Source organism: Providencia sp. PROV188 (assembly GCF_027595165.1).
Taxonomy (GTDB): domain Bacteria; phylum Pseudomonadota; class Gammaproteobacteria; order Enterobacterales; family Enterobacteriaceae; genus Providencia; species Providencia lanzhouensis.
Genome location: NZ_CP097291.1, coordinates 1,845,487 through 2,768,232, shown reverse-complemented (window position 1 = coordinate 2,768,232; position 922,746 = coordinate 1,845,487). Strand labels below are relative to the sequence as shown.

Sequence of the window (922,746 nt, the reverse complement as noted above, 5' to 3'; positions counted from 1 at the left end):
TATAACATTTTTTAGTGCCAATTTCGAAAAAACATTAATATATAAAGTATATAAAGATATTTTTGAAGAGGTTAAAGTTAAAGACTTAATGGTTAGGAAGACTCCTCTTAAAGATAGAATTAAGGTTTATTATTTTTCAAAAAATATAAAATTATCAAAAAGTTGGAAGGAAAATAACCCTGAAAAACTACAAAGAATATATAATCACTTGAATGATGAACTTATAGGTAATGAATATTATTGGACACAAAATAATAATGATATTCAAAAGCTCGATGCAGGTATAAAAATAAGTCCTGATGCAAGAGGTTTTAATCAGTATAGTAATATTAAAACCTGTGTATGGCTTGCTAGTATGAGACCATCAGATGTAGAAGCAAAACAATGTGAATTATTTTTTGGTTTATCTAGGGAAGATATTCATCATGCTAGAGAATATGAAAGTTTGCATCAATTTGTACTTAGAGGGATATCAAGAAATTATAATAGTGATGAGATACAGACTGTTTATGTTTTCGATAAATCTCAGGCAAGCTATCTTACTGATAATATTGAGTATATAGATCTTGGTCTCGATAATGATGAATGCGTACCAAGAGGAAGACCAAAGGGTTCTACAAATAATGAAAAACGCTTTACTCTTTGTAATACAAAAGCTGCTCGCTTCAGTCGCTGGAAAAAAAAGAATCCAGAGCTTGATCTTAAGGAGTTTAAGAAATTTCTTTCAAACGAAATCAACAAAGATCTCAGTACTGAGGAAATAAATGAAATGCACAATAAGTACAATAAAGCAGTTAAAAAGAAAAAGAAGTAATCTTGTTCTTTGTCAAAAACACCATCTGATATTAAAGTTTGTCATAAAAATAATGCCTTTAATGATATAAGGGAATAAATTTGTGACATATAAAATACAAAAAGAAGGAAAGCCTTAAAACAGAGAAGCTACTTTAGTAGCGAACTGTTTTAGGGTTTTCCTGATTGTACCCTCTATCAAGAGGGTACTTCACATCATATAATCAATTCGTTCTACTTATTAAGAACTGAGTTACTATCCCTGCGTGATAGAACTCGCTCAAATTGATTCCTTTTATTCGGCTTTGTGAAGCCTCAAAAAGAAAATCAATTTGCTTTTTTAAGTACTGAAAGACAGATCATCATTGATTTAGTCAGTAGACAATACCCATTGTACTTATCCACTAAGAACTGAGTTACCATCCCTGCGTGATAGAACTCGCTCAAATTGATTCCTTTTATTCGGCTTTGTGAAGCCTCAAAAAGAAAATCAATTTGCTTTTTTAAGTACTGAAAGACAGATCATCATTGATTTAGTCAGTAGACAATACCCATTGTACTTATCCACTAAGAAATGAGTTACCATCCCTGCGTGATAGAACTCGCTCAAATTGATTCCTTTTATTCGGCTTTGTGAAGCCTCAAAAAGAAAATCAATTTGCTTTTTTAAGTACTGAAAGACAGATCATCATTGATTTAGTCAGTAGACAATACCCATTGTACTTATCCACTAAGAACTGAGTTACCATCCCTGCGTGATAGAACTCGCTCAAATTGATTCCTTTTATTCGGCTTTGTGAAGCCTCAAAAAGAAAATCAATTTGCTTTTTTAAGTACTGAAAGACAGATCATCATTGATTTAGTCAGTAGACAATACCCATTGTACTTATCCACTAAGAACTGAGTTACCATCCCTGCGTGATAGAACTCGCTCAAATTGATTCCTTTTATTCGGCTTTGTGAAGCCTCAAAAAGAAAATCAATTTGCTTTTTTAAGTACTGAAAAACAGATCATCATTGATTTAGTCAGTAGACAATACCCATTGTACTTATCCACTAAGAACTGAGTTACTATCCCTGCGTGATAGAACTCGCTCAAATTGTTTTTTCATAATAATCGTATCCCTTCACATAAAATTTTTTATTTTTCATTGATTCAAGATTAATTTAACTATTTGAATTTAATGAATTAAATGTCATATCAAAAAAGATTACTAAAATAATTGATTGATCGATATTACCTATTGATGAGCTTGATATTGATAGCGTTAATAGATAATAACGATCAATATTATAAAATCGATCGTTATTATCGATCGATTGGTTAAGGTGTGGTATGATAGACAGCATAAAATGATAAAGTTTAATCAAAGGAGAATTAGGTGCTTCAATTAATCGTCGTTACATCATAAATTTTTAAATGCCTATTTATTTGAATTATTGATTCAACTTCGTGAAATGATTGGGCTTTGGCAATACAATTATAAATTGAATCGAACTCATAAAAGTTTAAGTAATCTTCCACCGGAGATATATCGAAAACGGTTAGGAAATTCTAATTTAACGTATCTCAATTATTAGGATGTGACAGCCCAATCGATATGTTAAATAGACAAAATTAAAGGGGGTATTAAATATGGTTGGAGTTATACTGATTATAGCACTTTTTATAGCAGTTTTTTGTTTAATAAAAACATACAAATGGTGCGAGTTTAACAATATAAAAGGATTTTCAAAATTTATGGCATTATTGCTATCTAGCTTTGTTTCCTTTGTGATTGTTTTTTTTATAGGGATGTTTTGGTATGGATATAGTCAAGGAAAATTCAAACATCAAGAAAAGAAATTTAGCTGTGACATATTTATGTATGAGGGAGTTGCTTCAAAGTTAGATGGATCTACTAAAAAAATTGGGAAAAGTCTTCCTATTGGTGGTGGTAGTTTAATATTAAAAAATGATTATTTTATTATTAAAGCTAATTCAAGTAGTGATGAATATAAATCTCCGCCATTAAATTCTAATGAAAATCTAGATGAAGGAGTACTTAGTGCTAGTACACATAATAATTCCACTCAAGGCTCAATATACTATATGTTAAATAAAGATATTAAAAAACCAGATGCTAGAATGATAGTAACTATTCCATTAAATAATAGTGAAGATAAAGTAATGGCGATGTCAGCAGTTAACTGTAGAAGTAATAACTAAGTTTATTCTATAGATCATTAGGATTCATTTAAGAGTAATAGCCACCTAAATTAAGGTGGCTATATTCATTCATAAACTGATAATGATTTTTTTACTCTAAAAACGGTAGCCCGCCCACAATCGCATAATTTAGCTATTTCATCCGCAGTGTATTTTTCAGTCTCTAGCATTTCAGTAATTTTACTATGAAGTACTGCATTCTTTTGTTTCCCCTTGTATTTTCCAGCCTTTTTAGCTATAGCAATACCTTCATCTCTTCTAGATGCAATAATACCTCGTTCAAACTCTGCCACTGCTCCCATCATAGTTAAAATTAATCTTGAAGCGGGAGAATTATCAAAACTCATATTATTGTCTAAAAATTTAACAGTGATCCCTTTTTCTACTAATTCATCCACTAGCGACAAAAGCTCTTTAGTATTACGGGCTAATCTATCAATAGATTTTGTAATTAGGGTATCATCTTGTCTTAAGTGTGATAAGAGCAATAGCAGTTCTGGTCTGTCATTAATATTTTTCCCAGATACTTTTTCTTGTATTACTTTATCGCAAATAGGTTCCAGTACTGTAAGCTGCCTTTCTAAATTTTGATCTTTGGAAGAAACTCGAGCGTAACCAAATATCATAAATCCGCCGTATATCATTTAACATACCCAAATGATACTGGATCGTATAGATGGGATCAAGTGCTAAATGATACTGATTTAGTTGGCTTAAGCAGGTATCATTAGGGAGTAGCTTAATGATTGAGATTAACGTTAGTAATCGTGAATGATAATCTTTATAAATTAGTAGAACATATCAGCGAAAATTTGATTGGTATCGCAATTTATTAAGTAAATTTATATATTTGAGGTTCAACATACATTTATTATGACTGCCATGCTATTATGCTAAAAATAGTTGACTTCAGTCATGTATGACTAATATTGATAATTGGGGTTTATTTTGTCTTCAATACAAGTTTTAAACGCTATAGCAGTTCAAATTTCACCGCCAGAAGAAGAAAATCAAAAAGACTGGTCATATAATATTGGTGCTCTTTGGCCCTGTGATCAAGCTGAAGTTATTGCTTTCACATCTAAAGTTGATGCTAAATTTCATAAGAGTAGTAAATCACACGCTAAATTTCAAAAACCATATTCAGTAAATTCATTTCCGTTTAAACTCGAAGGTCACTTAAATGGAAATTATACATTTGAAGATTTTGTTACTGATTTTATCAAAAATAAATTGATCACATCAGCAAAACAGTCAAGAGCGAGTAATGGTGCAATCATAGTCTTCACTCACTATCAATTATTGAATGAAAAAGAAGACGATAGAACTAAAATATTTGAAAGAATCTTAATTTTAATGTTAAAAAATACAGACGCATTAAGATTTAAAGAAAACTTACAGCTGAATCCTGTTGATGTGATTGATTTAGATAAATTTTTGCAAGGTGCTCGAGTTGATCTAATGCGTTTTATGTCAGAAGATGAAGATGAATTAGATAAGAATAATTTGTGTTTTATTAGAGGCTCTGGTGATGTTCGTAAATACTTTACATCATCAATTGGTGCGGATGGTGTAATATCTAATAAAACAAGTAGTGAGCAATGTATTAAAGCTTTAGAGTTATTTACCCAACAACAAGATTTTAGTAGATCTTTAAGAGAAAAAATTGAATCTAAAGTTCAAGAGCTATTCAATAATTGTAAAAAAGGAGAGTCAATTACATTAGAAAAAATTCAAATACAAATTGATTCAATAATCCCAGTAGAATTAGCTCAATATAAAAATACTTTCGTTGATTTTGTTAATGAAAATAATTTTGAAGTTAATGAAGAGTTTGAAGTATTAGCTTCAGATAAAAAACAGTTAGAATGGATTGATTTTGAGACTAGCATAGCTAAATTAAGCATAAAAAAACACCATGTTGGACTTCCTGGTTCTCAAAGAGATATTATTTTTGACTCAGAGACAAATCAAGTAACATTAGTTCAAACTATTGTTGACCCAATTGTTATAGAACGATTGAAAGAGCTTACTAATGAGTAATGAGGAGATTCTTTCTCTTTTATTAAAAATAAAAGAGAAAGCTACTGACTTTAAAAATGATGGCACCTATGACACATGGTGCTTTGAACCTTCATATTTTAAATTAGTAGAAAAAGATATTGAGATTTTAAAAAATATTGGCTCTTTAAGTTTAGAGATAGATTCTAAATTAGAAAATCTTATTAAAGTGTCTATGTTATTGACTAATGATATAGGCTGGTATCGTTCTAGTGATGAATATTTTAAGATATTAAGAGGTAACATTAGAAATAATAAAATTATAAATTATTCATTTTTTATTGAAGGACTAAGTTCAAGTGATATCGAAGAAATAAAATTTTCAAGTAAAGCATATGTACAATGGTGTGATATTTTCTCTAAAATTTCAGATCATGTTGAATATGATAATTCAAACATGTGGCCTAGTTATATTTTTGTTATGGAAGGAGGCAAGACTAAAAAGATAACAAAATATAAGATCCCTTTAAAATGTCTAGAAAATGATTTTCTTAAAGCAGTAAAAATTAGTCCATGTGACATCTCTACATTGACAAATGTAGATCTTCATTCTTATGAGCGTAAATTAGTATTAAGAACATCTTTAATAGAATTGTATAACGAATTTGAAAATGAAAATAAAAATCTTTTGCTTATTAATATTTTAAAATCTCCAAATATTCTTTGGGATTTATTTTATATAAATTATGAGATTTATATAAATAAATACTCAATTAATAAAGTTATCCATGAAATTGAAATACAAAAATTAGATTTTTTATCAAAGTTAAATTCTCTAGTACAAGAGCACCAAACAAAATCTTTATCTATTCCTGCGGTGCTAGTAAGTACTGCAATTATAAAGGGATGGTCTCTGTCTGGATTATTACTTATTTTCATTGCAATGTTACTAACCTGCTTTGTAGTTATTCTAGGTATATCAAATGCAAAAAAATCATTATTTGATATCATGGAATCTTCAAGTAAAACAATGACTTACTTTGCTAAAGAAAATTCAGATATCGATGATTTAAAATTAACCACAAAAATAAATAAAATAACAAAAGATGCTATTTTCAAACTAGAAAATAAAAAAACAGATGCTGAAAAAACATTGAATAAACTTGAATTTATGATTTTTTCAAGCGTGGCCGTATGGTCGTTATTTGTATTATTTCAATTTAAAGATATAATAAGATCTTTTATCCTTACTTTTTTTTCATAACACCTATAGTCTCAATAAAAATATATAAAAACCTAAGACTTATAATGATATTTGAAAATAAGTTAATTGTGATTTTTCTTAGAGCAATTAGCTAATTTTGACATTATATAATTCACCCCTGGTGACTTAAACTCTGAGTCTGAATTGGGAGTTGTTGAACATGGCATATCAAGATATTCAATCATATTCATATTTATATTTTTACTTTTTAGTATATCTATAGCACTTTCAGTTATAGCGATAGGTATTTCCTGCATACCACACTTTTTCATCCAATATACTCTATGTCTTCCATCATTTATTCGAAGTTCACCATTAAAACTGAGGTGTAAAAGTGGTACATTAAACCTAGGTAAATTCAGCCCCTCACTTATCCAGTTGATTTTCGGTAAATAACCGCATTTACTTTCTATCCATCGTATTTCACTTTCTTGATGATATTGTTCTAAAATATCTTCAATTATTTTAATTTCTAATAAAAATATACCTTCGTGGACTTCATGATTATTATAAAGTTGATAATTCATTTTATATTTCCTTTTTTTTAATTTAGTAATGTATTTATTGAAATTTTAATGGCTTCATCCTTTAATTCCAATTACCATAATAAGTACTGAATTTTCATTACATACATTACATACATTACATACATTACATACATTACATACATTACATACATTACATACATTACCTACTTAACTTTTTATCTCTTTCATATAAAAAAAGAACTATTTTTTACTTCAGTAAGGGATTACTTTAAGTATTCATAAAACAGTATATTACCCCTGATTCATAATAATTCGAGTACTAAAGACTGGTAACTTTGCCGCGAGTTCATATTGACACTCATTTTATACTAATAACAATACTACCCTATCAGTACTAATATATTTCATATACAACATAATTAATTATGATATGAGTACAAAATCTAATTAACAATAATGATAGGTTTTATCGGGTTAGGGTTCAGTACTAATGGAGCTAATTGATAAACTCAATAGTGATATTGATTTAATGATCAATAATCCCGATAGGTGATCATTAGTCAGTATAAAATGTCCAATGGTAATAATGTATCTCTTAATACCTCTGTTGACCCATTGGACACTTTTTCATAAAAACCACCTGCTTACCCTATCTCAAAAAACTTCAAGTACTAAAGGGCAGTAACTTTGCTGAGAGTTCATATCGTTCTCTATAAGATGGTAGCTATGTTCCAGTACTAGACCCTGATATAATCGAGTAAAACTCATGTACAACAAAGCTAGAATATACGCCTATAAGCTTTATAACCTATTGTAAGTACTAGTTAATTTACCTTTCTATGAACAGTATTCAGTACTGTTTAGTATTAGAAGATGAATGATTAAGGAACAGTGATGATTAATAGCACATTAGGAAATCAGGTTGATAATTCACTGGTTTCAAACGCATTTGGTTTTTTACGTTTTCCGTTAAATTTCCAACCATACAGCTCTGATGCTGATTGGGTGATCACGGGTGTTCCATTTGATATGGCAACCTCAGGACGTGCGGGTAGCCGTCATGGACCTGCTGCTATTCGTCAGGTTTCCACGAACCTTGCGTGGGAAAGCCACCGTTGGCCGTGGGATTTTAAATTAAAAAACAAACTCAACGTGGTTGACTGCGGTGATGTGGTGTTTGCATTTGGTGACGCGCAAGATATGTGCGATAAACTGCAAGCTCACACTGAAAAGCTGTTGGAATCCGGTAAACGTTGCTTAACGTTTGGTGGCGATCACTTTGTGACATTGCCATTACTGCGCGCCCACGCGAAGCATTTCGGTAAAATGGCGTTAGTGCATTTTGATGCGCACACTGACACATACGGTAATGGCAGTCTGTATGACCACGGCACCATGTTCTATCATGCGCCAAAAGAAGGTCTGATCGATCCAAATCATTCTGTGCAGATTGGTATTCGTACTGAACATGATACTGACAACGGTTTCACGGTATTGGATGCCGCTCAAGCGAATGACCGTGGTGTTGATGACATGGTTGCTCAAATCAAACAGATCGTGGGTGATATGCCCGTTTATCTGACGTTTGATATTGACTGTCTGGATCCTGCCTTTGCACCAGGAACCGGTACGCCAGTGATTGGTGGGTTAACATCTGATAAAGCGTTAAAACTACTGCGTGGCATTAAGTCACTGAATATTGTTGGGATGGATGTGGTGGAAGTCGCACCAGCCTATGACCAATCAGAAATTACGGCATTAGCCGCAGCAACGATTGCATTGGAACTGTTATATATCCAAGCGTCTAAGAAATAAGTTTTAATCCGTTATTTAAGGTGCCTAATCTTTCATTGGGCACCTTTTTTTATACCTAAAAGCGATGTTTCATACTTAAAAACGGTGTTCTTTCAATTGGGCAAGAATGGAATAGGCTTGTGTCCACAGAACTGAGCCGCCTTCATGAGAGAACAAAAAGTGTTCGCTATCAGGAAAGCGTTGAGCCAGTGTTTTGCCAAAATCAGGGGAATGCACAGAACTCACATCTTGCTCACCATACCACAGCGCGACAGGGCAGCGGATATCTTCAGGATTGAACTGCCAAGACTGTAGGGCGATTAAGAGATCTTGAACATAGCCTTGGTTACCTTGCATAAATGCACGTTCCATACAGTCACTGTAGGCGGCTAAGAAGCTCTCTTCGCTATAAACCTGCTGGTCTACCTCTGCGCTACAGTTAAGAATAAACGCCAGTAGCCATTGTGAAGTCACATTGCGCATCAACCATTCTGATAAAGCCTCGGGGGTATGAATGGCTTGTTCCTGCATATTAATGACATCTTGCTTTAATTGTGCTCGGATTGCTGGAAACTCAAATTGGTCTTGCCCTGACACAAGTGATAATGAAACAGGGGAAGCGTAGCGGGCGAGTGCCATGGCGAAAACGGCACCTTGAGAGAAACCGATAACGGAAAATGACGGCAATTTTTGAGCATTCAGAAGTTCTTGAATATCTTGAGCAAAGCGTTGTAGGGATTTATGCTCATCAAAGGTGGATTGACCCAGCCCGGCACGTTCAGGGGTGATTAAGCGAATATTTAGCTCATCAAGACGGTCAATACCAAAGCCCAGTGTACCGCTCATCCCTGCGCCAGTACAAAAAATCACGGGGAACCCCTGTTCAGGGCCAGATTCATACCAACACAAAAGGCGCCCATCAGATAATGTCATCGACATATGGCGAGTATTGGATATTTTGTTGCTATACATAATAAATACCTACAAGATAGAATTTTTAGTGCGACATGTTAGTTTCTATCGCGAGTCGTCAATGACTTTACCGTTGTTATTTCCTATTTGCTAAAACAGATATATAGGGCAGGTAACTCAACCTGTTATAGACCGCTCAGAATTTTAGATTAAGAAATAGGTTAATTACAAAATATACGCTCAATTACGGCTGTTTTACAGCCAAAAGGATGATTTATGCCATTTTCAGACTCAGAAAAGCAAATTCTATTAGCAGTGAAGGGTGTTGGATCAACGGTCATTAGCCGATTAGAACAAATGGGGTTTTCGTCTTTAGCGCAGTTAAGTGAAGCTTCTTATGATGAAATTTTAATTTCGGGTGCTGCACTAACGGGGTCAAGTTGTTGGAAAAACAGCCCTCAAGCTAAAAAAGCGGTGGAAGGCGCTATTGCAGCAGCAAAGGACGCCTTACGTTAACTTGGCTATGACTATTTATTTTTCATTTATTGCTTGTTTTTCATTTTCCACTTTTTGCTGCGCAGAATATTAAGCATTTGCACTGACATGGAGAAGAACATAGCAAAATAGATATAGCCTTTTGATACATGTACCTGAACACTTTCAAGTAACAAAGTGAAGCCCACAAGGATCAAGAAAGAGAGTGCGAGGATTTTGACGGAAGGATAGCGCTCCACAAAATCACCAATAGGTTTCGCGGCGAACATCATGATCATGACCGCCATAATCACTGCTGCCATCATAATAAACAGATGGTCAGATAGTCCCACGGCAGTGATCACCGAATCTAAACTGAAGATAATATCTAAAATTGCGATTTGCATAATGGCTCCCCAGAATGAAGTGACTTTTTTCTGGGCTATCCCCTCATCGTCTTCCCCTTCAATGGTATCGAAAATCTCCTGACTCGATTTCCAAATGAGGAATAAGCCACCGGCACACAAAATTAAATCGCGGGCGGAAACGGTATGTTCAGCTAATGTGAAGAGTGGCGTGGTGAGGCGAGCTAGCCAAGCAATAGATGCTAGTAGTGCCAAACGCATTCCCATTGCAGCGATCAACCCAATACGTCTGGCGCTATTTTGTTGATGGGCGGGCAATTTGCTGACGACAATACTTAAGAAAATTATATTGTCGATACCCAGTACGACTTCCAAAATTGTTAATGTTGCCAATGCCATCCAAGCATGGGGATCTAAGAACCACTCAAACATCTTATTGCCTTAAAAATGGAATAAAAAATCGTCTGTTTGGCACAGGCGATGCCTTGATCAATTAACCGAGGTTAAAGTGCCGCGCTAATAATGGACCCGTAAAATCTTTTTTTAAATAGAAACCTCTCGGTAATGTCATTATAGGCTGTCCAAATTCTCCTATACCTTCGGTTAGTGCTCTATTATTCGCCGCTTTGGGGCGAATCTGTAAAACTTGTCCGTGACGAGCCGTGATGGTTTCGACTTTTCCCAGCACAATTAAATCCATTAACTCTTCCCAATCTTGGCGTAAAAGTTGTTCTTCAAGCGCAGAAGGGCTCCAAATCAGAGGGTTGGCAATACGTCGCTGGGCAAGTGGTATTTGACGCTCACCTTCAATCGGAAACCACAAAATGCGAGATAATTTGCGGCGTACATGGCTATTTTCCCATGTTAGACCGCTATTGCCCGTGAGTGGTGCGACAGAGACAAATGTCGTTTCTAATGGTGCGCCATGGCGATCGATTGGGATTGTTTTAAGCTCCACGCCAATATCTGCAAAATCCTGTTCGGCTTTACTGCCTGCGGTCGCACCTAAAAAAAACTCTAACAATGTCCCGACCCAGCCTTTATCTCGTTTAAGATCGGGGGGAATTGGGATACCTGCAATAGTTGCTAGCTCACCAAGCGTATAGCCAGCAAGGGCTTGGGCTCGCGCTAATAAGACGGTTTCATTTTCTGGTGGTGAAGGCGGTATAAAAGACATAGTCGACTGAACTTCATTGTGTTTAAAAAATAACCAAGAAAATGGTCACAAGATAGGGTGAGTATAACACTTTTTAGTCACCGTATTTAACTTCATGATATATATATGGATATTAGATAATAATCACAGACGGGATTATGAATATTTAAGGTTATTCAACTTCATCCCAAGATAATCACAGGATCATGCACTAGGTTATCCACAGGATTTCTGGATAACTGTGAAAAACTGCGATTACTGTGTGCATTTACAGCCTTGACTAATGTCATTTATTGAAGCTCGTCACAAAAAGCGAGTAAGTTAAGTACATTCCTTGTGGATAAAACATGCATTGATTGATCTTTGCTCAGTTGAACTCCTAACAAAAAAACACGGAAAAACTCACAGTGGATATCTGGTGTGAAATTCATTTATTACTATGATTTATAATGTTTTATTTTTTAGTGTGATTTTTTGTTAGAAATGAACAGTTGGGATATACCCTGATTACTATCTGGTTGTTCACATGGATATCCACAGAAAAAGTGAATAAAATCCATTTTGCTCACTCTAACTGTTTATAACTATCATCAATTCTGTGCATTATCCTCAGTTGGCTTAAACCAAGCTGATTTAAAGTCAAACCAGCCAAAAGTATTCATACGAACCCCCCGCATCGTTCTTTGCCCTTGTAGCTCTAACCAGTGATGAAAAATTGGGTGGAAGATTTGGGAATCAATCAAGCCCTCACACCAAGATTCCACATCCAATTTTTGCTGGCGCCAAAGTTGTAACTCTTCATCGAGGTTTTTCCCCAAACATTGACGCAATAGCGGCATCTCGTACAACGTAGCGAAGATAGAAAATTCAAGAGGCTTATAAAAGTTGGCGGTGGAGAGCCAGATATCGCTTTTAGCATCTCCATTAAACCAATCATCATAATCAACGATATTAATTTTAAGCGTCACGCCCTGAGTTTCTAATACTCGCTTCATGATTTGGCTAATGGCATAGAATTCATGATGATGGCGATAAAAAGTGACAGTTAGTTCAGTTAAATCTTCAGGTTTGGTTCGCTGGGAAAGCATTTTACTGTGATGCCAATGAAGCAATAACCCGTAAGCAGGCGCCCAGTGGCGCTGATAGAAGGATTCACAGTGCGCCAGTAGGTTGACGGGAGTTAAAAAGCTGCACAGCCATTTACGCACATCTTCCCGTTGAGAAATGTCGGAGCGTTGGTCGAATAACAGAAAATAGCAACCTTCCTCCATGCGGCTTTCAAGGGAGTCATTGTGGCGCTTATCTCCATCCATTTTTAATGTGGTACATACCATCTGCTCAGAAAGTTCGGGAACCACCCAAATGGTCACTTCATCTAACAATGCGCGATAACCAAAATAGCGGTCAAAAGCGCTGATGGTGAGTTTCTGCGGGATATTGGTTTCGACTTCATAAGGACCCGTACCAATAGGGCGCTGACTAAAGCCGCTGATGGTTTCCCACTCTTTTGGGAGAATGGCGGCATGTGGGCTACCGAGTAACCAAGGAAATTGCGTATCAGGATGGCTCAGATGGACGTCAATCACATAAGGCTGCGAAGAAGTGACCGAGTGAATATGTGAGAATAACGGCCAGCATTGCTTTAATCGTAATAACGAGTGGATAATATCCTCGACTTGCATTTCACGTCCATGATGGAAATAGATAGCTGGACGTAAATAAAAGCGCCAATGTTGTTCGTTAATGGCTTGCCAGTGGTGAGCAATACCATCTTCCACTTCCCCTTTTTCCTCATTTAAGTGAGTTAATCCATTAAATATCTGGCTCATTAAGTGGATTTCAGAGCGGCGCATTGGGGTGCCAGGAAGTAAGTTAGGAAAATCACGGTAATAAATGATGCGCAGTAAGTTTTTACCTTGTCGATAACTTCGCTCAAGCTCAGATAAGACCATTTGGCGGATAGTCTCTTTATCGCCAACGAGCGCCACGAGTTTTTCAATACTTTCTTCTTTTAAAAGCTGCTCAGCCTGTGCTTGTTGTAGCTCTAATCCATTGATATGAAAAATTAATGTGGAGCGTTTTCCTCGTCCTGATTCTGCTTGCCAACTGAGCCAGCCATGGGACTGCATATTATTGAGCAGGGTGCGAACATGACGGCGAGAGCAAAACAAAATATCGGCAATATCTTGCAATGTGGTTTCACTGTTTTTTCCCTGAAAATGCTGCCACAAGCGTACAAATTGCGTTTGTAATCGAGAATTAGACATAAAAGAGGAACTCCAGAATAAATTGCATCAATTTTAATATCCTATATTCCGTAGATAATAGGGGGCAGTAAGTAGCTCTATTGACCTGTCTGTTGCAGGTTTACTCCCCCTTTTATTGAGTAATGGTATTTTTACCAGCCGGTATGTGAATGCATATCGGCTTTTTTTCTTTTTTCTTCATATTTCACGCTGTGACTGCGTTGGCTTCACTCGGCTACTCAGGTCACATACTAAAGTATGCTCCCCAAGATATCCTCATTTTGCCGCCTTGCCACAACGCGAACTATTTTGAAAAATATAAAAAGGCAATTAATTGAATAATTGCATATTAGGAATTAATGGGGAAGGATTTATTGGTTGGTACGGTTTATTGGAGTTGAGTTCTACTTTTATGAATACAAATAGGCAAGAAAAAGCCCACCGAAGTGGGCTGGGGATTAATTCATAAAGGCAGGGAGCTTTTGCTCGTAATCCTTGATTTGGTCAACGTGCTGTAACGTCAAGCCGATGCTGTCTAAGCCATTCATCATGCAATGACGGCGGAAGCTGTCAATCTCGAAAGTATACACTTTCTCGCCGGCGGTGACGGTTTGCGCTTCTAAATCGACAGTAAACTGGCAACCTTCGTGGCTGTTCACATAGCTGAACATCTCATCCACTTGCTGTTCGCTTAATTTGATTGGCAACAGCTGATTGTTAAACGAGTTACCGTAAAAAATATCGGCGAAACTTGGTGCAATAACCACTTGGATACCGAAATCGGTTAATGCCCACGGCGCGTGTTCGCGAGATGAACCACAACCAAAGTTTTCACGGGCTAACAGAATGCTAGCGCCTTTAAATACCGGTTTGTTCAAGACAAAATCAGGGTTAGGTTGCTGACCTTTATCATCTAAAAAACGCCAGTCATTAAATAAATGCTGACCAAAGCCTGTGCGTGTCACTTTTTGCAAAAATTGTTTTGGAATAATGGCATCGGTGTCGACGTTTGCGGCATCTAAAGGGGCGACAATCCCAACATGCTTAATAAACTTATCCATGGTTTTCTCCTTTAGATTTGAATGTCACGAACATCAGCAAAATGACCGTTAATCGCTGCGGCAGCAGCCATTGCAGGGCTGACTAAGTGGGTTCGACCCGCTCGACCTTGGCGACCTTCAAAGTTACGGTTGCTGGTGGATGCGCAGCGTTCACCCGGATTCAAGCGATCGTTGTTCATCGCTAAGCACATTGAACAGCCCGGTAAGCGCCATTCGAAGCCCGCATCGATAAAGATTTTATCCAAGCCTTCCTGTTCCGCTTGGGCTTTGACGGGGCCTGAACCCGGTACCACAATGGCTTGTACGCCAGATGCGACTTTTTTACCTTTAGCAATGGCAGCCGCAGCGCGTAAATCTTCAATACGTGAGTTAGTGCAAGAGCCAATAAAAACTTTATCAATCTTCACGTCGGATAACTTAATACCTGATTCCAATCCCATGTACGCCAAGGCTTTTTCCGCAGAAGCGCGTTCGACGGGGTCGGCAAACGATTCTGGAGCAGGGATCGGTTGGTTAATAGCGATCACTTGCCCTGGGTTGGTACCCCAAGTGACTTGCGGGGCAATCGTCTCGGCTTGGATGGTGATCACTTTGTCAAATTTCGCATCATCATCGGTTTTTAACGTTTTCCAATACGCGACAGCATCATCCCAATCTTGGCCTTTCGGTGCAAATTGGCGACCTTTCATATAATTAAAGGTGGTTTCATCGGGAGCGATAATGCCGGCTTTAGCGCCTAATTCAATCGCCATATTACAGACGGTCATGCGACCTTCCATGCTCAAATCTTCAATCGCGTCACCGCAGAATTCGACAATGTAGCCTGTTCCACCTGCGCTACCTGTTGTACCAATGATAGCTAAGACGATATCTTTTGCCGTGATCCCAGCAGGCGCTTTACCCACCACTTCAATTTTCATGGTTTTGGCACGCGCTTGCTTCAAAGTTTGAGTCGCCATGACGTGTTCAACTTCGGATGTTCCAATCCCAAAAGCTAATGCGCCGAATGCGCCGTGAGTGGCAGTATGAGAGTCACCACACACGATGGTTGTACCCGGTAAAGTGATACCTTGCTCTGGTCCCATAACATGGACAATACCTTGATATGGATGGTTTAAATCGTATAAAGTTACGCCGAACTCTTCGCAGTTTTTCATCAACTCTTGCATTTGAATTCGCGCCATATCGCCGCAGGCATTGATGTCTTTAGTCTGCGTTGACACGTTATGATCCATGGTTGCAAATGTTTTGCTTGGTTGATGTAACGGGCGGTTTTTGGTTCTTAAACCATCAAACGCTTGCGGTGAAGTCACTTCATGTACCAGATGGCGATCGATATAAATTAAAGGGATTTCGTTTTCAACTTCACGGACAACGTGAGCGTCATATAATTTTTGGTATAAAGTCTTCGACATGTTAAACCCCTTCTTCAATATAACGGGCGATAATGTCACCCATCTCACTGGTACTGATTGATTGACCATTGCCTGCTAAATCCGCAGTGCGATAGCCATTTTCTAATGCTTTATTCACGGCTCTTTCGATAGCATCTGCCGCTTCCGTTTGGTTCAAACTGAAGCGTAATAACATGGATGCTGATAAAATTTGTGCGATTGGGTTGGCAATATTTTTGCCTGCGATATCTGGCGCTGAACCGCCAGCAGGCTCGTACAAGCCAAAGCCATCAGCATTTAAGCTGGCGGAAGGCAGCATACCCATTGATCCTGTGATCATGGCGCACTCATCGGAAATAATGTCACCGAATAAGTTCGAGCACAGCACCACATCAAACTGAGAAGGGGCTTTGATCATTTGCATCGCCGCGTTATCGATATACATATGGTTCACTTCAACGTCTGGGTACTCTTTGGCAATTTGGTTAACCACTTCGCGCCATAATACGGAGCTTTGTAAAACGTTAGCTTTATCAATAGATGTCACTTTATGGCTACGTTTACGCGCAGATTCAAAGGCAATACGGGCAATGCGTTCAATTTCATAGCGGTGATAAACTTCGGTATCGAAAGCATATTCTTCAGCGCCTTCACCTTTACGTCCTTTTGGCTGACCAAAATAGATCCCGCCAGTTAATTCACGGACACATAAAATATCAAACCCTTGAGCGGCAATATCGGCGCGTAATGGGCAAAATGCTTCTAATGCTTGATATAAACGAGCAGGGCGTAAATTACTGAATAATTTAAAATGTTTACGCAATGGTAATAATGCACCACGTTCAGGCTGGCTGTCCGGTGGCAAATGTTCCCATTTTGGACCACCGACTGAGCCGAATAACACGGCATCAGCTTCTTCACAACCTTTGACTGTTGCTTGCGGTAATGGCTCGCCGTGATTATCAATGGCGGCGCCACCCACATCATAGGCTTTGGTTGAAATTGTGATAGCAAAGCGCTTGCTAATTGAGTTCAAGACTTTATGAGCTTGAGCCATCACTTCGGGGCCGATTCCATCGCCCGCTAATACCGCAATATTAAAATTCGTAGACATGTTTACACCGCTTCCTTTGTATTAATTTGTAATTCTTGGTCAGAGATTTTTTGTTTTTCTTTTTCGACTTGTTCTGCACGCCAAATACTATTTAATACGTGCACCATGGCTTTTGCGGATGATTCAACGATATCCGTAGCTAATCCCATACCGTGGAAACGACGACCAAAGCATTCAGCGACGATATCCACTTGTCCTAAGGCATTTTCACCCTGACCTTTTGCGGACAATTGGTAAGAAACCAATTTCATTGGGTAGTTTGTGATTTTGCTAATCGCTTGATAGATAGCATCAACAGGACCATTTCCGGTTGCCGCCTCTGATTTTTCTGTTTCACCACACTGCATTTTGACGGTCGCAGTGGCAACAATGCTTGAACCTGACTGTGTACTAAAGTAATCCATGACAAAGTGGTCAGTTTCGTCTTGCTGTTTCGCGAAAAAGGCTAAAGCTTCTAAATCATAATCAAATACTTGCCCTTTTTTATCCGCTAAGTTCAAGAATGCGGTATACAGCTCATCTAAATTAAAATCTTTACCTTCGCTATAGCCCATCTCTTCCATACGGTGTTTAACGGCGGCGCGACCTGAACGGGACGTTAAGTTTAATTGTTGCTCTTTTAAGCCGATGGATTCAGGGGTCATAATCTCGTAAGTTTCGCGATTCTTTAACACGCCATCTTGGTGGATCCCTGATGAATGCGCGAATGCATTGCTGCCCACAACCGCTTTATTAGCAGGGATTGGGGTATTGCATAATTGGCTAACTAACTGGCTGGTACGGTAAATTTCTTTGTGATTGATATTGGTGTGCACACCTAACATCTGTTCACGTAATTTAATCGCCATGATCACTTCTTCTAATGCGGTATTTCCTGCGCGTTCGCCTAATCCATTAATGGTACCTTCCACTTGTCGAGCTCCAGCTTGAACGGCGCTGATGGAGTTAGCGACTGACATGCCTAAGTCATCATGGCAATGAACGGAGATGATGGCTTTATCAATGTTAGGTACGCGCTCATATAAAGAAGAGATAATGCCACCGAATTGATATGGGGTAGTGTAGCCGACAGTGTCTGGGATATTAATGGTGGTTGCGCCTGCGCCGATGGCAGCTTCGACAATGCGACATAAGTTATCAATATCTGTACGACCCGCGTCTTCACATGAAAATTCCACATCATCAGTGTAGCGGCGCGCTCGTTTAATAGAGTTAATCGCCATGTCCATCACGCCATCAAACGTTTTGTTTAACTTTTTCTGCATATGCAAATTGGATGTCGCTAAGAAAACATGAATACGGAATGCTTCAGCCACTTTCAACGATTCTGCTGCCACATCAATATCATTCTCAACACAGCGTGCTAATGCACAGATACGGCTATTTTTAATTTCACGGGCGATAGTTTGAACAGACTCAAAATCACCCGGGGATGAGACAGGGAACCCAGCTTCAATAACATCGACACCTAAGCGCTCTAATGCAAAAGCAATTTGTAATTTTTCTTTAACTGATAAGCTGGCCTGCAAGGCTTGTTCGCCATCACGTAAGGTTGTGTCGAAGATGATAACTTGGTTGCTCATAATGCGTTCCTCATAGACTAAATTTTGTTGTTTTTAATTCTGTTTGTTGGATTCCCATCTAGCCGCAGGCATAAAAAAACCCGCTGGTTGCGCGGGCTTCTTTATGTTTGTGGACAGTATTTGTTTTACTTTCCATCCATAAGCATACCGCGCAAATTGGCTGCGAGTAGTAGTAGGCTTAGTAGGCGGATAGAAGATGTCATGGTTAACTGTCTCTCTTTTAATTTCAAATAATCTGTATTTATTGATACGCGATTCCAATAATAATGTCAAACTTAATTTTTTGAGCGTTAAATGCTTGGAAGTGCGTTGCTACTGATTATTGGAATTTACGTCTGATATTTATAATTTTCATGATGTTTTTGCCTATATAAGGGAGTAAAAATCAGGCTAAAATTTCACCTAAAAATTAGTGGCATAACTATATTTCTATAACGTAATGATTTTTATTATGTTTATGTAATGAAAGTATGCAGAGGTTAGATATCAGACTTCATTGGTATTGATCGTGGCTATGCTTCAAATAAGGTTAATTATCTAATAAATAAATAATTAAAAATTAATCTGATAATGAGATTCAAACGCGTTTATAGAAGAGATTTATTATGATTTATTCTTGAAATTGTTTTATTATTTTTATCGGAATGATGCTGACTTTAATAAGTTACATGTACCCATTACACTGATGAATATTTGCATTTTATGATGATATCTATACCTCGATTCTAATTTATGGGCAAAAAGAATAGAAGCGTCGTTTTAATAAATGCAGGGAAAGCGAAATAACTTATCATGTATAAGTTGTTTTAAAAATAATATTTAATGATTTTATATTTTTCGTCAATATTGCTTTGATGGATCATGTTCATTAATTAAAAATGATAAATATATTTAGTGGAGTTAAAAATGACTGATTTTGATACGATCTCAACAGCAAAAAAAGAAAGTAGCGATATTCATCTGCGCAATGTTGATTTGAACTTATTAACTGTTTTTGATGTTGTGATGCAAATGCAAAATGTCACTCGTGCAGCGCAAGTTCTCGGTATGTCTCAGCCTGCAGTAAGTAACGCCGTATCCCGCTTGAAATCCATGTTCAATGACGAATTATTTGTTCGCTATGGGCGTGGAATTCAACCGACTTCGCGCGCAAAACAATTATTTGGACCAGTAAGGCAAGCTCTTCAATTGGTGCATAATGAATTACCGGGGGCAGGGTTTGATCCTAAGCAAAGCGAAAGAGCATTTAGCTTATCTATTTGCTCTCCATTAGATATTCGCTTAGCGGCAATAATTGTTGATAAATTTAAAATTGCGTCGCCAAATGTTCAAGTTTTTATTCATTCTTTTTTAGGAAATAATATAGCGCATCAATTAAAATACCAAGAGATAGATTTTTTCTTGGGATATAATCAATTCGAAAAACCCGAGTATCAACATCAGGTTTTATTTAATGATGAATTGGTTTTAGTTGTCGCTAATCAACATCCAAGAATTGAAGATACTATTAATCAAGAAATGTTAGTGAGTGAAAGACACGCTATTATGGCAATGGATAATATTGGGTCATTTAGCAAACTATATTACCATAATACGGAACTTTCCCACACTGTCAGTTATCAAGGAACTGACTTAAACAGTGTATTGAACATTGTGGCACAAACAGATTTAGTGGCTATTGCACCCAAATGGTTAGTGGAACATCATGCAAGTCAGCTGCAACTGCGTACCTTATCATTGCCTTGGGAAGAGAGTTCTCGCCCATGTTATTTAACGTGGCATGAATCGACGGCGCGAGATAAAGGCCATCAATGGATGAAAGCGCAGTTTTGCCAAATGATAGAACAGCTGTAAGCTAAATTGGCTCAATTCATTCTAAGGCAACCTTAGCATATTCCCCTAAATACTAACTCGCCATGATGAAAAAAATGGCGAGTTTTGTTGTGTCTGTAGCATTTGCAAAAAATTTACACTTTATTCCTTTCCTCGTTTATCTTTCCGCTATACACTCAAAATATTCAGCTAACAGATGTAAGCTGAAATAATAAAAAGTATTAATATTAGGTTGTTTGTGAGTTTGCCGAATGACTTAAAATTCTAATGACCTATAGGGAATACACTTTGATTACTGAAAATCTATATCCATATCATATTGTTAACCGCATACGTTCCAGAATGGACGCGAGCGAGTCAGCGGATCGGATAGCTTTCAGTCAATGGGACAACGGACATCAATCAGAATTGACTTGGGCGGAAGTAGACACTAAAACCACCGCGATTGCCCGTCAGCTTTTGGCGATGAACGTTGCCCCGCAAGAGAATATTGGGCTTTTTGCTCATAATAGTATGAATTGGTCTTTGGTCGATATCGCGGCACTACAAATCAAAGCCGTGACGGTACCTCTCTATGCCACAAGCAGCATTGATCAAGCCGCCTATATCATTAATGACGCCAACATTAAGATCCTCTTTGTTGGTGCTCAAGAACAATACCAAGTTGCTTGCCAATTACTCACACATTGCCCACAGCTCTCCGCTATCATTGCATTAGACGATAATGTTGCATTAGATGGGCAAGTGGCTAACAGCATGCACTTATCGACATTTATGTCCCTCGCTCAGCCTCAATATCAAGCTGAATTAGATGCGCGAATTGCGGCTCAAAATTTAAGTGATTTATTCACCATTATTTATACCTCGGGCACCACGGGTGAACCGAAAGGGGTGATGCTGGATTACTACAATATGGCAGCCCAGCTTTATCTTCATGACAACCGTTTAGAACTGTCCGAAGACGATGTTTCATTATGTTTCCTACCACTTTCCCACGTTTTTGAACGTGCATGGAGTTTTTATGTCATGCACAGCGGCGCGCGCAATGTCTATTTAACCAATACTAATTTGGTGAAAGAGGCTCTTACTGATGTTAAACCAACGGTGATGTGTGCCGTACCGCGTTTCTATGAGAAAGTTTACAGTGCAGTACAAAGTAAAGTATCGCAATCGCCTTTCATGCGTCGTGCAATTTTCAAATGGGCGATTGCGATAGGGAAACAAAAAGTGAAGGCGATGGCAAAAGGTAAATCACTTTCATTTATCAACAACCGCTTATATGCATTGGCAGATAAGCTGGTTCTGAGCAAAATTCGCCAAGGGCTCGGTGGTCGTATTCGTTTTATGCCAGCGGCGGGCGCGCGTCTCGATGATGATGTGATTGCATTTTTCTTATCTGCGGGTGTGGATATTAAATATGGCTATGGGATGAGTGAAACCTGCGCGACAGTTTCGTGTTGGGAAGCGAATAAATACCCATTAGGCTCTATTGGTACGCCGCTTTCTGCCATTTCTGTGCGTATTGGAGCAAATGACGAGATCCAAGTTAAAGGCCCTGTCGTTATGAAAGGCTACTATAATCGCCCACAAGAAACGATAGATACATTCACGGCTGATGGCTGGTTACGTACAGGGGATGCCGGAAAAATCGATGAGCAGGGCAACTTATATATTACGGATAGACTAAAAGATTTAATGAAAACGTCTAACGGGAAATATATTGCGCCACAGGTTATCGAAGGTGTTTTAGGTCAAGATCGTTTTATTGAGCACATTGCCGTCATTGCCGATGCACGTAAATTTGTCTCTGCGCTGATTGTGCCTTGCTATGACAGCCTTGAAGAGTATGCAAATTCAATTAACTTAAAATACCGTGATCGTTTGGAACTGTTAAAAGATTCTAAAATTGTCGCGTTGTTTGAAGGTCGCCTCAAAGAGCTGCAAAAAAATCTGGAAAACTTCCATCAAGTGAAGCGTTTTACACTGTTACCAAGCAACTTCTCAATGGAGAAAGGGGAATTAACGCCTACACTGAAATTACGCCGTAAAATTATTTCAGAGCGCTACCGATTAGAAATTGAATCCATGTATCAAGAGTAATTTGATATTTAATCATATTTTCCAAGCCCTTCAGGAGTTATCCCTGAAGGGCTTTGTTTTACCTGCTATTTATGTAAAATCGCGTTGCCACTATTTTTGCTTACCTTTTAGTTATTTCCGCTCTATTTTGATTGAAAACTAGTCAATGAATCTGCCGAATTTTCATGTTCAAGACAAAATGAAATCTTCCTTAATTTCTCTGTGAAATCAAATTTGCGTCCCACAAATGGTAGGGATATGTTAATAGCTGAATTTATGACTAACTTAATAAAAATTAAAGAGGGTCGTACGGCTCTCTGTTAACTTGCAAATAGTCTGAGGGCAAACTCATGGAGATGTTGTCGGGAGCAGAAATGGTCGTCAAATCATTGATTGACCAAGGAGTTAAGCACGTATTTGGCTATCCGGGGGGCGCAGTTCTCGATATTTATGATGCACTGCATACCGTGGGTGGCGTAGAGCATATTTTAGTGCGTCACGAACAAGCTGCGGTGCATATGGCAGATGGCTATGCGCGCTCAACAGGGGATGTCGGCGTGGTGTTGGTAACGTCAGGACCTGGCGCAACCAACGCGATAACGGGTATTGCTACCGCATATATGGACTCCGTACCCATGGTGGTTTTATCGGGGCAGGTTGCCAGCTCATTGATTGGGAACGATGCATTCCAAGAGTGCGATATGGTGGGTATTTCGCGCCCAATCGTGAAGCATAGTTTTCTCATTAAACACGCGAAAGAGATCCCTGAAACCATCAAAAAAGCGTTTTATATTGCGGCGAGTGGGCGCCCAGGACCTGTGGTGATCGACTTTCCAAAGGATACGGTGAATCCTGCCGCTAAATTCCCTTATCGCTATCCTGAATCCGTCTCACTGCGCTCATACAATCCGACCTTACAGGGGCACAAAGGTCAAATTAAGAAAGCGCTGACCAAATTAGTCGCAGCGAAGAAGCCCGTGATGTATATCGGTGGCGGTACGATCAATGCCAATTGCTCTGCGGAGCTAATGACATTAGCTGAAAAACTTCAGTTACCCGTGGTATCAACATTGATGGGGCTAGGCGCATTCCCTGAAACTCACCAACAATCTGTGGGTATGCTCGGCATGCATGGTACCTACGAAGCTAATAAAGTGATGCATCATTCTGATGTGATTTTTGCTGTTGGTGTTCGCTTTGACGACCGTACAACCAATAACTTAGAAAAATATTGTCCGAATGCCACTGTGATTCAAATTGATGTGGATCCAACCTCAATTTCGAAAACAGTCAAAGCGGATATTCCTATTGTTGGTGATGCAAAACTCACGTTAGAACAGATGATTGCTCAACTAGACCATGCAGCTGCCGAGCAAGATACTGCGGCACTACAAGCATGGTGGAAGGAAATCGGTATTTGGCGCGAAAAACAGTGTCTAAAATATGCATTAAATCCAAACAAAGTGAAGCCACAACAAGCCATTGAGGCTATTTACCGCTTAACCAACGGTGAAGCCTATGTGACGTCAGATGTGGGGCAACACCAAATGTTCGCTGCGCTTTATTATCCGTTTGATAAACCGCGTCATTGGATTAACTCAGGGGGCTTAGGCACCATGGGCTTTGGTTTACCTGCAGCCTTGGGGGTGAAACTGGCTCACCCGAAATCCACCGTGGTATGCGTGACTGGCGACGGCAGTATTCAGATGAACATCCAAGAGCTTTCGACCGCGCTGCAATATGGTTTGCCGGTGTTGATTTTGAACCTGAATAACGGTTTCCTTGGCATGGTAAAACAGTGGCAGGACATGATTTATCAAGGTCGTCACTCGCAATCCTATATGCAGTCATTGCCAAATTTCACAAAATTAGCTGAGGCTTACGGGCATGTGGGTATTTCAGTCGCATCCCCAGATGAACTTGAAGATAAGCTGAAACAAGCGCTAGTTGAAGTGAATGAAAACCAGCGTCTGGTGTTTGTAGATATTAATATTGATGAAACTGAGCATGTTTACCCAATGCAAATCCGTGGTGGAGCAATGGATGAAATGTGGTTAAGTAAAACGGAGAGGACTTGATCATGCGTCGTATCTTATCAGTGTTATTAGAGAATGAATCAGGGGCGCTATCTCGCGTGATTGGGCTTTTTTCACAGCGCGGTTATAACATCGAAAGCTTGACCGTAGCACCGACCGACGATCCGACATTGTCACGGATGACCATCCAGACAAAAGGGGATGCCAAGGTGCTAGAGCAGATTGAAAAACAGCTACATAAACTGGTGGATGTGCTGCGAGTGAGCGAGCTGACTGCGTCAGCCCATATCGAGCGTGAAATCATGCTAGTGAAGCTGCAAGCCTCCGGTTATGGACGTGATGAAATTAAGCGAAGTGCCGATATTTTCCGTGGGCAAATTGTGGATGTGACACCAACGCTGTACACCGTTCAGCTCGCGGGAACAAGCGATAAACTAGATGCATTTCTTGAAGCTGTGCGTGGTGTTGCTGAAATTGTTGAAGTTGCACGCTCAGGGATCGTTGGCGTTTCTCGTGGCGATAAAATTATGCGATGAAAAATTTATCCGCCGCAGGTAGAATAGAGCGGATTAAAGCCCCGAATGACTCGGGGCTGTTTCCCAAATTGCAAAGAGGTTAACGTGAAACTGGATGAGATAGCCCGTCTAGCGGGTGTTTCCCGCACAACGGCTAGTTATGTGATCAACGGCAAGGCCAAGCAGTATCGAGTCAGCGATAAAACTGTAGAAAAAGTGATGGCAGTCGTCAGAGAGCACAATTACCATCCAAACGCAGTCGCTGCAGGGTTACGCGCAGGTCGCACTCGCTCTATCGGGTTGGTGATCCCTGATCTTGAAAATACGAGCTATACCCGTATAGCCAATTATCTGGAGAGACAGGCTCGTCAGCGCGGATATCAGCTTTTAATTGCGTGTTCAGAAGACCAACCTGACAACGAAATTCGTTGCGTGGAACATTTGCTTCAGCGCCAAGTTGACGCGATTATTGTGTCTACCGCGTTACCTCCTGAACATCCGTTTTATCAGCGTTGGGCAAACCGTTCACTACCTATCATCGCGCTGGATAGAGCATTAGAAAAAGAGCATTTCATTAGCGTGGTCGGTGATGACCAAGAAGATGCGCTGATGATCTCTAAAGAATTACGAAAATTCTCAGCTGAATCGGTCTTGTATCTCGGGGCATTACCTGAACTTTCTGTTAGCTATTTACGTGAGCAAGGTTTCCGTAAGGCATGGGAAGGGGACTCTCGTGAAGTCAATTATCTCTACGCCAATAGTTATGAGCGCGATGCTGCAGCAGATGTTTTCTCTCATTGGCTAGATAGCGGTAACGCGATGCCGGATGCGTTATTTACAACGTCATTTTCTTTGCTGCAAGGCGTGTTGGATGTGGCATTGAAACGCAATGGTCGGTTACCCGAAAATATGGTTATCAGTACTTTTGGTGATAACGAATTGCTGGATTTCCTCGGTTGCCCTGTGCTGTCTCTTGCTCAGCGTCACCGCGATATCGCAGAGCGTATTTTAGAATTGGTATTAGCCAGCCTAGATGAGAAGCAGAAGCCAGAAACTGGAATTCGTCGAATTCGCAGGGACTTATGTCGCCGTGGTAGTTTAGGTCGCAAACAGTAGTGGATAAACCTTACCCAATGGTGAAAAAACCAGTTTAATAGTTAGTGATGTTAACCAAGATTCTTAGTAATATATCCGCCCCTATCTATTAGGGGCTTTTTTTTGGTGAAATTTATGGGTGATTGCGATTTTTTTTATTGCGTTATCCTGTAAATATTTCACTTTAGGAGTTTTCCTAATACTTTTTTTGATTATTTTGCATCGATTGTTTTTTTGACAAATTAATTTTTTATTTACCCATAAAAAAACCGATAAATACAATGAGCAAATTATTGTCAGCAAAATAACACTGTGAATTAAAACAGTTATTTAATGTGTTGAAATATAATGATTTTATATTGAAATACGTATTATTTGGTAGTTTTGTTTAAATAATCATCAATAAATGATGATCAAAAGGTAAAAAATAGACACGAAATAAACTGATTAAAAATGAGACGTATATATCATTTACTCAAATTTGTATGATTTTGCAGCAATGAAATAGATTTAAATATGTTTTACCTGCGTTTTATAAATAAGTGAATTATATCAACTCGTTATTTCTCTTTTTCTTTCCAAGTAAGATTTTTTCCCACTTTTTCTTTTCTAAAACGTTCTGTAAATAAAGCTAAAGCTACGTGCGGCTGGCTTGACAACGTTTTCATACCATTCGTAAACTTTATAAGTGGAGAATTGTGGGGTAAAGTGGGGCAGTTGGAAATAAAGGGGAAAAATCAGGTATGTTTCGTGGGGCTACACTGGTTAATCTCGACAGCAAAGGGCGGCTAACCGTGCCTACTCGTTATCGAGGAATGCTGAGCGAGGAATCGAAAGGGCAAATGGTATGTACCATTGACCTTCACCAGCCATGCCTGCTGCTTTATACCTTACCCGAATGGGAAATCATTGAGGAAAAACTATCTAAGTTATCCACCATGAATCCCGCAGAACGTCGAGTACAGCGCCTTTTACTTGGTCATGCCAGTGAATGTCAGATAGACAATGCAGGACGTCTTTTGCTAGCTAGCACGCTGCGTCAACACGCAGGGCTAACAAAAGAGGTCATGTTGGTGGGCCAAATAAATAAATTTGAAATTTGGGATGAACAGATGTGGTACCAGCAAGTGGAAAATGACATCGCTGCTGAGCGTCTAGCCGACGAACCGCTGTCCGCCCGTCTACAGGATTTGTCACTATAACAATGACACAGCAGCAATTTAAACATGTAACAGTACTGCTCGATGAAGCAGTGAACGGCTTAAATCTTAAACCAAATGGTATCTATATTGATGGCACATTTGGTCGCGGTGGACACTCTCGCTTAATTTTAAGCCAACTGGGAGAGCAAGGTCGCTTGATTGCCATTGACCGTGACCCAGAGGCGATTAAAGCCGCTCAAGGAATTGATGACCCACGTTTTATGATTAAGCATGGCCCATTTTCAGCAATTGTAGATTATGTGGAAGAAGAAGGCTTAGTGGGCAAGATTGATGGTGTGTTGCTGGATCTCGGTGTCTCTTCGCCGCAGTTAGATGACCCAGAGCGTGGATTCTCATTTATGCGTGATGGACCACTGGATATGCGAATGGACCCAACGCGTGGTCAATCAGCGCAGCAATGGCTGATGACGGCAGAAGCTGACGACATCGCATGGGTATTAAAAACATTTGGTGAAGAGCGTTTTGCAAAGCGCATCGCAAGAGCCATCGTTGAGCGTAACCATAATCCAGAAGAAGAGCCGCTAACGCGTACGCGTCATTTGGCCGAGCTGATTGCCAAAGTCAGTCCGATTAAAGACCGACATAAGCACCCAGCAACCCGCAGCTTCCAAGCGATTCGTATTTATATCAATAGCGAGCTGGAAGAGATTGAGAAAGCATTAAATGGTGCGATGTCTGTTTTAGCACCTGAAGGGCGTTTATCCGTGATCAGTTTCCATTCATTGGAAGACAGATTAGTAAAACGCTTTATTCGTCAAAACAGTACCGGACCTTCTGTTCCTGCGGGGATCCCGCTGACAGAAGCGCAAATCAAAGAGCTAGGTGCCGCTAAATTACGCGCATTAGGCAAAATGAAGCCTTCCGAGATTGAAGTTGACGAAAACCCACGAGCACGTAGCTCGGTGTTACGTTTTGCAGAGAGAGCGGTAGAGTAATGACACCAGAAAGACACAGTTTAGCCAGAGTCATCGGTCGTGATTTATTTCGTTACGGAATTATTCCGATGATTTTGCTAGCCGCGATAGTGATTAGCGCTGTGTTTGTGGTGACCACCGCTCATGAAACACGACTGCTGACCGCCGCCAAAGATAAGTTGTACGAAGAAAAAGATTTTCTCGATATCGAATGGCGAAACTTGATTCTTGAAGAGAATGCGTTAGCCAGTCACAGCCGTGTTGAGCGTTTATCTGTTGAGAAATTACAAATGGTTCATGTGGAGCCATCCCAAGAAAACATTATTGTTTCCAAGCAATAACGAAGGTTAAGAATGAAAGCAACCAAACCCGCTAAGAACAAGAAAACAGAAGAAGTCACCAGCTTTGTTCGCTGGCGTTTTGTTTTGTTGTGTGGATGTATTGGGTTGGCACTAGCAGGGTTGTTGACTCGCGTTGCGTACCTACAAATTATTGCCCCTGAAAAACTGGTTAAAGAGGGAGATATGCGCTCCCTTCGCGTTCAAGAAGTATCAACGGCTCGAGGAATGATCAGTGACCGTGAAGGTCGCCAATTAGCAGTCAGTGTTCCGGTTAACGCTATCTGGGCTGATCCTAAAGAAGTCTTTGAAAAAGGCGGCGTAAGTAACGATGAACACTGGAAAGCGCTCGCCGATGCATTAGATATTCCTCTTGAACAAATCACCACCAAAATTTCTGCTAACCCGAAAGGGCGCTTTGTTTACCTCGCTCGTCAAGTTAACCCCTCCATCGGTGAATATGTCCGCAAACTAAAAGTTCCGGGGATCTATTTACGTAAAGAATCTCGCCGATATTACCCATCAGGTCCGGTTACAGCCCACTTATTAGGCGTAACAAATATCGATGGTGAAGGCATTGAAGGGGTAGAAAAAAGCTTTAACCGTTGGTTAAAAGGCTCTCCGGGTGAACGTACGGTACGTAAAGATCGTAATGGACGCGTGATTGAGACCGTCTCTTCCGTCGATAGCCAAGCAGCACATAATTTGATGCTCAGTATTGATGAGCGTATTCAATCTATTGTGTATCGCGAGCTGACGAAAGGCGTTCAAGAGAACAAAGCTGAGTCCGGTGTGGCAATCCTGGTGGATGTGAATACTGGGGAAATTTTAGCGATGGCAAACAGTCCATCCTATAACCCAAATAATCTCGCGGGTACGCCGATGGATTTCATGCGTAACCGTGCTATCACGGATATTTTTGAACCGGGTTCAACCGTGAAGCCACTTGTCGTCATGAGTGCGCTACAAAACAAAATTATAAAAGAAAATACCGTACTAAATACCTATCCGTACCGCGTTAATGGTCATGAAATCAAAGACGTTGCGCGTTACGCAGAGTTATCCATTACGGGTATTTTACAGAAGTCGAGTAACGTTGGTGTTTCAAAATTAGCGTTAGCGATGCCTGCTACAGAGCTGGTGGACGTGTATAGCCGCTTTGGGTTTGGCAAGCCGACTAATCTGGGGTTAGTCGGGGAAAGTAGTGGCATCTTTCCAAGTAAAAAAACACGGTGGTCAGATTTAGAAAGGGCCACCTTTTCTTTCGGGTACGGGCAGATGGTGACTCCATTACAACTTGCGCGTGCCTATGCAACGATCGGTAGTTTTGGGATATATCGCCCGTTATCGATTACTAAAGTCGACCCGCCTGTTCCGGGGACGCGAGTGTTTCCTGAGCCAATAATGCGCACCGTTGTGCATATGATGGAAAGTGTTGCTCTGCCAGGTGGCGGGGGAACACGTGCCGCAATTAAAGGCTATCGTATTGCAATTAAAACAGGTACCGCGAAAAAAGTCGGACCTGAAGGGCGCTATATCAATGAATATATCGCTTATACCGCAGGGGTTGCTCCCGCAAGCAACCCGCGCTATGCCCTCGTTGTGTTAATCAACGATCCAAAAGCCGGTAAGTACTACGGAGGTGCAGTATCTGCACCTATCTTTGGTTCTATCATGGGCGGGGTTTTACGTCTCATGAACGTCGAGCCTGATGCATTGCAAACAGACGATAAAAGTGAAATCGTGAACAGTCAAAAAGAGGTTAAAAGTGGCAGATCGTAATCTTTGTGAACTCCTCGCCCCATTTGGTGTGAGTACAACAAATATCTCTTTACGAGAGATGACGCTAGACAGTCGAAAGGCTGCCGCGGGCGATCTGTTTATTGCTATAAAAGGCCATCAGTCAGATGGTAGACACTATATTCCTCAAGCTATCGCACAAGGGGTTTCTGCGGTTATCGCAGAAGCACAAGGCGAAGCAGAAGAAGGCGAAATTCGCTTTATTCATGGTGTGCCTGTCATTTATCTTAACGACCTAAACAATCGTTTATCCGCATTAGCGGGTGAGTTTTACCATCAACCTTCATCCCAAATGAAATTAGTGGGTGTGACGGGGACCAACGGTAAGACCACCACCACGCAATTAATTGCGCAATGGGCAAAAGGATTAGGCGAAACATCAGCAGTAATGGGAACGGTAGGTAATGGGCTACTGGGGCAAGTTTCTCCAAGCGAGAACACCACAGGCTCCGCTGTTGATATCCAATTAGAACTGACTCAATTACTGAATAAAAAAGCGACGTTGACGGCGATGGAAGTTTCTTCTCATGGCTTGGTGCAAGGTCGTGTTGCTGCGCTGCAATTTGATGCGGCAGTGTTCACTAACTTAAGCCGTGATCATCTTGATTATCATGGTGATATGGCTAACTATGAAGCCGCTAAATGGTTACTGTTTTCTACTCATCAAACCAAAACTCAAATTATTAATGCTGATGATGAAGTCGGGCTGAAGTGGTTGCAGCGTTTGCCGCAAGCTTGTGCGGTGACGATGGAGAATCGTATTCCAGCTAACTGGCAAGGTCCATGGTTAAAAGCCACCGACGTGGATTATCACGATAAAGGCGCAACTATTCATTTCATGTCAAGTTGGGGTGAAGGTTCGTTTGAAAGCCCATTAATGGGGGCGTTTAACGTAAGCAACTTATTGCTGGCGATGGCGACGCTATTGATGATGGATTATCCATTAGAGAAGCTTTTAGCGACAACCGGCGCATTAATGCCAGTCTGTGGCCGTATGGAAGTTTTCAGCGTTGCAGGCAAACCAACTGTGGTTGTGGATTATGCTCATACCCCTGACGCATTAGAAAAAGCGTTAGCGGCTGCGCGTTTACATTGTAAAGGCAAGCTGTGGTGTGTCTTTGGTTGTGGCGGTGATAGAGATAAAGGCAAACGCCCTCTGATGGGTGCTTCTGCTGAACAATACGCTGATAAAGTCGTGATCACCGACGATAACCCTCGCAGCGAAGATCCGCTGGATATTATCAACGACATCATGGCGGGTATTTTGGATTCTAGCCGCGTATTTGCGATCCCAGGGCGCCCAGAAGCCGTTACCAACACTATCTTACAAGCACAACCTGATGATGTGATTTTAGTGGCGGGTAAAGGTCATGAAGATTATCAAATTATTGGTTCTCGCCGTTTAGATTATTCAGACCGCTTGACTGTCGCAAGATTGTTGGGGGTGATGGCATGATCCCGATGACCTTAACCCAGCTGGCACAAATCACTCACGGTCGTATTGAAAAAGCGAGCAATAACGAATTAGCGTTATTAAACGTGAGTACCGATAGCCGTAAAATCGACGCTAGCTGCCTGTTTATTGCCTTAAAAGGCGAGCGTTTTGATGCCCATGATTTTGCCGCTCAAGTGGTGGATGCGGGTGCCGCAGCACTGTTAGTTGACCATCAACTGGAAGTGAGCTGCCCACAAGTGATTGTTGAAGATACGCGTATCGCGATGGGGCAAATCGCCGCTTGGGTTCGCCAACAATCTAAAGCGAGAGTGGTTGGGTTGACTGGCTCTTCCGGCAAAACATCCGTGAAAGAGATGACTGCCTCGATTCTGGCGCAACGCGGTAAAACCTTATATACCGCAGGTAACTTGAATAATGATATTGGTGTTCCACTGACGCTGTTCCGTTTAACGGATGAATACCAATTTGCCGTGATCGAAATGGGGGCTAATCACCCACATGAAATTGAATACACAACCAATATCGTTAAGCCAGAAACTGCATTAGTGAATAACTTATTTGGTGCGCATCTTGCTGGTTTTGGTTCCCCAGAAGGCGTTGCTAAAGCCAAAGGTGAAATCTACCAAGGTCTGCCAGATGAAGGCACGGCGATTGTGAACTTAGATAGCTACTCGGATAAGTGGCAATTTAACCCTCGTCAAACCATTTGGTATTACTCGCTGACTGAAAAAGCGGATTTCTATCCTTCAGATATTCAAATCAAACAGCTGACAACTGATTTTACGCTACATACGCCGGTAGGGCAGGTTGAGATCACATTGCCATTACCGGGTGTACATAACATTGCCAATGTTTTAGCGGCAAGTGCATTAGCCATTTCTGTGGGAGCAACCTTAGAAGATATCAAACAAGGTATAGCTACCACGAAAGCGGTACCTGGGCGTTTATTCCCAGTGAGTTTAAGTGAGACGAAAGTCGTACTGGACGATACCTATAATGCCAATGATGGTTCGATGATTGCAGCGATTAATGTGCTGGCGAAAATGCCGGGCTATCGCATTTTGGTTGTCGGTGACATGGGGGAGCTTGGTGATTATGCCCATGAGTGCCACGAACGTGTTGGTTTAGCCGCGAAGCAAGCGGGTTTGGATAAAGTTCTTAGTGTTGGACAGTTAAGCGAAATCATTAGCCAATCTAGCGAACGTGGTGAGCATTTTACCGCGAAACAAGATTTATTAACCCGACTAATTCCGCTAGCACAGCAGAATGATGTTGTTTCTATTTTAGTTAAAGGTTCACGCAGCTCCGCGATGGAAGATGTCGTGAATGCATTGAAGGAGTGCTTCGAATGTTAGTCTGGTTAGCCGAATTATTGGTTCATAAATTTTCTGCTTTTAACGTCTTCTCCTATTTGACGTTCAGAGCCATTGTCGGTTTGCTGACAGCATTAGTTATTGCTCTGTGGATGGGGCCGCACCTGATAGCTTATTTGCAAAAAATGCAAATTGGGCAAGTGGTACGTAACGAGGGCCCTGAATCTCACTTTAGTAAACGTGGCACGCCAACGATGGGTGGGATTTTAATCCTATTTTCTATCTGCATGTCAGTGCTGTTATGGGCGCGTTTGGATAATCCATACGTCTGGTGTGTGCTGCTGGTTTTAGTGGGCTACGGTATTGTTGGTTTTGTTGATGATTACCGCAAAGTCGTTCGAAAAGACACCCGTGGTTTGATTGCACGTTGGAAATACTTCTGGCAATCAGTATTGGCGCTCGTTGTTGCATTCTCTATGTATGCGATTGGTAAAGATACACCAGCAACTCAGTTAGTGGTTCCATTCTTTAAAGATGTGATGCCGCAATTAGGTGTGCTGTACATTTTACTGGCTTACTTCGTTATCGTTGGAACCAGTAACGCCGTTAACTTAACCGATGGGTTAGACGGTTTAGCGATTATGCCAACCGTGTTTGTTGCCGCAGGTTTTGCGTTAGTCGCATGGGCAACGGGTAACGTTAACTTTGCTAACTATTTACACATTCCATTCTTACCGCACGCGGGGGAATTAGTGATTGTGTGTACGGCGATTGTTGGGGCAGGTTTAGGCTTCTTATGGTTCAACACCTACCCAGCACAAGTATTTATGGGTGATGTAGGCTCTTTGGCATTAGGTGGAGCATTAGGAACTATCGCTGTTTTACTGCGCCAAGAATTCTTATTAGTGATCATGGGCGGTGTGTTTGTGGTTGAAACACTGTCGGTGATTTTACAAGTTGGCTCCTTCAAATTACGTGGTCAACGAATTTTCCGTATGGCACCAATTCACCATCACTATGAATTGAAAGGTTGGCCGGAACCACGCGTTATCGTGCGTTTCTGGATTATCTCTCTCATGTTAGTTCTGATTGGACTAGCAACATTGAAGGTGCGTTAAGATGATTGGTTCACAGGCTCAGCAGTATCAGGGTAAAAACGTAGTGATTATCGGCTTAGGTTTAACCGGGCTTTCCTGCGTTGACTTTTTCCTTGCTCGTGGGGTTGTTCCTCGCGTGATGGATACCCGCGCTGTGCCACCTGGTGTTGATAAACTGCCTGAGAATGTTGTTTGTCATAGTGGCAGCTTAAATAATGAATGGCTGCAACAAGCGGATCTGATTGTTGCCAGCCCAGGCATTGCGTTAGCAACGCCACAGTTACAGGAAGCTGCAAGCAACGGTATTGAAATTGTGGGAGATATTGAGCTGTTCTGCCGTGAGGCGGATGCGCCGATTGTCGCAATCACAGGTTCTAATGGTAAAAGCACGGTAACTTCCCTTGTGGGAGAAATGGCGAAAGCAGCTGGAATTTCCGTTGGTGTGGGCGGGAATATTGGTATTCCTGCAGTTTCTTTGCTCAATCAAGGGCATAGCCTGTTTGTGTTGGAACTGTCTAGCTTCCAATTGGAAACTACGTCTAGCCTACGTGCAGCAGCTGCTACCGTGTTGAATGTGACTGAAGATCATATGGATCGCTATCCATTGGGGCTTGAGCAATATCGCGCAGCAAAATTACGTATTTATGATAATGCGCAACACTGTATTGTGAACGCGCAAGACCCGCTAACGCTCCCACATGACCAGAGTGTTAGCCAATACACCAGTTTTGGTTTAAATAGCGGTGATTACTACTTTGATACGCAAAAACGTGTCTTAGTTGCTCAAGGTGAAGAGGTGTTGGATGTGGCGCAAATGCATCTGACTGGGCAGCATAACTATATGAATGCACTGGCTGCATTAGCCTTAGCTGATACCGTGGCAATCCCGCGTGATGCGAGCCTTAAAGTCTTAAAAGAGTATGCCGGTTTAGTTCATCGCTTCCAGCTGGTCTTTTTCAATCGCGGTGTGCGTTGGATCAACGACTCGAAGGCGACCAATGTGGGCAGTACAGAAGCTGCACTCAATGGGTTACATGTGGATGGTAACATTTACTTATTGTTGGGTGGTGATGGCAAGTCAGCTGATTTTTCTCCGCTCAAAGAATACATTTCGGCAGATAACTACCGTTTATATTGTTTTGGTCGTGACGGTCAGCAATTAGCAGAACTCGCACCAGAAAAATCTGTGCTGACAGATACGATGGAACAGAGTATGCGCCAAATTGCGCCGTTGTTAAAATCGGGCGACATGGTGCTGTTATCCCCTGCATGTGCCAGCTTAGATCAGTTCAAAAGTTTTGAGCAGCGAGGTGATGTTTTTGCTCAACTCGCTAAGGAGTTAGGTTAATGACCATACCGGGTGCTTTGCGTTTAAAAAACTGGATCATCGGTGAAAAGAATGGCGTGATTTCAGGCACGACGCTCTACGACCGTACATTGGTTTGGTTAGCATTCGGTCTGGCGGCAATCGGCTTCATTATGGTGACCTCCGCATCGATGCCTGTAGGACAACGATTAACGGATGACCCATTCTATTTTGCTAAGCGTGACGTGGTGTATTTGGTCGTCGCATTTCTTCTGGTTTTAGGGGTAATGCGGGTCTCGATGGCAACATGGGAAAAATACAGTTTTATTTTGCTGATGGGCGCATTGGGCATGCTGGCAGTGGTGCTGGTGGCTGGTAGTTCCGTCAACGGGGCATCACGTTGGATTGACATCGGTATTGTGAAAATTCAGCCCGCAGAAATTTCGAAATTCGCGTTGTTTTGTTACGTTTCCAGCTATTTAGTTCGTAAGTCAGATGAAGTGCGCACCAAGTTTTTCGGCTTCGTAAAACCGATGTGTATTTTGATCATGATGGCGTTATTGCTGCTGTTGCAGCCAGACTTAGGAACGGTAGTTGTACTGGTTGTGACTACGTTAGGGTTGCTGTTTTTAGCCGGTGCGCGTTTAGCGCCGTTTATCATCGGTATCGCGGCTTGTGGTGTAGGCGTACTGGCTTTGATTGTCTTTGAACCGTATCGTTTGCGCCGCGTAACATCCTTCTTAAACCCGTGGGATGACCCGTTTGGTAGTGGCTATCAGTTAACACAATCTTTGATGGCGTTTGGTCGAGGCGAGCTACTTGGTCAAGGTCTGGGCAACTCAGTACAGAAATTAGAATATTTACCGGAAGCACACACTGACTTTATTTTCTCCGTACTAGCTGAAGAGCTGGGTTATGTAGGTGTGGTTCTGGTGTTACTGATGGTATTCATGCTGGCGTTTAGAGCGATGATGGTAGGACGTAGAGCGCTACTGACAAAGCAATTATTTGGTGGATATCTCGCGTGTGCCATCGGTATTTGGTTTACCTTCCAAGCATTGGTTAACGTGGGAGCTGCGGCAGGCATGTTGCCAACGAAAGGTTTAACACTCCCGTTAATCAGTTACGGGGGGTCGAGTTTATTAGTGATGTCAGCGGCGATCGCTGTGTTACTTAGAATTGATTATGAAACACGACTTGAGAAAGCTCAGGCGTTTGTAAGGAGTTCCAAATGAGTCAGGCAAAAAAATTACTCGTTATGGCAGGCGGAACTGGGGGACACGTTTTTCCCGGCTTAGCTGTGGCGCATTATTTGCAGGCTCAAGGTTGGGAAATTCGCTGGTTAGGTACTGCGGATCGCATGGAAGCCACCTTAGTACCGAAACACGGTATTGATATTGAGTTTATTCAGATCTCGGGTTTAAGAGGCAAAGGCATTGGTGCATTAATTGGTGCACCTTGGCGTATCTATAAAGCCATTCGCCAAGCGAAAGCGATTATTCAGCGCTATCAACCTGATGCCGTTCTTGGTATGGGCGGCTATGTATCTGGCCCCGGCGGTATCGCGGCTTGGCAATGTGGCGTCCCTGTTGTTCTCCATGAACAAAATGGGATCGCGGGATTAACCAATAAATGGTTATCAAAAATCGCTAAACGTGTTTTACAAGCTTTCCCTGGCGCATTCCCTGAGGCACCCGTTGTAGGTAACCCTGTGCGTGAAGATGTATTGGCATTGCCAGCGCCACAAGAGCGCTTAGCTGGTCGTGAAGGCGCGATACGCGTATTAGTTGTAGGTGGTAGCCAAGGGGCACGAATTTTAAATCAAGTCATGCCTGTAGTCGCTGGAAATGTGAGCAAACAGTTAAATATCTGGCATCAGGCTGGAAAAGGCAGTAAGGAATCGACAGAAGCACTGTATAATGATTGCTTGCAAAATTCAGGCAATTCTGAGTTTAAAGTGACTGAATTTATTGATGATATGGCGCAAGCTTACGCATGGGCTGATATTGTGGTTTGTCGTTCAGGTGCATTAACTGTCAGTGAGATAGCTGCGGCAGGTTTACCTGCGATTTTTGTTCCTTTCCAGCATAAAGACCGCCAACAATATTGGAATGCACTGCCTTTAGAACAAGCAGGGGCTGCGAAGATTATTGAACAACCGCAATTTACACCCGAAGCTGTTGTTGAGTTACTCAACAAGTGGGATAGAGCCGAATTATTGTCGATGGCAGATAAAGCCTATAGCTGTGCCATCACGGATGCAACCGAACGTGTTGCGGCGGTTATTTGCGATGTTGCGAAATAGCCTGACCATACAAAATAGAATGTAGACAGAATTTATAGAGAAGCGAAATACAGTGAATACACAACAGTTAGCGAAATTAAGAACATCGGTGCCAGAAATGCGTAGAGTACGGCACATTCATTTTGTCGGCATCGGTGGTGCTGGCATGGGTGGTATCGCTGAAGTGTTGGCTAACGAAGGTTATGAAATTAGTGGTTCAGATTTAGCACCTAATGCAGTGACTCAGCAACTGACTGAGTTAGGCGCCACTATCTATTTTAACCATCGTCCTGAAAACGTTGAAAATGCAAGTGTGGTAGTCGTTTCTACGGCTATTTCTGCAGAGAACCCTGAAATTCAAGCTGCAAAAGAGCTGCGTATCCCAGTGATTCGCCGTGCTGAAATGCTGGCTGAATTAATGCGTTACCGTCATGGTATCGCAGTGGCGGGAACTCACGGTAAAACAACGACAACGGCAATGATTTCTGGGATCTACGCTCAAGCGGGCTTAGACCCAACATTTGTGAATGGCGGATTAGTGAAATCAGCGGGAACCCATGCTCGCTTAGGTAGCAGCCGTTATTTAATCGCTGAAGCGGACGAAAGTGATGCATCATTTTTGCATTTACAGCCACTTGTTGCAGTTGTGACAAATATTGAAGCTGATCACATGGATACCTATCAGGGCAATTTTGAAAACCTGACAGATACCTTCATCAACTTCCTGCATAACTTGCCATTCTATGGCCGTGCAGTGATGTGTATCGATGACCCAGTGATCCGCTCATTATTACCAAAAATCGGTCGTTACATTACCACTTACGGCTTTAGTGACGATGCGGATGTTCGTATCACCAAGTACGAGCAAAAAGGGAATCAAGGCTTTTTCACGATTGCTCGTGAAGGCATGCCAGAATTAACTGTTGTGCTAAATGCACCTGGTCGCCACAATGCGCTCAATGCAACGGCAGCGGTTGCGGTAGCAACCGAAGAAGGTATCGACGATTTACACATTCTGTCCGCACTCGTGGAATTCCAAGGAACAGGTCGTCGTTTCGATTTCCTAGGTAACTACGCGCTGCGTAATGTGAATGGTAAAGAAGGCGAAGTGATGCTGGTGGATGACTATGGTCACCATCCAACAGAAGTGGATGCCACGATTAAAGCCGCTCGCGCAGGCTGGCCAGATAAACGTATCGTTATGGTTTTCCAGCCTCATCGTTATACGCGTACTCGTGACTTATACGATGATTTCGCAAACGTGCTAGGGCAGGTAGATGTCTTGCTAATGCTGGAAGTTTATTCTGCGGGTGAGAAGCCAGTTCCAGGAGCTGATAGCCGCTCATTATGTCGTACAATCCGCGGTCGTGGGCAGGTTGACCCTATTTTTGTGGCAGAACCTGAACAAGTTTCACATATGCTGGCACAAGTTCTTGATGATAACGACTTAATTTTAGTTCAAGGCGCAGGAAATATTGGTAAAATAGCCAAAAACCTAGCAGAAACGAAATTACAGCCACCGATGGTTGAGGAATAAGCATGACAGAAAAAATCGCGGTTCTCTTTGGCGGCACATCTGCTGAACGTGAAGTGTCACTTCAGTCTGGCAATGCTGTATTGGCGGGATTACGCCAAGCGGGCGTTGATGCACATCCAATTGATACCCAAGATTTTCCTGTTGTGACATTAAAAGAAGCTGGGTTTGATAAAGCGTTTATCGCCTTACATGGTCGTGGCGGGGAAGACGGTACGATCCAAGGAATGCTTGAGTTTCTCGGGCTTCCATACACCGGCAGTGGCGTAATGGCATCTGCACTGAGTATGGATAAACTACGCACCAAACAACTTTGGCAAGGTGCTGGACTAAGTGTTTCTCCATATATTTCACTTAACAAGCAGAAATATACTAATATTAAAAAAGAGCAGTTAGCTCAGCAAGTTAAGCACTTAGGACTGCCACTTATCGTTAAACCGAGTTTGGAAGGTTCCAGTGTTGGAATGAGCAAAGTTGATGCTCTGGATGCACTGCCAGAAGCCATTGAGCTTGCTTTCCAATTTGACGATACATTGTTGATTGAAAAGTGGTTAAGTGGTCCTGAGTATACGGTAGCGGTACTGGGGGACGAAGTTTTGCCTTCGATTCGTATTCAGCCACCGGGTATTTTCTATGATTATGAAGCAAAATATTTGTCCGATGAGACTCAATATTTCTGCCCAAGTGGTTTAACAAGCGACTTTGAAGCGAAACTGGCAGATATCGCAATGCAAGCTTATCAAGCGGTAGGCTGTCGTGGCTGGGGACGGGTTGATGTGATGCAAGATAGTGACGGGGAATTCTATTTGCTCGAAGTAAATACTTCGCCAGGAATGACCAGTCACAGTTTAGTTCCAATGGCTGCGCGTCAAGCAGGTTTGGATTTTTCGCAGTTAGTGGTACGTATTTTGGAATTGGCTAGTTGATATGTCACAGGCAGCGTTAAACGTAAGGCATCATAACCACAATAGCGGTCAGCAAGATGAAGATCCGCGCTCAAGACCAAGTAATGGGGCTTTTCTGGGCGGATTGATTTTCTTCCTGATGGTTGTCGGCACCATTGTGTGGAGCGGCTGGACTGTGATGAACTGGATGAAGGATGCCGATAGGCTGCCAATGTCCAAACTGATATTAACGGGAGAGCGTAACTACACCACCAATGACGATGTGCGAAAGGCAATTTTGTCATTAGGTCAGCCGGGAACCTTTATGACGGTGGATGTGAATGCGATTCAAAACCAAATCAGTATGATGCCGTGGATACGCCAAGTGACAGTGCGTAAACAGTGGCCGGATGAATTAAAAATCCATATTGCGGAGTACAAACCCTACGCAAGATGGAATGACCAAAACATGGTCGACCAAGAAGGGCGCGTATTTACCCTTCCACCAAGTCAAAATGGTAAAGGCGATTATGTGTTGCTGTATGGTCCGCAAGGAAGCCAAACAGAGGTTTTGAAAGAATTTGCTGTGCTAAGTGGTATTTTGGCGAAAAATAACTTGAAACTAAAATCCGTTTCTATGACAGCGCGCCATGCATGGCAGATTATTTTAGATAATGATGTAAGAGTCGAACTTGGGAAAAAAGATGTGTTAGAGCGGTTAAACCGTTTTCTCGAGCTTTATCCGCTCTTACAGCAAACGACTGATAAACGCGTCGACTATGTTGATTTGCGTTATACCAGTGGGGCAGCGGTGGGGTGGGCTCCTCTATTAGTTGACGCACCGCAAGGCTTCCAATAAGACAAATTGCTAATAACTCAAATTAGGCAGATAGGCAGAAGCAAATGATTAAAGCAACGGACAGAAAATTAGTGGTAGGCCTTGAAATTGGAACTTCCAAGGTGTCAGCCCTTGTAGGAGAAATTCTGCCCGATGGTATGGTTAATATTATTGGGGTGGGAAGCTGTCCATCTCGCGGAATGGACAAAGGTGGCGTTAACGATCTTGAGTCGGTTGTTAAATGCGTCCAAAGAGCGATTGACCAAGCTGAATTAATGGCAGATTGCCAAATTTCTTCTGTTTACCTTGCATTATCAGGTAAACATGTGAGCTGCCAAAATGAAATTGGTATGGTGCCAATTTCAGAAGAAGAAGTGACACAAGAAGACGTAGACAGCGTCGTTCATACGGCGAAATCTGTCCGAGTTAAAGACGAACACCGAATTTTGCATGTTATCCCGCAAGAATTCGCGATTGACTACCAAGAAGGCATTAAAAATCCAGTCGGTCTTTCTGGTGTTCGTATGCAAGCTAAAGTTCATCTGATCACTTGCCATAACGATATGGCAAAGAACATTGTGAAAGCTGTTGAGCGTTGCGGGTTAAAAGTTGATCAGCTTATTTTTGCCGGTCTTGCTGCAAGCTACAGTGTGTTGACTGAAGATGAGCGCGAATTAGGTGTCTGTGTTGTTGATGTCGGTGGCGGCACAATGGACATGGCAGTATATACGGGTGGTGCTTTGCGTCATACCAAAGTGATCCCATATGCAGGTAATGTGGTGACAAGTGATATCGCTTACGCATTTGGTACGCCGCCAACAGATGCCGAAGCGATTAAAGTGCGTCACGGTTGTGCAGTCGGTTCGATTGTGAGTAAAGATGAAACGGTGGAAGTACCGAGTGTTGGCGGTCGTCCACCGAGAAGTTTACAGCGTCAAACCTTAGCGGAAGTGATTGAGCCACGGTATACTGAGCTGTTAAATTTAGTGAATGAAGAAATTTTAAATTTACAGGAACAGTTACGCCAGCAAGGTGTCAAACACCACTTAGCGGCAGGGATAGTTTTGACGGGTGGGGCAGCACAGATTGACGGGCTAGTTGAATGCGCTCAAAAAGTGTTCCATACACAGGTCAGAATCGGTACCCCACTTAATATAACAGGATTAACGGATTATGCTCAGGAGCCGTACTACTCCACAGCGGTAGGGCTTCTGCATTACGGTAAAGAAAGCCACCTTGGCGATGATACCGAGACGGAAAAACGTGCTTCAGTTAGCGGGTGGTTTAGTAAGCTCACCAGCTGGCTGAGAAAAGAATTTTAATTTTTATTTAGAAGCATATTATTAGCTTCAATAGTAAGCACAAAACGGAGAGACATTATGTTTGAACCAATGGAGCTAACCAACGATGCGGTGATTAAAGTCATCGGCGTTGGCGGCGGCGGCGGAAATGCCGTTGAACACATGGTACGCGAGCGCATCGAGGGTGTTGAATTCTTCGCAGTCAACACCGACGCACAAGCCCTGCGTAAAACCGCAGTCGGACAAACCATTCAGATCGGTACCGGTATTACTAAAGGTCTGGGTGCGGGTGCAAACCCAGAAGTCGGCCGTAATGCGGCAGAAGAAGACCGTGAAGCACTGCGCAATGCTCTTGATGGCGCAGATATGGTGTTCATCGCTGCAGGCATGGGCGGTGGTACTGGTACAGGTGCAGCGCCAGTCGTTGCTGAAGTGGCTAAAGAATTAGGTATCCTAACCGTTGCTGTCGTGACTAAGCCATTCAATTTCGAAGGCAAAAAGCGTATGGCATTCGCGGAAGCGGGTATCACTGAGCTGTCTAAGCACGTTGACTCGCTGATCACTATCCCTAACGACAAGTTACTGAAAGTACTTGGTCGTGGTATCTCTTTACTGGATGCTTTTGGTGCGGCTAACGACGTATTAAAAGGTGCAGTTCAAGGTATCGCTGAGCTGATCACTCGCCCAGGCTTAATGAACGTGGACTTTGCTGACGTACGTACTGTGATGTCAGAAATGGGCTACGCGATGATGGGTTCAGGTGTCGCTCGTGGCGAAGATAGAGCGGAAGAAGCTGCTGAAATGGCAATTTCTAGCCCACTTCTGGAAGATATCGACCTGTCTGGTGCGCGCGGTGTTCTGGTCAACATCACTGCTGGTTTTGACCTGCGCTTGGATGAGTTTGAAACAGTGGGTAATACCATTCGTGCATTCGCATCAGATAATGCGACTGTCGTAATCGGTACCTCTTTAGACCCAGAAATGCATGAAGAATTGCGCGTGACTGTTGTTGCTACTGGTATTGGTATGGACAAACGTCCAGAAATTACTTTAGTGAGCAATAAAATGTCTCAACAAGCTTCTATGGAGCAACGCTATCAGCAAATGCAAAATAGCATGTCTTCATTAAATGATGAAAAACCAGCTGCAAAAGCCGTTAACGACCAAAATACACAAGTAAATAAAGAGCCGGATTACTTAGATATCCCAGCTTTCTTGCGTAAACAGGCCGATTAATTTTTAATTAGATTGGTTTTTCCGCTTTTTGTGCTAAAATTTTCTACTGGTTATCAATTAAGATAGCCAGTAGGACTTATAACATTGCGAGAAAATACGATGATCAAACAACGGACACTTAAACGTATTATTAAAGCGACTGGTGTTGGTTTACATACCGGCAAGAAAGTTACGCTTACTTTACGTCCGGCACCGGCCAATACCGGGGTCATCTACCGTCGTACTGACCTTAATCCACCGGTAGATTTTCCGGCAGATGCGAAATCAGTTCGCGATACGATGTTATGTACTTGCTTAGTCAACGAAGATAACGTACGTATTTCGACGGTTGAACATTTGAATGCTGCTTTAGCAGGATTAGGCATCGATAACATTGTTATTGAAGTCAATGCGCCTGAAATCCCGATTATGGATGGCAGTGCTGCACCGTTTGTTTTCTTACTGCTAGATGGCGGTATTGAAGAATTAAATTGTGCGAAGAAATTCTTACGCATTAAAGAAACTGTACGTGTTGAAGATGGTGATAAGTGGGCAGAAATGTCTCCATACAATGGCTTTAGCCTTGATTTCACTATTGATTTTCAACACCCTGCAATTGATAGCAGCACGCAACGCTATGCAATGGATTTCTCTGCGGAATCTTTTGTAAACCAAATTAGCCGCGCGCGCACTTTCGGTTTCATGCGTGACATTGAATATCTGCAATCGAAAGGCCTATGCTTAGGCGGTAGTTTTGACTGTGCTATCGTCGTTGATGACTATAAAGTACTCAACGAAGATGGTTTACGCTTTGAAGATGAATTCGTTCGTCACAAAATGCTCGATGCAATTGGTGACTTATTCATGTGTGGACATAATATTATTGGTGCATTCACTGCATTCAAATCGGGCCACGCACTGAATAACAAATTGCTGCAAGCGGTTCTGGCTAAAGAATCTGCTTGGGATCTGGTCACCTTTGAAGATGAAGCTGAATTACCTCTGGCATTCAAAGCGCCTTCGACTGTATTCGCATAATAGTTTCTATTATGCGGCTATCTCTGCCAGTCAGAGTTAGTCTTTTCTGTTGGTTGCATTAGTACTCTCTCCGGCTAATGCAGCCAGCCGCTCAAACTTCTCTTTTAATCCCTTCGGACTCTTTTTCGCTAATCTTAATAACTGCTCAGCGGTTTGCGTACTAATCTTTCTTTGATTACGATTTTCTTTATGATTCACTGATTGCTTATTCAATGAGCTATTTTGCTTAGATTTTCGTATAAGATCGGGGTTGATTCTGATGTCGATGGAAGATAAAGATGGTAGAATAGACGACCTTAATGCAGAAAGAAGGTTTATTTTTTCATAGTTAAGGCGGGTCATCCAACTGGCATTAGCCACTTCGATAACCATAATGTTATTACGGTAGTTTGCCACCCGACACATGGGTTTAATTTCCGCTGGCAGCAAACTTTTTACAACACGATTCAATTTTAGAATAGCTTTTGCATTTCGCTGAATAGTTTGTAAAGTGTTTGATGTTTTTGCCAGAGACTCTTCGAGAACATCGAAAAGTGCTTGTGGATGACTATCTCTCATTGTGAACTCTCATTTTACGCGATTGCTAAAGATGTCAGAACATAATTGGGAATCATACTTTAATCTATAAATTATATAAGAGTTTGATGGGCATTTTAAATTTTTGGCGACATTTAGGTAGACGATACTTTTGGTCCCACCTGTTATTAGGTGTTGTGGCTACGGGTGTTGGCTTGCCTACAATTTTAAATGCCTTATCAGAATCTCAGCAGGCTCAAGTTAATTCTGCGCCAGCCAATCGACAAAGCCAAGCTGTAAATGCTTTCGATAACTTATTTGCTCAGCAGAATTCTCAACGCTCTTCATCCTCATCTTCTTACTCCGTCAATTACTGGCAGCAGCATGCGGTACGTAATGTTATCCGCCAACTGACTTTTGCCTTTTCAGCGACAGAAGATGAAGATACCGATAAAAGTAAGCTACAAAAAGAGACGCTATTTGCCCCTCAATTAATGTTAGATACGCTGTACGCAATGTTAGCGCAGCGATCTTTACAATGGGATGTGGCAACGACTCAAGCTAGCGAACATATCTACCCTCTCTTTACTGTTTATCAGCCCGCGATTTGGGTTGCTCAGGTACACGGCATTCGGGCTGGACCCTTTTTTGCTTAAATCCATTTAACGATGTTAAGCCTACCATTGGGTCGTTTCTCATCGTGTCAAAAATCATCGATTCAAATAATTAATTGATTTACCTGAGAAAAAATATGTTAACTAAATTATTAACCAAAGTATTTGGTAGCCGTAATGACCGTACTCTGCGCCGTCTGCGTAAAGAAGTGGAAAAAATTAACAAGCTAGAGCCTGAGTTTGAGAAATTATCGGATGACGAGCTGAAAGCCAAAACCGTAGAATTTCGTGAGCGTTTAAAACAAGGCGAAAGTATTGAAAATATGATCCCTGAAGCGTTTGCGACAGTGCGTGAAGCAAGTAAACGTGTCTTTGGTATGCGTCACTTCGACGTTCAGTTAATCGGTGGTATGGTACTGAACGAGCGCTGCATCGCAGAAATGCGTACAGGTGAAGGTAAAACACTAACTGCAACGCTACCAGCATACATTAACGCATTATCAGGCAAAGGGGTTCACGTTGTTACGGTGAACGACTACCTAGCAAAACGAGATGCGGAAAATAACCGTCCATTATTCGAGTTTTTAGGCTTAACCGTTGGTATTAACTTATCGGGTATGGCTCCACCTGCTAAGCGCCAAGCTTATGCGGAAGATATTACTTACGGTACCAACAATGAGTTTGGTTTCGACTATCTACGTGACAACATGGCATTTAGCCCTGAAGATCGCGTTCAACGTAAATTGCATTACGCATTAGTGGATGAGGTGGACTCCATTCTTATCGATGAAGCGCGTACGCCACTGATCATTTCTGGTCCTGCGGAAGATAGCTCAGACCTGTATATTAAAGTGGATAAACTGATCCCGAAATTAGTTCGCCAAGAAAAAGAAGACTCGGACACTTTCCAAGGCGAAGGTCACTTCTCGGTTGATGAAAAATCTCGTCAGGTAACAATCACAGAGCGCGGTCTAGTTCTCGTTGAAGAATTACTAGCAAAAGCAGGTTTAATGGATGAAGGCGAATCGCTTTATTCACCATCAAACATCATGCTGATGCACCACGTCATGGCCGGTTTACGTGCCCACGCGCTGTTTACTCGTGATGTTGATTATATTGTTAAAGATAACCAAGTTATCATTGTCGACGAGCATACTGGCCGTACAATGGAAGGGCGTCGTTGGTCTGATGGTCTGCACCAAGCTGTTGAAGCAAAAGAAGGTGTTGAGATCCATAATGAAAACCAAACATTAGCATCGATTACTTTCCAGAACTATTTCCGCCTATACGAAAAACTAGCGGGTATGACCGGTACTGCGGATACCGAAGCATTCGAATTTAGCTCAATCTATAAGCTGGATACGATTGTTATCCCAACTAACCGTCCAATGGTTCGTAAAGACATGCCTGACTTAGTCTATATGACTGAAGCAGACAAATTTGAAGCAATTATTGAAGATATCCGTGATAAAACCGCCAAAGGTCAGCCAGTTCTGGTTGGTACTATTTCGATTGAAAAATCTGAATTAATTTCTCATGCGCTGACTAAAGCAAAAATTGCTCATAACGTATTGAATGCGAAATTCCACGCAATGGAAGCTGACATTATTGCTAACGCGGGGCAAAAAAGCGCTGTAACCATCGCAACTAACATGGCGGGTCGTGGTACCGATATCATGTTAGGGGGAAGCTGGCAGTCAGAAGTGGCTGCGTTAGAGAACCCAACGCAAGAACAAATTGATGAAATCAAAGCGAACTGGAAAATTCGTCACGATGAAGTGTTAGCAGCTGGTGGTTTACATATCATCGGCACAGAACGCCATGAATCTCGCCGTATCGATAACCAGTTACGTGGTCGTGCGGGACGTCAAGGTGATGCTGGTTCATCACGTTTCTATCTGTCAATGGAAGATGCTTTAATGCGTATCTTCGCATCAGACCGTGTAACGGGGATGATGAAAAAACTGGGTATGAAACCGGGCGAAGCTATCGAACACCCTTGGGTCACAAAAGCAATTGCTAACGCCCAGCGTAAAGTTGAAAGCCGTAACTTTGATATTCGTAAACAATTACTTGAGTATGATGATGTGGCAAGTGACCAACGTCGCGCTATCTATACTCAGCGTAATGAATTGCTGGATGGCGGCGATATTAAAGAAACCGTAGACAGTATTCGTGAGGATGTCTTTACCACTATTATTGATGCGTATATTCCGCCTCAATCACTGGAAGAAATGTGGGACATTGATGGTCTGCAAAAACGTTTAGTGAACGATTTTGACCTCGACTTACCAATTCAAGAGTGGTTAGACAAAGAGCCTGAACTTCACGAAGAAACTTTGCGCGAACGTATCATGGAAAAAGCGATTGAAATTTACCAGCGTAAAGAAGAGATCGTTAGCTCTGAAGCAATGCGTAATTTTGAAAAAGGCGTTATGTTGCAAACGCTGGATACATTATGGAAAGAGCATTTGGCTTCCATGGACTATTTACGTCAAGGTATCCATTTACGTGGCTATGCACAAAAAGATCCAAAACAAGAATACAAACGTGAATCCTTCAGTATGTTTGCCAATATGTTGGAAGCATTGAAATATGAAGTGATCAGTACCTTGTCAAAAGTACAAGTACGTTTACCGGAAGAAGTTGAAGCGTTAGAGCAACAACGTCGTGAAGAAGCTGAACGTCTGGCGAAGAAACAGCATTTAAGCCATGAAGCTGAAGCTGAATCTTTAATGACAGAAGCAGAAGCGAAGATTGCAACCCAAGGTAATAAAATTGGTCGTAATGATCCATGCCCTTGTGGTTCCGGTAAAAAATACAAGCAGTGCCACGGCCGCTTAAACTAATTTAGAATTCAATAAATAATCAATAAAGGCGGGGAAACCCGCCTTTTTAGTGAAGAAATTATGGAAAAAAAACATCTGCATATTGCCGCTGGGATCATTCGTAATGCTCAGAAACATATTTTTATTACTCAGCGACCTGAAGGCACACACATGGCCGGGTTTTGGGAATTTCCTGGTGGGAAGCTAGAAAAAGGGGAAGACCCCAAGGACGCACTGATCCGAGAATTGGAAGAAGAAGTGGGTATTGCGGTGATTGACTGTGATTTATTCCATCAAGTTGATCATGAATTTGACGATAGATTTATTACGCTCTACTTCTTTATGGTTTCAGGCTGGGATAATGATCCCTATGGAAAAGAAGGGCAAAAATCACGTTGGATTGAGCAGCAAAGCTTAATCGCTGATGAGTTTCCACCAGCTAATCGCGTGATTGTTGATATGCTGACCAAGGATGCATAACAGCAAGTCGTCAGTAATGAAGATGAAAATAGCCTAATGCAGCGATTTGGCTATTTTCATTATCAACACAGATAAAGTGAAATTAGTGCTCAGGTGTTTCACTCCAATTATCGCTATCGGAGATATCACCTTGGCTTTCAATGCGTTTTTCTTCTGCGGCCCACTCGCCTAAATCAATCAGTTGACATCTCTTACTGCAAAATGGGCGGAAAGGGCTGGATTCATTCCAAGTCACGACTTTTTGGCAAGTCGGACAATTGACTTCAATAATTTCATTCATACATGGACTCTCAAACTAACAACAGGCTAACTGAAAACGAATTACGTCTGGGAGTATACCATTCTCGCTATCGATATGAAGAAAACGTAAGGCAAAGCGCGTTTTATGTCCTGAAATTTGAGGGTATATCAAATGCTCTGGCGATAACCTAATACGTAAAAGCTCTTTTCCTTCGACATTACCTTGAAAGAAACCATTGTGAGATTCGGCAGATTCAAAACTTCCATTTTGACGGATTAGTGATAACACGGTTTGTAAGGCATCATGCAGTGGATCTAAACTATTTAGCCAGTTTTTGATTTCATTATCTCTATCTGATTGGGGAATATTTAGCCACAGTTGAAGGGTGGGCAAATCAAAGCTACAGCATCCACCGGGAATACTGAGGCGTTGGCGAACCATACTAATAATTTTATCGTTACGTAGCTGATGACCAAATCGAGGTGCGGACATTAAACTGCTTATTTTCGGCGTTAGGTCATTTAAAAGAGAGGTGATTAATGTTTTATCAACATTTGGGGCATCGGCCCAACTGAGTAGCCTACTTTTTTGTTTTTCGAGTTCTTTGATAAGATCAGAGCGAACTTCACCTCTATCTAAAATTTCAATCAGTTCAGAAACAGAACGGAAAAAGGCGATTCCAGAAGAGTAGGAAGTTATATGGCTCTGTTCATAGATTTGCATTAATAATGTTTCAAGCCGTAGCCAAGAACGAATTTTTTCATTCATTGGATATTCATAAGTAACCAAAGTCGTTTCGATTTTTTCGCTCATGCTCATTCCTATTCTTTTTGTGCTGCAAGTGCTAGGTATTGTTTGTGTAGTTCTGCAACTCTATTTGGCAGCTCAGTATTATTTGTATGATTAGTGATGATGTCGTCAGCATACGACAACCTTTCTTCTCGAGATGCTTGAGCATTTAATATATTAATAACATGCTCTAGGTTAGTATCATCGCGTTTGATGGTTCTCTCTATTTGCTCTTCTCTTGTTACATCTACGACAAGAACACGATCTGCTAAATGCGAAATTTTATTTTCAATAAGCAGGGGGACTACCCATAAAACATAAGGATAGTTAACCTGCTGAAGTTGTTTCTGTGTTTCTTGTTGTATCAAAGGATGAAGCAGTGCATTTAGCCACGCTTTTTCTTTTGGTTCGGAAAAAACAACTGATCGTAAAAAACCTCTATTTAAGGTGCCATCATGGTTTAACATGTTTTGACCAAAGTGCTGCTGAATGCTGATCAATGCAGGGGTATTAGGTTCAACCACTTGGCGTGCGATGATATCAGCATCAACAAGGGGTACCCCAAGTTTAGCAAATTCGTTGGCAACGGTTGTTTTACCACTTCCTATCCCCCCTGTGAGGGCAACTATATAAGACATAAATGATTCATTAGTTCACGGGAAATAAGTCAGGTTACACTGAAAGTTTTAATTTGTCTGTATACAATTGAGTCAAGTTATCATGTTATGGATATATGTGTGATTCCAATCTATTTTTACTATCCAAATTAAACTACTTTCTTTAGGAAATAAGTTACATTCCAGAGATGACTGAGCCTAATTTAAATATTGGTAAATACATTGCAAACATTATTAGGCAGATAATGATAGCTATAAATAAGAGCAATATAGGTTCAAGGTTCTTAAGGCGATGCTCTGTAATAGTCTTATATTGCTGTGAGTAATACTTAAATAAATATAATGTAAAATATTCTAGCTTACCAGATTCCTCTGCCAAAGAAATTAACTGAGTTGCTAATTTTGGAAAAAACTGAGTATTTCTCATTGCATCAGATAATGAAGCTCCTCTAAGGATAGCGTGATATATTTCATGGCATTCTTTCTTGTATTTATGATGCACTATCGTTTTAGTTGAGCAATCAAGGCATTCCAAGAGAGGCAGTCCTGATTTTAATGTTGAAGATAATGTTAAAAAGTAGATGTTCAAATTTTTGGCTTTGATGATGTTATTGATATAAGGAAAATATTGCATTAACTGACTCAGTTTTTTGGATGCAAAGGATTTATATTTAATAAATAAAAATATGGTTGAGGACAGTGTTAACAGTATCCATTGAATATTCTCAATCAAAGTATTCGATATTATAATGACTACCTTTGTTATAGAGGGTAATTCCTGTTGAAAGCTTTCGTAAATTTCAACGAACTGAGGGATGACAAAAACTAGCATAATGATAAGTAATAGGCTTGAAAACCCTACGAGGGTAATTGGATAACGTAGGGCTTTTTTTATTAAAACTGATGTTTTTTGGTTATTTTCAAGCATATTTTTGATAATTAAAAAGCTTTCATCATATTTTCCTGTTTTTTCGGCGATTACAATCAAGCTAATTATTGTACTATTAAAAATATGCGGATGTTTTTCTAGGTTTTTAATAAAATCAATACCTTTTTCTAGATCATCGATTGCCTGATTAATGAGGTTTTTCCAAAAAGGTAAATGACAATTAATTTTAAGTAATTGAAAGCATTTTAATAAACTAATTCCTGAGGAAGATAGTATATGTAGCTGATGGAAGAAATGAATTCTGTAGTTTAAATTTTCCATATCCAATATAAATATAGATTTTAATTTTATTGATATTGGTGTTTGACCTCGTTTGATTATCACTAAGAAAGCTTGTTTCTTGTTTTTTGCTACTAAGCTATCAGTTATATACGAATTATTTTCAAGTGAAGTGTAATGATATACAAACATTAATTTACTCTCCTTGCCCTATAACAGAATAAATTTCTTGTAATGTTGTTTCGCCAGCTTCGACTCGCTCAAGGCTTGCTTGAAATAGATTTTTAAAATTATCAGTTAATTTACCATTGTCTTTTAATAGAAAGTTGAGTTGTGTTTTATCAAGGTGTTCATAAATTGCGGTACGCCCCATAAATCCTGAAAAACAGTGTTCGCACCCAGTAGAGTGGTATTCGCTAATATTCTGCATTGGGTTTATCGGAGTAATACGTGCAGTTTCTTGTTTGCAGTATGTGCAAAGTTTTCTAACTAAGCGCTGAGCGATAACCATTTTTAAACAAGATTGAAGTTGGTTTCTGTCAACGCCTAGCTGTTCCATGCGTGTAATGGCACTGACTGTACAATTAGTATGGAGCGTTGATAGAACAAGGTGGCCTGTTTGCGCAGCTCGAGCAGCTATTTGTGCCGTTTCTTCGTCTCTAATTTCACCAATCATAATCACGTCAGGATCTTGTCGAAGGAGTGCACGAAGAATAAAAGCAAAAGTAAGTGAGTATTTTTCGTTTACTTGCGTTTGGTTGATCCCCCCAAGGGGGATCTCAATAGGGTCTTCAATGGTAGATATATTTCTTGATGTTTGATTAAGGTATTCCAGTGCACTATAAAGTGTGACAGTTTTACCGCTACCCGTGGGGCCTGTCACGAGAATCAATCCTTGCGGTTTTTGTAATGTGCTTTTTAGTAGGGGTAATAAAGTCGGGCACATTCCAATTTGTTCGAGAGAGTATTTCAGCTGTGTATTTAATAATCTCAGAACTAATTTTTCACCATGAAGTGTAGGCATGCTGGAAAGACGGATGCTAAAGTTTTTACGCTCAAAGCTCCAGTTCATTTGCCCATCCTGAGGGATTCTTTTTTCCGCAATATTCATTTTTGACAATATTTTTATTCGAGCAATAACCTCATTGCTTATTTCATGTGGTGGTGAAGGAATAACGTAGAGTTTCCCATCCACTCTAAGGCGAATTTTTAGGCTATGCTTGGTTGGTTCAAGGTGAATATCAGATGCTCGCTTTCTTACCGCCATCTTTAATAAATCATCGACAAAATCAACGGCAGGAGATGGCACGTTGATAGGTTCAATAGTGTTAGTCGGATAAGCATTTTCATCTTCATTGATTTCTAAAGTATGGCGATTGAAATAATGATCAATTTTTTCTTTAGCCCATATTTCATAACAAACAGGTACGCTGGCAATAAAACGTAATGTGGATAATAAATTATCATTGGGTTTTTCTATCGTAGCTATGGATAATCTTTTTTCGTTGTGATCGATAATCACAATATAGTTTTTGTCACAAAGTACTTTGAGTTCTTTGAAAATATAATGGCTTTCCCTAGATGTGCGCATGTTAATCCCTTAATTAGAAGCTCAGTGTTTTTTCACAAAGTTTTTTTAGATCCGCATTAGTATCAGCTTGGCAACTGATACTCCATGAAAATGGCGATGTGGCTGTTGAGCTGGTAGGTGTCAATATACCCGTAAGGCCTGTTAAGGTTTTGTCTCCAACAAAGGTAATGACACCAGCTTTTGCATCAATCTGTTTTAGATACTTTCCTTTTATATTGCTCGGTATATCTTCTTTTCCTGAATTACATTTGTCTAAAAGACCTTGGTTAAAGCTGCACAGCTCTACGCTGTTTTTATAAGGCAAGATAGTTTGTAGTACATCGGTCATGGCTGCTTTTTGCATATAGCTTTGATAGCCCGGTATAGCAACGGCACTGAGTATTGAAATTATTGCGATAACAACCATTATTTCGATTAAGGAAAATCCTTTCTGATCCATAAGTAAAACCTCTCTGATAGTGTGAGGTTCCATCATAAAAGACATTTTTAGTGAAAATACGAATTGAAAATTCAGGTTACGAGTGGCTTTGTAAAGTGATCTTGCAAATGGTGGGTTGTCTCATTTTATTTCGAGCGCTCTCGCAAAAATATATCAAGAATATTTTTTCTAATAAAAATGAGTTTGTCAGATTGATATAAATAGAGGCACATCAGAAAGAGAGGCTAATGGGGTGGTTACCCTCATTAGCTAAGATAATAGATGGATAATTCATAAAATTATCAATTGGCAAAGCTTAGAGTGCGTTTTTATAGTGCTGCCAATCAAAGTAAGGACCTGGGTCAGTTTTTCGATGGGGAGCAATATCGCTATGACCTGTAATATTCTGTTTGATCTGAGGGAATTCAGTTATCAGTAACTTAGTGAGCTTGGCCAACGTTATATATTGAGCTTCGGTGAAAGCTTGATAATCCGTACCTTCAAGTTCAATACCAATAGAAAAGTCGTTACATTTTTCTCTCCCTTGATAATTAGATTGCCCTGCATGCCATGCGCGCTTGTTGAAAGGAACATATTGAATAATCTCTCCATCACGACGGATGAGGCAATGGGCTGAAACACGTAGATGTTTAATTTCTTCAAAAAAAGGGTGTTCTTCGGGATTTAAAGTACCGGTAAATAGTTGGTTAATATATGGACCACCAAACTGCCCTGGTGGAAGGCTGATATTATGAATGACGAGAAGTGAAGGTTCTTCGTCCTCTGGGCGGTCATCATGATGTGGGGAAGGGATATGAGTCACATTATTTAGCCAACCATCATGTATTTTCATATCAGTATCCATAGTATGCTCTTTTCTTTTTTGTAAGTACCCGTAATTAAGAAAGATTAGCATAGTTGAGATCCATACGGGTGCATATTTTGGAGTAAATAATGACTACACGACGCTATGATGAACAAGAAAGACGCAAACTGTTAATGGCAAGATTGATTACCGATATTCCTTTTATGGTCAGTGTTGCTTTAAAAGAAGATCTCGGTCAGATCGTTGATTATAAAAGGGATGTTACAGGGCAGCTATTAAATGAAGATTCCCAAGCTACAGCTCGAATTATTACTCGTGAAGAGGGGGTTTTTTGCGGGCAAAAATGGCTAGAAGAAGTTTTTTACCAACTCGGTAATAAAGTTAAGGTGAATTGGAAGGTTCAAGATGGCGATAAGGTTTCACCAAACCAAGTATTATGCGAGATGCGAGGACCTTCTCAAATTCTACTCACTGGTGAAAGAACAGCGTTGAATTTTGTACAAACTCTATCTTCGGTTTCCACTGTGACTGCAAAGTATGTGGCTTTTCTTGAAGGTACTCGAACTAAGTTATTAGATACTCGCAAAACTATCCCTGGTTTGCGGAGCGCATTAAAGTATGCAGTGCTCATGGGGGGCGGATATAATCACCGATTAGGTTTGTCTGATGCTTATCTAATCAAAGAAAATCATATTATTTCGGCAGGTTCTGTTTCCCAAGCAGTATCGCTTGCTCGCCAAGCACACCCAGATGTTCCTATCGAAGTAGAGGTCGAAAATCTAGAAGAGCTGCTACAAGCTCTCAAAGCTCAAGCGGATATTATTATGCTTGATAACTTTACGACTGACATGATGAAAGATGCCGTTGTTCTCACGGATGGCAAGGCTGCTTTAGAAGTATCAGGAAATGTGACAGATAAAACGATTAGAGAGTTTGCATTGACAGGTATTGATTTCATCTCAGTAGGCGCATTGACGAAACACATTCAGGCATTAGATCTCTCAATGCGATTCATTGAACCTGAAAGCTAGTCTGAGCTAATTTAGGCTGCTAGACCGAGAGGCTACAAAGATAAGGGGGATAGATTATACATCTCCCCCCTAAAAATGAATGACTATATAGATAGCGATTATATTTTGAACACTCTTTCATGATTATTGAATTGCACTGAATATTTACGGAATACTTTTTTACCATTGGTATGAAGTTTTCATTTGATTGATTGCGTAAGTGTATTTTTGTTAATTATGAATTTAACAAATTATTAACCATGTTCAGGGCATTTTTTTGTAAAAATGTACGCAATGTTTACTTTTTGGGTGGTTATTCAATTATTGTGATTTTTTATTCTAAAATTGGTAAGCTGTAACGGTTCAGTTTTGGTTTCATTGGCATAAAAAGTCATATTTTTTGTTAAATTTGTGTGTTGTTTAATCAAGGCTTGGTTATTAATTAATGCTTTTTTTAAAATAAACCGTTAAAACTTGCAGGATTTTATGATTTAGCTCAAGGTCTTTATGGACAGATAGTGAATACTTTGTTACTTTATTAAGCCATAAAATAATTGGTATGACCAATTAACACTGGGTACTAGATAATCAATAATTACTCACTATAAAAATGGCAGATTATGACTTACGGTAAAATTCGCCAACCAAAGTTATCAGATGTAATCGAGCAGCGGCTTGAGCATCTCATATTCGAGGGGACTTTACGCCCCGGCGAAAAGCTGCCTCCTGAACGTGAACTTGCTAAGCAATTTGATGTCTCAAGACCATCAGTGCGTGAAGCTATTCAAACCTTAGAGGCCAAAGGTCTTCTATCTCGTCGTCAAGGTGGTGGCACATTTGTACAAAAACAGATGTGGCAAAGTTTTAGTGACCCATTGACCGAATTACTTGCTGGTAACCCAGAATCTCAATTAGATCTTCTTGAAACGCGCCATGCATTAGAAGGCATTGCTGCTTACTATGCGGCATTACGTGGTACGGAAGAAGATTTAGAGCGTATTCGCCAAAGCTATGAATTGATTAAATCAGCTCAGAAAAGTGGTGATCTTAACGCGGAATCAGATGCGGTATTACAGTATCAACTGATTGTAACGGAAGCTGCTCATAATGTAGTGCTGTTACATTTGCTACGCTGCATGATCCCTATGTTAGAGCAAAATATCCGCCAGAATTTTGAGTTCCTATATACCCGAAAAGAGATGTACAACGCAGTAAGCGAGCATAGAGAACAGATTTTTTCTGCTATTGTCGCAAGGGAACCGGAAAAAGCGAGAGAAGCGTCTCATCGACATCTTGCTTTTATTGAAGATTTGCTGCTGGACATTGGCCGTGAGCAAACTCGCCGAGAGCGTTCATTACGTCGCTTACAGCAACATCCAGATCTAGATCAGCTTCAAAGCTAGACCAGATTTAAAATTGGTAGTGTAGATCCTGACTGCTGCGTCTACATTACTGTGAGTACTCTTAATTAGAGATAAAGCGGCAACTACATTAGGGCCTATCTTCCTGCTGTTTTCATTAACATGAAGAAAATGGCAGGAAGATAGGCTCCACATAACCATATAAAATAGATAACAGATAAGGAATACACCATGTCAGATATGTTAAAAAATGACGTGGATCCGATTGAAACTCGCGACTGGCTACAGGCGATTGAATCGGTCATCCGTGAAGAAGGTGTTGATCGTGCACAGTTTATTATCGAACAGGTATTAAGCGAAGCACGTAAAGGCGGTGTTAACATTGCCGCTGGTGCATCTGGTAGTTCTGATTATATCAACACAATTGCTGTTGAAGATGAACCTGCATACCCTGGTAACATGGATTTAGAACGCCGTATCCGTTCTGCAATTCGCTGGAACGCTGTAATGACCGTTCTGCGTGCATCTAAAAAGGATTTAGAACTGGGTGGTCATATGGCATCATTCCAGTCTTCCGCAACTTTATATGAAGTTTGCTTCAACCACTTCTTCCGTGCTCATAACAATAATGACGGTGGTGATTTAGTCTTCTTCCAAGGTCATATCTCCCCTGGTATCTATGCGCGTGCATTCTTAGAAGGCCGCTTAACTGAAGAACAGATGAATAACTTCCGTCAAGAAATTGGTGGGAATGGTCTGTCTTCTTATCCGCACCCTAAATTAATGCCTGACTTCTGGCAGTTCCCAACCGTATCGATGGGTCTGGGGCCAATCAATGCTATCTACCAAGCTAAATTCTTAAAATATTTGGATAACCGCGGTCTGAAAGATACTTCAGCACAGCGTGTTTATGCGTTCTTAGGTGATGGTGAGATGGATGAGCCAGAATCTAAAGGTGCAATTACTATCGCAACTCGCGATAAGTTAGATAACTTAGTCTTCGTTATTAACTGTAACCTGCAACGTCTTGATGGCCCAGTAACAGGTAACGGTAAAATCGTTAACGAATTAGAAGGCATCTTCAGTGGTGCTGGCTGGCAAGTTATCAAAGTTATGTGGGGCGACCGTTGGGATGAACTGCTGCGTAAAGATACAACCGGCAAACTGGTTCAATTGATGAACGAAACCCTTGACGGTGACTATCAAACATTTAAATCACGCGATGGTGCATACGTACGTGAACACTTCTTCAACCGTTATCCAGAAACGGCTGCATTAGTGAAAGATATGACTGATGACGAAATTTGGGCGCTGAACCGTGGTGGTCACGATCCGAAGAAAGTATATGCAGCATTTAAAAAAGCACAAGAAACCAAGGGCAAACCAACTGTTATTTTAGCTCAAACCATCAAAGGCTATGGTATGGGTGAAACAGCAGAAGGTAAAAACATTGCTCACCAAGTTAAGAAAATGAACATGGACGGCGTTCGCCACTTCCGTGATCAGTTCAATGTGCCAGTTGCTGATGATCAAATCGAAAAACTGCCATTAATCACTTTCGATAAAGATTCTGAAGAATACAAATATCTGCACGAACGTCGCCAAGCTCTGGGTGGTTACTTACCAGCTCGTCGCGCTAAATTTGATGAAAAACTGGAAATTCCAGCTCTGTCAGATTTTAGTCAATTACTGGAAGAACAATCTAAAGAGATTTCAACAACAATTGCATTCGTTCGCGCACTGAATGTCATGTTGAAAAACAACTCAATCAAAGAGCGTTTAGTACCAATTATTGCTGACGAAGCACGTACTTTCGGTATGGAAGGTCTATTCCGTCAAATTGGTATCTATAGCCCGAAAGGTCAGCAATATACACCGCAAGATTGTGAGCAAGTTGCTTACTATAAAGAAGACTCTAAAGGTCAGATCCTGCAAGAAGGTATCAACGAACTGGGCGCAGGTTCTTCATGGTTAGCGGCTGCAACATCATACAGCACTAACAACCTGCCTATGATCCCATTCTATATCTACTACTCTATGTTTGGTTTCCAACGTATTGGTGACTTAATGTGGGCAGCAGGTGACCAACAAGCTCGTGGCTTCCTGATTGGTGGTACTTCTGGTCGTACAACACTAAACGGTGAAGGCTTACAGCACGAAGATGGTCATAGCCATATTCAATCACTGACTATCCCTAACTGTATTTCTTATGACCCAGCTTACGCTTACGAAGTTGCGGTTATCATGCAAGACGGTTTAGAGCGTATGTATGGTGAGAAACAAGAGAACGTGTACTATTACATCACGACTCTGAACGAAAACTATCACATGCACGCAATGCCGGAAGGCGTTGAAGAAGGTATCCGTAAAGGTATCTATAAACTGGCTTCAGTTGAAGGCAGCAAAGGTAAAGTGCAGTTATTAGGTTCTGGTTCTATGATGCGCCACGTTCGTGAAGCTGCCGATATCTTGGCTGCGGAATACGGAATTGGTTCTGACGTATACAGCGTAACCTCATTCACTGAATTGGCGCGTGATGGTCAAGACTGTGAGCGTTGGAACATGCTGCACCCATCAGCAACGCCACGTGTACCTTATGTAGCGCAAGTTATGAATGATGCACCAGCTGTTGCATCGACTGACTACATGAAACTGTTTGCTGAGCAAATCCGTACTTATGTTCCAGCCAGTGAGTACCGTGTATTAGGTACTGACGGTTTCGGTCGTTCTGATAGCCGTGAGAACCTACGTCACCACTTCGAAGTGGATACAACGTATGTCATCGTTGCAGCGTTAGGTGAATTGGCTAAACGTGGTGAGATTGATGTTAAAGTCGTTGAAGAAGCGATTAAAAAATACAACATCAACCCAGATAAAGTTAACCCACGTTTGGCATAAGAGGTAATAATCAATGTCTATTGAAATCCAAGTGCCAGATATCGGTGCTGATGAAGTTGAAGTCACCGAAGTAATGGTAAAAGTTGGTGATAAAGTAGAAGCAGAGCAATCGCTCATCACTGTTGAAGGTGATAAAGCTTCTATGGAAGTCCCATCTCCACAAGCGGGTGTGGTTAAAGAGATTAAAATTGCAGTGGGTGACAAAGTTACTACTGGTAAATTAATCATGATTTTTGATTCAGCAGAAGGTGCATCTGCACCAGCAGCAGCGCCTGCGGCTCCAGTGGCGGCACCAGCTGCTCCTGCTACTGCAGCACTGAAAGAAGTTGCTGTACCAGACATCGGTGGTGATGAAGTTGAAGTCACTGAGATCATGGTTAAAGTAGGTGATGCAATCACGGCTGAACAATCTCTGATTACCGTTGAAGGCGATAAAGCGTCAATGGAAGTACCGGCACCATTCGCAGGTACAGTTAAAGAGATTAAGATTGCGACTGGCGATAAGGTGAAAACTGGCTCGCTGATCATGGTATTCGAAGTTGCAGGTGCAGCGCCTGCGGCAGCGGTTTCTGCTCCAGCAGCATCCGCTGAGGCACCAGCAGCAGCGGCAATCAAAGACGTTAACGTACCAGATATCGGTGGTGATGAAGTTGAAGTTACCGAAGTAATGGTAAAAGTTGGCGACACCGTAACTGCTGAACAATCTTTAATCACCGTTGAAGGCGACAAAGCATCAATGGAAGTACCGGCACCATTCGCAGGTACAGTTAAAGAGATTAAGATTGCGACTGGCGATAAAGTCAAAACTGGCTCCCTGATTATGACTTTTGAAGTTGCGGGTGCAGCTCCTGCACCTACAGCAGCTCCTGCACCTACAGCAGCTCCTGCTTCTGCACCAGTTGCAGCTCCAGCAGCCGCGCCAGTAGCCTCTGCGCCAGCTAAAGCAGCTGATAGCAAAAATGAATTTGTTGAGAACGATGCGTATATTCACGCAACACCAGTAATTCGTCGTTTAGCTCGCGAATTTGGCGTGAACTTAGCGAAAGTGAAAGGTACAGGCCGTAAAGGTCGTATCTTACGTGAAGACGTTCAAGCTTACGTTAAAGATGCAATTAAACGTGCAGAAGCACCAGCAGCAGCTGGCGGTGGTTTACCGGGTATGCTTCCATGGCCGAAAATTGATTACAGCAAATTTGGTGAAGTTGAAGAAGTTGAGCTGGGTCGCATCCAGAAAATTTCTGGCGCTAACCTGAGCCGTAACTGGGTCATGATCCCGCACGTAACTCTGATGGAAGAAGTGGATACCACTGAAGTTGAAGAGTTCCGTAAACAGCAGAACAAAGAAGCTGAGAAGAAAAAACTGGATGTGAAAATCACGCCACTGGTCTTCGTGATGAAAGCAGTTGCTCGTGCTTTGGAAGAAATGCCACGCTTCAACAGCTCTATTTCAGAAGATGCACAGCGTCTGTTCCTGAAAAAATATATCAACATCGGTATCGCTGTAGATACACCAAATGGCTTAGTTGTTCCTGTTTTCAAAGATGTGAACAAAAAAGGCATTATGGAGTTATCTCGTGAGCTGGGTGAAGTGTCTAAGAAAGCACGTGCAGGCAAACTGACCGCCGCTGACATGCAAGGTGGTTGCTTCACTATTTCTAGCTTAGGTGGTATCGGAACTACCGGTTTTGCACCGATTGTGAATGCACCAGAAGTGGCAATTATGGGTCTATCTCGCTCTTCTATCAAACCAGTTTGGAATGGTAGCGAGTTTGTTCCACGCCTAATGCTGCCTATGTCTCTGTCATTTGACCACCGTGTGATTGATGGTGCTGATGGTGCGCGCTTCATCACTTTAGTTGGACAACTGATGAGCGATATTCGCCGTCTGGTAATGTAACTAATAAGACCGGTCAATTGACCGGTCTGTTTTATTTAGGCTGGGGCAGAGTTTTTCGCTGTTGCAACGAAAGGTTGGGAGTTACGTCACGTATTCAGCCTTTTCAGGATGTTAACAATTCTGTAAACTGCTTGCGGTGTGTACTTTACCAGTGGAAAATTCGTTTATTCGGCGGCCCCGCTGGACAAAACAAAAAGAGGTCATGATGAGTACTGAAATTAAAGCCCAAGTCGTTGTGCTTGGTGCAGGCCCAGCAGGTTATTCTGCGGCATTCCGTTGCGCTGACTTAGGTTTAGAAACTGTTTTGGTAGAACGTTACTCAACTCTTGGTGGAGTTTGTTTAAACGTTGGTTGTATCCCTTCTAAAGCATTACTGCACGTTGCTAAAGTTATCGAAGAAGCTAAAGCATTAGCTGAACATGGTATCGTATTTGGCGAGCCAAAAACTGACATTTCCAAAGTTCGTCTGTGGAAAGAAAAAGTGATTACTCAATTGACTGGCGGCTTAGCGGGTATGGCGAAAGGCCGTAAAGTTAACGTAGTTAACGGTCTGGGTAAATTTACTGGTGCGAATACACTGGTTGTTGAAGGCGAAAACGGCAGCACCACTATCAACTTTGATAATGCGATCATTGCTGCGGGTTCACGTCCAATTCAGTTACCATTTATTCCTCATGAAGATCCACGTATTTGGGATTCAACAGATGCATTAGAACTGCAAGAAGTTCCAGAGCGTCTACTGGTAATGGGTGGTGGTATCATCGGTCTTGAGATGGGTACTGTATACCATGCACTGGGTTCACAAATTGATGTGGTTGAAATGTTTGACCAAGTTATCCCAGCTGCGGATAAAGACGTGGTTAAAGTATTCACTAAGCAAATTAGCAAGAAATTCAACTTACTGTTAGAAACTAAAGTGACTGCTGTTGAAGCGAAAGAGGATGGTATCTACGTTTCAATGGAAGGTAAAAAAGCACCGGCTGAACCACAACGTTATGACGCTGTGTTAGTTGCTATCGGTCGCGTACCTAACGGTAAGAACTTAGACGCAGGTAAAGCTGGCGTTGAAGTTGATGATCGTGGTTTCATCCATGTTGATAAACAAATGCGTACAAACGTACCGCACATCTTTGCTATCGGTGACATCGTTGGTCAACCAATGCTGGCTCACAAAGGTGTTCACGAAGGTCACGTTGCAGCAGAAGTTATCTCTGGTCTGAAACACTACTTCGATCCTAAAGTGATTCCATCAATCGCTTATACTGAGCCAGAAGTTGCTTGGGTTGGTTTAACTGAGAAAGAAGCGAAAGAGAAAAACATCAGCTACGAAACAGCAACATTCCCATGGGCTGCATCAGGTCGTGCAATCGCATCTGACTGCTCTGAAGGTATGACTAAGCTGATTTTTGACAAGCAATCTAACCGTATTATCGGTGGTGCGGTTGTTGGTGTTAACGGTGGTGAATTACTGGGCGAAATCGGTCTGGCAATCGAAATGGGCTGTGATGCTGAAGATTTAGCATTAACCATCCATGCTCACCCGACACTGTATGAATCAATTGGTATGGCGGCAGAGATCTACGAAGGTAGCATTACTGACTTACCAAACGCTAAAGCGAAAAAGAAAAAATAATTTTCTTTTTTAGCAAAAAATAAGCGAATTGAAGACCAAAGCAGAAATGTTTTGGTCTTTTTTATTTCAATGAAGAAAACGATATCAATTTATATTTTCCTTAATTATCTTATCCTAAACCTGCATTGCTCCAACGCCAATAAACCCCATAAAATCCGTTAAAAAATTTTAAACCAATCGCAATGATTTGCCTTATCAATTAGTCAGATAAGTAAAAATGAGTTATTAAATATAATTTGTGATAAGGGATGAAAAAAGGCACTAATTAGAGTGCTTTCAGCCATGAAATGGATTATAAAAAGTAGGGTCTTAATGGATGTTTATAATGGATTATGATGTTTCAAGCTTAAAAATTGCCCTATAAAGTTTGTTAATGGGTTAAGTTAGCAGAAGAATGTTACTTTCTTGTGAATGAATTAACATTACGTTTAAATTCTGCTATGCTGATTGCCCGAAGCTGGACATAATTTTATCGCCATTGAGATTATGTGAGCAAATTCCTCTGACCTGGCACCGGATGATAATTTTTTTCAGGATGGTGCAGACAGCCGGGTATATAAATAACAAAGAAGCGAGGAGAACGTCGTGCTAGAAGAATACCGTAAGCACGTAGCCGAGCGTGCCGCTCAAGGGATTGTCCCTAAGCCATTAGATGCGTCACAAGTAGCTGCACTAGTCGAGTTACTGAAAAACCCACCCAAAGGTGAAGAAGATTTCTTGTTAGACCTGCTGACCAACCGTGTTCCACCGGGCGTCGATGAAGCAGCGTACGTTAAAGCTGGATTTTTAGCCGCGATCGCAAAAGGCGAAACATCCTCCCCTCTGATCTCCCCTGAAAAAGCTATTGAACTGCTTGGTACCATGCAGGGCGGATACAATATTCACGCACTAATCGAAGCTCTTGATGATGCCAAATTGGCAGCCATCGCAGCGAAAGCACTTTCCCATACTTTACTCATGTTCGATAACTTCTACGATGTCGAAGAAAAAGCGAAAGCGGGAAATGCACATGCTAAGCAAGTGATTGAATCATGGGCGAATGCCGATTGGTTCAACGAACGTCCTGAATTAGCTGAAAAAATGACAGTGACTGTATTTAAAGTGACTGGCGAAACAAACACCGATGATTTATCTCCTGCACCAGATGCATGGTCGCGCCCAGATATCCCTCTGCATGCTTTAGCAATGCTGAAAAACGCGCGTGATGGTATCGTTCCTGATGAAGCAGGTAGCGTAGGTCCAATTAAACAGATCGAAGAACTGAATAAAAAAGGTTTCCCGCTGGCTTATGTGGGTGACGTTGTCGGTACGGGTTCTTCTCGTAAATCAGCAACAAACTCTGTTTTATGGTTTATGGGCGATGATATTCCATTCGTGCCTAACAAACGTGGCGGCGGCGTGGTGCTGGGCGGTAAAATTGCCCCTATCTTCTTTAACACAATGGAAGATGCGGGTGCACTGCCAATTGAAGTGGATGTATCAAAGCTGAATATGGGCGATGTGATTGATATCTATCCATATAAAGGTGAAGTTCGTAATCACGAAACTAACGAATTGTTAGAAACATTCGAATTAAAAACGGATGTGTTAATCGACGAAGTTCGTGCTGGTGGTCGTATTCCTCTGATTATCGGTCGTGGCTTAACCACAAAAGCACGCGAAGCATTAGGTTTAGGTGCAACGGATATGTTCCGTCTTGCAAAACCTGTTGCACAAAGCAATCGTGGTTACTCACTAGCACAAAAAATGGTCGGTCGTGCATGCGGTCGCCAAGGTATTCGCCCAGGCGAATACTGTGAACCTAAAATGACGTCTGTCGGTTCTCAAGATACTACGGGTCCAATGACGCGTGATGAGCTGAAAGACTTAGCGTGTTTAGGATTCTCTGCAGATTTAGTCATGCAGTCATTCTGTCACACGGCAGCTTATCCAAAACCTGTCGATGTTACCACGCACCATACGCTGCCTGATTTTATTATGAATCGTGGTGGGGTTTCTCTACGTCCGGGCGACGGTATCATTCACTCTTGGTTAAACCGTATGCTATTGCCAGATACTGTTGGTACTGGTGGTGACTCACATACCCGTTTCCCAATTGGTATCTCATTCCCAGCAGGTTCTGGTTTAGTGGCTTTTGCCGCAGCAACCGGTGTTATGCCTCTAGATATGCCAGAATCTGTATTAGTTCGCTTCAAAGGACAAATGCAGCCGGGTATCACATTACGTGACCTTGTTCATGCTATTCCACTGTATGCGATTAAAGATGGCTTACTGACTGTTGAGAAAAAAGGTAAGAAAAACATTTTCTCTGGTCGTATTCTGGAAATTGAAGGCCTTCCTGAGCTGAAAGTTGAGCAAGCATTTGAATTAGCGGATGCATCAGCCGAGCGTTCTGCAGCGGGCTGTACTATCAAACTGGACAAAGCGCCAATCATCGAATACCTGCAATCTAACATCGTCCTATTGAAATGGATGATCGCAGAAGGTTACGGCGACCGTCGTACCATTGAGCGTCGTATCAAAGGTATGGAAAACTGGTTAGCGAACCCTGAGTTACTTGAAGGCGATGCCGATGCAGAATATGCCGCAGTGATTGAAATTGATCTTAATGAGATCAAGGAACCAATTCTGTGTGCACCAAATGACCCAGATGATGCGCGCTTACTGTCTGATGTTCAGAATGAAAAAATCGATGAAGTATTCATTGGTTCTTGCATGACTAACATTGGTCATTTCCGTGCGGCAGGTAAGCTGCTGGATTCCCATAAAGGTCAATTACCAACTCGCCTGTGGGTTGCGCCACCAACCAAGATGGATGCAGCGCAATTAACTGAAGAAGGTTATTACAGCGTATTTGGTAAGAGCGGAGCGCGTATCGAAGTCCCAGGTTGTTCACTGTGTATGGGTAACCAAGCACGCGTGGCTGATGGTGCGACAGTCGTTTCTACATCGACTCGTAACTTCCCTAACCGTTTAGGTACAGGGGCGAATGTGTATCTGGCATCCGCAGAGTTAGCCGCAGTTGCTTCTCTGTTAGGTCGCTTACCAACGCCAGCTGAGTACCAACAGTTTATGAATAAAGTCGACGAGACTGCGGAAGATACATACCGCTATCTAAACTTTGACCGACTGGATCAGTACACTGAAAAAGCCGATGGTGTGATTTTCCAAACTGCTGTTTAATCAGCAGTAGATAGAATCATACTGACTTAACCCCAAGAATTGAGAATTCAATTTTTGGGGTTTTTTCTATCTTGCTTTTAGCAAAGAATACGAATATAGCTAGGTGAGCGTTAAAGATATTGTGAAATTTCAATCAAATTCAAATCAGGATCTCTGATATACAAAGAGATAATCTTACCGATAGCACCAGTTCGTTGTACTGGCCCCTCTATAATTTTCACACCTTGCTGCTCAATGTGCTTTTGAACTGCTATTAGTGGCATATCACTGATAAAGCAGAGATCTAACGATCCTGGAACAGGCAAATGTGCCTTAGGTTCAAACTCTTTCCCATATTGGTGAATGTTTATCTTTTGCTGACCAAATTGCAGGGCAAAACGTTGTTCACCGAAGGTGATCACAGACATCTTTAAAATACGTTGGTAAAAATCAAGGCAGGCATCAAGATCTGTGGTGGTTAAGACTAAATGGTCTAATCGATTAATCATTAACGTTCCTATTACCGAGTTGGGGAGTGTGTATCAATCTTAATCGAATAAATATATTTATGCAGCGTAATAGTCACGACCATTAATTTTTTCTGACAGCCCGTAATAGCGCTAAGCAAACCCGCTTGACTCGCGTTATACTTAATTCAAAGACGCAAAGTGTGAGGTATTGCATATGGACTACCAATTCTTAAAGGATATTACAGGAAGTATTACCGCTAAATTTTCAATGGATCATGAAGCTATCGGTTACTGGTTAAATGAGGAAATTAAAAATGATCTCAGTTTACTGGATACCATCGCAGAAAATTATGAACTGATTAAAGGCAGTGAAAAGCAATGGGAGTTTATTGGTCACGAATACACACTTATTCTTGATGATGAGGAAGTGATGATCCGTGCGAACCAATTAGCTTTTGAGACGGATGGGTTAGAAGAAGGCATGAGTTACTATGATAATGAAAGTATTGCCTTTTGCGGTGTAAATGACTTTTTCGACATGTTGGATGACTACCGTGAGTTTGTTATCGAAAATCGATAAATAGCATTTTATTTATCGATTAATTTTATATTTTGATAATTTATAGCTATTATTTTAAGCGTGTTATTCAATTATTTACTAATAGTTTCCAAGGTTATTAATTGAATTGAGCGAGTTTTCCTAGTCTAAATTTGATCGAAAAGGATATACATATGAATACTGATGATGTTACAGGCGCATTGAATGATGCAACAAATTGGTTTGTGGCAAATCAGGATCTGCTAGTCCAGTATGTCGTCAATATCGTTTCCGCACTTGTTATTTTAATTGTGGGTTTGATGATTGCTAAATGGGTTAGCCGTGGTTTGAATCGCGTGATGACAATGAGAGGAATTGACTCCACTGTTAGCGAATTCTTATCTGCTATTGCTCGCTATACCATTGTGGCATTTACCCTAATTGCTGTGCTGGGCAAAATTGGCGTACAAACTGCCTCTGTCATCGCGGTAATGGGTGCCGCCGGTTTAGCGGTTGGTTTAGCATTACAAAATTCATTAGGTAACTTTGCTGCGGGCGTTCTGCTGGTGGTATTCAGACCATTAAAAGCGGGTGAGTTTGTTAAGATTGGTGCGATTGACGGTACAGTACAAAGCGTGCAAATTTTCTCAACTACATTGAGAACGGCAGATGACCGTATTGTGGTGATCCCAAACGGTAAAATTATTGGTGACAGCATCATTAACGTGACTCGTGAGCCGCTTCGTCGCCAAGATATTATGGTCGGTGTTGCTTACAATTCTGATATTGATGTGGTTAAAAAAGTATTGGGTGATATCGTTGCTGCTGACTCGCGCATTCTGCACGATAAAGGCGTGACTATCCGTTTAAATGAAATGGCACCATCTTCATTAAACTATTTAGTGCGTTTTTGGACAACGAATGGCGATACTTGGCCGGTTTATTGGGATTTAATGGAAAACTTTAAGCGTGCTCTTGATAAGCACAATATTGGTATTCCATTCCCGCAAATGGATGTTCATCTTCACCAAGTTAATACCAGCGCAAAAAATATTTCTGCTGAATAAGTATTAACGTATTTATCTTTAAAAATGGCGTGATCTAAAAGTTGCGCCATTTTTATTTGCACTTTGTCCTTAACTTCATCCTGACTTTTCATCATTTCGTTATTGCCAATCCTGATTAGCTCTACTTATGGTCCATTAGAGTTAATCGTTTTCACTAATAATTTTTTCTGGATATCATTCTTTGCAGATAATCTGAATAATTATTAGGAAAAATTGCATGTTTACGATTTATTTTCAGGGGGCTCTGCTTGGGGCTGCAATGATATTGCCCTTGGGGCCACAAAATGCGTTTGTGTTGCAACAAGGTAGTCGCAAACAGTTTCATTTAATGAGTGCATTATTATGCGCGCTAAGTGACACGATTTTAATTATTGCTGGTGTATTTGGCGGTAGTGCGCTATTAAGCCAGTCTGAGTTATTGATGGCGTTAATTACATGGGCTGGGGTCGCTTTCCTAGCGTGGTATGGCTATGGTGCGTTTCGTACCGCCATGACCCCAGATGATGAGGTCTTACAGCTAGAAAGTAAAACGATGACACGCTGGAAAGTGATTGTGACTTTATTTGCGGTCACTTGGCTTAACCCTCATGTGTATTTAGATACGTTTGTGGTGTTAGGTAGTGTGGGTGGGCAATTAGAAAGCCAATTACGCCCATGGTTTACAGCAGGGGCCTTAACGGCTTCATTCGTGTGGTTTTTCTTATTAGCCATGTTAGCCGCTTGGTTTTCTCCTATACTGAATAAACCACGCTCTCAGCGTTTTATTAACCTGTTTGTCGGTTGTGTCATGTGGTTTATTGCATTTAAACTCGCGATGCATGGTCTGGGTTATTAATTAGCATTATTCTGAATCGCAGTTTGCGCTGAATATGATAATGTGAACCTTAATCAAAGGAAGTTTGTGATGAACTTCCTTTTTCTTGTAGAGAAAAATACCATTGGGAGGTTCTGTGAAATTGAAATCTATCGTTGTTGCTGCCCTGCTGGCAGGTCTTGCGGTACCAACCATGTCATTGGCAAGCGCCGCACCAGAGGGGCCGCATATTTCGACATCAGCAAGTGGTGCTGTGAAAGTGGCGCCAGATATGGCCACGCTGAGCATTAATGTGCAAGTAACCAATAAAGATGCCGCTGCTGCGAAAACCGCCGTTGATAAGCGTGTTGCTGAATACTATGAATTTCTAAAGAAAAATGGCATTGAAAAGCAAGATATTGAAGCTGCCAATGTGCGTACGCAACCAAATTATGATTATAGTTCGTCTGCGAAAGCATCCTTAAAAGGCTATACCGCGACAAGAACTGTTGAAGTGAAAGTGAGAAAACTGGATCAACTGAATGTTCTACTCGATGGTGCATTAGCGGCAGGATTGAATGAAATTAATTCAGTCCAATTTGGCGTGAATGATCCGCAGAAATATCGTAATGCTGCGCGTGACCAAGCAATGAAGAATGCTCAACAGCAGGCTGAAGCGTTGGCGAAAGGGTTTAATGCCCAGTTAGGACCGATTTACAGCATTAATTACAATGCTCCATCAGATGTGCCATACCCCATGGCGATGCGTAGCCGTGGCGGTTCATTGAAAGCCGCTGCTCAAGATCTCAATGTTGATGAGACCTATGAGCAACAAAGTATTGATTTTAATGACCAAGTCGATGTGGTTTTTGAAATTAAGCGTTAATTTCAGCCGCAATTTCATCATCTTGTTTTAGCATCTGGCGTCCTGTTTTTAGCAGGGCGTCAGTCACTTTCTTCATTGTGCGGCTTTCTGGCGCAAAACGATGCCAATAAAGCATACGGCGCTGGCACAACCCCGGTGTTAAATCGATTAGTTCACCATTTTCTAATTCGCTGGCAATCTGCAAGTGTGGGATCATACAGCATGTTGAGCCCTGTTTTGCTAGCTGCACAAACGCTTCCGATGAGTTAACGATATGGCAAGGGACGCTACCTGGCGATAGACCAAAGTTTTGTTGTACAAAGGCTTGGTGCATATCATCTAAGTGGTCAAAAGCCACGGCAGGCGCTTTTAGTAGCGATGCGCGAGTTACACCTTCAGGGAAATATTTAGCCGCAAAGCCAGGAGATGCCACGAAAATATAGTCCAGAGCACCCAGTTTATCGACTAAACAGCCCGGTAGCGCTTGTGGCTGAATACTGATAGCACCGACTACTTCACCGCGTCTTAAACGTTCCTGGGTACGAGTTTCATCTTCCACTTGAATATTCAAGCGAATAGGGGTGTTGCCCAGAACTGGATTCAATGCAGGTAAGAACCAGGTTGCCAAGCTATCGGCGTTGACCGCTAAGGAGAGCAATAATGGGGTAGAGCCGCTGTTTTCATCTCCAAGCCACTGTTCTTCGAGTAATTCTACTTGATGAAGCAGCGCTAGCAGTTTTTGACCTTGTTCAGTCGGATGTGGCGGAACGGTGCGCACGAGTAAAGGCTGACCAAAAAGGTTTTCTAACTGTTTGATTCGTTGAGAAACCGCAGATTGGGTGATACACAATTTTTGTGCTGCTCGTTCAAATCCGCGTTCACGAATGACGGCATCCAGTGCTTGCAAGGCGCGATAATCAGGGCGCTTCATCAAAAACTCTCCTTCTTGTTATTCTGCCAATCACTATGCCATATTTTTAGGGATAACACTTGCAAATATTCCTAAAGGGTATTTTTCATAAGAAGTAGTGCACAATCCCTAATAACAATACTGCAACTTGCTGGGTGTCCGGTATATACTATTGAGCATCTACTTAATGACTCATTATTTCAGTATAAGGCTCTCGCATGACTCAGGATGAATTAAAAAAAGCAGTAGGTTGGGCAGCATTAGAATATGTTAGACCAGGCACCATTGTTGGTGTTGGTACGGGGTCTACTGCCTCTCATTTTATTGATGCATTAGCAACAATGAAGGGGCAAATCGAAGGCGCAGTCTCTAGCTCTGAAGCATCAACGCAAAAATTAAAATCCTTGGGTATTCCCGTTTTTGACTGTAATAGCGTGGATTCATTAGATGTTTATGTTGATGGTGCTGACGAAGTTGACGGTAATATGAACATGATCAAAGGCGGTGGTGCAGCGTTAACCCGTGAAAAAATCGTGTCTGCCATTGCTAAAACATTCGTGTGTATCGTAGACCAATCTAAGCTGGTGGGCGTACTGGGCAAATTCCCTCTACCAGTGGAAGTGATCCCAATGGCGCGTAGCTATGTGGCTCGTGAGCTAGTCAAACTGGGTGGTCAGCCGGTTTACCGTGAAAACGTGGTGACGGATAACGGCAACGTTATTTTAGATGTTCACAATTTAGAAATTCTCGACCCAGTCGCATTAGAAAATAAAATCAATGGCATTGCTGGTGTCGTAACAGTCGGGTTATTTGCTAACCGTGGTGCGGATGTTGTGCTGATGGGAACGGCTGATGGCGTAAAAACCATTAAGTTGTAATTAATCAGAATGTAATGATAAGCCAGTGGCTTTTTGAGTTCACTGGCTTATTTTGTTTTTGATTAGCGTGTTTTTAACTAAATAGTTTGATGGTTAATGACTTTTGTAAATATCATCAACATGAAAATTATTTAAATTTTTTTTACCTTCCGTTATTTTGGTGATATATCTCACACAAATGCCCATTGGGTGGGCAAAATGCTTATTTTGTGTTACCGCTCTAGATTTTCCACCACATAACTTCTTTTTCATCACACTTTTTAGCAGAGTCTAAGCAATCGTTTGTATTGCTACTGCGCTGAATTTTGCTATGTTGGTATTCTCGTTTTATTTCAAGGTGCATGTGAGGGGGCTGGAGTGCCTTAATTTCATGGCGTGCATCTCGAATTATTTTGAGTTCATACGAAATTCATCGGTCAAAAATTAAGTACGATAGGGTAGGGTAAATGGTCAAGGTATCTTTGCAGAAAGACAAAATTAAATTTTTACTGCTTGAAGGTGTTCACCAAAGTGCTGTGGATAACCTCAAAGCAGCGGGTTACACCAATATCGAATATCACAAAAGTGCGCTGTCGGACGAAGAATTAAAAGAAGCGATTAAAGATGCACGTTTTGTGGGGATCCGCTCCCGTACTCATTTGACGGAAGAGATCTTTGCCGCAGCAGAAAAATTGGTGGCTGTGGGATGTTTCTGTATTGGAACCAACCAAGTTGATCTCGATGCTGCAGCGAAGCGCGGTATTCCTGTCTTTAATGCACCATTCTCCAACACCCGTTCCGTGGCGGAAATGGTATTAGGTCAGTTATTACTTCTGTTACGTCGTATTCCTGAAGCGAATATGCAAGCACACCGCGGGATCTGGGAAAAACAAGCGAAAGGCTGCTTTGAAGCTCGTGGCAAACGCTTAGGTATTGTCGGTTATGGTCATATCGGTACACAGTTAGGGATCTTAGCTGAAGGTATCGGTATGGATGTTTACTTCTATGATATCGAAAACAAATTGCCATTAGGTAACGCAACTCAAGTTCGTTCATTACCAGAATTATTAAAAATGAGCGATGTGGTGAGCTTACATGTGCCTGAAACGGCCAGCACGAAAAACATGTTTGGCGAAGTGCAGTTTGAGCAAATGAAGCAAGGTGCGATTTTCATCAACGCATCACGCGGTACTGTTGTTGATATTCCTGCATTAAGTTCAGCGTTAGAAAGCAAGAAATTATCAGGTGCAGCGGTTGACGTTTTCCCAACGGAACCAGCAGCAAACAACGATCCTAATGACCCATTCATTTCTGAGTTGATTAAATTCGATAACGTTATTCTGACTCCACATATCGGTGGTTCAACGGAAGAAGCGCAAGAAAATATTGGCTTAGAAGTGGCAAGTAAACTGGCAAAATACTCAGATAACGGTTCAACATTATCTGCGGTTAACTTCCCTGAAGTTTCGCTGCCAGTGCATATGGATGATACTAACCGTTTACTGCACATTCATGAAAACCGCCCTGGTATCATGAACAGTATCAACCAAGTGTTTACTGAAAATAACATTAACGTGGTTGGGCAATACTTGCGAACCTCGGGGAATGTGGGCTATGTGGTTATTGATGTGTTGACGCAGTCACCAAGCCAAGCGGATGAAGTATTACTGAAATTAAAATCTCTACCAGGCACCATCCGTGCTCGTCTGCTGTTCTAATCAGTCGATGCATTAAAAACATTTCATTAAAAGCACAGTGGCGTTGGTATCTACCAGCGCCATATTTTTTTCGGGGTAATAATTTCTGGTAATGGAATATCCCAGTGCGCGACAGGTAAATCTTCAACTAACTGACAATCATGGGCGAGTCCAATAGGATAAGAGCCAGTTTGTTGCCAATTTGCCAATGTTCTATCATAAAATCCGCCTCCCATTCCTAACCGTTGCCCTTGGCTATCAAAAGCTACCAGCGGGATCATCATAATATCCAGCCGCTCGATAGGTAATACATCTAATACATTCAATTGTGGCTCTTCAATATTAAATTTATTTTTTACTAAGGTAGTCTTCGGCGTGTAGTGCAAAAATAATAGGTGGTGAGGATCAAAAGGGTGAATAACGGGAAGATAAACTTGTTTACCGTGATCCCAAAGGGCTTGGATTAATGGACGTGTATTAATTTCACCATCGAACGAAAGAAATAGGGCGATAGTTTTAGCCTGTGCGACTTTTGGGTGATTAAGTGTGTGGGCGATAATGCGTTGTGCCGCATCATCTTGAACTTCAGGCGTCAGTTCCCGTCTGGTAGCTCGAATAGATTTACGGATTTGCTGACGTAGTGAAGATAGCGTATCTGACATAACCATTTCCATAAATCATATTCCTAATATCAAGTTGATAACTCGTGGAAAAATTTACAAAACAGTATATCGCAAGGAATAGGAATACGTAATTTTTAGTGTGGGTTTGAGATTTTGTGCAAAGAATACAGCGCAGACTAAATAGAAGGGAGGTCTCCAAGATGCCGTTGTAGGCTGTAACCCTTGAACCCTTGGTTCAAGGTGAACGCAGTTTAGCAACCTTTAGGCTTCCTGAGCGAATCAGGCATGCTCACCAGCGCAATAACCACATTCTGTTTGGTATGAAATATCGGCTCAGGGGACTTACCCACTGACGCGCATCTCAGAGAAATTTGTTTTGAGAACTTTCGTTACTCAGTGATTTCATTGTACGAAATTAGAGTGTAAATGCAACCTAATTTTTCGTTTTATTATTTTACTAGTGATTGATTAATAAGCATATTTACTCTAGGGGCAATACCTGCCTCTCAGTGATTTTCACCTGATCGTGCAACGCTTGTTCAATCGTCTGCTGCAATACTTTTATTTTCTCTTCCATATTATAAGCATAATCGCGCGTTTTTGTCTTTTCTTGTGCTAATTCGTGACAGACGTTCAATGCGACAATGAAAATAAGTTGTTCAGTGTTAGTGACACCGCTTCGGTCTTTTAACGTTTTTAAGCGTTCTTCTAATTCTTTTGCTGACTCTAAGAGCGCTTCTTTTTGTTCTATTGGGCAATTAACGCGCATAGAGCGCCCAAAAATCTGAATATCAACGGGTTGTGCGGACATGATACCTCCATACTAAAATCTTTTTCGCCAATAAAAGTAGGACATTTGGCGTAAATGTTGTTAATTTTTGCATAGCTTATGCTTAGATAGGCATTGGCGATATATTACTAGTTTAGAATAAAAATAAGCTAATAATAACTCAGACAAAAAAAGCAGACTGGTCTAGCGGCTATCCTTGGTGGTAGCATATCACGAATCCCAAGCTAACATGACGAATTCAGATGTCTATACAAAAATCTTTACCTAACTATGAATCGTTGGACAACTTACTCCAACAGCACTCAATCGCACTCACTGCCGCCGAGATCCATGGTTTAATAACCGGACTGATTTGTGGAGGAAGCCGTGACCTCGGTTGGCAAACCCTTGTTCATGATCTAGCAAATGACGGACTTGCGTTTCCGCAAACCGTTTCACAACCGCTGCGTGAACTGTATGACCTCACATTTGAAGCATTAGATGACACCGAATTTGCATTCAATATGCTATTTCCGGATGAAGACGCTTCTGTGTTTGACCATGCGGATGCACTAGCTGGCTGGGTTAACCACTTCTTACTTGGCATTGGTGTTGCTCAACCTAAACTGACTGATAAAAAAGAGATTAGTGAAGTAATTACCGATCTACGTAACATCGGTATGCTTGGTTATGATGAAGAAGAAGACCAAGAAGAGTTAGAGCAAGCATTAGAAGAAGTTGTTGAATATGTGAGAGTTGCCGTTCAACTGTGTTATATCGCATTGGCTGAGCCGAAAAAAGGCCCAACCGCTGTTGAGAATATCAAGCCCGTTCTTCACTAATCTATAATATTAGGTAGCGACCCACTAACTGTAGGCTTTCTGCATTGTCAGTCACCTACGGTTAAGGAACGGATTTACCTAATTTGAACTGATTGCCGTTTGATTTTTAGCTAATTATCAAACAAGCAACCAATCTAAAACCCAAATAATAAGGCAATAACGGTATGAATAAGCAGGAATTTATTTCTCGTCGTAATGCATTATTGGCTCAAATGGCGCCAGCAAGTGCTGCTATTATTTTTTCAGCACCTGAAGCACAACGTAATGCGGATTGCGAATATCCGTATCGCCAGCACAGTGATTTTCTATATCTGACTGGATTTAGTGAGCCAGAAGCGGTTTTAGTTTTAATAAAAAGTGACGAGAAACATAGCCACACCGTGCTATTCAACCGTGTTCGCGATCTTACCGCAGAAATTTGGTTTGGGCGTCGCTTAGGACAAGATGCTGCACCAGAAAAATTAGGTATTGATAAAGCGCTGCCATTCGATGAAATCGTTGACCAGCTTTATCAATTACTCAATGGTCTCGATGTGGTTTATCACGCTCAAGGTGAATTTGATTACGCGGATAAACTGGTTTTCGGTGCATTGGATGTTCTGCGTCGAGGAAGCCGTCGCAACTTAAAAGCCCCTCGCACGCTCATTGACTGGCGTCCAATGGTGCACGAAATGCGCCTATTTAAGTCGGATGCAGAAATGGCCGTCATGCGCAAAGCGGGTGAAATTTCGGCATTAGCCCATATTCGTGCAATGGAAACTTGCCGCCCGAATATGTATGAATACCAACTCTGTGGTGAGATTGAGTATGAATTTACTCGCCATGGTGCGCGTTTCCCATCTTATAACACCATCGTCGGTAGTGGCGAAAACGCCTGCATTTTGCACTACACAGAAAATGAATGTGCGATGAAAGATGGGGACTTAGTCCTAATTGATGCCGGTGCAGAGTTAGAAGGTTACGCAGGGGATATCACCCGAACTTTCCCTGTGAACGGAAAATTCACCAAAGAACAGCGTGAAATTTACGATATCGTGCTTCAATCTATTAACACCGCATTAGAACTTTACCGCCCAGGCACCAGTATCCACGAAGTGACTCGTCAAATTGTTCGCATTAAAACAGAAGGCTTAGTGAAATTAGGCATTTTGCAGGGTGACGTCGAACAATTGATCGAAAACAAAGCGTATCATCCATTTTTTATGCATGGTTTAAGCCATTGGCTGGGCTTAGATGTTCATGATGTCGGTTTTTACGGTGTAGAAAGAGACCGCATTTTAGAGCCGGGCATGGTGCTAACCATTGAACCAGGATTATATATTGCGCCAGATGCTGACGTACCGCCTCAATACCGTGGTATTGGCGTACGTATCGAAGACGACATTCTTATCACTGAAGATGGGAATGAAAACTTAACGGCGATGGTCGTTAAAGATCCTGATGAAATTGAAGCGTTAATGGCGGCGGCTAAAAAACGCTTAGGTTAAGCAGTAAAAAGTAATAATAGAAGGTAATTAACAACCTATGAATGTGATTATTGTTGGGGGAGGAATGGCTGGCGCGACATTGGCACTGGCAATTTCATCACTCAGTCGAGGACGTGTTTCGGTATCACTAATCGAAGCATCTCAACCGGATAACCAGCATCCGGGCTTTGATGCACGAGCGATTGCGTTAGCGCACGGCACTTGCCAGTACCTATCGTCGATTGGTGTTTGGTCTGCATTTGCTGATTGCGTTACCCCCATTAATCACGTTCATGTGTCCGATAGAGGGCATGCAGGGTTTGTTAATATTCATGCTGAAGATCACCAAATCACTGAATTGGGTAATGTGATCGAATTGCATGAAGCAGGTGCTCGTTTATTTTCACTGTTACGTAAAGCACCCGGCGTTACACTTTATTGTCCTGCTAAAGTGGAGCATGTTGAGCGTACAGTGGACAACGTGACTGTCACGTTAGACAGCGGTGAGCAAATCACGGGCAGTTTATTAGTGGCGGCGGATGGTAGCCGTTCTGCGATTGGTCAAGCTTGCAATATGCAATGGCAGCAAGATGATTATGGACAAGTGGCAATTATTGCCAATGTGAAAACATCGATTGACCCCGCAGGGCGTGCCTTCGAACGCTTTACTGAATTTGGTCCTTTGGCATTATTACCTATGTCTGAAGGGCGTAGCTCGTTAGTTTGGTGTCATCGCCAAGAACATGCTGACGATATTAATGCGTGGGATGATGAAACCTTTATTCGCAAATTACAGCAAGCATTTGGCTGGCGTTTAGGGGAAATAACCCAAGCTGGTAAACGTAATTGTTACCCATTAGTGTTAAGAAAAGCGGTGAATCCTGTTAGTCACCGTGTTGCGTTGGTGGGAAATGCAGCGCAAACATTACACCCAATTGCAGGGCAAGGTTTCAACCTTGGGATCCGTGATGTCATGCAATTAGCTGAGTTAGTCGTCAATGCTCATGATAATCAGCAAGATATTGGCAGTTATTCATTGCTAAGTCAGTACCAACAAACCCGATTAGCCGATCGAGAAAAAACAGTCACCATGACCGATGGTCTGGTGCGCTTATTTGCTAATCGTTGCTTCCCATTAATTGTGGGGCGTAATTTAGGCCTGATGGCGATGGAGATGTTGCCGCCTGTTCGTGATGTTTTAGCCCGCCAAACCCTTGGCTGGGTCGCACATAAATAACCACAAAACTAAGAGGAATAAAAATATGCAATCGTTTGATGTGGTTATCGCCGGTGGTGGTATGGTTGGACTCGCACTGGCATGTGGACTCGAAGGCAGTGGTTTACGTGTGGCGGTCGTTGAAAACCATCCACCTAAAACGCCATTCTCTGCTAACGATCCCCATGCGCTACGCGTGTCGGCAATCAATGCCGCCAGTGAAAAATTATTGACTCATTTAGATGTATGGTCAGCAATCAAAGGGATGCGTGCTGCCGCCTATAGCGGGATGGAAGTGTGGGATAACCACAGTTTCGGTCGTATTGCTTTTTCTGCTAAAGACCAAAATCTCTCGCATTTAGGTCATATCGTTGAAAACAATGTGGTGCGCGATGCCTTATGGCAAAAAGCCAGCCAATTGCGTGATGTAACTTTACTGGCCCCTGCAACCATCAAGAAGGTGGTATGGGGAGAAAATGACGTTTTCATCACGTTAGATGATGAAAATATGCTGACGGCTCGCTTGATAGTCGGGGCTGACGGCGCAAATTCATGGCTGCGTAGTCATGCAGATATTCCGCTCACTTTCTGGGATTATGAACATACCGCACTGGTAGCAACTATTCGAACCGAACGTTCCCATGAAGGTATTGCTCGCCAGGCTTTTAATGGGGAAGGCATCCTCGCGTTCTTACCGCTAAGCGACCCGCACTTATGTTCGATTGTTTGGTCTCAGCCAAACTTAGCCGCTGCGCGTCGTCAAGATTTAGATAAGTTAGAATTTGAGAAAGAATTGACCGTCGCATTTGATGTTAATTTAGGTTTTTGCCAATTAGAAAGCGACCGTTTAACTATCCCATTAACCGGACGTTATGCGCGTCAGTTTGCGGCGCAGCGTTTAGCGCTACTCGGGGATGCGGCTCACACCATTCATCCTTTGGCGGGCCAAGGGGTGAATCTTGGTTTTATGGACGTCGCTATGCTGATTGGTGAAATCAGAAGGCTACATCGTGAAGGCAAAGATTTTGGTCAATATTTCTATTTGCGTGATTATGAACGTAGCCGCAAGCACAGCGCAGCGGTGATGTTAGCGGGAATGCAAGGTTTCCGTGAACTGTTTGATGGCAACAACCCTGCGAAGAAATTGCTGCGAGATATTGGTCTTGTTTTAGCGGACAGTTTACCGGGTGTTAAGCCTCAACTACTAAACCACGCGATGGGCTTATCGGATATGCCAAAATGGCTAAAGCAACTACCGACTAATAACGCTTAATTCCGTCTGAATTTTCTCTTCCAAATAACCTGAGTGTTTAATTTTAAATACTCAGGTTTTTTATTTCTCTTTCCATTTTGTTCGCAACCAGTCTTGCCTAGCAATAGCTGAGAAAAACTAATTTACCCATGATTTCGGATTAGTTTTTCTAATTTATGTGTTTTTCTGAATTTGTCCACATTTTTGGGTTAAGTCTCAATTACGATGATTTTTTGCGCACTAATAAGCCAAATATGAAGGGATTGAGTGATCGTTCTCAATTATTTAACAAAAACCACTGGTAATGTGAGGGCGCAATCAGTAATACAGAGAGTACATCACCCTATTTTTATTTATAGCATCCAATTTTGAATGTTAGCGGTTTTGAATCAAATCCGATGATTTGCGTTTTGATGAAACGGGGTTCACAGAAAAAAATTTATGCCGTTCATTACGCAATCACCCCATCAGACACAGTAATGTAAAGAGGGTATTCATGGTAAAGCAAACGACTCTATATGATGAGCATATAGCCTGCGGCGCAAAAATGGTGGATTTTCATGGCTGGATGATGCCACTGCACTATGGTTCACAAATCAACGAACATAATATTGTTCGAACCGATGCAGGAATGTTTGATGTTTCCCACATGACGATTGTTGACCTACATGGCGAAGGTTGCCGCGATTTTCTTCGTTATCTTCTCGCCAATGATATTGCTAAGCTCACCATCAAAGGTCGCGCACTGTATACAGGTATGCTGAATGCATCAGGTGGTGTGATTGATGACCTGATTGTTTATTACCTTGAAGATGATTTCTACCGCCTTGTGGTTAACTCTGCGACGCGAGACAAAGACATAGCATGGATTGAGCAGCACGCGAAAGATTATGCGGTCGCGATTACTGTACGTGATGATTTGGCATTAGTTGCCGTTCAAGGTCCGAAATCTCAAGAAAAAGTTCACACGTTGCTGACTGAAGAACAACGTGCTGCCATCAAAGATATGAAGCCTTTTTATGGTGTTCAAACTGGCGATCTGTTTATTGCGACCACGGGCTACACCGGTGAAAAAGGGTATGAAATTGCGATGCCGAAACAGCATATCGTGGATTTCTGGCATAAATTACTGAAGGCAGGCGTTCATCCAGCAGGTTTAGGCGCTCGTGATACTCTGCGTCTTGAAGCGGGTATGAATCTCTATGGGCAAGATATGGATGAGTCTATTTCTCCATTAGCGGCCAATATGGGGTGGACAATTGCTTGGGAGCCGCAAGACAGAAACTTTATTGGCCGTGAAGCGTTGGAAAAACAGCGAGCGAAAGGTACCGATAAGCTGGTGGGTATCGTGATGCGCGAAAAAGGCATTTTACGTGCTGAACAGGTTGTGCGCTTTACGGATGAATCAGGTAAATTGCATGAGGGAGTGATCACTAGTGGTTCATTCTCTCCAACGTTAGGTTTCAGTATCGCGCTAGCGCGTGTACCGGGTGACATTAAAAATCACGCCATCGTTGAAATTCGTCAGCGGGAAATGCCGGTTGAAGTGGTAAAACCAGGATTTGTCCGTGAAGGTAAGGCATTAGTGTAATTAGATATTTTCTAATACAAATTGATTTTAAAACGTTTTCTCAAAAACTTTTTCTCAAGAACATATGGTCAGAATCAAAAGAGAGGCTAGAAATGAGCAATGCACCTAAAGAATTAAGATATACCCGCGAACACGAATGGCTGCGTGATGAAGGAAACGGTGAGTTCACTGTGGGTATTACTGAACATGCGCAAGAAACTTTAGGCGATATGGTGTTTGTTGATTTACCCGATGTGGGTGATGTAGTGAGCGCAGGGGACGACTGTGCTGTCGTTGAATCTGTGAAAGCAGCATCCGATATTTATGCACCGATTAGTGGTGAAATTATTGCAGTTAACAGTGCACTCAGCGACTCTCCAGAGCTGGTGAACGAATCGCCATATCAAGAAGGCTGGATTTTCCGTATTAAGATGAGCGATGACTCTCAGTTAGCTGACCTTATCGATGCTCAAGGTTATCTGAGCATGATCGCTGCGGAAGAGTAATCCACAGCATCATGTTTCGCACTGTAGTGTGATCGCTTGCTACAGTGCGAAATATCAAGAACATAATGAATATTTTTAACCAAGGTTAGTTTGAACTAGTCTACTTATCTCGCAGTTTATCAATAGGTTTTATCATCGCTAGAGTCTTATAACCTACGCTACGCATAGCAAAAAGGATGGGAACACAGATATGTCGATGTCACTGAGTCAACTAGAAAACCGTTCAGAATTTATCTCGCGCCATATAGGGTCATCAGAACAACAAATAAAAACCATGTTAGGTACTGTTGGCGCGACTTCCCTCGATAATTTAATGGACAAAATTGTCCCGAAAGCCATTTTACTGCCTGAGCCACCAAGAGTCGGCGGTGGTGCAACCGAGCAAGAAGCGCTCGCAGAATTAAAAGGGATTGCTTCCCTAAATAAACGTTATAAAAGTTATATCGGCATGGGCTATGCCCCAGTGATCCTTCCTCCTGTTATCTTACGTAATTTGCTCGAAAACCCAGGCTGGTATACGGCTTATACCCCTTATCAGCCCGAAGTTTCCCAAGGTCGTCTTGAGTCACTGCTGAATTTCCAGCAATTAACGATTGATTTAACGGGCTTAGATTTAGCATCAGCTTCTTTGCTGGATGAAGCGACAGCGGCAGCAGAAGCCATGGCGATGGCAAAACGCATCAGTAAATTGAAAAATGCAGAACGCTTTTTCGTTGCGGATGACGTCCATCCTCAAACCCTTGATGTTGTGCGGACTCGTGCAGGCACATTTGGCTTTGAAGTGATTGTCGACAGTGCGGAAAAAGTGCTGGAACATGAAGGTGTGTTTGGTGCATTACTGCAACAAGTTGGCACCACAGGGAATATTCATGATTACAGCGAGTTATTTACCAAACTAAAAGCGAAGAATATTGTCAGCTGTGTGGCTGCCGATATGATGGCATTAGTGTTATTGACAGCACCTGCAAAACAAGGGGCTGACATTGTTTTCGGCTCAGCGCAGCGTTTTGGTGTACCAATGGGTTATGGTGGCCCTCATGCTGCATTCTTTGCGTGTAAAGATGAATTCAAACGTGCGATGCCGGGACGCATTATCGGGGTCTCTCGTGATGCTGCAGGTCATACTGCGCTACGTATGGCGATGCAAACTCGTGAACAGCATATCCGCCGTGAAAAAGCGAACTCCAACATTTGTACTTCCCAAGTTTTACTGGCCAATATTGCCGCGATGTATGCGGTGTATCATGGGCCTGAAGGCTTGAAAATGATTGCTCAGCGCATTCATCGCTTTAGCTCAATTTTTGCGAAAGCGCTTACAGAGTCAGGCATCGCTCTGCGCCATAAAACGTGGTTCGATACTCTGGCTATCGAAGTAGCAGACAAAGCGGCGGTCTTAGCGCGCGCTGAAAAAGCAAAAATAAACTTACGGACAGATATTCACGGTGCAGTGGGTGTTACGTTCAGTGAAATTACCACTCGCCAAGATCTCAACGAACTGTTCTTTGTGATCACGGGTACTGACCAAAAACTGGATTTCGAAAAATTAGATAAGCAAGTTTCGGAAAGTGAAAGTGCAATTCCAGCAGCCATGTTGCGTGATGACGTGATTTTATCCCATCCAAATTTCCATCGTTATCATAGCGAAACGGAAATGATGCGCTACATGCACAGCTTAGAGCGTAAGGATTTAGCGTTGAACCAAGCGATGATCCCATTAGGTTCTTGCACTATGAAACTTAACGCTGCTGCGGAAATGCTGCCAATTACGTGGCCTGAATTTGGTGAGTTACACCCGTTCTGTCCACCGGAGCAGGCGCAAGGTTATCATCAAATGATTGAGCAGCTTTCCCACTGGCTAGTGCAATTGACGGGATATGATGCTGTCTGTATGCAACCTAACTCAGGGGCTCAAGGGGAATATGCGGGTCTGTTAGCAATCCGTCGTTACCATGAAAGCCGCAATGAAGGCGCACGTAATATTTGTTTGATCCCAGCCTCTGCTCACGGAACTAACCCAGCCTCTGCTCACATGGCGGGTATGGAAGTGGTGGTGGTACGCTGTGATGATGAAGGTAACATTGACCTTGCTGACCTGCGAGAAAAAGCGCAGGAGCACAGTGCAGCGCTCTCATGCGTGATGGTGACTTACCCGTCAACTCACGGTGTGTATGAAGAGAGCATTCGCGAAGTGTGTGAAATTATCCACCAATATGGCGGGCAAGTTTACTTAGATGGCGCGAATATGAACGCACAAGTGGGGCTGACAACACCGGGCTTTATCGGCGCGGATGTGTCTCACTTGAACTTACATAAAACCTTCTGTATTCCTCATGGCGGTGGCGGCCCAGGTATGGGACCTATCGGTGTGAAGAAACATTTAGCACCGTTTGTACCAGGGCACTCTGTCGTCACTCAAGAAATGCTAACCGAACAAGGTGCGGTTTCTGCTGCGCCATTTGGTAGCGCTTCTATTCTGCCAATTAGCTGGATGTATATCCGAATGATGGGCTCTCATGGGCTGAGAAAAGCCAGCCAAGTGGCAATCTTGAACGCTAACTATATTGCGAAGCGTTTAGCGAGTCGCTATGAGATCCTCTATACCGGACAAGAAGGTTATGTGGCTCATGAATGTATCGTGGATCTACGTCCAATCAAGAAAGATACAGGCATCAGTGAGCTGGATATTGCTAAGCGCTTGATTGACTATGGTTTCCATGCGCCAACCATGTCATTCCCAGTTGCAGGTACGTTGATGATCGAACCTACTGAGTCAGAAAGTATTGTGGAAATCGATCGCTTTATCGATGCAATGCTGGCTATCCGCGATGAGATTGATCAAGTGGTTCAAGGTAAATGGACGCTGGAAGATAACCCGTTAGTCAATGCGCCACACGTTCAAACTGAGTTGGCAGAAGAGTGGGGTCATAGCTATAGCCGTGAATTGGCGGTATTCCCATCTCATGCAACACGAGTGAACAAGTACTGGCCAGCGGTAAAACGCCTTGATGATGTTTATGGCGACCGCCATTTACATTGCTCTTGTGTGCCTATTGATGAGTATATGTAATTAATTTTTTAGCTTTTTAATATGAAAACGCCAGATATTTATCTGGCGTTTTTTGTTTTATTTTTTTAATTACAGCAGCCAGCCTTTTTGGTGGGCTTGCTCTAATTGCTGTTTAAGCTGCAACCAAAATTCAGGGAGGATCTCCTGAATATAGTCACATTTACTAACGACCTGCTCATGACGAATATGGTTTTCAACCCAGCTTTGACCCTGATTATGCAAGTTCAATAACATCGGCATGGCTCTATCAATGGCATTGGCATATTTCGATTCCAATGTCTCGACGGCATCATACTCATTCCATAATGCTAAGAATTCAGCATTTTGCGGGCTTGGCAGTAGATTAAACAGGCGGTTAGCTGCTTTGACTTCGTCATCATGAATGGCTTCACGAGCGGCATTATCAAACACCAAAACGTCACCTGCATCAATTTCGACGATATCATGAACGAGCGCAAGTTTAATGGCGCGTTCAAGATTAACGCCCGGCACATAAGGGGCAAAAGCCATAGCAGCAACAGCAAACTGCCAGCTATGTTCGGCTGTGTTTTCGTGTCTTTCGCGGTTTAATAATTTATTCTTGCGATAAACGCTTTTCAGTTTATCGAGCTCCATCAAAAATTGTACGACTTCAGTAAAAGCCCCAAAATTCAAAACGTCGAGTGGCTTATTACTTATTGCAGATGACATAAAAACCCCAATTATTTATCTTCTTCTAATGAATAAGGCAGTGGTGCAATGGTCAGGCAACTTTGCTCGTCACCCATAACGCGAAACACGCTATCAGCTTCCATATCGTTGTTCATGATGATTTGGATGCTAAGTTCTCCATTCCCTAAACGTACGGCGGCGAGTACTGTTCCGGTACGGCGCCAGTTTTCACCGAGTTGCCACTCAACACCATCACCAATAGTTGGAAGTGAGGAGCCAGTGCCCGTTAGCCAGTACATCGCGCGTTTATTGGCACCACGGAACTTGGCGCGTGCAACCATTTCTTGGCCGGTATAGCAGCCTTTTTTAAAGCTAATTCCGTGAGGGATGGCTTGTAAGTTTGCAGCTTGAGGCAGATGTTGGGCACTATTTTCTTGGTCGATAACGGCAAAGCCCGCCGCAATTTCTAATGCTAACCATTGTTGGTCAGAAACCAATGTCGCATTTAAGGTCTCGGTGATGTTTTGAGCAGTCGTTTCGTCTGTAATAATTAAAAATCGCTCTGCGGGAAGGTCAAAATGTAGAAGGGTACTGTTGCCTTCTGCGATGACTTGGTTTTGGGTATCGGGTAGTGTGGCGAACACGGATGAAAGCGCTTCTCGTGCGCCTTGGCCTGCCACACCCAGTAATTTCAGTTCAGGTTTCTTTTCAAAAGTGACTTTAGAGAAAACAGCGTATTTTTTTAACTCTGCGAGTTGGGCATCAGCAACACTGCGTCTTTCAATATAAGAATAACCGGCTAAGTGATGGAATAAACGTAGGTCACTCCACATTTTTCCTTTTGGATCGCAATGAGCGGTTAGTGTATGTGCATGCTCAAGTGTGCTGATATCGGCGGTGACTTGTCCTTGCAGATATTTTTCTGCATCAGCGCCGTGTAGGTGGATAAGTTCCCAGTTTTCCAGTGAAATCAAAACAAGGGGTAAAGACTGAGAATCGAGGGGAAACTGTTGTGCGTTGTCTACATGGGAAGTCATGATTTCACCTGTTGTTCTTTATTTGATAATGGTGCTTAATGGTAAAATAGCTAGGTCACATTGCAAGCCTCAAACCGAACTAAAGTGCCATTAACCTATTATTCAGCATAAGAGGGTAAATAGTTTGTAGAAAAACGGTATTTTACAACCTAAAATGTGAACTATGTAGAGTGTGACATGTTTTATTGACAGATTATCTGATAGAGTATTTAAAATAATCAATCTTATCAGTCAACTGCAACAAAAGGTCGTAGTGAAATGGATAATGGAATGCCTAGCGGGCAAAGTCAAATCGATATCAATAACAAGGCGCGAATTCATTGGGCGTGCAGGAGAGGCATGCGTGAGCTTGATATTTCTATCATGCCATTTTTTGAATATGAATATGACGAGCTAACAGACCACGATAAGCGTGTTTTTGTGCGCCTGCTCGAATGTCCAGACCCAGATTTGTTCAATTGGTTGATGAATCACGGGCGTCCGGAGGACGAAGAACTGTTCTCTATGATTAAACTCATTCAAGAAAGAAATAAAAATCGTGGTCCTGTGGAAATCTAATCTTTCCATTTCATGGAAAACTCAGCTTTTTTCCACCTGTCTTCATGGGGTAACGGGCATTATTTTGCTTGTTGCACCATGGGCTCCAGGTAATTCAATGATTTGGCTGCCATTATTAGTGGTGTTGGTAGCTAGTTGGGCAAAAAGCCAAAAAAATATCGCTAAAGTCAAAGGTGTGGCTGTATTGGTGAATGGCAACAAGCTTCAATGGAAAAAGAATGAGTGGGAAATTATCAAAGCGCCATGGTGTAGCCGTTTTGGTATTTTATTAACGCTTAATGCGTTGCAAGGTAAGCCTCAGAAGCTTCGCTTGTGGATTGCAAAGGATTCTGTTTCCGAAGAGAATTGGCGCAATCTCAATCAATTACTACTGCAATACCCTGATATTTGATATTGCAGTTAGTTGTCTTTGGCGCTTAAAGAGCAGCTTCAATTTCTTGTAGGATCTGCTCACACCATTGTGCGACTCGCTCATCGGTTTGTTCAAACTGGTTCACATCATCTAATGCAAGACCCACAAACATCTCACCATCTTCCGTGAGCGGTTTCGGGCTTTCAAATTCATAACCTTCAGTCGGCCAAAAGCCAATAAACTGTGCGCCAGTCGGTTTAAGCTGGTGATAGAGCATGCCAAGTGCATCTAAAAACCATTCGCTATAGTCAACTTGGTCACCCATGCCATACATTGCGACCATTTTATCCGCAAGGTTAAGTTTGGGAAGCGCTTCCCAAATTTCTAGCCAATCTTCCTGAATTTCACCGAAATCCCACGTAGGGATACCCAAAATAAGAGCATCGTACTGTTCCATTAATTCTGGCGGTGTATCTTTGACGTTATGGAGGGTAATGAAATCATCACCAAGAATGTCACGTATTTTTTCTGCGACCATTTCGGTGTAGCAGGTACTTGAACCGTAAAAAAGACCTATTTTCATATATATTATTACTATATCCAGCGCTGGTTTTTATCACGAGGGACGTATTGTAACAGATGGTGCTACAATCAGGCATAATAGATTGCACTGTAATAATAAAGAGGCATAGGATCTGGCGTGGAAAGTAAACAACTGAATCCGTTAATTGAACAGTTTCTTGATACAATTTGGTTGGAGCAAGATCTTGCTGAAAACACTTTGGCATCTTATCGTAATGACCTCCAATCGTTAGATAGATGGCTGGATGCACAGCAATTGCATTTGGAAAGTGTTCAGTCGATTGATTTACAATCTTTTCTCGCGGAACGTATTGATGGCGGATACAAAGCTGCAAGTTCTGCGCGTTTATTAAGTTCGATTCGCCGGTTATTTCAATATTTTTATCGCGAAAAGATAAGAGCGGATGATCCTTCCGCGGTAATCGCAGCACCAAAAATTCCGCAGCGATTACCCAAAGATCTCAGTGAAAAACAAGTTGAAGATTTGCTTAATGCACCTGCGACTGAAGACTCGCTCGAGTTACGGGACAAAGCCATGTTGGAAGTATTGTATGCTTGTGGCTTACGGGTTTCCGAGCTGACAGGGCTGACATTTTCGGATATCAGCTTGCGTCAAGGCGTCGTTCGGGTCGTTGGTAAAGGTGATAAAGAGCGTTTGATCCCTCTGGGAGAAGAGGCGATTTACTGGCTGGAAAAATATATAGCGCAAGGGCGCCCAGATTTACTGAATGGGAAAACTAGCGATGTTTTATTTCCAAGCAAACGTGGTACAAAGATGACCCGCCAGACATTTTGGCACCGAATAAAATATTATGCCGTACTTGCTAATATTGATGGGGATGCGTTATCTCCTCACGTATTAAGGCATGCATTTGCAACCCATTTATTGAATCACGGCGCGGACTTACGCGTTGTACAAATGTTGTTAGGTCATAGCGACCTATCCACAACCCAAATTTACACACATGTCGCTACTGAGCGGCTACGTGCTTTACATGAGCAGCATCATCCGAGAGGGTGATGGGTGAAAGGATAAATATGAAACGCAAACTACTTGTTTTAGCCGCCTGTATCGCGTCATTAACGGCATCGGTTTATGGCGCAACGGAAGAAAAACTGATTATCGAAAAACTGGCACATTATAATATGCAAGTGGAATCCATTAAGCCTTCCCCAATTGTTGGATTAAATACGGTGGAAACGGATAACGGCGTAATTTATGTGACGGACGATGGTAAATACCTGTTACAAGGCCCAATTTATGATCTCAGCGGAAAAGTTCCGGTGAACATCAGTAACCAGCCTTTGTTGAAGAAGATGGAAGCGTTGAAAAACGAGATGATCATCTTCAAAGCACCCAATGAAAAATATGCGATAACGGTCTTTACTGATATTAGCTGTGGTTACTGTAAGAAATTACACGAAACAGTGGGTGAGTTAAACAGCAAAGGGGTGACTGTGCGCTACTTAGCCTTCCCGCGTCAAGGGATGAAGAGCGACACAGCAAAACAGATGGCATCAATCTGGTGTAATGCATTACCAAAAGATGCGTTGACTAAAGCGTTCAAAGGTGACGAAGTTGCCATGATTGATGACTGTAAAATCGATTTAGGCAATCATTTGAAATTAGGTCAATTATTTAAAGTTACAGGAACGCCTGCCATTATTTTACCAAGCGGACAAGTACTCCCTGGCTTTTTAAAACCTGACGAATTACTCCAAATACTTGAACAGAAATAATCATCATTGTGAATGTCGAAACTTTTTTACGTCAACGAGAATTAACAGGTAATGCCGCGGCATTGCCTAATGTTCCTGAACTTTTGCAGCGCATTTATGCCTCTAGAGGGATAACTTCTCTCGCTCAATTGGAGCGTAAAGCGTCTAATTTGCTTGATTACCGTTCGCTATCAGGGGTTGAAAATGCACTAACGCTGCTCTATTTGGCGCTGGTGGAGCACCAAAAAATCACTATTGTTGGGGATTTTGATGCTGATGGTGCAACGAGTACAGCATTAGCTATCCGTGCGCTTAAAGCGATGGGGTATAGGAATTTAAACTATATCGTTCCAAACCGTTTTGAAAATGGCTACGGTTTAACGCCATTGGTGGTGGACGAAGCCTATAAGCAGGGAACGGATCTGATTATTACGGTAGATAACGGTATCTCTTCTCATGATGGCGTGGTGACTGCTCACGAGTATGGGATGAAGGTAATTATTACCGACCACCATTTACCGGGAGAAACGCTACCGACGGCGGATGCTATCATCAATCCGAATCTTAATGATTGCCAATTTGCATCGAAATCACTGGCTGGTGTTGGGGTAACGTTTTATTTAATGTCAGCGTTAAGAGCCCATTTACGTCAACAGCAGTGGTTTGAAAAGCAAGGGATCAGCGAGCCTAATTTAGCGGAATACCTTGATTTAGTCGCGCTGGGTACCGTAGCAGACGTGGTGCCATTGGATACGAACAACCGCATTCTGGTGCATCAAGGGTTGAATCGAGTGAGAGCAGGGCGCTGCTGTGCTGGGATCAAAGCGTTAATTGAGGTATCTAAGCGAGATGCCTCTCGTCTGGTCGCGAATGATTTTGGCTTTGCGCTGGGACCAAGACTTAATGCGGCTGGTCGGCTGGATGATATGTCTGTCAGTATTGAATTACTGTTGACGGATGATATGGCACATGCACGCCAGCTAGCCAATGAGTTAGATGGTTTAAATCAGACCCGCCGTGAAATTGAAGCGGGTATGCAGCAAGAAGCATTGGTGCTATTTAACAAAATCGAATACAGCGAAAATCAGTTACCGAACGGTTTAGCGCTATATCATCCCGAATGGCATCAAGGGGTGGTTGGGATTTTAGCTTCACGAATTAAAGAGCAATTCCATCGCCCCGTTATTGCGTTCGCGCCTGCCGGAGATGGGTTATTAAAAGGCTCTGGTCGTTCAGTGCAGGGCGTTCATATGCGCGATGCATTAGAGCGATTAAATACGCTGCAACCGGGGTTAATGCAAAAGTTTGGTGGACACGCCATGGCTGCGGGTCTGTCGCTTGAAGAGAGCAAATTTGACGCATTCAAATACCATTTCGAAATGCTGATGGGAGAACTTATTCAACCTGAGCAATTATCGGGCGTTATTTGGAGTGACGGCGAATTATTGCGTAATCAACTGTCATTAGAGACGGCGGAATTACTTCGCGAAAGCGGTCCGTGGGGGCAGTCTTTTCCTGAACCTGTATTTGATGGGCATTTCCAGTTATTGCAACAAAAGTTGGTGGGCGAGAAACATTTAAAATTGATGTTAGAACCCGTGAATGGAGGGCCGATGTTGGATGGCATTATGTTCAATATTGATGTCCGTAGATGGCCAGATAATAGCGTCAAAAAAGCGAAAATCGCGTTTAAGTTAGATGTGAACGAGTTTCGCGGAAATAAAAATGTGCAATTGATGATTGAACACATTTGGCCCGATTAAAACCACGGTAAAAGTTCGTTCAGAAATAGAGGATTGATGCCCTATAAACCTGACAGGAATTCCGTTATACTAAACGGTTCGTGAATGAAAATATTTATCTTTATTGATCAACTATAAGATAGTGAAAATGACGTTTGAAATAAACCCAGTAAAAAGCAAAATTCAGGACCTGTCTGAACGGACAACGGTTCTGAGGGGGTATCTTTGACTATGATGCCAAGAAAGAACGCTTAGAAGAAGTGAATGCAGAACTTGAGCAGCCGGATGTCTGGAATGAACCAGAACGCGCTCAAGCACTTGGCAAAGAACGCTCTTCCCTTGAGGCGATTGTTGAGACAATTGACCAACTGACCCAAGGTATTGAAGACGTAGAAGGTTTATTGGAATTGGCGGTAGAAGCTGATGATGAAGAAACGTTCAACGAAGCGGGCGCTGAGTTAGAAGCACTGCAAGGCAAGTTAGAGCAACTTGAATTCCGCCGAATGTTCTCCGGTGAATATGACAGCGCTGACTGCTATATCGACTTACAAGCAGGTTCTGGCGGTACAGAAGCGCAAGATTGGGCAAGTATGCTCATGCGTATGTATCTGCGTTGGGCTGAGTCAAAAGGCTTCAAAACAGAAATTATCGAAGAGTCAGATGGTGATGTGGCGGGTTTAAAATCTGCAACAATTAAAATCATCGGTGATTATGCCTATGGCTGGTTAAGAACAGAAACGGGTGTTCACCGTTTAGTGCGCAAAAGCCCATTTGACTCCGGCGGTCGTCGTCATACTTCATTTAGTTCAGCGTTTATCTATCCTGAAGTTGATGATGATATTGATATCGAAATTAACCCTGCTGATTTACGTATCGACGTATACCGAGCCTCGGGTGCCGGTGGTCAGCACGTTAACAAAACTGAGTCTGCGGTGCGTATCACCCATATACCGACCAACATTGTGACTCAGTGCCAGAACGACCGTTCACAGCATAAAAACAAAGATCAAGCCATGCGCCAGTTAAAAGCGAAATTATACGAACTGGAAATGCAGAAGAAGAACGCAGATAAGCAAGCGATGGAAGAGAATAAATCGGACATTGGCTGGGGAAGCCAAATTCGTTCTTACGTCCTTGATGATGCACGCATTAAAGACTTACGTACTGGTGTGGAAACGCGTAACACGCAAGCCGTGCTGGATGGTGATTTGGATAAATTCATTGAAGCTAGTTTAAAAGCTGGCCTGTGAGGAAAAAATGTCTCAAGAGCAACAGGGTGCAGAACAAGCTCCCGATTTAAATAACGAACTCAAAGCCCGTAAAGAAAAACTGGTTGCGCTGCGCGAACAGGGTATTCCATTCCCAAATGATTTTCGTCGTGAAAATGTCTCTGATAAGCTTCACGCTGAATTTGGTGAAAAATCTGCAGAAGAGCTGGAAGACCTGAACATTGAAGTGACTATTGCGGGTCGTATGATGACTCGTCGTATCATGGGTAAAGCGTCATTTGCAACATTACAAGATGTTGGTGGCCGTATTCAGATCTACGTCTCACGCGATGATCTGCCAGAAGGTATCTACAACGAACAGTTCAAAAAATGGGACTTAGGTGACATTTTAGGTGCTAAAGGTCGTTTATTTAAAACTAAAACTGGCGAATTGACCGTTCACTGTCATGAAGTTCGTTTGCTGACTAAAGCTCTGCGTCCATTACCAGATAAATTCCACGGTTTATCAGACCAAGAAACACGTTACCGTCAACGTTACCTTGACCTGATTGCTAACGATGAATCTCGTAACACTTTCATCATTCGTTCTAAGATCTTAGCGGAAGTTCGTAACTTCATGGTCGAACATGGATTTATGGAAGTAGAAACTCCGATGATGCAAGTTATTCCGGGTGGTGCTTCTGCACGTCCATTTGTGACTCACCATAATGCATTAGATATTGATATGTATCTGCGTATTGCGCCGGAACTGTATCTGAAGCGTTTAGTTGTCGGTGGTTTTGAACGCGTATTCGAAATCAACCGTAACTTCCGTAACGAAGGTTTATCTCCTCGTCATAACCCAGAATTCACGATGATGGAACTGTATATGGCGTATGCCGATTACCGTGACCTGATTGTGCTGACTGAAGACTTATTCCGTATTTTAACGCAGAAAGTATTAGGCAATACCGTTGTTAAATATGGTGAACAAGAGTTCGATTTTGGTAAACCATTTACCAAAATGACGATGAAAGAAGCTATCTGCAAATACCGTCCAGAAACTAACGTTGCTGACCTGGATGATATGGATAAAGCGGTTGCGATCGCGCAGTCTATCGGAATCAAGATTGAGAAGAGCTGGGGTTTAGGTCGTGTTCAGTGCGAAATCTTTGAAGAAGTTGCTGAAAGCCACTTAATTCAACCAACCTTTATTACAGAATATCCGGCTGAAGTTTCTCCATTAGCGCGCCGTAATGATGATAATCCATTCATTACTGATCGTTTCGAATTCTTTATCGGTGGTCGTGAAATCGGTAACGGTTTCTCTGAGTTAAATGACGCAGAAGATCAAGCAGAACGTTTTGCTGAGCAAGTTCGTCAGAAAGACGAAGGTGATGATGAAGCGATGTTCTACGACGAAGATTACGTGACCGCATTAGAGCACGGGTTACCACCAACAGCAGGTTTAGGTATTGGTATTGACCGTATGGTCATGCTATTTACTAATAGCCATACTATTCGTGATGTAATCCTATTCCCTGCATTACGTCCTAGCAAAGCTTAAGTTTTGTTTTTCATGCCCAGTTAATAACTGGGCATGAATCTTCTCAATTAATCATGGTATTTTTATTTAATTCTCTCATTCAAACCCACAATTAATTTGTTGTACCTTTCCAGTATTAAAATAAAAATCTGCGTTACATCACGTTATGCGTTAATTTAAGATCAATATCTTTTTAAGATAACTGCTATTCATTGGCTGCTTTAATAAGTGTAGAATTTTATTTTACTCAATACCTAGCTTTGTTATCGAAGTGATCTTTATCATTTCATTGAGATATCTCAAAATGTGAGTATTTTCAATTTTTGACTGAGTAAATGTACCTGCTTGTAATATCATGATTTTAATTAATTAGACTAAGTTTATAAAAACCTGAGAGATAGGATGAGCGAGCAACGCTTATTTGATTTATTACTAATAAAATGTGTTTTTGATGTTAATTAATGTGCAAGAATAATCAATATACACAAGTATGCGATATCTTATTTAGAGAGATATGAGTATTAATGTACTAAAATAACAATTCTGTGGTTGTAAAACTAAATTGGCACAAAATAAAAATGCATAAGATTTATGAGAAGTCTCTATTTCTCTATTCGGCTATATAGAAAATAGCGAGTTTTTAGCTTACACTAGGTTTCTAGGACATCATAATAATAGCGAAGAAAAGTACTGGTAAGGTAAATATATGTTTTTAAAAAATAAATTTTATGTCGCGTCTTTGCTTGCGGTAAGCACGGCTTTACTTTCTGGCTGTGTCACTGGTCCAAATGCGCAAAAGACGGCATTAGCTGATTCTCAAACCACCACAGCAGCAACGAATAATTCACAGCAAAATAGTAAGGCTGATGATTCTTACCCTGAATCTCAGAACGTTTTAAATAATGCTTTAGATCGTTCACCAAATGCTGTTGAGCAGCAGGGTGTTGCGCCACTAAATACTTGTATTAAAGAACTCAGTTCATTGAAAACGCTATCACCAGAAAGTTATAACCGTCTGGTAGGCTCATTTAAAGAAGTGAGTGAAATTAATCAGCTATACAAACAAATCGAAGCAACTGCTAGCCCAGATACCATTGAGCTATTGCAAATGGCTATTGAATCTAAAACAAAAGTTCTTTGTGCTAAGGTGCGTTACAACGCAGTGCTATCAACGGAATCAACTTTGCAGAAAATTAATGGATTATGAGACTTAACCTAAGGCTTTGTGTCTCTCTGGCACTTTTTTCGACATGTTTTTCAACAGCTTCCTACGCGGAGCGTTTTAACAATGTCATCGATGACTTTGATACTTACCTTCAATCTGAAAATGAAGGTCAAAAACCAAAGCCTCGACCTGTCGAAGTACCACTGAGTGTTAAATCACAAGCCCAAGGTTATGATGTCTTATCCTCTCTTTCGCCAGTTCCTGTGCCGAAAGAAAACCGTCAAGTTACGGCGGGTAAAGTAAAGAATACTAAAGAGAAAAAGGTGGCTCAGCGATCATCGAATGCGGTGACGTCATCTGAATCTCAAAATACAAAAGCATCGGCATCAACACCTATTGAGCCTAAAACACCTGTTCAAGTAGCAGAACCAGCTCAAGTAGCAGACACAGATATCAAACCTGCTATCGACGTCTGTTTGTTGCCTTCTGAGTCTCAATCTTACCAGCCTGCATCTTCCTATTTGCTACAAGGTAATCAATGGAATCCTAAGTATTTGGCGAAGGATTTTGCCAAATACCAAGTCATTATTGATCCTCTTGGCTTATATTCTTCGAATTTCACGAAGAAAGCAGGGACTGAAAACTCAGTCAATCTGGCTCAGTTGGCAAAGCTCATTGAGCAACAGCAATTAAAAAATCTGTATCGCTTTGGCGTTGCTCAAGGTGTTGGTGAGCTGATTTCGTACAATAAGCTGCTAACTGATGGTCAGTTAGTCACTAAGCTGACTAACTACAATAAAGACATTGCTGAATTAAATCGCATCATTACTGAAAAGCAAACGACGATAGCTAAACTCAGTGGCGACATTGCAGCAAGTAAGTTGCAAATTGAGCAATTACAAAGTGTTGTAAAATCTGTTGATAATAAAGCTGTTATCGATGGGCTGAATAGTGAATTAGCTAAATCGCAGAAAGTGATTGCTGAAAAACAAGCTAATCTGGATAACCTTACCAAACAAAATAGCCAGTCATTAGACACTATCAAACAGTTGGAAAAACAGCTGAGTGATGGTGTGATTGAAGCGACAAATGCGAAAAAACAACTTGCCGACAAAGACAAGCAAGTCACGGATGCTCATCAGCGCATCGAGCAATTAACCTCCGAGATTGTCAAACTACAATCTGACGCGAAGCAGCAATTGCAGTCATCCGGCAATACGGATGAACAGCTGAAGTCTGTGAGTACCAACTTAGTACAGCAAGAAGCCTTACTGAAACAGCGTGAAGATGAGCTAAAGCAGGCTCAAGCGCAAAAAAATGATGTCCAATTAGCACTCAAGCAACAGCAAGATGCGGTTAAGCTGCTTGAACAACAGAATCAGCAACTGACCGCGCAAATGAAGCAGCAGTTGGCTGACAAAGACAAACAAGTCACGGATGCTCATCAGCACATCGAGCAATTAACCTCCGAGATTACCAAATTGCAATCTGACGCGAAGCAGCAATTGCAGTCATCTGGTAATACTGATGAACAGCTGAAGTCTGTAAGTGCCAACTTAGTACAGCAACAAGCCTTACTGAAACAGCGTGAAGATGAGCTAAAGCAGGCTCAAGCGCAAAAAAATGATGTCCAATTAGCACTGAAACAACAGCAAGACGCGGTTAAGCAGCTTGAACAACAAAATCAGCAACTGGCAGATAAAGTAAAACAAAAATCTGTGGTAGAAGCTGAATTAGCTACATCTAAGCAGCTGCTAGCTAAGGCTAGTACAGACTTGCAAAACGTGAAGCAAGAGCTGGAAAATAAAGCCGCGTTGATGGCTCAAGCTAGCGACAAACAAGTTAAAGCTTTATCTGAGCAAAACCAGAAGCTTTTGACTCAACTCGCTGAAAAATCACAGCAGAACGATAAAATTCAAGCAACATTAGTTGAGCAAACCGCTAAGTTAGTGCAAAAAAATGCACTGGATGTTGAGTTAGCAGAAGCGAAGAAACAACAGGTTACTCAGCAAAATGCCCATGAAAAAATAGCTAAGCAACTGGCGGATAGCCAAAATCAGTACGCACAGTTACAAGCGCAGCTAACATCGAATGAGCAAAGCTATGCGGATGCGAAAAAACAGTTAGCACAAGCAAATACTGAAGTGCAAAAACTGCGTGCTGAATTAGAAAAACAGACTGAACTTGCAGGCAAAGATACTGACCTACAAGTCAAAGAATTAACTGCGGAATTGAATAAGCAAATTAGCTTACTCAAAGGCCGAGAAGAAGCTTTAACAAAGTTAGATCAAGAGAATAAAGGCATTCAAGATTCGTTAAAAGCGCAACTGTCTGATAAACAGCAGCTAGAGTCTCAAAATACTCAATTGATGTCACAAGCCAAAGAAAAAGAAGCATTGATTGCTAAGCTTGAAGGTGACATTGCCAATCGCAACAAACAGCAAGCAGACATCGAGCAAAAGCTGCTAGATGCGAACAAACAATTGAATGCGTTAAAGTTAGATGCTGAAAAATTTAATGCCGAGAATCTCTCGAAAAAAGATCAGGAATTGCTTCAACTCAAGAAGCAGCTCGATGAAAAAACAGCGGCGGATAACAAATCTAAGCTGGAGCTTGCTAGTGTTCAAGATAGTTTGAAGAAAGCAAAAGATGAGTTGGCATCCTTGAAATCATTTTCAACAGATGAGGGACTGAAAGCGCAAATTAGGGATCTTAATCAGCGCGTGACTCAGTTACGTGAAGAGAATGATGCATTAAGAACGAGCAAAAAGTCACCTACAGGTAAAGCGCCGACCATTATCCAAATCCCATCTGCGGATAATACGACTATTGCCAAAGAGAATGAAAAGCGGAATCAGAAGATCCTGCAGGGTATAAAACAGCAGAAATACAGTAAGTTAGATAATTATACTTATTATAAGGTTTTACAAAAAGGTACACCAATTACAAATGTGAAAGACAAAAAAATCACATTGATCATGCGAGAACAACTTACCGATGGCAAGGTGACCGTTATGCATACAGAAAAAAATCCAATGGTGTTACCTTATGATCAACTTCCACCACCCATGAACTCGTTCGTAGAGAAAGTGGGTGTTGGCGGAATGGTCAAAATTTATATTGAGCCTGAAGGTGGTTATGGCCCAGAAGGTATTCCTGGTGAAGTGCCGCCAAACTCAATGTCAATTATTGATTTGAAAGTGATTCAAGCGAACTGATTAATAAGGTTCTAAATAAAAAGAAGGGGCTTACTTAAATAGTAGGCTCTTTTTTTATTTTCAACGATAGCGGGGTTGCCTTTCTGTCAGTGTAGCTAAGACATTAATCCTATACTGACAGGGCATATAACGTGAGGAAGGTACTAGGCGGCTTTACGCGACCTACTGGGGGTATAACCAAAGCGCTTATGATAGCTTTGAGTAAAGTAAGACTGACTTGAAAAGCCGGCTTCCATAGAAACTTCTACAATACTCATCGACGTATTTATCAATAATTGGTGTGCATACATGATGCGCTTCTCACTGATCCAAGAACGAGGTGATGTTGCATAAACAGTATGAAATAGCTCTTTGAATGTTGTTAAGCCCATGCCAAACGTTCTGGCAAACTCATTTAACTTCCACTCTTTTAAATAATTATTTTCCATGAATGTCTGCAAACGCTCAGCTTGACGATTACTGAGTTGTCGTAAATTGGACAACAGAGTTGCACCTTGCTCACTATAAGATAATAACAAGAGTAGCTCATTAATCCTTAATTTAAGGATCATTTCAGGATATTGAGTTTGAATAAATGATTCTAAGCTATTTTTTAACTCATTAATCAATGGGCTTGTTGTAAACTTGATGATGTCATTAGCGACATTGTCAGCTCGCTCAATCTCACTTAATTGTGATCCGTAATGAGATAAATACTCACGTAAAAACTTATCATCCAATGAGATCCATAAGAATTCACCATCTAGTGTATTGTTCTCTGTTTTAAACGAATATGACCCCTGTTTATGGTAGAGAATATCACCTTCATGTAGGCTCTCATTTGCGGCTGGAGTTTCCAGCAATATTGACCCTTTTTCTATTATGATAAGACCCTTAGAGGTTAAATCGAGTATCGCATGTGGGTTACTTTTATCTATGCGTACTTTTTTTATCACCTGATGACTTAATTGACTGTTCATAGTAGCACCTTTATTAAAATTAGCTCTTTAAGTAATAGTCGAAATCAAATATCAAGTTTTTAAATTCTATTGATATAAAAAATCACTATAACCTTGATGATTGAAATTATATGAGCTGTTTTTTTATATGTCATATCGTAAATTAAAGTATTAATAAATGTTTCGAAATATGCTTTTTACGATGCTTATAGGAAAACTAATCGGTTTTTCCGAGCAACCTATTTGGTGTTCTATTCACTTATTCTACAAGTTACCGGTAACTGTGGTTTTAAATTCCAGTTTTTCGATATTTTTTAGATTTTAATATTTTGTGTTTTTTTACGCTTTTTCATTGTTTTTTTATCTTTTAAAGGTAAGTAGTCATTATTTGTGTCTTATCATAAATAATAGTGATGCAAATTATTTAGGGTATATTCGTTAAAAGTATCAATAATAAATTTATCTAATGTATAAAATTGTTAATGACATTATTGATAAAATTATTGAATCATATTGATTTTTGTTTTTTATCAAAACATGCGTTTTAAGCTAAATATTGAGATGTACATCTCATTTTTAGTATTAATTGAGCAGTGTTATCATTTTTGTATTTTTCATAAGCATGGGTTTTGATTATTAATTATGTTCGGTTACTAATTTTTATATGAACGTCATTTCTGGAAATAGAAACATGATAGAGAGCTAAAGTCATTTTATCGAGATTCGATGAAAATTGAGAAGATAACGTGAGTGAGTTTAAAAACTGATAAAAAACCAATAAGATAGTGAAAAAAAACACACGAGGCTAACGAACAAGTTGTCGTTAAATATATTTAACATTTACACCGATAAATTTGTTTTTCTCAGTGATGTAATTCCGAATTGGTGTGGTGAAATATTCTGTTGATAAGATCATTTTTTCAGGTTGGATGTAGTACGTTCCCGACTAGGTAGCTCCGGGACAGGTTTTTTATCATCAATGAGATGACGAATTGCTAAAATAGGATGGTGATATAGCATTTTAGGGCCGGCCCAACGCATAATGATTTTCATTTGTTCACGTTGCTTTGGTTGGTAGCAATGTATAGGGCATTGTTTACAGGCTGGTTTTTCTTCACCATAACGGCATTTATTTAGGCGTTTTACGGCATAGGAAAAAAGTATTTGGTAATGTTCTGGGTTGTCTTCAGGAGCAGGATGTGCCTTTTCATAGATTTTTATCATTTTTTCTATCGTTACGATTTCCCTCGATATTCTTTTACCCACCATCATCGCTTCTCCTCAAATAAAGATATATTTAATATATATCTTTATAGCAACTATTTATAGGCGCTTAAATCAATATAAAAGCATTTTCCCCCCATTAATAGCAAAAATGGCATAAGAGAAATTTCTTATGCCATTAACACTGTATTATCGCCAATTGTGTTGTAGCTAACTTATTGGAGCCTAATGCATTGAAGCTAAGACCCCAATGTATTTGATAAAGTAAGATTAGCTGCAGTTTAAAGGCACCTTATCGACTGGTTTGCATTATTCTCTGCATTTCATCTTTTAGATGCAATTTTTCTTTTTTAAGTTTGGCAACCTGTTCGTTATAGCCGGCACCTGAAGGTCCTTCAAGCTTGCTAATTTCTTTATCTAATTGGTGATGCTTCTCATAGAGAGATTGAAAGCGGGGGTGTGTGGAGATTAATTGTGAAACTAAATCTTGATCAGCAGATAACATACTACCTCCTCATAATGAATTAAGCCTCACTTTCAGTATAACCATTGATTGTTTTATGTACATATTGATGGGGCGGATTTACATAATTTTTATTAATTTTATGATCCTTATACTAATATTAAGTATTATCACTAAAGGATTAATGAGTTATCTATATTTTTGTAATTAAGAATCATCTATAGTGATTAAAGTGGTTGAATTGACCTACTATGTATCAAACCCTAGTTTTTAATGTTGTTATTTTTTTACCAATAGGAATTTTATGATGAAAAAAGCGATTTTGTCTGTAATGGCTGCGGTAGCAGTGTCTTCTTGTGCAATGGCGACTGAAGATTTAGGAAAGATCGCGCCTTACCCGAAAGCAGAATCTGGTATGACTCGTCATGTGATCCAGCTTGATACTCAGCAAAATGAATATGACTACATGGTTGAGCTGGTTATCGGAAAAACCATTAAAGCAGATTGTAATCGCCAATGGTTTATGGGTGACTTAGAAGAAAAAACCTTAGAGGGTTGGGGATATAACTACTACAAATTAGACGAAGTCAAAGGACCTGCCTCAACAATGATGGCTTGTAGCGAACCTGCAAAAGACCGCTTTATTACCACTCAATTAGGTGATGAAGCATTTGTTCGTTATAACAGCAAACTCCCAATTGTTGTTTATGCGCCAAAAGATATGGAAGTGAAATACCGCATTTGGTCGACAGACGATAAATTAATGAACTCTGTTAAGAAATAATGCATTAAAATGCCGCGTCAGTTTTCTATGATGCGGCATTTTTATTTTGTAAGCTTTAGATTAACGAACGACAAACACTGATGTTTGCGCATGACGCACAATGGCGGATGCAGTCGAACCTAATAAATAAGTGGATGTGCTTGGATGATGAGAACCGACGACAATTAGGTCGGCATTAATGGTTTTTGAGTAATCTAAAATTTCGTCTTTTGCTGAACCAATACTCACTTGACATGTAATTTGAGAACTTGGAATTTTAGTATCTTTGATCACTTCTTCTAATGCCCGCATTGCGAGTGTTGCACGCTCAGCCGAGTTTTTATGGCTTTCAGGTAAGATAGCGACTTCAATACCAAAAAATAGTTCTACACTTGGGATCACCGAGAAAAAGTGAATCTCAGGCTTCCCCAACGTTGCCAAATCTTCCACATGTTTGATGATGTTTGAATTTAAATCATCTTCTAACAGATCAATAGGAACCAATATTTTCTTATACATAGCCACCTCTTCATTTGTTATTTTAATTTGATTATATACCTATCATTTTATAAGTCATATTACACTTATGATTTTGTGATATTGAATTCACAGTAACATGGCTATCTAATAAAGATGAACCTACACTCTATCTATAATAGAGGATAGGTTAGTTATGAATATCTTCCTTTATAGCTTTTATCTGATTATGGCTTTTTATCTTATCAAGGATAGAAAAATAAAGAATAACCATTCTCAATCAATATAATCAATTATTTACAATTTATTATGAGACATTTAACAAACAATATGAGAATATCATTGAGCTTGATTAAGTCATTGAAAATAAACTATATTTAAATGATAATTGTTTTGTTTTTCATTAAGAAAATAAACTATGCATAAACATGAAATCCCAGCTTCCGGGAAAAATGAATTCGAATTGCAACAAGAGAAATTTAAAGCCGCAAAAAAAAGCACTTTGATCAGTGTGGCGGTGAATACTCTATTGTCTATTTGGCAAATTATTGTTGGGATATTTTCCCACTCTTCAGGCTTAATTGCTGATGGTATTCATACACTTTCGGATTTAGTTGCAGACTTTGTTGTCCTTATTGCGAATAAAAAAAGCCATAAGAAGCCAGATGCTGATCACCCATATGGTCATTTCCGTTATGAAAATGGTGCATCCCTTATTTTAGGGATTATTTTGTTGATCGTGGGTGTGGGAATGGGGTGGTCTGCGGTCGAAAAAATGATTAACCCAGATTTAATCCCAGAAGTTCATACGATTGCATTAGTTGCTGCATTAACGGCTTTGGTTGCGAAAGAAGGCTTATTCCGCTACATGCTGCATGTAGCAAATAAAGTTAATTCTAGCATGTTAGTGGCGAATGCTTGGCATGCGCGTTCTGATGCAGCCTCTTCATTAGTCGTCGCTATCGGGATTATTGGTAGTTTATGCGGTATCCGCATTCTTGACCCTATTGCTGCTTTAATTGTGGGGACATTTGTCTTCCGAATGGGATTCAAATTCACTTATCAATCTATGCAAGACTTAATGGATAAAGGGGCTGATGAAGAAACGCTTGAACAATTGAGCGATGTTCTTCGAGGTATTCCGGGAGTTAAAGGATTCCACGATTTGAAGACACGCAAATCTGGCGACTTTTTCCTTGTGGATGTTCATTTAGAGTTAGATGGTCAAATGACAATTCTAGAAGGGCATGATATAGCGGTAAACGTAAGGAAACAATTAATGAAAAACCCACAAGTACTGGATGTTATGACCCACTTAGACCCTTATGATAAAGATTGTTTGCATTAATTCTTATTTAATCATTAAGCACTTTTGAAAAAGCTGACGTATTATGCGCTCAGCTTTTTTCTTTTTACGTCATCGAGAATTCGTTTTATTATTGTTAAATTATGTTGGTTACACGATAAGTGGAAATATAAGGGATATTAGGGAAAAATGCAGTTTACCAAGCAACAACGTCACACTCTGCGCACACCGAAGGTCGTAGCACTCACAAATAAACAGGGAATGAAAATTATTTTGAGTAGTTTAGGCGCCAGCTGGGTGAGTTGTATATTACCGTTGGCGAGTGGTAAACGCGATATCATTTTAGGATCGCCTAATATGGCCGCTCAAATGGAGCAGCGAGTCTATTTTGGCGCAACGGTAGGACGAGTCGCAAATCGTATTGCAAATTCCACTTTTGATCTTGAAGGTCGTAAGTATCAACTTGCACATAATCAAGGTGCACATTGTTTGCATGGTGGGCGTGATAACTTTAGTTATCGAGTGTGGTCAATCGCTCAACCTGACCAACAGCAAGCGATTTTTACCCTTGTATCTTCTGATGGTGACCAAGGTTTTCCGGGGGAATTAAAAGTTGAAGTACATTATGAGCTCACTGATGATAACCAAGTAGTCATTAACTACCGATATCAATGTAACCAAGATTGCCCGGTTAACCTGACTAATTACACCTATTTTAATCTTGCGGGTGAACAATCAGATCGTACTGCATTTGAGCATGATCTCCAAATGCAGGCTGCGTATTTCTTGCCACAAGATAATGAAGGGCTTCCAACGGGAGAGTGGCGTGAAGTTACTGACACTTATTTCGACTTTAGGCAAAAGAAACGCATTGGTTGTGACTTTTTACAAGACGAAGAGCAACAAGCGGTAGGTGGATACGATCATACTTTTGTGTTTGATGAGCCAGTAGTCGACGGGCAACAAATTGTGGCGACACTGGGTTCTCCCAATGGTGATGTACAAATGAATATGATGAGTACATCACCTGCAATCCATCTGTATACGGGGAACCATTTAGTCTCCGTTTTAGGTAAAAGTAAAACCTATACGCCATTTTCTGGAATAGTGTTGGCTCCGCAATACCCATTTGATGGTTTAGGGCATGCTGAATCAGATGGTGCAAACCCTATCATAGCCAAAGCTAATCATATTTATACCAGTCAAACTCGCTATCAATTTATTTTTTAGTATCATGTACGAGGGGCTATGATCCCTCGTGATGATCTCTTTTATTTTATTCGGAATGTTAACTGTGACTTCATTTGCTGAACTAAATGCGCTTCCTGCGGAGCAGCTCTCCAATCTCAATGAATTGGGTTTTCTAACCATGACCCCAATTCAAGAAGCGGCATTACCCGCTATCCTTGCTGGCAAAGATGTGCGAGCTCAAGCTAAGACGGGGAGTGGAAAAACAGCTGCTTTTGGTCTAGGGCTATTACAACGTATTGATGCAAAAAACTTTAATACCCAATCCCTCATTTTATGCCCAACAAGAGAATTAGCGGATCAAGTCGCGAATGAATTACGCCGTTTAGCGCGTTATATTCCTAATCTCAAAATTTTAACTTTATGTGGCGGTGTACCTTTTAGTGTTCAGCGTGATTCTTTAGTGCATGCAGCACATATTTTGGTGGCAACACCAGGGCGTTTGCTTGACCACTTACATAAAGAAACGGTGCGGTTAGATCATTTACAGACACTGGTACTTGATGAAGCCGACCGAATGTTAGATATGGGGTTTGCGGATGATATTGACGCAGTAATCTCTTTCGCGCCAGAAGATAGACAAACACTTTTATTCTCAGCAACATGGCCGGATAGCATTGCAGCAATTAGCCGACGTATCCAAAATAATCCACAAACCATTGAAATTAATTCGGTTAACGAATTACCTGACGTGGAGCAGCAGTTTTATGAAGTGTCTCGACATGACAAAATTGACTTACTGCAAAAGCTGTTAAGCCGTGAACAGCCAGCTTCTTGTGTCGTGTTCTGTAACACGAAAAAGGATTGCCAGGCGGTTTATGATGCTTTAATGGATAGCCGTCAAAGTGTCCTAGTCTTGCATGGTGATATGGAACAGCGCGATCGCGACCAAACCTTAGTCCAATTTGCAAATGGTAGTAGCCGAGTCTTGGTCGCGACGGATGTGGCGTCTCGAGGTTTAGACATTAAAGCACTGGAAATGGTGATTAACTTTGAATTGTCTTGGGATCCTGAAGTGCATGTTCATCGCATTGGTCGTACAGCTCGTGCAGGACAAAGCGGCTTAGCAATAAGCCTATGCTCACCTGAAGAAGCTCAACGCGCAAACGTGCTCGAAGAGATGCTTAACATGAAGCTGAATTGGCTGCCAGAGCCAACAGGATTGCGCATTACACCATTAGAAGCCCAATGGGCAACCTTATGCCTAGATGGCGGTAAAAAAGCCAAAATACGTCCTGGGGATATTCTGGGCGCATTAACTGGAGAGGTTGGTCTAGAAGGGGATGATATTGGTAAAATTGCGATTCACCCCATGCATGCCTATGTCGCTATTAAAAAATCAGTGGCGAACAAAGCGTGGAAGCAATTACAGCAAGGTAAAATCAAAGGTAAATCAGTGAGAGCGAGATTGCTAAAGTAAATTCCTAGACTGACATTTTTGAAGCCCTAGTTGAGTAAACTGGGGCTTTTTTGTTTCTATCATAATCAAAATAAGCAAATAAAACTTAATAATTTACTTTGATATTATTTCGCCTGTTTTATTCTTGCCGCGATTTCTGCGAAGCGCATTCCATTCATTTTATCGAGTTTCTTTTTTTATTTAATCTACTTAATTTTTTCGTTATAACAGCAATACCCCGTATTTAATCGGTTATTTGATTTCTGTTTTTTTAGAAAATGAGTTTTTCTTAATAACCAGAGAGTTGAATTTTTTTCTCAAAGTAAGGAGGTTTAATTTGTTGACATGGACGATAAGAACGAGGATTTTGTTTGACGATTGGTTAGAGATTCAAAACTATCAAGTAAAAAAGAAAGTACTTTCGATGCTTTTGATTCTTTCTGAATATGGACCTCATTTAGGGCGCCCTTATGCAGATAGATTAAAACTTTCTAAATTTATTCATATGAAAGAACTCAGGATCCAAGTTTCGGGGGTACCCATTCGAGTTTGTTTTGCGTTTGATCCAAGAAGTTGTGGAATTGTGTTATGTGCAGGTAATAAAAAGGGTTGTGACGAGAGTCAATTTTATATCAAGTTGATTAAATCAGCAGATGCGGAATATGCATCTCACTTAGTGAAACCGGAGGGATTATGGGTACGTTAAGCGAGTTACTAGAAAAATGTTCACCAGAAATGCGTCAAGAAATTGATGAAGAGGTAGAAAAGTTAAGGGAAGAAGTGATGGCGTCATTAGGACCAGCGGAAAATATTGCCACGGGACAAGATGATACTTCTACACTTGTGCCACAAATGCCATAAACCGGGGTATTTGTGATGAGCAGACAGTCAACGGTATTCGATGGAGCGGAGCCTTTGACTGTCTGTAAATCAAAAAAATAACAAAACTAAATCACCCATAAATCGAGAAATTCATTAACAGGCATATTCTCAAACAATGGCTTGTCCAATGATGCAGATAAAATTCTCAGTTGTTGAGCTTCTGGGAATTGACGCGCTAAGTTGGTTCTGAACTTTTTAAGTAATAGAGGCATACCTTCTGGACGACGGCGTTTGTGACCAACAGGGTATTCGATAACGACTTCACTCAAGGTTTGCCCATCTTTTAATGTGATAGTCAGACCGTTGGTGATAGAGCGCTTGTCAGGATCATGATAATCCTGTGTAAACTCAGGGTCTTCATGACAATGCATTTTGGCACGCAGCGTATCAATTCGGCTATCTTGAGCGATACTATCCTCATAGTCAGATGCGGTAAGGCGACCAAAAATAAGCGGAATTGCTACCATATATTGAATGCAATGATCGCGGTCTGCCGGGTTCTGTAATGGTCCTTGTTTATCAATAATGCGCACACAAGCTTCATGGGTACGAATTGATATAGACTCGATATCGTCAGCGGTTTTTCCCATTGAACTAAGTTGTTCATGCAATTGTAAAGCGGCTTCAACTGCGGTTTGAGCGTGAAATTCTGCCGGAAAAGAAATTTTGAACAATACATTTTCCATTACATAAGAGCCATAAGGTCGCTGGAATTTAAACGGCTGACCACGGAACAGAGAGTCATAAAAGCCCCATGTTTTGGCAGTTAATGCAGTTGGATAGCCCATTTCTCCTTTTTGCGCCATGAGTGCCAAGCGAACTGCGCGCGAGGTGGCATCACCTGCTGCCCATGACTTGCGGGAGCCTGTGTTTGGAGTGTGTCGATAGGTACGTAAGCTATGACCATCAACCCATGCAAGGGAAACAGCATTGAGAATTTGCTCACGGGAGAGTCCTAGCATTTGAGCCACGACGGCGGTTGATGCCACTTTGACCAGAATGACATGGTCAAGACCGACTTTATTAAACGCGTTTTCGAGAGCGATACAGCCTTGAATTTCATGAGCTTTGATCATGGCTGTGAGGACGTCTCGGATCACTAACGGCTTTTTGCCTCTAGCGAGATTTTCACGAGAAAGCCAATCCGCGGTGGCTAAAATACCACCTAGGTTATCGGAAGGATGTCCCCATTCCGCGGCTAGCCAAGTGTCGTTGAAGTCTAACCAGCGGCATAAGGTTCCAATATTAAATGCAGCTTGAACAGGGTCTAATTGAAATTGTGTTCCGGGAATTTTTGTGCCATTTGGGACGTGTGTACCAGGGACGATAGGGCCTAATAACTTTTTGCAAGCCGGATATTCAAGTGATTCCATTCCACAGCCTAGTGTGTCCAGTAAACAGTAATAGGCGGTATCGTAAGCTAACGTTGAAGTGATAGGAAAATCAATAACATAATCGACAATATCCGTCATCACTTTATCAAATTGAACATGTGGGGTCATTTGAGTTTGCGTGGTCATTATTTTTACCTTAATTAGCGCTGTTCAATGGGAACAAAGAGTTTATTTTCTGGGCCAGTGTAGTTTGCTGAAGGACGAATAATTTTATTATCTTGGCGTTGTTCAATCACATGAGCTGACCATCCCGCAATCCGTGCGATGGCAAACAATGGGGTGTACATCGCCGTAGGAACGCCCATTAAGTGATAAACCACCGCAGAGAACCAATCTAGATTAGGAAACATGTTTTTTTCACGTTTCATAACGGATTCAATATGATCTGCAATGGTGTACAAATGCCGATTCATACTTTGTTCTGAAAGCTGTAAGGCGACGGATTTGATGATTGGATGGCGGGGATCAGCCAAGGTATAAACGGGGTGACCAAAGCCAATAATAACTTCTGAGTTTTTAATTCGAGCCACGATGTCTTGTTCCGCCTCCTCAATAGAGGCATAGCGTTGCTGAATTTCTAATGAAACTTCATTGGCGCCACCATGCTTCGGTCCCCTTAACGCCGCAATGGCACCTGTAATTGCTGAGTAAAAATCGGTGCCCGTTCCAGCAATCACACGAGCTGCAAATGTTGAGGCGTTAAACTCATGTTCTGCATATAAAATAGAGGCAATATGCATGAATTTTTCCCACTGAGGAGATGGTTTTTTACCGTGTAACAGATGCAAAAAATGGGCGCCAATGGAGTCATCATCAGTCATGGTTTCAATACGGCGACCATGGTGGCTAAAGTGGTACCAATACAGCAAAATGGAACCCAGAGATGCAAGTAATCGGTCGGCAATATCTTTAGCGCCAGCGACTGTATGCACATCTTTTTCTGGTAATACACAGCCCATCATCGAAACGCCAGTGCGAATGACATCCATCGGATGCGTATTGGCAGGGATGGACTCTAATGTTTGCTTTACATTTGTCGGCAAACCCCTTAGAGGTTTAAGTTTTTCTTTGTACGCTGACAATTCAGTGCGGTTAGGGAGTTTATCGTGGATAAGTAAATAGGCGACTTCTTCATATTCACACTGAGTGGCTAAATCGTGGATATCATAGCCCCGATAGTGGAGGTCATTACCATTTCGACCTACGGTACAAAGTGCCGTATTGCCAGCGGTTACGCCTGATAAGGCGACTGATTTTTTGGGTTTGAAACCAGTACTTTTAAGTTGCTCATTCATCATTGATTCCTTGTAGGGGGCAGAAGAGATTACAACTTGCTCGATTCACGGTTTATGTGCTGCAAGAAAAGAAATTAGCGTTTTTTATTTTGTGAAAATAACGCATCCAGTTTTTCTTCATACTGATAGTAATTAATGGATTTATAGAGCTCTTCACGAGTCTGCATAAGTGACACGACATTTTTCTGGGTGCCTTGCTGGCGTAAGGTGTTATATACCTGCTCAGCGGCTTTATTCATGGCACGAAAAGCGGAAAGTGGATACAAGGCGATGGCAATGCCGACACTTCGTAACTCATCTAAAGTAAACAGCGGAGTTTGACCAAATTCAGTTAAGTTAGCTAATACAGGCACTTGCGTATGTTGAGTAAATTGCTGATACATGCCTAACTCAGTAATCGCTTCGGGAAACAGCATATCGGCACCCGCCTCGATGTAAGCACTTGCTCGCTCTAAAGCTGCCTCAAGCCCTTCAACGGCCAGCGCATCAGTGCGTGCCATGATGACAAAATTTTCATCTGTTCTTGCATCGACAGCAGCTTTGATTCGGTCAACCATTTCTTGAGTGGACACAATTTCTTTATTAGGGCGATGACCACAACGCTTCGCGCCAACTTGGTCTTCCAAGTGCAGCCCAGCAGCACCCGCTTTCGCCATCGACTTGACGGTACGGGCTACGTTAAATGCGGAAGGACCAAAACCAATATCCGCATCCACCATTAACGGTAAATCACAGACATCAGTAATGCGACGAATATCAATCAGCACATCATCCAGTGTAGAAATGCCTAAATCTGGGATCCCTAATGAACCAGCCGCCACGCCGCCGCCAGACAAATAAATGGCTTTATACCCAGCTTGTTGAGCAAGGAGTGCATGGTTTGCATTGATAGTACCGACCAATTGAAGAGGGGATTCGCTGTTAACGGCATCTCGAAATTTTTGACCTGCGGAACGGCTAGACATAAACACCTCGGAGTTGGTTAATCATGTGTAAATGACTTTTACTAACGATATGACTTTTACTAACTATAGTTAGGTAGCAATTGATGTGCCAGTTCAGAAGGAAAGCGTGAGGTTATTATTAAGTTTTAAATATCAATAAGATAAAAGCTTTTATTTTTATGTGACAAGAAAGCCATTTTTTAACCAATTGGTTAGCATGTTTCATTGAGTCGATATATTGTTTCATGAAACAAAAGTGAAACATCACAGCGCGAAGCAAACCCCGCGTAGAAGTAAACCCAGTGGAGGAGAACAATGGATAAACCCATTATTTGGACGGTGTCAGTATCTCGTCTTTACACGCTATTTCGTGATATTAGCCCTGAATTTAGTGCACAAGCTGACATCACTCCACTGAATATCGGTTTTGAGCAAGCCGCGGAAGAAGTTCGACGCCGTTTAAAGAAGGGGCATTGTGACGCGATTATCAGCGCAGGCTCTAATGGGGCATATTTAAAAAGTCATGTTTCGGTTCCCGTTATTATTGTGAATATTAATGGCTTTGATGTGATGCAAGCATTAGCGAAGGCTCGGGAAATTAGCGATAAAGTTGGCATTATTAGTTATCAAAAAATTATCCCTGCATTAGAGCAGTTTCAACATAATTTTGGATTACAGATTGAACAGCGCAGCTATGTCACTGCCGAAGATGCTCGAGCACAACTAAAAGCACTAAAAGCCATGGGGGTAAAAGTCATTGTGGGAGCGGGATTAATTACAGATCTTGCTGAAGAAATGGGTATGACAGGGATTTTTATCTACTCGACACAGACCATTCGACAAGCCTTTTCTGATGCGATTGAGCTCAGCAGAATGTCCCATCGCCATGTGACTGAGCAATCACGTTATCCTCAACTGAATACAGCAAAAGTTAGACACACGATTAATGACCTGATTGGTTTGTCGCCTGCAATGGAGCGAGTTCGTCAAACCATTATGTTGTATGCCCGTTCAGATGCCACGGTGTTAATACAAGGTGAAAGTGGCACGGGGAAAGAGATGGTGGCCCAAGCTATTCATCACGAATACAGTTTGTTTAATCAGCAAAAACGCAGTAAACAGCAAATGCCATTTGTGGCCGTCAACTGTGGTGCCATTCCTGAAACATTACTGGAAGCGGAACTGTTTGGTTACGAAGAAGGCGCATTTACTGGCTCGCGTAGAGGCGGTCGAGCAGGGTTGTTTGAACTAGCGAATGGGGGAACCCTTTTTCTTGATGAAATCGGCGAGATGCCAATAGCGTTACAAACTCGGTTATTGCGGGTGTTAGAAGAGCGTTCCGTGGTACGAGTAGGAGGGTATCGACCGCTACAGGTTAACGTTCGTGTTATCTGTGCGACCCACTGCGACCTTGATGAATGGGTAGCGCAAGGCAAATTCCGTGGCGATCTTTTCTATCGCCTAGGTGTTCTTCGCATGAAAGTTCCCGCATTATCAGAGCGTAATGAGGATATTTTCACGCTTGCAGAACGATTATTGAAACTTGCTTTTGCCGGATTACAACTGCCTCTTCCAGCCTTTAGAGTTAAGCAACTTCTCAGTTGTCGAGACTTTTTTCTCTCCTATTCATGGCCAGGCAATGTACGAGAATTACGTAACTTAATGGAGCGTGTCGCGCTCTATTGTAGTGCCTATGCGGATAAAAGCATCAATCCAGACATGCTCAAGATGCTATCGCCAGAAAGGAAAACAAAGGTAAATCCGGCAAAGACGCAGGAAGGAACCGAGACGCTAGAGGAAGTGATGGCAAGGTTTAATGGGGATCGTAAGGCGGTGGCGGAGTTTCTCGGTATCAGTCGGACAACTTTATGGCGACGCTTGTCTTCGTCCTAGTTTTCACTGTGGCTGTGTTGGTTTCGCATAAGTTACCTGAGTCACATACTTATGTATGCTCCCCAGGCTAACTGATGCTTACCGCCTTGCCACAGCAAAAACTAGTTAGAAGGCAACTCGAAGTTAGAAGACAGTTAGAAGACAACCAGAAGTTAGAAGATGATTATTAAAAAAAGATAATAATTTATAAAGAATGGGCGTTTGAGTAATAAATACCACTAATTAAGTATATTGATAAGCCTGAGGCTAATTAATTAGCAAAAATAGTTTTGAATAGATTTCTTTTTAAGAAAAGTGATAAATATATTTTGAAAGAGAGGATGGAAGTAGGAAGTTTTGTTTCAAAAAGTAACGATAGGGATTTTTCGGTTTTCTTTTTATAATATTGATATTAAATGAATTATTTGTTTTTATGACGATTTTCTAGGGGGTTTTACTGCATAAAAAAACGTGATTTTTCTCACATAAATAAATTTACTAGTCATCATTAGTTTTTCTCATTGTCATTCCGGTCTTGAAAGATCTATATTGCGCTCAAATTAGCCTCATCTATTTAATTTCATCACTGCACCAGTCGCTAAAATATATTCATTTTTATGAATGATTTTGCCGTGATTATCGACGTCTGCAGCGCACAATATTTATCTTATTTTTGGAGAGTAGGACGTGAAAATGTCCACCATGTTAATGCGTAAAGGCGACAATACCTTTGTACCTGTTGCAGGCTTAACACTATTTGCTATTGCTTCAGGTTACTTGATGAGCTTGATCCCGTTATCAATGGGTAGCTTTGACATTGATACGCAATATGCAGGCTGGTTAGCGAGTGCCTACTATATTGGTTTATTAATTGGCTCAATGATGATTGAGCCTGTGATCGCAAAAATTGGTCACCGTCTCTCCTTTATTAGTTTCTTATTAATGTTGGCAGCAACGGTTGTTTTACTGCCATGGACACCGACAATTGAAGCTTGGCTACCAAATCGTTTAATTGCGGGTATTGCGGTAGCAGGAATTTTTGTCGTGGTGGAATCTTGGTTACTGATTGGTGATAATCCAAAAGAGCGAGCAAAACGACTGAGTTTCTATATGACCTCGTTATATGGGGGAACAACACTTGGGCAGCTTGCTATTGGTGTGATTGGTACTCAGGGCGTTGTTCCTTTTATTGTGGTACTCGGTTTACTGCTAGTGGCAGTTTTACCGCCTTTATTGGTACGTCAAGGGCAACCAGCAAGTGGCTTGCATCAAAAATTATCATTTAAGCAGATCACTCGTTTAAGTAAGCCAGCTATTATGGGGTGTATGGTATCCGGTATTGTGATGGGAACCATTTATGGGCTAATGCCGCTATCACTGAAAAAAGATAATTTTACGACGGATCAAGTTGGTGTTTTGATGGCATCCATTATTTTGGGTGGCATGTTAATTCAGCCAGTGATCAGTAAATTGTCAGTAATGATGAGCAAAACCTTATTATTAGCCATGGTTTCATTATTAGGTGTTTTTGCGATGGGTATGATTTACATCTCATCAGATTATGTGGTGATGATTGTGGCGCTAGCCCTGCTAGGAATGTCATCATTTGCCTTGTATCCGATAGCGATCACTTTAGCGTGTGATAATTTGGACTCGTCATTTATTGTGGCAGCGACCCAAGTGATGTTATTTAGTTATAGTGTGGGCTCTGCGATGGGACCTATCGCAGCGGGAACAATGTTAGAACAACATAGCGGGTTAACGAATTTCTTCTTTATTGTGCTGTTAGTGACGGCAATTTATATGCTGATTGCAAGTTTACGTCGTAAGGCAAGTGTATTGGCAAACTGACCGTGCTTGATAAATTGCTCGCCACTAGTAATGAAAAAAAACGCGCTATCTTGAATGAGTAGCGCGTTTTTTTATGGCTATTTTTTCTTATTGAGGTTGGCGAGTACGAGCTCAGGTTTGCGTGAATGAAGCATGTTTGGCGTTGTGATTTTCTGCTCCCATAACTCTCCAAGTTTAAAGTCCCAAGAGAGTGGGCTGATCACGGTACGTCCCGCATTGGGTGCGAAGGTAAGTTCACTAAAATAGAGTTTGTTTTCTGCCATTAAAAAGTCAGCTCGGCAATAATCGAATGGCGTCACTAAAATTTCAGCTAATCTTAGCATCTCTCTAAATTGTGTTGGTTCACTGACCGGTTCTAGCATTTGAGGATAACCAAAACTGACCGGCTGCAATTGCCATTCCGTATCATAAAGGTTGATAAACTCGGTGCCATCTTCGTCGGTATAATCGATTTCTGCGTAAACGGGTTTACCCGAGAAACAATGAATGCGGCAGGTTTCGGGTACTAGCTTTCTCTTTTTCTGCTCAAACAAATCGATATATTCCTCGCAAATAATCTGCGCAGGAATATTTTTATAATGGCGTTCACGAGTAATGTAATAGAGATTTTTGAGTAAATGGAATGACAGCTTGTCTTTGGCTTTTTGTAAATCAAACTGTGATTTATCGGTGCAAATAATACTGCTGCCGCTGTCGTGGGTGCATTTCAATACAAAGCGCTGGGGCAGTTTCGTAATATCAATTTCATCCACATGTTGATAAGTGGCGAGAATAGGAACGATATGTTCTTGCCCGATAGTCTGCGTAACATAGTCACGCACCGCGAGTTTATCGGCGAATTGACTATGCAGTGGATTTCGGTCATGGATCATACGGAAATTCACTTTTTCATTAAAGCTTTTCGGCGCATTAAAGTTAGGGTAATACCCTAATTTTTTAATAAATTTATTCGTGAGATAACTTTTGTCACTCATGATTAGCGCACGGAATTTTTTTAGAAAATATTCTGTTTTTTTCATAAACAAACAACCATTCTTAATAAATTAAAATTTTATTAATTTTTTTATAATTGGAATTATATTAATCATTTTTTAAATGATGATTAAATGATAACGGTAATATTGCCGCTAATATTAAGAGTTCCTTAAGAATTTAACTTAATACAATGCTAGCTATTTGATATTTAATCAAAATATAACCAAAAATTAATCAATTGATTATATTTGCGTGCTGTATATAAATTGTTTAATTTACTTGGTTATTAATTTTAAATTAAATAAGCATTTCAAATGCTAGTATTGCCTAGGTTAAATTAATTATAAATTAATCTGAGTCAATACCTGAAATCTTAAAAAATGAAAAATAATAAATAGATGATAGAATAGATAAACAATTAAATAGTTTATTACTAAACTATTTAGCTTAAGGTGAGTAAATTGATGAGATCATCAAAATATGGATTGCCAAAATAATTTATGTGATAATCATCACACATAACTATCCTTTCAATTACTATTAATTTATGGTCATTCGCCCGCATCAACACTGGTTCTTTAGGTTGTTCGACTGGCACGGTTCCGTGCTGTCTAAAATCACCTTTAGATTATCGCTTAATATTATGATGTCCATTGTCGCTATTTTAATCTATCAATGGTACGAGCAATTAGGGATCCATCTGACAATAGCCCCATTTAGCTTATTAGGGATAGCAATAGCTATCTTTTTGGGGTTCCGTAATAACGCCTGCTACAGCCGCTTAGTTGAAGCAAGAACGCTTTGGGGCGCAATATTAACCAACCAACGTAATATTTTAAGAAACATAAAAGGATTATTGCCGAATGATCCTGAAGCGCATCGCACATTTGCTAATTTGTTGATTGCGTTTAGTTGGAGCTTAAATCACGAACTTAGACGTACTAACCCAAATATAGATTTGTATCGTTTATTGCCGCGAGATGTTTTTTTAGATGTTATTAGAAGCCCTTTTCCCACCAGCCGAATTCTTATGCATATTGGTTTGAGTGTCGGGGCATTGCGAGATAACAATCTGATCAGCGATGTGCTGTTTCAGTCTATCAATAAAGATGTGAACGGGTTATCTGAAGTTTTAGGCGGCTGTGAACGTATTTCGAATACGCCGATCCCCTTCGCTTATACATTGATCCTGCAACGTACGGTCTATTTATTTTGTACATTATTACCGTTTGCGTTGGTGGGGGATTTACATTACATGACGCCTTTGGTTTCAGTATTTGTTTCCTATACGTTCTTGGCGTGGGATGCATTAGCGGAACAATTGGAAGACCCATTCGATGTGCTGGATAACAGCTTGCCACTGAATGCGTTATGTAACGGGCTTGAACGCAATGCTCTTGATATGATTGATGCTAAGCAGTTACCGCCACCACCGAAGCCAAATAAATACTTCAATTTATTATGATGTTAAGTCGCGGTCTTCATTATGTGATAGAGCATGATGAAAGCCGCGGCTGTTTATTAATGGCGCAGATACACATGAGGGGTTGCCGTTTCTGGATGCGGCTGTACCCCTAAATCCGCTTGATACCACTGGGTTAAATTCTCGGTAGTTAACACTTCTTGTGGTGTTCCAGCCACAACTAATTTCCCTTGATGAATAAGATACACTTTATCGGCATAGAGTGCGGTGAGGTTCAAATCATGCAACACACAACAAACGCCTAGCGGCCTTTCACGGGTAAGCTGATGCAATAGCCGCAAACTGTGCTGTTGATGGTATAAATCAAGGGCAGAAGTAGGCTCATCAAGGAATAAACAGGCTGGTGTTGGTTCCGGTTGCCATAATTGAGCTAACACTCGCGCAAGCTGAACACGCTGCTGTTCACCACCGGATAATTGGCGATAATCGTGATGGCGTAGTGGGGTGCAGTGGGTTTGCTCCATAGCAATATCAATGGCGCGTTGCTTATGTTCAGAACCATAAGGAGTTCTTCCCATCGCCACAACATCCTCAACACTGAACGCAAACTGTAAATGGCTATGCTGTTTCATCACGGCACGTTTTTTAGCGAGGCTTTGAGGCTCCCATTCAGGTAATGGGCGACCTTCTAGCTGGCACTCACCTTGAGAGGGGGAGGTGTAGCCTGTGAGCAATTTCAATAAACTGGATTTTCCCGCACCATTAGGACCAATAATCACCACCATTTGATTTTGCTGTATAGACAAACTGATATCATCGATTAATGTTCGATTATTAATACGATAACTGAGGTTTTTAGCATCGAGTAAATTGGGCATCGGTTAGATCCTTCCGGCAGGTTGGCGCAGTATTAGCCATAAAAAGTAAGGTCCGCCAATCAAACCCGTTAATAAGCCCACGGGGATTTCTGCGGGAACGGCTAAAGTGCGAGCAAGGGTATCGGCAACTAAGAGTAAGCAAGCACCCACAATGGCAGAACCAGGAATAAGCCAACGATGATCGGGTCCCAATGTCATACGTATTAAGTGAGGAACAACGAGCCCGATAAAGCCAATCACACCACTCATAGCAACGGCGCAGCCAATTAATAGGGCGCTTAGGAATAATAAAACAAACTTACTGCGTTCAACATTTATCCCTAAATAGTGTGCATCTTCATCCCCTAATTGCAGAATATTCAATGTATTGCCTTGCCAAAAGCAGAGTAAGCAAGTGGGGATAATCACACTGGCGGCAATCGCTAGCGATGTCCAATTCACATTGCCTAATGACCCCATCATCCACAAGCTAAATGTGCGTAACTGTTGGTCATTACTCATATAGCTCAGTACCCCAATTAGTGACATACATAGGGCATTGATGGCAATTCCTGCTAATAGCAGCCGTGCCAAATTGCCATTAGACATACGATTGAGGCTAAAAATGATCAGTGAAACCGCTAAGCTGCCAACGAATGCTGCGCCAAGATGGCCGTAATTGAGCATTAATGTGGGTAAGGAGAACGGTAAAATGATGAATGCTGCCACACACAATGCGGCACCACTGCTTACCCCTAATAAACTAGGGTCAGCGAGAGGGTTGCGAAATAACCCTTGCATCATCCCACCGGAAACCGCTAAAGCCAATCCCACTAAAATGGCGAGTAACACTCTTGGTAGACGAATGGTGAGCCAAATTTGCCAGTCAGGATCGGTGGATGGTGCAAACCAAAGCACTTTTAACGGTAAGTTAATTGCACCAGCGGTAGAGGCAGCCAAAGTGACTGCCCCCAGTAACACCAATAACATCAAAATTTTAAATAAAGGGTGCTTAAAACGGCTCATTCGCTTTTTTCTAACGCCTCTCTTAACTGCTGCATGACTTTGGGGGTGCTTAAGCTGAAGCTCAACATACCAGTATCATCCACGACTAAAAGAGCACGATTTTTTCCTGCAGGAGTGAGTGCTAACCCCGGTAATTCCCAAACTTTGTCAACGCCACCTAAGGATTTTACACCTTGCTCAGAGATCACGACGAGGTCTGGCTGGCTGTAAATAAGACCTTCTTGAGATAGCGGACGATAGCTAGAGAAGTTTTGCATGGCATTTTGTGCACCAACGGCCTTGATCATGCTATCGGCTGCCGTTTTTTGCCCAGCTGCCATCGGTTGTATTCCACCATGGCTCATTAAGAAAACCACTTTTTTATTCAGAGGGCTAGTGGGGATGGCGAGTAGCTCGGCATTAAATTGTTCGACTAACTTTTTTCCGTTCTCGGGTAATCCCACCGCATTGGCGATGGTGGTGATTTTTTCAGGAATGGCTTCTAATTTCGGTTTTCCTGTCACTTTAATCACTTTAACGCCGCTTTTTTCAATTTGGGTTAATGAAATTGAAGGTTGGGAAAGCTCACTGGCGAGCACCAACGTTGGACGCAAAGAGAGCACGCCTTCTGGGTTTAGTGTTCGCATATAGCCGACATCGGGCAACTTAGTTGCTTGCTCGGGATGTAAACTGCTACTGTCGCGCCCAACCAGACTATCTTGTGCGCCGAGCGCATAGACAATTTCAGTTACATCGCCACCGAGTGTCACTAAACGGTCAGCGCCATGGGCAACCAATGAGGTTGCCAGTGTGATTACCATTAGAAGCCATTGTTTCATCGTCAAATACCTGTGTTAGATTCTTGGCAGGGACATGACTTGCTGGCGCCAGTGTTCTTGCTCTGGCGTCCCTTCAGTGCGTTGTCCGTACATTTGTGCGATTTGATTGCCTTGGTCATCAAACACTTCCAGGCTTGTCACAAAACCATCTTCCGTTGGTTTACGAGTGACCCAACACTCTGCAACACCATTTTCAATCATATGCAGCGTGAAATCAGGGTTGAAAATATTCAGCCATTTGATGTCAGAACCTTCAGTTTGGTGTGGCATCAAGCGTTTGATTTTGCCTGTGAAAATTTGCACACATCCACGGTTACCTACGAAAATCATAATTTCGTTTTGATCAGCGAAAGCTGTATTAACCAGCTGATTGAATGAATCATTTGGCACCTGCCAAGCTAAATCATCACTGACAGCGCGGAACACTTGTTGACGGCTTAAGTTATTTTTCTTCAATAAGATGAAAAATTGGTGAACATCCGTCATATTGCGCCACTCTTGGTCAAGCTGTTGTTTTAGCTCATCGCTAATTGGCTGAGCGTGGTGTGGCTGCACTTTTTCAACGGATAATAGTGGGTTTTCGGTGGTTACGTATTTTTCGATAAGCGCATTCCATGCATCCATATCGGTTTCATCGGTGGTATACACTTTGTGCAGTGCATCGCCATGTTTATCAAAGAATTGGATACTATGACGTTCACCTCGTTTAGCCTCTTCAGAGAGCGTAAAAATGCTGTCCCAATGAGAGAAAAACATACGCAAATCCAGTGCGCGTGGATTAAGAATTAAACCGCCGTGAGGGCTAAATTTAGCATTCTCATAGCGCCCGACTTGCTCATGGACCACATACTCATTACGGGTAATAGCCTTGACTGGACCGACAGCCTCCAAAGCAGTTAATAACGTTGGCGCATCAATGCTCAGGCGTTTAGCCTTATCGCGCCCAACGCGGCTATGCAGTAATTCCCCTTCAGAAACATTCAGATAAGCAGCGAGGTCTCTCGCATACCTAGCTTTATTATCTGCTTTGGCTTGTTGATAACGTTCGAAAAGTGCTGAATTCACAGGTTTCTCCTTTATGTAGTGTGAATTACCAATATAGTGTGAATTACCATTGGAAGCTGACGAGCAGCTTAGCATTACGACCATCTTGGGGAATCCCCTGAGAGGAGTAATACTCTTTGTCAAAAGCATTTCCTAAAACAACACTGGTATCTAACCCTTTAAGACTTCCATCTCCTTGATAATTTAGATAGAAATCATGAACGGCGTAGCCTGGTTGTTGCTTCAATTTGGATGTTTTATCGAAATCGGTATGAGTCGTAAACTCACCTAACCAGCCCACAGAGAAACCGCTGTCTGCAACTGGAATAGAGAGATTACTGGTGAGTGAATCCGGTTTAATGGATTCAATGGCTTTGCCTGTATATTCATTGACGCCGACGGTGTGGTTATAGGCGAGACCCCACGCAAAGTAGTCGGTGGTGTAATCCAATGACACATCCGTTCCCCAAATTTTAGCGCGCTTGGTATTAATGGATGTGGTGTAGTTGTTATTCCAGTTAACACGGTCTGTATTGACGTAGGTGTTAATGTAATCTTTAGCTTTTGTATCGAAATAGCTGGCTTTGAAGCGCAGGTTATCGCGAGCCATGAGTAAGTCATCAAAGCGTAAACCAAAACCATATTCCGCAGTTCGTGTGGATTCAGGCTTTAAGTCTGGGTTAGGGCGCCAATAGTTGGAAATAGGACCACCTTTGAAGTGAAGGGAATCGTTGTACATTTCCATCATTGTTGGAGCACGGAAAGCTTCAGAGTATGACGCAAACAGCATTGACCACTCGGTTGGTGTGATGCTCACCGCCGCTTTTGATGACCATTGATCTTCTTTGACATCTTTATTGCCCTTGGCGGTGGACTTGTAGTTGTCATAGCGAGTTCCCAAAATGAAGGAAACAGGCAAATCTTTTAAGGTAATCTCATCCTGAATAAAGCCAGCCGCAAAGGTGATCTCTGCATCAGGGAACTGAGTGGTTCCAGCGTAAGGGGTCTGTTTTTGACGATACGCTTCAGTACCGTAGGTAAAGTTGTGTGCAGCGAGTGGTAACTCATAGATATCGGAGCGGTTATCCAGTTTGATACCATACGTTTTTTGGCTGCGTCCTTCGTAGTTAGATTCTTTCCCTTTGGAGGTGATATTTACATCAGAGTAATACGGAGTCGCTTTTAAATTGAGCCATGAATTATCGTCTGGATTTAACTGATAGGTTGCTTGCAAGTCACGCTGACGCGTTGTGCGGTTAACCTTCTTATTATCGTTGCTGGTGGCGAGCTGTTGCGGATCTTTTGGCTCATAAGCATCATTATTGTAATAACGAATTTGTCCCGACAGGGTTTGCGCATCATCCAGTTGCCATGTGCCTTTACCGAGCATATTGGCAATGGTTTCTTTGTTATCCATTTTCTCGCCGCCGCCAAGACGAACATCACCGCTTTCTTTCGTCACAAAGCTGAATAGCCCGTCAAAGTCATCGGTTTTACCAAAAGCGGAGCCGCCAAAGCCAAAGCTGTGATCCCCGGTAGCGCCTTGAGTGAAAACGCGGAAACCTTGGCTTTGACCTTCACGCAGTAAATCTTTCGCATTCACGGTTTCCCAAGCAATCACGCCACCCATCGCGCCGCTGCCATATAAAAGCGCTGATGGACCGCGAATGATTTCCACTTGTTTGATAAGCGCGGGATCAAGAAATGTTCCGTTAATGTGCCCAGTATCCGTACCTTGGCGAACGCCATCGACTAACGTCAAAATTCCACGACGGTCAAATCCGCGCATGCTGATATCTTGACCGTTAGTACGGCTAGTTCCTGTCAGTGCAATGCCCGGCACTTTCCGCAAAATATCGTTAGCATTATTGGCTGTTTTGGTTTCTGGTGAATCATTTTTAATGACGGTAACCATCATCGGCGTATTAAAGCTATCTCGCTCATTACCCGTGGCATACACCGTCATCACATCGTGGTGACTGTTAGTTAAATGGTTATTGTTAGTTGGAGATTTTTCAGTCTGTGCGGTTGCCATTAGAGGCAGCAAGGCACTCGCCAGCACAGATAAGCGTAATACTTGAGACATACAGGTGATACTCCCTAAAAATTGTTAACTCTTTGATGAGTGCGATGCACCGTTAAAAACTGACTTATCATCAGAGCGTTATGGCGTGTTTATAGGGTGTTGAGACAAAGACGCTTTCAACGGAATAGGGGAAAAGGGGTATTTGAACCCAACAAGCGATGATAGGGTTCGAAAGTTCGCCTTGAGGTTATCCAGATTTACAGCAGCAAAGCCCGTAATAAACACCATAAGAAACTGTGTCCTGATGTATAGAGTTAAGCTGGCTGCCTAGCATGACGACTTAGGTGGCTTGCGAGATATATTGTGTTTTTAAAGCTAATTGTGTTTTTAAAACAAACAGTATTTTTAAAGCAAACTGCGTTGTGAAGACTAAAAACTATTTGGTCAGAATTAATTTACCTGTGCGAGTTTGGCGCAATTGATAAATTTCACCGCGGTGTTCAATGGCAATTTTGCCTGATGCACCTAATAATTTTTGGCTTTCAATAAGCCCATTTTTAGCAGCAAAATCAGTCAGTGAGGTTGATTTTGTGGTTTCTTCAATAATGTCAGAAAGTGGCTTGGTCATGTTGTTCACCACAGAAATTTTGTTGTCAATAAGAATGATATTGATAATTATTATCTTTAAAAGCATTGGCAATATCAAGTGATTTTCACAATTGATCAACAAACACTGTTTACCAACAAAAGAGCCGTATCGCGGATACGGGCTACCTTTATGATGTAAATGGGGATTTACCTAACTTTTGGAGGGGGATTGAGCCGATCCTGAAATTACTGAAATTTGTTAGTACATATTTATTTTTAAAAGCTCGATACACTCTTGGGCACCGCGTTTGAGTACTTGACCTTTTAAACAGACCACATGGACAGGAAGCACTAAGCCATTCGGGGTGTTTTTAAATTCTAAACGCTTGAGTAAACCTGCCTCTAAATCAGTTTTGATTAATGAAGCCGGTAAATTTCCCCAACCCATCCCTTTTTTAACTAATTCTAACGCCATCGTGAAGCTATCCGTACGCCAATAATGGCTAGAAACAATAGAGCGGAAATCACTGATAGGGTGGTGAGGGCTAGCGACAATAATCTGGCGTGTTTGAACAAGATCTTCGATATACAGCGCATTATTCGGTTTATTAGAGGGATAATCGGCGCTGATGGTCGCTGTTAATGATTCATAACCAATACATTCGAATTGTTCCTGAGCATTGACATATAACCCACCAAAAGCGATAGCCAATTGAACGCGCTCACTGTGCAATAGTGGCAAAATATCATCTTGAGGAGCGGTGATCAGCTCCACATGCATCAACGGATAACGTTGGCTCAGGGCGTGCAATGTATCAACTAACACATTGGGATTAACCCCTTCAGCGACCCCGATTGTGAGTGTACTCTCCACCCCCTGAGTGAGTTCTCGTGAGAAAACATTCAACTGACGTAAGTTATCCACAATATTTCGTGCATAGGGGGCGAGGGAAAGCGCTTGTTCCGTAGGTTTGGGTTCTCGCGTATGGCGCTCAAACAGCGAAAAACCAAGCTCTGCTTCAAGGTTGGCAATTGCCATGCTAATCGCGGAAGGGACTCGATGAAGTGCTCTTGCCGCTGCGGAAAAAGAGCCTTTATCGAGCACAGTTAAGAAAATCATCAGGTTTTCACTATTAAATGGCATCTTAGACCTTTCAGTTTTGTTGATAGTAGCTGACTTTTATTATCATTAATATTGATTTAATTTACCAGCCTTCGGCAAACAGAATATGAGATAAAAAATGCAAGGTATTAAACGTAAAGTGGTTTTTATTACGAGCTACGAAGTTATTGGCTGGATGATTTCATCGTTGGCACTGGCTTTTCTTTCGGGGAATTCCGCGGGAACCACAGGACCTTTAGCACTGGTGATCACCACGATTGCGGTGACATGGAATTTTATTTTCAATGTGGTATTTGAATATTGGGAATCAAAGCAGAAATCAAGAATTAGAACGTTTAGACGTCGTTTTGCTCATGCGGTGTTATTCCAGCTAACGCTGGTGGTATTTTTGATCCCATTGATTGCATGGTGGTTATCAATATCGCTCTGGCAGGCACTTATTTTAGATTTTGCCCTGATTATCTTTATCCCGATTTATACTTTTTTCTTTAACTGGGCATTTGACAAAATTTTTGGGTTACCAAAATCTGCATTGGCGCAAGAAAAAACCACTGCGTAGCGTGAAGGAGATGGCAATGAGGCCATCTCCTTGGTAACTAAGCTTATTTCACGCTAAAAATCTGGTGATACTTTTTAGGATTTAAACGCAAAAATAGCAGTAATGTCATCATAACTAGGACACAATGCAGCAACCAAACAGGGGTAAAACTGTGACTAAATTGCTGTAATGCTGCCGCAACCAAAGGTCCAAAAGCGGCGATGATAAAACCGCCTGCTTGCATTAAGGCAGTCAGGATCCCTGCGCTAGCAGGATGAGGGATATGATCTAAAGAGGTAATAATGGTTAAGGCGAAGCAGCCACCCAGTCCGCAGCCCAGCAGACCTACCCACAGCAACGGTAGTGTATTAGGAAACAGGATTAACCCGGCAAATCCCAATGCTTGGCTCACCAGCGTGACAGTGAGCCAAAAGCGACGGTCAATATTATGGGATGCTAATACCGGGATCATCAGTGCCGCAGCAGCTTGAAAAACGGTTAAAATCGCCACCAGAGAACCGCTTTCTGTAGCACTAAATCCTTGTTGTTGAAAGAAAGGTGCCAGCCATGTCACGGCAGTTGCATAACCCGCATTCACTAAACCAAATCCCGCCATTAATAGCCATGCTCTGGGCAGCTTAAGATAAGTTAATACACTCAGCTGAGCTGGCGTATTTTTCGTGTTCGAAGAGCGAATATTCATGAAGACGGCAATCAGGGCGATCAGTGCTGGAAATGCAAGCCATGCTAGCCCACTTTGCCAATTCCCTGAAAGGTGGGTAATTAGCGGTGTTAATTGCGCTCCCAGCGCGCCACCGACCATTAAGGTAGCTGAATATAATCCCGTCATGGCGGCCATTTTTTGTGGAAACGAAAATTTTATCAAACCGGGGAAAACCGCTTGAATATAAGCCGCTCCCATTCCACACAAAAATGCGGTCATTAACAGTGCGTTCGCATCAGAAACAAATAATCGGCAGAAAGAGCCTATCAGCAGCAGTAGCATCGCGAGGCTGATACCCCACTTATCACCTAATTTTTGATTTAATGCGGGGACGACCAAAGCTCCAAAACCCATGAGTAACATGGGGATCAGCGTTAACAGTGAAACGCTCTGGTAGCTCATTCCGGTGGTTTGAATGATATTTTCGATGACTGGCCCAGGTCCTGTCATAAAGGGGCGTAAATTAATACCGACAAGGGCAATCGTCAGAATCAGGCCAAAAGAGGCAGAAAGTGGTTTTTTCATGTTTACGCGTGATGCTGTTGCCACCAAGTTTGATACAGCATGGATTGCGTCTCATCCTTCGGTTTTAATTGGATAAATTGCAAACCACTTTGTTGGTCAGGAGAGGCTCTTAATGCTTCAGCTATCGCCTCTGTTGATAATCCAAAAGGTTCAGCATCTTGGTTCGAATAGGCATAAACAACACGTTTAATGCCAGACATGCGGATCGCAGCAAGGCACATAGGGCAAGGCTGACCGCTAGCATAAACGGTGCAATCATCGAGTCTGACGCTATTTAGCACCTCTCCTGCTTGGCGTAATGCGAGTAATTCAGCGTGTGCGGTAGGGTCGTGTCGCTCCAACATTTGATTCACGCCAGTGGCAATAATTTGCTCATTTTTGACGACCACTGCACCAAATGGACGCCCACCTGCGGCAACATTGTCAGCGGCGAGGGTGATTGCATGTTGTAAAAATTGTTTATCGAGCATGGTTTGTGCTCCTGATTTATCGAGTATTCTAATAAGATTACTGATGAGTTGACATGGTGTCATTTCAGTAATGTCCATCAAATGCGTTGTTCCCTTCAATCTAATCAAAAACTGTGATATTTAAAAATTAAATAATTAAATCTCAGGTATTAAAAAAATGAATTCGTTGCTTAATTTTGTATTATTGAAAACATTCGTTACCGTCGCAGAAACGGGAAATTTTACGGTGGCTTCACAACAATTAAATTCAACGCAATCGACGTTAAGTCAGCAAGTTCAGCGATTAGAAAGTCTTATTGGACAGCCGTTGTTTGTAAGGGGGCATCGGATGTTAACCCTGACAGAAACAGGGGAAGTGTTGCTGGGATACGCGAAAAATATTCTGGCACTTAACGATACGTTTTTTATGAAAATAACAGGCAATGCGATTATTCAAACTCTGCGATTAGGGTTTCCTGAAGATTTGACGTCGGGATTAGTGACACCAACATTGGCGGCATTTATGCAAGCGCATCCTAATGTCCGATTAGAGGTGACTAGCGGGTTGAGTCGCCAACTACAGCAACGCTATCAACATGGTGAGTTGGATTTGATCATTGTGAAACAACGAAAAGGGGAGTTTCATAGTGATTATCATTGGTCAGAGCCTCTTTGCTGGCTAGCGAGTCGCCAGCAACATGTTTTTCCCTCGGATTCTGTTCCTCTGATTGTTTTTCCAGAGAATGGGCTGTACCGGAATGATATGTTTAGGTTGCTAGATAATGAACAACGCCCTTGGCACATTACATACACTTGCACTAGCCTAGCGGGTATCCAAAGTGCGATTACCGACGGATTAGGCGTTAGCCTGTTACCCGTACGCGCGAAATTACCCCAGCATCGGATCTTGACAGCAGAAGAGGGGTTTCCTCCAGCCCAAGAGATGGAACTGGCGATGCATTTCCACAAAGAGTCATCGGAGATGGTTTCAGTATTGGCGGAGCAGTTAGCTCATCAATTAGAACCGCGTTAATTGGCGATGGGCTTGAGCAAATCACTGTAAAGTTCCGTTAAGACCCCATTTGCCATAAACTCTTTTCTGATCCATTGGGTGACTAGCCCTGTCGCAGAGTGTTGAGTGGCTAATAGCATGTGAGAATCCTGCCTTGGGTTTTGTATTTGCTTCGTGACTAACACACCGGTTTTTACATGTTCTTTAACCATATAGTCGGGTAGGAATCCGATCCCTTCACCTAAAATTTGGCACTGGCATTTGGTGTTGAAATCAGGCACTTGAATCGCCTCTTGCCCGTGCAGTAGCCACCCAACGCGTTTATTGATGGTATGCGCCGTATCTTCCACCATAATATTTGGGTAGAGGCGAAGCTGGCTTTCGGCAATTGGCTCAGGCATTAAGGCTAAAGGGTGGCTAGATGCTATGGCAAACTGCCAGTGTATGGCACCAATTTCTGTGTAATCAATCCCGCCGCCATCCATGAGTGTACCCGGCGCCCCAATCGCAATATCCGCATGGTTATTGATAATGGCATCCCAAACACCGTTATACACTTCTGTGGTCACAGTGATCTGGCAGGTACCAAATTGCTTTTTCAAGATTTGTAGCAACTTCGCCGTATGGTAAGGGGTGTAGATCAACTGATTGATACAGATGCGAACACGGGCTTCAATCCCTTGTTCAATGGAGTCGATACTTTTTTTGATGAGATGAAAATTATTCAGAAGGTCGGTGGCTTTGCGATAAAAATAGTATCCCGCTTCGGTCAGTTCAATATTACGGGTATCGCGGATAAACAGTGCGACATCTAAATAAGTTTCGATACGTTTTATAGTGTAGCTCACCGCGGAGGTGGTAATCCCAAGTTCTTCGGCCGCTTTACTGAAACTGGCAAATTTAGCCGCGGTGGTATAGGTCAATAAATTTTCTTCAGTAAAAATAGAGTTCATGTGTCGTGTCCCAAAGTGCGTGAAAATTAGCCGAAATAACGTTTTCTGTGAATACAATTCAATAGCTTAAAAAACAGGCTTTTTATCGATTGTTTTTAATAGCCCTCAGCGGGGATATTTATCTATTCTGTACAATAAATAGTATTTAATTTATGTCACCCTAAAAAGCAACTAATGAAACGCATGTTTACATTCAAACTAATTAATATTATTGAATTTAATAAAAAATTAGTCATTAGGAAATATCGGGTTAATAAACAAAAAAATCACAATATTAACAATTCTAAAACCTTTGATTTGATGGCTGTCACAAAATTGAAGAAAGAAAAAATGGGCAAACAGATTAACAAAATTATTTGGTCAAATCGCATAGAAAATAGACAAAAAAACATCAGAAAAGGTCAGTGAAGGATGCTTTCACGCACAAAAATGCTCGATTGTTGAATTTAAATCAATAATAAGGTGGCAGATTGATGAATTAAATTTAAATGGATTCTATTTATTAATGGCAATTGTTATGCTCTAACCATGCTAAATAATCTTTAATTCATATTTAATTTGGCTATCAGAAAATTGAAATAGCTAAATGTGGAGAGCGTTATGACAGAAAACACACTCGTTCAAGATTTTCTTAAAGCAGCAGAACAAGGTCAATTAGCTATTTTAAAAAATTGCCTTGAAAAAGGTGTTGATATTAATAGTACCAATCGCCAAGGTCGCACTGCAATTGTGAATGCCAGTTTAAATCAGCACTATGAGTGCGTTGATTTTCTTATTCATGCGGGTGCTGATATTAATAAACAAGACCAAACGTGTTTTAACCCATTTTTATTAAGTTGCCTAAATAATGATTTAACATTATTACGTTTAGTATTACCTGCTAATCCTAATTTAGATTTACTAACCCGTTTTGGTGGTGTTGGGATCACGCCAGCGAGTGAAAAAGGGCATGTGGAAATTGTGCGTGAATTACTGGAAAACACGGATATTAATGTTAACCACACCAACTTTGTCGGTTGGACTCCATTACTAGAAGCGATTGTGCTGAATGATGGTGGAGTAAAACAGCAGCAAATCGTAAAAATGCTGTTAGATCATGGTGCCAACCCACATATGACAGATAAATACGGTAAAAAGCCGTTAGAGCTGGCACAGGAAAAAGGCTATCACGAAATTGCTGAGTTACTGATTGCAGCGGGTGCGTAACCACCCATAAGGGGGATTGTGAACAGACACCAATCTCAGCGGCAAAGCATTTATGGGTTAACGGCTGATGCACATTTCTTGCATCTTTTGCATCAGCCATCATTAACAGGGAATATAGAGCAGGTTTTTAATAAAGCCATTAATTTTTCAATTGATAATCAACTTTATACCTTGCTTGGCTCGCAAACGGATAATGCTCCTAATAGCTGCCGAATTATTAATAAGGATTTTTCACCATTAAATATTACTGCGGGGGATTCTGTTTATATTTTAAATAATGAAATCCATATTGGTGAGAAATATACTATTTCATTTTTATTATGTAAGAAATGGAACCCACCAACGGTTTATTTTATTAATGAAAAATTAACAGAAGAAAAGTACCGTTATTTTCTTCAGTCTAAAATTAACGAAATTGATTCTATTTTAAATGATAAAACACACTCTCTGTTTAACTACCAAGGGGATAATTGTTTTTATCTTGAATCATCAAAAAAATTAAATGAATTACGCTCTAGCTTAATTAATTTATTAATCAATAAACGGTACCAAGCATTAACTCATATTGTGAGCCAGTTTGTTGGGTTAGGAATTGGGTTAACGCCTTCGGGAGATGATTATTTAGTGGGACTAATGGCTTTTTTGTTGTTGAAACATCACCCTGCGAATTCCTGCTATCCGAGCTTTTATCAAGGGATTTCGCAAAGCAAGGCGAATACAACACCCATCAGTGCCATCACGTTAGAAAAAGCATTAAACCAAGAGTATCGCGAAAATATGCATCAACTGATCCAATGTTTAGTTGATGGGCGAGAAACAAATATTTATCCACAAATTTTAGAGATTTTAAATATCGGGTCTAGTTCAGGTTGCGACATGCTATTTGGCATTCGCGATGCGCTGTTTCTGACTCATTATTTCGGAGAAACACATGTCGACTAAAGTGGTCATAAAAAAGAATACCTATTTTGATTCAGTGTCATTGATGTCTATTTCCACCAAAGCCAATCAACTTGAAAATGTTGAGCAAGCCTTTGTGGCAATGGCAACAGAAATGAATAAAGGCGTATTAAGAAACTTAGGTTTATTAACACCAGAATTAGAAGAAGCCAAAAACGGCGATTTAATGATAGTGATTAAAGGACCTAGCGATGAAGCCAATGATGCGACATTGATTGCTATCGAAGACCTGTTTAATAAGAAAAATCAAGGCGGTGGGCAGCATGAAGCCAAATATGCCACAATCAACTCTGCAAAAACGCACATTCCTGATGCCAACTTAGCGGTTATTTCGGTTAATGGGCAATTTGCGGCTCGTGAAGCGCGTATTGCACTGGAAAATGATCTCAACGTGATGCTGTTCTCCGATAACGTCTCGATAGACGATGAGCTGGCACTGAAACAGTTGGCGAGCCAAAAAGGGTTGTTGATGATGGGACCAGACTGCGGGACAGCGATCATCAATGGGACAGCCTTGTGTTTTGGTAACAATGTTCGTCGCGGTAGCATCGGAATTATTGGGGCATCCGGTACGGGGAGCCAAGAACTGAGCGTGCGAATCCATGAATTTGGTGCTGGAGTTTCTCAGCTAATCGGTACGGGTGGTCGTGACCTAAGTGAAAAAATTGGCGGCATCATGATGATTGATGCACTCAAAATGCTGGATGCGGATGATGAAACCCAAGTCATTGCACTCATTTCTAAGCCACCAGCACCAATGGTTGCCAAAAAAGTGTTAGAACAAGCTGAAAAATGCCATAAGCCAGTGGTGGTTTGTTTCTTAGGAAGTCAACCGTTACCGGATGATAAACCAGGCTTAACCTTTGCCCAAGGCACCAAAGAAGCTGCTCTGAAAGCGGTTTTACTGACAGGTATTCGTAAAGAAGATTTAGACCTTCATCCTCTCAACTTACCTTTAATTGATGAAGTTAGAGCGTTACTTAAACCGGAACAAAAATACATTCGTGGTCTTTTCTGTGGCGGGACATTGTGTGATGAAGCCATGTTTGCAGCGCTGGAAAAATACGATGACGTCTACAGCAATATTCAACCTAACCCTGACTACCGTCTGAAAGATATCAATAAAAGTGTCGCCCATACCTTCCTTGACTTTGGTGATGATGATTTTACCAATGGTAAGCCACACCCAATGATTGATCCAACAAACCGAATAGAGCGTTTACTGCAAGAAGCTCGTGACCCGGAAGTTGGTGTGATCATGATGGATTTCGTGCTTGGCTTTGGCTCTCATGAAGATCCGGTCGGCGTGATGATTGACGCTATCAAAACAGCAAAAGCGATAGCGAAACAAGAAGGACGTGAACTGGTGATCCTTGGCTATGTGCTGGGTACTGACCAAGATACGCCATCGATGGATGCACAGGTCAAGATGCTCACCGACGCAGGTGTGATTTGGGCGAGTAGCAGTACCAATACAGGTTTATTAGGACGTGAGTTTGTCTGGAAAGGGGAGAAAGCGTAATGACTTCATTATTTAAACAACCATTGAACGTTATCAATATCGGCATTGAGATGTTCAGTGATGATCTGAAAAAACAGCACGTTCCGGTGACTCAGCTGAATTGGACGCCGCCGGGGCAAGGTAACGTTGCTGTGATCCGCGCGCTTGACCAAATTGAAGGCAACGCGGCGTTACAAGAAAAAATTGCAGTGGCGAACGCACAAGCGCTTGAGCGTATTATTCAGTCCCAGCCTGTGCTCGTGGGTTATGACCAAGCCATTAATGTGGTACCGGGCATGACGAAAAACACCATTCTACATGCCGGTCCACCAGTGGCATGGAAAGATATGTGTGGCGCGATGAAAGGCGCGGTGACAGGTGCTTTAGTTTTTGAAGGATTGGCGAAAGACTTAGCGGATGCGGAACGTGTTGCAGCTTCGGGTGAAATTATCTTTTCCCCATGTCATGAACATGATTGCGTAGGGTCAATGGCGGGCGTGACATCGGCATCGATGTTTATGCACATTGTTGAAAACAAAACTTACGGTAACCGCGCATTCACTAACTTGAGTGAGCAGATGGCAAAAATCTTACGCATGGGTGCCAATGACCAAAGCGTTATTGACCGCTTGAATTGGATGCGTGATGTACTGGGTCCAATGCTGCGTGACGCCATGAAAATCGTCGGTGAAATCGACCTGCGCTTAATGTTGGCACAAGCGTTACATATGGGTGATGAATGCCATAACCGTAACAATGCGGGAACAACATTGCTGATCCAAGCGCTGACCACGGGAATTATTCAAACCAATTTTACGGTTGCACAGCAAAAAGAAGTGTTTGATTTCGTGGCAAGTAGTGACTATTTCTCGGGTCCTACATGGATGGCAATGTGTAAAGCCTCAATGGATGCGGCGCACGGCATTGAATACAGTACTGTCGTGACTACCATGGCACGTAATGGTTATGAGTTTGGTTTACGCATTAGCGGGTTACCGGGGCAGTGGTTTACAGGTCCTTCTCAGCAAGTTATTGGTCCAATGTTCGCGGGTTATAAACCGGAAGATTCAGGTTTAGATATTGGTGACTCGGCTATCACAGAAACTTACGGGATTGGTGGATTTGCGATGGCAACAGCACCGGCTATCGTGGCGCTCGTTGGGGGAACCGTTGAAGAAGCGGTGGATTTTTCTCGCCAAATGCGTGAAATCACCCTTGGTGAGAACCCGAACGTCACCATTCCATTGCTAGGTTTCATGGGAATTCCGACAGCGATTGATATCACGAAAGTTGCAGCTAGTGGCATTCTTCCGGTGATTAACACGGCGATTGCGCATAAAGATGCAGGTATTGGAATGATTGGGGCAGGGATTGTACATCCTCCGTTTGATTGCTTCGAAAAAGCGATGCTTTCTTACGCGAAACACTATGCATAGTGGTATTGAGCCCAAAACTCACTAAGCAAAAAATAATGCCCGGCTTCGGCCGGGCGATAAAAATAAAGCAACGCATTCCCTGAATTGTTCAGTGGCATAAGAGATAGACCGTCAACAACGTGCTGCTAAGGTGTGAGGGGAATGGGAGTAAGAATATGAGTCTATTAAATATTAAATGGAAACGTGGTGATTTGGCGGCCTATTTTGGTTTGATGACCAATAACCTCACGAACCTACTCACCATGATGGGCTTACTGATTTTTGTTGTCGGCATCCCAGCGGAAATTGTTTATGGTCGTATCGCGCCAGCGTTTGGTTTTGCTGTATTGCTTGCCAGTGTAAGTTACGCTTACTTTGGTCAGCAGATGATCAAGCAAACAGGACGAAATGACGTTACGGCACTACCATCAGGTCCAAGTGCGCCTTCTATCTTCACCGTGACCTTCTTAGTGATCATGCCGGTTTACCAAACCACCAAAGATCCTGAATTTGCTCTGCAAATTGCGTTGGTCTGGTGTTTTGTGGAATCAATGATTTTAGTGGGGGGCTCTTTCCTTGGTGAAACCATCCGTAAGATGATCCCGCGTACCGTATTATTATCGTGTTTATCGGGTCTCGGATTATTGTTACTGGCAATGAACCCGATGCTGCAAGCATTTGAAGCACCAACGGTATCGTTTATTGTCCTACTGTTAATTTTCATCAACTGGTTTGGTAAAAAGCCTATCTTTGCACGTATTCCTACAGGGTTGCTGCTGCTTATCGCGGGTTCTGCCTTAGCATGGATTTCGGGTTTACAAAGCCCAGAAGCGATTACGGCATCCATGGCGTCATTTGGTTTTAACCCGCCAAGCATCCATGTGGATAGCTTCTTCCAAGGTTTACCTCATGCACTGCCGTACTTAGCCTCAGCGGTACCTTTAGGTTTAGCGAACTACATCTTTGACCTTGAAAATATTGAAAGCGCTCACGCAGCGGGTGATGAATACAACACACGTAAAGTGATGCTGGCAAACGGTTTATCTTCAACCGTGGGTGTTGTGCTGGGTAATCCATTCCCTGTGACAGTGTATGTGGGTCATGCGGGTTGGAAAGCGATGGGCGCGAGTGTGGGTTATACCTTAGCATCCGGTATCACCATGTTTATCGTCCCGTTATTTGGTATTGGCGCATTTATGCTCGCAGTGATCCCAATGACGGCCATTGTCCCTATCTTAGTGTTTATCGGTGTAGTGACCGCTAACCAAGTGGTGCGAGAAACACCGAAAGTCGAAGTACCTGTGATTTTCATCTGTCTATTCCCATGGATTGCGAACTGGGCATTGACGATGGTTAACAGTGTCATGGGAGCGGCAGGTACGTCTGCAAGCGCGATTGGTACGGAAGTTCTGTTACATAAAGGCGTTTACTATCAAGGTCTGGTTCACTTAGGTAACGGTGCACCGTTGGCAAGTATGTTATGGGGCTGTATCGCTATCTTCGCTATCTTAAACAAGCCGTTACGTGGCGCGATTGCGGCGGCAGTGGGTGCAGTATTGGTCTTCTTTGGCATCATCCATTCTCCGGCTGTGGGTATTGCAACAGGTTCGGCATTGATGTTTGTCTACGCATACCTCATGATGGCGGCTTTGTTTGTTATCAAACACTTTTTAGATGGTCGCCAATCAGTGGAGCAGCAACAAGCTGAAAAAGCTGAAAAGCTTAGTAAATCAGCGTAATAAGCCAATCTTTATAGTGGGTGTACGCGATACACCCACTATCTGCTAAATATTCGGTATCAGGATCCTTAATCATGAAAGAACTCGTGGTTGTTGCCATCGGGGGCAACAGTATTATTAAAGATAACAGCAGCCAATCCATTGAAGCTCAAGAAAAAGCGGTTCAGGAAGTGGCTCAGCACATCAGCGATATGCTTAAAGGTAATTACAATATTGTGCTGACTCACGGCAATGGACCGCAGGTGGGGTTGGATTTACGTCGCGCTGAAATTGCTCATGTGACGGAAGGATTACCACTGACACCGCTGGCTAACTGTGTGGCGGATACTCAAGGGGGGATTGGCTATTTAGTCCAGCAAGCACTTACTAACGTATTAGCGAAACAGCAACATCGCCAAGCAGTAACGGTAGTGACCCAAGTGGAAGTTGATAAAAATGACCCGAACTTTGCGGCTCCGACTAAGCCGATTGGCGCATTTTTCAGTAAAGAACAAGCTGATGTATTGCAGCAGGAAAACCCTGATTGGCACTTTGTTGAAGATTCAGGACGCGGATATCGCCGCGTGGTGGCATCCCCTGAACCTAAACGAGTCATTGAGTCAGCAGCAATTCGTACATTGACCGAACATGATTATGTGGTTGTTGCGGCTGGCGGCGGTGGGATCCCTGTTGTGAATAATGGGCAGGGCGGTTATCAAAGTGTGGATGCTGTTATTGATAAAGATTTATCGACTACGCTACTGGCTAAAGAGCTCAATGCGGACATTTTAATCATCACCACGGGCGTTGAAAAGGTGTGTATTCACTTTGGCAAACCGGAACAAAAAGCCCTTGGTGAAACCTCAACGACGGATATGAAACGCTATATGGCAGAGGGGCACTTCCCAGCAGGAAGCATGCTACCGAAAATCGAAGCCAGTTTATCGTTTATCGCTAATGGCGGTAAGCGCGTGATTATCACGACGCCTGAAGCTCTGCCAGCAGCATTACGTGGCGAGACGGGAACCCATATTATTCAAGGCTAAGCCTCACTCGTTCGGCCTTATACGATAAGGTCGAACTCCCGATGATAAGGAGTTGCTATGAATACAGAACAGTTGTCTGGTCGCAGAGAGTTTCTGACGACAAGCGCAAAAGTGGTGGCGGCTTGTACATTATTAGGTTCAGTATCTGCGGGGGCGGCGGTGCAAAGCGTACCGCAGTCTGGTGTTTCTCGTATCACAGATAAACATTATTATCTTGATGATGCGTTACTCGAAACAGGTTTTAATTTCCGTGATAGTACGGTAATGGGGACACAAACTGAGCTAAAAACTATCGAAATTAATGATGGTAAAATCGTGGCGGTGTTACCCAATAAACAGCATCCAAATACCGTTCTGAATGCGTACAGTGCGCAAGGCAAATTGATGCTTCCTGCATTTCGAGATATGCATATTCATCTGGATAAAACCTTTTACGGAGGAGCATGGCAAGCGCCACAGTCCCGTGAAGGTAAAACCATTATGGATATGATAGCCCTTGAACAGAAAATGTTGCCTGAATTGCAGCCTTTCACGCAAGAAAGAGCGCATGCGCTGATTGATTTGATTCAATCTCACGGGTCGACTATCGCGCGCAGCCATTGCAATATTGAGCCTGTTTCTGGATTAAAAAACCTTGAAGCACTGCAAAAAGTGTTGGATAAACGTCAGCAAGATCTCACGTGTGAAATTGTGGCATTCCCTCAACATGGCTTGTTGCTGTCAAAATCAGTCCCTTTGATGCGAGAAGCGATGCAAGCGGGTGCACACTATGTGGGAGGGTTAGATCCGACCAATGTGGATGGCGCGATGGAAAAATCCCTTGATGCGATGTTCCAGATTGCGCTGGATTACAACAAAGGGGTTGATATCCATCTGCATGAGACAAGCCCGGCAGGACTTGCTGCTATCAACTATATGATAAAAACGGTGGATGAAAACCGCAGCTTGCGTGGCAAGGTGACGATTAGCCATGCATTTGCGTTAGCTATGTTAAATCCTGAAGATGCCGATGTGATGGCAAAACGGTTGGCTGAGCAGCAGATTACGATAGCGTCGACAGTGCCTATCGGTACATTACATATGCCATTAAAAACGCTGAATAAAAATGGTGTGTTTGTGATGACAGGGACTGACAGTGTGATTGATCACTGGTCGCCATTTGGTCTCGGGGACATGTTAGAAAAAGCCAATCTATATGCGCAGTTGTACACGCGCCCTGATGAGTTGGCATTATCTCGCTCCCTTGCTATCGCCACGGGCAATGTATTGCCACTGGATGAAAAGGGCAAGCAAGTGTGGCCAGCAAAAGGGGATGATGCCAGTTTTGTACTGGTGGATGCCTCTTGCTCAGCAGAGGCGGTTGCGCGTATCTCTCCAAGGCAAGCTGCGTTCCATAAAGGGTATTTGGCCAGTGGCGCAGTTGAAAAGTCATTAGGCTGAAAGCTGTTGTCTATATAGGCATGGTTTATAGAGACGAGCTTATAGAGATATCGTTTATAAAGCCCACATTGGTGGGCTTTTGTATTTTTATGGTGTAGCAAATTTAAATACTAGGAACTTAATCGTTTTTATAAATCGCGACTTGCGGTTTACCATCATTACCTATTGTTCCGCGGTACATCCCTTCTGAATTAAACTCCATCGCGTAGTTACCGGTTTTATCCAACACAATCACACCGCCACTTCCGTTTAGCTCTTTGACTTCATCCAGTGCATTACGGGCGGCTTGGTCGATAGGCGTTTTGTTGTATTTGACTTGAGCAGCGATATTGTGGGCGGTTGCGGTACGGATGAACATTTCGCCAGAGCCTGTGGCTGAAACGGCGACGGTATTGTTGTCAGCGTAGTTCCCTGCACCAATGATAGGGGAGTCACCGACGCGACCGAAGCGTTTGTTGGTCATGCCACCTGTGGATGTCCCTGCGGCGATATTACCGTTTTTATCGAGAGCGACCGCGCCAACAGTGCCATATTTGTAGTCATACATCATTGGATCAATAAAGAGAGCGGCAGTTTTACCGTCATGGTCGAGTACCACTTTCTCTTTTTCTTTGGCTTTTTGAAGTTGCTGCCAACGGAAGTCAGTGCGGAAATAGGATGGGTCAACGATTTCAAGACCTTGTTCTGCGGCGAATTGCTCAGCACCTTTAGAAACCATCATGACATGAGGGCTTTTGGTCATGACGGCATAAGCGGCATTAATCGGGTTTTTAATGTTGGTGACACCTGCCACAGCCCCTGCTTTACGGTTGCTGCCATCCATAATCGACGCATCCATTTCATTTTTGCCTTCGTGGGTAAAAACGGCGCCTTTTCCTGCGTTAAATAGCGGGGAATCTTCCATCACATTAATAGAGGCTTGTACCGCATCAAGGCTACTACCGCCTTTATTGAGTACCGCATAGCCTGCTTCTAAGGCTTCGGTCAGTTTTTCTTGATACTCTTTTTCTTGTGCTGGAGTAATGGTGTCTTTGGTAATAGTACCGGCTCCCCCGTGGATCACTAATCGGATTGGTGGCTCGCTTGCGGCATAAGCGTGCAAAGAAAATGAAGCTGCCAATAAACATCCTAGTAGAGATAATTTCATGATTATTTCCTTCCAGTTATTTTGTTATTAGTCACTTTTTGAGCAAAAAAAGTATAGGAGGGAAAATGTCTAGACAGCAACATTGATAGAGGGTTTCTGTGATAATGGCTGAAAGAATTTCAGAGATTTTCAGTAAATACGAATAAAGGGTGTGAGTGGCGATGAAGGGTTTAAAAATGATGAGATTTGGCGATGGATGAGATCGCCAAATCTGGGGTAATTTATTTTGCGCCAAGTTCTTTTCGGATGATCTCTGCGCCTGCGCTTAACGCGTTGAGTTTCCCTCTGGCAACATCGCGAGATAATGGCGCCATGCCACAGTTAGTTGATGGGTAAAGTTTGTCTGCATCAACAAATTGTAGGGCTTTTCGCAATGTATTGGCGACTTCTTCCGGAGTTTCGACAGTGTTGGTTGCCACGTCAATTGCACCGACCATCACTTTTTTACCACGGATAAGCTCAATCAAGTCCATCGGGACATTGGAGTTGTGGCATTCCAGTGAAACGATATCGATATTTGAGCTTTGCAGTTTCGGGAAAGCTTCTTCGTATTGTCGCCACTCAGAACCTAATGTTTTCTTCCAATCGGTGTTGGCTTTAATGCCATAACCATAACAGATATGTACTGCAGTTTCGCATTTCAGTCCTTCAATGGCTCTTTCGAGGGCAGCGATCCCCCAGTCATTGACTTCATCAAAAAATACGTTAAATGCGGGTTCATCAAATTGGATAATATCGACACCTGCGGCTTCTAACTCTCTGGCTTCTTGGTTAAGAATTTTAGCAAACTCCCACGCCAATTTTTCACGGCTTTTATAGTGGTTATCATAGAGCGTGTCGATCATGGTCATTGGACCCGGTAATGCCCATTTAATCGGTTTGTCAGTGAGTTGACGAAGATACTTAGCATCATCCACAAATACTGGCTTTTGGCGAGCAACAGCGCCCACAACGGTTGGTACGCTGGCATCGTAACGGTCACGAATTTTTACCACTTGGCGCTTTTCAAAATCCACACCACTCAAGTGTTCAATAAAGGTGGTCACAAAGTGTTGGCGAGTTTGTTCGCCATCGCTCACGATGTCGATACCCGCACGTAATTGATCGTCCAGTGATAAACGCAGGGCATCTTGTTTGCCGGTGATAAGTTCTTCGTTGTTCAGTTTCCATGGGGACCAAAGCTTTTCTGGTTCAGCTAACCAAGATGGTTTCGGTAAGCTACCGGCTGTGGAAGTAGGTAATAATATTTTCATTGCAGGTGACCTTTTATTTTATTTTTTATAAATACGCGATTTTATTAAATTGACCGATTTTTATTAAACGGAATAGCTTGCAGACCATTTTTCAAGGATCGTTTGGTAAGGCTTAATGAAGTGTTCTTCAGTAAATTTACCTTGTTCAATGGCAAGTTGGCTGCGCTCTTCACGGTCATAAACAATTTTGGTTAATGAGTAATCCTGCTGATTTAAGCTCGGTTGATAACATTCACCCGCTACCGTGTTGGCATTATAAATTTCAGGACGATAAATTTTTTGGAACGTTTCCATGGTGCTAATAGTGCTGATTAACTCAAGGTTGCTGTAGTCGCTCAGCAAGTCTCCCGTAAAATAAAAGGCCAAAGGGGCAACGCTATTTTTCGGCATAAAGTAACGAACCTGTAAGCCCATTTTTGCGAAGTATTGCTCCGTTAAAGAAGCGTTACTTGGCTGATATTCAATACCTAATATAGGGTGTTGATTCCCAGTGCGATGGTAGGTATCTCTATTTGAGACACTTAAACAGATCACCGGTGATTTATTAAAGTTCGCTTTGTACTCTTTGGAATTAATAAACGATTTAAAAATATTGCCATGCAGGCAGCCAAATTTAGTAGGAATACTAAACTCTGCTTGGTCTTTGTTATGTTCCAAAAGTAAAACGCTAAAATCATAGTCCCGCACGTAGGAAGAAAAATTATTCCCTACAATCCCTTCAATACGTTGCTGCGTTTTTTTATCGATGATGCTGGTTTTTAATATTTCAATGACAGGGAAGGCGCTATCTTTTTCTTCGATATTCATCTCGACAGAGATAATTTCCAACTCAACAGCATAGCGATCGTTTTTAGGGTTATCCCAATACGCCAATGAATTGAAGCGGTTGTTGATCATCGACAATGCGTTACGCAGATTTTCTTGGCGGCTTTTGCCTCTGGCTAAATTTGCAAAGTTGGTAGTAATCCGCGTGTTTTCCGATGGGTTGTAATTTTCATCAAAAATGCTGCGCGTAATATTAAAGGTAAATTCTGTATTCATGATTTTTGCATCCTAGCTCTAATAGGAAAACGGCGTTTATTTCTTGATTACAGAGATGTTGCACGTTTTCTCATTCATCAATTTTATGTAGCCAGTAAGTTAATATGTTTAATTTATGCCAGAGCGAGACAGGGAGTTAAAGCGACTTAATTTCACTTCGAACATGAAGAAATTTCATGATGAGGGGAGGTAAATAGATGGGTTTCACTTTGACTCGATGTGCTTGTTGACGATTTAATGCAATTCATTTTTTGAGCTGATCAGATGGCAAAAATATTAGTTTTATATTTAAATAATATTGAATTCTTAATGTTCTAGTCTGCTACTTTGAATATTTTACTAGTAAAATATGATTGTAATATGAAGTTTTTTATTTTGATAATTAATTAAGCTATTGTATTTACTATGGTACGAAAATAGTGAAGGAATCTTTCGCACTTTTTGTCAAAATGGTTTTTTTACCTAGCTATGTTTTTATGGTGTGATATGTAAATTTTATTTATTAAATTCATATAAAAGTCTTTTTTGGAACACCATCAGCTTTATCTCTTGATTTAGTTTATATTTTAATGCTTAAAGCTATACCGGTGTATTTTTAGTCTAAAGTTCAGCGTTGTAAGCGTAAGAATAATACTTATCATCACTCTTTATTGGTGTTTGGTTGAGTGACTTATTTTATTTATGTATATAAAAGTGATTTTTTATATACAAGCAAGCAGGGTTTTTAATTAAAAAAAACAGAATATTATTTTTTATGATATGTTGTTGTACTTAACGAATATTTAAATAAAATATAGTGTTGTATGAAAGATTGAAACTTTTCATTAATATTCGCCTTACGTATTTACTATACTTTATAAGTAAAGGGTGAACTGTGCTTTTGTAATGATATTGTTTAATTGATTAATATAAAATTCTTAGTTTTCAATTCATTATCTTTGTCGACCATCAAATAAGGAATACCTTATATTATCGGGATTCTAACCTAGTATAATTTGGCGCTAGGCAGTAGATTTAATTTATGACATTAAGGTTGTTATCTATCATGAAAAAAGAAAAACTATATTATATCAGTCAACTGGTAGGAAAGTGTATGCAAAAGTATCGCATTGAAAAAGGTATTAGTGGGGAATGTGTTGCAAAAAAGTTAGGTATTAGTCAACAACAATTATCAAGATATGAGCGTGGTGAAAATGCGCTTACAGTTGATGTTTTATTCAAATATCTATTAATTATTGAAGTTAATTTTCCTGAGTTTTATAATAGGTTATTCTATATAATTGGGCGTCATCCTAAATTATCTATGTATATTTCAGGTTTAAATGGTTTTGGTTGGGAACTAGATGACTTAAAAGATTATTATACATCTGCAATTGTATAAATATTAAAGTAAAAACTTTTCTGTTTACTTGGCTTATTTTATATTATGATAGATATATTGGATTGTCCCTATCATAGCAGAGAATAGTACGATGCCAAATAAATCACCAACTGCTTTTTCTCGTATAACGCGCAGTTCTGGGCGTACTAATAGTATATTAACAGTTACTCTGCCTCTTTTATTTGTATTAATCACAACATTATTTTGGAGTGCTGATAGGATTGTTCAGCAAGAAACCAGGCGTTTAGAAGTTGAATTCAAATCTTTTATTGGTTATTTGATTGAACAAGAAACTTTTTTAAAAGCACTAAATAAACAGAATCAAGATTTATCTGAACTGCTTGAAAGTCGAACTTACTCCATCAATGATCAATTTTTACCGAAAGAATGGCCATTAAGACTATTAGAAGGTAAAGAGTCTATCGTTGCTATGCCATTCACTTTAGCTTGTGGAACCAATTTAGAGTGCTCCAGAGTTCCGAGTATTTTATTTTCATTAGGGGCTTATTTAGCAGATTTTTACTCCACATTTTGGGGGCGCTCATACTATCCAGCCGCTGCTGTATTTTTTGTTAACGAGCATGACTATATTAGCATTAGCGTTCCATCGGTTGGTACTTTAATGGGGGGAGAGGCTATTTCGCCTGAATTATTTCGCTCAGTAACCGATAGTGTTAGAAAAAATTTATCATTAATAAATAAGCAGTTTGCTGATATAAAACAAGACGAGCAAGAACCCCCAGTTATTTGGCTAAAAGCAGAAAATTTTAAAAATAATTTAATGGGCATTGTTCCAGCAGGCTTCAATGCTGATTTGTGGCAAAGTGCTCATCTTTCACCAAAAGATATTTATGCAGTTTCTCTGTTAAGTAAAGATCATCTTAGTATGCTAGAGAAAATGTTAAACCCAACATTGAGGCATGAATTCTGGCTTTTGCATGAAGATTTTGGCCTATTATTGGGAGAGTCAGCTGTTCCTGTTGAGCCATTAGAAGGTATTTTTTATACACAAAATGGCTTGGTGATGAAATTAAGTTTTGAAAATACAGATTGGGTGGGCTATTACCGAATTAGTTATGCCGCATTTTTTGAAGATAACTTATGGTTGCCAATTAGCCTTGTTATATCTCTTCTGTTTAGTATTTTCTGCGGCTGGGGTTATAAACATTGGTACCATAAAAAAATATTACAGCCTGCGGTACATTCACAACAAGTTATTTTAGAAAGTGAAGAGTTCAATCAAACATTGATTGCAACCACACCGATAGGGCTTTGTGTTATTGATAAAGAAACACTAGGACTTCGTTTTGCTAATGAACTAGCTCAGCACTGGTTAAAAATTCCAGATACTTCTCATCCTTATGATTCTATTGAATATAATGAATTACTTCGCCGTGTTATTTCTGATCAGAAGCAGGTTACGACTGTTTTAAAATCAGGGAAGCACGCTATCTATATTGTTAGCACTGCAACCCATTATCAGCAACGCCCAGTTATTTTATGTGCATTTACTGATATCACTATACAAGCAGAAACAGAAGCACAGCTTAATCATGCTAAGCGTTTAGCTGAAGAAGCTAACCAAGCTAAATCAACCTTTTTAGCCACGATGAGCCATGAAATACGAACTCCGCTTTATGGTATTATTGGGACATTAGAATTATTAGAAAATACAGCATTAACTCCTAAGCAAAAACATTTTCTTGATAGAATGTCTACAACATCGCATTTATTAATGCATCTTATCGGGGATATTCTTGATATCAGTAAAATAGAAGCCAATCAAATTCATATTCAACACCAGTCATTTGACCTACTCGATTTAATACAGCAAACCGTTCAGTTATATCAAGGCCTAGCTCAACAGAAGAAACTTCAGTTATTTGCCATTATTGATCCTAATATCTATGCCATTAGAATTGGTGACTCAGCACGATTACAACAAATATTTGGTAACCTAGTCAGTAACGCTATTAAGTTTACACATCATGGTAAAGTGACGATTGAATTAAAAAATGGTGACAATAACAATATCATATTGTTTGTAAACGATACTGGCGTTGGAATTAGTAAAGAAGAACAAGAAAAGTTATTTGAACCTTTCTATCAAGCACACTCTGGAGACCATACCTACGGAGGAACAGGCTTAGGTTTATTTATCTGCTCAAAATTAGTCAAGCTGATGGGGGGCGAAATCAGCGTAGCAAGCGAGCTGATGCATGGTAGCTCTTTTAAAGTGACATTGCCGTTAGAACTAGATCACAACAATATACATTGGAAGAGTTTAACGGGTTCACATATTTGGCTGCGGACAATAGATCCTCTACTAACCAACAATGTGTATGATTGGCTAACTCGTTGGGGAGCAAAAGTCTATTTCACAGAGGCTGAGTTGCCTGAAGACTCATCATTGGTCATTGCCGTAAGTATTTTAATCGAGAACTTTTCATTACCTAAAAATTGGCAAGGGAAAATATGGATAAGTGATGAAGCAAGCTTCCGTTTATCTGAATTAAATCAACAGCTTTTTTTACTGCAAAATGATGAAAATTCAATATTGCCTTTAAGCTGTCCAATTCAACAGACACCATCTTATGCGAATGAATACTCATTGCGTGTTTTAGTTGCAGAAGATAACCCAATAAATCAGGTTATACTGCAAGAGCAGTTAGAATTACTTGGTTGCGAAGTCTTTATGGCTAGCGATGGCGAAGAGGCCTTAGTTATTTGGGATAATGAAGTCATTGATATTGTTTTAACTGACGTCAATATGCCTTACCGTAATGGGTATGAGTTAACTAAACAGCTGCGGAGTGAAGGTGAAACTTGCCCGATTGTTGGTGTTACGGCAAATGGTTTGAAGGATGAAGAAGAACGCTGTTTAGCCGCAGGGATGGATACCTGGTTAGTTAAGCCAATTGAACTAGATACTTTAGCGCAATTATTCAACCGTTTCTTCCCTACCTATTCTTCTACGCTTCTCTCTGATTCTGCCACTATGGTATTTATTAACCCACTTGATAGCAATGACCGAGATAATATTATTCAACATTTTACTGTTGATATTCATGATCTTTGCGAAGCGGTGAAAAATAATAACATAGAGGCAGTAAAACAGCTGTCACATCGTATTCGGGGCGCATTAGTGAGCGTGGAACAGCGTGAACTTGCTAGTAGACTTCACGTGCTTGAAGAGTTGTTGAATATGGAAAAACCAAACTTAAACATAGCCGATACCTATAAAGTGATTTGCGATGAATTAACGTTTTGGCTAAATAAGCTTAGTCAAACAAATGGTGTGTAATGCAATAACTGATTAGAGCTTGGTTATTTTCAACACCTAATTTACGCATGGCTGCATTTTTTTGCAGACTAATGGTTTTATCACTTCTATTGAGCAATTTGGCGATTTCAACAATCGGTTTTCCCTGAACAAATAAGCGCAATACTTCTAACTCTCGAGGCGAGAGTGTTTTCACTCTTTCATCAAGGGTCGAAGCTTTACGGCTTTTTATTGTTGTCGTTAAATCTGCAATAGGTTGACGGTATTGTTTTCCTTGACCCGCTAAGGTAATGGCTTTGATTAGCTCTGGTAGTGGCGCTTCCTTCGAGACAACCGCATTGACATTGTTATCGTATAACGTTTGAATAATCATGGGGTTAGATATCATCGTTAATACCACTAACGCTGTATTTGGGTATTTACGCTGTAGAAATTGGATATAATTTTGCCCATCACTTGATTGCGTGTTATTGGGCATCATATAGTCAGTAACAATGACATCAACAGTATGGTGATTTAAAAAAGAAAACAACTCAGCATCGCTGGTAAATGCACCTTCGATGGATAAGTTGTGTGATTGGGATAGTGTTTCTTTTAAGCCTGATAAGACAATCGGGTGGTCATCAACTAAGGCTAAGGTTAACTTTTTCATCTAAGTTACTCCTTATTATGTGTACTTGTACTTAGTACAGCAACACCCAAAAAATGTCAAATAACGATCGTCTATTTAGGGCTATTTTTAAAGAAAGGCATTAATGATAAAAACGCAGTTATCACAGATGCCTCGAATTACTAATAAGAAACTACGACACGTATTGTTTTAGAAAATGGACCAGACGTAATTGAGCGCCCGCTAATTTGACTTAAGGTTGCAGTGTATGGCACATTTACAGGTGATTGCGGTTTAATTTCGCCAATAGCATAATTTTGGTTAAATTCGAGTTCGGTTGAATTACTTTTAATTACGGTCTGTAATCCATTTCCCATATCAAGGTATTTATTTCCCAATATAGAATTATTATTTGGTTCAAATCGAACAGATACATTTAACCCTGTTTCACAATTTTGTGGAACTGACATGCCTATATTAAATGTACGGCTGACAACTTCCCCAGCATTCATTTGTTTTGGCGAAATAGTACCAAAGCCAACAGTTCCTCCATTTGATGTAGTCACACTGACTTCAGGAGTAGGGCAGAGTAACGTTAAATTACCAATGATATGTGCATATACAGGAGCACCAATATATTTACCTTGATAATCTTCATGATAACCTAATAAAAAATTACCTGTATCAAATGGTTTTAATGCATTACTACCTTTTAGGACGGCAAAATTATACATGATACCAATATTTACAGCAGTGCCTACTGAAGGTTGGCTCCAATATCCTAAGTCAATATTAGGTACGCTGGCGTTGGTAATTGTTGCAATTGTACCCCCACCAATTGCGCTTTGCTGAGTAACGGTAACGCCGCTATTTATTAATAGTGTTTTAGTTTGTTGAGGAACAACATTTTTAAAATAAACGTGATTAGGTGTAGCTACGCTTCCTGTAAAATCACATTGTAAAGACATAAAAGAAGATAATGCAGTCGCTAATTGTGTTCCGGTTGTTATAGCGCTACTATTGCTTGTAATATCAAATTTAATATCTTGTTGTATCGATGTTCCACCAGCCGCGGGTTTGCAGTTTGCTACGGCTCCAAGTGCATTAAAGCTTAAAAACGAAAGCGAAATTATAATAATTGATACTACTTTATTAAAATAGGGTGTCATGATCTCTTCCTATTTTTCATTAACTAATGAACATGTTGCACTTTGGCAGGTATAATTTAATAGTTTTGGTGTTCCATAATCATCAATATACGTTAATACCATGTTGGATGACTTTATTTTTTTATCATTCAAGGAGTAGCTGGCATTACTATTTGGTTTAATAACTATTTCTTGGAAATTTTCAACTTTACTCGCATTATCATTAATGTTAATAATCACAACATGGTAAGGAGTTGGATTTGTTAACTTTAATGAATTACCACTTTTTTCAATTTTTAATTCTTTTTGCCAGTTATTATCAGGGTATTTTTTCAATCCTGTTGGTCGATAAAAAAGTTTAAATCTAGATTGAATAACAATTTCAACCGCATTCTCTAGTTCACTTTTTGGCGGTATTCCTAGTACATTAAAATAGAATAATGATTCTTTATCACTTGGAGCTTTCAAATTATTTTTCGTAGTGCTGATCCTGACTTGCTTCTTTTGATTGGGCTCAATACGCTGCAATAATGGCAATGCTATTAATGGATCAGAAATTTTATGGCTATTTTCATCTTCAATCCAAGATTGAACTAAAAAAGGGTCTTTACTGTCAGTATTTTCTACAACAATGCTAACGCCTTTGCTGGCTTCATTATAAATGACTCGTGTACGGTCTGCTGAAATTGATGCATGTGTATATGCACTAACTAGTAATAAGCTACTGATAATTAATTTAAATTTTTTCATAATATTTTATTCTTTATTACAAATCACATTATTGATGTTTTGAATGATCTGGCTATCCGTCACTAATTGACATGATTGCCCACCATTCCATTTAACGATTAATTTTTGGTTCGGTTGAATTCCGGTTAAATAAACTTGACCATTCTCAGCAACCATACCTAATACGGTATCTTTTGCTGAGTCATAAACTAAAGCTCCAAACGGTGGTGTTTTTCCATCAGGAAACTTGATGGTAATTAATGCTTTTTCGCCAATAATCGTATTGAGTTTTGCATAACCGACGGCACCATCAGTTAAAGTTGATTCAATGACGCTATCATCCACACTGACATTTTCAGGTATATTATTCAGATCAACATATTGAGTTGATTTGTAATATGTCGGCACATTACTAATTGCCGCTAAGCCAAATCTATTTGTAATTGACTCGTTTTGATTGATTGAAACATCTTTAGCATTATCGGTATCAATCACCATTCTTGCTTGATTGTCATAGACTCTTCTATGTAAAACAGGACCTTGGCTTGTAATTGTTAATGAGCCATCTAGCGTTCCGCTTAATGTACGATAATCATCACCAAATGAACCCGTTATCTGTGCTGTCCCATATTGGGTATCACGAGATGCAGATGCGTTTATCGTTGTATTTTCAAAAAAGTCTCTTGTCGAAAGTCCCAGGCTTAAATTATTGCTATCGATTTTTGTATGGTAATTAACATTATTACTGTATTTTTTATCTTGGTCATTGTATGAACTAAAATATTGTAATCGCGAATTCTTTTCGCCAACAAAAGGAATACTTAATGAAAGATAAGCCTGCTTAGATTTACTTCCTCTCACATAACTACTTTCACTGACTGATAATGATAAAAGCGCATTATCAAAAAAGTCATTTTTAATTGTTTTATTAAACGATACACTTAAAGTATCGTTGTTTTTAGGTTCATTCCAATAACTTTCTCTTGAATAACTTAAGCTTACATCAGCATTGAAATCAGGTATTTGCTGAGTAAATGATGTTGTAAAAACATTTTTCTGGCGAAAATGATGGTTCGATGGATTACCTTTCGTATAAATAAAATTATTAACGGACATGAATCCTTCATTTGAGAACTGATATCCAGTTAAATCGAGTCGACTGGAGTTAGAGAATCGTTTTGCATAATTGATTCTATAGCTTTCACCTGTACTTGAATTTGTAGTATGTAAGCGATTTTTAGACTGTGTAATATCAAATGATATTGCACCTAAGCGCTCCATGTTTATACCTAGACCCGCATTATAAGCAATATATTCACTATCTGATGTTGAAAATAAACCACCAAAAACGGATAAGTTATTAAATAATCCCCAAGAAAATTCGGTTGAAATAAAATCATTATCAACATTATTTTCACCCATTGGTGCTAATCGACCGGCATTTAATTTATATTGAAACATACCTGGTCGAGTTAAAAATGGAATGTTAGTTGATGATATTTGGTACTCTCTAACAGAACCATCTTCTTCCGTAATTTTGACGTCTAAGGTACCCGATAAAGCAGAACTCAAGTTATCAATAGAAAAAGGTCCTGGAGCAACCTTTACTTGGCTTAATATACGTCCATTCTGAGAAATAACGACAGTCGCGTTACTGGTTGCTGTACCGGTTATATTTGGTGCATAACCTCTTAGAATTGATGGCAGCATATTGTCGTCAGTGAAAACACTTACGCCATTAAAGCGTACAGAATCAAAAATCTGGCTAGCTGTATAATATTTTCCTACAAAGAACTTAGCTGATAAGTCAGGTAAATCAGTAAAAAGATAGGTTTGAACCCATTTAAAACTATCGTTGTTACTATTATTAAAATCTTTTTGGAATTGATAGTTACTACGGAATCTCCAACGTCCCATATTTGTACCAATGGCACCAAATGAGCTTAAGTTATTTGTATCTTGAGCATTCTTATATTTTATGTAGTTTTCTACTATATTATAGTCAAATACTAGTGCATTAATGCCTACTTCACGTTGCATAGGCGGCACCCAGTTTTCATCTGAGTATAGGAAATAAGCTTGCGGTATTGATAATGAAAGTTCTTGCTTTTCATCATCAAAGAGTGATGAAATATTATCGTCCTGTGCTGATAAATCATAGCACTGGCCATCTGACCATGTTGGTATTTTATTGATGAACTCTTCTTTTAAGCCAATAACGTCTATTATTTTTTGTGAAATGCAGGGTTGTATAGATCCTTCTTTATTAAAGAAGTCAATTTTATCAAAAAAGTTTGTCCTTCTACCGTTAATTGATACGTTAGAAAAATAAGCGCCTTCCTGTGAGTGATTTTTTTCAAATGAACTCAAGTCAATATTTGTATCGCCAGAAATAGATAAAGCATCCTGATTAAATTGAACAGAGTCTGCATTTACATAGTTTGAATATAAAAATAAGCTAGATATTAAACTCGTCACTATGTTTTGTTTAAATTTGTTCATTTTAATTGACCGGAATATTATATAAAAAGTATTATTGTTATAGGTTTTTATTTAAATAATAACTGGATATGCTATGAATTTTAGGCGTAGCATATCCAGTAAATTAATTACTAATTAAAGTTTATTACAATGAATAGTAATATTAAAAATTATTGATAATCTAAAACGTATGCAACAGTTGATTTAACAGAACCTGAAGTTGCTTGACCTAATGCTTGCATGCGTGCAGATAAGTGAATTGTATTTGCACCTGCGTTCAGATTTTGAGTAATAGTGTCGCCAGTTTTGATGCTTTGACCAGCATCATTTTGGAATAAGACACCTACGTTTTGTGCCGTACCTGTACTCGCCCATAAGTTACCAGCGGTATCCATTTGGCCAGTAAAGCTTACTTTAACTTTAGAATAATCTGTCTCACTTTCAGTTGGATCTAATACGCAGTCAGATAATTCTAATGTGAAGTCAACGTTTGGACCTTGTGCTCCGGCTGTTTTCAATGATGCTACTGGTACAGAACCTAATTGAACTTCTTTATTTACTGAAGAAGGTGCAATAGTACAAGCACCGGTATTCACTGTGCCATTAAATTCAATTGTGCCGCTTCCTACATCAGCTGCAAATGCAGTCGACGCCGCACCTAAAGTTAATGCGATAATTGAAGTGGTTAATAATGTCTTTTTCATTTTTAAATCCTTTATGTAATACTAATTTTAATAGGCTAAGACTGTGCCTTAGCAGGTTAATAACGTGATATCAATATATTGATACCACAGTAATTTAATGGATGCGTAATGTTCATTAACTCTAATGAATTATAGTGCCCGAAAATGTGAGCATAGATTATTCGTTAAATGATAGGATAAATATAAGGAGATCCTTAAAATTTAGAGCGTAACTTCGAATGCAGGTATTCATTATTAATATATTTCTGCTTGCACTGCTCTGTTATTTACTTGTGCGATGGAGATGTCTTCAAAGAAGTAATGTATACTTATTTTGAAGAAGTCAGCTATTATAACGAGCGAATCTATATCAATTCTATTGATACCACGCTCATAACGAGAATACTGTTGTTGACTCACATTGAGATACGCTGCTACTTCTGTTCCTGTTAATCCGTATTCTTTTCTAAGTTTCTTTATTCTGCTCCCCACTATTTTGGCAATAGGATATTTTCCTGTCATTTTCATTTCCTTCATGACATATAAGTTTGAGTAGTGCTTAACATCAATAGGCAAAAATTCTAATTAAATAAGTATAAAACCTCAAATGCGTAGACGAGTAAGATATAAAAATAATCATTAGTTTTTTTTATTAAAATTGTTTAGTTCAGACTAAATTAGGTTATTTCTTTATTCTTATATTAAATTTAATGAAACAATCATAGAGCAGGGCGTCATTTTTCAGGTAAACGATACGATAAAATACGGATGTTTATCCTTACCAATTCAAAAATACAGTTGTTTTATCTAAATAGTAACTTAATAGTAGTTATGTCGGATTAAATATTGTCAAGTTGGAGCCCTTGATGAGAAATATATAGTTAACATGATGTTTTGAAGGGTGAATTTTCTATGGGTAGGGCGATAGCGGAGTATTAATTGTTATCAAAATCGAGAGTTTAGAATTGCTTCTACCTTAATTCTCTTCTTATAAAAATGAATTGCTATTGATCATTAAACGCTTTCATTACTCATCATTGACTGCAATTTTTACCATCAACTTTGGATTTGTTTCATCGTCCTCGTTTGGCTTTCCGATCGTACTGTTTGGTATTTTTAATCATCAGCCAACAATAAACTGAATAAACCATATAAATATTAAGGCTAAAAAAGAGTAGTCAACGATGAAAAAAAATATTATTGTTATATTATAACATAACAATTGGAGGGGCTATGAAGCCGAATATTCATCCGGATTATCGGACAGTGATTTTTCACGATACCGCTGCTGATGTGTATTTCAAAGTTGGGTCGACGATAAAAACAGAGAGAACTGTTGAGTTTGAAGGGCAAAGTTATCCATATGTTCTTCTCGATGTGTCCTCTCATTCACACCCGTTTTATACAGGGAAACAGAAAACCCATTCACAGGAAGGGAATGTTGCTCGCTTTAATAAGCGTTTTGGGAATTTTGTTCAAACGAGAGAAGAAAAATGATGGTAAAAAATATTCTTTCATTGCTTGTGCTTACTAGTTTATTCAGTTACACAGCGATGGCGCATGAACATCATCATGATAAGCCGCAAACGGAAGCACAACGCAATGCTGCAAAAGGTATTTTTGATAATAGTGATGTTAAAGACCGTCAATTGAGTGATTGGGACGGTGTTTGGCAATCTGTGGAGCCTTATCTTGCTAATGGAACGTTAGATCCCGTAATGCAGAATAAGGCTGCAAAGAATAAGGATAAAACAGCGCAAGAATATCGAGATTATTATGCCAAAGGGTATAAAACTGATGTGGATATGATTGGCATTGAGAATAATATTATTGAATTTCACCGAGGGGATAAAGTCTCTCAGTGCCAATATGATTACGCGGGTTACCGAGTTTTAAATTATTCTTCAGGTAAGAAGGGCGTCCGTTATTTATTTGAGTGTAAGGATAAAGATAGCCAAGCCCCTAAGTTTATTCAATTTAGTGATCATATTATTGCGCCAGAAAAAGCTGGGCATTTTCATCTCTATATGGGAAATGAATCTCAAGAGGCTTTATTGACTCAATTAGATAATTGGCCAACGTATTATCCATATTCTATGAGCGGTAAGGATATTGTGCATGAAATGATGCATCATTGATGGGTTGTTGGAGGCAGTCTAAAGTGGTTGTGGTAGTTAGGTTATATTAGGCTGCGTAGGATATAAAAAAAGCCCGCTCATGATGAATTGGCGGGCTGGCGGGAGTTGAATCTGCATCCGGAATTTTTCAATTGTTTGAATATTAAAGGGTATTTTTACTAAGCTTCCATCATGTGCACTAGGCGTGCACATGGAGGGCGTGATGTAGTCATATTAAAACCATGTTTATGTTTTTAATCTATAAGGGAATGAGATTGCTTAAAAATAATTAAATCTTAGTTAAGATGAGTAAATAATATAATTCTGTGTAAATACTACTTGCTTGAAGTCATTTTTTAATCAGTTAGAATATAGAGAAAAATTCAACTAGAATGTTAATTATGATAAATGCTTGTAATGAAGTTTTATGTTTGGTTAATCTTGATCCTAATAGCCCTAAAATTTTTGGTTTTTCTGAGTTTTTAGCTGGTTTAGCATTGATGGTATTAGCATGGACTATAGCAGATACTCGTTATCGTTTTAGGGTTAAAACTGCCCCAGTACCTCTGGAGAAAATCACTTTTTGGGTTGTTTTATTCGTAGGGATTTTATCTTTGATGACAGATCTATGGAGGGCTAATGGTTTTCCTGTGATCAAGGGAAATCTTATTTCCTCAGTTACTTGGCAAGCATTGTTAGCTGGGGTTTACTTTCTAACATTTATTTCTTGGGTATGGTTCGCATTTATTAGACCTTCAAAATTTAGTAAGATGACATATAGAAGGTATATTGAAACTGTTTATAATTATATTTTGAAGGGATCCAAAAGTGAGCTTGCAATTGTCTCTGATGAATTGTCAAGATCCACAGATAAGATTATTTTATATGCAACTAGTTTACCATTAAAATTTAGAGATAGAAGAGATATAAAAGATATTCCGATGATTGAACGTGCTGCTAATGAGATCTTAGGTCTTATTTCAGATAAACGTTTTTGTCAAGCAGTTATAGAATCATCACAAACATTTGTATTATATCTGTTTTTAGATATAGAGAGTAAAAACAAATACAATGTGAATATACGCATATTTTCTAAAAATATAACAACTGAAGCATTGAGGTATAATGATTCATTTTTATATCATGAATCAAGTCATTATGAATCGGGCATCATAGGGAAAATTAAGCCATTGAGTAGCGCTATATTTGGAAAGTTTGATCTTGTTGAAAATATAGGTACTGCTTTTGATATTGACTATGAATTAGAGCAAACATGGTCAGATAAAGAGTTAAAAGCATATGTGGGAGCTTTCTCATTATTCGTTGAGGATTATTTTGGTAAAAAGAATTACTCTCACTCATATGTTTTTTCAAGAACGATAGACCGGATAGTTCAGCATTCAAGTCAGCTTTATACATTGAATGGTCTTGATAATATTTGGCAGTCAGACTCAGCGCGAAAGTTGAAAGTGATAACTAAATTTTTTGAGACTGCGATTCAGAAGTTAAATGCAAGAGACACCCAATTCAATTATAATTTACGTATTAGAGGTGACGATTTAGGTTTTTCTAGTTGTATTTACGATTCTTTATCAAATGCAATGTTTGACGTGATTCATAATGCATCTTATATATCAAAACCTTTGTATAGTATGTGGTCAATTCATCACAACTCAGTTTTTAATTCATTTTTTCTTAGTCCTAAAGAAACAGGGGAAGCTAGTAAAATTATTCAGCATAAGTTACGTCGATTAATTTACAATGAAATAATTAGATTGAATACAAGTCCTAACTTCAAAGGAGCTCGTATTTTAGGGTTTTGTTTATCGACATTAGGATTGAAGCCTAGTGAAAAAAGAACTAGTAGAAATACATACGCCTTGCATAAGGCTGTACTTAGTTGGGTTCGTAGAAACTATAATTCATTACAAAAAATAAATAGCAATGTTAGTGACGCTTGTTTGTTCGATTCTATATCTTATGATAAATCAAATAATCGTTTGGTTAAAGTATATGAGGCAAATGGTATTACTCAAGTTAATAAATATATATACCTTGACCTTGATTAGTAATGAACAATGAATTTAATTAAAATTTATACTAAGGATTTTTTAATTTTTCATTACTATAATAAGATTTAGGTTATCTCTCATTGCCTGAAGTTAGCATAATTCGGGTAATTGAGTTTTATTATGATCGAGATGAATAACCTATATATCAAATTAATTTTGATCTATGAATATTATTCACCGTACTTCCGTCATACTCCTTAAGATATCCCCCATAGTGCCTAAACAACATTTCAGGCCCTTTATGCCCCATTTGCCCAGCTAGCCAAAACAGGTTAGCGCCTTGGCTAATATGTCTCGTGGCAAATGTATGCCTTGTTTGATATGGATTGCGATATCGAATGCCCGCTTTTTTCAGCGTTGGCACCCATGCTTTCTTTCTGATTGCATCAGCGCCTGCCCAAGCTTTATTTGTTTTTGGGTCTTCAAAAATCACACCATCTTTCATAAACGTGAATTGCTTCTGGTCATTCAAGGCGTTCATTGCTTCACTGTTCAATTCTACCTTTCTGGTACCGGCTTTAGTTTTGGTTTTCTTAATAACGCCAACGACACTTGCGGACTGCACATGTGCGGTATTTTCTATGAAATCTATATCACTCCATCTCAATGCACATAATTCGGAGCTTCTTAATCCAGTATTAATGGCAAACTGGAATAAGTTTTTCCATTGCTCGTATTTTGCTGCAGCGAGTAGGGCGGATACTTCTTGTGGTGATAATGGGTCAACAATATAGTTACTTTCAGAACCACTATTTTTTGATTGATATCTTGATGCTGATACTAGGCTGACTGGATTAATTGATATAATCCCATCAGTAATGGCTTCATCTAGCGAGCTACGCAAGAAAGAGAGCTGATTACGGATGGTTTTTAATACTGTCGTTTGCTTTTGTATCCAGTTTTTTAGGATTGCAGGTGTGAGTGATGAAACATGTAATTGGTGCAAATCTGATAGGGAACTTTTGCATTTTTCATAGCCTTTGATAGTCGATGGTGACAGATTTCTAGTTTCACAAATCACAAGATACTCCTCCAAATAATCAATAACTCTTTTTTCACGATTATTATCACCGAAGAAATTTGATTTTTTAGAGTTAGGGAAATACTTGTGGTAATTAAATGTACCTTTTTCTATATGATTCTGAATTTCGGCGAGTAGCCTTTCTGCATATTTAATATTTTTATTATCTACGGTTAGCCGGGATAGGGGTTCCCTACACAGAACCCCTTTATAAGTGAATGTAATAACCAAAGTATTTTTGGTTTTATTTTGACGGATGGTTACGCCTCTTGGTAGTAGGTATCCTGCTTGTTTTTTCTGACCCATTTGTTGACTTCCTTTATATCAATCCAACGCTCTTTTGCACCATCGACCTTTAATACATGCACTCCCTCTTGCCAGAAGCGCCTTTGAACTCGTTTATTGATTGCATCAGTGCTCTCACCAAACAATTCACAGTATTTAGATATTGGTAAGCACTCAACAGAAAGGTTTGTATTCATAATAGTCTCCATATTTTGCTATAGATGGATTTAATTATTGATTCTCTCTTAAAAGCCTCACTACAGCTCTCGCATTAGTCTGTATGTATATTTGCTCAGATGCAGGTACAGCAGAACCCTGCATTACAAGCAGTAATACATATCCGATTATTTGCATGAATTGTTACTTTGAATTTTAGTTATAAAAAACCCTGCTAGTGCAGGGTGTCGGTTATAATTTTATTCTTTTTATGTTGATTTTTAGTAATTTTATGTTTTCAGATATCTCTTTAAGTGAATATTCAATTTCATTTATCATATTCATTGTTATTTCTTGATTCTTCTCTATTTCAATTTTGTTTCTTTTCTCTATTTCTGTTTTTCTTTTTTTTCTCCTGAATTGAAAGGAAATATTAATTAAATATACTACCATTAAAGATATGGTGATCTCGAAATAATATAGCCTAAAGAAATTGCTTATTGGGTTGTCAGAACCTTTGTAAATCAAAATACCTGAGATAGTCAGTAATGTAATGGTTGTTGCATTCAATAAAACCTTTGAGGTATTGTCCGTTCTCCATATAGATAAGTAATAGACTATAAATGAAGTAAGAAAAACACCTAGATTAATAATATCAACTTCTTTCGAATACATACTTAACACGATCAAAACAAGTAGTGATAAAGATATCATTGTATCTATCACACAACTAAATGTTATGAATGATTCATCTTTATTTTCAGACATATGTGACCCTGCATTTTATTAAAAGTAAGGGTTATTATAATAAATATAAGGCTAGTTTCATTAAAAAATTTTAATTCACCTTCTTAAACTCAATAACCCATACCCAAGGGTTAACATTCCAGCTTTCTTCTCCGTATATATCCATCCATACTTGAGCGAACCATGAACGTGAAAAATCAGGTAGGCAAAGCTCACGCGATACAACATCAATCGATGGATGGCTTGGTGGCGCGCCTTCTTTCATAGCGTCTTGCTGCGATATCTCCTGAGCTTTCTGAATCCAAACATCAGTAATTTCAATTTTCCCTTTAATATTACCGTCTTTGTCCGCAACGTTAATGATGTCGCCAACCTCACCATACGGGCAATCAACATCAATAAAGCCATGCCGCCATGCTACACATACCTGCTCTGACAGTGAGTAACCTTCTTGCCATGCACCAAGTTTGCGTAACTCATCCTCGGTTACCTTTGGTTGTGGATCAATCGGTCTACGTGCCTGCGTTTTTGTGCCATCCATGACAGCGGCTAACATGGCATCGTTAAACTTGATTCTGTCTTTCATATCTATCTCCTGTTTGCATCCTTGCAAATATATCCCTTGGTTAAATCACATAAATAGTGTGGCGTGGGTAGGGGAGTCCGATAGGAGCAAAGGGAATTTCGTCATCCCAACCCATAGGCGGGTCATTCTGCGGAGCTTGTTGCTGTGGCTGTTGAGGTTGTAGCGCTGGCTGTTGGCTTCCTGCCTGATTATTGCCAAACTCAATTTTATCAACAATGATTACTGGCGCTGATTTTTTCTCCCCATTTTGGGTAGTCCATTCTTCCATGACGAACTCACCAGTGACCGTAACTTTTGTTCCTTTTGTTAAGTATTGAGGAAGTTTTTCAGCTTTAACTCCAAACATCTTACAGATAACCCATGATGTTTTTTCATGCTCACCGTAGCCCTGCTTTACAGGGAGACTGAATAATGCAATTGCTTTTCTATTTGGAGTCCATCGTTGCTCACAGTCTTTCCCTAAGTGAGCCGTAACGATGAATAGGTTAATTGCCATTGTTTTCTACCTCTTCAAATTCAGCTTCAAAAATTGCAGAGTGCTCTTGTTCGATATGTGCCTCTGCTTTTTCGTCAAGCATGATGGCTTTTTGCATCTCGATGGAAACAGGTAAGTATTTAAAAAGTCGGCGAATGACTGTTTTCTTTGCCATCTCCTCCCAGTGGGTAACCCATGGTCCATTTTTACCCGCTTTACTTAAATTACGAACTTTTTCTATTTGGTTATAGGTCATAACCTCGAATTGAACACCTCCATCTTTTAACCTAGCAACAGCATAAACATGGGTAATTGGTGAATCTTCATTTCCTTCGGGTATATGAGTTAAGTTTTCATTTAACCCATATTCAAAATGAAAGTTATCGCCTTGGCGCACTGTTCTGGCGGATATACTGATGATTTGACCTGAGCGCCTTGCTAAATCAATCATGCCTCGGTAGCCAATGATGAGTTGAACATTTTGTTGACCGTTATTTGACTTACCATTACCGAAAGGCAGAAGGTAGGCATGACCTAATGCATTACCCGGCTCTAATCCTAGTTGTGAGCATTGAACGACAGCACCAATAAAACTTTGAATATCACAATTTGCAAGAGAAGGGGTTTTACGAATCTCGGTACTGACAATTCTAATCATGCGGTCAGATGTGATATGTTTAGGTAACGCAGCTGCTAATTGGGCTTTCATTCCGGGCTGATTAATAAACTCTACAAGTTTTTGTTCATTAGTTTTTATTTTTACTTCTGTTCCTTGGGTTTTGTGTAAATCAGCTTTAGCTAGTGGTGGTGTGCTCATGTTTTAATTCCTTAGCCCAGCTAGGCAGAGATAGCGTGCGAATGCCTGCCCATTCGTCAGTTTTAAGGCATTCTGCATATGTGATTAAGTTTTGTTTATAAGTGATGCGACCAACAGACTTGGCTTGTTCATCTAATACGAACACTCTGACTGGATAACGCCCGCAATTAATGGTTGTGCTTACGGCAAGAAAAACAAAAACAGGCATTTCACCCGTTAGTGACTTATATCCATCCGAATAGAAAGAGTCCTGTACGTGATATCGGTACTCATACATAGAGCGTTCAAACTTCTGTATGTCGGCAGTGCTTTTTACATCAACTAGCCAGTGATGATCTTCGATTAACTTGTCCGGTCTACAACGACAAAGAATGTTCGTATCCTTGTCTTTCCAATAGATGCTGCTTTCAGCGATTCCTTTCGCCTCCAAGCACCATCGAGCTATTGGGTGAGCCATCGCGCTATCTTTCATGAGTGATAACTTCCTGTTATCTTCATTGGTAATTGGTGTGATATTTTCCTTTTCACACATTTCAAGAAATTCCTTTTCTTGTTCTTTCCCAGCATTGGTTCTACGATTTACTTCTGGTGCAATCCTAAATCTTTTTTGAAATTTATCAGGCTCTAGCAATAAACAATGCAAAGCCGTGCCAAAATCTAGAGCTTTTATTTTTTCGTTATCTACTGGCGCGTCCCTATGCCATATAAAATCAGCTGGAGATTCATCTATCAGGTCAAGTTGTGACTTACTAATACCTAATCCATGGTGATAGTCTTCATTTGAAATGTTGTAATAAATACCTTCGTTCATTGAATAAGCCTCTCTTCCAATACATCCTGTATTTTCTTTAGAATTCTATCCTTGGTTGATTCCGATAGTTGCCGAAGTTCCTCTCCGTCAATTTCGTTATAAATATCAATAGCTATTTCTCCAATATCAAACTTAGGGTCAGGGCTATATATTTGAATTCTCATGGCTCATCCTTACGTGAATGCGTATGACCCACGAGAGTTAACTTGCCGTAGGATTCGATTTGTCTTTTCGCATTGCTGTTTAAATTTCCAGTCAGCGACTAATTCGTCTATTTGCTTATCAGTCATGTCAGATTCGCGCAGTAAGGCGAATATTTGCTGTTTTATGTATTTCTGTTTTGCATTCATGCTTGACTCCATATGCTGTCTTTAATGTTTCATTTGCTTCGCTCCATCCGTTCTCATCCTTGAGATAGCGTGCAATTCCAGCTTGTGATTGAGCTAAACAAAGTTTGTATTTATCTATATTCATGCTTATCTCCGGATGTGCGAAATCCTCACTTATCTTGCGATAGCGATAGAAAGTCCCCTGATGTTGGTGATATTTATTCGATTAAATATGAAAGAGGTAAGTTGTTTTTAATGAATAATGTCTCTGACTAGTGTTCTTAATGCGGCTTTTTTGAGTGCAGTTTTCACCGCGGTATTCCCGATTAGATTTTTCACAAACTCATCCAATAGCATTTGAATATTTGGCTCATTTTCAGGTACAGATATTTCAGCCATACCTTTTACTTTGGGTTGCATTTCATCAGACAGAATGAGTTTCAAATTAATATCTACTGATGCTTTAGCGTGTGGCATTTTGCCTCCTTATTAATCTTTCAGTGGGGTATTGTTGAGCGTGAACTTTTGTAATTGCAGTGCAAGTTAAGCTGCTTTTTTAAATTTCTGTATTCATGCTATTATTTCCCTTAGTACCAACTACTAAGGGATATAAAGCATGAAAGATCATCACATATCTGAGTGGGCGAAAGTCCGTGAAACTTCAATTGAGATTGCTCAAGCTATATTTGAGCTAGCTAAAAATGATGAAGTTTTAGCTGAGAAAATTTGGGAAGAAGGTTCTGATGAAGTGCTCCCTCTAGCTTTTTCTAAAACAACAGACGATAAGTTGTTTTGGGGTGAGCAGACAATCGAACGTAAAAACGTTTAGTCATTCAAAGCCCTTAATAGGGCTTTATCATATTTCTAATTCTTATCTATCACCCGCTCACCTAATGAGCTTTAAGCTCTCGCTGTCACTTCGCCTGACTCTAATAAAGTTCCTGACGTCCTATATTTAGTTGAATAAATACTAGCGTTGGGTAAGCAGGTATTATCTACTGAGTCATAAACTTTAGTACTGCGAATTGATATTGCTTTTTCAACTCGGCTAATTGGTTTGCGCGTTAATGATAAGGTCGGGGGCTTTTTTTGTTTTTCTGATTTGCCATGTATTGCGGTTTTTAAGCTTTCGGTTAGTTCGTATGATTCTAGCAATGCCTTCCTGCGTTGCATTCTGCGTGATCTTGCATTGTTGTAGCCGTGAAAGTTACACATAGTTTCTCCTTGCAGTTTGCTTTGGTGATTGGTTATTGATTATTGATGGCATGTGCTAACTGCTAACACATCAGCCTGCTTATAAACCAATCCCAAAATCTACTACTGTTGGTTTGCGCTTTTTCAGCGCGAGTTGTTAAAGAGCTAACATTCTATTCATCTAAGGCTCCTTGCCTTTGGTGTAAATAATAATATGTATTTTACGCAAATGCGTCAAGCGCATATTTTGGTTTGATATCTACATTTATGTGATTCATACGCATCTTTATGATTTTTTTACTAAATTAATTTTATTTATTTTCTAGGTGAGAAATGAAAATCACACAGGTAGGGAATTATGGGCAAAAAAGCCCATTAGGGCTTTTATGTTTATTTGTGATCTCTTCTGTACAAAGACCACTCTTCAATTTTTTCACCGGAGGGGAGGGTACAATATCCGACTTGTCCATCATTGGTGTTAACTATATCTAGTTTTCCGCCTATTTTCGCGCAATAAACAGAAGCAGGGTTAGCCATTCCTACTTGTGCAGGGGAGTTGTCATTTTTTCCTGAAGAGCAGGCAGTTAACGAAATTAAAGCTGATAAAATCATGATTTTTTTCATGTGGTTATCCGTTTAAGTGGCTGTAGGTTCTATATACAAAAAAGCCCTCGCGGGGAGGGCCTGGGCAGTGAAAGTTATGCGGCTAGCTTAGATATCCATTTATCTCTTTTGGCAAAAGGTAATACATGGCTTATTTCATTAAATAAAAGAGATAGTTGTTGCATTTGAGCACCAATTGATTCGCTATCAACAACAACATATCGATTATTTAATGTGGCGTTTGCATTTTTTAGATCAATTAGCTTACCAAGTAGAGAGTATGCACTATTCCAGCTTCCACCTTGTTTTACGCTAGATGTAAAAAGATACTTTGGTACTTCTGTATTAACTGTCACTGGAATGACTATGTTATGCCCGCTCATTCCTAATACATTAGACTTCAATGAAATATTATCTTTTAAGCTGGAGTGATATAAATAATCTATAACTTCACTTTCAAATTTTTCAACTCTGACCGATTGATGCCAATCAATAGATAAGGTGGAGGCCAATATACCAGCTCTGATTACATTAGATGTAGCTGACCCAACTGTCTCTTCTGTTGCCCAACTAACAATTTCACCTCTGTCGTTAAGTTCTGCGCCTTGATGGCTTATAAAGCTACGTATTTCATCAATTCTTTTTTTTGTAAGTGAAATGCCCCGTGCTTCCATATTCATTAGTGCGTCGCATCGGTCACTTACAAGATATTTACCATTAATTTCTTTTACGAAGGCGCCAACATGCTCCCCATCATCACAGAAAGTGAATGGGCTAATGATTCTTAGTAATTCAGCACCTATAGGGTGACATTCAAAACCAAGATTAGATATGACTGTTGAGCACATCATAATGGTAATCCTATTTGTCCAGATATATCTTCTAAAGGTATAGGGAGTTCACCTATGCATTTTATATTTAAATGTTTGCAAAAAAACTGCCAAAACCCTCTGATATCATCTGATTTTATAGCTTCTTTAATTGGGAATCCTACGTCACTATAGCGCCCAGCTTCTTCATAGTAAACATGGTAGTGGGCACCTAAAATATAATTTACAAAGTCAGGATGATCTACTTTATATCTATTTGTATGTCCATCAAATGGATAGCTATCAACTGCAAATATTCGTTTCTTGTTATAAAGTGCTACAATATTAATCTTTGGAAATATTTCATCGCCATCTTGCTTTGGCTCATGATCAGGTTTCCATTGGATTAAAATAGTTAAGCCTTGCAATGGTATTCCATCGCTGTCTAATGGCAAAATATTCATTTGAAGCCATAAAAGTGGTCTGTTTGGAGGCGGTTTTTCCGTCCAGCTAACACCAGAGAAGTCAACGAACTTTTCACAGTATAGGATATTGTCAACTTCTACTTGGCTAGGTTGATAATCAGTACACTTTGCCACTATTAGTCATCCATTAATATTTAACAAATGCACACACTAAAGTGTGTCGTCAGCCGAAAAAGTAACCTTGTAAATCATCTTCTACAAGCTTAATAGCATCTGAAAAACTACCTAACATTTTTTCATCGTAATGATGCCAGTTACTGTCTTTATCCATCCATAGTAGTGACCAAGAGCCTGTGATTTTGTTATGTATTATTTTTGCTACAGGTTCTTCTACTCTTGAGTCACTCCATGTTAGCTGTCTAACCTCGAATATAACGACCGAGTCATCTTCAATACGATACTGTAAATCGAGCTCATCTCTGAGATGTTCTGCTGGGCGGCGTTTTTCTAAGAAAAATTCCAAGCACTTTTCAATATTTGCTAGTTCAATATCATTGAATGCCATGCTTTCTCCTCAAAAGGTCACCTAATTTTATACTATTCGATGTAGTGGATTAATATTGTCACACTTATCAATGTATTTAGTTGGTTTCACTATAGCTGCAACATAATGGATAGTATCTACTTGATTTGGCATTAACGTAATAGGTTTGTGTGCGTTATTGACACTAGTAAATTGATAGTCCCCATCTCTGGTTTTGTTGAATATCTTGATCATATTGTGACCTTCGATAGTTCTAACGAATACTTCATCACCAGCTCTAATACTTGTATTGGGTTCAACAACTACATACTCGCCAGATTGAATTCTTGGCCACATACTGTCGCCTTTGACCTTTAATCCGTAAGCATCTTTGTCATCACTATAAATCTTTAACCAGCCGTTATGCTCTTCCATCATATCAACAGCGCCATCTACACCAAGAACTGCTTCTCCTCGAACTGGCACTAGCCCGGATGGTAATTCACCAATGTATTCAATTTCGTCGAGTCGTACAGGGTTTTCAGTAAATAAATCTGCAACAGTGACGCCTAGTGCTGATGCTATTTTTACCAGTGTATTTTCTGAATAGCCTTGTTTATTAGTTTCTAGGCGAGAGATATTACCCACATCGCTACCAATAGCAGTGGCTAATTCAAGGATTGTCATCCCTTTACTTTTTCGTATTTCACGAATTCTAGTTCCTATTTTCATACCTTAATTCAACTTTATTTATGCGTACTACACAAGGCGTATTGCGCATATTTATTTGTGTGGTAGTATGCGTAATACGCATTTAAAAGGAGTGAAATATGCAAACACCGTTAAGGAAAATTCGCCTAGAAAAGAAACTAACAATTTCAGAAGTTGCCAACGCTATCAATTGCGATGTTGGCAATTTGAGCAGATTAGAGCGAGGAACTCAGGCTGCTTCACTAGAGTTAGCTGAGAGATTAGCTAGATTCTACGGCGATAAAATTACAGAAATGCAAATTTTGTATCCACAAAGATATATGTAATCAAAATAGCTCTTTAACATGTCTGCGCTGAAAAAGCGCACTTTTAGATACACCCATAGGATCGTGGGTAACGGATTAACTGTATATGAAGGAATATAAATTATGGAAAACGCAAATTCACGCAAATCGTTTAACCGATTTGTATCCAATCACTTGGTAGCAACCGCTTATCAAGTTATCAGAACAACATCTCAAACAGTCATCGCTAAATCATTAGGCGTTCATGACTCAACTATCACTCGTAGAACCGAAAAGATACCTGAGCTATGCGAGACATTAGCAGCGGCAGGGGTAATTGATTTTGTTTTGCCGGGTGAAAAGAAAATTAGTGAAGAGGAATACAGATTTTTGTGGAAGCAAATTGGCGAGCTTTCACGCTTGCTTACTCGAGAAAACGCCCCAGTTGTTGGAGCAACTGAGGCGCATTAATTATTTAATTTCACAAGGTAATTATAAATGAAAATGAGTTACATCACAAATCGATATGGAGGTCGCTATGAATACAGCGGAGGTATTTAAATTTCCCGTTAAGCCGGAGAAACCAAGAATGGCAGAGTTGGACAGTGGCTATACAAAGTTTGCCAACGAGTTACTTGAATCGCTGATGTGCTGCGACCTAACCGCAAGGCAATTTAGAGTCATGCTTGCGTTAATTCGTAAAACTTATGGTTTTGGAAAGAAAAGCGATCGAATATCTGACTCTCAATTAGCTGAGATGACCAAACTATCAAGGCAGAACGTTAATAAGGCAAAGAATGAATTACTTTCAATGAATTATATCATTCTTGATGGTAAAAAAATTGGTGTCAACAAAGAGGTTTCAGCATGGAAAAATCAATCTAGAGACAGTGTCTCTAACTTGAAGACAAAAAACGTCTCTAACTTAGAGACAAATGATGTCTCTAATCTGGAGACACACAAAAGAAATACTTTAAAGAAAAAAGAAATAAATAATATATCGTCAGAGAATTCTATCGAATCCCCTGACCAACCATCCGAAAAAATTTCAGTGGTTGATCCCAATGCTGTTGTTTGTTCCCCCAAAGGTAACAAGTGGGGAAATGCTGACGACTTGAAGGCCGCTCAATGGATTTACTCGCAAGTGTTGATAATCAGCCCTGCAACCAAAGAGCCAAACTGGTCATCATGGGCTAATGATATTCGCTTGATGCGCCAACTAGATGGGTATTCACACAAAGATATTTGCCGATTATTCCAATGGGCTAACCGCGATTCCTTCTGGTGTAGCGTCGTGTTATCTCCTGCAAAACTTCGCAAAAAATGGGCGACTTTAGTCATTCAAAGTCAGCAACCAAACCGAAACAAACGAGTTGTAGAGCAAGAGCCAACACAAAGCTGGAATACTCGTGAAGCATGGGAGAATGAATTTATATGAAATCTCATTTGGCAACTGCAATTGCTAATCGTGATGCAGGCGTACTGACTAAAATTGCTCAAGACAGTACGCCGCAAAAAATAGTAAGCCCACAAGCTGAGCAACTCGTTGATGTGCTATTCCGAAACCTGAAACAAATCTTTCCTGCGGCAGTAAATACCATATTCAAAAATGAAAGCGACGAACTCGCAGCTAAACGCCAGTGGATTGCCGCTTTTGCTGAAAATGGAATTACTACCCGCGAGCAACTTCAAAACGGAATGAGACACGCGAGGGCTAGTGATTCGCCTTTTTTCCCTGCTGTCGGTCAATTCATCAAGTGGTGCAAACAGGAAGATTTTACTCAGCTCGGATTGCCCACAGAAACTGAACTATACGACATGTTCAAGAAGTATTGCTCTGAGCGAGGTTGGCGTAGATTTAATTGGCAGTCGAACGCTTGTTACTGGATGGTCACTAAAATTTACTCAGAAATGCGAAGTCGAAACTTATCGGATTCAGAGGTTATAAAGCTTTGCGCGTCTGAGCTTAAGACTATGGCTAATCGTATTAAATCTGGTGAGAAAATACCTGATCCAGTTTTGCAACTTGAAAGCGCAGTGATACCCACTAAGCGTGACAAAGCGTTATCAATCATTGCTGAGTGGAAAAGCAAATATGGATTCAAGTAACACATGGAATCATAAGGGGTTTTAAGATGAATGATGAAGCGGTATACAACATTACCGGTACATGGAATGGAAAGCCATTTGAAAAGCTAATGTTAGCGGAGTGTGCGTTGGATGCTGAGGCAACGATTGTCTTTTGGGCTAATTTAGGTAACGCTAGCCTTGATGACTTGAATGTTGAATATCACAGTGCTGTCGGCTAAGAGATTACAAAATGAGTATTTTATTTCATAAAGACCATAAGCTAGATGAAAAAAACAATTGTTATATCAATAGTAAGTTACTGTCATTAAAGAAAGGACATAAGCTCAATGGGATGAACTACTTAAATATTCAAAGTAAATTGAATCAAAAATTATTGAGATGCTTCCCTCGTGGAACAGCTTATATCAAGGTTTGGCAAAATGAGTTGATAGCTAAACTTAGCAATGGAGTTGAGAGTTAGTTGGGATAAAACGATTGGAGCGGCCAGTGGGAATCGAACCCACATCATCAGCTTGGAAGGCTGAGGTAATAGCCATTATACGATGGCCGCTAGGTAAAAACTGATTAATTAACGAGTTAACGTTGTTAGGCTACGCCTCAAAACTAATTTTCGCAAGGGTAAAATAGGAGGCTAATTGACAGATGATATCTGTCTCCACAAATCTAATCTCAAAGTCATTTTCAAAACCCTCTCAGAAGTAACAGAAACCGGTAAGCGGTACCGAATCAGAATCACCGAATGGCGTGACCTCAGAACAATACCAATGAACAGAACATGGCGCATGTGGATAGAAACTACAGGCGATTGGCTACGTGCGCGTGGTGTTGTCATTGATATTAAAAATGGAGCTGGTGAAGTCGTTCTATCAAAGCCAATCACTAATGAAGAAACGCATGAATATTTTGTCGGTCACTGGTTAGGTCGCGATGAAAATGGAGAGCGTGAGAAAACTAGCAAGATGGATAAAGTACGGATGCTCTACATGATGGAGAAACATGAGCAATGGTGTATTGAGAAAGGCATCCCAATCATCATCCCCAATAACTCTGAGTATATGAAACTTAAGGAGCAACAAGAGAGATGAGAAATGAGGCTGAAGTGTTTATGAGCGCACTTACTACCCTTAAATTATGCTGGGCTATACATAAATCCAATGATGCGGTCAGGAAGTGTGCTGGAGTATTAAAGCGCAAATTTATATTACCGCATGCAGTAGATGCTATGAGGACGATAGAGTTAAGCGAAAACCCGATGGTTGTGATTGTAGTCGCTGAGTGGGGTATTCAGGAGAAATAAATGGCATTAAAACGCGACAAGCACGATATTCTGTTTTCGCAGTTGGTCCGGGAAAGAGCAAATTATGAATGCGACTACTGCGGAAGACAATTTAGACACGAACCTTCAAAACTCCACTGTTCACATTTCAAATCACGACGACACAAATCAACCCGATACCATCCCTTTAATGCTTTCGCTCACTGCGTAGGTTGCCATCGAAAACTCGGCGAAGACCCACACGAATTCAATGCTCACGCTGTTATCACTTACAGCGAAATGACGATTGACCGCGTAGCTCGTTTAGCAGGTACTTCAGTGAAGTTGAAACCGTGGCAAATGGATGAGTTATATCAGCACATGAAGATTGAGCTTAAAAGAATTCAGGCGCTACGGGCTAGCGGTGTAATAGGTCGAATTGAGTTCACGTTACCTGATTGGTACCAGCAAGGGATCACTTATCAGATGGGGGATTTATGAAAGCTGAAATCACGACTATTCCAGAGTTGCTTATTAAGACATATGGAAATATGGCTGAGGTTTCTCGGTACCTAGGATGTTATCGCGCGACAGTAAAAAAATATTCTACCGATGTTAAGGCTGAAAATCATGCTGTGATAAATGGGCGATTAATGACTATGTACAAGACAAGAGAAAGAGGCACCTCAAATCTCGCCAAAGAATCAGATAGTGCCATTTCTATAGCTAAACGTATTAACGCTGAATTCGACGGCAAAAGCTTGCAAATTCATACGAGGTAACGGATGCGTAATATTCAACAAGTACTAGAAATGTGGGGCGCATGGGCTGCGGATAACATCGAGTCAGTTCAATGGTATTCGACAGCGGCAGGATTTAGCCGCTTAATACCTAGTAAGGTGAAATCTCGACCTCAATGTTGTGAAGATGACGCCATGATTATCTCTAGCTGTATGGCTCAATTAAGTATAAAGAATAAAGAGATGCATGACCTGCTACTGGATTATTATTTATTTGGGAAAACATTCATGCAGCTAGCTAGAGAACATAAATGCTCAGATACCCATATAGGGAAAAAACTTCAAAAAGCGGAGGGGGTCATTGACGGAATGTTGATTATGTTAGACATAAAATTAGAACTAGATAGGTATGTAGAGAAGATTTAATAAAATACTTTACGATCGTAAAATAGCTGATATTGTGATAAGAATGACTACAACGTCAGCAGCTTATGAGCCTCACTTCAGTGGGGCTTTGTTTTCTGCAAAATTTGAGTGAATTGTATGAGATTGAGTAGTTTATTCCCTGTATTTTTATTAATTGCCCCAACCGCATTTGCTATAGACACTTTGGACCCTAAGATTGAATATTATTCAGATGTGACTTTAGCTAATTTTAGTTCGGGACAAATAGAAGGGGGACGCTATTTTTGTGTGAAAGCAGTGAATCATGGTGGCGATGTTGTCGCCTGTGCCGTTTCTAATAAATCAGAATGGGCATCATCTTATGATCAGTTTTTTCAGCAAGCTTATTACTATTATACAACTGGAAATAAAGTAAGGTTGTATGTCCAGCCAAATGTATGGACTCACCCAAAATTTAGTCACACCTTCTCTAATAAAGCGATAGCTGGATTTGCTAGTTGTAATAATGGGTTTTGCATGGGACCAACAAGATAAATGTGTTAAATGATGATGAGTGATGGCATACAACATGTAATATTAACGTATTGATAATATGTGTTTTTATATGTTTTATTGAATGATTAAAACTGATGGCGGGTATTTACACTTAATTTTTCTTAAGTTAAGTGGTATTCATCATGAAAAAATCTGTCTTGTTAGTCACTCTATCATCCTTATTCCTTATCTCTTGTGCGACCAAACAATATCCACAAGCAGCAGTATTAACCGCTGAAGAGTCATCTATCATGACTTGTAATGACCTTAAGATAGAAATAGCTAAAACCCGCGGTATTCAGAACGAAATCGAAAGTACAGGGGAGTTTGATGGGAAAACAGTTCTTGGCTTCTTAGGTGATTTTGGTATTGGAAATGGTATGGCAAAGGGTGATGCTAGAAAAAAAGTACAATCTCGCCTTACTCAGCTAGAAAGCCTTAAATCCATTAAATGTAATTAATGTTATTTTAGAGTCATCACATTTTATTAATACAAGGCTACGTCTTACGTGGCTTTTATTAAATGGTATTTGATGCATGGGTTGTTAGAACATTAAATGGTTATTTATCATTGGGTTATTTCTCTATTCTTGTATTGAATATATCGTTAAATCCATATTGATTATTAAAATAATCGTAGTATCTATGAAAAAAACCTTGCTATACGTAAGGATGTATGAGTAAATATACTCATCGGTTTGGAAGTACAGACCTATTTATGAAAGCAAGTTTTGAAAAGTTCCCCCGTCTAGCGTTATCCCATAGATACCCATTCGTAGTGAATTCCTTCTAATTAGTTCCATAAGTATCAAGAAAAATCAAACCTATACGCCATGTGGCAACAATTAAAAATTCAAAGGAATTCAATATGTCTAATACAATGACTGGTTTAGTAAAATGGTTTAACGAATCTAAAGGCTTTGGCTTTATTTCTCCTGAAGATGGAAGCAAAGATGTGTTTGTTCACTTTTCTGCAATCCAAAGTGATAGCTTCAAAACCCTTAATGAAGGGCAAAAAGTCAGCTTCTCAGTAGAAAATGGCGCAAAAGGTCCAGCTGCTGTAAATGTAGTGGCACTTTAAGATCGACCTCTTTATGAGATGCCCTTAAGATAAAGGCACTCTATATAGACTCTATCATTTTGAAGCAACCAAAAGTAATCATCCCGGTGCTAAATGTATTTTGTAAGTCAGCGATGTAAGCTGCTTAGTATAATACTCAAAATTTCAAAACCCAGCCAATGAGCTGGGTTTTTTGCTTTCTAAAACAAGTAAAGCTTGAAACTGAGAAGTTTGTAATATGAAACAATAGTAAATACTAAGCCCCACTTCAGCGGTGCTCTTCTATGTGAGGGTAAAAGAGCCCACATATAGTAAGTGCACAAAGAACATGATTGATAATATCAATATCATGCTCAGTAGCAGAATAACTGAATGTTTTAGAAAACTGATATGTTTTGGATTTTTTAGTAGAAATATCAAAATCGTTGGAATAATCATGCCTAGAATTGATGCATATGTTAAATATTTATCCAAGTCTCGAAACATAGTAAATTCCATTTAAGTTAATTTCTTAACGTTGTAGCATGCATTAATTCAAATTCCAACTATTCGGAATTTCCGGATAGTTCATGTGGTAGATGTAAAGCATCCAAGATAAGGTGAGATGAAATTCAACTCGGTAGCTATGGTATGAGTAAGAAAAAGACACTGAATGGGAAAAATTTGCTCCCAGCAATTCTCTTTTATATTGGGATTATTGGATATCTTTGTTTTGCTATTTTTAATTTTGGGTCATCAAGTGGTGGATTGTTTGGTGATTCTTTCGCTCATACATTTTATTATGCCAAATTATCATTTTGGTACGCCTTATATTCTTTTGTATGTATTTCTTTTTGTTCTCAGGCATCGGAGAAGGAAAATAAAGAATCACCTACAAGGTTGCATACTGACATGGCAAAATTGCAGAGTGGATTAGCTATAATCCTAGCAATTGCAGCGTTTACATAAAATACTCCACATTTCTATAGGTCGCTTGATGCGGCCTTTTTCCTTATATAGCCACCGCAAATCACACACAACATGTTTAATTACTGCAATTTTGCGGTCGGCTTTTTATTAACTCAATCTCAGGCACTCCGTAGGGGTGAAATCATGCGTATGGATAAATATAGCAACGCAGCCTACGGCAGTGCTGGGCTAACAGCATTTTTCGCAAGCTTATCACTTTATGAGTGGGGCTTTATTATTGGGATGGCGTTCAGCATCATTCTTGGTCTCGCTACTTTTTTCATGAATAGACGGGAGCAACGAAAGCGAACTCGTTTATTCGAAGAACTGGTTCATAAAATCGATCCTCAAAACCCTTCAGCAAAATCTAAAGTTGTCGCCAGTCTGATGGCGAAAGCTCCTAAGGATATCTAATGTCACTCAAACAAAAACTAACTGTGCTTGTTAGCGCAGGGGCTACGGCTATCGCTTTAACGGTGATTGCGCATTTTGAAGGTGTTAGATATGAGCCCTATGAAGATGTGGGCGGGGTATTAACGGTCTGTTATGGCCATACGGGAAAAGACATTGTCACCAATAAAATTTACTCAGAAGAAGAATGCTACGAATTGCTTGAGGCTGACTTTCAGCGAACAAAGCTGCAGGTCGATAAATTGGTTAAGGTGCCAATTGACGAGTACACCAAAGCTGCACTGTATTCATTCGCATTCAATGTTGGTACCGGCGCATTTGCTAAGTCGACGATGCTTAAAAAGCTAAACGCCGGTGACAAATATGGTGCTTGTGAAGAGCTAAAAAAATGGGTTTACGCTGGCGGTAAGGTATGGCGTGGTCTAGTTAATCGTAGAGAAGCGGAGGCGGCTATATGCCATGGAAGTATGTAGTCGCAGTGATTGGATTAATTATCTATATAGCAGCATTTCTGGTGAGTGGATTTTATTTACTCACAGATAACACATGTGGCATTGATAAGACCAGTTTAGAAAAGCGCTGCCAGAAAGCCATCGACCATTACAAAGGTCGGTAAATTAATTTTTAATCATCTATATGGTAACTACCATGAATACAGTTAGAGCATTACTATTTATCGCTGCATGGGTAGCCATATGGGGAATGTGGAAACAGCACGAGAGAATAGGTGAATTAAACTCTAAGAATGCTGAATTGTTCGTTGAGCTGACAGAACAAGTCAAAATCAATAAAGATTACCAAGAACGTGTTCAAGCCCTTCATGAACTCGATATTAGACATACTCAGGAGCTAGCTAATGCAAAGATTGAAATTGATGAGTTGCGTATTGCTTCTGAGCGTAATCCTGAGCGGGTGTACATCCGAGCCAGCTGTAAAAAAGCCGAAAGCACTACCACCTCCGGCTTGGATGATGCAATCACCGCCAGACCTACTGACTCCGCTATCGGAAATTATTGGCTACTCAGGCAGCGAATCGCAGAGTCCAAGCAAATGATACTTGGCTTGCAAGATTACATTAGAACGGAGTGTTTAAACCAATAGTAGTTGAGCTTATAGTTTGTCTTATGTCACATTATATAAATTAAGACGATCTGGTTTTCCAGTCAGCAAAAATAGGTATAGCAATAATTTATTATGAGCAAACTATATCAACTTATTATAAGCGAACGAGGAAAAGATAACTGGTATTCGAAGTTGTCAAATGACGCAATATCTCGTATCGCCGCAAAGTGTGGTCGAGATGAAATAGCAGAAGCACACATTAAACTCAAATATTTTAAATCTGAACTAATGGTCGTGCCTGACTGGGACGGAGATACTCAAGATGACATCTGGAGAGCGATTGAGTTATTTAGGGCAATACTAGCTGAATGCAATAAATAAGATTAGAGTGATACGGTATAGATGTAGCTTGTTTTGCCTTTATGCATCAGCAGGTGTAGAACAATAATTTTTTGTAAGGAAAAAATAAAAATGCCCCAGATATCGGGGCGAAGTAGAGAATAATAGTTCATGAATGTAACGTCACTATACGTTAATCGTGAATGACCACAACATTAAAAAGGTAGTAATCTCAAGCGGATATTACGAATCCGAGCCTCGCAAAATAGCGAAGTTTTTAATAGAAAGTATAGTTATACGAAAAATTGAACAGCAAAGAGTCTCGGTAGGTTAGCCTAGATTGTAATCGCGATAGCGGCAGAGAAATTTACAAAAGTAAATAACACAAATTAATTTCTCGTTGGCGACCATTTGCTGGGAGATGATTACGTTTTATTAAGTTGGTAATGAGAAAGGAAAGGGCTTTGTGGCAAGCCCTTTTGGGGCAAATTATTTTTTTGTATAAATAATTTTTTGTGTTTCATTAGAACAGTTACCTACAACAGTACCTTGTTGTGAAGCAGCTTCTTCATTTGAAACGACAGTAATGGTAAAGCTCTCTGCAGGTACGCCATTGTTAATAATCTTCTGCGTAATTTCTTCAACAACGCTTTCGCATGAAGCACTTGCAATGGCTGGAATAAATAATGTCATTAAAGTAGCAATAATTATTCTTCTTTTCATATGCAATATTCCTTATAAGCTAGAGTCAGTTAATAGAAATTCTTTCAAAAAAGCTTAATGAGTATACTTAAGTGAAATATTTAAAGCTATCCGTTGATAGCAGTAAAACACTAGAAGATATCTTCATCTTTAACCCGCTAGTGTTTTATTAATCGGTTAAATGTAGGTTTTACTCGGCTACTCTCTGTATTGCTTTGCCTCCAGCCTCTATGTCTTCACCAACACCTTTAGTGGTGTTACAGGCAGTTAATGTGAAAACAACAGCTAATGAGCAGATGAGGAAACTGATTTTTTTCAACATATTTTCTTCCTTTTAGGTGTGAAGTTATAAGTCACAAAACATCATAGTTTAACTATAGCAGAACAATTTGATTGATATTTTCATTTGCATAGAGCTGTCATATTAATATTAACCTCTAGCATAGATGTTAAATCAGAAGATCAGTGATATCTGACAAATAAAAATTAGCTGCTATATTTTAAGTGTTAATACTTATTATGTGATCAATCAACATTAGCAATGAAGGGTACATTCTATGATATTAGAAGAGATATTTATCCGTATGCTTAATGTATTCCAATACTTATTAATTGGCTTCCTTCTATTTTTATTATCGATAGCTTTACCTATTTGGCTAGGATAATCTTACAGTCTCTGTGTTTCGTAAGTATCTTGAGAATGAATCAGGGGGGCTGTAATGGATGGTTGTCAAAGGGACGAAACTAAGTATTTTCCCTGGACTGGTGCGGCATTAAAAGTTGCATTAGTAATGACAGTAGAAACTATGATGTTGACGCCAGAAGAAGCGGAGAGCCAAAATATTACTGTTGTAGTTGGTCCATTTGCTAGACCATATAAGGAAATATTGGCCATTGCAGAAGAGTATGGTGAAAAGGTGATCCCTAAATCAATGGGTGATATCTAGCCAGATATAAAATGATAAGAATTCTCGTAGACCCGCTTAGTGCGGGTTTTTTATTATCAAATTAACTATGATTTTTATATTTTGAAGTGCTCATATGTTGTTATTTCATACTTATTTTCGTATGGGTCGGTGAAATAGATGGATATAGACACATCATGGTCAACGATAGAAAATTGAATGTTGTTGATTCTCAGGTGTTCTATGGATTCCATCAGTGTAGTCTTATCTGTACCAAAAGCGATTGTGTTACCGATGCTTTGTGATGTCCTTTTAAATAAGGAAAGGTGGACATCATTATTGTTTATGACTAATGGACCACCCTGGTCAAACCAAAACTTGTATTTGGGTGTAACGGTAAAGAATAAAATATCTTTATACCATTTTACGGCTTCATTGAGGTCATCGACATATACATGCACATGGTCTATTGAAGTTAGTTTCATTTGACTCTCCTTTAAATATTTAAAATAACATACCTTCAATGTAAATATTTTCGCTAAAAATGGTTTTAATTTGTTATGAGAAACTCTTTAAGAAATGTTAATAGTTAAAGCATAAGTGTTTTCTTGCTGAAGGTTTTAGATTTTTGGTGAAACCAATCGACAGAAGAATTGCTGGCTAAGATGTAAAGATAAGAGTTTGTAGATAAAAAACCCCTTATTGCAATGAACACAATAAGGGGGATTGCAGCAATACTAAATATTGCATTTAGCAATGAAATTAACAATGAAAAACTAAAATACAACAATTTAATTGTTATTGTTCTGATTTAAATCAAATTAAAGATTTTTGTGAAAGATGCAGATCTTGTTTTTGTATTGGCTTTTTGATTTATCATGAGGGTGAATAATGTTCAAAAGACCAGATTGGGAGGCTATTGAGTCTGCTTACCGAGCTGGCGTAATGTCTATAAGAGAAATAGCCTCTCAATATGAGATAACCCATCAAGCGATAAGTAAACGCGCAAAGAAAGAAGGATGGGAACGAGATTTAAAGGCAAAGGTTAAGGCTAGAGCTGAAAACTTGGTTGCCAAAAGAGAGGTTGCCACTCTGGTTGCCGCTGAGAAGGCTATTTCTGAGCGGCTACTTATCGAAGCTAATGCTGAAGTCATTGCTAATGTTCGTATGGAACATAGGGGTGATATTCGCAGGGCTAGGGAGTTAACCAACAGTTTATTTAATGAGCTATCTGCTGAATGTACGGATGTACCTGCTTTAAGGAAGCTAGGTGAATTAATGTTTGAGCCTGATAGCAATGGGCGAGACAAACTCAATGAACTCTACAATTCAATCATCTCTCTCCCCGAACGTGTTAAATCTGCTAAAGCATTAAGCGAGACACTTAAAAACCTAATTGGACTTGAGCGCCAGGCGTACGGGCTGGATGACACGCAGCAGAATAAAGTATCCGACTCTATATCGTCACTGATGGACGACCTATCGAAGGAATAAGTATGAAGCCAGAATATCTTGCATTATTAAGAGATAAGCTCTGGCGATTGAATCACTTGTACTGGATCACCAACAAAGAAGGTAAGCCAGTTCGATTTAAAATGACGCCTGAGCAGCTTGAATACTTTGAAGGGATGCATACGCGAAACATTATCTTAAAGGCTCGTCAGCTGGGTTTCACGACTGAGGTTTGCATTATCCAATTAGATGCAGCGTTATTTGAGGCGGCTAAATGTGCATTGATTGCTCATACACTTAACGATGCTAAAAGGCTATTTAGAGAAAAGATAAAGTATGCCTATGAAAAGCTACCCGAAGAAATTAAAGCTGCAAATCCGGCGAGTAATGATGCGGCTGGTGAATTGGTTTTTAGCAAAGGCGGGTCACTTTATATCAGCACGTCATTTCGTGGTGGCACTCTTCGATACTTGCATGTATCTGAGTTCGGAAAGATATGTGCAAAGTACCCTGAAAAAGCTCGTGAGATAGTTACTGGTGCGTTTGAAGCTGTATCAAGTGACTGTTTTACGACAATTGAAAGCACTGCTGAGGGGCGAGCTGGTTATTTCTATGATTATTGTCAGTCGGCCGAAAAAGCGCAAATTCAGTGTAAAACGCTATCTAACTTAGATTGGAAATTCTTTTTCTTTTCATGGTGGAAGAACCCTGAGTATGCGATTGATCCTGTTGAGCAATTACCTCAGCGATTAATTGATTACTTTGATGAGACATCCCGCAAGCATGGCATTCACCTCAACGAGCGTCAGAAAGCATGGTACTACGCCAAAGAGAAAACGCTTGGTGAAGACATGAAGCGGGAGTACCCGTCAATACCGTCTGAGGCATTCCAGCAATCCGTTGAAGGTGCTTATTACGCTAAGCAATTCCGCTTTCTGTACGAAAATAAACGCATTAGCACACTCCCTGATAATTCCCACTTACCTGTGCATACGTATTGGGATATTGGCGTTGGTGACTCAACCTCAATTTGGTTTATTCGTGAAGTAGGTGATGAATTCCATGTGATAGACCATTACTCAAACAGTGGTGAAGGCCTAAGACATTATATGAAAGTGCTGAAAGATAAAGGCTACACATACGCGAGTCATAATGGACCACATGATATTGATAACCGCGAGTTTGGTTCAGATGCGAAATCACGTAGAGAACTAGCTCGAGAAGGGTATGAAATTGATGGGCAAGTTTACTCAATTCGATTTGACGTAGTGCCAAAGCTTTCGATTGATGAAGGTATTGAGGCTGTACGTGAAATTCTCCCTCGTTGTGTTTTTGATGAACATAAATGTGCTGAAGGCATTGCTCATCTTGAAGCGTATCGCAAAGAGTGGGATGACAAACGAGGTTGCTGGAAAGATAAACCACTTCACGACTACACATCACATGATGCTGATGGATTTAGATATTTTGCTGTAAGTAGGCGAAATGTTAAACGTCCAGCATTTGAAATCAACTTAGGAACAACCTTCTGATGAGTATAAATAATGTAGATTTTACTCGACCGGAGTATAAAACGGCTGCTCCTCAGTGGGCTTTAGTGCGTTCTGTTTGCCGAGGTGGTGAAGATATAAAAAGTTATCTTCCTGAGCTTGAAGAGCAAGACAATAAGCGCAAAAAGAAACGTAATAAGGACTATCAAGACCGTGCGGTGTTTTACCCAATAACAGGTAACACTCGTAACGGTATGATAGGGATGGCATTCAAGAAAGACCCACTAGTTGCGGTCACTGAAAAACTGTCTTGTTTAAAAGATGATGCTGATGGTGCGGGTTCAAGCATTTATCAATTAGCTCAATCTTCTCTTGAATCGATATTGGAAGTGGGACGGCATGGGTTATATGTTGATTACAACAGCGACTCTAAGCTCCCGTACATATTTCAATATCAAGCTGAGGATATCATTAACTGGCGAGCAGACCGTATCAACGGTCGAACCATTTTAACGCTGGTGGTTCTTCGCGAAATGGTTGAGGAAGAGGATGGTTTTGGATTTAAAGATACTATTCAATACCGAGTATTAGCGATAGAAAATGGCAAGTTTATCTGCAGAGTATATCGTAAGCCTGCTGGCAGCAGCGTGTATCAAATCCACTCTGAATATATTCCTGAACGTGCAGGTAATGGTGCTTGGGATGAAATTCCATTTACGTTTATTGGCGCTCAGAATAACGATCACACTATTGATGAAGCTCCATTGTTAGGGCTAGCAAAAATCAATTTAGGGCATTATCGAAATTCTGCAGACTACGAAGATTCCGTGTTTTTCTGTGGGCAAGTACAGCCTTACATTGGTGGATTAAATGAGCAGTGGCGCGACTGGCTGCAAGAAAAAGGTGTCATGGTTGGCTCTCGTTCACCAATCTTATTGCCTGATAAAGGTTCTTATGGATACGTTCAAGCTCAGCCAAATATGTTGGCTAAAGAAGCTATGGACAGTAAGCGCGATTACATGGTGGCTTTAGGTGCTCAGTTAGTTTCTTCAGATAGTAAAGTCAAAACGATTATTCAATCTGTGGGGGAGCAAAGTGCTCAAACCTCTATTCTCAGTATTTGTTGCTCAAATGTCTCAGATGCGTTTAGCAAAGCGTTAATGTGGTGCGCTGAATACTTAGGTTTAGATACTAAAGACACTTCTTTTGAAATTAACAAAGACCTCGTTAATCACATTGCTGACAGTTCGATGATCCGTGAAATTGTTGCTGCGTGGCAATCTGGAGCAACGCGTAAATCTGATTTGGTGAGAAGTTTACAAAAATATGATGTTATCGACCCCGCTGATGATGTTGATATGGTGGTTGATGAGCTTAACAACCAAGAGCCGACAATAGTAGGTGAAACATGAAATCAGTGAATGAGCGATTAAGGGATGAATTGATTGCTCACTCTTTGTTTTCTGGTCGTTATTCTACGGGTGTTGCAAGGCGCATGATAAATGCACTCAATGAATTTGACGCTGAATTAACAGCTTCGCTTATTGTTGCTTTAGATGATGCCACTATTGACGTTAATAGCTTTACTTCAAGGCGATTAGAGTCATTACTATCGAGCGTGAAAGCTATTAATACGCGTGCAATTGATAGCGCTTTTACGTTGTTAATAGGCGAAATGAGAGAGTATGCATTGCATGAAGCTGGTTATTACTCCTCATTACTTGATGCTTTATTGCCTGATGCTGTTCTACGCCAATACCCGCTTATGGGTATTACAGAGGAGATGTTATTTTCTTCAGTAATGTCTCGCCCATTTCAAGGGAAATTACTCACTGAATGGGCTAATGGTTTAGAAGCAGATCGCATGAAAAGAATAGGCAATGCTGTTCGTAGTGGTTATTTAAATGGAGATAGCGCTGTAGAGATTGGTCGCAAGATCCGCGGGCATGCAAGCCAAGGTTACAAAGATGGCGTATTACAGCTAAGCCGAGCTAACGCAACAGCAATAGCAAAGACAGCAATTAATCATTTGCAAGCCACAGCACGAGAGCAATTTGCGGAGGCGAATAAAGACATTTTTGATTGCAAGCAATGGTTATCAACCCTTGATAATAAAACCTCTCATGTCTGTGTTGTGCGGGATAGGTTGAAGTATACATTGGAAGGTAAACCAATAGGACACAAAATCCCCTATCTACAAGGTCCCGGTAAAATCCATTTTAATTGTCGCTCAACGGAAACTCTCGTCACTAAGTCATGGCGTGAATTAGGTATTGATGTGAATGAGATGGACGCAGGAACGAGAGCATCAATGGATGGGCAAGTTCCAGCTGAGACCAATTTTCTTGATTGGGTGCAGCGACAACCAGAATGGCGACAACGGCAAGTGTTCGGTGAAACACGATTTAGATTAATGAAAGAGGGCGGTATGCATCCTTCTGAATTTTATACAGATAAGGGAGAATTTATTTCGTTAGAGCAACTCAAGAAGCTAGACGAAAAAGCATTTAAAGATGCGGGTTATAGCTAATCAATTAACGATTTAACAAGGTCACTTCGGTGACCTTTTTTATTGTCTAAATTCGGCCAAGGGCTGGTTTTATTTTAACGCGCTAGGCGCAATGAATCCCAAGGGGAACAACATGTTATTTATGAATATCGAACGCAAATATTACTCACAGGCTGATGATGGCGCTGGTGGTGGAAGTGGTGGAACTGCATCAGTAATCACACCGGAAATTCAAGCCATTATCGATAAAGCAGTCGGTGAGCAAGTAGCTGGGCTGAAGGCTAAACGTGATGAGTTATTGGGTAAGCTCAAAGAGCAAAACGATAATCTCAAGCGTTTTGATGGTATTGATCCCGATGCTGTACGTGGAATTCTCAAGCGTTTTGAAAATGATGAAGAGGCCAAGTTAATCGCTGACGGCAAAATTGATGAGGTCATTAATAAACGTACTGAGCGCTTACGCAATGACGTTGATAAACAGCTGAAAGAAGCCAATAGCCGAGTGGAAAGGGCTGAGGCTTTTGCTAATAAATTTCGCCAACGTGTATTGGGAGATGAAGTACGCTCTGCTGCTGGTAAAGCCGGCGCATTAGCTAGCGCACAAGAAGACTTAATTTTACGTGCCAAAGGCATTTTTCAAATCAACGATGAAGGTCAGGCCGTAGCCGTTGATGATGATGGTAATCCAATTATGGGGAAAGATGGTCGAACACCGTTATCACCTGTTGAATGGGTCGAATCATTAAAAGAAAGCGCGCCTCATTTGTTCCCTGCTGCTTCAGGGACGGATGCAGGAAAACATAAACAAGGTGGTGCACACCTTAAACGCTCTCAAATGTCTGCGAGTGAGAAAGCTGATTATATTCGCCGATATGGACGTGACACATTTTTAAAACTACCTAAAGAGTAAAGGAAGATAAGTAATGGCTACGACGACTAATAGCGATTTAGTAATTTACAACGACTTGGCGCAAACAGCGTTTTTAGAGCGTCGCCAAGATAATTTAGCCGTATTTAATCAGGCATCGAATGGTGCCATTGTGCTTGATAACATTTTTATTGAAGGTGATTTTCGTAAACGTGCTTTCTATCAAATTGGAGGATCGATTGAGCATCGTGATGTTGATTCAACAGGAACAGTAGAGAGTAAAAAAATTGGTGCGGGCGAATCTGTTGAAGTGAAAGCTCCATGGAAATATGGTCCATATGCAACAACGGAAGAGGCATTTAAACGTCGAGGACGAGATGTATCTGAATTTTCTGAGCTAGTTGGTATTGATGCTGCTGATGCATCTCTAGAAGGTTACATTAAATATTCCTTAGCCGCATTGGGGGCAGCTATCGGAAGTAATGCTGATATGGTCGTGACAGCAGACATTGCTACAGATGGGAAAAAAACACTCACCAAGGGGCTGCGTCGATATGGGGACAAGTTTAACCGTGTAAATCTCTTCGTCATGCACTCTACTACGTATTTCGATATTGTTGACCAAGCGATTGATAACAAAGTATACGAAGAGGCTGGTGTGGTTATCTATGGTGGGCAGCCGGGAACGTTAGGTAAGCCCGTCTTGGTAACAGACAGTGCGCCAGTTGATGCTATTTTTGGTCTTGTTCCTGGAGCTGTGACTATCATCGAGTCTCAAGAACCAACCTTCCGCTCATTTGAGATCAATGATAAGGAAAACTTAGAAATTGGGTATCGTGGTGAAGGCGTTGTTAACGTCGGTGTGCTTGGGTATAGCTGGGATGAATCAAAAGGTAAAAACCCAGATCTAACCAAGTTAGGTACTGCGGGTAACTGGAAAAAACATTTTACAAGCAACAAACTGACAGCAGGTGTGATGATTAAATTAACTGCTCAGGGCAAAAATGCAGTAAAGCAATAGAGCCAGAAGTAGCTAAAAGGAAAAAAACTACTGATGGCTAGTGAAGATAGGGGCGTAATGCCCCTTTTTATTTTGAGGTGGTCATGATTGATGCCGATAAAAACTCACCTACGTTTAATAGTTATGCTGGCATTGAAGATTTAAAAGCATATGCGAAAGTCAGGAATTTAACCCTATCAGACAGTAAATCACTCGAATCATTACTCATCGTTGCTATGGACTTCTTAGAATCCCAAAAATGGCAGGGTAAGCGTTCAGACAGTACGCAACCTTTATCTTTTCCTCGTACTGGATTGTTTCGTGATGGGGTTGAAATTGCTAGTGATGCGATTCCTCATCAGGTTATACAGGCTCAGTGTCGCCTTGCACTTGAAGCACAAGAGAATGAATTGCAGCCAACATTAGGTGCAGAAATAATTTCTGAACGTATTGAGGGAGCAATTGATTTGAAGTATGCAGACGGCACCAATACTGGTGCGCCTAATTTCGCTTGGCTGAAAGGTTTGCTATGTGGCTTGATTGATAGCTCAGAAGGCTTGGCTATTAACACATTTGCAGTGAGGTAGTGATGAATATTTATCAACGAGGTTGTCACACAGCATTGCGAATACTGAAAAAATACGGCGCTTCATATCAAATGAAACGCTCTGGTAAGCATTGGGTTGATGATAATGGCGTTGAGCATCATGAGCCTGAGTCTCTATTTTCAATCATTGGTGTAAAGGTTTTGTACAAACCATATGAAATTGATGGAACTTTAATTCTCTCTACGGATATTAAAATGGTTCTTTCCCCAGAGGTTGATATTCGAAAAGGAGATTCTGTTCTTGTTGATGGTATATGGCTACGTGTGCATGAGCCTAACCCGGTTAAACCTGCTGATGTTGTTATTTGCTACAAACCTCAGTTGAGGGCTTGATATGACTGATTCATTCATGAAGTCCGTTAATCTATTTGTAGAAAAATCTCAATCAAATATGGAGGCGGTGGTAAAAAAAACAGGTGTTAGGATTTTGGCTCAACTTGTTCAAATGTCTCCAGTGGGTAATCCCGACTTATGGAAAGTTAACCAAACGGCTGTAGGTTATAACCAAGCGGTATTTGAGCACAATGAAGCACTGAGAAAAGACCCTAATAATTTGACACTGAAAAATCGTCAATTAAAAAAACGTGCTCGAGTTAATGACTCTATGGATATCAAAGCACCCCCAGGTTATACGGGGGGACGATTCCGTGGAAATTGGCAAGTCACTTTTGATGTACCTGCTGATGGTGAAACTGGGCGAGTTGATAAATCAGGCAATATGACTAAGGCGGTTGGTAACTATGTGCTTGAGCAGTTCAAAGTGGGTATGAATGCTATCTATTTTACTAACAATGTTCCTTATGCCTACAGGTTGGAAATGGGGCATTCAAAACAAGCTCCTAATGGCATGATTGCAATTACCGCTGAAAACGTGAGTAAGTTCTTTAGATACGCTATCGCAGAGATGAAGTAAATGAAACAATCTGAGATCAATCAGTCTATTCGTGCGCTGGTGGCAAAAATTGCTAAGCAAGAAGGGGTGAAGGTGGCTTGGTCAAATATTGAGTTTGACGATATTAGCACTCCATATTTGCAATTACATATAATGCCAGCCATAACCGAAAATCTAGGTCTAGCGTTAGACATGCCAGTTCAAAAAGGTGTTATTCAACTTAATGTTGTTGAAAAGATTGGTAATGGTGATTCGGCGGTTATTGGCTTGGTTGATACCGTCAAAGAGCAGCTCGAAAATGGTTTAACACTCACGGAGTCACTGTATCTAGACGGTGAACCAAATCAGCTACCGCCACTTACCAGTGATATCAACTACATCATTCCAATACGTACATCCTATCGATGTCATCCAATCCGATAAACGACCGCCTAAATGGCGGTTTTTTTATGCATAAAAATGAGGTTAATAATGGCTTATAACATTCCTAATGGCTCGCGCGTTTATGTGGCGAGTAAATACGGAAAAGATGTTGAGTTTACGGCGGCAAGTAATGCCTCTGAAGCTGTACTTACTGTCACAGCGTCAAGTGGCATTAAAGCCGGAGATGTTGTTCTCATTACATCTGGGTGGAAACAAATGTCCGGTGTCTTTCGTGTGAAATCAGCAGAAAACACAAGTATCACGCTTGACGGTGTTGATACGACAGATACGGAACGTTTTCCGATTGGCGGCGGCAAAGGAACACTAAAGTCAGTTCAAGAATGGGAGGTTATGCCCCAAGTCATGACCTTATCAACAGAAGGTGGTGAGCAGCAAACGCAAGAAATTCAATTCTTAGAAGATGAGCAAGCAGAAACGGTTGATACCTATAAATCGGGTATCGTGCAGGTTTATACATTTGCTCATGATGCGAAATTACCTATTCGAGGGTTATTAATGTCCTTGGATGATACAAAGCAGTTAACAGCGATTCGTTTTTATAATAAACGGGCTGGTGAAGACCGTTACTACTCAGCCAGTGTGTCATTCCAACGTGTTCCTAATACTGCAATTAACGAGGTTGAAAACGTATCTGCACGTTTCTCTCTTAAATCAGATATGCAAATTTACACTACCGCATAATAACAGCCCCATTGGGGGCTTTTAAGGAAACCTAATGGCGAAATTCACTCTGAATCCCAATCCAATATTTAAGGCTGATGTAAAAATCCGTGTGGCTGGCAAAAGCGAGCCGGAGGTTGTGACATTTACGTTCAATCACTTACCAATGAGTAAATTGGAAGAGTTGAAAAATGAGTCAGTAAACAAATTCTTTACTCAAATTATTGCTGATTGGGCAATTGAAGAGCCTTATAACGAAGATAATTTGAAGTTGTTATTTGACAACTATCCATCAGCCGCAGGGGCTATTACAACAATGTATTACAATGAATTGTTAGGTAATCGTGAAAAAAACTAATATCGGTCGCTGAAGCAATGTATGGGGGAATGACAAAGCAAGAGGCTAAAAATTTTGAGCGAGCTTTTGGCTTTCCTCCTGATCTTGATGATGTTGAAGTTGTTCCTGATGTCTGGGAGTCATATCTGGTATTTTCTGCGATGAGTACTCAGTGGCGAATAGGAATGAATGGTGCTACGGGACTTGACTATAGCGTGATTCCCAATGTTTTAGATCTACTTAACATCAAAAGCAAAGCGACCATATTTGATGACTTAAGGGTTATGGAGCTAAAGGCTCTTGAGTTGATAAACAAGTAGTCAGGGGCTGTAATGCCTCCAGTATTAACTTTAAATTAATAGAGCCGGTTAAAGTCATTGTCGTCTCTATCGAGAAAGCAATCAGTACGTTTAGATTGATTTTCTATACGATTGCATTTTCTAGATATTTTGGCACTTTTATCATGAGCAGCTCTGACTTCAGCTTTTTCTGCTGGAGTTAATTCTGAATAACTCCTCCCTTGACATCCAACCATTAGAATTGATGTTAGTAACAATAATGTATATTTCATATTTTCGGCAATGCAGTTAATAGTTATAAGCCATAAGTTTACTTTATAAAAAGTAAATGAAGGAAGAATAACGACACTGTAGGTCTGATTTTCTAGGAGGGGATTGCATATTTCTAGCCTTTTGATACTTGAAAATGATCTTTACAACTAAAATGCTTACAATATACTGTATATAAATACAGTAATTTGGTGCATTATGAAGCTAGAGCCTATCGATTCCGAATCAATTCTCAATATTCCATTATTCTTAGATAGAGTGGCTGCGGGGTTTCCATCTCCTGCGGCTGACTACATGGAGGAAAGAATAAACCTTAACAGCACATTGATTAAGCACCCAGATAGTACGTATATGTTGCGTGTAGAAGGTAATTCTATGATTGACGCTAACATTAACGATGGTGATGTTGTGATTGTCGATAGCGCATTGGTAGCAAAAGATGGGGATATTGTTATCGCCAGTGTTGATGGTGAGTTTACTGTTAAGAGATTAAAGTCTTATCCACCGATGTTGATGCCAATGAATCCTGATTTTCAACCAATACATATTGGTGATGCGCAGGATTTACAGATATTTGGCGTTGTCACATTCATTATTCATAAGGCTCAGTAATGTTTGCCTTAGTTGATGTAAATTCGTTTTATGCGAGCTGTGAGAAAGTATTCAGGCCTGACTTAGCAGGAAAGCCAGTAATTGTTCTGAGTAATAATGATGGCTGTGTAATTGCTCGTTCCGCCGAAGCAAAAAAGCTCGGTGTAAAAATGGGAGAGCTTTACTATGAGAGAAGAAACTATTACCTGCAAAATCATATTAACATTTTTAGCTCGAACTATGCGTTATACGCTGACATGAGCAACAGAGTGATGTCTCTACTATCAATGTATGCTCCGCGTTTGGAAGTGTATTCAATAGATGAGGCATTTCTTGATTTCACTGGCTTGGTTCATACCTTTAATTTAGAAGATTATGGGCGAGAAATTCAATCAACGATATTGCAGCGAACTCACTTGCCAGTAAGTGTTGGCATCGGTCCGACTAAAACGCTGGCTAAAATTGCGAATCATGCCGCTAAAACGTGGAAGAAGACTGGTGGTGTGGTTGAGCTATCTGATAGAAGTCGGCAAAGAAAATTACTGTCATTTATTCCGATTGAAGACGTGTGGGGAATAGGACGAAGGATTTCAGTCAAGTTAAGAGCGATGGGTGTTTATACCGCTTTAGACTTGGCAAATGCACCAGTGTCTACAATACGTAAAACGTTTGGTGTGACGCTAGAAAGAACTCTCCGAGAGCTTAATGGCGAATCGTGCATTGAGCTTGAAGAAGTCAGGAAGGTTAAGCAGCAAATACTATACTCTCGCTCGTTCGGTAAGAAAGTTTTAGATTTCGAAACCATGCGCAAGGCTATTTGTGACTATGCAGAACGAGCAGCAGAGAAGCTACGCGAAGAAAAGCAGCGATGTCGAATTATTAGCCTGTTTATTCAAACCAGCAGCCATGCATCAGGTGAAGATTATGCTAACAGTGCCAGCATTAAGCTTGAATACCCTAGCAGCGATACGCGAGACATCATTAATGCTGTTATGCGTGGTTTAGATTCTATATGGCGAGATGGTTACCGCTACTATAAAGCCGGGATAATGTTATCTGACTTCACAGATTCAGATGTTACTCAGTTTGATATGTTTTCTACTCAAAAACCATTTAAGAATGGCGATGAACTTATGAAAACATTAGACACAATAAATAATAGTGGCTTAGGTAAAGTCTGGTTTGCCGTGAAAGGGGGGGATAGTGGATATCAGATGAAGCGCGAAATGTTATCACCGGCGTACACGACAAATTTTAATGAACTGCCTGTAGCTAAAATCTAGCATATCAAGGATTGCAAGACTTTAAATTCAGTAAGCTAGCTTTAAAGTCTGAAGGTCGAATTTAATTAGGTAGGTACATAAAGATTAATATTTAATTTTGTTTTTTTAGTTAATTTATTTAATGTGTTGAATTTTGATGTAGATCAATGAATGATGTCATTAAGCACATAATTAAAATAATCAGCACATATTGAAAAGCAATGTTGGCTAAATAGTTTCATAACCAGTTAAGGGATATATAGAAAGAACATTAGTGTAATAATTTGTTTCAACATCTTTAATATCAAAACAGATGTGACTATCTTTAGGAGTTAATTATGAGTAAAGCTAAAGAACTACAAATTCGCCCACTTAAAACGCCAACAGATTTATCTCCAAAAGCAACAAAAGATATCAGTGGAGCAATGAATGCAATCTTGGCTGATATTTTTGCTATTTATTTAAAAACTAAAAACTTCCATTGGCACATGAGTGGCCCACATTTCCGCGATTATCATTTATTACTTGATGAACAAAGTGAGCAACTATACTCCATGACAGACCCTATAGCTGAAAGAGTTCGTAAAATAGGTGGTGTGACTATACGTTCTATAGGGCAAATATCAAAAATGCAAAGGATTAGCGATAACAATGCGGAATACGTAGAACCTTTAGATATGCTTGCTGAGCTTTGTGAAGATAATAAAATGTTGGCTTCAGAATTTCGAAAAGCACATGAAGTATGTGCAGAACATGGAGATTATTCCACTACAAGCCTAATAGAAAACTGGATTGATGAAACAGAACGCCGTGTCTGGTTTTTATTCGAGGCTTGTCGTGAAGCTAAAACGTCCGGTCATTAATGTAAAATTTATGTAGTTAAGCGAGTTTAATATTAGAGGGCTTCTAAATCAGAAGCCCTCTTTGTGATTAAGAATATGGTTAGAAGTGTCAGCAAATAAAATTGGTCGTATTGCAAACAAGAACGGATTGAAAACTGACGAATTCGGTAAGTTCTTTTTGGACAAGTCAGCTCACTCATCAAAGCAGGTTGAAGCGTTCCGTTATAATGAGAACGGTATTAGCGCGTTACGCCATATTATTCACGGGAAGGAAGTTGCCTAACCTACACATAACCCAAGGATGGGCTTGCATTCTAGATCACATAATTATTTTTAACTAAAGAGTTCGATTATGTGTAGTAAAGCTATTCAGGTATATTCAGGGGGCTAATTTATTAATGAGGTTAATGAGGTTAATGATGGTTAAGTATATTTGCGCCCTGTTTATTTTATTTTCTGGATATACCCTGTCTGCTAATAACGAGAATGACATGGGGTTATATCGAGATAATAACTATAATATTTTGGCTTTGGCGGGAAAGTATAACTGTGGAGTTTATTCCATACCTGATGACCTTAGTGATAGCAATAGATATAACGGAGTGCAAATCGGGACTGTTAAGTTGGAAGTAACTCCGCATGCAGATTATAACAATGCAATGATAAATATAACCTTTGATACAGGGGTAGTTATAACATCACCAAAGCTTGAGTTGCTTTCAACTGATGCTAAAGCTACTGTGTATTTTAGTGAAAATTCAGGGGTTACATTTGCTTATATGATATACGACAGAATGGGTGTTAAAGTTATTTTGCACAATAGCAACAAAGGTCAAGAAATTAGTGTCGGTCTAGCTGATTGCAAGTACGAAAACAGTTGACTCCTCTATAGATAATAGCTTTATTTAAAAAAAACCATGAATAGATGAGAGTGACATCAAAAATTTGAAGGAATGGAACCCAATGAATACCAGAGATCTCTAGAGTCTCTAGAAGTCACACAAGAAGAGATTGCTAATATTCGTAATTTTTAATGTACATGTGCTCAATTATAAATAGTGTTAATAACCCACTCCGGTGGGTTTTTTATTGCCTGAACTCTGCATTGAGGGTACATTTCAATCATTTGATTTAACGAGTGGTAATTTGGCGTGCATGCTAAAATTTTGCGAGTTCTGTGTATTTTGCTGTTGATATTATTAGCTTTTGTTGTAGGGCTCTCAGTTGGCATAAGTAAAAAACCGACAATTATTGACGGAGCTAAGCAAATTGTGATTGATTTTATGCACCAGCCACAAGCTGCTGATATGAGAAATGTTAATTTTTACCCTGCAGGTGTAAGTATGAGTCGCAAGGTTGTTGGTGACGTTTGCGGAGAAGTATTTACATTTAAAGATGAATTACCTTATAAGTATAAGAGATTTATTGTTGTAGTCTCCTCTAGCAATGATGGTGAGCGCATGTTTTCAAACCCATTATTTGATTTTGAAGGTGAATCTATATCTGAAGAAGATTTCCAGAAGATATGGTATGAGAAATGTAAATAATTGATGAAAGCTGCTCCGGCAGGTTTTTTATTGGTTGAAGTTTGTGTAATTGAACTGGCATCCTTAACCGATACCAGTTCATTATGTTAGATTTAATTACTTATAATTGAAATCATTAGGGTGATTATCGAGGCTGCCCGTAAGTGCTGCAAATAAAACCGTTTTCCCATCGATTGATAAATCATCGGTGATATTAAACCAGAGTAAATCCTCAGTATTGTTCTTTTCATTATTTGAAGAGAATACACCAGCCATAACATTCTTTTCTTTAGAGTACATAATCGCAATTCGCTCTGCTGGGCAATTGTGAGGTTTGCACGCTGTTGCTACTTGGTATTCATTACCGTTTAAAGTCACAGTATTTGATGGGGATTCAGTACCACCAGTTAAGACCCATGATGGGAGGTCGTTATTTTTTACAACTTGAAGGAATGCTGTTTTAGTATTTGCATCACTAGCTAACTTACTAATATTTAACTCGTTGCCAGCATGAGCATTGGCTGCGATGAAAAGGGTTGCGATGAGTGTCAATTTTCTAAGCATGTTAATAATCCTTTGTGTGTTTAAAGGTTATCTGGTTAGTGACGAATGTTGGAAAACGAAATTCTAGAATAATATGGCATTAATTTAAATAAAAGTTACATAGAAGCTAATCTAACCACCGATGGGTGGTTTTTTTATATCTGGAGAAAGGTAAATGGCAGATATAGCAACCATCTCGCTTAAAGCTGATACGTCTGATTTAGAGCGTGGGACTCAAAAATTAAAGGAGTTTGGCAGCACAGCGGAAAAGGTAAATGGCTCAGCCCAAGACCTGAATGAGCAATTTAAACGCGGTGTAGATAATCAGAAAAAAGCAGCTCAAGCAGCTGAAAAACAGCGCAAAGAGCTTCATGAGTTACTTAATCAGCTGAACCCTACAAATAAAGCTTTTGAACGATTAGATGACTGGCAGACAAAGCTAGTAGCAGCAAGCAAAAAAGGGTTACTTCCCAAAGATCAATTCAAAGATTATACCAGCATATTAGACCAAACTAGAGACAAGCTGCAAAGAATGCATATGTCTCTGACTGCGGAAGGGCAAGCATTATTAGCTCAGGAAGCTGCAACGAATAAAGCAAAGCAAGCCGCAGATGAATTCTTACAATCTCTTAAAAATCAGACGGATTTTATAGGAAAAACCAAAACTGAAATTTTAGAATTGAAAGCAGCGCAAATGGGTATTTCTCAGCAGGCTGCGCCTATGATTTCCAAGCTGAAAGAGCAAGAGAAAGCATTTTTAAACGGTTCAATCACGATTGGTCAATATCGAAATGCTATGCGGCAATTACCCGCTCAAATGACGGATATTGTCACATCATTAGCATCAGGAATGCCTGTATGGATGGTGATGATACAGCAAGGTGGTCAGATAAAAGATTCCTTCGGTGGTCTAGGGAACTCATTGAAGGCGTTAGCATCACTAATTACCCCAGCAAGAGTTGCTATGTTTGGATTTGTTGGTGCCGCTTCTGCTGTCGCTCTTGCTGCATATCAAGGCTCTAAAGAGTTTAGTGAATATAACAAACAACTTATTCTTACTGGAGGGTATGCAGGAAAAACTGCGGCACAATTAGATGCTCTTGCTAGGAAAATCTCAGGAAATGGTATTACTCAGCATGGTATGGCTGGTGCTATATCAAAAGTCGTTGGCTCGGGAGAGTTTTCTGGTGATGTTGTTGAGATGGTTTCTAAAACAGCTGCGGCAATGGAAAACGCTGTTGGTCAGTCAGTTGATAAAACAATTAAGCAATTTCAGCGTTTACAAGAGGAGCCGGTTAAAGCTGTTACTGAACTAGATAAATCCCTTCACTTTTTAACAGCTACTCAGTTAGAACAAATAATGACACTGCAAGAGCAGGGGAAGGAGCATGAGGCTGCAAAGATAGCGATGGAGTCTTATGCCAATGCAATGCAGGAGCGTAGTCAGCAAATTGAAAACAACTTAGGTTTTTTAGAGTCAGCTTGGAAAGGCGTTAAGGATATGGCAAGCGATGCATGGGATGCAATGCTTAATATAGGGCGAGAAAGAACGCTAGACCAAAAGATTAAAGAATATGAAGAGAAACTTCTTGAGTTTCAGTTAAATCCTGCAGCTAAAGGACTACATCATTATAAAACAGGCCAGACACCTGAAGATTTAAGGCGAGAACTGGATTTACTAAACGAAGAGAAATATCAGAGGGATATTGAGAATGCGAGAAATGAGGCGGCAAGAAAACAGGAAGAGGCTAAAAAGTTTCAGCTTTTAGCTGATGAAGCATTAAGGCGAGAATATGAGACAGCGGAGGAGAAACACCAACGAAAATTAAGTGAAATAAAAAATAAAGAGCATGCATCTCAGGCTATCAAGGATGAAGCAATTCGTCGTGAAAAAGAACGGTATGAGAAAGAAAAACTGAGAGGGCAAAAGAAACCTAAAGCATATCGACCTGACTATGGCACTCGTGCGGATGAGTCAGCCAATGAAGCTCTCGTTTCTCTACAGGCTCAACTTAAAGTATTAAAAGAGCATAAAACTATTGCTGATGTGATTAGCTCAGAGCGTAAAAAGCTTTGGGATATGGAAGCCAAAATAGCTGTATTAGAAGAAGCAAAAGCGACACGTAAGCTTACCAATGATGAGCAATCGTTATTGGCTAAAAAAGAATATGTATTAGCTTCTCAACGCGCATTAGCAGTAGTTGGCGATGAAGTAGAGCGTCAAAAACAACATAATAGAGAGCTAGATAGGCAACTAAAACGAGTTGAAGAAATAAAAGCTAAGAGTCGAGCGCTGGATATGGGCATCGGTAAATCTGACCGTATGTACCAACGTGACATCGCACTTGAGCAAGCTAAATCACCAGCAGAGAAGCAGGCATTAGAGGATTATTACAGTAAAGAAGATTCGTTACGTACCAATTGGGAGGCGGGAGTTAAAAGGGGATTTGCAGAATTTCAAGACCAAGCCTCCAATGTTTATGGTAACGTATCTCAAATTAGCCAATCAGTATTTCAAGGTATGAGTAATAGCGTTGCAGATTTTGTTTTAAAAAGCAGAGCTAGCTTTAGTGACTTTACTCGCTCATTTTTAGAAATGACGACTAAAATGCTTATGCAAATGGCGATGCTGAATGCTATGAAAGCAGCTTTTGGTGGAACAGCCATAGGTGGCTTTCTTGGTTTTTCTGGCGGCGGATACACTGGGGATGGTGGCAAATATGAGCCTGCTGGGGTTGTTCACAAGGGTGAGTTTGTATTTGACAAAGAGAGTACGGCTAAATTAGGTAAAGCTAATCTATATCGGTTAATGGATGCAGGAAAGAGAGGTTATGCATCTGGTGGATATGTAGGTGGTTCTCAGCCAATGTCAGTGAGTCAGCCTCGAGTGCAAGTTTACGGCACTCATCCTGCTGGTGGGATTAACGTCAATCTTAATTTTGGTGGCATCAGCGTTGTAAGTGGTGCTCAACAGCAAGGTTCTATGCAGAATGTTGATATCCGAGCTGCGGAGCAATCCTTAAATAATAAGCTTAAGCGCTTCATGGCAATAGAGGGGCGTGAAGGTGGTGATTTGTACAAAATAATCAAAGCTGTTTCTGTTGGAAGATAAGAACAGTATTAAAAAATTAATGAGAGGTAGTAATGGAATTAAAACTTGGAACTGTAATCATTAACCCAGAAGATGAGCAAATCAGCATTCCTGTCGATGTTTATAAAGGTGATGAGTATAGTGTTGATTTCGTATTGGCAAATATAGTCTACCAAACAAACTTGAACTCTAGTAAACCGCTAGCCGAATACTTTGACGAAGCTAAAGATCACGCACGAAAAACTATCAAATTATTAAATCAGTAAAGATTATCTAGATTGATCCTCACATAGCCACCTTCGGGTGGCTTTTTTATTTAGGGGTAATAATGATTGAAGAGTTTAAGTGGCGAACTCAAATCCAAGACTCGCCAACTGGCGAATTTAAGCATCGAATAAAAGAAGTGGCATTTGGTGATGGCTATAAGCAAGTTTCAGGCGATGGTCTCAATACTGAATCTCAATCATGGGGATTTACCTATACGGGGCATAAGTCAGAGGTAATGCCTATTTTTTCCTTTATTCGTTCACATACAGCAAAATCATTTCTATGGGTGCCACCTTTGGGAGATAAAGGACTATATCGAGTGAAAGCTGATTCCATTACATTAAAGCCAATTGGCGGTAGCTCTATCACTATAACTGCAACCTTTGAACAGGCGTTTAGTGCATGAATATAATATCTGACATTCAAAAATTAGAGCCGGGAAGTAGGGTTCAATTAATTGAAGTGGACGGCAGTGAGTTTGATGGACCAACTCTTCGATTCCATGCCTACAACTTGCCGCATACACCCGAAGAAATTGACGTTGCAGAGGGGGGTATCAAGCCAAAATCCATTTGGTGGCAAGGAAATGAATATGGCGCATGGGCTTATGAAATCGAGGGCATAGCTAAAAATAGTGATGGTAGTCCAGCCAGACCCTTATTAAGAGTGGCGAATGTCGATGGTTTGATATCCTCGTTGTGCTTGCAATTCGATGATATGGCACTGGCGAAAGTGACTATTTATGAAACCTTCGCGCACTATCTAGATGCTAAGAATTTTCCAGAGGGAAATCCTACCGCTAACCCTGAAGAATTTTTCAAACAGGTTTATTTCATCGACAGAAAAATGAGCGAAGTCGCGGGAGAAGCAGTTGAATTTGAGTTGTCGAGTCCGTTCGACTTGCAAGGGGTTATGATCCCCGGTCGCCAAATCCACAACCTCTGTTTCTGGTGTATGAAAGGCGATTATCGAAGCGGGCGAGGTTGCAATTATACGGACAATAAATATTTCGATGAGCGTGGTGAACCGGTTGATGATCCGGCATTAGATAAGTGCGGTGGACTCATTAGCGATTGTAAAAAACGATTTGGCGAAAATGAACCTTTGGATTTTGGAGGATTCCCTACCGCGGGGTTAGTACGATGATCACGAAGAAATTAACAGAGGTAATATTTCAGTATGTCAAAGCGGAATACCCTAAAGAAGCGTGTGGCGTGATTTGCCAAAAAAGTCGAGTCAAAAAATATTTTCCCTGCCGAAATCTTTCCGATAATCCAACTGATCATTTCGAACTTTCACCAGAAGACTATGCCGCAGCCGAAGATTGGGGCAATCCAATAGCGATTGTTCATAGCCATTGCGGGGATGGAGTGACGTCTCAACCGAGCGAAATAGACAAATTGCAATGTGATGCTTCGGGACTACCGTGGGTGATAGCTTCCTATCCGGAAGGTGATATCCGCATAATCCAGCCTAGAATTGAGCGTGAGTTAGAAGGTCGTCCGTTTGTGCTTGGTCACGCAGATTGTTGGTCGCTCATTATGGATTATTACCGACAGATGCACGGGATTGAGCTGCATAATTACAGCGTTGAGAGACACTGGTGGGAAGAGGGTGAAAACTTGTATATGGATAACTGGCAGCAAGAAGGGTTTGTTGAGTTTTCTGGTTACATAAAAGACGGTGATATGGTCATTATGCAAGTGCAAGCAAATGTCCCTAATCATGCCGGTGTGATAGTGAATGGCATGCTTCTACATCATCTTTACGGGCAGCTAAGTCGCATTGTTCCTTACAGCGACTATTGGCGCGATAGAACGGTCAAGATAGTACGACGTAAGGAGCTGGCATGAGTTTAAAAACAATACGGCTCTATGGTGTTTTGGGTACCCAATTTGGTCGAGAACATCGGCTTGCTATCGATTCTCCGCGTGAAGCGATTAAAGCGTTATCGGTACTCTATGATGGATTCGAGCAATTCCTTGCCAATGCGCATCTGAGAGGGCTGGAATTTGCTGTTTTCAAAGGTCAGCGCAATATTACTGAAGATGAATTGCATCTTGATACCAGTGAAGAAATTCGCATTGCTCCGGTAATTAAAGGGAGTAAGCGGGGTGGTTTCTTCCAAACTATTTTAGGGGTTGCACTAATTGGTGCTGCCGCATTTTTATCGGGAGGTCTCTCTGTCGCATTTACCGCTGCAGGGACATGGGGAGGGGCATTGGCGTTGAGTGGTGCTGCTATGGCAATCGGTGGTTTGGTGCAAATGCTCTCACCTCAGCCTCAAGGCTTATCCATGCGACAAGATGCGGATAATAAGCCATCCTATGCATTTGGTGGTGCTGTAAATACCACGGCGCAGGGCAATCCTGTGCCGCTGTTATATGGACTAGACCGCCGTGAAGTCGGAGGTGCGATTATCTCCGCGGGTATCTATACCGAAGACCAAAAATAACAAAATTAATCTTTATCATATACGGAAACGGCTTGAGTGCCGTTTTTTTATGGGTGAAATATGGAAACGATATACGGCGCTAAAGGTGGCGGCGGGGGCGGTCATTCGCCCGTAGAAGCCAAAGATAATTTGCTTTCAGAATCGACTGCAAAAATTCTGTTAGCCATTTCTGAGGGGGAAATTGCGGGGGGCTTGGATGATACGCGTATTTTTTTAGATGAGACGCCAATTGGTAATGCGGATGGAACGAAAAACTTCGAAGGGGTAACATGGGAGTTTCGCCCCGGTAGCGAGCAACAAGAGTATATCAAAGGGATACCGTCGGTTGATAATGACATCGCCGTGGGGGTAGAGCTGCGAGACGATCAGCCGTATATCCGAATGATTAATAATACGCAGTTATCCGCTATTCGCCTTCGCTTTTCAGTGCCTCAGTTAATGCGTCAACACGATAATGGTGATACAACGGGATATCGCATTGTCTATACGATTGATTTATCTACAGATGGTGCTGGGTATCAAGAACTCGTTAAGTCTGCATTTGATGGTAAAACGACCAGTGAATATCAGCGCACCCATCGTATCGATTTACCCTCAGCCACGACAGGTTGGCAATTGCGCGTTCGGCGACTCACCAAAAATCAGAATACCGCTCGTATTGCCGATAAAGTCTCGATTGCTGCGGTCACCGAGGTGATTGACGCCAAGTTACGTTACCCCAATACGGCGCTTCTCTTTGTGACATTTAATGCCCGTCAATTTAACAACCGTATCCCTAAAATTAGTGTTCGCCCGAAAGGGGGATTGTTAGTTAAAGTGCCGACAAATTATGATCCTGTGAATCGAACGTACGCGGGTGTTTGGGATGGAACGTTTAAGCTGGCGGCAACCAATAACCCCGCCTGGGTGTTTTATGATTTAGTCCTGAACAATCGTTATGGCAGTGGTGACAGAATCAAAGCCCATCAGATTGAAAAGTGGGATTTGTACAAAATCGCACAGTATTGTGATGAATGGGTGCCTGATGGACGAGGAGGAGAGGGAAAAGAGCCTCGTTTTTTATGTGATGTGTATATTCAATCACAAGAGGCAGCGTATACCGTATTACGGGATATTGCGGCTATTTTTCGAGGAATGACCTTCTGGGCGGACAATAAAGTCAATGCGGTTGCCGATATGCCAGCCAGTATTTTTCGTACATTTACCAATGCCAATATCGTTGGGGGAAAACCGTCTTACTCGGGGGGCAGTATCCAAAATCGCTACACCCAAGCCTTGGTTTCATTTACGGATACGGATAACCACAGCAAAGATGATATCGAGGCGGTCGCAGATTTAAAACTTCAGCATCGTTATGGCGTGCGTAAAGTAGAACTCTCTGCAATTGGGTGTACCCGTCGAAGTGAAGCGAATCGACGTGGTCGCTGGGCATTACTGACTAACGCAAATGACCGCATGATCACATTTGCCACGGGGTTAGAAGGGGCAATTCCCTCACCGGGTCATATTATCGCGGTAGCTGATTCAAATTTAGCTGGGCGTGATAACGGTGGGCGTATCTCTTCCGCGAAAGGAAGGAGTATTACTCTTGATAGAGAGACATCAATTAAAGCGGGTGATCGCCTGATCATCAACTTACCAGACGGAAAATCAGAAGGGAGAACCGTTACTTCAGTAAATAAAAAAGTGGTTACAGTTTCTGTTGAATATTCCCAAATACCACAGAAAGAGACCGTGTGGGTGGTGGATTCTGATGACTTAGCGGTCCAGCTATATCGAGTGATTAATATCAGCGATAACGGCGATAACACTTACACCATTAGCGGTGCTATCCATAATCCTGACCATTATGACCATATCGATTCAGGTGCTCGCATTGACGAACGTCCCGTAACGGTTATTCCGCCTCGCGTTCAGCCTGCACCGAAAAAGGTCGAAATTACGTCTTACTCAAGAGTTGACCAAGGCATGGCGTTGACTACGCTCAGTGTCAGTTGGGACGTGGCTGAAAATGCTATTGCTTATGAAGCGCAATGGCGTCGTGATAACGGGAACTGGGTCAATGCACCAAGGACATCATCACTGGGGTTTGATATTGAGGGCGTTTATTCTGGTCGATATCAAGTGCGAGTTCGAGCGGTTAATGCGTCTGAAATTTCTAGTGCTTGGACAAATGCTCCCGAAACTAGCCTGACAGGAAAAGTGGGTAATCCACCGAATCCTGTCAATTTTAAAGCCTCGCCAAGGGTGTTTGGCATTAAGTTGGATTGGGGGTTTGATGAAAATACCAGTGACACATTGAAAACGGAAATTCAGTACAGTAAGACCCCTAATGGTGAAGATTTGATGCTGTTATCTGATGTCCCTTATCCGTCAAGAAACTATGAGATGGCAGGTTTAGCCGCTGGCGTCGTATTTTACTTCAGGGCAAGACTTGTTGATAAATCGGGTAATGAATCCGAGTGGACTCAATGGGTACGAGGAGAGTCAGAGTTTGATGTGAATACCATCTTGCCGGATTTGAACGAGCATTTTATGTCGACAGACGCTGGGAAACAGCTCTCTCAAGAATTTGATTGGTTAAATGAGTCGGTATTAGTCAATAGTGCAGCAATTAAAGAAGTTAAGAGAGAGGTTACGGTAAACTATGAGCAGTCACAATCTCAACATAAAACGTTAGAGCGTGCGTTTGCGGATGAACGAAAATCGTGGGCAGAAAAATATGCACAAGTGACCGCATCAATTAATGGGGTAAACGCAGGCGTTGTTCGGCTTGATAAAGCGGTGACGAATTTAGACAGGTCTTTCAGTGAATCACAGAAGCAAGTTCAGGCGAAATTGGATAATCAAGGTGCGCTGATTAACTCCAAGATGCAGGCGGAATTTAAACAAAATGTCGGGTACGCGATGCACAATACAAACATCACAATCATGGTGGATGGGAAAAAATATAGTGCCGCGAGTATGGTTATTAGTGCTGAAGTGAAGGCGGGGAAAATTGAATCGTTCATTGGGTTTAATGCAAATAATTTTGCTTTTTTTAATCCAACACGAGGAAAGATGGAACCCTTGATGTTCATGAAAAATGGGCAGATTTACATGCGCGAGTCATTCATCGCGGATGCATCGATTAGTAACGCTAAGATAGGAAATGTTATTCAGTCGAATAACTTCGTTTCGGGTAAATCAGGATGGCAAATTAATAAAAATGGTAATGCTGAATTTAATGCGGTGACATTCCGAGGACGAATTGATGGGGCTGATGGTCACTTCAGAGGAACTGTGGATGCGAAAAAAGTTTTGGGAGATGTGTATTTTGCAACAAATAAAAAGATATTAGGAACGCCATTGAACAAAACCTTTCCGAAAGGAGCACTTGAAACAGGTTGGGTTAAAGCAATTGAAATCAGTTCTGATAACTTTGAGCGTGTATTTGATGCCGGTTTGTCTTGTACTTTTGAAACATCTAGAGCATCTCCCGGGGTTAATTATTCAACATATGCATTTTTAGTGGGGGTTGATGATGGTAAAGGTGGAATAAAGACACTTTCAAGCAGTCAGGCTAAAGAAGATATCAATAAAGGATTGAAGATGACATTAACTGTGAATGATATCCCTATTCCAGCATTAGGGCGTGGGAAAAGTATCTTTGTATATATGCGTGCGCATACGGTTACTGTATCAAGTAATACGAATAGATATGTAAAATTTACTTTCTCGAATACAAAAAGAGCTGAAATATATAAAGAAGGCTCAACACTAATTAAGCCTATAAGTCAGTAGGGATAATTATTAAACATATTTTTTGATAATTAAAACATACAAAAATACCATTTCACTTTAAATATCTACTTAGATACATTGCGTAAATAAAACAAAATAACATAATATTATTTATTAGATTTTATTATGTTGTCGGCACAAAACCTAATCCTTGGTACATAGATATACCCCCATGAAAATCTTTGGGGTATATCTATTGGCGTTAAAATAACACAATGATATTTAAGGGTTAATTTTTTAAGTTTTCACAATAAAAGCTATAAAGATTACTAGATGTGAATAGGTAGCCACCATCAGTTTGAGGGTAAATAAAAACGTCCATTTTATTTCCTTTCTTTATATATGCCAAAGGTAAGAATTTTGATAATAAAGAATCAGGAGAATTATCATCGTTGGATTTTACTATTGAATTCACGGTTAATACAAAAACACAGCAGTTTCTACTGCTGGTAAAATATAACTTTCTATTTATTGTGTATGATTTGTTCTCGTTAGTTACTTCACCTTTTAACTTTAACCACCCATTGTCTCCATCAAGAGAGAATACATAATACCCATGAGCCACTATATTATTTCTCTGGTCATCAAGATAAATATTAGAGTCACAGCTTATTTTTTCATTAGAGTGATTCTCAGGAGAAAAAATAAATATTAGAATAGAAAAAATTAGGGTTATTAGAATATATGTAAGAACCAATCTGGTTAATTTTTCATTATTTTTCGATAGCATAATATGAAATACAATTGTTTGGGGTTAAATTAATTATCATAAACTCAGATTTACAGTTTAAAAATGAGTATCCTACTTCATTGTGAATGTTTTTTCTAAAGTAGATGTAATTGTATTTTGACTTTGATTTTTTTATTTTATCAATAATATTCCTAAATTGATTATCATTAATTATACTGTTTTTTTCACAAAAAAAGTTAACTCCTTCATTTTTTCCGCAATAATCATAACTATACAAATCATTATTACTTCCAGCGCTTTTGTAAAAATAAAAAGGGGATATAATTAGAATTGTTATTAATATTAAAAAATCAAGTCTAATTTTCTTTGTTCCTTTAATATTTTTCTCAGCAGTCTCAGCAATCTCAGCAGTTTCGATTGTTTCAGCTGTTTCGATAATACTAATGGAATCGGAAGGGGCTGTGATTATTTCAATAATAACATTTTTATCTAATGAATAGCCTTTTTTGGGGAAATTTATAATTAACTTATTTTTTTGATTCAAGATTTCAAATGCTTTCCTAAGTAGTGAAATATTCTGATAGAAAGCATTGTTTGTTACATATTCTAATTTATCTTCCCAGCCGATCTGAAAAAGAGTGCTTTGAGTAATTACGCACCCATTATTTTCAATGAGATATTTTAATATTCTTGAAGATGGAGATAGTAAAGATTGTTCTAGGTTTAATTTCCTAGAATATAGAACATTTCTTTCATAAATGAATTCAATGTCATTATTGATAAGGTATACCATAATTTTCCAGTTTTATAAGGTGAAATACTAATTTTGAACACTATACCTAATTGATTTTATAAGCTTGTTTCAACATTTTCACACAGAGATACTCCATTATAGTGTAGCCTATTTTAGATTATTGTATAAGGTTGAGGTAATTATTATGAAGTTAGGTTATCTAAGGACTAGATGGTAAAGTCAGAATTTGAGAATAAATAAACAAGCCCGCCAGGGTGAGCTTGTTTATTCTTATAGTGTACGTGTATTTCACGTGCATTTCGAAGTCCATTCTGGGTAATGTTACGGTCTGCTCAGTTTGCTAATTTATTGTTTTTAATATGTTATTACATCACGACAGTTAAAATTTGGTAGAGCTGGTGGGATCTGTGTCCTGAGTGTTCCTTTCTACTCGTGTTGACGTTATCTTCAATGACATTAAATACTCGCCTCAAACTACGATAATTGTGGTAGAAAGAACTCGAAGGCTAATTTTTCTCTGTATGTCACACTCAGAGTTGAAGTTAAAGATGTGAAGGTGACAATTAGATATATCGCGTACCATAAAAATGGTTGCAAGACTACAATTCATCCCGCGATGATTATCGCTTGTAAACATAATTCTTCTTCATTTATTTCCATATGGCTTATTAATGAGCAATGACATTCCCATTTCAACTACAGGATTTAGAGGCGGGATATTTGTATCTTTGCGTGCATATGCAGTCGTTGTATCGAGTACTAAAAATACAAAGCGAGCTGAAATATTCAAAGAAGAGACGGGCGTGCATTAAAGCAATAAATAGATCAATCTCAGTTAATATTGAGTGATTCTATTTAACTCATTGAAGCCGTGAAGTTTATAAAACTGTCACTGTATTGGTATCAAGGATGGGGGAGGAGCAAATAGAATTGCTGTGAGTAATCTAAATAGCCGCAGAGATTAAACTGCGGCTATTACCAGTTAAAAAATTTTATTTTTTGCTAGCAAGGTAATCTTTTAAAGTTCCTTCAGGTTTTTTCTTGCAAAACTCAAGGATTAAAGGAGCTTCCGCAACGCTCTGTTCAGATAATGCCACCCAGTCTCCACTTTTAAACTGAGTATCTTGTGATGTTACCCATAAGGCAACTGGAGCCCAGCTTTTAGGGTTTAAGTCCACATACTCTTTACATGTCATATTTTCGGGAGTTGAGGTTATTTTGTCTGCGGCTAATGCATTAAAGGACAGAGCACTTGATGCAATCATACAAGCAGAAATTAGAAACTTATTCATAAATATTCCTCTTCATTTTTTAGTGGTAATGCCTATTGAAATAAGTCTATTACCTATAAATAATAAGAAACATTAGCAAAGTCAATAAAGTTATTAGGGGATTTTAAATTTTTCAAATTACAATTATCATTTATTGATGGTCTATAAGGGATTTTGACGTTGGGAAAGTGAATAATCCAGAGGTTTAAGAAAGCAATAAATTATTTCAAATTATAAAAATGGAGTTTCGAGGCATGAATTCTGTTGGCTTAGTATCAACATTGATTGGATTTAAGATTAAAATTCTGAGACGTGAGGCTGGATATACTGCTGTTGAATTTGCTCAATTGATAGGATGTAAAAGTGTACAGCAATTATATCGTTATGAAAGAGGAATAAATAAAATTGATATAGATACATTAGCATCAGCTCTGAAGGTTTTACATGTTGATGTTAAAAAATTTTTTGACGAGGTGATGAGTGAGATTCAGCAAGGTTGATTATTAACTAATTTAGTTATTCTTCCTTTATTATTAAGGGCTATTTCGGTATGCCTACTATTAAATAGGCATACCTTTTAAAGATATTAGCTTGCGTGCTGATTTATATAAATATTTTTCGATAAGCTCGATAGTGAGTTCTTTATTTCGATTTGGCGAATCACAGTAAACGGATAAATTAATGAACATTTCCATGAATTCATCTATAGAAATCAATCCAGCAATGCTTTTTCTATAAAATACATAAACCATGGATTGCTCAGTATGTGATAGTTTCCGATTATCATTGATACAATTTAAAGCTAATAAAAATAATTGAGTGATATTCATAAAACCTCCAATATTATGAAGTTTAAATTATAGGTTAAATGACTTTTATAGAATATCAAATTTAGACAGTAATTTTTTAGGATTATATCGTGAAATTAACGACCACAACTAATATTACAATTTTTTATGGTAAGAATTTGAATATATAAGTACCAGTTTGCTTTATTCAGTACTTAAATGAATAGGCTTGAGAGTGTAAGCAAAATGTTCTTTTAGAAGGAGTAGCTAGAAATGGAACAGTTTTGTCATATATGAAATCAAGTGTATAAGATAATGTATAAGAATTGTGTTTAAATAATCACCTGTTCAAGATAACTTGTTGTGTTTAAATAATGACCTGTTCAAGATAACTTGTTGTTTTTAAATCATTAAATTTATTTCATCGATATTGCATTGTTGAATGTAATTCAATACAAGCCTTTCTCATTAGATTTATCTCTTAGTACGATAGAGAATAAAAAAGCCCACCGAAGTGAGCTTTTCTATTTTTCTAGTGCGCGTGCATTTCACGTGCATTTCGAAGTCCATTCTGGGTAATGTTACTGTCTGCTCAACTTTACTAACCTACTGTTTTTAAAGTTGTTGTCACATCACTGACAGTTAAAATTTGGTGGGCTGGCGGAGTCTGAATTCGTCGCTTAACTAAATGATTTTATAGTGCGAATGTTCAATTCAACTTTTCAAAAGTGCCTAATAAGGTGCCTAAAAATTTTTTGAATCCCAGCATAATTTTGTGTTCTAGATAGTAATTCAGAATATTATAGTTAGTCAGAGCATAACTCAGCCTCTAAGTCTCGGTATGAAACATTACTAATTAGTTTTTTTCTGAATTAAAAAGAGCAAAATATTTAGTGTTTCTTACTGTCTGTCATAAACCTTTTTAAGGCTTTTTCTTATCGTGAGTTGTCATTTAATTTTTATATTCATGATATCGGCTCAGAGTTAAATAAGATACCTGTGAATCAATGTTAAAAAACTCATAAATGAGCAGTACATTTTGATTAACTAACACACAGTAAAGATAAGTTAATCGAATTTAGTTTTACGTAACTCATTAATTAATTTTTCCATATGTTTTCTATTAGATTTATCTAACCTATTTAGGTCATCTTTCATTTTTATAAGGTATTCATCACCATCATATGATTTGATAATTTGTTTTAAAAACTGAAGCTCATCGCCACAACGGCATGCTGTTAAGGCAAGATCTCCAGCTTTCCATATTGATGATTGCATAAATGCTCTGACTAATTCTTTGCGTACAGTCAGACAGCGATCCCAATCAAAAAAAGAGAAAAGAAAACGTAAAGAGTAGGGGGTTTCATCTGTAGTTGCTAATTTTTTGTAGGCAATAGGGAAAAGTACAGCAACAATAGATGAGACTGGCAACCTACGAGAATTAAATAAAGAGGGGATGAGTATCTCAGAGGCTCTACTTACAGCTTGTGGGAAGGATTCTTCAGCATCAAGTAAAAGCCTTGAATAGGAATTATTTGCTTGCTCCGTTAGATCGAGCGATCCTCTATTTTTTAAAGTATTCGCTATTTTATCAATATTACTAATAATATTATTACGAACAGAAATAGGGGCCTTCTCAAAGGTAATAAGATTTCGACTTGCGATATTAGGACTAAGTGCTTGTCCTAGGCTCTTACTAACAAGTGTAGGATAGTCTATTTTTCCATCTATCATTCCTAATAACGATGAAAGAGTTTTAATCTCATTTATATGCTCATCAAATCTGATTTTTAAACATTCCTCTGTTAACAGAATCGCTATGTCTATTATTTGATTTGTTTCAATTTTATCGATAATAGAGCGTAAAACTTTAACTTTGAGTTCAACTGGGAGCTCATTTTTAGTTGCTATTTTAAATAGTAAATCACTTTCTTTATATGTCAGGATTGATATAATTCTCTCAGTAATTTGGATATTTGAAAATAATGAACTAAACTGTTTTTCATCAGCGTTCGTTAAAATATTTGTTAATAATTCTAACGAATCTGAATTGGAAAGGTAGCTACTATCTAAAATCCATAACAGGTCGTCTTTTACAGGATTTAATGTCTGCAAAAGTAAATGCTTTATTTTTTTAGATGACTCAAATGAAGCTAAGGTATCACGAACCTTGTATGTACCACCAATGCTATTAGACTGCTGTATAAGAGCCGTGCTGATTTTTTCTGATTTAAAATTATTAACTTTTTTTAGCCAATGTAATTCTGAAATTATTTTTTGAATATCGAAAGATTTAATAATAGGTAAGGCTACTGGTAGCTGATAGTCTTCCACTAAGTAAGGAAGTAATGTTATACCAACTGCCTGTGCATCTATTTGGTTATTTGTTTCAAGAATATTTTTTAATATAGGTATAAAATTGACATCTTCTGCAATTTCTTTTGTAAGTTTACTATTTTGAAAAATTAATTGTATGATAATTTCTGTTGGCATGTTGAGGAGTGGTTCTTTAACTAAGTACCAATCACAACGAGAAAGGCCATTTGTAATACTTTGTATTAAACTGCTAGTGATTCCTTTGGAATCCGGCTGTAGTAATATTTTTAAAGCACCACGAGGATCGTTCATAGAAAGGCGTGATGTAAGGTCTTTAATTTCATTAATACCCTTTGATATGTTGTATATTTTCATTTTACTAGCTATGGCGATTGTGAAATTCCATGCATCATCATAAGACATAGTATTTTCAACTGTACTAATTGCTTTAACTAGCTTTGGTTCTATTAATGAAATTGCTTCATTTTTTGTAACAATTCCTGAGTTAGCTATATCAAGAAGCCCAAGTGCTACAGTAGGATTCTGTGGTAATTTTTCAAGTAACTCATTCCATAATAGAGCTACTCTTAGTCCACCTAACGTATTGATTTTATTTTCATTAAATAAAATCAAATCATTCTCTGTTAATAAGTATGGAGTTGGTTCTTCAAATATATTGCGAGCAATTAATTTAGTCCATTTGTGGCGCTCGCTCTGTGGTACTTTCCCATCTAAGCGCCTACCGGCCCAATCAGAAAATCGTGATTTTACATTCATAGGTGAAAAAATAAGATCAAATTCTCGGCCGTTAATTTTTCTAGGAGAAAGGGCAAATGTAGAAAGGGTATATTTTTTGCGAATACTCGGCCACATTGCTTCTAGTATTCGCATAGCAATATGTTCTGGATTTGGTGCATCAAATACAACAATTGGTTTTGATTCTTCGAGAAAAATAGCCTCAACTAACTCGTTTGAATTAAATCCTGAGATAGGAGGTACACTAGATTCAAAATGTTCGTTAATTTCGAAGTTTAATTCATTACATTCATCAGGAAAATTAATCGGATTTAGAAACTCTAGCATTGGTGTCAGTGGAATTTTTTTTGACCAAATGATGCTGTCTATTATTAAGCTTTTAGTTCTAACACAGCCAGCTCTTGGTACACTTAAATCTTGCCATGTTCTAGCAAAAACATAATACTTTCCACTTGGCAAAGGATATGCTGTTAGATATGGTTCAAATTGTTCTTTTGGTCGTAAAGGACCTGCAACATCAGATAGTCGGTCAATGACGAATTGATCTTCTTTTGACAAATTTATAGATGAAGCAAGTAGTTGATGGCCTTTTTTATAGCCATGAATCTGTACACCAATTGAAATCACTATTTATAGCCCCACAGCCCATTCAATAGGAAGAGTAATATCGTAAATCTTCACCCATTCTTGTCCATCATAGACAGAAACCCACCCTCGTCCATCAGGGCCCGTTTCTAAAAAATCTTCTCGGTAAATTTTATCATTTTTTAGGTCTCCGCCCACAGAGCTTAGGCCGAATACTTTAATATCTAGTGTTTCTATATCGGTAATTCTCCCTGCAACCAGTGGAAATTCACGCTGTAAATATTTTAAGGGACCTTGCGAGAATAAATCTGGGCTTACTCTATCCCAAGCAGAGACTACAATAGATAAGCGTGGGAGATTACCATCTTCGCGCTTATCAAGGGTCTTTTCAAGAAAATGAATCAACTCGCATAACACTACTTGTGTTGGAAGACCTTGTTCTTCTACATTTCCGATTTTTTCAATAAGCTTACGAGATGTCACCCAATCAAGAGGACGAACATCTTGATCAGAATCAACTCTTATAAAAAGCAATGCTGCATCTGCTCGTTTTAATTCATTCATCCAATCAGCAGATATTTCATTATCAATTACAGCATTACGCCATAATTCACCTGAAATATCTGGAACAATAACTTTAGAGGTTGGACCCCCTTTCGTTTTAGCGACTGTAACCTCAAAATCACGGCGTGCATCGCTATGCTCTGTTCTAGGAGCAAAGCTCCCTTGAAGTATGTGCTCCGCAACTTCTAAAACAAAATTGATATCTTTTGGTTGTTCTGCCGAATGTAGGGCGCCCTGGCCAAAATCAAGCTCACGCCACAATGGTCCAATGTAGTTAGTTTTTCCAGAGTCAGGACCTCCAAGTAAGATTATTGAACGACTCATCGGTTACTCCTGTAATTAAGATAGCTGCGTTTATTATCGTCAGGAGGCTCTGCTCTCCAAAATGGGGGGCGCTCATTTTGTGAGCAAATGGAAATATTCATTAATTTATCTAACCCAAACCCAGCGGGAACTTTTTCTTGGTTCTCAGAGAAAGGAGAAACTTCAACAATTTCAGCACTTACATTATAGCGTTTAAGTTCGCCAAGTAATCGCGTGGATACATTTCCGTCAAGGGTATAAGAGTCATGATGAGTTACAACAATTATTAAGCGAGGGATTTGACTATTGAACATTGTATTAAGTCGACCAGCTAGCTGTCCAATCCGAATAATAAGGCTGCCTCGTTGCTCTTTGTTAGCAAGAATTCGACCATCAAGTACAATCCAAATTACTTCAGCTGATTTTAAAAACTCAAGCCTATCGTATCGTGAACTAGTAATTAGGGTTTGAGTCCACTCACCAGGTATATCAGGAAGAGCTATATCTACCTTTCTTCCATCTAAAAGCCTATTAAGTCTAAGGTGTAAAAACCCTGGATTATGGTCATCTGCTAGTTCGGTATGTACTGTCATTTGTTCAGGTATTTTGCCATTATTCCAATCTCTAGCACCACGGGCTATATCTTCAAAGGCAATGAGGCTCAAACTATCGGCGAAAGACCATCCATTTAACTTTGCATGTGATACAAGTAGGTACAAACTTGCAAGGCATGCAGTTTTACCAGACTCGGGATCTCCAAGAATACCGATAACATTGACATACTTTTTCTTCATTATTGCATCTAATTCATCTAATCCAAGGGAGCGATTTGAACCAAATGTATGTGAATTAGTGGGTTCAGACAAAACAGGGGAAGTTATTTGGTCTGATAAATCATCGTATTCTGGAATATCATTAGATGTAACTTCATTATCAGTATGTTGAACGGAGCGGTTTGGGCACTCACCAGGGGAATGATCTAAGGCACAAATTCCTGTTTCATCAAAAGAGCACCCATCAAATTGGCATGAACCACTCATAATTTTCCGACCCCATGAGACATCATTGTAGCGAATGTTGCCTCAAGTAAAGCTCTTTCCCCCCATTCAGAAAGAGGGCGTTTTATACTAGCTCCAGCATTTATGGAGGCACCCGTGCTCAATGCGTGGAGGAGGGGGAAAACTGTAGGATGAGCATTAACATTTTCGATTAAAAATGCCTTATTAAGTTCAGATCTATCACTCTCGATAGCTAAAAGTAACTCATTTAAATCAAGTATAGGATTATCACTTAATGTGCGTAGAATAATCTCACGATTGACTTCACAAGGAAGGTGACGTAGTAATTTTGCGCCTTCAATTCCTGCCGAAATAATGCGAACAGGTTCTTCAACTTCCGATAATCGTCTTTTTAATACGCGGCTACTTCCCGATTGAGCCCACCATAAAAAATCTAATTCTTCGCGGTCTAAGGCAGCATTATAGCGTAATGTATTAATAGAATTACTAATTGCTTCTTTAAAATTGTTAGCGATAGTATTATCTTCACCCATAGTAATATTTAAGCAACTAGGATCGGGAACTTCAAGGCGCACTCTAGCACTTTCAGCTAAATTTATGCTCCATTTAGCTGCTAGCTCAAGAAGCTCACGACGGAGTTTTTCACGTCGATCATCTTCGAGAATCGGTTGAAATGATAGTATCAACCAAAATGCAGTAGCATAGATATCCTTATTTATCCAGACACTATTGGTGTTATGGGGGCCATCTAAGAGTGAAACCATGGCCATAGCAGAACAAATACCAACATCAAGCGCACGTTCTTCATATAAGAAAGATGGGGATTTTTTTTGAATTTCATTTTGAACTTGTTCCCCTAAATCTACTGATGGGGTTCCATCCCCACTAAGTGAGTCAGAAATCATTGCAGCAGTAGAAACGATGGAACTAGATTTTTTCTCTTTTCCCCACATAATCGCCAGTGTTTTTATGGCTTCTTTTCGGGACTCTACATCACTATCTGTTATTTGAATACCACTGATTCGCATATGACTGGCTAAATTTTTCATTACTTTATTTTATCCTTCCTATCACTAATGATTTCATCGACCATACTTTTCAGCTGATTTATATTCCCATCTTTAACAATCATCTCTAGCAACTTACGTTCAAGGCCTTGGTTCATCTGCTCATCAAAGTTATCAGGCAAAGCCCCTAACTCAACTAAAATTCGAAGGCGTTCACCTTCGTAAAGGTCTCGAAAAAAATGGAACTTAGTTATTTCATAATCATGATTATTAGGTTCTTTTTTTTGTATTTCATGATTTTTAGACACTATAGCTTCTTTTTCGGCTAGAGTTTTTTCTGGTATGGGATCAGATTCAATAACAATAGGTGAGATTTCGTTTTCTATTAACGAAGAAATCCCTTTCTCAGTGGAGGCTGCTCGAAAAAAAGGTGATTGTAAACTAAAGGTTGGAGCCTTACCACCTAAACGGTTATTATCACTTTCAAAGCAAGTTCGTTTAGGATTCCAAGCCCTAGGATGAATGGTAACTAATAGTCTATCCATTTCTTCATCCCAATCAAACTCTAATATATTGTAAGTGAATGTATATACATCATTTGATTGATAAGGAACAGTAGCTCCAGCTGCTAGCATTAATAAGTCACTACCATCTTCGACATTATCTATAGTTACTTTTGGGTTATGTTCATGACCAGATATAAATACACGGGCACGACTGCGTATATAATTTTTAACTTGCTCTTCATCCTTATACCAGCTTAAGGGATGATGAACCAAGATTATATTTTCGACTCCAGAATCTCGAGGAATTGTAAACTGTCTAGCTCCAATCATTAATTCTGGTTGCTCATTATGTTCTTTACCATGGCAAAGTAAGGATGAGTTAAACCTAATAAAGCGAATACTTCGTTCTGGAGCGAGTGAAACAATCATTTCAGAAGCATAGCTTCCATCGCTATTTAGGGGACAATTATAAGCATTACTAAAGCGGCTATAGTCTTCAAACCGTGCATATAGTGCTGCACTATCACCTCTATTCTGAAGGACTGCTTCATATTCTTCTGAACCACCATCTCGAATATGATCTAATAACAGTTTACCAGAAATAGAGAGCTTCGAACGGTCAAGGTCATGGTTTCCTGGAACCATTTGGACACGGTTTTTTTCTATCCCTATTTTTTCTGTAAGTGCGTCTAACCACTTACCTGCCTCTTCATATTCTTTGCGAGTTCCAGAGTGTGCTATATCTCCTGATACTAAGATTCCTTCGACGCTCCTATTAGGGATGCTAGAAATTACGTTATAGGCGTCAGTAATTAGCTGTTGTTTAACATCGTAATGAATGTGGATACGGTCATCTTTTTCTTGACCAAAATGAATGTCAGAGACATGAACAAAAACAGCTGGCATTACAACCCCTATATTTCTAATCAATGAGTTATTTGTTTTGAAACTATGTTGTTTTGTCAAAGAAAATATCTGTTCTAAGCTCACCATGGTTGAAGATAATAGTCAAGATAGAAGGTGATTTTTAGGTTAAAAAAATAATTACTCATAAATTTAAATTACAGTCTCTTAAAAAATAAATTTTTAGAGTTTCATGTGTTGGAATCTACTTCATAAAACTTTATGAAATGAATTCGATTTAGCATTACTGAGAAAATTTTCTCAGTAATGCTATGTTTAGAAGAATAATATTGGTAAATGAAATGAGTATTTTTGCATTTAATATCCTTCGGATAGACTATTTAAGTTTTTTCTCAAATTGTAAGTGTCAGTTATTTTTAAAACACTCATATATCTTTTCAGTCATCACCCACAGTGCCTTATTCAGTTTAATATCCCCATCAATACCATTCACTGAACGCGTGCGAGCGCGCTTGCCTTTGGCATTTCTGCCCGATAGTCCCCCTTTAATTAAATTCTCCTGCAAGCGTTGGTATACAGTCCAAAGATCATCTTTCTTATCTTCCCAGCGACGATGTTGTAATACTTGCTCCTCAGTAATAGGCTGATGTTCCTCACCAAAACGATAGGTCAGAGCTGCTTGTGCCAAGGCTTGTTGTGCTGGTGGTGGTAACAATAGTGACTGCATCTGTTCACGCTTTTCAGCGACCGAATCAAAGGTTTCCAGTACCTCATAGGCCCCTTCAATCACCTTGCCAACAACATCACCTTTATGGGGTACACGCACTTCACCAAACGAATCTCCACAAACTAAACCGTTGGAGCATACTGCTCTAAAGAGTCCCGGCAACATCTGATAGCTACTCGAACCATCATGGCTATTTAAAAGAATAATTTCAGGGACTTGTATACCCGTAATTTGGTCATGGCGTCGAAGTCGTAACATGTGCTTAGTATGCTCTCGACGGCTGGTATCACGTACACGAGTTTGACAAGCAAAGAACGGATAAAAGCCTTCTTTTTGTAGGCTGTCGAGTAAGGTAATGGTTGGAATATAAGTGTATCGGTCACTTCTAGATTCGTGTTTTTCTTCAGAGAAAACACTCGGTACAGTACGGAATAATTCTTCGGCAGTTAACGGGCGGTCACGACGAATACTATTCGCCGCACCAAAGCGGGATGCTAAGCGAGTCATAGTTAATTTCCTTGAATATAAATAAGATAGGTAAAACTGAAAGATTGAATTAAGAGGGAATTAATCGATAAGATGGAAAATGGCTGAACTTTCAGGATGTTGAATGGCGTAATCACGAAGCTGATAGAAACGCTCGACTAGCAATTCACTTTCTGTTCTAAATGACCACTGGCTATACAGCATCAAGCAGACGGCGACACCTGCCGCTTCAGGGCTTAGTTCTGCTTCGTTGCCATTATGCATATTGAATAGAGTGAGTTTTTCAGGGGCCAAATCAGGATAAACAAATGCACCGCCGTTGGGTAATGTGCAGTATTCCCAATAGCCGCCAGTATACTCATCACAAAACTGGCCCATAATAGTGAAAATTACTACTTCAAATATGGCGAAGCCTTTAACGGTGCCAAAGTGGGTTTGCCAGAAACGTGTGCGTTGGTGGTTTGGGACGGGTGTTGCAGAGATTGAATCGAGTGTCATAAGAAAACCTTATTATTGATATTGAGAAATAAAAAAGCGCCAATCCCGTTAAAGATTAGCGCTGGGTGTGATAAATAATGAATTAACGTAAGCGGTTAAAAGAACAGGCTCCACAGAGAGTTAGCAACGGATACAAGGCTGTTTTTAGCAGTGCTGATCGTATGTTTTATCAATGGGGGTAATGGAATGATATTGATTATGGTATCAGCGATATCACTGACTCATTGCCAAAATCATTAAGCACGAGTGTTTCTACAAAGGGGGTTATATAAGTTGAGTGTAGTTGCCTAGCGATGCCACTACAGATTTATACGGGTAATATCTGTATAAATTCAGTAGGTTATAGCCTTCCGTTGCAGGCGCGACTATCACAGGATGATGTGGCTTAAATGTGGTATTCACTGCTTGTATTTTTATATCAAGTTAGTAACTTGTTTAGGGATAGCTGGTGGTACTCCTTATCTCGGTCAAATATCCCGAGAACCTCATCAGTGGCTTCAATGACTTTCAGGGGATAGGAGCAGCGATTCAGATCGTCTGCTGTAATAGTACTCAATGGCATCAGAACCTGTCAAGGATCCGCAGAATACGGGTCATCAAAGCCGTTATCAACTCAGTGAAAAATACCGCAACCGCTTCTCTGGCTATATTGATATGATCGTCATCATAGCCAGCGTGGCGAAAGTGAGTTTCAATAAACTGCTGTGCCTGACGGGCTCCGTACCCGTTAAGAGCCTTGCCTAAGGCAGTGATAAGCATTTTCAAAAAGGACATAGTGAAACCTCAGAGCTACCAGTAGTAGCCTATAATAAAAAACGTAGGGGAATGTGAGCACATCCGTTTCAGACAAAACGGATGTTGTGAGGCGCTGATATTAATCCGCAGTGAGGTTTGTGCAAACTGACATATCAGCGAGTACCTTATGAATATTGCTGGCGGAGGGTGTGAAACGGGCTACTTTTTTGTTGTTAATCCAGACTTCAAACGATGTTGCTTTTCTAACAGCATCAATGAATGATATCCATGCATTATCCCCATTACGCCAGCCTAAAGACGGGGGAACACCATACTGTTCATCGCTGGTAACCAGCGTGATCTGGGTATTTTCGTCATGTGAACTCAGTATTCTTCCATCCGGTAATGTGACCAGTACACTGTGTTGTAATACCTGAGTATCATCGGGATTACTGGTACAGCTAATATTCAACTCAGTGTCCTGTGAATCGGTGATGATATACTCAAACACACCCATGCCGTAGCCGGAACCCCAGATATTGGGTACGGCATAAGCGGTGGGGACAGCACTCAGCAGCGCAGCTGTGAGTGTAAGATATGATAATATTTTCATGGTCTCTCCTTAATTATTACCGATAATTTAAATAGTTAATGATAGTATTTATATTCAGAGCCTTACCCCTGATTTATCGTGCGCGAAACATAGACAGAATATCGATAGAATAAAAATTATTTAATGATAACTCTCCCCGCTGAGCTGCATACACTCTTGCTATAGGGCGTAATAATTTATCTCCAATATGATTAATGACTCGGCTCACCTCTGGCGTATTACTGACTTCAGTCACCACCTGTCCCTTTGACTGATAGAGAGTATATTCTACCGTACCCGTGACTTGCCTAGTTTTTGCCATATCAATAGCGGTTTTATTCACATTCGCGATAAAACTTTTATTATTCTCGTAGCTGGGTTCTTTCATCGCCCTTTGGTTAATGTCATCAATCCGCTGTTTTAAATTGTTATTTTCATCATCGGATAGCATGGCTGTGAGATGCACTTTGCAAGTTAACGATTTAACATTCGGATTGCTATCAATAGCGATAGGGTTATCCCAAGTTATCTTCACCACATGACTCGTTAAACCAGACTGACTGTATGGGCGGAATGTTCTGAAGTCGACTTTATTTAAAGCGTTACTGACAATAACCTCGTTAACTGATTTTAGTACCTCTTCGTTTTCACACGAAAAATTATCTCCGCATCCCGTAAGGGTAGAGACGATGAGAAGAAATATCGCTGATTTAAACATTTTCATTTAATAATCCTTGATCCGAATAAATTGATTTTTTGGGGGGTAGGGTTGACCAGATATTTCATTTCTTCTTTTTTAAGAGATTTTGAATATACCTGCAGAGTGACAATTAACTTATTTATGAATAATCCCGCTGATGTAATCAAAATGAGGAAGAGCACGCATAAATCTCGGATCCTGCAGGATACGATCAATATGCCTGTTCCGTGCAAAACTGCTGGTGGTCATCACCACATCGGTAATTGCTGAGAGGGTAAAAACCTGAATACGATCCTTTGATACTGCCGCCAGATACCACTCTCCGTCGTGGCAAATGAGCCTGTAAGGTGCGATTGATGACTGCAGATGTTCACGATGAAGAAAACGTATGAGACGGTTACGGATGATGGACTGAACAATGACCTGAAAACCGTCAAATAATGCAGGAGCCTGCCGTGGCGGATCATTCCAGACAATACAGGGAGGGTCCTGACGGTTATCAAGTAGTACTGAAAGCAGTTTAGGATCCAGAACTGGAAAATAATGCGCCACGCTGGTTATCTGAGCAAAGCGCAGAATATCACTGTTAGTTCGGAAAGGTCCTCGTGCATCACGGAGACTAACGTGACCGTCGATATATTCAGTGTCGAGATAACGTAGACGCTCACGCAGGTCGCGCTGTACCGTACGACCAGAAACGCCAAACTCTTGTGCCAGTTGACTAATGTTGAGTGATTCGCCCATAAAGAGACGGCTGACAAGTATAGCGAGACGTATGGCTAACCTGTCATAGCGGTGTTCCTGTTTAGGCATGATAAATGCTCCCTGCAGAAAATAGCCGGACCAGCCAGCGGTCGGCAAAAAGTGGATTAACGGGAAATATGTCGCTGATAGAGTCAGGTCACGATAATGCAGACCGGTATGGTGATTTGGTATGGCGTGCCAGAAATGTTGAAAATCATTTATGCTGAACTGAGTGCAATGGCAAAGAGATCGGCGATAGCAAACCTGATCCGTGATGCAACAACTACTGTGCCCCAGATAGCGATGCCACCCGACATTTGTGGACTGCATGGTAGAAAGTTCCAGTGCTGCTAGAAAAGAGGTTCGTAACGCTGTTTGTATTACCATGATGATAAGATGAGGTGTTGGGTTGGTTAGATCAAGTTGTATATTGCGGGAAAAGGTAGCCAGTTTTTCTTGTGTCATCTGGTCCAAGCTCTTCTCCAGTAGCTTCATTAACAGAGTGAGTTCAATGGCTTCGGTGGAACTTTTTGCGTTGTAGTTCACATCGATCTTTTCGCATACATCTTCGAGGATATTCCAGTAAGCCACTCCTTGCCGCAGAAGGGCCAAACTCATCAAGGTATTCACGCCATAGTGTTGAATCTCAGCAGCGATCTGTTGCCAGTAACACTGATAATTTGGTGCCAGCAAACGGCGCTCAGTGTTGCCAGTTATGCGGGTATGATCGCCACAGGAGGCGTGACGGTAAACAGCCATTGCTTGTCCTCAGTCAGTATGGTGGAAAGACCATACTGTAAGGGAGAGTGATGCACAGATATGTCGTTGAAAATGGCTAATATATGTTCTGTCCTCAGGCTCATGGACAAGGTGTGTCTGAGAATATAAAAGAATTAGCGGATAATTTTTAGCGTATATGGATGTTAAAAATATAATTCATGAGTTATTTTATTTATCAGTTAGTACTTATTCACAGTGGTAATATATATTTCAAATTTTCATGGTTATATATAGGATTATAATTATTTGATTATTAGTAATGACTAATTTTTAGCGTATTGTTATTCGACTGATTTTAGTGTTACTCCATATCTTGCGATGTTGATTTTTATTAATTTAAGATTGTTCTGTATTTGAGTTGGCAAGAAAGATGGCATTGCAATATGCTCTGCCATCTCTTTAATTTTTTAAATCCAGACCTTTTTGAGTTAACATAAAGTCGGATTTTTCCATTTTGCAGTTTAAATAAAGCCGGTAAAGTTGAATGTAAGTTATCAATAGCAAAGTATTACTTGTAGATATTTTCTTAAAGCCCTTCTTGCTATGGGGTGACTAAAACACCATACTTGTTAAGTGGCGGCACTGAAAAAAAAGAGTTATAAAATATATTACATGCTTCCTGATCATGTAAATCCAGATTGAAATAATTGGACATATATTGATCTAGTATGTTTTGATAATAATCGTAATTTAAACTCCTTTTATATTTTGTCTGAAACATAATGTTTTCTCGTAGGCCGGAAAATGTATAAATAAAATGATCTTTATCTCCATTTAACATAGCGTGAAAAGAGGCAACAGCAAATAGCTCCTTTGCAGGACCAGCAGATATATATGCATTATTTTCAATATGATTAATTGAGTCTCTTAGCTGTTCAAGACCTAGGCGCGATGTTTCTTCCTTTAATAGCTTTAACAATGGTGGATTAGTATATATATTGGTACCAAATAAACTATGCGATACCTCGGCGGAAGCAAACGTTACCTGTTTAGCCGGAAATAGAGCTTCTTGTACTTCAATCTGTCCGTATTGCTCTATAAGTGCCTTTAAAAGCGTGGATTTGACGGGAGTAGATGGTCTTACCCCCTTAATACCACTAAGCTTTTTACTAAAATTGTCAGTAGGTACAGAGTCTTTCATCTTCCTGTTAATCAACGCTGGGGCAATAATTATATTTTCTACGGTATTACTCCCTCCTTTTGAATTAGGATAAATATGGCATAGTTCTAACTCAAGCCAAGGAATAAGACGTTTTATCGAGTCAGTAACTCTGCGCCCATTTATTGTGTTATATGCCTTCTGGTGAGTTGCTTTACGCTGGTATAGCCGAATAAGGTTAGTAATATCATCCGGACTGTTGATACTCCCCAATCCAAGGGGATTATTTTTGAGTATAGACTCTACATTAAGCCAGTAAGAATGTTTGACTAGATTAACAATGCCATTATCATCAATCAATCGTCTAGCTTTATTACGATGCTCATTACAGCAGTAGCGATGATTACGGGTATTAGATAGACTTTTACCACAAGGTGGATATTGACATGTTAATCCTCGCTTAATGGCTCGCCTATCTGCATTGAATAATCTAAGTTGGTAATGGTCAGAGCATAAACGTAATTTACGCTCATCAGGCAGTTGACCTATTAAGGATTCACAGTTATTTCGTTTACAAATAGCCATACTGAACTCTTATTAAAATAGTTTATATTGGCTGATGAAGTAAGTATATTTTATAAGTATTAATTTAGAATCAATATACTAATTAGTAGGCTAGCGCTACCCACTTCAATTAATAAGACATACCTGTCTCAAATGAAGTAGAAACACACTAGCAAACCAATAATTAATTCCAGGAAATTAATTTGCTTATTCATCAAATTTTATTTGCTAAATCGGAGGCATGCAATTCGATATTTACGTCAGTTCCTCAATAGCAGATGCTGATACCAAATGGCGTTTCAACAACCATTCATCCAGTTCAGACTCAAGCCAACCGACAGACTGTATACCCAGACGATATTGTTTGGGAAATGTACAGTCATAGCGTGGTGACTTTGGATTGAGCCAGTCATAGATGGTTGAACGGGCGATACCAAGTTTGTCCGCGACCGCATTCATACGTAAGATTTTTATGGTTTGTGTCGTCATATGCGTTTGTTCCTGTTAGGTCCTGTATGGATAGGACTACAAAGTTACAGGGAGAACTCGTAAGGTGAAATATGTGAAGGTATGTATTAAAATACATTTACTATATGTATATTCACTTTCCAATAAAACTATTAGGTAACAATATGATGAATAAAATCTTTGAAAGGATAAAAAGTGAATTTGATTTATTTATTACTAGATTAGATACAAGTGGAATTCGCACGATAGAGATACTTGATGAAAAGGTAGTCCAGGAAATGGAGCGGATACGTCTAAATTATGATGATCTAAACCAGGCCAGAGAATACGTGAAAGATAAATATAGTGATATTTATCATTGCGTTAATATACGTAGAAACTACGATATAAACGGCTATTTGTATTGGGCACGGCTTAACTTTTACTGGGGAGAACATGAGTGGAAGCAAGGAGACCAGACTGAGGGAGTATGGTTTATGGTACAGGCTACAAAAGCTCTTGCTTTATGGCAGGGGTATCTTGATGGATTGGATCGTCGTGAGCATGAGGAGTCGATACAGCAACGGCGGAAAAGTAGTGGATCTAAAGGTGGTTTTAATCGTGCGGGACGTTATCAGCCCGTGAAAGAGGAACTTATCAGGTTGCTCAAAGACGAAAAGCCTGAAACTGGTTGGAAAACAAAGCGCGACGCTGTTGATGCTATAGAACCTAAGCTGTGGCGTTTTATTGATGGCCCTTATAGAAAAGCATTTAACAAAGAAAATATACAGCGCCGTAAGGCCTTTGAACTAGAAAGAAAGCCTTTCAGCATGGTCAGAGAAAGTTTAGATCGTACTATGCTGGACTGGTCAAGGAATGATGAAGCAATCAAAAATGCATTTCAACAGGTTGTTTGTAGGGAAAGTAAATAGGCTTATGAGGTGGGTGACGTTAGTGTTGTGTGATAAGAGTCATTTTAAATTTATTTTCTGATGGGAACCTAAAATAAGACAGCTATAATTAGATGGCCAAGTATGAGTGAGGAATGGAAGTTAGCACGATGGTAGCGCGTTAACCAGTAAAGGCTTCCTCAAGAAGTGGCCGACAGAATTTAGACGGATGTAACTACAGTGCTAAGTATTATGGTGATGATATATTTACTATTTTGATACTACGCTTGCGAATACAGGCGTCTAAGTTAAGTCTTTTGTCTGGCTATTTATTTGTTTTTAAATGGTATTAACATGAGTAAAGATGACTATATTCTTCGGGCACTATCAAAAATCTCTCATAAGCGCTGGGAACACTACATTATCAATCGCATTTTTCACAGGTTGAATGACCCTGACCTTGAGTTCGTTTGCCAGCAGTGTATTCGAAAGGAAGGGCGTTCCGGAAAAATTTATCTTGCAGACCTGCTTTTTCCACAGCTGAAGTTGTATCTTGAAATAGACGAGGCGCACCATGATGGCGATGAAGCTAAAGTGGCTGACGGAATCCGCCGTTTGGACATCATGGAAGCGACGGGATTTATTGAAAAACGAATTCCAGCTAATAACACGACACTGGACAAGATTAATCATCTTGTTGACGAATTCATCCTTCTTGTTAGGGATAGAAAAGCCCAACAGGAAGCGCAAGGAGTGTTCCATCCTTGGGACTATGGCATCCGTTATACCGCTAAAAAGCATATTGACGAAGGCGTTATTGAAGTGGGTCCTCACGCAGTATTCCGATATCACAAGGATGCTTTACAGTGCTTTAGTTATGGAGATAAAGGACACCACCAATCAGGTAGCTGGCGGGTACCTGAGACTGTTGTAAAGGCGATTGGTTTGGGCGGAGATGTGATGGTTTGGTTTCCGCGGTTGTATAAGGCAGGGGAGTGGGACAATTCACTTTCCACTGATGGTGATCTGATAACGGAAAAAAGTCTTAATCCAACACGCAACTATAGGGAAACGTGGCGTTATCGTATCGTAATGGCTCACTCTCGTGATGAGCTGAACCGGACACTATATCGATTTCTTGGTGTTTTCACTCAAGATGAGCAACTATCATCTGAAGGTGTTAACGTTTTCAAGCGGGTAGATACACGCATCAAGGTTTATACAACACAAAAGTAGCTCTGCATTTTGTCGCTTAGCCATAATTAAATCTCTTGTGGCGTTGAGATTTAATTATGACTGTTAAAATACTTGAATTACTCGACTAAAAAGCTCGTGCTGAATTTCTATTCGTGAACATTCGCTACAAGCATTAGTCCAAGTTTGGAGCGGTAATTAAAAGTTGGGATTGATACGTGCTGATACTCCAGCATGCTCTTTTAGGAGGTAAAGAAGCCCGCCGCCATCAATCAGTTCGATTGGTTTATCTTCGCAGAAACGATATGCATCTTTACCGTATTGACTTGTACACACCAAAATTCCTTTGTTAGCCCCTTCATTCATCATTGTCCCATAAAGATCTCTAACAGAGCTGACGCCAACGGTGTCTTTATATCTTTTAGCCTGAATCACCACTTTGCCTCCGAGGATCGGACGAGTGTCAAATGCCACTGCATCAACGCCCCCATCTTTTGTACCTCTAGTGAGTTTGGTGTCCAGTCCCATTTGAGTGAAAAGATTTGATACTAATACCTCAAATTCTGATGGTGAAAGTTCCATAAGGTTTGGTCGTGTTTCGAGGGCAGATAAAGCGTCGCCTTGTTCAATAAAGCGTTTATCAACCATGTTGAACTCAATAATAGGTTTTACTGCTTGAAGCTCATCTGGCCGCCCTGAAACTTGTGCGCCTAAACTTCTAAGGCATGCACTCTTTTCGACCCTTCCCAGTTTTATTTGCATGAAATCGTCCTTGTGAGCACGGGCAGATACTAATGTGACTTTGGTGTCATGTCCGCTTGTAGGATCGATAGTTTCGATTACACCGTTAAATAAAACTGATGTTAAAGCAGATGCCTTGTCAGCTTCGAAAAGCTCATGCATTGTACGGAGTGTGATCGCGGCGATTATGTTCTGATAGAGTTCTTTGATCTCGCTAATCTTTCGCGCCTTAGCATCAATAGCATCTCTTGATTTGATATATCGGTATTCTAACTCGCGTGGAACTACTGCAATTTCAGGTAAGTTGTATTCAACTACCAACTCTTTGCTATCAGGTAAATAGGCCAACCTAAAGGTTTGAGGAAAGCCCTTCTCAGGATATTCCGACCGTGTTAATACCATTTCACAATAAGTCAACACGCTGTCAGGATCGCAGTTGAGATAGTCTTGCTCAAATTGGTCAATTTCGTCGTGTTGACTTTTTATTTCTTCAAGATAAGCAGTTTTTCGGGTCTGATACTCAGCAACTAAAGCGTCAAGCTCAACTTTCTGATTTAAGAGTTTAACTGAATAATCTTCCTTATTTTTATTGAAAGATTCTTCTGCACTCTGTAACTCTCGATAATATTTGTTCTTTACCCATGGGAAAATAGTCATCCATAGGGCTGGAGCGTTCACGACTTTCATCTCAGGTTCAGGGTCTGGTAAGAGATGTTTGGGTGTTTTGAAGTCTTCGAATTTTGGGCGTTTTTTTAATACCGAAAAATCAATTGAATCGTCAAATTCGAGAGTATGTTCCAGAAGTGTAGAAAGCGCAGTGATATTCTCGGTCAGCTCAGCGTTTAGATCGGAAACTTCATCTTGACGTTCTTCCAGATACATATTTTTTGCTAACTTATCAGCCTCTTTTTGCTCGCGAAGTCTCTGAGCATTATCACGTTTTATTTCGCGTTCTATACGGCGAGCTTCGGCCAAATAATGACGTTCTGCTCTCTTACGCTCACGCTCTGCTGCTGCAACGGCTCTGCCTGTAGCTCGTATAAAACCTTCAAATCCTGATCTCCGTCCCATTCTAACTCCCACAGCCTCCAACCGAAAGTTCAATCTGTAATAAGTGAAATTGCCTCAAGCAACCGTCCATTTAATTAAGCGCACTTAATTTATGCTATATTAGTATCAAGCCAATCTATAATATTTAAGAAAAGCAATCTATAGCATTTAAGAAAACTAATCAGTTTATATCTCAAAACATGCAGATTTGTTGCCTTCTGACTCCATTGGTCACTGCAAACCATTTTAGCTACTTTCGCTCCTAGTATAAAACTACCCATCTGAAGCGTCGGCTGGTCTGCTGTGAGCGAATAGCGGACATTTGATTAGTGTCATTAATTACATTTTCTTACTCCATCTAACCCTTATGAAGTATGTAAAAAGCAAGGTGAAAAGCTCCGCTTGCGGTAAATCGTACTCGGTTAAAGCCTCCGCTGCTGGAATTTTACCGAAAGGAAAGAAAAAACATCAGGGGCGGTCAGGTCGTGAAATGTGAACAACGTCCCTCTGTACAATAAGCAGATGCTGCTAAAATCACAAAATGTCAGTTGGGCAGGAACACAGAAATTGCAACCCGCCCGATTTTTGATATATTAAAGAAGGTTTATGGGCAGATTTTGGTTCGCGTTTCGCGAACAGTGAAAAAAATGTCCGGTAGGATTGCCCTTTCAGGAACTTATTATCCTGGCGCTTCTTAGATTCTTGTCAAGTTTGCGTAAGAGTGCCCATAAACCTTTTTAAAGGTGACGTATAGTGAATAGACTTTTATTATTAAAATCGGCAAAGACAAAGCCTGATTTAGCAAGGATTTTAGGTGTAAAACCTTCTGCATTAACGCATTGCTTATATGTCATTAAACCTGAAAATCAATATGTACAATTCGAGATCCCCAAGAGAAACGGGGGTAAAAGAATTATCAGCGCTCCCTCAGGAATGCTAAAAAACCTGCAATCCTCCCTTTCAGATTTATTACTTGACTGCCTGGATGAAATTATCTTTCTAAAGTTCCCCGATTCAGAGATAACGAGGCAAAAAGCAAAAAACTCTCTTTTTTTAAAAGTGAAGTGCTCTGGTTCAGAAACAAAACAGCCCTCGCTTTCGCATGGATTTGAAAGAAAACGTTCAATTATTACCAACGCAATGATGCACTTAGGGAAAAAGCACGTCTTCAATATTGATTTAGAAAACTTCTTCGGTAGTTTTAATTTCGGAAGAGTGAGAGGTTTTTTTATTAAAAACAGAAACTTTTTGCTTGAACCAGAAATAGCCACGGTGATTGCAAAAATAGCCTGTTATAATAACGAACTGCCTCAGGGCAGTCCGTGCTCACCCGTCATTTCTAATTTAATCACTCATGCTTTAGATATTAAATTAGCGGCGGTCGCCGCAAAACATTCATGTACGTATACGAGATATGCAGACGATATAACTTTTTCAACTAGAAAGGAAAATTTACCCTCTTCTGTAGCGAAATCAGATAATCACACTTTTGTTGCAGGTAAGGTCATCAGAAGAGAGATTGCCCGTTCAGGATTTTCGATTAATGAATCTAAAACGAGGGATCAATACAAAGACTCCAGGCAGGAAGTTACGGGGTTAGTTGTAAATAAAAAACCAAATACTAAAAAAGAATACTGGCGGCTTGTGCGTGCTCAGTGCAATCATCTGTTTAACACGGGTGAGTTTAAAGAGACGATAAATGGCGCTGAGGTGACTGGCAATATTCACAGACTCGAAGGGAAACTGACTTTTATTGACCAGGTGGATCATTATAACCGGCTTCGTCAGGGCGAAAAGTTAAATCCTAAATATTCTTTAAAAAAAGACGCTATTAAAAAGCCAACAAGGCGTTATTTACATACGTCCAGAGAGACAACATTTAGTAAGTTTCTTTTTTATCGCTGGTTCTATGGTAACACCAAACCTACGATTCTTACTGAAGGTCAGACTGATAATATTTATTTAAAGTCAGCAATATGGCGGCTCGCAGTCCAATTCCCTAAACTGGCAACTGGGAGAAGTGCCACAGAGCCTTATAAGGCTTTGACTCAGTTTTTCAAATATAATGAGCGAACCCGATACTTATTAGAGCTTTTTGGTGGTGGTGATTATCTGAGGGATTTTGTAGACAGTTACAAAAAATTGTTTAATGCTTATAAAGCACCGAAACCATCGCACCCAGTAATTATATTCGTAGATAATGACACCGGGCCTAATAACCTGATTAATAACGTTAAAAGAGTTAAGGGTATTGATATTTTCCCGGCGGCTGTAGATGTGGACAACATCCGTCAGTCTGAATTTGTTCATATTTTTTGTAATCTTTATCTGGTGTTCACACCTCAGGGGGCGGGAGGCTCTGATACTGATATTGAGTATTTCTTTAGTGATGCTGATAGGCTCAGGGAACATAAAGGAAAGTGTTTTAATACGGTCGCCGCCCGAGACAAAGTTAATGACCTCAGTAAAGAAGCATTTGCGACGCATATTGTTAAGACGCAGAAAAGTATTATTGATTTTTCACGGTTTACTCATCTTTTAGAACGCATAGAAAAAGTGATAGATCACTATAATTCAATAAAGTGATCTCGCTTATAGCAGATAGATATCAAATCCAGATACTGGTAATGTTTTGATTTCTGGTAAATTGCGGGTTTTACCGAATGCGGTCGAATAGGAAAATATCAGCCCGATTTTGGCACTAAACTAATCATAAATAGAACTGAAGGGGCTGGTTTGAGTACAAGCAGAAATTAACACAACTGCTAAACTGGCCAACTTTGGCTATCTACTCTCCCAAAATTACCTCCTTAAAATATTTTCTCTACTTAAGGTGAGCAAAAATAACGCAATAATAAAGCTGTTCTGAGTAGCGGCTCTATGGCCTAAATCACAGTCGACATACTGAATGACTTTAACTATTTTTTAAAAATTCAGGATCTTTCCCCCCCCTTAACTTTACGCCAAAATATTATGGTGTAATATTCTCTAAAGCAATTTCATTGATAACACTAATCACTTGGATGATATAATCTAGGCAGTAGCATTTTCTTTTGCTCTGACAGCTCCAAAAGTCTCTAATAACTTCTAATATTTTCAAGAAAAGGTTATTTGTTTATGCACAGCATTAATTTTTATTCTTTCAGAATTCTCACTCATAAAGGTAGCAGGCAAAGTAAGCAACTTGGAGCACTGGGGCTGAGCAATAAAAAAACAGCTTATGAAATACTTAAAGAATATTTAACATCACATAAAGATACCCCAATAGAATACGGGGTGTCTAAAACAAAAATATCTTTGGAACGTCATAAAAAACTAACATTTAATGATACTAAAGGCTTAATTCATGGCTATATAAAAGTCGGCAAATATGGCGAGAGTAGTGAAATAAAGGACATCAAACTAAAAACCACTCAGTATACGACTAAAGTCGATGACGTCACTTTAAGAGAACGCTATGTTCTTATTTATCTACCTGATTCTTTAGAAGAAGGCATTATAGCTTTCCATTCTTCAGATAACGTTAGCGCTAAAGGAACGATATCAGATGCCTTAGTCGAGTACTTTAAGAAAAAATATCAACTTGAAGCGAGAATAAATCCTCTTTGCCATAAGAAAATCCCGCAGTACATTCTTGACTCTGAAGTAAAACAAATCAGAGCTCTTGGATATGAAGCTCCAAGCGATATAGCTGACTCCTTTGGTACCAATAAAACCAATGTTAAAACTGATTTAGTCATAAAATATAACCAAGGATATATGGGGAGTTTTAGAGACTTACAAAGTAAAAAAATATCTAATGTAATTGAAGTTATTGAAGATAAATGTGAAGAAATAAAGGTTACTCTACAATTAGGTAACAGAACCGTTGTTTTCAAATATGACACTATTATCAAAAAGGGAATTTCTATTGAATTGGATGATAGTACACTCAAAATTAATGCTTCTACTGGTATCCCTGAATTAAAAGCACTTCATGGCGTGGCACACTCATTGACTAATGATATACTGTTAGAGATCCATAACGGAAACAAAGGGGTTTGCATATGAACAAAATAAATATATGGCAGGTACTCCTAAAACATTACAGAACCATGACGGATCAAAGAGGAGTGACATTACGGCAAGATATATTTATTCACTTTTTCCTACCAGGGATAATATCCGTTTTCATTTGTATACTTTATGGGACAATGAAGCCATCAATTGCAGCAGTTTTTGTAAATTTTGGAGCTATCACGACAGCCTTGCTCATGAGTGCCGTTATCATGATATATGACCAAAAGCAAAAAACCATTTTTAAAATATCGGACATTATAGAAAACAAAAAACCAACAACTAACCTACCAGCGTTGGAGACTAATAAAAAAGTATATGAGCAATTATGCCATAATGTAGCATACGCAATATTAACATCTGTGATATTAGTTATCGCATCTGTTATCATTTCTTTTTTCCCTGAGAAAAAAGAAACCCTCGCGTTACTATATTTCTCAATTCCCGCCTTCATGCTCAGTTTCATAGCTTACGCGGCTTTTTTCATTACCGTGATAACTTTTTTAATGGTTATAAAACGATTCAGCTTTATACTTGATAACTAAATATTTATCGTTTCAGAATCATTAACCTACTAAATCAGTAGGTCACAATCATTGAGTGAAGCAACTGTAGCATAGAGGACGTGCGCAAATGTCAGTATGTCCGTTTTTGGCACAGAACCGACATCTAGATGATATACAGCTAAGTGCAGTTATAGTACCAGCTCAGATTAGAGCTGGTACACATGTTACCCAACTAGCGATATCCCTCTAATCCCGCCTTCAATAATACTCCCCCTATCTGCCTCCTCAATAAAATCAGCCCACCATTGCATCATAGGGCGTCTTTGCTCTAGATAATCACTACGGTTATAGGCACGTCTAACTTCATTTTTATCTACGTGGGCTAGGGCGGCTTCAATCACATCGGGTGGAAAGCCTTGCTCATTGAGTGCTGTGCTGGCAATTGAGCGTAGGCCGTGAGAAACCAATACACCACCGAATCCGGCACGTTTTAATGCCGCATTGACGGTTTGGCTATTCATTGGCTGGGTGGGCTTAATACGGCTAGGAAAGATAAACTCACGATTACCATTTAATGGTTTCATTAGTTCTAAAATAGCTAAAGCAGCGTCAGATAACGGAACTGTATGTTCGCGGTTCATCTTCATTCTAGCAGCGGGTATCTTCCATTCCTTGGTTTCAAAGTTGATTTCATCCCAACGGGCTTCAGCGGCTTCGACAGGGCGGGATATCGTGAGGAGCTGCCACATAAACAAGCATCGGGTAGATAGGCTAATACTAGCGGTTCGCATTGTCTGCATGAGCTTTGGTAGCTGATCAGGGGGAATACTTGGCATATTCTTTTTCTTGGGCTTTTCAAAAGCTTTGCCAATATTGATACTAGGTACAGCATCAATTAAGCCAGTATTTTGAGCATAGATCATCACTTCGTTGATACGCTGACATAGGCGACGAACCGTTTCTAGCGCACCTCTAGCTTGAACCGGTTGTATTGCTTGGACCAATATATGCGCTTTGATATCGGTTACGCTGATATCGCCAATAGCGGGAAATACATCTCGTTCAAGTGAACGCCAGATATCATTACCATAATCTTCGGTTACAGTGGACTTCTTCACTTCCCACCAACGTTCAGCGACAAGTTGAAAGGTATTGGCCTTAGCTTCTAAGGTGTTACGGACTTGCTCTTTATGGTGATCTTGTGGGTCTATCTGCTTAGCGAGTAGTGTTCTTGCTTCAAGGCGGTAACTCCGTGCATCAGCAAGACTGACGGCAGGGTAAGAACCAAGGCTCTTTTTAGCTCGTTTCTTAGTGAGAGGGCGAATGTAGCGAAATGACCACAACTTGCTGCCATTGGATTTAACCAATAGCTCTAGCCCATCGCCATCATAGAGAACATAATCACTCTGTTTTGGCTTTGCTGCATCGATCTCTTTTGCGGATAAGGGTTTGGTTTGTCTTGCCATTTTTGATGTTCCATTGTTTTTAGGCACCTCAAAAACTATAAAGGTTAACGAGGTGCCTATCAAGGTGCCTAAGATGATTGGATTTAATTAGGTGACATCAGACTGCGCAGGACATAAAAAAGCCCGCAACTCATTGAGTTAGCGGGCTTTTCAGTCTTCTTTGGACGTCCTTAGAAGATAATTTGGTGGAGCTGGCGGGAGTTGAACCCGCGTCCGAAATTTCTACATCCTCGGTACTACATGCTTAGTCTAGTCTTTAATTTCATTTGCCAGCTGCGGACAGACACGCCACCAACAAACTATCCTGATTAAGTTTAACGCTTCAACCCCAGGCAAGGTATCCACGCGATCTCTTTTGGGTTTGACTTCTCTTGATCCCCGTCCTAAGAGCGGAGGCTAGGGAGAGAAGGCTCTAAGCAGGTTATTAAGCTGCTAGTGCGTAGTTTTCGTCGTTTGCGACTATTTTTTTGCGGCTTTTTACGAGGCCAACCGCCCCTCGGCATGCACCTTGGGTTTCGCAAATCCCGTCGAATCCAGAATCAGCCCCAAGTTGTGAGTGCAGTATAACAGAAAATAACTCTATAAAGCTAGGACTTAGCGATTAGAATGTTTCATTATACGTGCTTTATCTAATTGCCACTCTCTATCTTTGATATCAGAACGCTTGTCGTGGGCTTTTTTACCTTTGGCGACGCCAATTTTTACTTTGCACCACGCGTTTTTCCAATATAAGGAAAGAGCGATGACAGTATAGCCTTCGCGGTTAACTTTACCGTAAAGGGTATCTAATTCACGTTGATTAAGAAGTAGTTTTCTACTGCGGGTTGGGTCGCAGACAACATGGGATGATGCGACTGTCAGTGGTGTAAAGTTGGCACCAAACAGATAGGCTTCACCATCGCGCAGTAAAACGTAGCTATCGCCAATGTTGGCTTTGCCCGCACGTAATGATTTAACTTCCCAACCCTGTAGGGATAAACCCGCCTCGAACTCCTCTTCGATAGAATATTCGTGGCGAGCACGTTTGTTCATAGCAATTGTTGCTGAACCGGGTTTATATGGTTTTTTCTTTGTCATAGTTCATTCATTATACGTTAAGATGCGTTGAATGAAATCGTTCAACACTGATATTTTTGCGATTGTGCATTTCTTGCCCTGCACGGGTTTTGTTTTTTGAGTAACCCATCAATGGTGCTATTATATGCGCAGTTTTTGGGGATAGGAATTGATATGCCACAGATTAGTCGCTCTGCGTTAGTCCCTTTTAGCGCAGAACAAATGTATAAACTTGTGAATGATGTGATTTCATATCCAAGTTTTTTACCAGGATGCGTTGGAAGCCGAATCATTAGCCAAAATTCAGAAGAAATGACGGCATCAGTTGAGGTTTCAAAGGCGGGAATTAGCAAAACCTTCATTACTAAAAATGCGCTGGAAGATAATAAACGTATCCAAATGCAGTTAGTTGAAGGTCCTTTTAGAACTCTATCTGGGGGATGGCAGTTTATTCCTTTGAGTGCTGACGCCTGTAAAATTGAGTTTCATCTTGATTTTGAATTTACGAATAAGCTGATTGAGTTGGCATTCGGTAAAATATTCAAAGAGCTGGCCAACAATATGGTTCAAGCATTTACATCTCGTGCTAAGGTCGTTTACCGTGTCTGACATCAATATTGAAGTGACTTACGCATTACCTGAAAAGCAATTTTTGCTTCCTGTAAAAGTTGCAGAAGGAACCACGATTGAAGATGCAATTATTGCATCGGGTATTTTAACGTTGCGTTCAGATATCGATTTAAAGAAAAATAAAGTGGGCATTTATAGTCGGCCTGCGAAATTGGGTGATGTCGTTCAAGAAGGGGATAGAATCGAAATTTATCGCCCATTGATTGCCGACCCGAAAGAGTTACGCCGCAAGCGAGCTGAAAAATCGAAAGAGAATAATAAATAAGATATTGCGTAGTGAACGTATCTATATGATATGAAGCCGAGTGAAAGCTCGGTTTTTTTGTTTCAAATATATAGGTTTTTTCTTTGCGGGTGCGATGGATGCGTCGATTGATAGGCTAGAACGTAGAGGAGTATTGGCGAGAAGCTATAAAGGGATAAATAAAAGCACTAAAGTAACTACCTGTTTGTTATCCCATCATATAATTGGGCAGGTAGTTACTTATATACTCAAGTTATACACGCTCAAGCATTACGCTATATAGGGTGTTATTCCGCTGCTTTTGGTTCTGATGCTTTAACTTCACCAGCTTCCATGGCTTGTTGTGCTTCAAGGTTTTTTTCGTTTTTGATATCTGTCAGGATACCGTTGCGATCAAACGTCAGCGTCAATGTTTCTTGCTTCACTGGGTCATGCCCCAGCTCTTGGCGGAAAACATAAAACCAAGTCTGAGAACCAAACGGGTCAGTCATCATTGGCGTGCCTAAAGCATAAGCAACCTGTTGCTGTGTCATTCCTTTTTTAATCTTCGCAACATCTTTCGCCGTTAGGTAGTTACCTTGGTTAATATCCGGATGATAGACAAGACGTTCCATCATTGAACAGCCCGTGGACATTAATGCGAATGATAGTGCTGCAGCAGTTAACAATTTATAACGCATGGATATCTCATTCCTTTTGGAGTCAGAACATCAATGATAATCGACATTGATACAATTTAAAACCTTCCAGATCGACTCTAAGACAACAGGAGATAAAAAAAGTTGTCGAAATTTAAGCTGCGAGCAACTCTTTTGCATTAGCCAATGTATTTTTTGTTACCTCTGAACCAGCGAGTAACCGTGCAAGTTCTTGTAATCTAGATTTTTTATCCAGTAACTGCATATGAGTCTCGGTTTCCACACCGTTCGTTTCTTTACTAACATAAAAATGGTGATGACCGCAGCCTGCAACTTGAGGCAAGTGAGTTACACACATAACTTGGGTGGACTCACCAAGTTCACGGAGTAATTTCCCGACGATAGCGGCGGTTGGACCACTGATCCCCACGTCCACTTCATCAAAAATTAAAGCTGGAGTATCCATTTTTTTCGCGGTGATCACTTGAATGGCTAAAGCGATGCGAGATAACTCACCACCTGATGCGACTTTCGCTAATGCTTGATGTGGCTGTCCTGGGTTAGTGGTGACATTGAATTCGACTTTGCAGGCACCATCAATTTGTAAATGTTCAGGAACAAATTTTACATCAATCGTGAAGAGGCCATGAGGCATTGAAAGTTGGTGCATACTGCTGGTAATTAGCTGGCTGAGCTCTTGTGCATAATGCAGACGTACATGATGTAAACGTTCTGCACATTCTAACGCTTTTTGGTGGTCAGCAATGACCTGCGCATTTAAAGCTTCACAATCTTCATTTTGGTTAGCTATCTGATTTTGTTCTTCAACTAATTGTTGAAAAAGTTCAGGTAGGGCTTCAGGTGTGACGTGATGCTTACGTGCCAAACTAATTTGTTTGGAAATTCGCTGCTCTAATTCGAATAAACGATTTGGGTCTAATTCATATTGATCGCAGTAATGTTTAATTTCATCACTGACTTCACTAACTTGGATGGCCGCTTCTTCCAGCATATCCAATAACCCTGAAAATTTAGGGTTCAAAGTGACTAAATCTGAAAGCTCATTTTTTGCCATATTGAGAAGGCTGATAACGTTTGCATCGTCACTTTCTGTCAGAATTTGTGCTGTTGTTTGCCCAATAGTTAAAAATTGCCCGTGATTAGCAAGTTGTTTATATTCTTGATCAATTTCCTCAAACTCCCCTTGAACGGGTAGGAACTCATTTAACTCTTTTAAATGATAATCCAGCAATTGCTGGCGAGATTCACGCTCTTGCATTTGTTTTTGAAAAACAGCTAATTGCTGACAGGACTCATGCCACTTTTGCCACGTTTGCTTCATTTGAGCGAGTAATTCTTGCTGATTGGCATAGGCATCAAGTAGGGATTGTTGATGGTTATTATCCAATAATAGCTGGTGAGCATGTTGACCATGAATTTGGATCAGTAATGCGCCAAGTTCACGTAATTGTGATAGGGGAACGGAGACACCGTTAATAAAGCCTCGAGAGCGCCCATCGGTTGCGATGGTGCGGCGCAGTAAGCATTCATTTTGATTATCAAGTTGATGCTCAATGAGCCAATTTGCTGCCATTTGAGCATCAGACAGTGAAAAGCGAGCACATAAGTCGGCACGTTGAGCACCAGGGCGAACCATGTTGGCTTCACCTCGGTTACCTAAACATAAACCAAGAGCATCGATAGCAATGGATTTACCCGCACCGGTTTCACCTGTAATTGTCGTCATACCGCTACGAAAATCGATTTCTAACTCACGAACGATAGCAAAATTATTGATGGTTAGTTGGGTTAGCATCTGCGCTCTCCTGTTTAAATACACACCTGTGTTTTCGTACAGTTTAACCTGTTTTTTTATACAGTAAAGAGGCAGTGCAAAAAATTTAAAAAGTTTTTTTAGACCAACCGAGTTTTGAACTTAATGTATTGAAATAATTGTAATCTTTTGGGTGAACTAAATTCAGACTCTTCGAGCTGCGCTTTATAATCACCTCTTCGCCATCCTGTATAGGTAGCATAATTTGACTGTCACAACTGACTTCATAATCAATATTGGTTCGTAAAAATTTTAAGCGGATACTGCTGTCGCTGCTGATAACTAATGGGCGAGACGATAGGGTGTGTGGGAACATCGGCACGAGTACAATAGCGTCTAGATTTGGTGTAAGGATAGGTCCCCCAGCGGATAAAGAGTAGGCTGTTGAGCCTGTCGGGGTCGCAATAATTAAGCCGTCTGAGCGTTGTGAAAACGCAAATTTTTCATCAATGTAAACTTCAAACTCAATCATATGAGCGACTTTACCTGGGTGCAGAACCACTTCGTTGATGGCGCTACTTTTACGGGCTTTTTGATTTGCCTTGATTACTTGAGCTTCTAATAAAAAGCGCTGCTCTTCATGATATTCCCCATCAAGAACACAGGACAGTTGTTGAAGGGCATTGTCGGGGTCTAGGTCGGTTAAAAAACCCAAGTTACCGCGGTTTACGCCAATAACTTTATTGTTATAGCGGGATAAAATTCGCGCGGCCCCAAGCATGTTGCCATCGCCGCCAACCACAACGACTAAATCGGCTTGTTGACCGATTTCTGTTAAAGTTCCTGTATTGGCATCTTTTAATTTCAAATCCTTAGCCACTTGTTTATCAATTATTGCGTGGTAATTTTTTGAAATCAGCCAATGATAGATAAGTTCATGGGTCGCCAGTGCTTCAGGGTGCCTTGGGTGTCCGACAATACCGATAGTTTTAAATTGTGAAGATGGTGTCATCTTAGCCTTTTGCATACTTTTTTAACTCCTCGTTGTATGACTTCCCTTGAATCCCTGTATTAGATCCCCATAATACTCCCATAGATAGAATTATTGCTAAATACGCGGAGATATTCATGAGTAGTAAAGAACAAAACATGCATGATGAGCAAGCTTCTGAGCAAAATGAAACACAAAAAGTTCAAGCAGAGCAAGAAGTTGATACTCAACAAGCTGATTTACAAGCCGAAGAACAAGCGTTAGCAGCGCGTATTGCTGAGCTTGAACAGCAACTTGAAGCTTCCCGTAAAACTGAACGCGAAGCGATGTTACGTGCTCACGCTGAAATCGAAAACATTCGTCGTCGTACAGAACAAGATATTGAAAAAGCCCACAAGTTTGCGCTTGAGAAGTTTTCCAATGAATTGTTGCCTGTTATTGATAACTTAGAGCGTGCAATTGAGGCAGCTGATCGTGACAACGAAGAGTCCAAAGCGATGCTAGAAGGCCTAGATCTTACGTTGAAAACGTTCTTAGATGCCGTTTCTAAGTTTGGTATTGAGCCTGTTGATGCGGCAAATGTGCCATTCAACCCGGAAGTTCACCAAGCAATGACCATGATTGAATCCCCAGATCATAGTGCAGGTCAAGTGATTAACGTGATGCAAAAGGGTTATACCTTGAATAACCGTCTGTTGCGCCCTGCAATGGTCATTGTTTCTAAATAAGTTTAGAGCATAAATAGTTTTAGGGTATATAACGAGAATGGGATGCTGAGCATCCCATTTTTCTATTGCGAACTTCTACGAACTTTATCACCAATGCATTTTATCGCTATAGAATGCATCTATTCAGGAATAACCGGATACCAATCAATAGGTGCGCGGTCTTGCTGTTCAAGCAATTGATTAGCTTTCGAGAAATGACCACATCCTAAGAAGCCTCGATGCGCAGAAAGTGGTGATGGGTGAGGTGCTTTAAGCACATGGTGGCGTTTAGTATCGATAATGCGACCTTTCTTCTGTGCATGAGAGCCCCATAAAAGAAAAATCACGCCCTCAGTATGGTCATTAATCGCCTGAATCACTTTATCTGTAAACGTTTCCCAGCCTAGATGTGCATGTGAGTGCGCATTGCCTTGTTCTACAGTTAATACTGTATTGAGGAGTAAAACCCCTTGTTGCGCCCAGCTAAGCAAGTACCCATGTCCCGGGCGGACGAACCCAGGAATATCTTTTTCAAGCTCTTTATACATATTGACGAGTGAAGGCGGTGCTTTAATTCCCGGACGTACAGAAAAGGATAATCCGTGTGCTTGTCCTGGTCCATGATAAGGGTCTTGCCCCAAGATCACGACTTTGATGTCCGCTAATTCGGTATAGCGAAACGCATTGAAAACATCTTCTTGTGGTGGGTAGATTACTTTTCCACTTTCTCTTTCTTTTGCGACAAACGCGAGAGTCTCTTTGAAATAGGTTTGTGATTTTTCCGCACCAATTACGTCGTGCCAAGTCATCGTATTTGACATGAATGATCCCATAGTGATGTATTTTATAGTTCGTAGCTTACTGGTTCATGACGCATAGATAAAGTGTTGTTCCGCGCTAACTCCCTAAAAGCAATTCAAATTAATTTGAAAATTTACAAAAAATAATTAAAAAGTCTAAATATGAATATTGATTTAAATCATAAAGATGCACCGCTCTGGTTAATTACCATACGAAACATTTGATAAATATCAAAGAATCCGGGGGTTCTAGCTGGTATATATTAGATAAACAGGTTGGTTAGACCAATTATCCAATCAACAGCGATTAAAAACAGTTAGCAAAGATTGATCAAAATCTGATTCGAACGTGGAGGTCGAGATGATTACTGGTATTCAAATTACTAAAAGTGACAATGCAGCACTGCTGAACTCTTTCTGGTTAATCGATAGCGAGACAAATGAAGCTCGTTGCGTGTGTGCGAAAGCAGATTATAGCGAAGGTCAGGTTGTTCCTAAAGATGAATTGGGAGCTTTTGAGAGCCGCGAAGTTCCTTTGGAAATGAAACCAACTGTTCGCGTAGAAGGTGGCCAGCACTTAAATGTTAACGTATTAAGCCGTGAAACATTAGAAGATGCAGTTAAAAACCCAGAGAAATATCCGCAATTAACTATCCGTGTTTCTGGTTATGCAGTGCGTTTTAATTCATTAACACCTGAACAACAGCGTGACGTTATTACTCGTACTTTCACTGAAAGCCTGTAATAAACATTAAGGGGTCAATAGATCTCTTATCTTAATAAATTCTAAAAGCCATTGTTCTCAATGGCTTTTTTATTTGCCCCTAACAAAGTTGATTATTTCCCCCCTTGGTTATTTATATTTCAATATTCTTCCAGCATACAGCATTTGTTAGGGAGAATTTATGCCATTCAGTACAGCAATACAGCAGACAGTAAGTAAGGACGAACTTTCTTTTGTTGAAGAAGGTTTAAATTTATATCAACAAAATACATTTTCGGATTCATTATGTAGCCCTCGTGATAAATGGTCTAAAAATGTTACGAGAGAGGAGTTTCTAGGAAGAGATGCACAGAATAAAGATTATCTTTTAGCGTTACTATCACAAGGTGCTTATCATAGTAATTGGCGTGATATTCAAGGAGTAGAAAAACTCAGCACGTCAAAAATTAATGAATTAGGCATAGATGCAGAACTTTTAAATAATGAATTTACAGGTTTTCAATCGAATATTTGTTGTTTTAATGGTCTGTATATTATTTGCTTTGCGGGAACGAATGATATTGTCGATTTTTATGCCAATATTCGGCAAGGGCTAGGATATTACGAACCTCAATTCTTTCAGGCGGTAGGGTTAACTAATATTCTATATCGAGCCGTGAAAGGTAATATTATCTGTACAGGGCACTCTCTAGGGGGCGGTCTTGCATCAATAGCCGCATTGGCGAGTCAATCACCTTGTATTTCATTTAGTCCTTCAGGGCTTGCACAAAATACAGTACATAAAATTGGAATGGATTATAACATTGCTAAGCAACAAGCAGATGAAGGTTTGATACGCTTTTATACTGTTCAATATGATTGGCTTGATGCACTTCAAAACACGTTACCAATCCCTTCTGCGTTGGGAAACCGTATCAAAATGGCTTACAGCGAACATAATTCTTGGAAAGACTGGTTACCACACCGTTTGTTGACCAGGAGCTTTATTGCACATTCAATGGTCAAGATTATTAGGATGATGTGCAAACATAAACCATGGAATAATTGGAATGCGATTACAGGTGAATTTGATAAAACAGCGGATTCTATGTTGAATGAATTTCCTAACGTAGAGCAAAAAAAAAGTTTTAATTGGCAAGAAAGTTGTAAAAATTCAATTAAGAAAGAAAATATTAGTGAATTTAAAGTGCTACTTTCAATGAAAAATAAGCACTGCGATATTGATAAACTGGCAATGCAATCTGTTCGTGCAGGTAATAGCCAATTTATAAAAGTATTATTGGAATCTCCATACGGGCAGGGAATTAAAAAAATGCAGCTAGCTCAGCAAAAAACAGTTTTACATTTAGCAGCTCAAAGCGGGAGAGTGGCTCAATCAGAAATTTTGCTGAGTAATGGTTTAATGGTCAACGTGAGAGATAATTTGGGAAATACCCCGTTGCATGACGCTTTAAATAGCCACTCTTTAGATGTTGCTGAATTATTATTATCAAATGGCGCAGATTGGCGAATGGAAAATAATCAGGGTTATAACTGCCGAGATATTTTAGATAATCATATGATAAAAGCAGAAGCGTTAACCAATGAAAGTCGGGTTATGAGAGAGAAGGTCTATAAGTTAATGAACTTAAGTTAATAAATGAAAAACGGGCCGAAGCCCGCTTTTGTCAGTATCACTCGATTGAGTTTTACTTGGTTTTATTGCTATCTGCAGTTGCAGATGGCGTAGTTGTAGAGGATGTAGCTGGAGTGCGACGTTTACCGATATTTTTCTTATCGCGATGGCGTACTTTTTCTTTTTTCTTGCTTTGCTCTTCTTTTTTCTTCTCTTTACGCTTAGCCAGCACTTTCTTAGAGGGTTTTGGCTTATTCAGCATTGCTTCAGAAGGCGCTTTGGTTGTTGGGCGTAATGAATCTACCACTCGCATCTTAATTGGGTCTTCGATGTAGCGAGTGATTTTACCCAGTAGAGGGAAATCGTGTGCTTCAACTAAAGACAGAGCAGTTCCTTTGCGTCCAGCACGACCGGTACGACCGATACGGTGCAAATAGACATCCGCGGTGCGCGGTAAGTCAAAGTTAAAAACATGGCTGACGTTTTCAATGTCTAATCCACGAGAAGCCACGTCTGTTGCAACGAGGACTTTAACTTGTCCAGTCACTAAGCGGCGAACAGCTTCGTTACGCTTCGCTTGCACCATTTCACCTTCGATATAGCAAGGTTCAATCCCTGCCTCACGCAGCCATTGGACAACTTCACGCACGCGTTCACGCTTACGCACAAAGACTATCGATTTGGTGACGTCTTCTTGCTTGATAAGGTGACACAGCAGCGCAGTTTTATGCTCTAACGTGTCAGCGCGATAGTAAAATTGTTGGATTTTCTTGCGTTCACGGCGTGAAGGATCTGCTTCAATTTCGATAGGATCTTCGAGTAGACGCTCAGCAAAATCACGAATTGCTTCACCTTCAAGAGTGGCAGAGAACAACATGGTTTGCTTGCGCCAGCGGGTTTCGCCTGCGATAGTTTCTATATCGTGCGCAAAGCCCATATCCAGCATACGGTCAGCTTCATCGAGGATCAAAATTTCTACGGCGCGGCAATCGAAGTTTTCTTCTTTAATGTATTGCAGCAAACGTCCGGTGGTTGCTACGACGATATCTTGGTTTTCGCTGAAAACCTCAGCGTGGTTCATATACGCAACGCCGCCTGTAATGGTGGCAACGTCTAAATGATTATGTGCACACAACTCTTTAGCTTGATCAGCGACTTGCATAGCGAGTTCGCGAGTTGGTGTTAAAATCAGAACGCGAGGCGGACCTGATTTTTTTCTTGGGAAATCAAGTAAATGTTGAATGGCTGGCAATAAGAACGCCGCAGTTTTACCTGTTCCGGTTGGGGCTGAACCTAAAACGTCGCGTCCATCCATTGCAGGAGGGATAGCCGCTTCTTGGATGGCCGTCGGGCGCTCGTAACCTTTATTGGTCAGCGCGGTGATCAGGCTCTCATCAAGCTCAAGTTCAGAAAAAGTGGATGCAGTCATGATATACCTCTATTTGGGGCGCTGATTATAAACAGGTTAGCAAAATTGTTCACCACAAAAATCAGCTTTGTGCAGAGTTTACCTGTTTTTGTCGGCGGGGGGTATACAAGGAAGTGGCTTACTGATAATGCTCCCTCTTACCAAACTCTGTCGTATGGTTGGTAAGAGGGATAAAGTGGAATTAGCTGAGCATGTTAATTAACCAAGTGTGGTAAGGAATTCCCACGAGGTCGATAAGTACAGCACCGCTTAATGGCACAATCATAAACGCTTTCATAGAAACTTGTTTGTAGCGCTCACAGACTGATGACATGTTTGCCATTGCGTTCGGTGTCGCCCCTAAACCATGTCCCATCATGCCTGAACACATTACTGCAGCATCGTAGTTTTTGCCTAACAGCCTGAAGACGACGAAAACAACGAACAGGATGATGGCAATAGTTTGCGCCAGTAAGATGATGAATAATGGCAGGGCGATGACTTTCAATTCCCAAATCTTAAGCGACATCATCGCCATGGTTAAGAATAAGCCCAGTGAAACATCTGAAATTAGGTTGATGGATTTTTGGTTAATACGAACAATTTCAACTTGGTCGTTAATGTTACGCACAATAATCGCGATAATCATTGCACCGACATAGCTTGGTAAAGAGAATCCCGTGGCTTTAGTAAATTGCGCAGAAGCAAATTGACCGACAACCATTACACCTAAAATAAGCGCTAACATTTTTAAGAATGCATGGGCATCGATAGAATCGATTTTGCCAGCCAATTTCTCTTCAACTTTCACGCTTTCAATGTGTTCTTCGGTTTGAATAGTGACTTTGTGTTTTTTAATTAAATAGCTCGCGATAGGGCCACCTAATAAGCTTCCTGAAATCAGACCAAACGTTGCTGCTGCAATAGCCGCAACAGTTGCAGACTGTACGCCAAGACCTTCAGCCATACCACCAAAGGCAGCCGCACCACCGTGTCCACCTGTTAAGGAAACACCGCCAGCCATGATCCCGATAACCGGGTCGATACCTAATAAATGCGCCAGACCAGCACCAAAGGTGTCTTGGAAAATAACCAATGTCCAGCAAATTAATAGGTAAGTAATGAGTAAGCGTCCACCGCTTTTTAATACGCGGAAGCTGCCATCAATACCAACAGTTGTAAAGAATGCCACCATTAAGAATGACTGTAAGCTGGTATCGAAAGTAATTTCAGCTAAATCGAAAGACTTTAATCCCCAAATAAGCAAGCTGACTAAAAAACCACCAATGACCGGTGAAGGAATACAGAAACGTTGCAGCCATTCAATGCGTTTTTTGAGGTGAACACCCATCAGTAGGCAAACTACAGTCAGGAAGAGGGTGGTGAGTGTGTCGATTTGGAATGTCATATTTTTCCCTTTATTTATACCTTGTCTTTTTTATACTTTGTCTTTCGTGCTACAGCGTTGTTGGCCGCGTTCGGCTACCCTAGTCACATACTTATGTATGCTCCTCGGGATATCCTCTCTAGCCGCCTAGCTGTAACTCGAAATCCAAGGGTATAAATGTCTTTATAATGAAAGAGATAAATACGCCTAATTTTCAAGTTACAGTGTTGTGGGCTATTTTGAACCTCAGTGCTGTTTATTTTTAACTAGTTGCTTAGTTGACTAAGCTTTTATTTATATTTTGAAAGACAAGGTAAAGTTGTTTATCAGTCGTTTTATTGTGTTTGTTGTTTTTAGAATAAATATTGGTAAACCAAGTAAGCTGCTAGTTTTGATGTGTGGTTATCAATATCAAATTCAGGATTGCACTCAGCGATATCAAACAGTGCAATCTTGCCGCTAGATTTGATGACACTAAATAATTCATCAAATGTTTCAGTAGAAATCCCTCGAGCGGCTGGCGCGCTGACTCCCGGTGCGATACCTGCAGAGAACACATCCAAATCCACAGTGACATACAGGTAATCCACTGAATTTATAAATTGTTTAATCTGTTCAATTGCTTGGGGTAATAAGCTTGCGGTTAAAGCTTTATCGCGAATATAGTGGCAACCTAAGCGATCCGCTGTATCAAATAACACCTTGGTATTACCGTGATCTGCGATGCCTAAACATAGGTAATTGAAAGGGCGCTGGTGCTTAGCGCACAGTTGTGACGATTGTAAAAATGGCGTACCAGATGTGGCTTCTGGGGCTTCGCGTAAATCAAAGTGCGCATCAAAATTGATGATCCCAATGGTTTTTTCTGGTTGATGTTTTTGAACAAAATCGAAAACACCTTGGAAGCTCGCAAAGCCAACTTCGTGCCCACCGCCTAAAACAATGGGTTTTTGGCGCAGTTCTAACACTGAGATTATCTCATCGGATAGGCGGCGTTGAGCCGCTTCCAGATCACCATCATCACAACTTACTGTTCCCACATCACGAATAGCCAGTGGCTGGTGGATAGGCAGGCCAGCAAGTTGACGACGGATAGTATCAGGACCAGATTTAGCGCCTTGGCGGCCTTTATTGCGGCGAACACCTTCGTCCGAAGCGAAGCCGATAATGGCAAACTCCGCAGGTGAATGTTGGTTGATGACTTGGTGAATGCGTAAATGTTCCTGTGTTTCACCATCAGTACGACCCTGCCATTGAAAAGGTTGTGTCATAGTTACTCCAAGTTAATCAGTTTTGTTATATTTTGGGCCGTTTGGCATGTGGCTTTAATCAGCTCATCGACACGGTTGACGGCACGAAATTCGGGTGCCATGACAGAGACGACAGCTAAAATATCATTGCCTTTAAAAACAGGTGCCGATGCGCCAAAAACACCAGCATCAATTTCACCAACAGAAATGCCATAGCCCTGTTGACGGATTTGGATCAGATCCTGTTTTAATTTCTGTAAATAGTTATCTTTGTGTAGCTGCTTGGCGTGAGTTTCGAAGACCAATTCTTGGTATTGTTCATCACGGTAAGCTAAGAGGGTTTTTGCACTAGCGCCGCGGATCACGGTATTGCCATGTCCCACAATAAAAGAGCAGCGTACGGCTTGTTCACTATCAATTTTATCGACACAGATGGTTTCCCGTAGGTTGGCGGTGATAATTGCCGCAGTTTCTTGGGTCTTTTTCGCTAATGCATGAAGCTCTGATTTTGACGAGGTCATCAACAAACTGTGGTGATAGTATTTTTCTTGAGTTTTGATACTCTGCGCACCAACGGTATAAGTGCCATATTGCTTAGAGTAAGTTATAAATTCCCAGTTTATGAGAATAGTTAAAAGCCGATAAACCGTTGAGAGAGGAATATCTAACTCTTTGGAAATGGTTTGCGGTGTGATTGGAGACGCGCAAGTCGTGACAAACGATAAGATATCTAGTGTTCTATTAATACTGTTCATGGCATCTCCTTTTTCTCGAACTTAGCAGTAAAAAAAATCACTAACAAATCACATTCTCATTATGCGAGAATAATATTATTAGAATTAGATTAAATTTGCAGATTTGTGGGTTGAAATTGAGAATATTCACGTAAATCCTATTTAAACCAGAGTGGCAGTATGAGCGAACAAAAAAAGAGTTATCGAAAAGGCGGGTTTACCTTCAAGCAATTTTTTGTTGCTCATGATCGTTGCGCGATGAAGGTCGGTACTGACGGGGTATTACTCGGTGCGTGGGCGCCTCTTAATGCAACAAAATATGCGCTGGACATAGGCAGTGGGAGCGGATTAATAGCCTTAATGCTAGCTCAGCGTAGTGAGCAAGTGCAGGTTGATGCGGTTGAACTTGATGACGCTGCGGCGTTACAAGCACAGGAAAATTTTGATGAATCTCCATGGTCTGAACGGCTGCGAGTGTTCCATCAGGACATTATTACGTTTAGCGAACAGCCTAACCATCAGTATGAATTAATCGTGAGTAATCCTCCTTATTTTGAGCCCGCGGTAGCGTGTCGGGATGAAAAACGCGATCAAGCTCGCTATACCGGAACACTTACTCACCAAGTATTACTAGATAGCGCGAAACGATGCTTGGCACCAGACGGGATTTTTTGTTTGGTATTGCCTTATGATGTAGGGCAGAAAGTCGAAGCGATGGCAATGGCGAGTGGTTGGTATTTAGCCTATCGCGCGCAAGTTCAGGATAAAGCCCATACACCATATCATCGGATGCTATTAGGGTTGGCGATTAAGATGATGGAACCGGTTATTTCGTCTTTAACATTGAAACAACCAGATGATAGCTATACGGATGAGTTTATCTCGTTGATCCAGCCATTTTATCTTAAGTATTAAAAGCCTATCTGCGGCTAATGCACAGATAGGCGGTGAATATTAGCGGGTTAAAACGGTTGGACCAGAATCGGGTAAAAGTTCAGGGTAGTCTAAGGTATAGTGCAAACCGCGACTCTCTTTACGTTCTAAGGCGCAGCGCACCATTAGTTCTGCAACTTGGACTAAGTTGCGTAGTTCCAGTAAGTTATTGGAGATGCGGAAATTAGCATAGTAATCATTAATTTCTTGTTGAAGTAAATGAATACGACGCAAAGCGCGTTCAAGGCGTTTTGTGGTTCTTACTATCCCCATGTAATCCCACATAAATAAGCGTAACTCATGCCAGTTATGCTGGATGACAACTTGTTCGTCAGAGTTATGGACTCGGCTTTCATCCCATTCAGGGAGTTCAGAAACCTCAGGGATCTGGTTGATCGTTTTGATGATATTTTCTGCGGCAGCCCACCCATAAACTAGACATTCAAGTAATGAGTTGGACGCCATGCGATTGGCACCATGTAGCCCGGTATAACTCACTTCACCAATAGCATAAAGATTCGGCACATCTGTCATGCCTGTCGGGTCAACAACAACGCCGCCGCAGGTATAGTGTGCTGCGGGAACTATCGGGATCGGCTCTTGGGTTAAATCTAAACCTAAGGTGAGTAATTTGGCATAAATGGTGGGGAAGTGGTGCTGAATAAACTCAGGGGATTTGTGGCTGATGTCCAGATACATGCAGTCTGCCCCGAGGCGTTTCATTTCATGGTCGATAGCTCTGGCGACAATATCCCGCGGTGCTAATTCACAACGCGCGTCATAATCTGGCATGAATCGGCTACCATCAGGGCGTTTTAAGTGAGCGCCTTCACCTCGTAAAGCTTCGGTGAGTAGGAAATTACGTGCTTGAGGGTGGAATAAACAGGTTGGATGAAACTGGTTAAATTCCAAATTAGCTACGCGGCAGCCTGCCCGCCATGCCATGGCAATACCATCACCGGATGAGATATCAGGGTTGGTGGTGTATTGATAAACCTTCGCAGCGCCACCTGTGGCTAAGACGATAGTTTTTGCTCGTATAGTTTCGACTTGCTCTTTTTGGCGATTCCAAACATAGGCACCGACAATACGGGAGCGGGTATTTTGTTGGGTTTTATCTTCGAGGATCAGATCAACCGCATTGTAGCGTTCTTTGATCTGGATATTCGGGTGTTCGAAAGCAAGATTAACAAGGGTGGTTTCAACCTCTTTTCCGGTGGCATCTGCATGATGCAAAATACGGCGATGACTGTGTCCGCCTTCTCGGGTGAGGTGATACTGAGTTTCCCCTGTTTCGTTGACTTCGGTATCAAATAAAACCCCTTGGTCAATCAGCCATTGAACACAATGTTTGGCGTTTGATGCAATAAACTCTACGGCGCTCTTTTCGCAGATCCCCGCGCCAGCCACAAGCGTGTCATTAACATGGGATTCTATGCTGTCGGTGTCATCGAAAACGGCGGCTATTCCGCCCTGAGCGTAATAAGATGCACCATCACTGAGGGTGCTTTTGCTGAGAATAGTAACTTGATGAAAGGGTGCAAGCCGGAGTGCGGCTGATAATCCTGCGACACCACTTCCAATGATTAAAATATCAGTGTCATGCTGTGTGGATGCGTTCATAAGTGTTTGTGTGTTGTGTTTCTATAGAGAATTTTATGTTAGCCTATCGAGCTGCTTGTGACTATGTATTAATCGCATTTTGAGTTCTTAAAGAACTATATTATTTAGCTACACTTTAGTTTATTTGGAAAATCATCATTTATTTTGGAAAAAACTATTGGCTAAATGAAAAGTGCCAATGTGAATGAATAAATTCCACGTAATCATGCCGTAGATATGCCTGTTTTGTGTATACTATTAGGTAGTGCTCACAAGGATCAATGAGATCGATTAAGAAACATCGATCCCATTTTTTGAAATTATTTTCGATTATTTTTGGAATAAATTGAACTTCATCAGTTTTTATTACTCGAAGTTAGGCTTGCTTAAGGAAGGGAGAAGATGAACAAGTTAAGTCATTATCAATCTGTGTTCAGGAGATGGTTCCTGGAATGAGCGAGCAGCTGACAGACCAAATATTGGTTGAGAAAGTACAAAAAGGCGATCAACAAGCTTTCAATTTACTGGTGATTAAATACCAGCATAAGGTTGCAAGTCTCGTTTCTCGTTATGTACCGCAAGCGGATGTACCTGATGTTGCACAAGAGTCGTTTATTAAGGCTTATCGTGCAATCGGCTCGTTCCGTGGCGACAGTGCCTTTTATACTTGGCTTTATCGAATTGCTGTCAACACGGCAAAGAACTACTTAGTCGCGCAAGATAGACGTCCTCCCGCGTCAGATCTAGAAGCAAGCGACGCAGAAAACTTCGAATCAGCCGGCGCATTAAAAGAAATTTCGAACCCAGAGAACTTAATGTTGTCTGATGAATTAAAGCGAGTTGTTTTCCGTACCATTGAGTCACTGCCAGAAGATCTCCGAATGGCAATCACGCTACGTGAACTTGATGGCTTAAGCTACGAAGAGATAGCCGAAGTGATGGATTGCCCTGTGGGTACCGTTCGATCACGGATCTTTAGAGCAAGGGAAGCAATTGATGAAAAAGTTCAGCCGTTGATCCAACAACATTAATTGGTTGGGTCGCGAGTTACCATTTAACTGTGAGCAATTAACTGAAGGTAATTGGGCATGCAAAGAGAGAAACTTTCCGCAATGATGGATGGTGAAGCTCTAGATTTAGAACTTATTAACACCATTTCATGTGATTCAACGTTAAAGCAACGTTGGGAGAGCTATCATCTTGTTCGTGATACTCTGCGTAATGATACAGGCGATGTCATTCATTTTGATATTGCAAGTAAAGTTGCGGCAGCGCTGGAAAATGAACCGGTGCGAATTAATCCTCAAGCAGTTGTTGAATCACAACCAGAACCTGCAAGCTGGAGTGGTTTCCCGTTTTGGAACAAAATTCGTCCATGGGCTAGCCAAATTACGCAAATCGGTGTGGCTGCATGTGTATCACTCGCTGTAATTGTGGGTGTTCAACAATACAATCAAAGCAATAGCGTCGATTCTACTGTGGATGATCCTGTATTTAATACTGTTCCTGTCGGACGTGGTGCGCCAGTTAGCTTAAATATTTCAGATAGCCAATTGTTTGGCACTGAGCAACAGTCTCAGCAAATCGAACAACAGAATCAACGTATCAATGCCATGCTGCAACAGTATGAAATTGAAAGACGTTCGATGCTGAATCAGCCACATCAAGACAGTGATAAAAATACCGCATCAGCAGGGGTTAAACTGCAATAATGAATAAATGGTTATCCGTCCTCTGCCTGACGGGCAGCCTGATTATATCTAATCAAGCGTCGGCATCATCTACGGATGCCGATGTTCTTTTCAAAGAAATGGGAACGGCTGCCCAGAACCTGTCATATGAAATGTCGTTTATGACATTCAATCCGCAAAATATCGTTCCAGTGCGCTATCGCCATGCGATTATCAATGGTGTTCCTATTTCTCAAATGATCCAAATGGATTCATCTCGCCGAGAAATAGTACAAAATGGCAACCGAATTAGTTATTTTGAACCGGGATTCGATGCGTTTAGCCTGAATGGCGAACATATCATTGATAACTTACCTACGGTACTTTTTGCTGATTACCAAAAAATTCAGCCTTATTATAATTTTATTGATGCTGGCCGTACGCATATTGGTGATAGACCCGCATTAGTCATCCGTATTATTTCAAAAGATAATTCTCGATTTAATTATGTGTTACTAATCGATGAAGAAACTAAATTGCCACTGCGTGTTGATTTGCTCGACAACAATAATCAAACACTGGAACAGTTCCGGGTAATTTCGACTGTTTTAGATAGCAAAAATGTACAAGATTCATTGAAATCCCTCAGTAATGTGAATTTACCACCATTATTGGTATCGCCAAAAAATGAAAACCCATCATTTAAATGGCGGGTGGGAATGCTGCCTCCAGGCTTTGAGGAAGTGTCTCGCTCTACGCGAAAATTGAGTGATGATGACATCATTGAAACAGCGATGTTCAGCGATGGGTTATTCACCTTTTCGGTTAATGTGACAAAAACATCGAAAGGTCCTTTACTGGATCAGCCGCTACAAAATGGTCGCCGCACAATTTACACCATGACTCAAAAGCAAAATGTGATTACGATAATAGGGGAGCTACCGCTATCAACATCCCAGTTAATTGCGAGTAGCATTCAGTTTCGGGAGTAAATCATGGTAAAAGAATGGGCAACGGTAGTTAGGTGGCAGAAAGGACGAGCGTTATTGCGTTATGGCTCTTCAGCCGGATGTGGAAGTTGCAGCGCTCGTGCGGCTTGCGGTTCATATGCTTTAAACAAAATAGGACCTAACACAGAGCACGAATTGGAAATTGAAGTTGAACAGCCTTTGGTTGTTGGACAAAAAATTGAAGTAGGTATTCCTGAAGGAAGCTTGCTACGTTCTGCTATGTTAGTCTATTTAACGCCATTGGTTGGATTGTTTATATTTGCCGCATTGGCTCAATTAGCTGAATTTGAGCAGGTATGGGTTGCATTAGCAGGCATTTTCGGTGGGTTTGCTGGCTTTTTCACTGCGAGAGAAATGGCTTCACGTTGGCGCAATAAAATCGATTTTCAGCCTATCGTTTTACAAATAGGGCTGCCCCCCGGCGAAATCAGCGTTCAAACACATGGTTGAATGCCATTGTCTCACATCATCGCCTGTAGCTAAGCTTTCACGACATAAGCTTTTTACTACAGGCGATTTTGTTTTTGGTCGTTCAAAAATGAAGAAAAATGAAATAAGTAACTCATTCAACTTTGGCTAGTTTACAGTTGTTTTACATTGAATCTTTGTGTTAGTGGGTTCTTGTATGTAAAATGCTGCTAATTAGCAATCTTGTGATAATCATAGCATTTTAGTTTTGTGGCAAAATTTGCTCAAAACTGATTTTGTAAGGCAATTTAAAAGAAGATATTACCTTGAAAATCAAAAACATTAGAAACTTTTCGATCATTGCACATATCGACCACGGAAAATCCACGTTGTCAGATCGTATTATTCAAATCTGTGGTGGCTTAACTGACCGTGAAATGGCGGCTCAGGTTTTAGACTCTATGGATCTGGAACGTGAACGTGGTATCACCATTAAAGCACAAAGCGTAACGCTCGATTATAAAGCAGCGGATGGTGAAACTTACCAACTGAACTTTATCGACACTCCAGGACACGTGGACTTCTCCTATGAAGTTTCTCGTTCATTGGCGGCGTGTGAAGGCGCATTATTAGTTGTGGATGCAGGGCAAGGTGTTGAAGCTCAAACCTTGGCGAACTGCTATACCGCAATTGAAATGGACTTGGAAGTCGTTCCAGTCCTTAACAAGATTGATTTACCAGCCGCTGATCCTGAGCGTGTTGCTGATGAGATTGAAGACATTGTGGGTCTTGATGCCCATGATGCTGTTCGTTGTTCTGCGAAAACCGGTATCGGTGTCCAAGATGTTATCGAACGTTTAGTAAAAGAAATCCCACCGCCAGAAGGTGATGGCGATGCACCGTTACAAGCGCTAATTATCGACTCTTGGTTCGATAACTATTTAGGCGTTGTTTCTCTGATCCGTATTAAAAGCGGAACATTGAAAAAAGGTGACAAAGTTAAAGTGATGAGTACGGGCAACGTGTATAACGCGGATCGCCTCGGTATTTTCACACCAAAACAAATTGACCGTGATGTGCTTAACTGCGGTGAAGTAGGCTGGTTAGTGTGTGCGATTAAAGACATCACTGGCGCACCTGTCGGGGATACTTTAACTGGTGCTCGTAACCCAGCAGATAAAGCATTACCAGGCTTCAAAAAAGTTAAACCTCAAGTCTATGCGGGTTTGTTCCCTGTTAGCTCTGATGACTATGAAGCCTTCCGCGATGCATTGGGTAAATTAAGCCTGAACGATGCTTCTTTGTTCTATGAACCAGAAACGTCAACAGCATTAGGATTCGGTTTCCGTTGTGGTTTCCTTGGCTTACTGCACATGGAAATCATTCAAGAGCGTTTAGAACGCGAATACGATCTTGATCTGATCACCACGGCACCAACGGTAGTTTATGAAGTTCAGCAAACTAACGGCGAGATTGTTTATGTGGATAGTCCGTCGAAATTACCACCGCTGAATAACATCGAAGAGTTAAGAGAGCCTATCGCTGAGTGCCATATGCTGATGCCTAAAGAGTATTTAGGTAACGTTATCACTCTGTGTATTGAAAAACGTGGCGTACAAACCAACATGGTTTACCACGGGAATCAGGTTTCTCTAACCTACGAAATTCCGATGTCAGAAGTGGTTCTGGATTTCTTTGACCGTTTAAAATCAACCTCTCGTGGTTATGCTTCTTTAGATTATTCATTCAAGCGTTTCCAAACGTCAGACATGGTGCGTGTGGATGTGTTAATCAACAACGAACGTGTCGACGCTTTAGCGCTGATCACTCACCGTGGCAACTCGCAGTACCGCGGACGTGAGTTAGTGGAAAAAATGAAAGAGCTTATTCCACGTCAACAGTTTGATATTGCTATCCAAGCAGCAATTGGTAACCACATTATTGCTCGTTCTACAGTGAAACAGCTGCGCAAAAACGTTCTTGCCAAATGTTATGGCGGTGACGTTAGCCGTAAGAAGAAACTGTTACAGAAGCAAAAGGACGGTAAGAAACGTATGAAGCAAGTGGGTAACGTTGAACTCCCACAAGAAGCGTTCCTTGCTATATTGCACGTTGGTAAAGACAGCTAAGTTTACAAGGAGTCTTAATGGCTAACACATTTGCCCTGATCCTCACACTAGCAACACTGGTGACAGGGATTATTTGGTGCTTAGATAAATTTAAGTTTGCGCCAGCACGTAAAGCGAAGCTTAAAAAATTGCGGGAAGTAACAAACGGCTCAATGAACGAAGATGAACTTGCGAAAGCGGTTCGTCGTCCGTCGTGGCTGGAAACGGGAACCTCAATTTTTCCTGTGTTAGCCATTGTTTTGATTGTTCGTTCGTTTATTTATGAGCCGTTCCAAATCCCATCAGGTTCGATGATGCCAACGCTCTTAGTTGGTGATTTTATGCTGGTTGAGAAGTTTTCTTATGGATTGAAAGATCCTATTACTCAAACCACATTAATCGAAACGGGTAAGCCTAATCGTGGAGATATTGCGGTATTTAAATATCCGAAAGAGCCAAATGTAGACTTCGTGAAACGCGTTATTGGTTTGCCGGGGGATAAAATCATTTATAACCCAGAAGCGAAAGAGCTGACCATTTACCCTAACTGCGCAGACAATAAATGCACAGAAAAATTGCCGGTCACTTATGGTCCATTAGAACCAAGTGAATGGACAATGGTATTTGAAAATAGCTCTGTGGTTGATAATCAATATGGTAATTATCAAATCCCAGTAGACCAAGCGTTACCAAATAACTCACTGCGCCAATATGGTCGAAGTGAGAAATTAGATACCGTTACGCACCAAATTTTGACGATTAATAACTACATTACTCAATCAAAATATGTACAACCAGGTTTACCGCTTAATGAGTGGATTGTGCCTGAGAAACACTATTTCATGATGGGGGATAATAGAGACAACAGCTCTGATAGCCGTATGTGGGGCTTTGTTCCTGAGCAAAATTTAGTGGGGCGTGCAGTGTTTATTTGGTTAAGTTTAGATAAACAAGAGAACGAATGGCCTACAGGTATTCGCTTTAGCCGAATTGGTCCTCTATAATTCATTTCAGACAATGCGGGTTTTCATTAGAAAACTCGCATTATCATAAGCATTATTATTTTACCCAGTGTACAATAATGTTGTTTTAAACATTATTGACTTCCTAATTATTAACTATCCTCGTTAAATTCCGATAATTCATAAAAGTTATTTTTCGAATATCAATTGCTTACGAGTGATGGTCGACGGAAGTCAGTGCAAACGCAACAGTTTTGTAAAATAGCTGATTTTACAGGTCTGTTGCGTGTGCTTTTTTATTAAACGTAGAATGGTTGGGCGCACATGAACCCCTCTTTGTTAGAAAAATTACAGCGTAAGCTGGGATATACATTCCAGCAAAATGATTTATTAATTCAGGCATTAACTCATAGAAGTGCTAGCAGCAAACATAATGAAAGACTGGAATTTTTGGGTGATTCAATTCTCAGTTTTGTGATTGCTAACGATCTCTATCATCGTTTTCCTAAGGTGGATGAAGGTGATATGAGCCGTATGCGCGCAACGTTAGTGCGTGGAAATACACTGGCTGAAATTGCCCGTGAATTTGAACTCGGTGAATGTTTACGTTTAGGCCCGGGTGAATTAAAAAGTGGCGGTTTCCGCCGAGAATCAATCTTAGCTGATACCGTTGAAGCCTTAATTGGTGGGATTTTCCTCGACAGTAATATTCAAACTATCGAAGAGATCATTCTGGCATGGTACAAAGTAAGATTGGATGAAATTAGTCCGGGTGATAAACAAAAAGACCCGAAAACGCGGCTACAAGAATATCTGCAAGGACGTCATCTTCCACTGCCGAACTATTTAGTGGTACATGTGAAAGGTGAAGCTCATGATCAAGAATTTACGATCCATTGCCAAGTGAGCGGCATTGAAGAGCCGATTAACGGCATAGGTTCAAGCCGTCGTAAAGCGGAGCAAGCCGCAGCAGAACAAGCATTGAAAATCTTGGAGATTGAATGAGTGAATTACAATCCCACTGTGGTTTTGTTGCCATAGTTGGACGACCAAATGTTGGGAAATCAACACTGTTAAACCAGTTACTGGGGCAAAAAGTCTCGATCACATCGAGAAAGCCTCAGACAACTCGCCACCGTATTATGGGGATCCACACAGAAGATAATTACCAAATTATCTATGTCGATACCCCTGGTCTTCACATCGAAGAAAAAAGAGCGATTAACCGTTTGATGAACCGCGCAGCATCTAGCTCTATTGGCGATGTTGAATTGGTTATTTTTGTGGTTGAAGGTACCCACTGGACACCAGATGATGAAATGGTGCTGAACAAGCTATCTAGCTTACGTTGCCCAGTTATTTTGGCGATCAACAAAATTGATAATGTGGTGGATAAAACCAGCTTACTGCCACACATCGGTATGATCAGCCAAAAAATGAATTTCTTGGATGTCGTACCAATCAGTGCAGAAAAAGGCACTGGTGTTGATACCATCGCGAAGATTGTGAAACAGCATATCCCTGAAGCTATTCACCACTTCCCTGAAGACTATATTACAGACCGCTCTCAGCGTTTTATGGCTTCTGAAATTATCCGTGAAAAACTGATGCGTTTCTTAGGTGATGAGTTACCGTACTCTGTGACTGTTGAAATTGAACAGTTTAAAGAGATGGATAAAGGCGGCTACCATATCAACGGTCTGATTTTAGTTGAGCGTGAAGGCCAGAAAAAAATGGTTATCGGTAATAAAGGTAGCAAGCTGAAAACCATTGGTACAGAAGCTCGTATTGATATGGAACGCCTGTTTGAAACGAAAGTTCACTTAGAGCTTTGGGTTAAAGTTAAATCCGGTTGGGCAGATGACGAAAGAGCACTGCGCAGTCTGGGCTATGTTGACGATTTAAAATAATCGGTGACACCGTGAGTGGTTGGCAACGCGCGTTTGTGCTCCATTCCCGTCCTTACAGTGAAACAAGTCTATTAATTGACTTTTTCACGGAAGGGGAAGGTAAAATTCGTTTGCTAGCAAAGGGTGCGAGACGCAACCGCTCACCATTAAGAGGCTGTTTACAGCCTTTTACACCTTTGTTGATCCGTTGGAGTGGCAAAGGTGAAATCAAAACTCTTATCAATGCTGACCCTGTCTCTCTTGCTCTCCCTCTCAGTGGCACTGTTTTATATAGCGGTTTATACCTTAATGAACTTACCGCTCGGGTTATTGAGTTCGGTACACCTTATTCATCTCTATTTTTTGATTACCTCAATTGTTTGCAAGTTTTAGCAGGGAGTGAACGCACGCCTGAATCTGCGTTACGCCAGTTCGAGCTCGCTTTGCTGTCTTATCTCGGTTATGACGTAGATTTTTTACATTGTGCGGGCAGTGGTGAGCCAGTTTCAGACACCATGACCTACCGTTACCGTGAAGAAAAAGGGTTTATCGGCAGCCTAGTTGTTGACCAACTCACGTTCACGGGTAAGCAATTAAGAGCGTTAGCCGACCGAGAATTCCCAGATGCCGACACCTTAAAAGCTGCTAAACGGTTTACCCGCATGGCACTAAAACCTTACCTAGGTGGTAAACCTCTTAAAAGCCGTGAACTTTTCAGGCAATTTACTACCCCTTCTCAGAACATGACTAAGTCATAGAAATTATTCGATTTTGTTTTATGGCGCTATTTTTATCTGTTGTAATTGCAAATGGCTGTCATCCAAACTGTTGTAACCATAAAACGGAAGGTGAGCGAGACAAATTTTTTTGCGCTATTTACTTTCTTCGAGGCGCTTCCCAAAAAATGAATGTAATTGATGAAATATTATTATTAGTTTGGAATCAGTAAGGAAGAAAGAGATATTTTTTCCCCCAATTCCATAAATTGCAGTAGGATATGGCAGACAAGAAATAAGTGACTGTTTATTCATAGGGAGTTAAACATGGCTGAGCTGTTATTGGGCGTTAACATTGACCACATTGCAACTGTTAGAAATGCAAGAGGAACACAATATCCTGACCCTGTTCAAGCGGCATTTGTTGCTGAGCAAGCTGGAGCCGACGGGATCACTATCCACTTACGTGAAGATCGCCGTCATATTACCGATAGAGACGTTGAACTGCTCAACCAAACCATTCAAACGCGTATGAACCTTGAAATGGCAGTCACAAATGAGATGATTGACATTGCTTGTCGTATTAAGCCGACTTATTGCTGTTTGGTTCCTGAAAAGCGCGAGGAAGTGACCACTGAAGGCGGACTTGATGTCGCAGGGCAAAAACAAAAAGTCGCATCCGCAGTAAAACGGCTGGCCGAAGCAGGTATTTTAGTTTCTTTATTTATCGATGCGGATCATGAACAAATTGATGCTGCTCAAGAGTGTGGAGCGCCATTTATTGAAATTCACACAGGCGCATATGCGGATGCCAAAACTGAACAAGAGCAAGAGCTTGAGTTCCGCCGTATTCGTGATGGCGTAAGTTATGCTGCAGGTAAAGGTATTAAAGTGAATGCGGGGCATGGACTGACTTACCATAATGTTCAACGTATCGCAGCGCTGCCTGAAATTTATGAGCTGAATATCGGTCACGCGATTATTGGGCGTGCACTGTTTAGCGGTTTAGCTCAAGCAGTGTCTGACATGAAAAACTTACTCACAGAAGCACGTAAATAATGGCTATTGTAGGTTTAGGTACAGATATTGTTGAGATTACGCGTATTGAATCTGTTATCGAGCGCTCCGCAGATAGCTTAGCGAAGCGTATTTTAACAGAGCATGAATATGCGCAATACCAGCAACAAACTAAGCCTGCGCGTTTTCTTGCTAAGCGATTTGCAGTGAAAGAAGCGGCGGCTAAGGCATTAGGTACGGGGATCCGTAATGGTTTGGCTTTCAATCAGTTTGAAGTCACAAACGATGAGCTAGGCAAGCCATTACTGTCACTGAGCGGTGAAGCGTTAAAATTAGCCAATAGCTTAAAAGCCACGCATTTTCATGTTTCAATTACTGATGAACGACACTATGCGGCTGCAACGGTGATTATTGAAAGTCTGTAGTCATTATTCATTGCCGGCTTATCTGCAGTCGGCAATGTTTCAATGAAATAGTAGCTCAATGAAAAAGTCTTTTAATGAAAGAGCACTTCAACGGATGGGTTTTTAGTAAAACAAAGCTAAATAACGCAGAGTTCAACCATCGTCGTTTCAACAAGTCTGTTCAGCATCTTTATGAAATTAGATTTTATCGGCGTGATGGATCATGACAAATTTATCCCAAAGCTGTTCCTGGGATTCAATATGTTCAGGATCTGTAATAATTGTATTAGTGATAGGGCAAACTGATTGGCAAGTGGGTTTATCATAGTGCCCAACGCATTCAGTACACAGGTTTGAATCTATTTCATAGATTTCCGCCCCCATGAAGATCGCATCATTTGGACATTCAGGTTCACACATATCGCAGTTAATGCATTTTTTAGTAATTAATAGTGCCATTTCAATTAGTTATATCAGATTTAAACCAGTAGTATACGTCTTCGAACGTCATTTTACACTGAAGTAAATCAATTAGACACTGAATTATGTGCGAGTGAACGGAGATGACCAACTAAAAAACAGTGATAAACAAGCAGAATAATTGAAAGTTCTAAGTATTATTTAAAGTGGGTAGTTTGCAAATAAAGTCGAATTAATAATATAAAAAGGCTCTATTTATAAAAATAGAATAAGAGCTTAAATTAAGCTCTTATGGAAGAAAGCAATTAATAGCAAATATTAAATTAATAATTAATTAAGTTATAGATATACCAGCTCTTAGTTTTATCAGATTGCGTATAGAAGCACAGTACACCATTAATGATGAAGAAGGTCGCTGATTTTATAGAGTCTTCAACGTTGAACTCCTCAGAATACATTAGCACGATGCTGGCATTATCAGCGATTTGATAAACATCGATAACTTTCTCATCGAGATTATAACCGTACAGATACTGTTTGTTCTGTGTTGGATCGTAGAAAGCTTGAATATTTTGCAGATAGGTTTTTAATTTACCTTTTTGTACGACAACGGTAGGTTCAATTTTGCCGGCATCTGTCATGTTATAGATCATGTAGGATTTATCTTTTGAATGCCCTAAGAAGTAATTTTTCTTAGCAGCGCTGAATGCAAGCGTTGTTGGGTAAAACTCTTCAAAGATACTTGATTGCACGGTTCTTCTAATAAAAGCCATGTTTATTCCTCTTATTTAAACTATGAAAACTTAAGTGCGGGTTAATCATATTTAATGAGAGAGATTTTAAAAATAATGTTAATTATTAGTTCGTTTTATATATTCAAATGATTTAAAAATTAATAAAAGTAGAATATTCACAATGGATCGCAACTGTGATAGTAATAAGAAAAAACAATTAGGAAGTAGTCATGTTTGAAAATCTAGGGGTATTGAATTTTTGGACTTACTTAGCGGGATTGGTGCTTATCATCATTGTTCCTGGTCCGAACTCACTGTATGTATTAAAATCAAGTACTTCACATGGGACTAAAGCGGGATATCGCGCTGCAATCGGTGTTTTCACTGGCGATGCAATACTGATTTTTCTTTCATTCATTGGTGTTGCCTCGGTGATCAAAGCCTCTCCAACGCTGTTTACCATCGTAAGATACTTAGGGGCAGCTTATCTTTTGTACTTAGGGGGCAAAATCTTATATGCAACTTTTTGGCAGAAAAAATCGTTATCAGCAGGGGTTGAGCAGATTGAAGTAAGAAAAGAAAATTACTTCACTCGCGCGTTGGTACTTAGCTTAACGAATCCGAAAGCAATTTTGTTCTATATCTCGTTCTTTATTCAATTTATCGACTTCAATTATAGCCATGCTTGGGTGCCGTACATGGTATTAGCGGTTATCTTAGAGACGGTTAGCTTCTTGTATCTAAGCTTATTGATATTCAGTGGCTACTTGATAGCGCGCTTTTTACGGGAAAAGCAGATTTTGGCGAAATTGGGAAATTGCACTGTCGGTGCATTCTTTATGGGGTTCGCAGCAAAACTTGCCATTTTTAGTAATTAGTTGTTGATTAATATCAGATTCAATTTGCAGTCACTTTAACATTTCGTAATAATCAACTTTTCGAGTGTGGATGAATGAGAGGCTAGAGTGACGCAATTAGAAATCGACGAGTATTGGATGGCTCAAGCTCTTGAGCTAGCAAAAAAAGCTCAAGATGCAGGGGAAATTCCTGTCGGTGCGTTACTGGTCAAAGATAACCAACTAGTAGCAGAAGGCTGGAACCACTCCATTGAAAATCACGACCCTACCGCCCATGCCGAAATTATTACCTTACAAAAAGCGGGCACCGCACTACAGAATTACCGTTTATTAGACACAACGCTGTATGTCACTTTAGAACCTTGCATTATGTGTGCAGGGGCGATGATCCATAGCCGCATCGGTCGAGTGGTGTACGGCGCGAACGATTTTAAAACGGGGGCATGTGGCTCCTTCATTAATATCATGTCGCAGCCAGGTTTAAACCACTATGTTGAAGTGACGAGTGGTGTGCTTGAAGAAACTTGCTCATCCATGCTCAGCGATTTTTTTAGAATGCGCAGAGCACAAATTAAAGAGCAGAGACGTCAAGAAAAGCAGGCTCAAAATCCCGAAAGCTAGTCTTCAATTGATGTTTCCTTTTGTAGGGCTACGTTATTATCGGTGGAACTCGAACGTGTTGGTTTTGCCAAAATATATTTCCCTAGAGAGTCGTTTGGTGCACGAGTATTTTCCTTGGCATTAAACACACCGAGATTTGCTGACGCTTTGGGCGTGATATCCACTTTTGCTGACACCACATCAGGCATCACATAAGAGGAAAGCGGCGAGTTCTCATTTGGCACTACAACGTAAACGTGAGATTTCTTGGCAATTTCGAGTGTTTTCTGCTTTTTCTCCTGACTTTGCAAATAACCCACTAAGCTTTGATGATAGCGACGAATATTTTCTACATAGCGATAAGCTTCGTGTCCTCGGGCATAACCATAAGTGAGTTGGGAATAATATTTTTGCTGAGTTAGCAAGGGTAAATTTGCTTTAACATCAAGCCAGCGGTCAGGATTACCGCCAAGTCTTTGCGTTAGTTTTCGCACATCCAGCATATGCCCATAACCCATATTATAGGCAGCAAGGGTAAACCAAATGCGATCATCTTCAGCGATAGAATCGGGTAAGCGTTTCATAATATAGGCTAAATACGCAGCCCCACCTTTAATGCTCCCCTCTGGATCTAACCTGTCTTCAATTCCCATAGTTGCAGCCGTTGGTTTGGTGAGCATCATGATCCCACGAACGCCAGTCGGTGAGGTTGCAAGAGGATTCCAGTGAGATTCTTGCCAAGCTATTGCAGCAAGTAATTTCCAATCGATGCTCTCAACGGTCTCAGCATATTTCTCAAAGAGAGGTTGATAATCCGGCAGTTTATTATTTATGGCGCTAATAAACGTTATGGTATCGAAATAATCGAAGGATTCCACATGGCTGAAATGCTTTTCAATCAAGCGAGCAAGAAGATCGTTCTGATTGCTGAGATTAAAAAAATCGAGCAGGGCGGCATCTAGGCTGTTGTCATGTTGGCGGCTTAAATACCATGTAATGGCATGGTCATCGCGCAAATCAAATGCCACGGCGACTTTAGGATGAATACGTTGCTGCAAAGAGACCGCAATAGAATCTTCAAGGGTGTAATCAATTTCACCTTCGGCCACCATTTCTAATAATTGACTTGGTGTATAGTTGCTGCTTTCTTCCCACTTAAGATTAGGATATTGCGCTGAAAGTGCTTTTAACGTGCTTGCATGAGTGCTCCCCGCGATAACCATTAATTTCCCTTTCAGGTCATTAAAGGTTTTTGGGCGCGTAGTACCTTTACGGTAAACCAATTGCTGAGTAACACTCAAATAGCTTGGACCCGTTTTCATGGTTTCCAAACGGTCTTTATTATACAGCAGTCCCGCCACAGCGATGTCGGCATCGTCGTTATCAAGATCTTCGAAAATCTGTTCAATAGTCGGACGAATAATAATTTTGAGTTTAATACCTAGGTACGTGGCAAAGCCTTGAGCAAGCTCGTAGTCAAAGCCACGTAGCTGACGCTGCTCATCAATATAAATGAGTGGTGAACTTACTGCGCTAATACGTAACTCACCCCGAGAGATAATTTTGTCGACTTGGGTGTTTTGCGTATTAGACCATCGGACATTGAAGCCAATGATCATGGTGGCAAGTAAAGCGATGACCACGATAATAAAATAGTTAACTTTTAGGTTATTCAAATAATTATTTCTCGTGCAGGAACTGGTGTTGTGCGCTTAATAAAAACTGTTTAATCATGGTTATAAATCCAGTGGTTTCGTATTTTGCTCTAACAATGATGATCGGTGCAACTAATATTATCGTATTTAGCACATATTAATATTTAACTAATCGCTCTATTTTTAGTCACGCAAACGGTTTCGTATTGATGAACATTGCTCTATAATGGACTCCGGTTTCCCTGCTTTCGTGATCAGGGCTGGCGTTTAAAAGAGAGAATTTAAGACTATGGAAATTTTGCGTGGCTCACCGGCACTATCAGCATTTCGTATTACCCGCCTTTTGGCGCTGTTTGCTGAAAAACAGCTCCCAGTAACGGATATCTATGCTGAATATATGCATTTTGCTGAGCTATCAGCCCCATTAAGTGGCAGTGAGCAAGGTAAACTGAGTAGTTTATTAAAATATGGTCCTTCTCTGGCAGAGCATGAGCCATTTGGAAAACTGATTTTAGTCACCCCACGCCCAGGAACTATCTCTCCTTGGTCTTCTAAAGCAACGGATATCGCACATAACTGTGGCCTAACACAGGTTAAACGTATTGAACGCGGCGTTGCCTACTATATTCAAGCCGATTCACTGACAAGCGAGCAGTGGGATTTGGTTATCAGCCTGTTACATGACCGAATGATGGAAACGGTCTTTGCCTCTTTTGAACAAGCTGAGGCACTATTTATTCAGCAACAGCCTGCCCCAATGAAAGTGATTGATATCATCGCTGGCGGACGCCAAGCACTAGACACAGCTAACAAAGAGATGGGCTTAGCGTTAGCTGACGATGAAATTGATTATCTATTAGAGGCATTCACAGGGTTAAAACGTAACCCAACGGATGTTGAGCTATATATGTTTGCGCAAGCAAACTCAGAACATTGCCGCCATAAAATTTTCAATGCGGATTGGATTATTGACGGGGAAACACAGCCAAAATCCCTGTTTAAAATGATCAAAAACACCTTTGAAAAAACGCCAGATCACGTCTTGTCTGCTTATAAAGATAATGCGGCAGTAATGGAAGGTTCCTCAGTAGGTCGTTTCTTCCCTGAGCCAGATGGACGTACTTATCGTTATCATCAAGAAGATGCACATATTTTGATGAAAGTGGAAACCCACAACCACCCAACGGCAATCTCTCCATGGCCGGGGGCTGCAACTGGTTCTGGTGGTGAAATTCGTGATGAAGGCGCAACAGGTCGCGGTGCAAAACCAAAAGCAGGTTTAGTGGGCTTCTCCGTTTCAAACTTACGTATTCCGGGTTTTGAACAACCTTGGGAAGAAGATTTCGGCAAGCCTGAACGTATTGTGACTGCACTCGATATTATGACGGAAGGTCCTTTAGGCGGGGCGGCATTTAACAACGAATTTGGGCGTCCCGCATTATTAGGTTATTTCCGTACCTATGAAGAGAAAGTGAATAGCCACAATGGTGAAGAATTACGTGGTTACCATAAGCCAATTATGTTAGCGGGTGGTATTGGTAACATCCGTGCGGATCACGTTCAAAAAGGTGAAATTACCGTTGGCGCTAAGCTCATCGTTTTGGGTGGCCCTTCGATGAATATCGGTCTAGGAGGCGGAGCTGCATCATCCATGACATCCGGTCAATCTGCGGCGGATCTTGATTTTGCTTCTGTTCAACGTGATAACGCCGAAATGGAGCGTCGTTGCCAAGAAGTGATCGACAAATGCTGGCAGCTAGGTGATAAAAACCCAATTCTGTTTATCCATGATGTTGGTGCGGGGGGATTATCCAACGCAATGCCTGAACTGGTGAGCGATGGCGGTCGTGGTGGTCGTTTTGAACTGCGTAAAATTCTTAATGATGAACCAGGAATGAGCCCACTGGAAGTGTGGTGTAACGAATCCCAAGAGCGCTATGTGATGGCGGTTGCTCCAGAACAACTGGCATTATTCACTGAAATTTGTCAGCGTGAACGCGCGCCGTTTGCTGTGATCGGTGAAGCAACGGAAGAGCGTCATTTAACCCTTAATGATGAGCATTTTGATAACCAACCAATTGACATGCCACTGGATGTATTGTTGGGCAAAACGCCGAAAATGTTGCGTGATGTGACAACACTGAAAGCCGAGCCTGAATCGCTGGATAGAACCGCCATCGATTTAACTGAAGCTGTTAAGCGTGTTCTGCATTTACCGGCTGTGGCAGAAAAAACCTTCTTAATCACTATTGGTGACCGCACTGTGACGGGAATGGTTGCTCGTGACCAAATGGTTGGTCCATGGCAAATCCCAGTCGCTGACTGCGCGGTGACAACCGCAAGTTTGGATAGCTATTATGGTGAATCAATGTCTATTGGCGAAAGAACGCCTGTGGCATTATTGGATTTTGCCGCTTCTGCGCGTATGGCAGTGGGTGAAGCACTAACCAACTTAGCATGCTCTTATGTACAAGACCTTAAGCGCGTGAAGCTATCTGCTAACTGGATGTCTGCGGCGGGTCACCCAGGGGAAGACGCAGGTCTGTACGAAGCAGTTAAAGCAGTCGGTGAAGAATTGTGTCCGGCATTAGGTCTGACAATCCCAGTGGGTAAAGACTCAATGTCAATGAAGACTCGCTGGCAGCAAAATGGTGAAGAGCGTGAAATGACGTCGCCATTATCGTTGATTATTAGTGCATTTGGTCGTGTTGAAGATGTTCGTTTAACGGTGACGCCAGAGCTGAAAACTACGGTAGATAACGGCTTGTTATTAATCGACCTTGGTCAAGGTCACAATGCGCTTGGTGGCTCTGCATTGGCGCAAGTTTACCGTCAATTAGGTAATAAAGCGCCAGATGTTCGTGACCCAGCGCTGTTGTTAGGCTTCTTTAATACCATCCAAAAACTGTTATCTGAGCAAAAACTACTGGCTTACCATGACCGTTCTGATGGCGGGCTGTTTGTCACGTTAGTGGAAATGGCATTTGCGGGTCATTGCGGTATTAACGTGGATATCAGTTCATTTGATGAAGACACCTTAGCGGCACTGTTTAATGAAGAGCTGGGCGCAGTGATCCAAATCCAAGGCGCCGATCGCCAATATGTAGAGCAGTGTTTTGCCGATGCTGGCTTGGCAGGCTGTGTTCACTATCTTGGTTCTGCAACTCATGACGATGCGGTGATTATTAATAGCCGTGATACTGTCGTTTACAATGGTTCTCGTAGTGCTCTACGTGAGTGCTGGGCTGAAACTACATGGCAGATGCAGCGCTTACGTGATAACGAAGAGTGCGCAGATCAAGAGCATGACGCGAAGAAAGACAATCAAGACCCAGGTCTGAATGTGAAGCTGACTTACGATATCGCAGAGGATATTGCTGCTCCGTATATCGCATCGGGTGTTCGTCCTAAAGTGGCAGTGCTGCGCGAGCAAGGGGTTAACTCCCACGTTGAAATGGCAGCGGCATGGGATCGTGCAGGCTTTGATGCTATCGACGTCCACATGAGTGATTTACTGGCGGGCAACTTGTCTCTGGAGCAGTTCCAAGCACTAGTGGCATGCGGTGGTTTCTCATACGGTGACGTATTAGGCGCTGGTGAAGGTTGGGCGAAGTCCATTCTGTTCAATAACCGTGTTCGTGATGAGTTTGCTACCTTCTTCAATCGTCCAGACACCTTATCATTAGGTGTATGTAATGGTTGCCAGATGATGTCTAACTTGCATGACTTGATCCCTGGCGCTGAATATTGGCCACGTTTTGTACGTAACCGTTCAGAGCGTTTTGAAGCACGCTTCAGCTTAGTTGAAATTGCAAATAGCCCATCATTACTGCTGCAAGATATGGCGGGATCACGTATGCCGATTGCGGTTTCTCACGGTGAAGGCCAAGTAGAAACTCGTGCGCCAACTCATTTAACGCAGTTAGAAAATAACGCGCTGGTGGCAATGCGTTTTGTGAACAATTACGGTCAAGTGACTGAGCAATACCCAGCGAACCCGAATGGTTCTGTGAATGGGATTACGGCAGTGACATCAACGGATGGTCGCGCGACGATTATGATGCCGCACCCTGAGCGTGTCTTCCGTACGGTAAGCAACTCTTGGCACCCAGAAAACTGGGGTGAAGATAGCCCATGGATGCGCATTTTCCGTAATGCACGTAAGCAATTAGGCTGAGATTAAAACGTCTGTTTTAATTTAGCGCTAAAAACTAAACACCCTATAGATCTCCTGATTTATAGGGTGTTTTTTTTATCTGTTATCCATAAAAAAAACCGCCCAATCGGGCGGTTAAGATGCATCTAAAACAGAGAATATTATTCTAAAATAAACATCCCGTATGGGTGGATTTGCAGGTAAAGATCTTCACCCACAGACGGTTGCAATTGAGTCGCATTGATCTGTAATAGCATTGATTGGCCGTGCCAATCTACCGTGACCTCATATTGCGGTCCCATATAAGCCACATGAGTGATGGTACAGCGTTGGCTATCTTCGCCTTGTTTACTTAATGTGATGGCTTCAGGGCGAACACCGACAGTGACTTGAGTTTTATCTGTTGAAAACAGCGCAGGGCGCGGTAAACGGTAATTAAAGATATCCACGGAATCGCTGCTGAGTGTAGCAGGGAAAATGTTCGCATCACCCATAAAGCTCGCCATAAACTTGGAAGCAGGTTGGCGGTACAGTTCTTGAGGTGAACCTAACTGCATGATTTTACCTTTGTTCATTACCAGAACCATATCCGAAACCGCAAAAGCTTCGCTCTGGTCGTGGGTCACGTACAGTGAGGTAATATTAAATTGCTGTTGCAGTTCACGGATTTTTTCACGCATGCTACGGCGTAAGTTAGCATCCAAGTTACTTAATGGCTCATCAAATAACAGTACCTTTGGTTTTAAAATCAAGGCACGTGCTAGTGCAACACGCTGCTGCTGTCCACCGGAAATTTGGTCAACGAAACGGTCTGCAAAGCCCGCTAAGTCCACCAGTTCCAGCGCTTCTTCTACACGTTTTTTTATTTCAGCCTTTGGCAAGCCAAGCATTTTCAATCCATATCCCACGTTATCCCCTAACGACATATGCGGGAAGAGGGCATAGGATTGGAATACCATACAAATATCGCGCTGTTGAATAGAGCGGTCGGTGACATCTTCGCCATCGATAAACATACGCCCTTCAGTAGGTTTTTCTAAACCAGCGACTAAGCGCAGTACGGTGGTTTTACCGCAGCCAGATGGCCCTAATAGGGTGACCATACTCCCTTGTGGGATGGAAAGGCTTAAATCGTCAATGACCGTATTGTCGCCAAAGCGCTTAGTTATATTTTTTAATTCAACGAAACTTTTCTGTGTCATGTCAGTGACTCCATGATTACTGTGCATTTTTGGCTTTGGAACGTGAAACACGGGCTTCGCCAATTAAATAGTCAAATAAGAAGATAATCGCGAGCATGACCACGATCAGAATAGAACCGTAAGCAATCGCCACACCGTATTCACCATCTTCAACACGGTTCAAGATATACGCTGTCGCAACGCGGGTGTCTGGTGTTACCAAGAATACAATGGCGCTTACGGTGGTGATCGCACGGACAAAGCTGTAGATCAGCGCAGATAAAATCGCAGGGCGTAATAATGGCAGCAGGATATGGAAAATTGTCCGCATTGAACCTGCACGTAAGCTGAGGGAAGCCTCATCTAACGATTTGTCAATTTGCCCCAATCCTGCGATACCCGCACGAATACCGACTGGTACGTTACGCATGGTCATGGAGATAATCACAATCGCTGCAGTACCCGTTAAATAGAACGGTGTATCGTTAAAGGCGAGGATGTAAGAAACCCCAGCCACAGTACCCGGTACGGCAAAGCACAACATGGTGGAAAATTCGATGGTTTTCTTTCCACGGAAATCTTGGCGAACCACTATATACGCGATAAGCAGACCTAAAATCGCGGTGATTGGCGCAGCGATACCCGCATATAACAGGGTGTCTAACAGTGACGGCCATGCACCATCATCAAAACCTTGACCAAACAGTTTGATAAAGTTGTCCAGTGTTAAGGTGTAGTCCACACCCCAGTTCACCGTGAAGCTTCCGTAGAAGATGCTGCCGTACAGTAAGACGTTAAACGCGACCCAAATACCGAGAATTGTTGTCACCGTTGCAACAAGAGAAACTGGCAGCGGTTGAACATCGCCACGGTATGACTTACCGGAAACGGTGACGTAGGAACGTTTACCAATCCACATGTATTGCACACAGAAAACCAGCAATGAGAAGACAAGTAAGGAAGCGCCTAACGTACTGGCCGCTTGGTAATCAAGCTGGGAACCGGTGATATAGAAATAGATTTGTGTCGCCAGAACGTCGAAGTTACCCCCTAATACTAATGGGTTACTGAAGTCGGCAAGGGATTGTACAATCACGATTAAAAAGGCGTTCGCCAGTGCCGGTTTCAACAGTGGCATAAACACGTTGAAGAATGTCTGGTAGCGGTTAGCGCGCAAGGTGTATGACGCTTCTTCCAGTGATGGATGGATAGTTTTAATCGCACCATCAAGGATCATAAAGGACATCGGGGTGAACGCGAGAACTTGTGCTAACCAAATACCGGTAAAGCCGTATAACCAGTTAGTATTTTCTAGCCCCATATAGGTAGCTAAAAACTCAGTAATATAGCCTGAGCGACCCATCATTAAGGTGACGCCTAAACCGACAACAAACGGCGGGGTCACAATCGGTAAAATCGAGAATACGCGACCAATAATAGCGGAGCGCTTAGCAATTCGAGTAGTGTAAATCGCCAGGATTAAACCAAAGAAGGTACACCCAACACCGACTGCTAGTGAGAGGAATATGGAGTTGATGATGACCTGAACAATATGCGACTGGGTTAAAATAGCCACAAATGCAAATGGTGCAAAATCTCCGTTCCCGTCAGTAAACATTGGAATAAAAATTGCCACACTGGGAAAGATGATAAATAGTGTAATCAGTGCGACGACGGTGATAAGGGAGCCAATAACAAATTGGTCGCCACCCAGCCACTCTAAACGAGTCAAGGCGTGGGTCATTATCATACCAAGGGCGATAAATAAGGTGATGGCGGAATAGCCTAATCCCTTACCCTCTAAATAAGCAGTAATAATCACGAGAATTGCCGTGATGGCGGCAACCGCGATATCAAGATAGTGACGGGTTTTTTGATTACGATCGGCTGGCGTGATTGGTCTTAACAGTAAAATAGAAGGCAATAAATACCATAGCCAACTAATATTGACACTGCTCCAGCCATAGGCAGCTAAGATCTCATCTTGCGTTGAGTCGAATAAGCCGTAGTCGAGGCTCCATGAGGGTAGCAGAGCGAAGCCCAGCCAAGCTATCAGAATCCAAAGGAAGATACTGTCCTTTTTCTTCGAGGCTGTTAGGGTTAAGGTCTGAGGCATTGTTTTTCCCCTAAGTTTATTATTATTGAGTTAATTAACCATTGGTTTAATCTTATGATTTATAACGAAAATAATTTTAAACTTAATTAATATTATCGTTCTAATGAGTGAGCCAGGCTGGAGCCGTCTGCGTAGCGCAGACACTCTTTTATTTGGCATCATTTTTTATAGTAAGTAGCTAATACACTAAATCGCGAAGTTCGCGAGTCATACGTGAGTCAATCAGGTAAAGTGCGGCGACAGGCGCCGCACCCAACATCTTATTTACTCATTTTAACTTCAGTAACCCACTTGTTGATCAGATTCTTACGGACTTCAGCGTCACCGTATTTATCCATATCGTAGTTGATTAAGTTTAAGTCTTTGAGTTTCAGAGACAGTGGAGAAGACTCTGCGGTGGTGTTGGTCAGGATTTGGTAAGACTGACCTTGTTTCCAGCTCAGCTCTTGGGCTTCTTTAGACAGAACGAAATCCACGAATAGTTTTGCGTTGTCCATGTTACGTGCGTTTTTCAGAATACTGATCCCGCCGATTTCATAGCCTGTCCCTTCACATGGCGCGATTAACTCCAATGGTGCACCATTTTCAACTTCCAAAGAGTAGTCATGCAGGAAGCCGATACCGATAGCAGATTCGCCGCGAGCCGCGTTACGTGCTGGGGCAATACCTGATTTGGTGTATTGGGAGATGTTAGAGTTCAGTTTTTTCAGGTAATCAAAAGCTTGCTCGTTACCCCAAAGTTGGTCAAAGGTTGCCAACGCAGTGTAAGCAGTGCCTGAACTTTGTGGATCTGCGATTTGAATTTCGCCTTTATATTCAGGCTTAGTCAGATCTTTCCAGCAAGTAGGAATTGGTAATCCTTTCTCTTTTAAACGATCTTTATTCACACCAAAACCTAAGATACCGATATAAACCGCAGAAGAGTAGTTACCTTTGCGTTTAGCTGGATCTTGGAATTGCGGCATGATTTGAGACAGGTTAGGGGATTTGTACGGCTCTAGCAGATCCATTTCACCGGCTTGTGAATGTGGATCTAAGGTTCCGCCATACCAAACGTCTGCTTGTGGGTTACGTTTTTCAGCTTCGATTTTTGCTAAAGTACTGCCTGAACCGTTGCGAACGAACGTGGTTTTAACGTCGTATTTCTTGGCGAATGCTTGCGTTTCCGCTTCACACATCGCGTTGGTGGCACTACAGTAAACCACTAAACGGCCAGCTGCGTTTGCAGTGGTCGTAATAGCGGCAAGGGATAAACCTGCTGCAACAAGTGTAGAGAGAGTCTTAAGTTTCATTGTCAGTCCTTTATTCACGTTTTCGGATTAACTATTATTATGTGTCGGTGAAACTGCACCGGCTAAATGCTCTCTTTTACTGACATTGGCAATTAAAAGAGGCATCAGTAGTAGCCCCATCAAAGCAGCTGCACTGGCGAGTAAGGTAAACATCCCTGACCAACCATAATTGGCAATCACTTGAGAGAGCGGCCATCCTGCGATTGCAGCCCCTAGATAAGCGTACAATCCAAGATAACCCGTTACCGTTCCAGCTGCCTTTTTATGACAATATTCTGTAGCAGCTAGACCGACTAACATCTGTGGTCCAAATACAAAGAAACCGTTGGCTAAGAAGCATGCAGCTAATAGCCCGTAGTGATGAATTGGAATTAACCATAGGGCATTCACAGAAACGAATAGACCTAAGGAAAACAGCAAAATCATCGGTGCGCGTTGTCCTCGAAACAGGAGGTCGGAACCCCAACCTGCGCACAATGCACCTAATAAGCCACCTAATTCAAACAGCGCTAACGTGGCATTAGCGCTTAATAAATTGCTTCCGTGTGTTTCGGTTAGCCATAAATTTCCCCAATCGTTTATCCCAATACGGATGAGATAAACCAAAATGTAGGTGAAACCGAGCAGCCAAATCATTGGGTTAAACACAATAGTTTGTTTTAAAATCACCCACATGGATTGCGGGGGAGAAAGCTGCTCTTGGCGTAACTCTAATGCATCATGTCGCCACTGCCCCACGGTGGGTAAATGTTCTTCTTTGGGCGTACCCCGAAGCTGGCGACATAGCCATAATCCTAAAATAACCCCAATAATTCCCGGAACGATCAGCGCTATTTGCCAACTGTAATGGGTCGCCAACAGCGCCGTTAACAGCGGTAGCGCCATTCCCCCGAGATTGATGGAGATATTCCACAGTCCCCACCAAAAGCCCCGCTCGTTCCGTGAGTACCAATGAGTGAGAATACGCGCACAGGGCGGCCAACCCCAGCCTTGGAAAAATCCGTTTAACGTCCAAACGATTAACAGTGCAGGGAACGATAAACAGTAGGCAAAAATGATATTGAGGATCCCTGTCATCACGAGGCCAACACCCATAAACCAACGGTAGCCTGTAATGTCATGGAAAATGCCGGATATAAACTTGGATAGACCATACGCAAGGTAAAATGCTGAGGCGATCCAACCAATATCACTTTTGTCTAAAAACAGTTCTGCCTGCATAACGGGCATCACAAAATTAAAGCTTTTACGGGTAAGGTAAAAAGCGGCATAACCGATGATCATGGAAAACATCAGGCGGCGACGCCAGAAACGGTAATTGTTATCCAGATCCAGTTTGCTTGTACCCGTCATGATTGTGTTTCTCCCGTTTGGCAGAATGTAATGAAGTTTTTAAATAAAAGGATGAGATAAGGTATTAGGAGGCTAAGAATTATTCCTAGTTTTTCACTATTTCATTTCAAAATGTGGGCAAGTTAACAATTATTTTGGTACCACTTTGGGTTGTTAGCGTCCAGTCGCCACCTAAGGCTCTGACTCGCTCCTCAATTCCACGCAAACCAAAGCCTGATGTGCGTTTGCTAAAAGGAATGCCCACACCATTATCATCAACAATTAGCTGTATCGAGTCACCTTGTTGATTTAGCGAGATGTGGATTTTTGTGGCTTTGGCGTGCTTACTGATATTGTTCAGTAGCTCTTGAACCAAACGGTAAAGGGTGAATAACACCGTTTCATTGGCTGGAGTTTCAGTTAATCCGTAATGAAAGTCACATTGAATATTATTTTCCTTGAAAGCAAATTCACCGATTAAATGGGTGAGTGCGTTTTCGAGGGACATTTCATCGAGCACGGGCGGACGTAATTGGCGCAATAGATGGCGGGTGGCTTGGTGGATCTGTAGTGCCAATTCGTTGATTTGGCTAGCGGCGTTATAGCTTAAATCGTTAGCCGCGGTTTTCTTCACCAGCATCGATTGGATTTGGATCGCGGTAATATTTTGTCCAATCTCATCATGAAGTTCACGGGCGATATCTTTCTTCACATCTTCTTCGGTGTGCACTAATTGGCGCATTAAGTCTCGGCGGGCGTGAAGCTCTTCTTCTAATCGCTGGCGGTAGCGTTGTAAGTTACTTGAGAGTTGCTTTTGGCGGCTGATAGCGATACCTAATCCAATACCAATCAGGGCTTGAGAGCTTAAAAAGAGCTGTAGCTCTTGGAGATCATCAAAGGCACCTTGGAACTGTCTTGCGAAGGTGATGATTAAGCTTCCTAGTAATGCGGATAACACGCCGCCTTGCCAGCCATAACGGTATGCCATGAAGATGTTGGGAATAAAAACTAATAAAACAATCAGTTGCTCAATTTCTGGGGCAAAGAAAATTTGGGCACTTAAGCCGACGAGGCAGAAGAGAAAACACCAAATAATCAATGAAGTACGTAATTGCTTATCTGTGGTTCCGTAGTCGAGCAGCATATGATAGTGCTGTTCGTGTAAGTATTCATAGATAAGATAAACAAAGGGGGAGAGGAGTATTCCGCCCGTAAATGTCGTTAAGAATAATTGGCTAATGGAATATTGAGATAACAGCCCAAACAGCAAGGCATTGAGTATGCTGTTGGCGGCGACGCCTGCCAATAACAAAATAAGTCGTTGCCAATAAAGTGTATATCGCCACCAAATATTTTGGATAACCATCGCAACCAGCAGGCTCAATATTGGGGATAACAGCAAAATAGGTTGAGTGAGTAATTGTTCTTGCGCAAGCCAGTAAGTCAGCAGGCCTTCAGCGAGTAAAACAGTTGGCCAGTAGCGTCGCCATAATAAGATCATCAAGGTGAGGCGTAAGGCTTGTGGTAGAAATAGGGTGGCTTGGAAGCTATTTTGGCTAAGGTAAAAGCCGATGATCCATAATCCCACCCAAATCAGTGAGTAGGTAAATAATAGGAATAGAGACTGTAATCCTAAACGAGCCGCTTTGTTCATTACTATTTACCTTGTGAGCGCGTTACCTTGCAGGAACGTTACCTTACTGGAAAGAAAGCCTGTTTATCGAGAAATGATGTTGTGTTCTAAGGCGTAGTGCACTAAATCAATGGTGTTTTCGCATTGCAATTTCCCGAGAACATTCGCGCGATGTACATGCACTGTTTTATGGCTGAGGTTTAATTGTTCCGCAATGACTTTCACACTGAGACCTGCGACCAGTAAATCAAAGACTTCGCGCTCACGGTTAGTCAGCTCTTGAACGCCTTGTTTTTGCTGCGGCGTTTGGCGTAAGGCTCGCATTGCATCAGCACACAGGTAGCATCCACCTTGGTAAACAGAACGTACCGCCTGGACTAATTCTTCAGGTCCGCAGCATTTGGTGAGATAGGCGCTGGCGCCTGCATCGAGCGCACTTTGTACGAAAGCAGGGGTGTCATAGATGCTTAAAATAATAGTACGAAAGTCGGGCTTCTTTTTACGTAAACGGGTTAGCAGTTGTAAACCGCTCTCATCTGGCATTGAAATATCCATAATTGCCACGTCAATATCGAGGCTAATTAGGTGTGGCCATGCTTCTTGCGCACTCGCATATTGCCCCACAATACTAATGTCAGGTTCTAACGTTAGTAATTGAGCAAAACCGGAGCGAACAACAATATGGTCATCAATAAGGGCTATTTTTATCATTGTAGTTTTGAAACGATAGTGTCAAGAGTAAGTAGGAGACCATTTGCCAGTCTTATATCAATATAGGGATGGATAAGCTAGCGGAATAACATAAAATTCTGACGTACATCAGAAATGAAACGCGCAGGATCATAGCGATAATAAATAGGATGGCAATATTTTATTTGGGCTCCAAGAATCGATATATACCGTCCATTCAACGCTAAATAGATAGGTTTAAAGAGAATATAAATAATAGAAGATAGGTAAATTTTCTGGAGTGTCTACTATTCGCGACAAATAGGGTTTGCTAGTGTCTCCAAAAGGAGACATTTATCTTATTGATAAACAAGTGATTTAAAAATGATGGAATTCACTGTCTTAAATTGGAGACAGATTCATGGTGAGTTAGTGGTATTTTTCATCACTCATAACAATTCAAAAATGATATGAACAAGTAAGAAAATAAATTTATATGAAAATCAGTTAGATAAAAATTTCATTGAAAAGTTGGCACGGGTTGTGCATAATATCCATCAGTTGCTCATTCAATTGCTTATGTAGGTCCAAGCTTGGGGAAACCCAGCAAATGGGAACATACCACATAAAACCCGAATGATGCCAAAGTAAGGTGCCTACCGTCCAAATCATCGATATTCGCTTTCGAGCTTTATCAAACACAGGGCGACACGTGGAGTGAGGCACCACCTATATGATTATCTTTAATGAAAGACATAGTCATATGAAAAAAATCGACATTCAAGCGTAATGCCGAGTATCGCTGGCGGAGGTGAGAAGCAATTCTTCCCTCCGCCTTCCCATTTCTGGGGCATCAATATTCCTTTCTATCAAGTTTATTCTTTCTATCGAATTAATCCTTCCATTCAATCATAGTATTATATTTAATCTATTTATCTGAAATCATTCACGTTTAGCTCACTTTCTTGGCATGTTCATTGCTATCTATCTGTCTATTGGTTTATCTATCATCAATGTAAACAGCACTTTTCGCATTAACGGGAGTTCTGCTACCATTGAATTACATATAAATAGGTAAGAGATGAATGCGTTGAGTAAATTGCGCCTTTTTCCGCGCTCATTGCGGCAGCTAGTGGTCATGGCTTTTTGGTTAGTCCTTTTGCCATTACTGGTACTGGCTTATCAGGCTTATCAAAGTCTAGAACAATTGAGCAACCAAGCGGCAGATATCAATAAAACTACGCTGCTTGATGCTCGGCGCAGTGAAGCGATGAGTAGCCTCGCACTGGAAATGGAGCGCAGTTATCGCCAGTATTGTGTATTGCAAGACAAAGCCTTACAGACGCAGTATCAAAAGCAGTTTGCTGATTATGAACAGATGCTGGAACGTCAAAAAACTATTTTGCCAGAGACTCCTGAAGTGCTGGGGCTTTTTACTGGGCTGCAAAAGCTAAAAGCGATTAGTTGTGAAAATAATGAGCCGATGGAAGCCACGACCAAAGTGTTAGAGCAATTCTCCGCGCAAAATACGGCTGTCGTTCAGCAAACTCGAGAGGTGATTTTTAGCCGCGGTGAACAGCTTCAAAAAGCCATTGCCAATAAAGGACAATTATTTGGTTGGCAAACACTGATCCTCTTCTTGCTGAGCGCGCTGTTGGTGACCTTATTTACTCGTATGATTATCGGTCCGGTTAAAATCATTGAGCGTATGATTAACCGTTTAGGGACGGGGCTGACTCTGGAAAATGATACTGATCGCTTTAAAGGCCCGAGAGAGCTGAGGATCATTGCTCAGCGAATTATATGGTTAAGTGAGCGGTTGGCTTGGTTAGAATCCCAGCGCCATGAGTTTTTACGTCATATTTCCCATGAGTTGAAAACGCCATTAGCCAGTATGCGAGAAGGAACGGAATTATTGGCAGATGAGGTTGCAGGCCCGTTAACTAGCTCGCAAAAAGAGGTGGTTGATATTCTTGATCAGAGTAGTAAGCATCTTCAGCAACTTATTGAACAGCTTCTTGACTATAATCGGAAATTAGTCGATGAGCCGCCCGTTGCCCAGCAAGTCGATTTGAAAAAGCTTATTGAAGATATTGTTAATGCACATAATTTACCCGCAAGAGCGAAAGATATTACCACTGATATTCGCTTAAAAGTGGACAGTTGCCTTGCAGAACCGACCTTACTCGGAAGGGTTATTGATAATATCTACTCCAATGCGGTGCACTATGGTGGCGAATCAGGTAATATTTGGATCTCAAGTCGCAGAACAGGGAATAAATTACTCATTGAGGTTGCCAATACGGGCACGCCTATCCCTGAGTCTGAGCAAAATATGATTTTTGAACCTTTCTATCAAGGCAGCCTCCAAAGAAAAGGCGCCGTCAAAGGAAGTGGGTTAGGGCTTAGCATCGCGCAAGATTGTATTAAGCAGATGGGTGGTGAATTATCATTAGTGCCACATAAATCAGCGGATGTTTGCTTCCGAATTGAACTGCCTTTAACCGCAGAGAACGAATAATAATGCAAAACAGGTCTACAGATTTCTTGGTGGTATTGTGTAATGCAGTACTGTCGAAGACAAAAACAATCTCAATTCGCCGTGGGGCAGGTATTAAGTCTTCCCGCGTTGGTACTCCTTTGGGAATAATTCTATTCTCGCTCATTTTAACAGGATGTGTGGCGAAGAACGGTCAATCACCATTAGAAACTCTAGCCAAAGTTGTTATCCCAGAAGTGAAAACCACGGATTACCGTTACGCTTCTTGCGAATCAATTTGGGAAAATCAAGAACCTGTCTCACAGGAAAATGCCCTCTATTGGTTACGCATGATGGGCTGTGTGGACAGAATGGATGCTGACAAAGCGCGTGCTGAAGCGAAAAAGATTGAAGTGAATGATTGGTCTACTTCATTTACTAAAAACATTCTATTAGGTTCAGCGGAGCCTACAATCGCTGAACGTCGCCAAATGCTCGATAGCATCAACACCTATAGTTTGAGCTTCCCAACGCCAATTCGCCCATTATTGCAATTGTGGCGCGAACAGCAGGTTCAAGCGATCAACCTTGCAGATGCGAATGCACGTTATAAACGTATGCAGCAAGAGATGGATGCAAAGCTTGACCGCCTAAAAGAAGATAATGCCAAGTTGCGTTTTGAGCTTAATAATACTTCCCGCAAGTTAGAAAACTTAACGGATATTGAGCGACAGCTCTCTTCTCGCAAGAAAAATGCGAATGAAGTTGAAAAAGAAGATGAAGCCGCTGTTGCTGCGCCAACAGAAACGAGGCCAGCTTCAGCCGAACAGAATTCCTCGGAGAATAAAGCACAATGACCGGTCGTAAGTCAGCTAACTTACTTTTGGTGGATGATGACCCTAGCCTGCTAAAACTGCTTGGTATGCGTTTGAGTAGTGAAGGTTTTAAAGTCTCTACAGCGGAAAGTGGACCTGAAGCACTAAAATTACTCCAGAAAGAAAAAGTCGATCTCGTGATTAGTGATTTACGAATGGATGAAATGGATGGCATGGCGCTGTTTGATGAAGTGCAAAAAGCCCATCCTAATCTTCCGGTGATTATTCTCACTGCTCATGGTTCGATTCCTGATGCGGTTGCGGCAACGCAGCGCGGGGTATTTAGTTTCTTAACCAAACCCGTTGATAAAGACGCGCTTTATAAAGCCATTGATGAAGCATTAGCATTATCTTCCACACCGATTAGTGATGAAGAGTGGAGCGCTGGCATTGTCACGCGTAGCCCGCTAATGATCCGTTTGCTTGAACAGGCTCATATGGTGGCACAATCGGATGTGAGCGTGCTGATTAATGGGCAAAGTGGTACGGGTAAAGAAGTATTAGCGCAAGCGATTCATAAAGTGAGCCCACGTGCTCATAAACCGTTTATCGCAATTAACTGTGGCGCATTACCTGAACAATTACTTGAGTCTGAACTGTTTGGGCATGCTAAAGGTGCGTTTACCGGTGCAGTCAGTAGCCGTGAAGGGCTATTTTTTGCTGCCAGCGGTGGAACGCTCTTTTTAGACGAAATTGGTGATATGCCAATGCCGCTGCAAGTCAAATTACTGCGTGTTTTGCAAGAACGTAAGGTTCGCCCGCTAGGTAGCAACCGCGATTTAGATATTGATGTCCGCATTATTTCTGCGACCCACCGTAACCTACCGAAAGCGATGGAAAAAAACGAGTTCCGTGAGGATCTCTATTATCGCTTGAATGTAGTGAACCTGCGGATCCCTGCATTGAATGAACGCGCGGAAGATATTCCATTATTAGCTAATCATTTATTACGTGAAGCTGCGAGCCGCCATAAACCATTTGTTCGTAGTTTTTCGAGTGATGCGATGAAGTGCTTGATGACCGCAAGCTGGCCCGGAAACGTGCGCCAGTTAGTGAACGTGATTGAGCAGTGTGTCGCATTGACGACCTCTCCAGTGATCAGCGAAGCTCTCGTTAGCCAAGCGCTGGAAGGAGAAAATACGGCGCTACCGACTTTTGTTGAGGCGCGTAACCAATTCGAATTAAATTATCTGCGTAAGCTATTGCAGATGACCAAAGGCAACGTGACCCAAGCTGCGCGCATGGCGGGACGCAACCGTACCGAGTTTTATAAATTACTTGGGCGTCACGATTTAGAAGCGAATGATTTTAAAGAATAAAACCTTTATAGCCTAAAGGATTAAGGGAGAACAAACACGTTATGAGCCGTAAGCTTAATATCTCACTGGCACAACTTAACTGGCTGGTTGGCGACATCGAAGGCAACTGCGATCGTATGTTGCAAACTGTTGAAGAACAGGCTGAACATACTGATATCGTCATGTTTTCTGAGTTGGCTCTAACAGGGTACTCCCCTGAAGATTTACTCTTCCGCCACGATTTTGAAGAGCGATGCACCACACAATTAAAACGTTTACAACAAGCTAGCGGCCAATGCGGGATTATCGTGGGTCATCCGTGGTACGAAGAGAATGAAATTTATAACGCATTATCATTTTTCTACCAAGGCAAGCTATTAGCCCGTTACTTTAAGCAAGAACTACCTAATTACGGTGTTTTTGATGAGCCTCGTTATTTCACTGCGGCGGAAAAAACCTGCGTGGTGGAATTCAAAGGTTATCAGCTCGGTTTACTGATTTGCGAAGATATTTGGTATGACGAGCCGATTGATGCGGTGAAAGGGGCGGGGGCTGAATTGGTGCTTACCATCAATGCCTCACCATATGATTTAAATAAAGAACACATTCGCAGTGACTTGCTGGTGGAACATGCTCAGCGTACCGGTTTGCCGATTGTTTATCTTAACCAAGTGGGTGGACAGGACGAGCTCGTGTTTGATGGCGGCTCGAAAGTGCTGGCAAATAAAGGCAAGCAAGTCTACCAAATGGCTGAATTTGCAGAGCAAGTGGCAACAGTTACATTTGAAGATGTAAAACTAGTGACTGAGCAGCCGAAGCAACCTGAAGCGTCTCAAATCGCGCAGGTGTATCAAGCATTAGTTCTAGCAACCCGCGATTACATCAACAAAAATGGCTTTAATGGCGCGATTTTAGGATTATCTGGCGGGATAGATTCAGGATTAACTGTGGCGATTGCGGCGGATGCTATCGGTAAAGATCGCGTTCAAGCGGTCATGATGCCGTTCCGTTACACTTCTGAAATGAGCATTCATGATGCTAAAGAGCAGGCGGAATTACTGGGTGTTGAGTTTGATATCGTTTCCATCGAACCGATGTTTGATGCCTTTATGGCACAATTGCAGCCGATGTTTGAAGGGACTCAACCGGATACCACGGAAGAGAATTTACAAGCCCGTTGTCGCGCCGTGATCTTAATGGCGATGTCCAATAAGCGCCGCCGTTTAGTGCTGACGACTAGCAATAAAAGTGAATCTGCAGTTGGGTATTCAACGTTGTATGGCGATATGGCAGGGGGCTTTGATGTCCTGAAAGATGTGCCAAAAACGCTGGTCTTTGAACTGGCTAAATATCGTAATACAATATCGCCAGCAATTCCGCAGCGCGTGATTGATAGACCACCTTCAGCGGAGCTGGCTCCAGGGCAATTAGACCAAGATAGTTTACCGCCATACGATGTGTTAGATGCCATCTTAGACGGTTATGTAGAAAAAGATTTATCTGTGGCTGACCTTATCAAGCTCGGATTTGATAGAGAAATTGTTCGCAAAGTTGTGCGTCTTGTCGATATTAACGAATATAAACGCCGTCAGGCTCCTGTTGGACCGCGGATCACAATGCGTAATTTCGGTAAAGATCGTCGTTATCCGATTACCTCAGGTTTTGGCCGCAAAAACTGGTCATAACAGGAACTGAAAATGAAAAAAATTGATGCAATTATAAAGCCATTCAAACTTGATGATGTGCGCGAAGCGTTAGCCGAAGTGGGGATCACCGGTATGACGGTGACTGAAGTTAAAGGTTTTGGTCGCCAAAAAGGTCACACTGAACTGTATCGCGGTGCAGAATATATGGTGGATTTTTTACCAAAGGTAAAAATTGAAATCGTTGTGCCGGACGATATTGTAGAAAGCTGTGTAGAAACCATTATGCAAACGGCGCAAACCGGCAAAATCGGTGATGGAAAAATCTTTGTGTATGATGTTGCTCGCGTCATTCGTATTCGTACAGGTGAGCAGGACGAAGAAGCGATTTAATTTTGTTCTAGTTGGCGGTTAGTTTTTGGGCTAGCAAGTTAACTAGAATGAAAAATGCGGTAACGGGATAAATATATCTTACATGGGATGATAATATATTTATATGCGAATCCGTTACCGCAAAAATTAAAAATTTATATAAACTAAATCTTTAAAAACAATTCACTATAATGAATAACTGCGATTAATTTAATGGTAATACTTTATGAGGACCAAAACACTCATAATGAATATTATCGGCAGTGACACCCATTTCAATTAGCTGTTTTCCAACATGCTGCATAAAGCCAACTGGTCCACAGAAATAGAATTGCATATTTGGCTGAAGCACTTTCTCTTTGACTTGCGTTAAATCCAGTAATCCACGGTATTGGTAATCTTTACCCTGTTGATCTTGTGGGGCTGGTTGATTAAACCAGACCGCTGAATGACCTTGGGTATGCTGTGACATCAACTGGCTAACTTCTTGATTAAAAGCGTGTACATCCCCATTTTCAGCGGCGTGCAACCAATTCACAGGTGCTTGATGTTGGTGCATAGTGAGGTGGTTAAGCATGCTGAGCATTGGTGTTAAACCGACGCCAGCAGAGATTAAAGTCACTGGCGTTTTCGGTTCTACATCAAGGTAAAAGTCACCGCAAGGTGGCGCTAAACGAACAATATCACCCTCATTGAGATTTTGATGTAAGAAGCCTGAAACGATGCCTTGCTCTTCACGTTTCACCGCAATACGGTAGGTTTTCCCATTTGGCGCAGTAGTGAGTGAATACTGGCGAATCTCTTGATTTTCAAAACTATTTTCATTCAGATACACAGTAATATATTGCCCTGGACGATAATCCGCCACCGCTTTACCATCTATTGGAGTGAGTTCAAAACTGGTGATAACGGCACTTTGAGGCTGTTTTTTAGTGACTTTAAATTCACGTAAACCTTCCCATCCGCCAGATTTTTCCGCATTTTCATGGTAAATCGCGCTTTCACGGTTAATGAAAATATCCGCCAGTACGCCATAAGCTCTTCCCCATGCGTCCAATACTTCCTGACCCGGGCTCAGTAGCTCATCAATCGCAGCAAGCAGGTTTTCCCCGACAATTGGATAATGTTCTGGTTTGATATTTAAGCTGGCGTGTTTTTGCGCAATTTTCTCCACTGCACCAATTAATGCTTCAGGGGTTTCAATATGGATAGCATAGGCACAAATAGCGTTGAATAGGGCTTCACGCTGATCGCCATTCGTTTGATTTCTCATATTGAAAATATCTTTTAGCTCAGGATGTTGTTTGAACATTCTGTCATAAAAGTGAGCGGTTAATTTAGGGCCAGTTGCTGCGATGGCAGGGATGGTGGATTTAATTGTGGCGATAGTTTGTTGATCAAGCATACAGGTACTCCTGAATTATTTTCATAATATTATAAAGTTATAAACATGTATTTTGCATGCAACTTATAGTATTTAGCGGGAAATGTAAATAATTAACGCATCAAAAAGTGGGGGAATTCACCGCAAAATTAGAAGTAGCTAGCAAAGTTAGATATTCGTCTCGGTATTATTGAAATGTGCGCTATTATATTTTGTGTTGTTTAAAGGTATCTGAAAGCAAAAAAATTAATGCAATCGTTTGCGTATATTTTTTCTTAGGGGCTATCTCAACGACGAAAAAGAGTTTACACTGTCAGTCATTAAGTTGAATTGATTGTTACCTTATTGAATTGCTGAGGCAGGAGAAGCGAATGTTAAAGCGTGAAATGAATATTGCAGATTACGACCCACAACTGTGGGAAGCAATGGAAAAAGAAGTACAACGTCAAGAAGAACACATTGAATTAATTGCTTCTGAAAACTATACCAGCCCACGAGTTATGCAGGCTCAAGGCTCTCAGCTGACCAATAAGTATGCGGAAGGTTATCCAACTAAACGTTATTATGGTGGTTGTGAATTCGTTGATGTGGTTGAACAATTAGCTATCGACCGCGCAAAAGAGTTATTTGGTGCTGACTACGCAAACGTACAGCCACACTCAGGTTCACAAGCTAACGCTGCCGTCTATATGGCGCTGCTGCAACCAGGTGACACAGTATTAGGTATGAACCTTGCACACGGCGGTCACTTAACTCACGGTTCCCCAGTAAACTTCTCCGGTAAACTGTATAACATCGTTCCTTACGGTATCGATGAAAGCGGTAAAATCGATTACGACGATATCGCGGCTCAAGCGAAAAAACATCAACCTAAAATGATCATCGGCGGCTTCTCCGCATATTCTGGTGTGGTTGATTGGGCTAAAATGCGTGAAATCGCAGACAGCATCGGTGCTTACCTGTTCGTTGATATGGCTCACGTTGCGGGTCTAGTAGCAGCGGGTGTTTATCCTAACCCAGTTCCACATGCTCACGTAGTTACTACAACTACGCATAAAACATTAGCGGGGCCACGTGGTGGTCTGATTTTAGCTAAGGGCGGCGACGAAGACCTGTACAAGCGTTTGAACTCTGCGGTATTCCCAGGTTCGCAAGGTGGTCCTCTGATGCACGTTATCGCAGGTAAAGCGGTAGCACTGAAAGAAGCGATGGAACCTGCGTTCAAAACTTACCAGCAGCAAGTCGCTAAAAATGCGAAAGCAATGGTGGAAGTTTTCCAAAAACGTGGCTTTAAAGTGGTATCTGGCGGTACTGAAAACCACCTGTTCTTGGTTGACTTAGTTGACAAAGATATCACAGGTAAAGACGCTGACGCTGCACTGGGTCGCGCAAATATTACTGTAAACAAAAACAGCGTACCTAATGATCCGAAGAGCCCATTTGTGACTTCTGGTGTACGTATCGGTTCTCCTGCAATTACACGTCGTGGCTTCAATGAAGCAGATGCACGCGAGCTAGCGGGCTGGATGTGTGATATTCTGGATAACCTCAATGACGAAGCGACCATTGAAGCTGTTAAACAGAAAGTATTAGCTATCTGCAAAAAATACCCAGTTTATGCATAATGGCGATATGCCCATAAAGTAAGCTGAATTAGCACGATAAACCCGCTTCTACACTTTGTAAAAGCGGGTTTTTTTGTTGTCAGTTGTAAACCCCTTCATCGAGAGGGGGATATGAAAATAAGGGAGGAGTGATGGTTATTCCATCAACGCGTTGGCTAGCGATTGATTATTTTACCTACTTTTTTGCCTACAGTATTTTCTTACCATTTTGGTCAGTGTGGCTACAAGGTGAGGGAATAGATGCAGAAATGATAGGGCTGTTGTTAGGTATCGGGCTTGCGGCGCGTTTTCTCGGTGCTATGTTTATCACCCCCCAAGTCAAAGAGCCTTCCAAGCTGATTAATGCATTACGATTACTGGCGGCGCTTTCCCTGATTTTCTCCATTGGATTTTCGTTCGGCTCCCATTGGGCGTGGCTGATGTTTGTCATGATAGGGTTTAACCTCTTTTTTGCGCCTATGGTGCCATTAGGGGATTCACTGGCAGGAACATGGCAAAAACAGTTTACTTTTGATTATGGCAAAATCCGTGTTTGGGGCTCCATCGCCTTTATTATTGGCTCATCGTCGATGGGCTATTTCGCTGGCGTGTGGGGACATACCTCTATCATGGTAGCGTTGGTGGTAAGCTGCGCCGCTTTATTACTGGGGGCGATGCTAAAACCGGCAATTATGCCCGCAGGTGTGGCAAAAATAGATGGCGCAAATAAGGTCTCCTTCAAACAGCTGATTGCCGATAAAAACGTGCTGTTTTTTTTAATTTGTGTAACGTTATTGCAAGGTGCTCATGCTGCGTATTATGGATTTGCTTCACTGTTCTGGAAAGAAGCGGGTTATTCCGATTTAGTGATCGGTAATTTATGGTCACTGGGTGTGGTGGCAGAAGTGATTGTCTTTATGCTGAGCCATCGATTATTCCGACGTTGGAGCGCACGTAATTTACTCTTATTATCCGCTGTTTGTGGGATTGTCCGCTGGGGAATGATGGGGGCATTTACCGCATTACCAGTTTTAATTATTGTTCAAATCTTACATAGCGGAACCTTCACCGTTTGCCACTTAGCGGCAATGCGCTTTATTAGTGCGCGTAAAGAAAATGAAATCATTCCGCTACAAGGCGCTTATTCTGCATTAGCGACTGGGGGAGGGCTTGCGGTGATCACGATTATGGTCGGTTATATTTATGAACGTATGCCTGAACAACATGGCGTTGTGTTCTATTTGATGGCGCTCTTGGCTGTGCCTGCGCTGTTTATTCGACCAAAAGTGACGGCTCAGTCTTAGGTTGAAGTTGTCGCAACGCAATAATAAAAAGGGCGCTTAGTTTTCACTAGCGCCCTTTTTAGCAAATTTAACGAGGGTTAAATTAACGTTTTAATGCTTCAGATAATTCATCTTTCATTGCAGCCAGAATATCGCGAACAACGCGTGGGCTGCCTGCGACTAAGTTACCCGATGCTAAATAGTTATGACCACCTACGAAGTCAGTCATGATCCCGCCAGCTTCACGCATGATCAGTTCACCGCCTAAGAAATCCCATGGTTTTAAACCGATTTCAAAGTATGCATCTACACGACCTGCCGCCACGTAACATAAATCCAGAGCTGCTGAACCTGTGCGACGGAAATCTGCACATTGGTCAAACATTTTGCCCATGATGTTCATGTAGATAGAAGCGTGTTGCTTATGTTTGAATGGGAAGCCTGTTGCGACAACTGCGCCTTCAAGGTCGCGCTTCTCAGCCATACGTAAACGGTAGCCGTTCATTTGAGCGCCTTGTCCACGTACTGCAGTAAATAATTCGTTACGCATTGGGTCATAGACAGCAGCAACCTCTGTACGACCTTTTACGCGCACAGCGATAGAAACTGAGAAGTGAGGGAAACGTTTTGTGAAGTTGGTGGTGCCATCCAGTGGATCAATTACCCATTGAATATCATCATCTTTACCTAATAACTCACCACTTTCTTCAGTGATGATAGTGTGGTCTGGGTAAGATTTACGAATAATATCAACGATGATTTGTTCAGCGTCACGGTCAACGTTAGTGACGAAATCGTTAGCACCCTTTTGGGTTACTGTTACGTTCTGAGGATCTTCATAGTTTTTAGCTATGTAATTACCAGCCTTACGTGCAGCACGTATGGCGATGTTAAGCATCGGATGCATGGGTATTTTCCACTGGGATGTTAAAGAACGAAAATCAAGAGACGCAAAGTATATAGATGTTCGTCACAATAAGCAATTTTGTGTTAGACTCTTGCGATTAATTTTTCATGACAACGTATAAACCATGCTAGAAAATATTCGTATCGTTCTTGTTGAAACCTCACACACTGGCAATATGGGCTCAACCGCTCGAGCAATGAAAACTATGGGGCTTTCAAATCTCTATTTAGTTAATCCACTCGTCGAACCTGATTCCCATGCTATTGCGTTATCCGCGGGAGCAAGTGATGTCATTGGTAATGCAAAAATCGTAAAATCTCTCGATGAAGCATTAGAAGGGTGCAAATTAGTCATTGGTACCAGCGCACGTTCTCGTACACTTTCTTGGCCAATGGTCGAGCCTCGTGAATGTGGCGTGAAATCTGTTGAACAGTCAAAAGAGTCACCCGTCGCGATTGTTTTTGGTCGTGAGCGCGTCGGTTTAACCAACGAAGAATTGCAAAAATGTAATTACCATTTGTATATTCCGACCAATCCAGAATATGGTTCGTTGAATTTGGCAATGGCGGTTCAATTAGTTAGCTACGAGATCCGCATGGCGTATTTGGCAATTGCTGAAAAAAATACGCAAACATCGACCGATGATGAGGTAGAATACCCACCGGCTGAAGATTTAGAACGTTTCTATGTTCATCTTGAAAGCGTATTGAATGAATCGGGCTTTATTCGCAAGGCGCATCCAGGGTTAATTATGAATAAACTGCGACGTTTATTTACCCGTGCCCATGTTGAAACCCAAGAGTTGCACATTCTTCGCGGCATTTTGACATCAATGGAAAAATGGGCGAAAAAATGAGGTTAATGCCGTGGTAAAGTGAGCATAATACTTGAGTAAATTAGTCAGGTAAATAGTTGACCAAATTACTCGGGTATGTCACAATTGCTGCATATTTTACCACGGAGTATTTATGTTATGAGACTCACTTCCAAAGGGCGTTACGCAGTAACTGCGATGCTAGATGTCGCGTTACACTCTCAGACAGGTCCAGTACCTTTAGCTGACATTTCTGAACGTCAGGGAATTTCCCTCTCTTATCTTGAGCAACTCTTCTCTCGTTTACGTAAAAACGATTTAGTTTCTAGTGTTCGCGGTCCTGGTGGCGGTTATCTGCTTGGGCGTGATGCTGACCAAATCTTTGTTGCTGAAGTAATTGCTGCGGTTGATGAATCCGTAGATGCAACCCGTTGTCAGGGTAATAAAGAAGGTTGTCAAAATGGCGACCGCTGCTTAACTCACGCATTATGGCGTGACCTAAGTGATAGAATCACCAGTTTTCTCAGCAGCATCAGCCTAGATGAGCTGGTTAAGAATCAAGAAGTTCTGGATGTTGCTGATAGGCAAGATAATGAAAAGCGTAAAACAATGCCGAACGGCATTACGCCAGAATCCATTATCAATGTTCGTGCCTAATATAAAATAGATTATAAATTGCAGTCGATCACCAAATGGTGAAAAAGCCCAACCTATAGCGGCTTGCACCATTGGGATCATTAAAAAATTAAAGGCAAAGTTGTCTTGTCCTTTGGAGTATGTGAGCAATGAAATTACCGATTTATCTAGATTATTCAGCAACTACGCCTGTCGATCCGCGCGTTGCTGAAAAAATGATGCAATGTCTAACAATGGATGGGAATTTTGGTAACCCAGCATCTCGTTCACACCGTTTCGGCTGGCAAGCTGAAGAGGCGGTAGATATTGCTCGTAATCAAATCGCTGAATTAGTGAATGCTGATCCTCGTGAAATCGTCTTCACATCAGGTGCAACAGAATCTGATAACTTAGCTATCAAAGGCGCTGCCCAGTTCTATCAGAAAAAAGGCAAGCACGTCATTACTTGTAAGACAGAACATAAAGCAGTTCTGGATACATGCCGTCAATTAGAGCGTGAAGGTTTTGAAGTGACTTACTTAGCACCTCAAAGCAACGGTTTAATTGACCTGAAAGAGTTAGAAGCGGCAATGCGCGAAGACACCATTTTAGTGTCAATCATGCACGTGAATAACGAAATCGGTATTGTTCAGGACATCGCTACAATCGGCGAATTATGCCGTAGCCGTGGTATCGTATTCCACGTTGATGCCACTCAAAGTGTTGGTAAATTACCTATCGACCTGTCAACGTTAAAAGTTGACCTGATGTCATTCTCTGCACACAAACTGTACGGACCAATGGGTATTGGCGCACTGTATGTTCGTCGTAAACCACGCATTCGTTTGGAAGCACAGCAGCACGGTGGTGGTCATGAACGTGGTATGCGTTCAGGGACTTTACCTGTTCACCAAATCGTGGGCATGGGCGAAGCTTACCGTATCGCTAAAGAAGAAATGGCTCAAGAATCTGAACGTCTGCGTGGTTTACGCTTACGTTTATGGAACGGTATTAAAGATATCGAAGAAGTTTACCTGAACGGTGACTTAGAAAATGGTGCGCCGCACATTCTGAACGTCAGCTTCAACTATGTTGAAGGTGAGTCATTAATGATGTCGCTGAAAGATTTAGCAGTTTCCTCTGGTTCAGCATGTACTTCTGCAAGCTTAGAACCTTCATACGTGCTGCGTGCTTTAGGTATGAATGACGAACTGGCTCATAGCTCAATTCGCTTCTCTTTCGGTCGCTTTACGACTGAAGAAGAAATTGACTATGCAATTAAACAAATTCATGGTGCGATCGGTCACTTACGTGAGCTGTCTCCTTTATGGGATATGTTTAAAGCAGGCGTAGATCTCAACAGCATCGAATGGTCTCACCATTAATCAGACAGTTTCAGGAGTTTAAAAATGGCTTACAGCGAAAAAGTTATCGATCATTATGAAAATCCACGTAACGTCGGTTCATTTGATAACAATGATCCAAGCGTGGGTAGCGGTATGGTAGGTGCACCTGCTTGTGGTGACGTTATGAAGTTACAAATCAAAGTAAATGATGACGGTATCATCGAAGATGCACGCTTTAAAACCTATGGTTGCGGCTCTGCAATTGCATCAAGTTCACTGGTAACTGAGTGGATGAAAGGCAAAAGCTTAGACGAAGCTGAGTCAATCAAAAATACAGCGATCGCAGAAGAGTTAGAATTACCGCCAGTGAAAATTCACTGCTCAATTCTGGCTGAAGATGCAATTAAAGCTGCTATTGCTGATTACAAAAGCAAACGCCAAGGCAAATAATAGATAAATATCAGTTAGTAAGGGCTGTACCTTAGAGCATATAAACAACAAAAATAGACAGCCCACGACTGATAGTTAAACTCAAATTAATTAAAGATGTATTTATTATGCAACTTTAAATATAATGAGTTGTACCGATGATTTGAAGGCGGATGCTAATAATTTCTAGCATCTGCCTTGTTTGTTTCTAAAGTGAGGTTTGCAATGTCGATTTCTCTTACTGAAAGTGCAGCGCAACGAATTCAATCTTTTTTGAATAATCGTGGTAAAGGCGAAGGCTTGCGTTTGGGTGTAAGAACTTCAGGTTGCTCGGGAATGGCATACGTGCTTGAATTCGCTGATGTAATTAATGAAGAAGACACCGTTTTTGAAGACAAAGGTGTTAAAGTCATCGTCGATGGCAAAAGCATGGTTTATTTAGACGGCACTGAGCTGGATTTCGTAAAAGAAGGCTTAAACGAAGGGTTTAAATTTAATAACCCTAACGTTAACAGTGAATGCGGATGCGGTGAAAGTTTTCACGTATAATGTCTTCAAATGAGCATGACTTTGACCAATGTAACTAACGTGGCGTTAATGACCACATGATCTTTAGCTAAGCTTAGCTACATTGGTACCCGGTTCGAGAAACTGAGCACTTATGGATTACTTTACTCTTTTTGGGCTAACCCCTAATTACGCGATTGATAGTGAGCAACTCACACATCGCTTTCAAGAATTACAGCGACAATATCATCCCGATCGCTTTGCAACCTGTTCAGAACAGGAAAAAATGCAAGCACTCCAACATGCTGCAACTATCAATGCGGCATATCAATCCCTTCGTCATCCGCTGAAACGTGCGGAATATATGCTGTTACTACATGGTTTTGATATAAATAACGAACAACATACCATGCATGACACCGCATTTCTGATGGAGCAACTCGAATTACGCGAAGAGTTAGATAACATCGAAAATAGCCCGCAAGCCCTTGAACGGGTGTCTGCCTTTATGAAAAATGTCAAACAAATGCAGCAGACGCGCAGCGCCTTGATGGTTTCAGAACTCGATGCGATGCAGTGGGAAAAAGCCGCTGATACCGTCCGAAAATTGCGTTTTCTCGATAAGTTACAGCAACAAGCTGAGCAACTCGAAGAACGGTTACTAGACGACTTTTAAGAGAAAACGATTATGTCTTTATTGCAAATTAGCGAACCAGGAATGACCGCCGCGCCACACCAACGCAAGTTGGCTGCAGGGATCGATCTTGGTACAACACACTCTCTGATTGCCACTGTTCGTAGTGGTGAAGCTGCTGCATTGCCCGATGAAAAAGGGCGCTATTTGCTTCCTTCTGTAGTCAATTATCAAGCAGATAACCGCATTGTGGGTTGGGAAGCGAAACAGTTATCCGAACAAGATCCTGTCAACACCGTGATTTCGGTGAAACGCATGATGGGGCGTTCATTAGCAGATATTCAAAAACGTTACCCGGATTTACCTTATCAGCTAACTGCTAGCGAAAATGGTTTACCATTTATTCAAACGGCAGCAGGGCAAGTGGATCCAATCCAAGTTTCTGCTGACATTTTAAAAACGTTGGCAAAACGCGCAGAGCAAACTCTTGGCGGTGAAATGGATGGCGTGGTGATCACGGTTCCAGCTTACTTCGACGATGCCCAGCGTCAAGGCACCAAAGATGCAGCTCGTTTGGCGGGCTTGCATGTTTTGCGTTTACTGAATGAACCTACTGCCGCCGCGATTGCTTATGGCTTAGATTCCGGTCAAGAAGGGGTTATCGCCGTTTATGATTTAGGTGGCGGCACATTTGACGTGTCGATTTTACGCCTGAGCCGCGGTGTCTTTGAAGTGTTGGCTACAGGTGGTGACACGGCGTTGGGTGGCGATGATTTTGACCACGTATTAGCGCAGTGGATTGCACAGCAAGCGGGGCTTTCCATTCAGGGTGATCACCATTTAACGCGCCAATTATTGAACATTGCCACCGAAACAAAAATCGCATTAAGTGACGCTGATTCCGCGACAATCACTTTGCCAAATTGGCAGGGTACAGTGAGCCGTGAAACGTTTGAATCGCTGATTGAAACCCATATTAAACGCACATTAATGGCATGTCGCCGTGCCTTAAAAGATGCTGGCGTAGAAAATGATGACGTCTTAAATGTGGTGATGGTCGGTGGTTCGACTCGCGTACCATTAGTTCGTGAAAAAGTGGGTGAGTTTTTTGGTCGTACACCATTAACCTCCATCGACCCAGATAAAGTCGTGGCTATCGGCGCTGCAATTCAAGCAGATATTTTAGTGGGTAATAAGCCAGACAGCGACATGCTGCTATTGGATGTTATCCCGCTATCATTAGGTTTGGAAACCATGGGCGGTTTGGTGGAAAAAGTGATCCCACGAAATACCACCATCCCTGTCGCTCGTGCGCAAGAGTTCACAACATTTAAAGATGGACAAACCGCCATGAGCGTTCACGTTGTACAAGGTGAGCGTGAAATGGTTTCGGATTGCCGTTCATTAGCGCGCTTTACGCTGCGTGACATTCCGCCAATGGCGGCAGGTGGCGCACATATTCGTGTCACATTCCAAGTGGATGCAGATGGTTTACTCAGTGTGAGTGCCATGGAAAAATCCACGGGTGTTGCCGCATCGATTCAAGTTAAGCCATCCTACGGTTTAACTGACACCGAAATTTCAACCATGATTAAAGATTCAATGACTAACGCGCAAGATGATTTAAATGCGCGCCGCCTAGCGGAGCAAAAAGTTGAAGCGGCAAGAGTGCTTGAAAGTTTAACGAGCGCATTAGAGCAAGATGCACATTTACTGACTCCAACCGAAGAGTCAGAAATTGATAATGCGGTCAATGAGTTAATCCAAGCAGTAGAAGGTACAGACCCTACTGTTATTGAAAATGCAATTAAACAACTGGATAAGAAATCCCAAGAATTTGCCGCTCGCCGAATGGATGCATCTATTCGTCAGGCGCTGTCAGGCCATTCTGTGGATGAGATATAATTATGCCTAAAATCGTTTTTTTACCTCATAGTACGTTATGTCCGGAAGGTGCTGTAGTCGAAGCGCAAGAGGGCGAATCTATTTTAGACGTAGCACTGCGCAATGGAATTGAAATCGACCATGCCTGCGAAAAATCCTGTGCATGTACAACCTGTCACTGCATCGTTCGTGAAGGCTTTGACTCTCTCGAAGAAAGCAGCGAACTCGAAGATGACATGCTAGACAAAGCCTGGGGCCTAGAGCCAGAAAGCCGTTTAAGCTGTCAAGCACGTGTTGCGGATGAAGACCTCGTTGTGGATATTCCGAAGTATACGATTAACCACGCTCGCGAGCACTGATGCTCGTCATATTTCGCACTGTAGCGTTGTTAGCTGCATTCGTTAACCCTAGTCACATACTTGTGTATGTTTCTAGGGATTAACTCCTTTGTCGCCTAGGCCCGTCATAGTTCGCACTGTAGCGTGTTGGCTGCATTCGTTAACCCTAGTCACATACTTGTGTATGCTCCTAGGGATTAACTATTTTGCCGCCTAGCTACAGCACGAACTATTTAGAGCGGTATAATCCCAAAAACTGACTTTGTATAATTTGGAAAAAATATGAGCCTAAAATGGACAAACAGTCGTGAAATCGGTGAAGCGCTCTATGATGCTTACCCGGATACAGACCCAAAAACCGTGCGTTTCACGGATATGCATCAATGGATCTGCGACTTAGAAGATTTTGAGGATGACCCGCAAAAATCTAACGAAAAAATCCTCGAAGCTATTCTATTAGTCTGGCTGGACGAGTACGAATAAGTTTCGTGGATAAAAAACCGGATAGCGCTGAATAGGTTGCATCCGGTTTTTTTTCGTCTGTAACAGACTGCATAAGAAATTAAAATGATTCAAAAGAACCTATTAGTCTGATAGAAACTAAACTCAATAACGTTGCCATTTTTAGGGTATAGTTGGCGAATTAGCAAAGATTGATAGCAGAAAGTGATAAGCTAAATTCAAGATCCCGCAATAATCAACTTAGTGGATAAAGTGAGAAGAATAATGACCAAACAAATTATGCCAGTCATGATTACATGCGAACCTGCGGCACCATGCTGGGGTGAAGGCGCTCTATTAAGTTCAAACGATAAAGGCATGACTATCCACCTTAAGCATCCGGGTAAGCTGTGTGCTGTACAAAGTGCTGGTCGTAAGTTAGATAGCCAAGGCATTCGCAATGTTTCATTAACAGGCGAAGGTTGGGACTTAGAAAAAAGTTGGGCATTTTGGCAAGGTTTCCGCGCACCAAAAGGGGCGAGAACTATCGAATGGCCAGCATTGCAAGAAGCGGATCGCAAAGAATTAGAACAGCGCATCAATACCATTGATTGGGTTCGCGATATTATCAATGCGCCAGCAGAAGAATTAGGTCCAGAGCAACTGGCTCAACGTTCAATCGATTTACTGTGCAAAGTAGGCGCTCAAGATATCAGCTACCGCATTGTCAAAGGCGATGACCTATTAGAGCAAGGTTATGCAGGTATTCATACTGTGGGTCGTGGGTCTAGCCGTCCTCCAGTATTGCTGGCATTGGATTACAACCCAGGTAAAGATGAGAAAGCGCCTGTATTCGCCTGTTTAGTCGGTAAAGGCATTACCTTCGATTCAGGGGGTTATAGCATTAAGCCATCTGCTTCAATGAACTCAATGAAAGCAGATATGGGCGGCGCAGCAACATTAGTGGGTTCTTTAGCGCTGGCGATCACGCGTGGTTTAAACAAACGCGTAAAATTATTCCTGTGTATCGCGGACAACATGGTTAGCGGCAATGCCTTTAAATTAGGGGATATTATCCGTTATCGTAATGGCAAATCTGTTGAAATCATGAACACAGATGCTGAAGGGCGTTTAGTCTTAGCGGATGGTTTAATTGATGCAAGCAAAGAGAAACCAACGTTATTAATCGATGCGGCAACCTTAACTGGGGCTGCGAAAACAGCTGTGGGTAATGACTACCACTCGGTACTGAGCTTTGATGACAAATTAGTGGCAGAATTAATGTCAGCATCAGATGAAGAGTTCGAGTTATTCTGGCGCTTACCATTAGCTGAATTCCATCGTCAACAACTGCCTTCTGGTTTTGCTGACCTGAACAATATTGCAGCGCCTTCGCATACTGCGGGTGCAAGCACTGCGGCAGCCTTCTTGTCTCACTTTGTTGAAAATTATCGTCAAAACTGGGTACATATCGATTGTTCAGCAACTTACCGTAAATCGCCAGTGAGCTTATGGGCTGAAGGGGCAACCGGTATTGGTGTGAGAACATTAGCTAACTTACTTCTCAAAAAATCAAAATAATTCGCGTTATAATGAAATCGCAGTGGTGCAGTCAATGCAGCCTGCGATTTTTTCTTTAACATGAATGGTTTTTGAATTTAGACGATATTATTTTTGGTTGTAGAGGATATTGAATGACGCAACAATCCCAAAACCTAACAACAGACTCGCAATCCGATGTTCAGTTTACTGAACTCACGGTGCCAGAAGGCTCTTCATTAAAATTAAGCGTTCTCGAACAAGAACCTGAAGAATTGACAGCGGCGCTCAGTGAATTTTTTAAACAACATAAAGTCGTACGACGCGCGTTTATTGTTTCGGTCCAAGAAGCAGAAGATGAACAGTTTGATGATATTTTGATGATAGCGTTGGAATTTGTTCCAGGCGCAGAAAATATCGATGAAATTATTCAAGAAGCTGGCGCAACCGCATGCGAATATATCGATGAGGATGAATCCATTGATTTTTGCATCGTTAACGAAGACGAAAAAGGGTTAAGCCACTTTATTACCCAGCACGTTGCGCCATTTTATCAACGCCGCTTAGGCAGCTTTTTGCGCGACAGTATTCCCATCAAAAATACCTAATTCTCTCCTTACTCAAAATAAAGACCGGACTTCTCCGCGTCTTTATTTTTTCATGCTGTTTTTTCCGTTTTGTCTGATAGGTGTTGGTGTTACATTCTGTTAAATTATGTATTCAATTAATGCGCATACTTATTATTGCGGATTACACACTAAGCTCAATCATCGCAACGTATTTAAGTTCAAGGATTTTCTTGGGCTTCATGAACATAATAAATTAACTTAATAAGGGATGGGGCGGTAATGAAACAACAATCAAGTTGGACTTCATTGGCGGGTCTAAAAACGAAAAAGCGTTATGTAGCATTAGCCTTAGCGTCCGTTATGGCATTAGCGGGCTGCGATAATACTGACGATACCACGAAAAAAGAGGGTAATGTCTCAACCTCAGCGGCAGAAACGAGTACCAAAACGGCGCCCGTTGCAGAACAAAAACAGGCTGCGCCTAAGCTTTCCAATGACGAGTTAGCGAAGAAATATGCCGGGAAAGATCTGGAAATTTTGGATGCCTCGGAATTGCAGCTAGATGGTGCAAGCGCCATGGTCGTGACATTCTCGGTGCCTTTACAACCAAATCAAAACTTTGGTCAATATTTGAATCTGGTGGATGTGAAATCAGGCAAGCTGGATGGAGATTGGGAGTTATCTGATAACCAGATGGAATTACGCTTCCGCCATTTACCGCCATCGAAAGAATTAAACCTTTCGGTTAATCCGGGAGTGAAAGCGGTCAACGAACGTACCATCAACAACAGCTTTGAGAAGAAATTCCAAACGGCGCAAATTATTCCAACCGTTGGGTTCGCAAGTAAAGGCTCTTTACTGCCAAGCAAAGTTGCCCAAGGCTTGCCTGTCATCGCGCTGAACGTGGATAAAATCGACGTAAATTTCTTCCGTGTCGATGAAAAACAATTACCGCAATTCCTCGCGATGTGGCAATACCGCAGTAACTATGAATATTGGTATTCCGATGAATTCCTCGACAAAGTCGAATTAGCCTATACCGGGCGTTTCGATTTAAACCCAGATAAAAACACCCGCCAATCCATTCTGTTGCCATTAAAAGATATCAAAGAGTTGCAACAAGATGGCGTTTATTTAGCGATCATGCAAAAAGCGGGTAGCTACAGTTATCAATTCCCTGCGACAGTCTTTACGCTTAGTGATATCGGCGTGTCATTACATAGCTACCATGATCGTGTGGATATTTTCACCCAATCATTAGCCAAAGGTTCGGCGATTAAAGGCGTCGAGCTGCGGATTTTGGATGAAAAAGGTCAATTAGTGACCAAAGGCACGACTGATGGTGACGGTCATGCTCAGTTAGACAAACTGGCTGGCGGCAAATTATTACTGGCAACCCACGAAGGGCAAACCAGTATGATTGACTTGACTCAACCCGCATTAGACCTGTCTGAGTTTGATATTTCAGGTCCTTCAGGCTATGCAAAACAGTTCTTTGTGTTCGGTCCTCGTGATTTATATCGTCCGGGCGAATTACTGCTAGTGAATGGTTTACTGCGTGATGGTGATGGTCAGCCAGTGAAATCTCAGCCAGTCAAAGTGGATGTCTTAAAGACGGATGGTCAGGTCTACAAGAGCTTTGTATGGCAAGGGGATGAAAAACAAGATGGTTTGTATCAGTATCAGCTAGAGATCCCGAAAAATGCTGAAACGGGTGGTTGGTCGCTGCGTTTTGATTTAGGTGATGGTTCACCACTGCGTTATTACAAATTCAATGTTGAAGATTTTATGCCAGAGCGTATGGCGCTGGATATTACAGGTAGTGAAAAGCCAGTATTAAGTTCGCAGCCCGTTGACTTTGACATTAAAGGTCGTTACCTCTACGGCGCCCCAGCAGCGGATAATCAGTTGCAAGGTCAAGTGTTGCTGAAAGCTAATCGTGAAGCGGTTGCGAAATTGCCAGGCTTTGAATTCGGTGCGACGAATGAAGAAGGCTTACCGCGTAAGCTGGATGAGTTTGACTTAACCTTAGATGGTAGCGGTGAAACCGTGATCTCCTTACCGCAAAGCAACTGGGAATCAACGCGCTCTCCAATTACAGCAGTTCTGCAAGCTAGCTTATTAGAAGCAGGCGGTCGTCCTGTGACTCGCCGTGCTGAGCAAGCGATTTGGCCAGCGAAAAAATTAGTGGGTATTCGTCCTCTCTTTGAGAAAAAAGAGATCTACGATTACCGTACAGACCGCTACGCGAAGCGTTATAACGTCGATGAAAATTCATTAGCTGAGTTTGAAATTGTCATGTCAGATATGGCAGGGCACAAACTGGCAGCGGAAAACCTGACTGCGCGTTTAGTGTATGAGCGTCGCGATTACTACTGGAGCTGGTCAGAAAGCGGTGGTTGGGTTTCTAACTACGATCAGAAAGATCTCGTGGTGGCGAATGAAAATATTTCTATCGCCAAAGATGGCACCGCGAAGATCTCATTCCCAGTGGATTGGGGCTCATTCCGTTTAGAAATTACCAACCCTGAAAATGAGTTAGTCAGCAGCATTCAATTCTGGGCAGGCTTCTCTTGGCAAGATAATACCGGAGGCAGCGGTTCCGTTCGCCCTGACCAAGTGAAATTAAGCTTGAACAAGCCAGCATACTTACCGGGTGAAAAAGCCAAAGTCCGTATCGAAGCGCCAAAAGCAGGTAAAGGTTACATTCTGCTTGAATCGAGCAGCGCGCCATTATGGTGGCAGGAAATTGATGTTCCAGCGGGCGGGTTAGATGTGGAAGTGCCGGTGAATAAAGAGTGGGCGCGCCATGATTTATATATCTCTGCGGTGGTTGTTCGCCCAGGAGATGACTCCAAAGAGGCGACCGTTAAACGCGCTGTTGGGGTATTGCATCTGCCGCTAGCTGATGAAAATCGTAAGATTTCACTGGCGCTGAACGCACCGACAAAAATGCGTCCAAATGAAGATCTGAAAGTGAAGATCAAAGCTACTGCTCAAGATGGCAAGCCACTGCCTGAAAAAGTGAACGTGTTGCTGTCTGCGGTGGATACGGGCGTCCTGAATATCACCGATTTCAAAACACCAGACCCATACGATGCTTTCTTTGGGCGTAAACGCTACAGCGTTGACCAATATGATGTGTATGGTCACTTAATTGAAGGTCAAGGTAAGTTAGCCAACCTGCGCTTTGGTGGTGATGGTGAAGATGCAGCGCTGGAGCGTGGTGGCATGAAGCCTCTGACAGAGGTACAAATCATTGCGGAACAAGCGCAACCTGTCATCTTAGACAAAAATGGCGAAGGCGAAATTACGCTGGCAATTCCTGATTTTAATGGCGAATTGCGTTTAATGGCACAAGCATGGAACCAAAAAGATTTTGGTCATGCAGACAGTAAGGTCGTTGTTGCGGCACCATTAGTGACGCAAATGTCGATGCCTCGATTTATGGCGGGTGGCGATAAATCTTACTTCGCGTTAGATCTTACCAATATGACCGACAACACGCAGAATGTGACCGTCACATTTAAAGCATCGGGCATGGTGAAATTAGACGGTGCACCAACTCGTGATATTGAACTGACCAAAGGCAAACGTACCACAGTGACATTGCCAGTCAGTGCTGATTATGGCTTTGGTGAAGGCGAAGTCTCCATGACTATCAACGGCGTAAAAGTCGAAGGGGAAGCGGAGAAAGAGTACAAAAACAGTTGGAAAGTTGGCGTGCGTCCAGCACAACCAGCCGAAACCGTGGCATTTGCTACCGCGATCGAACCGGGTGAAATTTGGTCATTACCAACCAACGATTTTGCTTATTTACAGCAAGATACGCTGGAAGGGCAAGTGCTGTTAACGAGCCGTCCGCCGCTGCAAATTGCACGCTATATTCGTGAGCTGTTTGCGTATCCATACGGCTGTTTAGAACAAACAGTGAGCGGGCTGTATCCGTCACTGTTCTCGACACAAGCTGAACTGCAAAAACTGGGTATTAATTCACAAACTGACGCAGATCGCCATAAAGCGATTGAGTTAGGCATCCCGCACTTACTGAGCATGCAGCGTGATGACGGTAGCTTCTCTCTATGGGATAAAATGGGGCGTGAAGAGTATTGGTTAACTGCGTATGCGACGGATTTCTTAAACAAAGCGAACCAACGTGGTTTCTCCGTACCGCAAAGTGCATTGAATAACGCTAACGCACGCCTGTTAAGTTACCTGCAAGATGGTAGTCAAGTGAGTTATCCGTACACGGATCAGCCAGACGCATCCCGTTTTGCGATCCAAGCCTATGCGGGCTTAGTGCTAGCAACTCAGCAAAAAGCACCATTAGGGGCACTGCGTCAAATCTATGGTCAAGCTAACAATGCGACCAGCGGTTTAGCGTTAGTTCAACTGGGTGTTGCATTAAACCTGATGGGTGATAAAGCGCGTGGTGAAAGTGCCATTATTGATGGTATGAAGAAACAAAGTGCACGTTACAGCAGTATTGGTGATTACGGCTCAGCTATCCGTGATGATGCGATGATCGTGGCATTACTGAATGAATATAACTTAATGCCAAAATCTCGTGACCAAAAATTGCAAACGCTGTCTAACAATCTGACTTCGCAGAAGTATTTCTCGACTCAAGAGAGCAATGCCCTGTACTTAGCGGGTCGTTTCTATGCCAATGAGACAGAAACACCATGGAAAGCGCTAGTGAATGGTCAAGAGCCTCCATTGGTTTCAGATAAACCAGTGAGTGAGTTCTTAACTAAACAACAGCTAGTGAATGGTTATAGTGTTGAAAACAGCGGTACCAGCACACTGTATACTCGTTTGAATGTTGTCGGCTATCCGATGCGTTCACCGAAGCCATATTCAAATGTGCTGGATATCAAACGCAGTTACTACGATATGAAAGGCAACCGTATTTCAATCGATAGATTAAGAAGCGGCGAAATGGTAGTGGTGAAGTTGGAAGTGAATGCCAACCAAACTGTCCCTGATGCATTGGTGGTGGATTTATTACCTGCGGGCTTAGAGTTGGAAAACCAAAACTTAGCCAATAGCAGCGCTAACCTCAGTGAATCAGCGCCAAATCTGCAAGAGATGATTGATGATATGCAGCAATCGCAAATTCGTCACATGGAATACCGTGATGACCGTTTTGTGGCGGCAGTGGAAGTTCAGCAATATCGTCCAACCACACTGGTTTACTTAGCTCGCGCGGTTACGCCGGGTGTGTATAACAAACCAGTGCCACAGGTGGAATCCATGTATGTGCCAGAATGGCGTGCAACGGGTTACTCCGATGGTCAGTTGGAAGTGGTTCGTTAATTAATATTAAATTAGAGAATCATTGAATTAGATGAAGATAAAGAGGGAAGCGTGTGTTTCCCTCTTTTTTTAGTATCATAAAAACAAATAATAACTCTCGGTATATTGACGAATGAAGAGATGGCTACGTCGCATTGGGTGGACGCTACTGGTTTTGGTCGTGGTATTGCCACTGGCCTTTTTAGCAGCAGATAAAATTTGGCCTTTGCCAATCAAGCAGATTGAAATGGCACGCACGGTCGTCGCGGGGGATGGGACTCCGTTATGGCGTTTTGCCGATAAAGAAGGTATTTGGCGTTTCCCTGTTAAGTTGGACGAGGTTTCGCCGGAATATATTGACGCGTTATTAACCTATGAAGATCGCCATTTTTACCAGCATCCGGGGGTTAACCCATTTTCGTTAATGCGGGCGGCAGGGCAGTTAGTGAGCTCAGGACGCATTGTCTCTGGGGGCAGTACCATCTCAATGCAGGTGGCAAGGCTGATTGACCCACATGAGCGCACGTTTGGTGGCAAACTCAAACAGTTATGGCGTACTGCACAGCTGGAATATCACTATTCTAAAGATGAAATCCTCGAAATGTATCTTAACCGAGCACCTTATGGGGGGACGATTGAGGGCATAGGTGCTGCCAGCTGGGTCTATTTGAATAAATCCCCTGCAAAATTGACCGCAAGTGAAGCGGCATTGTTTGCGGTTTTACCACAAGCGCCAAGCCGTTTAAGACCTGACAGATACCCAGAACGGGCGCAAGCAGCACGAGATAAAGTACTCGACAGACTGGCTGAATACCAAGTTTGGAGCACTGAAAAAGTCAATGAAATCAAGCAAGAGCAAATCTGGCTTGCCCCACGTAAAAATCCGCATTTAGCACCATTACTGGCGCGTCGGATGGTCAAAGATTCCCAAGAATCCATCGTGGAAACTACCATTGATGCTAGCCTGCAAAAGCAGCTTGAAGATATGGCGATGAACTGGAAAAACCAATTACCTAAGCAAACTTCCTTAGGATTGCTGGTGGTTGATCACACGGATATGAGCGTGAAAGCGTATATCGGGTCGATTGATTTTCAGGATGATAGTCGCTTTGGTCATGTGGATATGATCAGTGCGTGGCGCTCACCGGGCTCAACACTCAAGCCATTTTTATATGCGCTGGCAATGGATGATGGTTTGATCCACGCCGAATCACTGTTGCAGGATGTTCCTCGTCGATTTAATGATTATCGTCCCGGTAACTTTGATAGCGGCTTTAATGGCCCTGTCAGTGTGAGTGATGCGTTAGTGCGCTCATTAAACTTGCCCGTTGTGCAACTGCTGGATGTCTATGGCAGTAAGCGTTTTGCGGCGCAATTACGTAATGTGGGCACAGAACTGCGTTTTCCAGTTGGCGGAGAACCTAACTTGTCGTTGATCCTCGGGGGAACGGCGGCACGAATGGAAGACTTAGTGTCAGCTTACAGTGCATTTGCTCGCCAAGGAGAAGTTTCTCCACTGCGTTATCGACCGACAGATGTTATCCGCGACCGCAAGTTAATGTCTCCGGGGGCCGCGTGGATTGTTCGCCGGATTATGGCAGGAGAAGCCCGCCCAGTCCCTGATGCTAATTTATCGGGACAGCCAAATCTTGCATGGAAAACAGGGACTAGTTACGGATACCGCGATGCTTGGGCTATTGGTGTGAACCCACGTTATACGATTGGTGTTTGGGTTGGGCGTCCTGATGCAACGCCAGTTGCAGGGCAGCTTGGCTATGCCACAGCAATTCCAATTATGAACCAAGTAAATAACATGCTGCTGACGCGAATTTATCAATCTCGAGAAGTGCTTCCGAAAGATTCAAGACCCGCGAGCGTTAGCCAAGCCGTGATCTGCTGGCCAGGGGGAACCTCATTACTGAAAGAAGATAGTAATTGTCGCCAGCGCCGTTTGAGCTGGATTTTAGATAATACGATTCCACCAACGCTAATGGCACGGGATCAAGAATCCTCTCTTGGACTCAGACAAAAAGTGTGGGTGAATGAGCAGGGGCTACAAGTTGCGCCAGATTGCCCAAATGCCCAAGAAAAAGAGATCCATTTATGGCCGATTACCGTAGAGTCGTGGTTGCCTGTAAGTGAAAAACGAATAAATCGACTGCCTAAGCCGGATGCCGTTTGTCCGCCGTTAAATCTTGAAATGCCACCATTATTAATTTCAGGTATCCGCGAAGGGGAGGTTCTCCAACGTTTACCCGGAAAAACCAGTTTAGACCTGCGTTTACTCACTCAAGGTGGACAAGGGCAAAAATGGTGGTTTTTAAACGGCGAGCAAGTGAACAATACCGAGCAAAATGGGGCAATTTTGCTGACGCTCGAAAAAAGTGGAAACTACCAAATATCTGTCTTAGATATGAGCGGACAGGTCACCGCTATCAACTTTAAGGTGAAGTAATAGCATAAAACGACGACTTAATTAAAAATCTAGCATTTTTTGCTATGAAAAGATTAACAAAATGTTGATGTGACTGTAGGAAATTGTAATCCAAGCCCCTATAATCAACGCCCTATTTTTCTGCTTCCTAACATCAGGAATAGAAACAATATAAAAAACTACAACAGGCACATATTCTTGGTTCTTCATATGCCCCTCTTGAAATTCTAGTGGAAACATTGGGTTAAATAAGAGAAACAAAGCAGAGAATAAAGAGTAAAAGTCAAGTCAATCGCTAAGAGGTTATTTATGGCTGTTCAACGTACATTTTCTATCATCAAACCAAACGCAGTTAAGAAAAACGTCATCGGTGCAATTTACAACCGTTTTGAAAGCGCAGGCTTCAAAATCGTTGCTGCTAAAATGATGCACCTGACTCGTGAACAAGCTGAAGGCTTCTACGCTGAGCACAAAGGTCGTCCTTTCTTTGATGGTCTGGTTGAATTCATGACTTCTGGTCCAATCATGTTACAAGTGTTAGAAGGCGAAAACGCAATCCAACGTCACCGTGACCTGATGGGCGCAACTAACCCAGACAACGCATTAGCAGGTACTTTACGTGCTGACTACGCGGACAGCTTCACTGAAAACGCAACTCACGGTTCAGATTCAGAAGAGTCTGCTGCACGTGAAATCGCATATTTCTTCACTGCTGACGAAATCTGCCCACGCTAAGGCGTTCTCAATAATGCATTAGCATTATTGTTATAATATTTGTACAATATGTCGCCCTGTTAATCATCGCGTTAACAGGGTGATTTATTTTTTAGTCGTCCCGACTAATCGCAATCTCAATTTACGTCGTGCTTTTCGCACTGCCGAAAGTGTAATAACGAGGCAAACTCAATGTCTGATATGACTACCAATGCACAATGTGCAACTCCTTCTGCTGTATCTGCTATGCCAGAAAAAAATGGGCAGCCAGAAAAAAGCGGTCAAAAAATTAACCTGCTCGATTTAAACCGCAAGCAGATGCGCGAATTTTTTGCTGAGCTCGGCGAAAAACCGTTCCGTGCAGACCAAGTTATGAAGTGGATTTACCACTATTGCTACGATGATTTCGAGCTAATGACCGATATCAACAAGGTGCTACGCGCGAAATTAACCGAAGTCGCTGAGATCCGAGCACCTGAAGTGGCTGATGAACAACGTTCATCCGATGGCACGATTAAGTGGGCTATTAAAGTCGGTGATCAACTGGTTGAAACGGTGTATATCCCTGAAGCTGATCGCGCAACACTGTGTGTTTCTTCTCAAGTTGGCTGTGCACTGGAATGTAAATTCTGTTCTACCGCGCAGCAAGGTTTTAACCGTAACTTACGCGTTTCTGAAATCATCGGGCAGGTTTGGCGTGCGGCTAAAATCATCGGTTCGTTGAAGTCTAGCGGCCGCCGTCCTATCACCAACGTGGTGATGATGGGGATGGGGGAGCCGTTATTGAATTTAAATAACGTGGTTCCTGCGATGGAAATCATGTTAGATGATTTTGGTTTCGGTCTATCAAAACGCCGCGTAACAATTTCCACCTCAGGCGTGGTTCCTGCACTGGATAAGTTAGGCGATATGATTGATGTTGCGCTGGCTATTTCTCTGCATGCACCAACGGACGATGTGCGTGATGACATCGTACCAATCAATAAGAAATATAATATCGAAACATTCTTAGCTAGTGTGAATCGTTATTTAACGAAATCCAATGCGAATGCGGGACGTGTCACGGTTGAATATGTGATGCTTGATCATATTAACGATAGCGTTGAACAAGCCCACCAACTCGCGGAATGTTTGAAAAACACACCAAGCAAAATCAACTTGATCCCATGGAACCCGTTCCCAGGAGCGCCATATGGTCGCAGCTCCAACAGCCGAATTGATAGATTCTCTAAGGTATTGATGGAATACGGTTTTACGACTATAGTTCGCAAGACTCGTGGTGATGATATTGATGCTGCATGTGGGCAACTGGCAGGGGATGTTATTGATAGGACGAAACGTACCTTGAAAAAACGCCTTGCTGGGGAACCTATCCAGGTAAAATCAGTCTGATATATAGATAATATCTAATCAGTGAGTTAGGTTATAATTCGGGGCGTTTTATGGTTAGGCAAAACGCCCTGGTTCGCCTACAATAATTAAAGCGGCATATCTTCTCTACTGTTGTTGGAAACTATGACGTAATCAGACGGGTAAAGTAGCGTAAAATCTGCTTTATATTTATTAAACTTGGAAATAGTGTTGCCAGCTAATGACTATCGAAAATAATACCGAACAAACTTCTATCACTGTAGGGCAATTATTATCCCGCGCTCGCGAGCGTATGGGACTAACGCAAGAAACAGTTGCGGAGCGACTGTGTCTTAAAGTGAGTACGGTAAAGGAAATAGAACAAGATATTCATCCTGCGGGCGTAGAGCCTACGTTTTTACGTGGTTACATTCGTTTGTATGCACGAATGGTTGGTATCCCTGAAAATGAAATTACGTCTCTGTTAAAAAGTGATGTTCCCGCACAGTCCCCGAATGTTTCCCCAATGCAAAGCTACTCATTAGGCAAAAAGCGTAAAAAACGCGAAGGTTGGCTAATGAAATTGACGTGGCTGATCGTGATTGTTTTAATTGCGATGATTGGCGTTTGGTGGTGGCAAGATCATAATGCTCAACAGAAAGATTTGTTGTCGATGGCTAACCAAAATGAAGCCTTGGTTCAACAAGATACTAGTGAACCCGTAAACAATATTGCGGTTGATATGCCACTTGCGACTGACAATAGCACTGTACAAACCGACCCACTGGTCGATCCTGCACCAGTATTGACGGACACCCAAACAGCAACGAATACCCAAACAGCAACGAATACAGATGCAGAAGGGGTGAGAACGATCCCGCTGCCAAATGCGCCGCAAACAACACCTTCTGTTGACAGAGCCCAAGCAGATGCTTCTCAAACAACGGATATGCCAGCCGCAACAGGTAATGGTTTAACGTTAAGTTTCTCTGGTCAATGTTGGTTAGAAATTCGTGACGCAAACAATAAAGTTTTATTTAGCGGCATGAAAAATAACGGCGACAAATTAGAACTTGATGGCGCACAACCTTACCGTTTAAATATCGGTGCGCCAGCCAATGTGACGGTGCAATTCCAAGGTAAAAACGTTGATTTAAGCCGCTTTATCAAAGCGAAACGTTCCGCGAAATTTAAGTTGCCAGAAGCATAAAAATATTACGAAATTAAAGAAGCAAACTATATCCTAAAACACTCTTTGTGATAGTTTATAGTTTGCTTTCTTGTGTATAGTGGGGCGCGTTAAAGCAATGACCATACACTATGCCATGATATTAAAGAGCGCCATGGTATTAAAATGAGCACATGGATGTTCGGAGAATTAAACAAAAATGCATAACGAATCACCAATCAAAAGACGCAAATCCACCCGTATTTATGTCGGTAATGTTCCTGTTGGCGACGGCGCACCTATCGCTGTTCAATCAATGACCAATACCCGTACAACCGATGTCGAAGCCACTGTTCGCCAAATTAAAGCCCTTGAACGTGTTGGGGTAGATATTGTGCGCGTATCAGTACCCACGATGGATGCCGCAGAAGCCTTTAAATTAATCAAACAGCAAGTTGATGTCCCTCTGGTCGCTGATATTCACTTTGACTACCGTATTGCCTTAAAAGTGGCAGAATATGGTGTTGATTGCTTGCGTATCAACCCGGGAAATATCGGTAGTGAAGAGCGAATTCGCCAAGTGGTTGACTGCGCTCGTCATTACAATATTCCTATTCGAATTGGGGTGAATGGCGGCTCGCTGGAAAAAGATATTCAAGAAAAATACGGTGAACCGACACCAGAAGCGTTGGTTGAATCAGCCATGCGCCATGTGGATATTTTGGATAGATTGAACTTTGATCAATTTAAAGTCAGTGTGAAAGCCTCTGATGTATTCCTTGCTGTGGGCTCATATCGTCTGCTTGCTCAAAAAATTGACCAACCACTTCATCTAGGTATTACTGAAGCGGGCGGTGCGCGCTCAGGTTCTGTGAAGTCAGCTATCGGTTTAGGTATGCTGCTCTCTGAAGGTATCGGGGATACACTGCGTATTTCGCTTGCTGCCGATCCTGTTGAAGAAGTGAAAGTAGGCTTTGATATTCTGAAGTCACTGCGTATTCGTTCCCGTGGTATCAACTTTATTGCTTGCCCAACATGTTCACGCCAAGAGTTTGACGTGATTGGCACGGTGAACGCGTTAGAGCAGCGACTTGAAGACATTATCACGCCAATGGATGTGTCTATCATCGGTTGTGTAGTGAATGGTCCTGGTGAAGCTGAAGTGTCCACATTGGGTGTCGCGGGTGCGAAAACCAAGAGTGGATTCTACGAAGATGGTATTCGTCAAAAAGAGCGTTTTGATAATGACAACATTATTGATCAGCTAGAAGCTAAAATTCGAGCCAAAGCGGCAATGCTAGACGAGAGCATGCGAATAAATGTTAATCAGATAGATAAATAATATTTAGAAACTGGCTCATCATGAGTCAGTTTTTTATTTATCACCGTGATTAGCAGTGTTAATCACGGTCATTTTTTCTTAAAATTACGCCATAGCGACCAAAATCAACAGATAATTCCCGATTCCACGGTGGTTTTGCAGTTTGTTGATTGAACCTGATGACATTTCGCTCTTATAATCGACCTTATGTAATTCTGAAAATAGAGAAATAAAGTGGGAAAAAATATCCAAGCCATCCGAGGCATGAATGACTACTTGCCAGCAGATACTCGAGTGTGGCAAAAAATCGAAGCAACATTGAAGAATATTTTACAGGGTTATGGTTTTAGCGAAATTCGTACCCCGATTGTAGAGCAGACCCCGTTATTTAAACGGGCGATTGGTGAAGTGACTGACGTTGTTGAAAAAGAGATGTATACCTTCAACGACCGTAACGAAGAGAGCCTCACACTGCGCCCAGAAAATACCGCAGGTTGTGTCCGTGCCGGTATTGAGCATGGTTTGCTGTACAATCAGGAACAGCGCTTATGGTATTTAGGGCCAATGTTCCGTTATGAGCGTCCACAGAAAGGCCGCTATCGCCAATTCCATCAGCTAGGTGCTGAGGTGTTTGGTCTGGCAGGTCCTGATATTGATGCGGAAGTGATCTTAATGACTGCCCGCTGGTGGCGTGCACTTGGGATCAGCGAGCATGTTACGCTGGAACTCAACTCAATCGGTTCATTAGAAGCTCGCGCAAACTACCGTGATGCGTTAGTCGCTTTCCTGGAACAGCACAAAGATAAGCTGGATGAAGATTGCAAACGTCGTATGTATAGCAATCCTCTGCGTGTGCTGGATTCTAAAAATCAAGACGTTCAAGCATTATTAAATGATGCGCCAGCGCTGTTTGATTATCTGGATGCGGAATCTCGCGAGCATTTTGATGGACTGTGCAAATTATTAGATAACGCGGGTATTAAATACCGTGTTAACCAACGCTTGGTGCGTGGTTTAGACTACTATAACCGCACTGTGTTTGAGTGGGTGACAACTGCGCTAGGTTCCCAAGGTACGGTCTGTGCGGGTGGACGTTATGATGGTCTAGTAGAACAACTGGGCGGTCGTGCAACACCTGCAGTTGGCTTTGCAATGGGTATGGAGCGTATGGTTCTGCTGGTTCAAGAAGTGAACCCAGAGTTCATCGCAGATACATCCGTTGCCGATGTGTATCTGGCTTCTTTTGGTGAAAATAGCCAACAAGCTGCATTGTTAGTTGCAGAAAAAGTGCGTGATGAACTGCCAACTCTGCGTTTAATGACTAACCACGGTGGCGGTAACTTTAAGAAGCAGCTCGCGCGTGCCGATAAGCAAGGGGCAAAAATTGCTCTGATCTTAGGTGAAGACGAAATCAATAATAGCCAAGTGACGTTGAAAGATTTACGTACTGGTGAGCAAGAAACTATTTCACAGCAACTAATGGCATCGCGTATCGCCACGCTGTTAGGTTAAGGAGAGACAAGTGGAAGTCTATACAAACGAACAAGATCAAGTTGAGGCGATCAAACGTTTTTTCGCTAACAACGGCGTTGCTTTAGTGGTTGGACTGGTTATTGGTGTCGGTGGTGTATTTGGTTGGAACTATTGGCAATCACACAAGTCGAATGTGTTGCAAGAAAGTGCAGCAAAATACGAGGCCGTCAATACTCAGTTACGTTCAGGTTCAGCGGAAGGTATTCAAGCTGCACAAAAATTTGCAGCAGAAACTAACGACGTTTACAGTTCAATGACTGGGCTGGAACTGGCGCAAGTTTTTGCTGATAAAGGCGATTTAGCAGGTGCTGAGAAAGCATTGACTGACGCATTAGCGAAAGCAAAAACCGCTGATTTGCAAGATGTGATTAACCTGCGTTTAGCGCGTATCCAACTTGCACTCGGTAATGCGGATGCGGCTATCGCCTCTGTTGCTAAGATCCAAGGTAAGTCATGGCAAGCTACGGCACAGGATGTCCGTGGGGATGCTTTACTCCATAAGGGTGATAAATCCGGCGCTAAAGCGGCATACACTCAGGGGTTAGAAAGTGAAGGTTCTCAATCACTCAGAGGTATTTTGACTCTGAAATTGAACAACGTATCTAATTCATAAGAAGAAAGGAAACGACACACTATGCAGTTGCGCAAAACTCTTTTGGTAGGCCTGGTTGCTTCAGCTTTACTTGCCGGTTGTTCCAGCGAAACTGATTCTATTGTGATGGCGCCATTACCACAGGTTGAGAATCAATTTACACCTTCTATTGTTTGGGATAAATCCGTCGGTAATGGTGTTGAGCAGTTCTATTCTGAACTTTCTCCTGTTTGGGATGGTTCAGCAATTTACGCTGCGGATCGTAAAGGCTTAGTTAAAGCGCTAGAACTTGATAGCGGTAAAGAACTGTGGTCTGTCGATTTATCAAAACGTACTGGTTTTCTTTCTGCCAATTTATCTGCGTTACTGTCTGGTGGCTTGACCATTTCTGATGACAAAATTTTCATCGGTACTGAGCGTGGTACAGTTATCGCGCTAAATAAAGAAAATGGTGAAGTGTTGTGGGATGTGGAAGTGGCAGGCGAAGCCTTGTCCAAGCCTGTCGTGAGTGGCGACATGGTGGTCATCCACACGAGCAATGGTCAATTACAAGCGCTGGATACAGCGACAGGCGCGATTAAGTGGACAGTGAATATGGATACCCCATCACTGTCATTACGCGGTGAGTCTGCGCCTGCGATTGCATTTGGTGCGGCTATCGTTGGTGGTGATAATGGTCGAGTGAGTGCCGTCCTGCTGTCTCAAGGTCAATTAATTTGGCAACAACGCATCTCTTTAGTCACCAGTTCAACAGAAATTGGTCGTCTGAACGATGTAGATATGACGCCTGTGATTGATGATGGCAAAGTGTACGCGATTGCTTATAACGGCACATTGGCGGCACTGGACATGCGTTCAGGTCAAATGTTATGGAAGCGTGATTTAGGCTCCATCAATGACATGGTGTTATCGGGTGATAACCTGTATTTAGTTGACCAAACTGACCGCGTGCTGGCTGTTCGTAAGAGCGACGGCGTGACATTATGGACTCAAGATCAGTTACTAAACCGTGGATTATCTGCGCCAGAAGTCTATAACGGCTATATTGTTGTGGGTGACAAAGAAGGTTATCTGCACTGGTTAGATACCAGCACAGGTGGCTTTGTGGCTCAAAATAAACTGAACAGTTCAGGGATCCACAGCCGCCCAGTCATTGCGAGTGATAAACTGATGGTTCAGACAAGAAACGGAACAGTTTACCTGTTAACACGTTAATTTTCTGACAAGCAGACAATTTATCGATAAAATAAACGGTTCCTGAATACAGGGGCCGTTTCGTTTTTTGTTTTCTGAGTTTAGCCTCAGAATTCTATTAGTTAATTAAAGTTGTGAGGCACTGAAGAATGATACCCGTCGTAGCGCTGGTTGGGCGTCCAAACGTAGGAAAATCCACGTTATTTAACCGATTAACCCGTACCCGTGACGCACTTGTAGCGGACTTTCCCGGTCTGACCCGTGATCGTAAATATGGTCGTGCAGAAGTTGAAGGGCACGAATTTATTATTATCGACACTGGTGGTATCGATGGTACTGAAGAGGGCGTAGAAACCCATATGGCGGCTCAGTCGCTTCAAGCGATTGAAGAAGCTGACGTTGTTCTTTTCATGGTAGATGCAAGAGCAGGCTTAATGCCAGCGGATGAAGGCATCGCTAAGCACTTACGCAGCCGCAAGAAAAAAACGTATTTAGTTGCCAACAAAACTGATGGTATTGATGCCAATATCGTTGTTGGTGATTTCTATTCACTGGGTCTTGGGGAAATTTACCCTATTGCTGCCTCTCATGGTCGTGGTGTCACTCAGTTAATTGAACACTCTTTAAAACCTTTTATTGAGGTTGAAGACGAAGAAATCGAACTTACTGACGAAGAAGCGAATGCTGCGTATTGGGCTGAGCTGGAAGCAGAAGGTGAATTCTCCGAAGACGAAGAAGATGATTTTGACCCGAGTACATTGCCAATAAAGCTGGCTATCGTAGGGCGCCCAAATGTGGGCAAATCGACCCTAACTAACCGTATTCTCGGTGAAGACCGTGTGGTCGTCTTTGATATGCCGGGTACCACCCGTGACAGTATTTATATCCCAATGGAGCGTGATGAGCGTGAATATATTCTCATCGATACCGCTGGGGTACGTAAGCGCGGTAAAGTGACTGAAACTGTAGAGAAATTCTCAGTGATCAAAACGCTGCAAGCGATTGAAGATGCTAACGTGGTCTTGCTGGTTATCGATGCTCGTGAAGGTATCTCTGACCAAGATTTATCGTTACTAGGATTCATTTTGAACGCAGGCCGTTCATTAGTGATTGCAGTGAATAAATGGGATGGCATGAAGCCTGAAGATCGCGAGCATGTCAAAGATATGCTGGAACTTCGTCTTGGCTTTGTAGATTTTGCCCGTATTCACTTTATCTCTGCGCTACATGGTAGCGGCGTGGGTAACTTGTTTGAATCTGTGCAAGAAGCGTATGAATCAGCGACTCGCCGGGTTGGTACTGCACTGTTAACACGTATTATGAAAATGGCGGAAGATGAACATCAGCCACCATTGATCCGTGGTCGCCGCGTGAAGATGAAATACGCGCATGCTGGTGGTCATAACCCACCAATCGTTGTGATCCACGGTAACCAAGTTTCTGATTTACCAGATAGCTATAAACGTTATTTAATGAACTATTTCCGTCGTTCATTAAATGTAATGGGAACGCCAATTCGTATTCTGTTTAAAGAGGGTGAAAACCCATATGCAGATAAGAAAAATAAACTGACACCAACCCAGTTACGTAAACGTAAGCGTCTGATGCAGCACTTGAAAAAACGCTAATCGCCAACTGTTAGCGCGATAAACAGACTAAAGCCGTAACCCAATTAGGTTGTTACGGCTTTTTACTATTATTTATTAGCTCGCCACAGCCCTAAAATTTAAGTTGTTTTAATGACTGAGGAAAACCATGGAAATCAATTCAACCACACGCCTGAATAAATATATTAGCGAGAGCGGTATCTGCTCTAGACGTGAGGCTGATCGTTATATCGAGCAAGGCAATGTGTTCATTAACGGTAAACGCGCAGGCATTGGCGACCAAGTTTCCGCGGGAGACGTGGTCAAGGTCAATGGTCAGTTAATTGAACCGCGCAATGAAGAAGATTTAGTCTTGATCGCGTTGAATAAGCCTGTTGGGATTGTCAGTACCACCGAAAGTGGCGAAAAAGATAATATTGTGGACTATGTGAATCACAGTACCCGTATTTTCCCTATTGGTCGTTTAGATAAAGATTCCCAAGGATTGATCTTCCTGACGAACCATGGCGACTTAGTGAATAAAATCTTACGTGCAGGTAATGATCACGAGAAAGAGTACATTGTCACCGTGAACAAGCCTGTGACCGATGAATTTATTCGTGGCATGGGCGCGGGGGTACCAATTCTCGGTACCATGACGAAGAAATGTAAAGTCAAAAAAGAGGCTCCGTTTGTTTTCCGTATTACGCTGGTTCAGGGGTTAAACCGCCAAATTCGTCGTATGACCGAACATTTTGGCTACGAAGTTACGAAGTTAGAACGCGTGCGGATTATGAATGTGAGGCTCACGGGCATTCCTGTGGGGGAGTGGCGCGACTTAACCGATGATGAGCTTATCGAGTTGTTTAATTTGATTGAAAAATCAGAGTCCGATGTTAAACCTAAAAAAGCGGCAAAATCTCAAGCGCGTAGCAGTAGCGGGAAAGCAGTAGGAAAGCAAGGTGTGGGTAGCCAAAAGCCGAAAGCTAATGCAGAACCACCGAAAAAGAAATTTACCCAGCCAGGACGTAAAAAGAAAAAACGTTAATTGGGCAAGAATGAAGCAAAAGATATTGAAGTGAGAAAAGGCTGAGGATGAGTGACCTAAAACTCATGTGTACTTGGCCTTTTTATTATGATTTTCGATCAAAGTCTTAGATAAAAGTCAGCCTCTTTGTGGGCCGACAAGGGCGTAATAATTACTTATTACACTTCATTTTTATTGAACACGTAACCCAACATCTAGCCAGCATTGGCGAGTTGCCAATTCAATTTGATCACCAAACAGATTTTTTGCTGAGCGAATTGTTGCCTGAGCAAATTCAATAAACGTCGCCGTATTCGAGACGCTCGGATCTGACACCGCTGCAACCCAGATTTTCCCAGCTATTTCCCAAGAATAACCACCTATTTTTGTTGCCAGTAAATAGAAGGCTTTGTTTGGAATGCCTGAGTTAATATGCACACCGCCATTATCGACATAGCGAGGTAAATCGCGATATTGATCCATATGTCCCACTTGAGGGTCATTATTTGATTTAGTGAAATAGTATGCTGTACCCGGATTTTTCATTGAACGTAATGCAGGTCCCTTTCTCTTATCAATAAATAAGTTTTCGCCCAGTAACCAGCTGGACTGTGTCGCAGTTTGCTTTTGAACATATTGCTTCACCATGATGCCTAATACGTCAGCAACAGATTCATTTAATGCACCAGATTGATCGACATAGTCAAAATCAGCTTGTGAGCCAATGTATCCATGAGCGAGTTCGTGAGCGATTATGTCAATATCGTTGTAGAACGGGCCAAAAATAGTTCCATCACCATCCCCAAAGAAAATAGCTTGAGAATTCCAAAATGCATTGGAATAGTTTTTGTCATAATGGATAACCGCATTGATATCAGCATCACAACCAAACATCTGATCAATATTGAGTTTCTCCTTAAGGAATGAGCGGATCAATCCAATAGCAGCGAACACGCGATGTGCTGGTTCAGTCGGTGCCACTTTATCTTCTTCTCGCATAATAACGGCGAAATCGTTATGCGCCATATGCTCATCAACTGGCATTTCTTCGCGGCGACAAATCGGTAGGCTAGAGTGGTTGTGAGTGTAATTTTCTACACGTTGTTGGGCATCACGGATCACTCGGTTGTAGGTGCCGCCGGCGATGCTACAAGTGCTAGCCAGTAATTGACGTTGATAGTTCGCATCTTCTTCTGTGTAAGTGCGGCTCATGATGTCATTGATATGAAATAAGGTTGATTTTAAATCATTGCATTGGCTTTCTTGATAGAAGTGAGAGATTAAGCTAGGTGATAATAGTGAACGACCAAGTATCTGATTCATTTATAACTCCATTTTGTTTGACGAAATGGAATCATAAACGGTTGTGATTTTATTGTAACTACATGATAATTAAGTAATTAAATCAATATCTGCTAATTTTTATTATCAAAACTAGCAGATAGAAATCTGATTAATTACAGAAGTTTGTACTATTTATTGTGTGTGAGCCAATCTTTACCAGTGATCAAAAAGTCGGTATACAGCTTAGCTTCTGGGCTACCGGCTTCTGGATGGTAGTCATATTCCCAACGTACTAATGGCGGCATAGACATCAAAATGGACTCTGTGCGCCCGCCACTTTGCAAGCCAAAGAGTGTGCCTCTATCCCAAACAAGGTTAAATTCTACATAGCGTCCGCGACGATAAAGTTGGAATTGGCGTTCACGCTCACCCCATGGGATTTCTCGACGTTTTTCGACAATGGGTACATAAGCTTGTAAAAAGCCATTGCCGACATCTTGCGTGAATGCAAAACAAGACTCAAAGTCCCATTGGTTAAGGTCATCGTAAAATAATCCGCCGATGCCACGAGGCTCATTGCGATGTTTTAAGAAGAAATAGTCATCACACCACTGCTTGTATTTAGGGTAAACCTCCGTTCCGTAAGGCGTACAAAGTTCATTAGCGACGGTATGCCAATGGACAGCATCCTCTTCAAATCCATAATAGGGGGTCAAATCGAAACCACCACCAAACCACCACACGGGGTCGGCACCTTCTTTTTCAGCAATGAAAAAGCGCACATTGGCATGTGTGGTCGGTACATAAGGGTTGAGAGGGTGGATAACTAATGAAACGCCCATGGCTTGGTAGCTACGTCCTGCTAACTCCGGGCGATGTGCTGTCGCTGAAGCAGGCATTTTTTCACCTTTGATATGTGAGAAATTCACGCCAGCTTGTTCAAAAAGTGCGCCGTGGGTTAAAACTCGGCTGCGTCCACCACCGCCTTCAGCACGTTCCCAAGTTTGTTCAAGGAAGGTTTCTTTGCCATCTAATTCTGTGATTTTTTGGCAGATGGTATCTTGCAAGCTTTGCAAATAGGCTTTTATGCGTTCAATATCTGGGTAATTCATTGTTTTTTAATAGAACCGTCGGGAGAAATAAATTGGGTAAAGTATACCCCGTTGAGGTAAAAAAGGCATATTGATTATTGATTGTGTATCAAAAGCAGTGATAATGGCAGACAGTTTAGCTCAAACGGACAAGATGATGGAAATACGCATATTTCGCCAAAATGATTATGAAGAGGTGCTTACGCTGTGGGAACGCTGTCAATTGAATGAAATTTCAGGTGATCCTGAATTAGATATTGAGCGTAAACTACAGTGCGGTGCCGATCTTTTCCTTGTCGCCGAGGTATCGGGTGAAGTGGTCGGAACCATTATGGGGGGCTACGATGGAATTCGTGGTACCGCTGTGTATTTAGCTGTACATCCTGAATTTCGCGGGCGCGGTATTGCTAATGCGTTAGTGAGTCGTTTAGAGAAAAAATTGATTGCCCGTGGTTGTGGCAGAATCGAATTGTTGGTCAACGAAGAGTCTGATTCGGCAATCTGCATGTTTGAAAAAATGTTGTATGAAGAAGAGCAAGCTGAGCGTTTGATCTATTCAAAAAGATTGACTCACGAAGTGGATTTCTAAACTGCTGGTGATTATTTTCTTGAAGGTTTGGCTAAACAGCGTGAATCTTTTATGAAATGGACGGTCTCAGTATGCATTATATGACCCGCTAAAGAGGATGATATGTCCCAAAACGTATTCGTAACCCTATTTAAAGTTTCTCTACTTGGTGGCGCGGTGATGCTATCGGGTTGTGCTGGTAAAAGCCTATTTTCACCATCCACATGGTTTCATAGCCCTCTAATGATTTCAGAAGCGGGCGTGGGGGCAATCACAAGTCTGACGCCAATGGAACGTGATGTGATTAATAATCAACTTGATGACCGCTATGCCATACGTGGTGGCATGCAGCTTGAAAATGGAGAAATGGTTTCGGTGTTTCAAGCTATGAAAGATTTAGACGTTGAAGTCGAAGTCTTTGGTCCTGAAAAAGGCACCGTATCTAGTATTGTCGTGAATGATCCTGATATGCTCACTGAATGGGATACCCAAATTGGTACTGAGTTTAGCGACATTTACCAGAAGGCCTACGGATCATGTTCCTTAGGGGAAGCGGTTGATAATGTACCGACAGTACTGTGTGTTGCACCGCAAAGTAGCAAAGTGGTTTATAAATTCAGCGGAAAATGGCAAGGTCCTGAGAATTTAATGCCGGCCGATGAAGTGTTGAAAACATGGAAAGTGTCGCAAATTATTTGGCATAAATAAGTTACTTAGCTAAAATTTTGGACAAAAGGCCGTAAGTTATTCGATTTAATAGGCAATAACTTACGGTTATAATCTACTGATAATATTGCTATTTATTCTTTTCTCTCGTCAGACCCTTCTAATATTTCCTAGACTGGCCAACTCTTGCGTTAAAACAAGGTGAAAATCATTATTAATGCGATAAACTAATTTAAAGTATAGGTTTGTGTAATTTATTCATTCTAAGGGGTTTATGCATGTCTCATTCCCAAAGTGGTATTTTGAAGGAACATAGTCGTTTTGGTATTTTTATTGAAGCCATGGTGACCGGGTCGCTCGAAGAGGTGAAATCAGGGTGCAAGATTTTTGTTGATGAATTAACCAAACTACAAGCAAAATTCCCTGATGATCGTCTTGGTGCTGTGATTGCATTTGGTTCAGATGTTTGGAAGCAGCTCGGACACTCAGCTGTTTCACCAGAATTAAAGCCATTTCGCACGCTCGGCAAAGGACTAGCGCCTGCGACTCAGCGCGATATGTTTATTCATATTCAATCATTACGTCATGATATTAACTTTTCTCTGGCGCAAGCCGCGCTAAAAGCATTTGGTTCATCCATTGAAGTGGTTGAAGAAATTCATGGTTTCCGTTGGGTTGAAGATAGAGATTTAAGCGGTTTCATTGATGGTACAGAAAACCCTCAAGGCGAAGAAATTGCTGAAGTGACGTTGATTAATCAAGGCGATGACATTGGTGGTAGCTATGTCATGGTACAACGCTATGAGCATGACCTGAAAAAATGGTCTCGTTTCTCTGAGCATGAACAAGAGAAAATGATTGGTCGTACTAAACACGATAGCGTTGAATTAGACGAAGATGCGCGTAATAAAACATCTCACGTTTCTCGCGTAGTGATTGAAGAAGAGGGCGAAGAGCTCTCCGTTATGCGCCATAGCCTGCCATACGGCACAGCAAGCGGTAAACACGGTTTATTCTTTATTGCCTACTGCGCAACCATCCATAATATTGAACAACAATTACTGAGCATGTTTGGTGAAACTGATGGTAAATATGATGATCTGCTGCGTATGACGAAAGCCGTTTCTGGTAGCTATTATTACGCGCCATCAATTGAAAGATTATTATCCCTATAATCTTATCGAGACAATTCAAGCTGTCGCAGATAGCGGCAGCTTGAAAGTGTTTACTGATCGGTTTTTTGGAGTTCTTTACGTGCTGCGGCAGCAATGAATCCACTACGGCTTCCATACTCGGGATTGGCTTTAACTAGCGTATCAATACGATGCAGTAAGCGATGAGGTAGCGTAATATTAATCCTTTCTGCACGTCCATCATATTTATCCATGTCGATATCAACGAATAACCAAAGACCATTTTGATATTCATCTTTTGTACGATTTAGATGCTCTTGCTGAGATTTTGGCTCAGGAATTTCAAACCCTTTTTCACTTAATAATTCAAAGTGGGCATCGAGTGCTGATTTTGCATCAGTGTAAGCATTTTCAATATTGTCGCCAGCAAAAGTACAACCTTCAATATCTGGAAACCAACCACTCGCACTACCATCATGATCAATTTCAATAAAGGCTGGGTATAGCATGTTTTGTCTCCATAAAGATAGCGCTCGGAGCGTGTTAAAAGAGCGCGTCTTTAATTAATGTTTCAGTTTAGCCGCTTTAAGGATTTGATTAAGTGTACCTATCTTTAAATCCTTTCGAGGATGCGGGACTGTGATAACAATTGAAAAGTCTGGATGAGAAAATTGGTGATGACTCCCTTTAACTCGCTCTAATTTCCATCCATTATTTTCTAACATATTTATCAGCTCCGAACTTTTCAAGATCCCTCCATCTCGCCAACTGACATACACACGATACACACTATAATTAGGTTTGGCAAGTATGCATGTTTATTCTTAACGTTTTATTCTAGGCTTAAATGAACCTTCCTCATTACATTAACATCTTAAATTTCCTCTGAATTTTATGGCTTATTGCTATAACCTCTTTGTTATTCCAACTTGATATATCAAAAGATGATTGATAACTACAAAGTTATAACCAAAACATATACATTGTTTTTTAGATTATGTTTGGGTTTAGTCACGAGTAGGGATCATATGAAAAAATCAATTTTTAAAAATACAGGCTTAGCGAGTTTGGCGATGTTTTCGTTAATGAGTAGCGCATCCCTGACGGCGGCTGAATTACTGAATAGTTCCTATGATATTTCAAGAGAGCTATTTGCGGCGTTAAACCCTGAATTTGAAAAGCAGTGGGCGCAGGAAAACCCTAATGATCCACTGACAATCAAGCAGTCTCACGCGGGCTCATCGAAGCAAGCGTTGGCCATTTTGCAAGGGCTAAAAGCGGATGTGGTGACGTTTAACCAAGTGACTGATGTGCAAATTCTCCACGATAAAGGGCAATTAATCCCGGCAGATTGGCAAGCGCGTTTACCGAATAATAGCTCCCCTTATTATTCGACAATGGCATTTTTAGTTCGTAAGGGCAATCCGAAAGGCATTAAAACGTGGGACGACCTTGCACGCAGTGACGTGAAACTGGTATTTCCAAACCCCAAAACGTCGGGAAATGGTCGCTATACCTACCTTGCAGCATGGGGAGCATTTAACCAAGAAAATGGTAAAGATAGCCCTAAAACACGCGAAAAAATGCAGCAATTCCTGAAAAACGTTGAAGTGTTTGATACGGGCGGTCGTGGTGCAACAACCTCATTTATCGAGCGAGGGTTAGGGGATGTTTTAATTAGCTTTGAGTCTGAAGTGAATAACATTCGTAGCCAATATGGCGAATCCGACTACGAAGTGATTGTGCCTCCGGTCGATATTTTGGCGGAATTCCCAGTCGCGTGGATTGACAAAAATGTGCAAAAAAATGGCACAGAAAAAGCGGCAAAAGCCTACTTAAATTACCTCTACACCCCCGAGGCACAAAATATTATTACTCGCTTTAATTACCGCGTGAATGACAAACAGGTGATGGAAGCGAATAAAAGCAAATTCCCGTCAACTCAGCTGTTTACGGTGGAATCACAATTTGGCAATTGGAACAATGTGATGAATGACCACTTTTCGACGGGAGGGGAATTTGATCAACTTATGGAACAAGGTCGTCGTTAATGCGTAAATCAGGAAAGCGGTTTTTACCCGGTTTCGGACTGACGTTAGGTAGTAGCTTGTTTTTCGTCTGTTTGATTTTGTTATTGCCTTTAAGCGCTCTCGTGGTGCAGCTTTCCGATATGACATGGCAGCAGTATTGGGCTGTGATCAGTTACCCTCAAGTGGTTGCTGCTTATAAAGTAACTTTATTGGCGGCTCTGGTCGCAAGCCTATTTAATGCGGTTTTTGGCATGTTGCTGGCATGGATTTTAACGCGTTATCGCTTTCCTGGTCGCTTGTTCCTAGATGGATTGGTGGATTTACCTTTCGCGCTTCCTACGGCGGTCGCTGGGCTGACTCTTGCGACCTTATTTGCCACATCGGGCTGGTATGGACAGTATCTGCATCAGTTCGATATCAAAGTGGTAAATACTTGGTTAGGTATCGCCGTCGCGATGGCTTTTACCAGCATTCCTTTTGTGGTCAGAACGGTTCAGCCTGTACTGGAAGAGTTAGGGCCTGAATACGAAGAAGCTGCACAAACGCTAGGTGCAACACGCTGGCAAACGTTCCGCCGTGTTGTATTACCTGAAGTTTCTCCTGCACTAATAGCGGGAACCGTTTTATCTTTTACACGCAGCCTTGGTGAATTTGGGGCGATTATTTTTATCGCCGGAAACATTGCGTGGCAAACGGAGGTGGTCTCCTTAATGATTTTCAGCCAATTGCAGCAGTTTGATTACCCTGCCGCTAGTGCGATTGCCTCGGTAATTTTAGCGGTATCACTGCTTCTTTTATTCACGGTGAATGTAATCCAAAGCCGCTTTGGTAAACGCTTAGGGGGGCATTAATGGGACAAGTCACACCATTTCCAGTCACTCAACGCAGAAATATCAACTGGGGAAAATGGGCACTCATTGGAATTGGGCTATTTTTCTCGGTATTGCTGCTGGTGGTGCCAATTATCTGGATTTTTATCACGGCATTTGAGAAGGGATTAGGTGAAGTACTCGTCAACTTAAGCAACCCAGACATGCTCCATGCCATCGGGTTAACGATTCTTATCGCGTTGATCACAGTGCCTGTTAACTTGGTTTTTGGCGTGATGTTGGCGTGGTTGGTGACGCGTTTTCAGTTTCCAGGGCGCCAGTTGTTATTGACCTTAGTTGATATTCCTTTTGCGGTTTCGCCGGTCGTGGCAGGGCTACTCTATTTACTCTTTTACGGTTCGAATAGTTGGTTTGGTGGCTGGTTAGAAGGCTTTGATATTCAGGTGATGTTTTCATGGCCGGGAATGGCGTTAGTGACTATTTTTGTGACATGCCCATTTGTCGTCAGGGAGCTAGTGCCATTGATGCTAAGTCAGGGAAGCCAAGAGGACGAAGCAGCAACATTATTGGGTGCGTCAGGTTGGAAAATGTTTTGGCGAGTCACTCTGCCAAATATTCGCTGGGCGCTGCTTTATGGCGTGGTATTAACCAATGCGCGTGCCATTGGCGAATTTGGTGCGGTGTCTGTGGTATCGGGCGCTATTCGTGGTGAAACTTACACATTGCCTCTGCAAGTTGAGTTGCTTCATCAAGATTACAATACGGTAGGTGCGTTCACGGCTGCGGCTATTTTAGCGTTATTAGCGATTATTACCTTGATTGTGAAAAGTGCTTTGCAATGGCATTTAAGCCGGCAGCAAACTGAGTCAGGAGTCCATTAATTATGAGTATTGAAATTAATCATGTTGGTAAATTGTTTGGTAAAACATCAGTGCTGAACAATATCTCATTGGATATCGGCTCAGGGGAAATGGTGGCATTGTTGGGGCCATCTGGCTCTGGGAAAACCACCTTGTTGCGGATTATTGCGGGGCTAGAGCAACAAAGCCACGGTTCGTTACGTTTCCATGGTCAAGATGTAAGCCAAGTCCATGCGAAAGATAGGCATGTCGGTTTCGTTTTCCAGCATTATGCGCTATTTCGCCATATGACGGTATTCGAGAATGTGGCGTTTGGTTTGACGGTATTACCTCGAAAACAGCGACCCTCAAAAGCAGCGATTAAGCAAAAAGCAATGGCGCTGCTTGAGATGGTGCAATTAGCCCATTTGGCTGAGCGTTTTCCTTCTCAGCTTTCTGGTGGACAAAAACAGCGGGTAGCATTGGCAAGAGCATTAGCGGTAGAGCCGCAAATTTTGCTGTTAGACGAACCGTTTGGTGCACTAGACGCGCAAGTGCGTATTGAATTACGTCGTTGGTTGCGTCAGCTTCATGAAGAGTTGAAATTCACGAGTGTATTCGTGACTCATGACCAAGAGGAAGCGATGGAAGTTGCAGATCGCATAGTCGTGATGAGCCAAGGGCATATTGAACAAGTCGGTACTCCAAATGAAATTTGGCAATCACCGGAAACGCGTTTTGTGCTTGAATTCATGGGGGAGGTTAACAAAATCCCTGGACAGATCCGCGGTTCACAGTTGCAGATAGCGAACTTTACTTTCCCACTCGCGCAGGTTAGTGCTCAGCAAGGGGAGGTCGATGTATTTATTCGCCCTTGGGATATTCGTTTGCAGAAAGAAAGGGATGAACAACACCAATTGCCAGTAAGGATCATTGAATCAGGCCCTCGCGGCCATTTTTGGCAATTAACGGTGCAACCTTTAGGTTGGAGTGAGGAAACCTTGTCCGTGGTATGGCAGGATGCGCGTACTGTTCCTACAAGGGGCGAAAATTACTACCTCGGCAGCCAACAAACACAAATTTATCAGGGTAAAGAGCCATTATTTTTCCCCTCTCTAGCTAAAAGCGCGTAGATTAATAAGGGATGATTGATTTTAGAATTAATTGTTAATTATATTATCAATCAATAAAAAATTATTATAAGGAAAAACACAGTGTCAACGTTGGAACAGTTTATTGGTCATACGCCGTTGGTTCGCTTGCAACGTCTAACGGAAGGTTTGGATGCTGAAATCTGGGTAAAGCTTGAAGGAAATAACCCTGCCGGTTCAGTAAAAGATAGAGCGGCATTTTCGATGATCAACGAAGCCGAAAAACGCGGGGAGATCAAACCGGGAGATACGCTTATTGAAGCCACCAGTGGCAATACAGGGATCGCTTTAGCGATGATTGCTGCGGTGAAAGGTTACAAACTGAAGCTGTTAATGCCAGATAACATGAGCCAAGAGCGTAAAGCGTCTATGCAAGCTTATGGTGCAGAACTTATTTTAGTGAGTACGACAGTAGGAATGGAAGGGGCGAGGGACTTAGCTCAAGAGATGGCAAAGCGAGGCGAAGGGAAGGTTTTAGACCAATTTAATAACCCTGATAACCCTTTAGCCCATTTTAAAACTACAGGACCCGAGATCTGGCAACAAACAGCAGGGCGAATTACCCATTTTGTGTCTAGTATGGGGACAACAGGCACCATCACTGGCGTGAGTCGTTACTTAAAAAGCCAATCACAAGATGTGGAAATTGTGGGCTTACAACCCGCTGAAAAGAGCCAAATCCCAGGGATTCGCCGTTGGTCTCCAGAATATTTACCGGGGATTTTTGACAGCGAATTAGTGGATACTGTACTCGATATTAATCAGCAAGAAGCTGAAGACACGATGCGCGCTTTAGCAAAACGTGAAGGTATTTTTTGTGGCGTAAGTTCAGGTGGTGCGGTAGCGGGTGCGTTACGAGTAGCAAAAGAGAATCCTCATGCCGTGATTGTGGCGATTATTTGTGATCGTGGTGACCGCTATTTGTCGACAGGTGTTTTTGATAAATAAACGTTTGTTGATAGAACGTCTAGAAAATAGAACCCAACAAAAAACCACCAGGGCAAAAATGTCGCTGGTGGTTTGTTATTAAGCTGCTTTTTAAGGTTTAGCGCAATTATTTCTTAATACGCATAATGACTGTTTCACCCACAGTCACGGTACCGCTTAATTTATTCAGCTCTTTGATCTCGTCCATATTTGAAATAACAACTGGAGTCAGAACTGATTTTGCTTTTTCTTCTAACAGGGCTAAGTCAAACTCAATGACAACGTCGCCTTTTTTCACAGATTGACCTTCTTCTGCGATACGTTTAAAGCCTTCGCCTTTGAGTTCAACAGTATCAATACCGAAGTGAACAAACAGTTCGATACCATCATCAGATTCAATAGAAAACGCATGGTTAGTTTCAAAGATTTTACCGATTGTACCATCAACCGGAGCCACAATTTTGTTGCCAGAAGGCTTGATAGCAATACCGTCACCAACAATTTTTTCTGCGAACACAACGTCTGGTACATCTTCAATATTGACTATCTCGCCTGATAATGGCGCGATGATTTCAATATTGCCACTGCTACTCTTGTCTTCCGAAACTAGTGATTTCAGTTTGTCAAACAGACCCATGGACCTTCTCCTAATCGTTTTATATGGGACCGAACTAATGTGCTGCTGTTAGCATAACGTTTTTTCTTGGATAAAGGTATCGACAAGTTTCATCAATTCATCGGCTGTTGGTTGAGCAAGTGCTTGTTCCGCTAGCGCTTGAGTATCTGCAAAATTCGCATTACGAATAAGCTTTTTGATACGAGGAATTGAGATTGCGCTCATACTAAATTCGTCCAGACCCATGCCTAACAGCAATAAGGTCGCACGTTCATCACCTGCTAATTCACCACACATACCCGTCCATTTACCTTCCGCGTGAGAAGCGTCAATCACTTGTTTAATCAAGTTCAAGACGGCTGGAGACATCGGATTATAAAGGTGTGAAATCAGCTCATTACCACGGTCAACCGCTAAAGTGTATTGAGTGAGATCATTCGTCCCAATACTAAAGAAATCAACTTCCTTCGCCAAATGATGTGCAATGACTGCCGCAGCTGGCGTTTCCACCATAATACCGACTTCAATCGCTTCATCAAAGGCTTTGCCTTCTTCTCGTAGCTGCTCTTTAAGCATCTCAAGTTCTGCTTTCAGTTCTCGAACTTCTTCGACAGAAATAACCATCGGGAACATGATACGCAGTTTACCAAATTTAGACGCCCTTAAAATAGCTCTTAATTGAGAGTGTAGAATTTCTTTGCGGTCAAGACAAATACGAATTGCACGCCAGCCAAGGAATGGGTTCTCTTCCTTCGGTAAGTTCATGTAAGGTAAGTCTTTATCACCACCAATATCCATTGTACGTACAATCACTGCTTGGCTGCCCATGGCTTCTGCTACAGCTTTATACGCTTGGAATTGCTCTTCTTCTGTTGGCAGAGCGTCTCTGTCCATGAATAAGAATTCAGTGCGGTATAGACCCACACCTTCTGCGCCATTACGCTCAGCACCTGCGACATCACGCACAGTACCGATGTTTGCACAGACTTCAACTTGATGACCGTCTAAGGTCATTGCTGGTAAATCTTTTAATTTCGCCAGCTCTTCTTTTTCTTGTAGGTATTCATTTCTGAAGGCTTTCAGCTTATCAATTTCGCTTTCAGATGGATTGAGGTAAATGGTGTTGTTCACGCCATCTAATACAATAAAATCACCGCTTTTCACTTTGCTGGTCGCATCGGTGGTACCGACAATCGCAGGAATTTCCAGTGAACGAGCCATGATAGAGGTATGGGAAGTACGACCACCGAGGTCAGTGATAAAACCTAATACTTTGTCTAAGTTTAACTGAGCAGTTTCGGATGGAGTCAAATCAGGGGCAACTAAAATAACTTCTTCGGTGATTGCGCTTAAATCGACAATCGGCATATTAAGAATATTTCTGAGCAGGCGTTTACCAATGTCACGTACGTCAGCGGCACGCTCTTTCAGATATTCGTCATCTAATGCTTCTAATGCTTGAGCTTGGTCTTCAATGACTGAGTAAACCGCCGCATCCGCGGTTTTTTTATCGCCTTTGATGAGAGAAATAATTTCTTGCTCTAATTCTTCATCTTCCAGCAGCATGATATGACCTTCAAAAATCTCAGCTTTTTCCGCACCAAGATTTTTTTCTGCTTTATCTTTGATAAGGCTAAGCTGCTCAGCTGATTTGTTACGTCCATCAATGAAGTTTTGGATCTCTTTATCAATTTGCTCGTCAGTGATTTTACGGGTGCTGACAACAATAGGATCTTCTTTGAGGATGAGAGCCTGACCAAAAGCAAAACCTGGGGATACTAAAATTCCTGAAATCATAATATTACCTTACTACTGATAGGAGATTTGATGTTGCAGAGACAACAGTAGATATAAGTGATTAAGCAGGTGTCCCCGAATAAATTATTCAGGGACAGGGAATTATTACGTTAAAACAAGATGGCAAAGTGAAACGTTATTCTAATTCGCCCATCAGTTTAACTAAAAATTCAACTGCTTGTTGCTCATCTTCACCTTCAGCAGAAATGGTGACTACGGTGCCTTGGGTTAAACCTAATGTTTGTAGTTTGAACAGGCTTTTTGCGCTAGCTGACTTGCCGCCTGAACTCAGAGTAATGTCTGAAGTGAACGCTTTTGCTTCTTTAACGAATTGAGCCGCAGGACGAGTATGTAAACCGTTAGGTGCTGTAATAGTAACTTCTTGCTGGAACATAATATTTCCTCAGTGATTTTAAGATTTTTATGATGACACAGCCTATTGTAGATGAAATATGCTGAGCATGCGTATAATTTAGATTATCAACGATTCATTTGGTTTTCTACTTTGTTTGGTATCAACCAAATTATCATTTATTTAGCTTAAATTTCACACAACGCTTTTAGTGGGTATTTTGCCATTCAATAGATGAGTGACTAAAAAATGATTAATTTCGAGGTGTGAAATAATTACTATGTTTAATACTAAATGCCGGATAATAAATCATCCCAATCCGTGCTAATCTATGATCTCACCCACAAAAAAAGCACCTAATTGGTGCTTTTTTAACGTAATGTTAACCTAACAATCATTATTCGGCATTAATATCTGCAAACAGTGCGGTGGATAAGTAACGCTCTCCTGAAGACGGAAGAATGACCACAATATTTTTGTCTTTATATTCTGGTAGTGCAGCAAGTTTAGCGGCTGCCGCAATCGCAGCACCCGAAGAAATACCCGCCAGAATACCTTCTTTTTCCATTAACTCACGAGCGGTTGAAATTGCTTCGTCATCAGTAACTTGCAGGACTTTATCAATAATAGAAAGGTCTAAGTTGCCAGGGATAAAGCCAGCACCGATTCCTTGGATTTTATGGGGGCCCGGCTTAATTTCTTCACCCGCAAGAGCTTGAGTGATTACTGGGGAAGTTGCGGGTTCAACGGCAACCATCACCACATCTTTTTTCCCTTTTGTCTGCTTTAAATAGCGTCCAATACCTGTGATAGTCCCGCCAGTTCCAACACCAGAAACAACGACATCCACGTTGCCATCAGTATCATTCCATATTTCAGGCCCGGTCGTTTTCTCGTGAATGGCTGGGTTGGCTGGGTTACTAAATTGCTGTAATAGCAGATACTTACTTGGGTTGCTGTTGACGATTTCTTCCGCTTTCGCAATAGCGCCTTTCATACCTTTGGCGCCTTCAGTCAGGATTAAATTAGCGCCAAGGGCTTTTAGAAGTTTACGGCGTTCTACGCTCATGGTTTCTGGCATGGTCAGCGTTAGTTTATAACCACGAGCCGCGGCCACGTAAGCGAGGGCAATCCCCGTATTTCCGCTTGTTGGCTCAACCAGTTCTTTATCTTTTGTCAGGATGCCTTTTTTCTCTGCATCCCAAATCATGTTCGCGCCCACACGGCATTTCACGCTGAAGCTTGGGTTACGAGATTCCACTTTTGCCAAAATATTACCGTTGCCAAAATGCTGTAAACGCACTAATGGAGTATTTCCAATGGTCAACGAATTATCTTCATAAATTTTGCTCATGGGACATCCTTAAAATTAACGGTTAGCCAAGAATTAGGTGTGTTTTCAAAATTGAATATGAATTCAACATACTCGAACATCTGATTATTGCAAATATGATTTAACGCTAGAATATAACCATGGGTTATTTAAAATTGCATTATTATAACTAAGATGGAATGTTTGATATCGGGCGAATTTGAGAGTAGGAGCAGTGGAGAAGGATATGCAGATAGGTACCTGCATATCCCTAGAAAGCGTTAGTTTTGATGAGGGCTAATAGCGAGCATAACGAGCGCGATAACGGTCAACCCACATTAAGGTTGCGCCACAAACTGCAACCGGCATGATGACTAAATTCAAAATTGGGATCATCATTAATAAGCTGACGGCACCACCAAATTGAACATTATTCACTCGGTCTTTTGAGAGTGCTTGCTTCATGTCGTTAAACCCAACTCGATGGTTATCAAATGGGTAATCGCAATATTGAATAGACATCATCCAAGCGCCGAACAGGAACCATAAAACGGGTGCAACAGTTTGTCCAATACCGGGAATAAAGAACAGCACCAATAACACGATGGCTCGTGGCAAATAGTAAGCAATTCGCACAAATTCGCGTTTAATCATGCGCGGTACATCTTTTAGCAATTCTGCCATTCCCGTATCAGGTGCAGGCTTACCAGTCAATTCAGCTTCTAAATGCTCTGATAGCCAGCCGTTAAACGGAGCCGCGATGATGTTGGCAATCGTGCTAAAGAAATAGCTGAAAATCAGTAAGATAGAAATGACGGCAACAGGCCAAATCAGATAGTCAAGCCATTGTAGCCAGCTAGGGATGTAGCTCATAACCTGCTCAATCCATCCGCCAAGCTTGCTGTATAACCACCAAAAAGCGCCACCAAGCAGCAGAATGTTTGCTAATAGGGGTAAAATAACAAAACGCTTAATGCCAGGACGAGTGATTAGTCGCCACCCTTGTGAAAAGTAATAAAAACCAGAGTGATTTTTTTGTGGCGAAAATGTCGATTGGGTCATACTTCTTATTATCTCCTTTGCGGGTGAGCATGTATCATATAGGTATGAAATTACACTGACTAGTGATAATTTTGTTTAAAAAAGCAGCAAACGAAGGCGGAATATTCTCTTTCTTGTAAGAAAATCGTTCTGAGGGTTGCACTTAGAGCAATTGAGAAATAATCTTAAGGTAGTTTCCGCCGTGATGGCATCATTATTCATCAACTAGAGATAGCAGCGATGCAGGATTTGCGTCTAATATTAGTGGTCGTAGGTGCGATAGCCATTGTCGCTTTATTACTGCATGGTTTATGGACCAGCCGTAAAGAGCGCTCTAAGTTATTTCGCGACAGACCTGTAAAACGTAGAAAGAATGACACGCAGGAAAGTTCATCAGAATATGATGATTCTGCTCTGTTTACTGAAAATCAACCGGTACAAAAAGCCGCTGTTGAAGATCAGCCTATCTATATGGTGAAAGAGGAGCCGCGTGCTGAGCCTGTCTCTCAACCCCATACAATTCAACGTGACGCTGAGCCTGAGTTTAATTTAACTGCGGAGCACTCACCACAGCCTGCTTCAAAGCCAGTTAAACCAACAGCTTCTGAGCCTGTGTTTGCTCCACATGTTGATAATCGCCATGCCCCTGAGCAATTGACGATTAATATGGCAGATGAAGCTGATTTACAAGAGCATGTTTCAGAACCTGTACGCATTCATACAGAGCCGAAAATCCATGTTTCTGCACAGCCAGAGTCTGTACCACAAGTCTCTGCTCATCAAGAAGCGGTACAACCTGTGGCTCAACCTCATAGTGAAGTAGAGCATGAAGCACCAAGTGCATCAGTAGAAAAAGCGGCAGTTGCAAGTGAAAAAGAAATTGTTCTGGTACTGCATGTTGCAGCGCATCACGGGCAGGTTCTTGAAGGTGAAGCATTGCTGCAAAGTATTCTTCAAGCGGGCTTCCAGTTCGGTGCCATGAATATCTTCCACCGTCACGTTCATCCAGCGGGATCGGGTCCAGTATTATTTAGTCTGGCAAACATGGTGAAACCAGGATCATTTGACCCAGAAGCTATGTCTGATTTCACCACACCGGGCGTCTCTATCTTTATGATGGTGCCGTCTTATGGTGAAGCTAGCCAGAACTTTAAATTAATGCTCCAAGCGGCACAACGTATTGCATCAGATGCAGGTGGTGTTGTGTTGGATGATGAACGAAAAATACTGACACCTCAAAAAATAGAGGTGTATCATGCAAGAATTCGAAATACATTAAGTTAATTAAAACCCCCGATTCAGGGGGTTTTTTATATCTATTGGTGAAACATGACGACGAAACAAACCCCAGACGCACTCACGCAAAAAATAGACGCGCTAAAACAACAATTGCGCCATCACGAATACCTCTATCATGTTATGGATGCGCCAGAAATTCCTGATGTGGAATATGACAAACTGATGCAGGAACTTAAAAGCCTGGAAGCGCAGCATCCAGAACTGATCACCACAGATTCCCCAACCCAGCGTGTGGGTGCAGCACCATTAGCTGCATTCGATACAGTTCGCCATGAAATTCCCATGCTCTCTTTAGATAACGTGTTTGATGAAGAAAGCTATCTCGCATTTGATAAACGCGTGAAAGACCGACTGCATAACCACACTGAATTAACATTTTGCTGCGAACTCAAATTAGATGGTTTAGCCGTCAGCTTGCTGTATGAAAATGGTGAGTTAGTTCAAGCCGCTACCCGTGGTGATGGTACTGTTGGTGAAAATATCACGGCTAACGTACGCACGATCAAAGCGATTCCGCTGCGTTTACGGGGGGATAATATTCCTGCCCGTGTTGAAATTCGTGGTGAAGTTTTTATGCCTCAAAAAGGCTTTGAGGCCATGAACGAAGAAGCGCGTAAAACGGATGGTAAGATTTTTGCTAACCCACGCAATGCGGCGGCGGGTTCCCTTCGCCAGTTAGACCCGCGTATTACCGCTAAACGCCCATTAACCTTCTACTGCTATGGTGTAGGGCTGGTGGAAGGCAAAACATTGCCAGATACCCATTACGAGCGCTTGATGCAATTTAAAGCGTGGGGGCTGCCAGTGAGTGAGCATGTACAGCTACGTGTTGGTTGCCAGCAAGTGCTCGATTTCTATCACCATGTTGAAAAAATTCGCCCGACGCTCGGTTTTGATATCGATGGTGTCGTGATTAAAGTGAATGATATTGCCACTCAAGAAGAATTAGGTTTTGTTTCCCGGGCACCACGCTGGGCAACGGCGTTTAAATTCCCAGCTCAAGAGCAAATCACATTACTAAAAGATGTCGAGTTCCAAGTGGGGCGCACAGGGGCGATTACGCCCGTGGCTCGATTAGAGCCAGTGCAAGTTGCGGGTGTTGTGGTGAGTAATGCCACACTCCATAACGCGGATGAAATTGACCGTTTGGGTGTTCGCATTGGGGATACTGTCGTGATCCGCCGAGCAGGGGATGTTATTCCTCAAATCGTGAGTGTCGTGCTGGATAAACGCCCTGCGGATAGTCGTGAAATTCTGTTCCCAACCCATTGCCCAGTCTGTAATTCAGATATTGAGCGTATCGAAGGGGAAGCGGTGGCTCGCTGTACAGGTGGGTTAACCTGTGGCGCTCAATTAAAAGAATCACTGAAACACTTTGTTTCTCGCCGTGCGATGGATGTCGATGGGATGGGGGATAAAATTATTGAGCAGCTGGTCGACGCGGAATATGTGAAAAATGCGGCGCAGCTCTATCAATTATCAGCGGGTAAATTAACCGGCCTAGAACGAATGGGACCGAAATCTGCACAAAAACTCATTGATGCGCTCGAAAAATCCAAACAAACGACACTGGCTCGCTTTATCTATGCATTAGGGATCCGTGAAGTGGGTGAGGCGACAGCGGCGAACCTCGCAGCACATTATGCATCATTAGATGCGGTGATGGCGGCGGATGAAGAATCACTGAAAACCGTTCAAGATATTGGTGAAGTGGTGGCAAAACATGTGGTGCATTTCTTCCGCGAAGAGCACAATCGCCAAGTTATTCATGATTTACTGACCATCGCGAACATCCACTGGCCTGAAGTGAAAGTGATTAACAGTGCTGACATCGATAGCCCATTTGCTGGAAAAACAATCGTACTTACTGGATCGATGTCAACGCTTTCTCGCGATGAAGCTAAGGATAGATTGATTGCCTTAGGCGCGAAAGTCGCGGGTAGTGTATCGAAAAAAACTGACTTGGTGATTGCCGGTGAAGCGGCGGGTTCAAAGTTAGCGAAAGCGACAGAATTGGGGATAAAAGTCATTGATGAAGAAGAATTAATTCGTTTGCTGAATATCTAATCGTGACCTATATTTAATGCGCAATGCCATTATCGTCCGTCGTGATAATGGCATTTCTTATTTTCTGGCTAACATTTTTACAGTTGTTATTAATGTGTTACTCATGAAACGTGATCTGGTCGTGACTTTTGAAAGATAGGCTGAGTCAGTTTTCATATTAATGTGACGTTAATCTCATTTAAATGTTGTCTATTACATAGAATATGCGCATAGACTGATTCGTAACTTTGTTGGAGTCAAATATGACCTCGATCCTGCACTTTATTTTATCCATCGTCATCATCGGCGCTCTCGCTATTTTAGCGAGTAGTAACCGTAGAGGGATCCGCCCTCGCTATGTTATTCAATTACTTGTGATCCAAATTGCACTCGCTTACCTGTTCTTAAAATCAGGTATCGGTGAGTCTTTCGTTCTTGGTGTTGCTGGCGTATTTACCCATTTATTGGGTTATGCGGCAGAAGGGACCAAATTTATCTTTGGCGGAATGATTGAAGGCAACTTAGCATTCTTCTTCCTACAAGTATTGTGTCCAATTATCTTTATCTCTGCACTGATTGGTATTTTACAGCACATTAAAGTCCTGCCTTTCGTTATCCGCATCATCGGTACGGTGCTGTCGAAAGTAAACGGCATGGGTAAACTTGAGTCATTCAACGCAGTAAGTTCATTACTGTTGGGTCAGTCAGAAAACTTTATTGCCTATAAAGACCAATTAGGCAGCATGTCAGAAAGAAGAATGTACACCATGGCGGCAACGGCGATGTCTACCGTTTCAATGTCCATCGTGGGTGCATACATGACCATGTTAGATCCAAAATATGTGGTTGCCGCTTTGGTCTTAAACATGTTTGGTACATTCGTGGTGTTATCGCTGATCAACCCGTACCCACCAGAAGGGGAAAAAGAGATCCAAATGCGCAGCCTGCATGAAGGTCAAAGCTTCTTCGAAATGCTGGGTGAATATATTCTTGCTGGGTTTAAAGTTGCGATTATCGTTTCTGCGATGCTGATTGGTTTTATCGCCCTGATTGCGATGGTTAACGGAATCTGCTCTGCTATTTTCAATGTTAGCTTCCAAACTATGCTGGGCTATGTGTTCTATCCATTTGCTTGGATGTTAGGTATCCCTGCGAATGAAGCGTTACAAGTTGGCGGTATCATGGCAGTGAAAATGGTGACCAACGAATTCGTGGCAATGGATGGCTTAAAAGCCGTAGCATCGGGTTTATCTGACCGCTCTGTGGGTATCTTATCTGTATTCTTAGTGTCATTCGCTAACTTCTCTTCCATCGGTATTATTGCTGGTGCTATTAAAGGGTTAGATGAAAAACAAGGTAATACCGTTGCACGTTTTGGTCTGAAATTACTGTACGGTTCAACGCTGGTAAGCTTCTTATCTGCTGCGGTGGTTGGATTAATCCTGTAGTTATTACGATAAAAAGTGTTACAGTGAGAAACGGCATTCAGTGAATGCCGTTTTTTTTATATCTAAAACAAGAGCGGATAAATGGAAAAACAAGACTTACTCGATATAGCCAATACATCGATGCCATTTGGTAAATATAAAGGTTGTGTCCTGATTGATCTTCCTGAGGAATACTTGCTGTGGTTTTATAAAAAAGGGGAGTTTCCTGCAGGGCGATTAGGGGAATTGATGGAGATAACTCTTGGGCTGAAGATAGAAGGGCTAGATAGCATTGTTAAGCCCCTAAAACGAAAGTAAGGGTTAGAGGCTTAATCGATAATTAAAGCGTATTAAGCAGGCTGTTGGCGGCATCTATACCCGATTGATAAGCACCGTGTACGGTACCAGCTCCTGATAGTGCTAAATGTTCTCCTGCAAAGAAAACTTTGTTATCAATAGGCTGTTTTAATTGGGCAATTTGATCCGCTGAATAGTTAGGTGCGGGGTAGCTAAACGAGCCATAAGCGTAAATATCTTTTTCCCACTCGGTTTTTATCAGCTGTATAGGTGCGGGTACATTATCAAATACCTTACTGAGCGATTGTTGCAGTTCATGCCATGCGGCGTATTCATCACACTCTTCAAGCCATTTTGCGGACAACCCACCAAATAAAAACAGCAACGTTGGTTTTTGGTAAATCGCGCTTACATCCATAAAATTTAGCCAATAATCAGACTCATGAATATACATACTATTGACGTTGTTGAGTGAATTTTTACGCCAAAAAGCCTGTTCAAAGGTGACAAATAACTTGTTGAATACACCGAAACCTAACTGATGAATAGCTTCTTGAGTTTTTTCAGGCAGTGCAGGCGTAAAATGAATTTTGTTTTTCTTCAACACCCCTAGCGGTACGGTGACAACGACTTTATGGGCATTGAATTGTTGTCCATTAAGCGTGGTGATAGTGACATAATTATCTAAGTAATGAATATGTTCAACTGGATGGTTAAGGCGAATATCCAGCCCATTTGATAGCGTTTCGATAATTTGGGAATATCCGCGAGGGAAGATCACTTCATCGCCTTCACAAAAGCCTTCAAGTTGTAAAAAATAGGGAGATAATGTCTCTAATGTGCAAGCACAGGGATCTTCAGCGATAACTTCAAAAAACTCATGTAAACCTGTTTGTAGCTGTTCAAACAGGGATTGACTTGCATGGTGGTCTACTGTCAATAAATGGTGGAATTCAGGGCTTTGCAACCAACTATTTAACGCTTCGGCTGCATTGTTAAATTGGCAGGGTGATGAAATGGTTTCAAACTGTTCCATTAAATAGTCAAGACCCGCTTCAAAAGCCTCTTTTTCGTTCTCACACAAAACCAAGCCATTTTTTTTATAGAAAATAGCGTCTTGGTAATTGAAAACAACGGTTTGAATATGGTGCTGTTGTGCGATTGCACTGATTGGATTGTCGGTAATACCGTGGATCCAAGAAGCGCCTAAATCATAAAATTGGTTATCAATTTCACGCGTATGAATACGCCCACCAAGACGGTCGCGTGCTTCTAAGATAAGGACTTTTTTATGTTGGGGGGGTTGTGACTGTAATTGATTTGCGACTGATAAACCTGAAACGCCTGCTCCTATCACAATGATATCGGCATCTATGTGTGGCATAACTCACCTAGTTGAAATGGAATAGGGACGATGTGCGATGAGACATCTGAATAATTCTATTTAAATAAAATTATAAGCTAATTATATATGAGTAAATCAAATGTGAATAGACGGTACAGTAGGGGAAAGTGAGTTAGGCTAAATTATTAAGATAAACTGCAAATAGAATTTGGAAAAGGAAAGAGTGAATTAAAGGGAGATAAGAAAGAGTTTGGTGGAGCTAAGCGGGATCGAACCGCTGACCTCTTGCATGCCATGCAAGCGCTCTCCCAGCTGAGCTATAGCCCCAAACGTAGTCTTTTGTTATGAAATTCAGCCATCTAAACTGGTTTTTAGATGGTGGAGCTAAGCGGGATCGAACCGCTGACCTCTTGCATGCCATGCAAGCGCTCTCCCAGCTGAGCTATAGCCCCAAACAAAATCTTTTGGACGGGAGGCATCATATTCAAGCTCGATTGGAGTGTCAATATATTAATATGTTTTTCGGGTTTAACTGCTGAAATATAGAACATTTTGCAATCAATTCCCATTTAATGCGGGAGCTGAAAAGCAAACTGCCTCTTAAGTTAAGAGGCAGTAAAATAGAAAGGCTTCTTAATTTAGAAAATTATTGTGCGGATGCTTCGCGTTCTGCGATAAACGCTAATGCTTTTTCGATACGAGCTACAGAACGAGCCTGACCGATAGCATGAACGGTAACATCTAACCCAGGTGATTGGCCTGCACCAGTTACCGCTACACGTAAAGGCATTCCCACTTTACCCATACCCACATCTAATTCAGCCGCGGTCGCTTCAATCGCTTGATGGACATTCTCGGCCGTCCAATCGGAAATAGCGATTAATTTGTCTTTCACCACTTCTAATGGCTGACGTGCAACTGGGCGTAAGTGTTTTTTCGCTGCATCAGCATCAAACTCTTCAAAGTCCTGATAGAAGTAGTGGCAAGATTCCGCCATTTCTTTCAGTGTCTTACAGCGCTCACCCAGTAATTTGATTAACTCAACTAACTGTGGACCTGTGCTGGTGTCGATATTTTGCTGTTCGATATGCCATGCAAGGTAGGTTGCCACTTCTTCAGCTGGCAGAGTATTGATGTAGTGATGGTTCAGCCACTGTAATTTCTCAGTGTTGAATGCACTCGCTGATTTGCTGATAGCATCAAGAGAAAAATATTCTTTCATTTCTTCAATTGAGAAGATCTCTTGGTCGCCGTGTGACCAGCCTAAGCGTACTAAATAGTTTAATAGTGCTTGTGGCAGGTAACCGTCATCGCGATATTGCATAACGCTAACAGCGCCATGGCGTTTAGACAGTTTTTTACCATCATCACCTAAAATCATCGAAACGTGAGCATATTCAGGCACTGGCGCGCCTAATGCTTTGAGAATGTTGATTTGGCGAGGGGTGTTATTGATATGGTCTTCACCACGAATGACGTGGGTAATTTCCATATCCCAGTCATCAATAACGACACAGAAGTTGTAAGTTGGAGAACCATCGGTACGACGGATGATTAAGTCATCCAGCTCTTGGTTGCTAAATTCAATTGGACCACGAATGGTGTCATTGAAAATTACAGAACCGTCTTGTGGGTTACGGAAGCGAACAACATGCGGTTCTGCCGCAGTGTGGTTATGTTCATGGTCACGGCAACAACCGTCATAGCGAGGTTTTTCGCCTTTTGCCATTTGTTCTTCGCGTAACGCTTCTAAACGCTCTTTAGAGCAGTAGCAGCGGTAAGCGGTACCTGCTTCTAACATGGTATCAATTACCGCATTGTAGCGGTCGAAACGCTTAGTTTGATAGTAAGGACCTTCATCCCAATTTAAATTCAACCAGTTCATACCGTCCATAATGGCGTCGATAGCTTCCTGAGTTGAACGTTCTAAGTCGGTGTCTTCAATACGCAGGACAAATTCGCCCTGATTGTGGCGACTATATAACCAGGAATACAGGGCGGTACGAGCACCACCAACGTGCAAGTAGCCAGTTGGGCTTGGTGCAAAACGGGTTTTGATTTTACTCATCGAGATTGCCTTAATTGCGAAACGTTGTTTCTTATGCGCTTATGTTCATCGTAAGCATTGCTAAAAGTTCCTCTATTCTATCACCCTGTAGTGAATCCTCAATCTGCTTCTCTCTATACAGATAAAGAAAATCATCAAATTGGGAAAATAACCGCTGAAATTTTTAGTCTGGTGAGCTTCGGATGATTTTTTTCTAATAAAATTTAGTAGGATAATGTAGTTAATTGATTAAAAAGGGTACTTCTTAGGTGATAATTAAAACATCTTGATTATTTTTGCAACGAACAGAAAAAATCTATTCAAAAACCGTTGACTCAGAACGCAGTATCCCTATAATGCACCTCCATCGACGACGGGGCGATTAGCTCAGTTGGTAGAGCACCTCCCTTACAAGGAGGGGGTCAGTGGTTCGAGCCCGCTATCGCCCACCACCGTTGACGATGAAAACATAAATGATTGGGCGATTAGCTCAGTTGGTAGAGCACCTCCCTTACAAGGAGGGGGTCAGTGGTTCGAGCCCGCTATCGCCCACCAATTATTTATGACAATGTGGTTATTATGAAGTGGGCGATTAGCTCAGTTGGTAGAGCACCTCCCTTACAAGGAGGGGGTCAGTGGTTCGAGCCCGCTATCGCCCACCACTTCATCTTTTCTTGCATTAAAAACAATTCAGAAATACAGATGGGTCGTTAGCTCAGTTGGTAGAGCAGTTGACTTTTAATCAATTGGTCGCAGGTTCGAATCCTGCACGACCCACCATCTAAATGAAATAAGTCATTCAAGCAGTACAGATACTTGAATATGGGTCGTTAGCTCAGTTGGTAGAGCAGTTGACTTTTAATCAATTGGTCGCAGGTTCGAATCCTGCACGACCCACCATCAAGTACAGCGTCATGAAGTGGGCGATTAGCTCAGTTGGTAGAGCACCTCCCTTACAAGGAGGGGGTCAGTGGTTCGAGCCCGCTATCGCCCACCACTTCATCATTCTCAAAAAGCGCCTCTCTAAAAACGTCAATTGAAGATATAACTTACTGATTTTAGTTAATTTGCGTATAGTTACATTCAATAAATTTTCATCATCCTCTCTCTATGATCCTTCGTTGATTTTGCTTAAATATTCATATTACTCATTAAGTATTATTCCTATTAAGATTGAATATGGCGTTATATTGACCATTATATTATTAATATAAACTTTTGTTTTTTTTATGAATCAATATATTCAATGAAACGATAACGAGATTTTTCCTTGCATTGAATAAGTCTCAATTTGGTTAAAATCAAAATCTAGTTAATAAAAATAAAGAATGTTAACGCCTTAAGTGAAATTACCTAAATGGAGATGTTAAAGGATTAATGCATTAATAGTTTTATCTGAAATGAATTTTTATTTAAAACTATGGCGGTAATGTAACTGCGTTAGAAACTAAATTATGCGATACCCATGAACAGCCTTATGTTGGTTTGGATTAAATAAATTATTAAGAATATTCTTAGATGATATTAAAGAAATAACAAACAAAACTTTCATTGATATTACAGTAAAAGAATATCTTCAAAGTAGTATATTAGTGAATAATTCTAGCTATTCACGTTTTGATAATCTTAAAGTTCAATAATTTCTGAGTGTTCATGTATTCATAATATTAAAATAAGATTATCGATAATCAGTAATGTTCATATTTTTGTGATATTCATCAAGTAAAGTGAATGTTCGGCTTCCTTAACGTTAATGTTTTGTTATGTTGAATATGTGGGTGCATTAAATTCACTAAGTTACTTTAAAAATATAGCGTTTAATTAATTTGTAGCATGCGGTTCAAAAATGTAAGTTATTGATGTTTTATGTTGCAAAATAGTTACATATGTAAAACACATATTTTTTACTTTCTTTTACAGAAAATGCTCACTTAATGTGGTTTTTGACTCAAAAAACTACCAATGTTATCGTGAAACGATTAACTTTGTTACAGTGTTAAATTATTCTGTTTATTTCCTTTATTTTTGGATTTATTGGCGGGAAAGTGGTTGGTTTTTAGTGAATTGTCTTGCGATGTGCTCTTTCACCTGAGTTTACTCGGTGATATTCACTGGCTATCAATTTGCATAACAGATTGATAATTAAGGATTTATTTGCTAACTCGTCTTGTTTGTATAGAAAAAAATATTTTGTTACATAGTTGCAATGTCATTTTTGGACTAGTTGAAACTAATTAGAAGGCTAGTATATCATTCTCTTAGTGATGTTGGATGTATCACCATGTTTTTATCGATGAACTATATAGTACATATAAAATAACAATGAAAATGGCAGAAAATACCTGCTGATTTTTATTCAATTAATATAGATTGAAGCGAGAATGTTTATGAATACAAAATATCCTGTCGCTTGTGCAGTTGGACAAAAAATTAAGTCTTTAAGAAAAGCTCAAGGCTATACGGTTTTCCAATTAGCTAAAGAGATCGACATCAGTGAACAACAACTATTTCGTTATGAACGAGGTGTGAATCGTATTGATATAGATTGCTTAGTTCGCGTATTAAAGGTACTAGGCGTAAATATGGGTGAGTTCTTCAGTGAAGTTCTCCAGGATGATATCAACGCGTCTGAGGAAAGAGAATCTAAAGGGTTTAACGACTCACTTTATTCTCTCGTATAATATCTATTCCATGTATACGTTTCATAATGAAACAAATTAAGTACAGTAATTAAATTGTTTCAATTGAGAACGATAAAATTAATTAACTCAAGTTAGTTAGTAAAAGTCATTGAATATATTAATCTCCCTCTTATATAGAGTACTTGCAAAAATAAAAGCCCCTTTGGGGCTTTTATTTTTTATGCATACAATTTAGAAAATAAGCGTGGAAAAATGAAAATGGATTATCACTATTTTTAACATATTATTCCTGCTGGATTTTTACTGGCTCTAAAATAACAGTAACGATACGTGGGCCGATCATTTCATCAATTTTTATTTGTATGCCATCTAGCTTAATCACATCCCCTTGAGAGGGTTCATTTTCAGTATTGACGTGAATAAATTGATTGAGTGTTTTATCGGAATCAACTTCAATCAAAATCCCATATGACTCATAAATTTCATTTAATCGCGTTGTGCCTTTTAAGCTTAAACCTGATTCAGGTAGCTCCATAACGGTTGGTTCTGAAGAGGTTTGTTCGGAGAATAATCTTTCTAAGAATAGGCGACTTTGCGGTTTTAGTACGACAAACAAATGATCATTTGCCATTAAGATTGTTGAGCCGCGTGGTGGCAATACACTTTTTTCTCGGGTGATCATCGCAATCACGGTTTGGTCAGGCAGGGCTAATTGAGATAACCTTCGTCCTACCGCAGAGCAGTCCTCGCCCAGCGTATATTCGACCAAGTCAGCATCAATCTGGTCGACAGCAGTAATATCTAATGTCGCAGCGGGCAGAAGCGGTGGTGGTTGCATAAGATTTAATTTGCGAGCAAAGTAAGGCAGCGTGGAACCTTGTAGCGTTGCAGAAATGAGTACCACGAAGAAAACAACATCAAAAATGAGGTTGGCCCCCGGTAACCCAAAAATGAAGGGGAAAATAGCCAAAATAATCGGAACAGAGCCTCTTAGTCCAACCCAGGAGATAAGTGCTATCTCATTTCGAGTGAAGCGAAATAGTTTGAGTACAGGGACAACCGCCAACGGTCTTGCAACAAAGGTTAATACCAGCGCAATGAGCAACCCTTCCTGCCATACCTCAATTAATGAGCTAGGGTTAACCAATAAGCCTAACATCACGAACATGATGATTTGGCTTAACCATGCCAGCCCATCATGGAATAGAAAGGTATTGCGCTGGAAAACAAATGAGTGATTACCAATAACCACACCCGTGACAAAAATAGATAAGAAGCCACTTCCATCTAAATTACTGGCGACACCGAATGAAAACAAACCACAAGCCGCCACTAAAACGGGATAAAGACCTGCCGCAAGTAACTTAATTTTGTTGATGATCTTTATTGAAATCCAACCAACACCTACCCCTACAGCAGCACCAATTCCCATTTGGCTAACAAATAATAACGCTAATTCACTGCCAGAGGCTTGTGGGTTCATTAGTAGTTGCAGTAGTCCAACGGTTAAAAATATGGCCATGGGGTCGTTGGTTGCACTCTCTATCTCTAAAGTCGCCTGTAAACGCTCATTTAGGTAAATGCCTGCATTGCGTAGCAGTGAAAATACGGCGGCGGCATCCGTTGAGCCAACAATGGCGCCTAAAAGCAACCCTTCAAGAAGTGGAATACCTAAAATATAGGCAGCGGCTAACCCAGTGATACCCGCAGTAATCAAAACACCAACGGTAGCTAAGGTGAATGCAGGTTTCCAGACTAGCTTAATTGATTTTACTGAGGTTTGTAGCCCACCATCGAAAAGGATTAGAGCAAGGGCGAGAGAGCCAACAGCATAAGATACATTGACGTTATCAAAGGTAATTTTCCCTAAGCCATCCTCACCTGCCAGCATGCCAATAAAGAGAAACATAACCAACATTGGCAAACCAAGTCTTGCAGACAATTTACTCGAAAAAATACCGAGCAAAATCAATATGGATGAAAGCAATATAAGTTGTTCGATAGTCGGCATAATCAGTTTTCAGTTAGAGGTTAATAAAACGCTGACGATGCATCGTAAAGCGCGCGAGGTAGCTAAAGATGTTATCAAAGTGACTAAAATATACATTTCATAGTGTTTTTGGTCTCAAGTGGTCAAATAAACATTATGATGTATAGTATTATGATTATATATGAATCATTTAAAATATATTGGTATTTTACTGCATTTTTTAAAATTTAATTTTTAGAAATAGCCTGTTTTTTTATTAAACTCGTATTAATAGCGACTTTTTTATGTGTAAATATTTTTTGCGGAGGAATTGAAAAGGGAAGAGAGATGGTTAATTGTATGAAAAATAAATAAAAGTCGATGAAGATATTTCATCGACTTTATATTAACTAGTGAAAACGCGCCTTTCTTGCCAAAGTGTCACCAATAAACTGTATTCCTTGCACGATAATCACCAAGGTCACAACCGTAATTGCCATAGCAACATTATCAAAGCGTTGATAACCGTAATTTAGCGCAAGATCACCAACACCGCCGCCACCAACGGCTCCAGCCATCGCCGTTGCCCCAACCAGCGTTATACTGGCAGCCGTTAAGCTTAAAATTAATGATGACTTTGCTTCCGGTAGAATAAAGTGCCAAACAATTTGCCAGTTGGTCGCTCCCATTGCATCGGCAGCTTCAATAATACCCGAATGGACACTGAGCAATGAATTCTCAACCAATCTTGCCGTATATGGCGCAATATAAATGACTAAAGGGACTATCGCCGCGGTGGTGCCAATAGATGTTCCTACCACAAAGCGTGTTAATGGGATTATAGCCACTAATAAAATAATAAAAGGTAGTGAACGGAATATATTAATAATAGGGTTAATAACGCGATAAATACGTTTGTTTTCCCAAATTCCGTCTGGGCGAGTAATAACTAATAAAATTCCCAATAAGATCCCGAATAGCGAACCGAGGACAAGCGCAATACTCACCATAGTGAATGTTTCTGACATGGCCAATAAAAATTGTTTACTTGTCAGTGCTGTTTCAAAAAACTCACTCATACTGTCCCCTTATTCACTGCAACGCCACGATGGCGTAAATAGGCTACGGCTTCATCAATGTGCTGTTTATCGCCTAACATCTGAACAAACATACTGCCTAAAACGACGCCGTTGATCTCTTTCATGTTGGCAAATAGGATATTGATTTTAATAATATTTTTGATAATAAGTTCATTCACCACAGGCTCTTGAGCGGATTTGCCTAAAAATTCTAATCGATATACATCCTCTTGATGTTCAAGCTGATGGAGTACACGCTCCGGAATTTTTTCATTGAGCACAGTACCCACAAATTTTTGCGTGGTTGGATGTTGAGGATTGGCAAAAATATCAAGTACTGTGCCTTCTTCAACAATGCGACCGGATTCCATGACGGCGACACGATGACAAATCTGCTCAATGACTTCCATTTCATGAGTGACCAATAAAATGGTAATTTTCTGCTCACGATTGATTTTTTGCAGTAATGCCAAAATAGAGGCGGTGGTTTGCGGATCCAAGGCAGAGGTTGCCTCATCACACAGCAAGATTTGTGGATTATTAATCAACGCTCTCGCTATTCCAACACGCTGTTTTTGCCCACCAGAAAGCTGGTTAGGGTATTGGTGTTTCTTATCGCTTAATTCAACGTATTCAAGAATGTTATCTACGCGACGGGCAATTTCGTGCTTATCAATGCCAAGTAAAACCAGGGGCATAGCAACATTCTGTTCGACAGTCTTGGTTTCCAACAAATTGAAATGTTGGAAAATCATTCCGATACTTTTTTTATGTGTCCGTATTTGCGATGGGGTATGCTCCGCTAAATTGTGCTGATCGACCTTGATGGCGCCACCGGTAGGCTTTTCTAATTGATTGACTAAGCGGATCAAGGAACTTTTACCTGCACCGCTATAACCAATAAAACCAAAAATATCACCTTTATTGATATGCAAATTAATATCTTGTAGAGCGACTAAGGATTGCCCATTTTTTTCATAAATCTTTTGGACATTGTTAAATTCAATCATCCTTTACTCCACATTTTCAATCAATTGTACACGCTGAGCGGGTGGTAAGGCAGGTTGCCATTCATCACCTAATAACTCATTTTCTGTACTGGTTTTAACCAACTCAAGGTGCTGTTGCCGATGGGCTAGATACAACTTGGCAGCAATATGATCCGCTAAACGCTCAGCTCCGGTATTGGTGCCTGGGATCAAGCCAATTAAGGGACCCATGCTGAGCGAAGCGCTTAAATTGAAGCAATAAAAGTGGTCGATAAACGGAAACTCGTAACCCGATTTTGCTTGCAATTCAAAGTGTTCACCAAGATAGGGATGCGCGGCAAGTTCATCATTTTCCTCACCTTTAGGTGGGGTATAAACATCTCTCCACGTTTTAATAAACGGCGCTAGGCGATGAAATGGGCTGTATTTTTGCCAATTTAGTCGGTAGCCAGTCGCTAAAATGAGGTAATCAAAAGAGAAATCCCCTTGGTTGGTGGAAACGTGCAATTTATTCTCTTTGACGGTGACATCATTGACTTGTGTATTGAAGTTAAAATAAGCATGTGTATGACGAGAAACTCGTAGTGTACTACCATGAGGGGCAGGGGTTTTCGCTTTCAAAACATAATCGGCATAATGCCATTTTTGCGCATCGGTAAAATACCCATAGGCATTGGTAAAACCGGCACTTCCGGCGACCTTTCCTCGGTTTACTCGCGGCATCTCTTTTGCTCGGATCAACAACTCAACAGACTTAGCACCATGTTCTAATGCAGTGGCTGAACTGTCCATAGCTCCCGCACTGTAGCCTACAACGCCAATATCGAGCCCGTTAAATCTCTCATAGTTGCTACCCGCATATGAATGCTCCCAGTATTGAGTTGGAATTTTATTCATAAATTCTGGGATGTTAGGCTCGCTAAATGATTCCATGCCGGTTGCAATGACAACATGCTGAGCAACAAAAGAGGTTTGTCCATTGGGAGTATCAAACGTTAACTCTCGGCCTTGAGGGATTAATTTAACATCGACTAATTGGTGCTGATTTAGCAGTGTGGGTGCCGTCATGGTTTTAAACCATTGTAGGTACTCACCCCATTGTAAGCGTGGGATTTTATCGAGATTTTCCCACACATCATCGCCAAATTGAGCTTTAAACCAGGCTTGGAATGTTAAAGAGGGGGATGCAAGAGCAGGGCCGACAACCTGTTTAGGTGACCGCAAGGTTTCCATCAAGGCTGGCGTTTGCCAAGGACCTTCTTTGCCTGAGGGCGCTTGGTCAAAAACGATAGCGTTAATTCCCCGTAATTTTAAGGCAAAAGCCGCCGTTACTCCCGACATGCCCCCACCGATAATGGCGACATTAATCTTTTGTTTATCAAGATCTTCATCTGACAACGACCATGAGCTAATCGGTAAATTAAGATACTGCAAATCCTGATTTATTTGCGCCTCTAGAGCCGCTAATCCAATGACCTTATCCATGGTATTACTCCTTATTTTCAGGGAGTTCAAACGGTTCTCCCAATGTCAGCATTAAGCGATTAGCCCATGAAAAAAATGCACTGGATTGAATTAAATCGAGTAACTCTAGTTCCGTTAACCCTAATGAGCGTAGCTGATCGATTTGCTCAGCTGAGGCTTGAATAGGCGTAGTAGAGAGCGAAGCAACAAGAGAAACGATAGCTAAAAGCCTCGATTCATAGCCTTCAGCAAGCACATTTCCTGCGGGTGTCGCCAGCAGTTTCTCGACATCACCGAGATGTTCTTTTGCATACTGGCTAGCTTTGCGCGCATGAACTGAAGCGCAATAAATGCAGCCATTCACTTTACTGACCGCAGCAGCAGCAAACTCTCTCTCCCAGCGAGGTAGCCCACCTGAGGTATAAAAAATACCTCGGTCTATCTGTGTACGTAGCGCTAAAATCTCGCTTTGATGAGCTAACAGAAGGAAATATTCAGAATTTAATTGCCCATGTTTTTTCAGCGTTTGAGTTTCATCGTCACTTAACGAATTGACATCTCGCGCAGATAACCAAGACTCCCAACCTAATTGCTGCTGTGTAAAGGCGGTCGGTGATGGTTGCCCTAACTGTGTTGTCGTTGCGTGGTTCCAATTTCCTGCCAAAATTGGAAAGTGTTGGTCTGCTTTATTATCTGAATTCTGGCTTTGTCCAATTAATAATTCCAGGCCAGCAACTAAGCGGGATTGATAAGTGACAAAGGTAATTAACTGAGCCAATAAAATAATATCGGGCTCAGACCATCCTTGCTGAATAAATTGTTGTGTTAAAGCATAATCAGCTTGATTTGGATTGCTGGTTAATACTCGCAGATATTTCTCTGCAAGCGTAATCTCAGGTGTTATTTCGACGATGGATTGTGATGATAATAATTCAGCATAATATTTTGCGAGTAATATTGAACCAGTAATTTTCGCCACGGAAAGCGCAAAATAGTATTTCACATTTAGAGGCAATATTTGAGATGGCACAGAAAAAACAGCCTCAAAAGCGGCTTGAGTATTTTCTGTTGCAACCGGCCTTTCTGCGCGGTTTTTCGCTAATTCTGAGTCTGGTGTCAGGTTAAGAATATTGTTAATTAAATCAAATTTTACTGTCATAAATAACTCACTTTATTTAAATTTTTTTATCTCCTTCATTACATATCAATCACATCATTATTCGAACTACCATTTTGTTATATCGTTATAACCATTTTGGTTTGATTCATTTTTATATTCATTTCTATTTAAGTTATAACGAACGGATCTAAGACGTTAAATAAATCCTGTTTATACTCCGGTCGATTGGCAATATTAAAAGCTGAAAGTAATTAAAAAGTAATCACCATAGGAAATTTCAAATGTTCAAACAAAAAATAATAAATTTATCTTTAGTGGCAACCGCAATCATTTTATTGGCAGGATGTGGTGATAATAAAGAAAAAGACAGCTCAGATAAAAAGCAAATTACTATTGGCTTCGGTGTTGGGAATTATATCGACCAAGTCGATAAAGGCATTGTACCTATTTTAGAGAAAAAAGGTTACCAAGTGACGTTACGTCAGTTTTCACAAAACAGGCAAATTAACCCTGCATTTGAAGAAGGGGCAATTGACGCATCAGTAAACCAAAGTCGCGCTTATATGGAAGCGTATAACCAAAAAAATAATATTAATATGGTCGCATTGGCCGATTCACCAAGCGCACCGCAGAGTTTACGTTCGAATAAACACAAAACGCTGAATGATGTGCAAGATGGCATGATTGTCGCGCTGTCAAATGACCCTGTAAACGCGGAACGTGGAGCTCGAATTTTAGAGCAACTGGGTTGGATTAAAATCAAACCGAATGTCAGTACGCTCAGCTTTAGCGTCAATGACATTGAACCGGCAAAATATAAGCTCGATATCCGTGAAACAGATGCCGCGCAAGGTTTACGTCTATTGGATGATGTGGATTTTGTAGTAGTGAATGGTAATTATGTGGCGAGTGCAGGGCAGCGTATTGCGGATGGTTTGGTTGTTGAAAATTCACCGCTTGAGCATCGCGTTGTGGTTTCTGTGCTACAAAAAGATCTCGACACTCAATGGGCTAAAGATTTAAAAGAGGCTTTTGAATCAAAAGAGTATGCAGATTATATTCGCTCTCAGCGTATTTATGATGGTTTTATTGAACCTGCTGCATGGGCAAATTATTCTAAATAATATTCGAATCTTCGTTGCCAATTTGGTGAAAAATTGGCAACGGATTGTTTAGAAAGATAGACAAACGTCATAGAGTTGGTTATTACCTATTCAGAATAAATAAAAATAGCAAAATAAAATTGTCTTGATAAAGACTAAAACCAGATAGGGGAAAATGATGGCTAACGAAGTTTTAAATGCACTAAAGGTATTAAAATCCAAAAAATGGGTGGATTTAACGCACAGCTTTGATAAAGATTCTCCTCATTTCTTTATGTTTGACTCTGCAGAATTTAAAACATTATTTGGCTACTCTGACGGCTTTTTTGCTCAGCAATTTACCTTTCCTGGGCAATACGGCACGCATATTGACGCGCCTTGCCATTTTGTTGAAGGAAAACGCTTTTTACATGAATTGGAGCTGCAAGAGTTAGTCTTACCGCTGATCGTTATCAACCAATCTGAGCGAGCGGCACAAGACCCTAATTTTGCATTTTCTCGCGAAGATGTTTTAGCTTTCGAGCGTGAACATGGGCGAATCGAACCGGATAGTTTTGTAGCACTACGCACAGATTGGCATAAGCGCTGGCCTTCTCAAGAAGCCATGGATAATAAAGACGCAGAAGGTAATAATCAAATCCCGGGATGGGGTATGGATGCGCTCAAATTTTTATTTGAAGAGCGTGGCATTAAAGCCATTGGGCATGAGACATTTGATACTGATGCAGCGAAAGATTTTCGCCAAAATAACGCGCTATTAGGTGAATATTACGTATTAGAACAAGATACTTACCAAATAGAGTTGATGGCGAATTTAGATCAATTACCGACTCGTGGTGCTGTGATTTTTAATATTGTGGCGAAACCCAATAATGCTAGTGGGTTTCCTGTGCGCTCATTTGCTATTCTTCCCTGAAAATCCTAAACGCCTTTCTCAGTTAAATAGGCTGAGAAAGGCGTTAGTTTTATAACGCGAATAAAATCCATGCAGTGGCTAATAGCATACAGAGAACGGCAACAATTCCCCCAGATTTTGCAAATTCTGAGAATGAAATTTTCACACCATAAGCCGCCGCTTGTTCCACAACAATAATGCCCGCCAAGCTACCAAACACAAACAAGTTACTGGAAAAACCAGAGCCAAGGACTAATGCGGCGCCTAATGCATCAGCGTTACCGTCAGGCGTTAAAAAAGGCACCAGCAGCATGACAGAGGGGTTATTTCCGACAATAGTGCTGAGAACGCCGGTTACTAAAAATAGAATGAATGGGTTATTGAGTTCAACACCATGAGCGCGTAAATCATTCAACATTTGCTGCGGTAATCCTGTTCCAGCAAATGCCGCGTTGACGACAAATAATCCCATGATTAATAGTAATAAATTCCCATCCACTAACTTAAGCATATCGCTAGATGCAATGGAACGGTTCAGTAATAGGAAACCCGCTGCCGTTAATGCGATTAACTCTTTTGGTATATCACTCACCACAAAAGCCACAATCACGGCGAGTGTGATCACACCGGCTTTAGCAGTTTCCCATGTATCGAGTGGTGTTGGAGGAGAGACCGTTTTAGGGGTATTAGTCGGCTCTTTAGCTAAGTACCAGCGGTTGCGATATAACCACACCAATACCAGCCAGGTGAGCGGTAAAGATAATAATGCCGGTATTGCCGAGGATTGTAATAAGCCCACAAAGGAAATATCTAGCCCCTGTGCCGCGATCATATTTTGCGGGCTACCAATCAGCGAGCCGGTTGCACCGTTGTTGGCGGCAAAACAGAATCCAAGCAGAAACGGAATGGGGTTAAGCCCGCGAGATAGTGTGATGGAGACCAATAATGGTGTCATCGCGACGACAACCACGTCGTTGGTTAACAGTGCGGAAAGTAATCCGCCAACGGCGATCAGTACGGCAAGCAGTGTAGGCGCACTGACTTTGAGCATCGCCACGCGATCGGCGGTCCAACTATAAAAGCCGGAAACCACAAACGAAGCGGAGACCACCATCAAACCAAATAGCATGCCGATAGTGCGGTAATCAATGGCATTCCAGGCATGAGGTGGCGTGATGCTGTCGATGGCCATCATGGCTAATGCACCGATGACGGCGGCGCCCGTTCTATCAACTTTAAAGCCGGGTAGTTTGCCAAATGCCATGGCGATATAGACCAACACAAAAATAATAATGGTAAGCGTCATATTATTCACATTTTTTCTGAAAGATTAGGGGGATTTTACGGTGAATAAAATTACAGGCAAGATAAAAAATGTTTAGTTTTTAATTAAGTAAATGGTGTCTAACTAGGATATTCGTAATACGATGTTATACGGACAGTAAGCGATAATTAATTTGTTGGCGGGATGTTTTCTACATCATAAAAATACCGATAAATAAAATGAGGTTGTTATGAAAGTTACAGTTACACATGATATTACCCCTGAAGATAAAGAAGAGTTATTTACTGGTCTAAGAAGCTACAACCGATCTTTTTTGCAAAATAGCTATTTTGGGCAACTTGGTGTGTATAGCAAGGATGAAAATGGGATCATGCAGGGTGGGCTTCTCGCGTCAATTAAAGGTCGATGGTTATGTATTGATTATCTGTGGGTGGATGAGTCAATGCGTAAGAATGGATTAGGTAGCCAATTAATGCACGTCGCAGAAGAAGAGAGTAAAAAACTCGGCTGCCACAATGCATTAGTGGATACCTTTAGTTTCCAAGCTTTGCCATTTTATGAAAAACTGGGTTATGTGAAACAAATGTCACTCCCTAATTTTCCGGAATTAGGCATGCAACGCCATTATCTTTCTAAAGAAATATAACAATCTTCATGGCACCAGTTTATCTTTTAGTTCATGTGAGCTGATGGGTTTGTTGGTAAGGATTGGCTATCTATCCATTGAGATAATATTTGTTTTGCAGTTAATCTCAATGGTGTATTTGTCGCATTAGACGAATTTAAATATTGCGTAGAATATTCTAACAAGTATCCATTCTTAAAAATAAACCAGCGGTCTGTTATTTTTACTGTGGCTTCTGGTTGTTGTTTATCATGATAAACCATTAGCTGATAACCATCCTGCCTCGTTTGCTCATCCGGCGTTCCTTCTATTTGCATCACTTGGTTTGATGTCATCCCTGTCATAACAACAGAAGGCGATTTTTCCATCGTACAACCTATCAGAAGAATACCAATTAATAAGGCAAAAAGTGTTCGCATCGTGGTCAGTCCATCAAATAGGGATATAAGCAAAATACTATAGGGGAAGAAGTAAAAGCGAAATAGGGCGAAGAAAGATTGGGAAAGTTCTTGGGGGGGGCTTAGTGCAGGAATCTGTCCCCTGCAGGAATCGAACCTGCAACTAGCCCTTAGGAGGGGCTCGTTATATCCATTTAACTAAGGGGACATTGAGATGCTGCGTAATAGCGCTTGGCATTTTACTGGCCACCCTCCATTGAATCAAGCTGTTACAGCCAAATTCTCTGCTTTTATCTTTTTTATTCTTTTCTTTGTTGGTTTTTTAAGCATCTTGCGGTTTAGCCTAAAATTATTTCAGATAAGTCTATCTCTATGTTAATGCACTAATTAATGACATTTACTGAAGCAACCCTGGCGTTTGGGGGGATTCGTATGTATTTCTTATGATAAGTTGATAATTAAATAGGTTATAATTATATCTATATGGCAATTAAACCACTCAAAACGCTTAACATGTTTTTCTATTTGCTTTTATGATAAAGCGATTAGTAATAACGATAAAAACACCATGGCAAGGTGGAATAAAGGATGGAGAGAATGATGAAGTTTCGCATAAGTAGCGTTCTTCTCGCGGGAGTTTTAATGGCTGGATGTGCGAGCGTTGACCCAGAAACGCAGCAGCGTTCAGACCCGTTAGAAGGCTTTAACCGAGCAATGTTTAACTTTAACTATAATGTCTTAGACCCATATGTCTTAAGACCTGTAGCCGTTGCTTGGAATGATTACGTGCCAATGCCTGCTCGAAACGGACTCAGTAACTTTCTTGGCAACCTTGAAGAACCGGCCAGTATGTTAAACAGCTTTTTCCGTGGAGAAGTGGAGCAAGGCTTTAAGCACTTTAACCGCTTCTTCTTAAACTCAGTGTTTGGTATCGGTGGCTTAATTGATGTTGCTGGCATGGCAAACCCTCAGTTAGTCAAAGAAGAGCCAAAGCGTTTCGGGAATACACTAGGCTACTATGATGTGGGTTATGGTCCATATGTGGTTTTACCGGGTTATGGCAGCGCAACATTGCGTGAGCAAGGTGGTGATCTAGCGGACGATCTCTACCCAATGCTGAGTTATTTAACTTTCTGGATGTCTGCGGGTAAATGGGCACTGGAAGGGATTGAAACCCGTGCAAGATTACTTGATTCGGATGGATTGCTGAAAAGCTCTTCCGACCCTTACTTAATGTTCCGCGAAGCTTACTTCCAACGTAATGATTTCTTATCAAGAGGGGGAACGCTGCAACCAGCAAATAACCCAAATGCGTCAGTCATTGAAGGAGAGCTGGATTCGATTGATTAATTAGTTGATCGATTGATTTGGTGGGGTTTATCACTCTCTATGTTTTTTTAGACATCAGAGAGTGATAAATAAACTGCTAGTCATTGTCCTGTTTTCCTCGTTGGATGACTGTGTCAATCACGGCACTGACGACTAACACGCTAACAAAGCTTATAGTGAATAATGTTCCCATAATGCCCTCCTATGTTTTTTCCATGATTTTCCTCAGATGGTAGCTTAGTGAGCAACTCTACTGCTTCTTCATGTCAAAAAAATGAAGGGCAGCATTGCAGTTAAAAATCGATATCAAAATGATTGAGTGGATATTTATGACTGGGATCAGTACATGAATAAGCCGTGGGAATGTTTTTAACAATAAAATAACATCGGGCTATAATTAATATATAAATCTGTACAAAAAAAAGTCAAGAAAAAATTTGGCTTGAGGATGTTTTTTCTGCGAAGAGCATAAAAGGAAAGTGGGCAAAGGAAGAGATAGAAAAGGAGATATCAGGGGAGCGAACTCCCCCGATAAGATATAACTGATTAGAATGTATAGTTAAAGTTAACGCCGTATAACCATGCAGACCCTTCAGATTTGAATGCAATCACAGGTGAAGTCGGTGTTTCTGCCAGTTTTTCGTTAATATTAACTTTTTTACCGTGCATATAAGCAATACCTAAGTCCACAGAGGCATCTTTGTTAAATGCGTAAGTGGTACCTGCAGTCAGCCAGTAACGGTCTTGGTCTGGAATTGAGATTGAACGGTATTTAGATGGCACTGGGCTTTCATCGTAAGCAATACCGGTACGGAAGGTCCAATTATCATCATAATAGTAGGTAGTACCTAATGCTAAGCGCCATGCATCATCAAAGTTTTCTGGTTTGTGGAATAGGACGCCACCATCACTTTTTCTATATGCTGTTAAATCTTTAAATGTGCTCCAGCCAGTATAAGCAACACTGTAATGCAACGCCCACTTAGGATCGACTTTATGGTAACCGGATAATTCCCAGATATCAGGTAAGTTGAGATCTAAAGTTCCTTTAACGGTAGTACCGCCTAAACCGCCAATTTGTTTAGGCAAGTCATTAGAATATTTACCGTCTTCAAATTTCACTTTTACTTTTGAACGGTAAGTAAAGCTTAAGCGGTTATCTTGGTTGATTTCATATAGTAAGCCAGCATTCCAACCATAGCCCCAATCATCACCTTTCAATGATGCTGCAGTTGTACTTGGGGTAACACCAAATATTGGTGGAACAGCTCCTGCACCGATGCCCATATGACGCGTAATTTCAGCATCAGCATAAACAGCGTTAGCGCCCACACCAAAGCTAAAATTATCATTGATGCGATATGCACCACTTAAATTTAAGTTAACGGTTTTTAAATCTGTTTTTCCACCGATAGGGCCTGCTGCATAATCTTTATGGAAGTCAGTAGCAAGACCAAAGTTAGTGGTCATTGAGGTACCGACAGCCCACTTATCATTAATTGGGAAGATAAAGTGCGCGTTAGGTACAACGGCGTTAGGGGCGATGTTATTGGCAGTAAATGCATCGCTAGTACGGCCTTTAATATCAACGGTAGGGTCGATATATACAGCACCGAGAGACATGGTTGGTCGATCAAATAACATCATTGCAGCTGGGTTGCGGCTGCCTTCACTTGCGTTGTCGCCGACGGCTCCTGCGCCTGAAAATGCACGTCCTAGGGCTGAGGTTGAATATTCATTCAGCAAAAAACCAGCTGCACTTGCATTGGAAGAAATAACAGCCACTGCGATTGCTAAAGCTGATCGAGCAAATAGGTTTTTCTGGTTCATGACCAAAACCCTCTTGTATGTTTTATTTAAATAAGCGACTTCTATCGCAAGAAGCGCTGAATTGTAGGGTCGCTTGCCTCTACGACAAATCAGACCAGTTCAATGAGTATAGGTCTGACCACTGGGGATGTTGCAAGGTTGTTTTGTTTTTGTGCGATTTTTCTTTTCGAAAATGCGATGTGATTAACAAAATGGCAACATTTGTGTGAGCTTAACGAGTAATAAGTGCTCATATAAGGAGCTAGATCAAACTTATATTGAATTATTAGCAACTAAATTTGATATCACTAGTGTTTGGCACTTTTTCAGCGTTATGATACTTACTTAACAGTTTGTTCATTGGGAGAATAAAATGACTGATGCGATTAAACGTTGTAGCGCGGATGAAACAGCTGCGTGCTGCTGTGTAGATGTGGGTACAGTTCTGGAAAATAAAGATTGCACCGCATCGTATCAGCATGTTTTTGCGACTCAGCAAGAAGCTGAAGCGATGCTGAAAACACTCACAGAAAAAGCCAAATCTGTTGAGTCAGAACCGTGTGAAATTGCTCACTCAATCAACCCCGTTGCGGGTGGTGTAGAGTTATCGGCTCACTTTACATTTAGCTGTGAAGCAGAAAGTCTGATTTTCCAATTAGGCTTACGCTAATCAAACGTTTGAATTCCTTTTTGAAGCCCATTAACTCTATTATTTCGCGGATGCGTCATTTTTAGAAGTGAATGGGTTTTTTATTACTCAAAACTTACCTAATTTCCCCTCTTTATTGCCAATTAATTGTAACTTGTGTGTGAGCTCGCATTTTTTATCGACGCTGATTGATAAATGTGAAGAATATGTTAACAATCGATACAGGTCAGACCTCTTAATTTAATCACAACAATTCTACTTATTTTTCTTTTAGCAGGAGCGACCATGAATCAACTCTCCCACCATGGCGATAATAAGCATGCCACAAAAGAAAGGATTGCTATCGTTAGTGGATTACGTTTGCCTTTTGCTAAGCAATCTACCGCTTATCTCAATATTCCAGCCGTGGATTTAGGCAAAACCGTCGTTGCAGAACTATTACATCGTAGTGATATTGACCTGTCGATTATTGAGCAATTGGTTTTTGGACAAGTGGTTCAAATGCCTGAAGCACCTAATATTGCGAGAGAAATTGTGTTGGGTACGGGTATGAGCGTATCGACGGATGCTTACAGTGTTTCTCGCGCCTGTGCGACCAGCTTTCAAGCGATTGTGAATGTCGCGCAAAGCATGATGGTGGGGGATATTTCCGTGGGTGTCGCGGGTGGCGCAGATTCATCCTCTGTGCTGCCTATCGGCGTATCAAAAAAGCTCGCAGCCACACTATTGGCGCTAAGCAAAGCCAAATCATTTGGGCAAAAATTATCGCTTATCAGTAAATTACGCCTGAAAGATTTAGCGCCAGTTGCACCTGGTGTCGCGGAATACTCCACTGGATTACGCATGGGAGACACCGCCGAACAGATGGCGAAAAGTTACCATATTAGCCGTGAGCAACAAGATGAATTAGCCCATCGTTCTCATTTGCTGGCTGCCAAAGCTTGGAAAAGCGGGGTGTTAGAGCAAGAAGTGATGACCGCATATATGCCACCTTACAAGCAGGCATTCTCGCAGGATAATAACGTGCGTGAAAATTCCGTGCTCGCTTCTTATGCGAAACTCAGACCTGCCTTTGATAGAAAACACGGTAGCGTTACCGCAGCCAACAGCACGCCATTAACGGATGGGGCGGCTGCTGTGTTGATGATGACCGAATCTCGAGCAAAAGCATTAGGTTATACCCCGTTAGGGTACATCAAAAGTTATGCTTTCTCGGCAATTGATGTGTGGGAAGATATGCTACTGGGACCATCCTATGCCACACCGATTGCCTTACAAAGAGCAGGGCTTACTCTGCAAGATTTGACTTTAATTGATATGCACGAAGCGTTCGCAGCTCAAACTCTCTCCAATATTCAAATGTTTGCCTGTCAAAAATTTGCCCAGGAAAAGCTTGGCTTGTCGAAGGCGATTGGGGAAATTGATATGGACAAATTTAATGTGCTGGGCGGTTCTATTGCTTATGGTCATCCTTTTGCCGCGACAGGGGCGAGAATGGTGACTCAAACATTGAATGAGCTACGTAGACGTGGTGGCGGGTTTGGGCTAACTACCGCTTGTGCGGCGGGTGGGCTTGGTGTGGCAATGATTTTGGAGGCGGAATAATGACGCAACATTCAGCAGTCATCACAGAACCTGCATTCACGTTAAAGGTAGTCAATGGCAATGTTGGGGTGATTTATATTGATGTTCCTAATGAAAAAGTGAACACCCTAAAGGCGGAGTTTGCGCAGCAATTTCATGCCATTTTACAACAAGCACAATCGACATCTGGTCTGAAAGGCTTGGTGATCACCTCCGGTAAAAAAGACAGTTTTATCGCAGGAGCAGATATTAGCATGATAGCTAACTGCACCAGTAAAGAGCAGGCGAGTGAGCTATCTAAGCAGGGGCACACTCTGTTCGATAAGATTGAAAATTATCCGCTGCCGATTATTGCAGCTATCCACGGCGCATGCCTAGGTGGTGGCTTGGAGTTAGCGCTCGCTTGCCATGCGCGCATTTGTTCTGATGACGATAAAACCAAACTGGGTTTACCTGAAGTGCAGTTAGGGTTACTGCCAGGATCCGGCGGCACTCAGCGTTTACCGCGTTTAATTGGGATCCCAAATGCCTTAGACATGATGCTGACAGGACGCCAATTAAAAGGTAAACAAGCGTTAAAAATGCGATTAATCGATGACGTAGTTCCGGTTTCGATTCTACTGGACACGGCGGTTGAGCTGGCGCAGAAAGGGGGCGTAAGACGTAAGCCTCTCCCTTGGCAACAGCGTTTACTCAGTAGCAAGTTATTGCGTAATAAAGTTTTCTCCAGCGCGAAAGAGAAAACATTAAGTAAAACCCAAGGACACTATCCGGCACCAGAAAAGATTATTCAGGTGGTGAAAGCGGGTATGAATAGCGGGCTAAAAACGGGATTCGCCGAAGAAGCCAAAGCGTTTGGTGAACTGGCGATGACACCAGAATCTGCCGCATTACGTAGTTTATTTTTTGCCTCTACCGCATTGAAAAATGAAACTGGGGCGGACGCTAAACCAAAAACTATCAAACAAGTGGGTGTGCTTGGTGGTGGCTTGATGGGCGGCGGGATCGCTTATGTGAGTGCGGTATTGGGTAAATATCCGGTACGCATTAAAGATATTTCGGACAAGGGTATCGCTCAAGCTCTGCGTTATAGCTGGGATCTGCTTTCTCAGCGAGTGAGTAAAAGGCGCTTACCGCCTCGGGAGCGGGATGCGATTATGGCTCGAATCTCGGGAACATTGACCTATCAAGGATTAGAGTCAGCGGACATTGTAGTGGAGGCTGTATTTGAAGATCTGGCACTGAAACGTAAAATGGTGCAAGAAACCGCAAAAATGTCAGATGGCAAAGCGATTTTTGCCTCAAATACCTCTTCGTTACCTATCCATCGTATTGCGGAAGGTAGCCCTCATCCAGAGAAAGTGATTGGGCTGCACTATTTTAGTCCTGTGGATAAAATGCCGCTGGTGGAAGTGATCCCTCATCAGCAAACGGATGCCACTACTATCGCAACCACGGTTGCCTTTGCTAAGCGCCAAGGTAAAACAGCCATCGTCGTTGGTGATGATGCGGGCTTCTATGTGAACCGTATTCTGGCACCTTATTTGTGTGAAGCGGCTCAATGTCTTGTGGAAGGCGAGGCGATTGACCATATTGATAAGGCATTAGTGAAATTTGGTTTCCCTGTTGGACCTTTCCATCTACTTGATGAAGTGGGTATTGATGTTGGAACCAAAATTTTACCGATTCTCGTTGAACGTTTTGGCAACCGCTTTAAAGCCCCTGACGCTCTCGACAAAGTGGTCAACGATGACCGTAAAGGGAAGAAAAACGGTCGTGGTTTTTATGTTTACGGGCAGCCAAAAAGTAAGCTGGCTTTCTGGAAAAAATCCACAAAACGTCAAGTTGACCAGGGTATTTATTCACTGATTAACATTCACCCCTCAACGTCAACGAACCAAACGGATATTGCTCAACGCTGCGTTATGTTAATGCTCAATGAGGCTGCACGTTGTTTAGATGAGAAGATTATCCGTAGCGCGCGAGATGGGGATATTGGTGCGGTATTTGGAATTGGTTTCCCGCCATTCTTTGGGGGGCCTTTCCGTTATATGGATAGCCTTGGCCTCAGTAAAACCGTGGAAACGTTGCAACATTTAGCGGAAAAACATGGTGATAAGTTTGTGCCATGCGACTTATTGATTGAAATGGCACAGTCTAATCGCACGTTTTATCCGGTGAATGATCATGAAAAAAATGCATCTTCAGCGGAAGAAAATAGTGATATTTAATAAGCGATAATCGCTGTCTAATCAACCTGATGCCACAGTTAAACGCTGTGGTTATCAGGTTTTTTTATGGCTGAATGACAAAAAATGTCAGTAAAAAACAATGTAAATCATTTTATTTGCAACGGGTTTGTTGCAGAATCTCTCCTCACCCCAACTGATGGTTATCTTTAACAATAATTATCTTAACAAAAAGACCCGTATTCTCCTGTGGGACTGCGGCACAGATGGTGGATTATGCAAGTTTATATTATGCGTCACGGTGATGCTGCAATTCAGGCGGCGAGTGATTCAGCGAGACCATTAACCCAAAAGGGAAAAGATGATTCGGTACTGATGGCGAAATGGCTAAAAGCCCGCCAACCTCAAATTGATACCGTATTAGTGAGCCCCTATTTGCGCGCGGAACAGACATTACAAGTGATGCGTGAGGAATTATCGTTGCCAGCGCAAGCGCAAATCATGGAAGGGCTAACCCCCGGAGGAAATGCGGATTGGGTTGCCTCTCAAATTCGAGATTATGCATTTAGTGGTGCCAAGGCAGTTTTGGTGGTTTCGCATCTGCCACTGGTTGGTTATTTGGTCTCGGAGCTATGTCCCCACGAAGCACCGCCAATGTTCACGACATCGACGATTGCATGCGTTGAGGTGGATACTGAGCAGATGAAATGCCATTTAGAATGGATGCTCAGCCCATCGCAGATTTCGTTGGCTCAATCTTAAGTTTGAGCATCCTAGGGGATGAAAACTAAACGAAGTGAGTGCTTAACGGCGAGCACTCTCAGTCGTTTCAATTAATAATAGCAGCGAAGCATTACCACCCCACTCTTTAGGGGCTTGGTGAAAAGCAACAATATCAGGATGTTGGGCAAGCCATAGAGGTGTTTGCTGTTTCAAAATATGCTTACCGTGTCCATGCATAATGCAGGCACAATGGACATTTTCCCGCTTACAGGCTGCAATTAACGCGCCAATTTCTTGTTTCGCTTCCATTTGGGTTAACCCATGGAGATCCAGAAATAACTCCGGCACATAGTCTCCACGACGTAATTTTTTCAGCTCATACGGGTTGGCATCCGGTCTTAAATAACGAGTAGGACCTTCATTATCTAGCTGTGGTTGAAATTCATCAGAAAAATAAAATGAAGCATCCACTTGTTCTTGCTGAACTTTTTTACTGGATGGTTGAGTGACTTTCGCACGAATAGGGGCATGCACTATTTGGTCTTGGTGAATTTTCTTAGCACCTTGAATAGCGTCTTTAAAGAGATTGATGTCGCCGTCTTCTAAGGCGAATTTATTTTTAGTCATTGTTTATAAATCAATTGTTAATAAATGATGCTTTCTTGGATGGGCAAAACAGAACCCACAAAACGGAGCGTAGTGTAACCCATTTTTCCCATGAACAGTTATCATAGAATATTTTTAGCGCTACGTAACAAATTTATAACTTTTACGAGAGTAAACATTGACAACAGACCGATAAGTAGTCTAATTGTATATACATATCTATACGTTTATATCTGTACCTTTCATATGTGAAGCCGAATCGGGTTTCTGCTGCCATGGGATGATTTATGTTATTTAAAGCACACGCAAATGATGTGATCTGGCGTAATGGGCGGATCGCCACAATGAATAGTGAACTTGGAACGGCATATGGGTTATTGGAAAATCACGATTTAATCATTCGTGGTGAGCAGATCATTGCCATTCACCCAAGCGACAAAGTTGATGCCAACGGCTGCCACATCATTGATGTTGAAGGTCGCTTAATCACGCCGGGACTAATTGATTGCCATACCCACTTAGTGTTTGGTGGTAACCGAGCCGCAGAGTGGGAACAGCGTATGAATGGCGTCTCCTATGAAACGATTAGCGCACAAGGTGGCGGGATCAATTCTACCGTTCGCTCCACACGAGCCATGAGTGAAGATGGGTTATATGAGGTGTCGAAACCGCGGTTAGAAGCGTTGATCCGTGAAGGCGTCACTACTGTGGAAATGAAATCGGGTTATGGTTTAGATCTTGCCAACGAAGAGAAACAACTGTCAGTGGCAAAACGATTATTTGCAGCTTATCCGATCGACGTGTGCTCGACATTACTTTCTGCACATACTGTTCCACCAGAATATAAAGGTAAAGCTGACGATTATATTGACCTTATTTGCGATGAAATTATGCCGCAGCTATGGAAAAAAGGGCTATTTGATGCCGTGGACGTGTTCTGTGAAAGTGTTGGCTTTTCTCTTAAACAAAGCGAGAAGTTATTCTTAGCAGCGAAAAAACTAGGAATTCCAGTAAAAGGACATGTCGAGCAACTCTCTAATTTAGGGGGAAGTGAGCTGGTGGCAGAATTTAACGGGCTATCAGTCGACCATATTGAATACTTAGATCTCCAAGGTATTCAAGCCCTCAAACGCAGTGGAACCGTGGCAGTATTATTACCTGGTGCGTTCTATTTTTTACGCGAAACCAAACTACCGCCGATTGAACTATTACGCGAAAACCAAGTACCTATGGCCATCTCCACGGACTTTAATCCAGGCACCAGCCCATTTGCCTCACTGCGTATGGTGATGAATATGGCGGCGGTATTATTTAGATTAACCCCTGAAGAAATTTGGGCAGGAGTGACACGCCATGCAGCAAAAGCATTAGGGCGAGAACATAGCCTTGGGCAATTACGCGTCGGCTATCAAGCTAACTTTGTGGTATGGGATGCCAAGGATCCGGTAGAAATGATTTATGAACAGGGCAGCAATCCATTAAATCAGCGTGTTTATCAAGGAAAAGTCACCCATAAAAATTAATGGTTTATTTTAGTTAAAATAGAAAAAGCGTTTCTGTTTTTCAGGTTATAATATTATTTGCTCATAAAATTCTGATGTATTCATAAAGTTCTGATTGCTGCCTAGGAATATCACCTCCACTATAGGCAGTAATTATTTTGATTGATTTTCAATGTTGACGACTCACACACATTACTTATTTGGAAATAAACGTGACAGCCGAAAAAAAACCGAAGCTGAAAACTCCTGTTCCATTGTATTTGCAAGTTAAGCAGTCAATTATTGAAAAAATACAAGCAGGAGAGTGGCAAGCCAACGACCGTGTGCCTTCAGAAGCCGAGTTAGTTGTGCAGTTTGATTGTAGCCGAATGACGGCAAACCGAGCCTTACGGGAGCTTACCGCTGAAGGGTTATTGGTGCGTCTTCAAGGGGTTGGCACCTTTGTTGCCGAACCTAAAGGGCAATCCGCTTTGTTTGAAATCCACAGCATTGAAGATGAGATCCTCGCCAGAAATCATCAATACAGCTGCAAAATTAATAAGTTAGAGAAAGTCAGTGCATCAGTCACACTGGCAAAAGAGTTAAATATTTCCCCAGAAACGCCGGTTTATCATTCCGTGATTGTCCATTTGGAGAATGATATTCCTGTGCAAATTGAAGATCGTTTTGTGAATGCGCTGGCAGCACCGGATTATCTGGAACAAGACTTTCTGACCATCACTCCCCACGATTATTTATCCCGTGTTGCGCCGTTGACTCAGGGTGAGCATATTGTTGAAGCGGTAGAGGCGGATGACCGCAGTGCTCGACTTTTGCAAGTGCATGTGGGCGCATCCTGCCTGCAAATTACCCGCCGAACATGGTCACAAAGCCATATCGTGACCAGTACGAAGTTATTGTTTCCCGGTCATCGATATAAACTGAAAGGCAGTTTTTCTTCCTAGTGGTATGAAATAAGACCATTCCGTCGGCATGAGCGCAGCCATTATGGCTGTGCTGACCCCTATCATCCCTAAGATAAATGTAAAATAACTGTGAACTAAATGTGATCTGGTAGGCAGATTTAGAATAAAAAAACATCAGTAAAATCAAAGGGTGTTTTTTTATTTCATTGTTTTTAATGAATAATATTTTTCGTTAGAGTCTGTTTTAGTCATCACAATTGTTAAAAAATAAATTGATCGTACATGTATATACAACTATATCTATAAGGAGACGCAATAAGTCAAACACGCATCTAAGTGAGGGTATATTCGTGACAAAGTTAAATAACAAATATCGTAATATTGAAATTCGAGCACCTCGTGGAACGACCTTAACAGCTAAAAGTTGGCTGACAGAAGCGCCACTGCGCATGTTGATGAACAACCTCGATCCTGACGTGGCAGAAAATCCCCATGAGCTTGTGGTTTATGGTGGGATTGGCCGTGCAGCCCGTAACTGGCAATGCTATGACCAAATTATTGAATCCCTGAAACAGCTAGATAGCGACGAAACCCTGCTGGTGCAATCAGGGAAACCTGTCGGTGTATTCAAAACCCACGAAAATGCCCCCCGTGTATTAATCGCTAACTCTAACCTTGTACCGCATTGGGCGAATTGGGAGCATTTCAACGAGTTGGATGCAAAAGGCTTAGCCATGTATGGTCAAATGACCGCTGGAAGCTGGATTTATATTGGTAGCCAAGGGATTGTGCAAGGTACCTATGAAACCTTCGTTGAAGCGGGGCGCCAACATTACAATGGCGATCTTACAGGGCGTTGGGTATTAACAGCAGGTCTAGGTGGAATGGGTGGCGCACAGCCATTAGCGGCTACATTAGCAGGAGCTTGCTCATTAAATATTGAGTGCCAGCAAAGCCGTATCGATTTCCGTTTAAGAACCCGTTATGTGGATGAACAAGCCACTGATCTGGATGACGCATTAGCGCGCATCAAAAAGTACACATCAGAAGGCAAAGCTGTTTCTATCGCACTGTGTGCTAACGCGGCTGAAGTTTTACCTGAAATGGTTCGTCGTGGCATTAAGCCAGACATGGTTACCGACCAAACCAGTGCTCATGACCCGCTCAATGGCTATCTGCCGATTGGTATGAGCTGGGATGAGTATCGCGAAAAGAGCGTGAAAGACCCACAAGGTACTGCGTTGGCGGCGAAAAAATCCATGGCGGAACATGTGAAAGCGATGTTGGCTTTCCAAGCCCAAGGTATTCCAACATTCGATTACGGTAACAATATTCGTCAAATGGCGTTGGAAATGGGTGTTGAACATGCATTTGATTTCCCTGGATTTGTTCCAGCCTATATTCGCCCACTATTTTGCCGCGGTGTTGGTCCATTCCGTTGGGTGGCGTTATCAGGGGATCCTGAAGATATCTATAAAACAGATGCTAAAGTGAAAGAATTACTGCCAGATGATAAACATCTGCATCGTTGGCTGGACATGGCGCGTGAGCGTATTAGTTTCCAAGGCTTACCAGCACGTATTTGCTGGGTTGGTTTGGGGGATCGTGCCAAGTTAGGTTTAGCGTTCAATGAAATGGTCAGAAGTGGCGAGGTCTCTGCACCGATTGTTATTGGTCGTGACCATTTAGATTCAGGCTCAGTAGCGAGTCCAAACCGTGAAACTGAAGCGATGAAAGATGGCTCGGATGCGGTGTCGGATTGGCCGTTACTGAACGCGCTATTAAATACGGCGAGCGGCGCGACATGGGTGTCATTACACCATGGTGGCGGTGTTGGAATGGGCTTCTCTCAACATTCTGGCGTAGTGATTGTCTGCGATGGTACAGATGCAGCGGCGGAGCGTATTGCTCGCGTACTGCACAATGACCCAGCGACAGGGGTGATGCGCCACGCGGATGCGGGCTATGACATCGCTATCGAATGCGCTAAAGAGAAAAACTTAAACCTACCTATGCTAAAAACACGTTAAGGAGTGCCATTGATGACTAAATTAACTATCCATCCAGGGAAAATGACACTCGACGAATTACGCGTTGTTTTCCAAAAACCAGTGACTGTTGCGTTAGATAAACATGCCCACAGCGTCATTGCCAAAAGCGTTGCGACCGTAAATCAAATTATTGCGGAAGATAAAACCGCGTATGGCATCAATACTGGGTTTGGTTTACTTGCTAACACCCGTATTGCCAGCAAAGATTTGCAATCTTTACAGCGCTCTATTGTGATGTCTCATGCGGCTGGCGTTGGTGAACCACTGGACGATGATCTGGTTCGCTTGATTATGGTATTAAAGATAAACAGCCTTGCGCGTGGTTTCTCAGGCATTCGCTTAGAAGTGATTGAAGCGCTGATTGCACTGGTTAACGCACAAGTCTACCCGTATATTCCTGCAAAAGGGTCAGTGGGCGCATCGGGTGATTTAGCGCCGCTAGCACATATGAGCTTAATTCTGATTGGCGAAGGGCAGGCGCGCTTTGAAGGTCAATGGCTACCTGCGAAAAAAGCGTTAGAAAAAGCGGGCTTGAAACCATTAACTCTGGAAGCTAAAGAAGGTTTGGCACTCCTGAACGGCACTCAAACCTCAACCGCGTTTGCGTTAAAAGGCTTGTTTGCGGCGGAAAATCTGCTGTTATCCGGCATTGTGTGTGGGGCGTTAAGCGTAGAAGCGACATTAGGCTCTCGCAAGCCATTTGATGCGCGAGTCCAAGAAGTTCGTGGTCAAAAAGGTCAAATCGATGTGGCTGCGCTGTTCCGCGATGTGTTATCGCCAACCAGCGAACTGTCCCAATCTCACGCAAATTGTTCTAAAGTCCAAGACCCGTATTCATTACGCTGTCAGCCTCAAGTGATGGGCGCGTGTTTAACGCAAATCCGTCAAGCGGCAGAAGTTATTTTAATTGAATCTAATGCGGTATCCGATAACCCGCTGGTGTTTACCGATAATGGCGACATTATTTCTGGTGGTAACTTCCATGCGGAGCCAGTTGCTATGGCGTCGGACAATATCGCGCTGGCATTAGCCGAAATAGGTGCATTATCAGAGCGACGCATTGCGATGTTGATGGACACGCACATGTCCCAATTACCGCCATTCTTAGTTAACAATGGTGGTGTGAACTCCGGCTTTATGATTGCACAGGTGACGGCAGCAGCATTAGCCAGTGAAAACAAAGCATTAGCGCATCCATCTAGCGTGGATAGTTTACCAACATCTGCTAACCAAGAAGACCACGTTTCCATGGCACCAGCAGCAGGTCGCCGTTTATGGGAAATGGCGAAAAACGTGACAGGCATTTTAGCCATTGAATGGTTATCTGCGTGTCAGGGAATGGATTTCCGCGACGGTTTGAAATCGAGCGAAAAACTGGAAAAAGCCCGTAAAACCCTGCGTGATAAAGTCGCGTATTACGATAAAGACCGTTATTTCGCACCGGATATCGAGGCGGCTATCTCGCTTATTGATCAACATAAACTTGCCACGTTGTTTGCAGCAAACTCGGTTTTTCATTCATAAAAACTTGTCGTTCATATACCGATAGTTCCTATAAGTAAGTGTTTTAGAAGCAGCCGACTATGTATCGGCTGCGAATTCTCTTCGAAACGACTGATAAAAATACGAAGGACACAACATGCAAAGCACATCACAACTTGCGCGTGGGCTTTCTGCGCGCCACATCCGATTTATGGCCCTCGGTTCAGCAATAGGAACGGGGTTATTTTATGGTTCAGCCAAAGCCATTGAAACTGCCGGTCCGGCCGTTTTACTGGCTTATATTATTGGGGGCGCCGCTGTTTTTATGGTGATGCGTGCTCTTGGTGAAATGGCGGTTCGTAGCCCATTGGCAGGATCATTCTCCCAATATGCTAGCCACTATTTAGGTCCGCGAGCGGGCTTTTTCACAGGTTGGACGTATGTTTTTGAAATGCTCATTGTCTGCTTGGCTGACGTGACGGCATTTGGGGTCTATATGAAATTATGGTTCCCTGATGTGGCTCAGTGGATTTGGGTGCTCAGTATTATCTGTTTTATCGGTGCCATTAACCTGTGCCACGTCAAAACATTCGGCGAAATGGAATTTTGGTTGTCGATAGTGAAAGTGGGGGCGATTGTCGCGATGATCGTCGGTGGCGCTGCCATTATGATGTTTGGCTTCGGTCAAGCCTCTGAACATGCGGTTGGGGTATCAAACCTATTTGACCATGGTGGGTTTATGCCAAATGGCATAGGCGGGGTCATCGCCTCATTTGCCGTGGTCATGTTCGCCTTTGGGGGAATTGAAGTCATCGGGATCACGGCGAGCGAAGCCAAAAACCCAGAAGTGACTATTCCTAAAGCCATTAATGCGGTGCCTGTACGTATCTTACTGTTCTACGTATTAACGTTGTTTGTACTGATGTGCATCTACCCATGGAATCAAATTGGCCAAAATGGCAGCCCGTTTGTGCAGATTTTTGATAGTTTAGGCATTTCAGCTGCGGCGAATATCTTGAACGTGGTGGTGATCACCGCCGCCATCTCGGCAATTAATAGTGATATTTTTGGTGCCGGTCGCATGATGTACGGCATGGCTCATGAAGGGCAGGCGCCTAAATCATTCACTAAGTTAACCAAAAATGGGGTGCCATGGATGACGGTGTTAGTCATGGTGCTGGTACTGTTTATTGGTGTGGTACTGAACTATCTGATCCCTGAAGATGTGTTCTTAGTGATCGCTTCGATTGCCACGTTTGCCACGATTTGGGTCTGGTTCATGATTTTACTGGCACAATTTGCGATGCGCCGTAAGATGACGCCAGAGCAAGTTCAGCAATTGAAATTCCCAGTACCGATGTGGCCAGTTGCGCCTATCCTTGCAATTGCCTTTATGGTGTTTATTTTCGGCGTATTAGGTTATTTTGAAAGTACTCGAATTGCGCTGTATGTGGGGATCTGTTGGTTGTTGTTACTCACTATTGCTTACGCGGTATGGGTGAAAAAACCGGAAGAAACCGAGAAAGAAGTCGAAGAATTAGCGTAACGTTTTTAATATCATGATAAACACTGTGCCCTTGATGAAAATCCGGGGCGCGGTTATTTTTAGCGCCAAAATGCGCAAACAAGTGCTTATCTGCGTATTTTCTTACATTAATCTGCTGATTTGTCTTTCACTTCGTGGCAAACTTTAGCCATTCAAATTTTCCCTTTTAATCCACAGGCAGGAGAATCCCTTCTTGGAAAAGATCTTCGTTGATGAAGCCGTCGCAGAACTTCATACCATTCAAGACATTTTACGTTGGACCATGAGCCGCTTTAATGCTGCCAATATCTATTATGGTCACGGTACCGATAACCCATGGGATGAAGCTTTACAGTTAGTTTTGCCAAGCCTGTATTTACCGCTGGACTTACCGGATGAGCTACTAACTTCGCGCCTGACTCCAACGGAGCGTCACCGCATTATTGAGCGCGTATTACGCCGTATCAATGACCGTATTCCAGTTGCCTATCTGACTAACAGTTCGTGGTTCTGTGGACATGAATTCTATGTGGATGAGCGAGTGCTGATCCCGCGTTCGCCAATTGGTGAGCTGATTAACAACCATTTTGTGGGTTTATTATCTGATGAACCACAAACCATCCTTGACCTGTGTACGGGAAGTGGCTGCATTGCGATTGCCTGCGCCCATGAATTCCCTGAAGCTGAAGTGGATGCCGTGGATATCTCTACGGATGTCTTGGCTGTGACTGAGCAAAACATTGCGAATCATGGTTTAGAGCACCGTGTGATCCCAATTCGTTCTGATTTATTCAGAGATATGCCAGACGTTAAATATGACCTGATTGTCACCAATCCGCCGTATGTGGATGCCGAGGATATGGACGATCTGCCACAAGAGTTCCGTGTCGAGCCTGAACTGGCGTTGGCGGCTGGTAGCGATGGTCTGAAACTGGTTCGCCGCATTCTCGCTAATGCTCCGCGCTTCTTAACTGAAGAGGGGATTTTGGTGTGCGAAGTGGGTAACAGCATGGTGCATCTGATTGACCAATATCCAGATATTCCATTTATCTGGTTAGATTTCGAATTTGGTGGTGACGGCGTGTTTATGTTAACCCGTGAACAGTTGGTGGAACATCACGAGCACTTTGCTCTTTATATTGATTAATATATTAATTAATAAAGAGTTGCGTTACTCGGCATAATCAAATAAAACATAATAGTTACGCATAACATCATATTTCTTAACAAGTATAAGAATCGCAAGCAAATAGGAAACAGGGAATGGCTGGAAATTCAATTGGGCAACTGTTTCGTGTGACCACTTTTGGAGAGTCACACGGGCTAGCATTAGGCTGCATCGTTGACGGTGTTCCGCCGGGATTAGCGCTGACAGAAGCAGATTTACAAATCGACTTAGACCGCCGTCGTCCAGGCACATCGCGCTATACCACTGCGCGCCGTGAACCTGACCAAGTGAAAATCCTATCGGGGGTTTTTAACGGTGTGACGACAGGCACCAGTATCGGTTTATTAATTGAAAATACCGATCAACGTTCCCAAGATTATGGTGCGATTAAAGACGTGTTCCGTCCAGGGCACGCCGATTACACATATGAACAGAAATATGGTCTGCGCGATTATCGCGGTGGCGGTCGTTCATCCGCCCGTGAAACCGCGATGCGTGTTGCTGCGGGGGCGATTGCCAAGAAATTCTTGCAAGAAAAATTTGGCATTCAAATTCGTGCATGTCTGACCCAAATGGGCAGCGTAGAGTGTGAAATTAAAGATTGGTCGATTGTCGAAGAAAACCCATTCTTCTGCCCTGATCCAAGCAAATTGGATGCCCTTGATGAGCTGTTACGTGGCTTGAAAAAAGAGGGTGATTCCATTGGTGCGAAAGTCACCGTTGTGGCTGAGAACGTTCCCGCGGGTTTAGGCGAGCCAGTTTTTGACCGCTTAGATGCTGATATCGCTCATGCACTGATGAGCATTAATGCAGTAAAAGGCGTAGAAATTGGCGATGGTTTTGGAGTGGTGAGCTTAAAAGGCAGTGAAAACCGCGATGAAATCACCCGCCATGGTTTTACATCTAACCATGCTGGTGGGATTTTAGGGGGCATTAGCAGCAGCCAGCCGATTATTGCCCATATCGCGATGAAACCGACCTCTAGCATTACTGTTTCAGGAAAAACCTTGAACCGTGATGGTGAAGAAGTTGAGATGATCACCAAAGGTCGCCATGACCCTTGTGTAGGCATTCGCGCGGTACCTATCGCGGAAGCCATGATGGCGATTGTGCTGATGGATCACTTTTTGCGTCACCGTGGGCAATGTGCGGATGTTGTGCCAGCAGTGGCGCCATTCGAATAAGTCATTGACGTTTTTCAGTGGATATTCTTGCTTGGCAAGGGTATCCACTGTGAGTTAAAGGTTAGGATGAAACCTCGATTATAATCCATCCGGGCTGTGATATTGCTTAACTTTCAATAAGATAATCAATAAATAACAAATCTGCATCGTGATAGTTTACTTATCTGGAATGTGAAATGGATTGGCTTACCGCCGTTGCGCCTGAAGTTTACGCTCTGCTGTTTTTTGTCGCTCTACTTGCTGGTTTTATTGACTCTATCGCTGGGGGCGGTGGTTTACTGACGATTCCTGCGCTGCTTTCTGTGGGGATCACCCCTGTCGAAACCTTGGCGACCAATAAATTACAAGCCATTGGCGGTTCATTCTCTGCCACACTCTATTTTGCAAGACGTAAAGCCATTAATTTGCGAGAGCAAATTTTCCCGGTGGTCATGACCATAATAGGGGCAATGCTCGGGGCAATTTTAATTCAATCCATCGATACCGCATTTTTGAAACAGCTGTTGCCAGTAATGGTCATCTGTGTCGGTCTCTATTTCTTACTCACACCCTCTTTGGGTGTGCAAGATAGACCTCAGCGCGTCAGCATGCCAATCTTTGGGGTTGCTGCGGGGATGAGTATCGGCTTTTATGATGGGGCATTTGGTCCAGGAACTGGCTCATTTTTAGCGCTCGCTTATGTCCTACTATTAGGGTATAACCTCGCCAAAGCTACCGCCCATGCTAAATTGTTAAATTTCGCCTCCAATTTCGGATCTTTGATCTTTTTTATTATCGGAGGTCATGTTCTTTGGGTGCTCGGTTTTGTTATGCTTGCCGGCCAAATGGTTGGTGCGAGACTTGGCGCTCGCTTAGTGTTAACCAAAGGACAAAAACTTATCAGGCCGATGATCGTCGTGATTTCACTCTTAATGAGTATTAAGCTGTTAAATGACAGCCACGGTGACGATATTAAAGCTTGGTTTCTCACATTATTTTAAGATGATTTAAGCGTTCCATGACCCAACATCATTATCAGCAACTTATTGATATTTTCGAACAGTGTTTCGGCGAAGAGTACAATACCAAATTGGTAAAAGGGGACGACGAGCCTGTCTATTTACCTGCCGATGACACCACACCATACAACCAAATTGTGTTTGCACATGGCTTTTTTACCAGTGCACTCCATGAAATTTCTCACTGGTGCATTGCGGGGGAAAAACGCCGCCAGCAAGTGGATTACGGTTATTGGTACTGCCCAGATGGTCGCGATGAAAAAACTCAGTGTGACTTTGAAGTGGTCGAAATCAAACCTCAAGCATTGGATTGGTTTTTCTGTGTGGCAACAGGTATCCCATTTAATGTGAGTTGTGACAACTTGGAAGGGGATTTTGAACCTGACCGTATTGCCTTTATGCGCAAAGTGCATGGTCAAGTGATGGAGTACCTCGAAAAAGGTATTCCAGAGAGACCACTGCGCTTTATTAATGCGTTACAATCGTTTTACAATACACCCCCACTTTGCGCGGAACTGTTTCCTTATCCGGAAGATATTTTCGCCTAATAGAATCACTCACTACAGTAAGGATTAAGCATGCTTGCGGATTTTGAAACACGCATACTGACAAAAATTGATGATATGGTTGAACACGCCAGCGATGATGAGCTGTTTGCTGGTGGCTATCTGCGTGGTCACTTAACCCTTGCTGTAGCAGAGCTGGAAGAAGAGAACGAAACCAGTGTTGATGCACTGTATCAGCGCGTTGAGCTGAGTATCCAAAACGCCATCAAAGCAGGTGAATTGACCCCGCCAGACCAAATTTTGGTGCTGGGCATGTGGAAAACACTGTTAGATACCGTGCGTTAGTTTTATGGACTCTATTGACCGCATGTATTCTATTCGATTAGCAACCCATGAAGATGCCCAATTTTTACCTGAGGTAGAAGCGTCTGCGGGGCAGACTTTTGCAGGGCATTCGAAGTTTGATTGGATTGCCCAAGGTGAAGTTCAACCGGAAGAAAACCATATTGAGTGTATTGCGAATGGCTTAGAGTGGCTCGCTGTGGATAATCATGATCAGCCTGTTGGCTTTATTATGGCGGAGCATTTGAGCGATAGCCTGCATATTGTGGAGCTTTCAGTTCAGCAGTCAGCGCAAGGGCAGGGCTTAGGTAAGCGGCTTATTCAGCAGGTTATTGAGTTCGCTCAGTCCCAACAGATTGGTCAGGTTACACTAACCACATTTCGTGATATTCCGTGGAATGCGCCGTATTATCAGCGCCTTGGTTTTTCGATAATGGAAGAGGCGCAATTGACGCGCGAATTGCAAGATATCTTGCAACACGAAGTGAATGCAGGGTTTCAAAGCATTGATCGCTGCGCCATGCAGTTGAGCGTGAATTAATTTCAATATTACTTCGTTCTGAGGGCTTCCAAATGGAAGCCCTTGAGGTTGATGACAAAGAGGGATAAAAGCGTGGTTTTTCCCTCTTTGTGATATCAGGCGAAAATCAATAAATTGATTTTCCTCGTTAATTTTACAACCCAAAAGAGCCATTTCCAAACCTGATGGGTTTGTCAATGGTCTGAGGGCTTCCAAATGGAAGCCCTTTTTCGTTTATGCTTCTTTTGTTTACGCCTCTTTTGTCGTGATTGGACGTCCCGCCAGCAGTTTTCTCACCCAAAAACGATTTGGATGTAATGCGGCAAGCACGTCATCGTCGGCAGGCATTGGCTCGTCAAAAATTTGAGCGGCGAGGATTTCAGCACAAAGTGGTGCAGTGGAAAGCCCTCGTGCGCCTAATGCGCCAAATACAAATAGGTTAGGATAGGCTGGAGAGGGTTCAACAGGTTGTTGACGGTGAAGTTGCTCAGGTAAATTCGCATATTGTTGCATCAGGGCATCGAAGTTAGGAACATTACCAAGTAGTGGCATATGGTCGCGGATCACGCAGCGGATCCCTTGGCGTGACTGTTGGTCAGAGATATCCACCTGCGACGTCCAGTCCACATCCGGTAGGCTGGTGAGCAGCTTTTGCAGATTTTCTTGCTGCTCTTCCTCGGAGTATTCAAGGCTCAAATTATCTCGTTGATAGCTAGCTCCCAAGCAGTGATGCTGGTTTGTAGCATCTTCTGGTGTCATATAACCTTCGAAGCACAGCACAGTTTTTAATTGCTGCAACGTAGGGTTAGTCGGAATGTGGCTGACTTGCCCGCGCACAGGCGTGATAGGCAAGTTTTTTGTTTGCTCAAACTGATTCAATAAATGACCATTGGCAATCACCACGGTTTGATGATGGGCTTTTTTCTGGTTATTGAGTGTCAGCGCCCAATCTTCCCCTGAGCGCTGTAAGTCGGTGACTGACAGACCAAAGTGGAAATTAACGCCTTCTTCAGCGAGTTTTTGCGCTAAGCTTTCGCATAATTGCGCAGGACAGAGCCAGCCACCAGTGGGGTAATAAATACCTCGATGGTTGACATCCACACCACTAAGTTCACTGAGTTGTTGCCTATCTTTACCAACGGCAAATTCTTCTGGCCAGTCAGTTTGCAGCATGTTGTCGATTTTTTTGGTGGATTTAGGGTTATACGCCATTTGGCTTACCCCGCACCATTGCCCATTAAATTCGATACCTTGCGTACTAAGTTGCTGATAAAAACGAGTTGCAAACGGGAAACCACTGACAAAAAAGCGTTCTAAGGCATTATCGTTCCCGGTTAAGAGAGGGTAGACTGCGCCTTGACGGTTTCCAGATGCGTTTTGCGCGACATGCTGGTCTTGACAATAAATCGTGACATTCGCCTCGCGTTTTTTGAGTGAATTGGCTAAGGCGAGGCTGGCAATTCCGCCGCCAATAATCGCGATATCATCATTATGAGATGCAGGTTGACGCGCAAACCAAGGCGCCATTGGGCGAGTCAGATTATTTTCTAGTACTCCCGTCAGCATTTGACGCTTTTGACCAAATCCTTTGGTCTTCATGATAGTAAAGCCCGCTTGTTGTAATCCACGTTTGACAAATCCGGCTACCGTAAAGGTGGCAAATGTACCGCCTTTACGCGCAAATTTTGCCATTGCAGCGAACAACTGTTCGCTCCACATTTGCGGATTTTTGGAAGGTGCAAAACCATCTAAAAACCACGCATCTATCTTATTGTTTAAATTGTCATTAAGTATGGATACTTGCGTATTTACATCACCAATCCATAAATCGAGGGTGATTAAGCCGTTTTCTAAAATAATTCGATGGTTGCCGGGTAGGGCGGGTGGCCACTGTTCACATAATTGCTCTGAGAGCTCAGCTAATTCAGGCCAACAACGGTGCGCGGCGATTAAATCGGCTTTTGATAACGGGTATTTTTCAAAGCTAATAAAATGTAATCGTTGTAATTTTGCATTGGGATTTTCGGCTTTGAATTGATTGAAGACCTGCCATAAAGCGAGAAAATTCAATCCGGTACCAAATCCTGTCTCGGCAATCACACAAGTTTCATCTTGGTGTGTTAGAAATCGCTGTGGAAAATGGTTTCCCTGCAAAAACACATGGCGACTCTCTTCTAATCCATTCTGGTTAGAAAAATAGATGTCTTCAAACTGTTCTGAAATCGGTGTGCCTTCCTCATTCCAACTGAGGTGAGCGGTTTGTACAGCTGTCTTTTTCACGTTTAAGCCCGTTATTGCAAAATCATTTTCAAATTCTAACGCTGATATCACTGTAAGGCTACCGTCACATAAAAGCCTTGTTTGTGTCATGATAAAAAAAATACAAATATTTACCCTGATCGGACTTGTTCAGCGTACAAGTGTAAGCTAAAGTGACACCTGTAATCCCGTAATCATATAATTATAGACATGAGGTAACGAATGAAGCGTGCAGTCATAACTGGCCTAGGTATTGTTTCCAGCATTGGTAATAACCAGGAAGAAGTACTGGCTTCTCTGAAGGAAGGTCGTTCCGGGATCACTTTCTCAGAAGAATTTAAAGAGGCAGGGCTGCGTAGCCATGTCTGGGGTGATGTAAAGCTGGATACTGAAGGTCTGATTGACCGTAAAGTCCGCCGTTTCATGAGTGATTGCTCTGTCTATGCTTACCTGTCAATGGAACAGGCGATTAAAGATTCAGGTTTAGCGGAAGACCAAGTGTCTAACCTGCGTACGGGTGTTGTTGTTGGTTCTGGTGGCGGTTCACCGCGTAACCAAGTCGCTGGCTCTGACGGTATGCGTGCAAAAGGTCTGCGTGGTGTGGGTCCATATATGGTGACTCGTGCAATGGCTTCCGGTATTTCTGCTTGCTTAGCAACGCCGTTCAAAATCAAAGGCGTTAACTACTCAATCAGCTCTGCATGTTCAACGTCTGCACACTGTATCGGTCACGCGGTTGAACTGATCCAACTGGGCAAACAAGATGTTGTGTTTGCTGGTGGTGGTGAAGAACTGAGCTGGGAAATGACCTGTGAGTTCGATGCAATGGGTGCGTTGTCGACTAAGTACAACGAAACCCCATCAAAAGCGTCAAGAACGTATGACCAAGACCGTGATGGTTTTGTTATTGCAGGCGGTGGCGGTATCGTCGTCGTTGAAGAGTTAGAGCACGCATTAGCACGTGGTGCACACATTTACGCAGAAGTGGTTGGCTACGGTGCAACTTCTGACGGTGCTGATATGGTGGCTCCATCGGGCGAAGGCGCAGTGCGTTGTATGCAAATGGCAATGCAGGGTGTTGATAAAATCGATTACATCAACACACACGGTACTTCAACGCCAGTCGGTGATACTAAAGAGTTAGAAGCTATCCAAGAAGTGTTTGGTCATGATTGCCCAGCACTTTCTGCAACCAAAGCGATGACAGGTCACTCTTTAGGTGCAGCGGGCGTTCAAGAAGCGATTTATAGCTTGCTGATGTTAGAGCATGGTTTTATCGCACCAAGCATTAACGTTGAGAATTTAGATGAGAAAGCGAAAGGCTTGAACATCATCACCAAACCAACTGAACAAGCACTGAATACAGTGATGTCTAACAGCTTCGGTTTCGGTGGTACTAACGCAACGTTAGTGATGAGCAAATACAAAGCGTAAGTTTCTTCACTGAAATGCACAAAATAGAAAGCGAGGGCCAAGGCTCTCGCTTTTTTTATGACTCAATTATTGCCGCCACCATAATCATCATTTTATTAAATTACCGTAATGAAAATAGTGCCATGATATTTGCTCTATTAATGTATCAATAAGGAGTTAATATGGATTTCACACGGTGTAAGATTTGGAAAAATGATTTAAAACTTTTGGGTAATGCACTAATTAAAAGTATTAAGGGGCTGTTTCCTGCCAAAGTTAAGCGTGCATTTAATACTAATATCATGTATCCACTTTTTGGAAAGCAAGAAGAAAAGACGATGTTTCCGCGCCACGGCTAAAATATGTTTATATTGGCAAAAACGCAGATAATAAAAACGTTGTTTCGCTGAGTTACACGTAGTATCCCTTTTATTAATCAAAAAGTTTGCCCCGAAATCTTTATGGGGCAAACTTTATTGTTCACGACAACCCGAACTACTCATTGAATATTGAAGTTCCTTCGACGATTATCAGAGTTATCCGCGAGCATCTTACCTTCAAACTGCGTATAAATGCTCAATACATAAAATAGTCAAAAAGAAAGGTAAAAAAGATGGCGTATTGGACGGCGAAGAGTGTTCCCGAATTAGCAGGATTAGAGAGAAAAGAGCAAGGACGCCTATTTCGTCAATGCCTGAAAGAAGGTAAAAAACGCATGGGTGCGAAATATTGGAAGCTCACTGGACTCGCGGTTTTACTTTCCGCTGTATTAGCCTTTATGTTGTTTTTCTTTGGTTTCTTTTCTGGTGGTTTTCTAGGCGGCGCATTGTTAGGCGGTATGATCGGTGCCTTGTTTGTCTTTATTGTACAAACACCAACCATTGATGTGGGTCGCGAATGGTTACGCGAGCAGGGCTATCCGAAACAAGACATCTAGGATAGGTCAAGTGAAGAAAAAGTGAGAGTCAAGGCTTTCGCTTTTTTTATAAATTCTGATAGATAGTAGAAACCCTGCCCCTTGTTAACCCTCGTTTTCGCCATAAAACTTGCGGTCATCTTTTAATTGTTCAGCGATAATGCCTCTAAACCACTCTAATGCTTTATCAGTATCACTACGTTGGTGCCATACCATTTGGAAATCCAAATCAGGAAGAGATAATGGAGGCGAAAATAACGTAAACTTGCCTAACATTGATTGAGGTATCGCTTTTTCCGCCACCGTTAGGATCAAGTCAGTTCCTGTTAATAATTGGGGGGCAATTTGCCAGTAAGGCACAGTCACTGCGACACGGCGCTGTTGGTTAATTAATTGGAGTTGATGGTCTATTTCGTTAGCATCAAAAGGCTTCATACTCACTAAAATGTGGGGATGGGATAGCCAATCAACTAAATCCATTTTGCCTTGTGAGCCGAGTTGATGATCAACCAGACAGACAAATTTATCAGTAAAGACAGTTTGATTTCGTAACGAATAATCCAACGTATTAAATATACCGAATGCTAAATCTAAGCTCCCTTCATGCAATTTATTTTGCATTTCTTCCCGACTACAGTGCCAGATATTGAGATCAATATTGGGGGCATATTTGCGTAAATAAGAAACCAATTTTACCGTAATTAAAGCCGCGCCGTAGTCGGACATCGCGATATTAAAGCGTCTTTGGCAGCTGAGCGGAGAAAACTGTTTTTGGGCAATCAAGTCATCTAACTGGTTTAATGCTTCATTTAATGGGAGATAAAGAGACTCAGCTTTGCTGGTTAATTGATATTGGCCTTCACGGCGAACCAATAATGGGTCTTGAAAAATGTCTCTCAATTGATTTAATGCATGGCTGACTGCGGGCTGACTTTTATGTAAAGCTTCTGCTGCTCGGCTGACATGACGCTCCCGTAATAAGACTGACAACGTCACAAGTTGATTTAAATCTAATTTTCTTAAGTTATTCATCCTACGAATAGTGCCTTATAAAATTGTTCATTTTCCAATGTCGTTATCTCTCTTTACTATGGCAACCAATCAATTTAAGTCAATATTAATGAAGAGGTTTCGATGTCAGCATTTTCAATCATAGGGATCATACTTGCCTTTGTTGCATTATTGGCAGGCGCAGTTGTGCCAATCCAAGCAGCAAGTAATGCCATACTTGCTCGGCAATTAGGTCACCCATTATGGGCGAGCGCGACATCGCTCGTGATCAGTTTAATTGTGCTAATTCCACTATTAATTATTTTTAAAGTACCAAAACCCCATTTTAGTACTGAGTTATTTAATCAACCCATCTGGATCTGGTTTGGTGGTATCGCAGGAATGCTCTATCTCACTTCGGCTTTGATTTTAGTTCCTAAAATAGGGAGTACGACATTCTTTGTTTTGGTGATTGCGGGTCAATTAATTATTTCCGCGCTTATTGAGCAATTTGGTTGGTTTGGTATGAATCGAAATCCCATTCCAATTGAGAAAGTGGTGGGTATCGGTTTAGTGATTCTAGGGGTTTTATGCGTCCAATTTTCACGAAAGTAATGGTATCGCACCTAAGTAATGCATTTTTACTAGGAGGATTTATCAGTAGACCTGCCCCACTTTCATGGGGCGAAGTCTGACAGTCATAACGTACAATTTGGAATTAGGCTTGGGCGGTTTGATGACGACGTTTGCGAATAAGCTTCACAATGGGTGGTAACACCAGAACCAGCACCGCCAGAATTAATAAGCTCTTAGAAATAGTGCTACTCCAGAGAATATTAAAATCCCCATTACTGATAGATAACGAGCGTCGCAGGTTTTGCTCTAACATTTCACCCAAAACAAACCCGAGGATCAGCGGAGATAGTGGGAAATTCATCTTCCGCAATATATAGCCGAAGACCCCAAGCCCCATCATTAACAGTAGGTCAAAAGTGGTGCTGTGTACGGCGTAAACGCCCACCGCAGAGACACAAGCAATCGCAGGGACTAAGAACCACAGTGGCACGGTGAGCATACGAGTGAATAAACCGATGAGCGGAATATTCATTACCAACAACACGACGTTAGCGATAAGCAGTGCAGCAATTAATCCCCAAACGATATGTGGTTGTTCAGTAAACATGCCTGGACCTGGGGTGATGTTATACAGAGTCAGCGCCCCCATCATTACTGCCGTCGTGCCTGAACCCGGAACACCGAGGGTTAACATCGGAATAAATGACCCACAGGCAGAGGCGTTGTTGGCGGCTTCAGGTGCCGCGACACCGCGAACATCCCCTTCACCAAATGTCCCTTTATCCCCTGCAATTTTTTTCTCTGTCATATAGGTGATGGCACTAGCGATAGTCGCCCCTGCACCCGGTAAAATCCCCACAAAAAAGCCAATAAATGAGGAACGTAATGTTGGACCAGCACAGGCCTTGGCTTCTTTCTTGCTAAATAACATTCGACCCGTTTTGCGGATCAATCCTTGTCCTGTTGCCGTGCTTTCTAGCATGAGTAATATTTCACTGACAGAGAACAGACCAATAACCACGACGATAAACTGGACGCCATCGGATAGGTTAACGCTGTCAAAGGTAAAGCGGTATTCCCCAGAGTTGGCATCGACACCGACGGTTGCTAGTGCCAAACCAATCAATGCTGCGAGCAGCGATTTGACAGGGTTTTGGCTCATCATGCTGCCTAAACACGCGATAGCAAAAACCATCAATGCGAAATATTCAGCAGGACCAAATGCGAGTGACCATTGTGCCAGTAAAGGTGCAAATAAAATGATCCCAACAATCGCAATTGTGGAACCGATAAATGAACTGACGGCAGAAATCGAGAGCGCGATACCGCCTTGACCTTGCTTCGCCATCGGATAACCATCTAACGTGGTCATGATCGCCGCGGCGTCACCGGGAACGTTCAATAGGATGGCGGAAATTCGCCCTCCATACTCACAGCCTAAATAAACGGTTGCCAACAAAATTAGGGCAGATTCAGCCGGTAACTTTAGTGCAAATGCCAATGGCAATAGAATTGCGACACCGTTAATTGGGCCAAGACCCGGTAACATACCGACAATGGTGCCGATAAAGCAGCCAATCAGCCCGATCATAATGTTTTGAGGGATCAGCGCGACCTCAAAGCCTTGAGATAAATACATCCACGTTTCCATACTTTCTCCTTAGCTAAAAAGCTCGCCGATTGGCAATGTCACATCGAGTAATCGGTCAAAGGCATAGAATAGGGAAATGCCTAGGATTGGACCGGAAATCAGGGCGGCTATCGGGGTTGCACCAAATAACAGGGCAACGCTGATGGTCAACAAAGTGGTCGATAATGGAAATCCTAACCACTCAAACGCCCATGCATAAATAACTAATGCAATGATTAACAAGACTAAACGGCGCAAGACATAGGGCTTTGGCCATTCAACCGCTTCTTGGCGACCCAGCAGGAGTGCGAGTGCGCACAGGGTCATTAATGACAGTATGGCAATCGGGAAAGGGCGGGGGCCCAATGGTTCATAGGTAAACTCACTTTGGATGCCCCAGCCGATGTACAGCCCGATCCCACACAGTATTAGCCAGACTATGGCAAATATGCGTTGGCTCATGGTGACTCCGTTATTTCGCTAACCCGAAGGAACGCGCTTGCTCACGGTAGTTCTCAACTTCTTTTTTCACGTAAGCGTCCAGTTCTGGGCCCGATAAGTTGTATTCAAACAAGCCACGTAATTCACGCTGCTTTTTAAATTCGTCGGTTTGTTGTAATTTTTGGAAGGCTTCAACCCATTGATTGTAATCCGAATCGGATACTTTTGGTCCCATGTAGAATCCGCGAATGATTGGCCAAACTATGTCATAGCCTTGCTCTTTAGCGGTTGGGATATTAGCGAGCCCATCCGGTAGGCGTTTATCCGCATATACCGCTAGGATGCGGATTTTTCCGTCACTGATATAGGGGGTCATTTCACTGATATCACCGGAGATCACTTGGATGTGGTTGCCTAACAGGGCTGTCAGTGTTTCGCCACCGCCTTCGAAAGCAACATAGCGCATTTTTCGTGGGTCTAAATCGATCGCTTTGGCGAGCAACGCCGTTTTCATCCAATCTTGGCTACCGATGGAGCCACCAGCACCGAAGACAATGCTGTTTGGATCTTTTTTGAAGGCATCCATCAGTTCGCCTAAGGTTTTATAAGGGGAGTCTGCACGCACGGCAATCATGCCATAGTCACTGCCAACACTCGCTAGCCAGCGAACATCATTTTCGTTGTAACGACCAAATTTACCTTGTGCAAGGTTGAGTAAGGAGCCACCAGAGAATGCGACGATGGTTCCCGGCTCAGCTGGGCGTTGAGCCACAATGGCATTGTAGGCAACGGCACCAATTCCACCTGGCATGTATGTCACACGCATCGGTTTTTCGATTTCTTTGGTTTCCAGCATGGAGACTTGAACGAGTTTACAGGTTAAGTCAAAGCCACCGCCAGGTTTGGCTGGGGCAATACATTCGGTTCTTTCGGGTAACGCCATTGCTTGGTTAACGCCAACTAAAAAAATTGCTGCAGCTAAGGTATTGATTGTGAAATTCTTCATGCTTCATTCCTCACTAGACAATAATTAAGTTACTTGGTTGTTGTTGGTTATGTCGTTATGGATCTACCGTTGTAGATGAATATGTTTTTGTAGATAAATAACTGTGGGCGATGTTTGCTCGCCACTCATCATTGTATTGAGAACCTTTCATTTACCTTTCATTAACAAATAAAATTATTTTTATGTGATACATATCAGATTGTTTTATATTATCTCTTCTTATATTTGTTAATTTAATGTTAATTTCTATTTGTAGTAGCAGGTTAACGAAGGATAGTTGTGATAGCTTCGGTAAAAATCACGTTTAACACTTTTCATTCAATTGAGAGAGTGCCAACTTATACGCATAAATAATCATAATGAGTGGGCGACGGATGAGAATGTTATTGGTTGAAGATCATGACGAGTTGTCATTGTGGTTACAAAAAGCCTTAACCGCATCGGGATTTGCTGTTGATATTGCCAGTGATGGCTATAGTGCTGACCAGTTATTACAAACTGAAAATTATTCGTTGGTGGTATTGGATGTTTCATTGCCACGGATGAGTGGTTTGGATGTATTAGCCCAGATGCGCAAGCGGCATCAAGAAACACCTGTGCTGCTATTAACGGCGAATTCAGATGTGGCTGACCGCGTAAAAGGGCTGAATGCAGGGGCGGATGATTACCTGACTAAACCCTTTGATATTGCCGAATTAGAAGCCCGAGTGCGCGCGCTATTACGTCGTAGCCAAGGGAATGCGAATAGCGACCAATGTTTTGGTGATCTTTGTTTTCATGACGAGGGTTATTTTTCACTGAAGGCGGAGCCGCTAGGTTTAACCCCGCGAGAATACGCGGTATTGAATACACTTTTTCATCGCAGAGGGCGACCTGTTTCAAAAACACAATTATTTGAACAGGTATTCTCACTGTCGGATGAAGCCAACTTACAAAGTATTGAATTGTATGTGCATCGGGTTCGCAAAAAACTCGCGGGTTCAGATGTTAATATCAATACTTTACGCGGATTGGGATACCGATTAGAGCAGTGTAGTGTATGAAATTAGTCTCTCATCCACGCTCTCTCTTTCATCAGTTGCTGCTTTTTTTCGGTATCCCCCTCATTTTGTTGGGAAGTTTCTCCGTGTATACCCACTATTACAGCGCCAAAAACGCTGCAAACCTCGCCTATGACCGGACATTACTGGCGTCGGCGAGAACGGTGGCGGAGCGATTACAAGTTGTGGATGAACATCTTTCCGTGAATGTGCCTTACGTGGTACTTGATAGCTTTGAACTGAACAATAATGACCGTCTGTTTTATCAAGTCATCGCTCCTCATGGGGAGACCATTTCTGGCTATGATGACCTACCGCCAATCCCCCCTTACTGGATGCGCTCTCAACATTACACGGCCTTAGTCTACTTTTATGATGCGGAATATATGGGGCTTCCCATTCGCGTAGCGACCTTTTTCCAACCGATTAATGAAGGTGGGATCCAAGGCATGGTGGAGATCCGCGTCGCTGAAACGGTGTATGCTCGGCAAGATTTTGCCAATCAATTGCTGATCTCGGCTTTGATGAGCCAAGGTACTGTGGTGGTTGTGACGCTGATATTGGCGTATTTGCTATTACGTAAGTTATTAACACCGTTGAAAAAACTTTCTAATCTCATGTTGGGTCGTGCCGCGAATGACCTAACTCCAATCCCGAATGTGTTGCCATGGTCAGAACTTTCGCCTCTGGTGGATGCATTGAACCGCTATGTGGAGCGATTAAGGCGTATGTTAAAACGCCAAGAGCGTTTCAGTGCAGATGCTTCCCATCAATTAAAAACCCCGTTAGCCGTATTAAAAACTCAAGTTTCGGTGGCTCTTAATAGCGATGATGAGCAACAGAAACAGCAAAGTTTGCAGGCGATTAATAAAACTTTGGATAACACCATTGTATTAACTGATCGGTTATTGCAGCTTGCCCGTTTAAAAGAGCACGAAAAAGAGGCGATCAGGCTTTATCGTGCAGTTAATTTGGTCGAAATTGTTCAGCAAGTCTGTTTTACCCGCTTAGGGCAATCCGAAAGTAAGCAGATTGATTTAGGCTATGAGGGGCTAGAACATTGTTGGGTGAAAGGGGATGCTATTTTGCTGGCGGAAATGTGCGCGAACTTAATCGATAATGCGATTAAATATACCCCAGAGAAGGGGATTGTCACGGTACGTATTATTGCAGATGAAAGTCATAAGTCGATGATCAAGTTGGAAATTGAAGACTCAGGACCTGGTATCGAAAATAAATATATTCACCGCTCATTAAAAGCCTTCATGCGCTTGAATAATGCCAAAGGGCTGGAAGGTTCAGGGTTGGGTTTGGCGCTTGTAAAAGATATCGCCAGTTATCACGGCTCAGAATTGCAGCTGTTAAAGAGTGAGCATCTCGGCGGCCTGTTGGTACGTATCACTTTGAAAGCGAGCCGGGCACCGAAGAAAGCTTAGTGGGTACTCTGCTATTATCTAGTTGCACCTAAAAACGGTCATTATCAAATTTACACACCTTTTTAGGTGCAATTGATCTGTGTAATTAGCCGGAAAGGCATAAAATAAACAAAGCCCCATAACCTTGAAGTAGGTTTATGGGGCTTTTAATCAATCGAACTATTAATGTGGCTTACTGGCAAGTCTCTTCTTCTAACGCTTTTTTCTTGCGAGAAAATAGCTGGGTGAGCGGGGTGCGCAGCTGTTGAGCTAACATCACGCCAAGTAACACGATTCCGCCCCCAATTAAGTGGTAACTCTTTAACTCTTCCCCAAGTGTGAATACCGCGATAATGGCAGTAAATACCGGCGCGAGGTTCATAAAGATAGAGGTGGTATTGGCGCCTAAGCGGAGCACGCCTTGGATCCACATTGCTGGAGCCAGAATCGATGCAGCAATCCCTGCGAATAAAACTAACCCGATATTATTGCTGTTAAGGCTCACATCATCTGCCATCAAGAAGTTTGGAATTAATAATAAAACGCCAAAGAAGACTTGCACGTACAGTGAATCCCAACTCGATAGCTGAATAGACCAACGCTTAGTTAATACTCCGTATAAGGCATAAGCGGCGGAAGCGACGATCATCAGCAATTCGCCTTGACCCAATCCATTATCCAGTAATGAACTTGGGTTCCCTTGGCTGACTAACCAAGCCAATCCAAACAAAGATAGAACGGAACCAATAACAATCCCAACGGTTGGGATCACCCTCAGAACGAAAATACTAATCACCACAGTTAATAGCGGAATAAATGAGTTCATAACACCCATAAATGTCGCGCTTACTGTGTGTGCGGCATAGTAAGCCAAACTTTGATACAGCATCATCCCCAAAGCACCTAAGATGGCCAGTTGCCACCAATGTTGTTTAACCACTTTGGCATTGCGCAGTACCGAGCGCAGAACAAATGGGGTCATGACTAAAAATGCCAGAGCCCAGCGATAAAACGAAATAGCAGCAGGGTCAATTGCCGTTGCAGCGGCTTTGTTGACGATGGCATTGATGGACCATAATAAAACCGCGGTCAGCGGAAACAGGAAATATTTCATTAACAACGTTCTCCCTAATCAGTCACAGGAGTATACATCTGTCCGAAATATTATATATACTGATATTCAGACAATCGATAACGCTTTTCAGACAGCTTATGAATAATTTAAAAAGTGATGTTCTGCAAATTAACGAATGCAATATTATTGAGCCTGAATTTATTGCCTTGCGTCATGAGCAGATCAACCAGCAAACCGAATACAAATCCCATTCCCATACCTTTGGTCAATTGCTGTATGTGGTCTGTGGGATTATGGAAATGGAAGTGGAAGGCAAGCATTATATGGCACCGCCAGAGTTTTGCATCTGGATCCCCGCTAATACCCAACATGCGAGTTTTAATAAGCAGAGTGTCAAATTTCGCATTATTGATTTTGCCCAATCTTATACACCGCGACTTGCTAGTAAGGCATGTGTTGTGCGATTAAGCCCCATTTTCCATACGATCATGACGGATATGTATCAACGGGGCATTGTTCAGCCCGAAACCGAGCAGGATATTCGTTTGGGGGAGGTATTGATTGACCAATTTGCTATTTCGCCATGCCAAGATACTTATTTACCCACCAGCAAAGATAAATTGTTAGCGCCTATTTTAGCGGAGCTACAGCAAGACCCTGCGGATAATACAACGCTCGCCCAGTGGGCAAAGCGGGCTTATACCTCGGAGCGAACATTATCTCGCCGTTGCCAACAAGAGCTGGGTATGTCATTCAGTGAGTGGCGCCAGCGACTACGTTACTTACATGCAGTGGCTGGATTGGATAAAGGTAAAAGTGTCCATGAAGTTGCTTTGGATGTGGGGTATAGCTCGGCATCTGCATTTATTGCGATGTTCCAGCAAATTTCAGGGGTCACTCCAGACCGGTTTCGAATGAAAGAGCTGACCCCATAGTAGAGGGAAAATCAATATACATAATTGTATTTGATATTAGCGTGGTAGTTGTACACGCTATCTTTCCCTCCGTGTTCATCTTTAATTAATGTGGTGATCTTTTTTTCCGCGTCGGTGCACCTTCCGAACGTATTCCAGCTGTTACAGGTGGTCGCGGTTGTTTCGGTGGTAAAAAATTCTTCAATGGTTTTGTTGGTTAACATTCTGTCATCATCATCATAGGTAAACTCTTTGACGGTTGAGTCAGACTGCATGCGAACTAAGCGATTTTTCGCATCATAGAGGAAGGCTGTTTTCACACTATCATTTTCTAGCGTACTGACTCGGTTGGATTCAGATAATCGTCCTTTATCATCAGTTAAAAAAGTGGTGACTGCTCTTGTTAACATGCGCTCTTTATCGAGGGTTGTCGTATAAGAAGAATCTTTGGCTTCGGTTATTTTTCCATTCTGATCAGTGAAAAACTTTCCGTTCATTTTTTGCTGTAAGATAGTTTTTTCAACATTATCTTGATTAATAACAGACAGCTTAAATGCGGATTTGTAGTCCCAACCGTTGCCATTTTTTTTCATGCTCATATCAATGGATTTGACGGATACACTGTCGTGGATGCTGAATTTGATAACTTCATGACCAGTTAACTCAATTAGGGCTCCACAATCATCAAACTTCGTTTGAACCGTATTGTTGATGTAATCATCTTGACTGGTGGTGCGTGAGTTCATTGCTTTTAATGAGTCGTTAAATGGGCGCTCTTGGGCAAAGACGAAATTATTAAAGTTGTTGATGGCGATGGTGTCCGTCGAGCAGTTTTGGTCGCCAGCATAGGCATAAAACGAGCACATTAGGGGAAGCGACAGTAATACTTTTTTCACAATCAATATGCCTTTCAAAATAAATGCCTTCCTGAAAAATGAATAACTTTTAATGTGGTTTTGCTGATTAAACATGAAATTCTTTAGATTAGATAGTCAGACTCATCTGTAAGATTGTTTAATAAAAAGAAAAATTAAATATCGCCGAATAGACTATCAATTTCAACCAAAAGCATTGTCATGTAAATGATTCAGCCTATCGACGATTTGGAGTATAGTGTGGCAGCCAAATCGGGCATGACACACATTCTATTGGGACGAATTCCGTGAAAATTTTGGTTGATGAAAACATGCCATATGCTCAAACACTGTTTAGTGAGCTAGGCGAAGTTAAAGCAGTACCAGGGCGCCCAGTGCCAGAACAGGAACTGGTTGATGCAGATGCATTAATGGTGCGCTCAATTACCAAAGTGAATAAATCATTACTGAGTAATACGCCAGTAAAATTCGTCGGCACGGCAACAGCAGGGTTTGACCACGTTGATACCCAGTGGCTTGCCGAAGCCAATATTGGATTCTCTTCAGCGCCAGGGTGCAATGCCATTGCTGTCGTTGAGTATGTTTTTTCTGCATTACTGATGCTGGCGGAACGCGATAACTTTGATTTACGCGATAAAACCGTTGGGATAGTCGGGGTTGGTAATGTGGGAGGGCGTTTGTATAAACGTCTGCAAGCGTGGGGCGTGAATACCGTATTATGTGACCCTCCTCGAGCAGATAAAGGCGACCAAGAAGTTTTTGTTCCATTCGATTCGCTACTGGAGCAGGCTGATATTTTAACCTTCCATACACCGCTCAACATGGAAGGCGAATATTCTACCTTCCATTTAATGGATGAATCTCGACTAGCAAATTTACGCGACGGTACCATTTTGGTGAATGCGAGCCGTGGTGAAGTGGTGGATAACCAAGCGCTATTACAGTTGCTTGAGCAAGGTAAGCCGCTGAGTGTGGTATTGGATGTGTGGGAGCCTGAGCCTGATCTGGATACAGAATTACTGGCGTATGTGGATATCGGTACGCCGCATATTGCAGGCTATACTTTAGAGGGTAAAGCACGAGGAACAACCCAAGTCTTTGAAGCTTATTGCGAATTCCTAGGTAAGCCTACTAATGTATCTCTGGCATCGCTGTTACCGAAACCGGATATCGACTGCATTAATTTCAATGGTAAATTAACGCAAAGCCAGCTCAAAAGATTAGTGCATCTCGTGTATGATGTGCGCCGTGATGATGCATCGTTGCGCGCAGTGGCTGGCATTCCCGGTGAGTTCGATAAATTACGTAAACACTACCAAGAACGCCGTGAATGGTCATCGTTAACAGTTCAATGCGATAGCCAAGAGACAGCCCAGTTACTGAGCGAATTAGGCTTTAACGCAAAAATTTAATAACAGATTCTTTTAGGTGAAATAAGCGGCTAATCACGGCTTGTTTCACTTTGATTTTTTAGAGGAAAAACCATGACAGAAGGTTGGAATATTGCATTACTCGGGGCAACCGGCGCAGTGGGCGAAGGTATTCTTTCCCTGCTTCAAGAAAGAGAGTTTCCCGTTGGTGAGCTTTATTTACTAGCCAGTGAGCGTAGTGCAGGGGAGAGCATTCGCTTCAACGGTAAAAGTTATCTAGTGCAAGATGTCGCGGATTTCGATTGGTCGCAGGCACAAATTGCCTTTTTCGCGGCAGGCGAGGAAGCCGCAGCACAGTATGCGGAATTAGCGGCGCAAGAAGGCTGCATTGTGATTGATAACAGCGGTATTTTTGCGTTAGACCCTGATGTACCATTAGTGGTACCGGGAGTTAACCCGCAAGTATTAGCGGATTATCGTAATCGCAATATTATTTCGGTGGCAGACAGTTACGTTAGCCAACTCTTAACGTCTATCAAACCGTTAGTGGACGCGGCTGGGTTAGGACGCATTACACTTACCAATATGCTGTCGATGTCAGCGTACGGTAAAGCGGCTGTGGATGAATTAGCGGGTCAAAGTGCGCGTTTATTGAATGGTATCCCTGCGGAAGAAGGTCGTTTTACTAAGCAATTAGCCTTTAATATGCTGCCATTATTAGCGGATGGTGAAGGCAGTGTTGTGCAAGAGCGCCGTTTAGTTGAGCAAGTTCGTAAAGTGCTGCAAGACGATGGTTTGCCAGTCTCCGTAAGCTTTATTCAGTCACCGGTATTCTATGGTAATGCGCAAGTGGTGCACTTAGAAACTCTACGCCCAGTTAGCGCAGAAGAAGCGAGCGAAGAATTTGAACGTTTTGATGATATTCAGGTCTCAGAAGAGGGTGATTATCCAACTCAAGTGACTGACGCATCAGGTAATGATTTCTTAAGCATTGGCTGTATTCGTAACGATTATGGTATACCGGAAATTTTACAGTTCTGGTCAGTGGCGGATAACGTTCGTTTTGGTGGTGCGTTAATGGCGGTTGAGACAGCAGAAAAACTGGCTCAGGAGCTGTATTACTAATGTCGGAGTCCCCAAAGCTGCATCGCATTGCCCTCGGAATTGAGTATAACGGTAGCCGTTATTATGGTTGGCAACGCCAGCAAGAAGTGAAAAGCGTACAGGGTTGCCTTGAGGTTGCCCTGTCTAAAATTGCCGCGGAGCCAATCACCGTCAATTGTGCGGGACGTACGGATGCAGGTGTTCATGCGACTGGGCAGGTGGTGCATTTTGAAACTTCAGCTAACCGTAAAGAGGCGGCATGGACGATGGGAGCAAATACCCACCTTCCTGACGATATTGCGGTTCGCTGGTGTAAACCTGTGGATGATGAGTTTCATGCGCGTTTTAGTGCAACGGCACGTCGATATCGTTATGTGATTTTTAATCACCGTTATCGACCTGCAATTTTATCGAATGGTGTCACGCACTTTCATTTTCCCCTTGATGAAAAGCGTATGCACCAAGCGGCACAAGCATTGCTGGGCGAGCGTGATTTTACCTCATTCCGCGCGGTGCAGTGTCAGTCAAAAAGCCCTTGGCGTAATGTGATGCACGTTAATGTAACGCGTCACGGAAACTATGTGGTTGTGGATATTAAAGCCAATGCGTTTGTACACCATATGGTGAGAAATATTGTTGGCAGTTTGTTGGAGATAGGCTGTGGTAATCAAGACATTGATTGGATGGCACATCTTCTAGAATTAAAAGATAGAACGAAAGCGGCGGCGACAGCCAAAGCGGAAGGACTGTATTTAGTGAGCGTGGATTATCCTGAAAAATTTGACCTACCACAGAATGTGATGGGGCCTCTATTTCTTGCGGATGAGCTGCTGTAAAGGTCGTTAATATAAATCTCCACATGAGGAACCCCATGGAGTTTATCAGTTTTATCATTGATTTTATTTTACATATTGATGTGCATCTTGCGGAATTGGTCGCCGAATATGGTGTTTGGGTTTACGGAATTTTATTCCTGATCCTATTCTGTGAGACGGGGCTGGTGGTTACGCCTTTCCTTCCCGGGGATTCTTTATTATTTGTCGCGGGTGCGTTAGCAGCATTGCCAAGTAATGATTTAAACGTACACGTCATGGTGTTGTTGATGATTATTGCGGCAATTATTGGTGATGCAGTGAACTACACCATTGGACGTATCTTTGGTGAAAAACTGTTTAAAAACCCAGATTCAAAAATTTTCCGTCGTAGCTATTTAGATAAAACCCATCAGTTTTATGAAAAACATGGCGGAAAAGCGATTATTTTGGCGCGTTTTGTGCCTATCGTGAGAACCTTTGCACCTTTCGTTGCAGGTATGGGTAAAATGTCTTACCGTCATTTTGCCTTTTATAATGTGGCAGGTGCGTTATTATGGGTGCTACTCTTTACCTATGCAGGGTATTTATTCGGTGATTTACCGATAGTACAAAAGAATTTGAAATTACTGATAGTCGCGATTATCTTTATTTCGATTCTGCCGGGTGTCATTGAAATTATTCGCCACCGTCGAGCTGCTGCAAAAGAAAAAAATGCAGTGGCAAAAGAAAAGAGTGCGGCGACGCAAAAAAACGATAACCAATAATCGGTTTGAAAAAAGTTTTTATCTACAGTGAGATATCATTGTGGTTTAATGGCAAAAAAATAACATACTGATAGATGCTTCTTATATAACCACCATCTGAAATTCAGTGATGGTATTATTCGAAGTGTCGTCAGAGTGCAATCAGACGAAAAGGTCCATTAATGAGCTGGATTGAGAAAATTTTAAAAAAAGGTACTTCAACCCCATCCCATAAAGCAAACATCCCTGAAGGTGTTTGGACTAAATGTGATAGCTGTGGGCAAGTCCTCTACGGTGCTGAGCTTGAGCGTAACCTACAAGTGTGTCCAAAATGTGACCACCATATGCGTATTCATGCTCGCCAACGCCTTGAATCTTTCCTTGATGAAAACTCAACAACGGAATTAGGTAGTGAATTAGAGCCAAAAGATGTGCTCAAATTCCGCGACTCTAAAAAATACAAAGACAGAATTAGCTCCGCCCAGAAAGAGACGGGTGAAAAAGATGCTATCGTCGTGATGAAAGGTACGCTCAAAGAGATGCCTGTTGTTGCCGCTGCATTTGAATTCTCCTTTATGGGTGGTTCAATGGCATCGGTTGTGGGGGCACGTTTTGTCCGTGCTGTAGAACAAGCTTTGGAAGATAACTGTCCATTAGTTTGCTTCTCATCCAGTGGTGGTGCGCGTATGCAAGAAGCGCTGCTGTCCCTGATGCAAATGGCGAAAACCAGTGCTGCACTGGCGAAAATGCAAGAACGTGGCTTACCGTACATTTCTGTACTGACCGACCCGACCATGGGCGGTGTTTCTGCAAGTTTAGCAATGTTGGGTGATATCAACGTGGCTGAACCTAAAGCACTGATTGGCTTCGCGGGTCCTCGCGTTATCGAACAGACCGTTCGTGAAAAATTACCTCAAGGTTTCCAGCGCAGTGAATTCCTGCTGGAAAAAGGGGCAATTGACATGATCGTGCGTCGTCAAGATATGCGTGATCGTCTGGCTGATGTCCTAGCGATGTTAACCAATCAACCAAGTCTGAACACCGCACCAGCGCTGGTTGTTGAAGTGGTTGACGTGGAAATTGACCTTGCTGATGCTGTCGATGGTGCAGATAAAGCAAAAGGCGTTAAACATAAAAAAGATGATGAGTAATCTAATCATTCCTACAGCCAAGTCTCCATTGGAGGCTTGGCTCTCTTATCTCACTGACCTGCATAGCCAAAATATTGATATGGGGTTGGAACGAGTAGGGCAAGCTGCCCGTCAAATGCATCTCACTCAACCTGCTCCTCGCGTCATCACTGTCACCGGCACAAACGGTAAAGGCACAACCTGCCATACACTTGAGTCTATTTTGATGGCTGCGGGTTTGAAAGTGGGTGTCTACAGTTCCCCACATTTAGTGCGCTACACGGAACGCGTCCGAATCCAAGGTAAAGAGCTTACTGAAAGTGAGTTTTGCCAAGCATTTGCGACTATCGAAGCGCAGCGTGGAAATATTTCATTAACCTACTTTGAATATGGCACCTTAGCTGCACTACAATTATTTAAGCAAGCTGAGTTAGATATTGTGATCCTTGAAGTAGGGTTAGGCGGTCGCCTTGATGCAACTAATGTCGTGGATGCGGATATCGCGGCAATCACCAGTATTGCGCTTGATCATACCGATTGGCTAGGTTCTGATCGAGAGCATATTGGTCATGAGAAAGCGGGTATTTTCCGTCAAGGTCATTATGGTGTGGTGGGCGAGCCTGATATGCCGGCTTCTATAGGCGCTTATGCCGATAAAATAGGCACTATACTGTTTCGTCGTGGAAAGGATTGGCATTACCAAGAGCAGGGGCAACATTGGTCTTGGGAAAGTTCTCAGCGCTCATGGGAAAATTTACCCTTACCGAATGTGCCGCTGGCCAATGCAGCAACTGCGATGGGGGTGATCAGCTGCCTGATGGAGATTGATTCCCAGCTAGCACAGAAAATCACTGACCAATCTATCCACCAAGGTTTAAGTACTGCTCAGTTACCGGGACGTTTTCAGATCATTGGAGAACATCCGTTAATGATCTTGGATGTAGCCCATAACCCTCATGCTGCAGGCTATTTAGTCACCAAACTCGCACAATTACCGATGACAGAAGGTCGTCGAGTTCGTGCTGTGGTGGGAATGCTAGGGGATAAAGATATTCAAGGGACATTAACCTGTTTATCCCAACAAGTAACTGACTGGTATCTCGCGCCGCTAAGAGAGTTTCGTGGTGCAGATGTGACTGAGCTTAGTCAGCATGTTGACGGTGCTCATGAGTTTGATTCCGTGGAAGCAGCTTGGCAACAAGCATGTGCGGATGCGCGACCACAAGATGTGATTGTGGTGTGTGGGTCATTCCATACCGTGGCTCATGTCATGATGTTATTAGAGAAAACAGAAGGATAAAGCCAGTGGCTAGTAAATTCCAGAATCGTCTTGCTGGCGCCATTGTTTTAGTCGCTGCAGGGGTCATCGTATTGCCTGCATTGCTGGATGGCGATAAAAAATACAATGAGAATGAATTTGCAGCCATTCCGATTATTCCCAAACCGGGTGATGAAGAAGATATTGAGTCAATTGCACCAATTACACACAGTGCATCGACCGCGTCTTCGGAAGGAACTTCTGAAGCGATGCTATCGGAAGCTATTACTGAGCAAAAGCAAAGTGAGCAGTCTCCTGTAGCCGCAAACAGTGCAAATCAAAGTAATAACAGCCAAAACGTGGTGAATCAAAATGGAAGTGCCATTCCAGCTAATGTCACTCCAGAAAAACCACGGGTAGAACCTAAACCGGAGCCTAAGCCAGAACCAAAACCTGAGCCTAAGCCTAAGGTGGAACCAAAGCCAGAACCTAAACCTGAACCGAAGCCAGAGCCGAAACAAGAACCTCAAGGTAAAGCGTATGTGGTGCAAGTGATTGCCCTCAATAATGCCAGCAAGGTTGAAGAAATTGTGGCGAAGCTAAGATTGTCTGGGTATCAGGTTTATACGGTGCCAGCGCAACCAGTGAACAACAAATTAACTCGTATTTATGTGGGACCAGAAGCATCAAGGCAGAAGCTTGAATCGGCTTTACCTGAACTGAACGCAATTACCGGTACAAAAGGGATAATCCAAGCCTTTAAGCCTTAAATTGACATTCAGTTATCCCTAAAAAATAAGGGTATTTAGTAACTTACTGCGGCGATTATGATTTTTTCTTTTCGCCGCTGATTTTTTTAAATTCGATGAAAAATGGTTACGCAAACGTTTTCGTTTTCTGTTAGAATGCATTCGCCGCTGACGTGAATGCGAATTTTGGAATGAAATATGGTCTGGATTGATTACACAATTATCGCCATTATTGGCTTCTCGGCACTGGTAAGCCTGATCCGTGGATTTGTACGTGAGGCATTATCGTTAATCACTTGGGGTTGTGCGTTCTTCGTAGCAAGTACGTTTTACCCTTATTTAGCGAGTTACTTTACGAACTTTGAGGATATTTTAGTTCGTAATGGTATTGCGATTGCAGCGCTGTTTATCGCGACATTGATTGTCGGTGCAGTGGTGAACTATGTGATTAGCTCATTAGTACAAAAAACCGGATTATCGGGTACAGATCGTGTACTGGGGATCTGCTTCGGTGCGTTGCGTGGGGTATTAATTGTATCGGCGCTATTGTTCTTTCTCGATACATTTACACCGCTTCCTCAAAGTGAGGACTGGCATCGTTCACAGCTTATTCCGCAGTTCAGTCATATAATTAGGTGGTTCTTTGACTACCTGCAAAATGCGTCAAGTTTCCTACCGGAGAATATCTCTCCGTCTGGCTGATGAGGAAAGACTAAATGTGCGGTATTGTCGGTATCGCCGGTGTTTCACCGGTAAACCAATCAATTTATGATGCGTTAACGGTGCTACAGCACCGTGGGCAAGATGCAGCGGGTATTGCGACTATTGATGGTAAAAACAATATCCGTTTGCGTAAAGCAAATGGTTTAGTAAAAGACGTCTTTGAAACGCGCCACATGCTGCGCCTTCAAGGCTCGATGGGTATTGGACATGTGCGTTATCCAACTGCGGGTAGTTCCAGCGCATCCGAAGCCCAGCCTTTTTACGTTAACTCTCCTTTTGGTATCACCCTTGCGCATAATGGTAACCTGACAAATGCTCACGAACTTGCTCGGAGCCTATTTGAAACAGCGCGTCGCCATGTGAATACCACGTCAGACTCCGAAATTCTTCTAAACGTATTAGCATACGAATTAGATAAGTTTGATCATTTTCCTCTCGAACCCGACAATATTTTTAGTGCAGTAGCTTCAATGCACAAAAAAATCCGTGGTGCCTATGCTTGTGTGGCTCTGATTATTGGTCATGGGATGTTGGCATTCCGTGATCCTCACGGGATTCGCCCATTAGTTCTTGGTCGCCGTATTTTAGCGACTGGCGAACACGAATATATGGTCGCGTCTGAAAGTGTGGCTCTCGATACTTTAGGTTTCGAATTCCTACGTGATGTTGCACCAGGCGAAGCGGTATATGTCACTGAAGATGGCAAATTATTTACCCGCCAATGTGCAGAGAACCCGCAGCTGACACCGTGTATTTTTGAATATGTTTATTTTGCTCGCCAAGATTCGTTTATCGATAAAATCTCGGTGTATAACGCAAGATTACGTATGGGGCAAAAATTGGGCGCGAAAATTGCTCGTGAATGGGAGGATCTGCATATTGATGTAGTGATCCCAATCCCTGAAACCTCTTGCGATATCGCGTTAGAAATCGCCCATATCCTAGATAAACCGTATCGCCAAGGTTTTGTGAAAAACCGCTATGTTGGACGTACCTTTATCATGCCTGGGCAACAAGAACGTCGTAAATCCGTACGTCGTAAACTGAATGCTAACCGTGCAGAGTTTCGTGATAAAAACGTTCTGCTGGTGGATGACTCTATTGTGCGCGGTACCACATCAGAACAGATCGTTGAATTGGCTCGTGAGGCGGGTGCAAAGAATGTCTACTTTGCTTCAGCCGCACCAGAAGTTCGCTTCCCTAACGTCTACGGAATCGATATGCCAAATGCGAATGAGTTGATTGCACATGGTCGAGAAGTGGATGAAATTCGTAAGCTGATTGGCGCAGATGGTCTAATTTTCCAAGATCTCAGCGACCTCATCGATGCGGTTCGTGAAGAAAATCCGGAAATCAATGAATTTGAATGTTCAGTATTTGATGGCATCTACGTGACCAAAGATATCGACCAAAGCTATTTAGACTATCTAGAAAATCTGCGCAAAGATGATGAGTTGAAGTTGAAAGATCAGAGTGATGTTGAGGATTTAGAGATTTACAACGAAGGCTAAACGTTAGGGAATCCTCGTCATACTTCACGCTGTAGCGTTGTTGGCTGCATTAGCTAACCCTAGTCACATACTTGTGTATGCTCCTAGGGATTAGCTAGCTTGCCGCCTAGCTACAACATGAATTATTTAGAGGATTAAATTTAAAACTAAGCTGAAAATGAAGTTAGTCTGAATTACCCTCCGTTCAAGTTTCCTTTATTGATGACTGCTTATTCAGTGAGTAAAGTTTTGCTCTGTATTTTCACTATCCTGACCTCCACACTTCGCCTCTCACTCACTACTTCACGATATTTAATATATAATGCAAGAAATGACGTGAATTGGGGCTGAACATGAAAAAATTGATCATTGGGTTAACAGGCGCAAGTGGAGCAATCTATGGCATTAGATTGCTGGAAGTGCTCAAACCTGTGAAGGATGTGGAAACCCACCTAGTGATGAGTGCAGCTGCGCGTCAGACATTAGCACTGGAAACAGAGTTCAGTGTTAAAGATGTACAACAGCTTGCGGACCATGTTTATGATAGCCGCGATATCGCCGCTGCTATCTCCTCAGGCTCTTTTCGTACTGCGGGCATGGTCATCATGCCGTGTACCATGAAAACTCTTTCTGGCATCGTTCACAGCTATACAGACACGTTAGTTACCCGTGCCGCAGATGTCGTTTTGAAAGAAGGGAAAAAGTTGGTGCTGGGCGTGCGTGAAACACCGCTGCATATTGGCCATTTGAAATTGATGGTACAAGCCGCAGAAATGGGAGCGGTGATTATGCCCCCAATGCCTGCGTTTTATCACCAGCCTCAATCTATTCAAGATATTGTTAACCAGAATGTTAACCGCGTTCTTGACCAATTTGATATCGAGCTTGAACAAGATTTATTTACCCGTTGGCAGGGCGCTAAATAGTGCCTGTTTTTAAAATAATCATGATTTTGGTGCTAACAAATCTTCAAGTGCAATTCTCAGCTCAATAAATTCAAATTCAAAGCCAGCCTCTTCTAAACGTTTAGGTATGGCTTGTTGTCCACCAAGTAATAATGTCGCGGATTCCCCAAGTACACCCCTGACTGCAAATGCTGGGGTGCGGATAAAGGAAGGGCGGTTGGTAACATCCCCCATCATGGCGGCAAATTGATCATTATGGACAGGGTAAGGCGAGGTCATATTAAATGGACCGGAGAGGGTTGGCGTCTCCATTAGGAATAAAATCGCCTTCACCATATCGTTAATATGGATCCACGGCATAAATTGTTTTCCGTGACCAATCGGTCCGCCAGCACCCATTTTAAAAATAGGTAAAATTTTGGCGAGTAAACCGCCGTTAGGGGATAAAACTAACCCAGTACGTAATAAGCAAACGCGGGTTTTATCCGATTGCGCTTCTTGGGCGATAGCTTCCCAGCGAGCAGCTAGTTGATGGGTAAATTCATCATGGGGTTGATCTTCTTCCGTCACGACGGATTGACCTTGGTCGCCATAGTAACCAACGGCAGAGCCTGACAGGAATACGCTCGGTGGGTTTTGACTGGCTTTGATTAAATTCGTCAATTGTTGCGTGATTTTCCAGCGACTATCACAAAGGATCTGTTTTTGTGCTGCCGTCCAACGTTTTTCTGCGATAGGTTCACCAGCAAGGTTGATGACCACATCAAAGCCATCAAGAGAGGTTTTATCTTGAAGGGTTGTCCAGCATTCAACGGCTTTACAAAATAAACTGTATACTTTTTGTGGTGAACGGCTTAACACGGTGACCTGATGTGAATGCATCACTAACGTTTGAACTAGTTGGGTACCAATTAACCCTGTTCCGCCTGTTATTAGAATTCTCATTTTTTATCCCCCTATTTAAAGCGCTATCACACTCTAAATAATCCAATTTTTACCACCCTGTAAAGATAACTATAGCATTTGCAAATGGGAATTGTTGGGTTTCAGTTAACGCTTCACAAAAAAGAATTTTGTACTGTATCTTAAAGAGATGCATTGATTTTTGTGATGGAAAGCAAGGTCAAATTTGGTTAGGATCCCTTGCAACATATATGCGAAAAGAATACCTTGTATCAAAGTATTTTGGTGGGCAAGCTAAATAAGGTTTTCAGGATGGAACAACAGACCGAATTCGTCGAATGGGTAGATATCGTTGACGAAGATAATAATGTAATAGCGCAAGCAACTCGTAGCCAAATGCGTGCAGAAAACTTACGCCACCGTGCGACCTATATCGTGGTGCACGATGGTATGGGTAAAATTCTGGTGCAACGAAGAACAGACATTAAAGATTTCTACCCAGGGCTTTTGGACGCAACGGCGGGCGGTGTCGTGATGCAAGATGAACAGATCCTTGAATCAGCTAAGCGCGAAGCTGAAGAAGAATTGGGGATTGCTGGCGTTCCGTTTGCAGAGCATGGCACTTTCTACTATGAAAATGAAATTTGCCGTGTGTGGGGTGGATTATTTAGTTGTGTGAGCCACGGTCCTTTTGCTTTGCAAGAAAGTGAAGTCGCGGAAGTAAGTTGGTTGACACCTAAGGAAATTACCGCTCGTTGCGATGAGTTCACGCCAGATTCACTCAAAGCGCTGTCATTATGGTTAACACGTAATAATGAAGCGGATAAGGCGATTAGTTGTTCAAACCCAGAGTAAATGCGAGTATTGAAATTAGGACTACCTTGGTAGTCCTTTTGTATTTTTATGATTTATAAAATTTAGGTTCTTTGATTTTATTGGATAGCGGATATTGATGAAGTTTATCGGCGTAGGAAGTATTAACCTCGATGATTTTCTCGTGTTGAGCATTAACTAAGCATGCTTGCTGAGACATTGTTTTCTCAATGAGATTAAAAAACTTTTTCTTATTTTTTGTTATATAAAGCCCTTTATTAGGTTCAAAGAACTTGAATATAACTTTATTGTTGATATGTTTAATTGTGATCCCCATGGCATGATTTTTAGTAATAAAATCACAAATGGTATCCTTCTGTTGCTGTAGCCGATTATTAATACGCTGTTTGAATTGCTCGAAGGTTATATAATTTTGCGGATTTAATTTTATATCATTATCAATAATCGTATAGGTATCATACTTTATATTATATTGGCTATTTTTTTGTATTATTTGATACTTAATGATTTTTTTCTGGTGATTTTTAACCAGTTCAAAAAAAGGTTTCATACCTTTGAGTGATAAGTCAGTTTTTGCAAAATTAGAACATTTTCTTTTAATTTCTCGAGCGGTTAACTTTATTAAATGACATTCAAAGTGGCTTTTCCCTTTTAATATATCTTCCCTGGCGTTTGCGGATGTAGAATATGTATAAGAATATAGCTGATGTAATGCTTTTTTTAAGTTGATAGCATCATCTTCTTTTATATTATCGAGTAACAATGCGCTATTTTTTAAAAAGATTTCACTGATGGAGTCAAGCATTTTTTTTTGTTTTAATTCATGACTATCATTTGAAAAATCAAACTTTTTTATGGCGTTGTCAATGTGAAGGGCATAGTCAACCGATGCTTGTTTATAAATAATTTGACAGAAAGCATCATTTAAAAAAGTACGATAGTGACGAGTGTTTTCTTTGGCGTTATGTGTTTTTTTTAATGCGTGTGCCAGATTTTTTATATATTTCTTTTCATCATTTGCATGGGCATAAAATAAGAAAGCATGTGTTAATCCATAACAGACACCTTTTTCGGCTTCTTGGATATTTTTAATGCCAATTATATTGCGGGAAAACTCATTCTCAGCGGTGTTTTTAAAATGATCTGTTAATTTTATCTGTTCAAACTTAATATGAACTCTATGGGAAAGAATCATAATTAACCTCAATATTTTGTGAAAATATAGAGGTTAATGATATGGAAATGGGAGGATGTTATTTTCAGATAGCGATGAAAAAATAAAGGTCAACCCATTTCTGGATTGACCTTTTAACTCAATACTTAATAACTAAGATTATGCGTTTTCGTTTTGTACCGCTTGAATAGCAGTCAGTGCAACGGTGTAAACAATATCGTCTACCAGTGCACCACGGGATAAGTCGTTAACGGGTTTACGCATACCTTGCAGCATTGGACCGATAGAGACTAAGTCAGCAGAACGTTGTACTGCTTTATAGGTAGTATTACCGGTGTTCAAGTCTGGGAAGATAAACACAGTTGCTTTACCTGCAACCGGTGAGTTTGGCGCTTTAGATTTAGCCACATCTGCCATTACTGCAGCATCGTACTGTAACGGACCGTCGATCATCAGGTCAGGGCGTTTTTCTTGCGCTAAACGTGTTGCTTCACGCACTTTCTCAACATCGCTACCCGCACCGGAATTACCCGTTGAGTAAGAGATCATCGCAACGCGAGGCTCGATACCAAAGGCTTTTGCTGAATCCGCAGATTGAATTGCGATTTCAGACAGTTGCTCTGCCGTTGGATCTGGGTTAATCGCACAGTCACCATAAACAAACACTTGCTCTGGCAGCAGCATAAAGAATACAGAAGAAACTAATGAGCTACCTGGCGCAGTTTTGATTAACTGTAGTGGTGGGCGGATGGTGTTTGCGGTGGTATGAACCGCACCAGAGACCAGACCATCCACTTCGCCTTTTTCCAGCATCAATGTGCCCAGAACAACGTTATCTTCCAATTGTTCCCGAGCAACCACTTCGGTCATGCCCTTGCTCTTACGCAGTTCGACTAAGCGTGCAACATATTCTTCGCGAACTTTAATTGGGTCAACGATTTCGATGCCAGCGCCTAATTCGATACCCTGAGATGCTGCAACACGGCGGATATCATCAGGATTACCTAACAATACGCAGGTCGCGATACCACGTTCAGCACAAATCGATGCTGCTTTAACGGTACGTGGTTCATCACCTTCTGGCAGGACGATACGTTTGCCTGCTTTACGAGCCAGTTCAGTTAACTGGTAACGGAACGCCGGAGGAGACAGACGGTTAGGACGCTCAGAATCAGCAACCAGAGATTCAATCCAGTTACTGCTAATGTGGCGAGCCACATAGTTTTGAATTTTCTCGATACGCTCATGGTCATCAGCAGGTACTTCAAGGCTGAAGCTTTGCAGATTCAGTGAAGTTTGCCATGTGTTGCTGTTCACCATAAACACAGGTAAGCCAGTTTCGAATGCTTGTTCACAAAGTTTGCGAATAGGTGCATCGATATCATAACCGCCTGTTAATAAGATAGCGCCGATTTCTACGCCGTTCATTGCTGCTAAAGAGGCAGATACCAGTACGTCAGGGCGATCCGCAGAGGTCACTAATAATGAACCTGGGCGGAAATGTTCTAGCATGTGTGGAATGCTACGTGCGCAGAAAGTGACGGATTTAACGCGGCGAGTATTGATTTCACCTTCGTTAACGACTTTTGCATTTAAGTGTTTTGCCATGTCGATTGCACGGGTGGCAATCAGGTCAAAGTTCCAAGGAATTGACGCTAAAACGGGCAGATTTAAACACTCCAGCGCTTTGGCATCGATATTTGCCACAGTCGCTTTGGTTGAATCATCAAAGATTTCAGACAGGTCAGGGCGAGTACGACCTTGTTCATCAACGGGTGCGTTAACTTTGTTAACGATAACCCCGATGATGCTTTCATTACGTTGGCCACCAAATTCGTTACGAACCAGCTCTAAACGCTCTTGCATTTGCTGGATTGAGCTATTGCCCGGCGCAGTAACAAAGACAATTTCAGCACCTAGGGTTTTAGCAATTTCGTAGTTCAGTGATTGAGCAAAAGAGTGTTTGCGAGTTGGGACTAAACCTTCGATCAGGATCACTTCTGCATCTTTAGTGTGGTCGTGGTAGCGCGCCACGATCTCTTCCATCAGAATATCTTTCTTCGATGAAGTCAGTAGAGACTCAACATATTCCATTGTTAAAGGCTCAACAATGGTTGTGATGCTGGAGTGAGAACGTAAAACTTCGGTAGTTTGGTCTTTATTACCGGAAACGCGTGGTTGTGCGATAGGTTTAAACACGCTCAGCTGGACACCTTTTTGTTCCATTGAGCGGACGACACCCAGACTAACGCTGGTTAAACCAACGCTGGTGCCAGTAGGAATTAGCATAATTGTACGGGACACAGGAACCTCGTTTTTTGGTTACTCTAAAGCAGTACCGCCAGCATAAGGCTGGCGGCAAGAAAGTCTTTATGCTGTTAAGCGTGCAGCATCTTGGGCAATCACCAACTCTTCATTGGTTGGAATAACCAGTGCCGGGCGGCTGTTGTCGGTGGTGATAACACCTTCTTTACCGAAACGTGCAGCTAAGTTACGCTCGTGGTCATATTCGAAACCAAGAATTGCCAGTTTCTTCAGCGTGATTTCACGCACTTGCGCAGAGTTTTCACCGATACCGCCAGTGAAGATAATTGCATCAAGACGACCTTCCATCAGCGCGCTGTACGCACCAACATATTTTGCTAAACGGTGGCAGAACACATCCATTGCACGGGTTGCATCCGCTTTGGTGCCGTAGTTATCTTCAACATAACGGCAGTCGCTAGTCACGCCAGTTAAGCCCAGTAAGCCAGACTCTTTGGTCAGCATTTTGTTGATTTGGTCAACGCTCATGCCTAATGAATCATGCAAGTGGAAAATAATCGCAGGGTCGATATCGCCGCTACGAGTTCCCATGACTAAGCCTTCTAATGGAGTTAAACCCATTGATGTATCAACACATTTACCGTTAACGATAGCAGATACTGAACCACCATTACCTAAATGGCAAGTGATAACGTTCAGTTCATCAACTGGCTTGTTCAGTTTTTTCGCGGCTTCACGAGAAACGTAGAAATGGCTAGTACCGTGCGCACCATAACGACGGATGCTGTGCTCGGAATATAATTCGTATGGCAGTGCATACAGGTAAGCTTCTTCAGGCATGGTCTGATGGAACGCTGTATCGAATACCGCTACGTTTTTGGTGATCAGATGAGGGAATGATTTTCTCGCCTCTTCAATACCAATAAGGTGAGCTGGGTTATGTAAAGGCGCGAATGGGATTGCCGCTTTAATACCCGCGATAACTTCGTCGTCAATAACAACAGAAGAAGTAAATTTCTCGCCACCATGAACAATACGGTGACCAATAGAGGAAATTTGTGCTGACAATTCAGGCTTCGCAGCAAGAATCGTATTTACGATGAAGTTCAGTGCTTCGCTATGCGCAGCGCCTGCACCTAAAGGTGCCTCATGTTTTTCACCGTCCATTTTCCATTTAATGCGGGCTTCAGGCAAATTAAAACATTCAGCTAAACCTGATAGAAATTCATCTCCATTAGTCGGATCGATGATTGCAAATTTCAGTGAGGAGCTACCGCAGTTTAAAACCAGTACCAGCTTACTTGACATGGAAATACCTATCTTAGTTGATGTTGTGAAGCCCGTTATGAGGACACACAGACTTAGTTGAAAAATGTAATTCGCTAGAGCCTAGCGCATTTATATCCGACCAATTCATGATTGATATCATGATATGTGCAAAAAAGTACATGGGTCGATGATTTTACAGGGTTTTCTCGCGCAAACGTTACGTGATGCTGTTAAATAACTGTGAGAAATAAGTCACAGTATCGTGTTGAAATAACGCGCAGAACCCCAATATATCACTGTTGTTTACTTATTAAAGAGAACTATTAAGTAACATAGTTCGGCAGTAATTCTAATTACGGTCGATTCTACTAAAACTATTTTATATTTTATATGTTTTTTTTAAAAATAGGGCGTTTGGTTGATTAAAATCATAAATGCCATATAAAGTGTAGTTATAGCGGTGAGTTACGCATTCAAGAGAATAGCGGGTTTCATTTAAGTTAGCTTAATTAAAGCTAAATTTGTGAAAATTAACTTAAAAACTGAGTGTGCGTTCACGCTCAATTTGACGTAAGCTAGCCATAGATTGATATTGTTTTTGTGATGACATCCAGAAATGAATAGCGACAGAAAATGAATGGCAGTAGAAAATCAATAGTAGTAGGAAATTAATTGATGAGCACAATGCAGAGTACCCCTCCGGGTTTTTTCAAACGCTTCAGATTAGGTAATCACTATCTGAAGGTTTTCCCTATGGAAAAAAAGCTAACGCCACTGTTTCCTGAACTACGTATCAATAAAGCGATTCGGTTTGGGATCCGCTTTATGCCGCCCATTGCGATATTTACGCTGGCTTGGCAAATTGCGTTAGGCGGGCAGTTAGGTCCAGCTGTCGCAACGGCGCTATTTGCCTGCAGCTTGCCAATGCAAGGATTATGGTGGTTAGGTAAGCGTGCCGTCACACCATTACCGGCAGGGTTATTAAGCTGGTTCTATGAAATTCGCGATAAATTTACCGAAGCGGGAATCGCGATGGCACCCGTTGAGCAGCAGCCTGATTATATGGCGCTAGCCGAACTTTTGAAAAAAGCGTTCAATCAGTTAGATCATACCTTTATGGAAGATATCTAAACGGTTCATTGAACCTTATTTAGCATTCAATTTGATAACAAACCTTTATTTAACAGTAATTAACGCAAAATAACTGTTTAGATCAATAAAAGTGATATTTAATCTGTGCATTATCAACATTGAATGCGAAGATTGCAGAAAATTATCTACGGAGAGCTGTGATGGAAATGACCAATGCTGAACGCTTAATTTTATCCAATCAATATAAAATGATGACCATGTTAGACCCAGATAACGCGGAGCGTTACCGCCGTCTGCAAACTATCATTGAGCGTGGATTTGGTTTACAAATGCGCGAGCTGGATAGGGATTTTGGTGAACTCAGCGAGCAAACGTGTCGTACAGTTATTGAAGTGATGGAAATGTACCATGCGCTGCAAGTTTCTTACGGCAACATGGAAGACAAACATGGTGTGGATGGTCGTCGTGTGCAGTTTTTGGGCTTTGATGCCGCAACGGAAGCGCGTTATCTGAGTTACGTGCGCTTTATGGTTAATACAGAAGGGCGATATACCCATTTCGATAGCGGAACTCATGGCTTTAACTCACAAACACCAATGTGGGATAAATATTTAAGAATGCTGAAAATTTGGCAAGCTTGCCCTCGCCAATATCACCTTTCAGCGGTTGAGGTTTCTCAAATTCTCAATGCTTAACTTATCTTTTTAGGTAGACACATTGACGTCTTGCATTAGGTAGCACGATTTTCTGAAAAAGGGTTTGATGTGAAGTTAAAAGCAAAAGGTTTTTTATTCGATCTCGATGGCACGTTGGCGGACTCACTCGCTGTTGTTGAGCGCTGTTGGTGTTTATTCGGCGATAGAATTGGTGAAGATAAGCAAGCGATTATCGACTACATTCATGGAAAACCTGCAATGACCACATTGCGCCATTTCCTACCTAATGCAAGCGAAGAAGAGCTGCAAAGCCATTTTCGTTGGTTAGAGAAGATGGAAAGTGAAGATATGGAGGGGGTTGTTGCACTGCCAGGTGCAATAGCACTGTTATCTTTACTGAATAAATTAGGTGCCCCTTGGGCGATTGTGACATCAGGTACAGTACCCATTGCTCACGGACGCCGAGCAGCAGCGGGTTTACCTGAACCTAAACATTGGGTCACGTTTGAAAAAGTCTCGAAAGGTAAACCAGACCCAGAACCTTTCCAATTAGGGGCGAAAAGCCTCGAACTGCCTCCTGAAGCGTGCATTGCTTTTGAAGATGCGCCAGCGGGGATCCATTCAGCATTAAGTGCGGGCTGCCAAGTTATTGCAGTTCACGCTCCAGAAGGCATGCCGAGAAGAGATGAAATCTCTGCGATTATTAGTACATTAGAACAAATTTCCGTGACAGGTCCTGACGATAACGGCTATTTTGAGCTTTTCGTGTCGAAAAACGTCTAATTGCGATCTAATCAAAGAAATCCTCTGAAAAACATGGTTAACTAACTAAAATCTTTAGCCTGTTTTTTTTCGTCGAAAGGGGATACTTTGAACGGAGAATTGCTGTGGGTGCTAACCCTACTATTGATCGCGGTTGTTCTATTTACTACCAATAAAGTCCGCATGGATGTGGTTGCCTTATTAGTCATTGTGGCGTTTGTATTAAGCGATACACTGACCTTACAACAGGCAACGGCGGGTTTTGCGGATCCTAACGTTTTGTTGATTGCCGCTCTGTTTGTCATCGGTGATGGTCTGGTTCGTACCGGAATTGCCTATCAAATGGGGGAGTGGCTCGTCCGAGTTGCAGGCAGCAGCGAAAGTAAAATGCTCGTCTTTTTAATGATGACGGTGGCGGGGCTCGGTGCATTTATGAGCTCCACTGGCGTGGTCGCTATCTTTATTCCGGTGGTGCTCAGTGTCGCAGCACGGATGAAAACCTCACCAAGTCGATTAATGATGCCGCTGGGCTTTGCTGGCTTAATCAGCGGCATGATGACATTAGTCGCAACTCCTCCCAACATGGTGGTCAACAGTGAATTAGTTCGCGAAGGATTACCCAGCTTTCAATTTTTCTCAATCACCCCAATAGGACTTCTTATTTTAGTCGCGGGTATTGGCTATATGTGGCTGACTCGTCGCTGGTTGGGTAGCAATGAACCGGATAAACAACCTGTTAAATATCAACGTAGTTTTCGTGATTTGATCCGCGATTATAAACTGGCTGGGCGTGCCCGCCGATTAGCGATTCGTAAAGGTTCTTCACTGATTGGACACACGCTTGATGAGCTTCATTTGCGTTCCCGTTATGGTGCAAACGTTGTGGGGATTGAGCGCTGGCGTAAGTTTCGCCGTGTGATGGTGAGTGCAACGGGGGGAACGGAGCTACGTGAGCGTGATGTTTTGCTAATTGATATTTCAGTGACTGACGATGAACTGCGCCAATTTTGTAGTGAACAGCTTCTTGAGCCGATGATTTTGCGTGGGGATTATTTTTCCGAGCAATCGCGGGATGTGGGGATGGCGGAAGTTTCCATGAACCCGGACTCGGAATTGCTAGGTAAAAGTTTACGAGAGATTAAATTTCGTACCCGATATGGTTTAAACGTCGTCGGGATCCGTCGCGATGGAAAAGCGCTTGATGGAAAACTGGTGGATGAACCTTTGCGCTTGGGGGATATTTTACTGGTCATCGGTGATTGGAAATTGATCCGTGTTCTATCAACAAAACCGCGTAATTTTATCGTATTGAACTTAGCCGCCGAAGTCGAAGCTGTTGCCCCTGCCTCCTCACAAGCCCCTCATGCGTTATTTTGCCTTGCGCTCATGGTGGCGATGATGGTTACCAATGAAATCCCTAACTTTATTGCGGCGTTGATTGCCTGTTTATTAATGGGAAAATTTCGCTGTATTGATATGGAAAGCGCGTACAAATCGATTCATTGGCCGAGTATTATTTTGATTGTTGGCATGATGCCATTCGCTATCGCTTTACAAGAAACCGGGGGGATAGCCCTTGCGGTAGATGCACTAATGAAGGTAGCTGGCGGATTAGGTCCTCATGTGATGCTAGTCTGCCTGTTTATTTTATGCGCGACGATAGGCTTATTTATTTCCAATACGGCTACTGCGGTACTCATGGCGCCTATTGCGATTGCCGCCGCGCATCAAATGGATGTCTCTCCATTACCTTTTGCGATGGTGATTGGTATTGCGGCATCCGCTGCGTTTATGACCCCTGTTTCTTCCCCTGTGAATACATTGGTATTGGGTCCCGGTGGTTATAAATTTGCAGATTTTCTGAAGATCGGCGTGCCATTTACGATAATTGTAATGTTTATCAGTGTGGCAGTTATTCCTATCTTATTTCCTTTTTAAGTAAATACAAAAATAGTATCAATAAAGAGCTCTATTATATATTAGGGCTCTTTTTATATTAAAAATAATAAATTTATAATATTTAATATATTTTAATGATAAATCTTTTGTTGATATTCTCCTCAATTCAATATCTATTAATTATAGGCGGATGATATGAGTAAAAATGAATCGTGGGGTAATGAGAAGTTTGTTTACGGTTATTGCGATTTTGAAAATTATTGGGGGGAGGATTTATCACATGTTGTGTTAACTCACTTTGTCTCTGGTTATTTTGATATAACTAAAAAACTGTTAACTTCAAAAGAAATATATGACATTCCGAATAAGGCTGAACTGAAAAAGGTGTTCACTATATTATTTGAGCGAAATAAAATAGATTCATATGATTTTTGGTCATTAAAATTAGTCACGAAGAGTGGAGAGGTTTATGAAACGAAAGAACCTTTACGTTGTACTATTTCAATTGATGATTCTGAGTTTGTAATATTGGGTATTAATGGGGATGCAAAAACATTTTATATTGCATTCTCTGTAATGATAGGTTGTAATGTAAAATTAGAAAAGGTTGATTAAGCTCTTTTGTTAGACGAGTTTAGACTTGAAGTTTTTAGATTGGTAGAACAATAAATATACTATATAAGTGGGCATCGCATACCACTACTTATATATTAATTGCTTATTTCATCTAAAGACAGAGTAAAGCTAGGTACAAACGTTTTTATAAAATATTCCATTTCAGGGCTATTGCGCTCCGCTAACATTTTTTCAAGACGTCTTTTGGCTAACTTGAATTCGCTATTACCTGCGGATAGCTCTTCCAAACATTTTAAATAGGCACATAAGGTATCTGCCTGTTTTACAATAAAATGTTCTTCCTCGGATTGCAGATCTTCTACCAGTAAGCATTTAAAATCGTCTTGCAACTCTTCTGGCAGCATATCCAACAATTTTTGCTGGGCAAATTTCTCGATTTTTTTATATTCGTGGGCGATTTGCTGATTGTGATATTTAATTGGCGTTGGTAAGTCACCAGTGATGACTTCACTGGCATCATGATACATGGCAAATAGCGCAATTTTTTCAGGGGTGACATTTCCCTCGAATTTGCGGTTTTTAATGACCGCAAGAGCATGTGCTACCATGGCAACTTGTAAGCTATGCTCGGAGACATTCTCGGTACGCACATTGCGCATGAGTGGCCAGCGATGAATAAGTTTCATTCTAGCAAGGTGGGCAAAAAAATAACTCATAATCCCTCTTCAGTGATCCGGTGATGGTCTAAATTATATCTCAAAATTTATGAGGCTGGTAAGTTTATTTTGTCAGGCTTAAGAGGGCTTTTCTTATAAAAAACTAATAAATACAAGTGGTTTAAGGTTACTTAAATACCGCTATGATGAGACTCTATCTAAAAAGGAGGATGTATGAACATAGAAAAACTAAGTGGTGGTATTGCCTCATTTGAAAACCATTGGGGAGAAGAGATATTGATGGCTAATTTACAGCACACTTCAATTAGATTGGCTTCAATTTCACTTGGGGGTATACAAAATAATGAACTGATTGAAAATGCATTTGAATATATTATTCAACATGATGTTGGACAAACAAGTGATTACTGGCGTGTTCATATTGTAACGTTGTCGGGTTCTTATACTACGCCTGACGGATTTTTTTGCTCAATTAGTGAGGAAGATAAAAAAATAGGGCGAGTTAAATTATCCGTTGATGGTAAAAACAAGCAATTAAATGTTACATACCCAGTATCAGGAACTTTTTCGACAAAAATGTCTATGTATTACTGAGTTTTTCTTTTTTCAATCAAATAGCTATTGCGAGAAACATCGGTAAAGTATTTGAAATAAGGTTGATATATATTACCTTTGAAAATTTCTAGTGTGAAGATTTAACAGTCGTTAAACATAATTCGGCTAACCATAAGCTTAATGTAAAGTAGGGTGAAAAAAGAAATAAATAGGGTCATGCAGAGTATATTAATTTGAATGGTTTTGAGTTTTTAGAGATTTAATCCATAAATGGTTATGCTAAAACAATATCTGTGGTGTTTATACATTCTAATGGCTGTAGTACATGGTTAATCTAAGGATGGATTTATTGTTATATATAAATAGGAATTCAGTCAATCTCATAAGGATGCTCTTAAATGGATTGAAATTAATTTATTGAACGATTAATTGATATAAAGGAAGAATGATTTATAATCATCGATATTATTCTAACTTGTCAGCTAATCGAGGTTTTTATGAAATACTTTCCAGTAATATTAGTGTTGTTTTTTCTTGCGGCAGTTTATCTTATTTCTATCATTTAAATATCAGATAAAGATAGTCGTATTAAGAGATGATATGTAATAAATAGAATGGTTCTTTTAGGACTATTCTATTTGCCTGCTCATCCTGAAATTAATCACACTTAAATAATTTAAAGTATTTTGAGATAACTTTGATTATAGGATGGGTCATTTTAATTAGTTATAACAGTAATATTTCATTTTATAGGCTATCAAAAATAAATAGCTCACTGAGGAGCTATTTATTGACTAACAAAAATCTTAGTAATGTTCTAATTACTGCTTATATCCGCTAAGGAAACGCCCGAACTTGGTAATCGCCATTTCTAAATCATCTGCATAAGGCAGGGTGACAATACGGAAATGGTCTGGATGTGGCCAGTTAAATGCAGTTCCCTGAACTAATAGCACTTTTTCTTGCAGTAGCAGGTCAAGGATCATTTTTTGGTCATCGTGGATATTAAAACGTTTAATATCAATTTTCGGGAACATATACAGAGCGCCTTGTGGCTTAACACAAGAGACACCAGGAATTTGGTTAATCAATTCCCATGCACGATTACGCTGCTCATATAAACGACCACCCGGTTGGATAAATTCACTGATACTTTGGTAACCGCCTAATGCTGTTTGGATAGCGTGTTGCATTGGCACGTTAGCGCATAAGCGCATGGAGGCTAACATTTCTAAGCCTTCAATATAACTTTTGGCCTGCTTTTTCGGACCATTTAATACCATCCAACCTTGGCGGAAACCTGCGACACGGTAGGTTTTTGATAACCCGTTAAAGGTCACTGTCAGTAAGTCAGGAGCCAATGCTGCGATAGAGTGGTGCTGCGCATCGTCATACAGAATTTTATCGTAAATTTCGTCGGCAAAGATAATCAAACTATGTTGGCGAGCAATCTCGACGATTTCCATTAATAGTTCTTTGCTGTACACCGCACCTGTTGGGTTATTTGGGTTGATGATGACAATTCCGCGGGTACGTGGGCTGATTTTTTTGCGGATATCGTCAATATCCGGCATCCAGCCTTGTTGTTCATCACACATATAGTGAACAGCATTACCGCCCGATAACGAAACAGCCGCTGTCCAGAGTGGATAATCAGGGGCTGGAACCAGCATTTCATCGCCATTGTTTAATAGCGCTTGCATTGCTTGAACGATTAATTCAGAAACACCGTTACCAATATAAACATCTTCAACCGTCATATCGTGGATATCACGGGCTTGGTAGTGTTGAACAATTGCCTTACGCGCAGAATATAAGCCTTTAGAATCACAGTAACCTTGTGAGCTTGGCAGATTGCGCAGGACATCAACGAGGATCTCATCAGGTGCTTCAAAGCCAAACGGTGCCGGGTTACCAATGTTCAGTTTTAGGACTTTATTGCCTTCTTCTTCTAAGCGTTTAGCTTCTTTTAAAACTGGCCCGCGAATGTCATAGCAAACATTATCAAGCTTATTGGATTTCATTATCGTATTCATGGTTCTCTCATTACCCTAACGGGCTAGCAATCATAGGGGACTTCCGGCGTTACTATCTACTGTACTCCTCCCTCGGAAGCTTTTGAAGATGCTAGATAATTTTTGGTGTAAAAGGTTGGTTTAGACATAAATCAGATATGTGCTATCTTAAAGTATTGAATAAGTTAGATGATGATTCCAATTATAGTTATTAAGTTGGAATCTAATTCTGATAATTATCGTTGTTTTGGAGTGTGTCAGTGGATGAGTTATAAAAAAATGGCAGAAAAGTCGCATAATGACAAAGTAACAAAAATTGTATCACTCTGTAAGTTTGCATCTTAAATCATTAAATTAGAAATAAATTTAACTATTGGTCGGGGCATTTTGGGTGCTTTTTGACTTTTTTTGTTAGCAATATTGATTATTTTAATGAGAATATTCTTAGTGAAACCGTGGTTATAATGTTTAGTGTATTGATAATTAATAAAATTGTTAATTTACATCATATGTTACATAAACAGCTTACATTAAAATAATTGCAACTACATTAAATATGTTACTATTTAGTCTTCTTCAATTATTTCGCGCTTATTGAGTTTTACGTTAATCAACCCCGCTTTAATTGATAGAAATTTAAAACACTAATTGGATAATTAAGCTGTTTAAGTTAATTATCAAATAGATATAGCAATATAGAGTATTGAATACAATAAATGCAGATCTACGGATTAGAAATGCAAAAGTTGGATTATTTTTAAGACTCGCTGATTCTCACGGAGGAGAGCAGAAACACCAGGTATCATAAAATTATATAAAGAGAATGTACGATGATAAATTCCAATCGTCCCATAATGAACTTAGATCTCGATTTACTACGCACATTTGTCGCAGTGGCTGATCTTAACACTTTTGCCGCTGCTGCTGCCGCAGTATGTCGAACCCAGTCCGCTGTTAGCCAGCAGATGCAACGTTTAGAGCAATTAGTTGGTCGTGAATTATTTGCACGTCACGGGCGTAATAAGCTGTTAACCGCCCACGGTTTGCAATTACTCGGTTATGCGAGACAAATTTTACGCGCTAATGATGATGCCACCGCATCTTTAACTTATAACGATGCAGATGGCGAATTGCGTATCGGGGCATCCGACGATACCGTCGATATCTTATTACCTTTCTTACTAAACCGTATTGCCTCCGTATTTCCACGCATCGCGGTAGAAGTGAGAATTAAACGTGCTCAGTTTATTGAGTCAATGTTAGATAATCATGAAATTGATCTAGCATTAACGACAAGTCGTATTCCTCAGCACCCAAAAACAGCATTAAGAACTGTCCCGATTTTATGGCACAGCGCACCTGATTTTCAGCTACGCCCAAATGAGCCAATCCCATTGGTGGTAATGGATGAAACTAACCCATACCGTAAGTTATGTACTCATGCATTAGATGAAGCAGGATTACCATGGCATGTGGCTTATGAAGCGGCATCATTACCTGCTGTTCGCGCAGCGGTGAATGCCGAAGTTGGAGTAACTGCACGTCCAATGGAAATGCAAAATGCGGATCTGCGTGTTTTAGGCGAGTCAGATGGCTTACCTCGTTTACCAGATATTCAGTACTGGCTATATAAAAATGCGGATGAGCAAAAAGATTTCGTGCTCACTGTTTTTAATGCAATTGAAAACAAAAAAATCTCTTATTCTGTCGCTGAACAAGTTGAGAACGGCGCTCAATAAGATAGAGAACTGTCCTTATCGATAAAATAGGATTTTTATCAAAGATAAGTGTCAAATAAATCAAAATATGTTTATCCGGCTGAGTCAGTTAATTCTGGCTCAGCCGTTTTTTTTTCCATCTATATCTTCCTTAAAACCGACCTGACTATTTTACGCATTTATATTGTTATCAAATTGTTTTTAACTGAAATTTACTGACCATACTCATTAAGTGGTTAATAGGGGAAGAAGGGGATTTTGCCAGTACGATATTTTACTTAAAGTTCAGGTGACAAAATAGTGAACAATGTTTCTGCTCAATAGGTGACAAAACACACGAATTAACCACTTATTGAGTATGGATTTACGCGTAAGAGCATGAAATAATTGTGATGTATATGGCATAACATGAAATTCATTAGTTAGTTAACGATTTGTTACGCCGTTAACAAAATTTATTTGCTGAATTGATAAAATAGCTGAGAGTAGTCAGTGGCTTAGTGGGCATGATGAATAAAAATTCGTTATCGCTTATTAAATTAAATTCGGATGTTATGTAAACAAATTGAGTATTTTTTCAATAAATCTGTGCGTTAGATCAAATAAAAAGCACATTTTTTCGTCTGTTAAGACAGGTTTTTCCTGAGATAATAGTGTAGTAAAAGCGAATAATCAGTTAGACTACTTTGCGTGTTTATTTGTGTATAGTAACACTGACACGTTTTAGCAGTTAATGAGTTATTTTTGTTTCACAAATGTTTTTGACGTGTGAATTATTTGTAATAAATACGGTTATTTTGTCTCATTTGAGCAAAATAAAATGTAGTGAGAGAAGGGCAAACCAAACAGCAGTCGTCAGGCTGATTTTAGTTTGGGGGATCTTTTAGTTTAGAGGTCAATTTTAGTCTTTCTTCTCGATTAACTGGGCAATTGTGGTGCAATACTGCCGTGTTATAAAAAGAGCAGTTAAGTGCCATAAGTAATGAGTAAGCAACGAGTATGTCTACATCAATCCTAGAGTTAGCCCATAACTGGGGCTTTGCTATATTCCTTCTCGGCGCTATTGGTCTTTGCGCTTTCATGTTGACCGCAGGTCATTTCTTGGGTAGCCGCGCTAAAGCCAGAACAAAACATGTTCCCTACGAGTCAGGTATTGACTCTGTCGGTAGTGCTCGTCTTCGTATGTCAGCCAAGTTTTACTTGGTCGCGATGTTTTTCGTGATCTTCGATGTGGAGGCTATGTTCTTATTTGCATGGTCTGTCGCCATCCGCGAAGCGGGATGGGTCGGTTTCATCGAAGCCGCTATTTTTATCTTGGTATTGTTGGCGGGATTATTTTATCTGATCCGCGTTGGTGCACTCGATTGGACTCCAATCCGTTCACGTCGCGCAGTTAAAGGTCCTAGTGAAGTTATTAAAATCAGCAATCGTCATCCGCAGTAAAAAGCGAGGCATTATACAATGGATTATACGCTCACCCGCATAGATCCGAACGGTGAGAACGACCGTTACCCACTGCAAACTCAAGAAATCGTTACTGATCCTCTTGAGCAGCAAGTTGAAAACAGCGTGTATATGGGGAAATTATCCCATGCACTTCATGATGTGGTGAACTGGGGACGTAAAAACTCTCTGTGGCCATACAACTTCGGTCTTTCATGTTGCTATGTAGAAATGGTGACGTCGTTCACGGCTGTTCATGACGTAGCCCGCTTTGGTGCGGAAGTACTGCGTGCTTCTCCTCGTCAAGCCGACTTTATGGTTGTTGCGGGAACTTGTTTTACCAAAATGGCTCCCGTCATCCAGCGCCTTTATGACCAAATGCTTGAACCAAAATGGGTTATCTCTATGGGTTCATGTGCGAACTCCGGTGGGATGTATGACATCTACTCTGTTGTTCAAGGCGTCGACAAATTTATTCCCGTGGATGTGTACATTCCAGGCTGCCCACCACGCCCTGAAGCCTATATGCAGGCTCTCCTTCTGTTACAAGAATCCATCGGCAAAGAACGTCGCCCACTTTCATGGGTTGTCGGTGATCAGGGTGTTTATCGTGCGAATATGCAGTCAGAAAGAGAAAGAAAACACGGTGAACGTATCGCAGTAACCAACCTGCGTACCCCTGACGAAATTTAAGGCTTTTAGCCATACAGCGTAACAGAGCAATGTTGTTGCGAAATAATAAACCTGATCAAGCGTTATGGTGAAGAATGATGACAGATCAGATAGCGCAAGCGAGTCATAATCAGCCAGAATGGCAGACACAAGATCACATTAATGATCCTGTGCTTCTGGAACTGCGCAACCAATTTGGCCCGGATGCCTTTTCAGTTCAAGCAACCCGCACTGGCATGCCAGTGGTTTGGGTACGCCGTGAACAATTACTGGAAATTGTAGATTTCTTACAGAAGCTACCTAAACCTTATGTGATGTTGTTCGACTTACATGGAGTCGATGAACGCCAGCGTATTCATCGCCAAGGTCTGCCTGAAGCGGACTTTAGTGTGTTCTACCACATCATTTCCATTGACCGAAACCGCGATATCATGTTGAAAGTGGCTCTTAACGAGAAAGACTTAAACGTGCCATCAGTGGTTTCTTTATTCCCAAATGCCAACTGGTATGAGCGTGAAGTGTGGGACATGTTCGGGATCACCTTCCAAGGTCACCCAAATTTACGTCGCTTGCTGATGTCTCCAAGCTGGGAAGGTCATCCGCTGCGCAAAGATTACCCTGCGCGCGCCACGGAATTCGACCCATTTGTTCTGACTAAGCAAAAGCAAGATCTGGAAATGGAAGCATTAACTTTCAAACCAGAAGAGTGGGGCTTAGATCGTGGAAATGAAAACGAAGATTTCATGTTCCTGAACTTGGGTCCAAACCACCCATCTTCTCACGGTGCATTCCGTATCGTGCTGCAATTGGATGGTGAAGAGATTGTTAACTGCGTTCCCGACATCGGCTACCACCACCGTGGTGCGGAAAAAATGGGTGAGCGTCAGTCATGGCATAGCTACATTCCTTATACCGACCGTATCGAATACCTCGGCGGCTGTGTGAATGAAATGCCATATATTCTTGCGGTTGAAAAACTGGCAGGTATCGAAGTACCGGATCGCGTAAAAACTATCCGTGTGATGATGTCTGAACTGTTCCGTATCAACAGTCACCTACTGTATATCAGTACCTATATTCAAGACGTTGGTGCGATGACGCCGGTGTTCTTTGCGTTTACTGATAGACAAAAAGTGTACAACGTCATTGAAGCAATCACTGGTTTCCGTATGCACCCAGCTTGGTTCCGCATCGGTGGGGTTGCTCACGATTTACCGCGTGGCTGGGATAAATTACTGCGTGAATTATTAGACTGGTTACCGAAACGTCTAGAATCCTATGTGACCTCTGCGCTGAAAAACTCCATTTTGAAAGGTCGTTCTATTGGTGTGGCATCTTACACCAAGGAAGAGGCATTAGCGTGGGGTGTGACAGGTGCAGGCTTGCGTGCAACGGGTGTGGACTTTGACGTACGTAAAGCACGTCCTTATTCAGGTTATGAAAACTTTGAATTCGACATTCCAATCGCCCATAACGGTGACTGCTATGACCGCGTAATGATCAAAGTGGAAGAGATGCGTCAAAGTATCCGTATTCTTGAGCAGTGTCTGAAGAATATGCCTGAAGGTCCATTTAAAGCTGACCATCCACTGACAACGCCGCCGCCGAAAGAGCGCACATTGCAGCATATCGAAACCCTGATCAACCACTTCTTACAAGTGTCTTGGGGTCCGGTAATGCCAGCTAACGAATCATTCCAGATGGTTGAAGCAACCAAAGGGATCAACAGCTACTACTTAACCAGTGACGGCAGCACCATGAGCTACCGTACACGTATTCGTACTCCGAGTTATGCGCACTTGCAGCAAATTCCGGCGACAATCAGAGGTAGCTTGGTTTCTGACTTAATTGTCTATCTGGGTAGTATCGATTTTGTAATGTCGGATGTGGATCGCTAACCATGCATAATGAACAAGATAAACAAGGTCAATGTGGCACGAGCCAATGCGGCTGTAACAGCCAGTCTGACGTGGTGAATACCTTCGAACCGCAAGTCAATCACGGTTTTGTGTTAACCGAACATGAGCGTGCGGAAATTGAAGGGGAAAAACACCACTATGAAGATGCACGCGCGGCTTCAATTGAAGCGCTGAAAATTGTGCAAAAAAATCGTGGCTGGGTCGAAGATGGCGCAATTCACGCTATCGCAGAAGTTCTCGGCATTCCTGCGAGTGATGTGGAAGGCGTGGCAACATTCTATAGCCAAATTTTCCGTCAACCAGTGGGTCGCCACATTATTCGTTATTGCGACAGTGTTGTTTGCCATATTACGGGCTACCAAGGCTTAGAAGCTGAAATTATTAAACAGCTGAGTATTCGCCCAGGTCAAACCACAGCTGATGGTCGCTTTACGCTGCTGCCAACCTGTTGCTTAGGTAATTGTGACAAGGGTCCAACGATGATGATCGATGACGATACCCACAGTCATGTGCAGCCTGAAAATATTCAAAAGCTACTGGAGCAGTATCCATGACAAACTTCTCCGCAAACCCTGTGATCCGTACCGCGGAAACTCATCCATTAACTTGGCGTCTACGCGATGACGCGCAGCCAGTCTGGTTAGATGAGTATCGCAGTAAAAACGGATACAAAGGTGTCGAACGTGCCCTTAAAGGCATGGCTCCTGATGAAGTGGTTAACCTTGTCAAAGACGCCGGACTGAAAGGTCGTGGTGGTGCAGGGTTCTCGACGGGTCTGAAGTGGAGCTTAATGCCGAAAGACGAAAACATGAAACTGCGTTACTTCTTATGTAATGCGGATGAAATGGAACCGGGCACTTACAAAGACCGTTTACTGATGGAACAACTGCCACACTTATTAGTGGAAGGGATGATTATCGGCGCTTATGCATTGAAAGCGTATCGTGGTTATATCTTCTTACGTGGCGAATATGTTGAAGCGGCTAAACATTTGCGTCGTGCCATCGAAGAAGCCAAAGCAGCGGGTCTATTAGGTAAAAATATTCTCGGTTCGGGCTTTGATTTTGAGCTATTCGTGCATACCGGTGCAGGTCGTTATATCTGCGGTGAAGAAACCGCATTGATTAACTCCCTTGAAGGTCGTCGTGCAAACCCACGCTCTAAACCACCATTCCCTGCAAGTTCAGGTGCATGGGGTAAACCGACCTGCGTTAATAACGTTGAAACTATCTGTAACGTGCCAGCAATTCTAGAGCACGGTGACCAGTGGTATATCGATTTAAGCGCGGGCAAAAGTAAAGATGCGGGCACTAAGCTGATGGGCTTCTCTGGACGCGTGAAAAATCCGGGTCTGTGGGAACTGCCATTTGGTACAACTGCACGTGAAGTCTTAGAAGACTACGCGGGCGGTATGCGTGATGGATTAAAACTCAAAGCATGGCAACCGGGTGGTGCAGGAACTGACTTCCTGACCAACGATCACCTCGATTTACCGATGGATTTCGAAAATATTGCAAAAGCAGGCAGTCGTTTAGGTACAGCGCTAGCGATGGCAGTCGATAACGAAATCAACATGGTTTCTTTAGTACGTAACTTAGAAACCTTCTTCGCGCGTGAATCCTGTGGTTGGTGTACACCGTGCCGTGATGGTCTGCCTTGGAGCGTAAAAATTCTACAGGCATTAGAAAAAGGTGAAGGTCAAGAAGGGGATATCGAAACTCTTGAACAACTTTGCCGTTTCTTAGGACCAGGCAAAACCTTCTGTGCACACGCACCGGGTGCGGTTGAGCCATTACAAAGCGCCATCAAATATTTCCGTGGAGAGTTCGAAGCGGGTATCTCGAAAAAAGATCTGCGCAACATCGTGCAGATTGCCGGGATCCAGCCAAACCTGCTCAAGCAGCGTTGGTAAGCATTTAGCGATTGAGCAACCGCTAAACGAATTTTTGACGAAGAACGTATTTATGTTTAACGCCTGCTAAAGCGGGCCTTTGGGAAGCATGCTGACTATGGCTACGATATATGTAGACGGCAAAGAATATGACGTAAACGGGTCTGAAAACCTGTTACAAGCCTGCTTATCGTTGGGGCTAGATATTCCTTATTTTTGCTGGCATCCGGCGCTGGGAAGCGTTGGCGCTTGCCGCCAGTGTGCGGTGAAGCAGTATCAAAACGCAGATGACACTCGTGGTCGTCTCGTGATGTCTTGTATGACACCGGCAACGGAAGGCACTTACATCTCAATCGATGATGAAGAAGCCAAACAATTCCGTGAAAGTGTTGTTGAATGGCTGATGACCAACCACCCACACGACTGCCCAGTCTGTGAGGAGGGTGGTAACTGCCACTTACAAGATATGACGGTGATGACTGGTCATACTATGCGTAAGTATCGTTTTACAAAACGCACGCACGTAAACCAAGATCTCGGTCCATTCATTAGTCATGAAATGAACCGTTGTATCGCGTGTTACCGTTGCGTTCGTTACTACAAAGATTATGCCGATGGCACCGATTTAGGTGTGTATGGCGCGCATAACTATGTCTACTTTGGTCGTACTGAAGACGGCACGCTGGAAAGTGAATTTTCCGGTAACCTCGTCGAAGTGTGCCCAACAGGGGTATTCACCGACAAAACGCATTCAGAACGCTATAACCGTAAATGGGATATGCAATTTGCACCGGGTATCTGCCAACAGTGCAGCATCGGTTGTAACACCAGCCCAGGTGAGCGTTATGGTGAACTGCGCCGTATTGAAAACCGTTATAACGGTTCTGTAAACCATTACTTCCTGTGTGACCGTGGTCGCTTCGGTTATGGTTACGTGAACCGTAAAGACCGTCCTCGCCAAGCGCTGTTAACCAAAGATGGCGTACAGCAGGTGGTTTCGGCGATTGAAGCAATGCAAAGTGGTGCACAGATCATCAATCAAGCGAAGAAAGTGATTGGTATCGGTTCTCCACGTGCTAGCGTCGAAAGCAACTATGCACTGCGTGCTTTAGTTGGCGCTGAAAACTTCTATTCCGGTATTTCTAAGGATGAACAGCGCCGCTTAGCGTTGATGCAAAACATTCTGCAAAACGGCGGTGTTTACACCCCAACATTGCGTGAAATCGAAGGCTATGATGCGGTATTAGTTCTGGGTGAAGATTTAACTCAGACAGGCGCCCGTATGGCATTATCTGTTCGCCAAGCAGTGAAAGGTAAAGCCCGTGAAATGGCAGCGGCACAGAAAGTCGCTGACTGGCAAATCGCAGCGATTCAAAACATTGGTCAACACGCCAAATATCCACTGTTTATCACTAACGTGGATGACACGCGTTTAGATGATGTAGCCGCATACAACTACCGTGCGCCAGTGACTGATCAAGCACGTTTCGGTTTTGCGATTGCTAACCTGATCAACGGTGACGCACCGGCGGTAAATGATTTACCGGCTGATGTGAAAGCGAAAGTAGAAACCGTAGCTCAAGCCTTAGCGGGTGCGAAAAAACCTCTGATTATCAGTGGTAGCCATAGCGCTAGCGATGCGGTGATCGAAGCCGCCGCTAACGTGGCATTTGCGCTGAAAGCGAAGGGTGCGAACGTCGGTCTGTCTTATGTCGCGTCTCATGCCAACAGCTTTGGTCTTGCGATGATGAACGCATTGCCATTAGAAAATGCGTTCTCACGCATTGAAGCTAATGAAGCGGATGTGGCTATCGTGATGGAAAATGACCTTTACCGTCATAGCACCGTGGATGCTGTCAATAGCGCATTAGCGAAACTGAAGCACCTGATCGTGGCAGACCACCAGCACACAGACATCATGGATAAAGCGACATTAGTCCTGCCAGCGGCAAGTTTTGCTGAAGCGGACGGTACGCTTATCAACCAAGAAGGTCGTGCTCAACGCTTCTTCCAAGTCTTTGACCCAACTTACTACGATAACAGCATCGTGATGAACGAAAGCTGGCGCTGGATGCATTCACTGCAAACTGAAGCGCAGCAACGTGATGCAGATTGGTCGCAATTAGACCACGTTATCGAAGAGTGTGTGGCAGCTCTGCCACAATTTGCGGGTATTAGAGATACGGCACCGAAAGCCTCTTTCCGCATTCGTGGGCAGAAACTGGCACGTGAACCTCATCGTTACAGCGGTCGTACGGCAATGCTGGCAGACAAATCGGTTCATGAACCGCGTCAACCGCAAGATATCGACTCACCATTTGCGTTCTCAATGGAAGGGAATAACCAACCGAAAGCGCCACGCCAGCAAATTCCATTTGCATGGGCACCGGGCTGGAACTCACCACAAGCATGGAACAAATTCCAAGCAGAGGTGGGCGGACACTTACTGTTTGGTGATCCGGGTGTGCGTTTATTCAATTCGAAAGAAAACAAATTGGCGTACTTCACTGAGGTTCCGGCGGCTTACCAAAGCGGCGAAGCACAGTGGGTTGTGGCACCTTACTATCATCTATTTGGTAGTGATGAAACTTCACAACGTTCTGATGTGATCCAGCAACGTATGCCAGAGCCTTATATCATGTTGAACGCGCAAGATGCGGCGACACTCGGTCTAAATGCTGGCGTGAAAGCTGAATTTAGTCATGCAGGTCAAACCTTTAATCTGCCAGTGCGCATTAGTCAGCACCTTGCAGTGGGTCAAATCGGTTTACCTCTGGGTATGCCGGGAATTGCTCCGGTAATGGCGGGCGTGTCAGTGAATAATCTGCGGAGGGGCGCATGATGGATTGGATTTCTCCTGCGGTGATGGAAGTCCTGATTTCCATCCTTAAATCGGTTGTTATCTTGCTGGTTGTTGTGACCTGCGGGGCATACATGAGTCTCGGTGAACGCCGTATTCTCGGTCTATTCCAGAACCGTTACGGTCCTAACCGTGTGGGTCCATTTGGAATGGGACAACTGATTGCCGACATGTTCAAAATGCTGTTTAAAGAGGACTGGATCCCAGAGTTCGCGGACAAGAAAATCTTTACGCTTGCGCCGGTTATCGCATTTTGTTCTCTGTTCTTAGCATTTGCCATTGTGCCAGTCAGCCCGACTTGGCACGTCGCTGACTTGAACATCGGGATCTTATTCTTCCTGATGATGGCAGGTCTGGCAGTGTACGCGGTACTGTTCGCTGGTTGGTCAAGTAACAACAAATACTCCTTATTGGGTGCGATGCGTGCATCGGCTCAAACGGTGAGTTATGAAGTGTTCTTAGGCTTGTCACTGATGGGTGTGGTCGCGCAAGCGGGTTCATTCAACTTAATCGACATCGTGAATTCCCAAGAGGGTATGTGGAACGTGATCCCACAATTCTTTGGTTTTATCACGTTTGCGATTGCGGGTGTCGCGGTGTGTCACCGTCATCCATTTGACCAGCCAGAAGCGGAACAAGAGATTGCCGACGGTTACCACGTAGAATATTCCGGTATGAAATTCGGTCTGTTCTTCGTGGGTGAATATATCGGTATCGTGACCGTGTCCGCGCTGATTGTGACACTGTTCTTTGGTGGTTGGCATGGTCCATTCCTGCCTGCTTTCCTGTGGTTTGCGATTAAAACAGCCTTCTTCATGATGATGTTCATCTTGATCCGTGCTTCATTACCGCGCCCACGTTATGACCAAGTAATGTCCTTCGGCTGGAAAATTTGTCTGCCGCTGACACTGCTTAACCTGCTGGGTACCGCAGCAGTGATTTTATACAACGCTCAGTAAGGGGTGATTGAACCATGACATTAAAAGAGTTATTGGTCGGTTTCGCCACCCAAGTACGCAGTATTTGGATGGTGGGTCTACATGCGTTCGATAAACGGGAAACGCAAATGTACCCAGAAGAGCCGGTTTATCTGCCACCCCGTTACCGTGGGCGCATCGTGCTAACGCGCGATCCTGACGGTGAAGAGCGTTGTGTTGCGTGTAACTTATGTGCGGTTGCTTGCCCAGTGGGATGTATCTCACTGCAAAAAGCTGAGCACGAAGATGGACGCTGGTATCCCGAATTTTTCCGCGTGAACTTCTCTCGCTGCATTTTCTGTGGTCTGTGCGAAGAGGCTTGCCCAACCACGGCAATCCAATTGACGCCAGATTTCGAAATGGCAGATTGGCGTCGTCAGGATCTGGTTTATGAGAAAAACGACCTGTTGATTTCAGGACCGGGTAAATATCCTGATTATAACTTTTACCGTAAATCAGGTATGGCGATCGCAGGCAAAGATAAAGGCGAAGCGGATAACGAAGCGAAACCTATCAACGTCAAAGACCTGTTGCCGTAAGGAGCGATATTCATGGAATTTACATTTTATATCGCCGGTCTAGTTGCTGTTCTAGCAACTTTGAGGGTGATTACTAATACCAATCCAGTGCATGCGCTACTGTATCTGGTGGTTTCTCTGTTGGCACTGTCAATGGTGTTCTTCTCGCTCGGGGCGTATTTTGCCGGAGCGTTGGAGATTATCGTTTACGCTGGCGCCATTATGGTTCTGTTTGTTTTCGTGGTGATGATGTTGAACTTAGGTCGCTCAGTACAAGAACAAGAGCGCGCTTGGTTAACACCGAAAACGTGGATTGGTCCCGCAGTGCTATCTGCCGTTTTACTGGGCATTTTAGTGTATGGGATCACCAGCCTTTCTCACCAAGAAAAAACGGAAGGTGTGATTATCACAGCGAAAGAAGTGGGTATCAGCTTGTTTGGTCCTTACGTCTTAGCCGTTGAATTAGCATCGTTATTATTGCTCGCGGGTCTGGTTGTTGCCTTCCACGTGGGTCGTGACCGTTCAGAAAACAGCGCTGATCTTGTCAGCAACAGCCGTAATGCGGGGGAGAAACAATGATACCTCTTCAACATGGTCTGATTTTAGCGGCAATTATCTTTGTAATGGGACTGAGCTGTCTTGTTATTCGCCGCAACCTGCTTTTCATGCTGATCGGACTGGAAATCATGGTGAACGCAACGGCATTAGCCTTTGTGGTCGCAGGCAGTTTTTGGGGGCAACCAGATGGTCAGATTATGTATATTCTGGCAATCACTCTGGCGGCAGCGGAGGCGAGTATTGGATTGGCGTTGTTACTGCAACTCCATCGTCATCGTCAAAACCTGAACATTGATAAAGTCAGTGAGATGCGCGAATGAACTTACTCTATTTAACGATTCTGTTCCCGCTGTTAGGGTCTGTGCTTCTCGCATTTTCCCGCGGTCGTTGGTCAGAAAATGTATCCGCGATTATCGGTGCAGGCTCAGTGGGTCTGGCCGCTCTAGTTGCATTTTATGCAGGCTCTGAATTTTTAGCCCAACCTGTTTTAGCTAATGGTGGATATGAGCCATACCCACAAATGTTATGGACTTGGATGTCTGTGGGTAATTTCACCATCCCATTTAGCCTGTCCCTTGATGGTCTTTCTCTGACCATGTTAGGTGTGGTAACGGGTGTGGGCTTCCTTATTCATGTGTATGCCTCTTGGTATATGCGTGGCGAGGAAGGTTACTCACGTTTCTTCACTTACACTAACCTGTTTATCGCGAGCATGGTGGTATTAGTGCTGGCTGATAACATGATGCTGATGTATCTCGGTTGGGAAGGGGTAGGGCTGTGCAGTTATCTGTTGATTGGTTTCTATTACACCAATCCAGAGAACGGTAAAGCGGCAATGAAAGCCTTCTTCGTGACCCGTATCGGTGACGTGTTCTTGGCTATCGGCATGTTTATCCTGTACAACGAATTGGGTACCTTAAACTTCAGCGAAATGGCACAACGTGCGACTCAGTTGTCTCCAGAAGGCTTATCGATGCTGAACTGGGCAACACTGATGTTATTAGGCGGTGCGGTAGGTAAATCAGCTCAGCTGCCATTACAAACATGGTTAGCTGATGCGATGGCGGGTCCAACGCCAGTATCTGCGCTGATCCACGCCGCAACCATGGTTACTGCGGGTGTGTACTTAATCGCGCGTACTCATGGTCTGTTCCTATTAACCCCAGATATTCTGCATTTAGTGGGTGTTGTGGGTGCGGTAACATTGCTGTTTGCAGGTTTCGCAGCATTGGTTCAAACGGATATCAAACGTGTTCTTGCTTACTCTACTATGAGCCAGATTGGTTACATGTTCTTGGCTCTAGGTGTACAAGCATGGGATGCGGCAATTTTCCACTTAATGACACATGCCTTCTTCAAAGCGTTACTGTTCCTGTCCGCAGGTTCGGTGATCATTGCGTGTCATCACGAGCAAAACATCTTCAAAATGGGTGGGCTGCGTAAGCAAATTCCATTCGTTTATATTGTGATGTTAATCGGTGGTAGTGCATTGGCAGCGTTGCCTCTGTTTACTTCTGGCTTCTACAGTAAAGATGCCATCTTGTGGGGCGCGAAAGTGGATGGGCAAACTGTGCTGTTATGGGCGGGTATCATCGGTGCATTAATGACCGCAATTTACACCTTCCGTATGATTTTCATCGTCTTCCACGGTGAAGCCAAAATCAAAGCGCATAAAGTTAAAGGCATCACTCACACTGTACCACTGGCTATTTTGGCAATCCTTGCAACCTTCGTGGGTGCGATGATCCACCAGCCATTAGAGGGCGTATTCCCTGCAAAACCTATGGAAGCTGAAGACGGTAAACTGTTTATCGAAGCTATCTCGGGTGGTTTTGCTATCGCAGGTCTGTTGATTGCGACGTTCCTCTATCTGTTTAGACGTTCTATCGTTGATGCGATTGCGAAAACAGCAATTGGTCGTTTCTTCTCAACGTGGTGGTACCACGCATGGGGCTTCGACTGGTTGTATGATGTAATTTTTGTAAAACCTTTCAAAGGAATTGCATGGTTACTCGAAAGCGATCCGATTAACTCACTGATGAATATCCCTGCACATCTTTCACGTTGGGCAAACAAAGGGCTAGCAGTGAGTGAAAACGGTCAGGTCCGTTGGTATGTTGCCTCTCTGGGGCTGGGTGCAGTGCTGATTCTTGCTCTGCTGCTTTTGGTTTAATTAAGGGACACATTGCGCCATGCAATTATATTGGCTAATACTTATTCCCTTTATCGGTGCCCTGCTAAGCTGGCAGGCCGACCGATTCAGTCACCGCGCACCTCGTTGGGTTGCGCTGGGGACAATGGGGATCACGCTTATCCTTGCGGTACTATTTTGGGCGCAAGGGGATTATTCGCTGGTTAACCCGCAAGGTATTCCAGAGTGGCAAAATACATACTCAAGGGAATGGATCCCTGCGCTAGGTATCAATTTCTCGTTAGCGGTTGATGGATTATCGCTGTTGATGGTGGTGTTAACCGCCATCATGGGCGCGTTTTCAATCCTCAGTTCGTGGAGCGAGCAGCAAGAGAACCAAGGTGCTTATCACTTTAACCTGTTATGGATTATTGCAGGTGTGATGGGGATCTTCACGGCGGTTGACCTGTTCTTATTCTTCTTCTTCTGGGAAATGATGTTGATCCCGATGTACTTCCTGATTGCGAATTGGGGACACAAAGGGTCAGGTAACCGCCAGCATGTTAAGGCAGCGACAAAATTCTTTATCTATACGCAAGTCAGCGGTTTGATCATGCTGGTGGCGATTATCGGCTTAGTTATCCTTCACTGGATTGCGTTCAATGAGCTGACATTCGACTATAACGCGTTGCTAGGTACTGAAAGTGCGTTGTCAGGTACGGCGGGCTTCTTGCTGATGCTGGGCTTCTTTATTGCTTTCGCAGTAAAAATGCCATTAGTGCCATTCCATGGGTGGATGGCAGATACCCAAGAACAGTCGCCAACGGCGGGTTCTGTCGATATCTCCGGTATCATGCTGAAAACAGCCGCATACGGTTTGTTACGTTTTGTACTGCCATTGTTCCCTGAAGCTTCACTGCAATTTACACCAGTGGCAATGACGCTGGGTGTGATCAGTATCTTCTACGGTGCATGGTTAGCATTCAAACAGACGGATATTAAACGTTTAGCGGCGTACAGTAGCTTATCGCACATGGGCTTTGTGACCGTGGCTATCTATGCAGCATCGACACTGGCCTATCAAGGTGCTGTGGTGCAAATGATCACTAACGGTCTGTCGGGTGCGGCGCTGATTATTATCAGTGGTCAGCTGTACGAACGTACTCAGACTCGTGATATGCGCATGATGGGTGGATTATGGAAACGCATCAAATGGTTACCGGGTTTGTCCCTGTTCTTTGCCGCAGCAACCTTAGGTATGCCGGGCACAGGTAACTTTATCGGCGAATTCATGATCTTCTTCGGTAGCTTCAGCCAATTCACATTAGTGACCTGCATTATGGTGTTTGGTGTGGTGTTTGCCTCTATCTATGCACTATGGATGATGCAGCAGACTTACTACGGAACGCCGAAATCAGAGACTGAACTGAAAGGGCTAACGGCTCGTGAGTTTGGTGTTTTACTGGTTCTGGCGGCTTTATTGGTTATCATTGGTTTCTACCCACAACCTATCTTAGATACGTCTGCGGGTTCGATGGAAACACTGCATAACCTGTATTCTGCTTCACTTTCAACACAAGGGTAGTAATTCGCCATGACAATAACAACTTTAGAATTGTTAGCAATGCTGCCGTTAATCCTTTCTGGATTGACTGCAGTGATTGTGATGCTGTCAATTGCGTGGCGGCGAGATCATTTAACCAGTGCCGGAATAACGGTTGTTGGCTTTCTCCTGACATTTGTTTCACTGATTTGGGTTAACGGCTATGCCATTCCTACATCAGTGGGCGAAGAAGCATTACTACCAAGAGCAGTGACTTCATTGCTGTTAGTTGATGGTTTTGCACTGTTCTACTCAGGACTGGTTCTGATCGCAGGTATGGGTACCGCTATTTTTGCTTATCATTGGCTAGAAGGCTTTAATGATAACAAAGAAGAGTTTTACCTCTTATTGAGCATTGCGGTGACGGGTGGTGTTCTACTGGGAATGTCGAACCATATGGCTTCGATGTTCATCGGTATTGAATTGATCTCTATTCCACTATTTGGCCTGGTGGCTTATACCTTTGAACGTAGCCGTACTTTAGAAGCGGGTATCAAGTATATGGTGTTATCCGCAGCAGCGTCGTCATTCCTGCTGTTTGGTATCGCTTTATTATACGCAGAATCAGGTAGCTTAAGCTTCAGCGTCGTCGGTCAAAGTTTAGCGAATAGCAGCATTCACGCGCCACTGATTTTAGTTGGTTTAGGTATGATGATTGTGGGCTTTGGCTTTAAATTATCGTTGTTCCCATTCCAATTATGGACCCCAGACGTTTATCAAGGTGCACCTGCACCCGTTGCCGCTTTCTTAGCAACGGGCAGTAAAATCGCTATCTTTGCGGTGTTGGTTCGCATCTTCTTAGAAGCACCAATTACGCATGTTGATGGCATCGCACAAACAGATACATTATTAGCAGTTGTTGGTGTGATTGCGATTGCGTCAATCTTGTTTGGTAACTTGCTGGCATTGACTCAGAAGAGTGCGAAGCGTCTGCTTGGTTACTCATCTATCGCTCATATGGGGTACTTACTGGTTACGTTAGTGGCAATGCGTGTTGATGCTCAATTGGCACAAGTCACCATTGCTATCTACCTGGTGAGCTATTTGTTAGCGAGCTTGGGTGCGTTTGGTGTGGTTAGCGTAATTTCTAGCCCATACCGTGGTGATGACCAAGATGATTTCAGTGCATTCCGCGGCTTATTCTGGCACAAGCCAGTCTTGGCGATGGTGATGACGGTGATGATGTTATCTCTAGCGGGTATTCCTATTACGCTTGGGTTCATTGGTAAGTTCTATGCCATCCTTTCGGCCGTATACGCACAATTGTGGTGGCTGACAGGGGCTGTGGTGGTAGGTAGTGCACTTGGATTGTTCTACTACTTGCGCTTTATGGCGAGCTTATATAGCCGTGATGCAGAACATGCAGACCGCTATACTGGACCAGAAAAAATGACGTTGGGAACTGTGTTTGCAGCGCTGTGTGCGATAGCGGTTATTGTGTTTGGTCTGTGGCCACAACCGATTATTGATATTGCAACATCGACACTGCCAGCACTTAGCTAAGTTTTAGTAAACAGCTAGGTTTAGTCAACAAGTCAGTTCCGATAAAATCCCCGTTACTTAACAGTAACGGGGATTTTTTTAATCCGGTAATTGTCGTTGATATTGGTACTCAATATCGTTCAAATAGGTCATTAACATTTGGCTAACGGTTTTAATTTGATCGAAATTCAAACACTCCTCTGAGACTTTTTCACTCATAAAACCGCACCAAGACTCCCAATAAGATTTTAAAGCGCCGGCTTGAGTGATAATGGTCTGTTTATGGGTTTCTATCTGATTAATATCATTGGCATAGCTCATGAGCTGCGAGAGTCGAAATATATTATTATCTATCGTATTTATTTCTTCACGCGCCTCAATAATCTGGTCACTGATATAGATCCTTACATCAACAAGTTGACTAAACTCGAGCCCATCATCCACCATCGTTAATAAATTACGAATATAACTAATAGCCGCTTTCAGAATGTCTTTTTTATTGGGTTGGATATCAATAGAATCAATAAGCTCTTTCCCTTGAAAATATCGGTCAAAGAAATCTGTAATTTTATGCTTTAATATAATATCTTCTGCTGCGAGGATCACAGAGAGATTGTTATTTAATTCATTAATCTTAGATTGCTTACTATTTTTAGAGTTAACAAGAAATTCTTTTTGTTTGGTATATTGAGAATGCTTCAGTTTGTTAGGTTCATTTAGATGAAAAACTAATAATGATTCTAATGTATAGCGTGTTTTTGAAATAAGCTTTTCAAGTTCAAATTTGACATCCATTAAGTCATCGACAAAGCCTGTAATTGCAATTTTTCGGCGAATATCAGATAGATCATCATCATTATTTTCATATGTCAGCAATGCATAATCATCATTTTTAATAATATAGTTCAATTTGATTTTTAGAATGGGAACAGAGTTTCTAATCAGTTCATTGAGTCTTTCAATCTTAATTGCAATTTTTTGAATGCGACCATAAATAATATAGTCGTAGTTAAGAATATTTTTATTAAAAGAGCTAATGCTATTTGAAATACACCTTAATTGGTAGATATCAATGGAGGGTAACATAGGTAATTCGAGGTTATCATGCATATTAACGCCTTTTATTGTGAGTTTTTTTCATTGATTTGTAGCTCATCAAATAGCTTAATCAAATGAACTGAATAATCTTGAATAGAAGTCCAAGATGTGATGATACGTTTGAATTGCGTGATAAACCGGATCAGTTTTTCTGCATTGTTTATCCTTGCAAATATATCAATAGATTGTTTAATCTCTGTGAGGATTACGAGCCACATATAATCTAAGTGGTCAATAGCTAGACGTGCATCTTTAAATAAACTTTCAATTTTTTGTAAATTAATTTGAATATCAAAGATAGTTTTCTGTAGTAGCTGTTCTTGATGTAACTTATGATTTATTCCTTCGATTTCTTTGATTAATTTATTTTTCCTATCACGGATATTTTCTGCTTTTACACCAAAAATACTGCCTGTAATCACTAAACCAATAATGCCCCCCGCAAGACCTGTAAAGCAAAGCTTAACAAAGTGGCTATATTCCTGCTCTAATTGGTATAGTTCGTTTTTCTTAAAGGCGATAAGCTCTTTATAAAATGACTCGTTATTGCTGGGATCCTCGTTAGATTCTAATTGTTGATATAGTCCTTTTATTGTGAAGAGTAATGAATCTACATGGGTGTAGTCTGAAAGATATCCACCGGTAATATGCGCACGAAAATCTGAGACTGTGTTTTTAATTTGAATGGTTTTAATCGATTGCTGTTTTATATCTCCTTTAATTAACTGCAAAATGCTTAAAAGTTCAGTGGCAATTTGTTGGTCGTCATTTTGATAGGTGATTTGGTTTAAGTCGCTTTCAGATAAATCCTCTAAGCTATCTGAGATTTTTTGAATAATCGGCATGTGATTAATATATTCAAGAATTTGATCACCAGTTTGTATGATGTTACGACTTGTTAATGACAAATCAATGGATTGCTCTTTCACTTTGAGCTCAACGTTATCCCAGGTGTTAGCGTGTTTACGAATACTCAGAATCGTCTCAGTTAATTCACTAGCTGGTAGTAATGAATCATTTTTATCATTAATGCCGAACCATTTTAAAATATCAATTTCTTTGATAGGAAGGGTTAGCGCAAACTGGACGTGTCGGTGAATATTAATTAAATCTTCGAGGGTGAATATACCCGCTGATCTTGCGGATAAGGAGTCTTGATTGGTTAACAATGCCAATGTTGCATCGCCAATATTTTCCTTTTCAATAATTCTGTCATAGTTAGACTGAGTATTCATTCTGGATTTCCAATTAATTAAATGAAGGTGGAATGATAAAATTAGAGAGCTAATTATCTTGTTGCTTTGATGATTAATTTATTTTTTACTTTTCGTTTTTAATAGTAATAAACAAGGGGCTTGTAACGTTCAAATTTATAACTCATAACCTACTAGAAACGCAGGGCTTATGTTGATATTAAAAAATGAAAATCAGCGCTAAAAAATAACTCATTGGTTGTAGTTTTAAATATTCATTTATTACATAAATTACAACTTTAAAATTTAGATATAGGATCATCACTGAGTTCTTAAGCTGAATATTATGATTTCAAATAATAAGTAATTAATCTTAATTAGGATTCAATATCTAGAACTAATTAAAGAATAAAAGTGGTTTATAAGGTGAATTATTGAAATTTTATATTTTACTCATAAGTTGATAGTGGAGTTATACAAATAAGAAGGGTGAGAGACTTTATTTAACAGTTTGATATGACATGATTTTGAAAATGCCCCCATGTCGTAAGCTTATCATTTTTGATTTCTATCTGACGGTTTTTTAAACATCTTGTGCTATTAATAATGAATGTATTAATAAATTACATTGCGATATATAATAATTGTAAGTAAATCGATGTCGTTGTGATGGTGCAGTGGGAATCTAAAGTGACAAAAACAAAAATTGATAAATTATTAGCTGAAATTCTGACCCATTTGTCTACATTAGTACTCAATCCTAACGAATATACCCGCTTAGCGTGGAAGATGGATGCAAAAGAGGCGTTTCCTGGATTAGCGTGGTTATCGTCCCAAGATAGCTACCCTCAATTCTATTGGTATCACCGTACTGGCTCAGAGGAATGTAGTGCGTTAGGCACAGTAAAATCATTTAATGCTATCATGGATGCTGAGCAATTTATCTCCGAGCATACTGAAATCCCTGATATGCGATTATGGGGCCTTAATGGTTGGAATGGTGTGGGCGAAGGTATCAGTGAAACCCTTAAGCGAGAATCCGCATTCTATTTTCTACCTCGATTAGAAATCTTCCGCTTGCGCTCAACGGTGACTGTTGCTCTAAATATTGATGGTGCACAGGATCTCCAAGCCGCTATTGCTTTTGTACAGCAGTTAAATTCGGTATCGAATAGCGTATCCCCATTATCCACTCAAATCATTGGGCAGCAGCATATTCCCGATCATGATGAATGGTGTGCGTTACTCACTGGGGCAATTCACGATATGCGTGCAGGTAAAATGGAGAAAGTGGTGATGGCACGGGAAACCAAATTGTCACTATCTAAGCCCATAACTGCGGCAGAGTTTTTATCTGCTAGCCAAAAAGTGAATCACCATTGCTACCATTTTATGATGGCGTTTAGTGCGCACTCCGGCTTTATGTCATCGACCCCAGAGCGCCTTTACTTGCGCCAAGGCACTCAACTTAATTCTGAAGCACTAGCCGGTACGGTTGCTAACCATGTTGATGATGGGATTGCAGCTGAAAATGCCAAATGGTTAATGGAAGACAGTAAAAACCAGCATGAAAATTTAGTGGTGGTTGATGATATTTGTCAGCAATTACAAGGTGCGGTAACGGGTATTGATGTCTCCCCCGCGAAGGTGATCCGCCTGAGAAAAATCCAACATTTATATCGCTCCATTGCCGCGACCCTATTAGCGCCCTCAGACAGCGATTGTTTGCAACGTTTACAACCGACGGCAGCGGTATGCGGCTTACCCCGTCGCGTTGCTCGTGAATTCCTTGCCGAGCACGAGCCATTTTCTCGTGGTTGGTATGCAGGAACGGGTGGCTTTGTCAGTTTAAATCGCAGTGAATTTGCGGTTTCTCTGCGCTGCGCTCAAATTGATGGTACCCAGATATCCCTCTATTCAGGCGCAGGGATTGTGAGTGGTTCAGATCCTGAACAAGAGTGGGAAGAAATTGAAAACAAAGCGGCTGGGCTGAAATCCTTACTTAAAACGCAATGAAAAACCAAGCACAATGAAAAAATAGCCTAAAAACCCTATAGCTAAAATGGTTATTTCTTTTTTATTTTCAATTAGTTCATGAAAAATTGTTTTGAGATCAAGAAATTTTTCTCAATCCTATTACACTCAGCATCATGAATAATTTACCGAGCACATTATGTCGAATTCAGCATTTAATCTCCGTTGGGCTGAGGTAATTATTGAGGCGCTAGCCCGTCACGGAATGAAAAATATCTGCATAGCTCCCGGCTCTCGCTCCACGCCGTTAACGTTAGCCGCTGTGAATAATGCAAAACTTCATTGCCATACGCACTTTGATGAGCGCGGATTAGGTCATCTTGCTCTTGGGCTTGCGAAAGCGAGTGGAGAACCTGTTGGCGTGATTGTCACCTCAGGGACGGCAGTCGCTAACCTTTATCCCTCACTGATAGAAGCTGGATTAACTGGGGAAAAAGTCATTTTCCTCACGGCAGACAGACCGCCAGAATTAATTGACTGCGGTGCCAATCAGGCTATCCGCCAAACCCATATTTTTGCTAGCCATCCGTTCGAAAGTTTAATGCTACCAAGACCCACGCGCGATATTTCAGCGAAGTGGCTGGTTTCTGCGCTAGATAGCGGGATGAATCAGCTGCGTCATGGGGCATTCCATGTGAACTGTCCTTTTGCTGAACCGCTGTATGGTGAAACTGAAGGGGAAACCGAGTGGCAAGCCAGTTTAGGTAATTGGTGGCAATCATCTCACCCGTGGCTAAGCGAACCTCTAACCCATACTGTCGCATTAGTGGCTGACTGGTATTTCTGGCGTCAGAAAAAAGGGGTCGTGATCGCAGGGCGTATGAGCAGCAATGATGGCGAGCTTGTTGCAAAATGGGCGGCAGAACTAGGCTGGCCAGTTATCGGTGATGTGCTCTCTCAGACTGGACAACCTTATCCATGTGCTGATTTATGGTTACAACACCCGAACGCTAAAGCCTGGTTAGATGAAGCAGAATTAGTGGTTCAGTTTGGCTCCAGCATAACAGGAAAACGCGCATTACAGTGGCAAAGCCAGTGTCATCCTCAAGAGTATTGGATAATTGATACTATTCCCGGGCGTTTAGATCCTGCCAACCATCAGGGTCGTAAGCTCACTTGCAGCGTAAAAGGGTGGATAGAGCAACATCCTGCTCAACCGCGCGGTGCATGGTGCGAAGGCTTAACGGACTTAACAAATCGTACCTTGCAACATGTTCAAACCCAGCTGCAAAACCAATTTTCTGAAGCTGCGGTAGCGCATCAACTCCCTGAGCTTCTCCCGCCTTGCGGACAACTTTTCGTGGGGAATAGCTTAATTGTGCGTTTAATTGATGCACTGGCTCAATTGCCTGCGGGTTACCCGGTATTTAGTAACCGTGGCGCCAGTGGTATCGACGGGTTGATCTCGACGATGGCTGGTGTACAGAGAGCGACAGCAAAACCGACACTCGGTATCGTCGGGGATATCTCCGCATTGTATGATTTGAACAGTTTGGCATTGTTGCGCGAACCTTCTGCTCCTAGTGTGTTGATTATTGTGAACAATAATGGCGGGCAAATTTTCTCGATGCTGCCAACCTCCCCAGAAGCTCGCCAAAACTATTATTGCATGCCACAAAATGTAAGCTTTGAAGGTGCGGCGATGATGTTTGGTCTGCAATACTGCGCGCCAACAGATTGGTCGAGCTTAAAAGAGACAGTGCAAGAATTCTGGTTCAAGCAACGCGGTACACTGCTGATTGAGTTAGTGGTTGATGGGGATGAAGGTGCTCGAACACTAAAACAATTACTGCAAGACGTGGAAAGTTTACCGTGCTAGCGGCGCACTATTATCCGAGTCAGGAACAACCTGCCAACGGCAAAAAAACACCGTGGCTAGTTTTCCTTCATGGCTTATTAGGGAGTCACGATGATTGGTCATCGATTGTTGAGGCTTGCCCCAATTATCCGCGCTTAGTGGTCGATTTGCCGGGGCATGGTGATTCACGCAATATCGGCTGCCAAGGTTTTGTTGATTTTGATACGCAACTGACTCAGTTGTTGGCGCGTTACTCTGTTTCGCAATATGTGTTGATTGGCTATTCGCTCGGCGCCCGCTTAGCGATGCACTTTGCCTGCTTTAGCACTCATCAAGGGCTACAAGGGTTGGTGATTGAAGGGGGCAACGTTGGTTTACAGAGTGAACAAGAACGTATTGCGAGAGCTGATAACGACCATCGCTGGGCAGAACGTTTTCGACATCAGCCAATCGAACAGGTTTTGAATGACTGGTATCAACAAGCGGTTTTTGCCGACCTTACATCGGCTCAGCGTGAAAAATTGGTAGCACTCCGAGGTCAAAATAACCCATTGGCCGTTGCCGATATGCTAGAAAATACGTCGCTATCCAAACAACCATTTTTAGCTGAGTCATTAAAGCAATTATCGGTCCCTTACTGTTATTTTTGCGGTGAGAAAGACCAAAAATTTCGAGGCGTTTCGCAACAATATGCATTGCCGTTTACGCTAATTGATAATGCAGGGCATAATGCGCATCGGGAAAATCCCCAACATTATGCAGCTGCACTTCACTATTTTTTATCACACTGTGGTTAAAGGAACTTGATAATGATTTATCCAAGCGAAGAAAAACTGTACGCACCGATTGAGTGGCAAGATTGCTCAGCAGGTTTTGACGATATTCGATATCACAAATCCCCTGAAGGGATTGCTAAAATTACCATTAACCGCCCTGAAGTGCGCAATGCATTCCGTCCGCAAACCGTAAAAGAGATGATCCAAGCATTATCAGACGCGCGTTATGACGACCATATCGGGACTATCATCCTAACGGGTGAAGGTGAAAAAGCGTTCTGTGCTGGTGGTGACCAGAAAATTCGTGGCGACTACGGCGGGTATCGCGATGAAAGCGGTACGCACCATCTGAACGTATTGGATTTCCAACGTCAAATTCGTACCTGTCCAAAACCTGTTGTTGCAATGGTTGCCGGTTTCTCCATCGGTGGCGGTCACGTTTTACATATGATGTGTGACTTAACCATCGCAGCCGATAACGCGATTTTCGGTCAAACGGGTCCTAAAGTTGGCTCGTTTGATGGCGGCTGGGGCGCATCTTATATGGCGCGTATCGTCGGTCAAAAGAAAGCCCGCGAAATTTGGTTCCTGTGCCGTCAGTACAATGCGCAAGAAGCGTTAGACATGGGTCTGGTAAACACCGTTGTACCTTATGCTGACTTAGAAAAAGAAACAGTACGCTGGTGCCGTGAAATGCTGGAAAACAGCCCAATGGCATTACGTTGCTTGAAAGCGGCACTGAACGCTGACTGTGATGGTCAAGCGGGTCTGCAAGAATTAGCGGGTAACGCAACGATGCTGTTCTATATGACCGATGAAGGTCAAGAAGGGCGTAACGCATTCAACGAAAAGCGTGCGCCAGATTTTTCTAAATATAAGCGTAATCCATAATGAGAAAAGCCAAACTTTACTCGTTCAGCCTGCCGATGGAGGCAGGCGTTATCCTTCGCTATCAACGACTAAAAACCCGTGATGGGCTTTTGGTTTGTTTACAAGATGGGGATAGCGAAGGCTGGGGGGAAATTTCACCTCTGCCAGAATTTAGCCGTGAAACGTTGGAAGAAGCAACAGCCGACACCATCGCATGGCTAAATGAATGGGTGAATGAAGGCACAATGACGCCAAGCCATTTACCTTCAGTTGCCTTTGGCTGTAGCTGTGCATTAGCAGAGCTGACCGGTGAACTTCCACAACAAGCTAATTATCGTAAAGCGCCATTATGCAGCGGTGACCCTGATGACCTAATCCTAAGCCTCGATGCCATGGAAGGGGAAAAAGTCGCCAAAGTGAAAGTGGGGCTTTATGAAGCTGTGCGTGATGGCATGGTGGCAAACTTATTATTGGAAGCGGTGCCTGAGCTAAAACTGCGCTTAGATGCTAACCGCAGCTGGACCCGAGCAAAAGCAGATGGTTTCGCTAAATATGTGAATCCAGATTACCGTGCACGAATTGCGTTCCTTGAAGAGCCATGCAAAACCCGTGAGGAGTCTTTGCAATTTTCTGCGGATACTGGCATCGCCATCGCATGGGATGAAAGTGTGCGCGAAGATGACTTCAAAGTAGAAGCGCAACCGGGTGTGGCGGCTATTATCATTAAACCGACCTTAACGGGCAGCTTGAGTTATTGCCGTAGTTTGGTGGAGCAAGCTCATCAGTTAGGGATGCAGGCTGTGATCAGCTCATCCATCGAAAGCAGCTTTGGTTTAACCCAATTAGCGCGGGTCGCAAATTGGCTAACGCCGAATACCATTCCAGGTTTAGATACGGTTTCACTGATCCAATCTCAATTGGTGAGACCTTGGCCACAATGCCAAATTCCTGTTCAACAGTTAGATGAGCTGACAGTTGTATGGCAGAGTTAGCATCATCGTCTAGCCGCTTTACCGACTGGCCTTGGCAGCATTGGGCCAGTCTTCAACCAAATAACATTGCACTTTTTACGGATACTGATGCGGTAACGTGGGCGGCATTAAATCAGCAGATTGCCGATTTAGTCACTTACTTTGCGATGCAAGGCGTGCAAGAAGGGCAATGTGTCGCTTTGCGCGGTAAAAACTCCGTTGAACTGCTACTCAGTCAATTGGCGTTGCTAGCTTGTGGGGCGAAAGTCTTGCCTATCAATCCTCGCCTTCCTGAACGGTTGTTAGATGAATTACTGCCACATCTTGATATTAGCGCAGTGATTGATTTTACCGATGAACAAAACGCGCTCGCGAATTATCGTCATTTGGACCACCAGCTTTATTATCATTTTATTGAATATGACGATTTTCCTTCGGTACGCTTTCAGAAAATTGCTGAGCAACCTGCAACGTTAATTTTAACCTCAGGTTCTACGGGGTTACCTAAAGCGGCTGTACACAGTATTTCGGCGCATTTGAACAGTGCGGCTGGCGTGTTGGATGCCATGAATTATCAGCAAGAGGATTGCTGGCTACTTTCATTGCCATTATTTCACGTTTCAGGGCAAGGGATTGTATGGCGTTGGTTACTGAGCGGTGCAAAACTCGCCATTCGTTCTACACCATTGCCCGAAGCATTACAGGGTGTCACCCATGCATCATTAGTGCCGACTCAACTATGGCGGTTACTGAATGACGAGATGCCGTTAAATCTTTCGTTAAAAGAAGTCTTGTTGGGGGGGGCTATGATCCCAACCAGTTTAACGGAGCTAGCCGAGCAACGTGGTATTGTATGTTGGAGTGGTTATGGGATGACAGAAATGGCGTCAACCGTGTGTGCCAAACGTACAGATGGTAAGAAAGGTGTAGGGCTTCCATTAGCGGGTAAACAAGTACGGCTGGTGGATGATGAAATTCAAATTCAGTCGGACAGCCAATCTTTAGGGTATTGGTTTGATGGGCAATTACATCCTTTAAATTTAGTGGATGGATGGTTTAAAACCAATGACAAAGGTGCCTTTATTGAGGGTGAATATCAGGTTTTAGGTCGTTTGGATAATCTATTCATTAGTGGCGGGGAGTGTGTGCAGCCTGAAGATATTGAAGCGGTGATCAATGCTCATCCTGGTGTGCACCAAAGCTTTATTGTTCCTGTTGATGATGTGCAATTTGGACAGCGCCCAGTGGCAGTGATTGACGCTGATGAATCAATGAATTTGAACATGTTGGCGGATTGGCTAAAAGATAAATTAGCCCCGTATCAATTCCCCATGGCGTTTTATCGCCTAGAACCTGAATTGAAAGCGGGGGGAATTAAAGTCTCTCGCCAGCAGGTGAAGCGATGGGTGTTAACACAAAGATAGTGATGAACTAAACGCAGAATGAATTAAGGAATAGATAAAAGCGCTAGAAAGTTCTAGCGCTTGGTCATAACAGGAAATGCTTGTTTATTTCAGCGCATTCAACGCTTTTTCAACACCAGAACCGTATTCTGGGTGCACTTTCTTAAACAACTCGATTTGACGTTTTTGTGTCTCTTCTGACGCTTCAATCAACTCACCCGCTAAACGTTGGAACATACGTTGATGTTCGGCATCGTCCAGCAATTCATACAGTGCACGAGGTTGGCTGAAGTAATCTTCATCTTCACGGTGATTCCAGTGATCAGCCGCACCTTCGATGGATAATGGTGGTTCGCTATAGTCCGGTTGTTCTTGGAACATACCTGCGCTGTTTGGCTCATAAGTCACGGTATTGCTGCTATTACCATCAATGCGCATTGCACCATCACGATGATAATTGTGGAATGGGCAGCGTGGGGCATTCACCGGAATTTGATAGTGGTTAATACCTAAACGGTAACGCTGAGTATCCCCATAAGAGAATAAGCGACCTTGCAGCATTTTGTCTGGAGAGAATCCAATGCCCGGAACGATATTCGCTGGGCTAAATGCCGCTTGTTCCACATCCGAGAAATAGTTATCTGGGTTGCGGTTCAGTTCAAAATAGCCCACATCAATCAATGGATAATCTTTGTGTGGCCACACTTTGGTTAGATCAAATGGGTTATAAGGGACGGTTGACGCCTCTTTTTCTGGCATGATCTGAATCTGTAAGTTCCAGCGAGGGTATTCTTTACGTTGGATAGCATCGAACAGGTCACGTTGAGAGCTTTCACGATCTTTACCAATCAGCGCTTCTGCTTCGTCATCCATAAGGTTTTCGATACCTTGCTGGCTACGGAAGTGGAATTTCACCCAAAAACGTTCGTTATTCGCATTGATAAAGCTATAGGTATGGCTACCAAAACCGTGCATAAAGCGATAACTTTTCGGTAAGCCGCGGTCGCTGACATCAATGGTTAATTGATGAAGCGCTTCAGGTAAGTGGGAGAAGAAATCCCATTTATAGGCAGCGCTACGCATATTGGTGTAAGGGCAGCGTTTAACAACGTGGTTTAAGTCAGGGAATTTCAGCGGGTCACGCAGATAGAATACAGGGGTATTGTTACCCACCATATCCCAGTTGCCTTCTTCGGTATAAAACTTCATGGCGAAACCACGGATATCGCGCTCGGCATCAGCTGCACCACGTTCACCGGCTACGGTGGAGAAGCGGACAAATAAATCAGTTTTCTTGCCAATTTCACTGAATAATTTTGCGCGGGTATAGCGGGTAATGTCATGGGTGACAGTGAAAGTACCGAATGCCCCTGAACCTTTAGCGTGCATACGGCGCTCTGGGATCACTTCACGATCGAAGTGGGCGAGCTTTTCCAAAAACCAAACATCTTGCAACAGCATCGGGCCACGTTTGCCCGCAGTCATCACGTTATTGTTATCCACAACAGGCGCACCTGAAGCGGTAGTTAGACCTCTTTTTTTCATCACAATACTCCCAAGCTATTAGATTTATAGACTACACAAAAGTAACTAACTGGATGAATATTTGTAGAATATCACTTCATCTCTATAATAAACTTGATGAACAGTATAATAAGCAAAGAATTAATTATCTAATCGCTCTGACCAATCACTGTAATCATAGTAAGAAGTTTAGTCAGAAAATGAAGAATTGATTGAAGTAAACCACTGATGAATTTCACTTATTGTGCGTTAAACGGTGTTCTAACGTAAATTTAAGCAAAAAAGACTGAGTACGTGCACTAAATCACGTCACATCGTCACGATACTTTAATTTTTAATAATAAAGGAAATGATAATGCGCAAAGTTCTTTTAGCTGTTGCAGCGACCTCTGCATTTTATATGGGTGCTGCCCAAGCAATTTCTGCTGATTTCAGCGCGGGTGAACATTTTACAGAATTAAGTGCTGGTTTAGGAACTCAAGGTTCCGGTTTAGCATTTAATGGCTCTTGGGCTCGTAGCGATCATAATGGCGAGTTAGGTAGCTTAGGCGCAACTTTCGGTCTGCCATTAGGACCATTTAATGCCTATGTAGGTGGTAAAGCATTGTATTTATCTCCTGAAGATGGTTCTAACGGTGCAGCGGCAGCATTAGGCGGCGGCTTAAGTTGGCAAGCACTGCCATCATTAAGTTTCTACGGTGAAGCGTATGGCGCACCAGAATCACTGACTTCAGGCAGCAAATCCTACATGGAAGCGAAAGCAGGTGCGCGCTATACCGTGTTTAAACCGCTGTCGGTTGATGCGGGTTATCGTCTGATTGAGATGAAAGGCGCACATGATGATCGTAATGAGAAGTTGGCAGACGGATGGTATGTGGGTGCCGGCCTATCCTTCTAATATTCTCGTCATATTTTGATTTGTGGCGTTGTTGGCTGCACTCGGATACTCGGGTCACATACTCATGTATGCTCCCCAAGATATCCTCGTTTGCCGCCTAGCCACAATTCAAACTATTTAGAGAATAATGCTAGTGCTCGTTATGTTTTGAAAAATAGCAGAAATATATTTTTTCAAAAATAAAAAGAAATACGGTTTGAAATTAAAACACCCCATATTGGGGTGTTTTTTTATGAATGAAACTCTGGGGATTAACCAACGTTTGGCAGGAAGCCGGCCACGATGGCGAATTGGATGGCGATGACTGCGATACCGCACAGCAGAACTAAAGTGAGGATTGGTGTGCCGCCTTTGACGCGGTAAATGCCATTCGCTTCTAACTTGCGTACGCGCATGGTTAACAGTGCCGGTATGATTAATGCTAGGACTGATAATGCGACAGCGGCGTAAGTTAATGCTTGAACAAAACTACTGAAGAACAACGCTGCGAGTAACGGGGGTACGAAGGTCAGCAGCGTGGTTTGTGCACGACCAATAAAATCATTACTACGCTTAAATAAGTCTGCAAGGTAATCAAACAAACCTAAAGCCACACCTAAGAAGGAAGTCGCTAACGCTAAATCCATAAACAGGGCAACTGCCATATTCACTCGAGGGGTGGCAACCACATCACGGATTGCGGTTAATAATCCATTTAAACCTGAAGACTGGGCAAGGATCCCCATAAATGTATTGGATGGGATAGCGCCGAGAGTTGCGATTTGCCATAAAATGTAGGCAACCAGAGGAATTGCACTCCCTGTAATGAAAATGATACGCAGCTTGCGTACATCACCATTCATGTAATTGACTAAACTAGGTACGCTTCCGTGGAACCCAAAAGAGGTAAAAATCACGGGAACAGCGGCGAGTATAAGGCCTTTTTCCAGCGGCATGGTGCTTAGGTTAACCGCCTCGGCATGAGGCATCATAACGGCCAGCATAATCACTAAGAAAATCGTCTTAGCGGTGAAAAGAATACGGTTAATAAAATCAACAGAGTGTGTACCCACACAGACCACAGCACCGCCAACAATGGTGAACATAATAATGGCTGTTTGAGTCGAAACCGTAATCCCCCACCAAGAAGATAGGCTATCAGAGATAAGCACTCCAGCCCCGCCAATATAGGCAGTTGTCAGAGCATACATCAGTAATAACATACTCAAACCAGTGACAATTTGACCGACAGGACCGAGGTACTTTTTCGCAACACTACCGAGCCCCATATTGGCAGGATTATGTTGATATACCTCGACTAGTAGTAATGAGGTATAACTCATTAGCATCCATAAACCAATCAACAAACATACTATTCCAGTGAAGCCAACACCTGCTGCCGCTAGCGGCATTGCTAGCATTCCTGCGCCAATTGTTGTTCCTGCCACGATCAAAATACTGCCAAGGGTACGATTCTTCACAAATTCCTCTGATTGAATTCGGGTTATTAATAATTTAAGCAGATTATGCGATTGCGATTACTCTGTCAAATCTGAATTACAGTGTGTGTAAATAAATATTAACAGTCTAAATAAGTCAAAAATTCTATTAATGTATGGGCAAGTAACAACTTGCTCGCTAAGGGTGAATTTTTGTTAAGAATGAAAATAAGAAGTGAAACTTGATGAGGGTTAAATGTTAAAAAATGGGGTTTATAAGATTGATTTTACTCATTATATTATTTAACTGAGTATTATGGCAGCAACTAAAGGGGAATTTTGTGATGGGAGCAAAATATTAGGAATGAAAATAAAACAATATTGTTTTTTAAATTAATATAAATCAAATTAATACGTTAAGACCATCTGGATAATAAGGGAAACCTATAAATAAAGGATGGACCTATGGACTTTATGATTCAACTTGCCATTATTCTTGTCTGCTTGTTCTACGGAGCAAGAAAAGGGGGTATGGCGCTCGGGCTGCTAGGCGGTGTTGGCCTAGTTATACTTGTCTTTGGCTTTGGTTTACCTCCAGGAAAACCGCCTGTAGACGTTATGCTTGTTATCATTGCTGTTGTTGCAGCATCAGCAACCTTACAAGCATCAGGCGGTTTGGACGTTATGCTACAAATCGCAGAACGTTTACTGCGTAAAAATCCAAAATACATCTCTATTGTTGCACCTTTCGTTACCTGTATTTTAACCATTTTGTGTGGTACCGGGCATGTGGTATATACCATTTTGCCAATCATTTACGATGCAGCGATCAAGAATAATATTCGTCCTGAAAGACCAATGGCGGCGAGTAGTATCGGGGCGCAAATGGGGATTATTGCCAGCCCTGTTTCCGTGGCAGTTGTTTCTTTAGTCGCAATGTTAAATGGCGTGTCCATCAACGGTAAATCATTAGAATTTTTAGATTTACTGGCAATCACTATCCCATCAACCTTAATCGGTATCTTAGCGATAGGTATCTTTAGCTGGTTCCGCGGTAAAGATCTGGATAAAGACCCAGTATTCCAAGAATTTATCTCAGTGCCTGAAAACCATGACTATGTTTATGGTGATAGCGTTACGCTGTTAGATAAAAAATTGCCAAAAATTAACTGGGTAGCAATGTGGATTTTCTTAGCATCCATCGTGGTGGTGGCATTACTGGGTGCATTTTCTGAGCTCAGACCATTAATTAACGGTAAGCCGTTATCGATGGTGCTAGTGATCCAGATGTTTATGTTATTAGCGGGTGCGCTGATCATTATCATCTGTAAAACCAATCCAGGACAGATTTCTAAAAACGAAGTGTTCCGGTCAGGGATGATTGCTATCGTGGCGGTATATGGTATCGCGTGGATGGCAGAAACCATGTTCGGTGCCCATATGGATGAAATTAAAGGCACTTTAGGTTCATTAGTCAAAGATTTCCCTTGGGCGTATGCGGTGATTTTGCTGTTGGTATCCAAGTTTGTTAACTCACAAGCAGCGGCATTAGCGGCAGTAGTGCCAATCGCTCTGGGTATTGGTGTTGACCCTGCATATATTATTGCGTCTGCACCAGCGTGTTACGGTTACTATATCCTGCCAACTTATCCAAGTGACCTTGCGGCGATTCAGTTTGACCGTTCTGGTACTACACGTATTGGTAAGTTTGTTATCAACCACAGCTTTATCTTGCCTGGTCTAATTGGGGTGGGTGTATCCTGTGTGTTTGGTTGGATTTTTGCTGCAATGTACGGTTATCTATAAAAATACCCGTCATACTTCAAATTGCAGGGGGTTAGCTGCTTACCGGTAACTCGCATTATTTTAGGTATGATTTTATAAGCAAAAAGCGATTGCTCGAGTCATCAAAGCAATCGCTTTTTATTGTTAGATATGCAGTATTACTAGCGCGGCTACTCGATTTCAATATCGGATAGCGGGTGACAACAGCAGGGCAGAATTTCACCCTCTTGAACAAAAGCGAGCGGTTTACGTTTGTATCCAACCTTTCCCTTTAATAATGTTACGCGGCATGAGCCACAGTAGCCTTCTCGACATTGGTACTCGACAGGCACTCGGCTATCTTCAAGGGCATCCAATAAACTGGTGTGAACATCCGTGTGGTAGGGAACTTGCACACCCTGCGTAAGACGCAGGGTGATTTTATGACTTGCCATAATTACAGTTCGAAATCACTCAAATCATCGGTGTTAACTTCAGCGTCAATCTGACCGACTAAATAAGAGCTGACTTCGACTTCTTGTGGCGCCACTTGAACGTTGTCAGACACTAACCATGCGTTGATCCATGGAATAGGGTTAGAACGCGCTTCAAATGGTAATTTCAGGCCAACTGCTTGCATACGAATGTTGGTAATATATTCCACATATTGGCACAGAATATCTTTGTTCAGACCAATCATCGAGCCTTCGCTGAACAGATATTCAGCCCACTCTTTTTCTTGTTCTGCCGCATCCACAAACAGGCGATAGCATTCATCTTCACACTCAGCGGCAATCTCTGCCATTTCAGGATCGTCTTGACCTGAGCGTAACAGGTTCAGCATATGCTGAGTTCCCGTTAAGTGCAGCGCTTCATCTCGAGCAATCAGCTTGATGATTTTTGCGTTACCTTCCATCAATTCGCGCTCAGCAAAGGCGAAAGAGCACGCGAAGCTGACGTAGAAACGAATTGCTTCAAGGGCGTTAACGCTCATTAAGCATAAATAAAGTTGCTTTTTCAGTGCTCGCAGTGAAACAGTGACTTGTTTACCACCCAGCGTATGGGTCCCTTCACCAAACATATGGTAATAGTTGGTCATTTCGATCAGCGTGTCGTAGTACTCAGAAATATCTTTTGCACGCTTGAGAATTTCTTCATTTTCAACGATATCATCGAAGATAATCGCCGGGTCATTCACGATATTACGAATAATATGCGTGTATGAACGTGAGTGAATTGTTTCTGAGAATGACCAAGTCTCAACCCAAGTTTCTAATTCTGGGATTGAAATCAGTGGCAAAAATGCCACGTTAGGGCTGCGACCCTGAATAGAGTCGAGCAGCGTTTGGTATTTCAGGTTACTGATAAAAATGTGTTTTTCATGATCAGGCAGCGCATTATAGTCAATACGGTCGCGCGCCACGTCAACTTCTTCTGGGCGCCAGAAGAATGAGAGTTGCTTTTCAATCAGTTTTTCAAAAATAGGATATTTTTGCTGATCAAAACGGGCAACGTTCACAGGCTGGCCGAAAAACATCGGCTCCAGCAGCTGGTTATTTTTTTTCTGAGAAAAAATCGTGTATGAATGTGACATAACCATCCCTATTAAATTTTACAAGCCCCGCCTTCACAATCAGAATCTGCGCTTTCAACAACTTCTTCCAGATCCCCCTGAACATCTTCAGCACCGTCGCGGGTGTTGTGGTAGTAAAGTGTTTTCACACCAAACTTGTAGGCTAACAATAAATCTTTTAACAGTTGATTCATTGGCACTTTGCCATTCGGGAAACGGGTTGGGTCATAGTTTGTGTTAGAAGAAATCGACTGGTCGATAAACTTCTGCATGATCCCAACTAACTGCAAATAGCCGCTATTGGAAGGCATTTGCCATAATAGCTCGTAAGCACCTTTCAGATTTTCGTAATCTGGCACCACTTGGCGCAGGATACCGTCTTTTGATGCTTTAATGCTGATATAACCACGTGGTGGTTCGATACCATTGGTCGCGTTAGAAATCTGAGACGAGGTCTCTGATGGCATTAATGCAGACAGCGTTGAGTTACGCAGACCGTACTGTTTGATCTCTTTGCGCAGCGCTTCCCAATCATAATGCAGTGGTTCGTCAGTTAATTTATCGAGCTCACGTTTGTAAGTATCGATAGGTAACACGCCTTGCGCATAAGTGGTTTCATTGAACCACGGGCAAGCACCTTGCTCTTTCGCTAATTCATTTGAGGCTTTCAGTAAGTAATATTGGATTGCTTCGAATGTTTTGTGCGTCAGGTTGTTGGCGCTACCATCGGAGTAACGAACACCGTGCTTCGCTAAGTAGTAAGCGTAGTTAATCACACCAATACCCAGAGTACGACGACCCATAGAGCCTTTCTTCGCCGCAGGGATTGGGTAATCTTGGTAGTCTAACAGTGCGTCTAATGCACGAACCGCTAAGATAGCTAACTCTTCTAACTCATCGAGGCTTTCAATGGCACCTAAGTTAAACGCTGACAGCGTACACAAGGCAATTTCACCATTTTCGTCATTGACGTTATTTAATGGTTTAGTTGGCAGTGCAATTTCCAGACACAGGTTGGATTGACGAACAGGGGCAACCTGTGGGTCAAATGGGCTGTGGGTGTTGCAGTGGTCAACGTTTTGAATATAGATACGACCTGTAGATGCGCGTTCTTGCATCATCAATGAGAATAATTCAACCGCTTTCACGCTAGATTTACGGATTTTCTCATCTTGCTCATATTGCACATATAGGCGTTCGAACTCGTCTTGATCCGCGAAGAATGCATCGTACAAGCCCGGAACATCAGACGGGCTGAATAGGGTGATATCTTGGTTTTTGATCAGGCGTTCGTACATTAATTTGTTGAGCTGTACACCGTAGTCCATATGGCGAACACGGTTCCCTTCAACACCACGGTTGTTTTTCAGCACTAATAAACTTTCTACTTCTAAGTGCCAGATAGGGTAGAACAGAGTTGCTGCACCACCACGTACGCCACCTTGAGAGCAAGATTTTACCGCAGTTTGGAAATGCTTATAGAATGGGATACAGCCAGTGTGGAATGCTTCGCCACCACGGATTGGGCTACCCAGCGCACGAATGCGACCCGCGTTGATACCGATACCGGCACGCTGAGAGACATATTTCACGATAGCACTTGAGGTTGCATTGATAGAATCAAGGCTGTCACCGCACTCAATCAGAACACATGAGCTGAATTGACGTGTAGGTGTACGTACCCCCGCCATAATTGGCGTAGGTAAAGAAATTTTGAATGTTGATACCGCGTCATAGAAGCGGCGGATGTAATCTAAACGGGTTGCTTGTGGATAATGAGAGAACAAACATGCAGCAACCAGAATATATAAAAACTGGGCGCTTTCGTAGATTTCACCAGTGACACGGTTTTGAACTAAATATTTCCCTTCCAACTGTTTAACAGCGGCGTAGGAGAAATTCATATCACGCCAATGGTCAATAAAACCATCCATTTGCTCGAAATCTGCTTCGGTGTAGTCTTCCAGCAAATGCTTATCATATTTACCCATCTCAACCAGATGTTTTACGTGGGCATATAATTTTGGTGGCTCAAACTGGCCATAGGCTTTTTTGCGCAGGTTAAAAATCGCTAAACGTGCAGCAAGATATTGGTAATCTGGTGTTTCACCGGTGATTAAGTCAGCAGCGGCTTTAATCATCGTTTCGTGAATATCAGAAGTTCTGATCCCATCATAAAACTGAATCTGAGAACGTAACTCCACCTGTGAAACTGATACGTTACTAAGACCTTCCGCCGCCCATGTAATAACTTTATGGATTTTGTCGAGGTCAATGCGTTCTTTATGTCCATCACGTTTTGTGACTAACAGACTCTGGTTCATGAGCAAGTACACCTTGGTTGAGTTACAAAATAGAGTCTCCCAAACGTAAAAAAGCTCATGATGAACAATCATGAGACTTGTATATTATATTTGTGATGACCACTATATGTAGTAGTTTGTTAAGAATCTAATAACAAGATAATGTTAATGTGCGATTTTATCAAGTGTACAAATCTGATAGTTTTTGTGGATAACAACTGGATAAGAAAAATTGATCATGTCGGTAAGCAGCATGAGAAGTGGAGTTGCCAAAAATTGACTTACCGACATTAACCTAAAAATTATTTTGTAAAGTTGAGACCGTTTGCTGTTTTCTTAAACGTACCGCTTGCTATTTATTCGCTGATCGTATGCAGCATATAGTTCACATCAACGTTAGGGCCTAACCAAAATTTATCGGTGATTGGATTATAATGCAGTCCCATCATATGTTGTTCTTTTAATTGCGTTTTATCGACCCAGCTAATTAATTCGGATGGGCGGATAAACTTATTAGCATCATGGGTGCCTTTTGGAACCATTTTCATCACATATTCCGCTGCCACGACAGCCATTAGCCATGCTTTTCTGTTGCGATTAATGGTGGAAAAAATAACATGTCCGCCAGGTTTAACTAATTTCGCGCAGGCTCTTACCACAGATTCTGGGTCTGGAACGTGCTCAAGCATTTCCATGCAAGTGACGATATCGTAGCTCTGAGGGTGTTTATCTGCATGCTGTTCGACGGTTTCTTGGACGTATTCCACAGGAATGCCCGATTCCAGAGAGTGTAGACGAGCGACCATTAATGGGTCTGCACCCATATCTAAACCCGTGACATCCGCACCTTCGCGCGCCATGCTTTCAGATAAAATACCGCCACCGCAGCCAACGTCGAGGATTTTCTTACCAAAAATGCCGTCTACACGTTGCATGATGTAGCCTAAACGCAGCGGATTAATGCGGTGTAATGGGGCAAACTCGCCTTCAAGATCCCACCAACGTGATGCTATCGATTCAAACTTTTCAATTTCTTGTTTGTCGACGTTTAGGTACGTTTGGTCTTGGGTATCATTCATCTGAGGAACTCCTATATCTATTTCTATCCTCGCATTACTTATTTTTACCTATTGGACTATATTTATTTTGCAAAATGCAAAAACAGGTTGGAATTCGTAATGGGACGATAGTCGCCCGTGAGTTAATTTATTGGGATTATGGACCAAATATGAAAATCCTTGAGAGACTATTGCTTGAAAATCTACAAGATTCGGACACATAAGCGCATTTTTCCGCTATTATACATAGCTTGAAAGACAAATACTCACTTCTCTTATCTCTTAATTAAATAAGGGAGTTGTGGTATAGTTTACTCTTTGAATCTGAAGTTATGAGGGACAGTGGTTCCATGAGCGAGATTGCCAGAGAAATCACCCCAGTCAATATCGAAGAAGAACTGAAAAGTTCCTATTTGGATTATGCAATGTCCGTTATCGTCGGCCGTGCACTTCCAGATGTTCGAGATGGGCTGAAGCCAGTACACCGCCGAGTGTTATTTGCGATGAATGTACTGGGAAATGATTGGAATAAACCCTATAAAAAGTCTGCCCGTATCGTTGGGGACGTCATCGGTAAATACCATCCACATGGAGACAGCGCCGTTTATGAGACCATCGTTCGTCTCGCGCAGCCTTTCTCTATGCGCTACATGCTGGTAGATGGTCAGGGGAACTTTGGTTCAGTTGACGGAGACTCCGCCGCTGCAATGCGTTATACGGAAATCCGTATGGCGAAAATTGCCCATGAAATGCTGGCTGATTTAGAAAAAGAAACCGTAGACTTTGTTCCTAACTATGATGGTACAGAGCAAATCCCAGAAGTGATGCCAACGAAGATACCTAACCTTTTGGTCAATGGTTCTTCAGGGATTGCTGTCGGGATGGCCACTAACATTCCTCCGCACAACTTAGGGGAAGTGATTAATGGTTGCTTAGCTTATATAGAAGACGAAGATATTAGTATCGAAGGCTTGATGGAACACATCCCAGGCCCTGACTTCCCGACTGCCGCTATTATCAATGGTCGTCGTGGTATTATCGATGCGTATCGTACCGGTCGCGGTAAAGTGTACATTCGTGCACGTGCCGAGGTCGAAGTTGATGAGAAAAATGGTCGTGAAACCATTATCGTCAACGAAATTCCGTATCAAGTGAACAAAGCGCGCTTGATTGAAAAAATTGCGGAATTAGTTAAAGAAAAACGCGTTGAAGGTATCAGTGCACTGCGTGATGAGTCTGATAAAGACGGTATGCGTATTGTCATTGAAATTAAGCGCGATGCAGTCGGCGAAGTAGTACTAAATAACCTGTATTCACTGACGCAATTGCAAGTTTCTTTCGGTATCAACATGGTGGCACTGCATCAGGGTCAACCAAAAATCTTGAACCTGAAAGATATTATTGCCGCGTTTGTTCGCCATCGTCGTGAAGTTGTTACACGCCGTACTATTTTCGAACTGCGTAAAGCCCGTGACCGTGCGCACATCCTTGAAGCGTTGGCGGTGGCACTGGCGAATATCGACCCAATTATCGAATTGATCCGTAAAGCACCAACACCAGCTGAAGCAAAAGCTGGGCTGATTGCCCGTTCTTGGGCTCTGGGTAATGTTGCTGCGATGCTGGAACGTGCGGGTGATGATGCTGCACGTCCTGAGTGGTTAGAGCCACAATATGGTGTTCATGAAGGTCAATATTTCCTGACTGAACAGCAAGCACAAGCAATTTTGGATCTGCGTTTACAGAAATTAACCGGTCTTGAGCATGAAAAACTGCTGGAAGAGTACCGTGAACTTCTGAAACAAATCGAAGAATTACTGTTTATTCTGCGTAGCCCTGAGCGTTTAATGGAAGTTATTCGTGAAGAGTTAGAAGCAATTCGTGATGCTTATAACGACCCGCGTCGTACTGAGATCACTGAAAATACCGCAGATATCAATATTGAAGATTTGATCAACCAAGAAGATGTGGTGGTAACGCTATCTCACCAAGGTTATGTGAAGTATCAGCCATTGTCTGACTACGAAGCACAACGCCGTGGTGGTAAAGGTAAATCCGCAGCGCGTATTAAAGAAGAAGACTTTATTGAGCGTCTGCTGGTGGCGAATACCCACGATACTATCTTGTGTTTCTCCAGTCGTGGTCGCTTATATTGGATGAAAGTCTATCAATTGCCTGAAGCTAGCCGTGGTGCTCGTGGACGTCCAATTGTGAACTTACTGCCACTTGAGCAAGATGAACGTATCACCGCGATTTTACCAGTGCGTGAATACGAAGAGGGCTATTATGTCTTTATGGCGACCGCGAGCGGTACCGTGAAGAAAACCCCTCTGCAAGATTTCAGTCGCCCAAGAAGTGCCGGTATTATTGCCGTGAACTTGAATGAAGGCGATGAGCTGATTGGTGTTGATTTAACCAACGGTAGCAATGAAGTCATGCTGTTCTCTGCGCAAGGCAAAGTGGTGCGCTTTGCAGAAGATGCGGTTCGTGCGATGGGACGTACAGCGACAGGTGTTCGCGGTATTAAATTAATGGACGACGATAAAGTTGTTTCTTTAATTATTCCTCGTGGTGAAGGCCATATTCTGACCGTGACTGAAAACGGCTTCGGTAAGCGTACTGAAGAAGCAGAATACCCAACAAAATCTCGTGCAACTCAAGGGGTTATCTCTATTAAAGTGAGCGAGCGTAATGGTCAAGTTGTTGGCGCTATCCAAGTTGAGGATACCGACCAAATTATGATGATTACGGATGCTGGGACTCTGGTTCGTACCCGCGTTTCTGAAGTTAGCGTCGTTGGACGTAATACTCAAGGTGTGACGCTGATCCGTACTGCTGAAGATGAAAAAGTAGTTGGTTTACAACGTGTTGCTGAAACTGAAGACGATGACAATACCGATGAAGAGGGTATTGATGTTGACGGTGAAGCACAAACTGATGCAGATACCGAAGAGTAAGTATCATTCATCAATGAAACGGGCGGATTATCCGCCCGTTTTTGTATCTTTACACTAGCAATATACATGGAAGTTATTGGTTGTCGCTTTTCATCGAGTTAATCGAGTATACTCAGTATTAGTGATAATGTACTTGTAGGTAACGGATTGAGATATTTACCCTCGTTTAAAACATCCCTCAGATTATCTAGAGATCTTTTTCGTGTCCTAGGCGTTATGCTATGGGGAATGGGGCTTTTCATCACTCTGTTTTTCCTTTATATGCAGTTCAATGAACATAAATCTGATCTGCGCCAGCAATTCCATTCTGGTTATGAAAACCTGCAAGTTTATATTCAGCAGTCAAATGCTACACTTCGCCTTATTCATTCCATGACGGAGCAGCAACGACTCAAAGACGAAGAACATCAACAAAAAGTGGGTATTCAACAAGAAGATATCACTTTACCCGCATCCACGTCATACTCGCTATATCCACTCATGCCATCGGCAGATTGTGATGTATTTAAGCAGCGAACTCAGAATTATCTTTCTGCTTTTGAACAACTCAATATTTTCTGGAAAGACAGCATTGCGGTCCCCCAAGGCTTAAATCACGTATTTGTCTTTGGAACAGGCAGTTACTGCATGATGGATTATTCAATTCGTGCTGCAGTTTCTGATATTGATACGCTAAAAAAAGTGGTCTATGACAATGCGCGGATCTACAAACAGTTAAGACAGCAGGGTCAAGAGCGCAATTTATATACCATCACCCACAGTTCTCAACCATCAAATGGTCAACTCTATTTGATGATCCCTATCTATGAGAAAAGCTTAATTGTTGGTTTTATTGGGATTGAGCGAGCGATAAACTTAAATCAGTTTAATTTACGTAATAATCCAGCCGTTGAAATCACATTAATTAACTCATCAAATCAACCTGTTCTCTACACTTCATCAGATTCGAATATTAAAAATTCACCATTGCTGACATCTGGAGAGATAAATTATTTCGGTTTTAACTCTGATTATACTCAGCTGTTTTTTAAGAAGCGTTTAGCACCTTCGCAACTAACGGTTATTTATTCAATTGAGACATCGTATTTAATCAGCAACCTAAAAACATCAATAATTTACGCAATATTAATTAATATTTTGTCTGGTACGTTAATCTTCTTTTTAATTTGGTTATTAGAAAGACGAATGTTAGAGCCTGCTGCCAATACGGCGATTCGTCTTGAAGAGCATGAACAATTTAACCATAAAATTGTGGCATCAGCTCCTGTTGGGATCATTATCCTAAGGCTAAGTGATGGCGGCAATATTCTGAGTAATGAGCTCGCACATAACTATTTCCGTTTACTGAGTGAAGATGATAAACAGCGAATTTTGACGATTATTCGTCAAAAATCTAGCAACTATATTGATGTTGTTGCAACGAATGGCACCCATCTACAAATTAGTTTTGTGAATTCACGTTATCAAAATGAAGATGTGGCTATCTGCGTATTGATCGACATTAGTATTCGTGTGCAGATGGAAAAATCATTGCAGGATGTCGCAGATGCAGCGGATCAGGCGAACCAAGCGAAATCGATGTTCTTAGCCACGGTGAGCCATGAATTAAGAACACCGTTGTATGGGATCATCGGTAATATTGAGTTATTGCAACGGTATGATTTATCAGATAAAGCGCTTCGATTAGTTTCTACAATGGATAATTCGTCATCGCTATTGTTGCAGATTATCAGTGATATTTTGGATTTCTCCAAAATTGAATCCAAACAATTAAAAATAGAAAATAAATTATTCAATTGCCGCAATGTATTTGCTTATGTTCTTGCTAACTACGTCCCTTTAGCAACTAAAAAACAAGTGTCACTTTACTCTTATATTGAGCCGAATATTCCAGACATGATGCTTAGCGACCCAGTGCGCCTACAACAAGTTATCTCCAATATTGTGAATAACAGCATAAAGTTCACAGACTCTGGTTTTGTGATGCTGCATGTTTGGAAAGATGAAAATTATTTAAAAATTGAAATCAAGGATTCGGGGATTGGAATGACCCCAGCAGTGGTTATGCAATTATTTGACCCATTCTTCCAAGTATACGATCAAAATAATGGACACAAAGGGACAGGGTTAGGGCTCGCTATTTGTGAGAAACTCATCAACTTGATGGATGGTGATATTGGTGTGGATTCTCAAGCGGGGCTGGGGAGTACCTTTACGATCCGCATTCCACTCTATGGCCAGCAATATTTAGAACCCATTATTCCTGAGTACCGAAAAAATTACCGTGTCGCCGTGGCAGGCCAAAATGCATTCTTAATTGATTTTCTTGTAAGATTGCTCGAACACCATCATTTTAATGTGGTGACGGGCTCATCCATTGATATCAATGAGACGTATGACTTGTTGATTACGGATAGCCAAGAAAGTGTTGCCTTACAGAATAGAAACTTGCTGAAACTCAGTAGTTTATATTCAGGTGAATTATTTGAAACTCAACCAAGTAATTGGCTCTATAACACTTATCAGCTCGATAAGCTGCCAATGTTGATTGATAAAATCATTGTTAAGTTGGTTCAAGGTACTAAAGAGAGTTTAGAGAACCATGACCTTGAAGATGCCGATGCAGATTTGAATACGTTTAAAGTCTTAATTGTTGATGACCATCCTATTAACCGAATGCTATTGACAGAGCAGCTGACAAGCATTGGCTTTATGACAAGTACGGCAGTCGATGGATTAGATGCGTTGAAATTCCTTGAGCATAATCATGCGGACATTGTTCTTTCTGATGTGAATATGCCCAATATGGACGGTTATCAATTGGCGCGCACGTTGCGAGAACACGGTTTTAGGCAGCCTATTGTAGCGTTAACGGCAAATGCCATGGCAGAAGAGAAGCAGCGTTGTCTTGATGCGGGTATGAATGATTGTCTCTCGAAGCCTACATCGATCAGTGTGCTACGGGAGTCGTTGGTGAAATATGTTAAACCTAATGAGTGAATAAATTATTTATTAAACAGTTAACATATTGAATAGAAAAAATAAAAGCCCTAAACGGGCTTCTATTTTAGCGCCAAAAAACGATTATTCAGAAGGGGAATTGTCGATACTGACTGATGAAAGGTAATTCAGCAGTGCGATATCATTTTCAACACCCAGCTTTAACATCGCCGATTTTTTCTGGCTACTAATGGTTTTGATGCTGCGATTTAGTTTTTTAGCAATCTCAGTGACTAAGAATCCTTCTGCAAATAAGCGTAGCACTTCACTTTCTTTTGGTGATAAACGCTTATCGCCATATCCACTCGCATTCACTTTCTCAAGCAATTTACTGACGCTTTCAGGGGTAAATTTCTTCCCTTTTTGTAAGGCAGCTAGCGCTTTTGGTAAGTCAGCAGGCGCACCTTGTTTTAGTACGATACCTTCAATATCAAGCTCAAGAATAGCGCTTAAGATCGCCGGATTATTGTTCATGGTGAGGACAATAATCGATAAGTCAGGGTAGTGACGCTTAATGTATTTAATTAATGTAATACCATCGCCGTATTTATCGCCAGGCATAGACAAATCAGTAACCAGAACGTCTGCATTCAGGCGCGCTAAGTTATTAATTAAAGAAGTAGAATCTTCAAACTCACCGACGATGTTTACCCATTCAATCTGTTCAAGCGACTTTCTGATACCGAAAAGAACAATAGGATGATCATCGGCAACAATGACATTTAGGTTATTCATATTATTGGTTACCTTCTGGCATTAGTCTTTTCACTGAGACATCCAGTTCTCTAATGCAATTTTTTATTTCAAATCCGTTTTCATCTGCTATGTAATGTTCCAAATCTTCACAAAGTTTATGAAGATAATGGAATTCAAGCATAGCAAAAACTCCTTTTAAACGATGTGCAGTGTCTTTTAATTCGGTTAAATTCGCAACACTTTCACTATTATACAGTTTATTAATATCTATCGGTACTGTTGAGATAAACAAATCTTTATAATCGCTCTTCGACAGAATTAAATGATAGCCTGAAATAATATTATCGACAGAATTATTCGACTGAGAGTTATTTTCTCGTAGAACGAGTGATGAAGATAGGTTGGATTCATTATTATCTTCTGTCTCATCCGCTTGTTCTATCAATAATGAGATTGCATCGATAAGTTCATCCGCGAAATTGTAGTTAACTTCAATATAATTTGGGTTAATACAATTTATTGAAGATAGATTTCCCTTAACTTTAATTATGTTATTAAAGGAAACGTCATCATTGTCGGCGATCAAGAGATCCCAGTGGCTATGTGGTGAGCTCTCATCGATATCAAGAAACTCTGCACCATAATGCGATAAGGTCTGTTTAACAATGCGACGAGTATCAATATTCTGAATATTCAAGCGAATATACATATCTTCAAGCAGAGCAGGGTATTCATGGCTTTGCATCTGGGATTGCGCAGGGAGCTTAATTTGATAATGGCTACCGATGGCATCACTTGACTTGATACTAAATGTTCCCTGCATTTTTTTCGTTAATAATTTGCAGAGGTAAAAGGTCATGCCTGAACGCTTAAATTGATTTGAACTTTGTGCTTTCCCTGTGAATGGGCTTTGCAAGTTATTCAATTCAATATGAGTTAACCCAATTCCGCTGTCTTTTATATCAATAGAAACTTCACTTTTTTCTTCAATATAGTCAATTGAAACGGTAATTTTACCAAAGGCTGTAGTTTCTATTGAGTATTCCCAAATTAATTGGAATAAAGTCTGGAAATAATCCGGGTTATTTTCAATTAATGAGTCAGGATTAATGTTGTTATAAAAATAGAACGAAAGTCCTTTTCGATTTAAATGCGCTAAATTTTGTTTAAGATATTGGTTAATCATCTGACCAATAGCAAATTTTTCTGTTTTAAACTCAATCTGTTGAGTTTCTAATTGACTAATAAGTTCGATATTTCTAAACCAATTATTGATATAAAACAGTTGGTTTTGAATTTCAGATAATAATGGATTTTTAGGCTCGCCGAGTGAAGAGCTTAATTGGTTAAATTTGGCATCAATTTGGTTAACAGCGGGTAGAATTTCCTGGCAAATATTTTCGAAAACCACTTTTCTAAGTTGAATATTTCGTTGGTGCTCACGCGTAGCCATTTCTTGGCGTTTTTGCGTCAGAACTTCTTTATCTTTATCTATGATGATAAACAAAATGGTGTTTTCTTTAATTAAGCTTTTCACCAAAATGATTTCATAGATATTGTTTTCTATGGAAACTTGAATGACATCATTATGATCGGTTGCCATTTCTTTGATATGTATCAGATCCATAGATGGTAATAAGTGATTCGCGATACTGTTACTTAATAATTTTTTATTGCTATTAAAATCAAAGACTAGGATGCCATAAGAAATATGGTTAAGAATGTCATTATTGAGGGCATCTTTAAACTGGAGCTCATCCAGCATTGAAGCATTGGGTGAAATAATTCGCTTGCGGATAAACATGGTGGTGATCAGCGCCAAAATACTGACCGCAATCATGCAGGTAATTAACCAAAAATTGTAACTTAGCACCCCGAAAATAATACTTTTCAGAGAAAGGGTATAGCTAATCTGGTAATTAGTGCCTTCAATGGGTTGAGATAGCATCAGGCTGGTGCCGACGAGTTCGCTGGCCGCTTGGCTATTTTCTTGATTGTTTGGTCGCTGTGAAATCGAAATATCATCACCCTGTAATGTAAAGGGGAGGATTGAATTGATAGAAATATCAAAGGAGATCACACTACTAAGGCGCCCTGGCGAGTTAAAGACTAAACGATAGGTATAGAAGTAAACATTATCCTGCGCATTTTTCTGCATATTGGAGATAACTTCACGGCGATCTAATAATGTCGATTGGGTGATCATATCAGAGCGCTTATCTTCCGCCGTTAGCGTTAAATAGCTTTCTTTATAGCGTAACTCTGGTTTTAGAATGGAATGGGTAGTTACCAGAACTAAGGAGTTGTCTTGACCATTAAGGTAGTACATGGAGTTAAATTCATTCCGTGCCCCCCATACAATCTCCATATAGTTTGCGAGCTTTGTCGCTAAGACTTTACTGCTTGGTTTATTGAGACCAAACACAATGGAATCAATGGTCTGGTTATTGCTACTTAGCCAATAAACATCGTGGCGCATTTCAGTCACGGAAATGTCGTTAACAGAGTCAGGTGTAGTTTTATCATTGGCAAGCTTATAGATGTGACCCGCTTGATAGCGATAATCTTCAATTTGATAAGCGAGTCGATTAGCGAGAGTGTTGATGGCCGTTTGGTGCGCTAACATCCATGCGTGATAATAATTATAGAGGGACAACGACAGCATTGTGACGAGCAGCACAATAAAGGCAATAAAAATGCGAGAAAGAACATTCGGTTTTAATAATGATTGTTTGTACATACAGTCCCACGCCGTCACACTGGCAAATTAGATTAATCAGATTAAAAATCATACGCCTAGGTACGTTATAGACACTGATTTTGCACAGATATTAGCATTTTTTTAGGGCAATAGAGAACAATTGAGTGAAGATTAGTCAAACGAACAAAAAAATGCAATTATTTTACTATCAGGGGTAGACAAGCCCCCGGGATTCCTCCATAATCGCGCCCCATGGAGAGATGGCCGAGCGGCTGAAGGCAGCGGTCTTGAAAACCGCCGATGGGAAACCATCCTAGAGTTCGAATCTCTATCTCTCCGCCAAATTAGCCGGCTTAGCTCAGTTGGTAGAGCAACTGACTTGTAATCAGTAGGTCACCAGTTCGACTCCGGTAGCCGGCACCAAATAAGAACCCGCTATATCGAAAGATATAGCGGGTTTTTTCTTTTTATATGTGTGCATAATTATAATGCTACTAAGTAGTGGCTGTGCCGTATTTGTGTCATCGTGTGACATTAGCTCGTCGATCCGTTTTGCATGTTCAACAAAATGATTTGGTGCTAAATGTGCATATCGCTGTACCATTTCAATCGATTACCAAGCCCCCATTTTTTGCGATACTGTCAATGGAACTCCAGCCTGAGCTAACCAACTACCGATGTGTACCTTAAATCATGGAATCTGCGGTTTTCTATACCAGCTCGTTTTAGTGCACTACGAAATGCGGTATTCGAATCAACCCTCATCTTTTTTACCGCTGGGGTTGTTGTTCCGTCAGCTCTATTTTTAGCCTCCATATGGACGAATACGTATTTTTGATGGTTACCTATTTGGTCTCTAAGAACCTTGCATGCTGTATCATTTAGGGCTATGCCATTGCCTTTCCTGATTTACTATCTTCAAGGTTGAACCATGGAACCTTTCGCTGCATATCAACTTGATTCCACTCTAAGTTGATTATGTTTGAGCGTCGCAACCAAGTTGTAATAGCAAATGCAACTACGGATTTTAATGGCTAGCTACATTCATCAATCAATCGCCTTGCTTCGAAAGGCTCCAACCAGCGTATGCGATTATTTCTTGGTTTTGGAGCTTTAATATTTGGTGATTTATCTAGATACTTCCATTCCCTTTCTGCTGCTCTCAACAATGATTTAATAAAAGACAGGTAAGCAAATTTTGTTGAAACTGAAACTTTAATATCAACATCTTTAACCTTTATTTTTCTTTTTCCTGAATTATGTCTGCTCCTGTTTTCTTCATGCTTTTTATTTGTAAGTTTGCTAAACGTAACTCTTCTAGTGGCGATGATTGGTTTTATCCCGAAATGGTATGATCTGATAAATTCATCTCTCACAAATTAGGTAAAACCTACCAGCAAGAATACCTTATCGACGAAAACGACCTAGTCGAACTCGTTGGTGAGAGCCTATCGACGTTGTGCACAAGCAAACAGAGTACGAAGTTAAAACCAATAAGGAAACTAACCCGATGAAAAAAATCATCACAAATATCAAAACCTACATCGATAAATCGTAGAGAGTTTGATGCGGCTATTTTTGCGCTTGATGGTTTATTCCGTGAAGAACGGATGAAAGAGAAAGGGTGTAGAAATACAATAATATAAATGCGAATAGTTATCATAAGTATTTTGACATATCTAGAATATGGGGTTATAGTTAATTTACTGTATATGCATACAGTAAATTAACTGGAATTATAACTTAAAAAGGAATATTTTATGGGTGTACATGCTTCAGATGGCTCAGGATGGAGTTCTGAGAATGATCCGTTTGGTGGAAATGACAGTAATGGAAAAGGTACTGGACCAGAAGGTAACGGGAATGGTGGTAACTCAGGTGCTGGTGGGAACAACACATCAGTAAATTTTAGTAAAACTCCTGAAAAACAAGCCGTCGCCTCAGCCATGCTGATGACAATTCCGCAGCAAATTGCGATTGTTGAGGGGACGTGGGGTATCACAATTAATACGACCGTGCTCACATCACCTTTTGCTCGTTTGGCTGGATTATTAGAGAGCAGCTTACCTATGGCTGGCCGTTTAACTGCTGTTGGAGCTTTACTTTCACCTTCTCCAATTGCTTTAGATACCATTGATCCCGCTTTTCGGGAACATCAACAGCAATTAGCCAATTTAGTCACTAATCAGAAATTACAAAGTCAAACATATTCATTAACGGCGCTTCCTGTCAGCATCGTGACAGATACGCCAGTTAAAGACATTTCTCGTCAAAAAACAGTGCCGGCTAAGGTTGTTGTTGAACAGGTTGTTTCGCCAGAAAAGAATAAAGTTACACCTGCAATGACTAAAAATCCTCAGCAAGTCAATGTAGTGCAAGCCAAAAAAACTGGGCGACCGGGTGTGTATTCTGTTGAAATTGCGCCAGGTAAACCAGCATTACAGATTGGATTTAGTGATAAAAAACCGAGTAAGTCGTTTAAAACGCCATCATATGACAATATTAAGCCTGAATCAGTTATTCCAAGTATAACTTCTGAGGCATATCAGGGTATTGTTGATTTCGGTGGTGATCATACTCCTATTTATATTTCTATCTCAAAAAACCTAACTGCGGAAGAGGAAAAGAAACAAGCGGAAACGACGAGAATTGATTGGGAAATTCATAATCCAATTGAGGCAGCTGAAGTGAATTTAGCTTTAGCATCAAAGGAGTATGACGACGCTGTTAATCAAGTGCTAGTGAAACAAAAAGCACTGGAAATGGCAAAAAAAACACCAGAAGCGCTGGCGTTTACTGATGCTAAGTTACATCCATACAACATTAATATTAAAAAAAATGGTTTTGGGTACGCGGATGTAATTGATAGTAAAGAGAAAATGTCATTTTTATTGACTGAGGGGGCTAGAGCTTATGTTTGGGACTATCTTGGTTACTCTCATATAGAGGCTCCTACTAAGGAAGGACTAGATTTTGCAGTATCTGTTCGCAATGAAATCCTAAATATATTTGAAGCAATTAAAAAGCAAATATTGCAGGGACAGCAGTCAATAAAAGATGCAGAAAATAATCTGGTATTAGCTAAAAAAAATAAAGATAAAGCGGAAGATAAAAAGAAAAAAGCGAAGGATAAAAAAGAAAAGGAAGAAAAGCGTAAAAAGCCGGGAACCGCTACTGGTAAAGGTAAAAAGGTGGGGGATAAATGGCTTAATGATGCCGGCAAAGAAAATGGTGCTCCTATTCCAGAGCAAGTAGCTAATAAATTACGAGGGAAGAAATTCAACAGTTTTGATGAGTTAAGGAAGGCCATCTGGGATGAGATATCAAAATTTCCAGAATTGATTAAAAACCTTAGTAAGAATAATAAAACTCTTGTTTCTAAAGGATACTCGCCTTTTGCTAGGAAAAAAGATCAAGTTGGTGGTAGAAAGGTACATGAATTGCACCATGACAACCCAATTAGTGAAGGGGGAGAAGTCTATGATATGGACAATTTAAGAGTTACGACCCCTAAAAGACACATTGATATCCATAGAGGTAAATAAGAATGGAATTAAAAAATAATATTACTGATTATACAGAATCTGAATTTTTAAAGCTTTTAACAATTATTTGTAATGCAGATACAGCAAATGAGGAAGAACAAATTAAGCTTGTGACTCATTTTGAAAATGTAACAGAACATCCGAGTGGAAGTGATCTTATTTACTACCCAGAGGATGGTGATGATGATTCCCCAGTTGGTATTTTAAAAATAGTTAAAGAGTGGCGGGCTAAAAATGGTAAGCCGGGCTTCAAAAAAGGTTAAGAGCTACTGCTAATGGAATAGCTTAACATAAAGCATCAATGATTTAAGGATGAATTGTTGATGCTTACCCGCCTACCATTTCAGGTAATGGACTTATTCAACATCAAAGACAGAAAGATCGTGTTTAGTAATCTATGGATTATAGAAATCAAAGTACTAGAACTGGTGAATAAAAAATAGGATCGGGATGCTCCTGTATCAATGCAGTGAGGCTGTAATGTGAAAAATAGTGTGAGTTACGTATTTTTTGTATCAGATTGATCTTTTTTGCATATAAGAAATGATGTTGTCTATCAAATAATGACTATATACCTATTAATCAACGTTGACACAATTTACTCAAATTCGGTGTGTTTGTATTTTTCACGTTGAATTTGCATAAAACAAAACTCAGAGCGGCGTTCACTCCATATTTGATTGTTTCTTGTTCTGGAAAGTCTATGAGCTTGTGACCAAGCTCTAGATGCTTCAAAGTATTTTTCTGCTTGTTCAAGGCGTACAGCATCTCGAGCTGCACGGAAATACAACGGATTATCATTATTTAAAAAGGTCATATAGGATTCTCTAAAATTAAAATGGATAAATAGTCGATGAAGTTTGTGATTCAACCAAGCTCTCAAGAAGGGGTGGAATTGCCACATTAGCGATGCTTGCTAACAAAAGTTCCAGTGAAATGGAAAAAGAGATGAAACTGAAAGAGTTAGTATTAAAGAATAATTTTGTGACGGTTAACCAAATGGTATTAGTATTAAAAGACTTAATGAAGGTTGACTATATTCAATTAAGATGACTCAGTACTTGGGACCCAGGAAAAAATTATATTTGTTTCTGTAGAGAGCCAGAAGGAAGTGAATACCCGTATAGACATTGGATGCTTTATATTAACGGTCATTATTATGACCTTTTAAACATAAAGAAGATGCCAACAAGAGAAACAAAGCATAGAACGACGACAATGTTAGAAATCCCATCGCTTCTGGGTCAATCCTTTCTATATCGATGAGTTTCAAAACCAGCGGCACTAAGTGGAAGATCTAAAGCCCATTGAGGGTTAGTAGAGAGTAATTCGGATAAGTGTTCACTGTTGAAGGCTGAATTATCAAGAGTCTCAGTTAACACTTCATCGTGTATAGTTAAAACAATCTTATAACCGTGATCTTCAATCGTGGACATGTTACCCGCGAGAATATCTCGAGCTGCGGCTTGGGTTACATTTTCCACCAGTTTTCCACCGTAGGTCTTCAATCGTTGCCATTTACGGCTATAAGAGTTAACGCCCATATAGCTGATTTGGCCGTTCTCGTTACGTGGTGATGGGTAACAAATTACACGGCCTGAAGGTAAAGCGATACGTAGCCATGCTTTATCTCTTCTGACTTTAAGCTTGCGACAAGAAAAGGTTACTTCTGGTGACGTAATCGCTCGGCGAACGGTATCTTCCAATTCATACCAGAAAGACACCGTTTTAGGGTGTGCATTTCTCCACATGCGTTTAAGTGAATCACAGGTGATAAACACGGTTTCATTGAGAGCGAATGTTTTCTTGGTTTCAACAGATTTTTGATACCAATTCAGTGCATCTTGTTTAACTTTGATGGGAATATTAGGTAGCGCCGCTTCAGCGAGTTCATCTAAATCTAGACCATAGGTGAGTGCGAACGTTAGAAATGCAGCGACCCCGCCACCATAGCCTAAACCGAGTTCCATCACTTTCCCAATTTGGCGCATATTTTTGTTAATATTGTCGGGGGCAATATCGAAAGCTCGAGAATAAGCCAATTTATATAAGTCTGTGCCAATACCTTTATCAAACTCGCTAAATGCTGAAATTTTCCACGTTTCACCCGCTAGCCATGCAAGAATACGCCCTTCAATATTGGAAAGATCGGATACAACAAGTTTTTTACCTTCTGGTGCTATAATGCAACCACGTAAAGCTGAACTGGTTAGCTGCATAATGTCATCGTAAATAAGGTCTGCACATCCTGCTTTTAATGCTTCAATACCCATATTAATGGAACTCTGGTCAAGTGTCGGTCTTGGCAAGTTTTGCGGTTGAAATAATCGACCGGCCCAACGCCCTGTACGAGAAGCTCCGCAAAATTGCAATGTTCCGCGCAAGCGACCATCAGAACTTACTCCATTTATTAACGTACTATATTTACTGGTGCTGGTTGTATTTGCTTGCAAGCGAATAACCAATAGCTCGCGCAAAGGGAAGGGGGTATCGGAATCATTGATGCAACGTTCTAATGTGCTTTTTTGCATATCAGGCAAGTTAACGCCAAAAGAGGCAGAAATATATTGCAGTAAAGCATCACGTTGTGTTGCATTTTTTACCTCATTATCTGTAAGTTTTTGGGTGAGCTTAACCAAGCGTTTTTGTTCAGTTTCGACCGCGTCGATAGCGGAAGTTGCTAATTGGATATCCATATAGACACCGCGATCATTAATTTTTTGGTCTCGATGCCAGTGATCTAATTCAGTATCACAATAGTTCCAACTTGGTAAGCGCTTATGTATTGCGCGCATGGCTTCAATATCTAATCCTGCATAGGCAACAAAACGTTCCCACTCTTCGGGATGAGTTTTGCTTGTCGCGCGATGTAATGCAGCGTTTTTAGGATGAGGTTTACAAAATAATTGAATTAACTTTTTACCTTCCTTATTTTTGGCTTGATCCAAAGGAACATCAAGTATTCCACATAGCGTTTCTAGTGCCCCGGGTAAGCCGTGTGCTAATGCTTGAACCATCGTGTCTCGCCAGCGGCTGACATCTATCTTAATGCCATGATGCTTAAGTATTGTGCGATCAAAATGGCTGTTATGTGCATAAATAATAGTATTAGGGTCTGTTAACGCTTCTTTTAATGCTATAGGTATAGATGATTTATTTGTAATATCCCAAACGTTAACCGAATTGTTGTTTAACGCCCAAGAAAAAAGCATAATTTCAGCGGTTTCCGCATAAGAATGCACACCGTATTTAATTGGCTTTTCATTGAATGTTTCGAGGTCGAGCCAGAGTATATTTTTCATAATTTATAAGAGGAGGGGGTATATGATATTTTTCTCAACACAAGATTTAGGTCCATTTTCTGAGTATTTAGAGCTGATAAAAACTATTTTAGGTCTAATAGGTTCAGTTATCGCATCTTTAATCACTTTGTTTAAAATTGGACAAAAATATTTCAAGTCAGGTGAAAGTAATAGATTGATTAGGAATAAAGAATATTTAATCCAATACAATGAATTTCTAAGTGGGACGGATAAGGAATATATTAGAACTAAAATAAATGATACTGTTATGGCTAATATTACACAAGAAAAGAACAAAACTTTTAGAGACTTGAAAATAATTTTATCTAATTATACTGTTACGTCTGATATTTGGTTTATTTTGAAAAAAGTAAAACGATATTTATATATTGATAAAGGTATTCTGTATGTAAAGTTAGATACGGCTTACATGGTGAATTACTGGATGGAAAAATTCATGGGTTGTATTTTAGCATTATGGTTGGCGTTATTTATACTCCTTGTGTATATAGACTCACCAGATACTTTTGAAACGGGGAAGTATTATCTTTTACTTTTGATTGTCTTTGTTATTTCGATTGCATCTATATGGTTCTTTATAAATTCCCCTCGAAAATCTAAAGTTAATACTGTAGTTAATGAAATCAACAAGATAATATCTGAAAGTTAATTTCAATGGAGTTAACTTGTTGATTATACATTTTTGCTCGCAGAATTATAACCTGCGAGCGTGTCACTATCGCGAAATTATAATTACTTTTATCCGTTGACATAGATTATTTAAAATAAAGTAAAAATAAATCACTTATTGGCAATATTTGTAGAATATATGACAAAAAGGTAGGGGCTTAATCTGAGTTATATAGCTATACTAAAATGTACTATGAGTAATATATATTTAACCCTTCAATATTTTTTCGGCTAAATTGATCACTTCAGCGAGTTTATTTTCAGGCACTTGCCCTAATTTTTTTGCTTCGAACTTAGTAAGAATTTCAACGGCTTCATTGCGGTAACCATTTTTAGCTAGTAGTAAAATCAATTTTTCTGCTTGGGCGAAAAGTGCTTTAGGATCAGTTAGGCTTTCATTCGTTGCCTTAATTTCAGATTTAATAGGTAAGGGGAGGTTTTCAGGCTTCAAAGGGGGATTAAGTTGTACGATACCGTTAGATTGTATTGTCGTAATTAGTTGGCGCATGACTTCGGTATTTTCTTTAATTATTAGTTCGAGACTCATTTGATACCTCAAAGATACAAAGTGATGGGAAAAGTGGTGTTAGGCTTTTGTTTAAGAATTTCAATTTTCTGTTGATACCGTAAAAGGCGGATGTTGTTATTCATCGGAAATCTATCCGAGAGTAAAATTTGAACTTTTTTCATTAAATTATTTCCAGTGGATGATTTGACGTTTAGATATTGCTAATGATGAGATGCGCTATATTGTGTATTAATGAAAATAACTCTGCTCCATGATACAAGCATTGTTTAGCTCACCATAGGTCACTCATTGAATGACCTATAATTAGTTATTTGCATTTGTACAATGCTTTGCTGCCAGTGTTGCCCATTCCTTGCCATTTTACTCTCATATGGAAGTAACCTTCTTAACAAACAGATCGTGCCTGTTAATACGTCGCATTTTTGCGTAGGGGTCTCAGCAGATAGCTTTGTACTGTTACGATTTTCTATATTGTTAAAGAGCAAGTTTTTACTAGTTAAGTAGTAACCATTGCAAATAATAATACTATAAAAATAGTAAATGTAAACAGATTAAATTGTATTATTGCATGAATAATCCCTATCTATTTGTTTTATAAATTAATTGAATGAGTAAGAATGATATATCAATGTGAAAATGAGTCTTCTTGGTTCCTTACAAGAAAACTCTAATGGTAGGAATAATGAGTGCAATTATCTTTTTCGGCGGTAAATTCTATGTTCGACCATAACGCCAATGAGTGCTATTTGGTAGTCGTGGCTATTTAGGGTAGGATAGTCTGGATTCAATGGAACTAGCTCAAACTCACCGGTACCAATGCCTAAAGGACGATATTTTTTGAATGTACCTTGGTTACCACCATTTTTGGCAAAAACAAATTCACCAGGGTTAGGACAAAGCTCAGTATCGATAACAACAATATCTCCTTCTTTAAATTCAGGATTCATACTGTCACCCTCAATTCTCAGTGCGAAAGCATTTTCGCTAATGTCATCATCGACTAATATATACTCAAAATTACCTTCATGATCTGTAATTGGGTCTGCATCCTTAAATAATCCCGCTTGGACATAGCTTAATAAAGGCACTCGACGAGAGTTTACCTCAGTCATTGGCATAATACTTTTACCGTTGAGTAGCCATTCTGGATGGCACTGTAGGGCTTTGGCTAGCTCTATGATATTTCTTGGTTTTCTAGTTCTTCCGTTTTCAATTGACTCTACGGATTGTTGGCTAATATTGGCGCGTTCAGCTAATTCCGATTGAGTCAAATTAAGTTCTAATCTGCGCTGTCGTATTCTTGTTGCTAATGACATTCTTATGCCCCCTGTGAATATTTCATACCCTACTATTAATACTAATTTTATTGTATTTGACAAACAATATTTGTGGTGATTGAATACTATGAAAATTGTTAATAGGAAACGTTATGACACTTGGTAATAGAGTAAAACAAAGACGCAAGCTACTTGGTTACACGCAATATGTTTTAGCGAAGCAAATCGGTTTAACACAGCAAGCGATCAATAGGATAGAGAGTGATGCTATTTCTCGACCTCGCTTTATCCTTGAACTAGCACAAGTTTTAGAGTGTGACCCTGAATGGCTATTAAAGGGACCACTAGTTTTAACGAAGGACTAACCTATGCGGATCACTTATTCAGTAGGGCGCTCGGCCAAGGATAACCGCCCTCAATCAGCGCAAGCATCGAGTTTTGAAGAATACAAGTTAGCTATCAAAGCGCTTAGAAAAAAGATTTACATTTTGCCAACTGACTCCATTGAGACAATGCGAGAGAAAAAGGCGCGTCTTAATTATATCTGGGGAGCGCTGAACAATGAGACCAAAGGACGTAGTGCTATCAATGCTGGGACTCGCCAGGTTCTTTGGTTAGATATGGATGGATGTTCTTTAGGGGCTTGGAATACGTTAAAAGGCGTTCTGAGTATGTATTGTTGCTTTTGTTATACCACCGCTAGCCATGAGCACGTTACCGTAAAGAATGAACAACGTTGGCGCATCGGCATTATGCTAGATAGCAGTGTAACGGCTCAACTTTATTCCGAATTAGGTTCATGCGTTGAACAAGAAATCATGAACTGTTACCAGCTACTTAGCGATGAACCTATTAAATGGGATCACTCAGTGTACGAGCCATCACATATGGTATTCGCACCACATGAGAGTGCACAATTCTTAGAGTTCGAGGGGGCTGTTATCCATGTAAAAACCATTCTAGCCTCAGAGCTTACATCACATAGTAATAAAGCAGATATTTCTAATTTTAATGTTGTACCTGATGATGATTCTTCGCGCTTAACTGCCCTGCATAACGTTAACAGGAATACCTTTGATGACATGCGATCTGCGCTTTGGCACCCGGAGGTATTAAGTCTTGCCGAAAATTATCCAACTTGGGTGGGAATGGGGAACCGTTTGGCATGGTTTAAAAATACGCGTTATGAAGATAGAGCCAAAGCATTATGGATTGAATGGTCAGCTAAAGCAGAAAAAGGTAACGAGGAAGCGGCATTAAATAAGTGGCCTCAACTTTGTGCGAATCGAACGGGTTATCAAGCAATATTTGCTATAGCCCAAAAAGTAGGTTGGGTTAATCCTAGTATTAAACGCTTCAGTACGACTCGAGTTACTGTGAATGATTTTCATAATACTCAGCAAGTGAATGAATCGTTGTCTCAACCATTATTCAAGCGTGATAAGTATGGTCAGATAGAGGCCACCATTGATAACGCATCTAAAGCCGTCATGCACCCTGATTTTATCGATATTGAAATTCGCTTTGATGCTTTTCGCGATCAAATCATGTTCTCGCCGATTGGTTCTAACGAATGGAAATCGTTTTCTGATGCTGACTATTCTCGGTTACGTATTGTTATGGAGAAACGTGGGTTCAAAGCGGTAGGACGTGAGTTGGTTCGTGATGTGGTTTTACTTGCCGCAGAGGAGAACCAATACGATTCCGCTATCGAATGGTTAACTAGCCTTGAATGGGATGGTGCTAAGCGAGTGGATAGATTCTGCCATACGCATTTTGGCACAGAGGACTCGGCTTATACCCGTGCGGTTTCTCTCTATATGTGGACAGCAATGGCAGGGCGTGTATTGGCGCCAGGTATTAAAGCTGACATGGTGCCAATACTTGTTGGTGCTCAAGGATGTGGTAAATCCTCGGGTGTGGCGGCTTTATCACCAGACCCAGCTTCCTTTGTGGAAATTTCTTTTGCAGAAAAAGATGATGATTTAGCCCGTAAAATGCGTGGTCGTATTGTGGTGGAAATTGGTGAACTACGTGGCCTAAGCACGAAAGATCTCGAATCTATTAAGGCATTTGTTACTCGTACCCATGAAAATTGGATTCCAAAATTTAAAGAGTTCGCTACACAGTTTCCTCGTCGCTCACTAATTATCGGAACCACTAACGAGGATGAATTTTTAGCCGATCGTACGGGTAATCGCCGTTGGCTTCCTATTGAAGTGGTGAAGGTCAATGTAGACAAGATTAAGTGTGATGCTCTTCAGTTATGGGCTGAAGCGCGTGAAATATTTAAAGCGGACGGAATCCAATATCGAACTGCTGAATACTTAGCTACACAGATTCACGATAAACATACTATTAAAGATGCTTGGTTAGAAATTATTGAGCGTTGGTTGGACGAACCCGACGTAATGACAGGTGAAAAACCGCGAGCCCGCCGTTTTTTACGATCAGGTGAAATTTTGCAGGAAGCACTAAATATTGATCCCAAAAACATCTCAAGACGTGAACAAATGCGAATTGGTAACGTTTTACAAAGTTGTGGGTATAAATCAGTACAACGGCGTGTGGACGGTAAGGTTGCACGAATATATGAGCCACCTGTACCAACTACTAATGATTAGGTTAGTAAGATTAATTTATTGATTTTTAATGATTGTATCAATCGTACCAACCGTACCAACCATTTAGAGTGTTGTATCCCTATAAGCTATAGATAGACCTTTGGAAGGTAATAATTAAAAAGGGTCGGTACAGTTGATACCCGTCGATACTGAAATAAATTTCTTACTTTTTATACTTTCCAGCCAACTAAATCTTTTGCGTCTTTATTGATTCATAAAAATTGGGTGTCGCTGGTACTGAAAACACAGGTTAGAAACTATGAACAGAGATATACAGAAAATTTTGGTGCATTGGGGAGGATGGTCAGCTGGTGACCATTATGCGATGGTTGGTTGGTCTTCTGTCGCAGCAGGTTTTAATCACTATGCAATGGGTTCGCGCTGTAGCAATAGGCTTTCGTGTAGCGACGAAGATGGGTTAGTGATTGATTTATGCGTCGCTAAACTATCAATAGTTGGTATGGAACGTGAAAGGGCTTATCTGGAAGAATATTATATTAAGGGACAATCTAAACGTGCAATTGGACGTAAATTCAAAATACGAGAAGGAGAAGTACGTGAAAGAATGCAAAGTGCAGAAAGTTTCGTCTTAGGTTTTTTGGAAGCCCTTAATATTCAATTGGATATGGATTTATTGTACGAAAAGTGTTCGATCGATGCGCCTAGATTAGTGCGCGCGCAAAACCTGTGTTAATCTACCTAAAATGATTTCTCTATTGACAAGAAAGCCCTCAAGTTTGAGGGCTTTTTTTGTATGGGAAGTTTCTATCAAGAAGATTTTCAAGACAAACTATTATGAATAGAAGAATCTCATCTCAAAGAGATATTTTCTTTAACATTATCTAACAGCCACTTCGGTGGCTTTTTTTTCATCTAAATTTAGGCACTCCGTAGGGGTGAAATCGTGCGTATGGATAAATATAGCAACGCAGCCTACGGTAGTGCTGGGCTTACAGCATTTTTCGCGAGTCTATCGCTTTATGAATGGGGCTTTATTATCGGGATGGCGTTCAGCATGATCTTAGGCTTGGCGACTTTCTTCATGAATAGGTGGGAACAACGAAAACGAACCCGTCTATTTGAAGATCTGGTCAATAAGACAGACCCACAAAACCCCTCTGCCACCGCTCGAAAAGCCGCCGAGCTTATGGCGAAAGCGCCAAAGGATATCTAATGTCACTCAAACAAAAATTAACTGTGCTTGTTAGCGCAGGGGCCACGGCTATCGCTTTAACAGTCATTACGCATTTTGAAGGTGTTAGATATGAGCCATATGAAGATGTGGGCGGTGTATTAACGGTCTGTTATGGACATACGGGAAAAGACATTGCTCCCAATAAAGTTTATTCCAAAGATGAATGTAATGAATTGCTTGAATCAGACTTTCAGCGCACAAAACAGCAGGTAGATAAATTGGTCAAGGTGCCTACTGACGATCACACTAAGGCCGCGTTGTATTCATTTGCCTTTAATGTTGGCACAGGCGCATTTGCTAAATCGACAATGCTTAAAAAGCTCAATGAGGGTGATCAATATGGCGCTTGCGAAGAGTTGAAAAAGTGGGTCTACGCTGGTGGTAAGGTCTGGCGTGGACTTGTTAATCGCCGAGAAGCGGAGGCGGCTATATGTCATGGAAATCTATAGTTGCGGTGATTGGCTTAATTATCTACATGATTACCTTTCTGGGGAGTGGATTTTATTTACTCACAGACAACACATGCAGCATCGATAAAGCCAGTTTAGAAAAATGTTGCCAGAGTGCGATTAATTATCACAAGGGTAAGCAGGTGATTTATGAAATTCGATAAATCATTCTGGCTATTCATTATGGTTGTTGGTCTGGGTTGGTGGGTTGTTAGCGTTCACGATGATAATAAGCTACTGAAAAAAGAAAACTCAGAGCTTATTGATAGCATTCAAAACTACGAGCAGCACATTGACTCCCTCCACCAACTCGATACTAAACATACTCAAGAGCTAACAAATGCAAAAGCTGAAATTGATAAGTTGCGTATTGCTGCTGAGCGTAATCCTGAGCGGGTGTACATCAAAGCAAGCTGTAAAAAAGCCGAAGGCACTACCACCTCCGGCATGGATGATGCAATCACCGCCCGACCTACTGACTCCGCTATCAGAAATTATTGGTTACTCAGAGAGCGAATTGCTGAGTCACAGCAAATGATTTTAGGCTTACAGAACTATATCAAAACACAGTGTTTGTAATAAGGAATGGGTATAGATCTATAAGTGGAGCATTTATCTATACATTCTTAAATTTAATTTAAGCTCTTCCTTTTAGTGCCCTCGATGAGGGCTTTTTTATTGGAGAAAAACATGGCTCTTTATGTTTATTGTTCGTTATCAAATGACCAGCATTATTCCGTTGATGAAGGTCAAATTTTTATTGCTGGTCAGGCTAACGTTATGACCGAATTTCCGTATACCTCCATTGGTCGTATGACAACAATTTCAGATGAACAATTTGTGCAACTAAAAAATAATTCTGTATTTCAACTTCATAAGAAAAATGGATTTATTCGTGTTGAACATCATCAAGATGTTATTCAAAGGAATTCTCCAGCTACAAATGCGAGCGATGAATTGTCTTTGAATAAGTCAAATCTATCAAAAGTAACAACGCAAAAGACCTCTAGAACGAGTAAAAAAGGATAGCCATTATGGACAAGCATATCTTTCCTATTGATCAATTTCGCATTCTTCGTCCGCAGTTTAATGCTTTGCCTAAAGATGATGTATTGATCATTGCTGAATCTGCTCTCCATTATTTCCCCCCATCTAGTGATGCTTGTTTCAATGAGTTGTGGATGCTAGTTGTGGCACACATGTTGGATTTGAATCAACGGATTACTGAAGGGATGGCGCCAACTGGTGTTATCACAAACGTGACAATGGACAAAGTAAGTATTTCATTTACCTCTCCTCCTAGCGGCTCCGACTGGTCGTATTGGTTCAAAATGACAACCTATGGACAGCAATTTTTAGCTTTATTCCTGCGTTGTGAACTGACTCAACATGCAGATAGCAAAGCGTCTTCTGAATTACGTAGCGTAGAAAATGGGGCATGAGAAGGGAATGGTAGTAATAGCTAAATTATCTCAGTTAATGCCAGTTTTATCTCAGTTGCATCAAGGAGAATAACTATGTTTGGAAATATATATCGCCAAGTATCTCGATATATTCCACAACAAAAAACCTTATGGTTTCGTTTTAAAAATAGAGTCACCGATGAGCGAGGACATGATCATAACCTGTACCATGAACCCACTGAAATTTATGGTAACTGGCAAGCAATAGAAACCGAAGATGCTCAAAGTATGGGATTTGATTCCAGTTCTATTTATCGTCGATTTTATACATCTAACAACATTAAAGGTATTCGGCGTAGTACCTCCCCGGACTATCTCGTTTTCAACGGTAAAAAATATGAGGTTACCAGTGAAATGGATTGGTACGAGCAGGATGGCTGGAAATCGGTGGTGTGCATTGAGGTAGGTGCTTATGACAGATAACGACGTTGACATCGCTATCCGTAAGCAGCTGCTTTTTCAACTAAAGGAGGCAAAGATTGAAATTCCGGTAAAAGCTGGTTTTCAAGCGACTAGGCAAGGTCGCGATGACAATATGGTGATATTTTTTCCTATTGATGAGCGTGGTCATGGTTGGCAAGAAAGAAAGTACGATGTACAAGGTAAACATGCGAACCATCAAGAAAAACAACCGTCTGAAAAAACATATCAATTTCAAGTTCTTATCACTGATTTTGGGTGTTTTACCGCTAGTGACATTACTGCAATAGTTAGAATGATCACCAATTCATTAACTTTCGTTGAAGCGCTAAAAAAACAAGGTATTGGCACTCAACGCGCAAGCAATATTCGTAATCCCTATTTTCTGAATGATTACGGTAACTACGAGCAAAACCCCTCGTTTGATCTCATTGTTTCGTTCACTCGAACATTACACCTTGATACAGCTGTCGTTAGCGCACTGTATCCTGATATTCACCGCATATAAGGTTCTATTATGTCAATTAAACAAAATCGATACGTTGATATCGCATCAGCGGTCATTGGTGCGTCTGCTGTTCCGATGCGCAAGTTAACTGGTCGTTTATTTTCTTCAAATCCAAAAATTCCTGCCGGTAAAGTTTTAGAATTTACTAGTGGTCAGGTTGATGAATTATTAGGCGTGGATTCACCTGAAGCGCATTTTGCTCGTCAATATTTTAGTTATGTTAGCCCTGCGCCTGTTAATAAGCCCAAAGAGCTACAAATTGCCACCTATGAACCGATGGGGCGTGCACCCGTATTATTTGGTTCCAAGGCAGCAGCATTAGCAGATCTAAAAATGATTGCTGATGGAACCTTGTCCGTCACCATTGGTTCTATCACAAAAAATTACAAAGACTTGGATTTATCAGAAGTTAAGTCGTATGCAGACATTGCATCGATGATCCAAGCGAAATTGAATGCCGAGCCGGAGCCTCAATTCTCAAGCAGCTATTTGACGTTTAACTCATTGAATAGTGTCTTTGAGTTAAGTGGTGGCGTTCAAGAACGTGCCTCTATTGGTGTCGCTTATTCCGTGCTGTCGAATGCGATGGGATTATCATCTGGTACCGCATCCGAAGGTAACCCAGCACAAACACCACTCGAAGCTTTTATTGTGGCTGAACAAGTCTCTGACTCATTCGGTAGCGCAACATTCTTAGATGAAATGTCGTTAGAGCAGGCAGTACCGTTGGCTCAGTATGTTGCAGGTGAAAATGTGAAGTATCAACTGCATTTGAATGTGAGCAAAAATAAAGCAGAGGATTTCAGTGCTGCGCTAATCAGTACTGCGTCAGTGGGACTTAATCTTAAATCGGAAGATCATTATTTTGTTCAGGCATTACCGATGGCGATTATGGCTGCGACAGATTATGACCGTACTAATGCAACGACAAATTATATGTTCCGCCAGTTCAGTACTACATTCCCAGCCCAAGTGGTGACTGATAAATCTGCAAGTCATTACGATAAATTACGTGTGAACTATTACGGAGAAACGGCTGTTGCGGGTTCACAAGTTCGTTTTTATCAGCGTGGATTTTTATGTGGTAGCTCATCTAATCCATTAGATATGAGTGTTCATGCTAATGAGCAGTGGTTGAAAGCCTATATTTCTCAACAGTGGTTTAGTGTGCTACTCGCCACACGCGGTATTCCCGCCAATAAAGATGGTGAAGCCAGAGCATTAATGGTTATTGCTGGAGCTGTTACTAAAGCCCTTGATAATGGGACAATTTTAGCGGGTAAAGCACTGACTGAAGTCCAAAAACTGGCAGTCTCTGATGCCTCTGGTGACGATCTTGCATGGCATGACGTACAAGACAAAGGCTATTGGTACAACGCACAAATTGTTGAGAGTACCGGGGAAAGCGGTTTACCTGAATATGTCATGAAATACGTGCTGATTTACGGTAAAGGCGATTGGGTTCGTAAAGTCGAAGGTTCACATAACTTAGTATAAGGAATTAATAATGAATGATATTTCTGTAGCAGGCTTGGGCCTAATTATCCAGGCAACAAAAACATTCCCGACGGGAATTTTAATTACTACTTTTGCTGATGATGCAGACCCATTGGATTTACCTGCGGTGGATATTGCACAAACAGGCATGGATATAAACGGTAACTTAGTGAGTTGGGCCACACCTACACCTCAATCTATTACAATCAATGTATTAGCGGGTAGTGAAGAAGATAAAAACCTGTCTATTTTGCTGGAGGCGAACACAGCAAAAAGAGGTCGTCGTCCAGCAGGTGATAAAATCACGATGGTGGCATCTTATGGTGATGGTTCAACCGTTACTGCCCGTAACGGTAAAATTACCAATGGTAGCCGAGGTAATTCAGCCGCTTCTGCTGGGCGTTTAAAGTCCAAACAATACACGTTTGTTTTTCAGGATTTTGACAGTACCCGAATCCGTTAATTTACTTCCATTTATGGCGGGCTTTCCCGCCATTTTTTATAGGCTTATATCATGCTAATTAAACCGAAAGAAGTTGCTATTAAAGATGTTGATGGTAACGAAAAGCTATTTGTGATTAGTCGCTTACCTGCAACTGTAGGTAGAGAAATTCTCGCCAAGTATCCGTTGTCTAACGCCCCCAAAATTGGTGACTACGAAGTTAGTAAAGAGGCTATGTTTAAAATGATGGCCTATGTATGTGTAGTGATTGACGGAGAAGAAATTCAGCTTAAAACACAGACATTAATTGATAATCATATCCCAGATGGCGAGTCTCTAATTCGCTTAGAGTTGGAGATGTTGAAATACAATACTAGTTTTTTCGGGGGCGACGGGAGCCCAGGTTTCCTCCACTTCCTGCTCAGCAAGGTAAGCGGTTCACTCCCGTCGATTATAAAAACGCTGATGGGTTCTTTGCAGTCATCATCAGTGAACACCTTGCCACCTTCACGGAACTCAAAATCTCAATAGATTTAGAAGAGGCAATGGACCTATGGGAAATTGCAATTACGAATCGATATAACGAAGCGTTAGCGGCTTTAAAGGAGTGATAATGTCGTTAATAGACACATTTGTTCAGGTCTTTGAATTTGACACACGGCAAGCTGACCAAGCCTTTGACAAAGTACAACGCTCTACAGATGACATTATCGAAAGCATGAAGAGCGCTCAAGGTGCAGCAGAACAAAGTTCGCTCTCATTTGGCGCTGTGATGAATGAACTCTGGCAGTCGTTACAAGGAGCATCAGGCGAGTATCCCATTTATTTTTTGACTAATGCTGAACAGGTAAGTGAGCAAACTGCATCAGTGAAATCACAATTGGATTCAACGGGAACATCATTAGCGATATTGGATGAGCAGCGAGGGAGCGTTGACACGGGATGGAATTCCTCGCAATCAGTACTTAAAGATTTGGATGAAAGCTATCAATTTTTACAGAATGATATTGGCCAATACTCTACCGAAATGGTTGATTTAATTGCTACCGAGCAGCAAAGCTTAATCTCAAAACAGCTTGCTAGCGCTATTATTCAATCATTACAAGGCGATTATAGGCAATTAATCCATATTATTGATGAAATACGCGTCAAAGGAATTGAAGCGGCAGTCAGTGAAGTTGAAGCTCAAAAAACAGTTCAAAAGTCGTTAGATAACACGGAGAGTTTATACCAAAAGGTAGGAACTACCGTGGTCTCTTTTGCGAAAAAAGCATTAGGGGTTGTTGGTATAACAATGGATGCCGCGACATTAGTCAATGATGTGATATCTCGGGCAACTGAAATTGAATCTCTCGATAAGTTGGGGCAAAAAATTAATGTTACTACGGCTGATGTAGATGCATTCGCCGGCTCTATGGCTGCACTTGGAGGAAGTCGTGATGCGGCTCAAACCGATTTATCAGCAATGGCAAAATCGTTTGGTTTTACTAAAGACTCAATGGAAAACGTTTTGCAGACTGCCGATAAAGTGAAAGGGATGAAGTTTGATCAAGCTAAAGTAACTCTTTCAGGATTGGGTGTTAAGGATGACAAAACCGTCGAGCTCATGATGAAAGGAAGAAAAGAGCTAGAACGGATGATGGGTATCCAAAAAGAATACTCTGGCATTAATAAAGAAAGTATTGAACAGTCTATTAAATTTAACAAAGCGTTGCAGGGCGTTACACAGGCATCGGGTTTGTTGAAAAATAGCTTTTTAGAAATGGTCATTCCGGTTTTAGCTAAAGGACTCGGGTGGCTAAATGAATTTGTTAGTTTCTGTATAGATAACAAACAACTCGTTGTTTCATTTTTTACTGTCGTGGGTGCTGCGATTGCAGCTTATTATGTTCCTGCGATGATGATGGCTGCTAAATCAACGCTGTTAGCTACGTGGCCTGTTTTGGCAATCATCGCCGTTATTGCCTTGCTTGCTGCCGCATTTGCACTTGTGTATGACGACATCATGAATTTTATAGACGGTAACGATTCTATGATTGGCCGTATTTTTGATGAATATCCTGCACTAAAGGAGGTTATTCTCCAGGTTTGGCAAACATTTAAAATACTGTTTGAGTATTTGATGATCATGGTGAAATTTGTCGCTGATCTTGTCGTTGATGCTTATAACATAATGAACAATGCATTAAATCAGTTTATTGATTGGTTAGTTTTAAGTATCAACGCGATAGTGAGTTGGGGGGAGGATTTCAAGGGTATTTTTAATACCGTATCTGATGCTGTTGTTGGTATTTTTAAATGGTTATGGGCTCAAATCAAGCAGTACCTCGGCTGGATTAATGATGGACTCGATGCAATCAAAAAAGGCTGGAGTACTGTTAAAGGCTGGTTTGGGTTTGAAGATGCAGAAGTGACTCAAACAGTAGAACGTAGAGTTTCAGCAGATGGAACTATTGAGCATACGATCAGCGAAACGCCAAAACTATCCGAAGAGGATACTGCTTTACTGGTACAAGGGCTGAATCAGCATATTTCTGGTATGTCGACCAATCCAATGAATCCTGTCACGAGTCAAGCAATTAATAATCAATCCGGCACAGTTAACGAGAGTACGGTTAACGTTGGTGAGATAAAAATTACCACTCAGGCTACGGATGCGCAGGGCATGGCGAATGGTGCTAAAGATGCTCTAGAGTCACATCTTCAGGATGTTGGGCAGCAATATGGTACAGGGTGGGGCAAATGATTACTGAAGTTAAAATATTCAATGTAGATGATTTTACGACACTATTTGAAACTGCTAATCCGATCAAAGTAACTATTCGTGATGAACATAAAGCGACTCAGTTTGCCGTTGAATCGGGGGAAAGCCGCAGTGATCATGTTGTTGTTCAGCCTATTGAAATTAACATGGATCTCATTCTTACGGGTGAAACGAAAAATGCTTTTGAACGAATGCAACAAATCTACGACACCCATCAATTAGTGGGCATTCAAACGCGTGTAAAAACCTATCAACCTATGTTGTTAGTCAGCTTTAGTCATGATGAAACACCTGATATGGCGGATGCGATTAACCTCTCATTACATTTTACTGAATGGCAAGCCGTTGAACCTGAGTATGGTGAGCTTCCTCCGAGAAAAGTCGCTAAAAAAGAGCAGTCTAGTACCGTCAATCGTGGGAAAGTTCAGACTGTGGCTGTGCCTGAAACTGAGAAAAAGAAAGGATCGGCAGCGACTCAAGGATGGGACTACATTAAAGAGAAAATGTAAGAATATTAGGATTAATTATGCAAAAGATTCCATTGAGTACCATCCCCAATCAGCGGTTACGAGCAACACTAAATGACAATGATTGGGAGCTAACAATTAAAGTTGCACGACAAATGATGTGTTGTGATATCAAGCGTAATGACAACATGTTGATACAGGGCATTCGCGTGATGCCCAACCAACCATTAATCCCATATCGCTATTTATCCGGTATCGGCAATTTTGCGTTCATCACAGACAATGGCGAATTACCGTGGTGGGAGCTGTTTGGGAAAACTCAATATCTTGTGTGGCGGAGTAGTGATGATGATTGACTTACGACGAATCAGAGTCGGTATCGAGGTGAATGGCCGCTTACAGTGGTATGAAGGATTACGCATCAAAGCCAGTGGCACAAAGTATGCAAATCCATTGCAAAATGAATGCACGGTTAACATTGATGGCTTAAACGCGGATACGCGTAATATGCTGTTAACGGAAACGAGTCCTTATACGAAAAGCAAACAGCCCCACAGGCTAATTGTTGAAGCCGGCCGTGTAGGTTCAGGTATATTTCGATTGTATATCGGCGATATTGTCAGTGCTGAAATAGCGTCACCGCCAGATGTAACGCTGACCCTAAAGGCTAAAACGAACAATGCCACCGCCAGGGAAATGGTTTCTACCTCTGGCGGTGCAATTAATAAGTTGAGTGATATTGCAAAGAGCATTGCGCAAGATTGTCAGGTAAAGCTCGATTTTCAAGCCACGGATAAAAATATTGCAAACTGGTATTTTTGTGGGGGAATGCTTAAACAAATCGAAAAACTACAAGAGGCTGGTAACGTCAAAGCGTTCATTGACGATGATGTATTATATGTAAAAGACAGAGATAAGGCAGTCTCTGGGCGGCTGCGTATCTTAAATCAAAAATCCGGTATGGTTGGTATTCCGAAAGCTACGGAGAAAGGCGTTGACGTCACTTACTTGATTGACTCGGATTCATCATTAGGTGGCATGCTGCGACTTGAGAGTAAATTTAATCCTGCACTTAATGGTGATTACTTAATTGAACAATTAAAGTTCGATATTGCTTCTCACGACACCCCCTTCTTCTATCAAGCTATCTGTAAACGAGTATAAATCATGAATCAACCTAACAGTGATATTGCTAGCGAAGGCAGCTTGGCAGGACAACTCTCGTCTGCATTTCGCAATTTTTTGATGAATATTGATGACATGCTCCCCGCGACGGTGGTGAGTTATGACGATAAAACCAATCGTGCCGTTATCAAACCGCTGATCATGATGGTTTCCACCGAAGGACAAAAAATAGGGCGGGCGGCGGTACCAAATATCCCCGTTTTCCGTTTCGGTGGAGGGGGATTTTTTATTCGTATGCCAATTAAGCCAGGGGATTTTGGTTGGTTAAAAGCAAACGACCGAGACGTCAGTTTAATTTTCCAGCGTGGTGGCTTAGAGGATGAACCTAATACTGCGCGTTTGCACACCTTTAGTGATGCCATGTTTTACCCCGACACGCTAAAAGGTTGGTTAATTGATGGAAAAAATGCGGATGCTTTAGTGATCCAATCAATGGACGGCTCTGTGTGCCTATCGTTGCACGAGGGTAAAGCAGTACTGGATTCTCCAATTCTTGAAGCAAACGTGCCTGAAACCACGTTTAACGGCAATGTGACTATCAATGGTAATCATGCCGTGAATGGCAACAGTGACTCAAATGGTGGCACGATGAAGCATAACGGTAAAAATATCGGGTCTACACATAAACACAGTGGTATTCAGCGTGGCGAGAGTAATTCAGGAGAGCCTATATGAGGACATTTGGCGTTAATAGCAACAATGATATTCACCTCGGTAATGACGGAAATTTGTCGATAGTGAGTGGTGAACGAGCGTCAGAAAAAAGGTGCGAGCACTACGCCAAAGCATTACGTGGCGAGATGCTGCATAAGTTGGATTCAGGTATTCCCTATTGGAAAACCACTTTCGGAAGACAAGCGGATATTCCGCTGTTTGAATTTGCGTTTCGTGATCGGATGCGTGAACTGAATGATGTGATATCCGTCTTGTCTTTTTCGGCTTTATTGGCAGATAACTCGCTGAAGTATACCGCTGTGATACAAACAATTTATGGGGAGATAAGTCTCAATGGCTGATTATCAATTCATTACCTCACAAGGGGTTGTTATTCCAGATACCAGCACTTTACGTAATGATGTCGAAAGAGAATTTAAAAATGTGTTTGGCCAGGATTTGGATGTTTCACCGGAAACACCACAAGGTGCATTGGTCACCATGGAAGTGGAAAACCGAGATGCAGTTGTACGCAACAATGCAGAACTAGCGAATCAAATTAACCCTGATTTAGCCGGCGGCATTTTTCTCGATGCAATTTGGGCTTTGATGGGCGGACAACGTTTTGATTCAACACACTCATTTCTGACACAGGTTAAGTTTAGCGGTGTCGCTGGCACCATTATTCCTAGCGGATCACAAGCGACAACACGAGGCGGTGATCTATTCGAGACAACCAAAGCCTTGATTTTAGGTAAAGATGGCACAACCACCGGTGACATGCGTTCTATTGGCACTGGCGCTATAGAGTGTGGTGTTGGTCAGCTTGATAAAATCGCAAGTTCAGTGCTTGGTTGGGAAACCGTGAATAATCCGACATCGGCAACGTTGGGTAGAGCTGAAGAGTCTGATTTACAGGCTAGACGCAGGCGAAAACAAACACTTGCGCGAAATACGGTGAGTGTTGGGGAAGCAATCACATCAGCACTCTATGAGCTGGAAGGTGTGCGTTCTTTAGCATTTAGAGAAAATTATGGCGATACACCCGTTATTTTTGATGGGATTACTTTAGTACCTCATAGCATCTACGTTTGCGTTGAAGGGGGGGATAAGAATCAGATTGCTCAATCTTTGCTGAGAACCAAAACCCTTGGCGCTGCCTTTAATGGTCGTGAAGAAGTTGAAGTGTTAGAGAAAATTAGCGCTCAAACGTACCCAGTGAAATTTGATAGAGCAAAAGAAATCGTGTTGTTTTGCCGAGTGACGGTAAAAAAAGCCACGGTGGATGCTCAAACGATTATTCCCAAAGCAGTCCAATCTTGGGCAAATGGTGATGTGGAGGGCGATGGAGGCTTAGTGGTTGGGCGTGATGTGTCTCCTTTCGAGATATCTGCCGGTATAAACACGGTAGAGCCAAGATTGTTTATCACGCGCGTGGAGCTTTCAACTGATGGTAAAGCGTGGTCCTCAGATAATTATACGATAAAACTCAATGAAGTGGCTCGAATAAAAGGCAGCGCCGTGCAAGTGGTGATTGTATGACTCAAGTGCAATCATTTGATTTTCATTCTGATTTATTAAAAGCCATTCTTTGGCAGTATGAAGATGCTGAAAATTTAAAGGCGCTAGCAGGTTACAAATCGACGTACTTTGATAAATCGACAGTACAATTTTGGCGTAACTGGTACCGTGATGTTTTTAATATCGATACAGCGAATGAATTTGGGTTAAATATCTGGTCACGTATCCTTGATGTGCCTCTTGGGATTGACGTGCCACCCAGCGATAAAACGAAAGTGGGGTTTGGCTTTGGCAAAAAGAAAGCCAATTTTAAAGCTAACTTTCGGCGTAATTCAGATTACACGCTATCACTGACGGTAGAACAGAAGCGACTTATTATTCGTATGCGCTATTTCAACCTGACTCAAAGCCCTACAGTGACCAACATTAATGAATTTTTACGTCGATTTTTCTGGCAAGAGGACAGCAAAGTTTTTGTGTTAGACCCGCTAGATATGACTTACACGTATTACGTTTTTAATTACAACCCTGACGAACGTCTAAGGCTTTTATTAGAGAATTTCGACCTTATGCCACGCCCATCGGGTGTTGGTGTCAAATATCGTATTGTGACGAAACAATCTTTCGGTCACGGAAAACTACGTAAAAACTTCCTGAGCAGTAATTTCGGAGCATAAACACAATGACTAAAATTTTTAAAATCCCCTTTGCAACACAAGGGGACAGAACTTCTATTCCTAATGAAGTACAAGCCGATGGTTCAGTGTCTTATCCGCAAGGGTATGGATACGACTATGAGCGAGACCAAGTTTCTGATCCCGCCGCTAAGGATATCGAACGTGAAAAAATGAATAGTATGTTTCACGATATCACCGAAGCCGTTGGTGAAATTCAAAATTATGGTTTTTCAAAATGGGCTGAGGGAGGTAAGCCTTATCCTATTCGAGCTGTTGTTTATCACAAAAATAAGGTATGGCAGTCCAAAGTTGAAAATAACGAGGTCGAGCCGGTTGCTGGTGCTCAGTGGGTTGAACTAAAAGCTGACTTAACCGCCGGCGATATCAACGTTTACAACAAGACAGAATCGGATAAACGATTCCAGCCATTGGGTAATTATCTACCTGCTGGATATAGCTACTCCAAGCAAGAGTCTGATACTAACTTCCAGCCAAAAGGCAATTACGCTCCAGCAGGTAATTATGCCCTGAAAGGCGAAAGTTACACTAAAGCAGAAGGAGATGGGCGCTATCAGCCGAAGGGCAACTATTTAGCAGCAGGTTACAGCTATTCTAAAGCAGAAAGTGATGGGCGATATCAGGCGAAGGGGAATTACCAGCCTTCAGGAGATTATGCAACTAATACGGCACTCACCAACGGACTAAATACAAAACTCAATACAAGTAATGTAGCTCAAGGAACAGGGACATCAACAACTAATGTTATGAGCCAAAATGCGGTGACTGTTGCTTTGCAAAATGCGGTTAATCTCAACACTATCTACCCCATCGGTATTGTGGTTTGGTTTGCACAAAACAAGAATCCTAATACGTTATTCCCCGGTACTAAGTGGCAATATATCGGTGAAAATAAAACCATTCGATTGGCAGCCGCGAGTGGAGCCAATGTCTTGTCTACTGGCGGTTCTGATTCGGTCACATTAACAGAAACACAGATGCCCGCTCATAATCATAGTTTTTCAGCTACGACGAATAACACTGGTGGTCATACTCATGATCGAGGAACAATGGATATCACCGGCGATTTTCCTGCAATTCGTAGAGCTGCACAAAACCGAGATTCGAGTTTAAAAGGGGCATTTGCGATCTTGAATAAATGGAATGCGAGTAACTCATGGTCAGGGACTGATGATGACGGTACAGTGTATAACTTTACTGCATCACGTTCTTGGACAGGGGCAACTTCTAATAACGGTGCACATGCGCATACCGTTTCAGGAACGACAGGAAACAAAGGCGGAGGAACAGCTGTAAACATAACTAACGCCTACATCATGCTGATGGGCTGGTATAGAACCGCGTGATTTAGCATTTTCAGGCACCAATAAAAGCCGCATTTTGCGGCTTTTTATTTAGTATAATTTTTGACAGTTTTTATTTATATAATTAATGGTAATCATTTAAAATGGTTGTATGGGGCTATATTTAAATGTTATCTATGCTATGGAATACTATATTTAGTCGCCTATCTCGTTAAGGTTCCAACATGAATACCGCTCAAAATGACATCAATAAAGCCGCAGGGAAAATTATTGCTGGGGCAGAGCGAATCCAGCGCTTTGTTGAAAAATACCATGACTATCTCTCTGATAAAGATAAAGCAAAATTAGCGCAGATAATTAAAAATGTGGATGATAAGCTGAATCAATAAGAGCTTTTGAAGCTCGCTTAGTTGAAAGGGATTGATTTGAGTTTTAACAAGCTAAACAAAGAGGATTACCATGCTAAAAGTCATTGCTGAAGATTTTATCAAGCCGGAAGCGGTAGAAATTGTATTGCCGCTCTATAAGGCACTTGTTGAAGCCACAAAGAAAGAACCGCTATGTATCGCTTATGATCTTTATATTGATGAAAAGGATCCTGGGCATTTTGTTTTTATTGAAGAGTGGCCGAATCGTGCTGCATTAGATTCACATTGTGCGTCTGAACACTTCCAACGATTAGTACCGATGATTAACCGCTATCAAAGAGCTGAGCCTAAATTTATCTTGATGGATGCGGCGTTTTAACACGGAAGAATTCATTTAAGTATCGTATGTAAAACTCATCCAAATAACTTCTCATCAGTTCCCCCTAAATAGTCGGGTTATTACTTTACTCGAAAAGGGGGGATTTGGTTTGGGCTCAACTTTATCGAATTATAGCCAATTCTGAAACAGAAAATATGACAGCGTAAACACAAAGATAATCATTAGGTGCTGTAAAACTTTTAAGAATAAAAGAAAGCGTCTAACTTGATTCATTGCTGCTAATCCAAATAAAGAATGACCTAAATTAAAGTGTATATTTAGCGTAGCAATGAAATAAAATCTTGCGAGGAAATATCACATAAGTAACTAATTAAATTTCAAATTACGTAAAAACAACTAGGAATATTCAAAGCCATCTTTAATATTTTAAAGATGGCTAGGGTTAGAAATTAGAAATAAGAAGAGCCTGGATATTTAGTCTTTAATTAAAAACTTTCCTCATACTCTCGGGCTTTTTTCTCATCATAATTGTGTTCCCATTTGGCGATAATCAAGGCAGCTAATGCGTTACCAACCACATTAAGTGCAGTCCTTGCCATATCGAGAATACGGTCAACACCGGCAATGAATGCCAAACCTTCTAATGGAATCCCCACAGAGCCTAACGTTGCCAGCAAGACGACGAATGAAACTCCCGGAACCCCAGCAATACCTTTTGACGTGATCATTAAGGTAAAGACTAAAATAAGCTCTTGCCCTAATGACAGCTCAATACCATATAGCTGAGCAATAAAAATGGCAGCGATACTTTGATATAAGGTGGAACCATCTAAGTTAAATGAATAACCAATTGGGATAACGAAACTGGTGACAGATTTTGGTGCACCATACTTCTCCATTTTATCCATAATACGAGGAAGTACAGTTTCAGAGCTGGCGGTTGAATAAGCAAGCAGCAACTCATCTTTTAATATTCTCATCAGAGTAAAAATATTAATTTTGCAATAACGTGCAACAATTCCGAGCACCACAACAGCGAAGAAAATAATCGCACAGTGAACCAAAATAACTAACTTCAGCAGAGGAACCAGTGAAGTAAATCCAAAGTTTGCAACGGTGACGGAAATTAATGCAAACACCCCGATTGGTGCATACATCATGATCATGTTAGTCACGCGGAACATGGTTTCAGAAAAAGTTTGCAGAACATCTAATAGTGGCTGTTTCTTTGCTACTGGTAGAGAAGATAATCCTAAACCAAATAAAACCGCGAAGAAAATAACAGGAAGCATATCGCCACTTGCCATGGCAGCAAAAATATTGCTCGGTACCAAAGATAATAAAGTATTCACGATCCCTGAAGGATGGCTAGCAACCTCCTGCGTCGTTTTTTGGTACTGAGAAATATCCACTTGAGTGAGCTGAGACATATCAATGCCCACACCTGGTTGGAAGATATTGGCAAACGAAATACCCACAATGATGGCAATGGTAGTAATGATTTCAAAGTAAAGGATCGTTTTGAAACCCAATGTGCCTAATTGTTTTGTATTCCCGACACCTGCGATCCCCACAATCAAGGTCGAAATGACGATAGGTACCACAATCATTTTGATTAACTGAATAAAAATCTTACCGGCGGGAGAGAGAACATTCAGTATTAACCAATCTTTGTATTCCACGCTTTCATGCAGTAAAGCACCAACGATAACACCTAAAAAAAGCGCAACCAGAATCTGCCACCCTAACCCAAATTTAAACGGTTTTTTTGGAACGATGTTGTTTAGTGTCATAAATAATTCTCGTTTATATTAATAATATTTAACATTGTATTTTTATTATGCTCAGTTTTATAACCAATATTCGGAAAAACCACAATCATTTATTCGAGAAAGTAGAGTTATTTACAATGGTTACTTATAACAAATTGTAAATTAAGTTTCTGAAATTGAATGCTTTGTTAATATTTATTTCTATTTGTATCTATATGTGTTGTTGAATTGATAACAAAAAGTGATTAATCTAATCTATAAAGATTGTTAAATACAATTTTTATGAGTTGGATTTTCTGTGGAGTGTTTAATTCTGCAATATCTATGCAAAATTATTTGCATAGATATTGAATTAAAAAAATAAAGGGGTAACAAAAGACCTGGGATAAAGCGAGCCATCTGTAAAAATGAGGATTTTATAGCAGTGATTGGCTGCGCTTATAGGCGGCAAGTAATGTGCGTTCAGATAAATCGAGGTAGTGTAAAAGCGCTGCGGCCGCTTCTTGATTTTTACCAGCATCAAGTAACTCTAAAATAGCTTGGTTTTTATCAATGTAGGGAGCATAGAGCAGTTTGGCATCATTTAAATGACCAAAAGCTAAACGTAGCTCAGCGGCAATATTATGATAAAGCTTAATTAACCTTTCACTGTCCGACAATTCCACAATCGCGGTATGAAACTTCATATTGGCGGTACCGACACCTACCCAATCTTCCGTTTTTTCATGCTTTCGAGCTTCAGCGACAGCGAGTTTCATTTTTTGAACGGCAGGATGCAGAGCATAAGCATGGGTCAATGAATCACATTCAATTAATCGACGCACTTGGTAAATATCAATAATCGCCGCCATATCAGGGACGGAAACATATACCCCTTTATTGGGAGCATAGGTGAGTAGACCTTCTTGGGTTAATACACGAAAGACTTCCCTTAAGGTATTACGGGAAATATCCAACTCTTCACTCAATGCGGCTTCTGATAAACGTTGTCCCGGCGTTAACTCACCAATCGTAATTTTATGGCGGATAGTTTCTGCGATAGTGACTGACAAGGTTTGTGCGACGGGCTGTTTTTTCATAAAAAGGTGAGCCTAGTTGAAGAAAAGTAGGGTGAACAGTTCATTAAAACAGGTATTTGAGCGCTATCTTCACATATTCGCTGTAGGGCAGCAAGACTCCTTTTATGCACTAATTCAGGGCATTTTCCTTTTTGAGCACCAAATTGGTGCTTTGACGTATTACACCTCTCATTCTTAATGTTACAGATAAACATTAATTGTTAAAAAAGTGATCAAGATTTGATTTTTAACTTACCAGAAACGATTTTGATTGCTTAATTATTCATCGCTCCGTATTAATTGTTCAACAATCTGCATTCAATAAATTAACAATCTATACCATTGATAGAACAATGGCACGAAAATTGCCTCTACAAATGAGTTCAGTATTAAAAAACTTGCACAACATCAAAATACAGATAACAACAAAAACTACAGAGGAGTATGCATATGGCAGCTCATGAAAATATCTCGACAGCAGAATATGTGAAGAAACGTCGTTCCTCGCTGATTGGCGCTATTTTCTTAATGGCAACATCAGCGATTGGTCCCGGATTTATCACCCAAACCGCGACATTTACCGTTACTTTAGGTGCCGCGTTTGCTTTTGGTATTTTAGCCTCCATCGTGATTGATTTCGTGGTACAGCAAAATATTTGGCGAGTGGTGACACTCACGAAAATGCACTCATCCGATATCGCCAATGCGACAATTCCCGGAAGTGGCTATTTACTGGCGGTGTTAGTCATCTTTGGTGGATTGATATTTAATATTGGTAACATTGCTGGGGCTGGTTTAGGTTTGAATGCACTCGTTGGTCTTGACCCTAAGTGGGGCGGTTTACTCAGTGCGCTCTTAGCGATTTATATATTCTCGTCCCGCAAAGCTAGTAGTTTTATTGATAGATTAATCATTGCATTAGGTTTGGTCATGATTGGTCTAACCCTCTTTGTGATGATTGCATCTAACCCACCAATTGGTGAAGCGTTACGTCAAAGCGTACTCCCTGATACCGTCGATTTTGCGATGATCACCACGATTGTTGGCGGAACGGTCGGTGGTTATATCTGCTACGCAGGGGCGCATCGTTTACTGGATAAAGGCGAAGTTGGTGTCGAAAACATCAAAGCGGTTTCTAGCGCAGCGACCAAAGGGATTATCGTCGTCGGTGTCATGCGCTATGTCCTGTTTTTAGCTATCTTAGGTGTGGTTGCCAGTGGCGTGACGATTGATATTTCAGGTAAAGCGGCGAACCCTGCCTCTCAAGCCTTCCAAGCCGCGGCGGGTAATTTCGGTTTACGTATTTTCGGTTTAATTTTATGGGCGGCAGCACTGACTAGCGTTATCGGCGCAGCGTACACCTCCATGAGCTTCTTAAAAGCGTTCAAATCTTCCATTACAGAAAGACAACGTAATATTGCCACTATCCTGTTCATCGCTGTTTCATTGGCTGTTTACCTGTTTATGGGAACCGCGCCAGCCGCTCTATTGGTCTTTGCCGGTGGCTTTAACGGCTTGATTTTACCGATTGGTCTGACGCTGTTTGTTTATATTGGCTGGAAACGTGCAGATTTAATGGAAGGGTATCATTATCCACGTTGGTTACTGTGGTCGGGGGTCGTGACCTGTGCGTTAACGTGGTACATGGGTGCCATGTCCGTGAGTGCAATTTTCAACTACTTAAAATAAATCGTTATCAAGGATTGAGGAACAATAATGAATAAGCAAATCGACCTAAATAGCGACCTTGGTGAAAGTTTTGGTCAATGGAAAATGGGCAATGATGAGGCGATGTTGAGCATTGTCAGTAGCGCCAACATTGCCTGTGGATTTCATGCGGGGTCTCCCGATGGGATCCTCCAAACGCTCATTGCCGCGCAAAAGCAGGGTGTGACGGTAGGAGCGCATGTGGGATATCCAGACTTAGTCGGATTTGGTCGTCGAAATATGGACATTGCGTCTAACGAATTAACCGCAGACGTGATTTATCAAATTGGCGCATTAAAGGGGCTTGCAACGGCGGCTGGCACCCACGTGGAATATGTTAAACCACACGGCGCGTTATATAACACCATCGCCCATGACAAACGCCAAGCAATGGCTGTCATTGATGGGATCTTGAAGATTGATAACCAGTTAACGCTGGTGGCATTAGCGGGATCCCCATTGATTGGTTGGGCAAAAGAGAGCGGATTGAAGGTGGTCGCAGAAGCCTTTGCTGATAGAGCTTACAACAGCGATGGTACGCTGGTTTCTCGCAAGTTAGCAGGTTCCGTTCTGCATGATCCAGAGTTAGTGGCTAAGCGCATGTTGCAGTTAGTGAATGAAGGTGGCGTAGTCGCTATTGATGGGAAATTCACTCCTATTGAAGCGGGCTCTATTTGTGTACATGGAGATAGCCCCGGTGCGTTAGAGATGGCGAAAAAAGTGCGTGAACTCTTTGAGCTGCAGGGGATCGGTATCCGTGCATTTGCAGGAAAGGGAGGTCAAGCATGAATGCATTAATGAAAGCCTCAAAAGAGGCTATTCAAGCGGCGAAATCAGCGAGAGAAGCGATTCGCCATGGCTATGATAAACCCACAGCAGGTATGGCGCCGGGAATGACTCAAGCCAATATGATTGCGTTGCCGAGAGATTGGGCGTTTGATTTCCTACTTTATGCTCAACGTAATCCCAAAAGTTGCCCTGTCTTGGATGTGTGCGAATCAGGGAGTTGGCAAACTGTGTTAGCCGAAGGCGCCGATCTGCGTACTGATATTCCTCGTTATCGCGTTTGGGAACAGGGCAAGCTGGTGGATGAAATTACGGATGCGACGGCTATTTATCAGCAACATCCTGATTTAGTCACTTTCTTGATTGGTTGCAGTTTTACCTTTGAAACACCGATGATAGAGGCGGGTATTGATGTTCGCCACATTACTGATGGTTCCAATGTGCCGATGTATAAAACAAACCGACTGTGTCGTCCTGCTGGGCGTCTAGAGGGCGAGCTTGTGGTATCCATGCGCCCAATCCCTGCCGATCGTGTTGCCGATGCCGTCATGATATCGGGGCGTTTTCCCGCGGTACATGGCTCTCCTGTACATATTGGCGCACCTGAATTACTGGGGATCCAAGATATTATGCGCCCTGATTTTGGGGATGCAGTCCGCATTGAACAAGGTGAAATTCCTGTATTTTGGGCTTGTGGTGTGACGCCTCAAGCGGCGGTGATGAAATCAGGTGTTCCTTTTGCGTTGAGTCATGCTCCGGGATATATGTTTATCACGGATGTTCCTGACGCCGCTTATCACGTATAGGGGGACTTATGCGTTTCTTACCTGTCAATTTAAGCGCGTTTATGGTTGAACTGCCGAGTCTCGAACAGACGATGGCACTGACAGACTCATTAACGCATCGCCCAATTAACGGCATTGAAGAGATAACCCCAGCGGCACGAACGGTATTAGTGCGTTATAACCCAGCAATTGAGCATATTAATGCGATTGTGCAGCAAATTTCTCTGCGCAACATTGAAGGCGGCGAAGCTAAAACGGGAAAATTAGTCACTATTCCCGTGCACTATACCGGGGAAGACTTACCGGAAGTGGCGGAGTATTTAGGGGTCACTATCGAAGAGGTGATCCGTCGCCATACGGAAAATGAATATCTGGTGGCATTTAGCGGTTTCGCGCCTGGATTTGGTTATATGGTATCGAAGCAAGCGCAATTACAGGTACCGCGCCGCCAATCCCCTCGTGTGCGAATTCCCGCTGGTTCAGTGGCATTGGCGGGAGAATTTAGCAGTGTGTATCCACAAGCCAGCCCCGGTGGTTGGCAACTGATAGGTCAGACTGATTTAGCCGTGTGGGATATTAATCGACCAGAACCGGCACTTTTACAAGCGGGTTATCGGGTACAATTTGTTGACCAAAGCAAGAGTTCCGTGAGCTATAGTTTACCGAGTCAAACTGACATTAAATCTATCGATGAGAACCAAACGTACGATCTCACCGTGTTGGCGACCGGGCTACAAACCTTATTTCAGGATAGAGGGCGTATTGGGCAGTCAGCATTAGGGATCTCCGAATCAGGAGCGATGGATAAATCGGCGCTATACAGTGCAAATCGTTTGGTCGGTAATTGTACCCAATCCACTGTACTGGAAGTCACACAAGGTGGCTTAAAAGTCCGTGCTAATCGAGACCTTTTGGTCGGTATTACAGGTGCCCAGTGCCCTGTCACCATCACGACAGAAGACGGGCAAATATTTACCTCAGCAACCTACCAACCGATTCACCTCGCGAAAGGGGATGTCATTCAATTAGGACGCCCAATCAACGGTGTACGTAGTTATTTTGCCGTACGCGGGGGCTTTTCTGTGGCGCCAGTTCTTGAAAGCTGCTCATTCGATACCTTAGCCCAAGTAGGACCCGCACCATTGATGGTTGGACAATCTTTATCGATTCATCAAAAAATGAATCATCGCGCCATTTCGCTCACAGAATCCCCAGCCTTTGACTACCCGACAGCAGATGATGTGGTGGTATTGGATGTAGTAATGGGACCCAGAACAGATTGGTTTACTGAACAAGCCGCCGAATTACTGCGTCAGCAAGTTTGGCAAGTGACTGCCGCCTCAAACCGTATTGGGTTACGCCTTACGGGTGAAGTGCCGCTAAGTCGTGAACTGTTACAAGAATTACCAAGCGAAGGCACCTGTATTGGCGCCATCCAAGTCCCAGCTAATGGGCAGCCGGTCTTATTTTTAAATGACCACCCATTGACGGGAGGATATCCGGTGATAGGTGCGGTGTGTGACTATCATTTGGATCTTGCAGGGCAAATCCCCGTGAATGGCAAAATCCGCTTTAATCCATTACGTGAATTTTATCAACTTGAAGGGAGTCATGAAGCTTATGAATACCAATAATAAAAATGCACAGCATAAGGTATTGATTGCCAACCGTGGTGAGATCGCCGTACGTATTATTCGTGCTTGCCGCGATTATGGTTTTGTGTCTGTGGCGGTGTATGCCGATAGTGATATTGACGCATTGCATGTCAACATGGCGGACGAAGCTTATGGGTTAGGTGGCAATACCCCAGCACAGAGCTACTTAAACATTGAGAAACTGATTGAGGTAGCAAAAAAATCCGGTGCAACCATGGTGCATCCGGGCTACGGTTTTCTTTCTGAACGTGCTGAATTCGCGCGAGCAGTACAACAAGCTGGCTTGATTTGGGTTGGTCCAAGCCCAGAGAGTATTGATATTTTAGGGGATAAAGTTCAAGCCCGACATATCGCCTTACAAGTGGGTGCGCCGCTTGTCGTGGGAACCAAAGATCCCGTTGAAACCGCGCAGGAAGTGGTGCAGTTTGCCCATCAACATGGGCTACCAATCGCAATTAAAGCTGCATTTGGCGGCGGTGGTCGCGGTTTAAAGGTGGCATGGCAGATGCACGAAGTGGAAGAGTTATACCACTCTGCGGTGCGTGAGGCGACAGCGGCATTCGGTCGCGGGGAATGTTTTATTGAGCAATTTTTGCATAACCCTCGCCATATTGAAGCGCAAGTCATCGCTGATACCCACGGTAACGTTGTTGTCGTGGGAACGCGAGATTGTTCGTTGCAACGCCGAAACCAAAAGTTAGTGGAAGAGTCTCCAGCCCCGTTTTTAGCCCCTGAACTGGAGCAACAAATCATTCGCGCTTCCACAGATATTTGCCGTAAAGCCGGCTATGTGGGCGCGGGAACGGTTGAGTTCTTATTAAGCCAAGAAGGCACTTTATCCTTCTTAGAAGTGAACACTCGTTTGCAGGTTGAGCACCCAGTCACAGAAGAAACGGCAGGAATTGACTTAGTGGTTGAGCAGCTACGTATTGCTGAAGGTTTGCCGCTGAGTATTCAAGAAACGCCTAAACCTCGTGGTCACGCTTTTGAATTTCGTATCAATGCGGAAGATGCAGGGAATGGCTTCTTACCAACTCCGGGAACCATCTTACGTTTTGATGCACCATCAGGCCCAGGCGTCCGTGTTGATAGTGGAGTTGAAACAGGCAAAACTATTCCCGGTACCTTTGACTCGCTAATGGCAAAATTGATTGTGGTCGGTCAAACCCGTGAACAAGCGATTGTACGTGCTCGTCGCGCATTAGCTGAATTTAAGATTGAAGGGATCGCGTCCGTATTGCCTTTTCATCGTGCGGTGATGGAGCAAGCGGATTTTTGTGAAAACTTTAAGGTGCATACCCGTTGGATTGAAACGGAATTTAGTGTTGAAATTCCCCCTGCGAAACGCCAATTACCACAAGCCGAACAAGCGTTAACACGGTCATTTATTGAAATTGATGGGAAACGTTGCGAACTGGGGTTGCCCGCGCAATTGTTTGCTGGAATGGCGGTGAACCCAACGACAGCAACTTCTGCACCTCAAAGCGTTGAAAACAACCCTAACAGCGTGAACGCCCCCATTTCTGGCGTGCTATTCAATTGGCTAGTTCCTCAAGGAAATAAGGTAACAGAAGGGGACATTATTGGCGTGATGGAGGCAATGAAAATGGAAGTTCAAGTCATCGCCCACCGTTCAGGGGAACTGAAATATACGGCTAAACAAGGGGATTTTATCAATGCAGATAATAAAATTGCGGAGATTATCTAATCGCTAATGGCGATTAATCGTTAATAAGGGGTGGCGAATAGCCACCGCCTTACCTATTTGATCGTAACTCAACGTGATTTGCGTTCCGGTAAGTTGCGTACAGGTAATGGTGGATTAGGTGCGGGCACGATACTTTTTTCCTCTTTGGCGATTTCATCGCTATCACGATAAACCTCACCACATAAGAAAAACAAATTAGGGCGTTTTGCCTCTAAATAGGATTTTCGGCTCATGCACTGTTCTTGGGTAAAAATGGTTTCGGTCACGGGTAATGCATCGCATGAATCAGTGCCACAAGGACTGACCCACAAAGCCCAACCGATAAGTACCATATGTCCTGCCATTTATCTTGCCTTCCCACTCACCGCTAATGAAGTACACCCAAGATGTCAAATTAACACGCTTAATATATGGGGGCGTGTTCTTTGTCTATAAAATGCTTTGTCTATAAAATATAAGTCAAATTCTAACATTGGATTAAATAAATGTATGTATTCATACGATAGATAAATTTAAATTCACATTAAACAGCAAATAATAATGTGTGATCGAGCATTTATCATTATCAAAAAAAGAATACTTATCTTGATGCAATAAAAAACAGTAGGGAGTTACAGAGTGCTATCGCGATTATTTTAGGGCTAGCTCGCAAATAACAAAATTTTTATCTGCAAATTTGTGTTTTTAGATCTCCATCCTGTCAATTTGAACTATTTTTATCTACGATGAACCCGATATCGTAATAATAATCGCAATAATAATATAAATAGGTAACTTATGAATGCCATGGAAGAAGTGCTTTCATTTTGGTTTGAAGAATCGACCCCAAAACAGTGGTTTGAAAAAAGCGAGAAATTCGATTTAACCATCGCAAAACGTTTTACTGCGCTCAGTGAACAGGCGGCAAAAGGGGAGCTGGCTTATTGGCGAGCCTCTATTCGCGGCCGTTTAGCGGAAATTATTATTCTTGACCAGTTTTCCCGTAATTTATGGCGAGATACACCAAGAGCGTTCGCGCAAGATGCGATGGCGCTAGCACTGGCACAAGAAGCCATTAAACAGCCGGATTATCATCTACTTACGCTATCTCAGCGAAAATTTATGTTAATGCCGTTTATGCATTCAGAATCGAGCTTTATCCACCTGCAAGCGGTGGAGCTATTCCGAATGTTGGGGGATGATAGTACGCTGGATTATGAAATGCGGCATAAGGCTATTATCGATAAGTTTGGGCGCTACCCGCATCGCAATGAGATTCTCGGTCGGCCATCAACTCGAGAAGAAATTGCTTTTCTACAGCAACCTAACTCGTCATTCTAATTCGTCTACATAAAAATGAGTTTGCTTACGCACTAGCAAACTCATTTTCTTTCAAGGTTTATTAACGGAAAAGCTCAGCCGTTGCAGGCTGTAAACCGAGCTGTTTTTGCACACTAGCCAAATAGGTCTGAGTGATTTTTGCAAGGGTAGGGTAAAACCCATGTTCAGTTGACGTTTGCTGAACCAACGTTAAGTAACGTTCCGCCCAAGGTAATAAATGCTGCTCAAGTAATTCCACAATGGCATCGTCTTGACCTTGCTCTGCCAGTGCTGAAATGGCCATTAACATTAAACCAAATTGGTCTTCCGGCTCTCGTAATCCTGTATCGGTAACCAATCCATGGGACATCAAAAACTGGCGATAGGCGCTGGTGGAATCCCCCATAACGGTGTTGTCGTGAGACAGATACACCGAGCCCCACGGTGGTGCTGGCATTGCACCTTGACCTTCAAAAAGAATTGAAAAATCATAGGTAAGCGTATCTGCTGGGTAATCACTTAATGCCTCACAATCGGCAATCAGCTGAGCAGGTTCTTGCCAATCATACAGGGATGGGATTTCACGCAGTACAGGTTGTAACGTTTGAAATGTGGGGGTTTCAGGAGAGTAGTAAAACATTCCCCCTAAAATACGAAAAAGAGTGGTATCGAGAGTTTGCATGATATTACCTATAAAGCTGCAATTAATTTAAAGCTTCAATTAACTTAAAAGAAAGAGCCTGAATTCAGGCTCTTATATTATTATTTATTTTATACTGCTAACCATAATCTGTGGTTATAGCACCTTACATGGTGATTTGCCACAGGTTATAAAAGGCAATACGGCCAGACAATTCAGCAAGTAATACGGCTGCTGCACAGGCCAGTAAAGGGATTTTTGGTGAACGTTGCTTGATAGCGAACCCAACGAATGCCGCTAAGGCAATCGCTAATACAATCACTTGGAAGCCCCAAAAACCAGTCTGCTCTGCGCTTAATGCGGGTGCAGTTTCGCTTAAAAATGCTTGGTAGCTGGCACGGCTGGCAAAAATCGCAAAGGTACCGACTAAAAACGCCGTTAATCCTAAACCACGAGCGCCGATTGCCATTGCAAGTGCGCCACCACCCACAAACAGGGTTGTCCACATTTGCAGCGTAGTGAATTGGGTATCCCAGTTAGCAATGGTTGCAATGTTATACACTTGCGGGATTGACCAAACGAACGCTAATCCTGAAATCACCGCCGCAATGTTAGACAGTTCACGCAGAGCCGCTTGTTTAACAAAGTGGGTGAAAAACAGCGTAGCGGCAGCACAACCCACAAATACGCCACTTAAGAACGCTTCATTACTCATTGGTGAGCGGCCCACGCCCAACAACATATTGAAGAAACGCAGTGGTTGACCGACGTGCAGTGCGCCAATACCTAAGCCAATCATCACAATGATAAACCCGACAATATTGGCTGTTTTCAGCTGTTTATCGTCAATTGAGCCCATTTTTTTTGCAATATAAGCTAACAGAAATAAACCCGCCGCGGATTGCCCTAAGACAGTAAAGAAAACCAGTGGTAACTCATGCATATTAGACCTCCGCAGGGTTTTTCAATTCGCCACTTTTATCACCTGATGGCTTAGCATCTTTGTGTGGCTTGATGACGATATTCGGGTTAGTCAGGCTTGGATCTGGCATCGGTGCAATGCCGCACTCCGTACCGTGTAACTCACGTAAAACGGTAATGTCATCGAAATCTAAAGCGCGCTGCGGGCAAGACTCTACACAAACCGGCTTCATTCCTTTTGCGACACGTTCATAACAGCCATCGCATTTGCTCATCAGTTTTTTCTTTTCGTCAAACTGTGGCGCACCGTATGGGCAGCGCAGTTCACAGTAACGACAGCCTACGCAGATAGACTGGTCAACAACCACTAAGCCATCTTCACTGCGTTTGTGCATTGCACCAGTTGGGCAACCTTCTACACAAGTTGGATTCGAGCAGTGGTTACACGAAATAGACAGGTAGTAGCTATAGACGTTTTGTTGCCAAATACCGTCTTGTTTCTGCCAGCTACCGCCACCGAATTCATACACACGGCGGAATTTAGGACCTAAATCTAAATCTTTTTCGTCCTTACAACTTACCTGACAGGTTTTACAGCCAGTGCATTTTGTGGAGTCAAAATAAAAGCCATACTGTTTCATCAATTAACTCCTTAAGCGCGTTTGACTTCAACAAGGTTAGTATGTTGTGGTGTGCCTTTCGCCAGTGGAGAAGGGACATGGGAGGTTAGGGTGTTGATACAACCACCAACATCTAAACCTTCGGTATTCAATGTGCGCCATGCACCTTGAGGAACCGCAATCACACCCGGTAAGACGCGCTCAGTCACTTTGACTTTAATCTGAATACGTCCGCGATCATTGAAGATTTCAGCTAAATCGCCGTTCTTCAAGCCACGTTCTTGTGCATCAATTGGGTTTAACCAGAATTGATGAGGAATAGCCTCACGCAGCATAGCCACGTTGTAATAGGTTGAGTGAACATGACCCTTATCGTGGAAGCCTGTCATTAATAAAGAGTGTTTTTTCTGTGCAGATTGCGCTTCAACACCTTCTCTATTCACACAATATTCAGGAATAGCTGGAATACGCTGACCTTCTGGAAGTTCCCAGTTTTTCACGCGTTCAGCCAGTTTTTCGGAGTAAATTTCAATTTTGCCCGATGGTGTTTTCAGTGGATTATTCACTGGGTCATCACGGAAGCTTTTCAGTGCCACGTTTTCAGCACTATTAAGGAACTTACGGTCGATGATCCCCGCGCCATCAGTTTCACTAAATTCGGGCAAATGAGGCATTTTTTCACGGGTTTTGTTGTAGCAAAACTCAATCCATTCTGCGTAGGTGCGACCTTCAGTGAATTGATCTTTCACGCCCATTTTTTCTGCGATTTCGACTAATACATCGTAGTTTGGACGGTTTTCCCACAGTGGTTCAATGGCATTTTGTAGACGTACCAGATAGTGATAAGCCCCACTTGCATAGGAGTTATTGATCAGGTCGTTTGTTTCGACGGTGGTCACATCTGGCAGCAGTAAGTCCGCATATTTTGCCGATGGAGTGTCGTGGTTATCCCAAACAAGGATAAACTCACATTTTGATTCATCAGACAGAATTTCATGGGTCTTATTCAAGTCACCATGCTGGTTTCCGATGACGTTACTGGAATAACACCACATAAATTTGATGTCATTATTCAGCTTATCAACGCCTTTGATCCCGCCATTTTCTGCGGTTAATTCTTTACCGCGTACAATCGCTTCTGACCACATATAAGTAGGGATCAACGCTTTCACAGGGTTTGGCAAGCCAAATCCAGCCACTGGATAGGCGAAACTGTTACCCCATAAACCGGTGTTAGTCCCAGAACGACCGATATTGCCAGACATAATAGGCAGCATCATGATAGAGCGACAGGCTTGCTCACCATTTTCAGTACGTTGTAAGCCCCAGCCTTGTGAGATCCAAGCACGTTGAGCGTTACCAATTTCACGGGCTAACTGAATGATTCGTGAAACCGAAATACCCGTTAATTTGCTCGCCCACTCAGGGGTTTTTGCAATCCCATCAGGACCATTGCCTAAGATGTAATCTTTGTAAGAGGCATTACGTGGTGCTGAAGCTGGCAGGGTTGATTCATCCCAGCCTACACAGTAATTTTTCAGGAATTCTTCGTCGGTTAAGCCTTCTTGGATCATCACATAACCCAGGGCTGCCACTAATGCGGCGTCAGTACCTGGATAAATAGGGATCCATTCAGCGCCTAATGTTGTGACGCTATCGGTACGGCGTGGGTCGATAATGATGACTTTTGCTTTGCTCTTATCGAGGGCATTGAGTGTTTCATAGAACTGACCACCACCGGACATACGGGTTTCAGCCAAGTTATGACCGAACATCACCACGAGATCGGAGTTTTGGATTTCCGTTAAATAAGATTCTTCCACACTGCCGTAAACATATGGCGTGATCTCCATTAGCTGTGCGTAGGAATAAGTTCCGTAGTCACCTAAAAATCCACCCGTTAAACTTAAAAGACGTTTACAGGCCGCACGACCGTGCAAGTTGGCACCCGTTGAACCAGAACCATATTGGTAATAAATGGCATCGTTGCCGTATTTATCGATGGTGTATTTCAGTTTTTCTGCAATGATAGTGGTAGCTTCATCCCAGCTAATTTTTTTGAACTTACCTTCACCACGTTTACCCACACGCACCATTGGGTATTTTAAACGGTCTGGATTATAGGTTTTCCAGCGAACTGAACGACCACGCAGACAAGGGCGAATCTGATGTTCTCCCAGTGTTGAATCGTCATACATGGTTTCATTGGAAATACGGCTGATAACGCCATCTTTCACATGAACTTTTAGAGGGCAGCGACTACCGCAGTTAACTAAACAAGCGCTGTAGCTGATTTTCTCACTGACTTCGTCAGGCATGATGGTTGGTGTTTTTGCTTGAGCAGCAAAAGGCAGAGTGATTGAGCCTGCAACGGCGGCTGCACCCGCTACGGTTGCGGAGGTCTGAAGAAACTCCCTCCTGCTCAGTTCTGCGAAATGAGTATTTGTTTTATTTTTATGCATTGACATTGCCTATATGTAAATAACGTATTAGGTATGTTCAATATGTTAGAAAAAATACCCACTCACTAACATGATATGCATCAACAATATCCTTGAAAAAACCAAGGGAAATATTTTTATTTATTTAATTTATAAGGAGTTTTCTTGTCATAGATGCCATTTTTGTTCTGTTTTTATTATCAATCGTTATATTAAGAATTATATAATGGTAGGGTGGGATCTGTGAGTATAAGAGGGGTTTCCCCCTCTAGGTAGGCTGGCCATGTTTGCTAATCATTAAGTAGTATTTATAAGTTACCTATGATGAGTTATTTATTTGTTGAATGACCTAAGAATCGAACATCATTACCGGTAGGTGATTGATGCACAGATAAATTGAACTGCGGCAGAATGGAAAAAATATGGTCAAAAATATCCGATTGGATGCGTTCGTATTCTAACCACACTGTCGTGTTGGTAAACGCGTAAATCTCAATTGGGATACCGTTTGAGTCTGACTCTAATTGGCGAACCATGATGGTCATATTTTTATGGATCTGCGGGTGAGCGCGTAGATACGCTTCAATATAGGCGCGAAATGTCCCGATATTAGTGAGGCGTCGCTGGTTGAGTGGCGTCGCTTTATCCTCTGGTAAAGCAGAGTTGTAGACCTGGATCTCAGAGACTTTTTTCCCGATGTAAGGCTCTAATAAGTTGGCTTTTTCAAAGTTGCTAACTTCTTCAGGTTTCAAAAAATGAATACTATTGGCATCGATACGTAGGCTGCGCTTGATACGGCGCCCGCCTGATTCAGTCATGCCTTTCCAGTTTTTAAATGAATCGGAAATCAGTGCATAAGTTGGAATAGTGGTGACGGTATTATCCCAATTTCGAACCTTAACTGTGGTCAATCCAATATCAATTACCGCACCATCAGCACCGTATTTAGGCATTTCCAGCCAATCACCAATGTTGACCATGTTATTTGCAGAGAGCTGAATACCAGCGACTAAGCCCATAATCGGGTCTTTAAACACCAACATCATGACGGCGGTCATCGCCCCTAACCCACTGAGGATAATCAACGGAGATTTACCAATCAGTAGCGCGATGATCATAATCGAAATCAAAACGGTGGCGATAAGCTTAATGCTTTGGAAAATTCCACGTAGCGGGAGATGAGCTGTTTTTGCCGCACGTTGTAATACGCCCAGCGTGATATCCAAAATGGAATAAATCGTCAGTAAGCCAAACAGTAAGCACCATGCTTGGGAAGCGACATTCAATACCATTTGTGTCGTTGAGCCCGAAGATAGCCATAAGGTGGATTGAATGTTGACAACAATACCTTGAATAATAAAGGCAATTCGATTGAACAGATTATATTGGGTGAGTTGATGTTGCCAACCGGAACCCGCTTTTAATCCTCTTTTTTCAATCGTGGGAAGCAAAATTTTGTGCAGAAAAAGATGCAAAATTAGGGCGACAATCAGTATCAGCCCAAGAACCATTAAGAGAGAGGCGAGGGTGGCATAGTCTTGATTAAACTGGCGAGCCCAGTCGAGCAGTTGCTGCTGCATAAATTCTCCTTTATTACGTTATCCATAAATGACGACCCAGTATAAGCAAATAGGACTTAAGTTTGTGAAATATACCGAATATTTACATAAGATTACGGAAAATGGCGGTTATTCTGATTGATGCTCTATACTTTGAGGAATACTCTCAAACGATCATGTTTATGAGGAAATACTGATGAAAAAGCCTACGAAAAATAGCTGTCTACCACTGATTGTTCTTTTAGCATTCATGGGGACATCACCACTTGCGTTTTCTGACCCAAGTGGTAACAACGGGCATGGAAACGGTAACAAACATAATAATAAAGAATTTAAAGGCAACAACGGCCATAAAAATAAAGATGATGACCATTATAAAGCGAAGCAATGGAACGGTGATAATTCAGGCATTCAAGGAACGTTGCGTATTTCACCTAATATTAGTTTTAGCTTGAATTTTGGGAATGTTCGACCTTTAGCCATTGAGTACGGTCTTACGGGCTACAAAGGGCTACCACCAGGAATTGCAAAGCAAGTAAGAAGAGGAAAACCGTTACCTCCGGGGATAGCTAAAAAGGTTCTACCATCAAAGTTTATCCATCAGTTGCCTGTTTATGCGGGCTATGAATGGAAAATGAGTGGTAAAGATCTTATTTTGGTAGCGATTGGCACGGCAGTGGTTGCTGAAATTATTGAGAACGTATTTGAATAAAAAAACGGCCTTAAAAAAGGCCGTTAGCAAAAATTTGCAAATACTTGAATGAGGTAAATGAAAGGTTTGATTGACTATGGTTTAACTAACCAAAGTTTAAAGCAAATTACATAAAACGCTTGGACAGTAATTCAACAACTTCTTGCAGGTTAACGAAAAATTCTTTGATGCTTTTCATGTTCGCTCCGAATGTTAATGTGTGATCTTGATCACGTAGGAGCATTCTAGTTTTTTATTGATCAAAGTCAATAATCAGCCAAAAGATATTTTAAATATTAAACTAATTTTTAGGTCGAACCTTGTAAATTATTGTTTACAGCTTACTCATCATGCCGGCTAATTACCTTGCATAAAGGTTTTGCTGGATGAAATGGTGGCTAGACCTGCCAGTGCCTGCATGCTTTGTTCGTGTAGTTCAATGGTTGCAGCGGCACACACATCTTCGAGGACATGGCAAAAATAACCTAAATCATGGGCTTGTCTTACGCTACTTTGGATTGCCATCACCGAACTGACTCCACCGAAATAGAGCTGAGTAATATTATTATCGTTAAGCCATTGGTGGAGTTTATTGCCTGCAAATGCAGAAACGCCTTTCTTAATGATCACTCTGTCTTGCATATGAACGACCAAATCTTCCACCCAATGGCAGCCGTAGCCACTTAATTTTAATGCGCCTCTCTGTTTAGCTTGTGAAAAAAGTGGGGAGCCAGCGGGGATATCTTGATAATTATCGCTAAAGCCAACTTTGACCCAAATAACAGGAATACGCTGACTTCTTGCGTAATTAGCGGCTTGATTCGCCTTTTCAATAATATTGCGGGAATTGACTTGGGAATAACTGCTATTGGATAAACCATTTTTACCCACAATATCGTTAATAAGATCAATGATGATTAGCGCCTGTGACATTATTGCCCCTTTTTATGGCTAAGTAATTTAACGTAAAAGGGGATTGTAATGTTTATTATGCACTAGGGATGTTAACTGAATAACATTATTTTAAATAATGGTATTATTCTCGACTGCCGCCTTAATTAAGGCAAATCAATAATAAATCCAATACCTTTATTCTCTAATCCATCAGTGACTTTTAATGTTGCACCTATTTTCGATGCCAGATTATGGGCAATAGATAATCCTAAACCGCTTCCTGTTTCTAATGTTCCGGGCACACGGTAAAAGCGAGAAAATAGATGTGCTCGGCTCTCTTCCGGAATACCGCGTCCATTATCTTGAACCGTAATGGTGGCACCAAAAGGGGTGAGATCGACCAGTGTCACTTTTATTTTGGCTTTTTCAGGAGAATATTTAATCGCATTTTCGATTAAATTAGTGAACACATTACTCAGCGCCAGCTTATCAGTTTCGACATAAAAAGAATCTGGACTGGATAATTCCACATCAATATGTTTATTGAGAGCATAAGGAATATGGGATGAAATGAGATTACTGATTAACATAGGTAAATCAATTTGCTCTTTACGAATGGCAAAATCTTCCGCTTCCAAACGTGCGAGATCAATTAATTGATGAGATAAAGAGGCGGCGCGCGTTAATGTCTCTTTCATATCATTAATAATCTCGGCTTTTTCTTTTGGATTATCGATATGCATTAACACATGCAATTGTGCTGTTACCGCTGCAATCGGAGTCCGCAATTCATGAGCCGCATCTGCCATAAAACGTTTTTCGCGTAAATTCGCGGCATCGACTCGTGCCATTAATTGGTTAATCGCGGAAATAATAGGGCGAGTTTCTTTATACATATCTTTGGTATCAATCGGCGTTAAATTTCCCGGTTGACGCGATGAAATAATTTTAGCGACTTGTTTAATGGGGCGAATACTAAAATAGGCAGTGATCAGAATAGCGATTAACATTATGCCCAAAATAAAGGCGAGAGGAATGGCAGTGCCTTCGGCTGGATTACCAATTAACTTTCGTCGCTCAAGATACGATTCTGCAATCACAACTTCGAGGGTATGATCATCATCCCATGCAGAAGTGAAATGCCAATCTTTATGTTGGGCAGTTAGCATATCGACTGATTTTAGTGATGGGTCTGAAATCTTTTCACTATTGCGATATAGCACATGTCCCAGATTATCCCGCACAACCATATACGGTTTATAGCTAGTTTCAATGCCGTTTTCCATGGCATCGGTATACATTTTTTGCAGAATAACCGCGAGCTTATCAAAATATTCTGGGGTATCTGATACTGTACCTAATGTACGCGCAATCCCTTGTGTGACGATTTGCTGTTGTTGGTTAAATTCATCATCATCGACCAAATCAGGTAGATAAAAAAATTGTAACCAACCGACTAGCAGCAGCCATAAAAAGATGACTGCGCCAATCTGAATACCAAATGTGTAGACAAGAAAGGATTTAATCTTCACCAGATTGCGCTTCTTTTTTTAGTAAATAACCGATGCCACGGATAGTAATAATTCTGTCTTTACCAATTTTGCGGCGTAAATTATGAATGTGGACTTCAAGGGAGTTACTTTCCACATCATCCAAGCCAAATAAACGTTGCTCTAAATCTGTTTTTCGCACGACATTGTCGGCATTTTTAATTAACTCGTATAGCAACAGATATTCTTTACCGGAGAGTAATAATAATTGACCATCCAAGGTGACTTGATGGTTTAATGGATTTAATTGCAGATTATCTAATTGCCAAATTTCAGATGAAAACCCAGCCATACGGCGGCTAATAGCCTTTACGCGAGAAATCAACTCTGGCATTTCAAAGGGTTTTGTTAAGAAATCATCGGCACCAGAATCTAAGCTCGCCACTAAATTATCCATTTTATTACGGGCGGTAAGAATAATAATCGGTATTGATTCTCCAGATTGGCGCCATGCAATTAATTCCTCTTGACCATCACCATCAGGTAATCCCAAGTCTAAAAGCATGACATCAAAATTGCGTGCCTGTAATTGTTGCTTAGCATCCGATAATAATCTGACCCAGCAAGGATTAAATCCGGCTAATTCCAGTCCACGACATAACGCTTTGCCGAGTTGAAGATCATCTTCTACCAATAAAATATTCATATTTATTACCTCTGTTGCGGAGTATAAGCAGACTCCGCTCACCCAGCAACTAGGATATTTATCCCCTTAAGCATCCCTTAAGGTTGGTTTAACCAAATATTAAGGTACTAAAATGCAAAAGCACTAATATACCCTCAACAACCATAACAAGAGCATTTATCATGAAACAAGCGTATATTGAAGTGCCTCTATTTATCGGGATTATTTTTATTGCCATGGTATTTATGGGGGCGAGTTTCAATAAACCACAATTGGCGTTGAATCCGACGAAATTAAATGAAGTTCAGCGATGCACTGATGCGAAAACTTGCTTAGTAGAGGCTCGAATACTTGAAGTGAGTAAAACGAAACGTAATCCGGTGAATGAGTTTAAATCGTATCTTCGTCAGAAACTTTATTAATACTCTTTCGATAATGGCGGAATAGTGAATTGTGGTGCTATCGGTTTTTATACACAGAAGCGTATAAACGATAGGCAGAAATAGATTGAAAGTGACTCAGATTAACTTCAAAGAATAATGGATTAAGAAATGGAAGATGGATATTACCCTTCCATTTCTCTGCTAATCATCTAGTCATCGGTATTTGCTTCAGGTAGCCAGCCGTCATCCATCCAAATTTCTTCTAAGATCTCTTCAATGCGTAATTTATCATCCGCAATCTTCGTTCCTGAAATATTAATCGCCTGCTGAGAGCTAAAGCCCACTCGAGTGACCATATCAGGGTACTGTGACTGTAGTTTGCGTAAAATCTCAGACTCTAAAGCTTGTAAAACCAAGCCACTTGGTTTTTGCGGTGAATTCTTATCAAATAACACTTCGATGCGTAACATAATAGCCTCTACTAAAGACTGTATTAATATACAGTATTTTTAGATCTATATGGGGATATTGTCAATATCCTGCATTGAATATTTTTTTATTGTGATAGCAGGCTAACTCTTTTTATTTCGACAAGTTAATCCGATAACCTTTAAAAGAAGCTGGCAGAAATATTAATACACAACCCTAAAATGGCCATATTAAAGACAAATGAAATAACGGATTGGAGCAATACTGCGCGACGCATAGGGGTTGAGGCTACTTCTACATCTGCCGTTTGTGAGGCGACGGCAATGGTGAATGAGAAATACATAAAATCCGAATAGCTGGGTTGGGTGATTTTATCGGGGAAAATTAGCCACGGTTTTTCATTTTCACTATTGCCGTAATAGAGATGGGCATAGTGCATGGTAAAGCCCGTAGGTAAGAGCAGCCAAGAGGATATCAATGTCGAGGCAGTTAAAATATAAGAGTAAATTTTATCGGCTTTCGGGATATCACTGTGTCCGCCCAAGGCAAAAAATAAGGCTAATAAACTGACGCAGCAGCCTGACATCAAGAAAAATATTACCATGCTCGCGCTTTCATCTTCGATTTTTGTCAGCTTACGAATATCTTTCACATTGTGGCTAATAATTCTCTGGAATAGAAACAGCAAATAGCACCACGCAAATGCGTTCCAACTGATAATTAAGTTAATAATCAGACTTTGTGTTTGAAATAAAGCGAAGAAAGTGATGAAAGCAACAATAAGCGAGACCAAAAAGCGCGGTCGAGAATGAAATGCATGACGTAGCTGGTGGGTGATACGAGCAGCACAGCGAAGCATGGGGTATTCCTTGAAAAATAATTATCGCGTTAATTTAAAACGAGTATATCACTGAAAAAAAATGGAGCACGAATAAGGTGCTCCATACAGGTATTACTTCGGAATAAATAGGTTTATTTTTCGCTTTGTCTTATCAACGCATAGCGATTGAGTAGCTGTTTAAAATGGTTATCAATCCGTTGGTATTCAGACTCAGGGACGGAGCCTTGGGTTTGAAGTTGCTCAAGACGACGCAATTCTTCTTCTAACGGAACGCTTTGATTAAAATGCTGGCGGGCATTGAAAATAATGGTTTTTAATTCAGACCCCGTGATATAGCTGCGAGGTTTACCATCAAGACTGTCTAAGCGCGTACTGAGATTATTTAACTCTGCCATCCCTTCAGACCACTGTTGTAATTTATCGTTAGATAGCGCATTAATTTGCATATTTTGCTGCCATTTATCGTTAAATGCGCTGACTTCTTGCCGGTCACCATATTGTTTAGTGAGGTAACTCACCATGTTTAATCCATACTGCTGAGACCAAATTGGGGAGACGGACTCTAATTCCACGAGGTAGTTATCGATTATCTTGAGTTTTTCAGGAGAAAAACTATTCGGTTGTGCGGCATTAGGCTGCAATTGTTGCTCAAGAATTGAGGCAATATTCGGCGTAAAGTCAGGTAATTGGGGTAGCGCTTGCGCTAAAACGTGGTTATTGATTTGTGGGTGTAACACATACAAAGTTCCTGCACACAGCGCGCCTGTGAGCACAATACCGAAAGCCATACCCACACAAATGCCTTTGCGGTAAGAAGGCTTGGTCGGTGTTGGTGTGCTGATAGTGGCATTGGCCTTGATGGAAATTGGCGTTGCTGCGGTACGGGCATGAAATGACGATGGCGCAGTTTTTGGCAATTGCAGCGGCGTTGGTGGAATAAAACCACTGTCGGGAACATCAGTATTTTCGAGCTGCTTGGCTTGAGTGGTGAGCAAGTTTTGCAGTCGTTCCAGCTGAGTGAGGTGTTTGAGCTCTAATGTTTGTAGCAACTGTCCAATTTGGTTTAGCGTTGCTTCAGTCTGATACAGAGCTGGCAGGTCTGCATAAACAGGTGCATGGGCGCGTAACCCTGTCATGAGTTGTTGGCTCAGCGTAGCGAGGATCTCAACCCGGGCATGGGTCTGTTGTGGCCATAATCCTTGCCAGTGGCGGCTCAGTAAATGTTGAAGTAAAGATAAGCCTTCGTTTAATCCCGCGATGCCATTTTGATGCTGGCGGATCAGGGTAAACCATGCGCAAGTTTGTAAATCAGCGCCGTTTTGGTTGAATAAGGACAAACATAGCCCATGAGCGCGCGCCCAGTCTACATCTGGGCGGGCGGGGTGAAAGCGTTTATTTAATTCTTCTTTGAGCGCGGCAAAATCAGCCAGCGTGCGCGGGTCGCCACCAAGGCGCAATGTGTTTAAATCTGGGTTCATAGTCTTCTCACGCAGTCGTCAGTTTAAATCGTATCGAATTGTTTTTTTAGATGGTGTACGAGAATGCGCCCATCCGGCATAAATTCAGTGCCATAACGGATCAAACCTTGCTCATGTAATTCAACCTCAAGGGCGTAATGGAGTGCCCCAAAGCTGTTTTGCGGTAATAACACTAAAGAGAGTGATTTGATGCGGGGCTCATACTTGAGTAACGTTGCCGATAAAATGGTCATCATATTGTGAGCAGTGCCGGGGAGACCTTGGATCATTTTACTCATATCAGGTAGCCCGTAGTCGGGAAGATGCTCGATACTACCCGCTCTGGCGTTGAGAATGCGGCGAATATTGTCCATCACAGAGACCATCACTTGGTCATGTTCTGGGATAGCATCAATATCCAATCCTCCCGCAAAATACCCCGTCAACATTTCATATAATGAAGGCTGGGACATGCTATTTTTCTCCAAGTGGTTTTAAGGTCATGGAGTTATCAGCAAGGGTGAGTAAGCGTGGGTCATCCGGTAGTAACCGCTTTTTGGGGATCACTACGCGCCAGTCATCGGTGATAAGGTCTGGGTGATGGAACATCACGGCGATGGCAACAAATTCAGCGCCGTCTTCAAGGGGCATATCAAGGGAAATCGACTCACCCGGGCGAATGCGTAAATCTTTTTGTACCACGAGAGAGGATTTTAGTACTTGGCTATCTTTGGCAAATAACGATGCGTAGTCACTCTCATCAAAGCTTTCAGTATCTTTCAATTGATATACACGAATGATGGTGGACAGCGATGCGCCTGTATCATCGGTATTGAGCGCTTCACGTGCCACGAAATCAAGATGGACGACTTTCACTTGCTTATAAAATATCGCGCTTGCTGCACTGCGAGTGCCATCGCTGACCATTTGAGTGAGCCCGCATCCAGTGAGGTTTAATGCAGTCAGAAGCACCAATGTTTTGCCGCAAAATGGCAATAAAGGGATGTGTTTCATAGGAGAGTCCCGGAATCAGAATCGATAATTAGCGTAATGTGAGGGCGGCGTAGAGTGTGATGTTGCCGATAATCGCTGATAGCGCCCCAGATTTAAGGTAATAATGTGTTCGCGGAGAGCGACATTAGGCGCCAATGTGCCCATCGCGGCGGTCCGTCCCAGCTGAACACCTTGGTGAGATTGCGAGCTTAACGTTGCGTTAGGGAGCAACTTTCTGGGTAATTTAAGACAAAGACGGGCATTGACTCTTGACCCTAGGTAAACATGCAATAGCGCCATTAAATCTTGATACAGCTGTCCGTCAGGCAGCCAATTGCGGGCTTCATCAAAGTTATCTGTCCGTAAGGTAATCAAAATTTGGCTGTTTACATCGGTAGAATACTGACCTAAAACGGGCTTATTGGTTAAGGTCATTGGGGTTTTGCACGACAGCCCTGTTTGAGTTGTTTGCTCGATACGCCGCGGGTCATGGGGTTTGATTTTCACATGAGTGTCAGGCGCGAGTAATTTTACGAGTGACACAACGCCTTCTGCGGTGCGGGTTGGAAAACGTAACGTGCCCAGTAAGGCGAGAAAGCGGGATAAAGGCGCTTGCACATGTTGAGCAGTGCCGGGGATCCCCAAGCCAATTAACCCATACAAATACTGGGATGTTTCATCTTCGCCACCTGCGGAAAAAGTTGCTGGATAGGAATATTTTCGCCAAATACGGTAAAACTGCGTCGTGAGCCGATGGTTAAAAATATCCAAGAAGTCCGTGAGCGATTCGGTTCCTTCCCGCTGTTGTGCGATGTCATCGAGGTAGGCGGTGGGTAACGGTGATGTGACACCATATAACCCTAAAAAGGTAGTTCGAATACTGGGTGTGTTGCTATCTCGGTAGCGGTCTTCAATGTCGATGCCTTTAATTTCGGTGACAGGAAAACCCATCCCACGATGGGGACGAAACCGGATAACATCTGTTTTCGGGTCTTGGGTGCTACCAAGTGGCGGGCGCTGTTTATTACTCTGTTCTAGCAGTTGGCAAAACCGATAGAAGTTAACCAGTGGTAGACGCTCCCCTAGCGCATCAAAAAGCTGATTTACTGAGGATGGTTCTCTGTCCATGTGAGGTTATTTCCTGTTGGTAAAATATGGAGAGTCAATTGGTTAAATAGATGCACGTCGGTATACAGTGCGAAAAAGCGGTTGAGCATTTCACCAAAGAGATGAATATCCCCTTCACCGTTAAATCCGTTGCTATCAAGAGTGATATCGATGGCAATACCGCGCTGTAAAAAGCCTTTTTCGAAACGCTCAATAAGGTGCTGTTCAACGTGGATCATGGCATCGAGTTTGCGGCTGTTTAAATCATCCTCTCGCCAGTCATAGAGTGCCAATGTGCCGCGCAATACCTCTACGTTGTCCATCATATTGAGGAAGCTGGCGCCAAGGTGGCTGAGAACGCGCCAATGAAATCGGTCTTCTGCTGGGGGATAGCAAGGCAGGGTTGGCTTGCATAAATTGCGAACCTGCAATTGGGTTTGTAGCGTTTCTTCGGTTCTGTCGAGCAATGTACTTTGCAGCGCTTTGCGTGGAAGTTGCCCGTTAGTGCCGGTTAATTGCAAAGATAAGGTTTCACTTTCAAGAGCAGCGGTCGGCTGTTCGCGTTCTCCCCCTAAAATCAGCCATGTATCATGTAACCCGCTGACCCCGCGCTTAACGCGAGTGTGGTAGTAGTGTTCTGGTGCATTGCGTCGCAACATACCGCCTCGATGGCGAAAGCTGCTGAATGGAACATAGTGAATGTGTTCACCTCGCCTTGTTCCATGAACCGTATCGACAGCATAAATTTCGGTGTGTCCATCTTGTAGACGGCGGGGACGCAGTAAATATTCACTTTCTAACCCGTTAACGGTGAGTGGATCAGCTTCAATATTGAATAAGTTGATCACCGGAACGCTGTGCAATTTTAGGTTATCGTGACTTAATGGAATGTCGCTATCCCACAAGGTATCGAGCACAATCTCCAGCTCAAAGTAACTTAATCCTTCGGGCAATTGAATCTCTTCAAGCCCGTTTAAATTGACGAAGAAAAACTTTTCTCGAAAAGAAAAATACTCTAGCAATAGCTGGTAGCCACTAAAGGTACTATCTCCTTTGGGCCACAATTGATCTTCTTCAGCAAATCCCCCAGGGGAAAACCACAGCGGCAAACGAACGCGGTCAGGGGATGACGGTAAACGGATATAGGTCGCCGCGACATGTTTAGTGAGAGCCAGATGCAGGGCGTAAGTGGTTGGAACGTCACCCGCCAAATAAAAGGAAATAGTCCCAAGAGGACTCTGTTTCCAATCGACCAGTTTTGCACAATCGAAGCGTAATCGGATCACGGAACGTCCATCAGGCTCAGTGGTTAAATTCACTGTGGATAGCGCAATGGGATTTAAGGTTAAATCCCGCGTGGTGCGGTAACGACAAACGGTTTTCTTTTCGCCAATCGGGCGTGAAAGCACTTCAAAATTGGCAGGGATCACCGACGATAATTTCATATCGTGAATATCCGGTGCGAGTTCAACCACGGACAGTGAAGGGATGGTTTGTAAATAATGAGGCCAGAGTAGGCTGACCAATCCTTCCGTTAATTCAGGTAAATCATCATCAATCTTTTGGCGAAGTTGCCCCATCGAAAAGGCAAAACCTTCAAATAGTCGCTCAACAAAAGGGTCGGGAATGCCGGCTTTATCTAAATCTAATAGTGCCGCCCGGTCGGGATGAGCTTGGGCGAACTCTTTCGCAGCTTCGCGTAGATAGCGCATTTCTGCATCATAATAGCGAAGGGTTAAATCATCCATTCGTATCACTCTCACTGATTAATTTAAGGGTAGAGTACTAGCGCTCGGACAGGATCTAAGCGAGTCAATTGAGCCAATAACTCAGACATTTGGTGATGTAACTCGGCCTTATCCGGTGTGTTACGTTGCGCTTTACCGCGCAGAAGTTGTAATTGGCGGGCTTTGACTTCAAACAGGGAATGCGGTTCCCAATCAGCCAGTTGCATGTGTTCAGCGCGATTGTCTAATTCACGCAATAAGTTCAGCGCCAAATCATGACGGGCAAATTGCTCTGCCACTCTTGCCATTACCAATTGCAATAGCCATTTTTGGCGGGTGGTCTGAATATTCGGGCGAGACATTAACCATGCTAAGGCGGCTTCTACCCCTTCGGTATCGGCTTGCGTTAATGCTTCTTGCTCTAAGGCAAATATCGAGCCGTTATCATCGTCATCCGCGCCTTGAACTGGCATAGAGTGCAGAGACTGAATGTTATCTTCCAGAATCTGTTGTTTGATCCACGCGAGGGTCACTTCATCAGCAAAGGGGGTGCCATCTTCCCATGCGAGATTTTCTAACCCGGGTAGGCGCAATAAAAATTGTTTTAAATCCGAGGCAATAACGTCTGCCCAACCGTTCCAAGGCGCGGGAGATTTACTGAGCGCTTGGTGTAGGTACCATTGAACATCTAACCAAAAATGGTTAACGCCTTCAGCAAATAGGCGGTCGGCTTGTTCGGTGAGCTCCAACCAGTTTTGTTGCAGATATAAACGTTTTAATTGGGCTTTCGCATCCGAGCGCGGTGGGGCTAAACGTGTGCAACCATGCTGGTTCTGTGGTGGCGATTGGTGCAGGGTATCCCAACGGACAGATTTCATCAGCCGGTGACCCGACAGCCAGCCGTTGGGTTGATTACGCAAATAATTGGCAAGCACTTTGGCTTGGTCGAGCAGCTCACGACCTGATTGTATGGGGGCGATAGGGCTGATCCCCGAGGCCGTTTGCTTTGTCGCGACATTTTCCGACGCTTTGATATTTTGCGGGATGACGCTATCAGCCCCACCGGATTGGGCGAGCCGATTTTCTAAAGCTCGTAAGAGGGGGGCAAGGTTAGGGCGGCTTGCTTCATCCCACGTATTAAACTCATCCACGATCGCGCTAAGTAGTGCCACAATGCGGGAAAATTCGTTGCTATCCACCTCAGGGTAGAGGGATAAGCTGTCGATGACACGTTGACCCGCCAGCCATTCGATGGCGGCTTTTCGGCTATTTGGGCGCGAAGGTAGTAGGCTGTCATGGTAGCGATGTAGTAATCCTGTGAGTAGACCGAGCCCATCGGCTAACCCTGTTTCCCCTTCGCGATGCAAACGCGCCCAAATATAGTAAGTGATAACTCGCGCATCTTTGCAGACGTTGGTCAGGAGGTTCTCGGCAAGAGCACAAATTAATTCAGTGTCTGACCCAGAGAGTTTGTTGACTTCTTCTTTCATGCGTTCGAAGTCATCGTCATAACCGGGGTCATCCCCCATTGGATTTTCAGCTGTAATGGGCAGTAGCCAGCGCTCCCATAGTGCCACTTGTTGCTCAACAAGCTGGTTAGCAGCAAGCGGATTTCCAGTAAAGCAAGCGGTGCGCAAGGCAGTTAATAAAGGCATAGGTGATGTCCTATCGATGGCTAATCCAAAAAGATTTTTTCAGGTAAAACGAAATTACGCAGTTTTAATAGCGCCAGCGGGCCTTGACCCATTTCGGTGCGTAGTTGGTAATTTAGAGAGATGCCATCGGGTGTTACCCACGAGACGGTATAGCTGCTAGTGCTGCCCGCATAAGGCGCGACGTTGGCCGTTTCGAGTAAACGGATCAAACCCCAAACACCACGATGATCGCCATAGAGTCGGGTACCCGATGACGTGGTCATCCAGGTTAAAGATGCGCCAGACGCGACGGTATCGGCAGGCCAAACAAAACGTTGCCATTCAGGGAATTGGTTATCGTAGGTAAGATTTTGTTTATCGATCACCAATATGGTTTGCATCACATTTTTACTGGTGCCTGGACGCATTTCAAAATAGAGACGCGCTTCCCCGTTCGCGAAGGCCACATCGCCTAACTCTGTCAGGGTATTTAGCGCAGTTAAAAAGGCAGGGTTAAAGCGTAAACCTTGGGCATTGGTGCTATTGGGTACCCAATGGTTGCCTTCTTTGCGTAAAACCCCTTGCAAGCGAGTTTCTAAGAAGCGTTGGATCCGACCATTATCGGGGCGCAGATATTGCGCCATCAACGGTAAGGAGATATCGCTTTGGGTATTTTTTAGCGGATAGCGTCCACCGAAAGCGTTGTTCCATTCACTGACAATGGCATTTTGCCATTCGCTATTAATGCCTTGGGCGGTTGGTGTGAGTAATTGCTGCCACGCTTGGGTCATCGGCTCCACTAACAGCGCATCCCCAAAGCTTTGCCACTCTTGCCCAAAGCTGGCGGCAATCAAACTACCCATATCCCGCGCTTCGGCGAAATCGACATTTTTACCTTCTAGAATACTTTGCGCGAAGGATTGAGACATCGCTTGCGGATCCGGTGCATTAACCACTTGCTGAAGTTTTAATCGCACGCGGGTTATGCGGGTGAGATAGGCTTGTAGGCTGAGGTTATCGCTTGTTTGCGCGGTGGCTTGCGGGTCCACAAAATTCAGAATAGGGGCAAAGGTATCTTCAAGCGGACCCGTAAAGTCGGCTTTCTGACTAATGACGGGTTTCTGTTCTTTATTGAGCAGGTCTTTCGCGGAGTTCATAAAGGAATCGGCGAGCTTTTCTTGCTGGCGTCCGGTTTTCCCTTGGTAAGCCACGGTATTCATCAATGCAATGACGGGTGACTGGCGCACATCGCTCATCAAAGATAATTGGTCAATAGTATCAGACAAACTTTCAGTATGGCGCCATTGCAGGCTATTGAGGAAGTTTAACCAGCTATCAGAAAAGTCAGCAAAATAGCGTTCAGTAAGCTGCTGCTTAAGTGCATCATGCGAAATATCTTGGCTAAGTTCATGCTGGCTATCACTCAATACCCAATCAATTTCACTGCGGCGAGATTCAACCACTTTTTTGATGGCAGGTTGAATAGACTCTTCCCACGCTTTGCGGGTAAAAATACCCGACACAAACTCATCCGTGGTGAATAAAAAGCTGGCATCGGTATCGCCCGTCATATCATCTAAGGTCATATCTGGGAACTGATGCTGCGCTTGTAATAATACTTCTTGATACAGCGTGGCACTTTCGCTGCGTTGACCAATTTGTCGAATGAGTAAAGTGCGACTTTGATTAATCAGGTTATTGTTGGCAGTTAATTGCCATTCGGGGTGCTTCGGTAGCTGTTGGGCATAGAACATAAGTAATTCTTTACCGAGGGTTTGCCATTCGCCTTCGTTCATTCCTTGCGGGACGGGGAGAGTCGAGAGCACGCTATCAGTAAAAAACGCCGGATCCATGCGCTCTGGGGTACTCATCATTAAGTAGGTTTTTAGGCTTTGATACGCCCCTTGGGTGGCTTGGCGACGGTCATCACTGTTAGGGGATAACTGGGCATAGGCTTGTAATTGTTGAGTCAACTGTTGAGCGATGGTATCACGCAAAGGCGGTAATACCGTTTGTTGGTACAGTGGCCATAAATGGGCTAATAGTGGTTGATTACTGTTTAGCCCAAAATGGAGCCAGAAAGGCACAGAAGTTTGTTCGCGATGATTGAGTAAGCCTAGGGTTTGCTGAAAATCGTACTGGGCTTTGAGGCGTTCAGTTTCCGGTAATTGGCTGTTAGCGGCGACACTCGCGCTTTGGTAGCTCTCTTCAATAAGCTGGCGATTGGCGAAGTAAGAGACGATCATGCCCGCGCCCCACAAAGTCATGGCAGTAGCAGCACCGTATTGAACGAGACGTTTTTTGTCAAAGCCTAAAGAGGCAGGCTGTAAACCGGATGCTAGTTCAGATTGCACATTCAACCAGCTTTTCCAGCGGGTATCAGGGTGCCAACTATTGGGTAAACGTTGCTGATTCAACGGATTGATAGAAGGGCTAAATGCAATGCCGGAAAAAGGCAGTGTACGTAATTGGGTATTGAGTGGGGCTAATGCGGTTGCAAGCTGCTGGCTGCCACCGTTTTGTAAAAATTGTGCTAAAGCCAGCAGATAGGTGTGTTTTTGTTCTCGCAGTAACGCTTGAGTTCCGTTGATAACGAGCGCGGGGATCAGGCTTAATAAGCTAGGGGATAGCGCCTCGGCTGGCATGTTTTGCTCTGTCATGCAGAGGATAGAGGGCGTTTCAACAGCGCTGAGGGATTGCTGGTCACTGACACTCCATACCCAAACTGGCGCACGCCAACCTAATTCTTGGAAGAGGTTTTGGATTGCACGCCCTGCATTGTGGGCTGTTGCGGTATTGAGGTTAGTGAAAGTGACGTTGTTGTCTAAAAGCTGAGATGAAATGCTGTTTTCAGTCACCCAAATCACGCCATCGAGCGGACGACGTCGGCGTAGGTGTTTGAGGGTTTCTAGTCGCTCTGAATCGATGGAACTCCCGATATCGCCACCGTAGATAAGTAGGGTTCCATCACACTCTTGCCAGATTTCTTGCGTCAGGTTAGGAGCGAGTTTTTCGACGGCGGAGTGGGAGCCAAGGAGGAGCTGAATGGAGACTTTGGAATGCCAGAAAGTGCCGTATTGGGATTTTAGGGTTACTAATATGGGGGATAAATTCTGGTTATTGAGGATGGATTTTTTATCGTTATCTGGGTAAGTGCCCGTGTCTTTATTTTCTTCACGATGATCTGCTATTTTTTTGTGATGAAATCCCCATCGAACGACACTATAAATAATACTAGAAGAAATAATAATACCGATCGCAATGTACTTTTTGAATTCTGTTTCTAGGTAAAAATGTTCACCATAGAACCAAACACTAAGGCATAGTAAGACAACAAAAATGAAGAAAGAAAATGTCTTCACTACGGGTTTATTCAATTTTATATTCATATCGATGGACTCGAAGTAATAGTTCCAATAAACATTGATTGATTATCTTGAGAAAGTGTTAAAGCTGAGTTCTTGGATTGAGCAACATAGTCAATGGCGATGGCTAAATTTAACCAACTTGAAAATTCGCCTACTGGACCAATAAAAAATTCTAAGTTAAGTAACTTATTGGGTTCTATTTTTGGGAGCGACTCAGAGGCGCTGAAAAGTGCGCTGATTAAATCGTTTTGGCATTTATTGTCAGAAAAACAAAGAAACGTATTTTTTGATTCAGTCTGTATTTCAGTAAATAGATGGATGGCATTCTGTTTATCTTCATCGATTGTGATTGGCATCGGTCTTTTTACATTAGCAATTGTATTTAGTTGATATGCTAGAGCGACTTCATCGGAAGTAAAAACAAAAGCTGCAAAAGCGGCAGATTGATTTTGGTTATAAGCCTGCTCAATGAGTACCAGTTGGATTAGGTCTTCATTGTTTCTTACAGTATCTTCGATGTAGTTGTAATCTAGTTCATGGGTGAAATTTACATTGTGTGGTGGTGGATTATGAAATAATTTTTCCCATGAATATTCAAATTCTTTTCTTGATGTGGTGAGATTTTGATTTGTTAAATAGTGAACAGAAAAAGGGTATTTGGTACTGACCTCAAGAATCTTATCTTGCAGTGTCCTTAGTAAAATAAAACACGGAGATTTATCTTCAGGTAAATAATCAATTCTCTTTGGTAGTTGGTAGCTTGCGATATGTGAACTCTGATGTTTTAAAATATAGGGTAATGTGATTTTATCAGGAAGCAATATAACGGAGTCTAATATGCTAATTGCTCTTGAACCCCATTCCTCCCATTTTTTATCAGCATATTTTTTTTCATTTTCTAAGAATTCGTAATTATTTTTTGATTTAAAATAAAAAATGATTTTCACAAAGAATACACTTAAAACAGTAATGAGTGGGACTGTAGCCACAAAAATGATGATAATCTTTCCTCTATCTGAATCGAGAGATTCTTTTTGAGAATTAAAATAGAGTGAATAAAATAGAAAAAATAATGTTAAACCTAACGCTATAATCCATTTAACGTAAGGAGGTTTTTGAGGTTTAGGTACTTGTAGCGATGCTTTTTTATTCCAAGACATAATTATCCTAAATTAAAGTCAGTAATACTGGCAATGAGATAACAACCGCACTCAGTTTTGCTTCCATCCACGGCAACAGGAATACCTTTACATGTAAATTCTGTAGCGCCTTCAATAATGGCATTAGTGCCATGACCTTTTTTGGGGCAACTAACTAAGTCACCTACTTTAGCTGCTCTTTTTCCATTAATAACAATATCGGAAGTTGCGGTAATAACGGTGCCACCATGACTGGTTTTGTCACCCAATAAAATAATGTTTTTAGTCATAAGAGTTTAAATATTAAATTAATAGGTAGGTTGTGATATTCAAAAAATATTAATTTAGTATTTTAATATTAATTATTGGCTATAATTTTCAGCGATTGAAATAGGTGTTGGGGATTGCACAGCACAGCGAAAACCTCGCCCTGTGCTCATTATCTCTGTTAATACAGGAGGCATAGCATAGCGTTCAATATTCTGGTTATCCATAAAATTGGTACCCGCAGAGCCTCGAGTTACTTTGGTCGTACCCGATTGAGGGCCTTGCGGATTTTTTTCGGGAGATACTGAATAGTAGTTTTCATCGTACCAATCATTGGTCCAATCCCAGCCATTGCCGATCATATCATATAACCCTATGGGATTGGGTTTGCGCATATTTAATGGAATATATGCTTTGGAAGAAGGATCAATAAAGTCGCCAAACTTGCCATCGTCACTTGAGTAATTCAAAAATTGACCTCGACTACGAGCCGCATACTCCCATTGCGCTTCGGTAGGCAAGTCAACCGGTAATCCACTTTGTTGCCCAATCCATTGGCAATAATCTTTAGCATCTTGCCAGTTAACAGAGGCGAGATAATTATCATTGGTAAATTTTTTCATCGATACATAGCGTACTTGTTCTTTCAGTTTTTTATAATTCTCGGGTAGAGGTTTTCCCATGATATCTAGCCATTGCAAGTATTCGCCCCATGAAACCTTACTTTTTGAAATGCTGAAACTATCAAGGGTTACATTATGGGTGAATTTATTATCCTTACTAAGACTATAAACAAAATTGGATTTACCATCTTTACCACCAAAATCTCCCATTAAAAAAGTTCCGCCCTCAACAAACACCATATTATTTAAAGTGCTATTGACTAGCTGTTGAGCTTGTTTTTGTTGTTCTGCGGTAGGCTGCTGATCACAACCCATTAATAGCCCGAAGCTCATTAGTAAAACAGTACGGTATGTTTGATTAAAGAATATCATGGCTATTTAGTTATGGGTTGGATAGGGTTTGGGGATTGGATTGCACAGCGAAAACCTCGCCCTGTAATCGTGATATCGTTTAAAACTGGTTCCATAGCATAACGGTCAATATTCTGGTTACTTAAAAAGCTGGTACCCGAAGAGCCCCGAGCAACTTTAGTGGTACCGGATTGGGGACCTTGCGGATTTTTTTCGGGGGATACCGAATAGTAATTTTCATCGTACCAATCATTGGTCCAATCCCAACCATTGCCTAGCATATCATATAATCCTAGGGGGTTTGGTTTACGTTTATTTAGTACAATATACGGTTCGGAGGAAGGATCAACGAAAGTACCAAATTGACCATTATCCGTTGAATAACGTAAAAATTGACCTTGACTACGAGCCGCATACTCCCATTGCGCTTCTGTAGGTAAGTCAACAGGTAAACCACTTTGTTGCCCAACCCATTGGCAATAATCTTTAGCGTCTTGCCAACCAACGGAGGCTAAATAATCATCTTTAATAAACTCTTTAGCGGGGGGATATCGTGTCCACTCTTTTATTGCAATATAACTTTTAGGTAACGGCTTATTTGTTAAATCTATCCATAATAGATATTCTCCCCAGGAAACTTTACTTTTTGAGATACTGAAACTATCGAGGGTTACGTTGTGGGTAAATTTATTATCTTTACGTGGACTGTAATAGAGGGTTGAAACACCATCTTTACCGCCGAAATCCCCCATTAAAAAAGTTCCGCCCTCAACAAATACCATATTATTTAAAGTGTTATTGACCAGTTGTTGAGCTTGTTTTTGTTGTTCTGCGGTAGGGGTGTTATCACAAGCTGTAAGTAAAAAAACAAGAGGGATAGTGATATGGAATTTAGTGTGCCTCATTTAATATTACCTTTTGAATTGTAATGAATTTTTTAATTAAATTTAAAAGAAAGTTAGTTTATAGGGAAAATATAATTAACTATTACCATATAAATTTTCTTTCCAATTGACACCATCTCTAGACCATAATGTGCGGCTAGTCACATCGGAAACTGTAATGTACTCTTTAAAAGGGGTTCCATTATTTTGTTTAGCTAATTTTTCATTAGGTAATTTATCTCTGAGCGTACCAAAAATTTCTGCATAGCGACTTGCTCTAGAGTATATTTTACCTCGGTCAGTGTAATGAGTTTTGGTCTCCTCACCTAAAGATAAAAACGACAGAATATATGTGGTATTGATAGGGACACTTAATTTAGAACCATCAGGTACGGTACTTAAGTGTTGAATAATATTATCAAAATCGCGTTGTGATTGAGCCCATCGAAGGATATACAGAATGGCGCGTTTTCTGGTGCTAAAAGTTCCATCTATTTCACCAGGGATTAATTTATGACTTTGCCCATAAAAATGATTTTCCCAAAATTCGTGCTCTAAAAGAGCAGCAATAACAGCCCCTTTTGTTTCTGGGGGTGTAAATTTAAAATCATCACCATTATTTTTAATAATGGCAGCCATTAATTTTTCTCGATTTTTTTTATTTTGCCAAGCAGTTTCAAAATATCGAGTTGCATCATATAAACCTTGATAAATTGCTATGCCTGCACCCATAGCAATTAGGATTGGTAATTGACAAATAGCTAAAAAATCTTTCTCAGTGATGATTTTTAGCATTTTTATGTAATCAATATCACGTAGCATATGAACAAAGCATGGCATAAACTCTTCCATAATTTTATCCATATTTACTTCAAAAGAGAGGTGACCTCCGGCTCCAGCTCCCCAACATAGCTCTGCATGCGCAGTAAGGTATATTTTGCCATCTAGAACAGCTATAGCAAATTGTGCAGTTGCACCTGCTCCCATCATAAAATCTGTTCCTGTTGCTATTTTGGCAATAGAACAGAAGCCATCAGTTTGTTCATATTTTTTCCGTTGGGCAGGGGTTAATTCCGGACTTAACCAAAGAAACTCACCAGCCAACTCAACACCACCTTTAACACCAACAAATACACTGGCTTCCGAATTCAAGCCAAGAGCATCTGCAGCCTTGGTGATATCAGATCCTTTAACATCGCTTAATTGAATGCGATTATTATCTGTTGTTGAAGATTGAGAGCCTCTTAAACCCTCAGTTGAAAGATTCACACTTGCTTGTAAGCCAAAGCTGGCTCCTAACATGCCAGCTAATGTGAGAGCGATATCAAATCTAAAAGCTCCCATCGACGCCATCATTTCTTTGTAGCTTAAAGCGCCAAAGTCACCAATGACCCGGGTTGTGGACTTTGGATTTCTTGTCGGGTATAAAAATTGAACACCTTGGCGGTTTGGTAAGTGAATTCTTCCTTCCGCTTTTGCTTCTGCAAATGCGAAGTTGCCATAAATATTGGCTTTAGCTTGTGCTTTTCTATCTTTATTTCCGCCAAGGGAGCCATTGGAAATTTCGATATTGCCATCACCTCCGTAACTCCATCGCATGATTTGTGCTTTTTTATCGAAGGATGCATATTTTGTTTTAGTTGGCGGTGTTGAGTCCAAGCTTTTATTAACGTCTTCTGCCCACTTTTGGAAGCTTCCAGCCCATTCACCGAGTGTTCCGCTATCACCCTCTAATTCAAAAAGTTGATATTTAAAAGCAGGTTCAATTTCCTTTAATGCTTCTTTTAGTTGCTCAGTATCAACTGCTAGTTTTTCTGTTTGGTTTCCATTTGTATCTGTTTCTATTACCCGGTTAATTATTTTTTTCTTTTCTTCGTTACTTATATCACTACGTTCTAATTTATGTACTTCATGTTTGCCTTTGGCATCTATTTGATCGGAACGAACGTAGCGATATTTAAACCCACCGCTAGCTTGTACTTTGAGTAGCTCAACAATATTCAGATTGTCACTACCTGCACTGGAATCTAGTAATGAGCGATTTTTTTATCCTCTTTCTCATTCTCATCAATAATGACAGTTAATGTTGAAACTATTTTATTAAGTTCATTTGCAGCTTGATTATATTCTTCATGGCAGTTTAATAGCTTATTAACGAACTCGTCGGAGTTTTTTTCTCTTTCTTTTAAAGATGTGCTATCGAGTAAGTTATCAATTTGAGCTAAGCGACTATGTTTATTTTTTACGAGCGTACATAAATGCCGGCTTTCTAATTCAAGAGCATCATCTGGGACAAAAATTAATTCATTAGTATCTGGATGATAATAAAGATTAGGCTCGCTTGATGAGTAAGCATCTTTATTACTACCATCCACGTTATTTGTTTTCGATTGTGTTTGATTTTTTTGCATAGTTATCCACCGTTATTCAGGCTTTTCTTTGTCTTTATTTCTATGAGTAATAGCAGACAATTTTGTAGGAATTGCTGTAATAATATCGAGTGTTTTCCCTTCTGCACTTGATGTTCCTGTGAAAACCTCTCCATCTTCTGTCGTCACGGTATAATCGGTATAAGGTAAAATTTTGTTTGAGTCTTTATCACGTAAAGTGAATTGTTCACTAAATCCGACAGGAATTTCGGGTGGCGTAGATGAAAATCTAGTAGCCCCCATTTTTTGAACATTGGTTGTTTTTAGTAAAATATTATTTGGGCTACCTAATTCAATATTTCCATCGGAGATCTTGATATATGCCCCACCACAGGTAAGAATAATCTCTTGTCCAGCAGTGATATGAACTTTGCCATCAATCGATTGAACTTTTAAATCTTGTTTTGATAGAAGTGACATTGCATCATTTTGAGCTTCAACATCAATATTTCCATATTTTGCAAAAGCTTTAATACCATTATGTTGAGCATAAATATTGGCATCATTTTCTGCGTTGATAGTTAGAGTTTTATTTGCTGATAAGTTGATAGATTTTGATGCAGAGATAGCAATGCTTTCTTGGCCTGAACCGATGCTAATTGGTTTTGGTGTGAAAACACCAATTCCTTCAGGTGCATGGACTAATAATCCAGGCGCAGTAAGTTGCGATAAATTATTCTTTAGTTGCTCTTGCGCATCAAGATCACTTGCTGCTGTTCCGCTGATTTCCGCTGAATTTGATAAATTTCTAGCAATCGATAATGCTTGCTCTAGTTGCTGTATTGCCTCTTCCATCGCCAACACATCACCACCAGCTTTATCCTGCTTATCGGTGGTAATAAACAGCCCTTTACCCGCGCGAATTGCGCCCCAGCTATCTGTACGTAACTCAAAACCATCACCGCGTTGTTCGCGCTCGGCGTTGACCAAATGCCCCAAGTTTAACTGGGTTTTTCCGCCATACTCGGTGCTGAGCTTAATATGCTCTTGCCCGCGTTTATCTTCCATGCGCAGTTTGTTATTCGCAGGTGTGCGGATCACATTACGGGTGTTATTTTTATCCGTCACGTGGTCGGGGTGGCGGGAATCATGTAGTGCGTGGGCGATGTAAGGGCGGTCTGGATCACCCTCATGGAAGGCGATAGCGACCTCAGTCCCTTGAATCAGTGGGAAATGCATCCCATAAGTATCTCCGGCGTAAGGTTTCGCCAAACGCACGGGCATACTTTCATAGCCCTTGGTTTTATCATCGCGATCTGCGTCGAATTTTACCCAATAAAAGCCATGTTCATTTTGGTGGGCATAAATGTCGTGGTCTTTTGCGCTGGTGATGCGCGCCATTAATGTTCCAGCAATGACAGGGCGTGGTTTTAGAGCAGGGCGCCAACACAGTGATTCCGTGTAAGGCACGGCGTCAAAGCGAACAGTCAGCGCTTTATCTCGGCTGGTGGTAAAGCGTAGGCGAGTAATTAAAACGGGTGATTTGAATACGCTGGGTAACGTCGAACTGAGCGGGTTATCTTGAATGCTTAATACTAATAATGGCGTCAGGTCTGCTGCGCTACTTTCTCCGCGTAGTAAAGTCTGGCGAGCTAAAAAGCGTTCGTGGTCGAGTCTTGCCCAGAAGTTAGCGGTTTCGGTTTCAGGGCGAATTTTGTCCCCTCGGGTCAGGTGGCGACCTTTATAGTGGTAAACATCGCCGTAGTTGATTTTTTCGCCATCACCGCGAGTCATGTCCGCGACGGCGGAAATCAACGTATCTTCCGCCAGTCGGTGGTTATAGTCTTTGGCAAAGACAGTACTTTCAACCACTTGATGGCGCAAAGATAATCCCCAAACACTGTCAACATGGTTATCGCTCAGCCCAGATGGGCTATTTAATGGTAGCGTTTTGTCATACACATAGCCGCGTTGGCTGTCCGTAAAGTGGAGCACCTCGGTTTGGGTATCATCTTGTAAACCAAAGCGGTAAAAAATACCCACTTCACTGAGTAAACGCTCGATAAATTGGCGGTCACTTTCGTTAATTTGGTTGATTTGTTCGCGTTTTGGGTACTCTTTTTCGAGATGAAATTCGAATTCCCAGCCTTTGAAATTATGTTCGCGCAGGATCTGTTCAACCACATCAGGGATGGATTGGTTGATAAAGAAACGGTGGCTGCGAATTTGATGGCGGAGTAGAGCAAAAAAAGGCTCGATAACTAACTGGTAGCGAGCTTCATCCGCAGAGCCAGAGAGACGACGGAAATCCGTCACTACGCCATGAACGCGCTTGGCAACGCTCGGCTGAGTGGCGAGCCCCATTAGGTTATTTATCGGCGCGGAAAAGGTCAGGCTGGCATTACGGCGCAATAATTGTTGCGCAGAAAGATCTTGGGCGGAACAAGTAAACGTAATTTGATAGCGATAGGTATCGCTAGCGGCTTCACGACCTGTAAAATGTTCAACGTCCAGTAAATCTGAGCAGCCTTGGACTTCTAGGCGATAGCGGTTTTGACCTTGAAGGAGGTTTTTGGCTGTATCGAGTAGGCTCATGGATTTATCTCCTCAATATCACTGAAACTCAGGGTGATCCCGTCTTCTTCGCTATACCCCAAAGTCAGGCTTTGCGCTTGCTGGTGGTTAGCTTGGCGCATGAGTAATTGCCGACTCAGTACTGGTAAAATCTGCTGATTCAGTAGGCTGTCTATATTGCGGGCGCCGGTGTCGGGTAATAAGCAGGCGCTCACGAGCGTGTCATACAGCGCTTCTTCGATAATGCCTTCAAGCTTGTAGTGGGTGTAAAGACGCTTAATGACGCTGCCCAGTTTCATTTCAACAATTTGGCGCAGAGCGGCTGGGCCTAATGGGCGATAAATTAAGGTTTGGAAGCGTGCGAGTAAGGCGGGTTGGAAGTGGTCGCGCAAAATTGGGCGCAGCAGTTCTTGCAGCTCGCCGTCGGTAGACTCAGGGAACTCTTCGAGTTGCTGCATCAACAAATCACTGCCCAAGTTGGCTGTCATTAAGATCACGGTATTACGAAAATCAATTTCACGACCTTCGCCATCGCGCATAAATCCACGGTCGAAAACTTGATAAAACAGATTGAGCACATCGCGGTGGGCTTTTTCCACTTCATCGAGTAACACGACGCTGTAAGGGCGCTTGCGAACGGCTTCCGTTAAAATCCCGCCTTGACCATAACCCACATAACCTGGAGGAGAGCCTTTTAATTGGCTGACGGTGTGGGCTTCTTGATACTCGGACATGTTGATGGTGATTAAGGATTTTTCGCCACCAAACAGGACATCTGCTAAGGCGAGTGCGGTTTCAGTTTTACCAATTCCGCTTGGACCCACTAATAAAAATACGCCTTGAGGGCCATTTTCTGAGGCGAGACCCGTGCGAGCAGCACGCAGTCGTTGTCCAAGCCCCAGTAATGGGCTCTCTTGCCCCACAACGCGTTTACCTAGCGAGTCTTCTAGCTCCAGCAGTTCGGTTTGTTCGTCTTTTAAGAGGCTGGATAATGGCACACCCGTCCAGTCGGCGATGACAGTGGCAACGGTTCTGATATCCACATCGGGGGTGATCAGCGGCTCATTTTGTTGAACGAGTTCTAACTGTGATTGGATATCGCTGACATCTTGGGATTGACGGCGCTGTTCTAAGAGCTCGCTGATAAGGTTTTTTTCTTGCTCAAAACGCTGTTCTAACTCAGCCAGCTGTATCGCTATTTGGGCATCTTGAGTGACTAATTCGCTCAGTAGGGATTGGTTGGTGGTGTTGCCAATCGCCAAATCATCAAGGATCGCTTGCTGTTCAAGTTCTAATGCATTGCGCTTGGCCTTTAAACGCGTCAATTCTTCAGGGAGTGTATCGAGGCTCATGCGGATACGGGCGCTGGCGGTATCGAGTAAATCCACGGCTTTATCGGGGAGTTGGCGACCGGTTAAGTAACGGCGGGATAAGGTAACAGCGGCTTTGACCGCATCATCGGTAATGTGAACACCATGATATTTGGCGTAGCGCGGTTTTAGCCCCCGCAGCATTAAACAGGCTTTTTCATCATCAGGTTCATCGACTTTGACGACTTGGAAACGGCGTTCTAAAGCGGCGTCACGCTCGAAATATTGTTTATATTCAGACCAAGTGGTGGCGGCAATCGTGCGTAATTCACCACGGGCAAGGGCGGGTTTGAGTAAGTTAGCGGCATCAGCGCCACCAGCTTGGTTGCCTGCGCCAATGATGGTATGGGCTTCATCGATAAACAGTAAAATCGGAGTAGGAGATTGTTGTACGGCTTCAATCACGTTTTTTAAGCGCTGTTCAAATTCGCCTTTGACGCCAGCCCCCGCTTGCAGTAGACCTAAATCTAATGTACGTAATGATGTGGTTTGCAGACTGACAGGAACATTACCTTCAACGATACGTAGGGCTAAGCCTTCCACTAACGCGGTTTTTCCAACACCCGGTTCGCCCACGAGGATTGGGTTGTTTTTGCGACGGCGAGACAGAATATCCACCATTTGACGGATTTCGTCATCACGTCCAAAGACTGGGTCAATCGCGCCTTCGCGTGCTTTTTCGGTCACATCCACCGTAAATTTATTCAGCACGGCCAGTAAGGCTTCATTCAGTGTGTTTCCGATGACATTCGGTGCAGGAGCTTCATTTGTTGATTGCGTTTCAAGTGGCGCTTCTGCCGGCAAAGATTGATTATGCGCCGCAAGTTGCTGAACTTCAGGGCGCTCATCGGATTGCGCATCCAGCATCGGTCTTAAGCGTTGTAATTGTGTGATGCTTAAGGTCATTAATGGCCAAAGGGCGTCGTTCGGAACTAAAGAGGGTTGCTTCACCATCGCTGCAAGAATATGGACGCTGCGAATGTGCTCGATATCTTCATCCAATGAGGCTATCACCCATGCGTTTTGAATTAAGTTTAGGAGTGATTTCGAGAGGGAGGGGCGGCTATGGATAGAGCGGGGTAGGCTGTCGATTTCTGTTAGCAGGCTTTGCCAAAGTTCAGAAATATCCCACTCATAACGGCGCGCTAACACAGTGATATCACTTTCTCCTAGCTCAAGCAGCTTGAGTAACCAATGTTCGATGGTAACCTCAGCATGGGCGCGTGTTTGGCACAAGGAAGCTGCTGCCTCTAGTGCATTTGCACAGAAAGGGTTTAGGCGACGCAATAACATAACTGAAGAATTTTCCATGTTCTCTCCCTAGATAATCTGGTGGATATCAATGTGTTTAGGCACGCTACCGCCCCTAACCGTTAACCGAGGTTCATAAGGTGATATTCGCGATGGGAATGCGCGGTTGAAAGCGCGTATTGCTTGTTTAATGGCAAAATGTGTTGTGTGTGAGTGATGTTGCGCAAGGGGCGCAAGAAAAAAGCAGACGCCGAAACGCCTGCTTGTCTTAATTAAGCGGTAGCACGCTCATTCCAAGAATCGGAATGGATGATGTTGCCGTCTTTGTATGTCCAAGTGATTTTTTCATAGCGCAGCTCAATCTCTTCGAGATGGTTGTGCTTCTCTTTACCTGGATCTTTGATGTCGTGCATTTTTGGAGCGACTTTCACGACTTTGACGTTTTCAAGTTTGGTGTTGAAATATTCGACTTCTTGTCCTGCGTCATCAATGCGATACCATTTGAATTCCGCTTCTTTCAAGGTTTGACCCGTGGTCACAGCCTTGTAAAGGTAAGGGCTTGAAGCATCAATTTCTTTAACGAAAATGAATGGCGTATGGATACGAGTACCTGTTAATTTACCGGTATTGTTATCCGTTGGGATGTACAGGTTATGGTCTTGAGCAACCACTTCGATGCTGCCTTCACGGTCTTGTACGTCGACAGAACCTTTAATTTCAGCACCGCCATCATCTTTCAGCCATAAATAAACTGGAATAGCCATAACTACTTCTCCTTTCGTGTGGAATGTGTACCACCATCCATCGATGGTACGGTGTTGACGCCTAATATCTGACAAGCTTCAGCTTGCGGTATCAGGCGAATTTCTACGCGGCGATTGCGAGCACGTCCGTCAGCGGTGTTGTTGTCGGCAACGGGGTTATTTTGCCCGTAACCTTGCACAGCAAAGCAGGTTGGCGAGATATCGCTGGTTTGGATCATCCAATCACGGACAGACTCTGCGCGTTTTAAAGACAGTTTTTGGTTTTGCTCTGGATTCCCGGTGTTATCGGTATAGCCAGAAACCATAATTAACCAGCCGGGTTTGGCTTTGATATTGAGTAGCGCATCAACTAACACTTTGGTCGCGCCCGTTTTGAGTGTGTATTGTCCAACATCGAATAAGGACAAGCTGTCCAAAGTGACGATTTGAGGTGGTGCAGCTGGCGCTTCAGGAGTGATTTCAGGTTGAGAAGGCGCCCAACTCCCTAGCAGAGTATGTAAGTAAGGCAATATTCGATTACCTTGATATAACGCTAAAGAGTAAGCGCTTGGGATCCCTTCACGCTCCCAGCGTGCAAGCTCAGCAGCATCATCTTGTAGCTGCTGATAAGCGGTCAATTTGGGTGCGAGTGGAACTTCTGAAAGCTGAGAGAAACGAGCAATATCTTCACCAATATGGCGAATGAGTTGCTGGTTATGGTGGTAGCTACCGACTAAAGCACCCACGAAGAAAACCCCAAAAATGACGCCAATTGCACCGAGGCTTTTTTCTGTTCGGCTTAAGTTAATATCATGATGTAAGCGGCGTAGCATGACATCCGGCAAAGGGAGTAAATCCGTTGTTTGTACTGAGGAGCGCAATGGCAATGTGGTTTTTTCTTGGATGAATTGCTGCCATAAATTGTTTGGCTGGCTAGTGATATTAATCCACTGAATGGCCCATGCGGAAGGGATTTGCTTCGGTGCTCCAGCTTGAGGTAGGGTAAATTGAGGAACTAAAACTTGGTTTAGCCAGCTTTGTAAGGTATCTAGCCATAGAGAAAATTGCAGGCTTTGTTCTGACTGTCCGAAATGCGCAGGTAGCCACACGGAGTAAGGGACTGACATCGCACCTTCTTGCTCCACCTGAAATTCAGTTTGGTGGCTGAGTAACGTCATCCAAGGTGTATGTTCATCATCAACATGCATAGCGGCATCAGCATGATGAGGTTTAGAAAGGTATACCGTTACCCAAAATGGCAATTTAGCACCGATTTTTTGACGACCTTCCCCAATAGCTCGACGCCAGTTGAGTAGCGCTTGTGTCAGGGTTTCTTGTTGGGTCAGTTGCTCGGGTAATACAACGTAAAGCAAGGATAAGTGCCCAGATAGTGAAGGGGCATATTCCACCAATGCGGCAATCAGTTTAACGAGCTCAGTGGGCGCGGATACGCGAATATACCAACCTTGATTTGTTTCTCTGTGTAATTGGTCATCAAGGAATAGTGCTTGAGATTGACCACAGACTAAAATGACAGGCCCCTGATAATTATCAGTAGGAAATGCACCCGTATATTCATGTTCAGTGGATAGCACTTGGCGTCGTTGTTTATATTGCCAAAACAACATTCCCCCCGTCAGTACTAAGACGAAGACGGAAACAAAAATGGTGACACTTTGCCCTAGAGACCAAAATCCCCAGAGTAGCCACAAGAAAAGCCCCGTAGCAAAAAGCGTCAGACACTGTTTGATTGGATTTTGCATGCCTATCCTTGTGTCATCCACTGTTGTAGTAAATGTTCTAACGAAGCACTGAACCCCCACCACATGGCGGCGAGTATGAGGATGCCGCCTATCCAACCAAACCAGTAAAGTCTGCGACGGCTAAACTGTAATTTAGGTTTTACGACGAGAGGTAATTCTGACGTGATCAGATAATCTGGAAGCTGAACATTGAGTTGAGCGACGATACGTTCACGTTCTGGCGCCTCTTTTTGGCGAAACTTACCGACAAACCCGAGGGTAAGCACGCGATGAAAACAGAGCAAAACGTCAGGATTCGGGGCGGTTTCGTTTAAAATGCTGCGTAGACGATCCCAAAGTTTGTCTCCCGCTTCTAATGTATTGAAGTAACGTGCTTGCAAAGGAGACTGGATCCATGTGTTGTAGCCATCATCTTGGTGCTGGCGATTCATCACAGATTCATCAATCAGGGCACATTGTGCGTATTGCATATGCTCAATGGCGGATTCAGGGTAGCCATGTTCGAGCAGTTTTTGACGTGTTTCATCAATGAGTTGGCAAACGCGACGATAAAAACTATCCCCTTGAGTGATGGCGGTGCCTTGATGTAACTGACAAACCATCAGCCAAGTTTGGGCGAAGATCATGTCGATAGTATGGTGCGATGTTGTATTGTTCATGAGCGAAGTACCGCAAACAGCTCTAATTGAATGTCACCTAACGTGCTTGGAACATAGAATGCACATTGCCCAGAAGAGAGCATGGCTTGACCCGCAGGTGTTTCAATATCTAGCGCAAAGTATTGATTTTCTAAGCGAAGAGGAACTGCCGTTGGAACATGGCTGAGCGGTTTCAATGGAATACCATTGAGGGCCACATTAACGACATCAGCCACATCATCACTACTGCCCGCTTTGCAAAGGAGTGGAAATTGAGCGATCAATAAGTGAGCTGGCAATGATGAGCGAACCGATAAGTAAAAATCGGCTTCTTCACGTAATCGACCGTCATGGAGTTGACCTTTCCAGAATGGACCTTCTTTCGCCAATTCAATGCTAATCACGCGAGAAGGCAAACTGGCTTCAAGCAGTGTATTTAACAAGGCAAAAAGGGGTGGGAAAACGAGTTCTGGTTGCTCATGTTTGTATAGCGGGATATCTTCCAGCTTACTTTCTAAAGAAAAAGTTAATAAGCTGCCTGCTAAACGAGCTAGCTCTCGATAGAGCAATTCAGGATGACGATGCAACGCTGTGCTGAGTTCATTGAGGACAGGCTCGGCACTATTGAGTGAATTCAGTAACCAAAACAGTGAAACATCAGCGACCACAAAGTCGGCCATTTTTTCATTACTTTCACGACGTAGCGCCATTAAACGACGGCGCTTAGCCACTAAACGGTGCATAAACTCAGAAAGTAATGTTCGTAATTCAGCACTTCCCTGGCAGGAAAGTAAGGGGGGAATGAAGTGGTTATCAAATTCCCACATCCCCTGAGCGTTGCGAATAAGGCGTGCAACAGGGCAGGTCATATAGGCTTCATTCTCATCATGAGCAAAACGCAGTGTTGCCACGTGACGTAGCACGGCAATATCTGTTTGTTCATGCCCTAATAAGTCTTGGACTTTAACCCATTCTTGGCTAAATCGGCGTGGGCGATCGGTTCCTGTTTCGGGAACTAAGTTTCCACCATTGGCTAACATTAAAGGCAGCGCCAGAACGATATCCAATGACTGACGATCCGCATAATCATTGAGGGACAATACCGGAGGAAGGGCATCAGCTAAGGTTGTGTCAATCAGTGTGCCGTCGTGAAAGCGCACCACGATTTTTTGGGCGCTTACGCGAGAGAGCGTTAATGCACTGACATCAAACTCGGTATTAATGACGCCCCACGTGGAGGCGATACCCATTTGTGCGACGACTTCAGCAACATGACCGTCCCAACGGGCTTGCTGCTGAAATTGCTGAGGGGCCAAAAAGGCCCCGTCTGTCCATAGGGGACGGTAGATTTTCATCCTGAATGACCTTTAATAACCGTTAGGCTTTAGCTTTAGGCATTTGAGAAACTAGCGATAAATCAACATCCATACCTTCGACTTGGAAGTGTGGAACCGCGTACAGTTTCACACGGAAGAAGCCCGGGTTATCTTCAATATCCTCTACAACCACTTTTGCATCACGTAGTGGGTGAGAAGCTTGTAAATCATCACCTGGATCGGTCATTTCAGTGACTAAGCCACGAACCCAGTTGTTGAGTTCTAATTCAAGTAAGCGTCTGTCTTTGGTGGTACCAATGTTTTCGCGTTGAATAAGCTTCAAGTAATGGGCGATACGAGACAGTAAGAAAATGTACGGTAAGCGGGCGTTGATACGGCTGTTCGCGGTGGCATCAGCGGTATCGTATAACGCCGGTTTTTGCGCCGAGTTAGCCGAGAAGAAGCAGGAGTAATCACGGTTTTTGTAGTAAGACAGCGGGATAAATCCAAGATTGGCGAATTCAAATTCACGGGTCTCAGGGATCATCACTTCGGATGGAATTTTTACTTGGCTACCCGTACCTAAATCAAACAGGTGGATTGGGAGATCTTTAACGGCACCGCCGGCTTGAGGTCCACGAATTTGTACGCACCAACCGTTGTTGATAAAACTTTTTACCATGTTGGCAGCAAAAGCAAAGGTGGCGTTGGTCCACAGGTATTTCTCGTGATCAGGACCTTTAACTTCTTCAACGTAGTTGAAGCTACGAACAGGCACGGTATCTGGTCCGTATGGTAGACGACCTAGCACGCGAGGCATCGTTAAGCCAATATATCGAGCATCATCAGAGTCACGGAATGATTTCCACTTGATGTACTCGGCGCGGTCAAAATAGTTGCCAATATCTTTGATTGCTGCGACTTCTTCCATCGTCTCTTTGCCGAAGAATTTTGGTCCCACAGAACCAATAAATGGCATATGTGCGGATGCTGAGACTTTGGAGATACTACGCAGTAAGGCGATATCTTGCGGGCTACGGTCAAATTCATAGTTGGAAATCATGGCTGCGATAGGTTCGCCACCTGGGGTGTCATATTCAGCAATGTAGGTATGGTGATAAAGACCACTTTGAATGATCTCAGGGCTATCTTCGAAATCTTGACGTAAATCGTCTTTAGCGATATCTAACAGCTCAATTTTAACGTTTTGACGGAAATCAGTGCGGTCAACGAGGAATTTCAGGCCACGCCAAGTGGATTCAACTTGTTGGAAGTCTTGGTGGTGCATGACTTCATCCAGTTGTTGACTGATTTGTTTATCAAGTTCAGCGATATGATGGTCGAGTAGGTTTCGGTCTAAACGCTCGACTTTTTGACCTGATGATTTTAAACGATCTAGGAAGACTTGAACGGCGACAGTGACACGCTCATCAGCCGTTGCGTCTGCCAAGGCAGCATTGTCTTGGAATGCGTTAATATCACTGATTGATGCGACTGGCGTTAAATTGATTTTTTCGAACAAAGAAGCGTAAACACCTTGGTTTGAGGTGTCATCCAGCACAGTTGTTGCGCCTTGAGTTGATTCAGTTTTTACAGACATCAGCATAATCCTTTAATAATCCAAATTAATCTTTCTTCGGCGCTAGCTGTGCTAGTTCTTCACGAAGTTCATCACTGAGCTCTGGATCCTTAAGAATATTTTCCAGTTCACGGCGGAACGTTGCGTTATCGAGGAGATTAGATTTCAGGTCACGCAGCAGATTGCGCATTGCTAACATTGCGCGCAGTTGAGGAATTTGGCGGGCAACTTGCTCAGGCTCAAAATCTTTCATGTTTTTGAAAGAGAGGTTGATGCTTTCTTCACTTCCATCACCGGCAAGGGTATTTTTCACCGTGAGGTTAATGGTCGGCGCAAATTCAGTGAGTACACTGTTAAAGTTATTTTTATTGATATTAACTTTTTCGCGCTCAGATAATGCTCGATTATCTTGTCCATTGCTGTAATCACCAACAGCTAATAATTTAAGTGGTAATTCCACTTTTTTCTGCGCACCACCCGTGTGCAAGTCTAATTTGATATTAACCCGAGCCTTCGGTACTTCATTTTGGAAGCTATCTGACATTTTAGGAGTCCTTTAGTGGTATTACTCGCTTTAAATATGAATTATTGGTAAATGAAATATATTCTTTAACTTTAATTTAGCTTAAATCAGTTTGCTATTTTATATAGTTTTAAGATGGATAGATCAAGGTTTCTAATGGATTTGATTTTATGCTTGAGTGCGATACAACGTATTTTTACGTATGCAAACCTATTTAATTAATTAAAAATCATTTAAAATCAATGTGAATTTAAAGTCACAATAAATGTGAGTAGATAATTGGCAGGAAATTTAAATAGTGAAAATAGAGATTATTCTTAAGAAAAACAGAATATATAAATATTTTTACTCATAAAGGGGGTGGTAACAGGTAATAATATAGACGAAATACTATTCGTGGAGTTATTTCTAATTTTTAATATAAATCGTTAATTAAAGCTAAAAATAAAGTGTAAAAAAATGTGTAGTGAATATAAATGCTTCGCAGAATTTAAAATAAAGCATAACGGATGATTATGCTAAATTAATTTAGTTTACTAAGATTTATTCTGGATTATTTAAAAAATAATTTTGTTGAGTGAGGTATTGCACAAACTTTAGATAGTTTTCGTGTGAATCAAACGCTCGTTTTGGGAAAATAAAGGCGCTAGTTCTATCAATAAATAGATAATGCGTGTCTCCATTTTGTTTTATAAAACCCATTGAATTCCAATTGTAGTGCCATAATCCATAGGTACTCTCAATGTGTAATCCATTCTCATCTGCCGTGAATGTTTTTGTGCAGAAAGTCGAGCTATCCGCATCAGGAATCGCTTTGTTCAATGTTTTAAACAAACGTATTGCAAAGATGGCATAAAGTAATATAGCCATCAGAACAGAGACAACAAATTGCCCTAGATTAAGCTCGATATCAAAATGTTGGAGTAAGGTGAATACCCCTCCCATGATGGCAAAGAAAGCCAAATAGAGCAGGGTATAAGTGAGCAAGCTGCGGTTTTTGGGTAAAAAGTAGTTGTTTTTATGGCAGTAGCGGCTAAAGGCGATAAATTCTTGGCGTGATAACGCAACCGTGACGGATAGCGACATGCTGTATAACTCAATAAAAGGTTAAAAGAATAGTGGCTATTATCCCGATAGCGATGCAATTTGGCTATCAGATAATGGTTAAAGAAAGGGAAGTATTGAATAACAAAAAGCCAACCGAAAAGGCTGGCTTGAGTGAGAATTTGGTCGGCACGAGAGGATTTGAACCTCCGACCCCGGACACCCCATGACCGTGCGCTACCAAGCTGCGCTACGTGCCGATTAACGAATTGTATGCCTTTAAAGCAAGGCTTTAGGTAAAAATATACTACTCAAAACATTGGCGAAATCAAGAGCAAATTCATATGACTGATTGAAATTTAAGCGCTAATTTTCATTGAAGCGTTTAAGTTCAGTAAAGATTTTCAGTAGCTCAGCAAGGTCTGGTTTGTCGTCAGTTTGCTCGTTGCCTTGTGGGTCATAGATATTAAATTGTCCGTTATGATCCATATACATGGTAGCGCTGTTGGTGGTAATGACGACATCGCTTTTATCGCCGGTGATCACCCACGGATAAGTGCGCTGCGCACTGAAGAGATCTTCTCCTTGGCTGTAATCATCAGGCGGATTATTAACATGTAATACCCGCTGCATGAGGGTGGTCATTACATCTTGATGACTAGTCAGCTTATCAATTTGTTGCGCTGGAGTATTAGGCCAGTAGATAAATAACGGAACTTGCATACTGTCGCGGTTAAAGTGTTTTTTATTCACCCAGTCAGTATCTTGCGAACCGTTACTGTTGTAGTTTGCCGTGATCACCACAATGGTATTATTCAGCTTGTTCTGGCTCTTCAACGTCTCAATGACTTGACTGATTTGGTTATCCGTTTGATTACTTCCCGGCGCTCCCTTGATATTTAAGAATGAAAACCAAGGAGAGCCATGTTTCACGTTATCTAGCCATAAATTCCACTGTGCAATAGTTTGTTTGTCATTGTCCGCTGCTTTTGTCGGCAAGGAGTAGTCAGACAAAATCGCTTGTCGGAATAATGGTGAGCTAAATCCATCAGTGGAGAATAAACCAAACTGATAGCCTTGATGCTGTAAAGCTTCAATCAGTACAGAAGGGTGGCGACCATTGAGAATATTATCAATATAACTTGATGAGATACCGTAGAACAGCCCAAATAGGGCGGTGTCATTGCGCAACCCAGAAGTATAGTGATTGGTAAATTGGGAGCTGATATTTTTGAACTCTTTCAATGAGTTCATTTGGTTTTGCTGAGAAACATTACCTAAATCATCAACAACCAATAACAGTAAATTGTAACCCGTACCTTGGTCTTGGTAGCTAAGCGGCTTCAATGGATACTGAAGTTTCAGTGCAGTTGGGCTACCTTGCTGGAATACACGATTTTGATGTGCAGTTAGGTCGAGTAGACCATATTTATCAAGTAGCTTACGCGCTGTCATTGGTTGAGACAGCGGGTAATTATAGCGTTGCATCGTGATTGGGCGATAAAAATTGGCATCCGCCCACGCATACATTAAATGTGACATCACAAATGTTGCGATGAATAGACCTGCCAGCGGGCGCCCAAATGTTTGTCGGCTTAAGCTGCGTAGTTTTTGCCAGCTCCAGGTCGCAAATAGCATCTCAACCAGAAAAATAATGGGGATGCTGATGAACATCAATTGCCATTCGCGCGCCATTTCACCCTTGGCAGGGTTAATGACTAAATCCCATACCTGCGGGGTAAGGTGAAGACCAAATTGGCTAAAGACGCGAATATCAAAGAGTAATAAGGTAAGTCCCGCGGTGGCTAGCGCCACACAGATAACCCTCAACAATCGTTGGGACATAACGATAAAGGTCAGCGGAAAGATGATTAGCAAGTAAGTAGCGAACACCACAAAACTGAAATGACCCAACCAACTGACGAAGGCATAAGCGCGACCAGCGAAGGTATCTGGCCAGTCAAAAATAAACAGATAGCTGCTACTTAGCAAAAGGCAAAGTAGTATATTAAAAAGTGCAAACCAATGCCCCCAACCAATCATGTTGGAGACTTTATCACGGTAGCGCTGATGGGTGACCATGCTGTTTATTTATCAACCAAATTAGTGTGATTTATCTTCTTGTACAGAAGAAAGTAATGCATTGGCAAAGGACTCTGCAATCATTTTACGCTGAGCAGGGGCGACAGACGTATTCAGCAGATTGGTAACCATGTTACCGAGTACCATTAATGATAGATCAACGGGAGTATGGTTTTTTTCTAACACACTAACAAGGTCAGACAGTAAACCTTCAACTTTTTCATCACTATAGCGAGATGATTGTGGCATAAATTATGGCATCCTAAATTAATGAAAGCTCCATATGATAGCCCATTGTGGGTGACTTTTCTTCTTTCTTTAAACAAATTTTCGTTTAATTGATAATAATGTTTATTTAGATCACCGAAGTGGATAATAGTTCGCCACAAAAGTAATAAAAAAATGGCGGTTAACGGTTTCAGTTGCAGACAAATACTAACAGTGTTTGAATACGCGACATTATTTCTGCTAGCGAAAGGAGCCAACAATGAGTCTGGAAATTACCCAGATAGCGTTACACCAGTTGATTAAACGAGATGAACAGACCTTAGAAGTCATGTTGCGTGATTCGTTATTGACGACAGACAATGTTGTGCAAGACATGATGGCAGAATTACATCGTGTATACAGTGCAAAAAGTAAGGCGTTTGGTGAGTTCAACGAAGAGAGTGAACTGGCTGAAGCGTTAACGTTACTGCGTAAGGGTGAAGAAGAGTTTTTAGGCTTTAGCCGTGCAATGACCGTACGTTTAAAAGATGAGCTGGCAAAATACCCGTTTGCTGAAGGCGGAATCGTTCTCTTCTGCCAATATCGTTACTTGGCAGTGGAATATCTCCTTATCGCTGTTCTGAATAGTTGCGACAGTATGTTTGTGACTGAGTCCCTCGATTTGGGTACGACTCACTATTTAGATATTCCTCATGCGGATATTGTAGCGCGTATTGATTTGACTGAATGGGAAACTAATCCTGAGTCGAAGCGTTATCTGACTTTCCTTAAAGGACGAGTGGGGCGTAAAGTATCTGATTTCTTTATGGACTTTTTAGCTGCGTCTGAAGGTTTGAATGCGAAGGTACAGAATAAAGGGTTAGTCCAAGCATTGGATGATTTTTGTGATAATGCGCAAATGGATAAAAACACTCGCCAAGCCTATCGCCAGCAAGTTCACAGCTATTGCAGTGAGCAACTGCAATCAGGCGAAGAGATTGAGCTGAAGGAACTCTCAAAAGAGTTACCAATGGTGGAAGATCAAAGCTTTGAAGATTTTACTCGCCAAAATGATTATCAACTGGAAGAGAGTTTTCCTGCTGATCGCGGTACGTTGAAGCAATTAACGAAATTTTCAGGCAGTGGTGGGGGTATTACGATTAGCTTTGACGCGATGTTAATGGGAGAACGTATTTTCTGGGATCCCGTGACGGACACATTGACTATCCGTGGTACACCGCCGAATCTGCGTGACCAGTTGCAACGTCGCGGTAATAAATAGTGAATGATGGATTCACTATCGAAATTTTTATGTTAGAAATCGTATGTTTGAAATAAATAACGCCGCAATTGCGGCGTTATTTACTCGGCGTCCCGAAAAAACTTTAAAGCTCGGCTATGGGCTTAATTAAGCGCGCAGGAAGTCAATGTGCGTCACTTTTGGCTTAAATGGGTGACGTTGAACAGCCTGAACTTTTACTTTAGTTTCTTTACCATCGATAACCAGAGTCAGAACTTCGTAAAATTCTGCTTTGCTTTCTTGGTTAATGATTTCATCGTGGTTCAGAGTAACAGAGATAGCTTCTTGGTTGCCACCGTAAACGATAGCTGGCAGTTGGTTAGCTCTGCGCAGGCGGCGGCTCGCACCCTTACCCTGCTCTTTACGTTCAATTGCATTGATAGTTAACATTACAATTTCTCTATAAAAGAAAAAATAAAAATCCTGCTACAGGCGACCCAGCAGCAGGTTCGAGATTTGGCCCTGTAACATCATTTCGCTAAGCGAGACATACAAAGGCGGGCGGCATTTTAACGAAAAAACGGTCAGCGGGCAATCATTAAGATCATTATCTTTCTGACTTGGCATGATTTATTCATCATTAATCGCGTCTTTTCTGCTTATCTTAACGATGCTGCAAGACGGAAACGCCCCTGATAATCAAAGATTTTCTCTCTAATCTCCCAGTAGTTTTCTTTTTTTCGCGCAACAATAAATTGTGGGTAACGTAATAAAGCTTGTTGTGAAATAATGTCGTTTGCATTATTCCAATGGAAAGGAACACCTGGGGCTCGATGATGTTCTCGCAAGAATCGGAATTCAAATGCGCGTTTTTGAGCTGGAGTGGTGAGTCGAAAGCGCTCAGACACCGACGTACCATCTTCATCATAGTAGGCAATTTTAAGCCATTCGCCTTTTGCATCCGAGCCTGACGTGAGTTCCATTCCCCCGCAGCGTAAGATTAGCGCATCTTTGAGTCGTAATGCGGCTTTAAGCATATCATCGGGGTCAGTAAGCACTTCTTGGCATTTATGGCAACGTCGTGCGGCAATGTCATTTTCAGCGCCACAATGGGGGCATTGCTTAAATCGAAAGCGGAACTCACATTGTTGTTTTCGTCCATGCTCATCTTCTTCCCACCCTTGGCAGCGACGCCCGTAGTGCTCGACAATTTGACCATCAGCGGTGCATTTCCCCCAAAAAACATTGGCAAACTGACACAGTGGACAGAAAATTTGGACTGGAACGCTGGTGGAGTTGGGTTTGCTGCTACCCACTTCGGGGCGAAAGAGGTCGTGAGGATTTCCGGCATAGTCCAGAATTAGGCACTGTTTTTTTCCTTCACTCAAACGTAAGCCACGTCCAACGATTTGCTGATATAAGCTGACAGACTCTGTCGGGCGTAAGATGGCAATTACGTCTACGTGTGGCGCATCAAAACCAGTGGTCAGTACTGAAACGTTGACAAGATAATGTAATTGCTTGTTTTTAAATTGCTGAATGATGCTTTGGCGCTCGAGGGATGGTGTATCCGCGGTGACTAATGCCGCAGTATCTTGAGGTAAATAACTGAGGATCTCTTTAGCATGTTCAACCGTAGCGGCAAAAATCATGCAACCTTGTAATGGCGTTGCATACTCAATAATCTGCGCCACAATTTTTGGTGTAATGCGCTGCTGTTTTTTGAGAGATAAATTGAGTTCTTGCTCACTAAAAATTCCCGATTGGTTAACCGATACCTGACTAAAATCATATTGTAGCACTGGCATATCTAAGCGTTCAGGGGGAACCAAAAATTGGTTTTTGATCATGTAATGCAGCGGTAATTCATAGATACAATCACGGAAAAAACAGTGTTCATCACCTTTAACCATTCCGTGGTAGTGGTATTGGTAAATCCACCCATGGCCAAGGCGATAGGGCGTCGCGGTCAAGCCCAAAATGCGTAGTGCAGAGTTATGCTTTTGTAAGCTTAGGATAATTTGTTGATACTGACTTTCTTCGTTTAAGCTGATGCGATGACATTCATCGATGATCACTAAGGAGAATTTGTCGTCAAAGTGTTCAAGGTTACGCGCTACCGATTGTACGCTCCCAAAGACCACTTTACTGTGGGATTCTTTGCGATTGAGACCTGCTGCGAATATATCTGCCTCTAGACCATAAGTCAGATATTTAGCGTGGTTTTGCTCAACTAACTCTTTGACATGCGCTAAAACTAATACGCGCCCACGAGCCAGCCTCGCTAATTCTGCGATCACTAAGCTTTTTCCTGCCCCTGTCGGAAGCACAATCACTGCTGGTGTAGTATGACGACGGAAATGCTGGATCGTCGCGTCAACGGCTTCTTGTTGGTAAGGGCGTAAAGTAAAACGGGATGAGGCTGCAGGCATATGAGTTAGTTTTTTCAAAAAAGTCAGATTATTAATGTTAAATTTAAGTTAAATCCGTTGCTAGGTCTAAATTTAAGCGTTCCCCTTGCTGCGCTATCACTTGTCACAGGTTATTGGTATAATAAATTATGTGATAGTAATCACAGCAATCCATCTTTCTATCTTATGACAGCGCGGTGCTATTGTACCTCTCGCTGACATTCCATCAAGTTAAGAGAATCTATGCGACTGGATAAATTTTTGTCCCAGCAACTTGGGATAAGCCGGAGTTTGGTGGCGCGTGAGCTACGTGCCGGTAATGTCATGGTTGACGATGAAGTTGTAAAATCAGGTTCAATGCAGGTGGGTCTTGATAATGAAGTTGCCTATGATGGCAATGTGTTAGTGCAAGTCACAGGACCTCGCTATTTTATGCTCAATAAGCCTGAAGGCTATGTTTGCTCTACTGATGACCCAACGCACCCAACAATTCTCTATTTTATTGATGAGCCCGTCGCCCAAAAACTGCATGCAGCAGGTCGCTTGGATATTGATACGACAGGGTTAGTGTTATTAACAGATGACGGGCAATGGTCTCACCGCATTACCTCGCCAAAACATCATTGTGAGAAAACCTACCGAGTTCAACTGAGTGAAGATATTACCGACGATGTCGCTATTCAATTTGAACAAGGCGTCATGTTAAATGGTGAGAAATCACTTACGAAACCTGCTCAATTGGAGATTATTTCTCCACGTGACGTCCGGCTGACAATCAGTGAAGGGCGCTATCATCAAGTTAAGCGGATGTTTGCGGCCGTCGGAAATCATGTGTGTGGTTTGCATCGTGAGCGAGTCGGGGAAATTCGTTTAGATGAGCAGCTAGAGCCGGGGGAATATCGTCCACTGACTGAAGCTGAGATTGAGAGTATTACGGTTCCCCGTTAATGATGTCATAGCAGGAGTTAATAAGTGCAACAACAGCGTTCATCCTATTTGGGGCTGATTTTAATTTTAGGTTTGCTATCAATGCTAATGCCATTAGCGATTGATATGTATTTACCGAGTTTCCCTGCAATGACAGGTTACTTTAATGTAGATGAAGGGCGCATTCAGATGACCCTAAACAGCTACATTTTTGGTTTTGCAATTGGTCAGCTTTTTTATGGTCCGATGGCGGACAGTCTAGGACGTAAACCCGTAATTTTAGGTGGGGTGATTGTCTTTGCATTAGCCTCGGCGGCTTGTGCAGTTGCGGAATCGATCGATACATTTATCTGGTTGCGTTTCCTTCATGGATTTGCGGCAGCCGCAGCCAGCGTCGTGATCAACGCATTAATGCGCGACATGTTTACTAAAGATGAGTTCTCCAGAAGCATGTCTTTCGTCGTATTGGTGATGACAATTGCACCGTTGATGGCACCTATCATGGGCGGCGAAATGATGCGCTGGTTCTCATGGCATGCCATTTTCTGGAGTATTGCAATTGCGGCTGTTATCGCTGTGGTGCTAGTCAGTTTATTTATCCGAGAAACACTACCCGTTGAAAGGCGACAAAAATTCCATATCGGAACCACATTACGCCAATTTGCGACGTTATTCAGAGCCCGCCAAGTGTTGTTCTATATTTTGGCCAGCTCATTTTCGTTTTCCGGTATGTTTTCTTTCTTGAATGCGGGGTCATTTGTCTATATCGACCTTAACGGAGTATCGCCTCAACATTTTGGCTATTACTTTGGCATCAATATTGTCTTCTTATTTATTATGACGACGATTAACGGCAAATTTGTAAGGCAATTTGGCGCTGAGCGAATGTTGTATTTCGGGATTATTGTTCAGTTCGTTATGGGAATATGGTTATTAACGACGACAGCATTGGGTATGGATTTCTGGACATTAGTGATCGGCGTCGCGATTTATGTGAGTGGGATTGCAATGATCACCTCAAACTCGATGGCAGTGATCCTCGATAATTATCCTCATATTGCAGGAACAGTGTCTTCACTTGCCGGCACAATTCGTTTTTCTATTGGTGCATTGGTGGGGACTTTGTTATCAATGATTCCTGCTAAAAATGCATGGCCGATGGTAGGCTCGATGGTAGGTTGTGTGGCTCTCTCCATGTTATTTGTGCTTTTAGCGAAAAGAGCAAAATAACATCTCCAATAGAATCAGTTTCAAGGATGAAGCTGATAAACTCATTAGTTTCCCTCAATTATTTATATCATGCTGATTTATCTCACCAATATATTATTCATGATACCTATGGATTAACCTACTCAACACTTCGATAAAATCGATTAATTTCGTAATGAAATTAAAGTATTTATCAAAAAATGATCCATATCAATTAACTTAAATGGAATGTTTGTTAAATTTCTGTTTTCGATGAAAAGTGGAACTCATTTTTTAATAATCCGAAATAAGGCTATATGAGCTTAAAAAAGAGATAATTGTTAATACATTTGAATAATAATGTAAAAAATAAATTGATTTACTATGGTTTATTTTGATGGTTGTTCTCAAAATTTGTTTAATAATTAACTTTTTTGTCAAAAAAATTCGTATGCAATGATGTATGTCACAAAAATTTAACGACATGCTACTTTTTTAATGTTATATTTAAGTTCTTGCTTTTAACATTCATGTTACTTTTTGATTGAGTTAAAAGTTCGGTTTGAACGAGGATTTCTTTAAGACATATGTAGCTCTATTCACTCTCTAATATAGAGAGAGGTACAAGGAAGAGGGACGTTGTCTCTTGGGGGAGTTTCAGTATCTAAAAGAATCGATATTCATTGAGTGAAATGTAAATTAAATGGCGATTTGGCTAGTCAATTTACTTGGCAAAATGATGACATGTTTTAATAGGAAATTTTTGTGGAAAAATTAGGTCTTTCGGTGGTGCACAGGCTACCGCAAAGCTACCGCTGGTTATCGGGAAAAATAGGGACTGATGTTGAAGTTGTACCTATGAATGATATGAATAGCGATAAGCTAGTGGGGCTAAAATTGCTGAGCCACGACTGTGCAACAGATTGTATTGCAATGAAGCATTTATCTGAATCGTTATCGGAAATGCAGATCGATAACGCCATTTTAGAATGGCAAAAAGAGATGTGTTTATTTATCCGAGCGAGTGATGAGCTAACCGCAATGTGCCGTTTAAAAGCATCCGGTGTTGCTATCGCAGAAATGGCTTCTGGTTTCTATTGTGCTTAATGGCATTGAAACTATTTAATCTTAAGGTCGTCTTTATGATATTCGGCCCAATAAAAAAGCTTCCGGTTTAGAGCCTGGAAGCTTTTTTATTGGCAAGGTATCTATATGTTACTGCATTAATGTTTCTGGGTTCTATGAACCATTAACCACACGGCGGCTTGCGTAATAACGCTTGCTCCAATAATCGTTAGTCATTTCAGAAACAATAACGCCATTGCTTGTAGAGGCGTGAACAAACTTATTGTCCCCGATATAAATCCCTACATGCTTCATCGTGCGACCTGTTTTAAACAGAACTAAGTCACCCGCTCTTAAATTATTGCGTTTTACACTTTTACCTGAAGACTCTTGTTCAGAGGTAGTACGTGGTAATTGCACGCCAAATTGTTCGAGGAAAGTACGTTGTACGAAGCTAGAACAGTCAACACCACTTTTCGTGGTTCCACCTAAACGGTAGCTTACGCCTTTCCAGCTTGCATATTGATCCATGATTTTGGATTTGGTATCAACACTTCTGACTAAATCTTCGAACTCATCTTGAGATGCCATTGCGAGTGAGTCATTCGATGTTGCATTTAACATACGAGCATCTGAAGATCTTGTGGTTGTCTGACCATTCTTCGACGTTTTCGGTGCCGTACATGCTGAAAGCGTTACGGCAATTGCGACTGCCGGAACAATGCGCCAGATATAGCGCTTAAATTTTTCAGAAGTTAACATTAATAGAATATCCCTTGCCATTTTATTTGTTGCCGTGTGGAAATTACACAACACACTTAAACTGATCCCTGTGAAAAACGCATTAAACGACTGAGTGTATTTTTCGCAGAAAGTGTTTATGTATCGAACAAATTATGCTCTAAATTAGCAGCTATCTTGTGCTCTAACACCTGTTGATTATAAAAAGATAATCAGAAGCTGCTAAAAATCGTACTTATTTTATATATTTGGCTGATGAATATTAGGTTCTTTAACCAAACATAAAGAATATACATAAACAAAGCTGAAATGGCGAGTTAATAGGGGCATAATTTACAAAACATTATATAAAACGAGAGATCCATCATTAACTTGCCTTCAGAATGCGAATAATCCAGTGTTTTTGCGCTCTTAGGAAGACCGTTTTCAAAGAAAACATGATCATAGTCACGTTTATTATCTAATATCTTTATAAAAACAGTGGTGATTTTTTAAATTTCAATCTGATTTGTAAAGAAGTTTAAATTTATATTGTTTGTCACTTAAATGTAAAAACAAATTGTCCGTATTAGATAGGTATATGTTGCGGATATTCTTACTACATTATCGTGTGTTTTTTATGCATTAAGCTTCCAATGAAGAGAGCTAAACAGTTATGTTCATTATTCGATGCTACGAAATTTTACTCTTTTAATAAGTGAAAGGAATTAAATAGATTAAAAATTTACTAAGAAAATGAATTTAATTAGAGAATTGTTGATAGCAGTTCTAATTAATAAACATCTAATGTGATTGATGGATAAGATGACTAATTTTAATAAAATAGAAAGTGATTTGTTGTATAAATGAAATCAATTCCAATGAAATTTATTGTATCTAAGTTAAATTTTAAACGCTAAAAATCTTGCCTCCCTTTGCGGGTTTCTAAAAATAAAAAATGGCGACCATATGTGAAATAACTATTTCCCTACTCAAATTAAGCTTATATCCGAAATTTATTAAACAACGCATCAATTAGATGTAAATAAATTCTAGTAATTGACGATAACTTAATTTTAAGCGGAGAAATTCTTGTGGATCACTCAGTAAAAAAAATAACATTAGCAGTATTTTCTTTAATGGCATTAACATTCGGTATGCACGCTAAAGCCTCTACACATAGCGAAGCAAAACCCGTTGCATCAGGTACTATCCACTTTGTCGGCGCGATTGTCGCATCACCTTGCGTTATCACGAGTATTGAACAGAGTATTGATACAAAATGTTGGAATGATGATGGAGCCGTTAAAACGACGTCAGTAAAGTTTAATAAATTGACTGAAAAAGGAACTGTACTTCCAAATCATAAAGGAACTCAAACATTCAAATGGATTAATAAGGAAAATAAAATAGGGGTTTACACGGTTATTTATGACTAATAACTAAATTGTCATTTTTATATTAATTTTTGAATGTTAAATGGAATGCGTTTCTAGGATGAGTGATGTTTATTTATAATGACGCCTATGGGCGGAATGCCCATAGGTAATGTAAGCTTATTTTCATACTGAGAAAATAGAGCAAAATAATTAATCACAACGCCCCATATAACGGCGTTCAGGAATGTGAATACGGATTTTTTCACCGGTAGTTAAATATTCAGGAACTTGAACTGTTAAGCCAGTCGGCATTGTTGCAGGTTTAGTACGAGCACTTGCAGAAGCGCCTTTAATACCTGGTGTTGTTTCAGCAATCACCATATCGACAGTTTGTGGCAATTCAAGTGCTAGCACTTGCCCATCCATTGTTAAAACCTGCATTCCTGGTAAACCTTCTTCAGGAATAAATAGTAGCTCTTCTTCAATATCAGATTTTTTAAAGATATATGGGGTATAGTCTTCATTGTCCATGAACACATACTCATCACCATCAATATACGAGAAGCTTACCGCACGGCGAGTGAGTGAAATTGTGTCTAAAATATCATCGCCTTTGAAGCGCTCTTCAACTTTTTGGCCGGTTTTGATATCGGTAAAGCGCATTTTATACAGTGTACTTGCGCCACGAGCGCTTGGGGATTGGATATCAATGTCTTTAACCAGCAGTAATTTCCCGTTGTAGTTTATTGCAAAACCACGTTTGATTTCGTTGGCCTTAGCCATAAATAACCTTCTTTGTTATTAGTCAAAAAGAGTTCGACAAAATTACTCGCAGATAACGGATTAGGCAAGATGTTAACATCAAAAAAATCCCTAGTTTTCACGCTAGGGATCTCTTTTTAACCAATGATTGTCTTTGAATAACTTAATAAACAGGCAATAAACCTAACAGAGACAAAATATGGGCTGCTGCGTTAATCAAACCAAATAAGATTACGAACCCAATCACAAAGCTTCCGCCGGGTGTTCGATAGCTATTATTAGGAAAACGCTTACGGCTTGCTCTTGCCATCATGGCAGGGACAATGACCGCCCAAATAGTGGCTGCAAGTCCTGCAAAACCGATGGCATAAATAAAGCCGTCAGGGAACGCTAAACCTAAAACTGTTGGCGGTAAGAAAGTAATAATGACTGATTTAAATCGCCCTTGATGGCTATCGTTAAATTTAAAGAAGTCAGCGATAAAATCAAATAAGCCGAGGGATACGCCTAAAAACGAGCTAGCTAATGCCATGTAAGAGAACAGCGTTAAAAATTGTGAAATAAAGCTACTCTGTGCGGAAATATTCATTTGATTCAGTAACGCACCAATATTGTTACCATTTTCTCTGATCGCAATAAAGGATGAGCGCGGAATATTACCCTGAATAGCATACTGCCATAAGATATAGATAGTGACGGTAATTCCTGCACCGTAGACTAAGCTCAACATGACACTACGGCTATCTTTATTGTAGTACTTCACTAATCCCGGCACGTTACCATGATAACCAAAAGAGGTCAGTAAATAAGGCAATGCAGCTAATGCATAAGGTAAATATTCACTGTGGCTATTTTCATATTGGTCGAAGAGAACTAAAGGCGAAGCGGTTGTGACCATGCCACCAATAGACATGACGAACGTGATCACCATCCCACCAATTAAAATCGTACTTAACCTATCAACCGCGCGGGTAGATAACCAAACAAAAAACGCGATAACGACTGCAAAAACAAAGCCTGAGAGTGCTTGTGGAACTTGAACATATTGAGAAATGTTCTCTGTAATAATTGAACTACCTGCCGAAATATAGGCATAGGTCAAAATATATAATACAAACGTAATGGAGAGGGTATTAATGGTATTCCAGCCGGAGCCTAATAAATCTTTTACCATGGTATGAAAACTAGCACCTGCAGGGTAATTCATATTGGCTTCTAAAATCATTAATCCTGATAATAACATACAGATAAATGTGTAGATCAGTAAGACAACTGAACCGGAAAACCAAACACCTGAAGTCACCATTGGAATAGAAAACATACCTGCACCGACTGCGGTACCGGCTATGATCATTGAACCGCCTAAAATAGAGGGGCGCTTTGGTGGTTTTGTTACATCGGCTTCCATGATGACTCCTGAATGATTGTTTCACTGTACTAGCTGAACGATACATTAGGACTGAAATAATGTAAACATCTAAAAGATAATAAAATAAAAAATAATTAATGGTGATTACTATATGCACAAATAGGATAAAATTTGTGCACATGGGGTTTAGTGGTGAGGCTGATAAAAGCGTTTGTTGAGCCATAGCTCAATGGTATTACGGCTAGCTTCAAAATGAGGCTCAGGTAATGGGTCAGTTGGGGAGATCCACAACAGGCTTTCGCATTTATCCGCTTCCATGATCTGTGGGGCTTTTTCTCCGTTATATTCCACATGCATGCAGATGGAAACGGTATGTTTTCCTTCTTGTTGGAAGGTTTCGATATTATTGCTGATACCAAATACGGTTGGGGTCTCGATATCAATACCAATCTCTTCTTTTATTTCACGGATTGCACAGGCTTCGAAAGATTCTCCTGGGTCAACATGGCCTCCGAAAATAGACCAGTAAGGCGCATGCTGACTGCTACGTTTACCTAGGAGAATTTGCCCTTGGGCGTTAGTAATCAGTACGCCGACACCAACAACAACATATTGAGGATCCGACATTATTTTTCCTTCTTCTTATTTTTATAAAGGAAAGAATTTTGCCACGTTACTTTCAAATTACAATCAGGAAAAAATACAAATATCACTGAAACTAACAGTTATTAGTGTTATAACTATGCCCTGAAAATCTTGTGATAAGACCGTCTGCACGAAGACAATAATGATAAGGGAGATAAGTGGTTATGACTCGCCGGGTTGCTACAATTACATTAAATCCTGCTTATGACCTTGTGGGGCTATGCCCTTCCATCGAAGTCGGTGAAGTCAATTTAGTTAAAACCGCTAGTCTCAATGCTGGAGGCAAAGGGGTTAATGTAGGAAAAGTCCTGCGTGACCTCGGTATTGATATCACTGTTAGCGGCTTTATGGGTAAGGACAACCAAGAAGAATTCCAACACTTCTTTAGTGAAAATGGCATGGCAAACCGCTTTAGCATGGTGCCAGGTCGTACGCGCATTAATGTTAAGCTCACAGAAAATAACGGTGAATCGACAGACTTTAATTTCTCTGGTTTTGATGTCAGTAAAGAAGATTGGAACCGTTTTTCCACAGAATCCCTTAATTGGCTTGGTCATTTTGACATGGTGGTGGTAAGCGGAAGTTTACCTAATGGGATTGAACCTGAAGAATTCACACGTTGGATGACTCGTCTGCGTCAATTATGCCCTTGTATTATCTTTGATAGTAGCCGCGAAGCATTAAAAGCGGGTCTGAAAGCATCCCCATGGTTAGTTAAACCTAATCGTCAAGAGTTAGAAACATGGGTAGGGCGTAAATTACCTGATTTAAAAGATGTTATTGCGGCGGCACATGAGCTGCGTGATAAAGGCATTTCTCACGTGGTCATTTCCCTTGGTGAAGAAGGTGCTCTTTGGGTAAATGCTTCAGGATCTTGGCTTGCAAAACCGCCTCAATGTGAGGTTGTCAGTACGGTAGGTGCTGGGGATTCAATGGTTGCAGGATTAGCTTACGGCTTATTAAATGGTGAGACTAGCGAGCATACACTCCGTATGGCGACCGCAATTTCTGCGTTATCGGTTTCTCAGCCTGATGTTGGCTTAAAAAATCGTAATAAGCTGGCGGATATGATGGCGAAAATTGAGATGAAATCATTGTAAATATTGTACGATTATTTCATTGAGAAGGCGGCTATAGAAGGCCGCCTTTTTGTTTGCGATGGTTTTTGTCTATTAGCTGTCTTAGCTATTTTGTTGCGATTTTAACCATGCAATCTCTTGTGGCCAAATATCGGGATTGATGGTCTCTAAAATCAGCGGGATACCATCAAAACGTGGGTCTTTCATAATATAGCTAAATGGTGCATAGCCAATATTGCCTTCACCTAAGCTATGATGGCGGTCAACACGGCTGGCAAATTCACTTTTCGCATCATTAAGATGCATACCTTTTAAGAATTCAAAGCCCACAATGTCAGAAAATTGTTGGAATGTTTTCTCGCAATCTTCTGCTGTGCGCAGGTCATAACCTGCGGCAAAGGCATGGCACGTATCAATACAAACACCGACACGGCTTTGATCTTTAACGCGCTCGATGATTTTAGCTAGATGTGTAAAATCAAACCCCAGATTTGTCCCTTGTCCTGCAGTATTTTCAATGACGGCGATAACACCTTCAGTTTCTTCTAAGGCGATATTGATCGATTCTGCAATACGCGCGAGGCAATCATCAACTTCAATTTGCTTAAGGTGGCTGCCGGGATGGAAGTTCAGCAGGTCAATTCCCAATTGCATACAACGCTGCATTTCATCAATAAAAGCGACGCGAGATTTCTCTAATGCTTCAAATTCAGGATGCCCCAAATTAATGAGATAACTGTCGTGGGGTAAAATTTGGTGCTTCCCATAACCGTATTTAGCGCAGTTTTGTTTGAAGCTTTTAATTGATTCATCACTAAGGGGGGCGGCTTTCCATTGACGTTGATTCTTGGTAAATAAGGCAAATGCAGTGGCTCCAATTTCATGGGCGCGAATCACTGCTTGGTCTACGCCGCCAGAGGCGCTGACATGTGCTCCAACATATTTCATGATAGACTCCTTTTTTCAGGAGTATGCCATTAATAACTAAAGAAATGAAACCAATAAAAAAATGCCGCTTATAAAAAGCGGCAATCGGAGGTGCTCAAAAAAGGAGACAAACTTAGCAAGTAGAAAATGAGGGTTAAAACACCGACTGAATAACAACGTTAATCACTATACCGCCGAAAATTAACCAAGCGAACAAGATAGCAGCCATCAATAAAGGTTTGATCCCCGCTTGTCGAATCGCACTGACATGCGTTGTCAACCCTAATGCCACCATCGCCATCGCTAATAGGATGGTATCTAACGTAATAATTTGTTTAACCAGTTGCTCAGGTAATAAGTTGAATGAGTTAAACGCGGCGACTAAGATAAAAATCACCGCAAACCAAGGGATCGTAATTTTACTTTTTTGGGCGCCTTCTTGCGTGCTGGCCGCATTTTTACGGCTAATAAATGCAGATAAGATAATTAAAAACGGCGCCAGCATCATCACGCGTAACATTTTCGCTATCACAGAAGCATTTTCTGCATCTGGACCAATAGTATGACCTGCGGCAACAACTTGGGCGACTTCATGTACGGTTGAACCGATATAAATCCCGAATGTTTCTTGAGTCGCAGGGATCCAGCCGAAATGCGCATTTAACTGATATAACCATGGGTAGACAAAAATACCAATGGTACCAAAGATCACCACGGTTGAAACGGCAACTGCGACCTTACTTGCGGACGCTTTAACGACCGGCTCGGTTGCCATTACGGCAGCTGCACCACAAATACTGCTACCCGCACCAATTAACATGGTGGTTTCATCATCAAGTTTGAATACTTTTTTACCAAGCCAATAAGCTAAGAAAAAAGTGGAGGTTAATGTGAGTGCATCAATAATCAGTCCTGTGGCTCCCACGTCGGTAATTTGCTGAAAAGTCAGGCGAAAGCCATACAAAATAATACCGGCACGTAAAAAATAGTGCTTAGCGAATTTAATCCCTGCATCGCTACTTGTACTAATCGCAGGGTAAACGGTATTTCCCACACAAATACCAAGAAGAATAGCCAGAGTGAGCGCGCCCAGCCCGATATCCATAAACCATGATTGTTCACCAAGATATATGGCAATGGCTGTTAAAATTCCCGCTAAAATGATCCCCGGAACAAGTTTTAGAATAGGGAATGAATTATTTTGTGTGATTGCTTTGGTTCCAGTTTTATCCATGACTACACTCTTTATGACGACTTAGATTAAGTTGGAATAAGCATATAACAAAAAATGTAATAATCTAAATTGATTGTTTTTGTATTATTTATCTAAAAAATAGATTACGAGTTTCTTCTGGTATATTGCTAATAAATGATTAATATTAACAATATTATTACAACTACATAATCATCTTGGAGCTTTCTGTATGCGTATTACACTGAGGCAGCTTGAAGTTTTCACGGAAGTATTAAAAAGTGGCTCCACGACGCAAGCATCGCAATTATTAGCGTTATCGCAGTCCGCAGTGAGCGCTTCACTGACTGACTTGGAAGGGCAATTAGGTGTGCAACTCTTTGACCGTGTAGGTAAACGACTTGTCACTAACGAACATGGGCGCCTACTTTACCCAAAGGCATTAGCGTTATTAGAACAAGCATTTGAAGTCGAGCAACTGTTCAAAAAAGAGATGGGCGCAGTTCGTTTGGCGGCTAGTACCACAATCGGTAACTATATGTTGCCTGAGATTTTAGCCGGGTACCGTCATGATAATCCTGAAATTCCACTGGAATTATTTATCGGAAATACTGAGGAAGTCATTAAAGGCGTGATGGAGTTTCGGGCTGATGTGGGGCTGATTGAAGGGGTTTGCCACAGTCCTGAGCTTATTTCAAAACCGTGGTTAAAAGATGAGTTAGTGGTGTTTTCCGCGCCAAGTAACCCATTAGCACAAAAAAAAGTGACTTTAAAAGAGTTAAAAGATGCGCCATGGATCTTGCGTGAAAGAGGTTCTGGTACGCGCGATGTACTAGATCAACTACTCTTTGCTCACCTTCCAGGATTCCATATTTTAATGGAGTTAGGTAATTCTGAAGCGATTAAACATGCGGTACGTTTTGGGATGGGTATCAGCTGTTTATCTCGACGAGTGATTGCGGAGCAATTAGAGAATGGCACGCTGGTGGAGCTTGAAGTGGAAGAGTTACAACTTGAGCGTACGTTATACCTGATTTATCACCGTCAGAAGCATCTTTCTAACGCGATAACGAATCTGCTGGATTATTGTAATTGACGTTTTATTCACTATAACGTGTTTTGCTAATAATTATCGCTGGATTATGAAGGTATCTTATAACAGCAAAGAGTTGCTTAGTTCTGCCGTTTGAGTTTGTTAGAATCCCCCGCGTTATTGACTGAAAATAAAATACAGGGAACAGATGGCAGAACAACATACAACGACATCGATGAGCGGCGGACCAAGATTACGTCGAGAACTAAAAGCTCGCCACCTCGCGATGATCGCAATTGGCGGCTCCATCGGAACCGGTTTATTTGTGGCATCCGGTGCCACAGTAGCACAAGCTGGACCGGGTGGAGCGCTCCTCTCATACGCCATTATTGGTTTAATGGTGTATTTCTTAATGACCAGCTTAGGTGAATTAGCTGCGTACATGCCAGTCTCTGGCTCCTTTGCGACTTATGGCGCAAAATATGTCGATGAAGGCTTTGGCTTCGCATTAGGTTGGAACTACTGGTACAACTGGGCGGTGACTATCGCGGTTGACCTTGTAGCGGCACAATTAGTGATGACCTACTGGTTCCCAGATACCCCAGGCTGGATCTGGAGTGCTATCTTCTTAGCAATCATTTTCTTACTGAACTACATTTCCGTTAAAGGCTTCGGTGAAGCGGAATATTGGTTCTCGCTAATCAAAGTGACCACGGTGGTTATTTTTATCGTCGTTGGCGTGCTGATGATTTTCGGCATTATGAACGGCGCAGAAAACGCGGGTTGGCATAACTGGGAAATTGGTGATGCACCATTTGCTGGTGGTTTCTCTGCCATGATTGGTGTGGCGATGATCGTAGGGTTTTCATTCCAAGGTACTGAATTAATCGGTATTGCGGCGGGTGAGTCAAAAGATCCAGCGAAAAATATCCCTCGTGCGGTGCGTAAAGTGTTCTGGCGTATTTTGCTGTTTTATATCTTCGCGATTTTAATCATTAGCTTAATTATCCCTTACACTGATCCAAGCTTACTGCGTAACGACGTGAAAGACATTAGCGTAAGTCCATTTACATTAGTATTTGAGAATGCAGGTTTATTATCAGCGGCAGCGGTGATGAATGCCGTTATCTTAACTGCGGTTCTCTCTGCGGGTAACTCCGGGATGTATGCCTCAACGCGTATGCTGTACACCTTGGCTCGTGAAGGTAAAGCACCGAAAATCTTTGCTCGCCTCTCTAAAGGTGGCGTACCACGTTATGCATTGCTGGCAACCACGGTTGTGGCAGGTCTGTGCTTCTTAAGCTCAATGTTTGGTAACCAAACGGTATATCTGTGGTTATTAAACACGTCAGGTATGACTGGGTTTATCGCGTGGTTAGGGATTGCCATCAGCCATTACCGCTTCAGAAGAGGCTATATTGCGCAAGGTAGAGATCTTAATGACTTGCCATACCGCTCTGGTTTCTTCCCAATCGGGCCAATTTTCGCCTTTATCCTGTGCTTAGTGATTACACTGGGTCAAAACTATCAAGCTTTCTTAGAAGATAGGATTGACTGGGTAGGTGTTACCGCAACCTATATCGGTATTCCTCTATTCTTAGCTATCTGGTTCGGATATAAAATCGTGAAGAAAACCTCGATTATCCGTTATAAAGAGATGAGCTTCCCGTCATATAAAGAGAATTTAGAGAAGTAATTTTCTCTTAAAATTAAGATGTTAATGGGTAATGTTGGTCAGTGAGTTTGCTGACAACATTACCCATTTTTGTTTTCTAAGGGGATGACGTTGATTGGGTGTTTTCTGGTATAACTAGCGTTGCACGCAGCACCATCTCTCCAGCATCAATTAGCGCGGACAACTCCTCTTCTGTTTCGCCCGCTCTCGCTCGTAGCGATACTGAATGCAGTAATGCGATAAGTGTTTTTACGAGTAATCGCGCATTTTCAGGTTCACGTAAGGCCGATTTTTCCTTTTCGATACAAGTGATAAGCATCGCCTCCTGTGCAAGGATAACGTCTTTTAGGAAGGCTTGTACCTGTGGGTCATCGGTTTCTGCTACGGCAGTAGAGAGCACCATACAGCCCGTTTTACCGTCTACTCCGTTATACAAGGAGACGGTGGCACGAAGCCAACGGCTAAGTCGTGCGAACAATGACTCATTTGGCGATTGCTCAGCCAGCGCAGCTGCGTAATGTGCCTGCGCGATTTCACCAAACCGTGCCATTGCTAATTCATACAGTCGCGCTTTGTTTCCAAAAGCGGCGTAGAGACTCGGCTTTTTCATCGCAGTGACGTTAACCAAATCTTCAAGTGAAGTCGCGGAATACCCCTTGCGCCAGAATAACGTCATGATGTTATTTAGTGCTTCATGGCTATCATAATTTCGTGGTCTACCTTTTTGTGCCATTTTATTACCATTCAGTACAAAAATAGTTTACTTCATTGTATATCATATATTATCTTACCGATCAGTATAATAATGGCGATTAAATAACCAAGGGTAATAGAATGAATAAATATGATTATGCTATTAGCACGGCTGCTGGGTTAACGACTCCGTCAATTCAGGCGCTGATTGCAGGGGGTAGGGCACAACAATCTTCTATACTTAAAGTGGGTATTTTTGTCTGCCCAGGATTTATGCCAATGGATATTAATGGGGCACAATCCGTTTTTACTATCGTGGGTGCTGAAATTTATTTTATCTGGAAGCATAAAGAGTTGCTTGAGGGCTACACAGGGTGGCCAACTATGCCAACAATGACATTCGATGAGTGCCCTGATGATTTAGATGTTTTAGTCACGGGTATGGTGCCTCCGGAGGTTATTGAAGATCCTGAAGTGATTCAGTTTTTTGCACGGGTTGGGCATACCGCAAAAACGGTGATTGGTACTTGCTATGGCTCGTTAATGCTAGGAACGGCAGGGTTATTGCGGGGTAAACGGGCAACAAGTAATAGCAATGTTGTCCCGATGCTACCAGACGTAGGGGCAATTGCTGTAGGGGGCAGCGATGTCGTCATCGATGGGTCGATTTATACCTCTGGGCCGGCAACTGGTTCATTTGACGCTTCACTGTTGGTGCTCAAAGCCTTGTGTGGGGAAGAGGTTGCCTCCCTTGTCGAATTGGCAATTGAGTATGATCCTCGCCCGCCGTTTCGTACGGGTTCCCCTGAACTCGCAGGCCCTGAAATGACGGCAATAGCACAACAGATGACTGCACCACTAAACCAACAGTATCACGCTGCGGCAAAACGCGGTTACGCACAATTTAGCCTGAATATTAATCAATAACCTTCCGTATCTACTGTCTTTTTGCGCTTGTATTTAGCCTTCCTTTGACAAGCGCTCACCTTTCTTCGTTTTTAATCGGATCTACGACGGATGAATAATCAGCCGCAGATCTTGATTCAAAAGATTTAACCTTTGACTTAAGTCACACAATTCATCACGGAAAGTCATGAATCATTCAATAATGGTATTGATAAGTATTACCATTTACATTATTGTTACCGCCTGCGAATGAGAGTTAATTACTTAATTGATTTAGCTTCGAAAGTGGTAAACCTCAGAAAGTATCATGTCAAAAGAATAATAAACCTTTGGGGCGTTAGACGACCCATGCTGAGCATAGAAAATTCATTGTTAAGATAAAGAAATCTCTTGGAGAATTGGGAATGGTTGTTTTTACTAAAAGAAAAATAGCAGTTAGTATTATTGCGGCTATCACTGCGGTACCTGCTTTTGCGGATGACAGCAGCGATAAAATTTTTGTAACAACTGCATCAGGCTATCAGCAAAAGATTGAAGATGCGCCAGCATCAATTTCCGTTGTGACACGTGAACAGCTAGAAACTAAAGCTTATCGCGATGTGACGGATGCCCTGAAGGATGTTCCTGGTGTTCTTGTTACTGGTGGCGGTAGTAGCTCCGATATTAGTATCCGAGGGATGGATGCAAAATACACTATGATCCTTATCGATGGAAAACGTGTGGATACTCGTAGCATCCGACCAAATAGTGATGGATCAGGTATTGAACAAGGCTGGTTGCCACCATTACCTGCTATTGAACGCATCGAAGTGGTTCGCGGTCCAATGTCCTCTCTTTACGGCTCTGATGCGATGGGCGGGGTTATCAATATTATTACTCGTCGTGTTCAGCAAGAGTGGACAACAAGTTTACGAGCAGATACTACCATTACAGAACGCAAAAATTCAGGTAATACAGGGCAAGGTAGCTTCTATACCTCGGGACCATTAGTTGATGGTTTATTAGGAATAAAGTTACAAGGTCAATATTCACACCGAAGTGAAGATAAAATTATTGATGGATTTGGTCGCCAAATTATGACTAGTGGTGGCGGTACATTATCACTGACACCAAATGAGCAAAACGCCTTTGATTTAGACTTTAAAAAAGATAACCAGCATCGTGACTATCGTGAGGGTTATACCGCTGCATATGGTGATGGTAGCGGATTTAGTAAGTACGATATGACTCATGTAGCTTTAACGCATACAGGTACTTATGATCTTGCATCGACGGACACTTATGTTCAGTACGATGAAGCGAAAAACCCAGGCCGTAAAATGACGGTAGAAGATTTAGTCGTCCGTAACCAAAGTGTTTTCTTACTGGGTGATCACAGTGTCAGTATTGGTGGTCAGTACCGTAAGGAAAAGCTAAAAGATCAAAGTAACAAGCTGCCGGGAAATAGTGAGTTAGACAGATATAGCTGGGCATTATTTGCAGAAGATGAATGGTTAATGACAAATGACTTTGCATTAACAGGTGGTCTGCGAATGGATAATGATGAAAACTACGGTGCTCATTGGACCCCCCGTTTATACGGTGTTTGGCATGCAGATGAGCAATGGACGATTAAAGGTGGTGTATCCACAGGTTATAAAGCACCAAGTTTACGTGAATCGTCGGCAAACTGGGGACAAGCAACTGGCGGTGGTAAAGGAAATGCCGTCATTTACGGTAACCCAGATCTTAAACCAGAAAAAAGTATCACTGAAGAGATTGGTGTTATTTGGAATAATCAAGATAACTTAACTGCTGGGGTTACTATTTATAATACTGATTTCAAAGATAAAATTACGGAAATCAGACGTTGTGACAATAGCATTGACACAATCAGAGACTGTACGTTAGCGGATGGTGAAGGTGATACCCCAGGTAAACCGTACCGTTTTGTTAGCGATAAAGCCAACGTTGACAAAGCAAGAATGCAAGGTGTTGAAGTGACTTTCAACTGGGGAATTCTTGATAACCTCGAATTTGCAGCGAACTATACCTATACGCATACAGAACAAAAAAGTGGCGTAAATAAAGGTAAGCCGTTGAGTAAGCAGCCTAAGCACATGGTAAATACCACCTTGACTTGGGATACAACGGAAGATTTACAAACTTGGGGTCGTATGAATTTCCGTAGTGAAACTTCAGATTATCAAGGTCGTGGTCAGCAAATGAGTAAAGGGACACCATCCTATGCAATGTTTGACCTGGGTACGAGCTATAAACTAAGTAAAAATGCCAATATTGTTGGTGGTGTTTATAACGTATTGGACCGTCGTGTAGATCAAGGCACCTATGGCGCGGAATTAGAAGGTCGTCGTTATAATATCGGCATCAACTACAACTTCTAATTAAACCATTAGTTTTTGTTTATCTAAGCCCTTTGGTTAATCGCCAAAGGGCTTTTTGTACTATTATTTAAAAAGAAAATAGATATCCAAAAAGAAAATCAGTAATTCGGAAATAAAGATATGGTTATTTATCTCTAACTGCGTCAATCTTCCTCACCGCGATATGGAGCCAAGCAGGAATAGACTATGCCCAAATTTAACCGTTATTTTAGAGCTAGTTGTCTGAGTTTTTTACTCTTTATAGGCTATATTTCCAATGCCCTTGCGGGTGATCCGGGACCTTACCGACTCGTTTTTCTCGATATTTCAGAATCACCGTATCAAGATGGACAAAAATTATTAATCGAACTGCGCAAAATGGAGAGGCTATCCTCTGTTCAAAGAGACGGCTGCTTTATGTGTAATGGCAGTGATGATGGTGATTCTGATGTGGAAGTGTTGTATGTCTACTCGGTTCCTGTGGGATTATCCATCGAAGCACTCCGTAAAGCCGTCAATGGTGATGTTGAGGCGAGAAACAGTATGCAATCGGTACTGGGTAATTTTAAAGACCAATATGATTATGGCGTGGATGGTTTATTGATTTATAACCATCAAGAGGGAAAAGTAACGGTCTATACGATGGATAACAAAGTTGGTAGTCCATTGCAGTCAGAAACCAAAGCCGTAAAAAGTAAATTACTGCACTCAAGTTTAGATATGTTATTGGAAAAAAGTGCCGCGAAATTAGACCGACCGGTTTAGCATTTTATTAAGGATAATCAATCGGCTTTAGTGTCATTTATCGTCTTAAAAGCATGTCATATTAGCTATCAGAACGGAAAGTCTAAAATTATCAGAATTTCTCATCGAAAAGGGGGCGTTTTGTTAACAAATTGGCTTGCTATTTACAGGTATGACGTGCAAAATGCGCGGACTAAAAAATGACTGATGCCTGATAAAAACCGGCATCGGTTTTTTTGCTTTTTAGGGTTCTTTCATTTTAACGGGGCCGGATATCAGGCCGGATAGATAAATAAATATTTACGTGTAGCTAATATTTCATGCTACAGCTTTGAGGAATGCTTTTATGGCTTACTTTTTCGCACTGGCAGCAGGGCCAAGCGGTCGTCGTTGCCGCATTGATGACTACGGAGCAAACACCGGCTTCGCACAGACGCTTTTCCACTTCTCTTCTTTCTTCTCTGCTTATAGGCAGATGCAAAGTCTTCCCAGTAACTGTCGATTGAGTCGAAGTACGCAATCGAAAGTTATGGGGGGGCTTTATCATGCAAAATAATTCCGTACCTTTAGATATCGGCCACAACCAAACTGGCGCCAATAACCGTGTTCAACTTGCGAAGACATTAACGCTTGTACAAGTTGTTATGATTGGTATTGCGTATATTCAGCCAATGACTATCTTTGATACTTTCGGAATGGTATCAGATAAGACTGGTGGTCACGTCCCGACTTCATACATTATTGCACTTGCTGCGATACTGTTTACTGCACTGAGCTACGGTAAGCTGGTTAAACGCTTCCCATCAGCGGGTTCAGCCTATACTTATGCCCAGAAATCAATGAGTCCACATATTGGTTTCCTTGTGGGTTGGACATCTTTGCTGTCCTACATTTTCATGCCAATGATCAACATCTTATTGGCGAAAATTTATTTACAAGATATTTTCCCGAATGTTGAACCTGCGTATTTTGTTATTGGTTTGGTTATTTTAATGACTGCCGCCAACTTACGGGGTATCAACGTGATTGCAAACTTAAGTACTGTAATTGCGATTATCCAAATGGGGGTAATGGCAGTATTCACAGGTTTAGTGATCCACGGCGTTTCAAATGGTGAAGGGACAGGGGAGATCTGGACATTCAATCCATTTGCGAATGAAAAAACTGAGATGATCCCGCTGATAGCTGGGGCAACCATACTCTGTTTCTCATTCTTAGGTTTTGATGGGTTAAGTTCACTGTCAGAAGAGACACCAAACGCAGGTAAAGTTATTCCTCGTGCAATTTTCTTAACTGCACTGATTGGTGGTGTGATTTTTATTACCGTTTCGTTCTTCTTACAGCAATTTTTCCCAGACGTTTCACGTTTTGCGAATATTAACGAAACACAGCCTGACATTATGCGATTTGTGGCGGGGTCATTCTTCCAAGCCATTATCCTTGTGTTCTCCTGTGTCACGGTATTAGCATCCGGTATGGCAGCTCATGCGGGTAGTGCGCGTTTAATGTATGTAATGGGTCGTGATGGTGTATTCCCAGAAAAAGTGTTCGGCTATGTTAGCCCAACATGGCGTACCCCAGCTTATAACGTCTTATTAGTTGGCTTCTTAGCCCTCGGCGCTATCTGGTTTGAGATGGATTTTGCAACAGCATTAATTAACTTTGGTGCGCTGATTGCATTTACATTCGTCAATATTTCAGTCATCAGCCAGTTCTTTATTCGTGAACGCCGAATTAAAGGCTTCAAAAATATCATGAACTATTTGATATTACCGATCATCGGTACGCTAACAGTCTGTGTGCTGTGGCTGAATATCGAAGAAGATTCAATGGTTTATGGTCTGATTTGGACGGCGGTTGGTCTGGTGTATATGGCGGTGCTGACTCGTATGTTCCGTAGGCCTATGCCGCAGATGAGCGACCTATAAATATATTCTTCATTCTTCGCGTCGTAGCGTTGTTGGCTGCACGCGCTAGCCCTAGTCACATACTTATGTATGCACCTAGGGTCTAGCTTGCTTGCCGCCTAGCTACAACACGAATTATTTTGAATATATGTCAGCATAGCTGCCTAAATATAACTTCAAATACAGGTTGGCATCAAAATAGTTAAACTGCGAACTGAAATTGATGACTAATAAAAACAGCGCCTTTGGGTGCTGTTTTTGTTTCTAAAGAGTATTAATAATTTCTTAACATATTAATCTTATGTGATATTGTGGATGGGTTTAATGACAAGACCCTGACAGGAAGGCATGAGATGAATGATGTAAAAAATCCTGAGAACCAACGATTATTACTCACACTCAGGAACATTGTTGGCAAAAAAAATATCCTTACCGAATCCCATAAAACAGAACGTTATCGCAAAGGCTTCCGCTCAGGAGTGGGTGATGCCATTGCCGTTGTATTCCCAACCACGTTACTCGAACAGTGGTATGTATTTAAAGCCTGTGTCGAAGCTGACAAAATTGTGATCATGCAAGCGGCAAACACGGGGCTCACTGAAGGCTCAACCCCAAGCGGTTATGATTATGATCGCGATATCGTCATTATCAGCACGTTACGCCTAAACCAAATTCAAGTCCTACCCGAATTTAACCAAGTGGTTGCGATGCCTGGCAGTACGCTCTATGACCTCGAAAAAATCCTCAAACCACTGGGGCGTGAACCGCACTCCTTAATTGGCTCTTCATGTATTGGTGCATCCGTTGTGGGAGGGATCTGTAATAGTTCTGGTGGCTCCCTTGTGCGTCGTGGTCCGGCTTATACGGAGTTGGCCCTATATGGACGCGTCAATGAAGATGGCAAGGTTGAGCTGGTAAACCATTTAGGTATCGAATTGGGGAAAACTCCAGAAGAGATCTTAACCAACCTACAAAACCGTCGCTATAGCAGTGAAGATATCGAAAATAGTGAAAAGTTGGCATCCGATCATGATTACGCAGAACGCGTGCGAGATGTCGATGCAGACACGCCATCGCGCTTTAATGCGGATGAGCGTCGTTTGTTTGAAGCCTCAGGCTGTGCGGGTAAGTTAGCTGTTTTCGCTGTTCGCTTAGATACTTTCCCTGCGGACAAAGCCACACAAGTTTTCTATATTGGTTCAAACAATCCAGATGTCCTAGAAGACATTCGTCGCCATATTTTGAGTGAGTTTGAAAATTTGCCTGTCGCAGGTGAATATATGCACCGTGGCTGCTTTGATATTGCCGAAATTTACGGCAAAGATACGTTCTTAATGATCGATAAATTTGGCACCGACAAAATGCCAACCTTCTTTACCATTAAAGGGCGTATGGATGCGGTGCTGAATAAAGTACCATTTCTGCCATCAAACTTAATTGACCGCACCATGCAGCTGCTAAGCAAACTGTGGCCATCTCATCTACCACCGCGCATGAAACAGTTCCGTGACCAGTACGAGCACCATTTAATGCTCAAAATGGCGGGGGACGGTATAGATGAAGCTAAAGTTTGGTTGAAATCCTTCTTCGCCACAGCCGATGGCGGCTATTTTGAATGCACACCAGAAGAAGGTGCAAAAGCATTCTTACATCGCTTTGCCGCTGCGGGATCTGCCGTTCGCTATCATGCCGTACATAATAATGATGTGGAAGATGTCCTACCGCTAGATATTGCACTAAGACGTAATGACCGTGATTGGTTTGAAAAATTGCCACCAGAAATTGAAAATCTGATTGTGCATAAATTATATTGCGGACATTTTATGTGCCACGTCATGCACCAAGATTATGTTTTGAAAAAAGGCGTAGATCCGAAAGAGCTGAAGCAAAAAATGTTGGAATTACTGGATGCGCGAGGCGCTCAGTACCCAGCAGAGCACAACGTTGGGCATTTATATAAAGCACCGGAACAATTGAAATCGTTCTATAAAGAGTCCGACCCAACAAATACCATGAATCCAGGTCTTGGAAAGACCACTAAGCGGAAACATTGGGAAGGGGATTGTGGTTGTGACCACTAGGCCACTAAAAGATAGAAGATAATAAAATGGGTGGGTTTCCTGCCCATGAGATTGATCACAAAGAGGGATAAAAGCGTGGCTTTTCCCTCTTTGTGTTATCAGGCGAAAATCAACAAATTGATTTTCCTCGTTAATTTTACAACTCAAAAAGAGCCATTTTCATCCCTATCACTGACAATCAACTTGCTAATTCTGCGGCATAGTTCACTAAGGCTTTTAATTGCTGACAGCGTTTTTCATCTTCATGATGAACTTCCATGAGTAATTGAATTTGCTGTAGATAATCCGTTAAACGGCTCTCAGTAAAATAATCGCGGCGATGCTGTAACCAACGCTGTTGCTCATCATAAGAGAGTGTCGCAGGGAAATTGCGTGCCTTATAACGGAAAAATAGCTCCTTCATTCGCTTATCTTCAAAGCTAAGATCTAACGCAGGTAAATTCTGGGGTGGCGTTTCGCGAATAATATCCATCGTAGAGCGATCAGATGGGCTGAAAAAACCATTATAGATTTGGCTATCTACATCATTATTTTCTTCAAATTGTTGGGCGACGCTAAACAACTCAATCAGTTTATTACGCACATCAGGATTCTTACGTAACAGCTCTAAATTACGCATGCACAGGTCACGGTCAATGCCTGTACGTTCAGCATCTACTGTTCGCAAGGTCTTCTCAGGGGCAAGGATTGGGCATTTGTTAATATGTACCAGTTTAACTGGGACGGGTAGCTCGTCACCTAACTCAGCTTTCGGTGTGTATAAGCGCTCACGAAGTTCATCCGCATTTAACGTTAGTAGTGGCGACATATCTGCTGACAGGTCACACATAATCACCGCGTTTTTATTCTCAGGGTGCCAAGCGAGAGGGGCCACTAAGCTGACATAAGAGCGTACCGCGCCAAACATCCCCGATACATGAACTAACGGGGTCATATCCACGATGTCGATCAGCTGGTTAACTTTGTTTTTATTTCGCAGTTGATAGAAATAATCAAACATACGAGGTTGAGCTTGTTTCAGTAACTTAGCCATATTAATGGTGGCTAAAACGTCAGACATCGCATCATGGGCATTTTCATGAGCCACACCGTTGGCCTTGGTTAAGTGCTCAAGGCGTAAGCTAGGTAACCCGTCATCATTTTCTGGCCAATTGATCCCTTCAGGGCGCAGCGCAAAGCAAGCACGTAATGCATCCAATAAATCCCAGCGAGAATTACCTTGCTGCCAGCTATAGGCGTAAGGGTCATAAAAGTTACGATAAAAAATATTTCGCGTCACTTCATCATCAAAGCGAATATTGTTGTAACCCATAATGCAGGTGTTAGGTACGCTGAATGCGTTATGGATGCGCTTCGCAAATTCCGCTTCATTCATGCCGTTGGCCATTGCGATTTGCGGGGTAATGCCGGTTATCATTACCGCTTCTGGTTGAGGAAGATAATCATCCGTAGGTTTGCAGTAAAATACTTCAGGTTCATCGATGATGTTGAAATCTAAGTCTGTCCGCACACCCGCAAACTGAGCAGGGCGATCCAGAGCCGGATGCTTACCAAATGTTTCATAGTCATGGATAAAAAAGGTCGGCTGATTATGCTTATTTTTCAAAATGAGGTCCATCGTCGATTTAGGTGAGAAATGCAAACGCATAACGGTTTGATGCTATGGTAAACCATCTGGCAGAAAATCTAAACTTATGTGGGGGATAGCGATTGCATTATATGGGATAGACACTGAATAAGAGCCTCTTGGCCGCCATCTTCATTAGCTTCAAGCAAAGCGTGCTCTAAATAACATTTAATAAGGTGGGGTTCATTTCGTAGAAGCTCAGCGATGGCATCGCTATGAAGGCGTGTTTTATCCATATTAACCTCAAAAGTAGTCTAGAAAAATTGAGTATAGAAAATAATCTGGATCAAAAAAATAGATGAACCTATACTAGATGTAAGAATATATCTTATACGAGAAAGCTTATGGCAAGAACAATGACAGTCGATCTCGGTGATGAACTTCGTGATTTCATCGATTCATTAGTTAATTCAGGTGATTACAGAACGCAGAGTGAAGTTTTACGTGATGCCTTGCGTTTACTTAAAGAAAAGCAAGCGCAATCTCATGTGCAAGAATTAAAAGATCTTATTGCTGAAGGATTGAGCAGTGGAACGCCAATCGCTTGGGATCAAACCAAATTCCTTCAACGGATGAAAGATAAGGTTAAAAATGAAAACGATAAATCTGACCCCAAAAGCGAATGAGGATTTAGAAGCTATTTGGTGGTATAGCCAGAAGCATTTTGGGACTAAAAAGGCGGAAGAGTATCTCATTCGGCTCACTAACAGTTTTGAGTTGTTAGCTCACTATTGGTGTACAACGACGAGAGTTAGGACGAAATATATTCTCGTTACCCGTTGAGAATCATACTGTCTTTTTTATTCCTTCCAAATACTCCAAAACAGTGATCCGTGTATTGAATCAATACCAAGATGTTATGAGTAACATTAAATCAATAAAATAGCGAATGTATCTTGTAAGGTGACCCTAGAAGAAGGTATTGTGTTAATAGACAATACATTTTGATTATTGAATAGGGGATTTTAAACATGGACAACGCCAACAAACCAACTTTCCAGAATGTACTGGAATTTGTGCGTATGTTTCGTCGTAAAAATAAAATTCGTCGCGAAATCACGGATAACGAAAAGAAAATTCGTGATAACCAAAAACGTGTTTTGCTGTTAGATAACCTGAGTGAGTATATCAAACCAGGTATGTCCATTGATGATATCCATGGCATCATCGCAAACATGCGTAGCGACTATGATGATCGTATCGATGATTACATCATTAAGAATGCTGAGTTATCCAAAGAGCGTCGTGAGATCTCTAAAAAACTTAAAGAAATGGGTGAACTGGCGCGACCTGAAACTAAGTAATTGTCGTCTGATTTAATTTTAAGGAAGCTGAGCTATGTCTCAGCTTTTTTTTAGTAATAAAATGAGATGGTTCACTTAGTGATTAGTTGATTGGATTTAAAATGCATATATATTAATAACTTAATTTTATTATGAGTTTTCATTCGCATATGTGTTTTGTTATCATTAACTCTTTAGTTGGTAAGAAAGCACGCAATGAATAAACGATATTATATTAAAAATATGTACTGGGGATGGTTTATGGGTTTATTATTTTTATACTCTTGTTTAGATAATGAGCTTAAATATAAACCATTAATTATACTGATAAGTATTATTGGCATTGTAATTTTTCCGCTGGCTAAATGGGCTGTGGAAAGCTTTTTTTTAATTTTTACTACTAAAGAATTTTGGAGTAGAGGCTTGTTGATGGACACTCCAGGTAAGGCTGGAGGATTAGCTTTGTATCATGGTGTTGTTTTTTTCTTCGCAATTCCAATAACGTTAATATTTATAATAATTATCTTTATAAAAAGATGGCAGTAACCAAATGAACTGCCTTCTTGTGGCTTACTATAAACCAACTAGCTTATTTGCTTTTTCTACCAAGCTATCATCAATTAGAGACCCTATTCCGGCAAGTATAAGTCCATAGCCTAATATACCAACTGGTCCACCTAATAAAAAACTAAAACCTAAGCCAGCAATACCCGTAGCACTAATTCCTATTAATATAGTTTCTACTTTCACAAAAAATGGTCTCCAATTATCAGTTTCTACGGCTTTAACCAATTCAATTCTTAGGTCGTTAGCATCAATTGAATAGCTTACAAAGCCCATGCCTTTACTGAATTTTTTCAAGTTTTTTGCAATCTCATCAACGTTGAGTGATTCTAATGCTGATGCAATAATTTTCCGGTTTTTAGTATCGATCTTTTTATTAATATTAGTTTTATATTTATCATAAGCTCTTAATGCATCTTCAACATTACGAATCCTTTTTCCTCTGGATTGCTCCGCTATAGTTTTAGCCAGTTTTTCTGCTTTTTCTCCATAGGTATTAAAAACTTCTTTATAAAAATCAGTTGTAAATTTAACTGACTCCTTAATCTCCTCTGACTCTATTTTATTTATTTCATTTAAATCCTGCTCTATTTTCGGTTTCATCATTGGGTACAACCCGCCAAAAGAGCGCCAATAAATGGTATACATTAATTCAAGTTGTCCACTTTGATAGGCGCTTAACATTTTTTTATAAGGAGATGTCTTTTCGAAACGGCAATTACTGATCCCACAGACACCACATAATCCTTTTGCCATCGCATTCAGAATGTGGTCAGGAAGAATTCTGTTGTAACTTACATGAAGGGTTGGGAGTAGTAATACACCATCGCTTGCATAGGCATGGCCATTTTTCCAATGGTTTATTTGTGTATAATCATAATCCATAGAAATATCCTCATTAAGTGTGTTTTCCCACGGTACATATGTCTTTTATGCAAATGTACAATGCAGTTATCTACGATATTTCGTCAAAGGCTTTAAGATGATAAATTTCCTTAGTATTTAATAAATTACAACAGACTCAATTTTTATTGGGCAAAAAAAAGCCTTGATAGTTTCCTATCAAGGCTTTCGTCAGTAACTTGCTAAAATCAGAAACTAGCAGGTTTTGCCATTTCTGATGTCGCAACGTTGGCTGCTACATGTCCACCTGCGCCTTTAGATTCAAAGGTTGATGGCTCACGTTGATACTCTTTAATTTCAAAGTCTGAAGCCACTACAGCAGGCGCTGGGGCTTTCGTCATTGGTGAGTATGCATGACGTTTGTGTAAGCTAACTGCATTTGCTGTTGAAGCTGGTTCAATTACGGCGGTTTCAACAATTGCTGTAACTGCGGTTTCAATCACTACATCAGCAACGACAGGTTCAACAACAGTTTTGACCTCTTCAACGACTGCTGATTTTGTCTCTTCGATAACGTCGGCTGCGACACTCTCAACAATATTCTCAGCAACAACATTTTCAGGCACATCGCTTTCGATTGCTGCGGTTTCAACAACAACGCTGGCTTCAGTTTCTACTTTTGGTGCTTCGATAACAGTTTCAGTAACAACTGGGGCTTCAGTGAGCTCGGCTTTTACTTCAGCATGTTCAATTGGAGCAGCTACCACAGGGGCCTGAACGGTATTTTGTTGTTCCAGCATCTCTTCATTGGTCATGATAGCCATGCTTTCTTGTTGAGGCTGAACGACAGGGTAACGAATAAACACTTTACCAGAGGCTAATTCAGGGGAAGCTACAGCCGCCGCTAAAGGCATTGGTGATTTATTCAGATGACGTTCATCACGGTAACGGCGACGACGCTGACCACTCACACGCAGATGACGTGGTGAACGACGAGAACGGCGTGGAATGATGGTGTCTTGTTTTTCATCATCATCCAATTGTTCTGAGTTAGTCACTAAGTTGTCATCTTCGTCCAGCGAAACATGAGATTGTTTTTTCTCAACATTCACTGCTGCTGGTAATGCCGCAATCGGCGCAGATTTTTCTGCAACAACGGCGGTATCAGCAACCATTGACGTTTCTGCTGCTTGGTCATTGTCAGTCACACGAATTTTTTGTGTTAATTGACGACGTTGACGACGAGGAGCAACAGGACGTTGTTCTTCTTCATCTTTTTCTACAGCTGCATTATCAACAGCGGTTTGCTGGTTATCTTGCTGCGTTTTTGCAGTTTGTTGTTGACGTTTTTCATCTTGACGACGGCGACGTTCTGCACGCTGATCACGACGTTGCTGCTGATTTTCGCGGTTTGCATTGTCAGTGGTTTGCTCTTCAACTTGGTTCGTATTTTTGTTATTACGTCCCTTGTTGCGGTTGGCAGCATCTTCAGATTGTGCATTGCGATTATTACGGTTATCGCGGTTGTCACGATTGTCGCGGTTATCACGATTTTCGTAATTATCATCGCGGTCGCGACGATTGTTATTACGGCGGTCGTTATTATTACGACGACGATCATTATTGCGGCGACGGTCATTGTTATTTTGACGTGGTTTTTGAGCCGGTTTTTCAACCGCTTTTTCTTCTTCAGCAAAGAGACCTTTAAAGAAAGCAGCAATTTTGCTAAATAAACCAACTTTAGGTTGTTCATCCACTTTGGCACGAACAGGTGCTTTAGCCGGAGCTTCTTTTGGTTTCAGTGCAGGAACTTCAACTGGCTCTTGCAGTGCAAATGCTGAAATAGCAGGTTGCTCTGGTGCTTTACGCTCAGTCGTCGCTTCTTCACCGTGGTTTAAAGTTTCAGTTTCATGATACTGGGCTAAGTTGTAACTCAGAGTTTGAACTTCTTCACCTTTACGGATACGGATGACGTGGAAGTGAGGTGTTTGCATCTGGTCATTCGGTACAATCACAACGCGCACGTTACGCTGACGCTGCTCAATTTCCGTGACTGCTTGGCGTTTCTCGTTTAACAGGTATGACGCGATTTGCACAGGGACAATCGCATGCACTTCATGGGTATTTTCTTTCAGTGCTTCTTCTTCGATTAAACGCAGTACTGACAGTGACAGCGATTCGTTATCACGGATAGTCCCCGTACCTGTACAGCGTGGGCAGACGTGATGGCTGGACTCACCCAGTGATGGGCTAAGGCGCTGACGAGACATTTCTAACAGACCAAAGCGTGAAATACGTGCGATTTGAATACGCGCACGGTCTTGGCGAACGGCTTCACGTAGGCGGTTTTCAACTTCACGTTGGTGGCGAACTGGGGTCATATCGATAAAGTCGATAACAATCAGCCCACCTAAGTCACGTAAACGTAATTGACGTGCAATTTCGTCAGCGGCTTCAAGGTTAGTATTAAATGCCGTTTCTTCGATATCACCGCCACGGGTTGAGCGTGAGGAGTTGATATCAATAGCTGTTAATGCTTCGGTTGTATCGATAACTAACGCACCACCAGAAGGTAAACGCACTTCACGTTGGAACGCAGATTCGATTTGAGATTCGATTTGATAGTGACTAAACAGAGGAACATCGCCACTATAATGTTTAATTTTGCTAGCAAAATCACCACGACCAATCGCTTCGATATGGTTACGTGCCATCTCAACCACTTTCGGGTTATCGATCAGGATTTCACCGATGTCAGGACGTAAATAATCACGGAAAGCACGGACAATCACATTACTTTCTTGGTGGATTAAGAACGGAGCTGGACGGTTTTCAGCGGCTTTTTGAATCGCTTCCCAGTGGCGTAAGCGATACAGTAAATCTTGTTGCAGGGATTCTGCTGATTTACCCACACCCGCAGTACGGACGATGAGTCCCATACCATCTGGAATTTCTAAGCAAGATAACGCTTCTTTTAATTCTGTACGATCTTCACCTTCGATGCGGCGAGAAATACCACCAGCACGTGGGTTGTTTGGCATCAGAACTAAATAACTACCCGCTAAGCTGATGAATGTGGTTAAGGCTGCACCTTTATTACCACGTTCTTCTTTATCAACTTGAACAATAACCTCTTGGCCTTCTTTAAGCACATCTTTGATGTTAGGACGACCTTGGGAGTGGTAATTGCTAGGGAAGTATTCGCGAGCGATTTCTTTGATAGGCAGGAAACCGTGTCTTTCAGCGCCATAATCAACAAAAGCAGCTTCGAGGCTTGGTTCAATACGGGTGATTTTACCTTTATAAATGTTGGCTTTTTTTTGCTCATGACCTGGGCTTTCAATATCCAAATCGTAGAGTCGTTGCCCGTCAACAAGGGCAACACGCAACTCTTCCTGTTGAGTTGCGTTGATTAGCATTCTTTTCATGTTATTACTTACTCATTATTTTTTAAATAATAAAGAGCAGCGAAAGAAGGAGCTACTGTAAACCGATGGCCTCATGATTTTTACAAAGCCGTCTACCTCTCGGCAGTCGTTCGTATAGAGACGCGCAGTATTCGGTGAACCTGATTTTTAGATTAAAAATTCAGCGTTCTTAATCAGGATGCCGTAGATTTCTTAGAAAACGGAGACTCCCAACCCAATAAGCTAAAATTCGTTGCTCGCTAATTTATTTGATTTAGTTAGATGTCTTACGCCATTGCAGCATCGTTACGCCATCAAATAATAAATTCCTACAGTATTACGTCTAACTTGTATTCTACTAGCTAAAAATAATTATAGCCGAAAGTGCAAAAACACCTAAAGCTAACATAGCAAAGCCAATTTTCGTTTTTAAACATCTTGGCGCCGCTTATTATTCCATTGCCAAGTGCATTATAGCAAGTGCAACGTAAGTTATATGGAAATTTTATTAAGAAATTGAGCCAATCATGCAGAAATTGACCAATTTAAAAAAAAACATAAAAAAATTCGTGGAGTCGGTATGATATAACGATGTAAGTGAGACTATTTATTCATCAATCAGAGTTAACGCATTCCCGAATGAAAACAGAAAACCAAGTCCAATTTATTGATATTAGCGATGACGAAGCAGGGCAACGCATTGATAATTTCTTGCTGAGCAAGTTAAAAGGTGTTCCTAAGAGCATGATTTATCGCATCATCCGTAAAGGTGAAGTGCGCGTCAACAAAGGGCGAATTAAGCCTGAATACAAACTACTCGAAGGGGATCAAGTTCGCGTGCCGCCAGTGCGTGTGGCTGAACGTGAAACCGCACCTGTTTCAGCGAAATTGGATAAGGTGGCAGCATTAACAGATTGCATTCTATTTGAAGATGAATCCATTCTAGTCATTAATAAGCCATCAGGTACCGCGGTTCATGGTGGCAGTGGATTAAGCTTTGGCGTGATTGAAGGGCTGCGCGCATTACGTCCAGAAGCCCGCTTTTTAGAGCTGGTACATCGTTTAGACAGAGATACTTCCGGCATCTTATTGGTTGCTAAAAAACGTTCGGCGTTACGTGCGCTTCACGAACAATTACGCCTGAAACAGATGCAAAAAGATTATTTAGCGTTAGTGCGCGGTAATTGGCAGTCACATACTAAAGTTGTGCAAGCGCCGTTATTGAAAAATATTTTACAAAGCGGTGAGCGTATTGTTCGAGTGAGTAGTGAAGGCAAGCCTTCTGAAACACGCTTTAAAGTCGAAGAACGTTTTGAAAATGCAACGTTAGTTAAAGCGAGCCCAGTAACCGGGCGCACTCACCAGATCCGCGTGCATACTTTGCATGCAGGCCATCCAATTGCTTTTGATGATCGTTATGGTGATAGGCAATTTGATAGCCAGCTGGCAGATACAGGGCTGAAACGTTTGTTTTTGCACGCGTATTCACTGAAATTTACTCATCCTAAAACAGGTGAAGAGATGCGAGTCGTTGCGCCGTTACATAACGATTTGAATCAGTGCCTGAAAGTTTTGAGAGCGAAAAAAGCGCAGTAATAATGATAATAAAGGTTAGCAACTCCCGCAGGTTAGCTAACCTTATTATTTAGTCTAAGAGTGGATTGACGCCATGCTGGCGTAACATTTCCAGCAATAAAATAGTCGGCAAACCAATCAGTGTGTTTGGATCTCGCCCTGAAAGTTTATCAAACAGGCTAATGCCTAGTCCTTCCGATTTAAAACTACCCGCACATTGATAAGGTTCGTCTTTATTTAGGTATTGGGTGATTTCTTCATCAGTGAGCTGTCTAAAATAGACATCGAAGGGTTCGCACTGGAGATTGAATTTACCTGTCGCACTATCTAATAAGCAAAGCCCAGTATAAAAAGTCACCCGATGACCTGACGCTGCCTTGAGTTGTTTAAAGGCATTATCAAAATTATGCGGCTTTCCGACGATTTTATCGTCGATGACGCAAACTTGGTCAGAGCCAATAATTAAATGTTGTGGATACCGTTGAGCCAATGCATTGGCTTTTTCGTGAGATAAGCGCATCACTAAAGCTTGAGCCGATTCCTGTAAAACAGGGGTTTCATCAATGTTGGGCGCGGCGGCGAGAAATGGGATACCCAACTTCTTCAGTAAGGCTTGTCGGTATTCAGAGGTTGACGCCAAAATAATCGATTTCATGATTTTTCTCGAAACTCATAGCCAAAAGGGTTAACTCATTTTAAACTATATCCGCTTAACCGGCGATTTTTTGGTGAAAAGGCGAGTTTATCCCGCCTTTTTCTTTGACTATAGTTCATTACAAAGTTAATATGCGCGCCTTATGCAAAAGGTAAAATTACCCCTGACTATCGATGCGCAGCGTGCAGCTCAGAAAAACCTCGACTATGTCGGGAGTTACACACCTGAGCAAGTTACACGAATTGCCGAATCAGTAGTCAGTGTAGATAGTGATGTTGAAAGCAAATTATCATTTAAAATTGATAATCAGCGCTTGACGGTCATAGAGGGGCATTCTGAATTGGATGTCACCCTACAATGCCAACGTTGCAGAAAAGATTTCAAACATCATGTCTACGTATCGTATTGTTTTAGTCCTGTCGTCAGTGACGAAAAGGCCGAAGCATTACCGGAACAGTATGAACCAGTTTATGTAGATGAATTTGGTGAAATAAATTTGCTGGGAATGTTAGAAGATGAAATAATTCTATCCCTACCAGTGGTTCCGGTTCATGATTCTGAACACTGTGAAGTGTCCGAAGCGGACATGGTGTATGGTGAACTACCTCCTGAGGTAGAGAAACCAAATCCATTTGCCGTATTAGCCAGTTTAAAGAAAAGTACTTAAGGAGTAAGGTCAATGGCCGTACAACAGAATAAACCAACTCGTTCAAAACGCGGTATGCGTCGTTCACATGATGCACTGACTGCTACCCTAGTTTCTGTAGATAAAACTTCCGGTGAAACTCACCTGCGTCACCACGTGACTGCAGATGGTTACTACCGTGGCCGTAAGGTTATCAGCAAGTAATTGTTGATACTTTGGCTAGTCTAACCATCGCGTTAGATGCCATGGGCGGGGATGTTGGTCCCCGCGTCACGGTGCCTGCTGCATTGCAGGCACTGGCATCTAATCCAGCATTAAAATTACTGCTTGTCGGTCAACCCGAAGCCATTCATCCCTTGCTTGCACAACAAAGTGCTGAGCAAATTTCGCGTATCGAAATTATCCCTGCTGAAAACGTCATTGCTAACGATGCTAAGCCATCCCATGCAATTCGCCAAAGCAAAGGGACATCAATGCGAGTGGCATTAGAGTTAGTGAAGACAGGTCAAGCGCAGGCTTGCGTGAGTGCAGGTAATACGGGTGCATTGATGGGCTTGGCAAAATTGATGTTAAAATCAATTGAGGGTATTGAACGTCCAGCGTTAATGACCATTTTGCCAAATCAGAAAAAAGGAAAAACCGTTGTCCTCGATTTAGGGGCTAACGTGAATTGCAGCAGTGAAATGCTCGTGCAATTTGCAGTGATGGGTTCAGTGATGGCGGAAGAAGTTGCCAACATCAATCAACCTAAAGTCGCTTTACTCAATATTGGTGAAGAAGAGAGTAAAGGGCTGGACAATATCCGCGAAGCCGCCGCTATGTTAAAAGAAACGGCGTCAATTAATTACATTGGTTATGTTGAAGGCAACGAGTTGCTGACAGGTAAAACAGATGTATTAGTGTGTGACGGCTTCGCAGGTAATGTCTCACTAAAAACAATGGAAGGGGTGATTCGTGTCATTCTTTCATTGTTAAAATCAGCCGGTGAAGAGAACAAAAAAAGCAGTTGGTTTATGCAACTCGCTAAGAAATGGTTGAAAAAACGGCTAATGAAGCGTTTTGGGGATATGAACCCCGACCAGTATAACGGCGCGACTCTGTTAGGATTAAAAGGGATTGTCATCAAAAGTCATGGCGCAGCGAATGAGAATGCGTTTAAAGCCGCGATTGAACGTGCGGTACAGGCTGTTGAACGACAAGTTCCCGAAAGAATAACAGCTCGACTTAATATTGTTTTACCCAGGAGTGATCAATAACCTATGTACAGTAAAATATTAGGAACAGGCAGCTATTTGCCATCGCAAGTTCGTACCAATGCTGATCTGGAAAAAATGGTTGATACTTCTGATGAATGGATTGTAACGCGTACGGGTATTAAAGAGAGACGAATTTCAGCTGACGATGAGAACGTGTCCACAATGGGTTTCCAAGCAGCAAAAAATGCGCTGGAAATGGCACAGGTCGACAGCAGTGAAATTGGTTTAATTATTGTCGCGACAACATCCGCAACTCACGCATTCCCAAGCGCTGCATGTCAAATTCAGCAAATGCTGGAAATTAATGACTGTGCGGCATTTGATGTAGCAGCAGCTTGCGCTGGTTTTACTTATGCTATCAGTATCGCTGATCAGTTCGTTAAAACGGGCATGACTAAAAAAGCATTGGTGATTGGTGCGGATGCGTTATCTAAAACGTTAGACCCGAATGATCGCGGAACCATTATTCTATTTGGTGATGCTGCGGGCGCTGTGGTAATTGGCGCTTCTGAAGAACCGGGTATCATTTCTACACATCTGCACGCTGATGGGCGTTATGGAGATTTACTCTCCTTACCAAACCGTAGCCGCTGTTCAGATGACCAAGCTTACTTGTCCATGACAGGTAACGAAGTATTCAAAGTTGCTGTGCGTGAATTAGCCCATATCGTTGATGAAACATTGGCGCAAAACGACATAGCAAAAGAAGAACTTGATTGGTTAGTACCACATCAAGCAAATTTACGAATTATTTCCGCGACCGCAAAAAAATTGGATATGACCATGGATAAAGTGGTTGTTACGCTGGATCGTCATGGAAATACTTCTGCGGCATCAGTCCCAACAGCACTCGATGAAGCAGTGCGTGATGGTCGCATTCAGCGTGGCCAATTAGTGTTATTAGAAGCATTTGGTGGCGGCTTTACTTGGGGCTCCGCACTGGTTCGTTTTTAATTTACTGAGAAAACAAACATGACACAATTTGCTATGGTATTCCCGGGACAAGGTTCCCAGTCTTTAGGAATGTTAGCTGATTTAGCAGAACAAAATCAGCTGGTTAAAGAAACATTCGCTGAAGCGTCTGAAGCATTGGGTTACGATCTCTGGGCACTAGTTCAAAATGGACCCGAAGAAGAGTTAAATAAAACATGGCAGACTCAACCCGCATTATTAGCAGCGTCTGTAGCTATCTTCCGTGTTTGGCAAGCAAAAAATGGCAAAATGCCTGCATTGATGGCAGGTCACAGCCTTGGAGAATATTCAGCGCTAGTTTGTGCGGGCGTTATCGACTTCAAACAAGCCATTAAATTAGTGGAACTGCGCGGTAAACTGATGCAAGAAGCGGTTCCTGAAGGCACGGGCGCAATGTATGCAATCATCGGTTTAGATAACGAATCTATCGAGAAAGCATGCAAGGATGCAGCACAAGGGCAGGTGGTTTCACCTGTTAACTTTAACTCACCGGGTCAAGTTGTTATTGCGGGTGAGAAAGCTGCGGTTGAGCGTGCAGGTGCTGCTTGTAAAGAAGCCGGCGCAAAACGTGCATTGCCACTGTCTGTAAGCGTGCCTTCCCACTGTGCATTAATGAAGCCAGCTGCAGATAAATTAGCTGAAGCATTAGAAAAAATTGAATTTTGTGAGCCGACCTATCCAGTTATTAACAACGTTGATGTTAAAATGGAAACGTCTGCGAAAAATATCCGTGATGCATTAGTGCGCCAATTATATAATCCGGTGCGCTGGACTGAAACAGTCGAATTCATGGCAGAACAAGGCATTGAGCAATTGGTTGAGATGGGTCCAGGTAAAGTCCTGACTGGTCTAACCAAGCGAATTGTCTCTAATTTAACTGCCGTTGCAGTCAATGATCCTGTATCATTAGACTCGGCTTTAGAAACTATCTGAGGACGACAATGAGCTTTGAAGGAAAAATTGCACTGGTAACTGGTGCTAGCCGTGGGATCGGTAAAGCGATTGCTTTAACCTTGACTGCACGCGGTGCGACCGTTATCGGTACTGCAACAAGCGAAAAAGGCGCGCAAGCAATTACTGCCTATTTAGATGGCAAAGGTAAAGGCTTAGCGTTAAACGTGACAGATCCAGCATCAATTGAAGAAACATTGACCCAGATCCGTGCGGAATTTGGCGAAATTGATATTTTAGTTAATAATGCTGGTATTACGCGTGATAACTTATTGATGCGTATGAAGGATGATGAGTGGCAAGATATTATTGACACGAATCTTTCATCCGTTTACCGTTTGTCTAAATCCGTTTTGCGTGCCATGATGAAAAAGCGTTGTGGGCGTATTATTTCTATCGCATCTGTTGTGGGTGTCATGGGAAATGCGGGACAAACAAACTACGCGGCAGCGAAAGCTGGGCTGATTGGTTTTAGTAAATCATTAGCTCGAGAAGTCGCTTCTCGTGGTATCACTGTTAACGTTGTAGCGCCTGGTTTTATCGAAACTGATATGACTAAGGCATTGACAGACGAACAACGTGCAGGCATTTTATCTCAGGTTCCTGCGAATAGACTGGGTGATGCACAAGAAATTGCCAGTGCTGTAGCATTTTTAGCTTCTGACGAAGCTGCTTACATCACAGGTGAAACATTGCATGTCAATGGTGGCATGTACATGATCTAAAGAAATGAGGGAACCATTTGCATATTTTTGTGTTATCTAATACAAAATTATGCAAAATAATGGTTTCCACAGCCGGGATTGGGTTGTATCTTTTCCTGTATTTCATAAACTACGAAAACCATCGCGAAAGCGAGTTTTGATAGGAATTTTAATAGTATGAGCACTATCGAAGAACGCGTTAAGAAAATCATCGTTGAACAACTGGGTGTTAAAGAGGAAGAAGTTGTGAATACAGCTTCATTTGTTGATGACTTGGGCGCTGATTCTCTTGACACAGTAGAACTGGTTATGGCTCTGGAAGAAGAGTTCGATTGCGAAATCCCTGACGAAGAAGCTGAAAAGATCACTACAGTACAGGCTGCAATTGACTACGTCAAAGCATCTGAGTAATAGCGGTAAAACTTATCTAGGCGATCATTCGATCGCCTATGTTTCTTTTGTAACTAATTCCCTCCTTGGAGGACATACGTGTCTAAGCGTCGTGTAGTCGTAACCGGACTGGGCATGTTATCTCCTGTCGGCAACGCAGTTGAGTCATCATGGAAAGCTGTTTGTGACGGACAGAGTGGTATCAGCCTAATCGATCATTTTGATACTACTAACCACGCAACTAAATTTGCTGGCTTAGTAAAAGATTTCAACTACGAAGATTTTGACATCTCTCGCAAAGATGCGAAGAAGATGGACCCATTTATTCAATACGGTATTGCTGCGGGCTATCAAGCTATCAAAGATGCTGAATTGGAAGTAACAGAAGCCAATGCTACTCGTATCGGTTTGGCGATTGGTTCTGGTATTGGCGGGTTAGGTCTCATTCAAGACAACTGTGAATCTATGTTACACGGCGGTCCTCGTAAAGTGAGCCCATTCTTCGTACCTTCAACAATCATCAATATGGTTGCTGGTCACTTAAGCATTATGTATGGCTTTCGTGGTCCTAGCATCTCAATCGCTACTGCATGTACCTCTGGTGTTCATAATATTGGGCACGCAGCACGTATGATTGCGTATGGTGATGCTGATGTGATGTTGGCAGGTGGTGCCGAAAAAGCAACAACACCATTAGGTGTCGCTGGCTTTGGTGCAGCACGTGCATTATCAACCCGTAATGATGACCCACAAGCGGCTAGTCGCCCATGGGACAAAGACCGTGACGGTTTTGTTCTGGGTGATGGTGCAGGGGTTATCGTACTTGAAGAATATGAACATGCTAAAGCGCGTGGTGCGAAAATTTACGCAGAAGTCGCAGGCTTTGGTATGAGCAGTGATGCTTACCACATGACGTCACCACCAGAAAATGGTGAAGGCGCTGCATTAGCGATGGTGAATGCGCTAAATGATGCAGGCATTAAGCCAAGTGATATTGGCTATATCAATGCTCACGGTACATCAACACCAGCAGGTGACTTAGCGGAAGCGCAAGCGGTTATCTCTGTATTTGGTGAAGACACGAATGTATTAGTCAGTTCAACAAAATCCATGACAGGTCACTTATTAGGTGCTGCGGGTGCGATTGAATCTATCTTTACTATTCTGTCTCTGTGTGACCAAATCATTCCACCAACAATCAACTTAGATAATCCTGATGAGGGTTGTAAGCTTGATTTTGTTCCGGGTGAAGCCCGTAAAGTTGAAAACATGGAGTATGCTCTGTGTAACTCATTCGGCTTTGGTGGTACTAACGGTTCCTTAATTTTCCGTCGTTATCACGCGGAATAATCAATAATACCGTGCATTTCTAAGCTCCAGTGTCTTTGATACTGGGGCTTTATTTTTACCTTCTTTTTGCAGTACTCTTTGCTTTAGTTTATGATATTACACACTATGTTACTGCCTGATTTATCAGCTTTTATTATAAGAAATGGTCATGACTTATTGGGTTAACAGGGTTTCTTGTCAACAAATTGATATTACCGATCGCGCTATCGCCTTTGGTGATGGCTGCTTTACGACTATCCATGGTGTGAATCAACAAGCAAAGATGTTAGATAAGCACATTTTACGCCTACAGCAGGATTCTGCTCGTCTCAAATTACCGGTGATAGATTGGCCACAACTGACGCGACATATTGAAGAGGTTTGTGAGCAGCAAACGGATGAAGAGTTTGTGGTGAAAGTCATGTTAAGTCGTGGTCAGGGCGGTCGAGGTTATAGCTCTCAAGGATTTGAACATCCGACAATTATCGTGATGGTTTCTCCTTTCCCAAAACACTACGCAGCATTACAGTGCCAAGGGGCGTCGTTGTTGCTCAGTCAAATTCCATTAAGCCGCAATCCACTCTTAGCTGGCATGAAGCACTTAAATCGATTAGAGCAAGTGTTGATCCGCCAAGAAATTGATGATGCAAAATTAGACGAGGCCGTGGTGTTAGATACGAATGGCGCCATCGTTGAATGCTGTAGCGCCAATATTTTTTGGCGTATAGGGCGTGATGTTTACACTCCGATTCTTAGTCACTCCGGCGTCAATGGATTAATGAGACAAAAGATCATAGCACAGCTCAATAATAGTCAGTACCATCTGGCAGAAGTCGAGCGCTTTCCCGCCATTTTGACTCAATGTGATGAAGTGATTATTTGCAATGCTTTAATGCCTGTTTTACCGGTGAAAAGTATTCGGTTTTCAGAAGATAAAACAATCCGTTATCAATCAAGAGAACTGTTTGAGTATTTACTATTACAGCGACAAATTTAAAGCTGATAACTATTTAACTTATATCATTCATCGACAAACAATTATTCATCGACAAACAATGCACTTAAGTGACCCATAATGAAATTAGCGAAAAAAATAACACTGATTGTCTTTGTCCTTGCGGTTATTGGCGCGATTGTGGTGTATCTGCAATATCGCCAAATTCTTGATTATGCGAAAAAGCCCATAAACATTGTCCAAGAAACAATTTTTACTGTGCCTTCTGGAACAGGGCGAGTGGCCTTAGAAGCGTTGCTTATCAAAGAAAAATTCATTGAAGAAGGGCATAATTTCCAACTTCTTCTTAAAGCGCGTCCTGAATTAGCTCAATTCAAAGCGGGCACCTATCGCTTACAGCCAAATATGACTGTGGAGCAATTATTAGCGTTGATCGCCAGTGGAAAAGAAGCACAATTTAGTATTCGTTTTATTGAAGGTAACAAATTGGCTGATTGGAGCAATATTTTGCGTGATGCTCCCTATATGCAACATAAAACTCAAGATGCTACGCCAACTGAGCTTTATGCCATGCTGGATTTTAAAGAGGGAGATAACCTCGAAGGTTGGTTATACCCCGATACCTATTTATACACTGCGGGAACCAGCGACGTTGAGATACTCAAGCGCGCTTATAAACGCATGCAAGCTGCGGTGGACGAAGAGTGGAAAGGTCGCGATAAAGATCTACCCTATAAGAATGCCTATGAAATGTTGATCATGGCATCGATTGTTGAAAAAGAGACTGGCGTGGACAACGAACGTGCGCAGGTTGCTTCGGTGTTTGTGAATCGCTTGAAGAAAAATATGCGCTTACAAACAGATCCTACGGTTATCTACGGGTTAGGGGAAAACTATCGTGGTAAAATTTACCGTAGTGATTTGGATAACTATACCGCGTATAACACGTATAAAATCGATGGTTTACCGCCAACACCAATTGCCATGCCGGGTCTGGCTTCGATAAAAGCGGCAGCTCATCCAGCAAAAACAGATTATTTATACTTTGTCGCCGACGGTACAGGCGGACATACTTTTAGTCGCAATCTTAACGACCATAACCGCGCTGTTAAGGTTTACCGACAAATTGAGCAAAAGAATTGATAAACGAAATGAAAAACCAATTTATTGTTATTGAAGGATTAGAAGGTGCGGGTAAAACGACGGCAATCAATACCGTTGTTGACACATTAAAACAAGCTGGCATCCATGATATGGTGTTTACCCGTGAACCGGGTGGTACGCCGCTTGCGGAAAAACTACGTGAATTGATAAAGCAAGGCATTGAAGGTGATAGAGTCACCGACAAAGCTGAGCTATTAATGTTGTACGCGGCGCGTGTTCAGTTAGTTGATACCGTCATCAAGCCTGCGCTTTCTGCAGGAAAATGGGTTATCGGTGACAGACACGATTTATCCTCCCAAGCTTATCAAGGTGGTGGCCGTGAAATCGACCGCCATTTAATGGCTTCATTAAGAGACCTCGTCCTTGGTGAATTTAAACCTGCACTGACGCTCTATTTAGATTTACCGCCAGAATTGGGTTTACAACGCGCCCGCTCTCGCGGTGAATTAGACCGTATTGAGAAAGAATCACTGGCTTTCTTTGAACGTACTCGAGCGCGTTATTTAGAATTGGCAGCGGCAGACGACACGATTTTAACCATCGATGCGAGCCAAAATATTGAACAGGTGCAAGCCGATATTCGCAGTACTTTACTGACGTGGCTGGCAAAATAAGGCACTAATGATGAATTGGTATCCGTGGCTTAATGAGACTTATCGTCAATTAATTAGCGCCTATCAAGCAGGACGTGGACACCACGCGTTGTTGATTCACTCAATAGCGGGCAATGGGGCTGAGGCATTAAGCTATGGCGTGAGCCGTTGGTTGATTTGCCAAGATAAAGACGGTTTAAAAAGCTGTGGAGAGTGCCATAGCTGCCGCTTAATGTTGGCAGGTACACATCCTGATTATCATGTTCTAGAGCCTGAAAAAGGGAAAACAACCATCAGTGTTGATGCGGTTCGTAAACTGACAGAAACGTTAAGTGGTCATGCACAGCAAAGTGGTGCAAAAGTCATTTCCATTCCCGATGCACAAGCACTGACGGATGCCGCGGCTAATGCGCTGCTCAAAACCTTAGAAGAGCCCGCAGGGCAAACCTACTTTTTATTAGGTTGTGAAAAAATTGATAGTTTGCTGGCGACATTAAGAAGTCGCTGTTTAACTCATTTTTTACCTGCACCGGATCAGCAAGTTGCGTTGTATTGGCTGCAAAAACAGCAGGCGGGCTTATCCGCAGAAGATGCTGTGACTGCGTTAACATTGTGTCAAGGTGCTCCTGTTGCCGCATTACAGTTGCTTAAGCCGGAGCAGTGGCAACGACGTCAGCTATTGTGCAATGAGTTAGAGCAGAGCTTACGTCAGAAAGATTTTTTAAAGCTTTTGCCAGCGTTAAATACTGACAATGGACCTGAATGCATTAATTGGCTACTCGGGTTAATTGCCGATGGCATAAAATTGCAGCAAAAAGCAGGGCAATATGTTGTTAACCAAGATAAAATGGCGTGCGTCACTTTGTTGGCTACATCCATGAGCAGCTCGCAGCTATTGGATGTGTATAGCCAGTGGCAAGGGTGTCGTTACCAGCTATTAACCGTGCCTGCACTGAATCAGGAATTGATCCTGACCAACCAATTATTACACTGGGAAGCGTTATTCGCTTCGCCTTCAAGATAAAAAGAGTAGACTATGTTTGTTGTTGATTCACACTGCCATCTCGATTGTTTAGATTACGAAAAACTACACACTAACGTCGATGATGTTATTGCAAAGGCATCTGCACGAGATGTCGGCTTTATGTTAGCCGTGGCAACCACTTTGCCAGGTTTTGAAAGCATGAAACAGTTAATTGGAAAGCGCGACAATGTCGCGTTTTCTTGCGGTATTCATCCATTGAACTTGGATGAAGGTTATGATTTTGAAAAATTGGCGCAATTAGCGGCGGGCAGTGAAGTGGTCGCGCTCGGTGAAACGGGCTTAGATTACTATTATCAGCAAGAGAATGCGGCACTACAGCAAGAGTCATTTCGTCAGCATATTCGTATTGGTCGTCAAGTGAATAAGCCCGTGATTGTGCATACTCGTTCCGCTCGAGAAGATACACTGACTATTTTACGTGAAGAGAAAGTTGACGAGTGTGGCGGTGTGTTGCATTGCTTTACGGAAGACCAACAAACGGCCATCGATTTACTGGATTTAGGGATGTATATCTCTTTTTCTGGTATTGTCACGTTCCGTAATGCTGAACAGATCCGAGAAGCAGCGCGAGTTGTGCCATTAGATAGAATTTTAGTGGAAACAGATTCACCTTATTTAGCCCCAGTACCGCATCGTGGTAAAGAGAACCAACCTGCGTATGTGCGTGATGTGGTGGAGTATATGGCTGTATTGAAAGGGGTGAGTGTTGAGGAAATGGCACAAATTACCACAGAAAACTTCAACCGTTTATTCCATTTACACGTTGGGCAATAAATAGATAACGATTAAATTATTAAGGAATTTGTCATGGCAGAAGAGACTATTTTCAGTAAAATTATTCGACGTGAAATCCCGTCTGAGATCGTCTATCAAGACGAACTGGTCACTGCATTTCGTGATATCGCGGCACAAGCACCGACGCATATTTTGATTATTCCGAACAAATTAATTCCAACCGTGAATGATGTGACGATCGATGATGAGCTGGCATTAGGTCGCTTATTTACCGTGGCGGCGAAAATTGCGAAAGAAGAAGGGATTGCTGAAGATGGCTATCGCCTGATTATGAACTGTAACAAGCATTCAGGGCAAGAAGTCTTCCACATTCATATGCACTTAGTGGGGGGACGTCCATTAGGCCCATTGTTGGCTAAGTAATTCATCATGAAACGTGCTGCATCAACCTTAAAATACATCGCCACACTGAGCTTACTCATGTTGTTTCTCAGTGGTTGTGCTTGGAATAAAAAAACAGGGTTATCATTTAATGATCAGCAGCGCATCGTGATGGAGCCTTCCGTGCTAGCAGCGGGCGTGATTGTAGAAAAACCAGTGATCAAGGTCGGTAGTGTAACGGCGACCGCAACTATCAATATGAGCAATATTGAAAAGAAACCGGTCACTGTGATGTATCGTATCTTTTGGTATGACGAGCAAGGACTGAGAGTGGATTCAACAAAGAGTCAATCTCAAGTCATCCCTGCTAATTCGTCAGTGATGCTAAAAGAGGTCACAACATCCCCGCTTGCACGTAATGCGCGTATCTATGTTTTCTTACCTTCAATAGCTGGAGAGTCACAATGAAACGGATCTTATTGGTCGCAGCAACAGCATTTATTTTGGCAGGTTGTCCGTCAGTCCCTCAAGGGCCTAAACCCCCGATTGTTCCAGTTGAACCGAGTGTAACACCGAAACAGCCTGAAAAGCAGCCGGAATTAACACCTCCACCACCAACAGACACAGTACCGATGCCACCAAAGCAGCAAACCATTGATTGGGCTGGGGCATTACAGCCGTTAGTCAAGAAAATGGTGGCGGACGATGGTGTTGAAAGTGGCAAAGTTTTGCTGGTCGATTCTGTCAAAAATAATACCAGCGGAAGTTTACCTTCACAGGCAGTCACGGCTGCATTAACCAGTGAAGTCATGAAAACCAATAAGTTTAAAGTGGTTCCTCAAGGCGTCGTCAGTGCTGCCCGTAAAACATTGGGACTGTCGCAGGATGATAGTCTGGTAACTCGCAGTAAAGCGATTGGTTTAGGACGTTACGTCCAAGCGCAATATGTGATTTACAGTGTCATGTCAGGCTCTTCTAAAGAACGCAGCATTGAAATGCAGTTAATGGACGTGCAAACCGGTGAGATTGTGTGGTTTGGAAAACAGAGTATTGAGTAATCAATCATCACTGTTTGCATTACTTGCTGAATGCTTCCCAGCTGTTTTAGCATCATGCTGGGAAGTCTCGCCATTAGCAGGGTTATCAGGTGGCAGCTATTTAGTTGAAAAGCGATACGCTACTCAAACTCAAGATACGGTTCCTTCCATCAAATTAATCGCCCGCTCAGATGGGCAAGCGCAAAATGCGTTGTATGTTAATCGCCGTAAAGAAGCGCATATTCTTAAGCAACTGAAAGATTTTCCTTATTCACCTCAAGTCATCTGGCGTAATACCCATTGGTTATTATTGGAATGGGTTGATGGAGACCATCCTAGCTGCGAACAATTTCTTTCCTCTGAATTTCAAAAAAACTTGGCAGAGATCGTTGCTAAGCTCCATAATCATGACGTATTAAATTACCGATTACCGTTACGTAATGAGATTGCTCATTATGGCTATTTAATTGATAATAAAAGAGTCTCTGCACGCTGGAAGCGGGTACATCGTCGCTTTCTACGCACGCCAATGCCAAAGGTATTAAAGCTCGCACCCGCTCATATGGATATTCATCCGGGCAATGTGCTGTGTGAGCAAGGGGTACCAAAAATGCTGGTGGATTGGGAATATGCGGCAAATACCGATATTGGTTTGTCCTTAGAAACCTATTTTCAATTCAATAGCTTGACGGTAGAACAGCGAGATTATTTCTTGACGCAATATTGCTACACCTATGGCGCCTATAAAGATAAATTCCGTTTGGCAGAGCACTGCCTGCAATGGGAGCCGTGGGTCAAATACATGACGTTAATGTGGTATGAAGTCCAGTGGAGCCAGCGTCAAGAAGCGCAGTTTTTAAACGATTCCTCCCCATTACGAGACTATTTTGGTCTTTGATTGGGTAATATAAAATCTCTGTGAATACACGAGAATTTGTGAAAATTAATCAAGTGAGGCATGTTATGGGTCCGATAATGCTGGATGTTCAGGGTTATGAACTGGACAACGAAGAGCGTGAAATTTTAGCTCATCCACTGGTAGGCGGGTTGATTTTATTTACTCGTAACTTCCATGATGCGGCACAGTTGCGTGAGTTAGTGCGACAAATCCGTGATGCATCAAGACACCGTTTATTGATTGCTGTGGATCAAGAAGGTGGCCGTGTACAGCGTTTTCGTGATGGGTTTACCGCATTACCTTCTGCACAAGCTTTTGCTGAACTGAACAATCAGATGGATGGTGCTAAATTAGCACAAGAAGCAGGCTGGTTAATGGCCGCAGAAATGATTGCTATGGATATCGACATTAGCTTTGCACCTGTGCTGGATTTAGGGCATGAAAGCATCGCCATTGGTGAGCGTTCATTCCATGCAGATCCTGAAATTGCGATGATGATGGCAGAGCGTTTTATTCGCGGTATGCACAGCGCAGGAATGAAAACCACAGGTAAACACTTCCCTGGGCATGGCGCCGTCAAAGCAGATTCCCATAAAGAAACGCCACGAGATGATCGCCCACTCGAGCAAATTCGTGGCAAAGATATGTCTATTTTTAAAGACTTTATTCAGCGTGAATTGCTTGATGCGATTATGCCTGCTCACGTGGTTTATACTCAAGCGGACGACCGTCCTGCGAGTGGTTCACCATTCTGGCTAAAATCGGTATTACGTGAGCAGCTTGGTTTCGATGGCGTTATCTTCTCTGATGACTTATCGATGGAAGGTGCTGCCATTATGGGAAGTTACCCAGAGAGAGCGAAAGCCTCATTGAATGCGGGCTGTGACATGATCCTTGTTTGTAATAATCGAGAAGGTGCGGTGAGCGTACTGGATAATTTACCGAAACAAAGTGACAGCCGCGCTTCTAAGCTGTACCACAGTGGCCGCCAGTATTCACTGAATGAGCTACAATCGGTGGATCGTTGGAAGCAAAGTCACCGTCAATTAGTCGAATTACATGAAAAATGGCAAGAACACCGTAACCGCTAATTAAACTGTGTTGAAATTGAACCGATGGGATAATGACCCATCGGTTTTTTTTATCCTAAATTCACTGAATAAGTTACGGGTAACCTCATTGATATAAATTGAATAGAAGCAAAGATAGAGATTATCCAAATTGATTAGTAATACTGTATCTATATTCAATATGTGTGTAAAAATCACACGTTAATATTAGTTGCTACATGGAATTAACTAGGAATAATTCCTAGTTAGAATGATTAATTGGCGTTAAATAATCTCTCTATAGATGATAAATATTCTTCATTTCAACTAATCAAACCAGTATATCGCTTAAAAACAGAATGATTGACTTAGCCATTTATTTAAATAGAAGGTCTGAATTATGGGTTAATGTTATTGATTTAAATAAAAATGTTATTTCACTTTAGTAAATAACATTTCATTAAAATATAGATGACTAAAATAGCAAAATTATTGTTTAAATATGGAATTCAATTAATAGCTGCAATAGCCAATAAAGTGATTGATATCACATCGAATGATGTGTGATTTGCAATGTATCTGGTTTGTTGTGACGCTGATCGTGTTAATTGACATAAAATTACGTTAGCATACTTTTCATTATGAATATCAACGCAAAGTGCTCCTTATCAGAGTGCGGTTGAATATTGCCCAAATAAGTTTGAAATCATGGTGTGAACTTAAATTAAATTCGCACGTTTGGATTAATTATTTCGACTTATAAAATAATTAAATTTTATTCTTAACGCCAAGAAAATAAATTGTGCTTAAAGAATAGAGGATGCAACTTAAATTAAATAATCATTAAAGACTATTGCAGTAATTAAAGCTAAATAAAATTGTTACTTATTGAAAGATAGCAAGGTGCCATAACACCCAATGAAAATTGGGTGCGGGTAGTTATATTCTAATAATCACGACTAGGTTTAATTTAAATGAAAGTCAAAAAAATAGCGTTAATATTGTTTCCATCTTGTTTCGTTGCGTTTGGGGCTAATGCTGGCGATTGGGAAAATGCCATCAAGGAAAACTCATTTGTTGCAGATTCTGAATTAGAACTTTCTACACGAAATATGTGGAAATACCTGAAGTCAGAAAACCGTTACGATGCCAACGAGCAACGTTACAGAAAACAAGTTGCACAAGCTTGGGGTCAGAATATTCAGTTAGACTACCAATCAGGGTATTTTGCTGATTTTATCGGGTTTGATGCTTCTTATTACGGCGCAATCAAACTGGCAGCAAGTAAAGACTTCGCCTCTCGAGCAATTTTATATAACGATGATGGCGAAGCGAAAGGCTATAACAAAATTGGTCAGCGTTACGCTAAATTTAAATTAGATTTTGAACCTGTTAATTTCAAAGGTAAAGCGGGTTGGTTCACGTTGAAAAATACGGGGATTTTTACCAACTCTCAGCGTTTATCTTTAAACACCTATAATGGTTATTATACCAACACCGCAATTAGCGATTGGAACTTAGATTTGCTCTATCTTGATGGCAAAGTGATGCGTCGTGATAGCCCAAATATTGACAGAATGTATTTCCGTGACGGAAATGGTGTTAATCACGATATCAACCATGTGGTTACAGGTGGCATTAACTACAACACCAAACCATTGAAAGCTTCTTATTTTATTGGTCAGGCTGATGATGTTTTCCGTCAACAAGGTTTAGAGATCAAATATAAACTTAACTCAGATATCACCTTATCTTCTCAAATTTATGGTCATGAATATGGTAGCGATGGTAAGCGTACATCGACAGATACCAAACGTGGCAAACAAAACTTTGATAAGCGTGCTTGGCACTATGCGGGTGAAATTGAGTGGCGCGTTCCAGAAACACCATGGACTTTAATGACGGGCATCACGCATACCACCGCACATAAAACCAATGGCGTAGGGCAATTTGCACGTAACCCAATTGGTAACACCCGTGGACGTTTTAACTCACCAGCCTATGCCGATATCGACTATGTTCGTGATGGCGAAACCATGTTGGCGTTAAAAGCCGAATATCAAGTTAACCCAACTTGGTCTGTCGGGGCTAACAGTAACTACAGTGAATTCTCTTACTCCGGTGAGCGTTTAAAACAAGGTCAGGTTGGCTTATTTACTTACTGGAAACCAACTGAAAACCTTTCCGTTTCATTAAGTGGCGGTATGGGCTGGCACCATCAGCAAGAGTCTGATAACTCCACGCCAAAACTGTATGATGGTGAGTCGCGTCGTGCACATTCTTTATCCGGTTCGATGACAACCACTTATCGCTTTAAAATGTAATTGAGGGCAATGAATAGATGAATCATAAAATCAGTTTAGTGACATTGCTGGTATCAGGTGCTTTATTAGCAGGCTGTGCCACAAAACAGAGCGATACCGTAAAAGTTCAAGTCATTGGTATTAACGATTTCCACGGTGCATTACAAGCGCCGGGGGATGGTAAACTCGGTGGAATCGAATCCATTGCGACACTGGTTAAGCAATTAAAAGCGGAAAACGACAACACCATTATTGTCGGCGCAGGGGATTTAGTGGGTGCGAGTCCATTACTGTCATCGATGTTCTACGATGAACCGACCATTGAAGCGCTTAGCGCAATTGGTCTTGAGACTAGTGCAGTCGGTAACCATGAGTTCGACAAAGGTAAAATCGAGTTACTGAGAAAGCAAAATGGTGGATGCCATCCTACCGCAGGCTGTGTGGGTAAAGAGTCTTTTGCTGGTGCAGACTTTAACTATTTAGCCGCGAACGTGATTGTCAAAGAGACCGGTGAGACGCTATTCCCATCTTATTACGTTAAGAAGTTTGATGGCGTACCAATGGCATTTATTGGCTTAACGCTGGAAGGAACGCCTGCCATCGTTACACCAAGTGGTACTGCGGGCTTAGAGTTTAAAAATGAAGCCGAAACCATTAACCAGCAAGTGAAATTGCTTAAGGCGCAAGGTATTCGCAGTATTGGTGTTTTGATCCACGAAGGGGCAACTCAGCAAGTGGATACCAAGGTTAAAGATATTAACCGTTGCGATAACATCAAAGGACCTATTGTCGAGATCGTTAAGCAGCTCGATGCGGATGTGGACTTTGTGGTGAGCGGCCATACGCATCAAGCGTATAACTGTGATATTAATGGAAAAAAAGTCATTTCAGCACAATCTAACGGGACATTATTGTCTCAATTGAATATTGAAATCGATAGAAAAACCAAGGATATCGTTAGCATTAATGCGAAAAATATTCCGGTAGAAACCAGCCGTTATGAGAAAGATCCACAATTAAGCCGTTTTATCCAAAACTATGAACGCATCTCCAAACCGATTGCTGAACAAGTGATGGGTACGTTGAGTGCGCCGGCGGATAAAAAACTAGCGGCGGGTGGGGATTCAACATTAGGTAAAATTATCGCCGATGCTCAGTTATATGTTGCTGCGACTCCAGATGCGGGCGGCGCTCAAATTGCCTTTATGAACAGCGGCGGTATTCGTGCTGATCTCAAAGCAGGGGAGCTGACTTACGGTGATATCTTTACGGTGCAGCCATTCTCGAATGTGGTCGTTACGCAATCATTAACTGGCGCGCAAATCAAACAAGCGTTAGAGCAACAGTGGGATCGTGAACGCCCGCAAGTCATGCCAGTTTCCCACGGTTTTTATTACGAATGGGATGACAGTCGTGCGGTAGGCGATAAAGTGATTGCAAGCTCAATGAAATTAAATGGTAAGCCAATCGATATGAAGAAAAACTATCGTGTCGCTGCCAATGAATTTCTGGCAACCGGTGGTAGCCGTTTCTCTGCCTTTAAACAAGGTAAAGACCGTATCTATAGCCTGCCGGATAACGAAGCGCTGATGAAATACTTCAAAGATAACTCGCCAATTCAGTTGCCGACTGACGAACGTATTAAGAAAGTGAAGTAAAATACCCCCACAAAATGCTAGGTTTCCAAGCCCGAGAATAACGCCATTCTCGGGCTTTTTTGTCTCTAAGTTAAATAAAGCTGACTCGTTTCTTTTTTTTCAAAAAATGATTTGACGAGCGTGATCGTTGTCATAATAATCAACTAAATTGATTTGCATCAACATTTGGTATGACCAAATAACCAAGCATGATATTCTTCAAACCCAAACAAAATAAAAGACGGTGAATTAGTGTTATTTAAGTTTTTTGTTATTAGAAATCTTAAATAACATTAATATATTTTATATGAGGGGCGTATGACCTTAACTCAACCTAAAATCGTTGTTGTAGGCGGTGGTGCTGGTGGTTTAGAACTGGCAACACGTTTAGGACGTAAATTAGGGCGTAAAAAACGTGCGGATATCACACTGATTGATCGTAACCCAAGCCATTTATGGAAGCCATTACTTCATGAAGTGGCGACAGGTTCACTGGATGATGGTGTTGATGCTATTAGCTATTTAGCCCATGCTCGTCACAATGCATTTCACTTCCAATTAGGCTCCCTCACGAATATCGACCGAGAAAACAAAAAAGTGGTTCTCGGTGAATTGCGTGATAAAGATGGCGAGCTGTTAGTGCCATTGCGTGAAATTGATTACGATATTTTAGTCATGGCGTTGGGAAGTGCCTCGAATGATTTTGGTACCCCAGGCGTAAAAGAAAACTGCATTTTCCTTGATAGTCCTGCACAAGCTCACCGCTTTCACGATGAAATGCTGAATTTATTCTTGCGTTATTCAGTACGTGATAATGCGGAAGAAAAAGTGAATATCGCCATTGTCGGCGGTGGAGCAACGGGGGTTGAGCTTTCTGCAGAACTGTATAATGCAGTGGAGCAGTTAACAAGCTATGGTTTTAAAGGGTTAGACACTGATGCGTTAAATGTGACGCTAGTGGAAGCGGGGGAGCGTATTTTACCTGCGCTACCTCCACGCATTTCAAGCGCAGCACACCAAGAACTGAATAAATTGGGCGTGAAAGTTTTAACCAAGACCATGGTGACCAGCGCGGATGCCGATGGCTTAAATACCAAAGAAGACGGCAAAATTTATGCTGACTTAATGGTGTGGGCGGCTGGGATCAAAGCACCTGACTTTATGAAAGATATTGCAGGTTTAGAAACAAACCGTATCAATCAGTTGGTGGTTAAGCCGACATTACAAACCACGTTGGATGATGGAATTTTCGCTATTGGTGACTGTGCGTCTTGTGCAAAACCAGAAGGTGGTTTTGTCCCACCAAGAGCACAATCCGCTCATCAAATGGCGAGCTTATGCTATGACAATATCGTGGCATTAATGAAAGATAAGCCACTGAAAAACTATATTTACAAAGATCATGGTTCATTAGTTTCGTTATCTCGTTTTAGTACGGTAGGTAGCTTGATGGGGAACTTAATGCGTGGAGATATGATGGTAGAAGGGCGTATAGCTCGTTTTGTCTACATTTCCCTATATCGCATGCACCAAATTGCATTACATGGCTATATAAAAACGGGCTTAATGATGCTGGTTGGCAGCATTAACCGTATTATTCGACCTAAACTGAAATTACATTAATCTGTAGTTATCGTTTTTTCAGTTCTGCAATCGCAAGGATATACACGGTTATCAGTGAATAATCGTGTGTATCCTCCAATCAGAATAAAGATGTATTTAAAATAATAGACCCAGTTAAAATGGTACATATATTTTAAATATTTATTCATTAAATAAACGCCATAAAGTCAGCTAATTACCCTAATGAGTTTGGGTTAAGTGTGATTTAATACAAAAAGGCAGCATATTGTTAATTTAAATCGCTCATGATATCCATTCATTGGGGTTTTTATTTTTTTTTGTTATAAAACAAAGTAGTAGGTGGGCTTTTTATTTGGTGTAATATATTGAAATGGATTTAGTTAATTATTTACGACTATTCACGGTAAACTTATTACGCGTAAGTAAATAAGATGTATGTCTCATACTCAGACTAATCTAAAAAACCATATTTATTGTATGTAATTAATGTAGTTGATACTAGATAAGCTACAATAGCTAACACATTCACTATTTAAAAAAAGGGCAAGCGATGAAGCTAAAAATTAAGTTGTTGTTAGCCGCATTCGTTGTTGTTTGCCTAATTGCTGTCGTTTATTTCTCTTTTGTGCGCAGTGACGAAGTAAAAATTGCCACTGTTTTATCTACCGAACCCATTAGGGCAACGCGTATGGTGGAACATGAAAACTGTTCGGTCACGGGTATTTTAGGCACATTCACGCAAGAGTCGTTATCTCGTTGGCATCCCGCTCAACGCGAATGCAGAACCATTTTGATGATCCAATCCTTACAAGGCAGGTCGCTACCTCCATTCTCCAGCAATGAACCAAGAACGTGTGTGATCACCAAAAGTTTAGAGCAGATTATTGTGGGTTATGATGTGATTTACCGTATTGGCGATACGATTGGTAAAGTGAGAATGCCGTATGAGCCAACGGTGTTTATTCCTCTAAATGAAAATGGGCAGTTAGATTTAACCATGTCCAGTAAAGCGGCATGTGAAACCCTGCGTGAAGGGGCAAAAGGCATTTTGCCATTCTACTGTATGAAGCCAGATGACCTACCAAAAGCTTACCAACCGTCTACCGTACTGGAAGTTAAAACGGGTAAAAATACCTTTGGAATGTTTGAGTAGAAAGAGAAAGCATGCTGAAAAAATTACTGGAATTTTTAGGTTTCAGGTCACGCAATATCCCCTCATTTAATGAACTCATGTTGAAAGCCAAAAGTGGTGACCTCGATGCACAGTACGAGATTGGTACTCTGTATGATGTAGGGGAAGGCGTTGAAGAGAATGAGGAAAAAGCCATTGAGTGGTATCTGAAAGCGGCTAGCCAAGGGCATGCTCAAGCGCAATATATGATGGGCATGATGTATGAAACCAGTGAGCGTTTATCTGATGACTCTCACCAATCCTTAGAATGGTTTCAGAAATCTGCGGCGCAGGGCAATAGCGATGCTCTGGGACACTTAGAAGCGATAGGTCATTCGATAGATAATAAAAAGTAGTCATTTATTGGTTAAAACTACATAAAAGAAAGCCATCGAATCGTAGTGAATCGATGGCTTTTTTGTTGAGGATGATTGCCCCTACGATACCAGCTGATGCTCATCAAAATCAGCGACTAGCTGCTTGATAAAGTCTAAACGCGTCGCTCTGTCGGCTAAATCGTGGAAGAATTTCAAACGGACAGGCCCTTCCATGCGGAACGTTTTCGGCTGATTTTGCAGTAAGCTGATTAAGAACATCGGATCGACTTTGTTGCGTTCATTAAACTCAATAAATCCGCCTTTCTCATGAGCTTCAATCCGCTTCATGCCCAGTTTCTGCGCTTGTAAACGAATGCCTGCTGTCGACAGCAAGAATTTACCTGCATCAGGTAAGGTACCAAAGCGGTCGATTAGCTCGATACGCAGCTCATCCAGTTCGGTCTGATCTTTAGCGCTGGCAATACGTTTATAGAAAGACAGGCGGATATTCACATCATGGATATACTCATCAGGCAGCAGTACTGGCATACGCAGTTCCACTTCAGTTTGCTGACTGGTGAGATCCTCCAGGGATGGCTCGCGTCCTTCTTTCAGTGCATCGACCGCACTTTCGAGTAACTCCATATATAAGGTGAAACCGATGGTAGTCATCTGCCCACTTTGGTCTTCCCCCAATAGCTCGCCAGCTCCACGAATTTCAAGGTCATGAGTCGCTAGCGCAAACCCAGCCCCTAAATCTTCAAGAGACGATATTGCTTCAAGGCGTTTCTGTGCATCGGTGGTCATGGCTTTTGGATGCGGTGTCAGCAGGTAAGCATAAGCTTGGTGATGGGAACGACCCACACGACCGCGTAGCTGATGCAACTGCGCTAAACCAAAGTGGTCAGCACGTTCAATAATAATGGTATTTGCGGTTGGGATGTCGATACCCGTTTCAATAATCGTGGTGCAGATCAAGACATTAAACCGTTGATGGTGGAAATCCGTCATAACTCGCTCAAGTTCGCGCTCTCGCATCTGTCCATGACCCACAACAAATCGCGCTTCAGGCACTAAGGCTTCAAGACGCGCTTTGGCTTTTTCGATATTTTCCACATCATTATAAAGATAATAAACCTGACCGCCGCGTAAGGTTTCCCGCAGAATCGCTTCGCGCACCACTAAATCATCATATTGGCGAACAAAGGTTTTTACGGCTAAGCGGCGAGCGGGTGGGGTTGCGATAATTGATAAATCCCGCATACCACTCATCGCCATATTCAGGGTACGTGGAATAGGTGTCGCCGTTAAGGTCAGAATATCCACGTCAGCACGCATCGCTTTAATGCGCTCTTTATGACGAACTCCGAAACGGTGCTCTTCATCCACTACCAGTAAACCCAGATCTTTCCATTGAATATCGCTTTGTAGCAATTTATGGGTACCAATCAAAATATCCACTTTGCCTTCTGCGGCCTCCGCAATAATTTGTTGCTGCTCTTTGGCCGTTTTAAAGCGCGATAGCATTTCGATACGTACTGGCCAATTCGCAAAGCGGTCGCGGAAATTATCATAATGTTGCTGGGCTAGTAGAGTGGTAGGAACCAGTACAGCCACTTGCTTATTATTGTTGACCGCTAAAAATGCAGCTCGCATGGCGACTTCTGTTTTACCAAAGCCCACATCGCCACAGACTAAGCGATCCATTGCCAGAGGCTGGCACATATCACTCAATACTGCATTAATCGCCATCTCTTGGTCGGTGGTAGTTTCGAATGGGAAACCTTGGCAAAATTCTTGGTACTGCTCTTTATCATGTTTGAAGGCGAATCCGGCTTTTGCGGCTCGCTGAGCATAAATATCCAGAAGTTCGGCTGCCACATCTCGCACTTTTTCCGCCGCTTTTTGGCGAGCGCGTCCCCAACTGTCACTACCCAACTTATGCAGCGGTGCATTTTCATCGGCTCCACCTGCATAGCGGCTAATTAAATGTAATGAAGAAACAGGGACATACAGTTTATCTTCGCCTGCGTAGGTGAGGATCAAATACTCGGCGGGAACACCACCCGCTTCTAAGGTGATTAAGCCTTGATAGCGTCCGACACCATGCTCAATATGAACCACGGGTTGACCCGGGCGTAGCTCTGCAAGGTTACGAATGAGCGTATCGGTATTGATGGTGCGGCGTTGGTCACTGCGGCGGCGAACAACTCGTTCACCCAGTAAATCGCTTTCGCAAATTAATGCGCGGTGGCTTTCTGGCTGAATAAAGCCGTGCTCTGCTGCGCCAATCGTAATGGCAAAACGGTCTTGGGTTTGATCAAAATAATTGCTGATAATTTCAGGGCGGATTTTCAGGCGAGCGAGTAATTCACTCACCGTTTCTCGGCGTCCTTCACTCTCCACGGAGAACACAATCGTGCCATCAAACTGTTCGGTGAACTGACGCAGTTTTTCTAATGGGTTTTTACTTTGCCCTTGAGTGCTAATATCCGGAAGTGGCTGATAGTCTAAATTGGTATTGGCGGCTTTCTTCGGTAATTTTTCCGTAGACAGCTGTACCCGAGGCCAATTTTTTAAGTTTTGATTCAGCTGTTCGACGGTTAACCATAACTCGGCAGGGGGAAGCAATGGGCGCATTGGGTCAACACCACGGCTTTCATAGCGTTGCTGAGCATCTTGCTGGAACCGCTCTGCGGGTTCTTGCAGATTTTGCGAAACAAATAGGGTGTTAGCGGGTAAATATTCAAATAAAGAGGGCAACGGTTCAGCGAAAAACAGTGGCTGCCAATACTCAATCCCACTTGGCAGGGTGTTTTTACTCACTTGCTGATAGATATGTTCCGGATCACGACGAACTTCAAAACGTTCGCGCCATTGGCTACGAAAACGCTCGATAGCGTCTTTATCGGTCGGAAACTCGTGAGCTGGCAACAAGTTGATTGCGCTGACTTCTTCTAAAGTGCGTTGGGTATCGACGTCAAAGGTGCGTAGGCTATCAATTTCATCATCAAAAAAGTCGATACGAAATGGCAGGTCGCTACCCATTGGGAATAAGTCGAGTAATGCTCCGCGAATCGCATATTCACCATGCTCAAGTACTTGCTCAACATGGCGATATCCGGCTTTATCTAGTTCGTCTCGCAGGCTATCGCGTGAGAGCTTATCGCCTTTAGCCATCACTAAAGCATGTCCCGTTAGAAAATCAGCAGGGCATACCTTCTGCATTAAGGTATTAACGGGGAGGATCAGCGCCCCTTTTTGCAGTGTTGGCAAGCGGTATAGAGTGGATAAACGGTGAGAAATGATTTCTTGATGCGGCGAAAAATTATCGTAGGGTAGCGTTTCCCAATCCGACAGTGTCTCTATAGGATGTTGGGTAAACTGTTGAAGTTCATCACGAACGCGTAATGCGTTTTGCATATCACGCGTAACAATCACGACAGGACCTTGATGGCGTTCAATCATTTCTGCGCATTCTAAGGGACCCGCAGCACCAATTAAGCAGCCTAAATGGCGGACATCTCCAGCACGACTGGGCAGTTCATAACGATAATTTGACGACATAGAAATATTCAGCTTCTCATAGCTAACTAGTTAATTAATGATTAGTTAGGCAATTAAAAATTAATTAAACGACCCACAGAACTCATTGAGTAGTCTGAAAGTGATCTAAACAAATAGTATTTATAATAAAAAAAACCACAAAAGCGCGGTTGGGTGGTTCCATTCATCAATCGTACCCTTTATTATCCCTGAACACTTCGCTTTGGCAACAGGGACATTACGTTTTCATGCATCAATCTGTCTCACTCTTTATAGGTCTGCGCTATATGCGTGGGCGCGCAGTCGATAAATTTGGACGTTTTGTGTCCAGCTTGTCGGCAATAGGCATAACCCTTGGTGTTGCGGCATTGATTGCCGTGACGTCTGTGATGAATGGTTTTGAACGTTCGTTACAAGATAGCATACTTGCTTATATGCCACAGGCCATATTGACCTCAAATACGGGAAATATCGATCCCAATCAACATCCCATCACGGACTTAAAAAACCTCAAAGGCGTTAAGAAAATTGAGCCGATTGTTCAGTCGGAAGTGGTTTTACAAAGTCGAACTAACGTAGGAGTGGGAGTGATGGGAGGAATTCGTTCCGATGAGTCCTCCTTGTTACTCGATAAGCTGATAAGCGGGGATCGCCGTGATTTAATCGATGGGGAATACAACGTTTTTCTCGGTAATCGACTGGCGGAAACCCTCGGCGTAAAACGCGGCGACCAAGTACGCTTGATTATTCCCGGCGTGAGCCAATTAACCCCAATGGGGCGTATACCTAGCCAGCGTTTATTTACGGTTGCGGGTATTTTTCAAACGAATGGCGAAGCGGATACGAGCGAATTGATTGTTGCTCAGCCTGATGCAGCGCGAATGCTACGTTATCCAACCGGAAATATTACTGGCTGGCGTTTATATCTGGACGAACCTCTGCAAGTGGATGTGGCGAGCAAACAGACACTGCCGGAAGGGTTAGTTTGGACAGATTGGCGTGAGCGTAAAGGCGAATTTTTCCAAGCAGTAAGAATGGAAAAAAACATGATGGGTCTGCTGCTGAGTCTGATTATTGCGGTAGCGGCCTTTAATATCATTACGTCGTTATCCTTATTAGTCATGGAAAAACAAGGCGAAGTGGCGATTTTGAAAACCTTAGGGCTCAAACGTAGCAAAATCCTGACTATCTTTATGATCCAAGGTGCGGGCGCGGGCATTATCGGTACATTGATTGGTACCGTGTTGGGTACGCTGCTATCGAGCCAATTGAACGTAATTATGCCGTTAATTGGCTTATTACCACGGGGAGTGGCACTCCCGATTGTACTCGATTATCCGGGTATTTTAATTATTGCGCTGTGCGCGATGCTGATTTCTTTGCTGGCGACGCTTTATCCTTCTTGGCGTGCGGCAGCGGTACAACCTGCTGAGGCTTTACGATATGAATAACCAACCACTTCTGGTCTGTGAACATTTAAGTAAGATTTATCAAGAAGGCGCACTCTCCACAGAAGTGTTAAAGAATGTCAGCTTCACGATGAATGAAGGCGAAACTATGGCTATCGTGGGTAGCTCAGGTTCCGGTAAAAGTACCTTATTACACCTGCTTGGCGGGTTAGATACGCCATCTCAAGGTAATGTCATTTTCCGTGGGCAGCAGATTAATCAGCTTTCTTCCGACGCCCGTGCGGCAATTCGTAATAAAGACCTCGGTTTTATTTATCAATTCCACCATTTATTACCTGATTTTACAGCATTAGAAAATGTGGCGATGCCACTGTTAATTGGCGGTGTTGCGAAAGCAACGGCGTTTGCGAAAGCCACCGAAATGTTAAAAGCGGTAGGGTTAGAGCACCGAGCCAATCATCGCCCATCTGAATTATCTGGTGGTGAGCGCCAACGTGTTGCTATTGCTCGTGCATTGGTGAATGACCCCGCGTTAGTGCTGGCGGATGAACCAACAGGTAACCTCGATTTGCGTAATGCGGATGCGATTTTTGAATTATTGGGTGAACTAAACCGCAAGCAAAAAACGGCATTTTTAGTGGTCACCCATGATATGAAACTGGCGAGTCGTCTATCCCGACGTTTAGAAATGCGTGATGGTCATTTGCAACAGGAAATTACGCTGGGGGCAATGTAATGATTAAAATGCCTCTGACGCTATTAGCGGCATTGCGATTTAGCCGAGGACGTCGCCGGACAGAAATGGTGTCTTTGGTGTCGATTGTTTCGACCCTTGGCATTGTCTTAGGTGTGGCGGTGTTAATTATCGGCTTAAGTGCCATGAATGGCTTTGAGCGAGAACTGAATAACCGCGTGCTCTCGGTGGTGCCTCACGGGCAAATCTACGCGGTTGAAGCCCCTTATCAAGATTGGGAATTTGCCCAAAATGTGATCCGTAAAACGCCGGGAGTGCAAGGGGTCAGCCCCTATGTGAATTTTACGGGGCTACTTGAGCGCGGCGCGAACCTGAAAGCCATCCAGATTATGGGCGTTTCTCACGAGACGGAATCCCAAGTCAGTGCATTGCCTGAGTTTATCCTAAATGATGCGTGGCAACATTTTGAGGCGGGTAAACAGTCAATCATTTTAGGGCAAGGGGTGGCGAATTCGCTGAATGTAAAAGTCGGGGATTGGATAACAATTATGATTCCGAATACCGATGACAGCATGAAAATTCAGCAACCTAAGCGTATTCGTGTCCAAGTGACGGGAATTTTTCGTTTAAGTGGATTACTCGACCATCAGCTTGCTTTAGTTCCGCTAGCGGATGCACAGGAATATCTCGGTTATGGAAACGGCATTAGCGGTTTTGAAATTAAAGCTAAAGATCCTTTCGAAGCCGATAAAGTGGTGTATGACGCTGGGCTTAAAACGATGCATCATGTGGTCGTGAAAAGCTGGATAGGCGATTACGGCTATATGTACAACGACATTCAAGTGGTTCGTAGTGTCATGTACTTGGCGATGATTTTAGTCATCGGGGTCGCTTGTTTTAATATTGTCTCTACGCTAGTGATGGCAGTCAAAGATAAAAGCAGTGATATTGCAGTTCTGCGGACATTGGGGGCAAAAGATAGGCAAATTCGCGCAATCTTCCTGTGGTATGGCTTAATCGGGGGGCTGGTTGGTTCACTTATCGGTGTGGTGCTGGGGGTACTAATCTCCTTGAATTTAACCACAATAATTAAGGGACTTGAAGTGATTATCGGTCATCCTATCTTATCAGGGGATATCTATTTTATTGACTTCCTGCCTTCCGAACTGCATGTGATGGATGTGATTTATGTGCTGTCCACCGCGGTTGTTCTGAGCTTATTAGCTAGCTGGTATCCAGCAAGACGCGCAAGTAAGTTAGACCCAGCCCGCATTCTAAGCGGTCAGTAATCAATAAGGCGCGAGTGGAAACAGTCGCGCCTTGTTTCATCATGTTATCTAAGGCTATTTCATCAAATTCTCAAGGTACATCTGCTTATAGCTGCGAGTTTCAATTAATGCTTCTGTAAAACCATAGTGTTGCGCGGTAGACAGTAATTTGGTGTACAAGTTGTCTAACTCGCTCTCATCGTCTGTCATAATCGCAAATTCAGCAAACCAACCAATACCTTCCAAGTAATCAATGGTGATATGAATATCATCCAGAAAATAGATGCTGCGCTGTTTAGCAATCGTTAGGTAACATTGATATCCCAAGGTGCTCAGCATGTTTTTGACATGTTGGCAGTCTGCAATATCAATCGCTTTACACTCGGCACTGCTTGGTCCTTTGACTATCCAGAGTTTAATCCCTGAGGGTGTCATCTCCCGCACGGACATACTGATATTTTGCGCGGCTAACTGCCCATCTTGATAGTCAAAAAAGTCATCAACCTCATGATTATTTACGGTAAATGCTTCAGCATTATCATTGATAAGCTGCTTAAGAAAAGTGTCAGAATTGGGTAGTTTGAACTTAATTTCGACTTCAAATTTCCCGACAAAATGGTCACTCATTCTATTATCCAAGGTTGTTTTAAATGATGGATTAGGTCGGTGGATAGTAACATAGGGAATGATGGCGTGGCTGAAGGTAATGTTAAGCTGTATCAAAGAATAGCGGAATAATTAGGTACGAAAAGTTATTCTCATACCTATGGTTTCAATGCTAATGACTGTTTTAAACTCCAATAACAGTATCAAAGGAAATTGAATTCGCAACCAACAGATGCCCTGCGTGGTTAAGGTGGAGATGATCCCCGGAATCATAGATTAGCGCTAATTGTTGAGGATTTTGCGAGTCGCGCACAAGTTGTTCAGTGTCAATTAATGCATCAAATTCATCGCTAGTGCGTATCCATTCGTTCACTTCTTGGCGAATAGCTTCTTTTTCGGAGGTATAGAAGTTATCTAATCCATATTCGTCTGCACCGCGTAGCGGAACAAGCGTGACGCCGACAACGCGAATATGATGCTGATGCGCCATATCAAGTAATTGACGATAACCTTCAATCAACTGGCTAGCGGAAGGCGTCATATCCGCAGGCGCTAGAGCGGTTTGTGCAAGCCCAATATCATTGAGACCCACTTGTACAATGCAAATGGTTACGCCAGCTTGCTCAATAACATCCCGAGTAAAGCGAGATAATGTACTGATGCCAATACCATCTTTGAGTAAGCGAGAACCCGATTGGCCCGCATTGATCACCGCTGTGTGCTGAGAAACGGTACGCTCAGCAAAAAAATCTACCCAACGGCGATAAGTTCCCATTTCGACACCATTGCCATCCACCATGGAATCGCCAATAACGACAATCGCTTGGCTTGGCGCCTGATTCTGAATTTCAACAGCCTCTAATAATAAACGCGAACTGATTGGTAGGCTTTCTTTCATCATTTTGGAATGAACACCGTTACCCGATGTTAATTGAGAATAATGTCGTGCATCCCAATGAAAGGTCTCTATAAGCGTAGGATTCGGTAGATAGGTTCGTAGGGTGACTTCAGACAAATCGTTAATAGGATGGATGATTTCATCACTGTACACCACTTGCCCTGCGGGGATAGAAACACCGGATTGCCCATTAAACAGAACAGGGGCGCTCCATGACTGGCCAGATGGTGATTTTACAAGAATGACATTTTCACCCAATACTAGGGGCTGAGAGCCATAACGATTCGAAAACACAAGGCGTAATTGTTGCCCGCCTAATGTGATGCGCAGCGTTTGCTGTAGGGTTTGGTTATTCAATAAGGTTGGGATCTCCAATGGAAACGGAAATGCCTCACCGGTGGTGGGTTGAGATGTTGAAAGCCATGTGCAAACCCATGCACGACTGGGAGATGAACCGAATGAGGACATAGCAATTTTTTCCTAAAATTGAAGTGGATAATCAGTGGGCAGTTGATGCTGAGATAAAGGAATCAAACCCAGTCATAGCAACGTCAACCATCGCGAGTAAATGCGCTTTACTCACCCCGTCGCGAGCTTGAATCGAAATGCCGTGAAATAGTGTTGAGATATAATCGCCAAGTGCTTGGGTGTTCGTTTCCTTGGGTAAATCCCCTTGAGTTACACCCTTATTTAAACGTTGTATGATGGCGGTGGTACGGTCTTTCCGGTAATTCGCTAGCCAAGACATAATGTTTTCATTTTCACTGGCATAGTTGGTCAGTGATAAAACTACCATGCACCCCTGTGGATGCGTTTGTTGAGTATAAGTTTCGACAGCTTGGGTTAATAACTGTGTTATTGCTAGACGCGTATTAGGCTCTTGTAACGCAGTATCAGCAAAAGCGCCTTCTTGGCTTAGATATAGGGCGATAGCTTCGCGAAATAGGTTTTCTTTCGAGCCAAATGCCGCATAAATGCGAGCAGAAGCGATGCCTAGAGCAGAGACTAAATCTGACATCGACGTACCTTCATAACCTCTTTGCCAAAAGACAAATTTAGCTTTATTCAATGCCACGTCTCTGTCGAACTCTCTCGGTCTTCCCGCCATAACGATGCTCCTCTTAATACATGATAATGATGCGCTGAATGAGAATGCGTTCATACTATCACTTCTTTGTCGATTGACAAATAATTATTCTTTATCGATTGACAAATAATTAAAAAAACCTTTAACCTATTCATTGCTGATCGACAAACAATTAATGCAACTCGTGAATGAGTGGCTTTTTACCCACATAAAAGTGTATGGAACAAATATGAATTCGGTATTTAAAAAGGTGTTACTCGTTTCTCTGATGACGCTCTCTTTGCAAGCAACAGCTACGTTAGCAGCAGGAAACCTAACTCAAACAGCCAAAAGTGCTACGCCTCCAACCATTGAAGCGAATGAGGCCAGCTTTAAACATCACTATGTGAAAGTGAACGGGCAGCGCCTTCACTATGTTACCGCTGGGGAAGGTGAGCCAGTTTTATTGATCCCCGGTTGGCCACAAACATGGTACACGTGGCGATATGTGATGACGGATCTCGCTGCTAATGGTTATACCGCTATTGCTGTTGATCCATTGGGAACAGGGTATTCTGATAAGCCAGAAAGTGGTTATGATACGGGCGCTGCCGCAACCACATTGCACGAAATGATGAAGCAACTGGGTCATACTCACTATTCAGTGATAGGGCATGATATTGGTATGTGGGTAGGGTATGCGCTGGCCAGTGATTATCCCGCCGACGTGAAAAAGATTGCCTTAACCGAAGCGGTTATTCCGGGATTAGCACCTGCGCCAACGATTTTTGTTGATCCTGCGGAGAATATTTTCCTCTGGCATTTTATGTTCAACCAAGTACGAGATTTACCAGAAATGCTGACGGCAGGTAAAGAGCGTGAGTATCTTAACTTTATTTTTGATAATTGGGCTTATCGTCGTGATCGCGTTGCCGCACAGACGTATATTGATGCGTATGCTTCTCCGGGGGGACTGCGAGCTGGTTTTGCCTATTATCGTGCTATTCCACAGACGATTGAGCAAAATAAACAGCGAGCGCAGAAAAAGCTCACCATGCCAGTATTGGCGATTGGGGCGGATCAGGCAACTCGAGATGCGCCGCAATTGACGTTACAGGGGCGAGCAACCCAATTACAAGGGGCGATGCTTGGGGAGTGTGGTCATTTCGTGACGGAGGAGTGTCCTGAACAGTTAATGAGCCACATTTTACCGTTCTTGAAACAATAATATTTGAAACAAAAAGGGAAGCTACAGTGAGCTTCCCTTATTTTATGCCGAATCGTGTGTATTGAGAGAGAACTAATACTTAGCTTTCTTGGTCATTTTATCCAAATAACCCATCACAAACGCCGACAGCACGAAGGTTAAATGAAGGATCACATACCACATCAACTTATCGTTTTCGACGTTTTTGAGGTTCATGAAAATCTTCAATAAGTGGATGGATGAGATGGCGACAATGGAGGCAGCCACTTTATTTTTCAGTGACGTCGCATCCATAGTCCCAATCCAATTCAGCTTTTCATGATGATCAGACAAATTTAATTGAGAGACGAAGTTTTCGTAACCTGAGAACATCACCATCACCAGTAATCCACCCACCAGCGCCATATCAATGAGAGATAGCAGCGTGAGGATCAAGTCAGATTCTGGAATGCTAAAAATGCTTGGCAGAATATGAAATACTTCTTGGAAAAATTTGATGGTTAACGCCAGCAATGTCAGTGATAGTCCCAAATAAATGGGCGCAAGGATCCAACGTGAAGCGTACATCATTCTTTCAAAAAACTTTTCCATGGAAATCCTTCAAATAAGAGAAACCAAAATAGTGAGATGGCGGCTATTTTAGCCGTTAGGTGTGATGGGGATAAAGTTTTTTGTCATCTGAAAGTGAAAAAAATGTCTTTTTGATGATAAAAAAGTTATTAAATCGAGGTTATTGAGATATTTGTTTTACTTTGCAGGAGATGAAGGGGGTTAGTATGTTACTATCTAAATTATGTATAAATAACATAATTTACCATGTTTATATTTCCACTTTTTATACCGACAAATTCACTGCAAGGATGAAAGGAAATTTCCGATGTTGCGATTTCGCCGTAGATTGAAAAAAATAAGTAAAAATAAATGTAAACGCCGTCAGCGACTTCGCAATCGTTCTTACTACATTGATAATAGACTGCTCAGTATGCAAAACATTAACGTGGTTGTATTAACCGGTGCGGGTATTTCTGCAGAGTCAGGGATTCAAACCTTCCGTTCGGCAGATGGTTTATGGGAAGAGCATCGCGTGGAAGATGTGGCAACACCTGAAGGATTTGCTCGTGATCCACAATTAGTTCAGCGCTTTTACAATGAACGTCGTCGCCAGTTGCAACAAGATAATATTCAACCGAATGCAGCGCACTACGCATTAGCAAAATTAGAACAAGCGCTGGGGGATAGATTCCTGCTAGTGACACAGAATATTGATAATTTACATGAGCGTGCGGGTAGCAAGCGCGTGGTGCATATGCACGGTGAATTATTAAAAGTACGTTGTAATTGGTCAAACCAAGTCCTCGAATGGAAAGGGGATTTATCCGTAGAAGAGCGTTGCCATTGCTGCCAGTTCCCACAGCCATTACGCCCGCATATTGTGTGGTTTGGTGAGATGCCGTTTGAAATGGACAGGATCTACCAAGCACTTGGAGATGCCACACTGTTTATTTCCATCGGAACATCGGGGCATGTTTATCCAGCGGCAGGGTTTGTACATGAAGCGCGTTTACAAGGTGCTCATACGGTACAACTGAATTTAGAACCAAGCCAAGTGGAAAGCGAGTTTGAAGAGCGCCATTATGGATTGGCGAGTAAAGTGGTTAGTGAATATGTGGATGACTTACTGGCAAAGTTAAACAGCGAAGAATAAACATAAAAGGGAGCTTTTGCTCCCTTTTATGCACCGAGCAAATTAGATTGATATCACACGTTTTCATCTAACATGGCGGGCATGGTAATTTCTTTTACGCAGGTGGCGCTGCTGGTGCTAAGAATAAAGCGCACGGCATTGACCACATCTTGCAGCGGAATTAACGCACCTTCACTTTTTTGAATCACCTCATTCACTGGCATAGATAATGGATATTCCGTGGCGAGATAACCTAAATTCAAAATAGAAATGCCAATATTATCTTGGCGCAAGGTTTCTCTCAGTGATTGTACAATCCCACGTAAGGCATATTTGGTTGCGCTAAAGGTGACTTCTTTACCATTATGATTATCCAACCCCCACGTAGAGCCAATTAAAATAATTTTACTATTGGTGCCTAAACGCAAGTTGCTAAGAAGTGCTTTCAAGTTCAACAGGCAGGCACCGATATTGGTCTGGATCATGGTGAGTAATTCAATATCGCTGGTGGACTCGAAATCATATTCTTCAGTAAAGGCGAGTTTTTCCCAAATGCCGACATTATAAATTAGGGTATCAATGGGTTTTTCGCCTAGCTGCTTTTTGATAATTGAAGCCGATTGAATATCACTAAGATCAGCGGATATCCAGTGAAATTGCGCACCACCAAAAGGCGGTTCAGTGCGAGAAACACCGTACACAGTATCAGTTTGGTCAGGCACTCCTTCAACTAATGCTTTACCTAACCCTTTACTGACACCATAAATTAAAAATGTTTTTGCCATCGTATTCCCACCTTAAAAATCATTCTATAGCGCATTTCGTTATATAAGATAGCCATTATATAACATGGTACTTAACGCGTTGCGTTATCCAAAAGTGCAGCTCAAAATGAACAATAAATTAAATTAATTAGTTATCTTCCTCACTCTTTAGCTGCAAATCTGATTTGAAACAATAATTGTTTCTGTGATCTTTCCCATAATATCCCCATTGATATTTAGGGGGGGAAGTATGGACAAACTCTTGGAGCGGTTTTTTGAATACACTGCGTTTGATACACAATCAAAACTGAATGCAAAAACAGTACCTAGTAGCACTGGCCAGCTAAAATTTGCCCGCGCGTTAGCCAAAGAATTAAATATCCTTGGCTTTGAAAAAGTGACGCTGTCGGAACATGGCTGTTTAACGGCTATCATGCCATCCAATGTTGATTGGGATGTGCCTGCGATAGGCTTCATTTCGCATTTGGATACCGCCCCAGATTATTCGGGCAAAAATGTGTGCCCGCAAGTGCTTGAGAATTATCGTGGTGGCGATATTGCTCTGGGCATTGGTGATGAAGTTTTATCCCCCGTTATGTTCCCTGTATTGCACGAAATGATTGGCAAAACGCTGATTATGACCGATGGCAAAACCTTATTAGGGGCGGATGATAAAGCGGGTATCGCAGAAATTATTACCGCGATTGTGCGTTTAGAAGGGCAAAATGTTCCACACGGAAAAATCTGTGTTGCCTTTACGCCAGATGAAGAAATTGGTCGTGGTGCACAACATATCGATTTTAAAGAATTTGATGCTCGCTGGGCTTATACCGTTGATGGTGGTGGTGTCGGTGAACTCGAATTCGAAAACTTTAACGCTGCCAACGTCTCTATTAAAATTGTGGGTAACAATACCCATCCTGGTAGCGCCAAAGGTGTGATGGTCAATGCGTTGGGTTTAGCAACGCGAATCCATTCTATGTTACCGGCGGATGAAACACCTGAAAATACGGAAGGTTACGAAGGCTTTTATCACTTAACGTCCATTAAAGGTAACGTGGAAAAAGCGGAAATGAACTACATTATCCGTGATTTTGATTTAGCCAATTTTGAAGCGAGAAAGAAAAATATTATTCGTATCGCGGAAAAAGTGGGTGAAGGGCTGCACCCAAGCTGCTATATCGAGCTGACATTGGATGATAGCTACTACAATATGCATAAAGAAGTGATGAAATATCCGCATGTTGTTGAATTAGCGAAACAAGCGATGCTGGACTGTGATATTGAGCCTGTTATCAAGCCTATCCGTGGGGGAACGGACGGAGCGCAGCTATCATACCGGGGCTTACCATGTCCGAATATTTTTACTGGTGGCTATAACTTCCATAGTAAACATGAGTTTATTACACAAGAAGGAATGGAGCAGGCGGTGAGCGTGATTATGAGAATTGCGGAATTAACGGCTATTCATGCAAAACGCAATACTGATAAATAGTTTTGATGCGTGCTTAATATAAAAAACAGCAAATGCCCCGATGTGATGATATTCGGGGTATTTGCTGTTTGTTGGTGGTTAATTATAGGACTAATTAGTCGTCAAAATACCAATATCCGCTATTAATCAATGCTGTCATTAAGGCAATAAAATTGACATCATCTAACGCGTCACCAAGATTTGCATGGTTGACGGAATCGAAACGGCACAGGCTATCAGCGGCTTCATAGCATTTAGTCTCTAAAGACTCACCATTAACAAAGAATTGATCACCCACACGAAGAGCGCGCAACCCATTGAGTTTATATAGGGTTTCTTGCTGGTCTTTCAATAAATTATAAATCTCATCTTGTTCATAAGGCGGCTCTGGCGGTGCCAAATCCAGCTCGTGACGTGATTGAGAAATAAATTCACCTAACCACTTACGGAATAGCTCTGGATCATGAATCAGTGATTCCATCATTTCGCGCAGCTTAATCTGTTCGCCTTGCAAAATTTCAGCCGGATTATCACGGAAAGAAAGGTCAGGGTCGCTGTAGCGATAACTGCCTAAATCATTGGAAATTAAATGGTCAGCAAAGCTGCTCATTAATTCACGAGCATTAGGCGCGCGGAAACCGACAGAGAAATTCAGTGATGGCTCAATGGCATAACCTTCGTGGGGGAATCCAGGTGGGATATACAGGATATCACCGGGTTCCATCTCTTCGTCAATAATGGCGTCAAAAGGCTGCACTTGCAGTAAATCAGGATGTGGGGAGTGTTGCTTCATTGGGATTTTTTCCCCAACACGCCAGTGACGACGACCTTCGCCTTGAATAATGAATACATCGTATTGGTCGAGATGAGGACCTACACCACCACCCGGAACGGAGTAGGAGATCATTAAATCGTCCATACGCCAGTCAGAAAGGACACGGAAAGGTTTCATCAGTTGGGCACTTGGGTAGTGCCAGTGGTCAACGGCTTGAACCAAGATTGACCAGTTTTCTTCACCTAAATGGTCGTAGCTTTCGAATGGACCGTGGGCGACTTGCCAGAGCCCATTTTGATGGCTGACTAAACGGCTATCAACCTCATCTTCCATCGCTAATCCCGCGAGTTCATCAGGCGAGATAGGATCAATAAAACGCGTAAAACCCTGTTTGATAAGCAGAGGTCGTTTCTGCCAATGACTGTCCAGAAAACTCTGCCAGTCAAGATTCAGTTTATAATCCATCTTATTGTTCCCTAGTTATGACAAAACTTCCTAAATAGTATACCGGAAATGGATTGTAAAACAGGGCTTAGAGGGCGTCAGTTCACAGATTAGCCATCTTCATCTACAGATGAGTGAATTATCTTCGTTTATGCCCTAGCTATCTCAATTCAAGACCTAAGCATCTTCAATCACCGCTTGCTGCCTAAAGGTGACGGCGACACGAGCACCGCCAAGTGGGCTATCTGAAATGGTAATTTCGCCATCATATTGGTCGATGATATCCACCGCTATTGATAGCCCCAAACCTTGCCCTGGTCTTAGGGTGTCAGCGCGTTGTCCTCGCATAAATATCATGCTGCGCTTACTCTCTGGGACGCCAGGACCATCATCATCCACAAAAATGGTTAGGCTATCGTGATTGACAAGGGCAGTGACTTCCACAAATTCAAGGCAATATTTACAGGCGTTTTCCATAATATTGCCCATCACTTCCATAAAATCATTAGGCTGACCCAGCCATGTGATTTCAGGGGAGATATCGACGGTGATGGAGACACCTTTGTTGAGGTACACTTTATGCAGTGCGCTAGAGAGGCTATCTAAGATAGAAGGTACTGAAGCGATTTCCCGCAGCATCAGGTTTTCATCCCCCTGATTCGAGGCGCGATGCAAATAGTAGCCAACTTGCTGAGAAATGCGTCCTATTTGTTCCAACATGATAGGTTCTGCTTGTTCGATGGTCATTTGCTTACCAGAACGTAGAAGCCGCAATGTGGATTGTAATACGGCCAACGGGGTTTTTAGGCTGTGGGTTAAATCGGACAATGTAGTGCGATATTTGCTATAGCGCTTGCGTTCGTTACTCAGCAAAATATTCAAATTCCGTACCAAGCCTCGCAGTTCTGCTGGCGGGTTTTCATCCAGCGTTTCTCGCTCCCCTTTTTCAAGGCTACTAATTTGCGAAATCAGTGACTTAATGGGGCGCACACTCCAATAGGCTGCAAGCCATAACAGCGGGATCACCAGTATAAAGTTGGCGAGTAACACGTAACCAAACCAGTCCCAGACAACGCCCGTGCTTTGTAAGTCTTGAGGTAACGTATCGACGACGACAATCGTCAGTGCTGGCATGGTTTCAGTTTCTAAATACTGGTTAACTGAAACGGAGTGAGTTAATGGCTCATCGATATTATCTATATCATTGAGTCGATGGCTGTAGTCCGGGTTATTGTTCATCAATTGGCGCGTCTCATCGAAATCGGTATCAATTTCGTATAACCCATTCTTTTTTAACCAATCGAGTTGAATAAGACGCTCGACGCTGGGGACTTCTCGTTGGCGCCAGACAGTTTGCCCATTTTTATCATAAATAATGATCAACGAGGGGTTGTTCAACGTAAAGTTTGGGGGAACGCGAATATCAATTTTATTATCTTGCCACTGAGCAAGGCTGTAAATTAGGTTACTTTGGCTACGTAGTAACGTGTAGGTCGTTCGGTCAAAACTGACCAAATAACCCACAACAGCGACAATCCCATAAGCGAGGGTTAGCGCCAGAATGACGGCTGACGTCGCACAAATAAAACGCGCCTGTAAAGAGATGGGTTTGAACCTAAATTTACGCAGTTTCATATTAGCTGTTCACATCGAAACGGTAGCCTTGACCTCGAACAGTCACAATCACTTCTTGGGCATGGAACTGTTGGATTTTTTTACGTAAACGTCCCATAAGCACATCGATAGTGTGGCTTTCCCGTAACTCTGCATCTGGATAGAGCTGGCGCATGAGGGAGTCTTTACTGACCACTTTTCCATTATTGCGCAGCAAGGTTTCAATAATGGTGTATTCAAATGCAGTGAGTTTGACCGACTCACCATTAACGGTGAATTCTTTACGGGAAAGGTCAATAACAAAGTTTTCAAGTTCAAGCACTTGGGAGGCTAATCCACTGTTACGGCGCATCAATGCTTGCATCCGTGCGACCAGCTCTTCTAGTTGAAAAGGTTTGGTGACATAGTCATCAGCGCCGCTATTGAGAGCTTGAACCTTTTCTTGCCAGCTTTCTCGTGCAGTTAGGACGAGGAGCGGAATGCTGACATGGTTACTGCGCCAGCGTTTGATCATAGAAAGCCCATCTTCATCTGGAAGACCTAAGTCCACGACTGCAATATCGGGATGGCTTTCATTCAGAAAATAATCCGCTTCTTTTGCATCTTCAGCAGAATCTACCTGATGACCTAATTCTTTGAGTTGAACGGTTAAATGGTGACGAAGTAGGGCGTTATCTTCGACGATAAGAATGCGCATCTGAGAACCTCACATAAAGAAAGCATGCAAATGAGAATATTATAATGAGTATGGTAGAAAGAGATGGGATAGGGAACAAGATCTTAACTAAATATAAGTCAAACAGATCGGAAAAATAGTCGAATCTGAGATTTTTTGGAAAACGGGTTAAACAAATAAATAGAAAAAACAGGCGACACGAATGCCGCCTGCTTGAATAACTATTGATTACTTGATTTCATCAATAAAATTAATCGCATAGCCAATGTAGTTGGCTGGCGTCATCGCTTTCAGACGCTCTTTTTCGCTTTCTGGAAGTTCTAAACCATCGATAAACTGTTTCATGCCTTCAGCGGTAACGCGTTTACCACGAGTTAATTCTTTCAGTTTTTCATACGGTTTTTCGATGCCATAACGACGCATTACTGTCTGGATTGGCTCCGCTAACACTTCCCAGTTTTGATCTAATTCATCCAGTAAGTGCTGTTCATTAACTTCTAATTTGTTCAAGCCCTTCATTGTGGATTGGTAAGCAATCAGGGCATAGCCTAAACCGACACCTAAGTTACGCAGAACGGTTGAGTCAGTTAGGTCACGCTGCCAGCGAGAAACTGGCAATTTGCTTGCTAAATGACCTAATACCGCGTTTGCTAAACCTAAGTTACCTTCTGAATTTTCGAAGTCGATAGGGTTAACTTTGTGTGGCATGGTGGATGAGCCAATTTCACCGGCAATGGTTTTTTGCTTAAAGTGGTTTAAAGCAACATAGCCCCAGATATCACGGTCAAAGTCCAACACGATAGTGTTGAAACGCGCCACACAGTCAAACAGTTCTGCGATATAATCGTGTGGTTCGATTTGGGTCGTGAACGGGTTCCATTGAATGCCCAGTGAGGTTACGAATGTTTCACTGAATTCGTGCCAGTTAACCTCAGGATAAGCGGCAATGTGGGCGTTATAGTTACCAACGGCACCATTGATTTTACCTAAAATTTCCACTTGCTCTAACTGGCGGTATTGACGCTCTAAACGGTACGCAACGTTAGCAAATTCTTTACCAATAGTGGATGGTGTTGCTGGTTGCCCGTGAGTACGTGACAGTAAAGGTAAAGTACGGTATTCGTGCGCCATCGCTTTAACTTTATCAATGATTTGACGCCATTGTGGTAGTAAAACCTCTTCACGAGCGGTTTTCAGCATTAAGGCATGGGACAGGTTATTGATGTCTTCCGACGTACAAGCAAAGTGAATAAATTCAGAGACCGCATGCAGAGCAGGGATGTGCGCCACTTTTTCTTTCAGGAAATATTCTACTGCTTTAACATCGTGGTTAGTTGTGCGTTCAATTTCTTTGATACGCATTGCATCTTTTTCGCAGAAGTTCGCGACGATTTCATCTAAGTAAGCGATTGCGTCAGCATCAAATGAAGGAACTTCTTTGATTTGAGCGGTTGCAGCCAGTTTTTGCAGCCAGCGAACTTCAACTTGCACACGAAATTTCAGTAAGCCAAACTCACTAAAAATAGTGCGTAAAGCGCTGACTTTATCACCGTAACGGCCGTCAATCGGGGATACAGCGGTCAGTGAGGATAATTCCATTGGTAGCAACTCCAGATTTATAGGTGAGACAAAATTTGTTTCGCCTGATTAGACAGACGGCTTCGAGAAAACATCAGTTGGAGGCGACTTCCACCAACTTGCTGCCAGAGAACTGCACAGCGAATACCTGCGAGCAATGTGGCTCTAACTTTGGCTTGAACAACGGTATTTTTCAGAATATCAGGGGAGCCGGTCACTTGAATTCGAGGACCTGCTGGGCTGACTACATCCACATAAATTCCGGCGAGTGCGTTAAAAACACCTTCAGACATCGGTTCGAAATAGCTAGCTTGACGCTCAAATTGCTCAATTCGTTGACCGAGTTGGTTCATTGCATTGTCATCTTTGCTTAAGCGGCGTTCTAGCGCCATGATGCTAAGCATATAGCGGGTCATCTCTGCAGAGATCCCACTATTACCCCCGGTTAACATGCCAAGCAGGGCAGTTAAACCGGTTTTTAAATTCGCTTCGTCATTACCGAATACATCCAGTGTGGTGGATGGATTCATGTTGGTCAGGCTATTGACCATGGTTTTACCATCTTGCTCATTAAAGGTGCCTTCATGAGCGAGCTTTTGTACCATCAAACTTGCTTGGCAGATACCCGCTAAGGCTAGCGTGATATCGTAATAGTTTTTAGCCACATTTACTCCTGAATACGGGCTTCAATAACGCCGCCACCGAGGCAGACTTCGTCGATATAAAATACCGCAGATTGTCCCGGAGTAACAGCTGCAACCGGATAATCGAAAGTGACTTGGATTTTCTCGGCGCTCAATGGGGTGATTGTACAAGGGATATCCGCTTGACGGTAACGGGTTTTCACCACGCAGCGCAATGGCTCAGTTAATGTTTGTCTATCAACCCAATCTAATTGCTGAGCAATTAAGCCTGTAGACATTAAACGTGGATGCTCATGACCTTGCGCTACAATCAATTGATTTTTTTCAACGTCTTTATCGACTACATACCATGGCTCTTCAGAACCGTCTTTGGTGCCGCCAATGCCTAACCCTTTACGTTGACCTAATGTGTGGTACATCAACCCTTCGTGCTGACCAATGGTTTCACCGTCAACGGTGACGATTGGACCTGGTTGAGCAGGGAGATAACGTCCGAGGAAATCGCGGAATTTACGCTCACCAATAAAGCAGATTCCAGTAGAATCTTTTTTCTTCGCAGTCACTAAGCCAATTTCTTCAGCGATGCGACGTACTTCAGGTTTTTCTAATTCACCCACTGGGAATAAGCTTTTTGCCACTTGTTCATGGCTGAGGGTATACAGGAAGTAGCTTTGGTCTTTATTATTGTCTAAGCCCCGTAATAGCTGGCTTTTGCCATCAACATCACGGCGACGCACATAGTGACCCGTTGCAATATAATCTGCGCCCAGATCTTCGGCAGCAAACTCTAAGAACGCTTTAAATTTGATCTCTTTGTTACACAGAATATCTGGGTTTGGGGTACGACCGGCTTTGTATTCTTCTAAAAAGTGTTCGAATACATTGTCCCAATATTCAGCGGCAAAGTTGATGGTGCGCAGTTCGATACCGAGTTTGTCGCATACCGCTTGTGCATCTGCAAGGTCAGTCGCCGCGGTGCAGTATTCTTCGTTATCGTCTTCTTCCCAGTTCTTCATAAACAGACCGACCACCTGATACCCTTGCTGCTTGAGCAGGTAAGCGGAAACGGATGAATCAACACCACCGGACATACCGACGATGACCTTAATTTGGCTGTTATCTGATTTGGTACTGTTATTTGACATGGGAAATAGTCTCAATGCGGAAAAATCAAGCCCCATACTTTAGCACGTTGCCCCCTTATTGCACCAGCGTTAGGAGAATAATGTTATTCGTAATGCTCTCCGAAGGCGGCCAAAACGCTCAAAGGATAGCGAGTACCTTCTTGGTAGCAGCGGATACTTTGGGCCACTAAAGGGGATCGAAGGCATTGGCTAGTCAGGATGTCTTCCGCGCTAACCCAATGACAAGCGCTGATATCATCATCGTGGGGATGGGTTTCGCAAGGGGCATCCAGTTCAAGGGCGAATAAGACGCGAATAAATTGGGTTTTATCGGGGGCTATCCATTGGTGAATTTTAATTAATGTCTGAGGCTCACCAATAATGCCCGTCTCTTCATAGAGCTCGCGAGCCGCAGCTTGTACTAACGTTTCATCGGCTTCAAGGTGTCCTGCGGGTTGATTCCATGTGGGGTTATTATTTATCCACTCTTCAACCACTAAAAAACGCCCTTTGGCGTGGACAATGGTGGCAACAGTAACATTGGGTTTAAACAACAGTGACCTCCTTCCATTCGCCGGAAGATAAGTTATCGAGCGTAAAATTTCCCATGGCGTAGCGTATTAATCGCAATGTGGGAAAACCAATATTGGCAGTCATTCGACGAACTTGTCGATTTCTTCCTTCATAAAGCGTGATCTTTAACCAAGATGTGGGAATGTTCTTACGCTCACGGATCGGTGGAACTCGTACCCATAACCATTCTGGCTCACTGACTAACTCGATGCCTGCGGGTAGGGTAGGTCCATCATTTAGGGTTAATCCCTGACGAAATTTTGCGAGGGCGCTTTCATCGGGGATACCTTCTACTTGAGCATAGTAGATTTTTCCTGTTTTTTTCTGCGGTTGGGTAAGCTGAGCTTGTAATTTTCCATCATTAGTGAGGACTAACAGACCTTCACTGTCTCTATCCAAACGCCCAGCAGCATAAACATCAGAGATGGGAATATAGTTTTTTAACGTTTCCCGCCCTTGCTCATCCGTAAATTGCGGGAGTACATCAAATGGTTTATTGAAAATAATCACTTTGCGCGGCTGGGTTGGGCGTGCCACGCGAGAAGATGAATTCGTTGCCAATGAACGACGTTGCTTTGAATGTGGTGCAGTTTTCTTAGTATGCTTGCGATTAGGTGCGTTCATAATACTTTTATTGAGAGTCATTCATGTAATGGGCAATAGAATAGCGATATTTTGGCGATAAAGTAAGGCTGTTTGGGTGGGTTATTTAAGGGAGGGATACGAGCAATCAGCAGGTAGCTCTCCCTAATTTATCGGATATTGACTTATGGCTTACTGATTTATTTCATCGATAAAACGAGAGAAAGCGATAAAAATTTTCTCTATCAAATGCACACAAAGAATGTGTTCTTCATCCGTATAATTAATGGTATCAATTAATTCTGCATCACTGCCCATCGCATGACCAGATTCGTGAGCCAAATGAAGATCACCGCAATATTTAAGTGGCGCAGGAGATAATTTAGCGAGTTGATTAATGTACGTAAAGAATACGCGACCCGTTGCTTCCATGCTTTCAATGACAGCTAAGCGAATTTTGGCAGGTTGATTGACGATGGCACTGATTAATTCATAGGTGAGCTTACGGTTAGCTTCCATTTGTGGCGACCATAACCATACTAAGGTATCCGTAAAAAGTTGTGGCTCATTCATACGCAATGTGCGGAGATCATCGATATACCAATACCAATGATCCGAATCTTCTAACGCATGATTATTCACCGCAATTTCTAAATCATCTTGAGGATTTTCAAAGGGAAGAATGTATTTATTAATGTCTCCAAACGTCAAAATAAAGAAAGCTATTTTGGGTAAGAACGCCAGTGACTCCTTGATGGGTAACGATGGGTTAATAGGATTGTGAAAAAAAGGATGCTGTGAAAATGCTTTTTGTTTGAGATTGATTAAGTCTGATAACTTTTCCATATATTCACCTTTCATATTATCTTGAATTAATAATTATATTTTTAATAAATAAAAGTTTATCTTTCTTAATCTATTATGGTGTTTCATTATTTATCTAGATAGAATTCAATCAAATTAGCAATAATCTAAAATTGTTTAAAATCAATGCGGTTTCGGTTTACGTGCATTAAAACCATTAAGTGCGAATAATTTAATTAAATCTATTAAATCATAAAGATAATATGAGAATATATTAATTTCTGTGAGCAGTACGAATGTTTGGATAAGGTATTTTAGATAAGCTATGGAATAAGGTCGTTCAGTATTTAGGTTGTGATTTAGCTTAGTATTTAACTTTTTAGAGTGTTAACATTTTTTTTAATATCATGATTATATTGAATTTGTTTTGATTTTATTGAGTGTTTGGACACGGAGATAATGCGTTAAATGCGATCTGTATACAAGCTTAGCTTAGTAATCATTGGCGTTCGACGCAGATTGCAGTAGTATTGACAGGTCTCTTACAAAAAATTAACAAGCAAAATACGCAAGTGAAGGAGAGGTTAATGGATAGCAAAGTAGTAGTTCCGGCAGAAGGCGCTAAAATTACCATTGATGCAAAAGGCAAATTACACGTTCCGAACAACCCAATTATCCCTTTCATTGAAGGTGACGGTATTGGGGTTGATGTCACTCCAGCAATGTTAAAAGTTGTCGATGCAGCAGTTAAAAAAGCCTATAACGGTGAGCGTAAAATTTCTTGGATGGAAATTTATACTGGCGAAAAATCCACTCAGTTATATGGTAAAGATGTTTGGTTACCTCAAGAAACTCTCGATTTAATCCGCGATTACCGCGTTTCTATTAAAGGCCCATTAACCACACCAGTTGGCGGCGGCATTCGTTCCCTCAACGTTGCACTTCGTCAACAGCTTGATTTATACATCTGCCTACGTCCAGTTCGTTACTACAAAGGCACACCAAGCCCAGTTAAACAACCTGAACTCACTGATATGGTGATCTTCCGTGAAAACTCAGAAGATATCTATGCAGGTATTGAGTGGAAAGCGGGCAGTGCAGAAGCAGATAAAGTGATCAAATTCCTGCAAAACGAAATGGGCGTAACGAAAATTCGTTTCCCACAAGATTGCGGTATTGGTATCAAGCCATGTTCTGAAGAAGGTACAAAACGTTTAGTTCGTGCAGCGATTGAATATGCTATCGATAATAACCGTGATTCAGTGACTTTAGTTCATAAAGGCAACATTATGAAATTCACTGAAGGTGCATTTAAAGATTGGGGTTACCAATTAGCACAAGAAGAATTCGGTGGTGAATTAATCGATGGCGGTCCATGGGTTAAAATCAAGAATCCAAAAACTGGCAAAGATATCATCGTTAAAGACGTTATCGCGGATGCATTCTTACAACAAATCCTGCTGCGTCCAGCAGAGTATGATGTTATCGCGTGTATGAACCTGAACGGTGACTATATTTCTGACGCATTAGCGGCACAAGTTGGTGGTATCGGTATTGCACCGGGCGCAAATATTGGTTCTGAATGCGCGCTGTTCGAAGCGACTCACGGTACGGCACCGAAATATGCAGGCCAAGATAAAGTAAACCCAGGTTCTATCATTCTGTCCGCAGAGATGATGCTGCGCCATATGGGTTGGGTTGAAGCGGCAGACTTAATCGTTAAAGGTATGGAAGGCGCAATCGCGGCTAAGACTGTAACTTACGATTTCGAACGTCAATTAGAAGGCGCTAAGTTACTGAAATGTAGCGAATTCGGCGACGCAATCATTAAACACATGTAATTTATTACGTGCTGTGATTATCAACGGGAGCCTAAAAACTCCCGTTTTTTATTTCTGTATTTGCACTGGTTATCAAAACTTTATCAAAATGAGTTATCAAAACTAGCACTTAATTTTTTTTTAAGTATTATTCATTAATTATTTCAATAATGGATGATTTTTAAATCTTAAATCTGGTGAATAGAAAATGAAAAATCCTATTACAAAAATAAGAAAAGTAAATATTGAAAAATTCAGAGGTCTAAATGATATTTCAATTGAACTTGGTGAAAGAATTACTGTAATTTGTGGGAAAAATGGGACGTCTAAATCAACTATTTTGGGGATTATTGCTCAAATTTTTAATTTTGAAACTGATTTTACTAAATTAGACTCGACTACGAATAAGCCTATAGATTTAACTGGCTATAAAAACTTAGCAGGTCAGGCTTTCACGTCTCAATTTAAGGAGCATTTTAGACTATCTAAACAGTTTGATGTTAGTGGAAGTATGAAAACGTCATTTCATATCTTTGATGGGGCTGAAAATCAGGAATTAAGCAATATTAACTTACGATTATATCTTAGAACATCAGCTGATCCTAAAGAGCAAGATGGTATTAGAGCCACAGTTAGAAATAACACTAGAACTAATGGTGCTAGTGATAGCAGGAAGGTTACACACCCGGTTATTTTTCTCAGTCTGAAAAGATTAACACCTATTACGGAAAGAAAAAAATACGACGCAACAGAAACTCAAGAATTCATGCAAAAGAATAAGAATAATTTTATTCATGATAGTTCGCATATTTTGGGCCGTAGAACTGGGGGCAGTCGTTTAACGCAAACAACAGGAACTATTGAATCTATGGTTGTTAGTGGTGAGCATTATGACCACGAATCAGTTTCAGTAGGTGAGGATAATATTGGTCAAATATTACAAGCAGTCTATTCTTTTCAAAAGCTAAAAGAAGATTACCCTGATTACCATGGTGGTCTTATTCTCATTGATGAAATTGATGCGGGATTATTTCCCGCAGCTCAGCGAAGACTCATTGACACATTAGTTAAATATGCTAGGAATTTTGATTTACAAATTGTAATGACTTCACATTCGCCTGGCATAATTGACACTATTCATGATTATGGAAAAAAAGATGGTAAATACTATAAGGTATGTTATTTATCTAATACACGAGGTGATGTAGTCGTAAAAAATGATTTTTCATGGGAAGATATTTGGTTAGAGCTGAACAATGAAACTAAGAGTATTGAAGACAATATCTCACAAGAAAAAATTAATGTTTTTTTTGAAGATAAACAAAACTATGATTTTTATAATAGTTTAATTACTAAACAAAAAATCAAGAGTTATCTTAATCCATTAAAAAACATAAATTTAGGTTGTGAGAATTATAAGATGCTTTTAAACAAGCAATTCCCTGGGTTGTATGATAGCTCTATAATAGTATTTGACGGTGATGTTACTAGGATTAGTAAATTCAAAAACGCAGTTAAACTTCCAACTAAACTACCGCCTGACCAGTTGTTATTCGAATATTTGTATAATCTACCTAGAGAACATGATTTTTGGTCTAATGATTTCCGATATACAAAAGATATCTTTTTAGAAAATGCAGATGAAGTGATTCGACTCCTAAATATTGATGATGATCAAATTGATTTATCAAATCTTCAAAGCCAGCTTAAAGCTGTTGAAGGTAGAAGGCCAAGAGAAATTTTTAAGGATTTTTCAAAGGAAAATATACTACAAAAACTTATAGATAAAGGTGGAATCCGGTATAATCCATACAGATGCTGGGTTAAAGATAATCCAGAACTTGTAGAAATATTTATTACTGAATTTATTGATTGTTTGGTACATATTTTAAGCAGCAAGTATCACTTAGATAGTCATGAGGTGAGGGCTACTATTTTAGGGAATTAGTATTAGTATTATGATATTATATGGCATTATATACAGTATACTTTTTTGGGCTGGCAGCATATGAGGTTTTATACCCCTTTAAGATATCCGGGTGGTAAAGGTAAATTATCACCTTTCATTCGGTTGTTATTTGAACAAAATGACTTAATAGGTGAGCAGTATGCTGAGTTGTATGCTGGAGGTGCTGGTGTAGCGATTAACCTATTAATGAACAATGTAGTATCTCATATTCATTTGAATGATCTAAATTATTCTGTCTATTCGTTTTGGGACTCTATTACTAGAAACCCAGATGAGTTTTGTCGTTTAGTAAATGATACCAAAGTGACAATTGATGAATGGCATCGTCAGAAATTTATAATGTCAAATCCAGAAAAATTTACGACATTAGAGATTGGCTTTTCGACATTTTTTATGAACAGAACAAATAGGTCTGGAATTTTATTAGGTGGAGTCATCGGTGGTAAGGAACAACAAGGTGACTGGAAGTTAGATGCTAGATTCAATAAGAAAAATTTGTTATATAGAATAGATAAAATTGCTAAAAAAGCTGATAGTATCAGCGTTTATAACATTGATACTAAAGTGTTTTTGAAAGATGTTTATGGAAAGCTTCCTAAAAAAACATTCGCTTATCTAGATCCTCCCTATTATGTAAAAGGCAAAGGGCTATATCAAAATCATTATACGCATGATGATCATGTTGAAATAGCCAATTTAATTAAAAAATTAGATAGAAAATATTGGATGGTTTCATACGATAATACTCCTGAAATAAACGAAATGTATTCTGGTTTGAGAAAACTAGAGTATGGAATTAACTATAGTGCCCAAGAACGTTATAAGGGACCTGAAATCATATTTTTCTCTAAAAAAATGAAAGTCCCAGATGTTATTAATCCTATGAAATTAGAGAATGTATAGTAATATACAACCAATCTTTGCCCCTATCATCATTATATCTATCGGTTTGCTGTTGGTTTTTATGACCCAGCAAATCTTTAGTGTTTATCCCTTGCTCGCGATAGAGCCTTTCAGATAAAGAGCGTTGTTCATGAAATGAAGCTGGTGTTCCGTCACCCCAATCAATATCAGTTTTATTTCGCGCCTTTTTAAAATTTGTTGTTATTGTATTTGCTGTGACTTGCTCACCGCGATTTGCTTGAGAAGTTGTATGGAAATAATGGATAAGATACTTACTGACAACGCGGTCACGACATCTTGAAATAACTTCTCTCAATGACATATTCAATGCATCAGATTTTAGCGCTAATGGAATAGCTAATTTACTCCCAGTCTTTTCTTGTGTGATATGTAAATGGTCATCCCAAATATCACTAAACTTCATTGCTGAAATATCGCCAAGTCGTTGTCCGGTAATTACTGCTAATAGCATCGCATTGCCTAAATACTTATGCTGTTTATCAGCAATATCAAATATTTTTTGCCATTCTTCCAAGTTTAAGCGCTGGCGGGTGATCCGTCGTTTTGGCTGCTTAGTGGCGAGTGCAGGGTTATATCCTGGTGGAACTTCACCAGCATGTTGTGCCTCTTTAAACACATCGATTAATACGGATCGAATAACTTGTGCCATGCGATGTTGGCCATTAGATTTATATTCATCGAGTATTGATGCGATATCTCTCGCATCAACTGCTGGCAAAGGCTTCATTGCGAGAGAGTGGCGCATTAGGTCCACAGGTTTTCTTTTTTGCTTATATGTGTTTTGTTTTATATCACCGTCAGCAAGGCGCTCTTCTTGTATTACCCAGTAGCGATCTAGCCAAGTATTTACGGTGATCTCTTTACCTTTAATTCTTGCTACCCTATCACTGATCGCCATGACTTGACGGCTGCGTTGTTCCGCTAACCGGTTATTAGCTTCAATCGCAATTTCACGAGCTTCAGCCTCATTGTCACCGAGGGCATGATATTTGCCAGTTATAGGGTGGCGATAACGCCAATAAACCTTGTTAGCTTTTCTGCTAAATAGTGGGTAGAGATTAGGGATATTGACGTTATTTTTACGTGGACGGGCAGCCATCGTTTAAAATCCTTTGTAATTTAGGGTTATCACTCTTATTGATAACCGGTGATGTCAAATTACCGACTAAGTCGGCATCTTCTCTCACGCGCCAAATACCACCTTCTTTTTGTGCTGGTGGATAGAACAAGCCACTCCTAGCATAGCGTTGTAATGTCCCCAGTCGAGGAGGGCGACTTCTATAACGTTCGCTCGCCCATTCCTCCAAAGTTAGCATTTGCATAATTACCTCCACATTCTGCCGCATAAAGATTAAGTATATTTTAGCCACAATATAAATAAGACCACTGGCAGTAATTAAGCACATATTTACCCGTATGGACTGACGCCAATGGTCTTATTTATATTTAGAAAAAGAGGCGGCATGGCACCGCCAAAAATTATCAATAACTAAAACACCAATAGAGATGATAATGAGAGCCTGAACTAACTTAGCCACATCAGGCGGCTGTGGTATTCTTGGTAGCCCTACACAACCAAGAGAATTTGAAATGCTAAAATCAACCTTAATTTCTAAATGTCTTTATCAATGCAATATGATCACTGACGTAAAAGGTGGTGAATATGCGGTGCAAAGTATTTTTACTGAGTATTTTCCAAAGCATTCTTTTGATAAATGGAACACCGAATTGTCTGATGATGTTGCTAATCGCTTTCTAGATCTCTCAAAAGGTAGTTCCCAAATACGTGTTGATTCTTTTATTAAAGACCTTTGGGATCTTTAATTGCGGAAAATGCGCCATATTGATGTTGGGTGGTTTTCCCGAACGCATTAGCTTCTTGTTCTAGCGAATTTCTATCCAACATTAAGGTTTCAGTAGTTTTAGCGATAAATGATAAGTAATCAGCAGCGACCGCACCATTAGTGTTTAAGTAACACACCGCGGCGCCATTGACTTTTAGCTCAATAATATTGCCAGCGCTTTCATTTGTTACTCTGAACATGCTAATCACCTCGAAAAATCAAATAAACTAAGCACTAATAGTGACTTTACAGCGTTCGGTTTGCTCGAAAATCTCATCATCGAGCTTTTCAATCTTGCGCTGCAGATCTTCTTTTTCTTGCTCGTACAGAGCCTGTTTAGCCTTAAGCGAATCTAGCGTTTTAAATTCAGCGGCCTTTTGAAGGATCCATGCCTGCGCATCTTCCTGCGACATTGGCACGCTAAAGGTTACGATTGGTTCTATTGGAGTGGTATGCATAAGTGCTCCCTAAGTTGTCAAAGTTGTTTATAAAAATAACTCCTCAAAACATCCTTAAGTTGTAATTTAGTTGTATTTAAAATGGAAGTCAACAACTTTATGTTGTTTGATTTAAGTTAAAGAAAATTAAAGGATAGAGAAAATAGGAGAGACTATGAATATTAACCCGGCTTTTAACTATAAGCAGAATAGAGACAAGCTATTTGCGAACCTAATTTCTATTATCGATGGCGTTTTGTCAGACAATGAGCTATCAGATTCTGAAATTATTTACATAACCACATGGCTTTCTGACTCGGAGCAAATTTCAGACAACCCATTTGTAGTGCTTTTACAGGAAAGAATAGCAAGAGTTCTGGATGATGGGGTGATCACGGCAGATGAAAGAGAAGAATTGAAGGGAGTTTTACTAGAGGTTCAGCGGTCAATAATGGATATGCCAAATATTGATTTGTACTCAAAAGAGTCAGATATCAATCTACTTAATGGCTTGTGCAAAGGAATAGTTGCGGATAGGAAGTTGGGTATTGATGAGATTAATTACCTTGATTGGTGGCTTACTCAGAATGGAATGCTAAAAAGAAATTATCCTGGCAGGCACTTATATGAACTAATTAAATCCATTAAAGAGGATGGAATTATAGAGAAAAGTGAAAGTGAGCTGCTTTATAAAGCCATGGTTGATTTCTCTGGTACAGATCTAGATAGCGGGGTTGTTGATGGACTCTCATGCCATTTACCATGTGACGATATTGATAATTTCAATGTAATTGGTGCAACAGTTTGTTTGACTGGAAATTTCGTGACGGGAAAGAGATCTTTAGTTTCAGAAATCATAGAGAAGGCAGGAGGTAAAGTTATTGACAGAGTGACACAATCTGCTGATTACCTTGTAATTGGAGCTCTATCATCCCGCGATTGGAGATACTCCAGCCACGGGAGAAAAATTGAAAAGGCTATTGAAGATAGAGATAGCGGTAAATCTAGCATTAAAATAACTACAGAAGATATTTTAATGAAATTCTTACCAACTCCTTGATGACCAAAAGACCCTACCAATAACATGAACTCTGGTGACAGCTTCACTTCTAGGTAGCTGCTCATCAGGGTATTCGTCCCTATTAAAGCTACGTATTATTAGTCCGCCATCAGGTCGATATATCAAGATCTTAACGCGCAATAAAACACCATCTCTTATTGCATAAAGATCCCCATCTTTGATATCTCTTTTGGTGATATCAACGGCTACTAAATCACCACCATTAAGAACAGGGTAGAGACTATTTCCAACTATTTTAACTATCCTTGCATTACTTGCAGAAACGCCATATTTACGTAATTCGTCCCTTCTGAATGGGTAGGTATATTCTTCTAATTCAATAAGTTCTGCGCTAGAACCGCTTCCTGCAGCTAGTTCAATATCAAGTACCGGAATATCGACAAATTCAACATTGCCATGACTAGGAATTTCTTCCCACTCCTTTACTTCAAACTCTGTTTTTAACCCGTTTCCATCATGGGTACCGAACTGCAACCACTGAGCAGATACATTAACAGCCTTCGCAATATCAGCAATTCGACGAGGAGAATTAGTTTGACCCGCTTCAATCTTTTGAATGGATTGCTGACTAACACCGACTTTTTCTGCCAGATCTGCTTGGCTCATTCCGGCTTTTATTCGCGCATCTAACAACCGTTTAGCTATAGACATTGTAATCCCTCCCATTTATTCGACATTTTACAACTTTAAGTGTTAAGAGTTCCAACATCTAAAAGTTGTCAAAGTTGTTATTTTGAATTAACCTTAAGTTGTTTTTACAACTTAAGGGGGCGTTATGGGTAACTCAATTGTCGAGTTATGCGTTATCGGATTGCAAAAGGCAATTGATGCAACAGGCGGGCAGACTCAATTAGCAAAACGTATTAGTGACATTTCAAATAAACCAGTAAAGCAGCAACAAATCTGGAATTGGCTGAACAGAAACAAAAGAGTGCCGGCAGACAAAGTGCTAATAGTTGAACGGGCATCAGGGGTTTCTCGAAATACATTGCGTCCAGATCTCTATCCATAACAACGGGGAGATTCTACAAATAACAACTAACTGAGTTAACTACAAACAAAACAACGGAATTGTAGATATGTGCAAACAAACACTAAAAGAAGTCGTGAAAGAAATGTGCAAAGCATTCCCTGGTGGTCGTTCAGCGATGGCGGGGGCTTTGGGGATATCAGAAACCACTTTCAACAATAAGCTGTATGAAAAGAATGGTTGTCGATTCTTTGAGCATGACGAATTAGAGGCAATAGAAGAACTGTCGGGAACTAAGTTGCTGGTGGAGTATCACCTAGATCGCCATGGCATGATAGCGATGGAACCCATTGAAGCTGAAAAACTCGATCAGGTTGAGCTGTTTGATATTCGAATGAAGTTAGGTGCAATGCAGGGCGCGCTTGCCGTTTTAATTCAAGAAAGCATAGCTGATGGCATTTTAACTGGCGATGAAATCACTGCGATAAACAAAAAATCTCAAAAGGTTTTTGCTTATGCAAAGCACTTTATTGATTCACTACCTGTTGTTTATGGGGTTAAAGCGTAATGACCAACTTTAGGAAGGTTGACGCTCAGGATATGCGGTCCCGAGCGTCGGTGCTAATAACAACTTTTGTGGAGCAACTACTAGCATGAACAGTGTATGCCAAATTCAACCAATAAAGCAATTTAGATGCTTACCAGTCTCGAAACAAGGTTCGCTTCAATATGTAGAAATCATAACGTCAGCAGATGAGTCGGGCAACTACCAGAGAAATGAGAAATTGGTAGATATCGCTGAGTTGAGAAGTGACTGGGCTAACTTTTACTTCAACAGCAAAGGCGAGGCACATGACTGATGAAGATCCAAATAATCTCAATCGCATTTATCTCGACAAGCGCGGTATTCCTGCTCGTGTTGTTCGTTATGACCGGGAAAAAATGTGGGTCATTTACATGCGAGAAGGCTATGAGCATGAATGTTTTGCTCCGTTATACAAATTTAAAGATGAATTCAGAAGAGTCGAGTAGGTAGCAACTATGAGCGTAAAACTATCAAGTTATGTTTGGGATGGCTGTGCGCCAGCAGGTTTGAAGATAACCTCGGTTGCTATCATGGCTCGTCTCGCTGACTTCTCAAACGATGAGGGCGTGTGCTGGCCATCGGTACCGACAATTGCTCGTCAAATCGGTGCGGGTGAAAGCACAGTACGTACCGCTATCAAAGATTTAGAAAAAGATGGTTGGTTATCAAGAGAAAAGCGTCGCAAAGGCAACCGTAATGCAAGCAATATCTATCAGCTTAATGTTAATAAATTAGCTTCAGCAGCGAGAGCCGCATTACCTCAACCAGCAGAATCTGATACGTCAAATCCTGACGCGTCAAAATCTGTTGCATCAAAATCCGCCCCGTCAGAATCGAGCAAAAATAAGCGTTTTGACCCGTCAGAATCTGGGGGCGATCCGTTAGTAACTTCAAAACAAGATCCATCAGTAACTAACTCTTCGTCGCAGAATTCTGGCGAATCCAGCGACAAGCCTAAAATTGATTTTTTAAATCGTTACCCAGAGGCTGTGATTTACAGCCCTAACTTCCAGAAATGGGGATCTGCGGATGACCTCAAGTGTGCTGAATGGCTGTTTAGCCGCAAGTGTGAAGTTTTCAAAGAGCTTGGGCTGCAAGAACCGAAAGAGCCTAATTTCACAGAGTGGGCTAACGATGTTCGCTTGATGGTTAGCCAAGACGGTCGTACCCACAAAGAGATTTGCCAATTCTACAAACGCGTTAGCCATGATGAGTTCTGGAAGAAAAACGTTCAGTGCCCAAGAACGCTACGTACCCAGTGGGATGATTTAACCCTCCGTTTAGCGGGTGAGCAAAAGGTTTCAATTGACCAAGTTCAGCGTGATGAGGCATTCACTCGCATCATCGGATCACATTCTAAGCCTCGAAATCGCATCGAAGAAATTGCGGCAGAGTTAGCAGGTAAATCAGGTGTGCGTCGAATGAGTGATTTTGTTGGACGCAAGGCATGGGCGGGTATTTGGCAACAGGCAGCAGAGCAAGCAGCGAAAGAGGTGATGGCATGATTTCAGCACAAAAGCGTCGGTATATTGAGTACACAACACATTTCAACGGTAGGGCTTTTTGCCGCGATGATCTTTTCAGTGAATTCAACATGAAAAAACGGGCTGGAGCGACAGCTATCATCAAATCTTTATTGAACTATGGACTGATTTATCAAGATCAGAACGGGCTTTATCGTGTATCTGCTAATTGTGAGCAAATGCTAAAAGAGGGGAAATTTCGTTCTCATGATTCCTCTGCGAGTGCAAACGGGATTGCTGCTGAGTCTGCTTTATTCGCTTTAGTTCGGAAGTTTGATGCACTACTGGCTGGGGTCAGAGGATGAGCATATCACTTGTATTGCCATTTCCACCGAGTGTAAATGCATGCTGGCGTAATGTGAATGGCAGAACACTAATCAGTGAAAAGGGACGTAAATTTCGGGGGAGTGCCATTGTTGCTATTTATGAACAATTGAAGCGTAAACCGATAGCGATAACTGAGCCCGTTTCTGTAAAGGTGAAAATGTATCCGCCAACAAATCACAAGCGAGACATTGATAACTATTTAAAAGCACCGTTTGACGCATTAACACATGCCAATATTTGGAAAGACGATGACCAAGTGAAGAGAGTGGAAATGGAGTGGTGTGAAGTTGTCAAAGGCGGTCGTTTTGAAATAACAATCAGTTTGCATGAAAGCGTAAGTGTGGTTGCGTAGATGAGGGAATAGCATGAGTTATCAATGGATACTAACACCAATATTGGTACCAGAAATTGGTGCTGTGATTTTTAAGCCAGGTATGCACATGAATACATTCAGCGGAAGAATGTTGCTGATGACTTTGCCCGCGGAATTAAAGCATAAACCATCAGGGCTTATCTCTCTTTCTCAACAATACCTCAGCAACAAGTTTAATGAGATTGAAGCATTAACGTCAGTAATGAACTTAACGGTAGACGCCGAGCCACCAGCTAGCTTTATGAGGCTTCCTAAGCTCCAGCGCTGGACTAGTAACGATTATCTGAAATGGGTTAAATCACAGCCGTGTTGTGTTTGTGGCGCCACTGCTGACGATGCTCATCACATTATCGGCTACGGGCAGGGTGGCATAGGCACAAAAGCCCATGACTTGTTCACTATCCCATTATGTCGAGTTCACCACAGCGAGTTACACAAAGATCCGAAAGGGTGGGAACAAGAAAACGGTAGCCAGTTAGTTTTGTTATTTAAATTTCTAGATCGCTCTATTGGTCTAGGCGTATTCGGTTAATGCGTTGTGCGGAACGCAGTGGAGAGTATTGCATGAGAGATATTCAGTTAGTTTTAGAGCGCTGGGGTGGTTGGGCTGCCGAAGGTAAAAGCCGTGTTGGCTATTCACCGATTGCGGCAGGGTTTAAAGGCTTACTCCCTAATGTGAATGGTGAGCGACTTTCTTGTTGCGATGACGATGGCATACTTATCGACTCAGCTGTTGGACAGCTAATTAAAGCTGGTAAAAAAGATGAATATGACCTGATAGAAAAACATTACATCAAGAACATATCAAAATCAGCAATAGCAAGGGATATGAAGTGTTCAGAAGGCAAGATTAGACAAAAGCTTATGATAGCTGAAACCTTTATTGATGCCTGTTTAATTATGGCTGACGCGGTTTTAGAAATGGACGAATGGACAAATAAATCAACAATTGATAACTGAATACTTTTCGTTACGAATTTTGGGTGCTAGTGTGATAAGAGTTAACGTTTGTAGCCTAGCTTATAGGATAGTGTACTGCCCCTGAATGAGTGTTTATTAGTTATAATTGTCGACATGGAAAAAAAACCGAAAATATATTATTATTTCCGGTTTTGGGAATTGCTAGTTATTTACTTTTAGTTCAACAGATAGAGAAAGGCTAAGGCTACGAAGTTTTAAGCCGAGTCTGCACTTTGTTAAAATACTCTTGTTTAATAACGCCTTAAGCATTTTAAAACCTCTAAAAATGTAAAAGTTTGCCAGCTAGCCTTTACAACGAACTTATTGATGCTTAGTATTACAAGTGTCTAATTTGAAATACAGTCAACATTTAAATTTGTCATAAATTTTAGTTGGCTCCGGGGAAAGGCTAGAAAGCATTTGTTTTCTAGCCTTTTTTCTTTAAGAACAACATCAAGATAATGTGTATGTATGATTTTATCAAGTGTACAAATCTGACAGATTTTGTGGATAACAACTGGATAAGAAAAATTGATCATGTCGGTAAGCAGCATGAGAAGTGGAATTGCTAAAAATTGACTTACCGACATTCGACTAAAAATTATTTTGTAAAGTTGAGAGTGTTTATTACGTTTTTAGCAAGCTGTAATAGACTATTTTATGGGGGACTTAGAAGATATTCATATCGTTCTGGTAATAAAGCATATTCCCCCCATTTAACATCATCTGACCAGTAACCAGAACCAACTTCCTTCATTAGACCATAGAAAATAACAATTCGACCTAGTTGTTCAGAGGTGATATTTTTTCTACCAAGCTCATGTAAGTTCACTTTTATTCTAATATCACTAGTTGGACCTTGATTATTTAACCGAAAATATATGTGTGCAGTATTAGAAAATCGTTGAATCCTTAAAATTTTACCCCAGTAAAATGTTGGAACAGTACTTTCACTTTCAATATCATTAATATCGACAAGTAGATCTCTTAATAATTTAGGTAACTCTTGACCGCTATTTGCTATGTATATGTATTTATAATAATTCTCGTCAAAGTTTCTACATAATCCTGCGACGGTACTAATTTTACTTGGAAGAGCATAATTTTCCCCTTTGTGTCTTCCTATTGGTGCTTGTATTACAGGGCCATTAATATTTTCATTTGGACCAGTATATTCAGGATTCTCAATATGTTGATTCTCAGGCTCATCATTCATAAATCCGCTAATTACTGCTAGTTGATGATTTTGTATTGCTTTTTGAGCCTCAGTTTCACTCGCATATCGCCGACCAGAAGTACTTATACTCCTTAGTGGGCAATATGTTTCACTATGACTAGGGAGGTGGAAAAAGGCTCTTCTTCTTCCATTTGAAGTCACTTCAGTATTGATTGGGCGAATAGATATAGGAGTGTAGCAAGAAGGGCAGAATAAATGGCCTCTCATTTCGTGCTCATAGTCTTCAGGAGCTATTCGCTGAGTTCTGTCTAATAGTGAAATTGCTTGATGGCTATGAGACCAGTTAGGGTCATAGTAGGCGTATTGAATAAGTCTTTCTGTCATAACGACGATCCTTTGATTAAATATAAAGTTACCATAATAAATGATAAATATTTTTAATCTAATATGGGCCTCATAAATGTGATTGAAGTTACAGACAATTTATCACTGAGTTTCTTCGATGTGACGTCTCATGTAATATAGTGGTATATCTTATTGGAACTGGTTATGTCATGGAGTTTTGGAATGGAATGGAAAGGAATACCTTACTCATTAGATGCTAAGGATATAATGGAATCAGTTAATAGCATAACCACAGTGGCGGTAGATAAAATTCCCACGGTTATTGTGAGTACCTCTTTTTCATGGGAAACCGTAGTAGCGGCTTTCTTGTCTGCCCTGATTCCATCTCTTATCGCTTGGTATGCATTAAAAAATAATTATAAACTAGCTGAATATCAAAATACGCTAGCAACTAAAGAAAAGTGGGTTAGTGATTTTCGCGTTGCTTTAGCGGAATTCATCTCTGAGACATCAATATTTACCAGTAAGATATCGATGAATCCCAGTTTAATAAGTAGTACAGATGAAAAGGCAGTAGAATTTAGTAAGTATAATCTATTATTACTACTTATTAATGCTTCAGATGCGGAAATTAAATTTACTCAACTAGTTATTCAAATAAGCAATAAAATTTCAGATTTAAAGACTGGCAATGGACCTGTTCCGGGTATTGGGTGGGGATTAGAAGTATTGCATGATAAAATTCAAGAGGATTTAAAAGTTCTCATGATAGCTGCAAAACCATTAATGGATGCTAAGTGAATTGATTTTCTATAAGTTAGTATTCAGCTAAAAACTAATGAAAAGTGTTATGTAACATGGGCGCTAAAGCTAAATAATAATTAATGTGTGCATACCAATATACCAATTACGGTTTTATGCTCCCTATTTACCCTTCTTACTTAAAAGGCCACTTTGGTGGCCTTTTTTATTGCCTAAATTTCAACTGATTTCATTAATCCTCACTGGCTTTTAATGCTGGTGGCTTTCTATTAACTAAACATCGGAACACTCCGCAGGGGGTGGATATGCGTATGCACGAAAAATACTCTAGCCCCTTTTCTTATGCTCTTGGAGTTATCACTACTGCTGCTGGGGCTTTATCGTTAGACCAATGGGCGGTGCTCATCGGGATCATCTGTACCGTCGCCACATTTTTGGTGAATTGGTACTACAAGCGGAAAGAATTCAAATTAAGAGAAGGGGAGTCTAGTGGCAAAAATACCAAATAAAATCAAGAATGCTGCCGCTGGTGGCTTAATTGCTTTGACTGTAAGCATGATTGCTTATTTTGAGGGGATGGAAACTAAACCTTATAAAGATGTCGTGAATGTTACCACAGTTTGTTTTGGGCATACGGGTGCTGACATTATCCTCACCAAAACATATACAGAATCAGAATGTTTAGCTTTGCTTGAAAAAGACCTCAGCAAAGTCAGAAAGGGTGTAGACCCTTTAATTAAAGTTGATATCGACGATAACACCCGAGCCGCTATTTATTCCTTTGCTTACAACGTAGGAACAGGTGCTTTTGCTCGTTCTACGATGCTGAAGAAACTGAATGCTGGTGATATCGCTGGTGCTTGCAACGAACTTAAACGCTGGACATACGCAGGGGATAAAGAGTGGAAAGGCTTGATAACACGCAGAGAGATAGAAAACGCCGTATGCCATGGCGAGTTTACTTATGCTTCATTATCGGAATCCCCGTCTGTTTGGCAGCTGGCGTATACGCACTCAATGACAATACCTGCGGTGGCACTGACAAAGTAAGTTTAGAAAAACGCTGCCAAAGTGCGGTCAATTACAACAAAGCCCGGCAGGTTAACTTATGAAGATAGATAACTCGTTTTGGTTTTTTTTAATGCTCGTTATTGCTGGATGGTTGGCTGTTAACATTCACGATGATAATAAGCGACTAAGAAAAGAAAATTCTGAACTGTCAAATAGTATTCAAAATTACGAAAATCGAATTAACTCCCTTCACGAACTCGATACTAAACACACAACGGAACTCACAAATGCAAAAGCTGAAATTGATAAGCTTCGCGATGATGTTCGCTCTGGTCGCAAGCGGGTGTACATCAATGCCGAGTGCACAAGCGCCGAAAACAGTTCCACCTCCAGCGTGGATGTTAGCAGATCCACCCCCGTGGCGAGAGACACTGAAGAAAATATACTCAATCTCGAAGAGCAACTTGAAACACTGGAAAAGCAATACCTTGGCTTAAGAGATTATTACTTTACTGAATGTAAAAGATAAGAGGTTTATATGTGGGTATTAATTTTTGCAATGTACGCAGCTCCTTTTGCGGAAACAGACTTCGCATCAATAAGCTCACAAGAGTTTGAAAATGAAGCTACTTGTAAGATGGCTAAAAAAGCTATTGAGAGTAATTTCACAACGGCTAAAGCAATTAATAGCATAGCTGTCTGCGTGAAGAGGTAATAAAATCAATACGGTAAGTTAAAGCTTAAAGGATAAAAAGCAGCCCGTGTTGGGAAGACTAACCTAACGGGCTAATGAGTACCAGTACACAGCTTGATTATCATTATTCTTACTACCGTTAAGACCTCGAAAATAGAGTAACGAATTTGTAGATTTCAGTGTGTAACAAAAAGAAATAGAATGTTGCTAATGTTGTAGTGGAAGAAGTGGTCTCAGTGCTAATAAATATACAGGATAAAGTATGAGCTAAAAAAATGCCCAGACGGAAGATGAACTGGGCAACACGTTTGGGAACGTAAGAATGGAAACAAACTAGGATTAACAAGAAATTGTTTATTACTATATCCCCTTAAACATCAATGAGACTTAAATAGATTTAAATATTTAAAATTAAATAATTTTTTTACATTTAATGCTGGTAATCTTAATGTGATTAATATTTTATCAATTAAATATATATTAATTAAAATATAAACAGTCATTAGCTAATCATTGGTGGTTTTTTATTTGAGAAAACAATATGGGAAATCGAACAACAACAAGCCTCGAAATAGTGGGCTTTGTAATAGACAAAAAAATAGCCCCGGACAGGGGGGCCTAAAGGGGTGTATTCCACAGGATTAACAATGAACAAGCATATCGGGATGAATTTAATATACCTATGCAAAAGTCATGCAACGAAAGCAAAGGTAAATTAAAGTTACATTTATTCAAGGTTTGTAACGAGTAGTCCGAATTTCAGCCTGCGCAGCTACAAGAAAAGCAATACGGGAAATTGAACAACAAAGAAACGCCCCATATATCGGGGCAAAGTAGAGAATAATAGTTCATGAATGTAACGTCACTATACGTTAATCGTGAATGACCACAACCTTAAAAAGGTAGTAATCTCAAGCGGATATTAAAAATATGAGCTTCCAATTAGGGGCTTTTTAATAGGCAAAAAAATGGCCCACATAGATTTGGGCTAAAAAGAACAGTATTAACATTTAATATGATATCCATGTAAAGCATAGCATAGTAAGTAATTTTAAATTAGCAAGTTAATGTAATAAATCTACGTACAAACAGAACAATTCTGTGAAGAGTTGTATGAATATATTCAGAAGTGATAAAAAAATCCCCTTCTATTAAAAGGGGAGTATTCAAGAGAAACTCATAATTATTGTAGGTCCAGTCATCCTTGACCGGCGATAAGATGGTATCACTATTTATTTCTTAATCCAATATGAAGGTCTGATTGCTTATTCAGGTTCTGATGAGCATTGCGTTCTGCTACTAGAATAATTGCGAGCGAGGCGCTGCGTTGTCGCTGTCTTATATGTTAGCTGAGACCCGCAACCTCTAAGCGGATAGCGCATATATAGAATCAAAAACAACGAATCCAAGTGTGGATAGCTCATGCGGTGGAAACGTCAGCCATTGGAGAAGAAGCGGCGTGACTTATGGAGAGACATAATTTTATTTAATTCTACAAATGCTATTCATTGAGTAGCATTGATAGAGTTTTATATTGGTTTTAATAGTGGTCGGTTAGCCGATTTCCCAGAGTCATATAAATTTAATTAGCACAATATTCTAAATAGCCACCAGCTAATCATTGGTGGTTTTTTCATTTGTGGAGAAAGTTATGTCAGATAAAAAAGAAGTCACTGAGTTAAGTATCAAAGTATCAGTTGATACCACTGGGTTGGATAAGCTCGAAGCGCAGCTGAAGCGCATTACTGGGCTAATGGTTGATGCTGTACTAACAAATGCGATAGAAATCCACCAGCCTCAAGAAGATCTCAATCGGACAGTAGATATAATTAAAGACCAAGATAAAGCAATCGCCGATGCAGTACGGAAAGTAGCGCAGAAAGCTGCGATTGATGCTTTGCGTAATAATGCAAAGGTAGTCTGACATGCCTCCTCGTATACCTCGCGCCTGCCGCAAGCATGGCTGTAGTAAAACAACCACTGACCGTAGTGGCTACTGTCAAGAGCACATGAATGCAGGATGGGAAAGCCACCAGCAGGGCAAGAGTCGCCATGAGCGCGGCTATGGTTCCAAGTGGGATAAGATACGCGCTCGTGTTCTGTATCGTGATAAGCATCTATGCCAAGAGTGTCTGAAGTCAGGTAGACCAACCGAAGCCAAGACAGTGGACCACATCAAGCCCAAGGCGCATGGCGGTACCGATGATGATAGCAATCTGCAAGCGCTGTGCTGGTCGTGCCATAGAAGCAAGACGGCAAGTGAACGAACCAGAAGATAATCGCTATATGGCGATAACTTACAGAGGGGAGGGGTGGGTCAAATCCCTACCACTCTCGCCCTAAAGTACCGCCGCCTTACCTTTTGTTATATCGCCGCAGGTTAGAAAACTTTTTTATGGGGATCCCCAGCGTTAATTAATAGGAGGTTTCTATCATGGCTGGACCACCTAAAACCCCGTCACATCTGCAATTGGTGAGGGGGAACCCATCAAAACGACCCATTAATAAACAAGAACCAAAACCGCCGTCAGGGGTACCCCAAACACCAAAGTATTTTGATAAGCGGGGTAAGTATTGGTTCAAGAAAATGGGAGAAGAGTTAGATGCACTGGGTGTCATGAGCACGCTCGATGCAAAAGCTCTGGAATTATTAGTTGAAGCATACGTTGAGTACCGGCATCACTGCGAGGTGCTCGATACTGAAGGTTATACCTACAACACTACGTCAATGACTGGCGACATTATCAAAAAAGCACATCCAGCGGCTGCAATGAAAGCCGATGTTTGGAAGCGAATCCGAGCTATGCTCAGTGAATTTGGCATGACACCTTCAGCAAGAACAAAAGTCAGTGTCAAAGGTCCTGAGCAGGAAGATCCACTAGAAGCATTTCTGAAAAAGCGCAAATGATGAATGGCAACCGTAGCAGATGGAATTCAGTACGCCGAGCAGGTCGTGGCTGGAGAAATTGTTGCGTGCGAATTGGTGCGCTTAGCGTGCCAGCGTTTTTTAAATGATTTAGAGCATGGTCCTGAGCGTGACATCTATTTCATTGAAGATCGCGCACAGCACATACTCGACTTTTACAATTTTATCCCGCATGTCAAAGGGGCATTGGCTGGGAAGCCGATTGATTTAATGCCGTGGCATGTCTTTATCTTGATTAATATTTTCGGGTTTGTTATCCCGTTAATTGATGAATTAACCGGTGAACAAGTTCTTGATGATGATGGTGACGCCATCTTTGTTCGTCGTTTTCGAACCGCATTTAATGAAGTGGCTCGTAAGAATGCAAAATCAACGCTCTCCAGCGGCATCGGTTTATACATGACTGGGGCTGATGGCGAGGGTGGTGCTGAGGTTTATTCAGCCGCAACGACTCGCGATCAGGCACGTATTGTGTTTGAAGATGCCAAAAATATGGTCAAAAAAGCGAAAACAACGCTAGGTCGCTTATTTGATTACAACAAGTTAGCGATTTACCAAGAGCGAACGGCGTCTAAATTTGAACCACTTTCCAGTGATGCGAATAACCTCGATGGCTTGAATATTCATTGCGGGATAGTCGATGAGCTCCATGCTCATAAGACTCGCGATGTGTGGGATGTTCTTGAAACGGCGACGGGCGCGCGATTGCAGTCGCTTTTATTTACCATCACAACATCGGGTTTTAACAAAGAGGGGATCTGTTACGAGTTACGAGATTACGCAATCAAAGTTCTAACAGGTGTTGTTGATGATGACACTTTCTTTGCCATTATTTATACCCTCGATGATGGCGACGATGATTTTGATGAATCCGTTTGGATAAAAGCTAATCCTGGGCTTGGTGTCTGTAAGCGTTTTGATGATATGCGACGTCTGGCCAAGAAGGCGAAAGAGCAAATTGCTGCTCGTCCTAACTTTCTCACTAAGCACCTTAATAAGTGGGTGAATGCTGAGTCAGTATGGATGGACATGAGCAAATGGGAGGCTGCCCCAGCTAACGCCCCTGATGATGAGTTACAGCATTATCCGGTTTGGGTTGGCGTTGACTTGGCTAGCAAAATTGACGTTGCCGCAGCAATTAAGATGTATGAGGACGGGCAGGGAAAAACGCACATTAAGTGCAAATTCTGGATACCAGAGGATCGCATTGACACTGCACCGAAACACATCGCAGAGCTTTACCGGAAATGGGAAGATGCCGGTCACTTGGAATTTACTGACGGTGAAGTGATTGATCATGACATTATCAAAGACGACATCCTGAAGTGGTGTGAGGGGGATGATGTCCGTGAATTAGGGTTTGACCCATGGAGTGCAGTTCAGTTTTCTCGCCGGCTAGCGGAGGAAGGTGTTCCGCTAGTTGAGGTTGCTCAAACAGTTAAAAACATGTCTGAAGCCATGAAAAGCGTTCAAGCTGATGTGTATGCAGGTAAGTTTCATCACGATCATAATCCAATGATGGCTTGGATGTTGTCCAACGTCACCGTAAAACCGGATAGAAACGAAAATATCTTCCCCAACAAATCCACACCCGAAAACAAAATTGATGGTCCAGTTGCCATGTTTACGGCAAAAAGCCGTCAATTGGTGGGTGGTGGTGAGCCACAACAAAATTTATCCGATGTATTAGCGACTCGCGGGTTGCGTTCTCTCTAAGGAGATTCAATGAAATTTTTAACGATTACAGCCTTATTGGTTGGGATTGCGGGTGCCTGTTTACTGTCGTTTGGTGCTTGGTTGGTTTATCCCCCTATTGGCTATATCACTGCGGGGTTGTTATGCCTTTTATGGTCCTACTTAGTTTCTAAGTCGATGGGCCAGCCGAAAAATGGTAAGGGGTAACTATGTTTTTTCCTGGTCTATTTCGTAAATCCAGTGAGGGGATGACATCTCATGAACTGAGTGAGCTTATAGGTCTTTCTTATAATACTTATTCTGGTCGCCGTGTAAGCCCGCAACTTGCCATGCAATTAACAGGGGTTTTTGGTTGTGTTCGGGTGCTCGCTGAATCAGTGGGAATGCTGCCGTGTTCTTTATACGAGCAATTAGAGCGAGGGAATAAGCGAGCGACACGAGAGCGATTAAATAAGCTACTGTCCGTTAAGCCCAATAATTACATGACACCGCAAGAGTTTTGGGAGCTATTAATTGCCTGTTTGTGTTTGAGAGGTAATTTCTACGCTTATAAAGTTTTTGCACTCGGGGAGGTCGTCGAATTATTACCACTGGATCCAAGCTCAGTTACTCCGAAGTTAAACAGTAATTGGGAGCCTGAGTATAAGGTGACCTTCCCCAATGGGGACTGTCGAACGCTATCTCAAAATGAAATTTGGCATGTTCGTATTTTTACATTAGATGGGTTAACGGGGTTAAGCCCTATTGCTTATGCTAAGCAAGCTATTGGTCTCGGTTTGGCAACCGAAGAGCATGGCGCCCGTCTATTTGGTAACGGTGCAGTGACCAGTGGTGTACTCCAAACAGATCAGGAACTTTCAGACCCTGCTTTTGACCGGTTAAAAAATGATTTTGAAGCGAATCATCAAGGGCTAACGAATGCCCATAAACCTATGATTTTAGAAATGGGGCTGAAGTGGCAGCAAATCAGTTTATCCGCGGAAGATGCTCAGTTTCTTGAAACTCGAAAATTCCAGCTCGAAGAGATTTGCCGTATTTTTCGCGTTCCACTGCATTTGGTGCAGAACACTGATAGGGCGACATTCAATAACATTGAAAACCTCGGGATCGGCTTTATCAATTACTCCTTGGTTCCCTACCTTATTCGTATTGAGCAGCGTATCAATATTGGTTTAGTCAAACCAAGCAAACAAGGTGTTTTCTACGCCAAATTTAATACAGGCGCACTGCTTCGTGGGGACATGAAATCTCGATTTGATGCCTATGCAACGGGTATCAATTGGGGGATCTATTCACCTAATGAATGCCGTGAACTGGAAGAGCTCAATCCGCGCGAAGGTGGTGATATCTATCTCATGCCACTAAACATGACCACAAAGCCAGAATCCTCAAAACAGGAGGGGAAAACCGATGCCGATAATGACAAAGCAACGGCTTGATGTACCGCTAAAAATTAAGTCAGTCAGCGACTCGGGAGAGTTTGAAGGCTATGGCTCAGTTTTTGGCGTGAAAGACAGTTATTCCGACATTGTGATGTCCGGTGCTTTTCTTAATTCACTCAATAAGTGGCAAGAAAAAGGGTCTCTTCCCGCCATGCTTTGGCAGCACAACATGTCTGAACCCATCGGTATTTATACCGAAATGCGTGAGGATAGTACGGGGCTCTATGTCAAAGGGCGATTACTGATTGATGACGACCCTTTATCTAAACGTGCACATGCTCACATGAAGGCCGGATCATTATCCGGCCTTTCTATTGGTTACATTCTTAAAGACTATGAATATGACCGCAATAAAGATGCCTTTCTATTGAAAGAAATCGACCTGTGGGAAGTCAGTCTAGTGACTTTTCCCTCAAATGATGAAGCCCGGGTGAGTGATGTGAAATCGGCATTTGCCCGTGGCGAATTACCCACACAAAAAAGTATTGAGCGAGTCCTGCGCGATGTTGGGCTTTCGCGAACACAAGCCAAGGCATTTATAGCTAAAGGCTACGATGCGCTTTCTCTGCGTGATGCTGAGCAAGAAGCTATCGACACATTGAAATCCATTTTTAAATAAAGGTACATATTATGGCTGTAGATCATAAAGACGTTAGTGAAGTTGCGCAGGAACTGAAAGGTAAATTTGAAGAATTCACCCAAAGGAATGATAAGCGCATCGATGCAATTGAAGCGGAAAAAAGTAAGTTATCAGGTCAAGTTGATACGTTGAACGAAAAATTAACTGAATTAGATGAGTTAAAAACTAACTTAGAAGCAGAGTTAGCTGCAGTTAAGCGCCCAAATGGTGGCACGGTAAATAAGGATGTTGCTGAGCATAAAACTGCATTTGAGCAGTTTGTGCGCAAAGGTAAAGAAGAAGGGCTTGCTGATTTAGAGCGTAAAGCGATGCAAGTTGGCTCAGACCCCGATGGTGGTTTTGCCGTACCTGAAGAGCTCGATCGCAATATTATCAGCATGCTTCGCGATGAAGTGGTCATGCGTCAGGAATGTAATGTCGTGACAGTTGGTTCACCTAGCTTTAAACGTTTGGTGAATCAGGGGGGCTCGAATAGTGGCTGGGTGGGTGAGGTGGATAAGCGACCTGAAACTAAAACCCCAAAACTGGCGTCCATTGAGCCTGTTTGGGGCGAGATTTACGGTAATCCAGCGGCAACACAAACGATGCTTGATGATGCGTTCTTTGATGTTGAGCAGTTTATCACGGGTGATTTGGCCATTGAATTCGCCGAGCAAGAAGAAGCTGCTTTCACCAATGGGGACGGTATCAAAAAGCCAAAAGGCTTATTGGCATATGGCAGTGATGAGCAAGCAGACAAAGATCGTGATTGGGGAAAATTACAGCATCTGTTATTGAAAAAGCCAACGGAAGTCACTGCTGATGAAATCATGAAGCTGATTTATACCATGCGCAAGGTCTATCGCTCAGGTGCCAAGTTCATGATGAACAACAATACCCTGTTCCAAGTTCGTACGTTGAAAGATGCGCAAGGAAATTATTTGTGGCAACCGGGCCTGCAATTAGGGCAGCCTTCAGCATTACTGGGTTATGGCATCGCTGAAAATGAGCAATTTTCTGATGTTGTTGCTGAATCAACACCAATTGCATTTGGTAACTTCAAGCGTTGCTACACCATTCTGGATCGCATGGGTGTCCGTATGCTGCGTGACCCATACACCAACAAGCCGTTTGTACATTTCTACACGACCAAGCGTGTTGGTTCTATGATGGTTGATAGTAATGCAGTGAAAGTATTGAAAGCAGCTGCAGCGAAATAATCACAATATTATCCATGGCGGCTTAATTGCCGCCTTTTTGTGCCTCTCTTTTGCGTACCACATACGCACCATTTTTAAACATCGAACCGTTATTTAGGAATGAGCTTTTGAGGAGATCAGTTATAGCTGATACTGCTTCGATGGGCTGATCTCCTATGTGGCAAAGGTTCATTTCTAAGTAAGGACAGTATCATGTCAACTAAATTAGTGACTCATACAGATTTAGACCTCCGCGCAATGATTTCTGCAAAAGATGGAGAACCGGTAACTGATACATTTAAAATAGCTGAGGTGTTCAATAGACGTCATGCTGATGTCCTCCGAGCCTTGGCGAAGTGTCATTGCTCAGATGAATTCAGGGCTGCGCATTTTTTCGTTTCCGAGAAAATCAATGAGTTAGGTATTTTTGATAAAAAACAAAAATACTATGTTATGGATTTTAGCGGGTTCGTTATGCTGGTAATGGGATTCAGCGGATCTAAAGCTGGTCAGATAAAAGAGGCGTACATCAATGCATTCAACTGGATGAAAGGGAAACTTAGCGAACTAAATAATTCCCTTGAGGCTGAAAGTAACGCTGTAATGCTTGAGTATATGAAAGAAAAGGATGTAGCTAGTATGTCTGGTCGGTTATTAAATCGATGGGGAAGAGTAAAAAAGCCACAGTTACTATCAAGAATAAGCAAACTAGAGCAAAAGCGGCAATTGTGCATTTCATTTGCCAGTGAACAAAAATGAATAGGTCGCTCAGCGGCCTTTTTTTTATTGGAGGCTTCATGCCATTGCCCACATTGGAGAAGTTAAAAGCGCAATGTCGGATTGACGATGACAATGCAACAGAAGATGGCTTGCTGATCACGTATATGCAGGCGGCTAAGAAGCGGGCAGAAAACTACATCAACAGAATGCTTTATGACGGTGATGTTCCTGAATCCGATCCAGATGGTTTGCAGATCTCGGAGGATATTGAGCTGGCGATTATGCTGGCGGTGGGTCATTTCTATGAAAATAGAGAAACAACGGGTATGTCTGCCGGATTTAAAGCGCTATTGGAGCCATATCGCTATATCAATATTTAGGGGGTGATATGAAAGCGGGCGAACTCAATAAGCGGATTTGGTTATCGCGCATCGAGGAAGTGAGGGATGAGTTAGGTGTCCCCAAATCTAGTGTGGTGAAAGTCAAAGAGGTATGGGCAAAAGCGGAGGCGATGTCTAACCGAAAAATACGCACAGCCGATCAGCAGCAGGTTATCGAAACGTACCAATTCACTATTCGACCACGCAGCGACGTTAATATCGGGTGGATCATCACTTATCAAAATCGCAACTTCACGGTTCGCGCTGTTGATAGAAACCAGTCAGACCGACTAATCATAACGACGGAGGCTGACAATCAGCATGATAGAAACTGACATTAAAGCCGATTTGGAGCGACTAACAGGATTAAAGGCATATCCTTTAGGGCTTCCATCCGATGTGTTGGAAGGGGTTATTTATCAGCGCATCAGCGACCCTAAAGCGCTTACCGGACTCGCTAAAACCTCCCTTGTTCAATCGCGTTTTCAAATTACCTTTCAGATCCCCAATGACTATGCCAAAGCATTGAAGCTAGAAGCCTTAGTGCTTAAAACTTGGGAAAGCATTACGCACGGTCATATCGGTTCATATCCAGTACAAACCGTTCAGCGCGGGGCTTTCATGCAGTCACGAGAGGAGCAGACAGATAAGCGCGTTATTTTCAGAGTGATGCGTGATTTTGTTCTTACTTATCCAGAGGGCGCCACATGAGAATGACGGTCGAAGTGAAGGGGTTAAAAGACCTGGAGTATGAGCTAAATAAACTAGGAGAAGAAATTACCACAAAGGTGTTAAGGCAAGCTGGGCGAGAGGCAATGACACCCGTGTTAGACGATATGAAAAAGCATGCTGGTTATGATGCGACAAGCGAAGCTGAGCACATGAGAGACAGCATCAAAATTACCACCACAAGCCGAATGAAGGATAACAAAACACTCTCTGTCATGACAGTAAGAGTAGGTCCAACTAAAGCGCATTATATGAAGGCGAAGGCGCAAGAATTTGGCACTGTCAAACAGATACCAAATCCATTCATCCGACCCGCGTTGGATTATAACCGTCAATTTATTCTCAACATACTTGCATCGGAAATACGTGCAAGCATCGAAAAATATCGTTAATTAAACTATTGGAGTCATCAATATGGCTGATAAAAAATCATCCTCTGAATATGCAATGCTACCTGCCGGCACTATCGTTAAATTTGGTAAGCCGGGTGATACCGTTGAACAGATGAAAGCTCTGGAAAATTGTAAAGCAACAGGCGCAACGGGGCTAACTGGCGGGTTTGTTGATTGCACTACGCTTATCGATAAAAACAAACAATCAATCTCTGATTTACCGGATGGACCTGAAAAATCACTTGGGTTTATCGATGATCCAGAGAATGCGGATTTTGCTGCATTTTTGAACGCTGCGAATGCCCGTGAAGTCGTGCAGTTTTACCTTGAGCTACCAAACAAACGTACAGCAACCATGATTTTGGCATTATCTGGCTGGGAAATGAATAGCCTTGAAGCACCTGCGAATGAGGTTATCCAAATTACTGTAAAAGGTAAGCAAAATAACATCAAATGGGGCGTTGCCACTGCCGGAGGTACAGAATAATGTCTCTGAAGTCATCTCTTCTTAAACCTACACCCCACATTGAAGAACATTCAATTTTAGGTACCAAAGTATTTCTACGCCGGCTAACAATTGCTGAGCTTGATGAATATGAGCATGACCTTCAGGAAGCTCAAAAAACCGGATTTAGTTCAGATGCCAGTAAGGCAGGTGCTAAGTTGATTTTAAAAGCGATTTGCGATGAAAAAGGCAATCCAATTCCTGAAGATGAGTTGCCTACAGCAGATGAATTAGTGACGGTACACGATACGCCAACACTACTTTCTGCGATGGCATTCGTACAAAAATACAGTTATGGCTCTGTTGAGGAAGCCCAAAAAAACTAACCAACTCACCTTATCTTAAGTTGATTTTCCAACTGGCTGACAGATGGGGTGAGCCAGATCCACGCAAAATAGCACAATTGCCTGCGGATATTATCACTCACTGGCAGGCTTTTTTCTCTCATGAGCCTGATCCGGAGCCGGAGCAAGGCGAACACCCTTCAATAACCCAAACACCGCTTCCATCAAGTGTGGAAGAGCAGTGTAATAATGTCATGAGGATCCTAAATGGCTGACGTTGCAAGTTTAGCGGTTGCGTTACACCTCAACGCAGCCTCTTTTAAATCACAAGTCTTTGATGCGTATGATTCAGCGCGCAAGGAATCCCAAAAATTCGCACAAGCAGCAACGAAAGATGCGGGTAACACAGCGGAAAGATTATTAGCAGTGTCAGCCAGTGCCAGAAAGGCGGGTGCTGATTTATCTGCTTCTGGACAATTGGCGCGACATTCACAACTTGGATTTGCTCAACTAAGAAATGCGCTGACTAGTGTTTCTGCGGGTTCATCGGTAGCGACCAGTAGTTTAATTGGTGGTTTTATTCCTGCACTGGAACGCTCATTAGAGAACGTCAACAGTGTCAAATTTTCTTTAGTAGAACAGCAGCGAGTCGCACAAGAAGCCGCGAGAGAGGCTATTAATTTATCTCGCGCTCAAATCGAAGGGGCTCAAGCGGATAGAAAAAGCGCCCAAGAAAAAATCAATCTTGCAGCAAAGATGCGTGACGAAGCCATTGCCCGCAGAGAGCAAGCTTTTGCGCTCGATGAGTATTTAGAGCGACAAGTTGAAGTGAACAAGCAGCATGGTATTTCAGTCAGCTACGCGGAGGATCATGCTAAAAACGCACGCATTATCAGTGAGGCAAATATTGCCGAAGCCGATGCCAAGAAGCGAATGCAGAGCGCGTCTAATGCCATTATTTTAGCTGATAAAAGCGAGCTTGATGGTAAGAAAAATCTAGCAGCTGCTACAGTTCAATTATCCGATGCCAGCAAAGAACTAACCTTCTCACAGCGTGCAGCGGCGAATAGTGCCAGTTTGTTTAAAAGTGCATGGGGTATGATGGGTGGCGCTGTTGGTATTAGCATTATGGCGTCAGCGGGTGCTTTTACTTATTTATACTCTCAGTATCAGCAAGCCGAAGAGCGTCAAAAAGCCTTCAATGCGGCACTGCAAAAAGGCGGGCTAGGGCTGATAACAACCGCCTATGATTTACGAAATCTAGCGAATGAACTTGGAGGAACCGCAGAAGCTTACAAGTCTGTCACTGCAGCCGCTAGTGCGGGTTTTTCTGGGGATTTGCTTCATCAAGTTTCAGAGCTTGGTGTTCAGATGGAAAAGTCAGGTGGTAGTGTCGATGACCTAGTATCCAGATTAGTTGCTTTAGGTGATCGCCCTGTCGAGGGATTGCAAAAGGCAATCGATGCAGGGCATATCATTGATGCGCAAGTGATAGAAAGAATAGCAAGACTTGATAGGGAAGGTAAAAAATATGAAGCAGCTAATGCAGCAAGATTAGCAGCAATAGCTGCTGAGAGTGAATATCATGAAAAAACTAATGCATTTGCAAAAAATCACGAAACTAGAATTAGGGAGCTAGATAAAGCTTATGCTGGATTGCAAATGACAATCCGCAATCTAGATATGGGTGGTAAAGACCCATTTCTTGGTATGTATGTAGCAACAAAGAATTTATTAACAGACAAGCTAAAGCAAGAGCAAGAAGAGCAGCAAAAACAACAAATTGAACAACAAAAAAAATTAACAGAAAGCTTGAAGCTACAGGTTAATTTTAATGCTGCATTTTCAGCTGGCGTTGATCAACAAAAGGAACGCTATGAAAGGCAGAAGCAATTCAAGGATATGCTGGATAAGGGCACTATTTCCGCAAATGAATATCAGCAAGCCATAAAGGGACTGGATAAGTTATTTGCTGCGCCAAAGAAAACTGGCGGTAACCCTATTGTTGATGAAGGAAAGCAGCGTATAGAACAGCTTTTGCAACAAGGTGCCGCACTACGAGCCCAATTGGAAGAAACTGAAGGTCTTACTGCATCAGAGCGTAAGCTTGCTTCCTTTGAGCAAGAATTAATTGGATTGCAAGGGCAGCATTTAAATGCTCGACAAAAAAGCATCCAATCACACCATGTTGAGATCCGCACACAGTTATTAAAAAACGCTGAGTTAGAAAAAGAAATTAAATTTAAGGAGTTGCGAAAGAAATTTGATGACCAAAATTTTGAGGTTATGCAAAAAACGTCAAAAATTAGTCAAGATGCAACAAATCAAATCTTGCAAATGACGATGAGTCAAAATGCTTATGATTTAATGCTTGAAGAGCAGCGTATTCAAGATGACTTCAGGCAAAGACGCTATCAATTGGACAAGGAAGTTTCAGATAAAAAATCTCAACTCTATGCTGACCAAACGGCATTTTTACTTCAAGAAGAGCAAAAGCAGTTAGAAATTGTTCGTCAATCGTCGAAAGATAAATCTATAGATCAGAAGGATGCTTACAAAGGAATGGCTAGAGGTGTGCAAGATTTTGGCAATACAGCTGAAAACGTTTATGACCAAATGCGATCTATTAGTAATTCAGCCCTCAGTGACATGTCAGGTATGCTGGCTAACTTCGTTGCGACAGGGAAATTAAACTTTGCCGATTTTGCCCAATCAGTAGTGACTGAAATTACTAAAATGATCTTCCAGATGATGATCTTCAATGCTCTAAAAGCAGGTTTTACTGGTACCACTTTTGGTGATGCAATGGGACTAAAAGCCACACCAAATGCCAAAGGTAATACTTATGAGTCTCCTGGGTTAAGCGCCCATCGTAATAGTATTGTGAAATCTCCAACGTTATTTCCTTTTGCTAAGGGTGGCGTTCCTGGGATGGGGTTAATGGGGGAGGCTGGACCAGAGGCGATTATGCCATTAACTCGCGGAAGGGATGGTTCGCTAGGCGTTAGGGTTCTAGGGTTGGAGCAAGCACAATCAGCCGCGCCAAGTATTATTATTCATCAAACATTCCACGTTACTGGCAATGGTGATCAGGCTCTTTATGATGCAATGCAAGAAGCTGCAAAGATGGGGGCAAAGCAAGGTTCAGATGACGCTTTAGCTAAAATACAGCGTGATTTTATGACGAGAGGAAAAATCCGAGGATCCCTTGAGAGGTAATCATGGTATTAGAGTGGCCAGAAGCCGTTGTGCCAGCAACAATGAACTGGCAATTAATCAGCAATAGTAAATCATTTGCGTCTGTTTTTACCGGAAGCGTGCAAACAGTGCGCTTTCCGGGTAGCCGTTGGCGCTGCACATTAACCTTTAATAATCTTACCGAGCAATTATCACGCGATCTAGAGGTTCTTATGGCGGCGCTTGATGGTGAAAGTGGCCGAGTAAAAATTAGCAATTGGTTGCGTCAAGGATTGACTGGAAAAGGTGAAGCAAGAATAAGTACCGCCAATCAAACAGGTAAAATATTACAAACTAAAGGATGGATAGCTAGTTCAATTATATTGCGTAAAGGCGATTATTTGACGGTTGGTAATGAGTTGAAAATGGTCACTGATAATGTCATTAGTGACAAAGAGGGGAATGCAGTTATCCCTATTTCACCTATGTTAAGGGTTTCTCCAGCTGCCAATGATAAATTGGAAACTGTGCGCCCATTTGGAGTTTTTAAATTAACCAGCAATGATCAGGGTAATTTTCAATACAGACCGGGCGTCTTTTCTAATGTAACAATTACGTTTGAGGAGGCGTTATTCTAATGCTTTATCATCCATTTTCTAATAGCATGGTCAAAGCAATTAATGATGGGGCTGAATTAGTCATTGCTGCAAAACTTGATTTGAAGTCAGGGGTAACAAGAGCCCATACCGGGATTGGCAATTTGATTATTGCGGGTGAAGTCTATTTAGGCGTGGGTTCTTTGGGGAGCATAGAAACAGTTTCGGAAAATAACACCACAAGCCCACAGCAACTTATCTTGTCACTTTCTGGTTTTGACTCACTTTTAATTGCCGATGTTATGAATGAGCGAAGTCGTGGTAGAAATGTCAGTTTAATGCTGGTGGCTTTAGGTGGTGATGGGAAACCAGCTGTAGCTGAAATTGTGTTCGCTGGTCAAATATCAAATATTGGTGTGACTACAGGTAATAATAACGAAGTTGCCGTGACGGTATCAAATCGATTTGAACGATGGTCACAAGGTTTGCCAGATAGATTTACGGATGAATCATGGACAAAGAGGCACACGGGTGATCGTATTTTTCGTTATGTTGCGCAAATGGCGGAGCGTGCTATCTATTGGGGTAGCAAAAAAGATGCGCCAGCATTTATTTATAAGTGATTTGTCGTTACTCTTGAAAAAAAAACTGTATAGGATATTCGAGTGAACAAACAATTAATGATTAGCTCTGCAGTTGTAGTTGGCGTGGTTGTCGCTGTTTTTATTTATCGAGAGGCTTCTGTATCTCAGTCATCCATATATGACGCTGTAGAGAAAAAAGTTTCTAGTAAAATGACGGATCCTTCATCAGCAATTTTTAGAGATTTTGAATCTCACTCAAATGAGTCTAATGGTAAATCAAAAAATGTTACTGTGTGTGGGTATGTGAATTCCAAAAACATATATGGTGGGTATGCTGGCAGTAGAATGTTTATATCCACAGTGGCAATAGATGGGTATAACATTGATGTTGGATCTGTAATTATTTCTAACAGTGCTGAACAAGATAAAGCCATATTAGAAATGTGCAAAAAATAATTATTCGAATTCCATAAACCCGCTTCGGCGGGTTTTTTTATGCCCGGAGATCAGCAATGCGACATCCTAACTGGACAACCAGACTCCCTGAGACACTACAAAAAGCGATGCAAAAACCATTTTCATGGGGTGAGCACGATTGCTGCTTATTTGCTGCGGATTGTGTGATTGCGCTCTGTGATTTTGATCCCTGTGAAAAAGTGCGTGGAAGATATAAAACTCGCACCGGCGCAATGCGTGTTTTAAAAACGGAGTTCGGTGATATTGAGTCTGCGCTTTTAAATCACTTTCTTGAAATTCCAGTTAATCAAGCAATGCGTGGCGATATCGTCATGTTTAACGGCGATGACGGGAAGACGCTTGGCGTTATATGGGCAAATAAAGTTTGGGCGGTTACCGAGTCAGGAGCAATGCCAGTTAATCATCAACCGATCAAAGCGTGGAGAGTGGAGTAAATGGGAAAGACGGTTGCCAATATTGCATCTGCAGCGCTAATGGTGGTGGGTACTATTTATGGTGGACCCGTTGGTTATGCATTAATTGCTGCCGGTATAGCGACTCAAGCTGCAGGCGCGATGATTTACAAAGATAAGATGCCTTCGATGAATTATCGGGATCAGTCTGAGCGCAAGCAGATGTTGCGTTCATCAACTGCACCAGAAACGATAATTGTGGGTAAAACTGTATGCTCAGGGCTGCTTTTTTTCGCAGAAGAAGAGCGTGGGGAGCAAGATGAAAATGAGCGATTATTCATGGCGCTGGCACTCGCGGCTCACAAGGTTGATCACATCGGTAGAATTTGGCTGAATGATGACCTGATTGGCACTTTCGGTGATAAAGCGGGTTATGAGTTTCATAACTCCCGGACTGATTGTGACCCATACATGCTAAAGAATGCACCATCATGGAAAGAGGACATGATCGGGGATGGTTTGGCATGGTTACGATTAACACTGAGATACGATGCTGAAAAATTCCCGTACGGTGTGCCAAACGTCAAAGTAGAGGTTTGGGGTAAGCAGCTATTCGATCCTCGCACGAATAAAATAATCTGGAGCAACAATGGGGCGCTGGTAGTTCTCGATTTTTATCGTAGTTATCTTGGTGTGCCTGATGCTGATATTGATTTTGAATCATTTAAGGTCGCTGCAGATCTGTGTGACGAACAAGTCGTTAGCCCGGAAGGTGTTGCCGAACCACGCTACACAATTAATGGGGCCTATGAACTTTCTGAATCTCCAGCATCGATACTCGATCACATGCACAAATGCATTGCAGCGGAGCCGACCTATGTAGCCGGCAAGCACGGGATTTTAATGCAGGCTTACAATGGCCCAGCAGTATTGCGCATTGAACCGAATCAAATCATTGATACCGTTAATATCACGCCGGAACTGGCTTTGCGCGATGCCACTAATGCGATTTATGGGACGTTTGTTGATGCTGAGCAGTTGTACATCAAAACTGACTTTGAGCCTGTCATTATCGAAGAATGGATTGATGAAGATGGGTTAGAAATCAAAGAGAACATGGATTACCGGTTTGTCACTAGCCCATACCAAGCAGCTAGGCTTTCTAATTTATATCTACGGAAAAAGCGTGCAGGTCGCCGTGTTCAATTGCGCATGAATATGGATGGTTACGCTTACCGACCAGGAGAGGTTGTTTTATTAAATCTTCCCCATATTGGTATTCAAAACCTTGAGTTTCGTGTCGCTGAATGGAAATTTCATCCTCAGGATGGCGTTGATATTCTCCTCGAGGAGGACGGCGCTTATATCTATGAAGATGTGATCGGCAAGCCATTTGTTAGACCACCGTTTACTGTATTGCCAACTGGCGGGGTGGCGCCACCGTTAAACCTTACATTTGTGCCGGTTAGTATCGGCGAGATTGTGCAAGGATACCTGAGTTGGAAATCTGCTGCTGCCGATGTTCGCTATAACACCGTGAACATTATTCAAGACGTGAAGGTCGTTCAATCAATTCAGGTACCACAGGATAGGGTTGATTTATCAGGGCTTATTCGCGGCTCTTATCGCGCTGAAGTTCGTTCAATTAATGCCGCTGGTGCCATGTCTGCACCTGCCATTATTGATTTTGACATTCAAGCCCCGCCCATACCAGTGAGCGTTGAAGTCACTGGCGGGATGTTCTCATTAACATGCGTTCCTCGAGCTGGAGAATCTGCACAACACGGCTATACATTTGAATTCTGGTTCAGCGACAAGAAGCTGGCTAACACTAATGATTTGGAAGTTACAACAAAATCCAATCGGTTAGGGCAAGGACAGTTCTGGACGAAAGAGAATTTAAAAGCGGGTACCGATTATTGGTTTTATGTTCGAACAGTCAACAGTTACGGAAAATCGCCATTCGTTGAAGCGGTTGGTCAAGCTGATGCATTGCCGAAAGATATTATTGATGAAATGGGCGGGCAGTTCATGACTACCGAAGCGGGTAAGCGACTGGAAGAGCAACTTTACTGGGTCAATGAATCTAACTTGATACAAGGCTCTGCAATATTCGAAGTTCAGCAAGATTTATTCACTAAGCATGGTCAGTCAATGGCGCAGATTAAGCGCTTAGATCGAGTGTTTGCTGATGCAAATCTGGCATGGGCTCAATCTATTGTTGAAGTTAACGCATCAATAAATGGTGTTAAAGCAGGTGTTATCAAGAATGACCAAGCCATTGCTGATTTAGACAAAGCATTTTCTAAATCTGTCACTGAATTAGAAAGCTCAATTGGTGAAGTGAAATCCGGCGTTGTTAAAAACGATCAGGCTATAGCGTCATTAAACAAGTCGTTTGCGGAATCACAAACGCAGGTTCAGTCAAAGCTTGATGAACAGATGGCGATTGTTAATACCAAAGCGACAACTGAATTTACTGCAAAAGGTGAAGGCTACGCAACGTGGGATGTGAACGCCGGGGTTTGGTACAACAAAACATTCTACAAAGCAGGGATGGTTATTAGTGCCGAAGTGAAGGCAGGGAAAGTCAGCACTTACATCGGATTTATGGCGAATAACTTTGCATTCATCAACCCTACAAACGGTAAATTTGAAACGTTTATGTACATGAAAGATGGTCAAATTTTCATGAAAGAAACATTCATTGATAAAGCGTGGCTCAATAGCGTGGTTGTGACTGACAAAATGACGTCAGCAAATTACGTTCCCGGTAAAGTTGGTTTTAATATCGACGCTAAAACTGGCGACGCGGAATTTAACAAGCTACTCATCAGCGGAGATTTTAAAATCGTCGGGGATGCAGGGAGGGTGTTAGTTGATGGTACCGGAATGACAGTCTATGACGAAAATGGAAGATGGGCTGTGAAAGTGGGGAGGCGTCCAGCATGAGTGATGATTATGGATTATTTGTAAATCCCAAGGATGGCGGTAAACCGATTGAAATCACGAACAAAACATTCCCCCTTTCATTCATTAAAAAAATCACCGTCGATCCGTGGTCTGGTGATAAATACAATAAAGTGAAAAGCTTTAATATCCCCGGACTGTCAAAGTACGACGTTGTAATTGTGCCAATGTCAATATGTCAGTTTAATGCTTATGGCTATGTATCTAAAGTTTTAATTAGTCGATGGTGGGTGGATGGGGATACGTTCAGATGTGAGTATAGCCAGATAGACTGGGGTGGCGGATGGTTACCAGGTAATGATGGGGAGTCTCACTTCATGTTATTTGGCACCCTGAAAGATGTACCTAAAAATACCTATGGTCTGTTTATTAATAGCCTTGATGGTGCAATCGACAATTTTAGGGGGATAACGCAAGAAAGTGATTTATCGTACTGTGTATTTAGAGAAAAAATTCGCTTAACTGACCGGCAAAAATGGTCAATTCCTGCCACTATCCCGAACCGTGATTCAGCCTGTGTTTTTATGCGTCCTGCATCGTCAAGCCATGTATTGAGATATGACCGGGCAAATAAACAGGTATGGTCTAATGGGGCAGGTGATGTATACATTGTTATTTTTTCATACGGGCTCAATTTGCAACCAGCAGATGGGCTAACTATATGGAATAGTGCAGGCAAAGTGACGTACAGCTCTGATTACGTCCCATTCGTTAAAAATGGACATCAACTTACACTTAACAAAAATTCAGCGACGAGCTCATTCGCAGCGCCAATGTTTACATTTGATACGCCATCGCCTTGGGTTGAAGAAGAAAGGGATTCATACAACATATTTGCCGGCGGTTATAAAGTTTCTGGAAATAAGCTCATTGGTGCTCGTTTGTGGACGATTGGAAGTTACCCAATATACACAGGGTCATCAATGGATATCTATGACCAAAAAATAATCTACGGCGGCAGCTACGCCATAGACCTCAACGACTACTTCTAAATACCAATTCAACGATAAGCCGCGAAAGCGGTTTTTTTGCGTCAAAATTTTGGAGTTAATATGATTTATCAAACAGGCACAATCACAACCACAGCAGGACAAACAAAAATAAAAGGTACCGGAACGCGCTGGAAAGATAACTTAGCCGGCATCTCGGAGGGGTGCCCAATCTCCTATCTCATCAATAACGTTGTGTACATGAACACCGTGTTATCCGTGAATTCAGATACAGAGATTAACCTCACTTATCCTGTACCGGTTGCAGCTTCAGCAGCGAAGTATCAGATTGCGACATTCGTGTTGGACAGCATGAGCGATGGCGTTCGCAAAATGCTAGCGAATCAGCAGTATATCCAATACTTTTTGCGAAACATGGACACATGGATGACGCAGGACGGCATTGTTGAAATCAAAACACCAACAGGGGAAACGGTAAGACTCGAAAGTATCATCGCGCTGAAGAAACTGATTGATGGGAAGTTTGATAAGGCAGGAGGGAAGCTTTTAGGCGCAATCACTGCTTCATGGTCAGTGAGAGCCGCAGCAGGTAGTGATGAAAGTAACTCAGTTGAATTTAACTTCATACAAAAAGTACCTATTCTTAGAATTACAAGAGACGGAAAACCCACTGACCTTTATTTTCCATCTCAGGCAGGTCGACTTATGCGTGTTGATGAATACGGAATTGGTGGAACAGCAAGTTCAAAAGATGCTAACACGATTGAATCAACCGAGTTTACAGCAGCAGATGGAGATTCAATCAATTTTTTTGCAACTTACGCACCGGCTCTTTCAATGAAAAGACCGGGAGGGGCTGATAACACAGGCTTTGTTACGCAAATTCAGGGTGATGCAAAAGCACGAATTGCATTTCGTCAACGTGAGCGTGGCTTTTGGAGAGGATGGTATGAGTTTTATACTCAAGCAAATACAACCAAAGACTCAAACGGCAATCTAAAAGCCGCATCCCCGATCATTAAGGTATTCGCAGAGCATATAGATACAAACGAAGAATCAGAAGGTGTAACGCTCAAAAAGCTGCACACTGGAATTTATCAACTGCATGGGGTGCTTGGTTTACACTCTGATGCTAGCTGGGGTGGAGTTCATGGTGGTATTACTATCCCGTGCGGCATTAACCAACTTCCACTTGTGTATGCGCTTTATGATGTACTTGAAAAAGATAAACCGCACCCATTCGATGGCCGCATTGTTGAGCCTGATGAGGATGGTGATATTGTGCTTTATACGACATATCGCAAGCATGACTTGCCGCAGAACATTCAATATGAGCGATTCAAGCTTTACCCTGAATTTCTTAAAGAAGTTGATGGGGAAATGGTTGAATTAACTCCGGGTGAGCCTTGTGATATTCCAAATGGTCACTGGATTGATGTTCGTGTGAATATGCCAAGTGATTCTATCTACAATCTGAAGCTAGCTGAAGCAGAGCAATTAGCGAAAATTGAAGCTGAACGGGTAGTGAAAGAAGAGGCTGAAAAAGCTGCGCGTGAGGAAGCGGAGATATTAGAGGAAGAATCCAAACAAAAACAAGCAAGCAAACTAGAAGAGTAATAACTAAGGTGCGCCAGCGTATTAGCTTCAGACTTGATCTGACGGTTTTCGTTGGCAGTACACAATCAAATTTGACAGTCTACTTTGAACGAAGAACGGATATTCAGTCCTCCCAAAATGGTATTATTGTACTGACCGCAATTTATAATTTAGTATATTAAATTGATCAACTAAATTTTAGTATATAGGATAGTTAAAAATGGATACAAAAAGCATTGGATATACATTCGTTAATTTATCCGAATGGAAACGGAAAGAACATTTTGAAGCATTTCAGTCTTTTGCGCAATGCACTTTTAGCCAGACAATTCAACTAGATATTACTTTATTATTAAAAAACGTAAAGAAGAGTGGGTACAAATTCTATCCTACCTTTATATACATTATTAGCCGATTAATAAACGAACATTCAGAATTTCGCATGGCAATGAAAGATGGTGAATTGGTAATATGGGATACAATTCATCCTGGGTACACTATATTTCATGAACAGACTGAAACATTTTCATCTTTATGGAGCTACTACCACGAAGAAATCAGTTATTTTTTAAAAGTTTATTCAGAAGATGTAGCAAATTACCGTGACAATTTATCCTATTCTCCAAAAGGATACATTGAAAACATGTTTTTTGTGTCAGCCAATCCTTGGGTTAGTTTCACTAGTTTTAATTTAGACGTTGCGAATATTAATAATTTCTTCGCTCCTGCATTTACAATAGGTAAATATTATATGCAAGGAGATAAAGTATTTATGCCACTGGCTATTCAAGTACATCATGCTGTATGTGATGGTTTCCATGTTGGTAGATTACTTAATGAAATACAGCAATACTGTTATGACGGGATATATTAATGTCTGCATCTGGCACAGATCTGTACAGTGGCTGTGCCAGGTTAAATCTGAGCTAATACAGCCAGCTAGAGTGGTTGGCGCTCTCCGTTCATTTATCGAAATACTCCACTTCCTCAGTTTCTTTCATATCAGGCATCCAATCCACATCATTCCAGATTTCTTCCAGCGTTTCTTCAATGTAGGTTTTCTTTTCGTTCTTACCAAGGCCATCAATAGAAATATTAGCTTGAGATCCCCAACTAATATCGATATTTAAATCAGGGTATTTGGGGTTCAGTCTTTTTGTGATTTCATTTTTCAATGCATCGAAAGTCCCCATGGGTAACTTGCCTTTCATACTTGCAGCGAAGTGAACTTTAATAGTAACCATCGTACATTCTCCTTACATAAAGTACTGTATATAAAAACAGATAAACAATAACTGTGATTATATACAGTAAAATGTTAATGGAGGTCAATAAATAAGGTGAAATTTATCTTATGGCTAAGAAAATGACTTCCCCAAAACCATTTAAAGAATATCGTTAAATCAAGAGGTTAAATGATAGTTGAAAATGACATAAAACCAAGGAGTAATGTCATTTAAATAATTATTAATCAATAAGTTAAGTTATTATTAGGCGCATGAATAAAATATAAATATAGAATTTATTTTCTAAAAATAAGATTAGCTAAAAGTAAAAAGATAATAAAAAATTGTTATCAATTGTATGTATAGTGAGTAAGCATTTTAATTATTAGAGTTTTTTAAATAAAATACCTCCTAACTTAATGTTTTTATTTATAAAATTATTAATTAAGTTAATGTATAGATAGTATGTTATAGTACATTAAATAATCATACCTCATTGCTATAAAGCAAATCTTGCTTTCGCAAGCTTTTATCTAACAAATAGATGCGGTATCCAAGGGAAGTAATTCCTAAGGGACTACCTATGAATTTATCTACATTGTACCGAAACATTTTATCACTTGCAGGAAATGCTTTAATAATAGTTGTATTACTGTTAGCTGCATTTTCACTTGTATACTGGATGTAAAACTATTCTGCAGATCACGGAAATAAAAGGTATTTAGCCTCTGAAAACAGAGGTTTAAAATCATCGATGATGGGGATTGTTAGTGTGCTTCCTCTGGTATAGCTTAATGGAGAAAAAATGAACTATTACATTCAGACAATGATGGAACCACAGGGTAGTTATAAAATGCATAAGATTGGATGTAAGAATATGCCTATAGCTGTAAATAGATTTTATCTGGGTAACTTTTTAAATGCTATGCAAGCAATTAAAATGGCTAAAAAATCAGGTTATGAAGTTGTAAAAATATGCTCTAGCTGTATAAATAGTGGTATAACGTATTCAAATAAATCGCTAAATATGGCTTTTTAATTTGCATTTATACTATCAATAGTAAGCTCTTCTGACAAAAGAGTGAAATATAAAATTTGCTATTATTGTGTTTGTGTGGCCTAATGGTTTAACTGGTTTGGAAGTACAGGTCTATTTATGCTAGTCAGTTTAAAGTCGTTCACCATTTAGCGTTATCTAAGATACCCTTCATTGCGAATTCCTTCTAATTAATTCCCATAAGTAAAAATAAAAAAACAAGCCTAATATGCCTTATGGCAAACTTAAAAAATTAAAGGAAATTCTATGTCTAATACAATGACTGGTTCAGTAAAATGGTTTAACGACGATAAAGGTTTTGGCTTCATCACTCCAGCTGATGGCTCTAAAGATGTGTTTGTTCATTTCTCTGCAATTCAGAGTGATAACTTCAAATCTTTAATTGAGGGGCAGCAAGTTTCATTCATCATTGAAAATGGTGCAAAAGGTCCTGCTGCAGGACATGTGGTGGCGCTTTAAAGACACTATAAAAGTCTATCTGTACTTTAAATGTCCTTGCTGTAGTGGATCTCAATATAGAACGTCACAGTTTGATATTTCAGTAAATAATCCACATGGCGCTAAATGCATTTTTTGCAAAAGCTCTATGAAAGCAAAAGTTTGCTGATTAATATTTCGATAGCACTTAAAACCTCGTTACAACGAGGTTTTTTTATTTAAATCGTATTTATTTAAATGGATGTGTTAAGGTTAAGAAATAATCATACCTCATTGCTATGAATAGCAAATCTTGCATCCGCAAGCTTTTATCTAAAAATAAATGTGGTATCCAAGGGATATTTACCCAAGGTATACTAATGAAAAAGCAAACAGTTCAGTGTTTAGTTGTAACTATTTATAAGAACATACTCATTTTGGCTGTGTTAACTATAGCGGTCCTTGGTGCAATTTATTTCTTTGATACGCCATCATTAAATAAGCTTGGTAATGGGTATGTGTTTTCTAACAATTAACTCATAAGGTGTATTCTGTGAACTGGTTTCCTCTTTATCGACGTATTGTTATATATTCAGGAAATATATTTGTAGTAATTATATTAGTAGGGATATTAATTTTGATTACTTCATATGTAGTTAATTTATTTAAATGATTTTTTCCCACCATTAACTCAACTGGAAGAGTATTTAGCTTTATTAACTCTAAGAGTCGAGGTTCCATGCCTCGATGGTGGTCCATTTCCTTAATTAAGGATATTACTATTTAATATCAAAGGATTAATATCCTGTGGGTGTATCATGTCAGGACTAAGTCAATCCAAATTGATTTGTAGAATATTACAGTGGATTAGTAGTGCCGCATTACTTTTACTTGCTGTTATATTAATAGCCTTTTTAATAAAAGAAACTGTTGTATTAGCAGGGTTATTATTTACAGCTAATGATTCTATATCAATTTATTTATTAGTAGATGGTCTTATTGTTTATTTTTTATACTTTGAGTTCATTGCATTGATTATTAAATATTTTCAATCTAACTATCATTTTCCATTACAGTATTTTATCTATATTGCAATTACTGCAGTAATTAGGTTAATAGTAGTTGAGCATAAAGATCCACAACTCTTTATTATTTACTCTATATCAATATTAGTACTTATTTTTGCTCTATATGTTTCTAATGCTGATAGGTTAAAGCCCAAAGAATGATTTTTTATAAAATAATTAATAAACTAAAAATCAGAAAATGTTTGAATATGAAAAATATTAAATGAATTCATTGAGTTTTTTACAGAAAAATTAATTATAGTAAAACTATACAAATCTTATCTGGGAATTACGTTAACTAAGTGATACTGTTGAGAGAATACTCAGAGGTGATTATGGATACGGAAAAAGATGTAATTTATATGCGAATATGCCAAGTAGTTGGTCGGGCTGTTATGTTGCTAAATGAGTCAAAGCATAACATTACTGGAGAGCGCATATCTGCGATCTTAAAAGAGCAAAAAGAAAGTGAGCAAGAGAAACAAATGATAACCATATATGCCATTGCAATTGATTTAATGGATTCTAGACGAACGAATTAATTTCTATATATTATCAATGACTTAAAAACCTCTATTTTTGCTATGTAAAAGATAGAATATTAATGATAATGTCATAAATATCAGATGATTAATATAGCTATATACTGCTGCGTCATGGAAAATTATGCGAAGCGATATCTGATCCTCTTAACACAAAATAATGTTGTTCTAAAAAAGTTATAATAAGGTACTTATTCAGAGTAAACCTTTAAGTTTTGGTATCCATCAGCTTTGTGTCAGAAGCGGACTTTAACTAATTTCCTCCGCTTAATGGGTTCTCAAGTGGCGAGCATTTGGAAAGAACGTCAATGATCCGCGAGACACATTCATCACTGGATAAACTGTATGAGTCTAAAACAAGGTGTTCTCTGTTCCATGGTTCATAAACTAAGTCTGTGACTTGTATCCAGTCAGGCAAGGTTAATCCCTCGACTTCAGACACTCTTGTTTCAACTCGTTTACGATGCTCAATTATATCGAAACATATGATCTCAATTTCTAAATAACCAGTTCCTGTGGATAAAGCTATTTCTCTATAGGCATCACGGGTTAATGCCAATGGATTCACTGAGTCAGCAATTACTGTTGCCCCTAATTGCAGATTCTCTCTGGCAAGGGAGTAAGCGACAAAATAACCAGCAGGTCCCATTTCGCGGCTATCTTCATCGGTTTTGCGTATAGCTTGCTCAATCGTATCGATTCTCAAATAAAGAGCATTTAACTGCTTTGCCAAAGACTGAGCGATAGTACTTTTCCCACTTCCTGGTAAACCACTGAAGATGATTAGCATAACCTGTCCTTTAAATAATGAAATCTAACAGTATTGAAATACTTTGAATTGTTGGGGCCCTGAACCTATTATGACTAGCGATATGGCAAGAGTCGAAGAGTATTACTGTTTGGCGCCATGAGCGGAAATTCAAACGGACGCTGTAAATAATTCAAAAGTCCGATGTAATGGAGCGCAGCAGTGAATATGATTTATTTCTTAGAAGAAATATCATCAGAAGTGTTCTAATAGCTTATCTTGATCGATGTGATAAGGTCTACTATCCCAATTCTTTGCTGAATAGGTCATGAAAGTATCATTAGAACCATAACGTTATGATAATGTCAGTAGAATTATTGTATTCATGCATTTTTTCATAAGGGATCCGTATTTGATTTTAGAATTTAAAAGACTAACAGAGGTCAATGTTAGCAATATTATTACGCTCAATAATCATCCTGATGTATTACGGCACATGCCATTGGGAAGCCCCGATTTTAACTATCAAAAGTGTATAGAATGGGTGGCGCAAAAAGATGCTCAATGGAAAGAACATGGTTATGGTCCGTGGGCAATTATGATTAATGAGCATTTTGCTGGGTGGGGGGGATTACAATATGAAGACGGTGATGCAGACCTTGCCCTGGTGCTTCACCCAGATTATTGGGGGGCAGGTAAAATAATCTATGACGAAATTATCAGACGTGCTTTCTGTGAGATGAAACTAGAAAGTATCACTATTTTACTGCCCTTGAGTAGGGTAAAAATTAAAACTATTTTACGGTTGGGTTTTCAACCTGATGGTGAAGTGATGTTTGATAGCATATGTTTTCGTCGGTTCCGCTTATTAGCAACGTAAGAGCCTATATAAAGTATGTTGTTACCTAAAAATGCATTAGCGGTCGCGCTAACCATGCATTCCAGAACAGGAATGATTATGAACGTCCGCTTATTGTTCAAACCAGACAGCCGAGTTTAGCTGTCTAATTAAAGCAAAGATAATTTAAGCGATTAGAAAAGACGATTATTATGATGGGGTTAATCGTGTTAAAATCGATTGATTTGTACTCAATCTTTGAGAAGTAGCAGTTATCAAAACTAAATTAATCATTTATGTTATCAATGACTTAAAACCTCCTGTTTTTATCATGAAAAAGATAAAATATTGATAGTAATATGATAAATATCAGATGGTTATGATTAATGTATCTATATACTGCTGCGCCACATGGGTTGGGTTGAAGCGGCAGACTTAATCGTTAAAGGTATGGAAGGCGCGATCGAGGCTAAGACCGTTACCTACGATTTTGAACGATTAATGGATGGCGCTAAGTTGCTGAAATGTAGCGAGTTCGGCGACGCAATCATTAAACACATGTAATTTATTACGTAGTGTGAATAATAACGGGAGCCTAAAAACTCCCGTTTTTTTCGTCGGGTTTTTCTCTCGAAAATGCATAAATTAATTACATTAGCCTATAGGTCGCATAAAAAAATTTGGAAAACTTAAAAGGGTTAAAATATATATTAATTAATAGTATTTAGCTTTGTATTTACAGCTGCCTAGTGCAGTCTTTTATTAATTCTAAACAATCAAATAGGTATGAATCCTATTATCTAAAGATTATCTTAATGCAATGTGAAGACATTTAATGAATAAGTGTTTGTACTTACTTTTGCATAAAGAAATGGCGCTGGAAGTTAGTTTGATAAATGTTAATATGATAAGAATTATTTGTAGTGAAATTAATGATGTAAATAAAAATTAGAAAAGAATCGTTATAAAGTTTAGAACACAGCAAATTAGCAATTCTGAGGTATATAATTATATGAATAACAAATACTTAGCTTCAATTGTTCAATTGGCATTATTTACTGTCTCTTTTCAATCTGCTGCATTTCAAAAAAATGAGTATAACCCGATCGTTTTTAATTTTGCTCAACTCTATGATTTTAATCCAGTTAAAGGCAATATCAAAGAACTGAATACCTTTGTTTATAATGAGGATGAAACCATTAATTATCAGTCTGCATTAAAGGTTGGTCGTGATGGTTGTGTTGATAGTTTCACGATGAAACAAAAAAAAGATGAGTATTTAAATAGCATTGCTAACTGGCTTTCAGTCAAGCGAGAAAAAAATAAATTAGTGGGTTCAGATGCAAATGGACCTGTTGAAATGGAAGTGGCAGAGAATTGTTTGATTATTTCAAGAACTGATAGCAATGGAAAGTTAATATATTAGTACAATAATGATGGAATAATTATCGGCTCAATGAGTGCAGAACCTAAAGTTCAATACAGTGAAAACACATATAACGAGAATAACCTTCCTGAGACGATAAAATATTATAAAGATAATGTTGTTTTCTCTGAAAGTATCATTAGTTACGGCAAAGACATAACTAAGCCATTTGATCTTCAAATGGAAATTAAGGCACTTGGTTTGCCAATCTTAGTTGTTGATTCTAAATGTGATTATGACGAGCAAAATATTGCACACAAATGCAACTTTATACTCACAATCGTATCAAATGGAAAAACAATAAAGTTGCCGAAAAGAAGTATTACGGAAACCGTGTTTTACTAGCGGACAATGTATTGAAGCAAATAGATTAAAGATATTTTGAAGAGAATTTAAAAGGGTAGTTAAATAAGCCCCTTACATAATAAGGGGCACTATTTTTATGCTTTTGGATCTGCGCCAAAACGGTTGTCGCCTTTAGTACCCTCTAAGCACATGAAGACGAGCAAAACGATCGCACCAAATGGGATAAATGAGATTAAATACCACCAGCCTGATTTTTCAGTATCATGTAAGCGACGTACAGATACAGCAATGGAAGGGACGATAGTGGCTAACGCATAGATCCCTAATAAAATTCCAGCGATCATTCCTAATCCACCCATTTCGCCTGTTGTGTAATCAACAGATGAAATGATCAATGCATATAGAACCATAATGATGATCATGTTAATAAGAGTAAACATCCAATACTCTTTACGTCTAGCACGACCTTCGAAATTAGCATAGTTATTTTTGATGACTTCTAAATACCAATTCATGTTTATTCCTTGACGAAAAATTGAGTGGTGAGTATAGGTAGAACTTAAATTTGTGTAAATCAGCATTATCTGTATATTTCAAGATAACAGTAAGATAACTCTCAATAAATTAATCCATCTCCCATGAGATAATCTGTTAAAAACAGGCATACTTGCGAAACTTTACATTAATTCTAGCAGCTTATTTCACTTTGCTAAAAGATTGTGCTGGTTTTTTCTTATTTTAAAAATGTATGACTTAAATGAAAATAGTTTTATGTTAGAGATAAAGATAGTATGACCGAGAGTCTTTGTATGGTAGTGCATCTAAGCTCTAAATTTCTTGAGCTCAGTGAGGTAATCTAACCTTTAACCTTTAACCTTTAACCTTTAACCTTTAACCTTTAACCTTTAACCTTTAACTTTAAACGTAAGCACAGTAAAATTAGGCGCATCCTTCTGGTAGTGTTTTTACGTATAAAATTTCAATTTCATTAAAATAAATAGTAATTTAACTATCAGAATAAATATAAAAATTAGAGGACAGCATGAATATTAAGTTCTTATCACTGGCTTCCAGCATAACAACATTTTTTTTACCATTTCAGGCCGGTGCAGTCCCTATGGATAAATATAACCCGGTTGTTTTTAATATGGCTCAACTGTATGATTTTAATCCAGTAAAAGGCAATGTTAAGCATGTTAAATCTGTCGTTTATAATGAAGATGGTTCTATAAACTATGAGTCAGATTTGAAAATAGCAAAGGATGGCTGTATTGAAAGCTTTAGCATGACTCGTACAAAAGATGAGTATATTAACAGTGTACATAATGAGCTTTCTGTTAAACGTGAGAAAAATAAATTGATTGGTCAAGATTCTAATGGACCAGTAGAAATGGAAATTGGAAATAATTGTTTAATTCTATCTAAAAAAGACTCCGATGGTAAATTAACCTACCAGTATAATGCCGATGGTTTCATTAATAGCTCATGGGGCGCGGAACCTAAAACTAAGCTCAGTGCGTTCCACTATGATGAAAACAATCGCTCATACAATGTTTCCTATTACAATGATAATAAATTGTTTTCAGAGATTTCCGTAAGGTATACGAGTGATGAAACTAAGCCGTATGATCTTATTCTAGAAGTTAAAGTGCTCGATCAGTCTGTGCTAACTGTTGATACTCAATGTGAGTATAACCAGCAGGGCGTGTCGCATAAGTGCCAATTTGTATTGACACTTATTTCGGATGGAAAGCAAATTACATTGAAGAAACATAGTACGACGGATGCTTCATTCTATTAGTTGTAGGTCAATGGGGTGTTTTTCTCCATAGGATAAAATGCAATAAGCCCATAAGACCATGTCCCACAATATAAGCTTCGATTAGTCCTGTGAGTGTTTTATGAATATTTCTTGCTTCAGGGGCTAATGATGAGTTTTGCCACCATAAAATAAACCAAGTTACACCAGAAAGGATAACTAGCGCCAATGCACCCAGTCCAAGCCCTTGGACACTTGTTGCTAACCCTTTAGGTGAGCTGTCAGGAAGCTTTAAATTAAATAAGCTTGTGATATCGTTTTTTATCTGAGTGAGATCCCCCCATAAATAAGGATAGAAATATCTAAATCCTCGATTTGAGAGACAGACAAAAATGAGAATGGCCGCTAAAAATAATAAACAAAACCCAATGATAATGTGTAGCCAAGTAAAATAATACGCAAGACCACTTGTTGGGATTACGCCACTTTTACTGACAGACATCCAATTGCTGATGATAATTTGCCCAATGACCAATAAAAATATCATGCAATGAGTTAAGCGAATCGCGGGCGTTTGATAAACACCAAAAAACTGCCAAATAGATTTAAACAGTTTCATGTTATTCCTTAAAAGAATTCTTTTTCTATTACTCTATGTTGTAGTCTTTTTACTTATGAAATTCAATAAGTTTATTTTGATGATAAGAATTAGATGGATAGATTTACGTAATGTAAATAAGAATTATTTTTATCCAATAAAAGACAGAGTGATTGAAAGTCATGTGATTTGACCGAATATAGCATTAAGAAATGTAAAATTAATATTATATTGGGAAATAGTCATGAATAAGATGGTATTTGTGGAGCAGGCATTAAAAGCGGTTCTTGGTAAACAAATTGGAGAGTTAGCTATAATTAAGCAATTCTTCTCATCGGATTATGTGCAAGTAGTTGACGGAAAAATGATTAATTTTTCTGAGTTCTACTCGCATATGCAGGTTTTAAAAGAAGCCACCGAGAGCATTACGATAGAAATTAAGTCAATTGCAGAAGGTGAAAATTGTGTTCATACGCAACATATTGCGAAAGCAATAAAAAAAGAGGGCACGGTGAGTGAATTTGAAGTATTTGCTTGCTTTCATTTGATGGATGGAAAAATTATTCGATGTGAAGAGCTGACGAGAATGTTATCAGGCTCAAAACACGATAATGATTTGGGTTCTAGAACATAAATATATTTATAAAGGCAATCAACATGAAGCCATGTAGCTAATATAGGGGTTATTGTAATTAGCTACATGATTAAGTGTTATTTTATGCAGGATAAGTGAGTTGCATACCGGTTCCAACTTCTTGTACAGGGGCGTGTTTTGCCAAATGAATTTTAGCAGCTAAGTCCGTGCAATGGCATGGGTGGATCTGCAATAAATTCTGTTTTTTAAAATACTCACTGGTTTGGTGTAACAGCTCATCGGACGCTTTTTGTAAATGAAATCCGCCGATGACAGTCACAATTTTGTCTATTTTAGTGACTCGCTTAGCATGCTCGACAATGTTACAGATCCCAGAGTGTGAGCATCCCGTAATAACAATCAGCCCCTCGGAGGTTTTAATCGCAAGGGCGCTGTCATCCAGTACATAATCATCAACACTGTTATTATGTTCATCGATAGTTTTACCTACCGGCTCTTTTCCTTCAAACGTGTTATTTCGTGGGATCTCACCTAAGAAAATGACATTCTCAGAAACAGAGTAAGAACCTTTAGTTTCAACTGTATCAAAGTAGGCGGTTAAAACATTCTTAGGGGTATTCGCGCCAATAACTTTTGAGTCATAACTTTTAGGTTGCAAAGCATCCGGATGATAAATCAATTTTTTGGATTGCTGGGATTCAACATTTCGGCGATCTAAATATTGAATAAGGTGATTAATTCCCCATGTGTGGTCATTATGACCATGGGATAAAACGAGGTCAGTAATTTGAGCAAGGTCGATATTGAGGATATTGGCATTGTTAATGAAAACATCGGAATAGCCAGTATCAAATAGGATTTTTTTACCGTCAGCTTCAATGTGGTAGCAAACTGCGGGTTCGCCACAAAAATAACTGTCAATCAGGGTGTTGTTATCAACGAGTACAGAAATTTTTATTGTCATTTTTATCTCTTTAGTTGTTTCATTATACAAAGAGGTTATATCAGAATAATGGCAAAAAATATTCAACCATCGATAAACATATAGGGTGTAAAAAATCACATGTTTAAATATGTGATCGGGAAAGGGTTGTTTATGAAAGTGAACTAGTCAATGTGGATGCTTTAGAGTGATAATCAGTACAAATACTCTTAACCCTATTGAGTTTGCTATGATTTCGTTATTGGTAAAATGCTTGTTTGGTGCACTCGCTGTTTTAGTTATTGCGATTCTCTCGCGTAGCAAAATTTATTATATTGCGGGATTGGTTCCTTTGTTTCCTACTTTTGCATTAATTGCCCATGTGATCGTGGTTCAGGAGCAAGGTGCGGAGGCATTAAGAAAAACAGCATTATTTGGTTTATGGTCACTAATCCCTTATGCAATGTATTTAATCACTGTTTATGTCTTTGCAACCAAATTAACACCGTGGATTTGTTTAAGTTTAGCGACGTTGATTTGGATAGTCGCTGCAGCTGTTTTAGTGTATTTCTGGCAGCTTACTCAGTGAAATTTATTGTTCTAACTCCTTTATTGTGTAAATTGAATGAAATATGCGTTTTTCAGCACTTAAATTTTTATACAACATTTCTGTGTTAGATTTGTACTCGAATTATTTTTTAGACGATTTATAATAATACTTAGTGTGTTCTAATTCGCCATTCTATAGAGAAAAATGTTACTAAGAGTCCTTGTAGTATTATTAGTCGCGGGCTGTTCCTACATAGCAGGTGTGATGACAGAAGTTTCTTCAGATACAGAGATGGACGCAGAGAGTAAAGTCAAAAGCGCCGTTGAAGATTTTCTGGTATATCCATCAGCCGCAACATACAAAAATGTGAAATATCATGTTCTGAATCAGAATGAAGAGGGCGATGAGACTGGCTACTATTGTGGTGAAGTTTTTGGGTTTGAAGATGGTTTACCTTACGGATATAAACGATTTATTGTTCGTTTACATAAAAACAAAGAAGGTAAAACAGTGGTTTCTATTCCACTAGTGGAAAAAGTTGATGATATTGTTCCTGTTGAACAATTTGACCCTATCTGGGAACGTTATTGCAATCGAGAGTAATAAATCATAATAATTAAAAGGCAGATTGATCTTTGTATTATCAACTCTGCCTTATGATTTCATGGTTTTATTGCCAATGTGGCTAGGAATGTTGGCAAGAAATTATCGATAACAAAACGAGGATTTGGCTGCCAATCTTCTTGAAAACCTGCAATGTTAAAGCCCGCCTGTATTTGCCCACCAATTAAGTCCGTCAGTGAATGACCAAAGACAAACGCTTCTTGCTTTGCTTGTTTTGACGCCACCTGTTCCTGCGATAAGTTATCTAATTCTGAAAACGGCATGGTATATCGTGGTCGAATAATTGTATTTTCAGTAGGACTTTTATCTCTATCATCAACAAATACGACAGGGTTAAAAAAGCTTGAGAGCAATCGACCTTGCGGTTTAAGTACCCGAAAGCATTCTTGCCATACAGGATTAACATCGGGAATGTATAAGTTTGAAATTGGGTGAAAAATAATATCAAATGAATTGTCTTCAAACATAGGGAGATAACGCATATCACCTTGAACTGTTGTCAGTGCTAAATTATCCCGCTTAGCCACCATACTATCTTGCGCTAACTGTTTTTCTGACAAATCAAATACTGTCACGATAGCGCCCACAGCAGCCAATATTGGCGCTTGCTGCCCACCCGCAGAAGCTAAACAGAGAATTTTTTTCCCTTTTACGTCACCAAGCCAAGCTTTATTTAATGGGGTTGGCGTTAGATGAATTTCCCAATTTCCTTTTTTTGCTTCTTCAATTGTTTGGCTATCAACCGGAGTAGACCAAGGTTGTTGAGATGCCGCTTGTTTATCCCATGCCTTTTGGTTTGCAGTAATAAAATCCGTCATAAAGTGTACCTATACATACATTAATTGAGGTCATTGTAGTCGCTGTAAGATTAAAGTAAATAAAAAAGCGTACCAATAAGTACATTTAATTTCCATGTTGGGAAATAATGCAAGCTATTTGGCTGGTTATATGTGAAAGCAATCATGAACAAATATGGGAAGATGATTGAAATTAAGGGGTGTTATTCGCATAATATATGCATATTTGAACTCGCCATTGGCTTATCATGCTAGCAAAATTCTATCCTGTTATCTTATTGGTTATTTCCAATGTATTTATGATGTTCGCTTGGTATGGACATTTAAAATTTACGAATAAGCCATTATATATAGTCATATTCTTTAGTTGGTTGATTGCATTTGTAGAATACTGTTTTGCGGTACCTGCAAATCGCTTAGGACACCAATATTACAGCGCCGCTGAATTGAAGACGATGCAAGAAGTGATTACGTTATGCGTATTCGCTGGGTTTTCTGTGCTTTATCTAGGTGAGAGTTTTACAATAAACCATATCATTGGCTTTATTCTTATTTTTGCAGGCGCATTTTTTATTTTTAAAGGTCCTTTTTAGTGAACAGCATCTTCTACTTTATAGAAAGTAGAAGATGCTTAATAAATAATGGGATTTTTACTTACACCCAACCTTTTTGACGAAACTCTTTAAGTACCGCAACGAACTGCTCCATTTCTTGCGGGGTACCTAAGGTTAAGCGGTTCCAACCCATAACAGGTGGAAATTCTCTGCCAACCATAATATTGGCCTCTTTCATACGCTGTTTATAAGTTTTCACATCACCTTTTACTTTGTGGAAAATAAAGTTAGCTTGTGATGGCGCATACTCTAAGCCTAATTCATTAAGCGCAGTTTCAACGATTTTACGTGAAAGATTGTTAGATTTAAGGCTATATTCCAGGAATTTCTTATCTTTCAATGATGCAATGGCAGCGACAGCACCCGCAGTATTGGTGTTATCAATCGAGATAAACTCATCGACCGCTTCAATGATTTCAGGGGTTGCAATGCCGTACCCCACTCGCAGGCCTGCTAATGCGTAAATTTTCGAGAAAGTCCGTGTCACTATTAGGTTTTTTTGTCCTGCTTTGACTAATTCAATTGCGCTTACAAACTGTGGATCTTCAACAAATTCCGCGTAAGCTTCATCAACAATAAAAAACTGTTTATCTGAAACTTTTTTCATCCAGTTATCGAGTGGGCTATGCGGAGTTATCATCGCCGTTGGGTTGTTTGGATTACAGATATAGATAATGGATAAACCATCGTAATCATTGGCGATTTGCTCCATTTTTTTCAGGTCAAAACTCAAGTCCGATTTTAAGGGAACTTTAGTTATTTCTACACCGAGTGGGAGAGCATAAAGTTCAGCATAGTTAAATGTTGGATCTGGAGTGACAAGTTGAATTTTTATGCCATCTTTTCTTGCTTTATTTGCGAGCATGGCGACAGCCGCCTGAATGGTTTCTGACGAACCATTTCCGAGGGTCACATTCTTGCTGTCTAGGCTATGCAGTGTGCCAATATTACCAATAAGCTCAGAGCGTGCGTCATCAGGGTAACGGAATGAACCGGGTAAAGCTTCAATAACCGCTTTTTGTGCACTGGGTGACATTCCCAATGAGTTCTCATTGAAATTGAGTAATAAAGGATGTTGGGCATTTGGTTTAACAAGTGCGCTAGTATTTGCACTTGCTTGATTTAAAACTGAATTTAGTGCTAAGCCACCAGCAATAAGTGAGCTTGATTTTAGAAAAGAACGACGATCCATAATGAGTCCCTGAAATATATTTATCTTGTGTGATTAGATTACTCGAAATAATTCAGTTGTAAATAAATATATAGTTAAAGTGATTTTTTATTCATTTTGTTATATTTCAAAAGGCTGGGTTGAAACGGAGATAATTTTTAAACTGCTCTAATGGCTTGATTATAAATAGTAATTTTGATTAGTTTTAATTTTGGGGAGTGGTGTTAATTATTGCACATTGAATTGATATGGTTGTATATTATCATACATAACGATAACTAATCACAGAGAGAGAATAATGAAACTATTTATGTTTTATGTTGGTGGTAATGCCGGAAAATCCAATATTGAGGTGCACGATATTCAGTTTGCGGCAGTCAACACACCAGAAGAAGCTTGGCCACTATTGCGCGATGCTTGGTTTGGGGATAAAGATAAAATTCATGTGGATGGGTATGCAGATATCAATTGGGTAGATGGGTTCGACATCAGTTTGAGCAAAGAACCATCAGAAAGTGAATACAAACTCTATTTTATTAATGTAGGTGGATATATTTCATCAACACTTGCGGAGCTGCATGAGTTTGATCTCTTTGTGGCAAAAAATGCCCAAGAAGCTAAACAAAAAGCAATTAGCCAGCTCTTAGTGAACAGTCAGCAACAGCATAAAGATAATTTAAAAGATGTTGATGATTGTTTATTGCTACAAAAAATTGGTGAATATTATATTCACCTAAATAAAAATAAGAATGGAGATAAATATCAACCATTATGGCAAGGGTATTTACCAATAGGTATAAATAGCTAACTTTTAGTTAATACGTAATAGCCAGCATTATTAAAGATATTACTGGCTATTATGATTCAGAGTGAAATTTATTGAGCTTCTTGTGTCGCTAAGCTAGGTGAAATTTCAATCACTGCCACTTTCACCATATATTTCTTGTTATTCTCACCCTTTGGTACTTCCGCTGTAATTTTCTTTAACGCTTCTTCTGGCTGAGTGGTTTGTACAGCCGTTGAGTATTGCATCATTCCTTGATGGCGTCCCATATATTGCCCACGGTAAGTACCATCACAGGGTCTGTCATACTGAGATTGATTTGATCCGTTACACCAAGTTCCATTGCCATTTCGGTGATAACCATTACCGTGATAAGCAAATGTAGAGAAACTCACCGCTAATAAGCTGCCGACTAAAATAAGTGATTTTAAATTTTTCATTTTGATTCTCCTCTTTATTTATTATCAGCTTGCCACTGTGTTTTTTTATTTCAATCTTATTTACTTAAATATAGAGAAGTTTCATATTTAAAACACAGTTATTCATTATTTCTTCATACTGATAAAAAATTGTTAAATAAATATTGGTAGTGTTCGAATGGCAATAATTCAATATTATATAAGCTATAAAATGTTAAGTGTAAAATAAATTTATTTTTATTTTGTCAATTAAATGGAACTTTTTGTGCGGCATGAATATCGAGATACTTATTATTGATGGGGTAAAGGTGTTAACATAATCGATAAGCCCATAAGTGTAGTATGAGAAGGATTTGAGATTGAAACGTATAAAAAGCAAGCTACTGATAGTTATATTGTTGGCGTTAGGTGCATTTGCTTATCAGTTTTATACAACGATCGGTGATAGCGATGTCACCAAGCAAGCTGAAAAGCTTATCGAGAATAAGCTAAGTTCAGGTAGTCCTCTGACTTTTGAGGATGTCAAAATTGTCCTGAAAAGCGAATTTAAAGAAGGTGAATGCTACCGAGTCTGTGGTTTTTATCAAACTAGTGAGCAAGGTGATAAGTTACCGTTTGTTGCTAGCGTCAGTGTTCAAGATGGAAAATTCTCTGAACATCATCAATTGATCACCAGTGATACACCAGAACTACGCACTGCTATTGTGTCATTGTGTGAAAAATCACAGTAATTCTATTTAGAGTATTTACGGTATAGCTGCGTATCCAATTCAGGCGTTCGCCTACATTTTTCCCATAAAAAAAGCCAGTAATAAATACTGGCTGCTATAAATTAGCAAAAGCAATGTAAATGAAAATTCGTTATATACATTACCATATAGCGCTTAAAAGAAAAGGACTTTTATACAAAGTCGACTAACATCATTATTAACTATGATCTTGATCAGGGTTTGAAATAGGGGAAAGGGCGAGAGGGATGAGTTCCAGCCTAGCGGTTATCGCTGGAGGCTGGAAAATAGAGCTAGAGTATTATGCTTTTAACCAGTGACCATGATGGAAAACATCTTCAACCAGTTCATGGAGAACGATATGGGCTTCTTTATCATCATGGAAGCCTTTGGTATTGAAGGTGGTTGCACCACTGTCATGTGTAATAAAAAGGTTGCTACCTGGGTATACTTCTAAAACTCTGGCATGCAATTCAGCTGTGAACGCGTCGTAGGATTTTTCAGAGAGCGTTGAGACTAAATCGTCAGAAACTTTGATGTGGATTTCCATATATTACCCTTTGATGTAGAAAGCAAATTAGCGATAAGTGTATTGGTATCATAAAACATTAGCAATAATCTTATTATGATGATTGCAAAACGATTATTCTACTCTGAAATAGGTTTGAGTGGTAGATTTAAAATATAATTCAATGAAGACGTATCAAACTATATTTAATATTTATCATCAATGATTATTCAAAGGAGTAATCATTAAAATTTAGCAATTAGTTATTCAATTTAAAAAATAATTAAATACCATTTAACCAAATACGCGTTCACTTAATTAAATTTAATGATTTTTTACTTATAATAGTAAATTCTGGTTAAAAATTATCATGTTTTTAATCAATTGATTGAGATCGTTCTTAAATTAATCAATCTGGTTGTATCACTTTGTTTTAATAATTATTTTATTTCACTTTTTTACTCTGGCTTGCATGATTATTCGCTGTCTTAAGTATTAAATAGGCTGATGTTCAGAAAAAAATTTACAGAGAAAGTAAAAAAAATATAATTCATGGGTCTTGTTTAATAACATTGATTATTCATGATAAACCATCATGGTTTATATTTTTATTTGTTTAATTACTTAAATAATATGGAGCTAAATAACTCACCAACTAATACATCTATTAGTGGATATAATAAAAGGAGCATAATTTGATAGAATTTATAAACTCAATCAGCAATCTTATTTGGGGCTCGTTATTAATTTATTTATTACTGGGAGCCGGCTTATATTTTACAATACGATCTAAATTTATTCAGTTTAGGCATTTTGGTCACATGTTCGGAGTACTGAAAAATAGCACTCAATCGGACAGCTCAGGTATTTCTTCATTCCAAGCACTATGTACCAGCCTAGCGGCACGAGTCGGTACTGGAAATCTAACGGGTGTTGCTATCGCGATTACGGCAGGCGGCCCTGGCGCTATATTCTGGATGTGGGTCGTTGCATTATTAGGAATGGCGACATCATTTGTTGAATGCACATTAGCGCAGCTTTATAAAACCAAAGATGACCAAGGTAACTATCGCGGCGGACCTTCTTATTACATGGAGAAAGGCTTAAAACAGCGCTGGATGGGTGTATTGTTCTCCATCTTCTTAATTATTGCATTTGGTTTGGTTTTTAATGCAGTTCAAGCGAACTCCATTGCACAAGCAACTGCTGTGGCATTTGATTTTAACCCACTCTATGTTGGAATTACCTTAGTGATCCTCAGTGGCATCATTATTTTTGGTGGATTAAGATCAATTGCTAAAGTTGCCGAATTTGTTGTGCCAATCATGGCTATTGCTTATTTAGTACTGGCTTTCTGGGTCGTCGGTCAAAATATTGAGCGCTTACCTGATGTCTTTATGCTGATTTTCCGTAGCGCCTTTGGTTTACAGGAAGCCGCAGGCGGTGCAATTGGTTATGGTATCGCTCAAGCGATGACGCAAGGCATTCAGCGGGGATTATTCTCGAATGAAGCCGGAATGGGGTCTGCGCCAAATGCAGCGGCATCTGCGTCACCTTATCCACCACACCCAGCCTCCCAAGGCTATGTCCAAATGTTGGGAGTATTCATGGATACCATAGTGATCTGTAGCGCTACAGCCATTATTATTTTGGCTTCTGGCGTGTTAGATCGCCCGGTGGGTAAAATCAATGGTATTGAGCTGACTCAGCTAGCTTTATCTTCTGCGGTGGGCAGCTGGGGAAGTATCTTCGTTGCGATTGCAATTTTCTTTTTTGCCTTTACATCCATCATTGCCAACTATGCTTATGCAGAAAGCAATATGATTTTCTTGGAAAATAATCATACCGCAGGGCTATTTATTTTCCGCTTAGCGACATTGGGAATGGTGATGTTCGGGGCGCTCGGTGAAATGCCACTGATTTGGAAACTTGCGGATATTTCGATGGGCTTAATGGCAGTTACAAACTTGATTGCCATCCTCTTGTTGTCCGGTGTGGCATTTAAACTCGCGAAAGATTACAACCAACAGTTAGGTGCGGGCAAAATTCCAACATTTGATATTAATGATCATCCAGAGCTGAAAAAGCAGCTCAATGAAGGAATTTGGGAAAAGGAATCGGTTGAGCAGTGGGTTAACAACGAAGCCCATTAATTTTGCAGCTGCTGATCGCTGTTGACTGCATTGACCTCAGTTGAAAATTAATAGAAATGTAAGGCGCTTGGATTTATTTCTAAGCGCCTTTTTTATTATTCATTCTCTGGTTAATAAATATAAAAAACTTGCTTTATTGTCTTTAGAGCGTAAGGTTTTGGAGGAAAATAATAACCAAGATAAATATGAAATAAGGTGTTGATCAGGAAGATGAAACTCGGACGATACGCAGCAACATTTTACGGGGTCGTGTCCATATTATTGTGGAGCACGATGGTAGGGCTTGTTCGCAGTACGAGCGAAAACTTTGGCCCTATTGGTGGTGCGGCACTTATCTATTCGATAGGGAGCCTAGTTTTGGTTGTTGTAATGGGATTGCCGAAAATTCATCTTTTCCCTAGACGTTATTTGTTCTGGGGGGCATTTTTATTTGTTAGCTATGAAATTTGCTTTATTTTAGCTCTAGGGCTTGCCAATACTCGTCAGCAAGCCATTGAGCTGGGTATGGTGAATTATTTATGGCCGAGCTTCACAATTGCGTTAGCGGTTTTATTTAATCGGCAGCGTTTTAGCCTATTACTGATTATTGGGCTTATTTTAGCGTTTGCAGGCTTATTGTGGGTTATCTCAGGGGATCAACCTTTGTCCCTGAATGCGATTCTTTCAAATATTCAAAGTAACCCACTGAGCTACGGCTTAGCCTTTGTTGGTGCATTATTGTGGGCTTTCTATAGCAATATTACGAAACGAATGTCGAATGGCTGCAATGGTATGGTGCTGTTTTTTATCATGACATCGGTCGGATTGTGGATCTTATTTATCTTTTCGACGCCAGCGCCATTTAATATCAATGTGAATAGCATCAGTTTGTTATTTGTCACTGCTATTGCAACTGGCGGGGCGAATGCACTTTGGACAGTGGCAATCATTAAAGGCAATGTGGCTTTTCTCGGGACATTGTCCTATTTCACTCCTGTTATCTCTACAGCGTTTTCTTCAATGTTATTGAGCACCGCATTAACACTGGGGTTCTGGCAAGGTGTCTTGATGGTAACCATAGGGTCAATCACCTGTTTTATTGCGACAAGGCGCTGAGTTATGTTTGGGCGTGTAACGAACACTAATAGCGCCGAGGATAAAAATCACACCAAGTAGCTGCAATACCCAATGTTCTGGTAAGCCATGTTGAACAGCATCGATAATGACGCTGGAAAGTACTTGACCACTAATAGCGAAAATAGTGGTTAGTGTGGCGCCAAGTAATGGCAAAACATAGCTGTTTATGATGACAAAGCAAGCACCAATGACGCCTCCTGTAAACGCAATGAGAGGAATGTTTTCAAAGGTAATGTTAAATGAGTCTTGGGCGAACCAAATAATCATGCTTAATAATAAAAATCCCACAACATGATTAATTAAAGAGGCATAAAAAGCATTGGTGACTTGAGATAGCCCTCCATTAATGCTTCGGCTCAGAATAATACAAATTCCATTAGACAGTGCGATCATAATAAAAAACAGTAACATAGATTATTTCCCCAGAATGATGAATGTTGAGCCAATCAGTAGTAGCAACACCGTAATTCCATCCTTTAGCGTTACTTTTCGTTTGGCTAACCCTAAAAATCCTATATGGTCAATGAGTAGCCCTGCCACTATTTGCCCTGTTAGCATCAATACAATGGAACCTGAAAGTGAAAGAGGGCTGTTGACCGTGATCGCGGCGAGTAACACTGTAAAGGCACCAGGGATCCCACCGAGATAGCTCCAGCGGGGAATTTTGTGGTTTCTTTGTGTTTTTCCCAATCGACCTTTGACCATCAACCAGATCAGCAAAGCAACCATGCTACCTATTCCGTGAGTCAACCAAGAGGCTTGTAGTGGCGAGGTAAAAGTAGATAAATAGCTATTACTCATGATCATCAATGTGAGTAAAACACCGGAACACACGGCGATCAGCGAAAGTAAAATCTCTTTTTTCATATTGATTAATTCGGGGTGAATGATTTGCGAAGTATAGGGATTGTCGATGATGAGAAAAACCGTTATAAAGGAAAAACTGTGTTTCTATTAAGTTGACAATAATGAATGTTGATTACACGCTACTCCCTATTTTTATCGCTATTGTCGAGCAGGGCAGCCTGACAAAAGCAGCAGAATCACTGCATATGACAAAATCGGCGGTGAGCAAAAAGTTGATAGCGTTAGAAGCGCAAACGGGGATCCGTTTAATTACACGCTCAACTCGCCACCTGCAACTGACAGAAGCGGGTGAGCTTTACTATTCCTACCTGAAAAAAGCCCATCAAGCGATTAACGAGGGCAATGAAATGCTCTCTCGTTACAGTGGTTCGGTCGATGGAACATTAAAAATCAGCGCTCCAATGATATTTGGTCATTTGCACTTAACCCCACTGCTTCCCGAGTTTTTGAAACGCTGGCCACAATTACATGCAGAGATCGTGTTTGACGATAAGCTGGTGGATTTAGTGGGTGATGGCTTTGATATGGCAGTGCGGATAGGCGAATTACAGGATTCTTCGTTAATTTCTCGAACGTTATCACCTTGCCATAGTGTTTTGTGTGCTTCCCCGAAATGGCTTGAGGAACATGGAAACCCGAATAATCTTGATGAACTCGCTGAGCATAACTGCCTTTTATACAGCTATTTCCAAGCAGGGCAAACATGGTTGTTTACCTATCAGGGAAAGAAAGTTCGATTTACCCCGACGGGGAATTTTCGGGCAAATAGCAGCCTCGCATTGCACCAAGCCGCTTTACAGGGGCTTGGTATTTGCCAGCTACCTCAATTTATTGTCGCACCGGATATTCTCGCTGGGCGATTGGTCACGGTGTTACCGGAGTATCACTTGCCGCTGCATCATATTTATGCGGTCTATCCAAACCGGAAGTTTTTACCTAAAAAGGTGGCGACTTTTCTCGATTTCTTACAGGAAACGCTCGGAAGTTCAGGGGATTATCAGAAAAATTATGAATTGAAATTATTGTGAGTTTTCTGGAATAAGGTCGCTAAAAAATAAAAATCCGAATGTCAGCAATATGCCAACATTCGGCTTTTAGATATCAAGATTAAGCTAAGTTTTGCTCAGCAACAGGCTCGCTTTTCGCGGTCAATTTGCCGATAAACATCGAGATAATAAACGCGATAATCCCTGGAATTAACCAACCCATACCTTGCTCAAACAGCGGTAAGTAGGTGATTAGGTTTGCTTTTACTGTTGTGCTTAATAATTCCATATTATTTAGCGTATCGAATAGGCTCATCAGTACAACTACGCCAATGGTGATCCCATAAGTGACCCTAGGAGCAGCCATAAATTTGCGTGCAAATTGCAGGAAGACGATAGTGACCGATGAAGGATAAATCATCAGCAGAGCCGGAATAGTGACGCGCAATAAAGTATCGAGACCAAACGTGGACACGACAGTGGTTAGCATCGTGAAGAAAACCACCCAGAAGCGATAACCTAAACGGTGATGGAAAGTGGCAAAGTAATCTGCACAGGCGCTGGTCACACCCACTAAGGTGGTCATGCTTGCCAGTAATACAATTCCGCACATGATCCATGTACCTACCGCACCAAACAGGACATCGACGTAACGAGAGAAGATCTGTCCGCCGTTGGTGGCTGTATTCGCCACTTGTTCACTGGTCGCGCCTAAATAGAACAGGCAGATATACAGTGCCGCGAGTAAGCTCACTGAAATTAAACCCGCTTTAATCGTGATGGTTGCGACTTGGCGTGGTTCAGTGATCTGTTTTGAAGCTAATGCACGCGCCACAATCCCGCCAAACGCCATCGCAGATAGTACATCCATGGTTTGGTAACCATCAATTACGCCGCCAAAGAAGGCAAATTCTGCATACTGTTTAACAGGGGGATTCATATCAGAAAGCGGGTCAATGACCACGGCAATCCCCACTACCACTAATAAAACAAGTAACGCTGGAGTCATAAACTTACCAATCGCGCTAATCATGGTGCCTTGCTTCAACATGAAGAACATCGAGGTAAAGTTAAAAATGAGCGCGAAAGTGAGATGAGAAAATGTGCTTTTTTCAACGAAGCCTAATGGTAAAAAGCCCATTTCAAATGCGGTATTCGTCACCCTTGGCATCGCAAATGTGGAGCCGACAATTAGGTAGAGTGCAACCCAGAAAATGACCGCAACCCATTTAGGCAAATCAACAGAAAGCTTTTCACCACGTCCTTTTACTGCAACTGTTACTAAGGTTAAGAAGGGTAATAGAACACCGGTGATCAGAAAACCTAATGAGGTATCAAACCAGTCTGTCCCTGATTGATAGCCTGCCATCGGTGGAAAGATGATATTTCCCGCGCCTAGAAATAAGGCGAATACCATCATCCCCAGAATTAACATATCTTTAGTCGAAAACATTTTACTACCTGTTAGTGATGTGGGTTTTATTGTACTTATAGATGAATGACAATTTTTTAAAAGAGGCAGATAGTATCAAATTTGGAAGAGTAAGTAAGGTAAAGGATAAAATAGCCCTAAGAGAAAGACAGGAGATGGATATGCCAGAATGGGGATGTCTAGGCATATCCAGTTAAATTGTATTTTGGTCTAGAGATTTGAACTTTAAATTAACTGCTCACTAGATAATAAATTTGTTTATTGCGACAGCAACGCCATCACAATCGTTGGTATCGGTGACAAATTTCACTATTTCACGAATATGTGGCGCAGCATTTCCCATTGCAACCGAAACACTCGAATACTGTAGCATGGCAACATCATTATTTTGGTCACCGATGCTCATGACTTTATCCGGCGTGAGAGATAATTTCTCACATAACACTTTTAGTGCAGAGCCTTTGCTTGCATCCTTATTCGAAACTTCGAGGAAATAAGGACTAGTTTTGATCAGCGAGTAGTTTTCAAAGGTATTTTCAGGAATATAGCTGATACCTACATCCAGTTTCTCGGGATGGTCAATAATCATGATTTTGGTAAAACTGAGCGAGCTATCCATTTCGTTAACCGGGCAATACACCAGAGGGGTATTGGTGAAATAGGCATCATGAATGGTATAGCGGCTAATATGACGATTCGCAGTGAACATGGTGTTGTCTGCAAGGGCGTGCATATGAACCCCCACGTTGTTAGCTAGTTCAGCAAAATATTGATAATCTTCAAAATCTAACAAGTTTTCATACAGGTGGCTGCCATCATTGGCTTGATGGATAACGCTGCCATTGTTACTGATGCAGTAGTTACTGGCGGTGTCTAATCCAAGTTCTTGAAGGTAGGGCAAAATGCCAGAATAGGGGCGACCTGAGGCAAGGACAATTCGCACACCTTGTTTGTGCGCGCGGGTAATGGCTTCTTTCACTGCGGGAGAAATTTGGTGCTGCGAATTGAGTAACGTGCCATCTAAATCAATGGCGACCAGTTTGATTGACATCAATGCCTCCTAAAATAGAACTTTTACACGTACCTTACTCTGATTATCGAGAATGTAAATTATCTAAGAGGGCAACGGATAAGTTGCTCAGTAAAAAGGATGAGAATACCCATGTTTTATCGCATTAAAACTGAAAAAATGCAGGTTAATGCGCGTAAAACAAATTCACTCATCATCCGGGATTAGGTGTAATGGCTCTTTTACATCCAAATGAATTTGGTCATTTTGACGAAAATCAAACGGCGTAATGCCATATTCTTTGCGGAACATATAGGTAAAGTGAGATTGCGAGCCGAAGCCAAAATCTAACGCAATATCAAAAATACTTTGGCTGCTGTTTCTTAATAAATTTACGGCGCCAGCCAGTCGGCGCTGACGGATATATTTTCCTAAGGAGATTCCTGTGACCTCCTTAAAGATTTTTTGCATATGCCAAAGGGAATACCCAGAATAAGCAGCGAGTTCTTCCAAATGGATGACTCGACCTAAATGCTCTTCGATCCATTTACTTAGAGCATTAACAAGTGCTACGTGGTTATCTTGTGCCATCTCAAATTCATTCTTATTTTACGGTAACCGAAGTATACACAACTTCATTTCACCATGACAAAGGTTGGTTGTGCGGTATTACAGATTTATGTATAAAAATCACACAATAATAGCCAGTTATTTATCAAGAGCTGCAAAAATAAACAATTGTTTTCTTGAAAACGATGAATAGCCCATTTTACGAAACTAAAGACGATAATATCGATTAATATTGCCAGATGATGTGACTATTAAGAACCCCATTATCTATGCGAAATATGCTATTAATCATCAGCATTGTAATTATTTGTGCTTTTTTATACCTCTTGGCGATGAATAATCTCTGCGATCAGGGCGGGGATGATTTTCAACTCGGTGTTTGCCGCGTGACGGGTTTGTTACCATTTTGAGTTTGCATTTTGCAACGTCTTACAGGATATTAGTTTGTCATTATTTGGAAACATTAGAAGACAGGCAGAAAGCCAGCTTTACAGTTGTATAATTGCGAGTGGAGTTCATGCAAAAATTCAAATAAACTTGCGTGATTATCACAACTGTGGACGATAACAAAAAGCTAGAGGATGAAGGGTAAAGATATGGCGCAACAGACGCTAAAGCGCGGATTGAAAAACAGGCATATTCAGTTAATTGCCTTGGGGGGCGCTGTCGGTACAGGGCTATTTTTAGGGATAGCAACCACCATCCAAATGGCAGGTCCGTCGGTACTACTTGGGTATGCATTGTGTGGATTTATCGCTTTTCTGATCATGCGTCAGTTAGGTGAAATGATTGTTCAAGAGCCTGTTGCAGGGTCATTTAGCCATTTCGCATTCAAATATTGGGGCGGTTTTGCCGGGTTCCTCTCGGGTTGGAACTACTGGGTGATGTTTATCCTCGTGGGGATGACTGAACTGACCGCTGCGGGTAAATATATGCAACACTGGTGGCCTGAGTTACCTATTTGGGTTTCGGCACTGGTGTTTTTTATTGCGGTTAATGCAATTAACCTGATTAATGTTCGCTCTTATGGAGAAACCGAATTCTGGTTTGCGCTAATTAAAGTTGTTGCGGTTATCGCGATGATTTTATTTGGCTGTTACTTACTGTTTAGTGGCCATGGCGGCCCTCAAGCCAAAGTGAGTAACTTATGGGAATACGGCGGCTTTTTTGCCAAAGGCTATAATGGGCTATTAGTCGCGCTGGCGATTATTATGTTCTCATTTGGTGGATTGGAATTAGTGGGGATCACCGCGGCAGAAGCGGAAGATCCAGATAAAAGCATTCCAAAAGCCATCAATCAAGTGGTTTACCGTATCTTAATTTTCTATATCGGCTCACTGGCGGTATTACTGGCGCTGTATCCGTGGGTGCAACTGGATGGCAAAACTAGCCCCTTCGTACTGATTTTCCATGAGCTGGGTGATTTACTCGTTGCCAATGCATTGAACGTGGTGATTTTGATTGCGGCTCTGTCGGTTTATAACAGTGGTGCTTACTGTACTAGCCGCATGCTGTATGGTTTAGCACAACAAGGTAACGCACCGCGCTTTATGGCAAAAGTGAATAAAGGCGGCGTGCCTGTAATGGCGCTGATTGTTTCAGGTATCGCGACTTCTGGCGGGATCTTGATTAACTTCGTGATGGAAGGCAAGGCATTTGAATTACTGATGTCCTTAGTGGTAACGACGCTGGTGCTAAACTGGATTATGATTTGTGTTTCTAACTTGAAATTTAGAGCCGCGATGAATAAACAGGGTATTGAAACGAAGTTTAAGAGTATTTGGTATCCGTTTGGTAACTATCTGTGTTTAGCATTCTTGTCGCTAATCTTGATTATTATTCTGACAATGGATGGGTTACGCGTTTCTGTACTGATTATGCCTCTTTGGATCGCGGTTCTGTGGGTTGGTTATCAATTCTCAGGTGCTAAAAAACAAGGTGTAGAGAGCAAAGCGTTATAGCCTTATCAATCAGTAAAAGACCAGATAAATAAAAAACAAAAAACCGGTAAGATTTTTAATCTACCGGTTTTTTTATGCTGGCTTTTTGGTCAATCAGCCTCTAGCGAGATGAGTTCAAACGCTTACCACTGCCAACGTAACCAAGCAAACAGGACGTTACCGTTATTGTATGTTCCTGGAATATAGGTCGCTTGAACAGAAAGCTTATCATATTCAATAGAAACTAAAGGCAGAGGCGCAGGGAGTGGAATATAGCTATATTCCTCACGCGCGGTAATACCTAATGTGAATCCCGCCCCCATACGGAAGCCATCAAGATCGCCCGGGATCCACATTTTTTGGAAACCATAACCCACGATTGGCTCGACTTTATTATGGGAATCCATAAATGCCATTGCGTAGAGTGCATGCCAGTCATTATCTTCATCATAACGATATTTACCGATACCAAAGCCCCATGGCTCTTCATTATAGGTATCTGTTTTTTCTTTATCGTACATAAGACGGTTATGCCAAGTGAAGAACGGGATATACAGCTCATATTTGTCAGAATCCCAAGTGGTGCTGACATTATTAGTGAATTTATCCCATAAACCGACTGACTGCTCTTCAGCAAATGCAGGCGATGACATGCAGATTGAAGCGCTCAGAATTGCCGATGCGCCTACAACCAACTGTATGTTTTTATTAACTCTCATTGTGGATCCAATCTAGTTTTATCTGATAGATGAGTCATGATAGACATTGACAATGATGACATCATTATCGCAATTGTAATAATTGTAGTGGAAATTATTTTAATAAAGATAAGCTAAATAGGACAGCAATAAATGGTTAAATTAGGATAATGACGTATTGGGATCGTAATTTGCTGTAAGGGTTCAACTCAATATTGATATCAATTTTTTGATATTAGAATGAATCAATTAGCTATAACCATTTGATTATTAATTATAAAAATCCAATTTATTTTTGATGAAAATCAATCGCATTTAATTATTGAAGACAATAGATAATCTGCTAGTAATTAGCATTGTGTATGAGACAATTCATTTAAGGACGTTATTTAATTAACTTAATGATTTTTATTAAGTTAAAAAGACGTAATAAGCGCAATATGACTAAGGTCAATTATCTTTCTAAAGGCAATTGTTTTACTGAAGGCAATTATTTTACTGAAGACAATTATTTTACTGAAGACAATGGAGAGGGCACTAATGAGAGTGAATGCATTAACGATTGCGGGAACGGATCCATCTGGTGGAGCCGGTATTCAAGCAGATCTGAAAACATTTTCCGCACTCGGTGCGTATGGAACCAGTGTGATGACTGCGCTGGTGGCACAAAATACGCAAGGTGTTCAAGCCATCCATAATATCCCTTCAGACTTTGTTGCGGCCCAATTGAACTCTGTTTTAAGTGATGTCCGTATTGATGCAGCGAAAATCGGCATGTTATCTAATCGAGGCAATGTTCAAGTTGTCGCCAATGCGTTGAAAAAAACACCCGTGCCTTATGTGGTGCTCGATACGGTGATGGTAGCTAAAAGCGGAGATCCGCTATTATTGCCAGATGCGGTGGAGACGCTAAGACGCGAGCTTTTACCTATGGTTTCGCTGATCACGCCAAATTTGCCCGAAGCGGCAGTATTACTTGATGAGCCGATGGCACAAACGGAAGAACAAATGCGTGAGCAAGGGCAACGTTTACTGCAATTAGGTTGCCAGAGTGTCTTGATGAAAGGCGGGCACTTAATCGATTCTCAAAGCCCTGATTGGTTGATCACCCCAGAAGGTGAGTGGCGCTTCACATCGGTACGTATCGATACCAAAAATACCCATGGTACGGGATGCACATTATCTGCTGCATTAGCTGCACTGAGGCCGCGTTTTGAGGATTGGCAACAAACAGTTGTGGAAGCAAAAGCTTATTTGCAAGGGGCGCTAGAGCAAGCGGATAGCTTAGAAGTTGGTAGTGGTTTTGGGCCTGTACATCATTTTCATCGCTGGTGGTGAGAATTTTGAGGGACTAGAAAAAAGAAATGGCTAGCTCAAGGGAGATTGAGCCAGCCAAGGAGGTGGTTCCTAGTCTTAATTTATGACTTTCTAGTTCTTCGTTTTCGACAGTGACTATACGATATAGAATAACCAATTGATGTGATCTGTTGCATAAATTTGGATATTGAGTGCACTTTTTAACGAAACTGTCAATAACGAGAATGATTCTCAACTAAAATAAAGCATAAAATGGCCGTTTTTTACACGAATACCTAAGAAAAAACCCATAGTCATCGACCATGGGCTTCTATTTAGTAAAACGTGTTTAGTAATAAGCGATGGAATGCTTAGTCAGTTTACGCTTTTTCTGCTTTTACGCTTTTTCTTCTTGGGCTTGGTGCGGATCCCGAGTAGTCGTTCCTGCAAGATTGCGGATCAACAAACCAAAATTCACATCCACATCTTCAGGAATTGGCAGATAAACTACATGTCCATTACCTGGAGCAACTTCAATAGATTCACCTTTGCGGTTAGTTAATGCATCCAGAGTAAAGACGATATTACCTGACGGTGTCATTAACTCTAAGCTGTCACCGACGCTAAATTTGTTTTTCACATCGACTTCCGCTAAGCCATTCACTCGGTTGCCTGTGAATTCACCGACAAATTGCTGGGTATCCGAAACGGAATAGCCATATTCATAGGTTTGGTAGGCATCATGGGTGTGACGACGTAAGAAACCTTCGGTATAACCACGGTGTGCTAATCCTTCAAGGGTAGAAAGCAGGGTTGGGTCAAATGGCTTACCCGCTACCGCATCATCAATGGCGCGGCGATATACTTGGGCTGTACGAGCACAATAATAGAATGATTTAGTACGACCTTCGATTTTCAGTGAATGAACGCCCATTTGGGTCAGTGTTTCAACGTGTTCGATGGCGCGTAAATCTTTTGAGTTCATGATGTAAGTGCCATGTTCGTCTTCAAAGGCGGTCATGTATTCGCCCGGACGCATCGCTTCTTCAATCATGTAGACTTTATCGGTTGGAGCACCTTCACCGAGTGTTGGCGCTACGTTTTTAACGGGGATTGGCTCATGAACATGCACGATGTTACCCACATCGTCTTCTTTGCCTTCTTGAACTTTATATTCCCAGCGACACGCGTTAGTACAGGTGCCTTGGTTAGGGTCACGCTTATTAATATAACCAGACAGCAGGCAGCGACCAGAATATGCCATACACAGCGCACCGTGTACAAAGACTTCCAGCTCAATTTCAGGCACTTGCTGGCGGATTTCAGCGATTTCTTCCAACGATAATTCGCGGGATAAAATCACGCGAGTTAATCCCATTTGTTTCCAGAATTTTACGGAAGCCCAGTTGACGGCGTTAGCCTGAACCGACAAGTGAATATCCATCTCCGGGAAGGCTTCACGCACCATCATAATCAGACCAGGGTCTGACATAATCAGTGCATCGGGTCCCATTTCAATCACGGGGGTCAGATCACGAATAAAGGTTTTTAACTTGGCGTTATGTGGCGCGATATTGACGACCACATAGAATTTTTTACCCAGCTCGTGGGCTTCGTTGATCCCTTTCGCGAGATTCTCATGGTTAAATTCGTTATTACGCACGCGTAAGCTATAACGTGGTTGGCCAGCGTAAACCGCATCGGCACCGTAAGCGAAAGCATAGCGCATGTTCTTCAAGGAACCTGCTGGGGATAATAATTCTGGTGTAAACATGTTAGTTCTCAGTCTGATGTCAGGTCAGCACCAAGCCGGATGGCTTGGTGTAAAAATTCGAGGGTGGGGATTTTAACGCTAAATGACGGGAATGCCAAATTTCCCATGTAAAAAACAGGGTTATAATTTTGTTACAGAAACGCTGGCAGCAATTAGATGTCGTCCCAACGATAGCCTAAACCATAGATGGAGCGGATAAAGGTTTTTTCGTCATCCAACGATTCGAGCTTACGGCGTAAATTTTTGACGTGGCTATCAATGGTTCTATCGGTGACCACGCGATGGTCGTCATACAAAATATCCAGTAATTGATCCCGAGAAAACACCGTACCTGCGTTATCAGACAAAAACTTTAGTAGGCGAAATTCCGCGGGGGTTAATTCCAGTAATTTATCGCCATAACGGACTTGGAACGCATTTTCATCGATAATCAGTTGAGTCTCTTGGCTACCTGTAGACGAAGGGGCTTTTTGGCAACGGCGCAAAATCGTTTTCACTCGGGCAACCACTTCTCGCGGACTAAAGGGCTTACAAACGTAGTCATCGGCACCAATTTCTAACCCTAATAAACGGTCAATTTCTTCCGTTTTAGCCGTCACCATAATCACAGGAACGTCGCTGAATCTACGCAGTTCACGGCAGACTGAAATGCCATCGAGTCCCGGCAACATCAAATCTAATAAAATCAGGTCAGGAAAGTGCTTTTGTACATAGGGGATCACTTCATCACCACGCATCAGCAAGGCGGGAACATAGCCTGCCGCTTGCAGATAATCAAACAGTAATTGTCCAAGTTTGGGTTCATCTTCAACAATCAGAACATGGGCGCTATTGGCTCCCAATAAAGGGGAATCAGGCAAAGACACTATTGCTCCTCCTGCGTCGTAATGGGAATTTGAATGGTTATCTTCACGCCACCGAGTGGAGAGGGGGCAGCAGAAATAGTCCCGTTATGGGCTTCGACAATATTATAGCAAATCGCCAGTCCCAAACCTGAGCCGCCACTCGCACGGTTACGAGAAACTTCTACACGGTAAAATCGCTCAAACAGACGCTGGCACTCTTCAACACTTAATCCCGGCGCGCTATCTTCCCACGTGATCACTAGTTGTTGGTCATGTTGGCTCACGTTGACGGCAATTTTGCCGTGAGGATCTGTATAGCGCAGGCTGTTTTCCATCAAATTATAAAACAGTTGGTTGATGCGGTCAGGGTCAGCAAATAGGTGGGAATGGGAGGAAAAGTGAGTTTCTAACGTCAGTTGTCTATCTTCCAATCGCCATTTGGCTTGCCCTAAATTCATCTCAATAATCGGGATAATATCGATAGATTCCATACGATAAACCAAGGAGCCTCTATCGGATAACGAAAGCTGATGCAGGTCATTGACCAGTTTTATCAGTGTTTGAGTCTCATTGAGTAGGGAATTGATGGTTTCAGGAGTCGCTTGGCGTACGCCGTCTTGCACAGCTTCAAGTTCTCCGCGTAAAACGGAGAGCGGGGTGCGTAATTCATGGGAAATATCCGCCATATAATCGCGGCGCATTTGCTCATTTTTTTCTAACGTCGAGGCGAGATGGTTAAAGTCTTTTGCCAATTGCCCCAACTCATCTTGGCCAATCTCAGATATCCGTGCGCTGAAATTGCCTTTAGCGAGCTGTTGAGTACCTTCCAATAATCGGGTGATGGGCTTTAAAAAGCCGCGAGCTAAAAATAGGGTTACTAACAGCGCCACGAACAGAGATAGCCCTGCAATTACCCAGCTAATGTGCATCTGCTGGGTATCAAAACGTTGGTCTAATTGGTTGCTGATACCACTTTCATAACTGGCAACTAGCCAGCCGACGGTTGCTCCTCGGCTCGTTTTAACTGGCACGCGGATGACTTGATCCGGTGGGGGGAGGTCACGCCCCCAAATGAGGTTGTCTTTGGTGTCATAAACCCAAAACATACCGCGCATTCGCTTATGACCACCGCCATGACCTTGCCCTTGGTGCTGATTATCGACATTGCGTAAAATACGGAAAAACATCCGCTCATCAACCGCCAAAAAACGCCAACTTTCTCGCTCCTCATATTGTTCGGCAAGCGCCAAAGCGAGTAACTCAGCACGTTGCTGGTCATTCTCTTTTATATAGTCAATAAAACCATGCTGGAAGCCCATTCTGACCCCTTGATGCATGATAGCAACCAGCAGCAAACAGGTGGCAAAAATAGCGATAAATAACCGAGTACTGAGGCTCGAGAGTTTAAGCTTCATGGGATTTCTCCTGCATTGAAGGCGCTTTGCGTGAAAACCGCTGTCTCAGACTATCAAAACTGAGATACACCACTGGGGTGGTAAATAGCGTCAGCAACTGGCTCATGACCAAACCACCAACAATTGCGATCCCCAGTGGTTGGCGTAATTCTGCGCCATCACCTGTACCTAGCATCAAAGGGAGCGCCCCAAAAATCGCGGCAAGGGTCGTCATTAAAATCGGTCTAAAGCGCAGCAGGCTCGCGCGTAAAATAGCTTCTTTCGCCGATAAGTTCGCATTGCGTTGGGCTTGAAGGGCAAAATCTACCATGATAATGGCGTTTTTCATCACAATCCCGATAAGCAACATAATGCCGATTAAGGCAATTAGGCTAAATGGCGTATCAAATAATTCCAAGGCTAATAACGCGCCGACACCTGCGGATGGCAGTGTCGACAGAATGGTGAGTGGGTGAATATAGCTTTCATACAAAATACCCAGTACCAAATAGACCGTGACAATCGCCGCTAAGATTAAAAATAACTGAGATTTTAAGGTATCTTGGAAAACTTGCGCTGTTCCTGCGAAAGTACCGCGTACCGTCGATGGAACGCCTAAAGCGGTCATGGTTTTTTCCACCGCCACAATCGCATCGTTTAAGGTATAACCGTCTGCCACGTTAAAGGAAATAGTAGACGCGGCTGATAACCCTTGGTGGTTAACACTTAAAGGTGCATTGGCGGGTTGCCAGCGGGCAAAATAGGAGAGGGGAATAGCTTCTCCCTGTTTATTCACCACAAACATTTTATCCAGCGAACTGACGTCTTGGGTATATTCCGGCGCCACTTCCATCACCACTTTATATTGGTTCATGGCTTCATAAATGGTGGAAATTTGACGTTGACCAAAGGCGTTGTTGAGCAGGTTGTTCGCATCACGCACATCGATACCCAGTTGCGCCATCAAATCGCGGTCATAGGTTAATGCCATCTCCGCGCCTTTATCTTCTTTATCAGAGTTCACATCGGTTAATTGAGGCAAATCCCCCAGCGCTCGGCGAATAGCGGGCTCCCATGAACGTAATGCATCCAGCTCGTCGGCTAACAGGGTGAATTGATAGCTGGCTTCGGATTGGCGTCCGCCCACGCGAATATCTTGAACGGGCATCATAAATAAGTTGGCACCGGGTTCGTTCGCCAGTTTCATGCGCAAGCGATTAATCACGCTGTTGGCACTCTCTTTGCGCTCATCCAGTGGTTTTAAGGAGATAAACATAGAACCGCTGTTGACGCGGCTGCCGCCCGTAAATCCAGTGACGCTATCCACGGCAGGATCCGCTTTCACTTGCTGCATAAAGCTGGTCATTTTTTGCTTCATTGACTGGAATGAGATGCTTTGGTCTGCTCGAACGAATCCCAGTAAACGCCCTGTATCTTGCTCAGGGAAAAAGGCTTTAGGGATCGAAATATACAGATAAACATTCAAGCCAATTGCCGCAATCAGCACCGCCAGTACACTGCGACGATGAGATAGCACCCAATTTAACGTGACGGCGTAACTTTCTTGTAACCGAATAAGAACGCGTCCAAATCCTCGTTGCTTGGTATTAGCAGAGCCACGTTTTTTCAGTAAATGCGCGCACATCATCGGGGTTAACGTCAGCGAGATAATCAATGATATTCCGATGGCAGTAGAGAGCGTAATAGCAAATTCGCGGAATAATCGCCCAACTAATCCATCCATCAATAACAGTGGGATAAACACTGCCACTAAAGAAATACTCATAGAAACAACAGTAAAGCCAACCTCAGAAACCCCTTTAACCGCCGCGATAAACGGTTTTCGACCATTTTCAATGTGCCGAGAAATGTTCTCTAACACTACAATGGCATCATCCACTACGAATCCGGTGGCGACAGTTAAGGCCATCAATGACAAGTTATTGAGGCTAAACCCGCATAAATACATGGCGGTAAAGGTACCAATTAACGAGACAGGTACCGCAATAGCGGGAATTAAAGTGGCACGCCCTGAACGTAAAAATAGCAATACGACGAGGATCACCAGCGCAATCGCAATCATTAACGCCCGTTCAACCTCTGCCAGCGACGCTTTGATTGTGGGTGTTCTGTCTTGAGCAACCTGTAAATCAATAGCGGCGGGGATCATATCTTTAAATTCAGGAAGTTCTTCGCGAATGCGTTTGACAGTTTCAATGATATTGGCACCCGCTTCGCGGCGAATAATGATCAAAACCGCCGGTTCACCACTGGACATCCCTGCGGCTCGCACATCTTGGACGGAATCTTTTACGACGGCTACATCACTGAGTTTGACGGCATTGCCATTGCTGTAATGCACAATAATCGGACGGTAATCGGCGGCTTTTTTCAGTTCGTCATTAGTCTGGACTTGGTAGCGATTATCGTCATTATTAATATAACCTTGGGGCTGGCGCACGTTGGCACTACTGATGGCAGAGCGCACAGCATCAAGGGAAACCCCTTGATTAAATAGAGCGGTTGGGTTGAGTTCTACACGCACAGCAGGAAGAGAACCACCCCCTACGGCAACTTCACTGACCCCATCGATTTGCGCGATACGCTGAGCTAAGCGTGTGGATGCCACATCATACATTTCCCCGGTACTTAAGGTTTTTGATGTGAGGGTTAAAATCATAATCGGCGCGTCAGATGGGTTTGATTTATAGTAACGTGGTCGACTTGGCATGCCGCTAGGTAATAAATTTTGTGCGGCATTCAACGCCGCTTGTACTTCCCGCGCGGCATTATTGATATCTTTGGTTAAATCAAACTCTAAGGTAATGGAGGTTCGCCCTAACGAACTGCTCGAGGTCATCTCATTTAACCCAGCAATACTACCTAATGAGCGCTCAAGCGGTGTCGCGATAGAGGATGCCATGGTTTCAGGGGAGGCGCCAGGAAGTGACGCTGTCACCCTTATCACAGGGTAGTCTACCTGTGGCAATGGCGCCACAGGTAAAAACAGAAAGCTCAATGCACCGCACAGAGTAATGGCGACACTGATTAACGTGGTCGCCACCGGACGGCTAATAAACAAAGCAAAGAAGCGTTTCATTAAGACTCCTGTACCTTGTGCTCACGGCGATTGAAGCGATGGGCTAAACGGTCAAACATCAGGTAAATTACAGGCGTGGTGAACAGAGTTAAAATCTGGCTCATGATCAGCCCGCCCACCATACAGACCCCCAGTGGTTGACGCAGTTCTGCTCCGACACCGGTACTGAGCATCAGTGGCAGCGCACCAAGCAACGCAGCCATGGTGGTCATCAGGATCGGGCGAAAACGCAGTAAACAGGCCTGATAGATCGCATCATACGGGGATAAACCTTGTTCACGCTCTGCGGCGAGAGCAAAGTCAATCATCATAATGGCGTTCTTTTTCACAATCCCGATCAGCAAAATAATCCCGATAATGGCGATAACATCGAGCTCATTGCCCGCCATCATGAGTGCGAGCAGAGCCCCCACACCAGCGGTCGGCAAAGTGGACAAAATAGTGATTGGGTGAATAAAGCTTTCGTATAGAATACCCAGCACGATATACATGGCGATAATAGCAGCAAAAATCAGCCAAACGGTGCTACTCAGCGCTGCTTCAAAGGCGAGGGTGGCGCCTTGGAATTGTGTCGTTATCGATTTTGGCATCGCTATCTGTTTTTCAGCCAGTTTCACCGCATTGACCGCCTCTTCTAATGAAGAATCTCCCGCTACATCAAAAGAGAACGTGACTGACGGGAATTGATCAAGGTGATTAATCGCCAAAGGTCCATAGCCTTCTTGAATATTCACAAGGGTATTTAGTGGAACAATGGCGCCATCAGTACCTTTCAAGCGAATATCATTGAGCGCATCCATTCCATCACGGGTTTGGGTATTGTGCTCTAAAATCACGCGATACTGGTTAGCTTGGGTGTAAATGGTGGAGATCATACGCTGACCAAATGCGTTATACAGAGCGTTATCGATATTCGACATAGTAATACCAAAACGGCTCGCGGTATCCCGATCCACATTCACATACGCCACTAAACCTTTGTCTTGCCAATCGCTGCTGACATCAATCAATTCAGGTTGCTGACTTAAGGCTTCCTGCAATTTTGGTACCCAAGTGCTGAGCTCATCCAGAGAACCTGCTTGCAGCGTAAATTGATACGGGGTACGGGAAACCTGCGTATCAATGGTTAAATCCTGTGACGGTTGCAAGTAAAGATTAACCCCTGCAATGCCGCTGGTGGCTTGTTGTAAGCGAGGAATAATCGTAGGAACACGATCGTCGCGTTCATCAAGGGGCTTCAATGTGATTTGAATACGGGCGTTATTCAGAGTGGCATTGTTACCATCGATACCGACATAGGTGGTAACGTTCTCAACCGCCGGATCTGCCAGAATAATGCCCGCCACTTCTTGCTGTTTCTTCGACATCGCGGCAAACGAAATGGATTGGCGACTTTCAATTGTGCCTTGAATGATTCCGCTATCTTGCAGTGGGAAGAACCCTTTCGGGATCCACATATACAGCAGCACAGTAAGTACCAAGGTTCCCAGCGCGACACACAGAGTTAACCATTGGTGGTTAAGAATGCGTTTTAGCCAAACACCATAACCCGCAATCATCCACTCAAAAAAACGCTCACAGGCGATTTCAAAGCGGTTATGTTTATGCTGAGATTCCGGTTTGAGTAAGCGGGCGCACATCATTGGGGTGAGGGTGAGGGATACCACCGCAGAGATCAGAATTGCCACCGCCAACGTAATCGCAAACTCACGGAATAGGCGCCCGACAATATCCCCCATAAACAGCAGCGGGATCAGTACGGCAACCAAAGAGAAGGTCAGGGAGATAATGGTAAAACCGATTTCTCCTGCGCCTTTTAAGGCGGCAACAACCGGCTTATCCCCTTGTTCGAGATAGCGAGAAATGTTTTCAATCACCACGATGGCGTCATCCACCACGAATCCCGTGGCGATGGTGAGTGCCATCAAGGTGAGGTTATTGACGGAAAAACCACAAAAATACATGACGGCAAAGGTGCCAACTAACGATAAAGGTACGGCGATGCCGGGGATCAGCGTCGCAATACCATTACGTAGAAATAGGTAAATCACCATCACCACGAGGGCGATAGCGAGCATTAATTCGAATTGAACATCATTGACAGAGGCGCGAATGGTGCTGGTACGGTCGGTCAAAATATCCACGTTAACGGATGCTGGTAAGCTTTCAATCAATTCAGGCAACAACGCGCGGATAGTATCCGTGGTGCTAATCACGTTAGCGCCAGGTTGGCGCTGAACGTTAATGACAATTGCTTGTTGGCTATTGGCCCATGCACCGAGATAGGCGTTCTCAGCGCCTTGTTCAATGGTGGCAATATCTCCCAAACGAACAGGGGCGCCATTTTGGAAAGCCACAATCAACTTGCGGTAATCCTCAAGGGATTTCATCTGGTCATTGGCAGATAACGTTACAGAGCGGGTTGGACCATCAAAACTCCCTTTTGCAGAGTTGACGTTGGCATTATTGATAGCGGTGCGAATGGTTTCGCTGTCTAATCCTTTTGCCGCCATGGCTTGCGGATTAAGATTGACGCGTACAGCAGGGCGTTGCCCCCCCGCTAAGGTGACTAAGCCGACCCCAGTCACTTGGGAAATTTTCTGCGCCACGCGGGTTTCAATAATATCTTGTACCTGCGTTAACGGCATCGCATTGGAGGTGACGGCGAGCGTTAAAACGGGCGGATCCGCAGGGTTTACTTTGTTGTAAATCGGTGGATACGGCAAATCGGAGGGCAGCAAGCTAGTGGCAGAGTTAATCGCTGCTTGAACCTCTTGCTCTGCCACATCGAGAGGCAAAGAGAGCTGGAACATTAAGGTGATCACCGACGCGCCGCCAGAGCTGCGAGATGACATCTGTTGCAAACCAGACATTTGACCAAATTGAGTTTCTAGCGGTGCAGTGATAGCCGATGTCATTACATCAGGGCTGGCACCAGGATATAAGGTCACCACCTGAATGGTTGGGTAGTCAACTTCCGGTAATGCTGATACAGGTAAAAACCGATAACCGATGATCCCCGCGAGCAAAATCGCCACCATAAATAAGGTGGTTGCAACAGGGCGCAGAATGAAGAGGCGGGATGGGCCACCGCCTTTATGAGTATCCGGCTGCATTAGGCTTTCTCCGCGCTATTGCGAGGTTTTTTCTCAGCGGAAGCGGGTTTCTTTTCAAGGGTTGAAGCGTTGACCACTTCAACTTTCGCGCCGTCTGTTAGCTTATCGACGCCATCGGTAATGACTTTTGTATTGGCGGATAAACCGCTTTCAATCACGACTTGTTGGCTGTCTTGAATGCCCACCGTCACAAGGTGTTTCGTCACGGTATCATCGTCGCTCAATACCCAAACATAGTGACCTTCATTCCCCATTTGCAGGGCAGCAGTTGGGATCACGACAGCATTTTGTAAGGTCTCTACCTGCATTTTGACGTTCACAAACTGGTTCGGGAACAGTTTTTGCTCTTCGTTAGTAAAGCGTGCTTTGATTTTCAGTGTACCGGTTGCTGGATCAATTTGGTTATCGGTACTCAGTAATTCACCGCGCGCAATCATAGCAATGTTATTACGATCCCACGCTTCAATCAGGACTTTATTTCCTGCTGCTTGTGCTTGCTGGATTGCAGGAATGTCGCCTTCAGGTAAAGCAAATAGCACGTCAGCAGGTTGTGTTTGGGTGATCACCACAATCGGCGTGGAAGTCCCTGAAGAGATAAAGTTACCCACATCCACTTGTTTTAAACCGATGCGTCCAGAAATAGGGGCGGTAATTTTACTGTAGGTGAGTTGCAGCTTGGCGTTATCAACCGCGGCTTGGTCAACTTTGATGCTACCCTCGGCTTGTAACACAGTAGCCCGCTGGTTATCCAGCTCTTGTTGGGAGATGACTTTGGTTCCCGCCAGTTTTTGGTAGCGGGTCAGGTCTAATCGAGCATTGGCTAAAGTCGCTTTATCTTTAGCTAATTGACCTTCCGCTTGAGCAAGTTGCACTTCAAAAGGACGTGGGTCAATTTGCGCGAGTAAATCACCCGCTTTAACGGATTGCCCTTCGGTGAAGTAGATATTCATTAATTGACCTTCAACTCGGCTAGTGACCGTCACCATGTTAGCAGCCTGTACAGTACCTAAACCGGATAGGAAGCGCGGAACGACTTTTTCTTGGGCAGTGGCAAATTGAACGGGTGCAAGTGGGCGCATTGGTCTTCCACCTGCTTTTTTCCCTTGTCCATCTTGAGTTGCACTGGCTGTGGTTGGTACTTCATTTTGGTTATTTTTATGGTAGACATACCAGGTTGCGCCAGCCGCAGCTAACAGAGCAACAAACAGGGCAGAGCGAGTCAAAATTGTACGGCGTTTCTGTGTCGTCATGGTGGGTAATTCGCTTAACTCAAGGTTGAGTAAAATCAGTTAGGAACCATTCCAATAAATTTAACTGAATATAATAAGGTATATATTAAAAATTAATCAGTTGCGTATTTTAATAGTTTAGCCTGAGGGGAACAAAAGAAAATGGAGGAAATATGAAAAAATGGAAAAGAACTATGGATAAAAGCACGGTTTTTCGTAAGAAAATAAAAAAGCCTGTGACTTTACAGCCACAGGCGAGTAATTGTTCTCATTCGTTTTATTGAGTTACGCTGGTTTTTAATGCTGCCGCAGGGTTACGTTCCTTTGTTGCGGTACGAGTCCAACCTTTGTATGACAGAGGGATAAACGCTACAGCAACAGCTAACAAGGAAACCCCCGCCACATAGTAGGCTGGCGCCATATGGGATTGCTGTAACCATGCACCGGTTAAGATTGGGGTCAACCCGCCAAATACGGCGTATGCCAAGTTGTACGCAAAAGATAAGCCAGAGAAACGAATTTCTGGTGGAAACGCGCGAGTACTGATGATTGGCGTTGTCGCAATCGCTCCTACGAAGAAGCCCATTAACGCGTAATTAAATGTTAAGGTATTCGCAGAAATATCGGATGACAATGATGAATAGAAGTAGATAGCTGTGACAGCTAATCCGCCCCAAGACAATGTCATCGACGTACGTGTTCCCGTTTTATCTCCTAACCATCCCCAGAAAATACAGCCTAAGGTTAAGGTCAACGTTGCTGCGCAGTTGGCTTGTAAAGCAATATTACGATCGATGCCATAAATACCTTTTAATACCACGTCAGGGGTCATCAAAATGGTGACAACGATAGCGGTAGACAGCGACCACGTCAGTGCTGCAGTGATCATGCAAGCTTGTTTATGGGATTTAACCACGGTTTTTACTGGCAACTCTTTGGTTAATGCTTTCTTAGCGGCCATCTCTTTGAAAATCGGGGTCTCTTGTAAGAAGCGACGCAGATAGACAGAGATAAAACCAAAAATGCCCCCTAAGATAAACGGAATACGCCACGCGAAATCATGCACTTCTTGGGTAGTATAAGAACGCTCAATGATAATAGCGACGATAGAGCCTAATAAAATCCCGCCAGTGATCCCTGAGGTTAATGTTCCCACGCCTAAACCATAACGCTGTTTCGGTGTATGTTCGGCAATAAACACCCATGCACCAGGCATTTCACCGCCAATAGCAGCGCCTTGCATGATACGCATTAATAACAGTAACAGTGGTGCAGCGGCGCCAATGGTCTCAAATGTTGGCAAGAAACCAATAATAAAAGTTGGGAATGCCATCAAGAAAATACTTAAGGTAAACATTTTCTTACGACCGATTTTATCGCCAAAGTGGGCCATAATAATGCCGCCCAATGGGCGAGCAAGATAACCCGCAGCAAACAGACCCAGCGTCGCCATTAATGCGAGAAATTCATTATCGCCCGGGAAAAATAGCTGGGAGATAATTTTCGCGTAAAAAACGAAAATAACGAAATCATAAAATTCTAAAGTGCCACCTAAAGAGGATAAGCCCAATGTTTTATAATCTTCTTTGCCTAACGGTCTGGCCGCAGGCTGGCTGGTTGTTTGCGATGTCATAATTCTGTCCTTCTAAATACATAACAATTCAATATTAGCGCGATGAGGTTATTTGTAATAATAGGTACGTTAAATAGCGAAGTAATTAATATTATTTGGCAAAGGATATGAGAGATAAAACGAGGGAAAATAAACCAAGGTAATACTCTGTATCTCTAACGTGAGTTCATTTATAGCAGAAAGTTTCATATTCTGTAAACTACCACCTTAAAAACAAGCGTAATATTCTGTTTAGTTTGAAAAGGTAAAATTACTACTCCAAATGACAATTGAATGTCACGATATGATATTAATAAACGAGCAATTACAGACGATTGTATATTTTTAGGTGCAAAATAATGGGGGAAAATACAATAAATATAATGGTACTCATTTATTAAGTGTGAAATTAAATAGAATGAATAACGGGAATAAATAAAATAATATAATTAACTTGCAGGGGATAAGGCTATTTAAATAAATAATACTCGCGGATATGATCTGTCAGTGATTTCTATTTTAGTAGAATTAGGAGGTTTTGCAGGAAATGGCAGGTTTTTATAAACCCGCATACCTAGCTTAAGGCAAAGTACGCGGGTAGTTAGTTAAACTAAGAATAGGGTTGCTAACCCTAAGAAGATAAAGAAACCACCAGTATCAGTGATTGCGGTGATCATCACGCTAGAGCCAATAGCAGGATCTTTACCCATCTTAATCATAATTAATGGGATCAGAACACCCATGATGGCAGCCATCAAGAGGTTGAGCACCATCGCAAGTGTCATCACAGCGCCCATGGCGAGATCCCCATAGAGAAGGTAGGTGACGACGCCCATAATACCACCCCAAACCACCCCGTTAATAAAGGCGACTCCGAGCTCTCTTATCATGAGGAAGGAGAAGCTACCGTTCTGAATTTGGTGTAGCGCAATGGCGCGGACAATCATCGTAATAGTCTGGTTACCGGTATTACCACCAATACCTGCCACGATTGGCATTAATGTTGCGAGGGCAACTAACTGTGAAATGGTATCTTCGAACACCCCGATAACGCGGGAAGCCACAAACGCGGTACACAGGTTAATGGCAAGCCATGTCCAACGGGTTTTAACCGCTTGACCAACAGGGGCGAATACGTCCTCTTCAGGGCTTAACCCCCCCATACGACGGATGCTGTTGTCATTTTCTTCGCTGATATTATCAACGATGTCTTCAACGGTTAGGCGCCCCATCAGTAAACCATTGCTGTCTACAACGGCGGCAGAAATTAAGTCATAACGTTCGAACGCGCTTGCCGCATCTTCCCCTTTTTCATCGGGTAAGAAGGTAACGGTATCGGTTTTCATCACGTCGGCAACAATACGTTCTGGTGCTTGAATCAAAATGGTGGTCAGGGGTAATTCACCTTGCAGATAATTATCTTTATCGACAACGAAAATTTTATCCGTTGCTTCTGGAATTTTTCCCCGTTGGCGTAGATAGCGTTGTACTGTTTTTAGGGTGACATTGGAACGCACGGTGACGAATTCGAAATCCATCATTTGCCCAACGCTGTCTTTGGCGTATTGGAGAACTTCACGAATACGGCTGCGTAAGCTTGGGTCTAAGTAGGTAAGGAGACGGCGCATCGTATCGCGGGGCAAGTGCTCGGCGATATACGCTTGTTCGTCCACATGTAAGCCAGCAACCGCTCGCAGCAGTTCTCGGTCTGACATATCTTTAATCAGGCTGTCCCAAACAGAGACAGAGGCCTCAACCAATACTTCACCGCGTTCGTTGTTGTCGACTAAGCGCCAAAGTGCGAGACGCTCGTCGTACGGTAGCATTTCAAGGATATCGGCGATATCCGCGGTGTGGAGGTCAACAAGCAGTTCTTTAACAGTGCTAATTTTTTCACTAAATGCTTTATCATCCATACTGACGTGTTGGTCTTTCTCGACAAGAGCGTGAACAAACTCTTCGTCTTCCATGAATAACGTCAGTATTTGCTGGCGGATGTACGCCAGTCTTTGTGAATGCGGATTGATTATTGGTGCCGCATCAGTTGAAAAAGCAGTTTGTGACATGTTAATCCTTAAACCATTCGGCGCCGAAGCGCTTTAAATTAATTCGCCTGCGAGGTGACGAAACTTCTACCCAGTATTGTCGCTGATCCCAAAAAAATATCAAATCTGTTCATATTTCGAATAAGAAGAACAAAACAACACTGACCGCAAATCATTATTTTTTATTTCTATTTTCTAAATCATATTCATTTTTGAGTCATATAAGCCTATGGCTCATTTTCTGCGCAAATGGTGAGTTTCCAGCCTGGAACCTCTTCCCAGTAGGCACTCTCTTTTTCAAGGTCAAGCAGCATTAACGCATTGTGGGCGAGATACTGCGCAGGTAAGAAAAGTGTCCAATGACCATCGTCAGTTTCAATGCGCATAGTTGAAGGCGTCGTTGTCGATTGGCGCTGATTATTCAATAAGATAGATAAGCGCAAAATCTGTATCAACGGCATAAATTGCTTGCGTTTAAATAAGTTAAATTTAGGTATTTCATCGTATTTAATGGCACGACGATGATTACGAACCAATGTCGCTAATAGCAATTGTTGCTCTTGGCTAAATCCTGGTAAGTTGGTGTTTTGTAAGATATAAGCGGAGTGGCGATGCATGCCACTATGGTTAATACTTAATCCCACTTCGTGCAGCATAACCGCCCAAATTAAAATGGATTCTAATTGCGGGTTGGCCTGTTTAGGGTTCTGCTGGCGCCACTGATAATACAGCTCTTCCATGGTTTTCAAAACCCGTTTAGCTTGTTCTCGGTCGATATTATAGTGTTCGGCAAGGCTTAATGCGGTGCGTTGACGAATATCTTGGTGGCGAAAGCGACCTTCCATCTCATAGAGAACACCTTCACGCAAGGCGCCATCTGAGAGGCGTAATTCTTTGATGTCGAGGGAATCAAAGACCGCAATTAAGATAGCTAAACCTGGCACAAAAACTTGTTTACGATCAGAAGAAAGTCCCGGAATTTCTAGTGATTTAAACGTTTTGTACTTCAATGCTATTTGTTTGATTTTTTCGAGGCGCTCACGGGTAATAATGCCATCACGCTCGCCCATCTCTACAATCACCGCATGTGCCGCTTTAATGGTGCCGGATGCTCCCATTGCGACGTCCCAAACTTGCTTCTTAAACAGGGTAGCGGTGCTTTCCAATTTTAAGCAGGCGGCTAAATAAGCGCGATTAAAATTATCTGGGGAAATCGTTTCATTAGGGAAATAGTGACGCGCGAAGCTAACGCAGCCCATACGGCGGCTTTCAATTAAAATCGGCTCAAATTTTTCACCGATCACCAGCTCCGTAGATCCACCGCCAATATCGATAACCAGTTTGCGTCCTTTTTCCGGCTGCGTGTGCTCAACGCCCATAAAAATCAAGCGAGCCTCCTCTTGTCCTGAAATAATCTCAATCGGGTAGGGGATAATGGCTTTGGCTCGGCGTAGAAATTCTTCAACGTTGGTGGCGACTCGTAATGAATGGGTACCGACGATACAGACGTTATCAGGCGTGAAACCTTGTAGACGCTCAGCAAATAGCGATAAACACGCTAAGCCGCGCTCCATGGCTTCTTCACTGAGTTCGTTGGTATCACTCAGCCCATCAGCAAGATGAACACGTTTTTTTAAACGGGTTAGAACTTGTAGTGCTCCATTGACAATACGCGCAATAACCATATGAAAACTGTTTGAACCCAAGTCAATTGCGGCAATTTCTTGTGGTCTTGGGGTAGATGAACTGGCAATTGGCATAGTATCAAGCTCTTGTTTCAGGCATTTCGAGTGCTTTTAAAAATTCATAAACAGCTAATTGAGCGCGAATTTTGCGCTTATTGCCGCGGGGAACATAATGATTACTGAGTTCTTTGTCAACAAAGCGGGCTTTGACGGTATCACTGAACTGTAATTCGAGGATATCTAAAACCAACTGTTTAAGTCGCGGATCCAGCAAACGAACAGCCACCTCGATACGGTAGTCGATGTTACGGGTCATCCAATCGGCTGAGGAGATAAAGACTTTTTCGTCACCGCCGTTGGTAAAGACATAAACTCGGTCATGCTCTAAGAATCGGTCCACCACACTGGTGACTTGGATATTCTCGCTATAACCTTGTTGCCCTGAGACAAGTGAACACATACCACGTACTAGCAAGCGAATTTTAACGCCCGCATTGGAAGCATCGTAAAGTTTATCGGTCAGTTCTTTATCAACTAAATTATTAATTTTCAGCGTGATGCCGCTAGGTAACCCAGCTTCAGCATTCGCAATTTCTTGGTCAATTAATTCAGTGATTTTGGTGCGTGTATTTTGCGGAGACACCATCAAGTTATCGAAAGTTACAGGGCGATACGGGTTTTCAATAAAGCTAAATACTCGGCGCACTTCATTGGTGATTTGCTCATTACAGGTGAGTAATGAGTAATCGGTGTAGAGACGAGCGGTTTTTTCGTTAAAGTTACCCGTACCGATATGGGCATAGCGAACAATTTGTCCTTCTTCCATGCGGGAGATAATAAATAACTTGGCGTGAATTTTAAGCCCTGGCGCGGAGAAGATAACGTGGACACCCGCTTCAGTCAGGCGTTTTGCCCAGTGAATATTGGCGGCTTCATCAAAACGCGCTTGCAGCTCCACTACCACGGTGACTTTTTTACCGTTGTGGGCGGCGTGGATCACCGAGTCGATGATGCGTGAGTCTTTTGCCACACGGTAAATATTGATTTTGATGGATAACACATTCGGGTCAAACGACGCTTGGCGCAGCAATTCTAATGTGTGCTCAAAGGTGTAATACGGGTAGTAGAGCAACACATCGCGTTCGCGAATGGCATCAAATCCGTTACGGAAATTATCAAACCAACGGTGACGTAAGCGCGGTAGCGGTTTGTTGAGTAAGTTTTTATTTCCTTCATTTGGGAAGTTAATAAAATCTTTAAAGTTATGGTAACGCCCCCCCGCAATCACCGAGTCATCACTTGATAACCCCAGTTTTTCTCGTAGCAGCGCGACCATTTCATCGGGCATATCACGTTGATAAACAAAGCGAACAGGCTCAGCCGTTAAGCGCTGTTTTAACGTGGATGACATAATTTCCAGCAGGCTAGATTCCATCTCCGTGGCGATATCATATTCCGCATCCCGGGTCATTTTCATGGAGTAGGCGTTGAGTTTGTCGTAATCAAAGAAGCCTTTGAAAATTTCATCGAGAGTATAGCGAAGGATATTATCAATCAAAATCATTGACTTGCGGCGCTTTGGCATCTCTGGCGGGAGATTAACAAAACGCGGAACTTTATCCGATGGGATTTCTAATAAAGCGTATTGCACTTCAGCACCATTAATAATTTCAACGGCAAGGTAGGTGTAATCGTCTTTCAGAAATTCCACTAAGTTAGTATCACGATTAATTAAAATTGGCGTGATATGTTGGCGTAAATTTTGGCGAAAATATTGGCGTAACCAAATTTGCTGACGAGGTGAAATTTGACGCTCGTTAATTAAGAATATTTGGTTGCGTGCCATTTCAAGGAGCAGGTCGTTGTAGAGAACGTCGAACTCTTGCTCTTGTTTGGCCACTTTAGATTGAATGCGTTTGAGTAGATGACGTGCACCGCTGGCGGAACCGCGCTCTTCATTGATTAAGATGCGACGTTTTACATCCGCAAAACGGACTTTATAGAACTCATCTAAGTTATTGGAGTAAATGCCCAAAAAACGCATTCGTTCTATAAGAGGGTTCCGCTTATCCGCGGCTTCTTGGAGAACTCGTTCGTTAAAAGAGAGCCAGCTGAGCTCTTTTTCATGATAGAGGCGTTCTTGGGACATTGTTGCTCCGTATTCGACTGGTTAATGCTGATAAAAACCGATTATCACCTTTGACTTCTATTGCGTTATTTACGCGTTTTCAGACTGCTGTTTCATTGCAAAATATTGGTGCTGGAACACACACATACGGATTGCGGTGTGGTAGCGACCATTAACAAAAAATTCATCAATCAGCTCGCCTTCTGTGTGGAAGCCGAGTTTATTATAAATATGGATAGCTTTGACATTTTCTTTATCGACTATCAGATAAAGTTTGTACAAATTGAGCACTGAAAAGGCGTAGTCCATGGCCAGTTTTGCAGCGCGGCTTGCATACCCTTTGCCTTGATAGCGGGGTGCAATAATAATCTGGAATTCAGAACGACGGTGAACATAATCAATTTCAACCAGCTCAACTAAACCGACTTTTTCACTGTCAGATTCGACAATAAAGCGGCGTTCGGATTGGTCATGAATATGCTTATCGTAAAGATCACTGAGCTCAACGAATGCCTCATAAGGCTCTTCGAACCAATAACGCATAATGTTGGCGTTATTGTCCAGCTGGTGGATAAAAGCTAAATCTTCACGCTCAAGTGGGCGCAATCTAAACAGATGAGCTTGCCCGGTCGTCATAAAACACCTCGATTGTTGTTAATTATAAAACTATTTAAGGCGAAAGTATCAACTAGAAAATTAATTACTTAGCGCTGTAATAAGGATACCACTTATTTGCAATAAAATAATGACAGAAAGCAGGGTGAGGGAGAGTTTGTCGAAGATTAGTTTGTTTAAGTGGGAATGATTAGCATGTAGTTAGCGGTACACTGAGATGATTGTGATATTAATCTAGTCAGTGTGGTCGCTTTGTACCATGAGTGGGCGTTGATGAATCGCTCTCAGAGGATAGGCTTTGGTGTTATTTATAAAAATATAGCCATTTCGAATTAGGTGTAGAATACGATAGTATGATGAATATCAAATTGAGAGTTTATTCATGTCCATAGGTATATAAATGATAGATGATATCCGTTACCTGATTGTTTTTGCAAAAATTGTGGAGTCAGGCTCAATTTCAGGAGGGGCAGACGCTTTAGGGCTCACTACTGCAACGGCAAGTACTCATTTATCTAAACTTGAGAAAAACCTTGGAAGTGCATTGTTATATCGAAATACCCGAAAACTCTCTCTAACTCATGATGGTGCCAAATTACTTGAGACAGCAAATTCCATGCTTGAGTTGTATGAAAAGGGATTTATTGAGTTTAAGCAACGTGCCATTTCAACAACAAATAAGTTGAATATTTCTATTCCCGCTGTTTTTCTAAATAGTGATTTTACTCATCATCTTGCCGATTTTATAAAAGAATATTCAGATGTTTGCCTGAATATTTCTTATAGTGATACACGCAAAGACATCATTGCGGACAGTATTGATGTTGCATTTCGGATTGGGGAACTTCCGGACAGTTCACTCAAATCTCGACATCTTTTTGTATTGCCTAGACAAGTTGTAGCATCTAAGCGATTTCTCAGAAATTACAAGCCAGTAAACCATCCTAAGGACTTAGAAAAAATGCCTTGGATTGGTTTAACTATGCGGCAGAGTATTCGAGAATTTAAGCACAAAAATGGGGAGGTAGCTTTAATTAAGTACACACCAACTGTTAATGTCGATAATGTTGAGGCTGCCTACGCCCTTGCAAAACAGCAAGTGGGTCTAACCGCACCTCCCCTCTATCTCTGCAGAGGAGACATTAAACGTGAAGAGATGCAAGAGGTACTCCCTGAGTGGTCATTAGAGCCGCTTAAAGTTTATGCAATTTGGCCTCCCAATATATCGACTAGCAGTATTGCTTACACATTGATTAATAAGCTTTATAATGCGTTTGAGTCTCATCAATTGGATTGATTGAATTGTTGAATGATTAGCGTATTAATGGAAACTGACAATTTGAGTTATTGGGAATAAAGCAGATAGCATGCTGTAATAATTAATGTTCCCCCCATCAAAAAATTAAAAATGCGAATTCTCTGGGTGCTATTCAGTAATATTGAAACTTTGTCCCCAAGAATAGCCCATGCAGTCAACGAGAAATAACACACGAGAAAGTAGATCATGATAAAGGTTATTAGTGTAGTTTGCGTTGATGGTTCAGAGAACAAGGCAATCCCTGAAGCGCAAGCTATCCAAGCTTTGGGATTGAGCCATTGAAGCAAAAAACCGTGGGTAAAACTTGGGATATCAACTTTATTCAAAGTTAACTCAGGCTGAGATGAGGCAATTTTATAACCGATATATATTATAAACGCTGATCCAGTAATATTGAGGTATTTGAGGAACAGTGGATGCTTATCGATGACTGTGTAGAAACCAAATCCGATAAATATAAGCAATAACGTAAATCCGATTGTGGCGCCTGAAACAAATGGGAGAGTTCTTCTAACGCCATGGCTTGCCGCTGAAGAGACAATGACCATATTGACAGGACCTGGTGAAATTGACATCGTTAAGGAAAACATAAACATAGTAAAGATTAGAATCATTTTCTCTCCGCGTTCTTATTAACGCACAATAAAAAATATACCGAATTTTTATTACCCGGTTGAGTTTCTGTAGTCTTTATAGGTTATAGAAATAAAAACGCTAAATTAAGTCGGTTTTCTTTAAAGGTGTATTTGATTTTTCCACATTATCGTTTCATGTATCGATCAGACAATACCATCGTATTTTCAGGGGGTTGAAAAGCAAGGTCTTATCATTCGCTTTACGTGCTCACTTTATGCGCAGAACCAAGCCATAATTACGTTTGCTCCTACGAGATGTTTTGATGGTTTCAAAATAAACACATATGGTATACCATATGTGTTTGGTGTGCTAAACGGAGTAAACAATGCTACAACCTGTTCAGCTTTTTAAAATCTTATCGGATGAAACTCGTCTCACCATTGTTATGCTTCTCCGGGAATCGGGTGAACTGTGCGTATGCGATATATGTGCGGTTACTACTGAATCACAGCCTAAAATTTCTCGCCATATGGCTATCCTGCGTGAGGCTGGGCTGGTGCTAGATCGTCGAGAAGGTAAATGGATTCACTATCGTCTCTCACCTCACATTCCCGCATGGGCGAGTGAAACAATAACGACGGCATGGCACTGCTTGCGCGATGATATACGTGAACGCTTGAAAAAATCCGTATGTACGTCTTGCTGATAAGTTTAATTATATGCGCATAAACATATATAAAGGAGTCTGGAAATGTTTCTTGCTGGAAGCATCTTTATACTGACGTTGGTTCTAGTCATCTGGCAACCAAGAGGACTCAGTATTGGCTGGAGTGCAAGTATTGGAGCGGCGCTTGCTTTGGGAACGGGGGTGATCCAATTTGATGATATTCCCGTCGTCTGGCATATCGTCTGGAATGCTACAGCAGCATTCATTGCGATCATCATCATCAGCTTGCTGCTAGATGAATCTGGTTTCTTTGAATGGGCTGCATTGCATGTTTCCCGCTGGGGAAACGGGCGCGGTCGTCTGCTGTTTACCTGGATTGTTCTGCTTGGCGCCGCGGTTGCTGCACTGTTTGCAAACGATGGTGCTGCATTGATATTAACACCGATTGTGATTGCAATGTTACTCGCTCTGGGGTTCAGTCAGGGAACAACACTGGCATTTGTCATGGCGGCAGGATTCATCGCTGATACCGCTAGCTTACCTCTGATTGTCTCTAACCTAGTCAATATTGTTTCAGCAGATTTCTTCGGTCTGGGCTTTACGCAGTATGCTTCCGTGATGGTTCCTGTGAATTTGGCGGCTATTGCTGCCACGCTGGTTATGCTGCATCTCTTCTTTCGTCGTGATATCCCTGCCAGATATGACGTTTCCTTGCTGAGAATCCCTAGTAGTGCGATTAAGGATCCTGCAACGTTTAGGGCTGGCTGGGTTGTTCTGCTGTTCCTGCTAGTTGGTTTTTTTGTTCTGGAGCCACTGGGGATCCCTGTCAGCGCGATAGCAGCTATTGGCGCAGTGGTATTGCTAGTGGTAGCCAAGAGGGGAGATGCCATTAATACTGGGAAAGTGCTTCGTGGTGCGCCTTGGCAGATCGTGATTTTTTCTCTGGGTATGTATTTGGTTGTCTATGGTCTACGTAATGCTGGACTCACTGACTATCTTTCTTCCGTACTCAATATACTGGCGGATAAAGGCTTATGGGCTGCGACATTCGGTACTGGCTTCCTGACCGCCTTCTTATCGTCGATGATGAATAATATGCCGACGGTGCTGATTGGAGCGCTGTCGATAGACGGGAGTGCTGCAACTGGTGTCATCAAGGAGGCAATGATTTACGCCAATGTGATTGGTTGCGACTTAGGCCCCAAAATTACCCCGATAGGCAGTCTTGCTACACTGTTATGGCTTCATGTACTGGCTCAGAAAAATATGACAATCACGTGGGGGTATTATTTCCGTACCGGCATTATCATGACCCTACCAGTGTTATTTTTTACTCTGGTCGCGCTAGCGTGGCGGCTATCTATCACTTTGTAATGAGATATTGATATGAGCAACATTACTATTTATCACAATCCAGCCTGCGGCACTTCACGTAATACACTAGAGATGATACGTAACAGCGGTAATGAACCAACGATTATTTACTATCTTGATGCGCCGCCAACCCGCGATGAACTTATTAAACTAATTTCAGATATGGGAATTTCTGTGCGTGCATTGCTGCGTAAAAACGTTGAACCTTATGAGAAATTGGGTCTTGATGAAGACAAATTCTCTGATGAGCAGTTGATTGATTTTATGCTTCAGCATCCTATTCTGATTAATCGACCAATTGTAATTACGTCGCTTGGTACACGTCTTTGTCGTCCCTCAGAAGTTGTGCTGGATATTCTACCTGAAGCTCAGAAAGGTTCTTTTACTAAAGAGGATGGTGAAAGGGTTATAGATGAAACAGGGAAACGAGTGAAATAATTTTTCGAATTAATATTATCGGGTGTCTGTTTATTTCACACTGACGCCCGCTTTCCGATCAAAACTACTTCTCGGGTTGCCTGACAAAACATTTCTTACAAAGGGCAAATGGCTGGGATTGTATTACTCGCTCAGACCTGCCAACCAAATCTGAGCGAATACATTTAAACTTACCTAACTGCGCATTAATTTGCTTGATAACCTGTCGCTGATAGCGGCTGGCCATCAAGCAGGGCTTTACCGTCTTGCATCACGAGGCGACCCGAAACAAACCACGCAATAACTTGAGGATAAATCAGGTGCTCTTGGAGTTTAACGCGTTCAACCAAATCGTCTTCAGTATCTTGCGGTAAAACCGGCACATGTCCCTGTAAAATAATCGGACCGCCATCGAGCTCTTCAGTGACAAAATGCACGGAAGTGCCGTGTTCTTTATCGCCGTTCTCAAGTGCGCGTCGATGAGTATGTAACCCCGGATATTTAGGCAGTAAAGAAGGGTGGATATTCAGCATTTTTCCTGTGAAATGTTTCACAAACTCAGGGGTTAAAATACGCATGAACCCCGCCAAGACCACTAAATCCGGTTGATACTGCTCGATAGCTTCTAACAGTGCAGCATCGTAGGCTTGGCGGTCGGCGAACGCTTTTGAGCTAACACAAAGGGCTGGAATACCAGCCTCTTGTGCGCGAACCAAACCGTAAGCATCACTTTTATTACTGACCACTGCGACGATTTGTCCATCGATTTCATTGCGTTGGCAGGCATCAATTATTGATTGCAAATTACTGCCACTGCCTGAAATCAAAACAACGATGTTTTTCATTAGCGGATAACAACCTGCTCTTCACCCGCAGGTAATTCGCCAATTGTCCCGATCTGCCAAGCATTTTCGCCTAATGTCGTCAGCAGTTTTAATGCGGACTCAACTTCGGTTTGAGGCAGAGCGATGATGATACCGACGCCGCAGTTAAATGTACGATACATTTCGTGAGTGGTGACATCACCTGCTTGTTGAAGCCATTCGAATACCGCAGGCCATTCCCAGCTGTTGCCATCAATGATGGCTTGGGTGTTGTCAGGTAAAACGCGAGGAATATTTTCCCAGAAGCCGCCGCCAGTAATGTGTGCAATGGCATGAATGTCGTTTTTAGCGATCAATTCTAAGACATTTTTAACATAGATACGCGTTGGTTCTAACAGGTGGTCAGCAAGCGGTTTGCCCGCTAATTGCGTGGTTTCTGGATTGGTTTTGCTGACTTCCAGAATTTTACGCACCAATGAGTAACCGTTAGAGTGAGGACCGCTTGAGGCTAACGCGATCAGCGCGTCGCCCGCACTGACTTTTGTGCCATCAATAATTTCAGAGCGCTCAACGACACCCACACAGAAGCCAGCAACATCATAATCTTCGCCGTGGTACATGCCTGGCATTTCAGCGGTTTCACCACCGACTAATGCACAGCCAGACTGCTTACAGCCTTCCGCGATACCCGTGATAACACTTGCAGCGGTATCCACATCCAGCTTACCGGTTGCATAATAGTCTAAGAAAAACAGTGGTTCAGCACCTTGGACAATCAGGTCGTTGACGCACATAGCGACTAAATCGATACCGATGGATTCATGACGTTTTAAGTCCATCGCGAGGCGTAGTTTAGTTCCCACACCGTCAGTGCCTGAGACTAAAACAGGCTCACGGTATTTTTGTGGTAGGGCACACAGTGCGCCGAACCCTCCCAATCCTCCCATCACTTCTGGACGGCGAGTCTCTTTCACCACACCTTTGATTCGTTCAACCAATGCGTTACCTGCATCAATATCAACACCGGCATCTTTATAGCTGAGAGAGGTTTTATCAGTCACTACGGCCCCCAAGGCAATTGCATTTTGGAAAAGATAACTTCATTTGCCGATATTCTATCAGGCTCCGCAAACGTTTGCGATAGCTTTCTGACTGAAATATTTGATGCAATAAATCGTGATGTCGTGACGCAAAGCGCATGATTTTATTCGCTGCCTACACCATAAAAAATATTATGTGTATACTAATTCAGCAAATAACGCCTGATTGATGATTGTTTGACCTTAATCAAGATGATACTAGTGGCATTGAGGGAAAAAAGCGGTATAATCCCGCGATTTTTTTGTCCGGTGACGTTTTAAAAAAGTAGGAGAAACCCATGAAGATCGTTGAGGTAAAACACCCTCTCGTTAAACATAAACTCGGCCTGATGCGAGATCATGACATAAGCACTAAGCGCTTTCGTGAACTGGCCTCAGAGGTTGGTAGCCTACTGACTTATGAAGCGACCGCTGACCTAGAAACTGAAAAAGTAACAATTGATGGTTGGTGTGGTCCTGTAGAAATTGAACAAATTAAAGGTAAAAAAATCACTGTAGTCCCTATCCTGCGTGCGGGTATTGGTATGATGAATGGCGTATTGGAAAGTATCCCAAGTGCACGTATCAGCGTAGTGGGTATTTACCGTGATGAAGAAACGTTACAACCTGTCCCTTATTTCCAAAAATTAGTTTCTAACATTGATGAGCGCATGGCGCTGATTGTAGACCCAATGTTAGCAACTGGTGGTTCTATGATTGCAACCATCGATCTTCTGAAAAAATCCGGCTGTAATTCAATTAAAGTCTTAGTTTTAGTTGCTGCACCGGAAGGTATTGCTGCATTAGAAGCAGCGCACCCAGACGTTGAACTTTACACGGCTTCAATTGACCAACACTTAAATGAAGAAGGTTACATTGTTCCGGGTCTAGGAGACGCGGGCGATAAGATATTTGGTACTAAATAATAATGAAGCCGACTGAAGAGTCGGCTTTTTTTTGATAAAAAAAAGAATATTCACGACGCATAAGAGGATGACGAGCATGACACGCCGCACGATAAGTGTTGAAGAAAGACCACCATTACTACAAACCATTCCATTAAGCTTTCAACATTTGTTTGCCATGTTTGGGGCAACGGTTATTGTTCCTATTTTGTTTGGCGTGAACCCGGCAACGATTTTATTATTCAACGGGATCGGTACGCTGCTGTATTTATTTATCTGTAAGGGCAAAATCCCAGCTTATTTAGGATCGAGCTTCGCCTTTATTTCTCCGGTATTAATTTTACTGCCTCTTGGGTATGAGCTAGCGCTTGGCGGGTTTATTATCTGTGGGGTGCTGTTCTGTATCGTAGCGTTGATTGTCAAAGTGGCGGGGCGCGGCTGGATCAATGTGATGTTCCCACCCGCAGCGATGGGGGCGATTGTCGCGGTTATCGGTCTGGAACTAGCGCAAACGGCAGCGGGTATGGCGGGCTTATTACCTAAAGAAGGCGCCGCGGTTGATTCAAACACCTTAATTATCTCGATCACCACATTGTCGGTCACTATCTTGTGTGCCGTGGTTTTCCGTGGATTTTTATCGATTATCCCAATCTTAATTGGCTTCCTCTCAGGTTACGCACTTTCCTACTTTATGGGGATTGTTGACTTTACACCGGTTATCGAAGCGCCATGGTTTGCCATTCCGACTTTCTATACACCGCGTTTTGAGTGGTTTGCGATTTTAACCATCCTGCCTGCGGCGTTAGTGGTCATTGCGGAACACGTTGGACACTTAGTGGTGACAGCGAATATCGTTGAGCGCGACTTAATGAAAAACCCTGGCTTACATCGTTCTATGTTCGCAAACGGTTTCTCTACTGTGTTATCGGGTTTCTTTGGCTCGACACCAAATACCACGTACGGTGAAAACATCGGCGTGATGGCGATTACTAAGGTCTACAGTACGTGGGTCATCGGTGGTGCGGCAATTATCGCTATCTTACTCTCTTGCGTGGGCAAATTAGCGGCTGCGATTCAATTAGTGCCAGTACCTGTTATGGGGGGTGTTTCACTGTTACTGTACGGCGTAATCGGAGCTTCGGGTATTCGTGTTCTGATTGATTCGAAAGTGGATTATAACAAACCACAAAACCTGATTTTAACCTCAGTAATTTTAATCATCGGTGTGAGTGGTGCAGTGATCCACATTGGTCAAGCTGAACTGAAAGGGATGGCATTGGCGACAATCGTCGGTATTCTGATGGCGCTGTTGTTCCGCTTTATTACCTTTGTTCGTCCAGAAAAACAGTTTGTGACTTCTGAAGTGAAAGTCTTAGACGAAAATAAAAAATGAGTCACGATTAACTAAAATAGATTGCCGGAGTGGCTAAAGCTCCGGCAATTAACCGCCAGGCTGTTCATCTCTTCTTGTTATTTATGATAAACTCAATGGCGTTAATTGAACTGCACAATCAGAGGCGCTTCTGAATACACCATCTCAACTCTCATTACCACTTTCTCTTCCTGATGATGAAACCTTTGCTAGCTTCTATGCAGGGGAAAATGAGGGATTACTCTCTGCGCTCAAAACGGCGATTAATCAGCCTCATGGTAGTTATATTTATTACTGGTCAAGAGAAGGGGGCGGTAAGAGTCATTTACTGCATGCGGCATGTGCTGAGTTGTCTGAGCAAGGTGTTGCTGTGGGTTATGTGCCACTGGATAAACGCGCTTACTTTGTACCTGATGTGCTTGAAGGTATGGAACATCTTTCTCTGGTCTGTATTGATAATATTCAATGCATCGCGGGAGATGAAGAGTGGGAAATGGCCATCTTCAATCTGTATAACCGTATTTTAGAAATTGGTCGAACGTGTTTACTGATCACCGGGGATCGCCCACCGCGCCAGATTGACTTGAAGTTGCCGGATTTAGCCTCTCGTCTCGATTGGGGGCAAATTTATAAACTGCACCCTTTAAGTGATGAAGACAAAATTTGTGCGCTGCAATTACGTGCCAGTATTCGTGGATTTGAATTGCCTGAAGACGTTTGTCGGTTTGTATTAAAACGGTTAGACAGAAAGATGGGCACTTTATTTGATATCTTAAATAAGCTTGATCACGCCTCGATTGTCGCTCAGCGTAAAATGACTATTCCTTTCGTTAAAGACATTCTCAAATTATAAAAAATTGGCAGCCCATCGACTGCCAATTTATTGTCTGCCAAATAGCCTGCTTATAAAATTTCCAGCACTTGCTCTGGTGGTCGACCCAACTTGGCTTTTTTACCTTTCACCACAATCGGGCGCTCAATTAACTTTGGATTATCATGCATGGCTTGAATAAGCTGCGCTTGAGTGACGCTGTTATCCGCTAATTTCAATTCTTTATAGATATCTTCTTTGGTGCGCATTAATTGGCGCGCATCGGTAAATCCAAGCATCTTCAGCAATTTTTCAATCTCAGCGATTGAAGGTGGCGTCGTTAAATATTCAACCACCGTCGGCGTGATGCCTTTTTCTTGCAATAAAGCCAGTGTTTCACGGCTCTTGGAGCAGCGAGGGTTGTGATAAATTTTAATTGAATCCGTCATTATCTTTATTCCTTACGGTTTTGCGTTGCTATCGCGCTCTTTTAATCGAGTAAGTTCATCGATTCGCGCATCAAAACGTTGTTGTTCATAACTGCCTAAACGGCTTTTACGGCTCGCTTCGCTTAAATAATTGATGGCAGTATCATAGTTGCCGCGCAGTGCCATACCTTCGGCATACGCCGCCAGTTCTGCATTACGATCCCCCAGTTTTGCGGAGGCTTCGGCAAGCAGATCCCAGCCAATTGGGTCGTCTGGGTAATCAAATGTATATTTATTCAATAAATTAGTGGCATCTTTATACTGTCCATTGCTGACATACGCATTCGCAAGGTTGACAATAAATACCGTATTTTTTGGTGATTTTTTTAATGCATCTTGCAAACGTGCGACCGCTTTACCGACTTGTTTTTGCTCAATATCGATATCGGTCATGGAATCGATAAACCATGGGTTATCCGGCTGTTTGGCTAACAATTCAGAAATAATCACGCCCGCTTCGCTGTATTTTTTATCTTGAGATAACAATAATGCTTTACCGTACTTCGCGGCCATTTGCTCTTGAGCATTACCTTTACTGTAGTTTTCGATGATTTGGTCCAGCGCATTGCGTTGATCCGCAGGGCTGTACATAGACAAAATACGAACGCGTGCCAACATAAAGTCTAATGAAGATGGGGCATGGACTTTCGGATATTGGTTTGAACGGTTACGGGCATCGGCTAAACGGCTGTCTGGTAAGGGGTGAGTCAGCAAAATTTCTGGCGGTTTAGACATATAGCGGGTTTGGTCAGACATGATTTGCATAAAATCAGCCATGGCATGAGGGTCAAACCCAGAACGACGCAATGTTTGCAGACCAATACGGTCAGCTTCTTGTTCATTGGCTTGTGTAAAGCTGATCATCCCTTGCTGCATTCCCGCGAATGTCCCCGTTAATGCGGCAAAACCGGCTTGCGGGTTCGCCATCACCAGTAATAGAGAACCGATAGTCCCCGCGATAGCTAACGGTGTTGTGGCTTTCTGGTCTTCCATCATTCGCGCCAGATGGCGCTGGGTGACGTGAGAGATTTCGTGCGCCATAACGGAAGCAAGCTGGCTCTCATTTTGGCTATAACGAAATAGCGCAGAGTGAAGAACCACGTTACCGCCAAAATAGGCGTAAGCGTTAATATTCGGGTTATTGACTAGGTAAAACTTAAATGGCGTTTTGACAGAATCGGCATTCGTCACTAAACGTTGCCCCAGCTTATTCACATACTGAGTTAGTAAGGGGTCATAAATAAGAGGAGTACTTCCTCGAATTTGACGAGTGATGGCATCACCCATAATGATTTCTTGGTTAATGCTGAGAGTACCTCCCGCGGTTGTACCGATATCGGGTAGGGTATCTTCAACAGCACTATAGGCAGGTAATACAGCACCATGGATAAGTGCGGACATCAGGATAGCGAGCAGTGGATATTTCAATTTTTTAGTCATAGTGCATATCTTCACTTATTACCTACAGAAAATACGAATTAATTGGGAGATATGATAGCAAAAGCTATCGTAAAATCTGTTATTCGGTATAATTTTCTTTAATTTAGGAACTGTCTTTGTTTTACATTCCCAGGAGCCAATGAATGTTAGAAATGTTTTTACAATGGTACCGTCGGCGTTTTGCTGACCCGCAAGCAGTTGCCTTGTTTAGTTTGCTGGTTATTGGCTTTCTGGTCATCTTTTTTTTCAGCAGTATACTGGCTCCATTATTAGTCGCAATTGTCTTAGCATATTTACTTGAATGGCCAACACATTTACTCCAACGACTTGGTTTATCCCGCGTTTTAGCGGTTAGCATCATTTTGACCTTGTTTGCTGGAATAAGTGCCATGGTGATCTTAATTATTGCTCCTACAGCGTGGCAACAAGGGATCAACCTCGTGGCGGATTTACCTAACATGGTTAATCGCTTTAGCGAGTTTGCTCGCCGATTACCGGAGCAATATCCTGCACTCGTTGATGCTGGCATCATTGATATGATGGCAGATAATGTGCGCAGTAGGTTGTCAGTTGTTGCTGAGTCTGTGGTGAAAGCGTCAGTCGCTTCATTAATTGGTATTTTTACGTTAGCCGTCTATCTGGTTTTAGTGCCATTGATGATGTTTTTCTTATTAAAAGATAAAGAAAGGATCACCAAAAGCTTTGTTAAACTTCTTCCAAAAAATCGCCAGTTAGTGAGTAAAGTCTGGTTGGAAATGAATCAACAAATTACCAACTATTTACGTGGTAAAGTCACGGAAATGGTGATTGTTGGCGTCTGTACCTATATTGGTTTTGCCTATTTTGATTTGCGTTACTCAGTGCTGTTATCGGTATTGGTTGGCGTTTCTGTTTTGATCCCGTACATCGGTGCAGTGGCAGCCACCATTCCGGTGGTTTTAGTCGCACTATTCCAATGGGGTATAGGTACTGAGTTCTGGTCACTGTTTATTGTTTATCTGGTGATCCAAGGGCTAGACAGTAACATCGTTGTGCCGCTGTTGTACTCAGAAGCCGTGAACTTACACCCACTCGTGATTATCTTGTCGGTGGTGATTTTTGGTGGTTTATGGGGATTCTGGGGCGTATTTTTTGCGATCCCGCTCGCAACCTTAATCAAAGCGGTAATTAACGCGTGGCCACAAGATTTGAGTGATAGTGAAACAATAGAAAAAACAGAAGGCTAAAAGAGCCAATAAGAAAAAAGGGTTGCAAAATAAGCAACCCTTTTTAGTGATTAGGTTTTAATCACTATGTATCAGTATTAGGCGTTAGCGTTGATGTACGCTAATACGATTTCATGGTGATTACTGGTTTTAAAATCGTCAAATACGTGCTCGATGGTACCATTTGCATCGACAAGGAAACTAATGCGGTGGATACCGTCATAAGTTTTACCCATAAATTGTTTTTCACCCCACACACCAAATTGTTCACAAATTTGATGATCTTCATCGGATAACAGTGTGAAGTTTAATAACTCTTTTTCAGCGAAACGAGCCAATTTTTCTGGTTTGTCTGTACTAATACCTAAAACTTCGACACCTTTTGCTTTTAGTGTATCCATCTCATCACGCAGTCCACATGCTTGAACTGTACAGCCTGGTGTCATCGCTTTAGGATAAAAGTAAACTAATACGCGTTGACCCTGGAAATCAGAAAGATTGATGATTTCACCATCTTGGTCAGGAAGGCTAAATTGAGGTGCCTTATCACCGGCTTTCAATGGGTTCATTACATATATCTCCGTTAACTCTGCATTTTGGGGTTGTTAACAATACTGATGTTGCCTTTGGCATTTAGCATTGTACATAGTTGTTGAAATTTATTCTTTATAATTATGCCATTATCATCCAGTGGGTCATGGGCTGTAATTTGAATTTCCAATTGAGCCGGTTGAGTATCATTTGCAGGCTGTGTTTTAGAAATTAATTCTGCGATGTTGCACTGTTGAGTGGTAAACAAATTGGTAAACTGTTCAATAATACGCGGCGCATCGTCCACCATCACATTCACAGTTACAGTAGACGGATAGTAGGTTTTTTGTACACTATGCGTGCGTTTCATAACAATCAGCAAATCTAACTCAGCCCCTTTAGTCGGTAAAATCGCTTCTAGAAGCGTGATAGCATTCCAACTGCCGGATAACATCATTATAAAAGTAAATTCCTCGCCAAACATAGCGAGTCGACTATCCTCAATATTACAATCACATTCACTGACAAGGCGTGTAATTGTATTCACAATGCCCGGACGATCTGTTCCCAGCGCAGTAATAACAAGAAATTGCGGTTCAGTCTTAGGCAAAGTATCTTCCTTATTTTGACTAAATTTAGGTCAATGATATTGACTCAGGATGGTGGTAAGGAAACCATAAAATTGTGAATCTGCCAAGTGGGGCGATTCACTCTTGCGACAAATATGGCTGAATTATTACTTCTATTTAAGTTAATGTCATCGGCATTAACAAAATTCATTAAAATCTTGCGTTTGGGTGGTTTTCTTCTGTGAAATGAAAACGTAACATGGAAACTCACTATTTAGGGGGCATTGCGATGGCTAATCAAAACGTAAACTACAAAGACTTTTTACAAGGCAGTATTGTTGCTGTGATCACACCAATGGATTCAGCGGGTAACGTTGATAGAAAAAGCTTGAAACAACTGGTGGATTACCATGTCGCAAACAAAACCTCTGCGATTGTGTCAGTGGGAACAACGGGGGAATCAGCAACATTAAACCATAAAGAGCATGTTGATGTAGTGAAAGCGACGCTTGAGTTAGCTGATGGACGTATCCCAATTATTGCGGGAACAGGTGCAAATGCAACCGCAGAAGCGATTTCACTAACAAATGAGTTTGAAAACAGTGGTGTAGTTGCGTGCCTAACAGTAACACCTTATTATAATAGACCGTCACAAGAAGGTTTATATCAGCATTTTAAAGCTATTTCAGAAAACACCAGCTTGCCACAAGTTCTCTATAATGTACCATCGCGCACTGGATGTGATTTATTACCTGAAACTGTGGGCCGCTTGGCGAAATTGGCGAATATTGTGGCAATTAAAGAAGCCACAGGGAACTTAGCACGGGTTCATCAAATCAAAGAGTTGGTTGATGACCATTTTGTTCTACTTTCTGGCGATGATGCGACCGCACTTGATTTTATGCAACTCGGTGGAAAGGGCGTCATTTCGGTCACCTCCAACGTCGCGGCTGCGCAGATGGTAAAAATGTGTGACTTAGCGCTTGCGGGCAAATATACTGAGGCCCGTGAATTGAATAAACAGCTGATGGGACTTCATCATCAGTTATTTGTTGAGCCGAATCCAATCCCTGCGAAATGGGCTTGTCATCGTTTAGGTCTTATTGCGGATGATACTTTACGGTTACCAATGACACCGTTAACTGTATCTGGACAGCAAAAGGTTGAAGATGCCTTGAAACTCGCGGGTTTACTGTAAAATTTAGGGAATTTTAATGGCAACATTATTGCAAAAATCGAAGGTTATGAAGGTTGCTGGCCTGTCACTTGTCGTGTTACTGGCAGCCTGCTCCAGCGATCAGCGCTATAAACGTCAGGTTAGTGGTGATGAGGAATATCTTAATGCTGCGCCATTGAAAGTGCTGAATGCGCCGCAGGGGATCACTTTACCAGCAACTAATGGAGAATATGACATTCCTAAAACCACCTCAACAGGGGCGGTTGGGAAAGCGTTAGATATTCGCCCACCAGTACTGACGATTTCACAATTAGCAGGTTCACGCACTGAAAACAGCGCAGAAGCCAGCCGTTTGTTGCTAGATAATACTCCTGAAAATAATGCTTTATGGTCACAAGTGACCATGATTTTAGAACAGCGTGGCATCCCAGTCTCTACGAAGAACGATGGTTCTCGCTCTATCGAAACTGACTGGATTAAATGGGATCGTGCAGACGAAAACGTCCCATTAGAGAGCCGTCATAAAGTCACTGTTCAGCCAGAAAATGGCATGATTGCATTAACAGTGACTAACTTAGGCTTACGCCAAGGTGATGAAACGGTAACAGATGCAGCGGAAATTCAACGCTATAACAAACTGTTATTAAACGATTTAACCGACGCTCTGTACACACTGCGTGATACCTCAAGCAAAAATAGCTTGCAAAGCGCCTATGGCATCATTGATGTTCAAACAGGTAGCAATGACACTGGCTTACCAGTGGTTATCGTTCGTGCACCGTACGATGCAGTTTGGGAGCGTTTACCTCACGCATTAGAAAGTGTTGGTATGAAAGTGGGTGACCGTAGCCGCTCAGCAGGTTCCGTCATGGTGACTTACAAAGGCTTGAGCAGCTCTGAGTGGCAAGCGCTGGGTATTGATGACCCATCGGTACCTGAAGATGACTATAAAGTCCAAGTGGGTGATTTGAATAACCGTAGTAGCCTACAGTTTATCAACACTAAAGGCGTGCCATTAACTCAGAAACAGAATGATGAAATGGTCGCCGCACTGAAAGCCGCTTTCAGTAAAGCACCGACTAAAAAATAAGTTTACATAGCTAACTTATTTGTTCTATCAAGTGAAAACGCCGTCCTATGGGATGGCGTTTTTTTTCGGATAAACTTCAGGCTCTAATGGCTAACAGTGAAAGAAAAGTTATGGATAATAGCGCATCGAAACCAATGGATAGTAGGAATAATATAACGATGCCAAGAAGAATTGCTGGGACAAGCTTTAATGATAATTTACTAAATTCATTAAATAATATTGCTCATACAAGAAGTTTTCTAGAGGAGGGGGCCACTGTTTTTGATTTACCAAATTATGTGGTACCTCAAGGATACCGATTAATGAAATCATGTAAGAAAAACCAATATCGGATGGTGACTACTGGAGAAGAGCTAGAAACGATATATTTGCTAGAATTGAAACTGCGTACGGATATTGTCTTTGGTGAAACCACATGCACGCAAATTAAAGTTTGGCGCACTATATCCCATCTACACCGGAATAATATTGGCGATTTACCTCGAGTATTTTTCATTCATTTACTCGACAATCATAGCATCATGGTAACGGATGAAGAGCATACTCGTGATGGACAGCGCTTCTGGGAAATCATGATTTCTTGGGCATTTTATCAATGCTATTATATTTATGCTTCCGATGGCACGCTCGAAGACAGGCCACTAACGCAAATCCATACTGAATCTGAATTCTTTGAGCAATGGATTAATCAACTTTGGGGTAGAGATATCGACGTATATACCCACAAACTGATTGTAATCAGCAAACATCCATTACTTTAACTACCCATCTGCACATCTATCCTTCATAAAATTCTCGGTGAAACAAATGGACAAAAAATCAGTATTTGCAGCTAAGTAATCGTTTGCGTATGCGAGAGAATTTTATTATCATAATTAGCAGTTAATCATAAAATATTGAATATCAGTTAGTTAGCGCTGTATCAATGTTTTTGGGATAACTGACTGAATCAGAGCAGAAAATTAACAATGAACCCGCTATTTTTAGCGATCTATTCTACTGTTACTTATCTGAATCTGCTGTGCAGGTTGATTTCTATTGAGTGTAATCACATCCCTGGAGTGTTTAAGATGCAAAAGAAAGCTGAGTTGTATCGTGGTAAGGCAAAAACGGTCTATACCACAGAGGATCCAGATTTATTAGTTCTGGAGTTCCGTAATGATACATCAGCACTCGATGGCGAGCGTATCGAACAGTTTGACCGTAAGGGAATGGTTAATAACAAATTTAACCATTTCATCATGACTAAGTTGCAAGAAGCAGGCATTCCTACACAGATGGAAGCCTTATTATCTGACACTGAAGCATTGGTTAAAAAACTGGATATGGTGCCGGTTGAATGCGTTATCCGTAACCGTGCGGCAGGCTCTCTGGTTAAGCGCCTTGGGGTTGAAGAAGGGATGATTTTAAACCCGCCTCTGTTCGACTTATTCCTGAAAGATGACGCTAAGCATGACCCAATGGTGAACGAGTCTTACTGCGAAACGTTTGGTTGGGTGAGCAAAGAAAACTTAGCGAAAATGCGCGAACTGAGCTACAAAGCGAACGATGTTTTAAGCAAGATTTTTGCGGACGCAGGTCTTATCTTAGTCGATTTCAAACTTGAGTTTGGTCTATTTAAAGGTGAAGTTGTGCTGGGTGATGAATTCTCTCCAGACGGTAGCCGTTTGTGGGATAAAGAAACCCTGAACAAAATGGACAAAGACCGTTTCCGTCAAAGCCTTGGTGGCTTGATTGAAGCTTATGAAGAAGTTGCTCGTCGTATCGGCGTTAAACTCGATTAAGTTTCTAAAGCTTCGCTAATATGAAGAATGATAGCCTGCCAACAGCAGGCTATTTTTTTGTCTTCAAATCATGACTGTGCCAGAAATCGCTGAACCCAACGCTCAGCTTGGTTTTCGATAGGTAGATTTAGCTGATGGCTGAGAGAATGCAAAGTTGGGGAAGGTAAAACAGAATCTGGCTGTAACTCAGAGTGGCGTAATACCGTCTCAATATTACCATCTGCCACTAAGCGACCTTGGGATAAATGTAGCGCACGCGCAAAATGGCGAGCCACAAAATCCAAATCATGACTGATCGTGACAACCGTAGCACCCAATTGTTTTTGATAATCGAGCCATTGCTCAAAATACCCTAACCACTGTGTATCGAAATCACGGCTTGGCTCATCTAACAGCAGTAATTTAGGCTGAATAGCGGTTAAACAGGCCACTGCGACCATGCGCCGCTGAGCGGAATGTAAATCAAGCGGGTGTTTATCCGCAACATCTGTTAAATGGCAGAGTGTTAAAGCTCGCTTTAATTTTTCAGCGATATCCGATGAGGATAATTTTTGGCGGCGTAATCCAAACATAATTTCATCTTTCACCGTGCTATGAAAAATCTGTTTTTCAGCCTCTTGGAATAAAATCCCAATCTGCGGAGCGCGTTTTGCTGCTTTCAATCCACTGAGAGGTTGTTGATTAAAATCGATTTCCCCTTGTGAAGGCAGCAATAAACCGGCCATTAAACGCAATAAGGTGGATTTGCCTGCGCCATTGTCTCCCACCAATGCCACCCATTCCCCAGAGTGAATCGTGAGTGTGAGATCCACAATGGCATGTGCGGTTTTCGGAGTGTATTGAAAGCTTAATTGATTAATTTGCAGCATAACACGCCTCAATACTTTGAATCAGTTGTTGTTCATTGCGAGGCACTGGGGAGTGCCAACTACCACGCTCCATTAATTTCCCGACAACACGCCATGCATCGGGCATATTGATTGTCTGCTGTGCGGGTAAAAATATGGCGTCAATATTCCCTTGAGCAGTAATACTGCCTTGTTCCAGCAACGAAAAATCTTCGCAAAAATGCAGAGCTGGCAGTAAATGCCGTTCGAACAAAATTACACAACAGCCGGTTTGTTCACTGTAATTTTTTAACTGGGTGAGTAATCGATGTGTGGCTGCGGGCGTTAAGCGGCTAAAGGCTTCATCCAAGAGTAATAATCGTGGTTGCATAGCAAGAGCACTCGCCAATACAATGCGCTGAGCTTCTCCGCCAGAGAGTGTTGCAGGGTGACGAGTGCGTAAATTTTGGCTGAATGTTAACTCAAGAGCCTGTTCAACCCGTTGAACGATTTCTTCAGGCGGAAGCCCTAAATTTTCGGAACCAAAAGCTACTTCTTGTTCAACGGTAAACGTACAGCCAGAGAGTTGTAACTGCGGAGATTGTTGCACGAGTTGACGCTCAATAGAGAGTTCAACTAAAGATTGCTCCCCTAATGGTTGAGCAAGGATCATGCCATTACCCGTGATATTTCCGGTTAGCTGCTCAGGCAACCAACCCGCTAATAGTTGGGCTAATGTGGTTTTTCCGCTACCATTTCCGCCTAACACACAATGCCAATTTCCGTGTGATAGAGCCAGGTTAATCTCTGACAGAATAGGTTTCTCGCTGTCTTGAGGCGTAAATGTTAGTTGCTGTAGACTTACCACCCTATTTTCCATCATGTTTACCAACATAGCGCCACCCCTGCTTCAATCACGATTAGTGCTAATAAGCCAAGACGCAATGCATATTGAAGGCGGCTATCCGCAGGTTTATTCAATGTGGTGCGATGGCGAGTGTAGCGAAAACCTCGCATATCAAGGGCTGCACTGCGGACAGTTAGCTCACTGAGTGCTTGGCTCGCCAGGGGAAGTAATAGGGCGGGTAACGTCGTTAATCGTTGCCAAAAGTGGCCATCTAAGGGAACCCCTCGGGCAAGCTGAGCCTCACGAATCGTGGCAAGCTGCTGACGAAGTTGTTCAACAAGTAAAAGTGGACCCGCAAGCACATAGGCAAAGCTGGCCGGGAGGCGACTGGCAAATAGCGCTCGGATAAACCGTTCAGTGGGAACATACTGTAGCCATAACTGAGAGGCACTAATGATGGCGAGCAGACGCAGCCATAAAGCCATGGCTTTTTGCTGCTGAAGGGCTTGTGGCGGTGCGCCTGTTAATAATTCACTTAGCCACCCTCCGTGGATTAGCCAAAGTCCTACCGCCATTGGTAACATTATTCCCGCGATAAATTTCCAGCGATGGAATGATGCTGAGCGCAAGATGACTGCGGCAAGGGTAGCGAAAGCAACGATAACTAATCCCCAGCCTAGCGGTAGCATCAATGTGCTAGCGCTAAACCAGAACCATAAGGCCAATGAAGTAAAAGGGTGCATCCTAACCCCTAGCGAACTTTAGCCATATTCGGGAAAGTACGCTGAACGCGCTCAGGTAAACGGCGGACAAGCAACCAAGCTACAATGGCTGAAATTATCTTATCCGCAATATTGGCGCCTAAAACAGTGATAGCCACAGACTCTAATAAGTTTTCACCGACAGCATGGAAATAAGCCACAAAAAAGTCTGCTCCACTACCAGTGGTTCCTGCAAATAAGTAGGTGCGAATAGGTACCGCAACAATCATCAGTGCGATAGTGATCACCACTCCCGATAAAATAACGCGTGGTAGGGTACGAAAACCGCCGGCACGCGCTAGCAAACCAGCACTTAAGCCGATCATCATCGCGACTGGGGCAAATGCTGCTGCGATAGGCCCAGTTAAAAGACCCCAAAGCAAGTTAGTCGCTAAACCACTAAAGATAGCTGCCCACGGACCTGCGAGCAGCGCACAGATAATCGTGCCAATAGAATCAAGGAAGATAGGCAGTTTTAGCATGGAACTTAACTGCCCAACTACCATGTTGATTGCAATCGAAAAAACAATTAAAGCCAATGTTCGGCTGGAAATGATTGACGAGTTTGCCATGAATTAAATATCCCTAATAAGTTGTAAATTAAAGCTAGAATGAAATCAAAATAGAACAAAAATTAACGAGAAGTGACGACCAATTCTTCATATCCTGAGAGCGCGCAAGGCTCACGGGTAAAGGTTTTGTTTTCCAGTTCGCCAATAATCAATTCGAGGGTAGTTCTGACGGTGCAACCCGGCATCATATGTCCACCGCTCATTTGCCCGTTTTCATCGGAAACCGCCAAATGCAGATGTTCACCCTGAGCATCAAGGGTGCCTATCAGTGACACAATTTCAAATTTACCTGAGGTAAGATGGGTATTTTCCTGCCCAGCAAAACGCAAGGCGACATCGGTCAAGCTACCCACACATCCAGCAATAAATGCGGCTTGCAACTGATGATGTTTGACCTGTTCACGTAAGGTAAGAATGACATCTTCCCCTGGACGTAGACGCAGTGCGATAAAGCGAGCGTTTGAATAAGTGGTTAAATCGTGAGACATAGCCGAGATCCTAGTGAATCGTGTTTATAGATTACGGCAATCTATTATACGAATAGATAAATTGCTGTCTGTTAAAGACATTTTTTTTGGTTTTTTTTAGTGAAACACTCTGTATCTTAAAAAATATTGATCAAGAAGGTCGGAATAGTGGATGAAAAAACAATGGGGAGTATCGAATATTCTGATTATTTAACTTAAGTTTTATTAGGGTTCCATGAATGAAGGGAAACCTATTTTCTAAGATAAACTTTTTTCAGATAGACTACAGAAAATAGCGTTTGAAGGTGAAGGATGATTTGCCTCTTCAACGCGAGATCAATAACATACTCACTCAATTGACGCGGTGGAACTGTGTTGTCGCAATGCATTTATTTTACAGGGGAAAAATTATGAGCCAAGTGGATCCTACACTGATCATTTTGCTGGTATTGGCAGGATTAGGCATTATCAGCCACAACATGACAGTAACGTTAGCCATGCTATTTTTGCTGGTGGTGCGGATCACGCCGCTGAATAATTTCTTCCCTTGGGTCGAAAAATATGGGTTAACCATCGGAATTTTAATCTTGACTATAGGTGTCATGGCGCCAATTGCGAGCGGAAAAATCTCAGCAAATGATGTATTAAGCTCCTTTTTGAATTGGAAATCATTACTGGCAATAGTGATTGGTATATTGGTTTCTTGGCTAGGCAGTCGGGGTGTAGCTCTGATGGGGAGCCAGCCTTCGACGGTGGCAGGGCTATTGGTGGGCACGGTGATTGGTGTTGCCTTATTCCGAGGCGTTCCTGTTGGACCATTGATTGCCGCAGGGATTCTGTCATTACTTATTGGTAAATCGTAATCTTGGCGATGAAAAATTCATTACAAGCGATTGTTGAGCAACTACATCATATCGGTTTTCGCCGCTTGCTGGTGTTATCTGGGGAGCATGAGTGGGTCACATCTCAGCTTGAGAAATTTCAAGATTTCTTAGCAGGGGATTGGCTCTGTCTTTCACCTGAATTACCTAATAGCATTCCACCAGAAAAAGCCCAACTATTGCTTGGTCGTGAATTTGTTCATGGTATTTTTGATGCGCGTAAAGGGTTACACAGCGAAGCGCTGGCTATCTTAGCAGGAACCCTAAAAGCAGGAAGTTTGTTGGTGCTTTGCACTCCACCCCAATCTCTGTGGGCGCAGCAAAATGATGAGGATAGTGTGAGATGGAATGAGCAATTTGGTGAAATTCCCACGCCTAATTTTGTTCATCATTTACAACGCACTTTCCGGAATCGTCCTGATGTGCTGTTTATTGATCAACAATTTGAAGAACAAAATCAATCGCGTGTACTGAATTTGCTACCCGATCACCCCAAATGGATAGCACCCAGTGGTCAGCCGACCCAACAGCAACAAGATGCGCTTGGACAATTGCTGTCAGCAGAAAACGGAGTATGGGGGTTAATAGCCCCTCGCGGACGAGGCAAGTCCACCGTTGCGGGTATGCTGATAAAAGCATGGAAAGGTGTGTGTTGGTGTTGTGCGCCAGCGAAAGTGACCACTGGTGTGATTGCTGAATATGCAGAGCATGAACTTAAATTTTGGGCGCCAGATGCGCTACTTCACTATTGCCAATCAGGGCAGAAAATTGAGGCTGATTGGCTAATTATTGATGAAGCTGCCGCCATTCCTTCCCATATCCTGCGTCAGATTATCGCCTTTTTCCCTCGGGTCCTTATGACCACGACGGTGGAAGGTTATGAGGGTACGGGGCGTGGGTTTATGATGAAATTTTGTGATAGCCTCGAAAATTTTACCTCGCTGTGGCTCACTCAGCCGATTCGCTTTGCAGAACATGACCCGCTCGAAAAGGTTATTAACCAAAGTTTATTATTGGAAAGCGCTATATCGGTGAATGTTGTGTCAGAACCGATTATTCTTAAGTCACTTAGCCAGCAGCAACTGGCTCATGATCCCAAACAACTCCACGCATTTTATGGTTTATTGACCGCAGCGCATTATCGGACTTCGCCGTTAGATTTACGCCGATTATTGGATGCGCAACACCAGCACTTTGCTGTCGCAAGCCATCATAATCAGGATGTTATTGCCGCAGTATGGATGGTGGATGAAGGGGGTTTAGATGAAAAACTGAGCTGGCAAATTTGGGCAGGACAGCGGCGCCCACGGGGAAATCTGGTTGCTCAATCCCTTGCGGCGCATTGCTATTTCCCTCAAGCCCCGACATTACGTTCTCGACGAGTGATGCGTATCGCTGTAAATGCTGGATATCGTCGCCAAAAAATTGGCTACCGGTTATTAGAATCGCAAATCGAGCAAGGCATTCAGGACGGTTTAGACTTCCTATCGGTCAGCTTTGGTTTAACCCCAGAATTATTGGCTTTTTGGCAATCATCAGGGTTCCAGATCGTGCGAATTGGGCGGCATGTTGAGGCGAGTAGCGGTTGTTTCACGGCGATGGCGATATTGCCATTATCCGCAGAAGCGCAGTCAATTTGCCATTTAGGGCAACAGAGATTAGAGCGAGATCTATTCTGGCGTCATGATCTGAATGAATTTAGTCTGAAAAGCACATTTGAACAGTATCTTGACGCTGGAGATTGGCTAGAATTGGTCGGCTTTAGCGACTACCATCGTTCGTTAGCCGCCAGTGAGCCGTCATTACAGCGTTTTTTAGCGATTTTACAGCAACAACATTCGGCTGAAATAACAGGTTCTACCCTTGCGAAGTATTATCATCAAGGGCTATCTGTGGAGTGTATTGCTATGCACTTAGGGTTAGTAGGGCAAAAACAGTGGTTAAAACACGCAAGAGCCGAAGTTGCGCAGTGGCTGAATGACTATTACCCTGAAGTGGTGAAAAGTTTAAGGCAACAAATTAGCGCTTTTTGTCTTTAGGCCAGTCGTCGTCTTCATCATCCCAGAGGTGATTATTATCTTTGTGAGGTGGAATTTCAGGTTTGTCATCTAAATACTTTTTGGGGTCGAGTCGCATCATCTCTTTTACTGAGTTCCAAATGACCCCGACTAATAACAGTAGGATGATCCACCAGTAATCGGCTAACCAATGCATATTTGCCTTCTTATTTTAATCATAATAATGTGTAGCCCTGCCCACATGACGCAGTTGGTAGGTTTTAGTGGGGTCATTTAACCATGTTTTTTGTTGTAACGGGAGAGCCTGAGTGAATATAAAGAAAATCATATTCATTACAGTAGGATGGATTGCTGTTGGCTTAGCTTTTCTTGGCGCTATTTTACCCGTCATGCCAACGACCTGTTTTTTATTATTAGCGGCATGGTGTTTTTCGCGTTCCTCACCACGCTTTCATAACTGGTTGCTATATCGTTCATGGTTCGGCGGGTATTTACGTCACTGGCAAACGCATCGCGCGCTACCAAAAGGTGTAAAACCGAAAGCCATGACATTAATTGTTATTACGTTTGCTTTTTCGATTTGGGTGGTCAGCTATGGCTGGCTAAAAATTGGGTTATTTTTAGGGATGTGTTGGTTACTGATTTTTATGTACCGCTTGCCTGTCGTGGATGTGTCAAATTCGGATCAGAATAACGAAGGTTCGTAATAAGGAAAGTTGTCACTCAGCAAGAGACTGAGTGACAGATAAATCATTCAGGCACTTTAATATAGCGGTTGAAAACATACTCAAGGTTATCTAATAACCAGGTTTTTCCACTGATATCTTCCTCGGTTAGTACCTGCCTAACAATTCCTGGCGTTAATAGCTGCTCAGCTTCATGAGACAACGGCCAATAACTAATGTGCCAAGGTTCTTCCGCTACACCTGCATTAGTTGCGGTGAAAGGGCGGTAAAAATCAAAGGTCGCCATATTGTCGGTTAACCAGTGATTAAGCTCAGCAAAATATCCCTCTTCTTGATATTCCCACGGTTCTAGTTGCAAAGTTTGTCCAGCAGGAATGCGTAGCGGGTCGTAAACATCAATCTCTGTACCCCAGTGGTGGCGGCTAGCCCCTGGTAGCGCAGACCAATGCAAGATTGCCTCACATAATTCCCCTTCAGATAATGTTGAAATATCTAACGGCTGACTGTGGGTATCAAGAACAGGGCGCTTACCAGCAAATTTTTCATTCCAAATGATCTGCTGACGAGCAAAATCACGAAAAGCACTGGCGGATTGTAGTTTAAACCCGGCGCGTGCCGCCACTTGCTGCATGGCAAGGAATGCTTTAGTGGTATTAAACTGTAGGCGGTGATTACCGCCCAAAGTCACTAAATGGTCGGTTGAGCGCCCTGTTAACATCTCGATGGAGAGAGTCATAGTAATAGTAGCTCCATGATACGTTCGTAGATCACGGCGAGCTGTTGTAAATCATCGACGCTAACGCACTCATCCACTTTATGGATTGTCGCATTCAATGGACCTAGCTCGATAACATGGGTACCCATTTGGGCGATAAAACGCCCGTCAGAGGTGCCGCCGCTGGTAGATAAGGTGGTTGCGCGCCCTGTGACTTCTTGGATCGCTTGTACTGTTGCACTTACTAATTCACTGTCGCCCGTCAAGAATGGCTGACCTGATAAGAACCAATCTAAATGATAATTCAGCCCATGGCGCTCTAACATGCCAACTACACGTTCGCGGATCACGGTATCTGTCAGTTCGGTGCTAAAACGGAAATTAAATTGTACTTTTAGTTCACCAGGAATGACGTTATCGGCGCCTGTACCTGCATTGATATTGGCTATTTGCATGCTGGTAGCTGGGAAATATTGGTTGCCATCGTCCCATTTAGTGGAGACTAACTCTTGCAGAAAGCCAGTTGCACGATGTACTGGGTTATCCGCCAGATGTGGATAGGCAACGTGCCCTTGGGTGCCCAAAATAGTTAAGTGAGCGGTGATAGAGCCGCGACGACCATTCTTAATGATGTCACCAAGCGCAGACTGGCTGGATGGTTCCCCTACTAAGCAGTAATCGACTGGCTCATGACGGGCTTGTAACGTCTCTACCACTTTTACGGTTCCGTGGGTCGCTTTAGCTTCCTCATCGGAGGTAATCAAAAACGCGAGACGACCAGTATGAGCTGGGTGTTTTTCTACAAAGCGCTCAGCGGCAACGACCATGGCGGCAATAGAGCCTTTCATGTCGGCAGCACCACGACCATATAAATGTTGATTGATAATTGTTGGCGTAAATGGCGGAGTTTGCCATTTACTGTGATCCCCAGCAGGGACGACATCGGTATGACCCGCAAAGGCGAGAGTTTTGCCATTATCACCACGGTGAGCCCAAAAATTGAGAGTATCCCCAAATGGCATTTTTTCTACCGTAAAGCCGATTTTATTCAAACGTTCGATGAGTAAATCTTGGCAACCTTGGTCATCTGGGCTGATAGAGGGGCGGGCGATAAGTTGTTTTGCAAGTTCAATGACAGGGCAATTCATTGAGTCACCTTTATTTTGTGAATTTTTTGTAGTCGTCGGTGTTAAACCCGACAAGATAATGACCATTAGCGGAAACAAGAACAGGGCGCTTGATCATCGCAGGTTCAGCCAGTAAGACTTTTTTCGCGCTATCAGCATCAACAACTGCATTTTTCTCTTCATCACTGAGCTTACGCCAAGTTGTACCTCGTTTATTTACCAAGGCTTCCCAATCGATGTGTTGCAAAAATGTAGAGAGGAGTTCATCAGTGATGCCATCAACGCGGTAATCATGGAATTGGTAGCTGACTGCGTTATCGTCTAAGTAACGGCGAGCTTTCTTAATGGTATCGCAGTTTTTAATTCCGTACATGATAGAAGGGGATGTAGGGGTGTTGGACATATGATTTTCCTCTGATGGCGAACAATGTATGCCATACATAATGCGGGAAAATACAATTATGGTCTACCCCTTTGAATCGAAAAGATTTATTAATCTAATAAGCGATTTAATAATAACTAAGGCAGAGTTAATATTCATAATTTTATATATAAATAATAAAATAATTAATTTAGGCAACTTACGTTAATTAAATTAAATCAGATTAAATTATTTTGAACGCATGTATATTAAGCTGGCTTCTAAACGAGATCGGACTCGTAATTTCTTTAAAACATTTCGAATGTGAACTTTAACGGTTTCTTCAGAAATAAATAATAGTTGAGAGATTTCTCTGTTCTTTAACCCTGCCGCCATTTCGTGCAATATTTCGCATTCACGGCGAGTTAATGTGGAGAGTGGATCTTTAGATTGATGCCGAGTAATCAGATGCTGATAAACTTTTTCGCTAAATACATGGTGTCCATCCATCGCTTTTTTCATACTATTAAGCAACATATCGAGTTCGCTATTTTTTAATAAATAACCTTGGGCACCGGCATCGATAGCGGCGTAGATATCAGTCTTCATCGTTGAGAGCGAAAGAACCAGCAAATAACTATTAGCGCAATGCTTACGTAGTAATCGAATCGTTTCGAATGTTTTATTACCATGAAGAATAGTATCTATCAGTATCATGTTGGGTTGTTTGCTGGTGGCGATATTCAGCGCTTCTTTACTATTTGAAACTTCTGCCGTTACGTCAAAGTCAGCTTTTGATTTTAATAAATGAGACAGTCCAAAACGAAAGATAGGGTGTTCATCGATAATCATAACCGTGTGATTAGACATAGTGGGTTCCTTTTTTATGTCTGACAACTTATTAGATTAACTAGAATTGATATAGTTAAAATATAATATATTTAAGATTACATGAAATCATTATTCTTAATTGATGAATTAATTAGCCGCATAAAAGCATGAATAATGGGAGCGAATATTATGGAGCTGGATATATTAAGGCTAAAAAGAAACGAGCTTTAGAATAATACATTAATTTCAAAAAAATAATAACTAAGATTGAAAAAAATTAAAGTGATTTAAAAAATGATATGAATAAAAATAATAACAATATTATGTATGTCTATAAATTCGCCATTGTATTTTTGTGGCAAATCTGTGTAAATTTCTTGTAACTGAAAGATTTTTCTGGAAATCATAGACGTGATCATGATTTGCTAACAAGATGTGTTTATACTGTGATGGCTCTTACCTTACCAAATTTTGAAAGGACTTGATGATGGATGATAAATTAAAACAAAGTGCTCTCGATTTTCATGAGTTTCCTCATCCTGGGAAAATTACTGTAACACCAACCAAACCGTTAACCACTCAACGTGACCTAGCCTTAGCTTATTCTCCTGGCGTAGCGGTACCTTGCCTAGAAATCGCGGAAGAACCACTAAAAGCGTATCGTTATACAGCGAAAGGTAACCTTGTGGGGGTTATCTCTAACGGTACTGCGGTACTAGGATTAGGGAATATCGGTGCATTGGCAGGTAAGCCTGTCATGGAAGGGAAAGGGGTGCTATTTAAGAAATTCTCGGGTATTGATGTTTTCGATATTGAAGTCGATGAAACCGATCCTGATAAGCTGATTGATATCATCGCGTCGCTGGAACCTACATTCGGCGGTATCAACCTCGAAGATATTAAAGCGCCAGAGTGCTTCTATATTGAACAAAAATTACGTGAACGCATGAATATTCCTGTGTTCCATGATGACCAACACGGAACCGCCATTATTTGTACTGCGGCGGTGATTAACGGTCTACGTATCGTTAAAAAAGACATTGGCGATGTGCGTTTAGTGGTATCCGGTGCGGGTGCCGCATCGATTGCCTGTATGAACTTATTAGTGGCGTTAGGATTAAAGCGCGAAAATATCACCGTTTGCGATTCAAAAGGGGTGATTTATAAAGGTCGCGATGAACGAATGGATGCGACTAAAGCCGCGTATGCGATTGACGATAATGGTCAGCGCACATTAGCGGATGCTATTCCTGGTGCTGACATTTTCTTAGGTTGCTCAGGTCCTCGCGTATTAACACCTGAAATGGTGAAAACCATGGCGAAAGACCCGCTGATTTTAGCATTAGCCAACCCTGAGCCGGAAATTCTGCCACCATTAGCAAAAGAAGTTCGCCCAGATGCCATTATCTGTACAGGGCGCTCTGACTATCCGAACCAAGTTAACAACGTTCTGTGCTTCCCATTCATCTTCCGCGGTGCGCTGGATGTTGGCGCAACGACAATCAACGAAGAAATGAAACTGGCTTGCGTTTACGCTATTGCTGACTTAGCGCTGGCGGAACAAAGTGAAGAAGTCGCTTCAGCGTACGGGAACCAAGATTTATTCTTTGGACCTGAATATATCATTCCAAAACCATTCGACCCGCGCCTTATCGTGAAAATTGCGCCAGCAGTAGCAAAAGCAGCAATGGAATCAGGCGTCGCGACACGTCCAATCACGGATATGGATGCGTATGTTGAAAAACTGAATCAGTTTGTTCATAAAACAAACTTATTTATGAAGCCAATTTTCTCCCAAGCGAAAAAAGAGCTAAAACGCATCGTATTAGCGGAAGGGGAAGAAGAGCGCGTATTACACGCAACTCAAGAGCTGGTTTCTCTTGGTTTAGCATTCCCTATTCTGGTAGGTCGCCCTAGCGTGATTGAAATGCGTATCCAAAAACTGGGTCTGCATATTGAGCTAGGTAAAGATTTTGAAGTGGTCAACAATGAAAATGACCCACGCTTTAAAGAGTACTGGCAAGAATATTATCAAATTATGAAACGCCGTGGTGTTTCTCAAGAAATGGCGCGCCGTGCATTAGTTGCAAACCCAACTATTATCGGCGGTATCATGGTTCTACGTGGTGAAGCTGATGGGATGATATGTGGCTCAATCGGTAGCTACAGTGAACACTACCAGGTCGTCAAAGACCTGTTCGGTTTCCGTGAAGGTGCACATACTGCAGGGGCAATGAATGCCTTGTTATTACCAACCGGTAATACCTTTATTGCAGATACTTATGTGAACGAAGATCCAACACCAGAAGAGTTAGCGGAAATCACATTAATGGCAGCGGATACCGTTCGTCGATTTGGTATTGAGCCTAAAGTTGCGCTGTTATCTCGCTCAAGCTTTGGCTCTTCAGATTGTGGTTCAGCACAAAAAATGCGCGATACACTGGCATTAGTGAAAGCGCGTGAGCCAAACTTGGAAATTGACGGGGAAATGCATGCGGATGCGGCATTGATTGAATCAATCCGTAAAGATGTGATGCCAGATAGCCCACTGAAAGGCTCAGCAAACTTACTGATTATGCCAAATATGGAAGCGGCGCGTATTAGCTATAACTTGCTGCGCGTCACCAGTTCTGATGGTGTTACTGTGGGTCCTGTACTGATGGGGGTTGCGAAACCTGTCCACGTCTTAACGCCAATCGCATCTGTTCGTCGTATTGTCAACATGGTGGCGTTAGCCGCAGTGGAAGCTCAAACGAATCCACTGTAATTAGCTTCATTATAATAGTTTCTCGAATGATTGATTAATCATCGAGTTCCGCATAAAGACTTCCATTGTGGTTAATGGGAGTCTTTTTTATTTGAAAATGATTATCATTATCTGTATTTTGAATGGCTTCAAAGTCACTATATGGAAAAGATAATGATATCAGCACGTTCTTTGAATTATTTAACGAAAAACTCCTCACTGTTGAGTTTAGGGATGCTTTTCGTTTTGAGTTTCACACAGTTAGGATGTACCTCACAAACACCAAAACCCGCTCAGCAATTGGATCCCCAACTCACACAAGCTGGCAAAATCATTGATTTAGATTCGGGTAAATCCATCACTCCTCAGCAGTTAATTCAAGAGCTTGCAGCCTCTCCTCGTGTGATTGTTGGGGAGAAACACGACAATATTTACCATCATCAAATTGAGCAATGGGTCGCCCAGGAAATGCAGCAAATACGTCCTCAAGGTGCGGTGCTGTTGGAAATGCTCACCCCAGATCAACAGAGTCGAGTTAACAATGTCCAAAAACAGATGCAAGGGAACCCGTATATTCGAGATGAAAAACTGCAAGAAATTTTACATTGGAATAGTGGTTGGCCGTGGGCGCAATATGGGGAACTCGTGAAGTATTTACTGGCTCAGCCATCCCCAGTTTTAGCCGCGAATATTAATCGAGATGCTGTGCTGAAGGCTTATGACAATCCGCCTACGATCACAGGAACACATTCAACTCAGCCTGTTATTCAGGAACTGATCAGTGAAACCATTAAACGCTCACACAATGGTGAGTTGGATGATAAACAAGCGAAAAAGATGCTGGTGATCCAGCAACTAAGAGATAGGGCGATGGCTCAAGGATTAGTAGATGCTCCGGCTCCCGCATTGTTATTTGCAGGTGGTTATCATGCAACGCGAGCGATTGGTGTGCCGTTACATATGCTCGATTTAGCACCAGATGAGCCATTGAAAGTATTGATTATTTCGGAGCAAGGCGAGGAAATCGATAACTTGCATGCGGATTATGTTTGGTACACGCCTAAATAATCAACAAAGACAAGCAATATGATGATTTAAAATCGTTAATTTTGTGAAGTAATCATCACATTTATTTACAAATAATTTCCATTTGCATTCGTTATTAATTATCATTTGCAACTCTGTAAAAGCACGTAAGATGAATATGAGCACAATAACGTTTGAAAGTGGGTATGTGAGTAGAACTTCCAAAATGGGCGGCTGGCTGGTTTTAGCCGTGGCATTGCATATTGTCATTGTGGGGTTTTTTATCTGGGTAACACACAATGCGCGATGGGAAGAATCCCTGCCGCCGCCCTCGGTGGTGATGGAGTTATCTATCGAAGCACAAGCCAAACAATTAACGGAAGTGAACATTGGTCAAACTCAAGAGCTAGCAGTGGCGAGTGAATCCCATAAAGCACAAGCAGAGGACGCCATTATTCCCACACTGCCTGTTAATGAGCAAGCGGAAGTGCAACTCACGAAAACAACGGCGAAAAAACCAAAGCCTGAGTTGAAAAAGCAGAAACAAGAACAGCAGCAAGTGAAGAAGGTGCAAACCACAGATTCGAAAGCCAGCGATGCGCCAGTGACCAGCGATGCGGCGGCACTTGTCCAAAGCCAGCAAATTGCAGCGGAACTTAATAGCCAGTCCGAAGCCCTCGATAGCCTTCAAAAAGAGTGGGAAGCGATGGTGCTTGGAAAATTGAATAAATATAAACGTTACCCTGAAGATGCAGGAAGGCGTAATCGCGTAGGTAAACCCGTGGTGATGTTTACGGTAGATAGCCAAGGCTTTTTACTTGATAGCAGTCTAGCGAATTCATCAGGCACACGTTCTTTAGACAAAGAAGCGCAGCAGGTGTTATCTCGCGCGGCACCGTTACCCGTACCGCCATCAGAAATACTTAAGAATGGACGGGTAACAGTCAGGTTACCTATTGATTTTACTCTTAATGATAAATAGATTGGACTCACCATGTGTCATAAAACCATACATAATAAAACCATGCGTAATAGAATCACCACTTATTGCGTGGTCACACTACTTGGGTTATATGCAGCCAGCAGTGCTGCGGAGGACAAAATGCTAGCACCAATAGCGAAAAAACAGCCCCATACTATGTCTATTCATGGGGATCAGCGCGTTGATAACTATTATTGGTTAAGGGACGATAACCGAGAAGCTCCTGAGATCCTTGAATATCTGAATCAAGAAAATGCCTACACCACGCAGCAGCTTGAATTGGGGGAGCCATTAAAACAGGAAATTTACGACGAATTATTATCTCGCGTAAAGCAAGATGATGAGTCTGTGCCATACAACTACAATGGCTATACATACCGTTCTCGCGTTGTCGCCGGTAAAAACTATTCCATTTATGAAAGACGCCCAATTAATAGTGATGGCGAATGGACAGTTTTGGTTGATGGTAACCAACGTGCGGAAGGTACTGAATATTACCGAATGGGGGCGCTAGCCATTTCCCCCGATAACACCACGATAGCGATCGCTGAAGACCGCCAAGGTCGTAATGATTATGCAGTTTCGTTCCGTAAAGTTGATGATGCAAAGTGGCAAGAAAATGTTCTAACTAACACCTCCGGTAATATTGTGTGGGCAAATGACAACCGCACACTGTTTTATGTTAATAAAGACAAGCAAACACTATTGCCTTATCAAGTGGTTAAGCACCAATATGGAACAGCGCAATCCGCTGATAAATTGGTGTATGAAGAAAAAGATGATACTTACTTCGTCAGTTTAGCGAAATCCACCTCCAAAGATTATATTCTGATTGGGATCACCAGCACCGAAACCTCAGAATATCGTCTTTTGGATGCAAACCAACCTGAACGTGATGCGATAGTGCTACAACCTCGCAAAACAGGTGTGGAATATTACCCTGATCATTTTAACGGCAAATTCTATATTCGCTCTAATCATCAGCATCCATTATTCGGGCTGTATATTGCGGATAATGCCACGGCACCATGGGTAAGCTTTATCGCGCCTCGTGATGATGTCGACCTTGAAGATTTTGCGTTATTTAATAACTGGTTGGTGATTGAAGAGCGCCAAAACGGCTTAGTGAATATTCGACAAATTAGTTGGTTAACCCACAAAGAGCATTCTGTGAGCTTTGATGATCCGGCTTATATGGCGTGGATTGGTAACAACCCAGAGCCAGATACGGATAAATTACGCTACGGCTACTCCTCCATGACAACACCATCCTCGGTGTATGAAATTAATATGCTGACTCAAGAGAAACAGCTATTAAAACAAGAGGAAGTGAAGGATTTCAATAAAGCGAATTATCAAAGTGAACGTATTTGGATCACTGCCCAAGATGGAGTGAAAGTACCGGTTTCGTTAGTTTATCGCAAAGATAGTTTCAAACAAGGTAAAAACCCACTTCTGGTTTACGGTTACGGTGCATATGGATATGGTATCGATCCGTCATTTAGTTCTTCTCGCTTATCCCTGCTTGATCGCGGATTTGTGTATGCTATTGCCCATATTCGTGGTGGAGGGGACTTAGGAAAGAATTGGTACATTCAGGGTAAAACCGTCCATAAGATGAACACCTTTACGGACTTCATTGATGTGACTAATGCCTTGTTGACGCAAGGCTATGGGGAAAAAGGTCATGTCTATGCCATGGGCGGTAGCGCAGGTGGCTTACTGATGGGCGCTGTTGTCAATATGGCTCCTGATCTGTATGAAGGTGTGGTTTCTGCAGTGCCATTTGTTGATGTTGTCACGACCATGCTTGACCCTTCAATTCCACTGACTACAGGGGAATATGATGAGTGGGGTAATCCAGAGAATGAGGAAGATTACTGGCGCATTAAAGCCTATAGCCCATATGACAATATCAAAGCCCAACATTACCCGCATATTTTGGTCACCACAGGGCTGCATGATTCTCAAGTACAATATTGGGAGCCTGCAAAGTGGGTAGCAAAACTGCGAGAGCTGAAACAAGGCAATTCTTTATTGTTATTAGAAACCAATATGAATGCCGGACACGGTGGAAAATCCGGCCGCTTTAATGCTTTGGATGATATTGCGAGAGAATATAGCTTTATTCTGATGTTAGAAAATAAAGCAAAATATTTTCCAGATTTAAAATAGCGTTACCCATAATAATTAGCCAAAAATAAGGCTATTAAGGATCAGCTGTACGGTTTATAAACACTGTAGCTGATCCTATTCGCAGACATTATTTTTATTCTGCGTTTGCAATGTGAGCGACTGTTTTATCAGTACGTTTACAGGAATGGTTTAATGAATAATAAAATAATAATCATGGTGGCTGGGACTATTTCCGCTGGCTTCCACGGCTTCGCTTTGTCTGAAAACACACAGCAGACAAATAAACAGAAAGATGATGTGGTTAATTTTAGCCAATTAACAGTGTCGGGCGCGCAAAAACAAACGCCGTTGGTCAAAGCATTGGAAAAACCAGGCGCCTATAGCGCAGTCGGCACCGAAAATAAATTGCAATCCATGGATAAGATTATCCGTTCGATGCCCGGAACCTATACCCAAATGGATGCGAGCCAAGGCACCATCAATGTGAATATTCGCGGGCTGAGTGGCTTTGGGCGCGTAAACATGATGGTGGATGGTGTCACACAAAGCTATTACGGAATATCGCCGAGTAAATTCACTCACGGTATGCAGCCGAGTAATGACTTTGGTTCACTTATTGACCCTAACTTTATTGTGGAGGTTGAGGTAGAAAAGGGGCAATTGAATGGCAGCAACAGCGTTAACGCCTTAGCGGGAAGCGCCAACTTTCGAACCTTATCGATTGATGATGTGATTTTCAAAGATAATTTGTGGGGAGTACGTAGCAAAGGGAGCTGGGGAGATAATGGACTCGGCTATAACGGCATGGTTTCTGTCGCGGGAAAATCATTATTAAATGAGGGTGATGGGTATTTTGGCGGCTTAATTGCCGTGAGTGGGCATAATATCCCAGGCAGTTATAAAAATGGTGATGGATTTGATACAGATGAATTTGCAACGGATCCGACATTCAAACAAAAACCGCAATCTCAATTAACCAAATTAAAATATAAACCGAATGATAGCCATGAAGTCGAATTCAGCGGTCGATTTTTACAAAATAAATTAACCAGCCGTAAGATTAATAGTGAAGATTATTATCTTAAATATAAATACACGCCAATTAACGAATTGATTGATGTGGAAGTGCTGGCGAGCCATGGATTTAATACCCAAAAATTCCAAGGTGAGCCAATTGGTGGTGCATTAAAAGACGCCGAATCAGAGAATAAATCTGACAGTATTAATATTTCCAATACCAGCCGTTTTTCTTATGGTGACACTGATTTTAAGTGGCAGATTGGTTCGAAATTAATGAAGACCAAATACCAAAAAATCACAAAGCCTGTAGAAGATCCAAATACGATTACTTACAACCCATTCTCGCCGAGTGGCACACAAGATATTGCGAGCTTGTATACGCAATTTGAGGCGCAGTACGATATTTATACTGCTACATTCGACCTCAATTATTTAAATTATCGCGTTCAAGGGTATAAACCCGCTTGTGATGAAACTGAGAAATGCTTCCCTCAAGAAGCCAGTACGTTAAATTTACGAGAAAGTGGTATTAACCCAGGAGTGTTAGTTTCGGCACAAATTATTCCTGAATTTCAGCCATTTGTGAGTTACGCGCATTCGATGCGTGCGCCAAATTCTCAAGAAGCCTTTTTCTCCCAAAATGGCGGTCAGAGTATGAATCCATTCTTAAAAGGGGAAAAAGCACAAACTTGGCAAATTGGTTTTAATAGTTTCAAGCCGGACCTAGTGGTGGAAGGAGACCAATTTAACCTAAAAGCACTGTGGTTCCATACTCATATTAAAGACTACATTACCAGTAAATCCTTCATGTTATGCCGTGCAACCTCTCAAGAAGAATTTGATTGGTGCTTAATTAACGATGATGTGTGGGATAAAGAAAATCCAGATATTTTTCAACGTGCTGATATGTATGTGAACGACCCTCGAGATGTTAATTTGCGCGGTTATGAGTTGCAAGCTAACTACGATGCTGGCGTGTTTTACTCCATGGTTTCTTACACCAAAGAGTCTGGCAAACAACCAGTATCAATCAACAGTACATCGGTATTTAGTGCAGGGGACTTTACTCAATTACCTGAATATTACGTGACTTTAGATTCGGGAGTTCGCCTGTTTGATGAAAAACTGACCGTAGGCTCGACAGTGACATGGACGGGACCATCTAAACGTATCAGTCCAATTCCTGACGGTGACATGAACGGGGATGCAATGACGGAAAAGTATGAAAAACAGCCAACTATCGTTGATCTGTACGCAGACTATGAAATCAATAAACATTTCAAATTAATGATGGCGATTAATAACCTCACTAATGAAAACTACACCGACGTGCTAAACCGTGCGAACTCTGGCGCAGTGATGGAAGAACGCGGCAGAAACAATGAAACGGGAAGAGGGCGCAGTTATATGATTGGCGGTCAAGTGCGCTTCTAATCAGGAAATTGCTAACGGAAAGCGTTTAGTATTATTTTTAGTCTTACTCTTACTCTCTAAGGAAGATTGATAGGCTTATTATCTAAACGCTTTTCAATATTGGATACTCGACTCTCAGTTTATCCCTTTGGATTCATTACAATCAACTAATAAAAGTATGGAGATTGCAATGAAAACTATCAATAAAATCAATGTGCTTGATTTAATTTCGCCAGAAATGCAAAAAGTTATTCAATATTATGAACAACAGATACCAGCTGAGCCAACTGATGGAAGCTATGAAGCTCAGCGTATTGCTTATAACGAAGATCGCCGTTATTGGAACGCCAACGCACCTGAACTTTTTCGTGTTGAAAACATGACGGTTAAAACCGTCAAAGGTGACGTTGTCACGAAAATTTATCACCCTATTGAACATACACCTGCCACACTGTTTTATCTACACGGTGGCGGGTTTATCCTCGGCAATCTTGATACTCATGACCGAATTATGCGTTTATTAGCGTTGTATTCTGGCTGTACGGTCATCGGTATTGATTATTCACTTTCCCCTGAAGCACGTTATCCTCAAGCGATTGAAGAAGCGACGGCGGTATGCCAGTTTTATTATCAACATGCTGAAAAATATGCGCTAAATATGCATCACATTGGATTTGCGGGGGATTCTGCTGGCGCGATGTTATCTCTTGCTACCGTGTTATGGTTGCGAGATAAACGAATCTACTGTGGTGATATCTGCGCAGTTTTACTGTGGTATGGGTTATATGGTTTACAAGATTCCGGCAGCCGCCGTTTATATGGTGGTGAATGGGATGGGCTAAGACGAGAAGAACTCCAAGAGTATGACAATGCATACTTAGGCGAACAAGGAAGCCGTGAAGAACCTTACTATTGCTTGTTCAATAACGATCTTACGCGAGATGTTCCACCATGTTTTATTGCAAGTGCGGAATATGACCCGTTACTTGATGATAGCGCAACATTATTTCAAACGCTCCAATCACATAAAATACCTTGTGAATATAAAATGTATCCAGGAGTGCTACATGCCTTTTTGCATTATTCGCGCCTTATGCCAACGGCGGATAGCGCCATTCGAGATGGCGCGGAATATTTTAAAAAACGGCTATTTGGGTGATTTTTTTGCTCGAACCTTCTGAATATTGGTAACTTGGCTTTCAACCCATCCATCATTTAAGCGAGTTTTGAGCTGTTGACCTAATTTCACCTGGCTGGTTTTTTTTAATACCGCGCCATCCGTGGTTTCGCTGATACTGAAACCTCGGGCGAGGGTAGCAAGAGGGCTGACAGCCTCCATTTTTGAGCAGGCAACAGCAAAACGCTGGCGGTAGTTATTCACTAACTGGGTCAGCATATTCTGCAAATGGTATTGAGTTTGCTGCAATTGGCGCTGTTGGCGTTGCAATTGAGGGCGCAGGTCATTTTGCATCAAACGGCGTTGGTTTTTATCGAATGTAAAGGAGGCGAATTGTAGCTGGCGGCTGATGGCATTGGTCAGTTTTTGGCGTAAGGCTGAAAGCTGATTTTGTTGCCGAGCAAGGCGTAATTGCGGGTGTTGCTGCTGTAAACGGTGCTGAAGACGTGCGAAACGTTGCTGCTGAGCTGCCAAATAATAATCCATCGCCATCTCTAGGTGCTGTTGCCCTGATTTCAATTGGCGAAGCATTTCGGTTTGATTGCGACTAACAAGCTCTGCGGCTGCAGATGGCGTAGGTGCGCGTACGTCGGCAACATAATCGGCGATGGTCACATCCGTTTCATGCCCAACGGCGCTTATGATTGGTAATCGGCTAGCAAAAATAGCGCGCGCTACGACCTCTTCGTTGAATGCCCATAAATCTTCCAGTGACCCGCCTCCACGCCCCACAATGAGAACGTCGCATTCATTGCGTAGGTTTGCCAGCTCGATGGCTCTGGCGATTTGTGCCGGCGCTAAATCCCCTTGAACTGCCGTCGGGTAGATAACTACGGGTAGGGATGGATCACGGCGATGCAGGATATTTAAAATGTCATGCAGGGCAGCACCGGTTGCAGAGGTAATAATCCCCACACGTTTTGCTGGAGATGGTAAGGCCTGCTTGTGAATAACATCAAATAGCCCTTGGGCATTGAGGGTTTGTTTGAGTAGCTCAAAGCGCTGTTGCAATAAACCTTCACCAGCGGGCTGCATGCTTTCAATGATTAGCTGATAGTCTCCACGCGGCTCATACAGTGTGACAGTGGCACGGACTAACACCTGTTGCCCATTTTGCGGACGGAAAGTGACGCGAGTATTTTGCCCACGGAACATCGCCGCGCGAACTTGGGCACGATCATCTTTGAGTGTCAGGTACCAATGTCCCGAACTTGGTTGCGAAAAATTGGATATTTCGGCCGTTAACCAAATTCGTCCCATTTGGGTATCAAGAAGTTCTCTTACCGTTTGGTTGAGCTTGCTGACTGAGTAAATTGCGCTATTTTGTTGAGTCGACATGTGAGCTAGATCAAACTTTAAAACAATGACTTAATTGACTGATACTAACGTAGCCGACGGACTTATCAAGTTTTTTTTGAAAAAAGTGCTGGAAGCAACCGATTACGGTGTGTATAATGCCGCGGCAATATTTTATACCTTTCATAACGCTGCCTGGTGGGATATTGCCTATGTTACGCATTAAAAAAGAAGCACTAACTTTCGACGATGTTTTACTCGTCCCTGCACACTCAACTGTACTGCCAAACACGGCAGATCTGTCCACTCAACTGACCGCAAAAATCCGCCTGAACATTCCTATGCTCTCCGCAGCGATGGATACTGTCACCGAATCTGATCTGGCTATCGCACTGGCTCAAGAAGGTGGTATTGGATTTATCCATAAAAACATGTCCATTGAGCGCCAAGCTGAAGAAGTCCGTCGTGTGAAAAAACATGAAAGCGGCGTCGTGACTGATCCTGTCACTGTTACCCCAGAAACCACAATTCGTGAAGTGCAAGAAATGGCTGAACGTAATGGTTTCGCGGGTTATCCTGTGGTTTCTAAAGATAATTCTTTAGTGGGTATTATTACAGGTCGTGACGTACGTTTCGTGACGGATTTAGACCAACCAGTAACTGCGGTGATGACGCCAAAAGAGCGTTTAGTCACCGTGAAAGAAGGCGAAGCACGCGAAGTCGTTTTACAAAAAATGCATGAGCAACGTGTTGAGAAAGCCTTAGTTATCGATGATAACTTCCATCTGTTAGGTATGATCACCGTTAAAGATTTCCAAAAAGCAGAACGTAAACCAAACGCATGTAAAGACGAGCAAGGTCGTCTGCGTGTGGGTGCGGCTGTTGGTGCCGGCGCAGGTAACGAAGAACGTGTTGATGCACTGGTTGCAGCAGGCGTTGACGTTCTGCTCATTGACTCATCACACGGTCATTCTGAAGGGGTTTTACAGCGTATTCGTGAAACTCGCCAAAAATACCCTGATTTGCAAATCATTGGTGGTAACGTTGCAACAGCGGAAGGCGCGAAAGCGTTAGCAGACGCTGGCGTTAGCGCAGTGAAAGTGGGGATCGGCCCAGGTTCAATTTGTACGACTCGTATCGTGACTGGCGTGGGTGTACCTCAAATCACGGCAATTGCTGAAGCCGCGGGTGCATTAGAAGGCACTGGCATTCCTGTTATTGCAGATGGTGGTATCCGCTTCTCTGGCGATATCTCTAAAGCTATCGCGGCAGGTGCAGCGTGTGTGATGGTCGGTTCCATGTTTGCAGGTACCGAAGAATCTCCGGGTGAAACTATCCTGTTCCAAGGTCGTACCTATAAAGCATACCGCGGCATGGGTTCTCTGGGGGCAATGTCTAAAGGTTCTTCAGACCGTTATTTCCAATCTGATAATGCAGCAGATAAACTGGTGCCTGAAGGTATCGAAGGTCGCGTGGCTTACAAAGGTCGCTTAAAAGAGATCATTCACCAACAAATGGGTGGCTTACGCTCATGTATGGGTCTGACAGGCTGCGGTACTATCGATATGCTGAGAACGAAAGCTGAATTCGTGCGTATCAGTGGAGCAGGTATTCAAGAAAGCCACGTTCATGATGTGACTATCACTAAAGAGTCTCCTAACTATCGCTTAGGGCAGTAATTATTGTTTAGGATAATAACGCCATTTCGGGGTGCTATTATCTTTTAAAACAGTAATCAAAAAGTTTCAGGGTGGCGCCCATATTGATGGCGTCACCACCTTTTATTTTGACTTGAATTGCTGGAATTCTCCTCAAATGACTACAAATATCCATAAGCATCGCATTCTTATCCTTGATTTCGGCTCTCAGTATACTCAGCTGATTGCGCGTCGTATCCGTGAAATTGGCGTCTACTGTGAACTGTGGGCGTGGGATGTAACCGAAGAGCAAATCAGAGAGTTTAATCCTAACGGGATTATCTTGTCTGGTGGCCCAGAAAGTACGACAGAAGCGGATAGCCCACGTGCACCAGAGTATGTATTTAATGCGGGCGTCCCTGTTTTAGGTATCTGCTACGGCATGCAAACTATGTCCATGCAATTAGGTGGTGCGGTTGAAGTGTCTGGCGAACGTGAGTTTGGTTATGCGAACGTTGAAATTCTGGAAGATTGCGACCTGTTCCGCGGCATCCAAGATGCGCTGAACGAAGATGGCAAGCCAGTTTTAGATGTGTGGATGAGCCATGGCGATAAAGTGACCGCTATCCCGTCTAGCTTCAAAACGATTGCAAGCACGCCAAGCTGTCCATATGCCATCATGGCTGACGTTGAGAAGCGTTTCTACGGTGTTCAGTTCCACCCAGAAGTGACTCACACTCATCAAGGTTTAAATATTTTAAAACGTTTCGTATTGGATCTGTGCCAATGTGAAGCGCTGTGGACATCAGCCGCAATTATCGAAGATACCGTTGCTCGCCTGAAAGAACAAATCGGTGATGACCATGTTCTGTTAGCACTGTCTGGCGGTGTGGATTCTTCTGTTACTGCGCTATTATTAAATCGTGCGATTGGTAAGCGCCTGACCTGCGTATTCGTTGATAACGGTTTATTGCGTTTAAATGAAGCTGACCAAGTCATGGAAATGTTCCAAGGTAAATTTGACCTGAACATCATCCACGCGAAAGCAGAAGACCGCTTTATGAACGCACTGGCTGGCATTTCAGATCCAGAAGCTAAGCGTAAGAAAATTGGTCACGTATTTATCGAAGTGTTCGATGAAGAGTCGTCTAAGCTGCCAAATATCAAATGGTTGGCTCAAGGAACGATTTACCCAGATATTATCGAGTCTGCGGCATCAGCAACAGGTAAAGCGCACGTTATTAAATCTCACCATAACGTGGGTGGCTTACCGGAAGATATGAAGCTGGGTCTGGTTGAACCTTTGAAAGAGCTGTTCAAAGATGAAGTGCGTAAGATTGGTCTGGAGTTAGGCCTGCCATACGATATGCTGTATCGTCATCCATTCCCAGGCCCAGGTTTAGGTGTTCGTGTTCTGGGCGAAGTGAAGAAAGAGTATTGTGATCTGCTACGTCGCGCAGATGCTATCTTTATCGAAGAGCTGCACAAAGCGGATCTGTACAATAAAGTTAGCCAAGCATTCACCGTATTCTTACCAGTGCGCTCTGTTGGCGTAATGGGTGATGGTCGTAAGTATGACTGGGTTGTTTCTCTGCGTGCAGTTGAAACCATCGACTTTATGACTGCTCACTGGGCTCACTTGCCATATGACTTCTTAGGTCGCGTGTCTAATCGCATTATCAATGAAGTGAATGGCATTTCCCGCGTAGTTTATGACATCAGTGGCAAGCCACCAGCGACCATTGAGTGGGAATAATAGAGTTATTGTTGATAACAATGTTTAGTTGTCGATAAATTCAAAGGCATCAGTTAGTTACTGGTGCCTTTTTGTTTTTTCATTAATTGAATTACCATTCTAGCTCTTCACCTTTGTTGCTAATGTATTGCTTTGAGATTAGTTGCTGCTTTCTACCTTGTCATTTCCTTAATTTTTTCAACGTAGACTCATTGAACTCCATTCTTATTCATAGCGTCCTTAAATAGGGACACAGCCAGTATAAAGATGATTTAAAGTCCATATTAGTGAACTTTAAATATGAGTTGCTTTCTTTCTAGGAACAATAGTCCCTAACGAATAGCATAGGCCAGTTAGCCCTGCGAGGCTTAACGGCAAAATCATGACGCTATCATTTTTGAGTGGGTTATCTAGGTTAAACATAATCACGATTAAAAATAAATTACTCGCAAAGGTGGCGGCGGTATAGATAACAGCCACCTTTTGAGGTAAACGAATTAACGAAAAATTTTCGGCAAACTTATCAAAATGCTCCCAAATAAGGTGAATAACTAAGTAAGCAAGAATAAGCGTAAAGTAAAATATGCTGAGTGCTTGTGTTGTTTGTGGATGGAAAAACTCAATCATATTTTATCGAGATATAGATGAAAATAACGCTGAGTATAGCCGCTAGAATATAAATATTAGTGGTTGTTAAAATCAGAGATGGAACGATAAGCGATATAGCACCATTGAGTGCTAAGGCGGAACCAACTCCTCCTGTAAGAGGATTCATTATCTTTTGAATTATCCAATTCATAGTTTCCCTTATTAGTTAAAATAACGTGCGTTAAAAACGAGATAACGGAACAGTCAACAAGGCTGAGGATTAAAACACAAGCCCCAAACACAAACGCACCCAGAATAATATTATCCAAAAAGAAAAACATACCCCGAACAAGGTAATTTAAAGCAGAAAAAATGATTATGAGAGCAGCCTCGTAAAAAACATTATTGAGGCAGTTTAGAGGTAGTTGTATTGCAGTAAACAAGATATGAGAAAAGAAATTCCAGAGTGATTTTCATTATAAATTCACTTAAAGTGATTTTTTATTCAAATATTGGTAATTATTGCTTGTTCAATTAATTCATATTGTTATTATCAGTAGCCTATATACATCGAAAGTATATGTTCACTCCCCGTAATCATAATAATAAAGGTGAGGGGAAACTCACTGATCCATGGCTAAGGATAACAACGTGGCATTTCGTCTGAAATATCTTGCTCTTCTTCCTCTGCTGGTGGCGACTGCATGTCAGCAACCTGCGAAAACCAACATCATAGAAACCCCATCTGCACAGATTCAACCTGCGCTAGTTAATAATGCATGGATAGAAATTTCTCACAGTGCATTGGATTACAATATCAAGAAAGTACAAGCATTATTGGGTGATAAAGCGGGAATGTGTGCTGTTTTAAAAGGGGATGCATATGGGCATGACCTGACGTTAGTTACCCCAGTAATGATTGAAAATAATGTTCAATGCATTGGGCTAACTAGCAACACAGAATTGAAGCAAGTTCGTGATTTAGGCTTTAAAGGTCGTTTAATGCGAGTGCGTAACGCCACTGAAAAAGAAATGGCTCAAGCCACTGAATTTAATGTAGAAGAATTAATTGGTAACTTGGAAATGGCGCAGCGCTTAAATGCGGTAGCGGCAAAACAGGGCAAAGTTATTCCGATTCACCTTGCATTGAACTCGGCAGGAATGTCACGAAATGGTTTGGAAGTCAGTAATACTGAAGGATTGCAACAAGCTAAGCTAATCTCGCAGTTACCTAATTTAAAAATCGTCGGGATTATGTCTCACTATCCTGAAGAGGATGAAGCACAAATCCGAAAAGATCTGGCTAAATTCAAAAAAGAGTCTCAACAAGTTCTGAATGTGACAGGATTGAAACGCGAAGATGTTACTCTGCATGTTGCGAATACTTATGCAACATTGACCGTGCCAGAATCGTGGTTGGATATGGTGCGTGTTGGTGGTATTTTTTATGGTGATACGGTTGCCACTAAAGACTACAAACGCGTGATGACATTTAAATCGAATATTGCGGCGGTGAATCACTATCCGAAAGGAAATACCGTTGGTTATGACAGAACTTATACACTGAAGCGTGATTCTGTATTAGCAAATATTCCTGTCGGTTATGCGGATGGCTACCGTCGCGTATTCAGTAATGCTGGGCATGTTTTAATCAATGGGCAACGTGTGCCTGTTCTTGGAAAAACATCCATGAATACTGTGATGGTCGATGTTACTGATATTAAAAATGTACAACCAGGAGATGAGGTTGTCTTTTTTGGTAAACAAGGAAAAGGGGAAATAACCGCTGAAGAGGTTGAAGATATTAGCGGCGCGCTGTTTACTGAAATGTCCATATTATGGGGTGCAACCAATAAGCGTATTTTGGTTAACTAAACCATATTTAGTGAATAAAAGCCCGCACGAATGAAGCGGGCTTTTTTATTGGCTAAATAGGAGTCAGATAAACTGCAATTTACAATAGAGATCCGATAAGTGCGGTTTAACAGAATTGTTATCGAATCCTTGGTGGCGATATGTTAGCTTGGGATAACCTTTTCAATCTGAATAATGTCAGAAGGCAAATAGAAGAATTAGAAGGATATTTTATGTATCAAGTTGATTTACATGCGCACACCATTGCCAGCACCCATGCATTTAGCACTGTTAATGAATACTTTGCGGAAGCTGCCGCTCGAGGAATGAAACTATTTGCCATTACCGATCATGGCCCTGAAATGCAAGATGCCCCACATGAATGGCATTTTGGCAATATGCCAATATTGCCGCGCATTGTTAATGGTGTTGGTTTGTTATATGGAATTGAAGCAAACATTAAAAATAAGCAGGGTGAGACAGACTGCAATGAAAAGATTGCTCGTCATCTAGATATTATTCTAGCAGGATTCCATGAGCCAGTTCTAGAACCACAAAGTCTAGAAGACAATACAGAAGCGATGATTGCTACTATTCGTAGCGGAAAAGTGCAAATTATTACTCACCCTGGCAACCCTAAATACCCAATTGATATTAAAGCTGTAGCCCAAGCTGCTAAAGAGAGCAACGTAGCACTAGAGATGAATAACTCCTCTTTCTTGCATTCTAGAGCGGGTAGTAAGAAGAACTGCATAGAAATAGCGAAAGCGGTGAAAGAAGCAGGCGGTTGGGTTGCTTTAGGCTCAGATTCACATCATGTCAGTTATTTAGGGCGTTTTGATGAAGTGGTTGAGATGTTGAAATCCATTGATTTTCCAGAGTCCCGAATTTTGAATACTACACCACGCCGCGTTTTAGATTTTTTAGAGGCTCATGGACGTAAACCGATTCCTGAGTTTGCTCATTTTTAATTTTTAAATTGAATATAGTGAATTTAAAGCCATTCAAAGTTGAATGGCTTTTTTTTGAAGTAAACAGAAAAAGTTCTTTTTAGATAAAAATAAAAGTCAGCTTATCTTCAAAAAAAGAAGCTTTATTAAATTGGCAAGATGAAAAGTGAATTTTTAAAAGAAAAATGAAGAAAAAATAGATATCAAATAAATTGGAATGAAGATGATTTTCAAAATCAAAAAATTAACATCAAGATTTATTTTAATTTATCTGTTTGATATATATTGAAAAATAAAACTATTGGCAAGTTAAAAAACGATTAAAAATTAATCTTTAAAAGTAAATGAAGTATCAACAAAATTAAAATATTTATTCATTAAAATAACCTATAAAAAATTTAAGAATCTTTAATATTCTCCTATTGCGAAATGATCTGTAGATATGATTTATTAATGTGGCAAGAACATCCTTGCTTAATAAATTAATCTTAAGGTACTTAGTATGAAAAAGTTATTAGCAATCGCAACTGTATTGTCATTAGCTGTTTCTGGTGCTGCATTAGCAAATACAACAACCAAAACTGAGCCAGTAGCGCCAATTGCTGTCGCTCATCACTCAGCTAAAGCTCATCACGCAAAAGTGAAAACTGAGAAAAAAGTGAGTGCAACTAAAGATAAAAGTGCCGAAAAAGCCATTTAAATTTTTAGCTACACCAAAATATAAGTTTTATATCAATTACTCATTAGTTTGAATTTAAATAAGGCGTTCAAAATGAAAAAATTATTAGCAATCGCGACTGTTCTGTCATTAGCTGTTTCTGGTGCTGCATTAGCAAATACCACTGCAAAAACTGAACATGTAAACCATGGTGTGAAAACGCACGAAGTTGCCAAAGCAGAGCATGGTAAAAAAGAAGTTAAAAAGAGTGAAGTGAAACAGTCAGGTGAAGTCAAAGCACCTGAAGCGGCTAAAGCAGGTAAATAAGTTCGCTATACTCCTCTAGATTACGTCACGGTGCCATGGGGTATAATTCCATGGCGCTGCTTGACAGCTTATATGGTATACTGAGCATTATTTTTAAATCAGTGTAACCATATGAATTATCAATGCCCCTTGTGTTTTAAACCCCTCAATTTAATTAACAGTAGCTATCGTTGTGAAGCAAATCACCAGTTTGATTGTGCCAAAGAGGGTTATGTTAATTTGCTCCCTGTACAGCATAAGCGTTCTAAAGATCCAGGTGATAGCCTAGAAATGATGGTTTCTCGTCGTCAGTTTTTAGATGCGGGTCATTATCAGCCAATGCGCGATAAGGTCGCTGACAAGCTCGCTCAATATCTACCTGAGAGCAGTGAAAATATACTCGATATCGGTTGTGGGGAAGGGTATTACACTGATCATTTTGCTCAGTCATTAAAGGCGGCATCTAAATCTGTTAGTGTGTATGGGCTGGATGTATCGAAAGTGGCAATCCGTTTTGCTGCTAAGCGCTATAAATCAGTTAATTTCTGTGTTGCTTCAAGTCATCGTTTACCGTTTGCGGATTCGAGTTTGAGTGCCATTATTCGTATTTATGCACCCTGTAAGGCGCAAGAATTAAGCCGAGTATTAACACCAATGGGAATTTTAATTACGGTAACGCCGGCAGCAGAACATCTGCAAGAATTAAAAGCCTTGATTTATGATGAAGTGAAATTACACCCTGCAAAAGACGAAGACCTTCCAGACTTTAAATTGATTGATGAGACTCGCTTAAATTATGTGATGGATCTTGAAGGAGAAGAGGCATTTGCATTGTTAGAGATGACGCCGTTTGCATGGCGAGCTTCTGAAGAGGTGAAACAGCAATTAAAGCAGGAAAACGAGAAAGATTATACTGCTGATTTTCTGATCCGAGTTTATCAATATAAAGACTAAAACCCGTATTAAATCTCAAACTGTTCCCCCTGAATGACTCAGGGGGAACAGGAAGATCATGGCGCGTACATAAATAATTCGAGATGCTCAAAGAGGATATTAAATCCAATCGCAATAAGCACCAGCCCGCCTAAAATCTCTGCTTTTTTTCCTAATAATGGACCTACGTAACGGCCAATCATCATGCCAATTGTGGCCATTATCATCGTGGTTAAGCCGATAGTCATCGCTGTATGGACGATATCTACTTGCAGGAAAGCCAGACCTAAACCAATTGCCATAGCATCAAGACTGGTGGCGATGGCAGATAACACTAAATTTCCTGCACTGTGACTAGATGGTTTAGCGCAGCAATCTTCATCTTTGGTGGTTAGACTTTGCCAGATCATACGTCCGCCAAGAATGAATAGCAGGGCAAACGCAATCCAGTGATCCCAACGGATAACATACTGGCTGGCTAAAATACCAATGCCCCAGCCAATGATCGGTGTGATAGCTTCAATAAAACCAAAGATAAAGCCAGTACGAAGAATTTCACGAAAACGAGGTTTATGGAGCACTGCGCCCTTACAAATAGCGACAGCGAAAGCATCCATAGAGAGCGCGAAGGCGAGGATGAGAGTTGCGTAAAAGCTCATAACAATAATCTCGGTTGGGTGTTTCCATATACACATAAATTACCCCCAACCAAAAGGCGTATTTATGTGTCTATGGTCTTGCCAACCAATAAATGGCATCCGCACCACGTTTAAAAACAAACGAGTATGTTGACACGGATTTTCTGGAAAGAATACATTCCAGAACAGGCTACTCCCCAATGACGTGGGACGAAAGATATCATAGATTTTAATAAAGGCAAAATATTAATTATTAATAAATATATTTTTTAAATGAGAATAATTTTCATTTTCGATATTAACAAAGTTAAGGTTAATTAAACATTTAATTAACCTTAATATTTATACCAATATATAAAGTAGTTATTTATGATTAATAAAAAAATCATAAATCTTTTGTAAATCATCAAGATGGTTGACTTGAATATGGACTTTCTTTTGCTCTAATCCAATCATTAAAATACCATCTTCAGATAAATTCATTGTTTTAATTCGCTCATATAAAATAAACGTATTGGCTAAATAAAAGCCGGTTTGTTTAAAAAATACTTTTGGGCGACGAATAAAAGCTAAATAAATAGCCATAAAAATAGTAATCATTAATAAATAAGTGGTTAATAAATTACCATGTCGAACAATATTTGTATAAATGACTATACAAATGAGAACAATAAAAATGATGGCATCCACTCGATGTTTACGTTTTAAGTTAACTTTTAATAGAGTTTTGCCTTTTAGTGTTCCTTGAATAAATTCATCATAGATTGCGTATACAAGCATGATCAAAATGATAATGGCTAAAACGACATCATTTAAGGTCATTTGAGTACCCATGACTAAGTGGACGAATTACCAAGCTTAAAAGTAAAAAAGGGAGGCTGCAACCTCCCTTTTTTATTATTTAACAGAAATTATGGCGCTAAGAAGTTTAACCAAGCACCCAGAATACCTAAACCGAAGAAGCCGATAATGATCCATAAAGCATTCACTTTACGGCGTAACAGCCACATACAGGCGAAGGTCAGCAATAGAGGAACTAATCCAGGCATTAATTGGTCGAGGATCATCTGAACAGTAGTGATATCTTCCACACCCGTGGTTTGGTTTTTGATCCGCGAAACTTCGAGTGGAATGTTGACGTGAGTCCATTTATTGACCAGCGCCCCCATAACAAACAGGCCTAGAATCGATGCTCCTTCTGTCAGTTTTTGCAGGAATCCACCGCCCATATCTTGAACGATATCAATCCCTTTCTTGTAGCCATAGGCCACGCCATAATAGCGAGTTAACAGACGTACAAGGTTAAACAGAACGAAGAACAGTACAGGACCTAACAAGCTACCTGTCATCGCGATACCAGCACCCAGAGCAGCGAATACAGGGCGCACAGTTCCCCAGAAAATTGGGTCACCCACACCGGCCAATGGTCCCATTAGACCGACTTTGATACCGTTGATTGCACCATCGTCGATGTCCGCGCCATTAGCACGTTCTTCTTCCATCGCCATCGTTACACCCAAAATAGGCGCAGCAACGTAAGGATGGGTATTGAAGAACTCTAAGTGACGTTTAATCGCTTGTTTACGGTCATCATTATTTTCTGGGTATAAGCGACGGATCACGGGAACCATTGAGAAACAGAAACCCAGAGCCTGCATACGTTCAAAGTTCCATGAACCTTGGAATAAGTTAGAACGTAAGAAAACCCCACGAATATCGCTTTTTGTCAGCCGTTTTTCAGTAGATTGAGTTTGTTCAACCATTTTTACGTTCCTTCTAGTCTAATTCGTTATCAAGATTGTTGTTACTGTTTGATTGGCTGACAACAACTTGGGATTTGTTGTATTTCGGGCTTAGTTGGATGTACAGAATCGCCATCACAACACCAATCACACCAAGTGCAACAAGGTTGAAGTTAGTAAAGGCCGCAGTCACGAAGCCTAAATAGAAGAACGGCATCAGATAGCCAGCGCGCATCATGTTGATAACCATCGCATAACCGACCACAACAATCATACCACCTGCAATGTTCAGACCGTTGGTAACGACTTCAGGGATAGAGTTCAGTAAGTGCTGGACTTCTGAAGTTCCCACTGAAATTGCGACGATCAGTGCAGGGATTGCGATACGCATTGCTTGCAGTAATAACGCAGAAACGTGGATAATGCTCAGGGAGGTTAAATTACCGGAGACCGCAGCACGGTCAGCGGCGTGTTGGAATGCAACGGTAATAGTACGAACAATGATTGTCAGTACTTGTCCAGCTGCTGCCAGTGGGATAGCCAGTGCAATACCGGCACCGATACTTTGACCACCTGCAATAACCAGAATGGTTGAAATGATGGAGGCTAATGCAGCATCTGGTGCAACGGCCGCACCGATGTTCATCCAACCTAACGCGATCATTTCCAGTGTACCACCGATAATAATACCGGTTTTCATATCACCCAGAACAATACCAATAAGCGTACAGGCAATGAGAGGGCGGTGGAACTGGAATTCATCGAGGATCGATCCCATACCGGCGATACAAGCCACGACGAAGACCATTACTATTTGAACAACGGTAAGTTCCATTGTTTAATCTCCTGTAACCAACAAGTTTCTAAGTCTGTTTTTGAGTAACGGTTCAATAAGAACTAATTTCTAAAACATTATTTTTTGAGTTTATTAATTAAATCCATCATGTGGACTTTACTGTCTGAAGCGACTTTACGAACTTCTAACTCAATATTTTTGTCATTCAGATAATTGAATGCATCGATATCTTTTTGGTTAATTGATACGGCATTGGTGACCATGGTTTTACCTTCGGTATAGGCCATCCCACCAATATTGACCGAGTCAATCTCAACGCCTTGCTCAACAATACGCTGTACATCTGTTGGGTTAGTGAATAACAGCATCACGCGCTCGCCGGAATATTTCGGGTTGTTGTAAACACGGACACATTTGTCTACGTCAACAACGTGGGCGGTAACACCTGGAGGAGCAACTTGTTTCAGTAAGGTAGAGCGAACGGTATCTTTGGCTACTTCATCACTGACAACGATAATGCGTTTAACACGCATCTCTTTTGTCCAGCGAGTCGCCACCTGACCGTGAATTAATCGGTCATCAACACGCGCCAAAGCAATAATCATGTGTTCGCCCGGACCTGCAATAACAGGTTGTGGAGCAGGTGCACTGACCGCTGCGGGCGCAGGAGTTTCTGAAACAGCTTCTTTAAACTTGAATGGACGGATGCCACCGCGACCTGTTTCTAGCGTGACGGTGATCAGCTCATCCATGGATGGGTTGTCATCGCGGCACATAAAGGTCTCGACGAGCATTGGGACATTTACGCCTGTAATGATTTCGTAATTGTCATGCTCATTGGCAATGCGTGTAGCAGCATTAAATGGACTACCTCCCCATGTATCAACAAGAAATAGCACACCCGCTGAGGTATCAAGAGTAGTCAGCTTTTGTGTGTATTTTTCAAATAGGGTGTCAGCATTTTCCCCAGGGACAAAGTCAATAAACGAGACGTTTTCTTGCTCGCCTATTAACATCTCGGTGGTTCGGAGTAGCTGTTCAGCAGCAACTCCGTGGGTACCAATCATAATAGCTATACTCACTATTTTTCCCTCTTAACAGATAAATCGAAACATCATTGACGATAGAATAGAAGTTAGAAACTGGACTCCTTCTCTATGTGTTTCCCCTGCACCTTAAATAGTAGCTGAATAAATTCAAACTAAGTGGCTAGCTAATAATTAGTTAAGTGCAATTATTAGCTGAATGGTCAGTCTGATCATATCACTAGGATTAATCTAAAAAACTTGTTTCGCGTCAGAAAAATAAAAACAGATCCAAATATTACTGATAAATAAACCTATAACTCTAAATATATAAATATTTACAGAGTATAATTTTGGTTTATTTCAATAAGAAAGAGTGACACTCTGTTATCGGTAACAAAAAATCGGTTTATTTGATAAGAAATTCGTCATGGAGAGTAAAAAGTGAGCAAAAATAGGGCTGACCAATAGAATTTAAAGGAATAACAGAATGGAAATAGCGATTCAAAAAATAGAATCCCGCGTGAGAGTACTGAAGAAATAAAACGTTCGTAGACGATAAAAATCGAAAGCTGAAACGAGAAAAGCAAAAAGAGGGGAGATGTTATTTTGATGAAGGTGTTGGAGTTTAATAGACTTAATTAAAAAAATTAAATAAGCGCAGAAAGAGTGAGGGTAAAGCTCCCTCTTCACCATTTAAATGAGTAATGAAGAGGGAGGCTTAATCTTACTGATTAATCACACTGGACTTTGATAGCTAAGCCACCACGAGATGTTTCGCGGTATTTGGCATTCATATCTTTACCCGTTTCGTACATGGTTTCGATAACTTTATCGAGAGAAACGCGAGGCTCGCTGGTTCTACGTAAAGCCATGCGTGCGGCATTGATAGCTTTAACAGAGGCGATTGCGTTACGTTCAATACAAGGTACTTGAACTTGTCCGGCAACAGGGTCACAGGTTAAACCTAAGTTGTGTTCCATACCAATTTCAGCTGCAATGCAGACTTGCTCTGGGCTTGCGCCAAATAATTCTGCTAAACCTGCCGCCGCCATTGAGCAGGCAACACCAACTTCGCCTTGGCAACCCACTTCTGCGCCAGAGATAGACGCATTCATTTTATACAGAATACCAACGGCGCCGGACGCTAAGAAATAGCGCAAGTAAAGTTCTGGTGTAACGGGTTCAACGCAATGGTTGTAGTAGGCCAAAACAGCCGGAACGATACCACAAGCACCGTTAGTTGGCGCTGTAACAACACGACCACCCGCTGCGTTTTCTTCGTTAACGGCCAATGCATACATGTTGATTAAATCAACCACGTTCATCGGGTCATTAGACAGTTTACTTGCAGAGGTCACTAAGCGGTTCAGTGCCGGTGCACGACGAGGAACGCGCAATGGACCTGGAAGGACCCCTTCAGTGTTCAGACCGCGTTCAATACAGGCTTGCATGGTTTTCCATACATCCGCAAAGTAAGCGTCAATTTCTTCACGAGGGTGCAAATCCAGCTCATTTTTCATCATCAGGCTAGAAATCGATAAGCCAGATTCTTTACATTTTAGGAGTAATTCACTCGCGGAATTAAACGGATAAGAGACTGGTTTACTGTCTGAAGAGGTTTGACCAAAATGTTCTTCATCGACAATGAAACCACCGCCGATGGAATAATAAGTTTTAGTGTAAATTTCCTTATCGCCAGCAAAGGCGTGGATAGTCATACCGTTTTCATGTAACGGTAAGTTATCTTGACGGAAATTCATGCCACCCTCACGTGGGAAATCAACAGTATGAGTGCCATTGGCTAATAGCAGCTTTTCTGTTTCTTCCACATTCTTGATAAAGGATGGAATTGATTCAATGTCAACGGTAGCAGGGAGGTTACCTGCTAAACCCATAATAATGGCGATATCGGTATGGTGACCTTTACCTGTTAGGGATAAAGAGCCATAAACGTCTACTGCGACACGGGTGACGGATGGCAATAATTGCTTATTGACCAAATCATCGACAAATTCTTTCCCAGCTTTCATCGGACCAACGGTATGAGAGCTTGAAGGGCCAATGCCCACTTTAAACATGTCGAAAACGCTTATCACGCAGGACTCCTTAAACAAAAGATGAAGATATAGTGATTTATTTTAAAGGGCGCTACTTTACTGTTATTTCGTAGTGTTAACCAGTAAGTTTAAAGTATTTTTTGAAATAAGGTAGTTACATAAGGTGGATTGGTTATAAATAGCACTAATTGTATTTTGGATAGTGAAAAAATGATTGAATAAAAGGATTGTTGACTATGAAGGCTAATCCAGTTGTAGGGCAAGCTGGTGCAGGATGGATGCAGTGAGGCCCCAGACTAAGTGATTGTTATACCAGTAGAAAAAGACCCGTTTTTCGCGGCCAGAGCGATTGATATCCACATATTTATGTTTCTGCAGGGATAATGCATCAAACAGGGGAATTTCAAAAATAGAGGAAACTTCGCTAGGATTCGCCTGATAGCGAATATTATTGGGTACAAGACCCACAATTGGGGTGACTTGATAACCCCCAATACTGGAAATAGGTGCAAGCTGCCCTAAGACCTGTACTTTCTCTGGTGGAATGGCGACTTCTTCGTAGGCTTCTCGTAATGCGGTCGCAATTAAGTTTGAATCTTCAGGATCGCGTGAACCGCCTGGAAATGCCACTTGACCGGCATGAGAACGTAATAGTGGTGACCGTTGCGTGAGCAATAATGTCGGATTGGATTTATTAATAATTGGCAATAGCACTGCGGCCGCTTTACCCGCCGATGTGGCGGGTTGGCGAGAAAGCGGGAGTGTAAATTGAAAACGGTTAATAAAGCTATTTAGCTCAGTCATCGCTATTGAGTTTTCCTAGTTTTGGCAAAATCAGGCGTAATTTGTCAAAGGTTTCTTGGTACTCTTTATCTGCTTGGCTATCAGCAACAATACCGCCACCAGCCCAGCAATAAATCTGTTTTTTATCAGTTATCAGCGTACGGATTGTGATATTCGTATCCATATTGCCACAGAAACTAATATAGCCGATTGCGCCACAATATCCATGTCGACGATTGGGCTCTAATTCTTCAATAATCTGCATTGCACGAATTTTAGGTGCGCCCGTAATGGAACCACCGGGGAAGCAGGCACGCAGTAAATCAGTGGCTTGGTATTGGCTGTCTAATGTGGCGGTGATGGTGCTAACGAGGTGATGAACAGCGGGAAAAGGCTCCACTTTGAAAAGCTCAGGAACGCGTACGGTACCCGGCTTGGCAACACGTCCAATGTCATTACGCAGCAAATCCACAATCATCAAGTTTTCAGCACGATCTTTTGGCGAATTGGCTAATTTTTCTGCTTGGAGTTGGTCTTCCTCGGGTGAGTCTAAGCGAGGGAGTGTGCCTTTGATCGGGCGAGTTTGAATTTCACCTTTCTCTAATAAAATAAAGCGTTCAGGAGAAACACTGATAACCGCATTATCGGGTAAGCGAATAAACGAGGAGAATGGGGCGCGGTTGCTTTCGTTCAGTGTTAAAAATGCATCCCACTCATTGCCCTTATATTTGGCTTTAAAGCGCTGAGCTAGGTTGATTTGGTAGCAATCCCCCTCACGTAAATATTGATGGATACGGGCAATATTTTCATGGTATTGCGCTTCGGTCATGTTGGCATGCCATGGGGACGTCAGTGAGAAGGCACTTTTACGAGAGGCTTTTTGAGCCTGTAACCAAGTGAGTCGTTGCTCGACATCTTGATGGCTGAATAAGGTCACACGCTGTTCATGATGGTCAACAATAAGAGCCCATAAATAGATGCCCACCGCCATATCGGGAAATTGCAGTTCTGTCGTGGCAAGTTCAGGAAGTTTTTCGATACGGCGACCTAAGTCATAGCTCCAAATTCCCATTGCGCCACCTTGGAACGGCAGAGTTTCATCAGTAAATTTGGCGGCTTGATATTGATCCATATATTGCTGTAAAAGGGCAAAGGGATCTTTTTCTGAAAACTGAGCCGGCTGATTTTGCGCTTGAATTTCCGTTTGCAAACCGCGCGTTAATAGGGTGACTGCTGGATCAGCGACAATCATATCGTAACGGTTATGAGAGTGTTCAGCTTGACCAGAATGAAGCAGTATGGCCCATGGTTGGTGCGATAACGATGCAAAATAATCTAATGCCACATTGGGGCTGTAAGGGAGTTGTATTTTATTAATAGCCATATCAATCAATTAAAATCAGGTTCCACAAGTGAATAATGCCAGATTACCATATAATCTTACCTTATTAAGGCAAGAGCTGTTAAAATTTGCTGAAAATCTTAACGTATTAAATAAGTCTGCAATTTAAAGAGGTTGATTATGTTTTCAGGTATGCCAGCACTTTCCCACGCAGAGCAACAAGAAGCGGTTGAACGTATTCACCAACTGATGGCAGAAGGCATGAGCAGCGGAGAAGCGATTGCGCTGGTTGCTCAAGAAATCAGGGAAAACCATCAAGATAAAGAGCAAATTGTTGCTCGATTCGATGACGAAAATTAATAATTAATAAACATCCTATTAACATTTAAAAATATTTCTGATAAATTCATATCAGTTAAGTCATTTTGCTCATAGGTTTTATTTTTACAACTACACTAAATAGACAACGTCTGCCTATACGCGCGTTGTTAATGATGCTGCAGTTTTGGTGAGTACAATGGATCTCAATTTCATCTACATTTCGTAGATGCCGGAGGACGGTATGAATGTTAATAAAAAAATAGCAATGGTTTTAGGCAGTTGTGCGCTTGTATTAAGTTCGTTTGCATTCAGTGCTAACAAGGAAGAAGGTAAAGCTGCTGCATTTGTGAGCTGTGGCAATCTTACTGAGCCACAAATTGCGGCGCAGGTTAAAAATGATTTTATGAATAACCGGTTACCACGCTGGGCAGATGAAAAAGCGGCGGTGGGTAAAAAAGCGGTTGCATGGATCAACGACAGTGAAGTGACGAAAACGGAAGATGGCTACTCGCTGCCTTTAGTGGTCAGAGGGTCGAAATCCGATCTGCATTATCGTGTCGCTGTGGATTGTAAAAACAATACTATCACCTATAACACCAGCAAATAATCTGTGGTTTTATAGAATGAAAAAGGAGAGTCTAACTCTCCTGAGGTTGATGACAAAGAGGGATAAAACGTGGTTGTTCCCTCTTTGTGTTATCAGGCGAAAATCAATACATTGATTTTCCTTGTTAATTTTACAACCCAAAAGAGCCATTTCCAAAATTATAGGTTTGAAAATGGTCAAAGGAGAATTACATTCTCCTTTTTTGTGCCTAAAATTTCATTCCTAGCGATTTCTTGGCTCGTAAGGCATTCGAGCGAAATTCATTGATAATTGGCGATAGTGAACCAGTCTTTCACGAAAATAATCTCGCAAATGTTCTGGCTGCTCACGTTCGATGGCTTCAGGAATAATGGGAATATTATAACGTTCCTTGAAAGCAACACCGGAAGCTAGAAGGTCAACGTTAATTTTGTCCATCTCTTCTTTTGGGAGGGTGGCAAGATTATGGCTCATTTCAAATCCTAACGGTTAACTACATCAGCATGAATTGTAGCAATTGAAGTTCAAAAAATCTTGATGAAATAGTGAGATGGTTAGCGAATAAAATTAAATTCAAACATGATAATAGTAAGCAATTAGGATTATTACGATGAATAAAAGCTAATGCGACTGATTCGTGTTATTTTTACAAAAAGTTATTGTTAATCAATAAATTAATTTTTATGGGAAGAATGTTTTCTGAATGCATTTATTATGTTACTGTGGGATATAACTTCATAAAATCATCATCATTAAGGTAAAGATATGTTAAAAGCTGACATGATTGAAGCGTTAAATAAACAACTGAATCTTGAGTTTTTCTCCGCTAATCTGTATTTGCAAATGAGTGCTTGGTGTAGTGATAAAGGTTTTGAAGGTGCAGCTGCATTTTTGAAAGCTCACTCACAAGAAGAAATGGAGCACATGCAGCGTTTATTTAATTACCTTAGCGATACAGGGGCATTACCACGTTTAGGCGCGATTGCTGCACCACCAGAAGATTTTAATTCTATCGCTGATGTGTTCAATAAAACGTACGAGCATGAGCAATTAATTACTTCAGAAATCAATAAACTTGCGCATTTAGCCATGACCACCCAAGATTACTCAACATTCAACTTCCTGCAATGGTATGTTGCAGAGCAGCATGAAGAAGAGAAACTGTTCAAATCTGTACTGGATAAACTGGGCATGGTGGGTGAGTCTGGTAAATCATTATTCCTGTTGGATAAAGATCTGAAAGGTTTAGCGGCAGCTGCGCACGTTTAATTATTCTTTTCAATAACTCGATTTTCGGGTTACTTATCAAGCGCCAATTCAGAGATGAATGGCGCTTGTTTTATTTTTGCGAGTGAGTTTTATTCGCATTTTGTGCCAAGCCTCACAAGCTGAATGATAAAATCTGATTTTATCGCTGCGTAGCATATTATTTTCCGTATAATGATTGGCAATATATCTAAATTCACCTGCAAATTAAGAGGTTACTATGCCAATCAACCAAATAAAATCTTCTTGGCGTAAATTAAGCGCGGTCGCTGTACTGTTCTTAGGTATGTCATTCCAACAAGCATTTGCTCATGCGCATCTTAAAGATCAATTACCTGCTGAGGGCGCGGCATTAGAGCAGGCACCAGAAGCTATCACATTAAACTTTTCTGAAGGTATTGAAGTTAACTTTACTAAAGTCAATGTAACGGATGAGAACAAGCAAATAATCAAGACGGGTAAAGCCGCGTTAGATCCTAGCAATAACACCAAAGTTATTATTCCTGTTGAAAGCAAATTAGCCGCAGGTAAGTACGATGTTCAATGGAGCGTTGTCTCTGTTGATGGGCATAAAACCAAAGGGAACTATAGCTTCACTGTGAAATAATATGTCACTGGAAGCATTTTATACCTTAACGCGATTTGCTCATTTTATCGCCGCAATGTTGATGTGTGGAATGTCGATGTTTGCGGTGATAGTTTCCCATGGGCGATTTCGCGTACTACTCCAAGATGCACTGAAAAAAAGCATTATATTTAGCGCAGTTATTACTATCATCACCACATTTTGCTGGATGATTGCACAATCTGGTTTGATGGGCGATGGCTGGGAAGATGCGTTGAATATGGATATTTGGCAAGGTGTACTTGGCACTACCTTTGGTCAAATCTGGCGTTGGGAAATCCTCAGTGCTGTCGGTTTATTTGCCGTTCTGTTTATACGCCCGATCACCTTAAAACTTTATCTCATTCTTGGTTTCTCCGTCATTATTCTGGGTCTGCATGCCTTTATTGGTCATGCGGCGATGCATGAAGGGTGGCTGGGAATTGCTCATCAAACTAATCAATTCATTCATTTAATTAGTTGTGCGTATTGGTTTGGGGGCTTGTGGCCTTTCCTTATTTGTATTCAATTTTTACGTAGTAAAGAACAGTTAAAAGCAGGGCTAGAAACGCAAATTGTTGTATCAATGAAGCGTTACTCGCAATTAGGGCATATTGCTGTGATTTGTGTACTAATAACGGGAATTATTAATAGCCTGATTTTATTGCCGGGCTGGCCATTCACCTCAACACTATCCGAATACCAATCTTGGCTATGGCTAAAAATTGCGTTAGTTGGGTTGATGGTGCTATTGGCATTAACGAATCGTTATTGGGTGGTACCACGTCTTCAACAGCAAGGGCAGATTAATTATTTGATAATAAATAGTTGGGCTGAATTGCTGCTTGGTACGATTGCCATCCTTGCGGTGGCTATTTTTGCTACCTATCAACCTGTATAATGGCGCATATCTTTGTATAACCCCGTTTGACAAGGTCATTTTCAATGAAATTCAAATTCATAATTTGTGCGTTAGTACTGGGTGGAACATTCAGTACGGCGATAGCTGCGCCATTGGCGAGTGTCAGTAAAAAACAGTTTGGCGACGATTGGCCGCTAAAGCGTGAAGAAGTGATGTTAGAGTGTCGAGCGAATGGCGCATTGGTGGTCATCAACCCATCTACGTTAATGCAGCATCCATTGAATGATATTGCAACGGCGCAAATGGAAAAGAAAGAGATCCAAGCACAACCGATTGATGTGCTATTAGCGCCTATCGAAACCACTAAATCAGTTGAAGAGCGAGTATTACCGCTGAAGCAAGCCGCCGAGAAACTGTGTGAGAGCAAATAGGATGTAGTTAGCCTTTAGCTAGAAATATCAAGGAGATGGCAATTGAAAGGTTTTGCTGATTGCTTAGATAGGTTTAACTTATCATGCAAATAGCTCAATCTTAGAAAATTAAGCAATAAATTGTGTTAAAAATATGTAAATTAATTGCTAATTTAAGTGGTAAGAACGTAAGCTGAACGCTAGTATTAGGGAGTACTTTGTTACGTCTCAATGGCAATTTTAGCGCACGGCTCTGCCAGAGCCATTTCCCAAGGCCCGGTAATCGGAATCTACCAGGCCTCTTTTTTTTGTGTTATTTCCCATCTAACCGTTCTATTGAATACCACCATCTTCATCAAGCAATTCTCATTAGCCAATGATGATTTTCTTTATCATAACGCTGGCGATAGAGCAGAACCGGTTTTTCATCCAGTGTCGCAGGGATACTCGTGTGTTCATCCCAACCATCCAATTGCATACAAAACTCAGAATCGGAATCGCAAGGAATACTCACAGTATCACTACGCTTATCAGCCATGACTGCATCATTGATTTCATAGGAAGAGATTTTCAATTTAACTATGCTCATAACGTTTCCTCTTTACTCTTTATTTTTACAATAAAAAATCAGTCCAACGAAATTAAGCATAGTATAAATGGAATTCATTTCCAAAATATATTTTTAGCGATGGGAGATAAAAAAGGCGTCATGCTGTGAAACATGACGCCTTGTGAGGGATTATTTTTTGGGAATAGGGGTTCCCCAGTCTAACCAGTCCGCAGGTGGCTCTAATTTCAGAATGAAATGCTGATCAGGCTTAGCTTTAGGTGCCAGTGGCACTGTTGGCGGGGTTGCCAGCGAAATTCCACCACGAACAAACTGCTTGAATGTACCGCTTTTCACTACGCCGCCTGTTAAACCAAAGGCGAGATTGTAACCGGAAGATAACCAGAACTGGGTATTATCGCGGATCAGATATTGGTATTCTTTACCTATGCGTGTTGCAACATAAACGCGATCGGAAAGCTCTCCCAAATAAAGCCCCGTTACGGTTCCGATTTCTAATCCTCTAAATAGAATTGGCGTTCCCACCTGGATAGAACCCGCTTCACTGGCATCAAGAATAATGGTTAAACCATCGAGATAACGGGAGTCTGTAATGTTGGCAGTTTGCAATTCAAATTGGAAACGGCTCTTATTACTGCGCCCTGGCTCTGCACTGATATAAGGTTGGATCAGCGTATCGAGGTTGTTAACCCCCGATGGCGAAAGTTCAGGGGTCACAATGGCGAAACGGCTGCCAATTTTGGTGAAGTTTTCCACATATTCAGGATATAGAATCGCTTTCGCTTTCACTTCACGGTTATCCGCAGATAGTTTCAGCGATTCGATTTGTCCGATGTTAATACCTAAATAACGAATAGGCATGCCTTCCGACAGCTTAGACGCATCAAAGGTTGTCAACGTCACCGCACTACCAATCGCTTTTGCAGCCGTTTCTGATGGATAAAGTGTATGTTGACGTGAAGTATCTAATGAGCCAGTTTGAATATTGTCAAAGCTAATTGCACCACTAAAAGCACGGCTGAGCGGGGAAGCTTGAACCGTTAAACCTCCAGCATTTAACTGAACTTTAGCGCCACCTTCAGCCCAGAATACGCTTTGTGGGGTCAATAAGTTACGATATTGACCTGAGATATACACATTCACTGCAAAGCCGTCATTGTTTGGTTTAATTGACACAATTTTACCGACTTCAAATTGACGATATAACACCACTGATCCTTGTTGGATGTCGGGAAGGGTATTGGTGTTTAGCGTAATGGTGGTCGGTAGTGCGGAACCTAAAATACCCGCTTTGGCATTTTCATCGGTACGATATAACGGGAATGACTCTGGTAATGTATCTTTCCCTTTTCCTGGAATGATATGTAAGCCACCTTCCAACCATTCTTGAGGTGTCGCGCCTTGAAATTGCAGTCCACTCATACCTAACTGCACATCGACACGACTATTGGCGACGAATTTACTGTCCTGTTTAACCAAATGTTTAAATTCATTAAACACGGCAATTTGGAACTGAACATTGTCATCCGTTAAGTGACGTTGTAACACTTCGCCGATTTTTATTCCGCGGTAAATAACAGGTTGTCCTACATTCACCCCAAAGGTATCCAATGCGGTGAGGGTAAGTTGCAAGTCTATATTGCCTTGCTGATCAAGCGGTTTGACATCTTCTTTACTCGGCTGCAATTCATATTGTTGCCCTGTTTGCGCTGGCAGGCTGTTTTCTGGGGAATCAAATGCGATTGCGCCATTGATCACAGCCGAAAGGCTTTCCATTTTGATACTGGCACCAGTATTTAGGTCAAATCCACCCTCAATACCAGAGATATTCCAAAATTGGCTATCCGAGCGTACGAGATTCACGTAGCGTTTTTTAATAATAACCGCGATGGATACACCTTTATTTTCAGGTAATAAGGAATAATCAGAAATATAACCGACCGGAACTTTACGGTAATAAACAGGAGAGTTTTCGTTTAATGCGCCTAAATCTTTCGCGGTAAGGTAAATGAGTAATTCACCTTCGTTTAAGTTTCTTTGAGGTGGCGTATCAAGCGCCACAAATTGTGATTTTGGCGAGCCAGTGCTTGGCTGCATACCAATATAGTTCCCACCTACCAGAGCATCTAAGCCTGATACACCGGCTAAAGAGGCCTTAGGTGTCACCAACCAAAAACGCGTTCCTGAAGTGAGTGCAGTGCGCATGTCTTTATTCACATTGGCAGTGACAATTACGCTTTTCATATCGCTACTAATAGAAACGGTTTGCACCATGCCAACATCCACACCTTGGTAGCGAATTGGCGTTCGACCTGCAACAACGCCAGAGGCAGACGAAAATTGAATGGTAATTTGCGTGCCACGTTCCACCCATTGTTGGAATAGCAGCCAGCCTGCGATTATGATCGCGATGATGGGAAGCAGCCAAAAGGGCGAAATTGACGTCCTTTTACGGCTGATAGCCTCCGAAACTTCATCCGAAGCTTCACTTTGATGGTTTTGATTTTCCATAAGAATCCCATATTAATCGACTGTCTAACCACTCAACAGCAAGGATAGTTAAAATAACAGCGGTACCAAAATATAAAGCCGCAGGCCCCATAGTAAATGACATTAGCATATCGCGATTAACTAAGGTCATCATCAAGGCGATGACAAATAAATCTAACATCGACCAGCGCCCAATCCATGAAACGAATTTCAGTAATTTCATCCGTAACACGGGGTCTGTATGGCTTTTAAATTGAATTGAAAATAGTAACAGTATCATGATGATAATCTTCACGAAGGGCACCAAAATACTGGCAATAAAAACAATAATGGCAATCGGCCAGTTTCCTGAGTCAATTAAGGAAACGACCCCAGAATAAATTGTGTCTTCTAGACGTCGACCATTTAAATAAAACGTCGAAATGGGCAATAGGTTAGCGGGGATTAGCAGCACCATGGCGGCAATCAGTGCGGCCCATGTTTTTTGTAAGCTCAAGGGTTCACGATGGTGAAGTGGGCGGTGGCAGCGCTGACATTTGCCTTTCTTATTGGGTTCGCCAGTAAAATGGCAAGCTAGGCAGGTTTCTGCATGAGGAGCATCTGTATTTTCTTCTAAAGGATAAAGCCGTCGCCACAGTTCATCGAGATTAATGTGGATTAAAATAATAATACTAATCACAGACATAGTACTAAACGCAATCAACCCATGCCCGACGTAAACCGTCGCGTAATCTTGCATTTTAATCGCGGCGATACCCAAACCGACAAGATAGACATCCAGCATGACCCACTCTTTGAGATGCTTCATCATCAGTAAAATGGGGCGCATGTTGATGGCCAGATAACGTGCTAATACCAAAGATAAAATCGAAATAGGCAAAAGTAGCGGTGCAGCTATCGCACAAAAAGCCACAATGCTGGCGGTAAAAGGGTCACCTTGCTCGCTAATTAAGCGGACGCCATCAAGCACGTTAGCATTGATTTGGGTGCCAAATAGATGAATAGAAATCAATGGCTGCCAAAAAGCGATGGGCGCAAGAAGCAATAAAGTGATAGATAATAGTGCAAGACGACGGAGTGACCATGAACGCCCATCATTTAATTGACTAGAACATCTTGGGCAAACAATGACTTGCCGCGGTTGAAAAGGCGGAGTCACTATTTTTTGGTTACAATGGCAACAACGTTGCAAATTCATGGCAGTATGATTAATGTGGGTCATATATATTGATTGTATGAATTAATTTGCTTGTAATCTAGTGTAAAAAAATTTACGTAAAAGTGACAACTTGCTAACCTACGGTCTACGCTTACTAATATTTTTTACTTGTTTACGTATAACTGAAAATAAATATGGATAAAAAGAAGTATTATCACGAACTTTCAGATAGTTTATCTGCACTTATCGCTGGAGAGTATGATTTAATTGCCAGTTTAGCAAATAGCAGTGCGTTATTATTTGAACGTTTATCCGGTATTAACTGGGTTGGTTTTTACTTGAGTGATGGAAAGGAACTGGTTCTTGGTCCATTCCAAGGTAAAGTCGCTTGTATACGGATCCCGTTCGATAAAGGCGTCTGTGGTGCTGCATTTTCCAAAGCGGAAGTTCATCGTGTGGAAGATGTGCATGCTTTTCCAGGTCACATCGCGTGTGATGCGGCTAGTAACTCGGAAATCGTCTTTCCTCTGAGTGTAAATGGCAAGATAATTGGGGTTTTAGACATCGATAGCCCAAATATCGGTCAATTCGATGAAGAGGATGAAAAAGGGCTTCAATACCTTACAGACCAGTTATGCCAGCACTTGGCAATGTGTTCTATACCAAAATATTATTAATTATTGGTATGTAAAATCAATAGGAACGTGGCAATTGTCAGCAACACGATTATAATGTCCGCTTGTTCATGCCCGTGAGGTTGGCAAAATCGTTGTTATCAGGAAATTTCATGGAAAATCAACCTAAGTTGAATAGTAGTAAAGAAGTTATCGCATTTTTGGCAGAGCGTTTTCCACGCTGTTTTATCGCTGAAGGCGAAGCACGTCCGCTTAAAGTCGGAATTTTTCAAGATATCGTAGGGAACTTGACCGAAGAGGATGGTATTAGCAAAACGCAATTACGTTCTGCGTTACGCATGTATACCTCTAGCTGGCGTTACCTTTACGGTGTTAAAGAAGGCGCAAAACGTGTTGACTTAAATGGAGATGACTGCGGTGAATTAGATGCAGAGCACATTGCCCATGCGCGTCAACAATTAGCTGAAGCGAAAGCGAGAGTCCAAGCCCAACGCGCAGAGCAACAAAAAACGCAAAAGCGTCCTGCTGCGAAAAAGCCTAGCGACAAAGCACCTCGTCAAAATGATGCGAACAAAGAGAACTCATCTCGTCGCCGTCCATCAGACAAAAAAGAACGCCCACAAAATACAGCTCCGAAAAAACCTCGTAGCAATCCAGCTGAAGAGAATTTGAAATCAGTTACTGATATCAACACACTGAAAGTCGGTCAGACTCTGAAAGTGAAAGTGGGTAGCAGTATGATGGATGCCTCTGTGCTGGAAATTGCCAAAGATGGTGTTAGGGTTCAATTGCCATCTGGTCTGGCAATGATTGTGCGCGCGGAACATTTAAAGTTCTGATACGGAGGTCACTCAGGTCATGAACAAATTACTCAAAGTTGCATTTGTTGTGAGTCTCGCGACTTTCGGCACAGCAATAGCTAATACTCAGGCAGTGACTCCGGTCACTGCTGCTCAGTTACCTCTTTTAAAGCAGAATACACAGCACGGAACCGTGAGTGAGCGTGTGACATCGCGTTTTACGCGCTCTCACTATCGTCAATTCGATTTAGACAAAGAGTTTTCTGGGAAAATATTTGACCGTTATCTCAATATGATTGATTACGGACATAATGTTTTACTTCAATCCGATGTTGACCAGTATGCAAAAGATAAAGCAAAAACGGGTGAATGGCTTGAAGATGGCAAGTTAGATAAGTTCTATGACCTGTATAACCTTTCTCAGCAACGTCGTTTTGAACGTTTCAAATATGCACTCGCGCGTTTAGATCAACCGATTGATTTAAACGCGACGGATTCTATTGAGGTTGATCGAACTAAAGCACCTTGGCCGAAGGATAAAGAAGAACTAGACCGTTTATGGGACCAAAAGGTTCGCTATGATTGGTTAAGTTTGAAATTAACGGGCAAAGATGACAAAGAGATCAAAGACAAACTGACTAAGCGTTACAATTTTGCATTGAAACGCTTATCTCAGGCACAAAGCGAAGACGTATTCCAATTAATTATGAATGCGTTTGCTCGCGAAATTGACCCACATACCAGTTATTTATCACCTCGTAGCACTGAACAATTTAACTCAGAAATGAGTTTATCCCTTGAGGGGATTGGTGCCGTGTTACAACAAGATGATGATAATACGACAATTAATTCTTTAGTTGCGGGTGGTCCTGCAGCTAAAAGTAAAGAGCTAAAAGTTGGCGACAAAATCATTGGTGTTGGTCAAGTTGGTAAACCTATTGTTGATGTCGTGGGTTGGCGTTTAGACGACGTCGTTGCCTTAATCAAAGGGCCAAAAGGTAGCCAAGTTCGTTTAGAAGTCGTTTCAGATACGAAAGGTGCTAAGCCACGTATCGTGACAATTGTTCGCGAACAGATCCGACTGGAAGATAGAGCGGTAAAACTGTCTATCAAACAGCAAGGTAAAGAGAAAGTTGGCGTATTAGATATTCCAGGTTTCTATGTCGGTTTGACCAACGATGTCAAAACTGAACTACAAAAAATGGCGAAAGAGAATGTTTCGGCTCTGATTATTGACCTGCGCGGTAATGGCGGTGGGGCATTAACAGAAGCGGTCGCATTATCTGGGCTGTTTATTAACAAAGGACCGGTTGTTCAAGTTCGTGATAACAATGGTCAAGTTCGCCAAGATGCGGATGACGATGATGTTATCTATTATAAAGGTCCATTAGTTGTTCTGGTTGATCGTTTTAGTGCTTCTGCATCAGAAATTTTTGCTGCAGCAATGCAAGATTATGGTCGCGCTTTAATTGTGGGTGAACCGACTTTTGGTAAAGGAACGGTACAGCAGCACAGAAGTTTAAGCCGCGTTTATGACCAAATGCTAAAACCAGAATGGCCAGCATTAGGTTCAGTGCAATACACTATTCAGAAGTTCTATCGTGTAAATGGTGGAAGTACTCAGCGTGAAGGTGTGACTCCAGATGTGGTTATGCCAACAGGGCAAGATCCAGCAGAAACAGGTGAAAGCTTTGAAGATAACGCATTGCCTTGGGATAGCATCCCGGCTGCGAATTACACTAAATCTGGGGACATTAATGCTGATTTATCTCCGATTAAAACCAAGCATTTAGCCCGTATCAGTGTTGACCCTGAGTTCAAATATATCGATGAAGATATTGCGCGTTACAAGTCATTGAAAGCAACTAAGAATCTGATTTCTCTGAACTATGCTCAACGTCAGAAAGAAGATGATGAAATTGATGCGACCAAACTGAAACGTATTAATGAACGCAATGCAAAACTAGGCAAACCGTTATTGAAGTCAATTGATGATTTACCGAAAGACTATGAAGCGCCAGATCCGTATTTAGATGAAACGGTGAAAATGGCAATAGACCTTTCGAATCAAAACACTAAGATGCTTTCTGGTGCCAAGCAGTAAAAATAAAAAGTATTTTCTAGAGCCAGCGCAAGCTGGCTTTTTTATGTTTATTGATTTTGTAATTCATTGATTTAATAATGGTTTAATATATTCAGTATTTTATCTATAGTCTTAACTTCAACTAAACCTAAATTTTTGTTTAAAAAAATAGTAGGTTTTCTTTCGCTTTTTCAAAAATATCCTACACTTCAGTTAGTAATATCCCTTATTAATGAGGCAAAGCAATGCGTAAATTATCTGTAGGTTTATTAACTGTCATGGCGGTCATGATGTCGTCAATGGGTTCTGCGAATGCAAGTAACTACCCTTGTTCAGGCGCTAAAGGCGGAATTGCTCGTTGTGATAGCGGGCAATTTATCTGTAATGACGGAACAACCAGTCGTTCAGAGCAAGTCTGTACAAATGAGCTAAAAAACTCAATCAATAAAAGTGCAGGTATTGGGGCGGGTGTGGCAAAGCAGTCCAGCAAACCATCTGCGGTAGATTCTATCAAAGAGACAGGTGACAACATGAGTAAAACTGCAAAAGATAAAGCATCAAAAGCAACTGATAAGGCAAAAGCTGCTGAGAAAGAAACATCGAAAGCGGTGAAAGATAAGGCAAAAGCAACAGAGAAAGAGACCTCTAAAGCTGTAAAAGAGAAAGCGGATAAAGCCAAAGCTGCTGACAAAGAAACCTCTAAAGCCGTAAAAGAGAAAGCAGATAAAGCTAAAGCTGCCGATAAAGAATCTGCAAAAGCAGTGAAAGAAAAAGCAGATAAAGCCAAGGCTAAAGAGAAGGAAACCTCTAAATCGGTGAAGGAAAAAACCGACAAAGCTAAAGCGGTAGAGAAAGACAAAACCAAAGCAGCAAAAGAGAAAGCAGACAAAGCAAAAGCGGATAAAGCAAAAGCCGACAAAGCTAAAGCTGCAGCAAAAACAACCGCAAAAGTGTCTAAAGGCAAACCAACTAAAGGTAAAGTGAGCTGATCATTTTCTCGTAGTGCCTTATCGTTATCATTTAAATGCCGTTTATTAAAACGGCATTTTTTATTGCTGTGTGTAAAGATATGTTATTTTATGACTTTTTCCTGTTAATGGGCTTGAAATGGTGTGAAAAAACCTTATTTATGAAGTAAATTTGTCGTGATGTTTGTTTTGACCAAGGAACCTATAAAAAATGATGAGAATTGCTTTATTCTTGCTCACAAACTTAGCTGTTATGTTTGTGTTCGGGATTATTTTAAGTTTAACCGGGATACGTGGAAGTAGTGCTCAAGGTCTGCTGATCATGGCGGCATTGTTTGGTTTTGGTGGTGCATTTGTGTCGCTGCTCATGTCCAAATGGATGGCGCTGAAGTCCGTTGGTGGGGAAGTTATCGAGCATCCACGTAATGAGATGGAACAGTGGTTAGTTAACACTGTTAGCCGTCAGTCCCAGCAAGTCGGTATCAAAATGCCACAAGTGGCAATTTACCATGCACCGGATATCAACGCATTTGCAACGGGCGCACGCCGTGATGCTTCTTTGGTTGCGGTAAGTACGGGTTTATTGGAAAACATGAGCCGTGATGAAGCTGAAGCAGTTATTGCCCATGAAATCAGCCATGTCGCTAACGGTGATATGGTTACCATGACCTTATTGCAAGGTGTTGTGAATACCTTCGTTATCTTTATTTCACGTATTTTGGCGCAAGTTGCGGCTGGCTTTATGTCAAACAACAATGACAATGAAAGTGAAAGCAGCAATGGTAACCCAATGGTTTATTTTGCCGTTTCGATGGTATTAGAAATCGTGTTTGGTATTTTAGCGAGTATCATTACGATGTGGTTCTCTCGTTACCGTGAGTTCCACGCGGATGCAGGCTCTGCCAAATTAGTCGGTAGAGAGAAAATGATCGCTGCACTGCAACGCCTGAAAACAAGCTATGAGCCGCAAGAAGAAGGGCGTTTGATGGCATTTTGTATCAATGGTCGTGGTAAAGCATTTAGCGAATTGTTTTTATCTCACCCACCATTAGATAAACGTATTGAAGCATTACGTTCAGGCCAGTATCTGAAATAGCCTACGATGTTAATACGATAAAATGAAAGGGAAACATCATGTTTCCCTTTTTTATTTACTCATCCTACCACTATCCCCGCCGTATTCGATTTATCATTTTATCTAACTATTTCAGCGAATAGTGCCAGTAAAGCAGTGTGCTAGTAAAAGAAAAGTGACAGGTATTTTATGCTGAAGAGAGTTAAATAAATATACTGAAAGAAAACGGCACTCAGATTGAATCGAATTAAACCTTCAGTTTAAAAATTACGACTATTTTATAGGTATTGACGCTTATTTATTGAGTAAATGTTGAGTAAATAGGCTAAATACTCCTTTGGGGTTATTTAAATCTAAATAAAGTTAGAAAGATATATACGCGTTATTGGCGTTAAATCATGTGAATAAAAAAATAAATACCACGTGTAATATTGCATATTTACGGTTAGCTAAAATTAATAGCCTGCCATTAATTTCTGAAGATTATTTACCATAATTAATATATTTATTTTATATATTTTTATAATTGCTTTCTGTAACTATTACTTTTTGAAAAAATCAAAAAATAGAGCATATTTATGCATTAATAATTATTTGTAATTTATTAATCTGTTATGTTATGGTGCGAAAGTATCCTTTTCAATCAAAGTAAGTATCGAATTATCATAGGGTTTCTTCTCCTTGGGTTAAATCTGGCTTTACTCATCATTGTTGTATATGCATAAAATGTGCATAGATAGCGCTATGTTTTGCGCGTCAAATTGAATATGACGATAATATTATCGGCTATGAGTAATAAACATTTCATTTTGTTTGGAATAAAAATCTTATCGCGTGGGAGCCAATTTTCTCAGTGAAATATCTCGCCATAAAATAATAGGAACTCAACATGCACAATGAATTTTTAGTACACGAAGCAGAGATGCTGGATTTATTAAAGCAAGTGGTTAATACCGAATCCGGTTCATACGATAAAGAGGGTGTTGATAATCACGCTGCATTCTGGTGTGAACGTTACCAATCAATGGGCTTTGAGGTTGAGATAATCCCAAATGAAAAATTGGGTAATAACTATCGTCTTTATCACCCATCTACCACGCCTGAAATTTTGATTTTGCTGCATCTTGATACTGTATTTCCAAAAGGCACAGTAGCGGAAAGACCATTTAGCATTGAGGGTGATAGAGCCTATGGTCCTGGTGTTATCGATATGAAAGGCAGCCATGTCATGGTGCATCAGGTGATCAAACAGCTTTATGCCACCAACGATGAACGCTACAAAAAAATTGAAGTGCTGCTGAACTGCGACGAAGAGATAGGCTCTATTTCGTCACGTCCGGTCATCGAGGAATGTGCGAAAGGCAAACGTTACGCGTTAGTGATGGAGCCTGCGCGCGCGAATGGTGCCATTGTCAGCGCTCGTCGCGGTGTGGGAACCTATGTTCTGACCATTCAAGGGAAAGCGTCTCACTCTGGTATTGCTCCTGAGGCAGGGATCAGTGCTATCCAAGAACTTGCTTTCAAAATCCAAAGCTTACATGCACTTTCTCAGCACGATAAAGGGCTGTCAGTGAACGTGGGTCTGATTACTGGTGGAACATCCGTCAATACCATCGCTCCAAATGCGCGTGCAGAAATTGATGTGCGGATCTCTTCTGAGCAGCAAGGTATTGAAATCGACAAGAAAGTACGTGAAGTGTGTAGCCAGCCTGTGTTAAACGGCATTCAACTTTCATTGACTGGTGGGATCAACCGTCCACCAATGGCAAAAACAGCACAAAGCGCTGCGCTTATCGACATCATCAAACAAGAAGCTGACAAACTAGAAATCGCTCTGGAAGATGTCTCTACAGGTGGTGGTTCTGATGCCTCATTTACCGCTGGTGTGGGTACGCCAACGGTAGACGGTTTAGGTCCAATTGGTGGCTATCAACATAGTGATAAAGAGTACCTCGAAATTCCCTCTTTAACTGAGCGCGCTCAGCTATTTTTCAATGTGTTAAAACGCATTACGCAGTAATTATGACTAACAAAACAAATAATAATCCAACAGGATAAATCTATGGCAATAACATCAACAACACCACCACCACAAAAAAAGCGTTCTGATGGGATAAACCCGTATGTATTGCTCTTTTTCATCCTTGTCGCGGCAGCGGTTGCGACTTGGATCGTTCCTGCGGGGCAGTATGCCTCTGAAACGAAAGTTATCACAACTATCAAAGATGGTGTGGAAACCCAAGTTAAGAGCTCCTATACCATTCCGGGGAGTTATGAGCGTTTACCTGAACAGCATGGCGTTTTACCTGGACAGGTTTTCACGTCGATCGCTGACGGGCTAGTTAAAGCGGCTCCGATCATTTTCTTGATTATCTTTACTGGTGGCGCGTTACATCTGCTTGAAACAACGGGCGCAATCAACAAAGTTCTGAGTAATATTTCACGCAGTAAAAAGCTTAATGACTTTTTGTTGATCACTATCTTCTTTGTGGTGTTCTCAATTTTGGGTACCACTGGGATTGTGGTGAACTCGATAATTGCCTTCGTGCCAATAGGTTTATTGGTGGCGAAGTCAGTCGGAATGGATGACAAGTTTGGCGCAGCGATTGTCTATGTTGCGGCTTACTCCGGCTTTAACGCTTCGGTAATGGCACCGATGACCGTCGGGTTATCTCAAGGTTTAGCCGATGTTCCGCTGCTATCAGCATTTGGCTTCCGCACGGTGGTTTATATTAGCTTTGTGATCGCAGGGATTATCTTTTTAACTTTGTACGCGAAGAAAAGCCGTCGCCAAGGGATGGTGCGTCCAGAAGTTCAGATTGATGACAGCCAATTTGAGACCTCAAAAATCTCTTTACGTCACGTCATTACATTATCCTATGCCGCATTCTGTTTAATTGGCTTTATTTTCGGTGCCATTGAGTGGAGCTGGGGCGAGAAAGAGATGATGGCTATGTTTATCATCTTAGGCGTGGGGGTGGGCGTACTGAACAGGATGTCACCGAATGATATTGCAACCGGCTTCCTGAAAGGCTGTGCAGGTATGGTCGGCGGGGCATTTATTGTTGGCATGGCGCGTGCCATCGCAATTGTATTAGCGGATGGCATGATCTTAGACACCATCGTGAATTCGATTATTTCTCTGATGGATGGATTACCAAAAACATTATCTGCGCTTTCTATGTTCGGTACCGCTGCTATCATGCACTTCTTTATTTCGTCAGGTTCCGGTGAAGCGGCAGTTTTAGTGCCTATTTTCACCCCGATGGGCGATCTGTTAGAAATCACCCGTCAAACTACCGTTCAAACGGTATTAATGGGCGAGGGTGTTGTGAACTGTATTAACCCAACATCAGGTATTTTGATGGCGGTATTAGCGACATCGAAAATCCCATACACCAAGTGGCTGAAGTTTATCTGGCCGTTGGTATTAACTTGGGTCATTATTTCGATTATCTCGATTGTTTACGCAGTCATGACGAATTTAGGTCCAATTTAAGTTCGCCTATCACGTTATGTAGACAGACAGGGTATTTGTCAAAGCGCTACTCGAAAGAGTGGCGCTTTTTGTTTTTGGGTAATGAGTAGGCAGGATTTTAGGCAAAAAAAGCCCCCTTCATAGGGATCTGAAGGGGGAGCTAAATGAATAAAGAATGGTTTAATTCGAGATCAAAGATAAAGGATCCTAGTGAACGAAACTTAGGTTTTTGTGCACTTTAGTTCGCTGTTTTGAGTTAGCGCTTAGAATCGCATTTATCGCTAAAGCTCTTATTGGCGATAACCTGTCTTGATTTGTTCTAAAATGTTTTTGTAAGTCTCAGCTTGCTTCTCATCTTCCATCGAAGCGACTTCGCGTTGCATTTTGATCAGAATTTTACCCGCATCAGCCTGACCGATAGCTTTAAGCATATGAGTAACAAGATTTTTTAAACAAGTTACTTCGTCTGCTAATGCGTTTACGTCTGGCTCAGTTGGAAAATGGGTTTTCATTTAGGAATTCCTGTAAGAATAAAAAGTAATTTGCAGATTGTAGCATAGAAGAAATGATTCTGTCGCTTTTCAAACTGACATGAAAATTAAAGGGGTATAACTGTTTCTCTATGAAAAAATAGTGTGAACATGATAATTTTCAATCCTTTAAAGATGAATGGAGAATGTGATATTATTCACAAAAATGTACTAAAGGTTGTTCTTTACCTTAATTATCATCAACAGGATGTCGTAAACCATGTCCCAGGTTTCTCGAAGCACTGCATGGATCCGTGTATTGGCGCTTTCCGTTGCGGCTTTTGTCTTTAATACCACCGAATTTGTTCCCGTCGCATTACTGAGTGATATTGCTGAAAGTTTTGATATGACCGTTGCCCATACGGGGCTGATGATCACCATTTATGCGTGGGTTGTCGCGGTGATGTCTCTGCCATTAATGTTGATGACGGGGAAATTTGAGCGGCGAAAATTACTGGGAATTTTGTTTGTTGTCTTTATTCTCAGCCATATTCTATGTGGGATTGCGTGGAATTTTGAAGTGCTGATTATCGCACGTATTGGTATCGCATTATCTCACGCAGTTTTCTGGTCGATTACCGCATCATTGGCGATCCGCGTCGCGCCTGCGGGTAAAAAAGCGCAAGCATTGGGCTTGCTCGCAACGGGAACGGCACTGGCAACCGTGTTGGGATTACCGTTAGGGCGAGTGATTGGGCAATGGATGGGCTGGCGAGTAACATTTTTGTGTATCGGCGTACTTGCGTTATTAACCCTGATTGCGTTATTACGCTTTTTACCACGTTTACCGAGCGAACATTCCGGTTCATTAAAAAGCCTACCGGTTCTGTTTAAACGTCCCGCATTGATGGGTGTCTTTGTGTTAATCACCGTCGTCATTACGGCTCATTTTACTGCGTATAGCTATATTGAACCGTTTGTACGTGATATTGCCTTACAGAGCCAAAATTTTGCCACACTATTATTATTAATTTTTGGTGGGGCTGGTATTTTTGGTAGCGTCTTGTTTAGCCGCTACAGTAGCCGCTTTACGCTCTCATTCTTACCTGTATCGATGACCTTACTGACGCTTTGTTTAGTGTTATTTATGCCACTAAGTGGCGATGTTTGGACGTTGATTGGTACCTGTATATTCTGGGGTATGGCGATCATGTGTATTAGCCTTGGGATCCAAGTAAAAGTATTGGATTTAGCGCCAGATGCGACCGATGTCGCGATGTCGATTTTCTCTGGGTTATTTAATATTGGAATTGGTGCTGGGGCATTATTAGGGAACCAAGTGATTACCCATATGGGAATGACCAATATTGGGTATGTGGGGGCAATTATCAGCCTTTTAGCACTTGCTTGGTGTGTGTTTATCTATACCCGCTATCGCTCAGCTTTTGCAGAAAAACAGTCAACTGCTGCTAATTATTAAGCTAGATTTATTCATTTGGCACTGTACTAATTAAAGGTTAGTGCGGTGCTTTTTTGTGTGTTAAATTTCTGCCAAATTTTAGGCTAAAAAATAGAGAAAGGTGAACGATGAAAGGATTGAGCTTCTTATTAATGTCCATTATTGCGGAAGTGATTGCGACTACAACATTAAAAGCATCAGATGGTTTTAGCCGTTTTTGGCCCTCTTTAGTGGTTATTATTGGTTATGCAGTCTCTTTCTGGGGGCTTTCCCAAGTCGTGAAGGTGATGCCACTGGGGATTGCGTATGCTATTTGGTCAGGATTGGGAATTGTGTTGGTTTCTGTGGCGGCTATCTATATTTATAACCAAAAACTCGATTTACCCGCAATTATTGGTATGCTATTAATTATCATTGGTGTATTAGTCATCAACCTGTTTTCTAAAAGTGGTACCCATTAATGAGATTCAAAACATAGTGGGACTCAAAACAGCGCTGATACTATCGGAGAAAGAGAATGAAAAGGAAAGGTCAGGCGCTGTTAAAAACAGTCGTGGCAATGGGTTCAGCTACCGTATTATCCATTTTACTTTCAGCGTGCAGTAGCCCTGATAACAGTAAAATGACAAGAGCAGAAACGTCCGGTTCTCAATATGCTCAGCAAGTGGTGAATTTAGGTCCCGGTGCTCAAGAGGCATGTACTTCTGCTGGTGGGCTGCCTTCACTGAATTTAGAACTCAATGGTGAAAAGACCCCAGTTTGCCAATTTGCAAATGGGCGTCGTTGTGCCGTTTCGGCAATCCGTAGCGGGGCGTGTATCTAAGTATTTTTGTGAGCTAATGATTTGAATCGCCCATCAAGCACGGTTGATGGGCGAAAAAGAAAGGCTATTTTTTGCTTGGGAAGAAGAGGCTGATCGCAACGATGATGCCAACTAAGATGTAAGCTGCAAAAATACCGACTAACCACTGCGGCATGTCTAACCCTAAGAATGCCCACTGTCTAACCGCACAATCACCTGTCGCTTCAAACACAGAAGGTACCCATTCTTGAAGTGGTAACCAGTCTGGGAAATTAACAAAGAAATCACACGATGCAAACGGAGATGGGTATAGTTGCAGCATGGTATGTTCCCATGAAAGGTCTAATCCACGCCAACCCGCATACAGCCAAACCACAATCGCAATCACTTTAACGACGGTGCTTTTCGGTGCAATCGCTCCGATTAAACCGGCCGCAATAATTCCCATCAATGCAACGCGTTCATAGATACACATTACACAAGGTTGCAGTTTCATAATATGTTGGAAATACAGAGCGGCACATTCAAGCATAAAAGCAGTGAATGCCATAAGTAGCCAGGCTGACCGTCCTTGAGAACAGTAATTAAAAAATCTGAACATAATAAATTCCCTTCATCAATAATCGGCTTATTTTGCCTCTATCTGGGTGATAAAAAAAGCAGCAAAATCAGATTAGAATAAGATTAGCTTAGTTTTTACGTTTTATTACAAAAAAAAGCCGCATAAATATGCGGCTCAGACCATTTCCAAGCCCATCAGGTTTGGAAGTGGCTCTTTTGGGTTGTAATATTAACGAGGAAAATCAATTTATTGATTTTCGCCTGATAACACAAAGAGGGAAAAAACACGCTTTTATCCCTCTTTGTCATCAACCTCAGCCGCATAAATATGCGGCTTTAAATCCAGAATCTGAACAATCAATATTGATCAACGTGGAATAGAAATTAACCCTAAGCTTTCCATCCAATCAGTTAATGGGATAAGCCATAGCTCAACACCTAACAGACCGACGATTGTCATTACAACCGTAAATGGTAATGCCATCCACACCATTCGACCGTAAGACAGACGAATCAGCGGAGACAGTGCTGAGGTTAACAGGAACAAGAAGGCGGCTTGTCCATTTGGCGTTGCAACCGACGGTAAGTTTGTTCCGGTGTTAATGGCGACCGCTAAGTGCTGATATTGCTCGGCTGAAATTAAGCCTGCGTTAGCGGCTTTCAATGCTTCAGTAATATACACGGTACCGACAAACACGTTATCTGATACCGCAGAGAGCAACCCGTTAAACAGATAGAATAGGGACAGTTGCGATGATTCAGAGGATTGCAGTACATACTGAATAAATGGCGTAAATAGCTGCTGATCAATGATCACGGCGACAACGCTGAAAAAGACCGTCAGTAGGGCAGTAAACGGCAAGGCTTCTTCAAAGGCTTTCCCGAGTGCGTGTTCCTCAGTGATCCCACAGAATGTCGTGGCAAGAATGATTACGGACAGACCAATCAGACCCACTTCGGCAAGGTGAAATGCCAGCGCGAGAATTAGCCAAATACCGATAAGACCTTGAACGATAAGCTGTGCTTGCTCTTTTTTACTGCGTTTAGCACTCATTTTTTTATCGTGTTCGGTTAATACTTGGCGCACGGTATCGGGCAATTCAGCCCCGTACCCAAATACTTTGAACTTCTCAACGAGGAAGCAGACTACCAGCCCACATAAGAAAACGGGGATAGTGACAGGCGCCATCCGCAGATAGAAGGTAATAAAATCCCACTCAACATGTTTTGCGATGATCAGGTTTTGTGGTTCACCCACCATGGTCATTACGCCGCCAAGGGCAGTACCGATACCCGCATGCATCATTAGGCTACGTAAGAACGCACGGAACTGTTCCAGCGTCTGCTTTTTCTCAACCGTATCAATGAAGGAATCGTTTTGTAGATCCGTATTGCTAGGTTGGCTAGATGCATATTGATGGTAAATAGAGTAGAAACCAATAGAAACGCTAATGACCACAGCAATGACGGTTAAAGCATCTAAAAAAGCGGATAAAAACGCACTTGCTAAGCAAAATGACAACGCTAAAATTCGTTTAGAACGGACGTTTATTAACAGCTTCGTAAACACAAATAACAGAAGTTGCTTCATAAAGTAGATGCCAGCTACCATAAAGATCAGTAACAGAACTACTTCAAGGTTATTACTGATTTCATGAGAAATCTGTGCAGGAGAAGTCATACCAATTAGCACAGCTTCAATGGCTAATAGACCACCAGGTTGTAATGGGTAGCATTTTAGTGCCATCGCCAAGGTGAAAATAAATTCAATGACGAGTAACCAACCGGCGATAAACGGGTTAACAAAGTAGAAAACAATTGGGTTTATTATTAAGAACAAAATGATAGCAAGTTTGTACCAATCTGGAGAATTTCCCAAAAAATTCTTCAAGAATGCTCTTCTTAAACTAAAATCCATTATGATTTTTAATCCTCTTTAACTGGTGTTGTGTGACAGCGCGTTACATACTACTCTTATCTTTTATAGAATTTAAGCTTATTTGCTAATAGATAATCCATTAATTATATGGGGTTTTTACGATTCACCTACGGTTTATTGGAAAGCTAACTATCTCAGATTGTGACAATCTGGTATGCTTTCGCGTAGTCCGTCTAAAAATGTTTGGAATAATAAAAATATGGTTATTAAAGCTCAAAGTCCGGCAGGTTTTGCGGAAGAGTATATTATTGAGAGTATTTGGAACAATCGTTTTCCTCCAGGATCTATCTTACCCGCGGAGCGTGAGCTATCTGAATTAATCGGCGTAACCCGTACGACATTACGTGAAGTTTTACAGCGTTTAGCCCGTGACGGGTGGTTAACTATTCAACATGGTAAGCCAACCAAGGTCAATAACTACTGGGAAACGTCAGGATTAAATATTCTGGAAACGCTGGCAAAGCTTGATCACGACCGCGTGCCTCAGCTAATTGATAACTTATTGGCAGTACGTACTAATATCGCTGCTATTTTTATTCGTACAGCATTTCGTAATGATCCGGAAGCCTCATTAGAAGTGTTATCGGGTAAAGATAAGGTTGAAGACAATTCGGATGCATTTAGCGATTTGGATTACAATATTTTCCGTGGTCTGGCATTTGCATCAGGCAACCCAATCTACGGCTTAATTATTAATGGATTACGAGGGTTATACACCCGTGTTGGGCGTTATTATTTCTCTAACCCTGAAGCGCGTCGTTTAGCGTTAAGCTTTTATCAACAGCTAAGCAATTTATGTCGCGAGCAAGCTTATGACCGTATTATGGATTGCGTCAGAAACTATGGTAAAGATAGCGGGGTAATCTGGCACAATATGCAAAGCAATATGCCATCTGATCTCGCAAATAATATTTAATTCATTACTTCTTTTCCGATAAGAGCCAGTGCTTAGCGCTGGCTTTTTTATTGCTATTAGTCATATTCCAAATATTAATTTAGTAAGCAAGTGCAGGAGTCATCTATCGTAACGATGTTGTAATAATCGATTTCTTTGTTTGATAATTCTTTAACCACCCTATCTATAAAATCATCATCTGACAAATTTATAGAGTCATCATTTATTAGACAGTGGAAACCTACTTTTAATCTACTTGTGGTTGCTGGTAATGCATAAATTGGACATTCAGGTATGCGGGTTGTGCTAAAACAGACATTGTCTCCATCTATCTCAATACGTATTTTTCCTACAGGGTCACAAAGCACTGCTGCAAAACTCATATGAGCGAATAAAAACAAAATAGCACCTATCCCCATTAATCGTCCTACAGAAAAGATCTTTCTCATCATGTTGCTACCCCCTTTAATTAACTTTTTGAATTTATGTTGGATAGGAATATCAATCACTACAGATATTTCAGTTGAATAACCTAGATAATTATAACTTTTCAGTATTAAGTGAAGTGACCATGAAGTTAATTAAATTGGCACATAATATATTGCACTCAAATTAAAGCACAAAATATTGAATTTTATTTTTTTTTTAGAAGTGGTCTTTAAATTAATTGCATCTAATTCAATTGGATATATTTTTTCGAGGATTTTTAACCTGAAATAATAAGCTGCATTGCAAATTTAAAAGGCGCTTAATCAGCTTTATTGTCTTTTTTGTTAAAAATGTTAATCAACTGTATTGGAAAATAAAAACTAGAATATTATGCTAACAGTAATTCCATTTTGTTCTCTTGAGGGGTTCTATGAAAGTTCTCGTTTTAGGTGCTGGCGTTATTGGTGTTACCACTGCGTGGTATCTAGCACAAGAAGGGCATGAAGTTTGCGTCATTGATAGACAGCTTGATGTGGCTGAAGAAACCAGTGCAGGAAATGCTGGACAAATTTCTCCAGGATATGCAACCCCTTGGGGTGCGCCGGGGATACCTCTTAAAGCCGTAAAATGGATGTTTGAAAAACATGCTCCTTTAGCGATCAAACCCGACGGTAGCCTGTTCCAATTGCGTTGGATGTGGCAAATGCTGAAAAACTGCGACATGCAGCACTACACCATGAACAAAAGCCGTATGGTGCGAATCGCAGAATATAGTCGTGATTGTATACGCCAACTTAGAGCAGATACTGGTATTGGCTATGAAGGTCGCCAAGGCGGTACGTTACAGTTGTTTAGAACCGCAAAACAGTTTGATAATGCTGCCAATGATATTGCGGTTTTACAGCAAGAAGGTGTGCCATACGAATTACTGACCTCAGAACAGCTCATTACGGCTGAGCCTGCATTGGCTTTTGTAAAACATAAGCTGACAGGGGGGCTACGCTTACCAAACGATGAAACGGGGGATTGCCAGCAATTTACTAAAAAACTGGCAAAAATGGCGGAGCAAGCCGGGGTAACATTCCGTTTTGGTTGTCATGTGGAGCAAATTTTAACGGATGGTAAGCGCATTAGCGGCATTAAGGTCGACGGCGAGATTTTGCTGGCGGATCAATATGTCGTTGCCATGGGGTCATATTCCACACAGATATTGCAGCAATTGGTGAAAATTCCGGTTTACCCTCTGAAAGGTTACTCATTGACGATGCCAATCATCGATGAATCACGCGCCCCTGTTTCTACAGTGTTGGATGAAACTTACAAAATTGCAGTGACACGCTTTGATCAGCGTATTCGCGTCGGGGGAATGGCGGAAGTGGTTGGTTTTAATCTTGATGTACTGAAAAAACGTTGTGAAACCCTGAAAATGGTGGTGCAAGACCTTTACCAAGGTGGTGGCGATATTAGCCAAGCGCAATTTTGGACAGGATTGCGTCCAATGACACCAGACGGCACCCCTATTGTCGGACCGACAGAATTTAGCAATTTATATTTGAATACGGGACATGGAACCTTAGGTTGGACAATGGCTTGCGGCTCTGGCAAATTGTTGGCTGACTTAATTTCAGGGAATACGCCAGACATCGCGGCGGATGATTTATCGGTATTTAGGTATACCGATGGTTTTAATACGAAATTAGTCAGTACTGGTCATTTATCGCCTGCGCGTTAATTGAGCGACGCAAAATATCAATAATAAGGAATCGCAATGCCACGCCCAATTCGTGCTGTCATTCATCAACATAATTTAGAACATAATTTAGCAGTGATCCGCCAGAAAATTGGTCAAGCGAAGATCTGGTCAGTCATGAAAGCAGATGGTTATGGTCATGGTATTAAACGAATTTGGCGTGGACTAAAAGATTCTGATGGTTTTGCCGTTTTAGATCTCCATGAAGCCATTTTATTGCGAAATGAAGGGTGGAAGGGACCAATTTTATTATTGGAAGGTTTCTTCCAAGCCGATGATTTGGCCGTTATTGACCAGTATCAGTTAACAACCAGCGTACACAGTCGCTGGCAGTTAGCTGCCATTGAGCAAGTTCCACTAAGCAAACCTATTTCTGTGTATATTAAGCTCAATAGTGGAATGAATCGCCTAGGTTTTTCGGTAGATGAGTATGCGGATATTGTGTCTCAACTGAACCAAATGGAAAATGTCGCTGATGTGACACTAATGAGCCATTTTGCAAATTCAGATTTGGTAGAAGGAACACAAGTGCCGTTAGCGAAAATCCAGCAATTTTCACCGTTATCACTGCCGACTTGCATTGCAAATTCGGGGGCAGTTTTATGGCATAAAAATACTCATTATGATTGGGTTCGTGCTGGGATTGTGCTGTATGGTGCGTCTCCGAGTGGCAAATGGGGCGATATTGCTGAATATGGTTTAAAAGCGGTGATGACGTTACAATCTGAAATTATTGCAGTCCATGATATTGAAGCAGGTCAATCCATTGGTTACGGTAGCAGGTTTACGTCAGGAAAACCGATGCGTATCGCGACGGTCGCTTGTGGTTATGCTGATGGCTATCCTCGTCATGCGCCAACTGGAACGCCAGTTTGGTGTCATGGACAGCGTTGTGCGTTGTTAGGTGCTGTTTCTATGGATATGCTAACGATCGATATTAGTGACTGTCCTGAAGCGGCTATTGGCTCTCAAGTAGAGTTGTGGGGCGAGAACTTACCTGTTGATGATGTGGCACAGTCGGCGGGCACAATCGGTTACGAATTATTATGTGCGCTAGCACGTCGAGTACCTATTGATTTTTAATAAAAAAGCATCTCGATTCATTCACTTGGCATAGATTCTTTGTTGAGAAAGATAGACAATTAAGGGAATTTAGCTTTAAATGTGAACCATCTCATTAACGTGGGTGAAATTTCCCACGTTATTCATTGTTTATTGTTAACTTCATCTGAATAATTTGGGTTTAATTTAAAATGTCTAAAACAATCAAAATAACCTCACTTGCCATTGCGTTAAGTGCGGCTTCAAGTGCTGCGTTTGCTGGAACTTGGTCTGTTGGAGGCTCTGTATTAGCGCAAGCAACACCGTATAAAGGCATCAAAACGAGCGACTATATTTCGCCTGTTCCCGTTGTAAATTATGAAAGTGAAAATTTTTACTTCCGTACTTTGGCTGTAGGTTATTACCTATGGAATGATAAAGTTGACCAGTTGTCTTTAGATGCATACTACTACCCACATTTCTTTAAACCAAAAGATAATGATGATGCTGACATGCGTAAGCTGGATCGTCGTCGCGATACTGTGATGGGTGGCTTTACTTACCGTCATAATGCTGACTGGGGTACATTGCGTTTCAATGGCTCTCTCGACATGTTATGGGAAAGCGAAGGGATGCGTGCAGAAGCAGCTTACCTGTATGCATTTAAAGGTGATAACTGGTCTTTAACGCCAGGTGTAGGTATCAAGTGGGATAGCGCGAAACTGAACCGTTATGAGTTCGGTGTGACATCCAAAGAATCTGCCAACAGCGGATTAAAGCGTTATGAACCAAACTCAAGCTGGACACCGTATGTGGAGCTGTCAGCTAATTACAAAATGACAGACAGCTGGTCTCTGTTTGCACTGGGCCGTGTTGATAAACTGTCTAGTGAAGTAAAAGACAGCCCAATGGTCAATAAATCTTATTCGGCGATTATGTGGAGCGGTGTGACTTACACCTTCTAATTCATACACTGGAATAGAATAAAAAACCCCAAAATGGCTAGGCTGTTTTGGGGTTTTATTTTTGCATTTATTCTTACACTTATTTTACGTTTGGTTTTATGTTTATTGTTCTTGCTGTGGCTGCGGTTTATTTTCGCGGCATACCATCACGAGAGAAAGGCGAGAAGGGTTTTGCGCTTCGGATTTCATTGGCATATGAATGCGAGCTGTTTCTACACAAACCATCTGTTTGTAACCATTATTAGGCATATCCTGCATGCTACACGATAATTCTGCCCAAGGGTTCCAGCACACCACATCACTGTGATGATAATGATGTAACTCAATGGTGCGATTCCAGCCATCATCACGCAATAAGCTGTATTCTTCCGGCTCGGTATATATGCGGTCAGTGTGCTTATTAAATTTCAGCGGCTCTGAAATATAGGCTTCTCTGTCAGCCACTTTATCAATGTAATGTCCACCAAGACCATAAACGGTGGCTTTCTGGATATCACTGATATTGAAATAGCTGTGTAATGCAGCGGTAGCCTCGAAGTCACCATAACTTTCTAACTCAAGCTCGCAGGTTTCCCCGAGCTTCATACGTAAAATCAGCGTGAACTCATGAGGCCATAATTTGCGGGTGTATTCGTTGTCCGTCAGGGTAAAGGTGAGGATCACACCACAATCATGCTCATTATGAGCCGTAAATTGCCAAGGTAAAATACGGGCGAATCCGTGACTAGGGCTGTTTACAGGACCAAACCATGGCCAGCAAATAGGAATACCACCACGAATGGCAACCCCTTCTTTAAATGCACTTTCGGGACTTAGCCAAAGACAGGGTTTTTGACCTGCGGGTTGCCAGTCAATTAAGTGGGCACCTTGCAAGCTCACGGCACCACGCACTTTTGGATGCGAAATGACGATCAGTGGTAAATCCCCAAGTTGACGTTGGGTAATGTAAGGGGAAATTTGTTTGATAACAGGTAAAGCAAAAATTTTATCATGCATTGTCTTGCGCCTGTGGTTGTTGGTCCATCATCACGACCTAAATCAGCGACTATAAATAGAGCAGCGCCTATAAATAGGGCAGTAACTAGAAATAACAATATAACAAACTCACGATACTGCAAGCGGCATTGAATGAAGCGGGGGACGCAGCTTGGAGTATATTGAGCTGGGCTTTAATTTTGAATGTATGAAAGATACAAAAGAGCCGCCAAAAGGCGGCTCAGTCACACTGATTACTTAACAACGCTTATTTAGAGATGTGAGCGATCAGGTCTAGAACTTTGTTAGAGTAGCCAGTTTCGTTGTCATACCAAGAAACCAGTTTCACAAAGTTATCGTTCAGAGCGATACCTGCTTTAGCATCAAATACTGAAGTCAGTTTTTCGCCGTTGAAATCGGTAGATACAACGTCGTCTTCAGTGTAACCCAGAACGCCTTTCAGTTCGCCTTCTGCAGCTTCTTTAATAGCGTCGCAGATTTGTGCGTAAGTTGCTGGTTTCGCCAGACGTGCAGTCAGGTCAACAACAGAAACGTTAGGAGTTGGAACACGGAAAGACATACCAGTCAGTTTACCGTTCAGCTCAGGAATAACTTTACCTACAGCTTTAGCAGCACCAGTTGAAGATGGGATGATGTTCTGAGAAGCACCACGACCACCACGCCAGTCTTTGTGAGATGGACCATCAACAGTTTTTTGAGTTGCTGTGGTTGCGTGAACAGTGGTCATCAGACCTTCAACGATACCAAATTTGTCGTTGATAACTTTAGCCAGTGGAGCTAAGCAGTTAGTTGTGCAAGATGCGTTAGAAACGATTTCTTGGCCTGCGTAAGCTTTGTGGTTAACGCCCATAACGAACATTGGAGTGTCATCTTTAGAAGGACCAGTTAACACAACTTTCTTCGCGCCTGCTTGGATGTGTTTACGAGCAGTCTCGTCAGTCAGGAAGATACCTGTTGCTTCAGCAACAACATCAACACCGACTTCGTTCCATTTCAGGTTCGCAGGATCTTTCTCTGCTGTAACACGGATTTTTTTACCGTTAACAACTAAGTGACCATCTTTAACTTCAACAGTACCGTTGAAACGACCGTGAGTTGAGTCGTATTTCAACATGTATGCCATGTACTCTGCATCGAGTAGGTCGTTGATAGCAACGATTTCGATGTCAGAACGCTCTTGTGCAGCACGGAAAACGATACGGCCGATACGACCAAAACCATTAATACCTACTTTGATAGTCATAGTATTTCCACCAGCTATTTTATTTCGTGAATTAAGATGTACTTAAAGTTACCAAAACCTTGCCAGCCGTCAAGCGGAATCGTGTCAATTATTGAAAAAAATCAATTCTGATACCACTATCTGCATATTTGTCAGTCACTTCAGCAGCAAATACAGCCGCACGTATTATCGGGATTGTTCAGCATAATGAAACCATCCATCAGTGATATATGTGAGGCTCATCACAAATCAAACCGTAAAGTTCTAACCTTAATAGTCTAGAATAGTTTTCCACTGAGCGTTGTTAAGTTTTTGTTGCTTGAAATGGATGCAAAATCGCTTTAATGCGCATCTTTTTGAAAAAAAGTAGGTAATCAATGTCGAATAAAGATAAGCAAGCTATTGATTTATCAAAGCTTAACCAAGTCCAGCTGCATGTTACACAACACGCTGGCACAGAGCCCCCGTTTAGCGGCCAATTATTGCATAACCGTAAAGATGGCGTGTATGAATGCCTCTGTTGTGGAACCCCTTTATTCCTTTCTGAGACCAAATTTGATGCAGGCTGCGGATGGCCGAGTTTCTTTCAACCGATTGATGAAAGTTTGATAAAATTTATCGAAGATTTTTCTCACGGTATGCATCGAATAGAAGTGCGTTGTGGTAATTGCAATGCGCATCTTGGGCATGTATTTCCTGATGGCCCACAACCAACAGGACAGCGTTACTGCATAAATTCAGCATCGCTAAGTTTTACGGATGACCAAACGGGTGAAAAGACCCTAGGATAACGTGCTGAAGCTTGCTGAAGTGTCAAAATACATTTGGCAATAACGATTCAGCTAGTTATTCAAAATACACTATAGATATAACACCGCAAGAATAATTATCGAGATTGCCACTAGATTGATGTGATGAGGCGTAACGTGAGCGTAGAAATGGATGCACAACAAATAGATCAATTACTGTCTGTCATGACCCCTGAAATTTACCAGCGTTTAGTGACTGCAGTGGAGTTAGGTAAATGGCCAGATGGTGTGGCATTAACGCCAGAGCAGAAAGAAAATACTTTGCAGATGGTGATGCTATGGCAGTCACGCCATAACCATGATGCGGAACACATGACGGTCGGTACTGACGGTCAAATTACCATGAAGAGCAAGCAAGAGTTAAAAGCGCTTTTCCAAGGGGATAGACTTGCGACATTGAAACCGCAGGATAACGACTAAGTCAGTATATCGCCCCGTCAGCTAACGGGGCGAATTTCAAACCTATATCATGGCTAGTTACTACAGCATTCTAGCGGGATGATGTGATTAGACTAGCCCCCGCACTCTGCATTTCCGCTAAAGCCTTCTGGCTATCTTCAGGGGCTAAATTAACGCCACGGCACCCATCCGTTAGCACATCAACACGATAGCCCAGCCTCAGTGCGTCCAGTACAGTAAACTTCACACAATAGTCCGTCGCAATGCCCATAATCATTAAATGGCTGATTTGTTGTTGCTGAAGCCATGTATGCAGCTCTGTTTGACTGACTCTGTCATTATCAAAAAAGGCACTGTAGCTATCGACTTGCGGATTTTCACCTTTAGTAAATACCTTTTGAATAGCTTGGTGATTAAGCTCTGGATGAAAATCAGCGCCATGGGAGCCTTGCACGCAGTGAACTGGCCACCAAACCTGTGGCAATCCATTAAGTTCACCAAGGGCACCAATAGGCTGGCCAGAGTTCACGGCAAAACTGAGATGGTTTTCTGGATGCCAATCTTGGCTGGCGATCACAGTGATACCCTGTTTTTGGCATTGCTCAATAACTTGGTTAGCGGTTTCAATAACCTGTTCGCTTTGTTTTACAGCGAGAGCACCACCAGTACAAAAATCATTTTGTAAGTCTACTAACAGTAATGCTGATTTCATCTTTCTTCTCAGTAGGTTATAGCTTATTCATCAGCGTAGCTTAATTCACCACGCAGGTTATTTTGCATTAATTCTCGAATAAGCTCAGAGGTATAATCTTGGCTTAGTAAGTAATGTAATTTACTCAATGCGGCTTCAAAAGTCATATCAAAACCACTGATCACTCCAGATTCTGCTAATGCATGTCCTGTGGCGTAACCTTCCATATTTACACGCCCAGAAATACATTGGGTGAGGTTGACGACAATAATGCCGCGAGAAGTTGCTTCACGAAGGATGCGTAAAAGCTCGGGTTGCTGAGGAGCATTACCGACACCGTAAGAGCGCAAGATTAGCGCTTTAACCGGTTGTTGAAGAATATTTCTTACGATTTCAATGGATAATCCAGGGTAGAGCGTGACAACTCCAATAGGTTGCGGGGTAATGCGATGAGTTTTTAATTCCCCAATGCCAATCGGTGCAGGGCAGGCATTGAATGTACGGATATGAATACCGGCTTCCATCAGTGGAGAGCAGTTTGGCGAAGTGAACGCTTCGAAACCATCAGCATGCGCTTTTACTGTGCGGTTACCGCGATACAGTTTGTTATTGAAGAATAATCCCACTTCGTTGATCGGGTAGTTTGCCGCTAAATAAAGCGCATTAAGCAGGTTGGTTTGCCCGTCGGAACGTAGGGCTTCCAGTGGTATTTGTGACCCTGTCACAATAATGGGCTTCTTCAAGTTTTCAAACATAAAGGAGAGCGCAGAAGCGGTAAATGCCATGGTATCAGTGCCATGTAGGATCACAAAACCATCATATTTATCGTAATTTTCACTGATGTCATCGGCGATATTTTGCCAATCTTCCGGTGTAATGTCCGAAGAGTCGATTAATGGCTGGTGTTCACGAATCGTAAATGTTGGCATTTCAGGGCGATGAAACTCAGGCATTTGGGCTAATTGTGCCTGTAGGTGACCAGAAACAGGAATATAGCCTTGAGGAGAATGGCGCATGCCGATGGTGCCACCCGTATAAACGACATAAATCGATTTCTTCTGCATTTTGTTACCTAACGATGACAGACGAAGTTCTGTATGAATAAGAAATTCTGTGTGTGAATAATTTGGATTATAAGGATTTTGGCTTATTTGCTGGAGATAATCTATGGATAAAACAAGATATTGCAGATTGTTGTGATGGAAACTTCAGTTTACGCCAGCGTCATTCACCGCGAATGGCAGCCCCTCTAAGATTAACTTGAGAGGGGAGCCATGGGTGGAAATGAATAATTAGTTAATTTCAGCGCAGTTTAAGCAAAATGCGTAACGGTTTTGCGGGTCGTTCATTTTTAAGAAAAACTGAGCTTGGCGGCGAATATCAGTAGCGACCGCTGGTGGTAGGAATGTTTGCAATGCATCAGGCATCATGACTTGAACGTTGCTTGTCAGTTCAAGGATCAACTGATCCATAAAGGAAAGTTCAGGTTGCATCCAATCCAGCTCGACAGATTTTACTTTCGCTAATTCAGCGGCTTTTGCAACGGCATCATCGAAATCACCGAGTTCATCAACTAGACCAATCTTCAGCGCATCCTTACCAATCCAAACGCGACCTTGGGCAATTTTATCGATTTCTTCTGGTGTTTTATGGCGAGATTGAGCGACTAAGCCAATAAAGGTTTGGTAGCCATTTTCGATGGTGATTTGCATCATATCGGAAAATTGAGGACTGACCCCCTTAGTGACAGAAACGCCCGCTAATGGTGAAGTCGAAACACCGTCAGTATAAACGCCAATGGATTCTAATGAGTTTTCAAAGGTATTGATCACACCGAAGATACCGATAGAACCTGTTAAGGTGCTTGGGCTTGCAATGATGTAGTCAGCTGGTGTTGAGATCCAGTAACCGCCTGATGCGGCCATACCACCCATTGATACGACGACAGGTTTCTTCGCTGCGCGGGCTGCGGCTAATTCACTGCGGATCAAGTCAGAAGCGCTGACACTTCCACCAGGGCTATTAACACGTAATACGATGGCTTTAATATTTTCATTTAAACGGGCATCACGGATTTGAGCTGCTAGGGTTTCGCCACCAGCAATACCGGGAGTTTGCGGACCATCCATGATGGCACCTTGTACTACGATGACTGCAATATTGCCGTCGCTGTTGCTGGTATCGGCAATTTTAGTGGAGTAATCATAGATGCTAATGCCATTGAATGTTTTATCTTCTTTATTCCAACCAAACTGATTAGAGAACACATTTTCGGCTTGTTCGCGGGTGTAGATCTTATCCACTAATTTTTGCTGTAAAGCATATTGCGCAGTATCACCTTTGGCTGCGCGAAGTTGTGCAATGAGTTTATCCGCTCCCGGGAAGATTTGCTCTGCTTTAGATTGGCGATTCTCTGCGATAGAGCCTAAATAGTTATCCCACAAGGTATTTAACCAAAGCAGGTTAGCTTCACGGGCTTCAGGTGACATATTATCACGCATCATCGGTTCAACCGCAGATTTGTAGGTACCAACGCGGAAAATATGGGTGCTTACCTTGAGTTTTTCTAATAACGATTTGTAATACAGGGTATCCGTTGAGAAACCGTAAATACCCACGGCGCCATGGGGTGCAAGATAAATTTCATCTGCAAAGCTCGCTAAATAATATTGAGCTTGTGTATAGCTATCGCCCATGGCATAGACTGATTTCCCAGAGGCTTTAAACTCTTCAATCGCTTTACCGATGTATGCCAGGGAGGGTTGATCTGCGCCCACCAGATTATCTAAACGTAGTATTAGACCTGTAATGCGGTCATCGTCAGCGGCGGTACGAATGGTATCGACGATATCGAATAGCGAGTTTTCCTGCATTAAGTTATTGGAGGTACCTAGTAATTCGCGACTCATACGTCCGAAAGGATCTGGGGAAGAGACTTGGTCAACAACAATCCCTTGTAGATCAACAACCAGTGCACCAAAATAGTTTTTTTCTGGCTCGCTGTCGGATTGCAAGAGAGAATAACCGCCAATCACTAAAAATAACAACACGAAGAAAATTGCGTTGAAAACAAATTGTCGAATGAAATTAATGACTCGCCAGCTAAACTTAAAAACAGTGGCGAAAATATCCCAGAGTTGTCGCATTTTTTCTCCAGTGTGAGGATATCAATCAAGATGGCGGCATAAGATGACGCGCGAATGATTTAGAATATCATCTATTTGACAGATGATTAATAGATAGATTAATCAATAGATTTAATCCTATACAGTATCAAACGATGACAGATACCAAATAATGTAATACAGGATTATTCATAACAAAACCATTGTGGGCGTTGTACAATAGCCTGATGGTATTTCTATTTTGCTGAGCACTACATCAGCTTACTCTTAATCGGAGATCAATATGGATGCATTAACCCTTTTGTTGAACCGTCGTTCAGCTTCACGCTTAACCACTCCAGCGCCACAAGGCGAACAACTCGATAACATTCTTACCGCAGGAATGAGAGCGCCAGACCACGGAGCATTAAAGCCATGGCACTTTGTTGTCATGCAAGGAGATGGTATCGCTCGCTTCAGCCAACTGCTTGAAAAAGCAGCGGTAGAAGGCAAGTTAGGCGCGGAAGTTGAAGAAAAAGCGCGTAATGCACCATTTCGTGCGCCACTCATCATTACTGTGATTGCGAAAGTGAAAGATCATCCTAAAGTGCCACAGTGGGAACAAATTGTTGCTGCAAGCTGCACCGTACAAGCTATGCAAATGGCCGCTTTAGCACAAGGTTTTGGCGGTATTTGGCGTTCAGGTTCATGGACGGAAGACGCTATTGTACGTGAAGGTTTAGGTTGTGAAGAAAATGACCATATCGTCGGTTTCCTTTATTTAGGTACACCAGAATTAAAAGCGCCTGCAAAAGCTCAACAACCTGATATGACAGGTTTTGTGTCCTATTTCTAAATAGAAAGAGCATTTCTAAAGAGACAGATAATGACAGAAAAAATTAGATTGACCCAATATAGCCATGGTGCTGGCTGCGGATGCAAAATCGCACCAAAAGTATTAGAGCAAATTTTACATACAGAACAAGCTAAATTTCATGATCCTCATTTATTAGTGGGAAATGAAACCAAAGATGATGCCGCAGTTTATGATTTAGGCAATGGTATCGGCATTATCAGTACCACTGACTTCTTTATGCCTATCGTGGATAACCCATTTGAATTCGGGCGTATTGCTGCAACGAACGCCATCAGCGATATTTTTGCGATGGGCGGTAAGCCGATTATGGCAATTGCGATCCTAGGCTGGCCGATTGCAAAATTACCACCAGAAGTGGCTCGCGAAGTGATTGAAGGTGGGCGTGCTGCTTGTGCGGATGCCGGAATTTCACTGGCAGGCGGCCACTCCATTGATTCACCAGAGCCTATCTTTGGTTTAGCGGTGACAGGGGTCGTAAACACAGATTACGTGAAGAAAAACAGTGCAGCGAGCGCAGATTGCGAACTGTTCCTAACCAAACCGCTGGGTATTGGTGTGCTGACCACGGCTGAGAAAAAAGGCGTGTTAGCAGCAGAACATGCGCACCTTGCTGCTGAAACTATGTGCCAAATGAATAAGTTCGGCGCGGTTGTCGCTCCTCTAGAAGGTGTAACGGCAATGACGGACGTAACGGGCTTTGGTCTCCTGGGACATTTAAGTGAGATCTGCGAAGGTTCTGGTGTTCGTGCTCAGATTGCCTTTAGTAAAGTACCAAAACTTGCTGGTGTGGAAAAATATATTGAAGCAGGCTGCGTACCGGGTGGAACTCAACGCAACTTTGATAGCTACGGTCACTTAATTGGACCAATGAGCGACCTACAACGCAAATTGTTGTGTGATCCACAAACGTCAGGCGGGCTTCTAATCGCGATTAAACCATCGGAAGTGGCTAAAATTAAAGAGATTGCACAGCAGCAAGGTGTTTTGTTACAGTCTGTCGGTACCTTATTACCTGCACAAAGCGGTGTGCCTTTAATTGAAGTGATCGATTAATCTATGCGTTTGTTTATTGCGGAAAAGCCTAGTCTTGCACGGGCCATTGCGGATGTACTGCCAAAACCTCACCGTAAAGGGGATGGTTTTATTCAATGTGGCGATGACCAGATGGTCACGTGGTGCATTGGGCATCTTTTAGAACAGGCTGAACCGGATGCTTATGATCCGCGTTATGCCCGTTGGAACTTGCAAGATTTACCAATCATTCCTGAGAAATGGCAATTGAAGCCCCGTTCCGCAGTAACCAAACAATTAAACACTATCGACACGCTCCTTAAACAAGCCAGCGTCGTTGTCCACGCAGGAGACCCCGATAGAGAGGGGCAACTTCTGGTGGATGAGGTGCTGGATTACTTCAAGCTTGATCCCGAAAAACGTAAAAGCGTGAAGCGCTGTTTAATTAACGACTTGAACCCTCAAGCTGTTGAGCGAGCGATTGATCGTTTACGTGAAAACCGTGAATTTATTCCGTTATGTGTTTCTGCATTAGCCCGCGCTCGTGCAGATTGGCTATATGGAATCAACATGACCCGCGCCTATACCTTATTAGGGCAGCGGGGCGGTTACCAAGGGGTTCTCTCTGTTGGGCGCGTACAAACTCCCGTATTGGGGTTGGTAGTTAGGCGCGACGAAGAGATAGAACACTTTGTACCAAAAGACTTTTTTGAAGTTAAAGCGCATATTGTCACACCAAAGGATGAGCGCTTTGTGGCAATTTGGCAGCCAAGTGAATCTTGCATTGATTTTCAAGATGAAGAAGGGCGTTTAATTCATCGTCCATTGGCGGAACATGTACTTTCTCGCATCGAAGGCAAACCGGCGATTGTCACGCAATACCAAGATAAGCAGGAAACTGAGATTGCACCACTGCCATTCTCGTTATCCGCTTTGCAGATTGAAGCCGCCAAAAAATATGGTTTAAGTGCCCAAGAAGTGCTGGATATTTGCCAGAAACTGTATGAAACCCATAAGCTTATCACTTATCCGCGTTCGGATAGCCGGTATTTGCCGGACGAGCATTTTGCCGGGCGTCATGCGGTATTAAATGCGATTGCAGTACACCAACCCGCATTAACTGAATTTGAATTACCCGAACTGGATAAGAAAAATCGGTGTTGGGATGATAAAAAAGTGGATGCTCACCATGCCATCATTCCGACCGCTAAAACAGCCTCCGTGCGTTTAACTGAAAATGAAAGCAATGTTTACCAGTTGATTGCTCGTCAGTACATTATTCAATTTATGGCGGATGCGGTTTACCGCAAATGCACTATCGATTTAGACATTGAAAACGGCAAGTTTAATGCCAAAGCGCGTTTTCTTGCGGAAGCAGGATGGCGAGTCGTGTTAGGCGGGAAAGAGCGTGACGCGGAAAACGACGGCATGCCATTGCCTATCGTGAAAAAAGGCGATGAGCTTTTATGTGAAAAAGGGGAAGTGGTCGAACGGCAAACTCAGCCACCTCGCCCATTCACCGATGCAACGCTGCTGTCTGCGATGACGGGGATCGCCCGTTTTGTGCAGGATAAAGCATTAAAAAAAGTATTGCGTGAAACGGATGGTTTAGGGACTGAAGCGACGCGAGCGGGGATTATTGATTTACTGTTTAAGCGTCAATTTCTGTTTAAAAAAGGGCGCTATATTCACGCCTCCCCCGCTGGGCGAGCGCTGATCCACGTTTTACCCGATATGGCGACCTTGCCCGATATGACGGCTCACTGGGAGTCAAGGTTAACGCAGATCAGCGAAAAACAGACGCGTTACGATGATTTTATGCAGCCGTTGAGCCAGACGTTAATCAACTTAATTCAGCAAGCTCGTCAATACACAAACTTGCGCGCATTTCGTGAATTGCCACCTGTTGCCAATAATAAAGGGGCAAAGAAGGGCATGAAAAAAGCGAGTGCGAGTAAAGGGAAAAAATCATCACCGTCAGAATAGGTGCAGTGGATTTCTAAACTTGAGCGCGCTAAGCAGTAATTTGGGTAGGAAGGATATCTAGGGGAAAGCATAGGGCATATGATTATGCCCTATAAAGAGAGACTCAGGATTACTTCGTCAGGTCGAACTCAGCCCAAACAGGTGCGTGGTCAGACGGTTTTTCCATACCACGGATGTCGTAATCAATACCCGTTGCGCTACAACGGCTGGCGAGTTTCTTAGAGGCCAGCAGAAGGTCAATGCGCAGACCGCGATTATCGTCAAAGCCTTTGGAGCGGTAATCAAACCATGAATAGCAATCGGTGGTATCTGGATGCTGCTCACGGTAAGTATCAACAAGCCCCCAGCTCAGTAGTTTATCTAGCCATTCACGTTCTTCAGGTAAGAATGAGCATTTTCCGGTTTTCAACCAACGCTTACGGTTAACTTCACCAATACCGATGTCTAAATCGGTATGGCTGATGTTCATGTCACCCATAATCAGCAATTGGGAATCCGTGGTTTGCGTTGATGTTACGTAATCTTGCAGATCACGATAGAATTTTTCTTTTGCTGGGAATTTGGTTGGGTGGTCACGGCTTTCTCCTTGAGGGAAGTAACCATTGACGACTGTCAGAATCCCTTCGCTGGTTTGAATATCAGCCATGATGATGCGGCGCTGAGCTTCATCATCATCAGTTGGAAAGCCTTTTCTAACGGCTAGTGGTTCATTTTTCAGGAGTAATGCTACGCCATAGTGGGCTTTTTGACCGTGAAAATAAACATGGTAGCCTAATTTACTGACTTCCTCATAAGGGAACATATCATCGTGGACTTTTGTTTCTTGTAGCCCAATGACTTCAGGTTGGTGCTTCTCAATAATCGCTTCCAGTTGATGAGGACGTGCTCTTAGGCCATTAATGTTGAACGAAATAAATTTCATGGTTACTTATCACCCATTGCTTTGAATATGACTGAGGGGATTCTATCAGATGCTAACAATAGTGTAACTATTAAATATTTTTTGTTTATATAATTGCGGATAATTTATTAGGGAACTTTAATTTTTAATAATAATATATCTATAGCTGTTAATTAAAAAATGTTTGTTAGTTTTATAATCAACTACTGAAAAGTTCATTTAAAGTCAGTTGGTTATTTATATTTTAATGTGATTTAATGGTGGGGCAATAAAAAATAATCAAATGAAACAATATAATATATTGCTTTGCTATGTTGGAAATTATAAAAATACTTTTATGAAATATTGTTAATCATCAAATCAAAAAATTTATTTAAATTTTTATTTGATGCGGAAGATTATGAGTTAATCAACATGCTGTTATTTAAAATAATCATGTTGGTTTACATTTCAATAAATAGAATGGGGTCATAGATATGTTCTTTTCAAGAAAATTAGAGGCGTTTATGGCAGTTGTTGAGAATGGCTCGCTAAGCAAGGCTGCAAGGGTGATGAATCGCACGACACCCCCCATCGCAAAATCCATAAAAGACTTTGAAACGAGTTTGGGTAAACGGCTTTTTAAACGAGAAAAATTTGGAATGACATTAACTAAGGATGGCCAAGAACTTTATAACGATCTTAGAGATCTCTACTTGCAGGAGAAAGAAATAACGAAAAAACATTTTTCTGGTTATATTGTTAATGAAGCTAATATTTATTATGACTGGGGGAAAGAAAATCATCTAATTAATTTATATCAAGCAGCACATAAGAATAATGTACAGGTTAATATATTAAGATTTAACTATGATGAGGTAGATGAAATTGTCGATTATGATGGAAATACTTTAATTTTAAGTTCTGAATTAGTCATCAGTGAAAGGTTTTCATTACAAAAAAAAATAGAGAATGCGCCTTTAGGTATTTATTGCAGAAAAGAGTTATACGAGAAATTTAATCATGATGTTGTCGTCTTACTACAACAAAGTACTTGGCTATGCGATCCCTCATTTTATAAAAGCTCACTGATGAGTGACTTGCTGGCTAAAGTTGAAACCGCAGAGAATAAATCCAGCATACGACAGATGGATAATATTGGGTGTTGTCAGAGTTTCATTCAAGACGGTGATTTTATCGGGATTATTGACTATTATCCTGAGGATGAGCTGATCGATAGATCGCTGATCTATGTTTCATTAAATGGACTTTTGGATAAAAGTAACTGTTACATTTATAAATCAAAATCACATTCAAGTGTATTAAATCGATTTATTGGGGTAGTTGACAAACTTGGAAAAGACGTTGCTTAGATGGTGGTGGGAGAAGGATTCGAACCTTCGAAGTCTGTGACGGCAGATTTACAGTCTGCTCCCTTTGGCCGCTTGGGTATCCCACCAGATTTTGAATTGCTGTAATCGTTCACAGCGGGCGGCATCATATCAAATGACGCGCCCCTGTAAAGTATTAATTGAAAAAAAATGTCTGAATGCTGATTTTTTAATCTCAATGCGTGATAAATCAACAAATTACTACAATTAATAACCGATACGCTCTGTTATAAAATAATGGTTCGATTGCCATAAACAAAGACGCGCTGTGCCAATACCCAATATAAAGCATGGCTCAGTACGTTCTTTTCAACGTCGCGGCCTGCACGCATCATATCATCCGCAGTAAATGTATGGTCCACATTGATAACGTTTTGCGTGATGATTGGACCTTCATCCAAATTATCATTCACAAAGTGAGCGGTTGCTCCAATGATCTTAACGCCACGCTCATAAGCTTGGTGATAAGGACGTGCGCCTATGAATGCCGGTAAGAATGAGTGGTGAATATTAATAATTTGATTAGGGTAGTGCTGAACAAAAGCAGGGGTCAACACCCGCATATATTTAGCAAGGACAACATAGTCAGGCTGATATTGATCAATCTGAGCCGTGAGTTTCTCATCGTGCTGTTCGCGCGTTAAACCTTCATGGCTAATATGATGGAATGGAATACCAAACTGCTCTACAAGGTTTTTCAAGGTGTCGTGGTTGCCGATAACGGCAGCAATATCGACATCTAATCCATCGTAAGCGCTCTTCATCAGAAGATCACCAAGGCAGTGCGCCTCTTTTGTGACCATAATAACAATGCGGCGACGTCCTGCAGAGTTTAATTCACGCTTAGAGCCTTCTGGTAATGCATCATCTAAATCTGCCAGTAAGGTTTCATCGTTAAAAATCCCTTCCAGTTCCGTTCTCATGAAGAAACGACCAGTACGGTGATCAACAAACTCATTATTTTGGATAATGTTCAGCTGGTGTTTGTAGCAAATATTGGTGATTTTAGCGATCAATCCTTTTGCATCAGGACAAATGGTTCTGAGAATTTTTTTCTGTACATTTTTGTGTTGCATGGAACTGTCTAATCCTTAACTGACTAAAGCCTAATAATTTAGGCTAATCGTAATTTATGCAATGAATATACGAATTGATAAACAGAGAATTAATAACTATCGCAGCACTTCTTAAATTTTTTTCCTGAGCCGCATGGGCAATCATCGTTGCGCCCAACTTTTGGTGTTATTCCGTCAATGTAATACCACTGTGCATCAATGCGAAGAAAACGGGAACGTTCGTGAATAAGCTGTTTATGATCAGCTTTTTCATCAATAAAGCAAGCCGAAAATTCGACATAAGCTTCGTCAGGATTTTTAGCATGAGAAGAACTAATGACTCGCAGTCCCAGCCATTCAGTTTGTTCAAAACTATCTAAGATAGCTTCTCGCCACTCTTGTGCTTGGCAATCTGGGTGCCATGTTTTGATGAGGTAATCTACATTGTGATGGACATAAGCGCTATATCGTGAGCGCATTAATTGCTCTGGCGTTTCAGCAATAACCAGCCCAAGCAACAGCGGAGAGCAGCATTGGTCAAACGGCAAAGGATGACCGCAACTACAATTATTTTTTAAAGATTGGCTCATTCTTTTCTCGATAAAATAACTATACTTAAAAAATATAGTCGTTAATGATTTTATAATATGACTATTGGCGTCAGAATATATTACTTATGAAACCAGGGTTGTCGTGGTAGGTATGATATGAAAAATAGAAAAATACTCATAGTTGAAGATGAAAAAATTTTTTGTACTATTCTTCGTGAATACCTCGAAAGTTTAGAAACAGAAGTCTACATCGCTGACAACGGCGCGCTTGCACTTGAGCTGATCACGCAACAAAAGGTGATTCCCGATGTCATTCTTTGTGATCTCAACATGCCCATCATGAATGGTGAATCATTTATGGCGGAGCTGGTGGAGCGTAATATTAATGTACCTGTGATTGTTATTTCAGCAACTACGGACTTCACGCAATTAGATAGAATGTTTCGTCTTGGTGCGAAAGATGCTTTGTTAAAGCCAATAAAAAATCTTGATGAAGTGAAAGTGACGATTCATGCGGCACTGTATCCAGAGCAATATGACTCTGAAACACTCATTGAAAATGAAATCCAGAATATTTCGAACATTTTGAATAATGACAAGTTGGATATGTTAGCCATCTTGAAACAATTACAGCCTCCAGTCGCGCAGGTTATAAATGGCTATAAGATAAACTATAGACAATTAAATGAAGCGAATCGTTTTGGGTTGCTGTTGGATATCGCGGCAATATCTGAGGAGCAAATCGGATTTTATTGCATTGATATAGAACGCTCTCCACAAGAAGGGGTGATGGCGGCGTTTTTAATTCGTGTTGTGTTTAATGACCTCTTAAAAAGTGCGGTGAACAACCGAGATAAAAAATTACCTCAAATTGATAACATTATTAATCAAATAAATCACTTACTGGAAGATTCTGGCTTTTCAGGTCAGTTTCCATTGTTACTTGGTTACTTTAATACCAAATCTAAAAATGTGATTTTGGCGAGTGCAGGACTGGAAGCCAATATTACGACGGAGCAGCATCATTACCATCTCGCGCGAAATGTCCCGCTAGGTACGCTAAAAACATACCATTCAAATCGATTAGACTTTCAAGGTGAGAGTTGGAAGTGTCTTATTCATAATTCGAATCAAAAAATCAAGTTAATGTTTAATCTCTATGCTCAGAAATAATGCACTTATTTAATGGATCTAGGTTCTATTTATCCTAAACGAACCCATCTCTATTTATTCAATAATGAATCCTGATATACTGGCGCGCACTAAAAACGCGCCAGTATAGTTTATTGAAAATATAAACGGTGCTTATTAAATTTTTGGAGTTCTCGAGATGATCAAACGCAAGGTGCGTAAAGCGGTAATCCCTGTAGCAGGTTTAGGAACACGTATGCTTCCAGCGACGAAAGCCATTCCTAAAGAGATGCTACCAGTTGTTGATAAGCCTTTAATCCAATATGTGGTTAATGAGTGTATTGCTGCAGGAATTAATGAAATTGTGCTAGTGACACATTCATCTAAAAATTCTATTGAAAACCACTTTGATACCAGCTTTGAACTTGAAGCCATCTTAGAAGCGCGAGTTAAGCGCCAATTATTGGATGAAGTGAAATCCATTTGCCCAAGTCATGTGACTATCATGCAAACACGCCAAGGCATTGCTAAAGGTTTAGGTCATGCTATTTTATGTGCGAAACCATTGGTGGGTGATGAGCCTTTTGCCGTAATCCTTCCGGATGTTATTTTAGATCGCTATAGCACCGATTTAACGAAATTTAACCTCAAAGAGATGTTAGAACACTACGAAACTACTGGGGCTAGCCAAATTTTAGTCGAGCCAGTACCAGAAGACGATGTTTCTAACTACGGAATTGTGGATTGCAACGGTGTGACTTTACATCCGGGCGATAGTAAACCGATTTCCCGTATGGTTGAGAAACCGAAGCGTGATGAAGCTCCATCCAATTTATCTATTGTAGGGCGCTATGTATTATCCGAAAAGATTTGGGATGCATTAGCGAAAACAGCACCGGGTGCTGGCGATGAAATCCAATTAACGGATGCTATCGCATTAATGATGGAAAATAAGGAACCTGTTGAAGCATACCACTTATGTGGTAAAAGTCATGACTGCGGAAATAAATTAGGTTACATGAAAGCCTTTGTTGAATATGGTATGCAACACGATACACTAGGAAATGATTTTTCCGCGTGGATTAAAGAGTTAGCCGCTAATTTAGATTCATCATCGAAATCTAATTAAAATACGAATCTTTGTTGTACAGATAAAAGCTAGCCTTTATGGTTAGCTTTTTTTATGGGCATTTTATAGAAATATGTAAAAAGGAGTACTCAGATTTTAAGTGTCATTAAATGTCAGTTATATAATATAAATCGATATAACCCGTGTGGCGTGTAAATTAATTAGTGTAGTGGGCTAGGAGGAGATTAAAGAATATCACTTGATTAGATTACGTAACTTTACTTTAACGTATATTTTGTATCACTCTTTTTGATTAGAAATAGATGAGGGGGATTGAAACAGAGGAGATGATAAATGGATAATAACAAGGCTACTATAAATAAAAACACCCTTATAAAAAGGGTGTTTAGAATTTGGAAGGTTATCAATATTAGATTAAGAAATCGTCTAAAGATTTGCCTTGTTCTTCGATTGCAACTTTAATTACTGCTGGAGTACGACCTTGGCCTGTCCAAGTTTTAGTTTCGCCGTTCTCATCAACATATTTATATTTTGCTGGGCGAGCAGCACGTTTAGCGCGAGTGCTGGTGCTTTTACCAGAATCCATAGTTTGCAGAAGGTCATTTAAATCTACGCCTTGTTCTAAAATCATTTCGCGAACTTTTTCCAGTTTGCGATTACGTTCTTCAACTTCAGCGCGAGCTTGGCTTTCTTCTTCACGACGTTCGTCAACAACGACAGTTAATTTTTCCAGCATTTCTTCTAAAGATTCTAAAGTGACTTCTCGTGCTTGAGCACGAAGCGTACGGATGTTATTTAATGCTTTTAATGATTCGCTCATTTTCCTGGTCTCAATTTTATATGTTGGCATGTGTACAGTAATAATAGAGTGCTATTTTAAATTCTGCAATAGCTAAATTACTTCGGTAGTTTAAAAGTTATCTTTAACGAATGCAATTTTTTTACAAAAGAATTATAAAAATTTTCGTTGCTATAAATTGCTCTATTATCAATAACGGTACTAATGAAAAAAGGTAATTAGAAAATGTCACTAAAATTTATATTAATAGCCTAGTGATAACCATTACCTTTTGTTTGTCGATGTATCAATGGATGTCTTTAACGGAAATTTTCTTTTTTTGACAGAATAAACTTAGCAATATGTGCCAATATCTATACCAGATAAAGTTAATATCAGTTTGAGATTAATTGTCTACAACACAGATGATGTGTGATCTAAAGGAACTAATTTAACATAGTGATGGATGGAAATTCATACACTTACTTATCTACATAGGTTTAAGTTAATCTTAAAAAACCTTTATGCTAAAGTATTCGCGAATATTATTTTTTAGGGAACCGCCCAATGGCACAGCTATATTTCTATTATTCTGCGATGAATGCGGGTAAATCGACTTCATTATTACAATCTTCCTATAACTATCACGAACGTGGAATGCGTACGCTGATTTTTACCGCTGAGATCGATAACCGCTTCAGTCAAGGTAAGGTATCTTCGCGGATCGGTTTATCTGCGGATGCGTTATTATTTTCGCCTATAACGAATATGGCAAAAATTATCAAAAACGAGAATAATGCTCAAAAAGTACATTGCGTACTTATTGATGAATGCCAATTTCTGACAAAACAGCAAGTAGAGCAATTATGTGATGTCGTCGATAATTTAGACATTCCGGTACTCTGTTATGGTTTACGAACGGATTTTTCCGGAGAGTTGTTTGCAGGAAGCCAATATTTATTAGCATGGGCAGATAAACTCGTTGAGTTAAAAACCGTCTGCTACTGTGGACGTAAGGCAAATAAAGTTTTGCGGATTGGTGGTGATGGGATCCCAGTATATGAGGGGGATCAAGTGGATATCGGCGGGAATGAAAAGTATATTTCAGTTTGTCGAAAGCATTACTCAGACGCTATCAAGCAAGCTCAATTAATGAATAGCGGTGCAATTGAAAAAATACCGTTTAACTTCAAATAATCATTAATTAAGATTAATGAGTTATATAGTTTACAAATAGGAATATCAGATTATTAAGATATTTTTGTCAAATAAAGTAAATGAATTAATAAAATACTCAGCTCGCTAGTTCTTAAAAGGGATGCATAGCAGATAAAGTTTCAGCGTTCATAGAATAAAACCGGATTGAGTGAGATTTGATAAGCCTCATGTTTTTAACATGGGGCTTTCTTTTTATGGCAGTTTAATTTCACACTTTGGCACATATCATATAATCAAAAAATGCAAATTTACTCGAAACTGTAGGGCGCAATGAAATTTAGCATTTCAGCATTTAAAAACGGTCGTTGTAATGAAAACTTCAAACTATCATCAATGGCGAGTGTGATTGCAGGAAACCCCAACATCGTCAATAAAAACAAAAATAGAGAAAAGCGCACCAGTCAAATGGGGATTATTGACTTATTTACTCTTAACTGGCGGATAAATAATAATGTCAGAGAGACCACCAAAATCATTAATCATCTGCCAACTAGCTTGGGAAATATGACCTTGTAGACCAGTGATTTCAGTATCACTAAATGGCGTGAGGATCAGGCTTTTCCTACAGTTTTGCTGGTTATATTTGAGGTTTACCACCGTGAGATAATAGGGGGTAGGGTTATTAAACATCCATTGTTTTCCCTGTTTTTTTAGAGTCACTTGCTGAAATACCGCATTATTAGGCACTGCCAGTTGATGAGGGCGGTAAAAGACTTTAATCACGATATTCGTCACAAACGAGCGTTTGGCATCATTTTTCTGTTCATTAGGATGCTTTGGGGCGGGAATAGCCCGTGTATTTAAAAAGAACAGAGATTCTCTATCTACGGGTAATTCCCTTTCATTTTTTAATAATACATGAGCACTAAACTTACTATTTGCATCTAATCTGAACAGTGGTGGTGTCACAGCAAAATAAAGGGATTTGGCACCTTCAAGTTGTTCAGTTACAGAGGTCTGAATTAGATAGGGGTTCAAATCATCATTCACAATGGTAAATGTTGCATTGGATTTAGTGCTATTTAGGATTAATCGAGTTTGTTCCAAACGCAAGCCAGCACTGTAAGCGAAAAAGCTTACTATGAATAAAAGTATGTAGGTAACGCCAGCCAGTTTTTTCATATCAGCTTATTAATCCACAATAAAGGAAAAATCATTGTCGATTGGAAAGCATCAATTTGCGGATCGCATATTTTTCCAGATGGACACCTAAGATAAGTATAAAGTATTATGACGAAATAACGAGAAAGGCTCCAAAAGCGTTAGGAAAATCCTAAATCTTTTGAAGCCTTTTTTATGTATTAATGGCTAAGCCATCAACGAGTTAACTATTTTTTACTGCTTTTCTTTTCAGCTTTTGGTGCTGCTGGCTCTGCACTTTTTTCAGTAAATTCACGACCGTAGTAAGAATCCAGTAACAGTTGTTTAATTTCAGATATCAGCGGATAACGTGGGTTAGCGCCAGTACATTGGTCATCAAATGCATCTTCAGACAGTTTATCTAAGTGAGCTAAGAAGTCCGCTTCGGCAACGCCGGCTTCACGGATAGACTTAGGAATGCCTAAATCCGCTTTCATCTCTTCTAACCAAGCCAGTAAGCGTTCAATCTTCGCACCAGTACGGTCGCCTGCTTTGGTTAATCCTAAGTGGTCTGCAATCTCAGCGTATTGGCGGCGTGCTTGAGGGCGGTCATATTGGCTGAATGCTGTTTGCTTAGTTGGATTATCATTTGCGTTGAAACGAATTACGTTACAAATCAATAGGGCGTTTGCTAAACCGTGTGGAATATGGAATTCCGATCCCAGTTTATGCGCCATTGAGTGACAAACCCCTAAGAAGGCGTTAGCAAAAGCAATACCGGCTAATGTTGCCGCATTATGAACGCGCTCTCTTGCTACTGGATTTTTTGCTCCTTCATGGTAGCTTGCTGGCAGATAATCTTTTAACAGGGTCAGTGCTTTGAGTGCTTGACCATCAGAGAACTCATTTGCCAGAACAGAAACATAAGATTCTAATGCGTGAGTCACTGCATCCAAACCACCAAACGCGGTTAAGGATTTAGGCATGTTCATCACGAGGTTAGCATCAACAATCGCCATATTTGGTGTTAATGCGTAGTCCGCTAATGGGTATTTTTGACCTGTTTTATCATCCGTCACAACAGCAAATGGCGTCACTTCTGAACCTGTACCTGAAGTGGTGGTGATAGCGACCAGTTTTGCTTTCACACCCATTTTTGGGAACTTGTGAATACGTTTACGGATATCCATAAAACGTAATGCTAATTCTTCAAAGTGTGTTTCTGGATGTTCGTACATCACCCACATGATTTTCGCAGCATCCATTGGGGAACCACCACCTAAAGCGATGATCACATCCGGTTGGAAGGCTTGCATTTGAGCAGCACCTTTACGCACAACGGATAATGTTGGGTCAGCTTCGACTTCAAAGAAAACATCGGTTTCAATATGGTGCTTTTTCAGAACATCGACAATTTCATCAACATAGCCATTATTAAATAAGTAGCTATCGGTCACGATAAAGACGCGTTTCGCACCATCAGTGGCTATCTCTTCTAAAGCGATTGGAAGACATCCACGGCGGAAATAGATTGAACTAGGAAGTTTATGCCACAACATATTTTCAGCTCTTTTTGCCACGGTTTTCTTATTGATTAAATGTTTTGGTCCCACGTTTTCAGAGATGGAGTTACCCCCCCAAGAACCACAACCCAAGGTTAAAGACGGCGCCAGTTTAAAGTTATACAGGTCACCGATACCGCCTTGAGACGCAGGAGTATTAATCAAAATACGCGCCGTTTTCATTTTTTCGCCAAAATAGCTGACACGGTCATGTTGGTTATCTTGGTCAGTATAGAGACAAGAGGTGTGACCGATACCGCCCATTTCCACTAACTGTTCAGCTTTCTCTACTGCATCTTCAAAGTTTTTAGCGCGATACATTGCTAAGAGTGGGGACAATTTTTCATGAGCGAATGGCTCTGACTCATCCACAAGTTTGACTTCACCAATTAAGATCTTAGTGGTTTCAGGAACGATAACGCCCGCCATTTCTGCAATTTTAAATGCAGGTTGACCCACGATAGCCGCGTTTAAGTTGCCATCTTTTAAAATGATATTTTGTACCGCTTTGAGCTCTTTACCTTGTAACAGGTAGCCGCCATGGGTAGCGAAACGCTCACGAACTTGATCATAAACAGCATCAACCACCACTACAGATTGTTCAGATGCGCAAATTACGCCGTTATCAAATGTTTTTGACATTAAGATAGAGGCAACGGCACGTTTGATGTCTGCGGTTTCATCGATAACAACTGGCGTGTTACCCGCACCCACTCCAATCGCAGGTTTACCGGAACTGTAAGCCGCTTTCACCATGCCTGGACCACCTGTAGCTAAGATCAGGTTAATGTCAGGGTGGTGCATCAGCGCATTGGATAGCTCAACAGAAGGGGAGTCAATCCAGCCAATAATATCTTTTGGTGCGCCAGCTTCAATGGCCGCGTTCAATACAATCTCAGCAGCACGGTTAGTCGCAATTTTAGCGCGTGGGTGTGGAGAGAAAATAATAGCGTTACGGGTTTTTAAACTAATTAATGATTTAAAAATTGCGGTAGAGGTTGGGTTAGTGGTTGGAACGATACCGCAGATAATACCAATCGGCTCAGCAATGGTGATGGTACCAAAAGTTGGGTCTTCAGATAGAACACCACAGGTTTTCTCGTCTTTATATGCGTTGTAGATATACTCAGAAGCGAAGTGGTTTTTAATCACTTTATCTTCAACAATCCCCATGCCTGACTCTTCAACTGCGAGTTTTGCTAATGGAATTCGTGCATCAGCAGCAGCAAGAGCAGCGGCGCGGAAAATACGATCCACTTTCTCTTGAGAGAAGCTGGCGAATTCACGTTGAGCTTTTTTGACACGAGCAACAAGTTCATTGAGTTCAGTAACGTTTGTTACGGACATATAGATTACTCCTGATAAAGTTAAAATTTTTAAGCCAATGAGCAAAGCATCTAAAAAAAGCTGTTGTGACTAGAACATCTAAAACGACCACCCAAAACAACAGTATAGATAAACTTAATAATAATGCTTTTCGCCCATGCTAATTGGCTTATAAATCTCAGATAAATAGCTCAAAAAGTAAAAATTAACTGATTGATTACCGCGTTTATCAGTTGAGACTAGATTAACAAAAAGGGAATTTAATAAAGTGATCTAAATCACAAAGTATGCAAGCTGACTCCATTCAGCATGCTGTTTTTATGGGATTCATTGATTTGCAAAAAAATGATTAATTTATCGCTAAAAAGAGGTGAATAAATCATTCTTTTTTGGTCATTAAGATAAGTTGCAATAAATAATTCTACTAAGATGCACAAAATTGTTCTTTAACTAAGGATTTTAGCGATTTCAGTGATAAAATTAGTTCAGGTAAGCGTTTCTTGTTTAAGAATTTTATGAGGGTATTAATGGGTGAGCGCAACATTACTTGATTTATCAGGCTATATTAAATTTTTTATTGGTCTATTTGCGTTGGTAAACCCGGTTGGTATCCTGCCTGTGTTTATTAGTATGACAAACTATCAAACCGTTGCGAGCCGCAATAGAACTAATACGATAGCCAACTCATCAGTCGCAATTATTCTTTGTACATCGTTGCTGGTGGGGGACTCGATATTACAGCTGTTTGGTATTTCAATTGACTCATTCCGCATCGCGGGGGGAATTCTGATTGTCACCATCGCGCTATCGATGATCAGCGGTAAAATTGGTGAGGACAAACAGAACAAACAAGAAAAAACAGAAACCGCAGTGCGCGATAGTATTGGAGTGGTACCGTTAGCGCTTCCGTTAATGGCGGGTCCCGGTGCAATCAGTTCGTGCATTGTCTGGTCATCGCGATGGACTGGCTGGCAGAACTTTATTGGTTTAGCGTTAACCAGTATTTTGTTCGCTTTTTGCTGTTGGCTGTTGTTCCGCTCTGCGTCTTTACTGGTTCGTTACTTAGGGCAAACGGGCATCAACGTTGTCACTCGTATCATGGGGCTACTACTCATGTCATTAGGTATCGAAATCGCTGTAACGGGTGTTAAAGCCATATTTCCAGGACTTTTATAGTGAGTGTTATTTAGCCGTCTTACGAGACGGCTATTCTCATCTGCCTTTCCCTTCATTCCATTATTCCTTTCGAATTCAAAATATTCACTCAAATATTTTGGCTTGTTATGTGTAATCAAACCGTCCTTTACAATCAAAATAATTCCTCTACGCGATAAATTTGAAATGTGATTATGTGTCGCACTTTTTGCAAAATCAGGCATAAAAAGTAAGGAAATGTGAGCTGCGTAAATTTATTCACTATTCTCATTAGAGATTGTTAATGATATGTTTGGATTAATGTTGATGAAAATTTTAAGAGTAACTTAAGGTTTTTTATTATCTAATTGTTTTTATTTGAGTATTTAAAGGTTAAGGAAGTGTATTACCCCTTTTTAATAGGCTCTCCAACTTTAAATGTTAAATAAATGTAATTTTTTATAACTTTTTTTTTATAAGCTTTCTGAGCAAAATTGCACCGTTAAGGAAAGCTTTTGGTGGTTAAATTAGAAAACAGCTTAAGAAACAGTGACTAGAGTAGTAGTAAATCAACAATGTGTAGGCGAACTAAACGTCGTTCAACATACGTTGAAACGTTAACTGTAAAACCGCAACTATGAAATGGAGAAGGCGCAACGATGAAACTTACTACCAAGCACAGTTTACTTTCCTGTCTCATTTTCTCATTAACAATTTCTGCTCAAGCTTCATCAACCCCCGATAAATCCCCATTAAATACAACATCCATAAATAAAATAGTGGTCAATAACGGTTCAGAAGTGACTTCACTCGATCCTCATAAAGTCGAAGGGGTACCTGAAGGCAATATTATTTTAAATTTATTGGAAGGGCTGATTTACGACGATATTAATGGTGTGGCGGTTCCTGGTATGGCAACCCATTGGCAAAATGAAAATTACACCGTATGGACATTTACCTTACGCGATGATGCCAAGTGGAGTGATGGCACTCCCGTTGTTGCAGAGGATTTTGTATATAGTTGGCAGCGTTTAGCGGATCCCAAAACTGGCTCGCCTTATTCCAGTTATTTACAAAATGCTTATATCGAAAATGCAGACGCTATTTTAAAAGGTCAAAAACCTAAAGAATCGTTGGGCGTTAAAGCCCTTGATGACAAACATTTGCAAGTCACCCTAAGCCATCCCGTTCCGTATTTTATCGATATGCTTTCCCACACTTCAATGAAACCCGTTAACCGTAAAGCCATTGAAAAGTACGGCGATAAATGGACTCAACCGGGTTCCTTTGTGGGCAATGGCGCCTATGTTTTGGATGAGTGGACGGTCAACGAGCGAATTATTATCAAACGTAATCCGTTATATTGGAATGACGCAAAAACGCAGATTGATCAAGCGACATTCTTAGCGATTACCTCTGAAGTCAGTGATAACAATCGCTATCGCAGTGGGGAAATCGATATTAGTAATTCAGCTATTCCCCCAACACTATTCAAAAAGATGAAAGCGGAAAAGCCGAACGAACTGTATGTTCGTCCGTTTCTGTGTACGTTTTATTATGAAATTAATAATCAAAAAGCCCCATTCACGGATCCTCGAGTACGAGAAGCCATTAAGTTAGGTTTAGACAGAGAAACCATCACTAATAAAATTATCAATCAAGGACAGACGGTGGCTTACGGTTTTACGCCAACGTTTATCCATAATGGTAATTTTGCAGTGCCAGAATGGGCAAAGCTCACGCCAGAACAGCGTTATCAACGTGCGAAAGAGTTGCTTGCGGAGGCTGGTTATAACGCCAAAAATCCGCTCAAGTTTACCTTGCTATATAACACCTCAGACCAAAATAAACAGCAGGCGATTGTAGCGGCATCCATGTGGCAGAAAAATATTGGCGCAGAGGTAACACTGCAAAACCAAGAGTGGAAAACCACACTGCAAAATCGCCATGAGGGAAATTATCAGGTTGCAAGAGCAACATGGTGTGCCGATTACAATGAACCTTCTGCATTTTTGAATTCATTACTATCAGAAAACAGCAACAATACGGCGGCCTATAAAAATAAAGCCTATGACCAACTGTTATTAGAGGCTTTAACGGCACCGGATGACCAAGCTCGTCAACAGATTTACCAACAGGCGGAAACCCTGCTGGATAAGGAATCTGCGCTAGTTCCCGTTTATTACCGTGTGAGTGCAAGGATGATCAAGCCCACAATCGGAGGATTTAAAGGTGAAGACCCTCTTGATCACATGGATATTAAGCGGTTATATATTAATTCTACTAATTAATAATTTTGTAATAAACAAAATAATTGCTTACTGACTCAGTAAGCAGATGCATCAACAACACAACCAAAACAATAGTATGGGAGTAACCAAAATAATGAGCAAATTACTGAATAAGACATTTGTTGCTTTAAGCGTTGCTGCTGGGTTAATGGCAGGGACGATGGCGACAAGTTATGGTGCAGTGGTACCAGCGGGTGTCGAACTGGCTGAAAAACAAAATATGGTTCGCAACAATGGTTCTGAACCTCAATCCCTTGATCCGCATAAAATTGAAGGTGTTCCAGAGTCGGCTTTAGCAAGAGATCTTTTTGAAGGGATTACGATTGTGGGTCCTGATGGTGAAATCTTACCTGGCTCTGCTACGAGCTGGGAAAATAAAGATTTCACCGAGTGGACGTTTAAAATTCGCGATGGCGCGAAATGGTCAAATGGTGACCCTGTCACGGCCGAAGACTTTGTTTATAGCTGGCGCAGACTCGCTGATCCTGATACCGCATCCCCATACGCGAGTTATTTGCAGTATGCACATATCAAAAATATTGATGACGTCATTGCCGGTAAGAAAAAGCCAGAAGAGCTGGGCATTAAAGCGCTGGATGATAAAACTTTAGTGATTAGTTTGAGTGAAGCAGTCCCTTATATTCCAAAATTATTGGCACACTCCTCGATGTCGCCAGTGAATAAAAAAACAATCGAAAAATATGGTGCTAAGTGGACTCAACCAGCCAATTTTGTGGGTAATGGCGCCTATAAATTAAAAGATTGGACAGTTAACGAACGTATTGTTTTAGAACGTAGCCCAACTTATTGGGATAACGCAAACACCGTGATTGACCAAGTGACTTTCCTGCCTATCTCCTCTGAAGTCACGGATGTTAACCGTTACCGCAGTGGTGAAATTGATATGACCTATAGCAATTTACCGATCGAACAATTTAAGTCACTACAAGAAAATATGCCAAAAGAGCTGCGTGTAAATCCGTATCTCTGTATCTATTATTACGAAATTAATAACGAAAAACCGCCGTTTAATGACCCGCGTGTTCGTGAAGCATTAAAACTTTCAATGGACAGAGATGTCATCACTTACAAAGTGAAAGCGCAAGGTGATATTCCGGCTTATGGCTTCACACCACCGTTTACCAGCGGCATGAAGACAGAAAAACCAGATTGGTATGCCAATATGACCCAAGAGCAGCGTAATGAAAAAGCCAAACAGTTGCTGGAAGAAGCGGGTTACAACAAATCAAATCCACTGAAATTCAATTTACTGTATAACACGTCAGATTTACATAAACGTATCGCGATCGCTGCATCATCCATGTGGAAGAAAAACATTGGCGCTGACGTGAAACTGGAAAACCAAGAGTGGAAAACCTTCTTAGATAGTCGTCACCAAGGTAACTATGATGTGGCGCGTGCGGGCTGGTGTGCGGATTATAACGAACCGTCATCCTTCTTAAACATGCTGCTTTCTTATAGCAGTAACAATACCGTGCATTATAAAAACAAAGATTTCGATGCCATCATGAAGAAAACACTTCAGGTGAAAACGGACGAAGAGCGTGCTGAGTTGTACCAACAAGCCGAAAAGCTCTTAGATAAAGACTCTGGTATCGTGCCTCTCTACTACTATGTGAACACCCGCTTAGTGAAGCCATACGTGGGTGGATATACGGGTAAAGATCCATTAGATAATTTACATACTAAAGATCTGTATATCATCAAGCACTAATCACAACAGGCTGGCTCCTTGAGGGCCAGCCATTAGCCTTAATGGCAATAGAAGTAGGAAAGGGCAATGTTTAAATTTATTTTGCGTCGTTTGCTTGAAGCAATTCCGACTTTATTTATTCTTATTACCATCTCATTTTTTATGATGAGACTCGCACCGGGCAGCCCGTTTACTGGTGAACGTAAGCTTCCACCCGAAGTCATGGCTAACATTGAGGCGAAATATCACCTTAATGACCCAATGTATAAGCAGTATTTCAGCTACTTATTCCAACTTTCTCAAGGGGATTTCGGTCCTTCTTTCAAATATAAAGACTATAGCGTCAACGATTTAGTTGCGAAAGCCTTTCCCGTGTCTGCAAAATTAGGCGCCACAGCCTTTGTGGTTGCCGTGTTATTTGGTGTTACTGCGGGGGTGATTGCCGCATTAAATCAAAATACCAAATGGGACTTTACAGTCATGGGATTTGCCATGACGGGGGTTGTCATCCCAAGCTTTGTTGTGGCACCACTTTTGGTGCTGATTTTTGCCATTCACTTGAAATGGCTCCCCGGTGGAGGTTGGGATGGTGGTAACGTCACGCACATGATTTTACCGATGGTGGCACTCTCTTTGGCGTATATCGCCAGTATTTCGCGTATTACCCGTGGTTCGATGATTGAGATCATGCACTCAAACTTTATTCGTACTGCGCGCGCAAAAGGATTACCGCTGCGTACCATTATTTTCCGCCATGCGTTAAAACCTGCATTACTGCCAGTGCTCTCATATATGGGACCTGCATTCGTGGGGATCATCACGGGTTCCATGGTGATTGAGACCATTTTCGGCTTACCGGGAATTGGACAGCTGTTCGTCAATGGCGCATTAAACCGTGATTACTCGTTAGTGCTTAGCTTAACGATTTTAGTTGGGGTATTGACCATTGCCTTTAATGCTATCGTCGATGTGCTGTACGCCGTCATCGACCCGAAAATTCGTTACTAAGACCGGGGAAACACTATGTTACTAAACAACAAAAATAGTGAAGCTCTGGAAAACTTTTCTGAGCAATTAGATATTGAAGGGCGCAGCCTTTGGCAAGATGCAAGACGACGCTTTATGCATAACCGTGCGGCGATTGTCAGCCTGTGTGTGCTGTTTTGTATTACGATGTTTGTGATTTTTGCCCCGATGTTATCGCCATTTTTATATGACGATACCGACTGGGAAATGATGTCAACGCCACCTGATTGGGCGACCGGACATTATTTTGGTACCGATGCTTCTGGGCGCGATTTACTTGTGCGTGTGGCAATTGGTGGACGAATTTCCTTAATGGTTGGCGTTGCGGCAGCATTAGTCGCGGTGGTGGTCGGAACCTTATATGGCTCACTGGCAGGTTATGTGGGCGGTAAAGTTGACTCTATCATGATGCGCTTACTGGAGATTTTAAACTCCTTCCCGTTCATGTTTTTCGTTATTTTGTTAGTGACTTTATTCGGTACCAACATCCTGCTGATATTTGTCGCCATTGGGATGGTGTCATGGCTGGATATGGCGCGTATCGTGCGTGGACAAACATTAGGATTAAAACGCAAAGAGTTTATTGAAGCGGCATTAGTTTGTGGTGTCAGCACGCGTCACATTATCTTGCGTCATATCGTCCCTAACGTACTGGGGGTGGTGGTGGTTTACGCATCATTATTAGTCCCAAGTATGATTCTGTTTGAATCATTTTTAAGCTTCCTTGGCTTAGGAACTCAAGAGCCGCTCAGTAGCTGGGGTGCTTTACTCAGTGATGGCGCTAACTCTATGGAAGTCACACCGTGGTTACTGCTGATCCCCGCAGGATTCTTAGTTATCACGCTGTTTTGTTTCAACTTTATCGGCGATGGCTTACGTGATGCTCTCGACCCGAAAGATCGCTAAGGGGCTAATTTATGGAACATTCAACACGCAAAAGCCCTTTATTATCAGTGCAGGATTTAAACGTCACATTTGCTACCCAAGATGGGGATGTGACCGCGGTGAATAAACTCAATTTTGAATTGAGTGCAGGGGAAACACTGGGAATTGTAGGGGAATCCGGTTCGGGTAAATCCCAAACTGCTTTTGCTTTGATGGGGTTACTGGCAAAAAATGGTCGTGTAGGTGGCTCTGCCATGTTTAATGGACGTGAGATTTTAAACCTCAAGGAGAAAGAGCTTAACCGCATGCGTGCGGAAGAGATCTCCATGATTTTCCAAGACCCTATGACCTCCCTCAATCCATACCTGAAAATCGGTACGCAGTTATCTGAAGTGTTGATGCTGCACAAAGGGATGAGCAAGAAAGAGGCTTTTGAAGAATCTGTACGCATGCTGGATGCGGTAAAAATGCCGGAAGCCCGTAAACGTATGAATATGTATCCGCATGAGTTTTCTGGTGGTATGCTCCAGCGTGTGATGATTGCGATGGCGCTACTGTGCCAACCAAAATTGCTGATCGCCGATGAACCGACAACCGCATTGGACGTCACGGTACAAGCGCAGATCATGACCTTGCTGAATGAACTGAAGCAGGAATTTGATACCGCGATCATCTTAATTACCCATGACTTAGGGGTTGTCGCCGGTGTGTGTGACAAGGTACTCGTGATGTACGCGGGGCGCACGATGGAGTATGGCAGCGCACGAGATATTTTCTATCAGCCATCTCATCCGTATTCTCTGGGTTTATTAGCAGCAGTGCCACGCTTAGATGGTGATGACGATAACTTAGCCACGATTCCAGGCAATCCGCCAAACTTGTTACGCTTACCAAAAGGGTGTCCGTTCTCGCCGCGTTGCCAATATGCAAACCAGCACTGTGTAGAGCAAGAGCCTCAATTATCCAGTTTTGCACAATCTCGTTTACGTGCCTGCTTTAAGCCTGTGGAGGAATTAGTATGAGCCAAGAAAATAGGCAGGTGCTGCTGGAAGTCAATGACTTAAAAGTGCATTTTTCCATTAGAGATAAACAACAATGGTTCTGGCAGCCGGATAAAAGTTTAAAAGCCGTCGATGGAGTGACACTGCGTTTATACGAAGGGGAAACCTTGGGCGTGGTGGGGGAATCTGGCTGTGGTAAATCCACATTTGCGCGTGCATTAATTGGTTTGGTTAAATCCACTAGCGGCACGGTGACATGGTTAGGACAAAACTTGCTCACCATGAACGACAAGCAGTGGCGTAATGTGCGTAGCGATATCCAAATGATTTTCCAAGATCCACTGGCATCCTTAAACCCACGGATGACGATTGGAGATATTATCGCGGAGCCACTAAAAACTTATCATCCGAAGATGCCACAAAAAGAAGTTACTGAAAAAGTAAAGAAAATGATGATGCGAGTTGGCTTATTGCCGAACCTGATCAATCGTTATCCTCATGAATTCTCTGGTGGTCAATGTCAGCGCATTGGGATTGCACGGGCGCTGATTTTAGAGCCGAAATTGGTGATTTGTGATGAGCCTGTGTCTGCACTGGATGTCTCCATTCAAGCGCAAGTGGTGAACTTACTGCAAGAACTTCAGCGGGAAATGAAACTTTCCTTAATCTTTATTGCCCACGATCTTGCGGTGGTAAAACACATTTCTGACCGCGTATTAGTGATGTATTTAGGACATGCAGTGGAGCTGGGGACTTATGATGAAGTGTATAACAACCCGCTGCACCCTTATACGCGCGCATTGATGTCTGCGGTGCCAGTACCGGATCCAGATAAGGAAAAAAATAAGCAAATTGAGCTTCTTGAAGGGGAATTGCCATCGCCCATTAATCCGCCTTCAGGCTGTGTATTCAGAACACGCTGCCCAAGTGCTGATGCAGAATGCGCCAAAACCCGCCCATTACTCGAAGGAAGTTTCAAGCACGCAGTATCTTGTTTGAAAATTGATCCACTGTAATTGGTAAGATTTGCGTTTTATTGTTGTATTAAGGCTCCCTTTATCATTTATAAAGCGGAGCCTTTTTTATGCGAAACAATTTTCAGAGAATTCAACCCCAATTGCTACTTAAAATAATCAGTTAGCTATGATATTAAAGGCTAAAAATAAATAATTAAAACTTGATAGGACAGTAACCATTAATGAGTGACCACTTGCAGCAGATCCATCAAATACATCAGACATGGCAAGCCATCAACCAGCGTTATGCGGATGACCAAATTCAACGTATACAACAAAAACTCCCCCTTGCTAAGCAAATGGACAGCGATGAAGAGTTGTTCGGAGCGGATAGCCACCATTATCAGCTCAACCCACCTTTGGATATGGCACAGATAGCGCAGTGGCAGCGCCGAATTGGGGTGAATTTACCCCAAGAATATGTGCAGTTTATGACGCAATTGGGCGATGGTGGCGCAGGTCCTTATTACGGCGTAGAACGTTTTGAAGACAGCGAAAATCGTTATGATTCGGTGGCATTACCTTGCGTGCTTAGCCCAACCATGAGCGATAAAGAGTGGCAAACACTCAGCCACTTAGCGGAAGATTGCAGTGATGAAGAGTACGACTCACGGGAAAGCTTGCTTCACCAAGGGTTGTTTTACCTTGGGACTTGCGGCTGTACATATGACATTCTGCTGGTGGTGACGGGAAAACATGCTGGGCGACTGGTTTATACCCACGAATGGTGTGACTCACCAACACCGTATCAGTTTGCTTATGAAAGCCACTTTTTGGATTGGTATGAGCGCTGGCTGGATGAAATTATTCAGCAATACGATACAGGCTGGTTTGGGCATCGAATGGGCGGCAATGAAACTGCGTTATTCAACCTATTTCATCATGACGATAATGAAAAGACGAAGCTGGCAGCACTAGAAGGACTGAAAAAGTTACCGTCATTATCGGAAAAGGGCATTGAGCAACTCACTCGTATATTAGATAACGAAACACTCAACGTTTACCATGTGAAGGCGTTGGAAGTATTAGCAAAATACTCCGTTGATGCTTCATCGGACTATTTAGCCCAAACGCTTGAAAGCCAAAATTCAGTACAAATCAATCGTGGATTGCAGCTGATTTATTGGTATCAAAAATCCGATTTAGCAAAGTTTCAATCGGCTATTTTAGCCAAATTAGCACAGTGCGAACACGCAGACACGGTGAGCTTTGCAGGATATATCCTCAAGGACTTGCAAGCGGTCAAAGTGGAAGATTTCCAACACTTATTTAATCATGCGGATGGTCAGATTGCCGTCAGTGCGTTATATGCGGCTTCCCATGATGTAAATTTTAGCCAAAAGGTCACTAATTACTTTGAATATATGATTGCGGATAAGAGTGAAGTTGCATTAACCGCGATCCAAGCTGTCGCGCGTTCCCCTGAGTTTGTCGACGGGGTGGAACCGTATATTGTGGCGGCGTGGGAAAAATACCCATTAGATAAGAGTGACTATATTCGCAATAATCTACGTCACTATATTAAGAAGCATCATTTACAGTTGGATTTAGCAGAATAAAGTTTAATAAAAGATGGGGGAATATTTCCCCCATCTTTTATTTTGGATTACTGTTTCCATTCGATATGTTGGAAAGGGTGCTTAGGGTTACGGCTGATAAGAATTCGTGCAAAGATATCGTCAATTTCATCCTCTGGGCTTTTAGCAAGCCCGATCACCACTTCACTCATTTGCGCTAAAGGTAATCCTTGGGTGGCAAGAATATGCCAATCTTGACTAAATGGCACAATTTCAGCCGCGCCACACTCTTCGAACTGTAACGCGAAAATCACTTGGTCGGCAGGCTCTAAGTTATCCATCGCACCTTCAAGGAAAAGGTCATAGGCAATTTCAATGATTTCATCTTCATCGATTAAGTTAATACTTGGGTTCTGGCTCATGACGTTTTCCTAACGGTTAAGCAATGGTGATAATAGCTATTTGATCACAGCTATTATCATAATAATGGGCTAAAGAAATAGCACAGACGCTCAATCACACGATTCCAGAACGGGCGTTGTTCCCATTCTTCAATATCTAAACGTGTAGAGCGAGCCATATAATCATACTGAACCAGCGTCAGATCGCTACCAAAACTTTTATCGTCTATCACGACTGTGATTTCAAAGTTCAGCCATAAACTGCGCATATCTAAGTTCACTGAACCGACTAAGCTTAATTCCCCATCAACACAGACACTCTTGGTGTGCAGTAATCCATCTTCAAACTGATAGATTTTTACGCCAGCTTCTAGTAATTCCGTGTAAAAAGAGCGGCTGGCCCAGCGAACCAAGAAAGAATCATTATGGCGTGGCATGATGATACTGACATCAACGCCGCGCATCGCTGCGGTACAAATTGCATGCAGTAAATCATCACTTGGGACAAAGTATGGGGTAGTCATGATCAGCTGCTTACGAGCTGAGAACATCGCCGTCATTAATGATTGCTGAATAAGTTCTTCAGGGAACCCAGGACCTGATGCAATCATTTGGGTGGTATGTCCGTTATCTTGCTCGAACGGCATGATATTGCTATCTGGTGGTGGCGGTAAAATGCGTTGTCCGGTTTCCATCTCCCAGTCAAAGGCGTAAACAATCCCTAATGTGGTACTCACAGGGCCTTCCATACGGACTAAAATATCTACCCACTCACCGACCCCCGCATCTTGTTTAAAGTAGCGAGGATCCACCATGTTCATACTGCCGGTGTAAGAAATATAGTTATCAATCACAACGATTTTGCGATGCTGACGTAAATCCATACGGCGCAGGAAAAAACGCATAAGGTTTACTTTTAGAGATTCGACAAACTCAATCCCTGCGGCACGCATTTTATCGGGATAATCACTGCGGAAAAAATGCCAGCTTCCTGCGGAGTCCACCATAATGCGGCATTTAACACCACGTTTTGCCGCATTGAGAAGGGCTTCGGTGACTTCATCGACAAGCCCACCTGGCTGCCAAATATAGAACACCATCTCGATAGAGTTCTTGGCATTATTAATATCATTGGCAATGGCTTTTAGTGAGTCTTCGCTGGTGGTCAGTAATTGAATACGGTTGCCTTTGACGCCTGCAATGCCTTGGCGTTTCTCACACAGTTGGAATAATGGCTCCGCAACGGGGCTGTTATCATTAGCAAAAATATGTTTGGAGAGACGTAGATTTTCCAGCCAAGTGGCAACCGATGGCCACATTTGATGGGCTTTATCGATACGACGTCGACCTAAATGGAGTTCACCAAATGCGGCATACGCGATGATCCCCACCAGAGGCAGGATATAAATGATCAGTAACCATGTCATCGCCGAAGTGACGGGGCGACGTGTGACGAGGATACGAACAGTAACCCCAGCAACAATTAACCAATACAGGAAAAACAGTAACCAACTCATTAAGGTGTAGACGGTTGCCATAATGGATAACAAGCCTCACTGACAGAGAGAAAAAGAGTCGAAAAAAGAAAATATGTCTTATTAAATATAGACTAAGAATAAACATACCAGAATTTAGTAAAAGTTCTGAATAAAAACTGAGTTAAATAGATAAAAGTGCTATTAATGACAAATTCAATGAATCTACCTCTCTTTTACGGGGTAAATTTCATCAACACTTTGATAACTTCCACTTGGTTCTCGTGAGCAAAGGCATATAATATTTCGCTGTTACGAACATACACCTGATAAGGATTAAAAAGATGAGACGCAGTAGGCAAGAAGTGGGTCGCTGGAGAATGCTAAGACAAGTCGTTCGCCGCCGTCGCCGTTGGTTAGAAAGACACTCTCGCCGCAATATGCACATTTATTCGCTCCGCAAAATGGACATCTATAAACGCCGTCATTCCCTGTTATTTACACAGTGGATTGAGTAAGGGTATTCACGTTTATACTCACATTTTTAACTTTGTTCGCTAAACCTTATTGAATATGATTGCTATTTGCATTTAAACTATTAGCCATATTCAATAAGTAAACGGTGTAGGGTAAAAATTGCATATGCGTGGTATCAGACTGTTAGTGATCATTGCTGTTTCATTATCAATTCATGCGGGCTTGGCAATGGCATGGATTTTTAATCAACCGAAATTTCCTCAACCTGAGGAGCCAATCTCGATAGCAATGCTTTCTTTTGCTGAACCAGCAGCCACTCCACCAGCTGAAACACAGGCAGAGCCAGAGCCTGTGGTTGAACCTGAACCTATCATTGAACCCGAGCCTATTGTTGAACCAGCGATAGTCTTACCGCAGAAAAAACCAGAAGTAAAAAAGAAACCTGAACCGAAAAAAGAACCTAAAAAAGAGCCGAAAAAAGTTCAGGAGCCAGTTAAACCTGTTGAAAAACAACTGGCGATGAACAAAACGCCATCCACAAATACAGATACTACGCCAAAAGAAGTCACCAACACGCGCGGAACTGATACTAACGTCAAAAATAATGCAACAGCATCTAACCAATCCACTGGTCAGCGTGGTCCAAAAGCATTAAGTAAACAAGCGCCTGAATATCCAGACCGCGCTCGTCGCTTAGGAAAAAATGGTTATGTGAAAGTACGTTATGACATCGATGAAGATGGGCGAGTGCAAAATATTGAGTTTGTTGAAGCTTCACCTAAAGGGATGTTTGAGCGCGATGTGAAGCGTGCAATGAACCGTTGGAAATATGAAAAGCTACCAGCGAAAGGTTATACCACTGAAATTTACTTCAAAGTAGATGGCACAGTCAGCCAAGCTTAAATGCTAGGAAATATCGGGATCAAAAAAGGGCGCTTATGAAGCGCCCTTACTGTATATGAATGATTAAGCTTGAGGCTGCGAACTTTCTAATTCGAAGTGTTGCTTATCTTCAGGTAATGCACGGGGCGTATTGTCATCATTGACCGCCACATAAGTAAATACCGCGTCAGTAGCTTGATAACGCTGACCTACAGGATGGGTTGCCACTTTTTTCACCCACACTTCAATATTGATAGTGACGGAGCTTTTCCCTGTTTTTAAGCAGCGAGCATAACAACAAACAACATCACCAACAGCAACTGATTTTTGAAATTTTATGCCATTGACTGCCACTGTTACTACGCGACCCAGAGCAATTTCTTTTGCTAAAATCGCGCCGCCAATATCCATTTGAGACATTAGCCAGCCACCAAAAATATCGCCATTCGCATTGGTATCTGAAGGCATTGCCAAAGTACGTAAAACGAGTTCACCGTTAGGTAATTGCATATCAAACTCTTTATTAAAAGGAATTAAACACTATGATTTTGTTGCTCATTTATAGCAAACAAACATAAGTATAGTAAACCGCTAGAGTACATCCAGTCACAGATAATTGTAACAAATCACTGTGATAGGCATAAAAAAGCTGCGAAAGTGCGCAGCTTATTTATCATCATAATATTTCGAAGAAATAAATTACTCTTTTGGCTTTTCCGCCTGAGGTTCTTTAGTCATGTGTTTGAAAATATATACCACGCTAAGGATCGTGAAAATTAAGGTGCCAGCCGTCAATCCAAACACTTTAAAGTTGACCCAAACACTCTCAGCCATCCAATATGCCACGTAAATATTAATAACAGCGCAAGCAATAAAGAAAATACCCCAAGCGGTATTTAATTTTAACCAATAGCTATCCGCTAATTTAATTTCTTGATTGCTACCCAGCATTCTTTGGATGAGCGGTTTTTCTGTAAACCATTGGCTCGCAAATAGAGCAATACCAAACAGAGCATAAATAATGGTGACTTTCCATTTGATAAAGTCAGCGCTGTGAAATAACACCGTTAACCCTGCAAATACCATCACAATCGCACAGGTGATTTTTGCCACTCTTTCCACTTTTTTATAAATGAAGTAAGTGACCAGTAAGGAAATTGGGGTGGTTATCAGTAATGACTGACTAGCAACATAAATGTCGTATTGCTTATAAAAGAGAAAAAAGATAACCAAAGGAATAAAATCAATAAGTTGTTTCATAACAGTGGATTCAGATCCTTAACGTGAATATAGTCAGCTTAAATATAGTCAATTCAAACGGAGTCAACTTAAACATAGTGGCGTAGTTTAACTGATTTTGCGCAGATTGTTAAAAGTTTGCTCTTTTTTACCAAGAGTTAAGCCTGCAAACCAATCAAATTTGCACTATTTTACCCTTATTTGACTTAGTCCTAGATAAACTTTAATAGTTCGGATATAAATAGTCTACACAAGAAATTAACTGATTAATTTTTAGAGATTTTTTCCCATGATAAAGGCGCGATTATTTAATCTGATGCCCGGTTTACAAACCTTTAGCCAATATCAGTTGGCGAACTTGGGACCGGATGTGAAAGCGGGGTTGTCGGTCGCCGCCGTGGCGCTGCCTGTGGCAATTGCTTATGCTGAACTCATGGGGATCAATGCCATTGTCGGGCTATATGCTTGTATTTTACCAATGCTGATGTATGCATTGTTTGGAACCTCTAAACAATTAATCATTGGACCGGATGCGGCAACTTGTGCGGTGATCGCCGCTGCCGTTGCGCCCTTGGCGATGGGGGATGAGAATACCCGTTGGCAATTAATTATTGTAATGAGTTTAATGACGGGAATATGGTGCTTGATTGCGGCACGTTTTCGTCTGGGGATGTTTGCGGATTTTTTATCAGGGCCGATTTTACAAGGGTTATTAAATGGGGTCGCACTAACTATTATTGTCAGTCAACTAGGTAAAATTTTCGGTATTGATTCCCTTCCTTCCGGGTTTATTGAGCGTTTAGTGGCATTACCGCTTGCGCTACCTGAAACCCATATTCCGACATTAGCGGTGGCGGTGTTAACACTTACTGTGACGATGGTTATCAAACGGATACGCAGTAAGTGGCCATCACTGTTAATTGCGATGGTCTTGGCAACGAGCGCCAGCATTGTTTTCAATCTTGAGCAATATGGCATTAGCACCGTCGGTAATCTTGGTAATGGGTTACCCTCGATAGCGGCTCCTGATTTTAACCCCGGCTTATTGCGGGATTTGGTGACGCCATCCTTAAACTTGGCAGTCATCAGCTTTGTGAGCTTTATGATGACGGCGCGGAGCTTTGCTAGCAAAAATGGTTATACCGTGGATGCTGATCAAGAGCTACGAGCCTTAGGCATGGCGAATATCGCTTCTGCATTATCTCAAGGGTTTGCTGTGAGTGCGGCCAGTAGCCGAACTGCTGTGAACGATATGATGGGCGGTAAAACACAGATGGTATCGGTCATTGCTGCGCTCACTATTTTGGTGGTATTGCTATTTTCAATAGATCTGCTGGGTTATATTCCGATGCCCGCATTAGGTATGGTGCTGGTGGTCTCAACATTTTCACTGATCAGCTTTCGCAGCATTTATGCCATGCGTAAACGTAACCGACAAGCTTTTTTCTTATGCGTTTTTACTTTATGTGCGGTGTTAGTGGTCGGCTTGATCAGCGGAGTGGGCTTTGCCGTGTTGTTAGGTTTGCTGCAATTTTTGCGGGTGATATTCCGCCCGACAGATCAGTTATTGGGTGTTGACGAGCAGGGTATGTTGCACTCAATGAACCCGGATAATGATATTCAGGCGGTTGAAGGCGTGCTGATTTATCGTTTTAACTCACCGCTGACCTATTTCAATGTGAACTATTTTAAAGATCGGTTAAATAAGCATATAGATAGCGAACGTAAACGTCCGGCGTGGGTCATTGTCGATGCAGCGGTCAGCTTTACCCATAACGATGTGAGTGTATTTTCGGCACTTAACGAGCTCGTGACGTCATTAAAAGCGAAAGGGGTCACGCTGGTGCTAGCAGGACGACGGACATCTCTAAACCGTTGGTTATCACAAAATAAAATTAGTCGTTCTGATGATGATTTACTGGTGGTGCCAGATATCTATTTCGCTATCCGCTTGATCCAGAGTAAGCAGCATATTCAGCAAAAAAGTGTTGAAGAACGCAAGGAGAGCGAGGAAGGAACCGTCAATAGTAAGTTGTCAGAGTAATGGTATGATAGGATGAAAAACAAAAGGGCGTCACTTTGAAGAGACGCCCTTTTTGATCATTAAATCTGTTTCTATTTATGCGTTTTTGCTGCTCAGCATATATAAACGGAAAAAGTAAATTAAGGCAAAAGCGGCAATCATGTTGTTGATCAGGAATGAAATACCATTGACCACAATGTGATTTAGTTGCAGGCTGCTTAACAGCATGCTGACTAACATTTGCGTTGCCATCCAAATTAAAATCATTGGGGCAGCGATACGCCAATTGGCAAATGCCAACTTCCAGCTTTTGCCCATGGCATTAAACGGATTCACTTTTTCATTCATTAAAATGGCAGGGGCAAGAGAAAAGCCAATCGCCAAAATCAGACCAGGAAGTACCATCAAGGTGATACCAAGCTGAATTAATAGGGAACAGATAATCAGCAGCAGGAACATCGCAGGGGCTTTAGGTAATGATGAAACTAATGCCTGAGTCCCGTTCACGGCTTCACCGCGAGATAAATTGGCGATATAAGAGAGCACGCCGCACATCAGGACCAAGCTTCCCAATGCGACGGATAAAATCAAGCCCATAGACACACGTAGAATGCTGTTTTTCTCATCTTCAGGTAAGTTCAGTACCCAATTCTGTAACCCAGCATTGCCCGCATCAAGTAGCTGGTTCTGCGCTTCAAGTAACACGCCAATCATCCGTTCATTAGGAATTAACATTGCGTAGACAATCACGCTGATTGCGGTGGCGATTAACACAATGGTGAAGAGGCCATTCAACTGGTTTTTAAAAAAGTTGATGCTGTCACGAAAGAGTGAGTTGGCCGAAATGGACATGTAACTGCTCCTATCTACAAACGGAATAAAAATTTGACGGTGATTGTAACTGAGTATCGGACGTATAGGTAGAGAAAGATAAGAAAAGTCTGGGAGTTAGCCTAAATAAGTGTGCTACACCATAAATGAGTGTATCACTATTAATAAAGAATAATCTTAAAGGTGTATTTTAAATATATATTTAAATCGTGATTTAATTAGCCATTAATATAAAATCATTTTTTATTTTAATAGTTATTTCATGAAAATTGATTCAAATCAAAATAGAAAAAACCAGTAATGGAATAATAAACTCAGCTTTATTAAGAAATATATAAATTAGCAAAAGATGTGATCTTGATTTGAATATTAAATTTAAGAATAGGCTATATTTTTGCTAAATAATAAACATAGGAATGGGATTGACAATGAAAAAACTCACTGCGCTTGTATTGGCTGCTGCAACTTTAGCTCCAGCGGCTTCATTTGCTCATGAAGCTGGCGACTTTTTATTCCGTGCAGGTACAGCTACTGTAAGACCAAATGTTGGCGGGGACGATGTTAAACTGGGCAATGCGAATTTAGGTCATTTTGATGCAAATAATAATACCCAATTAGGTTTAACTTTCGGTTATATGATCACCGATAATATTGGTGTGGAATTATTAGCAGCGACTCCTTTTGAGCATAAAGTTGGTACTGGTCCAACAGGAAATATCGCAACAGTTAAACACTTACCACCAACTCTGATGGCTCAATATTACTTCGGTGGCAAAGAAGATAAACTGCGTCCTTATTTAGGTGCAGGTCTGAACTATACGTTCTTCTTTGATGAGAAATTTAATAGTACTGGTAAAGAAGCAGGTCTGTCTGACCTAGACCTGTCAAGCTCTTGGGGCTTTGCAGCGCAAGCAGGTATGGATTACATGCTTGATGAAAACTGGATGTTAAACGCCTCTGTTTGGTGGATGAATATTGACACTGACGTTAAATTCAAAGCTGGTGAAGACCGCGTTAAAGTTGATACACGTTTAGACCCATTTGTATTTATGTTTGGTGTGGGTTACCGCTTCTAATTTCTTAAGGACTTCGGCAAGTTTATTCTTGCTCGCTAATGGATTAGAAAGCAGTAAAGAAATCCGGGAATTTATTCCCGGATTTTTCGTTTTTAGAGAATAAAGAATATAATAAGCAGAGAACTCAATGTTAAATCACTTATATTTTATTTAACATTAAATTCACAATATCAAAAAAGGCCAATAATCAGAGTGAAAATTTAATTTTATAATTAAATATCAAGATGGATATTTAAACTAAATTAGTCTGAGTAACTTTACCTAATATATTTTAAATATTATCCGCAAAGTGGAAATTTGACAGAAACCATTGAATGCATTAACGGCTATTTGAAATGAAAAAAGCCATCAAATTATTGATGGCTTTCTGACACAATGAAGAAAATAAATTAAGGTACTATTTTTGTGTGGCGGCTTTCATATTTGCCACAAACGTCGTTAATTTACTGAGCATTTCTTGTGGTTGTTGTAGGTTATTTTCAATGATTTTTACCACAGCAGAACCCGATATTGCCCCCGCAGCGCCATTACGAATCGCTTCAGTCACTTGAGCAGGCTCCGAAATACCAAATCCTTGAAGTGCAGGTGCTGCGCCATATTGGGTTAATTTGCTCACTAAATGAGTTAATGGCATTTGCGCTCGCTGCTCTGTACCAGTGACGCCTGCGCGAGAGAGTAAATACGTATAACCTTGGCTATGTTCTCCAATCTCTTTTAGCAGTGCGTCATCCCCATTTGGTGGACAAATAAAGATTGGGGCGATGCCGTGGGTGATGGCTGATTCACGGAACGGCTTTGATTCACGCATTGGCACATCGGCAACTAAAACGGAATCTACGCCAGCTTGTTGGCAACGTTGATAAAAATAGTCGATCCCATTGGTGAAAACTAAATTAGCATAAACCAATAACCCTATCGGCATATCGGGGTGTTTGGCTCGAATACGCGCTAATAACTCGAAGCATAACGTCGGTGTGATCTCGCTTTTAAAGGCACGTAAATTGGCATTTTGAATTGTGGGACCATCCGCTAAAGGGTCAGAGAAGGGGATGCCAATTTCTAAGGCATCCGCACCTCCTGCAATTAATGCATCGACAATTTTTAAAGAAAGCTCGGCATCAGGGTCACCTAACGTGACAAAGGGAACAAAAGCGCCTTGGTTTTGTTGGTTTAAACGCTGAAAAAGTTGAGTATAACGCGTCATTAGATTTCCCCTTTGCTGGTCAAAATATCATGTACCGTAAAAATGTCTTTATCACCACGACCGGATAAATTGACAATTAACAACTGCTCTTTATTTGGATTTTGCTCTGCCATTTTGAGGGCATACGCTAATGCATGAGATGACTCTAATGCAGGAATAATCCCTTCTTTGCGTGACAGCAATTTAAAGGCGTTTAGCGCTTCATCATCGGTAATCGAAACATATTCAGCACGACCAATACTGTTTAAGTGCGCATGTTGAGGCCCCACTGATGGGAAATCTAACCCTGCTGAAATGGAGTAAGATTCTTCAATCTGCCCTTCAGAGGTTTGCATCATAGGGGATTTCATACCGAAATAAATCCCAATACGACCATGTTTTAACGGTGCACCATGTTGCCCTGATTCAATACCGTGACCGGCAGGCTCAACACCAATTAACCCGACGTTTTCTTCAGGAATAAACGAAGCGAACAGACCGATAGCGTTGGAACCACCACCGATACAGGCGATCACCGCATCCGGTAGGCGACCTTCTTTATCTAAAATTTGCTGTTTTGCTTCATCACCGATCATGCGTTGAAATTCACGTACAATAGTCGGATATGGGTGAGGGCCTGCCGCAGTCCCTAATAAATAGTGTGCGGTTTCATAACTGCCAGACCAGTCTCTTAGCGCTTCATTACAAGCATCTTTTAAGGTTGCAGAGCCGCTATGTACAGGGATCACTTCGGCGCCCATTAGCTTCATACGAAACACGTTTGGAGATTGACGCTCAACGTCTTTTGCACCCATGTAGATGCGGCACTTCATATTTAATAAGGCGCAAGCAAGGGCGGTAGCAACACCATGCTGACCCGCGCCAGTTTCAGCGATAATTTCATTTTTACCCATACGTTTGGCGAGCAATGCTTGACCCAACACCTGGTTGGTTTTGTGCGCGCCACCGTGGAGTAAATCTTCGCGCTTTAAATAAAGCTTCGTTTTGGTACCCGCCGTCAGGTTGCGGCACAGGGTTAATGCGGTTGGACGACCTGCATAATTTTTAAGTAGATCATGGAATTCCGTTAAGAACGCAGGATCATTTTGTGCGTCAATAAAGGCATCTTCTAGCTGGTTCAATGCTGGGATCAAAATTTCTGGGACATATTGCCCACCAAACTCACCGAAATAGGGATCTAATTTGCTCATTATTTATTATCCATTTTAAGTTTATATGTTCAGTATGATTAATATGGCTTTGAGCTAAATCGCCATGCGGGCTGATTTCAATGCATCAAAGACTTGGTTTAATTTTTGTTCGGATTTAATACCCGGTTCGATTTCAATGCCAGAGTTAAAATCAAGCCCATTGCAGACGAGTTGCGCGGCTTGTTGGCAGTTTTCAAGGGTAAGCCCACCAGCCACCATTAGCTTGTGACCGCTATTTGTTGGTATTGATGACCAATCAAAGGTTTTTCCTGTACCGCCAGCGCCGTTATCTAATAGCAGCAAATCAATTAACGTAGGGTCATAATCGGCGATTTGACTATCAGCCATATTCAGCGCTTTCCAAATATGGCAATGTGCTGGCAGCATTTCACGTAATTGTGCCATGTAGGTATTATCTTCATCACCGTGGAGCTGAACCGCATGTAACGCCAATTGTTGGGCAATATGCGCCACAAAATCCGCGGATTGATTATGGAAAACCCCCACAAATCTAAGTGGTGCAGCATGAATAATCTGCTTTGCTTGTGACAGCGTCACTTTACGAGGGGATTTTTCAGCAAAAATCAGTCCACCAAAATTGGCGCCTGCAGCAAATGCGGCTTTAGCATCTTGCTCACGGGTTAAGCCACACACTTTATGCTCACCAATCAGCAGGTTACGCAGTGCTTTTGGTAAGTCCTCTTGCTCCATCAAGGCGCTACCAATTAGGAAGCCGTTAGCGACATCCGCAAGGCTTTGAATATGTTGATGTTGAAGAATACCTGACTCGCTGATCACCACGGTTCCTGCCGGTAAACGCGGCGCGAGTTGACGCGTACTATTTAAATCGATAGACATATCGCGTAGGTCGCGGTTGTTGATCCCAACCACTTTAGCTTTCAATGTTATCGCACGTTCCAGTTCTTCATCGTTGCTTACCTCAGTGAGAACGCCCATGTTCAGTTGGTGTGCTACATCGGCAAGGGCAAGATATTGTTCATCATTCAATACGGACAGCATGAGTAAAATAGCATCCGCTTGGTAATAGCGAGCAAGGTAAATCTGATAAGGATCAACGATAAAATCTTTGCACAGAACAGGTTGTTTCACTGTGTTGCTAACAATCGTCAGGTAATCCATCTTACCTTGGAAATATTTTTCGTCAGTCAAGACTGAAATTGCAGAAGCATAAGGGGCATACATGCCCGCAATCACCGCGGGGTCGAAATCTTCACGGATAAGCCCCTTCGATGGAGAGGCTTTTTTGCACTCTAAAATAAATACTGGGCGCTTCGCTTGTAGAGCTGAGTAAAAATTTCGTTGCGCAGGTTGCACTTCAGATTGAAAACTTGCCAGCGGTTGACGTTGTTTGCGCTCCGCTAAATAGGCAAATTTATCATCTACAATCTTTTGTAATACCGTGCCTTTCATCTTAGTGCTCCCTTGCAGCTAGTGCCAGAACGCGGTCAAATGCTTTGCCGCTACGAATAATATTGAGTGCGTGCTCGCTGTTTTCTTTTAAATCTTCGTAACCATTAATACGTAACAACATGGCGACGTTTGCGGCGACAGCCGCCTCATGAGCCGCTTGACCATGACCTTGTAATAATTGCGTCAGCAGAAAACGGTTTTCATCTGGGGTGCCGCCTTCCAAATCTTTCAATTGATAAGGCGCTAAGCCAAAATCTTCAGCTGTCAGAGTATATTGCTGAATTTCACCATTTTTTAATTCGGCAACATGGGTTGGTGCATGAAGTGAAACTTCATCCATCCCTCCACTATGTACCACAGCTGCACGGGTAAACCCAAGCATTTGCATGGTTTTTGCTACCGGTTCAACCAATGAATCCTGATAGACGCCCACTAAGGCTAACGGTGGGCGAGCTGGGTTAATTAATGGACCCAGTACATTAAATAAAGTACGGGTTTTTAATTGACTACGTACCGGGGCGGCATGGCGGAATCCACTGTGATATTGCGGCGCAAATAAGAAACATAAGCCTAACTCGTCTAATGCATCGCGGGCGCTTTGAGCGCTTAAATCTAAGGCAATGCCAAAGGCGGCGAGCAAGTCCGATGAGCCTGAGCGGCTGGAAACGCTGCGGTTGCCATGTTTTGCGACTTTTATCCCACATTCTGCCGCCACAAATGCGCTGGCAGTGGAGATATTAATACTGTTTGCACCATCTCCTCCTGTGCCGACAATATCACTGAATTGATAGTCAGGGCGTGGGAAAGGTTGGGCATTTTCTAAGCATGCCAATGCAGCACCGGCAATTTCTTGTGGTTGTTCGCCACGCATTTTCATGCTGATCAAGACGGCAGCAAGTTGGGGCTCAGTGAGTTCACCTTGAATAATTGCGTTAAATAAATATTGGCTCTCTTGTTGAGTTAACGCTTGCGCTTTAAATAATTTATCGTAAATGTTTTGCATGATTGGCTCTCTGTGTCCCATTAGTGCGAATGTGATGTTGTTTTGTTGGGGGAAGAAAGCGCCCATGCCACCGTATTTTCTAACAACAATTTTCCTTGGGTGGTTAAGATGGATTCGGGGTGAAACTGGAATCCACACACTCGCTGTTCATCATTGCGTACCGCCATGACCATGCCATTGGATTGTGCGCAAATCGTTAATGATTCAGGGATTTGGCTACCCACTAAAGAGTGATAACGTGCCACTGAAATAGGGTTTTCTAAGCCTGCAAACATAGCTTGTTCATCGTGGGTTGCCATTGATGCTTTGCCATGTAAAATTTCACCCGCAGGGGAAACTGTTCCACCATAAGCTTCAACGATGGCTTGATGCCCTAAGCAGATGCCAATCACTGGAATGGTGCCTATTACTGATTTAAGTACTTCCGGCATACAGCCCGCGTCACTTGGCTTTCCTGGACCCGGTGAAAGGACTAAAATCGCATCATCGAGCTGATTCAGTACGGATAAAACATGTGCCGCATTAACGGTGTTGCGGTAGATCACTACGTGATGACCGCTGGCGCGTAATTGGTCGACCAAGTTGTAGGTGAAGGAGTCGACGTTATCGAGTAGTAAGATATTAGCCATTAAAATAACTCCTCAACTTGGTGGGCTTGGGCAATAGCGCGGATCACTGCGCGGGCTTTATTACGAGTTTCGTCGGCTTCACCTTGTGGAGATGAGTCGAGGACAACGCCGCCGCCAGCTTGAACGGTAGCAATGCCGTTTTCGACATATGCAGAACGAATAACGATGCAGGTATCAAAGTCGCCTTTACCATTAAAGTAACCCACTGCGCCGCCGTAGGAGCCTCTGCGCTCTTTTTCACATTCCGCGATCAGTTGCATCGCTTTGACTTTCGGCGCGCCTGTTAATGTCCCCATATTCATACATGCTTGATACGCATGGAAAACATCTAAATCGCTGCGTAAAGTTCCCACAACATGGGAAACTAAGTGCATGACAAAAGAGTAGCGGTCAACTTTTGTCAGGTTGGCAACATAGCGGCTGCCTGCTTCACAAATTCGCGCTAAATCATTACGTGCTAAGTCTACTAACATAATGTGTTCTGCCAGCTCTTTTTCATCGGTACGCATGGCCAATTCAATGCGACTATCTAAATCTAAGTCGATGTTTCCTTGCGCATTGCGTCCACGAGGGCGGGTACCTGCAATTGGGTAGATTTCCACCACGCGAGTTTGTTTGCTGTATTTCAAGGCGCTCTCTGGTGAAGCGCCAAACAGGGTAAAATCATTGTCTTGCATATAGAACATGTACGGACTTGGGTTTTGCGCCTTAAGTTTTTGATAGGCAATCAGCGGTTGAGCACATGGCATACTGAATTTGCGTGATGGGACGATTTGGAAAATATCACCGCGGTAGATAGCTTCTTTTAAGGTATTGACGACACGTCCATATTCTTCATCATTTTTATTGATAGTAACGCTGAAGTTGTCTTGTTCACCCAGAGGTAATGCTGGTAAGTAAGGGCGGCACGCAACGATAATTTCGCTGTGACGCTGCTGTACTTGCGCAACAATGTGGGTGTCTGCGGTAAATAACAGGCTTTTTAAACGCGCTGCTTGGTTTTGATGGTCTATCACTAAATAGTGTTCTGCAACGAAAAAGCAGAAATCTGGGCATTGGTTTGTGGCAGTCACTTCCGGTAATGCTTCAAAATTTGCCACTAAGTCATAGGAGAATAATCCGCCCATAAACAGGATTTCTGGTCTTGGGAAATGGGCTTGTGCAATTGCTGGCAATGCGCGTAATACATCCAAGCATGAAGCACTTTTTAAACGGCTATCTTCATCTAATTGGCTTTCTGGTTGAGCAAAGATGACGGTCAGATGGTTTGCGGTTAAATCGCGAGAAATCGCTTTCTCGGCTAATTGTAAATTAATTAAAGGTAATAGAGCTTGACCATTTTCAGTTAACGCTTCAATTTCAACTCGTTGACCAAATGCACGGATGCGTAATGCACTGTCGATGATTAATAAGCTTTGTAAATTGGCTTTGTTGTTGACTTCAGCCGACTCTAGCAGCATGGTAGCGGCTTTATTCTGGCACAGGTGATTAAATAACAACGTAGGATCCGGTTGATAGTTAATTGGGCTATCCAGATGATTAAAATGTGCTAATGTGGTGTTTTGTTTGTTCATTTTGCTGCCTTAAGCTAATTTTAGACGTAAAAAAACCCGCTGGTTGAGGGCGGGTTCGGCACTGAGGCATTAACAATTCATGCGCGTGCGGCTTCCGCCCAATTTGGGAAGTCGCGCCACCAACGATTTGATAAATTGAAAACAGTCATACATGCCTCACTGGATAAACAAATTAAGTTTTAAATGCTTTTGCATACTAATTCTTTTGAATACAACAAATCTTGCGTACTAGTAAACTGGATTGCGCGATTGATGTCAATAGCTGTTTGTATTTATTTTTAATTTTCGTTAAGTCGAAAAGGGAGAAGGTAACAATATGTCGCAAGATTCGACGCCAATAGTGACTCGCTATGACTTACATAGCCATACGAATGCATCAGATGGAGAATTGTCTCCCGCTGAGTTAGTCGAACGTGCGATAGCAATGGGTGTGAATATTTTATCAATTACGGATCATGATACTTGTGATGGCTTAATTGCTGCCAAAGCGTATCTTGCTGACAATCCACGTCCATTAACATTAGTTAACGGGGTTGAAATATCCACCCTGTGGGAAAATATTGAAATTCATATTGTTGGGCTGAATTTTTCACCGAGCCATCCTACGATGGAAACGTTACTCTCGCAGCAATCACAACGCCGCCTAGACCGTGGGATTGAGATAGGTCGTCGCTTGCAAAAGGCAGGGATTGAGGATGCGTGGGAAAATGCCCAAGCGATTTCAGGTGGCGGCCAGGTTACTCGCGCGCATTTTGCACAGTACATTGTCAAAATTGGCAAAGAGAAAACCATCAATAATGTGTTTAAGCGCTATCTGGCGAAAGGGAAAACCGGCTATGTGCCCGCGCAGTGGTGCAGCATTCAAGAAGCTGTGGATGCTATTCATCAATCTGGCGGTGTCGCGGTGCTGGCGCATCCATCAAAATATCAATTATCGAATAAATGGCTAAGACGCCTGATCGATCACTTTAAAGCTTGCCAAGGGGATGCGATGGAAATTTCTCATTGCCAGCAGCCGGCAAATGAGAAGCGATTTTTAGGAGAGTTGGCACAAGAGGCTAACTTGAAAACTTCTGTTGGGTCAGATTTCCATCGCCCTTGTTCGTGGATTGAGTTAGGGCGGAATTTATGGCTTCCTGATGATGAGCAAGCGGTTTGGACCCTCTGGGATAAAGTGAATTGATAGAAAGCTAAAACCTCTTAGTTTGTAAGAATATTACCTAATTCGTTGATGGATCACGGTTTGGGTGTAAAATAGTCTGTATATGAATTATTTTGTTGAGTCACAATATTATTTGATAAAGATATTACTGTGACCGTTTTGTTTTGTAAGCGCCGTTTTGTTTTGTAAGAATAGATAGATAGTGCCATTTTTAGGTCGTTCACCGGATGATGCTGTCGATACTCAACTATAGAGGTCACTATGAGCCAGTTTTTTTATATCCATCCGGACAACCCTCAGGCAAGGCTAATTAGCCAAAGTGTTGAGATCCTGAATAAAGGCGGTGTTGTCGTCTACCCGACAGATTCAGGTTATGCCATTGGTTGTCGTTTAGAAGATAAAAATGCCCTAGAGCGTATTTGTCGTATCCGAAAATTGGATGCGAACCATAACTTTACCTTGATGTGCCGTGATCTATCCGAAATCTCAAATTATGCCCATGTGGATAACACCGTATTTCGTTTAATCAAAAACAATACGCCGGGTAATTACACCTTTATTTTAAAAGCCACCAAAGAAGTGCCTCGTCGTTTGATGAACGAAAAGCGTAAAACTATTGGGTTACGTGTACCATCAAACCCAATTGCCCGCGATTTACTGGAAGCCGTGGGGGAGCCACTTATGTCCACCAGTTTGATTTTACCGGGCGATGATTTTACTCAATCAGATCCAGAAGAAATCCGCGATTTACTGGATAAACAAGTGGATTTAGTGATCCACGGTGGTTACATCGGGCAAAAACCAACCACGGTAATTGATTTTACTGATGACACTCCAGTTGTCGCTCGTGTCGGAACTGGCGACCCAACCCCATTTGAATAAGGCAATCTTCCTTGAAAATTCATTCTTTCAGGGAAGACGATTAGTCATAGGGGATCACAATAAACCTGTGTATAATGCGCAGGTTTTCAAATTCATCACTTTTTGCCGATGACACAAGACTTGTTAATTGAGCGAGGCTTGTTTTAATAGCGCAAGAAGCTATTTGACGCCTGTGAAGGCGACAGCTGAGGATCTCATGAGTTCTAAACCGCAACAAACTGAAAAGCTACAAAAAATTCTTGCCCGTTCAGGGCATGGTTCCCGCCGAGAAATCGAAGGCCTATTGAAAGAAGGCCGTATTAGTGTTGATGGCAAAATGGCAACATTGGGTGATCGTGTTGAAGTCAAAGCCTCCACAAAAATTCGTCTTGATGGTCGTGTCTTAGCGATAAAAGAGCCAGAAAAAGAAATTTGCCGCGTGATGGCATACTACAAACCGGAAGGGGAATTGTGCACGCGCCATGATCCTGAAGGTCGTCCAACGGTATTTAACCGTTTACCAAAACTGACTGGGGCTCGTTGGATTGCTGTAGGGCGTCTAGATGTGAACACCAGTGGTTTATTGTTATTCACAACCGATGGTGAATTAGCTAACCGCTTAATGCACCCAAGCCGTGAAGTGGAACGCGAATACGCAGTACGTGTATTTGGTGAAATCACGGATGCAAAAATTCGTCAGTTAACCACTGGCGTGCAATTAGAAGATGGTCCAGCATCCTTTAAGACTGTGTCGTATCGCGGTGGTGAAGGGATGAACCAATGGTATAACGTCACTTTAACCGAAGGTCGTAACCGTGAAGTTCGTCGTTTATGGGAATCTGTTGGTGTGCAAGTGAGCCGCCTGATCCGTGTTCGCTACGGAGATATTGATTTACCAAAAGGTTTACCACGTGGAGGTTGGACTGAATTAGGTTTAGAGCAAACTAACTATTTAAGAGAGTTAGTTGAACTGGATGTTGAAACAGAAAGTAAAGTGTCTGTTGAGCGCGATCAGCGCCGCATCAAAGCTAACCAAATTCGCCGTGCGGTGAAACGTCACACTCAAGTGGCATCTCGCCCAGCAGCGAAACGCCAAACTTCACGCCCAACGGCTAAGCGCCGCACTCGAATCTAATCGTTTTAACGTTATTCGAATGATTTAAAATGAAGGTTATGGTAATTACCATAGCCTTTTTTTATTTCAATTTAATAGAATAGCGAAATGTTCTGTCATTCTGTTTGGTCATTTCAATAATTCATTCAACTTTGATTTTTCTAAAAATCGATTCATTCGGAATTTTATTTTCGAATAATATAAATAAGTTATCCCAATCTTAAATTATTATTTACTAGGTGTCTTTTTTTGACTAGAAAATGATAAAGTTAAAAAAGGTTGTATTATTCCACTTATTACTTTTATTTCTTTGTTATTTAGATATTTAAAACTTAAAATACGCCAATATGGAGTTTATAAGGTATCTGTCACATTATGAGGCTTTTATATTGTACAACTCTTCTATCTAAACTATTTTTATCATAATGAAAAAATAAAAGGTTTTAATGTTTATGTTATGTGCAAAGTCGATGAAATATATAGCACTATTGAGTTTCAGCATAACAAGTTGTGATGTTTATCAACCACATATATCTGAAAGTGGGCGGTTCTTTTTTAGTAATGACTCATCGGAAAATTATTCTTTCTTTATTGATAATAAACTGATGGTGATCCCGAAAGCATCAGTGGGTAGTCTGTATTTAAAGCAGGGATTACATTCCATGACAACCGAAGAAGGTCAGCACATTTATTTTATGATTTACCCAGGTAATAAAGGAGGGATATTAAATCCTCAAAAGCATCTTTATTATTCTTACAGCTTTGTATACGGTAATAATGGAATTCCTTCTGTTCATAATCAAACTATACAGGAATTAACTGTTGGTGATTACCAAGTGAAAGGAAGAGTTGAGAGTAGTGATGATATCATTATTGATAATAACGTATTCAACTGTGATTACCCGGTCGGAACGCGGATCCCTGATGAATTAAATTCGCTAACAACAGTCAGCAAAATAAAAACAAAATGTTTTTCTTATTCAGAACTCATTACGGCGATTTCGTCGGATGATAAACAAATGACACAACTGGTTGTGCGTCAAAATGAGCCAGTGCAAAACAATACGGTAAGTTTAACATTTGACTATCCAGTCACACTCCCTGCTTTTGAAGATCAGCAAATTCAGCAGTATGCGGTGAAGGTGAATACGCTGATTCAAGCGTATCGAGGATCCGCTGACCCAGAAAAAAAACAGAACTTTTATAATCAATACCATGTAGCCGTATCGAATATGGCGGAGCGCTATAGCCAATGGGAGACAGGGGATAATTGCCTTGAGGAGCGACAAAAATATTTGCAATTCTTATCACAAACTGCCGCCATTTTTAGTGCTGGGGTTTTAAAACTGGATGTAACACCGAAATAGCTGGTGGCAGCTAACTCGCATGTTACCAAAGGCTACCAGTCAATTCCTTTTTGCGCTTTGATCCCTGCATCAAAAGCATGTTTAACAGGGCGCATTTCTGTCACCGTATCAGCAAACTCTAATAGATCACGGTGGCACCCACGACCTGTAATAATGACGGATTGATTTTCAGGACGGCAACTTAATGCATTCATTACTTCAGCAAGAGGAAGATAATGGTAACTGATCATGTAGGTCAGCTCGTCGAGGATCACCAAGTCATATTGAGGGTCTTGCAATAATTCCACTGCATGTTGCCAAGTTTCAAGGCAAGCTTGTGTGTCAGTCTGCTTGTTTTGCGTTTCCCAAGTAAACCCGGTGGACATCACATAAAAGGGGACGCCGTGAGGCTCTAAAAGATTGCGTTCGCCATTATCCCAGCCACCTTTAATAAACTGGACAACGGCTACTTTTTTGCCATGACCGACAGCACGACAAGCGGTGCCAAATGCTGCCGTCGTTTTTCCTTTTCCATTGCCAGTGAAGACAATCAGGATCCCGCGCTCCAGCTGGGCTGCTTCAATTCGCTCATCCACTTTTTGCTTTAAACGTTGTTGGCGTTCTTCGTGTCGGTCTTGGCTCATAGCTTGCTCCGTTTCGGTCGAGTTTAAGCTTTAATCGGTTTTAAATTAGGCTGAGCGTCTACGCTGGTTCCTGTTTGCTCGGCGCTATCATCACCCATTAAGTATAGATAAGTCGGCATGATATCGGCAGGTGTTTTTAGGGTCATTGGATCTTCACCGGGTGCCGCACCTGCACGCATAGCGGTACGAGTGCGCCCAGGGTTAATACAGTTAATACGTAATCCAGTGCCTTGATACTCATCGGCTAAGACTTGCATTAAACCTTCAGTCGCAAATTTTGAAACGGCATAAACGCCCCAATTAGCGCGTCCTTGTTTACCGACACTTGAACTGGTGAAAATCAGCGATGCGTGTGGGGCTTTTTCTAATAAAGGAAGTAATGCTTGTGTGAGCATAAAGCCGGCATTGACGTTAACTTGCATGACGTCATGCCAGAGCTGAGTCGGTTGTTCACTGATTGGTGCGATATTTCCTAGCAAACCTGCGCTATGTAATACGCCATCCAAGTAAGGGTGTTGTTTGGCAATATCGTCAGCGATAGCTTGGCAAGTTGCCTCTGTTGCAGTCAGTAAATCAATCACATAGGTTTCTACGGATGCACCGGTAGAATTAATAATTTGTTGTTTAACCGCCTCTAATTTTTGCGAGTTACGGCCTAATAAAATGATGGAGGCGCCAAAGCGTGCATACGTTAATGCTGCTTCTTGACCAATCCCGTCAGTAGCACCGGTAATTAAGATAGTTTTACCATTTAAAAGATCTTGTCTAGGCTGATAATGAAGCATAATTTTTCCTATCGTCTTGAGCCGCGTTGAAGGTTATCATCGCGTAGATTGCACGGGAGGGCAATTTACCACATTTGTTTCATGTCTGTGGTTATTGATAACAGTTTTTTTACTGGTTGTTTATGAACAATCATGCGATCATTTTTTTATTAGCGTTAAATATTAGAAGGATCAACTTGTGGAGTATTTCTCTTTGTATGGACTGTTTTTAGCAAAAGTGGTTACCATTGTGGTCGCGATTGCTGTGATTGCAGTATTTGTATTTGGCGTAGGTATGAGACGTCAAGGAAGTAAAGGCGCGTTAAAAATTACTGACCTAGGCGAAAGTTACCGTGAACGCCAACGTCAAATGCAGCAGATCAAAATGAATGATTCTGAGCAAAAAGCGTGGTCAAAGGCATTTAAAAAGCAGGAAAAAGCCAAGTCTAAAAATGAAAAGGCTGGGGCGAAAATGGGGCAAACCGCCGTCAAAAAGCCTTGCTTATATGTCTTAGACTTTAAAGGCAGTATGGATGCGCGTGAAGTCAGCTCTTTACGTGAGGAAATCAGTGCAATTCTTGCAGTTGCAGATCAGCAAGATGAAGTTTTATTACGTTTAGAAAGCCCAGGTGGTTTAGTCCATGGCTATGGCTTAGCCGCTTCTCAGTTGATGCGATTGAAAGAGAAAAATATTCCGCTAACAATTGCAGTTGATAAGGTTGCGGCAAGCGGCGGTTATATGATGGCGTGTATTGCGAATAAAATCGTTGCGGCACCGTTTTCTATTATAGGCTCTATTGGTGTTGTCGCTCAGGTTCCAAATATTCACCGATTATTGAAAAAGCACGATGTGGATGTGGAGTTGCACACCGCAGGGGAATATAAACGTACACTGACAATGCTCGGTGAAAATACAGAGCAGGGGCGTAAGAAATTTGTTGAAGATCTGAATTCAACTCACGAACTATTTAAAGATTTTGTTCATCAAAATCGCCCATCCCTTGATATTGCAGCGGTGGCAACAGGCGAGTATTGGTATGGAACGCAAGCGCTAGAGAAAGGGCTCGTTGACCAAATTGGTGTTAGCGATGATTTGATCATTAACGCAATCGAAACCAAAGAGATTATCAGCATCCGTTTTGTGATGAGCAAGAAAATGGTCGAGCGTTTTACCAGTAGCGCGGCAGAGAGTGCGGATAAGCTATTATTACGCTGGTGGCAGCGTGGACAAAAGCCGCTTTTATAAAAAAGCCATAATGTTCACTGAATATTCATGACACAATATTTAAGTTGGACTACCCTTAAAAATACCGGCGATAAAAGCCGGTATTTTTTTATGTCTATTCTGATTCTTGCAGTCGGTACTTATCAGAAAAGAGGTGCGCCAAATGCTTATACATATTAAAAGCCGCTGGACTTTTTAAGGATGGTATTCCGTTTTCATCAAGGAAGAACTCGCCTTTAAAAACTAAAACACCACGATGTTGCTCGACATTATCCACGAACATGCCATCAAGGTACTCATCGTGGTTTTTGATGATTTCGTTGGCTTTTTCAAGCAGTTCTTGCTTTGAAATAGTTTGAATCTCATTGTTCATAGAATGCCTCTCTTGAAAAAATAATTGGTTGCTTCTAGCATTTTATCAGGTACAGTGTGTGTTTTTCAATGCGGCTAAACTGCATTATGTGGTTAAAATCAGTCAACTAGAGCAATTTGTATGCTTTACAAAATAATGTGACTGATGGATAAAATTCGTTTCGTTACAAATTATTGTGCGAAAAAATATTGATATATTGTGATTCTGTCGCAATATAAAAAAGAGATTCTCATTTTGCGCATTTGAATAGAAAAATGCGCCTTCGTTGATAGTAGGTAAAGGTAAATATGGGTAAAGCTCTTGTTATAGTGGAGTCCCCGGCAAAAGCCAAAACGATCAATAAGTATCTTGGCAGTGGCTACGTTGTAAAAAGCAGCGTTGGTCACATTCGTGATCTGCCGAAAAGCGGCTCTGGTTCACAATCCGGCTCACCAAAGAGTACAGGCTCATCTACCGATAAAGCAAAGACCGACAAAACAAAGAAAGTTAAAAAGGATCCGCAAGAAGCGTTAGTTAAACGCATGGGGATCGACCCTTATCATGGTTGGAAAGCGAATTATCAAATTCTGCCGGGTAAGGAAAAAGTGGTTTCTGAATTAAAAGCGTTAGCCGAAGATGCTGACCACGTCTACCTCGCGACGGACCTTGACCGCGAAGGGGAAGCTATTGCGTGGCATTTACGCGAAGTGATCGGTGGTGATGATTCTCGTTTTAGCCGAGTGGTGTTTAACGAAATCACTAAAAATGCAATTACTCAAGCATTTGAAAGCCCTGGCGAATTGAATATCGACCGTGTTAATGCTCAGCAAGCTCGTCGCTTTATGGACCGTGTTGTTGGGTATATGGTCTCTCCATTATTATGGAAAAAAGTGGCGCGCGGATTATCTGCTGGACGCGTACAGTCCGTCGCAGTAAGACTTATCGTTGAGCGTGAACGTGAAATTAAAGCGTTTGTTCCTGAAGAATATTGGGAACTCCATGCGGATTTAGCGGATAAAAACGCCGTTAACTTGCGTTTAGAAGTGACTTCCCAAGCGGGAAAAGCTTTTAAACCTGTCAATAAAGTCCAAACGGAAGCTGCGGTTAAATTACTGGAAAATGCACGTTATCAAGTGATTGATCGTGAAGATAAACCAACGTCCAGTAAACCAAGCGCACCGTTTATCACGTCGACACTCCAACAAGCGGCGAGCACTCGCTTAAGTTTTGGTGTGAAGAAAACCATGATGATGGCTCAGCGCTTATATGAAGCGGGTTACATCACTTATATGCGTACGGACTCAACGAACTTGAGCCAAGATGCAGTGAACATGGTTCGTGGTTATATTTCTGATAACTTTGGCGCACAGTATTTACCAAAAGATGCCAACGTTTACACCAGTAAAGATAACTCCCAAGAAGCGCACGAAGCTATTCGCCCATCCAGTGTTGATGTATTACCTGATTCACTGAAAGACATGGAAAACGACGCTAAGCGCCTCTACCAGTTAATTTGGAATCAATTTGTTGCGTGTCAAATGACACCAGCAAAATACGACTCCACCACATTAACGGTGAAAGCGGGAGATTTCGAATTAAAAGCCAAAGGTCGTACGTTACGTTTTGATGGTTGGACAAGAGTCATGCCAGCACTGCGTAAAAATGACGAAGATAAAACATTACCTGCGATTCAAGTGGGTGCTGAATTATCATTGCTGGAATTACTACCAAGCCAGCACTTTACTAAGCCACCAGCGCGTTTTAGTGAAGCTTCTTTGGTTAAAGAATTAGAAAAACGTGGTATTGGTCGCCCATCAACGTATGCGGCAATCATTTCAACGATCCAAGATCGTGGCTACGTTAAAGTGGAAAACCGCCGTTTCTATGCGGAAAAAATGGGTGAAATCGTTACAGACCGTTTAGAAGAAAACTTCAACGACCTGATGAACTACGACTTCACTGCTCGCATGGAAAACCAGCTGGACCACGTTGCGAATCATGAAGCAGAGTGGAAAGCGGTGTTGGATGAATTTTTCTCCGATTTCAGCAAACAGCTTGATGTTGCAGAAAAAGATCCGGAAGAAGGCGGTATGCGTACCAACCCAATGGTGATCACCTCGATTATCTGTCCTGACTGTGAACGTCATATGGGAATTCGTACCGCATCCACTGGGGTATTCTTAGGCTGCTCGGGCTATGCACTGCCACCAAAAGAGCGCTGCAAGAAAACCATCAATCTGATCCCTGAAGATGAAGTATTGAACATCCTCGAAGATGACGATGCAGAAACTAACGCCTTAAGAGCAAAACGTCGTTGTCCAAAATGTGGCACTGCGATGGACAGCTACCTGATTGATAATGGTCGTAAATTACATGTGTGTGGTAACAATCCAGCATGTGAAGGCTATGAAATCGAAGAAGGCGAGTTCCGCATCAAGGGTTACGATGGTCCGGTGATTGAGTGTGATAAATGTGGTTCTGAAATGCACCTGAAAATGGGACGTTTTGGGAAATACATGGGTTGCACCAACGAAGAGTGTAAAAATACCCGCAAGATCTTAAAAAGTGGTGAAATTGCACCACCGAAAGAAGACCCAGTACCACTACCAGAATTACCGTGTGAAAAATCGGATGCTTATTTTGTGTTACGTGATGGTGCAGCTGGCGTATTCCTTGCCGCAAACACCTTCCCGAAATCAAGGGAAACACGTGCGCCATTAGTGGCAGAACTACAACGATTTAAAGACAGATTACCGGCAAAATTGGCGTACTTAGCGGAAGCACCAGCACAAGACGAAGAGGGCAACCCAACAGTGGTTCGTTTTAGCCGCAAGACAAAACAGCAATATGTTTCGTCCGAGAAAGATGGTAAAGCGACGGGGTGGAGTGCTTTTTATGTTGATGGGCAATGGAAACCCAAAGAATAGTTTTTATTCTTCATACTTTGCACCGTAGCGGCGTTGGCTGCACTCGCTAACCCTAGTCACATACTTGTGTATGCTCCTAGGGATTAGCTCGATTGCTGCCTTGCTACAGCACAAATTATTTTGAATAAATCTATTGATTATATTCAGGATGACTCTGGTGCTAGCCACCGCCTTGTTCTAACGCGAACTATTTAGAATAATAGTTTGGAATTCTGTTTAGATCTTCAACGCTAAAGCTGCAATCATTATAAAAGAGCCCTTAGGGCTCTTTTTTTGTTCATAATTCGATAGCTCTCACATAACAAAAGCAGTAATCGCCCATTTTCATTCATTTATTATGCTAACGTTTAGCTTAAGGATAATAATCACGATGAATGACTGGAGGCAGTATGAAGTTCAAATTATGTTTGTTAGCGGCACTATTCACAACTGGTGCAGCGTATGCGGCACAAACTACGGTAGAGCTGAAAGAAGCAACAGCTAAAGGCGAGGGAAAAACCATTGGTGAAGTGGTGATTTCTGAAACTGAATACGGATTACTCTTCACGCCAAAACTATCTGGTTTGCAAGCAGGTGGTGTGCATGGTTTCCATGTGCATGAAAACCCAAGTTGCGAAGCGGGTGAAAAAGACGGTAAAACTGTACCCGCATTAAAAGCGGGTGGACATCTAGATCCAGCTAAAACAGGGGTTCACAAAGGGCCTTATGACAAAACAGGTCACCTCGGAGATTTACCGGGCTTAGTGGTTGATAGCCAAGGTAATGCTACCTACAGCGTGCTAGCGCCAAAATTAAAATCCCTGAAAGATGTCCAAAACCGCGCACTGATGGTGCATGCGGGTGGGGATAATTATTCCGATCATCCAGAAGCGTTGGGCGGTGGTGGGGCAAGAATGGCTTGCGGCATCATTCCTTCGTCATAATTCGCACCGTAGCTGTGTTGGCTACACTCACTAACCCTAGTCACATACTTGTGTATGTTCCTAGGGGATTAGCTCATTTGCCGCCTTGCTACAGCACGAATTATTTAGAAGGAAGTTTCTGGGGTATAATTCGCACCGTAGCTGTGTTGGCTACACTCACTAACCCTAGTCACATACTTGTGTATGTTCCTAGGGGATTAGCTCATTTGCCGCCTTGCTACAGCACAAATGATTTAGAAGGAAGTTTCTGGGGTATAATTCGTGTGATAACTGCGTTGGCGTCACTTGGCTACTCGGGTCACATACTTGTGTATGCTCCCCCGAGATATCCGCGTTAGCCGCCTTGTTCTAACGCGAATTATTTAGAAGAAACAGCGATGCTATCGGTCATAAAAAGACTCAAACAGAAAAAGCCTCTTACACAAGAAGCTTTTCAACGTTATCTTACCGATTTAACCAATCACCAAATCTTAATTCGTTTCTCCGGTGCGAGGTACAGGGCGTTATCCTTATCGACGCCGAAGGTGGTGTACCAATCATCAATATTACGGACAACACCATTGGCGCGGAACTGATTTGGGCTGTGTGGATCAGTGAGGATTTTATTGCGCTCGGATTCCTTATTTGACAACTCTTGCCAGGTTCTGGCCCATGAAATAAAGAGACGCTGCAAGCCAGTCATACCATCAATAATAGGTGGCTCGCCATTTGGGTAGTTCTCTTTAGCAAATTGCTTATAAGCGCTTAGCGCGATATTTAAACCGCCTAAATCACCAATATTCTCACCGAGAGTTAATTCACCATTCACTTTTTGACCATCGACAGCAAAGCCATTATATTGATCCACCAACTTGGCAGTTTTCTCTTTAAAATGCGCTTTGGCACTATCGCTCCACCAATTGCGTAGCTGACCTGTACCATCATATAAGCTGCCTTGATCATCAAAACCGTGACCCATTTCATGACCAATTACTGCACCAATCGCACCGTAGTTATAAGCAGGATCCACATTTGGGTCGAAGAATGGAGCTTGCAAAATAGCGGCAGGGAACACAATTTCATTTTGTACTGGATTGAAATATGCATTGATGGTTTGTGGTGTCATGCCCCATTCCCATTTGCGAACAGGCTGACCAATTTTGCTCATGGCATCGTTATATGACCATGCTTCCACTTGCTTAAAGTTATCCATCAATGTGTTCGGTTTCAAATTAATGGTACTAAAATCATTCCATTTATCAGGGTAGCCGACTTTTACCGTAAACTGCTCTAGCTTTTTCAGTGCTTCTTGGCGAGTTTGCTCATCCATCCAATCATTATCTTTCAGACGTGCATTAAAGGTACCGCGCACATAACTGACCAAATCTTGAATTTTCTCTTTAGATTGTGGATTGAAATATTTCTCTACATAAATCTGTCCGAGAGGCTCACCTTGCAGTGAATTGACTGTTTGAAGAGCGCGTTCTTGACGAGTCCGCTGTTTTTCAACGCCATTGAGTTTTTTCGAGTAAAAATCAAAGCGTGCGTCAGATAAGGTTTTGTTTAAATAACTTGCATGATCGTTCACGTACTGGAACGTTAGGTAATCTTTCAGGACTGAAACCGGGGTCTTGGCAAAAATCTGTGCCGTTTTTTCTACCGCCGTATCGTTCTCAACCACCACTTTCGCCAGTTGCTGATCGGTTAACTTCCAGTGCTGAATAAAACTATCCCACGCAAAGCCATCGGTAAATTTCTTCATTTCAGCGAGGGTCATAGGGTGATAATTTTTGATGGTGTCACGGCGAGCTTCTGGGCTCCAATGCACTTCAGCAATGGATTTTTCAAGGTCGAAGATCTGTTGCGCTTTTTTCTTAACGTCTTTTTCGCCAGCTAATTTCAAGATTGTCGCAATATACGCAATGTAGTTTTTGCGGATCTCTTTCATTTGCGGGGTATCGTCAAGGTAGTAATTACGATTAGGTAACCCAAGTCCACCTTGACCAAGATACAGAATATAGGTATCTGGCGCCTTGGCGTCTAAATCTACCCAATAAGAGAGCACGGAGGTATAACCCGGCAGCGTCATCAGACGGCTAATATCATTATGATCTTTGGCTTTTGCAATAGCCGCTAAATCGGATTTGATTGGCGTTAAACCCGCTTTTTCAATGCTAGCTTCATCTAAATAGCTTAAATATAAGTTACGAATATTTTTCTGATTATGATCCAAGCTGCCCTCTGGGGCTTGCTTTAATTCATCGATAATAGCTTGAGTTTGCTTTTCGGTACTTAAATACAAATCCACGAAAGAGTTAATTCGTGGCATGCCCGTTGGGATTTTCGCCTTATTAATCCAATCATGGTTAACATATTGGTAAAAGTCATTACCCGGCACGATGGTGTCTGATAACACGATTTTTTGCTGACCGTAAGATAGCTCTTTCGCTAATAAGTGAGGCGCAAAGGATAGGGTTGATAAACCGACCATCATGGCTAAAACTTTTATACGCATCTAGATAACCTCTCTGTAGTCTAAATAGGATGCTCACCGCAAAAATGGAAATAAAATTCGCATGCTAATTATTCAAGCATAGTCGAAGAAAAAAATAATCTGACTTTGCAATACCTTACTTGGGCGCCGTCTTTTTTTCACAGCAAGATGAAATAATATCATCATACTGTTTATTCTCATTAGTTTGATGTTATATTGGTTATATATAAATTAAACAATATTACTTTTTGTTATATGTAATGTTTTTTAGCTATAGCAAAAATGATTTCCTGTAAGAGGTGGAGTGAGTATGAAGTTACAGCAACTGCGATATATTGTTGAAGTGGTTAATCACGACCTGAATGTTTCATCAACAGCAGAAGGGTTATTTACTTCCCAACCGGGGATCAGTAAGCAAGTCAGAATGCTGGAAGATGAACTAGGCATTCAAATTTTTGCGCGTAGTGGTAAGCATTTGACTCACGTGACTCCAGCTGGTGAGGAAGTTGTGCGCATTTCCCGTGAAGTGCTCTCCAAAATTGAAGCTATCCGTTCTGTTGCCGGTGAGCATACCATTCCTGATCGCGGTAGCTTAAAAATTGCCACGACGCATACCCAAGCTCGCTATGCCTTACCGCCTGTAATCAAAACCTTTATTGAGCGTTATCCTCATGTTTCCTTGCATATGCAGCAAGGATCTCCAACCCAAATCGCTGAAGAAGTTTGCAAAGGGAATAGTGATTTTGCTATCGCGACAGAAGCGCTCCATCTGTACAGTGACCTTATCATGTTGCCGTGCTACCACTGGAATCGTTGTGTGGTAGTACCGAAAGGGCACCCACTGACCGAGAAAAAGAACGTTACAATTGAAGATATTGCCGAATATCAAATTGTGACTTACACCCACGGGTTTACTGGGCGTTCAGAGTTGGATGTTGCATTCCAAAAAGTAGGCTTAGAGCCCAAAATTATTTTCACTGCCACGGATGCGGATGTGATCAAGACCTATGTGAAGCTCGGTTTAGGGATTGGCATTATCGCCAGCATGGCGGTGGATCCTGAGGTGGATAAAGATCTCGTGGTTATCGATATGCGCGATAAATTTAGTTACAGCACCACGAAAATCGGTTTTAAACGTACCAGTTTCCTGCGCAGCTATATGTATGATTTTATTTGGCGTTTTGCCCCGCATCTCACACGTGATGTGGTGGATAAAGCCATTGCCTTGCGTAACAACGAAGATATCGAAGAATTTTTCAAAGAAATTGAGCTTCCTATTCTTTAATTGGCACAAAATCTATAGAGGAAATGATTATGAGGACTATGATTAATAATACTGCGTAAAAAAATAAGGTGATAAAAACGCCAAGGAGGAGTTATGTCGTTGAGTTTAAAAACAAACAGTGCAGCAACACTGAATGTCGGTAACAAACAGTATAATTACTTCAGTCTTGCCCTTGCAGAGAAACAATTAGGCAGCGGGGCGAGACTTCCTAAATCCCTCAAAGTTCTACTCGAAAACCTACTGCGTCATATCGACGGTAAATCCGTCGTTGACGCCGATCTCCAAGCCATCATCGATTGGCAAAAAAACGCACATGCGGACAGAGAAATTGCTTATCGCCCCGCGCGGGTGCTGATGCAAGACTTTACTGGTGTTCCTGCGGTTGTCGATCTCGCCGCTATGCGTGAAGCGGTTAAATCCCTTGGTGGCAACGTCAACCAAGTTAACCCTTTATCTCCCGTTGACTTAGTCATCGATCACTCAGTGATGGTCGATGAGTTTGGTAATTCCCAAGCGTTTGATGATAACGTCGAAATTGAAATGAAGCGTAACCACGAACGCTACCTATTTTTACGTTGGGGACAAAAAGCGTTTAACCGCTTTAGGGTGGTACCGCCGGGAACGGGGATTTGCCACCAAGTTAACCTTGAATACCTCGGTAAAGCGATTTGGCATGAAGAGATTGACGGAAAATTAGTTGCTTACCCCGATACGTTGGTTGGAACGGACTCCCACACCACCATGATCAACGGTTTGGGGGTATTAGGCTGGGGCGTTGGCGGAATTGAAGCGGAAGCCGCGATGCTGGGGCAACCTGTTTCTATGCTGATCCCCGATGTAGTGGGCTTCAAGCTAACCGGTAAATTAGCCGAAGGGATCACCGCGACAGACTTGGTGTTAACCGTCACTCAGATGCTACGTAAGCATGGTGTGGTGGGTAAATTTGTTGAGTTCTATGGGGATGGATTAGCTGACCTGCCATTAGCCGATCGCGCGACCATTGCCAATATGTCACCAGAATATGGGGCAACCTGCGGCTTCTTCCCGATAGACGAAATTACCCTTGCGTATATGAAACTGACAGGGCGTGAAGACGATGAAATCGCGCTGGTGGAAGCCTATAGCAAGCAACAAGGTTTATGGCGTCACCCAGGGGATGAACCGATTTTCACCAGTACCTTAGCACTGGATATGGGCACGGTAGAATCCAGCCTAGCGGGACCTAAACGCCCACAAGACCGCGTTGAACTGAGCCAAGTTCCGAAAGCATTCCAAGGCGCAGTGGATTTAGAGCTGAATAAGCAAGATAAACATGCGCATCCTCGCGTGAACTTTCAAGGGCAGGAATTCGACCTTACCGATGGCGCGGTAGTGATCGCCGCTATCACATCCTGTACCAACACCTCTAACCCTAGTGTATTAATGGCGGCAGGGTTACTGGCGAAAAAAGCGATAGAAAAAGGGCTTTCTCGTCAACCATGGGTTAAGTCTTCTCTCGCGCCGGGCTCTAAGGTCGTAACTGATTACCTGGCATTAGCGGGATTAACACCTTATCTGGACAAACTGGGCTTTAACCTTGTGGGGTATGGTTGTACTACCTGTATTGGTAACTCTGGTCCGTTACCTGCACCGATTGAAGAGGCAATTAAGCAACATGATCTGACGGTTGGGGCGGTGCTTTCAGGTAACCGTAACTTTGAAGGACGCATTCACCCTTTGGTAAAAACCAACTGGCTGGCATCACCGCCACTCGTCGTTGCCTATGCATTGGCTGGCAATATGCACGTTAATTTAAAAACTGACCCATTAGGTGTGGATCAACAGGGTCAGCCTGTCTACTTGAAAGATATTTGGCCATCCAGTGCGGAAATTGCCAGTGCGGTGGAGAAAGTCAAAACTGACATGTTCCATAAAGAATATAACGCGGTCTTTGAAGGGGATGAAGCTTGGCGTGCGCTGGATGTTGAAAGCTCCTCAACCTACCATTGGCAAGGGGATTCAACCTATATTCGCCATCCGCCATTCTTTGAAAATATGCCTGCGCAACCTAAGCCCGTTGCGGATATTCACGGGGCAAACATTCTCGCTATTCTCGGGGATTCGGTAACCACTGACCATATTTCTCCAGCGGGGAATATTAAGAAAGAAAGTCCAGCGGGGCGTTATCTCCAAGAACACGGTGTGGCGGTTGCAGATTTTAACTCTTATGGTTCTCGCCGTGGTAACCATGAAGTCATGATGCGCGGTACGTTTGCCAATATTCGTATTCGTAATGAAATGGTACCGGGGGTGGAAGGCGGCTATACCTTACATATTCCAACAGGCAAACAGATGGCTATCTTTGATGCGGCGATGTTGTATCAGCAACAAAAACGTCCGTTAGCCATTATTGCGGGTAAAGAATATGGTTCAGGCTCTAGCCGTGACTGGGCGGCAAAAGGCACCAATTTACTGGGTGTTCGTGTGGTGATCGCCGAATCCTATGAACGTATTCACCGCTCTAACTTAATTGGGATGGGGGTTATTCCATTAGAATTTACAGGTGGAGAAACCCGTAAAACCCTGGGTTTAAAAGGCGATGAGCGTATTGATGTTACTGGTTTACAGTCTCTGACTCCAAGCCAAAGTATCACCGTAAAAATTACGTATGGTGATGGCACAGTGAAAGAAGTGAATACTCGTTGCCGCATCGATACTGCGACGGAAATGGAATATTACCGACACGGTGGGATTTTGCATTATGTGATCCGCCAAATGCTCAATTAATCTGCGTTTATGGCGCCTGCAAGATTTCTTGTGGGCGTTTTTTCTTTATTAACGCTTAATATTGTTATTTCTCAAGTTTTTTAGCCAGTTTCTCAGTTATTGTGATAGTCAGTATTCAGAAAAAGCTCAGTAGTTTGATGGAATGAAGTGACCGCATTTATCGAAAATAGCGTAAAGGAAATCAATATGGCAAATATCAATGAAACTGATTTTTTCAAGGGTGCATTATGGGCGGCAGACATTCTATTAAGCACTTCACATTGTGCGGGTGCGAATGACGAAGTTCGTGACATTTTAGAACATATTCCAAATCTCTATTCGGTTGTAATGAGAACCCCAGAAACCGAAGTCCATGATTTAAGATTATATGCAGATAAAGAGTTTCCATTAGGCTTGAATGCCGAGTACACCGCAATTTCTATTGCACCACTAAAAGATTTCTTTGATATTTTGCCTGTCACCGATCACGAACTTGATTGTGAAGCTATGGATATCGAAACATGGGGCGTCGTTGCTGACCTTGCAAATGGTAAAAAAGATCTCCTGATTGCAGGGCTACTGACCCCAGAAACAGCAAAAATGTATGCAGACCGGCTATCCGAGCAGCTAGAATTCCAACAGAAAAAGGCGAGTTAATCTTCATATCGTTGAATAAATGAGCGGAAATGAACAAAAACGCCGATACTGTATTTATATCCAGTATCGGCGTTTTGTTATCTTAAAGATAGACTACAGGATCTTATTTTCAGCTAATTGCAGTGCGAAATAAGTAAAGATTAAATCTGCTCCAGCGCGTTTAATGGATCCTAAGCTTTCTAACGTGACGCGAGTTTCATCAATTGCACCTGCTTGCGCGGCAAATTTGATCATGGCGTATTCACCACTGACTTGATACGCACCAATAGGCAATTGGGTACACTCACGTAGGTCACGGATAATATCTAAGTAAGCACCCGCGGGTTTTACCATCAGCGCATCTGCGCCTTCTTGCATATCAATCAGCGACTCGTGCAGCGCTTCACGGCGGTTCATTGGGTTCATTTGGTAAGTCTTACGGTCACCTTTTAAACATGAACCTGCTGCATCACGGAATGGGCCGTATAGAGCTGATGCGAATTTCGTGGAGTAAGACATAATCGCTGTATCGGTAAATCCTGCTTCATCAAGTGCATGGCGGATTGCGGCTACTTGCCCATCCATTGCAGCGGAAGGGGCGATAAAGTCAGCACCGGCACGCGCAGCAGCAACGGCTTGCAGACCTAAATTATGGATAGTTTGGTCGTTATCAACCACATCACCGTGCATCACACCGCAGTGGCCGTGAGACGTATATTCGCAAAAACAAGTATCCGACATCACAATCATTTCTGGGACGGTCTCTTTACAGATACGAGACATACGAGCCACCAGACCATTGTCTTGCCATGCATCGCTACCATTTTCATCTAAGTGATGAGACACACCGAAGGTCATAACAGATTTAATGCCGGCTTTTGCAATACGCTCAATTTCATAGGCTAAGCGTTTTTCTGGAATACGCACAACGCCAGGCATACTCGCAATCGGTGCGTAATCGTCTAAGCCTTCTTCAACGAAAATAGGCAAGCATAAGTCATTGATGGAGAGGTGGGTTTCTTGGAATAGGTCACGGAATTGTTCACTTTTACGCAGTCTTCTCATGCGCTGGATGGAATGCAGGTTATTCACACTATCTCCTTGGTAGACGAAAAATAGACATTTCCCATTCGGATTATTATGTGGGAATGTTCCACTCTTATTTTTCGATGTATTTAATTATGAATGGTATTAAGTTGCGAATAGTATAAACCTTATAAAAAGAATGTGAATATAGCACTCGTCAAATGTTATGGATTCGATTGTTATGATAAAAATGGGAATTAAGGCAAGAATAATAGGAAGAGCAAGGGACACTCTTCCTGATTGAGAAGGATAATTATTGGTGCTTAAATAACATATGACCCATTTTTTGTGCTTTCACATCTAAATAATGTTCATTGCTAGGATTTCGTCCAACAATTAATGGCACACGTTCAACGACGTTGATACCCGCTTCACGCATAATATCAATTTTTTTCGGGTTATTAGTCAGTAAGCGAACTTCATTAATGCCTAATAATTTATACATATCAGAACACAGGGTAAAATCACGTTCGTCGGCTTTAAATCCTAATTTTAGGTTAGCTTCAACGGTATCTAATCCTTGGTCTTGCAATGCATAAGCACGGATTTTGTTCAGTAACCCAATATTACGACCTTCTTGGCGGTGATACAGCAGTACCCCACGGCCTTCTTCACTAATTTGCTTGAGCGCAGCTTCTAATTGAAAACCACAGTCACAACGTAAACTAAATAATGCATCGCCAGTTAAGCATTCGGAATGAATTCGACTGAGTACTGGCGTTGCGCCTGTAATATCACCAAAAATAAGCGCGACGTGGTCACGACCTGTTGCGATTTCTTCAAACCCTACCATTAGGAATTCACCGAAAGGGGTAGGTAGTTTGGCTTCGGCAATACGTTTTAGCTGCATATTTTCTTTCATTAGTTAAAGTAACTCTTGCTGAATTAAACACGTAAATCGATATGGTACTAAAGCAATATGGTCACTAAAGTTAAATATATCGATGCTATATGACGTTTGCATATAGAGTCCGGCATTCTTTGCACACAGCCGACGCTATACTACTATAACAGAGATATTTGCAGGCTATGTAAAATTTGTTAATTAGGAAATAATTAAAACGTAAGGAATATTCTAGATGAGAAAGAGTGCCTACCTTATCGCAATAAGTGTCATTTTTTTGCTGTTACCGCCGATAGTTATGATAGCCACAGGCTGGCAGTGGACTCCTGAGCATCAGCCATCGATGAAATGGCTACTTTGGTTGACGGATAGCGCGGGATTACCTTATAGCTATGTGACGTTTGTATTTTTAACTCTTTTAACGTTAATCGTCTTTCGTCATAAGCGGAATCAATGGCTAAAGTTGCTGGTGGTTATCGCATTATGTATTCTCGGTGCGCAAGGGGTGAAATCCTTAATGAAAAGCACCTTCCAAGAACCGCGTCCCTATGTGGTGTGGCTGGAGAAAACCTATCAAATTCCCCATCAGGAATTTTATGATTTAAAACGTGGGGCGCGAGCGGATTTAATTAAAAATACCGTGAAGTCGAATACGCTTATTCCTAAATGGCAGCGTAAACATTGGCAGGCAGAAACGGGCTACTCATTTCCTTCAGGTCATATGTTTTTTGCTGCGGGATGGGCATTGCTATTAATTGCGCTGTTTTGGCAACAACGTCAATATGCATTGGGAATCATCATATTATGCTGGGCGCAGGGCATCGGATTAAGCCGTATGCTACTAGGAATGCATTGGCCCCTTGATATTATTGCCTCCACGTTGATGAGTGCGCTTTTCGCGTTGTTAGGTTACTGGATATATCAATCTCGATTCTTAGAGAAATGAATTTAACGCTAATCGGATTATCATGATGAAAAAGGGCGGTTTTTAGAGCGAATACTCTTGGCAGGCGAATAATTTACTTTGTCTGAATGCGCTGAAAATGCTACCTTATCAGAGATATGTTTTGGAGCGATAAGAACTGATAACGGGAAAAAATGTGAAATATTTTCTGATTTTATTACTAGCGGTCGCCGTTTTTATTGTGTCGATTACGCTAGGTTCAAGCAATGATCAGGTTATTACATTTAACTACCTGATTGCAAAAGGGGATTTTTCTTTATCTTCCTTACTTGCAACCTTGTTTGGTGTCGGTTTTGTGCTGGGGTGGCTGGTGTGTGCGGTGTTCTATTTGCGTACCATTGTTAGCCTTAAGAATGCACGTCGTAAAATTAGACGTTTAGAATCACAATTAGGTGCTGGAGAGAAAACTATTTCTGACTCAACCGAATTAGTGACAGCTCAGAACAAGGAATAATCCTCAATGTTCGAGTTGCTTTTTCTGTTGCTACCTGTTGCCGCTGCATATGGCTGGTACATGGGGCGCAGAAGTGCTCAGCAAGATAAGCAGCAGCATGCAAATCGCTTGTCCCGTGACTACGTGACAGGCGTGAACTTCCTATTATCTAATCAACAAGATAAAGCCGTTGATTTATTCCTCGAAATGCTCAAAACGGAAGATAGCTCCGCCTTTGAAGCTCACTTAACTCTCGGTAACTTATTCCGTTCTCGTGGCGAAGTTGAACGCGCGATTCGTATTCACCAGTCGCTGGTGGAAAGTGCCGCGCTTTCTTTTGAACAACGTTTATTAGCCACTCAACAGCTTGGTCGTGATTATATGGCCGCGGGTGTGTATGACCGTGCCGAAAACATGTTCCAGCAATTAACCGATGAAGTGGATTTTAAACAGAGTGCGCTGCAATCTTTGTTATCGATTTATCAGTTAACCAGTGACTGGGGTAAAGCGATTGAAACGGCAACCAAGCTGGTGAAATTAGGCTCTGAAGAGTTACGGGAACAAATCGCCCATTTCTACTGTGAGTTGGCGACTCAAGAATTGGCGAGTGATGATATCGACGAAGCCTTAAGCCTATTAAATAAAGGCGAGCAAGCTGACAAAAACTGCGCACGCGTTTCGATTATGAAAGGGCGTATTTTTATCGAGCAAGGCAATTATGATAAAGCGATTTCTTCCTTAGTGCAGGTTTATCATCAAGATAGAGAACTGGTTTCTGAAACGCTGCCAATGCTGTACGAATGCTATCGACACACTGGGCTGGCGGAAGGCTGGGAAACCTATTTGCGTCAATGTGTTGATGGAAATACAGGGGCAATTGCCGAGCTTTATCTCGCCGATATTATTGTTGAAAAGCAGAATCATGAAGCGGCTGCTAGCTATATCAATGACCAAATTCAACGTCATCCAACCATGCGCTTATTCTACCGTTTGATGGATTACCATCTGGCGGAAGCGGAAGAAGGTCGAGCCAAAGAGAGCTTGATTTTGCTGCGTAAAATGGTGGGTGAGCAAATTCGTACTAAACCGGATTACCGTTGCCACAAATGTGGTTTTACCTCCCGTTCGCTCTATTGGCACTGTCCATCTTGTCGCTCTTGGGACACCATCAAGCCAATTCGCGGGCTGGATGGTCAGTGACAGCGTCACTTTTAATTTCTGACAATACTCAATAAAGGCTATGAAATGATCTCCTCAACTGAGAACCTCGTTCGCGTAAACACTGACTCGCCTATCATTGTGGCTCTAGACTATGAAACTGCAGATGCCGCACTCGCATTTGTTGATAGGATTGACCCGCGCGACTGTCGCTTGAAAGTGGGCAAAGAAATGTTCACATTTAATGGTCCTCAATTTGTTAAGTCACTCCATGACCGTGGTTTTGATGTTTTTCTGGATCTTAAATTCCATGATATTCCGAATACGGTTGCTCGTGCAGTTTCCGCAGCGGCAGAAATGGGCGTTTGGATGGTGAATGTTCACGCTAGCGGCGGCGCACGAATGATGGAGGCGGCACGCCAAGCTCTTGAAAGTTACGGTAAAGATGCTCCTTTATTAACGGCTGTGACCGTATTAACCAGTATGGATGCATCGGATTTAGCGGGTGTTGGTATTAATTTAACGCCGGCAGAGCATGCTGAGCGTTTAGCGCTGTTAACTAAGCAGTGTGGTCTTGATGGTGTCGTGTGCTCAGCACACGAAGCAAAAGCGCTAAAAGCAGTATGCGGGCAAGAATTCAAGTTAGTCACGCCAGGTATTCGTCCTGTAGGCAGCGAAGTGGGTGACCAGCGTCGTATTATGACCCCACAACAAGCGATTGAAGTAGGTGTCGATTATATGGTAATTGGGCGTCCGATCACCCGTAGTGAAGACCCAGCGCTGACCCTACAACAAATTAACCAATCCATTAAGGATATCGCATGAGTGACGCTAACAGCCGTCTCGTCTATAGCACAGATATAGGACGCATTGAGGAAGAAAAACCGAAAGCCGAGCGTCCAAAAGGCGATGGTATCGTGCGTATTCGCCGTGAAACATCCGGTCGTAAAGGCAAGGGGGTTTGCGTTGTGACGGGCTTAGATCTGGATGATGCGGAATTGACAAAGCTGGCCGCTGAATTGAAGAAAAAATGCGGTTGCGGCGGTGCAGTAAAAGATGGTGATATCGAAATCCAAGGTGATAAGCGTGACTTGCTGAAACAATTACTTGAAGCTAAAGGCTACCAAGTTAAATTGGCCGGTGGTTGATTAGCAATATTTAAAAAATAACCATCCTAATAAAAATGGGGGAAATTATTCCCCCATTTGTCATTAAAGTGTGTGTTAAATTTACTTCTTCACTTGATGTCCAATAATCCCGCCGATAGCCGCGCCGCCTACTGTGCCCAGTGCGCTTCCATCCGTTAATATTGCGCCTCCAACAGCACCGACAGTCGCTCCAATCGCTGTGTTTTTATTCTGTTTTGACATATTTGAACAAGCACTGAGACCCAGTGCCACCGTTGCGATAATGACAAAAGAGAGGATGCGTTTCATGATGTTTACTCCAACTTATTTTTTATAATGATAATTACGTATCAGCATATAGCCAAAATAAAATATCATGAAAAAAGGATAGGCGGATCGGAATAATCAGAAAGAAATGTCAAGAAACGTTAGATGTTTAACATTAAATGCTAACCTATTCATATTGAATGTATTTTGACCAAACGAAAAAAGACCATCACTTAAGGTGATGGCCTTTTTGATACGAAATGGAGAATGACTACGCGGCTGGGCGAGCCACGATATTACGGGTTTCCATACGCACTTCGGCGATATTGACATCAATAATATCGTTTAATTGATAGGCTTTTTCGCCTTTGATCAACACACTGCCAGTCTCTTGGCTGCACTGAATTTCATCACGAACACTGTGCAGGAATGGCGCAGGAATAAAGGCAACGGCGCCGTTATCCACTAAACGCACACGCACACCACCGCGAGTAATATCGATAATTTCCGCAGGGAACTTAGTATCAGTGCCTTCAAACGGTTTCAGATAGCGGGAATATAACCAATCACCCACATCACGCTCAGCCATACGGTTAGCACGGCGGCGTTCTGCCAGCTTAAGGGATAACTCTTCAGTTGGTTTTTCTGGTGTTGGTGCGCCTGCAATAATCGATTTCAGCAAACGGTGGTTGACGATATCGGTGTATTTACGAATTGGCGATGTCCATGTGGCATACGCATCAAAACCTAAACCAAAGTGAGGACCCGGATCCGCTTTCACCTCCGCAAAGGTTTGGAAGCGACGAATACGACTGTCTAAGAATTGAGTCGGCTGTGAATCCAAGAGGCGGCGTAATTGACGGAAGCCTTCAAGGGTTAATAGTTCTTCACCTTTTGCTTCGATGCCATTATCTTTCAAGGTCTGAACCACTTGTTCGATTTGCAGAGGTTCAAAGCCCATATGGACGTTAAATACACCGAAACCTAATTTGTTTTTCAGCACGTTAGCCGCACATAAGTTAGCGGTGATCATCGCTTCTTCAACAATGCGATTTGCAGTACGACGGCTTTCTGAGACGATATCCACCACGTTGCCATTTTCGTCTAAAACAAAACGGTAATCCGGTCTATCTTTGAAGACTAAGGCATTATTATGGCGCCACTGTAAGCGCTTATCAGCCATCTCTTTTAATAGCAGGATTTGCTGAGTATCAGCGTCAGACTGTGGTTTCCAAGAACCAGCTTCTTCTAACCAATCAGAAACTTCGTCATAAACTAACTTAGTTTTCGATTCAACCCACGCACTGAAGAACTCAATATTGCTATCAATGGCACCGTCTTGCAGGATCTGCGTAACGCAAACCAGAGCAGGGCGACGAGCATTAGGACGCAGTGAACATAAATCATCAGACAGTTGGCGAGGCAACATTGGAATGTTGAAGCCTGGCAGGTAGTTAGTGAATGAACGGGCTAATGCCAGTTTATCCAACTCACTACCTTCTTTGATATAACTGGTTGGGTCGGCAATCGCGATATACAGTTTCAGGTTGCCTTCAGCGGTTTTTTCGATATACAGCGCATCATCCATATCTTCAGTGCTTGCACTGTCGATGGTGACAAAGTGAAGGTCAGTTAAATCAACACGTTCTAAGCCTTCATCATCACGCTCACTTTCCACCATTGCAGGCTCAGCGCGATCTAATTGGTGACGGCGTAACGTAACCCACCACGGTGCGAAATGGTCATCACCGAAGGTAATATATTCTGTAATTTCTGCGTAGAAACCTTTGTCGCCTTTTAATGGATGGCGACGCATTTCTGCGACAACCCAGTCACCTTGCTTAAATTCATGAGTGATACCATTGATTGGGCGACAGGAGATAGCATCTTTTAGCAGTGGGTGATCAGGAATAACGAACAGGCGATTGTCGTTATCTTTCTTCTGAATTTTACCAACAAAACGGTTAAGGAATGGCTCGATAAGCTCTTCAGGCTCGGCAAATTCACGGTCTTTATCCGTATGAACAGCGGCAGAAATTCTATCTCCGTGCATCACTTTTTTCATTTGCGGCGGTGGAATGAAATAGCTTTTTTGTCCATCGACTTCTAAAAAGCCAAAGCCTTTTTCAGTGCTTTTTACCAGACCTTCGACGCGAGGTGTTTTGGCATGCAACGTTTGTTTGAGTTGCGCTAATAATGGGTTGTCTTGAAACATACTTACCGTTTATTTGATGTTGAGTTTGGCTCTATTGTTGCGTAAGACAAAGTCTTAGAGCAAGAAAAAAATGCGAATGACTTTATAACTGTGTGGAAATTCGCATCTTGGGCTAAGTTGATTAATTTTCAGGGTAAATTTTATCTTTAAACTCGCAAAGATCTTCAATGATACAAGATCCGCAGCGAGGTTTGCGGGCGATACAGGTATAACGACCATGGAGAATAAACCAGTGGTGGCAGTCGACTTTAAATTCAGCAGGAACCACTTTTAATAGTTTTTCCTCGACTTCCACAACATCTTTGCCGGGAGCAAACTTGGTGCGATTACACACGCGGAAGATATGGGTATCAACGGCAATGGTTGGCCAGCCAAAGGCGGTATTGAGGACAACGTTTGCCGTTTTACGCCCAACACCTGGCAAGGCTTCTAATGCCTCGCGGTTTTCAGGGACTTGGCTATGATGTTTTTCAATCAGGATCTGGCAGGTTTTATAGACGCTTTCGGCTTTGGTATTAAATAACCCAATGGTTTTAATATACTCTTTGATGCCATCAACGCCGAGAGCGACCATTTGCTCTGGCGTATTGGCGACCGGATAAAGTTTTGCCGTCGCTTTGTTGACGCTGACATCGGTGGCTTGCGCAGACAGCAGCACTGAAATCAGTAATTCAAAAGGGGAGCTAAATTCTAGCTCCGTTGTCGGATGAGGATTGTTATCGCGCAGGCGAGTGAGAATTTCGATTCGTTTAGTTTTATTCATTGCTCACAAAGCTTCAAATTTAAGAAATATGAGTGCCACAACCTTGTTCTTTTTGGTATTCACGAGCAGGTTGTTGACCTGATTTTAGCGCCGCGCGCTTTTTCATTTTTTCATCAATAAGGTATTTACCAGCTAGCATTAAGGCTAAGCCAATAAACGCGCCCGGTGGCAGCATAGCGAGTAAAAAGGGTGAGTCAAGGTGTAAGACTTCTATCCGTAACGATTTTGCCCATGAACCTAGCAGTAGATCAGCGCCATCGAACAAGGTGCCGTTACCAAGAATTTCACGTATAGCACCCAGTACAAACAGTGCGGCTGTTGCTCCTAATCCCATCGCCAGACCATCGACGGCAGATAAAGGCACTGTGTTGCGAGAAGCATAAGCTTCAGCGCGTCCAATGACGATACAGTTTGTGACAATCAGCGGAATAAAGATCCCCAGCGATTCATACAAACCAAACGCATACGCGTTGATCAGCATTTGTACGGCGCTCACCACGGAGGCGATAATCATCACATAAATAGGAATACGGATTTCAGCAGGAACCCAGCGACGAAATGCGGATACTGCTACGTTAGTGCAGACGAGAACGAGGGTTGTTGCTAGCCCCAAACCTAATGCGTTAGTCGCTGTTGATGATACCGCTAATAATGGGCATAAACCCAGTAGTTGTACTAATGCAGAGTTATTCTTCCATAACCCTTGTGCAAATAATTCTTTAGTTTCGCTACTCATTATTCATCCCCACAAATTGGGTAATTCGCTAATTCTTCAGGTACCGTTTGGATAAATGCCGCGGTACGTTTTGTGGCATTGACAACTGCACGAGGCGTGATTGTGGCGCCTGTAAATTGATCAAAATCACCACCATCTTTTTTCACTGCCCAATGAGGGTCTTGCGCAGACTCTAACTTTTTGCCCGTAAAATGGGTGATCCAATCAGAAATGCGGGTTTCAATTTTATCCCCAAGCCCTGGTGTTTCATGGTGTTCTGTGACGCGTACACCCAAAACATTGCCTTTAAAATCTGCACCAACTAACAAGTGGATCGCACCGGAATATCCATCGGGAGCCGTGCTTTCTAAAGCCGCAGCAACAGGCTGACCATCCTTACGGGCAATATACAGATGTCGAGGGAGTTTATTTCCCAGTATAGCTTCATTGGTGACTAGATAGCACTCTTTGGCGAGCTCATTGTCATATAAGGATTCAGGCACTACTTGGTCGAGTAATTTCTTCTGCACGATAGCGGCTTGTTCCGCAATGATATCTTTCGTTAGCGTATATACAGCGGCGCTCAGTGCAGTTGTACCCGCCGCGAACAGAGCCAAGATTGTGCCATGACGGCGCATTGTATTTAACATGCTGGCTCCTTACTTATGTCCATACGCGCGAGGCTGCGTATAGTGGTCGATTAACGGTACGGTGATATTGGCAAGTAAGACAGCAAAGGCGATGGCATCAGGATACCCACCGTAAACGCGGATCACCCATACTAAAAAGCCAATTAATACACCAAAAATAATCCGTCCTTTTGGTGTAGTTGAAGCAGTAACTGGGTCAGTCGCAATAAAGAATGCACCCAACATAGTTGCCCCTGACAATAATTGAATTAATGGCGGGGAGTAGCGGCTATCATCAATTAACCAACTAACCACAGCGAGCAGGGCGAGTGTTCCAATAAATGCCACGGGAATATGCCAGCTAATAATGCGACGGCTTAGCATAATTAATCCGCCTGCCAGATAGGCAAGGTTCACCCACTGCCAACCGATACCGGCTAAAGAGCCTTGCAGGATTGGTTGCTGTAGTACATCGGAAATAGAATGGGTGAGTAAGCCCGTTTTAAAGCTATCTAACGGAGTCGCTTGGCTCATACCATCAATGCCGGTACGTAATTGATCCAACGTTATTCCCGTCGAGGTATGCCCACTAAAGATCACCATCAAGCTATCAAAGCCTGAAATATGCAGCTGTTGCAATTCTTGAGGCGGCAACCAGTTGGTCATTTGCACTGGGAATGAAATCAGCAATACCACATAACCGACCATCGCAGGGTTAAATGGATTTTGCCCCAAGCCGCCGTAGCATTGCTTAGCAATAATAATGGCAAATACAGTGCCCAATACAATCAGCCACCAAGGTGATAATGGCGGTAAGCTCACACCGAGTAATAACGCGGTAACAATCGCGGAATTATCTTTCAAAACAGGTAACACTGGCTGCTGGCGTAAGCGGATGGATATGGCTTCCGTTACTGCGGCGGTGACCATCGCAATGGCGATTTGGTATAAGGTTCCAACACCAAAAAAATAGGTTTGCACTGCAATGCCGGGGATAGCGGCAAGCAGAACCCAAAACATGACCTGGCTGGTGCTTTGGTTATCATGAGTAAATGGGGCGCTAGCAATTTTTAAACGGCGTGCTTTGCTATCAAGCGGTCTAAATTTCATCTGTTTATCACTTACTCTGTGGTGGTTTGTTCGTTTGATTGAGGTTCTGTAGATCGCTGAGCAGCGGCTTTCTTTGCCTTAACTCGGGCAATCGCAGCGGCAACGGCAGCTTTGCGCGGGTCGACTTCCTCAGCGGCTTCAGCTGGCGCTTCAACAACAGGCTCTGAAGTCTGTTGTACAGCCGCTTTTTTCGCTTTCGCTCGAGCAATGGCAGCAGCGACGGCAGCTTTACGCGGATCGACTTCCTCAGCGGCTTCAGCTGAAGCTTCAACAACGGGCTCTGAAGTCTGTTGTGCAGCCGCTTTTTTGGCTTTTGCACGAGCAATCGCGGCAGCAACGGCAGCTTTGCGCGGATCGACTTCCTCAGCGGCTTCAGCTGGCGCTTCAACAACAGGCTCTGAAGTCTGTTGTGCAGCCGCTTTTTTGGCTTTTGCACGAGCAATCGCGGCAGCAACGGCAGCTTTGCGCGGATCGACTTCCTCTACGGCTTCAACTGGCGCTTCAACAACAGGCTCTGAAGTCTGTTGCGCAGCCGCTTTTTTGGCTTTTGCACGAGCGATGGCAGCAGCGACGGCAGCTTTACGCGGATCGACTTCCTCAGCGGCTTCAGCTGAAGCTTCAACAACGGGCTCTGAAGTCTGTTGCGCAGCCGCTTTTTTCGCTTTTGCACGAGCAATTGCGGCAGCGACGGCAGCTTTGCGTGGGTCGACTTCCTCAGTGGCTTCAACAGGCGCTTCAACAACAGGCTCTGAAGTCTGTTGCGCCGCCGCTTTTTTCGCTTTTGCACGAGCAATGGCAGCAGCGACTGCAGCTTTGCGTGGGTCATCACCCTCAGCGCCGTCTGCAATAACTAAGTTATCAGATTGAGTTTGTTCCGCGACTTTTTGCGCTTGCTTAGCTCGAGCTTGGGCTTTACGCGCTTCTCTTGCTGCAATAACGGCACTATTATCCGGCAATTCGCCCGAAATAATTTTTATTGGTTCAGAGGTTGAGGCTTTCTTCGCTTTAACACGAGCCAGCGCCGCATTAACTGCATCTTTATCCGCAGTATCCACTTGAACAGCCGCTTTTTTATGGCGCTCTTCACGGGCAAGTTTTTCGCGTTCCATTCGCTGTTGTTTGGCTTCAAAGCGCAGTTTTGCTTCTGCGGAACGACGTTCCTCTTGGTCTATCTCGCGAATTTCAGCTTTTTCTTGGCGATAATATTGCACCAACGGAATATTACTTGGGCAAACATAAGCGCAAGCGCCACACTCAATGCAGTCAAACAGATTATGCTTTTGCGCTTTTTCGTGTTCGTTGCCTTTACTGAACCAATATAATTGCTGGGGCAGTAATCCCGCAGGGCAGGCATCAACACATAAACCGCAACGAATGCAGGCTTCTTCGACTGGCTTTTCACCCATTTCTTCTTGGGTAGGAACCAATAAACAGTTACAGATTTTCACCACTGGCACATTCAGATCCGGCAGCGTAAAGCCCATTAATGGGCCTCCCATAATCACCATTTGTTCACTTTCAGGTTCAAAACCAGATTGTTGAAGCAGATGCTTAACGGGAGTGCCTAAACGCGCCCAGAAGTTACCAGGCTGTTTAATCGCTTCGCCTGTCACTGTTACGACACGTTCAATCAGTGGTTGACCATCAATCACCGCGCGTTTAATGGCAACAGCGGTACCGACGTTCTGCATTAACACGCCAATTTGGGAAGAACGTGCGCCAGAAGGGACTTCCTTTCCGGTTAAGATTTTTGTGAGCTGTTTCGCGCCACCTGATGGGTATTTGGTTGGGATCACGCGTACAAAAATCTGTGAATCTATAGGCGTCAGCGCACGTTTTAATGCCTTGATAGCTTCGGGTTTATTATCTTCAATACCAATAAGTACTTGGTCTGGATTGAGTAAATGTTGTAAAACGCGGCAACCTTCAATGACTTCTTGGGCATGTTCTTGCATTAAGCGGTCATCTGCGGTGATGTATGGCTCGCACTCAGCAGCATTGATAATCAATGTTTTAATGGCATCTTTACCGCCCGCTAGCTTGGATGCTGTCGGGAAGCCTGCACCACCAAGACCGGCAATACCCGCTTGTTCAATCTTATTGAGTAAATCGGCACGTGAAAGTTGTTGGAAATTAGGCTCGGGCTGCAAAGGTGCCCAAGTATCTAAACCATCCGATTTAATTTTGACACACAGCTCTTTTAACCCTGAAGGGTGCGCAGTCACCATTGGCTCAATGGCAACAATGGTTCCTGATGTTGAGGCGTGGACAGGTACGGTACGACCGGAGCCTTTGGTAAGCGGCTGCCCTTTAAGGACGGTGTCACCAACCTTAACAATCAGTTCACCCTCAGGTCCTAAATGCTGTTGTAGCGGAATAATCAATTCGTCAGGGACGGAAGCCACTCGCATAGGCGTTTGGCTGGATTGCAGTTTCATCTCTGGCGGGTGAATGCCACCATCGAAGTCCCAAACATTATCTTTTTTCAACCACTTAAATAAATTAAGCATGGGAACCCTCTTTAACTGAAGAAAGAGGTACATCCGTAATGTTTTTAACAGGAATGGTGTTTAAATCCCATTTCCAGTTAGCGGTTGTGGTTTTAACCGGTACCATTTCAATACAATCCGTAGGGCAAGGGGCTACACACAGGTCACAGCCTGTACACAAATCTTCAATCACGGTATGCATAGCGCGAGTGGCGCCCACAATGGCATCCACAGGGCAAGCTTGAATACATTTGGTGCAACCAATACAGTTTTCTTCATCGATGACCGCCACTTTACGAACGGGATTTTGTGCCTCTTCATCGCCATCAATCGGCTGAGGATCTACGTTCATTAACTCGGCTATTTTGAGCATCACTTGCTCGCCACCAGGGGCGCATTTGTTAATCATCTCACCGTTATTGGCGACGGCTTCTGCATAGGGGCGGCACCCCGGATAACTGCATTGACCACACTGGCTTTGCGGTAAAATCGCATCCAGTTTTTCAACAATAGGGTCTTCTTCAACTTTAAAACGTAATGAGGCATAACCTAAGATCAGACCAAAGATCAGCCCGAAAACGGCTAATATGCCAATCGCAATCCACAAAGACATCATTAGAATTTCACCAAACCACTAAAGCCCATAAATGCGAGGGACATTAACCCTGCCGTGATCAGGCCAATTGACGAACCTTTAAAAGGTGCTGGGACATTTGCGACAGCCAAACGCTCGCGAATAGCCGCGAAAAGTACCATCACAAAAGAGAATCCGACGGCGGCGCTAAAGCCATAGACCGCAGATTGCAAGAAATTATGGGATTGGTTGATATTTAATAAGGCCACCCCAAGAACCGCGCAGTTAGTGGTGATCAGCGGTAAAAAGATCCCCAATAAGCGGTATAACGTTGGGCTGGTTTTTCTCACAACCATTTCGGTAAATTGCACCACGACAGCAATCACAAGGATAAAGCTCAGTGTGCGCAGATAGACTAGATCCAGTGGGATTAAGATTAACGTATCGATTAGCCACGAAGAAATAGAGGCGAGAGTCATAACGAACGTTGTCGCAAACCCCATCCCAATGGCAGTTTCTAGTTTTTTTGATACACCCATAAATGGGCATAATCCCAAGAATTTAACGAGGACAAAGTTGTTGACTAACACTGTCCCAATAAAAAGTAGAAGATAGTCGGTCATGTCATAGCCTGAAGAGAGAAAAAAGCCCAAAAACTGACCGCAGTCAGTTTAACGGAGGCTATGATATCAAAGCTATTTTTGTGATGCTTATCGATCTTGTGTGAAAGTCATTTTCACGCGTTTAGAAACTTTCATATACGGGACGAAAAAAGCAGCTCCTAAGAGTGGCCACGCGAGGATTTGTAAGGCTGCCTGGTCATCAATCGGGGAAAAAGCGAAGGTTTTTAGCCCGATTAACATTAATGCTAATAACCAGATAGTAAAACGACGGGGAAAGTGGCGAGAACGTTTAAACATCAATTGCGCCATATGCACGCTAAACAGTGACATAGCGAGGCTAATAGCAAATGATAAATACCACTGAGGAGTAATGAAACTACTCCAGCTTTCAACGGTGGTCACTATCTCATAAAACTTAATGCAGTACATCACGGTCATGCTGCAAGCAGCAAATAATGTCAGCAGTAAATAGCTTGCAGGGACTAATAGCCAGCCAGTAATGCGGTCTGCGTTATAAACAGAAGTCATAAATAAGGGATCCCTTATCATTAAATAATACAGATAAATAATAATCCTATCATAGATTTATTTGCTAATTGATTCATTCTGATGGTACTTTTTTAAAATAGCAAAATATGCCACTAATGTGAGGTCAACATGTCCAAGCCAATTAAAGTTGGGATTGTCGGGTACGGTTATGCCAGCAAAACTTTCCATGCCCCATTTTTAGCCATGTTAGAGGAGTTTGAATTAACCACAATCTCCAGTAGCGATGCGAGCAAAGTTCATGCCGACCATCCTAATGTTAAGGTGGTGGGGACACCGGAAGAACTGTTCGCGGATGATGAAATTGAACTGGTGGTGATTCCAACCCCGAATGACACTCACTATCCATTAGCCTGTAAAGCGCTAGCGGCGGGTAAGCATGTGGTGGTCGATAAACCCTTTACGCTCGACGTTAAAGAAGCCGAAGATTTACAACAACGCGCTGAAAAAGCAGGTAAATTGTTGTCGGTTTATCATAATCGTCGCTGGGATTCAGGTTATCGCACCGTGAAAAAAATCCTACAAGATGGTTGTTTAGGTGAGATTAAATATTATGAATCTCATTTTGACCGTTTTCGTCCTGTGGTTAGACAACGCTGGCGTGAAGCCAATATTCCGGGAGCAGGTATTTGGTACGATTTAGGACCGCATGTTATTGACCAAGTCCTGCAATATTTTGGCAAACCAAAAGCGATTACGGTGGATCTTGGTATTATTCGACCAGGCGCGGAAGCGGTGGATTATTTCCATGCAATGCTGGATTACGCAGATAAAAAAGTGATTCTTCATTCAACGACGCTTGCCGCTGCGCCAATGCCAATCTATACCATTCACGGAATGAAGGGCAGTTACGTGAAATATGGTCTGGATACTCAAGAAGATGCGTTAAAAAGCGGCGCGATTCCGCAAGGAGAGCATTGGGGGGAAGATCCGAATCATGGAGTTGTGACCCTGTCACAAGGTGATGAAATGGTGACGAAGCCGTGGAACAATGAAAAAGGCAACTATGGCGGCTATTATGAAGCTATTCATGACGCTATCCGTCTCGGTAAGCCAAATCCAGTAACACCAAGTGAAGCCATCGATATTATGAAACTGATTGAAGCCGGTATCCAATCAGCAAAAGAAAAACGTACCATCGAAAATATTTTCTAAGGTTCAACGTTGAAGATAAAGCCAGTGTGAAACCTGGCTTTAGACGATTTTCAGACCTAATTGGTTTGAAAATGGCTATTTTTGGTTGCAATAATTAACGAGGAAAATCAATTCATTGATTTTCGCCTGATAACACAAAGAGGGAAAAACCACGCTTTTATCCCTCTTTGTCAGCAACATATTGCCAGTGTGAAACCTGGCTTTTTATTTGTGGAAAATCGAATGAATTTATTAGCAAAACTTAAAATAGACTCTTTTCTGTTGATTATGATTGGCGTAGTGGTTATCGCCAGTATTTTTCCTTGTGAAGGGGAAGTCAAAACCGTTTTTCAGCACTTAACTACAGCGGCAATTGCGCTACTGTTCTTTATGCATGGAGCTAAGCTATCCAGAGAATCTATTGTTGCAGGGATGGGGCACTGGCGGCTTCATTTACTGGTATTTGCTAGCACTTTTATTCTCTTTCCCATTATTGGTATTGCGTTACGTTTCATGGTGCCTCATTGGATGTCACCGACGGTGTATATGGGTTTTCTCTATTTATGTGCATTGCCAGCAACCGTGCAGTCAGCGATTGCATTTACCTCAGTAGCAGGGGGCAACGTTGCTGCCGCGATTTGTAGCGCTTCGGCATCCAGTATTTTAGGGGTTTTCCTCTCACCTGTTTTGGTGGGGGTACTAATGGATACCGACGGCAGCCAAGCCATGGACACTCTGAACGCGATTGGCTCAATTATGTTGCAATTAATGGTGCCGTTTATTGTTGGGCATTTGTGCCGCCCGTTAATTGCTAACTGGATTAATCGCCATAAAAGATTGGTTAATACCACTGACCGCTCATCGATTCTCCTGGTAGTTTACGTGGCGTTCAGTGAAGCTGTAGTGGAGGGCATCTGGCAAACTATCGATGCTTATTCATTGTTTATCATTACATTAGTTTCTTGCGTCGTGTTAGTGGTGGTGATGGTGATTAACGTGATGTCAGCGCGCCTTCTTGGATTTAGCAAGGAAGATGAAATTACCATCCTGTTCTGTGGTTCGAAAAAGAGTTTAGCGAACGGCGTGCCGATGGCGAACGTTTTATTTCCAGCGGCAACAGTGGGGATTATTTTGCTGCCATTAATGATTTTCCATCAAATTCAATTAATGGTGTGTGCAGTGATAGCCCAGAAATATGCCAAACGATTAGAAAAAAAGTAATTAACACGATAAGGCAGCGATGGCTGCCTTTATCAATACGTCGATTTAGTTACAACATGCTAGAGGGTTTAATACTATAAAATAGATTAGCAACAGAGATAACTTGAAATATCGAAAGGTCAAATAGGGCAGAAACGGGATCTGCCCTATTGGTAGTTATAACGGAGGGGGTTATAACGGGATTATCGGCTGGCCGCTTTACGCATTAACGCGGCTTTTTCGCTGTCGGAAAGGAAAGCCATAGTTAAGCCATTACGTTGTGCTTGCTCAATTTCAGCTTGTGTTAGGCCGGCTTGCGATGCAGCAACATTATATTCGTAAGGTAGCTCGATACCTTGAACAGCAGGGTCATCGGTATTAATGGATGCTAATACACCGTGGGATAAAAACGTTTTCAATGGGTGATGAGCCAGTGAAGGGACGGTGCTGGTTTGAATATTTGAAGTTAAACAGCTTTCAATACCAATGTTATTTTTTGCTAAAAATTCAATCAGTTCAGGATCTTCAATGGCTTTTACGCCATGGCCAATACGCTGAGCACCTAAATGCTTGATCGCATGCCAAATACTAGCTGCGCCTGCTGCCTCACCCGCATGAACAGTGATATTGAGTCCAGTATTACGCGCCTTGGTAAAATGTTCTTCAAATAGGACGCCAGGGAATCCTAGCTCATCGCCAGCTAAATCGAGAGCACATAGTTTATCTCGATGAGCAAGAAGACCGTCTAATTCTATGGCACAAGCTTGTTGCCCAAATGTACGGCTTAAAATACCAATCAGGTTCACTTGAATATCATATTGGCGACAACCAGCGGCAATACCATCAATAACTGCGCCAACAACACCCTCAACAGGAAGCTGGTGCTTCATGGCCATATAGTAAGGGGAGAAACGCAACTCTGCATAGTCGATACCGGCGTTGAACGCATCTTCCACGTTTTCAAATGCGACGCGCTTACAAGCATCTAAATTCGCGAGGACAGCAACACCCCAATCCAGTTTAGTCAAAAAGCCGACTAAATCAGCTTCTTGTCCCATAATTTGAACGTGAGGGCGTAATGCTTCAATTTCATCGGCGGGAAGCTGAATATGATGTTGTTGTGCAAGAGAAAGGATGGTTTCTGGGCGAATATTGCCATCAAGGTGGCGGTGTAAATCCGTGAGTGGGAGTTGTTTGTTTATCACAATAAATGATCCTTATAGATATATTGCCTCCATTTTGTCTGTAATTGAGTAAAAATCAATGAAAAAGAGGGTGATAAAAAGAAAAACGCCAGTCTGTGTGACTGGCGTTTACTTGATTTATCTTAAGGGAAAATTATCTTAAGAATCAATTACTGTGCAGCTGGCGCTTCTGCTGGTTGTTCTGCTTCAATTGCAGGTTCTGCAACTTCTGCACCATCAGCTGGTTGAGCTTCTTCTTCGTAACCCATTTCATCTTCTGCGCCCGGCATCATTTTCATCTTAGTTAAGAATTCAGCTAAGGTATATTTGTCGTCGTTGAAGGTCAGATCGTTACCAGAGAATTTAACAGTCATAGTTAAATCGTTTTCGCTGTCGATCATCCAAGGGTGTTTTTTCTCTTTCGCTTTTTCTGCACGTTGTTCATCCGTCATGAACATTTCTTCGAACGGGTTAGAGAACATATCCGCAGTCAGCATTTGTTGAACGCCTGCGAACTCTTCAGAAACTTGTTCTTGAACCGCTTTCTTGTCTTCTGCTGATACTGCTACGCCACCATCTAAGATCATCGCTTGAGTCATTGACTCAATGATCATTGGCTTGTTCAGTTTCATGCTGAAGTCGAAAGAAGTGATCAGTTGTTTAAACGCTTCATCCACTTTGTTTTGCATTGCTAACGCAGTGATTTCGTCTTGATTCCACTTGTTGAATGTGATGCTCAGGTCGATAGAACTTTGACCAGCGTCGTTTTTCCAGTAGAACGGGCTCATTGTGAATACAGGCTTGCTTTTCATCAGCTCTGGCAGAGTCGTGGTCATCATCTGCATTGCGATTTTTTCGCTAACTTCACCAGGGTTGCCTGTTGCTAAGCCATCAGCCAATGCTTGGTTGTATTGCTCCACAAACTTGCCTAATGCTTTCGCATCTAATTTCTCGATAGCAACCGTCAGCTCACCAGAGCCTAAGTTTTGCTCTAACGCTTTTACATCGCTGATTTTGTAAGAAATATTACCTTTAACATCATCACCGTTGATAGATGTATCACTTGAAACGTCTAAGTTTTTGAACGAGAACTTAGTTTCAGGGATGCTAACATCGGTATCTGCGATCACGAAAGATTGAGTACCAGTATAGAAGCCGTGCTGAGATTTCGTGACGTTAGAAACCAGCTTCAGGCCTTTCATGGTGATAGAGCCTTCTTCCTTGGTGCTGCTAATGACTAAGCTATCAGTCACTAAAGATGCATCAACGGTGCTTAAGTCAGAACCGGTTGCGATATCAAATTTAGCGCCACTGAAAGAGAACTTACCATCATCTTTAGTGTACTCAAGTGGGATCAGCTCAATGCTAGAATCCACATTTTTGCTGTAGCCGATAACCGCAGAACCATGCATGAATGGCTTGCCTTTAGTCGCTTCAAACAGCTCTTTAGTCGCTTTAGTGTTCGCTAATTCAACATTCACTGCGCCCAATTTTGGCATCAGGTTGAATTTAGCCACTTGAGATAATGGCAGTGGACCGTGCGAGATATCCGCTTTAAAGACGATGTTTTCGTCAGCAGAAGTGGTTGAAGTAATGACGATGTCAGCTTGAGAAGAGAAAACACCACGTTTGTAGTTCTCTAATTTGAAGACAACATCAGCACTTGGATTGTTAGCGGTGATAAACGCATTGGAATTCGTAATCACTTTATTCAGTTCAGCTTCAACTTTTGAACCTGTGTACCATGATGCGCCAGTCCATACTGCGCCCAGAGCAACGATAACACCTACCGCAACTAATGACTTTTTCATTATCAACATCCATCCTTTCAGTACGTACAAAACGTACTTATGTAAAAATAATATAAGTTTTATTACCCGTTTGGCTGTGTGTACCAACGGCTAAATACAGAATACGACCTAAAAATTAAATACTCGGGCTAATTGACCATTTCCTTTAATAGAAATGTTATCCTCATAAGCAGGTAAGAAAACAGATTCACCAGAATTCATGTTTATTTCTTGATTACCTGATCGCAATACTAACTTACCTTCAATACAAAACAAAATTGAAGCAACATGGTTAGTTATGGATAACCCAGAGCAGTCAATAGAATATATATTAAATGAAAAATCTTCTACTGGGATCTTATATTTCCAGACATTTCCAGATTTTTCGGGAATGTTGAACAAATCTTCAGCTTTAATTGATTTAAAATCAATATTATCAACCAGTTCTTTAACATCGATATGTTTACTGGTCAATCCAGCCCGTAAAACGTTATCTGAATTAGCCATCACTTCTAACCCGACACCTTCTAAATAGGCGTGAGGGGTTCTAGCGGCTAAGAACATGGCGTCACCTGGTTGTAATTCAACGATATTTAGCATTAAAGGTGTAAATAAACCATTATCTTCTGGATATAAGTTCACCATTTGTTTAATTGAATTCCAAGGCTCACCTTGTTTGCTATTTAATGCAGCTTTTAATACCCCTATAGCAAGATCTTTTTGTTCGCCTGTCAGATTAAGAATCTGTGCAAATAATTTTTTAAGTCGTTCTTCACTTGGTGCTTGAACGAAAAGTTGAATTTCAGGGTGAGCGGCTGCAATAAAGCTAAATAATTCGACAATTTCATCTATAGGACGAAATGCATTCATTGCTTTAAAAGGCGTTAATGCATAAATCAGCTCTGGTTTATGATTATCATCTTTATAATTACGTATAGGAGAATCTAAAGGGATCCCTTGCACATTTTCTTTAGCAAATCCTATTTCTGCATCATGCTTATTTGGATGAACTTGAACAGAGAGAGGCCGAGCAGCACACAATACTTTAAATAAATAAGGCAATCGGCCAAAGCGCTCGGCGATATGTTTGCTCAGTATTTTCTCTGGATTTTCTTTAATGAAGCTATTTAACGAGATTTTCTGATGTGTTAAAGGGGATATGACCTCAGAACTGGCTTTGGGGTGAGCGCCCATCCAAAGTTCAGCCATAGGTAAATTATCCGGATTAGGATAGCCATACAGCTCATTGAGGGCAGTTTTACTTCCCCAATCATAGTGTTGGATTTGGTTTATCATTTTTAGCATATCAAAACTCTCTTTTTGCAAAAATCAACTAATTTCCTTTTTACTACAGCACAATAAGCTCGACCAAGTCTCATAATTGAAATTCAATTTGTGGCATTATACTGCTCGGTTATTTGCTTACCTGCAAGCAGATGATTCTAAAATTAATTATTCTGAATATGTACCTAAGGAGCTAGTAATGGCAGCCACTCGCATTGAAAAAGACTCAATGGGACCAATTGAAGTACCTGCTGACCACTTGTGGGGCGCGCAAACGCAGCGTTCTTTAGAACATTTCCGTATCTCTGTAGAGAAAATGCCTGTTGCTCTGATCCACGCATTAGCTGTCACTAAAAAAGCGGCTGCAAGCGTGAACATGGATTTAGGTTTACTGCCAAAAGATCGCGGTGATGCGATTATCGCTGCGGCAGACGAAGTCCTTGCTGGCAAGCATCCAACAGAATTTCCCCTCGCTATCTGGCAAACTGGTTCTGGTACTCAAAGTAACATGAACATGAATGAGGTACTTGCTAACCGCGGTAGCGAAATCCTCGGGGGACAGCGCGGTAACGACCGTCTGATCCACCCAAATGACGATGTTAACAAGAGCCAAAGCTCTAACGACGTCTTCCCAACAGCAATGCACGTGGCGGCCGTTGTCGCGATGCGTGAACATTTGCTGCCAGAACTGAAAGTTCTGCATAAAACCCTCGATGCGAAAGCAAAAGAATTCAAAGACATTGTTAAGATCGGTCGTACGCATTTACAAGATGCAACACCATTAACATTGGGTCAGGAAATTTCAGGTTGGGCCGCTATGTTAGCCCATAATGAAAAACATATTGAAAACGCAGTGCCACATGTTTGCGAGCTTGCGTTAGGTGGTACTGCGGTCGGTACAGGCTTAAATACTCACCCTGAATATGCGGTTCGTGTTGCGAAGAAAATTGCAGAATTAACGGGTCAACCGTTTGTGACTTCACCGAACAAATTTGAAGCATTAGCAACATGTGATGCATTAGTTCACGCACACGGTGCATTAAAAGGCTTAGCTGCTTCTTTAATGAAGATTGCTAACGATGTTAGATGGTTAGCATCGGGTCCTCGTTGTGGTATCGGCGAAATTTCGATTCCTGAAAATGAACCAGGCAGCTCAATCATGCCAGGCAAAGTGAACCCAACTCAGTGCGAAGCATTAACTATGTTATGCGCTCAAGTGATGGGTAACGATGTTGCAGTGAACATTGGTGGAGCTTCTGGTAACTTTGAATTGAACGTGTTCCGTCCAATGGTTATCGATAATTTCTTACAATCTATCCGCTTATTAGCTGATGGTATGCGTAGCTTCAACGAACACTGTGCGGAAGGTATCGAACCAAACCGTGAGCGTATCGAGAAATTACTGCACGAATCTCTGATGCTAGTGACTGCGCTAAATACCCATATCGGCTACGACAAAGCAGCTGAAATTGCGAAAAAAGCGCACAAAGAAGGCCTGACTTTGAAAGAATCAGCTCTGAAATTGAACTACTTAACTGAAGCGCAATTTGATGAGTGGGTTCGTCCAGAAGATATGGTTGGTAGCATGAAGTCGTAATTATCTTTATCTAAGATAAGGTTTTCAGCCCCTGTACTAGAAATAGAGCAGGGGCTTTTTTTATCGCTCTATATACAGATTTAAGCGTGGTATCAGTAATTCAACAGGCTTTGCTTTAGGGCGATTACGCAATGCGATACTGTCTTGATGATAATCCGCCAGCTCACCCAACTTTATGTCACTCAATGTTTTATCGACAGCAAAAACCAATATCGGCGTCGCACAAGGATATTGTGTTTGCTTTTGAGTTTCTTTGTCCCAAACTCGGGCGATAGGTTGAACTTTAACCGGACGCTGTGTTTTTAGAATGCAATCATGGGGAAGGGAGCGAATTAACTGGATCTCAGTTTCTAACTGCAGCTGCCAATGTTCGCGCTGTAAATGAGCCGGTGTTCTTCCGCTTTCTAGACTGGCTTGTAAACGGTTGAGCATCTCTTCTTGAGTCACTTTGTTGATCACTTTCTTATTTGCCCACCCAAAACGAATAGTATCAGGATCGACAACAGCGGTGAATGTTCGATAGGTATTCAGCGTAAGTAGCCCATGCAAACTTTCTCTTATAAATTCAAACCGATGAGCCTCATCGACATTGGTCACTATTTGCTTAATGTCTATTTTTAACTGGTTGATATCGGAAATTAACTGCTGAAATTGTTTATATTCAGCGTAAGAGGGTGCTAAACAAATCGCTCCTGGTAAACGTATCGCTGTTTTGTTGCTAACTAATTCTGATTTTTTATGAATAAACAAAAGCTTAAATAGCTCTATTGTTTGGGCTATTGCATCGTTTCCCGTATGTTTATCCACAAAGATAGAATTGACTTCATTGTTTTCGTCCCCTTTAAGGGTTTCCGGTAAACTAAATACAGCCGCATTGACACCTTTTTGCGCCTGAAGCAATTGGCATAGCAGATTAATATTCGACTCTAATAGATTGAATGAGCTAATTAACTGTTGTTTGGACATTTGATGTATTCAACCTTATATTTAGTTACAACATTCTTTGTGATTATAAAACAAAACTAACATTAACATCTCAGTTTATCAACAGGCTTAATCAGGAAATTAAGGGATAGCGCAGTAGGGTATTGTACTATCCCATCATGGTTTTTTCTTGCTGTTATTGCTTATAATCTATCTCTATGTCAATCACTTGATAAAATGCATTGCCCGTATCATTAATGGTCCAAACCCCCAAAACAATATGGTAGCCTTGGTAATTTTGAGGGAGCTTGCAATTGTGCTGCACTAAACTCGGCGGCGTCTCTACTTTTTCGTATTTACAGAATGGCGTTAATTCAAACTGGGATCGGGTTAATGGTTCACTTGGGTTCCAATCTTTTCGTGTAATAAAATATTCCCATTTCGTCGTTTTGTGGATCGCCGTTAATCGCCAGAAAAAATCAAAATCAGGTGTTTCTATTAACATGCGCGTCCAGCGAAAAGGATTCTGAACATCGATAGATGAAAAAGCCGCAACACCCGCACTGGCAATTTTACCATCAACCGGTCCTTTTTGAGGGAATCCTTTCAATCCTTCAACAGATTGAGGTTCGTACTGAATAGCGCCACAGTTTTTATTGGTTTGTAATTTACACAGGTAAGCTCGGCTTGCAGGATACTCGATATAGCCATGAGGCAGGGCAAAGTAGCTATAGCAGAGTAATAAAGGAAATAATAATAATTTTTTCATTGAAGATCCTCATCATTGATTAATTTATATATTTTCTATTAACTATGATGAGGATGTGAATTCTAACCTTTGGTAGCAGTTAACTTATTGGATTATTCGGTAATTTATAAGCCACTAACATTTTGTTTTTAACTTATAAGCGATACCTACACCGGCCAGTAGAAGAGCCGCAATAAATAATGCCACGCCATTCCAACCATATGCCGACCAGAAAAAGCCACCCAATGTACCGGCAATACTGGAACCCGCATAATAGCTAAACAAATAGAGGGAAGATGCTTGTCCTCTTGCCCGTTTAGCGCGACGTCCAACCCAGCTACTTGCAACGGAATGCCCGGCAAAGAATCCAGTGGTCAATACTGTCATGCCTAATAAAATGACCCAGATATTACTGTGTAACGTCAAAATTACGCCAATTAACATCATCGCAATGGCAGCAATTAAAATTCGCCCAAAACCATGTTTCTGGGTCAAACTTCCTGTTTTAGTCGCGCTATAAGTTCCTGTTAAATAAATAATAGATAAGAATCCTACGACAGACTGACTAAAATTATAAGGCGATTCAAGTAAGCGGTATCCAATGTAGTTATACATGGTGACGAAACCACCCATCAAGATAAAGCCCTCAATAAATAACCAAGGTAATCCCGTATCGCGTAGATGTAAGTGTAAGTTAACCCAAAGGTTTCTAGGTTTCAGAGAACTCGCGCGAAAGTGTTGGGATGGTGGTAATAAGCGCCAGAATCCAATCGCGGCCAACAACGCCAATGAGCCTAAAATAACCACCGCAACGCGCCATGAATAATAGTCGGCTATAACCCCAGTCATTAAACGCCCACTCATTCCCCCAATTGAGTTACCACTGATATATAAGCCCATCGACAGTGCAACATAGCTCGGGTGAATTTCTTCGCTCAAATAGGTCATGGCGACAGCGGCGACACCGCTAAGTGATAATCCCACTAATGCACGAGCGATCAAAATCCCTTGCCAACTCTCCATTATCGAGCTCATTAATGTAAAAAGTGCCGCACAAGTCAGGGAAATGACCATCACATTTTTACGACCAATTGCATCGGAAATAGGACCAGTGATCAGCAATCCCAATGCCATTAATCCTGTACTTAAAGAGAGTGATAAACTGGCCGTCGCTGGGGAAATATTAAAATCCGCTGACAGCATTGGCAAAATAGGTTGTACAAAGTACAGCAACGCAAATGTTGCAAAACCTACAGTAAAAAATGACAGAGTGACACGCAGGTACAGAGCATCGTCCCGTTGAATATAATGTTTTTTCGGCTCTGTATTGGTCAAGGTTTTGGTTTGTTTTCCTTGGAGAGATTGGCTCGTTGAGAGGCTATTTGACTGCTGTTCCATGTAAATTCCTTGACGACTAAACGGACTTGATTTCGATCAAAGAATAGAAACTTTCTATTTTTTTGTCTAATATATTAATAATACACAATGATACATTTAAAATATCAATCTAATGAACATAGAATTACGCCACCTACGTTATTTTATTGCGGTTGCCGAAGAGCTACATTTTGGACGTGCAGCTGAGCGCTTGCACATGTCTCAACCGCCACTAAGCCAGCAAATACAGGCGCTTGAAGAAATGGTGAATGCCAAATTATTAGAGCGAAATAACCGCAATGTCGCCTTAACCCCAGCTGGCGCCATGTTTCTCAAGGAAGCCTACCAAATTTTAGGGCAGGTCGATGCCGCTGCGACCAAAGCGGCTCGGATGGAAAAAGGGGAACTGGGCGAATTATCTATTGGTTTTACGTCAACAACGCCATTCATGCACAAAGTCACCATGAGCCTACGCCAATACCGAGAAGCATATCCTGATGTTTCTATTCATATGCATCAAATGAATACGAAGCAGCAAATCCCGCCTTTAGTGACCGGGCGCATAGACATTGGCATCATGCGCAATACAATATTGCCTGAACAATTGGACTATCAATTATTGTTTAGAGAGCCTTTTATGGTTGCGGTTTATGAAGGGCATCCTTTACTGGCTTTTGAAGAAAGTGGTGTCGACATTAAGCAACTAGCCGCTTATCCGTTAGTTTTCTTTGAGCGGGAAGTAGGGACGGCACTGTATGATGAGATTAACCAATTATTAGCTTCCGAAGGAGTGGTTCCTACAATTTCCCAAGAAGCAGGAGAAGCTATGACCATTCTAGGTTTGGTATCTGCTGGAATGGGAATATCCATCATCACTGAATCCTTTACACGAATGAAGATTGACGGTGTGAGGTATCTAAAACTCGCGAATATTCAAGCTACTTCAGAAGTCTGGTTGGTCTACAATACTCGACGAACGCCACCTGCTGCGGCTAAAAAACTGACTGAATTACTGCTGCACAATATTGTGGGTATATAAGTATTGTGAGCATATAAAGCGTAAGATTTGAAATGATTAACGAGATTTGCATCACGTTTTATATGTAAATGTAGCCGAGTTTTCATTTATATCAGGCATAATCTATCATAATTTATAACGATTTCTGAGTGTTAAGATGATAAACCAAACGGGGAATACCGACCAAATAAAGCAATTAAATACAGGGCTTGTGTACCGAATTATTGCACAGCATGGTCCTATTTCCCGTATTGCGTTATCAAAACAGTCTCAATTGGCTCCGGCGAGTATCACCAAAATTACCCGTGAATTGATGGATGCTCACTTGATACAAGAACGTGAATTTCCAGTATTAGGGTTAAGAGGGCGCCCAGCCGTTGGGTTAGTCATTGAAAGTGAAGGTTGGCAATTTTTAGCCATTCGAATTGAACAGCAACACGCTATTATTTCGTTAAAAGAAATTAATGCTAAAACCCTCACGGAGCAATGCTATCCTTTTGATGTAAAAGGTAATCAAAAATTTAGTGATCGGTTATCGGAACTGATTAGTCTATTTTTCGAAGAAACCGCGTCTTACTTAGAAAGAGTTACGGCGATCAGTATCTTATTAGATGGTCTCTTAGACTCTTATTCTGGAGTTATTTATAGGTTGCCTGACTACCATGTCCACCAACTGGCTATCGGCGAAATGCTCACAGAAAAAACAGGGCTACCCGTCTATCTTCACCCGCCAGTTAATGCTCTAGCTATCGGCGACCACCTCAAACATTCAGAATCTCGAGCACAAAAAAATATTATTTATTTACAGATTCAAGAAGTGGTTAATATCGCAGTGCTGAATCACGGCTATTCGCTGGATTCAATAACACGTCAGCCTATATTATTTGCACATACTCCAACTGATTCAGAAAGACCACAATCTTGCTATTGTGGAGGAAAGAGCTGCTTAGAAACTAAGGTATCCATTCCTTCAATTATTCAGCAAGCAAGCGAATTACTTGCAGATTATCCTGAATCTATTTTGCATAAAGAAAGCGTCGATATTGATACAATTAGTCGAGGTGCAATAGAAAATGATCCATTATGTATTTTATTACTCGATATAACAGCCAAACGACTCGCTTATCCATTAGCTATGATGATTAATTTATTTGGAACCGAATTAATTTTAATTAATTCGCCTTTAACTGATGAGCAAAATTATTGGTTTACTCGCCTACAATATTTTATCTCATTATATGGGAATCCACTTTACAGTAATAAATTAATGTTTGAGAAATCAACAATTTCAATTAACGAAAGTGAAACGGCATTAATTCAAAATGCACTTTATGATGGCTCACTGTTGTTGCAATTACTGCAAGGCTAATACAATTTGATAAACTTCTCATTATCTTACACAAAATTGAGCTAACGCAAACTTATCATTTCCCCATTCCCATAAACTGAATTCATATCATTTTTATAGCATTTTGCTGACTTTAGTCTGTCACTTCAGGATAGAACAACCATGAACAATCTATTTATTACCGGGACAGATACAGATGTCGGGAAGACGGTATCGACACTAGCAATATTACAAGCACTTAATAATCAAGGTATTAAAGCAGTAGGGTACAAACCTATTGCAGATCAATGTATCGATACACCTGAAGGGAAGCGCAATAAGGATGCACTTCTTATTCATCGTGTTTCGCAAGATCTAGTCTCGTATGATGAAGTTAACCCTGTCCGACTTGGTGATAATTACAGCCATGAAAACAGTATTGATTTTAATAAAATCAATAAAGGATTAGATCACCTTCACGAGCAAAGTGACATAGTTGTTATCGAAGGTAATGGTGGATGGCGTTATCTTCTCGATGATAATACTTTTTATGCTGATTGGTTGAAAAAACAATCTGTTGGCGTGATCTTAGTCGTCGGCATTCAGCATGGGTGTGTCAATCATGCATTATTGACAGCTGAAGCTATTCGAGCGGATGGTTTACCGTTAGTCGGTTGGTTAGCCAATAGAATCAACCCAGGCTTGGCACATTACGCTCAAATTATCCAGCGCATGCAACAACATATTAATGCGCCATTATTGGGTGAAATTCCTTATTTATTGCGTCCTGAAGAAAAAGAGTTGGGACATTATTTAGATGGTGAAAAACTGCAAGAATTTGTTTCGGTTCCTGCATTTTAATCTTTATAGAGATTTTAATTTATTATCTAAGCAAAAGGGCGCAAATAGCGCCCTTTGTTTTATCGATATAGTCTATTTTCAACTATGGATTGATAATTGGACGACCTGAGTTAACATCAAGACAACGTTGAGTATTTGGCTCCCAATACGCATTAAGATTCAAACTTTTCTCACATTTATCTTTAGCATCAAATGCGGCGTCAATTTTATCAAACTCTTTTTCAGTGCGACGGTTAACTTTAGAACGCAGCATTTTAGTCTCATCCCACTGTTCTTTATCTTGTCGCGCCTGTTCCTTATTCAACGGATCATTACTACCATTGCCGACAGAAACACAAGTGCTACCCGCAGCGCATGATGTATTAGCTGCTTGCGCCGCATTAACCCACATCAAAGGGAGGCAGAAGCAGATTGCAGCCAGACCATTTTTGATAAATTTTTGTGACGTGCTCATGTAATTTCCTTTCGTTTCAATACTCGCTCTATAACCAGAGTATAGCTAATAAACAATAATGCCGTCTTTATAGAATAGTACGAAAATTTATTATTGTTTATGTACGGTTAAGCCAGCAAATGTTTGGCACACCGGCATTAATTCCAGTGTATTAACGTTCATATGAGCCGGAAGTGTTGCCACCCAGTAAACAGTTTCCGCAATATCTTCAGCAGTGAGGGCATCCGCGCCTTTATAGGTGTTCGTGACTTTTTCATCATCACCTTTAAAGCGGACATTTGAAAACTCAGTTCCACCGACTAACCCTGGCTCAATATCGGTCACACGGATTTTTTTGCCCACTAAATCTGCACGTAATCCTAAGGAAAATTGTTTTACAAATGCCTTGGTTGCACCGTAAACGTTGCCACCTTTATATGGCCAAGATGCCGCGGTAGAGCCAATATTGATAATGTGCCCGTGATTTTTTTCCACCATACCTTGCAGCACTTCATAAGTCATATTGACTAAGCCTTTGGTATTTGTGTTGATCATGGTTTCCCAGTCATCCGGATTAGCATTAAATGCAGGCTCTAAACCTAAAGCAAGCCCCGCATTATTCACTAAAAGGTCGATATTTTTTAAGTGGGAGGGCAAATTAGCTACAGCGTGTTGAATGGCTTTTCGGTCTTGTACATCCAGAGTTAATGGATAAAATTTGTCACCCAATTCTTGGTGTAATGCATTTAATCTTTCAGTTCTACGTCCTGTTCCAATCACAGTGAAGTTATGCTGAATAAATTTGCGAGCAATAGCTTCACCAAATCCTGATGTTGCGCCGGTTACTAGAATAATCATTAGGTACCTCTGGTTGTTATCGTTGTTTGTTTTGAATCATTCTAACCTTATTATTAAGGGGCTTCCAAGCCCCTTATTTAGTTCTTTTACACCAGTAAAATAATTAACTTATTTAGTGAGTTATAATCCATTAATTTGCTTATTTTTAGGGTATTTCAGCGTATAACTTAGCGGTAACTCGACGGTCTCTTGAGGTTTAAGCGTTAAATCCCATTCAATTTTATTCTCTGTTTCATCTAATTTTCCGCCTTTAAATTCAGGGTTGAGCACTTTAATATCGGCATCTCGGCTCGTCGGGAGTTGGTCATAAACAGACAGTTTAATGTCATTTTTCCGCGTATTACGTACTTTAATTAAGAAGCTTTCTTTTTGCTCAACCGAGGAGCCCATAAAGGTCGGTTTTTTACGCATACCTGCATTATTCACACGAGAAATTTGAATGTTATCATCCACCCCGAATGGAATATCGAGAGTCTCAGTTAATTGCCCTGAATTCACATAAAAATCACCCACATAGCTGTTCATAAAGTAAATATTTGCAGGACCATTCAGTAAGTTCAGTGTATCCCAGTCATCAATTTGTGCTTGCAAATAGACTTCTTCAGCCATTTTTGGCGTTGATGTATAACGATATTTAGCATTAACATCCGCTTGCTTAATGGTAATGGATTTTGCTTTAGGGGTAGAGGCTAAGCTAAAAGGCAAGTCGATGTTATAACTGAGATTCACGCCATTGGTATTGGTCGACACATAGTTTGCCATTCCAGGGCTGCGTTTTTTTACTGCTGAGAGTTCCGCTACTGGCGCAGGTGCTGCTACCTCCATATCCATGGTTGCGGACATTTTTCCGCTCATATAGCCTTGATTATATTGGTCATAAACAGACAATAACCATGGCGTTAAAAATGGCGGGGTGATATTACGCGTTGGATTGGCAGAGGAAAGGGTAAGTTTAACTTTGTCCCAGTCCATGCCGGTATTTTGAATAACATCAGCTTTGTAGGTAATACTGACTGGTTTATCAATATCTTTAGCGCGAATATCATAACTTGGAGACCAACCGGCATCGGGAGTGACATACGAGATTTGCATGTTAGTACTCAAATTTTTGGGAGCATCAACCGTCAACACAATTTGCGTCTGTTCACCAATATTATCGGGAAGAATGCCTTCAAATTTTGTCTGCAATAATGCTTGTTTCTCTGTCAATTCATCAATCTGCTGCTGATACGCTAAGTTTTCACTCAATATCGCAGACATTTGCTTGCGAATAAATTCCAATTTGGATGCGGACTGCTCAAGGGATAATGTCGTCGTTTCACCAAAAAAGCGCTGGTCTTTCAGTAAAGCAAGTTGGTCATCACCCACTTTTATTTTGATATTAAGTTCTGAAATTTGCTTAGTTATCGCGTCTATTTGCGTTTTTAAATTTGCCACTTCACCTGTGTAGACAGGTTCCACTGCAATGGTTTGCACATCAATTGAGCGAATCAAAACATCTTCATTATCTAAGCTAATAGAAAGGCTTTTTTGATCAAGGTGGTTAGCAACATTGGTAAAAACCAGTTTACTTTCGCCTTGCGGTAAATTAACAGTGGCGCTATTCGTTAACTCGGCACCGCGTAAAAAAATCGTGGCTTGATTGAGTTTAAGAGGGTGCAAAAGCGGCGCTGATTCAGCAAATGCTTGCCATGACGCTAACGCCGATACAAATAAAATTCCTTTGGTGAATTTGCGAGTGACAAACATATTGATACTCCATTAGCTGGATAAATTAGTTTTGTTGATAGTTTTTAATCATATTGGAATTTAATCCGTTGAGATAACAGAATAAGCTTAAAGTAAGATTCTATTTATAAAGAGCAATCAGAATGGTTGGCTGATGTTTTGATTATCTTTTAAAAAAAGAGGTTTTGATTTCTGAGGATAGATAAGAATTGAACCACCGACTTTTTTATAGCGGTCGGTGGCTGAGAGCGAATAATATTAAGGAATAAGTATAATTGCGCCACGTGCCTGGTTGTTTGCAATTCGCTCATGAGCATAAGCTGCCTGAGATAACGGCAACGTACTGTCAATCAATGGTCTGATTAGCCCTTTTTTAATAGCAGGAAGCCATCTTGAAAAATCTTCTATATCGCCAACCAATGTTCCTCGTAGCTGTTTTTGAGTGAAGAAAAAATTACGAACATCGATTGTCGCTTGCGTACCTGCCATAAAACCCATTGAGACAATAATGCCTTCTGGGCGCACTACGTTGATTGTTTTTTGAAGAATGTCGCCACCTAAGTTATCAATTGCAACGTCAACACCTTTTCCTTCAGTCCATTTTTGGATGGCAGAAACAAAATCCTGTTCAGAGGTGTTAATAATAAAATCGGCGCCAAATTCTTTGACTGTTTCAACCGAGTTTGAATTCTGTACCGTTGTGACCACGCGCGCCCCAAGCGCTTTCGCCACCTGAATGCTCATCAACCCTGTACTTGACGCACCCGCCTGCACCAGAACGGTATCTCCGGCTTTAACTTCACCAACAATTTCCACAGAACGAATAGCAATAAGTAGTGGCACCGGAAGTGCAGCGATTTGCTCAACGGGTAAGTCCGTATTATCAATCAATAGCCACTGCGCAGGTACGACAATATATTCAGCATAGGTTCCCTGAGTGTGAACCCCGGGAATAGCGTAACTACTGGCAACTGTCACTGGGCGAATATGTGCTTCTGACGGATCCAATGGATAACCTGGCATTGAGATCACGCGGTCACCGACATTAAATCCAGTGACGTCTTCGCCCCAATTTATAACCTGACCTACCGCATCGGAACCTAAAACATGGGGAAAGGTGATATCGGGTGAAATTTCACCTAAACGAACATAGTGGTCAAGTCGGTTAGTGCCAATTGCCAGTGTTTTAACGAGGACTTCACCTAGACCCGCTAGAGGCATATTCAGATCTTCATATTTTATTTCTTCAGGGCCACCAAATTGATGAATGACTGCAGCTTTCATGCTTTTATCTCCAACTTATCGTGAATTTTCGTTTTTTCTAAGATCGGTTACGATCTCCCCGCCAACTCCCCAGTTGTCGGTTTTGACTTCATCAATTACGACAAAAACAGACGACTTCGGTTTTCCAAGTACCTGATTGAGCAGGGTGGTCGCACCTTCAATTAAGCGTTTTTTTTGATCGTTGGTGACACCTTCATCTGTCACTTTGATATTGATATAGGGCATTTTATTGTTCTCTGTCGTGCCATCGACTGATTACAGAAGTTGGCGTTGTTGTATTGATGTTGCCTATAACAATAATTCATTACTTAAAATTGAAAAATAATCGCAGTGTTATTATAGTTTATACATTATGTAACTAATCTTTCAGGTGGCTATGCAACGCTATTTTGATGATATGCAAATGGGCAGTATCGAATTATTCTGTCTTACCGTAGAAACCGGTAGTTTTACAGCGGCGGCTAATGCAGCTGGCGTTACTCCAGCTGCAGTCAGTCGTTCTGTTGGCCGACTTGAAAAAAGATTGCAAGCCCGATTATTTGTTAGAACGACACGCAGTATGCGAACAACCGACACGGGGCAGCAATATTACTTGGATTGTAGAAATGCGTTAAATCAACTCATTGAGGCCGAAAGCAAAATCTCTGGGGAACATCAGATACCAGTTGGGATACTCCGTATTAGTGTTCCAACACTCTATGCGCATTACCGATTACTCCCTCGATTAAATCAGTTCTGTTCTCGGTATCCGCAATTGAAAATAAATCTGGAAGTCAGCAATGAAAATATTGATTTTTCAGAGGATAACTATGATGTTGCTATCAGAGGAAGCGAGTTACATGATTCAGGATTAATTGCCCGTCGCCTTGAGGATGCTGAACTCATCATTGTGGCTGCACCTTCATATTTGCAGCAGCATTCCACACCTCATGCTCTTTCTGACCTTATGCATCATGAATGTATTCAATATTCCTTACCCAGTAGTGGTAGAAAAATACCGTGGACATTTCGTTCACAAGGGAATGTTGTAAAAATAGAGACGACAGGGCGTTTGTTATGCCAGCAGGATTTTTTGGCCACGCTGACATTAGTGAAAAATGGGGCTGGTCTTATGCAGGTATATCGATTTACTGTCGAGCAAGAATTACAACGCGGTGAGCTAGTAGAAGTTCTGCAAGAGTATGCGGGAACAACTCGTCCGTTTATCTTAATTTATCCATATGCCCGTTATATTCCGTTGAAAACAAAAAAGTTTATTGAGTTTATGACGAGTAATGGAAAATGAGATAAAACACCCATCACCAGGTGTTTTATCTTATTAGGCTAAAGTAACTTATTCTTCGAAATACCAATATCCCTGATTGATAAATTCGGTCAACTCAGCGACAAAAATTGGGTTATCCAGTGCTTCATCGAGTTCATTTATTCCAATTTCCGTAAGCTGGCACAATGCGTCCGCACCTTTTATTTCTGTGGTATTCCAACCATCTGAATTAACAAAGAAATGATCGCCGATGCGCATGACTCGTAGCCCGCTTAGTCGTATCAATTTTTCACCTGCATTCAAAGCACTCAGTACTTCTTCCGGCTGATATGGCGGTTCAGCAGGGGCAATATCCAACTCATGGCGTGGAGTGGTTGCAAAACGACCTAACCACTGTTCAAAATCACCGGGCTTATTGATCATTTCAATCATCATAGCGCGTAAGCGTTCAACCTCATGAGGCTCCATGGTTCCCGCATTTTTACTGACTTTCAGGTCAGGATCGCCATAGTTTATTCCACCCAAATCCTGTTCCAGTGCATAGTCAGCAAAACTGCTCAGCAAATCGCGCCCAGTAGGACCACGGAAGCCGACAGAATAGTTCATGGTATCTTCGAAGGTGAAGCCGTCGTGAGGGAATCCCGGCGGAATATACAGAATATCGCCCGCTGCCATTTCTACATCAATAATCGGCTCAAATGGGTCAACATGTAATAATGCCGGATGTGCGCAAAACTGACGCATGGAAAGGGCGTCACCCACTCGCCAGCGGCGGCGTCCCATTCCTTGGATGATAAAAACATCATAGTTATCAATATGTGGCCCAACACCACCACCAGGCACTGAATAGGAGATCATCAAGTCATCAAGACGCCATTCAGGCAGCACGCGGAACGGTTTTACCAGTTCAGCGGCAGGCATATGCCAATGGTTGACGGCTTGTACTAGCAGTGACCATCCTTTTTCGCCTAATTCGCTATAGTCTTCAAACGGACCGTGGCTCGCTTCCCATTTGTCATCAATGAAGCTGACTAGGCGACTGTCAACTTCCGGTTCCATCGCCAAACCGGCCAGTTCATCTGGAGTGATAGGGTCGACAAAACCAGGAAATGCATTTTTCAATACAACGGGTTTTTTCTGCCAGTATTTTTCTAGAAATTCAGGCCAGTTAAGATTCAGTTTGTTAGCCATGTGACCACATCTATATAAGTAAATAAGCCAGTCATTATAGAAGTAATATGCCCTTATATTTTTGTTTGGCGTCAAACGTAGGTCGATAACTTTGGGGGAATCAGAATTCAAGAACCAAACAATCGTCAAAGTTAAATTAAATCTCACAGAACTTTAGCGGGAAGACATGAAGCAACTACTGAAGAGCTTAATTGGTCGTAGATAAAAGACAGTTTCAGCGATAAACAAACCAACACGATTAACCAGCCAGAATGCTGGATTTCTTTATTTCATACTTAAGTTCGCATAATGCATATTATGTTAAATAGAATGTATGGACAGATAATAGCCTTATAACTACCTCTCTACTACTTATCGGGGTTCTTCCATAGAACCCCAACCTTTTACTACTTTTTAGTGACTAAGGTATTCGTCAAATATATGAGAACCTAAAATACGAATCACTTCTGAGCGTTCATCCAAAGAAGTATCCGCTTTTCTTACATAGATGCTGATGAAAACAGGATCATGATTATTTGACCAGACCATCGACGTTATCCCTCTGACACCATAGTCACTTGCACCTGATCTATCTGCGATTTTCCATCCTTTAGGAAGTGAAGCTCTAAGCATATTATCAGCGACTTTATTATTGACCATCCATTCTTTCAATTGTTCTTTTGATGAATGACTAAGAACTTCGCCAGTCAAAATTTTCTTAATACTCTTGCTCATTGCATCAGGAGTCGTTGTGTCTCGCAAATCACCCTCAGGATTGACTGTCAATTCTGGCTCATATCGGTCAGAACGAGTAACCGTATCTCCTATTGCTCTCATAAATGCCGTCAGAGCTTCTGGTCCCCCACCCGAAAAAATAGCAAAATTAGCGGCAGTATTATCACTGTATTCATTGGCCGCTTTGCAAGCTTGTTCAAGCGTAAATGGCTTATTCATATAATCTTTAGCAACTGGTGAATATGTCACAATATTTTTTTCAGTCACTATCATCGAATGATTTAATGAAAGTTTCTTTGCATCAACCTTTGCCAGAACATTGGCACAAGCAATTGATTTAACTGTACTATCTAAAGGAAAACGTTGATTTCCATTTATAGAAATCGTTTTATCATCTGGGAATATAATTGACAAACCAACCTTCCAACCCTCTTTTTCGTATTGCTTAACTTGATCCTGTAAAGTCAAAGCAAATGCAGAGGATACAAGAGGCATGCTTAAAATGAATGCGGCAAATGTTTTAAATCGTAAAGTCATAGTAAACCTTTGATGGTCAATATTTATATAATGAGTTTATTTCAGCATAAGTTGAAATTTAATTTATGTAGGGTCTTATTTTTAATCATGATTATATTTTCTTCTCTATGGTTCACAAATGATGATAATTTTTAGTAGCCTATAGAAAAACTTATAGCTTGATTTAAATGGTGTATTGATGGCTATAATCGCTGTAACTTGCTGAAAACCCTGCTCTGTATTTTCCGAAGCCCTCCTGAAGATAATCCATATAGGTTGTTTTTATTTAATTGATTATCCTTTAAGCAATACTTATCAATTCAAAGGTAAATCCAATATGGCATTAATTTTATTGATCTTCTTTTTAGCAGGATTTGTTAAAGGAGTCATTGGGCTAGGCTTGCCAACATTATCTATGGGTTTGTTAACAACGGTCATGGAACCTGCTGTTGCAGCAAGCATTCTAATTATTCCATCTTTCGTCACTAATATATGGCAGCTTATGATCGGTGGTAAGTTTTTAAACTTAATTCGACGATTTTACTTATTTATTATCGCTATTTTTATTGGCACTGTTTATAGCCCATTACCAAAATTGAGCTCAGCATCAGAGTGGGTATTTCCTGCATTAGGTCTGATATTAATCATCTATGGCTTAGTGGCCATGTTCCTCCCTAAATCGTCAACATCGGGTAAAAATGAACGATGGTTATCCCCACTGATTGGCTATATTACTGGCGTTATTACCGCAGCCACGGGGGTTTTTGTGATCCCTGCCGTTCCTTACTTACAATCGCTAAATCTTAATAAAAATGAATTAATACAAACTTTAGGACTCGCGTTTACCGCGTCAACAATTGCGTTGGCCATATTATTAATCAGAGAGAATAATAGTGAAACTATAGATTATTACACATCGTCAATTGTACTTATTCCGGCGATTATTGGCATGTATGTGGGGCAATATTGTAGAAATTTGATCAGTGAAAAAATATTCAGGCGTTGTTTCTTCTTAGGATTGATCGCTTTAGGCATTTACATGTTATTCAAGTAAGAACTTAACAAACTCATCCATATAACTCGGTAATTCATCAAACCTTCGGGCGCAAATGTATAATTTGCGCTTTGCCCATTCATCAGATAAAGGAGTGATATTTCCTGGATATATTCCGATAAAGCGTGATATGACTTGTCTCGGTAAAATGGCATAGCCAAGCCCTTCACTCACCAATTGCATCACTGCGTCCATTGTTGCTAAACGCATTCGGTAATTAAATGAAACTCCTTCGCTTAGTGCATGATGGTCAATATAATCCTGTAATGCATTACCTTGAGAAAGCCCAATAAAATCACGGTTTCCAATTTGGTTTAATGAAGAAATGCCGTGATCATTAAAACCATTGGATGGTGGTGCGAAAATAACTAAATGGTCATCACATAAAAATTTAAATTCTAAGTCATATAATGACGATGGATTTGCAACAATGCCTAAATTTGCCATTTGATTATTAAGGCTATTGATGATTTTCTCACTCGGCATTTCACGGATCCCAACGCTAATCTTAGGATATTTCTGTAGATAGTCCGCTAATTTTTGGGGAAGAAAACCAGCTTGTGCCGAAGAGTTGCATAACAGGTCAATATACCCCCGTAAACCTTGGCTGTATTGACGCAATTCACTACGCATATGGTCGATTTGCAAGAGCACTTGATTCGCGTGATTCAATAATGCCAATCCGGCATTTGTCAGCTTTATTCCCGACGAAGAGCGCGTCAATAATAAAACACCAAGTTCACTTTCCATGCCCCGAATACGTTCACTGGCTGATTGCAAACTTAAATTAGATAAATTGGCCCCTGCTGTAATACTCCCGGCCTTGTGGGTATTTACAAATAAACGTAAATCAACCATATCAAAACGCATAATCGCTCCGAAAATGTTTATGCCCTATGCTTAGACTAAGTTTTAGCATCAAAACTCATCAGCAAGGCGCGATATCCGGGAACTGGCCTCATCGATGTGACCGCGTAACGTTTGTAAGCATAAAGCAAAGTTTTCAGAAAAACATTGGCAATCATTGGCTAAAGTAAAAAACGTCTCAGCTAATTCCAACGCTTCCCGCCAAGTTTCTCCACGGATCCCTTCAAGTAATGTAACTGGCCTAAGAGTATTAACGATTTCACCACCCGACTTAGGCGCAAATCCCATCGGTAAGATATCGTAAGCTGGTGCAAGATGGTATGGGCGGCCATGACTACTAATAAACGATAAATTACCATGATGCATATCGGTATTGCCGATGAGCATACCAAATGCCCAAAGCCGTGCTGTACTGGTAATAGCATCGGGATGTACATGTTTTTGCTTCACTAATTCATTGACCAATACAGGCCAAGGCTCCCTTGCCCGCCCTACAAATTCTGCATCCAGAGCTTGTAAAGAAAAAAGCCCTCGACGACCGAGTAAACCAACACGATCGAATCGAGGAATTTCAAGGAAGCGTTGTCCTTCAAAATCAAATACCTCTGTTTCTACTCCTAGTGCCTTTAAAGCAAGGTGCTCCGCTTGTAACAAATCACGCCAACGTTCACTGATTGGGTTATCATCTTGCGCCGTAAATTTTACAATGACATGACCTCGTTCAGTGTAGGTACAAAACTTAGGTTGCTCACCGCCTGCGGATGATCCTGGAGCCTCTCCCGAGCTAACCGCTCGCGCTAATGTTGGATACACAGTAGCTCGATCAACAGGAGTCGGTGCCTGCATGTTCAGAAATTGGTTTCTTGCCTGCTCCCCAATTAATAAGTTTCCTACTGCATCATGCCCGTGAGCGAGCAAGGCTCTTATAATATCGGAGTCTGACCAGCGATCTGGATTTGGTGATATTCCAAGTTGCGTTGAATAGGCGGATGCATAAGCTCGACCAAGGTATCCTTGTGGGCGTATATCAAATAGCCACCATGGTAAACCATCACTATGAAGGCATACTCCGTCAACTTGCTCCATAACGAATCCATCTGGATAAACCGGAATTAACTGACCTAGAGATCGTAATGTACCCTCTTCTGTGATGCGATAAATAGGAGCAGAATTAAACCCTCGAAACGTATCTAAGTCATCAACCATAATTCAATTCAGAATAGTTAGGTGATAAGTTAGCGGATAAACGTTATTTATATAGAGCGCAAAATTATTATGAAAACACTCTCTATCAGCCAAGTATCCGAACTTACGGGTCTTACCTCTGCAACTATTCGTTTCTATGAAATCAAAGGGTTGATTCAACCTATTGGCCGAAAAGGTTTAACTCGGCTATATGCCCCTGAAGTTCTCACTCATCTTTCACTCATTATTCTTGCTAAACAAGCTCAGTTTTCACTGGATGAAATAGCAAACATGCTAAATCGTATGCCAGAAAAAGGAATTGAACGCCCTATTTTGCGGGAAAAAATAGATGAGATTGACCAAAAAATCCAAGAGTTGCAGAAACTTAAGCAAGGGTTACAACATATTGAACAATGTCCGTCGGAAAATCACTTGCAATGCCCTAAATTTCAGAAAATTTTATCTGTAAGCTTAAAACAAAATATCGCAAAACTGACCAAAAACATCGCTTGACTTAAAGTCAACTTGAAGTTTTATCATCCGGCATATTCGTTTTCTCCCTCTACTATTGTTGATTTTTATGAGCAATAAGGAATGATTATGCCTCGTTCAGTTTTTTGGCTTGCCGCCGCATTAGCCCTATTTACAACCGGTAATGCACTTGTATTGTCGGTTGCCGTTTTAGTCGGATCTCAGCTTTCTGCCGATCCTGCCTATTCGACAATCCCTCTTCTTGCTCAATATATTGGATTAATTCTGACTTCTGTTCCGATGGCGCATTTTATGATGCGGTTTGGCCGTCGTGCTGGGTTCATTCTTGGAAACGTTGGCGGATTAGCTGGCGCACTATTTGCCATAATCGGTATTTATAGCCAGAATTTATTACTTTTCTCTATTGGCACTTTCTTTACGGGTATTGCTATTGGTACGGCACAACAGTACCGATTTGCTGCATTAGAAGAAACGCCGGTTGCATTACGTTCAAAAGCCATTGGATTAACCATGAGTGGCGGTATTATTGCCGTATTGATTGGTCCAACACTTGCTGTTTCAACTCGAACCTTAATTGAAAACTATCCATTTATTGGAACCTTTGGTGCTCTGACGATTATCTATATTCTTGCATTTATTCTGTTACTCTTTTTGCCATTAAAACCGCATCAAATTCAAGCCAAAACCGCTAATTCATGGGTAAGTCGCTCTTATTTACGGCTCTATTCTCAGCCATTATTAATGCTGATTGCCATTGTCAGTGCTATCGGTTATGCCCTTGTCGTTTATATGGTGGGGACATTCCCATTAGCGATGAAAGCTCAAGGATTTGATTTTGCAGCCATCACTTTTGTCTTTCAATGTCACATATTAGGCATGTTCGCCCCTTCATTCTTTACTGGGCATCTGATTAGCCGTTTTGGGGTGAAAATATTCGTTTGGATGGGGGCAATATGTTTAGCTATAGCCAACATTATTGGTTTCACTGGCTCGAGCTACACACACTTTTTAATCACCATGACATTAGTCGGATTAGCGTGGAACTTTATTTTAATTAGCACCACACAGCTACTTCCAAGAACTTACCATGAACATGAAAGAGCCAAAATTCAAGGCGCTACAGATTTTCTCATTTTCAGTTTTGGTGCCTTAGGAAGCTTAAGTGCAGGCTTCGCTTTTTACTTTATGGGTTGGAATTCAGTTAATATTATGGGATTAGCGGTAGGAATTGGCATTATTATCGCGATGATATTACTGCGAGATAGCCTCAATAACCAAACCGCCAACTAACCACATGAATTACTGGCAGTAATACGCGTTTTATTACTGCCATTTCCTTTAGTACCCATCAAAAACGTTAACCTTGAAGCTGTACTCTAACCTCCCGCACAAGACTTCTATTTTACTATTACGGTGTAACAATCTTAATAATTTTGTTTTTTTTCCATCTGTTTATTATCACTCGTAATATTAGATTGCTGTTGCAATCTAGACTTTTTTAACACCTTTTTCTTATTCAATTACTCCTTGGGCTAAAGGAATATCTTATGATATCTGTCCCTACTGTCGATGAATTATGCAAACTAAATCAACCTTATAATTGTACGGCGGCAAGCGAATTATTATTCCATCACGCTATGCAGGAACTCGTTTTTTTCCATATAAAAAACACCCCCAAATATGCCCAATGGCTGATTAAACATCATATTTCCCCGGAAAACCCACAAATCAATTCATGGGGAGACTTACCGCCAATCTTTGCCAACTATTTCAAACATAATCTTTTGGTTAGCCACACAGGCAATGATGCGTTAGAGCTAACATCGTCGGGTACTATGGGGCAAAAAAGCCGGATGCGTTTTGATGAACGTAGTATTAACGCCTTGCTGAACATGGTTGATCATATATTCCAATATTATGACTGGGTTACACCGAAAACACCGTGTAACTACCTATTACTCAGTTATGAGCCCGTCGATTCAATTACCCTAGGCACAACGTATACTGATCAATATTTATGCAAATATGCGCCAATTAAACAGGTTGTTTATGCCTTACGACATACGGGAAAAGGTCATCAATTTGACCCGCTAGGCGTGATCCAAGCATTACAGCGTTTTTCCCTTGATGATGCCCCTGTACGTATACTTGGTTTCCCTGCTTTTATCTGGTTTGTACTTGAAATGATGCAAGATATGCAATTGCCTCCGCTAACATTACCTCCCGACTCATTAACACTTTTTGGCGGCGGTTGGAAAACATATGCAGAACAAAAAATCCCTAAAACTACGCTCTACCAAAGACTGACCAAACAATTAGGGATCATCAACGAACGTTGCCGAGATGGTTATGGTGCCATTGAGCATGGTGTTCCCTATATCGAATGTATTCATCACCATTTTCACCTTCCTGTCTATGCTAAAGCGTGGGTGCGAGATACCTACTCTTTTGAAATAAAAGGGTATGGCAAAAGCGGTTTCTTACAATTGGTTTCCCCCTATATAACCTCCTGCCCAGCCCATAGCATTTTGATGAGCGATTTAGCGATCCTACATCGGGGTGCTGAATGTGGATGTGGTCTAGGAACTGACTGGTTTCAACTGCTTGGTCGTGCAACTCAACATAAAACACGGAGTTGCGCATTAGCCGCCTCAGAACTACACCAAGGAAAATAATATGTTCCTCATTTATGGAAAACATTACCCCGATTTCAATCCCAATCAGTCCTTGAGTTTACTCACTGAAATGCTGCCAAGCACATTGGGGCAACCTTTACCTCTCGAAGCCCTATTGACCTGTGCGGAACGTTTTATCACCCGATTAAAAGACCCTAATTTTTTACCTAAAATTGATGAGGTACTAAGAAACGAAATCAAACAATTTTGTCATCCCACCGCATTACGTTTTAAACTCGAACATGAATTAGGGCGTTCACCATTCTCTTTACGCCGTCCCCATTTATCTCAACCTCATTTTGAAAGTTGGCGACCGTTGGGAGTCGTATTGCATATCACACCCGCAAATGCCACATCTCTTCCTTTTTTAGCCATAATCGAAAGTTTGTTAGTGGGTAATATTAACTGGTTGCGTACAAGCTCCCGTCAACAAGGGATAACTTTCGAATTATTACACGCATTTCTGGCGTGTGACGAAACCCATGTATTGAAGAACTATGTCGCCATCTTACCTGTGGCAATAGAAAACCTTCCCCAATTAATAAAGCAGGTTGATGGCGTTTCTGCATGGGGGGCGGATAAAACACTAACAAGTATAAAAGAACAACTTTCGCCGAATTGCCGTTGGCTCCCTTGGGGTCATAAAATCAGTTTTTCTTGGTTAATCCCAAATGGCATTACTGACAAAAATTTGGATCAACTTGCGGATGAAGTTTGTCGATTTAATCAGCTATCATGTTCGAGTCCACAGAGTATCTTCGTCGATACTGAATCCTTACCAACACTCATCGACGTGGGAAATAATCTAGCACAGGCAATGCATCGACGTTGTCATTACTGGCCATTTCAACAACCAGACATCACATCCGCGGCGGATATTACCACTGCAAACGCCTTTAGCGAATTAGACAACGTATTTGCAGATGCACAAAACCTCTGCTGGAGTGGGGATAATTGGCGTATTTGGTTAAAAAATACCATTGAATTTGAGCCATCACCACTATATAGAACGCTCTTATTACGCCCCTTGCCTCGCCATAAACTGATTGAAACCTTACGCCCATGGCGTACTTACTTGCAAACCTGTGCTCTGATTTCAACGACAAATGATACAGCGAACCTGAGTCAGCAATTGCTGGCTGCTGGGGTTAATCGCATCACCACACCTGGGTGCATTCATTCAGGTTATAACGGGGAGCCCCATGATGGAGTGTTTGCATTAAATCGACTCACTCGGCGAGTTAGTGTAACCCTCGATGATAATAGTTTATCCGGTTTAGCCACCCTTGACCTCCCACTCGATGAACCTAATTTACGTACAGAACAACCCATTATGGACAAATTATCATTCACTGAAAACACGATACAGCCTAGCGCTAAATTATTTTTCCGCAGTGGTGGTAGCACTGGCACTCCTAAGTTATCCGGCTTTACTTATCGTGACTATCACCTTCAAATGCAAGCTGCTGCAGATGGTATCTTCGCCGCAGGTCTTGACCCCGCCAATGATAACGTACTGAATTTACTCTACTCAGGAAATTTATACGGTGGTTTACTCAGTTTTTTCACCATCCTCGATAAAGCTAACGTGACCCATCTTCCAATGGGAGGTCCCCAAAATGATGACTATGGCGAAATTGCCGAAATGATCGTGAGTCAGCAAGTTAATACACTTATCGGCATGCCAAGCACGCTTTCTCAGCTATTTACGCAACAAGCGGTACCATTGCGCCGCTATGGCGGCATTCAAAAAATATTGACCGGTGGTGAGCCAATAAGCCCTGCCCAACGTGATTTTTGGCATAGCTTCCGTATCCAAACTATTCGCTCTGCGCTCTATGGTTCCACCGATGCTGGTACATTAGGCCATGCCTGTAAGGCAAGCAAAGACGGTGTATTTCATTTAATGGCTGATATTCAGTGGTTAGAGATAGTCGAAATGACCAGTGATATTCCCGTTAAATCAGGAGAAGTCGGTCGTTTACTTTTTACTTCTCGCAACCGAGATGGACATCGGGTCACTCGCTACGACATTGGTGATCTTGGGCGTTGGGTGAAAGGCGCCTGCCCTTGTGGCGCACTCACGCCTCGCTTTGAACTTCTAGACCGTCATGACAACCTGATCCGCATAGGCAGTGCATTTATCCCAATACAGCAACTAGCTCAACTGGCAGACGTTCCAATACAGTTCATCTTAGATCATAGCCCCCTTAGCCAATTAGACCGGATGCGTGTTTTCGCTGATGGTGACACTATAGAAGTACAAAATCGGCTTAAGAGTGACCCGGTGTTACTCATGATACTTGATGCAGCGTTACTTGAATTTGAAGTCATCCGTTGCCCATCAAACACATTTGAGTGCAATCCTCAAAGTGGTAAAACGCTATTAGTCATTGATAAACGATAAATGTTAAGCGTTCAGAAACATAGCACTCATGAATATAGTTCTCATAAATACAGGATTGGGGTCGACAAATGAAAACATACATCAATGACGCCACTATCTTATCGCTTGAACAGCTAATTGAATTTGCTCGTCAGCACTCACCTTACTATGCGAAGCATTACCGAAAGATCCCCAAACATGGCTGGCAACTTTGTGATTTACCCCTCGTCAATTCTGCTGGATATTGGGCTGGGAACCATGACCTGGCCAGTTGGCCTGTCTTAACGGCTCCATTTACTCATGGTTTGGTATTTAAAACAGGCGGCACCACTGGAGCCTGTAAATTATCGCTTTATACCCATAACGAATGGTATGCCTTTGTGACCCGCTTTAGCCGTAGCCTGTCAAACCAATTACAATCTGGCGATCGGGTTGGAAATCTATTTTTCGCTGGGGATCTTTATTCAAGTTTCTTATTTATCCATCAAGCCCTATTCCATGCAGATATTCCCCTATGTGAATATCCATTTAGCGGCACAATCGATCCTCAAGGCTTATTTACTCAAATTCGCCAACATAAAATCAATGTTCTCGCGGGAGTTCCTGCAACGTTATTGCAACTGGCAGCAAAAGCTACCCAACAACACCAACCCTTATTGGAGATTTCCCTGCTTCTATTTGGAGGAGAAAGCCTATTTGCCGAACAATCATTGTTACTTCAACGCGCATTTCCTTGTGCCCGTATTGCCTCTATCGGCTGTGCGGGGGTTGATTCGGGACTAATAGGTCAGAGTGACGCTCAATGTCAAATTGGAGAGCATCGAGTTTTTGAACCTGAAACTATCGTTGAAATTATTGATGAGGTCACTGGCGAACAAATTGAGGATGAAGGCCGCACCGGCATGCTAGTTATCACAAACTTAACCCGTCAGCTTATGCCGTTGATCCGCTATCCAACTGGCGATACTGCTGCTTGGTCTGAACCAAAGGGACAGCCAGCTCGTCGGTTCTTTTTACATGGACGAAGTAGCTTTGGGCATCGTATTCGTGTTGGCCACTCCACGATTTACCCTGATGAGATTGACGCTTTAATTAGCGAACTACTTGGCGAGCAACAGTGGCAAATGCTAGTAGAACATCATGGTTATTATGACCAATTAACACTACGTATTGCTTTTTTGGGCGATGATAATCACGCCAAAACTCTTGGTCATACAATCCAAAAAAAATATAGCCATGCCGTGAAGCAACTCGAAAGTGACCAACTACATTGGGTTATTGAATGGTGTCAACAGGATGAGCTTATTTGCAATATTCGAACAGGTAAATTACAGCGAATTATCGATAACCGAACATACGTTTAGAAGAAAAATAAATAATGAATATCCGAAATTTTTACGCAACAGATGCTAATGATATCAGCGCGCTTTTTCGTGATGTATACGCAGACCGCTACGTTTATCCCGAGCTTTATATCCCCGCGATGATCACTCGGCGCAATAAACAACGCATTTGGTGCAGTGCTGTGGCTATAAAAAATAACAAAATCATCGGTCATGCAGCCTTAAAACGAGACGCTAGCGTTACCACTAATGCAGAATTGGCGATGATTGTTACCCATCCTGCTGCCCGGCATCGTGGCGTGGCATTCCAGCTTGGTATGTACCTTTATGAAGAGGCTCGCCGGCAGCAATTAACAACACTGACCATTAAAATGGTATGCAGCCATTTAGGTTCACAGCTATTGGCAAAAAATTTAGGGTTTCATACCACCGCATTATTGCGGGATTATGTCGGCTCCCCCTTTGAATCAGGGTCATTTGAAAGTGTTGTTGTGGGCGTACAAACTTTGCAGCCAAAACCCGTACCAACACTCAGTTCGATGAGAACTCAGCCAAATACACTGGCATTACTGAGCGCGCCATTCGGTAATAAACCGCCATTTGCTATGCCAAACCTTCACATTTTTCCCATTGAGGTGTGTGATAGCGGGGAGCGCATAAACGTAACACTGCATCAAATAACAGGTGGGGTCATCAATGAACTCGCGCATCTACCCTATGAGCGGCGTATTTATATTCAGGTCCCTATCAATGCCATGCTAGCCAAATATCTGCCCTTTTTTTACCAAGTCGGTTATCGAGATGCAGGTTTAATTCTCGATAGTCATGGCGAATGGGTCTGGTTATTTCAGCGTGGTTTTAACCCCCAACATCTCCAGTTATGCTGTCCAATTGCACAAAAGTTACAAGAGGCTGCAATGTGCTGAAATGTTGAAATTGCAAAAATCTTGAATATTTTAACGTAAGCGGCATTGACGGTAAAATGTCCAAATCCCATAAGTAACTAAACCACCAAAGAAAAATGGCACCATCATGGTAAGTTCTAAATAAACGAAGCGGTTAAAGTGAAAATTGGGTAATTTCGGTGTGAGATAATAGGCAATAGGTAGCGCGAATAGCGCGGAAACAACACCTATCCCCATTATTTTTTTGAGTTTTTGGTTATCAATGTGCTGCTGTATTTTTGGCTGTTTTCGATGATATCGCCAATATTGATAACTTAAATAGAGCAAACCTAATAATGATCCGGAATGCTGCAAAATTTTATAAATAGCAATTTCTTGTTTATCCGTCATGGTGAGGTTGAACTGTAAAAATGACCATGACCGCACCATCGTGCCTGTATCATGCGTAAAAGAATCCCAAACAATGTGCGTTAATGCGCCAATAAAGAAAGATATAGCGAGAATACAAATATTTCGGATAGACCAACCCTGCGTTTTTTTAATCGCAAAAGGTATAACGGTTGATAATGGCGAAGCCAGCTTCAGAATAATGACATAAATAATAAAGCAAAGAGGTAATCCAATAGATAGCCATCCCACAATACAATGGGCTTCTGATGCTAATCGATACAATCCAAACGAATATAATAAGTCTGGGCTCAAACTCCCAAGGATCATCGCAGGCAAACTTAGCCATTTTCCCAAGAAAGAATGCTTAATAGGAAACACAACCGCAGGATGAGAAAACGTCCATGGCATCAATTATTATCCTTCTATGATCATTTGGTATGCATCACATTCTAAATGTTGCCGTTCCAGTTCACTATACGATTATCCTGAAACCCCCGCCTTCCATTCGCACTTCCCAAATAGCGATTTTACGAAATAATTTGCGAGTAATTATATTTAGTTCAGTGCAATCCACTCATTGAATGATTCTCATTTAATTATATATTGCCTGAATTGATACCTTACGTTGATAATATACGCGGTTTATTTCCCATCCATGAACAAAATCAACTGTTTTACACGTGATTTAAAGGATTTTTATATGAAATACAATAAATTAGCAATACTTATCACAACTCTGGCATTCGCAGGCGCAGCTAACGCGGCAGAAGTTTATAACAAAGATGGCAACAAATTTGATGTCTATGGACAAATTGATGTTCGCCACTATATTGCCGATTCAAAAAGTGGTGAAGATGGTGATGATTCACGCGTTCGTTTAGGATTCCGTGGTGATACGCAAATCAACGATCAACTCACAGGTTATGGTCGTTTTGAATGGGAAACTCCAACCAATAAATCTGAAAGTGATCATGAAAACCAAAACCGTTTAGCTTATGCCGGTTTAAAATTCGCTGATTTTGGTTCTTTGGATTACGGTCGTAATTATGGTGTGAACTACGATATCAATGCATGGACTGATGTTCTCCCACTTTGGGGCGCGGACACCATGGATCAAGAAGATAATTTCATGATGGGACGTAACCGTAACTTATTAACTTATCGCAATAATAATATGTTCGGCTATGTTGATGGCTTAAGCTTCGCCCTGCAATACCAAGGCAAGAATGGCGATCAAAATAAATCCTCTGGTGAAGATGCACTAAAAAATAACGGTGATGGTTATGGTTTATCCACCGCTTATGAATTAGGTTACGGCGTCACCTTAGGGGGCAGCTATGCAAACTCAAGTCGTACACCAAGCCAGCGTGACGGCGCTATTGGAGCAAAAGGTGAACGCGCGCAAGTGTGGAACGTCGGGGGTAAATTTGAGTGGGAAGACCTTTACATCGCAGCGATGTATGGCCAAGCACTGAATGCAACTCGCTATGGCGAAGATGATGCTGAAGCTGTTGCCAATAAAACAGAAAACTTAGAAGTTGTTGCGACTTATACCTTAGATTTCGGCTTAACCCCTTCAATTGGCTACAACCAATCTAAAGGGAAAGATCTCGGCGAATATGGCAGCAAAGATTTAGTTAAATATGTAGCTGTTGGCGCAGCTTATGAGTTCAACAACAACATGTCCGCTGTCGTTGATTACAAAATTAACTTATTGAATAAAAATGAGTTTACTCGTGATCACAACATCAATACGGATAATGTCTTAGGTCTGGGCTTAGTGTACCAGTTCTAATCTAGATCTCGAAAGTGGCGCTATCTTTCAGTATTAAAGATAGCGCCATTTCTTTGATTTTACTCTTATTTTTACTGATTTTGCTTCAGGTAGTCATCGTCGTCAAGCACCCAAAGCGGTTCTATATCGCTATCCTTCTTAATGACTAAAGAAGGGTCAGAACGTAAACATGCACCACCATAATGCCCACCTACCGTAAATGTACAGACCTGAATATAACGTTCTGCCACTTTCGGTAAACACCATAATTGCTGATAAACATTCTCTTGATGGGCAAATTGTCCACAAGTTTCATCCAGAATATCGTCTTGATGATCAACTAGCCCAATATTATTACCACAGCGCCCCGCGATAGGCTTCACGGCATACCCCGTTTGGCGTAGCTCATCGTTAATCTCAAAATCAGTATCCAATAAATATGGATGATGCGGGAACAGTGACCATAGAATCGGCAGAATTGATTTATTCCCAGGGATCACTGTCCATAACGGTTCAAAAACACGAATTTCTGGACGCAACAGCACATCAATCAGCCGGACATCATTATGATGTGGATGACCGGTTCGGATAGGTAAACCAGAAAGGTCACTTTCACTCTCTTGGCGTAACTGCTCCAGAGCAGTTTCCCATGCCCATGTTTTCCATACACATTGAAGCACCTGCCCTTCACCATCCACCACTTGACCCGTTTCATTCCAGACTAACTCATCCAAACCATGGATAATTTTACATTCAAATCCCGCCGCTTTAATGGATTGAGCCATAAACAGAGCGTGATAATCCTCCTCACTATCTCTATCTTGCATAATGTGAATAAACGGTTTTGCAGTGGTGTGTTTCCATGTATCCGTAAGTAACTCTTGCAGTCGTTCACCAGGATTCCAGCCCGCGTTGATGCCGCCTACTTTTGACCATTTATCAATAATTAACCCTGTTTCAGTATGGCAAGAAGCTGAATCCGCATTATATTCATAAACTTTCAATCCACGATGGTCCATACAAAAATCAAGGCGACCCGTCACCATATCATGACGGCGGTTTTGCCATGATAAACGTAAACGCGGCCAGAGAATTTCGGGGATATTGAAAAGTTTCAGTAAGTTGTCATCTTTGAGGACTTTTTCAGTCGCATGCAAATACATCAAATGAACTTCATTTGTTGCCTGCATTAGCTGATTTTCGGCAGTACTGGAAATCGTGAAATATTCGTGGGGGTTGGCACTCAATTTATGCCCATGGTTAGCCTTCACATAGGCTAATTCAATCGGGTTAGATTCATCTAACCAGCGTTGATTGAAGTTAACTTGGCTATCTAACTGAGCCGCGTGCAGTTCCATCAATTGCGGATTAATTTCAGGTTCTTTATAGGCATACTGGTTATTATCCGTTTGTATCATCCAACCGAGGATCGAGGTATCGGTGAATGTATCAGACAACGTATAACTTCCATTATCAGTGTTTAGCGGTAGCTCTCGAGTCCACTGCTGACCCGCAGGGAGTTTATGGTGTAGAACATTTTGCTCAACAACTCGAACTTTGTTATCAAAAACTTGGGTAATAATCGCAACATGCCCAGTATGCTCAAATTCCCCCCCCTCCGCCCAAATCAGTAAGCTTCCTGCGGTGGGTTTCATTTGGCTGCCATTTTGATACGCGCGCAATGGCAAAATGCCGTCATCCACTACATGGCGCAAAAAACGTAATGCGAAAATTTCATACGCCATGCTGACATCGGTAAACACCACGCCATAATTGAGATAAAGAAAACGACGAGCAAATTCAACGCATTGCCATTTATATCCCATGTATTCATTATTGATATAACTGCGAAAAGAGATATCATCCCGTTCACCTAAATCGGGAATGGAACTGTAATTGGAAGAGTAAATTGCAACACCACCGGGGGCGTAGCCAAGTAAAGTGCCAAACGGTTCATGTTCTTCTGTCATGATCAGACTCCTATTACAGCTCACTGATATTATTTAAATTGCAATTATATGAATGCTAATAATCAGTATACGCTTGTAATAGTCAAAACACTGCGTTTTTTCATGGCATAAAAAAAGCACCTATTAATAGGTGCTTTTTGGTGTTGATCTTGAATTTAATGAGAAAATTTTGTTAGCGATAACCGCGAGTATGGTTGTTAGATGACCAGTTGTAGGTCGCATTGCTCCCTGTTACGCGCTCTTTTTTCTTTTGGGTTCTTAAGGCTTTGGCTTCTTTTTCAACTTCAGCCGAGATTTCGGTAATGATCAATTTTTTGACTTTGCTTTCTTCTGAATTGGTCAACTCGCGCCCTAAACTTTTACGTTCTTGAGCCAGCCGTTGCCTCACCCGCATTCTTTGCGTTTCAGTCATCTCTTGCAGTGTTAGGGTTTTCATGTCATTACTCCTTCGAAAGTTGAAAGACGACTTCCAATATAGCACTCCGTTCTCTTTTCGTCCCAGATAAGGTGCCATCATCCCTATTTAGGAGTATAGTAGCCCTTATCGAAATCCGAATTGATATGAATCATTTTATTTATTATGGAATTAGCGCTCTCCACACCTGAAATTCGCCAGATCCTCGCTTCTGACACCCCAATCATTGATGTTCGTGCCCCCGTTGAATTTCAACAAGGCGCTATGCCATCGGCACTCAATTTACCCTTAATGAATGACGATGAACGTACCACCGTCGGGATCTGTTATAAACAAAAAGGCTCCGACAAAGCGGTCGAGTTAGGGCATCAATTAGTCTCGGGTGAATTACGTGAAAATCGAATTAATGCGTGGAAAACTGCGTGTCAACAAAACCCAGAAGGCTATCTTTGCTGCGCTCGCGGCGGAATGCGCTCCCATATTGCTCAACAATGGTTAAAAGAAGCGGGCATTGAATATCCGCTTATTAATGGGGGTTATAAAAATTTACGCCAAACTGCCATCGATGCAATTAACGAACTCGCTCAACGCCCAGTAATATTGATTGGCGGTTGCACTGGAAATGGCAAAACACTATTAGTTCAAAGCCTTGAAGATAGTATTGATCTAGAAGGTATTGCCCATCATCGAGGCTCTTCCTTTGGGCGTACTTTAGAAGCCCAATTTTCACAGGCGACGTTTGAAAACCATTTAGCGGTTTCTATGTTAAAAAAAGCTCCTAATCACAACCGGTGGGTGCTTGAAGATGAAGGTCGAGCCATTGGCGTGAACAGCCTTCCAGATTCACTACGCCAAGCAATGGAAACAGCAACAATTGCGGTGGTTGAAGACCCCATTGAGCGCCGTATGGAAAGGTTAAAAGAGGAATATTTTGACCGAATGACCCACGATTTTCTTGCCGCATTTGGTGAAGAACAAGGTTGGAATGCCTACAGCGAATATCTACATCATGGTCTACATGCTATTCGTAAACGTTTAGGTTCCCAGCGAGCGATTGAACTAACTAAACTCCTTGATGATGCGCTGATTGCTCAACGTAAAACGGAAAAAACAGACGTTCATTTCTCATGGCTTACACCACTTCTTCATGAATATTATGATCCGATGTACCGCTATCAGTTAAGCAAGAAACAGGATCGAATTGTTTTCAAAGGAACATTTGAGGAAGTCACTGAGTGGGTAAAATCCACCGCTCAATAATGTTACACGTATCCTTCAATATTAAAATAAGGTGACGCTGTCACCTTATTGACCATTTCCAAGCCTGTTTAACGTACTTCCTGTTTAGCGTAACAGTGCACCCACTAAAAATAGTGCCCCCAATATCAAGCTGCACCCGGAACTGACATACCAAAATAGGTCGCTATTGCCTTTAAAGCGGCTTTTGATCAGTGGAAATATCGCCGCTCTAATTAAAAATACAGCAGCAATGGCAATTAGAATGGATTGAGTAAAGGGTAAAGAAAAAGAACCTTGAGCTGCACTGAATGCGTACAATCCCCAAATGGTTAATACCGTGCCGACAAAAATCGCCGTAAATGGTGGATACCAATGCCCTTCTTGAGCCTGTTTAACGATCCGTTCCCCTGCTCCGAGCCACTTAAATCCAGCTGCCCCCCAAACCAGACACGCAAAATGCAATAGTGCAACAATCCATGTCAGCACAGCCGCCAAATACAATGCAGTTATTCCCATTTATGGTCCTTTCAGTGAGGCTTATTTTTTAAAGGCAATCTCAGTAATACCTTGGTAAATTAATTTAGAAGCTAACCCGCCTAAAATCAATCCGACCACTTTGCCTATCACTTTATGGATACGGGAATATGTTCGTCTTACAGAAGATAATGAAAATGTCTGGCATAATATAATACGCCAAATTAGAGAAGCCACCACAATTCCTAGCCAAATCACAAGCTTAGTCCACAGCGGTGTTGAGGGTGAAATCGTAGTAGAGAAAATACTCATGAAAAATAGAACAGTTTGTGGGTTAGATAAGTCAGCAATTAACCCTCGACGAAAATAAACGCCTGTTGGAAAATTTTCTGTATTTTTTTCGGTGGCAAGAGACAGTTGCGTTTTATTTCGAAAGACACTGATCGCGTAATAAAATAAATATAATCCACCCAAAATCTTAATCAGGGAAAATAACGACTCAAACTGTGTCATTAATGCCACCAGCCCAAATAGCCCTAACCCTGAATAAATCGCATCCCCCAGAACAACCCCATAACCACAAATTAATCCGGCTTTTTTTCCTGAACTTAACGTTGTCTGAACCACCGTAAATAAGTTGGCACCAGGGTTAAAAAAGGTCAAAACAAACAAAAACAAGGTAATCAGAATGCTGTGTAGTGGATCCATCATGGTGTCTCACATTAGCGGAGGATTTTTTATTATAGACAGGGATAACCCATCGAGGTGCAACCTACGTCAGGTTATTGAAAATCCACCGTATGCGAATGAACTAAAAACACTATCCCAACGATTTTCGACGTTGCAGCAGCCACTTATCTAACTCATTTGCAAATTGTTGGCGATCACGTTGGTTTAAGCTAGCAGGCCCCCCAGTTTGCACGCCGCTAGCTCGCATCGTGTCCATAAAGTCTCTAATTGTCAGTCTTTCACGAATGGTGGCTTCACTGTAACGTTCACCTCGAGGGTTCAACGCCACCGCGCCCTTTTCCATGACTTCCGCTGCCAACGGAATATCAGCAGTAATCACTAAATCGCCGGCTTGTGCGCGTAAAACAATCTCATTATCTGCAACATCAAACCCAGCGGGAACTTGCAGAGTTTTTAAAAACATCGAAGGCGGAACCGATAAACGCTGGTTCGCCACAAATGTAATTTGCACTTTTTCTCTATCAGCCGCGCGATATAACACTTCTTTAATCACTTTAGGGCATGCATCCGCATCCACCCAAATCACCATCATTGACATATAACCTATCTATTTCATCTTTTAAAAATTAATGGTGAGCATAATAGCATGACGCGGTCTTTTAAGAGGAACAAACTGCCGTTTCTTGTCGCATCAATAGCCCGTAACTCATGAGTGAGCACACCACCACCAAAATACCGCCAGCAATAGCAACCCAATATCCTGCATAAATTCCAAGCTCATCCACCATTTTACCTGAGAGCATCGCCCCAAATGCCACGCCAATATTGAGTCCCGCAAGTAGCCATGTCATTCCTTCCGTTAAACGGTGATCGGGAACAATATTTTCCACCAGCGACATACCGATAATCATCGTTGGTGCAAAAAATAGCCCAGATATAAACATCACCATCGACAGCGACCAAATTCCCCCGACCCACAGCAACGGAATAATCGACAGCAATGTCAGAACCCCGCTGATTAGCAACATACGCGGCAAAGGCATTGATAAACGCATCCCTCCAAATACCACCCCCATCACACAAGAACCAATGGCATACAGTGATAACACTAAACTCGCCATCGCCGGCTGCCCTTGTATCTGTGCCAGCGTCACACTCAAAATATCCACTGTCCCCACAATCACGCCCAGCGAAATCATGAGAATAATCAACAGTTGTAAACTTGGCAGGCGCAAAATAGACGCCTTCGCGCTCATCATCTGGTGCTTATCGACTAAGGCAGGTTCTGTTTTACGTTGAGAAACTAAGAGCAAGACTCCCACCAGCAATAAAATACCCGCAATCATAATTCCCGCTTGTGGGAACAGAACCACTGTCAGCCCGACGGATAAGGGAGGTCCCGCAATAAATGTCAAATCATCGAATACAGTTTCCAACGAGTACGCCGTTTGCAGTAGCGGATCCCCTTTGTAGATCTGCGACCATCTCGCGCGGATCATCGCCGACATACTCGGCATAAAGCCCGACAGAAATGCTCCTAAAAATAACCAAATATAAGAGAGCCCTAACCACGTAGACGCCACGATTAGCCCCATGCCCAGAACACTAATAAAAGTCACTAACGGCAATACGCGAAACTGACCATGGCTATCCACTTGGCGAGAAATCTGCGGCGATAATAAGGCATAAGTCAGCACAAAAGTGGCTGAAACGCCACCTGCCAGTGCATAACTTCCTTGCAACATTGACAGCATGGTAATAATCCCAATCCCCATCATGGGTAACGCTAAGCGAGCCAAAAGCCCTGCTAAGGCGAATTGGATGCTTCCTGAAGCGTGAAAAAGTTGTTGGTATCGACTCAGCATGCAGTATCTCCATGATAAAAATTCAATATATATACGGTGTGTATGTATAAAAATGATATATTGATACGAGATGAATGTAAATAATCATACGCAATGTATGTAAGAGGTTTTATGGCAAGACGAACACAAGCCCAAATGGAACAAACTCGCGCCCTATTACTGGCGACGGCACGGGATTTTTTCTGCCGTTTAGGCTATGCAGACACATCAATGGATGATTTAACTGCCAGTGTTGAATTGACTCGCGGCGCGCTATATCACCATTTTGGGGACAAACAAGGATTATTCTTAGCTGTTGTCGAACAAATAGATGCTGAAATGAACCAACGTTTACAAACAATTACGGACAACGGCGATGACCTGTGGTCAAGCTTTCAACAACGCTGTCATGCCTATTTAGAAATGGCGCTAGAGCCTGAATATCAGCAAATTATTTTGCGAGATGCTAAAGCGGTATTAGGAGAAGCCATTGCAAAATCTAACTTACAATGTGCGGACGCTATTGAAAAAATCATCGCCAAGCTGGTAGAAGATAATGTTATTGCCAACGTAGAGCCTCGCGCCCTCGCCGCGTTACTGAATGGAGGCTTATCCGAAGCGGCCTACTGGATAGCGCAAGATAAGAGTGAAATTCGGCTAAAACAGAGTATTGCTAGCATTGATATGCTACTGAATGGACTAAAACTTCCTGCTAAATAATCGCTGATAACAGTAAGCCCATATAGTGGGCTTACTCATGACGCAATTAACGCAGTGACTTAAATACGCTTATAAATTTTTCAACATCTTGTTCGCTTGTGGACCATGAAGTACACAGACGCACACAAGTTTTACCCGCTTCAGGCGCTGGCATACTGCTTAAAACGTAATGTTCCAACAATTTCTTCGCTAAATCATCCGGTAGCACCACAAACACTTGGTTTGATTCAACTGGCGCTAAGAACTCAAAACCTTGTCGCGTAAAGAATGCCGCTAAATGCATCGCCATATCATTGAGATGCTTACCCAATTTGAAATAAAGGTCATCTTTAAACAGTGCGTTAAATTGTGCCGCTAATAACCAACCTTTCGCCTGCAATCCCCCTTTTTGCTTGATGCTAAAGCGGAAATCAGATTTCAAGCTTGGGTTTAAAATTACCAGGATTTCACCGGTCAATGCACCAATCTTAGTGCCACCGATATAAAAAACATCCGTCAACTGAGCGATATCTTCAATCGTTACGTCGCTCGCATGGGACATTAAGCCAGAGGCTAAACGTGCACCATCCATAAACAGCCATAAACCATGCTCATCACACACTTTACGCAGCGCAACCAGCTCATCTTTACGGTATACCGTACCAATCTCTGTCGAGTTACTGATATACACCAATTTTGGCTGCACACAGTGTTCATCGGTATGATGCGCCAAAACTTGCTCAATCAGCGCTGGCGTTAATTTACCCGATGCTGAAGGAACAGTGAAAACTTTATGCCCTGTGGCTTCAATTGCCCCCGTCTCATGCACCGCGATATGCCCTGAATCTACCGCAATAGCAGCCTGATGAGGTCTTAATATATGAGAGATGGTCGTTAAATTGGTGATCGTACCACCATTAAAGAAATGGATATCTGCATCTGGGCGTCCAATGCGCTGTTTCACTTGCTCAGCCACACTGGCACATAACGTATCGGTACCATATCCTTCAAAACGCTTACCCGCTAAGCTATTGAGTTCTTCCATCACTGCTGGGTGCGCTATTTCATTATAATCATTAATAAAGCTGTACATTGGCAACCTACCGTTAAGTTAAAAACAAGCCAACAGTTATATGCGGATATTATTCAATATTCAATGATATTTTTTGGCTTGCAGAAACGAGTCACTTCATAAGCTGTGAGCGACGAAATGTCAGATTAAAACGGTAAGCCCCAAGTTGAGGATGAACGCCTGATTTGATTTGTCGTACCCCATGGTAATTGAGCCGTGAACGTCCGCCCCAGACCAAGACGTCCCCATGCTCTAATGGGATAGCTTGACGCGGATGTTCTCGCGTATCTCCGCCAAAATCAAAGATAGTGGGCAATCCTAGTGAAAAGGAGACGATCGGCTGGGAGAAATCCGCTTCATCTTTATCTTGATGCAGCGACATTTTAGCCCCCACACCATAGCGGTTAATTAAGCAGGCATCAGGATCAAAATGAGAAAAGCCAGCTTTTTCAGCGGCATTTATCGCCAACTGTTTAAATAATGCGGGCATCATGGGCCATGGCTGCAGAGTCATCGGATCGACAGAGGAATATCGGTAGCCTTTATTATCCGTAACCCAGCCCCAATCACCGCAATTGGTCATTGCCACAGACATAGCGTATCCGCCAGGGGTTTCCATATGACGCAAAGGTGCTTGAGCAATCACTTCATGCAATGCAGCTAATAACGGCTCCCCTTGCCCAAGCAAAAAACCTTTAAGGAGATAAGCGTCTGGCGCAATCTCAATCATATTCTCTTCATCAGGAAATAACATAGTCACCACTCAGTAAAATGGGTGTCTACCTATATAAGACACCCTGACCATTTAAGCGACTTGTTGCTGCCTTTTCAATGCTAATTTACGCTCTGCTTTTTGGCTACCCCAGACGCTGAGTAAAATCACCAACATGCCGAGTAACTGTAATGGGCTGAGTTGTTGATCAAGCCACAGCCATCCTAGGATAACGGCGCTCATCGGGCTTAAGAATCCCAGCGATGCTACTGAACTGGGTCCTAAGATAGCGAGGCCACGAAACCATAATGCATAAGTCAGTGCGCCACCGATCAAAGTTAAATAACTCAGACCTGCGATATTTAATAAACTCAAAGAAGGTAACGCAGGTTCAAGTAACAGCGCAAACGGCAGTAAGACTAACCCGCCTGCGGTTAATTGCCACGAGGTAAAGGTTAATGCTGAGACTGGAGGCTGCCAACGACGGCTTAATACCGTTCCTGCCGCCATAGAGAACGCCCCGGCTAAGCCCGCAATAATCCCGGTTAAATCTAACGCGGCACTTGGCGTCAATAATAAAATAGCTACCCCGAAAATACCGCTCAGTGCGGCAAATATCGAAATACTCGATAGCGAACTGCTTAATAGCCAACGGCTAAGGAATAACACAATCAGCGGTTGAATCGCCCCCACCGTTGCCGCCACACCTCCCGGTAAACGGTATGCGGAGATAAACAACAGCCACCAAAATAGCGAAAAATTTAAAATGCCGAGAATCAATACTCGTCCCCACCAAATCCCCTGAGGCAATTTGCGTAAAAATAGTAAAAGTAGCAATCCTGCGGGTAAGGCACGGAGCATGGCTAACGTCAACGGCATACCCGCAGGTAACATTTCCGTCGTCACCAAGTAGGTACTTCCCCAAACTATCGGTGCTAATGCCGTTAAAAATAGAACCCAATATCTATTCATGAATACGCTCACGTTGATTTATCTTGAGGTCAAGATAAATTCAAACTACCTTGACGTCAAGATAGATTATTGTATGATTTGCCTATGGATAGAATAGATAAAATCACTCAACAATGGGAACGTGAACGCCCCGATCTTGATATCAGCGCCATGGGGCTGATTGGTCGCTTAGGTAACGTTGCCCATCACCTGACCCGTGAAATGGAAAAGGTATTTGCCAAATTTGGTCTAAACCGATCAAGTTTTGACGTACTCGCCACTTTGCGCCGTGCGGGTTCCCCTTATACACTGTCACCCAGCGATATGCTTGCTACCTTGATGGTGACATCCGGTACCATGACCAATCGCATCGATCAGCTAGAGAAAGCCGGTTATGTGGCGCGTCATGTCAATCCTGATGATGGGCGCGGTTTTTTGGTGAGCTTAACAACTGAAGGGTTGGATTTGATCAATCGCGTAGTGACAGCCCATACCGAAAAACAATCTCGTTTAGTGGCATCACTGTCAAATGAAGAGCAACAAGCGCTGAATCAGCTACTACGGACGTTTCTAAACCATTTAGAATCATAAAATGTAGAGAGGGGAATTCCTTTCCCCTCTCTATTTTTACGAGCTAAATTAGCTATTCAACTCAAAAGGCATCAATTTTTGCGAACGCTCAAATTGGTCGCAAAGATACACCAAGCGCAGTAAATTTTCGGCGGTTTGATTTTCCTTTTTTACGTAATGCACCAGTTGCTTAGCAAACCATAACATCCCCAAGTCGTGCAATGTCCTGACCACAAAGTTTAACTCGTCAATTTGACTCGCGGATAACTGTGCGCGCCCTGTACAGCTTTGCGTTTCCAATACCGCCAAGATTGGACGGGTAATCTGCTGTGCCAGTGTTGGCACTGGCGCAAATGCTGTGCGGTCTTGCTGCTTTTTCGCCATATATTCAGCAATCGACGTCATAAACTTGGAAGACTGTTTTTTACGAGGTACTGATTCAAAATCGAGGTAAAACAGCTCAATACCCTGCTCTTTTTTCAACCAGAGTGTTTTCGGAGTTAGTTGTAATTGTTGCTGAGAGACGCTTACTTGAACGGATACCGCACTAATTTCCCAACCTTTCTGAGTGATAAAACGCAGTTCTTCAATTTTGTGATTTTCTGTGCCTTGCCAATTTAATCGCAAAAATGCCCGATTCCGGTTTCCATCCAGCACAGTCCAACTGACACACTGCTCGATTTCATTCCAATGTAGCGGTTCGTAGCTATCGATATGTAGCACAGCAGGCTCAAACTGAGCATCATCGGTGAGCGCATTGAAAT

The 922,746-nt window shown here is 41.8% G+C and carries 858 protein-coding genes, 14 tRNA genes, 2 other RNA genes, 8 pseudogenes, 1 riboswitch and 1 other annotated feature (2 of these 884 cut by a window edge); of the genes and pseudogenes, 521 read left to right on the top strand and 361 right to left on the bottom strand.

Features of this window, described 5'->3' with window-relative positions:
* A protein-coding gene (locus tag M5X66_RS12735) for a type III restriction endonuclease subunit R (RefSeq protein WP_270103613.1) crosses the window boundary here: on the top strand, window positions 1–814 show its 3' portion. 623 nt of this gene lie to the left of the window's left edge; the window shows 814 of its 1,437 coding nt (coding positions 624–1,437); the start codon falls outside the window, past its left edge; its stop codon occupies window positions 812–814.
* 1,614 nt (window positions 815–2,428) lie between these two features.
* Window positions 2,429–3,001 (top strand): hypothetical protein, encoded by a 573-nt coding sequence (locus M5X66_RS12730; RefSeq protein ID WP_270103612.1) that lies wholly within the window; start codon window positions 2,429–2,431, stop codon window positions 2,999–3,001.
* Window positions 3,002–3,066: 65 nt separating this feature from the next.
* Here M5X66_RS12730 and M5X66_RS12725 read toward each other — a convergent pair whose 3' ends face one another.
* Window positions 3,067–3,627 carry a recombinase family protein gene (locus M5X66_RS12725; RefSeq protein WP_270104031.1) on the bottom strand — a complete coding sequence of 187 codons (561 nt, stop codon included), beginning with the start codon at window positions 3,625–3,627 and terminating at the stop codon, window positions 3,067–3,069.
* Between the two features lie 322 nt (window positions 3,628–3,949).
* On the opposite strand from M5X66_RS12725, the gene M5X66_RS12720 reads away from it, so the two are divergent.
* Both M5X66_RS12720 and M5X66_RS12715 read left to right on the top strand, forming a co-directional pair.
* Complete coding sequence (locus M5X66_RS12720; RefSeq protein ID WP_270103611.1) at window positions 3,950–5,044, top strand: nucleoid-associated protein; 1,095 nt, start codon at window positions 3,950–3,952, stop codon at window positions 5,042–5,044.
* Window positions 5,037–6,266, top strand: coding sequence for a hypothetical protein (locus M5X66_RS12715; protein ID WP_270103610.1), 1,230 nt, complete (start codon window positions 5,037–5,039; stop codon window positions 6,264–6,266). The genes M5X66_RS12720 and M5X66_RS12715 overlap by 8 nt, the downstream gene beginning before the upstream one ends.
* Before the next feature lie 62 nt (window positions 6,267–6,328).
* Here M5X66_RS12715 and M5X66_RS12710 read toward each other — a convergent pair whose 3' ends face one another.
* Complete coding sequence (locus M5X66_RS12710; protein ID WP_270103609.1) at window positions 6,329–6,793, bottom strand: hypothetical protein; 465 nt, start codon at window positions 6,791–6,793, stop codon at window positions 6,329–6,331.
* 855 nt (window positions 6,794–7,648) lie between these two features.
* On the opposite strand from M5X66_RS12710, the gene speB reads away from it, so the two are divergent.
* Window positions 7,649–8,569 (top strand): agmatinase, encoded by a 921-nt coding sequence (gene speB, locus M5X66_RS12705; RefSeq protein WP_006815030.1) that lies wholly within the window; start codon window positions 7,649–7,651, stop codon window positions 8,567–8,569.
* Between the two features lie 75 nt (window positions 8,570–8,644).
* Here speB and M5X66_RS12700 read toward each other — a convergent pair whose 3' ends face one another.
* Complete coding sequence (locus tag M5X66_RS12700; RefSeq protein ID WP_036951221.1) at window positions 8,645–9,520, bottom strand: alpha/beta fold hydrolase; 876 nt, start codon at window positions 9,518–9,520, stop codon at window positions 8,645–8,647.
* Between the two features lie 216 nt (window positions 9,521–9,736).
* Between M5X66_RS12700 and M5X66_RS12695 the strand changes: the two genes are divergently transcribed.
* Window positions 9,737–9,976, top strand: a complete 240-nt coding sequence (locus M5X66_RS12695) for a Pathogenicity locus (RefSeq protein WP_036951220.1) — start codon at window positions 9,737–9,739, stop codon at window positions 9,974–9,976.
* Window positions 9,977–10,002: 26 nt separating this feature from the next.
* Here the strand turns inward: M5X66_RS12695 and M5X66_RS12690 are convergent, their stop codons facing one another.
* The 7 genes from M5X66_RS12690 to leuA form a co-directional block, all read right to left on the bottom strand.
* On the bottom strand, window positions 10,003–10,731 hold the full coding sequence (locus M5X66_RS12690; protein WP_036951219.1) for a TerC family protein: 729 nt from the start codon (window positions 10,729–10,731) through the stop codon (window positions 10,003–10,005).
* A 61-nt stretch (window positions 10,732–10,792) separates the two neighbouring features.
* Complete coding sequence (gene mutH / locus M5X66_RS12685; protein WP_108478291.1) at window positions 10,793–11,476, bottom strand: DNA mismatch repair endonuclease MutH; 684 nt, start codon at window positions 11,474–11,476, stop codon at window positions 10,793–10,795.
* 569 nt (window positions 11,477–12,045) lie between these two features.
* Window positions 12,046–13,722, bottom strand: coding sequence for an HTH-type transcriptional regulator SgrR (sgrR, locus tag M5X66_RS12680; RefSeq protein ID WP_036951217.1), 1,677 nt, complete (start codon window positions 13,720–13,722; stop codon window positions 12,046–12,048).
* Window positions 13,723–14,159: 437 nt separating this feature from the next.
* Window positions 14,160–14,762, bottom strand: coding sequence for a 3-isopropylmalate dehydratase small subunit (gene leuD / locus M5X66_RS12675; RefSeq protein WP_036951216.1), 603 nt, complete (start codon window positions 14,760–14,762; stop codon window positions 14,160–14,162).
* Between the two features lie 11 nt (window positions 14,763–14,773).
* Window positions 14,774–16,177, bottom strand: coding sequence for a 3-isopropylmalate dehydratase large subunit (gene leuC, locus M5X66_RS12670; protein ID WP_036951215.1), 1,404 nt, complete (start codon window positions 16,175–16,177; stop codon window positions 14,774–14,776).
* Window position 16,178: 1 nt separating this feature from the next.
* Window positions 16,179–17,270: a 3-isopropylmalate dehydrogenase gene (leuB, locus tag M5X66_RS12665; RefSeq protein WP_036951214.1), complete on the bottom strand. Its 1,092-nt coding sequence runs from the start codon at window positions 17,268–17,270 to the stop codon at window positions 16,179–16,181.
* A gap of 2 nt (window positions 17,271–17,272) precedes the next feature.
* Window positions 17,273–18,853 (bottom strand): 2-isopropylmalate synthase, encoded by a 1,581-nt coding sequence (leuA, locus tag M5X66_RS12660; protein ID WP_036951213.1) that lies wholly within the window; start codon window positions 18,851–18,853, stop codon window positions 17,273–17,275.
* 906 nt (window positions 18,854–19,759) lie between these two features.
* Between leuA and leuO the strand changes: the two genes are divergently transcribed.
* From leuO to lpxC, 21 genes are all read left to right on the top strand, one after another.
* On the top strand, window positions 19,760–20,707 hold the full coding sequence (leuO, locus tag M5X66_RS12655) for a transcriptional regulator LeuO (RefSeq protein ID WP_154600051.1): 948 nt from the start codon (window positions 19,760–19,762) through the stop codon (window positions 20,705–20,707).
* A 321-nt stretch (window positions 20,708–21,028) separates the two neighbouring features.
* Window positions 21,029–22,786, top strand: a complete 1,758-nt coding sequence (locus M5X66_RS12650; RefSeq protein WP_108478395.1) for an AMP-dependent synthetase/ligase — start codon at window positions 21,029–21,031, stop codon at window positions 22,784–22,786.
* A gap of 329 nt (window positions 22,787–23,115) precedes the next feature.
* The gene (gene ilvI / locus M5X66_RS12645; protein ID WP_036951210.1) at window positions 23,116–24,843 is read left to right on the top strand and encodes an acetolactate synthase 3 large subunit; all 1,728 of its coding nucleotides are present in this window, start codon (window positions 23,116–23,118) and stop codon (window positions 24,841–24,843) included.
* A 2-nt stretch (window positions 24,844–24,845) separates the two neighbouring features.
* The gene (ilvN, locus tag M5X66_RS12640; RefSeq protein ID WP_036951209.1) at window positions 24,846–25,337 is read left to right on the top strand and encodes an acetolactate synthase small subunit; all 492 of its coding nucleotides are present in this window, start codon (window positions 24,846–24,848) and stop codon (window positions 25,335–25,337) included.
* 84 nt (window positions 25,338–25,421) lie between these two features.
* Window positions 25,422–26,432: a catabolite repressor/activator gene (gene cra, locus M5X66_RS12635; protein ID WP_036951208.1), complete on the top strand. Its 1,011-nt coding sequence runs from the start codon at window positions 25,422–25,424 to the stop codon at window positions 26,430–26,432.
* 722 nt (window positions 26,433–27,154) lie between these two features.
* Complete coding sequence (mraZ, locus tag M5X66_RS12630) at window positions 27,155–27,613, top strand: division/cell wall cluster transcriptional repressor MraZ (RefSeq protein ID WP_036951207.1); 459 nt, start codon at window positions 27,155–27,157, stop codon at window positions 27,611–27,613.
* Window positions 27,614–27,615: 2 nt separating this feature from the next.
* Window positions 27,616–28,569, top strand: coding sequence for a 16S rRNA (cytosine(1402)-N(4))-methyltransferase RsmH (rsmH, locus tag M5X66_RS12625; RefSeq protein WP_270103608.1), 954 nt, complete (start codon window positions 27,616–27,618; stop codon window positions 28,567–28,569).
* Window positions 28,569–28,889, top strand: a complete 321-nt coding sequence (gene ftsL, locus M5X66_RS12620; RefSeq protein ID WP_036951205.1) for a cell division protein FtsL — start codon at window positions 28,569–28,571, stop codon at window positions 28,887–28,889. The genes rsmH and ftsL overlap by 1 nt, the downstream gene beginning before the upstream one ends.
* Window positions 28,890–28,901: 12 nt before the next feature.
* Window positions 28,902–30,668, top strand: a complete 1,767-nt coding sequence (gene ftsI, locus M5X66_RS12615; RefSeq protein WP_036951204.1) for a peptidoglycan glycosyltransferase FtsI — start codon at window positions 28,902–28,904, stop codon at window positions 30,666–30,668.
* Window positions 30,655–32,142, top strand: coding sequence for a UDP-N-acetylmuramoyl-L-alanyl-D-glutamate--2,6-diaminopimelate ligase (murE, locus tag M5X66_RS12610; protein ID WP_036951203.1), 1,488 nt, complete (start codon window positions 30,655–30,657; stop codon window positions 32,140–32,142). Before ftsI ends, murE begins: the two co-directional genes overlap by 14 nt.
* Window positions 32,139–33,497 carry a UDP-N-acetylmuramoyl-tripeptide--D-alanyl-D-alanine ligase gene (murF, locus tag M5X66_RS12605; protein ID WP_108478286.1) on the top strand — a complete coding sequence of 453 codons (1,359 nt, stop codon included), beginning with the start codon at window positions 32,139–32,141 and terminating at the stop codon, window positions 33,495–33,497. Before murE ends, murF begins: the two co-directional genes overlap by 4 nt.
* Window positions 33,491–34,573, top strand: a complete 1,083-nt coding sequence (gene mraY, locus M5X66_RS12600) for a phospho-N-acetylmuramoyl-pentapeptide-transferase (protein ID WP_036951201.1) — start codon at window positions 33,491–33,493, stop codon at window positions 34,571–34,573. Before murF ends, mraY begins: the two co-directional genes overlap by 7 nt.
* Before the next feature lies 1 nt (window position 34,574).
* Window positions 34,575–35,900 (top strand): UDP-N-acetylmuramoyl-L-alanine--D-glutamate ligase, encoded by a 1,326-nt coding sequence (gene murD, locus M5X66_RS12595; protein ID WP_036951200.1) that lies wholly within the window; start codon window positions 34,575–34,577, stop codon window positions 35,898–35,900.
* Window positions 35,900–37,093, top strand: coding sequence for a cell division protein FtsW (gene ftsW, locus M5X66_RS12590; protein ID WP_036951199.1), 1,194 nt, complete (start codon window positions 35,900–35,902; stop codon window positions 37,091–37,093). The genes murD and ftsW overlap by 1 nt, the downstream gene beginning before the upstream one ends.
* Complete coding sequence (murG, locus tag M5X66_RS12585; RefSeq protein WP_036951198.1) at window positions 37,090–38,163, top strand: undecaprenyldiphospho-muramoylpentapeptide beta-N-acetylglucosaminyltransferase; 1,074 nt, start codon at window positions 37,090–37,092, stop codon at window positions 38,161–38,163. Before ftsW ends, murG begins: the two co-directional genes overlap by 4 nt.
* Before the next feature lie 97 nt (window positions 38,164–38,260).
* Window positions 38,261–39,679 (top strand): UDP-N-acetylmuramate--L-alanine ligase, encoded by a 1,419-nt coding sequence (gene murC / locus M5X66_RS12580; protein WP_154600130.1) that lies wholly within the window; start codon window positions 38,261–38,263, stop codon window positions 39,677–39,679.
* A 2-nt stretch (window positions 39,680–39,681) separates the two neighbouring features.
* Entirely contained in the window at window positions 39,682–40,602 is a 921-nt protein-coding gene (locus tag M5X66_RS12575; protein ID WP_270103607.1) for a D-alanine--D-alanine ligase, read from the top strand.
* A 1-nt stretch (window position 40,603) separates the two neighbouring features.
* Window positions 40,604–41,419: a cell division protein FtsQ gene (gene ftsQ, locus M5X66_RS12570; RefSeq protein WP_036951195.1), complete on the top strand. Its 816-nt coding sequence runs from the start codon at window positions 40,604–40,606 to the stop codon at window positions 41,417–41,419.
* Between the two features lie 44 nt (window positions 41,420–41,463).
* Complete coding sequence (ftsA, locus tag M5X66_RS12565; RefSeq protein WP_036951194.1) at window positions 41,464–42,720, top strand: cell division protein FtsA; 1,257 nt, start codon at window positions 41,464–41,466, stop codon at window positions 42,718–42,720.
* Window positions 42,721–42,777: 57 nt separating this feature from the next.
* Complete coding sequence (ftsZ, locus tag M5X66_RS12560; protein WP_036951193.1) at window positions 42,778–43,935, top strand: cell division protein FtsZ; 1,158 nt, start codon at window positions 42,778–42,780, stop codon at window positions 43,933–43,935.
* A 99-nt stretch (window positions 43,936–44,034) separates the two neighbouring features.
* Window positions 44,035–44,952, top strand: a complete 918-nt coding sequence (gene lpxC, locus M5X66_RS12555; RefSeq protein ID WP_006660764.1) for a UDP-3-O-acyl-N-acetylglucosamine deacetylase — start codon at window positions 44,035–44,037, stop codon at window positions 44,950–44,952.
* 36 nt (window positions 44,953–44,988) lie between these two features.
* Here the strand turns inward: lpxC and M5X66_RS12550 are convergent, their stop codons facing one another.
* Window positions 44,989–45,510: a DUF721 domain-containing protein gene (locus M5X66_RS12550; protein ID WP_036951192.1), complete on the bottom strand. Its 522-nt coding sequence runs from the start codon at window positions 45,508–45,510 to the stop codon at window positions 44,989–44,991.
* Window positions 45,511–45,596: 86 nt separating this feature from the next.
* Here M5X66_RS12550 and secM point away from each other — a divergent pair, with 86 nt between their 5' ends.
* The 3 genes from secM to mutT all read left to right on the top strand — a co-directional run bounded on the left by secM (window position 45,597) and on the right by mutT (window position 49,390).
* Window positions 45,597–46,124 carry a secA translation cis-regulator SecM gene (gene secM, locus M5X66_RS12545; protein WP_154600046.1) on the top strand — a complete coding sequence of 176 codons (528 nt, stop codon included), beginning with the start codon at window positions 45,597–45,599 and terminating at the stop codon, window positions 46,122–46,124.
* 95 nt (window positions 46,125–46,219) lie between these two features.
* Window positions 46,220–48,931, top strand: coding sequence for a preprotein translocase subunit SecA (gene secA / locus M5X66_RS12540; RefSeq protein ID WP_036951189.1), 2,712 nt, complete (start codon window positions 46,220–46,222; stop codon window positions 48,929–48,931).
* Between the two features lie 60 nt (window positions 48,932–48,991).
* The gene (gene mutT / locus M5X66_RS12535; protein WP_036951187.1) at window positions 48,992–49,390 is read left to right on the top strand and encodes an 8-oxo-dGTP diphosphatase MutT; all 399 of its coding nucleotides are present in this window, start codon (window positions 48,992–48,994) and stop codon (window positions 49,388–49,390) included.
* An 82-nt stretch (window positions 49,391–49,472) separates the two neighbouring features.
* On the opposite strand, the gene yacG is transcribed toward mutT, so the two are convergent.
* The 7 genes from yacG to ampD form a co-directional block, all read right to left on the bottom strand.
* Complete coding sequence (gene yacG / locus M5X66_RS12530; RefSeq protein WP_036951185.1) at window positions 49,473–49,670, bottom strand: DNA gyrase inhibitor YacG; 198 nt, start codon at window positions 49,668–49,670, stop codon at window positions 49,473–49,475.
* A 15-nt stretch (window positions 49,671–49,685) separates the two neighbouring features.
* Window positions 49,686–50,444, bottom strand: coding sequence for a cell division protein ZapD (gene zapD / locus M5X66_RS12525; protein WP_036951246.1), 759 nt, complete (start codon window positions 50,442–50,444; stop codon window positions 49,686–49,688).
* An 8-nt stretch (window positions 50,445–50,452) separates the two neighbouring features.
* Entirely contained in the window at window positions 50,453–51,058 is a 606-nt protein-coding gene (gene coaE, locus M5X66_RS12520; RefSeq protein ID WP_154600045.1) for a dephospho-CoA kinase, read from the bottom strand.
* Window positions 51,059–51,212: 154 nt separating this feature from the next.
* Entirely contained in the window at window positions 51,213–52,397 is a 1,185-nt protein-coding gene (locus M5X66_RS12515; RefSeq protein WP_036951182.1) for a type II secretion system F family protein, read from the bottom strand.
* Window positions 52,398–52,401: 4 nt separating this feature from the next.
* Window positions 52,402–53,796: an ATPase, T2SS/T4P/T4SS family gene (locus M5X66_RS12510; RefSeq protein WP_154600044.1), complete on the bottom strand. Its 1,395-nt coding sequence runs from the start codon at window positions 53,794–53,796 to the stop codon at window positions 52,402–52,404.
* 13 nt (window positions 53,797–53,809) lie between these two features.
* Window positions 53,810–54,235: a prepilin peptidase-dependent pilin gene (gene ppdD / locus M5X66_RS12505; RefSeq protein ID WP_270103606.1), complete on the bottom strand. Its 426-nt coding sequence runs from the start codon at window positions 54,233–54,235 to the stop codon at window positions 53,810–53,812.
* A 295-nt stretch (window positions 54,236–54,530) separates the two neighbouring features.
* Window positions 54,531–55,067: a 1,6-anhydro-N-acetylmuramyl-L-alanine amidase AmpD gene (gene ampD / locus M5X66_RS12500; RefSeq protein WP_036951244.1), complete on the bottom strand. Its 537-nt coding sequence runs from the start codon at window positions 55,065–55,067 to the stop codon at window positions 54,531–54,533.
* Between the two features lie 101 nt (window positions 55,068–55,168).
* Here ampD and nadC point away from each other — a divergent pair, with 101 nt between their 5' ends.
* From nadC to acnB, 6 genes are all read left to right on the top strand, one after another.
* The gene (nadC, locus tag M5X66_RS12495) at window positions 55,169–56,071 is read left to right on the top strand and encodes a carboxylating nicotinate-nucleotide diphosphorylase (RefSeq protein WP_036951178.1); all 903 of its coding nucleotides are present in this window, start codon (window positions 55,169–55,171) and stop codon (window positions 56,069–56,071) included.
* 599 nt (window positions 56,072–56,670) lie between these two features.
* Window positions 56,671–57,453 carry a pyruvate dehydrogenase complex transcriptional repressor PdhR gene (gene pdhR / locus M5X66_RS12490; RefSeq protein WP_036951176.1) on the top strand — a complete coding sequence of 261 codons (783 nt, stop codon included), beginning with the start codon at window positions 56,671–56,673 and terminating at the stop codon, window positions 57,451–57,453.
* A gap of 189 nt (window positions 57,454–57,642) precedes the next feature.
* The gene (gene aceE, locus M5X66_RS12485) at window positions 57,643–60,309 is read left to right on the top strand and encodes a pyruvate dehydrogenase (acetyl-transferring), homodimeric type (RefSeq protein ID WP_270103605.1); all 2,667 of its coding nucleotides are present in this window, start codon (window positions 57,643–57,645) and stop codon (window positions 60,307–60,309) included.
* Between the two features lie 13 nt (window positions 60,310–60,322).
* A complete protein-coding gene (aceF, locus tag M5X66_RS12480; protein ID WP_270103604.1) occupies window positions 60,323–62,206 on the top strand; it encodes a pyruvate dehydrogenase complex dihydrolipoyllysine-residue acetyltransferase in 1,884 nt (627 codons plus the stop codon).
* Between the two features lie 205 nt (window positions 62,207–62,411).
* The gene (lpdA, locus tag M5X66_RS12475; RefSeq protein ID WP_036951171.1) at window positions 62,412–63,839 is read left to right on the top strand and encodes a dihydrolipoyl dehydrogenase; all 1,428 of its coding nucleotides are present in this window, start codon (window positions 62,412–62,414) and stop codon (window positions 63,837–63,839) included.
* Between the two features lie 585 nt (window positions 63,840–64,424).
* Entirely contained in the window at window positions 64,425–67,022 is a 2,598-nt protein-coding gene (acnB, locus tag M5X66_RS12470; RefSeq protein WP_036951167.1) for a bifunctional aconitate hydratase 2/2-methylisocitrate dehydratase, read from the top strand.
* A gap of 110 nt (window positions 67,023–67,132) precedes the next feature.
* Here acnB and M5X66_RS12465 read toward each other — a convergent pair whose 3' ends face one another.
* A complete protein-coding gene (locus tag M5X66_RS12465; RefSeq protein ID WP_036951165.1) occupies window positions 67,133–67,510 on the bottom strand; it encodes a VOC family protein in 378 nt (125 codons plus the stop codon).
* A 175-nt stretch (window positions 67,511–67,685) separates the two neighbouring features.
* On the opposite strand from M5X66_RS12465, the gene M5X66_RS12460 reads away from it, so the two are divergent.
* From M5X66_RS12460 to M5X66_RS12445, 4 genes are all read left to right on the top strand, one after another.
* On the top strand, window positions 67,686–68,051 hold the full coding sequence (locus tag M5X66_RS12460) for a YacL family protein (protein ID WP_036951163.1): 366 nt from the start codon (window positions 67,686–67,688) through the stop codon (window positions 68,049–68,051).
* A 152-nt stretch (window positions 68,052–68,203) separates the two neighbouring features.
* A complete protein-coding gene (gene mscS / locus M5X66_RS12455) occupies window positions 68,204–69,076 on the top strand; it encodes a small-conductance mechanosensitive channel MscS (protein WP_036951161.1) in 873 nt (290 codons plus the stop codon).
* Window positions 69,077–69,293: 217 nt separating this feature from the next.
* Window positions 69,294–69,911 carry an arginine exporter ArgO gene (argO, locus tag M5X66_RS12450; protein ID WP_132495786.1) on the top strand — a complete coding sequence of 206 codons (618 nt, stop codon included), beginning with the start codon at window positions 69,294–69,296 and terminating at the stop codon, window positions 69,909–69,911.
* A gap of 115 nt (window positions 69,912–70,026) precedes the next feature.
* Window positions 70,027–70,755 (top strand): oxidative stress defense protein, encoded by a 729-nt coding sequence (locus tag M5X66_RS12445; protein ID WP_036951158.1) that lies wholly within the window; start codon window positions 70,027–70,029, stop codon window positions 70,753–70,755.
* Here M5X66_RS12445 and M5X66_RS12440 read toward each other — a convergent pair.
* Window positions 70,745–71,665 carry a LysR family transcriptional regulator ArgP gene (locus tag M5X66_RS12440; RefSeq protein ID WP_036951157.1) on the bottom strand — a complete coding sequence of 307 codons (921 nt, stop codon included), beginning with the start codon at window positions 71,663–71,665 and terminating at the stop codon, window positions 70,745–70,747. The two genes, M5X66_RS12445 and M5X66_RS12440, sit on opposite strands and share 11 nt — an antisense overlap.
* Before the next feature lie 197 nt (window positions 71,666–71,862).
* On the opposite strand from M5X66_RS12440, the gene rpiA reads away from it, so the two are divergent.
* The gene (gene rpiA / locus M5X66_RS12435; RefSeq protein WP_108478272.1) at window positions 71,863–72,522 is read left to right on the top strand and encodes a ribose-5-phosphate isomerase RpiA; all 660 of its coding nucleotides are present in this window, start codon (window positions 71,863–71,865) and stop codon (window positions 72,520–72,522) included.
* 446 nt (window positions 72,523–72,968) lie between these two features.
* Window positions 72,969–74,219 carry a phosphoglycerate dehydrogenase gene (serA, locus tag M5X66_RS12430; RefSeq protein WP_036951154.1) on the top strand — a complete coding sequence of 417 codons (1,251 nt, stop codon included), beginning with the start codon at window positions 72,969–72,971 and terminating at the stop codon, window positions 74,217–74,219.
* 50 nt (window positions 74,220–74,269) lie between these two features.
* Here the strand turns inward: serA and M5X66_RS12425 are convergent, their stop codons facing one another.
* The 3 genes from M5X66_RS12425 to zapA all read right to left on the bottom strand — a co-directional run bounded on the left by M5X66_RS12425 (window position 74,270) and on the right by zapA (window position 75,632).
* Window positions 74,270–74,872: a 5-formyltetrahydrofolate cyclo-ligase gene (locus M5X66_RS12425; RefSeq protein WP_270103603.1), complete on the bottom strand. Its 603-nt coding sequence runs from the start codon at window positions 74,870–74,872 to the stop codon at window positions 74,270–74,272.
* 137 nt (window positions 74,873–75,009) lie between these two features.
* Window positions 75,010–75,192: non-coding RNA, 6S RNA (ssrS, locus tag M5X66_RS12420), on the bottom strand.
* A gap of 110 nt (window positions 75,193–75,302) precedes the next feature.
* Complete coding sequence (gene zapA / locus M5X66_RS12415) at window positions 75,303–75,632, bottom strand: cell division protein ZapA (RefSeq protein ID WP_036951152.1); 330 nt, start codon at window positions 75,630–75,632, stop codon at window positions 75,303–75,305.
* Window positions 75,633–75,853: 221 nt separating this feature from the next.
* Between zapA and M5X66_RS12410 the strand changes: the two genes are divergently transcribed.
* From M5X66_RS12410 to gcvP, 7 genes are all read left to right on the top strand, one after another.
* Complete coding sequence (locus M5X66_RS12410; RefSeq protein ID WP_036951150.1) at window positions 75,854–76,432, top strand: YecA/YgfB family protein; 579 nt, start codon at window positions 75,854–75,856, stop codon at window positions 76,430–76,432.
* Window positions 76,433–76,596: 164 nt separating this feature from the next.
* Complete coding sequence (gene pepP, locus M5X66_RS12405) at window positions 76,597–77,919, top strand: Xaa-Pro aminopeptidase (protein ID WP_036951148.1); 1,323 nt, start codon at window positions 76,597–76,599, stop codon at window positions 77,917–77,919.
* A 37-nt stretch (window positions 77,920–77,956) separates the two neighbouring features.
* Window positions 77,957–79,135, top strand: coding sequence for a 2-octaprenyl-6-methoxyphenyl hydroxylase (ubiH, locus tag M5X66_RS12400; protein WP_036951146.1), 1,179 nt, complete (start codon window positions 77,957–77,959; stop codon window positions 79,133–79,135).
* 25 nt (window positions 79,136–79,160) lie between these two features.
* A complete protein-coding gene (ubiI, locus tag M5X66_RS12395) occupies window positions 79,161–80,387 on the top strand; it encodes an FAD-dependent 2-octaprenylphenol hydroxylase (RefSeq protein ID WP_108478269.1) in 1,227 nt (408 codons plus the stop codon).
* A gap of 475 nt (window positions 80,388–80,862) precedes the next feature.
* Window positions 80,863–81,957, top strand: a complete 1,095-nt coding sequence (gcvT, locus tag M5X66_RS12390) for a glycine cleavage system aminomethyltransferase GcvT (RefSeq protein ID WP_036951142.1) — start codon at window positions 80,863–80,865, stop codon at window positions 81,955–81,957.
* 92 nt (window positions 81,958–82,049) lie between these two features.
* Complete coding sequence (gene gcvH / locus M5X66_RS12385; RefSeq protein ID WP_036951141.1) at window positions 82,050–82,442, top strand: glycine cleavage system protein GcvH; 393 nt, start codon at window positions 82,050–82,052, stop codon at window positions 82,440–82,442.
* A gap of 190 nt (window positions 82,443–82,632) precedes the next feature.
* Window positions 82,633–85,509 (top strand): aminomethyl-transferring glycine dehydrogenase, encoded by a 2,877-nt coding sequence (gcvP, locus tag M5X66_RS12380; protein WP_036951138.1) that lies wholly within the window; start codon window positions 82,633–82,635, stop codon window positions 85,507–85,509.
* A gap of 69 nt (window positions 85,510–85,578) precedes the next feature.
* Here gcvP and M5X66_RS12375 read toward each other — a convergent pair whose 3' ends face one another.
* Window positions 85,579–86,199, bottom strand: coding sequence for an HD domain-containing protein (locus tag M5X66_RS12375; RefSeq protein ID WP_036951137.1), 621 nt, complete (start codon window positions 86,197–86,199; stop codon window positions 85,579–85,581).
* A gap of 11 nt (window positions 86,200–86,210) precedes the next feature.
* Entirely contained in the window at window positions 86,211–87,197 is a 987-nt protein-coding gene (ygfZ, locus tag M5X66_RS12370; RefSeq protein ID WP_270103602.1) for a tRNA-modifying protein YgfZ, read from the bottom strand.
* Window positions 87,198–87,488: 291 nt separating this feature from the next.
* Between ygfZ and sdhE the strand changes: the two genes are divergently transcribed.
* Window positions 87,489–87,755 carry an FAD assembly factor SdhE gene (sdhE, locus tag M5X66_RS12365; protein ID WP_036951240.1) on the top strand — a complete coding sequence of 89 codons (267 nt, stop codon included), beginning with the start codon at window positions 87,489–87,491 and terminating at the stop codon, window positions 87,753–87,755.
* Complete coding sequence (locus M5X66_RS12360; RefSeq protein WP_036951135.1) at window positions 87,736–88,146, top strand: protein YgfX; 411 nt, start codon at window positions 87,736–87,738, stop codon at window positions 88,144–88,146. The genes sdhE and M5X66_RS12360 overlap by 20 nt, the downstream gene beginning before the upstream one ends.
* A 25-nt stretch (window positions 88,147–88,171) precedes the next feature.
* On the opposite strand, the gene fldB is transcribed toward M5X66_RS12360, so the two are convergent.
* Window positions 88,172–88,690: a flavodoxin FldB gene (gene fldB / locus M5X66_RS12355; protein ID WP_036951134.1), complete on the bottom strand. Its 519-nt coding sequence runs from the start codon at window positions 88,688–88,690 to the stop codon at window positions 88,172–88,174.
* Between the two features lie 117 nt (window positions 88,691–88,807).
* On the opposite strand from fldB, the gene xerD reads away from it, so the two are divergent.
* The 7 genes from xerD to M5X66_RS12320 all read left to right on the top strand — a co-directional run bounded on the left by xerD (window position 88,808) and on the right by M5X66_RS12320 (window position 99,287).
* Complete coding sequence (xerD, locus tag M5X66_RS12350) at window positions 88,808–89,710, top strand: site-specific tyrosine recombinase XerD (RefSeq protein WP_036951132.1); 903 nt, start codon at window positions 88,808–88,810, stop codon at window positions 89,708–89,710.
* A 17-nt stretch (window positions 89,711–89,727) separates the two neighbouring features.
* Entirely contained in the window at window positions 89,728–90,429 is a 702-nt protein-coding gene (gene dsbC, locus M5X66_RS12345; protein ID WP_036951131.1) for a bifunctional protein-disulfide isomerase/oxidoreductase DsbC, read from the top strand.
* Between the two features lie 8 nt (window positions 90,430–90,437).
* Entirely contained in the window at window positions 90,438–92,171 is a 1,734-nt protein-coding gene (gene recJ, locus M5X66_RS12340; protein WP_036951130.1) for a single-stranded-DNA-specific exonuclease RecJ, read from the top strand.
* 127 nt (window positions 92,172–92,298) lie between these two features.
* A protein-coding gene (gene prfB / locus M5X66_RS12335; RefSeq protein WP_108478266.1) for a peptide chain release factor 2 occupies window positions 92,299–93,400 on the top strand; the annotation gives its coding sequence in 2 pieces (ribosomal slippage) (window positions 92,299–92,376 and window positions 92,378–93,400; 1,101 coding nt in all).
* A gap of 7 nt (window positions 93,401–93,407) precedes the next feature.
* Window positions 93,408–94,925: a lysine--tRNA ligase gene (gene lysS, locus M5X66_RS12330; RefSeq protein ID WP_036951129.1), complete on the top strand. Its 1,518-nt coding sequence runs from the start codon at window positions 93,408–93,410 to the stop codon at window positions 94,923–94,925.
* 685 nt (window positions 94,926–95,610) lie between these two features.
* Window positions 95,611–96,111: a hypothetical protein gene (locus M5X66_RS12325; RefSeq protein ID WP_108478264.1), complete on the top strand. Its 501-nt coding sequence runs from the start codon at window positions 95,611–95,613 to the stop codon at window positions 96,109–96,111.
* Complete coding sequence (locus M5X66_RS12320; RefSeq protein ID WP_230083397.1) at window positions 96,108–99,287, top strand: FKBP-type peptidyl-prolyl cis-trans isomerase; 3,180 nt, start codon at window positions 96,108–96,110, stop codon at window positions 99,285–99,287. Before M5X66_RS12325 ends, M5X66_RS12320 begins: the two co-directional genes overlap by 4 nt.
* 143 nt (window positions 99,288–99,430) lie before the next feature.
* On the opposite strand, the gene M5X66_RS12315 is transcribed toward M5X66_RS12320, so the two are convergent.
* From M5X66_RS12315 to M5X66_RS12305, 3 genes are all read right to left on the bottom strand, one after another.
* Window positions 99,431–100,246 (bottom strand): helix-turn-helix transcriptional regulator, encoded by an 816-nt coding sequence (locus M5X66_RS12315; protein WP_036951126.1) that lies wholly within the window; start codon window positions 100,244–100,246, stop codon window positions 99,431–99,433.
* A gap of 891 nt (window positions 100,247–101,137) precedes the next feature.
* Window positions 101,138–101,494 (bottom strand): nitrous oxide-stimulated promoter family protein, encoded by a 357-nt coding sequence (locus tag M5X66_RS12310; protein ID WP_036951235.1) that lies wholly within the window; start codon window positions 101,492–101,494, stop codon window positions 101,138–101,140.
* Between the two features lie 247 nt (window positions 101,495–101,741).
* Entirely contained in the window at window positions 101,742–101,954 is a 213-nt protein-coding gene (locus M5X66_RS12305) for a DUF465 domain-containing protein (protein ID WP_036951125.1), read from the bottom strand.
* A gap of 265 nt (window positions 101,955–102,219) precedes the next feature.
* Between M5X66_RS12305 and eco the strand changes: the two genes are divergently transcribed.
* Complete coding sequence (eco, locus tag M5X66_RS12300) at window positions 102,220–102,696, top strand: serine protease inhibitor ecotin (protein WP_036951124.1); 477 nt, start codon at window positions 102,220–102,222, stop codon at window positions 102,694–102,696.
* Between the two features lie 60 nt (window positions 102,697–102,756).
* Here the strand turns inward: eco and M5X66_RS12295 are convergent, their stop codons facing one another.
* On the bottom strand, window positions 102,757–103,194 hold the full coding sequence (locus M5X66_RS12295) for a universal stress protein (RefSeq protein ID WP_036951122.1): 438 nt from the start codon (window positions 103,192–103,194) through the stop codon (window positions 102,757–102,759).
* Between the two features lie 376 nt (window positions 103,195–103,570).
* Between M5X66_RS12295 and M5X66_RS12290 the strand changes: the two genes are divergently transcribed.
* The 5 genes from M5X66_RS12290 (at window position 103,571) to M5X66_RS12270 (ending at window position 107,966) form a co-directional block, all read left to right on the top strand.
* Window positions 103,571–104,500 carry a cation diffusion facilitator family transporter gene (locus M5X66_RS12290; protein WP_036951121.1) on the top strand — a complete coding sequence of 310 codons (930 nt, stop codon included), beginning with the start codon at window positions 103,571–103,573 and terminating at the stop codon, window positions 104,498–104,500.
* 147 nt (window positions 104,501–104,647) lie between these two features.
* Entirely contained in the window at window positions 104,648–105,688 is a 1,041-nt protein-coding gene (locus tag M5X66_RS12285) for a galactose-1-epimerase (protein WP_154600034.1), read from the top strand.
* 64 nt (window positions 105,689–105,752) lie between these two features.
* Window positions 105,753–107,126: an ATP-dependent RNA helicase DbpA gene (gene dbpA, locus M5X66_RS12280; RefSeq protein WP_230085088.1), complete on the top strand. Its 1,374-nt coding sequence runs from the start codon at window positions 105,753–105,755 to the stop codon at window positions 107,124–107,126.
* A gap of 316 nt (window positions 107,127–107,442) precedes the next feature.
* On the top strand, window positions 107,443–107,811 hold the full coding sequence (locus M5X66_RS12275) for a type II toxin-antitoxin system RelE/ParE family toxin (protein ID WP_410431437.1): 369 nt from the start codon (window positions 107,443–107,445) through the stop codon (window positions 107,809–107,811).
* Window positions 107,799–107,966 carry a hypothetical protein gene (locus M5X66_RS12270; RefSeq protein WP_154600033.1) on the top strand — a complete coding sequence of 56 codons (168 nt, stop codon included), beginning with the start codon at window positions 107,799–107,801 and terminating at the stop codon, window positions 107,964–107,966. The genes M5X66_RS12275 and M5X66_RS12270 overlap by 13 nt, the downstream gene beginning before the upstream one ends.
* Before the next feature lie 86 nt (window positions 107,967–108,052).
* Here M5X66_RS12270 and M5X66_RS12265 read toward each other — a convergent pair whose 3' ends face one another.
* The 3 genes from M5X66_RS12265 to prpB form a co-directional block, all read right to left on the bottom strand.
* On the bottom strand, window positions 108,053–109,507 hold the full coding sequence (locus M5X66_RS12265; protein ID WP_154600032.1) for a bifunctional 2-methylcitrate dehydratase/aconitate hydratase: 1,455 nt from the start codon (window positions 109,505–109,507) through the stop codon (window positions 108,053–108,055).
* 14 nt (window positions 109,508–109,521) lie between these two features.
* Window positions 109,522–110,676 carry a bifunctional 2-methylcitrate synthase/citrate synthase gene (gene prpC, locus M5X66_RS12260; protein WP_154600031.1) on the bottom strand — a complete coding sequence of 385 codons (1,155 nt, stop codon included), beginning with the start codon at window positions 110,674–110,676 and terminating at the stop codon, window positions 109,522–109,524.
* A gap of 74 nt (window positions 110,677–110,750) precedes the next feature.
* On the bottom strand, window positions 110,751–111,641 hold the full coding sequence (prpB, locus tag M5X66_RS12255) for a methylisocitrate lyase (RefSeq protein WP_036951115.1): 891 nt from the start codon (window positions 111,639–111,641) through the stop codon (window positions 110,751–110,753).
* A 294-nt stretch (window positions 111,642–111,935) separates the two neighbouring features.
* Between prpB and prpR the strand changes: the two genes are divergently transcribed.
* Together prpR and M5X66_RS12245 are read left to right on the top strand one after the other, a co-directional pair.
* Window positions 111,936–113,513 carry a propionate catabolism operon regulatory protein PrpR gene (gene prpR / locus M5X66_RS12250; protein ID WP_154637636.1) on the top strand — a complete coding sequence of 526 codons (1,578 nt, stop codon included), beginning with the start codon at window positions 111,936–111,938 and terminating at the stop codon, window positions 113,511–113,513.
* Between the two features lie 687 nt (window positions 113,514–114,200).
* Window positions 114,201–115,343: an MFS transporter gene (locus M5X66_RS12245; RefSeq protein ID WP_036951232.1), complete on the top strand. Its 1,143-nt coding sequence runs from the start codon at window positions 114,201–114,203 to the stop codon at window positions 115,341–115,343.
* Between the two features lie 77 nt (window positions 115,344–115,420).
* Here M5X66_RS12245 and M5X66_RS12240 read toward each other — a convergent pair whose 3' ends face one another.
* On the bottom strand, window positions 115,421–116,362 hold the full coding sequence (locus M5X66_RS12240; protein WP_036951112.1) for an ATP-grasp fold amidoligase family protein: 942 nt from the start codon (window positions 116,360–116,362) through the stop codon (window positions 115,421–115,423).
* A 503-nt stretch (window positions 116,363–116,865) separates the two neighbouring features.
* On the opposite strand from M5X66_RS12240, the gene M5X66_RS12235 reads away from it, so the two are divergent.
* Window positions 116,866–117,783, top strand: a complete 918-nt coding sequence (locus tag M5X66_RS12235; protein WP_036951111.1) for a bestrophin family protein — start codon at window positions 116,866–116,868, stop codon at window positions 117,781–117,783.
* A gap of 56 nt (window positions 117,784–117,839) precedes the next feature.
* On the opposite strand, the gene M5X66_RS12230 is transcribed toward M5X66_RS12235, so the two are convergent.
* From M5X66_RS12230 to M5X66_RS12200, 7 genes are all read right to left on the bottom strand, one after another.
* The gene (locus tag M5X66_RS12230; RefSeq protein WP_036951109.1) at window positions 117,840–118,619 is read right to left on the bottom strand and encodes a heme ABC transporter ATP-binding protein; all 780 of its coding nucleotides are present in this window, start codon (window positions 118,617–118,619) and stop codon (window positions 117,840–117,842) included.
* Between the two features lie 3 nt (window positions 118,620–118,622).
* Window positions 118,623–119,624: a FecCD family ABC transporter permease gene (locus tag M5X66_RS12225; RefSeq protein WP_036951108.1), complete on the bottom strand. Its 1,002-nt coding sequence runs from the start codon at window positions 119,622–119,624 to the stop codon at window positions 118,623–118,625.
* Window positions 119,621–120,442: a heme/hemin ABC transporter substrate-binding protein gene (locus M5X66_RS12220; protein WP_154600029.1), complete on the bottom strand. Its 822-nt coding sequence runs from the start codon at window positions 120,440–120,442 to the stop codon at window positions 119,621–119,623. The genes M5X66_RS12225 and M5X66_RS12220 overlap by 4 nt, the downstream gene beginning before the upstream one ends.
* A 15-nt stretch (window positions 120,443–120,457) precedes the next feature.
* Entirely contained in the window at window positions 120,458–121,507 is a 1,050-nt protein-coding gene (locus M5X66_RS12215) for a hemin-degrading factor (RefSeq protein WP_036951104.1), read from the bottom strand.
* 43 nt (window positions 121,508–121,550) lie between these two features.
* Window positions 121,551–123,572: a TonB-dependent hemoglobin/transferrin/lactoferrin family receptor gene (locus M5X66_RS12210; protein WP_270103601.1), complete on the bottom strand. Its 2,022-nt coding sequence runs from the start codon at window positions 123,570–123,572 to the stop codon at window positions 121,551–121,553.
* A gap of 376 nt (window positions 123,573–123,948) precedes the next feature.
* The gene (gene hemP, locus M5X66_RS12205) at window positions 123,949–124,140 is read right to left on the bottom strand and encodes a hemin uptake protein HemP (RefSeq protein WP_036951101.1); all 192 of its coding nucleotides are present in this window, start codon (window positions 124,138–124,140) and stop codon (window positions 123,949–123,951) included.
* A gap of 219 nt (window positions 124,141–124,359) precedes the next feature.
* A complete protein-coding gene (locus tag M5X66_RS12200) occupies window positions 124,360–125,244 on the bottom strand; it encodes a LysR family transcriptional regulator (RefSeq protein ID WP_270103600.1) in 885 nt (294 codons plus the stop codon).
* Window positions 125,245–125,341: 97 nt separating this feature from the next.
* Here M5X66_RS12200 and M5X66_RS12195 point away from each other — a divergent pair, with 97 nt between their 5' ends.
* Entirely contained in the window at window positions 125,342–125,782 is a 441-nt protein-coding gene (locus tag M5X66_RS12195; protein ID WP_036951098.1) for a PACE efflux transporter, read from the top strand.
* 43 nt (window positions 125,783–125,825) lie between these two features.
* On the opposite strand, the gene M5X66_RS12190 is transcribed toward M5X66_RS12195, so the two are convergent.
* A complete protein-coding gene (locus M5X66_RS12190) occupies window positions 125,826–127,010 on the bottom strand; it encodes a cyanate transporter (protein ID WP_154634666.1) in 1,185 nt (394 codons plus the stop codon).
* A 2-nt stretch (window positions 127,011–127,012) separates the two neighbouring features.
* On the bottom strand, window positions 127,013–127,480 hold the full coding sequence (locus M5X66_RS12185) for a nucleoside deaminase (protein WP_154637634.1): 468 nt from the start codon (window positions 127,478–127,480) through the stop codon (window positions 127,013–127,015).
* Window positions 127,481–127,637: 157 nt separating this feature from the next.
* Here M5X66_RS12185 and M5X66_RS12180 point away from each other — a divergent pair, with 157 nt between their 5' ends.
* Complete coding sequence (locus M5X66_RS12180) at window positions 127,638–128,492, top strand: LysR substrate-binding domain-containing protein (RefSeq protein ID WP_270103599.1); 855 nt, start codon at window positions 127,638–127,640, stop codon at window positions 128,490–128,492.
* Here M5X66_RS12180 and M5X66_RS12175 read toward each other — a convergent pair.
* On the bottom strand, window positions 128,489–129,424 hold the full coding sequence (locus tag M5X66_RS12175; protein ID WP_154600026.1) for a LysR substrate-binding domain-containing protein: 936 nt from the start codon (window positions 129,422–129,424) through the stop codon (window positions 128,489–128,491). The genes M5X66_RS12180 and M5X66_RS12175 overlap by 4 nt on opposite strands.
* Window positions 129,425–129,598: 174 nt before the next feature.
* Between M5X66_RS12175 and M5X66_RS18765 the strand changes: the two genes are divergently transcribed.
* From M5X66_RS18765 to M5X66_RS12135, 8 genes are all read left to right on the top strand, one after another.
* The gene (locus M5X66_RS18765) at window positions 129,599–129,832 is read left to right on the top strand and encodes a hypothetical protein (protein ID WP_270103598.1); all 234 of its coding nucleotides are present in this window, start codon (window positions 129,599–129,601) and stop codon (window positions 129,830–129,832) included.
* Between the two features lie 192 nt (window positions 129,833–130,024).
* Window positions 130,025–130,630, top strand: coding sequence for an ankyrin repeat domain-containing protein (locus tag M5X66_RS12165; protein WP_132495718.1), 606 nt, complete (start codon window positions 130,025–130,027; stop codon window positions 130,628–130,630).
* An 18-nt stretch (window positions 130,631–130,648) separates the two neighbouring features.
* Window positions 130,649–131,572: a DUF2877 domain-containing protein gene (locus M5X66_RS12160; RefSeq protein WP_036951082.1), complete on the top strand. Its 924-nt coding sequence runs from the start codon at window positions 130,649–130,651 to the stop codon at window positions 131,570–131,572.
* Window positions 131,562–133,112, top strand: coding sequence for an acyl-CoA synthetase FdrA (fdrA, locus tag M5X66_RS12155; RefSeq protein WP_154637632.1), 1,551 nt, complete (start codon window positions 131,562–131,564; stop codon window positions 133,110–133,112). Before M5X66_RS12160 ends, fdrA begins: the two co-directional genes overlap by 11 nt.
* The gene (locus tag M5X66_RS12150; protein WP_036951080.1) at window positions 133,112–134,527 is read left to right on the top strand and encodes a DUF1116 domain-containing protein; all 1,416 of its coding nucleotides are present in this window, start codon (window positions 133,112–133,114) and stop codon (window positions 134,525–134,527) included. Before fdrA ends, M5X66_RS12150 begins: the two co-directional genes overlap by 1 nt.
* A gap of 155 nt (window positions 134,528–134,682) precedes the next feature.
* Window positions 134,683–136,245 carry a xanthine permease gene (locus M5X66_RS12145; RefSeq protein ID WP_108478250.1) on the top strand — a complete coding sequence of 521 codons (1,563 nt, stop codon included), beginning with the start codon at window positions 134,683–134,685 and terminating at the stop codon, window positions 136,243–136,245.
* 74 nt (window positions 136,246–136,319) lie between these two features.
* Window positions 136,320–137,270 carry a carbamate kinase family protein gene (locus M5X66_RS12140; RefSeq protein WP_036951077.1) on the top strand — a complete coding sequence of 317 codons (951 nt, stop codon included), beginning with the start codon at window positions 136,320–136,322 and terminating at the stop codon, window positions 137,268–137,270.
* Between the two features lie 57 nt (window positions 137,271–137,327).
* Window positions 137,328–138,710: an amidohydrolase family protein gene (locus M5X66_RS12135; protein WP_036951076.1), complete on the top strand. Its 1,383-nt coding sequence runs from the start codon at window positions 137,328–137,330 to the stop codon at window positions 138,708–138,710.
* 118 nt (window positions 138,711–138,828) lie between these two features.
* Here M5X66_RS12135 and M5X66_RS12130 read toward each other — a convergent pair whose 3' ends face one another.
* From M5X66_RS12130 to M5X66_RS12120, 3 genes are all read right to left on the bottom strand, one after another.
* A complete protein-coding gene (locus tag M5X66_RS12130; protein ID WP_036951074.1) occupies window positions 138,829–139,857 on the bottom strand; it encodes an isoaspartyl peptidase/L-asparaginase family protein in 1,029 nt (342 codons plus the stop codon).
* A gap of 221 nt (window positions 139,858–140,078) precedes the next feature.
* On the bottom strand, window positions 140,079–141,110 hold the full coding sequence (locus M5X66_RS12125; protein WP_036951072.1) for a methionine synthase: 1,032 nt from the start codon (window positions 141,108–141,110) through the stop codon (window positions 140,079–140,081).
* A gap of 63 nt (window positions 141,111–141,173) precedes the next feature.
* Entirely contained in the window at window positions 141,174–142,151 is a 978-nt protein-coding gene (locus tag M5X66_RS12120; protein ID WP_036951071.1) for a DUF1852 domain-containing protein, read from the bottom strand.
* A gap of 1,045 nt (window positions 142,152–143,196) precedes the next feature.
* Between M5X66_RS12120 and M5X66_RS12115 the strand changes: the two genes are divergently transcribed.
* Both M5X66_RS12115 and M5X66_RS12110 read left to right on the top strand, forming a co-directional pair.
* The gene (locus M5X66_RS12115; protein WP_036951070.1) at window positions 143,197–143,532 is read left to right on the top strand and encodes a helix-turn-helix domain-containing protein; all 336 of its coding nucleotides are present in this window, start codon (window positions 143,197–143,199) and stop codon (window positions 143,530–143,532) included.
* Window positions 143,533–143,623: 91 nt separating this feature from the next.
* Window positions 143,624–146,836, top strand: coding sequence for an ATP-binding protein (locus tag M5X66_RS12110; protein ID WP_036951068.1), 3,213 nt, complete (start codon window positions 143,624–143,626; stop codon window positions 146,834–146,836).
* Here M5X66_RS12110 and M5X66_RS12105 read toward each other — a convergent pair.
* The 6 genes from M5X66_RS12105 to M5X66_RS12080 form a co-directional block, all read right to left on the bottom strand.
* A complete protein-coding gene (locus tag M5X66_RS12105) occupies window positions 146,814–147,467 on the bottom strand; it encodes a response regulator transcription factor (RefSeq protein ID WP_036951066.1) in 654 nt (217 codons plus the stop codon). The two genes, M5X66_RS12110 and M5X66_RS12105, sit on opposite strands and share 23 nt — an antisense overlap.
* Before the next feature lie 140 nt (window positions 147,468–147,607).
* Window positions 147,608–148,594 carry a fimbrial protein gene (locus M5X66_RS12100; protein ID WP_154600022.1) on the bottom strand — a complete coding sequence of 329 codons (987 nt, stop codon included), beginning with the start codon at window positions 148,592–148,594 and terminating at the stop codon, window positions 147,608–147,610.
* Window positions 148,595–148,603: 9 nt separating this feature from the next.
* Window positions 148,604–149,323 carry a fimbrial biogenesis chaperone gene (locus M5X66_RS12095; RefSeq protein WP_036951062.1) on the bottom strand — a complete coding sequence of 240 codons (720 nt, stop codon included), beginning with the start codon at window positions 149,321–149,323 and terminating at the stop codon, window positions 148,604–148,606.
* Between the two features lie 6 nt (window positions 149,324–149,329).
* Window positions 149,330–151,804: a fimbria/pilus outer membrane usher protein gene (locus tag M5X66_RS12090; RefSeq protein ID WP_108478248.1), complete on the bottom strand. Its 2,475-nt coding sequence runs from the start codon at window positions 151,802–151,804 to the stop codon at window positions 149,330–149,332.
* 149 nt (window positions 151,805–151,953) lie between these two features.
* Window positions 151,954–152,487, bottom strand: coding sequence for a fimbrial protein (locus M5X66_RS12085; protein WP_036951059.1), 534 nt, complete (start codon window positions 152,485–152,487; stop codon window positions 151,954–151,956).
* Between the two features lie 234 nt (window positions 152,488–152,721).
* Entirely contained in the window at window positions 152,722–152,988 is a 267-nt protein-coding gene (locus M5X66_RS12080) for a helix-turn-helix domain-containing protein (RefSeq protein ID WP_036951058.1), read from the bottom strand.
* Window positions 152,989–153,699: 711 nt separating this feature from the next.
* Here M5X66_RS12080 and M5X66_RS12075 point away from each other — a divergent pair.
* From M5X66_RS12075 to M5X66_RS12065, 3 genes are all read left to right on the top strand, one after another.
* A complete protein-coding gene (locus tag M5X66_RS12075) occupies window positions 153,700–153,963 on the top strand; it encodes a type B 50S ribosomal protein L31 (RefSeq protein WP_036951056.1) in 264 nt (87 codons plus the stop codon).
* Window positions 153,963–154,604 (top strand): metal-binding protein ZinT, encoded by a 642-nt coding sequence (gene zinT / locus M5X66_RS12070; protein ID WP_410431442.1) that lies wholly within the window; start codon window positions 153,963–153,965, stop codon window positions 154,602–154,604. The genes M5X66_RS12075 and zinT overlap by 1 nt, the downstream gene beginning before the upstream one ends.
* Before the next feature lie 380 nt (window positions 154,605–154,984).
* The gene (locus M5X66_RS12065; RefSeq protein WP_270103597.1) at window positions 154,985–156,652 is read left to right on the top strand and encodes a hypothetical protein; all 1,668 of its coding nucleotides are present in this window, start codon (window positions 154,985–154,987) and stop codon (window positions 156,650–156,652) included.
* Between the two features lie 148 nt (window positions 156,653–156,800).
* Here M5X66_RS12065 and M5X66_RS12060 read toward each other — a convergent pair whose 3' ends face one another.
* The 10 genes from M5X66_RS12060 to M5X66_RS12015 all read right to left on the bottom strand — a co-directional run bounded on the left by M5X66_RS12060 (window position 156,801) and on the right by M5X66_RS12015 (window position 162,359).
* Window positions 156,801–157,982: a site-specific integrase gene (locus M5X66_RS12060; RefSeq protein ID WP_270103596.1), complete on the bottom strand. Its 1,182-nt coding sequence runs from the start codon at window positions 157,980–157,982 to the stop codon at window positions 156,801–156,803.
* Window positions 157,937–158,158, bottom strand: a complete 222-nt coding sequence (locus M5X66_RS12055) for an excisionase (protein WP_230083277.1) — start codon at window positions 158,156–158,158, stop codon at window positions 157,937–157,939. Before M5X66_RS12055 ends, M5X66_RS12060 begins: the two co-directional genes overlap by 46 nt.
* Window positions 158,159–158,369: 211 nt before the next feature.
* Entirely contained in the window at window positions 158,370–158,885 is a 516-nt protein-coding gene (locus M5X66_RS12050) for a hypothetical protein (protein ID WP_270103595.1), read from the bottom strand.
* A 70-nt stretch (window positions 158,886–158,955) separates the two neighbouring features.
* Window positions 158,956–159,450 carry an ASCH domain-containing protein gene (locus M5X66_RS12045; RefSeq protein WP_270103594.1) on the bottom strand — a complete coding sequence of 165 codons (495 nt, stop codon included), beginning with the start codon at window positions 159,448–159,450 and terminating at the stop codon, window positions 158,956–158,958.
* Window positions 159,451–159,490: 40 nt separating this feature from the next.
* A complete protein-coding gene (locus M5X66_RS12040) occupies window positions 159,491–159,946 on the bottom strand; it encodes a single-stranded DNA-binding protein (RefSeq protein WP_270103593.1) in 456 nt (151 codons plus the stop codon).
* Window positions 159,936–160,742, bottom strand: a complete 807-nt coding sequence (gene recT / locus M5X66_RS12035) for a recombination protein RecT (protein ID WP_270103592.1) — start codon at window positions 160,740–160,742, stop codon at window positions 159,936–159,938. Before recT ends, M5X66_RS12040 begins: the two co-directional genes overlap by 11 nt.
* Window positions 160,720–161,553: a PD-(D/E)XK nuclease-like domain-containing protein gene (locus M5X66_RS12030; RefSeq protein WP_270103591.1), complete on the bottom strand. Its 834-nt coding sequence runs from the start codon at window positions 161,551–161,553 to the stop codon at window positions 160,720–160,722. Before M5X66_RS12030 ends, recT begins: the two co-directional genes overlap by 23 nt.
* Window positions 161,550–161,717 carry a hypothetical protein gene (locus tag M5X66_RS18760; protein WP_195848987.1) on the bottom strand — a complete coding sequence of 56 codons (168 nt, stop codon included), beginning with the start codon at window positions 161,715–161,717 and terminating at the stop codon, window positions 161,550–161,552. Before M5X66_RS18760 ends, M5X66_RS12030 begins: the two co-directional genes overlap by 4 nt.
* Before the next feature lie 127 nt (window positions 161,718–161,844).
* Complete coding sequence (locus M5X66_RS12020; protein ID WP_270103590.1) at window positions 161,845–162,027, bottom strand: hypothetical protein; 183 nt, start codon at window positions 162,025–162,027, stop codon at window positions 161,845–161,847.
* A 107-nt stretch (window positions 162,028–162,134) separates the two neighbouring features.
* Window positions 162,135–162,359: a hypothetical protein gene (locus tag M5X66_RS12015; RefSeq protein ID WP_117162476.1), complete on the bottom strand. Its 225-nt coding sequence runs from the start codon at window positions 162,357–162,359 to the stop codon at window positions 162,135–162,137.
* Between the two features lie 139 nt (window positions 162,360–162,498).
* On the opposite strand from M5X66_RS12015, the gene M5X66_RS12010 reads away from it, so the two are divergent.
* Window positions 162,499–162,711, top strand: coding sequence for a YccJ family protein (locus M5X66_RS12010; RefSeq protein WP_036951028.1), 213 nt, complete (start codon window positions 162,499–162,501; stop codon window positions 162,709–162,711).
* A 71-nt stretch (window positions 162,712–162,782) separates the two neighbouring features.
* Here the strand turns inward: M5X66_RS12010 and M5X66_RS18870 are convergent, their stop codons facing one another.
* The 6 genes from M5X66_RS18870 to M5X66_RS11985 all read right to left on the bottom strand — a co-directional run bounded on the left by M5X66_RS18870 (window position 162,783) and on the right by M5X66_RS11985 (window position 166,168).
* A complete protein-coding gene (locus tag M5X66_RS18870; RefSeq protein ID WP_442959378.1) occupies window positions 162,783–163,055 on the bottom strand; it encodes a transcriptional antitermination N peptide in 273 nt (90 codons plus the stop codon).
* 411 nt (window positions 163,056–163,466) lie between these two features.
* Window positions 163,467–163,700, bottom strand: coding sequence for a putative hemolysin (locus M5X66_RS12005; protein ID WP_270103589.1), 234 nt, complete (start codon window positions 163,698–163,700; stop codon window positions 163,467–163,469).
* 74 nt (window positions 163,701–163,774) lie between these two features.
* Window positions 163,775–164,530, bottom strand: coding sequence for a DUF1828 domain-containing protein (locus M5X66_RS12000; protein WP_006658127.1), 756 nt, complete (start codon window positions 164,528–164,530; stop codon window positions 163,775–163,777).
* Window positions 164,527–165,087, bottom strand: a complete 561-nt coding sequence (locus tag M5X66_RS11995; RefSeq protein WP_006658128.1) for a hypothetical protein — start codon at window positions 165,085–165,087, stop codon at window positions 164,527–164,529. The genes M5X66_RS12000 and M5X66_RS11995 overlap by 4 nt, the downstream gene beginning before the upstream one ends.
* Before the next feature lie 49 nt (window positions 165,088–165,136).
* Window positions 165,137–165,478 (bottom strand): DUF3024 domain-containing protein, encoded by a 342-nt coding sequence (locus M5X66_RS18755; RefSeq protein ID WP_036951019.1) that lies wholly within the window; start codon window positions 165,476–165,478, stop codon window positions 165,137–165,139.
* 27 nt (window positions 165,479–165,505) lie between these two features.
* The gene (locus M5X66_RS11985; RefSeq protein ID WP_132494921.1) at window positions 165,506–166,168 is read right to left on the bottom strand and encodes an XRE family transcriptional regulator; all 663 of its coding nucleotides are present in this window, start codon (window positions 166,166–166,168) and stop codon (window positions 165,506–165,508) included.
* A gap of 98 nt (window positions 166,169–166,266) precedes the next feature.
* On the opposite strand from M5X66_RS11985, the gene M5X66_RS11980 reads away from it, so the two are divergent.
* From M5X66_RS11980 to M5X66_RS11960, 5 genes are all read left to right on the top strand, one after another.
* Window positions 166,267–166,473 carry a helix-turn-helix domain-containing protein gene (locus tag M5X66_RS11980; RefSeq protein ID WP_117162473.1) on the top strand — a complete coding sequence of 69 codons (207 nt, stop codon included), beginning with the start codon at window positions 166,267–166,269 and terminating at the stop codon, window positions 166,471–166,473.
* A 102-nt stretch (window positions 166,474–166,575) separates the two neighbouring features.
* On the top strand, window positions 166,576–166,902 hold the full coding sequence (locus M5X66_RS11975; RefSeq protein ID WP_006658132.1) for a hypothetical protein: 327 nt from the start codon (window positions 166,576–166,578) through the stop codon (window positions 166,900–166,902).
* A gap of 67 nt (window positions 166,903–166,969) precedes the next feature.
* Entirely contained in the window at window positions 166,970–167,869 is a 900-nt protein-coding gene (locus tag M5X66_RS11970; protein ID WP_270103588.1) for a replication protein, read from the top strand.
* Complete coding sequence (locus M5X66_RS11965) at window positions 167,866–168,540, top strand: replication protein P (protein WP_270103587.1); 675 nt, start codon at window positions 167,866–167,868, stop codon at window positions 168,538–168,540. Before M5X66_RS11970 ends, M5X66_RS11965 begins: the two co-directional genes overlap by 4 nt.
* 26 nt (window positions 168,541–168,566) lie before the next feature.
* Window positions 168,567–168,740, top strand: a complete 174-nt coding sequence (locus tag M5X66_RS11960) for a hypothetical protein (protein WP_006658135.1) — start codon at window positions 168,567–168,569, stop codon at window positions 168,738–168,740.
* A 257-nt stretch (window positions 168,741–168,997) separates the two neighbouring features.
* Here the strand turns inward: M5X66_RS11960 and M5X66_RS11955 are convergent.
* Window positions 168,998–169,072 (bottom strand) — tRNA-Gly (locus tag M5X66_RS11955).
* A gap of 85 nt (window positions 169,073–169,157) precedes the next feature.
* On the opposite strand from M5X66_RS11955, the gene M5X66_RS11950 reads away from it, so the two are divergent.
* The 13 genes from M5X66_RS11950 to M5X66_RS11895 all read left to right on the top strand — a co-directional run bounded on the left by M5X66_RS11950 (window position 169,158) and on the right by M5X66_RS11895 (window position 174,976).
* Window positions 169,158–169,607 carry a hypothetical protein gene (locus tag M5X66_RS11950; protein WP_270103586.1) on the top strand — a complete coding sequence of 150 codons (450 nt, stop codon included), beginning with the start codon at window positions 169,158–169,160 and terminating at the stop codon, window positions 169,605–169,607.
* Window positions 169,604–169,819 carry a DUF7740 domain-containing protein gene (locus M5X66_RS18865; RefSeq protein WP_154638887.1) on the top strand — a complete coding sequence of 72 codons (216 nt, stop codon included), beginning with the start codon at window positions 169,604–169,606 and terminating at the stop codon, window positions 169,817–169,819. Before M5X66_RS11950 ends, M5X66_RS18865 begins: the two co-directional genes overlap by 4 nt.
* Complete coding sequence (locus M5X66_RS18750; protein ID WP_117162469.1) at window positions 169,820–170,278, top strand: hypothetical protein; 459 nt, start codon at window positions 169,820–169,822, stop codon at window positions 170,276–170,278. It begins immediately after the preceding gene.
* Window positions 170,275–170,559, top strand: a complete 285-nt coding sequence (locus M5X66_RS11940; protein ID WP_270103585.1) for a hypothetical protein — start codon at window positions 170,275–170,277, stop codon at window positions 170,557–170,559. Before M5X66_RS18750 ends, M5X66_RS11940 begins: the two co-directional genes overlap by 4 nt.
* A 3-nt stretch (window positions 170,560–170,562) precedes the next feature.
* Window positions 170,563–170,943: an antiterminator Q family protein gene (locus M5X66_RS11935; protein ID WP_270103584.1), complete on the top strand. Its 381-nt coding sequence runs from the start codon at window positions 170,563–170,565 to the stop codon at window positions 170,941–170,943.
* A 117-nt stretch (window positions 170,944–171,060) separates the two neighbouring features.
* Window positions 171,061–171,456 carry a subtilase family AB5 toxin binding subunit gene (locus M5X66_RS11930; RefSeq protein WP_270103583.1) on the top strand — a complete coding sequence of 132 codons (396 nt, stop codon included), beginning with the start codon at window positions 171,061–171,063 and terminating at the stop codon, window positions 171,454–171,456.
* Between the two features lie 143 nt (window positions 171,457–171,599).
* Window positions 171,600–171,917 carry a hypothetical protein gene (locus tag M5X66_RS11925; protein ID WP_117162467.1) on the top strand — a complete coding sequence of 106 codons (318 nt, stop codon included), beginning with the start codon at window positions 171,600–171,602 and terminating at the stop codon, window positions 171,915–171,917.
* A 407-nt stretch (window positions 171,918–172,324) separates the two neighbouring features.
* Window positions 172,325–172,537: a transcription antiterminator/RNA stability regulator CspE gene (cspE, locus tag M5X66_RS11920; RefSeq protein WP_036954791.1), complete on the top strand. Its 213-nt coding sequence runs from the start codon at window positions 172,325–172,327 to the stop codon at window positions 172,535–172,537.
* A 609-nt stretch (window positions 172,538–173,146) separates the two neighbouring features.
* Window positions 173,147–173,464 (top strand): hypothetical protein, encoded by a 318-nt coding sequence (locus tag M5X66_RS11915; protein ID WP_270103582.1) that lies wholly within the window; start codon window positions 173,147–173,149, stop codon window positions 173,462–173,464.
* 144 nt (window positions 173,465–173,608) lie between these two features.
* On the top strand, window positions 173,609–173,878 hold the full coding sequence (locus M5X66_RS11910) for an HP1 family phage holin (RefSeq protein WP_117162465.1): 270 nt from the start codon (window positions 173,609–173,611) through the stop codon (window positions 173,876–173,878).
* Window positions 173,878–174,348 (top strand): lysozyme, encoded by a 471-nt coding sequence (locus M5X66_RS11905; RefSeq protein WP_117162464.1) that lies wholly within the window; start codon window positions 173,878–173,880, stop codon window positions 174,346–174,348. The genes M5X66_RS11910 and M5X66_RS11905 overlap by 1 nt, the downstream gene beginning before the upstream one ends.
* The gene (locus M5X66_RS11900; protein WP_181937052.1) at window positions 174,330–174,491 is read left to right on the top strand and encodes a hypothetical protein; all 162 of its coding nucleotides are present in this window, start codon (window positions 174,330–174,332) and stop codon (window positions 174,489–174,491) included. Before M5X66_RS11905 ends, M5X66_RS11900 begins: the two co-directional genes overlap by 19 nt.
* A 32-nt stretch (window positions 174,492–174,523) precedes the next feature.
* On the top strand, window positions 174,524–174,976 hold the full coding sequence (locus M5X66_RS11895; RefSeq protein ID WP_442959369.1) for a lysis protein: 453 nt from the start codon (window positions 174,524–174,526) through the stop codon (window positions 174,974–174,976).
* Window positions 174,977–175,765: 789 nt separating this feature from the next.
* On the opposite strand, the gene M5X66_RS11890 is transcribed toward M5X66_RS11895, so the two are convergent.
* Both M5X66_RS11890 and M5X66_RS11885 read right to left on the bottom strand, forming a co-directional pair.
* Window positions 175,766–175,999 carry a DUF1161 domain-containing protein gene (locus tag M5X66_RS11890; protein WP_117162461.1) on the bottom strand — a complete coding sequence of 78 codons (234 nt, stop codon included), beginning with the start codon at window positions 175,997–175,999 and terminating at the stop codon, window positions 175,766–175,768.
* Between the two features lie 169 nt (window positions 176,000–176,168).
* Window positions 176,169–176,300 carry an entericidin A/B family lipoprotein gene (locus M5X66_RS11885; RefSeq protein ID WP_117162460.1) on the bottom strand — a complete coding sequence of 44 codons (132 nt, stop codon included), beginning with the start codon at window positions 176,298–176,300 and terminating at the stop codon, window positions 176,169–176,171.
* A gap of 397 nt (window positions 176,301–176,697) precedes the next feature.
* Between M5X66_RS11885 and M5X66_RS11880 the strand changes: the two genes are divergently transcribed.
* On the top strand, window positions 176,698–176,925 hold the full coding sequence (locus tag M5X66_RS11880; RefSeq protein ID WP_117162459.1) for a hypothetical protein: 228 nt from the start codon (window positions 176,698–176,700) through the stop codon (window positions 176,923–176,925).
* 74 nt (window positions 176,926–176,999) lie between these two features.
* Here M5X66_RS11880 and M5X66_RS11875 read toward each other — a convergent pair whose 3' ends face one another.
* Window positions 177,000–177,368, bottom strand: a complete 369-nt coding sequence (locus tag M5X66_RS11875; RefSeq protein ID WP_270103581.1) for a VOC family protein — start codon at window positions 177,366–177,368, stop codon at window positions 177,000–177,002.
* Between the two features lie 406 nt (window positions 177,369–177,774).
* On the opposite strand from M5X66_RS11875, the gene M5X66_RS11870 reads away from it, so the two are divergent.
* The 19 genes and pseudogenes from M5X66_RS11870 to M5X66_RS11780 all read left to right on the top strand — a co-directional run bounded on the left by M5X66_RS11870 (window position 177,775) and on the right by M5X66_RS11780 (window position 191,953).
* Window positions 177,775–178,377, top strand: coding sequence for a hypothetical protein (locus tag M5X66_RS11870; RefSeq protein ID WP_270103580.1), 603 nt, complete (start codon window positions 177,775–177,777; stop codon window positions 178,375–178,377).
* Between the two features lie 2 nt (window positions 178,378–178,379).
* Complete coding sequence (locus M5X66_RS11865) at window positions 178,380–179,867, top strand: terminase (protein WP_270103579.1); 1,488 nt, start codon at window positions 178,380–178,382, stop codon at window positions 179,865–179,867.
* A complete protein-coding gene (locus M5X66_RS11860; protein WP_270103578.1) occupies window positions 179,867–181,237 on the top strand; it encodes a DUF4055 domain-containing protein in 1,371 nt (456 codons plus the stop codon). Before M5X66_RS11865 ends, M5X66_RS11860 begins: the two co-directional genes overlap by 1 nt.
* On the top strand, window positions 181,234–182,355 hold the full coding sequence (locus M5X66_RS11855) for a hypothetical protein (RefSeq protein ID WP_270103577.1): 1,122 nt from the start codon (window positions 181,234–181,236) through the stop codon (window positions 182,353–182,355). The genes M5X66_RS11860 and M5X66_RS11855 overlap by 4 nt, the downstream gene beginning before the upstream one ends.
* A 112-nt stretch (window positions 182,356–182,467) precedes the next feature.
* Window positions 182,468–183,244 carry a hypothetical protein gene (locus M5X66_RS11850; RefSeq protein ID WP_154638257.1) on the top strand — a complete coding sequence of 259 codons (777 nt, stop codon included), beginning with the start codon at window positions 182,468–182,470 and terminating at the stop codon, window positions 183,242–183,244.
* Between the two features lie 13 nt (window positions 183,245–183,257).
* Window positions 183,258–184,223, top strand: coding sequence for a major capsid protein (locus M5X66_RS11845; RefSeq protein ID WP_036952449.1), 966 nt, complete (start codon window positions 183,258–183,260; stop codon window positions 184,221–184,223).
* An 83-nt stretch (window positions 184,224–184,306) separates the two neighbouring features.
* On the top strand, window positions 184,307–184,789 hold the full coding sequence (locus M5X66_RS11840; RefSeq protein ID WP_270103576.1) for a DnaT-like ssDNA-binding protein: 483 nt from the start codon (window positions 184,307–184,309) through the stop codon (window positions 184,787–184,789).
* 2 nt (window positions 184,790–184,791) lie between these two features.
* A complete protein-coding gene (locus tag M5X66_RS11835; RefSeq protein ID WP_270103575.1) occupies window positions 184,792–185,142 on the top strand; it encodes a hypothetical protein in 351 nt (116 codons plus the stop codon).
* A gap of 1 nt (window position 185,143) precedes the next feature.
* A complete protein-coding gene (locus tag M5X66_RS11830; protein WP_270103574.1) occupies window positions 185,144–185,722 on the top strand; it encodes a hypothetical protein in 579 nt (192 codons plus the stop codon).
* Window positions 185,723–186,124, top strand: a complete 402-nt coding sequence (locus M5X66_RS11825) for a phage tail terminator-like protein (protein WP_270103573.1) — start codon at window positions 185,723–185,725, stop codon at window positions 186,122–186,124.
* Between the two features lie 48 nt (window positions 186,125–186,172).
* Entirely contained in the window at window positions 186,173–186,826 is a 654-nt protein-coding gene (locus M5X66_RS11820; protein ID WP_270103572.1) for a phage tail tube protein, read from the top strand.
* A 34-nt stretch (window positions 186,827–186,860) separates the two neighbouring features.
* Complete coding sequence (locus M5X66_RS11815) at window positions 186,861–187,163, top strand: phage tail assembly chaperone (protein ID WP_270103571.1); 303 nt, start codon at window positions 186,861–186,863, stop codon at window positions 187,161–187,163.
* 29 nt (window positions 187,164–187,192) lie between these two features.
* Window positions 187,193–187,462, top strand: a complete 270-nt coding sequence (locus M5X66_RS11810) for a DUF1799 domain-containing protein (RefSeq protein ID WP_416281602.1) — start codon at window positions 187,193–187,195, stop codon at window positions 187,460–187,462.
* A 447-nt stretch (window positions 187,463–187,909) separates the two neighbouring features.
* A complete protein-coding gene (umuD, locus tag M5X66_RS11805; protein WP_108479719.1) occupies window positions 187,910–188,323 on the top strand; it encodes a translesion error-prone DNA polymerase V autoproteolytic subunit in 414 nt (137 codons plus the stop codon).
* Entirely contained in the window at window positions 188,323–189,585 is a 1,263-nt protein-coding gene (gene umuC, locus M5X66_RS11800; protein WP_270103569.1) for a translesion error-prone DNA polymerase V subunit UmuC, read from the top strand. The genes umuD and umuC overlap by 1 nt, the downstream gene beginning before the upstream one ends.
* A 317-nt stretch (window positions 189,586–189,902) precedes the next feature.
* A complete protein-coding gene (locus M5X66_RS11795; RefSeq protein ID WP_006659243.1) occupies window positions 189,903–190,427 on the top strand; it encodes a Dps family protein in 525 nt (174 codons plus the stop codon).
* Window positions 190,428–190,506: 79 nt separating this feature from the next.
* Window positions 190,507–190,689: pseudogene (locus M5X66_RS11790) on the top strand (hypothetical protein); the annotation flags it as partial.
* A gap of 133 nt (window positions 190,690–190,822) precedes the next feature.
* Complete coding sequence (locus M5X66_RS11785; protein WP_132494950.1) at window positions 190,823–191,287, top strand: hypothetical protein; 465 nt, start codon at window positions 190,823–190,825, stop codon at window positions 191,285–191,287.
* Window positions 191,288–191,557: 270 nt separating this feature from the next.
* Window positions 191,558–191,953 carry a hypothetical protein gene (locus M5X66_RS11780; RefSeq protein WP_270103568.1) on the top strand — a complete coding sequence of 132 codons (396 nt, stop codon included), beginning with the start codon at window positions 191,558–191,560 and terminating at the stop codon, window positions 191,951–191,953.
* Window positions 191,954–192,049: 96 nt separating this feature from the next.
* On the opposite strand, the gene ivy is transcribed toward M5X66_RS11780, so the two are convergent.
* Entirely contained in the window at window positions 192,050–192,496 is a 447-nt protein-coding gene (gene ivy / locus M5X66_RS11775) for an Ivy family C-type lysozyme inhibitor (RefSeq protein ID WP_270103567.1), read from the bottom strand.
* Between the two features lie 154 nt (window positions 192,497–192,650).
* Between ivy and M5X66_RS11770 the strand changes: the two genes are divergently transcribed.
* The 7 genes from M5X66_RS11770 to M5X66_RS11740 all read left to right on the top strand — a co-directional run bounded on the left by M5X66_RS11770 (window position 192,651) and on the right by M5X66_RS11740 (window position 202,071).
* The gene (locus M5X66_RS11770; protein WP_154609906.1) at window positions 192,651–195,587 is read left to right on the top strand and encodes a phage tail tape measure protein; all 2,937 of its coding nucleotides are present in this window, start codon (window positions 192,651–192,653) and stop codon (window positions 195,585–195,587) included.
* Window positions 195,588–195,619: 32 nt separating this feature from the next.
* Window positions 195,620–195,832: a hypothetical protein gene (locus M5X66_RS11765; protein WP_036952419.1), complete on the top strand. Its 213-nt coding sequence runs from the start codon at window positions 195,620–195,622 to the stop codon at window positions 195,830–195,832.
* Between the two features lie 62 nt (window positions 195,833–195,894).
* On the top strand, window positions 195,895–196,239 hold the full coding sequence (locus tag M5X66_RS11760) for a phage tail protein (protein WP_036952417.1): 345 nt from the start codon (window positions 195,895–195,897) through the stop codon (window positions 196,237–196,239).
* A complete protein-coding gene (locus M5X66_RS11755) occupies window positions 196,236–196,979 on the top strand; it encodes a phage minor tail protein L (protein ID WP_270103566.1) in 744 nt (247 codons plus the stop codon). The genes M5X66_RS11760 and M5X66_RS11755 overlap by 4 nt, the downstream gene beginning before the upstream one ends.
* Entirely contained in the window at window positions 196,976–197,686 is a 711-nt protein-coding gene (locus M5X66_RS11750) for a C40 family peptidase (RefSeq protein ID WP_270103565.1), read from the top strand. Before M5X66_RS11755 ends, M5X66_RS11750 begins: the two co-directional genes overlap by 4 nt.
* Window positions 197,683–198,288 carry a tail assembly protein gene (locus M5X66_RS11745; RefSeq protein WP_154609903.1) on the top strand — a complete coding sequence of 202 codons (606 nt, stop codon included), beginning with the start codon at window positions 197,683–197,685 and terminating at the stop codon, window positions 198,286–198,288. Before M5X66_RS11750 ends, M5X66_RS11745 begins: the two co-directional genes overlap by 4 nt.
* Window positions 198,289–198,348: 60 nt before the next feature.
* Window positions 198,349–202,071 (top strand): host specificity protein J, encoded by a 3,723-nt coding sequence (locus tag M5X66_RS11740; protein ID WP_270103564.1) that lies wholly within the window; start codon window positions 198,349–198,351, stop codon window positions 202,069–202,071.
* A gap of 713 nt (window positions 202,072–202,784) precedes the next feature.
* Here the strand turns inward: M5X66_RS11740 and M5X66_RS11735 are convergent.
* Together M5X66_RS11735 and M5X66_RS11730 are read right to left on the bottom strand one after the other, a co-directional pair.
* Window positions 202,785–203,555, bottom strand: coding sequence for a winged helix-turn-helix domain-containing protein (locus tag M5X66_RS11735; protein WP_270103563.1), 771 nt, complete (start codon window positions 203,553–203,555; stop codon window positions 202,785–202,787).
* 953 nt (window positions 203,556–204,508) lie between these two features.
* Entirely contained in the window at window positions 204,509–204,808 is a 300-nt protein-coding gene (locus tag M5X66_RS11730) for an HdeA/HdeB family chaperone (RefSeq protein WP_270103562.1), read from the bottom strand.
* A gap of 233 nt (window positions 204,809–205,041) precedes the next feature.
* Between M5X66_RS11730 and M5X66_RS11725 the strand changes: the two genes are divergently transcribed.
* Window positions 205,042–205,287 (top strand): helix-turn-helix domain-containing protein, encoded by a 246-nt coding sequence (locus tag M5X66_RS11725; RefSeq protein WP_231138093.1) that lies wholly within the window; start codon window positions 205,042–205,044, stop codon window positions 205,285–205,287.
* 60 nt (window positions 205,288–205,347) lie between these two features.
* Here the strand turns inward: M5X66_RS11725 and M5X66_RS11720 are convergent, their stop codons facing one another.
* From M5X66_RS11720 to M5X66_RS11685, 8 genes are all read right to left on the bottom strand, one after another.
* The gene (locus M5X66_RS11720; protein ID WP_108478516.1) at window positions 205,348–205,617 is read right to left on the bottom strand and encodes a hypothetical protein; all 270 of its coding nucleotides are present in this window, start codon (window positions 205,615–205,617) and stop codon (window positions 205,348–205,350) included.
* 1,026 nt (window positions 205,618–206,643) lie between these two features.
* Entirely contained in the window at window positions 206,644–209,274 is a 2,631-nt protein-coding gene (locus M5X66_RS11715; protein WP_270103561.1) for a GAP1-N1 domain-containing protein, read from the bottom strand.
* A gap of 3 nt (window positions 209,275–209,277) precedes the next feature.
* Complete coding sequence (locus M5X66_RS11710; RefSeq protein ID WP_270103560.1) at window positions 209,278–210,120, bottom strand: TRAFAC clade GTPase domain-containing protein; 843 nt, start codon at window positions 210,118–210,120, stop codon at window positions 209,278–209,280.
* Window positions 210,117–211,139 carry a TRAFAC clade GTPase domain-containing protein gene (locus M5X66_RS11705; protein ID WP_270103559.1) on the bottom strand — a complete coding sequence of 341 codons (1,023 nt, stop codon included), beginning with the start codon at window positions 211,137–211,139 and terminating at the stop codon, window positions 210,117–210,119. Before M5X66_RS11705 ends, M5X66_RS11710 begins: the two co-directional genes overlap by 4 nt.
* On the bottom strand, window positions 211,136–212,167 hold the full coding sequence (locus tag M5X66_RS11700; RefSeq protein ID WP_270103558.1) for a GTPase-associated system all-helical protein GASH: 1,032 nt from the start codon (window positions 212,165–212,167) through the stop codon (window positions 211,136–211,138). The genes M5X66_RS11705 and M5X66_RS11700 overlap by 4 nt, the downstream gene beginning before the upstream one ends.
* Window positions 212,167–213,537: a metallophosphoesterase gene (locus M5X66_RS11695; protein WP_270103557.1), complete on the bottom strand. Its 1,371-nt coding sequence runs from the start codon at window positions 213,535–213,537 to the stop codon at window positions 212,167–212,169. The genes M5X66_RS11700 and M5X66_RS11695 overlap by 1 nt, the downstream gene beginning before the upstream one ends.
* Window positions 213,538–213,901: 364 nt before the next feature.
* Window positions 213,902–214,729, bottom strand: coding sequence for a DUF932 domain-containing protein (locus tag M5X66_RS11690; RefSeq protein WP_270103556.1), 828 nt, complete (start codon window positions 214,727–214,729; stop codon window positions 213,902–213,904).
* Window positions 214,730–214,789: 60 nt separating this feature from the next.
* A complete protein-coding gene (locus tag M5X66_RS11685) occupies window positions 214,790–215,206 on the bottom strand; it encodes an antirestriction protein (RefSeq protein WP_270103555.1) in 417 nt (138 codons plus the stop codon).
* 555 nt (window positions 215,207–215,761) lie between these two features.
* On the opposite strand from M5X66_RS11685, the gene M5X66_RS11680 reads away from it, so the two are divergent.
* Complete coding sequence (locus M5X66_RS11680; RefSeq protein WP_270103554.1) at window positions 215,762–215,950, top strand: hypothetical protein; 189 nt, start codon at window positions 215,762–215,764, stop codon at window positions 215,948–215,950.
* A gap of 130 nt (window positions 215,951–216,080) precedes the next feature.
* Here the strand turns inward: M5X66_RS11680 and M5X66_RS11675 are convergent, their stop codons facing one another.
* From M5X66_RS11675 to M5X66_RS11655, 5 genes are all read right to left on the bottom strand, one after another.
* Window positions 216,081–216,554: a hypothetical protein gene (locus tag M5X66_RS11675; protein WP_270103553.1), complete on the bottom strand. Its 474-nt coding sequence runs from the start codon at window positions 216,552–216,554 to the stop codon at window positions 216,081–216,083.
* Between the two features lie 73 nt (window positions 216,555–216,627).
* Window positions 216,628–217,257: a hypothetical protein gene (locus M5X66_RS11670; protein WP_270103552.1), complete on the bottom strand. Its 630-nt coding sequence runs from the start codon at window positions 217,255–217,257 to the stop codon at window positions 216,628–216,630.
* Window positions 217,258–217,368: 111 nt separating this feature from the next.
* Entirely contained in the window at window positions 217,369–218,736 is a 1,368-nt protein-coding gene (locus tag M5X66_RS11665; protein WP_270103551.1) for a WYL domain-containing protein, read from the bottom strand.
* Window positions 218,737–219,298: 562 nt separating this feature from the next.
* Window positions 219,299–220,441, bottom strand: a complete 1,143-nt coding sequence (locus M5X66_RS11660) for a hypothetical protein (protein WP_270103550.1) — start codon at window positions 220,439–220,441, stop codon at window positions 219,299–219,301.
* Window positions 220,442–220,675: 234 nt separating this feature from the next.
* The gene (locus M5X66_RS11655; protein WP_270103549.1) at window positions 220,676–220,909 is read right to left on the bottom strand and encodes a helix-turn-helix transcriptional regulator; all 234 of its coding nucleotides are present in this window, start codon (window positions 220,907–220,909) and stop codon (window positions 220,676–220,678) included.
* A 143-nt stretch (window positions 220,910–221,052) separates the two neighbouring features.
* Here M5X66_RS11655 and M5X66_RS11650 point away from each other — a divergent pair, with 143 nt between their 5' ends.
* Both M5X66_RS11650 and M5X66_RS11645 read left to right on the top strand, forming a co-directional pair.
* The gene (locus M5X66_RS11650) at window positions 221,053–221,799 is read left to right on the top strand and encodes a hypothetical protein (RefSeq protein ID WP_270103548.1); all 747 of its coding nucleotides are present in this window, start codon (window positions 221,053–221,055) and stop codon (window positions 221,797–221,799) included.
* A 312-nt stretch (window positions 221,800–222,111) separates the two neighbouring features.
* On the top strand, window positions 222,112–222,993 hold the full coding sequence (locus tag M5X66_RS11645) for an AbaSI family restriction endonuclease (protein WP_270103547.1): 882 nt from the start codon (window positions 222,112–222,114) through the stop codon (window positions 222,991–222,993).
* 156 nt (window positions 222,994–223,149) lie between these two features.
* On the opposite strand, the gene M5X66_RS11640 is transcribed toward M5X66_RS11645, so the two are convergent.
* Window positions 223,150–224,763 (bottom strand): restriction endonuclease, encoded by a 1,614-nt coding sequence (locus M5X66_RS11640; protein WP_270103546.1) that lies wholly within the window; start codon window positions 224,761–224,763, stop codon window positions 223,150–223,152.
* Between the two features lie 732 nt (window positions 224,764–225,495).
* Here M5X66_RS11640 and M5X66_RS11635 point away from each other — a divergent pair.
* From M5X66_RS11635 to M5X66_RS11625, 3 genes are all read left to right on the top strand, one after another.
* Window positions 225,496–227,328, top strand: coding sequence for a retron Ec67 family RNA-directed DNA polymerase/endonuclease (locus tag M5X66_RS11635; RefSeq protein WP_270103545.1), 1,833 nt, complete (start codon window positions 225,496–225,498; stop codon window positions 227,326–227,328).
* A gap of 531 nt (window positions 227,329–227,859) precedes the next feature.
* Window positions 227,860–228,792 carry a hypothetical protein gene (locus tag M5X66_RS11630; protein ID WP_270103544.1) on the top strand — a complete coding sequence of 311 codons (933 nt, stop codon included), beginning with the start codon at window positions 227,860–227,862 and terminating at the stop codon, window positions 228,790–228,792.
* Window positions 228,789–229,343 (top strand): hypothetical protein, encoded by a 555-nt coding sequence (locus M5X66_RS11625; protein WP_099659369.1) that lies wholly within the window; start codon window positions 228,789–228,791, stop codon window positions 229,341–229,343. Before M5X66_RS11630 ends, M5X66_RS11625 begins: the two co-directional genes overlap by 4 nt.
* 185 nt (window positions 229,344–229,528) lie before the next feature.
* Here M5X66_RS11625 and M5X66_RS11620 read toward each other — a convergent pair whose 3' ends face one another.
* From M5X66_RS11620 to smpB, 3 genes are all read right to left on the bottom strand, one after another.
* Entirely contained in the window at window positions 229,529–230,770 is a 1,242-nt protein-coding gene (locus M5X66_RS11620; protein ID WP_270103543.1) for an integrase, read from the bottom strand.
* Window positions 230,771–230,953: 183 nt separating this feature from the next.
* Window positions 230,954–231,317, bottom strand: a transfer-messenger RNA (tmRNA) gene (gene ssrA, locus M5X66_RS11615).
* Window positions 231,318–231,364: 47 nt separating this feature from the next.
* A complete protein-coding gene (gene smpB / locus M5X66_RS11610) occupies window positions 231,365–231,847 on the bottom strand; it encodes an SsrA-binding protein SmpB (protein ID WP_006814817.1) in 483 nt (160 codons plus the stop codon).
* Between the two features lie 153 nt (window positions 231,848–232,000).
* Here smpB and M5X66_RS11605 point away from each other — a divergent pair, with 153 nt between their 5' ends.
* Window positions 232,001–232,435 (top strand): type II toxin-antitoxin system RatA family toxin, encoded by a 435-nt coding sequence (locus M5X66_RS11605; protein WP_036949406.1) that lies wholly within the window; start codon window positions 232,001–232,003, stop codon window positions 232,433–232,435.
* Window positions 232,428–232,721: an RnfH family protein gene (locus tag M5X66_RS11600; protein ID WP_108478517.1), complete on the top strand. Its 294-nt coding sequence runs from the start codon at window positions 232,428–232,430 to the stop codon at window positions 232,719–232,721. The genes M5X66_RS11605 and M5X66_RS11600 overlap by 8 nt, the downstream gene beginning before the upstream one ends.
* 266 nt (window positions 232,722–232,987) lie before the next feature.
* On the opposite strand, the gene bamE is transcribed toward M5X66_RS11600, so the two are convergent.
* The 3 genes from bamE to nadK all read right to left on the bottom strand — a co-directional run bounded on the left by bamE (window position 232,988) and on the right by nadK (window position 236,124).
* Window positions 232,988–233,380, bottom strand: coding sequence for an outer membrane protein assembly factor BamE (bamE, locus tag M5X66_RS11595; protein ID WP_036949409.1), 393 nt, complete (start codon window positions 233,378–233,380; stop codon window positions 232,988–232,990).
* 112 nt (window positions 233,381–233,492) lie between these two features.
* On the bottom strand, window positions 233,493–235,154 hold the full coding sequence (recN, locus tag M5X66_RS11590; protein ID WP_270103542.1) for a DNA repair protein RecN: 1,662 nt from the start codon (window positions 235,152–235,154) through the stop codon (window positions 233,493–233,495).
* Between the two features lie 85 nt (window positions 235,155–235,239).
* A complete protein-coding gene (gene nadK / locus M5X66_RS11585) occupies window positions 235,240–236,124 on the bottom strand; it encodes an NAD(+) kinase (RefSeq protein WP_181478775.1) in 885 nt (294 codons plus the stop codon).
* 116 nt (window positions 236,125–236,240) lie between these two features.
* Here nadK and grpE point away from each other — a divergent pair, with 116 nt between their 5' ends.
* On the top strand, window positions 236,241–236,831 hold the full coding sequence (gene grpE / locus M5X66_RS11580; RefSeq protein WP_036949413.1) for a nucleotide exchange factor GrpE: 591 nt from the start codon (window positions 236,241–236,243) through the stop codon (window positions 236,829–236,831).
* 119 nt (window positions 236,832–236,950) lie between these two features.
* Here grpE and ung read toward each other — a convergent pair whose 3' ends face one another.
* The gene (gene ung, locus M5X66_RS11575) at window positions 236,951–237,631 is read right to left on the bottom strand and encodes a uracil-DNA glycosylase (protein ID WP_036949415.1); all 681 of its coding nucleotides are present in this window, start codon (window positions 237,629–237,631) and stop codon (window positions 236,951–236,953) included.
* 340 nt (window positions 237,632–237,971) lie between these two features.
* Between ung and grcA the strand changes: the two genes are divergently transcribed.
* Both grcA and M5X66_RS11565 read left to right on the top strand, forming a co-directional pair.
* Window positions 237,972–238,355, top strand: coding sequence for an autonomous glycyl radical cofactor GrcA (gene grcA / locus M5X66_RS11570; protein WP_108478520.1), 384 nt, complete (start codon window positions 237,972–237,974; stop codon window positions 238,353–238,355).
* Window positions 238,356–238,515: 160 nt separating this feature from the next.
* Complete coding sequence (locus M5X66_RS11565; protein WP_154609898.1) at window positions 238,516–239,970, top strand: ankyrin repeat domain-containing protein; 1,455 nt, start codon at window positions 238,516–238,518, stop codon at window positions 239,968–239,970.
* Window positions 239,971–240,022: 52 nt separating this feature from the next.
* Here M5X66_RS11565 and srmB read toward each other — a convergent pair whose 3' ends face one another.
* The 4 genes from srmB to M5X66_RS11545 form a co-directional block, all read right to left on the bottom strand.
* Complete coding sequence (gene srmB / locus M5X66_RS11560) at window positions 240,023–241,378, bottom strand: ATP-dependent RNA helicase SrmB (protein ID WP_154600235.1); 1,356 nt, start codon at window positions 241,376–241,378, stop codon at window positions 240,023–240,025.
* 181 nt (window positions 241,379–241,559) lie between these two features.
* Window positions 241,560–242,765, bottom strand: a complete 1,206-nt coding sequence (gene gltS / locus M5X66_RS11555; RefSeq protein WP_036949418.1) for a sodium/glutamate symporter — start codon at window positions 242,763–242,765, stop codon at window positions 241,560–241,562.
* 332 nt (window positions 242,766–243,097) lie between these two features.
* The gene (gene hutG / locus M5X66_RS11550) at window positions 243,098–244,015 is read right to left on the bottom strand and encodes a formimidoylglutamase (RefSeq protein ID WP_108478522.1); all 918 of its coding nucleotides are present in this window, start codon (window positions 244,013–244,015) and stop codon (window positions 243,098–243,100) included.
* 2 nt (window positions 244,016–244,017) lie between these two features.
* Window positions 244,018–244,749 carry an IclR family transcriptional regulator gene (locus M5X66_RS11545; protein ID WP_036949422.1) on the bottom strand — a complete coding sequence of 244 codons (732 nt, stop codon included), beginning with the start codon at window positions 244,747–244,749 and terminating at the stop codon, window positions 244,018–244,020.
* A gap of 159 nt (window positions 244,750–244,908) precedes the next feature.
* Here M5X66_RS11545 and trmN point away from each other — a divergent pair, with 159 nt between their 5' ends.
* Window positions 244,909–245,643, top strand: a complete 735-nt coding sequence (gene trmN, locus M5X66_RS11540) for a tRNA(1)(Val) (adenine(37)-N(6))-methyltransferase TrmN (protein ID WP_270103541.1) — start codon at window positions 244,909–244,911, stop codon at window positions 245,641–245,643.
* Between the two features lie 39 nt (window positions 245,644–245,682).
* Here the strand turns inward: trmN and nadB are convergent, their stop codons facing one another.
* Entirely contained in the window at window positions 245,683–247,284 is a 1,602-nt protein-coding gene (nadB, locus tag M5X66_RS11535) for an L-aspartate oxidase (protein WP_036949425.1), read from the bottom strand.
* Window positions 247,285–247,715: 431 nt separating this feature from the next.
* Between nadB and rpoE the strand changes: the two genes are divergently transcribed.
* The 11 genes from rpoE to acpS all read left to right on the top strand — a co-directional run bounded on the left by rpoE (window position 247,716) and on the right by acpS (window position 257,468).
* Window positions 247,716–248,294: an RNA polymerase sigma factor RpoE gene (gene rpoE, locus M5X66_RS11530; RefSeq protein WP_006661282.1), complete on the top strand. Its 579-nt coding sequence runs from the start codon at window positions 247,716–247,718 to the stop codon at window positions 248,292–248,294.
* A gap of 57 nt (window positions 248,295–248,351) precedes the next feature.
* Window positions 248,352–248,975: an anti-sigma-E factor RseA gene (rseA, locus tag M5X66_RS11525; RefSeq protein ID WP_036949428.1), complete on the top strand. Its 624-nt coding sequence runs from the start codon at window positions 248,352–248,354 to the stop codon at window positions 248,973–248,975.
* Entirely contained in the window at window positions 248,975–249,925 is a 951-nt protein-coding gene (gene rseB / locus M5X66_RS11520) for a sigma-E factor regulatory protein RseB (protein ID WP_036949430.1), read from the top strand. Before rseA ends, rseB begins: the two co-directional genes overlap by 1 nt.
* A gap of 3 nt (window positions 249,926–249,928) precedes the next feature.
* A complete protein-coding gene (gene rseC, locus M5X66_RS11515) occupies window positions 249,929–250,393 on the top strand; it encodes a SoxR-reducing system protein RseC (protein WP_036949432.1) in 465 nt (154 codons plus the stop codon).
* Between the two features lie 290 nt (window positions 250,394–250,683).
* Window positions 250,684–252,480 (top strand): translation elongation factor 4, encoded by a 1,797-nt coding sequence (gene lepA, locus M5X66_RS11510; protein ID WP_036949554.1) that lies wholly within the window; start codon window positions 250,684–250,686, stop codon window positions 252,478–252,480.
* Between the two features lie 17 nt (window positions 252,481–252,497).
* Complete coding sequence (lepB, locus tag M5X66_RS11505; protein ID WP_036949433.1) at window positions 252,498–253,463, top strand: signal peptidase I; 966 nt, start codon at window positions 252,498–252,500, stop codon at window positions 253,461–253,463.
* A 282-nt stretch (window positions 253,464–253,745) separates the two neighbouring features.
* A complete protein-coding gene (rnc, locus tag M5X66_RS11500) occupies window positions 253,746–254,426 on the top strand; it encodes a ribonuclease III (protein ID WP_036949435.1) in 681 nt (226 codons plus the stop codon).
* Window positions 254,423–255,331 carry a GTPase Era gene (gene era, locus M5X66_RS11495; protein ID WP_036949437.1) on the top strand — a complete coding sequence of 303 codons (909 nt, stop codon included), beginning with the start codon at window positions 254,423–254,425 and terminating at the stop codon, window positions 255,329–255,331. Before rnc ends, era begins: the two co-directional genes overlap by 4 nt.
* An 11-nt stretch (window positions 255,332–255,342) precedes the next feature.
* Window positions 255,343–256,068: a DNA repair protein RecO gene (recO, locus tag M5X66_RS11490; protein WP_270103540.1), complete on the top strand. Its 726-nt coding sequence runs from the start codon at window positions 255,343–255,345 to the stop codon at window positions 256,066–256,068.
* A gap of 285 nt (window positions 256,069–256,353) precedes the next feature.
* Window positions 256,354–257,085, top strand: a complete 732-nt coding sequence (gene pdxJ, locus M5X66_RS11485; protein WP_270103539.1) for a pyridoxine 5'-phosphate synthase — start codon at window positions 256,354–256,356, stop codon at window positions 257,083–257,085.
* On the top strand, window positions 257,085–257,468 hold the full coding sequence (acpS, locus tag M5X66_RS11480; RefSeq protein ID WP_036949441.1) for a holo-ACP synthase: 384 nt from the start codon (window positions 257,085–257,087) through the stop codon (window positions 257,466–257,468). Before pdxJ ends, acpS begins: the two co-directional genes overlap by 1 nt.
* A 177-nt stretch (window positions 257,469–257,645) precedes the next feature.
* Here the strand turns inward: acpS and M5X66_RS11475 are convergent, their stop codons facing one another.
* Entirely contained in the window at window positions 257,646–257,906 is a 261-nt protein-coding gene (locus M5X66_RS11475) for a YfhL family 4Fe-4S dicluster ferredoxin (protein ID WP_006661288.1), read from the bottom strand.
* Window positions 257,907–258,190: 284 nt separating this feature from the next.
* Window positions 258,191–258,640: an XRE family transcriptional regulator gene (locus tag M5X66_RS11470; RefSeq protein WP_108478528.1), complete on the bottom strand. Its 450-nt coding sequence runs from the start codon at window positions 258,638–258,640 to the stop codon at window positions 258,191–258,193.
* 191 nt (window positions 258,641–258,831) lie between these two features.
* Between M5X66_RS11470 and leuE the strand changes: the two genes are divergently transcribed.
* Complete coding sequence (gene leuE, locus M5X66_RS11465) at window positions 258,832–259,479, top strand: leucine efflux protein LeuE (protein ID WP_270103538.1); 648 nt, start codon at window positions 258,832–258,834, stop codon at window positions 259,477–259,479.
* Between the two features lie 87 nt (window positions 259,480–259,566).
* Window positions 259,567–260,079, top strand: a complete 513-nt coding sequence (gene tadA / locus M5X66_RS11460; RefSeq protein ID WP_036949447.1) for a tRNA adenosine(34) deaminase TadA — start codon at window positions 259,567–259,569, stop codon at window positions 260,077–260,079.
* Here the strand turns inward: tadA and mltF are convergent.
* Window positions 260,076–261,734, bottom strand: a complete 1,659-nt coding sequence (mltF, locus tag M5X66_RS11455) for a membrane-bound lytic murein transglycosylase MltF (protein ID WP_036949448.1) — start codon at window positions 261,732–261,734, stop codon at window positions 260,076–260,078. The genes tadA and mltF overlap by 4 nt on opposite strands.
* A gap of 268 nt (window positions 261,735–262,002) precedes the next feature.
* Here mltF and purL point away from each other — a divergent pair, with 268 nt between their 5' ends.
* The gene (purL, locus tag M5X66_RS11450; RefSeq protein WP_154600232.1) at window positions 262,003–265,890 is read left to right on the top strand and encodes a phosphoribosylformylglycinamidine synthase; all 3,888 of its coding nucleotides are present in this window, start codon (window positions 262,003–262,005) and stop codon (window positions 265,888–265,890) included.
* A gap of 140 nt (window positions 265,891–266,030) precedes the next feature.
* Here the strand turns inward: purL and fbpC are convergent, their stop codons facing one another.
* From fbpC to M5X66_RS11420, 6 genes are all read right to left on the bottom strand, one after another.
* Entirely contained in the window at window positions 266,031–267,071 is a 1,041-nt protein-coding gene (gene fbpC / locus M5X66_RS11445; protein WP_108478530.1) for a ferric ABC transporter ATP-binding protein, read from the bottom strand.
* A 16-nt stretch (window positions 267,072–267,087) separates the two neighbouring features.
* On the bottom strand, window positions 267,088–269,166 hold the full coding sequence (locus M5X66_RS11440; protein ID WP_154600231.1) for an ABC transporter permease: 2,079 nt from the start codon (window positions 269,164–269,166) through the stop codon (window positions 267,088–267,090).
* A gap of 260 nt (window positions 269,167–269,426) precedes the next feature.
* Window positions 269,427–270,458: an ABC transporter substrate-binding protein gene (locus M5X66_RS11435; RefSeq protein ID WP_036949455.1), complete on the bottom strand. Its 1,032-nt coding sequence runs from the start codon at window positions 270,456–270,458 to the stop codon at window positions 269,427–269,429.
* 27 nt (window positions 270,459–270,485) lie between these two features.
* On the bottom strand, window positions 270,486–271,811 hold the full coding sequence (uhpC, locus tag M5X66_RS11430) for an MFS transporter family glucose-6-phosphate receptor UhpC (protein ID WP_036949457.1): 1,326 nt from the start codon (window positions 271,809–271,811) through the stop codon (window positions 270,486–270,488).
* A 106-nt stretch (window positions 271,812–271,917) separates the two neighbouring features.
* Entirely contained in the window at window positions 271,918–273,444 is a 1,527-nt protein-coding gene (locus M5X66_RS11425; protein WP_036949459.1) for an MASE1 domain-containing sensor histidine kinase, read from the bottom strand.
* Window positions 273,445–273,507: 63 nt separating this feature from the next.
* Window positions 273,508–274,134, bottom strand: coding sequence for a response regulator transcription factor (locus tag M5X66_RS11420; RefSeq protein ID WP_036949460.1), 627 nt, complete (start codon window positions 274,132–274,134; stop codon window positions 273,508–273,510).
* A gap of 1,039 nt (window positions 274,135–275,173) precedes the next feature.
* Here M5X66_RS11420 and M5X66_RS11415 point away from each other — a divergent pair.
* From M5X66_RS11415 to glnB, 5 genes are read left to right on the top strand one after another with little or no spacing between them, the layout of a single operon-like run.
* Entirely contained in the window at window positions 275,174–276,613 is a 1,440-nt protein-coding gene (locus M5X66_RS11415) for a sensor histidine kinase (protein WP_036949462.1), read from the top strand.
* A 2-nt stretch (window positions 276,614–276,615) separates the two neighbouring features.
* The gene (gene qseG, locus M5X66_RS11410) at window positions 276,616–277,428 is read left to right on the top strand and encodes a two-component system QseEF-associated lipoprotein QseG (RefSeq protein ID WP_154633968.1); all 813 of its coding nucleotides are present in this window, start codon (window positions 276,616–276,618) and stop codon (window positions 277,426–277,428) included.
* Window positions 277,425–278,765, top strand: a complete 1,341-nt coding sequence (gene glrR, locus M5X66_RS11405; RefSeq protein WP_036949464.1) for a two-component system response regulator GlrR — start codon at window positions 277,425–277,427, stop codon at window positions 278,763–278,765. The genes qseG and glrR overlap by 4 nt, the downstream gene beginning before the upstream one ends.
* Before the next feature lie 41 nt (window positions 278,766–278,806).
* Window positions 278,807–280,429, top strand: a complete 1,623-nt coding sequence (locus M5X66_RS11400; RefSeq protein ID WP_154609825.1) for an NAD+ synthase — start codon at window positions 278,807–278,809, stop codon at window positions 280,427–280,429.
* A 12-nt stretch (window positions 280,430–280,441) separates the two neighbouring features.
* Window positions 280,442–280,780: a nitrogen regulatory protein P-II gene (glnB, locus tag M5X66_RS11395; protein WP_004921424.1), complete on the top strand. Its 339-nt coding sequence runs from the start codon at window positions 280,442–280,444 to the stop codon at window positions 280,778–280,780.
* A gap of 184 nt (window positions 280,781–280,964) precedes the next feature.
* On the opposite strand, the gene hmpA is transcribed toward glnB, so the two are convergent.
* Window positions 280,965–282,164 (bottom strand): NO-inducible flavohemoprotein, encoded by a 1,200-nt coding sequence (gene hmpA, locus M5X66_RS11390; RefSeq protein ID WP_036949467.1) that lies wholly within the window; start codon window positions 282,162–282,164, stop codon window positions 280,965–280,967.
* A gap of 350 nt (window positions 282,165–282,514) precedes the next feature.
* On the opposite strand from hmpA, the gene glyA reads away from it, so the two are divergent.
* Window positions 282,515–283,768, top strand: a complete 1,254-nt coding sequence (gene glyA / locus M5X66_RS11385) for a serine hydroxymethyltransferase (protein WP_036949469.1) — start codon at window positions 282,515–282,517, stop codon at window positions 283,766–283,768.
* A gap of 131 nt (window positions 283,769–283,899) precedes the next feature.
* A complete protein-coding gene (locus M5X66_RS11380; protein WP_270103537.1) occupies window positions 283,900–285,051 on the top strand; it encodes a 3-phenylpropionate MFS transporter in 1,152 nt (383 codons plus the stop codon).
* Window positions 285,052–285,133: 82 nt separating this feature from the next.
* On the opposite strand, the gene suhB is transcribed toward M5X66_RS11380, so the two are convergent.
* A complete protein-coding gene (suhB, locus tag M5X66_RS11375) occupies window positions 285,134–285,937 on the bottom strand; it encodes an inositol-1-monophosphatase (RefSeq protein ID WP_108478536.1) in 804 nt (267 codons plus the stop codon).
* A gap of 124 nt (window positions 285,938–286,061) precedes the next feature.
* Between suhB and trmJ the strand changes: the two genes are divergently transcribed.
* From trmJ to rluF, 22 genes are all read left to right on the top strand, one after another.
* Window positions 286,062–286,793, top strand: coding sequence for a tRNA (cytosine(32)/uridine(32)-2'-O)-methyltransferase TrmJ (gene trmJ, locus M5X66_RS11370; RefSeq protein WP_036949475.1), 732 nt, complete (start codon window positions 286,062–286,064; stop codon window positions 286,791–286,793).
* A gap of 117 nt (window positions 286,794–286,910) precedes the next feature.
* Window positions 286,911–287,408 (top strand): Fe-S cluster assembly transcriptional regulator IscR, encoded by a 498-nt coding sequence (gene iscR / locus M5X66_RS11365; protein WP_036949477.1) that lies wholly within the window; start codon window positions 286,911–286,913, stop codon window positions 287,406–287,408.
* Window positions 287,409–287,536: 128 nt separating this feature from the next.
* Entirely contained in the window at window positions 287,537–288,751 is a 1,215-nt protein-coding gene (locus M5X66_RS11360; protein WP_036949479.1) for an IscS subfamily cysteine desulfurase, read from the top strand.
* A 24-nt stretch (window positions 288,752–288,775) separates the two neighbouring features.
* Window positions 288,776–289,162, top strand: coding sequence for a Fe-S cluster assembly scaffold IscU (gene iscU, locus M5X66_RS11355; RefSeq protein WP_036949481.1), 387 nt, complete (start codon window positions 288,776–288,778; stop codon window positions 289,160–289,162).
* Window positions 289,163–289,366: 204 nt separating this feature from the next.
* The gene (iscA, locus tag M5X66_RS11350) at window positions 289,367–289,690 is read left to right on the top strand and encodes an iron-sulfur cluster assembly protein IscA (protein ID WP_036949483.1); all 324 of its coding nucleotides are present in this window, start codon (window positions 289,367–289,369) and stop codon (window positions 289,688–289,690) included.
* 112 nt (window positions 289,691–289,802) lie between these two features.
* Window positions 289,803–290,324: a co-chaperone HscB gene (gene hscB / locus M5X66_RS11345; RefSeq protein WP_036949485.1), complete on the top strand. Its 522-nt coding sequence runs from the start codon at window positions 289,803–289,805 to the stop codon at window positions 290,322–290,324.
* 12 nt (window positions 290,325–290,336) lie between these two features.
* Window positions 290,337–292,187 carry a Fe-S protein assembly chaperone HscA gene (gene hscA / locus M5X66_RS11340; protein ID WP_154633966.1) on the top strand — a complete coding sequence of 617 codons (1,851 nt, stop codon included), beginning with the start codon at window positions 290,337–290,339 and terminating at the stop codon, window positions 292,185–292,187.
* Window positions 292,188–292,189: 2 nt separating this feature from the next.
* Complete coding sequence (gene fdx, locus M5X66_RS11335; protein ID WP_036949488.1) at window positions 292,190–292,525, top strand: ISC system 2Fe-2S type ferredoxin; 336 nt, start codon at window positions 292,190–292,192, stop codon at window positions 292,523–292,525.
* Between the two features lie 261 nt (window positions 292,526–292,786).
* Window positions 292,787–292,987 carry a Fe-S cluster assembly protein IscX gene (iscX, locus tag M5X66_RS11330; protein ID WP_006661301.1) on the top strand — a complete coding sequence of 67 codons (201 nt, stop codon included), beginning with the start codon at window positions 292,787–292,789 and terminating at the stop codon, window positions 292,985–292,987.
* Between the two features lie 243 nt (window positions 292,988–293,230).
* Entirely contained in the window at window positions 293,231–294,526 is a 1,296-nt protein-coding gene (gene pepB / locus M5X66_RS11325; RefSeq protein ID WP_154602673.1) for an aminopeptidase PepB, read from the top strand.
* Between the two features lie 113 nt (window positions 294,527–294,639).
* Window positions 294,640–295,092 carry an enhanced serine sensitivity protein SseB C-terminal domain-containing protein gene (locus M5X66_RS11320; RefSeq protein ID WP_036949492.1) on the top strand — a complete coding sequence of 151 codons (453 nt, stop codon included), beginning with the start codon at window positions 294,640–294,642 and terminating at the stop codon, window positions 295,090–295,092.
* Between the two features lie 240 nt (window positions 295,093–295,332).
* Window positions 295,333–300,372, top strand: a complete 5,040-nt coding sequence (locus M5X66_RS11315) for an alpha-2-macroglobulin family protein (protein ID WP_036949493.1) — start codon at window positions 295,333–295,335, stop codon at window positions 300,370–300,372.
* A 112-nt stretch (window positions 300,373–300,484) separates the two neighbouring features.
* Window positions 300,485–302,806, top strand: a complete 2,322-nt coding sequence (gene pbpC / locus M5X66_RS11310) for a peptidoglycan glycosyltransferase PbpC (protein ID WP_154600227.1) — start codon at window positions 300,485–300,487, stop codon at window positions 302,804–302,806.
* Between the two features lie 288 nt (window positions 302,807–303,094).
* On the top strand, window positions 303,095–303,520 hold the full coding sequence (ndk, locus tag M5X66_RS11305; RefSeq protein WP_036949497.1) for a nucleoside-diphosphate kinase: 426 nt from the start codon (window positions 303,095–303,097) through the stop codon (window positions 303,518–303,520).
* Window positions 303,521–303,745: 225 nt separating this feature from the next.
* Window positions 303,746–304,891, top strand: coding sequence for a bifunctional tRNA (adenosine(37)-C2)-methyltransferase TrmG/ribosomal RNA large subunit methyltransferase RlmN (locus M5X66_RS11300; RefSeq protein ID WP_410431076.1), 1,146 nt, complete (start codon window positions 303,746–303,748; stop codon window positions 304,889–304,891).
* Between the two features lie 199 nt (window positions 304,892–305,090).
* On the top strand, window positions 305,091–306,059 hold the full coding sequence (gene rodZ, locus M5X66_RS11295; protein ID WP_270103536.1) for a cytoskeleton protein RodZ: 969 nt from the start codon (window positions 305,091–305,093) through the stop codon (window positions 306,057–306,059).
* Window positions 306,060–306,237: 178 nt separating this feature from the next.
* A complete protein-coding gene (gene ispG, locus M5X66_RS11290) occupies window positions 306,238–307,359 on the top strand; it encodes a flavodoxin-dependent (E)-4-hydroxy-3-methylbut-2-enyl-diphosphate synthase (RefSeq protein ID WP_036949502.1) in 1,122 nt (373 codons plus the stop codon).
* 213 nt (window positions 307,360–307,572) lie between these two features.
* Window positions 307,573–308,850, top strand: a complete 1,278-nt coding sequence (hisS, locus tag M5X66_RS11285) for a histidine--tRNA ligase (RefSeq protein WP_036949504.1) — start codon at window positions 307,573–307,575, stop codon at window positions 308,848–308,850.
* Window positions 308,851–308,860: 10 nt separating this feature from the next.
* Window positions 308,861–309,484 carry a YfgM family protein gene (locus M5X66_RS11280; RefSeq protein WP_036949506.1) on the top strand — a complete coding sequence of 208 codons (624 nt, stop codon included), beginning with the start codon at window positions 308,861–308,863 and terminating at the stop codon, window positions 309,482–309,484.
* Window positions 309,485–309,505: 21 nt separating this feature from the next.
* On the top strand, window positions 309,506–310,678 hold the full coding sequence (bamB, locus tag M5X66_RS11275; protein WP_036949508.1) for an outer membrane protein assembly factor BamB: 1,173 nt from the start codon (window positions 309,506–309,508) through the stop codon (window positions 310,676–310,678).
* Between the two features lie 128 nt (window positions 310,679–310,806).
* Window positions 310,807–312,285: a ribosome biogenesis GTPase Der gene (der, locus tag M5X66_RS11270; RefSeq protein ID WP_036949510.1), complete on the top strand. Its 1,479-nt coding sequence runs from the start codon at window positions 310,807–310,809 to the stop codon at window positions 312,283–312,285.
* Between the two features lie 127 nt (window positions 312,286–312,412).
* Window positions 312,413–313,291 carry a 23S rRNA pseudouridine(2604) synthase RluF gene (rluF, locus tag M5X66_RS11265; protein WP_154637509.1) on the top strand — a complete coding sequence of 293 codons (879 nt, stop codon included), beginning with the start codon at window positions 312,413–312,415 and terminating at the stop codon, window positions 313,289–313,291.
* 171 nt (window positions 313,292–313,462) lie between these two features.
* On the opposite strand, the gene M5X66_RS11260 is transcribed toward rluF, so the two are convergent.
* A complete protein-coding gene (locus tag M5X66_RS11260; protein ID WP_270103535.1) occupies window positions 313,463–314,593 on the bottom strand; it encodes a M4 family metallopeptidase in 1,131 nt (376 codons plus the stop codon).
* A 149-nt stretch (window positions 314,594–314,742) separates the two neighbouring features.
* Window positions 314,743–315,666: an oxygen-dependent coproporphyrinogen oxidase gene (hemF, locus tag M5X66_RS11255; RefSeq protein ID WP_036949516.1), complete on the bottom strand. Its 924-nt coding sequence runs from the start codon at window positions 315,664–315,666 to the stop codon at window positions 314,743–314,745.
* 136 nt (window positions 315,667–315,802) lie between these two features.
* Between hemF and M5X66_RS11250 the strand changes: the two genes are divergently transcribed.
* From M5X66_RS11250 to M5X66_RS11240, 3 genes are all read left to right on the top strand, one after another.
* Window positions 315,803–316,234 carry a GNAT family acetyltransferase gene (locus tag M5X66_RS11250; RefSeq protein WP_036949558.1) on the top strand — a complete coding sequence of 144 codons (432 nt, stop codon included), beginning with the start codon at window positions 315,803–315,805 and terminating at the stop codon, window positions 316,232–316,234.
* A 102-nt stretch (window positions 316,235–316,336) separates the two neighbouring features.
* A complete protein-coding gene (locus tag M5X66_RS11245; RefSeq protein WP_270103534.1) occupies window positions 316,337–316,921 on the top strand; it encodes an RpoE-regulated lipoprotein in 585 nt (194 codons plus the stop codon).
* A gap of 236 nt (window positions 316,922–317,157) precedes the next feature.
* Window positions 317,158–318,054, top strand: a complete 897-nt coding sequence (locus M5X66_RS11240) for a Dyp-type peroxidase (protein ID WP_036949519.1) — start codon at window positions 317,158–317,160, stop codon at window positions 318,052–318,054.
* Window positions 318,055–318,104: 50 nt separating this feature from the next.
* Here M5X66_RS11240 and M5X66_RS11235 read toward each other — a convergent pair whose 3' ends face one another.
* Entirely contained in the window at window positions 318,105–318,521 is a 417-nt protein-coding gene (locus M5X66_RS11235) for a type II toxin-antitoxin system HicB family antitoxin (protein WP_036949521.1), read from the bottom strand.
* Between the two features lie 54 nt (window positions 318,522–318,575).
* Window positions 318,576–318,761: a type II toxin-antitoxin system HicA family toxin gene (locus tag M5X66_RS11230; RefSeq protein WP_132495542.1), complete on the bottom strand. Its 186-nt coding sequence runs from the start codon at window positions 318,759–318,761 to the stop codon at window positions 318,576–318,578.
* 279 nt (window positions 318,762–319,040) lie between these two features.
* Here M5X66_RS11230 and M5X66_RS11225 point away from each other — a divergent pair, with 279 nt between their 5' ends.
* The 5 genes from M5X66_RS11225 to cysM all read left to right on the top strand — a co-directional run bounded on the left by M5X66_RS11225 (window position 319,041) and on the right by cysM (window position 323,810).
* Entirely contained in the window at window positions 319,041–320,063 is a 1,023-nt protein-coding gene (locus tag M5X66_RS11225) for a sulfate ABC transporter substrate-binding protein (protein ID WP_036949523.1), read from the top strand.
* Complete coding sequence (cysT, locus tag M5X66_RS11220) at window positions 320,063–320,893, top strand: sulfate/thiosulfate ABC transporter permease CysT (protein ID WP_036949525.1); 831 nt, start codon at window positions 320,063–320,065, stop codon at window positions 320,891–320,893. Before M5X66_RS11225 ends, cysT begins: the two co-directional genes overlap by 1 nt.
* Entirely contained in the window at window positions 320,893–321,753 is an 861-nt protein-coding gene (gene cysW / locus M5X66_RS11215) for a sulfate/thiosulfate ABC transporter permease CysW (RefSeq protein WP_036949527.1), read from the top strand. Before cysT ends, cysW begins: the two co-directional genes overlap by 1 nt.
* Window positions 321,754–321,755: 2 nt before the next feature.
* Entirely contained in the window at window positions 321,756–322,844 is a 1,089-nt protein-coding gene (gene cysA / locus M5X66_RS11210) for a sulfate/thiosulfate ABC transporter ATP-binding protein CysA (RefSeq protein ID WP_036949529.1), read from the top strand.
* 81 nt (window positions 322,845–322,925) lie between these two features.
* The gene (gene cysM, locus M5X66_RS11205; RefSeq protein WP_108478548.1) at window positions 322,926–323,810 is read left to right on the top strand and encodes a cysteine synthase CysM; all 885 of its coding nucleotides are present in this window, start codon (window positions 322,926–322,928) and stop codon (window positions 323,808–323,810) included.
* 106 nt (window positions 323,811–323,916) lie between these two features.
* On the opposite strand, the gene crr is transcribed toward cysM, so the two are convergent.
* The 5 genes from crr to cysZ all read right to left on the bottom strand — a co-directional run bounded on the left by crr (window position 323,917) and on the right by cysZ (window position 328,928).
* Window positions 323,917–324,426: a PTS glucose transporter subunit IIA gene (gene crr, locus M5X66_RS11200; protein WP_006658610.1), complete on the bottom strand. Its 510-nt coding sequence runs from the start codon at window positions 324,424–324,426 to the stop codon at window positions 323,917–323,919.
* 48 nt (window positions 324,427–324,474) lie between these two features.
* Window positions 324,475–326,202 (bottom strand): phosphoenolpyruvate-protein phosphotransferase PtsI, encoded by a 1,728-nt coding sequence (gene ptsI, locus M5X66_RS11195; RefSeq protein ID WP_036949533.1) that lies wholly within the window; start codon window positions 326,200–326,202, stop codon window positions 324,475–324,477.
* A 136-nt stretch (window positions 326,203–326,338) separates the two neighbouring features.
* Complete coding sequence (gene ptsH / locus M5X66_RS11190; RefSeq protein WP_006658608.1) at window positions 326,339–326,596, bottom strand: phosphocarrier protein Hpr; 258 nt, start codon at window positions 326,594–326,596, stop codon at window positions 326,339–326,341.
* A 355-nt stretch (window positions 326,597–326,951) separates the two neighbouring features.
* Complete coding sequence (cysK, locus tag M5X66_RS11185) at window positions 326,952–327,908, bottom strand: cysteine synthase A (RefSeq protein ID WP_270103533.1); 957 nt, start codon at window positions 327,906–327,908, stop codon at window positions 326,952–326,954.
* Window positions 327,909–328,163: 255 nt separating this feature from the next.
* The gene (gene cysZ / locus M5X66_RS11180; RefSeq protein ID WP_036949537.1) at window positions 328,164–328,928 is read right to left on the bottom strand and encodes a sulfate transporter CysZ; all 765 of its coding nucleotides are present in this window, start codon (window positions 328,926–328,928) and stop codon (window positions 328,164–328,166) included.
* Between the two features lie 219 nt (window positions 328,929–329,147).
* On the opposite strand from cysZ, the gene zipA reads away from it, so the two are divergent.
* The 4 genes from zipA to M5X66_RS11160 all read left to right on the top strand — a co-directional run bounded on the left by zipA (window position 329,148) and on the right by M5X66_RS11160 (window position 333,997).
* Window positions 329,148–330,191, top strand: coding sequence for a cell division protein ZipA (gene zipA, locus M5X66_RS11175; RefSeq protein ID WP_036949539.1), 1,044 nt, complete (start codon window positions 329,148–329,150; stop codon window positions 330,189–330,191).
* Between the two features lie 45 nt (window positions 330,192–330,236).
* Window positions 330,237–332,273, top strand: a complete 2,037-nt coding sequence (ligA, locus tag M5X66_RS11170; RefSeq protein WP_108478550.1) for an NAD-dependent DNA ligase LigA — start codon at window positions 330,237–330,239, stop codon at window positions 332,271–332,273.
* A gap of 242 nt (window positions 332,274–332,515) precedes the next feature.
* Window positions 332,516–333,700, top strand: a complete 1,185-nt coding sequence (locus M5X66_RS11165; protein WP_036949543.1) for a NupC/NupG family nucleoside CNT transporter — start codon at window positions 332,516–332,518, stop codon at window positions 333,698–333,700.
* Between the two features lie 81 nt (window positions 333,701–333,781).
* Window positions 333,782–333,997, top strand: a complete 216-nt coding sequence (locus M5X66_RS11160; protein ID WP_108478551.1) for a DUF3820 family protein — start codon at window positions 333,782–333,784, stop codon at window positions 333,995–333,997.
* A gap of 22 nt (window positions 333,998–334,019) precedes the next feature.
* Here the strand turns inward: M5X66_RS11160 and M5X66_RS11155 are convergent, their stop codons facing one another.
* The 4 genes from M5X66_RS11155 to gltX all read right to left on the bottom strand — a co-directional run bounded on the left by M5X66_RS11155 (window position 334,020) and on the right by gltX (window position 337,389).
* Entirely contained in the window at window positions 334,020–335,360 is a 1,341-nt protein-coding gene (locus M5X66_RS11155; RefSeq protein WP_132495524.1) for a flavin monoamine oxidase family protein, read from the bottom strand.
* A 212-nt stretch (window positions 335,361–335,572) separates the two neighbouring features.
* Window positions 335,573–335,648, bottom strand: a tRNA-Ala gene (locus tag M5X66_RS11150).
* A gap of 49 nt (window positions 335,649–335,697) precedes the next feature.
* Window positions 335,698–335,773, bottom strand: a tRNA-Ala gene (locus M5X66_RS11145).
* Window positions 335,774–335,967: 194 nt separating this feature from the next.
* A complete protein-coding gene (gltX, locus tag M5X66_RS11140) occupies window positions 335,968–337,389 on the bottom strand; it encodes a glutamate--tRNA ligase (protein WP_108478553.1) in 1,422 nt (473 codons plus the stop codon).
* Between the two features lie 355 nt (window positions 337,390–337,744).
* Here gltX and M5X66_RS11135 point away from each other — a divergent pair.
* From M5X66_RS11135 to M5X66_RS11105, 7 genes are all read left to right on the top strand, one after another.
* A tRNA-Val gene (locus tag M5X66_RS11135) sits at window positions 337,745–337,820 on the top strand.
* Between the two features lie 27 nt (window positions 337,821–337,847).
* A tRNA-Val gene (locus tag M5X66_RS11130) sits at window positions 337,848–337,923 on the top strand.
* A 31-nt stretch (window positions 337,924–337,954) separates the two neighbouring features.
* A tRNA-Val gene (locus M5X66_RS11125) sits at window positions 337,955–338,030 on the top strand.
* Between the two features lie 42 nt (window positions 338,031–338,072).
* Window positions 338,073–338,148, top strand: a tRNA-Lys gene (locus M5X66_RS11120).
* Window positions 338,149–338,192: 44 nt separating this feature from the next.
* Window positions 338,193–338,268, top strand: a tRNA-Lys gene (locus M5X66_RS11115).
* A gap of 21 nt (window positions 338,269–338,289) precedes the next feature.
* Window positions 338,290–338,365 (top strand) — tRNA-Val (locus M5X66_RS11110).
* 1,390 nt (window positions 338,366–339,755) lie between these two features.
* Window positions 339,756–340,049 carry a helix-turn-helix domain-containing protein gene (locus M5X66_RS11105; RefSeq protein ID WP_036949379.1) on the top strand — a complete coding sequence of 98 codons (294 nt, stop codon included), beginning with the start codon at window positions 339,756–339,758 and terminating at the stop codon, window positions 340,047–340,049.
* Between the two features lie 244 nt (window positions 340,050–340,293).
* On the opposite strand, the gene M5X66_RS11100 is transcribed toward M5X66_RS11105, so the two are convergent.
* From M5X66_RS11100 to M5X66_RS11080, 5 genes are all read right to left on the bottom strand, one after another.
* On the bottom strand, window positions 340,294–342,021 hold the full coding sequence (locus M5X66_RS11100; RefSeq protein ID WP_071992124.1) for a potassium/proton antiporter: 1,728 nt from the start codon (window positions 342,019–342,021) through the stop codon (window positions 340,294–340,296).
* 368 nt (window positions 342,022–342,389) lie between these two features.
* The gene (locus M5X66_RS11095; protein WP_036949317.1) at window positions 342,390–343,058 is read right to left on the bottom strand and encodes a methionine ABC transporter permease; all 669 of its coding nucleotides are present in this window, start codon (window positions 343,056–343,058) and stop codon (window positions 342,390–342,392) included.
* The gene (locus M5X66_RS11090) at window positions 343,055–344,068 is read right to left on the bottom strand and encodes a methionine ABC transporter ATP-binding protein (RefSeq protein WP_036949320.1); all 1,014 of its coding nucleotides are present in this window, start codon (window positions 344,066–344,068) and stop codon (window positions 343,055–343,057) included. Before M5X66_RS11090 ends, M5X66_RS11095 begins: the two co-directional genes overlap by 4 nt.
* 3 nt (window positions 344,069–344,071) lie before the next feature.
* Window positions 344,072–345,532: an FAD/NAD(P)-binding protein gene (locus tag M5X66_RS11085; RefSeq protein WP_036949323.1), complete on the bottom strand. Its 1,461-nt coding sequence runs from the start codon at window positions 345,530–345,532 to the stop codon at window positions 344,072–344,074.
* A gap of 4 nt (window positions 345,533–345,536) precedes the next feature.
* Complete coding sequence (locus M5X66_RS11080) at window positions 345,537–346,670, bottom strand: CMD domain-containing protein (RefSeq protein WP_270103532.1); 1,134 nt, start codon at window positions 346,668–346,670, stop codon at window positions 345,537–345,539.
* 242 nt (window positions 346,671–346,912) lie between these two features.
* Between M5X66_RS11080 and M5X66_RS11075 the strand changes: the two genes are divergently transcribed.
* Together M5X66_RS11075 and M5X66_RS11070 are read left to right on the top strand one after the other, a co-directional pair.
* Window positions 346,913–347,755 carry a MetQ/NlpA family ABC transporter substrate-binding protein gene (locus M5X66_RS11075; RefSeq protein WP_036949328.1) on the top strand — a complete coding sequence of 281 codons (843 nt, stop codon included), beginning with the start codon at window positions 346,913–346,915 and terminating at the stop codon, window positions 347,753–347,755.
* A gap of 157 nt (window positions 347,756–347,912) precedes the next feature.
* Window positions 347,913–348,650 (top strand): cyclase family protein, encoded by a 738-nt coding sequence (locus M5X66_RS11070; protein WP_108478557.1) that lies wholly within the window; start codon window positions 347,913–347,915, stop codon window positions 348,648–348,650.
* 49 nt (window positions 348,651–348,699) lie between these two features.
* Here the strand turns inward: M5X66_RS11070 and M5X66_RS11065 are convergent, their stop codons facing one another.
* Window positions 348,700–349,935: an SLC13 family permease gene (locus M5X66_RS11065; RefSeq protein ID WP_108478558.1), complete on the bottom strand. Its 1,236-nt coding sequence runs from the start codon at window positions 349,933–349,935 to the stop codon at window positions 348,700–348,702.
* A 208-nt stretch (window positions 349,936–350,143) separates the two neighbouring features.
* On the opposite strand from M5X66_RS11065, the gene M5X66_RS11060 reads away from it, so the two are divergent.
* Complete coding sequence (locus M5X66_RS11060; RefSeq protein WP_108478559.1) at window positions 350,144–350,560, top strand: GNAT family N-acetyltransferase; 417 nt, start codon at window positions 350,144–350,146, stop codon at window positions 350,558–350,560.
* Window positions 350,561–350,586: 26 nt separating this feature from the next.
* Here M5X66_RS11060 and M5X66_RS11055 read toward each other — a convergent pair whose 3' ends face one another.
* Window positions 350,587–350,958 carry a hypothetical protein gene (locus M5X66_RS11055; protein WP_036949337.1) on the bottom strand — a complete coding sequence of 124 codons (372 nt, stop codon included), beginning with the start codon at window positions 350,956–350,958 and terminating at the stop codon, window positions 350,587–350,589.
* Between the two features lie 115 nt (window positions 350,959–351,073).
* Window positions 351,074–351,145 (bottom strand) — tRNA-Arg (locus M5X66_RS11050).
* Window positions 351,146–351,537: 392 nt separating this feature from the next.
* Between M5X66_RS11050 and mlaA the strand changes: the two genes are divergently transcribed.
* Window positions 351,538–352,287: a phospholipid-binding lipoprotein MlaA gene (gene mlaA / locus M5X66_RS11045; RefSeq protein WP_036949340.1), complete on the top strand. Its 750-nt coding sequence runs from the start codon at window positions 351,538–351,540 to the stop codon at window positions 352,285–352,287.
* Window positions 352,288–352,812: 525 nt separating this feature from the next.
* On the opposite strand, the gene fadL is transcribed toward mlaA, so the two are convergent.
* On the bottom strand, window positions 352,813–354,096 hold the full coding sequence (gene fadL, locus M5X66_RS11040) for a long-chain fatty acid transporter FadL (protein ID WP_036949342.1): 1,284 nt from the start codon (window positions 354,094–354,096) through the stop codon (window positions 352,813–352,815).
* A 352-nt stretch (window positions 354,097–354,448) separates the two neighbouring features.
* On the opposite strand from fadL, the gene M5X66_RS11035 reads away from it, so the two are divergent.
* From M5X66_RS11035 to sixA, 4 genes are all read left to right on the top strand, one after another.
* Window positions 354,449–354,745: a YfcZ/YiiS family protein gene (locus tag M5X66_RS11035; RefSeq protein WP_080675607.1), complete on the top strand. Its 297-nt coding sequence runs from the start codon at window positions 354,449–354,451 to the stop codon at window positions 354,743–354,745.
* A 264-nt stretch (window positions 354,746–355,009) separates the two neighbouring features.
* Complete coding sequence (gene fadI / locus M5X66_RS11030) at window positions 355,010–356,329, top strand: acetyl-CoA C-acyltransferase FadI (protein ID WP_036949343.1); 1,320 nt, start codon at window positions 355,010–355,012, stop codon at window positions 356,327–356,329.
* Window positions 356,329–358,539, top strand: coding sequence for a fatty acid oxidation complex subunit alpha FadJ (fadJ, locus tag M5X66_RS11025; RefSeq protein WP_270103531.1), 2,211 nt, complete (start codon window positions 356,329–356,331; stop codon window positions 358,537–358,539). Before fadI ends, fadJ begins: the two co-directional genes overlap by 1 nt.
* A gap of 234 nt (window positions 358,540–358,773) precedes the next feature.
* Window positions 358,774–359,259, top strand: a complete 486-nt coding sequence (gene sixA / locus M5X66_RS11020; protein ID WP_108478563.1) for a phosphohistidine phosphatase SixA — start codon at window positions 358,774–358,776, stop codon at window positions 359,257–359,259.
* A 42-nt stretch (window positions 359,260–359,301) separates the two neighbouring features.
* Here sixA and smrB read toward each other — a convergent pair whose 3' ends face one another.
* Window positions 359,302–359,847 carry an endonuclease SmrB gene (smrB, locus tag M5X66_RS11015; protein ID WP_036949350.1) on the bottom strand — a complete coding sequence of 182 codons (546 nt, stop codon included), beginning with the start codon at window positions 359,845–359,847 and terminating at the stop codon, window positions 359,302–359,304.
* A gap of 266 nt (window positions 359,848–360,113) precedes the next feature.
* On the opposite strand from smrB, the gene hutI reads away from it, so the two are divergent.
* The 11 genes from hutI (at window position 360,114) to M5X66_RS10960 (ending at window position 372,030) form a co-directional block, all read left to right on the top strand.
* Complete coding sequence (hutI, locus tag M5X66_RS11010) at window positions 360,114–361,349, top strand: imidazolonepropionase (protein WP_270103530.1); 1,236 nt, start codon at window positions 360,114–360,116, stop codon at window positions 361,347–361,349.
* 191 nt (window positions 361,350–361,540) lie between these two features.
* Window positions 361,541–362,272: a histidine utilization repressor gene (gene hutC / locus M5X66_RS11005; protein ID WP_187129357.1), complete on the top strand. Its 732-nt coding sequence runs from the start codon at window positions 361,541–361,543 to the stop codon at window positions 362,270–362,272.
* 311 nt (window positions 362,273–362,583) lie between these two features.
* Complete coding sequence (gene hutU / locus M5X66_RS11000) at window positions 362,584–364,263, top strand: urocanate hydratase (RefSeq protein ID WP_036949358.1); 1,680 nt, start codon at window positions 362,584–362,586, stop codon at window positions 364,261–364,263.
* A gap of 12 nt (window positions 364,264–364,275) precedes the next feature.
* On the top strand, window positions 364,276–365,808 hold the full coding sequence (gene hutH, locus M5X66_RS10995) for a histidine ammonia-lyase (RefSeq protein WP_036949361.1): 1,533 nt from the start codon (window positions 364,276–364,278) through the stop codon (window positions 365,806–365,808).
* Window positions 365,809–365,923: 115 nt separating this feature from the next.
* Window positions 365,924–367,312, top strand: coding sequence for an amino acid permease (locus M5X66_RS10990; protein ID WP_036949364.1), 1,389 nt, complete (start codon window positions 365,924–365,926; stop codon window positions 367,310–367,312).
* A gap of 193 nt (window positions 367,313–367,505) precedes the next feature.
* A complete protein-coding gene (gene prmB, locus M5X66_RS10985) occupies window positions 367,506–368,438 on the top strand; it encodes a 50S ribosomal protein L3 N(5)-glutamine methyltransferase (protein ID WP_036949367.1) in 933 nt (310 codons plus the stop codon).
* Between the two features lie 116 nt (window positions 368,439–368,554).
* Window positions 368,555–369,643, top strand: coding sequence for a chorismate synthase (aroC, locus tag M5X66_RS10980; RefSeq protein WP_154600215.1), 1,089 nt, complete (start codon window positions 368,555–368,557; stop codon window positions 369,641–369,643).
* Between the two features lie 176 nt (window positions 369,644–369,819).
* Window positions 369,820–370,623, top strand: a complete 804-nt coding sequence (locus tag M5X66_RS10975; RefSeq protein ID WP_036949371.1) for a TSUP family transporter — start codon at window positions 369,820–369,822, stop codon at window positions 370,621–370,623.
* A gap of 17 nt (window positions 370,624–370,640) precedes the next feature.
* The gene (locus M5X66_RS10970) at window positions 370,641–371,189 is read left to right on the top strand and encodes an elongation factor P hydroxylase (RefSeq protein ID WP_036949374.1); all 549 of its coding nucleotides are present in this window, start codon (window positions 370,641–370,643) and stop codon (window positions 371,187–371,189) included.
* A gap of 30 nt (window positions 371,190–371,219) precedes the next feature.
* The gene (locus M5X66_RS10965) at window positions 371,220–371,492 is read left to right on the top strand and encodes a YfcL family protein (RefSeq protein WP_036949376.1); all 273 of its coding nucleotides are present in this window, start codon (window positions 371,220–371,222) and stop codon (window positions 371,490–371,492) included.
* A gap of 4 nt (window positions 371,493–371,496) precedes the next feature.
* Complete coding sequence (locus M5X66_RS10960) at window positions 371,497–372,030, top strand: GNAT family N-acetyltransferase (protein WP_080675608.1); 534 nt, start codon at window positions 371,497–371,499, stop codon at window positions 372,028–372,030.
* Between the two features lie 228 nt (window positions 372,031–372,258).
* Here the strand turns inward: M5X66_RS10960 and mnmC are convergent, their stop codons facing one another.
* Window positions 372,259–374,289: a bifunctional tRNA (5-methylaminomethyl-2-thiouridine)(34)-methyltransferase MnmD/FAD-dependent 5-carboxymethylaminomethyl-2-thiouridine(34) oxidoreductase MnmC gene (gene mnmC / locus M5X66_RS10955; protein ID WP_270103529.1), complete on the bottom strand. Its 2,031-nt coding sequence runs from the start codon at window positions 374,287–374,289 to the stop codon at window positions 372,259–372,261.
* Window positions 374,290–374,490: 201 nt separating this feature from the next.
* Between mnmC and fabB the strand changes: the two genes are divergently transcribed.
* The 3 genes from fabB to M5X66_RS10940 all read left to right on the top strand — a co-directional run bounded on the left by fabB (window position 374,491) and on the right by M5X66_RS10940 (window position 376,618).
* The gene (gene fabB / locus M5X66_RS10950) at window positions 374,491–375,702 is read left to right on the top strand and encodes a beta-ketoacyl-ACP synthase I (protein ID WP_036952643.1); all 1,212 of its coding nucleotides are present in this window, start codon (window positions 374,491–374,493) and stop codon (window positions 375,700–375,702) included.
* 161 nt (window positions 375,703–375,863) lie between these two features.
* Entirely contained in the window at window positions 375,864–376,040 is a 177-nt protein-coding gene (locus M5X66_RS10945) for a hypothetical protein (protein ID WP_154600210.1), read from the top strand.
* A 254-nt stretch (window positions 376,041–376,294) separates the two neighbouring features.
* A complete protein-coding gene (locus M5X66_RS10940; RefSeq protein WP_036952649.1) occupies window positions 376,295–376,618 on the top strand; it encodes a hypothetical protein in 324 nt (107 codons plus the stop codon).
* Window positions 376,619–376,702: 84 nt separating this feature from the next.
* Here the strand turns inward: M5X66_RS10940 and M5X66_RS10935 are convergent, their stop codons facing one another.
* Window positions 376,703–377,629, bottom strand: coding sequence for a LysR family transcriptional regulator (locus M5X66_RS10935; RefSeq protein ID WP_154600209.1), 927 nt, complete (start codon window positions 377,627–377,629; stop codon window positions 376,703–376,705).
* 102 nt (window positions 377,630–377,731) lie between these two features.
* Here M5X66_RS10935 and M5X66_RS10930 point away from each other — a divergent pair, with 102 nt between their 5' ends.
* Window positions 377,732–378,202, top strand: coding sequence for a DMT family transporter (locus M5X66_RS10930; protein ID WP_036952655.1), 471 nt, complete (start codon window positions 377,732–377,734; stop codon window positions 378,200–378,202).
* Between the two features lie 103 nt (window positions 378,203–378,305).
* On the opposite strand, the gene M5X66_RS10925 is transcribed toward M5X66_RS10930, so the two are convergent.
* Genes M5X66_RS10925 through M5X66_RS10915 form a run of 3 tightly spaced genes read right to left on the bottom strand, consistent with a single transcriptional unit; the run spans window position 378,306 to window position 381,240 of the window.
* A complete protein-coding gene (locus tag M5X66_RS10925; protein WP_036952658.1) occupies window positions 378,306–379,814 on the bottom strand; it encodes a tripartite tricarboxylate transporter permease in 1,509 nt (502 codons plus the stop codon).
* A gap of 9 nt (window positions 379,815–379,823) precedes the next feature.
* Window positions 379,824–380,255, bottom strand: coding sequence for a tripartite tricarboxylate transporter TctB family protein (locus M5X66_RS10920; RefSeq protein WP_036952661.1), 432 nt, complete (start codon window positions 380,253–380,255; stop codon window positions 379,824–379,826).
* 10 nt (window positions 380,256–380,265) lie between these two features.
* Window positions 380,266–381,240 carry a Bug family tripartite tricarboxylate transporter substrate binding protein gene (locus tag M5X66_RS10915; RefSeq protein WP_270103528.1) on the bottom strand — a complete coding sequence of 325 codons (975 nt, stop codon included), beginning with the start codon at window positions 381,238–381,240 and terminating at the stop codon, window positions 380,266–380,268.
* A 374-nt stretch (window positions 381,241–381,614) separates the two neighbouring features.
* Between M5X66_RS10915 and tctD the strand changes: the two genes are divergently transcribed.
* Together tctD and M5X66_RS10905 are read left to right on the top strand one after the other, a co-directional pair.
* Window positions 381,615–382,283 carry a transcriptional regulator TctD gene (gene tctD / locus M5X66_RS10910; RefSeq protein ID WP_154600207.1) on the top strand — a complete coding sequence of 223 codons (669 nt, stop codon included), beginning with the start codon at window positions 381,615–381,617 and terminating at the stop codon, window positions 382,281–382,283.
* Window positions 382,280–383,716: a sensor histidine kinase gene (locus tag M5X66_RS10905; RefSeq protein ID WP_270103527.1), complete on the top strand. Its 1,437-nt coding sequence runs from the start codon at window positions 382,280–382,282 to the stop codon at window positions 383,714–383,716. Before tctD ends, M5X66_RS10905 begins: the two co-directional genes overlap by 4 nt.
* Window positions 383,717–383,888: 172 nt before the next feature.
* On the opposite strand, the gene M5X66_RS10900 is transcribed toward M5X66_RS10905, so the two are convergent.
* Window positions 383,889–384,809 (bottom strand): DMT family transporter, encoded by a 921-nt coding sequence (locus M5X66_RS10900; RefSeq protein ID WP_036952672.1) that lies wholly within the window; start codon window positions 384,807–384,809, stop codon window positions 383,889–383,891.
* A gap of 98 nt (window positions 384,810–384,907) precedes the next feature.
* Between M5X66_RS10900 and M5X66_RS10895 the strand changes: the two genes are divergently transcribed.
* Entirely contained in the window at window positions 384,908–385,705 is a 798-nt protein-coding gene (locus M5X66_RS10895; protein ID WP_036952675.1) for an AraC family transcriptional regulator, read from the top strand.
* 11 nt (window positions 385,706–385,716) lie between these two features.
* Here the strand turns inward: M5X66_RS10895 and M5X66_RS18745 are convergent, their stop codons facing one another.
* A complete protein-coding gene (locus M5X66_RS18745) occupies window positions 385,717–386,580 on the bottom strand; it encodes a hypothetical protein (protein WP_230085034.1) in 864 nt (287 codons plus the stop codon).
* Between the two features lie 266 nt (window positions 386,581–386,846).
* Here M5X66_RS18745 and pdxB point away from each other — a divergent pair, with 266 nt between their 5' ends.
* From pdxB to M5X66_RS10840, 10 genes are all read left to right on the top strand, one after another.
* Window positions 386,847–387,971: a 4-phosphoerythronate dehydrogenase PdxB gene (gene pdxB, locus M5X66_RS10885; protein ID WP_230085033.1), complete on the top strand. Its 1,125-nt coding sequence runs from the start codon at window positions 386,847–386,849 to the stop codon at window positions 387,969–387,971.
* 72 nt (window positions 387,972–388,043) lie between these two features.
* Window positions 388,044–389,054, top strand: a complete 1,011-nt coding sequence (locus M5X66_RS10880) for an aspartate-semialdehyde dehydrogenase (RefSeq protein WP_036952682.1) — start codon at window positions 388,044–388,046, stop codon at window positions 389,052–389,054.
* The gene (truA, locus tag M5X66_RS10875; RefSeq protein ID WP_036952686.1) at window positions 389,054–389,869 is read left to right on the top strand and encodes a tRNA pseudouridine(38-40) synthase TruA; all 816 of its coding nucleotides are present in this window, start codon (window positions 389,054–389,056) and stop codon (window positions 389,867–389,869) included. The genes M5X66_RS10880 and truA overlap by 1 nt, the downstream gene beginning before the upstream one ends.
* Window positions 389,870–389,904: 35 nt before the next feature.
* On the top strand, window positions 389,905–390,612 hold the full coding sequence (locus M5X66_RS10870) for a DedA family protein (protein WP_108478579.1): 708 nt from the start codon (window positions 389,905–389,907) through the stop codon (window positions 390,610–390,612).
* 161 nt (window positions 390,613–390,773) lie between these two features.
* Window positions 390,774–391,742 (top strand): acetyl-CoA carboxylase, carboxyltransferase subunit beta, encoded by a 969-nt coding sequence (accD, locus tag M5X66_RS10865; protein WP_036952691.1) that lies wholly within the window; start codon window positions 390,774–390,776, stop codon window positions 391,740–391,742.
* Window positions 391,735–393,021 (top strand): bifunctional tetrahydrofolate synthase/dihydrofolate synthase, encoded by a 1,287-nt coding sequence (gene folC / locus M5X66_RS10860; protein ID WP_270103526.1) that lies wholly within the window; start codon window positions 391,735–391,737, stop codon window positions 393,019–393,021. Before accD ends, folC begins: the two co-directional genes overlap by 8 nt.
* 5 nt (window positions 393,022–393,026) lie before the next feature.
* The gene (dedD, locus tag M5X66_RS10855; protein ID WP_108478582.1) at window positions 393,027–393,749 is read left to right on the top strand and encodes a cell division protein DedD; all 723 of its coding nucleotides are present in this window, start codon (window positions 393,027–393,029) and stop codon (window positions 393,747–393,749) included.
* A 177-nt stretch (window positions 393,750–393,926) separates the two neighbouring features.
* On the top strand, window positions 393,927–394,430 hold the full coding sequence (cvpA, locus tag M5X66_RS10850; protein ID WP_006660265.1) for a colicin V production protein: 504 nt from the start codon (window positions 393,927–393,929) through the stop codon (window positions 394,428–394,430).
* Between the two features lie 14 nt (window positions 394,431–394,444).
* Window positions 394,445–395,962: an amidophosphoribosyltransferase gene (gene purF, locus M5X66_RS10845; RefSeq protein ID WP_154600204.1), complete on the top strand. Its 1,518-nt coding sequence runs from the start codon at window positions 394,445–394,447 to the stop codon at window positions 395,960–395,962.
* 332 nt (window positions 395,963–396,294) lie between these two features.
* A complete protein-coding gene (locus M5X66_RS10840) occupies window positions 396,295–396,867 on the top strand; it encodes a UbiX family flavin prenyltransferase (RefSeq protein ID WP_270103525.1) in 573 nt (190 codons plus the stop codon).
* A gap of 18 nt (window positions 396,868–396,885) precedes the next feature.
* Here M5X66_RS10840 and M5X66_RS10835 read toward each other — a convergent pair whose 3' ends face one another.
* Entirely contained in the window at window positions 396,886–397,791 is a 906-nt protein-coding gene (locus tag M5X66_RS10835) for a TIGR01777 family oxidoreductase (protein WP_154609522.1), read from the bottom strand.
* 270 nt (window positions 397,792–398,061) lie between these two features.
* Between M5X66_RS10835 and yfcD the strand changes: the two genes are divergently transcribed.
* On the top strand, window positions 398,062–398,604 hold the full coding sequence (gene yfcD / locus M5X66_RS10830; protein ID WP_036952704.1) for an NUDIX hydrolase YfcD: 543 nt from the start codon (window positions 398,062–398,064) through the stop codon (window positions 398,602–398,604).
* Window positions 398,605–398,650: 46 nt separating this feature from the next.
* On the opposite strand, the gene M5X66_RS10825 is transcribed toward yfcD, so the two are convergent.
* From M5X66_RS10825 to ackA, 3 genes are all read right to left on the bottom strand, one after another.
* Complete coding sequence (locus M5X66_RS10825; RefSeq protein ID WP_270103524.1) at window positions 398,651–399,778, bottom strand: hypothetical protein; 1,128 nt, start codon at window positions 399,776–399,778, stop codon at window positions 398,651–398,653.
* A 138-nt stretch (window positions 399,779–399,916) separates the two neighbouring features.
* The gene (gene pta / locus M5X66_RS10820) at window positions 399,917–402,046 is read right to left on the bottom strand and encodes a phosphate acetyltransferase (RefSeq protein ID WP_154600249.1); all 2,130 of its coding nucleotides are present in this window, start codon (window positions 402,044–402,046) and stop codon (window positions 399,917–399,919) included.
* A gap of 81 nt (window positions 402,047–402,127) precedes the next feature.
* Window positions 402,128–403,330: an acetate kinase gene (gene ackA, locus M5X66_RS10815; RefSeq protein ID WP_036952711.1), complete on the bottom strand. Its 1,203-nt coding sequence runs from the start codon at window positions 403,328–403,330 to the stop codon at window positions 402,128–402,130.
* Between the two features lie 636 nt (window positions 403,331–403,966).
* On the opposite strand from ackA, the gene yfbV reads away from it, so the two are divergent.
* The 5 genes from yfbV to M5X66_RS10790 all read left to right on the top strand — a co-directional run bounded on the left by yfbV (window position 403,967) and on the right by M5X66_RS10790 (window position 408,315).
* Window positions 403,967–404,422, top strand: coding sequence for a terminus macrodomain insulation protein YfbV (gene yfbV, locus M5X66_RS10810; protein ID WP_036952713.1), 456 nt, complete (start codon window positions 403,967–403,969; stop codon window positions 404,420–404,422).
* A gap of 161 nt (window positions 404,423–404,583) precedes the next feature.
* Entirely contained in the window at window positions 404,584–405,078 is a 495-nt protein-coding gene (locus tag M5X66_RS10805) for a YfbU family protein (RefSeq protein WP_036952716.1), read from the top strand.
* 69 nt (window positions 405,079–405,147) lie between these two features.
* A complete protein-coding gene (locus tag M5X66_RS10800; protein ID WP_270103523.1) occupies window positions 405,148–405,822 on the top strand; it encodes a sugar phosphatase in 675 nt (224 codons plus the stop codon).
* A gap of 87 nt (window positions 405,823–405,909) precedes the next feature.
* The gene (locus M5X66_RS10795) at window positions 405,910–407,739 is read left to right on the top strand and encodes an SLC13 family permease (RefSeq protein ID WP_036952721.1); all 1,830 of its coding nucleotides are present in this window, start codon (window positions 405,910–405,912) and stop codon (window positions 407,737–407,739) included.
* A gap of 156 nt (window positions 407,740–407,895) precedes the next feature.
* Entirely contained in the window at window positions 407,896–408,315 is a 420-nt protein-coding gene (locus M5X66_RS10790; RefSeq protein WP_051422684.1) for a hypothetical protein, read from the top strand.
* A 95-nt stretch (window positions 408,316–408,410) separates the two neighbouring features.
* Here the strand turns inward: M5X66_RS10790 and yfbR are convergent, their stop codons facing one another.
* Complete coding sequence (yfbR, locus tag M5X66_RS10785) at window positions 408,411–408,992, bottom strand: 5'-deoxynucleotidase (protein ID WP_270103522.1); 582 nt, start codon at window positions 408,990–408,992, stop codon at window positions 408,411–408,413.
* Window positions 408,993–409,166: 174 nt separating this feature from the next.
* Between yfbR and M5X66_RS10780 the strand changes: the two genes are divergently transcribed.
* Window positions 409,167–409,547, top strand: a complete 381-nt coding sequence (locus M5X66_RS10780; RefSeq protein ID WP_036952726.1) for a hypothetical protein — start codon at window positions 409,167–409,169, stop codon at window positions 409,545–409,547.
* A 782-nt stretch (window positions 409,548–410,329) separates the two neighbouring features.
* On the opposite strand, the gene M5X66_RS10775 is transcribed toward M5X66_RS10780, so the two are convergent.
* The gene (locus M5X66_RS10775) at window positions 410,330–411,544 is read right to left on the bottom strand and encodes a pyridoxal phosphate-dependent aminotransferase (protein ID WP_036952728.1); all 1,215 of its coding nucleotides are present in this window, start codon (window positions 411,542–411,544) and stop codon (window positions 410,330–410,332) included.
* An 809-nt stretch (window positions 411,545–412,353) separates the two neighbouring features.
* Between M5X66_RS10775 and M5X66_RS10770 the strand changes: the two genes are divergently transcribed.
* The 14 genes from M5X66_RS10770 to nuoN all read left to right on the top strand — a co-directional run bounded on the left by M5X66_RS10770 (window position 412,354) and on the right by nuoN (window position 429,316).
* Complete coding sequence (locus M5X66_RS10770; RefSeq protein ID WP_036952731.1) at window positions 412,354–413,262, top strand: LysR family transcriptional regulator; 909 nt, start codon at window positions 412,354–412,356, stop codon at window positions 413,260–413,262.
* 978 nt (window positions 413,263–414,240) lie between these two features.
* On the top strand, window positions 414,241–414,684 hold the full coding sequence (locus tag M5X66_RS10765) for an NADH-quinone oxidoreductase subunit A (RefSeq protein WP_036952734.1): 444 nt from the start codon (window positions 414,241–414,243) through the stop codon (window positions 414,682–414,684).
* 18 nt (window positions 414,685–414,702) lie between these two features.
* On the top strand, window positions 414,703–415,377 hold the full coding sequence (locus M5X66_RS10760; protein WP_004912254.1) for a NuoB/complex I 20 kDa subunit family protein: 675 nt from the start codon (window positions 414,703–414,705) through the stop codon (window positions 415,375–415,377).
* A 74-nt stretch (window positions 415,378–415,451) separates the two neighbouring features.
* On the top strand, window positions 415,452–417,254 hold the full coding sequence (gene nuoC / locus M5X66_RS10755; protein WP_181477305.1) for an NADH-quinone oxidoreductase subunit C/D: 1,803 nt from the start codon (window positions 415,452–415,454) through the stop codon (window positions 417,252–417,254).
* A 2-nt stretch (window positions 417,255–417,256) separates the two neighbouring features.
* Window positions 417,257–417,829 (top strand): NADH-quinone oxidoreductase subunit NuoE, encoded by a 573-nt coding sequence (gene nuoE / locus M5X66_RS10750; RefSeq protein ID WP_230082422.1) that lies wholly within the window; start codon window positions 417,257–417,259, stop codon window positions 417,827–417,829.
* Window positions 417,826–419,187, top strand: a complete 1,362-nt coding sequence (gene nuoF / locus M5X66_RS10745) for an NADH-quinone oxidoreductase subunit NuoF (RefSeq protein WP_036952742.1) — start codon at window positions 417,826–417,828, stop codon at window positions 419,185–419,187. Before nuoE ends, nuoF begins: the two co-directional genes overlap by 4 nt.
* Before the next feature lie 88 nt (window positions 419,188–419,275).
* On the top strand, window positions 419,276–422,008 hold the full coding sequence (gene nuoG / locus M5X66_RS10740) for an NADH-quinone oxidoreductase subunit NuoG (RefSeq protein WP_036952745.1): 2,733 nt from the start codon (window positions 419,276–419,278) through the stop codon (window positions 422,006–422,008).
* On the top strand, window positions 422,008–422,985 hold the full coding sequence (gene nuoH, locus M5X66_RS10735; RefSeq protein ID WP_036952747.1) for an NADH-quinone oxidoreductase subunit NuoH: 978 nt from the start codon (window positions 422,008–422,010) through the stop codon (window positions 422,983–422,985). Before nuoG ends, nuoH begins: the two co-directional genes overlap by 1 nt.
* 14 nt (window positions 422,986–422,999) lie before the next feature.
* Window positions 423,000–423,542: an NADH-quinone oxidoreductase subunit NuoI gene (gene nuoI / locus M5X66_RS10730; RefSeq protein WP_004259834.1), complete on the top strand. Its 543-nt coding sequence runs from the start codon at window positions 423,000–423,002 to the stop codon at window positions 423,540–423,542.
* A 12-nt stretch (window positions 423,543–423,554) separates the two neighbouring features.
* Complete coding sequence (gene nuoJ / locus M5X66_RS10725) at window positions 423,555–424,100, top strand: NADH-quinone oxidoreductase subunit J (RefSeq protein WP_036952750.1); 546 nt, start codon at window positions 423,555–423,557, stop codon at window positions 424,098–424,100.
* The gene (gene nuoK / locus M5X66_RS10720) at window positions 424,097–424,399 is read left to right on the top strand and encodes an NADH-quinone oxidoreductase subunit NuoK (protein ID WP_006660292.1); all 303 of its coding nucleotides are present in this window, start codon (window positions 424,097–424,099) and stop codon (window positions 424,397–424,399) included. The genes nuoJ and nuoK overlap by 4 nt, the downstream gene beginning before the upstream one ends.
* Window positions 424,396–426,252 (top strand): NADH-quinone oxidoreductase subunit L, encoded by a 1,857-nt coding sequence (nuoL, locus tag M5X66_RS10715; protein ID WP_154634296.1) that lies wholly within the window; start codon window positions 424,396–424,398, stop codon window positions 426,250–426,252. The genes nuoK and nuoL overlap by 4 nt, the downstream gene beginning before the upstream one ends.
* 19 nt (window positions 426,253–426,271) lie before the next feature.
* The gene (gene nuoM / locus M5X66_RS10710) at window positions 426,272–427,795 is read left to right on the top strand and encodes an NADH-quinone oxidoreductase subunit M (protein WP_036952755.1); all 1,524 of its coding nucleotides are present in this window, start codon (window positions 426,272–426,274) and stop codon (window positions 427,793–427,795) included.
* A gap of 9 nt (window positions 427,796–427,804) precedes the next feature.
* A complete protein-coding gene (gene nuoN / locus M5X66_RS10705; RefSeq protein WP_036952758.1) occupies window positions 427,805–429,316 on the top strand; it encodes an NADH-quinone oxidoreductase subunit NuoN in 1,512 nt (503 codons plus the stop codon).
* 78 nt (window positions 429,317–429,394) lie between these two features.
* Here nuoN and M5X66_RS10700 read toward each other — a convergent pair whose 3' ends face one another.
* Together M5X66_RS10700 and M5X66_RS10695 are read right to left on the bottom strand one after the other, a co-directional pair.
* The gene (locus M5X66_RS10700) at window positions 429,395–430,405 is read right to left on the bottom strand and encodes an alpha-xenorhabdolysin family binary toxin subunit B (protein ID WP_036952761.1); all 1,011 of its coding nucleotides are present in this window, start codon (window positions 430,403–430,405) and stop codon (window positions 429,395–429,397) included.
* A gap of 11 nt (window positions 430,406–430,416) precedes the next feature.
* A complete protein-coding gene (locus M5X66_RS10695; protein ID WP_036952764.1) occupies window positions 430,417–431,628 on the bottom strand; it encodes an alpha-xenorhabdolysin family binary toxin subunit A in 1,212 nt (403 codons plus the stop codon).
* 648 nt (window positions 431,629–432,276) lie between these two features.
* On the opposite strand from M5X66_RS10695, the gene M5X66_RS10690 reads away from it, so the two are divergent.
* The 6 genes from M5X66_RS10690 to menE all read left to right on the top strand — a co-directional run bounded on the left by M5X66_RS10690 (window position 432,277) and on the right by menE (window position 439,459).
* Entirely contained in the window at window positions 432,277–433,602 is a 1,326-nt protein-coding gene (locus M5X66_RS10690) for an isochorismate synthase (protein WP_270103521.1), read from the top strand.
* 157 nt (window positions 433,603–433,759) lie between these two features.
* Window positions 433,760–435,439 (top strand): 2-succinyl-5-enolpyruvyl-6-hydroxy-3-cyclohexene-1-carboxylic-acid synthase, encoded by a 1,680-nt coding sequence (gene menD, locus M5X66_RS10685; RefSeq protein WP_036952769.1) that lies wholly within the window; start codon window positions 433,760–433,762, stop codon window positions 435,437–435,439.
* Window positions 435,433–436,215 carry a 2-succinyl-6-hydroxy-2,4-cyclohexadiene-1-carboxylate synthase gene (gene menH / locus M5X66_RS10680; RefSeq protein ID WP_036952772.1) on the top strand — a complete coding sequence of 261 codons (783 nt, stop codon included), beginning with the start codon at window positions 435,433–435,435 and terminating at the stop codon, window positions 436,213–436,215. Before menD ends, menH begins: the two co-directional genes overlap by 7 nt.
* Window positions 436,216–436,227: 12 nt before the next feature.
* Window positions 436,228–437,085 carry a 1,4-dihydroxy-2-naphthoyl-CoA synthase gene (gene menB / locus M5X66_RS10675; protein ID WP_036952775.1) on the top strand — a complete coding sequence of 286 codons (858 nt, stop codon included), beginning with the start codon at window positions 436,228–436,230 and terminating at the stop codon, window positions 437,083–437,085.
* Entirely contained in the window at window positions 437,085–438,056 is a 972-nt protein-coding gene (gene menC, locus M5X66_RS10670; protein WP_154609455.1) for an o-succinylbenzoate synthase, read from the top strand. The genes menB and menC overlap by 1 nt, the downstream gene beginning before the upstream one ends.
* Window positions 438,044–439,459: an o-succinylbenzoate--CoA ligase gene (gene menE, locus M5X66_RS10665; RefSeq protein ID WP_270103520.1), complete on the top strand. Its 1,416-nt coding sequence runs from the start codon at window positions 438,044–438,046 to the stop codon at window positions 439,457–439,459. The genes menC and menE overlap by 13 nt, the downstream gene beginning before the upstream one ends.
* A gap of 84 nt (window positions 439,460–439,543) precedes the next feature.
* Here the strand turns inward: menE and M5X66_RS10660 are convergent, their stop codons facing one another.
* Window positions 439,544–440,983, bottom strand: a complete 1,440-nt coding sequence (locus tag M5X66_RS10660; RefSeq protein ID WP_270103519.1) for a catalase — start codon at window positions 440,981–440,983, stop codon at window positions 439,544–439,546.
* A gap of 334 nt (window positions 440,984–441,317) precedes the next feature.
* Between M5X66_RS10660 and M5X66_RS10655 the strand changes: the two genes are divergently transcribed.
* Window positions 441,318–441,860: a YfaZ family outer membrane protein gene (locus tag M5X66_RS10655; RefSeq protein ID WP_006661376.1), complete on the top strand. Its 543-nt coding sequence runs from the start codon at window positions 441,318–441,320 to the stop codon at window positions 441,858–441,860.
* A 251-nt stretch (window positions 441,861–442,111) separates the two neighbouring features.
* Here the strand turns inward: M5X66_RS10655 and tyrP are convergent, their stop codons facing one another.
* Window positions 442,112–443,260, bottom strand: a complete 1,149-nt coding sequence (gene tyrP, locus M5X66_RS10650; protein ID WP_230082430.1) for a tyrosine transporter TyrP — start codon at window positions 443,258–443,260, stop codon at window positions 442,112–442,114.
* A 483-nt stretch (window positions 443,261–443,743) separates the two neighbouring features.
* Between tyrP and M5X66_RS10645 the strand changes: the two genes are divergently transcribed.
* Window positions 443,744–445,084, top strand: a complete 1,341-nt coding sequence (locus M5X66_RS10645; RefSeq protein WP_006660307.1) for an anaerobic C4-dicarboxylate transporter — start codon at window positions 443,744–443,746, stop codon at window positions 445,082–445,084.
* A gap of 149 nt (window positions 445,085–445,233) precedes the next feature.
* Here M5X66_RS10645 and yfaE read toward each other — a convergent pair whose 3' ends face one another.
* The 4 genes from yfaE to ubiG form a co-directional block, all read right to left on the bottom strand.
* Window positions 445,234–445,497, bottom strand: a complete 264-nt coding sequence (gene yfaE / locus M5X66_RS10640; protein WP_108478594.1) for a class I ribonucleotide reductase maintenance protein YfaE — start codon at window positions 445,495–445,497, stop codon at window positions 445,234–445,236.
* A gap of 2 nt (window positions 445,498–445,499) precedes the next feature.
* A complete protein-coding gene (nrdB, locus tag M5X66_RS10635; protein WP_036952796.1) occupies window positions 445,500–446,636 on the bottom strand; it encodes a class Ia ribonucleoside-diphosphate reductase subunit beta in 1,137 nt (378 codons plus the stop codon).
* A gap of 11 nt (window positions 446,637–446,647) precedes the next feature.
* Window positions 446,648–448,939 carry a class 1a ribonucleoside-diphosphate reductase subunit alpha gene (nrdA, locus tag M5X66_RS10630; protein ID WP_154599424.1) on the bottom strand — a complete coding sequence of 764 codons (2,292 nt, stop codon included), beginning with the start codon at window positions 448,937–448,939 and terminating at the stop codon, window positions 446,648–446,650.
* A gap of 335 nt (window positions 448,940–449,274) precedes the next feature.
* Window positions 449,275–449,997 (bottom strand): bifunctional 2-polyprenyl-6-hydroxyphenol methylase/3-demethylubiquinol 3-O-methyltransferase UbiG, encoded by a 723-nt coding sequence (gene ubiG / locus M5X66_RS10625; RefSeq protein ID WP_036952802.1) that lies wholly within the window; start codon window positions 449,995–449,997, stop codon window positions 449,275–449,277.
* A gap of 329 nt (window positions 449,998–450,326) precedes the next feature.
* On the opposite strand from ubiG, the gene gyrA reads away from it, so the two are divergent.
* Together gyrA and rcsC are read left to right on the top strand one after the other, a co-directional pair.
* Entirely contained in the window at window positions 450,327–452,930 is a 2,604-nt protein-coding gene (gene gyrA, locus M5X66_RS10620) for a DNA topoisomerase (ATP-hydrolyzing) subunit A (RefSeq protein ID WP_154599425.1), read from the top strand.
* A gap of 147 nt (window positions 452,931–453,077) precedes the next feature.
* Complete coding sequence (rcsC, locus tag M5X66_RS10615; protein WP_270103518.1) at window positions 453,078–455,930, top strand: two-component system sensor histidine kinase RcsC; 2,853 nt, start codon at window positions 453,078–453,080, stop codon at window positions 455,928–455,930.
* 84 nt (window positions 455,931–456,014) lie between these two features.
* Here rcsC and rcsB read toward each other — a convergent pair whose 3' ends face one another.
* On the bottom strand, window positions 456,015–456,665 hold the full coding sequence (gene rcsB, locus M5X66_RS10610; protein ID WP_004259923.1) for a response regulator transcription factor RcsB: 651 nt from the start codon (window positions 456,663–456,665) through the stop codon (window positions 456,015–456,017).
* A gap of 1 nt (window position 456,666) precedes the next feature.
* Window positions 456,667–459,366: a phosphotransferase RcsD gene (gene rcsD / locus M5X66_RS10605; RefSeq protein WP_270103517.1), complete on the bottom strand. Its 2,700-nt coding sequence runs from the start codon at window positions 459,364–459,366 to the stop codon at window positions 456,667–456,669.
* 215 nt (window positions 459,367–459,581) lie between these two features.
* On the opposite strand from rcsD, the gene M5X66_RS10600 reads away from it, so the two are divergent.
* Window positions 459,582–459,669, top strand: a tRNA-Ser gene (locus M5X66_RS10600).
* A gap of 5 nt (window positions 459,670–459,674) precedes the next feature.
* Window positions 459,675–459,750 (top strand) — tRNA-Thr (locus M5X66_RS10595).
* Between the two features lie 82 nt (window positions 459,751–459,832).
* On the opposite strand, the pseudogene M5X66_RS10590 reads toward M5X66_RS10595, so the two are convergent.
* A pseudogene (locus M5X66_RS10590) lies at window positions 459,833–460,631 on the bottom strand (site-specific integrase); the annotation flags it as partial.
* 456 nt (window positions 460,632–461,087) lie between these two features.
* On the opposite strand from M5X66_RS10590, the gene M5X66_RS10585 reads away from it, so the two are divergent.
* Together M5X66_RS10585 and M5X66_RS10580 are read left to right on the top strand one after the other, a co-directional pair.
* Entirely contained in the window at window positions 461,088–462,872 is a 1,785-nt protein-coding gene (locus tag M5X66_RS10585) for a colicin-like bacteriocin tRNase domain-containing protein (RefSeq protein ID WP_270103516.1), read from the top strand.
* Window positions 462,873–462,874: 2 nt separating this feature from the next.
* Window positions 462,875–463,135 (top strand): bacteriocin immunity protein, encoded by a 261-nt coding sequence (locus M5X66_RS10580; RefSeq protein ID WP_036952821.1) that lies wholly within the window; start codon window positions 462,875–462,877, stop codon window positions 463,133–463,135.
* A gap of 335 nt (window positions 463,136–463,470) precedes the next feature.
* Here M5X66_RS10580 and M5X66_RS10575 read toward each other — a convergent pair whose 3' ends face one another.
* A complete protein-coding gene (locus tag M5X66_RS10575; RefSeq protein WP_036952823.1) occupies window positions 463,471–463,689 on the bottom strand; it encodes an ANR family transcriptional regulator in 219 nt (72 codons plus the stop codon).
* 92 nt (window positions 463,690–463,781) lie between these two features.
* Here M5X66_RS10575 and M5X66_RS18740 point away from each other — a divergent pair, with 92 nt between their 5' ends.
* On the top strand, window positions 463,782–463,925 hold the full coding sequence (locus tag M5X66_RS18740; RefSeq protein WP_154636840.1) for a hypothetical protein: 144 nt from the start codon (window positions 463,782–463,784) through the stop codon (window positions 463,923–463,925).
* 191 nt (window positions 463,926–464,116) lie between these two features.
* Here M5X66_RS18740 and M5X66_RS10565 read toward each other — a convergent pair whose 3' ends face one another.
* Entirely contained in the window at window positions 464,117–466,174 is a 2,058-nt protein-coding gene (locus M5X66_RS10565) for a DNA polymerase (protein ID WP_270103515.1), read from the bottom strand.
* A 22-nt stretch (window positions 466,175–466,196) separates the two neighbouring features.
* On the opposite strand from M5X66_RS10565, the gene M5X66_RS10560 reads away from it, so the two are divergent.
* A complete protein-coding gene (locus tag M5X66_RS10560) occupies window positions 466,197–466,844 on the top strand; it encodes a hypothetical protein (protein ID WP_036952827.1) in 648 nt (215 codons plus the stop codon).
* A gap of 228 nt (window positions 466,845–467,072) precedes the next feature.
* On the opposite strand, the gene M5X66_RS10555 is transcribed toward M5X66_RS10560, so the two are convergent.
* Together M5X66_RS10555 and M5X66_RS10550 are read right to left on the bottom strand one after the other, a co-directional pair.
* Window positions 467,073–467,411: a hypothetical protein gene (locus M5X66_RS10555; protein WP_036952828.1), complete on the bottom strand. Its 339-nt coding sequence runs from the start codon at window positions 467,409–467,411 to the stop codon at window positions 467,073–467,075.
* 674 nt (window positions 467,412–468,085) lie between these two features.
* Window positions 468,086–468,709 carry a LexA family protein gene (locus M5X66_RS10550; RefSeq protein WP_036952830.1) on the bottom strand — a complete coding sequence of 208 codons (624 nt, stop codon included), beginning with the start codon at window positions 468,707–468,709 and terminating at the stop codon, window positions 468,086–468,088.
* Between the two features lie 113 nt (window positions 468,710–468,822).
* On the opposite strand from M5X66_RS10550, the gene M5X66_RS10545 reads away from it, so the two are divergent.
* From M5X66_RS10545 to M5X66_RS10425, 25 genes are all read left to right on the top strand, one after another.
* A complete protein-coding gene (locus M5X66_RS10545; RefSeq protein WP_132495410.1) occupies window positions 468,823–469,035 on the top strand; it encodes a helix-turn-helix domain-containing protein in 213 nt (70 codons plus the stop codon).
* A gap of 3 nt (window positions 469,036–469,038) precedes the next feature.
* Entirely contained in the window at window positions 469,039–471,294 is a 2,256-nt protein-coding gene (locus M5X66_RS10540; RefSeq protein WP_270103514.1) for a VapE domain-containing protein, read from the top strand.
* A 259-nt stretch (window positions 471,295–471,553) separates the two neighbouring features.
* Window positions 471,554–471,988 (top strand): antiterminator Q family protein, encoded by a 435-nt coding sequence (locus M5X66_RS10535; protein ID WP_270103513.1) that lies wholly within the window; start codon window positions 471,554–471,556, stop codon window positions 471,986–471,988.
* A gap of 210 nt (window positions 471,989–472,198) precedes the next feature.
* Window positions 472,199–472,468: an HP1 family phage holin gene (locus M5X66_RS10530; RefSeq protein ID WP_036952838.1), complete on the top strand. Its 270-nt coding sequence runs from the start codon at window positions 472,199–472,201 to the stop codon at window positions 472,466–472,468.
* The gene (locus tag M5X66_RS10525; protein WP_036952840.1) at window positions 472,468–472,938 is read left to right on the top strand and encodes a lysozyme; all 471 of its coding nucleotides are present in this window, start codon (window positions 472,468–472,470) and stop codon (window positions 472,936–472,938) included. The genes M5X66_RS10530 and M5X66_RS10525 overlap by 1 nt, the downstream gene beginning before the upstream one ends.
* Complete coding sequence (locus M5X66_RS10520) at window positions 472,920–473,102, top strand: hypothetical protein (protein WP_036952843.1); 183 nt, start codon at window positions 472,920–472,922, stop codon at window positions 473,100–473,102. The genes M5X66_RS10525 and M5X66_RS10520 overlap by 19 nt, the downstream gene beginning before the upstream one ends.
* On the top strand, window positions 473,089–473,517 hold the full coding sequence (locus M5X66_RS10515) for a lysis protein (protein WP_036952846.1): 429 nt from the start codon (window positions 473,089–473,091) through the stop codon (window positions 473,515–473,517). Before M5X66_RS10520 ends, M5X66_RS10515 begins: the two co-directional genes overlap by 14 nt.
* 111 nt (window positions 473,518–473,628) lie before the next feature.
* Window positions 473,629–473,967, top strand: coding sequence for a hypothetical protein (locus tag M5X66_RS10510; RefSeq protein WP_036952848.1), 339 nt, complete (start codon window positions 473,629–473,631; stop codon window positions 473,965–473,967).
* A gap of 5 nt (window positions 473,968–473,972) precedes the next feature.
* Complete coding sequence (locus tag M5X66_RS10505; protein WP_051422688.1) at window positions 473,973–474,380, top strand: DUF4054 domain-containing protein; 408 nt, start codon at window positions 473,973–473,975, stop codon at window positions 474,378–474,380.
* A 75-nt stretch (window positions 474,381–474,455) separates the two neighbouring features.
* Window positions 474,456–474,824, top strand: coding sequence for a phage collar protein (locus M5X66_RS10500; protein ID WP_036952850.1), 369 nt, complete (start codon window positions 474,456–474,458; stop codon window positions 474,822–474,824).
* Window positions 474,814–475,329, top strand: a complete 516-nt coding sequence (locus tag M5X66_RS10495) for a phage gateway protein (RefSeq protein WP_036952853.1) — start codon at window positions 474,814–474,816, stop codon at window positions 475,327–475,329. Before M5X66_RS10500 ends, M5X66_RS10495 begins: the two co-directional genes overlap by 11 nt.
* 9 nt (window positions 475,330–475,338) lie before the next feature.
* Entirely contained in the window at window positions 475,339–476,826 is a 1,488-nt protein-coding gene (locus M5X66_RS10490; protein WP_036952856.1) for a DUF3383 domain-containing protein, read from the top strand.
* Window positions 476,827–476,836: 10 nt separating this feature from the next.
* Window positions 476,837–477,289 (top strand): phage tail fiber protein, encoded by a 453-nt coding sequence (locus tag M5X66_RS10485; RefSeq protein ID WP_036952859.1) that lies wholly within the window; start codon window positions 476,837–476,839, stop codon window positions 477,287–477,289.
* Between the two features lie 51 nt (window positions 477,290–477,340).
* Window positions 477,341–477,799, top strand: coding sequence for a hypothetical protein (locus M5X66_RS10480; RefSeq protein ID WP_036952861.1), 459 nt, complete (start codon window positions 477,341–477,343; stop codon window positions 477,797–477,799).
* Window positions 477,800–477,881: 82 nt separating this feature from the next.
* Window positions 477,882–480,014 (top strand): hypothetical protein, encoded by a 2,133-nt coding sequence (locus tag M5X66_RS10475; protein WP_270103512.1) that lies wholly within the window; start codon window positions 477,882–477,884, stop codon window positions 480,012–480,014.
* Window positions 480,011–480,541, top strand: a complete 531-nt coding sequence (locus M5X66_RS10470) for a phage baseplate protein (RefSeq protein ID WP_036952866.1) — start codon at window positions 480,011–480,013, stop codon at window positions 480,539–480,541. The genes M5X66_RS10475 and M5X66_RS10470 overlap by 4 nt, the downstream gene beginning before the upstream one ends.
* A 17-nt stretch (window positions 480,542–480,558) precedes the next feature.
* Window positions 480,559–480,855 (top strand): phage baseplate plug family protein, encoded by a 297-nt coding sequence (locus M5X66_RS10465; RefSeq protein WP_036952868.1) that lies wholly within the window; start codon window positions 480,559–480,561, stop codon window positions 480,853–480,855.
* The gene (locus M5X66_RS10460; protein ID WP_036953392.1) at window positions 480,848–481,663 is read left to right on the top strand and encodes a baseplate hub protein; all 816 of its coding nucleotides are present in this window, start codon (window positions 480,848–480,850) and stop codon (window positions 481,661–481,663) included. Before M5X66_RS10465 ends, M5X66_RS10460 begins: the two co-directional genes overlap by 8 nt.
* Window positions 481,664–481,666: 3 nt before the next feature.
* Complete coding sequence (locus M5X66_RS10455) at window positions 481,667–482,359, top strand: Gp138 family membrane-puncturing spike protein (protein WP_036952870.1); 693 nt, start codon at window positions 481,667–481,669, stop codon at window positions 482,357–482,359.
* Entirely contained in the window at window positions 482,356–482,700 is a 345-nt protein-coding gene (locus M5X66_RS10450) for a phage related-protein (RefSeq protein WP_036952872.1), read from the top strand. The genes M5X66_RS10455 and M5X66_RS10450 overlap by 4 nt, the downstream gene beginning before the upstream one ends.
* A complete protein-coding gene (locus M5X66_RS10445) occupies window positions 482,693–483,880 on the top strand; it encodes a baseplate J/gp47 family protein (protein WP_270103511.1) in 1,188 nt (395 codons plus the stop codon). The genes M5X66_RS10450 and M5X66_RS10445 overlap by 8 nt, the downstream gene beginning before the upstream one ends.
* Window positions 483,877–484,536 carry a DUF2612 domain-containing protein gene (locus M5X66_RS10440; RefSeq protein ID WP_036952877.1) on the top strand — a complete coding sequence of 220 codons (660 nt, stop codon included), beginning with the start codon at window positions 483,877–483,879 and terminating at the stop codon, window positions 484,534–484,536. Before M5X66_RS10445 ends, M5X66_RS10440 begins: the two co-directional genes overlap by 4 nt.
* Before the next feature lie 5 nt (window positions 484,537–484,541).
* The gene (locus M5X66_RS10435; protein ID WP_270103510.1) at window positions 484,542–485,900 is read left to right on the top strand and encodes a phage baseplate protein; all 1,359 of its coding nucleotides are present in this window, start codon (window positions 484,542–484,544) and stop codon (window positions 485,898–485,900) included.
* 182 nt (window positions 485,901–486,082) lie between these two features.
* Window positions 486,083–486,247, top strand: a complete 165-nt coding sequence (locus tag M5X66_RS10430) for a hypothetical protein (RefSeq protein WP_270103509.1) — start codon at window positions 486,083–486,085, stop codon at window positions 486,245–486,247.
* Between the two features lie 70 nt (window positions 486,248–486,317).
* On the top strand, window positions 486,318–486,605 hold the full coding sequence (locus M5X66_RS10425; RefSeq protein ID WP_108477912.1) for a putative quinol monooxygenase: 288 nt from the start codon (window positions 486,318–486,320) through the stop codon (window positions 486,603–486,605).
* Between the two features lie 446 nt (window positions 486,606–487,051).
* Here M5X66_RS10425 and gltP read toward each other — a convergent pair whose 3' ends face one another.
* Window positions 487,052–488,359 carry a glutamate/aspartate:proton symporter GltP gene (gene gltP, locus M5X66_RS10420; protein ID WP_036952889.1) on the bottom strand — a complete coding sequence of 436 codons (1,308 nt, stop codon included), beginning with the start codon at window positions 488,357–488,359 and terminating at the stop codon, window positions 487,052–487,054.
* A 395-nt stretch (window positions 488,360–488,754) separates the two neighbouring features.
* A complete protein-coding gene (locus M5X66_RS10415) occupies window positions 488,755–489,417 on the bottom strand; it encodes a GntR family transcriptional regulator (RefSeq protein WP_108477913.1) in 663 nt (220 codons plus the stop codon).
* 429 nt (window positions 489,418–489,846) lie between these two features.
* On the opposite strand from M5X66_RS10415, the gene M5X66_RS10410 reads away from it, so the two are divergent.
* The 5 genes from M5X66_RS10410 to M5X66_RS10390 are packed head-to-tail and all read left to right on the top strand — an operon-like array spanning window position 489,847 to window position 496,037.
* Window positions 489,847–491,085 carry an NRAMP family divalent metal transporter gene (locus M5X66_RS10410; protein ID WP_036952895.1) on the top strand — a complete coding sequence of 413 codons (1,239 nt, stop codon included), beginning with the start codon at window positions 489,847–489,849 and terminating at the stop codon, window positions 491,083–491,085.
* A 27-nt stretch (window positions 491,086–491,112) separates the two neighbouring features.
* Window positions 491,113–491,892: a LamB/YcsF family protein gene (locus tag M5X66_RS10405; RefSeq protein ID WP_036952898.1), complete on the top strand. Its 780-nt coding sequence runs from the start codon at window positions 491,113–491,115 to the stop codon at window positions 491,890–491,892.
* The gene (locus M5X66_RS10400) at window positions 491,889–492,695 is read left to right on the top strand and encodes a putative hydro-lyase (RefSeq protein ID WP_036952901.1); all 807 of its coding nucleotides are present in this window, start codon (window positions 491,889–491,891) and stop codon (window positions 492,693–492,695) included. The genes M5X66_RS10405 and M5X66_RS10400 overlap by 4 nt, the downstream gene beginning before the upstream one ends.
* Before the next feature lie 8 nt (window positions 492,696–492,703).
* A complete protein-coding gene (locus M5X66_RS10395; protein ID WP_154599429.1) occupies window positions 492,704–494,308 on the top strand; it encodes an urea amidolyase family protein in 1,605 nt (534 codons plus the stop codon).
* Window positions 494,295–496,037, top strand: coding sequence for an acetyl/propionyl/methylcrotonyl-CoA carboxylase subunit alpha (locus M5X66_RS10390; protein ID WP_270103508.1), 1,743 nt, complete (start codon window positions 494,295–494,297; stop codon window positions 496,035–496,037). The genes M5X66_RS10395 and M5X66_RS10390 overlap by 14 nt, the downstream gene beginning before the upstream one ends.
* 68 nt (window positions 496,038–496,105) lie before the next feature.
* Here the strand turns inward: M5X66_RS10390 and M5X66_RS10385 are convergent, their stop codons facing one another.
* Entirely contained in the window at window positions 496,106–496,381 is a 276-nt protein-coding gene (locus M5X66_RS10385) for a hypothetical protein (RefSeq protein ID WP_154599430.1), read from the bottom strand.
* A 433-nt stretch (window positions 496,382–496,814) separates the two neighbouring features.
* Between M5X66_RS10385 and M5X66_RS10380 the strand changes: the two genes are divergently transcribed.
* Entirely contained in the window at window positions 496,815–497,357 is a 543-nt protein-coding gene (locus M5X66_RS10380; RefSeq protein ID WP_036952909.1) for a DUF924 family protein, read from the top strand.
* A 61-nt stretch (window positions 497,358–497,418) separates the two neighbouring features.
* Here M5X66_RS10380 and M5X66_RS10375 read toward each other — a convergent pair whose 3' ends face one another.
* The 5 genes from M5X66_RS10375 to M5X66_RS10355 all read right to left on the bottom strand — a co-directional run bounded on the left by M5X66_RS10375 (window position 497,419) and on the right by M5X66_RS10355 (window position 503,538).
* A complete protein-coding gene (locus M5X66_RS10375; RefSeq protein WP_108477914.1) occupies window positions 497,419–498,018 on the bottom strand; it encodes a TorD/DmsD family molecular chaperone in 600 nt (199 codons plus the stop codon).
* A 124-nt stretch (window positions 498,019–498,142) separates the two neighbouring features.
* The gene (locus M5X66_RS10370) at window positions 498,143–498,919 is read right to left on the bottom strand and encodes a dimethyl sulfoxide reductase anchor subunit family protein (RefSeq protein WP_036952918.1); all 777 of its coding nucleotides are present in this window, start codon (window positions 498,917–498,919) and stop codon (window positions 498,143–498,145) included.
* A gap of 1 nt (window position 498,920) precedes the next feature.
* Window positions 498,921–499,538, bottom strand: coding sequence for a DMSO/selenate family reductase complex B subunit (locus tag M5X66_RS10365; RefSeq protein ID WP_036952921.1), 618 nt, complete (start codon window positions 499,536–499,538; stop codon window positions 498,921–498,923).
* A gap of 11 nt (window positions 499,539–499,549) precedes the next feature.
* Window positions 499,550–501,979 (bottom strand): DMSO/selenate family reductase complex A subunit, encoded by a 2,430-nt coding sequence (locus tag M5X66_RS10360; RefSeq protein ID WP_132495376.1) that lies wholly within the window; start codon window positions 501,977–501,979, stop codon window positions 499,550–499,552.
* Between the two features lie 308 nt (window positions 501,980–502,287).
* Window positions 502,288–503,538, bottom strand: coding sequence for a mechanosensitive ion channel family protein (locus M5X66_RS10355; RefSeq protein WP_036952924.1), 1,251 nt, complete (start codon window positions 503,536–503,538; stop codon window positions 502,288–502,290).
* 175 nt (window positions 503,539–503,713) lie between these two features.
* Between M5X66_RS10355 and M5X66_RS10350 the strand changes: the two genes are divergently transcribed.
* Window positions 503,714–504,229 (top strand): anti-virulence regulator CigR family protein, encoded by a 516-nt coding sequence (locus M5X66_RS10350; RefSeq protein ID WP_036952927.1) that lies wholly within the window; start codon window positions 503,714–503,716, stop codon window positions 504,227–504,229.
* Window positions 504,230–504,565: 336 nt separating this feature from the next.
* Here M5X66_RS10350 and M5X66_RS10345 read toward each other — a convergent pair whose 3' ends face one another.
* From M5X66_RS10345 to M5X66_RS10335, 3 genes are all read right to left on the bottom strand, one after another.
* Window positions 504,566–505,141, bottom strand: coding sequence for a cysteine hydrolase family protein (locus tag M5X66_RS10345; protein WP_108477916.1), 576 nt, complete (start codon window positions 505,139–505,141; stop codon window positions 504,566–504,568).
* A gap of 125 nt (window positions 505,142–505,266) precedes the next feature.
* Window positions 505,267–506,634 carry a sensor histidine kinase gene (locus M5X66_RS10340; RefSeq protein ID WP_036952933.1) on the bottom strand — a complete coding sequence of 456 codons (1,368 nt, stop codon included), beginning with the start codon at window positions 506,632–506,634 and terminating at the stop codon, window positions 505,267–505,269.
* Window positions 506,624–507,298: a response regulator gene (locus M5X66_RS10335; protein WP_036952936.1), complete on the bottom strand. Its 675-nt coding sequence runs from the start codon at window positions 507,296–507,298 to the stop codon at window positions 506,624–506,626. The genes M5X66_RS10340 and M5X66_RS10335 overlap by 11 nt, the downstream gene beginning before the upstream one ends.
* A 161-nt stretch (window positions 507,299–507,459) precedes the next feature.
* On the opposite strand from M5X66_RS10335, the gene M5X66_RS10330 reads away from it, so the two are divergent.
* Window positions 507,460–507,699: a hypothetical protein gene (locus tag M5X66_RS10330; RefSeq protein WP_187129322.1), complete on the top strand. Its 240-nt coding sequence runs from the start codon at window positions 507,460–507,462 to the stop codon at window positions 507,697–507,699.
* A 170-nt stretch (window positions 507,700–507,869) separates the two neighbouring features.
* Here the strand turns inward: M5X66_RS10330 and M5X66_RS10325 are convergent, their stop codons facing one another.
* From M5X66_RS10325 to M5X66_RS10195, 27 genes are all read right to left on the bottom strand, one after another.
* Complete coding sequence (locus M5X66_RS10325) at window positions 507,870–508,130, bottom strand: DinI-like family protein (protein WP_036952942.1); 261 nt, start codon at window positions 508,128–508,130, stop codon at window positions 507,870–507,872.
* Between the two features lie 140 nt (window positions 508,131–508,270).
* Entirely contained in the window at window positions 508,271–508,948 is a 678-nt protein-coding gene (locus M5X66_RS10320; RefSeq protein WP_036952946.1) for a DUF1345 domain-containing protein, read from the bottom strand.
* 113 nt (window positions 508,949–509,061) lie between these two features.
* Complete coding sequence (locus tag M5X66_RS10315; RefSeq protein WP_270103507.1) at window positions 509,062–510,408, bottom strand: VasL domain-containing protein; 1,347 nt, start codon at window positions 510,406–510,408, stop codon at window positions 509,062–509,064.
* Between the two features lie 23 nt (window positions 510,409–510,431).
* Complete coding sequence (tssE, locus tag M5X66_RS10310) at window positions 510,432–510,860, bottom strand: type VI secretion system baseplate subunit TssE (RefSeq protein WP_004912512.1); 429 nt, start codon at window positions 510,858–510,860, stop codon at window positions 510,432–510,434.
* A 1-nt stretch (window position 510,861) separates the two neighbouring features.
* Window positions 510,862–511,401, bottom strand: coding sequence for a type VI secretion system lipoprotein TssJ (gene tssJ / locus M5X66_RS10305; protein ID WP_154599436.1), 540 nt, complete (start codon window positions 511,399–511,401; stop codon window positions 510,862–510,864).
* A gap of 15 nt (window positions 511,402–511,416) precedes the next feature.
* Window positions 511,417–512,508, bottom strand: a complete 1,092-nt coding sequence (gene tssG, locus M5X66_RS10300) for a type VI secretion system baseplate subunit TssG (protein WP_154599437.1) — start codon at window positions 512,506–512,508, stop codon at window positions 511,417–511,419.
* A complete protein-coding gene (gene tssF, locus M5X66_RS10295; protein ID WP_270103506.1) occupies window positions 512,484–514,235 on the bottom strand; it encodes a type VI secretion system baseplate subunit TssF in 1,752 nt (583 codons plus the stop codon). Before tssF ends, tssG begins: the two co-directional genes overlap by 25 nt.
* 23 nt (window positions 514,236–514,258) lie before the next feature.
* Window positions 514,259–515,869 (bottom strand): type VI secretion system protein TssA, encoded by a 1,611-nt coding sequence (gene tssA / locus M5X66_RS10290; protein WP_036952963.1) that lies wholly within the window; start codon window positions 515,867–515,869, stop codon window positions 514,259–514,261.
* A 20-nt stretch (window positions 515,870–515,889) separates the two neighbouring features.
* Entirely contained in the window at window positions 515,890–519,237 is a 3,348-nt protein-coding gene (locus tag M5X66_RS10285) for an ImcF-related family protein (RefSeq protein WP_270103505.1), read from the bottom strand.
* The gene (locus M5X66_RS10280) at window positions 519,234–520,376 is read right to left on the bottom strand and encodes a hypothetical protein (protein WP_154633508.1); all 1,143 of its coding nucleotides are present in this window, start codon (window positions 520,374–520,376) and stop codon (window positions 519,234–519,236) included. Before M5X66_RS10280 ends, M5X66_RS10285 begins: the two co-directional genes overlap by 4 nt.
* 2 nt (window positions 520,377–520,378) lie before the next feature.
* Window positions 520,379–520,645: a PAAR domain-containing protein gene (locus M5X66_RS10275; protein WP_108477927.1), complete on the bottom strand. Its 267-nt coding sequence runs from the start codon at window positions 520,643–520,645 to the stop codon at window positions 520,379–520,381.
* Window positions 520,646–520,717: 72 nt separating this feature from the next.
* On the bottom strand, window positions 520,718–521,560 hold the full coding sequence (locus M5X66_RS10270; protein WP_270103504.1) for a formylglycine-generating enzyme family protein: 843 nt from the start codon (window positions 521,558–521,560) through the stop codon (window positions 520,718–520,720).
* A 59-nt stretch (window positions 521,561–521,619) separates the two neighbouring features.
* A complete protein-coding gene (locus M5X66_RS10265) occupies window positions 521,620–522,501 on the bottom strand; it encodes a formylglycine-generating enzyme family protein (RefSeq protein WP_108477931.1) in 882 nt (293 codons plus the stop codon).
* A gap of 75 nt (window positions 522,502–522,576) precedes the next feature.
* Window positions 522,577–524,139: a hypothetical protein gene (locus M5X66_RS10260; protein ID WP_270103503.1), complete on the bottom strand. Its 1,563-nt coding sequence runs from the start codon at window positions 524,137–524,139 to the stop codon at window positions 522,577–522,579.
* A 368-nt stretch (window positions 524,140–524,507) separates the two neighbouring features.
* Window positions 524,508–524,891 carry a hypothetical protein gene (locus tag M5X66_RS10255; protein ID WP_270103502.1) on the bottom strand — a complete coding sequence of 128 codons (384 nt, stop codon included), beginning with the start codon at window positions 524,889–524,891 and terminating at the stop codon, window positions 524,508–524,510.
* Between the two features lie 12 nt (window positions 524,892–524,903).
* Window positions 524,904–527,444, bottom strand: a complete 2,541-nt coding sequence (locus tag M5X66_RS10250; protein WP_270103501.1) for a type VI secretion system Vgr family protein — start codon at window positions 527,442–527,444, stop codon at window positions 524,904–524,906.
* Window positions 527,441–530,104: a type VI secretion system ATPase TssH gene (gene tssH, locus M5X66_RS10245; protein WP_270103500.1), complete on the bottom strand. Its 2,664-nt coding sequence runs from the start codon at window positions 530,102–530,104 to the stop codon at window positions 527,441–527,443. The genes M5X66_RS10250 and tssH overlap by 4 nt, the downstream gene beginning before the upstream one ends.
* A 212-nt stretch (window positions 530,105–530,316) precedes the next feature.
* On the bottom strand, window positions 530,317–530,808 hold the full coding sequence (locus M5X66_RS10240; RefSeq protein WP_006660409.1) for an Hcp family type VI secretion system effector: 492 nt from the start codon (window positions 530,806–530,808) through the stop codon (window positions 530,317–530,319).
* Between the two features lie 2 nt (window positions 530,809–530,810).
* Window positions 530,811–532,550, bottom strand: a complete 1,740-nt coding sequence (locus M5X66_RS10235; protein ID WP_270103499.1) for an OmpA family protein — start codon at window positions 532,548–532,550, stop codon at window positions 530,811–530,813.
* 2 nt (window positions 532,551–532,552) lie between these two features.
* Complete coding sequence (gene tssL, locus M5X66_RS10230) at window positions 532,553–533,209, bottom strand: type VI secretion system protein TssL, short form (protein ID WP_154636859.1); 657 nt, start codon at window positions 533,207–533,209, stop codon at window positions 532,553–532,555.
* Window positions 533,206–534,543: a type VI secretion system baseplate subunit TssK gene (tssK, locus tag M5X66_RS10225; RefSeq protein WP_036952981.1), complete on the bottom strand. Its 1,338-nt coding sequence runs from the start codon at window positions 534,541–534,543 to the stop codon at window positions 533,206–533,208. Before tssK ends, tssL begins: the two co-directional genes overlap by 4 nt.
* A 22-nt stretch (window positions 534,544–534,565) precedes the next feature.
* Window positions 534,566–536,110, bottom strand: coding sequence for a type VI secretion system contractile sheath large subunit (tssC, locus tag M5X66_RS10220; RefSeq protein WP_071992157.1), 1,545 nt, complete (start codon window positions 536,108–536,110; stop codon window positions 534,566–534,568).
* A gap of 19 nt (window positions 536,111–536,129) precedes the next feature.
* Complete coding sequence (gene tssB, locus M5X66_RS10215; RefSeq protein WP_036952987.1) at window positions 536,130–536,627, bottom strand: type VI secretion system contractile sheath small subunit; 498 nt, start codon at window positions 536,625–536,627, stop codon at window positions 536,130–536,132.
* A gap of 522 nt (window positions 536,628–537,149) precedes the next feature.
* On the bottom strand, window positions 537,150–537,692 hold the full coding sequence (locus tag M5X66_RS10210) for a YcxB family protein (RefSeq protein WP_051422694.1): 543 nt from the start codon (window positions 537,690–537,692) through the stop codon (window positions 537,150–537,152).
* Between the two features lie 141 nt (window positions 537,693–537,833).
* Window positions 537,834–537,910, bottom strand: a tRNA-Pro gene (locus M5X66_RS10205).
* Between the two features lie 106 nt (window positions 537,911–538,016).
* Complete coding sequence (gene yejM, locus M5X66_RS10200; protein WP_036952989.1) at window positions 538,017–539,732, bottom strand: LPS biosynthesis-modulating metalloenzyme YejM; 1,716 nt, start codon at window positions 539,730–539,732, stop codon at window positions 538,017–538,019.
* Window positions 539,733–539,753: 21 nt separating this feature from the next.
* Entirely contained in the window at window positions 539,754–539,981 is a 228-nt protein-coding gene (locus M5X66_RS10195; protein ID WP_108477939.1) for a YejL family protein, read from the bottom strand.
* 238 nt (window positions 539,982–540,219) lie between these two features.
* Here M5X66_RS10195 and yejK point away from each other — a divergent pair, with 238 nt between their 5' ends.
* On the top strand, window positions 540,220–541,221 hold the full coding sequence (gene yejK, locus M5X66_RS10190) for a nucleoid-associated protein YejK (protein WP_154609654.1): 1,002 nt from the start codon (window positions 540,220–540,222) through the stop codon (window positions 541,219–541,221).
* A 126-nt stretch (window positions 541,222–541,347) separates the two neighbouring features.
* On the opposite strand, the gene rplY is transcribed toward yejK, so the two are convergent.
* Together rplY and M5X66_RS10180 are read right to left on the bottom strand one after the other, a co-directional pair.
* Window positions 541,348–541,629, bottom strand: a complete 282-nt coding sequence (gene rplY, locus M5X66_RS10185) for a 50S ribosomal protein L25 (RefSeq protein ID WP_006660420.1) — start codon at window positions 541,627–541,629, stop codon at window positions 541,348–541,350.
* A 209-nt stretch (window positions 541,630–541,838) separates the two neighbouring features.
* The gene (locus M5X66_RS10180; RefSeq protein WP_154599494.1) at window positions 541,839–543,611 is read right to left on the bottom strand and encodes a DEAD/DEAH box helicase; all 1,773 of its coding nucleotides are present in this window, start codon (window positions 543,609–543,611) and stop codon (window positions 541,839–541,841) included.
* A 222-nt stretch (window positions 543,612–543,833) separates the two neighbouring features.
* Here M5X66_RS10180 and rsuA point away from each other — a divergent pair, with 222 nt between their 5' ends.
* From rsuA to M5X66_RS10165, 3 genes are all read left to right on the top strand, one after another.
* Entirely contained in the window at window positions 543,834–544,538 is a 705-nt protein-coding gene (gene rsuA, locus M5X66_RS10175) for a 16S rRNA pseudouridine(516) synthase RsuA (RefSeq protein ID WP_036953000.1), read from the top strand.
* A 24-nt stretch (window positions 544,539–544,562) separates the two neighbouring features.
* Window positions 544,563–545,747: a Bcr/CflA family multidrug efflux MFS transporter gene (locus M5X66_RS10170; protein WP_036953002.1), complete on the top strand. Its 1,185-nt coding sequence runs from the start codon at window positions 544,563–544,565 to the stop codon at window positions 545,745–545,747.
* Window positions 545,748–546,470: 723 nt separating this feature from the next.
* On the top strand, window positions 546,471–546,812 hold the full coding sequence (locus tag M5X66_RS10165) for a hypothetical protein (protein WP_036953005.1): 342 nt from the start codon (window positions 546,471–546,473) through the stop codon (window positions 546,810–546,812).
* A 132-nt stretch (window positions 546,813–546,944) separates the two neighbouring features.
* On the opposite strand, the gene mepS is transcribed toward M5X66_RS10165, so the two are convergent.
* Complete coding sequence (gene mepS, locus M5X66_RS10160) at window positions 546,945–547,532, bottom strand: bifunctional murein DD-endopeptidase/murein LD-carboxypeptidase (protein WP_036953007.1); 588 nt, start codon at window positions 547,530–547,532, stop codon at window positions 546,945–546,947.
* A gap of 1,052 nt (window positions 547,533–548,584) precedes the next feature.
* Between mepS and M5X66_RS10155 the strand changes: the two genes are divergently transcribed.
* Window positions 548,585–548,929 carry a hypothetical protein gene (locus M5X66_RS10155; protein WP_108477942.1) on the top strand — a complete coding sequence of 115 codons (345 nt, stop codon included), beginning with the start codon at window positions 548,585–548,587 and terminating at the stop codon, window positions 548,927–548,929.
* A 150-nt stretch (window positions 548,930–549,079) separates the two neighbouring features.
* On the opposite strand, the gene yeiP is transcribed toward M5X66_RS10155, so the two are convergent.
* The 3 genes from yeiP to M5X66_RS10140 all read right to left on the bottom strand — a co-directional run bounded on the left by yeiP (window position 549,080) and on the right by M5X66_RS10140 (window position 551,627).
* Window positions 549,080–549,652 carry an elongation factor P-like protein YeiP gene (yeiP, locus tag M5X66_RS10150; RefSeq protein ID WP_036953010.1) on the bottom strand — a complete coding sequence of 191 codons (573 nt, stop codon included), beginning with the start codon at window positions 549,650–549,652 and terminating at the stop codon, window positions 549,080–549,082.
* Window positions 549,653–549,794: 142 nt separating this feature from the next.
* Window positions 549,795–551,039, bottom strand: coding sequence for a tryptophan permease (mtr, locus tag M5X66_RS10145; protein WP_108477943.1), 1,245 nt, complete (start codon window positions 551,037–551,039; stop codon window positions 549,795–549,797).
* Between the two features lie 147 nt (window positions 551,040–551,186).
* Complete coding sequence (locus tag M5X66_RS10140) at window positions 551,187–551,627, bottom strand: nucleotide triphosphate diphosphatase NUDT15 (protein ID WP_108477944.1); 441 nt, start codon at window positions 551,625–551,627, stop codon at window positions 551,187–551,189.
* A 182-nt stretch (window positions 551,628–551,809) separates the two neighbouring features.
* Between M5X66_RS10140 and fruK the strand changes: the two genes are divergently transcribed.
* Complete coding sequence (gene fruK / locus M5X66_RS10135; protein WP_036953017.1) at window positions 551,810–552,745, top strand: 1-phosphofructokinase; 936 nt, start codon at window positions 551,810–551,812, stop codon at window positions 552,743–552,745.
* Between the two features lie 81 nt (window positions 552,746–552,826).
* Here the strand turns inward: fruK and nfo are convergent, their stop codons facing one another.
* Both nfo and M5X66_RS10125 read right to left on the bottom strand, forming a co-directional pair.
* Entirely contained in the window at window positions 552,827–553,672 is an 846-nt protein-coding gene (gene nfo, locus M5X66_RS10130) for a deoxyribonuclease IV (RefSeq protein ID WP_036953020.1), read from the bottom strand.
* Between the two features lie 133 nt (window positions 553,673–553,805).
* Window positions 553,806–554,885, bottom strand: coding sequence for a YeiH family protein (locus M5X66_RS10125; protein ID WP_036953023.1), 1,080 nt, complete (start codon window positions 554,883–554,885; stop codon window positions 553,806–553,808).
* Between the two features lie 190 nt (window positions 554,886–555,075).
* Here M5X66_RS10125 and yieE point away from each other — a divergent pair, with 190 nt between their 5' ends.
* The gene (gene yieE, locus M5X66_RS10120) at window positions 555,076–555,939 is read left to right on the top strand and encodes a DNA-binding transcriptional regulator YeiE (protein ID WP_036953026.1); all 864 of its coding nucleotides are present in this window, start codon (window positions 555,076–555,078) and stop codon (window positions 555,937–555,939) included.
* Between the two features lie 145 nt (window positions 555,940–556,084).
* Window positions 556,085–557,572: an amino acid permease gene (locus M5X66_RS10115; RefSeq protein WP_270103498.1), complete on the top strand. Its 1,488-nt coding sequence runs from the start codon at window positions 556,085–556,087 to the stop codon at window positions 557,570–557,572.
* Between the two features lie 76 nt (window positions 557,573–557,648).
* Here M5X66_RS10115 and M5X66_RS10110 read toward each other — a convergent pair whose 3' ends face one another.
* Window positions 557,649–558,284, bottom strand: coding sequence for a TetR/AcrR family transcriptional regulator (locus M5X66_RS10110; protein ID WP_270103497.1), 636 nt, complete (start codon window positions 558,282–558,284; stop codon window positions 557,649–557,651).
* A 101-nt stretch (window positions 558,285–558,385) separates the two neighbouring features.
* Between M5X66_RS10110 and M5X66_RS10105 the strand changes: the two genes are divergently transcribed.
* From M5X66_RS10105 to dld, 5 genes are all read left to right on the top strand, one after another.
* Window positions 558,386–559,171 carry a DJ-1/PfpI family protein gene (locus M5X66_RS10105; protein ID WP_270103496.1) on the top strand — a complete coding sequence of 262 codons (786 nt, stop codon included), beginning with the start codon at window positions 558,386–558,388 and terminating at the stop codon, window positions 559,169–559,171.
* Between the two features lie 383 nt (window positions 559,172–559,554).
* The gene (locus M5X66_RS10100; RefSeq protein ID WP_154599453.1) at window positions 559,555–561,534 is read left to right on the top strand and encodes a ligand-gated channel protein; all 1,980 of its coding nucleotides are present in this window, start codon (window positions 559,555–559,557) and stop codon (window positions 561,532–561,534) included.
* A 186-nt stretch (window positions 561,535–561,720) separates the two neighbouring features.
* Window positions 561,721–562,278 carry a hypothetical protein gene (locus tag M5X66_RS10095; RefSeq protein WP_036953038.1) on the top strand — a complete coding sequence of 186 codons (558 nt, stop codon included), beginning with the start codon at window positions 561,721–561,723 and terminating at the stop codon, window positions 562,276–562,278.
* 524 nt (window positions 562,279–562,802) lie between these two features.
* A complete protein-coding gene (locus M5X66_RS10085) occupies window positions 562,803–564,185 on the top strand; it encodes an APC family permease (protein WP_036953041.1) in 1,383 nt (460 codons plus the stop codon).
* Window positions 564,186–564,517: 332 nt separating this feature from the next.
* On the top strand, window positions 564,518–566,245 hold the full coding sequence (dld, locus tag M5X66_RS10080) for a D-lactate dehydrogenase (protein ID WP_036953044.1): 1,728 nt from the start codon (window positions 564,518–564,520) through the stop codon (window positions 566,243–566,245).
* A gap of 178 nt (window positions 566,246–566,423) precedes the next feature.
* On the opposite strand, the gene sbcB is transcribed toward dld, so the two are convergent.
* Complete coding sequence (gene sbcB, locus M5X66_RS10075; protein WP_036953047.1) at window positions 566,424–567,863, bottom strand: exodeoxyribonuclease I; 1,440 nt, start codon at window positions 567,861–567,863, stop codon at window positions 566,424–566,426.
* Window positions 567,864–568,216: 353 nt separating this feature from the next.
* Between sbcB and M5X66_RS10070 the strand changes: the two genes are divergently transcribed.
* The 4 genes from M5X66_RS10070 (at window position 568,217) to M5X66_RS10060 (ending at window position 569,701) form a co-directional block, all read left to right on the top strand.
* Window positions 568,217–568,498: a type II toxin-antitoxin system ParD family antitoxin gene (locus M5X66_RS10070; protein ID WP_036953050.1), complete on the top strand. Its 282-nt coding sequence runs from the start codon at window positions 568,217–568,219 to the stop codon at window positions 568,496–568,498.
* Window positions 568,464–568,655 (top strand): type II toxin-antitoxin system RelE/ParE family toxin, encoded by a 192-nt coding sequence (locus tag M5X66_RS18735; RefSeq protein ID WP_336431410.1) that lies wholly within the window; start codon window positions 568,464–568,466, stop codon window positions 568,653–568,655. Before M5X66_RS10070 ends, M5X66_RS18735 begins: the two co-directional genes overlap by 35 nt.
* A gap of 188 nt (window positions 568,656–568,843) precedes the next feature.
* Window positions 568,844–569,176, top strand: coding sequence for a PTS system regulator TmaR (gene tmaR / locus M5X66_RS10065; RefSeq protein WP_036953053.1), 333 nt, complete (start codon window positions 568,844–568,846; stop codon window positions 569,174–569,176).
* Window positions 569,177–569,371: 195 nt separating this feature from the next.
* The gene (locus tag M5X66_RS10060; RefSeq protein ID WP_036953056.1) at window positions 569,372–569,701 is read left to right on the top strand and encodes a colicin E1 family microcin immunity protein; all 330 of its coding nucleotides are present in this window, start codon (window positions 569,372–569,374) and stop codon (window positions 569,699–569,701) included.
* Window positions 569,702–569,728: 27 nt separating this feature from the next.
* On the opposite strand, the gene M5X66_RS10055 is transcribed toward M5X66_RS10060, so the two are convergent.
* Both M5X66_RS10055 and rne read right to left on the bottom strand, forming a co-directional pair.
* Window positions 569,729–570,604: a colicin-like pore-forming protein gene (locus M5X66_RS10055; RefSeq protein WP_270103495.1), complete on the bottom strand. Its 876-nt coding sequence runs from the start codon at window positions 570,602–570,604 to the stop codon at window positions 569,729–569,731.
* A 206-nt stretch (window positions 570,605–570,810) separates the two neighbouring features.
* The gene (rne, locus tag M5X66_RS10050; protein WP_270103494.1) at window positions 570,811–573,990 is read right to left on the bottom strand and encodes a ribonuclease E; all 3,180 of its coding nucleotides are present in this window, start codon (window positions 573,988–573,990) and stop codon (window positions 570,811–570,813) included.
* 618 nt (window positions 573,991–574,608) lie between these two features.
* On the opposite strand from rne, the gene rluC reads away from it, so the two are divergent.
* Complete coding sequence (gene rluC, locus M5X66_RS10045) at window positions 574,609–575,565, top strand: 23S rRNA pseudouridine(955/2504/2580) synthase RluC (RefSeq protein ID WP_036953062.1); 957 nt, start codon at window positions 574,609–574,611, stop codon at window positions 575,563–575,565.
* 49 nt (window positions 575,566–575,614) lie between these two features.
* Here the strand turns inward: rluC and M5X66_RS10040 are convergent, their stop codons facing one another.
* The gene (locus tag M5X66_RS10040) at window positions 575,615–576,199 is read right to left on the bottom strand and encodes a Maf family protein (protein ID WP_108477952.1); all 585 of its coding nucleotides are present in this window, start codon (window positions 576,197–576,199) and stop codon (window positions 575,615–575,617) included.
* Window positions 576,200–576,341: 142 nt separating this feature from the next.
* Here M5X66_RS10040 and yceD point away from each other — a divergent pair, with 142 nt between their 5' ends.
* The 23 genes from yceD to M5X66_RS09925 all read left to right on the top strand — a co-directional run bounded on the left by yceD (window position 576,342) and on the right by M5X66_RS09925 (window position 597,355).
* On the top strand, window positions 576,342–576,866 hold the full coding sequence (gene yceD / locus M5X66_RS10035) for a 23S rRNA accumulation protein YceD (RefSeq protein WP_036953067.1): 525 nt from the start codon (window positions 576,342–576,344) through the stop codon (window positions 576,864–576,866).
* Between the two features lie 12 nt (window positions 576,867–576,878).
* Window positions 576,879–577,049: a 50S ribosomal protein L32 gene (gene rpmF / locus M5X66_RS10030; RefSeq protein WP_006660802.1), complete on the top strand. Its 171-nt coding sequence runs from the start codon at window positions 576,879–576,881 to the stop codon at window positions 577,047–577,049.
* 11 nt (window positions 577,050–577,060) lie between these two features.
* On the top strand, window positions 577,061–578,101 hold the full coding sequence (gene plsX, locus M5X66_RS10025; RefSeq protein ID WP_071992158.1) for a phosphate acyltransferase PlsX: 1,041 nt from the start codon (window positions 577,061–577,063) through the stop codon (window positions 578,099–578,101).
* A 3-nt stretch (window positions 578,102–578,104) separates the two neighbouring features.
* Window positions 578,105–579,055, top strand: a complete 951-nt coding sequence (locus M5X66_RS10020) for a beta-ketoacyl-ACP synthase III (protein ID WP_036953071.1) — start codon at window positions 578,105–578,107, stop codon at window positions 579,053–579,055.
* A gap of 18 nt (window positions 579,056–579,073) precedes the next feature.
* Window positions 579,074–580,006 carry an ACP S-malonyltransferase gene (gene fabD, locus M5X66_RS10015; protein WP_036953073.1) on the top strand — a complete coding sequence of 311 codons (933 nt, stop codon included), beginning with the start codon at window positions 579,074–579,076 and terminating at the stop codon, window positions 580,004–580,006.
* Window positions 580,007–580,014: 8 nt separating this feature from the next.
* Window positions 580,015–580,749: a 3-oxoacyl-ACP reductase FabG gene (gene fabG / locus M5X66_RS10010; RefSeq protein ID WP_036953075.1), complete on the top strand. Its 735-nt coding sequence runs from the start codon at window positions 580,015–580,017 to the stop codon at window positions 580,747–580,749.
* A gap of 156 nt (window positions 580,750–580,905) precedes the next feature.
* Window positions 580,906–581,139, top strand: a complete 234-nt coding sequence (gene acpP / locus M5X66_RS10005; protein ID WP_006660807.1) for an acyl carrier protein — start codon at window positions 580,906–580,908, stop codon at window positions 581,137–581,139.
* Between the two features lie 78 nt (window positions 581,140–581,217).
* Window positions 581,218–582,468: a beta-ketoacyl-ACP synthase II gene (gene fabF / locus M5X66_RS10000; RefSeq protein WP_036953077.1), complete on the top strand. Its 1,251-nt coding sequence runs from the start codon at window positions 581,218–581,220 to the stop codon at window positions 582,466–582,468.
* A gap of 148 nt (window positions 582,469–582,616) precedes the next feature.
* Complete coding sequence (gene pabC, locus M5X66_RS09995) at window positions 582,617–583,444, top strand: aminodeoxychorismate lyase (RefSeq protein WP_036953079.1); 828 nt, start codon at window positions 582,617–582,619, stop codon at window positions 583,442–583,444.
* Between the two features lie 78 nt (window positions 583,445–583,522).
* Window positions 583,523–584,545: an endolytic transglycosylase MltG gene (gene mltG / locus M5X66_RS09990; protein WP_154599456.1), complete on the top strand. Its 1,023-nt coding sequence runs from the start codon at window positions 583,523–583,525 to the stop codon at window positions 584,543–584,545.
* 8 nt (window positions 584,546–584,553) lie between these two features.
* Window positions 584,554–585,180 (top strand): dTMP kinase, encoded by a 627-nt coding sequence (gene tmk / locus M5X66_RS09985; RefSeq protein ID WP_036953082.1) that lies wholly within the window; start codon window positions 584,554–584,556, stop codon window positions 585,178–585,180.
* 10 nt (window positions 585,181–585,190) lie between these two features.
* A complete protein-coding gene (gene holB, locus M5X66_RS09980) occupies window positions 585,191–586,183 on the top strand; it encodes a DNA polymerase III subunit delta' (RefSeq protein WP_154599499.1) in 993 nt (330 codons plus the stop codon).
* A gap of 12 nt (window positions 586,184–586,195) precedes the next feature.
* Window positions 586,196–586,978: a metal-dependent hydrolase gene (locus M5X66_RS09975; RefSeq protein ID WP_036953086.1), complete on the top strand. Its 783-nt coding sequence runs from the start codon at window positions 586,196–586,198 to the stop codon at window positions 586,976–586,978.
* Between the two features lie 33 nt (window positions 586,979–587,011).
* Window positions 587,012–587,362 (top strand): purine nucleoside phosphoramidase, encoded by a 351-nt coding sequence (gene hinT / locus M5X66_RS09970; protein WP_036953089.1) that lies wholly within the window; start codon window positions 587,012–587,014, stop codon window positions 587,360–587,362.
* Between the two features lie 6 nt (window positions 587,363–587,368).
* Window positions 587,369–587,788, top strand: a complete 420-nt coding sequence (locus M5X66_RS09965; RefSeq protein ID WP_036953092.1) for a YcfL family protein — start codon at window positions 587,369–587,371, stop codon at window positions 587,786–587,788.
* Entirely contained in the window at window positions 587,785–588,378 is a 594-nt protein-coding gene (gene lpoB / locus M5X66_RS09960) for a penicillin-binding protein activator LpoB (protein WP_270103493.1), read from the top strand. Before M5X66_RS09965 ends, lpoB begins: the two co-directional genes overlap by 4 nt.
* Window positions 588,371–589,255: a phosphotransferase gene (locus M5X66_RS09955; protein ID WP_270103492.1), complete on the top strand. Its 885-nt coding sequence runs from the start codon at window positions 588,371–588,373 to the stop codon at window positions 589,253–589,255. The genes lpoB and M5X66_RS09955 overlap by 8 nt, the downstream gene beginning before the upstream one ends.
* A 65-nt stretch (window positions 589,256–589,320) precedes the next feature.
* Complete coding sequence (nagZ, locus tag M5X66_RS09950; protein WP_036953098.1) at window positions 589,321–590,346, top strand: beta-N-acetylhexosaminidase; 1,026 nt, start codon at window positions 589,321–589,323, stop codon at window positions 590,344–590,346.
* Window positions 590,347–591,278: 932 nt separating this feature from the next.
* Window positions 591,279–592,628: an OprD family outer membrane porin gene (locus M5X66_RS09945; RefSeq protein ID WP_036953100.1), complete on the top strand. Its 1,350-nt coding sequence runs from the start codon at window positions 591,279–591,281 to the stop codon at window positions 592,626–592,628.
* Window positions 592,629–592,645: 17 nt separating this feature from the next.
* Window positions 592,646–594,265 carry a bifunctional metallophosphatase/5'-nucleotidase gene (locus M5X66_RS09940; RefSeq protein WP_108477958.1) on the top strand — a complete coding sequence of 540 codons (1,620 nt, stop codon included), beginning with the start codon at window positions 592,646–592,648 and terminating at the stop codon, window positions 594,263–594,265.
* A gap of 297 nt (window positions 594,266–594,562) precedes the next feature.
* Window positions 594,563–595,867, top strand: a complete 1,305-nt coding sequence (locus M5X66_RS09935) for an NAD(P)/FAD-dependent oxidoreductase (RefSeq protein ID WP_154599458.1) — start codon at window positions 594,563–594,565, stop codon at window positions 595,865–595,867.
* Window positions 595,868–596,378: 511 nt separating this feature from the next.
* Window positions 596,379–596,981 carry a UmoD family flagellar biogenesis regulator gene (umoD, locus tag M5X66_RS09930; RefSeq protein ID WP_036953106.1) on the top strand — a complete coding sequence of 201 codons (603 nt, stop codon included), beginning with the start codon at window positions 596,379–596,381 and terminating at the stop codon, window positions 596,979–596,981.
* Between the two features lie 11 nt (window positions 596,982–596,992).
* Window positions 596,993–597,355: a tetratricopeptide repeat protein gene (locus tag M5X66_RS09925; protein WP_154599459.1), complete on the top strand. Its 363-nt coding sequence runs from the start codon at window positions 596,993–596,995 to the stop codon at window positions 597,353–597,355.
* Window positions 597,356–597,436: 81 nt separating this feature from the next.
* Here the strand turns inward: M5X66_RS09925 and mfd are convergent, their stop codons facing one another.
* Window positions 597,437–600,883, bottom strand: coding sequence for a transcription-repair coupling factor (gene mfd, locus M5X66_RS09920; RefSeq protein ID WP_108477961.1), 3,447 nt, complete (start codon window positions 600,881–600,883; stop codon window positions 597,437–597,439).
* Window positions 600,884–601,110: 227 nt separating this feature from the next.
* Here mfd and lolC point away from each other — a divergent pair, with 227 nt between their 5' ends.
* From lolC to lolE, 3 genes are read left to right on the top strand one after another with little or no spacing between them, the layout of a single operon-like run.
* A complete protein-coding gene (gene lolC / locus M5X66_RS09915) occupies window positions 601,111–602,313 on the top strand; it encodes a lipoprotein-releasing ABC transporter permease subunit LolC (RefSeq protein ID WP_036953110.1) in 1,203 nt (400 codons plus the stop codon).
* On the top strand, window positions 602,306–603,007 hold the full coding sequence (gene lolD / locus M5X66_RS09910; protein WP_036953112.1) for a lipoprotein-releasing ABC transporter ATP-binding protein LolD: 702 nt from the start codon (window positions 602,306–602,308) through the stop codon (window positions 603,005–603,007). Before lolC ends, lolD begins: the two co-directional genes overlap by 8 nt.
* Window positions 603,007–604,254 carry a lipoprotein-releasing ABC transporter permease subunit LolE gene (gene lolE, locus M5X66_RS09905; RefSeq protein WP_036953114.1) on the top strand — a complete coding sequence of 416 codons (1,248 nt, stop codon included), beginning with the start codon at window positions 603,007–603,009 and terminating at the stop codon, window positions 604,252–604,254. Before lolD ends, lolE begins: the two co-directional genes overlap by 1 nt.
* Before the next feature lie 54 nt (window positions 604,255–604,308).
* Here the strand turns inward: lolE and M5X66_RS09900 are convergent, their stop codons facing one another.
* From M5X66_RS09900 to M5X66_RS09890, 3 genes are all read right to left on the bottom strand, one after another.
* A complete protein-coding gene (locus tag M5X66_RS09900) occupies window positions 604,309–604,860 on the bottom strand; it encodes a class IV adenylate cyclase (RefSeq protein WP_108477962.1) in 552 nt (183 codons plus the stop codon).
* Between the two features lie 163 nt (window positions 604,861–605,023).
* Window positions 605,024–606,205: an SGNH/GDSL hydrolase family protein gene (locus M5X66_RS09895; protein WP_154634321.1), complete on the bottom strand. Its 1,182-nt coding sequence runs from the start codon at window positions 606,203–606,205 to the stop codon at window positions 605,024–605,026.
* A 31-nt stretch (window positions 606,206–606,236) separates the two neighbouring features.
* A complete protein-coding gene (locus tag M5X66_RS09890) occupies window positions 606,237–606,845 on the bottom strand; it encodes a TetR/AcrR family transcriptional regulator (RefSeq protein ID WP_270103491.1) in 609 nt (202 codons plus the stop codon).
* A 208-nt stretch (window positions 606,846–607,053) separates the two neighbouring features.
* Here M5X66_RS09890 and M5X66_RS09885 point away from each other — a divergent pair, with 208 nt between their 5' ends.
* Window positions 607,054–608,031, top strand: coding sequence for an alpha/beta fold hydrolase (locus M5X66_RS09885; protein WP_270103490.1), 978 nt, complete (start codon window positions 607,054–607,056; stop codon window positions 608,029–608,031).
* A gap of 72 nt (window positions 608,032–608,103) precedes the next feature.
* Here M5X66_RS09885 and M5X66_RS09880 read toward each other — a convergent pair whose 3' ends face one another.
* Window positions 608,104–608,601, bottom strand: coding sequence for a TIGR00645 family protein (locus M5X66_RS09880; RefSeq protein ID WP_036953122.1), 498 nt, complete (start codon window positions 608,599–608,601; stop codon window positions 608,104–608,106).
* A 289-nt stretch (window positions 608,602–608,890) separates the two neighbouring features.
* On the opposite strand from M5X66_RS09880, the gene cobB reads away from it, so the two are divergent.
* Entirely contained in the window at window positions 608,891–609,715 is an 825-nt protein-coding gene (gene cobB / locus M5X66_RS09875; RefSeq protein ID WP_036953415.1) for a Sir2 family NAD+-dependent deacetylase, read from the top strand.
* Window positions 609,716–609,768: 53 nt separating this feature from the next.
* Here the strand turns inward: cobB and M5X66_RS09870 are convergent, their stop codons facing one another.
* A complete protein-coding gene (locus tag M5X66_RS09870) occupies window positions 609,769–610,479 on the bottom strand; it encodes an SDR family oxidoreductase (protein WP_036953124.1) in 711 nt (236 codons plus the stop codon).
* A gap of 229 nt (window positions 610,480–610,708) precedes the next feature.
* Here M5X66_RS09870 and pepT point away from each other — a divergent pair, with 229 nt between their 5' ends.
* A complete protein-coding gene (pepT, locus tag M5X66_RS09865; protein WP_036953126.1) occupies window positions 610,709–611,953 on the top strand; it encodes a peptidase T in 1,245 nt (414 codons plus the stop codon).
* Window positions 611,954–612,047: 94 nt separating this feature from the next.
* Here pepT and M5X66_RS09860 read toward each other — a convergent pair whose 3' ends face one another.
* The 9 genes from M5X66_RS09860 to M5X66_RS09820 all read right to left on the bottom strand — a co-directional run bounded on the left by M5X66_RS09860 (window position 612,048) and on the right by M5X66_RS09820 (window position 620,788).
* On the bottom strand, window positions 612,048–613,172 hold the full coding sequence (locus M5X66_RS09860) for a ribosomal protein uL16 3-hydroxylase (RefSeq protein WP_036953128.1): 1,125 nt from the start codon (window positions 613,170–613,172) through the stop codon (window positions 612,048–612,050).
* A 156-nt stretch (window positions 613,173–613,328) separates the two neighbouring features.
* Window positions 613,329–614,786, bottom strand: coding sequence for a two-component system sensor histidine kinase PhoQ (gene phoQ / locus M5X66_RS09855; protein WP_108477967.1), 1,458 nt, complete (start codon window positions 614,784–614,786; stop codon window positions 613,329–613,331).
* A gap of 1 nt (window position 614,787) precedes the next feature.
* Window positions 614,788–615,462 carry a two-component system response regulator PhoP gene (phoP, locus tag M5X66_RS09850; protein WP_036953130.1) on the bottom strand — a complete coding sequence of 225 codons (675 nt, stop codon included), beginning with the start codon at window positions 615,460–615,462 and terminating at the stop codon, window positions 614,788–614,790.
* Between the two features lie 207 nt (window positions 615,463–615,669).
* Window positions 615,670–617,040 carry an adenylosuccinate lyase gene (gene purB / locus M5X66_RS09845; RefSeq protein WP_036953131.1) on the bottom strand — a complete coding sequence of 457 codons (1,371 nt, stop codon included), beginning with the start codon at window positions 617,038–617,040 and terminating at the stop codon, window positions 615,670–615,672.
* 17 nt (window positions 617,041–617,057) lie between these two features.
* Complete coding sequence (hflD, locus tag M5X66_RS09840) at window positions 617,058–617,684, bottom strand: high frequency lysogenization protein HflD (RefSeq protein ID WP_132495244.1); 627 nt, start codon at window positions 617,682–617,684, stop codon at window positions 617,058–617,060.
* A gap of 2 nt (window positions 617,685–617,686) precedes the next feature.
* Entirely contained in the window at window positions 617,687–618,808 is a 1,122-nt protein-coding gene (gene mnmA, locus M5X66_RS09835) for a tRNA 2-thiouridine(34) synthase MnmA (RefSeq protein ID WP_036953133.1), read from the bottom strand.
* Window positions 618,809–618,891: 83 nt separating this feature from the next.
* Window positions 618,892–619,341 carry an NUDIX domain-containing protein gene (locus tag M5X66_RS09830; RefSeq protein WP_036953134.1) on the bottom strand — a complete coding sequence of 150 codons (450 nt, stop codon included), beginning with the start codon at window positions 619,339–619,341 and terminating at the stop codon, window positions 618,892–618,894.
* Window positions 619,334–619,984 (bottom strand): 23S rRNA pseudouridine(2457) synthase RluE, encoded by a 651-nt coding sequence (gene rluE / locus M5X66_RS09825; RefSeq protein WP_108477969.1) that lies wholly within the window; start codon window positions 619,982–619,984, stop codon window positions 619,334–619,336. Before rluE ends, M5X66_RS09830 begins: the two co-directional genes overlap by 8 nt.
* Window positions 619,985–620,134: 150 nt before the next feature.
* A complete protein-coding gene (locus tag M5X66_RS09820) occupies window positions 620,135–620,788 on the bottom strand; it encodes a hypothetical protein (RefSeq protein ID WP_154634324.1) in 654 nt (217 codons plus the stop codon).
* A gap of 545 nt (window positions 620,789–621,333) precedes the next feature.
* Between M5X66_RS09820 and icd the strand changes: the two genes are divergently transcribed.
* The 3 genes from icd to M5X66_RS09805 all read left to right on the top strand — a co-directional run bounded on the left by icd (window position 621,334) and on the right by M5X66_RS09805 (window position 625,438).
* The gene (icd, locus tag M5X66_RS09815; RefSeq protein WP_108477970.1) at window positions 621,334–622,587 is read left to right on the top strand and encodes an NADP-dependent isocitrate dehydrogenase; all 1,254 of its coding nucleotides are present in this window, start codon (window positions 621,334–621,336) and stop codon (window positions 622,585–622,587) included.
* Window positions 622,588–622,774: 187 nt separating this feature from the next.
* Complete coding sequence (locus M5X66_RS09810) at window positions 622,775–624,514, top strand: AAA family ATPase (protein ID WP_270103489.1); 1,740 nt, start codon at window positions 622,775–622,777, stop codon at window positions 624,512–624,514.
* A 60-nt stretch (window positions 624,515–624,574) separates the two neighbouring features.
* Complete coding sequence (locus tag M5X66_RS09805) at window positions 624,575–625,438, top strand: DNA adenine methylase (protein ID WP_270103488.1); 864 nt, start codon at window positions 624,575–624,577, stop codon at window positions 625,436–625,438.
* Here M5X66_RS09805 and M5X66_RS09800 read toward each other — a convergent pair.
* The 4 genes from M5X66_RS09800 to M5X66_RS09780 form a co-directional block, all read right to left on the bottom strand.
* Window positions 625,416–626,558, bottom strand: a complete 1,143-nt coding sequence (locus tag M5X66_RS09800) for a phage integrase Arm DNA-binding domain-containing protein (RefSeq protein WP_270103487.1) — start codon at window positions 626,556–626,558, stop codon at window positions 625,416–625,418. The genes M5X66_RS09805 and M5X66_RS09800 overlap by 23 nt on opposite strands.
* Window positions 626,539–626,781 carry an excisionase gene (locus tag M5X66_RS09795; protein WP_154609795.1) on the bottom strand — a complete coding sequence of 81 codons (243 nt, stop codon included), beginning with the start codon at window positions 626,779–626,781 and terminating at the stop codon, window positions 626,539–626,541. The genes M5X66_RS09800 and M5X66_RS09795 overlap by 20 nt, the downstream gene beginning before the upstream one ends.
* A gap of 479 nt (window positions 626,782–627,260) precedes the next feature.
* The gene (locus tag M5X66_RS09785) at window positions 627,261–627,503 is read right to left on the bottom strand and encodes a hypothetical protein (protein ID WP_224050321.1); all 243 of its coding nucleotides are present in this window, start codon (window positions 627,501–627,503) and stop codon (window positions 627,261–627,263) included.
* Between the two features lie 27 nt (window positions 627,504–627,530).
* Window positions 627,531–627,761, bottom strand: coding sequence for a hypothetical protein (locus tag M5X66_RS09780; protein ID WP_270103486.1), 231 nt, complete (start codon window positions 627,759–627,761; stop codon window positions 627,531–627,533).
* 154 nt (window positions 627,762–627,915) lie between these two features.
* On the opposite strand from M5X66_RS09780, the gene M5X66_RS09775 reads away from it, so the two are divergent.
* Complete coding sequence (locus M5X66_RS09775; protein WP_270103485.1) at window positions 627,916–628,800, top strand: BRCT domain-containing protein; 885 nt, start codon at window positions 627,916–627,918, stop codon at window positions 628,798–628,800.
* Here M5X66_RS09775 and M5X66_RS09770 read toward each other — a convergent pair.
* A complete protein-coding gene (locus M5X66_RS09770; RefSeq protein ID WP_224050318.1) occupies window positions 628,786–629,472 on the bottom strand; it encodes an XRE family transcriptional regulator in 687 nt (228 codons plus the stop codon). The two genes, M5X66_RS09775 and M5X66_RS09770, sit on opposite strands and share 15 nt — an antisense overlap.
* Before the next feature lie 124 nt (window positions 629,473–629,596).
* Between M5X66_RS09770 and M5X66_RS09765 the strand changes: the two genes are divergently transcribed.
* From M5X66_RS09765 to M5X66_RS09730, 8 genes and pseudogenes are all read left to right on the top strand, one after another.
* A complete protein-coding gene (locus M5X66_RS09765) occupies window positions 629,597–629,833 on the top strand; it encodes a transcriptional regulator (protein WP_112860224.1) in 237 nt (78 codons plus the stop codon).
* A 67-nt stretch (window positions 629,834–629,900) separates the two neighbouring features.
* Window positions 629,901–630,359: a YmfL family putative regulatory protein gene (locus M5X66_RS09760; protein ID WP_270103484.1), complete on the top strand. Its 459-nt coding sequence runs from the start codon at window positions 629,901–629,903 to the stop codon at window positions 630,357–630,359.
* A gap of 284 nt (window positions 630,360–630,643) precedes the next feature.
* A complete protein-coding gene (locus tag M5X66_RS09755) occupies window positions 630,644–630,823 on the top strand; it encodes a DUF4222 domain-containing protein (RefSeq protein ID WP_270103483.1) in 180 nt (59 codons plus the stop codon).
* A 9-nt stretch (window positions 630,824–630,832) separates the two neighbouring features.
* Window positions 630,833–631,882: a helix-turn-helix domain-containing protein gene (locus M5X66_RS09750; protein WP_270103482.1), complete on the top strand. Its 1,050-nt coding sequence runs from the start codon at window positions 630,833–630,835 to the stop codon at window positions 631,880–631,882.
* Entirely contained in the window at window positions 631,879–632,205 is a 327-nt protein-coding gene (locus M5X66_RS18730; protein WP_270103481.1) for a hypothetical protein, read from the top strand. The genes M5X66_RS09750 and M5X66_RS18730 overlap by 4 nt, the downstream gene beginning before the upstream one ends.
* The gene (locus M5X66_RS09740; RefSeq protein WP_006658976.1) at window positions 632,202–632,579 is read left to right on the top strand and encodes a RusA family crossover junction endodeoxyribonuclease; all 378 of its coding nucleotides are present in this window, start codon (window positions 632,202–632,204) and stop codon (window positions 632,577–632,579) included. Before M5X66_RS18730 ends, M5X66_RS09740 begins: the two co-directional genes overlap by 4 nt.
* 208 nt (window positions 632,580–632,787) lie before the next feature.
* Window positions 632,788–633,132 (top strand): annotated as a pseudogene (locus tag M5X66_RS09735) (DUF968 domain-containing protein); the annotation flags it as partial.
* A 32-nt stretch (window positions 633,133–633,164) separates the two neighbouring features.
* Complete coding sequence (locus M5X66_RS09730) at window positions 633,165–633,560, top strand: antiterminator Q family protein (protein ID WP_270103479.1); 396 nt, start codon at window positions 633,165–633,167, stop codon at window positions 633,558–633,560.
* A 658-nt stretch (window positions 633,561–634,218) separates the two neighbouring features.
* Here the strand turns inward: M5X66_RS09730 and M5X66_RS09725 are convergent.
* Window positions 634,219–635,121 (bottom strand): hypothetical protein, encoded by a 903-nt coding sequence (locus M5X66_RS09725; protein ID WP_270103478.1) that lies wholly within the window; start codon window positions 635,119–635,121, stop codon window positions 634,219–634,221.
* Window positions 635,122–635,304: 183 nt separating this feature from the next.
* Here M5X66_RS09725 and M5X66_RS09720 point away from each other — a divergent pair, with 183 nt between their 5' ends.
* The 29 genes and pseudogenes from M5X66_RS09720 to catA all read left to right on the top strand — a co-directional run bounded on the left by M5X66_RS09720 (window position 635,305) and on the right by catA (window position 660,056).
* Window positions 635,305–635,883 (top strand): hypothetical protein, encoded by a 579-nt coding sequence (locus M5X66_RS09720; protein ID WP_270103477.1) that lies wholly within the window; start codon window positions 635,305–635,307, stop codon window positions 635,881–635,883.
* Window positions 635,884–636,149: 266 nt separating this feature from the next.
* Window positions 636,150–636,353, top strand: coding sequence for a phage holin family protein (locus M5X66_RS09715; RefSeq protein ID WP_006658966.1), 204 nt, complete (start codon window positions 636,150–636,152; stop codon window positions 636,351–636,353).
* Window positions 636,334–636,894: a lysozyme gene (locus M5X66_RS09710; RefSeq protein ID WP_270103476.1), complete on the top strand. Its 561-nt coding sequence runs from the start codon at window positions 636,334–636,336 to the stop codon at window positions 636,892–636,894. Before M5X66_RS09715 ends, M5X66_RS09710 begins: the two co-directional genes overlap by 20 nt.
* A 58-nt stretch (window positions 636,895–636,952) precedes the next feature.
* On the top strand, window positions 636,953–637,384 hold the full coding sequence (locus M5X66_RS09705; protein WP_154638951.1) for a lysis protein: 432 nt from the start codon (window positions 636,953–636,955) through the stop codon (window positions 637,382–637,384).
* Window positions 637,385–637,393: 9 nt separating this feature from the next.
* Window positions 637,394–637,570: a hypothetical protein gene (locus M5X66_RS09700; protein ID WP_195848879.1), complete on the top strand. Its 177-nt coding sequence runs from the start codon at window positions 637,394–637,396 to the stop codon at window positions 637,568–637,570.
* A gap of 1,630 nt (window positions 637,571–639,200) precedes the next feature.
* Window positions 639,201–639,473 carry a hypothetical protein gene (locus tag M5X66_RS09695; protein ID WP_154638944.1) on the top strand — a complete coding sequence of 91 codons (273 nt, stop codon included), beginning with the start codon at window positions 639,201–639,203 and terminating at the stop codon, window positions 639,471–639,473.
* 1 nt (window position 639,474) lies between these two features.
* Window positions 639,475–639,828, top strand: coding sequence for an HNH endonuclease (locus M5X66_RS09690; RefSeq protein ID WP_154638943.1), 354 nt, complete (start codon window positions 639,475–639,477; stop codon window positions 639,826–639,828).
* A 155-nt stretch (window positions 639,829–639,983) separates the two neighbouring features.
* Window positions 639,984–640,457, top strand: coding sequence for a phage terminase small subunit P27 family (locus M5X66_RS09685; RefSeq protein WP_006658959.1), 474 nt, complete (start codon window positions 639,984–639,986; stop codon window positions 640,455–640,457).
* Between the two features lie 3 nt (window positions 640,458–640,460).
* Window positions 640,461–642,191 carry a terminase large subunit gene (locus M5X66_RS09680; protein ID WP_270103475.1) on the top strand — a complete coding sequence of 577 codons (1,731 nt, stop codon included), beginning with the start codon at window positions 640,461–640,463 and terminating at the stop codon, window positions 642,189–642,191.
* 9 nt (window positions 642,192–642,200) lie between these two features.
* Window positions 642,201–642,377, top strand: a complete 177-nt coding sequence (locus M5X66_RS09675; RefSeq protein WP_036975522.1) for a hypothetical protein — start codon at window positions 642,201–642,203, stop codon at window positions 642,375–642,377.
* A 2-nt stretch (window positions 642,378–642,379) separates the two neighbouring features.
* Window positions 642,380–643,609: a phage portal protein gene (locus M5X66_RS09670; RefSeq protein WP_270103474.1), complete on the top strand. Its 1,230-nt coding sequence runs from the start codon at window positions 642,380–642,382 to the stop codon at window positions 643,607–643,609.
* The gene (locus M5X66_RS09665; protein WP_442959377.1) at window positions 643,587–644,231 is read left to right on the top strand and encodes an HK97 family phage prohead protease; all 645 of its coding nucleotides are present in this window, start codon (window positions 643,587–643,589) and stop codon (window positions 644,229–644,231) included. The genes M5X66_RS09670 and M5X66_RS09665 overlap by 23 nt, the downstream gene beginning before the upstream one ends.
* 11 nt (window positions 644,232–644,242) lie before the next feature.
* Complete coding sequence (locus M5X66_RS09660; protein ID WP_270103472.1) at window positions 644,243–645,451, top strand: phage major capsid protein; 1,209 nt, start codon at window positions 644,243–644,245, stop codon at window positions 645,449–645,451.
* Window positions 645,452–645,596: 145 nt separating this feature from the next.
* A pseudogene (locus tag M5X66_RS09655) lies at window positions 645,597–646,189 on the top strand (Rha family transcriptional regulator).
* 38 nt (window positions 646,190–646,227) lie between these two features.
* Entirely contained in the window at window positions 646,228–646,530 is a 303-nt protein-coding gene (locus M5X66_RS09650) for a head-tail connector protein (protein WP_270103471.1), read from the top strand.
* 8 nt (window positions 646,531–646,538) lie between these two features.
* Window positions 646,539–646,865, top strand: a complete 327-nt coding sequence (locus M5X66_RS09645) for a phage head closure protein (RefSeq protein WP_036975537.1) — start codon at window positions 646,539–646,541, stop codon at window positions 646,863–646,865.
* Entirely contained in the window at window positions 646,852–647,241 is a 390-nt protein-coding gene (locus M5X66_RS09640; protein WP_270103470.1) for a hypothetical protein, read from the top strand. The genes M5X66_RS09645 and M5X66_RS09640 overlap by 14 nt, the downstream gene beginning before the upstream one ends.
* A complete protein-coding gene (locus M5X66_RS09635) occupies window positions 647,238–647,651 on the top strand; it encodes an HK97-gp10 family putative phage morphogenesis protein (protein WP_270103469.1) in 414 nt (137 codons plus the stop codon). The genes M5X66_RS09640 and M5X66_RS09635 overlap by 4 nt, the downstream gene beginning before the upstream one ends.
* Window positions 647,652–647,673: 22 nt before the next feature.
* Complete coding sequence (locus M5X66_RS09630) at window positions 647,674–648,138, top strand: phage tail protein (RefSeq protein WP_270103468.1); 465 nt, start codon at window positions 647,674–647,676, stop codon at window positions 648,136–648,138.
* On the top strand, window positions 648,138–648,482 hold the full coding sequence (locus tag M5X66_RS09625; RefSeq protein ID WP_195848867.1) for a phage tail protein: 345 nt from the start codon (window positions 648,138–648,140) through the stop codon (window positions 648,480–648,482). The genes M5X66_RS09630 and M5X66_RS09625 overlap by 1 nt, the downstream gene beginning before the upstream one ends.
* A 225-nt stretch (window positions 648,483–648,707) precedes the next feature.
* Window positions 648,708–651,659, top strand: coding sequence for a phage tail tape measure protein (locus M5X66_RS09620; RefSeq protein ID WP_270103467.1), 2,952 nt, complete (start codon window positions 648,708–648,710; stop codon window positions 651,657–651,659).
* Between the two features lie 2 nt (window positions 651,660–651,661).
* Complete coding sequence (locus tag M5X66_RS09615) at window positions 651,662–652,255, top strand: hypothetical protein (protein ID WP_154599486.1); 594 nt, start codon at window positions 651,662–651,664, stop codon at window positions 652,253–652,255.
* Complete coding sequence (locus M5X66_RS09610) at window positions 652,255–652,836, top strand: hypothetical protein (RefSeq protein ID WP_270103466.1); 582 nt, start codon at window positions 652,255–652,257, stop codon at window positions 652,834–652,836. Before M5X66_RS09615 ends, M5X66_RS09610 begins: the two co-directional genes overlap by 1 nt.
* A 42-nt stretch (window positions 652,837–652,878) precedes the next feature.
* Window positions 652,879–653,253 carry a hypothetical protein gene (locus M5X66_RS09605; protein ID WP_036975553.1) on the top strand — a complete coding sequence of 125 codons (375 nt, stop codon included), beginning with the start codon at window positions 652,879–652,881 and terminating at the stop codon, window positions 653,251–653,253.
* Window positions 653,254–653,309: 56 nt separating this feature from the next.
* Window positions 653,310–653,708: a DUF6950 family protein gene (locus M5X66_RS09600; protein ID WP_270103465.1), complete on the top strand. Its 399-nt coding sequence runs from the start codon at window positions 653,310–653,312 to the stop codon at window positions 653,706–653,708.
* A complete protein-coding gene (locus tag M5X66_RS09595; protein WP_270103464.1) occupies window positions 653,709–656,618 on the top strand; it encodes a phage tail tip protein J-related protein in 2,910 nt (969 codons plus the stop codon).
* Window positions 656,615–657,628, top strand: a complete 1,014-nt coding sequence (locus tag M5X66_RS09590) for a DUF6453 family protein (protein WP_270103463.1) — start codon at window positions 656,615–656,617, stop codon at window positions 657,626–657,628. Before M5X66_RS09595 ends, M5X66_RS09590 begins: the two co-directional genes overlap by 4 nt.
* A gap of 60 nt (window positions 657,629–657,688) precedes the next feature.
* Window positions 657,689–659,203: a phage tail fiber protein gene (locus M5X66_RS09585; protein WP_270103462.1), complete on the top strand. Its 1,515-nt coding sequence runs from the start codon at window positions 657,689–657,691 to the stop codon at window positions 659,201–659,203.
* A 199-nt stretch (window positions 659,204–659,402) separates the two neighbouring features.
* Window positions 659,403–660,056: a type A chloramphenicol O-acetyltransferase gene (catA, locus tag M5X66_RS09580; RefSeq protein WP_270103461.1), complete on the top strand. Its 654-nt coding sequence runs from the start codon at window positions 659,403–659,405 to the stop codon at window positions 660,054–660,056.
* Window positions 660,057–660,144: 88 nt separating this feature from the next.
* Here catA and M5X66_RS09575 read toward each other — a convergent pair whose 3' ends face one another.
* On the bottom strand, window positions 660,145–660,426 hold the full coding sequence (locus tag M5X66_RS09575; protein WP_270103460.1) for a DinI-like family protein: 282 nt from the start codon (window positions 660,424–660,426) through the stop codon (window positions 660,145–660,147).
* Between the two features lie 787 nt (window positions 660,427–661,213).
* Between M5X66_RS09575 and M5X66_RS09570 the strand changes: the two genes are divergently transcribed.
* The 5 genes and pseudogenes from M5X66_RS09570 to M5X66_RS09550 all read left to right on the top strand — a co-directional run bounded on the left by M5X66_RS09570 (window position 661,214) and on the right by M5X66_RS09550 (window position 663,491).
* Complete coding sequence (locus tag M5X66_RS09570) at window positions 661,214–661,447, top strand: hypothetical protein (protein WP_036979450.1); 234 nt, start codon at window positions 661,214–661,216, stop codon at window positions 661,445–661,447.
* 264 nt (window positions 661,448–661,711) lie between these two features.
* Window positions 661,712–661,924 carry a transcription antiterminator/RNA stability regulator CspE gene (gene cspE / locus M5X66_RS09565; RefSeq protein ID WP_154632157.1) on the top strand — a complete coding sequence of 71 codons (213 nt, stop codon included), beginning with the start codon at window positions 661,712–661,714 and terminating at the stop codon, window positions 661,922–661,924.
* Window positions 661,908–662,054, top strand: a pseudogene (gene ymcF / locus M5X66_RS09560) (cold shock small protein YmcF); the annotation flags it as partial. The gene cspE (M5X66_RS09565) and the pseudogene ymcF, both read left to right, overlap by 17 nt.
* A 646-nt stretch (window positions 662,055–662,700) precedes the next feature.
* The gene (gene psiE / locus M5X66_RS09555) at window positions 662,701–663,111 is read left to right on the top strand and encodes a phosphate-starvation-inducible protein PsiE (RefSeq protein WP_036975563.1); all 411 of its coding nucleotides are present in this window, start codon (window positions 662,701–662,703) and stop codon (window positions 663,109–663,111) included.
* A gap of 173 nt (window positions 663,112–663,284) precedes the next feature.
* The gene (locus tag M5X66_RS09550; protein WP_036975566.1) at window positions 663,285–663,491 is read left to right on the top strand and encodes a DUF2767 family protein; all 207 of its coding nucleotides are present in this window, start codon (window positions 663,285–663,287) and stop codon (window positions 663,489–663,491) included.
* Between the two features lie 253 nt (window positions 663,492–663,744).
* On the opposite strand, the gene M5X66_RS09545 is transcribed toward M5X66_RS09550, so the two are convergent.
* The gene (locus M5X66_RS09545; RefSeq protein WP_270103459.1) at window positions 663,745–664,281 is read right to left on the bottom strand and encodes an AAA family ATPase; all 537 of its coding nucleotides are present in this window, start codon (window positions 664,279–664,281) and stop codon (window positions 663,745–663,747) included.
* 370 nt (window positions 664,282–664,651) lie between these two features.
* Between M5X66_RS09545 and M5X66_RS09540 the strand changes: the two genes are divergently transcribed.
* The 4 genes and pseudogenes from M5X66_RS09540 (at window position 664,652) to M5X66_RS09525 (ending at window position 666,848) form a co-directional block, all read left to right on the top strand.
* Entirely contained in the window at window positions 664,652–665,119 is a 468-nt protein-coding gene (locus M5X66_RS09540; protein ID WP_270103458.1) for a GNAT family N-acetyltransferase, read from the top strand.
* A gap of 354 nt (window positions 665,120–665,473) precedes the next feature.
* Window positions 665,474–665,641 (top strand): annotated as a pseudogene (locus tag M5X66_RS09535) (NADP-dependent isocitrate dehydrogenase); the annotation flags it as partial.
* A gap of 448 nt (window positions 665,642–666,089) precedes the next feature.
* Entirely contained in the window at window positions 666,090–666,503 is a 414-nt protein-coding gene (locus M5X66_RS09530; protein ID WP_270103457.1) for a hypothetical protein, read from the top strand.
* 30 nt (window positions 666,504–666,533) lie between these two features.
* A complete protein-coding gene (locus M5X66_RS09525; protein WP_270103456.1) occupies window positions 666,534–666,848 on the top strand; it encodes a hypothetical protein in 315 nt (104 codons plus the stop codon).
* A 95-nt stretch (window positions 666,849–666,943) separates the two neighbouring features.
* Here the strand turns inward: M5X66_RS09525 and M5X66_RS09520 are convergent, their stop codons facing one another.
* A complete protein-coding gene (locus M5X66_RS09520; RefSeq protein WP_036953139.1) occupies window positions 666,944–667,324 on the bottom strand; it encodes a DUF805 domain-containing protein in 381 nt (126 codons plus the stop codon).
* Window positions 667,325–667,851: 527 nt separating this feature from the next.
* On the opposite strand from M5X66_RS09520, the gene M5X66_RS09515 reads away from it, so the two are divergent.
* Window positions 667,852–668,610, top strand: a complete 759-nt coding sequence (locus M5X66_RS09515) for a YnfC family lipoprotein (protein ID WP_270103455.1) — start codon at window positions 667,852–667,854, stop codon at window positions 668,608–668,610.
* A gap of 7 nt (window positions 668,611–668,617) precedes the next feature.
* On the opposite strand, the gene M5X66_RS09510 is transcribed toward M5X66_RS09515, so the two are convergent.
* The gene (locus tag M5X66_RS09510) at window positions 668,618–669,187 is read right to left on the bottom strand and encodes a cytochrome b/b6 domain-containing protein (protein WP_108478015.1); all 570 of its coding nucleotides are present in this window, start codon (window positions 669,185–669,187) and stop codon (window positions 668,618–668,620) included.
* Between the two features lie 223 nt (window positions 669,188–669,410).
* Between M5X66_RS09510 and M5X66_RS09505 the strand changes: the two genes are divergently transcribed.
* Window positions 669,411–669,800: a nuclear transport factor 2 family protein gene (locus M5X66_RS09505; protein WP_036953143.1), complete on the top strand. Its 390-nt coding sequence runs from the start codon at window positions 669,411–669,413 to the stop codon at window positions 669,798–669,800.
* A gap of 82 nt (window positions 669,801–669,882) precedes the next feature.
* Here M5X66_RS09505 and M5X66_RS09500 read toward each other — a convergent pair whose 3' ends face one another.
* Window positions 669,883–670,725 carry an MBL fold metallo-hydrolase gene (locus tag M5X66_RS09500; protein WP_154634596.1) on the bottom strand — a complete coding sequence of 281 codons (843 nt, stop codon included), beginning with the start codon at window positions 670,723–670,725 and terminating at the stop codon, window positions 669,883–669,885.
* A gap of 208 nt (window positions 670,726–670,933) precedes the next feature.
* On the opposite strand from M5X66_RS09500, the gene M5X66_RS09495 reads away from it, so the two are divergent.
* Entirely contained in the window at window positions 670,934–671,272 is a 339-nt protein-coding gene (locus M5X66_RS09495) for a GlpM family protein (RefSeq protein WP_036953145.1), read from the top strand.
* Window positions 671,273–671,437: 165 nt separating this feature from the next.
* Window positions 671,438–671,836: a hypothetical protein gene (locus M5X66_RS09490; protein WP_036953146.1), complete on the top strand. Its 399-nt coding sequence runs from the start codon at window positions 671,438–671,440 to the stop codon at window positions 671,834–671,836.
* 59 nt (window positions 671,837–671,895) lie between these two features.
* Here M5X66_RS09490 and M5X66_RS09485 read toward each other — a convergent pair whose 3' ends face one another.
* Window positions 671,896–672,675, bottom strand: a complete 780-nt coding sequence (locus M5X66_RS09485) for a class I SAM-dependent methyltransferase (protein WP_036953147.1) — start codon at window positions 672,673–672,675, stop codon at window positions 671,896–671,898.
* Between the two features lie 227 nt (window positions 672,676–672,902).
* Between M5X66_RS09485 and M5X66_RS09480 the strand changes: the two genes are divergently transcribed.
* Window positions 672,903–673,247 (top strand): DMT family protein, encoded by a 345-nt coding sequence (locus M5X66_RS09480; RefSeq protein WP_036953148.1) that lies wholly within the window; start codon window positions 672,903–672,905, stop codon window positions 673,245–673,247.
* Between the two features lie 61 nt (window positions 673,248–673,308).
* On the opposite strand, the gene M5X66_RS09475 is transcribed toward M5X66_RS09480, so the two are convergent.
* Window positions 673,309–674,460 (bottom strand): pyridoxal phosphate-dependent aminotransferase, encoded by a 1,152-nt coding sequence (locus tag M5X66_RS09475; protein ID WP_108478016.1) that lies wholly within the window; start codon window positions 674,458–674,460, stop codon window positions 673,309–673,311.
* A 277-nt stretch (window positions 674,461–674,737) separates the two neighbouring features.
* Here M5X66_RS09475 and M5X66_RS09470 point away from each other — a divergent pair, with 277 nt between their 5' ends.
* Window positions 674,738–675,247 (top strand): DUF1543 domain-containing protein, encoded by a 510-nt coding sequence (locus tag M5X66_RS09470; RefSeq protein ID WP_154609637.1) that lies wholly within the window; start codon window positions 674,738–674,740, stop codon window positions 675,245–675,247.
* Window positions 675,248–675,315: 68 nt separating this feature from the next.
* On the opposite strand, the gene M5X66_RS09465 is transcribed toward M5X66_RS09470, so the two are convergent.
* A complete protein-coding gene (locus M5X66_RS09465) occupies window positions 675,316–675,663 on the bottom strand; it encodes a hypothetical protein (RefSeq protein ID WP_154609636.1) in 348 nt (115 codons plus the stop codon).
* A gap of 338 nt (window positions 675,664–676,001) precedes the next feature.
* On the opposite strand from M5X66_RS09465, the gene M5X66_RS09460 reads away from it, so the two are divergent.
* Window positions 676,002–676,373 carry a hypothetical protein gene (locus M5X66_RS09460; protein WP_270103454.1) on the top strand — a complete coding sequence of 124 codons (372 nt, stop codon included), beginning with the start codon at window positions 676,002–676,004 and terminating at the stop codon, window positions 676,371–676,373.
* A gap of 298 nt (window positions 676,374–676,671) precedes the next feature.
* Here M5X66_RS09460 and M5X66_RS09455 read toward each other — a convergent pair whose 3' ends face one another.
* Window positions 676,672–676,920 (bottom strand): DinI-like family protein, encoded by a 249-nt coding sequence (locus M5X66_RS09455; RefSeq protein ID WP_036953155.1) that lies wholly within the window; start codon window positions 676,918–676,920, stop codon window positions 676,672–676,674.
* Window positions 676,921–677,573: 653 nt separating this feature from the next.
* Between M5X66_RS09455 and M5X66_RS09450 the strand changes: the two genes are divergently transcribed.
* Both M5X66_RS09450 and yddG read left to right on the top strand, forming a co-directional pair.
* Complete coding sequence (locus tag M5X66_RS09450) at window positions 677,574–679,031, top strand: alanine/glycine:cation symporter family protein (protein ID WP_270103453.1); 1,458 nt, start codon at window positions 677,574–677,576, stop codon at window positions 679,029–679,031.
* 210 nt (window positions 679,032–679,241) lie between these two features.
* Complete coding sequence (yddG, locus tag M5X66_RS09445) at window positions 679,242–680,126, top strand: aromatic amino acid DMT transporter YddG (protein ID WP_036953158.1); 885 nt, start codon at window positions 679,242–679,244, stop codon at window positions 680,124–680,126.
* Here yddG and M5X66_RS09440 read toward each other — a convergent pair.
* Together M5X66_RS09440 and M5X66_RS09435 are read right to left on the bottom strand one after the other, a co-directional pair.
* Window positions 680,094–680,558 carry a DMT family transporter gene (locus M5X66_RS09440; protein ID WP_036953160.1) on the bottom strand — a complete coding sequence of 155 codons (465 nt, stop codon included), beginning with the start codon at window positions 680,556–680,558 and terminating at the stop codon, window positions 680,094–680,096. The genes yddG and M5X66_RS09440 overlap by 33 nt on opposite strands.
* Before the next feature lie 3 nt (window positions 680,559–680,561).
* Window positions 680,562–681,014 (bottom strand): DMT family transporter, encoded by a 453-nt coding sequence (locus M5X66_RS09435; RefSeq protein WP_036953162.1) that lies wholly within the window; start codon window positions 681,012–681,014, stop codon window positions 680,562–680,564.
* A 101-nt stretch (window positions 681,015–681,115) separates the two neighbouring features.
* On the opposite strand from M5X66_RS09435, the gene M5X66_RS09430 reads away from it, so the two are divergent.
* On the top strand, window positions 681,116–682,042 hold the full coding sequence (locus M5X66_RS09430) for a LysR family transcriptional regulator (RefSeq protein WP_270103452.1): 927 nt from the start codon (window positions 681,116–681,118) through the stop codon (window positions 682,040–682,042).
* Window positions 682,043–682,121: 79 nt separating this feature from the next.
* Here the strand turns inward: M5X66_RS09430 and brnQ are convergent, their stop codons facing one another.
* From brnQ to M5X66_RS09415, 3 genes are all read right to left on the bottom strand, one after another.
* Entirely contained in the window at window positions 682,122–683,453 is a 1,332-nt protein-coding gene (gene brnQ / locus M5X66_RS09425) for a branched-chain amino acid transport system II carrier protein (protein WP_154599187.1), read from the bottom strand.
* A gap of 220 nt (window positions 683,454–683,673) precedes the next feature.
* Window positions 683,674–684,483, bottom strand: a complete 810-nt coding sequence (gene yidA, locus M5X66_RS09420) for a sugar-phosphatase (RefSeq protein ID WP_108478022.1) — start codon at window positions 684,481–684,483, stop codon at window positions 683,674–683,676.
* 165 nt (window positions 684,484–684,648) lie between these two features.
* Window positions 684,649–685,032: a helix-turn-helix domain-containing protein gene (locus tag M5X66_RS09415; RefSeq protein ID WP_036953169.1), complete on the bottom strand. Its 384-nt coding sequence runs from the start codon at window positions 685,030–685,032 to the stop codon at window positions 684,649–684,651.
* Between the two features lie 248 nt (window positions 685,033–685,280).
* Between M5X66_RS09415 and mgrB the strand changes: the two genes are divergently transcribed.
* Together mgrB and M5X66_RS09405 are read left to right on the top strand one after the other, a co-directional pair.
* Entirely contained in the window at window positions 685,281–685,421 is a 141-nt protein-coding gene (gene mgrB, locus M5X66_RS18725) for a PhoP/PhoQ regulator MgrB (RefSeq protein WP_071992159.1), read from the top strand.
* A gap of 186 nt (window positions 685,422–685,607) precedes the next feature.
* On the top strand, window positions 685,608–686,972 hold the full coding sequence (locus M5X66_RS09405; RefSeq protein WP_036953171.1) for an amino acid permease: 1,365 nt from the start codon (window positions 685,608–685,610) through the stop codon (window positions 686,970–686,972).
* Between the two features lie 122 nt (window positions 686,973–687,094).
* Here M5X66_RS09405 and pagP read toward each other — a convergent pair whose 3' ends face one another.
* Window positions 687,095–687,670 (bottom strand): lipid IV(A) palmitoyltransferase PagP, encoded by a 576-nt coding sequence (gene pagP / locus M5X66_RS09400; RefSeq protein ID WP_036953173.1) that lies wholly within the window; start codon window positions 687,668–687,670, stop codon window positions 687,095–687,097.
* Window positions 687,671–688,189: 519 nt separating this feature from the next.
* Here pagP and thiD point away from each other — a divergent pair.
* The gene (gene thiD / locus M5X66_RS09395) at window positions 688,190–688,987 is read left to right on the top strand and encodes a bifunctional hydroxymethylpyrimidine kinase/phosphomethylpyrimidine kinase (protein WP_036953175.1); all 798 of its coding nucleotides are present in this window, start codon (window positions 688,190–688,192) and stop codon (window positions 688,985–688,987) included.
* Between the two features lie 355 nt (window positions 688,988–689,342).
* Here thiD and trhP read toward each other — a convergent pair whose 3' ends face one another.
* The 11 genes and pseudogenes from trhP to speG all read right to left on the bottom strand — a co-directional run bounded on the left by trhP (window position 689,343) and on the right by speG (window position 708,509).
* Window positions 689,343–690,719 carry a prephenate-dependent tRNA uridine(34) hydroxylase TrhP gene (gene trhP, locus M5X66_RS09390; RefSeq protein ID WP_036953177.1) on the bottom strand — a complete coding sequence of 459 codons (1,377 nt, stop codon included), beginning with the start codon at window positions 690,717–690,719 and terminating at the stop codon, window positions 689,343–689,345.
* A 152-nt stretch (window positions 690,720–690,871) separates the two neighbouring features.
* The gene (baeR, locus tag M5X66_RS09385) at window positions 690,872–691,579 is read right to left on the bottom strand and encodes a two-component system response regulator BaeR (protein ID WP_230082435.1); all 708 of its coding nucleotides are present in this window, start codon (window positions 691,577–691,579) and stop codon (window positions 690,872–690,874) included.
* Window positions 691,580–691,584: 5 nt separating this feature from the next.
* The gene (gene baeS, locus M5X66_RS09380; protein ID WP_036953183.1) at window positions 691,585–692,979 is read right to left on the bottom strand and encodes a two-component system sensor histidine kinase BaeS; all 1,395 of its coding nucleotides are present in this window, start codon (window positions 692,977–692,979) and stop codon (window positions 691,585–691,587) included.
* Window positions 692,969–696,058, bottom strand: coding sequence for a multidrug efflux RND transporter permease subunit MdtC (mdtC, locus tag M5X66_RS09375; RefSeq protein ID WP_154609549.1), 3,090 nt, complete (start codon window positions 696,056–696,058; stop codon window positions 692,969–692,971). Before mdtC ends, baeS begins: the two co-directional genes overlap by 11 nt.
* Window positions 696,058–699,174 (bottom strand): MdtB/MuxB family multidrug efflux RND transporter permease subunit, encoded by a 3,117-nt coding sequence (locus M5X66_RS09370; protein ID WP_154609548.1) that lies wholly within the window; start codon window positions 699,172–699,174, stop codon window positions 696,058–696,060. Before M5X66_RS09370 ends, mdtC begins: the two co-directional genes overlap by 1 nt.
* Entirely contained in the window at window positions 699,174–700,424 is a 1,251-nt protein-coding gene (locus tag M5X66_RS09365; RefSeq protein WP_108478028.1) for an MdtA/MuxA family multidrug efflux RND transporter periplasmic adaptor subunit, read from the bottom strand. Before M5X66_RS09365 ends, M5X66_RS09370 begins: the two co-directional genes overlap by 1 nt.
* Window positions 700,425–700,680: 256 nt before the next feature.
* The gene (locus tag M5X66_RS09360; RefSeq protein ID WP_154636891.1) at window positions 700,681–702,036 is read right to left on the bottom strand and encodes an MFS transporter; all 1,356 of its coding nucleotides are present in this window, start codon (window positions 702,034–702,036) and stop codon (window positions 700,681–700,683) included.
* Between the two features lie 584 nt (window positions 702,037–702,620).
* A pseudogene (gene mgtE / locus M5X66_RS09355) lies at window positions 702,621–703,892 on the bottom strand (magnesium transporter); the annotation flags it as partial.
* Between the two features lie 395 nt (window positions 703,893–704,287).
* Window positions 704,288–705,820, bottom strand: coding sequence for an exopolyphosphatase (gene ppx / locus M5X66_RS09350; protein WP_036953201.1), 1,533 nt, complete (start codon window positions 705,818–705,820; stop codon window positions 704,288–704,290).
* Window positions 705,821–705,824: 4 nt separating this feature from the next.
* Window positions 705,825–707,894, bottom strand: coding sequence for a polyphosphate kinase 1 (gene ppk1 / locus M5X66_RS09345; RefSeq protein WP_036953204.1), 2,070 nt, complete (start codon window positions 707,892–707,894; stop codon window positions 705,825–705,827).
* Between the two features lie 69 nt (window positions 707,895–707,963).
* Window positions 707,964–708,509 carry a spermidine N1-acetyltransferase gene (speG, locus tag M5X66_RS09340; protein ID WP_036953207.1) on the bottom strand — a complete coding sequence of 182 codons (546 nt, stop codon included), beginning with the start codon at window positions 708,507–708,509 and terminating at the stop codon, window positions 707,964–707,966.
* A 379-nt stretch (window positions 708,510–708,888) separates the two neighbouring features.
* Between speG and M5X66_RS09335 the strand changes: the two genes are divergently transcribed.
* Window positions 708,889–709,785, top strand: coding sequence for a LysR family transcriptional regulator (locus M5X66_RS09335; RefSeq protein ID WP_036953210.1), 897 nt, complete (start codon window positions 708,889–708,891; stop codon window positions 709,783–709,785).
* Between the two features lie 47 nt (window positions 709,786–709,832).
* Here the strand turns inward: M5X66_RS09335 and M5X66_RS09330 are convergent, their stop codons facing one another.
* Window positions 709,833–710,420, bottom strand: coding sequence for a LysE family translocator (locus M5X66_RS09330; protein ID WP_036953212.1), 588 nt, complete (start codon window positions 710,418–710,420; stop codon window positions 709,833–709,835).
* 347 nt (window positions 710,421–710,767) lie between these two features.
* Here M5X66_RS09330 and M5X66_RS09325 point away from each other — a divergent pair, with 347 nt between their 5' ends.
* From M5X66_RS09325 to arsC (M5X66_RS09315), 3 genes are read left to right on the top strand one after another with little or no spacing between them, the layout of a single operon-like run.
* Window positions 710,768–711,088 (top strand): metalloregulator ArsR/SmtB family transcription factor, encoded by a 321-nt coding sequence (locus tag M5X66_RS09325; RefSeq protein ID WP_036953213.1) that lies wholly within the window; start codon window positions 710,768–710,770, stop codon window positions 711,086–711,088.
* 45 nt (window positions 711,089–711,133) lie between these two features.
* Window positions 711,134–712,423, top strand: a complete 1,290-nt coding sequence (locus M5X66_RS09320; protein ID WP_270103450.1) for an arsenic transporter — start codon at window positions 711,134–711,136, stop codon at window positions 712,421–712,423.
* 12 nt (window positions 712,424–712,435) lie between these two features.
* Window positions 712,436–712,861, top strand: a complete 426-nt coding sequence (arsC, locus tag M5X66_RS09315) for a glutaredoxin-dependent arsenate reductase (RefSeq protein ID WP_036953217.1) — start codon at window positions 712,436–712,438, stop codon at window positions 712,859–712,861.
* Window positions 712,862–713,046: 185 nt separating this feature from the next.
* Here the strand turns inward: arsC (M5X66_RS09315) and purN are convergent, their stop codons facing one another.
* Both purN and purM read right to left on the bottom strand, forming a co-directional pair.
* Window positions 713,047–713,685 (bottom strand): phosphoribosylglycinamide formyltransferase, encoded by a 639-nt coding sequence (purN, locus tag M5X66_RS09310; protein ID WP_036953219.1) that lies wholly within the window; start codon window positions 713,683–713,685, stop codon window positions 713,047–713,049.
* On the bottom strand, window positions 713,685–714,725 hold the full coding sequence (purM, locus tag M5X66_RS09305; RefSeq protein ID WP_036953221.1) for a phosphoribosylformylglycinamidine cyclo-ligase: 1,041 nt from the start codon (window positions 714,723–714,725) through the stop codon (window positions 713,685–713,687). Before purM ends, purN begins: the two co-directional genes overlap by 1 nt.
* Before the next feature lie 317 nt (window positions 714,726–715,042).
* On the opposite strand from purM, the gene upp reads away from it, so the two are divergent.
* The 3 genes from upp (at window position 715,043) to hda (ending at window position 717,873) form a co-directional block, all read left to right on the top strand.
* Window positions 715,043–715,669: a uracil phosphoribosyltransferase gene (gene upp / locus M5X66_RS09300; RefSeq protein WP_036953223.1), complete on the top strand. Its 627-nt coding sequence runs from the start codon at window positions 715,043–715,045 to the stop codon at window positions 715,667–715,669.
* A gap of 76 nt (window positions 715,670–715,745) precedes the next feature.
* Window positions 715,746–717,041 (top strand): uracil permease, encoded by a 1,296-nt coding sequence (uraA, locus tag M5X66_RS09295; protein ID WP_036953224.1) that lies wholly within the window; start codon window positions 715,746–715,748, stop codon window positions 717,039–717,041.
* Between the two features lie 130 nt (window positions 717,042–717,171).
* Window positions 717,172–717,873 carry a DnaA inactivator Hda gene (gene hda, locus M5X66_RS09290; RefSeq protein ID WP_036953226.1) on the top strand — a complete coding sequence of 234 codons (702 nt, stop codon included), beginning with the start codon at window positions 717,172–717,174 and terminating at the stop codon, window positions 717,871–717,873.
* 50 nt (window positions 717,874–717,923) lie between these two features.
* Here the strand turns inward: hda and arsC (M5X66_RS09285) are convergent, their stop codons facing one another.
* Together arsC (M5X66_RS09285) and M5X66_RS09280 are read right to left on the bottom strand one after the other, a co-directional pair.
* Window positions 717,924–718,280 (bottom strand): arsenate reductase (glutaredoxin), encoded by a 357-nt coding sequence (arsC, locus tag M5X66_RS09285; protein WP_036953228.1) that lies wholly within the window; start codon window positions 718,278–718,280, stop codon window positions 717,924–717,926.
* 12 nt (window positions 718,281–718,292) lie between these two features.
* Complete coding sequence (locus tag M5X66_RS09280; RefSeq protein WP_036953230.1) at window positions 718,293–719,759, bottom strand: beta-barrel assembly-enhancing protease; 1,467 nt, start codon at window positions 719,757–719,759, stop codon at window positions 718,293–718,295.
* Between the two features lie 143 nt (window positions 719,760–719,902).
* Here M5X66_RS09280 and M5X66_RS09275 point away from each other — a divergent pair, with 143 nt between their 5' ends.
* Window positions 719,903–720,985 carry an AI-2E family transporter gene (locus M5X66_RS09275; RefSeq protein ID WP_036953232.1) on the top strand — a complete coding sequence of 361 codons (1,083 nt, stop codon included), beginning with the start codon at window positions 719,903–719,905 and terminating at the stop codon, window positions 720,983–720,985.
* Between the two features lie 77 nt (window positions 720,986–721,062).
* On the opposite strand, the gene bcp is transcribed toward M5X66_RS09275, so the two are convergent.
* Window positions 721,063–721,533 carry a thioredoxin-dependent thiol peroxidase gene (gene bcp, locus M5X66_RS09270; protein ID WP_036953234.1) on the bottom strand — a complete coding sequence of 157 codons (471 nt, stop codon included), beginning with the start codon at window positions 721,531–721,533 and terminating at the stop codon, window positions 721,063–721,065.
* A gap of 14 nt (window positions 721,534–721,547) precedes the next feature.
* Window positions 721,548–722,105 (bottom strand): glycine cleavage system transcriptional repressor, encoded by a 558-nt coding sequence (locus tag M5X66_RS09265; RefSeq protein ID WP_036953236.1) that lies wholly within the window; start codon window positions 722,103–722,105, stop codon window positions 721,548–721,550.
* Between the two features lie 248 nt (window positions 722,106–722,353).
* Here M5X66_RS09265 and dapA point away from each other — a divergent pair, with 248 nt between their 5' ends.
* From dapA to purC, 4 genes are all read left to right on the top strand, one after another.
* Window positions 722,354–723,262 carry a 4-hydroxy-tetrahydrodipicolinate synthase gene (gene dapA / locus M5X66_RS09260; protein WP_051422710.1) on the top strand — a complete coding sequence of 303 codons (909 nt, stop codon included), beginning with the start codon at window positions 722,354–722,356 and terminating at the stop codon, window positions 723,260–723,262.
* 16 nt (window positions 723,263–723,278) lie between these two features.
* Window positions 723,279–724,331: an outer membrane protein assembly factor BamC gene (bamC, locus tag M5X66_RS09255; protein ID WP_036953238.1), complete on the top strand. Its 1,053-nt coding sequence runs from the start codon at window positions 723,279–723,281 to the stop codon at window positions 724,329–724,331.
* Between the two features lie 302 nt (window positions 724,332–724,633).
* Entirely contained in the window at window positions 724,634–725,092 is a 459-nt protein-coding gene (locus tag M5X66_RS09250) for a hypothetical protein (protein WP_270103449.1), read from the top strand.
* A 309-nt stretch (window positions 725,093–725,401) separates the two neighbouring features.
* Window positions 725,402–726,115, top strand: coding sequence for a phosphoribosylaminoimidazolesuccinocarboxamide synthase (gene purC, locus M5X66_RS09245; protein WP_036953240.1), 714 nt, complete (start codon window positions 725,402–725,404; stop codon window positions 726,113–726,115).
* A 68-nt stretch (window positions 726,116–726,183) separates the two neighbouring features.
* Here purC and M5X66_RS09240 read toward each other — a convergent pair whose 3' ends face one another.
* From M5X66_RS09240 to M5X66_RS09220, 5 genes are all read right to left on the bottom strand, one after another.
* Window positions 726,184–726,984, bottom strand: a complete 801-nt coding sequence (locus M5X66_RS09240) for an energy-coupling factor ABC transporter ATP-binding protein (protein ID WP_270103448.1) — start codon at window positions 726,982–726,984, stop codon at window positions 726,184–726,186.
* Complete coding sequence (locus tag M5X66_RS09235) at window positions 726,971–727,837, bottom strand: energy-coupling factor ABC transporter ATP-binding protein (protein WP_270103447.1); 867 nt, start codon at window positions 727,835–727,837, stop codon at window positions 726,971–726,973. Before M5X66_RS09235 ends, M5X66_RS09240 begins: the two co-directional genes overlap by 14 nt.
* Complete coding sequence (locus tag M5X66_RS09230) at window positions 727,828–728,532, bottom strand: energy-coupling factor transporter transmembrane component T (protein ID WP_270103446.1); 705 nt, start codon at window positions 728,530–728,532, stop codon at window positions 727,828–727,830. The genes M5X66_RS09235 and M5X66_RS09230 overlap by 10 nt, the downstream gene beginning before the upstream one ends.
* A gap of 8 nt (window positions 728,533–728,540) precedes the next feature.
* Complete coding sequence (locus M5X66_RS09225) at window positions 728,541–729,122, bottom strand: membrane protein (protein WP_036953246.1); 582 nt, start codon at window positions 729,120–729,122, stop codon at window positions 728,541–728,543.
* A gap of 62 nt (window positions 729,123–729,184) precedes the next feature.
* Window positions 729,185–729,610: a PPC domain-containing DNA-binding protein gene (locus M5X66_RS09220; RefSeq protein WP_036953248.1), complete on the bottom strand. Its 426-nt coding sequence runs from the start codon at window positions 729,608–729,610 to the stop codon at window positions 729,185–729,187.
* 389 nt (window positions 729,611–729,999) lie between these two features.
* On the opposite strand from M5X66_RS09220, the gene M5X66_RS09215 reads away from it, so the two are divergent.
* Complete coding sequence (locus M5X66_RS09215) at window positions 730,000–730,452, top strand: DUF441 domain-containing protein (protein ID WP_036953250.1); 453 nt, start codon at window positions 730,000–730,002, stop codon at window positions 730,450–730,452.
* 8 nt (window positions 730,453–730,460) lie between these two features.
* Complete coding sequence (locus tag M5X66_RS09210; RefSeq protein WP_270103445.1) at window positions 730,461–732,509, top strand: tRNA(Met) cytidine acetyltransferase TmcA; 2,049 nt, start codon at window positions 730,461–730,463, stop codon at window positions 732,507–732,509.
* Here M5X66_RS09210 and M5X66_RS09205 read toward each other — a convergent pair.
* Window positions 732,490–732,684 (bottom strand): YpfN family protein, encoded by a 195-nt coding sequence (locus M5X66_RS09205; RefSeq protein WP_036953252.1) that lies wholly within the window; start codon window positions 732,682–732,684, stop codon window positions 732,490–732,492. The two genes, M5X66_RS09210 and M5X66_RS09205, sit on opposite strands and share 20 nt — an antisense overlap.
* A 118-nt stretch (window positions 732,685–732,802) precedes the next feature.
* On the opposite strand from M5X66_RS09205, the gene M5X66_RS09200 reads away from it, so the two are divergent.
* Complete coding sequence (locus M5X66_RS09200; protein WP_036953425.1) at window positions 732,803–733,195, top strand: DUF454 family protein; 393 nt, start codon at window positions 732,803–732,805, stop codon at window positions 733,193–733,195.
* Window positions 733,196–733,238: 43 nt separating this feature from the next.
* Here M5X66_RS09200 and M5X66_RS09195 read toward each other — a convergent pair whose 3' ends face one another.
* The 4 genes from M5X66_RS09195 to M5X66_RS09180 all read right to left on the bottom strand — a co-directional run bounded on the left by M5X66_RS09195 (window position 733,239) and on the right by M5X66_RS09180 (window position 736,247).
* On the bottom strand, window positions 733,239–733,910 hold the full coding sequence (locus M5X66_RS09195; RefSeq protein ID WP_036953254.1) for a M15 family metallopeptidase: 672 nt from the start codon (window positions 733,908–733,910) through the stop codon (window positions 733,239–733,241).
* Window positions 733,907–735,037, bottom strand: coding sequence for a succinyl-diaminopimelate desuccinylase (dapE, locus tag M5X66_RS09190; protein WP_036953255.1), 1,131 nt, complete (start codon window positions 735,035–735,037; stop codon window positions 733,907–733,909). Before dapE ends, M5X66_RS09195 begins: the two co-directional genes overlap by 4 nt.
* Window positions 735,038–735,047: 10 nt before the next feature.
* Window positions 735,048–735,419 (bottom strand): ArsC family reductase, encoded by a 372-nt coding sequence (locus M5X66_RS09185; protein ID WP_270103444.1) that lies wholly within the window; start codon window positions 735,417–735,419, stop codon window positions 735,048–735,050.
* Between the two features lie 207 nt (window positions 735,420–735,626).
* Complete coding sequence (locus M5X66_RS09180; protein WP_036953257.1) at window positions 735,627–736,247, bottom strand: LuxR C-terminal-related transcriptional regulator; 621 nt, start codon at window positions 736,245–736,247, stop codon at window positions 735,627–735,629.
* Between the two features lie 448 nt (window positions 736,248–736,695).
* On the opposite strand from M5X66_RS09180, the gene maeB reads away from it, so the two are divergent.
* From maeB to aes, 6 genes are all read left to right on the top strand, one after another.
* A complete protein-coding gene (maeB, locus tag M5X66_RS09175) occupies window positions 736,696–738,975 on the top strand; it encodes an NADP-dependent oxaloacetate-decarboxylating malate dehydrogenase (protein ID WP_154599204.1) in 2,280 nt (759 codons plus the stop codon).
* A 153-nt stretch (window positions 738,976–739,128) separates the two neighbouring features.
* The gene (locus M5X66_RS09170; protein ID WP_270103443.1) at window positions 739,129–740,022 is read left to right on the top strand and encodes a ChaN family lipoprotein; all 894 of its coding nucleotides are present in this window, start codon (window positions 739,129–739,131) and stop codon (window positions 740,020–740,022) included.
* A 166-nt stretch (window positions 740,023–740,188) separates the two neighbouring features.
* On the top strand, window positions 740,189–740,962 hold the full coding sequence (locus M5X66_RS09165) for an energy transducer TonB (protein WP_336432852.1): 774 nt from the start codon (window positions 740,189–740,191) through the stop codon (window positions 740,960–740,962).
* A 42-nt stretch (window positions 740,963–741,004) separates the two neighbouring features.
* The gene (locus M5X66_RS09160) at window positions 741,005–743,137 is read left to right on the top strand and encodes a S9 family peptidase (RefSeq protein ID WP_154609565.1); all 2,133 of its coding nucleotides are present in this window, start codon (window positions 741,005–741,007) and stop codon (window positions 743,135–743,137) included.
* 153 nt (window positions 743,138–743,290) lie between these two features.
* A complete protein-coding gene (locus M5X66_RS09155) occupies window positions 743,291–745,552 on the top strand; it encodes a TonB-dependent receptor domain-containing protein (protein ID WP_270103441.1) in 2,262 nt (753 codons plus the stop codon).
* A 169-nt stretch (window positions 745,553–745,721) separates the two neighbouring features.
* On the top strand, window positions 745,722–746,690 hold the full coding sequence (gene aes / locus M5X66_RS09150; RefSeq protein ID WP_036953265.1) for an acetyl esterase: 969 nt from the start codon (window positions 745,722–745,724) through the stop codon (window positions 746,688–746,690).
* Here the strand turns inward: aes and xseA are convergent.
* Complete coding sequence (gene xseA, locus M5X66_RS09145; RefSeq protein WP_036953267.1) at window positions 746,679–748,046, bottom strand: exodeoxyribonuclease VII large subunit; 1,368 nt, start codon at window positions 748,044–748,046, stop codon at window positions 746,679–746,681. The genes aes and xseA overlap by 12 nt on opposite strands.
* A gap of 170 nt (window positions 748,047–748,216) precedes the next feature.
* Here xseA and guaB point away from each other — a divergent pair, with 170 nt between their 5' ends.
* Both guaB and guaA read left to right on the top strand, forming a co-directional pair.
* A complete protein-coding gene (guaB, locus tag M5X66_RS09140; protein WP_036953269.1) occupies window positions 748,217–749,683 on the top strand; it encodes an IMP dehydrogenase in 1,467 nt (488 codons plus the stop codon).
* Window positions 749,684–749,819: 136 nt separating this feature from the next.
* Entirely contained in the window at window positions 749,820–751,397 is a 1,578-nt protein-coding gene (guaA, locus tag M5X66_RS09135; RefSeq protein ID WP_036953431.1) for a glutamine-hydrolyzing GMP synthase, read from the top strand.
* A 273-nt stretch (window positions 751,398–751,670) separates the two neighbouring features.
* Here guaA and M5X66_RS09130 read toward each other — a convergent pair whose 3' ends face one another.
* Complete coding sequence (locus tag M5X66_RS09130) at window positions 751,671–752,003, bottom strand: hypothetical protein (RefSeq protein ID WP_154599208.1); 333 nt, start codon at window positions 752,001–752,003, stop codon at window positions 751,671–751,673.
* 612 nt (window positions 752,004–752,615) lie between these two features.
* Between M5X66_RS09130 and alr (M5X66_RS09125) the strand changes: the two genes are divergently transcribed.
* The 5 genes from alr (M5X66_RS09125) to rlmA all read left to right on the top strand — a co-directional run bounded on the left by alr (M5X66_RS09125) (window position 752,616) and on the right by rlmA (window position 756,686).
* Entirely contained in the window at window positions 752,616–753,839 is a 1,224-nt protein-coding gene (alr, locus tag M5X66_RS09125; RefSeq protein ID WP_036953439.1) for an alanine racemase, read from the top strand.
* Between the two features lie 212 nt (window positions 753,840–754,051).
* Window positions 754,052–754,789, top strand: coding sequence for a phosphatase (locus M5X66_RS09120; protein ID WP_036953364.1), 738 nt, complete (start codon window positions 754,052–754,054; stop codon window positions 754,787–754,789).
* Between the two features lie 481 nt (window positions 754,790–755,270).
* Window positions 755,271–755,468 (top strand): hypothetical protein, encoded by a 198-nt coding sequence (locus tag M5X66_RS09115; protein WP_036953366.1) that lies wholly within the window; start codon window positions 755,271–755,273, stop codon window positions 755,466–755,468.
* Window positions 755,469–755,540: 72 nt separating this feature from the next.
* The gene (locus M5X66_RS09110) at window positions 755,541–755,753 is read left to right on the top strand and encodes an acid-shock protein (RefSeq protein ID WP_154599210.1); all 213 of its coding nucleotides are present in this window, start codon (window positions 755,541–755,543) and stop codon (window positions 755,751–755,753) included.
* Window positions 755,754–755,864: 111 nt separating this feature from the next.
* A complete protein-coding gene (gene rlmA, locus M5X66_RS09105) occupies window positions 755,865–756,686 on the top strand; it encodes a 23S rRNA (guanine(745)-N(1))-methyltransferase (protein WP_108478051.1) in 822 nt (273 codons plus the stop codon).
* A gap of 56 nt (window positions 756,687–756,742) precedes the next feature.
* Here rlmA and mntP read toward each other — a convergent pair whose 3' ends face one another.
* From mntP to pabB, 8 genes are all read right to left on the bottom strand, one after another.
* Window positions 756,743–757,324, bottom strand: a complete 582-nt coding sequence (gene mntP, locus M5X66_RS09100; RefSeq protein WP_148444745.1) for a manganese efflux pump MntP — start codon at window positions 757,322–757,324, stop codon at window positions 756,743–756,745.
* 6 nt (window positions 757,325–757,330) lie between these two features.
* A riboswitch (yybP-ykoY riboswitch) is annotated at window positions 757,331–757,514 on the bottom strand.
* A 152-nt stretch (window positions 757,515–757,666) separates the two neighbouring features.
* A complete protein-coding gene (locus M5X66_RS09095; RefSeq protein ID WP_036953374.1) occupies window positions 757,667–758,125 on the bottom strand; it encodes a DUF986 family protein in 459 nt (152 codons plus the stop codon).
* A gap of 89 nt (window positions 758,126–758,214) precedes the next feature.
* Complete coding sequence (locus tag M5X66_RS09090; protein ID WP_036953376.1) at window positions 758,215–759,066, bottom strand: PTS mannose transporter subunit IID; 852 nt, start codon at window positions 759,064–759,066, stop codon at window positions 758,215–758,217.
* A gap of 13 nt (window positions 759,067–759,079) precedes the next feature.
* Window positions 759,080–759,880: a PTS mannose/fructose/sorbose transporter subunit IIC gene (locus M5X66_RS09085; protein ID WP_036953378.1), complete on the bottom strand. Its 801-nt coding sequence runs from the start codon at window positions 759,878–759,880 to the stop codon at window positions 759,080–759,082.
* A 77-nt stretch (window positions 759,881–759,957) separates the two neighbouring features.
* On the bottom strand, window positions 759,958–760,923 hold the full coding sequence (gene manX / locus M5X66_RS09080; protein WP_270103440.1) for a PTS mannose transporter subunit IIAB: 966 nt from the start codon (window positions 760,921–760,923) through the stop codon (window positions 759,958–759,960).
* A 677-nt stretch (window positions 760,924–761,600) separates the two neighbouring features.
* A complete protein-coding gene (locus M5X66_RS09075) occupies window positions 761,601–762,965 on the bottom strand; it encodes an L-serine ammonia-lyase (RefSeq protein ID WP_036953382.1) in 1,365 nt (454 codons plus the stop codon).
* Window positions 762,966–763,169: 204 nt separating this feature from the next.
* On the bottom strand, window positions 763,170–763,730 hold the full coding sequence (locus M5X66_RS09070; protein ID WP_036983648.1) for a CoA pyrophosphatase: 561 nt from the start codon (window positions 763,728–763,730) through the stop codon (window positions 763,170–763,172).
* The gene (gene pabB / locus M5X66_RS09065) at window positions 763,723–765,093 is read right to left on the bottom strand and encodes an aminodeoxychorismate synthase component 1 (protein ID WP_154633861.1); all 1,371 of its coding nucleotides are present in this window, start codon (window positions 765,091–765,093) and stop codon (window positions 763,723–763,725) included. Before pabB ends, M5X66_RS09070 begins: the two co-directional genes overlap by 8 nt.
* 138 nt (window positions 765,094–765,231) lie before the next feature.
* On the opposite strand from pabB, the gene M5X66_RS09060 reads away from it, so the two are divergent.
* Window positions 765,232–765,411 carry a YoaH family protein gene (locus M5X66_RS09060; protein WP_270103439.1) on the top strand — a complete coding sequence of 60 codons (180 nt, stop codon included), beginning with the start codon at window positions 765,232–765,234 and terminating at the stop codon, window positions 765,409–765,411.
* Window positions 765,412–765,613: 202 nt separating this feature from the next.
* Window positions 765,614–765,979: a protein YebF gene (gene yebF, locus M5X66_RS09055; RefSeq protein WP_036954829.1), complete on the top strand. Its 366-nt coding sequence runs from the start codon at window positions 765,614–765,616 to the stop codon at window positions 765,977–765,979.
* A 222-nt stretch (window positions 765,980–766,201) separates the two neighbouring features.
* Here yebF and M5X66_RS09050 read toward each other — a convergent pair whose 3' ends face one another.
* Window positions 766,202–766,432 carry a DNA polymerase III subunit theta gene (locus tag M5X66_RS09050; RefSeq protein ID WP_154599213.1) on the bottom strand — a complete coding sequence of 77 codons (231 nt, stop codon included), beginning with the start codon at window positions 766,430–766,432 and terminating at the stop codon, window positions 766,202–766,204.
* A 291-nt stretch (window positions 766,433–766,723) separates the two neighbouring features.
* Between M5X66_RS09050 and ftnA the strand changes: the two genes are divergently transcribed.
* From ftnA to M5X66_RS09030, 4 genes are all read left to right on the top strand, one after another.
* Window positions 766,724–767,227 (top strand): non-heme ferritin, encoded by a 504-nt coding sequence (ftnA, locus tag M5X66_RS09045; protein ID WP_036954837.1) that lies wholly within the window; start codon window positions 766,724–766,726, stop codon window positions 767,225–767,227.
* Between the two features lie 217 nt (window positions 767,228–767,444).
* On the top strand, window positions 767,445–767,831 hold the full coding sequence (gene copC, locus M5X66_RS09040; protein WP_036954840.1) for a copper homeostasis periplasmic binding protein CopC: 387 nt from the start codon (window positions 767,445–767,447) through the stop codon (window positions 767,829–767,831).
* A 1-nt stretch (window position 767,832) separates the two neighbouring features.
* Window positions 767,833–768,729 carry a copper homeostasis membrane protein CopD gene (gene copD / locus M5X66_RS09035; RefSeq protein WP_270103438.1) on the top strand — a complete coding sequence of 299 codons (897 nt, stop codon included), beginning with the start codon at window positions 767,833–767,835 and terminating at the stop codon, window positions 768,727–768,729.
* 44 nt (window positions 768,730–768,773) lie between these two features.
* On the top strand, window positions 768,774–769,121 hold the full coding sequence (locus M5X66_RS09030; RefSeq protein WP_036954847.1) for a DUF2511 domain-containing protein: 348 nt from the start codon (window positions 768,774–768,776) through the stop codon (window positions 769,119–769,121).
* A gap of 334 nt (window positions 769,122–769,455) precedes the next feature.
* Here M5X66_RS09030 and M5X66_RS09025 read toward each other — a convergent pair whose 3' ends face one another.
* The 3 genes from M5X66_RS09025 to yebS all read right to left on the bottom strand — a co-directional run bounded on the left by M5X66_RS09025 (window position 769,456) and on the right by yebS (window position 773,380).
* On the bottom strand, window positions 769,456–769,689 hold the full coding sequence (locus M5X66_RS09025) for a DUF1480 family protein (protein ID WP_036954855.1): 234 nt from the start codon (window positions 769,687–769,689) through the stop codon (window positions 769,456–769,458).
* Window positions 769,690–769,839: 150 nt separating this feature from the next.
* On the bottom strand, window positions 769,840–772,179 hold the full coding sequence (locus tag M5X66_RS09020) for an MlaD family protein (RefSeq protein ID WP_108478056.1): 2,340 nt from the start codon (window positions 772,177–772,179) through the stop codon (window positions 769,840–769,842).
* Window positions 772,154–773,380 carry a membrane integrity lipid transport subunit YebS gene (yebS, locus tag M5X66_RS09015; RefSeq protein WP_108478057.1) on the bottom strand — a complete coding sequence of 409 codons (1,227 nt, stop codon included), beginning with the start codon at window positions 773,378–773,380 and terminating at the stop codon, window positions 772,154–772,156. Before yebS ends, M5X66_RS09020 begins: the two co-directional genes overlap by 26 nt.
* A gap of 131 nt (window positions 773,381–773,511) precedes the next feature.
* Here yebS and M5X66_RS09010 point away from each other — a divergent pair, with 131 nt between their 5' ends.
* The 7 genes from M5X66_RS09010 to M5X66_RS08980 all read left to right on the top strand — a co-directional run bounded on the left by M5X66_RS09010 (window position 773,512) and on the right by M5X66_RS08980 (window position 782,377).
* Entirely contained in the window at window positions 773,512–773,994 is a 483-nt protein-coding gene (locus M5X66_RS09010) for a GAF domain-containing protein (protein ID WP_270103437.1), read from the top strand.
* Window positions 773,995–774,104: 110 nt separating this feature from the next.
* Window positions 774,105–774,791 carry an RNA chaperone ProQ gene (gene proQ, locus M5X66_RS09005; RefSeq protein WP_036954864.1) on the top strand — a complete coding sequence of 229 codons (687 nt, stop codon included), beginning with the start codon at window positions 774,105–774,107 and terminating at the stop codon, window positions 774,789–774,791.
* Window positions 774,792–774,810: 19 nt separating this feature from the next.
* On the top strand, window positions 774,811–776,856 hold the full coding sequence (gene prc / locus M5X66_RS09000; RefSeq protein ID WP_036954866.1) for a carboxy terminal-processing peptidase: 2,046 nt from the start codon (window positions 774,811–774,813) through the stop codon (window positions 776,854–776,856).
* A 224-nt stretch (window positions 776,857–777,080) separates the two neighbouring features.
* Window positions 777,081–777,824: a cell envelope biogenesis protein TolA gene (locus M5X66_RS08995; protein WP_270103436.1), complete on the top strand. Its 744-nt coding sequence runs from the start codon at window positions 777,081–777,083 to the stop codon at window positions 777,822–777,824.
* Window positions 777,825–778,014: 190 nt separating this feature from the next.
* The gene (htpX, locus tag M5X66_RS08990) at window positions 778,015–778,899 is read left to right on the top strand and encodes a protease HtpX (protein WP_036954871.1); all 885 of its coding nucleotides are present in this window, start codon (window positions 778,015–778,017) and stop codon (window positions 778,897–778,899) included.
* Between the two features lie 868 nt (window positions 778,900–779,767).
* Window positions 779,768–780,898: a M20 family metallopeptidase gene (locus tag M5X66_RS08985; RefSeq protein WP_036954874.1), complete on the top strand. Its 1,131-nt coding sequence runs from the start codon at window positions 779,768–779,770 to the stop codon at window positions 780,896–780,898.
* 42 nt (window positions 780,899–780,940) lie between these two features.
* A complete protein-coding gene (locus tag M5X66_RS08980; protein ID WP_036954877.1) occupies window positions 780,941–782,377 on the top strand; it encodes a YfcC family protein in 1,437 nt (478 codons plus the stop codon).
* Window positions 782,378–782,646: 269 nt separating this feature from the next.
* On the opposite strand, the gene M5X66_RS08975 is transcribed toward M5X66_RS08980, so the two are convergent.
* Window positions 782,647–782,868 (bottom strand): DUF2594 family protein, encoded by a 222-nt coding sequence (locus M5X66_RS08975; RefSeq protein ID WP_036954881.1) that lies wholly within the window; start codon window positions 782,866–782,868, stop codon window positions 782,647–782,649.
* A gap of 238 nt (window positions 782,869–783,106) precedes the next feature.
* Here M5X66_RS08975 and M5X66_RS08970 point away from each other — a divergent pair, with 238 nt between their 5' ends.
* The 3 genes from M5X66_RS08970 (at window position 783,107) to M5X66_RS08960 (ending at window position 785,108) form a co-directional block, all read left to right on the top strand.
* Window positions 783,107–784,306 (top strand): sugar transporter, encoded by a 1,200-nt coding sequence (locus tag M5X66_RS08970; RefSeq protein ID WP_036954884.1) that lies wholly within the window; start codon window positions 783,107–783,109, stop codon window positions 784,304–784,306.
* 107 nt (window positions 784,307–784,413) lie between these two features.
* The gene (locus tag M5X66_RS08965; RefSeq protein ID WP_108478060.1) at window positions 784,414–784,746 is read left to right on the top strand and encodes a DMT family transporter; all 333 of its coding nucleotides are present in this window, start codon (window positions 784,414–784,416) and stop codon (window positions 784,744–784,746) included.
* Window positions 784,747–784,802: 56 nt separating this feature from the next.
* Complete coding sequence (locus M5X66_RS08960; protein ID WP_036954891.1) at window positions 784,803–785,108, top strand: DUF333 domain-containing protein; 306 nt, start codon at window positions 784,803–784,805, stop codon at window positions 785,106–785,108.
* A 64-nt stretch (window positions 785,109–785,172) separates the two neighbouring features.
* Here M5X66_RS08960 and dsbB read toward each other — a convergent pair whose 3' ends face one another.
* Together dsbB and nhaB are read right to left on the bottom strand one after the other, a co-directional pair.
* On the bottom strand, window positions 785,173–785,637 hold the full coding sequence (gene dsbB / locus M5X66_RS08955; RefSeq protein WP_230082526.1) for a disulfide bond formation protein DsbB: 465 nt from the start codon (window positions 785,635–785,637) through the stop codon (window positions 785,173–785,175).
* A 378-nt stretch (window positions 785,638–786,015) separates the two neighbouring features.
* Window positions 786,016–787,566 carry a sodium/proton antiporter NhaB gene (nhaB, locus tag M5X66_RS08950; RefSeq protein WP_036956457.1) on the bottom strand — a complete coding sequence of 517 codons (1,551 nt, stop codon included), beginning with the start codon at window positions 787,564–787,566 and terminating at the stop codon, window positions 786,016–786,018.
* A gap of 220 nt (window positions 787,567–787,786) precedes the next feature.
* Here nhaB and fadR point away from each other — a divergent pair, with 220 nt between their 5' ends.
* Window positions 787,787–788,503: a fatty acid metabolism transcriptional regulator FadR gene (gene fadR / locus M5X66_RS08945; RefSeq protein WP_036956460.1), complete on the top strand. Its 717-nt coding sequence runs from the start codon at window positions 787,787–787,789 to the stop codon at window positions 788,501–788,503.
* Window positions 788,504–788,577: 74 nt separating this feature from the next.
* On the opposite strand, the gene M5X66_RS08940 is transcribed toward fadR, so the two are convergent.
* Window positions 788,578–788,934 (bottom strand): hypothetical protein, encoded by a 357-nt coding sequence (locus M5X66_RS08940; protein ID WP_036956463.1) that lies wholly within the window; start codon window positions 788,932–788,934, stop codon window positions 788,578–788,580.
* 407 nt (window positions 788,935–789,341) lie between these two features.
* Between M5X66_RS08940 and M5X66_RS08935 the strand changes: the two genes are divergently transcribed.
* From M5X66_RS08935 to M5X66_RS08925, 3 genes are all read left to right on the top strand, one after another.
* Window positions 789,342–790,643 carry a D-amino acid dehydrogenase gene (locus M5X66_RS08935; RefSeq protein WP_154599218.1) on the top strand — a complete coding sequence of 434 codons (1,302 nt, stop codon included), beginning with the start codon at window positions 789,342–789,344 and terminating at the stop codon, window positions 790,641–790,643.
* Between the two features lie 36 nt (window positions 790,644–790,679).
* Entirely contained in the window at window positions 790,680–791,744 is a 1,065-nt protein-coding gene (gene alr, locus M5X66_RS08930; RefSeq protein WP_270103435.1) for an alanine racemase, read from the top strand.
* Window positions 791,745–791,914: 170 nt separating this feature from the next.
* Window positions 791,915–792,667 (top strand): MipA/OmpV family protein, encoded by a 753-nt coding sequence (locus tag M5X66_RS08925; protein WP_036956469.1) that lies wholly within the window; start codon window positions 791,915–791,917, stop codon window positions 792,665–792,667.
* A gap of 102 nt (window positions 792,668–792,769) precedes the next feature.
* Here the strand turns inward: M5X66_RS08925 and M5X66_RS08920 are convergent, their stop codons facing one another.
* Together M5X66_RS08920 and gapA are read right to left on the bottom strand one after the other, a co-directional pair.
* Complete coding sequence (locus M5X66_RS08920; RefSeq protein WP_036956471.1) at window positions 792,770–793,663, bottom strand: D-hexose-6-phosphate mutarotase; 894 nt, start codon at window positions 793,661–793,663, stop codon at window positions 792,770–792,772.
* Window positions 793,664–793,910: 247 nt separating this feature from the next.
* Window positions 793,911–794,906 (bottom strand): glyceraldehyde-3-phosphate dehydrogenase, encoded by a 996-nt coding sequence (gene gapA / locus M5X66_RS08915; protein ID WP_006658762.1) that lies wholly within the window; start codon window positions 794,904–794,906, stop codon window positions 793,911–793,913.
* A gap of 356 nt (window positions 794,907–795,262) precedes the next feature.
* Between gapA and msrB the strand changes: the two genes are divergently transcribed.
* Entirely contained in the window at window positions 795,263–795,676 is a 414-nt protein-coding gene (gene msrB / locus M5X66_RS08910; RefSeq protein ID WP_036956472.1) for a peptide-methionine (R)-S-oxide reductase MsrB, read from the top strand.
* Window positions 795,677–795,823: 147 nt separating this feature from the next.
* Complete coding sequence (locus M5X66_RS08905; protein ID WP_187129838.1) at window positions 795,824–796,114, top strand: YeaC family protein; 291 nt, start codon at window positions 795,824–795,826, stop codon at window positions 796,112–796,114.
* Window positions 796,115–796,184: 70 nt separating this feature from the next.
* Here M5X66_RS08905 and pncA read toward each other — a convergent pair whose 3' ends face one another.
* The 3 genes from pncA to sppA form a co-directional block, all read right to left on the bottom strand.
* On the bottom strand, window positions 796,185–796,805 hold the full coding sequence (gene pncA, locus M5X66_RS08900) for a bifunctional nicotinamidase/pyrazinamidase (RefSeq protein WP_108478065.1): 621 nt from the start codon (window positions 796,803–796,805) through the stop codon (window positions 796,185–796,187).
* A gap of 23 nt (window positions 796,806–796,828) precedes the next feature.
* Complete coding sequence (gene ansA / locus M5X66_RS08895) at window positions 796,829–797,848, bottom strand: asparaginase (RefSeq protein WP_036956478.1); 1,020 nt, start codon at window positions 797,846–797,848, stop codon at window positions 796,829–796,831.
* Window positions 797,849–798,076: 228 nt separating this feature from the next.
* Window positions 798,077–799,930, bottom strand: coding sequence for a signal peptide peptidase SppA (gene sppA, locus M5X66_RS08890; RefSeq protein ID WP_270103434.1), 1,854 nt, complete (start codon window positions 799,928–799,930; stop codon window positions 798,077–798,079).
* A 262-nt stretch (window positions 799,931–800,192) separates the two neighbouring features.
* On the opposite strand from sppA, the gene M5X66_RS08885 reads away from it, so the two are divergent.
* Genes M5X66_RS08885 through M5X66_RS08875 form a run of 3 tightly spaced genes read left to right on the top strand, consistent with a single transcriptional unit; the run spans window position 800,193 to window position 803,762 of the window.
* Window positions 800,193–800,744, top strand: a complete 552-nt coding sequence (locus M5X66_RS08885) for an NAD(P)H nitroreductase (protein ID WP_036956481.1) — start codon at window positions 800,193–800,195, stop codon at window positions 800,742–800,744.
* A 30-nt stretch (window positions 800,745–800,774) separates the two neighbouring features.
* The gene (selD, locus tag M5X66_RS08880) at window positions 800,775–801,818 is read left to right on the top strand and encodes a selenide, water dikinase SelD (RefSeq protein ID WP_036956484.1); all 1,044 of its coding nucleotides are present in this window, start codon (window positions 800,775–800,777) and stop codon (window positions 801,816–801,818) included.
* Between the two features lie 3 nt (window positions 801,819–801,821).
* On the top strand, window positions 801,822–803,762 hold the full coding sequence (locus tag M5X66_RS08875; RefSeq protein WP_270103433.1) for a DNA topoisomerase III: 1,941 nt from the start codon (window positions 801,822–801,824) through the stop codon (window positions 803,760–803,762).
* 109 nt (window positions 803,763–803,871) lie between these two features.
* On the opposite strand, the gene xthA is transcribed toward M5X66_RS08875, so the two are convergent.
* Window positions 803,872–804,684, bottom strand: coding sequence for an exodeoxyribonuclease III (gene xthA / locus M5X66_RS08870; protein WP_036956487.1), 813 nt, complete (start codon window positions 804,682–804,684; stop codon window positions 803,872–803,874).
* A gap of 455 nt (window positions 804,685–805,139) precedes the next feature.
* Here xthA and M5X66_RS08865 point away from each other — a divergent pair, with 455 nt between their 5' ends.
* Window positions 805,140–806,015 (top strand): LysR family transcriptional regulator, encoded by an 876-nt coding sequence (locus M5X66_RS08865; protein ID WP_036956489.1) that lies wholly within the window; start codon window positions 805,140–805,142, stop codon window positions 806,013–806,015.
* Between the two features lies 1 nt (window position 806,016).
* Here the strand turns inward: M5X66_RS08865 and M5X66_RS08860 are convergent.
* The 3 genes from M5X66_RS08860 to M5X66_RS08850 form a co-directional block, all read right to left on the bottom strand.
* Window positions 806,017–806,101, bottom strand: a tRNA-Tyr gene (locus tag M5X66_RS08860).
* A 159-nt stretch (window positions 806,102–806,260) separates the two neighbouring features.
* A complete protein-coding gene (gene purU / locus M5X66_RS08855) occupies window positions 806,261–807,109 on the bottom strand; it encodes a formyltetrahydrofolate deformylase (protein WP_036956491.1) in 849 nt (282 codons plus the stop codon).
* A gap of 89 nt (window positions 807,110–807,198) precedes the next feature.
* Window positions 807,199–807,678 carry a YchJ family protein gene (locus M5X66_RS08850; RefSeq protein WP_108478069.1) on the bottom strand — a complete coding sequence of 160 codons (480 nt, stop codon included), beginning with the start codon at window positions 807,676–807,678 and terminating at the stop codon, window positions 807,199–807,201.
* Window positions 807,679–807,795: 117 nt separating this feature from the next.
* Here M5X66_RS08850 and rssB point away from each other — a divergent pair, with 117 nt between their 5' ends.
* Together rssB and galU are read left to right on the top strand one after the other, a co-directional pair.
* Window positions 807,796–808,812, top strand: a complete 1,017-nt coding sequence (rssB, locus tag M5X66_RS08845) for a two-component system response regulator RssB (RefSeq protein ID WP_154599224.1) — start codon at window positions 807,796–807,798, stop codon at window positions 808,810–808,812.
* 157 nt (window positions 808,813–808,969) lie between these two features.
* Window positions 808,970–809,899 (top strand): UTP--glucose-1-phosphate uridylyltransferase GalU, encoded by a 930-nt coding sequence (gene galU, locus M5X66_RS08840; RefSeq protein ID WP_036956498.1) that lies wholly within the window; start codon window positions 808,970–808,972, stop codon window positions 809,897–809,899.
* Between the two features lie 370 nt (window positions 809,900–810,269).
* Here the strand turns inward: galU and hns are convergent, their stop codons facing one another.
* Window positions 810,270–810,680 carry a histone-like nucleoid-structuring protein H-NS gene (hns, locus tag M5X66_RS08835; RefSeq protein WP_006661675.1) on the bottom strand — a complete coding sequence of 137 codons (411 nt, stop codon included), beginning with the start codon at window positions 810,678–810,680 and terminating at the stop codon, window positions 810,270–810,272.
* A 525-nt stretch (window positions 810,681–811,205) separates the two neighbouring features.
* Between hns and M5X66_RS08830 the strand changes: the two genes are divergently transcribed.
* On the top strand, window positions 811,206–811,835 hold the full coding sequence (locus tag M5X66_RS08830; RefSeq protein WP_036956500.1) for a thymidine kinase: 630 nt from the start codon (window positions 811,206–811,208) through the stop codon (window positions 811,833–811,835).
* 441 nt (window positions 811,836–812,276) lie between these two features.
* Here the strand turns inward: M5X66_RS08830 and M5X66_RS08825 are convergent, their stop codons facing one another.
* The gene (locus M5X66_RS08825; RefSeq protein WP_154609874.1) at window positions 812,277–812,978 is read right to left on the bottom strand and encodes a fimbrial biogenesis chaperone; all 702 of its coding nucleotides are present in this window, start codon (window positions 812,976–812,978) and stop codon (window positions 812,277–812,279) included.
* A gap of 206 nt (window positions 812,979–813,184) precedes the next feature.
* Complete coding sequence (gene adhE, locus M5X66_RS08820; RefSeq protein WP_108478072.1) at window positions 813,185–815,845, bottom strand: bifunctional acetaldehyde-CoA/alcohol dehydrogenase; 2,661 nt, start codon at window positions 815,843–815,845, stop codon at window positions 813,185–813,187.
* A 510-nt stretch (window positions 815,846–816,355) separates the two neighbouring features.
* Between adhE and M5X66_RS08815 the strand changes: the two genes are divergently transcribed.
* From M5X66_RS08815 to M5X66_RS08780, 8 genes are all read left to right on the top strand, one after another.
* Entirely contained in the window at window positions 816,356–817,000 is a 645-nt protein-coding gene (locus M5X66_RS08815) for a YchE family NAAT transporter (protein WP_036956506.1), read from the top strand.
* Window positions 817,001–817,617: 617 nt separating this feature from the next.
* On the top strand, window positions 817,618–819,249 hold the full coding sequence (locus tag M5X66_RS08810; RefSeq protein WP_270103432.1) for an ABC transporter substrate-binding protein: 1,632 nt from the start codon (window positions 817,618–817,620) through the stop codon (window positions 819,247–819,249).
* Between the two features lie 148 nt (window positions 819,250–819,397).
* The gene (gene oppA / locus M5X66_RS08805) at window positions 819,398–820,984 is read left to right on the top strand and encodes an oligopeptide ABC transporter substrate-binding protein OppA (protein ID WP_420720245.1); all 1,587 of its coding nucleotides are present in this window, start codon (window positions 819,398–819,400) and stop codon (window positions 820,982–820,984) included.
* A gap of 66 nt (window positions 820,985–821,050) precedes the next feature.
* Window positions 821,051–821,971 carry an oligopeptide ABC transporter permease OppB gene (gene oppB, locus M5X66_RS08800; RefSeq protein WP_036956512.1) on the top strand — a complete coding sequence of 307 codons (921 nt, stop codon included), beginning with the start codon at window positions 821,051–821,053 and terminating at the stop codon, window positions 821,969–821,971.
* A 15-nt stretch (window positions 821,972–821,986) separates the two neighbouring features.
* Window positions 821,987–822,895, top strand: coding sequence for an oligopeptide ABC transporter permease OppC (gene oppC, locus M5X66_RS08795; protein ID WP_108478075.1), 909 nt, complete (start codon window positions 821,987–821,989; stop codon window positions 822,893–822,895).
* An 11-nt stretch (window positions 822,896–822,906) separates the two neighbouring features.
* Window positions 822,907–823,896, top strand: coding sequence for an ABC transporter ATP-binding protein (locus M5X66_RS08790; protein ID WP_270103431.1), 990 nt, complete (start codon window positions 822,907–822,909; stop codon window positions 823,894–823,896).
* Entirely contained in the window at window positions 823,893–824,891 is a 999-nt protein-coding gene (oppF, locus tag M5X66_RS08785; protein WP_036956517.1) for a murein tripeptide/oligopeptide ABC transporter ATP binding protein OppF, read from the top strand. The genes M5X66_RS08790 and oppF overlap by 4 nt, the downstream gene beginning before the upstream one ends.
* A 182-nt stretch (window positions 824,892–825,073) precedes the next feature.
* Window positions 825,074–826,450: an SMI1/KNR4 family protein gene (locus tag M5X66_RS08780; protein WP_154599226.1), complete on the top strand. Its 1,377-nt coding sequence runs from the start codon at window positions 825,074–825,076 to the stop codon at window positions 826,448–826,450.
* A gap of 47 nt (window positions 826,451–826,497) precedes the next feature.
* Here the strand turns inward: M5X66_RS08780 and M5X66_RS08775 are convergent, their stop codons facing one another.
* Together M5X66_RS08775 and cls are read right to left on the bottom strand one after the other, a co-directional pair.
* Window positions 826,498–826,830 (bottom strand): HI1450 family dsDNA-mimic protein, encoded by a 333-nt coding sequence (locus tag M5X66_RS08775; RefSeq protein ID WP_036956522.1) that lies wholly within the window; start codon window positions 826,828–826,830, stop codon window positions 826,498–826,500.
* A gap of 56 nt (window positions 826,831–826,886) precedes the next feature.
* Window positions 826,887–828,347: a cardiolipin synthase gene (gene cls, locus M5X66_RS08770; RefSeq protein ID WP_036956524.1), complete on the bottom strand. Its 1,461-nt coding sequence runs from the start codon at window positions 828,345–828,347 to the stop codon at window positions 826,887–826,889.
* A 281-nt stretch (window positions 828,348–828,628) separates the two neighbouring features.
* On the opposite strand from cls, the gene M5X66_RS08765 reads away from it, so the two are divergent.
* Complete coding sequence (locus M5X66_RS08765; RefSeq protein ID WP_132496008.1) at window positions 828,629–828,802, top strand: YciY family protein; 174 nt, start codon at window positions 828,629–828,631, stop codon at window positions 828,800–828,802.
* A gap of 124 nt (window positions 828,803–828,926) precedes the next feature.
* Window positions 828,927–829,664, top strand: a complete 738-nt coding sequence (locus M5X66_RS08760) for a TonB family protein (protein ID WP_036956526.1) — start codon at window positions 828,927–828,929, stop codon at window positions 829,662–829,664.
* 63 nt (window positions 829,665–829,727) lie between these two features.
* On the opposite strand, the gene yciA is transcribed toward M5X66_RS08760, so the two are convergent.
* Both yciA and M5X66_RS08750 read right to left on the bottom strand, forming a co-directional pair.
* Window positions 829,728–830,153 (bottom strand): acyl-CoA thioester hydrolase YciA, encoded by a 426-nt coding sequence (yciA, locus tag M5X66_RS08755; protein ID WP_270104023.1) that lies wholly within the window; start codon window positions 830,151–830,153, stop codon window positions 829,728–829,730.
* A gap of 189 nt (window positions 830,154–830,342) precedes the next feature.
* The gene (locus M5X66_RS08750) at window positions 830,343–830,903 is read right to left on the bottom strand and encodes a septation protein A (RefSeq protein ID WP_108478077.1); all 561 of its coding nucleotides are present in this window, start codon (window positions 830,901–830,903) and stop codon (window positions 830,343–830,345) included.
* A gap of 268 nt (window positions 830,904–831,171) precedes the next feature.
* On the opposite strand from M5X66_RS08750, the gene M5X66_RS08745 reads away from it, so the two are divergent.
* A complete protein-coding gene (locus M5X66_RS08745) occupies window positions 831,172–832,926 on the top strand; it encodes a SulP family inorganic anion transporter (protein WP_154599227.1) in 1,755 nt (584 codons plus the stop codon).
* Window positions 832,927–833,001: 75 nt separating this feature from the next.
* Here M5X66_RS08745 and M5X66_RS08740 read toward each other — a convergent pair whose 3' ends face one another.
* Complete coding sequence (locus M5X66_RS08740) at window positions 833,002–833,757, bottom strand: YciC family protein (protein WP_036956530.1); 756 nt, start codon at window positions 833,755–833,757, stop codon at window positions 833,002–833,004.
* A 407-nt stretch (window positions 833,758–834,164) separates the two neighbouring features.
* On the opposite strand from M5X66_RS08740, the gene ompW reads away from it, so the two are divergent.
* Window positions 834,165–834,812, top strand: a complete 648-nt coding sequence (ompW, locus tag M5X66_RS08735; RefSeq protein ID WP_036956531.1) for an outer membrane protein OmpW — start codon at window positions 834,165–834,167, stop codon at window positions 834,810–834,812.
* Between the two features lie 397 nt (window positions 834,813–835,209).
* On the opposite strand, the gene trpA is transcribed toward ompW, so the two are convergent.
* From trpA to M5X66_RS08710, 5 genes and pseudogenes are all read right to left on the bottom strand, one after another.
* Window positions 835,210–836,016: a tryptophan synthase subunit alpha gene (gene trpA / locus M5X66_RS08730; protein WP_036956532.1), complete on the bottom strand. Its 807-nt coding sequence runs from the start codon at window positions 836,014–836,016 to the stop codon at window positions 835,210–835,212.
* On the bottom strand, window positions 836,016–837,206 hold the full coding sequence (gene trpB / locus M5X66_RS08725; RefSeq protein ID WP_270104022.1) for a tryptophan synthase subunit beta: 1,191 nt from the start codon (window positions 837,204–837,206) through the stop codon (window positions 836,016–836,018). The genes trpA and trpB overlap by 1 nt, the downstream gene beginning before the upstream one ends.
* Before the next feature lie 54 nt (window positions 837,207–837,260).
* Entirely contained in the window at window positions 837,261–838,637 is a 1,377-nt protein-coding gene (gene trpCF / locus M5X66_RS08720) for a bifunctional indole-3-glycerol-phosphate synthase TrpC/phosphoribosylanthranilate isomerase TrpF (RefSeq protein WP_270104021.1), read from the bottom strand.
* Window position 838,638: 1 nt separating this feature from the next.
* Window positions 838,639–840,269 (bottom strand): annotated as a pseudogene (trpD, locus tag M5X66_RS08715) (bifunctional anthranilate synthase glutamate amidotransferase component TrpG/anthranilate phosphoribosyltransferase TrpD).
* Window positions 840,269–841,843: an anthranilate synthase component 1 gene (locus tag M5X66_RS08710; protein ID WP_270104020.1), complete on the bottom strand. Its 1,575-nt coding sequence runs from the start codon at window positions 841,841–841,843 to the stop codon at window positions 840,269–840,271. The pseudogene trpD and the gene M5X66_RS08710 overlap by 1 nt, the downstream one beginning before the upstream one ends.
* A gap of 26 nt (window positions 841,844–841,869) precedes the next feature.
* Window positions 841,870–841,971 (bottom strand) — a sequence feature (Trp leader region).
* 188 nt (window positions 841,972–842,159) lie between these two features.
* Here M5X66_RS08710 and rnm point away from each other — a divergent pair.
* From rnm to M5X66_RS08690, 4 genes are all read left to right on the top strand, one after another.
* Window positions 842,160–843,026, top strand: a complete 867-nt coding sequence (gene rnm / locus M5X66_RS08705) for an RNase RNM (protein WP_270104019.1) — start codon at window positions 842,160–842,162, stop codon at window positions 843,024–843,026.
* 240 nt (window positions 843,027–843,266) lie between these two features.
* Window positions 843,267–843,887, top strand: a complete 621-nt coding sequence (locus M5X66_RS08700) for an L-threonylcarbamoyladenylate synthase (RefSeq protein ID WP_036956539.1) — start codon at window positions 843,267–843,269, stop codon at window positions 843,885–843,887.
* 196 nt (window positions 843,888–844,083) lie between these two features.
* The gene (rluB, locus tag M5X66_RS08695) at window positions 844,084–845,001 is read left to right on the top strand and encodes a 23S rRNA pseudouridine(2605) synthase RluB (protein WP_036956541.1); all 918 of its coding nucleotides are present in this window, start codon (window positions 844,084–844,086) and stop codon (window positions 844,999–845,001) included.
* 449 nt (window positions 845,002–845,450) lie between these two features.
* Window positions 845,451–846,347, top strand: a complete 897-nt coding sequence (locus tag M5X66_RS08690) for a hypothetical protein (RefSeq protein WP_230082527.1) — start codon at window positions 845,451–845,453, stop codon at window positions 846,345–846,347.
* Between the two features lie 32 nt (window positions 846,348–846,379).
* On the opposite strand, the gene cobO is transcribed toward M5X66_RS08690, so the two are convergent.
* Both cobO and M5X66_RS08680 read right to left on the bottom strand, forming a co-directional pair.
* Window positions 846,380–846,970, bottom strand: coding sequence for a cob(I)yrinic acid a,c-diamide adenosyltransferase (gene cobO, locus M5X66_RS08685; protein ID WP_036956545.1), 591 nt, complete (start codon window positions 846,968–846,970; stop codon window positions 846,380–846,382).
* Window positions 846,971–846,993: 23 nt separating this feature from the next.
* Window positions 846,994–847,755, bottom strand: coding sequence for a YciK family oxidoreductase (locus M5X66_RS08680; protein ID WP_036956547.1), 762 nt, complete (start codon window positions 847,753–847,755; stop codon window positions 846,994–846,996).
* Between the two features lie 178 nt (window positions 847,756–847,933).
* On the opposite strand from M5X66_RS08680, the gene sohB reads away from it, so the two are divergent.
* The gene (gene sohB / locus M5X66_RS08675) at window positions 847,934–848,980 is read left to right on the top strand and encodes a protease SohB (protein ID WP_036956548.1); all 1,047 of its coding nucleotides are present in this window, start codon (window positions 847,934–847,936) and stop codon (window positions 848,978–848,980) included.
* Window positions 848,981–849,074: 94 nt separating this feature from the next.
* Here the strand turns inward: sohB and M5X66_RS08670 are convergent, their stop codons facing one another.
* On the bottom strand, window positions 849,075–849,332 hold the full coding sequence (locus M5X66_RS08670) for a DUF2498 family protein (RefSeq protein WP_036956549.1): 258 nt from the start codon (window positions 849,330–849,332) through the stop codon (window positions 849,075–849,077).
* 287 nt (window positions 849,333–849,619) lie between these two features.
* On the opposite strand from M5X66_RS08670, the gene topA reads away from it, so the two are divergent.
* Together topA and sodC are read left to right on the top strand one after the other, a co-directional pair.
* Window positions 849,620–852,238, top strand: a complete 2,619-nt coding sequence (topA, locus tag M5X66_RS08665; protein WP_270104018.1) for a type I DNA topoisomerase — start codon at window positions 849,620–849,622, stop codon at window positions 852,236–852,238.
* 389 nt (window positions 852,239–852,627) lie between these two features.
* Window positions 852,628–853,161: a superoxide dismutase family protein gene (sodC, locus tag M5X66_RS08660; protein WP_036956551.1), complete on the top strand. Its 534-nt coding sequence runs from the start codon at window positions 852,628–852,630 to the stop codon at window positions 853,159–853,161.
* A 460-nt stretch (window positions 853,162–853,621) separates the two neighbouring features.
* On the opposite strand, the gene M5X66_RS08655 is transcribed toward sodC, so the two are convergent.
* Complete coding sequence (locus M5X66_RS08655) at window positions 853,622–855,655, bottom strand: M13 family metallopeptidase (RefSeq protein ID WP_270104017.1); 2,034 nt, start codon at window positions 855,653–855,655, stop codon at window positions 853,622–853,624.
* A gap of 289 nt (window positions 855,656–855,944) precedes the next feature.
* Between M5X66_RS08655 and cysB the strand changes: the two genes are divergently transcribed.
* The 3 genes from cysB (at window position 855,945) to M5X66_RS08640 (ending at window position 860,321) form a co-directional block, all read left to right on the top strand.
* Complete coding sequence (gene cysB, locus M5X66_RS08650) at window positions 855,945–856,919, top strand: HTH-type transcriptional regulator CysB (RefSeq protein WP_036956553.1); 975 nt, start codon at window positions 855,945–855,947, stop codon at window positions 856,917–856,919.
* A 93-nt stretch (window positions 856,920–857,012) separates the two neighbouring features.
* Window positions 857,013–859,685 carry an aconitate hydratase AcnA gene (acnA, locus tag M5X66_RS08645; protein ID WP_036956554.1) on the top strand — a complete coding sequence of 891 codons (2,673 nt, stop codon included), beginning with the start codon at window positions 857,013–857,015 and terminating at the stop codon, window positions 859,683–859,685.
* A 186-nt stretch (window positions 859,686–859,871) separates the two neighbouring features.
* A complete protein-coding gene (locus tag M5X66_RS08640) occupies window positions 859,872–860,321 on the top strand; it encodes a hypothetical protein (protein WP_036956555.1) in 450 nt (149 codons plus the stop codon).
* A gap of 93 nt (window positions 860,322–860,414) precedes the next feature.
* Here the strand turns inward: M5X66_RS08640 and hemB are convergent, their stop codons facing one another.
* Both hemB and ribA read right to left on the bottom strand, forming a co-directional pair.
* Window positions 860,415–861,392: a porphobilinogen synthase gene (gene hemB, locus M5X66_RS08635; protein ID WP_036956556.1), complete on the bottom strand. Its 978-nt coding sequence runs from the start codon at window positions 861,390–861,392 to the stop codon at window positions 860,415–860,417.
* A 247-nt stretch (window positions 861,393–861,639) separates the two neighbouring features.
* The gene (ribA, locus tag M5X66_RS08630; protein WP_036956569.1) at window positions 861,640–862,236 is read right to left on the bottom strand and encodes a GTP cyclohydrolase II; all 597 of its coding nucleotides are present in this window, start codon (window positions 862,234–862,236) and stop codon (window positions 861,640–861,642) included.
* 229 nt (window positions 862,237–862,465) lie between these two features.
* Between ribA and M5X66_RS08625 the strand changes: the two genes are divergently transcribed.
* The 5 genes from M5X66_RS08625 to yciH all read left to right on the top strand — a co-directional run bounded on the left by M5X66_RS08625 (window position 862,466) and on the right by yciH (window position 865,933).
* On the top strand, window positions 862,466–863,176 hold the full coding sequence (locus M5X66_RS08625; RefSeq protein ID WP_108478093.1) for a phosphatase PAP2 family protein: 711 nt from the start codon (window positions 862,466–862,468) through the stop codon (window positions 863,174–863,176).
* A gap of 154 nt (window positions 863,177–863,330) precedes the next feature.
* Window positions 863,331–863,648, top strand: a complete 318-nt coding sequence (locus M5X66_RS08620) for a LapA family protein (protein WP_006659765.1) — start codon at window positions 863,331–863,333, stop codon at window positions 863,646–863,648.
* Between the two features lie 6 nt (window positions 863,649–863,654).
* Complete coding sequence (lapB, locus tag M5X66_RS08615) at window positions 863,655–864,827, top strand: lipopolysaccharide assembly protein LapB (protein WP_036956558.1); 1,173 nt, start codon at window positions 863,655–863,657, stop codon at window positions 864,825–864,827.
* Between the two features lie 45 nt (window positions 864,828–864,872).
* A complete protein-coding gene (pyrF, locus tag M5X66_RS08610) occupies window positions 864,873–865,610 on the top strand; it encodes an orotidine-5'-phosphate decarboxylase (protein ID WP_036956559.1) in 738 nt (245 codons plus the stop codon).
* On the top strand, window positions 865,607–865,933 hold the full coding sequence (gene yciH, locus M5X66_RS08605; RefSeq protein ID WP_036956560.1) for a stress response translation initiation inhibitor YciH: 327 nt from the start codon (window positions 865,607–865,609) through the stop codon (window positions 865,931–865,933). The genes pyrF and yciH overlap by 4 nt, the downstream gene beginning before the upstream one ends.
* An 81-nt stretch (window positions 865,934–866,014) precedes the next feature.
* On the opposite strand, the gene osmB is transcribed toward yciH, so the two are convergent.
* The 10 genes from osmB to M5X66_RS08555 form a co-directional block, all read right to left on the bottom strand.
* Window positions 866,015–866,221: an osmotically-inducible lipoprotein OsmB gene (gene osmB, locus M5X66_RS08600; protein ID WP_006659769.1), complete on the bottom strand. Its 207-nt coding sequence runs from the start codon at window positions 866,219–866,221 to the stop codon at window positions 866,015–866,017.
* Between the two features lie 229 nt (window positions 866,222–866,450).
* Complete coding sequence (locus M5X66_RS08595; protein ID WP_154633894.1) at window positions 866,451–868,394, bottom strand: exoribonuclease II; 1,944 nt, start codon at window positions 868,392–868,394, stop codon at window positions 866,451–866,453.
* A 121-nt stretch (window positions 868,395–868,515) separates the two neighbouring features.
* Entirely contained in the window at window positions 868,516–869,157 is a 642-nt protein-coding gene (gene nth / locus M5X66_RS08590; RefSeq protein ID WP_036956562.1) for an endonuclease III, read from the bottom strand.
* A gap of 19 nt (window positions 869,158–869,176) precedes the next feature.
* On the bottom strand, window positions 869,177–869,893 hold the full coding sequence (locus M5X66_RS08585; protein WP_154599233.1) for an electron transport complex subunit E: 717 nt from the start codon (window positions 869,891–869,893) through the stop codon (window positions 869,177–869,179).
* Window positions 869,893–870,522: an electron transport complex subunit RsxG gene (gene rsxG, locus M5X66_RS08580; RefSeq protein WP_036956566.1), complete on the bottom strand. Its 630-nt coding sequence runs from the start codon at window positions 870,520–870,522 to the stop codon at window positions 869,893–869,895. Before rsxG ends, M5X66_RS08585 begins: the two co-directional genes overlap by 1 nt.
* A 9-nt stretch (window positions 870,523–870,531) precedes the next feature.
* Window positions 870,532–871,611: an electron transport complex subunit RsxD gene (gene rsxD, locus M5X66_RS08575; RefSeq protein ID WP_036956568.1), complete on the bottom strand. Its 1,080-nt coding sequence runs from the start codon at window positions 871,609–871,611 to the stop codon at window positions 870,532–870,534.
* Between the two features lie 11 nt (window positions 871,612–871,622).
* Complete coding sequence (gene rsxC / locus M5X66_RS08570; RefSeq protein ID WP_270104016.1) at window positions 871,623–874,121, bottom strand: electron transport complex subunit RsxC; 2,499 nt, start codon at window positions 874,119–874,121, stop codon at window positions 871,623–871,625.
* Entirely contained in the window at window positions 874,114–874,716 is a 603-nt protein-coding gene (gene rsxB / locus M5X66_RS08565) for an electron transport complex subunit RsxB (protein WP_036952312.1), read from the bottom strand. Before rsxB ends, rsxC begins: the two co-directional genes overlap by 8 nt.
* On the bottom strand, window positions 874,716–875,297 hold the full coding sequence (gene rsxA / locus M5X66_RS08560) for an electron transport complex subunit RsxA (protein WP_036952315.1): 582 nt from the start codon (window positions 875,295–875,297) through the stop codon (window positions 874,716–874,718). Before rsxA ends, rsxB begins: the two co-directional genes overlap by 1 nt.
* Window positions 875,298–875,384: 87 nt before the next feature.
* Window positions 875,385–875,825, bottom strand: coding sequence for a DUF2569 domain-containing protein (locus tag M5X66_RS08555; protein WP_036952319.1), 441 nt, complete (start codon window positions 875,823–875,825; stop codon window positions 875,385–875,387).
* Window positions 875,826–875,954: 129 nt separating this feature from the next.
* On the opposite strand from M5X66_RS08555, the gene M5X66_RS08550 reads away from it, so the two are divergent.
* Window positions 875,955–876,998: an oxidoreductase gene (locus M5X66_RS08550; protein WP_154599236.1), complete on the top strand. Its 1,044-nt coding sequence runs from the start codon at window positions 875,955–875,957 to the stop codon at window positions 876,996–876,998.
* A 222-nt stretch (window positions 876,999–877,220) separates the two neighbouring features.
* Entirely contained in the window at window positions 877,221–878,198 is a 978-nt protein-coding gene (locus M5X66_RS08545; RefSeq protein WP_108478099.1) for a bile acid:sodium symporter family protein, read from the top strand.
* A 182-nt stretch (window positions 878,199–878,380) separates the two neighbouring features.
* On the opposite strand, the gene add is transcribed toward M5X66_RS08545, so the two are convergent.
* From add to manA, 3 genes are all read right to left on the bottom strand, one after another.
* The gene (gene add, locus M5X66_RS08540) at window positions 878,381–879,382 is read right to left on the bottom strand and encodes an adenosine deaminase (RefSeq protein ID WP_270104015.1); all 1,002 of its coding nucleotides are present in this window, start codon (window positions 879,380–879,382) and stop codon (window positions 878,381–878,383) included.
* Window positions 879,383–879,531: 149 nt separating this feature from the next.
* On the bottom strand, window positions 879,532–881,172 hold the full coding sequence (locus M5X66_RS08535) for a YdgA family protein (RefSeq protein ID WP_036947894.1): 1,641 nt from the start codon (window positions 881,170–881,172) through the stop codon (window positions 879,532–879,534).
* Between the two features lie 108 nt (window positions 881,173–881,280).
* Entirely contained in the window at window positions 881,281–882,456 is a 1,176-nt protein-coding gene (manA, locus tag M5X66_RS08530; RefSeq protein WP_036947897.1) for a mannose-6-phosphate isomerase, read from the bottom strand.
* Window positions 882,457–882,634: 178 nt separating this feature from the next.
* Between manA and fumC the strand changes: the two genes are divergently transcribed.
* Window positions 882,635–884,032 (top strand): class II fumarate hydratase, encoded by a 1,398-nt coding sequence (gene fumC, locus M5X66_RS08525; protein ID WP_036947899.1) that lies wholly within the window; start codon window positions 882,635–882,637, stop codon window positions 884,030–884,032.
* A gap of 60 nt (window positions 884,033–884,092) precedes the next feature.
* On the opposite strand, the gene tus is transcribed toward fumC, so the two are convergent.
* The 3 genes from tus to M5X66_RS08510 form a co-directional block, all read right to left on the bottom strand.
* Window positions 884,093–884,998 (bottom strand): DNA replication terminus site-binding protein, encoded by a 906-nt coding sequence (tus, locus tag M5X66_RS08520; RefSeq protein ID WP_036947906.1) that lies wholly within the window; start codon window positions 884,996–884,998, stop codon window positions 884,093–884,095.
* 154 nt (window positions 884,999–885,152) lie between these two features.
* Window positions 885,153–885,725 carry a lytic polysaccharide monooxygenase gene (locus M5X66_RS08515; RefSeq protein ID WP_036947909.1) on the bottom strand — a complete coding sequence of 191 codons (573 nt, stop codon included), beginning with the start codon at window positions 885,723–885,725 and terminating at the stop codon, window positions 885,153–885,155.
* 114 nt (window positions 885,726–885,839) lie between these two features.
* On the bottom strand, window positions 885,840–887,102 hold the full coding sequence (locus tag M5X66_RS08510; RefSeq protein ID WP_108478104.1) for an MFS transporter: 1,263 nt from the start codon (window positions 887,100–887,102) through the stop codon (window positions 885,840–885,842).
* Between the two features lie 112 nt (window positions 887,103–887,214).
* Here M5X66_RS08510 and M5X66_RS08505 point away from each other — a divergent pair, with 112 nt between their 5' ends.
* The 3 genes from M5X66_RS08505 (at window position 887,215) to bioD (ending at window position 890,287) form a co-directional block, all read left to right on the top strand.
* The gene (locus M5X66_RS08505) at window positions 887,215–888,120 is read left to right on the top strand and encodes a LysR family transcriptional regulator (protein WP_036947913.1); all 906 of its coding nucleotides are present in this window, start codon (window positions 887,215–887,217) and stop codon (window positions 888,118–888,120) included.
* Window positions 888,121–888,256: 136 nt separating this feature from the next.
* Window positions 888,257–889,468 carry an ROK family protein gene (locus tag M5X66_RS08500; protein WP_270104014.1) on the top strand — a complete coding sequence of 404 codons (1,212 nt, stop codon included), beginning with the start codon at window positions 888,257–888,259 and terminating at the stop codon, window positions 889,466–889,468.
* Window positions 889,469–889,609: 141 nt separating this feature from the next.
* Window positions 889,610–890,287, top strand: coding sequence for a dethiobiotin synthase (gene bioD / locus M5X66_RS08495; protein WP_036947919.1), 678 nt, complete (start codon window positions 889,610–889,612; stop codon window positions 890,285–890,287).
* 82 nt (window positions 890,288–890,369) lie between these two features.
* Here bioD and M5X66_RS08490 read toward each other — a convergent pair whose 3' ends face one another.
* From M5X66_RS08490 to M5X66_RS08470, 5 genes are all read right to left on the bottom strand, one after another.
* On the bottom strand, window positions 890,370–890,741 hold the full coding sequence (locus tag M5X66_RS08490; protein WP_006659792.1) for a DUF1283 family protein: 372 nt from the start codon (window positions 890,739–890,741) through the stop codon (window positions 890,370–890,372).
* A gap of 90 nt (window positions 890,742–890,831) precedes the next feature.
* Entirely contained in the window at window positions 890,832–891,578 is a 747-nt protein-coding gene (gene ydfG, locus M5X66_RS08485; RefSeq protein WP_108478107.1) for a bifunctional NADP-dependent 3-hydroxy acid dehydrogenase/3-hydroxypropionate dehydrogenase YdfG, read from the bottom strand.
* A gap of 120 nt (window positions 891,579–891,698) precedes the next feature.
* A complete protein-coding gene (locus tag M5X66_RS08480) occupies window positions 891,699–893,327 on the bottom strand; it encodes a DUF4139 domain-containing protein (protein ID WP_270104013.1) in 1,629 nt (542 codons plus the stop codon).
* A 237-nt stretch (window positions 893,328–893,564) separates the two neighbouring features.
* A complete protein-coding gene (locus M5X66_RS08475) occupies window positions 893,565–894,590 on the bottom strand; it encodes a quinone oxidoreductase family protein (RefSeq protein WP_108478109.1) in 1,026 nt (341 codons plus the stop codon).
* 15 nt (window positions 894,591–894,605) lie between these two features.
* The gene (locus M5X66_RS08470) at window positions 894,606–894,815 is read right to left on the bottom strand and encodes a tautomerase family protein (protein ID WP_036947935.1); all 210 of its coding nucleotides are present in this window, start codon (window positions 894,813–894,815) and stop codon (window positions 894,606–894,608) included.
* A gap of 151 nt (window positions 894,816–894,966) precedes the next feature.
* On the opposite strand from M5X66_RS08470, the gene M5X66_RS08465 reads away from it, so the two are divergent.
* Window positions 894,967–895,875 carry a LysR family transcriptional regulator gene (locus M5X66_RS08465; RefSeq protein ID WP_036947938.1) on the top strand — a complete coding sequence of 303 codons (909 nt, stop codon included), beginning with the start codon at window positions 894,967–894,969 and terminating at the stop codon, window positions 895,873–895,875.
* A gap of 48 nt (window positions 895,876–895,923) precedes the next feature.
* Here M5X66_RS08465 and M5X66_RS08460 read toward each other — a convergent pair whose 3' ends face one another.
* Both M5X66_RS08460 and bla read right to left on the bottom strand, forming a co-directional pair.
* Window positions 895,924–897,045, bottom strand: coding sequence for a ribosomal protein uL16 3-hydroxylase (locus tag M5X66_RS08460; protein WP_270104012.1), 1,122 nt, complete (start codon window positions 897,043–897,045; stop codon window positions 895,924–895,926).
* A 393-nt stretch (window positions 897,046–897,438) separates the two neighbouring features.
* Entirely contained in the window at window positions 897,439–898,296 is an 858-nt protein-coding gene (gene bla / locus M5X66_RS08455) for a class A beta-lactamase (protein ID WP_036947942.1), read from the bottom strand.
* A 316-nt stretch (window positions 898,297–898,612) separates the two neighbouring features.
* On the opposite strand from bla, the gene M5X66_RS08450 reads away from it, so the two are divergent.
* A complete protein-coding gene (locus tag M5X66_RS08450; protein ID WP_108478112.1) occupies window positions 898,613–899,329 on the top strand; it encodes a sulfite exporter TauE/SafE family protein in 717 nt (238 codons plus the stop codon).
* Here the strand turns inward: M5X66_RS08450 and M5X66_RS08445 are convergent.
* A complete protein-coding gene (locus M5X66_RS08445) occupies window positions 899,318–900,199 on the bottom strand; it encodes a LysR substrate-binding domain-containing protein (RefSeq protein ID WP_036947946.1) in 882 nt (293 codons plus the stop codon). The two genes, M5X66_RS08450 and M5X66_RS08445, sit on opposite strands and share 12 nt — an antisense overlap.
* 48 nt (window positions 900,200–900,247) lie before the next feature.
* The gene (gene yjjJ, locus M5X66_RS08440; RefSeq protein WP_270104011.1) at window positions 900,248–901,402 is read right to left on the bottom strand and encodes a type II toxin-antitoxin system HipA family toxin YjjJ; all 1,155 of its coding nucleotides are present in this window, start codon (window positions 901,400–901,402) and stop codon (window positions 900,248–900,250) included.
* A 69-nt stretch (window positions 901,403–901,471) separates the two neighbouring features.
* Here yjjJ and M5X66_RS08435 point away from each other — a divergent pair, with 69 nt between their 5' ends.
* The 6 genes from M5X66_RS08435 to M5X66_RS08410 all read left to right on the top strand — a co-directional run bounded on the left by M5X66_RS08435 (window position 901,472) and on the right by M5X66_RS08410 (window position 909,203).
* On the top strand, window positions 901,472–901,894 hold the full coding sequence (locus tag M5X66_RS08435; protein ID WP_036947955.1) for a MerR family transcriptional regulator: 423 nt from the start codon (window positions 901,472–901,474) through the stop codon (window positions 901,892–901,894).
* A gap of 87 nt (window positions 901,895–901,981) precedes the next feature.
* Window positions 901,982–903,163 carry an MFS transporter gene (locus tag M5X66_RS08430; RefSeq protein WP_036947957.1) on the top strand — a complete coding sequence of 394 codons (1,182 nt, stop codon included), beginning with the start codon at window positions 901,982–901,984 and terminating at the stop codon, window positions 903,161–903,163.
* 257 nt (window positions 903,164–903,420) lie between these two features.
* Window positions 903,421–904,548, top strand: coding sequence for a LuxE/PaaK family acyltransferase (locus tag M5X66_RS08425; protein ID WP_154599247.1), 1,128 nt, complete (start codon window positions 903,421–903,423; stop codon window positions 904,546–904,548).
* Window position 904,549: 1 nt separating this feature from the next.
* Window positions 904,550–906,955, top strand: coding sequence for an acyl-CoA reductase (locus M5X66_RS08420; protein ID WP_270104010.1), 2,406 nt, complete (start codon window positions 904,550–904,552; stop codon window positions 906,953–906,955).
* Between the two features lie 68 nt (window positions 906,956–907,023).
* Entirely contained in the window at window positions 907,024–908,298 is a 1,275-nt protein-coding gene (locus tag M5X66_RS08415; protein WP_154634027.1) for a phenylacetate--CoA ligase family protein, read from the top strand.
* Between the two features lie 14 nt (window positions 908,299–908,312).
* Window positions 908,313–909,203 carry a GNAT family N-acetyltransferase gene (locus M5X66_RS08410; protein WP_080675592.1) on the top strand — a complete coding sequence of 297 codons (891 nt, stop codon included), beginning with the start codon at window positions 908,313–908,315 and terminating at the stop codon, window positions 909,201–909,203.
* 30 nt (window positions 909,204–909,233) lie between these two features.
* Here the strand turns inward: M5X66_RS08410 and M5X66_RS08405 are convergent, their stop codons facing one another.
* Entirely contained in the window at window positions 909,234–909,980 is a 747-nt protein-coding gene (locus M5X66_RS08405) for a DUF4184 family protein (RefSeq protein WP_270104009.1), read from the bottom strand.
* A 292-nt stretch (window positions 909,981–910,272) separates the two neighbouring features.
* Here M5X66_RS08405 and M5X66_RS08400 point away from each other — a divergent pair, with 292 nt between their 5' ends.
* A complete protein-coding gene (locus M5X66_RS08400) occupies window positions 910,273–911,367 on the top strand; it encodes a porin (RefSeq protein ID WP_036947969.1) in 1,095 nt (364 codons plus the stop codon).
* 71 nt (window positions 911,368–911,438) lie between these two features.
* Here the strand turns inward: M5X66_RS08400 and gss are convergent, their stop codons facing one another.
* Together gss and M5X66_RS08390 are read right to left on the bottom strand one after the other, a co-directional pair.
* On the bottom strand, window positions 911,439–913,316 hold the full coding sequence (gene gss / locus M5X66_RS08395) for a bifunctional glutathionylspermidine amidase/synthase (RefSeq protein ID WP_270104008.1): 1,878 nt from the start codon (window positions 913,314–913,316) through the stop codon (window positions 911,439–911,441).
* 172 nt (window positions 913,317–913,488) lie between these two features.
* Window positions 913,489–913,752: a DUF3811 domain-containing protein gene (locus M5X66_RS08390; protein WP_132495964.1), complete on the bottom strand. Its 264-nt coding sequence runs from the start codon at window positions 913,750–913,752 to the stop codon at window positions 913,489–913,491.
* 144 nt (window positions 913,753–913,896) lie between these two features.
* Between M5X66_RS08390 and mnmH the strand changes: the two genes are divergently transcribed.
* On the top strand, window positions 913,897–914,991 hold the full coding sequence (mnmH, locus tag M5X66_RS08385) for a tRNA 2-selenouridine(34) synthase MnmH (RefSeq protein ID WP_154599254.1): 1,095 nt from the start codon (window positions 913,897–913,899) through the stop codon (window positions 914,989–914,991).
* A gap of 84 nt (window positions 914,992–915,075) precedes the next feature.
* On the opposite strand, the gene M5X66_RS08380 is transcribed toward mnmH, so the two are convergent.
* From M5X66_RS08380 to M5X66_RS08365, 4 genes are all read right to left on the bottom strand, one after another.
* Entirely contained in the window at window positions 915,076–915,486 is a 411-nt protein-coding gene (locus M5X66_RS08380; RefSeq protein ID WP_036947981.1) for a hypothetical protein, read from the bottom strand.
* A 21-nt stretch (window positions 915,487–915,507) separates the two neighbouring features.
* A complete protein-coding gene (locus M5X66_RS08375) occupies window positions 915,508–916,155 on the bottom strand; it encodes a homoserine/threonine efflux transporter (RefSeq protein WP_108478125.1) in 648 nt (215 codons plus the stop codon).
* Window positions 916,156–916,264: 109 nt separating this feature from the next.
* Entirely contained in the window at window positions 916,265–916,723 is a 459-nt protein-coding gene (locus M5X66_RS08370; RefSeq protein ID WP_036948314.1) for a YaiI/YqxD family protein, read from the bottom strand.
* Window positions 916,724–916,793: 70 nt separating this feature from the next.
* A complete protein-coding gene (locus M5X66_RS08365) occupies window positions 916,794–917,999 on the bottom strand; it encodes an MFS transporter (RefSeq protein ID WP_154599255.1) in 1,206 nt (401 codons plus the stop codon).
* 111 nt (window positions 918,000–918,110) lie between these two features.
* Between M5X66_RS08365 and M5X66_RS08360 the strand changes: the two genes are divergently transcribed.
* Window positions 918,111–918,698 carry a TetR/AcrR family transcriptional regulator gene (locus M5X66_RS08360; RefSeq protein WP_154636949.1) on the top strand — a complete coding sequence of 196 codons (588 nt, stop codon included), beginning with the start codon at window positions 918,111–918,113 and terminating at the stop codon, window positions 918,696–918,698.
* A 46-nt stretch (window positions 918,699–918,744) separates the two neighbouring features.
* On the opposite strand, the gene M5X66_RS08355 is transcribed toward M5X66_RS08360, so the two are convergent.
* From M5X66_RS08355 to M5X66_RS08345, 3 genes are all read right to left on the bottom strand, one after another.
* A complete protein-coding gene (locus M5X66_RS08355; protein WP_036947990.1) occupies window positions 918,745–919,770 on the bottom strand; it encodes a threonine aldolase family protein in 1,026 nt (341 codons plus the stop codon).
* A gap of 91 nt (window positions 919,771–919,861) precedes the next feature.
* Window positions 919,862–920,503: a DNA oxidative demethylase AlkB gene (gene alkB, locus M5X66_RS08350; protein WP_036947993.1), complete on the bottom strand. Its 642-nt coding sequence runs from the start codon at window positions 920,501–920,503 to the stop codon at window positions 919,862–919,864.
* A gap of 51 nt (window positions 920,504–920,554) precedes the next feature.
* The gene (locus tag M5X66_RS08345; protein WP_108478130.1) at window positions 920,555–921,433 is read right to left on the bottom strand and encodes an EamA family transporter; all 879 of its coding nucleotides are present in this window, start codon (window positions 921,431–921,433) and stop codon (window positions 920,555–920,557) included.
* 84 nt (window positions 921,434–921,517) lie between these two features.
* On the opposite strand from M5X66_RS08345, the gene M5X66_RS08340 reads away from it, so the two are divergent.
* Entirely contained in the window at window positions 921,518–922,003 is a 486-nt protein-coding gene (locus M5X66_RS08340) for a MarR family winged helix-turn-helix transcriptional regulator (RefSeq protein WP_270104007.1), read from the top strand.
* Window positions 922,004–922,051: 48 nt separating this feature from the next.
* Here the strand turns inward: M5X66_RS08340 and M5X66_RS08335 are convergent, their stop codons facing one another.
* Window positions 922,052–922,746 carry the end of an SWIM zinc finger family protein gene (locus tag M5X66_RS08335; protein WP_270104006.1) on the bottom strand. The gene runs 1,375 nt beyond the window's last position, so 695 of the gene's 2,070 nt are visible here — the last part of the coding sequence; its start codon lies beyond the right edge, outside the window — the gene reads right to left on this strand; it ends in the stop codon at window positions 922,052–922,054.

What these genes read in the sequence shown, in the direction of transcription:
- M5X66_RS08975 (WP_036954881.1), bottom strand. Translation starts at nt 782,868, where the DNA reads ATGAAAACCCATTTTCCAACTGAGCCAGACGTAAACGCATTAGCAGAC.
- M5X66_RS10325 (WP_036952942.1), bottom strand. Translation starts at nt 508,130, where the DNA reads ATGTTACGCATCGAAGTGTTATTTGATAAGAATTCACCGCAAAAACCA.
- M5X66_RS12010 (WP_036951028.1), top strand. Translation starts at nt 162,499, where the DNA reads ATGAAAGATCATCACATATCTGAGTGGGCGAAAGTCCGTGAAACTTCA.
- nuoH (WP_036952747.1), top strand. Translation starts at nt 422,008, where the DNA reads ATGGATTGGATTTCTCCTGCGGTGATGGAAGTCCTGATTTCCATCCTT.
- bla (WP_036947942.1), bottom strand. Translation starts at nt 898,296, where the DNA reads ATGACTTTACGATTTAAAACATTTGCCGCATTCATTTTAAGCATGCCT.
- M5X66_RS10505 (WP_051422688.1), top strand. Translation starts at nt 473,973, where the DNA reads ATGGACAAGCATATCTTTCCTATTGATCAATTTCGCATTCTTCGTCCG.
- nfo (WP_036953020.1), bottom strand. Translation starts at nt 553,672, where the DNA reads ATGAAATATGTTGGAGCACATGTCAGCGCCTCTGGCGGCGTAGACCAA.
- gltP (WP_036952889.1), bottom strand. Translation starts at nt 488,359, where the DNA reads ATGACACTAAACAACATCGTTCCAAAAAAACCGTTTAAATTTGGGTTA.
- M5X66_RS09890 (WP_270103491.1), bottom strand. Translation starts at nt 606,845, where the DNA reads ATGGCGGGAAGACCGAGAGAGTTCGACAGAGACGTGGCATTGAATAAA.
- M5X66_RS09360 (WP_154636891.1), bottom strand. Translation starts at nt 702,036, where the DNA reads ATGACATCGCAAACAACCAGCCAGCCTGCGGCCAGACCGTTAGGCAAA.
- smrB (WP_036949350.1), bottom strand. Translation starts at nt 359,847, where the DNA reads ATGACTAAAAATAAATTCGCCTTAGAAGACGGCGACATCAATCTCTTT.
- M5X66_RS09635 (WP_270103469.1), top strand. Translation starts at nt 647,238, where the DNA reads ATGAGAATGACGGTCGAAGTGAAGGGGTTAAAAGACCTGGAGTATGAG.
- M5X66_RS09010 (WP_270103437.1), top strand. Translation starts at nt 773,512, where the DNA reads ATGGATAAAAAGAAGTATTATCACGAACTTTCAGATAGTTTATCTGCA.
- M5X66_RS09095 (WP_036953374.1), bottom strand. Translation starts at nt 758,125, where the DNA reads ATGACCTTAAATGATGTCGTTTTAGCCATTATCATTTTGATCATGCTT.
- M5X66_RS10020 (WP_036953071.1), top strand. Translation starts at nt 578,105, where the DNA reads ATGTACAGTAAAATATTAGGAACAGGCAGCTATTTGCCATCGCAAGTT.
- oppC (WP_108478075.1), top strand. Translation starts at nt 821,987, where the DNA reads ATGTTACTAAACAACAAAAATAGTGAAGCTCTGGAAAACTTTTCTGAG.
- adhE (WP_108478072.1), bottom strand. Translation starts at nt 815,845, where the DNA reads ATGTCCGTAACAAACGTTACTGAACTCAATGAACTTGTTGCTCGTGTC.
- M5X66_RS09670 (WP_270103474.1), top strand. Translation starts at nt 642,380, where the DNA reads ATGTTTTTTCCTGGTCTATTTCGTAAATCCAGTGAGGGGATGACATCT.
- menD (WP_036952769.1), top strand. Translation starts at nt 433,760, where the DNA reads ATGTCGAATTCAGCATTTAATCTCCGTTGGGCTGAGGTAATTATTGAG.
- M5X66_RS09280 (WP_036953230.1), bottom strand. Translation starts at nt 719,759, where the DNA reads ATGACTAAAAAATTGAAATATCCACTGCTCGCTATCCTGATGTCCGCA.
- M5X66_RS11675 (WP_270103553.1), bottom strand. Translation starts at nt 216,554, where the DNA reads ATGAAAATATTATCATATCTTACACTCACAGCTGCGCTGCTGAGTGCT.
- M5X66_RS08445 (WP_036947946.1), bottom strand. Translation starts at nt 900,199, where the DNA reads ATGCGTTTTGATATGGTTGATTTACGTTTATTTGTAAATACCCACAAG.
- bamB (WP_036949508.1), top strand. Translation starts at nt 309,506, where the DNA reads ATGCAGTTGCGCAAAACTCTTTTGGTAGGCCTGGTTGCTTCAGCTTTA.
- M5X66_RS08905 (WP_187129838.1), top strand. Translation starts at nt 795,824, where the DNA reads ATGGATGCACAACAAATAGATCAATTACTGTCTGTCATGACCCCTGAA.
- M5X66_RS08830 (WP_036956500.1), top strand. Translation starts at nt 811,206, where the DNA reads ATGGCACAGCTATATTTCTATTATTCTGCGATGAATGCGGGTAAATCG.
- M5X66_RS08655 (WP_270104017.1), bottom strand. Translation starts at nt 855,655, where the DNA reads ATGCGTATAAAAGTTTTAGCCATGATGGTCGGTTTATCAACCCTATCC.
- M5X66_RS08595 (WP_154633894.1), bottom strand. Translation starts at nt 868,394, where the DNA reads ATGTTTCAAGACAACCCATTATTAGCGCAACTCAAACAAACGTTGCAT.
- M5X66_RS10270 (WP_270103504.1), bottom strand. Translation starts at nt 521,560, where the DNA reads ATGGGTTGTGATCAGCAGCCTACCGCAGAACAACAAAAACAAGCTCAA.
- dld (WP_036953044.1), top strand. Translation starts at nt 564,518, where the DNA reads ATGAATGATGTAAAAAATCCTGAGAACCAACGATTATTACTCACACTC.
- M5X66_RS09965 (WP_036953092.1), top strand. Translation starts at nt 587,369, where the DNA reads ATGAAACGTGCTGCATCAACCTTAAAATACATCGCCACACTGAGCTTA.
- M5X66_RS11090 (WP_036949320.1), bottom strand. Translation starts at nt 344,068, where the DNA reads ATGATTGAATTTAACAATGTCCAAAAGATTTATGAAAAAAATGGGCAA.
- rluB (WP_036956541.1), top strand. Translation starts at nt 844,084, where the DNA reads ATGAGTTCTAAACCGCAACAAACTGAAAAGCTACAAAAAATTCTTGCC.
- oppA (WP_420720245.1), top strand. Translation starts at nt 819,398, where the DNA reads ATGGCAGGGACGATGGCGACAAGTTATGGTGCAGTGGTACCAGCGGGT.
- M5X66_RS09870 (WP_036953124.1), bottom strand. Translation starts at nt 610,479, where the DNA reads ATGGCAAAAACATTTTTAATTTATGGTGTCAGTAAAGGGTTAGGTAAA.
- rseB (WP_036949430.1), top strand. Translation starts at nt 248,975, where the DNA reads ATGAATAAATGGTTATCCGTCCTCTGCCTGACGGGCAGCCTGATTATA.
- M5X66_RS11795 (WP_006659243.1), top strand. Translation starts at nt 189,903, where the DNA reads ATGAGTAAAGCTAAAGAACTACAAATTCGCCCACTTAAAACGCCAACA.
- hscA (WP_154633966.1), top strand. Translation starts at nt 290,337, where the DNA reads ATGTCTTTATTGCAAATTAGCGAACCAGGAATGACCGCCGCGCCACAC.
- ydfG (WP_108478107.1), bottom strand. Translation starts at nt 891,578, where the DNA reads ATGATTATTCTAGTAACCGGCGCAACATCAGGATTTGGTGAAGCTATT.
- M5X66_RS10805 (WP_036952716.1), top strand. Translation starts at nt 404,584, where the DNA reads ATGGAAATGACCAATGCTGAACGCTTAATTTTATCCAATCAATATAAA.
- rsxG (WP_036956566.1), bottom strand. Translation starts at nt 870,522, where the DNA reads ATGTTAAATACAATGCGCCGTCATGGCACAATCTTGGCTCTGTTCGCG.
- M5X66_RS10395 (WP_154599429.1), top strand. Translation starts at nt 492,704, where the DNA reads ATGCGTTTCTTACCTGTCAATTTAAGCGCGTTTATGGTTGAACTGCCG.
- msrB (WP_036956472.1), top strand. Translation starts at nt 795,263, where the DNA reads ATGTCGAATAAAGATAAGCAAGCTATTGATTTATCAAAGCTTAACCAA.
- M5X66_RS11075 (WP_036949328.1), top strand. Translation starts at nt 346,913, where the DNA reads ATGTTCAAACAAAAAATAATAAATTTATCTTTAGTGGCAACCGCAATC.
- M5X66_RS09365 (WP_108478028.1), bottom strand. Translation starts at nt 700,424, where the DNA reads ATGACGACACAGAAACGCCGTACAATTTTGACTCGCTCTGCCCTGTTT.
- M5X66_RS09740 (WP_006658976.1), top strand. Translation starts at nt 632,202, where the DNA reads ATGAGCATATCACTTGTATTGCCATTTCCACCGAGTGTAAATGCATGC.
- M5X66_RS10265 (WP_108477931.1), bottom strand. Translation starts at nt 522,501, where the DNA reads ATGAGGCACACTAAATTCCATATCACTATCCCTCTTGTTTTTTTACTT.
- cvpA (WP_006660265.1), top strand. Translation starts at nt 393,927, where the DNA reads ATGGTCTGGATTGATTACACAATTATCGCCATTATTGGCTTCTCGGCA.
- murC (WP_154600130.1), top strand. Translation starts at nt 38,261, where the DNA reads ATGCGTAGAGTACGGCACATTCATTTTGTCGGCATCGGTGGTGCTGGC.
- M5X66_RS11850 (WP_154638257.1), top strand. Translation starts at nt 182,468, where the DNA reads ATGTTATTTATGAATATCGAACGCAAATATTACTCACAGGCTGATGAT.
- M5X66_RS18760 (WP_195848987.1), bottom strand. Translation starts at nt 161,717, where the DNA reads ATGAGAATTCAAATATATAGCCCTGACCCTAAGTTTGATATTGGAGAA.
- M5X66_RS08400 (WP_036947969.1), top strand. Translation starts at nt 910,273, where the DNA reads ATGAAATACAATAAATTAGCAATACTTATCACAACTCTGGCATTCGCA.
- rssB (WP_154599224.1), top strand. Translation starts at nt 807,796, where the DNA reads ATGAAAAATAGAAAAATACTCATAGTTGAAGATGAAAAAATTTTTTGT.
- M5X66_RS09925 (WP_154599459.1), top strand. Translation starts at nt 596,993, where the DNA reads ATGCTGAAAAAATTACTGGAATTTTTAGGTTTCAGGTCACGCAATATC.
- M5X66_RS12235 (WP_036951111.1), top strand. Translation starts at nt 116,866, where the DNA reads ATGGTCATTCGCCCGCATCAACACTGGTTCTTTAGGTTGTTCGACTGG.
- M5X66_RS09250 (WP_270103449.1), top strand. Translation starts at nt 724,634, where the DNA reads ATGAAATCATGTAAGAAAAACCAATATCGGATGGTGACTACTGGAGAA.
- iscR (WP_036949477.1), top strand. Translation starts at nt 286,911, where the DNA reads ATGAGACTCACTTCCAAAGGGCGTTACGCAGTAACTGCGATGCTAGAT.
- M5X66_RS09330 (WP_036953212.1), bottom strand. Translation starts at nt 710,420, where the DNA reads ATGATTCTAATCTTTACTATGTTTATGTTTTCCTTAACGATGTCAATT.
- M5X66_RS11680 (WP_270103554.1), top strand. Translation starts at nt 215,762, where the DNA reads ATGGCATCAGAACCTGTCAAGGATCCGCAGAATACGGGTCATCAAAGC.
- proQ (WP_036954864.1), top strand. Translation starts at nt 774,105, where the DNA reads ATGGAAAATCAACCTAAGTTGAATAGTAGTAAAGAAGTTATCGCATTT.
- M5X66_RS09550 (WP_036975566.1), top strand. Translation starts at nt 663,285, where the DNA reads ATGGATACGGAAAAAGATGTAATTTATATGCGAATATGCCAAGTAGTT.
- ndk (WP_036949497.1), top strand. Translation starts at nt 303,095, where the DNA reads ATGGCTGTTCAACGTACATTTTCTATCATCAAACCAAACGCAGTTAAG.
- M5X66_RS09680 (WP_270103475.1), top strand. Translation starts at nt 640,461, where the DNA reads ATGGCAACCGTAGCAGATGGAATTCAGTACGCCGAGCAGGTCGTGGCT.
- M5X66_RS09675 (WP_036975522.1), top strand. Translation starts at nt 642,201, where the DNA reads ATGAAATTTTTAACGATTACAGCCTTATTGGTTGGGATTGCGGGTGCC.
- gapA (WP_006658762.1), bottom strand. Translation starts at nt 794,906, where the DNA reads ATGACTATCAAAGTAGGTATTAATGGTTTTGGTCGTATCGGCCGTATC.
- nrdB (WP_036952796.1), bottom strand. Translation starts at nt 446,636, where the DNA reads ATGTCACATTCATACACGATTTTTTCTCAGAAAAAAAATAACCAGCTG.
- nuoM (WP_036952755.1), top strand. Translation starts at nt 426,272, where the DNA reads ATGCAATTATATTGGCTAATACTTATTCCCTTTATCGGTGCCCTGCTA.
- M5X66_RS09210 (WP_270103445.1), top strand. Translation starts at nt 730,461, where the DNA reads ATGAAAAATTCATTACAAGCGATTGTTGAGCAACTACATCATATCGGT.
- fbpC (WP_108478530.1), bottom strand. Translation starts at nt 267,071, where the DNA reads ATGACACAGAAAAGTTTCGTTGAATTAAAAAATATAACTAAGCGCTTT.
- M5X66_RS10835 (WP_154609522.1), bottom strand. Translation starts at nt 397,791, where the DNA reads ATGAGAATTCTAATAACAGGCGGAACAGGGTTAATTGGTACCCAACTA.
- speB (WP_006815030.1), top strand. Translation starts at nt 7,649, where the DNA reads ATGATTAATAGCACATTAGGAAATCAGGTTGATAATTCACTGGTTTCA.
- nuoC (WP_181477305.1), top strand. Translation starts at nt 415,452, where the DNA reads ATGATGACAGATCAGATAGCGCAAGCGAGTCATAATCAGCCAGAATGG.
- M5X66_RS11060 (WP_108478559.1), top strand. Translation starts at nt 350,144, where the DNA reads ATGAAAGTTACAGTTACACATGATATTACCCCTGAAGATAAAGAAGAG.
- hemF (WP_036949516.1), bottom strand. Translation starts at nt 315,666, where the DNA reads ATGAATTACCCAGATATTGAACGCATAAAAGCCTATTTGCAAAGCTTG.
- M5X66_RS10700 (WP_036952761.1), bottom strand. Translation starts at nt 430,405, where the DNA reads ATGCATGATAACCTCGAATTACCTATGTTACCCTCCATTGATATCTAC.
- M5X66_RS12195 (WP_036951098.1), top strand. Translation starts at nt 125,342, where the DNA reads ATGCAAGGTATTAAACGTAAAGTGGTTTTTATTACGAGCTACGAAGTT.
- trmN (WP_270103541.1), top strand. Translation starts at nt 244,909, where the DNA reads ATGAGCGAACAAAAAAAGAGTTATCGAAAAGGCGGGTTTACCTTCAAG.
- M5X66_RS10255 (WP_270103502.1), bottom strand. Translation starts at nt 524,891, where the DNA reads ATGCAAAAAAATCAAACACAATCGAAAACAAATAACGTGGATGGTAGT.
- M5X66_RS10765 (WP_036952734.1), top strand. Translation starts at nt 414,241, where the DNA reads ATGTCTACATCAATCCTAGAGTTAGCCCATAACTGGGGCTTTGCTATA.
- tssC (WP_071992157.1), bottom strand. Translation starts at nt 536,110, where the DNA reads ATGCTGATGTCTGTAAAAACTGAATCAACTCAAGGCGCAACAACTGTG.
- M5X66_RS09590 (WP_270103463.1), top strand. Translation starts at nt 656,615, where the DNA reads ATGAGTGATGATTATGGATTATTTGTAAATCCCAAGGATGGCGGTAAA.
- M5X66_RS10360 (WP_132495376.1), bottom strand. Translation starts at nt 501,979, where the DNA reads ATGCATAAAAATAAAACAAATACTCATTTCGCAGAACTGAGCAGGAGG.
- M5X66_RS11870 (WP_270103580.1), top strand. Translation starts at nt 177,775, where the DNA reads ATGTTCAAAAGACCAGATTGGGAGGCTATTGAGTCTGCTTACCGAGCT.
- pepP (WP_036951148.1), top strand. Translation starts at nt 76,597, where the DNA reads ATGAATAAGCAGGAATTTATTTCTCGTCGTAATGCATTATTGGCTCAA.
- M5X66_RS10470 (WP_036952866.1), top strand. Translation starts at nt 480,011, where the DNA reads ATGATTACTGAAGTTAAAATATTCAATGTAGATGATTTTACGACACTA.
- aceE (WP_270103605.1), top strand. Translation starts at nt 57,643, where the DNA reads ATGTCAGATATGTTAAAAAATGACGTGGATCCGATTGAAACTCGCGAC.
- M5X66_RS10790 (WP_051422684.1), top strand. Translation starts at nt 407,896, where the DNA reads ATGAGTAAAAATGAATCGTGGGGTAATGAGAAGTTTGTTTACGGTTAT.
- serA (WP_036951154.1), top strand. Translation starts at nt 72,969, where the DNA reads ATGGTCAAGGTATCTTTGCAGAAAGACAAAATTAAATTTTTACTGCTT.
- M5X66_RS11160 (WP_108478551.1), top strand. Translation starts at nt 333,782, where the DNA reads ATGGAAAAACAAGACTTACTCGATATAGCCAATACATCGATGCCATTT.
- M5X66_RS11400 (WP_154609825.1), top strand. Translation starts at nt 278,807, where the DNA reads ATGAGCCGTAAGCTTAATATCTCACTGGCACAACTTAACTGGCTGGTT.
- bcp (WP_036953234.1), bottom strand. Translation starts at nt 721,533, where the DNA reads ATGAACCCATTGAAAGCCGGTGATAAGGCACCTCAATTTAGCCTTCCT.
- M5X66_RS09630 (WP_270103468.1), top strand. Translation starts at nt 647,674, where the DNA reads ATGGCTGATAAAAAATCATCCTCTGAATATGCAATGCTACCTGCCGGC.
- M5X66_RS08935 (WP_154599218.1), top strand. Translation starts at nt 789,342, where the DNA reads ATGAAAGTTCTCGTTTTAGGTGCTGGCGTTATTGGTGTTACCACTGCG.
- M5X66_RS09070 (WP_036983648.1), bottom strand. Translation starts at nt 763,730, where the DNA reads ATGACTGAGCTAAATAGCTTTATTAACCGTTTTCAATTTACACTCCCG.
- fruK (WP_036953017.1), top strand. Translation starts at nt 551,810, where the DNA reads ATGACTCGCCGGGTTGCTACAATTACATTAAATCCTGCTTATGACCTT.
- M5X66_RS09415 (WP_036953169.1), bottom strand. Translation starts at nt 685,032, where the DNA reads ATGGCACAAGATAACCACGTAGCACTTGTTAATGCTCTAAGTAAATGG.
- M5X66_RS10495 (WP_036952853.1), top strand. Translation starts at nt 474,814, where the DNA reads ATGACAGATAACGACGTTGACATCGCTATCCGTAAGCAGCTGCTTTTT.
- maeB (WP_154599204.1), top strand. Translation starts at nt 736,696, where the DNA reads ATGGATGATAAATTAAAACAAAGTGCTCTCGATTTTCATGAGTTTCCT.
- M5X66_RS12030 (WP_270103591.1), bottom strand. Translation starts at nt 161,553, where the DNA reads ATGAACGAAGGTATTTATTACAACATTTCAAATGAAGACTATCACCAT.
- iscA (WP_036949483.1), top strand. Translation starts at nt 289,367, where the DNA reads ATGTCGATTTCTCTTACTGAAAGTGCAGCGCAACGAATTCAATCTTTT.
- M5X66_RS09405 (WP_036953171.1), top strand. Translation starts at nt 685,608, where the DNA reads ATGGCGCAACAGACGCTAAAGCGCGGATTGAAAAACAGGCATATTCAG.
- M5X66_RS10645 (WP_006660307.1), top strand. Translation starts at nt 443,744, where the DNA reads ATGGACTTTATGATTCAACTTGCCATTATTCTTGTCTGCTTGTTCTAC.
- M5X66_RS11925 (WP_117162467.1), top strand. Translation starts at nt 171,600, where the DNA reads ATGAAAAAATCTGTCTTGTTAGTCACTCTATCATCCTTATTCCTTATC.
- M5X66_RS09510 (WP_108478015.1), bottom strand. Translation starts at nt 669,187, where the DNA reads ATGAAACTGTTTAAATCTATTTGGCAGTTTTTTGGTGTTTATCAAACG.
- nuoI (WP_004259834.1), top strand. Translation starts at nt 423,000, where the DNA reads ATGACATTAAAAGAGTTATTGGTCGGTTTCGCCACCCAAGTACGCAGT.
- M5X66_RS11420 (WP_036949460.1), bottom strand. Translation starts at nt 274,134, where the DNA reads ATGATAAAAATAGCCCTTATTGATGACCATATTGTTGTTCGCTCCGGT.
- M5X66_RS08995 (WP_270103436.1), top strand. Translation starts at nt 777,081, where the DNA reads ATGCGTAAATTATCTGTAGGTTTATTAACTGTCATGGCGGTCATGATG.
- M5X66_RS09615 (WP_154599486.1), top strand. Translation starts at nt 651,662, where the DNA reads ATGGTATTAGAGTGGCCAGAAGCCGTTGTGCCAGCAACAATGAACTGG.
- M5X66_RS09880 (WP_036953122.1), bottom strand. Translation starts at nt 608,601, where the DNA reads ATGGAAAAGTTTTTTGAAAGAATGATGTACGCTTCACGTTGGATCCTT.
- M5X66_RS10760 (WP_004912254.1), top strand. Translation starts at nt 414,703, where the DNA reads ATGGATTATACGCTCACCCGCATAGATCCGAACGGTGAGAACGACCGT.
- M5X66_RS12175 (WP_154600026.1), bottom strand. Translation starts at nt 129,424, where the DNA reads ATGAACTCTATTTTTACTGAAGAAAATTTATTGACCTATACCACCGCG.
- M5X66_RS12115 (WP_036951070.1), top strand. Translation starts at nt 143,197, where the DNA reads ATGAAAAAAGAAAAACTATATTATATCAGTCAACTGGTAGGAAAGTGT.
- M5X66_RS12715 (WP_270103610.1), top strand. Translation starts at nt 5,037, where the DNA reads ATGAGTAATGAGGAGATTCTTTCTCTTTTATTAAAAATAAAAGAGAAA.
- M5X66_RS08740 (WP_036956530.1), bottom strand. Translation starts at nt 833,757, where the DNA reads ATGTCCATTTCGGCCAACTCACTCTTTCGTGACAGCATCAACTTTTTT.
- M5X66_RS09585 (WP_270103462.1), top strand. Translation starts at nt 657,689, where the DNA reads ATGATTTATCAAACAGGCACAATCACAACCACAGCAGGACAAACAAAA.
- M5X66_RS11665 (WP_270103551.1), bottom strand. Translation starts at nt 218,736, where the DNA reads ATGGCTGTTTACCGTCACGCCTCCTGTGGCGATCATACCCGCATAACT.
- M5X66_RS09695 (WP_154638944.1), top strand. Translation starts at nt 639,201, where the DNA reads ATGTCAGATAAAAAAGAAGTCACTGAGTTAAGTATCAAAGTATCAGTT.
- holB (WP_154599499.1), top strand. Translation starts at nt 585,191, where the DNA reads ATGAATTGGTATCCGTGGCTTAATGAGACTTATCGTCAATTAATTAGC.
- mepS (WP_036953007.1), bottom strand. Translation starts at nt 547,532, where the DNA reads ATGTTAACTTCTGAAAAATTTAAGCGCTATATCTGGCGCATTGTTCCG.
- M5X66_RS10250 (WP_270103501.1), bottom strand. Translation starts at nt 527,444, where the DNA reads ATGAGCCTACTCGATACAGCCAAAAACCTCCTTCAAGGTCAAAACCGC.
- M5X66_RS09860 (WP_036953128.1), bottom strand. Translation starts at nt 613,172, where the DNA reads ATGGATTATAAACTGAATCTTGACTGGCAGAGTTTTCTGGACAGTCAT.
- M5X66_RS12305 (WP_036951125.1), bottom strand. Translation starts at nt 101,954, where the DNA reads ATGTTATCTGCTGATCAAGATTTAGTTTCACAATTAATCTCCACACAC.
- pdhR (WP_036951176.1), top strand. Translation starts at nt 56,671, where the DNA reads ATGACTTACGGTAAAATTCGCCAACCAAAGTTATCAGATGTAATCGAG.
- M5X66_RS12265 (WP_154600032.1), bottom strand. Translation starts at nt 109,507, where the DNA reads ATGACCACGCAAACTCAAATGACCCCACATGTTCAATTTGATAAAGTG.
- M5X66_RS10585 (WP_270103516.1), top strand. Translation starts at nt 461,088, where the DNA reads ATGGGTGTACATGCTTCAGATGGCTCAGGATGGAGTTCTGAGAATGAT.
- M5X66_RS11915 (WP_270103582.1), top strand. Translation starts at nt 173,147, where the DNA reads ATGAGTAAGAAAAAGACACTGAATGGGAAAAATTTGCTCCCAGCAATT.
- copC (WP_036954840.1), top strand. Translation starts at nt 767,445, where the DNA reads ATGCCAATCAACCAAATAAAATCTTCTTGGCGTAAATTAAGCGCGGTC.
- M5X66_RS10475 (WP_270103512.1), top strand. Translation starts at nt 477,882, where the DNA reads ATGTCGTTAATAGACACATTTGTTCAGGTCTTTGAATTTGACACACGG.
- M5X66_RS11855 (WP_270103577.1), top strand. Translation starts at nt 181,234, where the DNA reads ATGAAATCAGTGAATGAGCGATTAAGGGATGAATTGATTGCTCACTCT.
- M5X66_RS10105 (WP_270103496.1), top strand. Translation starts at nt 558,386, where the DNA reads ATGAATAAATATGATTATGCTATTAGCACGGCTGCTGGGTTAACGACT.
- M5X66_RS10345 (WP_108477916.1), bottom strand. Translation starts at nt 505,141, where the DNA reads ATGTCACAGGCGCTAATCATCATTGATCTTATTAACGATATTGTGGGT.
- M5X66_RS18735 (WP_336431410.1), top strand. Translation starts at nt 568,464, where the DNA reads ATGAAAACGATAAATCTGACCCCAAAAGCGAATGAGGATTTAGAAGCT.
- M5X66_RS11735 (WP_270103563.1), bottom strand. Translation starts at nt 203,555, where the DNA reads ATGGTATACCTTATCAATAATGACATTGAATTCATTTATGAAAGAAAT.
- M5X66_RS10775 (WP_036952728.1), bottom strand. Translation starts at nt 411,544, where the DNA reads ATGAATACGATAATGAAATCCAATAAGCTTGATAATGTTTGCTATGAC.
- brnQ (WP_154599187.1), bottom strand. Translation starts at nt 683,453, where the DNA reads ATGTTTTCGACTAAAGATATGTTAATTCTGGGGATGATGGTATTCGCC.
- M5X66_RS11875 (WP_270103581.1), bottom strand. Translation starts at nt 177,368, where the DNA reads ATGAAACTAACTTCAATAGACCATGTGCATGTATATGTCGATGACCTC.
- tssJ (WP_154599436.1), bottom strand. Translation starts at nt 511,401, where the DNA reads ATGAAACACATCCCTTTATTGCCATTTTGCGGCAAAACATTGGTGCTT.
- aceF (WP_270103604.1), top strand. Translation starts at nt 60,323, where the DNA reads ATGTCTATTGAAATCCAAGTGCCAGATATCGGTGCTGATGAAGTTGAA.
- rsxC (WP_270104016.1), bottom strand. Translation starts at nt 874,121, where the DNA reads ATGCTTAATTTATTTAAGTGGTTGAAAAAAGATAATGTTTGGGACTTC.
- folC (WP_270103526.1), top strand. Translation starts at nt 391,735, where the DNA reads ATGAGTAATCTAATCATTCCTACAGCCAAGTCTCCATTGGAGGCTTGG.
- rlmA (WP_108478051.1), top strand. Translation starts at nt 755,865, where the DNA reads ATGAATTATCAATGCCCCTTGTGTTTTAAACCCCTCAATTTAATTAAC.
- M5X66_RS10460 (WP_036953392.1), top strand. Translation starts at nt 480,848, where the DNA reads ATGATTGACTTACGACGAATCAGAGTCGGTATCGAGGTGAATGGCCGC.
- M5X66_RS12245 (WP_036951232.1), top strand. Translation starts at nt 114,201, where the DNA reads ATGCGTAAAGGCGACAATACCTTTGTACCTGTTGCAGGCTTAACACTA.
- M5X66_RS10945 (WP_154600210.1), top strand. Translation starts at nt 375,864, where the DNA reads ATGGATTTCACACGGTGTAAGATTTGGAAAAATGATTTAAAACTTTTG.
- M5X66_RS09130 (WP_154599208.1), bottom strand. Translation starts at nt 752,003, where the DNA reads ATGATTGAGTTTTTCCATCCACAAACAACACAAGCACTCAGCATATTT.
- M5X66_RS09235 (WP_270103447.1), bottom strand. Translation starts at nt 727,837, where the DNA reads ATGTTGGTAAACATGATGGAAAATAGGGTGGTAAGTCTACAGCAACTA.
- osmB (WP_006659769.1), bottom strand. Translation starts at nt 866,221, where the DNA reads ATGAAACGCATCCTCTCTTTTGTCATTATCGCAACGGTGGCACTGGGT.
- M5X66_RS11055 (WP_036949337.1), bottom strand. Translation starts at nt 350,958, where the DNA reads ATGCGAACACTTTTTGCCTTATTAATTGGTATTCTTCTGATAGGTTGT.
- M5X66_RS11655 (WP_270103549.1), bottom strand. Translation starts at nt 220,909, where the DNA reads ATGACGACACAAACCATAAAAATCTTACGTATGAATGCGGTCGCGGAC.
- M5X66_RS10695 (WP_036952764.1), bottom strand. Translation starts at nt 431,628, where the DNA reads ATGAATACTCAGTCTAACTATGACAGAATTATTGAAAAGGAAAATATT.
- oppB (WP_036956512.1), top strand. Translation starts at nt 821,051, where the DNA reads ATGTTTAAATTTATTTTGCGTCGTTTGCTTGAAGCAATTCCGACTTTA.
- ptsI (WP_036949533.1), bottom strand. Translation starts at nt 326,202, where the DNA reads ATGATTTCAGGAATTTTAGTATCCCCAGGTTTTGCTTTTGGTCAGGCT.
- M5X66_RS09195 (WP_036953254.1), bottom strand. Translation starts at nt 733,910, where the DNA reads ATGACTCTCTCCATCGAGATGTTAACAGGGCGCTCAACCGACCATTTA.
- mtr (WP_108477943.1), bottom strand. Translation starts at nt 551,039, where the DNA reads ATGGAAGCCGATGTAACAAAACCACCAAAGCGCCCCTCTATTTTAGGC.
- iscX (WP_006661301.1), top strand. Translation starts at nt 292,787, where the DNA reads ATGAGCCTAAAATGGACAAACAGTCGTGAAATCGGTGAAGCGCTCTAT.
- M5X66_RS09715 (WP_006658966.1), top strand. Translation starts at nt 636,150, where the DNA reads ATGCGTATGCACGAAAAATACTCTAGCCCCTTTTCTTATGCTCTTGGA.
- M5X66_RS11860 (WP_270103578.1), top strand. Translation starts at nt 179,867, where the DNA reads ATGAGTATAAATAATGTAGATTTTACTCGACCGGAGTATAAAACGGCT.
- M5X66_RS11625 (WP_099659369.1), top strand. Translation starts at nt 228,789, where the DNA reads ATGAACAAAATAAATATATGGCAGGTACTCCTAAAACATTACAGAACC.
- M5X66_RS11820 (WP_270103572.1), top strand. Translation starts at nt 186,173, where the DNA reads ATGGCTTATAACATTCCTAATGGCTCGCGCGTTTATGTGGCGAGTAAA.
- lysS (WP_036951129.1), top strand. Translation starts at nt 93,408, where the DNA reads ATGTCTCAAGAGCAACAGGGTGCAGAACAAGCTCCCGATTTAAATAAC.
- mgrB (WP_071992159.1), top strand. Translation starts at nt 685,281, where the DNA reads ATGCGAAATATGCTATTAATCATCAGCATTGTAATTATTTGTGCTTTT.
- M5X66_RS08505 (WP_036947913.1), top strand. Translation starts at nt 887,215, where the DNA reads ATGAACATAGAATTACGCCACCTACGTTATTTTATTGCGGTTGCCGAA.
- arsC (WP_036953228.1), bottom strand. Translation starts at nt 718,280, where the DNA reads ATGACGGATTCAATTAAAATTTATCACAACCCTCGCTGCTCCAAGAGC.
- M5X66_RS09090 (WP_036953376.1), bottom strand. Translation starts at nt 759,066, where the DNA reads ATGGTTGAACAAACTCAATCTACTGAAAAACGGCTGACAAAAAGCGAT.
- M5X66_RS10430 (WP_270103509.1), top strand. Translation starts at nt 486,083, where the DNA reads ATGAATACCGCTCAAAATGACATCAATAAAGCCGCAGGGAAAATTATT.
- trpCF (WP_270104021.1), bottom strand. Translation starts at nt 838,637, where the DNA reads ATGAAAGGCACGGTATTACAAAAGATTGTAGATGATAAATTTGCCTAT.
- accD (WP_036952691.1), top strand. Translation starts at nt 390,774, where the DNA reads ATGAGCTGGATTGAGAAAATTTTAAAAAAAGGTACTTCAACCCCATCC.
- ubiG (WP_036952802.1), bottom strand. Translation starts at nt 449,997, where the DNA reads ATGAATGATACCCAAGACCAAACGTACCTAAACGTCGACAAACAAGAA.
- nuoN (WP_036952758.1), top strand. Translation starts at nt 427,805, where the DNA reads ATGACAATAACAACTTTAGAATTGTTAGCAATGCTGCCGTTAATCCTT.
- rpmF (WP_006660802.1), top strand. Translation starts at nt 576,879, where the DNA reads ATGGCCGTACAACAGAATAAACCAACTCGTTCAAAACGCGGTATGCGT.
- M5X66_RS10285 (WP_270103505.1), bottom strand. Translation starts at nt 519,237, where the DNA reads ATGAATATAAAATTGAATAAACCCGTAGTGAAGACATTTTCTTTCTTC.
- yfcD (WP_036952704.1), top strand. Translation starts at nt 398,062, where the DNA reads ATGGAACAACAGACCGAATTCGTCGAATGGGTAGATATCGTTGACGAA.
- M5X66_RS10335 (WP_036952936.1), bottom strand. Translation starts at nt 507,298, where the DNA reads ATGAATATTTTATTGGTAGAAGATGATCTTCAACTCGGCAAAGCGTTA.
- M5X66_RS11415 (WP_036949462.1), top strand. Translation starts at nt 275,174, where the DNA reads ATGAATGCGTTGAGTAAATTGCGCCTTTTTCCGCGCTCATTGCGGCAG.
- psiE (WP_036975563.1), top strand. Translation starts at nt 662,701, where the DNA reads ATGTCAGGACTAAGTCAATCCAAATTGATTTGTAGAATATTACAGTGG.
- M5X66_RS11760 (WP_036952417.1), top strand. Translation starts at nt 195,895, where the DNA reads ATGATTGAAGAGTTTAAGTGGCGAACTCAAATCCAAGACTCGCCAACT.
- acpS (WP_036949441.1), top strand. Translation starts at nt 257,085, where the DNA reads ATGGCTATTGTAGGTTTAGGTACAGATATTGTTGAGATTACGCGTATT.
- M5X66_RS09160 (WP_154609565.1), top strand. Translation starts at nt 741,005, where the DNA reads ATGCGTAATAGAATCACCACTTATTGCGTGGTCACACTACTTGGGTTA.
- M5X66_RS18740 (WP_154636840.1), top strand. Translation starts at nt 463,782, where the DNA reads ATGCTTGCTAACAAAAGTTCCAGTGAAATGGAAAAAGAGATGAAACTG.
- tssL (WP_154636859.1), bottom strand. Translation starts at nt 533,209, where the DNA reads ATGAACAATACAACATCGCACCATACTATCGACATGATCTTCGCCCAA.
- M5X66_RS10905 (WP_270103527.1), top strand. Translation starts at nt 382,280, where the DNA reads ATGAAATTAGTCTCTCATCCACGCTCTCTCTTTCATCAGTTGCTGCTT.
- M5X66_RS10385 (WP_154599430.1), bottom strand. Translation starts at nt 496,381, where the DNA reads ATGGCAGGACATATGGTACTTATCGGTTGGGCTTTGTGGGTCAGTCCT.
- M5X66_RS08690 (WP_230082527.1), top strand. Translation starts at nt 845,451, where the DNA reads ATGAAATATATAGCACTATTGAGTTTCAGCATAACAAGTTGTGATGTT.
- cysA (WP_036949529.1), top strand. Translation starts at nt 321,756, where the DNA reads ATGAGTATTGAAATTAATCATGTTGGTAAATTGTTTGGTAAAACATCA.
- grpE (WP_036949413.1), top strand. Translation starts at nt 236,241, where the DNA reads ATGAGTAGTAAAGAACAAAACATGCATGATGAGCAAGCTTCTGAGCAA.
- cls (WP_036956524.1), bottom strand. Translation starts at nt 828,347, where the DNA reads ATGGCAACCGTCTACACCTTAATGAGTTGGTTACTGTTTTTCCTGTAT.
- M5X66_RS11235 (WP_036949521.1), bottom strand. Translation starts at nt 318,521, where the DNA reads ATGCTATACCCAGCCTTTATTGAAATTGATCATGATGGTAGTGCGAGT.
- M5X66_RS11755 (WP_270103566.1), top strand. Translation starts at nt 196,236, where the DNA reads ATGAATATAATATCTGACATTCAAAAATTAGAGCCGGGAAGTAGGGTT.
- ung (WP_036949415.1), bottom strand. Translation starts at nt 237,631, where the DNA reads ATGTCAAATACGATGACTTGGCACGACGTAATTGGTGCGGAAAAATCA.
- nuoL (WP_154634296.1), top strand. Translation starts at nt 424,396, where the DNA reads ATGAACTTACTCTATTTAACGATTCTGTTCCCGCTGTTAGGGTCTGTG.
- M5X66_RS09900 (WP_108477962.1), bottom strand. Translation starts at nt 604,860, where the DNA reads ATGAGTGACCATTTTGTCGGGAAATTTGAAGTCGAAATTAAGTTCAAA.
- leuD (WP_036951216.1), bottom strand. Translation starts at nt 14,762, where the DNA reads ATGGATAAGTTTATTAAGCATGTTGGGATTGTCGCCCCTTTAGATGCC.
- M5X66_RS12165 (WP_132495718.1), top strand. Translation starts at nt 130,025, where the DNA reads ATGACAGAAAACACACTCGTTCAAGATTTTCTTAAAGCAGCAGAACAA.
- yfbR (WP_270103522.1), bottom strand. Translation starts at nt 408,992, where the DNA reads ATGAGTTATTTTTTTGCCCACCTTGCTAGAATGAAACTTATTCATCGC.
- M5X66_RS10425 (WP_108477912.1), top strand. Translation starts at nt 486,318, where the DNA reads ATGCTAAAAGTCATTGCTGAAGATTTTATCAAGCCGGAAGCGGTAGAA.
- smpB (WP_006814817.1), bottom strand. Translation starts at nt 231,847, where the DNA reads ATGACAAAGAAAAAACCATATAAACCCGGTTCAGCAACAATTGCTATG.
- cysW (WP_036949527.1), top strand. Translation starts at nt 320,893, where the DNA reads ATGGGACAAGTCACACCATTTCCAGTCACTCAACGCAGAAATATCAAC.
- M5X66_RS09690 (WP_154638943.1), top strand. Translation starts at nt 639,475, where the DNA reads ATGCCTCCTCGTATACCTCGCGCCTGCCGCAAGCATGGCTGTAGTAAA.
- M5X66_RS11645 (WP_270103547.1), top strand. Translation starts at nt 222,112, where the DNA reads ATGAGTAAAGATGACTATATTCTTCGGGCACTATCAAAAATCTCTCAT.
- M5X66_RS09575 (WP_270103460.1), bottom strand. Translation starts at nt 660,426, where the DNA reads ATGGTTACTATTAAAGTTCACTTCGCTGCAAGTATGAAAGGCAAGTTA.
- fabD (WP_036953073.1), top strand. Translation starts at nt 579,074, where the DNA reads ATGACACAATTTGCTATGGTATTCCCGGGACAAGGTTCCCAGTCTTTA.
- ispG (WP_036949502.1), top strand. Translation starts at nt 306,238, where the DNA reads ATGCATAACGAATCACCAATCAAAAGACGCAAATCCACCCGTATTTAT.
- M5X66_RS18870 (WP_442959378.1), bottom strand. Translation starts at nt 163,055, where the DNA reads ATGCAACGCAGGAAGGCATTGCTAGAATCATACGAACTAACCGAAAGC.
- M5X66_RS08585 (WP_154599233.1), bottom strand. Translation starts at nt 869,893, where the DNA reads ATGAGTAGCGAAACTAAAGAATTATTTGCACAAGGGTTATGGAAGAAT.
- M5X66_RS09220 (WP_036953248.1), bottom strand. Translation starts at nt 729,610, where the DNA reads ATGTCTCACGATTTAACCACTTATTCAAACGCTCGCTTTATCGCACTG.
- pabB (WP_154633861.1), bottom strand. Translation starts at nt 765,093, where the DNA reads ATGGCTATTAATAAAATACAACTCCCTTACAGCCCCAATGTGGCATTA.
- M5X66_RS10825 (WP_270103524.1), bottom strand. Translation starts at nt 399,778, where the DNA reads ATGATTCTTTCCCATAGAGTTCATATTAAGTTTGAACAGATAAAATTA.
- M5X66_RS11155 (WP_132495524.1), bottom strand. Translation starts at nt 335,360, where the DNA reads ATGCCACACATAGATGCCGATATCATTGTGATAGGAGCAGGCGTTTCA.
- M5X66_RS10140 (WP_108477944.1), bottom strand. Translation starts at nt 551,627, where the DNA reads ATGTCGGATCCTCAATATGTTGTTGTTGGTGTCGGCGTACTGATTACT.
- ampD (WP_036951244.1), bottom strand. Translation starts at nt 55,067, where the DNA reads ATGAAAATACATGATGGTTGGCTAAATAATGTGACTCATATCCCTTCC.
- M5X66_RS09885 (WP_270103490.1), top strand. Translation starts at nt 607,054, where the DNA reads ATGAATTCGGTATTTAAAAAGGTGTTACTCGTTTCTCTGATGACGCTC.
- M5X66_RS10450 (WP_036952872.1), top strand. Translation starts at nt 482,356, where the DNA reads ATGAGGACATTTGGCGTTAATAGCAACAATGATATTCACCTCGGTAAT.
- M5X66_RS09455 (WP_036953155.1), bottom strand. Translation starts at nt 676,920, where the DNA reads ATGGAAATCCACATCAAAGTTTCTGACGATTTAGTCTCAACGCTCTCT.
- hscB (WP_036949485.1), top strand. Translation starts at nt 289,803, where the DNA reads ATGGATTACTTTACTCTTTTTGGGCTAACCCCTAATTACGCGATTGAT.
- M5X66_RS10275 (WP_108477927.1), bottom strand. Translation starts at nt 520,645, where the DNA reads ATGACTAAAAACATTATTTTATTGGGTGACAAAACCAGTCATGGTGGC.
- M5X66_RS11900 (WP_181937052.1), top strand. Translation starts at nt 174,330, where the DNA reads ATGCCATGGAAGTATGTAGTCGCAGTGATTGGATTAATTATCTATATA.
- M5X66_RS08780 (WP_154599226.1), top strand. Translation starts at nt 825,074, where the DNA reads ATGAGTGACCACTTGCAGCAGATCCATCAAATACATCAGACATGGCAA.
- rseC (WP_036949432.1), top strand. Translation starts at nt 249,929, where the DNA reads ATGGTAAAAGAATGGGCAACGGTAGTTAGGTGGCAGAAAGGACGAGCG.
- ansA (WP_036956478.1), bottom strand. Translation starts at nt 797,848, where the DNA reads ATGCAGAAGAAATCGATTTATGTCGTTTATACGGGTGGCACCATCGGC.
- cysZ (WP_036949537.1), bottom strand. Translation starts at nt 328,928, where the DNA reads ATGACCCAATCGACATTTTCGCCACAAAAAAATCACTCTGGTTTTTAT.
- M5X66_RS09820 (WP_154634324.1), bottom strand. Translation starts at nt 620,788, where the DNA reads ATGGAAAAGTTATCAGACTTAATCAATCTCAAACAAAAAGCATTTTCA.
- M5X66_RS09780 (WP_270103486.1), bottom strand. Translation starts at nt 627,761, where the DNA reads ATGCATACCACTCCAATAGAACCAATCGTAACCTTTAGCGTGCCAATG.
- M5X66_RS10465 (WP_036952868.1), top strand. Translation starts at nt 480,559, where the DNA reads ATGCAAAAGATTCCATTGAGTACCATCCCCAATCAGCGGTTACGAGCA.
- M5X66_RS09520 (WP_036953139.1), bottom strand. Translation starts at nt 667,324, where the DNA reads ATGAATTGGTATTTAGAAGTCATCAAAAATAACTATGCTAATTTCGAA.
- tssG (WP_154599437.1), bottom strand. Translation starts at nt 512,508, where the DNA reads ATGGACAGAGAACCATCCTCAGTAAATCAGCTTTTTGATGCGCTAGGG.
- rluF (WP_154637509.1), top strand. Translation starts at nt 312,413, where the DNA reads ATGGAAATCAATTCAACCACACGCCTGAATAAATATATTAGCGAGAGC.
- M5X66_RS11105 (WP_036949379.1), top strand. Translation starts at nt 339,756, where the DNA reads ATGAATACAAAATATCCTGTCGCTTGTGCAGTTGGACAAAAAATTAAG.
- cspE (WP_036954791.1), top strand. Translation starts at nt 172,325, where the DNA reads ATGTCTAATACAATGACTGGTTTAGTAAAATGGTTTAACGAATCTAAA.
- M5X66_RS08555 (WP_036952319.1), bottom strand. Translation starts at nt 875,825, where the DNA reads ATGACTTCTGTTTATAACGCAGACCGCATTACTGGCTGGCTATTAGTC.
- M5X66_RS11885 (WP_117162460.1), bottom strand. Translation starts at nt 176,300, where the DNA reads ATGTTGAAAAAAATCAGTTTCCTCATCTGCTCATTAGCTGTTGTTTTC.
- qseG (WP_154633968.1), top strand. Translation starts at nt 276,616, where the DNA reads ATGCAAAACAGGTCTACAGATTTCTTGGTGGTATTGTGTAATGCAGTA.
- M5X66_RS09170 (WP_270103443.1), top strand. Translation starts at nt 739,129, where the DNA reads ATGATATCAGCACGTTCTTTGAATTATTTAACGAAAAACTCCTCACTG.
- M5X66_RS10660 (WP_270103519.1), bottom strand. Translation starts at nt 440,983, where the DNA reads ATGAAAAAAAGAGGTCTAACTACCGCTTCAGGTGCGCCTGTTGTGGAT.
- prpR (WP_154637636.1), top strand. Translation starts at nt 111,936, where the DNA reads ATGGATAAACCCATTATTTGGACGGTGTCAGTATCTCGTCTTTACACG.
- mraY (WP_036951201.1), top strand. Translation starts at nt 33,491, where the DNA reads ATGTTAGTCTGGTTAGCCGAATTATTGGTTCATAAATTTTCTGCTTTT.
- M5X66_RS12515 (WP_036951182.1), bottom strand. Translation starts at nt 52,397, where the DNA reads ATGTTTGTATATCATTACACTTCACTTGAAAATAATTCGTATATAACT.
- M5X66_RS09475 (WP_108478016.1), bottom strand. Translation starts at nt 674,460, where the DNA reads ATGGATCGTCGTTCTTTTCTAAAATCAAGCTCACTTATTGCTGGTGGC.
- M5X66_RS09020 (WP_108478056.1), bottom strand. Translation starts at nt 772,179, where the DNA reads ATGGAAAATCAAAACCATCAAAGTGAAGCTTCGGATGAAGTTTCGGAG.
- M5X66_RS10920 (WP_036952661.1), bottom strand. Translation starts at nt 380,255, where the DNA reads ATGAGCCAACGCATATTTGCCATAGTCTGGCTAATACTGTGTGGGATC.
- lpoB (WP_270103493.1), top strand. Translation starts at nt 587,785, where the DNA reads ATGAAACGGATCTTATTGGTCGCAGCAACAGCATTTATTTTGGCAGGT.
- M5X66_RS09660 (WP_270103472.1), top strand. Translation starts at nt 644,243, where the DNA reads ATGGCTGTAGATCATAAAGACGTTAGTGAAGTTGCGCAGGAACTGAAA.
- M5X66_RS08470 (WP_036947935.1), bottom strand. Translation starts at nt 894,815, where the DNA reads ATGCCCTATATCAATATCAAAGTGACAGATGAAGGTGTCACCAACGAT.
- rpoE (WP_006661282.1), top strand. Translation starts at nt 247,716, where the DNA reads ATGAGCGAGCAGCTGACAGACCAAATATTGGTTGAGAAAGTACAAAAA.
- purU (WP_036956491.1), bottom strand. Translation starts at nt 807,109, where the DNA reads ATGCAACACAAAAATGTACAGAAAAAAATTCTCAGAACCATTTGTCCT.
- pagP (WP_036953173.1), bottom strand. Translation starts at nt 687,670, where the DNA reads ATGAGAGTTAATAAAAACATACAGTTGGTTGTAGGCGCATCGGCAATT.
- M5X66_RS10370 (WP_036952918.1), bottom strand. Translation starts at nt 498,919, where the DNA reads ATGCATGAGTTACCACTGGTTTTCTTTACTGTCTTAGGGCAATCCGCG.
- M5X66_RS11690 (WP_270103556.1), bottom strand. Translation starts at nt 214,729, where the DNA reads ATGACTCGCTTAGCATCCCGCTTTGGTGCGGCGAATAGTATTCGTCGT.
- yfaE (WP_108478594.1), bottom strand. Translation starts at nt 445,497, where the DNA reads ATGGCAAGTCATAAAATCACCCTGCGTCTTACGCAGGGTGTGCAAGTT.
- M5X66_RS12020 (WP_270103590.1), bottom strand. Translation starts at nt 162,027, where the DNA reads ATGAATATAGATAAATACAAACTTTGTTTAGCTCAATCACAAGCTGGA.
- M5X66_RS08535 (WP_036947894.1), bottom strand. Translation starts at nt 881,172, where the DNA reads ATGAAAAAGTCATTAGTTGCGGTAGGTGTTATCGTTGCTCTGGGCGCA.
- ftsQ (WP_036951195.1), top strand. Translation starts at nt 40,604, where the DNA reads ATGTCACAGGCAGCGTTAAACGTAAGGCATCATAACCACAATAGCGGT.
- M5X66_RS09110 (WP_154599210.1), top strand. Translation starts at nt 755,541, where the DNA reads ATGAAAAAATTATTAGCAATCGCGACTGTTCTGTCATTAGCTGTTTCT.
- M5X66_RS12725 (WP_270104031.1), bottom strand. Translation starts at nt 3,627, where the DNA reads ATGATATTTGGTTACGCTCGAGTTTCTTCCAAAGATCAAAATTTAGAA.
- grcA (WP_108478520.1), top strand. Translation starts at nt 237,972, where the DNA reads ATGATTACTGGTATTCAAATTACTAAAAGTGACAATGCAGCACTGCTG.
- fabB (WP_036952643.1), top strand. Translation starts at nt 374,491, where the DNA reads ATGAAGCGTGCAGTCATAACTGGCCTAGGTATTGTTTCCAGCATTGGT.
- alkB (WP_036947993.1), bottom strand. Translation starts at nt 920,503, where the DNA reads ATGTTATTTCCTGATGAAGAGAATATGATTGAGATTGCGCCAGACGCT.
- yfbV (WP_036952713.1), top strand. Translation starts at nt 403,967, where the DNA reads ATGAGCACAATGCAGAGTACCCCTCCGGGTTTTTTCAAACGCTTCAGA.
- leuE (WP_270103538.1), top strand. Translation starts at nt 258,832, where the DNA reads ATGTTTGAAAATCTAGGGGTATTGAATTTTTGGACTTACTTAGCGGGA.
- M5X66_RS10555 (WP_036952828.1), bottom strand. Translation starts at nt 467,411, where the DNA reads ATGAGTCTCGAACTAATAATTAAAGAAAATACCGAAGTCATGCGCCAA.
- M5X66_RS10915 (WP_270103528.1), bottom strand. Translation starts at nt 381,240, where the DNA reads ATGAAGAATTTCACAATCAATACCTTAGCTGCAGCAATTTTTTTAGTT.
- M5X66_RS18755 (WP_036951019.1), bottom strand. Translation starts at nt 165,478, where the DNA reads ATGGCATTCAATGATATTGAACTAGCAAATATTGAAAAGTGCTTGGAA.
- prc (WP_036954866.1), top strand. Translation starts at nt 774,811, where the DNA reads ATGAACAAATTACTCAAAGTTGCATTTGTTGTGAGTCTCGCGACTTTC.
- M5X66_RS09335 (WP_036953210.1), top strand. Translation starts at nt 708,889, where the DNA reads ATGATAGATGATATCCGTTACCTGATTGTTTTTGCAAAAATTGTGGAG.
- M5X66_RS10365 (WP_036952921.1), bottom strand. Translation starts at nt 499,538, where the DNA reads ATGAAACAGTATGGCTTTTATTTTGACTCCACAAAATGCACTGGCTGT.
- M5X66_RS08480 (WP_270104013.1), bottom strand. Translation starts at nt 893,327, where the DNA reads ATGTTTGTCACTCGCAAATTCACCAAAGGAATTTTATTTGTATCGGCG.
- M5X66_RS08365 (WP_154599255.1), bottom strand. Translation starts at nt 917,999, where the DNA reads ATGCTGAGTCGATACCAACAACTTTTTCACGCTTCAGGAAGCATCCAA.
- hinT (WP_036953089.1), top strand. Translation starts at nt 587,012, where the DNA reads ATGGCAGAAGAGACTATTTTCAGTAAAATTATTCGACGTGAAATCCCG.
- M5X66_RS10055 (WP_270103495.1), bottom strand. Translation starts at nt 570,604, where the DNA reads ATGGATTATGATTATACACAAATAAACCATTGGAAAAATGGCCATGCC.
- M5X66_RS09215 (WP_036953250.1), top strand. Translation starts at nt 730,000, where the DNA reads ATGAGCCAAGTGGATCCTACACTGATCATTTTGCTGGTATTGGCAGGA.
- ygfZ (WP_270103602.1), bottom strand. Translation starts at nt 87,197, where the DNA reads ATGACTTCCCATGTAGACAACGCACAACAGTTTCCCCTCGATTCTCAG.
- M5X66_RS09720 (WP_270103477.1), top strand. Translation starts at nt 635,305, where the DNA reads ATGGAATGGAAAGGAATACCTTACTCATTAGATGCTAAGGATATAATG.
- nhaB (WP_036956457.1), bottom strand. Translation starts at nt 787,566, where the DNA reads ATGGATTTTAGTTTAAGAAGAGCATTCTTGAAGAATTTTTTGGGAAAT.
- M5X66_RS18750 (WP_117162469.1), top strand. Translation starts at nt 169,820, where the DNA reads ATGGCATTAAAACGCGACAAGCACGATATTCTGTTTTCGCAGTTGGTC.
- recT (WP_270103592.1), bottom strand. Translation starts at nt 160,742, where the DNA reads ATGAGCACACCACCACTAGCTAAAGCTGATTTACACAAAACCCAAGGA.
- ftsL (WP_036951205.1), top strand. Translation starts at nt 28,569, where the DNA reads ATGACACCAGAAAGACACAGTTTAGCCAGAGTCATCGGTCGTGATTTA.
- M5X66_RS09975 (WP_036953086.1), top strand. Translation starts at nt 586,196, where the DNA reads ATGTTTGTTGTTGATTCACACTGCCATCTCGATTGTTTAGATTACGAA.
- fdx (WP_036949488.1), top strand. Translation starts at nt 292,190, where the DNA reads ATGCCTAAAATCGTTTTTTTACCTCATAGTACGTTATGTCCGGAAGGT.
- M5X66_RS08700 (WP_036956539.1), top strand. Translation starts at nt 843,267, where the DNA reads ATGAGCCAGTTTTTTTATATCCATCCGGACAACCCTCAGGCAAGGCTA.
- M5X66_RS08345 (WP_108478130.1), bottom strand. Translation starts at nt 921,433, where the DNA reads ATGAATAGATATTGGGTTCTATTTTTAACGGCATTAGCACCGATAGTT.
- M5X66_RS10900 (WP_036952672.1), bottom strand. Translation starts at nt 384,809, where the DNA reads ATGAAATATTTCCTGTTTCCGCTGACCGCGGTTTTATTATGGTCCATC.
- ilvI (WP_036951210.1), top strand. Translation starts at nt 23,116, where the DNA reads ATGGAGATGTTGTCGGGAGCAGAAATGGTCGTCAAATCATTGATTGAC.
- M5X66_RS11745 (WP_154609903.1), top strand. Translation starts at nt 197,683, where the DNA reads ATGAGTTTAAAAACAATACGGCTCTATGGTGTTTTGGGTACCCAATTT.
- M5X66_RS12100 (WP_154600022.1), bottom strand. Translation starts at nt 148,594, where the DNA reads ATGACACCCTATTTTAATAAAGTAGTATCAATTATTATAATTTCGCTT.
- M5X66_RS08710 (WP_270104020.1), bottom strand. Translation starts at nt 841,843, where the DNA reads ATGAACAAACAAAACACCACATTAGCACATTTTAATCATCTGGATAGC.
- M5X66_RS09785 (WP_224050321.1), bottom strand. Translation starts at nt 627,503, where the DNA reads ATGTTCAGAGTAACAAATGAAAGCGCTGGCAATATTATTGAGCTAAAA.
- rodZ (WP_270103536.1), top strand. Translation starts at nt 305,091, where the DNA reads ATGACTATCGAAAATAATACCGAACAAACTTCTATCACTGTAGGGCAA.
- M5X66_RS09230 (WP_270103446.1), bottom strand. Translation starts at nt 728,532, where the DNA reads ATGCACCCTTTTACTTCATTGGCCTTATGGTTCTGGTTTAGCGCTAGC.
- M5X66_RS12315 (WP_036951126.1), bottom strand. Translation starts at nt 100,246, where the DNA reads ATGAACAGTCAATTAAGTCATCAGGTGATAAAAAAAGTACGCATAGAT.
- M5X66_RS09120 (WP_036953364.1), top strand. Translation starts at nt 754,052, where the DNA reads ATGTATCAAGTTGATTTACATGCGCACACCATTGCCAGCACCCATGCA.
- M5X66_RS10565 (WP_270103515.1), bottom strand. Translation starts at nt 466,174, where the DNA reads ATGAAAAATATACTCTGGCTCGACCTCGAAACATTCAATGAAAAGCCA.
- M5X66_RS09595 (WP_270103464.1), top strand. Translation starts at nt 653,709, where the DNA reads ATGGGAAAGACGGTTGCCAATATTGCATCTGCAGCGCTAATGGTGGTG.
- M5X66_RS09610 (WP_270103466.1), top strand. Translation starts at nt 652,255, where the DNA reads ATGCTTTATCATCCATTTTCTAATAGCATGGTCAAAGCAATTAATGAT.
- cysT (WP_036949525.1), top strand. Translation starts at nt 320,063, where the DNA reads ATGCGTAAATCAGGAAAGCGGTTTTTACCCGGTTTCGGACTGACGTTA.
- mnmA (WP_036953133.1), bottom strand. Translation starts at nt 618,808, where the DNA reads ATGTCAAATAACAGTACCAAATCAGATAACAGCCAAATTAAGGTCATC.
- M5X66_RS11705 (WP_270103559.1), bottom strand. Translation starts at nt 211,139, where the DNA reads ATGAGTGGTTCATGCCAATTTGATGGGTGCTCTTTTGATGAAACAGGA.
- rsmH (WP_270103608.1), top strand. Translation starts at nt 27,616, where the DNA reads ATGACACAGCAGCAATTTAAACATGTAACAGTACTGCTCGATGAAGCA.
- M5X66_RS11315 (WP_036949493.1), top strand. Translation starts at nt 295,333, where the DNA reads ATGAAACAACAATCAAGTTGGACTTCATTGGCGGGTCTAAAAACGAAA.
- ppx (WP_036953201.1), bottom strand. Translation starts at nt 705,820, where the DNA reads ATGCCAATTGCCAGTTCATCTACCCCAAGACCACAAGAAATTGCCGCA.
- yebS (WP_108478057.1), bottom strand. Translation starts at nt 773,380, where the DNA reads ATGACCCACATTAATCATACTGCCATGAATTTGCAACGTTGTTGCCAT.
- nagZ (WP_036953098.1), top strand. Translation starts at nt 589,321, where the DNA reads ATGGGTCCGATAATGCTGGATGTTCAGGGTTATGAACTGGACAACGAA.
- M5X66_RS11470 (WP_108478528.1), bottom strand. Translation starts at nt 258,640, where the DNA reads ATGGCTTTTATTAGAAGAACCGTGCAATCAAGTATCTTTGAAGAGTTT.
- M5X66_RS12325 (WP_108478264.1), top strand. Translation starts at nt 95,611, where the DNA reads ATGTTTTTAAAAAATAAATTTTATGTCGCGTCTTTGCTTGCGGTAAGC.
- M5X66_RS12095 (WP_036951062.1), bottom strand. Translation starts at nt 149,323, where the DNA reads ATGAAAAAATTTAAATTAATTATCAGTAGCTTATTACTAGTTAGTGCA.
- purF (WP_154600204.1), top strand. Translation starts at nt 394,445, where the DNA reads ATGTGCGGTATTGTCGGTATCGCCGGTGTTTCACCGGTAAACCAATCA.
- M5X66_RS11940 (WP_270103585.1), top strand. Translation starts at nt 170,275, where the DNA reads ATGAAAGCTGAAATCACGACTATTCCAGAGTTGCTTATTAAGACATAT.
- M5X66_RS11640 (WP_270103546.1), bottom strand. Translation starts at nt 224,763, where the DNA reads ATGGGACGGAGATCAGGATTTGAAGGTTTTATACGAGCTACAGGCAGA.
- M5X66_RS10925 (WP_036952658.1), bottom strand. Translation starts at nt 379,814, where the DNA reads ATGGAAACGTGGATGTATTTATCTCAAGGCTTTGAGGTCGCGCTGATC.
- M5X66_RS11845 (WP_036952449.1), top strand. Translation starts at nt 183,258, where the DNA reads ATGGCTACGACGACTAATAGCGATTTAGTAATTTACAACGACTTGGCG.
- M5X66_RS10100 (WP_154599453.1), top strand. Translation starts at nt 559,555, where the DNA reads ATGGTTGTTTTTACTAAAAGAAAAATAGCAGTTAGTATTATTGCGGCT.
- M5X66_RS08375 (WP_108478125.1), bottom strand. Translation starts at nt 916,155, where the DNA reads ATGATGGATCCACTACACAGCATTCTGATTACCTTGTTTTTGTTTGTT.
- M5X66_RS10415 (WP_108477913.1), bottom strand. Translation starts at nt 489,417, where the DNA reads ATGAAAAAACAGCCCGTCGCACAAACCTTGTCAGTCACTATCGCAGAA.
- M5X66_RS09600 (WP_270103465.1), top strand. Translation starts at nt 653,310, where the DNA reads ATGCGACATCCTAACTGGACAACCAGACTCCCTGAGACACTACAAAAA.
- alr (WP_270103435.1), top strand. Translation starts at nt 790,680, where the DNA reads ATGCCACGCCCAATTCGTGCTGTCATTCATCAACATAATTTAGAACAT.
- M5X66_RS10400 (WP_036952901.1), top strand. Translation starts at nt 491,889, where the DNA reads ATGAATGCATTAATGAAAGCCTCAAAAGAGGCTATTCAAGCGGCGAAA.
- M5X66_RS08625 (WP_108478093.1), top strand. Translation starts at nt 862,466, where the DNA reads ATGAGAAAGAGTGCCTACCTTATCGCAATAAGTGTCATTTTTTTGCTG.
- M5X66_RS08980 (WP_036954877.1), top strand. Translation starts at nt 780,941, where the DNA reads ATGGCAATAACATCAACAACACCACCACCACAAAAAAAGCGTTCTGAT.
- M5X66_RS11165 (WP_036949543.1), top strand. Translation starts at nt 332,516, where the DNA reads ATGACCTCGATCCTGCACTTTATTTTATCCATCGTCATCATCGGCGCT.
- M5X66_RS08960 (WP_036954891.1), top strand. Translation starts at nt 784,803, where the DNA reads ATGAAAAGGAAAGGTCAGGCGCTGTTAAAAACAGTCGTGGCAATGGGT.
- M5X66_RS10440 (WP_036952877.1), top strand. Translation starts at nt 483,877, where the DNA reads ATGACTCAAGTGCAATCATTTGATTTTCATTCTGATTTATTAAAAGCC.
- tmaR (WP_036953053.1), top strand. Translation starts at nt 568,844, where the DNA reads ATGGACAACGCCAACAAACCAACTTTCCAGAATGTACTGGAATTTGTG.
- phoP (WP_036953130.1), bottom strand. Translation starts at nt 615,462, where the DNA reads ATGCGCATTCTTATCGTCGAAGATAACGCCCTACTTCGTCACCATTTA.
- M5X66_RS10965 (WP_036949376.1), top strand. Translation starts at nt 371,220, where the DNA reads ATGCTTGCGGATTTTGAAACACGCATACTGACAAAAATTGATGATATG.
- dapE (WP_036953255.1), bottom strand. Translation starts at nt 735,037, where the DNA reads ATGAATTGCCCTGTCATTGAACTTGCAAAACAACTTATCGCCCGCCCC.
- M5X66_RS10485 (WP_036952859.1), top strand. Translation starts at nt 476,837, where the DNA reads ATGAATGATATTTCTGTAGCAGGCTTGGGCCTAATTATCCAGGCAACA.
- glrR (WP_036949464.1), top strand. Translation starts at nt 277,425, where the DNA reads ATGACCGGTCGTAAGTCAGCTAACTTACTTTTGGTGGATGATGACCCT.
- M5X66_RS09320 (WP_270103450.1), top strand. Translation starts at nt 711,134, where the DNA reads ATGTTTCTTGCTGGAAGCATCTTTATACTGACGTTGGTTCTAGTCATC.
- rsxA (WP_036952315.1), bottom strand. Translation starts at nt 875,297, where the DNA reads ATGACCGACTATCTTCTACTTTTTATTGGGACAGTGTTAGTCAACAAC.
- M5X66_RS12055 (WP_230083277.1), bottom strand. Translation starts at nt 158,158, where the DNA reads ATGAATACAAACCTTTCTGTTGAGTGCTTACCAATATCTAAATACTGT.
- M5X66_RS12695 (WP_036951220.1), top strand. Translation starts at nt 9,737, where the DNA reads ATGCCATTTTCAGACTCAGAAAAGCAAATTCTATTAGCAGTGAAGGGT.
- M5X66_RS09185 (WP_270103444.1), bottom strand. Translation starts at nt 735,419, where the DNA reads ATGTCCAACACCCCTACATCCCCTTCTATCATGTACGGAATTAAAAAC.
- mntP (WP_148444745.1), bottom strand. Translation starts at nt 757,324, where the DNA reads ATGAGCTTTTACGCAACTCTCATCCTCGCCTTCGCGCTCTCTATGGAT.
- M5X66_RS12060 (WP_270103596.1), bottom strand. Translation starts at nt 157,982, where the DNA reads ATGGGTCAGAAAAAACAAGCAGGATACCTACTACCAAGAGGCGTAACC.
- yidA (WP_108478022.1), bottom strand. Translation starts at nt 684,483, where the DNA reads ATGTCAATCAAACTGGTCGCCATTGATTTAGATGGCACGTTACTCAAT.
- M5X66_RS11960 (WP_006658135.1), top strand. Translation starts at nt 168,567, where the DNA reads ATGAATGATGAAGCGGTATACAACATTACCGGTACATGGAATGGAAAG.
- M5X66_RS12465 (WP_036951165.1), bottom strand. Translation starts at nt 67,510, where the DNA reads ATGATTAATCGATTAGACCATTTAGTCTTAACCACCACAGATCTTGAT.
- M5X66_RS10770 (WP_036952731.1), top strand. Translation starts at nt 412,354, where the DNA reads ATGATAAATTCCAATCGTCCCATAATGAACTTAGATCTCGATTTACTA.
- rcsD (WP_270103517.1), bottom strand. Translation starts at nt 459,366, where the DNA reads ATGTACAAACAATCATTATTAAAACCGAATGTTCTTTCTCGCATTTTT.
- M5X66_RS12220 (WP_154600029.1), bottom strand. Translation starts at nt 120,442, where the DNA reads ATGAAACAATGGCTTCTAATGGTAATCACACTGGCAACCTCATTGGTT.
- M5X66_RS08415 (WP_154634027.1), top strand. Translation starts at nt 907,024, where the DNA reads ATGAAAACATACATCAATGACGCCACTATCTTATCGCTTGAACAGCTA.
- ackA (WP_036952711.1), bottom strand. Translation starts at nt 403,330, where the DNA reads ATGTCAAGTAAGCTGGTACTGGTTTTAAACTGCGGTAGCTCCTCACTG.
- M5X66_RS10330 (WP_187129322.1), top strand. Translation starts at nt 507,460, where the DNA reads ATGAAACAAGCGTATATTGAAGTGCCTCTATTTATCGGGATTATTTTT.
- M5X66_RS10880 (WP_036952682.1), top strand. Translation starts at nt 388,044, where the DNA reads ATGACAGAAGGTTGGAATATTGCATTACTCGGGGCAACCGGCGCAGTG.
- M5X66_RS09060 (WP_270103439.1), top strand. Translation starts at nt 765,232, where the DNA reads ATGTTTTCAGGTATGCCAGCACTTTCCCACGCAGAGCAACAAGAAGCG.
- nrdA (WP_154599424.1), bottom strand. Translation starts at nt 448,939, where the DNA reads ATGAACCAGAGTCTGTTAGTCACAAAACGTGATGGACATAAAGAACGC.
- rseA (WP_036949428.1), top strand. Translation starts at nt 248,352, where the DNA reads ATGCAAAGAGAGAAACTTTCCGCAATGATGGATGGTGAAGCTCTAGAT.
- sixA (WP_108478563.1), top strand. Translation starts at nt 358,774, where the DNA reads ATGCAAGTTTATATTATGCGTCACGGTGATGCTGCAATTCAGGCGGCG.
- M5X66_RS11250 (WP_036949558.1), top strand. Translation starts at nt 315,803, where the DNA reads ATGGAAATACGCATATTTCGCCAAAATGATTATGAAGAGGTGCTTACG.
- M5X66_RS12145 (WP_108478250.1), top strand. Translation starts at nt 134,683, where the DNA reads ATGAGTCTATTAAATATTAAATGGAAACGTGGTGATTTGGCGGCCTAT.
- htpX (WP_036954871.1), top strand. Translation starts at nt 778,015, where the DNA reads ATGATGAGAATTGCTTTATTCTTGCTCACAAACTTAGCTGTTATGTTT.
- M5X66_RS10490 (WP_036952856.1), top strand. Translation starts at nt 475,339, where the DNA reads ATGTCAATTAAACAAAATCGATACGTTGATATCGCATCAGCGGTCATT.
- M5X66_RS12125 (WP_036951072.1), bottom strand. Translation starts at nt 141,110, where the DNA reads ATGAAAATATTATTACCTACTTCCACAGCCGGTAGCTTACCGAAACCA.
- icd (WP_108477970.1), top strand. Translation starts at nt 621,334, where the DNA reads ATGGATAGCAAAGTAGTAGTTCCGGCAGAAGGCGCTAAAATTACCATT.
- M5X66_RS12015 (WP_117162476.1), bottom strand. Translation starts at nt 162,359, where the DNA reads ATGCCACACGCTAAAGCATCAGTAGATATTAATTTGAAACTCATTCTG.
- M5X66_RS11985 (WP_132494921.1), bottom strand. Translation starts at nt 166,168, where the DNA reads ATGAAAATAGGAACTAGAATTCGTGAAATACGAAAAAGTAAAGGGATG.
- arsC (WP_036953217.1), top strand. Translation starts at nt 712,436, where the DNA reads ATGAGCAACATTACTATTTATCACAATCCAGCCTGCGGCACTTCACGT.
- M5X66_RS08940 (WP_036956463.1), bottom strand. Translation starts at nt 788,934, where the DNA reads ATGATGAGAAAGATCTTTTCTGTAGGACGATTAATGGGGATAGGTGCT.
- fldB (WP_036951134.1), bottom strand. Translation starts at nt 88,690, where the DNA reads ATGAAAATAGGTCTTTTTTACGGTTCAAGTACCTGCTACACCGAAATG.
- purN (WP_036953219.1), bottom strand. Translation starts at nt 713,685, where the DNA reads ATGAAAAACATCGTTGTTTTGATTTCAGGCAGTGGCAGTAATTTGCAA.
- M5X66_RS11630 (WP_270103544.1), top strand. Translation starts at nt 227,860, where the DNA reads ATGCACAGCATTAATTTTTATTCTTTCAGAATTCTCACTCATAAAGGT.
- M5X66_RS11710 (WP_270103560.1), bottom strand. Translation starts at nt 210,120, where the DNA reads ATGAGTCGTTCAATAATCTTACTTGGAGGTCCTGACTCTGGAAAAACT.
- zinT (WP_410431442.1), top strand. Translation starts at nt 153,963, where the DNA reads ATGGTAAAAAATATTCTTTCATTGCTTGTGCTTACTAGTTTATTCAGT.
- M5X66_RS08410 (WP_080675592.1), top strand. Translation starts at nt 908,313, where the DNA reads ATGAATATCCGAAATTTTTACGCAACAGATGCTAATGATATCAGCGCG.
- M5X66_RS08425 (WP_154599247.1), top strand. Translation starts at nt 903,421, where the DNA reads ATGATATCTGTCCCTACTGTCGATGAATTATGCAAACTAAATCAACCT.
- menC (WP_154609455.1), top strand. Translation starts at nt 437,085, where the DNA reads ATGAGAAAAGCCAAACTTTACTCGTTCAGCCTGCCGATGGAGGCAGGC.
- M5X66_RS12295 (WP_036951122.1), bottom strand. Translation starts at nt 103,194, where the DNA reads ATGTATAAGAAAATATTGGTTCCTATTGATCTGTTAGAAGATGATTTA.
- M5X66_RS09025 (WP_036954855.1), bottom strand. Translation starts at nt 769,689, where the DNA reads ATGAGCATAGTTAAATTGAAAATCTCTTCCTATGAAATCAATGATGCA.
- M5X66_RS12000 (WP_006658127.1), bottom strand. Translation starts at nt 164,530, where the DNA reads ATGATGTGCTCAACAGTCATATCTAATCTTGGTTTTGAATGTCACCCT.
- M5X66_RS08885 (WP_036956481.1), top strand. Translation starts at nt 800,193, where the DNA reads ATGGATGCATTAACCCTTTTGTTGAACCGTCGTTCAGCTTCACGCTTA.
- purC (WP_036953240.1), top strand. Translation starts at nt 725,402, where the DNA reads ATGCAAAAGAAAGCTGAGTTGTATCGTGGTAAGGCAAAAACGGTCTAT.
- M5X66_RS12150 (WP_036951080.1), top strand. Translation starts at nt 133,112, where the DNA reads ATGACTTCATTATTTAAACAACCATTGAACGTTATCAATATCGGCATT.
- fumC (WP_036947899.1), top strand. Translation starts at nt 882,635, where the DNA reads ATGGCAGCCACTCGCATTGAAAAAGACTCAATGGGACCAATTGAAGTA.
- M5X66_RS12710 (WP_270103609.1), bottom strand. Translation starts at nt 6,793, where the DNA reads ATGAATTATCAACTTTATAATAATCATGAAGTCCACGAAGGTATATTT.
- M5X66_RS08460 (WP_270104012.1), bottom strand. Translation starts at nt 897,045, where the DNA reads ATGGCTAACAAACTGAATCTTAACTGGCCTGAATTTCTAGAAAAATAC.
- M5X66_RS10960 (WP_080675608.1), top strand. Translation starts at nt 371,497, where the DNA reads ATGGACTCTATTGACCGCATGTATTCTATTCGATTAGCAACCCATGAA.
- M5X66_RS08430 (WP_036947957.1), top strand. Translation starts at nt 901,982, where the DNA reads ATGCCTCGTTCAGTTTTTTGGCTTGCCGCCGCATTAGCCCTATTTACA.
- M5X66_RS08970 (WP_036954884.1), top strand. Translation starts at nt 783,107, where the DNA reads ATGTCCCAGGTTTCTCGAAGCACTGCATGGATCCGTGTATTGGCGCTT.
- guaA (WP_036953431.1), top strand. Translation starts at nt 749,820, where the DNA reads ATGACTACAAATATCCATAAGCATCGCATTCTTATCCTTGATTTCGGC.
- cobO (WP_036956545.1), bottom strand. Translation starts at nt 846,970, where the DNA reads ATGAGCCAAGACCGACACGAAGAACGCCAACAACGTTTAAAGCAAAAA.
- zipA (WP_036949539.1), top strand. Translation starts at nt 329,148, where the DNA reads ATGCAGGATTTGCGTCTAATATTAGTGGTCGTAGGTGCGATAGCCATT.
- yejM (WP_036952989.1), bottom strand. Translation starts at nt 539,732, where the DNA reads ATGGTCACCCATCAGCGCTACCGTGATAAAGTCTCCAACATGATTGGT.
- M5X66_RS09495 (WP_036953145.1), top strand. Translation starts at nt 670,934, where the DNA reads ATGATTTCGTTATTGGTAAAATGCTTGTTTGGTGCACTCGCTGTTTTA.
- M5X66_RS08825 (WP_154609874.1), bottom strand. Translation starts at nt 812,978, where the DNA reads ATGAAAAAACTGGCTGGCGTTACCTACATACTTTTATTCATAGTAAGC.
- mscS (WP_036951161.1), top strand. Translation starts at nt 68,204, where the DNA reads ATGAATACTGATGATGTTACAGGCGCATTGAATGATGCAACAAATTGG.
- M5X66_RS10510 (WP_036952848.1), top strand. Translation starts at nt 473,629, where the DNA reads ATGGCTCTTTATGTTTATTGTTCGTTATCAAATGACCAGCATTATTCC.
- bamC (WP_036953238.1), top strand. Translation starts at nt 723,279, where the DNA reads ATGGCAACATTATTGCAAAAATCGAAGGTTATGAAGGTTGCTGGCCTG.
- fadI (WP_036949343.1), top strand. Translation starts at nt 355,010, where the DNA reads ATGAATCAACTCTCCCACCATGGCGATAATAAGCATGCCACAAAAGAA.
- M5X66_RS11770 (WP_154609906.1), top strand. Translation starts at nt 192,651, where the DNA reads ATGGCAGATATAGCAACCATCTCGCTTAAAGCTGATACGTCTGATTTA.
- M5X66_RS11695 (WP_270103557.1), bottom strand. Translation starts at nt 213,537, where the DNA reads ATGCCAGCTGTTTTTGTTCATGTCTCTGACATTCATTTTGGTCAAGAA.
- purB (WP_036953131.1), bottom strand. Translation starts at nt 617,040, where the DNA reads ATGGAATTATCCTCACTGACCGCTGTATCCCCGATTGACGGCCGTTAC.
- yjjJ (WP_270104011.1), bottom strand. Translation starts at nt 901,402, where the DNA reads ATGGTTGATGACTTAGATACGTTTCGAGGGTTTAATTCTGCTCCTATT.
- M5X66_RS11660 (WP_270103550.1), bottom strand. Translation starts at nt 220,441, where the DNA reads ATGGCTATTTGTAAACGAAATAACTGTGAATCCTTAATAGGTCAACTG.
- M5X66_RS12065 (WP_270103597.1), top strand. Translation starts at nt 154,985, where the DNA reads ATGATAAATGCTTGTAATGAAGTTTTATGTTTGGTTAATCTTGATCCT.
- lpdA (WP_036951171.1), top strand. Translation starts at nt 62,412, where the DNA reads ATGAGTACTGAAATTAAAGCCCAAGTCGTTGTGCTTGGTGCAGGCCCA.
- M5X66_RS08550 (WP_154599236.1), top strand. Translation starts at nt 875,955, where the DNA reads ATGTCCAAGCCAATTAAAGTTGGGATTGTCGGGTACGGTTATGCCAGC.
- M5X66_RS11810 (WP_416281602.1), top strand. Translation starts at nt 187,193, where the DNA reads ATGACAAAGCAAGAGGCTAAAAATTTTGAGCGAGCTTTTGGCTTTCCT.
- rpiA (WP_108478272.1), top strand. Translation starts at nt 71,863, where the DNA reads ATGACTCAGGATGAATTAAAAAAAGCAGTAGGTTGGGCAGCATTAGAA.
- M5X66_RS12510 (WP_154600044.1), bottom strand. Translation starts at nt 53,796, where the DNA reads ATGCGCACATCTAGGGAAAGCCATTATATTTTCAAAGAACTCAAAGTA.
- M5X66_RS08920 (WP_036956471.1), bottom strand. Translation starts at nt 793,663, where the DNA reads ATGCATGATAAAATTTTTGCTTTACCTGTTATCAAACAAATTTCCCCT.
- aroC (WP_154600215.1), top strand. Translation starts at nt 368,555, where the DNA reads ATGGCTGGAAATTCAATTGGGCAACTGTTTCGTGTGACCACTTTTGGA.
- M5X66_RS11475 (WP_006661288.1), bottom strand. Translation starts at nt 257,906, where the DNA reads ATGGCACTATTAATTACTAAAAAATGCATTAACTGCGATATGTGTGAA.
- ppdD (WP_270103606.1), bottom strand. Translation starts at nt 54,235, where the DNA reads ATGGATCAGAAAGGATTTTCCTTAATCGAAATAATGGTTGTTATCGCA.
- M5X66_RS12425 (WP_270103603.1), bottom strand. Translation starts at nt 74,872, where the DNA reads ATGGAAATGGTTATGTCAGATACGCTATCTTCACTACGTCAGCAAATC.
- M5X66_RS12285 (WP_154600034.1), top strand. Translation starts at nt 104,648, where the DNA reads ATGCAGTTTACCAAGCAACAACGTCACACTCTGCGCACACCGAAGGTC.
- nuoK (WP_006660292.1), top strand. Translation starts at nt 424,097, where the DNA reads ATGATACCTCTTCAACATGGTCTGATTTTAGCGGCAATTATCTTTGTA.
- M5X66_RS12550 (WP_036951192.1), bottom strand. Translation starts at nt 45,510, where the DNA reads ATGAGAGATAGTCATCCACAAGCACTTTTCGATGTTCTCGAAGAGTCT.
- mltG (WP_154599456.1), top strand. Translation starts at nt 583,523, where the DNA reads ATGAAATTAGCGAAAAAAATAACACTGATTGTCTTTGTCCTTGCGGTT.
- era (WP_036949437.1), top strand. Translation starts at nt 254,423, where the DNA reads ATGAGTGAATTACAATCCCACTGTGGTTTTGTTGCCATAGTTGGACGA.
- dsbC (WP_036951131.1), top strand. Translation starts at nt 89,728, where the DNA reads ATGAAACGCAAACTACTTGTTTTAGCCGCCTGTATCGCGTCATTAACG.
- M5X66_RS12185 (WP_154637634.1), bottom strand. Translation starts at nt 127,480, where the DNA reads ATGCTCGATAAACAATTTTTACAACATGCAATCACCCTCGCCGCTGAC.
- leuB (WP_036951214.1), bottom strand. Translation starts at nt 17,270, where the DNA reads ATGTCTACGAATTTTAATATTGCGGTATTAGCGGGCGATGGAATCGGC.
- M5X66_RS09935 (WP_154599458.1), top strand. Translation starts at nt 594,563, where the DNA reads ATGACCTTAACTCAACCTAAAATCGTTGTTGTAGGCGGTGGTGCTGGT.
- M5X66_RS10315 (WP_270103507.1), bottom strand. Translation starts at nt 510,408, where the DNA reads ATGAACCCAGATTTAAACACATTGCGCCTTGGTGGCGACCCGCGCACG.
- coaE (WP_154600045.1), bottom strand. Translation starts at nt 51,058, where the DNA reads ATGTCTTATATAGTTGCCCTCACAGGGGGGATAGGAAGTGGTAAAACA.
- tssA (WP_036952963.1), bottom strand. Translation starts at nt 515,869, where the DNA reads ATGCCTTTATTAACTGCCTTGCGCACCGCTTGCTTTACTGGAAATCCG.
- M5X66_RS10970 (WP_036949374.1), top strand. Translation starts at nt 370,641, where the DNA reads ATGACCCAACATCATTATCAGCAACTTATTGATATTTTCGAACAGTGT.
- uhpC (WP_036949457.1), bottom strand. Translation starts at nt 271,811, where the DNA reads ATGACGGGTACAAGCAAACTGGATCTGGATAACAATTACCGTTTCTGG.
- M5X66_RS11825 (WP_270103573.1), top strand. Translation starts at nt 185,723, where the DNA reads ATGAAACAATCTGAGATCAATCAGTCTATTCGTGCGCTGGTGGCAAAA.
- M5X66_RS10375 (WP_108477914.1), bottom strand. Translation starts at nt 498,018, where the DNA reads ATGCAAACTCTCGATACCACTCTTTTTCGTATTTTAGGGGGAATGTTT.
- tctD (WP_154600207.1), top strand. Translation starts at nt 381,615, where the DNA reads ATGAGAATGTTATTGGTTGAAGATCATGACGAGTTGTCATTGTGGTTA.
- gcvP (WP_036951138.1), top strand. Translation starts at nt 82,633, where the DNA reads ATGTCGATGTCACTGAGTCAACTAGAAAACCGTTCAGAATTTATCTCG.
- truA (WP_036952686.1), top strand. Translation starts at nt 389,054, where the DNA reads ATGTCGGAGTCCCCAAAGCTGCATCGCATTGCCCTCGGAATTGAGTAT.
- nadK (WP_181478775.1), bottom strand. Translation starts at nt 236,124, where the DNA reads ATGACACCATCTTCACAATTTAAAACTATCGGTATTGTCGGACACCCA.
- M5X66_RS08435 (WP_036947955.1), top strand. Translation starts at nt 901,472, where the DNA reads ATGAAAACACTCTCTATCAGCCAAGTATCCGAACTTACGGGTCTTACC.
- M5X66_RS09640 (WP_270103470.1), top strand. Translation starts at nt 646,852, where the DNA reads ATGATAGAAACTGACATTAAAGCCGATTTGGAGCGACTAACAGGATTA.
- trhP (WP_036953177.1), bottom strand. Translation starts at nt 690,719, where the DNA reads ATGTTTACACCAGAATTATTATCCCCAGCAGGTTCCTTGAAGAACATG.
- iscU (WP_036949481.1), top strand. Translation starts at nt 288,776, where the DNA reads ATGGCTTACAGCGAAAAAGTTATCGATCATTATGAAAATCCACGTAAC.
- M5X66_RS08875 (WP_270103433.1), top strand. Translation starts at nt 801,822, where the DNA reads ATGCGTTTGTTTATTGCGGAAAAGCCTAGTCTTGCACGGGCCATTGCG.
- M5X66_RS11225 (WP_036949523.1), top strand. Translation starts at nt 319,041, where the DNA reads ATGAAAAAATCAATTTTTAAAAATACAGGCTTAGCGAGTTTGGCGATG.
- galU (WP_036956498.1), top strand. Translation starts at nt 808,970, where the DNA reads ATGATCAAACGCAAGGTGCGTAAAGCGGTAATCCCTGTAGCAGGTTTA.
- pncA (WP_108478065.1), bottom strand. Translation starts at nt 796,805, where the DNA reads ATGAAATCAGCATTACTGTTAGTAGACTTACAAAATGATTTTTGTACT.
- yacG (WP_036951185.1), bottom strand. Translation starts at nt 49,670, where the DNA reads ATGAATGAAATTATTGAAGTCAATTGTCCGACTTGCCAAAAAGTCGTG.
- catA (WP_270103461.1), top strand. Translation starts at nt 659,403, where the DNA reads ATGGATACAAAAAGCATTGGATATACATTCGTTAATTTATCCGAATGG.
- M5X66_RS12650 (WP_108478395.1), top strand. Translation starts at nt 21,029, where the DNA reads ATGGACGCGAGCGAGTCAGCGGATCGGATAGCTTTCAGTCAATGGGAC.
- M5X66_RS11765 (WP_036952419.1), top strand. Translation starts at nt 195,620, where the DNA reads ATGGAATTAAAACTTGGAACTGTAATCATTAACCCAGAAGATGAGCAA.
- yceD (WP_036953067.1), top strand. Translation starts at nt 576,342, where the DNA reads ATGCAAAAGGTAAAATTACCCCTGACTATCGATGCGCAGCGTGCAGCT.
- M5X66_RS08515 (WP_036947909.1), bottom strand. Translation starts at nt 885,725, where the DNA reads ATGAAAAAATTATTATTATTTCCTTTATTACTCTGCTATAGCTACTTT.
- M5X66_RS08370 (WP_036948314.1), bottom strand. Translation starts at nt 916,723, where the DNA reads ATGGTGATTTGGGTGGATGCGGATGCATGCCCTAAAGTGATTAAAGAA.
- upp (WP_036953223.1), top strand. Translation starts at nt 715,043, where the DNA reads ATGAAGATCGTTGAGGTAAAACACCCTCTCGTTAAACATAAACTCGGC.
- M5X66_RS10975 (WP_036949371.1), top strand. Translation starts at nt 369,820, where the DNA reads ATGGATTGGCTTACCGCCGTTGCGCCTGAAGTTTACGCTCTGCTGTTT.
- M5X66_RS10410 (WP_036952895.1), top strand. Translation starts at nt 489,847, where the DNA reads ATGGCAGCTCATGAAAATATCTCGACAGCAGAATATGTGAAGAAACGT.
- M5X66_RS09325 (WP_036953213.1), top strand. Translation starts at nt 710,768, where the DNA reads ATGCTACAACCTGTTCAGCTTTTTAAAATCTTATCGGATGAAACTCGT.
- argO (WP_132495786.1), top strand. Translation starts at nt 69,294, where the DNA reads ATGTTTACGATTTATTTTCAGGGGGCTCTGCTTGGGGCTGCAATGATA.
- yieE (WP_036953026.1), top strand. Translation starts at nt 555,076, where the DNA reads ATGCGTATTACACTGAGGCAGCTTGAAGTTTTCACGGAAGTATTAAAA.
- M5X66_RS10535 (WP_270103513.1), top strand. Translation starts at nt 471,554, where the DNA reads ATGAACAGAGATATACAGAAAATTTTGGTGCATTGGGGAGGATGGTCA.
- M5X66_RS18765 (WP_270103598.1), top strand. Translation starts at nt 129,599, where the DNA reads ATGAAACGCATGTTTACATTCAAACTAATTAATATTATTGAATTTAAT.
- M5X66_RS09505 (WP_036953143.1), top strand. Translation starts at nt 669,411, where the DNA reads ATGAATAAGATGGTATTTGTGGAGCAGGCATTAAAAGCGGTTCTTGGT.
- gyrA (WP_154599425.1), top strand. Translation starts at nt 450,327, where the DNA reads ATGAGCGAGATTGCCAGAGAAATCACCCCAGTCAATATCGAAGAAGAA.
- ubiI (WP_108478269.1), top strand. Translation starts at nt 79,161, where the DNA reads ATGCAATCGTTTGATGTGGTTATCGCCGGTGGTGGTATGGTTGGACTC.
- M5X66_RS10350 (WP_036952927.1), top strand. Translation starts at nt 503,714, where the DNA reads ATGAAAAAGCCTACGAAAAATAGCTGTCTACCACTGATTGTTCTTTTA.
- topA (WP_270104018.1), top strand. Translation starts at nt 849,620, where the DNA reads ATGGGTAAAGCTCTTGTTATAGTGGAGTCCCCGGCAAAAGCCAAAACG.
- selD (WP_036956484.1), top strand. Translation starts at nt 800,775, where the DNA reads ATGACAGAAAAAATTAGATTGACCCAATATAGCCATGGTGCTGGCTGC.
- M5X66_RS09155 (WP_270103441.1), top strand. Translation starts at nt 743,291, where the DNA reads ATGAATAATAAAATAATAATCATGGTGGCTGGGACTATTTCCGCTGGC.
- trpA (WP_036956532.1), bottom strand. Translation starts at nt 836,016, where the DNA reads ATGACGCGTTATACTCAACTTTTTCAGCGTTTAAACCAACAAAACCAA.
- mutT (WP_036951187.1), top strand. Translation starts at nt 48,992, where the DNA reads ATGGAAAAAAAACATCTGCATATTGCCGCTGGGATCATTCGTAATGCT.
- M5X66_RS12075 (WP_036951056.1), top strand. Translation starts at nt 153,700, where the DNA reads ATGAAGCCGAATATTCATCCGGATTATCGGACAGTGATTTTTCACGAT.
- yciA (WP_270104023.1), bottom strand. Translation starts at nt 830,153, where the DNA reads ATGCAATTACCTAACGGTGAACTCGTTTTACGTACTTTGGCAATGCCT.
- leuA (WP_036951213.1), bottom strand. Translation starts at nt 18,853, where the DNA reads ATGAGCAACCAAGTTATCATCTTCGACACAACCTTACGTGATGGCGAA.
- M5X66_RS11300 (WP_410431076.1), top strand. Translation starts at nt 303,746, where the DNA reads ATGCCAGAAAAAAATGGGCAGCCAGAAAAAAGCGGTCAAAAAATTAAC.
- M5X66_RS10525 (WP_036952840.1), top strand. Translation starts at nt 472,468, where the DNA reads ATGTCACTCAAACAAAAATTAACTGTGCTTGTTAGCGCAGGGGCCACG.
- secM (WP_154600046.1), top strand. Translation starts at nt 45,597, where the DNA reads ATGGGCATTTTAAATTTTTGGCGACATTTAGGTAGACGATACTTTTGG.
- M5X66_RS12130 (WP_036951074.1), bottom strand. Translation starts at nt 139,857, where the DNA reads ATGAAATTATCTCTACTAGGATGTTTATTGGCAGCTTCATTTTCTTTG.
- M5X66_RS10060 (WP_036953056.1), top strand. Translation starts at nt 569,372, where the DNA reads ATGAATAAACGATATTATATTAAAAATATGTACTGGGGATGGTTTATG.
- M5X66_RS09620 (WP_270103467.1), top strand. Translation starts at nt 648,708, where the DNA reads ATGGCTGACGTTGCAAGTTTAGCGGTTGCGTTACACCTCAACGCAGCC.
- M5X66_RS10780 (WP_036952726.1), top strand. Translation starts at nt 409,167, where the DNA reads ATGAACATAGAAAAACTAAGTGGTGGTATTGCCTCATTTGAAAACCAT.
- M5X66_RS11080 (WP_270103532.1), bottom strand. Translation starts at nt 346,670, where the DNA reads ATGACAGTAAAATTTGATTTAATTAACAATATTCTTAACCTGACACCA.
- M5X66_RS12700 (WP_036951221.1), bottom strand. Translation starts at nt 9,520, where the DNA reads ATGTATAGCAACAAAATATCCAATACTCGCCATATGTCGATGACATTA.
- menB (WP_036952775.1), top strand. Translation starts at nt 436,228, where the DNA reads ATGATTTATCCAAGCGAAGAAAAACTGTACGCACCGATTGAGTGGCAA.
- M5X66_RS11980 (WP_117162473.1), top strand. Translation starts at nt 166,267, where the DNA reads ATGCAAACACCGTTAAGGAAAATTCGCCTAGAAAAGAAACTAACAATT.
- M5X66_RS09700 (WP_195848879.1), top strand. Translation starts at nt 637,394, where the DNA reads ATGTGGGTATTAATTTTTGCAATGTACGCAGCTCCTTTTGCGGAAACA.
- M5X66_RS08360 (WP_154636949.1), top strand. Translation starts at nt 918,111, where the DNA reads ATGGCAAGACGAACACAAGCCCAAATGGAACAAACTCGCGCCCTATTA.
- M5X66_RS10840 (WP_270103525.1), top strand. Translation starts at nt 396,295, where the DNA reads ATGAAAAAATTGATCATTGGGTTAACAGGCGCAAGTGGAGCAATCTAT.
- fdrA (WP_154637632.1), top strand. Translation starts at nt 131,562, where the DNA reads ATGTCGACTAAAGTGGTCATAAAAAAGAATACCTATTTTGATTCAGTG.
- M5X66_RS09530 (WP_270103457.1), top strand. Translation starts at nt 666,090, where the DNA reads ATGAATAACAAATACTTAGCTTCAATTGTTCAATTGGCATTATTTACT.
- M5X66_RS09940 (WP_108477958.1), top strand. Translation starts at nt 592,646, where the DNA reads ATGAATCATAAAATCAGTTTAGTGACATTGCTGGTATCAGGTGCTTTA.
- M5X66_RS08810 (WP_270103432.1), top strand. Translation starts at nt 817,618, where the DNA reads ATGAAACTTACTACCAAGCACAGTTTACTTTCCTGTCTCATTTTCTCA.
- eco (WP_036951124.1), top strand. Translation starts at nt 102,220, where the DNA reads ATGAAAAAAGCGATTTTGTCTGTAATGGCTGCGGTAGCAGTGTCTTCT.
- M5X66_RS12375 (WP_036951137.1), bottom strand. Translation starts at nt 86,199, where the DNA reads ATGTCATCTGCAATAAGTAATAAGCCACTCGACGTTTTGAATTTTGGG.
- M5X66_RS11070 (WP_108478557.1), top strand. Translation starts at nt 347,913, where the DNA reads ATGGCTAACGAAGTTTTAAATGCACTAAAGGTATTAAAATCCAAAAAA.
- M5X66_RS09435 (WP_036953162.1), bottom strand. Translation starts at nt 681,014, where the DNA reads ATGAAAAAAGAGATTTTACTTTCGCTGATCGCCGTGTGTTCCGGTGTT.
- M5X66_RS08760 (WP_036956526.1), top strand. Translation starts at nt 828,927, where the DNA reads ATGCGTGGTATCAGACTGTTAGTGATCATTGCTGTTTCATTATCAATT.
- nuoF (WP_036952742.1), top strand. Translation starts at nt 417,826, where the DNA reads ATGACAAACTTCTCCGCAAACCCTGTGATCCGTACCGCGGAAACTCAT.
- murD (WP_036951200.1), top strand. Translation starts at nt 34,575, where the DNA reads ATGATTGGTTCACAGGCTCAGCAGTATCAGGGTAAAAACGTAGTGATT.
- baeS (WP_036953183.1), bottom strand. Translation starts at nt 692,979, where the DNA reads ATGAAGCTTAAACTCTCGAGCCTCAGTACTCGGTTATTTATCGCTATT.
- hemP (WP_036951101.1), bottom strand. Translation starts at nt 124,140, where the DNA reads ATGACCAAGCCACTTTCTGACATTATTGAAGAAACCACAAAATCAACC.
- umuD (WP_108479719.1), top strand. Translation starts at nt 187,910, where the DNA reads ATGAAGCTAGAGCCTATCGATTCCGAATCAATTCTCAATATTCCATTA.
- ribA (WP_036956569.1), bottom strand. Translation starts at nt 862,236, where the DNA reads ATGCAGCTAAAACGTATTGCCGAAGCCAAACTACCTACCCCTTTCGGT.
- M5X66_RS11910 (WP_117162465.1), top strand. Translation starts at nt 173,609, where the DNA reads ATGCGTATGGATAAATATAGCAACGCAGCCTACGGCAGTGCTGGGCTA.
- M5X66_RS12105 (WP_036951066.1), bottom strand. Translation starts at nt 147,467, where the DNA reads ATGAAAAAGTTAACCTTAGCCTTAGTTGATGACCACCCGATTGTCTTA.
- M5X66_RS18865 (WP_154638887.1), top strand. Translation starts at nt 169,604, where the DNA reads ATGAGAAATGAGGCTGAAGTGTTTATGAGCGCACTTACTACCCTTAAA.
- M5X66_RS08510 (WP_108478104.1), bottom strand. Translation starts at nt 887,102, where the DNA reads ATGGAACAGCAGTCAAATAGCCTCTCAACGAGCCAATCTCTCCAAGGA.
- M5X66_RS11440 (WP_154600231.1), bottom strand. Translation starts at nt 269,166, where the DNA reads ATGCCTCAGACCTTAACCCTAACAGCCTCGAAGAAAAAGGACAGTATC.
- M5X66_RS09515 (WP_270103455.1), top strand. Translation starts at nt 667,852, where the DNA reads ATGAATATTAAGTTCTTATCACTGGCTTCCAGCATAACAACATTTTTT.
- zapD (WP_036951246.1), bottom strand. Translation starts at nt 50,444, where the DNA reads ATGAGCGAAAAAATCGAAACGACTTTGGTTACTTATGAATATCCAATG.
- M5X66_RS11975 (WP_006658132.1), top strand. Translation starts at nt 166,576, where the DNA reads ATGGAAAACGCAAATTCACGCAAATCGTTTAACCGATTTGTATCCAAT.
- M5X66_RS09685 (WP_006658959.1), top strand. Translation starts at nt 639,984, where the DNA reads ATGGCTGGACCACCTAAAACCCCGTCACATCTGCAATTGGTGAGGGGG.
- M5X66_RS09465 (WP_154609636.1), bottom strand. Translation starts at nt 675,663, where the DNA reads ATGAAAAATTTAAAATCACTTATTTTAGTCGGCAGCTTATTAGCGGTG.
- pbpC (WP_154600227.1), top strand. Translation starts at nt 300,485, where the DNA reads ATGAAGAGATGGCTACGTCGCATTGGGTGGACGCTACTGGTTTTGGTC.
- tssH (WP_270103500.1), bottom strand. Translation starts at nt 530,104, where the DNA reads ATGGAAAATTCTTCAGTTATGTTATTGCGTCGCCTAAACCCTTTCTGT.
- M5X66_RS11815 (WP_270103571.1), top strand. Translation starts at nt 186,861, where the DNA reads ATGGCGAAATTCACTCTGAATCCCAATCCAATATTTAAGGCTGATGTA.
- M5X66_RS12180 (WP_270103599.1), top strand. Translation starts at nt 127,638, where the DNA reads ATGAATTCGTTGCTTAATTTTGTATTATTGAAAACATTCGTTACCGTC.
- pabC (WP_036953079.1), top strand. Translation starts at nt 582,617, where the DNA reads ATGACTTATTGGGTTAACAGGGTTTCTTGTCAACAAATTGATATTACC.
- M5X66_RS08450 (WP_108478112.1), top strand. Translation starts at nt 898,613, where the DNA reads ATGGCATTAATTTTATTGATCTTCTTTTTAGCAGGATTTGTTAAAGGA.
- M5X66_RS09480 (WP_036953148.1), top strand. Translation starts at nt 672,903, where the DNA reads ATGCTAGCAAAATTCTATCCTGTTATCTTATTGGTTATTTCCAATGTA.
- M5X66_RS08670 (WP_036956549.1), bottom strand. Translation starts at nt 849,332, where the DNA reads ATGAACAATGAGATTCAAACTATTTCAAAGCAAGAACTGCTTGAAAAA.
- M5X66_RS11240 (WP_036949519.1), top strand. Translation starts at nt 317,158, where the DNA reads ATGTCTCATTCCCAAAGTGGTATTTTGAAGGAACATAGTCGTTTTGGT.
- cysB (WP_036956553.1), top strand. Translation starts at nt 855,945, where the DNA reads ATGAAGTTACAGCAACTGCGATATATTGTTGAAGTGGTTAATCACGAC.
- secA (WP_036951189.1), top strand. Translation starts at nt 46,220, where the DNA reads ATGTTAACTAAATTATTAACCAAAGTATTTGGTAGCCGTAATGACCGT.
- M5X66_RS09895 (WP_154634321.1), bottom strand. Translation starts at nt 606,205, where the DNA reads ATGTCCTCATTCGGTTCATCTCCCAGTCGTGCATGGGTTTGCACATGG.
- lepB (WP_036949433.1), top strand. Translation starts at nt 252,498, where the DNA reads ATGGCTAACACATTTGCCCTGATCCTCACACTAGCAACACTGGTGACA.
- M5X66_RS11085 (WP_036949323.1), bottom strand. Translation starts at nt 345,532, where the DNA reads ATGGATAAGGTCATTGGATTAGCGGCTCTAGAGGCGCAAATAAATCAG.
- M5X66_RS09180 (WP_036953257.1), bottom strand. Translation starts at nt 736,247, where the DNA reads ATGTCTAATCACACGGTTATGATTATCGATGAACACCCTATCTTTCGT.
- M5X66_RS10070 (WP_036953050.1), top strand. Translation starts at nt 568,217, where the DNA reads ATGGCAAGAACAATGACAGTCGATCTCGGTGATGAACTTCGTGATTTC.
- M5X66_RS11720 (WP_108478516.1), bottom strand. Translation starts at nt 205,617, where the DNA reads ATGAATATCACTCAATTATTTTTATTAGCTTTAAATTGTATCAATGAT.
- bamE (WP_036949409.1), bottom strand. Translation starts at nt 233,380, where the DNA reads ATGCGTTATAAATTGTTAACTGCTGCAGCACTATCATTCGCATTAATG.
- M5X66_RS08405 (WP_270104009.1), bottom strand. Translation starts at nt 909,980, where the DNA reads ATGCCATGGACGTTTTCTCATCCTGCGGTTGTGTTTCCTATTAAGCAT.
- M5X66_RS09775 (WP_270103485.1), top strand. Translation starts at nt 627,916, where the DNA reads ATGAATATTAACCCGGCTTTTAACTATAAGCAGAATAGAGACAAGCTA.
- M5X66_RS08745 (WP_154599227.1), top strand. Translation starts at nt 831,172, where the DNA reads ATGATAAAGGCGCGATTATTTAATCTGATGCCCGGTTTACAAACCTTT.
- yciH (WP_036956560.1), top strand. Translation starts at nt 865,607, where the DNA reads ATGAGTGACGCTAACAGCCGTCTCGTCTATAGCACAGATATAGGACGC.
- M5X66_RS10210 (WP_051422694.1), bottom strand. Translation starts at nt 537,692, where the DNA reads ATGTCGCTATCCGTCACGGTTGCGTTATCACGCCAAGAATTTATCGCC.
- rplY (WP_006660420.1), bottom strand. Translation starts at nt 541,629, where the DNA reads ATGTTAACTATCAATGCAATTGAACGTAAAGAGCAGGGTAAGGGTGCG.
- M5X66_RS12240 (WP_036951112.1), bottom strand. Translation starts at nt 116,362, where the DNA reads ATGAAAAAAACAGAATATTTTCTAAAAAAATTCCGTGCGCTAATCATG.
- M5X66_RS11935 (WP_270103584.1), top strand. Translation starts at nt 170,563, where the DNA reads ATGCGTAATATTCAACAAGTACTAGAAATGTGGGGCGCATGGGCTGCG.
- M5X66_RS10320 (WP_036952946.1), bottom strand. Translation starts at nt 508,948, where the DNA reads ATGCTTCGCTGTGCTGCTCGTATCACCCACCAGCTACGTCATGCATTT.
- ftnA (WP_036954837.1), top strand. Translation starts at nt 766,724, where the DNA reads ATGTTAAAAGCTGACATGATTGAAGCGTTAAATAAACAACTGAATCTT.
- M5X66_RS10085 (WP_036953041.1), top strand. Translation starts at nt 562,803, where the DNA reads ATGCAAAATAATTCCGTACCTTTAGATATCGGCCACAACCAAACTGGC.
- M5X66_RS08750 (WP_108478077.1), bottom strand. Translation starts at nt 830,903, where the DNA reads ATGAAACAACTTATTGATTTTATTCCTTTGGTTATCTTTTTTCTCTTT.
- M5X66_RS09800 (WP_270103487.1), bottom strand. Translation starts at nt 626,558, where the DNA reads ATGGCTGCCCGTCCACGTAAAAATAACGTCAATATCCCTAATCTCTAC.
- M5X66_RS10515 (WP_036952846.1), top strand. Translation starts at nt 473,089, where the DNA reads ATGAAATTCGATAAATCATTCTGGCTATTCATTATGGTTGTTGGTCTG.
- M5X66_RS09490 (WP_036953146.1), top strand. Translation starts at nt 671,438, where the DNA reads ATGTTACTAAGAGTCCTTGTAGTATTATTAGTCGCGGGCTGTTCCTAC.
- rnm (WP_270104019.1), top strand. Translation starts at nt 842,160, where the DNA reads ATGTCGCAAGATTCGACGCCAATAGTGACTCGCTATGACTTACATAGC.
- nadB (WP_036949425.1), bottom strand. Translation starts at nt 247,284, where the DNA reads ATGAACGCATCCACACAGCATGACACTGATATTTTAATCATTGGAAGT.
- M5X66_RS09650 (WP_270103471.1), top strand. Translation starts at nt 646,228, where the DNA reads ATGCCATTGCCCACATTGGAGAAGTTAAAAGCGCAATGTCGGATTGAC.
- guaB (WP_036953269.1), top strand. Translation starts at nt 748,217, where the DNA reads ATGTTACGCATTAAAAAAGAAGCACTAACTTTCGACGATGTTTTACTC.
- M5X66_RS09275 (WP_036953232.1), top strand. Translation starts at nt 719,903, where the DNA reads ATGTTAGAAATGTTTTTACAATGGTACCGTCGGCGTTTTGCTGACCCG.
- purL (WP_154600232.1), top strand. Translation starts at nt 262,003, where the DNA reads ATGGAAATTTTGCGTGGCTCACCGGCACTATCAGCATTTCGTATTACC.
- M5X66_RS11565 (WP_154609898.1), top strand. Translation starts at nt 238,516, where the DNA reads ATGCCATTCAGTACAGCAATACAGCAGACAGTAAGTAAGGACGAACTT.
- fadJ (WP_270103531.1), top strand. Translation starts at nt 356,329, where the DNA reads ATGACGCAACATTCAGCAGTCATCACAGAACCTGCATTCACGTTAAAG.
- fadR (WP_036956460.1), top strand. Translation starts at nt 787,787, where the DNA reads ATGGTTATTAAAGCTCAAAGTCCGGCAGGTTTTGCGGAAGAGTATATT.
- M5X66_RS11725 (WP_231138093.1), top strand. Translation starts at nt 205,042, where the DNA reads ATGAATTCTGTTGGCTTAGTATCAACATTGATTGGATTTAAGATTAAA.
- hns (WP_006661675.1), bottom strand. Translation starts at nt 810,680, where the DNA reads ATGAGCGAATCATTAAAAGCATTAAATAACATCCGTACGCTTCGTGCT.
- M5X66_RS12225 (WP_036951108.1), bottom strand. Translation starts at nt 119,624, where the DNA reads ATGAGCCGTTTTAAGCACCCTTTATTTAAAATTTTGATGTTATTGGTG.
- M5X66_RS12320 (WP_230083397.1), top strand. Translation starts at nt 96,108, where the DNA reads ATGAGACTTAACCTAAGGCTTTGTGTCTCTCTGGCACTTTTTTCGACA.
- M5X66_RS10935 (WP_154600209.1), bottom strand. Translation starts at nt 377,629, where the DNA reads ATGAATAACTTAAGAAAATTAGATTTAAATCAACTTGTGACGTTGTCA.
- yddG (WP_036953158.1), top strand. Translation starts at nt 679,242, where the DNA reads ATGAAACTCGGACGATACGCAGCAACATTTTACGGGGTCGTGTCCATA.
- M5X66_RS10235 (WP_270103499.1), bottom strand. Translation starts at nt 532,550, where the DNA reads ATGCAAAATCCAATCAAACAGTGTCTGACGCTTTTTGCTACGGGGCTT.
- M5X66_RS11730 (WP_270103562.1), bottom strand. Translation starts at nt 204,808, where the DNA reads ATGAATAAGTTTCTAATTTCTGCTTGTATGATTGCATCAAGTGCTCTG.
- aes (WP_036953265.1), top strand. Translation starts at nt 745,722, where the DNA reads ATGAAAACTATCAATAAAATCAATGTGCTTGATTTAATTTCGCCAGAA.
- M5X66_RS09760 (WP_270103484.1), top strand. Translation starts at nt 629,901, where the DNA reads ATGTGCAAACAAACACTAAAAGAAGTCGTGAAAGAAATGTGCAAAGCA.
- M5X66_RS12005 (WP_270103589.1), bottom strand. Translation starts at nt 163,700, where the DNA reads ATGAAAAAAATCATGATTTTATCAGCTTTAATTTCGTTAACTGCCTGC.
- M5X66_RS09755 (WP_270103483.1), top strand. Translation starts at nt 630,644, where the DNA reads ATGACTGATGAAGATCCAAATAATCTCAATCGCATTTATCTCGACAAG.
- M5X66_RS11905 (WP_117162464.1), top strand. Translation starts at nt 173,878, where the DNA reads ATGTCACTCAAACAAAAACTAACTGTGCTTGTTAGCGCAGGGGCTACG.
- sbcB (WP_036953047.1), bottom strand. Translation starts at nt 567,863, where the DNA reads ATGGACCTCATTTTGAAAAATAAGCATAATCAGCCGACCTTTTTTATC.
- ligA (WP_108478550.1), top strand. Translation starts at nt 330,237, where the DNA reads ATGACGACGAAACAAACCCCAGACGCACTCACGCAAAAAATAGACGCG.
- fabG (WP_036953075.1), top strand. Translation starts at nt 580,015, where the DNA reads ATGAGCTTTGAAGGAAAAATTGCACTGGTAACTGGTGCTAGCCGTGGG.
- M5X66_RS08475 (WP_108478109.1), bottom strand. Translation starts at nt 894,590, where the DNA reads ATGAAAGCTGCAGTCATTCATCAATTTGGTGGCCCTGAAGAAATAAAA.
- M5X66_RS09570 (WP_036979450.1), top strand. Translation starts at nt 661,214, where the DNA reads ATGAACTATTACATTCAGACAATGATGGAACCACAGGGTAGTTATAAA.
- M5X66_RS12140 (WP_036951077.1), top strand. Translation starts at nt 136,320, where the DNA reads ATGAAAGAACTCGTGGTTGTTGCCATCGGGGGCAACAGTATTATTAAA.
- M5X66_RS10445 (WP_270103511.1), top strand. Translation starts at nt 482,693, where the DNA reads ATGGCTGATTATCAATTCATTACCTCACAAGGGGTTGTTATTCCAGAT.
- M5X66_RS11700 (WP_270103558.1), bottom strand. Translation starts at nt 212,167, where the DNA reads ATGAAAAATTTAGCCAGTCATATGCGAATCAGTGGTATTCAAATAACA.
- dsbB (WP_230082526.1), bottom strand. Translation starts at nt 785,637, where the DNA reads ATGGCATTCACTGCTTTTATGCTTGAATGTGCCGCTCTGTATTTCCAA.
- M5X66_RS12270 (WP_154600033.1), top strand. Translation starts at nt 107,799, where the DNA reads ATGGGTACGTTAAGCGAGTTACTAGAAAAATGTTCACCAGAAATGCGT.
- M5X66_RS09050 (WP_154599213.1), bottom strand. Translation starts at nt 766,432, where the DNA reads ATGAGCCATAATCTTGCCACCCTCCCAAAAGAAGAGATGGACAAAATT.
- trpB (WP_270104022.1), bottom strand. Translation starts at nt 837,206, where the DNA reads ATGAGCAAATTAGATCCCTATTTCGGTGAGTTTGGTGGGCAATATGTC.
- tssK (WP_036952981.1), bottom strand. Translation starts at nt 534,543, where the DNA reads ATGAAAATCTACCGTCCCCTATGGACAGACGGGGCCTTTTTGGCCCCT.
- M5X66_RS08865 (WP_036956489.1), top strand. Translation starts at nt 805,140, where the DNA reads ATGTTCTTTTCAAGAAAATTAGAGGCGTTTATGGCAGTTGTTGAGAAT.
- M5X66_RS09750 (WP_270103482.1), top strand. Translation starts at nt 630,833, where the DNA reads ATGAGCGTAAAACTATCAAGTTATGTTTGGGATGGCTGTGCGCCAGCA.
- M5X66_RS12135 (WP_036951076.1), top strand. Translation starts at nt 137,328, where the DNA reads ATGAATACAGAACAGTTGTCTGGTCGCAGAGAGTTTCTGACGACAAGC.
- lapB (WP_036956558.1), top strand. Translation starts at nt 863,655, where the DNA reads ATGTTCGAGTTGCTTTTTCTGTTGCTACCTGTTGCCGCTGCATATGGC.
- M5X66_RS09730 (WP_270103479.1), top strand. Translation starts at nt 633,165, where the DNA reads ATGAGAGATATTCAGTTAGTTTTAGAGCGCTGGGGTGGTTGGGCTGCC.
- M5X66_RS10380 (WP_036952909.1), top strand. Translation starts at nt 496,815, where the DNA reads ATGAATGCCATGGAAGAAGTGCTTTCATTTTGGTTTGAAGAATCGACC.
- M5X66_RS10195 (WP_108477939.1), bottom strand. Translation starts at nt 539,981, where the DNA reads ATGCCACAATCATCTCGCTATAGTGATGAAAAAGTTGAAGGTTTACTG.
- M5X66_RS09485 (WP_036953147.1), bottom strand. Translation starts at nt 672,675, where the DNA reads ATGACGGATTTTATTACTGCAAACCAAAAGGCATGGGATAAACAAGCG.
- M5X66_RS09945 (WP_036953100.1), top strand. Translation starts at nt 591,279, where the DNA reads ATGAAAGTCAAAAAAATAGCGTTAATATTGTTTCCATCTTGTTTCGTT.
- M5X66_RS10580 (WP_036952821.1), top strand. Translation starts at nt 462,875, where the DNA reads ATGGAATTAAAAAATAATATTACTGATTATACAGAATCTGAATTTTTA.
- M5X66_RS10480 (WP_036952861.1), top strand. Translation starts at nt 477,341, where the DNA reads ATGCTAATTAAACCGAAAGAAGTTGCTATTAAAGATGTTGATGGTAAC.
- M5X66_RS12080 (WP_036951058.1), bottom strand. Translation starts at nt 152,988, where the DNA reads ATGACAGGAAAATATCCTATTGCCAAAATAGTGGGGAGCAGAATAAAG.
- hutH (WP_036949361.1), top strand. Translation starts at nt 364,276, where the DNA reads ATGACTAAATTAACTATCCATCCAGGGAAAATGACACTCGACGAATTA.
- pta (WP_154600249.1), bottom strand. Translation starts at nt 402,046, where the DNA reads ATGCTAATTCCTACTGGCACCAGCGTTGGTTTAACCAGCGTTAGTCTG.
- M5X66_RS11360 (WP_036949479.1), top strand. Translation starts at nt 287,537, where the DNA reads ATGAAATTACCGATTTATCTAGATTATTCAGCAACTACGCCTGTCGAT.
- M5X66_RS10240 (WP_006660409.1), bottom strand. Translation starts at nt 530,808, where the DNA reads ATGGCTATTCCAGTTTATTTATGGCTGAAAGATGATGGCGGTGCTGAA.
- M5X66_RS08340 (WP_270104007.1), top strand. Translation starts at nt 921,518, where the DNA reads ATGGATAGAATAGATAAAATCACTCAACAATGGGAACGTGAACGCCCC.
- M5X66_RS09525 (WP_270103456.1), top strand. Translation starts at nt 666,534, where the DNA reads ATGAGTGCAGAACCTAAAGTTCAATACAGTGAAAACACATATAACGAG.
- M5X66_RS10540 (WP_270103514.1), top strand. Translation starts at nt 469,039, where the DNA reads ATGCGGATCACTTATTCAGTAGGGCGCTCGGCCAAGGATAACCGCCCT.
- manA (WP_036947897.1), bottom strand. Translation starts at nt 882,456, where the DNA reads ATGCTAAAAATGATAAACCAAATCCAACACTATGATTGGGGAAGTAAA.
- speG (WP_036953207.1), bottom strand. Translation starts at nt 708,509, where the DNA reads ATGACGACCGGGCAAGCTCATCTGTTTAGATTGCGCCCACTTGAGCGT.
- M5X66_RS12730 (WP_270103612.1), top strand. Translation starts at nt 2,429, where the DNA reads ATGGTTGGAGTTATACTGATTATAGCACTTTTTATAGCAGTTTTTTGT.
- M5X66_RS11380 (WP_270103537.1), top strand. Translation starts at nt 283,900, where the DNA reads ATGGTTATTCCATCAACGCGTTGGCTAGCGATTGATTATTTTACCTAC.
- M5X66_RS08500 (WP_270104014.1), top strand. Translation starts at nt 888,257, where the DNA reads ATGATAAACCAAACGGGGAATACCGACCAAATAAAGCAATTAAATACA.
- mfd (WP_108477961.1), bottom strand. Translation starts at nt 600,883, where the DNA reads ATGTCGTCAAATTATCGTTATGAACTGCCCAGTCGTGCTGGAGATGTC.
- M5X66_RS12190 (WP_154634666.1), bottom strand. Translation starts at nt 127,010, where the DNA reads ATGAAAAAACCACTTTCTGCCTCTTTTGGCCTGATTCTGACGATTGCC.
- sodC (WP_036956551.1), top strand. Translation starts at nt 852,628, where the DNA reads ATGAAGTTCAAATTATGTTTGTTAGCGGCACTATTCACAACTGGTGCA.
- M5X66_RS10280 (WP_154633508.1), bottom strand. Translation starts at nt 520,376, where the DNA reads ATGTCTTGGAATAAAAAAGCATCGCTACAAGTACCTAAACCTCAAAAA.
- tmk (WP_036953082.1), top strand. Translation starts at nt 584,554, where the DNA reads ATGAAAAACCAATTTATTGTTATTGAAGGATTAGAAGGTGCGGGTAAA.
- M5X66_RS08420 (WP_270104010.1), top strand. Translation starts at nt 904,550, where the DNA reads ATGTTCCTCATTTATGGAAAACATTACCCCGATTTCAATCCCAATCAG.
- M5X66_RS09500 (WP_154634596.1), bottom strand. Translation starts at nt 670,725, where the DNA reads ATGACAATAAAAATTTCTGTACTCGTTGATAACAACACCCTGATTGAC.
- ftsW (WP_036951199.1), top strand. Translation starts at nt 35,900, where the DNA reads ATGACCATACCGGGTGCTTTGCGTTTAAAAAACTGGATCATCGGTGAA.
- M5X66_RS11930 (WP_270103583.1), top strand. Translation starts at nt 171,061, where the DNA reads ATGAGATTGAGTAGTTTATTCCCTGTATTTTTATTAATTGCCCCAACC.
- M5X66_RS09725 (WP_270103478.1), bottom strand. Translation starts at nt 635,121, where the DNA reads ATGACAGAAAGACTTATTCAATACGCCTACTATGACCCTAACTGGTCT.
- yejK (WP_154609654.1), top strand. Translation starts at nt 540,220, where the DNA reads ATGAGTCTGGAAATTACCCAGATAGCGTTACACCAGTTGATTAAACGA.
- mdtC (WP_154609549.1), bottom strand. Translation starts at nt 696,058, where the DNA reads ATGAAACGCTTCTTTGCTTTGTTTATTAGCCGTCCGGTGGCGACCACG.
- M5X66_RS12110 (WP_036951068.1), top strand. Translation starts at nt 143,624, where the DNA reads ATGCCAAATAAATCACCAACTGCTTTTTCTCGTATAACGCGCAGTTCT.
- M5X66_RS09440 (WP_036953160.1), bottom strand. Translation starts at nt 680,558, where the DNA reads ATGTTACTGTTTTTTATTATGATCGCACTGTCTAATGGAATTTGTATT.
- M5X66_RS12410 (WP_036951150.1), top strand. Translation starts at nt 75,854, where the DNA reads ATGTCTATACAAAAATCTTTACCTAACTATGAATCGTTGGACAACTTA.
- M5X66_RS09805 (WP_270103488.1), top strand. Translation starts at nt 624,575, where the DNA reads ATGAGGTTTTATACCCCTTTAAGATATCCGGGTGGTAAAGGTAAATTA.
- lolC (WP_036953110.1), top strand. Translation starts at nt 601,111, where the DNA reads ATGCATCAATCTGTCTCACTCTTTATAGGTCTGCGCTATATGCGTGGG.
- M5X66_RS11620 (WP_270103543.1), bottom strand. Translation starts at nt 230,770, where the DNA reads ATGGCAAGACAAACCAAACCCTTATCCGCAAAAGAGATCGATGCAGCA.
- M5X66_RS08965 (WP_108478060.1), top strand. Translation starts at nt 784,414, where the DNA reads ATGAAAGGATTGAGCTTCTTATTAATGTCCATTATTGCGGAAGTGATT.
- rnc (WP_036949435.1), top strand. Translation starts at nt 253,746, where the DNA reads ATGAACCCCTCTTTGTTAGAAAAATTACAGCGTAAGCTGGGATATACA.
- mlaA (WP_036949340.1), top strand. Translation starts at nt 351,538, where the DNA reads ATGAAGTTTCGCATAAGTAGCGTTCTTCTCGCGGGAGTTTTAATGGCT.
- ivy (WP_270103567.1), bottom strand. Translation starts at nt 192,496, where the DNA reads ATGCTTAGAAAATTGACACTCATCGCAACCCTTTTCATCGCAGCCAAT.
- M5X66_RS09625 (WP_195848867.1), top strand. Translation starts at nt 648,138, where the DNA reads ATGTCTCTGAAGTCATCTCTTCTTAAACCTACACCCCACATTGAAGAA.
- M5X66_RS09225 (WP_036953246.1), bottom strand. Translation starts at nt 729,122, where the DNA reads ATGGCAAACTCGTCAATCATTTCCAGCCGAACATTGGCTTTAATTGTT.
- leuO (WP_154600051.1), top strand. Translation starts at nt 19,760, where the DNA reads ATGACTGATTTTGATACGATCTCAACAGCAAAAAAAGAAAGTAGCGAT.
- lolD (WP_036953112.1), top strand. Translation starts at nt 602,306, where the DNA reads ATGAATAACCAACCACTTCTGGTCTGTGAACATTTAAGTAAGATTTAT.
- M5X66_RS10180 (WP_154599494.1), bottom strand. Translation starts at nt 543,611, where the DNA reads ATGCCTGCAGCCTCATCCCGTTTTACTTTACGCCCTTACCAACAAGAA.
- M5X66_RS10550 (WP_036952830.1), bottom strand. Translation starts at nt 468,709, where the DNA reads ATGTCATTAGCAACAAGAATACGACAGCGCAGATTAGAACTTAATTTG.
- M5X66_RS10655 (WP_006661376.1), top strand. Translation starts at nt 441,318, where the DNA reads ATGCGCAAAGTTCTTTTAGCTGTTGCAGCGACCTCTGCATTTTATATG.
- gcvH (WP_036951141.1), top strand. Translation starts at nt 82,050, where the DNA reads ATGAGCAATGCACCTAAAGAATTAAGATATACCCGCGAACACGAATGG.
- uraA (WP_036953224.1), top strand. Translation starts at nt 715,746, where the DNA reads ATGACACGCCGCACGATAAGTGTTGAAGAAAGACCACCATTACTACAA.
- M5X66_RS08850 (WP_108478069.1), bottom strand. Translation starts at nt 807,678, where the DNA reads ATGAGCCAATCTTTAAAAAATAATTGTAGTTGCGGTCATCCTTTGCCG.
- M5X66_RS08380 (WP_036947981.1), bottom strand. Translation starts at nt 915,486, where the DNA reads ATGGGAATAACTGCATTGTATTTGGCGGCTGTGCTGACATGGATTGTT.
- M5X66_RS11035 (WP_080675607.1), top strand. Translation starts at nt 354,449, where the DNA reads ATGACTGATGCGATTAAACGTTGTAGCGCGGATGAAACAGCTGCGTGC.
- rsxD (WP_036956568.1), bottom strand. Translation starts at nt 871,611, where the DNA reads ATGAAATTTAGACCGCTTGATAGCAAAGCACGCCGTTTAAAAATTGCT.
- sgrR (WP_036951217.1), bottom strand. Translation starts at nt 13,722, where the DNA reads ATGTCTAATTCTCGATTACAAACGCAATTTGTACGCTTGTGGCAGCAT.
- M5X66_RS11880 (WP_117162459.1), top strand. Translation starts at nt 176,698, where the DNA reads ATGGATGGTTGTCAAAGGGACGAAACTAAGTATTTTCCCTGGACTGGT.
- umoD (WP_036953106.1), top strand. Translation starts at nt 596,379, where the DNA reads ATGAAGCTAAAAATTAAGTTGTTGTTAGCCGCATTCGTTGTTGTTTGC.
- M5X66_RS09240 (WP_270103448.1), bottom strand. Translation starts at nt 726,984, where the DNA reads ATGCTGCAAATTAATCAATTAAGCTTTCAATACACTCCGAAAACCGCA.
- rsuA (WP_036953000.1), top strand. Translation starts at nt 543,834, where the DNA reads ATGCGACTGGATAAATTTTTGTCCCAGCAACTTGGGATAAGCCGGAGT.
- acpP (WP_006660807.1), top strand. Translation starts at nt 580,906, where the DNA reads ATGAGCACTATCGAAGAACGCGTTAAGAAAATCATCGTTGAACAACTG.
- M5X66_RS12045 (WP_270103594.1), bottom strand. Translation starts at nt 159,450, where the DNA reads ATGAAAGACAGAATCAAGTTTAACGATGCCATGTTAGCCGCTGTCATG.
- recN (WP_270103542.1), bottom strand. Translation starts at nt 235,154, where the DNA reads ATGCTAACCCAACTAACCATCAATAATTTTGCTATCGTTCGTGAGTTA.
- M5X66_RS12460 (WP_036951163.1), top strand. Translation starts at nt 67,686, where the DNA reads ATGGACTACCAATTCTTAAAGGATATTACAGGAAGTATTACCGCTAAA.
- M5X66_RS10895 (WP_036952675.1), top strand. Translation starts at nt 384,908, where the DNA reads ATGAATAATTTAAAAAGTGATGTTCTGCAAATTAACGAATGCAATATT.
- glnB (WP_004921424.1), top strand. Translation starts at nt 280,442, where the DNA reads ATGAAAAAAATTGATGCAATTATAAAGCCATTCAAACTTGATGATGTG.
- prpC (WP_154600031.1), bottom strand. Translation starts at nt 110,676, where the DNA reads ATGAATGAGCAACTTAAAAGTACTGGTTTCAAACCCAAAAAATCAGTC.
- acnA (WP_036956554.1), top strand. Translation starts at nt 857,013, where the DNA reads ATGTCGTTGAGTTTAAAAACAAACAGTGCAGCAACACTGAATGTCGGT.
- M5X66_RS11425 (WP_036949459.1), bottom strand. Translation starts at nt 273,444, where the DNA reads ATGAACAAAGCGGCTCGTTTAGGATTACAGTCTCTATTCCTATTATTT.
- xseA (WP_036953267.1), bottom strand. Translation starts at nt 748,046, where the DNA reads ATGTCGACTCAACAAAATAGCGCAATTTACTCAGTCAGCAAGCTCAAC.
- M5X66_RS08640 (WP_036956555.1), top strand. Translation starts at nt 859,872, where the DNA reads ATGGCAAATATCAATGAAACTGATTTTTTCAAGGGTGCATTATGGGCG.
- M5X66_RS10355 (WP_036952924.1), bottom strand. Translation starts at nt 503,538, where the DNA reads ATGCAGCAGCAACTGCTCGACTGGGCTCGCCAGTTTAATCAAGACTAT.
- lolE (WP_036953114.1), top strand. Translation starts at nt 603,007, where the DNA reads ATGATTAAAATGCCTCTGACGCTATTAGCGGCATTGCGATTTAGCCGA.
- ftsA (WP_036951194.1), top strand. Translation starts at nt 41,464, where the DNA reads ATGATTAAAGCAACGGACAGAAAATTAGTGGTAGGCCTTGAAATTGGA.
- M5X66_RS09770 (WP_224050318.1), bottom strand. Translation starts at nt 629,472, where the DNA reads ATGTCTATAGCTAAACGGTTGTTAGATGCGCGAATAAAAGCCGGAATG.
- M5X66_RS10040 (WP_108477952.1), bottom strand. Translation starts at nt 576,199, where the DNA reads ATGAAATCGATTATTTTGGCGTCAACCTCTGAATACCGACAAGCCTTA.
- sppA (WP_270103434.1), bottom strand. Translation starts at nt 799,930, where the DNA reads ATGCGACAACTCTGGGATATTTTCGCCACTGTTTTTAAGTTTAGCTGG.
- M5X66_RS10095 (WP_036953038.1), top strand. Translation starts at nt 561,721, where the DNA reads ATGCCCAAATTTAACCGTTATTTTAGAGCTAGTTGTCTGAGTTTTTTA.
- der (WP_036949510.1), top strand. Translation starts at nt 310,807, where the DNA reads ATGATACCCGTCGTAGCGCTGGTTGGGCGTCCAAACGTAGGAAAATCC.
- M5X66_RS11970 (WP_270103588.1), top strand. Translation starts at nt 166,970, where the DNA reads ATGAATACAGCGGAGGTATTTAAATTTCCCGTTAAGCCGGAGAAACCA.
- M5X66_RS11830 (WP_270103574.1), top strand. Translation starts at nt 185,144, where the DNA reads ATGACTGATTCATTCATGAAGTCCGTTAATCTATTTGTAGAAAAATCT.
- bioD (WP_036947919.1), top strand. Translation starts at nt 889,610, where the DNA reads ATGAACAATCTATTTATTACCGGGACAGATACAGATGTCGGGAAGACG.
- mnmH (WP_154599254.1), top strand. Translation starts at nt 913,897, where the DNA reads ATGGAATTAGCGCTCTCCACACCTGAAATTCGCCAGATCCTCGCTTCT.
- M5X66_RS11095 (WP_036949317.1), bottom strand. Translation starts at nt 343,058, where the DNA reads ATGAGTGAGTTTTTTGAAACAGCACTGACAAGTAAACAATTTTTATTG.
- M5X66_RS12200 (WP_270103600.1), bottom strand. Translation starts at nt 125,244, where the DNA reads ATGCCATTTAATAGTGAAAACCTGATGATTTTCTTAACTGTGCTCGAT.
- nuoE (WP_230082422.1), top strand. Translation starts at nt 417,257, where the DNA reads ATGCATAATGAACAAGATAAACAAGGTCAATGTGGCACGAGCCAATGC.
- M5X66_RS12290 (WP_036951121.1), top strand. Translation starts at nt 103,571, where the DNA reads ATGCATAAACATGAAATCCCAGCTTCCGGGAAAAATGAATTCGAATTG.
- ompW (WP_036956531.1), top strand. Translation starts at nt 834,165, where the DNA reads ATGAAAAAACTCACTGCGCTTGTATTGGCTGCTGCAACTTTAGCTCCA.
- M5X66_RS09705 (WP_154638951.1), top strand. Translation starts at nt 636,953, where the DNA reads ATGAAGATAGATAACTCGTTTTGGTTTTTTTTAATGCTCGTTATTGCT.
- M5X66_RS11890 (WP_117162461.1), bottom strand. Translation starts at nt 175,999, where the DNA reads ATGAAAAGAAGAATAATTATTGCTACTTTAATGACATTATTTATTCCA.
- pyrF (WP_036956559.1), top strand. Translation starts at nt 864,873, where the DNA reads ATGATCTCCTCAACTGAGAACCTCGTTCGCGTAAACACTGACTCGCCT.
- trmJ (WP_036949475.1), top strand. Translation starts at nt 286,062, where the DNA reads ATGCTAGAAAATATTCGTATCGTTCTTGTTGAAACCTCACACACTGGC.
- umuC (WP_270103569.1), top strand. Translation starts at nt 188,323, where the DNA reads ATGTTTGCCTTAGTTGATGTAAATTCGTTTTATGCGAGCTGTGAGAAA.
- M5X66_RS11320 (WP_036949492.1), top strand. Translation starts at nt 294,640, where the DNA reads ATGACGCAACAATCCCAAAACCTAACAACAGACTCGCAATCCGATGTT.
- pdxJ (WP_270103539.1), top strand. Translation starts at nt 256,354, where the DNA reads ATGGCTGAGCTGTTATTGGGCGTTAACATTGACCACATTGCAACTGTT.
- M5X66_RS08775 (WP_036956522.1), bottom strand. Translation starts at nt 826,830, where the DNA reads ATGAGCCAGAACCCAAGTATTAACTTAATCGATGAAGATGAAATCATT.
- gss (WP_270104008.1), bottom strand. Translation starts at nt 913,316, where the DNA reads ATGACAGAAGAACATGAACCGTTTGGCACTTTACTTGGCTACGCCCCC.
- murG (WP_036951198.1), top strand. Translation starts at nt 37,090, where the DNA reads ATGAGTCAGGCAAAAAAATTACTCGTTATGGCAGGCGGAACTGGGGGA.
- crr (WP_006658610.1), bottom strand. Translation starts at nt 324,426, where the DNA reads ATGGGTCTGTTTGACAAACTGAAATCACTAGTTTCGGAAGACAAGAGT.
- M5X66_RS12050 (WP_270103595.1), bottom strand. Translation starts at nt 158,885, where the DNA reads ATGTCTGAAAATAAAGATGAATCATTCATAACATTTAGTTGTGTGATA.
- thiD (WP_036953175.1), top strand. Translation starts at nt 688,190, where the DNA reads ATGAGAGTGAATGCATTAACGATTGCGGGAACGGATCCATCTGGTGGA.
- M5X66_RS11865 (WP_270103579.1), top strand. Translation starts at nt 178,380, where the DNA reads ATGAAGCCAGAATATCTTGCATTATTAAGAGATAAGCTCTGGCGATTG.
- M5X66_RS11670 (WP_270103552.1), bottom strand. Translation starts at nt 217,257, where the DNA reads ATGAAAATGTTTAAATCAGCGATATTTCTTCTCATCGTCTCTACCCTT.
- rluC (WP_036953062.1), top strand. Translation starts at nt 574,609, where the DNA reads ATGAAAACAGAAAACCAAGTCCAATTTATTGATATTAGCGATGACGAA.
- glyA (WP_036949469.1), top strand. Translation starts at nt 282,515, where the DNA reads ATGTTAAAGCGTGAAATGAATATTGCAGATTACGACCCACAACTGTGG.
- ptsH (WP_006658608.1), bottom strand. Translation starts at nt 326,596, where the DNA reads ATGTTCCAGCAAGAAGTTACTATTACAGCACCTAACGGTTTACATACT.
- dapA (WP_051422710.1), top strand. Translation starts at nt 722,354, where the DNA reads ATGGCTAATCAAAACGTAAACTACAAAGACTTTTTACAAGGCAGTATT.
- M5X66_RS08490 (WP_006659792.1), bottom strand. Translation starts at nt 890,741, where the DNA reads ATGAGCACGTCACAAAAATTTATCAAAAATGGTCTGGCTGCAATCTGC.
- rsxB (WP_036952312.1), bottom strand. Translation starts at nt 874,716, where the DNA reads ATGATGTCTTTGTGGATTGCGATTGGCATATTAGCCGTTTTCGGGCTG.
- M5X66_RS10575 (WP_036952823.1), bottom strand. Translation starts at nt 463,689, where the DNA reads ATGACCTTTTTAAATAATGATAATCCGTTGTATTTCCGTGCAGCTCGA.
- M5X66_RS10870 (WP_108478579.1), top strand. Translation starts at nt 389,905, where the DNA reads ATGGAGTTTATCAGTTTTATCATTGATTTTATTTTACATATTGATGTG.
- M5X66_RS08465 (WP_036947938.1), top strand. Translation starts at nt 894,967, where the DNA reads ATGCAACGCTATTTTGATGATATGCAAATGGGCAGTATCGAATTATTC.
- M5X66_RS12690 (WP_036951219.1), bottom strand. Translation starts at nt 10,731, where the DNA reads ATGTTTGAGTGGTTCTTAGATCCCCATGCTTGGATGGCATTGGCAACA.
- M5X66_RS09795 (WP_154609795.1), bottom strand. Translation starts at nt 626,781, where the DNA reads ATGCAAATGCTAACTTTGGAGGAATGGGCGAGCGAACGTTATAGAAGT.
- copD (WP_270103438.1), top strand. Translation starts at nt 767,833, where the DNA reads ATGTCACTGGAAGCATTTTATACCTTAACGCGATTTGCTCATTTTATC.
- M5X66_RS09810 (WP_270103489.1), top strand. Translation starts at nt 622,775, where the DNA reads ATGAAAAATCCTATTACAAAAATAAGAAAAGTAAATATTGAAAAATTC.
- ilvN (WP_036951209.1), top strand. Translation starts at nt 24,846, where the DNA reads ATGCGTCGTATCTTATCAGTGTTATTAGAGAATGAATCAGGGGCGCTA.
- nth (WP_036956562.1), bottom strand. Translation starts at nt 869,157, where the DNA reads ATGAATAAAACTAAACGAATCGAAATTCTCACTCGCCTGCGCGATAAC.
- M5X66_RS09470 (WP_154609637.1), top strand. Translation starts at nt 674,738, where the DNA reads ATGAAACTATTTATGTTTTATGTTGGTGGTAATGCCGGAAAATCCAAT.
- phoQ (WP_108477967.1), bottom strand. Translation starts at nt 614,786, where the DNA reads ATGAAACTGCGTAAATTTAGGTTCAAACCCATCTCTTTACAGGCGCGT.
- M5X66_RS09205 (WP_036953252.1), bottom strand. Translation starts at nt 732,684, where the DNA reads ATGCATTGGTTAGCCGATTACTGGTGGATCATCCTACTGTTATTAGTC.
- M5X66_RS11965 (WP_270103587.1), top strand. Translation starts at nt 167,866, where the DNA reads ATGAAATCTCATTTGGCAACTGCAATTGCTAATCGTGATGCAGGCGTA.
- M5X66_RS12210 (WP_270103601.1), bottom strand. Translation starts at nt 123,572, where the DNA reads ATGTCTCAAGTATTACGCTTATCTGTGCTGGCGAGTGCCTTGCTGCCT.
- ubiH (WP_036951146.1), top strand. Translation starts at nt 77,957, where the DNA reads ATGAATGTGATTATTGTTGGGGGAGGAATGGCTGGCGCGACATTGGCA.
- gltX (WP_108478553.1), bottom strand. Translation starts at nt 337,389, where the DNA reads ATGAGTAAAATCAAAACCCGTTTTGCACCAAGCCCAACTGGCTACTTG.
- M5X66_RS12310 (WP_036951235.1), bottom strand. Translation starts at nt 101,494, where the DNA reads ATGGTGGGTAAAAGAATATCGAGGGAAATCGTAACGATAGAAAAAATG.
- M5X66_RS11685 (WP_270103555.1), bottom strand. Translation starts at nt 215,206, where the DNA reads ATGACACTCGATTCAATCTCTGCAACACCCGTCCCAAACCACCAACGC.
- M5X66_RS09545 (WP_270103459.1), bottom strand. Translation starts at nt 664,281, where the DNA reads ATGCTAATCATCTTCAGTGGTTTACCAGGAAGTGGGAAAAGTACTATC.
- M5X66_RS11605 (WP_036949406.1), top strand. Translation starts at nt 232,001, where the DNA reads ATGCCACAGATTAGTCGCTCTGCGTTAGTCCCTTTTAGCGCAGAACAA.
- M5X66_RS09370 (WP_154609548.1), bottom strand. Translation starts at nt 699,174, where the DNA reads ATGCAGCCGGATACTCATAAAGGCGGTGGCCCATCCCGCCTCTTCATT.
- ppk1 (WP_036953204.1), bottom strand. Translation starts at nt 707,894, where the DNA reads ATGTCCCAAGAACGCCTCTATCATGAAAAAGAGCTCAGCTGGCTCTCT.
- M5X66_RS11840 (WP_270103576.1), top strand. Translation starts at nt 184,307, where the DNA reads ATGATTGATGCCGATAAAAACTCACCTACGTTTAATAGTTATGCTGGC.
- M5X66_RS11650 (WP_270103548.1), top strand. Translation starts at nt 221,053, where the DNA reads ATGATGAATAAAATCTTTGAAAGGATAAAAAGTGAATTTGATTTATTT.
- yebF (WP_036954829.1), top strand. Translation starts at nt 765,614, where the DNA reads ATGAATGTTAATAAAAAAATAGCAATGGTTTTAGGCAGTTGTGCGCTT.
- M5X66_RS09765 (WP_112860224.1), top strand. Translation starts at nt 629,597, where the DNA reads ATGGGTAACTCAATTGTCGAGTTATGCGTTATCGGATTGCAAAAGGCA.
- tssF (WP_270103506.1), bottom strand. Translation starts at nt 514,235, where the DNA reads ATGGATGATTTAACCCTTCGCTATTATGATGCAGAAATGCGCTATCTA.
- mutH (WP_108478291.1), bottom strand. Translation starts at nt 11,476, where the DNA reads ATGTCTTTTATACCGCCTTCACCACCAGAAAATGAAACCGTCTTATTA.
- murF (WP_108478286.1), top strand. Translation starts at nt 32,139, where the DNA reads ATGATCCCGATGACCTTAACCCAGCTGGCACAAATCACTCACGGTCGT.
- M5X66_RS12230 (WP_036951109.1), bottom strand. Translation starts at nt 118,619, where the DNA reads ATGCCCAATTTACTCGATGCTAAAAACCTCAGTTATCGTATTAATAAT.
- tssB (WP_036952987.1), bottom strand. Translation starts at nt 536,627, where the DNA reads ATGTCAGATAGCTTCCAAAATGAAGTACCGAAGGCTCGGGTTAATATC.
- tssE (WP_004912512.1), bottom strand. Translation starts at nt 510,860, where the DNA reads ATGTCCCAGCCTTCATTATATGAAATGTTGACGGGGTATTTTGCGGGA.
- nadC (WP_036951178.1), top strand. Translation starts at nt 55,169, where the DNA reads ATGACTACACGACGCTATGATGAACAAGAAAGACGCAAACTGTTAATG.
- oppF (WP_036956517.1), top strand. Translation starts at nt 823,893, where the DNA reads ATGAGCCAAGAAAATAGGCAGGTGCTGCTGGAAGTCAATGACTTAAAA.
- xthA (WP_036956487.1), bottom strand. Translation starts at nt 804,684, where the DNA reads ATGAAATTTATTTCGTTCAACATTAATGGCCTAAGAGCACGTCCTCAT.
- M5X66_RS12575 (WP_270103607.1), top strand. Translation starts at nt 39,682, where the DNA reads ATGACAGAAAAAATCGCGGTTCTCTTTGGCGGCACATCTGCTGAACGT.
- nuoG (WP_036952745.1), top strand. Translation starts at nt 419,276, where the DNA reads ATGCTGACTATGGCTACGATATATGTAGACGGCAAAGAATATGACGTA.
- gcvT (WP_036951142.1), top strand. Translation starts at nt 80,863, where the DNA reads ATGGTAAAGCAAACGACTCTATATGATGAGCATATAGCCTGCGGCGCA.
- M5X66_RS11785 (WP_132494950.1), top strand. Translation starts at nt 190,823, where the DNA reads ATGATGGTTAAGTATATTTGCGCCCTGTTTATTTTATTTTCTGGATAT.
- M5X66_RS08355 (WP_036947990.1), bottom strand. Translation starts at nt 919,770, where the DNA reads ATGTACAGCTTTATTAATGATTATAATGAAATAGCGCACCCAGCAGTG.
- yeiP (WP_036953010.1), bottom strand. Translation starts at nt 549,652, where the DNA reads ATGGCTAAGGCCAACGAAATCAAACGTGGTTTTGCAATAAACTACAAC.
- M5X66_RS11740 (WP_270103564.1), top strand. Translation starts at nt 198,349, where the DNA reads ATGGAAACGATATACGGCGCTAAAGGTGGCGGCGGGGGCGGTCATTCG.
- M5X66_RS10930 (WP_036952655.1), top strand. Translation starts at nt 377,732, where the DNA reads ATGTCAGCATTTTCAATCATAGGGATCATACTTGCCTTTGTTGCATTA.
- rluE (WP_108477969.1), bottom strand. Translation starts at nt 619,984, where the DNA reads ATGAACGCACCTAATCGCAAGCATACTAAGAAAACTGCACCACATTCA.
- M5X66_RS10500 (WP_036952850.1), top strand. Translation starts at nt 474,456, where the DNA reads ATGTTTGGAAATATATATCGCCAAGTATCTCGATATATTCCACAACAA.
- lpxC (WP_006660764.1), top strand. Translation starts at nt 44,035, where the DNA reads ATGATCAAACAACGGACACTTAAACGTATTATTAAAGCGACTGGTGTT.
- gltS (WP_036949418.1), bottom strand. Translation starts at nt 242,765, where the DNA reads ATGACATTCCAAATCGACACACTCACCACCCTCTTCCTGACTGTAGTT.
- M5X66_RS11260 (WP_270103535.1), bottom strand. Translation starts at nt 314,593, where the DNA reads ATGAATCAGATACTTGGTCGTTCACTATTATCACCTAGCTTAATCTCT.
- M5X66_RS12040 (WP_270103593.1), bottom strand. Translation starts at nt 159,946, where the DNA reads ATGGCAATTAACCTATTCATCGTTACGGCTCACTTAGGGAAAGACTGT.
- M5X66_RS10560 (WP_036952827.1), top strand. Translation starts at nt 466,197, where the DNA reads ATGATATTTTTCTCAACACAAGATTTAGGTCCATTTTCTGAGTATTTA.
- zapA (WP_036951152.1), bottom strand. Translation starts at nt 75,632, where the DNA reads ATGTCCGCACAACCCGTTGATATTCAGATTTTTGGGCGCTCTATGCGC.
- M5X66_RS09115 (WP_036953366.1), top strand. Translation starts at nt 755,271, where the DNA reads ATGAAAAAGTTATTAGCAATCGCAACTGTATTGTCATTAGCTGTTTCT.
- hutG (WP_108478522.1), bottom strand. Translation starts at nt 244,015, where the DNA reads ATGACACAACCTTTTCAATGGCAGGGTCGTACTGATGGTGAAACACAG.
- cspE (WP_154632157.1), top strand. Translation starts at nt 661,712, where the DNA reads ATGTCTAATACAATGACTGGTTCAGTAAAATGGTTTAACGACGATAAA.
- rcsB (WP_004259923.1), bottom strand. Translation starts at nt 456,665, where the DNA reads ATGAATAACCTAAATGTCATTGTTGCCGATGATCATCCTATTGTTCTT.
- hutI (WP_270103530.1), top strand. Translation starts at nt 360,114, where the DNA reads ATGTTATTTAAAGCACACGCAAATGATGTGATCTGGCGTAATGGGCGG.
- M5X66_RS10520 (WP_036952843.1), top strand. Translation starts at nt 472,920, where the DNA reads ATGTCATGGAAATCTATAGTTGCGGTGATTGGCTTAATTATCTACATG.
- M5X66_RS08985 (WP_036954874.1), top strand. Translation starts at nt 779,768, where the DNA reads ATGCACAATGAATTTTTAGTACACGAAGCAGAGATGCTGGATTTATTA.
- M5X66_RS09085 (WP_036953378.1), bottom strand. Translation starts at nt 759,880, where the DNA reads ATGGAACTTACCGTTGTTCAAATAGTAATGGTCTTCGTCGTGGCTTGT.
- tus (WP_036947906.1), bottom strand. Translation starts at nt 884,998, where the DNA reads ATGTCCAAACAACAGTTAATTAGCTCATTCAATCTATTAGAGTCGAAT.
- M5X66_RS12090 (WP_108478248.1), bottom strand. Translation starts at nt 151,804, where the DNA reads ATGAACAAATTTAAACAAAACATAGTGACGAGTTTAATATCTAGCTTA.
- M5X66_RS10405 (WP_036952898.1), top strand. Translation starts at nt 491,113, where the DNA reads ATGAATAAGCAAATCGACCTAAATAGCGACCTTGGTGAAAGTTTTGGT.
- leuC (WP_036951215.1), bottom strand. Translation starts at nt 16,177, where the DNA reads ATGTCGAAGACTTTATACCAAAAATTATATGACGCTCACGTTGTCCGT.
- M5X66_RS08680 (WP_036956547.1), bottom strand. Translation starts at nt 847,755, where the DNA reads ATGCTTCATTATCAGCCTAGACAAGATCTTTTAAATGGTAAAACTATC.
- suhB (WP_108478536.1), bottom strand. Translation starts at nt 285,937, where the DNA reads ATGCATCCGATGCTTAACATCGCCATACGTGCTGCACGTAAGGCTGGT.
- pepT (WP_036953126.1), top strand. Translation starts at nt 610,709, where the DNA reads ATGGACAAACTCTTGGAGCGGTTTTTTGAATACACTGCGTTTGATACA.
- M5X66_RS10125 (WP_036953023.1), bottom strand. Translation starts at nt 554,885, where the DNA reads ATGGATAAAACTGGAACCAAAGCAATCACACAAAATAATTCATTCCCT.
- ftsI (WP_036951204.1), top strand. Translation starts at nt 28,902, where the DNA reads ATGAAAGCAACCAAACCCGCTAAGAACAAGAAAACAGAAGAAGTCACC.
- prpB (WP_036951115.1), bottom strand. Translation starts at nt 111,641, where the DNA reads ATGTCTAGCCGTTCCGCAGGTCAAAAATTTCGAGATGCCGTTAACAGC.
- cysK (WP_270103533.1), bottom strand. Translation starts at nt 327,908, where the DNA reads ATGAGCAAAATTTATGAAGATAATTCGTTGACCATTGGAAATACTCCA.
- M5X66_RS08925 (WP_036956469.1), top strand. Translation starts at nt 791,915, where the DNA reads ATGTCTAAAACAATCAAAATAACCTCACTTGCCATTGCGTTAAGTGCG.
- M5X66_RS10940 (WP_036952649.1), top strand. Translation starts at nt 376,295, where the DNA reads ATGGCGTATTGGACGGCGAAGAGTGTTCCCGAATTAGCAGGATTAGAG.
- M5X66_RS11545 (WP_036949422.1), bottom strand. Translation starts at nt 244,749, where the DNA reads ATGAACAGTATTAATAGAACACTAGATATCTTATCGTTTGTCACGACT.
- M5X66_RS11065 (WP_108478558.1), bottom strand. Translation starts at nt 349,935, where the DNA reads ATGACGCTTACCATTATTATTTTTGTGTTGGTCTATATCGCCATGGCA.
- mraZ (WP_036951207.1), top strand. Translation starts at nt 27,155, where the DNA reads ATGTTTCGTGGGGCTACACTGGTTAATCTCGACAGCAAAGGGCGGCTA.
- M5X66_RS11835 (WP_270103575.1), top strand. Translation starts at nt 184,792, where the DNA reads ATGAATATTTATCAACGAGGTTGTCACACAGCATTGCGAATACTGAAA.
- M5X66_RS09645 (WP_036975537.1), top strand. Translation starts at nt 646,539, where the DNA reads ATGAAAGCGGGCGAACTCAATAAGCGGATTTGGTTATCGCGCATCGAG.
- M5X66_RS10990 (WP_036949364.1), top strand. Translation starts at nt 365,924, where the DNA reads ATGCAAAGCACATCACAACTTGCGCGTGGGCTTTCTGCGCGCCACATC.
- M5X66_RS11435 (WP_036949455.1), bottom strand. Translation starts at nt 270,458, where the DNA reads ATGAAACTTAAGACTCTCTCTACACTTGTTGCAGCAGGTTTATCCCTT.
- M5X66_RS11100 (WP_071992124.1), bottom strand. Translation starts at nt 342,021, where the DNA reads ATGCCGACTATCGAACAACTTATATTGCTTTCATCCATATTGATTTTG.
- M5X66_RS12120 (WP_036951071.1), bottom strand. Translation starts at nt 142,151, where the DNA reads ATGAATACAGAATTTACCTTTAATATTACGCGCAGCATTTTTGATGAA.
- M5X66_RS11245 (WP_270103534.1), top strand. Translation starts at nt 316,337, where the DNA reads ATGTCCCAAAACGTATTCGTAACCCTATTTAAAGTTTCTCTACTTGGT.
- rne (WP_270103494.1), bottom strand. Translation starts at nt 573,990, where the DNA reads ATGAAAAGAATGCTAATCAACGCAACTCAACAGGAAGAGTTGCGTGTT.
- menE (WP_270103520.1), top strand. Translation starts at nt 438,044, where the DNA reads ATGGCAGAGTTAGCATCATCGTCTAGCCGCTTTACCGACTGGCCTTGG.
- M5X66_RS10545 (WP_132495410.1), top strand. Translation starts at nt 468,823, where the DNA reads ATGACACTTGGTAATAGAGTAAAACAAAGACGCAAGCTACTTGGTTAC.
- srmB (WP_154600235.1), bottom strand. Translation starts at nt 241,378, where the DNA reads ATGACTGCATCCACTTTTTCTGAACTTGAGCTTGATGAGAGCCTGATC.
- M5X66_RS08790 (WP_270103431.1), top strand. Translation starts at nt 822,907, where the DNA reads ATGGAACATTCAACACGCAAAAGCCCTTTATTATCAGTGCAGGATTTA.
- M5X66_RS09030 (WP_036954847.1), top strand. Translation starts at nt 768,774, where the DNA reads ATGAAATTCAAATTCATAATTTGTGCGTTAGTACTGGGTGGAACATTC.
- M5X66_RS11750 (WP_270103565.1), top strand. Translation starts at nt 196,976, where the DNA reads ATGATCACGAAGAAATTAACAGAGGTAATATTTCAGTATGTCAAAGCG.
- M5X66_RS10455 (WP_036952870.1), top strand. Translation starts at nt 481,667, where the DNA reads ATGAATCAACCTAACAGTGATATTGCTAGCGAAGGCAGCTTGGCAGGA.
- M5X66_RS10115 (WP_270103498.1), top strand. Translation starts at nt 556,085, where the DNA reads ATGGCAGAACAACATACAACGACATCGATGAGCGGCGGACCAAGATTA.
- fadL (WP_036949342.1), bottom strand. Translation starts at nt 354,096, where the DNA reads ATGAACCAGAAAAACCTATTTGCTCGATCAGCTTTAGCAATCGCAGTG.
- M5X66_RS08765 (WP_132496008.1), top strand. Translation starts at nt 828,629, where the DNA reads ATGAGACGCAGTAGGCAAGAAGTGGGTCGCTGGAGAATGCTAAGACAA.
- M5X66_RS18730 (WP_270103481.1), top strand. Translation starts at nt 631,879, where the DNA reads ATGATTTCAGCACAAAAGCGTCGGTATATTGAGTACACAACACATTTC.
- M5X66_RS10390 (WP_270103508.1), top strand. Translation starts at nt 494,295, where the DNA reads ATGAATACCAATAATAAAAATGCACAGCATAAGGTATTGATTGCCAAC.
- ftsZ (WP_036951193.1), top strand. Translation starts at nt 42,778, where the DNA reads ATGTTTGAACCAATGGAGCTAACCAACGATGCGGTGATTAAAGTCATC.
- M5X66_RS10110 (WP_270103497.1), bottom strand. Translation starts at nt 558,284, where the DNA reads ATGGCACAAAAAGGTAGACCACGAAATTATGATAGCCATGAAGCACTA.
- tyrP (WP_230082430.1), bottom strand. Translation starts at nt 443,260, where the DNA reads ATGCTAGCAATGCCGCTAGCGGCAGCAGGTGTTGGCTTCACTGGAATA.
- M5X66_RS09430 (WP_270103452.1), top strand. Translation starts at nt 681,116, where the DNA reads ATGAATGTTGATTACACGCTACTCCCTATTTTTATCGCTATTGTCGAG.
- M5X66_RS10435 (WP_270103510.1), top strand. Translation starts at nt 484,542, where the DNA reads ATGACTAAAATTTTTAAAATCCCCTTTGCAACACAAGGGGACAGAACT.
- M5X66_RS12440 (WP_036951157.1), bottom strand. Translation starts at nt 71,665, where the DNA reads ATGAAGCGCCCTGATTATCGCGCCTTGCAAGCACTGGATGCCGTCATT.
- hmpA (WP_036949467.1), bottom strand. Translation starts at nt 282,164, where the DNA reads ATGCTTGATCAACAAACTATCGCCACAATTAAATCCACCATCCCTGCC.
- M5X66_RS08545 (WP_108478099.1), top strand. Translation starts at nt 877,221, where the DNA reads ATGAATTTATTAGCAAAACTTAAAATAGACTCTTTTCTGTTGATTATG.
- pepB (WP_154602673.1), top strand. Translation starts at nt 293,231, where the DNA reads ATGACCAAACAAATTATGCCAGTCATGATTACATGCGAACCTGCGGCA.
- M5X66_RS11895 (WP_442959369.1), top strand. Translation starts at nt 174,524, where the DNA reads ATGAATACAGTTAGAGCATTACTATTTATCGCTGCATGGGTAGCCATA.
- nuoJ (WP_036952750.1), top strand. Translation starts at nt 423,555, where the DNA reads ATGGAATTTACATTTTATATCGCCGGTCTAGTTGCTGTTCTAGCAACT.
- M5X66_RS08390 (WP_132495964.1), bottom strand. Translation starts at nt 913,752, where the DNA reads ATGAAAACCCTAACACTGCAAGAGATGACTGAAACGCAAAGAATGCGG.
- M5X66_RS12085 (WP_036951059.1), bottom strand. Translation starts at nt 152,487, where the DNA reads ATGAAAAAGACATTATTAACCACTTCAATTATCGCATTAACTTTAGGT.